Annotated in this window: 792 protein-coding genes, 2 tRNA genes, 3 rRNA genes, 1 other RNA gene, 22 pseudogenes and 1 riboswitch (2 of these 821 cut by a window edge); of the genes and pseudogenes, 366 read left to right on the top strand and 454 right to left on the bottom strand. The window is 59.9% G+C overall.

The features are described 5' to 3' along the window. The 6 genes from PMA3_RS17645 to PMA3_RS17670 all read right to left on the bottom strand — a co-directional run. Window positions 1–307: the 5' end (the start) of a cytochrome c/ABC transporter substrate-binding protein gene (locus tag PMA3_RS17645; RefSeq protein ID WP_064678379.1), read on the bottom strand. The gene continues 1,244 nt to the left of window position 1, outside the view; only the first 307 of its 1,551 coding nucleotides appear in the window; its start codon is at window positions 305–307; its stop codon lies off the left edge, out of view. A gap of 9 nt (window positions 308–316) precedes the next feature. Continuing rightward, complete coding sequence (locus tag PMA3_RS17650) at window positions 317–949, bottom strand: SCO family protein (RefSeq protein WP_064678380.1); 633 nt, start codon at window positions 947–949, stop codon at window positions 317–319. Next, window positions 946–1,602: an SCO family protein gene (locus PMA3_RS17655; RefSeq protein WP_064678381.1), complete on the bottom strand. Its 657-nt coding sequence runs from the start codon at window positions 1,600–1,602 to the stop codon at window positions 946–948. The genes PMA3_RS17650 and PMA3_RS17655 overlap by 4 nt, the downstream gene beginning before the upstream one ends. Before the next feature lie 11 nt (window positions 1,603–1,613). Beyond that, on the bottom strand, window positions 1,614–3,566 hold the full coding sequence (locus PMA3_RS17660; RefSeq protein WP_064678382.1) for a cytochrome D1 domain-containing protein: 1,953 nt from the start codon (window positions 3,564–3,566) through the stop codon (window positions 1,614–1,616). Window positions 3,567–3,984: 418 nt separating this feature from the next. Continuing rightward, window positions 3,985–9,810 (bottom strand): manganese-oxidizing multicopper oxidase MnxG, encoded by a 5,826-nt coding sequence (mnxG, locus tag PMA3_RS17665; RefSeq protein WP_064678383.1) that lies wholly within the window; start codon window positions 9,808–9,810, stop codon window positions 3,985–3,987. Between the two features lie 205 nt (window positions 9,811–10,015). Then, a complete protein-coding gene (locus PMA3_RS17670) occupies window positions 10,016–10,624 on the bottom strand; it encodes a lytic transglycosylase domain-containing protein (RefSeq protein WP_064678384.1) in 609 nt (202 codons plus the stop codon). 195 nt (window positions 10,625–10,819) lie between these two features. On the opposite strand from PMA3_RS17670, the gene gspG reads away from it, so the two are divergent. The 3 genes from gspG to PMA3_RS33440 are packed head-to-tail and all read left to right on the top strand — an operon-like array spanning window position 10,820 to window position 12,986. Beyond that, a complete protein-coding gene (gspG, locus tag PMA3_RS17675) occupies window positions 10,820–11,254 on the top strand; it encodes a type II secretion system major pseudopilin GspG (protein WP_064678385.1) in 435 nt (144 codons plus the stop codon). 12 nt (window positions 11,255–11,266) lie between these two features. Next, window positions 11,267–12,454, top strand: a complete 1,188-nt coding sequence (locus tag PMA3_RS17680; RefSeq protein ID WP_064678386.1) for a type II secretion system F family protein — start codon at window positions 11,267–11,269, stop codon at window positions 12,452–12,454. Window positions 12,455–12,482: 28 nt separating this feature from the next. Further along, window positions 12,483–12,986, top strand: a complete 504-nt coding sequence (locus tag PMA3_RS33440) for a hypothetical protein (RefSeq protein ID WP_082930356.1) — start codon at window positions 12,483–12,485, stop codon at window positions 12,984–12,986. A 146-nt stretch (window positions 12,987–13,132) separates the two neighbouring features. Here PMA3_RS33440 and PMA3_RS17690 read toward each other — a convergent pair whose 3' ends face one another. Next, window positions 13,133–14,029 carry a LysR family transcriptional regulator gene (locus PMA3_RS17690; RefSeq protein WP_064678388.1) on the bottom strand — a complete coding sequence of 299 codons (897 nt, stop codon included), beginning with the start codon at window positions 14,027–14,029 and terminating at the stop codon, window positions 13,133–13,135. A gap of 123 nt (window positions 14,030–14,152) precedes the next feature. On the opposite strand from PMA3_RS17690, the gene PMA3_RS17695 reads away from it, so the two are divergent. Then, the gene (locus tag PMA3_RS17695) at window positions 14,153–15,580 is read left to right on the top strand and encodes a mechanosensitive ion channel family protein (RefSeq protein WP_064678389.1); all 1,428 of its coding nucleotides are present in this window, start codon (window positions 14,153–14,155) and stop codon (window positions 15,578–15,580) included. Window positions 15,581–15,710: 130 nt separating this feature from the next. On the opposite strand, the gene ycaC (PMA3_RS17700) is transcribed toward PMA3_RS17695, so the two are convergent. The 4 genes from ycaC (PMA3_RS17700) to PMA3_RS17715 all read right to left on the bottom strand — a co-directional run bounded on the left by ycaC (PMA3_RS17700) (window position 15,711) and on the right by PMA3_RS17715 (window position 19,908). Continuing rightward, entirely contained in the window at window positions 15,711–16,337 is a 627-nt protein-coding gene (ycaC, locus tag PMA3_RS17700) for an isochorismate family cysteine hydrolase YcaC (protein ID WP_064678390.1), read from the bottom strand. A gap of 68 nt (window positions 16,338–16,405) precedes the next feature. Next, complete coding sequence (locus PMA3_RS17705; protein WP_064678391.1) at window positions 16,406–18,244, bottom strand: amidohydrolase; 1,839 nt, start codon at window positions 18,242–18,244, stop codon at window positions 16,406–16,408. Further along, a complete protein-coding gene (locus PMA3_RS17710; protein ID WP_064678392.1) occupies window positions 18,241–18,831 on the bottom strand; it encodes an antibiotic biosynthesis monooxygenase in 591 nt (196 codons plus the stop codon). The genes PMA3_RS17705 and PMA3_RS17710 overlap by 4 nt, the downstream gene beginning before the upstream one ends. A 156-nt stretch (window positions 18,832–18,987) precedes the next feature. Beyond that, the gene (locus tag PMA3_RS17715; RefSeq protein WP_064678393.1) at window positions 18,988–19,908 is read right to left on the bottom strand and encodes a LysR family transcriptional regulator; all 921 of its coding nucleotides are present in this window, start codon (window positions 19,906–19,908) and stop codon (window positions 18,988–18,990) included. 158 nt (window positions 19,909–20,066) lie between these two features. Here PMA3_RS17715 and PMA3_RS17720 point away from each other — a divergent pair, with 158 nt between their 5' ends. Further along, window positions 20,067–20,480: a helix-turn-helix domain-containing protein gene (locus PMA3_RS17720; RefSeq protein WP_064678394.1), complete on the top strand. Its 414-nt coding sequence runs from the start codon at window positions 20,067–20,069 to the stop codon at window positions 20,478–20,480. 550 nt (window positions 20,481–21,030) lie between these two features. Beyond that, window positions 21,031–23,829: an ATP-binding protein gene (locus PMA3_RS17725; RefSeq protein ID WP_064678395.1), complete on the top strand. Its 2,799-nt coding sequence runs from the start codon at window positions 21,031–21,033 to the stop codon at window positions 23,827–23,829. A gap of 247 nt (window positions 23,830–24,076) precedes the next feature. Here PMA3_RS17725 and PMA3_RS17730 read toward each other — a convergent pair. Together PMA3_RS17730 and PMA3_RS17735 are read right to left on the bottom strand one after the other, a co-directional pair. After that, window positions 24,077–25,468: pseudogene (locus PMA3_RS17730) on the bottom strand (ATP-binding protein); the annotation flags it as partial. A gap of 185 nt (window positions 25,469–25,653) precedes the next feature. After that, on the bottom strand, window positions 25,654–26,604 hold the full coding sequence (locus PMA3_RS17735; RefSeq protein WP_064678396.1) for a GlxA family transcriptional regulator: 951 nt from the start codon (window positions 26,602–26,604) through the stop codon (window positions 25,654–25,656). Window positions 26,605–26,923: 319 nt separating this feature from the next. Here PMA3_RS17735 and PMA3_RS17740 point away from each other — a divergent pair, with 319 nt between their 5' ends. The 3 genes and pseudogenes from PMA3_RS17740 to PMA3_RS17745 all read left to right on the top strand — a co-directional run bounded on the left by PMA3_RS17740 (window position 26,924) and on the right by PMA3_RS17745 (window position 29,099). Further along, the gene (locus PMA3_RS17740; RefSeq protein ID WP_064678397.1) at window positions 26,924–27,646 is read left to right on the top strand and encodes a pirin family protein; all 723 of its coding nucleotides are present in this window, start codon (window positions 26,924–26,926) and stop codon (window positions 27,644–27,646) included. A gap of 168 nt (window positions 27,647–27,814) precedes the next feature. Next, window positions 27,815–27,925: pseudogene (locus PMA3_RS30900) on the top strand (zinc-binding dehydrogenase); the annotation flags it as partial. Window positions 27,926–28,154: 229 nt separating this feature from the next. Then, window positions 28,155–29,099: an alpha/beta hydrolase gene (locus PMA3_RS17745; RefSeq protein ID WP_064678398.1), complete on the top strand. Its 945-nt coding sequence runs from the start codon at window positions 28,155–28,157 to the stop codon at window positions 29,097–29,099. Between the two features lie 3 nt (window positions 29,100–29,102). Here PMA3_RS17745 and PMA3_RS17750 read toward each other — a convergent pair whose 3' ends face one another. The 3 genes from PMA3_RS17750 to PMA3_RS17760 form a co-directional block, all read right to left on the bottom strand. Beyond that, window positions 29,103–30,917, bottom strand: a complete 1,815-nt coding sequence (locus PMA3_RS17750) for an ABC transporter ATP-binding protein (protein ID WP_064678399.1) — start codon at window positions 30,915–30,917, stop codon at window positions 29,103–29,105. A gap of 47 nt (window positions 30,918–30,964) precedes the next feature. Continuing rightward, window positions 30,965–32,095, bottom strand: a complete 1,131-nt coding sequence (locus PMA3_RS17755; RefSeq protein WP_064678400.1) for a hypothetical protein — start codon at window positions 32,093–32,095, stop codon at window positions 30,965–30,967. A gap of 114 nt (window positions 32,096–32,209) precedes the next feature. Then, window positions 32,210–33,247, bottom strand: a complete 1,038-nt coding sequence (locus tag PMA3_RS17760) for an AraC family transcriptional regulator (RefSeq protein ID WP_064678401.1) — start codon at window positions 33,245–33,247, stop codon at window positions 32,210–32,212. Window positions 33,248–33,412: 165 nt separating this feature from the next. On the opposite strand from PMA3_RS17760, the gene PMA3_RS17765 reads away from it, so the two are divergent. From PMA3_RS17765 to PMA3_RS17775, 3 genes are all read left to right on the top strand, one after another. After that, window positions 33,413–34,264 carry a 3-hydroxybutyryl-CoA dehydrogenase gene (locus PMA3_RS17765; protein WP_064678402.1) on the top strand — a complete coding sequence of 284 codons (852 nt, stop codon included), beginning with the start codon at window positions 33,413–33,415 and terminating at the stop codon, window positions 34,262–34,264. Further along, the gene (locus PMA3_RS17770) at window positions 34,251–34,910 is read left to right on the top strand and encodes a TetR/AcrR family transcriptional regulator (RefSeq protein WP_064678403.1); all 660 of its coding nucleotides are present in this window, start codon (window positions 34,251–34,253) and stop codon (window positions 34,908–34,910) included. Before PMA3_RS17765 ends, PMA3_RS17770 begins: the two co-directional genes overlap by 14 nt. A 90-nt stretch (window positions 34,911–35,000) precedes the next feature. Further along, window positions 35,001–35,414 carry a VOC family protein gene (locus PMA3_RS17775; protein WP_064678404.1) on the top strand — a complete coding sequence of 138 codons (414 nt, stop codon included), beginning with the start codon at window positions 35,001–35,003 and terminating at the stop codon, window positions 35,412–35,414. A 41-nt stretch (window positions 35,415–35,455) separates the two neighbouring features. Here PMA3_RS17775 and PMA3_RS17780 read toward each other — a convergent pair whose 3' ends face one another. Further along, window positions 35,456–35,824, bottom strand: coding sequence for a DUF6124 family protein (locus PMA3_RS17780; protein WP_064678405.1), 369 nt, complete (start codon window positions 35,822–35,824; stop codon window positions 35,456–35,458). Between the two features lie 260 nt (window positions 35,825–36,084). Beyond that, on the bottom strand, window positions 36,085–37,443 hold the full coding sequence (locus tag PMA3_RS17785; protein ID WP_064678406.1) for an MATE family efflux transporter: 1,359 nt from the start codon (window positions 37,441–37,443) through the stop codon (window positions 36,085–36,087). A 444-nt stretch (window positions 37,444–37,887) separates the two neighbouring features. Between PMA3_RS17785 and PMA3_RS17790 the strand changes: the two genes are divergently transcribed. Both PMA3_RS17790 and PMA3_RS17795 read left to right on the top strand, forming a co-directional pair. After that, a complete protein-coding gene (locus PMA3_RS17790) occupies window positions 37,888–38,160 on the top strand; it encodes a hypothetical protein (RefSeq protein ID WP_064678407.1) in 273 nt (90 codons plus the stop codon). A 245-nt stretch (window positions 38,161–38,405) separates the two neighbouring features. After that, window positions 38,406–39,599: a Fic family protein gene (locus PMA3_RS17795; RefSeq protein WP_082930357.1), complete on the top strand. Its 1,194-nt coding sequence runs from the start codon at window positions 38,406–38,408 to the stop codon at window positions 39,597–39,599. A gap of 282 nt (window positions 39,600–39,881) precedes the next feature. Here the strand turns inward: PMA3_RS17795 and PMA3_RS17800 are convergent, their stop codons facing one another. Both PMA3_RS17800 and PMA3_RS17805 read right to left on the bottom strand, forming a co-directional pair. Further along, window positions 39,882–40,208 (bottom strand): AzlD domain-containing protein, encoded by a 327-nt coding sequence (locus tag PMA3_RS17800; protein WP_064678408.1) that lies wholly within the window; start codon window positions 40,206–40,208, stop codon window positions 39,882–39,884. Next, the gene (locus tag PMA3_RS17805; protein ID WP_064678409.1) at window positions 40,205–40,945 is read right to left on the bottom strand and encodes an AzlC family ABC transporter permease; all 741 of its coding nucleotides are present in this window, start codon (window positions 40,943–40,945) and stop codon (window positions 40,205–40,207) included. Before PMA3_RS17805 ends, PMA3_RS17800 begins: the two co-directional genes overlap by 4 nt. Window positions 40,946–41,158: 213 nt before the next feature. On the opposite strand from PMA3_RS17805, the gene PMA3_RS17810 reads away from it, so the two are divergent. From PMA3_RS17810 to PMA3_RS17825, 4 genes are all read left to right on the top strand, one after another. Continuing rightward, window positions 41,159–42,112, top strand: a complete 954-nt coding sequence (locus PMA3_RS17810) for a LysR family transcriptional regulator (RefSeq protein ID WP_064678410.1) — start codon at window positions 41,159–41,161, stop codon at window positions 42,110–42,112. 316 nt (window positions 42,113–42,428) lie between these two features. Continuing rightward, complete coding sequence (locus PMA3_RS17815) at window positions 42,429–42,989, top strand: lipid-binding SYLF domain-containing protein (RefSeq protein ID WP_064678411.1); 561 nt, start codon at window positions 42,429–42,431, stop codon at window positions 42,987–42,989. Between the two features lie 134 nt (window positions 42,990–43,123). After that, a complete protein-coding gene (locus PMA3_RS30915; protein WP_152032270.1) occupies window positions 43,124–43,834 on the top strand; it encodes a substrate binding domain-containing protein in 711 nt (236 codons plus the stop codon). A gap of 189 nt (window positions 43,835–44,023) precedes the next feature. Then, a complete protein-coding gene (locus PMA3_RS17825) occupies window positions 44,024–44,533 on the top strand; it encodes a YkgB family protein (protein ID WP_064678413.1) in 510 nt (169 codons plus the stop codon). 45 nt (window positions 44,534–44,578) lie between these two features. On the opposite strand, the gene PMA3_RS17830 is transcribed toward PMA3_RS17825, so the two are convergent. Beyond that, window positions 44,579–45,424, bottom strand: a complete 846-nt coding sequence (locus tag PMA3_RS17830) for a helix-turn-helix transcriptional regulator (RefSeq protein WP_064678414.1) — start codon at window positions 45,422–45,424, stop codon at window positions 44,579–44,581. Between the two features lie 170 nt (window positions 45,425–45,594). Between PMA3_RS17830 and PMA3_RS17835 the strand changes: the two genes are divergently transcribed. Both PMA3_RS17835 and PMA3_RS17840 read left to right on the top strand, forming a co-directional pair. Further along, window positions 45,595–45,999, top strand: coding sequence for a hypothetical protein (locus tag PMA3_RS17835; RefSeq protein WP_064678415.1), 405 nt, complete (start codon window positions 45,595–45,597; stop codon window positions 45,997–45,999). Then, window positions 45,993–46,685, top strand: a complete 693-nt coding sequence (locus PMA3_RS17840; protein ID WP_064678416.1) for an RES family NAD+ phosphorylase — start codon at window positions 45,993–45,995, stop codon at window positions 46,683–46,685. Before PMA3_RS17835 ends, PMA3_RS17840 begins: the two co-directional genes overlap by 7 nt. A gap of 169 nt (window positions 46,686–46,854) precedes the next feature. Here the strand turns inward: PMA3_RS17840 and PMA3_RS17845 are convergent, their stop codons facing one another. The 3 genes from PMA3_RS17845 to PMA3_RS17855 all read right to left on the bottom strand — a co-directional run bounded on the left by PMA3_RS17845 (window position 46,855) and on the right by PMA3_RS17855 (window position 51,410). After that, window positions 46,855–48,528 carry a hypothetical protein gene (locus PMA3_RS17845; protein ID WP_064678417.1) on the bottom strand — a complete coding sequence of 558 codons (1,674 nt, stop codon included), beginning with the start codon at window positions 48,526–48,528 and terminating at the stop codon, window positions 46,855–46,857. 158 nt (window positions 48,529–48,686) lie between these two features. Beyond that, window positions 48,687–50,087 carry a GABA permease gene (gene gabP, locus PMA3_RS17850; RefSeq protein WP_064678418.1) on the bottom strand — a complete coding sequence of 467 codons (1,401 nt, stop codon included), beginning with the start codon at window positions 50,085–50,087 and terminating at the stop codon, window positions 48,687–48,689. 291 nt (window positions 50,088–50,378) lie between these two features. After that, entirely contained in the window at window positions 50,379–51,410 is a 1,032-nt protein-coding gene (locus tag PMA3_RS17855; protein WP_064680740.1) for a GlxA family transcriptional regulator, read from the bottom strand. A 117-nt stretch (window positions 51,411–51,527) separates the two neighbouring features. Between PMA3_RS17855 and PMA3_RS17860 the strand changes: the two genes are divergently transcribed. From PMA3_RS17860 to PMA3_RS17890, 7 genes are all read left to right on the top strand, one after another. Continuing rightward, window positions 51,528–52,580: an ABC transporter substrate-binding protein gene (locus PMA3_RS17860; RefSeq protein WP_064678419.1), complete on the top strand. Its 1,053-nt coding sequence runs from the start codon at window positions 51,528–51,530 to the stop codon at window positions 52,578–52,580. 15 nt (window positions 52,581–52,595) lie between these two features. Next, window positions 52,596–53,663, top strand: a complete 1,068-nt coding sequence (locus tag PMA3_RS17865; protein ID WP_064678420.1) for an ABC transporter ATP-binding protein — start codon at window positions 52,596–52,598, stop codon at window positions 53,661–53,663. Beyond that, window positions 53,660–54,502, top strand: coding sequence for an ABC transporter permease (locus tag PMA3_RS17870; protein WP_064678421.1), 843 nt, complete (start codon window positions 53,660–53,662; stop codon window positions 54,500–54,502). The genes PMA3_RS17865 and PMA3_RS17870 overlap by 4 nt, the downstream gene beginning before the upstream one ends. Continuing rightward, complete coding sequence (locus tag PMA3_RS17875; RefSeq protein ID WP_064678422.1) at window positions 54,499–55,287, top strand: ABC transporter permease; 789 nt, start codon at window positions 54,499–54,501, stop codon at window positions 55,285–55,287. The genes PMA3_RS17870 and PMA3_RS17875 overlap by 4 nt, the downstream gene beginning before the upstream one ends. Before the next feature lie 36 nt (window positions 55,288–55,323). Continuing rightward, a complete protein-coding gene (locus PMA3_RS17880) occupies window positions 55,324–56,337 on the top strand; it encodes a proline racemase family protein (protein ID WP_064678423.1) in 1,014 nt (337 codons plus the stop codon). A 105-nt stretch (window positions 56,338–56,442) separates the two neighbouring features. Further along, on the top strand, window positions 56,443–56,892 hold the full coding sequence (locus PMA3_RS17885) for an antitoxin Xre/MbcA/ParS toxin-binding domain-containing protein (protein ID WP_064678424.1): 450 nt from the start codon (window positions 56,443–56,445) through the stop codon (window positions 56,890–56,892). Beyond that, complete coding sequence (locus tag PMA3_RS17890) at window positions 56,889–57,335, top strand: RES family NAD+ phosphorylase (RefSeq protein ID WP_064678425.1); 447 nt, start codon at window positions 56,889–56,891, stop codon at window positions 57,333–57,335. Before PMA3_RS17885 ends, PMA3_RS17890 begins: the two co-directional genes overlap by 4 nt. 123 nt (window positions 57,336–57,458) lie before the next feature. Here the strand turns inward: PMA3_RS17890 and PMA3_RS17895 are convergent, their stop codons facing one another. The 9 genes from PMA3_RS17895 to PMA3_RS17935 form a co-directional block, all read right to left on the bottom strand. Then, window positions 57,459–57,812 carry a RidA family protein gene (locus PMA3_RS17895; protein ID WP_064678426.1) on the bottom strand — a complete coding sequence of 118 codons (354 nt, stop codon included), beginning with the start codon at window positions 57,810–57,812 and terminating at the stop codon, window positions 57,459–57,461. A gap of 9 nt (window positions 57,813–57,821) precedes the next feature. Beyond that, window positions 57,822–59,000, bottom strand: coding sequence for an NAD(P)/FAD-dependent oxidoreductase (locus tag PMA3_RS17900; RefSeq protein ID WP_064678427.1), 1,179 nt, complete (start codon window positions 58,998–59,000; stop codon window positions 57,822–57,824). Continuing rightward, window positions 58,993–60,369: an FAD/NAD(P)-dependent oxidoreductase gene (locus tag PMA3_RS17905; protein WP_064678428.1), complete on the bottom strand. Its 1,377-nt coding sequence runs from the start codon at window positions 60,367–60,369 to the stop codon at window positions 58,993–58,995. The genes PMA3_RS17900 and PMA3_RS17905 overlap by 8 nt, the downstream gene beginning before the upstream one ends. Beyond that, window positions 60,366–60,719, bottom strand: coding sequence for a (2Fe-2S)-binding protein (locus tag PMA3_RS17910; RefSeq protein WP_064678429.1), 354 nt, complete (start codon window positions 60,717–60,719; stop codon window positions 60,366–60,368). The genes PMA3_RS17905 and PMA3_RS17910 overlap by 4 nt, the downstream gene beginning before the upstream one ends. Further along, a complete protein-coding gene (locus tag PMA3_RS17915; protein WP_064678430.1) occupies window positions 60,709–61,851 on the bottom strand; it encodes an NAD(P)/FAD-dependent oxidoreductase in 1,143 nt (380 codons plus the stop codon). The genes PMA3_RS17910 and PMA3_RS17915 overlap by 11 nt, the downstream gene beginning before the upstream one ends. Further along, on the bottom strand, window positions 61,848–62,645 hold the full coding sequence (locus tag PMA3_RS17920; protein WP_064678431.1) for an ABC transporter permease: 798 nt from the start codon (window positions 62,643–62,645) through the stop codon (window positions 61,848–61,850). The genes PMA3_RS17915 and PMA3_RS17920 overlap by 4 nt, the downstream gene beginning before the upstream one ends. 6 nt (window positions 62,646–62,651) lie before the next feature. After that, window positions 62,652–63,524 (bottom strand): ABC transporter permease, encoded by an 873-nt coding sequence (locus PMA3_RS17925; protein ID WP_064678432.1) that lies wholly within the window; start codon window positions 63,522–63,524, stop codon window positions 62,652–62,654. Continuing rightward, window positions 63,511–64,584: an ABC transporter ATP-binding protein gene (locus PMA3_RS17930; RefSeq protein ID WP_064678433.1), complete on the bottom strand. Its 1,074-nt coding sequence runs from the start codon at window positions 64,582–64,584 to the stop codon at window positions 63,511–63,513. Before PMA3_RS17930 ends, PMA3_RS17925 begins: the two co-directional genes overlap by 14 nt. 69 nt (window positions 64,585–64,653) lie before the next feature. Next, window positions 64,654–65,730: an ABC transporter substrate-binding protein gene (locus PMA3_RS17935; RefSeq protein ID WP_237140646.1), complete on the bottom strand. Its 1,077-nt coding sequence runs from the start codon at window positions 65,728–65,730 to the stop codon at window positions 64,654–64,656. Window positions 65,731–65,952: 222 nt separating this feature from the next. Between PMA3_RS17935 and PMA3_RS17940 the strand changes: the two genes are divergently transcribed. After that, window positions 65,953–66,849, top strand: a complete 897-nt coding sequence (locus PMA3_RS17940) for a LysR substrate-binding domain-containing protein (protein WP_064678435.1) — start codon at window positions 65,953–65,955, stop codon at window positions 66,847–66,849. 201 nt (window positions 66,850–67,050) lie between these two features. Here PMA3_RS17940 and PMA3_RS17945 read toward each other — a convergent pair whose 3' ends face one another. Both PMA3_RS17945 and PMA3_RS17950 read right to left on the bottom strand, forming a co-directional pair. After that, window positions 67,051–68,259, bottom strand: a complete 1,209-nt coding sequence (locus PMA3_RS17945) for an AraC family transcriptional regulator (RefSeq protein WP_237140647.1) — start codon at window positions 68,257–68,259, stop codon at window positions 67,051–67,053. Between the two features lie 291 nt (window positions 68,260–68,550). Then, window positions 68,551–69,240 carry a winged helix-turn-helix transcriptional regulator gene (locus tag PMA3_RS17950; protein ID WP_064678436.1) on the bottom strand — a complete coding sequence of 230 codons (690 nt, stop codon included), beginning with the start codon at window positions 69,238–69,240 and terminating at the stop codon, window positions 68,551–68,553. A 104-nt stretch (window positions 69,241–69,344) separates the two neighbouring features. Between PMA3_RS17950 and PMA3_RS17955 the strand changes: the two genes are divergently transcribed. The 4 genes from PMA3_RS17955 (at window position 69,345) to PMA3_RS17970 (ending at window position 73,460) form a co-directional block, all read left to right on the top strand. Further along, on the top strand, window positions 69,345–70,286 hold the full coding sequence (locus PMA3_RS17955) for a carbon-nitrogen hydrolase family protein (protein ID WP_064678437.1): 942 nt from the start codon (window positions 69,345–69,347) through the stop codon (window positions 70,284–70,286). Between the two features lie 72 nt (window positions 70,287–70,358). Next, on the top strand, window positions 70,359–70,793 hold the full coding sequence (locus PMA3_RS17960) for a GFA family protein (protein ID WP_064678438.1): 435 nt from the start codon (window positions 70,359–70,361) through the stop codon (window positions 70,791–70,793). 143 nt (window positions 70,794–70,936) lie between these two features. Then, window positions 70,937–72,556 carry a DUF3300 domain-containing protein gene (locus tag PMA3_RS17965; protein WP_064678439.1) on the top strand — a complete coding sequence of 540 codons (1,620 nt, stop codon included), beginning with the start codon at window positions 70,937–70,939 and terminating at the stop codon, window positions 72,554–72,556. A gap of 13 nt (window positions 72,557–72,569) precedes the next feature. Beyond that, window positions 72,570–73,460, top strand: coding sequence for a DUF2950 domain-containing protein (locus PMA3_RS17970; RefSeq protein ID WP_064678440.1), 891 nt, complete (start codon window positions 72,570–72,572; stop codon window positions 73,458–73,460). A 463-nt stretch (window positions 73,461–73,923) separates the two neighbouring features. Here PMA3_RS17970 and PMA3_RS17975 read toward each other — a convergent pair whose 3' ends face one another. The 3 genes from PMA3_RS17975 to PMA3_RS17985 form a co-directional block, all read right to left on the bottom strand. Then, on the bottom strand, window positions 73,924–74,139 hold the full coding sequence (locus PMA3_RS17975) for a hypothetical protein (RefSeq protein ID WP_064678441.1): 216 nt from the start codon (window positions 74,137–74,139) through the stop codon (window positions 73,924–73,926). A gap of 90 nt (window positions 74,140–74,229) precedes the next feature. Further along, window positions 74,230–74,622, bottom strand: a complete 393-nt coding sequence (locus PMA3_RS17980; RefSeq protein ID WP_064678442.1) for a GFA family protein — start codon at window positions 74,620–74,622, stop codon at window positions 74,230–74,232. A 75-nt stretch (window positions 74,623–74,697) separates the two neighbouring features. Continuing rightward, a complete protein-coding gene (locus PMA3_RS17985) occupies window positions 74,698–75,177 on the bottom strand; it encodes a VOC family protein (protein ID WP_064678443.1) in 480 nt (159 codons plus the stop codon). A gap of 157 nt (window positions 75,178–75,334) precedes the next feature. Here PMA3_RS17985 and PMA3_RS33200 point away from each other — a divergent pair, with 157 nt between their 5' ends. Further along, window positions 75,335–75,634 carry a hypothetical protein gene (locus tag PMA3_RS33200; RefSeq protein ID WP_082930361.1) on the top strand — a complete coding sequence of 100 codons (300 nt, stop codon included), beginning with the start codon at window positions 75,335–75,337 and terminating at the stop codon, window positions 75,632–75,634. Window positions 75,635–75,657: 23 nt separating this feature from the next. Here the strand turns inward: PMA3_RS33200 and PMA3_RS17990 are convergent, their stop codons facing one another. Genes PMA3_RS17990 through PMA3_RS18005 form a run of 4 tightly spaced genes read right to left on the bottom strand, consistent with a single transcriptional unit; the run spans window position 75,658 to window position 79,731 of the window. After that, window positions 75,658–76,476, bottom strand: a complete 819-nt coding sequence (locus PMA3_RS17990; protein ID WP_064678444.1) for a helix-turn-helix transcriptional regulator — start codon at window positions 76,474–76,476, stop codon at window positions 75,658–75,660. Then, complete coding sequence (locus PMA3_RS17995; protein WP_064678445.1) at window positions 76,473–77,798, bottom strand: MFS transporter; 1,326 nt, start codon at window positions 77,796–77,798, stop codon at window positions 76,473–76,475. Before PMA3_RS17995 ends, PMA3_RS17990 begins: the two co-directional genes overlap by 4 nt. Before the next feature lie 41 nt (window positions 77,799–77,839). Beyond that, window positions 77,840–78,022, bottom strand: a complete 183-nt coding sequence (locus PMA3_RS18000; RefSeq protein ID WP_064678446.1) for a hypothetical protein — start codon at window positions 78,020–78,022, stop codon at window positions 77,840–77,842. After that, the gene (locus tag PMA3_RS18005; protein ID WP_064678447.1) at window positions 78,019–79,731 is read right to left on the bottom strand and encodes an FAD-dependent monooxygenase; all 1,713 of its coding nucleotides are present in this window, start codon (window positions 79,729–79,731) and stop codon (window positions 78,019–78,021) included. The genes PMA3_RS18000 and PMA3_RS18005 overlap by 4 nt, the downstream gene beginning before the upstream one ends. A 178-nt stretch (window positions 79,732–79,909) precedes the next feature. On the opposite strand from PMA3_RS18005, the gene PMA3_RS18010 reads away from it, so the two are divergent. Next, the gene (locus tag PMA3_RS18010) at window positions 79,910–80,581 is read left to right on the top strand and encodes a class I SAM-dependent methyltransferase (RefSeq protein ID WP_064680741.1); all 672 of its coding nucleotides are present in this window, start codon (window positions 79,910–79,912) and stop codon (window positions 80,579–80,581) included. An 11-nt stretch (window positions 80,582–80,592) separates the two neighbouring features. Here the strand turns inward: PMA3_RS18010 and PMA3_RS18015 are convergent, their stop codons facing one another. Beyond that, complete coding sequence (locus PMA3_RS18015; protein ID WP_064678448.1) at window positions 80,593–81,303, bottom strand: FadR/GntR family transcriptional regulator; 711 nt, start codon at window positions 81,301–81,303, stop codon at window positions 80,593–80,595. A gap of 389 nt (window positions 81,304–81,692) precedes the next feature. Here PMA3_RS18015 and PMA3_RS18020 point away from each other — a divergent pair, with 389 nt between their 5' ends. Then, window positions 81,693–83,060 (top strand): MFS transporter, encoded by a 1,368-nt coding sequence (locus PMA3_RS18020; RefSeq protein ID WP_064678449.1) that lies wholly within the window; start codon window positions 81,693–81,695, stop codon window positions 83,058–83,060. Between the two features lie 42 nt (window positions 83,061–83,102). Further along, a complete protein-coding gene (gudD, locus tag PMA3_RS18025; protein ID WP_064678450.1) occupies window positions 83,103–84,455 on the top strand; it encodes a glucarate dehydratase in 1,353 nt (450 codons plus the stop codon). A gap of 94 nt (window positions 84,456–84,549) precedes the next feature. On the opposite strand, the gene PMA3_RS18030 is transcribed toward gudD, so the two are convergent. Further along, window positions 84,550–84,915, bottom strand: a complete 366-nt coding sequence (locus tag PMA3_RS18030) for a histone-like nucleoid-structuring protein, MvaT/MvaU family (RefSeq protein ID WP_064678451.1) — start codon at window positions 84,913–84,915, stop codon at window positions 84,550–84,552. Window positions 84,916–85,473: 558 nt separating this feature from the next. Between PMA3_RS18030 and PMA3_RS18035 the strand changes: the two genes are divergently transcribed. The 4 genes from PMA3_RS18035 (at window position 85,474) to PMA3_RS18050 (ending at window position 89,872) form a co-directional block, all read left to right on the top strand. Next, complete coding sequence (locus PMA3_RS18035) at window positions 85,474–86,247, top strand: ParA family protein (protein WP_064678452.1); 774 nt, start codon at window positions 85,474–85,476, stop codon at window positions 86,245–86,247. Window positions 86,248–86,416: 169 nt separating this feature from the next. Next, entirely contained in the window at window positions 86,417–87,370 is a 954-nt protein-coding gene (locus PMA3_RS18040; protein ID WP_064678453.1) for a TAXI family TRAP transporter solute-binding subunit, read from the top strand. A gap of 79 nt (window positions 87,371–87,449) precedes the next feature. Further along, entirely contained in the window at window positions 87,450–89,477 is a 2,028-nt protein-coding gene (locus tag PMA3_RS18045) for a TRAP transporter permease (protein ID WP_064678454.1), read from the top strand. Next, the gene (locus PMA3_RS18050) at window positions 89,474–89,872 is read left to right on the top strand and encodes a DUF1850 domain-containing protein (RefSeq protein ID WP_064678455.1); all 399 of its coding nucleotides are present in this window, start codon (window positions 89,474–89,476) and stop codon (window positions 89,870–89,872) included. The genes PMA3_RS18045 and PMA3_RS18050 overlap by 4 nt, the downstream gene beginning before the upstream one ends. Here the strand turns inward: PMA3_RS18050 and PMA3_RS32530 are convergent. From PMA3_RS32530 to PMA3_RS18120, 15 genes are all read right to left on the bottom strand, one after another. After that, window positions 89,866–90,120: a hypothetical protein gene (locus tag PMA3_RS32530; protein WP_152032271.1), complete on the bottom strand. Its 255-nt coding sequence runs from the start codon at window positions 90,118–90,120 to the stop codon at window positions 89,866–89,868. The two genes, PMA3_RS18050 and PMA3_RS32530, sit on opposite strands and share 7 nt — an antisense overlap. A gap of 24 nt (window positions 90,121–90,144) precedes the next feature. Continuing rightward, window positions 90,145–91,614, bottom strand: coding sequence for an FAD-dependent tricarballylate dehydrogenase TcuA (gene tcuA / locus PMA3_RS18055; protein WP_064678456.1), 1,470 nt, complete (start codon window positions 91,612–91,614; stop codon window positions 90,145–90,147). A gap of 221 nt (window positions 91,615–91,835) precedes the next feature. Beyond that, complete coding sequence (locus tag PMA3_RS18060; RefSeq protein ID WP_064678457.1) at window positions 91,836–92,912, bottom strand: SMP-30/gluconolactonase/LRE family protein; 1,077 nt, start codon at window positions 92,910–92,912, stop codon at window positions 91,836–91,838. A 99-nt stretch (window positions 92,913–93,011) separates the two neighbouring features. Continuing rightward, window positions 93,012–93,857, bottom strand: a complete 846-nt coding sequence (locus tag PMA3_RS18065) for an alpha/beta fold hydrolase (protein ID WP_064678458.1) — start codon at window positions 93,855–93,857, stop codon at window positions 93,012–93,014. A 469-nt stretch (window positions 93,858–94,326) separates the two neighbouring features. After that, window positions 94,327–95,349, bottom strand: a complete 1,023-nt coding sequence (dmpG, locus tag PMA3_RS18070) for a 4-hydroxy-2-oxovalerate aldolase (RefSeq protein ID WP_064678459.1) — start codon at window positions 95,347–95,349, stop codon at window positions 94,327–94,329. Between the two features lie 10 nt (window positions 95,350–95,359). Next, entirely contained in the window at window positions 95,360–96,298 is a 939-nt protein-coding gene (locus PMA3_RS18075; protein ID WP_064680742.1) for an acetaldehyde dehydrogenase (acetylating), read from the bottom strand. A gap of 14 nt (window positions 96,299–96,312) precedes the next feature. Beyond that, the gene (gene dmpE / locus PMA3_RS18080) at window positions 96,313–97,101 is read right to left on the bottom strand and encodes a 2-oxopent-4-enoate hydratase (protein ID WP_064678460.1); all 789 of its coding nucleotides are present in this window, start codon (window positions 97,099–97,101) and stop codon (window positions 96,313–96,315) included. 27 nt (window positions 97,102–97,128) lie between these two features. After that, window positions 97,129–97,584, bottom strand: a complete 456-nt coding sequence (locus PMA3_RS18085; protein ID WP_082930362.1) for a GlcG/HbpS family heme-binding protein — start codon at window positions 97,582–97,584, stop codon at window positions 97,129–97,131. Beyond that, complete coding sequence (locus PMA3_RS18090) at window positions 97,581–100,001, bottom strand: efflux RND transporter permease subunit (protein WP_064678461.1); 2,421 nt, start codon at window positions 99,999–100,001, stop codon at window positions 97,581–97,583. The genes PMA3_RS18085 and PMA3_RS18090 overlap by 4 nt, the downstream gene beginning before the upstream one ends. A gap of 30 nt (window positions 100,002–100,031) precedes the next feature. After that, the gene (locus tag PMA3_RS18095) at window positions 100,032–101,093 is read right to left on the bottom strand and encodes a WD40/YVTN/BNR-like repeat-containing protein (protein ID WP_064678462.1); all 1,062 of its coding nucleotides are present in this window, start codon (window positions 101,091–101,093) and stop codon (window positions 100,032–100,034) included. A gap of 58 nt (window positions 101,094–101,151) precedes the next feature. Further along, a complete protein-coding gene (locus PMA3_RS18100; RefSeq protein ID WP_064678463.1) occupies window positions 101,152–102,519 on the bottom strand; it encodes a DUF1329 domain-containing protein in 1,368 nt (455 codons plus the stop codon). Window positions 102,520–102,528: 9 nt separating this feature from the next. Beyond that, window positions 102,529–104,205, bottom strand: a complete 1,677-nt coding sequence (locus tag PMA3_RS18105; protein WP_064678464.1) for a DUF1302 domain-containing protein — start codon at window positions 104,203–104,205, stop codon at window positions 102,529–102,531. 107 nt (window positions 104,206–104,312) lie between these two features. Next, on the bottom strand, window positions 104,313–105,533 hold the full coding sequence (locus PMA3_RS18110; RefSeq protein ID WP_064678465.1) for an acyl-CoA dehydrogenase family protein: 1,221 nt from the start codon (window positions 105,531–105,533) through the stop codon (window positions 104,313–104,315). Window positions 105,534–105,589: 56 nt separating this feature from the next. Beyond that, window positions 105,590–106,126 carry a flavin reductase family protein gene (locus PMA3_RS18115; protein ID WP_064678466.1) on the bottom strand — a complete coding sequence of 179 codons (537 nt, stop codon included), beginning with the start codon at window positions 106,124–106,126 and terminating at the stop codon, window positions 105,590–105,592. 81 nt (window positions 106,127–106,207) lie between these two features. Further along, window positions 106,208–107,098 (bottom strand): VOC family protein, encoded by an 891-nt coding sequence (locus PMA3_RS18120; protein WP_064678467.1) that lies wholly within the window; start codon window positions 107,096–107,098, stop codon window positions 106,208–106,210. 443 nt (window positions 107,099–107,541) lie between these two features. On the opposite strand from PMA3_RS18120, the gene PMA3_RS18125 reads away from it, so the two are divergent. Next, entirely contained in the window at window positions 107,542–109,398 is a 1,857-nt protein-coding gene (locus tag PMA3_RS18125) for a sigma-54-dependent Fis family transcriptional regulator (protein ID WP_082930363.1), read from the top strand. Window positions 109,399–109,485: 87 nt separating this feature from the next. Here the strand turns inward: PMA3_RS18125 and PMA3_RS18130 are convergent, their stop codons facing one another. The 3 genes from PMA3_RS18130 to PMA3_RS18140 are packed head-to-tail and all read right to left on the bottom strand — an operon-like array spanning window position 109,486 to window position 112,266. Next, entirely contained in the window at window positions 109,486–110,064 is a 579-nt protein-coding gene (locus PMA3_RS18130; RefSeq protein ID WP_237140648.1) for a cysteine hydrolase family protein, read from the bottom strand. A 19-nt stretch (window positions 110,065–110,083) separates the two neighbouring features. Further along, window positions 110,084–110,815, bottom strand: a complete 732-nt coding sequence (locus PMA3_RS18135; protein ID WP_064678469.1) for an SDR family NAD(P)-dependent oxidoreductase — start codon at window positions 110,813–110,815, stop codon at window positions 110,084–110,086. Then, entirely contained in the window at window positions 110,812–112,266 is a 1,455-nt protein-coding gene (locus PMA3_RS18140) for an FAD-dependent oxidoreductase (RefSeq protein WP_064678470.1), read from the bottom strand. Before PMA3_RS18140 ends, PMA3_RS18135 begins: the two co-directional genes overlap by 4 nt. 97 nt (window positions 112,267–112,363) lie before the next feature. On the opposite strand from PMA3_RS18140, the gene PMA3_RS18145 reads away from it, so the two are divergent. Beyond that, window positions 112,364–113,314: a LysR family transcriptional regulator gene (locus tag PMA3_RS18145; protein WP_064678471.1), complete on the top strand. Its 951-nt coding sequence runs from the start codon at window positions 112,364–112,366 to the stop codon at window positions 113,312–113,314. Between the two features lie 60 nt (window positions 113,315–113,374). Here PMA3_RS18145 and PMA3_RS18150 read toward each other — a convergent pair whose 3' ends face one another. From PMA3_RS18150 to PMA3_RS18170, 5 genes are all read right to left on the bottom strand, one after another. Then, entirely contained in the window at window positions 113,375–114,334 is a 960-nt protein-coding gene (locus tag PMA3_RS18150) for an electron transfer flavoprotein subunit alpha/FixB family protein (protein WP_064678472.1), read from the bottom strand. Then, entirely contained in the window at window positions 114,331–115,119 is a 789-nt protein-coding gene (locus PMA3_RS18155; protein ID WP_064678473.1) for an electron transfer flavoprotein subunit beta/FixA family protein, read from the bottom strand. Before PMA3_RS18155 ends, PMA3_RS18150 begins: the two co-directional genes overlap by 4 nt. A 2-nt stretch (window positions 115,120–115,121) precedes the next feature. Continuing rightward, window positions 115,122–116,501, bottom strand: coding sequence for an FAD-dependent oxidoreductase (locus PMA3_RS18160; RefSeq protein ID WP_064678474.1), 1,380 nt, complete (start codon window positions 116,499–116,501; stop codon window positions 115,122–115,124). After that, window positions 116,498–117,322 (bottom strand): aspartate/glutamate racemase family protein, encoded by an 825-nt coding sequence (locus PMA3_RS18165; protein ID WP_082930364.1) that lies wholly within the window; start codon window positions 117,320–117,322, stop codon window positions 116,498–116,500. The genes PMA3_RS18160 and PMA3_RS18165 overlap by 4 nt, the downstream gene beginning before the upstream one ends. Window positions 117,323–117,547: 225 nt before the next feature. Next, the gene (locus PMA3_RS18170; protein WP_064678475.1) at window positions 117,548–118,504 is read right to left on the bottom strand and encodes a threonine dehydratase; all 957 of its coding nucleotides are present in this window, start codon (window positions 118,502–118,504) and stop codon (window positions 117,548–117,550) included. A 96-nt stretch (window positions 118,505–118,600) separates the two neighbouring features. Between PMA3_RS18170 and PMA3_RS18175 the strand changes: the two genes are divergently transcribed. After that, window positions 118,601–119,413 carry a helix-turn-helix transcriptional regulator gene (locus PMA3_RS18175; protein WP_064678476.1) on the top strand — a complete coding sequence of 271 codons (813 nt, stop codon included), beginning with the start codon at window positions 118,601–118,603 and terminating at the stop codon, window positions 119,411–119,413. A gap of 144 nt (window positions 119,414–119,557) precedes the next feature. Here PMA3_RS18175 and PMA3_RS18180 read toward each other — a convergent pair whose 3' ends face one another. The 3 genes from PMA3_RS18180 to PMA3_RS18190 form a co-directional block, all read right to left on the bottom strand. Continuing rightward, on the bottom strand, window positions 119,558–120,784 hold the full coding sequence (locus tag PMA3_RS18180; RefSeq protein ID WP_064678477.1) for a maltoporin: 1,227 nt from the start codon (window positions 120,782–120,784) through the stop codon (window positions 119,558–119,560). Between the two features lie 211 nt (window positions 120,785–120,995). Beyond that, window positions 120,996–122,660, bottom strand: coding sequence for a glucose-6-phosphate isomerase (pgi, locus tag PMA3_RS18185; RefSeq protein WP_064678478.1), 1,665 nt, complete (start codon window positions 122,658–122,660; stop codon window positions 120,996–120,998). 393 nt (window positions 122,661–123,053) lie between these two features. Further along, a complete protein-coding gene (locus PMA3_RS18190) occupies window positions 123,054–124,058 on the bottom strand; it encodes a LacI family DNA-binding transcriptional regulator (RefSeq protein ID WP_082930365.1) in 1,005 nt (334 codons plus the stop codon). 459 nt (window positions 124,059–124,517) lie between these two features. Between PMA3_RS18190 and PMA3_RS18195 the strand changes: the two genes are divergently transcribed. From PMA3_RS18195 to PMA3_RS18215, 5 genes are all read left to right on the top strand, one after another. Beyond that, window positions 124,518–126,077: a sugar ABC transporter ATP-binding protein gene (locus tag PMA3_RS18195; RefSeq protein WP_064678479.1), complete on the top strand. Its 1,560-nt coding sequence runs from the start codon at window positions 124,518–124,520 to the stop codon at window positions 126,075–126,077. Then, window positions 126,074–127,096 (top strand): ABC transporter permease subunit, encoded by a 1,023-nt coding sequence (locus tag PMA3_RS18200; RefSeq protein ID WP_064678480.1) that lies wholly within the window; start codon window positions 126,074–126,076, stop codon window positions 127,094–127,096. Before PMA3_RS18195 ends, PMA3_RS18200 begins: the two co-directional genes overlap by 4 nt. A gap of 46 nt (window positions 127,097–127,142) precedes the next feature. After that, window positions 127,143–128,069, top strand: a complete 927-nt coding sequence (locus PMA3_RS18205) for an ABC transporter substrate-binding protein (protein WP_064678481.1) — start codon at window positions 127,143–127,145, stop codon at window positions 128,067–128,069. A 116-nt stretch (window positions 128,070–128,185) separates the two neighbouring features. Beyond that, window positions 128,186–128,845, top strand: coding sequence for a nucleoside/nucleotide kinase family protein (locus PMA3_RS18210; RefSeq protein ID WP_064678482.1), 660 nt, complete (start codon window positions 128,186–128,188; stop codon window positions 128,843–128,845). Between the two features lie 104 nt (window positions 128,846–128,949). Next, window positions 128,950–129,888 carry a carbohydrate kinase family protein gene (locus PMA3_RS18215; protein WP_064678483.1) on the top strand — a complete coding sequence of 313 codons (939 nt, stop codon included), beginning with the start codon at window positions 128,950–128,952 and terminating at the stop codon, window positions 129,886–129,888. 69 nt (window positions 129,889–129,957) lie between these two features. On the opposite strand, the gene PMA3_RS18220 is transcribed toward PMA3_RS18215, so the two are convergent. Then, complete coding sequence (locus PMA3_RS18220; RefSeq protein ID WP_420848516.1) at window positions 129,958–130,653, bottom strand: tRNA (adenine(22)-N(1))-methyltransferase; 696 nt, start codon at window positions 130,651–130,653, stop codon at window positions 129,958–129,960. Window positions 130,654–130,905: 252 nt separating this feature from the next. Between PMA3_RS18220 and PMA3_RS18225 the strand changes: the two genes are divergently transcribed. Continuing rightward, window positions 130,906–133,032: a TonB-dependent receptor family protein gene (locus PMA3_RS18225; protein WP_064678485.1), complete on the top strand. Its 2,127-nt coding sequence runs from the start codon at window positions 130,906–130,908 to the stop codon at window positions 133,030–133,032. 104 nt (window positions 133,033–133,136) lie between these two features. Here PMA3_RS18225 and PMA3_RS18230 read toward each other — a convergent pair whose 3' ends face one another. Then, on the bottom strand, window positions 133,137–133,907 hold the full coding sequence (locus PMA3_RS18230; protein ID WP_064678486.1) for an APH(3')-II family aminoglycoside O-phosphotransferase: 771 nt from the start codon (window positions 133,905–133,907) through the stop codon (window positions 133,137–133,139). A 324-nt stretch (window positions 133,908–134,231) separates the two neighbouring features. Between PMA3_RS18230 and PMA3_RS18235 the strand changes: the two genes are divergently transcribed. Next, window positions 134,232–135,296 carry an alpha/beta fold hydrolase gene (locus PMA3_RS18235; protein ID WP_064678487.1) on the top strand — a complete coding sequence of 355 codons (1,065 nt, stop codon included), beginning with the start codon at window positions 134,232–134,234 and terminating at the stop codon, window positions 135,294–135,296. Window positions 135,297–135,398: 102 nt separating this feature from the next. Here the strand turns inward: PMA3_RS18235 and PMA3_RS18240 are convergent, their stop codons facing one another. Beyond that, the gene (locus PMA3_RS18240; RefSeq protein WP_064678488.1) at window positions 135,399–136,484 is read right to left on the bottom strand and encodes an AbrB family transcriptional regulator; all 1,086 of its coding nucleotides are present in this window, start codon (window positions 136,482–136,484) and stop codon (window positions 135,399–135,401) included. Window positions 136,485–136,610: 126 nt separating this feature from the next. On the opposite strand from PMA3_RS18240, the gene PMA3_RS18245 reads away from it, so the two are divergent. Continuing rightward, window positions 136,611–137,522, top strand: coding sequence for a LysR family transcriptional regulator (locus tag PMA3_RS18245; RefSeq protein WP_064678489.1), 912 nt, complete (start codon window positions 136,611–136,613; stop codon window positions 137,520–137,522). On the opposite strand, the gene PMA3_RS18250 is transcribed toward PMA3_RS18245, so the two are convergent. Together PMA3_RS18250 and PMA3_RS18255 are read right to left on the bottom strand one after the other, a co-directional pair. Next, window positions 137,500–138,102 carry an eCIS core domain-containing protein gene (locus PMA3_RS18250; RefSeq protein WP_064678490.1) on the bottom strand — a complete coding sequence of 201 codons (603 nt, stop codon included), beginning with the start codon at window positions 138,100–138,102 and terminating at the stop codon, window positions 137,500–137,502. The genes PMA3_RS18245 and PMA3_RS18250 overlap by 23 nt on opposite strands. 149 nt (window positions 138,103–138,251) lie before the next feature. Then, entirely contained in the window at window positions 138,252–139,208 is a 957-nt protein-coding gene (locus PMA3_RS18255; protein WP_064678491.1) for an AraC family transcriptional regulator, read from the bottom strand. 197 nt (window positions 139,209–139,405) lie between these two features. Between PMA3_RS18255 and PMA3_RS18260 the strand changes: the two genes are divergently transcribed. Next, a complete protein-coding gene (locus tag PMA3_RS18260) occupies window positions 139,406–140,359 on the top strand; it encodes a diiron oxygenase (RefSeq protein WP_064678492.1) in 954 nt (317 codons plus the stop codon). A 23-nt stretch (window positions 140,360–140,382) separates the two neighbouring features. After that, window positions 140,383–140,535: pseudogene (locus tag PMA3_RS33205) on the top strand (MAPEG family protein); the annotation flags it as partial. A gap of 37 nt (window positions 140,536–140,572) precedes the next feature. Here the strand turns inward: PMA3_RS33205 and PMA3_RS30935 are convergent. Next, window positions 140,573–141,337, bottom strand: a complete 765-nt coding sequence (locus PMA3_RS30935) for a tetratricopeptide repeat protein (protein WP_082930485.1) — start codon at window positions 141,335–141,337, stop codon at window positions 140,573–140,575. 167 nt (window positions 141,338–141,504) lie between these two features. After that, window positions 141,505–143,364 (bottom strand): ABC transporter ATP-binding protein, encoded by a 1,860-nt coding sequence (locus PMA3_RS18270; protein ID WP_064678494.1) that lies wholly within the window; start codon window positions 143,362–143,364, stop codon window positions 141,505–141,507. A 324-nt stretch (window positions 143,365–143,688) separates the two neighbouring features. Between PMA3_RS18270 and PMA3_RS18275 the strand changes: the two genes are divergently transcribed. Further along, window positions 143,689–144,519, top strand: coding sequence for an alpha/beta fold hydrolase (locus PMA3_RS18275; protein WP_064678495.1), 831 nt, complete (start codon window positions 143,689–143,691; stop codon window positions 144,517–144,519). Window positions 144,520–144,613: 94 nt separating this feature from the next. After that, on the top strand, window positions 144,614–145,354 hold the full coding sequence (locus tag PMA3_RS18280; protein ID WP_064678496.1) for a Mut7-C RNAse domain-containing protein: 741 nt from the start codon (window positions 144,614–144,616) through the stop codon (window positions 145,352–145,354). Window positions 145,355–145,460: 106 nt separating this feature from the next. Here the strand turns inward: PMA3_RS18280 and PMA3_RS18285 are convergent, their stop codons facing one another. Together PMA3_RS18285 and PMA3_RS18290 are read right to left on the bottom strand one after the other, a co-directional pair. Then, window positions 145,461–146,399, bottom strand: a complete 939-nt coding sequence (locus PMA3_RS18285) for a LysR family transcriptional regulator (protein WP_064678497.1) — start codon at window positions 146,397–146,399, stop codon at window positions 145,461–145,463. A 217-nt stretch (window positions 146,400–146,616) separates the two neighbouring features. Next, on the bottom strand, window positions 146,617–148,140 hold the full coding sequence (locus PMA3_RS18290) for a CoA-acylating methylmalonate-semialdehyde dehydrogenase (RefSeq protein ID WP_064678498.1): 1,524 nt from the start codon (window positions 148,138–148,140) through the stop codon (window positions 146,617–146,619). A 280-nt stretch (window positions 148,141–148,420) separates the two neighbouring features. Between PMA3_RS18290 and PMA3_RS18295 the strand changes: the two genes are divergently transcribed. Continuing rightward, window positions 148,421–149,689, top strand: a complete 1,269-nt coding sequence (locus tag PMA3_RS18295; protein ID WP_064678499.1) for an OmpP1/FadL family transporter — start codon at window positions 148,421–148,423, stop codon at window positions 149,687–149,689. 51 nt (window positions 149,690–149,740) lie between these two features. Here the strand turns inward: PMA3_RS18295 and PMA3_RS18300 are convergent, their stop codons facing one another. Beyond that, a complete protein-coding gene (locus tag PMA3_RS18300; protein ID WP_064678500.1) occupies window positions 149,741–150,643 on the bottom strand; it encodes a LysR family transcriptional regulator in 903 nt (300 codons plus the stop codon). Window positions 150,644–150,771: 128 nt separating this feature from the next. Between PMA3_RS18300 and PMA3_RS18305 the strand changes: the two genes are divergently transcribed. The 10 genes from PMA3_RS18305 to PMA3_RS18350 all read left to right on the top strand — a co-directional run bounded on the left by PMA3_RS18305 (window position 150,772) and on the right by PMA3_RS18350 (window position 163,605). Continuing rightward, window positions 150,772–151,611: an HTD2 family dehydratase gene (locus PMA3_RS18305; protein ID WP_064678501.1), complete on the top strand. Its 840-nt coding sequence runs from the start codon at window positions 150,772–150,774 to the stop codon at window positions 151,609–151,611. Window positions 151,612–151,678: 67 nt separating this feature from the next. Next, window positions 151,679–152,842 (top strand): acyl-CoA dehydrogenase family protein, encoded by a 1,164-nt coding sequence (locus tag PMA3_RS18310; RefSeq protein WP_064678502.1) that lies wholly within the window; start codon window positions 151,679–151,681, stop codon window positions 152,840–152,842. Between the two features lie 10 nt (window positions 152,843–152,852). After that, entirely contained in the window at window positions 152,853–154,202 is a 1,350-nt protein-coding gene (locus PMA3_RS18315) for an MmgE/PrpD family protein (protein WP_064678503.1), read from the top strand. Window positions 154,203–154,275: 73 nt separating this feature from the next. Continuing rightward, entirely contained in the window at window positions 154,276–155,475 is a 1,200-nt protein-coding gene (locus PMA3_RS18320; RefSeq protein WP_064678504.1) for a CaiB/BaiF CoA transferase family protein, read from the top strand. Between the two features lie 48 nt (window positions 155,476–155,523). Then, on the top strand, window positions 155,524–156,348 hold the full coding sequence (locus tag PMA3_RS18325; protein WP_064678505.1) for an HpcH/HpaI aldolase/citrate lyase family protein: 825 nt from the start codon (window positions 155,524–155,526) through the stop codon (window positions 156,346–156,348). Window positions 156,349–156,633: 285 nt separating this feature from the next. After that, the gene (locus PMA3_RS18330; RefSeq protein WP_064678506.1) at window positions 156,634–157,632 is read left to right on the top strand and encodes a TRAP transporter substrate-binding protein; all 999 of its coding nucleotides are present in this window, start codon (window positions 156,634–156,636) and stop codon (window positions 157,630–157,632) included. 101 nt (window positions 157,633–157,733) lie between these two features. Then, complete coding sequence (locus tag PMA3_RS18335; protein WP_064678507.1) at window positions 157,734–158,366, top strand: TRAP transporter small permease; 633 nt, start codon at window positions 157,734–157,736, stop codon at window positions 158,364–158,366. Then, window positions 158,366–159,649, top strand: a complete 1,284-nt coding sequence (gene dctM, locus PMA3_RS18340; protein WP_064678508.1) for a C4-dicarboxylate TRAP transporter large permease protein DctM — start codon at window positions 158,366–158,368, stop codon at window positions 159,647–159,649. Before PMA3_RS18335 ends, dctM begins: the two co-directional genes overlap by 1 nt. Window positions 159,650–159,851: 202 nt before the next feature. Continuing rightward, a complete protein-coding gene (locus tag PMA3_RS18345) occupies window positions 159,852–162,107 on the top strand; it encodes a TonB-dependent siderophore receptor (RefSeq protein ID WP_064678509.1) in 2,256 nt (751 codons plus the stop codon). A gap of 325 nt (window positions 162,108–162,432) precedes the next feature. Continuing rightward, on the top strand, window positions 162,433–163,605 hold the full coding sequence (locus PMA3_RS18350; RefSeq protein WP_064678510.1) for an acetyltransferase domain-containing protein: 1,173 nt from the start codon (window positions 162,433–162,435) through the stop codon (window positions 163,603–163,605). Window positions 163,606–163,768: 163 nt separating this feature from the next. Here the strand turns inward: PMA3_RS18350 and PMA3_RS18355 are convergent, their stop codons facing one another. Further along, entirely contained in the window at window positions 163,769–165,223 is a 1,455-nt protein-coding gene (locus tag PMA3_RS18355) for a TrkH family potassium uptake protein (RefSeq protein ID WP_064678511.1), read from the bottom strand. 274 nt (window positions 165,224–165,497) lie between these two features. Here PMA3_RS18355 and PMA3_RS18360 point away from each other — a divergent pair, with 274 nt between their 5' ends. Together PMA3_RS18360 and PMA3_RS18365 are read left to right on the top strand one after the other, a co-directional pair. Further along, on the top strand, window positions 165,498–166,967 hold the full coding sequence (locus tag PMA3_RS18360; protein WP_064678512.1) for a sensor histidine kinase: 1,470 nt from the start codon (window positions 165,498–165,500) through the stop codon (window positions 166,965–166,967). A gap of 629 nt (window positions 166,968–167,596) precedes the next feature. Continuing rightward, the gene (locus tag PMA3_RS18365; RefSeq protein ID WP_064678513.1) at window positions 167,597–168,133 is read left to right on the top strand and encodes a P-loop NTPase family protein; all 537 of its coding nucleotides are present in this window, start codon (window positions 167,597–167,599) and stop codon (window positions 168,131–168,133) included. 384 nt (window positions 168,134–168,517) lie between these two features. Here the strand turns inward: PMA3_RS18365 and PMA3_RS18370 are convergent, their stop codons facing one another. Both PMA3_RS18370 and gstA read right to left on the bottom strand, forming a co-directional pair. After that, the gene (locus PMA3_RS18370; RefSeq protein WP_064678514.1) at window positions 168,518–169,135 is read right to left on the bottom strand and encodes a LysE family translocator; all 618 of its coding nucleotides are present in this window, start codon (window positions 169,133–169,135) and stop codon (window positions 168,518–168,520) included. A gap of 248 nt (window positions 169,136–169,383) precedes the next feature. Then, entirely contained in the window at window positions 169,384–170,013 is a 630-nt protein-coding gene (gene gstA, locus PMA3_RS18375; RefSeq protein ID WP_064678515.1) for a glutathione transferase GstA, read from the bottom strand. 147 nt (window positions 170,014–170,160) lie between these two features. Between gstA and PMA3_RS18380 the strand changes: the two genes are divergently transcribed. After that, window positions 170,161–170,484 carry a winged helix-turn-helix transcriptional regulator gene (locus tag PMA3_RS18380; protein ID WP_064678516.1) on the top strand — a complete coding sequence of 108 codons (324 nt, stop codon included), beginning with the start codon at window positions 170,161–170,163 and terminating at the stop codon, window positions 170,482–170,484. Between the two features lie 132 nt (window positions 170,485–170,616). Here the strand turns inward: PMA3_RS18380 and PMA3_RS18385 are convergent. Both PMA3_RS18385 and PMA3_RS18390 read right to left on the bottom strand, forming a co-directional pair. Then, window positions 170,617–170,943, bottom strand: a pseudogene (locus PMA3_RS18385) (LysR substrate-binding domain-containing protein); the annotation flags it as partial. Between the two features lie 186 nt (window positions 170,944–171,129). Continuing rightward, window positions 171,130–171,741, bottom strand: coding sequence for a TetR/AcrR family transcriptional regulator (locus tag PMA3_RS18390; protein ID WP_064678517.1), 612 nt, complete (start codon window positions 171,739–171,741; stop codon window positions 171,130–171,132). A gap of 195 nt (window positions 171,742–171,936) precedes the next feature. Between PMA3_RS18390 and PMA3_RS18395 the strand changes: the two genes are divergently transcribed. Genes PMA3_RS18395 through PMA3_RS18410 form a run of 4 tightly spaced genes read left to right on the top strand, consistent with a single transcriptional unit; the run spans window position 171,937 to window position 175,999 of the window. Beyond that, window positions 171,937–172,650: an SDR family oxidoreductase gene (locus PMA3_RS18395; RefSeq protein WP_064678518.1), complete on the top strand. Its 714-nt coding sequence runs from the start codon at window positions 171,937–171,939 to the stop codon at window positions 172,648–172,650. A 9-nt stretch (window positions 172,651–172,659) separates the two neighbouring features. After that, window positions 172,660–173,568 carry an alpha/beta fold hydrolase gene (locus PMA3_RS18400; protein WP_082930366.1) on the top strand — a complete coding sequence of 303 codons (909 nt, stop codon included), beginning with the start codon at window positions 172,660–172,662 and terminating at the stop codon, window positions 173,566–173,568. A 40-nt stretch (window positions 173,569–173,608) separates the two neighbouring features. Then, window positions 173,609–174,529 (top strand): ketopantoate reductase family protein, encoded by a 921-nt coding sequence (locus tag PMA3_RS18405; RefSeq protein WP_064678519.1) that lies wholly within the window; start codon window positions 173,609–173,611, stop codon window positions 174,527–174,529. Between the two features lie 33 nt (window positions 174,530–174,562). Next, window positions 174,563–175,999, top strand: a complete 1,437-nt coding sequence (locus tag PMA3_RS18410; protein ID WP_237140649.1) for an epoxide hydrolase family protein — start codon at window positions 174,563–174,565, stop codon at window positions 175,997–175,999. Window positions 176,000–176,157: 158 nt separating this feature from the next. Here PMA3_RS18410 and PMA3_RS18415 read toward each other — a convergent pair whose 3' ends face one another. Then, on the bottom strand, window positions 176,158–177,093 hold the full coding sequence (locus tag PMA3_RS18415) for a LysR family transcriptional regulator (RefSeq protein ID WP_064678520.1): 936 nt from the start codon (window positions 177,091–177,093) through the stop codon (window positions 176,158–176,160). A gap of 116 nt (window positions 177,094–177,209) precedes the next feature. On the opposite strand from PMA3_RS18415, the gene PMA3_RS18420 reads away from it, so the two are divergent. The 5 genes and pseudogenes from PMA3_RS18420 (at window position 177,210) to PMA3_RS18435 (ending at window position 180,215) form a co-directional block, all read left to right on the top strand. Further along, a complete protein-coding gene (locus tag PMA3_RS18420; protein WP_064678521.1) occupies window positions 177,210–177,629 on the top strand; it encodes an ester cyclase in 420 nt (139 codons plus the stop codon). 3 nt (window positions 177,630–177,632) lie between these two features. Then, entirely contained in the window at window positions 177,633–178,643 is a 1,011-nt protein-coding gene (locus PMA3_RS18425) for an SDR family oxidoreductase (RefSeq protein WP_064678522.1), read from the top strand. Window positions 178,644–178,738: 95 nt separating this feature from the next. Beyond that, entirely contained in the window at window positions 178,739–179,281 is a 543-nt protein-coding gene (locus PMA3_RS18430; RefSeq protein WP_064678523.1) for a histidine phosphatase family protein, read from the top strand. Between the two features lie 49 nt (window positions 179,282–179,330). Beyond that, window positions 179,331–179,402: pseudogene (locus PMA3_RS33210) on the top strand (GNAT family N-acetyltransferase); the annotation flags it as partial. Between the two features lie 450 nt (window positions 179,403–179,852). Further along, a complete protein-coding gene (locus PMA3_RS18435; protein ID WP_064678524.1) occupies window positions 179,853–180,215 on the top strand; it encodes a DUF6124 family protein in 363 nt (120 codons plus the stop codon). Window positions 180,216–180,556: 341 nt separating this feature from the next. Here the strand turns inward: PMA3_RS18435 and PMA3_RS18440 are convergent, their stop codons facing one another. Then, window positions 180,557–181,363: an MmyB family transcriptional regulator gene (locus tag PMA3_RS18440; protein ID WP_064678525.1), complete on the bottom strand. Its 807-nt coding sequence runs from the start codon at window positions 181,361–181,363 to the stop codon at window positions 180,557–180,559. Between the two features lie 118 nt (window positions 181,364–181,481). On the opposite strand from PMA3_RS18440, the gene PMA3_RS18445 reads away from it, so the two are divergent. From PMA3_RS18445 to PMA3_RS18455, 4 genes and pseudogenes are all read left to right on the top strand, one after another. Then, window positions 181,482–181,841 (top strand): hypothetical protein, encoded by a 360-nt coding sequence (locus PMA3_RS18445; RefSeq protein ID WP_064678526.1) that lies wholly within the window; start codon window positions 181,482–181,484, stop codon window positions 181,839–181,841. A gap of 189 nt (window positions 181,842–182,030) precedes the next feature. Further along, window positions 182,031–182,480 carry a GNAT family N-acetyltransferase gene (locus tag PMA3_RS18450; RefSeq protein WP_420848517.1) on the top strand — a complete coding sequence of 150 codons (450 nt, stop codon included), beginning with the start codon at window positions 182,031–182,033 and terminating at the stop codon, window positions 182,478–182,480. A gap of 58 nt (window positions 182,481–182,538) precedes the next feature. Beyond that, window positions 182,539–182,616: pseudogene (locus tag PMA3_RS33215) on the top strand (hypothetical protein); the annotation flags it as partial. 432 nt (window positions 182,617–183,048) lie between these two features. After that, window positions 183,049–183,411: a DUF6124 family protein gene (locus PMA3_RS18455; protein WP_064678528.1), complete on the top strand. Its 363-nt coding sequence runs from the start codon at window positions 183,049–183,051 to the stop codon at window positions 183,409–183,411. Window positions 183,412–183,533: 122 nt separating this feature from the next. Here PMA3_RS18455 and PMA3_RS18460 read toward each other — a convergent pair whose 3' ends face one another. Beyond that, window positions 183,534–183,824, bottom strand: a complete 291-nt coding sequence (locus tag PMA3_RS18460) for a hypothetical protein (RefSeq protein WP_064678529.1) — start codon at window positions 183,822–183,824, stop codon at window positions 183,534–183,536. Window positions 183,825–184,286: 462 nt separating this feature from the next. On the opposite strand from PMA3_RS18460, the gene PMA3_RS18465 reads away from it, so the two are divergent. The 3 genes from PMA3_RS18465 to PMA3_RS18475 all read left to right on the top strand — a co-directional run bounded on the left by PMA3_RS18465 (window position 184,287) and on the right by PMA3_RS18475 (window position 187,583). Further along, window positions 184,287–185,159, top strand: a complete 873-nt coding sequence (locus tag PMA3_RS18465) for a TauD/TfdA dioxygenase family protein (RefSeq protein ID WP_202970136.1) — start codon at window positions 184,287–184,289, stop codon at window positions 185,157–185,159. Window positions 185,160–185,268: 109 nt separating this feature from the next. Continuing rightward, complete coding sequence (locus PMA3_RS18470; protein WP_064678531.1) at window positions 185,269–185,748, top strand: 2,4'-dihydroxyacetophenone dioxygenase family protein; 480 nt, start codon at window positions 185,269–185,271, stop codon at window positions 185,746–185,748. 185 nt (window positions 185,749–185,933) lie between these two features. Beyond that, on the top strand, window positions 185,934–187,583 hold the full coding sequence (locus tag PMA3_RS18475) for a 3-(methylthio)propionyl-CoA ligase (RefSeq protein ID WP_064678532.1): 1,650 nt from the start codon (window positions 185,934–185,936) through the stop codon (window positions 187,581–187,583). A gap of 76 nt (window positions 187,584–187,659) precedes the next feature. Here PMA3_RS18475 and PMA3_RS18480 read toward each other — a convergent pair whose 3' ends face one another. Next, a complete protein-coding gene (locus tag PMA3_RS18480) occupies window positions 187,660–188,742 on the bottom strand; it encodes an alpha/beta fold hydrolase (RefSeq protein WP_082930367.1) in 1,083 nt (360 codons plus the stop codon). 359 nt (window positions 188,743–189,101) lie between these two features. Here PMA3_RS18480 and PMA3_RS18485 point away from each other — a divergent pair, with 359 nt between their 5' ends. The 3 genes from PMA3_RS18485 to PMA3_RS18495 all read left to right on the top strand — a co-directional run bounded on the left by PMA3_RS18485 (window position 189,102) and on the right by PMA3_RS18495 (window position 191,833). After that, window positions 189,102–190,145: an AraC family transcriptional regulator gene (locus PMA3_RS18485; protein WP_064678533.1), complete on the top strand. Its 1,044-nt coding sequence runs from the start codon at window positions 189,102–189,104 to the stop codon at window positions 190,143–190,145. 150 nt (window positions 190,146–190,295) lie between these two features. Then, the gene (locus tag PMA3_RS18490; RefSeq protein WP_064678534.1) at window positions 190,296–191,330 is read left to right on the top strand and encodes an AraC family transcriptional regulator; all 1,035 of its coding nucleotides are present in this window, start codon (window positions 190,296–190,298) and stop codon (window positions 191,328–191,330) included. A gap of 98 nt (window positions 191,331–191,428) precedes the next feature. Next, window positions 191,429–191,833 carry a DUF6632 domain-containing protein gene (locus PMA3_RS18495; protein ID WP_064680750.1) on the top strand — a complete coding sequence of 135 codons (405 nt, stop codon included), beginning with the start codon at window positions 191,429–191,431 and terminating at the stop codon, window positions 191,831–191,833. A 148-nt stretch (window positions 191,834–191,981) separates the two neighbouring features. On the opposite strand, the gene PMA3_RS18500 is transcribed toward PMA3_RS18495, so the two are convergent. Beyond that, a complete protein-coding gene (locus PMA3_RS18500; RefSeq protein ID WP_064680751.1) occupies window positions 191,982–194,564 on the bottom strand; it encodes a bifunctional diguanylate cyclase/phosphodiesterase in 2,583 nt (860 codons plus the stop codon). A 263-nt stretch (window positions 194,565–194,827) separates the two neighbouring features. Between PMA3_RS18500 and PMA3_RS18505 the strand changes: the two genes are divergently transcribed. Further along, the gene (locus PMA3_RS18505; protein WP_064678535.1) at window positions 194,828–195,028 is read left to right on the top strand and encodes a hypothetical protein; all 201 of its coding nucleotides are present in this window, start codon (window positions 194,828–194,830) and stop codon (window positions 195,026–195,028) included. 277 nt (window positions 195,029–195,305) lie between these two features. Here PMA3_RS18505 and pobA read toward each other — a convergent pair whose 3' ends face one another. Then, on the bottom strand, window positions 195,306–196,493 hold the full coding sequence (gene pobA / locus PMA3_RS18510; protein WP_064678536.1) for a 4-hydroxybenzoate 3-monooxygenase: 1,188 nt from the start codon (window positions 196,491–196,493) through the stop codon (window positions 195,306–195,308). A gap of 152 nt (window positions 196,494–196,645) precedes the next feature. On the opposite strand from pobA, the gene PMA3_RS18515 reads away from it, so the two are divergent. Next, window positions 196,646–197,518: a helix-turn-helix domain-containing protein gene (locus PMA3_RS18515; protein WP_064678537.1), complete on the top strand. Its 873-nt coding sequence runs from the start codon at window positions 196,646–196,648 to the stop codon at window positions 197,516–197,518. Between the two features lie 54 nt (window positions 197,519–197,572). Here PMA3_RS18515 and PMA3_RS18520 read toward each other — a convergent pair whose 3' ends face one another. After that, entirely contained in the window at window positions 197,573–198,238 is a 666-nt protein-coding gene (locus tag PMA3_RS18520; protein ID WP_082930368.1) for a GntR family transcriptional regulator, read from the bottom strand. A 255-nt stretch (window positions 198,239–198,493) separates the two neighbouring features. Between PMA3_RS18520 and PMA3_RS18525 the strand changes: the two genes are divergently transcribed. From PMA3_RS18525 to PMA3_RS18555, 7 genes are all read left to right on the top strand, one after another. Continuing rightward, entirely contained in the window at window positions 198,494–199,747 is a 1,254-nt protein-coding gene (locus PMA3_RS18525; protein WP_237140650.1) for an NRAMP family divalent metal transporter, read from the top strand. Window positions 199,748–199,775: 28 nt separating this feature from the next. Beyond that, window positions 199,776–200,546, top strand: coding sequence for a LamB/YcsF family protein (locus tag PMA3_RS18530; protein WP_064678539.1), 771 nt, complete (start codon window positions 199,776–199,778; stop codon window positions 200,544–200,546). After that, the gene (locus PMA3_RS18535; RefSeq protein WP_064678540.1) at window positions 200,543–201,349 is read left to right on the top strand and encodes a putative hydro-lyase; all 807 of its coding nucleotides are present in this window, start codon (window positions 200,543–200,545) and stop codon (window positions 201,347–201,349) included. The genes PMA3_RS18530 and PMA3_RS18535 overlap by 4 nt, the downstream gene beginning before the upstream one ends. 9 nt (window positions 201,350–201,358) lie before the next feature. Next, a complete protein-coding gene (locus PMA3_RS18540) occupies window positions 201,359–202,978 on the top strand; it encodes a 5-oxoprolinase subunit B/C family protein (RefSeq protein WP_064678541.1) in 1,620 nt (539 codons plus the stop codon). Continuing rightward, window positions 202,975–204,714 (top strand): acetyl/propionyl/methylcrotonyl-CoA carboxylase subunit alpha, encoded by a 1,740-nt coding sequence (locus PMA3_RS18545; RefSeq protein ID WP_064678542.1) that lies wholly within the window; start codon window positions 202,975–202,977, stop codon window positions 204,712–204,714. Before PMA3_RS18540 ends, PMA3_RS18545 begins: the two co-directional genes overlap by 4 nt. A 154-nt stretch (window positions 204,715–204,868) precedes the next feature. Beyond that, on the top strand, window positions 204,869–206,110 hold the full coding sequence (locus PMA3_RS18550; protein WP_064678543.1) for an OprD family porin: 1,242 nt from the start codon (window positions 204,869–204,871) through the stop codon (window positions 206,108–206,110). Between the two features lie 253 nt (window positions 206,111–206,363). Continuing rightward, on the top strand, window positions 206,364–207,299 hold the full coding sequence (locus PMA3_RS18555; RefSeq protein WP_064678544.1) for a SphA family protein: 936 nt from the start codon (window positions 206,364–206,366) through the stop codon (window positions 207,297–207,299). A gap of 191 nt (window positions 207,300–207,490) precedes the next feature. Here the strand turns inward: PMA3_RS18555 and PMA3_RS18560 are convergent, their stop codons facing one another. After that, window positions 207,491–209,347: a sigma-54-dependent Fis family transcriptional regulator gene (locus PMA3_RS18560; RefSeq protein WP_064678545.1), complete on the bottom strand. Its 1,857-nt coding sequence runs from the start codon at window positions 209,345–209,347 to the stop codon at window positions 207,491–207,493. Window positions 209,348–209,673: 326 nt separating this feature from the next. Between PMA3_RS18560 and pchA the strand changes: the two genes are divergently transcribed. Genes pchA through PMA3_RS18580 form a run of 4 tightly spaced genes read left to right on the top strand, consistent with a single transcriptional unit; the run spans window position 209,674 to window position 213,814 of the window. Further along, window positions 209,674–211,149, top strand: a complete 1,476-nt coding sequence (gene pchA, locus PMA3_RS18565) for a 4-hydroxybenzaldehyde dehydrogenase (protein ID WP_064678546.1) — start codon at window positions 209,674–209,676, stop codon at window positions 211,147–211,149. 53 nt (window positions 211,150–211,202) lie between these two features. After that, complete coding sequence (locus PMA3_RS18570) at window positions 211,203–211,529, top strand: c-type cytochrome (RefSeq protein WP_064678547.1); 327 nt, start codon at window positions 211,203–211,205, stop codon at window positions 211,527–211,529. A gap of 10 nt (window positions 211,530–211,539) precedes the next feature. Continuing rightward, the gene (locus PMA3_RS18575) at window positions 211,540–212,232 is read left to right on the top strand and encodes a hypothetical protein (protein ID WP_064678548.1); all 693 of its coding nucleotides are present in this window, start codon (window positions 211,540–211,542) and stop codon (window positions 212,230–212,232) included. A 13-nt stretch (window positions 212,233–212,245) separates the two neighbouring features. Then, window positions 212,246–213,814: an FAD-binding oxidoreductase gene (locus PMA3_RS18580; protein WP_064678549.1), complete on the top strand. Its 1,569-nt coding sequence runs from the start codon at window positions 212,246–212,248 to the stop codon at window positions 213,812–213,814. Between the two features lie 55 nt (window positions 213,815–213,869). Here the strand turns inward: PMA3_RS18580 and PMA3_RS18585 are convergent, their stop codons facing one another. Next, window positions 213,870–214,961 (bottom strand): DUF3616 domain-containing protein, encoded by a 1,092-nt coding sequence (locus tag PMA3_RS18585; protein WP_064678550.1) that lies wholly within the window; start codon window positions 214,959–214,961, stop codon window positions 213,870–213,872. A 351-nt stretch (window positions 214,962–215,312) separates the two neighbouring features. On the opposite strand from PMA3_RS18585, the gene PMA3_RS18590 reads away from it, so the two are divergent. From PMA3_RS18590 to PMA3_RS18620, 8 genes and pseudogenes are all read left to right on the top strand, one after another. Further along, window positions 215,313–215,996 (top strand): polysaccharide lyase family 7 protein, encoded by a 684-nt coding sequence (locus tag PMA3_RS18590; RefSeq protein ID WP_064678551.1) that lies wholly within the window; start codon window positions 215,313–215,315, stop codon window positions 215,994–215,996. Window positions 215,997–216,133: 137 nt separating this feature from the next. Continuing rightward, window positions 216,134–216,712 carry a hypothetical protein gene (locus tag PMA3_RS18595; RefSeq protein WP_064678552.1) on the top strand — a complete coding sequence of 193 codons (579 nt, stop codon included), beginning with the start codon at window positions 216,134–216,136 and terminating at the stop codon, window positions 216,710–216,712. Between the two features lie 237 nt (window positions 216,713–216,949). Next, window positions 216,950–217,384 carry a DUF2721 domain-containing protein gene (locus PMA3_RS18600; protein ID WP_064680753.1) on the top strand — a complete coding sequence of 145 codons (435 nt, stop codon included), beginning with the start codon at window positions 216,950–216,952 and terminating at the stop codon, window positions 217,382–217,384. 224 nt (window positions 217,385–217,608) lie between these two features. Beyond that, on the top strand, window positions 217,609–218,517 hold the full coding sequence (locus PMA3_RS18605) for a peptidyl-prolyl cis-trans isomerase (protein ID WP_064678553.1): 909 nt from the start codon (window positions 217,609–217,611) through the stop codon (window positions 218,515–218,517). Next, complete coding sequence (locus PMA3_RS18610; protein WP_064678554.1) at window positions 218,517–219,515, top strand: HupE/UreJ family protein; 999 nt, start codon at window positions 218,517–218,519, stop codon at window positions 219,513–219,515. The genes PMA3_RS18605 and PMA3_RS18610 overlap by 1 nt, the downstream gene beginning before the upstream one ends. Window positions 219,516–219,554: 39 nt before the next feature. Continuing rightward, window positions 219,555–221,768, top strand: coding sequence for a DUF3604 domain-containing protein (locus PMA3_RS18615; RefSeq protein WP_064678555.1), 2,214 nt, complete (start codon window positions 219,555–219,557; stop codon window positions 221,766–221,768). 116 nt (window positions 221,769–221,884) lie between these two features. Beyond that, window positions 221,885–222,055, top strand: a pseudogene (locus tag PMA3_RS31965) (transporter); the annotation flags it as partial. 48 nt (window positions 222,056–222,103) lie between these two features. Continuing rightward, window positions 222,104–222,781 (top strand): DUF3313 domain-containing protein, encoded by a 678-nt coding sequence (locus PMA3_RS18620; RefSeq protein ID WP_064678556.1) that lies wholly within the window; start codon window positions 222,104–222,106, stop codon window positions 222,779–222,781. A gap of 188 nt (window positions 222,782–222,969) precedes the next feature. Here the strand turns inward: PMA3_RS18620 and PMA3_RS18625 are convergent, their stop codons facing one another. From PMA3_RS18625 to PMA3_RS18635, 3 genes are all read right to left on the bottom strand, one after another. After that, the gene (locus tag PMA3_RS18625; RefSeq protein WP_237140651.1) at window positions 222,970–223,896 is read right to left on the bottom strand and encodes a transporter; all 927 of its coding nucleotides are present in this window, start codon (window positions 223,894–223,896) and stop codon (window positions 222,970–222,972) included. A gap of 58 nt (window positions 223,897–223,954) precedes the next feature. Continuing rightward, window positions 223,955–224,653: a potassium channel family protein gene (locus PMA3_RS18630; protein WP_064678558.1), complete on the bottom strand. Its 699-nt coding sequence runs from the start codon at window positions 224,651–224,653 to the stop codon at window positions 223,955–223,957. Between the two features lie 79 nt (window positions 224,654–224,732). After that, complete coding sequence (locus PMA3_RS18635; RefSeq protein WP_202970137.1) at window positions 224,733–226,184, bottom strand: DUF1254 domain-containing protein; 1,452 nt, start codon at window positions 226,182–226,184, stop codon at window positions 224,733–224,735. Window positions 226,185–226,649: 465 nt separating this feature from the next. On the opposite strand from PMA3_RS18635, the gene PMA3_RS18640 reads away from it, so the two are divergent. From PMA3_RS18640 to PMA3_RS30950, 3 genes and pseudogenes are all read left to right on the top strand, one after another. Next, window positions 226,650–227,522, top strand: a complete 873-nt coding sequence (locus PMA3_RS18640; protein WP_064678559.1) for a GNAT family N-acetyltransferase — start codon at window positions 226,650–226,652, stop codon at window positions 227,520–227,522. Beyond that, window positions 227,522–228,415, top strand: coding sequence for a polysaccharide deacetylase family protein (locus tag PMA3_RS18645; RefSeq protein WP_064678560.1), 894 nt, complete (start codon window positions 227,522–227,524; stop codon window positions 228,413–228,415). Before PMA3_RS18640 ends, PMA3_RS18645 begins: the two co-directional genes overlap by 1 nt. 176 nt (window positions 228,416–228,591) lie before the next feature. Then, window positions 228,592–228,741, top strand: a pseudogene (locus PMA3_RS30950) (DUF2986 domain-containing protein); the annotation flags it as partial. 115 nt (window positions 228,742–228,856) lie between these two features. Here the strand turns inward: PMA3_RS30950 and PMA3_RS18650 are convergent. The 9 genes from PMA3_RS18650 to PMA3_RS18690 form a co-directional block, all read right to left on the bottom strand. Then, entirely contained in the window at window positions 228,857–230,038 is a 1,182-nt protein-coding gene (locus tag PMA3_RS18650; RefSeq protein ID WP_064678561.1) for an acyl-CoA dehydrogenase, read from the bottom strand. Window positions 230,039–230,078: 40 nt separating this feature from the next. After that, complete coding sequence (locus PMA3_RS18655) at window positions 230,079–231,281, bottom strand: 3-oxoadipyl-CoA thiolase (RefSeq protein ID WP_064678562.1); 1,203 nt, start codon at window positions 231,279–231,281, stop codon at window positions 230,079–230,081. Then, complete coding sequence (locus PMA3_RS18660) at window positions 231,278–232,798, bottom strand: 3-hydroxyacyl-CoA dehydrogenase (protein WP_064678563.1); 1,521 nt, start codon at window positions 232,796–232,798, stop codon at window positions 231,278–231,280. The genes PMA3_RS18655 and PMA3_RS18660 overlap by 4 nt, the downstream gene beginning before the upstream one ends. A gap of 9 nt (window positions 232,799–232,807) precedes the next feature. Then, on the bottom strand, window positions 232,808–233,764 hold the full coding sequence (locus PMA3_RS18665; protein ID WP_064678564.1) for an electron transfer flavoprotein subunit alpha/FixB family protein: 957 nt from the start codon (window positions 233,762–233,764) through the stop codon (window positions 232,808–232,810). After that, a complete protein-coding gene (locus PMA3_RS18670; RefSeq protein ID WP_064678565.1) occupies window positions 233,765–234,514 on the bottom strand; it encodes an electron transfer flavoprotein subunit beta/FixA family protein in 750 nt (249 codons plus the stop codon). 51 nt (window positions 234,515–234,565) lie between these two features. Then, a complete protein-coding gene (locus tag PMA3_RS18675) occupies window positions 234,566–235,708 on the bottom strand; it encodes an acyl-CoA dehydrogenase family protein (protein WP_064678566.1) in 1,143 nt (380 codons plus the stop codon). A gap of 12 nt (window positions 235,709–235,720) precedes the next feature. Beyond that, complete coding sequence (locus PMA3_RS18680) at window positions 235,721–236,917, bottom strand: acyl-CoA dehydrogenase family protein (RefSeq protein ID WP_064678567.1); 1,197 nt, start codon at window positions 236,915–236,917, stop codon at window positions 235,721–235,723. 58 nt (window positions 236,918–236,975) lie between these two features. Then, window positions 236,976–237,929, bottom strand: a complete 954-nt coding sequence (locus tag PMA3_RS18685; RefSeq protein ID WP_064678568.1) for an enoyl-CoA hydratase/isomerase family protein — start codon at window positions 237,927–237,929, stop codon at window positions 236,976–236,978. A 63-nt stretch (window positions 237,930–237,992) separates the two neighbouring features. Then, complete coding sequence (locus PMA3_RS18690; protein ID WP_064678569.1) at window positions 237,993–238,769, bottom strand: enoyl-CoA hydratase; 777 nt, start codon at window positions 238,767–238,769, stop codon at window positions 237,993–237,995. Window positions 238,770–238,980: 211 nt separating this feature from the next. On the opposite strand from PMA3_RS18690, the gene PMA3_RS18695 reads away from it, so the two are divergent. The 15 genes from PMA3_RS18695 to PMA3_RS18765 all read left to right on the top strand — a co-directional run bounded on the left by PMA3_RS18695 (window position 238,981) and on the right by PMA3_RS18765 (window position 254,465). Further along, complete coding sequence (locus tag PMA3_RS18695; RefSeq protein WP_064678570.1) at window positions 238,981–240,648, top strand: AMP-binding protein; 1,668 nt, start codon at window positions 238,981–238,983, stop codon at window positions 240,646–240,648. A gap of 45 nt (window positions 240,649–240,693) precedes the next feature. Next, window positions 240,694–241,467 carry an SDR family NAD(P)-dependent oxidoreductase gene (locus tag PMA3_RS18700; protein WP_064678571.1) on the top strand — a complete coding sequence of 258 codons (774 nt, stop codon included), beginning with the start codon at window positions 240,694–240,696 and terminating at the stop codon, window positions 241,465–241,467. A gap of 14 nt (window positions 241,468–241,481) precedes the next feature. Continuing rightward, entirely contained in the window at window positions 241,482–242,264 is a 783-nt protein-coding gene (badI, locus tag PMA3_RS18705) for a 2-ketocyclohexanecarboxyl-CoA hydrolase (RefSeq protein ID WP_064678572.1), read from the top strand. A gap of 57 nt (window positions 242,265–242,321) precedes the next feature. Beyond that, window positions 242,322–243,461 (top strand): cyclohexanecarboxyl-CoA dehydrogenase, encoded by a 1,140-nt coding sequence (gene aliB / locus PMA3_RS18710; RefSeq protein ID WP_064678573.1) that lies wholly within the window; start codon window positions 242,322–242,324, stop codon window positions 243,459–243,461. Between the two features lie 71 nt (window positions 243,462–243,532). Next, window positions 243,533–244,012 carry a MarR family winged helix-turn-helix transcriptional regulator gene (locus tag PMA3_RS18715; RefSeq protein WP_064678574.1) on the top strand — a complete coding sequence of 160 codons (480 nt, stop codon included), beginning with the start codon at window positions 243,533–243,535 and terminating at the stop codon, window positions 244,010–244,012. A gap of 118 nt (window positions 244,013–244,130) precedes the next feature. Beyond that, entirely contained in the window at window positions 244,131–244,895 is a 765-nt protein-coding gene (locus PMA3_RS18720) for an ABC transporter ATP-binding protein (RefSeq protein ID WP_064678575.1), read from the top strand. After that, complete coding sequence (locus tag PMA3_RS18725; RefSeq protein WP_064678576.1) at window positions 244,892–245,602, top strand: ABC transporter ATP-binding protein; 711 nt, start codon at window positions 244,892–244,894, stop codon at window positions 245,600–245,602. The genes PMA3_RS18720 and PMA3_RS18725 overlap by 4 nt, the downstream gene beginning before the upstream one ends. Window positions 245,603–245,659: 57 nt before the next feature. After that, on the top strand, window positions 245,660–246,895 hold the full coding sequence (locus tag PMA3_RS18730; RefSeq protein WP_064678577.1) for an ABC transporter substrate-binding protein: 1,236 nt from the start codon (window positions 245,660–245,662) through the stop codon (window positions 246,893–246,895). A gap of 52 nt (window positions 246,896–246,947) precedes the next feature. Beyond that, window positions 246,948–247,835, top strand: a complete 888-nt coding sequence (locus tag PMA3_RS18735) for a branched-chain amino acid ABC transporter permease (protein WP_064678578.1) — start codon at window positions 246,948–246,950, stop codon at window positions 247,833–247,835. Window positions 247,836–247,838: 3 nt separating this feature from the next. Next, on the top strand, window positions 247,839–248,822 hold the full coding sequence (locus PMA3_RS18740) for a branched-chain amino acid ABC transporter permease (protein ID WP_064678579.1): 984 nt from the start codon (window positions 247,839–247,841) through the stop codon (window positions 248,820–248,822). Window positions 248,823–248,853: 31 nt separating this feature from the next. Further along, window positions 248,854–250,806, top strand: a complete 1,953-nt coding sequence (locus PMA3_RS18745; RefSeq protein ID WP_064678580.1) for an AMP-binding protein — start codon at window positions 248,854–248,856, stop codon at window positions 250,804–250,806. A 14-nt stretch (window positions 250,807–250,820) separates the two neighbouring features. After that, window positions 250,821–251,579: a 3-hydroxybutyrate dehydrogenase gene (locus PMA3_RS18750; protein ID WP_064678581.1), complete on the top strand. Its 759-nt coding sequence runs from the start codon at window positions 250,821–250,823 to the stop codon at window positions 251,577–251,579. Further along, on the top strand, window positions 251,579–252,352 hold the full coding sequence (locus tag PMA3_RS18755; protein WP_064678582.1) for an FAS1-like dehydratase domain-containing protein: 774 nt from the start codon (window positions 251,579–251,581) through the stop codon (window positions 252,350–252,352). Before PMA3_RS18750 ends, PMA3_RS18755 begins: the two co-directional genes overlap by 1 nt. Before the next feature lie 135 nt (window positions 252,353–252,487). Next, window positions 252,488–253,729, top strand: a complete 1,242-nt coding sequence (locus PMA3_RS18760; RefSeq protein WP_064678583.1) for an OprD family porin — start codon at window positions 252,488–252,490, stop codon at window positions 253,727–253,729. A gap of 49 nt (window positions 253,730–253,778) precedes the next feature. Then, window positions 253,779–254,465, top strand: coding sequence for a nitroreductase (locus PMA3_RS18765; protein WP_064678584.1), 687 nt, complete (start codon window positions 253,779–253,781; stop codon window positions 254,463–254,465). Between the two features lie 84 nt (window positions 254,466–254,549). Here the strand turns inward: PMA3_RS18765 and PMA3_RS30955 are convergent, their stop codons facing one another. From PMA3_RS30955 to PMA3_RS18805, 9 genes are all read right to left on the bottom strand, one after another. Further along, complete coding sequence (locus PMA3_RS30955) at window positions 254,550–254,726, bottom strand: DUF2934 domain-containing protein (RefSeq protein ID WP_082930371.1); 177 nt, start codon at window positions 254,724–254,726, stop codon at window positions 254,550–254,552. 233 nt (window positions 254,727–254,959) lie between these two features. Continuing rightward, window positions 254,960–256,291 carry an LLM class flavin-dependent oxidoreductase gene (locus PMA3_RS18770; protein WP_064678585.1) on the bottom strand — a complete coding sequence of 444 codons (1,332 nt, stop codon included), beginning with the start codon at window positions 256,289–256,291 and terminating at the stop codon, window positions 254,960–254,962. Between the two features lie 66 nt (window positions 256,292–256,357). Beyond that, window positions 256,358–257,122, bottom strand: coding sequence for an ABC transporter ATP-binding protein (locus PMA3_RS18775; RefSeq protein WP_064678586.1), 765 nt, complete (start codon window positions 257,120–257,122; stop codon window positions 256,358–256,360). Window positions 257,123–257,147: 25 nt separating this feature from the next. Further along, on the bottom strand, window positions 257,148–257,933 hold the full coding sequence (locus PMA3_RS18780; protein WP_064678587.1) for an ABC transporter permease: 786 nt from the start codon (window positions 257,931–257,933) through the stop codon (window positions 257,148–257,150). Beyond that, window positions 257,930–258,835, bottom strand: coding sequence for an ABC transporter permease (locus PMA3_RS18785; protein WP_064678588.1), 906 nt, complete (start codon window positions 258,833–258,835; stop codon window positions 257,930–257,932). The genes PMA3_RS18780 and PMA3_RS18785 overlap by 4 nt, the downstream gene beginning before the upstream one ends. A gap of 4 nt (window positions 258,836–258,839) precedes the next feature. Continuing rightward, on the bottom strand, window positions 258,840–259,949 hold the full coding sequence (locus PMA3_RS18790; RefSeq protein ID WP_064678589.1) for an ABC transporter substrate-binding protein: 1,110 nt from the start codon (window positions 259,947–259,949) through the stop codon (window positions 258,840–258,842). Between the two features lie 35 nt (window positions 259,950–259,984). After that, a complete protein-coding gene (locus PMA3_RS18795) occupies window positions 259,985–260,896 on the bottom strand; it encodes a TauD/TfdA dioxygenase family protein (protein ID WP_064678590.1) in 912 nt (303 codons plus the stop codon). A 156-nt stretch (window positions 260,897–261,052) separates the two neighbouring features. Beyond that, on the bottom strand, window positions 261,053–261,262 hold the full coding sequence (locus PMA3_RS18800) for a hypothetical protein (protein WP_064678591.1): 210 nt from the start codon (window positions 261,260–261,262) through the stop codon (window positions 261,053–261,055). A 159-nt stretch (window positions 261,263–261,421) separates the two neighbouring features. Next, on the bottom strand, window positions 261,422–262,552 hold the full coding sequence (locus tag PMA3_RS18805; RefSeq protein WP_102136432.1) for an alkene reductase: 1,131 nt from the start codon (window positions 262,550–262,552) through the stop codon (window positions 261,422–261,424). A 277-nt stretch (window positions 262,553–262,829) separates the two neighbouring features. Here PMA3_RS18805 and PMA3_RS18810 point away from each other — a divergent pair, with 277 nt between their 5' ends. Continuing rightward, window positions 262,830–263,384: a YdeI/OmpD-associated family protein gene (locus PMA3_RS18810; protein ID WP_064678593.1), complete on the top strand. Its 555-nt coding sequence runs from the start codon at window positions 262,830–262,832 to the stop codon at window positions 263,382–263,384. 204 nt (window positions 263,385–263,588) lie between these two features. Here the strand turns inward: PMA3_RS18810 and PMA3_RS18815 are convergent, their stop codons facing one another. After that, window positions 263,589–264,338 (bottom strand): phosphatase PAP2 family protein, encoded by a 750-nt coding sequence (locus tag PMA3_RS18815; protein ID WP_064678594.1) that lies wholly within the window; start codon window positions 264,336–264,338, stop codon window positions 263,589–263,591. Window positions 264,339–264,720: 382 nt separating this feature from the next. Here PMA3_RS18815 and PMA3_RS18820 point away from each other — a divergent pair, with 382 nt between their 5' ends. From PMA3_RS18820 to PMA3_RS18900, 17 genes are all read left to right on the top strand, one after another. Beyond that, on the top strand, window positions 264,721–266,364 hold the full coding sequence (locus tag PMA3_RS18820; protein ID WP_064678595.1) for a phosphoethanolamine transferase: 1,644 nt from the start codon (window positions 264,721–264,723) through the stop codon (window positions 266,362–266,364). A gap of 542 nt (window positions 266,365–266,906) precedes the next feature. Beyond that, a complete protein-coding gene (locus PMA3_RS18825; protein WP_082930372.1) occupies window positions 266,907–267,758 on the top strand; it encodes an ABC transporter ATP-binding protein in 852 nt (283 codons plus the stop codon). Between the two features lie 39 nt (window positions 267,759–267,797). After that, the gene (locus PMA3_RS18830; RefSeq protein WP_064678596.1) at window positions 267,798–268,799 is read left to right on the top strand and encodes an ABC transporter substrate-binding protein; all 1,002 of its coding nucleotides are present in this window, start codon (window positions 267,798–267,800) and stop codon (window positions 268,797–268,799) included. Between the two features lie 28 nt (window positions 268,800–268,827). Then, the gene (locus PMA3_RS18835; protein WP_064678597.1) at window positions 268,828–269,604 is read left to right on the top strand and encodes an ABC transporter permease; all 777 of its coding nucleotides are present in this window, start codon (window positions 268,828–268,830) and stop codon (window positions 269,602–269,604) included. After that, on the top strand, window positions 269,601–270,368 hold the full coding sequence (locus PMA3_RS18840) for an SDR family oxidoreductase (protein WP_191637822.1): 768 nt from the start codon (window positions 269,601–269,603) through the stop codon (window positions 270,366–270,368). Before PMA3_RS18835 ends, PMA3_RS18840 begins: the two co-directional genes overlap by 4 nt. Window positions 270,369–270,381: 13 nt before the next feature. Continuing rightward, window positions 270,382–270,921: a cupin domain-containing protein gene (locus PMA3_RS18845; RefSeq protein ID WP_064678598.1), complete on the top strand. Its 540-nt coding sequence runs from the start codon at window positions 270,382–270,384 to the stop codon at window positions 270,919–270,921. A 4-nt stretch (window positions 270,922–270,925) separates the two neighbouring features. Continuing rightward, complete coding sequence (locus PMA3_RS18850; RefSeq protein WP_064678599.1) at window positions 270,926–271,810, top strand: alpha/beta fold hydrolase; 885 nt, start codon at window positions 270,926–270,928, stop codon at window positions 271,808–271,810. Then, a complete protein-coding gene (locus PMA3_RS18855; protein WP_082930373.1) occupies window positions 271,807–272,643 on the top strand; it encodes an IclR family transcriptional regulator in 837 nt (278 codons plus the stop codon). Before PMA3_RS18850 ends, PMA3_RS18855 begins: the two co-directional genes overlap by 4 nt. 1 nt (window position 272,644) lies before the next feature. Next, complete coding sequence (locus tag PMA3_RS18860; RefSeq protein ID WP_064678600.1) at window positions 272,645–273,442, top strand: SDR family oxidoreductase; 798 nt, start codon at window positions 272,645–272,647, stop codon at window positions 273,440–273,442. After that, on the top strand, window positions 273,435–275,117 hold the full coding sequence (locus PMA3_RS18865; RefSeq protein WP_064678601.1) for a thiamine pyrophosphate-binding protein: 1,683 nt from the start codon (window positions 273,435–273,437) through the stop codon (window positions 275,115–275,117). Before PMA3_RS18860 ends, PMA3_RS18865 begins: the two co-directional genes overlap by 8 nt. A gap of 10 nt (window positions 275,118–275,127) precedes the next feature. Beyond that, on the top strand, window positions 275,128–275,931 hold the full coding sequence (locus PMA3_RS18870; RefSeq protein ID WP_064678602.1) for an aspartate dehydrogenase: 804 nt from the start codon (window positions 275,128–275,130) through the stop codon (window positions 275,929–275,931). 10 nt (window positions 275,932–275,941) lie between these two features. Then, a complete protein-coding gene (locus PMA3_RS18875) occupies window positions 275,942–277,438 on the top strand; it encodes an aldehyde dehydrogenase (RefSeq protein ID WP_064678603.1) in 1,497 nt (498 codons plus the stop codon). Then, window positions 277,435–278,400, top strand: coding sequence for a VOC family protein (locus tag PMA3_RS18880; RefSeq protein ID WP_064678604.1), 966 nt, complete (start codon window positions 277,435–277,437; stop codon window positions 278,398–278,400). The genes PMA3_RS18875 and PMA3_RS18880 overlap by 4 nt, the downstream gene beginning before the upstream one ends. 72 nt (window positions 278,401–278,472) lie before the next feature. Continuing rightward, on the top strand, window positions 278,473–278,700 hold the full coding sequence (locus PMA3_RS18885; protein WP_064678605.1) for a recombinase-like helix-turn-helix domain-containing protein: 228 nt from the start codon (window positions 278,473–278,475) through the stop codon (window positions 278,698–278,700). 21 nt (window positions 278,701–278,721) lie between these two features. Then, complete coding sequence (locus PMA3_RS18890; protein ID WP_064678606.1) at window positions 278,722–279,756, top strand: aromatic ring-hydroxylating oxygenase subunit alpha; 1,035 nt, start codon at window positions 278,722–278,724, stop codon at window positions 279,754–279,756. A gap of 2 nt (window positions 279,757–279,758) precedes the next feature. Beyond that, the gene (locus PMA3_RS18895; RefSeq protein WP_064680758.1) at window positions 279,759–280,718 is read left to right on the top strand and encodes a PDR/VanB family oxidoreductase; all 960 of its coding nucleotides are present in this window, start codon (window positions 279,759–279,761) and stop codon (window positions 280,716–280,718) included. Between the two features lie 548 nt (window positions 280,719–281,266). Further along, window positions 281,267–282,496 (top strand): hypothetical protein, encoded by a 1,230-nt coding sequence (locus PMA3_RS18900; RefSeq protein WP_064678607.1) that lies wholly within the window; start codon window positions 281,267–281,269, stop codon window positions 282,494–282,496. A gap of 43 nt (window positions 282,497–282,539) precedes the next feature. Here the strand turns inward: PMA3_RS18900 and PMA3_RS18905 are convergent, their stop codons facing one another. Further along, on the bottom strand, window positions 282,540–284,216 hold the full coding sequence (locus PMA3_RS18905; protein WP_064678608.1) for an MFS transporter: 1,677 nt from the start codon (window positions 284,214–284,216) through the stop codon (window positions 282,540–282,542). Window positions 284,217–284,653: 437 nt separating this feature from the next. On the opposite strand from PMA3_RS18905, the gene PMA3_RS18910 reads away from it, so the two are divergent. Next, window positions 284,654–286,369 carry an amidase gene (locus PMA3_RS18910; RefSeq protein WP_064678609.1) on the top strand — a complete coding sequence of 572 codons (1,716 nt, stop codon included), beginning with the start codon at window positions 284,654–284,656 and terminating at the stop codon, window positions 286,367–286,369. A gap of 220 nt (window positions 286,370–286,589) precedes the next feature. On the opposite strand, the gene PMA3_RS18915 is transcribed toward PMA3_RS18910, so the two are convergent. Together PMA3_RS18915 and PMA3_RS18920 are read right to left on the bottom strand one after the other, a co-directional pair. Next, a complete protein-coding gene (locus tag PMA3_RS18915; RefSeq protein WP_064678610.1) occupies window positions 286,590–288,755 on the bottom strand; it encodes a methyl-accepting chemotaxis protein in 2,166 nt (721 codons plus the stop codon). A 179-nt stretch (window positions 288,756–288,934) separates the two neighbouring features. Then, on the bottom strand, window positions 288,935–289,156 hold the full coding sequence (locus tag PMA3_RS18920) for a hypothetical protein (RefSeq protein WP_064678611.1): 222 nt from the start codon (window positions 289,154–289,156) through the stop codon (window positions 288,935–288,937). Window positions 289,157–289,736: 580 nt separating this feature from the next. Between PMA3_RS18920 and PMA3_RS18925 the strand changes: the two genes are divergently transcribed. The 8 genes and pseudogenes from PMA3_RS18925 to PMA3_RS30960 all read left to right on the top strand — a co-directional run bounded on the left by PMA3_RS18925 (window position 289,737) and on the right by PMA3_RS30960 (window position 297,767). Further along, window positions 289,737–292,613: a C1 family peptidase gene (locus PMA3_RS18925; protein WP_064678612.1), complete on the top strand. Its 2,877-nt coding sequence runs from the start codon at window positions 289,737–289,739 to the stop codon at window positions 292,611–292,613. Window positions 292,614–292,996: 383 nt separating this feature from the next. Then, a pseudogene (locus tag PMA3_RS33665) lies at window positions 292,997–293,311 on the top strand (PAS domain-containing protein); the annotation flags it as partial. 186 nt (window positions 293,312–293,497) lie between these two features. Beyond that, window positions 293,498–294,562: a methyl-accepting chemotaxis protein gene (locus PMA3_RS18935; protein WP_420848699.1), complete on the top strand. Its 1,065-nt coding sequence runs from the start codon at window positions 293,498–293,500 to the stop codon at window positions 294,560–294,562. Between the two features lie 127 nt (window positions 294,563–294,689). Beyond that, the gene (locus tag PMA3_RS18940; RefSeq protein ID WP_064678615.1) at window positions 294,690–295,184 is read left to right on the top strand and encodes a PaaI family thioesterase; all 495 of its coding nucleotides are present in this window, start codon (window positions 294,690–294,692) and stop codon (window positions 295,182–295,184) included. A gap of 107 nt (window positions 295,185–295,291) precedes the next feature. Continuing rightward, on the top strand, window positions 295,292–295,720 hold the full coding sequence (locus PMA3_RS18945) for a hypothetical protein (RefSeq protein WP_064678616.1): 429 nt from the start codon (window positions 295,292–295,294) through the stop codon (window positions 295,718–295,720). 200 nt (window positions 295,721–295,920) lie between these two features. After that, on the top strand, window positions 295,921–296,802 hold the full coding sequence (locus PMA3_RS18950) for a phage antirepressor N-terminal domain-containing protein (RefSeq protein WP_064678617.1): 882 nt from the start codon (window positions 295,921–295,923) through the stop codon (window positions 296,800–296,802). 307 nt (window positions 296,803–297,109) lie between these two features. Beyond that, window positions 297,110–297,556 carry a hypothetical protein gene (locus PMA3_RS18955; RefSeq protein WP_064678618.1) on the top strand — a complete coding sequence of 149 codons (447 nt, stop codon included), beginning with the start codon at window positions 297,110–297,112 and terminating at the stop codon, window positions 297,554–297,556. Between the two features lie 50 nt (window positions 297,557–297,606). Continuing rightward, window positions 297,607–297,767 (top strand): annotated as a pseudogene (locus PMA3_RS30960) (DUF2986 domain-containing protein). 228 nt (window positions 297,768–297,995) lie between these two features. On the opposite strand, the pseudogene PMA3_RS18960 reads toward PMA3_RS30960, so the two are convergent. The 6 genes and pseudogenes from PMA3_RS18960 to PMA3_RS32910 all read right to left on the bottom strand — a co-directional run. Then, a pseudogene (locus tag PMA3_RS18960) lies at window positions 297,996–298,307 on the bottom strand (tyrosine-type recombinase/integrase); the annotation flags it as partial. Window positions 298,308–298,432: 125 nt separating this feature from the next. After that, complete coding sequence (locus PMA3_RS18965) at window positions 298,433–299,644, bottom strand: hypothetical protein (protein ID WP_202970117.1); 1,212 nt, start codon at window positions 299,642–299,644, stop codon at window positions 298,433–298,435. Window positions 299,645–299,762: 118 nt separating this feature from the next. Continuing rightward, window positions 299,763–299,894 (bottom strand): annotated as a pseudogene (locus PMA3_RS30965) (integrase core domain-containing protein); the annotation flags it as partial. A 119-nt stretch (window positions 299,895–300,013) separates the two neighbouring features. Beyond that, window positions 300,014–300,205, bottom strand: a complete 192-nt coding sequence (locus tag PMA3_RS18970) for a hypothetical protein (RefSeq protein ID WP_064678620.1) — start codon at window positions 300,203–300,205, stop codon at window positions 300,014–300,016. Between the two features lie 68 nt (window positions 300,206–300,273). Next, window positions 300,274–301,890, bottom strand: a complete 1,617-nt coding sequence (locus PMA3_RS18975; RefSeq protein WP_064678621.1) for an arylsulfatase — start codon at window positions 301,888–301,890, stop codon at window positions 300,274–300,276. A gap of 213 nt (window positions 301,891–302,103) precedes the next feature. Beyond that, window positions 302,104–302,235: pseudogene (locus PMA3_RS32910) on the bottom strand (6-hydroxy-3-succinoylpyridine hydroxylase); the annotation flags it as partial. A gap of 578 nt (window positions 302,236–302,813) precedes the next feature. Here PMA3_RS32910 and PMA3_RS18980 point away from each other — a divergent pair. Then, the gene (locus tag PMA3_RS18980) at window positions 302,814–303,176 is read left to right on the top strand and encodes a DUF6124 family protein (protein ID WP_064678622.1); all 363 of its coding nucleotides are present in this window, start codon (window positions 302,814–302,816) and stop codon (window positions 303,174–303,176) included. Between the two features lie 108 nt (window positions 303,177–303,284). Here PMA3_RS18980 and ilvA read toward each other — a convergent pair whose 3' ends face one another. After that, entirely contained in the window at window positions 303,285–304,325 is a 1,041-nt protein-coding gene (gene ilvA, locus PMA3_RS18985) for a threonine ammonia-lyase, biosynthetic (protein ID WP_082930376.1), read from the bottom strand. Window positions 304,326–304,760: 435 nt separating this feature from the next. Between ilvA and galB the strand changes: the two genes are divergently transcribed. The 7 genes from galB to PMA3_RS19020 all read left to right on the top strand — a co-directional run bounded on the left by galB (window position 304,761) and on the right by PMA3_RS19020 (window position 311,989). Continuing rightward, window positions 304,761–305,495 (top strand): 4-oxalmesaconate hydratase, encoded by a 735-nt coding sequence (gene galB / locus PMA3_RS18990; RefSeq protein WP_064678623.1) that lies wholly within the window; start codon window positions 304,761–304,763, stop codon window positions 305,493–305,495. After that, window positions 305,492–306,208, top strand: a complete 717-nt coding sequence (locus PMA3_RS18995; protein WP_064678624.1) for a 4-carboxy-4-hydroxy-2-oxoadipate aldolase/oxaloacetate decarboxylase — start codon at window positions 305,492–305,494, stop codon at window positions 306,206–306,208. The genes galB and PMA3_RS18995 overlap by 4 nt, the downstream gene beginning before the upstream one ends. 4 nt (window positions 306,209–306,212) lie before the next feature. Then, entirely contained in the window at window positions 306,213–307,304 is a 1,092-nt protein-coding gene (locus PMA3_RS19000) for a 4-oxalomesaconate tautomerase (RefSeq protein WP_064678625.1), read from the top strand. Window positions 307,305–307,445: 141 nt separating this feature from the next. Continuing rightward, window positions 307,446–308,330, top strand: coding sequence for a LysR substrate-binding domain-containing protein (locus PMA3_RS19005; protein ID WP_064678626.1), 885 nt, complete (start codon window positions 307,446–307,448; stop codon window positions 308,328–308,330). Between the two features lie 114 nt (window positions 308,331–308,444). Beyond that, window positions 308,445–309,308: an amidohydrolase family protein gene (locus PMA3_RS19010; RefSeq protein WP_064678627.1), complete on the top strand. Its 864-nt coding sequence runs from the start codon at window positions 308,445–308,447 to the stop codon at window positions 309,306–309,308. 53 nt (window positions 309,309–309,361) lie between these two features. Continuing rightward, window positions 309,362–310,675 (top strand): dicarboxylate/amino acid:cation symporter, encoded by a 1,314-nt coding sequence (locus tag PMA3_RS19015; protein ID WP_064678628.1) that lies wholly within the window; start codon window positions 309,362–309,364, stop codon window positions 310,673–310,675. Between the two features lie 84 nt (window positions 310,676–310,759). Further along, window positions 310,760–311,989, top strand: a complete 1,230-nt coding sequence (locus PMA3_RS19020) for an OprD family porin (RefSeq protein ID WP_064678629.1) — start codon at window positions 310,760–310,762, stop codon at window positions 311,987–311,989. Between the two features lie 48 nt (window positions 311,990–312,037). Here PMA3_RS19020 and dctA read toward each other — a convergent pair whose 3' ends face one another. Then, entirely contained in the window at window positions 312,038–313,345 is a 1,308-nt protein-coding gene (gene dctA, locus PMA3_RS19025) for a C4-dicarboxylate transporter DctA (RefSeq protein WP_064678630.1), read from the bottom strand. Window positions 313,346–313,447: 102 nt separating this feature from the next. Further along, window positions 313,448–314,617 (bottom strand): mandelate racemase/muconate lactonizing enzyme family protein, encoded by a 1,170-nt coding sequence (locus PMA3_RS19030; protein ID WP_064678631.1) that lies wholly within the window; start codon window positions 314,615–314,617, stop codon window positions 313,448–313,450. A 99-nt stretch (window positions 314,618–314,716) separates the two neighbouring features. Between PMA3_RS19030 and PMA3_RS19035 the strand changes: the two genes are divergently transcribed. After that, entirely contained in the window at window positions 314,717–315,592 is an 876-nt protein-coding gene (locus PMA3_RS19035; protein WP_064678632.1) for a LysR family transcriptional regulator, read from the top strand. A gap of 122 nt (window positions 315,593–315,714) precedes the next feature. Here PMA3_RS19035 and rrf read toward each other — a convergent pair. The 6 genes from rrf to PMA3_RS19065 form a co-directional block, all read right to left on the bottom strand. Then, window positions 315,715–315,830, bottom strand: a 5S ribosomal RNA gene (rrf, locus tag PMA3_RS19040). Window positions 315,831–315,982: 152 nt separating this feature from the next. Then, window positions 315,983–318,874, bottom strand: a 23S ribosomal RNA gene (locus tag PMA3_RS19045). 314 nt (window positions 318,875–319,188) lie between these two features. Then, window positions 319,189–320,727: ribosomal RNA gene (locus PMA3_RS19050) — 16S ribosomal RNA — on the bottom strand. The 16S, 23S and 5S rRNA genes sit together here, the layout of an rRNA operon. A gap of 374 nt (window positions 320,728–321,101) precedes the next feature. Next, window positions 321,102–322,223: a DmpA family aminopeptidase gene (locus PMA3_RS19055; protein ID WP_064680759.1), complete on the bottom strand. Its 1,122-nt coding sequence runs from the start codon at window positions 322,221–322,223 to the stop codon at window positions 321,102–321,104. Window positions 322,224–322,306: 83 nt separating this feature from the next. Next, window positions 322,307–323,416, bottom strand: coding sequence for a polyamine ABC transporter substrate-binding protein (locus PMA3_RS19060; protein ID WP_064678633.1), 1,110 nt, complete (start codon window positions 323,414–323,416; stop codon window positions 322,307–322,309). Between the two features lie 126 nt (window positions 323,417–323,542). After that, entirely contained in the window at window positions 323,543–324,358 is an 816-nt protein-coding gene (locus PMA3_RS19065; protein WP_064678634.1) for a carbon-nitrogen hydrolase family protein, read from the bottom strand. A gap of 15 nt (window positions 324,359–324,373) precedes the next feature. Here PMA3_RS19065 and PMA3_RS33670 point away from each other — a divergent pair, with 15 nt between their 5' ends. After that, window positions 324,374–324,472 (top strand): protease modulator HflK N-terminal domain-containing protein, encoded by a 99-nt coding sequence (locus tag PMA3_RS33670; RefSeq protein ID WP_109413299.1) that lies wholly within the window; start codon window positions 324,374–324,376, stop codon window positions 324,470–324,472. Between the two features lie 18 nt (window positions 324,473–324,490). Beyond that, window positions 324,491–325,276, top strand: coding sequence for a helix-turn-helix domain-containing protein (locus PMA3_RS19070; protein ID WP_064680760.1), 786 nt, complete (start codon window positions 324,491–324,493; stop codon window positions 325,274–325,276). Window positions 325,277–325,367: 91 nt separating this feature from the next. Here PMA3_RS19070 and PMA3_RS19075 read toward each other — a convergent pair whose 3' ends face one another. After that, window positions 325,368–326,243 carry a LysR substrate-binding domain-containing protein gene (locus PMA3_RS19075; RefSeq protein WP_064678635.1) on the bottom strand — a complete coding sequence of 292 codons (876 nt, stop codon included), beginning with the start codon at window positions 326,241–326,243 and terminating at the stop codon, window positions 325,368–325,370. A gap of 135 nt (window positions 326,244–326,378) precedes the next feature. On the opposite strand from PMA3_RS19075, the gene PMA3_RS19080 reads away from it, so the two are divergent. The 7 genes from PMA3_RS19080 to PMA3_RS19110 all read left to right on the top strand — a co-directional run bounded on the left by PMA3_RS19080 (window position 326,379) and on the right by PMA3_RS19110 (window position 336,345). After that, window positions 326,379–327,770 (top strand): FAD-dependent oxidoreductase, encoded by a 1,392-nt coding sequence (locus PMA3_RS19080; RefSeq protein ID WP_064678636.1) that lies wholly within the window; start codon window positions 326,379–326,381, stop codon window positions 327,768–327,770. Window positions 327,771–327,984: 214 nt separating this feature from the next. Further along, complete coding sequence (locus PMA3_RS19085; protein WP_082930377.1) at window positions 327,985–329,151, top strand: 2-aminoethylphosphonate--pyruvate transaminase; 1,167 nt, start codon at window positions 327,985–327,987, stop codon at window positions 329,149–329,151. A gap of 271 nt (window positions 329,152–329,422) precedes the next feature. Next, on the top strand, window positions 329,423–330,766 hold the full coding sequence (locus PMA3_RS19090; RefSeq protein ID WP_064678637.1) for an MFS transporter: 1,344 nt from the start codon (window positions 329,423–329,425) through the stop codon (window positions 330,764–330,766). Between the two features lie 39 nt (window positions 330,767–330,805). Further along, entirely contained in the window at window positions 330,806–331,633 is an 828-nt protein-coding gene (gene phnX, locus PMA3_RS19095; protein ID WP_064678638.1) for a phosphonoacetaldehyde hydrolase, read from the top strand. A 71-nt stretch (window positions 331,634–331,704) separates the two neighbouring features. Then, entirely contained in the window at window positions 331,705–333,225 is a 1,521-nt protein-coding gene (gene exaC, locus PMA3_RS19100; protein WP_064678639.1) for an acetaldehyde dehydrogenase ExaC, read from the top strand. 323 nt (window positions 333,226–333,548) lie between these two features. Next, on the top strand, window positions 333,549–334,682 hold the full coding sequence (locus PMA3_RS19105) for a pyridoxal-phosphate-dependent aminotransferase family protein (protein ID WP_064678640.1): 1,134 nt from the start codon (window positions 333,549–333,551) through the stop codon (window positions 334,680–334,682). 289 nt (window positions 334,683–334,971) lie between these two features. Beyond that, window positions 334,972–336,345, top strand: coding sequence for an IS1182 family transposase (locus PMA3_RS19110; protein ID WP_064678641.1), 1,374 nt, complete (start codon window positions 334,972–334,974; stop codon window positions 336,343–336,345). A gap of 222 nt (window positions 336,346–336,567) precedes the next feature. Here the strand turns inward: PMA3_RS19110 and PMA3_RS19115 are convergent, their stop codons facing one another. Both PMA3_RS19115 and PMA3_RS19120 read right to left on the bottom strand, forming a co-directional pair. Further along, a complete protein-coding gene (locus PMA3_RS19115) occupies window positions 336,568–337,647 on the bottom strand; it encodes an HAD family hydrolase (protein ID WP_082930378.1) in 1,080 nt (359 codons plus the stop codon). 244 nt (window positions 337,648–337,891) lie between these two features. Beyond that, window positions 337,892–338,707: a hypothetical protein gene (locus tag PMA3_RS19120; protein ID WP_064678642.1), complete on the bottom strand. Its 816-nt coding sequence runs from the start codon at window positions 338,705–338,707 to the stop codon at window positions 337,892–337,894. Window positions 338,708–339,200: 493 nt separating this feature from the next. Between PMA3_RS19120 and PMA3_RS19125 the strand changes: the two genes are divergently transcribed. Then, window positions 339,201–340,859: an arylsulfatase gene (locus PMA3_RS19125; protein WP_064678643.1), complete on the top strand. Its 1,659-nt coding sequence runs from the start codon at window positions 339,201–339,203 to the stop codon at window positions 340,857–340,859. Window positions 340,860–340,965: 106 nt separating this feature from the next. Continuing rightward, entirely contained in the window at window positions 340,966–341,640 is a 675-nt protein-coding gene (locus PMA3_RS19130) for a DUF3313 domain-containing protein (protein ID WP_064678644.1), read from the top strand. Window positions 341,641–341,919: 279 nt separating this feature from the next. Here PMA3_RS19130 and PMA3_RS19135 read toward each other — a convergent pair whose 3' ends face one another. The 4 genes from PMA3_RS19135 to PMA3_RS19150 all read right to left on the bottom strand — a co-directional run bounded on the left by PMA3_RS19135 (window position 341,920) and on the right by PMA3_RS19150 (window position 345,645). Beyond that, entirely contained in the window at window positions 341,920–342,303 is a 384-nt protein-coding gene (locus PMA3_RS19135; RefSeq protein WP_064678645.1) for a VOC family protein, read from the bottom strand. Window positions 342,304–342,388: 85 nt separating this feature from the next. Continuing rightward, window positions 342,389–343,513 carry an S-(hydroxymethyl)glutathione dehydrogenase/class III alcohol dehydrogenase gene (locus tag PMA3_RS19140; RefSeq protein ID WP_064678646.1) on the bottom strand — a complete coding sequence of 375 codons (1,125 nt, stop codon included), beginning with the start codon at window positions 343,511–343,513 and terminating at the stop codon, window positions 342,389–342,391. Between the two features lie 113 nt (window positions 343,514–343,626). Continuing rightward, window positions 343,627–344,595 carry a glycine betaine ABC transporter substrate-binding protein gene (locus tag PMA3_RS19145; RefSeq protein WP_064678647.1) on the bottom strand — a complete coding sequence of 323 codons (969 nt, stop codon included), beginning with the start codon at window positions 344,593–344,595 and terminating at the stop codon, window positions 343,627–343,629. Between the two features lie 132 nt (window positions 344,596–344,727). Then, the gene (locus PMA3_RS19150; protein WP_237140653.1) at window positions 344,728–345,645 is read right to left on the bottom strand and encodes a HalD/BesD family halogenase; all 918 of its coding nucleotides are present in this window, start codon (window positions 345,643–345,645) and stop codon (window positions 344,728–344,730) included. A 54-nt stretch (window positions 345,646–345,699) separates the two neighbouring features. On the opposite strand from PMA3_RS19150, the gene PMA3_RS19155 reads away from it, so the two are divergent. After that, the gene (locus tag PMA3_RS19155) at window positions 345,700–346,611 is read left to right on the top strand and encodes a LysR family transcriptional regulator (RefSeq protein WP_064680763.1); all 912 of its coding nucleotides are present in this window, start codon (window positions 345,700–345,702) and stop codon (window positions 346,609–346,611) included. 72 nt (window positions 346,612–346,683) lie between these two features. Here PMA3_RS19155 and PMA3_RS19160 read toward each other — a convergent pair whose 3' ends face one another. The 4 genes from PMA3_RS19160 to PMA3_RS19175 form a co-directional block, all read right to left on the bottom strand. After that, entirely contained in the window at window positions 346,684–347,937 is a 1,254-nt protein-coding gene (locus PMA3_RS19160; protein ID WP_064678649.1) for an OprD family porin, read from the bottom strand. 95 nt (window positions 347,938–348,032) lie between these two features. Next, on the bottom strand, window positions 348,033–349,337 hold the full coding sequence (locus PMA3_RS19165; protein ID WP_064678650.1) for a CitMHS family transporter: 1,305 nt from the start codon (window positions 349,335–349,337) through the stop codon (window positions 348,033–348,035). Window positions 349,338–349,465: 128 nt separating this feature from the next. After that, a complete protein-coding gene (locus PMA3_RS19170) occupies window positions 349,466–350,785 on the bottom strand; it encodes a dicarboxylate/amino acid:cation symporter (RefSeq protein ID WP_064678651.1) in 1,320 nt (439 codons plus the stop codon). 46 nt (window positions 350,786–350,831) lie between these two features. Next, window positions 350,832–351,914 carry a 4-oxalomesaconate tautomerase gene (locus PMA3_RS19175; protein WP_064678652.1) on the bottom strand — a complete coding sequence of 361 codons (1,083 nt, stop codon included), beginning with the start codon at window positions 351,912–351,914 and terminating at the stop codon, window positions 350,832–350,834. Between the two features lie 167 nt (window positions 351,915–352,081). Between PMA3_RS19175 and PMA3_RS19180 the strand changes: the two genes are divergently transcribed. Beyond that, on the top strand, window positions 352,082–352,972 hold the full coding sequence (locus PMA3_RS19180; protein WP_064678653.1) for a LysR family transcriptional regulator: 891 nt from the start codon (window positions 352,082–352,084) through the stop codon (window positions 352,970–352,972). Between the two features lie 211 nt (window positions 352,973–353,183). Here the strand turns inward: PMA3_RS19180 and yiaY are convergent, their stop codons facing one another. From yiaY to amaB, 4 genes are all read right to left on the bottom strand, one after another. Continuing rightward, window positions 353,184–354,332, bottom strand: coding sequence for an L-threonine dehydrogenase (gene yiaY, locus PMA3_RS19185; RefSeq protein ID WP_064678654.1), 1,149 nt, complete (start codon window positions 354,330–354,332; stop codon window positions 353,184–353,186). A gap of 502 nt (window positions 354,333–354,834) precedes the next feature. After that, the gene (amaA, locus tag PMA3_RS19190) at window positions 354,835–356,121 is read right to left on the bottom strand and encodes an L-pipecolate oxidase (protein ID WP_064678655.1); all 1,287 of its coding nucleotides are present in this window, start codon (window positions 356,119–356,121) and stop codon (window positions 354,835–354,837) included. 45 nt (window positions 356,122–356,166) lie between these two features. Beyond that, window positions 356,167–357,630, bottom strand: a complete 1,464-nt coding sequence (gene nhaC, locus PMA3_RS19195) for a Na+/H+ antiporter NhaC (protein ID WP_237140655.1) — start codon at window positions 357,628–357,630, stop codon at window positions 356,167–356,169. Between the two features lie 214 nt (window positions 357,631–357,844). After that, window positions 357,845–359,335 carry an L-piperidine-6-carboxylate dehydrogenase gene (amaB, locus tag PMA3_RS19200; RefSeq protein WP_064678657.1) on the bottom strand — a complete coding sequence of 497 codons (1,491 nt, stop codon included), beginning with the start codon at window positions 359,333–359,335 and terminating at the stop codon, window positions 357,845–357,847. A gap of 143 nt (window positions 359,336–359,478) precedes the next feature. Here amaB and PMA3_RS30980 point away from each other — a divergent pair. The 4 genes and pseudogenes from PMA3_RS30980 to PMA3_RS19220 all read left to right on the top strand — a co-directional run. Next, window positions 359,479–359,666: pseudogene (locus tag PMA3_RS30980) on the top strand (LysR family transcriptional regulator); the annotation flags it as partial. A gap of 228 nt (window positions 359,667–359,894) precedes the next feature. Beyond that, window positions 359,895–361,145 (top strand): 2-aminoadipate transaminase, encoded by a 1,251-nt coding sequence (locus tag PMA3_RS19210; protein ID WP_064678659.1) that lies wholly within the window; start codon window positions 359,895–359,897, stop codon window positions 361,143–361,145. A gap of 53 nt (window positions 361,146–361,198) precedes the next feature. Continuing rightward, window positions 361,199–362,599 (top strand): 2-oxoadipate dioxygenase/decarboxylase HglS, encoded by a 1,401-nt coding sequence (hglS, locus tag PMA3_RS19215; protein ID WP_064678660.1) that lies wholly within the window; start codon window positions 361,199–361,201, stop codon window positions 362,597–362,599. Window positions 362,600–362,720: 121 nt separating this feature from the next. Further along, window positions 362,721–364,400, top strand: coding sequence for a thiamine pyrophosphate-binding protein (locus tag PMA3_RS19220; RefSeq protein WP_064678661.1), 1,680 nt, complete (start codon window positions 362,721–362,723; stop codon window positions 364,398–364,400). A 199-nt stretch (window positions 364,401–364,599) separates the two neighbouring features. Here the strand turns inward: PMA3_RS19220 and PMA3_RS19225 are convergent, their stop codons facing one another. After that, the gene (locus tag PMA3_RS19225; RefSeq protein WP_064678662.1) at window positions 364,600–365,988 is read right to left on the bottom strand and encodes a dicarboxylate/amino acid:cation symporter; all 1,389 of its coding nucleotides are present in this window, start codon (window positions 365,986–365,988) and stop codon (window positions 364,600–364,602) included. 97 nt (window positions 365,989–366,085) lie between these two features. Next, the gene (locus PMA3_RS19230) at window positions 366,086–367,141 is read right to left on the bottom strand and encodes a tartrate dehydrogenase (protein WP_064678663.1); all 1,056 of its coding nucleotides are present in this window, start codon (window positions 367,139–367,141) and stop codon (window positions 366,086–366,088) included. A gap of 137 nt (window positions 367,142–367,278) precedes the next feature. On the opposite strand from PMA3_RS19230, the gene PMA3_RS19235 reads away from it, so the two are divergent. From PMA3_RS19235 to PMA3_RS19270, 8 genes are all read left to right on the top strand, one after another. Then, window positions 367,279–368,202 (top strand): LysR family transcriptional regulator, encoded by a 924-nt coding sequence (locus PMA3_RS19235; protein ID WP_064678664.1) that lies wholly within the window; start codon window positions 367,279–367,281, stop codon window positions 368,200–368,202. Between the two features lie 385 nt (window positions 368,203–368,587). After that, a complete protein-coding gene (locus tag PMA3_RS19240; RefSeq protein ID WP_064678665.1) occupies window positions 368,588–368,947 on the top strand; it encodes a DUF6124 family protein in 360 nt (119 codons plus the stop codon). Window positions 368,948–369,169: 222 nt separating this feature from the next. After that, window positions 369,170–371,260 carry a TonB-dependent siderophore receptor gene (locus PMA3_RS19245; RefSeq protein ID WP_193408114.1) on the top strand — a complete coding sequence of 697 codons (2,091 nt, stop codon included), beginning with the start codon at window positions 369,170–369,172 and terminating at the stop codon, window positions 371,258–371,260. Window positions 371,261–371,275: 15 nt separating this feature from the next. Continuing rightward, entirely contained in the window at window positions 371,276–371,998 is a 723-nt protein-coding gene (locus PMA3_RS19250; protein ID WP_064678666.1) for a DUF4198 domain-containing protein, read from the top strand. A gap of 174 nt (window positions 371,999–372,172) precedes the next feature. Then, window positions 372,173–372,613 (top strand): tryptophan-rich sensory protein TspO, encoded by a 441-nt coding sequence (gene tspO / locus PMA3_RS19255; RefSeq protein ID WP_064678667.1) that lies wholly within the window; start codon window positions 372,173–372,175, stop codon window positions 372,611–372,613. A 108-nt stretch (window positions 372,614–372,721) separates the two neighbouring features. Next, window positions 372,722–373,072 carry a hypothetical protein gene (locus PMA3_RS19260; RefSeq protein ID WP_064678668.1) on the top strand — a complete coding sequence of 117 codons (351 nt, stop codon included), beginning with the start codon at window positions 372,722–372,724 and terminating at the stop codon, window positions 373,070–373,072. Between the two features lie 105 nt (window positions 373,073–373,177). Then, on the top strand, window positions 373,178–373,852 hold the full coding sequence (locus PMA3_RS19265; protein ID WP_064678669.1) for an NADPH-dependent F420 reductase: 675 nt from the start codon (window positions 373,178–373,180) through the stop codon (window positions 373,850–373,852). A gap of 9 nt (window positions 373,853–373,861) precedes the next feature. Further along, on the top strand, window positions 373,862–374,026 hold the full coding sequence (locus tag PMA3_RS19270; protein WP_064678670.1) for a DUF2986 domain-containing protein: 165 nt from the start codon (window positions 373,862–373,864) through the stop codon (window positions 374,024–374,026). Between the two features lie 239 nt (window positions 374,027–374,265). Here the strand turns inward: PMA3_RS19270 and gbdR are convergent, their stop codons facing one another. The 8 genes from gbdR to PMA3_RS19310 form a co-directional block, all read right to left on the bottom strand. Continuing rightward, window positions 374,266–375,357, bottom strand: a complete 1,092-nt coding sequence (gene gbdR, locus PMA3_RS19275; RefSeq protein ID WP_064678671.1) for a choline metabolism transcriptional regulator GbdR — start codon at window positions 375,355–375,357, stop codon at window positions 374,266–374,268. 155 nt (window positions 375,358–375,512) lie between these two features. Next, window positions 375,513–376,829 carry an MFS transporter gene (locus PMA3_RS19280; RefSeq protein ID WP_064678672.1) on the bottom strand — a complete coding sequence of 439 codons (1,317 nt, stop codon included), beginning with the start codon at window positions 376,827–376,829 and terminating at the stop codon, window positions 375,513–375,515. A gap of 240 nt (window positions 376,830–377,069) precedes the next feature. Then, window positions 377,070–378,287 (bottom strand): fumarylacetoacetate hydrolase family protein, encoded by a 1,218-nt coding sequence (locus PMA3_RS19285; protein WP_064678673.1) that lies wholly within the window; start codon window positions 378,285–378,287, stop codon window positions 377,070–377,072. A gap of 239 nt (window positions 378,288–378,526) precedes the next feature. Further along, entirely contained in the window at window positions 378,527–379,582 is a 1,056-nt protein-coding gene (locus tag PMA3_RS19290; RefSeq protein WP_064678674.1) for an Ldh family oxidoreductase, read from the bottom strand. A 16-nt stretch (window positions 379,583–379,598) separates the two neighbouring features. Next, entirely contained in the window at window positions 379,599–381,179 is a 1,581-nt protein-coding gene (locus PMA3_RS19295) for an aldehyde dehydrogenase (NADP(+)) (RefSeq protein WP_064678675.1), read from the bottom strand. 32 nt (window positions 381,180–381,211) lie between these two features. Next, window positions 381,212–382,759: a UxaA family hydrolase gene (locus PMA3_RS19300; RefSeq protein ID WP_064678676.1), complete on the bottom strand. Its 1,548-nt coding sequence runs from the start codon at window positions 382,757–382,759 to the stop codon at window positions 381,212–381,214. A 161-nt stretch (window positions 382,760–382,920) separates the two neighbouring features. Next, window positions 382,921–383,883, bottom strand: coding sequence for a LysR family transcriptional regulator (locus tag PMA3_RS19305; RefSeq protein WP_064678677.1), 963 nt, complete (start codon window positions 383,881–383,883; stop codon window positions 382,921–382,923). Between the two features lies 1 nt (window position 383,884). Beyond that, entirely contained in the window at window positions 383,885–384,832 is a 948-nt protein-coding gene (locus PMA3_RS19310) for a LysR family transcriptional regulator (RefSeq protein ID WP_064678678.1), read from the bottom strand. A gap of 101 nt (window positions 384,833–384,933) precedes the next feature. Between PMA3_RS19310 and PMA3_RS19315 the strand changes: the two genes are divergently transcribed. Further along, window positions 384,934–386,250, top strand: coding sequence for an L-fuconate dehydratase (locus PMA3_RS19315; RefSeq protein ID WP_064678679.1), 1,317 nt, complete (start codon window positions 384,934–384,936; stop codon window positions 386,248–386,250). Window positions 386,251–386,273: 23 nt separating this feature from the next. On the opposite strand, the gene PMA3_RS19320 is transcribed toward PMA3_RS19315, so the two are convergent. From PMA3_RS19320 to PMA3_RS19365, 10 genes are all read right to left on the bottom strand, one after another. After that, window positions 386,274–387,287, bottom strand: a complete 1,014-nt coding sequence (locus PMA3_RS19320) for a GlxA family transcriptional regulator (RefSeq protein WP_191637734.1) — start codon at window positions 387,285–387,287, stop codon at window positions 386,274–386,276. 108 nt (window positions 387,288–387,395) lie between these two features. Further along, window positions 387,396–388,394 (bottom strand): 4-hydroxyproline epimerase, encoded by a 999-nt coding sequence (locus PMA3_RS19325; RefSeq protein WP_064678681.1) that lies wholly within the window; start codon window positions 388,392–388,394, stop codon window positions 387,396–387,398. 13 nt (window positions 388,395–388,407) lie between these two features. Continuing rightward, complete coding sequence (locus PMA3_RS19330; protein WP_064678682.1) at window positions 388,408–389,256, bottom strand: ABC transporter permease; 849 nt, start codon at window positions 389,254–389,256, stop codon at window positions 388,408–388,410. Beyond that, entirely contained in the window at window positions 389,253–390,101 is an 849-nt protein-coding gene (locus tag PMA3_RS19335; RefSeq protein ID WP_064678683.1) for an ABC transporter permease, read from the bottom strand. Before PMA3_RS19335 ends, PMA3_RS19330 begins: the two co-directional genes overlap by 4 nt. Then, the gene (locus tag PMA3_RS19340; protein ID WP_064678684.1) at window positions 390,098–391,216 is read right to left on the bottom strand and encodes a quaternary amine ABC transporter ATP-binding protein; all 1,119 of its coding nucleotides are present in this window, start codon (window positions 391,214–391,216) and stop codon (window positions 390,098–390,100) included. The genes PMA3_RS19335 and PMA3_RS19340 overlap by 4 nt, the downstream gene beginning before the upstream one ends. Before the next feature lie 72 nt (window positions 391,217–391,288). Beyond that, window positions 391,289–392,137, bottom strand: a complete 849-nt coding sequence (locus tag PMA3_RS19345; protein ID WP_064678685.1) for a glycine betaine ABC transporter substrate-binding protein — start codon at window positions 392,135–392,137, stop codon at window positions 391,289–391,291. Between the two features lie 72 nt (window positions 392,138–392,209). Next, entirely contained in the window at window positions 392,210–393,556 is a 1,347-nt protein-coding gene (locus PMA3_RS19350; protein ID WP_064678686.1) for an NAD(P)/FAD-dependent oxidoreductase, read from the bottom strand. After that, window positions 393,553–395,070, bottom strand: coding sequence for an aldehyde dehydrogenase (locus PMA3_RS19355; protein WP_064678687.1), 1,518 nt, complete (start codon window positions 395,068–395,070; stop codon window positions 393,553–393,555). The genes PMA3_RS19350 and PMA3_RS19355 overlap by 4 nt, the downstream gene beginning before the upstream one ends. Further along, window positions 395,063–395,974 (bottom strand): dihydrodipicolinate synthase family protein, encoded by a 912-nt coding sequence (locus tag PMA3_RS19360; RefSeq protein WP_064678688.1) that lies wholly within the window; start codon window positions 395,972–395,974, stop codon window positions 395,063–395,065. The genes PMA3_RS19355 and PMA3_RS19360 overlap by 8 nt, the downstream gene beginning before the upstream one ends. After that, window positions 395,971–396,684 carry a GntR family transcriptional regulator gene (locus tag PMA3_RS19365; RefSeq protein ID WP_064678689.1) on the bottom strand — a complete coding sequence of 238 codons (714 nt, stop codon included), beginning with the start codon at window positions 396,682–396,684 and terminating at the stop codon, window positions 395,971–395,973. The genes PMA3_RS19360 and PMA3_RS19365 overlap by 4 nt, the downstream gene beginning before the upstream one ends. Window positions 396,685–397,086: 402 nt before the next feature. On the opposite strand from PMA3_RS19365, the gene PMA3_RS19370 reads away from it, so the two are divergent. After that, a complete protein-coding gene (locus PMA3_RS19370) occupies window positions 397,087–397,653 on the top strand; it encodes a chorismate mutase (RefSeq protein WP_064678690.1) in 567 nt (188 codons plus the stop codon). A gap of 123 nt (window positions 397,654–397,776) precedes the next feature. Beyond that, window positions 397,777–398,295 (top strand): hypothetical protein, encoded by a 519-nt coding sequence (locus tag PMA3_RS19375; RefSeq protein ID WP_064678691.1) that lies wholly within the window; start codon window positions 397,777–397,779, stop codon window positions 398,293–398,295. Window positions 398,296–398,428: 133 nt separating this feature from the next. Here PMA3_RS19375 and PMA3_RS19380 read toward each other — a convergent pair whose 3' ends face one another. After that, complete coding sequence (locus PMA3_RS19380; protein WP_064678692.1) at window positions 398,429–398,818, bottom strand: c-type cytochrome; 390 nt, start codon at window positions 398,816–398,818, stop codon at window positions 398,429–398,431. Between the two features lie 387 nt (window positions 398,819–399,205). Here PMA3_RS19380 and PMA3_RS19385 point away from each other — a divergent pair, with 387 nt between their 5' ends. Next, window positions 399,206–399,625, top strand: coding sequence for an organic hydroperoxide resistance protein (locus PMA3_RS19385; protein ID WP_064678693.1), 420 nt, complete (start codon window positions 399,206–399,208; stop codon window positions 399,623–399,625). A gap of 33 nt (window positions 399,626–399,658) precedes the next feature. On the opposite strand, the gene PMA3_RS19390 is transcribed toward PMA3_RS19385, so the two are convergent. Next, window positions 399,659–400,990 (bottom strand): aminotransferase-like domain-containing protein, encoded by a 1,332-nt coding sequence (locus PMA3_RS19390; RefSeq protein WP_064678694.1) that lies wholly within the window; start codon window positions 400,988–400,990, stop codon window positions 399,659–399,661. Between the two features lie 86 nt (window positions 400,991–401,076). On the opposite strand from PMA3_RS19390, the gene PMA3_RS19395 reads away from it, so the two are divergent. After that, window positions 401,077–401,973 (top strand): DMT family transporter, encoded by an 897-nt coding sequence (locus PMA3_RS19395; RefSeq protein ID WP_064678695.1) that lies wholly within the window; start codon window positions 401,077–401,079, stop codon window positions 401,971–401,973. Window positions 401,974–402,189: 216 nt separating this feature from the next. Here PMA3_RS19395 and PMA3_RS19400 read toward each other — a convergent pair whose 3' ends face one another. Next, the gene (locus PMA3_RS19400; RefSeq protein ID WP_064678696.1) at window positions 402,190–402,645 is read right to left on the bottom strand and encodes a GNAT family N-acetyltransferase; all 456 of its coding nucleotides are present in this window, start codon (window positions 402,643–402,645) and stop codon (window positions 402,190–402,192) included. Between the two features lie 192 nt (window positions 402,646–402,837). Next, the gene (locus PMA3_RS19405) at window positions 402,838–403,170 is read right to left on the bottom strand and encodes a DUF6124 family protein (RefSeq protein ID WP_064678697.1); all 333 of its coding nucleotides are present in this window, start codon (window positions 403,168–403,170) and stop codon (window positions 402,838–402,840) included. Window positions 403,171–404,339: 1,169 nt separating this feature from the next. Here PMA3_RS19405 and PMA3_RS19410 point away from each other — a divergent pair. After that, entirely contained in the window at window positions 404,340–404,822 is a 483-nt protein-coding gene (locus PMA3_RS19410; RefSeq protein WP_064678698.1) for a hypothetical protein, read from the top strand. Between the two features lie 61 nt (window positions 404,823–404,883). Beyond that, window positions 404,884–405,198 carry an NIPSNAP family protein gene (locus tag PMA3_RS19415; RefSeq protein ID WP_064678699.1) on the top strand — a complete coding sequence of 105 codons (315 nt, stop codon included), beginning with the start codon at window positions 404,884–404,886 and terminating at the stop codon, window positions 405,196–405,198. Between the two features lie 47 nt (window positions 405,199–405,245). On the opposite strand, the gene PMA3_RS19420 is transcribed toward PMA3_RS19415, so the two are convergent. Genes PMA3_RS19420 through PMA3_RS19430 form a run of 3 tightly spaced genes read right to left on the bottom strand, consistent with a single transcriptional unit; the run spans window position 405,246 to window position 408,791 of the window. Then, a complete protein-coding gene (locus PMA3_RS19420) occupies window positions 405,246–406,478 on the bottom strand; it encodes a nucleoside permease (protein ID WP_064678700.1) in 1,233 nt (410 codons plus the stop codon). A 46-nt stretch (window positions 406,479–406,524) separates the two neighbouring features. Then, complete coding sequence (locus PMA3_RS19425; RefSeq protein WP_064678701.1) at window positions 406,525–407,628, bottom strand: sugar phosphate isomerase/epimerase family protein; 1,104 nt, start codon at window positions 407,626–407,628, stop codon at window positions 406,525–406,527. Continuing rightward, complete coding sequence (locus tag PMA3_RS19430; RefSeq protein WP_064678702.1) at window positions 407,625–408,791, bottom strand: Gfo/Idh/MocA family protein; 1,167 nt, start codon at window positions 408,789–408,791, stop codon at window positions 407,625–407,627. The genes PMA3_RS19425 and PMA3_RS19430 overlap by 4 nt, the downstream gene beginning before the upstream one ends. Before the next feature lie 197 nt (window positions 408,792–408,988). Between PMA3_RS19430 and PMA3_RS19435 the strand changes: the two genes are divergently transcribed. Then, window positions 408,989–409,996 carry a LacI family DNA-binding transcriptional regulator gene (locus PMA3_RS19435; protein ID WP_064678703.1) on the top strand — a complete coding sequence of 336 codons (1,008 nt, stop codon included), beginning with the start codon at window positions 408,989–408,991 and terminating at the stop codon, window positions 409,994–409,996. A gap of 1 nt (window position 409,997) precedes the next feature. Here PMA3_RS19435 and PMA3_RS19440 read toward each other — a convergent pair whose 3' ends face one another. The 9 genes from PMA3_RS19440 to ggt all read right to left on the bottom strand — a co-directional run bounded on the left by PMA3_RS19440 (window position 409,998) and on the right by ggt (window position 421,379). Next, the gene (locus tag PMA3_RS19440; RefSeq protein WP_064678704.1) at window positions 409,998–410,456 is read right to left on the bottom strand and encodes a GNAT family N-acetyltransferase; all 459 of its coding nucleotides are present in this window, start codon (window positions 410,454–410,456) and stop codon (window positions 409,998–410,000) included. A gap of 215 nt (window positions 410,457–410,671) precedes the next feature. Then, window positions 410,672–412,075, bottom strand: coding sequence for a purine-cytosine permease family protein (locus PMA3_RS19445; RefSeq protein WP_064678705.1), 1,404 nt, complete (start codon window positions 412,073–412,075; stop codon window positions 410,672–410,674). A gap of 50 nt (window positions 412,076–412,125) precedes the next feature. After that, window positions 412,126–412,866, bottom strand: a complete 741-nt coding sequence (locus PMA3_RS19450; RefSeq protein WP_064678706.1) for a TorF family putative porin — start codon at window positions 412,864–412,866, stop codon at window positions 412,126–412,128. A gap of 114 nt (window positions 412,867–412,980) precedes the next feature. Next, the gene (locus PMA3_RS19455; RefSeq protein ID WP_064678707.1) at window positions 412,981–414,723 is read right to left on the bottom strand and encodes an amidohydrolase; all 1,743 of its coding nucleotides are present in this window, start codon (window positions 414,721–414,723) and stop codon (window positions 412,981–412,983) included. An 18-nt stretch (window positions 414,724–414,741) separates the two neighbouring features. Continuing rightward, window positions 414,742–416,610 (bottom strand): amidohydrolase, encoded by a 1,869-nt coding sequence (locus PMA3_RS19460; RefSeq protein WP_064678708.1) that lies wholly within the window; start codon window positions 416,608–416,610, stop codon window positions 414,742–414,744. Window positions 416,611–416,767: 157 nt separating this feature from the next. Continuing rightward, window positions 416,768–417,790 carry a helix-turn-helix transcriptional regulator gene (locus tag PMA3_RS19465; protein ID WP_064678709.1) on the bottom strand — a complete coding sequence of 341 codons (1,023 nt, stop codon included), beginning with the start codon at window positions 417,788–417,790 and terminating at the stop codon, window positions 416,768–416,770. After that, window positions 417,742–418,872, bottom strand: coding sequence for a sterol desaturase family protein (locus PMA3_RS19470; protein WP_082930380.1), 1,131 nt, complete (start codon window positions 418,870–418,872; stop codon window positions 417,742–417,744). The genes PMA3_RS19465 and PMA3_RS19470 overlap by 49 nt, the downstream gene beginning before the upstream one ends. 137 nt (window positions 418,873–419,009) lie before the next feature. After that, the gene (locus PMA3_RS19475) at window positions 419,010–419,582 is read right to left on the bottom strand and encodes a cysteine hydrolase family protein (RefSeq protein ID WP_064678710.1); all 573 of its coding nucleotides are present in this window, start codon (window positions 419,580–419,582) and stop codon (window positions 419,010–419,012) included. 69 nt (window positions 419,583–419,651) lie between these two features. Then, window positions 419,652–421,379 (bottom strand): gamma-glutamyltransferase, encoded by a 1,728-nt coding sequence (gene ggt, locus PMA3_RS19480; RefSeq protein ID WP_064678711.1) that lies wholly within the window; start codon window positions 421,377–421,379, stop codon window positions 419,652–419,654. Between the two features lie 151 nt (window positions 421,380–421,530). Here ggt and PMA3_RS19485 point away from each other — a divergent pair, with 151 nt between their 5' ends. Beyond that, a complete protein-coding gene (locus PMA3_RS19485; protein WP_064678712.1) occupies window positions 421,531–422,043 on the top strand; it encodes a methylated-DNA--[protein]-cysteine S-methyltransferase in 513 nt (170 codons plus the stop codon). Between the two features lie 165 nt (window positions 422,044–422,208). Here the strand turns inward: PMA3_RS19485 and PMA3_RS19490 are convergent, their stop codons facing one another. Then, window positions 422,209–422,646 carry a hemerythrin domain-containing protein gene (locus PMA3_RS19490; protein WP_064678713.1) on the bottom strand — a complete coding sequence of 146 codons (438 nt, stop codon included), beginning with the start codon at window positions 422,644–422,646 and terminating at the stop codon, window positions 422,209–422,211. Window positions 422,647–422,793: 147 nt separating this feature from the next. On the opposite strand from PMA3_RS19490, the gene PMA3_RS19495 reads away from it, so the two are divergent. Next, the gene (locus tag PMA3_RS19495; protein WP_064678714.1) at window positions 422,794–423,225 is read left to right on the top strand and encodes a GNAT family N-acetyltransferase; all 432 of its coding nucleotides are present in this window, start codon (window positions 422,794–422,796) and stop codon (window positions 423,223–423,225) included. A 172-nt stretch (window positions 423,226–423,397) separates the two neighbouring features. On the opposite strand, the gene PMA3_RS19500 is transcribed toward PMA3_RS19495, so the two are convergent. Further along, the gene (locus PMA3_RS19500; RefSeq protein ID WP_064678715.1) at window positions 423,398–423,748 is read right to left on the bottom strand and encodes a hypothetical protein; all 351 of its coding nucleotides are present in this window, start codon (window positions 423,746–423,748) and stop codon (window positions 423,398–423,400) included. A 149-nt stretch (window positions 423,749–423,897) separates the two neighbouring features. Between PMA3_RS19500 and PMA3_RS19505 the strand changes: the two genes are divergently transcribed. The 9 genes from PMA3_RS19505 to PMA3_RS19545 all read left to right on the top strand — a co-directional run bounded on the left by PMA3_RS19505 (window position 423,898) and on the right by PMA3_RS19545 (window position 428,919). Then, on the top strand, window positions 423,898–424,146 hold the full coding sequence (locus PMA3_RS19505) for a hypothetical protein (protein ID WP_064678716.1): 249 nt from the start codon (window positions 423,898–423,900) through the stop codon (window positions 424,144–424,146). A 20-nt stretch (window positions 424,147–424,166) separates the two neighbouring features. After that, window positions 424,167–424,496, top strand: a complete 330-nt coding sequence (locus PMA3_RS19510) for a DUF6388 family protein (protein WP_064678717.1) — start codon at window positions 424,167–424,169, stop codon at window positions 424,494–424,496. Between the two features lie 28 nt (window positions 424,497–424,524). Continuing rightward, window positions 424,525–425,229: a YoaK family protein gene (locus tag PMA3_RS19515; RefSeq protein WP_064678718.1), complete on the top strand. Its 705-nt coding sequence runs from the start codon at window positions 424,525–424,527 to the stop codon at window positions 425,227–425,229. Between the two features lie 212 nt (window positions 425,230–425,441). Then, a complete protein-coding gene (tusD, locus tag PMA3_RS19520; RefSeq protein WP_064680765.1) occupies window positions 425,442–425,834 on the top strand; it encodes a sulfurtransferase complex subunit TusD in 393 nt (130 codons plus the stop codon). Between the two features lie 2 nt (window positions 425,835–425,836). Beyond that, window positions 425,837–426,199: a sulfurtransferase complex subunit TusC gene (gene tusC, locus PMA3_RS19525; protein ID WP_064678719.1), complete on the top strand. Its 363-nt coding sequence runs from the start codon at window positions 425,837–425,839 to the stop codon at window positions 426,197–426,199. Next, window positions 426,199–426,492 carry a sulfurtransferase complex subunit TusB gene (tusB, locus tag PMA3_RS19530; protein ID WP_064678720.1) on the top strand — a complete coding sequence of 98 codons (294 nt, stop codon included), beginning with the start codon at window positions 426,199–426,201 and terminating at the stop codon, window positions 426,490–426,492. The genes tusC and tusB overlap by 1 nt, the downstream gene beginning before the upstream one ends. Further along, window positions 426,489–426,824, top strand: coding sequence for a TusE/DsrC/DsvC family sulfur relay protein (locus tag PMA3_RS19535; RefSeq protein WP_064678721.1), 336 nt, complete (start codon window positions 426,489–426,491; stop codon window positions 426,822–426,824). Before tusB ends, PMA3_RS19535 begins: the two co-directional genes overlap by 4 nt. After that, entirely contained in the window at window positions 426,821–427,822 is a 1,002-nt protein-coding gene (locus PMA3_RS19540; protein WP_064678722.1) for a glycosyl transferase family protein, read from the top strand. The genes PMA3_RS19535 and PMA3_RS19540 overlap by 4 nt, the downstream gene beginning before the upstream one ends. An 89-nt stretch (window positions 427,823–427,911) precedes the next feature. Continuing rightward, window positions 427,912–428,919: a glutathione S-transferase family protein gene (locus PMA3_RS19545; protein WP_064678723.1), complete on the top strand. Its 1,008-nt coding sequence runs from the start codon at window positions 427,912–427,914 to the stop codon at window positions 428,917–428,919. Window positions 428,920–429,040: 121 nt separating this feature from the next. On the opposite strand, the gene cysG is transcribed toward PMA3_RS19545, so the two are convergent. The 6 genes from cysG to PMA3_RS19575 form a co-directional block, all read right to left on the bottom strand. Further along, window positions 429,041–430,435, bottom strand: a complete 1,395-nt coding sequence (gene cysG / locus PMA3_RS19550) for a siroheme synthase CysG (RefSeq protein WP_064678724.1) — start codon at window positions 430,433–430,435, stop codon at window positions 429,041–429,043. After that, a complete protein-coding gene (gene serS / locus PMA3_RS19555; protein WP_064678725.1) occupies window positions 430,436–431,716 on the bottom strand; it encodes a serine--tRNA ligase in 1,281 nt (426 codons plus the stop codon). Between the two features lie 16 nt (window positions 431,717–431,732). After that, complete coding sequence (gene crcB, locus PMA3_RS19560) at window positions 431,733–432,107, bottom strand: fluoride efflux transporter CrcB (RefSeq protein WP_064678726.1); 375 nt, start codon at window positions 432,105–432,107, stop codon at window positions 431,733–431,735. Further along, entirely contained in the window at window positions 432,107–433,429 is a 1,323-nt protein-coding gene (locus tag PMA3_RS19565) for a replication-associated recombination protein A (protein WP_064678727.1), read from the bottom strand. Before PMA3_RS19565 ends, crcB begins: the two co-directional genes overlap by 1 nt. A 171-nt stretch (window positions 433,430–433,600) precedes the next feature. Further along, window positions 433,601–434,224, bottom strand: a complete 624-nt coding sequence (lolA, locus tag PMA3_RS19570) for an outer membrane lipoprotein periplasmic chaperone LolA (protein ID WP_064678728.1) — start codon at window positions 434,222–434,224, stop codon at window positions 433,601–433,603. 64 nt (window positions 434,225–434,288) lie between these two features. Beyond that, a complete protein-coding gene (locus tag PMA3_RS19575) occupies window positions 434,289–436,697 on the bottom strand; it encodes a DNA translocase FtsK (protein ID WP_064678729.1) in 2,409 nt (802 codons plus the stop codon). Window positions 436,698–437,003: 306 nt separating this feature from the next. On the opposite strand from PMA3_RS19575, the gene trxB reads away from it, so the two are divergent. From trxB to infA, 4 genes are all read left to right on the top strand, one after another. Beyond that, the gene (trxB, locus tag PMA3_RS19580) at window positions 437,004–437,963 is read left to right on the top strand and encodes a thioredoxin-disulfide reductase (protein WP_064678730.1); all 960 of its coding nucleotides are present in this window, start codon (window positions 437,004–437,006) and stop codon (window positions 437,961–437,963) included. Window positions 437,964–438,028: 65 nt separating this feature from the next. Further along, a complete protein-coding gene (aat, locus tag PMA3_RS19585; RefSeq protein WP_064678731.1) occupies window positions 438,029–438,709 on the top strand; it encodes a leucyl/phenylalanyl-tRNA--protein transferase in 681 nt (226 codons plus the stop codon). Window positions 438,710–438,784: 75 nt separating this feature from the next. Continuing rightward, window positions 438,785–439,492: an arginyltransferase gene (locus PMA3_RS19590; protein WP_064678732.1), complete on the top strand. Its 708-nt coding sequence runs from the start codon at window positions 438,785–438,787 to the stop codon at window positions 439,490–439,492. Between the two features lie 111 nt (window positions 439,493–439,603). Further along, window positions 439,604–439,822, top strand: coding sequence for a translation initiation factor IF-1 (gene infA / locus PMA3_RS19595; RefSeq protein WP_002553999.1), 219 nt, complete (start codon window positions 439,604–439,606; stop codon window positions 439,820–439,822). Between the two features lie 246 nt (window positions 439,823–440,068). Here infA and clpA read toward each other — a convergent pair whose 3' ends face one another. Together clpA and clpS are read right to left on the bottom strand one after the other, a co-directional pair. Continuing rightward, on the bottom strand, window positions 440,069–442,339 hold the full coding sequence (gene clpA, locus PMA3_RS19600) for an ATP-dependent Clp protease ATP-binding subunit ClpA (protein ID WP_007946437.1): 2,271 nt from the start codon (window positions 442,337–442,339) through the stop codon (window positions 440,069–440,071). A 30-nt stretch (window positions 442,340–442,369) separates the two neighbouring features. Further along, complete coding sequence (clpS, locus tag PMA3_RS19605; RefSeq protein WP_064678733.1) at window positions 442,370–442,753, bottom strand: ATP-dependent Clp protease adapter ClpS; 384 nt, start codon at window positions 442,751–442,753, stop codon at window positions 442,370–442,372. Window positions 442,754–442,978: 225 nt separating this feature from the next. Between clpS and cspD the strand changes: the two genes are divergently transcribed. Next, the gene (gene cspD / locus PMA3_RS19610; protein WP_082930382.1) at window positions 442,979–443,245 is read left to right on the top strand and encodes a cold shock domain-containing protein CspD; all 267 of its coding nucleotides are present in this window, start codon (window positions 442,979–442,981) and stop codon (window positions 443,243–443,245) included. Between the two features lie 81 nt (window positions 443,246–443,326). Here cspD and icd read toward each other — a convergent pair whose 3' ends face one another. Continuing rightward, window positions 443,327–444,583 (bottom strand): NADP-dependent isocitrate dehydrogenase, encoded by a 1,257-nt coding sequence (gene icd / locus PMA3_RS19615; RefSeq protein WP_010458895.1) that lies wholly within the window; start codon window positions 444,581–444,583, stop codon window positions 443,327–443,329. Between the two features lie 496 nt (window positions 444,584–445,079). On the opposite strand from icd, the gene PMA3_RS19620 reads away from it, so the two are divergent. The 9 genes from PMA3_RS19620 to aceA all read left to right on the top strand — a co-directional run bounded on the left by PMA3_RS19620 (window position 445,080) and on the right by aceA (window position 455,880). Then, window positions 445,080–447,305: an NADP-dependent isocitrate dehydrogenase gene (locus PMA3_RS19620; protein WP_064678735.1), complete on the top strand. Its 2,226-nt coding sequence runs from the start codon at window positions 445,080–445,082 to the stop codon at window positions 447,303–447,305. A 190-nt stretch (window positions 447,306–447,495) separates the two neighbouring features. After that, window positions 447,496–447,942 (top strand): NUDIX hydrolase, encoded by a 447-nt coding sequence (locus tag PMA3_RS19625; protein ID WP_064678736.1) that lies wholly within the window; start codon window positions 447,496–447,498, stop codon window positions 447,940–447,942. A gap of 59 nt (window positions 447,943–448,001) precedes the next feature. After that, a complete protein-coding gene (gene mnmA / locus PMA3_RS19630; protein ID WP_064678737.1) occupies window positions 448,002–449,147 on the top strand; it encodes a tRNA 2-thiouridine(34) synthase MnmA in 1,146 nt (381 codons plus the stop codon). Beyond that, complete coding sequence (hflD, locus tag PMA3_RS19635) at window positions 449,144–449,767, top strand: high frequency lysogenization protein HflD (protein WP_064678738.1); 624 nt, start codon at window positions 449,144–449,146, stop codon at window positions 449,765–449,767. The genes mnmA and hflD overlap by 4 nt, the downstream gene beginning before the upstream one ends. A 126-nt stretch (window positions 449,768–449,893) precedes the next feature. Then, on the top strand, window positions 449,894–451,264 hold the full coding sequence (gene purB, locus PMA3_RS19640) for an adenylosuccinate lyase (RefSeq protein WP_064678739.1): 1,371 nt from the start codon (window positions 449,894–449,896) through the stop codon (window positions 451,262–451,264). A gap of 86 nt (window positions 451,265–451,350) precedes the next feature. Further along, a complete protein-coding gene (locus PMA3_RS19645) occupies window positions 451,351–452,520 on the top strand; it encodes a ribosomal protein uL16 3-hydroxylase (RefSeq protein ID WP_064678740.1) in 1,170 nt (389 codons plus the stop codon). After that, window positions 452,513–452,938, top strand: a complete 426-nt coding sequence (locus PMA3_RS19650) for a GNAT family N-acetyltransferase (protein ID WP_064678741.1) — start codon at window positions 452,513–452,515, stop codon at window positions 452,936–452,938. Before PMA3_RS19645 ends, PMA3_RS19650 begins: the two co-directional genes overlap by 8 nt. A gap of 381 nt (window positions 452,939–453,319) precedes the next feature. Then, window positions 453,320–454,081 carry a secretin N-terminal domain-containing protein gene (locus PMA3_RS19655; RefSeq protein WP_064678742.1) on the top strand — a complete coding sequence of 254 codons (762 nt, stop codon included), beginning with the start codon at window positions 453,320–453,322 and terminating at the stop codon, window positions 454,079–454,081. A 473-nt stretch (window positions 454,082–454,554) separates the two neighbouring features. Then, a complete protein-coding gene (aceA, locus tag PMA3_RS19660; protein ID WP_008032724.1) occupies window positions 454,555–455,880 on the top strand; it encodes an isocitrate lyase in 1,326 nt (441 codons plus the stop codon). Between the two features lie 311 nt (window positions 455,881–456,191). Here aceA and leuS read toward each other — a convergent pair whose 3' ends face one another. Next, on the bottom strand, window positions 456,192–458,783 hold the full coding sequence (leuS, locus tag PMA3_RS19665; protein ID WP_064678743.1) for a leucine--tRNA ligase: 2,592 nt from the start codon (window positions 458,781–458,783) through the stop codon (window positions 456,192–456,194). Window positions 458,784–459,636: 853 nt separating this feature from the next. On the opposite strand from leuS, the gene PMA3_RS19670 reads away from it, so the two are divergent. The 14 genes from PMA3_RS19670 (at window position 459,637) to PMA3_RS19735 (ending at window position 475,101) form a co-directional block, all read left to right on the top strand. Continuing rightward, window positions 459,637–460,050: an NADH-quinone oxidoreductase subunit A gene (locus PMA3_RS19670; protein WP_003223812.1), complete on the top strand. Its 414-nt coding sequence runs from the start codon at window positions 459,637–459,639 to the stop codon at window positions 460,048–460,050. A gap of 10 nt (window positions 460,051–460,060) precedes the next feature. Then, window positions 460,061–460,735: a NuoB/complex I 20 kDa subunit family protein gene (locus PMA3_RS19675; protein ID WP_050682721.1), complete on the top strand. Its 675-nt coding sequence runs from the start codon at window positions 460,061–460,063 to the stop codon at window positions 460,733–460,735. 72 nt (window positions 460,736–460,807) lie between these two features. Then, window positions 460,808–462,592 carry an NADH-quinone oxidoreductase subunit C/D gene (gene nuoC / locus PMA3_RS19680; protein ID WP_064678744.1) on the top strand — a complete coding sequence of 595 codons (1,785 nt, stop codon included), beginning with the start codon at window positions 460,808–460,810 and terminating at the stop codon, window positions 462,590–462,592. Between the two features lie 2 nt (window positions 462,593–462,594). Continuing rightward, entirely contained in the window at window positions 462,595–463,092 is a 498-nt protein-coding gene (nuoE, locus tag PMA3_RS19685) for an NADH-quinone oxidoreductase subunit NuoE (protein WP_008146039.1), read from the top strand. Then, window positions 463,089–464,444, top strand: coding sequence for an NADH-quinone oxidoreductase subunit NuoF (nuoF, locus tag PMA3_RS19690; RefSeq protein WP_064678745.1), 1,356 nt, complete (start codon window positions 463,089–463,091; stop codon window positions 464,442–464,444). Before nuoE ends, nuoF begins: the two co-directional genes overlap by 4 nt. 137 nt (window positions 464,445–464,581) lie before the next feature. Continuing rightward, window positions 464,582–467,296, top strand: a complete 2,715-nt coding sequence (nuoG, locus tag PMA3_RS19695; RefSeq protein ID WP_064678746.1) for an NADH-quinone oxidoreductase subunit NuoG — start codon at window positions 464,582–464,584, stop codon at window positions 467,294–467,296. Next, window positions 467,293–468,300: an NADH-quinone oxidoreductase subunit NuoH gene (gene nuoH, locus PMA3_RS19700; RefSeq protein ID WP_064678747.1), complete on the top strand. Its 1,008-nt coding sequence runs from the start codon at window positions 467,293–467,295 to the stop codon at window positions 468,298–468,300. The genes nuoG and nuoH overlap by 4 nt, the downstream gene beginning before the upstream one ends. A 12-nt stretch (window positions 468,301–468,312) precedes the next feature. Then, on the top strand, window positions 468,313–468,858 hold the full coding sequence (nuoI, locus tag PMA3_RS19705) for an NADH-quinone oxidoreductase subunit NuoI (RefSeq protein ID WP_198044941.1): 546 nt from the start codon (window positions 468,313–468,315) through the stop codon (window positions 468,856–468,858). A 9-nt stretch (window positions 468,859–468,867) separates the two neighbouring features. Continuing rightward, the gene (gene nuoJ / locus PMA3_RS19710; protein WP_007905076.1) at window positions 468,868–469,371 is read left to right on the top strand and encodes an NADH-quinone oxidoreductase subunit J; all 504 of its coding nucleotides are present in this window, start codon (window positions 468,868–468,870) and stop codon (window positions 469,369–469,371) included. Between the two features lie 2 nt (window positions 469,372–469,373). Beyond that, window positions 469,374–469,682 carry an NADH-quinone oxidoreductase subunit NuoK gene (gene nuoK / locus PMA3_RS19715; RefSeq protein ID WP_010458852.1) on the top strand — a complete coding sequence of 103 codons (309 nt, stop codon included), beginning with the start codon at window positions 469,374–469,376 and terminating at the stop codon, window positions 469,680–469,682. Continuing rightward, a complete protein-coding gene (nuoL, locus tag PMA3_RS19720; RefSeq protein WP_064678748.1) occupies window positions 469,679–471,532 on the top strand; it encodes an NADH-quinone oxidoreductase subunit L in 1,854 nt (617 codons plus the stop codon). Before nuoK ends, nuoL begins: the two co-directional genes overlap by 4 nt. Window positions 471,533–471,572: 40 nt before the next feature. Continuing rightward, window positions 471,573–473,105 carry an NADH-quinone oxidoreductase subunit M gene (gene nuoM / locus PMA3_RS19725; RefSeq protein ID WP_064678749.1) on the top strand — a complete coding sequence of 511 codons (1,533 nt, stop codon included), beginning with the start codon at window positions 471,573–471,575 and terminating at the stop codon, window positions 473,103–473,105. 7 nt (window positions 473,106–473,112) lie between these two features. Continuing rightward, window positions 473,113–474,576, top strand: coding sequence for an NADH-quinone oxidoreductase subunit NuoN (nuoN, locus tag PMA3_RS19730; RefSeq protein WP_064678750.1), 1,464 nt, complete (start codon window positions 473,113–473,115; stop codon window positions 474,574–474,576). 210 nt (window positions 474,577–474,786) lie between these two features. Beyond that, complete coding sequence (locus PMA3_RS19735; RefSeq protein ID WP_064678751.1) at window positions 474,787–475,101, top strand: helix-turn-helix domain-containing protein; 315 nt, start codon at window positions 474,787–474,789, stop codon at window positions 475,099–475,101. Window positions 475,102–475,346: 245 nt separating this feature from the next. Here the strand turns inward: PMA3_RS19735 and PMA3_RS19740 are convergent, their stop codons facing one another. The 3 genes from PMA3_RS19740 to PMA3_RS19750 all read right to left on the bottom strand — a co-directional run bounded on the left by PMA3_RS19740 (window position 475,347) and on the right by PMA3_RS19750 (window position 478,172). After that, the gene (locus PMA3_RS19740; protein WP_237140656.1) at window positions 475,347–476,141 is read right to left on the bottom strand and encodes a hypothetical protein; all 795 of its coding nucleotides are present in this window, start codon (window positions 476,139–476,141) and stop codon (window positions 475,347–475,349) included. A gap of 229 nt (window positions 476,142–476,370) precedes the next feature. Next, a complete protein-coding gene (locus tag PMA3_RS19745) occupies window positions 476,371–476,760 on the bottom strand; it encodes a hypothetical protein (protein WP_064678752.1) in 390 nt (129 codons plus the stop codon). Next, window positions 476,757–478,172: a PAAR domain-containing protein gene (locus tag PMA3_RS19750; protein ID WP_082930384.1), complete on the bottom strand. Its 1,416-nt coding sequence runs from the start codon at window positions 478,170–478,172 to the stop codon at window positions 476,757–476,759. The genes PMA3_RS19745 and PMA3_RS19750 overlap by 4 nt, the downstream gene beginning before the upstream one ends. A 674-nt stretch (window positions 478,173–478,846) precedes the next feature. Here PMA3_RS19750 and PMA3_RS19760 point away from each other — a divergent pair. The 3 genes from PMA3_RS19760 to PMA3_RS19770 all read left to right on the top strand — a co-directional run bounded on the left by PMA3_RS19760 (window position 478,847) and on the right by PMA3_RS19770 (window position 480,571). Then, on the top strand, window positions 478,847–479,209 hold the full coding sequence (locus PMA3_RS19760) for a DUF6124 family protein (RefSeq protein WP_064678755.1): 363 nt from the start codon (window positions 478,847–478,849) through the stop codon (window positions 479,207–479,209). 295 nt (window positions 479,210–479,504) lie between these two features. Beyond that, window positions 479,505–480,074, top strand: coding sequence for a type II RES/Xre toxin-antitoxin system antitoxin (gene parS / locus PMA3_RS19765; protein ID WP_064678756.1), 570 nt, complete (start codon window positions 479,505–479,507; stop codon window positions 480,072–480,074). Then, on the top strand, window positions 480,074–480,571 hold the full coding sequence (locus PMA3_RS19770; RefSeq protein WP_064678757.1) for an RES family NAD+ phosphorylase: 498 nt from the start codon (window positions 480,074–480,076) through the stop codon (window positions 480,569–480,571). The genes parS and PMA3_RS19770 overlap by 1 nt, the downstream gene beginning before the upstream one ends. 303 nt (window positions 480,572–480,874) lie before the next feature. Here PMA3_RS19770 and PMA3_RS19775 read toward each other — a convergent pair whose 3' ends face one another. Genes PMA3_RS19775 through PMA3_RS19800 form a run of 6 tightly spaced genes read right to left on the bottom strand, consistent with a single transcriptional unit; the run spans window position 480,875 to window position 486,812 of the window. Then, window positions 480,875–482,617 (bottom strand): ABC transporter substrate-binding protein, encoded by a 1,743-nt coding sequence (locus PMA3_RS19775; protein WP_064678758.1) that lies wholly within the window; start codon window positions 482,615–482,617, stop codon window positions 480,875–480,877. Window positions 482,618–482,665: 48 nt separating this feature from the next. Further along, window positions 482,666–482,938, bottom strand: coding sequence for a DUF2160 domain-containing protein (locus PMA3_RS19780; protein ID WP_064678759.1), 273 nt, complete (start codon window positions 482,936–482,938; stop codon window positions 482,666–482,668). A 10-nt stretch (window positions 482,939–482,948) separates the two neighbouring features. Then, the gene (locus PMA3_RS19785) at window positions 482,949–483,749 is read right to left on the bottom strand and encodes a carbohydrate ABC transporter permease (RefSeq protein ID WP_064678760.1); all 801 of its coding nucleotides are present in this window, start codon (window positions 483,747–483,749) and stop codon (window positions 482,949–482,951) included. Window positions 483,750–483,757: 8 nt separating this feature from the next. Next, window positions 483,758–484,624 (bottom strand): carbohydrate ABC transporter permease, encoded by an 867-nt coding sequence (locus tag PMA3_RS19790; RefSeq protein WP_064678761.1) that lies wholly within the window; start codon window positions 484,622–484,624, stop codon window positions 483,758–483,760. After that, window positions 484,621–485,718, bottom strand: a complete 1,098-nt coding sequence (locus PMA3_RS19795) for an ABC transporter ATP-binding protein (RefSeq protein WP_064678762.1) — start codon at window positions 485,716–485,718, stop codon at window positions 484,621–484,623. Before PMA3_RS19795 ends, PMA3_RS19790 begins: the two co-directional genes overlap by 4 nt. Then, a complete protein-coding gene (locus PMA3_RS19800) occupies window positions 485,718–486,812 on the bottom strand; it encodes an ABC transporter ATP-binding protein (protein WP_064678763.1) in 1,095 nt (364 codons plus the stop codon). Before PMA3_RS19800 ends, PMA3_RS19795 begins: the two co-directional genes overlap by 1 nt. A gap of 381 nt (window positions 486,813–487,193) precedes the next feature. On the opposite strand from PMA3_RS19800, the gene PMA3_RS19805 reads away from it, so the two are divergent. Beyond that, window positions 487,194–489,026, top strand: coding sequence for a sigma-54-dependent Fis family transcriptional regulator (locus PMA3_RS19805; protein WP_064678764.1), 1,833 nt, complete (start codon window positions 487,194–487,196; stop codon window positions 489,024–489,026). Between the two features lie 212 nt (window positions 489,027–489,238). Here PMA3_RS19805 and cysS read toward each other — a convergent pair whose 3' ends face one another. Continuing rightward, complete coding sequence (gene cysS, locus PMA3_RS19810; RefSeq protein WP_064678765.1) at window positions 489,239–490,621, bottom strand: cysteine--tRNA ligase; 1,383 nt, start codon at window positions 490,619–490,621, stop codon at window positions 489,239–489,241. A gap of 17 nt (window positions 490,622–490,638) precedes the next feature. Continuing rightward, the gene (locus tag PMA3_RS19815) at window positions 490,639–492,336 is read right to left on the bottom strand and encodes a glutamine--tRNA ligase/YqeY domain fusion protein (protein WP_064678766.1); all 1,698 of its coding nucleotides are present in this window, start codon (window positions 492,334–492,336) and stop codon (window positions 490,639–490,641) included. A 262-nt stretch (window positions 492,337–492,598) separates the two neighbouring features. Here PMA3_RS19815 and PMA3_RS19820 point away from each other — a divergent pair, with 262 nt between their 5' ends. Together PMA3_RS19820 and lpxH are read left to right on the top strand one after the other, a co-directional pair. After that, on the top strand, window positions 492,599–493,102 hold the full coding sequence (locus tag PMA3_RS19820) for a peptidylprolyl isomerase (RefSeq protein ID WP_064678767.1): 504 nt from the start codon (window positions 492,599–492,601) through the stop codon (window positions 493,100–493,102). After that, window positions 493,099–493,851: a UDP-2,3-diacylglucosamine diphosphatase gene (gene lpxH / locus PMA3_RS19825; RefSeq protein WP_064678768.1), complete on the top strand. Its 753-nt coding sequence runs from the start codon at window positions 493,099–493,101 to the stop codon at window positions 493,849–493,851. The genes PMA3_RS19820 and lpxH overlap by 4 nt, the downstream gene beginning before the upstream one ends. Window positions 493,852–493,979: 128 nt before the next feature. Here the strand turns inward: lpxH and PMA3_RS19830 are convergent, their stop codons facing one another. The 7 genes from PMA3_RS19830 to PMA3_RS19860 all read right to left on the bottom strand — a co-directional run bounded on the left by PMA3_RS19830 (window position 493,980) and on the right by PMA3_RS19860 (window position 505,203). Continuing rightward, window positions 493,980–495,509 carry a DHA2 family efflux MFS transporter permease subunit gene (locus PMA3_RS19830; RefSeq protein ID WP_064678769.1) on the bottom strand — a complete coding sequence of 510 codons (1,530 nt, stop codon included), beginning with the start codon at window positions 495,507–495,509 and terminating at the stop codon, window positions 493,980–493,982. A 155-nt stretch (window positions 495,510–495,664) separates the two neighbouring features. Further along, on the bottom strand, window positions 495,665–496,867 hold the full coding sequence (locus PMA3_RS19835) for an HlyD/EmrA/EmrK family protein (RefSeq protein WP_064678770.1): 1,203 nt from the start codon (window positions 496,865–496,867) through the stop codon (window positions 495,665–495,667). A gap of 15 nt (window positions 496,868–496,882) precedes the next feature. Further along, window positions 496,883–498,352, bottom strand: coding sequence for an efflux transporter outer membrane subunit (locus tag PMA3_RS19840; protein ID WP_064678771.1), 1,470 nt, complete (start codon window positions 498,350–498,352; stop codon window positions 496,883–496,885). Continuing rightward, the gene (locus PMA3_RS19845; protein WP_064678772.1) at window positions 498,349–498,822 is read right to left on the bottom strand and encodes a MarR family winged helix-turn-helix transcriptional regulator; all 474 of its coding nucleotides are present in this window, start codon (window positions 498,820–498,822) and stop codon (window positions 498,349–498,351) included. The genes PMA3_RS19840 and PMA3_RS19845 overlap by 4 nt, the downstream gene beginning before the upstream one ends. Before the next feature lie 269 nt (window positions 498,823–499,091). Next, window positions 499,092–502,766: a translocation/assembly module TamB domain-containing protein gene (locus PMA3_RS19850; protein ID WP_064678773.1), complete on the bottom strand. Its 3,675-nt coding sequence runs from the start codon at window positions 502,764–502,766 to the stop codon at window positions 499,092–499,094. After that, entirely contained in the window at window positions 502,763–504,487 is a 1,725-nt protein-coding gene (locus PMA3_RS19855) for an autotransporter assembly complex protein TamA (protein ID WP_064678774.1), read from the bottom strand. Before PMA3_RS19855 ends, PMA3_RS19850 begins: the two co-directional genes overlap by 4 nt. A 65-nt stretch (window positions 504,488–504,552) precedes the next feature. Further along, on the bottom strand, window positions 504,553–505,203 hold the full coding sequence (locus PMA3_RS19860; protein WP_064678775.1) for a GNAT family N-acetyltransferase: 651 nt from the start codon (window positions 505,201–505,203) through the stop codon (window positions 504,553–504,555). Window positions 505,204–505,543: 340 nt separating this feature from the next. Here PMA3_RS19860 and xthA point away from each other — a divergent pair, with 340 nt between their 5' ends. Together xthA and PMA3_RS19870 are read left to right on the top strand one after the other, a co-directional pair. Next, window positions 505,544–506,356, top strand: a complete 813-nt coding sequence (gene xthA / locus PMA3_RS19865) for an exodeoxyribonuclease III (protein WP_064678776.1) — start codon at window positions 505,544–505,546, stop codon at window positions 506,354–506,356. Between the two features lie 128 nt (window positions 506,357–506,484). Beyond that, on the top strand, window positions 506,485–506,925 hold the full coding sequence (locus PMA3_RS19870; RefSeq protein ID WP_064678777.1) for a CBS domain-containing protein: 441 nt from the start codon (window positions 506,485–506,487) through the stop codon (window positions 506,923–506,925). Between the two features lie 132 nt (window positions 506,926–507,057). Here PMA3_RS19870 and PMA3_RS19875 read toward each other — a convergent pair whose 3' ends face one another. Both PMA3_RS19875 and PMA3_RS19880 read right to left on the bottom strand, forming a co-directional pair. Then, a complete protein-coding gene (locus tag PMA3_RS19875; protein WP_064678778.1) occupies window positions 507,058–507,681 on the bottom strand; it encodes a glutathione S-transferase in 624 nt (207 codons plus the stop codon). A 163-nt stretch (window positions 507,682–507,844) separates the two neighbouring features. Beyond that, window positions 507,845–508,936, bottom strand: a complete 1,092-nt coding sequence (locus PMA3_RS19880) for a DUF1615 domain-containing protein (protein ID WP_064678779.1) — start codon at window positions 508,934–508,936, stop codon at window positions 507,845–507,847. A 187-nt stretch (window positions 508,937–509,123) separates the two neighbouring features. On the opposite strand from PMA3_RS19880, the gene PMA3_RS19885 reads away from it, so the two are divergent. Then, the gene (locus PMA3_RS19885) at window positions 509,124–510,659 is read left to right on the top strand and encodes an FAD-dependent monooxygenase (protein ID WP_064678780.1); all 1,536 of its coding nucleotides are present in this window, start codon (window positions 509,124–509,126) and stop codon (window positions 510,657–510,659) included. A 115-nt stretch (window positions 510,660–510,774) separates the two neighbouring features. Here the strand turns inward: PMA3_RS19885 and PMA3_RS19890 are convergent, their stop codons facing one another. Then, window positions 510,775–511,485, bottom strand: coding sequence for a glutathione binding-like protein (locus PMA3_RS19890; protein WP_064678781.1), 711 nt, complete (start codon window positions 511,483–511,485; stop codon window positions 510,775–510,777). Between the two features lie 89 nt (window positions 511,486–511,574). Between PMA3_RS19890 and PMA3_RS32695 the strand changes: the two genes are divergently transcribed. Continuing rightward, a complete protein-coding gene (locus PMA3_RS32695) occupies window positions 511,575–511,712 on the top strand; it encodes a hypothetical protein (RefSeq protein WP_161491151.1) in 138 nt (45 codons plus the stop codon). Between the two features lie 123 nt (window positions 511,713–511,835). Next, window positions 511,836–512,510: a hypothetical protein gene (locus PMA3_RS19895; protein ID WP_064678782.1), complete on the top strand. Its 675-nt coding sequence runs from the start codon at window positions 511,836–511,838 to the stop codon at window positions 512,508–512,510. A gap of 174 nt (window positions 512,511–512,684) precedes the next feature. On the opposite strand, the gene mnmH is transcribed toward PMA3_RS19895, so the two are convergent. Both mnmH and selD read right to left on the bottom strand, forming a co-directional pair. Then, window positions 512,685–513,788 carry a tRNA 2-selenouridine(34) synthase MnmH gene (gene mnmH / locus PMA3_RS19900; RefSeq protein ID WP_064678783.1) on the bottom strand — a complete coding sequence of 368 codons (1,104 nt, stop codon included), beginning with the start codon at window positions 513,786–513,788 and terminating at the stop codon, window positions 512,685–512,687. Continuing rightward, the gene (gene selD, locus PMA3_RS19905) at window positions 513,788–514,822 is read right to left on the bottom strand and encodes a selenide, water dikinase SelD (protein ID WP_064678784.1); all 1,035 of its coding nucleotides are present in this window, start codon (window positions 514,820–514,822) and stop codon (window positions 513,788–513,790) included. The genes mnmH and selD overlap by 1 nt, the downstream gene beginning before the upstream one ends. A 143-nt stretch (window positions 514,823–514,965) precedes the next feature. On the opposite strand from selD, the gene PMA3_RS19910 reads away from it, so the two are divergent. Further along, window positions 514,966–515,193: a DUF6555 family protein gene (locus PMA3_RS19910; RefSeq protein WP_064678785.1), complete on the top strand. Its 228-nt coding sequence runs from the start codon at window positions 514,966–514,968 to the stop codon at window positions 515,191–515,193. Window positions 515,194–515,246: 53 nt separating this feature from the next. Next, on the top strand, window positions 515,247–515,525 hold the full coding sequence (locus PMA3_RS19915; protein WP_064678786.1) for a hypothetical protein: 279 nt from the start codon (window positions 515,247–515,249) through the stop codon (window positions 515,523–515,525). Window positions 515,526–515,547: 22 nt separating this feature from the next. Here the strand turns inward: PMA3_RS19915 and PMA3_RS19920 are convergent, their stop codons facing one another. From PMA3_RS19920 to PMA3_RS19930, 3 genes are all read right to left on the bottom strand, one after another. Then, window positions 515,548–515,715, bottom strand: a complete 168-nt coding sequence (locus tag PMA3_RS19920; RefSeq protein ID WP_064678787.1) for a metallothionein — start codon at window positions 515,713–515,715, stop codon at window positions 515,548–515,550. A gap of 66 nt (window positions 515,716–515,781) precedes the next feature. Beyond that, window positions 515,782–516,237: a DMT family transporter gene (locus PMA3_RS19925; RefSeq protein ID WP_064678788.1), complete on the bottom strand. Its 456-nt coding sequence runs from the start codon at window positions 516,235–516,237 to the stop codon at window positions 515,782–515,784. Then, the gene (locus tag PMA3_RS19930) at window positions 516,237–516,731 is read right to left on the bottom strand and encodes a DMT family transporter (RefSeq protein WP_064678789.1); all 495 of its coding nucleotides are present in this window, start codon (window positions 516,729–516,731) and stop codon (window positions 516,237–516,239) included. Before PMA3_RS19930 ends, PMA3_RS19925 begins: the two co-directional genes overlap by 1 nt. 260 nt (window positions 516,732–516,991) lie before the next feature. Between PMA3_RS19930 and PMA3_RS19935 the strand changes: the two genes are divergently transcribed. Further along, entirely contained in the window at window positions 516,992–517,933 is a 942-nt protein-coding gene (locus PMA3_RS19935) for a LysR family transcriptional regulator (protein ID WP_064678790.1), read from the top strand. 123 nt (window positions 517,934–518,056) lie between these two features. Here the strand turns inward: PMA3_RS19935 and PMA3_RS19940 are convergent, their stop codons facing one another. Further along, window positions 518,057–519,373, bottom strand: coding sequence for a Na+/H+ antiporter family protein (locus PMA3_RS19940; RefSeq protein ID WP_064678791.1), 1,317 nt, complete (start codon window positions 519,371–519,373; stop codon window positions 518,057–518,059). A gap of 1,492 nt (window positions 519,374–520,865) precedes the next feature. On the opposite strand from PMA3_RS19940, the pseudogene PMA3_RS33675 reads away from it, so the two are divergent. Both PMA3_RS33675 and PMA3_RS33680 read left to right on the top strand, forming a co-directional pair. Then, window positions 520,866–521,012 (top strand): annotated as a pseudogene (locus PMA3_RS33675) (HAMP domain-containing protein); the annotation flags it as partial. 102 nt (window positions 521,013–521,114) lie between these two features. Further along, the gene (locus PMA3_RS33680) at window positions 521,115–521,870 is read left to right on the top strand and encodes a methyl-accepting chemotaxis protein (RefSeq protein ID WP_420848700.1); all 756 of its coding nucleotides are present in this window, start codon (window positions 521,115–521,117) and stop codon (window positions 521,868–521,870) included. A 147-nt stretch (window positions 521,871–522,017) separates the two neighbouring features. Here the strand turns inward: PMA3_RS33680 and PMA3_RS19950 are convergent, their stop codons facing one another. From PMA3_RS19950 to PMA3_RS19965, 4 genes are read right to left on the bottom strand one after another with little or no spacing between them, the layout of a single operon-like run. Beyond that, on the bottom strand, window positions 522,018–523,331 hold the full coding sequence (locus PMA3_RS19950) for a sensor histidine kinase (protein ID WP_064678793.1): 1,314 nt from the start codon (window positions 523,329–523,331) through the stop codon (window positions 522,018–522,020). Continuing rightward, entirely contained in the window at window positions 523,328–523,996 is a 669-nt protein-coding gene (locus PMA3_RS19955) for a response regulator transcription factor (RefSeq protein ID WP_064678794.1), read from the bottom strand. The genes PMA3_RS19950 and PMA3_RS19955 overlap by 4 nt, the downstream gene beginning before the upstream one ends. A gap of 3 nt (window positions 523,997–523,999) precedes the next feature. Beyond that, complete coding sequence (locus tag PMA3_RS19960) at window positions 524,000–524,323, bottom strand: PepSY domain-containing protein (protein WP_064678795.1); 324 nt, start codon at window positions 524,321–524,323, stop codon at window positions 524,000–524,002. Continuing rightward, window positions 524,323–524,631, bottom strand: coding sequence for a PepSY domain-containing protein (locus PMA3_RS19965; RefSeq protein ID WP_064678796.1), 309 nt, complete (start codon window positions 524,629–524,631; stop codon window positions 524,323–524,325). The genes PMA3_RS19960 and PMA3_RS19965 overlap by 1 nt, the downstream gene beginning before the upstream one ends. A 302-nt stretch (window positions 524,632–524,933) precedes the next feature. Between PMA3_RS19965 and queD the strand changes: the two genes are divergently transcribed. The 4 genes from queD (at window position 524,934) to codA (ending at window position 529,038) form a co-directional block, all read left to right on the top strand. Continuing rightward, the gene (gene queD, locus PMA3_RS19970) at window positions 524,934–525,290 is read left to right on the top strand and encodes a 6-carboxytetrahydropterin synthase QueD (protein WP_059405420.1); all 357 of its coding nucleotides are present in this window, start codon (window positions 524,934–524,936) and stop codon (window positions 525,288–525,290) included. Between the two features lie 118 nt (window positions 525,291–525,408). After that, window positions 525,409–526,239 carry an alpha/beta fold hydrolase gene (locus tag PMA3_RS19975; protein ID WP_064678797.1) on the top strand — a complete coding sequence of 277 codons (831 nt, stop codon included), beginning with the start codon at window positions 525,409–525,411 and terminating at the stop codon, window positions 526,237–526,239. A 266-nt stretch (window positions 526,240–526,505) separates the two neighbouring features. After that, window positions 526,506–527,777: a cytosine permease gene (gene codB, locus PMA3_RS19980; protein ID WP_064678798.1), complete on the top strand. Its 1,272-nt coding sequence runs from the start codon at window positions 526,506–526,508 to the stop codon at window positions 527,775–527,777. A gap of 13 nt (window positions 527,778–527,790) precedes the next feature. Next, a complete protein-coding gene (codA, locus tag PMA3_RS19985) occupies window positions 527,791–529,038 on the top strand; it encodes a cytosine deaminase (protein WP_064678799.1) in 1,248 nt (415 codons plus the stop codon). Window positions 529,039–529,161: 123 nt separating this feature from the next. Here the strand turns inward: codA and PMA3_RS19990 are convergent, their stop codons facing one another. Further along, window positions 529,162–530,154 carry a diaminopimelate epimerase gene (locus PMA3_RS19990; RefSeq protein WP_064678800.1) on the bottom strand — a complete coding sequence of 331 codons (993 nt, stop codon included), beginning with the start codon at window positions 530,152–530,154 and terminating at the stop codon, window positions 529,162–529,164. A gap of 166 nt (window positions 530,155–530,320) precedes the next feature. Here PMA3_RS19990 and PMA3_RS19995 point away from each other — a divergent pair, with 166 nt between their 5' ends. Continuing rightward, window positions 530,321–531,472, top strand: a complete 1,152-nt coding sequence (locus tag PMA3_RS19995; protein WP_064678801.1) for an MFS transporter — start codon at window positions 530,321–530,323, stop codon at window positions 531,470–531,472. 289 nt (window positions 531,473–531,761) lie between these two features. Here PMA3_RS19995 and PMA3_RS20000 read toward each other — a convergent pair whose 3' ends face one another. From PMA3_RS20000 to PMA3_RS20030, 7 genes are all read right to left on the bottom strand, one after another. Beyond that, window positions 531,762–534,182 (bottom strand): TonB-dependent siderophore receptor, encoded by a 2,421-nt coding sequence (locus tag PMA3_RS20000; protein WP_064678802.1) that lies wholly within the window; start codon window positions 534,180–534,182, stop codon window positions 531,762–531,764. 97 nt (window positions 534,183–534,279) lie between these two features. Further along, the gene (locus PMA3_RS20005) at window positions 534,280–535,263 is read right to left on the bottom strand and encodes a FecR family protein (RefSeq protein ID WP_064678803.1); all 984 of its coding nucleotides are present in this window, start codon (window positions 535,261–535,263) and stop codon (window positions 534,280–534,282) included. A 40-nt stretch (window positions 535,264–535,303) separates the two neighbouring features. Next, window positions 535,304–535,804: a sigma-70 family RNA polymerase sigma factor gene (locus PMA3_RS20010; RefSeq protein WP_064678804.1), complete on the bottom strand. Its 501-nt coding sequence runs from the start codon at window positions 535,802–535,804 to the stop codon at window positions 535,304–535,306. Window positions 535,805–535,883: 79 nt separating this feature from the next. Then, window positions 535,884–536,234, bottom strand: a complete 351-nt coding sequence (locus tag PMA3_RS20015; protein WP_064678805.1) for a hypothetical protein — start codon at window positions 536,232–536,234, stop codon at window positions 535,884–535,886. A gap of 177 nt (window positions 536,235–536,411) precedes the next feature. Then, window positions 536,412–540,917, bottom strand: coding sequence for a hemagglutinin repeat-containing protein (locus PMA3_RS20020; protein ID WP_064678806.1), 4,506 nt, complete (start codon window positions 540,915–540,917; stop codon window positions 536,412–536,414). 83 nt (window positions 540,918–541,000) lie between these two features. Beyond that, window positions 541,001–542,725, bottom strand: coding sequence for a ShlB/FhaC/HecB family hemolysin secretion/activation protein (locus PMA3_RS20025; RefSeq protein ID WP_064678807.1), 1,725 nt, complete (start codon window positions 542,723–542,725; stop codon window positions 541,001–541,003). A 414-nt stretch (window positions 542,726–543,139) separates the two neighbouring features. Beyond that, window positions 543,140–544,276 carry an MFS transporter gene (locus tag PMA3_RS20030; RefSeq protein ID WP_064678808.1) on the bottom strand — a complete coding sequence of 379 codons (1,137 nt, stop codon included), beginning with the start codon at window positions 544,274–544,276 and terminating at the stop codon, window positions 543,140–543,142. Window positions 544,277–544,375: 99 nt separating this feature from the next. Between PMA3_RS20030 and PMA3_RS20035 the strand changes: the two genes are divergently transcribed. The 3 genes from PMA3_RS20035 (at window position 544,376) to PMA3_RS20045 (ending at window position 547,947) form a co-directional block, all read left to right on the top strand. Continuing rightward, window positions 544,376–545,140: an AraC family transcriptional regulator gene (locus tag PMA3_RS20035; RefSeq protein WP_064678809.1), complete on the top strand. Its 765-nt coding sequence runs from the start codon at window positions 544,376–544,378 to the stop codon at window positions 545,138–545,140. A gap of 96 nt (window positions 545,141–545,236) precedes the next feature. Beyond that, entirely contained in the window at window positions 545,237–546,358 is a 1,122-nt protein-coding gene (locus PMA3_RS20040; protein WP_064678810.1) for an HlyD family secretion protein, read from the top strand. Then, window positions 546,355–547,947 carry a DHA2 family efflux MFS transporter permease subunit gene (locus PMA3_RS20045; RefSeq protein WP_064678811.1) on the top strand — a complete coding sequence of 531 codons (1,593 nt, stop codon included), beginning with the start codon at window positions 546,355–546,357 and terminating at the stop codon, window positions 547,945–547,947. The genes PMA3_RS20040 and PMA3_RS20045 overlap by 4 nt, the downstream gene beginning before the upstream one ends. A gap of 123 nt (window positions 547,948–548,070) precedes the next feature. On the opposite strand, the gene PMA3_RS20050 is transcribed toward PMA3_RS20045, so the two are convergent. Beyond that, window positions 548,071–549,933, bottom strand: coding sequence for a DUF3857 domain-containing transglutaminase family protein (locus PMA3_RS20050; protein ID WP_064678812.1), 1,863 nt, complete (start codon window positions 549,931–549,933; stop codon window positions 548,071–548,073). A gap of 224 nt (window positions 549,934–550,157) precedes the next feature. After that, entirely contained in the window at window positions 550,158–550,598 is a 441-nt protein-coding gene (locus tag PMA3_RS20055; protein WP_064678813.1) for a carboxymuconolactone decarboxylase family protein, read from the bottom strand. 206 nt (window positions 550,599–550,804) lie between these two features. Between PMA3_RS20055 and PMA3_RS32545 the strand changes: the two genes are divergently transcribed. Further along, a complete protein-coding gene (locus tag PMA3_RS32545) occupies window positions 550,805–551,227 on the top strand; it encodes a hypothetical protein (RefSeq protein WP_152032273.1) in 423 nt (140 codons plus the stop codon). On the opposite strand, the gene PMA3_RS20065 is transcribed toward PMA3_RS32545, so the two are convergent. After that, window positions 551,175–552,617 (bottom strand): mechanosensitive ion channel family protein, encoded by a 1,443-nt coding sequence (locus tag PMA3_RS20065; protein WP_064678815.1) that lies wholly within the window; start codon window positions 552,615–552,617, stop codon window positions 551,175–551,177. The genes PMA3_RS32545 and PMA3_RS20065 overlap by 53 nt on opposite strands. Before the next feature lie 174 nt (window positions 552,618–552,791). Here PMA3_RS20065 and PMA3_RS20070 point away from each other — a divergent pair, with 174 nt between their 5' ends. Then, window positions 552,792–553,970: an integrase core domain-containing protein gene (locus PMA3_RS20070; RefSeq protein WP_064675632.1), complete on the top strand. Its 1,179-nt coding sequence runs from the start codon at window positions 552,792–552,794 to the stop codon at window positions 553,968–553,970. A 112-nt stretch (window positions 553,971–554,082) separates the two neighbouring features. Here PMA3_RS20070 and ycaC (PMA3_RS20075) read toward each other — a convergent pair whose 3' ends face one another. Together ycaC (PMA3_RS20075) and PMA3_RS20080 are read right to left on the bottom strand one after the other, a co-directional pair. Continuing rightward, window positions 554,083–554,709: an isochorismate family cysteine hydrolase YcaC gene (gene ycaC / locus PMA3_RS20075; RefSeq protein ID WP_064678816.1), complete on the bottom strand. Its 627-nt coding sequence runs from the start codon at window positions 554,707–554,709 to the stop codon at window positions 554,083–554,085. A gap of 124 nt (window positions 554,710–554,833) precedes the next feature. Next, window positions 554,834–555,700, bottom strand: coding sequence for a pirin family protein (locus PMA3_RS20080; protein WP_064678817.1), 867 nt, complete (start codon window positions 555,698–555,700; stop codon window positions 554,834–554,836). 106 nt (window positions 555,701–555,806) lie between these two features. On the opposite strand from PMA3_RS20080, the gene PMA3_RS20085 reads away from it, so the two are divergent. Together PMA3_RS20085 and dkgB are read left to right on the top strand one after the other, a co-directional pair. After that, entirely contained in the window at window positions 555,807–556,715 is a 909-nt protein-coding gene (locus PMA3_RS20085; RefSeq protein ID WP_064678818.1) for a LysR substrate-binding domain-containing protein, read from the top strand. Between the two features lie 127 nt (window positions 556,716–556,842). Then, the gene (dkgB, locus tag PMA3_RS20090) at window positions 556,843–557,646 is read left to right on the top strand and encodes a 2,5-didehydrogluconate reductase DkgB (protein WP_064678819.1); all 804 of its coding nucleotides are present in this window, start codon (window positions 556,843–556,845) and stop codon (window positions 557,644–557,646) included. A 3-nt stretch (window positions 557,647–557,649) separates the two neighbouring features. Here the strand turns inward: dkgB and PMA3_RS20095 are convergent, their stop codons facing one another. The 5 genes from PMA3_RS20095 to PMA3_RS20115 form a co-directional block, all read right to left on the bottom strand. Then, a complete protein-coding gene (locus PMA3_RS20095; RefSeq protein ID WP_064678820.1) occupies window positions 557,650–560,904 on the bottom strand; it encodes a transporter substrate-binding domain-containing protein in 3,255 nt (1,084 codons plus the stop codon). Further along, window positions 560,905–561,540, bottom strand: coding sequence for a response regulator transcription factor (locus PMA3_RS20100; protein ID WP_064678821.1), 636 nt, complete (start codon window positions 561,538–561,540; stop codon window positions 560,905–560,907). 109 nt (window positions 561,541–561,649) lie between these two features. Continuing rightward, window positions 561,650–562,063: an ANTAR domain-containing protein gene (locus tag PMA3_RS20105; protein ID WP_064678822.1), complete on the bottom strand. Its 414-nt coding sequence runs from the start codon at window positions 562,061–562,063 to the stop codon at window positions 561,650–561,652. 331 nt (window positions 562,064–562,394) lie between these two features. Then, entirely contained in the window at window positions 562,395–563,732 is a 1,338-nt protein-coding gene (locus PMA3_RS20110; RefSeq protein ID WP_064678823.1) for a lysine N(6)-hydroxylase/L-ornithine N(5)-oxygenase family protein, read from the bottom strand. Between the two features lie 148 nt (window positions 563,733–563,880). Continuing rightward, window positions 563,881–564,363, bottom strand: a complete 483-nt coding sequence (locus PMA3_RS20115) for a sigma-70 family RNA polymerase sigma factor (protein WP_064678824.1) — start codon at window positions 564,361–564,363, stop codon at window positions 563,881–563,883. Window positions 564,364–564,684: 321 nt separating this feature from the next. Between PMA3_RS20115 and PMA3_RS20120 the strand changes: the two genes are divergently transcribed. Genes PMA3_RS20120 through PMA3_RS20130 form a run of 3 tightly spaced genes read left to right on the top strand, consistent with a single transcriptional unit; the run spans window position 564,685 to window position 569,233 of the window. Then, window positions 564,685–565,857 carry an efflux RND transporter periplasmic adaptor subunit gene (locus tag PMA3_RS20120; protein WP_064678825.1) on the top strand — a complete coding sequence of 391 codons (1,173 nt, stop codon included), beginning with the start codon at window positions 564,685–564,687 and terminating at the stop codon, window positions 565,855–565,857. Continuing rightward, complete coding sequence (locus PMA3_RS20125) at window positions 565,858–567,831, top strand: MacB family efflux pump subunit (protein WP_064678826.1); 1,974 nt, start codon at window positions 565,858–565,860, stop codon at window positions 567,829–567,831. Window positions 567,832–567,838: 7 nt separating this feature from the next. Further along, window positions 567,839–569,233 (top strand): efflux transporter outer membrane subunit, encoded by a 1,395-nt coding sequence (locus tag PMA3_RS20130; protein ID WP_064678827.1) that lies wholly within the window; start codon window positions 567,839–567,841, stop codon window positions 569,231–569,233. A gap of 287 nt (window positions 569,234–569,520) precedes the next feature. Here PMA3_RS20130 and pvdP read toward each other — a convergent pair whose 3' ends face one another. After that, window positions 569,521–571,149, bottom strand: a complete 1,629-nt coding sequence (gene pvdP, locus PMA3_RS20135) for a pyoverdine maturation tyrosinase PvdP (RefSeq protein ID WP_064678828.1) — start codon at window positions 571,147–571,149, stop codon at window positions 569,521–569,523. A gap of 312 nt (window positions 571,150–571,461) precedes the next feature. Between pvdP and pvdM the strand changes: the two genes are divergently transcribed. From pvdM to PMA3_RS20155, 4 genes are all read left to right on the top strand, one after another. After that, the gene (gene pvdM, locus PMA3_RS20140) at window positions 571,462–572,811 is read left to right on the top strand and encodes a pyoverdine-tailoring dipeptidase-like protein PvdM (RefSeq protein WP_064678829.1); all 1,350 of its coding nucleotides are present in this window, start codon (window positions 571,462–571,464) and stop codon (window positions 572,809–572,811) included. A gap of 29 nt (window positions 572,812–572,840) precedes the next feature. Further along, window positions 572,841–574,121: a pyoverdine-tailoring periplasmic protein PvdN gene (pvdN, locus tag PMA3_RS20145; RefSeq protein WP_064678830.1), complete on the top strand. Its 1,281-nt coding sequence runs from the start codon at window positions 572,841–572,843 to the stop codon at window positions 574,119–574,121. 171 nt (window positions 574,122–574,292) lie between these two features. After that, complete coding sequence (gene pvdO, locus PMA3_RS20150) at window positions 574,293–575,171, top strand: dihydropyoverdine dehydrogenase (RefSeq protein ID WP_064678831.1); 879 nt, start codon at window positions 574,293–574,295, stop codon at window positions 575,169–575,171. A gap of 226 nt (window positions 575,172–575,397) precedes the next feature. Next, the gene (locus tag PMA3_RS20155; protein WP_064678832.1) at window positions 575,398–577,047 is read left to right on the top strand and encodes a cyclic peptide export ABC transporter; all 1,650 of its coding nucleotides are present in this window, start codon (window positions 575,398–575,400) and stop codon (window positions 577,045–577,047) included. On the opposite strand, the gene PMA3_RS20160 is transcribed toward PMA3_RS20155, so the two are convergent. Continuing rightward, the gene (locus tag PMA3_RS20160) at window positions 577,025–577,798 is read right to left on the bottom strand and encodes a hypothetical protein (protein WP_152032274.1); all 774 of its coding nucleotides are present in this window, start codon (window positions 577,796–577,798) and stop codon (window positions 577,025–577,027) included. The genes PMA3_RS20155 and PMA3_RS20160 overlap by 23 nt on opposite strands. Here PMA3_RS20160 and PMA3_RS20165 point away from each other — a divergent pair. Next, window positions 577,787–580,255, top strand: coding sequence for a TonB-dependent siderophore receptor (locus PMA3_RS20165; RefSeq protein ID WP_064678834.1), 2,469 nt, complete (start codon window positions 577,787–577,789; stop codon window positions 580,253–580,255). The genes PMA3_RS20160 and PMA3_RS20165 overlap by 12 nt on opposite strands. A 238-nt stretch (window positions 580,256–580,493) precedes the next feature. Here the strand turns inward: PMA3_RS20165 and PMA3_RS20170 are convergent, their stop codons facing one another. Then, window positions 580,494–580,838, bottom strand: a complete 345-nt coding sequence (locus PMA3_RS20170; RefSeq protein WP_064678835.1) for a DUF6124 family protein — start codon at window positions 580,836–580,838, stop codon at window positions 580,494–580,496. 621 nt (window positions 580,839–581,459) lie between these two features. Here PMA3_RS20170 and PMA3_RS32005 point away from each other — a divergent pair. Next, window positions 581,460–584,171 (top strand): glycoside hydrolase family 19 protein, encoded by a 2,712-nt coding sequence (locus PMA3_RS32005; protein ID WP_102136438.1) that lies wholly within the window; start codon window positions 581,460–581,462, stop codon window positions 584,169–584,171. A 4-nt stretch (window positions 584,172–584,175) separates the two neighbouring features. After that, window positions 584,176–584,676: a hypothetical protein gene (locus tag PMA3_RS20180; RefSeq protein WP_064678836.1), complete on the top strand. Its 501-nt coding sequence runs from the start codon at window positions 584,176–584,178 to the stop codon at window positions 584,674–584,676. A 92-nt stretch (window positions 584,677–584,768) separates the two neighbouring features. Here PMA3_RS20180 and PMA3_RS20185 read toward each other — a convergent pair whose 3' ends face one another. From PMA3_RS20185 to PMA3_RS20205, 5 genes are all read right to left on the bottom strand, one after another. Continuing rightward, window positions 584,769–585,725 (bottom strand): alpha/beta hydrolase, encoded by a 957-nt coding sequence (locus tag PMA3_RS20185; protein WP_064678837.1) that lies wholly within the window; start codon window positions 585,723–585,725, stop codon window positions 584,769–584,771. A 194-nt stretch (window positions 585,726–585,919) separates the two neighbouring features. Continuing rightward, window positions 585,920–597,796 (bottom strand): non-ribosomal peptide synthase/polyketide synthase, encoded by an 11,877-nt coding sequence (locus tag PMA3_RS20190; protein ID WP_064678838.1) that lies wholly within the window; start codon window positions 597,794–597,796, stop codon window positions 585,920–585,922. Beyond that, window positions 597,796–608,769 (bottom strand): non-ribosomal peptide synthase/polyketide synthase, encoded by a 10,974-nt coding sequence (locus PMA3_RS20195; protein ID WP_064678839.1) that lies wholly within the window; start codon window positions 608,767–608,769, stop codon window positions 597,796–597,798. Before PMA3_RS20195 ends, PMA3_RS20190 begins: the two co-directional genes overlap by 1 nt. A 242-nt stretch (window positions 608,770–609,011) precedes the next feature. Then, window positions 609,012–609,746 carry a thioesterase II family protein gene (locus PMA3_RS20200; RefSeq protein WP_064678840.1) on the bottom strand — a complete coding sequence of 245 codons (735 nt, stop codon included), beginning with the start codon at window positions 609,744–609,746 and terminating at the stop codon, window positions 609,012–609,014. Between the two features lie 168 nt (window positions 609,747–609,914). Continuing rightward, the gene (locus tag PMA3_RS20205) at window positions 609,915–611,087 is read right to left on the bottom strand and encodes an MFS transporter (RefSeq protein WP_064678841.1); all 1,173 of its coding nucleotides are present in this window, start codon (window positions 611,085–611,087) and stop codon (window positions 609,915–609,917) included. A 263-nt stretch (window positions 611,088–611,350) separates the two neighbouring features. On the opposite strand from PMA3_RS20205, the gene PMA3_RS20210 reads away from it, so the two are divergent. The 3 genes from PMA3_RS20210 to PMA3_RS20220 all read left to right on the top strand — a co-directional run bounded on the left by PMA3_RS20210 (window position 611,351) and on the right by PMA3_RS20220 (window position 614,759). After that, window positions 611,351–612,151: a glucose 1-dehydrogenase gene (locus PMA3_RS20210; protein ID WP_064678842.1), complete on the top strand. Its 801-nt coding sequence runs from the start codon at window positions 611,351–611,353 to the stop codon at window positions 612,149–612,151. After that, entirely contained in the window at window positions 612,144–613,970 is a 1,827-nt protein-coding gene (locus PMA3_RS20215; protein WP_064678843.1) for a glycoside hydrolase family 15 protein, read from the top strand. Before PMA3_RS20210 ends, PMA3_RS20215 begins: the two co-directional genes overlap by 8 nt. 399 nt (window positions 613,971–614,369) lie before the next feature. Beyond that, window positions 614,370–614,759, top strand: coding sequence for a hypothetical protein (locus tag PMA3_RS20220; RefSeq protein WP_064678844.1), 390 nt, complete (start codon window positions 614,370–614,372; stop codon window positions 614,757–614,759). An 83-nt stretch (window positions 614,760–614,842) separates the two neighbouring features. Here the strand turns inward: PMA3_RS20220 and PMA3_RS20225 are convergent, their stop codons facing one another. Further along, complete coding sequence (locus PMA3_RS20225) at window positions 614,843–615,826, bottom strand: GlxA family transcriptional regulator (protein WP_064678845.1); 984 nt, start codon at window positions 615,824–615,826, stop codon at window positions 614,843–614,845. Between the two features lie 90 nt (window positions 615,827–615,916). Between PMA3_RS20225 and inhA the strand changes: the two genes are divergently transcribed. Continuing rightward, window positions 615,917–616,612, top strand: a complete 696-nt coding sequence (gene inhA / locus PMA3_RS20230) for an isonitrile hydratase (RefSeq protein ID WP_064678846.1) — start codon at window positions 615,917–615,919, stop codon at window positions 616,610–616,612. Between the two features lie 659 nt (window positions 616,613–617,271). Here inhA and PMA3_RS20235 read toward each other — a convergent pair. Continuing rightward, window positions 617,272–617,754 (bottom strand): SRPBCC family protein, encoded by a 483-nt coding sequence (locus PMA3_RS20235; RefSeq protein WP_064678847.1) that lies wholly within the window; start codon window positions 617,752–617,754, stop codon window positions 617,272–617,274. Window positions 617,755–617,980: 226 nt separating this feature from the next. Here PMA3_RS20235 and PMA3_RS20240 point away from each other — a divergent pair, with 226 nt between their 5' ends. Beyond that, entirely contained in the window at window positions 617,981–618,382 is a 402-nt protein-coding gene (locus PMA3_RS20240; protein ID WP_064678848.1) for a lysozyme inhibitor LprI family protein, read from the top strand. 137 nt (window positions 618,383–618,519) lie between these two features. Here PMA3_RS20240 and peaD read toward each other — a convergent pair whose 3' ends face one another. From peaD to peaA, 4 genes are all read right to left on the bottom strand, one after another. Further along, window positions 618,520–619,638, bottom strand: coding sequence for a quinohemoprotein amine dehydrogenase subunit beta (peaD, locus tag PMA3_RS20245; RefSeq protein WP_064678849.1), 1,119 nt, complete (start codon window positions 619,636–619,638; stop codon window positions 618,520–618,522). A gap of 25 nt (window positions 619,639–619,663) precedes the next feature. Continuing rightward, window positions 619,664–619,987 (bottom strand): quinohemoprotein amine dehydrogenase subunit gamma, encoded by a 324-nt coding sequence (qhpC, locus tag PMA3_RS20250; protein WP_008027961.1) that lies wholly within the window; start codon window positions 619,985–619,987, stop codon window positions 619,664–619,666. Between the two features lies 1 nt (window position 619,988). Continuing rightward, entirely contained in the window at window positions 619,989–621,419 is a 1,431-nt protein-coding gene (gene peaB, locus PMA3_RS20255) for a quinohemoprotein amine dehydrogenase maturation protein (RefSeq protein WP_064678850.1), read from the bottom strand. An 82-nt stretch (window positions 621,420–621,501) separates the two neighbouring features. Continuing rightward, window positions 621,502–623,082, bottom strand: coding sequence for a quinohemoprotein amine dehydrogenase subunit alpha (gene peaA / locus PMA3_RS20260; RefSeq protein WP_064678851.1), 1,581 nt, complete (start codon window positions 623,080–623,082; stop codon window positions 621,502–621,504). Between the two features lie 341 nt (window positions 623,083–623,423). On the opposite strand from peaA, the gene PMA3_RS20265 reads away from it, so the two are divergent. After that, window positions 623,424–623,780, top strand: a complete 357-nt coding sequence (locus PMA3_RS20265; protein WP_064678852.1) for a hypothetical protein — start codon at window positions 623,424–623,426, stop codon at window positions 623,778–623,780. Between the two features lie 50 nt (window positions 623,781–623,830). Here PMA3_RS20265 and PMA3_RS20270 read toward each other — a convergent pair whose 3' ends face one another. Then, a complete protein-coding gene (locus PMA3_RS20270) occupies window positions 623,831–624,085 on the bottom strand; it encodes a DUF1652 domain-containing protein (RefSeq protein ID WP_064678853.1) in 255 nt (84 codons plus the stop codon). 273 nt (window positions 624,086–624,358) lie between these two features. Here PMA3_RS20270 and PMA3_RS20275 point away from each other — a divergent pair, with 273 nt between their 5' ends. After that, window positions 624,359–625,849 (top strand): aldehyde dehydrogenase family protein, encoded by a 1,491-nt coding sequence (locus PMA3_RS20275; protein WP_064678854.1) that lies wholly within the window; start codon window positions 624,359–624,361, stop codon window positions 625,847–625,849. Window positions 625,850–626,115: 266 nt separating this feature from the next. On the opposite strand, the gene PMA3_RS20285 is transcribed toward PMA3_RS20275, so the two are convergent. Continuing rightward, window positions 626,116–626,454 (bottom strand): YbaB/EbfC family nucleoid-associated protein, encoded by a 339-nt coding sequence (locus tag PMA3_RS20285; protein WP_008028561.1) that lies wholly within the window; start codon window positions 626,452–626,454, stop codon window positions 626,116–626,118. A gap of 66 nt (window positions 626,455–626,520) precedes the next feature. Then, window positions 626,521–628,626 carry a DNA polymerase III subunit gamma/tau gene (dnaX, locus tag PMA3_RS20290; protein ID WP_064678856.1) on the bottom strand — a complete coding sequence of 702 codons (2,106 nt, stop codon included), beginning with the start codon at window positions 628,624–628,626 and terminating at the stop codon, window positions 626,521–626,523. A gap of 144 nt (window positions 628,627–628,770) precedes the next feature. On the opposite strand from dnaX, the gene PMA3_RS20295 reads away from it, so the two are divergent. After that, on the top strand, window positions 628,771–629,520 hold the full coding sequence (locus PMA3_RS20295; protein ID WP_064678857.1) for a substrate-binding periplasmic protein: 750 nt from the start codon (window positions 628,771–628,773) through the stop codon (window positions 629,518–629,520). Window positions 629,521–629,609: 89 nt separating this feature from the next. On the opposite strand, the gene PMA3_RS20300 is transcribed toward PMA3_RS20295, so the two are convergent. Beyond that, on the bottom strand, window positions 629,610–631,310 hold the full coding sequence (locus tag PMA3_RS20300) for a putative bifunctional diguanylate cyclase/phosphodiesterase (protein ID WP_064678858.1): 1,701 nt from the start codon (window positions 631,308–631,310) through the stop codon (window positions 629,610–629,612). A gap of 418 nt (window positions 631,311–631,728) precedes the next feature. Here PMA3_RS20300 and PMA3_RS20305 point away from each other — a divergent pair, with 418 nt between their 5' ends. Then, window positions 631,729–632,043, top strand: a complete 315-nt coding sequence (locus PMA3_RS20305; RefSeq protein WP_064678859.1) for a helix-turn-helix domain-containing protein — start codon at window positions 631,729–631,731, stop codon at window positions 632,041–632,043. A 182-nt stretch (window positions 632,044–632,225) separates the two neighbouring features. On the opposite strand, the gene ffs is transcribed toward PMA3_RS20305, so the two are convergent. The 6 genes from ffs to PMA3_RS20335 form a co-directional block, all read right to left on the bottom strand. Then, an RNA gene (gene ffs, locus PMA3_RS20310) (signal recognition particle sRNA small type) lies at window positions 632,226–632,322 on the bottom strand. Between the two features lie 128 nt (window positions 632,323–632,450). Beyond that, window positions 632,451–633,614: a zinc-binding metallopeptidase family protein gene (locus PMA3_RS20315; protein ID WP_064678860.1), complete on the bottom strand. Its 1,164-nt coding sequence runs from the start codon at window positions 633,612–633,614 to the stop codon at window positions 632,451–632,453. A 195-nt stretch (window positions 633,615–633,809) separates the two neighbouring features. Then, window positions 633,810–636,167: an NAD-dependent DNA ligase LigA gene (gene ligA / locus PMA3_RS20320; RefSeq protein ID WP_064678861.1), complete on the bottom strand. Its 2,358-nt coding sequence runs from the start codon at window positions 636,165–636,167 to the stop codon at window positions 633,810–633,812. Between the two features lie 138 nt (window positions 636,168–636,305). Further along, window positions 636,306–637,154, bottom strand: a complete 849-nt coding sequence (zipA, locus tag PMA3_RS20325; RefSeq protein WP_064678862.1) for a cell division protein ZipA — start codon at window positions 637,152–637,154, stop codon at window positions 636,306–636,308. Between the two features lie 267 nt (window positions 637,155–637,421). Then, window positions 637,422–640,910 carry a chromosome segregation protein SMC gene (smc, locus tag PMA3_RS20330; RefSeq protein ID WP_064678863.1) on the bottom strand — a complete coding sequence of 1,163 codons (3,489 nt, stop codon included), beginning with the start codon at window positions 640,908–640,910 and terminating at the stop codon, window positions 637,422–637,424. 2 nt (window positions 640,911–640,912) lie between these two features. Continuing rightward, window positions 640,913–641,572, bottom strand: a complete 660-nt coding sequence (locus tag PMA3_RS20335) for a GntR family transcriptional regulator (RefSeq protein WP_064678864.1) — start codon at window positions 641,570–641,572, stop codon at window positions 640,913–640,915. Between the two features lie 267 nt (window positions 641,573–641,839). Here PMA3_RS20335 and xdhA point away from each other — a divergent pair, with 267 nt between their 5' ends. From xdhA to guaD, 4 genes are all read left to right on the top strand, one after another. Beyond that, window positions 641,840–643,294: a xanthine dehydrogenase small subunit gene (gene xdhA, locus PMA3_RS20340; protein WP_064678865.1), complete on the top strand. Its 1,455-nt coding sequence runs from the start codon at window positions 641,840–641,842 to the stop codon at window positions 643,292–643,294. Continuing rightward, entirely contained in the window at window positions 643,287–645,686 is a 2,400-nt protein-coding gene (gene xdhB / locus PMA3_RS20345) for a xanthine dehydrogenase molybdopterin binding subunit (RefSeq protein WP_064678866.1), read from the top strand. The genes xdhA and xdhB overlap by 8 nt, the downstream gene beginning before the upstream one ends. Before the next feature lie 117 nt (window positions 645,687–645,803). Continuing rightward, entirely contained in the window at window positions 645,804–646,664 is an 861-nt protein-coding gene (xdhC, locus tag PMA3_RS20350; RefSeq protein ID WP_064678867.1) for a xanthine dehydrogenase accessory protein XdhC, read from the top strand. Between the two features lie 25 nt (window positions 646,665–646,689). Next, the gene (gene guaD / locus PMA3_RS20355; RefSeq protein ID WP_064678868.1) at window positions 646,690–647,994 is read left to right on the top strand and encodes a guanine deaminase; all 1,305 of its coding nucleotides are present in this window, start codon (window positions 646,690–646,692) and stop codon (window positions 647,992–647,994) included. A 344-nt stretch (window positions 647,995–648,338) separates the two neighbouring features. Here the strand turns inward: guaD and PMA3_RS20360 are convergent, their stop codons facing one another. Beyond that, window positions 648,339–649,103: a GntR family transcriptional regulator gene (locus PMA3_RS20360; protein WP_064678869.1), complete on the bottom strand. Its 765-nt coding sequence runs from the start codon at window positions 649,101–649,103 to the stop codon at window positions 648,339–648,341. 355 nt (window positions 649,104–649,458) lie between these two features. On the opposite strand from PMA3_RS20360, the gene PMA3_RS20365 reads away from it, so the two are divergent. Continuing rightward, complete coding sequence (locus PMA3_RS20365) at window positions 649,459–650,649, top strand: benzoate/H(+) symporter BenE family transporter (RefSeq protein ID WP_064678870.1); 1,191 nt, start codon at window positions 649,459–649,461, stop codon at window positions 650,647–650,649. A 170-nt stretch (window positions 650,650–650,819) separates the two neighbouring features. Here PMA3_RS20365 and PMA3_RS20370 read toward each other — a convergent pair whose 3' ends face one another. Further along, complete coding sequence (locus tag PMA3_RS20370) at window positions 650,820–651,164, bottom strand: YggL family protein (RefSeq protein WP_007896965.1); 345 nt, start codon at window positions 651,162–651,164, stop codon at window positions 650,820–650,822. 232 nt (window positions 651,165–651,396) lie between these two features. On the opposite strand from PMA3_RS20370, the gene dacB reads away from it, so the two are divergent. Next, a complete protein-coding gene (gene dacB / locus PMA3_RS20375) occupies window positions 651,397–652,857 on the top strand; it encodes a D-alanyl-D-alanine carboxypeptidase/D-alanyl-D-alanine endopeptidase (protein ID WP_064678871.1) in 1,461 nt (486 codons plus the stop codon). A gap of 127 nt (window positions 652,858–652,984) precedes the next feature. On the opposite strand, the gene PMA3_RS20380 is transcribed toward dacB, so the two are convergent. Beyond that, window positions 652,985–655,384: a sensor domain-containing diguanylate cyclase gene (locus PMA3_RS20380; RefSeq protein ID WP_064678872.1), complete on the bottom strand. Its 2,400-nt coding sequence runs from the start codon at window positions 655,382–655,384 to the stop codon at window positions 652,985–652,987. Between the two features lie 140 nt (window positions 655,385–655,524). Beyond that, window positions 655,525–657,801 (bottom strand): bifunctional 23S rRNA (guanine(2069)-N(7))-methyltransferase RlmK/23S rRNA (guanine(2445)-N(2))-methyltransferase RlmL, encoded by a 2,277-nt coding sequence (gene rlmKL, locus PMA3_RS20385; protein ID WP_064678873.1) that lies wholly within the window; start codon window positions 657,799–657,801, stop codon window positions 655,525–655,527. 527 nt (window positions 657,802–658,328) lie between these two features. On the opposite strand from rlmKL, the gene rmf reads away from it, so the two are divergent. Continuing rightward, window positions 658,329–658,544 (top strand): ribosome modulation factor, encoded by a 216-nt coding sequence (gene rmf / locus PMA3_RS31000; protein WP_003223300.1) that lies wholly within the window; start codon window positions 658,329–658,331, stop codon window positions 658,542–658,544. Window positions 658,545–658,921: 377 nt separating this feature from the next. Here the strand turns inward: rmf and PMA3_RS20390 are convergent, their stop codons facing one another. Next, complete coding sequence (locus tag PMA3_RS20390) at window positions 658,922–659,941, bottom strand: quinone-dependent dihydroorotate dehydrogenase (RefSeq protein ID WP_064678874.1); 1,020 nt, start codon at window positions 659,939–659,941, stop codon at window positions 658,922–658,924. Window positions 659,942–660,173: 232 nt separating this feature from the next. Between PMA3_RS20390 and PMA3_RS20395 the strand changes: the two genes are divergently transcribed. From PMA3_RS20395 to cobA, 8 genes are all read left to right on the top strand, one after another. Then, window positions 660,174–661,385, top strand: a complete 1,212-nt coding sequence (locus PMA3_RS20395) for a CmpA/NrtA family ABC transporter substrate-binding protein (protein WP_064678875.1) — start codon at window positions 660,174–660,176, stop codon at window positions 661,383–661,385. 15 nt (window positions 661,386–661,400) lie between these two features. Continuing rightward, window positions 661,401–661,976: an ANTAR domain-containing response regulator gene (locus PMA3_RS20400; protein WP_064678876.1), complete on the top strand. Its 576-nt coding sequence runs from the start codon at window positions 661,401–661,403 to the stop codon at window positions 661,974–661,976. 355 nt (window positions 661,977–662,331) lie between these two features. Continuing rightward, a complete protein-coding gene (locus tag PMA3_RS20405) occupies window positions 662,332–663,543 on the top strand; it encodes a nitrate/nitrite transporter (protein WP_064678877.1) in 1,212 nt (403 codons plus the stop codon). Between the two features lie 7 nt (window positions 663,544–663,550). Further along, window positions 663,551–665,221, top strand: coding sequence for a bifunctional protein-serine/threonine kinase/phosphatase (locus PMA3_RS20410; protein WP_064678878.1), 1,671 nt, complete (start codon window positions 663,551–663,553; stop codon window positions 665,219–665,221). A gap of 443 nt (window positions 665,222–665,664) precedes the next feature. Further along, window positions 665,665–668,118, top strand: a complete 2,454-nt coding sequence (gene nirB / locus PMA3_RS20415) for a nitrite reductase large subunit NirB (RefSeq protein WP_064678879.1) — start codon at window positions 665,665–665,667, stop codon at window positions 668,116–668,118. Further along, on the top strand, window positions 668,115–668,432 hold the full coding sequence (gene nirD / locus PMA3_RS20420) for a nitrite reductase small subunit NirD (protein ID WP_064678880.1): 318 nt from the start codon (window positions 668,115–668,117) through the stop codon (window positions 668,430–668,432). The genes nirB and nirD overlap by 4 nt, the downstream gene beginning before the upstream one ends. Beyond that, entirely contained in the window at window positions 668,432–671,149 is a 2,718-nt protein-coding gene (locus PMA3_RS20425) for a nitrate reductase (RefSeq protein WP_064678881.1), read from the top strand. Before nirD ends, PMA3_RS20425 begins: the two co-directional genes overlap by 1 nt. An 11-nt stretch (window positions 671,150–671,160) precedes the next feature. Next, window positions 671,161–671,973, top strand: coding sequence for a uroporphyrinogen-III C-methyltransferase (gene cobA / locus PMA3_RS20430; protein ID WP_064678882.1), 813 nt, complete (start codon window positions 671,161–671,163; stop codon window positions 671,971–671,973). 84 nt (window positions 671,974–672,057) lie between these two features. On the opposite strand, the gene PMA3_RS20435 is transcribed toward cobA, so the two are convergent. From PMA3_RS20435 to ppsA, 8 genes are all read right to left on the bottom strand, one after another. Then, window positions 672,058–673,092, bottom strand: a complete 1,035-nt coding sequence (locus PMA3_RS20435; RefSeq protein ID WP_064678883.1) for an OmpA family protein — start codon at window positions 673,090–673,092, stop codon at window positions 672,058–672,060. A 107-nt stretch (window positions 673,093–673,199) separates the two neighbouring features. Then, on the bottom strand, window positions 673,200–673,790 hold the full coding sequence (gene sigX / locus PMA3_RS20440) for an RNA polymerase sigma factor SigX (protein WP_064678884.1): 591 nt from the start codon (window positions 673,788–673,790) through the stop codon (window positions 673,200–673,202). 86 nt (window positions 673,791–673,876) lie between these two features. Then, window positions 673,877–674,701, bottom strand: a complete 825-nt coding sequence (locus PMA3_RS20445; protein ID WP_064678885.1) for a mechanosensitive ion channel family protein — start codon at window positions 674,699–674,701, stop codon at window positions 673,877–673,879. A gap of 2 nt (window positions 674,702–674,703) precedes the next feature. Further along, window positions 674,704–674,952 carry a hypothetical protein gene (locus PMA3_RS20450; protein ID WP_064678886.1) on the bottom strand — a complete coding sequence of 83 codons (249 nt, stop codon included), beginning with the start codon at window positions 674,950–674,952 and terminating at the stop codon, window positions 674,704–674,706. Between the two features lie 64 nt (window positions 674,953–675,016). After that, window positions 675,017–676,012, bottom strand: a complete 996-nt coding sequence (locus PMA3_RS20455; protein WP_064678887.1) for a zinc transporter ZntB — start codon at window positions 676,010–676,012, stop codon at window positions 675,017–675,019. Window positions 676,013–676,037: 25 nt separating this feature from the next. After that, on the bottom strand, window positions 676,038–676,529 hold the full coding sequence (gene rraA, locus PMA3_RS20460) for a ribonuclease E activity regulator RraA (protein ID WP_064678888.1): 492 nt from the start codon (window positions 676,527–676,529) through the stop codon (window positions 676,038–676,040). 132 nt (window positions 676,530–676,661) lie between these two features. Continuing rightward, the gene (locus tag PMA3_RS20465) at window positions 676,662–677,657 is read right to left on the bottom strand and encodes an alpha/beta fold hydrolase (RefSeq protein ID WP_064678889.1); all 996 of its coding nucleotides are present in this window, start codon (window positions 677,655–677,657) and stop codon (window positions 676,662–676,664) included. 207 nt (window positions 677,658–677,864) lie between these two features. After that, the gene (gene ppsA / locus PMA3_RS20470) at window positions 677,865–680,240 is read right to left on the bottom strand and encodes a phosphoenolpyruvate synthase (protein WP_064678890.1); all 2,376 of its coding nucleotides are present in this window, start codon (window positions 680,238–680,240) and stop codon (window positions 677,865–677,867) included. Window positions 680,241–680,414: 174 nt separating this feature from the next. On the opposite strand from ppsA, the gene ppsR reads away from it, so the two are divergent. Further along, the gene (ppsR, locus tag PMA3_RS20475) at window positions 680,415–681,233 is read left to right on the top strand and encodes a posphoenolpyruvate synthetase regulatory kinase/phosphorylase PpsR (protein WP_064678891.1); all 819 of its coding nucleotides are present in this window, start codon (window positions 680,415–680,417) and stop codon (window positions 681,231–681,233) included. Window positions 681,234–681,812: 579 nt separating this feature from the next. Here the strand turns inward: ppsR and prpD are convergent. The 6 genes from prpD to PMA3_RS20505 form a co-directional block, all read right to left on the bottom strand. Continuing rightward, window positions 681,813–683,297, bottom strand: a complete 1,485-nt coding sequence (prpD, locus tag PMA3_RS20480) for a 2-methylcitrate dehydratase (protein ID WP_064678892.1) — start codon at window positions 683,295–683,297, stop codon at window positions 681,813–681,815. 175 nt (window positions 683,298–683,472) lie between these two features. Then, complete coding sequence (prpF, locus tag PMA3_RS20485) at window positions 683,473–684,675, bottom strand: 2-methylaconitate cis-trans isomerase PrpF (protein WP_064678893.1); 1,203 nt, start codon at window positions 684,673–684,675, stop codon at window positions 683,473–683,475. Window positions 684,676–684,741: 66 nt separating this feature from the next. After that, window positions 684,742–687,336 (bottom strand): Fe/S-dependent 2-methylisocitrate dehydratase AcnD, encoded by a 2,595-nt coding sequence (acnD, locus tag PMA3_RS20490; protein WP_064678894.1) that lies wholly within the window; start codon window positions 687,334–687,336, stop codon window positions 684,742–684,744. A gap of 189 nt (window positions 687,337–687,525) precedes the next feature. Further along, window positions 687,526–688,653 carry a bifunctional 2-methylcitrate synthase/citrate synthase gene (prpC, locus tag PMA3_RS20495; protein ID WP_064678895.1) on the bottom strand — a complete coding sequence of 376 codons (1,128 nt, stop codon included), beginning with the start codon at window positions 688,651–688,653 and terminating at the stop codon, window positions 687,526–687,528. A gap of 138 nt (window positions 688,654–688,791) precedes the next feature. Beyond that, entirely contained in the window at window positions 688,792–689,682 is an 891-nt protein-coding gene (gene prpB / locus PMA3_RS20500; RefSeq protein WP_064678896.1) for a methylisocitrate lyase, read from the bottom strand. Further along, window positions 689,679–690,401: a GntR family transcriptional regulator gene (locus PMA3_RS20505; protein ID WP_064678897.1), complete on the bottom strand. Its 723-nt coding sequence runs from the start codon at window positions 690,399–690,401 to the stop codon at window positions 689,679–689,681. The genes prpB and PMA3_RS20505 overlap by 4 nt, the downstream gene beginning before the upstream one ends. Window positions 690,402–690,696: 295 nt before the next feature. Here PMA3_RS20505 and rloA point away from each other — a divergent pair, with 295 nt between their 5' ends. The 4 genes from rloA (at window position 690,697) to pabB (ending at window position 695,324) form a co-directional block, all read left to right on the top strand. Next, the gene (rloA, locus tag PMA3_RS20510) at window positions 690,697–691,233 is read left to right on the top strand and encodes a retropepsin-like aspartic peptidase RloA (RefSeq protein WP_064678898.1); all 537 of its coding nucleotides are present in this window, start codon (window positions 690,697–690,699) and stop codon (window positions 691,231–691,233) included. A gap of 5 nt (window positions 691,234–691,238) precedes the next feature. Continuing rightward, the gene (gene rloB / locus PMA3_RS20515; RefSeq protein ID WP_064678899.1) at window positions 691,239–692,774 is read left to right on the top strand and encodes an osmotic stress tolerance membrane protein RloB; all 1,536 of its coding nucleotides are present in this window, start codon (window positions 691,239–691,241) and stop codon (window positions 692,772–692,774) included. Continuing rightward, complete coding sequence (locus PMA3_RS20520) at window positions 692,774–693,760, top strand: alpha-L-glutamate ligase-like protein (RefSeq protein WP_064678900.1); 987 nt, start codon at window positions 692,774–692,776, stop codon at window positions 693,758–693,760. Before rloB ends, PMA3_RS20520 begins: the two co-directional genes overlap by 1 nt. A gap of 226 nt (window positions 693,761–693,986) precedes the next feature. Beyond that, window positions 693,987–695,324, top strand: a complete 1,338-nt coding sequence (gene pabB, locus PMA3_RS20525; RefSeq protein WP_064678901.1) for an aminodeoxychorismate synthase component I — start codon at window positions 693,987–693,989, stop codon at window positions 695,322–695,324. Window positions 695,325–695,373: 49 nt separating this feature from the next. Here pabB and thrH read toward each other — a convergent pair whose 3' ends face one another. Continuing rightward, window positions 695,374–695,991, bottom strand: a complete 618-nt coding sequence (thrH, locus tag PMA3_RS20530) for a bifunctional phosphoserine phosphatase/homoserine phosphotransferase ThrH (RefSeq protein WP_064678902.1) — start codon at window positions 695,989–695,991, stop codon at window positions 695,374–695,376. Window positions 695,992–696,164: 173 nt separating this feature from the next. Here thrH and PMA3_RS20535 point away from each other — a divergent pair, with 173 nt between their 5' ends. From PMA3_RS20535 to PMA3_RS20545, 3 genes are all read left to right on the top strand, one after another. Next, complete coding sequence (locus PMA3_RS20535; RefSeq protein WP_064678903.1) at window positions 696,165–696,905, top strand: phosphoadenylyl-sulfate reductase; 741 nt, start codon at window positions 696,165–696,167, stop codon at window positions 696,903–696,905. Between the two features lie 599 nt (window positions 696,906–697,504). Beyond that, window positions 697,505–699,046 (top strand): NCS1 family nucleobase:cation symporter-1, encoded by a 1,542-nt coding sequence (locus PMA3_RS20540; RefSeq protein ID WP_064678904.1) that lies wholly within the window; start codon window positions 697,505–697,507, stop codon window positions 699,044–699,046. A 56-nt stretch (window positions 699,047–699,102) separates the two neighbouring features. After that, entirely contained in the window at window positions 699,103–699,831 is a 729-nt protein-coding gene (locus PMA3_RS20545) for an aspartate/glutamate racemase family protein (protein ID WP_064678905.1), read from the top strand. 148 nt (window positions 699,832–699,979) lie between these two features. Here the strand turns inward: PMA3_RS20545 and PMA3_RS20550 are convergent, their stop codons facing one another. After that, window positions 699,980–700,903 carry a LysR family transcriptional regulator gene (locus PMA3_RS20550; protein WP_064678906.1) on the bottom strand — a complete coding sequence of 308 codons (924 nt, stop codon included), beginning with the start codon at window positions 700,901–700,903 and terminating at the stop codon, window positions 699,980–699,982. A 124-nt stretch (window positions 700,904–701,027) separates the two neighbouring features. Between PMA3_RS20550 and PMA3_RS20555 the strand changes: the two genes are divergently transcribed. Beyond that, window positions 701,028–701,774, top strand: coding sequence for a 3-oxoacyl-ACP reductase family protein (locus PMA3_RS20555; protein WP_064678907.1), 747 nt, complete (start codon window positions 701,028–701,030; stop codon window positions 701,772–701,774). Between the two features lie 134 nt (window positions 701,775–701,908). On the opposite strand, the gene PMA3_RS20560 is transcribed toward PMA3_RS20555, so the two are convergent. The 9 genes from PMA3_RS20560 to PMA3_RS20600 all read right to left on the bottom strand — a co-directional run bounded on the left by PMA3_RS20560 (window position 701,909) and on the right by PMA3_RS20600 (window position 707,186). Further along, window positions 701,909–702,604 (bottom strand): HAD-IA family hydrolase, encoded by a 696-nt coding sequence (locus PMA3_RS20560; protein WP_064678908.1) that lies wholly within the window; start codon window positions 702,602–702,604, stop codon window positions 701,909–701,911. 156 nt (window positions 702,605–702,760) lie between these two features. After that, complete coding sequence (locus PMA3_RS20565) at window positions 702,761–702,979, bottom strand: hypothetical protein (RefSeq protein WP_064678909.1); 219 nt, start codon at window positions 702,977–702,979, stop codon at window positions 702,761–702,763. A 107-nt stretch (window positions 702,980–703,086) separates the two neighbouring features. Next, entirely contained in the window at window positions 703,087–703,275 is a 189-nt protein-coding gene (locus tag PMA3_RS20570; protein WP_064678910.1) for a hypothetical protein, read from the bottom strand. A 127-nt stretch (window positions 703,276–703,402) separates the two neighbouring features. Then, the gene (locus PMA3_RS20575) at window positions 703,403–703,837 is read right to left on the bottom strand and encodes a glycine zipper domain-containing protein (protein WP_064678911.1); all 435 of its coding nucleotides are present in this window, start codon (window positions 703,835–703,837) and stop codon (window positions 703,403–703,405) included. A gap of 191 nt (window positions 703,838–704,028) precedes the next feature. Further along, window positions 704,029–704,400, bottom strand: coding sequence for a hypothetical protein (locus PMA3_RS20580; protein WP_064678912.1), 372 nt, complete (start codon window positions 704,398–704,400; stop codon window positions 704,029–704,031). Between the two features lie 299 nt (window positions 704,401–704,699). Then, window positions 704,700–704,888, bottom strand: coding sequence for a hypothetical protein (locus PMA3_RS20585; RefSeq protein WP_064678913.1), 189 nt, complete (start codon window positions 704,886–704,888; stop codon window positions 704,700–704,702). A gap of 145 nt (window positions 704,889–705,033) precedes the next feature. After that, window positions 705,034–705,354, bottom strand: a complete 321-nt coding sequence (locus PMA3_RS20590) for a YbjQ family protein (RefSeq protein WP_064678914.1) — start codon at window positions 705,352–705,354, stop codon at window positions 705,034–705,036. A gap of 27 nt (window positions 705,355–705,381) precedes the next feature. After that, complete coding sequence (locus tag PMA3_RS20595; protein WP_420848701.1) at window positions 705,382–706,668, bottom strand: serine hydrolase domain-containing protein; 1,287 nt, start codon at window positions 706,666–706,668, stop codon at window positions 705,382–705,384. A gap of 442 nt (window positions 706,669–707,110) precedes the next feature. Next, window positions 707,111–707,186 (bottom strand) — tRNA-Phe (locus PMA3_RS20600). 402 nt (window positions 707,187–707,588) lie between these two features. Here PMA3_RS20600 and PMA3_RS20605 point away from each other — a divergent pair. After that, window positions 707,589–709,100 (top strand): tyrosine-type recombinase/integrase, encoded by a 1,512-nt coding sequence (locus PMA3_RS20605; RefSeq protein ID WP_064678916.1) that lies wholly within the window; start codon window positions 707,589–707,591, stop codon window positions 709,098–709,100. A gap of 373 nt (window positions 709,101–709,473) precedes the next feature. On the opposite strand, the gene PMA3_RS20610 is transcribed toward PMA3_RS20605, so the two are convergent. After that, entirely contained in the window at window positions 709,474–710,046 is a 573-nt protein-coding gene (locus PMA3_RS20610) for a DUF6945 domain-containing protein (RefSeq protein ID WP_064678917.1), read from the bottom strand. Between the two features lie 519 nt (window positions 710,047–710,565). On the opposite strand from PMA3_RS20610, the gene PMA3_RS20615 reads away from it, so the two are divergent. The 3 genes from PMA3_RS20615 to PMA3_RS32550 all read left to right on the top strand — a co-directional run bounded on the left by PMA3_RS20615 (window position 710,566) and on the right by PMA3_RS32550 (window position 711,780). Continuing rightward, window positions 710,566–710,841, top strand: a complete 276-nt coding sequence (locus tag PMA3_RS20615) for a hypothetical protein (protein ID WP_064678918.1) — start codon at window positions 710,566–710,568, stop codon at window positions 710,839–710,841. A gap of 114 nt (window positions 710,842–710,955) precedes the next feature. After that, window positions 710,956–711,411, top strand: coding sequence for a hypothetical protein (locus PMA3_RS20620; RefSeq protein ID WP_064678919.1), 456 nt, complete (start codon window positions 710,956–710,958; stop codon window positions 711,409–711,411). Between the two features lie 180 nt (window positions 711,412–711,591). Next, window positions 711,592–711,780 carry a hypothetical protein gene (locus PMA3_RS32550; protein WP_152032275.1) on the top strand — a complete coding sequence of 63 codons (189 nt, stop codon included), beginning with the start codon at window positions 711,592–711,594 and terminating at the stop codon, window positions 711,778–711,780. 349 nt (window positions 711,781–712,129) lie between these two features. Here the strand turns inward: PMA3_RS32550 and PMA3_RS20625 are convergent, their stop codons facing one another. Both PMA3_RS20625 and PMA3_RS20630 read right to left on the bottom strand, forming a co-directional pair. Further along, window positions 712,130–712,684 (bottom strand): tyrosine-type recombinase/integrase, encoded by a 555-nt coding sequence (locus PMA3_RS20625; protein WP_064678920.1) that lies wholly within the window; start codon window positions 712,682–712,684, stop codon window positions 712,130–712,132. 144 nt (window positions 712,685–712,828) lie between these two features. Continuing rightward, entirely contained in the window at window positions 712,829–713,047 is a 219-nt protein-coding gene (locus PMA3_RS20630) for a hypothetical protein (protein ID WP_064678921.1), read from the bottom strand. 334 nt (window positions 713,048–713,381) lie between these two features. On the opposite strand from PMA3_RS20630, the gene PMA3_RS20635 reads away from it, so the two are divergent. After that, window positions 713,382–714,047 (top strand): hypothetical protein, encoded by a 666-nt coding sequence (locus PMA3_RS20635; RefSeq protein ID WP_064678922.1) that lies wholly within the window; start codon window positions 713,382–713,384, stop codon window positions 714,045–714,047. A 389-nt stretch (window positions 714,048–714,436) separates the two neighbouring features. After that, a complete protein-coding gene (locus PMA3_RS32700) occupies window positions 714,437–714,580 on the top strand; it encodes a hypothetical protein (protein ID WP_161491152.1) in 144 nt (47 codons plus the stop codon). Between the two features lie 417 nt (window positions 714,581–714,997). Here the strand turns inward: PMA3_RS32700 and PMA3_RS20640 are convergent, their stop codons facing one another. The 3 genes from PMA3_RS20640 to PMA3_RS20650 all read right to left on the bottom strand — a co-directional run bounded on the left by PMA3_RS20640 (window position 714,998) and on the right by PMA3_RS20650 (window position 716,685). Continuing rightward, window positions 714,998–715,639, bottom strand: a complete 642-nt coding sequence (locus PMA3_RS20640; protein WP_064678923.1) for a hypothetical protein — start codon at window positions 715,637–715,639, stop codon at window positions 714,998–715,000. 350 nt (window positions 715,640–715,989) lie between these two features. Then, complete coding sequence (locus tag PMA3_RS20645; RefSeq protein WP_064678924.1) at window positions 715,990–716,394, bottom strand: hypothetical protein; 405 nt, start codon at window positions 716,392–716,394, stop codon at window positions 715,990–715,992. Window positions 716,395–716,418: 24 nt separating this feature from the next. Next, complete coding sequence (locus PMA3_RS20650) at window positions 716,419–716,685, bottom strand: hypothetical protein (RefSeq protein WP_064678925.1); 267 nt, start codon at window positions 716,683–716,685, stop codon at window positions 716,419–716,421. A gap of 192 nt (window positions 716,686–716,877) precedes the next feature. On the opposite strand from PMA3_RS20650, the gene PMA3_RS20655 reads away from it, so the two are divergent. Continuing rightward, window positions 716,878–717,342 (top strand): hypothetical protein, encoded by a 465-nt coding sequence (locus tag PMA3_RS20655; protein WP_064678926.1) that lies wholly within the window; start codon window positions 716,878–716,880, stop codon window positions 717,340–717,342. A gap of 100 nt (window positions 717,343–717,442) precedes the next feature. Here PMA3_RS20655 and PMA3_RS20660 read toward each other — a convergent pair whose 3' ends face one another. From PMA3_RS20660 to PMA3_RS20675, 5 genes are all read right to left on the bottom strand, one after another. Continuing rightward, entirely contained in the window at window positions 717,443–717,832 is a 390-nt protein-coding gene (locus tag PMA3_RS20660; protein ID WP_064678927.1) for a hypothetical protein, read from the bottom strand. After that, a complete protein-coding gene (locus tag PMA3_RS20665) occupies window positions 717,829–718,095 on the bottom strand; it encodes a hypothetical protein (protein ID WP_064678928.1) in 267 nt (88 codons plus the stop codon). The genes PMA3_RS20660 and PMA3_RS20665 overlap by 4 nt, the downstream gene beginning before the upstream one ends. Beyond that, window positions 718,095–718,655 (bottom strand): hypothetical protein, encoded by a 561-nt coding sequence (locus PMA3_RS20670; protein ID WP_064678929.1) that lies wholly within the window; start codon window positions 718,653–718,655, stop codon window positions 718,095–718,097. Before PMA3_RS20670 ends, PMA3_RS20665 begins: the two co-directional genes overlap by 1 nt. A gap of 106 nt (window positions 718,656–718,761) precedes the next feature. Further along, the gene (locus tag PMA3_RS32705) at window positions 718,762–718,917 is read right to left on the bottom strand and encodes a hypothetical protein (RefSeq protein ID WP_161491153.1); all 156 of its coding nucleotides are present in this window, start codon (window positions 718,915–718,917) and stop codon (window positions 718,762–718,764) included. A 1,119-nt stretch (window positions 718,918–720,036) separates the two neighbouring features. Continuing rightward, window positions 720,037–720,126 (bottom strand) — tRNA-Ser (locus PMA3_RS20675). Between the two features lie 307 nt (window positions 720,127–720,433). On the opposite strand from PMA3_RS20675, the gene PMA3_RS20680 reads away from it, so the two are divergent. The 3 genes from PMA3_RS20680 to PMA3_RS20695 all read left to right on the top strand — a co-directional run bounded on the left by PMA3_RS20680 (window position 720,434) and on the right by PMA3_RS20695 (window position 724,040). Further along, window positions 720,434–721,123, top strand: a complete 690-nt coding sequence (locus tag PMA3_RS20680; RefSeq protein WP_064678930.1) for a crotonase/enoyl-CoA hydratase family protein — start codon at window positions 720,434–720,436, stop codon at window positions 721,121–721,123. A 1,076-nt stretch (window positions 721,124–722,199) separates the two neighbouring features. Then, the gene (locus PMA3_RS20690; RefSeq protein ID WP_064678931.1) at window positions 722,200–722,922 is read left to right on the top strand and encodes a lysophospholipid acyltransferase family protein; all 723 of its coding nucleotides are present in this window, start codon (window positions 722,200–722,202) and stop codon (window positions 722,920–722,922) included. A 146-nt stretch (window positions 722,923–723,068) separates the two neighbouring features. Continuing rightward, window positions 723,069–724,040, top strand: coding sequence for a magnesium and cobalt transport protein CorA (locus tag PMA3_RS20695; RefSeq protein WP_064678932.1), 972 nt, complete (start codon window positions 723,069–723,071; stop codon window positions 724,038–724,040). A gap of 122 nt (window positions 724,041–724,162) precedes the next feature. Here PMA3_RS20695 and PMA3_RS20700 read toward each other — a convergent pair whose 3' ends face one another. The 3 genes from PMA3_RS20700 to PMA3_RS20710 all read right to left on the bottom strand — a co-directional run bounded on the left by PMA3_RS20700 (window position 724,163) and on the right by PMA3_RS20710 (window position 728,365). Continuing rightward, the gene (locus PMA3_RS20700) at window positions 724,163–724,897 is read right to left on the bottom strand and encodes an amidotransferase (protein ID WP_064678933.1); all 735 of its coding nucleotides are present in this window, start codon (window positions 724,895–724,897) and stop codon (window positions 724,163–724,165) included. 93 nt (window positions 724,898–724,990) lie between these two features. Beyond that, window positions 724,991–727,135, bottom strand: a complete 2,145-nt coding sequence (locus tag PMA3_RS20705; RefSeq protein WP_064678934.1) for a 3-hydroxyacyl-CoA dehydrogenase NAD-binding domain-containing protein — start codon at window positions 727,133–727,135, stop codon at window positions 724,991–724,993. A 24-nt stretch (window positions 727,136–727,159) separates the two neighbouring features. Beyond that, complete coding sequence (locus PMA3_RS20710; protein WP_064678935.1) at window positions 727,160–728,365, bottom strand: acetyl-CoA C-acetyltransferase; 1,206 nt, start codon at window positions 728,363–728,365, stop codon at window positions 727,160–727,162. Window positions 728,366–729,006: 641 nt separating this feature from the next. On the opposite strand from PMA3_RS20710, the gene PMA3_RS20715 reads away from it, so the two are divergent. Further along, window positions 729,007–729,828, top strand: a complete 822-nt coding sequence (locus tag PMA3_RS20715; RefSeq protein ID WP_064678936.1) for a c-type cytochrome — start codon at window positions 729,007–729,009, stop codon at window positions 729,826–729,828. Between the two features lie 145 nt (window positions 729,829–729,973). Here the strand turns inward: PMA3_RS20715 and PMA3_RS20720 are convergent, their stop codons facing one another. The 7 genes from PMA3_RS20720 to PMA3_RS20750 all read right to left on the bottom strand — a co-directional run bounded on the left by PMA3_RS20720 (window position 729,974) and on the right by PMA3_RS20750 (window position 735,463). Then, on the bottom strand, window positions 729,974–730,783 hold the full coding sequence (locus tag PMA3_RS20720) for a transglutaminase family protein (protein WP_064678937.1): 810 nt from the start codon (window positions 730,781–730,783) through the stop codon (window positions 729,974–729,976). Next, window positions 730,780–731,730 (bottom strand): alpha-E domain-containing protein, encoded by a 951-nt coding sequence (locus tag PMA3_RS20725; RefSeq protein WP_064678938.1) that lies wholly within the window; start codon window positions 731,728–731,730, stop codon window positions 730,780–730,782. Before PMA3_RS20725 ends, PMA3_RS20720 begins: the two co-directional genes overlap by 4 nt. 12 nt (window positions 731,731–731,742) lie before the next feature. Next, on the bottom strand, window positions 731,743–733,152 hold the full coding sequence (locus tag PMA3_RS20730) for a circularly permuted type 2 ATP-grasp protein (RefSeq protein ID WP_064678939.1): 1,410 nt from the start codon (window positions 733,150–733,152) through the stop codon (window positions 731,743–731,745). A gap of 490 nt (window positions 733,153–733,642) precedes the next feature. Continuing rightward, window positions 733,643–733,984 carry a ribonuclease E inhibitor RraB gene (locus PMA3_RS20735; protein ID WP_064678940.1) on the bottom strand — a complete coding sequence of 114 codons (342 nt, stop codon included), beginning with the start codon at window positions 733,982–733,984 and terminating at the stop codon, window positions 733,643–733,645. A gap of 219 nt (window positions 733,985–734,203) precedes the next feature. Beyond that, window positions 734,204–734,437, bottom strand: a complete 234-nt coding sequence (locus PMA3_RS20740) for a hypothetical protein (RefSeq protein ID WP_064678941.1) — start codon at window positions 734,435–734,437, stop codon at window positions 734,204–734,206. A gap of 224 nt (window positions 734,438–734,661) precedes the next feature. Then, window positions 734,662–734,853, bottom strand: coding sequence for a PLDc N-terminal domain-containing protein (locus PMA3_RS20745; protein WP_064678942.1), 192 nt, complete (start codon window positions 734,851–734,853; stop codon window positions 734,662–734,664). Between the two features lie 79 nt (window positions 734,854–734,932). After that, the gene (locus tag PMA3_RS20750) at window positions 734,933–735,463 is read right to left on the bottom strand and encodes a hypothetical protein (protein ID WP_064678943.1); all 531 of its coding nucleotides are present in this window, start codon (window positions 735,461–735,463) and stop codon (window positions 734,933–734,935) included. Between the two features lie 955 nt (window positions 735,464–736,418). Here PMA3_RS20750 and PMA3_RS33685 point away from each other — a divergent pair. Next, complete coding sequence (locus PMA3_RS33685) at window positions 736,419–737,123, top strand: methyl-accepting chemotaxis protein (RefSeq protein WP_420848702.1); 705 nt, start codon at window positions 736,419–736,421, stop codon at window positions 737,121–737,123. 255 nt (window positions 737,124–737,378) lie between these two features. Next, window positions 737,379–737,744 (top strand): Mpo1-like protein, encoded by a 366-nt coding sequence (locus PMA3_RS20760; protein WP_064678945.1) that lies wholly within the window; start codon window positions 737,379–737,381, stop codon window positions 737,742–737,744. 1 nt (window position 737,745) lies between these two features. On the opposite strand, the gene PMA3_RS20765 is transcribed toward PMA3_RS20760, so the two are convergent. The 4 genes from PMA3_RS20765 to PMA3_RS20780 form a co-directional block, all read right to left on the bottom strand. Further along, window positions 737,746–738,543, bottom strand: a complete 798-nt coding sequence (locus tag PMA3_RS20765; protein WP_064678946.1) for an acyl-CoA thioesterase — start codon at window positions 738,541–738,543, stop codon at window positions 737,746–737,748. Between the two features lie 232 nt (window positions 738,544–738,775). Then, a complete protein-coding gene (locus tag PMA3_RS20770; protein ID WP_064675632.1) occupies window positions 738,776–739,954 on the bottom strand; it encodes an integrase core domain-containing protein in 1,179 nt (392 codons plus the stop codon). A gap of 158 nt (window positions 739,955–740,112) precedes the next feature. After that, window positions 740,113–740,880 carry a CHAD domain-containing protein gene (locus PMA3_RS20775; protein WP_064678947.1) on the bottom strand — a complete coding sequence of 256 codons (768 nt, stop codon included), beginning with the start codon at window positions 740,878–740,880 and terminating at the stop codon, window positions 740,113–740,115. Between the two features lie 44 nt (window positions 740,881–740,924). Beyond that, window positions 740,925–741,203 carry a hypothetical protein gene (locus PMA3_RS20780; protein ID WP_064678948.1) on the bottom strand — a complete coding sequence of 93 codons (279 nt, stop codon included), beginning with the start codon at window positions 741,201–741,203 and terminating at the stop codon, window positions 740,925–740,927. Between the two features lie 223 nt (window positions 741,204–741,426). On the opposite strand from PMA3_RS20780, the gene PMA3_RS20785 reads away from it, so the two are divergent. Then, entirely contained in the window at window positions 741,427–742,473 is a 1,047-nt protein-coding gene (locus PMA3_RS20785; RefSeq protein WP_064678949.1) for a patatin-like phospholipase family protein, read from the top strand. Window positions 742,474–742,618: 145 nt separating this feature from the next. Here PMA3_RS20785 and PMA3_RS20790 read toward each other — a convergent pair whose 3' ends face one another. From PMA3_RS20790 to kdpF, 6 genes are all read right to left on the bottom strand, one after another. Continuing rightward, window positions 742,619–743,317, bottom strand: a complete 699-nt coding sequence (locus tag PMA3_RS20790) for a response regulator (protein WP_064678950.1) — start codon at window positions 743,315–743,317, stop codon at window positions 742,619–742,621. A gap of 48 nt (window positions 743,318–743,365) precedes the next feature. Continuing rightward, window positions 743,366–746,017 carry a sensor histidine kinase gene (locus tag PMA3_RS20795; RefSeq protein ID WP_064678951.1) on the bottom strand — a complete coding sequence of 884 codons (2,652 nt, stop codon included), beginning with the start codon at window positions 746,015–746,017 and terminating at the stop codon, window positions 743,366–743,368. A 166-nt stretch (window positions 746,018–746,183) separates the two neighbouring features. Beyond that, window positions 746,184–746,729, bottom strand: coding sequence for a potassium-transporting ATPase subunit KdpC (kdpC, locus tag PMA3_RS20800; RefSeq protein ID WP_064680768.1), 546 nt, complete (start codon window positions 746,727–746,729; stop codon window positions 746,184–746,186). A 145-nt stretch (window positions 746,730–746,874) separates the two neighbouring features. Continuing rightward, window positions 746,875–748,941 (bottom strand): potassium-transporting ATPase subunit KdpB, encoded by a 2,067-nt coding sequence (gene kdpB / locus PMA3_RS20805; RefSeq protein WP_064678952.1) that lies wholly within the window; start codon window positions 748,939–748,941, stop codon window positions 746,875–746,877. 10 nt (window positions 748,942–748,951) lie between these two features. After that, window positions 748,952–750,646, bottom strand: coding sequence for a potassium-transporting ATPase subunit KdpA (gene kdpA / locus PMA3_RS20810; RefSeq protein ID WP_064678953.1), 1,695 nt, complete (start codon window positions 750,644–750,646; stop codon window positions 748,952–748,954). Window positions 750,647–750,654: 8 nt separating this feature from the next. Further along, the gene (kdpF, locus tag PMA3_RS20815) at window positions 750,655–750,744 is read right to left on the bottom strand and encodes a K(+)-transporting ATPase subunit F (protein ID WP_064678954.1); all 90 of its coding nucleotides are present in this window, start codon (window positions 750,742–750,744) and stop codon (window positions 750,655–750,657) included. Window positions 750,745–751,155: 411 nt separating this feature from the next. Between kdpF and PMA3_RS20820 the strand changes: the two genes are divergently transcribed. Next, window positions 751,156–751,323, top strand: a complete 168-nt coding sequence (locus PMA3_RS20820) for a DUF2897 family protein (protein ID WP_064678955.1) — start codon at window positions 751,156–751,158, stop codon at window positions 751,321–751,323. 111 nt (window positions 751,324–751,434) lie between these two features. Here the strand turns inward: PMA3_RS20820 and PMA3_RS20825 are convergent, their stop codons facing one another. Together PMA3_RS20825 and PMA3_RS32915 are read right to left on the bottom strand one after the other, a co-directional pair. Then, complete coding sequence (locus PMA3_RS20825; protein WP_064678956.1) at window positions 751,435–752,286, bottom strand: urea carboxylase-associated family protein; 852 nt, start codon at window positions 752,284–752,286, stop codon at window positions 751,435–751,437. A gap of 87 nt (window positions 752,287–752,373) precedes the next feature. After that, window positions 752,374–752,472: pseudogene (locus tag PMA3_RS32915) on the bottom strand (GntR family transcriptional regulator); the annotation flags it as partial. A gap of 177 nt (window positions 752,473–752,649) precedes the next feature. Here PMA3_RS32915 and PMA3_RS20830 point away from each other — a divergent pair. Beyond that, a complete protein-coding gene (locus PMA3_RS20830; protein WP_064678957.1) occupies window positions 752,650–753,207 on the top strand; it encodes a TetR/AcrR family transcriptional regulator in 558 nt (185 codons plus the stop codon). Here PMA3_RS20830 and fabF read toward each other — a convergent pair. The 30 genes from fabF to mtnA all read right to left on the bottom strand — a co-directional run bounded on the left by fabF (window position 753,204) and on the right by mtnA (window position 786,661). Then, window positions 753,204–754,478, bottom strand: a complete 1,275-nt coding sequence (gene fabF / locus PMA3_RS20835) for a beta-ketoacyl-ACP synthase II (protein WP_064678958.1) — start codon at window positions 754,476–754,478, stop codon at window positions 753,204–753,206. The two genes, PMA3_RS20830 and fabF, sit on opposite strands and share 4 nt — an antisense overlap. Before the next feature lie 32 nt (window positions 754,479–754,510). Continuing rightward, entirely contained in the window at window positions 754,511–755,305 is a 795-nt protein-coding gene (locus PMA3_RS20840) for an SDR family NAD(P)-dependent oxidoreductase (protein WP_064678959.1), read from the bottom strand. 205 nt (window positions 755,306–755,510) lie between these two features. After that, window positions 755,511–755,846: a ComEA family DNA-binding protein gene (locus PMA3_RS20845; protein ID WP_064678960.1), complete on the bottom strand. Its 336-nt coding sequence runs from the start codon at window positions 755,844–755,846 to the stop codon at window positions 755,511–755,513. A gap of 113 nt (window positions 755,847–755,959) precedes the next feature. Beyond that, complete coding sequence (locus PMA3_RS20850) at window positions 755,960–757,954, bottom strand: polysaccharide biosynthesis protein (RefSeq protein ID WP_064678961.1); 1,995 nt, start codon at window positions 757,952–757,954, stop codon at window positions 755,960–755,962. An 82-nt stretch (window positions 757,955–758,036) separates the two neighbouring features. After that, entirely contained in the window at window positions 758,037–759,056 is a 1,020-nt protein-coding gene (locus PMA3_RS20855; RefSeq protein WP_064678962.1) for an MraY family glycosyltransferase, read from the bottom strand. Beyond that, entirely contained in the window at window positions 759,053–760,018 is a 966-nt protein-coding gene (locus PMA3_RS20860) for a UDP-glucose 4-epimerase family protein (RefSeq protein ID WP_064678963.1), read from the bottom strand. Before PMA3_RS20860 ends, PMA3_RS20855 begins: the two co-directional genes overlap by 4 nt. Then, complete coding sequence (locus tag PMA3_RS20865; protein WP_420848532.1) at window positions 760,015–760,926, bottom strand: glycosyltransferase; 912 nt, start codon at window positions 760,924–760,926, stop codon at window positions 760,015–760,017. Before PMA3_RS20865 ends, PMA3_RS20860 begins: the two co-directional genes overlap by 4 nt. A 72-nt stretch (window positions 760,927–760,998) precedes the next feature. After that, window positions 760,999–761,904: a glycosyltransferase family 2 protein gene (locus PMA3_RS20870; RefSeq protein ID WP_064678965.1), complete on the bottom strand. Its 906-nt coding sequence runs from the start codon at window positions 761,902–761,904 to the stop codon at window positions 760,999–761,001. A gap of 1 nt (window position 761,905) precedes the next feature. Next, window positions 761,906–763,087, bottom strand: a complete 1,182-nt coding sequence (locus tag PMA3_RS20875; protein ID WP_152032276.1) for a hypothetical protein — start codon at window positions 763,085–763,087, stop codon at window positions 761,906–761,908. Beyond that, entirely contained in the window at window positions 763,087–764,526 is a 1,440-nt protein-coding gene (locus PMA3_RS20880) for a hypothetical protein (RefSeq protein ID WP_064678967.1), read from the bottom strand. Before PMA3_RS20880 ends, PMA3_RS20875 begins: the two co-directional genes overlap by 1 nt. Beyond that, window positions 764,523–765,800 (bottom strand): O-antigen translocase, encoded by a 1,278-nt coding sequence (locus tag PMA3_RS20885; protein ID WP_064678968.1) that lies wholly within the window; start codon window positions 765,798–765,800, stop codon window positions 764,523–764,525. The genes PMA3_RS20880 and PMA3_RS20885 overlap by 4 nt, the downstream gene beginning before the upstream one ends. Beyond that, window positions 765,797–766,924, bottom strand: a complete 1,128-nt coding sequence (locus tag PMA3_RS20890) for a DegT/DnrJ/EryC1/StrS family aminotransferase (protein WP_064678969.1) — start codon at window positions 766,922–766,924, stop codon at window positions 765,797–765,799. Before PMA3_RS20890 ends, PMA3_RS20885 begins: the two co-directional genes overlap by 4 nt. Beyond that, window positions 766,924–767,385, bottom strand: coding sequence for an acyltransferase (locus PMA3_RS20895; RefSeq protein ID WP_064678970.1), 462 nt, complete (start codon window positions 767,383–767,385; stop codon window positions 766,924–766,926). The genes PMA3_RS20890 and PMA3_RS20895 overlap by 1 nt, the downstream gene beginning before the upstream one ends. Then, entirely contained in the window at window positions 767,378–767,782 is a 405-nt protein-coding gene (locus tag PMA3_RS20900) for a sugar 3,4-ketoisomerase (protein WP_064678971.1), read from the bottom strand. The genes PMA3_RS20895 and PMA3_RS20900 overlap by 8 nt, the downstream gene beginning before the upstream one ends. Then, the gene (gene rfbC / locus PMA3_RS20905; protein ID WP_064678972.1) at window positions 767,782–768,345 is read right to left on the bottom strand and encodes a dTDP-4-dehydrorhamnose 3,5-epimerase; all 564 of its coding nucleotides are present in this window, start codon (window positions 768,343–768,345) and stop codon (window positions 767,782–767,784) included. Before rfbC ends, PMA3_RS20900 begins: the two co-directional genes overlap by 1 nt. Continuing rightward, window positions 768,342–769,235: a glucose-1-phosphate thymidylyltransferase RfbA gene (gene rfbA, locus PMA3_RS20910; RefSeq protein WP_064678973.1), complete on the bottom strand. Its 894-nt coding sequence runs from the start codon at window positions 769,233–769,235 to the stop codon at window positions 768,342–768,344. Before rfbA ends, rfbC begins: the two co-directional genes overlap by 4 nt. Next, on the bottom strand, window positions 769,232–770,125 hold the full coding sequence (rfbD, locus tag PMA3_RS20915; protein ID WP_064680769.1) for a dTDP-4-dehydrorhamnose reductase: 894 nt from the start codon (window positions 770,123–770,125) through the stop codon (window positions 769,232–769,234). Before rfbD ends, rfbA begins: the two co-directional genes overlap by 4 nt. A 1-nt stretch (window position 770,126) precedes the next feature. Continuing rightward, window positions 770,127–771,197, bottom strand: a complete 1,071-nt coding sequence (gene rfbB, locus PMA3_RS20920) for a dTDP-glucose 4,6-dehydratase (RefSeq protein WP_193408115.1) — start codon at window positions 771,195–771,197, stop codon at window positions 770,127–770,129. Window positions 771,198–771,533: 336 nt separating this feature from the next. Then, window positions 771,534–772,616, bottom strand: a complete 1,083-nt coding sequence (locus PMA3_RS20925) for an LPS O-antigen chain length determinant protein WzzB (protein ID WP_064678975.1) — start codon at window positions 772,614–772,616, stop codon at window positions 771,534–771,536. A 232-nt stretch (window positions 772,617–772,848) separates the two neighbouring features. Then, window positions 772,849–773,076, bottom strand: coding sequence for a lipopolysaccharide assembly protein LapA domain-containing protein (locus PMA3_RS20930; protein ID WP_064678976.1), 228 nt, complete (start codon window positions 773,074–773,076; stop codon window positions 772,849–772,851). Between the two features lie 27 nt (window positions 773,077–773,103). Further along, entirely contained in the window at window positions 773,104–773,400 is a 297-nt protein-coding gene (gene ihfB, locus PMA3_RS20935) for an integration host factor subunit beta (RefSeq protein ID WP_003218804.1), read from the bottom strand. Between the two features lie 152 nt (window positions 773,401–773,552). Continuing rightward, window positions 773,553–773,831, bottom strand: coding sequence for a hypothetical protein (locus PMA3_RS20940; protein ID WP_064678977.1), 279 nt, complete (start codon window positions 773,829–773,831; stop codon window positions 773,553–773,555). 237 nt (window positions 773,832–774,068) lie between these two features. Beyond that, complete coding sequence (gene rpsA / locus PMA3_RS20945) at window positions 774,069–775,760, bottom strand: 30S ribosomal protein S1 (protein ID WP_008148721.1); 1,692 nt, start codon at window positions 775,758–775,760, stop codon at window positions 774,069–774,071. A gap of 120 nt (window positions 775,761–775,880) precedes the next feature. Then, window positions 775,881–776,570 carry a (d)CMP kinase gene (gene cmk, locus PMA3_RS20950; protein ID WP_064678978.1) on the bottom strand — a complete coding sequence of 230 codons (690 nt, stop codon included), beginning with the start codon at window positions 776,568–776,570 and terminating at the stop codon, window positions 775,881–775,883. Next, on the bottom strand, window positions 776,567–778,774 hold the full coding sequence (locus PMA3_RS20955; protein ID WP_064678979.1) for a bifunctional prephenate dehydrogenase/3-phosphoshikimate 1-carboxyvinyltransferase: 2,208 nt from the start codon (window positions 778,772–778,774) through the stop codon (window positions 776,567–776,569). The genes cmk and PMA3_RS20955 overlap by 4 nt, the downstream gene beginning before the upstream one ends. A 28-nt stretch (window positions 778,775–778,802) precedes the next feature. Continuing rightward, the gene (gene hisC, locus PMA3_RS20960; RefSeq protein ID WP_064678980.1) at window positions 778,803–779,915 is read right to left on the bottom strand and encodes a histidinol-phosphate transaminase; all 1,113 of its coding nucleotides are present in this window, start codon (window positions 779,913–779,915) and stop codon (window positions 778,803–778,805) included. Between the two features lie 10 nt (window positions 779,916–779,925). Beyond that, a complete protein-coding gene (gene pheA, locus PMA3_RS20965; protein ID WP_007899727.1) occupies window positions 779,926–781,020 on the bottom strand; it encodes a prephenate dehydratase in 1,095 nt (364 codons plus the stop codon). Further along, window positions 781,020–782,105, bottom strand: a complete 1,086-nt coding sequence (gene serC / locus PMA3_RS20970; RefSeq protein WP_064678981.1) for a 3-phosphoserine/phosphohydroxythreonine transaminase — start codon at window positions 782,103–782,105, stop codon at window positions 781,020–781,022. The genes pheA and serC overlap by 1 nt, the downstream gene beginning before the upstream one ends. A 246-nt stretch (window positions 782,106–782,351) precedes the next feature. Further along, on the bottom strand, window positions 782,352–785,135 hold the full coding sequence (gyrA, locus tag PMA3_RS20975; protein ID WP_064678982.1) for a DNA gyrase subunit A: 2,784 nt from the start codon (window positions 785,133–785,135) through the stop codon (window positions 782,352–782,354). Window positions 785,136–785,584: 449 nt separating this feature from the next. Beyond that, the gene (mtnA, locus tag PMA3_RS20980) at window positions 785,585–786,661 is read right to left on the bottom strand and encodes an S-methyl-5-thioribose-1-phosphate isomerase (RefSeq protein ID WP_064678983.1); all 1,077 of its coding nucleotides are present in this window, start codon (window positions 786,659–786,661) and stop codon (window positions 785,585–785,587) included. A gap of 108 nt (window positions 786,662–786,769) precedes the next feature. Between mtnA and PMA3_RS20985 the strand changes: the two genes are divergently transcribed. The 5 genes from PMA3_RS20985 to PMA3_RS21005 all read left to right on the top strand — a co-directional run bounded on the left by PMA3_RS20985 (window position 786,770) and on the right by PMA3_RS21005 (window position 791,707). Further along, window positions 786,770–788,104, top strand: a complete 1,335-nt coding sequence (locus PMA3_RS20985) for a TRZ/ATZ family hydrolase (protein ID WP_064678984.1) — start codon at window positions 786,770–786,772, stop codon at window positions 788,102–788,104. Between the two features lie 48 nt (window positions 788,105–788,152). Further along, complete coding sequence (gene ubiG / locus PMA3_RS20990; protein WP_064678985.1) at window positions 788,153–788,851, top strand: bifunctional 2-polyprenyl-6-hydroxyphenol methylase/3-demethylubiquinol 3-O-methyltransferase UbiG; 699 nt, start codon at window positions 788,153–788,155, stop codon at window positions 788,849–788,851. Window positions 788,852–788,855: 4 nt separating this feature from the next. Continuing rightward, window positions 788,856–789,527: an N-acetylmuramic acid 6-phosphate phosphatase MupP gene (mupP, locus tag PMA3_RS20995; RefSeq protein ID WP_064678986.1), complete on the top strand. Its 672-nt coding sequence runs from the start codon at window positions 788,856–788,858 to the stop codon at window positions 789,525–789,527. Between the two features lie 161 nt (window positions 789,528–789,688). After that, complete coding sequence (locus PMA3_RS21000) at window positions 789,689–790,429, top strand: YciK family oxidoreductase (protein WP_064678987.1); 741 nt, start codon at window positions 789,689–789,691, stop codon at window positions 790,427–790,429. A 351-nt stretch (window positions 790,430–790,780) separates the two neighbouring features. Then, window positions 790,781–791,707 (top strand): GGDEF domain-containing protein, encoded by a 927-nt coding sequence (locus PMA3_RS21005; RefSeq protein ID WP_064678988.1) that lies wholly within the window; start codon window positions 790,781–790,783, stop codon window positions 791,705–791,707. A 31-nt stretch (window positions 791,708–791,738) separates the two neighbouring features. Here PMA3_RS21005 and PMA3_RS21010 read toward each other — a convergent pair whose 3' ends face one another. The 3 genes from PMA3_RS21010 to PMA3_RS21020 all read right to left on the bottom strand — a co-directional run bounded on the left by PMA3_RS21010 (window position 791,739) and on the right by PMA3_RS21020 (window position 796,176). Then, a complete protein-coding gene (locus PMA3_RS21010) occupies window positions 791,739–793,613 on the bottom strand; it encodes an MFS transporter (protein ID WP_064678989.1) in 1,875 nt (624 codons plus the stop codon). Between the two features lie 95 nt (window positions 793,614–793,708). Continuing rightward, the gene (locus tag PMA3_RS21015; protein WP_064678990.1) at window positions 793,709–794,860 is read right to left on the bottom strand and encodes a TDT family transporter; all 1,152 of its coding nucleotides are present in this window, start codon (window positions 794,858–794,860) and stop codon (window positions 793,709–793,711) included. A 107-nt stretch (window positions 794,861–794,967) separates the two neighbouring features. After that, window positions 794,968–796,176: an MFS transporter gene (locus tag PMA3_RS21020; protein WP_064678991.1), complete on the bottom strand. Its 1,209-nt coding sequence runs from the start codon at window positions 796,174–796,176 to the stop codon at window positions 794,968–794,970. Between the two features lie 90 nt (window positions 796,177–796,266). Between PMA3_RS21020 and PMA3_RS21025 the strand changes: the two genes are divergently transcribed. Next, window positions 796,267–796,806, top strand: coding sequence for a TetR/AcrR family transcriptional regulator (locus PMA3_RS21025; RefSeq protein WP_064678992.1), 540 nt, complete (start codon window positions 796,267–796,269; stop codon window positions 796,804–796,806). A 237-nt stretch (window positions 796,807–797,043) separates the two neighbouring features. After that, on the top strand, window positions 797,044–800,514 hold the full coding sequence (locus tag PMA3_RS21030; RefSeq protein ID WP_064678993.1) for a hybrid sensor histidine kinase/response regulator: 3,471 nt from the start codon (window positions 797,044–797,046) through the stop codon (window positions 800,512–800,514). 36 nt (window positions 800,515–800,550) lie between these two features. On the opposite strand, the gene PMA3_RS21035 is transcribed toward PMA3_RS21030, so the two are convergent. Continuing rightward, window positions 800,551–801,915 (bottom strand): DNA recombination protein RmuC, encoded by a 1,365-nt coding sequence (locus PMA3_RS21035; RefSeq protein WP_167355133.1) that lies wholly within the window; start codon window positions 801,913–801,915, stop codon window positions 800,551–800,553. Between the two features lie 175 nt (window positions 801,916–802,090). Then, window positions 802,091–802,414 carry an SEL1-like repeat protein gene (locus PMA3_RS21040; RefSeq protein WP_082930388.1) on the bottom strand — a complete coding sequence of 108 codons (324 nt, stop codon included), beginning with the start codon at window positions 802,412–802,414 and terminating at the stop codon, window positions 802,091–802,093. Window positions 802,415–803,413: 999 nt separating this feature from the next. On the opposite strand from PMA3_RS21040, the gene PMA3_RS21045 reads away from it, so the two are divergent. The 5 genes from PMA3_RS21045 to PMA3_RS21065 all read left to right on the top strand — a co-directional run bounded on the left by PMA3_RS21045 (window position 803,414) and on the right by PMA3_RS21065 (window position 808,232). Further along, the gene (locus PMA3_RS21045; protein WP_007898912.1) at window positions 803,414–803,638 is read left to right on the top strand and encodes a hypothetical protein; all 225 of its coding nucleotides are present in this window, start codon (window positions 803,414–803,416) and stop codon (window positions 803,636–803,638) included. Between the two features lie 277 nt (window positions 803,639–803,915). Further along, the gene (locus PMA3_RS21050) at window positions 803,916–804,401 is read left to right on the top strand and encodes a hypothetical protein (RefSeq protein ID WP_064678996.1); all 486 of its coding nucleotides are present in this window, start codon (window positions 803,916–803,918) and stop codon (window positions 804,399–804,401) included. A 145-nt stretch (window positions 804,402–804,546) separates the two neighbouring features. Then, a complete protein-coding gene (locus PMA3_RS21055; RefSeq protein WP_064678997.1) occupies window positions 804,547–805,815 on the top strand; it encodes an OmpP1/FadL family transporter in 1,269 nt (422 codons plus the stop codon). Between the two features lie 403 nt (window positions 805,816–806,218). Beyond that, window positions 806,219–807,547, top strand: a complete 1,329-nt coding sequence (locus PMA3_RS21060; RefSeq protein ID WP_064678998.1) for a TrkH family potassium uptake protein — start codon at window positions 806,219–806,221, stop codon at window positions 807,545–807,547. Next, window positions 807,537–808,232 (top strand): potassium channel family protein, encoded by a 696-nt coding sequence (locus tag PMA3_RS21065; RefSeq protein WP_202970118.1) that lies wholly within the window; start codon window positions 807,537–807,539, stop codon window positions 808,230–808,232. Before PMA3_RS21060 ends, PMA3_RS21065 begins: the two co-directional genes overlap by 11 nt. Before the next feature lie 158 nt (window positions 808,233–808,390). Here PMA3_RS21065 and PMA3_RS21070 read toward each other — a convergent pair whose 3' ends face one another. The 14 genes from PMA3_RS21070 to cobO all read right to left on the bottom strand — a co-directional run bounded on the left by PMA3_RS21070 (window position 808,391) and on the right by cobO (window position 820,042). Further along, window positions 808,391–808,942, bottom strand: a complete 552-nt coding sequence (locus PMA3_RS21070) for a glutathione peroxidase (RefSeq protein WP_064678999.1) — start codon at window positions 808,940–808,942, stop codon at window positions 808,391–808,393. Between the two features lie 55 nt (window positions 808,943–808,997). After that, entirely contained in the window at window positions 808,998–809,120 is a 123-nt protein-coding gene (locus PMA3_RS33425; protein ID WP_257784576.1) for a hypothetical protein, read from the bottom strand. Further along, window positions 809,117–810,325, bottom strand: coding sequence for an MFS transporter (locus PMA3_RS21075; RefSeq protein ID WP_064679000.1), 1,209 nt, complete (start codon window positions 810,323–810,325; stop codon window positions 809,117–809,119). The genes PMA3_RS33425 and PMA3_RS21075 overlap by 4 nt, the downstream gene beginning before the upstream one ends. Window positions 810,326–810,377: 52 nt before the next feature. Beyond that, window positions 810,378–810,782: a MarR family winged helix-turn-helix transcriptional regulator gene (locus PMA3_RS21080; protein ID WP_064679001.1), complete on the bottom strand. Its 405-nt coding sequence runs from the start codon at window positions 810,780–810,782 to the stop codon at window positions 810,378–810,380. 212 nt (window positions 810,783–810,994) lie between these two features. Then, window positions 810,995–811,729 (bottom strand): adenosylcobinamide-GDP ribazoletransferase, encoded by a 735-nt coding sequence (locus tag PMA3_RS21085; RefSeq protein ID WP_064679002.1) that lies wholly within the window; start codon window positions 811,727–811,729, stop codon window positions 810,995–810,997. Between the two features lie 2 nt (window positions 811,730–811,731). Next, on the bottom strand, window positions 811,732–812,307 hold the full coding sequence (gene cobC, locus PMA3_RS21090; RefSeq protein ID WP_064679003.1) for an alpha-ribazole phosphatase family protein: 576 nt from the start codon (window positions 812,305–812,307) through the stop codon (window positions 811,732–811,734). Then, window positions 812,304–813,359 carry a nicotinate-nucleotide--dimethylbenzimidazole phosphoribosyltransferase gene (gene cobT / locus PMA3_RS21095; RefSeq protein WP_064679004.1) on the bottom strand — a complete coding sequence of 352 codons (1,056 nt, stop codon included), beginning with the start codon at window positions 813,357–813,359 and terminating at the stop codon, window positions 812,304–812,306. Before cobT ends, cobC begins: the two co-directional genes overlap by 4 nt. Next, entirely contained in the window at window positions 813,356–813,877 is a 522-nt protein-coding gene (gene cobU, locus PMA3_RS21100) for a bifunctional adenosylcobinamide kinase/adenosylcobinamide-phosphate guanylyltransferase (RefSeq protein ID WP_064679005.1), read from the bottom strand. Before cobU ends, cobT begins: the two co-directional genes overlap by 4 nt. Window positions 813,878–814,039: 162 nt before the next feature. After that, window positions 814,040–815,491 carry a cobyric acid synthase gene (locus tag PMA3_RS21105; RefSeq protein WP_064679006.1) on the bottom strand — a complete coding sequence of 484 codons (1,452 nt, stop codon included), beginning with the start codon at window positions 815,489–815,491 and terminating at the stop codon, window positions 814,040–814,042. After that, the gene (cobD, locus tag PMA3_RS21110) at window positions 815,488–816,480 is read right to left on the bottom strand and encodes a threonine-phosphate decarboxylase CobD (protein WP_064679007.1); all 993 of its coding nucleotides are present in this window, start codon (window positions 816,478–816,480) and stop codon (window positions 815,488–815,490) included. The genes PMA3_RS21105 and cobD overlap by 4 nt, the downstream gene beginning before the upstream one ends. Continuing rightward, window positions 816,473–817,381, bottom strand: coding sequence for an adenosylcobinamide-phosphate synthase CbiB (gene cbiB, locus PMA3_RS21115; RefSeq protein WP_064679008.1), 909 nt, complete (start codon window positions 817,379–817,381; stop codon window positions 816,473–816,475). Before cbiB ends, cobD begins: the two co-directional genes overlap by 8 nt. After that, entirely contained in the window at window positions 817,378–818,028 is a 651-nt protein-coding gene (bluB, locus tag PMA3_RS21120; protein WP_064679009.1) for a 5,6-dimethylbenzimidazole synthase, read from the bottom strand. Before bluB ends, cbiB begins: the two co-directional genes overlap by 4 nt. After that, the gene (locus tag PMA3_RS21125; RefSeq protein ID WP_064679010.1) at window positions 818,025–819,434 is read right to left on the bottom strand and encodes a cobyrinic acid a,c-diamide synthase CobB; all 1,410 of its coding nucleotides are present in this window, start codon (window positions 819,432–819,434) and stop codon (window positions 818,025–818,027) included. The genes bluB and PMA3_RS21125 overlap by 4 nt, the downstream gene beginning before the upstream one ends. After that, a complete protein-coding gene (gene cobO / locus PMA3_RS21130; RefSeq protein ID WP_064679011.1) occupies window positions 819,431–820,042 on the bottom strand; it encodes a cob(I)yrinic acid a,c-diamide adenosyltransferase in 612 nt (203 codons plus the stop codon). The genes PMA3_RS21125 and cobO overlap by 4 nt, the downstream gene beginning before the upstream one ends. Window positions 820,043–820,123: 81 nt before the next feature. Beyond that, window positions 820,124–820,356: riboswitch (cobalamin riboswitch) on the bottom strand. A 113-nt stretch (window positions 820,357–820,469) separates the two neighbouring features. Here cobO and PMA3_RS21135 point away from each other — a divergent pair. Next, the gene (locus tag PMA3_RS21135; protein WP_064679012.1) at window positions 820,470–821,783 is read left to right on the top strand and encodes a PQQ-dependent sugar dehydrogenase; all 1,314 of its coding nucleotides are present in this window, start codon (window positions 820,470–820,472) and stop codon (window positions 821,781–821,783) included. Window positions 821,784–822,014: 231 nt separating this feature from the next. Here the strand turns inward: PMA3_RS21135 and PMA3_RS21140 are convergent, their stop codons facing one another. The 6 genes from PMA3_RS21140 to PMA3_RS21165 form a co-directional block, all read right to left on the bottom strand. Next, window positions 822,015–822,668, bottom strand: a complete 654-nt coding sequence (locus PMA3_RS21140; RefSeq protein WP_064679013.1) for an O-methyltransferase — start codon at window positions 822,666–822,668, stop codon at window positions 822,015–822,017. Between the two features lie 20 nt (window positions 822,669–822,688). Next, window positions 822,689–823,225, bottom strand: coding sequence for a C40 family peptidase (locus PMA3_RS21145; RefSeq protein ID WP_064679014.1), 537 nt, complete (start codon window positions 823,223–823,225; stop codon window positions 822,689–822,691). A gap of 165 nt (window positions 823,226–823,390) precedes the next feature. Then, a complete protein-coding gene (locus PMA3_RS21150; RefSeq protein WP_064679015.1) occupies window positions 823,391–824,041 on the bottom strand; it encodes a C40 family peptidase in 651 nt (216 codons plus the stop codon). A 214-nt stretch (window positions 824,042–824,255) separates the two neighbouring features. Continuing rightward, complete coding sequence (hda, locus tag PMA3_RS21155; protein WP_008033543.1) at window positions 824,256–824,960, bottom strand: DnaA regulatory inactivator Hda; 705 nt, start codon at window positions 824,958–824,960, stop codon at window positions 824,256–824,258. A gap of 231 nt (window positions 824,961–825,191) precedes the next feature. Continuing rightward, complete coding sequence (locus tag PMA3_RS21160; protein WP_064679016.1) at window positions 825,192–826,265, bottom strand: AI-2E family transporter; 1,074 nt, start codon at window positions 826,263–826,265, stop codon at window positions 825,192–825,194. A 36-nt stretch (window positions 826,266–826,301) separates the two neighbouring features. After that, entirely contained in the window at window positions 826,302–827,360 is a 1,059-nt protein-coding gene (locus PMA3_RS21165; RefSeq protein ID WP_064679017.1) for a DUF2066 domain-containing protein, read from the bottom strand. 380 nt (window positions 827,361–827,740) lie between these two features. Here PMA3_RS21165 and purM point away from each other — a divergent pair, with 380 nt between their 5' ends. The 3 genes from purM to PMA3_RS21180 are packed head-to-tail and all read left to right on the top strand — an operon-like array spanning window position 827,741 to window position 830,183. Then, entirely contained in the window at window positions 827,741–828,799 is a 1,059-nt protein-coding gene (purM, locus tag PMA3_RS21170) for a phosphoribosylformylglycinamidine cyclo-ligase (RefSeq protein ID WP_064679018.1), read from the top strand. Window positions 828,800–828,810: 11 nt separating this feature from the next. Next, on the top strand, window positions 828,811–829,461 hold the full coding sequence (purN, locus tag PMA3_RS21175) for a phosphoribosylglycinamide formyltransferase (protein ID WP_064679019.1): 651 nt from the start codon (window positions 828,811–828,813) through the stop codon (window positions 829,459–829,461). 8 nt (window positions 829,462–829,469) lie between these two features. Continuing rightward, entirely contained in the window at window positions 829,470–830,183 is a 714-nt protein-coding gene (locus PMA3_RS21180; protein WP_064679020.1) for a DUF3108 domain-containing protein, read from the top strand. Window positions 830,184–830,316: 133 nt separating this feature from the next. Here PMA3_RS21180 and PMA3_RS21185 read toward each other — a convergent pair whose 3' ends face one another. Next, window positions 830,317–831,321 carry an amidohydrolase family protein gene (locus tag PMA3_RS21185; RefSeq protein ID WP_064679021.1) on the bottom strand — a complete coding sequence of 335 codons (1,005 nt, stop codon included), beginning with the start codon at window positions 831,319–831,321 and terminating at the stop codon, window positions 830,317–830,319. A 153-nt stretch (window positions 831,322–831,474) separates the two neighbouring features. Between PMA3_RS21185 and PMA3_RS21190 the strand changes: the two genes are divergently transcribed. Together PMA3_RS21190 and PMA3_RS21195 are read left to right on the top strand one after the other, a co-directional pair. After that, window positions 831,475–831,891 carry an OsmC family protein gene (locus PMA3_RS21190; protein WP_064680771.1) on the top strand — a complete coding sequence of 139 codons (417 nt, stop codon included), beginning with the start codon at window positions 831,475–831,477 and terminating at the stop codon, window positions 831,889–831,891. A 61-nt stretch (window positions 831,892–831,952) separates the two neighbouring features. Next, entirely contained in the window at window positions 831,953–832,813 is an 861-nt protein-coding gene (locus tag PMA3_RS21195; protein ID WP_064679022.1) for a pirin family protein, read from the top strand. An 82-nt stretch (window positions 832,814–832,895) separates the two neighbouring features. On the opposite strand, the gene PMA3_RS21200 is transcribed toward PMA3_RS21195, so the two are convergent. The 4 genes from PMA3_RS21200 to PMA3_RS21215 all read right to left on the bottom strand — a co-directional run bounded on the left by PMA3_RS21200 (window position 832,896) and on the right by PMA3_RS21215 (window position 837,197). Then, window positions 832,896–834,074: a hypothetical protein gene (locus PMA3_RS21200; RefSeq protein WP_064679023.1), complete on the bottom strand. Its 1,179-nt coding sequence runs from the start codon at window positions 834,072–834,074 to the stop codon at window positions 832,896–832,898. A gap of 211 nt (window positions 834,075–834,285) precedes the next feature. Beyond that, window positions 834,286–836,190, bottom strand: a complete 1,905-nt coding sequence (htpG, locus tag PMA3_RS21205) for a molecular chaperone HtpG (RefSeq protein ID WP_064680772.1) — start codon at window positions 836,188–836,190, stop codon at window positions 834,286–834,288. 81 nt (window positions 836,191–836,271) lie between these two features. Continuing rightward, on the bottom strand, window positions 836,272–836,724 hold the full coding sequence (locus tag PMA3_RS21210) for a PaaI family thioesterase (protein ID WP_064679024.1): 453 nt from the start codon (window positions 836,722–836,724) through the stop codon (window positions 836,272–836,274). Further along, the gene (locus PMA3_RS21215; protein ID WP_064679025.1) at window positions 836,721–837,197 is read right to left on the bottom strand and encodes a PaaI family thioesterase; all 477 of its coding nucleotides are present in this window, start codon (window positions 837,195–837,197) and stop codon (window positions 836,721–836,723) included. Before PMA3_RS21215 ends, PMA3_RS21210 begins: the two co-directional genes overlap by 4 nt. Window positions 837,198–837,355: 158 nt before the next feature. On the opposite strand from PMA3_RS21215, the gene PMA3_RS21220 reads away from it, so the two are divergent. Continuing rightward, a complete protein-coding gene (locus PMA3_RS21220) occupies window positions 837,356–837,589 on the top strand; it encodes a hypothetical protein (RefSeq protein ID WP_064679026.1) in 234 nt (77 codons plus the stop codon). A 64-nt stretch (window positions 837,590–837,653) separates the two neighbouring features. Here the strand turns inward: PMA3_RS21220 and PMA3_RS21225 are convergent, their stop codons facing one another. From PMA3_RS21225 to sdhC, 12 genes are all read right to left on the bottom strand, one after another. Continuing rightward, window positions 837,654–838,055, bottom strand: a complete 402-nt coding sequence (locus PMA3_RS21225) for an MAPEG family protein (protein WP_064679027.1) — start codon at window positions 838,053–838,055, stop codon at window positions 837,654–837,656. Further along, on the bottom strand, window positions 838,055–838,792 hold the full coding sequence (locus PMA3_RS21230; protein ID WP_064679028.1) for a DUF599 domain-containing protein: 738 nt from the start codon (window positions 838,790–838,792) through the stop codon (window positions 838,055–838,057). The genes PMA3_RS21225 and PMA3_RS21230 overlap by 1 nt, the downstream gene beginning before the upstream one ends. Before the next feature lie 255 nt (window positions 838,793–839,047). Continuing rightward, the gene (gene brnQ, locus PMA3_RS21235; protein ID WP_064679029.1) at window positions 839,048–840,361 is read right to left on the bottom strand and encodes a branched-chain amino acid transport system II carrier protein; all 1,314 of its coding nucleotides are present in this window, start codon (window positions 840,359–840,361) and stop codon (window positions 839,048–839,050) included. 478 nt (window positions 840,362–840,839) lie between these two features. Continuing rightward, window positions 840,840–841,721 carry a succinate--CoA ligase subunit alpha gene (gene sucD, locus PMA3_RS21240; protein ID WP_008148605.1) on the bottom strand — a complete coding sequence of 294 codons (882 nt, stop codon included), beginning with the start codon at window positions 841,719–841,721 and terminating at the stop codon, window positions 840,840–840,842. Beyond that, window positions 841,721–842,887: an ADP-forming succinate--CoA ligase subunit beta gene (gene sucC / locus PMA3_RS21245; protein ID WP_008148602.1), complete on the bottom strand. Its 1,167-nt coding sequence runs from the start codon at window positions 842,885–842,887 to the stop codon at window positions 841,721–841,723. Before sucC ends, sucD begins: the two co-directional genes overlap by 1 nt. A gap of 196 nt (window positions 842,888–843,083) precedes the next feature. Continuing rightward, entirely contained in the window at window positions 843,084–844,520 is a 1,437-nt protein-coding gene (gene lpdA / locus PMA3_RS21250) for a dihydrolipoyl dehydrogenase (protein ID WP_064679030.1), read from the bottom strand. A 98-nt stretch (window positions 844,521–844,618) separates the two neighbouring features. Then, a complete protein-coding gene (gene odhB / locus PMA3_RS21255) occupies window positions 844,619–845,848 on the bottom strand; it encodes a 2-oxoglutarate dehydrogenase complex dihydrolipoyllysine-residue succinyltransferase (RefSeq protein WP_064679031.1) in 1,230 nt (409 codons plus the stop codon). Between the two features lie 42 nt (window positions 845,849–845,890). Next, a complete protein-coding gene (locus PMA3_RS21260) occupies window positions 845,891–848,722 on the bottom strand; it encodes a 2-oxoglutarate dehydrogenase E1 component (RefSeq protein WP_064679032.1) in 2,832 nt (943 codons plus the stop codon). Between the two features lie 277 nt (window positions 848,723–848,999). Further along, window positions 849,000–849,704 (bottom strand): succinate dehydrogenase iron-sulfur subunit, encoded by a 705-nt coding sequence (locus PMA3_RS21265; protein ID WP_064679033.1) that lies wholly within the window; start codon window positions 849,702–849,704, stop codon window positions 849,000–849,002. An 11-nt stretch (window positions 849,705–849,715) separates the two neighbouring features. After that, a complete protein-coding gene (gene sdhA, locus PMA3_RS21270) occupies window positions 849,716–851,488 on the bottom strand; it encodes a succinate dehydrogenase flavoprotein subunit (RefSeq protein ID WP_064679034.1) in 1,773 nt (590 codons plus the stop codon). 3 nt (window positions 851,489–851,491) lie between these two features. After that, complete coding sequence (sdhD, locus tag PMA3_RS21275) at window positions 851,492–851,860, bottom strand: succinate dehydrogenase, hydrophobic membrane anchor protein (RefSeq protein ID WP_007959040.1); 369 nt, start codon at window positions 851,858–851,860, stop codon at window positions 851,492–851,494. Then, entirely contained in the window at window positions 851,854–852,228 is a 375-nt protein-coding gene (sdhC, locus tag PMA3_RS21280) for a succinate dehydrogenase, cytochrome b556 subunit (protein ID WP_064679035.1), read from the bottom strand. Before sdhC ends, sdhD begins: the two co-directional genes overlap by 7 nt. Window positions 852,229–852,591: 363 nt before the next feature. Here sdhC and gltA point away from each other — a divergent pair, with 363 nt between their 5' ends. Beyond that, on the top strand, window positions 852,592–853,881 hold the full coding sequence (gene gltA / locus PMA3_RS21285; protein WP_064679036.1) for a citrate synthase: 1,290 nt from the start codon (window positions 852,592–852,594) through the stop codon (window positions 853,879–853,881). A gap of 775 nt (window positions 853,882–854,656) precedes the next feature. Here gltA and PMA3_RS21290 read toward each other — a convergent pair. From PMA3_RS21290 to PMA3_RS21300, 3 genes are all read right to left on the bottom strand, one after another. After that, on the bottom strand, window positions 854,657–856,315 hold the full coding sequence (locus tag PMA3_RS21290; RefSeq protein WP_064679037.1) for a cation acetate symporter: 1,659 nt from the start codon (window positions 856,313–856,315) through the stop codon (window positions 854,657–854,659). Next, window positions 856,312–856,623, bottom strand: a complete 312-nt coding sequence (locus tag PMA3_RS21295; RefSeq protein ID WP_064679038.1) for a DUF485 domain-containing protein — start codon at window positions 856,621–856,623, stop codon at window positions 856,312–856,314. Before PMA3_RS21295 ends, PMA3_RS21290 begins: the two co-directional genes overlap by 4 nt. A 309-nt stretch (window positions 856,624–856,932) precedes the next feature. Then, complete coding sequence (locus PMA3_RS21300; protein WP_064679039.1) at window positions 856,933–857,784, bottom strand: glycine betaine ABC transporter substrate-binding protein; 852 nt, start codon at window positions 857,782–857,784, stop codon at window positions 856,933–856,935. Window positions 857,785–858,084: 300 nt separating this feature from the next. Here PMA3_RS21300 and PMA3_RS21305 point away from each other — a divergent pair, with 300 nt between their 5' ends. Continuing rightward, entirely contained in the window at window positions 858,085–859,686 is a 1,602-nt protein-coding gene (locus PMA3_RS21305) for a glycoside hydrolase family 17 protein (RefSeq protein WP_064679040.1), read from the top strand. Window positions 859,687–859,701: 15 nt separating this feature from the next. Here PMA3_RS21305 and PMA3_RS21310 read toward each other — a convergent pair whose 3' ends face one another. Both PMA3_RS21310 and PMA3_RS21315 read right to left on the bottom strand, forming a co-directional pair. Next, window positions 859,702–860,769: an RHS repeat-associated core domain-containing protein gene (locus PMA3_RS21310; RefSeq protein ID WP_064679041.1), complete on the bottom strand. Its 1,068-nt coding sequence runs from the start codon at window positions 860,767–860,769 to the stop codon at window positions 859,702–859,704. 239 nt (window positions 860,770–861,008) lie between these two features. Beyond that, the gene (locus PMA3_RS21315) at window positions 861,009–861,377 is read right to left on the bottom strand and encodes a hypothetical protein (RefSeq protein ID WP_064679042.1); all 369 of its coding nucleotides are present in this window, start codon (window positions 861,375–861,377) and stop codon (window positions 861,009–861,011) included. 223 nt (window positions 861,378–861,600) lie between these two features. Between PMA3_RS21315 and PMA3_RS21320 the strand changes: the two genes are divergently transcribed. Together PMA3_RS21320 and PMA3_RS21325 are read left to right on the top strand one after the other, a co-directional pair. Further along, complete coding sequence (locus PMA3_RS21320) at window positions 861,601–862,899, top strand: hypothetical protein (protein WP_064679043.1); 1,299 nt, start codon at window positions 861,601–861,603, stop codon at window positions 862,897–862,899. Continuing rightward, window positions 862,892–863,680 carry an MlaA family lipoprotein gene (locus PMA3_RS21325; RefSeq protein WP_064679044.1) on the top strand — a complete coding sequence of 263 codons (789 nt, stop codon included), beginning with the start codon at window positions 862,892–862,894 and terminating at the stop codon, window positions 863,678–863,680. Before PMA3_RS21320 ends, PMA3_RS21325 begins: the two co-directional genes overlap by 8 nt. 189 nt (window positions 863,681–863,869) lie before the next feature. Here the strand turns inward: PMA3_RS21325 and PMA3_RS21330 are convergent, their stop codons facing one another. Next, window positions 863,870–864,784, bottom strand: a complete 915-nt coding sequence (locus PMA3_RS21330; protein ID WP_064679045.1) for a DUF808 domain-containing protein — start codon at window positions 864,782–864,784, stop codon at window positions 863,870–863,872. 134 nt (window positions 864,785–864,918) lie between these two features. On the opposite strand from PMA3_RS21330, the gene PMA3_RS21335 reads away from it, so the two are divergent. Continuing rightward, entirely contained in the window at window positions 864,919–865,524 is a 606-nt protein-coding gene (locus PMA3_RS21335; protein WP_064679046.1) for a TetR/AcrR family transcriptional regulator, read from the top strand. Between the two features lie 128 nt (window positions 865,525–865,652). On the opposite strand, the gene PMA3_RS21340 is transcribed toward PMA3_RS21335, so the two are convergent. Both PMA3_RS21340 and PMA3_RS21345 read right to left on the bottom strand, forming a co-directional pair. Further along, a complete protein-coding gene (locus tag PMA3_RS21340) occupies window positions 865,653–866,111 on the bottom strand; it encodes an REP-associated tyrosine transposase (RefSeq protein ID WP_064679047.1) in 459 nt (152 codons plus the stop codon). 212 nt (window positions 866,112–866,323) lie between these two features. Continuing rightward, on the bottom strand, window positions 866,324–866,764 hold the full coding sequence (locus PMA3_RS21345; RefSeq protein ID WP_064679048.1) for a GlcG/HbpS family heme-binding protein: 441 nt from the start codon (window positions 866,762–866,764) through the stop codon (window positions 866,324–866,326). Between the two features lie 266 nt (window positions 866,765–867,030). On the opposite strand from PMA3_RS21345, the gene gcl reads away from it, so the two are divergent. The 9 genes and pseudogenes from gcl (at window position 867,031) to PMA3_RS21390 (ending at window position 878,151) form a co-directional block, all read left to right on the top strand. Then, window positions 867,031–868,806, top strand: a complete 1,776-nt coding sequence (gene gcl / locus PMA3_RS21350; protein ID WP_064679049.1) for a glyoxylate carboligase — start codon at window positions 867,031–867,033, stop codon at window positions 868,804–868,806. Window positions 868,807–868,947: 141 nt separating this feature from the next. Then, window positions 868,948–869,730 (top strand): hydroxypyruvate isomerase, encoded by a 783-nt coding sequence (gene hyi, locus PMA3_RS21355; protein WP_064679050.1) that lies wholly within the window; start codon window positions 868,948–868,950, stop codon window positions 869,728–869,730. 160 nt (window positions 869,731–869,890) lie between these two features. Beyond that, window positions 869,891–870,781, top strand: coding sequence for a 2-hydroxy-3-oxopropionate reductase (locus tag PMA3_RS21360; protein ID WP_064679051.1), 891 nt, complete (start codon window positions 869,891–869,893; stop codon window positions 870,779–870,781). A gap of 163 nt (window positions 870,782–870,944) precedes the next feature. After that, window positions 870,945–872,225 (top strand): glycerate kinase type-2 family protein, encoded by a 1,281-nt coding sequence (locus tag PMA3_RS21365; RefSeq protein ID WP_064679052.1) that lies wholly within the window; start codon window positions 870,945–870,947, stop codon window positions 872,223–872,225. Further along, window positions 872,215–873,641, top strand: a pseudogene (pyk, locus tag PMA3_RS21370) (pyruvate kinase). Before PMA3_RS21365 ends, pyk begins: the two are co-directional and overlap by 11 nt. 96 nt (window positions 873,642–873,737) lie before the next feature. After that, the gene (locus tag PMA3_RS21375; protein WP_064679053.1) at window positions 873,738–874,652 is read left to right on the top strand and encodes an urea transporter; all 915 of its coding nucleotides are present in this window, start codon (window positions 873,738–873,740) and stop codon (window positions 874,650–874,652) included. Between the two features lie 21 nt (window positions 874,653–874,673). Further along, on the top strand, window positions 874,674–875,498 hold the full coding sequence (locus PMA3_RS21380) for an ion transporter (protein ID WP_064679054.1): 825 nt from the start codon (window positions 874,674–874,676) through the stop codon (window positions 875,496–875,498). Window positions 875,499–875,717: 219 nt separating this feature from the next. Then, a complete protein-coding gene (locus tag PMA3_RS21385; protein ID WP_064680773.1) occupies window positions 875,718–876,716 on the top strand; it encodes a sulfate ABC transporter substrate-binding protein in 999 nt (332 codons plus the stop codon). Window positions 876,717–876,945: 229 nt separating this feature from the next. Next, complete coding sequence (locus tag PMA3_RS21390) at window positions 876,946–878,151, top strand: MFS transporter (protein ID WP_064679055.1); 1,206 nt, start codon at window positions 876,946–876,948, stop codon at window positions 878,149–878,151. A 65-nt stretch (window positions 878,152–878,216) separates the two neighbouring features. Here PMA3_RS21390 and PMA3_RS21395 read toward each other — a convergent pair whose 3' ends face one another. Together PMA3_RS21395 and PMA3_RS21400 are read right to left on the bottom strand one after the other, a co-directional pair. Further along, a complete protein-coding gene (locus PMA3_RS21395) occupies window positions 878,217–878,621 on the bottom strand; it encodes a type II toxin-antitoxin system HicB family antitoxin (protein WP_064679056.1) in 405 nt (134 codons plus the stop codon). Continuing rightward, window positions 878,621–878,833 (bottom strand): type II toxin-antitoxin system HicA family toxin, encoded by a 213-nt coding sequence (locus PMA3_RS21400; RefSeq protein WP_064679057.1) that lies wholly within the window; start codon window positions 878,831–878,833, stop codon window positions 878,621–878,623. The genes PMA3_RS21395 and PMA3_RS21400 overlap by 1 nt, the downstream gene beginning before the upstream one ends. A gap of 152 nt (window positions 878,834–878,985) precedes the next feature. Here PMA3_RS21400 and PMA3_RS33230 point away from each other — a divergent pair. Both PMA3_RS33230 and PMA3_RS32960 read left to right on the top strand, forming a co-directional pair. Next, window positions 878,986–879,093, top strand: a pseudogene (locus PMA3_RS33230) (DNA-binding protein); the annotation flags it as partial. After that, window positions 879,090–879,335 (top strand): annotated as a pseudogene (locus tag PMA3_RS32960) (PIN domain-containing protein); the annotation flags it as partial. The pseudogenes PMA3_RS33230 and PMA3_RS32960, both read left to right, overlap by 4 nt. Here the strand turns inward: PMA3_RS32960 and phnP are convergent. From phnP to ccmA, 23 genes are all read right to left on the bottom strand, one after another. Beyond that, the gene (gene phnP, locus PMA3_RS21410; RefSeq protein WP_064679058.1) at window positions 879,335–880,084 is read right to left on the bottom strand and encodes a phosphonate metabolism protein PhnP; all 750 of its coding nucleotides are present in this window, start codon (window positions 880,082–880,084) and stop codon (window positions 879,335–879,337) included. The pseudogene PMA3_RS32960 and the gene phnP overlap by 1 nt on opposite strands. Next, window positions 880,075–880,644: a phosphonate metabolism protein/1,5-bisphosphokinase (PRPP-forming) PhnN gene (gene phnN, locus PMA3_RS21415; protein ID WP_064679059.1), complete on the bottom strand. Its 570-nt coding sequence runs from the start codon at window positions 880,642–880,644 to the stop codon at window positions 880,075–880,077. The genes phnP and phnN overlap by 10 nt, the downstream gene beginning before the upstream one ends. Next, window positions 880,644–881,789, bottom strand: a complete 1,146-nt coding sequence (locus PMA3_RS21420) for an alpha-D-ribose 1-methylphosphonate 5-triphosphate diphosphatase (RefSeq protein ID WP_064679060.1) — start codon at window positions 881,787–881,789, stop codon at window positions 880,644–880,646. The genes phnN and PMA3_RS21420 overlap by 1 nt, the downstream gene beginning before the upstream one ends. Further along, window positions 881,779–882,498 carry a phosphonate C-P lyase system protein PhnL gene (gene phnL / locus PMA3_RS21425; RefSeq protein ID WP_064679061.1) on the bottom strand — a complete coding sequence of 240 codons (720 nt, stop codon included), beginning with the start codon at window positions 882,496–882,498 and terminating at the stop codon, window positions 881,779–881,781. The genes PMA3_RS21420 and phnL overlap by 11 nt, the downstream gene beginning before the upstream one ends. Window positions 882,499–882,527: 29 nt before the next feature. Beyond that, window positions 882,528–883,337 carry a phosphonate C-P lyase system protein PhnK gene (gene phnK / locus PMA3_RS21430; protein WP_064679062.1) on the bottom strand — a complete coding sequence of 270 codons (810 nt, stop codon included), beginning with the start codon at window positions 883,335–883,337 and terminating at the stop codon, window positions 882,528–882,530. Continuing rightward, window positions 883,334–884,200 (bottom strand): alpha-D-ribose 1-methylphosphonate 5-phosphate C-P-lyase PhnJ, encoded by an 867-nt coding sequence (locus PMA3_RS21435; RefSeq protein ID WP_162493655.1) that lies wholly within the window; start codon window positions 884,198–884,200, stop codon window positions 883,334–883,336. Before PMA3_RS21435 ends, phnK begins: the two co-directional genes overlap by 4 nt. A 13-nt stretch (window positions 884,201–884,213) precedes the next feature. Continuing rightward, window positions 884,214–885,290 carry a carbon-phosphorus lyase complex subunit gene (locus PMA3_RS21440; protein WP_064679064.1) on the bottom strand — a complete coding sequence of 359 codons (1,077 nt, stop codon included), beginning with the start codon at window positions 885,288–885,290 and terminating at the stop codon, window positions 884,214–884,216. Then, entirely contained in the window at window positions 885,290–885,889 is a 600-nt protein-coding gene (gene phnH / locus PMA3_RS21445; RefSeq protein WP_064679065.1) for a phosphonate C-P lyase system protein PhnH, read from the bottom strand. Before phnH ends, PMA3_RS21440 begins: the two co-directional genes overlap by 1 nt. Next, window positions 885,889–886,332, bottom strand: coding sequence for a phosphonate C-P lyase system protein PhnG (gene phnG, locus PMA3_RS21450; protein ID WP_064679066.1), 444 nt, complete (start codon window positions 886,330–886,332; stop codon window positions 885,889–885,891). Before phnG ends, phnH begins: the two co-directional genes overlap by 1 nt. A gap of 14 nt (window positions 886,333–886,346) precedes the next feature. Beyond that, window positions 886,347–887,051, bottom strand: a complete 705-nt coding sequence (gene phnF / locus PMA3_RS21455) for a phosphonate metabolism transcriptional regulator PhnF (RefSeq protein WP_082930389.1) — start codon at window positions 887,049–887,051, stop codon at window positions 886,347–886,349. A 37-nt stretch (window positions 887,052–887,088) separates the two neighbouring features. Next, window positions 887,089–887,871 carry a phosphonate ABC transporter, permease protein PhnE gene (phnE, locus tag PMA3_RS21460; protein WP_064679068.1) on the bottom strand — a complete coding sequence of 261 codons (783 nt, stop codon included), beginning with the start codon at window positions 887,869–887,871 and terminating at the stop codon, window positions 887,089–887,091. 166 nt (window positions 887,872–888,037) lie between these two features. After that, the gene (phnD, locus tag PMA3_RS21465; RefSeq protein WP_064679069.1) at window positions 888,038–889,051 is read right to left on the bottom strand and encodes a phosphonate ABC transporter substrate-binding protein; all 1,014 of its coding nucleotides are present in this window, start codon (window positions 889,049–889,051) and stop codon (window positions 888,038–888,040) included. A 34-nt stretch (window positions 889,052–889,085) separates the two neighbouring features. Next, complete coding sequence (phnC, locus tag PMA3_RS21470; RefSeq protein WP_064679070.1) at window positions 889,086–889,919, bottom strand: phosphonate ABC transporter ATP-binding protein; 834 nt, start codon at window positions 889,917–889,919, stop codon at window positions 889,086–889,088. Window positions 889,920–890,284: 365 nt separating this feature from the next. After that, complete coding sequence (locus PMA3_RS21475) at window positions 890,285–890,695, bottom strand: hypothetical protein (RefSeq protein WP_064679071.1); 411 nt, start codon at window positions 890,693–890,695, stop codon at window positions 890,285–890,287. A gap of 14 nt (window positions 890,696–890,709) precedes the next feature. Then, window positions 890,710–891,912 carry a c-type cytochrome biogenesis protein CcmI gene (ccmI, locus tag PMA3_RS21480; protein WP_064679072.1) on the bottom strand — a complete coding sequence of 401 codons (1,203 nt, stop codon included), beginning with the start codon at window positions 891,910–891,912 and terminating at the stop codon, window positions 890,710–890,712. After that, the gene (locus PMA3_RS21485) at window positions 891,905–892,378 is read right to left on the bottom strand and encodes a cytochrome c-type biogenesis protein (RefSeq protein ID WP_064679073.1); all 474 of its coding nucleotides are present in this window, start codon (window positions 892,376–892,378) and stop codon (window positions 891,905–891,907) included. Before PMA3_RS21485 ends, ccmI begins: the two co-directional genes overlap by 8 nt. Beyond that, on the bottom strand, window positions 892,375–892,911 hold the full coding sequence (locus tag PMA3_RS21490; protein ID WP_064679074.1) for a DsbE family thiol:disulfide interchange protein: 537 nt from the start codon (window positions 892,909–892,911) through the stop codon (window positions 892,375–892,377). The genes PMA3_RS21485 and PMA3_RS21490 overlap by 4 nt, the downstream gene beginning before the upstream one ends. Then, window positions 892,908–894,896: a heme lyase CcmF/NrfE family subunit gene (locus tag PMA3_RS21495; protein ID WP_064679075.1), complete on the bottom strand. Its 1,989-nt coding sequence runs from the start codon at window positions 894,894–894,896 to the stop codon at window positions 892,908–892,910. The genes PMA3_RS21490 and PMA3_RS21495 overlap by 4 nt, the downstream gene beginning before the upstream one ends. Window positions 894,897–894,899: 3 nt before the next feature. Then, window positions 894,900–895,355, bottom strand: coding sequence for a cytochrome c maturation protein CcmE (gene ccmE, locus PMA3_RS21500; RefSeq protein WP_064679076.1), 456 nt, complete (start codon window positions 895,353–895,355; stop codon window positions 894,900–894,902). Continuing rightward, the gene (gene ccmD, locus PMA3_RS21505) at window positions 895,352–895,528 is read right to left on the bottom strand and encodes a heme exporter protein CcmD (RefSeq protein WP_064679077.1); all 177 of its coding nucleotides are present in this window, start codon (window positions 895,526–895,528) and stop codon (window positions 895,352–895,354) included. Before ccmD ends, ccmE begins: the two co-directional genes overlap by 4 nt. Further along, entirely contained in the window at window positions 895,525–896,280 is a 756-nt protein-coding gene (locus PMA3_RS21510) for a heme ABC transporter permease (RefSeq protein ID WP_064679078.1), read from the bottom strand. The genes ccmD and PMA3_RS21510 overlap by 4 nt, the downstream gene beginning before the upstream one ends. A 91-nt stretch (window positions 896,281–896,371) precedes the next feature. Continuing rightward, entirely contained in the window at window positions 896,372–897,040 is a 669-nt protein-coding gene (gene ccmB, locus PMA3_RS21515) for a heme exporter protein CcmB (RefSeq protein ID WP_064679079.1), read from the bottom strand. Next, complete coding sequence (gene ccmA, locus PMA3_RS21520; protein ID WP_064679080.1) at window positions 897,037–897,672, bottom strand: cytochrome c biogenesis heme-transporting ATPase CcmA; 636 nt, start codon at window positions 897,670–897,672, stop codon at window positions 897,037–897,039. The genes ccmB and ccmA overlap by 4 nt, the downstream gene beginning before the upstream one ends. A 198-nt stretch (window positions 897,673–897,870) precedes the next feature. Here ccmA and fliK point away from each other — a divergent pair, with 198 nt between their 5' ends. Together fliK and PMA3_RS21530 are read left to right on the top strand one after the other, a co-directional pair. Further along, window positions 897,871–899,442 (top strand): flagellar hook-length control protein FliK, encoded by a 1,572-nt coding sequence (fliK, locus tag PMA3_RS21525; RefSeq protein ID WP_064679081.1) that lies wholly within the window; start codon window positions 897,871–897,873, stop codon window positions 899,440–899,442. Next, entirely contained in the window at window positions 899,439–899,768 is a 330-nt protein-coding gene (locus PMA3_RS21530) for an EscU/YscU/HrcU family type III secretion system export apparatus switch protein (RefSeq protein ID WP_064679082.1), read from the top strand. The genes fliK and PMA3_RS21530 overlap by 4 nt, the downstream gene beginning before the upstream one ends. Window positions 899,769–899,932: 164 nt before the next feature. Here PMA3_RS21530 and PMA3_RS21535 read toward each other — a convergent pair whose 3' ends face one another. Beyond that, window positions 899,933–900,175 (bottom strand): hypothetical protein, encoded by a 243-nt coding sequence (locus PMA3_RS21535; protein WP_064679083.1) that lies wholly within the window; start codon window positions 900,173–900,175, stop codon window positions 899,933–899,935. Window positions 900,176–900,463: 288 nt separating this feature from the next. On the opposite strand from PMA3_RS21535, the pseudogene PMA3_RS21540 reads away from it, so the two are divergent. Continuing rightward, a pseudogene (locus tag PMA3_RS21540) lies at window positions 900,464–900,647 on the top strand (EscU/YscU/HrcU family type III secretion system export apparatus switch protein); the annotation flags it as partial. A 105-nt stretch (window positions 900,648–900,752) separates the two neighbouring features. Here the strand turns inward: PMA3_RS21540 and PMA3_RS21545 are convergent. The 15 genes from PMA3_RS21545 to flhA form a co-directional block, all read right to left on the bottom strand. Beyond that, window positions 900,753–901,931 carry an integrase core domain-containing protein gene (locus PMA3_RS21545; RefSeq protein ID WP_064675632.1) on the bottom strand — a complete coding sequence of 393 codons (1,179 nt, stop codon included), beginning with the start codon at window positions 901,929–901,931 and terminating at the stop codon, window positions 900,753–900,755. A 379-nt stretch (window positions 901,932–902,310) separates the two neighbouring features. Continuing rightward, complete coding sequence (locus tag PMA3_RS21550; protein ID WP_064679084.1) at window positions 902,311–902,703, bottom strand: DUF2802 domain-containing protein; 393 nt, start codon at window positions 902,701–902,703, stop codon at window positions 902,311–902,313. Then, complete coding sequence (locus tag PMA3_RS21555) at window positions 902,704–903,189, bottom strand: chemotaxis protein CheW (protein WP_064679085.1); 486 nt, start codon at window positions 903,187–903,189, stop codon at window positions 902,704–902,706. 85 nt (window positions 903,190–903,274) lie between these two features. Continuing rightward, entirely contained in the window at window positions 903,275–904,108 is an 834-nt protein-coding gene (locus PMA3_RS21560) for a CheW domain-containing protein (RefSeq protein ID WP_064680774.1), read from the bottom strand. Window positions 904,109–904,318: 210 nt separating this feature from the next. Continuing rightward, the gene (locus PMA3_RS21570) at window positions 904,319–905,107 is read right to left on the bottom strand and encodes a ParA family protein (RefSeq protein ID WP_064679087.1); all 789 of its coding nucleotides are present in this window, start codon (window positions 905,105–905,107) and stop codon (window positions 904,319–904,321) included. 43 nt (window positions 905,108–905,150) lie between these two features. Further along, window positions 905,151–906,044, bottom strand: coding sequence for a flagellar motor protein MotD (gene motD / locus PMA3_RS21575; protein ID WP_064679088.1), 894 nt, complete (start codon window positions 906,042–906,044; stop codon window positions 905,151–905,153). 14 nt (window positions 906,045–906,058) lie between these two features. Beyond that, window positions 906,059–906,799: a flagellar motor protein gene (locus PMA3_RS21580; protein ID WP_064679089.1), complete on the bottom strand. Its 741-nt coding sequence runs from the start codon at window positions 906,797–906,799 to the stop codon at window positions 906,059–906,061. After that, window positions 906,799–907,944, bottom strand: coding sequence for a protein-glutamate methylesterase/protein-glutamine glutaminase (locus tag PMA3_RS21585; RefSeq protein ID WP_064679090.1), 1,146 nt, complete (start codon window positions 907,942–907,944; stop codon window positions 906,799–906,801). The genes PMA3_RS21580 and PMA3_RS21585 overlap by 1 nt, the downstream gene beginning before the upstream one ends. 50 nt (window positions 907,945–907,994) lie before the next feature. After that, window positions 907,995–910,259, bottom strand: coding sequence for a chemotaxis protein CheA (locus PMA3_RS21590; protein ID WP_064679091.1), 2,265 nt, complete (start codon window positions 910,257–910,259; stop codon window positions 907,995–907,997). Window positions 910,260–910,282: 23 nt separating this feature from the next. After that, window positions 910,283–911,071 carry a protein phosphatase CheZ gene (locus tag PMA3_RS21595; RefSeq protein WP_064679092.1) on the bottom strand — a complete coding sequence of 263 codons (789 nt, stop codon included), beginning with the start codon at window positions 911,069–911,071 and terminating at the stop codon, window positions 910,283–910,285. A 22-nt stretch (window positions 911,072–911,093) separates the two neighbouring features. Continuing rightward, window positions 911,094–911,465, bottom strand: coding sequence for a chemotaxis response regulator CheY (locus PMA3_RS21600; protein ID WP_162493647.1), 372 nt, complete (start codon window positions 911,463–911,465; stop codon window positions 911,094–911,096). Window positions 911,466–911,632: 167 nt separating this feature from the next. Next, entirely contained in the window at window positions 911,633–912,373 is a 741-nt protein-coding gene (gene fliA / locus PMA3_RS21605) for an RNA polymerase sigma factor FliA (protein ID WP_064679094.1), read from the bottom strand. Then, entirely contained in the window at window positions 912,370–913,200 is an 831-nt protein-coding gene (fleN, locus tag PMA3_RS21610; RefSeq protein ID WP_007975361.1) for a flagellar synthesis regulator FleN, read from the bottom strand. The genes fliA and fleN overlap by 4 nt, the downstream gene beginning before the upstream one ends. 116 nt (window positions 913,201–913,316) lie before the next feature. Continuing rightward, a complete protein-coding gene (gene flhF, locus PMA3_RS21615; protein ID WP_064679095.1) occupies window positions 913,317–914,648 on the bottom strand; it encodes a flagellar biosynthesis GTPase FlhF in 1,332 nt (443 codons plus the stop codon). A gap of 11 nt (window positions 914,649–914,659) precedes the next feature. Beyond that, the gene (gene flhA, locus PMA3_RS21620; protein WP_064680775.1) at window positions 914,660–916,789 is read right to left on the bottom strand and encodes a flagellar biosynthesis protein FlhA; all 2,130 of its coding nucleotides are present in this window, start codon (window positions 916,787–916,789) and stop codon (window positions 914,660–914,662) included. Window positions 916,790–917,248: 459 nt separating this feature from the next. On the opposite strand from flhA, the gene PMA3_RS31030 reads away from it, so the two are divergent. From PMA3_RS31030 to PMA3_RS31050, 6 genes and pseudogenes are all read left to right on the top strand, one after another. Next, window positions 917,249–918,244, top strand: coding sequence for an RHS repeat-associated core domain-containing protein (locus PMA3_RS31030; protein ID WP_082930390.1), 996 nt, complete (start codon window positions 917,249–917,251; stop codon window positions 918,242–918,244). Window positions 918,245–918,550: 306 nt separating this feature from the next. Next, a pseudogene (locus PMA3_RS31035) lies at window positions 918,551–918,649 on the top strand (transposase); the annotation flags it as partial. A gap of 163 nt (window positions 918,650–918,812) precedes the next feature. Next, the gene (locus PMA3_RS21630) at window positions 918,813–919,517 is read left to right on the top strand and encodes a transposase (protein WP_064680776.1); all 705 of its coding nucleotides are present in this window, start codon (window positions 918,813–918,815) and stop codon (window positions 919,515–919,517) included. A gap of 225 nt (window positions 919,518–919,742) precedes the next feature. Continuing rightward, window positions 919,743–920,846, top strand: a complete 1,104-nt coding sequence (locus tag PMA3_RS31040; protein WP_082930391.1) for an RHS repeat-associated core domain-containing protein — start codon at window positions 919,743–919,745, stop codon at window positions 920,844–920,846. A gap of 410 nt (window positions 920,847–921,256) precedes the next feature. Continuing rightward, a pseudogene (locus PMA3_RS31045) lies at window positions 921,257–921,571 on the top strand (transposase); the annotation flags it as partial. A 211-nt stretch (window positions 921,572–921,782) separates the two neighbouring features. Next, window positions 921,783–922,746, top strand: partial view of an RHS repeat-associated core domain-containing protein gene (locus tag PMA3_RS31050; protein WP_082930392.1) — the 5' portion only. Its footprint extends 134 nt past the window's final position; the window shows 964 of its 1,098 coding nt (coding positions 1–964); the start codon lies at window positions 921,783–921,785; its stop codon lies off the right edge, out of view.

The following is a 922,746-nucleotide window of genomic DNA, read 5'->3' on the forward strand; positions in this document are numbered from 1 at the left end:
CACGGCCATTGATTTGCTGCTGGCCATGGCTGCTGGTCAGTCGCGACCAGCTCAGGCTCGGCGGCCGCACCCCGCCTTCCGGCCGCCCCTGGCCGTCGGTGCCGTGGCAGTTGGCGCACGGCAGGCTGGTGGCCGGCAGCAGCATGTCCGCCGCGCCGACCCGGGCCATGATCGGCTCACCGCTCCCCGACACCCCTTCGCGATACAGGCGTTTGCCGGCACTTTCGCTGGGACTCAGGGACAGCCCATGGGCGGCGAAACTGATGCCGCCGAGCAGTAGCAGGCCGAGGATGAGTGAGGTCTTCATGGCGCGCGCTCAACGACCGGCCACGGGCATAGTCAGCAACTGCAGGCGCTGGGCAATGGCGGCGGCCGGGGCATCGGGACGGATCTTGCTCCAGCGCTTGTTGGCCACGTCCCCCACGATCAATTGGGTGGAATGCTGCTCGGGGCTCGGCAGGATCTGGCCGATGCGGCTCAAGACAAGGTCGATCTGCGCCTTGTCACCGGTAAGAAAAAGCCAGTGGGGCCCATCGACGCCCTGCTTCAAGGTGTAAGCCTTGAGTACCGCCGGGGTGTCCCGCAGCGGATCACTGGTAAGGGAGATAAAGGTGATGCCATCGGCCTTGTCGCCCAGCACCTCGCGAACCTCCTTGAGTTTGCGGGTGATCAGCGGGCAGGCATCGTTGCAACTGGTGAAAATCACGTTGAGCAACACCACGCGGTTCTGCAACGCATCGCTGTAGAAGCGCAGGGTGTTGCCATTCTGGTCCTGCAGCGGCGTGTCGGTGAACCAGGTCTGCGCATCGCGGGTGCCGCCAGCCGGTTGTGCAGCGGCCTGTGCAGCGGCCTGCTCAGGCGCGGCGCTCGCGTGCCCCTCGTGGGAGAACGCCCTGTCGCTGCTTGCGCAAAAGCCCATCGTCAGGAGAATCAAGGCGAGCGCTTTCATGGGTGTTGCTCCATGGCAATGGCAGTGTGTTTGTTACGTCCGTTGCGCTGGCCGCTGAGCTTTTCCACTTCACGGGTCAGCACGGCCGGGTCGGTGAAGCCGTAATAACGGGTCCAGTTGTGGCTGTTGCCGTCCCCCACCAGGATCAATGGCTGATGGCTTTTGAAGTCGCCGCTGAAGCTGCCCAGACCCTTGAGGGTTTCGTTGACCGACTGCACACTGCCGGTGAGCCAGCTCCAGCCCGGACCGTTCTGGAAGGCGCGGGCATAGTCGTTCAGGCGTTTGGCGTCATCGCGCTGCGGATCGATACTGATGGAGACCAGCTGCACCTCGCTGCCGACCCGGGCGCCAAGCTGTTTCTGCACCTTGCCCATGATCGAGGACACCACCGGGCAGACCGTGGTGCAACTGGTGTAGATGAAGCTCATGACCACGATCTTGTCGGTCACCAGGTCCTTTTCCAGACGCACCGACTTACCGTCCTGATCAACCAGGGCGACGTCGGCGAACTTGACCTGGGCGCTTTCCGAGCTGGCGCTGGTGGCCGGCATTTCGTGGCCGGCGTGCTCATCCTTCGAGTGGGCCTGGACCTGAGCGATACCGGCGGCTAACAGGCAGAACGTCAACAGTCCACGGTGTGCGAATCGGTTCATGTCAGTTTCCTCTAGTGGGTATCGCCGGGCAGGACCCGAACGCTGGCAAACGTCTTGTCATCGAAACTCGCGCCGAGGGACGCTGCGCGCACATGCAAGTACCAGGCGCCGTTCTGGTCGAGGGTGACGGGGGCTTCATAAATCCCGTCACCCACCTCCAGGGCCGCGACTTGCCGGGCGCGGGACGTCGGGGCGCGGAAATAGCGCACCTGAACGTCTTTCACGCCACTGCGCTGGGCCTTCTGTTTGCCCTGGACGATGCGAAAGCGCACCACGTAAGGGCTGCCCAGGGCCGCTGTGGCCTTGTCGAGCATGAACTCCACCTTCGGCATGCCCGGGTGCTGGACAAGGGTTTTGTCCTCCTCGACCGACGCCGTGAAGCAATGGATGATGTTCGGCTGGTTGAGCAGGAAAGCCACGTCAAACCTCCCGGCGCCTGGCAGCTTGATCCGCGAGCTGTACAGCCCCGGCTCGACTTCGCGCAGGCTGCGGTCGATGACCAGTGCCGCACGGGCCACCTGGCCGCGATTGGGGTAACCGGACATCGGCGCGTTCATGCCTTCAGCGTAGAAGTAAGTGGTGTTGTCCACCGGATTGACCACAAATACTGCGTTGTCGTCCCGCGACACCGCCAGGCTCGACGCCAGCGGCAAGTCACCGGCCAGGCGCGGCGCCTGCGGCCCTGCTTCGAAACCCTGGCTGATCGGCTTGCGGCCTTCACCCAGGGACGACAGGTTGATCATCGTCACCTTGGCCGAGGCCAGTCCGCGGATGTAGGCGTAGGCCTTGGTGAACACCACCTGATAGGGTTCGGCGGACACGTCCAGTTCATGGATCAATGAATCGGTGGCGGCGTCGATCACCGCGGCCTGGTTCTCCAGGGTATTGAGCACGATGCCGAAACGCCCGTCGGCACTGAAGCCCATCGGGCCGAGGCCCTGCTTCAGCTTGATCACCCGGCGCACCGCCAGGCTGGCGCTATCGACCACCGTCACGGTGCCGTCCTGGCCGTCACTGACGTACACCGCCTGGGACAGCGACGAGTACGCGGCCGATAACGGGTGTGAACCGGTCTTCAATTGTTTGCTGATGGTCAGGCTGGCAATGTCGATGATGCTCAGGGTGCCGTCGTCGCGGTTGGTGACGAAGGCATGACGGCTGTCGTTGCTGAACGTGATTTCGTGATGCCCGGCACCGGTAGGCAGGTGTTTGAGGACCTTGAGGCTTTGGGTGTCGATCACCGTGACCCCGGATTCCTCGGCGGTTTTGGCGTTGTTGCCGACCCACAGCAGGCGTTCGTCCGGCTGCAACGCCAACCGCACCGGGTTGTTGCCGGCGACTACCGAGTCGGTCAACTTGAATTGCTCGCTGTCGATCACCGCCACCTCCCCGGCAGTGGGCATCGATACGAATACGCGTTTGTTGTCCCGGGGCGTCACCCAGTCCATCGGCGGTTGCTTGATATCGATCCGGGCCATGGTGCTGGTGATCCCGCCCACCGATACTGAAGGGTCGACCACCGAGACGCTGGCATCGCGGTTCATCACCAGCAGGAAGTAGCTGTTGAGGTCCAGGAGCGGCCGTGCGCCGATGCTCGATTTCAGGAACACTCCGACCCGGGATTTGCAGCTTTGCTCGCGCCCCTGGGCCTCGTCGGCGGCGATGGTTTCCGGGTCGAGCCAGGCACCGGGAGCGACGCCCGACAGAGGCTGCCCCGAGGCGCTGTCCGTGACCCGAAAGCGCACGTCGGCGAACTCGCCCTCGCGCAGTACGCCACTCCCGGCCAGCGGTTTCACCTCGAACGCCACCGTCACCCCGTCACGCACCAGGGTGTTTTTGCTCCAGGTCTTCGGCACTGCCACTTCGCTGAGCAACACCGGCTGCCACGCGCGCCATACGCCCAGCCAGATCAGCGCCAACCCTACAAGCAGTGCCCAGATGGCCACTATGATGGTCCTGTTCATGTTGTTCTCCCCTTACAGATCTGTGCCTGTCTAACCGCCCCCCCGCCCCCTGTAGGAGCGAGCGGGCGGCGATCCGACTTGCCCGCGAAGGCGTCATTCGCTGCCCCGCCTAAACCGAGGTGATCCCTTCGCGGGCAAGCCTCGCTCCTACAGGGGTGGCGTCATTCGCTGCCCCGCCTAAACCGAGGTGAACCCTTCGCGGGCAAGCCTCGCTCCTACAGGGGTGGCGTCATTCGCTGCCCCGCCTAAACCGAGGTGATCCCTTCGCGGGCAAGCCTCGCTCCTACAGGGGTGGCGTCATTCGCTGCCCCGCCTAAACCGAGGTGATCCCTTCGCGGGCAAGCCTCGCTCCTACAGGGGTGGCGTCATTCGCCACCCCGCCAAACCGAGGTGATCCCATCGCGGGTCAGCCGTGCACCTACGGGGCCGGTGCCGGTTCAGGTTCGTTGGTTACCCGCAGCAATCCCCACAGCCCGGCCGTGTTGCCGTAGGCGCCGTAGTCACGGAACAGGTAGTCGCCCGGTATCGCATTGCTGCCCCCGGCGCTCGGGTGCATGAAGCTGAAGTGCGCCGCCGGCAGGATGCTTTCCCGTGCGCCGATGTACATCGACATCGGGTTGTAGCCGTACCGCACCGAACCCACCCCTGGTGTACTCATCGGGTAACCGCCGGTATCGCTCTTCTCCGACTGGAACGGGTTGACCGACCAGACGTGACCGTCAAGCTGGAAGGTCGTACCGCGGCTGCCACCGGTGGGCATCATGATGTGGGTGCGGAACGGTTGCCCCGGCTTCACATACAGCACTGGCGTTTGCGGATCGCCTCCCACCAGTGCGTTGCTGTAGGCCATGTGCGCATTGGGCACGTCACCGTAACCATGGCCATCGGCATGCCCGAAGGGCGCATCCGGTGCCAGCCCGAAGCGGAACCACAGCGGCTCGGCCTTGTAGTTGATGGCCATGCTCGAGTTGTCCTGCGGATCGGTCGGCACACCCAGGCCTTCGGCGGCAATGCCTTCCACCGGCCGGCCGTTGGCCCAACGGATGTTCAGGGCTTTCTGCCAGACCATCGCAAAGTCGCGGTAGGTGGTTTGCCCCGGTGCGGTGACCGTGGCCGTCACTTTGCGCGCATCGTCAACCCAGGTCGCCCCGATCGGCAGGATGCTCATCGCCCCGCCCAGGCCTTTCTGCGGCTGTTTGATGACGTCCGCCGGGGTGAAATTCAACCCGCCGAACTCCACCGCCGTGGCGTTGATGTTGTCGACATTGCGGCCCAGTTGCGTGATCGGCTTGCCTTCACGTTCCAGGTGCCCGGCGTAGTACTTATAGGTACGCGTCGGGTACGCGCCGACGTTGCCCACCCGTGGCGGCACGGTCTGGATCGGGTTGGCGCCGACGTTGGTGCCGTCAGACTTGGTGATGTCATACGCCAGCAGTTGCGCGTGCAGACCAACGTGGCTGGACGGCCGCATCAGGTTGTTGCTGAAGGTGGTCGCGCCCAGGCCGCTGTTGCGATCGCGCTTGACCATGCCTTGCATCACTGCAGTCTGGGTCAGGTCCGGCATGATCAGGGGCAGACGGTTTTCCAGGGTGATGTTGATGCAATCACCGGCCGCCGCGCGCAGTACCAGCGGTTCGACAGTCACGCCGGGGTTGAGCTTGCCGGTGATCGGATCGAGGTCGCCCTTGCGCACATACAGGATCGCCGTCGGGTCATGCAGCGGCCCGCTTTGGCCGCCGATGGTGAAGGTCTCACCGTCTTCAGGGTCGGTCACGGTGACCTGCGGAATGCTCACGGTCCGCGAGTTGAACACCAGGGTGCCGCCCGCCGGATTCAACGGCCCGCCGACGTGTTGCCCGAGCCCGGCCGGATCGCCGATCGCCAGGTTCAGCGGGTTGCGCAGAATGTCGTTGGCCAGCGCCGCGACCACTTCATAGTTGCGTTGCACGGTCGGCCGGGTACCGATGCCATTCGGGTTGGCACTGTATCGTGGACAGATGCCATCGAACGCCACTGTATTGCGCATACCCATCGGTTTCGGGTTGTTCGGCACCGCGAACAGATCGCTGCGCTGGGCCGTGTAGTTGCGCATCACGCCCCAGATCCCGCTCCAGTAGCCTTCCAGGGAAGCGTCCATCGAGTACAGGTAGTCACCCGTGGTCGCGGCCGAGCTGGACATCATCGACACCGGCGCATTGAAGCCCAACTGCTCGGAGATCCCGACCATCTGCGACGAACGCCAGCCCGAGTTGGAGCTGTTGCCGAACCCGGAACCGCTCTGCAGCCATTTCACGCCGTGCAGGGTCACGTTGTGCTCTTCTTCGTGACCGCCGGCATGCACCCGCAGCCGCACGTTGTCACCGGTGTAAGTGCGTAGCATCGGGGTGAACGGGTCGCCCGGCTCTGCGCCGCCACGGTTGATGTGCGGCGGGAACAGTGTGGTGCCGCCGGTAGGGCCGGTCGCCGCGGTGACCAGGTTTGGCGCCAGGTTCATCGCCGGGATCGCACGGTCGGTACGGCTTTGCATGGCATACGCCAGGTCGCCGCCGAGGCCGTCGGCCTGCATGCCGCGCTTGCCGTCCGGGCCGACCTTGTTCGGGTCGTACACCCGCAGGGCCAGCGGTTCGTTGCGGTAATTGACCACGAACATGCCAGGGTCATCGACCGAGATCGCTTGCGGGCATGGCCGGCTTGGGCAACCGGGCACCTGCCCGCCTTGCACTTCGACGATGCCTTCCAGCAGGTTGCTGGCGTTATTGCGCACCGGCGGGTTGATCGCGTAGCGGAAGCTGTCGGCAGTGGCCGGGAAGGCTTGCGGATCAGGCACGCCGTTGGGGCCGGCACCGACATACACACCGGCTTCATAGGCGTGCTGGAAGTCGCTGTATTCAAGGAAGAACTCACGGAAGCTGTCGTTCTTGCCGTCGCCGTCCAGGTCACCGGTAGACACCACTGCCTGCCACGAAGTCGGTCCGCCGTCCTGCCGCGCGCCGCTGTACAACGGCTCGCCGGTTTCGGCGTGGAACCAGGTGGAACCGGCAGGTTCGGCCAGCACGGTGGCGTACAGACCAATCTGTTGGTGAGTCGATGGGCCTAAGTGGTCGTGGGTAAAGATGGTCCCCAGGCCACGGTCGACACCTTTGGCGTTGACCACCGGGTCGACGAACCAGCGCTGCATCGCCGTGCGCGCGCCGACCCAGTCGGCCCGGCCGTATTGGCCAAAGAACGGGTGCGCCTTGGCTTTTGGACAGGCCGGCGTGCCGTCACGCGGGTCGGTGCCTTCGCACTGGTTGAACTCGCGAATGGCGTGGATGCGCTCTTGTACGGCACCCGGGGAAAGCACGCCGTCTTCGTAGTTCCAGCCGTTGGCCGAACCGTCGGCCGCTGTCAGGTCCCATTTCGGCAGGTGAATGTGCTGGCCGATCACGTCGGTCGGCGTGCGCACCTGATAGTCGTCCATCTCATAGGTGGCCGGCACCAGGTTGGTTTGCTGGTACTGCACGCAGTCGAAAGTGTTCATGCGCATCACCAGCGGCTCTGGTGGACGCTGCTTGGTGATCACCGGCCAGGCGTCTTCCCATAGCGCCAGGATGCGCGCTTGCGGGAAGTGGTAGCCGACCTTGTTGTACACCGCGTCGAACTGGATGTTCGCGGCTTTATAGACCCGTGGACGGTCGGCGGTGAAGGTCGAGGAACCAGTGTAGGACATGCCGTCAACCCGTTCACCGCTATTGAACTCGCCGGTGCCGGCGCTGCTGGTCAGGCGTTTTTGCCGGTCATCCATGCACGGTTCGTAATAGGGTGCGCCTGCGATCGGCAGGGCGCCGTTGGTGCGGAAGTTGCGCGCCACCACCTGATTGCCCGGCAGCACGGCAAAGCTTGGGTGGTCTTTTTTGGCGTGGAACGCCATGGCCGCCTGTTCGACTTCGGTGCCCTCTTCCGGCATGTAGATGGGTTTGGCACGGGTCACTTCCTTGGAGAAATCCAGGGAGGTGGTAATGGTGTGCGCCTCGCCACCGGCGGAGAAGCCGTCCAGGGAATGGCGCCCCAGGCCGCCGTCCCAGCCACCGGACTGAGCCGGGTCGAGGTTGGCCCACAACGCATTGCCGCTGGTTTTCAGGGACTGAGCCTTGGCCGCGTCGAGCATGTCCAGCGGCGGGGTTGGTGGGCGTTGGCCGACCGACGTTTCCATGCCGCCGATCCAGAATGGATAGCCAGGGTTTTTCAGGCTGCCGTCGGCATTACGGTTGGCTTCGCTGCGATCGACCAGGGCCAGGGAACCAATGGCCTGGGCGCCGCCGCTGCCGCCGTGGTGTTCGCCGTCGTCATCCTCCTCGTCATCATCACCACCGGCCACCAGGGTTTCGCCGATTTTCGGCACCACCGCGACCTTGCCCGGCATCGGTGCCATGGCTTTGCCTGGCAACGGCACTACCGCAGGGATCGGTGTACCGGCAACGATCTCGCCATCGGGCAAGGCCCGAGCGCCAGCCGCCGGTTTGCCGCTGCGCAATGCATAAGGTTCGCTGTGGAAACCGTCGTTGCCTTGTTGGGATACTTCGAGTCTGGTGCCTTCTTCAAACACATCGTGCACCCGCCACATGCTCCACATGCCTTGGGCAAAGTGCGGGTAGAAGTGGCAGTGATAAATCGCATCGCCGGCTACGCGGTTGCGGTTGCCCGAACCACCGTTGGCGATTTCATAGGTGTAGCCAGCGCCTGGACCAATGCCCTGGGCGTCCACATAGTCGGAGTTGTCGTCGTTGGGGTTAAACAGCCATTGGTGGCCGTGCAGGTGGAAAATATGCTGCTCGTGGCCGTTGTGGGTGTTGCGGAATTTGACGAAGTCACCGATGTAGCTGTGGTTGACGTTGGACGGCTCGGATGGGTACAGCGCCATGGTCGCCTTGACCCCGACCTGATCGGCGTTCGGCACCTGACCCGGAAGAATGCCTTCCAGGCCAGTGTTGGCCGGTACGTCCACCAGCATCGCCACGTCGCCGACGGTGTGGGAGCTGAGGAAAAATTCTTCGTAGGCGCAGGACAGGCAGTCGTGCATCGGCCCGACACCCAGACGGTTGGCCACCACCTCGGCTCCCATGCCGCCGGAGCCGTAGTTGATCATGAACGAGTCGCGGGTCGGCTCCAGCACGTGGGCCATCACCGGGTCTGCCCAGTACGCGGGAAACGCCTGGGTCGCGGCGGTTTCATCCTGGAACTGCGAAGCGAAATCGCGGAACGGCTCCAGGCGATTGGGGATTGCCGGGTTGCGTTTGCCGAGGGCTTCCAGCGGGTAGGTCGAAGGCGGGAAGCTGCCATCGGCGTTGCTGCCCATCACGATCGCGTCGCTCTCGCTGGAAATGATTTCGTTGCCGTCGACCATGTTGATGATCGGCGTGCCGGCCTTGCCTTCACGGACCCACGGTTCGCGTTGCGGGTAACGCGCCTGGTAATCGACGATCGGCTGGCCGGCCGGGGTGCGGCCGGCGCTGGCCAGGCGCATTTCTTCTTCGGTCAGGGTATTGCGATAACTGCGGCCGCCCTTGGGCACCACCACCACCTGGCCGAACAAGCCGTTGGCGACGTTGCCCGCATCCCCTTCACCACCGAAGGTCGCGCCGCGGCTGCTGGCGGCGAATGCGCCTTCGCGCTCGGCGTACAAGGTGTAGGAACGGGTCGCGCCTGGAGGAATCAAGGTATTGGCATTGCGCCCGGTATAAGACGCAATGTCGTCGATGCTGTTGACGGCCTGCATGCCGTTGACCTGGAAGCCGACGTGCCGGTCCTTGACCTGCTCGTCGACCTTGAAGTTGGGTTCGTTACCGATTTCAACCTCGCCTTCCTCGCCCTCTGCTTCCTCACCGTCTTCGTGCGAACCGGGGTTGGCCTGGTAGGCCAGCAGGTTCTGCAGGTTGATGGTCAGGCAGTCACCCGCCGCGACGCGCAGCACCAGCGGCCGCGGACGCTTGTCCGGTCGCAGCGAGACCTTGCCCGGCACCGCCGCGCCGCCCTGGGCCAGGGACCGGTCATGGTCGTCGACCACGTCGCGGCGCAGGGCGAACATCATGCCGTTGACGTTCTGCGCACCGAGGCGGTTGAACATCAATGGCTGATCCAGGGCCACGACGTTGGCCACCAGATTGCGTTCGCAGCGCAGCGCCGCCTCGGCCACCCCGATGCCCAGCATCGGCGCCACCAACAGCAGCAATTTGAAAAGGGACTGAGCGTTGGGTATGCCGGTCATGATCACGGGCCTCGCTGTGGGTGCTCACAGGAATAATTCTCGACAAATCCCTTGGAGCAATCCGCATGCCATAAAAATTATTGTTTCTAATCAGTAAGTTAGTGTTGTCACTTGAGAATCCGGGGGATATTCCCCACCCATTCCCCCTTTTACGGGTCGGGCTTTCTTGCCCCACTGTTGGGGAAACTTGCCCCACAGCTGCCGATCACAACGGCGCATCCACGGCCAGGCCCTGCAAGCGTCGGTACTGGCGCAACACGCTTGGCACATAACGCTGGGTTTCGGCGAACGGCGGGATCACCCCGCCACGGCTGAGCACCGCTTGCGGCCCGGCGTTGTAGGCCGCCACGGCGAGGCTGATGTCGTTGTCGAAAAGGGTCATCAGGCGCTTGAGATAACGGGCGCCGCCCTGGATGTTGGCCTTGGGGTCGTAGACATCGGTCACGCCCATTTCCCGGGCGGTATCGGGCATCAGTTGCATCAGCCCGCCGGCGCCCTTGGGCGAGATTGCGCCGGCGTTGTAGCTGGACTCGGTCTGGATCACGGCGTGCAACAGCGCCGCCGGCAGCTGATTGGCCGTGGCCGCCGCCGAGACCAGCTCGGCGTAGGGTTGCCGGGCAATCATCTGCGGTTGCCGGTCGATACTGACCTGGGCGGATTCAGGCTCACGAATCACCCGCTCGTAGGTGCGACCGGGACGGTGGACATTGGATAAAACGTAGCTGCCCTTGGCGTCCACGGACACGAACACATCGGCCTGTGCGACGCCGGTCTGCAGCAGCAGCCCGAGCAGTCCCATGGTGAGTGTTTTCATTGTTATGCCTCCCCTGACCGTCCCCGAAAAATGGGGGTATTGCCCCAATGGCCGGTCGTACATCTGCCATACGCAAGCACTGTGCCGGTTGCGTGAAGGCCCGTGATTCGGGGGTTGCAGCAGGATGCACGGGCATGAGCATGGCAATTGCATAAGTCCTCATGGCGACCCTTCTGCCCACTGTGTGAGGTCATCATGAATCAGCGTCTGTGTAGTACCCCGCGAACGCAAAGCGGGTTCACCTTGCTCGAACTGTTGGTGGTGCTGGTGGTGCTCGGGCTGTTGGCCGGCATCGTCGCGCCGAAGTATTTCGCCCAGCTGGGGCGTTCCGAAGTGAAGGTGGCCAAGGCGCAAATCGAAGGCCTGGGCAAGGCCCTGGATCTGTACCGGCTGGAGGTCGGCCATTATCCGTCGACCGAACAGGGCTTGCAGGCACTGGTCACCGCGCCGAGCGACGAGACCCGCTGGACCGGTCCTTATTTGCAGAAAAAACTGCCCCAGGATCCGTGGGGCCGCAACTACACCTACCGCCACCCCGGCGAGAACGGCGAGTACGACCTGCTGTCCATGGGCAAGGACGGCCAACCCGGCGGCGAAGGCGAAAACGCCGAAGTCACCAGCTGGCAATGACGAGGGACGACCATGCGCTTTCACCTCAAGGCCGTGGGCAAGGCTGGCGTGATCTCGATGACAGTCGAGGCTCCGGGCAACAGCGAAGCCCGTCGCATCGTCGAAGACCAGGGTTATCGGGTCGTCAGTATATCTACCGAGCGCCACTGGCGTTCACTGGGTCTTCGAAAGCGCGAGACGTTCAACCTGGTGCTGTTCAGCCAGGAGCTGACGACGCTACTCAATGCCGGTCTGCCGTTGATCGATGCGCTGGAAAGCCTGGCGGAAAAAGAGAGCGCGCCACAGGCTCGCAAGACCTTGAGCGAACTGGTGCGCCTGCTTTATGAAGGCAAGTCGTTCTCCCAGGCGCTGGGCCAACTGTCGGCGGTGTTCCCGCCGCTCTACGTTGCGCTGGTGCAGTCAAGCGAGAAGACCGGCGCCGTGGGCGATGCCCTGGGTCGCTATGTCAGCTATCGCCAGCGCATGGACGAGGTTCGGCAGAAAATTGTCAGCGCGTCGATCTACCCCGTGCTGTTGCTGGTGGTGGGCAGCGGCGTGGTGTTGTTTCTGATGGGCTACGTGGTGCCCCGCTTCAGCCTGGTGTTCGAAGGCCTGGGCTCGAACTTGCCCTGGCTGTCGCAGATCCTGATGAGCGGCGGCATGTTCCTGCACGCCCACCAGGGTGAATTCTTCGGCGCCTTGGCGGCAATCGTCGTCGCCCTCGCCTTCCTCCAGCGCCAACCGGCCTTTCGCCGGGGCGTGGACCGGGTCATTGAAAAACTCCCGGCGGTCCATCAACGCATCTTCATGTACGAACTGGCGCGCTTCTACCGTTCCCTGGGCATCCTGCTGCAAGGCGGCATCCCCCTCGTCACCGCCATGGGCATGGTCCGCGGCCTGCTCACCGTCGCCTCGCGCACGCGCCTGGACCAGGCCTGCGAACGGGTGCGCGAAGGGCAATCACTGTCGGCCGCGCTGGAGCTCAATCACCTGGTGACGCCAGTGTCCCTGCGCCTGCTGCGCGCCGGCGAACAGTCCGGCAACCTCGGGCAAATGATGGAACGCAGCGCCGACTTCTACGACGAAGAAATCAGCCGCTGGATCGAATGGTTCGTGCGGCTGTTCGAACCCCTGCTCATGACCTTTATCGGCCTGCTGATCGGGGTCATCGTGATCTTGATGTATATCCCGATTTTCGAATTGGCTTCGAGCATTCACTGATACACCCGACAACAAGACGGAGATCGATATGCACATGAAAAAGCTGTTGCTTGCGGTGGCTATTGGCGCAGTTCTGTCTGCGTCCACCGTATGGATGCCGGACGGGTTGTCCGGTATATCGAGTGCTCAGGCCAAGGATGGTGGAGGGGGTGGCGGGGGTGGGGGTGGGGGTGGGGGTGGGGGTGGCGGCGGTGGCGGTGGCGGTGGCGGCAGTGGTGGCGGCGGTGGCCACGGAGGTGGTGGCGGAAGCAGTGGCAGCGGCAATGGCGGTGGCCATGGGGGAAGCGGCAGCGGCGGCAATAGTGGCGGCAGTCACAGCGGCGGCGACCACAGCGGCAGCGACCATGGCTCGGGGCATGCGGGCAACTCCTCCTCCGGTCGCAGTGGCTCGCATACCGAACGGGGTGATGATCATGGGGTTCATCGTTCAGGAGAAGTTGGCGATGACCACGGCGTTCATCGTGCCGGCGAAGTTGGCGACGATCACGGTGTGCATGTCGGTGGCGAGCCAGGCGATGACAAAAGGTCCTGACACACAGTAATCACATAAGCCCCGCAGCCCCCTGTGGGAGCGAGACCGGCTTGCCGGCGAAAGTGCAGTGTCAGACAACTTCAATGCCGGATGACACTCCGCCTTCGCCGGCAAGCCGGTCTCGCCCACATTGGAAAGAGCTTGTTCTATAAAATATCGTCAGCCCGATCCAGCCGCTCGCGCAAGAACTCGATCAACGCCCGCACCGGCCTCGACCCTTGTCGATGCTGCGGATACACCGCCGATAACGTCAGCGGCTCAGGCCGAAAATCGTCCAGCACCGGCACCAGCCTGCCATCCTTCAACGCCGCGCCGACAATGAATGTCGGCAAGTAGGTAATCCCCATCCCGGCAATCGCTGCATCCTTGAGCAACTCACCGTTGTTGACCCGCATCCGCCCGGTGACGTTGACCGCCAGCGGCTTGCCCTGCCCTGCGAATCGCCATTGCACCTGACGACCATGGCCATACGGCAGGCAGTCATGGCTGTGCAAATCTTCGGGCTTGAGCGGCGTACCGCGTTCGGCCAGGTACGCCGGGCTGGCGCAATACACCCGCTCGATGGAGGCGATGCGTCGGGCGATCAGCGTCGAGTCTTCCAGAATGCCGATGCGCAGGGCCAGGTCGTAGCCCTCGCTGAGAAGGTCCACTGGCCTGTCGCTCAAGTCGACTTCCACTGTGACGTCGCGGTATCGCTGCAAGAACAGCGGCAGCAGACAGCCCAGGTGCGCCAGTGCGAATGACAACGGCGCACTCACGCGAATGGTGCCCCGCGGCTCGGCGGTCTGGCCGGCGATACCCTGCTCGACCTGCTCCACTTCACCGAGCAGGCGCAAGGCCGACTCGTAGTAACTCTGCCCCAGGGGAGTGACGTCCAGGCGCCGGGTAGACCGGTTGAGCAAACGCACGCCCAGGCGTTCTTCGAGCTGCATCAGCCGCCGGCTGACGAACTGCTTGGACAGACCCAATTGATCGGCGGCAGCCGTGAAGCTGCCCGAGTCCATGACCTGGCAAAAAATACGCATGTCTTCGAAAGGGTTCATTGTCACGTCCAGGTTGACAGTCATACCCTTTATAGCCGCTTTTTCCCTTTCCAACACCCTATTAATCTGTGTCACAAAGCACGCTTCACTTGATAAGCAACCCTCTTGCCGCCGGAGTCTCCCATGTCCTTCCTGCTTGCTCACCTGCTGTCCTGGAGCACCCTGCTGCTGGTGATCGATGCCTTGCTCTGGCACCTCGCCCCGTTCAAACATCGCGTCCTGCGCGTCGGTGTGCGTCTGGCACTGTTTCTGATATTCAGCGCGCTCATCATCAACGCCGGCGTCAGCCCGTTGCAGGCGCCGGTGTTTGCCGATGATCGCGTGTCCCAACTGGGTGCCACGGCGCTGGGGATTCTCTGGTGGCTGTACGCCGCGCGGGTGCTCACCGAAGTCATCGGCCTGGTGCTGATGCGTCGTATCGGTCACAGCGGCCGCCTGCTGCAGGATGTCATTGGTGCGCTGGTATTTCTGATCGCCATTGTGGCAGCGGCCGGTTATGTGCTGGAGTTGCCGGTCAAAGGCTTGCTGGCGACGTCCGGGGTGGTGGCGATCGTGGTCGGTCTGGCACTGCAGAGCACGTTGAGCGATGTGTTTTCCGGCATCGTGCTCAACACCACCAAGCCCTACCAGGTGGATGACTGGATCATGATCGACGGCGTGGAAGGCAAGGTGCTGGACATCGACTGGCGCGCCACCCACCTGCTGACCAGTGCCGGCAGCACGGCAGTGGTGCCGAACTCGGTGGCGGCCAAGGCGAAGATCGTCAACCTGAGTCGTCCCAGCAACATGCATGGCGTGTCGATCAGCATTCGGGTGCCCAACCACATTCGTCCACGTCGGGTGCTCGATGCGCTTGATCGCACGCTGCAGGGCAGCAGCAGTCTGCTGCTCAACCCGGCCCCGAAAGCGGTGCTCAAGGAAGCCGGCGACAGCATGTCCGAATACGTGGCCAGCGGCTTTATCACCGAGCTGGGCAAAAAAAGCGAAGTGCGCAATCAACTGTTTGACCTGGCCCATCGGCACCTGGAAGCGGCGGGTATTTCCCGGCAGCTCGATGGCGTGATCGAGCCCTCGACCCGCGCCCGGGCATTGCTCGATGAAGTGAAAGTCTTCCGTTCCCTGAGCGAAGAGGAACGCGATCAAATGGCTCAGTGCATGGTTGCACAGCAATACGCGGCCGGTCAGGTGGTGCTGGAACTGGGTGAAGTGCCGGACAGTCTGATGGTCATCGCCACGGGCGTGGTCAGCGCGACCGTGCCTGATGGCAGCGGGCACGTTGAAGCTGGCCGCATGGGGCCGAGCGAGGTGATGGGCGAACAGAGCATTCTTGCCGATACGCCGTCACAGGCGACGTTCACTACGTTGACCTCGTGCATCATTTACCGGATCGATAAATCCCTGGCCCGCAGCTGCATGGAACAGCGCGCCGAGGTGGGTCGGGCGTTGAACAAGTTGCAGGCGGTGCGGCAGCAGAACAGCCGGTTGGCATTGTTGGCCAAGCCGGTGCCGATCAAGAAAGGGGGGTTTTTGGGGTGGTTGCACAAGCGTTGAATGGCAGGTGCACGCATTCCCCTGTAGGAGCTGGCTTGCCAGCGAAAGCGGTGGGTCAGTCGACACATGTATTAACTGACATACCGCCTTCGCTGGCAAGCCAGCTCCTACAGGGGTGTGCGTTAACTTCTTATTTGGAGGTCAGCACCGAATAGCTGTTCATCAAGTTGCGGTAGTTGGGAATGCGCGGCGACAGCAAGTTCGCCAGGCCTTCCATGTCGTTGCGCCAGTCGCCCTGCAGCTCACACGCCACCGAGAACCAGTTCACCAGTTGTGCACCGGCCGCCGCCATGCGCGCCCAGGCTGCCTGCTGCACGGTTTCGTTGAAGGTGCCGGATGCGTCGGTCACCACGAACACTTCAAAACCTTCAGCCAGCGCCGACAGGGTCGGGAAGGTCACGCACACATCGGTCACCACACCGGCGATAATCAGTTGCTTGCGGCCAGTGGCTTTCACGGCGTTGACGAAATCTTCATTGTCCCAGGCATTGATCTGGCCTGGACGCGGAATGTACGGCGCGTCCGGGAACTGCTCTTTCAACTCAGGCACGATCGGGCCGTTCGGGCCGTTTTCGAAGCTGGTGGTCAGGATGGTCGGCAGCTTGAAGAATTTGGCCACGTCGCCCAGGGCCAGCACGTTGTTCTTGAATTCATTCGGCGAAAAATCCTGGACCAGCGAAATCAGGCCGGTCTGGTGGTCGACCAACAGCACAACGGCGTCGTCTTTGTTCAGGCGTTTGTAGGGAACGTTGCTCATGGAAAACTCCTCGGTGGATGGTTGTCGCTTGGAACGCCGGTCCAGCGGGCCGGCGTTTTTGGGATGGGTCAGAAGGCAAAACACGAGCAGCCAAAGGCGCCCCAGAAACCGGCGAAATCGCTGACCGGCGCGTTGGACAACCGCGCCCGTTCATGGCTGTGGGAGTGCACCGCGCACGGCCCGCTGCAATGGTGAACCTGCGCCTGCATCGGCGAAGTCGGGCGCCAGTGGCCCGGCACCTTGACCACCGGCGACCAGTCCGGCAGCACCGGCACGCTGGCGGGCCCCAGTTTTTCGAAATCACCGGCGGCGTACACCACCTTGCCGCCGACCACGGTCAACACCGATTCGATCCACTTGATCGCTTCTTCGTCGACACTGAAAAAGTCCGCGCTCAGGGCCGCCAGGTCAGCCAGTTGGCCGACCTTGATCATGCCTTTTTTTCCCTGTTCGGAAGAAAACCAGGCGCTGCCATGGGTGAACAACTCCAGCGCGGTCTGGCGGGAAAGTCCTTCGCTGTGCAGTTCCAGGCCGCCGACGGTGCGACCGCTGACCATCCAGTACAACGAGGTCCAGGGGTTGTAGCTGGACACCCGCGTGGCGTCGGTGCCAGCGCCGACCGGTACCCCTTCGGCCAGCATGCGCTTGATCGGTGGCGTGGCTTCGGCGGCTTTGGCACCGTAGCGCTCGACGAAATATTCGCCCTGGAATGCCATGCGGTCCTGGATCGCGATCCCGCCGCCCAGCGCCCTCACCCGCTCGATGTTCTGCGGGGTGATGGTTTCGGCATGGTCGAAAAACCAGGGCAAGCCATTGAACGGAATATCGCGATTGACCTTCTCGAACACGTCGAGCATGCGGCTGATGGATTCGTCGTAGGTGGCGTGCAGGCGGAATGGCCAGCGTTGCTCGACCAGATGGCGAACCACCGGTTCCAGTTCGTCTTCCATGGTCTGTGGCAGGTCCGGGCGCGGTTCGAGGAAGTCTTCGAAATCCGCCGCCGAGAACACCAGCATTTCCCCGGCGCCGTTGTGCCGCAGGTAATCGTCACCCTGGTGCAATGTGACGCTGCTGGTCCAGTTCTTGAAGTCGGTCAGCTCTTCCTTGGGCTTCTGGGTGAACAGGTTGTAGGCAATGCGAATGGTCAGTAGCTGGTCCTTGGCCAGCTGTTCGATCACCTGGTAATCGTCCGGATAGTTCTGGAAACCACCGCCGGCATCGATGGCGCTGGTCAGGCCCAGACGGTTGAGTTCGCGCATGAACTGGCGGGTCGAGTTGACCTGATATTCCAGCGGCAGCTTCGGCCCCTTGGCCAGGGTCGAGTACAGAATCATCGCGTTGGGCCGCGCCACCAGCATGCCGGTCGGCTCGCCGTTGGCATCGCGCACAATCTCGCCGCCCGGCGGGTTCGGCGTATTGCGGGTGTAACCGGCCACGCGCAACGCTGCGCGATTGAGCAAGGCGCGGTCGTACAAATGCAGCACAAACACCGGCGTGTCGGGCGCCGCCTGGTTGAGCTCTTCCAGGGTCGGCATGCGTTTTTCGGCGAACTGGAATTCGTTCCAGCCACCCACCACCCGCACCCACTGCGGCGTCGGCGTACGGTCGGCCTGATCCTTGAGCATGCGCAGCGCATCGACCACCGACGGCACGCCTTCCCAGCGCAATTCGAGGTTGTAGTTCAAGCCACCGCGGATCAGATGCAGATGGGAGTCGTTGAGGCCAGGGATAACGCAGCGGCCCTTGAGGTCGATGACCTGGGTGCCCGAACCGCGCAGGGCCATGGCTTCGGCGTCGGTGCCGACCACGACGAAGCGGCCGTCGCTGATGGCCACGGCGCTGGCACGCGGATTTTCCCGGTCAACGGTATGAAACTGGCCATTGAATAAAATCAGATCGGCGCTCATCGCGTGTCCTTAGGCTGAGTGGAAGAGGAAAGCCAGGGCGCGAACAGGCGCGTCGCCATCGGCATGAACAGGTACACCACCGACACCACAATGGTCAGGGTGATCAGGAACGTCGCGACCACGTAGTGCGAGAGGAACGGGTTGAGCTGCAGCAGCGGTCCCCAGATCAGCGGCACCAGCAGGGTGTGCGGCAGAATCACCAGCAGGGTCACCACGGCCTGCTTCCAGCGTGGCGGCGGCGAACCCGCATCGGCCTGGGGGGCGAACCAGAATTCATTGACCGGATTGACCTCGGTCTGGTCGCCGTCCGCCAGCATCGGCGTGGCTTGCTCGACCAGCGTCTGGCGTTGCGGCGAATCGAGCCAGCGTTGCATCGCCTCGGTGGAGCAGAAACGCAGCACGCAGGTGTACAGGTCGAGGCCGGCGTTCTTGCCGCGCATCACATCCACCCCCAGGTGCCCTTCCTGCTGACCGGCAATGCTGACGATGTTGCGCAACCAGGCTTCGTAAGGCACCTCGAACCCGGCCTTGACCCGGTGTTTGATGACCAGGGTCACGACTTCTTCGAAACGATTGACTTCAGGCATGACGCCAGGCTCCACAGAGACGAACATTGAACGCCAGCCGGCCCGGAGATAAGGATGCTGGTGAAACAAATCAGAAACTACCGGCGTCGATGCGCCGGGACCGGGTTTGATAGTGCCGGGGTGGAGGCGGGGAAAATTGGATGTACGTGCTCTTTTTCAGGTGGGGATGTTCAGCGGCTCAGACATGAACTGACCGATCCGCGATCGTAACCACTTCTCCGCAGGATCATTGTCATGCACCCCGCTCCATGCCATGGAAAGCTGCGCCGCCTCGATCGGAAACGGCGGATCTTCTGCGCGCAAGGCACAACCCTCGACCAACGCGCACGCGGCATAATCGGGAACCGTGGCAATCATCTCCGTCCCGGCCAGCAATGCCCGCAACCCACTGAATTGCGGTACCCCAAGCACCACCCGTCGACACCGCCCGATCTTGGCCAGGTCCAGATCAATGTTGCCACTCAGATCACCGGAGAACGACACCATCGCATGGGGCCGTTCACAGTACTGGTCAAGCGTCAGCGGCCCCGGCCGTTTGTCCCCGCGCAGCACCTTGCAGGGGATATCCCGCAACGTCTTGCACTTGGCATTCGCCGGCAACTCCGTGGTGTAACTCACCCCTACGGATATTTCTCCCGAGGCCAGCAACGCCGGCATCAGCAGATAATTGGCGCGACGCACTACCACCACGATCCCCGGCGCCTCTTCCTGCAGCTGGCGCAGCAACGGCGGAAACAATCCAAACTCGGCATCGTCAGACAGTCCGATGCGAAACACATCGCGGCTCGTCGCCGGATCAAATTCTTTCGCCCGGCTGACCGCCCCGGAAATGACATCCATCGCCGGCTGCAACTCTTTGAGAATCGCCAGCGCGCGCCCCGTCGGTTCCATCCCGCGACCGTTGCGCAGCAACAACGGATCGTCGAACAAATCGCGCAATCGTCCCAGCGCCGCACTCACCGCCGGTTGGCCCATGAACAGCTTTTCCGCTACACGGGTCAGGTTCTTTTCGAACATCAGGGCCTCGAAAATCACCAGCAGGTTCATGTCGACGCGGCGCAGATCGTTACGGTTCATAGGTATGGTTCCGTTGTGTGTTCAGCCAGGCACGGGGCCGAAGAGTGTGTCTGACTTTGCTCAAGACCGCCCGCTACAAACGAAGAATTAACAACGTTTAACTCGCCTGCCAGAGCGCCCAAGAACAAGAATGAATCTCACCGACACGGACATCTGCCATGGCTCAATTTCAGCAAAGCGCCGCTCGCGCGCCCGGCACTGAAACCAAGAAAAATACCGGCGGCCTCACCCCGTGGCGCGAGAGCCTGGTCAAGCAACTGATCCTCGACCGCCTCGGTGAGCCGCTGGAAGTGACCGAACTGGCCCAGGCCTGCGCGCTCTCGCGCAGTCATTTCTCCCGCGCGTTCAAGTGCAGTACCGGCCTCTCGCCCCAGGACTGGATTCGTCACCAGCGCATTGCGCGGGCCAAACAGCTGATCCGCAACACTGACTTGACGCTCACGCAGATAAGCCTGGAATGCGGCTTCTGCGACCAGGCGCATTTCTGCCATAACTTCACCCGCAGCGAGGGCATCAATCCGTTTGCCTGGCGCTGTCAGACCTTGCGTGCCCTCCCCCGCACCAAACTGTAGGCGCCAGGCTTGTCGGCGAAGGTGGCCTTGAGCCTTGCAGCGCCCTTGAAGACGCCTTCGCCGGCAAGCCGGGCTCCTACAGGGTTTGGCGTTGACCACAACCCATCGGTACGCAGCTGATCCTGTAGGAGCTGGCTTGTCGGATCGCCGCACCGCGGCGAAGGCGGCCTTGAGCCTTGCAGCGCCCTTGAAGACGCCTTCGCCGGCAAGCCGGGCTCCTACAGGGATTGGCGTTGACCACAACCCATCGGTACGCAGCTGATCCTGTAGGAGCTGGCTTGTCGGATCGCCGCACCGCGGCGAAGGCGGCCTTGAGCCTTGCAGCGCCCTTGAAGACGCCTTCGCCGGCGAGCCGGGCTCCTACAGGGTTTGGCGTTGACCACAATTATCGGTACGCAGGTGGTTCGCGTGGCGATGCAGTGGCTCATGCGCTACACCAGACGCACCGCGCGATCGCAGGCATGCTCTTGACGCATCAGCCCTGATAGGAGAGTTTTGGCCGCAGACCTGACGCAGTACGAGTCGTTGTTGATTTCCGCGGAGTGCCCCGTTGACCCTTTCCCCCGAACAGGCCATCCATTTTGGCCCCTACCGGATCTACCCCGGCCAGCGCCTGGTGATGGAGGCCGACCAGCCATTGCGCCTTGGCCGGCGCGCCCTGGACATTCTGTTGATACTGCTGGAACACGCCGGGAATGTGGTCAGCAAACAAGCGCTGATCGCCCGGGTCTGGCCAAAAAGCATTGTGGAAGACATCAACCTGCGTGTGCACATGGCAGCGTTGCGCAAAGCCCTCGGCGATGGTCAGGCCGGCCAGCGCTACATCGTCACAGTCGCCCAGCGTGGCTACAGTTTTGTAGCGCCCTATTCACTGGAGCAGGTCGCGCCCCCTCCCGGCAACGACGCCCCCCCACCGAGCGGCCACAACCTGCCCGTGCGCCGCACCCGCCCGATCGGGCGCCAGTCATTGGTCGACAGTCTGGTGGTGCAACTGGCGCGCCAGCGCTTCATCACCCTGGTCGGCCCCGGCGGCATCGGCAAGACCACCGTGGCGTTGCGCGTCGCCGAACAACTGATCGGGCGCTATCGGGACGGCATTCGCCTGCTGGACCTGGCACCGATCAACGACCCGTCTGTGATCACCCACCACCTGGCGACATTGCTTGACCTGTCCCTGCACGATGCCGAACCCACGAGCGGCCTCGCGGCGTGCCTGCGCGAGCGGCAGATGCTGCTGGTGATCGATAACTGTGAACACCTGATCGACGCCGTCGCGCTACTGAGCGAAAGCATCCTGCGCGGCGCACCCCAGGTCCATATCCTGGCCACCAGCCGCGAGAGCCTGCGGGCCGAAGGCGAATACGTCCAGCGCCTGGACTCGCTGGACTGCCCTCCCCCCATCGCCGACCGCGCCCAGGCCCTGGGCTTTTCTGCGTTGCAATTGTTCGTCGAGCGGGCGATGGCCAGCCATGACAGCTTCGAACTGACCGATGACGAGTTGCCCCTGGCGATTGAAATCTGCCGTCGTCTGGACGGCATTCCGCTGGCCATCGAACTGGCGGCGGCGCAGGTCGGCAGCCAGGGCCTGGGCGGTCTGCTGGAGCAACTGCAAGGCAGTTTTCGCCTGCTCACCCAATGTGGTCATTCGACGCCGGGGCGCCATCAAACCCTTCGCGCCACGCTGGACTGGAGCTTCGAACTGCTCAGCCCGTGCGAGCAGACCTGCCTGCGCCGACTGGGGATGTTCCGGGGTGGCTTCACCCTGGCGTCGGCGGCGGCGGTAATTGTCGGCGAACACATCGAACCCCGCGAGGTGTTTGGCTCGATCACGCAACTGGTGGCCAAATCGCTGCTCAACGTGGAAGTGGGCGACGAAGAAGTGTTTTACCGTCTGCTCGACACCACACGCAGCTATGCCCTGGAGAAACTCGACCAGGCCGCCGATGTGCAGGGCACCCGGGAACGCCATGCCGAACACTGTCTGACCCTGATGCGTCAGGCCCGGCACGACTGGGAGCTGATCACGACCAGGCTGTGGATCGAGCGCTATGCCCGCAGCCTGGAAGACATTCGCTCGGCCCTCGACTGGGGCCTGACTGCCCAAGGACCGCAGACCCTGGCGATCCATCTGGCCGCGACATCCACGCCGCTGTGGCAGGAACTGTCGCTGCTCAAGGAACACGGGGCCTATGTGCGCAAGGCGCTGGCCTTGCTCGACGCCGCACCCGAGCGCTGTGCGCAACTGAAAATGACCCTCAAGCTGGCCCTTGGCAGTTCGTGCTACCACACCCAGGGCGGTACGGCGGAAACGGTCGAAGCCTTCGTTAACGCCCTGGCGCTGGCCAATTCGTGCAACGACCTGGACGGTCAACTGCGAGCGGTGTCCGGGCACATGGCGGTCAACCTCGGTTGCGCCAACTATCAAACGGCGCTGGAGCAGAGCCGACAATTCGACCGACTGGGGTTGCAGGGCGATGCGCTGTTGTCCCTCAGCGCGCAGCGCTTGCGGGTGCTGGCCCTGCACTTCGCCGGCGATCAGCCAGCGGCACGGGTAAATGCCGAACAGGTCCTGCAGCGCATGGCCCAGAGCGGGCACCTCAACCGCTTTACCCATGGTTTCGGCGTGCAGTACGACCAGAGCGTTGCCGCCCTGACCATCCTGGCGCGCATTCTCTGGTTGCAGGGCCAACCGGAGCAGGCCTGGCGCACTGCCCGTCAGGCGCTGGATATCGCGATCCAGATCGACCACGGCACCTCCATCTGCTACACCCTGGCGCTGGCCGGCTGCCCGATCGCCCACTACAACGGCGACACCCGAACCGCCCGCGAACTGTTGCGCCTGCTGCTGGAGCAAGCCCAAAAACATTCGGTGCTGCTGTTCTATACCTGGGCCCGCCACTACGCGCAGGTCATCGACCGAACCGAAGCGCGGCCGCTGCCACAACCGGGCAGCGGGTTGATCAAGGACATCATGGTCACGCTGGACAGCAGTTTCGTCGATGACGCCTTGCTGCAGCGGGCCGATACCGGCGCCGCAGGCTGGAGCACGGCGGAGATTCTGCGGGCCAGGGCGCAAGCGCTGCCAGGCGAAGACTGCTCGCTGAAAACCACAGCGGCCGAGGTGTTATTGATCAGGGCACTCAACGTGGCACAAACCCAGGGTGCCCTGGCCTGGGAACTGCGCAGCGCCACCGCGTTGGCACAGGTGTGGCAGCGTCAGGGCCGTTACGGTGACGCCTATGAGCTGCTGGCGCCGATCTATCAACGCTTCACCGAAGGCTTTACCACACCGGACCTGACGACGGCCCGTCGCTTACTCGACCGCCTGCAGCGCCATCTGGCCGCTTGAAGTCCAGCGCGCCCGGCTGATGGAGCGGCGTAGTGCATTTCGAAGGCACGCACCTCCCACCTCCTGTTGTAATGCCGTCAGTTATGCGCAATGCGCTTAACTGTAGGAGCGAGCTTGCTCCGGGCGGCGTTCCGACGATGGACACAAGAGCGCCGCGTTTAGCCAGTAAACACGCGTTATCGTTAACGACCATCGCGAGCAAGCTCGCTCCTACAGGGAAGTGCATTGCGCTTAACTGAATAGCGTTACCCTCCTGTTGGCGTTTTTCCAGGGCGTAGCTGCGAGTGGTGTTGAGGAAACGGTAACGAGTCACGCCGTTGCCCTGCTCCAGCGACAGCAAGGATTTTAGCGCCAGGCGTTCGATCACTTCGACCAGGCGGCCAGGCAGCAGTTGCGCGCAACCGATCACGCCGATTGCCGCTTCCAGGGTAAAGGCCCACTTGAACACTGCCAGACGCTGCAAAACGGCCTGCTCCACCGGACTCAGCCGTGCATAGCTCCAGTCCAGCGCCGCTTTCAGGGTTTGATGCCGTGGCACCGCAGTGCGCCGACCCTGGGTCAGCAGCTGACAACAATTGTCGAGCTGGGCTTGCAGACCGACCAGTGCCAACGCGTCGATTTGCGCTGCCGCCAGTTCGATGGCCAGGGGCAAACCATCGAGCCGCCGACAGATTTCCCCCACGGCCTGGAGGTCCTGTTCACGCAGGGTAAAGCCTTGCTGACGGGCGCGGGCACGGCTGACGAACAACTGCACCGCCGAGTAGCCCATGACCTCGGTCACGCTGTGCAACACCGAAACCGGCGGCACCGCCAGGGGCGGCAAGCGCTGCACCGTTTCCCCCAGCGCCTGCAGCGGTTCGCGACTGGTCACCAGGATCGACAACCGGGGCGCTGCCCTCAGCAGGTCCTCGACCAAAGTCCGGCAGGGTTCGAGCAGGTGTTCGCAGTTATCGAGCAGCAGCAATGTATGCCGTTGCGCCAACACTTCAAGGCGGGTGCCAACGTCCAGTTCGAGCGCATGGGTCAGATGATCGACCAGTAGCGCCGGGTCATCGATCGTCGCCAGGTCGATCAGCCAGACGCCATCCTGATAGTGCTGCAACAACAACTCGGCCACGCGCAATGCCACGGTGGTCTTGCCGATGCCGGCGGGACCGACCAGGGTCATCAGCCGGCGAACTGGCAGCTGCCGCACCAGGCTGCCGACGATCGAGTCGCGACCGGTCACCGGCGAGAGCCGCGCAGGCAGATTGTGCCGGGTATTCTGCAGCGTCTGGAGCGAGACCGGCGCACCTTCCGGTTCATTCTGTACCGGCGCGATGAAGCTGTAGCCGCGTTGTGGAACATTGACGATATAACGCTGCCCGTCCTGGCCGTCGGCCAACGCCCGGCGCAACGCGGCAATGTGCACCCGCAGGTTGATGTCCTCGACCACCGACGTCGGCCAGACCCGCGCGATCAGCTCGTCCTTGCTGACCACTGTGCCGGCACGCTCCACCAGCACCTGCAAAATATCCAGGGCCCGGCCACCCATGCGCAACGGCCGATCACCCTGCAAGACCAGTCGCTGGCGCAGGTGGAACACAAAGGGGCCGAATCGCAGCAGCGCTTCGCTGTTCAAATCCGTGAGGCTATTCATGCACGTTCTCGTGCCGAAACCTGGCCGGCGCGCAGTGCAGCAACGCTCCATCGCACGCGCCCATCCAGGCTCCCGCATCTCCATCGCAAAGAGTTCAGCGCTATCTTGGCAGGCCTCGGTGACGGTACAACCACCACAGTGGGAGCGTCGCGGCCATCAGGGTGCGCATAACGGACAAGAGCGCTCTAGCTGAACTGTTCGCGGTACTGGGTCGGGGTCAGGCCGAGCTTTTCACTGAACAGGAAACGCATGTGCCGCACGCTACCGAAGCCACTTTTGAAGGCCACGGTCTTGAGTGGCAGGTCGCTGGTTTCCAGCAGGTTCCTGGCGCAATCGATTCGCGCACTCTGCAAAAACTCCATGGGCGTCATGTTCACTTCCCGGGCAAAGACCCTGGCGAAATGGCGTGGGCTCATGGTGGCCAAGCCGGCCATGCGCTCGATGCTGAAGGCTTCATCAAGATGCTCGAGCATATAGTTCTGCACCCGGGTCACCGGCGTTTCCTGGGGCGCGACGGCGGCCGTCAACGGACTGAATTGCGCCTGCCCGCCCTGGCGTTTCATCACCACCAGCAACACCTTGGCCACGTCCTGGGCGACTTTCTTGCCATGGTCCTCGGCGACCACCGCCAGGGCCAGGTCGATGCCGGCCGTGACACCGCCAGACGTGATGAGGTTGCGGTCCAGTACGTAGATCTGGTCGGTCTCCACCCTTGCCTTGGGAAAACCTTTGATCAGCCGCTCGGTGTAATGCCAGTGGGTGGTGACGCGGTAGCCGTCGAGCAGGCCGGCATGGCCCAGCACGAAGGCGCCGGTGCAGATCGAACCATACCGGCCTGCGCGGCTGACAGCGCCGTGCAGCCAGCCAAGCAACGGCGGATGTTTTTCGTTATAGGCACCGGGACCGCCGGGCACCAGTAACAGGTCATAGGCCCCACTGGCCTGATCGATGTGCCGGTCGGCCTGGACGCTGACGCCGTTGGAGGCCCGCAGCGCGCCGTGTTCGGTGCCGATGGTCGACAACTCATAGCGCTGGGCCTGCGGCAGATAACGGTTGGCGATGGAAAACACTTCCATGGGCCCGGCCATGTCGAGCAGGAGAAAGTCGGGGAACAACACCATTGCCACGGTTTTCATGGGTTCAAATCACTGAGGTCAAAAATGGATTGCTGAGTGGTACTAGATCCCTGTGGGAGCGAGCTTGCTCGCGATAGCGGTTTCACAGGGAACCATGATGGTGACTGTCAGACCGCTATCGCGAGCAAGCTCGCTCCCACAGGGGCATGCGCATGGTATTGAGGAATGCAGCATCGGGTAAGAATACCTGATCAGCCGTCGATCACTGTCAACCACAACGCGACAGTATTTCAATTTCAACCTACTTATTGCACCCACCAGTAACCATTAACCTTCTCCTCACTCGGACGAATCAACGTCCCCACAGGAGAACTTCATCATGCTGACCCTTCGCAAGGCTTCTGATCGCGGCGCCGCCAATCACGGTTGGTTGAAGTCCTTTCATACCTTTTCCTTCGCCAGCTACCGCAACCCGAAAGAGCAGGGATTTTCCGACCTGCTGGTGATCAACGATGACCGCGTGGCGGCAGGCAAAGGCTTTGGCCAGCACCCGCACCGTGACATGGAGATTTTCTCCTATGTGCTCGAAGGCGCCCTGGAACACAAGGACACCCTGGGCACCGGTTCGGTGATCCGCCCCGGCGATGTGCAACTGATGAGCGCCGGCAGTGGCGTCGCACACAGCGAGTTCAATCATTCGGCGACCCGGCCGGTGCATTTCCTGCAAATCTGGATCGTGCCGGAACTGAGCGGCGCCAAACCGCGTTATCAGCAGGAGCATTTCAGCACGCAGAAGAAACGCGGCCGCCTGCAACTGATCATTTCCCCTGAGGGGACACAGGGGTCGCTGAAGGTGCGCCAGGATGCGCGGGTGTATGCCGGCCTGATCGACGGCAAGGAAAGCGCCAGCCTGGAGCTGGGTGCGAATCGCTATGCCTATGTGCACGTGGCCCGTGGCAGCGTCGAACTCAACGGCGTGCCGTTGCAGGAAGGCGATGGGGTGCGGGTTCGCGATGAACAGCTGTTGACCTTGAGCAAGGGTGTGGATGCCGAGGTGTTGGTGTTCGACCTGCGCCCGCAGGAACTGCCGCAAATGCCATGAGATCAAAAGATCGCAGCCGGTTGCTGTTGCTGTTGCTGTAGGAGCCAGGCTTGCCGGCGAAAGCGTCCGTGAGATTGCCTTCGCCGGCAAGCCTGGCTCCTACAGCTACAGCTACAGCCTGCGATCTTTTGATCTACCGCGCGACGACGCGGTCCTATCTACAGACCACGTTGCCTGCCGATGATCGACAAGGTTTATCCGCTGGACCAGGCCGCCCAGGCGCATGCCCGGATGGAAGCGGGCGAGCACATTGGCAAGATTGTGTTGCAGGTGGATTGACCCCGATCCTGAAACGACCCTGAACCCTGTAGGAGCGAGCTTGCTCGCGAAAAACCTGAGAACGCCGCGGGGTGTCAGGTTTCCAACGTTATCGTTGACGACCATCGTCGGAACGCCGCCCGGAGCAAGCTTGCTCCTACAGAGAAGGGTGAACGGCTGTCGAAATTTTTCCCGCCCTGCGCACGCTTCTGCTAAAACCCGAACTTCAGTTTTTACCGGGGACCGCCCGATGCCCGCTTCCCTCCTCGCTTGTCTACGCCGACGCTGGCTGGCGCTGCTGTGCATGGCCGCGCTGGTCGTCGGCCTGCCTGTGGGTTGCGCAGTGCTGGAGCATAAGGAACGGGAGCTGTTGTTCCGCATCGAACCGGGGAATGCCAGTTGGTACAGCGGCTTGCCGAGCAGCGTCCAGGAGTTCGAGCTGCAGCCCAAAAGCTTCAAGGCAGGGCAAAGCATTCATGGCTGGTGGTGGCCGGCGGAACGGGCGAATGCGCCGGCGATCCTCTACCTGCATGGCGTACGCTGGAACCTCACCGGGCAGCTGTTTCGCATCCAGCAACTGCAGGCACTGGGCTATTCGGTGCTGGCCATCGACTACCGCGGTTTCGGTCAGAGTCACGGCGACCTGCCGTCGGAAACCACGGTGTACGAAGATGCACGGGTTGCCTGGGAACGCTTCACCTTGCTACAACCGGACGCGAACAAACGGCTGATCTACGGCCATTCGCTCGGCGGCGCCGTGGCCATCGACCTGGCGGCCGAGTTGGGCCAGACAGCCGCAAAAAAACGGGCACCGGTGCCGGCTCGCGGTCTGGTCATCGAGTCGACCTTCACGTCTCTGGCCGACGTTGCCACCGCGATGGCCAACACGTCCCTGCCGGTGCGCTGGCTGCTGTCGCAGAAATTCGATTCCATCGACAAGATCGCCGGGATCAACATGCCGTTGCTGGTGGTCCACGGGCTGGACGACCGCTACGTGCCGCCGCGCTTCAGCGAGCAATTATTCAATGCGGCCGTAGAACCCAAGCGCCTGTTGCTGGTGCCCGGCGCATCGCACAACAACAGCATGAGCCGGGGTGGGCAGACCTACCGCAAGGCACTGGACAGCTTGATCCAGCCGACACCGCCGGCCCAGGTCGCCGGGCCGGCAGTGTCCCGACGCGCTCAGGAGTCCTGAGGCTCAGCGATAACCCCTGGCCTGCAAATTGAACAACTGCGCATAGCGCCCGCCCGCTGCCACCAGACTGGCGTGATCCCCCCGCTCCAGGATCGAACCCTGATCCAGCACGATGATGTGATCGGCATTGCGCACGCTGGAAAAGCGGTGGGAAATCAGTAGCGTCATGCGGCCTTCGGTGTGCTCGCTGAAATGCTCGAACACCGCCGCTTCCGCCGCCGGATCGAGCGCCGAGGTCGGCTCATCGAGAATCAGTATATCGGCCTCGCGACGCATGTAGGCGCGGGACAAGGCGATCTTCTGCCATTGCCCGCCGGACAATTCCTGCCCACCGGCGAACCAGCGCCCGAGCTGGGTCGCATAACCGCGATCCAGACGCTCGATAAACGGCGCAGCCATGCCCTCGGCGGCAGCCGCGTGCCAACGCTGTTCATCGTTGAAGGCCAAGGTGTCGCCGACGCCGATGTTCTCGCCGACCGAGAACTGGTAACGGATGTAGTCCTGAAAAATCACGCCGATGCGGCGGCGCAGGGTGTCTTCTTCCCACGCCTGCAGATCGCTGCCGTCCAGCAGAATGCGGCCCTGATCGGGACGGTACAGACGCGCCAGCAGTTTGATCAGCGTGGTCTTGCCCGAACCGTTCTCCCCCACCAGCGCCACACTGTGGCCAGGCACCAGGTGCAGATCGATGCCTTCCAGCGCGGCCCGACTGGCGCCCGGATAACGGAAACCGACGTTTTCGAAACGCAAACCATCGCCGGGCACCGCGCCCACCGTCAGGCTGCCGGTATCGACCACCACCGGTTCGGCCAGGTATTCATAGAGACTCGACAGATACAGGCCATCCTCGTAAAGCCCGCTGATGGCGCTGAGGCTGCTGCTCACCGCCGTCTGCCCCTGCTTGAACAACACCAGGTACATGGTCATCTGCCCGAGACTGATGCTTCCGTGCACGGTGTCGACCACCACCCAGGCATAGGCCAGGTAAAACGCAGCGGTGCCCAGCAGGCCCAACACGAAACCCCAGCCATCACGCCGCAGCGTCAACCGTCGGTCTTCGGCATAGAGACGGGCGAACGTGTCGCGATAACGCTTCAACAGCAGCGGCGCAAACCCGAACAGCTTGACCTCTTTGATATAGCCTTCATGGGACAGCAGCGTCTCGATGTAATTTTGCTGCCGGCTCTCGGGCGCGCGACGGGTGAACAGGCGAAAGGCATCCCCGGAAAAATGCGCTTCGGCAAAGAACACCGGCAACGCACCGACCACCAACAGCACCAGGGCCCACGGCGAAAAATGCACCAGCAACACGCCGAAGCTGATCAACACGATCAGGTTCTGGATCAGCCCCAACGACTTCATCACCAGCGCCAACGGCCGGGTCGAGGCCTCGCGCCGTACCCGCACCAGCTTGTCGTAGAACTCGGAATTCTCGAACTGCACCAGCGACAATGTCTGGGCCTTTTCCAGAATCATCGTGTTGACCTTCTGCCCCAGCTGCACCCGCAACAGCGACTGCTGCACCGACAGCGCCCGCTGGGTCCCGGACAGCAACGCCAGCACGCCGGCTTCGAACAGCACATAACGCACCACCGGCCACAACGGCGCACTGCCCTGCTGCGCGTGCAACTGCATGGCGAACACCACCGCATCGACGATGCGCTGGCCCAGCCAGGCGGCCAGGGCCGGGAGTACCCCGGCGATCAGGGTGGCCAGCACCAGCCCCAGGAACAGACCGCGAGAGGTGCCCCAGACCAGCAGCAAGGCGCGTCTGGCCTGGTCGAGCAAGGTGGTGAAGCGGTTAAGAGCAACTGGCATATGGCGCTGGACCTGGCGTGGTGAGGACAACTATGCGCCATGGTACTTCAGCCAGGGATCGGCGCGGGGGCTCCGGAGGAAGCAGTTTTGGGCTTGGCGGGCGGGCAGACATCAACGCCCACCAGACTGGCACGAGGCACAAACTGCACCGCCTTGGAGTCGGTCTTCCACAGGCGCACAAAGTAAATACCGTCTGCCTCGGCGATGACGCGCAACGGGCGACTGAAACCGGGCCTGTCGGGATCCGTGAGCGTCTCGAGCCCTTTGCTTTCGGGAACGAAATTCATGAGCGTGCAATTGCGCGCGCCGGAGGCCGAGACTTGGAAGGCAAACCCGCCCAGTTTCGCGCCTGTGGTTGGATACAAGCCCAGGACGATGACCAGGACCATGACGGCGGTCGCGACCAGCGCTACTGGGTTGTCATGGCTGCGCATCTTTACCACGAACAACGCACCTAGTAACTGGATCATCCAGACCGCGAGCAATTCCACGAGCATAAGCGGCAACAGCCACCACAGATTACTGACGTATTGGCCAGCGATGTCGATCGCCACCATCGTCACATTGAGAATCACGACCATCTGAACAAAGGCAGACATCACGCACGCAATGCGAAAATCCGTAGACACCGGTCCTGCCACTCCGCGCGTCATCAGCCAGTAGTACCCGGCAATCGTCAGCCCCATCCCCACTACCGCCGCGGTGCCCCAGTACCAGTTGCCCGTTACCTGAGAGCCGATAACGCTGAGCGCAGCGCAGAAGGTGCCGAGGAGCAACAGGCTGCCAGCCCAGCGCCCTAACATCCGCCGGTGGCGCGTCCGGTGTTCCGCGCAGGTTTGATCAAGGGTGAGTTCGTCGCTCAGGCGCTTGCCGGAATCATTCAGTCGATGAAACAGGACGAAAATCGGCAACAGGACAAAAGCCACCAGCACCGAAATGATGAACACGAGTATCGCGGACATGACCGGCAGTGCAGAGATGACTGCTGAAGAGGTAATACTCAGCGGGATCTTTTCTTCCTGAATGTATTGATACAGGTACACCCCGGCGGTGAGCAGTATGACCAGGGTCAATGGCCAGGCGCGCTCATTGAGCCACAACAGGCTTTTACTCAATTGGCTAAAGCGATCGGGGGTCGGGGTAACGGTTCTCGGGGGAATGTTTTCAATATCGGTCATCGACAGGCTCCAGTTCCTTGGGGTCAGCGTCCTTGTTGCAAACAGCGTTGAACAGAGACAGGGAGCTGCGACTCTACAACCCGAAACCGCCGAAAACATCCGGGTCGCGCTTAATCAGATCGGTCTGTCAGAGCCTTCTGACAACTCACCCTGAAACCGCGCCCGATAACGCCCCGGACTCTCCCCCGTCCATTTCTTGAACGCCCGATGAAACGCACTCGGTTCCTGAAACCCCAACCGCTCGGCAATGTCGCCGATGCTCGCCCTGCTTTGGCGCAACTGCTCGAAGGCCACCCCGCGCCGCACTTCGTCCTTGATCTCCTGGTACGAACAGCCTTCGCGCTCCAGCTTGCGACGGAAGGTGCTGGGGCTCAGGTGTTGTTCCAGGGCGAAGGCCTGCAAGGTCGGCCATTCGCTGTAATGGCTGTGGCGCAGGCGCTGATGCACCTGCGACGCCAGGCCATGCTGGTTACGGAAGCGGATCACCAGCCATTGCGGCGCGGTGCGCAGGAATACTTTCAACGAGGCCAGGTCCTGGATCACCGGCAAACGCAGGTAATGACTGGCAAATTCGATCTCGGTGCGCTCGGCGCCGAAGGTCAGGTTGTGCCCCCAGAGCAAACGGTCATCGCTCAGGGGGATGCGCTGATGGCGAAAGTCCGCACGATCGATGGGAATGCGTCGACCGCCCAGCCAGCACATTAGGCTGATCATTAAAATCAGGAACGTCTCTTCGCCCAAACGGGCAAGGTCATCGTTTTGCGCGCGGGTTTCCATGCTGATGACCGCCCGCTTGCCGCGTACGGTCAGCGTGCCGCGAAAATCCCGCAGGAACAGGGCAAAGTTGGCCAGGCACTGGCGCATGGCTTTGTGCAGGTCGGGCTCCTGAATCAGCGCCCGACAGATCAGGGCGAAGCTGCCCGGGGACATGCCATGGGAGTCGAGGCCGAAGAATTCGTCGTCGAGTTCGCGGATCTGGATCAGCCAGAGGGCGGCAAATGCACTGGCCGGCACCCGTGCCGTAGGTTGCTCGATCAGTACCGGGTCGATGCCCGCCTGCTCCAGCGCAGCCCCCAGGCGTTGCGGATCGTTCCCCTTCCCCTGGACCATGGCCTGCATGAAGTAGGCGGCCACCGAGTCTTTTTCCCGCATTTGAACGCTTCTCTCCCCATGGCCGACTGGCAAAAAACACCAGTTGCGTTGAACAGTTTCGGCATAGGACAACCGCCCTGCCAGCTCTAGACTCGTAGCCAATAGTACGCCTTCGGCCGTTGCGGCGGCCAAGGTATCGCAAGGTTTGAGCGCAAGGACACAAACATGAATCTGCAAGACATTGGCGTGATTGGCGCGGGCACCATGGGCAACGGCATTGCGCAAGTCTGCGCCCTGGCCGGCTTCAAGGTGACCTTGATCGACATTTCCGACAGCGCTCTGCAAAAGGCCATTGCGACAGTTGGCAAAAACCTTGATCGGCAAATCGCCAAGGATACGCTGACCCAGGAGCAAAAACTCGCCACCCTCGACAGGATCCGCACCAGCACCGATTACAGCAGCCTGCAGAACGTGCAACTGGTGATCGAAGCCGCGACCGAAAACCTCGAGCTGAAATTGCGCGTGCTGCAACAGATCGCCGCGCAGGTCAGCTCCGACTGCGTGATCGCCTCCAACACCTCGTCGCTGTCCATTACCCAACTCGCCGCCAGCGTCAGCCAGCCTGAACGTTTCATCGGCCTGCACTTCTTCAACCCGGTGCCGGTGATGGGCCTGATCGAAGTGATCCGCGGTCTGCAAACCAGCGACGCGACCCACGCCCTGGCACTGGACATGGCCACCACCCTGGGCAAGACCGCGATCACCGCCGGCAACCGTCCGGGCTTCGTGGTCAACCGGATCCTGGTGCCGATGATCAACGAAGCGGTCCTGGTGTTGCAGGAAGGCCTGGCCAGTGCCGAAGACATCGACGCGGGCATGCGCCTGGGCTGCAACCAGCCCATCGGCCCGCTGGCGTTGGCGGACCTGATCGGCCTGGACACCGTACTGGCGATTCTCGAAGCCTTCTACGAGGGCTTCAACGACAGCAAATACCGCCCTGCTCCACTGCTCAAGGAAATGGTCGCCGCCGGCTACCTGGGACGCAAAACGGGGCGCGGCTTCCATGCCTATGCCTGAGCGTTGTTCACGTTTTGCCGAGTACCGGGACAAAGTCCTGGAGCTGTTTGCCAGCAAGGGTTTCGGCCAGGTCGGCATGCGTGAGCTCGCGACTTGCCTGGGGCTCTCCCCGGGTTCGTTGTATCACCATTACCCCAGCAAACAGCACTTGCTGCTGGATCTGATCGAAGAGTTCTACGAAGAGCTGTTGGCCACCCTGGGGCGCATCGCCCAACAGGCGCCAGCCAAGCGCGACAAACTGCAGGCGCTGATCCGCGCGCACGTAAACCTGCACCAGGAGATGCCTTGGCATTTTCGCCTGGTGGAGCGCGACAGCGGCTGCCTGAACGAAGAGCAACAGCAACGGGTGCGGCAACTGCGTGAGCAGTACGAACGCAAATTGCTGCTGATACTCGGTAGCCGGTCGCGGTTCAGTGAACAGGGCCGACTGGCCGCCGGGCATGCGATTGCTGCCTTGCTCAACAGCGCGCCCAGCTGGCTGGCGCAGCATCCGCTGGATGGACCGGAGCGCGATGAATTGGTGGAAAGCCTTGTGCGCGGCGCCATCGAGCGCGTGCTTGCGCCGCGACGCGCGCCCGAGGCAATAAGCCTGGCCCCGTCCATAGAAAAAACATCTAAAAATACCCAACCGCCCGCTGCATTTTAGGGCTTTGCTACCCGAGTCGAAACGCATCGGAATTCACTGACCAGGCAAACGGTCAACCGATGTGTACCCTCAACGACCGGGAGCTGAAACATGAAAATCAATCCCTACCTCATCTTCAATGGCGACTGCAAAGCCGCCTTCACCTTTTATGCCCAAGCCCTGCCAGGCCATATCGACATGATGATGACCTTCGGTGAAAGCCCCGCGCGCGAACACTTCCCGGCGGACCTGCACAACCTGATCATCCACACCCGCCTGTCGGTGGGCGATCAGGCGATCATGGGCTCGGACACCACACCGGATCGCCCCACGGATGAAATGGCCGGATGCTCGGTGTCGCTGAATGTCGACAGCATTGCCGAGGCGGAGCGCGTGTTCTCGGCACTGGCCGAAGACGGCAAGGTGCAAATGCCACTGGAAACCACGTTCTGGGCGGCGCGCTTCGGGATGCTGGTCGACCGCTTTGGTGTGTCGTGGATGGTGAACTGCGAAAAGGATCAGTGACCGTGGAACCAAAGGCCCGACCTGACAAGGTTGGGCCCTGGTCATGAAGGCCCCACATTATCCAGCGCCCGATTCACCGCCAGTTCACCCAGCATGATCACCTGCTGAACCGCCAGCATCGTGTTGCGCTGAGTCCCCTCCATCAACCCGGCCAGATCGCTGACCATGGCATTGGCCGAAGCCAGCAACTCGCACACCTGGGCCAGTAGCGTTTCGTTGTCGACTTCAGGGGCGACGATAAAAATCATCGCGGGTTTGCGCGGATTGGCATCTGCGGGAGCGGCGGGCTTGAGGTAATGATCGAGAGCCCGGTCGGCGGCCTGGTGAAATTTTTTCAGATCGCCACAGAGGTACGGGGAGGTGCTTTGGATCGCAGATGACTCATGGGTTTTGAGTGTGTCGTCGGGCATGGTGACTCTCTGCTGAATGATGATGAGAGCTACCACGCTAACCGCCGCACTTCCGACAGCCAACCCTAAAAATACGTCGGATATTTCCTGTGATTTCAGCGTGTTTTAATCGGCTGTGGGACGTGCGCATCGGAAAACAAACGGATTGGTCGGAGCTTGTTTAAGCATCGTCACAATTACTTCACGAAACCTACAAATCTATGAGGCATTGCCTACAGCTGCGCCAGAATCCGCCGACGTTCTCCCCGGGATGCCGCCCCCTACACCAACCGCTCGATTTTCTGATGCTGCCAGACCATCTTGTAATACGCCGTCTGCAACACCAGCATCCCCAGGTACGCCACCGGAAACGCCATCCACACGCCCTGCAATCCGAAGTGCCCGTCCAGTGCATACGCCACCGGCAACTGCACCCCGACCACACAGAAAATCGAAATCGCCATCGGCACCAACACCGAACCGCTGGCTCGCATGATGCCGCCGATGATCGCCTGGAAGCCGAACACCAACAGGCTCCAGAGCATGATGTGCAACAGATGCTCGGCCTTCGCACGCGTGATGTCATCCGTGAGGAACAACCCCAGCAACCAGTGCGACAGCAGATAACCCAACACCACCAAGCCACCGGTCAGGCACACGTTGATCAACAACCCCGTGCGCAGAATCGGCCCGATGCGCTCGATGCGCCCTGCCCCGATCGCCTGTGCACCCAGGATCGACGCCGTGATCGCAATCGACAACGCCGGAAACTGCACGTAATTGACGATCTGCGTCACCGCCCCATAGGCCGCCGTCGCCTGGGAACCGTGCTGATTCACCAGCGCGAGAATCACCAGCTCCGACACCGACAACACCACCATCTGCAGCCCGGTCGGCAGCCCGATGCGCAATACCTTGCCGAGAATCACCAGGTCCATCCGCATTGCCGCAAACATCTCCCGATCCGGCGCCAACGGATGCCCCTTGCTGATCAAGCGCCACGCCAGCCAGGCCATCGCCGACAAGTTGCCCACCAACCCCGCATACGCCGCACTCTGAATCCCCATCATCGGCAACCCCAGCCAACCGCGAATCAACGCCGGCGTCAGCGCCAGGCCGATGCAGGTCGATACCACCAGCGCGATCAGCGGCGACACGGTATCGCTCACCCCGCGCAGCAACTGGGTAAACAGCACATAGACCAACAGCGAGGGCATGATCCACATCATCACGTGGGCATAGGCCACTGCGTCATCCAGCACGTCGGCCGGCGTGCCCAACCCCTCCAAAGCTGGCCTCGCGAACACACTGCCCAACACCGCTGCCACCAAACCGATCATCGCGCCCAACAGCAAGGTGGTCGCGGCGATGGCCTTCACCAGATGCGGTTCACGCGCGCCCCAGGCTTGACCGATGAGCACGCCGGCACCCGCGCCGAGGCCGATCACCAGGGCGATGAAGAAGAACACGATGGGGAACATGCCCGATACGGCAGCCAGGGCCTGGGTGCCGAGCATCTGGCCGATGTAGATGCTGTTGATGGTGCCCGACATGGATTGGAGAAAGTTGGAGAGGACCATGGGGGCCAGGAAAAGGAGGTAGGTTTTCCAGAGGGGGTGCTGGGTGGTCGGGGTTTGCATTGGGTGGAAGTCCAGCTCGACTGCGGGGGATAGGATTCTAGAGGATAGCGTCAGCGGCGATGAAGAAATTGAAATGAATGCCTTAGAGCGGGCTCGATTCATTGCGCAACGCGGCGTAACGGTCCTAGGACGACTATAAAAGTTTCCTACACTAACCTCGGAACCCCGAACCTTGCCCGCCGTTCCGATGAAGCTTATAGTCCGCCCCGTCGCCCAAAATGGCGATTCAGGTTTGGCGACCTGATCACAGAGAATGCGAGGGCTCTACGCTTCATTGCAGGGGTCGTCGCACCCGCAAAGCCGCTGTAATGGCGGCTGTGCGCGGGAGACCTTCGGGTCTGCCGGTGTTCTCTGTGCCGGTTCGCCAACCTGCGCACAGCTGCCACCCAATCGTTTGGCGACGACTGAGTGACGGCCTTGAGCCAATCAAACAGAGATCTTCAAATGAATCGATACATCCCCCTCACCGGAATCGACCTGATCCCGGCCTCCCTGCTCATCGATACCCAAGCCCCCCTCGACGTCCTGCAAGCCATGGCTGACCACCGCATCCGTACGGTCACGCAAGTCCTGGAAAACATCGCCTACCGCGCCGAAATCGGTTGCGACACCGTAGTGCTGAAGGACTTTTCTCAGCTGTTGGCCATTCCGTTACGCGACGGCTGTGACTTGATGGACGTGATCGGTCGACGCTTGCGAGTGCAGGCGAAGGAGTAAGTAAAAACGGGCGCCTCAATGGGCGCCCGTTTCTGCAGCTGCGATCTGTGCGCAAACGCGTTTGTAGGACGCTTTCGTGACCCCATTGACCGAAGCCACTTCACCAAAAAAAATGTGAAATAAAATGTGCAGAAAATTGCGTTTATAAAATCTTAAAAACCTCTACAGGCCAGAAAACTAGCGCTTGTCCGCCAAGTAAAAATGTGAAATAAAATGTGCAGAATTTTCGCACGGTACAGACCGGTATGTCCCTGATAACATCCAAATCCTGGCTCGACCCGATTCTCCCTGAATCATTGCCTCCATCAATCATTGCGCTCGCGGATGCACTGCCCAGAAAGACACAGTTTCTAGCCGGACGCCTGCCGCCTGAAACCGCTGCACGCCTCGGCCGTCTCCTGCAAATCACCAATACGTACTACTCAAACCTGATCGAAGGGCAATACACCGAGCCCGCCGATATGCAAAGAGCGCAAGCGGCACCGGTCAAAGACCGTAAACAGCTTAAAAACCTGGCGGTTGAACAGATGGCAGTGCAAGCATTGTTCGAACGGGCGTTGCGTCAGCGTGCGCCATTTGCCTGGGGTGACATGTTTGCACCCGAGCTCGTGAGCACAGCACACAAACGGCTTTTTCGGGAAGCCAGTGAGACGGAACGAACGCTGTCAGATGGCTCAATCATGCAGCCCGGTATCCTGCGGTCCGGTACGGGTCAGAACGTTGTCGTGGGTAATCATGACGCACCGGACGCTTCAGCTGTAGACGGAATGCTTCAGCACCTTCAGGCAGGCTTCGGCCGGCAGACTGACTCGCGCCGTCAGCTTATTTCTGCGCTTGCCTACCATCATCACCTCGCCTGGGTTCACCCCTTTGCCGACGGGAATGGCCGGGTTGCTCGGTTGGTCACTCATCTGCAATTAGTGAGTCTGGGGCTGAAGCCAACGCTCTGGTCATTGTCACGAGGCCTTGCAAGGCAGCATCAGAGTTACTACAGCGCTTTGACAATGGCGGACCGCCGAAGAGAGGGCGATCTGGATGGACGAGGCCAACTGTCTCAGCGACGGTATTTCGAATTCATCGAATTTATGCTGCAGGTTTGTCACGATCAGGTCGATTACATGACCGCAGCCGTGAATCCGTCCCAGCTTCGTGAGCGTGTGATACGCGCATTTCGCTACAACGAGAAACTTCAGCAACAAGGCATTCGCCCGGAAAGTGCGCCAGCAATCATTGCCCTCATCACCCAAGGAAGCCTGCCGCGCAACGAAATAAAGGCCTTCACCGGCCTCTCCTCGCGCTTGGCAATCGATGAACTTTCGCAGCTGATCAAAGTGGGTTTGGTGGAAAGTCAAACGCCTAAATCCCGGATGGTCACACCAGGTCTGCCTGCTTGGTTTGCGCAAGATATTTTTCCGGATTTACATCGACGGTTTCAATAGTCCACACAGCCCCCCCATGAAACTTCTTTTCGAAGGTGATCGCGGCAAGGCTCTCTGTGAGCATTGCCAGCGAGTTGTCACTACCACTTATATCCGCCGTAGCGTCCCGTTCAGTGACCGTCCAGGCGAAGCAAAGCAAATTTTGGTTGGGGTTTGTGAGGGGTGTGACGCTGTCGTTGCAATCCCTCCGCAATCCACTCCGGCAATCAAGGAAGCGAATACCGTACAACGGGCCTTTCCTGAACGTCGCGGTTCAGGTCGTATCGCCGGCACATAGGCGCCTCACAGACCTATAAACCTGAACAACCACAACGCCCCCATCCCAACCACCAACGTCAAAACCGTATTCCGCGTCTGCCAAGCCACCCACGCCGCAATAATAGCGGCCGGTATCTGGGGATTATTCAACACGAACGCCCCCTGCCCGTTCGGGTACACCACAGCGGGCAACACAAGCGCCGCCAGCACACTCGCCGGTACGTAAAGCAAAGCCCGGCTCAGCACCGACGGGATGCGCAACCGGCCATACAGTTCGACAAAGGACAGACGCATGGCGAAGGTGCCCACGCCGACCGCCAGGAACAGTCCCCACAAGGCTAAATCACTCATTGTGTTTCCCTCTCGACGTCCGGGGTCAGCGCAGTGCTCAGTGGGCGCTTGCGAATACTCTCGATCAACAGCCCTGCCATCACGCCACCGATGGACGCGGTGACCAGCCCGAGGTTGTAAGGCATATTGACCGCCACCACGGCGAGCAGCCCGCCGACCGTGGCGGCGCCCAGGGTCGCCGCACTACGAATGCCGGGAACCAGCAGCGCGAGAAACGAAAGCGGTATGGCGAAGCTCAATGACCAGGTCTCCGGGATGCTGGCGCCCAGGTAAATACCCGCCAATACCGACAATTGCCAGGACAGCCACATTGCAACGGCGGTGCCGGCATAGTAGTGGTGGGCGAATCGTCCCAGCTCGCCCGAGGAAAGCTTGAGACTGCACAGCGCATAGGACTGGTCGGACAGCATGTAGGACAGCGGCCACGTCCAGCGGCGGGACAAGTGGTGGAGATAAGGGGCCAGTGACGCGCTGTACATGATGAAGCGCAAGTTGATGACTAGTGCGGTGATCACGATCGCCAGCGGCACAACGCCCGTATGGAGCAGTTGCAGTGCGACCATCTGCGCGGATCCCGAGTAGAACAACAGCGTCATGCCCATGGTTGTGCCGGGTGACAGGCCCATGTTGATCGCCATGACCCCCGTCAGCAAGCCGAACGGAACGACCCCGGGAACCAATGGAATCAGCGCCCGGACGCCTTGCATGAACGCTTCCCTTCCGGTTCGGTACGGCATCTCGTCTCCTTGTTTTTGTGTTCGCGCACCGGTTCGATTAACCGTACGCTGGCCGCTCTGAAGCTGGATACAGGGTAAGCTGGGGTTATTGAACGCCATCTGCGCAGACCTTTGTCTGACCCGTGGTCCGCAGTCCAACGTACGGTAAAGTGTGGACTCGGAGCCCGATCGGCAGAACCGACTTTTTTTTCGCGAAAACAGGTAGTTTTTGTTATGGCTAAAAGCCCCCAGCCTGATCAGGCCCTGCTCTCGATGCCGTCCTTCAAGGCCATGAGATCCTTCGTGGCTGCCGCCAAGTATCGCAACTTTACCCGAGCCGCCGAGGCGCTGTGCGTTACCCAGGCGGCGATCAGCCGGCAGATTCGCGAGCTTGAACTCTATCTGGATACAGAGTTGTTCATCCGTACCGGGCGGGAAGTCAGGCTGACAGCTTCGGGCACCGCGCTGTTCGATGCTGCACAGCTCTCGCTGCTCAACATCTTTCAAGCGACCGAAAGAATCCGTCGGGAGAAAAGCGACAAGCGCACCCTGACCCTTTGCTGCTCACCCGCCTTTTCGACGCTCTGGCTATCCCACCGACTGAAAGACTTCTTCAGCGCCAATCCCGATGTCGACCTGAATGTCATCACCACTCAGCATTTTCTAGCCATGGAGCCGGGGATAAATCCGGATATCTTCGTTACCCAGACGAGTGACCTGCGCCCCGGCTATCTGCGAATTCCCTTGTTCAATGAAGTTGTCTATCCCGTGTGCACGCCCAAGTATCTGGAGGCGCATCCAGAACTGAGCACCCTGGAGGGCATGCGCAACAGCGTGCTGCTGGACCTGAACCCGTATGGCCGCTCCCAGCTGTCGGAGCAGGTCGACTGGAATGTGTGGTTCGCCTTCCACTCCCATGACCTGCAGATCCCGGCCTCGGAAAGCCCGCACTACTTCAGCAGCAACGACTACAGCCTGCTGGTGCAAATGGCGCTGGATGATCAGGGCCTCGCTTTGGGTTGGGATCATCTGGTGAGGCATCTGGTACAGCAGGGGCGCCTGGTTCGGCCGGTGACGGAGGAACTGACGCTCAGGGAGGCGGTTCAGTACTTGATGATCAATGAGAAGAAGGCAGAGGATCCGGCGTGTGGGCGCTTGAAGGACTGGCTGATTGCTCGGTTCGAGTGAGGCAGGACTTCGGCGTCGTCAAGAATCAACAGCCTGTTCGCTACCCAATTCGGCGATATCGGCCAGAAAAACGCATATTGATGGGGGTTTGTGTCGTTTCCCATGACGCGCCTGACGAACCCGGCTGCTGCGCAGAGGTCAAAGCCTGTGATGACGTCGCCAATGATCAAAGGCCGCTGGCCTGCTTCATTCAAAGGCGAAGCCAGGGGTTCACACATTTCAGGGTGCGCCGGATCATTTTCAGCAGGCTCGGATTCTGCCGAAGGGCAGGCGCTGACTGCTGCTCACGTCCAATGCTCCCGTTCGGAGTACGAAAATGACTCAGTCAATGCGCTTCTTCCTATCGATCGTCCTCGCGACAGCCTCACTGGCCTCGGCGAGCTTGCTGAACACTGCAGGCGCGGCAACCGCCGAGGATCTGGATGCCGACTCCCGGCAAGCATTGCAAACGCTGTACAAGACCACGCCCTTTGCCGAAACCATTTCGAAAAACGCCAAGGCGATACTGATCTTTCCGAAAATCATCAAGGCCGGCCTCGTGTTCGGCGGCAGCTATGGTGAAGGCACGTTGATAAAGGGCAATAAAGTAGAGGCTTATTACAACTCCGTCACCGGGTCATGGGGGCTGCAGGCAGGCGCCCAGTCGTATGGCTATGCGCTGTTCCTGATGACCGATAAGGCCGTGAACTATGTCCGCGAATCCAAGGGTTGGGAAGTCGGCGTAGGACCGACTGTGGTGGTAGTGGATGAAGGGGTGGCCAAGAACCTGTCCAGCTCGACGTTGAAGGACGATGCCTACGCGTTCATTTTCGGCCAGCAGGGGTTGATGGCCGGGGTCAGCATCGAAGGCACCAAGATTTCCTTGATCAAGCGCTGAAGCCCGTCGTCTGGCGCAGGGATGCGCCAGATGCAAAATCGCCGGGCGATTCGAAAGGTTCATGAATTGAACCTCAGTGAACCCAGTCTTCGAAAACCAGTCCTTCAACGCGGCTGAATTCGCGCACATTGTTCGTGACCAGCGTTCAAAGGTTAAACCTGCCTTCATCACTGATAACGTTCGGCCGTTCTTCCAGAAAGTCAGCATCAGCTTTGGGCTGTTCAGCCAGAGAAAGCCAGCTCGGACGTGCAGGTCGCAAAGTCTTTATGCGGCTCTATCCTGACCTGAAGATAGATCTGACCCTGACCGACGCCATTGTCGATATCCGGCATGAGCGTATTGATGTGGCGATCAGAAGCGGCGCGTTGTCCGATCCAAGCCTGGTCGCTCATAAACTCAGTGCCAACGAGCGCCTGGTGTGCGCCTCGCCGGCTTATCTCGAGGCGCATGGAGTACCTGCCGAACCGGGCGAACTCGCTGACCATCCCTGCCTGAAACTCAATTTTGAAAGCCGTTTCAACGATTGGGAATTTCGTACGTCCACCAGCAGGACGATCCCGATCGAGGGCGGTTTTACCTGCAACAGTCTCGACGCTATTCGCACGCTATGCCTGGCGGGTACGGGCATCGCTCGCTTGCCCAGGTACATGGTGAACGAGGATGTGCAGGCCGGGCGACTGATACCGCTATTGCAAGCGTTTTCATCCCCCTCCACTTCTGCCATTTACGCGCTCAGGGCGGCTGGCGACTATGTTCCGGCCAAAACCCGGGTGTTCATCGCCTTTCTTGCAGAGCGCCTCACGGCAGCTTGTTTGAATGAACACCCTTCCTCACGACAGCCTTAGCGCACCCGCCTCGTCCACCGAGGCGACGAAATCGCCCTCCTCGTTCAACACCGGCGCTGGGTCAAGACGATCTGCACAGTTCTCAATACGTTCAGGACCCAAGCGCGTGCCAGCAAAGACAACAATGTCGCCACGCCCAACGCAAACCGCGCCGGGTTTCGAGTCATCACACTATTGGAAGCCTTGATCATGACTACGCTGAATATCGAGAACGACAGAATCATCGACACCTCAAAAAAATTATCGCTGGGGGCCAGAACCACGGCGCTTGGAACCTATGGTGTGTTCTTTGCACTCGCCGTCATCTACTTCTGGTTCGGCGGCATGAAGTTCACGCACTATGAAGCTCAGGGGCTGGTGCCGCTGGTGAGCAACAGTCCGTTCCTGGGTTGGGTTTATGAGATTTTCAGTGTCGATACCTTTTCCAGTCTGCTCGGCGTCCTGGAGGTCTCGATCGGTGTGTTGATTGCCGGGTGGCTGCTGTCACCCAAGCTGTCGTTGATCGGTGGCGTGTTGTCTGCGGGATTGTTCTTCACCACCTTGAGCTTTATGTTCTCGACACCCGGCGTGATCGAGCCCGGTCTCGGCTTCCCGGCCATTACCGTTGCACCGGGTCAGTTTCTGCTCAAAGACATCGGGTTGCTTGCCGCTTCCATCTTCGTCGCCGGCCATTCCCTGACTGCGCTGGAAAACCGTTGAACCGATGACTTTTCTCTTGGAACGGCCTGAAGCGATTCATTGCTTTCAGGCCGTTGCCCCATCTCCTTGTCCTGCCGATTCTTTCATCCAGCCCCGTGGACTGCACCCCGTCTTGCGCCGAAACGCGCGTGCCAGCGCCGAGGGACTTTCATAACCGACCTCGGCGGCGATGAGCGTAATCGGTCGACCTTCACGCAGGCGCTTTTGCGCCAGGCTGATCCGCCAGCTCAACAGATAATCTGCCGGCGTCTGCCCGATGACCGCCCGGAAATGCACGGCATAGGCCGCGCGCGACATGTTCGACGCGCTCGCCAGTTCCGCCACCGACCAGGCATGCTGAGGTGCGTTGTGCATCTGCACTAGCGAGCGCGCCAGCCGCCCATCGGCCAGTCCAGCCATCATCCCGGTGCGTAACTGCCGATGGTCGAGCAGGTGCCGAAACAACAATATGATCAGCAGCTCGAACAAGCGATCCAGCGCTGCCTCCCGACCACAATGTCCGCCTGCCGCCTCATCGAACATCCATTTCAGTGTCTCGGCCAGCAGCGGCAGCTCATCCAGGGACAACACCAGGATATCGGGTAACGACGCCGACAACGGGTTATCGACGCCCCCCTCGAACTGCATGGCCGCACACAACAGCTGGGCCCCTTCCGGCTCGCCGGCGAACAGTTGATGCCGGCTTGGACGTGGCAGGAAAATCAGGCTGGGTCGAGTCAGCAAAAGGTCCTTTCGATCAGGCCCCAGCAGCGTGACGGTACCTGCCTGGAGCAAGTGAATATGGCCGCGCTGGTCAGCACCGTCGTATGACGCCATGCCGCAAAGCTTGCCGTTGTAAAACAGATTTGCGCGCACGCCGAACTGCGAGAACAACGTAGACAGGCGATCCATGGGCGATCTCGTTGCGAGATATAGACGCTCAGTAGCATATCACCGACCATTCGATCCCGTTTGGCGCCGTCCGCGACTGGAGTGCACGCTGTCCATTGGTCGAGACCATTTGCTCTACAGACTCAATAAAACTATATTTGATTCTATAGATTACTCAGGAGCAATCAGATATGGCCCTCGCTCTCCAGGAACAGGCATTCACCAAGCACCAGTGCGTGACGGGTTTGCGTGCGGCGGTTGGCATTCTCGAAAAGTGGGCCGCGTCCGGCGATCAGGCCTGCCGCATCCTGCGCATTTCCCGCAGCACCTACACCCGCGCCCGGCAGCGCGATCCCGACTGGGCCGTGACGCTGGACTCGGACCAGATGCAGCGCATCAGTTTTGTGCTCAACATCCACGCCGCGCTGCGCCTGGTCTTCGATAACCCGGAAAATGTCTATGGTTTTCCATCGATGGCCAACGACAACGAGTTTTTCAATGGGCGCAGCCCGCTCGAGATCATGTCCCAGGGCGATATGATTTCCCTGTATGAAACCTTTCGGCGCATTGACGTGCTGCGGGGTGCGCAATGGTGAGGCTGGGCGAACTGGCAGCGCTTGCCGGCGAGCAATTACAGGCTTACCGACTGGTCAATTCGAAGTTTCCGCCTATCGCGTTGTTTGACGATGTCGCGGATGCGGACGAGTTTGAGGTGCTGTATCAGATCCAGGCGCTGACCAATCCCAGGCTGAAAAATGAAGTGGGTCACCTTGAGTTGATTCCACGGGCAGAGATCCCCTTCGGCATACCTGGCTGCTCCTACGCGACCGCGCCTTTTACCCACGTCAACCCGGCGGGCTCGCGGTTCAGCGATGGCAGTTTTGGCGTGCTGTACCTGGCGGACTCCATGGAAACGGCGCTGGCTGAAGTCCGGCATCACCAAAGTCTGTATTGGTCGAATGTGCCGAGCCTCAACTACGAGCGGTTTGTTTTTCGTGGGTTGTCCTGTTCCTTTGTCGACGTGGGGATGAAGGATGCCGCGGCCATCCCGATGACCGATCCTGTCTATGCCCCTGACGATTACACCGATTCCCGTCGTCTGGGGAAGTCCGTCAAGGAGGCCGGCTGTCCCGGCATTCGCTACAACTCCGTGCGCCTGCAGGGCAGTCATTGCTGGGCGCTGATGACGCCACGACCGGTGTTATCGGTGATTCAAACGGCGCATTACGAGATGGTCTGGAATGGGCAGCTCACCAGTGTCAACAAGATCAGTGAAGCCTGATCGCCGCCCTGTATGACCTGCGTACCACCGGATTTATGAGAAACGCCAAACCCTGTAGGAGCCCGGCTTGCCGGCGAAGGCGTCTTCATGGGCGGTGCAAGGCTTGAGGCAGCCTTCGCCGGCAAGCCGGGCTCCTACAGGGTTTGCGTAGACCTGCCGGTTCCGGGCATCAGTTGCAACAACGCTCCCCAACCCGACAGAAACACGATGCCGTAATCGGCACATCAGCCCGGGCCATCGCCAGGTCGAGCCGGGTCTGTACCGCCGCCGCTTCGTCATCCCGGCCCAGCTGTTTCAGGCATTCCACGTAGCCATGCAGGCTCCACACATTATCCAGGTGCCAGGACGCCCGGCTGAGGGTGTTGTCCAGCCCGAGATCGGCGCGGTAGGCCTGCAAGGCTTCTTCCACCCTGCCCTGTTCCAGCAGCAGCGCGCCCAGCGCATGCCGGACCGGTTGCATCCAGCCCCACGGCTCGTCGTAGGGCAGGTTGTCATCCAGTGACCGCGCCTGGCGCAAGTGGGTAAAAGCGCTGTCGTAATTGCCTTTGCGGTACTCGATTTCCCCTCTGAGCATGGCGCCGGCCACCGCCAGGATATCGAGGCAAGTGTTGTTGAAGATGTAGCGGGTGGCCGGTACCCGGGTCAGGGCGTCGAGGAACAATTGCCGTTCGGTTTCCGCCGCGGCGACATGCCCACAGGCGGCGTGCGCCACGCCCCTGGCGTAATGCAGCATGGCCGTGGTCACGCAGTACAGCGCCTGGTCGTTAGGCGGCGGGGTGGCGAGGATGTCCTGCCATTTGCCGAAGCGTATCTGCACGTGAACCTTCATCGATACGAAGCCTTCCAGCCAGTCGGCCATGGGCGGTTGTTCCACGCGCAGCAGTTCTTCGCGGATGGTCGCCTGCAGTTGATCGGCGGCTTCCAGGGCCGGTTGATACTGGCCGAGGAACATCGCCGAGTAGAGTTTGAAGTGGTAGTTATGGCAGCGGTAGAGGGTATAGAAGTTGAGCGGGCCTTCCTGTTCCAGGTATTTGTTGTCGGCCTGGATCGCCCGGCTGTTGGTGATCATGGCGCCGCGGTAATCGCCACAGAGCACGTCGATGTGCGACGGCATATGGCGCAAATGTCCGGCGTCCGGCACCAGGTCACGCAGGACGTCGGCGGCGCGTAATGCCCGCTCCGGGTGCGGCGACATTTCCATGGTGTGGACGTACATGTGCAGCACGCCCGGGTGCGGTGCAGCGCCGTGTCGTTCCATTCGCTGCAGCGCCTGTTCCAGCACGGCCACCGCCTCGAGGGTGTCGGCGCCCGCTGCCGGTTGCCCGGTGCGCAGGTCCCACAACAACCAGGGTGTGCGGTCGATCAAGGCTTCGGCAAACAGCGCAGCGACGTCCGGATCATCGGCAAAGGACCGATAGACATCGCGCATGGACGCCGCATAGGCATCGTTCCAGCTGAAGAGTTGCTCGAAGCTCGTCGCCTGGTTGGCCTGGTAGCGTTGCTCCAGTGCCCGGATCAGCCCCTGCTCCACCGGTGATGCACTGTCGATATGTGCCAGCGCGGCTTGTGTCGCCAGCCGGGCCTGGGCTACGGCCTCCTTCAGCTCCTGCTCGATGAAGGCATCCCAGCGCTTGTTGTAGTTGGGGCCCGAGGCGTAGGCGATGCCCCAGTAGGCCATTGCGCAATCGCGATCGTGTTCGATCGCCTTGCGAAAACAACGGATGGCTTCATCGTGGTTGTAGCCGTAGCTCCATAGCAATCCACGATCGAACCAGCGTTGGGCCTGGGGCGAACCGGTCGTCACCGCGCGGCTGTAGGTACCCAGGTCGTAATAGTCGTCCATCGATTCGTCCTCCCGACCAGCGCCTGAAACCTCACAGGAAATCCTGGCAGACCCGAGAGAGCGTAGAGGTCCGGTTTCCTGGAGACCATCGATAGCTTAAGAGATCCAGAATACCCCCGCGGTGTTGGCTGAGCGGGGGAGCCGACGACAGGCCTGACCTAACCCAGGGAAGCGGCTTCCTCGGGCTGCGGCTGCTCACGCGAAGTCACCAGCCCGATGAAGGAAATCAGCAACGCCAGGCCGATGGTCGTACTCACCTCGGTACGGTGCTCCGGGGCGATCATCATCACCACCAACGCTGCGCAAATGAACACGATCACCAACCAAGTGAGCCAGGGGAACAGCCACATACGAAAGGCCAGTTCGACATTCTGCCGCTGTAGCATCCGGCGCATACGCAGCTGCGACACCGCAATGGCCAGGTACACCACCAAGGCAATCGCGCCGGAACTGGCCAGCAGGAACTCAAACAGCCCGGCGGGCATGAAGTAGCTCCATACGGTGATTGCCGCGCCCAGCACGGTGCTGGCGATCACTGCTCCCCGCGGCACGCCTTCGGAGGAGGTCGCCTTCATCGCCTTCGGCGCATCGCCCCGACGGCCAAGCGAGTACAGCATGCGCGAGGCGATGTAGATCGAGGAGTTCATGCAACTGGCCACGGCGATCAGCACCACCACGTCCACCATGAACTTGGCGTTGGGTATGTTCATGATTTCCAGTGCCCGCTGGTAGGAGCCTACCTGGGCCAGCAGCGGATCGTTCCAGGGCACCACGGAGATGACCACGAAAATCGACAACAGGTAGAACACGCCGATGCGCCAAATCACCGAGCGGGTGGCTTTGGCAATGTTCTGCGACGGGTTGTCGGATTCGGCGGCGGCGATGGTGACCGCTTCCGTCCCGATGAAGCTGAACATGATGGTGATGAAAGCGCCGACTACCGCCGACAAGCCGTTGGGGGCAAACCCGCCATGGGTGGCCATCAGTCCGCTCAACCCGCTGACTTCCCGATCGGGAACCCAGCCCATCAGCACGGCAAAACCCACGCCGATGAAACCGATGATCGCCACCACCTTGGCCATGGCGAACCAGAATTCGAATTCGCCGTACTTGGAGACACTGAACAGATTGGTGATCACCAACGCAATGATCGACACCAGGGCGAACAGCCAGGCATCGATCTGGGGAAACCATTGGTTCAATACATGGCCGGCGGCCAGCGCTTCGATCGGTATCACCAGCACCCAGAACCACCAGTAGAGCCAGCCAATGGTGAAGCCGGCCCAGCGTCCGATGGCCTGGTCGGCATAGGTGGAGAAAGACCCGGTGTCCGGGTTGGCAACCGCCATTTCACCCAACATGCGCATGACCAGCACGACCAGCAGGCCGGAGAACAGATACGCCAGCATGACGGCCGGGCCAGCCGCAGCGATGGCATGTCCGGAGCCGACGAATAATCCTGCGCCGATGATTCCTGCGATAGACAGCATTGTGACGTGACGCGGCTTGAAGCCCTGCGCCAATTGGCCATTCGAATCCTGGGAGTTCGGGCTGATCATTGGTTTTGTATTCTCTGGTGATCGACATTTAAGCGTACTGACTGAGGGTCAGGCGATCATCATTCCTTCCTGTAGCCCCTCCTGGAAGCGGCACTCCTCAACGCTACTGCTCTTTTCAATCGGTCATCGCGATGTGCCCACCGCGCCTGAAAAGATGCGCCACCTTACCCGCCTTGTCCGCCAAATCGGTTACCTGATCGCGCCGCCGCCGTATCTGATCTCGCCACGCGGGATCAGGGCCGGTTGAATAAAAGGGAAGACCGAGCCGGACGACTCAGCCGTGCAACGCCATCAGCCTGACCGCTCCTGGCGCTGATACTGTCGCGGGCATACGCCAAAACGCGCGCGAAATTCCCGGGAGAAATGCGCGCCGTCGGAGAAGCCACAGTCCATGGCGATCTGGGTGATGCTGCTGTGGCTGTTCACCAGCAGCCAGCCGCCGTACTCGACCCGCAGCGAGCGCTGGAACTCCATGGGCGACAGCCCCAGCGACTGCTGGAACGCCCGTGTCAGTTGACGCCGCCCAAGCCCTACATAACGCGCGATGGCATCCAGGGTCGGCAGGCTGTCCATGCGCTGCTCGATATAGTGCGCGGCCTGGCGCACGCGTTCATCCTTGATGTCCGCCAGGTTGGCGTAGAAGTGCGCCTGGGGCTGCCGCCCCGGGCGAATGCCCTGCAGCATCATGTGCCGCACCGCCTGCTGGGCCTTTTCCCGACCGCAATGCCGGGCCACCAGGTACAGCCCCAGGTCGATGGCCGCGGTCGAGCCGGCACAGGTGATCAGGTCGCCCTCGTCGATGAACAGGTGGTCCACCGCCGCCGGGGTCTTGGGGAAACGAGCGCGAAACGCATCCAGCACGTTCCAGTGCACGCACACCGAACGACTGCCGACCACGCCCGCCTGCGCCAGGGCAAAGGTGCCGGTGCAGATGCCCAGCAACCGCGTTCGACTCTTCGCCGCGCGTTGCAGCCAGTCGCGCAAGGGGTTGGGCAGATGGGTATTGAGGTAATCGTTGCCACCGCAGATCGCCACGTAATCGAAGGCTTCGAGGTCCTGCGCCAGGCCCCCGGACACCTCCAGCGTGATCCCGGCACTGGAGGTTCGCGGCAAGCCGTCCACACTCATCACCCGCCACGCCGTATGGATCTGCCGGCTGCCGCCGCCGAGATCGGCGGACAAGCGCAACACATCGACAAAGCCGGAAAACGCCGCCAGTGTGAATTGATCCAGCAGGACCAGGCCCACCGACAGCTGCGGACGACTGCCTGCCCCGGGATCGGGGGAGTCAGGTTGCAGGCTTTCTCGATTGAGCTGAGTCATTTTTGGCATGACCTAACTATTCAACTTTAAGACCCCGCAGTGCAAGCGCTCGCATCACGGATACGAGCAATATTCAGGCAAGGGGTACAGTCCAACAACGCCCCAAGAGGACTCACGATGAAACTGAAGACAGGTAAGCAAATCACCGCTGCTCTTTTAGTTACCGGCTGCATCTCCTCATCGGCCGTCATGGCCGAACAGCAAAAGCTGACCGTTGCGTTGTATGGCGGCAACTGGGGTGAGGCCTTCCTCAAATGTGTTGCAGAACCTTTCACGCAAGCGACCGGGATCGCCGTCGCCGCGGAGGTCGGCACCTCGACCACCACCCTGGCCAAACTCCAGCAACAGAAATCCAGCCCGACGATCGATGTGGCCTGGATGGACGGTGGCATCAGTGAATTGGCCTATGCCGCCGGAGTCGTCGCCGATCTCGATCCGGCGGCCATTCCCAACCTGAAGAACGTGCAGGAAAAAGCGGTCTACACCGATGCCGGCCACACCTTCGCCGTCAGCAGCGGTTTTTATTCCCTTGGGCTGACCTACAACACCAAGGAAATCAAGGAAGCGCCCACCAGCTGGAAAGACCTGTGGAAACCGGAGTACGCCGGCGCCATTGCCCTGCCCTCGCCCGCCAACTCCTCCGGGGTGCCCTTCGTGTTTTTCATGGCCGATGTCTGGGGTATCGACCGGGCCGACCTGGCGCCGCTCTACACCAAGCTGGGCGCGCTGGACACCGCGCTGTTCTTCGACAGCTCGGGCGCCGCCACCAACGCCTTTCAGAGTGGCGAAGCGATCATCGGCGCGCATTTCAACGTCGGTGCCTGGGACTTGATCGACAAGGGTGCGCCGATCGGCTTCACCATTCCCAAGGAAGGTGCCTGGGCCACCGACGCGCGCTTGCACCTGATCAAGGGGGCAAAGAACAGCAAGGCCGGCGAGCAGTTCATCAATACCGCGCTGACCAGGGAAGCGGCGGCCTGCCTGGCCGGCAAGCTGTACCTGGGCCCGGCGGTGAAAGATGTCGTGGTCACCGATGACGTGGCCCGCAAGCTGCCCTGGGGCGTGGGCGGTTCGATCGACAACCTGCGTTTGTTCGACTGGAGCCAGATCAACGCCCAGCGCGCCGCTGTCACCAACGACTGGAACCGCAAAGTCACCGCCAAAAACTAGCTCAAGAGGTCTGCAATGTCAGTTTTGTTGAGCATCGACAGCGTCTGTAAAAGCTTCGGGCCGTTCCAGGCGCTGGACAACATCCACCTGGACATCGAGCAGGGCGAATTCATCGTGCTGCTCGGCCCCAGCGGTTGTGGCAAGACCACCTTGCTGCGCTCGATCGCCGGTTTCATGCAACCCGACTCCGGCCGCATCGCGATCGATGGCCAGGATGTGAGTCGTTTGCCCCCGTACCGTCGGCCTCTGAATACCGTGTTCCAGAACTACGCGCTGTTCCCGCATATGACCGTCCTGGAAAACGTCGCCTACGGACCGCGGCGCCAGGGGGTCAATCGCGCCGAGGCCCGGATCAAGGCGCGCGAAGCCCTGGCGATGGTCGGCCTGGAAGCCCTGGAGGATCGCTTTCCCCGCGCGTTGTCCGGCGGACAGCAGCAGCGCGTGGCCCTGGCTCGCGCCATCGTCAATCAACCGAAACTGTTGTTGCTCGACGAGCCGCTCTCGGCCCTGGACATGAAACTGCGCAAGCGCATGCAGCTGGAGCTCAAGCACCTGCAGGCCAAGCTCGGCATCGCCTTCATTTTCGTCACCCACGACCAGGAAGAAGCGATGACCATCGCCGACCGTATCGTGGTGATGAATGCCGGTCGTATTGAACAGGTGGGCGCCAGCAGCGAGATCTACAGCGCCCCGGCTTCGCGTTTCGTTGCCGACTTCATCGGCGAGGCCAACCTGATCGGCTATCAGGCCAGCGAGAGCGGTGAAATTCGCCTGGGCATCGCGCATACCCCGATTTCGAGCGGCGCAAAAGATCTCCTGCCCCACGGCGTGGCAGTGCTGCGCCCCGAACACCTGCAGGTGCTGGATGCCTCGAGTCCGGCGAGCGCCAGTTGCTGTGAACTCAAGGGCACAGTGACCGACATCGTCACCGTGGGCAGCCATACCCTGGTGCATTCGCTGATCGACGGGCAATCGATCGTGGCGCGCACCATGGGTTTCCCCCGGGCGGACCTGGTCACCGGCAGCGCGGTGCGCCTGGGCTTCAATCCCGCGCACCTGCATCTGATCGGGGAACCGGTATGAAACGCCCGGTGCTCGCCCCGTCGTTGATGCTGTTCGGCGCCCTGGCCTTTTTCACGGCATTCTTCCTCGCGCCGTTCGCCGTGGTGATCTTCGCCAGCCTGACCAAGGGCGCCGATCAGGCGTTCACCCTGGAGCACTACGTCAGGGTGCTGGGCGACCAGTACCACTGGGACGTGATTCTGGTGACCTTCCGCATCGCCGCGCTGACCACCCTGATCTCGTTGCTGCTGGGTTATCCGCTGGCCTGGTATCTGGTGCGCGTCGTGAAATGGCGGGCCTGGCGCCGAGCCTGCGTGATTCTGCTGGTGGTGCCGATGTTCACCAGCAACATCGTGCGTTCGTTCGGCTGGATGGTGCTGCTGGGGCGCAAGGGTCTGGTCAACCAGAGCCTTATGGAAACCGGCCTGATCGATACGCCGGTGCGTTTCCTGGGCACCGAACTCGGCATCCTGATCGGCATGGTGTACATCCTGCTGCCGTTCATTGTGCTCGCGGCCGGCAATGCCCTGGCCCAGGTCGACCCGGCCTTCGAACAAGCCTCCGAGGATCTTGGCGCCAGCCCCCGCGCGACCTTTTTCCATGTGGTGCTGCCGCTGACCATGCCCGGCATCATCTCCGGCTCGATCATGGTCTTCACCCTGGCGGCGAGCGCCTACGTCACGCCGGCCCTGCTGTCCGGCGGCCGGATCTCGGTGCTGTCGATGCTGATTTTCCAGCAATACAGTTCGGTCTTCGACTTCAACTACGGCGGCGCGCTGAGCGTGGTGCTGCTGATCTTTACCCTGGTCATGGTCGGGCTGGCCGGGCGTGTGGGCAGTATTCGGGGGAGCAACCCATGATCACTAAAATACTGGTCAGGCTGGTGGCCTGGGCCGTGCTGGGCTACATGCTGCTGCCACTGGTGGTCATCCTCGGCGTCTCCGTCACCGCCACGTCATTCCTGGCCTTCCCGCCACAGGGCTGGACGCTGGACTGGTACGCCAAGATGCTCAGCGACCCAAGCTATGTGGCGTCCTTTGCCACCAGCACCGTCCTCGCCCTGGTCGCCACCCTGGTCGCGGTGCTGCTCAGCGTACCGGCCGCCCTGGCGATGGCCCGCTACGATTTTCGCGGCAAAGCCACGATCCTCGCCGCCCTGACTTCACCGCTGGTGTTTCCGCACATTGTGCTGGGGGCGGCGCTCTTGCAGTTTGGCGGTTACTTCGGCTTGACCCGCAGCTTCCTGGCGTTGTTGATCGGTCACACCATCATCATCTCGCCGTTCGTGCTGCGCTCGGTGCTGTCGATGCTGACGCCCGAGCAGCGCGCCCTGGAAGAAGCCTCGAGCGATCTGGGCGGTACCCCCTGGGCCACCTTCTTTCTGGTGGTGCTGCCGCAGATCCGGCCGGGGATCGTCACCGGGTCGATCTTTGCCTTCATCTCGTCATGGATCAACGTCGAGCTGTCGATTTTCAACACCACGCCGGACCTGAACACCATCCCGGTGAAGCTCTTCAACTACGTGCAGTACACCGTCGACCCGACCATCGCCGCCGCTTCCGGCGCCACCATCATCGTCGTCGTACTCGCCGTGATCGTGCTGGATCTGTGCATCGGTCTCGACCTTTTATCAGAACGCAAATAACCCCCCTCATACATCCCGTAAGCCAGGAGTTCAGTCATGCGCATGCAAGACACGTTCGATGTCATCTATACCCATACCGAAGGCGAACCACTGTGCATCGTCCACAGCGGCATTCCCTACCCCGCCGGTTCGAGCATCCTGGCCAAGCGCGCCTTTCTCGAGCAGAACTATGACTGGCTGCGCAAGGCACTGATGCAGGAACCGCGCGGCCACAAGGACATGTTCGGGGTGTTCCTCACGCCGCCTTCCAGCAGCGAGTTCGACGCCGGGCTGATCTACATGGACGGCAGCGTGTATTCGCACATGTGCGGCCACGGCACCATCGCCGTGAGCATGGCGATGGTCGCCCTGGGCCTGGTGCCGCGCGGCGCCGATGGCATCACGAAAATACGTTTTGAAACCACCGCCGGCCTGGTGGTGGCCGAAGTGGCTTCGGAAGGCGACAACGTGCTCTGGACCCGTTTCGAAAACGTGCCGGCCTACGTCGCCGCCCAGGACATCCCGATCCACCTTCCCGGCTATGGCGACCTCAAGGCCGACCTGGTCTGGGGCGGCAATTACTTCGGCATCATCGACCTGACCGGTTGCGACCTGCGCATCAGCCCGGACAACGGCAGCGAACTGTCGCGCCTGGGCCTGCTGGCGCGCGACCAGATCAACCGGCAGCTGAAGATCCAGCACCCCACCGAAGCCCACATCAACGACCTCAACTTCATCACGTTCTGGCACCCGGCGACCATCGAAGGCGCGTTCTACAAGAACGTCCACGTGTTCAGCGCCGGCCAGCTCGACCGCTCTCCCGGCGGCACCGGCACCAGCGCGATGATGGCCATGTTCGAGGCCCGGGGCAAACTGGGCCTGAACCAACCCATCCTGTCCGAAGGACTGCTGGGCAGCGGCACCTTCGAAGGCTGCCTGCTCGGCGAAGTCGACCTCAACGGCACGCGCGCGGTGCGTCCGACCGTCAAGGGCACGGCGAGCATCCTGGGGACATCGCGCTGGGTCATCGAGCGCAATGACCCGGTGGGGGCGGGGTTCGTCGTCAACTGACGGGTTGAAGCGGCACTTCTCAAGATCGCTCGCATAGTCGGCATTTACCGGGTACAATTCGGTAAACGCCGACTAAGTCGGTGAACGCCGTCCCAGGAGAAGGCCATGCTAGCTGAAATCATGCGTGAACCCGCCTACGGTGCCTACCGCGCTCGGCTGCACGCCTTGCTGCAAATTCCCACCAATGCGTCTGACCTGGAAATCCACGACATCATCCAGATCGGCTTTGCAGCTGGCCGTCTTGTGTCGCTTTGCGAACAGGGTGAATTGACGCCGCTTGAGCGCGACCAGATCATCCCTCTGAAAACCCTGAAGACCCGGGTCGCTAAAGACCAGAACCTCACGGTCGACGAGAGTGATCGGCTGTTCCGCGCCGCCCACATCACCGCCATGGCAGACGCTGTATTTGGCAACGATGAAAAAGCCAAACGCTGGCTGTCGAAACCCAAGGAGCGATTTTCGGGCCGCAGCCCAATGGCAATGCTGTCGACGGTACAGGGAACACGCCAGGTCGAGGAAACGCTGATCCAGTTGGCCGAGGGCTACGCCTTTTGATCTTTTGGCGGATAAGCGCTTTTGCAGATCTGACGGGACGTGGCGGCACCCTCGCGGGGGGACGCTGGCATACGGCGGGGCGACCGGTCGTCTATCTTGCCGGGACACCTGCCGGCGCAATGCTCGAAATCCTGGTACACCTCGAGATCGATCAGGAAGACCTTCCAGAGACGCTCCAGTTGCTCAAGGTCGAGGTGCCTGACGATGTCAGCCTCTCCCCTGCCCCGGTACTCAAGCCAGATTGGGAATTCGAGCTGAACCACACCAAGGGCATAGGCGATTTATTCCTCAAAGGATGCCCTGCCCTGCTGTTGGCGGTACCGAGCGCTATCATGCCGCATTCGCTGAACTACCTGTTCAACCCTATGCACCTGGATTCGGTCAAGGCCGTCATTACCGCCGAGCCGTTCAGGCTCGACAACCGACTGTTCAAGAAATTGTAGGAGCGAGCTTGCTCGCGATGGACTCAAGAGCGCCGCGTTTAACCAGCGAATACGCGTCATCGTTAACGACCATCGCGAGCAAGCTCGCTCCTACAAGGGCCGCATTCGCTTAACTGAACAGCATTAGCCCGCCGCGACCACGGTGATTTCCACCAGCAGGTCCGGCGCGGCCAGGCGCGATTCGACGGTGGCACGGGCAGGCGCGTGGCCTTCGGGGGCCCAGGCGTCCCACACCTCGTTCATGCCGGCGAAGTCGGCCTGGATGTCCGACAACCAGACCTGTGCGGTGAGGATACGGGTTTTGTCCAGGCCGGCCTGGGCCAGGAAATTGTCGATCTTGGCCAGCACCTGGGCGGTCTGGCCCTTGATGTCCTGGGTGCGGTCGGTGGCCGTCTGGCCGCCGAGGAAGGTGAAGCCGTTGCATTGAACGACGCGGCTCATGCGTTGATTGGTTTCGATGCGTTTGATGTCCAGCATGTGAACTCCTTAAGGGTGTGCGATGGTTGAAGCGGATTGAATAGGTCCTGGCGGCACGCTGGCCGCCCGGTTGAAACGGTCGATGGCGAAGGGTTCCAGTGAAATGTCCGACTGTTCGCCAAGAATCAGTTGGGCCAGGCGTTTACCGGTGCCGGGGCCCATCTGGAAGCCGCTGCCGCAAAACCCGAATGAATAACTCAGGTTACTGGCCTTGCGACTGGCGCCTATCACCGGCAGGTCATCGGCGGTGAAGGCTTCGACCCCGGCCCAGACGCGGTTGACGCCCAAGTGTCGCAAATGCGGGAACAAGTCGGTGACCGTGCGCGCGCTGCTGCCCAGGCGCTCCATCTCGACCTCGCCATGGCGCGCGAGAAAATCCAGCGAGCCGACCAGCTTGCCGCCGATCACCACCGTACCATTACTGAACTGCTTGAACGACAGTGCGCGTGAGGTGGCCCCCAGCACCGGAACACAGAACGGCGCGACGCGATGGGTGACCATCAGCATCAGGCCTTCCGGATGCACCGGCACCGGCTCGCCGATCTGCGCCGCCAGTCCTCCGGCCCAGGCGCCCGCCGTCACCACCAGGTGCTCGGCGCTGAAAGGGCCTGCGGGGGTGCTCACCCGCCACTGGGTACCTGTCTGTTCGATCTGTTGCGCCGGGGTGTTTTCGTGGATCCGCACCCCGCGTTTCTGCGCGGCCAGGCGAAACGCAGTGACCGTCTTGAAAGGCACCGCGTAACCATCGTCCTTGACCCAGATGCCGCCCGTCACATGCCGTGACACGGTCGGCACTGTGTCGAACACCTGTTGTTGATCGACCAACACTTCATGGCTGAAACCCAGCGCCTGCAGCTGCTCGACCCGCAACCGGCATTCCTCCAGATCGGCCTGGCTCTCCGCCAGCTTGAGTTGACCGCTGAGGACAAAACCGCCGTCGTCGCCCAGGGTATTTTTCAGCTCATGCCACAGATCACGCGAGGCCAGCGCCAAGGGAATTTCCGCAACGTGACGGCCCAGGGTGCGCACGCCACCGGCATTGACGCCGGAGGCATGGCGCCCGCAATACTCCGCTTCCAGGACCGTCACCTTGACCCCGGCTTGCGCCAGGTACAACGCGGTGCTCAGGCCATGGATGCCGCCGCCGATCACCAGCACGTCGGCCTGGCGCTTGCTCGACTCACTCACCGGCCAGTTCTCCCAGGGTGATGGGCTTGATCGGTGGACGAATGCGGTAGTAACCCACTTCGGCCGCCGACACGCCGCGGGCCTTGGCGATGACTTCGGTCACCGTCAGGCCGCACATGCGTCCCTGGCAGGGTCCCATGCCGCAACGCCCGAACGACTTGGCCTGATTCGGGCCTGCGCACCCCAGGGCGACGAAGCTGCGCAGTTCACCCGCCGTGACTTCTTCGCAGCGGCAGACCATAACGTCATCGGCCGGAATGCGGTTTTGCTCCTTGGGTTGATACAGCGCGTCGAGAAACGGCCGGATCCGCAGGTTGGCCTCCAGTTGCACGCGCAACGATCGAGCCTGGTCATCACGTTCGACGCTGCTGATGGACTTGAGCCGTGCAGCGATCCCCAGCGCCGCCAGTTGTCCCTGCACCGCTGCTGCCTGAGCGCCACCGATACCGGCACCGTCGCCGGCGACGTAGATTCCCGGTACATCGAGCTCACCCCACGGATCGGTGACCGGCCGGAAACACAGCTGATCCAGGTCCCATTCATGGCGGGCGCGCAGGGCCTGACTGAACTGGATATTCGGCACCACGCCCTGGTGCAGCAACACGCAGCGGCTGGGGATGCGTTGCGCCTTGCCGGACACGCTGAAGGTCAAGGCCCGTGCCGCGTCATCGCCTTCAACCGCCAGTTGCTCGGCCCCCGTGTAATGGGCGATCCCGGCACTGCGCAGGCTGCGCATCAATTCCAGCCCCTTGCGCAAATAGGGCCAGGCGCGCAGCGCGGCAAACAGATGGCGGCGGGCACGCCAGTAATCTTCGGGCCGCGTGGTGTCGACCAGGGCCTTGATCGTCACGCCGGCCCGCAAGTACTGCCAGCCGAGCAGATACAACAGTGGGCCGCAACCGGCCAGGACCACCGGTTCGCTCGGCGCCAGGCCTGAGCTTTTCAGCAGGATCTGCGCAGCGCCGGCGCTCATCACCCCGGGCAGGGTCCAGCCGGCAATCGGAAACGGTCGTTCCATGGCACCGGTCGCCAGCAGCACGGCCTTGGCGTCCAGGGTGTACAGCCGACCTTCGCGCAGGTAACTGACCTGATGGTCCCGGGTCACCTGCCACACCGACGCGCCCTTTTCATAGCGCACGCTCGAGGAAGCCAGGGCCTGCGCCAGCTGATTGCCGTGGGCATAATCCGGCCCCAGCAGGTCCCGGCGGGACAGCGGCGCCAGGGTGATGCCCCGATAGATCTGCCCACCCGGGCTGCCCTGCTCATCCAGCAACACCACCCGCAAGCCCAACCCGGCCATCCGCGTTGCCGCCGCCATGCCGGCCGCACCGGCGCCAATCACCACCACATCCACGCTTTGACGGTTCATGACTGCACCTCCACGGCCTGCACATCCAGCGGTTGATAGATCAAATCCCGGGCCCCTTCCTGGGAACGAATGCGCATGCCATCAGCGACTTCGATCAGGCAGCCCTGGCGGTTGGGAACACCGTCGATCTCCACCAGGCACTCGAAGCACACGCCCATCATGCAGTAGGGTGCCCGGGGTGACTCGCTGACCGGCGTCGCACGAAAGCGGTTGATGCCGGACATCAGCAAGGCTGCCGCGACGCTGATACCGGCGGGCACGTTCAGCGGTTGATCGTTGAAGGTCAGGCTCACCGTCCGCGTCGCCCTGGCTTCACTGGAGACCGGTTGAAACAGCGGATCAGTGCGCATGTGAAAACACCTTGTCAGTTAGAAAACGATCGCCACAAAACACCGCCAGCTCCGCGGGTCGCGCCCCGCCCATGATCCACGGCGCGATGCGCAGGGCATGGGCGGCGGCCAGGGTCACGCCGCTGTGGCAGGTGACCACGAAGGCACCGGGGTGCGCGCCGGATTGCTGGTAGATGGGCAAGCCGTCCGGGCTCAGCACCCGCAACGCGCCCCAGGCCCGCACGAGCCGCACATCGCGCAGCAAGGGAAAGCTCGCCACCCCGCGCCGGGCGATCGCGGCCAACACTTCGGTGGAGGTGCTGTCGTCGAAGCCCACCTCCTCCATCGAATCGCCCAACTGCACGGTGCCTTCATCGGTCTGGCGGACATTAAGGGTCGGGTACTCGAGAAAGGGCCGGACCCGCTCGCTGATCAACACCTGCCCGCGATTGGGCGCCACCGGTGCATACAGCCCCACCTGCCGCGCCAGCGCCGCATTGCCCAGCCCGGCGGCCAGGACGATCCGGGGCGCGACGAAGCAACGCTGCCCGGCCTTGACCCGAAACTCGCCGGGGGCGCAGTCGATGCGATCGACCTGCACGCCGCCATGCATCTGCGCGCCCTTGGCTTGCGCCGAGGTATGCAGGGCCCGCAACAGTTTCAACGGATTGACGTGGCCGTCCTGGGAGGTATAACTGGCGCCGATCACTTTCGGTCCGATCAATGGCAGACGCGCTTTCACGTCGGCGGCGTCCAGCATTTCGTATGGGTAATCGCCCAGGGCGTCCTGCAAGGTCTGCAGGCGCGACTGGCGCTCCAGCAGTTCCTCGTCGCTGAAGCACAGGTGGAAACCACCCGGCTGCTTGAGCTGCACGTCGACCCCGCTGTCGGCCATCAGCGCCTTCGCGAACGCCGGCCAGCGACTCGCCGAAGACCGGGTCCAGCGCGCGTAATCCGGCAGGTCATGGCCTTTGCCCTGGACCCAGACCAGGCCGAAATTGCCTCGGGACGCACGAAACGCATCGTCGCCCTGGTCCAGCACCACGGTGTCGACTCCGCTGCGGGCCAAGCCATAGGCCACTGCCGTGCCCACCAGCCCGCCGCCGACCACGATCACGTCCGACTGCACGACGCTGTGTCTGTCCTGGCTCATTTGCCTTCTCCGATCAATACCCGATCCAGCCCGACCATGCGATCCAGCACCAGCATCAACACCAGGGTGCCGACGATCAGCACCGTGGAGACGGCAGTGATCAACGGATCGATGGTCTGGGAAATCTGGTTGTACATGGCCACCGGCAAGGTGGTGGTACCGGGGGTGGCGACGAACACGGTCATGGTCAGTTCGTCGAAGCTCTGGATGAAGGCCAGCATCCAGCCGCCGATCACGCCGGTGCGAATCCGTGGCAACACCACTCGATAGAAAGCGGTCCAGCGCCGCGCGCCGAGCGACAGGGCGGCCTGTTCGATGTCGCGCTCCAGGCCAATGGTCGAGGCCAGCGTCAGCCGCAAGGCATAGGGCAGCACCACGATCACATGGGTAATGCTCAACGCCCAGAACGACCCGCCAATCTGCGCCATGGAGAAAAACCGCAGGAACGCGATGCCCAGCACCACGGAGGGGATCATCAGCGGCGACAGCAGGAAACCGGTCAGTGCGCCGCGCCCCGGAAACTCGTAGCGGCTGATCGCCAGGGCCGCCGGGACCGCCAGCAACGTGGCGACGGTGGCCGAGACCAGGCCCAGCTTGAGTGACAGAAAGAATGCATCGAGCATCTCCTGGTTCTCCAGCAGCGCCCGGAACCAGCGCAACGACAAGCCGTCGGTGGGCAGCGACAGGTAACCTTTGTCGGTGAACGCCATCGCCATCACCACCAGCAGTGGCGCGACGATAAAAGCGATGAACAGGTAATGAAACAGCAGCGAGAAAAATCCGTTCTTGTGCATGGCGGCTTACTCGAAGACTTGCTTGAAGCGGCGCTCGGCCAACTTGCTGCAACCCACAATGATGATCAGGTTGGCAACCAGCAGGAGCATCGCGATGGCGGCGCCGAGGGGCCAGTTGAGGGTGCCGAGGAATTCGTCGTAGGCCGCTGTCGCCACCACTTTCAGACGTCGGCCACCAATGATCGCGGGGGTCGCGAAGGCTGACGCCGCGAGGGCGAAAACGATGATCGAGCCGGAGAGAATGCCGGGCATGATCTGCGGCAGGATGATTCGGCGGAACACCGTCAGGCGCGACGCGCCGAGGGACAGTCCGGCCCATTCCACTTGCAGGTCCAGGCGCTGCAAGGTGGCCCACACGGCAATCACCATGAACGGCACCAGCACATGGGTCAGGGCGATGATTACCCCGACCTGGGTGAACAGCATCTTCACCGGCTGCTCGGTGATCCCCAACGCCTGCAAGGCATCGTTGATCAGGCCGTTGTTGCCCAGCAGGATCGCCCAACCAAGGGTGCGCACCACCACCGAGATCAGCAGCGGCCCCAGCACCACCAGCAAAAACAACGACCGCCAGCGCGGCGCCATGCGCGCAATGATGATGGTTTCCGGCACCCCGAGCAGCACGCAGAGCACGGTGACCGCCAGCGCCATGCCGCCGGTGCGCAGGAAGATTTCGTGGAAGTAGCCGTCCTTGAACACCTCCAGGTAATTGCCGAGGCTGTAGACCGGCAACACGCCTTCGGTGTCGCTGAACAGGTTGAGCGACAGCACCGCGGTCAACAGCAGCGGCACCAGCAGCAGCGCGACGAATACCAGCAACGCCGGACCGCTGAGCAGCCACGGTGCGGCGCCGACGTGTTCGGCATCATACCTGGCCATGGGCGACCTCCCGATCCAGCAGCCGCAGGTCGTCGTCGGACCAGTCCAGGCCGACTTCACTGTTTTCATCAGGCGGTGGCGTGCCCAGATTGGGCTGGGTCATGTGCACCACCCCGAAGCTGGTTTCCACCGCGATCAACCACAGGTTGCCGAGGAACACCCGCAAGCGGATGCGTCCGTGCAACCGCCCCATGCCCGCCTGCGCCAGGCGGATTTTTTCCGGGCGGATGTAGACGTTGACGTCGTTGCCCAGGGAGCGATCTTCGTGGGGCACGTGCAACAGCGTGTCCTTGACCTGCACATTGCAGCACCGGGCGTTGCGGGTTTGCACCGCGCCGGCGAAGGCGTTGGTCTTGCCCAGGAACGCCGAGGCGAACGGTGAATGCGGGCGCTCGTAGGCTTCGTACGGCGTATCGATCTGCACGATCCGGCCTTTTTGCATCACCGCGATGCGGTCGCTCATGGTCATCGCCTCGACCTGGTCGTGGGTCACCAGGATCGTGGTGATGCCCAGGTCGCGCTGGATCGCCCGCAGCTCGATGTGCATCTCTTCGCGCAGCTTGGCGTCGAGGTTGGACATCGGCTCGTCGAGCAGCAACAGGTTCGGCCGAATCGCCAGGGCCCGGGCGATGGCAACCCGTTGCCGCTGCCCGCCGGACAGCGCCTTGGGGTATCGCTCGCCGAGGCCGCCAAGGCGCACCAGGTCCAGCGCTTCATCGATGCGCTTGCTGCGTTCGGCCTTGGGCACGCCACGCATCTCCAGGCCGAAGCTGATGTTCTGCGCCACCGTCATGTGCGGGAACAGCGCGTAGCTTTGAAAGACGATGCCCAGGCCGCGCTGCTCGGGGCGCACATGGGTGATGTCGCGGCCATCGAGCACGATGCGGCCTTCGGTGGGCTGCACGAAACCGGCAATGGATTGCAGGGTGGTGGTCTTGCCACAGCCGGAAGGTCCGAGCAAGGCGATGAACTCGCCGTGCCGCACTTCCAGGTTCAAGCCGTCGATGGCCCTGAAACTGCCATAGGTCTTGACGATGCCTTCAAGGGTGAGAAATGCCATGGGCTTGCCACGCAGGCGCGGGCCTGCGTCTCCAGAATGAGGTCGGGAAGGATCGGAGCCAGTGCGCGGCTAGCGTTCGACCGTACGGTTCCAGCGGGTCGTCCACTCGCTGCGCTGCTGGTTGATCGTGTCCCAATCGACTTTGATCAACGCGTTGACCTTCTCCGGGCCATAGGGCATGCGCGCGGCGATGTCCGGCGTGAGTTTGACGGTCTGGTTGACCGGGGCGAAGCCGTTCTCCCGGGCCTGGATCATCTGCACTTCAGGCGACAATACGTACTGAATAAACTGCTGCGACAGCTCGGGCTGCGCGTTGGGCGTGATGCCGCAGGCGGCGATCTGCAGGGCGATGCCGCCTTCTTTCGGGTAGATGAACTTGAGCGGAAAACCAGTGCCCTGCAACGCCACCGCACGACCGCTGCCATACACCGCCATGACCACGTCGCCGTTCTGCATCATGCCGTCCATCTCACCCGGCGCCGAGACCCAGGCCAGGACGTTGGGGCCGATTTCGTCTTTCAGCGCCTTGAAACCCGGGTCGATATTCTTTTCACTACCGCCGCGCAACCGGGCCATTTCCACCAGGGTGTGCAGGCCGTAGGTGTTGGTCACCGGCGGCATGCCCAGCAGTTGCTTGTAGCGCGGGTCGGTGAGGTTCTCCCAGGAGTCCGGCGCCGCCCAGCCGCGCTTCTTGAACGCCTCTTCGTTGTAGCCGATGCCTGTGGCGACTACGCCGACCCCGGTCGCTTCAGGGCTGAGCCGCGCCAGCGGATAGAGGTCCTTGTAGACCGGTGCGTCGCTGAGTTTTTCGCACAGGCCCAGTTGCAGCGCCTGGTACATCGGCCCGTCGTCCATCATCGCGACGTTGATCTGTTGACGCCCCTTCTGCGCCTGCAGCTTGGCCAGGGTTTCGGTGGAGTTGCCGGCGACGTATACCACTTTGACGTTGTGCTGTTTCTCGAACGCGGGGATGACTTTGGTCTTGTACATCTGCTCGGTGGAACCGCCGACACCGGCGACATACAGCGTCGGCTCGGCGCAGGCGACGCCACTGCCCAGCCCGACAAGGGCGACAGCGACAGCAGTGGCAATGCGGGTCAGGGGGCGAAACGACGGTGTCATCAAGGTCGATTTATGATTATTCACAGACTATCTCCGAAGTGCGTGGGGCAGATCGAACAATGCGTCAGTTGCTTCGGCGTCAATCGAAGCCATGCAGCGCGCTGCATGTTCCCGGCGAATACCTCACGGGATGGCGCATCTTCATGTGCGCTATGGGTTGCTGGTCTGGAGTATTGCGAGGCACTATCCATAGGGTCAAATCACAATATTTGGGTCAGTTATTCATATTTGATATGGAAGGTCGGCATGAACCTCAGGCAGATAGAAGCATTCCGCAGCGTCATGCGCTTGGGCTCCATGACCGCCGCGGCGGAAGTGCTGTACACCTCGCAGCCCAACGTCAGCCGGCTCATTGCCCAGCTGGAATTGAGCACCGGGCTGACCCTGTTCAAGCGCGCAGGCGTGCGGCTGATCCCGACCCAGGAAGGTCAGGCGTTTTTTCATGAAGTGGAGCGCGCCTATGTCGGCCTCGACAGCCTCAAGCATTCGGCGAAGAACATTCGCAACCTGGGCACCGGACGCTTGCGGGTGGCAGCCGTGCCCTCGACGGGCATGAGCGTGCTGCCAGGGGTGATCAAACACTTCACCGAGACCCGCCCGGAGCTCACGGTGTCGTTGCACGTGAACTCCTCGCCCACCGTGGAGCAATGGGTCAAATCGCAGTTCTGCGACATCGGCATCGTGGTGCATCCCGGCGACGTCAACAGTCAACAGGTCGAGTTGCTCGCCGAGATAGCGGCCGTGTGCGTGTTGCCGCGCTCACACGCGCTGGCTGAACGCGCGCAGATCACCTTTGCCGACCTCGAAGGGCAACCGTTCATTTCGCTCTGTCATGGCGATGGCACACGCTCGTTGGTGGATGATTTGTTCGAGCAGGCAGGCGTCGAGCGGCTGATGGCTGTTGAGGCGCAATACAGCGCGATCAACTGCGAAATGGTCGCGCTCGGCATGGGCATCACCCTCGCCCACCCGTTGGTGGCCAAGGATTATCGGCATCGGGACATCGTGATCAGACCGTTCAGGCCGGGCATCCTGCTTCCGACCTACGTGATCTGGCCCAGCGCACAAACGCGTACGCGACTGGCCGAGGAATTCGTCGATACGCTGAAGGTGTATTACCGGGATGCGGTGGACGCCGCTTGAACAGCACGCCAACCCCAGGCATGCGACCGAAAACCAGCCACCCTGGAGCCAGACCTTGCGTCTGGCTCTCATGCCGCCGGCCCTGCATTCAACAGTCCTTGCGGTCCGTGTCGTCAAGAATAGCCAAGCGCGGGCCAATTCTTGTGCAGGGTTACCGGCGGTCATAAGCCTGGGATTGCCCGTTACGGGATTGACCCGGACTTACATCCCGAGGGCCATGCCACCCCGCCTGGCCGGCACGGCTCGCAACAGTCCGTGCTGAACGCCCAGAGGTGTCCGCTGTTGAGCCACTAACGACTGGCTGATCAGACGAAGCTTGTTTTGCTTCACCGCTGGCAAAACTTCATCTGCTCGATACTGACCGGGCGTCGTGCCGAACCAACGGATGCACGCTTTGTGGAAACTGCTGTGGTCATGAAAGCCGAGCAGGTGAGTCACGTGCTTCATATTGAAATGGGAATGGCGCAGGTAGAAGTCCGCCAACTGCCGACGCACATCGTTCAGCACGTCCTTGAACTGGGCGCCATCCTTCTCGAGTGATCGTTGCAACGTTCGCTTGCTGATGTTCAGCGCGGTGGCGATCGATTCCATATCACATTGCCCTTGCCCCTGACTCAGGCGCTCGGTGATCAGCGCACGAATCCTGCACACAGTGGTGAAGCCGTACAACAGGTCCAGCTGAGCCTCGGCAAAACTGTCATGCAGTACAGCCAACGCCTCGTTGCCCATGCTCAACGGACGCAGTAGCTCCTGGCCATCGAACAGGATGCTGTCATAGGCCGCCCCGAAACGCAGCTCACAGCCAAACAGCCGCTGATGCTCGCAGGTGTCTTCAGGTTCGGGATAGGTGAACTCCACGCGCAACGGTTGCAACGATCTGCCGCCAACCAGCCAACGGCACAATCCCAGCAGCGACGCGAGTCCGGCATCGGTGTACTGCCGTGGCTTGACCGAGTCGCCTTGGTGATCCAGTCCGGCCAGTCGATAATTGTGTCCTTCCTCGCCCAGAAACAGGCTGAGGCCAGAGCTGATCAATGGGCTGAAACGCACAAGCCGTTCAAGCGCCCGCTTCAGGTTCAAGCTGGACATCATCGTGTATCCCACAATCTGGAAGTTACCCGGATGTACCTGCCCGTAGGCTTTCAAGCCAATATTCGCGTCACCGGACGCCTGCGCTGCCAATTCCCAAAGACGGTAGATAACACTTCGTTCATAGAAGGCTTGCTGCTGACCCAGAATCGTCAGATCCAGCCCGGCTTCCCGGGATAAATCGATCACATCCAAACCCTCGGCCGCGAGCGTATTCACTAGCACACTGGTATAGCCGGTACCCACTCTATACATGAAGACCTCAAAAACCGTTAAACCACGCATCCTTTTGTGAGCCATTGAATTTGCTCTGAAATCCATCCTAATGGCCATTCATTACAAGGTCGTTATGCATGCAAAAAAGACGACCCAAGGCCAGCGTAGTCCCGAAATCCTGATAGCGCCAAAAATAGCCCCATCCTAGTGCCAGACGGCATTTTTGGGAGCGAGCCTGCTCGCGAAATCGTTCGATCATCGGCGGATTTGATTGATTGACTGTTTACAAATCCGACCTGACTTCACTCGAACGCATCCCCCTGCAGGAGCTGTCGAACGAAGCGAGGCTGCGATCTTTTGATCTTGCTTCTCACCGATCCGGAGAAGATCAAAAGATCAGGGTTGGCGTGCAGCGCTACGGGTCCCGGCGAACGCGCTCGTGCCCAGCCAGCGCCACAGGTGTTGCGCATCCTGCGCCGCGCCGTCGACCCGCAGCTCTTTCGACCTTAGAACCTCTTGCGGTGTGCGGTCGCCAGCCCACACCTCGGTCAACGCGCGCACGCTGGAGTCCACGACCAGCGTCAGTTCGCGGCCGGGGTCGTCGCGGCACAGGTCTGCCACGCCCTCTTCGACCACGAGCCACCACGCTCGCTCGCCGGGCCGCGCGTCGCGGAACCTGAAGTGGATGACCACCGGTCGGGACGGGAATGTCTCGATGCGCACGAACCGGCGCACGTCCCACATCAGCAGCCCGGCGTCGAGTTCGTCATCGCGAAGGCGACTGCCGATCCAGCGCGCGCCCCAGTGCCCTAGCGCCATGATGATGGGGCGCAATTCCTCCCCCGCCTCGGTCAGGCTGTACTCCCAGACTTTGCCGGCGGCCGTGCGATGCACCACACCGATATCTTCCAGATGACGCAGCCGCTGGGCCAGCAGGCCGGTGGACATCCGGGGTACGCCGCGGTGCAGTTCATTGAAGCGCTTGCTGCCGCACAGCAGCTCGCGCACCACCAAAGGGGTCCAGCGTTCGCACAGGGCTTCGGCACCGCGCGCGACCGTGCAGAACTGACCGTAGCTTTGTTCCATCGCCTGGACTCCACAACTGCAACGCTTCAGATTCTGAACTAGTCCCGCGGCTTCACCACGCGCACGCTGAAGCCTTCGAAAGCCAATCGCCAAAGGAGAACGCCATGACCAAGGTAGCCATCATCCAGCGCCCGCCCGTGCTGCTCGATCGCAGCGCGACCATCGCCCGCGCCGTGCAGTCGGTCGCCGAGGCCGCGGCGGCAGGCGCCTCGCTGATCGTTTTGCCCGAATCCTTCATTCCAGGTTACCCGTCATGGATCTGGCGACTGGCGGCTGGAAAGGACGGGGCTGTCATGGGCCAGTTGCACACGCGGCTGCTGGCCAACGCCGTCGATATCGCACGCGGTGACCTCGGCCCATTGTGCGAGGCCGCCAGCGTTCACGCCGTGACGATCGTGTGCGGCATCGATGAATGCGACCGGCGCAATGGCGGCGGCACGCTCTACAACAGCGTAGTCGTAATCGGCCCCGACGGCGAAGTGCTCAACCGCCACCGCAAGCTGATGCCAACCAATCCCGAACGCATGGTGCATGGCTTCGGCGATGCGTCCGGGTTGCGCACGGTCGATACGCCGGTCGGCCGCGTGGGGACGCTCATCTGCTGGGAAAACTACATGCCGCTGGCCCGCTATTCCCTGTATGCCCAAGGGGTGGAGATCTACGTCGCCCCCACCTACGACACGGGCGACGGCTGGATCAGTACGATGCGTCACATCGCACTCGAAGGCCGCTGTTGGGTGCTCGGCAGTGGCACGGTGCTGCGTGGCAGCGATATTCCCGACGACTTCCCGCACCGTGCGCACCTGTTTGCCGATCCGGACGAATGGATCAACGACGGCGACTCGGTGGTGGTCAGTCCGCAAGGCCGGGTGGTGGCCGGTCCGTTGCACCGGGAGGCCGGCATTCTGTATGCGGACATCGACGTCGCACTCGTGGCACCCGCGCGGCGGGCGCTGGATGTCACCGGGCACTACGCGCGCCCGGATATTTTCGAACTGCAGGTACGGCGCACGCCGGCGACAGCGGTGCGCTATATAGATGAGTGAAGTCAGGCACGGTTCTGGCGATCCATGCCCTCTGCGGCGGTATCGCCTCACCATTGAGCAAGGAGTCAGGCCATGAACGATGAACGATCCTACAAGGGCAGTTGTTTTTGCGGCGCAGTCGAGTTCACCGTCAGCGGCGAGCCCGCGGCGATGGGCTATTGCCACTGCGAATCCTGTCGACACTGGTCGGCAGGGCCGATCAATGCCTTCACCCTGTGGAAACCCGAGGCGCTGCAAGTGACTCGGGGTGCCGACAACATCGGCACCTACAACAAGACAGCGCAGAGTTACCGCAAGTGGTGCAAGACGTGCGGCGGACACCTCTTCACCGATCACCCGGGGATGGGGCTGATCGATGTGTATGCCGCGCTCATCCCCGAACTCGCGTACTCGCCAGGCGTTCACGTGCACTATCAGGAGACCGTGCTGCGCATCAAGGATGGCTTGCCCAAGCTGAAGGATGTCCCCAAGGAACTGGGGGGATCGGGCATCAGCCTCGACGAATAGCGAGGTTAGCGGGCGGGCGGTCAGTGATCCATCCGAATAATCACTACGCCCGCCCTTTGCCCAGCTATGATTGACAGCATCCAGCCTCGCCGACGGTCGTCGCTGCGACCCGTCCCGCTTTTTCTTCCCCCGGGAGAAGCGTCATGCGTGTTAGCTATTGCTTCAGTGCACTCCTGCTCGCCGTGCTGTCTGTGTCCGGCGGTTCGGACGAGGACGGGTTCTTCATCACGAAGGCGTTGGCCGCGACCACCGAGACCGGTGTCGCGGGCGCTGCACCTGCGCCTGCGCCCGCACCCGCACCCGCACCGACTGCACCGGCCGAGACGGTCTTCACGACGGAGGAACTCGACCAGATGCTGGCGCCGCTGGCCTTGTACCCGGATTCGTTACTGGCCCAGGTCCTGATGGCGGCAACCTATCCGGGCGATGTCGCCGACGCGGTGGCCTGGTCCAAGGCGCATCCGGACAGCAGCGGTGACGCCGCCGTGCGTCAAGTGGCGAATGAGCCCTGGGATCCGAGTGTGCAATCGCTGGTCGCCTTCCCGGCAGCGCTGGTGATCCTGGGCCAGGATCCGGCCTGGGTACAGCGCGTGGGCGACGCCTTCCTCGCGCAGCCCAACGCCGTGATGGATTCGGTACAACGCCTGCGCCGCCAGGCGCAAGCCGCCGGCCACCTCGAATCCAACGCGCAACAGCGCGTCACCGTGCAGCCGGCCGCGGCCGCACCTGCACCTGCACCTGCACCTGCACCTGCCAATTCGACGGTGGTGGTGCAGCAGCCTGCCGCCACCCAGACCATCATCATCGAGCCGGCCCAGCCGCAGACCCTCTACGTGCCGAGCTACAACCCGAGCGTGGTCTATGGCACCTGGGCCTATCCGTCCTATCCGCCGGCGTACTACCCACCGCCGCCGGGTTACTACCTTGGCACCGCACTTGCCACCGGCCTCGCCTTCGGCGCAGGCGTGGCCATCGTCGATTCGCTCTGGGGCGACTGCGACTGGGACGGCGGCGACATCGATATCGACGTTGACCGCTACAACAACATCAACACCAACCGCCAGATCAACGCCAACCAGAACAATTGGAGCCACAATTCGATCAACCGCGACGGCGTGCCCTACCGCGATCGCGCCAACCGCGAACAGAATAGCCGGCGCTTGGCCGGCAGCGAACAGCGCGACGCGTTCCGCGGCCGCGATCCGGTGCGGACCTCCGAGCGCGAGCGCGCCAACCAGACGCTGGCGCAACGCGGCATCGAACCTGCGGCCACCGACAATCGCCAGGCGCGGGAGCGGGCCCAGGCGGCGAGCCGTGACCTGGACAAACAACCGCAGGCGCGCGAGCGCGCGCAAGCCAGTGCGCAGACGCGCCAGACTACCCAGGCCAATGCGCAGAAGCGCGAGCAGGCGCAAGCCAGTGTCCAGGCGCGCCAGAATACTCAAGCCGGTGCGCAGAAGCGCGAGCAGGCGCAAGCCAGTGCCCAGGCGCGCCAGAAGACTCAGGCCGGTACGCAACAGCGCCAACGCACGCCAGACAATCCAAAGGTCCGCCAGCAAGCACGTCAGCAGCAGGCCAGTACCCAGGGGCCGCGCAACAATGCCTTTGCCGGCGCCAGCAACCCCTCGCAGTCGCGAACGCAAGCCAGCCGCGGCCAGGCCAGTCACGTTTCCGCCAGTCGGCCGCGCGCGGAACGCAGCAGCGGTCATACTGTACAACGCCCGGCCCGGGCACCGTCCCGGGGTGGCGGCAATCGGCGCTGACAGGAGACTCGCCATGAAGGCTGCATTGCGTATTTTCCCGCTTACGCTGCTGGCGATCCTGGCCCTGGATGCGCGCGCGCAGCAGGCCTTTCCCAGTCCGGATGCCGCCGCCGAGGCCCTGGTCGCCGCGCTCGGCACCCGGCAGGCCGATCAAACACGCCTCGCGGCCCTGCTCGGTGCTGACTGGCGCTCCTATATACCGCTCGAAGGCATAGACCGCGACGATGTCGATGCCTTCCTCGACCACTACCGGGAAAAACACAGCATCCAGCCCGACGGGAAAGGCAAGGCGCATCTGGTGGTCGGCACCGATCCCTGGACCTTGCCGTTGCCGATCATGCAGGGCAAGGCTGGCTGGGCCTTCAACGCCAAGGCCGGTGGCGAGGAGATCCGTGAACGACGCATCGGTCGCAACGAACTGGCCACCGTACAATCGGCGCTGGCCTACTACGATGCCCAGATGGACTACGCCACGGTCGACCGCAACGGCGATGGCGTGCTCGAGTACGCGCAAAAGTTCATCAGCAGCAATGGCAAGCAGGATGGCCTGTACTGGGCCGAGGAGCCCGGGGTGGAAGAGAGTCCGCTCGGCCCGTTGTTCGGCGACGCCAAACCCGGCGGCGACTGGCATGGCTATCAGTACCGTATCCTCGACGCCCAGGGACCTTCGGCGCCAGGCGGCGCCTACAGTTATAAGCTCGGCAACAGCATGAGCCGCGGCTTCGCCCTGATCGCCTGGCCGGCAAAGTACGGCGACAGCGGCGTGATGAGCTTCATGATCAGCCACGAGGGCGAGTTGTTCGAGAAAGACCTGGGGCCGGACAGCGCCAAACTGGCGACGTCCATGCGCCGCTTCGATCCGGACAGCAGCTGGAACGAGGTCGACGAACAGACAGGACCTTGACCTACCCCGTGAAAGATGACGGCCGGGCATCAGGCATGGCAATGTCGGGGAAGGCTGCGCCAGAGGAATCCGGGATCAGCGCCTGGGGAGAACCAGGTTATTTGTAGTTGCCAAATGGCATTGTGCGCAGCGGTGCAGTACCTTGTAATTGCAACATCCTCTTACGCAATCCTGTCCAGGTTCAGAGGTGGGTTTCATGAACAACATCATCTACATCGTCGGATTAGTTGTGATTGTCGTGGTGATCCTGTCTTTCCTCGGGTTTGCATAGCGTTGGTGTTTCCTTGACGCAGGCGTCGCGCGTCACGACGCCGCCAATGCCCTGATGTTTCTGTAGGAGCGAGCTTGCTCGCGATGGACGTTAACGATGACGCGTTTATTCTGGATAAACGTGTTGCCTTTGAGACCATCGTCGGAACGCCGCCCGGAGCAAGCTCGCTCCTACAGAAAAGCGCCAGACCGGTCACGCGAATTTAATGGTACCGCCCTGGATATCGTCTCGTGCCGACCGCAACTCGTACGCATCCTGATTGAGCTGGTGAATCAGGTTAAGCAACCGCTGGCGCAACAGCTCGTCCTTCAGTTGCTCGGTTGCGCGCATGACATCCAGCGCGGCGGTCTCGTTGTTGGTTGCGATGGAGTCGAGCAGTTTGCGCATGCTCCTTGATGGCCGATTCATCTGTTGCCTCCCTGGTTTCGATAGACGCGAATCATAGGGCGCGAATGTTGCGCCAATGTTTCAGTCCCGCCTTCGCACCGTTCTTGCGCCCTACTCCTCGGAGCGTCCTGTGTTGTCACGATCCCGCTCGTAGTGCCTCGTGAACGCAAACGGCGGCAACCAGGACTCGCGACGCAGGGTCCAGCTTTCGTAGGTGGGCTTCAGTTGGTCAGGGGCATCCAGGGAACCCAGGTTCACTTCGATTTCGTCGCCGGTGCGGGCGAAGACGGATGAGCCACAGCGGGGGCAGAAAAACCGCCCGGCGTAGTCGCGTGTTTCGCCAGTGATCGTCACCGCATCCTGGGGGAATATCGCCGAAGCGTGAAAAAGTGCCCCATGATGCTTGCGGCAATCGAGACAGTGACAAAGGCCGACCCGGTAGGGGCGTCCCGCCGCCTCGATCCGGACGTTGCCGCACAGGCAACCGCCGGTGAATCGGTCCATGCTGCGTCTCCTCTGGAATCAAGCGATCGGCGACGCCTGCGCCAACCTGTCCCGGCGCCCCGGCCAGGGCGCAATTCAACCCTTAACAGCCGCCTCGATTGCAGCGATATCGATCTTGTGCATCGTCATCATGGCGTCGAAGGCGCGCTTGGCCACGGCCTGATCAGGGTGAGTCACCGCGCTGGTCAGCACCCGTGGTGAGATCTGCCACGACAGTCCCCACTTGTCCTTGCACCAGCCGCATGCACTTTCCTGACCGCCGTTGCCGACGATCGCATTCCACAATCGGTCGGTTTCGGCCTGGTCATCGGTCGCCACCTGGAATGAAAACGCCTCGTTGTGCTTGAACGCCGGGCCCCCGTTGAGCCCGACACAAGGGATACCCATCACCGTGAAATCGACCGTCAATACATCGCCCTGCTTGCCCGCCGGGTAATCGCCGGGCGCGCGATGGACGGCGCCCACGGCGCTGTCGGGAAAGGTTTCGGCGTAGAACGTCGCAGCGTCCAGTGCGGTGCCGTCGTACCAGAGGCAAATCGTATTCTTGCTGAGCATCTTGGTTCTCCAGAATTGGAACTCAGACATGCATTCTAGCAGCGCAGGTAACGGGCACTGCGTTACAAAGATCCAGGGGCAGGCTCAATACCGGCTAAGCTGATTAGGGGCACAACCCCGTACAACGCCTCCAGCCTCTTGATGCAGGGGAACCGGGATGACCGGAAAAACAGCGCGCCAATGCTCGTCCTGGGTCCTCCCTTCCCTGCTCGCCATCAACCTGGCACTGACCGCGGGATGTGCAGGCAAAGCCACCACCGCACGCTATTCGGCCTCAAGCCCGGGCGACGCCTGCTATGCAAAAGCGCTCCCCACTTCCGGCGAGGGCGGCCTGGCCTGGGGCTCCACTTTGAACACGGCTCGCAAAAAATCCATGAATAACTGCATACGTTATGCCGGCCGGTCCGGTGGCACGCCGGATACCTGCCGAGTGGTGTTGGCGGAGTGTCGGAAATAATCGCCAGCGAGATCAGTGCGCGCTCAGGACCAACGACCTTTCACGACCAGCCCCAGCAATTCTCGATGCCCGCTGACACCTGTTTTTCGATAAAGCCGCTTGATATAGGTAGCGGCGCTTGAGCGCTGGACGCCCATCAGGGGCGCGATGTCTTCCGCTCCCAGGCCACTGAGCAAATGCCTGAGCAGTTCACGGTCCCGACGAGTCAGTTCAGGATAAAGCCGCTCGACGCGCTGACTCAGCAAGGACGGCATCTGATTGGCTTCGATATAGGCGCGATAGTGCAGTCGCGTGACCTGAATCAGTAACGGCGCAACCGACTCGATAAATTCGATTTCGCGCTGATTGAAGTTGCCGTGCTCACGACCTCGATAGAAATTGATCGACAGCCAGCCCCCGCCCTCCTCCTGATGATTGAGCAAGGCCATGCGCTGGGAGATTTGCGGCTGTTCATAACAGACTCGCCGATAGTCGCGATGTGTGATGTCTTCGACTGACTGAAGCTGAGCCAGGATTCGCGCCCCACCGTATTTCGCCTTGTGACCGAGCATCGCCTGGCGGTTGCCATCCAGGCTGTGGAAACGCTCGACGTAATCCCGGGAAATACGCGATATCTGCACCAGCCTTGCCTGATCGGAACACGACAATACCTGTGGCTCCTGGCCCTCGGGGTAAGCAAAAATAGTGCACTGAGCCAGCGGCATCACACCCCGCACCAACGTCAATAATTCTGCCGCCAGCCAGGTCCGGCAGTCCTCGCCCACCCGCGCCAACAGATGGGCGATTTGCCCCGTCGTCAACGGGACCTGGTGGTAAACGGTGGTGAGCGGCCAGTGGTTCATTCAGGGACCCATTCGCGCGAAGAATGTTGGCGTTCGTGGGGAAGCGCTCGCACCAGTATGGCAGCCACCAGTAACAGCAGCGCCGCATACAGACAACCGGCTGTATAGCTATGGGTCAGGTCCTTGAGCCAGCCGACCACCAACGGATTAAGGGCCGACCCCAGATTACCCACGGCGTTGATCACCGCGATACCCACTGCCCGGGCTTGAAAACTCAACGAACGATCCGGCAAGGTCCAGAAAATCGACATGGCCGTATAGGAACCCGTCGCCGCCATGCAGATCCCGGCCAGTTGTACGATCGGCTCGTTCGATAAGGCCGTACAGAACCAGCCCGCGGCAGCCATCAGCATCGGCAACGCCAGGTGCCAACGCCGCTCCTGGGTCAGGTCCGAGTGTCGGCCCCAGAGGATCATGCCCACAATCGTGCATATCTGAGGAATTGCCGACAACAATCCGATCAGCGTATTGCTCTGACCAGCGCTGAAGCTCTTGACGATCAATGGCGTCCAGACGGCGATCATCGCCAGGGTGTTGACCAGGCAAAAGTACACCAGACAGAACAGCAGCACCGCTGGCGACAACAACTCACGTCCCCAATGGGCGTGGGGGGACGGTGCCTGACGGTCCCGCGCCAGCAACTCGGCCAGCTGCAGTTTTTCATCGTCGCTCAACCAGCGCGCCTGGCGCGGTTTATCGTCCAGATAACCGTACACCGCCAGGCCGAGTACGACGCTGGGCAATCCTTCCAGCAGAAACAGCCATTGCCAACCTGCCAGTCCCCAGTGGCCATCCAGCCCCAAAATGGCGCCGGACAATACCGAACCAAAGCCCGCGGTAAACGGCATGGCGATCATGAACAACGCATTGGCCCGCGCCCGGTACGCCGCCGGAAACCAGAACGTCATGTACAACAGCACACCGGGCAGAAACCCCGCCTCGGTGATACCTACCAACGCACGCAACCAATACAGGCTGGCCGCGTCATGGGCAAACAGGGTGGCGGTCGACGCTACGCCCCAGGCAATCATCAGGCTGCCGATCCAGCGGCGGGCGCCGAGTTTCGCCAGGACCATGTTGCTGGGGATGCCGCACGCGATGTAGGCCAGGTAGAAAATCGTGGTTGCCATGCCGAACTGGGTACTGCTCAAGCCCAGGTCGTCCATCATTGTCAGCCCGGCGAAGCCGATATTGATACGGTCCAGAAATGAAAACACGAAGCAGATGAAGAGAAACCACAGCAGGCGTTTCGAGACTTTGGCGATGACCGGCGGATGAGCGCCGGCCTCCTCGCCAGGGGTCACAGCAGGACGGGATGGCATAGGGTGATCCTGTTTTTGTAATTATTGGCTGGCACAAGGTTTTACAGGTCCTGCACGGCGCACTCGACCAGTGCGTCGAAGCGCTCGGCATCGTTCAGTGCCTCCGCCGCCAGCAGCGCCAGTTTCACCAGGAACAACTCGCTGTCGTTACCCGTAAGGTCGATCGCCTCGGCGAGCCGATCATAGACGCGCTCGAGGTCTGTCACGCTCATTGACTGACTCATGGTTGGTTACTCTTGTTGTGGCCAAGGGCCTGGTTTAGTCCATGGCGCAAACGCTCGCCATCCAGATGCAGCCAGCGGGCGCAGACGTGCTGGTCCGGGCGTGCGAGGTACGCGGCGCCTGGGTGCTGCACACCATAACGCGTGCTGAACAGACCATCGGGATCGGCCAGGGTCAGGTCGGCGTGTTCCACCTGACTGACGCCGTTCATGGCGATCGCGATCACTTGAACCGGCACTCCCTGACGGTGCAGTGCCTGGACTTGGGTATCCACGTCGGCATCAAGTACCGCCGCGCCGGTGAAGCAAATCAGATGGAAGGCAGGCTCCAGTTCATCGAACAGATAGTGCTGATCGGCCAGGCGAACATTGAGCAACGGCGCCCCGTTGCGCGGCCCGTCGGTGAACTGCAGGTTATCGTCGTCCACCGCGTTGAGTTGCGAATCGGCGTAGTCGTGAGCCCTTGAGGTCCGCCAGTGATACAGCGGGCGCACGAACTCGCGGGTCAATGACAGCGACAGTACCGCGTCGCGTAACAGCCGATAGCCGCGACTGGGTGGCGCCATGAACCGCGTGCTCTTGCCTGCCTCTTCAATGATTTCACGAGCGGCCCTGACCCGTTCGTCGCTGTAGGACGCCAGCAGCCCGGCACCGGCCAGGCCTTTGATGTGCAGGGCCAGTTTCCAGCCCAGGTCGTGGCAATCCTGGAACCCGGTGTTGGCGCCGCGCACGCCGAAAATCGGTAACAGGTGCGCCGCGTCTCCGGCGAAAATCACCCGGTCATTGATGTACTGCGCCAGGGTCAGCGCCCGGGCCGAATACACCGAACTCCAATCCAGCTCCCAGACCGGGTTTTCAACGCCCAGCATCGCCAGTTGCGCATTGATGCGCTCACGCAAGGAGTCGGGGTGCAGCGCCTGCTCGGGCGTTTCGTCTACGGGCAATTGGTAATCGATGCGCCAGATATCGCCGGGCTCGCGGTGCATCAACACGGTATTGCCGGGGTTCCAGGCGGGATCGAAAAACGCCAGGCGTTCGGTGGGCAGGTCGAGCTTGATGCGGATGTCGGCAATCACGAACCGCCCTTCATAGGACGCGCCTTCAAGCTTGAGCCCCAGCAACGAGCGCAGTCCGGAGCGGGCGCCATCGGCGGCCACTACCCAATCGGCCTCCAGGCTATAGGTATCGCTCGGGGTATCGACTTGCAAGACGGCACCGTCGACGCCTTGCTCGATATCGATGACTTTATTGCCCCAACGCACTTCGATCAGCGGCTGTGCCTGGGCGGCCTCCACCAGATGTTGCTCCAGATACTGCTGTTGCAAGTTGGTCATCGGCGCAAAACGATCGTGCGGATCGACCGGTGCTTCCATGCGAAAAACCCGCTGGCCGCGGTAGTAGGAATTGCCGAAACGCCAGGGCAGACCCTGCTCGGTCACCGCCCCGGACACCCCCACTTGCTGGAAAATCTCCATGGAACGACGGGTGAACACAATCGCGCGGCTGCCTTCACAGACTTGCTGCTGAGCCGCCAGGACGATACTTCTGACACCATGGCGCGCCAGCTCGAGCGCGAGCGTCAGGCCGATGGGTCCGGCGCCCACGATCACCACGGGGGAGCGATTGAGGATGCCTGGAGACGGCACGAAAGCGGGATAAACCTGATAGGGAAAATACAGGGATCGATGGGGTACGACTTGAGGCTGATGCATGGTCCGGTGGCTCCCGGTTTATTGTTTTTTCGGGGACAGGTGTTGTCTCGGGCCACTCTAGATCCAAGCGCGCAGGGGGATGTCCCCTGGAGGGGACATCTTCATTACTCCAATGGCTTTTCTACGGCAGCACATGTTCTATCCTTCCGATTACCACCCGACAACGCCGGACAGCAAAATGCCCGCCCCCGAAACCACCCTCCTCCATAGCTGGCACCACAACGCCCGACTCTGGATCGAAGCCGTCCGCACCGGCAGCATCGCCAGCCGCCTCAAGGTCACCGACCAGGCCATCCTGTTGGCGGTGCTGGGCCGCCAGCCGGAACGCGTGCTCGACCTCGGCTGCGGCGAGGGCTGGCTATTGCGGGCGCTGGCTGAACGGGGCATCACGGCAGTCGGTGTCGATGGCGATGCGACGCTGGTGGAGGCAGCGCGGGCGGCGGGCTCTTCGCCGGTGCATCTGGCGAGCTATGAAGCGTTGGCGGAAGCGAAGGCGGACATCGGCAGCGACTACGACCTGATCTGCGCCAACTTCGCCCTGTTGCACCAGGACATCATCCCCCTGCTCGCCGCCATGCACGCCCTGCTCGCCCCTGGCGGCGCACTGGTGATCCAGACGCTGCATCCATGGACCGCGGCGGCGGGCGACTATCAGGACGGTTGGCGGGAAGAGACCTTCGCCGGGTTCGAGGGACAGTGGCAACCCATGCCGTGGTACCTGCGCACCTTGTCCAGTTGGTTCAATGCGCTGGACATGGCCGGCTTTCGCCTGGTCGGCCTGCAGGAACCGCAGCACCCGCAAAGTCCGGTGCCGCAGTCGTTGCTGTTGGTGGCCGAGCCGCAGAGGTGATCGCGTTGTACTCAGTTCCCCGAAAACCGATCCCGACTGTTTGTTAAATGCAGCACCATCGCTGCCCTGGCCGCGTCGGGGTCTTGCCGCTTGATCGCGTTGAAAATCGCTTCGTGCTCCAGGTTCGCCAAATGACCGAGCTGGGAAAAGTCGGCGCCACCGCGCTCGTCAACCTTGACCTGGGTACGCGGGATCATCGCATTGCCCAGGTGCTGCATGATTTCGGTGAAAAACGTATTGCCGGTGGCCTCGGCGATCAATTGATGAAAGCGCTTGTCCTCCTCGACGCAACTGTCGTTATTGGCCAACGATGCCTGGTAGTCGGTCAGCGCCTGACGCATGCGCACCAGTTGATCTTCAGTGCGGCGCACAGCTGCCAGCGCGACCGCCTGCACCTCCAGACCCAATCGCAACTCCAGCATGCTCCTGACACTGGCGACCGTGTCCACATGCAGGCGCAGCCCTGACTGCGATTGTTGCTCCAGCACAAACGTGCCTATGCCGTGACGTGTTTCCACCAGCCCCGACGCTTGCAGCTTGGAGATAGCCTCCCGGACCACGGTGCGGCTCACACCCTGTTCGAGAACGATGGTGGATTCCGAAGGCAGCTTTTCCCCGGGCTTCAACTGTCCGAGCAAGATGCGCTGGGTCAGCGCTTCGACCACGCCCTGAGCCAGATTATTGGAGCGTCTACGGACAGGGGTACCGCTTTCAACTTGCATAGGTTCAGTCCACAAAATGCGCGCTTGAGAGAGCTTACCACCGGCCAGACATTCGCTGGCGAAATGCCGAAGCCCAGATCGTACAACCGACAACTTGTATGACAACATATCTATAGAGGGACGTTACCCAATAGCTACCTTCGTCCCAACCAACACGAAATCTCTCGCCAAAACCTGCTTATATGGCGCTTCGCGCCCAGCAAATACTGGGCTAATAACCAACATAACCGTTACCCACCCGCCGTTATGACAACAAATCGCGACGCCCCGTATTGCGAGCCAGAAAATCGACTTGTATGATGTCTATCAAGTAAGCGCTGCTACCGGTGCCCAGTCCACCGGCATCACGCTCAAACCCGCATAAAAATAATCAGTGGGAGATTTGAATTGTGACCAATTCAAGCAACGCATCTGTCGTGCCAGAAAACGATTCGGTCCTGGCTCGCGCCGTCAGCAAAGTGAAGAGACATGTACTCCCACTTTTCGTCATCATGTTCATCCTCAATTACATCGACCGGGTCAACATCGGCTTCGTGCGCACGCACATGGAGCACGACCTCGGTATCGGCGCTGCTGCCTACGGACTGGGCGCGGGCCTGTTCTTCATTGGCTACGCACTGTTCGAAGTTCCGTCCAACATGCTGCTGCAAAAGGTCGGGGCACGCATCTGGCTGACCCGCATCATGTTCACCTGGGGCATCGTCGCCACGATGATGGCGTTCATCCAGAACGAAACCCATTTCTACATCCTGCGCTTCCTGCTGGGCGTTGCCGAAGCCGGCTTCTTCCCTGGCGTGATCTACTACTTCACCCGTTGGCTGCCAGGCGTCGAGCGCGGTAAAGCCATCGCCATTTTCCTCAGTGGCTCGGCCCTTGCGTCGTTGATTTCAGGCCCGCTGTCGGGTGCCCTGTTGCAGATCGAAGGCTTCGGCTTTCATGGCTGGCAATGGATGTTCGCCATCGAAGGCCTGGCCTCGGTATTCCTGGGCTTCTTCGTCTGGTTCTGGCTGGATTCCAAACCCCATGATGCCAAATGGCTCAGTCGAGAAGAGCAGGATGCACTGGTAGGCGCCATCGATCAGGAACAGCGTGAGCGTGAAGCGCTGACCACGGTCAAGCCAACCATTGGCAAGCTCCTCAAGGATCGCCAGATCCTGCTGTTTTGCGCCTTGTACTTCTGCATTCAGCTGACGATCTACGCGGCCACCTTCTGGCTCCCGAGCATCATCAAGAAAATGGGGGACCTGAGTGATGTGCAGGTGGGCTTTTTCAACTCGATACCCTGGCTGATCTCCATCATCGCCATGTACACCTTCGCTTCGCTGTCGGGCAAGTTCAAGTTCCAGCAAGCCTGGGTCGCGACTGCACTGTTGATTGCCGCCGCCGGCATGTTCCTGTCGACCACCGGCGGGCCGATCTTCGCCTTCGTCGCCATCTGCTTTGCTGCCATCGGCTTCAAATCGGCCTCGTCGTTGTTCTGGCCAATCCCTCAAGGCTATCTGGATGCCCGTATCGCGGCCGCCGTCATCGCGCTGATCAACTCGATCGGCAACCTGGGTGGTTTCGTGGCACCGACCACCTTCGGTTTCCTGGAACAGACCACCGGGTCTATCCAGGGGGGGCTCTATGGTCTGGCCGGTACATCGGTGCTCGCGGCAATCCTGGTGTTCTTTGCCAGGACTTCGCCAAAACCAGCATCGCTGCTGACGCCGCCGAACCCCGCCCCGACCGGTGCGACAGCCAGCAATTCTCACTGAGCCCATCGAACGCTGAACGATCCAATCTTGCAGGAATTTGCCATGAACGCTGAACACACTGCCAACACCACTAAATCGCCTGTCGTCACCAGTTTCCAAGTCGTCCCGGTAGCGGGCCACGACAGCATGTTGATGAACCTGAGCGGCGCCCACGGGCCGTTCTTCACCCGCAACATCGTCATCCTCAAGGACAGTGCCGGCAATACCGGCGTGGGTGAAGTTCCCGGCGGGGAGCGCATTCGCGAGACACTTGAAGACGCTCGCAGCCTGGTGGTCGGTCAGCCCATCGGCCAGTACCAGCGCATCCTCAACCAGATGCGCACGACCTTTGCCTCGCGTGACGCAGCCGGTCGTGGCCTGCAAACCTTTGACCTGCGCATCACCATTCACGCAGTGACCGCCATGGAAGCCGCCCTGCTCGACCTGCTGGGTCAATTCCTCGAGGTTCCGGTTGCCGCACTGCTCGGCGAAGGGCAGCAGCGCGACGCAGTGAAAATGCTCGGCTACCTGTTCTACATCGGCGATCGCAAGGTGACCGATCTAGCCTACTGCAGCGAGCCCGACGCTGAAGACGAGTGGTTCCGGGTACGTCACGAGAAAGCCATGACCGCCGAGGCCGTCGTGCGCCTGGCCGAAGCAGCCAAAGCAAAATACGGCTTCAACGATTTCAAGCTCAAGGGCGGCGTGTTGAGCGGCGACGAAGAAATCGAAGCGGTGACTGCGCTGGCTGAACGCTTTCCCGATGCGCGCATCACCCTCGACCCGAATGGCGCGTGGTCGCTCAAGGAAGCCGTCCGGCTGTGCCGGGATCAGCATCACGTCCTCGCCTACGCCGAAGATCCATGTGGCGCAGAGAACGGCTACTCGGGCCGGGAAGTCATGGCGGAATTCCGTCGCGCTACAGGCCTGAAAACCGCGACCAACATGATCGCGACCGACTGGCGCGAAATGGGCCACGCCATCCAGCTGCAATCGGTCGACATCCCGCTCGCCGACCCGCACTTCTGGACCATGCAGGGCTCAGTCCGTGTTGCGCAGATGTGTCACGAATGGGGCCTGACCTGGGGTTCTCACTCCAACAATCACTTCGATATCTCCCTGGCCATGTTCACCCAGGTGGCAGCAGCCGCACCCGGTGAGATCACCGCGATCGACACGCACTGGATCTGGCAGGACGGCCAGCGCCTGACCAAGGAGCCGCTGAAAATCGAAGGCGGCTACGTCAAGGTTCCGACCAGACATGGCCTGGGCGTAGACATCGACATGGACGCCGTGGCCAAGGCGCACGAAGTGTACAAGGGCATGGGCCTCGGCGCTCGGGACGACAGCGTCGCGATGCAGTTTCTGATTCCAGGCTGGAGCTTCAACAACAAGCAACCCTGCCTGGTGCGCTGACGCCTGGCTGCCCCACCGGGGTGGAAGCCTGTGAAGCCATGGTTCATGGCGGGCCCTGTAGGAGCCCCTGAGGGCCCTTTGTCTTTAAATCAAATCACTGGGCCAGCCACGATTCCACAGTGTCGGAACCATATTTCGCTTTCCATTCTTTCAATATCTTGTGATTGCCACCCTTGGTTTCCACAACTTCGCCGGATTCAGGGTTTTTATAGACCTTCACCTGGCGAGGCTTGCGATTGCCGGTTTTGGTTTCCGCAGCAGGCGCACGACGACCGGCGTTCGGGTCCAGCAGATTGACGATGTCTTTCAGGCTGTAGCCATACTTGGCGAGCAGTGCGCGCAGCTTGGTTTCGAACTCAATTTCCTGTTTCAGGCCAGCGTCGCCCTTCAAGGCTTCAAGCGCTTGAAGCTGTTCGGCAAGGTGTTTTTCAAGTTGGCGAAATTCTGCGAGTTTGGACATGGGACATCTCTCAGTGATTGTTATCCTAACGTTACACTAAAAACGCCGACTTGCATGAAGTCAGCGAAGTTTACTTTGCTCACTAAGTCGCTTCCATTGCGCGATTCGTACTTGAGCAAATGCCTATCAGTCGACATCTGGCAAGGAGAGAAGGTTCGTAAAATCGCAACTGAACAGTAATTTTATGGCGCGGCCTCCAGATCCGATTCGCGGAACGGAACCGGAAGGCAGGATGTCATCTGTATTAGACACCCTGGTGTCGTACATCCTGCCGAACTGGAGAGGTCGTTATGAACAACATCATCTACATCGTTGGGGCCGTTGTAATCGTCCTGGTTATTCTGTCGTTTGTCGGTCTTGTATAGCCTGCCAGTCGAGGCCATTACGGGGGCGCCGGTCGCGGGGTCGGATAGCGTTTGGGGAGCGAGGAGGCCTTTCCGGCCTTTTTCCGTGCTCATTCAAGGGATTGTCTTAAAACTGAAACCTGTTAGTCATATATTGTAATCATCCGCTTACATAATCCTGGCTTCAGGCCCCCTTTCACGGATGAATTACCCCATGCGTCGCGTCATTTTCAATCAAAAAGGTGGTGTTGGAAAATCCAGCATCGCCTGCAATCTCGCCGCAGTGAGTGCAGCGCAAGGCTACCGGACACTGCTGGTTGATCTCGATCCCCAGGCGAATTCGACTCACTACCTCACGGGCCTGCTCAACGACGACATCCCCACGGGCATTGCCGACTTTTTCCGACAGACACTGTCTGGAGGCTTTGCCGGCAAAAAATGCCGAGTGGCGATAACCGAGACCTCCTACGAGAACCTCCATCTCGTGACCGCCAGTCCGGATCTTTCGGATCTGCAGTCAAAGCTTGAGAGCAAGTTCAAGATCAACAAGCTGCGCAGGTTGCTGGTCGAACTTTCCGAGGACTACGAGCGCATCTATATCGACACCCCTCCCTCGCTGAACTTCTTCACCTTCAGCGCCCTGGTCGCCGCTGACCGGTTGTTGATTCCCTATGATTGCGACAGCTTTTCCCGGCATGCTTTGAATAGCGTCATCGCTCAAGTGGATGATCTGCGCATGGATCACAATGAATCGCTGCAGATAGAGGGCGTCGTGGTTAATCAATTTGTCGCACACACCGGTTTACATCAGATGCTCGTAGACGAAATGCTCGCGCAGGGTCTCCCTGTGCTACCGGTTTATTTGAGTAGCTCCGTGAAAATGCGCGAGTCCCACGAAGTCTCCATACCCCTTATCCATTTGGCACCGCGTCATAAGCTCTCAATGGAATTCGTCGAGTTGCTGGATGCACTGGAACGAGCCGCTTAAGTTGGTTTCACCTCCATGCTGATCAACAGCGGCAAGCTCGGCCTGATCTTTCCGGATTGCTGATACGCCTATGGGCTCAACTGATCAGCTATCAACTCGCCACCGTCTGCGTGTGTATCAACTACATTGGTATGACTCTGCATAAAGCCAAAACAACACGGAGAGTCCCATGCGAGTAAAAAGCCGCTTTGCACTCCTGGCTGCTGCCGCAACTTTGGCAGTCACCACGGCAACCCATGCTGCACCTGTGTTCATCAACATACTGACCGGGGGTACCAGCGGGGTTTATTACCCGATCGGTGTCGGCTTGTCGCAGATCTACAGTGACGGCATTCCGGGCGTGAGGACATCGGTTCAAGCCACCAAGGCGTCAGTGGAGAATTTGAACCTGCTGCAGGCTGGTCGTGGTGAGCTGGCCCTGGCACTGGGTGACTCAGTGGACGATGCGAAGAATGGCGTTGAAGACGCAGGCTTCAAAACGCCGCTGACCAAATTGCGCGCTATTGCCGCCGCTTATCCCAACTACATCCAGATCGTCGCCAGCCAGGAGTCGGGGATTAAGACGCTGGCGGACTTGAAAGGCAAGACCATTTCGGTCGGCGCGCCAAAATCGGGTACCGAGCTGAACGCCCGGGCAATTTTCAAGGCAGCGGGACTGACCTATGAAGACATGGGCAGAGTGCAATACCTGCCTTTTGCCGAATCCGTCGAATTGATCAAGAATCGCCAACTGGACGCCACGCTGCAATCTTCCGGGTTGGGCATGGCGGCCATTCGTGACTTGTCCTCGGTGATGCCCCTGAACTATATCGCCATCCCGTCGGAGGTGGTCGCGAAAATCGGCAACCCGGCCTACCAGAGCGCGATGATTCCGGCCAATACCTATGATGGACAAGCCGACGCCGTGCCCACGGTGGCGATCACCAATATCCTGGTGACCCGCGCCGACGTGCCGGACGACGTGGCTTATCAGATGACCAGGTTGTTGTTCGAAAACCTTGCACGGCTGGGCAATTCCCATTCGGCGGCCAAGGACATCAAACTGGAAAACGCCGCCAGGGACCTGCCGATTGCGCTGCATCCGGGTGCCGAACGCTACTACAAGGAAAAAGGCGTGCTGTAACGGCGCAAGGCGCAGTGACGAGGATTTCAGCTGCGCCACCTGTTCGCCCTTTTCAATGCGGTCATGAGGCAGGCAGCTAATGAGTGAAGTTCATCACGGCATCGCCACGAACCCGCGGGACTGGCCAAAATCCTTGTTTTACGTGGCGTTGCTGTTCTCGGTCTTTCAGATTGTCACCGCCGCGTTTTCACCGATCTCAAGCCAGATACTGCGCGCCGTACACGTCGGCTTCCTGCTGTGGGTCGTATTTTTAAGCTACCCCGCCTATGGCAAGGATCGGCCCTGGCAGCCACTGGCCTGGTTAATCAGCCTGGCCGCCATCGCCACCGCCTTGTACCAGTGGGTATTCGAGGTTGACTTGATCCAGCGTTCCGGGGATCTGACTGCCGCCGACACGGTGATCGGGGTGCTGCTGATCGCGCTGGTGTTCGAAGCGGCCCGGCGGGTGATGGGTATTGCGTTGCCGATCATCTGCGGCGTGTTCCTGGCGTATGGCCTGCTCGGTGAGTATCTACCGGGTGATCTGGCACACCGGGGTTACGGCTACGATCAGATCATCAATCAACTGTCGTTTGGCACCGAAGGGCTGTACGGCACACCGACCTACGTTTCGGCCACTTACATCTATCTGTTCATCCTGTTCGGGGCGTTCCTGGAACAAGCCGGGATGATCAAGCTGTTCACCGACTTCGCCATGGGCCTGTTCGGTCACAAGCTGGGTGGGCCCGCCAAAGTCGCGGTGGTGTCGTCGGCGCTGATGGGCACTATCACCGGCTCGGGGATTGCCAACGTCGTGACCACGGGGCAATTCACCATTCCGCTGATGAAGCGCTTTGGCTACAAGCCGGCGTTTGCCGGAGGTGTGGAAGCGACCTCGAGCATGGGCAGCCAACTGATGCCGCCGGTGATGGGCGCGGTCGCCTTCATCATGGCTGAAACCATCAACGTGCCTTATGTGGAGATAGCCAAGGCGGCTTTGATCCCCGCCATCCTGTACTTCGGCTCGGTGTTCTGGATGGTTCATCTGGAGGCCAAGCGCTCCAGCCTCAAGGGGCTGCCCAAGGATCAATGCCCCAGCGCACTGGGCGCAATCAAGGAAAACTGGTACCTGTTGATTCCACTGCTGGTACTGGTCTACCTGCTGTTTTCCGGGCGAACGCCACTGTTCTCCGGTATGGTCGGACTGGCCCTGACGGCCATCGTGATACTCGGCTCGGCGATCATCTTCCGGGTACGCGGCTTCGGCCTGCGCTGCGCTTTCTGGATAGCGCTGGGCATCCTCTGTACCGGTTTTTTCCAGATGGGGATCGCTGTGATTTTTGCGGTGATCGCGGTGCTGGTGGTGATGTGCTGGTTCATCAAGGGCGGCCGCGACACCCTGACCATCTGCCTCCATGCACTGGTCGAAGGCGCGCGCCACGCGGTGCCGGTCGGGATTGCCTGCGCACTGGTGGGCATCATCATCGGCGTCGTGTCACTGACAGGCGTCGCCTCCACCTTCGCCGGTTATATATTGGCCATCGGCCGCGACAACCTGCTGCTGTCGCTGATACTGACCATGATTACCTGCCTGGTACTGGGCATGGGCATTCCGACCATTCCCAACTACATCATCACCAGTTCGATCGCAGCCCCGGCCCTGCTGGAGTTGGGCGTGCCGCTGATCGTGTCGCACATGTTCGTGTTCTATTTCGGCATTCTTGCCGACCTGACTCCCCCCGTCGCGCTGGCCTGCTTTGCCGCGGCACCGATCGCAAAGGAGAGCGGATTCAGGATCAGTCTATGGGCGGTGCGAATTGCCCTGGCGGGTTTCGTCATTCCGTTCATGGCGGTCTACAATCCGGCGCTCATGCTGCAGGGCGATAATCTGTGGATGAGCGCTTACATGCTGATCAAGACCCTCCTGGCGATAGGGCTCTGGGGCATGGCATCCACCGGCTATCTGCAACAAAAGATGCCCCTGTGGGAGCGTTTGCTCAGTTTTGCTGCCGGTGCCTTACTGGTGGTTGCGTTGCCGCTGACCGATGAAATCGGCTTCGTACTCGGTGCACTGATTATCTTCCAGCATCTCTGGCGCTCACGTCAGGCCGGACTGGCGAAGGCATGATCGGCCTTTGCCTGGGCCTGGCCGGTGTCGTCTGGGCCCAGCTACCGGTTTCCAGCTTCACCTTGGCGTGGGATCACACCGTCGAAAAAATTCGCTGGGAGGAAGACTACCGCCTCACAGAGACAGGCCTGGTGCTGGAGGAAGCCAGGGTTCGAGGCAACGGCGCGGGCATGGAAATTCCCGAGGACGCTCGACTCGAAAAGGGTAGTTGGCACTACCGGCGCCCAATACCGCCCTTGCAACCTTTGAGTCTTGGACGCACACCGCAAGCAGGCGATTACCAACTGTGCGTCGAGGGAGACTGTCACGCGCTCAGCCATTGGGTTGGAGCGCCCGACATCAACGAGCCAGCCATACAATTGTGGACGTGCACGCGGGGCGGTGATGCTCAATAACTATGCGGTAGCCATTGAGCCCCTGCCGGGTGTTCAAACTGTTGAAGATAGGCATCGGTGCCATGCATTTCACGGGTACCTTGCAAAGGTTCGTCTCGGTTTTCTTCAAGCGGGAACACGTTGATATCAGCTATCCAACGTAAAACCGGCCTGTCACCGGCCTCAAATACAATCCCCATGAACACCAGCACCAGCCAAACCAGCGCAAATCCGCCTGGTAGCCTTAAAGCCGCCAGGCGCGTTTTCATCTGCCATCGGCAACGAGGCATCGCTCAGCGCGCCTTTCGCGCAGAGGCCTCTGTGCCGGCGATGCGTCCAAGTACCGAGCCTGATGTCAGCCCTGCCCCACCGGCGTACTTGACGTAGTAGAGGTTGCCCACCAACTCACCCGCGGCGTAGAGACCGTCGATTGGCACGTCCTCTTCGTCCAGCACCCGGGCCTGGCTGTCGACCTTCAGGCCACCGAACGTGAAGGTGATGCCGCACGTCACCGCGTAGGCCACGAAGGGTGGACGATCCAAAGGGTTGGCCCAGTTTGACTTGGGCAACTCCAGCCCTTGGGTCGAGCGTCCGTCGCGGACGGCGGGGTTGAACGGCACATCGAGTTGCACCGCGTCGTTGTAGGCTTCGAGGGTGTGCAGAAGCGCGGGACCGTTGACCCCTTCCATCTGCTCGATCAAGCCTTGCAGGGTTGCCGCCTGGATCCGGGTAACCTGGCGTCCCCGGTACTCATCGGGAAGCAATGCGTGGCTGTGCTGGTCGAAGATCTGCCACGCGACACCCTCCGGTTGCGCCATGACTTTGGCACCCATGCTGGAGTAGGTGTAGTTGCGAAAATCCTGACCTTCATCGATAAAACGCTTGCCGTCGGCATTGACCACGACGCCGAGATGGAAGTAGTTCTTCTGCTGGTTAAGCTGGTTCAGGTCGCCCATTTGCGGGGCGTTGACGTCATAAAACACCGCATGGCAACCGGACCAGTTGCCGTGTGCCACAGCACCCACATCCAGGGCCATGCGGATGCCGTCGCCGGTGTTGTAGCGTGACCCGCGGACTTTGGCCAGGTCCCATCCCGGCCCCAGGTATTGGGTGCGCCATTGCAGATTGGCATGGAAGCCACCCGTCGCGAGGACCAGCCCCCGAGCGGAAAACTGACGACCGTCCGCACAGGACAGTTGCCACAAGCCGTCAGGATCGCGGCTGATATGTTGGGTCCGACAGCCGTAGAAAACCTCCACGGCGTCTTTTTCCACCCGGCGAAACAAGGCATCGACCAACCCCAGGCCGCCACCGGAAACCTCGATGGTCAGGCCGCCCCAGAAGCGGAACTTGCCATCCACCTTGAAAGCCTGGCGACCATAGATGGGCATGAAGCGCACGCCCTTGCCGGTCATCCACTGCAAGGTATCCAGGCTCTGCGACACGACCGTGTCCAACACCTGCGGGTCGGTGCGGTATTGGCTCATGGCAGCCAACTCACCGAAAAAATCGTCCTGGGTGTAGGCACCGAAATCGCTGCTTTCAACTTCACTCTCCAGCAGGTCCGGCATCAGGCTGCGCAAGTCGTCAACACCCCGGTAAGCCACGCGAAACGCGCCTCCGGTGTGCGCCGAGTTACCGCCGCGTTGCTCTTTCGGCGCGCGTTCAAGCAAGGCTACCCGCACCCCTTGTTCGCGGGCGGAAAGCGCTGCGCAAAGCCCGGCATTGCCACTGCCCAGCACGATGACGTCGTAAGGTTGCATATTCGCTCCTGATCTGTGGACTTCACGATCCGATTATCAACAGGACCGTGCGAGGGACTTAGCCTGCGCGGTCGAATGGGCTTTTCAACTAATGCGCAAGGTGATGCGTGGCATCGAGTGCGCAGGGAGAAGCAGGGGCTGGCAGGCTGCGTTTTTTTGAGCCTGGTTTTTAGTAGCGAAGTCAAAAGATCGCCGTTCGCGGCCCGAGCCTTCGGCAGCGCCTACAAAGGCGGGATGGCGTTGGGTATTAGCAGCATGCGATCTCCGGCGAACGCCCCGACGTACACGTCACGCCCCACTTGCAAGGCCGTTGAGGCGCCGTACAACGCCCCTTCTTTGGCGCGCATCAGTTCACGACGGGTGCCCTTGAGCGGATCGATCAATGCCACCACCGAGGTGCTGGGGCAGAACTCGTCGTGGCTGAGGAAACACCTGCGAAAGGTCTGCGCATCCGGCACACCGGCCGTGAGCAGTTGCCCATCAGCCGTCCAACTGAGGTTGTCCGGCAAGAAGTCGAGGGCGATCTTGCTGACGACCTTTTGCTGTTTGAAGTCGTACTGCCAGACTCCGCTGCCCGGCCATGCGGCGAACCACACTGACTGACCGTCCTGGCTGACCTGAATGCCATTCGGTGCGGGGGCCTGGCTGTCGGGCAGACGGTGCAGTCCCTCGCTGGCGTGCCAGGCCAGCAAATATCCGGTGGCACGGCCATCGAGCAGCTGTTCCAGGCGCGGATCGTCTTTCATTGCACTGAAGCTGAACATGGCCGTGACCACGAAGCCGCCGTCCGGTGTGGCGGCAACATCGTTGAGCATCGTGCCGTCCTGGCTTTCCACGCAGCCACGCCAGATGGCCTTCCAGCTTTTGCCATCGCTGATCGGCTCGAAGAACTCCACAGCCTCTCGACCGTTGTGGTTGACCACCAGCAACTGCGATTTACCATCGGCACGTTTGGATAGATGGATACCGTGGGCACCGATAGCGCCTTGCGGCTGCGCACATGAAGGTTCGCCCCAACCCGGTGTTGCCTGCCGCTCGATGACCATATCGGTCACTTCACGGGAGGCCAGCGCCATGACGCGCAATCGGCTTTGATGGCTGGCGGCCAGTCCCGGCGTGGTGCTCAGGAACAGGAAACCGGCGTCCGGTGAAAGCTCCAGATCCTCGGGCGGCGCCATGCCGCAGATCGGCGTGTAAGCGCTTTGCGCCTCGCACGCCGGCACCTGCGGTTGAGCGGCATGGACAGCGGTGCTCATAGCCAGCGCCAAGGCAGCGCTGGCCAAATGTAGATGGTTCATGATCCAACCCCGGTTTTATTGTCGTTATGGGTTCGTGTGCGGGGGCACAAGCCAGTGGCAAGCCCTCGCGCCATGGCGACGAGAGGGATGCGCCGGGGCTTAGTGTTTCAGGAAGTCGATGACCAGGCGGTTGAACGCGTCCGCGTGCTCCCACTGCGCCCAGTGACCACATTGGCTGAACACGTGCAGGCGCGAGTTCGGCAGGCCATTGAGCAGCTTCAGGCTCCAGTCGATCGGCACGAAACGGTCATCGCGGCCCCAGGTGATCAGGGTCGGATGCTTGATGTCCGGGAGGTTGGCGGAGAAATCGCCCATCTGGAATTTGCTCAGATCGACACTCTTGATGAAGTTTTCCAGGTGCTGAGGGTTGGCCAGGATGCTCTTGTGACGCAGGCTGATCAGTTCTTCGGTCAGTGCGCTGGAGTCGTAGACAAACACATCCAGCATCTTCTTCAGGTTTTCCATGCTCGGTTCACGGTACACGCCAAAGAGCAACTTGATGCCTTCCATCGGTAACGGAGTGAACAGGCTGGTACGCCCTACCCCACCTGAGCCCATCAGGATCATTTTGTCCAGGCGCTCGGGATAGGCCACGGCAAAGCCCAGCGCGCTGCCACCGCCCATGGAGTTGCCGACCAGGTGTGCCTTGTCGATGTCCAGTGCATCCATCAATGCCTTGATCGCCCGGGCGTTGATCACGAAACGTGGCTCGGCGGTGACCAGAGGGTCCGACTTGCCGAAGCCTGGGCAGTCCATGAGGATGACGCGGTAGCCGGCATCGACAAAACTGTCGACGTTGCGGTGAAAGTTGGCCCAACCCGTTGCACCAGCACCCGAGCCGTGGATCATGATCACCACCGGGCCTTCTCCGGCCTCGTTGTAATGCATTTTCCACTCAGGGGTCTGCACGAATTTGCTGGTGTTGTCTTGGGTGAATCGACTCATGTGAGTTAGTCCTTATTATGGTGGTGAAGCAGGCGAACAGCGCGGTGAAGTACGCGAGTTCGAGGAAAAGAAAGCGTCAGGGTGATGCGCACCACTTCAGCCAGCCGCTGGTCGTACAGGTAAGCGGCGGCGCCTTCCATGTTGGGGAGAGCAATGACTGTGCCAGTCGTGTGAGCGGGAGTTCACGATCGGTATAAGTCCTTATTTAACAAACAGTTATGCGTAATATTTGAACTGTGGAAGAGGGTCGCTTCGGAGCTGATCGATCGTTCTTATTCAGAAGTTTTCAAAGATTCATGAAAATCGGGATGAAAAAGATGAAGGCGCTAGATGCGACTGGTCGTGAGGTCAGCCAGGCGTAACCCGTGTAGGAGCCGGCTTGCCGGCGAAGGCGGTGGCACATTCAGTAGCGGTGTTGGCTGGCAGGCCGCTTTCGCCGGCAAGCCGGGCTCCTACAGGGGCTGCGGTGTTATTGCTTTTTGAGCAGGTCCAGGGCGACGTCGACGATCATGTCTTCCTGGCCGCCGACCATCCGGCGTTTGCCCAGTTCGACGAGGATGTCCAGGGTCTTCAGGCCGTACTTGGCCGCGGCGATTTCGGCGTGGCGCAGGAAGCTTGAGTAGACGCCGGCATAACCCAGGGCCAGAGTTTCGCGGTCGACCCGCACCGGCCGATCCTGCAGCGGACGCACGATGTCATCCGCCGCATCCATCAGCGTGTACAGGTCGGTGCCGTGGTTCCAGCCCAGGCGTTCGGCGGCGGCGATGAACACTTCCAGCGGCGCGTTACCGGCGCCGGCGCCCATGCCGGCGAGGCTGGCGTCGATGCGGTCGCAGCCTTCCTCGACGGCCGTGATCGAGTTGGCCACGCCGAGCGACAGGTTGTGATGCGCGTGCATGCCGGTTTCGGTTTCCGGCTTGAGCACGGCCTTGAACGCACGGAACCGCTCGCGCACATCCTGCATGTTCATCGCACCACCGGAGTCGGCCATGTACACGCAGGTCGCGCCGTAGCTCTCCATCAGCTTGGCCTGGGCGGCCAACTGCTCGGCCGGGATCATGTGGCTCATCATCAGGAAACCGACGGTGTCCATGCCCAACTCGCGGGCGTATTCGATGTGCTGTTTCGACACGTCCGCCTCGGTGCAATGGGTGGCGATGCGGACCACCCGGGCCCCGGCGCTGTAGGCCGCTTTGAGGTCATGCACGGTGCCGATGCCGGGCAGCAACAAGGTGGTGATTTTCGCATGGCTGATCACATCGGCTGCCGCTTCGATCCACTCCAGATCGGTGTGCGCGGCGAAGCCATAGTTGAAGCTCGAACCCTGTAGCCCATCACCGTGGGCGACTTCGATCGAGTCGACCTTGGCCTTGTCCAGGGCGCGGGCGATGTTCTGCACATTCTGCAGCGAATACTGGTGACGCACCGCGTGGCTGCCGTCGCGCAGGGTCACGTCGGAGATGTAGAGTTTCTTGCCGGGATTGAAAGTCATGTCGGTCTCCTCAGGCGTTGAGCATCGACTGCGCCATGCGCTCGGCGGTGGCCAAGGCTGCGGAGGTCATGATGTCGAGGTTGCCGGCGTAGGCTGGCAAATAATGGGCGGCGCCTTCGACTTCGAGGAACACCGAGGTCTTGAGGCCGGAGAAGGTGCCGAGGCCGGGAATGTGCAGTGGCGCGTCTTCGGGGATCACGTCGAACTGGACTTTTTGCTTCAGGCGATAGCCCGGCACATAAGCCTGAACGGCGGCGGCCATCTCCACGATCGAGGCCTCGACCAGCGCCTGATCGACGGCTTCGGACAGCACAAACACCGTGTCGCGCATCATCAGCGGGGGCTCGGCCGGGTTCATCACGATGATTGCCTTGCCCTTGGCCGCGCCGCCGATCACTTCGATAGCCTTGGAGGTGGTCTCGGTGAACTCGTCGATGTTGGCGCGGGTGCCGGGGCCGGCGGATTTGCTGGCGATCGAGGCGACGATTTCGGCGTAGTGCACCTTGGCCACCCGCGACACGGCCGCGACCATCGGGATCGTCGCCTGGCCACCGCAGGTGACCATGTTGACGTTGAGCTGATCCAGGTTCTGCTCCAGGTTGACCACCGGTACGCAGTACGGACCGATCGCCGCGGGTGTCAGGTCGATCAAGCGGATGCCGGGTTTGATCGAGCGCAGGAAGGCATCGTTCTTCACGTGGGCGCCGGCCGAGGTGGCATCGAAGACGAAGTCGATGTCCTGGAACACGTCCATGCGAGTCAAGCCTTCGACGCCTTCATGGGTCACCGCTACGCCCAGGCGCGACGCGCGGGCCAGGCCATCGGAGGCCGGGTCGATACCGACCATGACCGCCATTTCCAGGTGCCTGGCATTGCGCAGGATCTTGATCATCAGGTCGGTGCCGATGTTGCCGGAACCGATGATGGCGACTTTCAATTTGTTGTTCATGATGTTGTGCAACCTCAGTCGAAACGCACCGAGCAACTGCCGATACCGGCAATGCTCACTCGCAAATTATCCCCGGCGACCACGGGCACCATCGCCGACAGCGCACCGGACAGAATCACTTCACCGGCCTTGAGGCTCATCCCCAGTCGACCCAGGGTATTGGCCAGCCATGCCACGGCGATGACGGGCGACCCCATGGTCGCGGCCCCGGCGCCGGTGCCGACGATCCGGCCGTTTTTCTCCAGCACCATGCCTGTGGTGTACAGGTCCAGGTCCCGTGGGCTGACCAAGCGATCACTGAGCACGAACACGCCGCACGACGCGTTATCCGCCACCGTGTCCTGGATCTTGATTTTCCAGTCGCGGATGCGTGAATCGACGATCTCGAAACACGCCATCACCCCCTCCGTCGCCCGTAACACGTCGGCTGCGGTGATGCCGGGACCTGACAGGTCGTGCTTGAGAACGAAGGCGATCTCGCCTTCGGCCTTGGGCTGGATCAGCCCGGCCATGGCCACGCTGCCGCCCTGGTCGACGACCATGGCATCGGTCAACTGGCCAAAATCCGGCTGACGCACGCCGAGCATGTCCATCACCGCCTGACTGGTGACGCCGATTTTTTTGCCGATGATCCGCTCACCGCCGGCCACGCGGCGGCCGATCAGGTGCTGCTGGATCTGGTAGGCCTGCTCCATGGTCAAGCCGGGATGGCTGTCGGTCAGCGGCGCGATGGCCTGTGCTTCGACCAGTGCATTGAATAGCTTGTCGCCCAGCTGTTGGGTGTCGACGCTTGAATGGTTCACTTGATAACTCCTGTCCCTTGATGAAAATCAGCGCTGCAGGTTGTCGGTGATGGCGTCGTAGCCCGCCGTCGCACAGTCGCAATCCTGCTCCTCACTGGCGCCGGACACGCCGATGGCGCCGACCAGGCGATCGCCCAGGTGCAGGGGCAATGCCCCGCCCATGGGCACCAGTCGAGGCCGCAGGATCAGACACTGGCGGACATGGTCGGGGGCGTCACGCAAGCGCTTGCCGACATCGGCGGTGGGCAAGGCGAAGGACACGGCGGTCAACGCCTTGTCCTGGGCCAGATCGATGGTATGCAGTGGCGCCCCGGCGCTTCGACCGAAGGCCAGCAGATGCCCGCCCCCGTCCAGTACCGCAACGCTGACTCGCCAACCGTGGTTGCAGGCGTATTGCAGCGCGGTGTCCAGCGCCAAACGGGCCGTCGCCATGCTCAGCGGATCGCTCAACCGGGTGTCGGCCAATGGAATGCCCGAATTCATACAGAGATTTCCTTGAGAGAGGTGGCCGGCTGCGCAGCAGGGATTGCCGGACGTAGCAGATAGCAAGCCAGTGCGGGCACCAGGACCAGCGCCACCAGCATGTTGCAAAGGAACATGAAGGTGAGCAGCACGCCCATGTCGGCCTGGAACTTGATCGGAGAGAACACCCAGGTAACGACACCCAGGGACAGCGTCAGGCCGGTGAACACCACCACCCGACCGGTAAACATCAAGGCCTGCCGATAGGCCGTGGCCAGGCTCTCGCCACGGCGCAGCCAGAACAGCGTCACGCTGAGGATGTACAGCGCGTAGTCGACGCCGATGCCCACGCCCAGCGCCACCACCGGCAAGGTCGCCACTTTCAGTCCCATGTTCAGTTGCACCATCAATGCCTCGGCCACCAACGACGTGAGGATCAACGGCAGCACCGCGCACAAGACCGCACGCCACGAACGAAAGGCAATGAAGCACAACAGCGACACCACCAGGTACACCCCCAGCAGCATCCGCGTGTTGGCGCTTTTCACCACAATGTTGGTCGCGCTTTCAATCCCGGCGTTGCCGGCGGCCATCAGGAACGTGGCCTGGTCGTCGTTGTATTTTTCCGCGAAGGCGGCCGTGGCCTGGACCACCGACTCCAGCGTGTCGGCCTTGTGATCCTTGAGGTAGGCGTAGACCGACAGCAGGCTGCAGGTGCCGTTGAACAGTTCGCGGGGCGAGCGCATGGCCGCGGCGTTGATCATCGATTGGTTGGGCGGCAACTCGTCCCATTTGAAGTTGCCCTCGTTCATCCCGACGTTGATCTTGCGTGACAGCCCCGCGATGGATTTGGTGGTTTCCACGCCTGGCAATTCCCGCAGGCGCCACTCCAGCTCTTCGACCTTGCGCAAAATCGAGTAGTCGACGCAGTGTCCGGCCGGGGTCTCGACCATGATCACGAACACATCGCTGCTGGCCTGGTAATGCTCGATGATGAAGCGGTTGTCCTGGTTGTAGCGTGAATCGGCACGCAGCTCCGGTGCGCCGGGATCAAGGTCACCGACCTTCAGATCCTTGGCCATCCACAACGCGCCAAGACCGACCGCCACTGCCACGCCAATCACCAGCCGCGCCGCACGGCGACCGGTGAAGTGCTCGAACAGCCGCACCAGCAGCGGCAGCGATTGCCCGTCGAGCAAGGTTTCATGCTTGAGGCTACGGGCCGCCGCGCTCGGTGAAACACCGGTGAACGAGAGCATGATCGGCAACAAGGCCAGGTTGGTGAACACCAGGATGCCCACGCCCAGGCTGGCGATCAGTGCCAGTTCCTGGATGACCGGCACGTCGACGATCGTCAACACGGCAAAGCCCACGACGTCCGCCAGCAATGCGGTGATGCCCGCGGCAAACAAGCGGCGAAAGGTGTAGCGGGCAGCGATCAACCGGTGAGTGCCGCGCCCGACATCCTGCATGATGCCGTTCATTTTCTGCGCGCCGTGGCTCACGCCGATGGCATAAACCAGAAACGGAACCAGGATCGAATAAGGGTTGAGTTCATACCCCAGCAGCGGCAACAGACCCAGCAACCAGATCACGCCAATCAAGGTGCAGCCCTGCACCACCAGCGTACTGCGCACGCAGCGGGTGAACTGGTAGAGGATCGCACTGGTGATCAGCACCGCCACCGCAAAAAAACCCAACACCGCGTACAGGCCGTCGATCAGGTCGCCCATCACTTTGGCGAAACCGATGATGTGGATGTCGACGCCACGCTGCGAATACGTACTGCGCAAGGTTTCCAGGCTGTCGGACAGTTGTTTGTAGTCCAGGGTCTGGCCGGTCTTGGGGTCGATTTCCAGCAAGGGCAAATAGATGATGCTCGAGCGCAGATCACGCGCTACCAGCTGACCTGTTTCTCCCGAACGCTCGACGTTATCACGCAGGTTGTCCAGGCTTTTGGCGCCACCATCAAAGCCATCCGGGACCACCGGGCCGCCATCGAAGCCCTCTTCAGTCACTCCCTGCCAGCGCGTCGCCGGGGTCCAGAGCGAGCGCATGAAGGCGCGGTCAACACCGTTGACCAGGTACAACTCGTCGTTGAGCTGGCGCAGCGTTTCCATGTAGTGGGCGTTGAAAATATCGCCCTCCTCACGCATCGACACCGCCACCCTTATCGCATTGCCCGCCCCCTTGAGGTCGCGGGCATGCTCCAGGTAGTTGAGGGTGAAGGGATGATGGGCGGGAATGGTTTTCAGGTAGCTGGCATTGAGCCGGACCTGGCTGGCCGCTATTGCGAGTAACACCGTGACAATCAGGCAGAAGCCGACGACCAGGAAGCGGTGGTTGAACAACACGCGCTCCAGGCGATTACCGGAATGTTTATCGAAATCCGCCAGGGAGGCGATAGCGGTGAAGCCATCGGAATTGCTGATAGCCATCGTCAGTAACCTTCTTCTATTCAGGCCGACTTAGCGCAGAGCGCTCGGCGGGAAACGAGTGATGCCATGGGTGCCCACAGCCAGGCTGCCGCCATCGGGCAGCGCCAGCAGTGCGATCAATGGAAAGCGTTCTTCAGGCAATACCGCACGGAAGCTGCGACCGTCATCACGGCTGAGCCAGCCCTGCCCCGACTCATCTGCCAACAGCAGCGAGCCGTCGCGCAATTCAGTAGCTGCCGTCAGGCTCTTGCCCGATGCCAGGCTCACAGGCTGCCAACTGGCCCCCTGATCGACCGAGCGGAACACATGCCCGCGCAAACCCACGGCCAGCAGGCTGTTATTGCGCGTGGCCAACAGGCCAAAGAAGCTGCCCTCATAGGGGCTCGCAAAACGGGTGAACCCCTGCAAGTCATTGTTCACTCGCAGCAACGCGCCCTGCTCCCCGGCCACATACACCCGACCGCCCAGGACCTGCACCGCGTTGAGGTGTCGTGAATCACTGCCATCGAGCAACGCCAGCACCGGCTGCCAACTCTGTCCGGCGTTTTGCGTGCTGAATGCCAACCCGTAAGCGCCCAGGGCCAATACCCGACCATCGCCCATGCACTGCACGGTCAAAAACGGTTTATCAGCGCCTTCGGCCACCAGACGGCGCGCCTCGTCGACCCGGTCAGGGTCCTGGCGCACCTGCAAAATCGACTGCGCGACTTGCACACCGTCCATTTGCCGAGTCCAGTGGGCGCCGCCATCGCGGGTGGCGAGAATGACCCCGCGATGACCAACGGCCCAACCATTGGCCGCATCGGCAAAGCACACACCGGTCAGGCTGACCGTGACCGGAACACTGGCTTGCTGCCAGTGCAGGCCCTGATCGTCAGAGTAAAGAATGGTGCCGCGCATGCCGGCGACCACCAGCCGCTCGCCCGCCATGGCGGCGGCATTGAATGCCAAACGGCTGGCCAGTGCCGAGATCCCGGCAGGTTGCTCCAGCGTATCGGCGACATCTCTGGATGCGGCGCTGCTGCTGGAAACCGCTGCGGCGATCAAACTGAAGCCAAGCACGCAGGCCAACGCAAATCTGTTTTTATTCACCACATACCTCCGGTAAGACCGGCCAGCCCTTCCCGTGAGAAAGGGCTCGCCATGGGCATCAGCGTGCGCTCATCTTGGTCAGGGACTCAGGCGAGAAGAAGCTTTCACGTCGACGTTCGGTGATTGCGTATTGCTCGTTGCCCGCGTCGCCCATTGCACAGTTGTACATCCAGGCCTTGGTCCGGTGGTCATGGAAGAAGCCGGTGCAATAATTCACCGTGGCCGGGATATCCGGCGCTACGAAGGGTGTCGACAGCGACGTGCGCCACAGGGTGCCTTCGGCGTCCCAGCCATCGATCATCGCGTTACCCCAGTTGTCTTCGTCGTAGTAATACGTGCGCTTGGGCACGGCATGACGCTTGCCCGCCTTGAGGGTGGCCTCGACTTCCCAGACCCGATGGAGCTCCCAGCGCATGTAGTCCGGGTTGACGTGACGCTGGCCCATGACTTTTTCATCGGCGTTGGCCAGCAATTGGTTGTTGTTATACGGAATGATCATTTCTTTCTTGCCGATCAGCTTCCAGTCGAAGCGCTCCGGCGAACCGGTGCCACCGTAGTTTTCATCGACGAAATTGACGCCCGACGCCACGGAGTTGGGCGTGTCGAAGTTGATGCTCGGCGCACGACGCACCCGGCGCTGACCCGACAGGTATTGCCACAAGGTGCGGCCCTGCACGTAATCCGTCACGTTGTGCACCATCAGCGCTTCACCCGCCCGGAAGGCCGGCGCATACGTCAGCTGGATGGCCATCATGAAGTTCGGCCCGGCGGTCTCCACCGAACCGTCCTTGTAGTAGTAGGGATATTGCGCATTGTCCTCGGCGGCGGTGGCCAACACGCGCTGGCCATCGGCGGTGGTGGTCCAGACCTTGTACTTGCCTTTGGTGGTGTCGCCCCGCCATAGCAGCTGGTGGTTCCACTGCACTTCGATGCCGGATTTTGGCAGCGGGAATGGCACCCCTCCGTAGGCGCCCTTGACGATCAGGCCGTCACCTTCGAGCAAGGCGTGCGTGGCGTTTTTCAGGGTGTTGTCGTACACCCACTGCGGCGCCGATGCCGTACGGCGTGTGGGGAACACATCGATGCGGAACGTTTGCGGATTGTCCTTGAACAGTTGAATCACGCCGGCGCTCAGTTTGTCCTGGTACTTGGCCAGGTTGGCGGCAGTGATGGTGTACAACGGTTTGTCCTGGGCGAATGGGTCGTACGCCCGGTGCCCCTGCTGATAACCCGCCGGCACCGTGGAATACCCCCCCGTCCACGCCGGGATACTGCCGTCGGCATTGCCGGCACGCACGGCGCCCAGGGGTGTCAGCGTGGAGTTCAACGCCTGAGCGTCTGCCGCGCTGACCGCCCCGTAGGCGGACACCACGGACATGGACAAGGTGAAACAGGTCAACAGCTGAGTGATCTTGTTGTTTTTCATGGCCATTACTCAGAATGTATGGGACACGCTGAAGGACAGGAAATCCCGGTCAGCATTGGTCTGTTTGAAGGTTTTGATCCCGCCGATATTGATGGGCGCCGAGGGGCCGTAATAGCCGGTGTAGGCCAGGGTGAAGGTGACCGATTTCAGATAGTCCGCCGTCAGACCGACGTTGTAGTCGCCGCCCTTGCTCTGGCTGAATCCACCCACCGCCGAAGAGCGGCCGTCGATGCCGTAGCTGAAACCCATCGGCACCGACAGGTCGACACCATCCAAGACCTGGAAGTAGGTCGGAGAAAACGCCACCCGGATCGCGGTGGCATCGCGGGTGCCGTTGGGGTCGAGGTTGTCCGGGTTCTTGTCGACGCTCAGCCTGCGGTTCCAGGCCAGCTCGCCCAGCAGGCTGGCGGTGTCCCAGAACATCCCGGTCGGCATGATGTAGATCATGTTGACCTGGGCATGCGCGGTACGGCCCACCGCATACAGCGGATTGCCGTCGTTGTCGCCGTTGCCCGCCAGGTCAGTCATGGTCAGGCTGACCAGCGGTGCGTTGTCGCGTACCGAAGCTTCAAAACCGAAGTTGATGTCGCCAAAGCCACGGTTGGCACTGAAGCCGTAGGCACGGATGTCCTCGGGGAACACCAGCATGTATTCGCCGATCTGGTCCGCACGACTGCCCGCCCCCACCCCGGGACGCAGCTGCGTCTGGAAATTCTTGTCGTGGTAGTTGATGGCGTACAGGCCGAAGTCGGTATCCAGTGCCTCGGAACGGTAGCGCAGTTGCACGCCCCACTGACCACTGTCGCGCGCCTCGATGTCATCGCCGCGATAGAACGAGGCCGCGGGCGCCCCGTTCGGCAAGCGGCCCACGACGATCCTTTCACCGCCTTCGTCGAGCAGATCCGCCGGGCTGAAATAGCTGCCCGCCCCTGGAATGCGCGTACGTTCCCACTCGAACTGGTAGTAGCCACCGACGGAAACGGTCGGTGTGATCTGCAGTTGCGTGGAGAACTGCTTGACCGGCAGGCCAAGCTCCTTGAACTGCGAGTTGGGGACGGTCAGCGCACGTACCGCATCGATCGGTTGCTGCCCTGCGGCAATACCGTTGCCGCCGTAGAACAGGCTTTCACCGTAGAGCAACGAGTGCTGGCCCAGACGCGACACGCCCCACATTTCTTCGCCCAGATCGTAGTTCGCGTAGACAAACGCATCGCGGAACTCCGCGTCCCGCCCGTGCAAGTCACGGGTATCTTTAGTGAACCGGTCATAACGTACGCTGTAGGCGTTGGCGGTACCCGGCGAGTCGTTGTCGTTGCCCTTGTTGTACACATCGTCGTACCAGGCCGCGCCGCTGACCCGCGCGCCGACCTTCTGGTAAGAGATGTCGAACTCCGAAAACAGATCCAGGCGATTGGAGATCATGCCCTTGTCGAAATTGCGATCGCCATCGTCCAGGTTCGAGTCCGCGACCAGCTTGTCGTGCTGGTCCTTGACGCGCCAGGCGTTGGAATATTTGACGTTGGTATCGAAGCGGACCTTCAGGTCGGCACTGCCGGTATCGAACTCCATCGCTTGCGCGCTGGACAATACTGAACAGCCGAGTAAAGCCGCTGCCAGGCGGGTCAGCCGTGGACGTCGGGCAGCCGAACGGACACCACCGGGTGCTCGGTTCTGATGTATGGACATTAAAAGACCTCTGCGACAGTAAGCCGGTTTTTGTTTTTATGAGTGACCGCCGAGGAAGCGGTAGTCGGGTCTCGTCGGGAGGAATGCCTTCCTCCCGATCCAGCGATTCAGTCGTTGAGCGACACCGGGTCCAGGCCGAATAGCATCGGTGGCAGTTGCTGCCCCAACAGATAGGCGCCGAGCATGCCCGCCGTGTCATCAGCGTTCTGGGTAATGTGGTTGGACGCGGCGATGACGTCGCGCAGGATTCGCTGCAGTGGATTGTTCAGGTAAATGCCACGGGCCGACGTGGCCTTGAACAGCAGCATCACCGCCTCTTCGCAGTCGCGACCGACACGGGCGATGTCGAGCATGTAGTGCACGCGGTCGAAGGCCGGCACCAGTTCGCGGCGCTCGACGTATTCGCTGCTCTCGGCCAGCATTTGCAGGAGGCGCGCACGGGCTGAACGCACCCGGACCACCGCATTGCCCAACCGGTCCTTGACGTAGGGACTCAGTGCCGCCCCTGCGCCGTCGGTGGTGTTGGTGCGCACACTCATCTGCCGGATGTACTCATCGATCCCGCCCTGGGCCATCCCCACGATCAAGGCCGAAACGGCACCGAAGAAGATCTGGTTGAACGGGTACAGGTAGTTCGCCGGACGTTCGCTGTAGGTGTACTGGATCAGGCTGTGGGCGCGGTGATACGGCACGAACGCATGCTTGATCACCAGGCTCTTGCTGCCGGTGCCGGCCAGGCCGAAGGTGTGCCAATCGTCTTCAATGACCCATGCGGAGCTGGGCACCAGCATCGACATGCGATCGATCACCTGACCGCTGGCATCACGCCGCAGGCCACCGAGAAACGCCCATTTGCCATGATCGCAACCGCTGGAAGTTTTCCACGTGCCGCTGATGTTGAAGCCACCCTCGACCTCTTCGACCTTGCCGAATGGCGGGTAGGACGAGGCCGTGATCACGGCATTGTCTGCACCCCAGGCATCCAGGCACGCCTGCTCTGGCAACGAACCGTATTCCCACTGGTGGATACCCAGAATCATCATGTTCCAGGCGCTGCTGCAGCAGCCACGACCCAACTCCATCAGGACTTTGTAGAACACCGCGGGCGCCATCTCCCAGCCGCCATATTCCTTGGGCTGGAGGATCTTGAAGAAGCCGGCGTCGACGAACGCCTCGATGGTCTGGCTGGACACCATCCGGTTCTTTTCCACTGACTCGGCTTTATCCATCAGCATTGGAAGCAACCCACGGGCGCGTTCGAGCAATTGCGCTTCGGTTGGAATCGCCTGGGCATCCACAGTCTGGGTTGGCTTGACGAAGTTGTTCATAGGTCTGTGATCTCTGGTTTATTGTTTTTGTCTACAGGTCGAAAGCCGCCAGGGCTTCACTTGAGCGCAGCGAACCTGCTGTTGAAATACACCAAGGGGCCGTCCTGCTCTTGCAGGCCGCGGACACCGACGACTTCTCCGATAAACATGTCGTGGGTGCTGGCCGGGATGACCTGCTCCAACCGGCACTCGAAACTCACCAGCGCGTCTTCGAGCAAAGGCACGCCGGTGACTCCCGACTCCCAGCAGCCTTCTGCAAAGCGCTCCTCGCCGCTGACCCCTTCGATCATTCCGGCAAAGCGTTTGGCAATGAACTCCTGGTCATGGGCCAGCACATTGATGCTGAAAGCGCCGGCGCGCTGAATCACTTCGTGCGCCCGGACATTACGGTTCACGCAGATCAGCAACCGCGGCGGGTCGGCAGTGATCGAACACACAGCCGTCGCCGTCAGTCCGGCTCTCTCGCTGTCACTGCCGCTGGCGATCACCACACAGGCCCCGGCCAGATGGCGCATGCCCTTACAGAAATCAGCGGTGGCCACCGTTGGCGGAATCACTGCTGGCGTACTACTTGATTGAATGGCGTTTAACATCTGGAAAACCTCACTGTGTCGCAGGCGCGGGTGGCCCACAGGCGTGATTGCTGCATGACCAGGCCGGCAGCCCGCCGCGGATCAGAGAACGATGTTGCGTTTGTGACCCCAGTCGCTCATTTTGTTGAACGCCTTCACTTCCCAATGCCGGTCGTCGATGACGACCCCGCCCCAACCCATTTCGAAGTTGAACCCCGAAGGGGTCTGGGCATAGAAAGAAAAGGTCCTGTCGTTCGGGTGATGACCGAGTTCGAGAATGATCGGGATGCCCGCCTTGATGCAGCGGTCGTAGGCCAGGCCGACGTCGTCCATGTTCTGCACCTGGACCATGAAGTGGTTGAGCACCTTGGGGCTGGGCGCCTGTGCCGTGGCGATGGAATGGTGACGGCCCGTTGCGGTGTGGAAGAACGTGGCGTCCACCACGATGCCCGGTTGCACTTCCTCACGGATGTAATCGCTGACTCGCAGCTTCAACACATCCTGGTAAAAGCTCACGGTTTGCGGCCCGTTCTTGGCGAACGGCAGGAGATGGCCGATGCCCAGATCGCCGGTGACAAAGCTGCCCTTGAGCACTTTCGAACGAAACGCGTCGTTCAGGCCTGCTTCGCTGTGGCCGAAGAAAAACTCGTGAGTGAAACCGTTCGGGTCCTCGACGCTGTACGCCTTCTCTACCTTGCGTCGCTGCAGCATCTCCCTGGACAGCACTTCGACCGGAACCTCTTTTTCACGCAGCTCGCGGACATAACTCTCAAGTTCCTGTTCGCTGCGAAATTGCCAGCCCGCCACCAGGATGTCGTCGATCGGATTCTTTTCCAGGAAGAATCGCTGGGCGTATTCATCCATGCGCAAGGTCAACCCCTGCTCATCGCGATGGGCCACTTGCATGCCGATGATGTCGGTGGCCAGCCATTGCCACTTATCAAGGTCGCTTACACCGAATCCTGCGTAGGCCAACGAGTGAATTTCTGCCACTTGCCTGCACCTCATCTTGTTTTTGTTGTTCTGCTCTTTCTTGTGACGCTTTGAAGAACAGCTGTTAAAAGGACAAGAGCAAGCGCTGTGCCAGCATTGAAACGCTGGCAAAACTAAATAAATTTCCTTTATTAATCATTGTCTTATGAACAAAAGGCAGCAGGTTTCCAGCCACGATCCAGTGTTCGCTCAAAGCCAGGAAAATTTAAGAAAATTCGAAAACTGCGAATTTCATTCAAGGATTTTCGTGAACGCGAGGCCGGGGAGAAATTTATCGGATTGCAGAGAATGGATAGCGTACCCAAGACACCCTGTGCTTCAGTGGGCGCAGCCAGTGAGGCGCTCATGACATTTCTGGCACGCGTCTGGCATTGGGTAGTTGCTTCTGCTATTTGCTATTTTGCTGTTCGCCTTCAACAAGTAATAAAACATAGGCTCACTTGATGACTTCTCTCCCCATCGATGACGACGCGCGCTCGCGGCAGTCGCGTAATCGCAATGGCATCAACATCATTACCGACCTGCGCTTCCCGGACATGCAGGACCTGGTGGACCGGCTGTATTTCAACCCCAAGGAGGGGCTGATCTGGCTGGGCGACAAACGCATGATGCTGATGCATGTCGAGGCGTTCGGGGCGTTGCGTCAGGAGCTGCTGGAAAGCAACGGCGTGGAGTTCACCCGAGGCCTGTTGACCCGTGTCGGCTACATGACCGGCCAGCGTGATGCCGACCTGGCCATCCAGGCCCGCGGCACGGGTAATGAACTGGACATCGCCGCGGCCGGGGGGCAGTTGCACGCCTTGTCCGGCATCGTCGAAGTCGCACCGGTGTGCATCGAATTCGATCATGCAAAGGGCTTCAAATACGGTGAGTTCACCTGGAAACGCTCGGTCGAAAGTGACGTGCATATCGCTGCCAACGGCGTCAGCACCGACCCTATCTGCTGGATGGAAGTGGGCTACAGCTCAGGGTTCATGAGCCGCCTGATGGGCCGTCGTTTATTGGCCCGGGAAACCCAATGCCAGGGCTGCGGGCATGATCTGTGTCGGGTGATCGTCAAGCCGGTCGAGGACTGGGACAACACCGAAGAAGACCTCAAATACTTTCAGCCACGGGTCACCGACCATCGCCGGACACAACCAGTCAAACCGGTTAAAAACACCCCCGCCAATACGGCGCCGTCGCCCTTCGGCCTGGTAGAAAGCCAACCCTCGGTGACCGAACTCGGCCGCCCGGTGGGCAGCTCCGCCGCCTACCACATCGCCATGCATAAAATCCTGCGGGTGGCAGGCACCAATGCCACGGTCCTGCTGCTGGGCGAGAGCGGCGTCGGCAAAACGATGTTCGCCCACGAGTTGCATGGCAACAGCCTGCGGGCCAACACGCCTTTCGTTGAAATCAACTGTGCCGCCATCCCCGAGCAACTGATCGAGTCAGAACTGTTCGGCGTGCAGCGCGGCGCCTATTCGGGCGCGACCGACCCGCGTCCGGGGCGATTTGAAATTGCCCATGGCGGCACGATCTTCCTCGACGAGGTGGCCACCTTGAGCATGACCGCCCAGGGCAAACTGCTGCGAGTGCTGCAAAGCGGTGATCTGGAGCGATTGGGCAGCAATAAAACGATCAAGGTCGACGTGCGGGTCATCGCCGCGACCAACGAAGACCTCGCCCAGGCGGTCAAGGCCGGACGGTTTCGCAGTGACTTGTTCTATCGGCTGAACGTGTTTCCGATCACCATCGCCCCCTTGCGCGAACGCAAGGACGACTTGCCCCTGTTGCTCGACACGGTCATGCGCAAACTGTGCGCCCTGCACGGCCGTCACTTGACCGGTGTCGCGCCCCGAGCCTTGCAAGTCATTCTGGATTACCACTGGCCGGGCAATATCCGCGAGTTCGAGAACGTCATCGAGCGGGCCATCATCCTCTCGGACGACGGTGACATGCTGGATATTCGCCATCTCTCGGGCCTCGATGCCTTGGGCGGGCAGCTCGAGCGCATCGGTACCGTCAGCTGGGACAGCGGCCCGACCATTGGCATTCGCATGCCCCAGGTCGATGTTCCTGGCGTCGGGTTGGCGCAACAGGACAATGCGAGCCATGACCAACTGCTCGCGGTCGCACAACGCACGCTGCAACGCGGGCCCGTACGCCTGAGTCAGATCGAGGAGGTGTATATCGAAGTGGCCATGCAGCTCAGCGAAAATAACATCTCGCGCGCGGCCACCTTATTGGGGCTGAGCCGTGCGCAACTGGATTATCGACTGAAAAAAATGTCTTCGGACGAATCCGCCACCCAGTGAACGTCATAGAGACAATCATCGGGCAATGGCGGATTTCAAGAGAGGGCCGGGATCGCCTCAGCGGCGGTTCCCGGTGAGCGTTGGCGATCAGTCGAAAGCGACTGCCGAGTCAATGCTGGTGCAAAAGCGCGCGATACTGGCCATGGAGTTTTCATGCTCTTGCGCCGATGGCGATGCGCAACAGTCTTCCAATACCAGCACCTCGAAATCCCGATCGTGGGCATCGCGTACCGTGGCCTGGACCACCGCCTGAGTACTGACACCGCTGCAGTAGATGCGCTCGATGCCTTCGCGACGCAACAGCACTTCAAGGGAGGTGCCATAGAAGGGTGAAACCCGGTGCTTGACGATGTTCCATTCGTTCGCCAAGGGTGCCAGCTCATCGTGCACCGCCCCGCCCCAGGCGTCCTTTTTCAAAATGCCGTTCCTGGCGATGGCGCCGAACACCTGGGAGGCGGGATTGGCTTCGCGATGGTCGTCGGAAAACGCTACCCGCACAAACGCCACCGCAATGCCTTTGCTGCGCGCTTTGGCAATCGCCGCTGCCGTGCGGGCGATCAATTCGCGGCTGCGTACCTGCTCGCCCAGGGGCCCCTTGCCACTGGCCCCGTCCGGGTGAACCAGGTCGTTTTGCATGTCGAGAACCAGATAAATACTTTTCATCATGCTTTTCCCTTGGTTTGAATCAGTCGCACCACAGTGCACCGTTGATATCGAGGATTTCCCCGCTGATAAATCCTGCTTTGTCAGACAGCATGAAGCTGACGGCCGACGCCACTTCTTCGGCTCGGCCCATGCGTCCCAACGGGATCAGCGCGCGCAGATTGTCCGGGAAGGACGTGGTCATTTCAGTGGCGATCGGGCCTGGGGCCACGGCGTTGACCCGCACCCCGGCGCTGGCCAATTCCTTGGCCAGGAACAGGGTCATGGTGTGAACCGCCGACTTGGACATGCCGTAAGCGACGCCACCGGCTCGCGCCTGTTCATTGGCATCCAGCCAAGGGCGGGCGTTGCCACCGTTCTTGCCGACCACTGAACCGATGTTGACGATGCTGCCCCGCTTGCGCTCGGCCATCAGTTGGCCAATCAGCTGACAAGGAATCAGCGTGCCCTGCACGTTGACCCGCATCACCCGTTCGAACTCCGAGACCTTGAGTTCCAGCGCGCTCCCCGTGGACAAGACTCCCGCGACGTTGACCAAGGCAGTGATAGGCCCCATGTCATCTTCGATCTGCTCGACCACATCGCGCACGGCGATGCGCGAAGCCACATCGCAGGAATAGAAACGCATGTTCGGGCCCAGCACCTGAGGCTCGGCCAGGTCCAGTGCCGCAACCCGATAGCCTTCACTGCCCAGCAGCTTGCACACCGCACTGCCAATGGCACCACCGGCCCCGGTCACTACAGCGACGTTCATTGCGCACCCCGCTGCTGCATCGCGGCCTGGCCCGCCAGGCGGCCGAACACCAGGCCCTTGAGGACTGAAGTGCCGCCGGCGTAGTTGCCGAAATACAAGCCCACGGTTTCACCGGCGGCATAAAGGTTGCCAATCGGTTGACCGTCGGCGTTGATCACCTGCGCGCGCTCATCCACCTTGAGGCCACCGAAGGTGAAGACGTTGGCGGAAATGATCGGGTAAGCGAAAAACGGGCCGGTATCCAACGGCAGTGCCCAGTTGCTTTTCGGCGGCTGCAGGCCCTCGGTGGCCACGCCATCGAGCTGCAAAGGCTTGTAATCGCCCGGGACACAGGCGGCGTTATAGCGGCTCACGGTGTCTTGCAAAGTGCTTGGGCAAACACCCAGTTTCGCGGCCAACCCGGCCAGGGTCGCCCCTTCGATCGCGGCCTGATCGGTACGGATCGCCAGGCGGTAGTTGGGGACGTCCTTGACCTTCTGATCGAGAATGACCCAGGCAATGCCCTCATCCTGCTGATAGATCTGCCGTGTCACCCGTTCGTACCAGGCATCCACCGTACCCGGTGCTTCGTCGGTGAAGCGCAACCCCTGCTTGTTGATCAGGATGCCATAGGGGAAAACGAAAATGGACGGCTCGGAGATGCCCGAGCGCGGGTCCACGGGTTCGGCGTGATAGCTGCCGTAATCGCCACTGGCCGCGGCGCCGACGTCCAGCGCCATCTGGATGCCTTCACCCCGGTTGTAATAGGCGCCTTTGCACACCGGACGCAAATACACCGAACGCGGCCCCAGGTAGCGGCTGAGCATTTCGGTATTGCCTTCGAAGCCACCGCTGGCCAACACCACGGCACCGCGAAAAACCAGATCGCCCTGCAGACGTGACAGGGCCCGGATGCCGAGGACCTTCGCATAGCCTTCGGTCAATAATTCACGCCCGGACGTTTCATAGAAAAACTCGGCGCCCAGGGCCTCGGCTTTCGCCGCCAGGGCTTCGACGATGGCCTCGCCGCCGCCGACCGGCAGCAACCGTGGCTGGGTGCTGGTCAGGAATTGGGTCGGCAGGAAATCGAACTTCACACCGTGGCGTTTCAACCATTCAATGGTGCCTGGCACCTGTTCGGCAAAGGTGCCGATCACACTGGCGTCCACTGAACCCAGCGCGCGGGTTTGTGCCGACCAGTCAGCGCGATCGGCGAGGGTTTCGGCGACAAAATCCGGGTCCTGGTAATAGCCGGAATGCTCGGCCAGGAACCCGTCGAAATCGTCGGTCACCTCGGTATGGCTCTTCATACGCAGATAGGCCTCGGTGAAGCGGCTCTGCCCGCCCCGCTCTTCGCGACTGGCCCGTTCCAGCACGGCCACGCGCAGGCCGCGTTCGGCGCCTGCCACTGCCGCCGACAGACCGGCGACACCGCAGCCCACCACAATCAGATCGAAGTTTAATTCAGCCATGGGTAGTTCCTCTCTTGGTGGCTGGTACTATAGAAATCGCTGCCCCTGGATTCGAGCCTGACGCGGCTAATGGGCTATTAGAAAAAGGTGAAAACCGATGGACAGACTCTGGGCAATGCAGGTGTTCGTGCGCGTGGTGGAATGCGGCAGTTTCAGCCGCGCCGCCGAGTCGCTGGACATCGCCAATGCCACCGTGACCTCCAGCGTGCGCAAGCTGGAAGACTACCTGGGGGTGACCTTGTTATCGCGCAACACTCGCTCGTTGCGCTTGACCGACGACGGCGAAGGTTATTTCGAGCAGTGCAACCAGGTGCTGCAGCTGGTCGCCGATATGGAAGCCCGGGTTCGTCAGAAGAAAGGTGAGATCAGCGGACAGTTATGCATCGAGTCCCCGGCGGCATTCGCCCGTGCGTTGCTGTGCCCGGCGCTACCGGCCTTCACGGCGCAGCACCCCGGCTTGTCCGTGGCGTTGCGCCAGACCGACCATGCCGAAGACCTGATTGCCACGGGCACCGACGTGGCGATCCGCATCGACTCGGTCAACGACGCCGACCTGGTCGCCCGTCCGCTGTATCAAGCGCACTACGTGGCTTGCGCTGCACCCGGGTTGCTCAAACGGATCGGCACGCCCGAACAGCCGCAGGATCTGCAGCCCAAGCACTGCCTGGGGATTTTCGGCGCCGGTCGCTACACCGTATCGGACTGGACATTTACCCTTGAGGACGAGCAACACCAACTGACGCCCCGTGGCGACCTGCACTTCAACAGCACCGACGCGCTGATCCAGGCCGCCCTGGCCGAGCAAGGCGTCATCTATGTCCTGGACGTGTTCGTCAACGGGCTGATCCGCAGCGGCGAACTGGTGGAATTGTTTCCCCACTGGAGCACCGGCAGCCGCAGCTTTTACACGGTGACGCCCAAAGCGCGTTTCATTGCGCCGCGCACCCGTGCGTTCATCGATTTCATCCTCGCCACCCTGGATGCCCAGCGCCGCCCAGCTTCGGGCGCGAGCATCGCGGTAAGGCAAGGACGACGCGGGCTGGTCTAGGGATCTGGTAACGCCTGAAAAATGCCAGCCACTTGCGTGGACTGGCATGTGCCCGGGGATCTATCGCAACTTCTCAAGTAACGCAGGCAGCAGCGTTTCCCAAGGGGCGACGATGCCCAGGCTTGCGACCTTGAAAATGTCCGCTTCGGGATCCTTGTTTATCGCCACGATACAGCTGTCCAGGCTGACCCCGGCCAGATGCTGCAGGGTGCCGGAAATACCCACCGCCAGGTAGATCTGCGGGCTGACGAACTTGCCGGAGACACCCACCTGACGCAGCACGGGCACCATGCCCGCATCCACCGCAGGCAGACTGCCGCCCAGTGTTCCACCCAGGCTCAACGCCAGTTCCTCAAGCAACGCAAAGCCTTGTTCATTGACCCCTCTTCCACCGGACACCACCAGCCTGGCGCCCTCCAGAGGTGGCAGGTGTTGGCCGCTTTCACGTTTATCCAGGGTCAGCGCCCCGGGCAGGACACCGTGCAGTTCGATGGTGAACACATCGGCGTCGGCTTGCGCATTCAACAGCGCACGACCTGCGCGTAAACAGGCGAAGGCTGGCCCCCGGGTGATCGCCAGGCAGAGGCGCATGCGCCCACCCCATGCCGCACGTTCAGCCAGCAGCGTATCGCCGTCAAACCGCAGCGCCAGGCAGCGCCCCAACGCCTGACCATCAAGACCATCGGCCAACAGCGCCGCCAGCTCTTCGCCTTGCGGGCCGGGTGGCAGCAACACCAACGGCACGTCGCCGCCCAACCGCGGAATCGCCCTCAGCGCTTCGCCCACCGCCGCGACCTGCACCTGGGGCTCGTCACATTCACCTAAAGCCCCATGCACGGACTGGTACACCTGTCGTGCCCCGGCCCGCATCGCCCACTCGGCATCCTGGGCACTGGGCTGGCTGCCGATCAGCACCGCCGCGAAGCCCTCCGCGCCACTGACCTGTTGCGCTGCACCCAGCGCCGCTTCCAGCGCCTGGGCGCCCCAGGCTTGAGGAATGACCGTCAGAACTCTACTCATGGCTTGACCCCTTGCTCTTTTAACCAGCCGACCAACGCGTTGGCCTGTTCTGCGACGTCCCCGTCCAACAACCGACATTGCCCCAGGCGAGGGATCACCGGCGCGGCGTCTAGCTGTGCCAAGGTCATCCCGGCCCGCACAGGGGCCGACGCAACGACATGGGCAAAGGTCATGCGCTTGGCCTGCATGACGTTTTTCATCAGGGGGTGGCGCAGCTTGTTGCGCCGATCATTGGTCACACTCGCCAACAAGGGCTGATCGACCCGCAGCCACTCTTCACAGGTGCCGCGCTCGCGCATCAGCCACAGGTGCTCGCCTTGCCATTGGCCAGACTGAGCCATGGCAAACTGCGGCCTGCCGAGACGGCGTGCGAGCAATACCGCGATACTGCCTTCATCCAGATCGCCCATTTCACGCCCCGCCAGCACCAGTTCGTGCCCGGCATAATCGCGCGCAATCAGCCCGGCCATCTGCGTGGCTGTCTGGCGGGCGTCCCACAACTGGCAGGGTTGCAGCGCCAGGCATTGCAATGAATCGGGACGAAAAGCCGCGACACTGCGCATCAGGTTTTCACTGTTGGCGCCGTCCAGCAGCAACACATCGATCTGGGTCGTGGCGCTCGCATCACGCAGTTTCAGCGCGACTTCCAGCGCGGCCTCGTCGAACGGGCTGAGTACACGCCGGGGCGATCCTTGCTCATCGATCGTCCCCTGGCTGTTCAAACTGATGGGGTGCAACGGGAAGCGGATATCCGCGACGCCCGCCAACAGCACAAGAATCTTCATGGTCAGCCCTCGCTCGCCGTGCCTGGCCGGGTGCCGGCCAAACGTCCGAAGACGGCGGCCTTGCCCAGCGCCGACCCCGTCATATAGGCGGCGCCGTGAAAGCCGCCGATCATCTCTCCCGCCGCCAGCAATCCCTCGATGGGCTCGCCGAACACATCAAGCACACGCAAACCCGAGTCGACGATCACGCCGCAGTAGGTGCCGAACACCGCCGCCGTCGAGGGGTAGGCATAAAAAGGCGGGCGCTCGAGCGTGCGCAACTGGCCGTGATGATGCACCAGGTGCTGGCGACCGAATTCCGGTGGCTGCCCCTGGCGTACGGCATCGTTGTACGCGGCCACTTCGGCCAGCAACACGTCTTCAGGCACTTCGATCAGGCGCGCCAGCTGTTCCAGCGTTTGGGCCTCGATGAACAGCCCCTCCTCCAGGCGTCGGGTGAAGTCGAGGATGCGTACCTGGTTGTCACCACTGTCCATGATGTCCTGGTCCAGGATCTGGTAACCCACACCGAATGCCTGTTGCATCACCGCATCGCCGAGCAACTTGTAGGACTGCGACTCGTCGACAAATCGCCGGCCGTCCTGGTTCACCGCAATGGCGCCTTTGTAAACGACCAGGCAGGCGTGGTGGTTGTGCTCGTCCATCGGGTGTTTGCCGAACGTGCCCTTGATGTAGGGCAGGTCACGCACATCCGCGCCCAAGGCCCAGGCCATGCGCAGGCCGTCGCCTTCATTGCCTTCGCCACCGATGAACACCGCATTGTCGTATTGCGGGACAAAGCGGTGAATCAACTCACGGTCCTGGACAAAGCCACCGCTGGCCAACAACACCGCGCTGCGGGCCATGATGTGCTGCTGCTCACCGTTACGCTCGACAGAGGCGCCCGTCACCCGCCCGCCCTCGTTGCGCAACAAGCGTCGGGCACGGCTGTGCAGCCAGACTTCGACCTTGTCCGTTGCGAGTGCGGCCGATTGCAGTTGCCGCACCATGTCGGCCGGATCGACGTTGTGCACCCGGGGTACCGACTGCCCCGAGGCGGCCTCGATGACATCGGCAAACACCACCCCGTTGTCCTTGAGCCACTGGTAGGTCTCCAACTGGTGGTCGGTGTACAGCTTGACCAGGGACTCGTCGCATTCACCCTTGCCCACATCGACCAAGTCATCGAACAGCCGCTGCGATGAATCCTCGATCCCGTGGGAGCGCTGCAGATCGGTGCCGGCGAAGGCCAGGCAACCACCGCTCATGGCCGACGAACCACCGGTTTGCGCGGTTTTTTCCAGCACCACCACCTGCAAGCCCGCCTGGGCTGCACTCAGGGCCGCGCAAAAACCCGCCAACCCGCCACCGATGACCAACAGGTCGCATTCGTAATGATTCATGGTTGTGTCCCCCCTTGAAGGAATGGAGCCAAGCCATAAAACCCGAATACCTCCCGCACCCGGTCAGGCGCCGGCTGAGCCGAGAAATAGCCGCGATTGCAGGTGCTGGTCCCATTGGCGCGGCGCAAGTCCACCATGGCTTCCGCTTGCTTGACCCAGGCGCCGAGCGAATCAAGGACCGGCACACCGTCGACTTCGTTAATGCCATGGGAGGCCAGCAACACGTTGAGCGGCGCCTCGCCGGGAATGATCACCTCGGCGCCTTGCGCGATCAGCTCCCGTGCGGCGCTGCGAAAGCGCTCGATCAGCGCAGTGGGGTCGGTGAAGGCTGCCAGGACGTCGGCAAACTGGAAGCCGACATGACGCACCCCGGTCAACCGCCCGGCAAGACCATGGCGCACGGCATTTTCAGTGATCTGCTCCGCCAGTTCGTTGATGAACACCAGCACCCCGAAGGTACGACCCAGCATGCACGCGGTGAGCATCGCGGATTCGCCATACCCTACCACCGGTATATCCAGCAGGCTGCGAGTCTCCTTGAGCGCCGGTTCCGGCAGCGTGCTGATGGCGTACGCATCAAAACCCTGGTGCTGGGCATTGATGCCTGCCGCCATGAACTGAAGGCCATGCAAGTACTGCAGCGCCGAATACTTGATGTCATCGCCCGGATAGTGATTGCGGTACGTGCCTGGGAGCATCCCGTGCAGGTGGATTTCCGTGCCCGGGCGGGCAACCTTGCGAAAATGTGCGCGCAACGCGTCGTCGTAAGCACCCAGGTCGCTTAAGACAGTGAAGCTCTGATGCCAGATACGGATGCTCATCGGTGTCCTCATTCATGAGCCAGGCCCAGGGCACCTACCTTGCGGTCGATTGCCTGGCCATCCTGGCGAATAGTTGATGAGGAATTATTAGCGGAGCGCCGCAGGGCTGAGTAGGCGCTTGGGTTGAACGGGCCTTTCAAGAAAACTGCAAGATCGCCCTGGAAAGGATTGAAGCGCAAACACTTGCGGCGCTCGAGCCGGAACACGAGCGCTTGCGCCGCCTGGTCACCCAATCACGCCCGCATACACCGCCCTGTCGACATTCCCGCCAGACAGAATGACCCCCACCCGTTTCCCCGCCATGGCGTCACGCTCCTGAATCAGCGCCGCCAGTGCCGCCGCACCCGCCCCTTCCGCCAGGTTGTGGGTGTCGGTGTAATACACACGCATGGCCTCGGCAATCTGCTCCTCGCCGACAGAAACGATCCGCGCCGCAGCCGCACTGTAGATGGCAAAGGCTTCAGGCACCGGCTTACGTACGGCGAGGCCATCGGCAAAGGTATTCGCCGTCGCGGTTTCGCAAATGGCTCGCGCTTCAAAAGAAAGTTTTGCGGCGGCAGCCTCGGTGGAAACCACGCCCACCACCTGGGTTTTCAGGCCCAACGCGTCGCGCGCGGCGATCACCCCGCAAATCCCCGAGCCACAGCCGATCGGCACGTAGACGGTGTCCAGGTCTGGCGCTGCCTTGAACAGCTCCAGCGCATAGGTGGCCACGCCTTTTACCAACTCGGTGTGGAACGGCGGCACCAGGTAGAGGCCATGGGTTTGCGCCAGGCGTGCGGCCTCTTCCCGGGCCTCATCGAAATCGCGACCCCATTCGACCACCTCGCCGCCGAAGCCGCGCATGGCCTGGTTTTTTTCGACCGAGTTGCCCTCCGGCACCACGATCAACGCGCGCAAACCCAACGCCCGTGCCGCCAGCGCCAGGCTTTGGCCGTGGTTGCCACGGGTAGCGGTGACGATGCCCCTGGCGGAGGGGTGCGTGCGTTTGAGCCAGTGCATGAAGGTAATGCCGCCACGCACCTTGAAAGCCCCCGTAGGCGTATGGTTTTCATGCTTGACCCACACCGTGCAACCCAACCGTTCAGCCAGCAATGGCCAAGGGTACTGGGCAGTGGCAGGCATCACTTGGTACACCTGGTGGGCCGCTTGTTCGATGTCGTCGCGAGTCAGTCTGTGCATGAGCACTCTCCCTGAGGTTTTGCCTAGTCTGGACGCAGCGCCCATGCACCGGCTTTCAAAAAACCGACCTGACTTTTGTACGCCGTCTTCATTACTATGGTGTTCATGAACCCTCGAAACCACCTGCCGCCCTCGCTCCTGACCGAACCGGTCCGCCGTGTCGAGGCCGGGCCCTGGACGATCGAATTGTTGCCCGGCTCCGCCTACGCTGCCCGATACGTGGCGAGCCATGCGGCGATCGGCTTTGCCTTCGACAGCCAGCAGGGTCTGCACGCCATCGGCAGTGATCGGGTGCTGCCGTTCGTTGCCACGCCGAACGGCCTGGCATTTGTCCCTGCCGGGTGTGACGTGTTGTCCGAGTCGGCCGAAGGCGGTGAATATCTGCGGGTCGTGCGCGCCGACGGTATGACATTGATCGGGGATCAGCCATTCAACAATCGCATCGATCCGCAGGCTATCAGCCTTGCGCTGCGCATGCGCAATGCGCTGTTGCACGCCTCGATGGACGACGATTGGGAGGCCTGGGCGCTCGCCCTGGCTGAACGGGCCATGGCGCAGCAAGTGTTGCCGACGCCGCCCCGGGGCTCTATCACTGGCCGCCGCATGCGCCTGCTGGATGAATTCATTGACGCAGGTCTTGAAGGGTCGCTGAGCGTGCAAGCGATGGCAGGACTGCTTGAATTGTCCGAAGGATTTTTCATGCGGGCGTTCAAGCAGGCCACGGGCAAAAGCCCACACAGCTACCTGATCGACCGACGACTTGCCAAAGCCCGCGCCCTGCTGCGCGATTCGACGGCCGGCCTGTCCGGGATCGCCCTCATCTGCGGTTTCAGCTCCCAGGCGCACATGGCGACGGCTTTCAAGCAACGGCTGGGAGTCAGCCCGGCGCAATTACGAAAGCGTCCATAGAGCCGTAAAAAACCGTTTCCCGCTTCAGTCTGTGATTACCTGAAAGACAGTAGCGAAGTGTTGAAGCGACGCGTCGAACACTGGGTCCGCCGGACCGCTATGGATCCCGACCCGGAACCCATAGCGTACCGTCATTCCGGGCGTTTATTTCCACCAATACTCGACCTGGACCCCGACGTTGGAGCCGTGCAGGTCTGTGCCAAATGCACCGGTATCAGACAGAGCCGATCCTGGAGACTGCAAGCCGGCGGCGCGTTGCGCAGCTTTGTTCCAGGTTGCGTAGGTGTAATAAAGGCGAATTTCCGGTCGGTCCCAGAACCCCGGTCCCTTCGGCGACCAGGTCGGCGCGACGGTGTATTTAGTGAGTTTTCGGGTACCGTCTGCGGCTTCAACCTGGTCGCGCCCAACTTCGGTGATCAACTTGAACTGATCCGTGATCGCATAGATTGGCCGAACACCAACGGATAACCAGTTCTGGTCATCACCATCAGGACGCGTGTCTTTTTGATATACCAATTCGACCTGGCCACTGAAGGCATGGGTCATTTGCCAATCGAAAAACTCCACGACCCGCCAGCTCTTGTTGCTCTGATCCAGCGTGGAATCACCGGTGTAGCCCAACGCGGTGCCCGGCCCTCGGCCGTATTGCACCGCGAACTTGTTGATTCCGCCCAGAAACGCGACCTGCTTGTGCTGGGCGACCACCGACCAGCCCTGATGAGCGTCCTCGCGACTCGGCTTGTCCAGATAGCTGACGCCCAACTGAACCTCGCCACCGGGATTTGTGTTGAATCCGCTAACGGTTACATCATGCCGGGTAACAAAATCCTTTTGGAAGACATTGTCCTTGCGCGAGAACACGTAGCTGTATTTCAGATCTCCCAATGCGACCTGATCGAACCCAAAGCCCGTTGAGCTTTGGTTCCAATAGAAGTAGTCGGAAATATTGATGTCGTTTCGGTTGTAGTAACGACGGCCCGCCCAGAAAGAACCACCATTCAATGCCGGCATCTTGCTCCACTCTGCATAGAGCTGACTCATTCGCGTATAGCCGTGTTCTCCGTCAAATTTCGGCTCATGGCCATACTCGTTGTAAAACTGCGCCATGCCCTCAACGCTTAGCACCGAGCCGTCGTCCAGTGAAAGCAGATCCTGGCGCAAGTCCAACTCCAGATATTGCTCACATTCGTTGCCAAGACGATATTTGGATTGTGCGCCGGGCAGCTGAAAACACGACTGTTTCCCCCCTTGGGTCGAATCCCCTACCCCGGTTCGGAAATAACCACTGAAATCGGCTGAATATGCATCGACAGGTAAAAAACCGACAGCAAAGGACGCACCCAGAACTGCACTGAGAGTCTTGACGTTCATTTATGACACCTTTCGTTTTTATAGTTGTTGGATAAGGCTGATAATGCGAGTAACACTTTTTATACGCGTGCGCAGCTAACACCGCACACAGACGCTCCGACGCAATGCCAAGTTAAATCAGACAGAAAACACACCACCTCAGGTTGACTAAAACATTAGAAAAACCAGGTGGTGCGAGTGCAAAGTAATGACGGAAAAACTTAATTAGCTTCTAACCCCGATGACGTCCCCGGAAGAAATCTATCAGCCCCTGCGTCGAGGAATCATCTGCCGGTTCCGCGTCATAGCGAGTCAGAAGGTTGTAGACGCTGTTGCCCAGTTCCTTGCCCAACTCCACGCCCCATTGATCAAACGAATTGACTCCCCAAATGACACCCTGGACAAAGACCTTATGTTCATAAAGCGCAATCAGCGCCCCCAGGCTATGTGGATTGATGACTTCAAGAGCGACTGTATTACTTGGCCGGTTACCGGGGATTACCTTATGCGGCGCCAGCCGTTCAATTTCACTGGATGAAAGGCCTTTGGCTTTTAGTTCTGCCTCGGCTTCACTAAGGGTCTTACCGCGCATCAGCGCCTGGCTTTGAGACAAGCAATTGGCGTACAACCATTCCTGATGGTCAGCCACTGGATTATGGCTGACCACCGGTACAATGAAATCAGCCGGAATCAGAGGCGTGCCTTGGTGCAGCAACTGATGGTAAGCGTGCTGTCCGTTACATCCCACGCCGCCCCAGATGACCGGGCCAGTGGTGTAGGAAACCGGCGTGCCGTCACGACGGACACTTTTACCGTTGGACTCCATGTCCATCTGCTGCAAATGCTTTACGAAGTTGCGAAGGTTGTGGTCATAGGGCAAGAACGCATAACTTTGCGCCCCCCAAAAGTTGTGATACCAAACCCCGAGTACCGCTAAAAGAACGGGAAGGTTCTGTTCCAGCGGTTCATTCAGAAAATGCTGATCCATCGCGTAGGCGCCGGACAGCAGTTCCTTGAAGTTAGCGATGCCAATGGCCAGCGCAATTGGCAGTCCGATTGCCGACCATAGTGAATAACGACCTCCGACCCAGTCCCACATGGGGAAGACGTTGGCTTCACGGATGCCGAAATCCAGCGCAGCCTGGCGATTACTGGTCACGGCAATGAAATGGCGATACAGCTTCTCTTCCGTCCCGCCCTTGGCCAGGTACCAGCTTCGACACGCGTGCGCGTTCTTCAAGGTTTCCAGAGTTCCGAAGGTTTTGCTGGAGATGATGAACAGCGTTGTTTCCACGTTCAGATCGGCTGTCACCTCTCGAAACTCATTGCCGTCGATGTTAGCCAGGTAATGGCACCGCACCCCATGGCGAGCGAAAGGCGCCAGGGCTTCAGAGACCAGCTCCGGGCCCAGAAACGAGCCGCCGATACCAATGTTCACGACATCAGTGATGACCTTGTCGTTGTAACCACGCCAAAGGTGGCTATGGATACGGCTCACCACGTCGGTCATCTGCGCCAGGGCACCATGCACATCGCGCATCAGGTTGCGGCCATCGACCATCAACGGCTCCCCCACTGGACGCCGCAGCGCGGTATGCAGCACAGGACGTCCCTCGGAACAGTTGATTTTTTCTCCACTGAACATGGCGTGCGCGGCCTGTTCCACGCCAGCCTCACGCGCAAGGTTTACAAGCAATGAACGCGTCTGGTGAGTGATCAGGTTTTTGGAGTAATCCAGAAACAGCCCGCAGCCTGCCAGGGAAAAATCCTGGAAGCGTTGACCGTCATCCCGAAAAGCATCGCGCATACTGAAATTGTTCATGCTCTCCCGGTGGTCGAGCAGCTTGCGCCATGCCGGCAATGCAGTCACATCACTCGCTTTGTTGTAGTTATTCATGCTCAGTCTCTCTTTGCCAATCCGGCTTGCGCCGTCTGATCCAACGATTCCAATCTGATTGTTTTATACTTCTGCGAACGCACAAGTGCCCGGCAGCAGTACGCGCTACAGTGTTTAATTACTCTGCATTATCGGACTTCATTCCAAGAGATCGGAATTTACCAACGCGATCTAAATAGATCCAATCTCAATAATAAAACCATCAAAACCTGAAAAAAAACCGAACGCCGGTCACCCAATAAAAAAGTGAACTTATGCAAATGTGCACGACAAATGGAAAACGAGGTACTGGCTGCTTAGTTTCAAAGTCCACCCAGGCGGCCAGACGTGGAAATAATCAGAATAATTCACGCCCGCAACCGCCAGTTCATCAGGATCAATCCCTGAGTACAATTATTTGGGAAAGCCGCAAGAGTCCCGCTGAATTAAAGAGGGTTTCAATCGAAGCGTCTGGCGGCGCCCCTCAGGTTGCTTGATACGCTTCAATAGTAGCTTCACCGCCTGGGCTCCCAATTCCTCGAGAGGTTGCGCCATAACGGTCAATCGGGGGCTAAAAGCATCCGCCCAGTCGAAGTCGTCAAAGCCGACCAGCGCGATGTCCTTTGGCACTTCAAGGCCTGCTGCACGAAGAGCCTGCATCGCACCAATGGTCATCAGATTGTTGGCAGTCATGATGGCGGTCGGCGGGTGCTCCAGCGCCAGCAAACGGCGAGTGGCTTCCATGGCCGGCGCAATCGCCGATTCACCACAGCAAACCAATTGCTCGTCGTAGGCAATTCCAGCCTCGGCCAAGGCCGCACGGTAACCGTCAATTCGCTCAAGAGAAGAAGACTGGGTCAATCGTCCGGAGACCATCCCGATACGCCGATGTCCAAGTTTAATCAAATGTGCAATCAACTCTTGAGATGATTGCTTGTTCTCCACCCCCACCTGATCGAAAGACGTCGACAGCAGCCGATCGATAAGAACCGTGGGTATGTTGTTGGCCTTCAAGTAATTGAAGACTCTATTTTCCGGATCATACTCCGAGGCCAGTACAATGCCGTCAACCCGTCTTTCATGCAGTGCCTTGACCGCTTTGAGCTCTTGCTCCGGATCTTTTTGCGTATTGACCAGTATCATCATCAAACCGCTTTTCGCGCAGGCCGCTTCGATGGCACGTACTGTTTCACTGAAGTAATAGTTTGACAGCGTAGCGATCGCCACCCCTATGGCCCCTGAAGAGGAACGGGCCAGGGACCGTGCGAGCGAGTTTCGAATATAGCCTACGGCCTCTACAGCCTGATTCACGTTACGAACGGTGTCCGGATGTACTTTGCGAGTACCGTTGAGTACATGGGATACCGTAGACATTGATACGTTTGCGGCCCGCGCGACGTCACTCATCTTTGCGCCCACTGTGTACCACTCCTTTCTCACGTGAATTCATGGATAGCGCCGGGCTCATGCCCGGCACCAAGCCATTGTAAAGCTCACGGCGAGAAAATGTGTCGCAAGCTCCGGGAATCGATGCCGGGACAGGCGTGCGATGTCGGGGCAGACCCAGCGAGGTGCGCTGCAGACCGACAGCGGGTGGGGCGAGATGGTGGACTGCGCTATGCAGCATGGCCGGGCACTCCTTTTTTATTATTTTGGCGATTCCCTGGCAAACGGTTAACGGGAGCGGGGACGCTGTCGAAAAAAGCATAGCCGAGACGAAAGCGCTTGCGCAAGCGCTTTCCTAACTTTCAAAAATCCCTCCACAGACAAAGGAAAGCGCTTGCGCAAGCGCTTTCCTTTGAACTATGTTTGTCGAACAAGAACAACCGATGAGCGGCTTCACCGCTTCTCAAATCGGTAGATAAGGAGTCAACCGCTATGCTGAATACCGGATCTGAAAGCCCTCCCCCTGCTCTATTGGAAATGCGCGCCATCTCCAAGTCATTCAATGGCGTACGCGTCCTGCATGACATCGATCTCAGTATCTTCCCCGGACAAATCCACGCGCTGATGGGCGAAAACGGCGCCGGAAAATCCACGCTGATGAAAATACTGTCGGGGGCCTATATCGCCGACAGTGGCACTGTCCGGATCGATGGATGTGATATTCGACATTACGGCCTCAATGAGGCGAAGCGTCACGGCATCTCGGTCATCTATCAAGAGCTCAGCTTGTGCGCGAATATGAGCGTGGTCGAAAACATCTACCTGGGTAGAGAAATTCGTCGATGCGGCGTTATTAACCACAAAGCCATGACCGAAGGTGCGCAGGGTGTACTAAAGCGACTTGGCGTTACTTTCGATCCACATGCGCTAGTCGGCACATTGTCGATTGCGGACCAGCAACTGGTTGAGATCGCCCGTGCCATTCATGCCGATGCGCGAATCCTGGTGATGGACGAGCCGACAACGCCGCTGTCTTCAAAAGAGACTGAAAGTCTGTTTACCCTGATTCGCCAGTTACGTGATGACGGTGTCGCGATCATTTATATCAGCCATCGAATGGCTGAAATATACGCACTGTCCGATTTTGTTTCGGTGCTCCGGGACGGTCATTACGTGGGTTCGCTGGACCGTGGCACGCTATCGGCCGACACCCTGGTCCGAATGATGGTGGGCCGCGATGTCTCCGGTTTCTATGCCCATGAGCGTGCCTCGTGTACTTATGAGCAACCGATACTGCGCGTTCGCAACCTGACAGACGGATTCAAGATCAAGGATTGCAGTTTCGATCTTTACGCGGGCGAAATTCTCGGGATTGCAGGACTGGTGGGTTCAGGGAGAACGGAACTTGCCCGATTGATCGCAGGTGTCGATGCGTACGCCAGTGGACACATTGAACTGGATGGCGAAGTTGTAGCCATTCGCTCCCCTCGCGATGCAAGCAATGCAGGTATCGCCTATCTGACAGAAGACCGCAAAGCCTTGGGCCTCTTTCTCGATATGAGTGTCCACGACAATATCAATGTCTGTGTATTGGGAAGTGATGCTTCATTGACGGGTGTTGTGGACCGATCGGCTGGAAACGCACGGGTTAAACAAGCCATTGAGGCACTCAATATCAAAGCCTCCCCGGACATCAATGTCGGCGCGCTGTCTGGAGGCAATCAACAAAAGGTTTTGCTGGCTCGTCTACTTGAAATGAAGCCCAGAGTACTGTTCCTCGACGAGCCTACTTCGGGCGTCGATATCGGAGCCAAAACCGAAATATATAAAATAATCAATGCATTGGCCGCCTCCGGCGTTTGTGTCGTGATGATTTCAAGTGAACTGCCAGAGATTGTTGGAATTGCTGACCGTGTGCTGGTCATGTGTGAAGGAAAACTTGTCGCCGAACTCGGTGACCGCAGCGGTCTTGATATCACACCTGAAACCATTATCGCGTTTGCCACAGGCAGCGACAGCTTGACTCTAGCCAACGGAGACTTAGTCCAATGACTTCCCCACTGCAACGCAAAGTAGCAAGTGACTTCATCACCCCCAATGCACGGAACATCGCCGGACCTGGCGCACAGGAAAAAATGCGCCAAATGATGAGGGTGGCGGGCATGCTCCCGGTATTGCTGCTCCTGTGTGTGGGCTTCAGCCTGATGAGCGACAGCTTTTTCTCGGCGCAAAATTTCTCGATCATCAGCCAACAAGCCTCTATCAACGTGGTATTGGCATCCGGTCTGACTTTTGTGATTTTGACCGGGGGTATCGACCTCTCGGTGGGTTCGATCCTGGCTGTTTCTGCCGTGGTGGCGCTGTTGGTATCGCAAGTTCCCGGATTGGCTGGCCTGGCCATTCCTGCGGGGCTTGGAATCGGACTGCTGCTAGGGCTGGTCAATGGCGTGTTGGTCGCTTTCGGCAAGCTGCCTGCATTTATAGTCACGCTGGGCGGATTGACGGCGATGCGTGGGATCGCACGCCTCATTGGCGAAGACAAAACAGTGTTCAACCCCGATCTGTCGTTTGCCTACATTGGTAACGATACGTTGTTCGGGGTGCCATGGCTGGTCGTGATCGCATTGGTCGTCGTGACGCTGTCGTGGCTCATTCTTCGTCGGACCGTTTTAGGCGTACAGATTTACGCAGTGGGCGGCAATCCTGAGGCCGCACGGTTATCGGGGATCAAGGTCTGGAAAGTCCTGCTCTTCGTTTATGCCATATCCGGTTTGCTGGCGGGTGTGGGGGCGATCATGACGTCCGCTCGATTGATGGCCGCCAATGGGCTGCAAATGGGCCAGTCCTATGAACTCGACGCTATTGCCGCCGTTATCCTGGGAGGCACACGGTTCACCGGAGGCGTCGGCACCATCGTCGGTACGCTGATTGGCGCCCTGATCATCGCGACACTGTCCAACGGCCTGATATTGCTTGGCGTTTCGGATATCTGGCAATACATCATCAAGGGTGTCGTCATTATCGGGGCGGTAGCACTCGATCGCTTTCGGCAGACCGGCGCACGCACCTGAATCCTGTAACACCCCCCTGATATTCCAACAATAAGAGACTGTACTCATGAAGAAAACGATATTGGCCGCGGCTTGTGCCTGCCTGGCATTTAACACCGCTCAAGCGCAAGAATTGAAATCCGTAGGAATAACCGTTGGCTCGTTGGGGAATCCTTATTTCGTTGCGATGGTAAATGGCGCCAAAGCGCAGGCCTTGCAAATCAATCCAGCCGCAAAATTCACCTCAGTCTCGGCCGACTACGATTTAAACAAGCAGTTCACCCAGATCGATAACTTCATTTCATCGGGCGTCAACCTGATTCTTGTCAATGCCGTCGACCCTGTGGCAATTGCGCCTGCGATTGCGAAAGCAAGAAAGGCCGGCATCGTGGTTGTGGGTGTAGATGTCATGGTGCAAGGTGCCAACGCTACAGTACAGACAGATAACGTCGAAGCCGGCAGGATAGTCTGCCAGTACATTGCCGAGCAACTGGGTGGCAAGGGTAACGTTATTATCCAGAACGGAACGCAAACTTCCGCAGTCCTGGACCGGGTCAACGGTTGCAAGAGTGTTTTCGCACAGGCACCCGCTATCAAGGTATTGTCCGATAATCAGGATGCAAAAGGCTCGCGCGAAGGTGGCTACAGCGTGATGCAAGGCGACCTGACGCGCTTCGCAAAAGTCGACGCCGTGTTCGCCATTAATGATCCCCAAGCCATAGGTGCAGACCTGGCAGCAAAGCAACTCAAGCGTAAAGGCATCATTATCGCATCGGTGGATGGAGCGCCCGATATAGAGACAGCACTCAAGAGCGATACACAGATCCAGGCCTCTGCGTCTCAGTCCCCTTGGGGCCAGGCACAACAGGCCGTCACGATGGGCAATGACCTGCTCAATGGCAAAGCCCTGGAAAGCACAACGGTACTGCTGCAACCCTCGCTGGTCACCCGGGCCAATGTCTCGGAGTACAAAGGCTGGCAAGCTGATCATTGACGGTTGAATCCAGCGGCATAAGGATCTTCAGCCTGTGATGCAGGGAATGGCTGCTGCGAGGTGCTCGCAGCAGCCTGAGGAAAGACAGAGCGACGCCTGCTGAAGAGAAATCCGGCATGTATATCTACGCAAACACCCTTGTAAGCACAGCGCTACTCGACTACATCAAGGCACTGCCTGGCTATCGGGTTGTCATTGCGTTAGCGGGACCGCCTGGTGCCGGTAAGTCCACCGTCTCCGAGGCCTTGGCACAAGCCCTTAATAACAGTATGCCGGGGAGCGCAGCGGTCATTCCCGGAGATGGCTTTCATTACGATGACGCGGTTCTCGGATCCTTGAACCTCTTGGATCGCAAGGGTTCCCCCGACACATTCGACGTGGGTGGCTTCAGGAATCTACTGCTGCGGCTTCGTGCGAACAACGAACCCACGGTTGCCGTTCCGGTATTCGATCGACGCCTGGAGATATCCCGTGCTGCAGGACGACTGGTTTCCTCTGAAGTGAAATATCTCATCGTGGAAGGCAACTACCTTCTATTGAACTTCGCCCCATGGTCGTCGTTGAGAAACTGTTTTGACGCGACGATTATGCTGCACGTCGATCGCAAAACCCTTGAGGCGCGACTGCTTGATCGATGGCGGTCATTCGGTTTCGATGAATCGGCCTCGTATGAAAAGGTCAGTCGAAACGACCTTCCGAATGCCGAACTTGTGATGTCGGCCAGCAGCGAAGCCGATTTTACGCTCACCGATGAACAACCCACTGGCTCTCCTTGAGAAACAATCATGCCGTTGACCGACAGCTGCGCTTGATCTGCTATCCGCCTTGCCGCAATTGATCCAATGACAACCTGTAGCGAACCTTTAAAGAGCAAACGACTATGTATCTGGTATGTGGCGAAGCGCTGTTCGATTTCTTCAGTGAGAACGACGCCGGCGCTAAAGTTTCAACAGTGAACTACAGGGCGATTGCCGGCGGCTCGCCGTTCAACGTCGCCATCGGCTTGCGGCGCCTGGGCATTGATGTGGCGCTATTGGCCGGGTTGTCCACCGACTACCTGGGCCGGCGTTTGCGGCAAACCCTGCAGGAGGAAGGCGTGCGCCTGGACTACCTGCAGGACTTCGATGCACCGACCACCCTCGCCATGGTCGCCGTCGGCGCCGATGGCTCGCCGCACTACAGCTTCCGCGGCGAAGGCTGCGCCGACCGCCAGCTGTTGCCCAAGCATTTGCCTGAGTTGGACGCTGGGGTGCGTGGGTTGCATATCGGCTCGTTCTCATTGGTGGTGCAGCCGATTGCCGATACCCTGCTGGCGCTGGTCCGCCGGGAAAGCGGCAAACGCCTGATCAGCCTCGACCCCAACGTGCGACTCAACCCAGAGCCGGATATCGAACGTTGGCGCGAACGGATCAGCACGCTGGTCGAGCATGCCGACCTGATCAAGGTCAGTGACGAAGACCTGAACCTGCTCTACCCCGGGCTTGATCCGCAATGCGTGATCGAGGGCTGGCTGGAACACCGCTGCCAACTGGTATTCCTCACCCGCGGCGGTCAGGGCGCGACCGTGTTCAGTCGCCGCCATGGTACCTGGTCGGTGCCGGCCCATGCCGTGGTGACGGTCGATACCGTGGGCGCCGGCGACACCTTCCAGGCGGCATTGATCGCTTGGCTGACCGAGCAGCAGTCGGATTCGGTGGAGGGCTTGCAGCGCTTGAGCCGAGAACAGATCGACGCAATGCTCGGTTTTGCCGTCAGCGCCGCCGCCCTGACCTGCGGCAAGACCGGACCGGACTTGCCTTTCCGGCATCAGCTGGAGTGAGCTCCGGTCAGGACTGGATGATGCCGAACGCCGGCAAGCATGGCTTTTCGTACACCGCCTGGTCCGGGCTCAAGCCAGCAGCTCGGTGATCCACCGGACCTGCCGGGCGATTTCCTGCACCTTCTCCTCGGGCACGGCCTGCCGCGCCCGGGCGAAGTCGGCCAGGGTGCGCTGCTTGTGGCGCAGCTTGCGCTGCCACTTGGCCAGGAACACCGGGCTGCGTGCCTGCATCTGCAGTGGGCCGAAGTACAACTCCTCGGCGGTGTACAGCACCGGCCCGGCGCGCTCGGCGACGATGATTTCGTAGTCGAAGCGGTTTTCCCGCAGCAATTCCTCGTAGAGGATGTGGTAGTCATTGTCCATCAACCATTGGCGCAGAGGCTGCTCGCCGCCGTTGGGCTGCAGAATCAGCCGCTCCTGGCCGCTCAGGCGCGCCTTGCCACGGTCGAGGATGTCGCGAATCGTCTCGCCGCCCATGCCGCAGACACTGATCGCCGTAATCCCGTCTTGCGGCTCGATCGCCTCCAGGCCACTGGCCAGGCGCACGGTGATTTGCAGGTCCAGGCCATTCTCGCGCACGGTGCGTTCGGCCGAGCGGAACGGCGTCAATGCCACCTCGCCGGCCACCGCCGCCGCGATGGCGCCACGGCGCATCAACGCCACCGGCAGGTAGCCGTGATCCGAGCCGATATCGGCCAGGCGCGCACCGGCCGGCACCTGCGCAGCCACCCGCTCCAGGCGCATGGACAATGTCTGTTCGTTCAACTGCAGTTCCTTTTCACCACGGACGTCCGGCACCTTGGTGCCGGATCGGGGTGCGATTCTGTCGAGCTACGCCGAGCATTTCAAATTTATCGCTGTAACGGCTGAAAACCTTGCCATCCGCCTGAGACTGTATTCAAGCAGAAACCAAAAGCGCTGGAATCTTCGCTCCCTTGAATTAAACATGTGTTTCCTTCGTTCTTCTCTACGTCGCAGTTCTTCACTGCCCGTTCCTGTCCGTCTGGAGTTCTCCCCATGCCCTCGCCCAAATCCTTGCCCGCTGCGATGCTGGGGCTGGCCCTTGCCTGTCCGGCCATGGCCGAGACCCAAAGCCTGGAGCTGGGACAAGTGCTGATCGGGGCTGAGGAGCGCAGCGGCGAAGACGCCTCGATCGAGGACGCCAAGGCCCGACTGGCCGAAGTGCCCGGTGGCACCAACGTGGTCGACCTGCGCCGGCCCCTGCAAGGCCGCGTGGCGAGTAACCAGGATGTACTGGCTTATCAACCGGGAGTCTATGCCCAGTCGGCGGGCAACGAAGGGGCCAAGATTTCGATCCGTGGATCGGGGATCAACCGTGCACCCGGTGCCCATGCCTCAGGGTTGTACGCCATGCTCGATGGCCTGCCGCTGACCGGCCCGGGTGGCACGCCCTATGAATTGCTCGAGCCGCTGTGGCTCGACCACGTGGAAGTGCTGCGCGGCGCCAACGGCTTCGACCGAGGCGCACTGGCGCTGGGCGGCGCCATCGATTACATCAGCCACACCGGCTACGACGCACCGCTGTTGCAGGTGCGCTACGCCATGGGCAGCCACGGCTATCAACAGCGTCAGGTCAGCTCCGGACAGGTGCTGGGCGACTTCGATTATTACGTGGCCATGACCGACGCGCGTGCCGACGGTTACCAGGACCATACCGCCAGTGACAGTCAGGGCGTCATTGCCAACTTCGGCTACCGCTTCAACCCGAACCTGGAAACCCGCTTCTACCTGCGCTACCGCCAGACCGACAACGAACTCGCCGGGCGCGTGACCAAGCACTCCATCGAGCACGACCCACGGGCAGCCAACCCCGCTTACGTGGCGCGGGACGACAGCCGTGAGCAACCGGGCAGCACCTTCATCGGCAACAAGACCACCTACTACATCGACGACGATTCGAGCATCCAGACCGGCCTTGCCTACCATGACTATCCCATGGACTTGCGCGAAGGTCCCAACCGCTTGAAGGTGGCGTACACCGACGTCAGCGGCACCTTCGACTACAAGCGACGCGACACCCTCTGGGGCCTGGAAAGCCAAAGCACTGCGGGCCTGCGTGTGACCAAACACCTGCCCAATGCCGGCGCCAGCGAACGGGTGCGCATCCCCACCGGCAACACCGCCGGCTATGCACCGGGCACGCCCATGCGTAACTTCACCTACCAGGGTTCGGACACCGTCCTGCACCTGGGCAATGATCTGGAGATCGCCGACGACCTGTGGCTGACCACCGGCCTCGCCGCCATCTACACCCGCCGCGAAAGCGCCGTCACCTACCCCCAAGGCGGCGGCAAGACCAGCCTGAGCGACTGGGACTACGCCCCGCGCCTGGGCTTGCGCTATCAGCTGACACCCGAGCTGCAGCTGTTCGGCAACCTCAGCCGCTCGGTCGAAGCGCCACACCCCTGGTCGATGATCTACAGCGCCAACCAGCGTTTCCCGGCCGGTAGCGGCGCCGCCACCGGCGCCCAGCGTGACCCGATCGAGCTGCAAAACCAAACCGCGACCACCCTGGAAATCGGCGGCCGCGGCGACAGCACAATGGGTCAATGGAGCCTGGCCTGGTACTACGCCCAGGTACGCCACGAACTGCTCTCGGTGTTGCCGGATGCCAACGCCACCACGCCCTACGAACTCAACGCCAGCCCCACCGTGCACCAGGGCGTGGAAGCCAGCCTGTCGAGCAACCTGTGGTCGCGAGACGATGGCGGCCAACTGAGCCTGCGCCAGAGCTACACCTTCAGTGACTTCCATTACCGCGACGACGAGCGCTTCGGCGACAACCGCCTCCCCGGCCTGCCGATGCACTACTACCAGGGCGAACTGCGTTATGACTGGCCCCAGGGCTTCTTCGCTGCACTCAATACCCAGTGGGTGTCCAAGGTGGCGGTTGACTACGCCAATAGCTACTACGCCGATCCCTACGCGCTGTTCGGCGCGACCCTGGGCTACAACGCGCCCAAGGGCGACTGGCAGACCTGGCTGGACATGCGCAACCTGACCGACAAACACTACGCCGGCACCGTCACGCCGGGCTACGACGATAAGGGGCTGGATGCGGCACGGTCCACGCCGGGCGAGGGTCTGGCGATGTATGTCGGGGTGTCGTGGAGCTTGCGCTAGCGCTGATCAGGGGCCTGGGCGCCGCGTTTTGGAACTTGAATCGTTGCCTGATCCGAGTGACCGTGACCTGCGCCTGGCAACGTTCTTTCCACTCATTGCAGTCATCAGTAGAACTCATCCAGCAAACAGTAAAATGCTATACGGCGCTGATCTGGCTCCACACCATAAGCGCGAAAAAATGGAGCTCCCCATGCAGGTCCCAAATTGCGCTCAATGCTTCGGGCCGCCAGTGCAAGATCTTGATAGATGTCACTGATGCCTAGTCGGCCGCAGTCGATGTAGCCGGTAAAGCTGCTTCCTTCGACCATGAAATTCGGCAGGCAGGCATCGCCGTGGGTAACCGCAAGATCATATGTTTCAGGGAGCATCGACAGCATCTGTGTGAAAACTTCCTCAGCGGTCCGCCCCTGTCGTTCATCGTCAAAGTCTGCCTCGTCAACAAGCCCGGCGCTCACTCGACTCCTGGCGGCTGCTATGCGCTGCTCCAGGGAGTGGTCAAAGGGACATGTCTCAATTGGCACCTGGTGCAGAGTACGCAGAGCCATCGCCAGGACGCTGATGACTTGGGGAGCAGACAAGTCGTTGGCACTGGCCAGATCCTGTCCGGGGACGGCATTCATGAGTAACCAATGGCGATTGTTTTCTGTCGTCACATCAAGAACCGTCGGCCCAGGCAGGTCTAAGCGGTTCATCCAGCGAAGACGCTCAATCTCTTGCGGTAGCTCACTGTGCGCGCCAATGGGCTCGGACTTCACGAACAGGTGTTTCCCGTTGATGCAGCGAATGCGAAAAACCTCTGCCCCTGACTCTCCGATAGTTTGTCGTTCAATAGGCGCCCCACTGAATGTTTTGGACCATTGGGCAGGAATATACATACTGTCATTTACTCAAGTATTGGCGGATTTACTGCCAGTCGGTTGCATGACACGTAAGACTCCAACCCGATCCGGCGCGAGCAATGCTGCGTGATCGGAGCCGTGTGGCGCCGAATCGTTCTGCCCGCTTAGTTTTTAATCATCCGTAGCGATTCTGCTGCTGCACTGTGTATCAACGTATGTCTAACTGGCATCTTGATACACAGGTTTTCACCCGGCCTACGGTTCGACACAGGCCGGATACGTTGCCGCGTTCAAATGCAACCCAGGTTTCAAAGGGATCATTCAGCCCCCCTTGCCACGGCTTGTAACGGAGACATCAGCATGAAAATGGCACTGCAGGATACAACCGGCAAAACCCGCCGCCGTCTGCTCGGCTCGTCGCTCCTCGCGTTCGCCCTGTTCGGCGTTCTCGGTGCGGCCCAGGCGCAAACCAGCACCGCCGCGCAGCCCGCCGCGACCAACGCCGGCGCCACTCATGCATCCCCCTCTCCGTTCGGCCCGTTGAAGCATGTCAACGCCGGGCTGCTGAACGTGGCGTACGCCGAAACAGGCCCCGCCGACGGGCCGGTGGTCATACTCCTGCATGGCTGGCCGTACGACATTCACAGCTATGACGAGGTCGCTCCCTTGCTGGCAGCCAAGGGCTATCGTGTGTTGATGCCCTATGCGCGAGGCTACGGCGACACGCATTTTCTTTCGGACAAAACCCTGCGCAATGGCCAACCCGCTGCGCTGGCCAGTGACGTCATCGACTTCATGGATGCACTGAAAATCAAGCAAGCCGTACTCGGCGGCTATGATTGGGGCGCGCGTTCGGCCGGCATCGTCTCGGCGCTGTGGCCGGAACGGGTCAAGGCGCTGGTCTCGGTCAGCGGCTATCTGATCGGCAACCAGGCGGCCGGCAAGAACCCGCTGCCACCCAAGGCTGAGTTGCAGTGGTGGTATCAGTTCTACTTCGCCACCGACCGCGGCCGCGCCGGGTACGAGAAAAACACCCACGACTTTGCCAGGCTGATCTGGCAATTGGCATCGCCGCAATGGGCCTTCGATGACGCCACCTTCGAGCGCAGTGCCAAGGCGCTGGACAACCCCGACCATGTCGACATCACTGTATTCAACTACCGCTGGCGCCTGGGCCTGGTCCAGGGCGAAAGCCGCTACGAAGCGCTCGAACAGAAACTGGCCACGGCACCTGCCATCAGTGTGCCGACCATTACCCTGGAAGGCGATGCCAACGGCGCCCCGCACCCGGCCCCCGAGGATTACGCCAAGCGCTTCACCGGCAAATACGAGTTCCGGCTGATCAGCGGCGGCATCGGCCACAACCTGCCCCAGGAAGACCCGCAGGCGTTCGCCAAGGCGGTGATCGATGCGGATCACCTGTGAGGTCGGGCTGACAGCCGGGCACTGAGCGGCACCTTCACAACAGCGCTGTTCAAAGGTAGGAGCGAGCGCGCTCGCGATGGACTCCAGGACACCGCGGGCGCATCAGGTCCGGACCACTTCCCAGCGACTCGCCAACCGAATGATCAAGCGCGCCAAATATGCGCCCGTCAGCAGCACCACGAACAAGCGCAAAGTCTGCATGGCCAGTACCAGCCCGACATCGGAGTGGGTGTCCACCGCAATGATCGCCATGGAATCCAGCCCGCCCGGGCTGGTGGCCAGGTAAACCGAGAGAAAATCCTTATCAAGCAGCGCCGCCAGCAAAAAGGCTGACAACGCACACACTGCAATCATCACCACCGCGCCAAGGATCATCGCCGGCATCCGCCGCCAAACGTAACGGATCGTCAGGCGATCAAAGCCCAGGCCCACGTAGCAACCAATCGCTCCGTACGCCGTGGCAAGCAGCCAGCCAGGCATGGTTATTTGCAACAAGCCGCTCATTTGCAAGACGGCCCCCAGCAGCAAAGGCATGAGCAGTGCGCCGGCCGGAATGGCATTACCCAATGCGACACCCGCCAGCAGCGTAGCCAGGGTGAGCACCACGTCCAACAGATTGAAGTGTGGCAACACAGCGCTTGCCGCGTGCAACTCGCTGCGCCCGGTCGGTGCCCCCAGCCAATGACTGACCAGTGCACCGATCAGCACCACGCACACCACCCGAACGTACTGCATGGTGGCGACCACCCGCGAGTCGGCGCCGAAGTCTTCAGACATCGAGACCATCACTGAAGCAGCGCCCGGCGCCACCCCCCAGGCCGCCGTACTGGCGGGTATACCGCCCAAGCGCACCATGGCAAGGCCGACCAGCGCACTGAGGCACACGGTCAGCATCGTTGCAAAAAGCATCATGGGCCAGGACTGGGCGAGTGAAGTGAGTACCGCCAGGGTCATGGAATGCGCGGCAAGAATACCCACGGCCCCCTGCCCCAGTCTGAACGCATGGCGGTGCACACGAATGCTCGCACCGCACACACCAAACCCGATAGCCACGAGCATCGGCCCTAAAAACTCCCCGGCGGGCACCTGCAGAAACTTCAATAACTGACCGCCTGCCCCGGCCAGCAGCAATAACGCGATCCATTGGACGGGAGGGGTATGGAGAAGTCGCCGTGGAAGAAAAGACAAAATCACGCTCCAAAGGTGGAACGCCCCCGGGGTGGTGGCGAGCTATCGACAGGAGCAATTATTGATAGCGGGTTCGATCAAGTCTATTTTCTAATAGTGATGAATTGATAACTGTGAGTTATAGGTATGGAACTGCGCGACCTCGTCTATTTTGAAACCATTGCCGCGCTGGGCCACCTGGGCAAGGCAGCGGAAAAACTCAACCGGAGCCAGCCGGCACTGACCAAGAGCATTCAACGACTTGAAGAGTCATTGGGCGCCCGCCTGTTCGAACGTGACGGGCGACGGATCAAACTCACGCCGGTGGGCGAACTGCTGAAAGTACGCGGCAAGCAGTTGCAGCAGAGCATCGCTGAAACCCAGCGCGAAGTGCGCGATTTTGCCAGCGGGGTCATGGGCAACATACGCCTGGGCTGCGCTGCGTCCATGGCCGACAACCTGCTGCCGCACCTGACCGGCGCATTGCTTTCCCGCGCGCCGGAAGTCACCTTGAACCTGGTGATCGGCCAGGACGATTTCCTGCGCGAAGGGCTGTTATCCGGCCGATTGGACATGGTGATCTGCCCGCAGTACGAAGCGGACCCGCTGCTCGATACCCATGCCCTGTTCGATGATGAAGCGGTGGTGGTCGCCAGCCGGCATCATCCGCTATTCAATGCCAGCTACCAGATGCGCGACTTGTGCCAATACCGCTGGGTGCTGCCCGCGACCACCGTGGCCGCGCGGCGCTGGATAGACAATGCCTTTCAAGCGCGAGACCTGCCCCTGCCCCGGGTGCAGATCGAGACCACTTCGATTTCACTGTTGCCGCGCCTGATTGGCGAAACCCACCTGCTGTGCTTCCTGGCCCGGGAGACCCTCGAAGACGTCAAAGGGGTGACGCACCTTCGAGAGGTGGCGCTCAAGGAAACCACGATGAAACGCACCATCGTCGTATTCGTTCGCATGGGCGCCTACCTGTCGCCGAGCGCGCAATTGCTGCTGAGCATCTTGAAAAATGAAGGGTCGCAGTTCTTTACGGGCGTGCAGGCGGTATAGCGCCGACCGCCCGCCTGACCTCGACCTGTATAGCATAAGCCGGTGCCTCCACCGCATTGAAATCCTGCGTATAGCGCTGGGCAAATCCTTCCACTCCCCATTCCTGATACTGCTGCACGTGCTTTAGTTCGTGAGCCCAGAGCGCAATGTTCTGCTCCGCGCTTTGAGCGTCCCGGAAGAGGATGATGTCGATCAGCGTCACGGCACCGACATCGGGGTTTTGCAGCATCGCCGTGGCGGCGCTGAATTGACCGTTGTCGCTGACTTTGTAGCGCGCAGTATCGAGGACGCCCGGGTCGTACCAGCGCAGAAGTTGCTCGCGGATGTGCGGCGGGATGGGTTGGGTACCGGCGCTGGCGGCTTCAGCGCGGGCTTGGGTCAGCCACAGCGCCAGGGCAGGCGCTGCGATCTGGTAGATGCCATCAGGCATGCCGAGCAGGCCCATGGGATCTGGCAGGCAGATGCAGCTGTCCAGGCACACTTGTTTCTCGCCAGGTGGGCAGGCGTTGGTCTGGGCAGGCGCATCCAGCGCCAGGCACAGGACAAACAGCGCCACCAGGCGAGTGGTGATGGGCGGCATTGGGCGCTCCAGGGGCGGACGCAGCGCGAACGGTGGGTCGTCATTGATCGATGATCCGCATGGCTTTAGCGTAGTCCCAAACCAGGCGCGCTCAAGATATCGCAGGAAAGGACAGGCTCTGTTTCTGTACGACGCTCCAGCGGACTTTCTCACACCGATTGCCTGCGCCAACTGCCAGGTGACACACCAAACTGGCGCTTGAACGCGCGACTGAACGCCGCTTCGGATTCGTAACCCACTGCAAAGCCGATTTGCGCCACATTACCGCGACCTTCGCGCAGCTGTTGCGCCGCCACGTGCATGCGCCAGAGGGTCAGGTATTGCATCGGTGGCTGTCCGACCAGGGCGGTGAATCGCTCCGCGAACACCGAGCGCGACAGGCCCACTTCCAGCGCCAGGGCTTCTGCCGTCCAGCCCTCGACCGGACGAGCATGGAGCAGGGCCAGCGCGCGCCCGATATGAGGATCGCGCAAGCCCGCCAGCCACCCGAGTCGCTCCGCCGGGAGGCTCGCAACATACTGGCTGACGGCCTCGACGAACAGCAATTCGGATAGCTTGGCGATGACCGTTGTGGAGCCGACGCGCCCCGCCGCGATCTGACTGATTGCGAAACGGAATGAGCTTTCAATCCAGGCGCCCGAAGCGGTTGCGCGCACGTCCAGTTTCAATAAGGAAGGCAGCGACGACAGTAACGGACTGAAGGGTATTTCAGAGCCGAGGAATCCGCACAATAACTGCGTGGCTTCGCCGCCCCCGCCGTACTTGATTTGTGAAATGCCGCCGATTTCCGGCCGTTGGATGACTTCGCGTCCCGGCATGGGCGAAAGGCTCAGGTCGCTGCCAAAAGAGTGAGCGTCATTGCGTGGAAGCAGAATGAGTTCGCCTGCCCGCACGTCGACGCTGGCCCCCCCGTCGATGCGTAATTGCATGTGCCCCGCGGTGACAAAATGCGATGCGATGACCTGCCGGGGGGCGGCCAGGAACGGCTTGCAATCGTCCGCGGAAATTCTGCCGTTGATGCACCAGGGCGCAGTGAATTCGGCCTCGAGGAACACCCCTCCAGACAGCCGAATCACCCGCAAGACATCAGAAAACGCATCCAACACCGGCCAGCCCTCCCTTCCGGAGTCTGGAGCATGTAATCAAGCGTATCGATCATTCTTCGCCTGAACTGCGAAGCCTAGATTAGCACCAACGCGGACTCGGTGATCGAGGCTCTCCCAGAGTCTCCACCAACGGTCACAGGGTTCGACGTTAATCCTAATAGCCCCTTCCCACTCGACCAGGGAAGCAGGAGATCGATATGAACAGCATCGCTACCGTACCCGGCCCAGATTCGGGCAACGCCGCCCGTTACGCTCAAATCGTCAGATCATCGAAGAAAACGCAATGGCAGATCGATCGCGATTTGCTCCAGGACCGGCGTTTCGACTTCTCGCGCAAATTCTTGCCCGACGGACTCTCGCAGATCGACGGCCTGACCTTTCTCATCGCGGACGAGGCGCGCCTGCTCAGTCAGATTCAAGGCCGAACCTACGCCTATATGTTTGGCCTGGTCGAGCGTTTTATCAGTGCCAAAATGCTCGACCAAGGTCGGGCCCATGTATTTGACGACCAACTCGCACTCGAAGCGCTGGTGCACTTTTCCAATGACGAGATCAAGCACCAGGAGCTGTTCCGGCGCATAGAGGCGATGATGGGTGCGCAGTTGCCGGCGGGATATCGTCAAGTGGCCGATCCAAACGATGTGGCGCGGGCGGTACTGGCGTCCAGCAGCTGGTCGGTGCTGGCGCTGACCTGTCATATCGAACTGTTCGTGCAAACGCACTACAAGCAAAGCATCGCCCCGCGCGAGGAGTTGTGCCCACTGTTCAAGGATGTTTTCAAATTTCACTGGATGGATGAAAGCCGGCACGTCGTGCTGGATGAACTGGAGTGGAAAGCGGAGCACGCGAAACTCTCGCCAGCCGAACACGACCAGGCCGTGAATGATCTGATTGCGCTAGTGGCGGCCGTCGACGCCATCCTGCAGGCACAATCGGCAGCCGATGCCGACTACTTCATTGGCAACGCTTCACGCTCGTTCAGTGTCGATGAAACAGCGCAAATCAAGGCCTCGGTGCTGAGCGCCTACCGCTGGCAATACATTGTCTCGGGCGTGCAGCATCCACACTTTGGCCGGCTGCTGACGGGCATGACAACCCCTGCGCAAATGTCGAGGATTCAGGCCGCGCTGGCGCCCATCATGAGTCAATGATCGACAGCGGCGACCGGCCCCGCGTCGGTCGCGTGTGCCAGTCTCTGGTTCACGTCTGCCATGTGCAAACCGATACGTTTGTTGCGGTCCGGTTTACCTTCTTTTGCGTGCAGTTGGTGTGTTTTCTCATGCTCATTGTCATCGCCGCCTGTTACGGCGCAGGCCTGCTCGGATAGCAGGATGGCTGCCTGCCAGAAGTGGACACTCGGAAACTCAACCGTGCACCAGGTAAGCTCCTGACGGAACCCGATGTCGCAGCTTCTTGCATTTGCCGGGTTTGGGCTGATGCCCCGGCGGACGATCGGGAAACCAGATTCGGCATTTGCCCGGAGGCGGCAAATGGCCACGAGGAATCTCAACCCCATCGTACGCAGGTGCTGGCTCGACGGAAGCCCTCTGCAATGTTCCTTCGGGCCGAGGCCTGCCAGCCGTCGGTGAATCCAATGCCTGGTCTGCCGTTGCGCGAGCGTAGTTGCCAGCGTCGCGTCCAGGGTCCGGAGTGGATTGTTCAACAACGGCCATTTCTGCTGCGCGGCGCCGTTGGGTCTCTTCTTCCAGCCCCTTCTGTACTGCAACCTGGTTCTCTCTGGCATTGGGTGGGGTATTCGAAGCCTGTGCTTGCTGCGCCGCCTGGATCAGTTGGAAGTTGCGGTTGCGTAACTCAACGTTGCGACCGACCCGGATGTTCGAGCGCGCCGCCAAGGTTTCAGCCTGCTGGTACTGCCCCTGCTGAAGGCGCAACACACCGAGGTAATGCAGCGTCGCGGGATTGTTCGGCTGGATGTGCAGGGCACGCTCCAGCGAGGCAGCGGCCTGGTCCAACTCGCCAAGTTCATACTGCCGCGAGGCGGTTTCGATCAGGGTGGTTGATGCGCTGTTACTTTGCGCTGGCGCCCTGCGCTCGGCAGCAACCGAACAAAGCGATGCGACCGCGCAGCACACCAGGATGAGACTTGGCAGAAAACTCTTGATTGGCATCAGGGGGCGGACTCGACTGATCTCGAACGACACGGCCGTAAAACAGACCACAGCGCTGCTCGGCATTTGCGATACAGGGCCCCCATTGACCTGGCCAATACCCTGAAGTTCCCGCTGCAACGGCCACCGTAAACGACCGCTTCCGGACCCGGCGGTGTCGCTCACGCTCAGACCTGATCCACAACCTCGGCCGCCTGCAGATCCTCACCCAGAAACCCGCCACTCTGGTGGTGCCACAACCGCGCATAGATGCCGTTCCTGGCGAGCAATTCGGTGTGGGTGCCCTGTTCGACGATGCGTCCGTCATCCATGACAATCAGTCGATCCATTGCCGCAATCGTCGACAGCCGATGGGCGATGGCGATCACGGTCTTGCCCTGCATCATTTCATCGAGGCTTTCCTGAATGGCCACTTCGACTTCCGAATCCAGCGCGCTGGTAGCCTCGTCGAGTAGCAGGATCGGGGCGTTCTTGAGCATCACCCGGGCAATGGCGACGCGCTGGCGCTGGCCGCCCGACAGTTTGATGCCGCGCTCGCCGACCAGGGTGTCGTAGCCGGTGTGGCCTTGTCGGTCACTCAGTTGGCTGATGAACTCATCGGCCTGGGCATTGGCCGCGGCGCTGCGGATTTGCGCGTCGCTCGCATCGGGGCGGCCGTAGGCGATATTGTCGCGAATGGACCGGTGCAAAAGGGAAGTATCCTGGGTGACCATGCCGATGGCACTGCGCAAGCTGTCTTGCGTTACGTGCGCGATGTCTTGCCCATCAATGCGAATCTGCCCGCCGTCGACGTCGTAGAAGCGCAGCAGCAGGTTGATCAGCGTGGATTTGCCGGCGCCAGAGCGGCCAACCAGACCGATTTTTTCACCCGGGCGAATGTTCAGGCTCAGGCCATCGAGCACCTGGCGTTCGCCGTTGTAGTTGAAGCTGACATTGTCGAATGTCACCGCCCCGCCGGAGGTCACCAGCACACCCGCGTCCGGCGCATCCTGCACCTTGGGGCCGCGGGTCAGTGTGGCCATGCCATCCTGCACGGTGCCGATGCTCTCGAACAGCGAGGTCATTTGCCACATGATCCAGTGCGACATGCCATTGATACGCAACGCCATGGCGGTGATTGCCGCCACGGCACCTGCGCCGACTTCCCCTTGATGCCATAGCCACAGGGCATAACCGCCTGCTGCCATGATCAAGGCCACCACCAATGCCTGGTTGACGATCTCGAACTGGCTGACGAGGCGCATCTGGCGAAAGCCGGTCTGCTTGAAATCCTCCATTGCCGCACGCGCGAAGTGCGCTTCACGATTGGAATGGGAGAACAGCTTCACGGTCGTGATGTTGGTATAGGCGTCCGAGATACGTCCGGTCATCGAGGAGCGCGCATGCGCCTGTTCCTGCCCCACTTTCCCCAAGCGGGGTACGAAGTAGCGCATGGCAAGCCCGAACAACAGGATCCAGGCAATGAAAGGCAGCATCAGTTTCAGCGCGAAGCCGCCGGCCAGCGCAATGATCGCGATGAAATACACGCCGATTCCGGGTGCGATCTCGATCAGGGTGAACAGCACGTCGCGCACGGCCAGCGCCGTCTGCATCACCTTGGTGGTGACCCGACCGGAAAACTCATCGGAAAAGAACGAAAGGCTTTGCCGCAGCATCAAACGGTGGAAGTCCCAACGCAGCCGCAACGGCAGGTTGATCGCCAATATCTGGTGCTGCACCATGGTGCGCAACGCCACCAGCCCGACACTGGTCGCCATGACGATGGCCATGCCCCACAACACGCGACTTTCCTGCGCCGCCGCCTCACCGCCGGCCTGCCAGGTCGAGAGTAGATCCACGACCTGACCGAGGAAAGAAAACAGCCAGGCTTCATATATCGACACACAGGCACTGAGCAGCGCAAACGCAAGAATATAGCCGCGGGCGCCCCGTGTGCACGCCCACAGGAACCGGGCCAGGCCCGCGGGAGGCGGTGGTACCTCGTCAGGAGGAAAGGGGTCGAGCCTTCGTTCAAATGCGCCAAGCATGGTGGTCTCCAAAACGATCAAGTCAGGCGATTCTGCCATTGAACGGTGGCTTTGAGGGTTTTGCGGGGGTGAGGTATGCCCCTGTTGGTAGCTTGCTCCGAGTGTAGGGTTGCCAGACGCGGGGCACTCATACGTTGCCAGAGACACAGTCGGCAGGGCTAAAAACGGCTGTTATCGAAGGCGCCAATCCGCTGATTTTCGCCAGTTCGCCTATCCTCATATTCCACCCGAAAAAACCATAGACCTTAAACCTGACATTAAACCTTCAGTCATTTGGCGGCCTTGCTCCGATCATGGCCTCCCTTTCATACAGGAGATGCGAACATGGGGTACGTCACTACGCAGGACGGTGTCGAGATCTTTTACAAAGACTGGGGTCCACGGGACGCCCAAGTGATCTTCTTCCATCACGGATGGCCACTGAGCGCGGACGACTGGGATGCGCAGATGCTGTTTTTCCTGGCGAACGGCTACCGGGTCATTGCCCACGACCGGCGCGGCCACGGGCGATCCACTCAGGTCTGGGACGGGCACGACATGGATCACTATGCCGATGACGTCGCGGCGGTCGTCGACCATCTTGGCGTGCAGGGTGCAGTTCATGTGGGGCACTCCACCGGAGGTGGCGAAGTCATCCATTACATTGCTCGCCACGGCGAAGACCGCGTGTCGAAGGCTGCCATCATCAGCGCCGTGCCGCCGCTGATGGTTCAGACCCCGGGCAATCCGGACGGCTTGCCCAAGTCGGTATTCGATGACTTGCAGGCACAGCTGCAGGCCAACCGCGCGCAGTTCTACCTCGACGTTCCAACCGGGCCTTTCTACGGTTATAACCGCCCGGGTGCGAAACCGTCCGAGGGCATTATCCGCAACTGGTGGCGGCAAGGCATGATGGGCTGTGCAAAGGCCCATTACGATGGGATCGTGGCCTTTTCCCAGACCGACTTTACCGAAGATCTGAAAAGCATCACGATCCCGGTGCTGGTGATGCATGGGGATGACGATCAGATTGTGCCTTATGCAAACTCCGGGCTCTTGTCAGCCAAGCTCCTGCAAAACAGCACGCTGAAAACCTACTCGGGCTACCCGCACGGAATGCCGACAACGAACGCCGATGCAATCAACGCCGATTTGCTCGCTTTCATACGGGATTAGTTCACTGGAGGGGCGGGTGAACATCCTGCCCCCCTGCCTTCTCCAGTCCCCGGACCAGACTCTCTCATTCCGCAGCTCTGCCATACTATTCAACATGACCAGAGCAACCTTCCGCTTCTACGAGGAGCTCAACGATTTCCTGCCGGCCGAACGGCGGCGGCAGGCCTTTACCTGCGAGTGCGCGCGAGGGGCGACGGTCAAGCACATGATCGAGGCGCTCGGGGTACCGCACACGGAGGTCGAGCTGGTGCTGCTCAACGGCGAGTCGGTGGGCTTGGAGCGGGTGATCTTCGACGATGACCGGCTGGCGGTGTATCCCAAGTTCGAAGCGCTGGACATCAGTCCGCAGTTGAAGGTTCGGGCGCAACCCTTGAGGGTGCTGCGCTTCATTGCTGATGCGCACCTGGGCGGGCTGGCCAGCCTGCTGCGCATGAGCGGCTTCGACACCCTCTACGACAATGGTTTCGAAGATGGCCAGATCGCCGAGATCGCTGCGCATCAAGGACGTATCGTACTGACCCGCGACCGCGAACTGCTCAAGCGGCGGATCATCAGCCACGGCTGTTACGTGCATGCGCTGAAACCGTCGCTGCAACTGCGCGAAGTGTACGAGCGCCTCGACCTGGCGCGTAGCGCGCGGCCATTCAGCCTGTGCCTCCATTGCAACCTGCCGCTGCACGAGATCAGCCCGGAACTGGCCCGGCCACGGGTGCCGCCACGGGTTGGCGCCCTGTATTCGCACTTCTTGCACTGCAGCGCCTGCCAGCGGATTTATTGGGAGGGTTCGCACTGGCGCAGCATGTGTGCCTTGCTGGCGCCGCTGCTGGATCGATAGCGGCTGGTTGAGTCGCGCGGCCTCAAGGCTTGCATTGCCCGTGAGGACGCCTTCGCCGGCAAGGGGGCACATTGGCCCGGTCCATCAGTACACAGGTGACCGAGTGTCAGCTGAAACCGGCGGTGAACCGCCCACGCAGGTAGTCGACAAAAACGGAAACGGCTCTGGGCACATGGGCGGAATAAGGACGTACCAGGTAAATGTCTTCCGGAAAGGCCCCTACCAATTTCCACGTGGGCAGCACCTGCACCAATGCTCCGCTCTTGAGCCCGGCCTGAGCGCTGAAGTCGGGCAACAGCGCGATGCCCAAATCGGTCAGCGCCGCATCACGCAAGGCTTCGCTATTGTTGGTGGCAAAGCTGCCCTTGATGGGAACGGTCAACCGCTTCTCCTCCCCTTGCGCGGCGGCGGGGCCTTCAAATGCCCAGGCAGGCGTATCGTTGCCGCGCGGGTAGTACAGGCAGTTGTGGTCGACCAGATCCTGCGGATGTTGAGGTTCGCCGAATTGCTCCAGATAGCTGCGGGTCGCCACCAGCAACGAGCGCGTCGCGCACAACTTCCAGGCGACATGGGTATCCGGGATCTGATTGCTGTGCCGAACCGCCAGATCGAAACCCTCCGAAGCGATGGAGGAAATATGATCGGAAACGTCCAGCTGCACTTTGACTTCGGGATAGTCCTTGAAGAAGCCGGCCAGTTCCGGAATCAGTTGCTGGCGGGCAAACGCGACCGGAGCCGTCAGCCGTATGAGCCCCCGTGCCACCCCTGCAGAGTCTCGAACATCGGAAAAACTGCAGGCAATGTGTTCATAAGCACTGCGCACGTCACGTACCAGCGCGTTTCCCGCATCGGTCAACCGCACACTGCGCGTCGTGCGCAGCACCAGGCTCAGCCCCGTGGCTTTTTCCAGTTCGGCTATCCGCTGGCTCACCGCCGACTTGCTGACCCCCAATCTGATCGCCGCCGCGGTATAGGTGCCCTGCTCGGCAAGGATCGCCAACCAGTGCAGATGGGTCCAGAGCCTTTCGACTTCCACTTTGATCATGATTTGATTGTTCTTTCCAGGAAACAATTAATTCGATTTTCGCGCATCATCATGAACAAAGCAAAGGCGAGTGTGGACATCAAGACCTGAACGCTAACCCTGATACGAGCGTTGCAGGGGAGCGGATCAATCTTTGCTCCCCTGCCCTGCTTCAAACATCCCGGGTCAGCGAGCACCCTCGTTGATCACCGGCATCCCCCGCACTGAACCAGCGGTTTTATTGCGCGGTCGGCATCGCAAACTCGGCACCTTTGCCGATGCTTTCCGGCCAGCGCTGCATGATGGATTTTTGCTTGGTGTAGAAGCGCACGCCCTCCTCTCCATACGCATGCATGTCGCCGAAGAGGCTCTTCTTCCAGCCGCCAAAGCCATGCCAGGCCATGGGTACCGGGATGGGCACGTTGATGCCGACCATGCCGACCTGGATGCGACGGCTGAATTCGCGCGCCACGTTGCCATCGCGGGTGAAGCAGGCCACGCCGTTGCCGAATTCGTGGTCGTTGACCAACTGCACCGCGGTGGCGAAATCGGGCACGCGCACGCAGGCCAGCACCGGGCCGAAAATTTCTTCTTTGTAGATGCGCATTTGCGGGGTGACATGGTCGAACAGCGTGCCGCCCATCCAGAAACCTTCCTCGCACCCTTCACCGGCGTCCGCGCTGTTGAATTGACGACCATCCACTAGCAATTGCGCGCCCTCCTTGATGCCCTGCTCGATATAGCCCGTGATCCGGGCATGGGCGGCCGGCGTGACGATCGGGCCCATTTCAGCCGCCAGGTTGCTGCCGTTGAGGACCTTCAACGCCTTGGTACGCTCCAGCAGTTTTGGCATGACTTTGTCAGCCACATCGCCGACCAGCACGGCCACCGAGATCGCCATGCAGCGTTCGCCCGCCGAGCCATAACCCGCGCCGATCAATGCGTCGACCACTTGATCGACGTCGGCGTCAGGCATGATCACCATGTGGTTCTTCGCGCCGCCCAGGGCCTGCACGCGTTTGCCATGGCGAGCACCGGTCTCGTAGATGTAATTGGCGATCGGCGTGGAGCCGACGAAGGACACCGCTTTCACATCCGGGTGGACCAGCAGCGCATCGACCGCCTCTTTGTCGCCCTGCACCACGTTGAACACGCCGTCAGGCAGACCGGCCTGTTTCAGCAAATCCGCCATGAACAGGCTGGCGCTCGGATCGGTCGGGCTTGGCTTGAGAATGAAGGTGTTGCCCGCCGCGATCGCCACCGGGAACATCCACATCGGCACCATCACCGGAAAGTTGAACGGCGTGATGCCGGCGACGACACCCAAGGGTTGCCGCAGCGTCCAGTTGTCCATGTTGGTGGACACCTGATCGGAGAAGTCACCCTTGAGCAACTGCGGGATGCCGCAAGAGAACTCAACGATGTCGATACCACGGGCCACTTCGCCCTGGGCATCGGTGAAGACCTTGCCATGTTCGGCCGTGATCAGGTGCGCCAGTTCGTCTTTGTGCTGGTTCAACAGTTCCAGGAATTTGAACAATACCCGGGCCCGGCGAATGGGCGGCGTGTTCGACCAGGCGGGAAAGGCAGCCTCGGCGGAGGCCACGGCGGCATCCACGTCCTGCGAGTTGCCCAGGCGCACATGGTTGCTGACGGCGCCGGTGGCCGGGTTGTAGACGGGTTGAGTGCGCACACCGCTGCCGACGACGTGGACGCCGTGGATGTACTGGGCAATTTCTTTATTGTCGCTAACGTTGGTCATGTCAGGTCTCGCTGCGGTGAAGGAATCTGAATTTCACCTCCACAGTAGGCAGCGGTTGTCGCCTTGACTACGGCAATAATGTGAATTGATTGTTCGGTTTAGTGAACAATGAATTTGGATGGCAGAACTGGCGAGAGGAGGAAACGCTTCTACACTCCCAGCTTGGGGTTTCGGGGGAGTTACCGGAGCTGGCCATGGCCACTGCACACTGGAATAAACCTTTATTCAATGGCTGCGCCAGCACATCAGTTCAGGACATCGATGTTTGCCGAGGTTCTCCATGCAAACCAGACTAACTGCCCTGCCCACCCTTACGCTGCTTGCGCTGTGCTGTGAGCAGGCCTGGGGCGGGGGCATCATGCTCTACGAAGTCGGCACGGATAATGCCGGCCTGGCCAATGCCGGCGCCGCCGCCCGCGCTCAGGGCCCTTCGACCATCGCCAGTAATCCGGCGGGCATGAGTTACCTGCCGGGCACGCAAATCACCGGTGGTTTACAGGTGCTTTATGGCGACCTGAGCTTCGATCGCGACGCCGCCACCAACGGCACGGGCAGCGGCAGTGGCAATGCGCTGGACCCGATGCCTGGCGCCAGCTTCTTCATCAGCCATGAACTGGACGACCACTGGAGCGTCGGCTTCGGCCAGTACGGCGACTTCGGGCTGGCGGTCAATTACGACAACGAATGGTCCGGTCGCTACTTCGCGCAGAACGCCAGCCTCCTGGGTTTGTCCCTGGTCCCCAGCGTGGCTTACCGCTTCAATGAACAATGGTCGGTGGGCCTGGGCCTGAGGGCGATGTACGGCATGTTGCAAGCGCAGACCGCCATCGACCGCTCGCCTTTCGGCTTCACCGACCGCGGCGATGGCCAGTTCAAGTACAAGGACAAGGACTGGGGTTTCGGTGCCAACCTGGGCCTGATCTTCGCCCCGCAGCCGGGCACGCGCATCGGCCTGACTTACACCAGCAAGGTCGACCTGGAATTCGAAGACGGGCTGGACGTCAAGGGCGATGGCCGCCTGCTGGAGCGGGTCGATGGCACCAACACCCAACTGGACATGACGGTGCCGCAAACCGTGACCCTGAGCCTGTTCCAGCAACTCGACCGGCAATGGGCGTTGCTGGCGTCGGCCAACTGGCAGGACTGGTCGCAGTTCGGGGACATCGCCGTGCAGGTCGACACGACAGCGCTTGGCTCGCAGTCGAGAACCGTCGACGCCGGATTCAAGGACACCTGGCATCTCTCCGTCGGCGCGCAATACCGGGCCACCGAACAACTGTTGTGGAATGTCGGCGTGGCGTATGACAGCAGCGCCGTCTCCGACAACAATCGCACCTTCACCGTGCCCATGGGCGAATCCTGGCGCATTGCGACGGGTGCCACCTATGCCCTGGACAAGGACACCGATGTCAACGTCAGCTGGGCCATGGTCTGGCTCGGCGACATGCCCGTGGACCAGACCAAATCCGTGTCGGGCACTCGCACTTCCGGTCAGTTCGACAACGCCTGGTTACAAGCGTTGAACGCCAACATGACCTGGCGATTCTGAGGTGAGGTTTGACGCCCGCTCGTGACGCACTCGGGGCAGCCCCGTGTGGAGCTACCCGGATTTTGTGTCTTCATCGGGCATCAAGGTCGCAATCAACGCCCGCACCGTGCCGGGCAGCGCGTCCAGCTCACGTACCAGGATGCTGCGCTCGCGCACGGCCCAGGGTTCGTCGAGCGAGAGGGTCACCAGGTGCATGGTGCGACTGTGCCGCATCGCCGCGGACTCGGGGATGATGCCGATGCCCACGCCGGCCTCCACCATGCGGCAGATCGCCTCGAAGCTGGAGACTTGAATCCGCAGCGACAGGTTCTGGCCGAGCCGCTCGACGTGGTCGCGCAGGAAGCTCAACAAGGTGCTGCCTTCATGCAGGCCGATGTGCTGAAACGCTAATGTCTGTTTCAGTGTGACTTTTTTCTGCTTCGCCAGCTCATGGCCCACGGGCACGATGAGCACCAGGCGGTCCGTGCTGAAATGAATCACCTGCAGCCCGGCGGCCTCGACCGGCCCTGCAATGATGCCCATGTCGGTGCTGCCATCCAGCACGCCGCGCACGATATCCCGCGACAAGCGCTCCTGCAGGTCGACCGTCACGCCGGGACGTTTGGCGAGAAAGCCCGCCAGCACCTCCGGCAAAAATTCGGTGACCGCCGTGGTGTTGGCAAAGATGCGGATGTGGCCGGCAGAATCCGTGCCGAAGTGGGTGAACTCGGCCTTCAGGTACTCCACCTGGTTCATGATCAGGCGGGCGTGCTTGAGCAATTTATGCCCGGCCGGCGTCAGTTCCACGCCGCGGCTGTCGCGGTACAGCAGGCGGGTGTCGAGCTGGCCTTCCAGCGCCTTGATGCGGGCGCTGGCGGCGGCAGGCGAGAGAAAGGCCCGGCGAGCGCCCTGGGTCAGGCTCGGGGACTCACCGATATGAATGAAAAGACGCAGGTCAGCCAGGTCGAAGTGCATGGTCAGGTCCGGACATTACAAGACGCGTTCAGCATACATGAACGCCGGTATATGAAAATGCAAATTCTCAGAATGCCGAGCGGCTCGCATGATCTGTCCATAACAACAAATGCAGAGGCAGCCTGGTTATGAATGTTTCGAACGCGCCAACGGATTTCAGTGCCTGGATAGGTCGTACGCAAGAGGCCGAAGACGTTCTGAGCCGCAACCTGATCAAGCGTATCGCTGCCACCTTCGGTGAAGAAACACCGGCCGATGGCGCTGCGCTGCCGCCGCTCTGGCAATGGTGCTTCTTCCAGGAGCCGGTGTTCGAAGCGCAGCTGGGCGACGATGGCCATCCCGCCCGTGGCGGATTCCTGCCTCCCGCCGACAACCGTAACCGCATGTGGGCCGGTGGCCGGGTCGAGTTCATCGAGCCGCTCAAGGTCGGCGCCGAGGCCCATCGCTTGTCGACCCTCCTGCACATCGAGGAAAAGCACGGGCGCACCGGCTCGCTGCTGTTCGTCACGGTACGCCATGACTACTCGCAGAACGGTCAGCTGTGCGTGCGTGAAGAACAGGACATCGTCTACCGCGAGCCCAACCCGCCCAAACTCAACAGCGGCGAAGCGCCGGAACCGGGCGACTGGAGCGAAACCATTGCGCCGACGCCGACCCTGTTGTTCCGCTACTCCGCCGTGACCTTCAACGGCCACCGCATTCATTACGACTACCCTTACGTCACCGAGGCCGAAGGCTATCCGGGGCTGGTGGTGCACGGGCCAATGATCGCCACCTTCAACCTGCGCGCCTTCATCCGCGCCAACCCCGACAAGCGCGTGCGGCATTTCGCTTATCGCGGCGTCCGCCCGTTGAACGTCCCCACGCCGTTCCAGGTGGGCGGTCGCATCGTCGAACCCGGCAAAGCGCAATTGTGGGCCGGCAACGCCGCTGGCGTGGCCCAGAGCGCCGAGGTCGTTTTCGACTGAAACCCTTTTGCGTGAACGCATCGCCCGTCCCCCGTGATGCGCCGCTGACCGACCCGAGAGCACAACCATGAATCCGTACGACGACGAAGACCTCAACGCCATCCGCGAGGGCGTGCGCGCCCTGTGCGCCGAATTCGACGCGGCTTACTGGCGCACCATCGACGAACAGAAAGGTTTCCCCGAAGCGTTCGTCAAGGCCCTGACCGATGCCGGCTGGTTGTCGGCGATGATCCCCGCCGAATATGGCGGCTCGGGCCTGGGGCTGGCCGAAGCCTCGGTGATACTTGAAGAAGTGAACGCGTGCGGGGGCAACTCCGGCACCGTCCACGGCCAGATGTACAACATGTTCACCCTGCTGCGCCATGGCAACGAGGCGCAGAAGAGCCACTACCTGCCCAAGCTCGCCAGCGGCGAGCTGCGCCTGCAATCGATGGCCGTGACCGAGCCTTCGACCGGTACCGACACCACCAAGATCAAGACCACCGCGGTCAAACAAGGCGACAAGTACATCATCAATGGCCAGAAGGTCTGGATCTCGCGGGTGCAGCATTCCGACCTGATGATCCTGCTGGCGCGCACCACGCCGCTGGCCGAGGTGAAGAAAAAATCCGAAGGCATGTCGATCTTCCTGGTCGACCTGCGCGAAGCCATCGGCAAAGGGCTGACCGTGCAGCCCATCGCCAACATGGTCAATCATGAAACCAACGAGTTGTTCTTCGACAACCTCGAGCTGCCGGCCGACAGCCTGATCGGCGAAGAAGGCAAAGGCTTCCGCTACATCCTCGACGGCCTCAACGCCGAACGCACCCTGATCGCCGCCGAGTGCATCGGCGACGGCCGCTGGTTCATCGAAAAAGCCAGCGCCTATGCCCGTGATCGCGTGGTCTTCGGCCGCCCGATCGGGCAGAACCAGGGCGTGCAATTCCCGATTGCCGAAGCCCATATCGAGATCGAGGCCGCCGACCTGATGCGCTGGCGCGCCTGCGAGGAATACGACAGCGGCAAGAACGCCGGGGCCAGCGCCAACATGGCCAAGTACCTGGCGGCCAAAGCCTCCTGGGAGGCCGCCAACGCCTGCCTGCAGACCCACGGCGGTTTCGGTTTCGCCTGCGAATACGACGTGGAACGCAAGTTCCGCGAGACCCGGCTGTACCAGGTGGCACCGATCTCCACCAACCTGATCCTGTCCTACGTCGCCGAGCACTTGCTCGAATTGCCGCGCAGTTTCTGAGGGCCCGCCCATGAGCCATACCCACGCTTTGGCCTCGTTCCTGGCCGACCTGCAATACGAGCACATTCCCGAGGCCGTGCTGGCGCGCACCGAAGACCTGTTCCTGGACTGGATCGGCTCGGCGCTGGCCAGCCAGGGCGCGCGGCCGATTCCGCTGTTCGAGCGCTATGCCGAGCGCATGGGGCCAGCCAGCGGGTCCGCCAGGATCCTGGTCAGCGGGCGCAATACATCGCCCTACTTCGCCGCCTTGGTCAACGGCGCCTCGTCACACCTGGTCGAGCAGGACGACCTGCACAACAGTTCGGTGCTGCATCCGGCCACGGTGGTGTTTTCCGCTGTGCTGGCGGCGGCCCAGGACTTGAACAAGTCGGGCAAGGATTTACTCCTGGCCTCGGTGGCAGGCTACGAAGCGGGCATTCGCATTGGCGAGTTCATGGGGCGTTCGCATTATCGAATCTTCCACACCACCGCCACGGTCGGCACCCTGGCCGCCGCGGTGGGCGTGGGCAAGCTGCTGGGTTTCGACAAGGAACAATTCATCAACCTGCTGGGCAACGCCGGGACTCAAGCGGCCGGGTTGTGGGAGTTTCTGCGCGATGCCGCTGACTCCAAGCAACTGCACACCGCCAAGGCCGCCGCCGACGGCTTGCTCGCCGCCTACATGACCGAGGACGGCCTGACCGGCGCGCGCAACATCCTGGAAGGCGAGCAAGGCATGGCGGCGGGAATGTCTACCGATGCCGACCCTGCCAGGTTGTCGGATCGGCTGGGCACACGCTGGGCCCTGGCAGAAACCTCGTTCAAGTTCCACGCTTCGTGCCGGCACACGCACCCCGCCGCCGATGCCTTGCTGCACTTGATGCAGCGCGAGCACCTGCGCCATGACCAGATCGCCAGGGTCGTCACCCGCGTGCACCAGGCCGCCATCGATGTGCTGGGCCGCGTGGTGAAACCGGCCACCGTGCATCAGGCAAAGTTTTCCATGGGCGCGGTGTTGGGATTGATCGCCGTGCATGGCAGCGCGCAACTGATCGAATTTCGCGACCTGGCCCTGACCGATGCCGACGTCGACGCCTTTCGCGAAAAAGTCAGCATGGAACTGGACCCCGAAGTCGATGCCGCCTATCCGGCGCGCTGGCTCGGCCGCGTGATCCTCACCACCACTGACGGGCGCACGTTGACCGCGGCCATCGACGATCCAAAGGGCGATCCCGGCAACACCCTGTCGCGTCCCGAACTGGAGGCCAAGTTCCAGCGCTTGCTGGCGTTCTCCGGTGCGCGGACCCAAGAGCAAGGCAAGGCGATCATCGACAAGGTCTGGCATCTGCGTGATGCGCAGGCGTTGGCTGATCTGATTTAACCGTTGACGCACTTTCACGCGCAGCGCGCTGCTGCATCAGAACGTGCACGGCCTGAGCGAATAGGTAATCCAAATGACTCAACTCACTCCCCGTCCGCTGGACGGCATCACCGTCATAAGCCTGGAGCACGCCATCGCGGCGCCCTTCTGTACCCGGCAGCTGGCCGATCTGGGCGCCCGCGTGGTGAAGGTCGAACGCCCCGGCACGGGTGATTTCGCCCGCGGCTACGATCAGCGGGTCGATGGCCTGGCCTCGCATTTCGTCTGGACCAACCGCTCCAAGGAAAGCCTGACCCTGGACCTGAAACAGGACGCCGCCGGCGGCATTCTCGAGGCACTGCTGGCCAAGGCCGACGTGCTGGTGCAGAACCTGGCACCCGGTGCGGCGGCACGCATGGGGCTGTCCTTCGAGGCGCTGCAGGCGCGTTTTCCCCGGCTCATCGTCTGCGATATTTCCGGCTACGGCGAGGGCGGGCCGTATGAAAAGAAAAAGGCCTACGACTTGCTGATCCAGAGCGAGGGCGGTTTTCTCTCGGTGACCGGTGGCCCGGGAGAGGATGAAATGGCCAAGGCCGGTTGCTCGATCGCCGACATCGCAGCGGGCATGTACGCCTACACCGGCATCCTCTCGGCGCTGATGCTGCGGGAAAAAACCGGGGTCGGCAGCCGCATCGACGTGACGATGCTCGAAAGCCTGGTGGAATGGATGGGCTACCCGATGTACTACGCCTACAACGGTGCGCCACCACCGGCACGGGCCGGGGCGTCGCACGCGACCATCTACCCCTACGGACCGTTCCCCACCGGCGGTGGCGGCACCGTCATGCTGGGCCTGCAGAACGAGCGCGAATGGGCCTTGTTCTGCGAGAAGGTCCTGCTGGACCCGTCGCTGGCGACGGACGAGCGGTTCTCTGCCAACTTCAAGCGCTCGGAGAACCGTGAAGCGCTGCGGCAAATCATCGTCGACGGTTTTGCCGCGCTGTCGGTCGAGGAGGTCGTCGAGCGCCTGGAAAACGCACAGATCGCCAATGCCCGGGTCAATGACATGCAGGGTGTGTGGGATCACCCGCAGCTCAAGGCGCGCGATCGCTGGCGGGAAGTGGACAGCCCCAGCGGGAAATTGCCGTCGCTGCTGCCTCCCGGTCACAACACTGCGTTCACGCCGAGGATGGATGGCGTGCCGGGGTTGGGGCAGCACACCGGCGGCATTCTGAGCGAGCTGGGGTTCTCTGCGCAGGAGCAGGCGCGGTTAGGTGCGGCTGGGGTGGTTTGAGGGCGTTTTTGCCACGGGTTCAATTCAGGTTACGAGGAAATACCCATCATGTCCCGATCCATCGTCCGCTCCGCGCTGTTTGTACCGGGAAGTCGACCCGAGCGTTTTGCCAAGGCCCTGGCCGCTGGCGCCGATGCCGTGATCGTCGATTTCGAGGACGCCGTGGAGGAGCCGCTCAAACGCCAGGCGCGCGAGCACCTGGCGGACTTTCTGCACAACACGCCGCAGGCCTCGGTCTGGGTGCGGGTCAACGCGCCGGATCACCCTGAGCATGCGGCGGATTTGACGTTCTGCGCGCAGCAGGCCGGCGTTGCAGGCGTACTGCTGCCCAAGGTGGAAAGCGCGGCGCATGTGGCCGCCGTCTGGCAGACCGGCAAACCCGTCTGGCCCATTATCGAAAGCGCCAAAGGCCTGCTCGCGCTGGAACAAATTGCCCACGCCGAGGGCGTCGAGCGCCTGTCGTTCGGCAGCCTCGACCTCGCCCTCGACCTGAACCTGAATACCGGCACCGCCGCTGCGCTGCTTGTTCTCGATCAGGCGCGCATGGCGGTGCAATTGCATTCGCGCGGTGCCGACCTGCTGCCTCCCCTGGATGGCGTCTATCCAGCCATCGGCGACCCCGACGGCCTGCAGCGTGCCATTCGTCACGCTTACGACATGGGGTACGGCGGTGCGCTGTGCGTTCACCCCAAGCAGGTGGCGGTCATTCACGAGGCCCTCGCCCCCAGCGTCGATGATTTGGCATGGGCGCGCCGGGTGGTGGACGCCAGCGCGGCCGCAAACGGCGCTGGCGCCTTCCAGCTGGACGGCCAGATGGTCGACGCACCGGTGTTGCTTCGCGCCCAGCGCCTGTTGGCGCTGGCGGCCAACTAAAGCGGGCATGCCTGCCCGGAACGCTGCCACGCCACAAAGAGTGCAGTTTGCGCCCGGCCTGCTAGGTTTTAAACAACGCCGCGCTGTCAGGCAGGCTTGAAACTTGCGCCGATAACACTCGCGTTCACCACCACCGAACGCAGGGTTACAGAAAAGCTAATTCTCGAAACGCCGTCGGTTGGGCCATCTTAAGATTGGAAACGATTCGAGGCTGCCCGGAAAACGGGTGGCCTGACAAAGCCCTCAGCGACTGAATTCTCCTACAACAATAAAAAGGTGATATCGATGTTGAAGCTGACCAAGGCGCTGTTCTGCGCCGCTGCATTCTCCATGGCAGGCCTCGCCCAGGCAGCCGACCCCATTGTCATCAAGTTCGCCCATGTCGTCGCGGAGAACACGCCCAAAGGCCAGGGTGCCTTGATGTTCCAGAAGCTGGTCGCCGCCGACCCGCAGCTCAAGGACAAGGTGAAGGTCGAGGTGTTCCCTAACTCGTCGCTGTTCGGCGATGGCAAGGAGATGGAAGCCTTGCTGCTGGGCGATGTGCAGATGCTTGCGCCGTCGCTCGCGAAGTTCGAGCACTACACCAAGCAGGTACAGATCTTCGACCTGCCCTTCCTGTTCGACGACCTGGCCGCGGTCGACCGTTTCCAGCAAGGCCCGAAGGGTAAAGCGTTGCTGACGTCGATGGACGACAAGGGCATTCATGGCCTGGCGTATTGGCACAACGGCCTCAAACAGCTGTCGGCCAACAAGAAAGTGATCCTGCCCAAGGATGCCCGTGGCCTGAAATTCCGCGTGCAGGCGTCCAGCGTGCTCGAAGAGCAATTCAAGGCGATCCGCGCCAACCCGCGCAAGATGAGCTTTGCCGAGGTCTATCAAGGCCTGCAGACCGGCACCGTCAATGGCACCGAGAACACCTGGTCCAATTACGAAAGCCAGAAGGTCAACGAAGTCCAGCCGTTCTTCACCGAAACCAACCATGGCCTGATCGACTACATGGTCATCACCAACTCCAAATTCTGGAACAGCCTGCCGGAAGATGTGCGCAGCGAGCTGCAAAAGATCATGGACCAGGTGACCGTCGAGGTGAACAAGCAAGCCGAAGCCCTGAACCTGACAGCCAAACAGAAAATCATCGACTCCAAAACCAGCGAAATCGACCCGCTGACCCCAGAGCAGCGCCAGGTCTGGCGCGAAGCCATGCGCCCGGTCTGGGACAAATTCTCCGATGAAATCGGCGCGGACCTGATCAAGGCGGCTGAGGACGCGAACAAGGCTTCGTGAGGGCGGGTCCCTCGCTCCTGCAAGCCGCGGCCGTCAGGCAATGATGTGTGCGTGGCCACCCGGTTCGGGGTGGTCGCCCTCTCTACGTTCGGAGAATTCTTATGCAATCGCTCAGGCGAGTCTGGCGGCATTTCGAGGAAGGCATGATTGCCTTCCTCCTGGCTGCCATGACGCTGGTGACGTTCGTCTACGTGGCGCTGAACAACCTCTACACGATGTTCTACACACTCAGCGATAAATGGGCGTTCAGTCGCGACATTTTCGCAGGGATCGGCGATCACCTCATGGAATATGCCCAGGAAATGACCTGGAGCATCGCCCTGACCAAGGCGCTGTTTGGCTGGCTGATATTTTTCGGTATCAGCTATGGCGTGCGCACGGCGGGCCACCTGGGCGTGGACGTACTGGTCAAGAAAACCAGCAAACGCATGCAGCGCCTGTTGGCGATGCTCGCCTGCGCCTGCTGCCTCGCGTACGCCGGGCTGTTCCTGGTGGCGAGTTTCCATTGGGTCTCCGCTGTGCTGGCCGCCGGGATCGGTGCCGAAGACCTGGATCGCTGGGGGATCAAGATCGGTCACATCGCGATCATCGTGCCGTTCGGCTTCGCCCTGGTCATCGTGCGCTATCTGGAAATCATGTACCGCCTGTTCACCCATCGTCAGATCGGCCTGGGGCTGGCGGACGAAGCCGCGGAAGCAAGCAAACTGGCCCATCCAGGTGAGGAGCAACACTGATGACGGTTATCTGTCTGTTCCTGTTGCTCTTCGTATTCATGTTCCTGGGCGTGCCCATCGCCATTTCATTGGGCCTGTCGGGCGCGGTGTCGATCCTGCTGTTCAGCCAGGACTCCTTGAGTTCGCTGGCGATCAAACTGTTCGAGACGTCCGACAGCTACACCTTCCTGGCCATTCCGTTCTTCCTGTTGTCCGGCGCGTTCATGACGACGGGGGGCGTGGCACAGCGCCTGATCGATTTCGCCAACGCCTGCGTCGGCCATATCCGCGGCGGCCTGGCGATTGCGGCGGTGCTCGCCTGCATGCTGTTCGCGGCCTTGTCGGGTTCATCGCCGGCCACTGTCGCGGCGGTTGGCTCGATTGCGGTGGCAGGCATGGTGCGCTCCGGCTATCCCAGGGAATTCGGCGCCGGGATCATTTGTAACGCCGGTACCCTGGGCATCCTGATTCCGCCTTCGATCGTGATGGTGGTGTATTCGGCGGCGACCGAGACCTCCGTGGGCAAGTTGTTCATGGCAGGCGTGATACCCGGCATCCTGCTGGGCGTGATCCTGATGGTGGTGATTTACATCGTCGCCCGGGTCAAGAACCTGCCGGCGCAACCACGGGCGACATTCCGCGAGTGGTTGCACACCGCGCAACGTGCGTTCTGGGGCCTGCTGTTGCTGGTGATCATCCTCGGCGGGATCTACAGCGGCATGTTCACCCCGACCGAAGCGGCAGCGGTGGCAGCGGTGTACTCGGCGTTCATTGCGCTGTTCGTCTACAAGGACATGAAAATCAGCGAATGCCCGAAAGTCCTGCTGGAGTCGGGCCGGCTGACGATCATGTTGCTGTTCATCATTGCCAACGCGATGCTGTTCGCCCATGTGCTGACCACCGAGCAGATCCCGCAGCAAATCACCGCCTGGGTGCTCTCCGAAGGCCTGACGCCGATCGGCTTCCTGATCATGGTCAACATCGTCCTGCTGGTCGCCGGCAGCTTCATGGAGCCTTCGGCGATCATCCTGATCCTCGCGCCGATCTTCTTCCCGATCGCGATGAAGCTGGGCATCGATCCGATCCACCTGGGCATCGTCATGGTGGTGAACATGGAGATCGGCCTGGTGCATCCACCGGTGGGCCTGAACCTGTTCGTCACCTCGGCGGTGACCGGGCTGACGCTGGGGCAGACCATTCGCGCCGCCCTGCCGTGGCTGTCGATCCTGCTGATGTTCCTGATTCTGGTGACTTACGTACCGTTCATCTCCCTGGCGCTGCCCAATTGGCTGGGTATGCCGTAGGACGCACCTCCAGACTGTTTTGTCTTGGCCTCCATCGACGCAAATCGATGGAGGCTTTTTTTTGTCCGACGTGGCGCTGGGCAAGATCGCCAACGCCCTATATGCGAAAGATAGGCAATTACATTACAAGTAGTATTTAACAATTACTCACGTTTGCGTATGATATTGATTCTCAATAACACAAAACCAAATGTGAGTACGCATGTACAGCCCAATCTCCCTGTGTTCACAAAACCCCGTTCCGCCCCGCGCGCAGCTGGCTGTGCGCCCCTTGGCCCTGGCAGTGCACATGCTTGCTGCCGGTATCGCCTTCGCTGCGCCATGGGTGCAGGCGGCGGAAAAGACTGAACAGACAGAGACAGGGAGTTCTCTGACCTTGGCCCCTATCGCTGTCACGGAGACGGCCGTGCGCGAGCGCAGTGCGGTCACTGAAGACACAAACTCGTACACGACCGCTGCTGCACGCACGGCCACGCCATTGAGCATGTCCCTGCGGGAGACGCCGCAGTCGGTCAGCGTCGTCACCCAGCAGCGCATCCAGGACCAGGACCTGCATACGATCCTCGACGTGGTCAACAATGCCACCGGTGTCTCGGTCAACCGCTACGAGACCAGCCGGGCGCAGTTCAACGCCCGGGGCTTCGAACTCAACTCGCTGATGATCGATGGCGTGCCCACCCTCTACGAACAGCCCTGGAGTTCGGGGGAGATTTTCAGCAGCCTGGCCATGTATGACCGCGTTGAAGTGGTCCGTGGCGCCAACGGCTTGATGACCGGCGCCGGCGACCCTTCCGCGTCCATCAACATGGTGCGCAAGCGCGCCAGCAGTACCGACCTGAAGGGTTCGCTGGAACTGAGCGCCGGCTCATGGGACACCTATGGCGTCGAAGCTGACGTCGCCAGCAAACTGAACGAGGAAGGCACCATTCGCGGGCGCCTGGTCGCGGAGAGCAACGAGGGCGACACCTGGATCGACATGAACTCGAACAAGCGCCAGACCGTCTACGGCACCATGGACATCGACCTGACGCCCGACACCACGCTCTGGTTCGGCTTGAGCCGGCAAGAAAGCAACGCCGACTCGCCGATGTGGGGCGGCCTGCCCGTCTGGTACGCAGACGGCGGCCGCACCAACTGGAGCCGCTCGAAGTCGACCTCCGCCAAGTGGAGCAAGTGGGACACCACCTACGAGACCTACTTCGTCAACCTCGATCACACCTTTGCCAACGACTGGCAAGTCAACCTCAGCTACAACCGTGGCGAGCGCACCGGCGACTCGTCCCTGCTGTACCTGTCCGGCAATCCCGGCCGTAACGGCAGCTCCGGCATGTTTTCGTTCCCGGCGACCTACAAGACCGAGACCACCCAGGACGACTACGCCATCCGCTTCAATGGCCCGTTCAAGCTGTTGGGCCGTGAGCACGATCTGGCCTTCGGTTACGTGGACAGCAAGCAGAAGTTCGACGCCGATTCACTCGACGCGCAAACAGGCTTCGACGGCGTTGCCGATTTCGATGCCTACAACGGCAATTTCGCCGAGCCGGTATGGGGCCCGCGGACCGACTACGGCTACAGCGAGACCCGGCAGAAAGGCCTCTATGCCGCCACCCGCCTGAACGTGACCGACGATTTGAAAGTGATTCTCGGCGCCCGTGAAAGCTGGTACGAGAAGACCAGTGATGACGTGTTCTCGGAAGTGAGCAAGGTCGATGTCGACCATGAGCTGACGCCTTATGCAGGCATCGTCTACGACCTCACCGACAACCTCTCGGCCTATGCCAGCTACACGGAAATCTTCCTGCCGCAGTCGGTACGCGACAGCAGTGGCCAGACATTGGACCCGATCGTTGGCGAGAGCACGGAACTCGGCCTGAAGGGCGAGTACTTCGACGGCCGCCTGAACGCCTCCGCCGCCATCTTCCAGATCAAGCAGGATAACCTGGGCCAGAACACCGGCCAGCTGATCGACCCTTCGAACCCGGTCGGCGGCTTCGCCTACGAGGCCAGTGAAGGCGCCACCAGCAAGGGCTTCGAGCTGGAAGTGTCCGGCGAACTCGCGACCAACTGGAACGCCTCGGTGGGTTACACCCAGTTCACGGCCGAAGATGCCAACGGCGACGACGTCAACACGCTGTACCCGACCAAGTTGCTGCGCACCTTCACCACCTACCGCCTGCCAGGCGCTTTCAACAAGCTGACCATCGGCGGCGGCGTCAACTGGCAGGACTCGATCTACACCTACGCCACCAACCCGGCAGGCAACTCCGAGAAAATCCAGCAGGACGCCTACGCCCTGGTCAACCTGATGGCCCGCTACGAAATCACCGAAAACCTCTCGGCCCAGGTGAATGCCGACAACGTCACCGACCAGAAGTACTTCGACATCTTCGACGCCTACGGCGCCCTGACCTACGGCGCACCGCGCAGCATTACGGCTTCGGCGAAGTACCGCTTCTAAGGTACCCGGTCGGGTGGCGCCATTCCCCGCTACCCGAGATGAACGCAACGAAGAAAAACCCAACACCGGCCTGGCGCCGGTGTTGTGCTTTTCCAGTGAACACAAAATCACGAAACGAGACCAATCCCCTGTAGGAGCCCGGCTTGCCGGCGAAGGCGTCATCACAGCCACCGCAAGCCTCAAGGCCGCCTTCTGCTTTTGCAGCACACCGACAACCGAAATCCGCGCGGACAAGACAGAATCAAATGACATGTAATAGAATAACATTTCATCAGCTATCGGCTATCCACCGACAGCGCTATCCACCCCCTGCCTGCGACTCTCGATGACCCACTTCACTCAAATCCCCACCACCACAAGCGTCAGCCAACGCCTGATGTCCATCGATGCCCTCCGGGGACTGGTCATCATCTTCATGCTGCTGGACCACGTGCGCGAAACCTTCTTCCTGCACCGTCAAGTCGCCGACCCAATGGCCATCGACACCACCGACCCGACGCTATTCTTCAGCCGAACCCTCGCCCATCTATGTGCGCCGGTATTCGTTCTGCTCACCGGCCTGTCCGCTTACCTGTACGGCGAAAAGCACCAGGGCAGGCACGATGTCTCGATCTTCCTGTTCAAGCGTGGCCTGTTCCTGGTGCTGCTGGAGTTCACCCTGGTGAATTTCGCCTGGACATTCCAGCTCCCGCCCACCGTGATCTACCTGCAGGTGATCTGGGCGATAGGCGTCAGCATGATTGCCCTCGCCGCACTGGTCTGGCTACCTCGGCCAATCCTCTGTGTCCTGGGACTGACCATCATCGCCGGGCACAACCTGCTCGATCCCCTGCACTTCCCGGTCGGCTCGGCGATGCACATTCCTTGGGCGATCCTGCATGATCGCGGCTGGCTCGAATTCTCGGACAGCCTGCGCCTGCGCAGCTCCTACCCGGTACTGCCGTGGATCGGCGTGATCGCCCTGGGTTACTGCATCGGCCCCTGGTTTTCTCGCTCAGCCTCCACCCCCGTGCGTCAGCGCTATCTGTTGCTGGCAGGCGCCGGCGCATTGATCGGCTTCGTCGCACTGCGCCTGGTCAACGGTTATGGCGAGGCGCATTGGCTGGCCTATGAAAGCACCCTGCAAACCGTCATGAGCTTCTTCAACATCACCAAATACCCCCCTTCCCTGCTCTTCCTGTCGCTGACGCTGGGGGTCGGTTTGCTCTTGCTTCTTGCCTTCGAACGGGCTCAGCAACGCAGGTGGATCAGCACCCTCGCGGTATTTGGCGCGGCGCCGATGTTCTTCTACCTGCTCCACCTGTACGTACTGAAAGTGATGTACCTGATCAGCGTGGCAGTGTTCGGCGCGAACCAAGGCAACTACTTCGGCTACGACAGCCTCTGGGCGGTGTGGCTGACGGCGGTGCTGCTGGCTGCAACGCTGTATCTGCCGGTGCGCTGGTTCGCCGCACTGAAGGCGCGCCGTCGCGATATGGGCTGGCTTAAATACTTTTAACGGGACACGGTGGCAGGGGCGCGCGCTGGCAAGGCGCTTGCCAACACCTTCTTTCTCTGACGCTGACCGAGCAGCTGTCGGCCGCCCGCTGCACAGCCCCGGTCGATTGCTGCCCTTCGCAACAGGCAGGAATCGACCAACAGCGGCACCCCGACAAGGTGGGTCAATATCTCCAGAAAACCGGAGTTACCAGTACCAACACCGTCAGGATTTCCAGCCGTCCCAGAAGCATTCCCACGGTCAGTAGCCATTTGGCGGCATCCGGTAACGATGAGAAATTACCGGCCGGCCCAATGATCGTGCCAAGCCCTGGCCCGACGTTACACACCGCAGTAGCTGCGCCGCTCAATGCTGTTGTCCAATCAAGTCCAATGAGCGCCAAGCCCAAGGCGATGGCAGCAATAGTGATGGTGAAGAAAAACGAGAAGGTCAACAGCGAGCGCAAGATCTCCTCGTCGATGGGATGACCGTTGTACTTCTTCTGAATCACGGCTCGAGGATGGATCAACTGCTTCAAGCTACTGACCAGTAAGGCGCCAGCAACCTGAAAACGGAAAATTTTAAGACCGCCTGCAGTGGAGCCTGAACATCCGCCGACAAAGGTCAGATAGAAAAACAGCAAGACAGCGAAGCTGCCCCATAACGTGTAGTCGCCAACCGCAATTCCGGTGGTCGTGACGACCGAGGTCACATTGACCGCCACGATACGAAACGCATCCCACCATCCGTAATCGCTGTGAAAACAAAGCCAGGTTCCCACAGCCAGCGATGTGACGAGCAAGAAGCCGATAAATCCGCGTACCTGGTGATCCTTGATCAGCGCACGCCAATCGCCCCGCAATGACGCGACGTACAAGGTGAATGGCAGGCTGCCCAGAATCATGATAACCACTGCCACCCAGTGAATCGCCGGTTGCGTCCAATGCCCAAGTGAGGCATCCGACGTTGAGAACCCCCCGGTAGAGATCAACGACATGGCGTGGTTGACCGCTTCAAATGGCGTCATCCCAACGAGCCAGAGCGCCAGGGCGCCGATGCCAGTAAGCCCCAGATAGAGCAAAAGAATGTACTTGGCTGCCACATGGGAACGCGGTGTCACTTTCTCCGACCAATCCGAGGACTCTGTCTGGAACAGACGCATGCCGCCTACTCGCAACAGCGGGAGGATTGCCACAGCCATGCCGATAAAACCGATGCCTCCCAACCAATGCAGCATGGAGCGCCATATCAACAAGCCCGGCGATGCGCTATCCAGACCGGTGAGTACCGTCGAGCCCGTGGTTGTGATGCCAGACATCGTTTCAAAGAATGCGTCGGTGTAGCTGATATCGCTGATAAACACCATTGGCAACGCTGCAAATATGCACACAACTACCCAGCTTGCGGTCGTCAGCAGGTACATATCCCTGGGACGAAGCTGGCCAGTATCCGGGCGCCCCCGCACGATCAACAGGAGGCCACAGACGACGGTGATCAAACTCGACCAGAGAAATGCCGACAGATCGTCGCTACGCCCATAGACCACCAGTGTGATCATGGGAATGGCCATGCTTAGGGCCAGCGTGATCAGAAAAATGCCTAAGATGAAGCCGATAAGCCGAATTGCTGAGAAGGACATAACAGGTGCGTTCCAAATAACCACCGCGCAGTATCGGATGCCCAACCTGAAAGCCCCGTAAATTTTGCGTAAAACTTTTACGAGCAATCGGTCGGGCTGCGCGCGTCAACAGGTTCCACCGCCTCAAGCGCCACGTTGCATGACTATTGGCTACCTTAGTCAGAAGTGCCATTGACCTGAATTCCTGGCATAGAGAATGCTGATAACTCATCTAGGCTGTGTTGAGAGATTCAGCTGCTACATATGGATAGCAAGCACATCAAAGGATATTTTCATGCATGCACTATCAGCATTGTTTAAGCGTTTGCATCAGGAAGCGGCTGACTCAATAGCGCCGACCAGACAACCCAACCTCCTGCGGTGGTTTTCAATCATCAGCTTCATCCTTATCAGTGCGATAGCTCTTGGGTTGGGTTCAGTGTCGACGCGTTTTCTAGTCACCGAAAGCCTGGAGCGCGACGCCCTGTTGTCAGCGCAGTTTATCCAGACCATCGCCATCGGCGAGATACGGCACCACGGGTTGGCCGGGATGCGGATGGGCGATGTTCTGGCAGCCACCCAATATGGAATGCTGTCGGAAGAAATGTCGCAGAACAGGCAACGTGCACGCTCCGAATTCCTCGACCACCTTTCGCACCTTCCTGACTCACTCCTGATTAGCATCTACTCCCCTCTTCGGACAGTGATGTGGTCGACCAATCCGCAGCTTATTGGACAAGTATTTCCGAACGATGAGGCGCTTGAAGCCGCATTCAGCTCAAAAGACCGGGTTTCTACCAAATACAGCAATGCTGATGAGATCCGTCCAGAACAGCAATTTTTGCATCCTCCCAAAATGTTCTTCATCGAAAGCTACATTCCCCTGGTAGATGACCTGGGCAATACCCTGGCGGTGGTTGAAATTTACAAGGAGCCAGTCGATCTGATCGAGCGCCTCAATCGTGGCCACTGGATAATCTGGCTGTCTACGGCAGTGGGCGGTCTACTCCTTTACTTCGGGCTGTATTGGATTGTCCGACGGGCATCGATCCAGCTGGCCTCACAGGAAGCGCAACTCGTCGCCAACAAGACCTACGTGGGTCTGGTCGAGATGTCCACGGCGGTCGCTCATAGTCTGCGCAACCCTCTTGCCTGCATCCGCTCGAGCGCAGAATTGGCGAACGACATGAACGGTCAACCCGCGAAAAAGAACATCGACGATATTGTCAGTCAGGTCGATCGGATGTCGCAGTGGGTGCATGAATTGCTGCTGTGCTTGCGACCGATCCGTGGAGAGGCAGAACTGGTGGAACCGATGGCGGTGGTACACGCCACACTGAGCAGTTTCAACGCGCAATTGACTCAATCAAGAATCCAGGTCGAATTCAAAAATGAGCCCGCCCCCAAGATAATCAGTAATCCGCTTTTACTTACTCAGATTCTCAATAGCGTCATTGCCAATGCCATAGAGGCGATGCCGGGAGGGGGAAAATTAACCATCCTGGCCAGTGTGGATGAAGTCGACCAATGGCTGCATCTGACCATTGGTGATACCGGGGAAGGAACGTCACGACAGCAAGAAATCATGGCGTTCAAATCCTTCTACACCACCAGGCAAGGCAGGCTGGGTATTGGGCTGATCATGGTGAAGCAGATTATGGAAAGTTTTGGTGGAGAAGCCAGTCTGACCAGCCACGAACAACAGGGAACATCTGTGCACTTGAGTTTCAGGGTTGTGGAAAGAAGGGGCAGCGCGCTGAGCTAATCCTCGTCTTCACACAACAGCTCTGTAGATCGGAACAGAGAATACGGGTGATGGTGGTACCTCGGTGACTGTTTGCACGGACAAGGCCGGCAGCGATGCGAGCTTGAAAGTCGCACGTGAGTGGATTCAGCAGACCTGAACTTTACGTAGGCACGCTTAAGGAAAGCCCGAAGCTCGACTGCGGGTTTGCGCAAGGCTGCTTACTCGACAGTGACGAGCCCGACTGGGGTAACGTCAGCGCCAGGAACGATGACGACGGCAGACCGCCGGCTACTTTTCGACTCGCCTGAGCCTCACGGATGACCTGTCCCTGCTGCTAGGCTCTCGTCTCACGGACTGCCGCCTGACCGGTAGCAACGACTCCAGGGAGACTGGAAAACTCATCCCTTACGCCGGCCTGGTGTACGACCTCGACGAACACTTCTCGGCCGTCGGCATCCAAAAACCAAAGGCTATGAAGCCGAAATCTCCGGCGAACTGGCACCGGGCTGGCAAGTTCAAGCGGGCTTTGATTTGCAAATAGCGCAGCAGATAACTCATTCCCGTGGCGCGGTCGTCCCCCTTCAATCTTTAACTGAGACCACGAAACCTGCACAATTGCCGGCTTTTTCTCGACAGGAAGTCCGACCATGCAACGGATCGTCATTCTCGGCAACGCCGGTAGCGGCAAATCCACCCTCGCCCGCGCCCTCGGCAGGCGCCTAGGCCTGCCCGTGGTGCATCTGGACACATTGTTCTGGGAGCCCGGTTGGGTCGAACCGGACGCTGAGCAATTCCGTGCGCGGGTCAGTGAAGCGATTGCACCGGATGCGTGGGTTTGTGAAGGTAACTATGCGCGGCGTACATTTGATCTTCGCTTGCCCCGTGCTGACTTGATTATCTGGCTCGATACGCCTCGGCTGACCTGTTTAAGACGGGTGATCGTACGTAGCGTGATGAACCGCCCTCGTGCTGATCTGGCAGCAGGTTGTACGGAGAAGCTGGATCGGGAGTTTTTGACGTTTCTGAATTTTGTGTGGAGTTTTGATCGTGGTTATCGTCCGGGTATTGAGGCGGTGCGGTTGGCTGTAGGGCCGCAGATTCGTACGGTGCATTTGTGTGGTGCCCGGCAGATTGCTGCGTTTCTTGATGGTCTGCCTGCGACAGCTGAAACCTGTCTTGAATAGACTGAGAGCAGTACTCGCAACCTACGGTTATTTGGAGACGGCAATCCTCGTACGCGATGGGGGACGAGCAACATCGGCCTTCAGCAAGAACGTCCGGTGCAGATCGGAGCTCAACGGCCTTCGCCAGCGCCAGACGATAATCTTCAACGTAAGTCATCGCTGGAGTGGAATTAGCGACCCGTATCAGTTCGGGCAGTGCTGACTCTAGTTTCTTAAGCTGACTCAATCTGTCCGCGTTCGTGTAACGGTATTCACCCATTGTGATTCCCTACAATCTGTTGGGTAGCTGCACCAAGATGCTCTCTTGAACCTGCGCAACCACCTATAATTTCCTTGGAAATCATCGCAAGGGTTTTCGGGCTGGATAGATACTCAATCGTAGACTTATTGAACCAGCTGCCGGATCCCTAGAGACAAAATCAAACCACCGCATAATCGATCAATAGCTTTTTTCCTCCTTCGATACGCTGAAGCGATCTCAGGTTGCGAAAGAGCGATTGCGACCACCCCATACCAAGTCATCGAAACCACCACTACGACTGCCAGCATCGACAAAAACGTGCTTGGTGAAACGTGGGTGGGGGCTGCCGCTGAGAAAATAGCGGCATAGAAGGCCATGGATTTAGGGTTGCCAATGTTCGTAACGACCCCCTGAATGAATGACTGTCGAAAGTTTCCGACGACAGCATTATTGCAGGGGGCAAACGCGCTCTTCCCGGCCTTGAGCAGCAGTCGGAATCCAAACCACATCAGATAGGCAGCCCCCAGAACTTTTACGATCAGCGCCGCCCAAGGGAACGCAGCAAATACAACGCCGATACCTGCGATTGCACAGGTGGCCCAGAACAAATTGACTAATACGATGCCTGCTACCAAGGCCAAAGCTTCTGACCGCGTAGCAGCTACCGCTTTGTGGACTACTGCAACGAAATTTGGCCCTGGAATAACGACACCGGCCAGGTAAACCAAAAAGACTGTCAAAACGGCGGAACCATCGATCATGTGCATTCCTTTGCGAGTGTTGTGGCCGGGGACGGTCATCATTCAGTTCAAAGCCGTCCGCGGCTTCAACGTACAACGAAATAAAAATTCGATACAGGGCTTTTGAGCGTAGTTGTGTTTTTACACACTCTGGGCCAATAGCAGTCACTTGGATGCGCCTGCTGTACTGCCATTGAACAAACAGCAGAGGCAAATCTCGCAGGCGATCCGTCACCTAAATCTTCAGCAGCGCCTCTGGCAGCTCAACATCATGCCAGTCCTTCTACCTGCAGCGCCTTTTGAACCGCTGGACGCTGACGCACCCGGCCGTACCAGGCCTGGAGATTTTTCAGGTCGTCGAAATAGATGTCGGCTTTGTAGTATGACGTCAGCCAGTCCGCCTGCCCCCATCCAGTCAGGGCGAACAGATAGGCATCGGCGACAGTGAACGTGTCGCCGAGCAGAAACTGGCGGTCAGCGAGTTGTTTATCTATCCACCCATAGCGGGCCTCCAGCCTGGGCTTGGCAGTGTCCACGTACTTGCCCGCCAGCCCGGCAAAAAGGAGTGGAATAAAGCCCTTGTGGATCTCCGACGTCAAAAAGCTGAGCCATTCTTGCAACCGATACCGTTCCAGCGTGCCATTGGGTGGAGCCAACCCCATTTCGGGCTTCTGGTCAGCCAGATACTGCACGATCGCCGGGCCTTCCCGAAGCCTGGCTCCATCTGTCAATTCAAGGATCGGCACATAGCCGAGAGGATTTACATCGTAATAGTCGACGTCACCGTCCACCGTGTGCTCCCTGTGATCTACCTTGAGCAGCGTGACATCAAGACCAAGTTCATTGATCACGATATGAGGGGAAAGGGAGCAGCTGCCAGGGATGTAGTAAAGCTTCACGAGCGATCTCCTAATAGGTCTGGTACATCACTTCCACCCAGAAAGTGATGGATGACCATCTTAGGGACAAGGTATATAAATGGAAGAAGGCACTTTTTTATCATCTAGGTACATAAAATATACCTGCAATACCCTGAGGAAAACTCCATGAAAAAGAATGTGACGGGCTGTTCAGTGGAGGAAGCCATGCGCCTGCTAGGTGGCCGATGGCGTCTCCTGCTGGTGTCATATCTTCTCGACGGACCCAAGCGTTTTAATGAGCTGCGGCGTGATGTCCCGGGAATCTCGCAGCGGATGCTGACCCTTGACCTGCGGGCACTTGAGGAAGTCGGCTTGGTGAAGCGCACGGTGTTCCCGACAGTTCCCGTCAAAGTGGAATATGAGCTGACCGAGGAAGGCAACCGATTGAGGCCCGTCGTCAGCGTAATGCAGGACTTTGGTTTGTGGCTGAAACAGAGTGGGAAACCCTGATGCCGTTGAATCAAGAGAGCTAGGCTCGATCGGTGCTTGGCGTACAAGCAACCAATGTTCGCAAAGGGTCGATCTCTGCCGATCATGGTTTCATTGGTCACTTCGTTAGCTGATGTCTTGACTGAACCCATCTCAATTATTTTGGCTAGCGCCCCCATGCACCCATTTCGGGTCGCCCCCCAAGAGGTAACCTTCCGCATTTGCTATGGAAAGGGCTTCGAGCAGCACCTGCTCCAGGATGGCAAAAAAACATTTGATATGAGCCTGTTTCAATGCCTGAGGCCGGGTCACCAGATAGACTTCCATATCTGGAAGTTGGAGATCCGGGAACAACTCGATCAAGTCCTTTGCCAGAATACGGGGCAGTACTGCCACACCCATTCCTCGCCTCACCGATTCGAGCTGAACCGCGAACGAGTTCACGCTGATCTGCGCGCGGTCCAAACCACCGGTTTTGGAAAACTAAGTCCGTCCCCTTTTCTCCTGTCCCCTTTTCTCCTTTTCTCTGTTCATTCACTCGAAGTCACGGGAGATTGTTTTACTTTGATGGCGGGTAAGTGCCGCAAAGCGGCAAAGATTAACTGTGTAGTACTTAGTGCCAGAGGAGCGACTTGAACAGGCAAGCCAAGAGGCTGGCCTTCGTCGTCAACTGGACTTCTCGCGTTCGCCGTATGGTTTGCCCAGTGCGGCGTCAATCATTGCACGCACACCTTGCAGCACTTGGGCCGATACCTCTGGCCTGGCCTTCGCCGTAGCGCGCGCAACCGAGAGGGCGCCAATCATTGCTGCAACAATGCCCATGGCGGTGGCAAGCGCGTCGACGGCTTGGTTGTTGGCCGCCACCCTGCGCTCGAACGCTCGAACCAGCACCAGGTAACCCTCGGTAAACTTTGAGCTGGTTACCGCATCCTGGCGGCCAATTTCGCTGGCTGACGCGGCCATTGCACAGTGGTCGGCGTAATCGTCCCGCCTGTCGACAGACAGATAGTCGGAGAGAAAGCGTTCCAGATCCGGCTCGCCATCCACCGTACCCGAATAGAGCTTGGCATTGCTCTGCTCCAAACTCCACGCCAGCGCCTCGGCCGCCAGAGCTTCCTTGGATGGGAAATGCGCGTACAGGGCACCGTGCGTCAAGCCAGCCGACTTGCTGATTTCGGCAACGCCCACGCCATCGATCCCTTTCTGCCGAAACAGACGGCTCGCCGTCTCAATCAATGCGGCGCGATTGGCCTCTGCTTTTTCTTTCGAGATTTTCATGACAAGGCTCCTTTGAGGGCGATCTTTGCACATTATAGTTGCACTCACAATCTTTCAAAAGCCTATACCCAAAAGAGATAATTGTTATTTCCAACTGAGTCTTGACTTTAATAATTGTGAGCACCACTATTAATTTAATGATTGCGACCGCAATCTTAAGCACCGCGAGTCACTCACCCCTCAGAGCACATAACAATGAAAATCGAAAATGCCGTTGCATTTGTTACCGGCGCCAACCGTGGTCTCGGTCTCGCCTTTGCAAAAGAACTCGTGGCAAGGGGCGCGCGCAAGGTCTACGCCGGGGTACGAAATCCCGAGGGTGTCAATATTCCAGGCGTGATCGCTATCCGTCTGGACGTCAGCGACCCGGCATCGGTTGCCGCCGCGGTGGCGCAGACTGGCGACGTGACGCTGCTGGTCAACAATGCGGGCATTGCGCGTTTGCTGCCCTCGATGCTTGACCCTGGCCTGGTGGAAGCCGCTCGCGAAATTTTCGAAACCAATTACTACGGCGTTATGCACGTCAGCCTGGCTTTCGCGCCTGTTCTAAAAGCCAATGGCGGCGGAGCGATCGTCAACGTCCTTTCGGATGCGACTTGGGTTGCTGCGCCTTTCCTGTCCGCCTATGCGGCATCGAAATCAGCGGCATGGAGCTCCACCAATTCGTTGCGACTCGAACTCCATGCCCAGGGCACGAGCGTGCAAGGCCTACACGTGGGCTTCATCGACACTGACCTGACCCATGGTTTTGACGTGCCGAAAGTCCAGCCCTCCGAAGTAGTGATCCAATCACTGGACGGGCTGGAAGCGGGATTGCAAGAAGTGCTCGCAGACAAAGGTACTCGCGCCATCAAGGCCAGCCTGTCGACTGAGCAAGCGGCATACCTGAACCCTGAAGCGACTGCGTAGGAGTACGAGATGAATTTCATGCAACGGCTCGCCCTCGGCGCAGCGTTTTCTGTCATGACTGCTGGCGGTGCCTTCGCGGCGCCAACTGCTACTCACAACACAGTACCCAATCAGTTCGTCGAAGCGGACGGCGTGCGATATGCCTACCGTCAACTTGGTTCGCAGACGGGGGTTCCGGTCATCCTGCTTCAGCACTTTCGCGGCAACATGGATTACTGGGATCCGGCGCTCACCGATGGTCTGGCTAAACAGCGGCCGGTTTACCTATTCGACAATGCGGGCGTAGGCCTCAGCGGTGGCGAAACCCCCGATTCGTTCGAAGCCATGGCCGATAACGTCGCCGCATTTGCACGCGCACGTGGGTTGACGCAAGTGGATGTGCTGGGCTTTTCAATCGGCGGCATGGTGGCTCAGGAAGTTGCACTGCGGCATCCAGAGTTGGTCCGCAAACTGATCCTCGCAGGAACGGCGCCGCGCGGTGGAGTACCGGGGAATGATCCAAAGGTGCCGGCGATCGCCCTGCGCGAGACGATAGCCTCACAGGAAGAAACCGCCTACCTGTTCTTTGATCCGGCTCCGTCCAGCCAGCAGGCGGCCCGGGACTTCTGGGAAAGGCGTCACCAACGCAGCGAGGGCCTCGACAAACTCGCTTCGATGAAAGCCATCAACGCTCAAGGCGCGGCGCTGGGCAAGTGGAACTCGCCCGGTGACGGAACTTTTTCTCAGCTGAACCACATTTCTCAGCCGACTTTAGTGGTCAACGGCAGCAAGGATGTGATGGTACCGACCCAAAACTCATTCACGTTGCAACAGCACATCCCGAACGCCAAGTTACTGATTTATCCGAATTCGGGGCATGGAGCACTATTCCAATATTCCGACGATTTTGTAAATCAGGCCAATGCGTTCCTGGACTGACCCAGATCAGACTCAACCTGCTGTAACGAGGATTTTAACAATGAGAATTTTGATTGTGGGCGCCGGCTCGACCGGCGGGTTTTTCGGGGCAAAGCTGGCCAAGGCAGATCGCGATGTTACGTTCCTCGTACGGCCGCAACGACTTCGCCTCATCGAGCAACATGGCCTGTGCGTCAGAAGCCCGGCCGGTGACATCGACATACAACCGCAGCTCATTACATCAGCGCAAATCAATGGCACCTTCGACATCGTTTTGCTAGCGGTCAAGGCCTACGCGCTTGACTCTGCGCTACAGGACATGGCCGCCGCTGTCGGCCCCGAAACAGTCATCTTGCCATTGCTCAACGGCATGCGGCACATGGACGTCATCTCGGAAAAATTCGGTGCAGAGCGCTTGCTGGGATGCGCTTGCAAAGTGGCAACAAGCCTTGATGAGAGTGGACGTATCATCCAGCAGGGCACGTTCAACGATATCTCCTTTGGAGAGCTGGATGGGAGTGATTCGGATCGACTCGCAGCCGTGCACACGTTCATGCGCGACGCCGGATTCGATGCAAACATTTCGAATACGATTTTAAGGGACATGTGGGAAAAGTGGACGTTGCTCGCGGCGATGGGGAGTATCAATTGCCTGATGAGAGGCAGTATTGGCGAAGTCGTAGCGGCCGCAGGAGGTCACGAATTTGCGCTACGCATGATTGACGAGGTGTCGGCGGTTGTCCGTGCCGCAGGCCAAGAACTCAGTGAGCCCTTCCTGACGCAAGCCTATCGTCTTCTCACATTGCAAGGCTCCCCGCAAACATCGTCGATGTATCGGGATCTGGTGGCCGGCCGAGCCATCGAAGCCGATCAGATCATTGGGGATCTCCTCGTGCGAGCGTCTGCAAAGAATATGGAAGCTCCCCTGTTGGCTTTGGTCTATGCGCACTTGTTGGTTTACCAAGCCCGATTACATAACTGAAAAGTTCCAAGGACTGCACCTGACGGCCCGGTCATGGGCCATTCCGACCGCCTCGCTGATCGGAGGCGACACCCCGAAAATCTGCCTGTGGCCAAGGTGGTGCGGCTGACCGCACACATCGCGCCATTCTTCAGGAAAAAGACCATGTCTTCTGTATCATTCCCGCACTTGCGGCGCAGCCTGCTTGCGACTACCGCAATTGCAGGTGCCTGCGCACTGCTCGCACTCGTCTCACCCAGTTACGCCCGGGCCAGCACCACACCGGAGGTCGCTGCCACCGTTGAGCAGGACAGCGCGATCCGTCCTTTTAAAGTCAACATTCCTGAAGAGGCGGTTGCCGACCTGCGCAAGCGTGTGTTAGCCACACGCTGGCCAGACCGTGAAACGGTAGGCGACCAATCCCAAGGGGTGCAACTGGCGAAACTCCAGGATCTGGTGGCTTACTGGGGCACGCAATACGACTGGCGCAAGGTTGAAAAACAGCTCAATGCCTTACCAATGTTTGTGACCAAAATTGACGGCCTCGACATTCAGTTCATCCACGTCAAATCAAAACACCCGAACGCTATGCCGCTGCTACTCACCCATGGATGGCCCGGGTCGATCCTGGAGCTGACCAAGGCCATCGCCCCCTTGACCGATCCCACTGCCCATGGAGGTCGCGCCGAAGATGCTTTTGACGTAATCATTCCCTCGATGCCCGGCTACGGTTTTTCGCAGCGTCCCACCAGCGGCGGTTGGAACCCTGACCGCATCGGACTCGCTTGGGATGTGTTGATGAAGCGTCTGGGCTACAAGCGCTACGTGTCCCAAGGCGGCGATTGGGGTTCTGTGATCGCAGATGCCATGGGGCGCCAGGCGCCACCAGGCTTGCTGGGCATACACGTGAACATGCCAGCTACCGTGCCCGCCGATGTCGCCAAGGCAATAAGCGACGGCACCCCTCCACCCGCCGGTCTGTCGACTTCGGAAACAGCGGCCTATGAATCGCTAAAAACCTTCTTCTCCAAAAATGCCGCTTATGGCGCCATGATGGGTACCCGCCCACAGACCGTAGGGTACGGCTTGTCCGATTCACCTGCCGGGTTGGCGGCGTGGATGTTCGACAAATTCAATCAATGGACCTACAGCGGTGGTGATGCCGGCAAATCCCTAACCAAGGACGAGATGCTCGACGGTATTTCGCTCTATTGGTTGACCAATAGCGCCGTCTCGTCCGCCCGCCTTTACTGGGAAAATAACAATAACAACTTCAACGCAGTGGAACAGAAGACCCGCGACATTAAGATCCCTGTCGCGGTCACCGTGTTTCCCGGCGAAATTTACAAGGCACCGAAGACCTGGACTGAGCGCGCTTATCCCAACCTGGTTTACTTCAACGAAGTAGACAAAGGGGGACATTTTGCGGCGTGGGAAGAACCTGAGCTGTTCGCAAAAGAACTCCGGGCAGCATTTCGCACCTTGCGTTAAGTAGAACGTTGCATATGGCCTGCCACTGGACTGCCGGGCAGGCCGTACACCAATACCCGTCTAGCTGCTGCTGATGCTGACCGGCAGCTTTGGGTCGATCTCTGCCGATCATGGTTTCATTGGTAACTTCGTTAGCTGATGTCTTGACAGAACCCATCTCAATTATTTTGGCTAGCGCCCCCATGCACCCATTTCGGGTCGCCCCCCAAGAAGTAACCTTCCGTATTTGCTATGGAAAGGGCTTCGAGCAGCACCTGCTCCAGGATGGTAAAAAAACATTTGATGTGAGCCTGTTTCAATGCCTGAGGCCGGGTCACCAGATAGACTTCCATATCTGGAAGTTGGAGATCCGGGAACAACTCGATCAAGTCCTTTGCCAGAATACGAGGCAGTACTGCCACACCCATTCCTCGCCTCACCGATTCGAGCTGAACCGCGAACGAGTTCACACTGATCTGCGCGCGGTCCAGACCACCGGTTTTTGCCGCCCGCATTTGCGGCAGCATGTCCAGCGGGGGAAGAAAGGCAATATTGACCGCAGTGGCCGGGGTCACCCCTGGAAACCGCTTCAGATAACCGGCATCAGCGAAGACACCGTAGGCGAGCCGGCCTATTGGTCGATAAATCAGCGACGGCTCACCCAGATGAGCTGTACGTACAGCAATGTCTGCCACGCCGCGGACGATCTTGTGAAAGTCGGCTGTTACCATCAGTTCCACCGAGCAACGCGGGTGCAGAGAAGTGAAGCGACTCGCGGCCTCCAGCACACAAGACGAGAAACCCTCTCCTGCACTGACCATGACACTGCCAGATAGCCCTGTGTGTAGCTCGGATATGCCAGCAGCGGTTTGACGCCTCAAGCCAGCTTCCGCAGCCAGGGCAACTTCCACGAGGGATTGGCCCCGCGAGGTCAACCAGCATCCTTCAACGCCCCGCTCGACGAGTGGCTCGCCCAGTGCGACCTCAAGTTGGGTCAGACGGCGGGACACGGTAGACGCCGCGATACCCAGCAACTGGCCAGCTTGAAGGAAGCTGCCACGCCGCGAGACTGCCAACAGCAGACGAAGATCGTCCCAATTTGTTTGCAACGCCATGCGTCCTGTCCTCCCTGGTCTGCATATGTGCAAATCCATTATGCAGTAATCGCTGTTTTTCGGGAGATGCCTCAAAGGTATATCTACAGGCCCTCGAAACGAATGGAATGGATTGTATGACTACTGGCCCCTACGACTATGCGGAACGCGCCTCAAGAGCCTTCAATCGCCGTGATGTGGAGGCGATGCTTGCGTTGGTTTGCGAAGACTTCATCTACCTCGATGGTATGGGGGTTCAAACCGGTCGCGAATCCATGCGCAAACGAGAGACTGCGCTGTTCGAAGCGTTCCCTGATGCCCAAGTGACCTTCACCCCATTCATGGTCGCTGACGATCGTTTGGCGCTGACTGCCTTACTGACCGGCACCTTCGCCGCACCCTTGGTGCTGCCAGGCCAGGTGATTGCACCCCATGGACGCCACATTACCGTGCACTACGCCGCACACTTCACCTTCAGAAACGGACTGGCCATCCGTGAAGAGGCCTTCTTCGACAGTGCGGTGTTGATGCCGTTAGCCGAACAGGGTGAGGGTTGAGCCATGCGCAGCGCATTTGTTACTGGAGCAACCGGCTTGCTGGGCAACAATCTAGTGCGTGAATTGGTCGCTCGTGGCTATACGGTCAAAGGCCTGGTCCGCTCAAGAGCCAAAGGTGAACAGCAGTTCAACAATCTGCCGGGAGTGGAGCTGGTCGTTGGGGACATGGCCGATGTCGACGCATTCGCAGCATCGCTGCAAGGTTGCGATACGGTGTTTCACACCGCGGCGTTCTTTCGCGACAACTACAAGGGCGGCAGCCACTGGAAGGAACTCGAAAAGATCAATGTCGACGGTACGCGGGACCTGATTTACCAGGCCTACCGCGCCGGTATACGACGGTTCATCCATACGTCTTCCATTGCCGTGCTCGACGGCGCACCTGGAATGTCCATCGATGAGACATGTCTGCGGGCCGACGCCGATGCGGATGACTACTACCGAAGCAAAATCCTCGCCGACCGTGTCGTCTTGTCGTTCCTGGAGTTCCATCCCGAGATGCATGCCTGCATGGTCCTGCCTGGCTGGATGTGGGGCCCTGCCGACATTGGCCCGACCTCCTCGGGACAGTTGGTTAACGATGTCGTGCAGGGCAAATTACCCGGACTGATCCCCGGTAGCTTCTCCGTTGTTGATGCCCGCGATGTGGCATTAGCGCAGATTGCCGCGGCCAAACATGGGCGGCGAGGTGAGCGCTATCTCGCGGCGGGCCGGCATATTACAATGCGTGAGCTGGTGCCTATTCTTGGACGCATAGCGGGCGTCAAGACACCCGTTCGACAACTACCGCTCCCCTTTCTATTCACCTTGGCGGCTGTGCAGGAGATTTATGCGCGTCTTACCAGCAAGCCCATTCTGCTGAGCATGGCCACGTTGCGCCTGTTGGTACGAGAGAAGGACCGCACTTGTTTCAACCACAGCAAGAGTGAACAAGAGCTTGGCCTAAGTTTCCGAGCAATAGAGCTGACAATCACCGACACGGTGGCGTGGTACCGAGATCACGCTTGGTTTTAGACACAAACCTTAAATTCCCGGAACCGCACTCCTTCCACATTGACCGCACACCTGAACAAGGACGTAAACATACTGTGAGTAGGGAAATAATCCTGATGCGTCACGGCCAGCCAAAGCTGGTCGCTACCGACAAAATGTCAGCGCTCGAAATGAAAGACTGGATCGAGCAATACAACCAGTCCGAAATAACCAACCAACCCGTGCCGGATGCCAGCATGCAGCTCGCCGCAACCGCCACGGTGATTGTCTCAAGTAGCGCGCCTCGTGCGCTAACCTCCGTCCTGGCTCTTGGCCTGAAGCCCGCCCTCGTCGACGCGCTTTTCTGTGAAGCGCAACTGCCTTATGGTCACTGGAAACTGCCACGGCTATCGCCGTTTACCTGGGCATTTATCCTTCGAGTCTTATGGTTGTGCGGCTACTCACGCAGAGTCGAATCCGCCGGCACTGCGAGGAAACGCGCCAGCACGGCAGCTCGACGACTTCAGTCCCTTGCCAGCGAAGGACCGGTTCTGCTGCTCGGTCATGGTTTTATGAATCGAATGATCGCCAAACAACTGGTGGCAGATGGATGGGTTCGCCAAAAACGTAACGGCAGCCGGTATTGGAGTGCGACGGTGTATCAATATGGCGGTGTTTAGAAGGTGCCATCTGGCGCGGGGATTAAACGAAGAAAGAATGGGAGCGGGCGCGCAAGGATCAGGGATAGGCTCTGCTGTTCTCACACAGATTTTCAAAGAGGCGGATGCGGCTGCGTTCCCTTCGGCCGATCCGGTGGCACGCCGGATACGCATCACATGGTGCTGGCCGAGTACAGAAATCAGCCGTGCAGCAATGTTAGATCAAGCAAATTAAACATCCGCGAAAGGCGCATGTTTAAACGCCCTACGGCTTACTTCCTGAAAGCTACAAAACCTTGCGCCGTTGCCTACGGGTACGCCAGAATCCGCCGGCTTGTGCGCCAGTGGCCCGCTCGGTAACTTGATTCCCGTCACTGCCCATCAGTGATCGGGTTTAGCAGCCCGTCGAGTACTGAAGCGCATTTGCATCCAGACAGTCAGGTCATTTCAGGCCTGCACTTCATGGTAGCTGTGCGTAGGGCGCCTTCGGGCGCGCCGGTTTGGTACTCCCCGGTCTGCTAACCTGCGCACAGCTGCCACCTACGTTTAGCAGCGATAGGTGACGGCTCCAACTGTTTGGAGTACCAAAATAATGATCAAACCTTCACCCAATCCGCCAGACACCGATCCGGCATATCCCTACGAAAGCCCCGACTCATACAAACCCAACGAAGCCGCCGAACGCGCCCTCGACTCCCACGGCCCCTCGACTGCCGACATCAAAGCCACCCCGCGTACACCCAGCACCCTGTTCACCGTCGACCCACAGGCCACGACCGAAACCCTGGCAGTTTATCTGGTCGAGACGCTAGCCTCGGTGGATGTGATGGTTCATCACCTGGTGGATCATCTGGACGGCGGATCGCGCAATGCCCTGCTGGGCATTTCCAACAGCATCATGCTCGCGGAAATCACGGCTAACCGGATGCTGGATCAGATCGATCCACCCGCTTGAGGCAAACGCGTCCGCAATGCGGGCTATGCAGCAGCGATCCCTTTTTTATTGGGGACCGCATTTCAGCGAAGTAACACAAATAGATCCGTCCCCTTAAATGCCAATAGATCCGTCCCCTTAAATGATCTAAATGCATCCCCTTAAATGATCGTCCCCTTAAATGATCTCTGTCAACGCTTCACCCTGCACCTCACGGTGCAACATGCATGACTCGGGGCCTGGTTGATTCGCCATTTCTTGCCAGTATCGAACTTTCATCAGCTGTCCTCCGCCAGCTTAAACTGGCGCTCTAAGCGTCTGGCGAATACACCTATGAATGTGTTGAACCTAAGATAAGGGCATCAGCATTTCAATTGTCCATAGGCTCGGGCCATGACTTCCCAGGTTCTCGCGTCGGCAGGAATCAGATGCTCAATACGCAGCGACTCCATCGTAATGTCGAGAGGCATGCCAAATGTTGTAAAAGTTGACATGAATTTCAGTTCCCCGTGCCTTGAGTCGAGCCGCGTCAGCACCAACGGAGGCAGTTCGTTTGTCAACGTGGAAGCCTCTTGAGGCGTGGGGAGGCTTTTCAGAAGCGTAGCGAGCCCCGGGTTGCTCAAGGCCTCTCTCGCTGCCCTTTGCCAAGCAATCAATCTGATTTCCTCGACATTGTTAAGATGATCGCCCAACCCTCCAGGCTCCAGCAGCGTTACCAACAGATTTAGGCCTTCTGCCGCATCGGCACTCAGGCCGACCAGATCGAACAGCACTCCAGTGCTTGCGTTGGCTGCCAATATCTCCCACTGACTCCCCAAGACAATCGCTGGTGCGGGGTTGTTGGCATGAAGCAGGTGAGTTATAGCGTCACGAACAGCCTCCATGCCTGGCGAGGTAAGAGGTGTTGCTTCGTAGCGCGGTGCATAACCACTGGCGAGAAAGACACTGTTGCAGTGCTCTAGAGGCGCCTCGAGTGCCATGAGTAAGTTATGCAGAGTGCCAGGGCTTGGCTTGGCGCGCCCTGTCTCGATGCAGCTGAGGTGGCGCTGCGAAATACCTGACATCAAGGCGAGGTCGAGTTGGCTCAATTTTGCCTGACGTCGCAGTTGACGCAACTGCTCACTTGCAGTGATGGAGTGTGTCGTTCGAGGAAAAGGTCGGGGGCTCATTGTTCGACTCTGACGGCGCGAATTGGCTGAGTCCATGACCTGTGAGGTCATTGATCTCGGCGTGACAATATCACTACCTTGTCAGCGTCGATTATCACTTCTTGCTCAAGGAGGACAAATGAAAAGACCCTACCTCTCACTCGCCACATTGGTGATTTTTTCCTTGTATACGGCGGGTACCATGTTCGTTGCCGATCAATCGCTCATCGACTTCGGCCTGGAGTTAATATCCAGCCCGGACACTGCCCAAATAGTTATTGACCTTTACCTGCTCGGCGTCCTCGCTTGCATCTGGATGTATCGGGACGCTCGTTCCAAAGGCCGATCTGCGGTCTCTCTTGTGCCTTACTTTCTGATAACGGCAGTCTTCGTATCGATTGGCCCATTGCTTTACCTCGTTATCAACGGATTCGCCAAGAAAAAGCTGCCTACGGATACCACCGGTTACAGCATCGATATATCGCGCAATCTCGACTAAAAGGAACGAAGAGGATGTCCGTTGGCGTTTGGCTATTCCTTTGTTTCCGGGTGTCCGGCCAACACGCGTTACGTGATTGAATGGGCCCCCATTGATGCAGCAGCAACTCCGTAATCTCACTCGCCCGCTGCTTCGGCAGGCGATTTTAGGGTGCCAAAGCGAACACGGGGATATCTAGTGGTTACGACAATGGGCGAACTGGCGATACGTCAGATCTCAGCGCTTCCTCCGGAAATCCTGGAATTTGAAGCGGAGGCAGTTACAGAAGGTTTCAGGTTTCTCACGCGCTTGGTTGCAGATTGGAAAGACGGGTCAAACCGATTCGATCAACCAGGTGAATGCCTTTTTGGAGCCTTCCGCAACGGGCAACTGATCGCCATCGGTGGTCTTTCATATGATCCACATGCCGGGTCGGACATCGGGAGGCTACGGAGGGTATACGTCGCGCGAGCATCAAGGGGTCAGAATGTGGGTAAAGCCCTGGTGCAGCAGCTTTTGGAATATGCGGCTCAGCGATTTCGTGTCGTACGCCTGTCCACGGATACATCGGAGGGAGCCGCATTTTACCTTCGCTGCGGGTTCCTACAGATACAGGATGATTTTGCTACTCATATGAAGTCATTAGTCGATGCCACGTAACCAGGGCGGACTCATCTACGAGCGCTCCGTCTAAGGTGAACATAGTGGCCAGAGCACTTTGCTTCCCGAAAGCCTCGACGACTACGTTAGCGATACCAATCCAGTGCGTGTGGTCGACGTTTTCGTCGACGAACTCGCTTGGTGTTACTTCGTTACTGGAGTTCAAACGCCAAGGTTAGTCATGACGTCGCGTCGTTCGATCAAGCAAATTAAACACCCGCGAAAGGCGCATGTTTAAGCGTCCTACTGATTACTTCCTGAAAGCTACAACACCTTGCGCCGTTGCCTACGGGTACGCCAGAATCCGCCGGCTTGTGCGCCCATCCCCCGCTCGGTAACTTGATTCCCGTCACTGCCCATCAGTGATCGGGTTTAGCAGCCCGTCGTGACGAAGCGCATTTGCATCCAAATAGTCAGGTCATTCCATGCCTGCACTTTATGGTAGCTGTGCGCAGGGCGCCCTCGGGCGCGCCGGAATCGTCTCCGCCGGTCTGCTAACCTGCACACAGCTGCCACCATTCGTTTAGCAGCGACTTGGTGACGGCTCCATGTTTTGGAGCGTACAAAGATGATTAAACCTTCACCCAATCCGCCAGACACCGATCCGGCATCCCCTTACGAAAGCCCCGATCCAAACAAACTCAACGAAGCCGCGGAACGCGCCCTCGATTCCCACGTCCCCTCAACTGCCGACATAAAAGCCACCCCGCGTATACCCAGCACCCTGTTCTCCGTCGACCCGCAGGCCACGACAGAAACCCTCGCGGTCTATCTGGTCGAGACGCTAGCCTCGGTCGACGTGATGGTTCATCACCTGGTGGATCATCTGGACGGCGGATCGCGCAATGCCCTGCTGGGCATTTCCAACAGCATCATGCTCGCGGAGATCACGGCGAACCGGATGCTGGATCAGATCGATCCACCCGCCTGAGGCAGACGCGTCCGCGATGCGGGCTATGCAGCGGTCCCTTCATTATTGGGGACCGCATTTCAGCGAAGTAAAACAAATAGATCCGTCCCCTTAATTGGTCCCCTTAATTGCTTAATTGATCCTCAATTGATCTGCACAACAACCGGACCTTCCGTAACGATCGGCGGGTCCGCGTGGATATCTGATGCATTTTTCTGAATCCACTCACGTGCGACTTTCAAGCTCGCATCGCTGCCGGCCTTGTCCGTGCAAACAGTCACCGACGTACCACCATCACCCGTATTCAGCAGTGTGTAGCTGACGAGGCCGGGCACTGTCCGCAGGGCAGCTTCGACGTCGGTTTTGCGCTCTTCCAAACGCACGAAAAGCTGCCTTGCTCCAGTACCCAAGTAGGTTCTTATCACCGCATACATAGTCGTCTCCTTTGGGAGCAGCGTCTCGATGCCTATCCAGATCTGCTGATGGCCGCTCTCACCCAGGTTTCAGTTCACCCCGATTTATTAAGCTTAGCCTCACGCCGACGACGAGCGAAATGCAACGACCACCGGCCGCAGTTGGCCGTTTTCTGGCGCCGAAGAAAATCCAGTGCCCGTGGTCATCGTTCAGCTTAATCCTGACCCCGACTCACCGTCCCAATATGCTAAGAAACTGTCCCGCCGCGCCCACAGCCTGGCACCCGCGATATCTACTATAGGACCCGTCCCCCTGCCCATTAAGTGGGGCCAGTGACCTAGACCGGGTGCACATCTTGCGCACCGCCGTACAAGCACGGATTGGAGACAACAATGACAAAAATCGCCGACATCCAGAACACCCCTGCATCAGCCTCTCCCTCGGCACCGAACATCATCCGGTCGTCGGTGCGACAGCATTCGATCAAGGTGGAGCTTTGCACACCCGCCATCGGCGCAGAGCTCAGCAACGTCAGCCTTGTCGACGCTGCCCAGGACCCCGAATTGATCGCGCAAATCAGGGCCCTGTGGCTCAAGCACAAAGTGTTGTTCTTTCGCGACCAAAACATCACGCCACTGGAGCAACAGCATTTCGCCGCGCGTTTCAGCGAACTGGAAGCCCATCCCCTGGCGCCGAGCCATCCGGAGGCGGACAAGCTGCTGATGCTGTACCGCAATCTCGATCCCAGCAAACCCAAGAGTTATGTCGAAAAGGCCAGCCGCGAAAATCTCTGGCATGCCGATGTCACCTACAAGAAGGCGCCGCCCCGCGGCGCGGTATTGCGCTGCGAACTGGGTCCGGAGACCGGCGGCGACACCCTGTTTTCCAACATGGTGATGGCCTACGACAATCTGCCCGACGCCATCAAGCAGCGGATCGAGGGCTTGTATGCCAAGCACGGCGCCGAGCAGACTTTCGGTGCCCAGTTACCCCGCGACGAACGTCACGCGATGGCCCTGAAGACCCCCGGCGCTGAACACCCGGTGGTGCTTGTCCATCCGGAGACGGGTGAAAAGGTGCTGTTCGTCAACTCGGCATTCACCACCCATTTCTCGAATTTCTTCAACTTCGAAGACGTCCGTTACGGCCAGGACTTCATGCCCGAGGCTCATCACTTGATGAGCTACCTGATCTCCCAGGCCGCGATTCCGGAATATCAGGTACGCCTGAAGTGGCGCACCAATACCGTTGCCATGTGGGACAACCTGCAAGTCCAGCACTACGCGGTAGCTGACTACGGCAATGCGCCAAGAAAAATGCTGCGCGCCACCCTCGCGGGAACCCCGCTGACCTGACCCTGACTGCCTGCACCAGACAGGCCAGGGCACCCGACCATCAGCGATGGCCGGGCGATGCTGGCCGCCGAAACTTTCTCGATCAGAACAACAATCAATGGAGTTACCTATGCTCTACGAACACGTCGACACCGCCGTCATCGATGGCGAATCCCTGCCCTGGATTCCGTTTACGCCTTATGCGGATAACGTCTTGCTGAAGTACTTCAAGCTCGACCCGATCCGTGGCGAATGGATCGTCATGATGAAGGCGCCGATCGACATGCAACTGCCCAAGCATCACCACACGGGTACGGTGATGGTCTACACCTTCGAAGGCCAGTGGAAATACAAGGAGCATGACTGGGTCGCCGGCCCGGGCAGCATCGTGTACGAGACGGCCGGATCGACTCACACACCCGAAGTCGTCAGTACCGGTAATGGCGACGGCTATGTGCTCACGCTGGTTCAGGTCAATGGCGATCTCGCGTTTCTCGATGAGAACGACAACATCGTCGCGCTGGAAAACTGGAAGTCCGGGCTCAAGCGCTATCTCGACTATTGCGAGCAGCATGACATCGCGCCGAAAGATCTCACGGCATTCAACTGATCCGAGTTCCAGGAGAACTCCCGGCACCCCTCCATTCGAGGGGGAGCCGGGAAAAGTAACCTGATCGCAAAAATCCAGGGGAGGAAGACAGGCTGTCCCGGTTCGCGGTCTTGACGTGGAATCTGACAGAAGGCCCTGGCCGCCTGTCCGCTCCCCGATCACAGACTTATGAACGGAGCGATGCCATGCATGGCTTGATGATGCACAAGCAGTTGTTGATTTCCTCACTCATAGAGCATGCCGACCGCCACCATGGCGATACGCAGATCGTGTCCCGCAGGGTGGAGGGCGATATCCATCGCTACACCTTCCGTGACTGCCACCGTCGCGCGCGCCAGGTGGCCAGCGCGCTGACCAGCCTGGGTGTGCAGCCCGCCGACCGGATCGGCACGCTGGCCTGGAATGGCTATCGTCACCTGGAGTTGTATTACGGCGTTTCCGGCATGGGCGCCATTGTGCATACCATCAACCCTCGCCTGCATGAGGACCAGGTGGCCTACATCGCCAATCATGCCGAAGACCAGTACATCTTCTTCGACTTGACCTTCCTGCCGTTGATCAAACTCATCGCTGGCCGCTGCAATAGGGTCAAGGCGTTTATCGCCATGACCGATCACACCCACATGCCGAAAGACGCCGGCATCGACAACCTGCTGTGTTATGAAGATCTGCTGCAACAGGGATCTGCCGACTACGTCTGGCCGATGCTCGACGAAGATGCCGCCAGTACGCTCTGCTACACCTCCGGCACGACGGGCAACCCGAAAGGCGTCCTGTACAGTCATCGTTCATCGCTGCTGCATACCTATGCCGCCGCGCTGCCGGATGCCTTGAACTGTTCGGCTCGCGACGTGATCCTGCCGGTGGTGCCTATGTTCCATGTCAACGCCTGGGGGCTTCCGTACATCGCGTGCATGGTCGGGGCCAAGCTGGTATTCCCCGGGCCTGCGCTGGACGGCAAATCGCTGTTCGAGCTGCTCGAAGTGGAGCAGGTTACGCTTTGCGCCGGTGTACCGACGGTCTGGCAAGGGCTTCTTGGGCATCTGGAGGAAACAGGCCAGCATTTCTCCAGCATGAAACGCACCATCATCGGGGGCGCAGCCTGCCCCACGGCAATGCTGCACAGGTTTCAGGAGATCTACGGCGTAGCGGTGTTGCACGTTTGGGGGATGACTGAGTTGAGCCCGATCGGCACCATTGGCACCCTGAAGGCCCGGCACCTTGCTATGTCCCCGGCAGAGCGTAATGCCGTGCAATCCAAACAAGGCCGGGCAGTGTTTGGCGTCGACATGAAGATCGTCGGTGCCGATGGCCTGGAACTGCCGTGGGATGGCGCAACGTCGGGTGACCTGATGGTGCGTGGCCCCTGGGTGGTACGCGACTATTTCAAAAACGAAAGTGACTGTTCGCCGCTGCTCGAGCACGCAGGCCAGGCATGGTTCCCGACCGGCGATGTGGCGACCATCGATGTCGATGGCTTCATGCAGATTACCGACCGCAGCAAGGATGTGATCAAGTCGGGTGGAGAGTGGATCGGTTCCATCGACCTGGAAAACGTTGCGATGACCCATCCGTCGGTCTCCCAGGCTGCATGCATCGCCGCGAAACACGCGAAGTGGGATGAGCGCCCCTTGCTGGTTGTCGTCAGGAAAGCGCAGGCAGCACTGACGCGGGAAGAGCTGCTGGCCTTTTATGAAGGCAAGATTGCCAAGTGGTGGACGCCTGATGATGTGGTCTTCGTCGACACGATTCCACTGGGCGCTACGGGCAAGGTTTTGAAGAACCGTCTGCGCGAGCAGTTCGGCGATCATCTGCTGGTCAAGGCTGTCGGCTGAGCGTAGGAGGGAAACAATCCAGCCCTGTCCATGTGCAATGGCAGGGCTGACGTTGCGGCAGATTGCACCGACGATATCAAGGGGCTAAGCGTGCCTCGTGCTCAAACACCTTGTCGCTGGACACCAACTGCTCGAGAAACTCCAGCAGCAATCCGTTGACCTGAGCGGGGCTTTCTTCTGCGGCGCTATGGCCCACACCGGGTAGCAAAACCTTTTTGCGCAGTGCGGGTAGATAGGCGTCCATCCGGTCGTAGAGACCACGGATTTCGACCGGCTCCAGGGAAGGGTCGGCAGCACCACCGATGAACAGGCTCGGCTGGCTGACTTTCGCGCCGTCGAGAAACGCGGTGATTTCCCAATTGCGGTCGCGACAGCGGTAGTAGTTGAGGGCACCGGTAAACCCCGTGCGCGTGTACTCGGCGACGTAGTAGTCGAGCGACCGCGGGCTCAACCAGGACGGAAACGCCCCTTTCGGCTCGGTGAAGGCATTGAGAATCGGCTCACCGGCCTCGACGAACAGACGCCAGCGTTCGGCACCGACGGCGCTGCCGGAAATCGAGTAGAAGACGCTGCTCAAGGTCTTGCGCGGATCATGGGCCAACTCGCGGTCCGGCTTGTCGAGCTGCTGGAAATACAGGTGGTGGTAGACCCTTCCTTTCGCCATGGCCTGCAAACCCACGGTGGGTTTGACCTTGCCACGCGGCGGTACAGGTGTGTTGAGCATCACCAGGCCACGGAACAGATCCGTTCGCAACATGGCTGCCGCCTGGGCTACCCAGGCGCCCAAGTCATGCCCAATGATGACCGCGGACGTTTCGCCCAGGGCCGCCATCAAACCCACCATGTCGCCGACGGCCTGGCTCATGTCATAGGCTTCGATGGCATCGGGTCGGTCCGATTGCCCGAACCCCCTTTGATCGGGCACGACCACTCGATAGCCGGCCTCGGCCAATGCCAGGATCTGGCGCCGCCACATGTACCAAAGGTAGGGGAAACCGTGGAGCAGGATGACGAGCGGACCCTGTCCCTCGTCGATGTAATGCATGCGGATGCCGTTGAGTTCGGCAAAGCAGTGGTGGAATGCATCAGGATCGTCGGCATCCACCTGCGCCATTGCAGCGAGCGGCTGACCGACACGCATTGACGTGCACGTATCCATTATCGACCTCCATCTTATCAATTGTGGGCCTGAAGGTAGCGCTGAGAGGGTGTCCCGCACTGAGCTTCACAGGACACAATCTTGTGAATTTGGGACAGGACTAACGCCTGTAGAGGGGCGTCTGCCGCCGCCGGCTTCGGCCGCCCGGCAATGTCCCAATATGCCAAGAAATTATCCCACCATGCCCATGGCGCCGCGCTTGTGCTCCCTAAAATGGGACCGAGTTTCCTGCTCTGCACTACGCCAGACCAGGGTCGAAGATCGCTAGCGCTAGCCGTATTTCCGCAAGCGCCGTCTTCTCGCTCACTACATCTTCGATGAAAAAGAAACGCCGCCATCGGCCGAGGGAGATCCTGCGCATGCCCAAGCTTGTTCGCGTCGCCGTTTTGACCAAATACCTGGAAGTCACCCAGGACCTGGGATTCAACCCGCGTGACGTGCTGGCAGTTGCCGGCCTGAACAAGGCTCAACTGCAAAGCCCGGACTATCGCATTCCGATTGATGCCGCCGTGCGCCTGCTGGAAGATTCGGCCGCCGCCAGCGGTTGCCAGACCTTCGGCCTGCGCATGGCCGAGTCACGCCAGCTTTCGGACTTCGGTGTCGTCAGCCTGCTGCTCAGCCAACAGCGCACCCTGCGCGACGCCTTGCAGGTGATGGAGCGCTACCGTCATCTGATGAACGATTCCCTGGGAATCTTCGTTGAAGAGGCCGGCCGGATGGTGATCATTCGTGCCGAGATGGTCACCGAATCCTTGCTGCCCAATCGCCAGGCCACGGAGCTGGTCATTGGCGTGCTGTTCCGCTTGTGCTCGACACTGCTCGGCTCGAAGTGGCGCCCCTACGGCGTCAACTTCATGCACCAGGCGCCAGACAGCCTGCACCTGCACCGGCGCCTGTTCCGCTGCAATCTGGAATTCGGCAGCGAGTTCAACGGCATTGTTTGCTCCGACGCCAGTTTCGATATGATCAATCCCAATGCCGACCCGGCCATGGCCCGTCATGCCCAAGCCTACCTCGATTCGTTGCAGCGCGATGACAGCACCTCGATGCTGTACGAGGTGCGCAAGGCCATCTACCTGTTGTTGCCCATGGGGCGCGCCACCATCGAGCAGATCGCCCTTTCGCAAGGCATGAACGTGCGCACCTTTCAACGCCGCCTGCAGGACGACGGCTGCGTCTTCAACGACCTGATCAACGACGTGCGCCGTGACCTGGCGCTGCGTTATCTGGAGAACCCGAACAACTCGATGAGCCGCATCGCCGACATGTTCGGCTTCTCCATGGCCAGCTCCTTTACCCGCTGGTTCATCAACCAGTTCGGCATGCCACCGGCGGCGTGGCGTAGCGCGCAGAAACAGCCCGGTCTCTGCGCAGGGAGTGCCGCAGTTCCTGAACCCTGCTGAGTACTCATTGCCCCCCGCCTTGCACCGCGGGAGCGCTTTCGGGGTCAGGCACGCTCTGACCCTGAAGGTGGGCAATACCTTCCGTGCCACCGCATCCTGCACTAAGCTTCGCAGGACACAATCTTGCGAAATCGGGACACGAGAGAAATCATGTATACCCTGACGCGGAGTGCCAGCCTTACCGACTATGAGCAGGTTGCCCGATCAGTGGGCCTCGATCCTTTTCGTATGCTGCGGATGGCCAAGCTGCCGGCCGGTGCCCTCGACGATCCGAACATCATGATCAGTAGCGATTCGGTCGGGTGGCTGCTGGAAGAGTCAGCCCGATTGTCCGGTCAGGAGGCTTTCGGCCTGCTGCTCGCCGAAAAGAGACACCTTTCCAACTTCGGCATGCTGGCGCTGCTTATCCGCGAAGAGCCAACCCTGCGCGCCGCCTTGCAATCCTGCTTTCGCTATATGCGACTGCATAACGCCGGCGTGCAATTATGGCTTGAGGATGCAGGCGATCTGACCCTGCTGCATGTGGGTGTGAACATGCAGGGCCATCATGGCGTCTGGCGCCAGGCGATTGAACAGGCAACCGGCATTATCCTGCGCACGTTGTGCATTCTGAGCGGCTATACCTTCCGGCCGGTCAGGGTCAGTTTTACTTACGAGCCCCCCTCCAGCCTTGAAGTACACCACCGCGTGCTGGGAACCGCGATCGAGTTCTCTCAGGAATTCAATGCCATCGTGTGCCGCGGGCGCGATCTGGATATGGCCATACCTGAGGCGGACCCGGCGCTGCATCGTGAAGTGAAGCGATCGCTGGACATGCAATTGGCTAACCTGCCCGACGAGCCGACGCAGCAGGTACGCCAGATCGTCAAGATGCTGCTGCCAAGCGGACTGTGTTCTGTCGATGCGGTTGCCCAACATCTTGGCATGCATCGACGCACCCTTAACCGACACCTGGCCACTGAGGGTGAGAGTGTCACCACGATCATCAACGCCGTACGGGCTGAACTCGCCGAAGAGTATCTGGCCAACAGCAAACGCCGATTATATGAGGTGGCCGAACTGCTCGGCTTTTCCTCGGCCGGTGATTTTTCACGCTGGTTCCGCAGCCAGTTTGGCAAGACGCCTTCGAATTGGGTCGCGTCCTATCGAGAGAGCAAGGCGCCGCCCGGGCCCCACCTTCAATAAATCGCTTCATGATCGCCCTCGCTACGATCTCGACGATCAAAGGCGCTATCATCCCCACTTGGGGTCAATTGAGAGTCAGGCCCAAAGAGGAGTCCGCCATGACCGTAGTCGATCGCCTCAGGTATTTGCGCGTCGTTCTGGTTTTGGCTGGCCTCGCGTGCCTTGCTCTCTACCCACTTATGTTGTTCTGGCCGTCCGGCTGGGCCTGGCACGTCGGTCACTCGGACTACCCGATGATGATCGTTGGCATCTACGCCACACTTGGCGTGTTCTTGATCCTGGCCGCACGTGATCCATTAGCCAATCTGAGCCTGATCTGGTTCACCGTGTGGTCTAGCGCCGTACACGGAGGAATCATGGCCGTCCAGACGGTCACCCAGCCGGGGCAAATGGGGCACTTGGCAGGTGACGTGCCGGCGCTCTTCATCGTGGCGGTTGCCTTGGCCATCTTGACGCCCCGCTCGCAATTGGTCGCTCGGCCCCGGACACGCAATGGGGCCTAAGAGCAAGTTTGACTGTCAGGATCGGGTCGATAATCGCGTTTCTACGCATTTTTTTGGTCTGCTGATCAACCAAGCGCCGACAGATTTTACGTAGCAGCCCCCACGCCACGACCGAAACCCTCGCGGTTTATCTGGTCGAGACTTCCCTTCAAACCCTGCTCTTGATGTCTGTATTTTTTCTGGCCTTCACCAACAAGTTAAAGGCGTCTGTATCAAGTGGCCGACTCAGAAAAAATCCCTGGCCTTCATCGCACGACACCGCCTTCAGCAACGTCAAGTGCTCAGCGGTTTCAATCCCTTCTGCCGTAACAGTGAGCGATAACGCCCGGCCCAGACCCACAATCGCCTGGATGATGGATTCATCATCACTTCCAACCAGGTTGTTCAGAAAGCTGCGGTCTATCTTCAGGCCATCGAAGGGAAAGCTGCGCAAATAACTCAGTGAAGAATACCCAGTGCCGAAGTCATCCATGGCGATGCGCACGCCAAGGCGCTTCAATGTACGCATTAGCTCCAGCGCGCCGGGGGCATCTTCGAGCATGACGTTTTCAGTAATCTCCAACTCTACCCGGGCAGGCGCGATTCCCGAGTTGTGCAGTGCTTTCTGCACGCGCTCTATCAGATTGCCTCGCTTGAATTCGCTAGGTGAAAGATTGACTGATACAAACAAATGTTCCGGCCACCGGGCGGCGCAACGGCAGGCGGTGTCGATGACCCAGTCACTCAAGGACAGAATCAGCCCGGATTCTTCAGCAATGGGGATGAACGTATCGGGAGGTATCAGACCGCGCTCAGGATGTTGCCACCGTACCAACGCTTCGGCGCCGACCATCTGCCCGTCTGAGATACGGTAACGTGGTTGGAAATGCAGTCGAAGTTCTCCGTGCTTGATTGCGAAGCGCAGATCGCTTTCCAGACGACGCCGCTCAATGATCCGGGCGTTCATGTCCCCCGCATAGAATCGCCAGGTATTGCGACCTCCAGCCTTGGCTTCGTACAACGCGATATCGGCATAACGGAGCAGCTCGGTCGCCTCGCAAGCGTCATTTGGCGCCATGGCGATGCCGATACTGGCGCTGACAAACACTTCTTGTTCATGGATCTGTATCGGCTGCTCGATGGTCTCGATGAGACGGCGACAAAGCGCCTCGACTTCCTCCTGGGAACTGACATCGGTGAGTATCAGTACAAACTCGTCCCCCCCAACCCGAGCGACAAGATCTCCGTGGCGAACACAGTCCGCCAAGCGGCTCGACACCTGGTTAAGCACCAGATCACCTGCAGCATGCCCTAGCAGGTCATTCACTGGCTTGAATCGATCCAGGTCCAGGCTGAGCATGACCAAGGGTTGCTCTACTGTCGGCATGGCTTTGAGCTTGCCATCAAGAAACTCCTGCAGTCGGGTCCGGTTGGGAAGTCCGGTCAGGGCATCATGTTGTGAAAGGAATTCGATTCGCCGACGGGCTTCGACCTCCTCCGTGACGTCGGTGGCTGTCCCCCGGAAGCCTCCACTGGCCATTGCTCGCGCCGAGAGACGGGTGATTCGCTCGTTGCCATTTGTATCGACGTAGCGACACTGAACGCTGATATTCGGACGACGGTTTGGAATACTGAGCCACTGCGATAATGTGCCTAGTTCCGTGCGCAGCAGATCATCCATCGCTGCACCAATCCATGCCTCCCTGGAGAGGCCCGTGACATCTTCAAACCGCTCGGAGAGATAAGTGAAGCGCCAGCCAGCGTCCATTTCCCATACCCAATCCGAGCTGGCCTCGACCACATCGCGAAAGCGCGCCTCGCTGGTGGCAAGGTCGGCCTGGCTGCTTCGCAGTGATGAATAGCTGGCATCCAGCGCCTGCGCGGCGGCTGTGGTACGACGCAAGATGACCAAAGTCATCAGGCACACCAACAGCGCAGCGAAGCCCACCAGGGGCAAACCCAGCGCCAGTAATTGCAGACCTGGTTTGTGCGGACTCCAGTGCAAACTGCCTGCTGCACCGGTCTCGCCCAAGGGGTAACCAGACACCAGGGGGCCATCGTCGGGAGTGGCCATGTGCAGGCCATCTACCCCGAAATCCCGACCTATCGTTGCGAGCTTGGCGCTGTCCAGAATGTCGACGAAAATCAATACCGATGACGACCTGTCATCAGCCAAGACCGTCGGATCGGTTCCCGGGGTAATCGCAGCGGCAGCGACCAGGGCTGGTACGCCTCCAACATTGATGAAGGTAGTGGTCGGTGTTTCGGTTTCCGCGCCCTCACGGGCCTTTTCGAGAATCCCGTCGATGGACTGCTCGAGCCATTGTTCGACTTCAACTGACGCCCTCTCACCCTTGACCACGGAATAAACGGTGCGGTTGACATCGTTGACGACAAACACGCCCTGAAATCCAAAGTCTGTGAAAAGTGTCGTCCCGACATTTTGTCGGACGTAGGCCCAGTCCGGGTCTACCTCAATGTGCAAGTGCTTGTAGGCATCCCCCCAGAATGCGTAATCCTTGACGGTCGAGCGCAGGGATTTTTCCAACGATTCCACGGCTTTCTTGGTGTAGAAGGCACTGTCGACCTCCTTCGCTTGATCCAGATTCTGCGCAACATAAACCAGTGAACAGCAGGCGAGCAAGAACACCCCAGCCAGAAGACCGACAAACTTGAACAGCGAAGCGCGGGTCAGGGCCACGCTTGAGCGATTGGTTGGAGAACAAAGGATAGGGGGGAGATCGTTAGGCATAAGTTCCCGCTGGTCGTTGAGGCAAGGCATTTGGATACCTGGGTATCGGCAGTCGACGCGAAATAGTGAGCGTCCGTACGTCGCGCCAAGCCCGCCGGCTTGATCGATGGCAACGATGCGCATGAGCTGCGAGAACTGGCCGATGCGGCCTGCAGTCACCACCTTGAAGACTCGATACCCCGCGAACTAAATCAATAGGTACCCACTGCCTGCTATTGCGTTACGCTGGGTAGGCCATCACGGCACCAACAAAAGGGCCCTGTATGCAATTGCATGAAGCGATAGATTTGAAAGAAGCGTATTCGGTCAGCGGCGCCAACAAGGCGGTTCAGGAAGGTTGGAAATTATTGGCCATTGCACCCGGTGCGAATGGCGTGACTTACGTCCTTGGCAAGCAGGCAGATAAGGAAAAACCCAAGCTGCCGACAGCGGACGAAATCGCACGAGCCAATAACCGGGGGTAGCGTCGCGTTACGATCGGGGGAAAGGTCGACTCATTACGTCTACTTTTACTTCGGCCTCAAGGACGGCCCGGTGGTGCTGGATGTTCCGCTTTTACGGCCCGGATAGGGCCTTGTTCGATAAGACTCATCGGACGAAGTGGTCGCACAGCTGCTCCAGTGACAAAACCACCGCGCCAGCGCAAGACTGTTACCGGCAATCGATGCTTCGGTCGCTCATGAGCGGTCTCCTGTCTTGATGGCGTGGCGCGCCGGTCTTTAACTATCAAGCATAGGCTGCTTACTCGACAGCTTCGTAAGGCAACCCCACATAGTTTTCCGCAATGTTGACCAACCCAGCGTGCGAATTGAAAAAATACTCCCGATCAGCCTGCTGCATCTTCTGGTCCCACGCATCTTTATGCTCGCCAAAATCATGCAGCAGATTGGTCATGAACCAGCTGAAACGCTCGCCTTTCCACACACGGCGCAGGGCCAGTTCGGAGTATTTTTCGAGCAAGTCGGTGCGGCCCTCCTGGTAGACCTTGACCAGGATGCGATACAGGTAGTGCACATCGGAGGCGGCCAGGTTCAGGCCTTTGGCGCCGGTCGGCGGCACGATGTGCGCGGCGTCGCCGACCAGGAACAGTTTGCCGTACTGCATCGGCTCGACCACGGAGCTGCGCAGCGGCGCGATGCTCTTTTCCAGTGAAGGACCGGTCACCAGCCTGTCGGCCACGTCTTGCGGCAGGCGGGCCTTGAGCTCGTCCCAGAAGCGCTCATCGGACCACTGTTCGACCTTGTCGGTCAGCGGCACTTGCAGGTAGTAGCGGCTACGGGTCAGCGAGCGCTGGCTGCACAGGACGAAGCCGCGGTCGTGGTGGGCGTAGATCAGTTCATGGTTGACCGGTGGGGTATCGGACAACAGGCCCAGCCAGCCGAACGGATAGACTCGCTCGTAGTGCGTGAGCACGTCTGCGGGAATGCTCTGTCGAGAAACGCCGTGGAAGCCGTCGCAACCGGCGATGTAGTCGCAATCGATGCGGTGGGTTTCGCCATTTTTTTCGTAGGTGACGTAAGGGCTTTCACCCTTCATGTCGTGGGGCTGCACGTTCTCGGCCGAATAGATGGCCGGGGCGCCGTTAGCGGTGCGGGCCTCCATCAGGTCGCGGGTGAGTTCGGTCTGGCCATACACCATGACGGTCTTGCCGCCGGTGAGCGTCTTCAGGTCGACGTGGATGCGCTTGCCGGCCACCTGCAATTCGACACCCTCGTGGACCAGGCCTTCGGCATCCATGCGTTCGTGGACGCCGGCTTCGCGCAGCAGGTCGATGGTGCCTTGCTCGAGGACACCGGCACGAATGCGGCTGAGGATGTAGTCCGGCGTCTGGCGTTCGACGATGACGTTGTCGATGCCGGCGCGATGCAGCAGTTGACCGAGCAAGAGGCCGGACGGGCCGGAGCCGATGATGGCGACTTGGGTTTTCATGGCGGTAATCCTGTCTTGTGCGACTCAAGGCGTGACGCCTCGCAGTCTGTTTGTTTTTGTTACCTGTATTTTTAGTGGATGAAGCAGGGATAAGAAGGCACTATCTGATGCATTCCATGGACTTTTCATGGATGGTCGCAAGGGAGGCAGAAATGTCGAAATCACTCGCTACACCGGTGCCGGTGTTTAAACTTTACGGTGAGACCGGCGCCTGGCCGACACCCGATCTGATTCATTGCGAGTCGATTCCCGAGCGCAGCAAACTGCACGGCTGGGAAATAAAACCCCATCGGCACAGCGATCTGGTGCAGCTGTTATATGTGCAGTCGGGGCAGGCGACGCTGAAGGTCGAAGACGTGATCAACCACATCGATTCACCCTCGCTGCAAGTCGTGCCCGCGCTGAGCGTGCACACCTTCAAGTTCTCCGAGGATATTCAAGGCCACGTGCTGAGCCTGGCGCAGCCGCTGGCCGAGCAACTCGGCGCCTCGCTCAACAGTCCCGTGCTGACCACCGCGGCCTGTTACCCGATCGGTTCCGCGCACCTGTATCTGGACACGCTGTTTTCCGCGATCACCCAGGAATACAGCCAGCCCCAGCCCGGCCGTGATCCGATGCTGCAATCGTTGATCACGGTGCTGTCGATCTGGCTCAGTCGCCGCAATCTGGAACAGTCGTTACCGGACGCGCAGTTCGACCGGGGTCGCGAGTATTTGAAGAATTTCAGCCGGACGCTGGAGCTGCGCTTTCGCGAGCACCTGCCCATCGAGCACTATGCGGCCACGCTGGGGATCAGCGGCGCGCACCTCAACGCCCTGTGCCGGCGCCTCTCGGGGCAATCGGCCTTGCAGATGATCAACCAGCGCCTGTTGCTGGAGGCCAAGCGCGATCTGGTCTACACCACCATGACCATCAATCAGGTGTCCGACAGCCTGGGCTTTTCCGAACCGGCGTACTTCTCGCGCTTTTTCAAGCGCGGCACGGGGCTGTCACCGAAGCAGTTCCGCATTCAGCGTGAGGGGTGAATCCTTGCAACGCAGGCAATCGAGCCGGTGACGGGCGGCCAGGACCCGACTCTCCTATCGGTTCATACTGCGTTCGTAGGCTGCCAGAACGGTGCGCTCCGATTGCACCAGATAGGCTTCGAGCATCTGGGTTGCTTCCTCTGGTCGCCCCTCTTCTATACAGCGCAGGATTGAAGCGTTCATGTCGATGTAAGGCATATGCAGGAACTCGGGATCATCGAGCAGACCGAAGGCCAACCGCAGCTCGGCAGATATCTGCCCATAGAACACCACCAATCGCGGGCTGTCGGCCAGCTCGACGATAGCCTTGTGGAACATCATGTTAGCGGTGCCGACTGCCATCCAGTCCTTGGCTTCACGCGCTCGAATGCCGACCTCCACCGCTTCCCGCATATGCAGTGCTCCCGGATGCAGCGGGTAACCCTGAGCAATGGCCTTGCATTCGATAAAGCGGCGGACACGATAGATGTCAATGATCGACGCCATATCAGGTTCCGCCACGGTCACCCCTCGATTGGGCTCATGCTTGAGCAGCCCCTCGCGGGTCAGGACCCTGAACGCTTCTCTCAAGGTGTTGCGTGAAATCTGCAGGCTTTCGGCCAGGGCCGCTTCGGACAGCCGCTGGCCCGGAGCCAATTCACCTTCGACCAGCATTCTGCGGACCTTCTGGGTAATGGATTCTCCCAGCGAGCGAGGAAGGGAAGGTGAAACGTCGTTCATATGCGATCCGGAGTCAGAGAAAGTCATTTCGATGTTCCATCAGAGCTCAGCCCATGGCAAGAAGCAAGGGTGACGTGTGCATCATTAAGTAACACGCAGGAGTGATAAGGTTACAAACTGGTGCGCATTGTCGACCTATCACCTAAGTATTGTTCAACAATCAAATGGCTATGTATCAACACATACAGCCCGATGATTGAATCTTGGCACGCTCGTTGCTCAATCAAACCAACTCCCACCCGTAGGAATGATGCCGTGACACAGACAGCCGTGACACCGACCCAGACCGCTCAAGATTTTACAAAGGCGCGACGCTCTTCCCTGATCGCCGCCATTTTCATGATGGCGACGTCTGCCATCGGCCCTGGCTTCATCACCCAGACCGCCACGTTCACGGCCAAAATGGGTGCGGCATTTGCGTTCGGTATCCTGGCGTCGATTCTGATCGACTTCGTGGTTCAACTTAACGTCTGGCGCATCGTCTCCCTGACCCGAATGCGTGCCTCGGATCTGGCCAACAAAGCGATTCCTGGCAGTGGTTACGTGCTCGCGGTGCTGGTGATCTTCGGCGGGCTGGTGTTCAACGTCGGCAACATCGCCGGTGCCGGGCTGGGTCTGAACGCGCTGATGGGGCTTGATGCCAAATGGGGCGGCAGTCTGAGCGCCCTGCTGGCCATCGGCATCTTCCTCTCCCACCGCGCCGGATTGGCCGTCGACCGGCTGATCGTCGTGCTGGGTCTGGTGATGATTGGCATGACGCTGTTCGTAGCCTTTGCCTCTAACCCGCCACTGGGTGAAGCCCTCTACCAGACCGTACTTCCGGACGAGATCAACTTCGCCACCATCACCACCATTGTCGGCGGCACGGTCGGCGGTTACATCACCTATGCGGGGGCTCACAAACTGCTGGACCGCGGTACTACCGGTGTAGAAAACCTCGAGGCAGTGACCAAGGCTGCCCTGAGCGGCATCCTGGTTACCGGTCTCATGCGCTACATTCTGTTCCTCGCCATCCTCGGCGTTGTTGCCAGCGGCGTAATCATCGACACCTCGGGTCAGGGCGCCAATCCGGCCGCACAGGCCTTCCAGGCAGCGGCGGGGCAGATCGGCCTGCGCGTCTTCGGTCTCATCCTCTGGGCCGCCAGTATCACCAGCGTGATCGGCGCCGCTTACACCTCCATTTCCTTTATCACCGTGTTCAAGCCGAACATTACCGAGCAGGGTCGCAACCGCGCCACCACCGTGTTCATCGCCCTGTCGCTGCTGATCTTTGTCGTGATGGGTACTGCTCCTGCCGCATTGCTGCTCTTCGCGGGCGGTTTCAACGGCCTGATACTGCCAATCGGCCTGAGCATCTTCATCTACGTCGGCTGGCGCCGGTCCGACCTCATGGACGGCTACCATTACCCACGCTGGTTGCTGGTGCTGGGCGCCCTGACCTGCCTGCTGACCTGGTACATGGCAATCAACTCCGTCGTGCCGATCTTTGCCTTCCTCAACGTTGCCTGAGCCCGATAACGAACAAGGAGTCACGTAAATGCCAACGATAGATATCAACAGCGACCTGGGTGAAAGCTTTGGTGCCTGGAGCATGGGCGACGATGCCGCGATGCTCGATGTCGTGACCAGCGCCAATGTCGCCTGCGGTTTTCACGCCGGCGACCCGGCCGGCATCCTGCGGACACTGAAAGCTGCAGCGGCAAAAAACGTCACCATTGGTGCCCATGTCGCTTACCCGGACAAAGTGGGCTTTGGCCGACGCAACATGGACCTGGCCAGCGATGAGCTGACGGCCGACGTGATTTACCAGATCGGCGCGCTGCAGGGCCTGGCCAAGGCCGCCGGCACCTGCGTGCGTTATGTGAAGCCCCATGGCGCCTTGTACAACACCATCGCTCACGACCGCCGTCAGGCGCTGGCCGTGATCGAAGCCATCCGCGCGATCGACGCCAACCTCATATTGGTTGCCTTGGCCGGCTCAAGCCTGATTGAACTGGCCCGTAACGAGGGTCTGCAGTGTATCGCCGAAGCGTTCGCTGACCGTGCCTATACGCCCCAGGGCACCCTCGTCTCTCGCCGCGAACCAGGCGCCGTGCTGCACGATCCCAAGCTCGTCGCCCAACGTATGCTGCGCCTCGTTGAAGACGGCACCATCGAAGCGATCGATGGCAGCCTGGCCAGAATCCAGGCCGACTCGATCTGCGTCCATGGCGACAGCCCGGCAGCGGTGGAAATGGCCCGCGAGCTGCGCCGCGTGCTGGAACAGGCCAACATGTCCTTGCAACCCTTTGCCGGAAGTCGCCCATGAACGCCCTCGATCGCGCGCGCCAGGCGGCCATCGCCGCTGGCCGCGAAGCACGCTCGGCCTACCGTGGCGGTCTGGTCACCCCCACCGCCGGTATCGCACCGGGCATGACCCAGGCGAACCTGATTGCCTTGCCGCGTGACTGGGCCTATGACTTCCTGCTGTATGCCCAACGCAACCCGAAAGCGTGTCCGATCCTTGACGTCACCGATGCCGGAAGCCCAAGCACCCTGCTGGCTGACGGCGCTGATCTGCGAACTGATCTGCCCCTGTACCGCATCTGGCGTGACGGGAAGCTGGTGGAAGAAGTCAGCGACGCCACGAAAGCCTGGGCCGAACACGACGATATGGTGACCTTTCTGATCGGCTGCAGTTTTACCTTTGAAACGGCCCTGCAAGAGGCCGGCATTGAAGTGCGGCATATCGCCGATGGCTGCAACGTGCCGATGTACCTGACCAACCGTGCCTGCCGTCCGGCCGGACGCCTGAAGGGTGACACGGTGGTTTCCATGCGACCGATCCCCGCCGATCGCGTGGCCGAGGCCTGCAGTATCTCCGGGCGCTACCCCTCGGTCCATGGCGCCCCGGTGCACATCGGCGAGCCTGGGTTGCTTGGCATCCAGGACCTGGCGCGACCCGACTTCGGCGACGCCGTACGCATCGAGCCGGGCGAGATCCCGGTGTTCTGGGCGTGCGGAGTAACGCCCCAGGCGGCGGTCATGGCCTCGGGCGTGCCCTTTGCGATCACCCATTCGCCCGGCCATATGTTCATCACCGATGTGCCTGACAGCACGTACCACGTCTAGGAGTCTGCTGTGCGTTTTTTACCGGTCAACCTGGACGCCCTCCTCGTCGAATTGAACGACCTGGACGAGACCCTGGCATTGTTCGATGCCCTGACGGCGGAGCCCATTGCGGGCGTGGAAGAAATCATTCCCGCCGCACGCACCCTGCTGATCCAATTCCGCCCCAGCGCCATTGCGCGGCAGGCGCTCGTCGATCGTATCGCTGGCCAGGACCTGAGCCAGCGCCGCGCGATCGAGCAGCGCCGGGTGGACATTCCCGTTCACTACAATGGTGAAGACCTCGACGAGGTCGCCACGCTGCTGGGGATCAGCCGCGCCGAGGTGGTCCGGCGCCACACCGCCCATGACTACAGCGTGGCCTTCTGCGGATTCGCTCCGGGCTTCGCCTACCTGACCGGCGGTGCGGGTTTCCAGGTACCTCGAAGGCAAACTCCCCGCACCCGCATACCCGCAGGTGCGGTGGCCTTGGCGGGGGAATTCAGCGGGGTTTATCCGCAAGCCAGCCCCGGCGGGTGGCAGATCATCGGCGTCACGCCTTTGCAGATGTGGGACCTGAACCGCGCTGAATCGGCCCTGCTGCGTCCCGGCTATAAAGTGCGTTTTACCGATGCCGGCCCGCTCCCGGCGGGCGGCCTGCCCGCCCCCTCGGTGCCTGCAAGTGTCGCCGCGCCCAGCGGTGCCTGCCTGGAAATCATCACGCCCGGTTTGCACAGCGTCTTGCAGGATATGGGTCGTCCCGGACAGACCGGCCAAGGCGTATCCCGTTCCGGCGCGCTGGACCTCGGCGCCCTGCGGGCGGCCAACCGCGCGGTCGGCAATCCCTCGGACATGGCCTGTGTGGAAGCGGTACTCGGCGGCCTGAGCTTCGTCTGTCATGGCCGTGCGGTGATCGCGATCACCGGCGCGCAAACCCCGGTCATCATCACCAACGCCAGTGGCCTGCAATGGCCTGCCGACAACTACCAGCCCATCGAGCTGGAGGACGGTGACAAGGTCAGCCTGGGTTCACCTGTGGCAGGGTTGCGCAGCTACTTGTCGATTCGCGGCGGCTTTGAGGTCGCTCCGGTGCTTGGCAGTCTGTCGACAGATACCCTCGCCCAGGTCGGCCCCCCAGCTCTCGCGGCCGGTGACCAACTGGGTTTTACGGCGCTTACGACAGGCACCAGCGTATCGCTGAACGAAGCACCCGCCTTTGATCTGCCCACGACGGCCAACATCGTGACCCTCGACGTGGTCATGGGGCCGCGCACCGACTGGTTTACCGAAGACGCCATCCAGCGTCTGAGCAGCCAGCTCTGGCGCGTCACCTCACAGTCCAACCGCGTCGGTATTCGCCTGGCCGGTGAAACGCCGCTGGAGCGCAGCAATCACCAGGAGTTGCCCAGCGAAGGCACTTCCGTCGGCGCCATTCAGGTTCCGGCAAGCGGCCAACCGGTGCTGTTTCTCGCCGATCACCCGTTGACCGGTGGCTATCCGGTGATCGCCGCAGTCGCCAGCTACCACCTCGACCTGGCTGGCCAGATACCTGTCAATGCGCAGATTCGCTTCAACCCTTTGGACGGCTTCAAAGAGATCCGACCCGTTACGCACGCCTCTTCTTCAACTGCCGACGTGAACAAAATCCCATGAAAAAATTACTGATTGCCAACCGTGGTGAAATTGCCGTCCGCATCGCCCGCGCCTGCCGCGACTATGGCGTGCAGTCTGTCGCGGTCTATGCCGACGCGGACATAGACGCCCTGCACGTGCGCCAGGCCGACGAAGCCTACTCGTTGAATGGCCAGCGCCCCGCCGAGACCTACTTGGATATCGGCAAACTGATCGCCGTCGCCAAACGCAGCGGCGCCGATGCCGTGCACCCCGGCTATGGTTTTCTGTCTGAACGGGCCGACTTCGCCCGGGCGGTGATCGAGGCCGGGCTGATCTGGGTCGGTCCCAACCCGGAGACCATCGACGTGCTCGGCGACAAGGTCGAGGCGCGAAAAATTGCCCACCTGGTCGGTGCGCCTCTGGTGGCCGGTACGCCTGGCCCGGTCGAAAGCGCTGACGAAGTACTGGCCTTTGCCGAACAGCACGGTCTGCCAATTGCCATCAAAGCGGCCTTTGGCGGCGGCGGACGCGGCATGAAAGTCGCCTGGCGCATGGATGAAGTGGCTGAATTGTTCGCCTCCGCCGTACGCGAAGCGCAAGCGGCCTTCGGTCGTGGCGAATGCTACGTCGAACAGTTCCTCGACCGTCCGAGGCACATCGAAGCGCAGATCCTCGCCGACAAACACGGCAAGGTCGTCGTCGTCGGCACGCGTGACTGCTCCTTGCAGCGGCGCAATCAGAAGCTGGTGGAGGAAGCGCCTGCGCCCTTCATCAGCGACGAACAGCGCCAGCGTATTCATCAGTCCGCCCAGGATATTTGCGCCAAAGCCGGCTACGTCGGTGCCGGCACTGTGGAGTTCCTGCTCAGCCAGGATGGCACCCTGTCGTTCCTCGAGGTCAATACCCGCTTGCAGGTCGAGCACCCGGTAACCGAAGAGACCACTGGGGTTGACCTGGTGATCGAACAACTGCGGATCGCCGACGGTTTCCCGTTGTCCTTCAGTGAGACGCCGACCCCGCGTGGCCACAGCTTCGAATTTCGCATCAACGCGGAAGACCCGGGCAAGGGCTTCCTGCCCACCCCCGGCCAGATCAGCGATTTCCTGCCACCGTCCGGCCCGGGTGTGCGTCTGGACAGCGGCGTGATCAGCGGCTCGCGAGTGCCCAGCACCTTCGATTCGATGATGGCCAAACTGATCGTCACCGGCGCCACCCGCGAACAGGCTATCGTCCGCGCCCGGCGCGCCCTGGCTGAATTCAAGATTGAGGGCATCGCCTCGGTCCTGCCGTTCCACCGGGCCGTGATGGACCATGACGACTTCACCGGTGCCGATAAATTCGCCGTACACACGCGCTGGATCGAGACCGATTTCGCCGAACAGATCACGCTCGCCCCACGTACTGCTGTCTCGGCCGACCCGGGCATCCTGCGCACATTTGTCGAGATCGACGGCAAACGCCACGAACTGGGCCTTCCGGCGGCGTTGCTGCGAGGCGTCAGCCTGAATGCAGCGGGCACCGCCAGCGAAAGCACGGCCCCGTCCGAGATCACTGATCCGCAGGCGGTACTGACGCCTGTGGCGGGGAATCTGCATACCTGGGTCGTCGAAGACGGCGAGTTGGTGAGTGCCGGGCAAGTGATCGCGGTGGTAGAAGCCATGAAAATGGAAACCTCGGTCCTTGCACCTTTTGAAGGTCAGGTACAGATCGCCAAACAGGCAGGCGACTATTTTGAAGCCGGCGCCGTGATTGGCCGCATCAAGCCCCTTACTTGATTTAAACGCTTTTCTTTTTGCAGGTATTACGCGCAACGGGTAAACCACCCGGTTGCCGCGTATTGCCCGCAGAAAATTGTAGATATGATTTTTCCTGAAAAACAACAATAAAACCTGATCATTAAATCTGCCGTTTATCTGGAGCATAAAGAGCATGTCAATCAACAAGGCTTTTGCTATTGCGGGTACCTGCGCGCTGGTTTTCCCGTTAACAGCCTCTGCCGACTTTCTTGCCGACAGCAAGGCAAGTGTGGAACTGCGCAACTTCTACTTCAATCGTGACTTTCGTAACGGCCCGCCCACGGCACAACGTGACGCTGCGGCAGAGTGGGCACAGGGTATGATTTTGCGCGTCGAGTCGGGTTATACCGCGGGCACTATTGGTTTCGGCCTCGACGCCATCGGCATGCTCGGCATCAAGCTCGACGGCGGTGACGGGTCCGGTGGCACTGGCCTGTTGCCCGCTGACCTCAGCTCGAAGAACGGCCGCGGTTCGCAAAGCGAGTACTCCAAGCTGGGCCTGACGGCCAAGGCGAAGGTCTCTGCAACGGAACTGAAGGTAGGCTCACTGGCATTCCGTACGCCAGTGGTGTCGAGCAATGACACGCGCCTGTTGCCTTCCACCTTCGAAGGTGCACTGCTGACTTCAAAAGATATCGACAAACTGGCCCTGCAAGGGGGCAAACTGCAGCAAATCAAGTTTAACAATTCTTCAAACTATCAGGACTTCACCGGTAACCGCATCGGCGGCGTCAGTGATGACTTCCGTTTTGCCGGCGGCACCTACAGCTTTAATAAAGCCCTGAGCGCAAGCCTGTTTTACGGCAATCTGGAAAATATCTATCGCCAGTACTTTGGTGGTGTGGTCTATGAAATTCCCCTCGCCGCGCAACAGTCACTGAAGTTCGACCTGCGCTATTCGAAAAGTACCGATGACGGTAATTTCCGCCCTCTCGATAACCGGGCAGCGAACGGACAAGTGGCCTACACCCTGGGCTCCAGCGTTTTTACCGCCGCCTATCAGCGAATGAGCGGTGATGACCCGTTCCCGTACATCGCCAATAGCGACCCTTACCTGGTGAACTTCGTGCAGATCAACGACTTTGCCAACACTGAGGAACGCTCATGGCAGGTGCGCTATGACTACAACTTCGCCGCGCTGGGTATTCCCGGGCTGACCTTCATGACGCGTTACGTCAACGGCGACAATGCGCAGGTAGCGGGCAGTAATTCGGGGAAAGAGTGGGAGCGCAATACCGATATCGGTTACGTGGTCCAAAGCGGTTCGCTGAAGAATCTTGGGGTCAAAGTCCGAAACGCCACGGTCCGATCGAACTTCGGCAATGACCTGGATGAAACACGGCTGATCCTGAGTTACACGTTGGCAGTATGGTAAGGCCCCCTGCTACCCATCTGGCGCTGACCGCCAACGCCAACAATGAGTCCACAACTTTCCGCGGCCAGCAGAATTCTCTTAACAAAAACCGCCGCCCGCGTGGAAGCAAGACACCGGAGCGATCCTGAATTACTCCCAGCCGATTGATATATAACGCAAAAAACTATCGGCACAGCCTGGCACGATAGTTGAGAAGCAGCTTTGCAGCGTTACAAACCTGCATCGCCAATAACAATAAAAGGCTGGGCTTCTCATGCATCATCAATCTACCCGCTGCACTTCCCTTGCGTTCAGCGCTGGCCTGCTTCTGCTCGGCAGCGCTTCATTGGTTCAGGCTACCGAAGGCGGCGTATCGTCCTGGCCGCTGGGCATCGAAAACTACGGTATGGGGATTCTGCCGCCACCGGGCACTTACGGGCAGTTGTTCATCGGCAATTATCTGGCCGATACCCTGCGCGATAACTCGGGCGCAAAAGCGGCCGACATCGATCTGCGCGTCACCACGCTCGTGCCACGGTTTATCTGGGTCACCGAACAGCAAGTACTGGGTGGCAACCTGGGCTTTCACGCCCTGCTGCCGCTCAATGACATACGGCTGAACATCAAGAACGGTCCGCACGACCACAAGCGTGGCATCGGCGACGCGCACCTCGGCCCGGTGGTCGGTTTCCACCACAGTGACAAGTTCCACACCGCGGTGGGTGTCGACTTCGTACTGCCCACCGGCGGCGAATACGACAAGAACGACCTGGTCAACCTCGGCACCAACTATTACACCGTACAAGCGGTCTATGCCATGACCTACATGGACCCCCACGGTTTCAACGCCGATGTGCGCCTGATGTACGACTACAACTTCGAAAACCAGGACACCCACTACCAGTCCGGCCGCGAGCTTCATGCCGACTACACCCTTGGCTGGGGCCTGGGCAATGGCTGGGTACTGGGTGTCGGTGGCCATGCTTACAAGCAAGTGAGCGATGACCAGTGCAGCGCTTCCAATTGCGCTGCCGCCGCCATGGTCGATGCCGCCGACGGCAACCGTGGCAGCTCGTTCTCGATCGGCCCGGCCGTGCAATACGCCAGCAAGGATGGCTGGTTGCTCAGCGCCAAATGGCAGGATGAGTCCGGCGTACGCAACAGAACCGATGGCCAGGCCTATTGGCTGAAATTCACCATCCCACTCTGAGCATAGGTATCTACACATTGTGGCAAGGGGGATTGCGATTCACTGTAGGAGCGAGCTTGCTCGCGATGGTCGTTAACGATAGCGCGTGCTTACTGATTAAACGCGGCGCTCTTGAGTCCATCGTCGGAACGCCGCCCGGAGCAAGCTCGCTCCTACAACGGCATTAGGGCTTGCCCCCTCGCCACAACAAGCTAGCTCCCCTTGAGCCGATAACTGACCTGGGCGCGACTCATGCCGAGCATCTGCGCCGCTGCCGTGATGTTGCCGCCCGAGCGTTCCAGTGCCAGTCGCACCAGTCGCAGCTCGATGTCTTCCAGGGACATGTTCAACACCCGTTGGCGGCCGGAGACGAAGGCCTGCAGACTCTCCAGCAACGGCTCCTGAAGAGTGCCTGCTCCCGCGCCTTGTTCAGTGGATGCGGCGGCTGCCTGCCCCTGGTCTGCCGTCTCATCCCGGCGCTGAGCAGCAGACAGGCGCCCTTCGGGTGTCAGGCCGATGGCCGTTGCCATCAACGGCGCCCCCGCCTCGGCCAGGTGCACCATATCGATCACCTCGCCGTCACCGGCGGCAATCACACCGCGCTCGATCAGGTTCTGCAGTTCACGGATATTGCCGGGAAACCGATACGTCAGCAGCGCGTTGACCAGCCGCGTGCTGAACCCCGCCAGCCGACGCCCATGGCGCAGGCTGAAATGGCGCAGGAAGTAACTCATCAGCAACGGTATATCTTCGCGACGCTCGCGCAACGGCGGCAGATGAATGGGGAACACATTCAATCGGTAGAACAGGTCTTCACGAAAACGTCCGGCCTCGACCTCGCGACGCAGATCCAGGTTAGTCGCCGCGATGACCCGTACATCGACGCGGATCGGCGCCGTGCCACCGACCCGCTCGATTTCACCTTCCTGCAAGGCACGCAGGATCTTGCTCTGCGCACTGAAGCTCAAGGTGGCGATTTCATCGAGGAACAGCGTCCCGCCATCGGCTCGCTCGAAACGCCCGGGTCGCGAACGTTCGGCACCGGTAAAGGCACCACGCTCGACACCGAACAGCTCGGCCTCGACCAGGTTCTCCGGCAGGGTCGCGCAGTTGAGTGCCACCAGCGGCATCTGTTGCCGGGAACTGGCCTGGTACAGGGTACGGGCGAATAACTCCTTGCCGACCCCGGATTCCCCGGTTAGCAACACCGTCGCCTGGGTCGGTGCGACGCGGTGCAGCAATTGACTGGCCGCGACGAACGCCGCCGAAATACCCACCAAGGGTTTGCCGTCGACGGGCTCTTCCAGTTCGGCAACGGTGGTCTCGATGCCCGAGGCGTAAGTGCTGCGGCTGAGAAAATCACCCGGGTCCAGATACGCCAGATCCACATCGATATCGTCCCACTGCTCGGCCGGCTTGCCGACGATGCGACAAGCCTTATGCCCCATCGAGCGGCATTCCTCCTCGCGAAAGACCACCAGGCGACCGAGCAGTGACGAGGCGTAACCGCTCGCATAACCGATCTCCATCCAGCAGGCCGGTTCGCCTCCCAGGCCATAGGCGGCGATGTGTTCGTCGTCTTCCAGTGAGTTGTGCCAGAGGAATTCGGAGTAGAAGTGACCGATGCCCGAGTCGATCTCGAAGCGCACGACCTCGACATTGACCATGCCTTCGAGCATGTGCAGGCGCGGTCCGGCGCTGTACAGGCTGGCGTGATCGCCTTCCGGCCATTGTTCGCTGACCTGGGCGGCGTCCCGTGCCCCGGCTTGCCACCCGATGCGCGTCAACTGGCCACGCGCCTTGTCGAACCCCAGCGCATCGATCAGCTCGCGGCGGATCGCGCCGAAGGCCGAGCCTTGCATCAGCATCACGCGCTGACCGCATAACCAGATGCTGCCGTCCTGCGGAGCGAAGGCCACGGTCTCGGCCAGTTGCTCGGCCGAAGGCAGGCCAGTGGCGCCGAACTGGCTGGCCCGGTCGACGATCAGGCGCTTTTGGCGGCCGAGCAACTGCTTGAGAAACTCCTCATCGGCAGGGCGGCGATTCTTGTCACGCGGGGGACGAGTCATAGGGTCAACAAGCGGCAGGGAAGTAAGCTTTTCAGTATGCCCGGACAACCCGCACGGTCAATCTGCCAATGGTTGACCACACGCCTTTTGCCCCTCGTTCGTCCGATAAACGCACAAATAAAATCCCGAAAAAACCAGGCGTCGAGCTTTCAGCGGCCTGCGACATCCTCTGCATAAAATTCCGCACGTGCGGTTTCAGCGCTTGCTCACCGGCTCGCCTCATACGACACAACTTATTGATTTTTAACGTTATTAGTCAATAGATAGCGCTTGGCACGATAGTTGTTAATAGCAGGTCATGAGCACCCAATAAGAGAGACAACTCCATGATCGTTACTCGCCCTGCCTATCAAAACCTTGAACTGCAGCCCCTCGCCGGTAACTGGCGTGCCGGCAGCGCCGGTCGTCCGCTGGAGGTGTTCGACCCCTTCACCCAGACACGCCTGCTGCAGATCACCCTGGCCAACCGCGATGATCTCGATGAGGCTTACCGCAAGGCACGGGAAACCCAGGTCAATTGGGCAGCCCAAGGGCCGGCCGCCCGTGGCCAGGTCCTGCTCAACGCGGTGAAGATCTTCGACGAGCGCCGTGAAGAAATCATCGACTGGATCATCCGTGAGTCCGGCAGCACCCGCATCAAGGCGCAAATCGAATGGGGCGCCGCCCGCGCCATCACACTCGAGTCGGCGAGCCTGCCAAGCCGGGTGCACGGGCGCATTCTTGCCTCCAACATCCCGGGCAAGGAAAGCCGCGTCTACCGTACGCCACTGGGCGTGATCGGCGTGATCAGCCCGTGGAATTTCCCCCTGCACCTGACCGCCCGCTCCCTGGCCCCCGCCCTGGCGCTGGGCAACGCGGTGGTGGTCAAGCCCGCCAGTGACACCCCTGTCACCGGCGGCCTGTTGCTCGCACGCATCTTCGAGGAAGCCGGATTGCCGGCGGGCGTGTTCAGTGTGGTGGTCGGTGCCGGCGCGGAAATCGGCGACGCCTTCGTCGAACACCCGGTCCCGTCGTTCATTTCCTTCACCGGCTCGACCCAGGTGGGACGCTCCATCGGCCGCATCGCCAGTGGCGGTGAGCACCTCAAGCACGTGGCCCTGGAACTGGGCGGCAACAGTCCGTTCGTGGTGCTGGCCGATGCCGACGTCGAGCAGGCCGTCAGTGCCGCCGTGGTGGGCAAGTTCCTCCACCAGGGCCAGATCTGCATGGCAATCAACCGCATCATCGTCGAGCAGCCGCTGCTGGAAACCTTCACCCGGCGTTTCGTCGAGCGGGTCAAAGCCCTGCCCTACGGTGATCCGGCCAAAGCGGAAACCGTGATCGGCCCGGTGATCAACAGCAAGCAACTGGCGGGGCTGCAAGCGAAGATCGCCACCGCCCGAGCCGAAGGCGCCACGCTGCTGGTGGGCGGTGAAGCCGAGGGCAACGTCCTGCCGCCGCATGTGTTTGGCGACGTCACCGCCGACATGGACATTGCCCGAGAAGAGATCTTCGGGCCACTGGTGGGCATTCAATCCGCCCGCGATGCCGAGCACGCCCTGGAACTGGCCAACCGTAGCGAATATGGACTGTCCAGCGCCGTATTCACCTCCAGCCTGGAGCGCGGCGTGCAGTTCGCCCAACGCATCCACGCCGGCATGACCCACGTCAACGACATCCCGGTCAACGACGAACCCAATGCGCCGTTCGGCGGTGAGAAGAACTCCGGCCTCGGACGCTTCAACGGCGACTGGGCGATCGAGGAGTTCACCACCGACCATTGGATCACCCTGCAACACGCCCCCAGACCGTACCCGTTCTGACCTGAAGCACCGCGTCCATGAACCCACCTACCAATAAGAAAACGGAGTACGAAATGTCTTCACTCCTCAACCGCCCAGCGGTGAAACGGACCCTCACTGCCCTGCCGTTCATCCTGCTGGCGGGTACCGCCGTTGCCGATGGCGACGGCGTCTGGAAAGGCGGCGAAAACGTCTATGCCAAAGTGTGCGGCCACTGCCACGAAAACCAGGTTGGCCCGTCCATCAAGGGCCGCCAGCTGCCATCGCCTTATATCACCGCCATCGTGCGCAACGGCTTCCGTGCCATGCCGGCCTTCCCCGCTTCGTTCATCGACGACAACTCGCTGCAACAGGTGGCCGACTACATCTCCAAAACGCCCGCTCCCGCGGCCAAGCCTTGAGGAGTCGGCGATGAATATCGAACGTCGTTTATTGCTCAAGGGAATGGCCTTGAGCGGCATGGCCGCAGCGGTCGTCAGCAGTTCGGGCCTGACCATGGCCAACGGTGCACTGGGCGTCCGGGCCCGGCCGGCGCTGCCGACCCTGGCCCTGGTCACTGGCGAGGTTGCCGCATCGGCCTTCCTCCAGGGCATCAACGCCAGCCCGGCCGCCAGGCAGGTCACGATGCTACGCGCCGACCTGAGCCTGGACTTCATCCTCGACCTGGAAAAACGCCTGGGCAGCGCCCGACCGCAACGCATCATCGGCCTGGTGGACGATGCCAGTGCCGCCGTGATCATTGACCTGGCACGCAGTGCCGGTGCGCGCGTGCAGTGGCTGGGTCAGCATCGCGCCACGGCCAACGCCTCCCATCACCGCCTGCTCAGTGCCGAAGCCGCCAGCGGCTGCGCCCCGCAACTTGGACTGAACCTGAACGCCTGCGGGACCGGCTTCAGCCTTACCGAACAGCGTCTGCATGGCCAACACGCGCCGCTGCAAGTGTCCGCGGTGGCGCGCAACCACGCAGGTTCCGAGCAATGGGCGGCCACGCTCGGCTACACCCTCGCCGCACTGGGCACCGCCAATCTCGGCCAGGCGCCCCTGGTCGCCAGCCGCGCCTCGCCGCTGACCGGCAATTTCGTTTCGTTCTCGATCGAAGCTTGAAGGAACTCTCCAGATGACTGAACAAACCAACAACACGCTGCTGCCTCGTGGCGTCAACGCCGCCCACTTCCAGCAAGCCATCGCCAAGTTCCGCACCTTGCTCGGCGAGGACAATGTCCTGATCAAGGACGATCAACTGATCCCCTACGCCAAGATCATGATGGCCGTGGACAATGCCGGGCACACACCCTCCGCTGCTGTCACCGCGACCACCGTCGAACAGGTGCAAGGCGTGGTGAAGATCTGCAATGAACACAAGATCCCGGTGTGGACCATCTCCACCGGTCGCAACTTCGGCTACGGCTCCGCAGCGCCCGGTCAGCGTGGCCAGATCATTCTCGACCTGAAAAAAATGAACAAGATCCTCCATGTCGATCCCGAGCTGTGTACCGCCCTGGTCGAGCCGGGGGTGACCTACCAGCAGCTGTACGACTATATCCAGGAACACAACCTGCCCTTGATGCTGTCGTTCTCCGCGCCGTCGGCCATCGCCGGACCGCTGGGCAACACGATGGATCGCGGCGTGGGCTACACGCCTTACGGCGAGCACTTCATGATGCAGTGCGGCATGGAAGTGGTGCTGGCCAACGGCGACGTCTACCGCACCGGCATGGGCGGCGTTAAGGGCGACAACGCCTGGCAGGTATTCAAGTGGGGCTACGGCCCGACCCTGGACGGCATGTTCACCCAGGCGAACTACGGTATCTGCACCAAGATGGGTTTCTGGTTGATGCCCAAACCACCGGTGTTCAAGCCGTTCGAGATCAAGTTCGAGAACGAGTCGGACATCGCCGAGATCGTCGAATTCATCCGCCCGCTGCGCATCGCCCAGGTCATCCCCAACTCGGTGGTGATCGCCGGCGTACTGTGGGAGGCCTCCACCTGCAATACCCGCCGCTCCGACTACACCCTCGAGCCCGGCGCGACCTCCGACGCGATCCTCAAGCAGATTCAGAAAGACAAGAACCTCGGCGCCTGGAACGTCTACGCCGCGCTGTACGGCACTCAGGAACAGGTCGACGTCAACTGGAACATCGTCAAGGGCGCACTCAAGCAACTGGGCAAGGGCCGGCTCGTCACTCAGGAAGAGGCCGGTGACACCCAGCCCTTCAAATACCGCGCCCAATTGATGTCGGGTGTACCGAACCTGCAGGAGTTCGGCCTGTACAACTGGCGTGGCGGCGGCGGTTCCATGTGGTTCGCACCGGTGAGCCAGGCCCGGGGCAGCGAATGCGACAAACAGCAGGCGCTGGCCAAGAAGACGCTCAACAAACACGGCCTGGACTACGTCGGCGAGTTCATCGTCGGCTGGCGCGACATGCACCACGTCATCGACGTGCTGTACGACCGCACCAACCCCGAAGAGACCCTGCGCGCCAACGCCTGCTTTGCCGAATTGCTGGATGTATTCGAGCAGGAAGGCTACGCCGTGTACCGCGTCAACACCGCCTTCCAGGAGCGCGTGGCGCAGAGTTACGGCCCGGTCAAACGCAAGCTTGAACATGCGATCAAGCGTGCCCTGGACCCGAACAACATTCTGGCACCGGGCAAATCCGGCATCGACCTCGCCAACCCATTCTGATGACGCTTGAGGCCCCGCCAGGTCTGCCCTGGCGAGGCTTTTTCAGCGGTAGTGGCTAATCCAGGATGAACAGGTCCCCTTCCACATCCGTATCGCCGTGTTTACGACTCTGCGCCGCAGAGTCGTAGACGATCATCAGAACCTCCCCAGGCTGCTCGCCCGACTGGAACAGACACATGCCCTCAGCGTGATCGTTGCCCTGCCCGAAAGGCACCTCCAGCACCTTCTCCAATTGATCGGTGAAGACCACGCTTTCCTTATCCGACGCAAAACCGCCGCGCCAGCGCAAGACCGTTACCGGACCGTCCAGGTCCATCGTGGGCCCCGCCAGGATCAGCAGATCGTCACCGCTAGTGCACAGGTCACGCAAGCCCAGGCCATTGAGCGCGAAGAAGTGCTTGCGGTAGCGGCGCCCATCCGGACCGATCTTCTTCAGCACCAGCGTGTCAGTCGAGGCGTCGTTCAGCTCGGGTTCTATCTCCAGCAACACAGCCCAGCCGCGTAGCACCGGTCCACGCAGCCCCAGCAGAAGGCGCGATCCGATCACCGCCAACCCTTCGATATCGAAGCCGTTGTCCTTACCCGGGATACGCAGGAAGTCGCGTAGCTGAGGATCTTCAGCAATGGCCGCGGTCAGGTCGTTACCGGTTTCGTTGCCCTGCAGTTGCGCCGCTGTACGTCCATCGGCATCCACTTTCCTGGCGAGTACATAGCTGTCGTTCTGCTGCACCACAGGGATGCGGGCCAGCAGAAAACGATTGCCGTCCGCCTCTACCGTCGACAGGCGCTTGATATTCTTCTGTGCAGAAGTGCCGGCCTCGGCTTTCTTTCGCTTCAGGCTATGGGAGCCCACCACCCAGAGGTAACCACTGTCAGGGACATAGGCCAAGCCCTCGATATCGATCTCGGCGTCTTGTTTGGGTATGGGCAGATCCAGATATTCCAGGAGCGGAAACGATTGGTGCTCGTCGCACCTTACGACGCCGCCGGGCGCAGCAGCCTGGATTTTCAGGCGTTCCAGGCTCGTGGTTTCGTCATTGGCCACCCAGAGTGTGTCGTCAATCTGCTGAGCGACCGAAAGGCCATTGCGCAACGACGCAAACGCCGGATCAAAGCTCAACAGCGCAAAATTGCTTCGGTGGCTCATGGGCGGTCTCCTGTCTGTATGGCGCGGCGCGCCGGTTATTCAGAACCGGCTTCTGAGCCTGTTCTTCGTTCAGTGCATGCACTCATCCTAGCCGACCCGTCCGCCGCTGATGGCTCAGGTCCCTTCGCTGCAGTTGCAACGCAACTCGAATTAGTTCCATCAACTTCAAAATTAGCCGACCAACGGTAACCCTTGCAGGCACAAAGCCTGCAATAACCACCTCGACGATCATTTGACGTCAATCTACCGCCATACGGTTTTCCTGATCAGCAGACCCAATTGACACAGCTCAATAGCGTCGGTTCGAGCGCAACTGTGGCCGCAACATTCCCCGCATAAAGGATTATTGACATGATCGACCTTGCCACCTGGAATTTAAGCATCCCTGAAGGCAGCCCACCGGCTACCATAGAAACGCCTCGACTGGCGCATGGCTTCAAGGGCCAGTATTTCAGTTCTGACGCCGCTACCCTTTCCTTCTGGGCACCTGTAACCGGTTCCAGGACGGCTAACGCTATTTACCCGCGCAGCGAGTTGCGGGAAACCTATAGCGATGGAAGGCTGCGCAACTGGCAGTATTCAGCGGCGGATAACATTCTGCGGGCAAATCTGACCATCAATCAGGTGCCCAGCACCGGCAAGATCGTGATTGGTCAGATTCACAACAAGGACAGCAACAGCCCCATGGTGAAGCTGGAATACCAATACAAAAAGTCGGCTTCGACGGGAAACATTGTCGCCAAGGTGCGCATGCGCCCCGACGATGAAGAGGGCCAGGTCATTACCATTGCGACGGGTGTGCCGCTCGACCGCAACTTTTCCTACCAGCTCCACCTCAGCCCGAAGGGCGCGCTGGGCATCAGCGCAGCAGGAAACAACTGGAGAACCACCATCGACCCGAGCTGGAAGACCAAACCACTGTATTTCAAAGCGGGTGCGTATGTGCAGGACAACACCGGCTATCCCACCGAGGGCGGAAAAGTGACGTTCAGGATGCTGGAGATCCAACACAACATTAAGAAGTCGAGTCTTTAGGTCACTACCGTTGGCACGCCGAACCGAAGGGTTTATCGACGTTTCGAGGAGGCACATCGGCAATCAGTGACTATGCTTTCCCGGGAGCAACGCGCTCGCTGCGTTGCTCCCTCAGCCATCACATGGAAAGCAGGTCTATGAAACCGATCCGGTCCTTTGCTCATGCTGTTGCCCTCGCCTCACTCATGTCCACCGCCAGCTTTGCGGCCCATGCAGCCGATGTGCCGCTGGGCAGTGCCGCTCTGGAGAGTCACATCACGACGCGCGTACTGGCTGTCGATGCGGCGAACTATCAGGTCACCGTGGAAGGTCCCGACAAAAGCCAGGTACCCATCCAGCTCACCGACGAGGCCAAAGCCCTGCACAACCTGAAGGTCGGCGATAAGGTCGATATAAATGTTACCCGCTCGGTTGCCTACACGCTCGACACTGATGTCAACGGCGATAGAGGTGTCAGCACCAAATCAGCGATTACCCGCGCCGACAAGAACAACCCCAATCCGGGCGGTGAGGCGTTTCGTCAGGTCAAGGTCACGTCGAAGATCACCCACATTGACTTGAAAAAGCATGAAGTGACCTTGCTTCCTCCAGAAGGCAAAGTGAAAGTTGTCAAGGTCGAGGACCCCGATCTGCAGGCCCGCATGAAGAACCTCAAGGTCGGTCAGACGGTCGACGCCATCTACACCGAAGTGCTGGATATCAAAACCTCACGCTAGCAACGTGCGCTGACCAGAGAAGGCCTCGCCGAAGACAATCCGCACAGTGCTGTGATTGCACACTCTGGTTGGCGATCCGTCCCACCTTGCCGACCGGGACCGGTTATCCCCGTCCCGGTCACAAACAAACAGTCGTTGATGACAGCATCTGACAAAAGACCGCAGTTCAGATTTGTCTCTCTGCTGGACTGCTCTACGCTCTACGACAGGACGTCCCGCCTATAGGTGGTCGCTAAATTGAACGAATTCATTCCTGACGCTGTGCGGTTGTCGCAAATCTTTTCACAAGCAACAGCTCCAACGTTTTTCCTCGGTGCAATAGCTGCGTTCGTTTCGTTAATGACTTCGAGGTTATCAGTTGTCATCGACCGTACACGGGTACTCAATGCGATCCCCGAAGACGACCAGCGGCGTGCGCACCTCAGGGCCGATCTGGAGCGATTGAGGCGGCGGGCTGAATTATTAAACGCTGGTATCCTGTCTTCTTTGCGCGGCGGACTTTGCGCCACCCTGCTGCTCGCTGTCATCTTTTTAACTGAGTTCATGGGTTTCAAGTACGCCTATGGTGCCGGCCTTCTTTTTGTAATAGCCACATACTTCCTCGGTGTGGGTCTGTTTCGCTTCGCCCAAGAAGCTAAAATCAGTGTCAGTGCGGCGGATGAGCACCTTTGACCGATTCAAATTCCGGGTGCCTAGTCCCGAGGCACTGTCCCATACGCGGCACACGGCCACATCAAATCTGGTCCTGTAGACGGTACGGCCTCGGGGAATTGGTTAATCCGATTGCGACTAAGCCTTAGTGCTTATCGTGATTAACCTTGGTGGAAAGTTCCAATTCAGCAGCAATACTCCACTGTGCTCGAAAACCATTCGAGTATAGCGTGGGGTAACAAGTCATGAGCTTAGGCGTCTGCGAAGTGAAAGAGTCTCGTCTTTCGTTGATCAAGCGATGCCTTCGCCAGCCGCTATTGCACTTTCTAATCGCCGGTTTTGCACTCTTTGTGCTGTACGGAGGTTTGCACCGTTCACCCCTCAATCAAGCTGCGCAACGCATCGAAATTACCCCTCAAGTTGTTCAGCGGATCGCGATTTCCTGGCTGGCACGATGGCAACGACCCGCATCGGAGCAACAGTTGCAGGGCATGATTGATGAATATGTGAAAGAGGAAATCCTTTTTCGCGAAGCGCTGAAACTTGGCCTGGATAAAGACGACACCATCATTCGCCGCCGACTGGCGCAAAAAATGGATTTCCTCGCAGAGGATGTAGCGTCGCTTCGCGAACCTGCACCCGGTGTACTTGAAGCTTGGTACAACCAGCATCAGGACCAATATGCCCCACCGCCACTTGCAACCTTCCGTCATTTGTTCTTCGCAATGGACACACGCGGCTCGGATGCGCAAGTGCAGGCTCAGGCTGCATTAAGTGGCCTGACAGACAAAAACAGTGGTGAAGGCGATGCCTTCATGTTTGAAAGCGCCTACACAGAACAATCCCAGGATCAGGTGGCGCGGGTCTTTGGTTCAACGTTCGCCATTTCATTGTTCAAGCAAACGCCGGGTAGTTGGGTGGGGCCTGTGGAGTCAGGTTTTGGTTGGCATCTGGTGTGGATTGATACGCTGGCCAAACCACCGGCACCGCCCTTCGAAACCGTGGCCCAGCAGGTCAAGTCCGATTGGTTGTCCAGGCAACGCAGCGAATCGAAACGCGCCAATTTCGATGCCCTGAAAGCACGCTATGAGGTCGTGGTGATAATGCCGGAGTCGACCAGCGGGATTGCCTCCACTCAAACGGGGCAGCCGTGATGAGGCGTACGGTCTGGCTGCTGTGGGTGCTTTTGTTCATGGGGCAGGCGGCCATGGCCCATGAGTCCCGCCCCGCTTACCTGGAAATCAACGAAACGGCCGCCGGGCGCTATAGCGTACTGTGGCGCACGCCGGTGCTTTCAGGCATGCGATTGCCGATCGCGCTCCGGTTTGCCGAAGGTGTGCGAACCCTCATTGAACCCGTGGAAAGCGAACTGAACGACTCACTGATCGAACGCCGGATCATTGACACCGGTCCCGCAGGATTAATCGGGCAACGCATCGAATTTGTCGGCCTGCAAGCGAGCATCACCGATGTGCTGGTGCGTGTGTCGCGCCTGGACGGCAGCCTGACGACCACCCTCGTCCACCCCGCGCAACCCTGGATAGAAATCGCCGCCACGCCGGGAGCGTTCTCGGTGGCCGGTACTTTTCTGGCCCATGGCATTCAACACATCCTGGGCGGTTTCGATCACCTGCTGTTTGTCTTCGGTCTGCTGCTGCTGGTGCGCAACGGCTGGATGCTGGTGAAAACCATCACCGCATTCACCCTCGCCCATTCCATCACCCTGGCGCTCGCTGTACTGGGTGCGGTACGGCTTCCCGGCCCGCCCGTCGAAGCGACGATCGCGCTGAGCATACTGTTGCTGGCCGTTGAAATCGCCCGCAAGAACCGTGGTGAAATCAGTTTCACCCTCCAATGGCCATGGGTGGTGGCGTTCTGTTTTGGCTTGTTGCACGGCTTTGGTTTTGCCGGTGCGCTGGCGCAAATTGGCTTGCCGCAACGTGACCTGCCCTTGGCGCTGTTCACCTTCAATGTCGGCGTGGAAATCGGTCAGTTGATGTTCGTCGCCGCTGTGCTGAGCCTTCGCGCACTGTTGCTGCGTTTTCGACGGGCACGGCCCACGCTCCTGTATGCCCGACCGGTTGCGTCTTACGGGTTGGGAACGCTGGCTGCTTTCTGGTTTTTCGAGAGCGTCTCGGGTTTCTGGAGCTGAGTTGCACCCTGTCACTGCCGTATTCCGGAGATGTGGAATATGAAAACCCCTGCATACTTCACCGCGTCACTGTTCAGTTGCGCCGTGCTTGCTGTCAACACGCTGGCAATGGCAGAGGGCAACCCGGATCGCGAGGTTTACTTTGGCCAGACGCACTCGCACACCTCCTGGTCGATTGATGCCTACCTGATCGGCAACCATCAGGTCGATCCCGAGCAGGCTTACCAATACTCACTTGGCATGCCGGTCAAGCATCCGATGGGCTTTGAAGTGCAGCTCAAAGGCCGACCTCTGGATTTCCATGGCGTGACCGATCATTCGGAATACGTGGGCGTGATCGCCCTGGCCAACGATCCGAAGTCAGACTTCAGCAAGCTGCCCATCGCCCAAAAGCTGATTGTCAAAACCCCGGAAGATTTCAATCGGGTGTTCAAATGGATCGTCGGCAGCTTGAGCCACCCGATCAAGGAGCTGATTGATCCGAAGGTTGCCGGCAACATCTGGCAGCAGAGCATCAACATTGCCGACAAGTACTACAAGCCCGGCAAGTTCACCACGTTTGTCGCCTATGAATGGACCTCGGCACCCAACAATCAAAACATGCACCGCAATGTGTTTTTCCGCGACTCGAAGAAGGTCCCGGACCTGCCCTTCACGGCCATCGATTCGGACAAACCGGAGGATTTGTGGGGCTGGATGGACGATCAACGCAAAAAAGGCAACGAGGTGCTGGCGATCTCCCATAATGCCAACCTCAGCAACGGCCTGATGTTTGCGGTGGACGTAGATGACCGTGGCCGCCCCATCGATGCCGCCTGGGCCGAGACGCGGATGCGCAATGAATCCCTCACCGAAATTCACCAGGTAAAGGGCACCTCGGAAACCCACCCCGAACTGTCGCCGACAGATGAATTTGCCAATTATGAAATCATGAATTTCCTGCTTGGCATCGACAACAGCACATCGAAACTCAATGGCAGTTACATCAGGCAAGCCTGGCAAAACGGCGTGGCTTTGCAGCAAACGCGTGGATTCAACCCTTACAAAATGGGCGTGGTCGGCGCCAGCGACTCGCACAACGGGGTGATTCCTTATTCGCAGAGCAACAACTTCGGCTCCCACGGCTTTACCGACAGCACCCCGGCAGCGCGTCTTTCCGGCAAACAGAATTCGGGCTTGATGGCCTTGCAAACCAGCACGTCCGGTTTGGCCGGCGTCTGGGCCGAAGAAAATACCCGTGAATCGATCTTCGATGCCATGAAGCGTAAAGAAGTCTACGGCACCAGCGGCGTGCGCATCCCCGTGCGCATGTTTGGTGGCTGGGGCTTCGACAGCAGTGTGTGGAACGAAAAAGACTGGGTGCACGCCGCCTACGCCAAGGGCGTTCCCATGGGCGGCGATTTGCCGGCAAAACAGGGCAAAGAGGCGCCGTCCTTCGTGGTGTGGGCGGTCAAGGATGCCGACGATGGCAACCTCGATCGAATCCAGATCATCAAGGGCTGGACCAAAAACGGCCAAACGTTCGAGAAGATCTACGACGTCGCCTGGTCCGGTGATCGCCAACCCGACCAAGACACCGGCAAGGTCCCACCGGTGGGTTCCACGGTCGATGTTTCCAAGGCGACTTACACCAATAATATCGGCGCCACCGAGCTGAAAAAAGTGTGGGTCGATCCGGATTTCGATCCGGCCCAGCACGCGTTCTACTACGCCCGAGTGCTACAGATCCCGACACCGCGCTGGAGTACCTATGACGCGGCCAAGCTGCAAGTACCACCGCCGGCCGACGTTTCGGCCACCGTCCAGGAACGCGCGTGGACTTCGCCGATCTGGTACACGCCGAATGCCGAGGACAGCAAGCTTGTCGCGGGTGGAAAAACCATCGATCAGCTGAAAACCGAAGGTGCCAAAGCGCTCACTAACGAGCAGTTGCAAGCCTACGTGGTGGGCAAAACCTTGAAGGTGCTCAACACGGTCACCGGCCAGACGTTTGAAATCATTTATGGCTCCGACGGGCAACGCCTGGTCAGCAGTGTCGATGGCAAGCCGCCTGCGCAAGGGGAATACCTGAACATGCTGCATGACGGACAGTTTGGCGTGCCGGCCAAATATGAAATCAAGGACGGGCATCTAATGACAACACTCGGCGGCACACCCTTCGAGGTCACGGTATTCGAGCAAAACGGCAAATACAGGGCGGCTCGCAGCAACGAGTTCGGCTATGTGAATTATGAGGTTGACGAGGTCAAGTAGCGCCGAGGCCAGCACCGATATTCTGCATCCATCAGTGCTGGCAGATTCTGCGGAATGACTGATCAAGAGGGTCGTGGTGGCAACTATTGAAGAGTCCATCAACAGGTGGACATCAGGCGACCTATGCTCTTAACAGGGACACCGATGTCAATGTCAGTCGGGCCGTGGTCTGGCTCGACGAGATGCCGGTGGACCAGACCGGATCCGTGTCAGGCACTCGAACTTCCGGTCAGTTCGACAATGCCTGGATTCAAGCGCTGACCGGCAACATGACCTGGCGTTTCTGAAGCGTTGCCAACCCAAAAAACGACTTTATCCATGGAGTACTCACCACTATGAACCTGTCCCTGAACCTGCTCGCCGGCGCCGCACTGGCCAGTCTGTTACTTGGCGGTTGCACCTCGAAAGTCACCGAAAAAGATCAATATTCCGGTTTCCTCTCCAACTACAACAATCTGCAAGAAGTCACGACTACCACTGGCGAGAAAGCCATGCGTTGGGTGAGTCCGTCATGGAACCCTAATGCGTATGACACAGTAGTGTTCAACAAACTGGAACTCTATCCGGCGCCCAAACCCAACGAGCGGGTCAACCAGCAGACACTCAACGAATTGCAGAACTACATGACCAGCCAGGCCAAAGGCGTGCTGGGCCAGAAATACCGAGTGGTATCGAGCGAGAGCGCAGCACCCGGCGGGTCAAACCCTCTGATCCTTCGCGCAGCGATCACCGGGGTGAGCGCCTCGAATGAAGGCATGAAATGGTATGAAGTGGTGCCGATTGCGGCCGTAGTCGGGGCGACCCAAGCGGCTACTGGTCATCGTGATCAGGACACTAACCTGTTCATCGAAGCCGAGTTCATCGACGCGAAAACCAATCAGACCGTGGCCAAAGCAGTACGCAAGGTCTTTGGCAGCCAGCTTTCGAACGAGAGCCAGAAAATCACCACGAAGGATTTCAAAGCCGCGATCGATAAATTGAATGCTGATCTCCGGGCGTTCATCCGCAGTTGATTTCTGACGCAACGGGGCGTCCGGCCTATCATCCTGTGATAGCGCGGCTTGCCGGTCTTTATCCGTCGGATCAGACCAGGTGACTCTCGATTTTCCCGAGTCACCTCCCGGCATTAGTAAACAACCAGCATCCGACAAATGCCTCACTCATGCATGAATGGAATGGAATGTAGCGTAAGCCCTGAGTTTCAAAGCCCTCCACCGAAGCGATACTGCCAGACGATGCCAATGGCATCGTATTCGCTGCCCGTGCGGGTATGCCCGCCCTCACTCGCACTCAGCTTTAGCGAATGGTTCCGGTTCAACGGCAGTGTGAGGGTGAATCCGTAGCGTGTGTTTTCCTGAGAATCGTGGTTACCGACGCCATCGATCGAAGTACTCCCGCCAGCGAACCAGGTCGCATCCAGCGCCGCCCAGACACCGTTGCTAAAGGCATAGATAAGATGCCCCTGTACCTGGTAAATCGGGTCCTGTGAAAATGTGTGGCCGCCGAGGAACTCGTCATTGTCGGTATAAAAGGTTCCCGCGCCGGATAATTCCAAGGTCACTGGCCCCAGGCGCTTGGAAATCCCGAGCTCGGGCTTGAATGACCAGCGGTTGTTGCCGAGATTAATCAGCCTGCTAGCGTCGTATTGGCCAAGTGGCGCCGTGATCGCCAGGCTGGTGCCGATAATCACATCCTGTTGATAGCTGGGGAATTCAGCCAGGGACAGCGCCGGGGCGCCATATAAGTTGACCGAGAAGCGGAATCTTGGATCGATCAACCCCGTGACATTACGCTCCCTGGGTTCACCGGCGAACAGCGCAGAGCCCCGCAATTTGGCCTCAGGCACGATGATATCGAACTTCCCGGAGCGGCCCCAGACATCCAGGGATCTGGCAAAGGCAAACACGACAGTCTTGATGTTGAGTTTGGCATCCTCAAGCGGGACAGAGGGGTTGGCCGTCACGTTGCCATGGAGATCGCTGTAGCCCATGAGCAGGAAATTGATACCGACCGGCGTATTGGCATAGGACCTCGGTTCGAGGTCCTCTGCGCCTGCACCGGGCGTTACGATGATGAGCGAAGCGGATGCGAACCGAACCAGCCTGACGACACAGAGTTTGGGTTTCATCCACATTCGCTCGCTTCCTGTCAGGCCCCCTTCGGGGATGGCTCAGGTAAATCGGGCGTCACCTGGCCTGATGCGACGGATAAATACCGGCAAGCCGCGCTATCACGACCCCGACGTAAAAGACGCCTGAAAATTCTTCCACCATCACCAGTGAGCGTGCGTGGTTGGTCAACGGGATAACATCACCGTAACCGGTGGTCGTTAGCGTCGTGAAGCTGAAATAGATCAGTTTGAAGAAAGTGCCGGGTTGCCTGAAGTCGAAGTTGCCAGGGCCGAATGAGCCAGCGGCGGAAATCTCGACCAGGGCATAGATAAAGGACCAAACGAAAGCCAGCATAATGTAGCCCGCAAGCGCGCCATGCAGCTTGTCGGCTGTAATTGGGCCGCGCTTGAGAAGGTAGCGAAGCACTCCGCTGAACGAAACCGCAAGTGACGCCGCATAGGTTATCCCGGCAAGTTCGAGAGTCGGGATACTCTTGGTCCACAAGGCCGCCCATTGAAGGCCAATCCCAAGCAATGCCAGGCACAATTTCAGGATGAACCCCGACCGGGTCTGCCTGGTGGCGAAAGCACCCACGAGCAGCACGGCCGAAAACAGAATGCCGAGCAACATGCGAGCAAACAGACCCTCTTCAAGAAAGGGGAACAGAAGGATCAACCCTAGCAAGAGCAACAAAAGATAAGTACAGGGCCCCAGCCCAATGACCATCTGCGCTAAATCCGCGTCGGATTCGGCGTTGTCTTGCGGATTTGTCATACGGGCCTCCCTGAGGCCGAAGTAACGCTCGATACCTGACGTTGCACGGGTGAATTCTGATCTTGCTTCAGAATATCCGCTACTTCGATACCACCAGCGCCGGGGGCTGCCAGCTGCCTTCGCCAGCGGGAAGAATCGAAGGCGGTGCGGTCTTCGGCCAGTACAGACGCATCACCAGATAGACCGTGTCGTCAGGCGCCGGCAACCAGTTGGCTTCCTTTGCCTTGCCGGGGGAGTCCTTCTGGATGTAAAGCGTCAGTGAACCATCCGCGTTTTTCTTCATGGCCGACAGCATCGGCGAATTGATCAAGTAACGGTTGATCGGGTTTTTGATCAGCAGCTGGCTCTTGCCGTCATACATGGTCACCGACCAGAAGGCATTGACGGGTGGCAGCTTTCCAGCAGGGAAGGTCAGCGTGTAGTTGTGTTTACCGGTATCGAGCGTCTTGCCAGCGCCGTCAGTGCGGGTATAGGGGTACATCGCCTCGACGGCGTCATTGCCATACAGTCCGCCCTTCGCGGCGCCGGCACGCATCAACCAGTCGGCCTTGTAGAACGCCTGATCGCCGAAGAACGCACCGACATTCCAGCCGTTGATTTTTTTCATTCCGCTCGAGAGAAACCTGTCGACCTGCTCGTCGCCGGCCTTCATCCCGAGCAGGACCGCGGCCTTGTGCTCGAGCGAGAGGTCCTTGAATTCGAAGTTCCGGCCGGGGCCTACGCCGATACTGGCCAGCCTGGCCCGGATCGCCTTGTCGTCCGCCGATGCTGGCACATACTGCATCGCGGCCGACAGGTACTCGAAGAAGTTGGCCTTGATGCCTTCCGTGGTAGCTGGCACGAAAGCAATCTTCGGCGCAGCGGGCGGCGCGGGTTGATGGAGGAAGGCGGACAACGGCTGGATCTTGTAGCCCGCCTGCACCTTCTCGACATTCGGCATGTCGGCCGGATTGAACAGCTGGGTCCGGATAAGGGTCAGGCCGAAAGGGGTCGTGGAGGTGAACACCTTGTCGATGCCTGGAGGTGTTGCCCCCTTCCAGTCGGGGCCTGCAACCAGATAACTCCCGGGCGCACTGGCCGTTGCCCGGCTGCCGATGTAGCCGTAGTTGTAGGTGTTGCCGTCGATAAGCTGAATCGAGTAATAGCGCTTTTTGGAGACGGCCGGCACCGTGATCACCAGTGGCTCTGCGCGCAAGTCGGCCCAGAGTATCGAATACGGGGTGTCGCTGTTGGGCGTAATGACGGCGGTATCGGCGGGCGTCGCGACCCGATGCTCGTTGTGCAGTTGATTGAAGGGAGCCTTGAACTGGCTGGACTTGGGGTCTACCGCGAACTCGTTCATCACCGCGTAGTTCATCACCAGCGGCAGGCCATAGATAAAGCCTTCCTCGGCGATTGCCTTTGTCTGTTCAAGACTCGGCGCGGTCACGCCCTTGGCCACATCCGCCTTGTCTGCCTGCTCGATCGGATCGTTCTTGCCCGCACACCCCGCGAAAAGCGTTGAACCCACTACGACGACTGCCGCAGCCATTGTCCAGCCCCGGTTAGACTTCCTGTTCATTTCCACCTCGTTAGCTCTGAGCAAGCTGGCGCCGTGACTGTTCATGGCTGATACGCCCCACCCGGACCGCGACCCAACTGGAATTTTGGCCTGTCTCTTTACCGCGCGACTCAGTAAATCCTGTGGCGAAGCGCCAACTCACACGCCCACGAGAGTGTAGAACACAATAAGCCAGCCACTCATTACGCAGCCAGGATCGTGCTCGTTATTCGGCAAACTGTTGGCCAACTCTGCCCTTATCACCAGGTTTCCGGGTGAGGATCGGGGGGTGACCGAGGTTATGGATCAGGTATGAGCGTGAACGGCCCCGGGGCGACGAACATGTTCTGCAAGTGACGTGACGAACTGGATCAATGCTCGGGTTGAAGCTATACCGAAAGGGTTCAGAGCGGGGATGGACCACACGCTCGATCAGCGACTGAGGAGAACTTCGCGGTGTCGAATCAGCTGGTCATACGCAACATGACCCGGCCCGAGCTGGACGAGCTCGTCGATTGGGCGGCCCGTGAGGGCTGGAATCCAGGCCTTCACGATGCCGAGCTGTTTTGGGCTACGGACCCTGCCGCCTTCATCGCGGCGTACCAGGGCGGCGAATTGATCGGCGGCGGTGCCATCACCTCCTACAATGGCGAATTCGGGTTCATGGGTTTTTTCATCGTCCGGCCTGAATATCGCGGTCAAGGTCTGGGCAATACCCTCTGGCACGCACGCCGAGAACGACTTATCGCGCGCCTGCGCCCAGCCGCGAGCATCGGCATGGACGGCGTCTTCGCGATGCAGGACTACTACGCCAAGGGTGGTTTCGTCTTCTCCCATCGCAACATGCGTTTTCGTGCCGAGATCACCGAACGCCCGACGGCCTCGCAGGTAGACGGCCAGGACATTGTCCCGTTGGCCACCTTCCCGTTCGATCAGGTTGTCGATTACGACCGCACCTGCTTCCCCGCCGCGCGCGCAAGCTTCCTGAGCGGGTGGATAGGCCAAGCCGATGCACTCGCCGTGGGTTGCCGGCGCGCGGGCAGGCTAAGCGGCTATGGCGTAGTAAGGCGTTGCCGGGAAGGCTGCAAGATCGGTCCCTTGTTCGCCGATGACGCCCTGGCAGCCAACGCCCTTTACGCGCGCCTGGCGGAATTTGCGCAGGGTGGCCCGCTGTATCTCGATGCCCCGGAGAATAACCCCGCCGCGATGGCGCTTGTGCACCAACAGGGCATGATCGAGGTGTTCGGCTGCGCACGCATGTACCTCGGCCCTCCTCCGGCTATCGCGCACGAACGTGTGTTCGGCGTCACAACCTTCGAGCTGGGCTGATGGCCGCTCGCGACCTCATCGGTTATGGCGGCTGCCCGCCCCACCCGCGATGGCCCGGTGAGGCGCGCGTCGCGGTCCAGTTCGTACTCAACATTGAAGAAGGCGCAGAGTCATGCATCCTCAATGGCGATGCACAGTCGGAGGCCTGGCTTCACGAGCTACCGGGCCGCCCGCCGCGTGTGGGGGAATCGGACTTGAGCGTCGAGGGCATGTACGAATACGGATCGCGCGCAGGCGTGTGGCGCATTCTGCAGCTGTTCAACGCCCGAGGCCTGCCGCTGACCGCCTTCGCCGTCGGCCGGGCACTGGAACTCACCCCGGCGATTGGCCATGCGCTCTGCGCTGCCGGCCATGAAATTGCCGGGCATGGCTACCGTTGGCTGGACTATCGCGACATGCCTGAAGACCAGGAGCGGCGCCATATCCGCCTCACCCTCGACGTGATCGAACAGATCTGCGGTAAACGCCCCACAGGTTGGTACACAGGCAGGGTCAGCCAGAACACCCGCCGCCTGTTGCGTGAGGAAGGCGGGTTACTCTATAGCTCGGACGCCTACAACGATGATCTGCCCTATTGGCTCCCGGGCTCGCCCGCCCACCTGGTGATCCCCTACACACTGGTCAACAACGACGCCCGCTATCTGCTGCCGAATGGTTTCGCCTGCGGTGAAGACTTCTTCCGGCTGCTCAAGGATGCTTTCGACCTGCTGTGGCAGGAGGGCGTGCAACACCCGAAGATGATGAGCGTCGGCCTGCATGGGCGGATCTCTGGCCATCCTGGTCGTGCGATGGCGCTGGCGCGGTTTCTCGATTACGTACAAGGCCACGACGCGGTGTGGATCTGCCGGCGCGAAGAGATTGCCAGGCACTGGATAGCCCAATTCCCCGCCTGAGTGGTGAGTGGTTCGGATCGGCCTGAGCCGCGCTGATGTATCATTGGCCGCTCTCGCCGGCAGATCCACACCGCGTCGTGGCCTTGAAGAGGGGACGGATTTATTTTCCGTTCGTTGAAATGCGGTCCCCGAAAAAAGGGACCGCTGCACAGCCCGCATGGTGGACTCATTGGCCTTTATTAAAGGCTCACGCCAAAAAGGCCAATGCCAAATTGGCACCGCCAAGCAAGGCTAAATACATCAGTAAAGCGGACCGATTGAAACTGGCTGCAGAATCCAGTGCGGACTCAATCGGTTCCGCCGAGAGCTGCAATAAAGCCGTGTAGCACCGACTGGTTCTACGTTAGCCAATGTCTGCAACGGGTCGACTGCTGCACCTTGCCAGAGGCAGCAATCGACCCAAAAGCGAACATTCGATCACTCCAGGCCGCCCCGCCATCCTTAGAAAAACGCCTGCAGGCCCGTCTGGGCGCGACCGAGGATCAGCGCGTGGACATCGTGAGTGCCTTCATAGGTATTGACCACCTCCAGGTTGACCAGGTGGCGGGCTACGCCGAACTCGTCGCTGATGCCGTTGCCACCGAGCATGTCGCGGGCCATACGGGCGATATCCAGCGATTTGCCGCAGCTGTTGCGCTTCATGATCGAGGTGATTTCCACCGCCGCGGTGCCTTCATCCTTCATCCGGCCGAGGCGCAGGCAGCCCTGCAGGGCCAGGGTGATCTCGGTCTGCATGTCGGCCAGCTTTTTCTGGATCAGTTGGGTCTGTGCCAGGGGGCGACCGAACTGTTTGCGGTCCAGGCAATACTGGCGCGCGGTGTGCCAGCAATCTTCAGCCGCGCCCAGGGCGCCCCAACTGATACCGTAACGGGCAGAGTTGAGGCAGGTGAACGGGCCCTTCAAACCGCGTACATCCGGGAAGGCGTTTTCCTCCGGGCAGAACACGTTGTCCATGACGATCTCGCCGGTGATCGACGCCCGCAGGCCGACCTTGCCGTGAATCGCCGGCGCACTCAGGCCCTGCCAGCCTTTTTCCAGGACAAAACCGCGAATTTCACCCGCGTCGTCTTTGGCCCAGACCACAAATACGTCGGCGATCGGGCTGTTGGTGATCCACATCTTGGAGCCTGTCAGACGGTAGCCGCCTTCTACTTTTTTCGCCCGGGTAATCATCGAGCCCGGATCGGAACCATGGTCGGGTTCGGTCAGGCCAAAGCAACCGATATATTCACCGCTGGCCAGCTTGGGAAGGTATTTCTGCCGGGTCGCTTCGTTGCCGAACTCGTTGATGGGCACCATCACCAGTGACGACTGCACGCTCAGCATCGAACGGTAACCGGAGTCGACACGTTCCACTTCACGGGCGATCAGGCCGTAGCACACATAGTTCAAGCCACTGCCGCCGTAGGCTTCGGGAATGGTCGCGCCCAGCAGGCCGGTTTCACCCATCTCACGGAAGATGGCAGGATCGGTGTGCTCATGACGGAAAGCCTCCAGCACCCGTGGCGCCAGTTTGTCGGCGGCGAACTGCTGGGCGCTATCGCGCACCATGCGTTCTTCTTCGGTGAGTTGCTGATCCAGCAGCAGGGGGTCGATCCAGTTGAAGCTTGCCGAGTTGGCCATGGGGTAATTCTCCGGGTTCGTTCTGGTGTTTTTTTATTGGTTAGTCGAGGCGTTCGATCACGCAGGCAATGCCCTGCCCCAGGCCAATGCACAGGCTGACCAGGGCGTACCGACCGTTGCTGCGTTCCAGCTGACGCACCGCGCTGTAGGCCAGCCGGGCACCCGAGGCACCCAGCGGGTGACCGATGGCAATGGCCCCGCCATTGGGATTCAGGCGTGGATCATCGAACGCCAGATCGAGTCGTTTGGCACAGCCGAGTACCTGCGCAGCGAAGGCTTCGTTGATTTCGATCAGATCCATATCGGCCAGTTGCAGATTGGCGCGCTGCAGTGCCTTGATGATCGCCGGCACCGGGCCAAGCCCCATCAGCCGCGGCTCAACCCCGGCGATGGCTGCGGCCAGGATCCGCGCGCGTGGTTTCAACCCGTATTGCTCGCCGATGGCCTGCGAACCGATCAGCAAGGCGGCCGCTCCGTCGTTCACACCCGAAGCATTGCCGGCAGTAACCACGCCGCCTTCGAACAACGGGCGAAGGCGCGACAAGCTGGCGACGTCGCTGTCGGGACGCGGGTGTTCATCACGCTCCACCCGCTTGGGCGGTTGCTTGCCGCCTTGGGGTACTTCGATGGGCAGGATTTCGCCTGCATGGAAACCGTCCTGCACTGCCGCCTCGAACAGTGCCTGGCTGCGTGCCGCGTAGGTGTCGGCCTGATCGCGAGTGATACCCAGCTCGCGGGCGACGTTATCGGCAGTCTGCGGCATCGTATCGGCACCGAACTGCGCTTCCACTCGAGGATTGGGAAAGCGCGCACCGATCGTGCTGTCGAAGGCACTGAAATCCCGCGAGTAGGCGCTTTGCGCCTTGGCGATCACGAAGGGCGCGCGACTCATGCTCTCCGCTCCGCCGGCAATAAACAGTTCGCCCTGGCCAACGTGCACGGCGCGGGCGGCGTCAAGCACGGCTGCCAGCCCCGAACCGCACAGGCGGTTGACGGTCAGGCCAGCCACCGTAGGCGGCAGGCCCGCCAGCAAGGCCGCGTGACGCCCCAGGTTACGCGCGTCCTCGCCAGCCTGGTTGGTGCAGCCGACAATCAGGTCTTCGTAGTCTTGTGCAGCGAACGGATTACGCGCGACCAAGGCACGAACGACCGAGGCCAGCAGGTCATCGGGGCGCACACTGGCCAGTGCGCCCGCGTGGCGGCCAAAGGGCGAACGCAGACCGTCGTAGATGTAGGCATTCATGCTGATTCCTCAGCAGTGGTCAGGGGCAGGCCGAGCTGTACGCGGCGGCGCAGCCATGGGCTGAGCCGATAACGCGGTTCCTGATAGCAATCGTGCAGTGCCTGCAGGATCTGCTGGATGTTCATGGCGCCATATTGATCGCCGAACCCCAGCGGGCCGTGGGGGTAACCCAGCGCCAGTTGCACCGCACGGTCCAGGGTGGCGGGATCGACGATGCGCCGCTGAGCGATTTCGCATCCCAGGTTGACGATACTGGCCAGCACACGCTGGGCGATGAACCCGGGCGAGTCGTTGATCACCTCCACCGGTACACCATCGGCCCCCAACGCCTGCCGCGCCTGCGCCAGCACGTTGGCATCCAGCCCAGGGTGACGCATCAGCACTCGCCGCCGGTCGAAACCGGCAAAGGTTTCCAGCGCCAGGCTGCGGGCGACAGGTAGTTGCCGGCGGGCGATCGCGCTGCTGGCATCTTCACCCAGCGGCGTCACCAGACAGATAGCATTCGAGCCAGGCTGCTCACCCTGCTCCAGCACCGCACCGGCACTCGACAGCACGGCGCCGATCTTGTCGCGCATCGCAGCGTCTCGGCAGTCCAGCCAGAACGGCTGATTGATAGCCACCGGCGGCAGCTCCACCCGGGCGTCTTCGACCACCCGGCCTTCCTCGTAGCGATAGAACCCCTGCCCGGTCTTGCGTCCGAGCAACCCCGCAGCAAGGCGCGCCGGCACCAGTGACGAGGGAGTGTAGCGCGGATCCTGATAGAACTGGTCGTGGATCGACTCCATCACCGCATGGGAAATGTCCAGGCCGACCAGGTCGAACAATTCGAACGGCCCCATGCGAAAGCCCAGGCAATCCCTGAGAATCCGGTCTATCTGCGCTGGCGTGGCAATACCTTCGGCAAGGATTCGCAGTGCTTCCGGGCCGTAGGCCCGGCCAGCATGATTGACCAGGAACCCAGGCGAATCCGGCGTCACTGCGGCAAAGTGCCCGGCGTGTTGCGCGAGCGCCGACAGCCGTTCGATGACCTGCGTAGCGGTACGCTCCCCGCGGACCACCTCGACAATTTTCATCAGCGTGACCGGATTGAAGAAGTGAAAACCGGCGACCCGCTGAGGATGCTCACAGGCGCTGGCGATCAGGGTGATCGACAGCGACGAGGTGTTGCTGGCCAGAACCGCATCGCGGCTGACCAGTTGCTCCAGTTCCCGGAACAGCTTCTGTTTGGCGTCGAGGTTCTCGACGATGGCCTCGATCAGCAGGTCGCAGCCGGCAAGTTCCTGCAGCGTGTGCGCCGCGCGCATGCGCTCCAGGGTGACGGCCAATACGTCGGCACTGATCTTGCCCTTGGCCGCCGCACGCTCCAGTGATTCTCGATTGTGCATCAGGGCTTGTTCGATCGCTTCGCTGCGGCTGTCATGCAGCAGCACCTCGACACCGGCGCTGGCGAACAACTGGGCAATGCCACGACCCATGGCCCCACTGCCGATTACGCCGATCTGTTTAAACGTGGTCATAAGCATTCCTCAGAGAGCGAGTTCCAGCGCTGGAACAGCCTCGAACAGATCCGCCACCAGGCCGTAATCGGCCACCTGGAAGATCGGCGCTTCTTCGTCCTTGTTGATCGCAACGATCACCTTGGAGTCTTTCATGCCGGCCAAGTGCTGGATCGCGCCGGAGATACCGACTGCGATGTACAGTTGTGGCGCGACGATCTTGCCGGTCTGACCGACCTGCATGTCGTTGGGGACAAACCCTGCGTCGACCGCGGCGCGGGAAGCGCCAACGGCCGCGCCCAGCTTATCGGCCAGGGTGTACAGGTATTTGAAGTTGTCGCCGTTCTGCAGGCCGCGACCGCCGGAAACGACGATCCTGGCAGCGGTCAGTTCCGGACGATCGGACGTGGCCAGCGCTTCGCCAACGAAGCTGGAGATTCCAGCCTCGTAAACGGTTGCCACTGCTTCAATGAGAGCAGCGCCCCCCACCGCGGACACCGGGTCGAAACCGGTGGCCCGCACGGTGATCACTTTGACCGACGCATTTGATTGCACGGTGGCGATGGCGTTACCGGCGTAGATCGGACGCTTGAAGGTATCGGCGCTTTCTACCGAGATGATCTCGGAGATCTGGTCGACGTCGAGCTGCGCCGCAACGCGCGGCAGGATGTTTTTGCCGTTGGAGGTGGCCGGGGCCAGGACATGGCTGTAAATCGTGCGCTGCTCGATCACCAGACTGGCCACCAAGGGTGCAACATTCTCGGGAAGCAGATGGGCATAGGCCGCATGGTCGGCCACCAGCACTTTGGCCACGCCAGCGATGTTCGCCGCGGCTTCAGCCACCGCCCCGACAAAGGCACCGGCCACCAGCAGATGAACCTCACCGCCGATTTTGCCGGCAGCGGCCACGGTGTTCAGCGTGGCCGGGGCCAGCACCTTGTTGTCCTGCGCGTCTTTGGAATAGTCAGCAATCACCAAAATAGTCATTCAGATCACCTTCGCTTCGTTTTTCAGTTTCTCGACCAGTTCAGCCACCGACTTGACCATGATCCCCGCGCTGCGTGCAGCCGGTGCTTCGACTTTCAGGGTGGTGTTGGTGGAGGCGGTGGAAACGCCCAAACCGTCCGCCGTCACGACTTCGAGCGGCTTCTTCTTGGCTTTCATGATGTTGGGCAGGGACGCGTAGCGAGGCTCGTTCAAACGCAGGTCGGTGGTGACGATGGCCGGCAGTTTCAGGGAAACCGTCTGCGCGCCGCCGTCGACTTCGCGAGTCACGGCAACGGAGTCGCCGCTGATTTCGACTTTCGACGCGAAGGTGCCCTGACCGTAGCCGCTCAGTGCAGCGAGCATCTGGCCAGTCTGGTTGTTGTCGCTGTCGATGGCTTGTTTGCCAAGGATCACCAGCTGTGGCTGTTCCTTATCGACAACCGCCTTGAGCAGCTTGGCAACGGCCAGGGAAGTCAGATCTTCAGCGGATTCGACGAGGATGGCGCGATCGGCACCCAGAGCCAGCGCGGTGCGCAGTTGCTCTTGAGCGGTGGTCGGGCCGATGGAGACGACGACGATTTCAGTCGCAACACCTTTCTCTTTCAGGCGTACGGCTTCTTCCACGGCGATTTCGCAGAACGGGTTCATCGACATCTTGACGTTGGCGAGGTCGACGCCGGTATGGTCCGCCTTGACGCGAACCTTGACGTTGTAATCGACCACACGTTTTACCGCGACCAATACTTTCATGATCTGTTCCTGTAGTAGACCGCCAGCGCAGTGTCCGGCCGTAGAGGGGGTTCAGGCGTTGCGCATCAAATCGGCATAAGCCTGCAAATGATGGTCGTCGTCGCCCAACTGGTGGCTGAGCATGACCAGACGCTTGGCATGGTGGGCAAGGTTGTATTCCCAGGTCATGCCGATGCCGCCGTGCAATTGAATCGCTTGCTCGGCGATGAAACGGGCTGCACGAGTGACGACGAACTTGGCGGCGGCCAAACCGCGGCTGCGTTCGTCACTGTCGGGTTCGTCAGCGATACAGGCGGCCAGCGTGGCCATGGAAATCGCCAATTCCAGTTCGCCACGCATGTCGGCCATGCGGTGTTGCAAGACCTGGAACTTGCCGATCGGCGCGTTGAACTGCTGACGGGTTTTCAGATAGTCCAGCGTCAGGCTGAAGGCTTCCTGCATATTGCCGATCGCCTCAGCGCATTGCGCCGCCACCGCCCGCCCTTGCTGGTAACGCAATGCCGCAAGCGCTTGGCCGGCAGGACCCAGCAGGTGATTCTGATCGAGCACGACGCCATCCAGGTACAGGTCGCAGGCGCGTGGGCCATCGATGCACGGGTAATCACGGCGGCGCACACCCGCTGCTTTCGGGTCCAGCAGAAACAGGCTGATGCCGGACTCGTCCAGGGCACCGCCAGCGGTTCGCGCCGACACCAGGATCAGTCCGGCGCTGTGGCCGCCGACCACCGCGCATTTATGCCCGGTCAGGCGCCATCCGCCCTCGACGGCTTCGGCACGGCTCTGCACATCGTGCAGGAGATAGTGGCTCTGGCTTTCTTCCAGTGCCACCGCGAGCTGCAGCTCACCGGTCGCCACTTGCGGCAACCATTGGCCACGCTGGTCCGCACTGCCCAGTTGCTGCAGCAGTCCGGCGCCGTGTATTTGCGACTGAAGATAAGGTTCCAGGCACAGGTTGCGGCCCAGTTCAGTCATCACCAGCATGCTGTCCACGCCACTGCCGCCGAAGCCACCGTATTCCTCGCGAAGGGGTACGGCGCTCAAGCCCAACTCACCGAGCTGGTTCCAGAACTCACGGCTGAACCCCGTCTCGCTGAGGTAAAACTGCTCACGCTGTTCAAAGCTGTAACGGTCGCGCGCTACACGGGCGACGGTGTCTTGCAGCATCTGCTGCTCTTCGCTGAGATTGAAGTCCATGGGGGTGCCTCCTTAGAGCTCAAGAATCATCTTGGCAATGATGTTCTTCTGGATTTCGTTGGAGCCGCCATAGATGGACAGCTTGCGCAGGTTGAAATACTGGCCGGCTGGCGCGGCACTGTAGTCGGAGTGCAACAGCTCACCGGCAAAGGCGTAGTCCAACTCTTCCTCGGCGAAAGGCAAGGCATGCACGCCCAGCACTTTGCGCATCAGGTGGCTGATCGCCTGGCGAATCTCGGAGCCCTTGATCTTCAGGATCGAGCTTTGCGCCCCAGGCACACCACCGCCCTGCACGGCCGCGAGGATGCGCAGTGTGCTCATCTCGATGGCCATCAATTGCATTTCCACTTCGGCAATTTGCAGGCGAAACAGCGGGTCATCCAGCAGCGGCAGGCCGTTACGCAATTCCCGGGATGCGACCGATTTGAGTTGCGCCAGCGCTGCCTTGGACTGGGCAATGCCCGCCTGGCCGGTGCGCTCGTGGGTCAACAGGAACTTGGCGCAGGTCCAGCCCTTGTTTTCTTCACCCACCAGGTTGGCGACGGGCACGCGCACGTTGTCGAAGAACACTTCGTTGACTTCGTGGTCACCCTCCAGAGTGATGATGGGCCGCACGGTGACGCCTGGCGTCGCCATATCGATCAATAGAAAGGAAATGCCGCGCTGCTGCTGGGCTTGCGGGTCAGTGCGCACCAGGCAGAAAATCATGTTGGCGTGCTGACCGAGGGTGGTCCAGGTTTTCTGGCCATTGACCACGTAGTGGTCGCCATCCAGCACGGCGCGGCTCTTCAGGCTGGCCAGGTCGGAACCGGCTCCCGGCTCGGAGTAACCCTGGCACCACCAGTCTTCCCCGGACAGGATGCGCGGCAGGTAATGGGCCTTTTGCGCCTCAGTGCCGAACTTCATGATCACCGGGGCGACCATGTTGACCCCGAACGAGATCAACCGCGGTGCACCGAACGCGGCGCACTCCTCCTCGAAGATGTGTCGCTGCACCACGCTCCAGCCAGTACCACCCTGCTCTACCGGCCAATTGGCGGCGTACCAGCCGCGCCTGGCCAGCACCCGTTGCCAGCGCAGGTGGTCTGCCTTGTCGAGATGCTTGCCGAGGCGCACTTTTGCAGCGATGTCCTCAGGTACGGCAGCGCTGAGGAAGGCGCGTACCTCATCGCGAAACTCAAGTTCGGCGGGGGTGTAGTTGATGTCCATGCAAAGTCCTCGATGGGGATGGGGCCAGCGTCAGGCTGGCCGGCCGCAAGCGACCTGTTCAGCCTTGCTGATCCAGCTCGGCAACTGTCTTGCTTTCGGCGGCCAGGCGTTCCTGTCGTGGCGCCGGTGGTTTGCAGGGGGTAACCGCTGCATCGGGCCCCACCGCTTTAGCCGCTTGACGCTGCGCGAAAAATGCCTGGATCAACGCTTCGCGTTGGGGCGACGCCATGCACTCGAGGAACAGCGTGCGTTCACGCTGCAGGCCCTCGCTTAAAGGCAGTGCGATCGCCGCTTCGATGGCGGCAATGCAGCGTATCGGCGAGAACGACGCTGGCTGGCTGCGTTGCACCTCATCGCGCTTGGCCATGAGCAACTCGGCAGTGCTGCCGACACCCGCCGGTATCGAGGCATGGCCACTGCGACGTGGCTTCACGCCTTGCGCCAACAACTGCGCGGCATACGCCAGGCCAGCGGCCAACGGCTCACCCTCATACACCTCATCGACAATGGCGTGACGCTTGGCCTCCACCGCGCTGATCGGCTCTCCACCCACGATCATCTCCAGTGCCTTGGCGACACCGGCCAGGCGTGGCAACCGCTGGGTCCCGCCGGCACCCGGCAACAGCCCCAGCTTGACCTCTGGCAGCCCGACTTTGGCGTTGACCTCGATGATGCGGTAATGACAGGCCAGCGCCACTTCAAGACCGCCGCCCAACACCGAGCCATGCAGCACGGCCAGTGACGGCTTGGTGAAGTTTTCCAGGGACAGGGTGACGTCCGGCAGGATCGGCGCTTGCGGTGGTTTGCCAAACTCGCGGATATCGGCACCGGCAATGAAGGTCCTGCCTGCGCAATACAGCAACACCAGCTTGATCCCGGGATCCCGCTCGACGGCGTTGAACGCGGCCAGCAAGCCTGCGCGTACGCTGTGGCCAAGGGCATTGACCGGCGGATTATTGATGCACACAACAGCTATCGCCCCTTCGCGGGACCACTGCACGGGAGATGACATCGGGTAACTCCTGCAAGCGTTTCGCCTGCTTTTATTGTTGTTCTGACCGGGCAAAAAATGCGTTCAACGGTGTTTCCACAGTGGTTTTCGCTTCTGAACGAACGCCTGCATGCCTTCCTTCTGATCTTCGCTGGCAAAGCAGGCGTGCAGCAGGCGCCGCTCAAAATGCACCCCCTCGGCCAGGGTGGTTTCAAAGGCGCGATCGACCGCTTCTTTATTGAGCCTGACGGCCATCGCCGAAAATTCGGCGATCTGCCGGGCGATCTGCAGTGCTTCGTCTAAAAGGCTCGCCGCCGGCACGACGCGGCTGACCAACCCGCTGCGCTCCGCTTCGGCCGCATCCATCGTGCGCCCGGTCAGGCACAGGTCCATGGTCTTGGCCTTGCCTATCGCGCGGGCCAAACGCTGGGTACCGCCGGCACCCGGCAGCGTGCCGACCTTCACTTCCGGCTGACCGAAACGCGCACTGTCGGCGGCAATGATCAGGTCGCACATCATCGCCAGCTCGCAACCGCCACCCAACGCCAGGCCGCCGACCGCGGCGATCACCGGTTTGCGGCAGCGAGTCACCTCCTCCCAGTTCGCCGTCACAAAGTTATCCAGATAGACGTCAGCGAACCCCTTGAACTGCAACTCGACGATATCGGCACCGGCGGCGAAGGCCTTGTCGTTACCGGTAATCACCATGGCGCGGATGCCGTCATCCCGCTCGAAGGCACGCAATGCCTCGCCCAACTCACTCATCAGCGCGTCACTCAACGCATTGTGCATTGCGGGTCGATTGAGCCGGATCAGACCGACGCTCTCATGACGCTCCACCAAAATATTGTCGTAGGGCATGACGTTCACCACTCCTTCCTGACTGCGGCAAGCCGCATGAGCCGAAGATCCGTTGCACGGCTTCGGTCGCTTGCAGCCGAGTCTATCGACATCAAAAAATAAAGACAACATGTTGACATATTAAAAATAGAGCGCGTATCTTCGCCTCCATCAGAAAGCGAAAGCTCTCGCAGAAAAACAACAACAAACCGCCTATTCACTGGTGCTGATAATGACTACAAAGATAAACATGCAGCCAGAACGACGTTTCGCCATGCTTGAGTCAGGCGCATGGAGTGACAATATCATTACAGACTATCTGGATCAGGCAGTGCTCACCGCTCCAGACTCGGTAGCGGTGATTGCCTACCGGGTGAACGAGGATGAACGTCAGGCTTTCAGCTACCGCGAACTGGATCGCCTGGTGACTCGCATGGCGGCGGGTCTGGCGGGTCTGGGTGTAGCCAAGTCAGACGTGGTGTCCTGCCAGTTGCCAAACGGGTGGCAGATCACGGCGCTGCATCTGGCCTGCGTGCGTATCGGCGCGATTCTCAATCCTCTGATGCCGATTTTTCGTGAGCGCGAGCTCGCCTTCATGCTCGGCCACGCACAGAGCCGGGTGCTGGTGATCCCGCATCACTTCAGAGGGTTCGATTACGCCGCCATGGTCCAGGGAATGCGCGGCGAGTTGCCCGCCCTCGAGCATGTGCTAGTGATCGGTGGCGACCACAGCGCTGACAGTTTCGAGCAGGTCTTGATGCAACGTGCCTGGGAGGAAGAAACAGACACTGCGGCGTTGTTTGCCGACCGCCGCCTGGGCGGTGACGATGTCGTGCAGCTGCTGTACACCTCGGGCACGACCGGCGAGCCCAAGGGGGTATTGCACACCTCCAACACCCTGCTCAGCAACGTACGCCCCTATGCCGAACGCTTGCAGCTGGGGTCTGAAGATATCGTTTTCATGGCCTCGCCCATCGCGCACCAGACCGGTTTCCTCTACGGGCTGATGATGCCGATTTACCTGAAGAGCACCACGGTGCTGCAGGATATCTGGGATGCCCGCTTCGCGGTAAAAGTCATCGAAGCCGAGCGGCCGACCTTCACCATGGCGTCGACACCGTTCCTGACCGATCTGATCGATATTGCCCCCGATCACGGCGAAGCGCTGTCATCGCTGCGGACCTTCGTTGCCGCGGGAGCCCCTATCCCAGGCGCCCTGGTAGAAAAGGCCGGTACGGCGGTCAATGCCAAGGTGATTTCCGCCTGGGGAATGACCGAGAGTGGCGCGGTGACCATGACCCGCCCGCACGACGATGCCCGGTGCGCCATTCATACCGATGGCCTGTCCCTGCCGTTCATGGAGGTGAACATCGTCGATGAGGATGGCCTAGAAGTCCCCCGCGACACCGAAGGTAACTTGTTGGTCCGTGGCGGCAGCCTGTTCGTCGGCTATCTCAAGCGCCCCGAGCTCTACGGCGTGGATGACCAAGGCTGGTTCGCTACCGGCGACCTGGCACGCATGAACGAACAGGGTTACATCCGCATCACGGGTCGCACCAAGGATGTGGTGATTCGCGGCGGCGAAAACATTCCCGTGGTGGAGATCGAGAACCTGCTCTACAAGCACCCGGCCATTGCCGCCGTGGCCCTGGTCGGCTGCCCGGACCCACGCCTGGGTGAGCGCCTGTGCGCCTATGTGACGCTGCACAACGGCCACACCAGCCTGACGCTGGCAGAAGTGGTGAGCTTCCTCCTGCAACAGCGCCTGACCAAGAACTACCTGCCCGAATACCTGGAAGTGCTGCCGGCCTTGCCGCGCACCCCTTCGGGAAAAATCCAGAAATTCAAATTGCGCGAACTGGCCATGGATATCCGGCTGGATTCAGCCACGCGCCAATGATTGGCAATGCCCGCAAATCAATCAAAACAAGATGAGGACTGCTGCATGAAAGGTCTTATTGGAAGAACCGTAATCATCACCGGCGGCGGTGGCGGCATCGGTCGCGCCGTCAGCCTGCGCTTCGCTGCCGAAGGTTGCCTGGTCGCCGTACTCGATCGCGATGCCGCTGCCGCACAAACCACCGTCGACCTGATCAACGAAGCGGACAGCAAGGCCAAGGCCAAGGCTTACGCCGCCGACATCACCGATTACGCCGCCATCGTCGACACCGTCGCGGCCATTGAAAAAGACCTGGGTGTACCGACCGTACTGGTCAACAACGCGGGCTTCGACCGTTTCATGCCATTCCTCAAAACCGAGCCGGCGATGTGGCAACAGTTGATCTCGATCAACCTGACCGGGGCGCTGAACATGCACCACGTGGTCCTGCCGAAGATGCTTGAAGCGGGGGGCGGCAAGGTCATCAACGTAGCTTCCGATGCGGCCCGTGTCGGCTCCTCCGGCGAAGCCGTTTACGCCGCCTGCAAGGCGGGACTGGTGGGCCTGTCGAAAGCCCTGGCACGAGAACTGGCGACCAAAAACATCAACTTCAATGTGGTCTGCCCCGGCCCGACCGATACCGCCCTGCTCAAAAGCGTAGCGGCGACCTCGAGCAACCCGGAAAAGCTGATGGAAGCCTTCAAGAATGCCGTGCCGATGCGCCGCCTCGGTCAGCCGGAAGACTACCCGGGGATCATCGCCCTGCTTGCCAGTGACGACGCCAACTTCATCACCGGACAGGTTATTTCCGTGTCCGGCGGCCTGACCATGGCCGGTTAACCAGGAGAATTCCCATGCATTACGAAGACATTCTGTACACCGAAGTCGAAGGTGTTGCGACCATCACCATCAACCGTCCGGATCGCTACAACGCGTTCCGCGGCCAGACCTGCATGGAGCTGATCCACGCCTTCAACCGTGCTGGCTGGAACAAGGAAGTGGGCGTCATCGTGTTCACCGGTGCCGGCGACAAGGCGTTCTGCACCGGCGGCGACCAGGGGGCCCATGAAGGCCAGTACGATGGCCGCGGCCTGATCGGTCTGCCGGTAGAAGAATTGCAGGGCTTGATCCGTGAAGTGCCCAAGCCAGTGATCGCACGTGTCAACGGCTTTGCCATCGGCGGCGGTCACGTCCTGCACGTCGTCTGCGACCTGACCATCGCCTCTGAAAAAGCCGTCTTCGGCCAGGTCGGCCCGAAAGTCGGCTCGGTTGATCCCGGCTTCGGCACGGCCTATCTGGGGCGCATCATCGGCGAAAAACGCGCCCGCGAGATTTGGTACCTGTGCCGCAAATACAGCGCCCGGCAAGCGTACGACTGGGGCCTGGTCAACGCGGTCGTGCCCCATGAGGAACTGGATGCCGAAGTGCAGAAATGGTGTGACGAGATTCTCGAGAAGAGTCCGACCGCCCTCACCATCGCCAAGCGCTCATTCAACGCCGACAGCGCCAACATTGCCGGCATCGGAGCCCTCGGCATGCAGGCCCTGAGCCTGTACTACGACACCGAAGAATCCAAGGAAGGCGTCGCCGCTTTCAAGGAAAAACGTAAGCCAGAGTTCCGCAAATTCTACAAGTGACCCTATTACCGGCAGCTGATCCGCTGCCGGTCCCCCGGCCCTGGCTTGGAGAGAATCATGAATTTCGCATTCGACGAACAACAAAACGCTATTCGTGAAAGCGTTGCCCGCTTTAGCGCCGAGGTACTTGCGCCGGGTTATCGCAAGCGCGATCTCAGCGGCAAGATTGAACGCTCAGTGATCCGGCAGATGGGTGAAATGGGCCTGCTCGGTGGCGAACTGCCGGAGGAATACGGTGGCAGTGGCCTGGACTGCGTGACCGCCGGCATCATCATCGAGGAAATCTCGCGCGGTGATTTCAACGTCGGCTACATACCGCTACTGGCTTCGCTGAACGGCCAGATCATCGCGCAACACGCCTCGCCTGAACTGGCCAAGGAATGGCTGGGGGCAATTACCAGCGGGCAGAAAATCGTCTGCATCGCCCTGACCGAACCCAGTGGTGGCTCCGACGCTGCGAGCCTGCGCATGAAGGCCGAGCGCAAAGGCGATACCTATGTGCTCAATGGCGAGAAGACGTCCATCTCGATGGCCGATCAGGCCGACGTTGCGGTGGTCTTTGCTCGCACCGGCACCCAGGAATCCCGCGCCAACGGCATCAGTGCCTTCCTGGTGCCGATGACGTTGCCAGGCATCAGCACTACCCGCTTTGAAGACGCGGGCCAGCGCGCCATCGGGCGTGGTTCGATCTTCTTCGACAACGTGGAGGTGCATGCCAGCCATCGCCTGGGCGATGAAGGTAAAGGCTTCAAGCAGGTGATGCAGGGCTTCGATTACAGCCGTGCGTTGATCGGCCTGCAGTGCCTGGCGATAGCCCAGCAATCGTTGGACGAAACCTGGAAATGGCTGACCGAGCGCGAGGCATTCGGCCAGCAACTGGCGGCATTCCAGGGTTTGACTCACCCTCTGGCGGAATTCCAGACCTACGTGCAAGCTGCGCGCCTGCAGTGTTACTACGCGCTATGGCTCAAAGACGCCGGACAACCCCACAACGCCGAAGCCGCGATGAACAAGTGGTGGGGACCCAAGCTGGCGTTTGACGTGGTCAAGCAGTGCCTGCTCGCCCATGGCCACACCGGCTGGGGTGAAGATCTGCCATTTGCCCAGCGTCTTCGTGATGTACTTGGCCTGCAGATCGGTGACGGTACTGCGCAAATCATGAAAAATATCATCGCTCGCGAGTACATCCCCAAATAACACCTTGTCTGCACCGGCAGGCAGGTGACCTTATCGGCCTACCGACGCCCACCGGGCAACAAGGACATGTAATGGACGCCAACGAAAACCGCAGCATACCGAACACCTTATTTTTCCGGCTGTTTCAAACCGGCAACGTACTGCAGCGCCAGGTACAGAACGAGATGGGCATCAGCACCGTGCAATGGGCGGTACTGGGCGCCCTGTCCCGAGCCGGTTTCGAGGAGGGTATCTCCTTCAACCAGTTGACGGAGTACCTGTTTGTCAGCCGGCAAAGCCTGGATGGCGTGCTCAAGCGCATGGAGCGGGATAACCACGTGCTTCGCGTGCCTCATCCGGATGACGGTCGCGCCCGCCTGGTCCGGCTGACCGACCAGGGTCGGGAATACTGGGACGCGCTGCAGGACCGGATCTACCAGTTTTATCAGCAAGGTTTGCAGGGCTTCAGCTTCGACGACAGCGTCAATTTCCTGCACTACCTGAACAAGTTCAAAAACGACCTGGCCAGGATTTCATTCGGCGAGGAGAAGCAGGCAAGGCTCGAGGACTAGGCCCCTACCGGACGGGCCGCTCTTCCTGCCATGCGTCGCGACGCAGATTGGTTTTTCCCCATGCCCTCGGGCGTGGTGCCGGTTAATAAAAACAATCACTACCTGGCAGGAATAACAGATGAGCAATGTCATCCTCGAAACAAGAGGATTGACCAAGGAGTTCAACGGCTTCACCGCCGTCAACTCGGTCGATCTGCAAGTGCATACAGGGCACATCCATGCCTTGATCGGTCCTAACGGTGCGGGCAAGACCACCTTTTTCAATTTGCTGACCAAGTTTCACGCCCCTACCAAGGGCCAGATTTTTTACCAAGGGCAGGAAATCACGCCCCTCAAATCCAACCAGATCGCCCGCCTGGGGTTGGTCCGCTCCTTCCAGATTTCAGCGGTATTCGGCCACATGACCGCCCTGGAAAACGTGCGCGTCGCCCTGCAGCGTGGCGAAGGCAACTCCTATCACTTCTGGGTCCCGCAACGGCGCCTGAACCACCTCAACCAGCGCGCGCTGCAGCTGTTATGCGAAGTCGGCCTGGAGACCTATGCCAGCGTACTGGCCGTGGAGATGCCGTACGGGCGCAAACGTGCCCTCGAACTGGCGACCACACTGGCGCTGGAGCCGACGTTGATGTTGCTCGACGAGCCGACACAGGGCATGGGCAGCGAGGACGTGGACGTCGTCGTCGAGTTGATCCGGCGCGTCTCGGCCGGGCGCACGGTGCTGATGGTCGAACACAACCTGAGCGTGGTCAGTCGTCTGTGCGACCGCATCACCGTACTGGCGCGAGGCGCAGTGTTGGCTGAAGGCGATTACGCCAGCGTCTCGGCCAACGCCCTGGTACGCGAAGCCTACATGGGCAAAGAAGCCGATGAGGTGCACGCATGAACCGCCCTGGCGCCCAATTGACCGTCAGCAACCTGCACGCCTTCTACGGCGAGTCCCATGTGCTGCACGGCGTCGACCTCGAGGTTTATCCGGGCGAGCTGGTGACGCTGCTCGGACGCAACGGCTCCGGCCGCAGCTCGACCCTGCGCGCGATCATGAACATGGTGGGTCACCGCACCGGGTCGATCGTCATCAATGGCCGTGAAACCCTGACCATCGCCGCCCACAAAATTGCCCGCCTGGGCGTGGGTTTCTGCCCGGAAGAGCGCGGCATCTTCGCCAGTCTCAGCGTCGAGGAGAACCTGATGCTGCCACCGACCGTGGCCAGTGGCGGCCTGTCGGTGGACGAGATCTACAGCATGTTCCCCAACCTCAAAGAGCGTCGCAAAAGCCAGGGCACACGCTTGTCCGGGGGTGAACAGCAAATGCTCGCCCTGGCTCGCATCCTGCGCACCGGCGCCCGCCTGTTGCTGCTCGACGAGATCACCGAAGGCCTGGCACCGGTGATCGTCGAGCGACTCGGCGAGGTGCTGGCGCAGCTCAAGGGCCGTGGCATGACCATCGTGCTGGTGGAACAGAATTTCCGTTTTGCCGCGCCCTTGGCTGACCGGCACTACTTGATCGAACACGGCCAAGTGGTCGACCAGTTCAACGCCGCCGAGCTGGACGGAAAACGAGAGCACCTTAACGCCATGCTCGGCGTTTAAACCTTGTGTATCCAGACCATAAAAATAATGAGCTCAACTTGAGCCTTGGAGCGTCACATGTCAGCAGTTTTCAAGTTTTGCACTTCCGGTCTTGCCAAAGCCGTCGCCCGCGGGCTGGTGTTCTGCCTGATGGCCAGCACTGCTCACGCCAGCATCAGCGATGATCAGATCCGTATCGGATACCTTGATGACTTGAGCGGCCCCTACAGCGACCTGGCCGGCCCCGGTGGGCTGGAGGCTGTGCGCATGGCCGTCGAAGACTTCAACGGCAAGGTGGGCGACAAGAAAATCGTGCTGTTCGAGGCCGACCACAAGAACAACGCCGACCTGGGTGCGAACACCGCCCGCGAGTGGATCGACCAGCGCGGTGTCGACCTGATCGCCGGCTTGAACGCTTCGCCGGTGGCCATCGCCGTGACCCGTCTGGTGGAAGAAAAAAACCGCTTCGCCATTGTCTCGACAGCGGCGGCAGCCAGCCTGACCAACGAATACTGCACGCCCAATCACATTCACTACGTTTACGACACCTACTCGGTCTCCAACGGTGCGGCCAAGGCGATCGTCGCCAAAGGCGGTGACAGCTGGTACCTGCTGAGCGCCGACTACGCCTTCGGCCATGCCATGGAAGAGCAGGTTTCCAAAGCCGTGGCCGCCAGTGGGGGGACGGTCGTCGGCAAGGCTCGCCACCCGTTCCAGAGCAGTGATTTCTCGTCCTACATCCTCCAGGCGCAGGCCTCGGGTGCGAAGATCATCGGCCTGGCCAGCGCGGGCTCGGACCTGGTCAACGCCATCTCCACCGCTAAACAATTCGGCTTGATGGACGGTGGACAGACCATCGCCAGCCTCATGGTGTTCATCACGGACATCAAGGCCATCGGCCTGCCGACCGCCCAGGGCACCCAGTTCGTGTCTGGCTGGTACTGGGACATGAACGACGAATCCCGCGCCTGGGCCAACCGTTACTACGAGCGTGTCAAACGCATGCCGACCATGGTCCAGGCCGGTCTATATTCCAGTACCACCCAGTACCTCAAAGCCGTCGCCGCCACTGGCTCCGATGATCCTGCGGTTGTGCGCGAGTACATGCTGAAAACGCCGATCAACGACATGTTCGCCCATAACGGTCGCGTGCGCGTAGACGGCCGGATGGTCCACGACATGTACCTGGCCCAGGTGAAGACGCCGCAAGAGTCGAAGAGCGATTGGGACCTGTTCAAGATCCTCGGCACCATCCCGGCCGACGAAGCCTATCTGCCGCTCTCCGAAAGCAAGTGCAAGCTCGTTAAAAACTGATCTTCAAGTCACGAGCATGTAGCCCCTTGAATCCGCTAAAGGACGACTGGCAATGACAACAATACTCGGTGTGCCCCTGGCGGCCATGTTCGGCCAGCTATTGCTGGGCCTGATCAACGGCGCGTTCTACGCGTTATTGAGCCTGGGCCTGGCGGTCATCTTCGGCTTGCTGCGCATCATCAATTTTGCGCATGGTGCGCAGTACATGGTGGGCGCCTTCGCCGCACTGCTGTTCCTCAAATACTTCGGTATCAACTACTGGGCGGCGCTGTTCCTGGTGCCGCTCACTGTCGGTGCTCTGGGCATTGTGATCGAGCGTTTCCTGCTGCGGCGCATCGCTCATCTGGATCACCTGTACGGGCTGCTGCTGACCTTCGGCCTGGCCATGATCATCGAAGGCAGCTTCATCAACTTCTTCGGCGTGTCGGGCAGCAGCTATCCGATCCCGCAAGCCTTGCAAGGCGGGTTCAAGCTGGACTTCATGTTCCTGCCAACCTACCGCGCCTGGGTGCTGGTGGCGGGCCTGGGCATGTGCCTGTTCACCTGGTGCATGATTGAAAAAACCCGTCTTGGCGCCTATCTGCGCGCCGGCACCGAAAAACCCGGGCTGATGCAGGCCTTCGGGGTCAACGTGCCCCTGCTGACCACCCTGACCTACGGCTTTGGCGTGGCACTCGCGGCCTTCGCCGGCGTGCTGGCGGCGCCGATCTACTCGGTGTCGCCCACCATGGGTTCGAACCTGTTGATTGTGGTCTTCGCCGTGGTGGTGATCGGCGGCATGGGATCCATCATGGGCGCCATCCTCACCGGCGTGGCCATGGGTGTGATCGAAGGTTTGACCAAGGTGTTCTGGCCCGAGTCGGCCGGTACCGTGATCTTCTTCGTGATGATTCTGGTGCTGCTGATCCGCCCCAATGGCCTGTTCGGTAAGGAGGCGTAAGCCATGAATGCCAAGACCAAAATTTATATCCCTCAGCAACACGAAGCCCGCGAACAACGCCAGCTGAACACCTTGTACCTGGCCTTGATCGTCATAGGCCTGGTGGCGCCCTGGGTGGCTTATCCGGTGTTCCTGATGAAGCTGTTGTGCTTCGGCCTGTTCGCCTGCTCGTTCAATCTGTTGCTCGGCTACACCGGCCTGCTCTCGTTCGGGCATGCGGCTTTCCTCGCGGCCGGCGGCTACAGCACCGGTTATCTGTTGAGCCAGCATCCGGGAATCGGACCGGAGTTGGCGATCATCGGCGGCACCTTGGCGGCGGCTTTGGTCGGCGCTGCTTTCGGCGCCCTGGCCATCCGCCGCCAAGGCATCTACTTCGCGATGATCACGTTGGCGCTGGCGCAGTTGCTGTACTTCCTGTTTCTCAAGGCGCCGTTCACCGGCGGCGAAGACGGGCTGCATGGGATCAGTCGCGGCAAGCTGCTGGGCGTTATCGACCTGGGCAACAACACCGCCATGTACTACTTCGTGCTGGCGATCACCGTGCTCGGGTTTGCCTTGGTCAGTCGCGTGGTGCACTCGCCCTTCGGCCAGATCCTCAAGGCGATCCGCGAGAACGAGGACCGCGCCACTTCATTGGGCTACAACGTCAACCGCTACAAATGGCTGGCCTTCGTCATTTCTTCGTCTATCGCCGGCCTCGCCGGCTCGACCAAAGCCGTGGTGTTCCAGCTGGCGACCCTGACCGATGCGCACTGGCATATGTCGGGCGAGGTGGTGCTGATGACCCTGCTGGGCGGGGTCGGTACCTTGCTCGGTCCCTTCGTCGGTGCCGCCATCGTCGTCTCGCTGCAACACCTTCTGGCCCAATCCCCCCTGGGCACGTGGGGCTCGCCGATTCTGGGCTGCATCTTCGTGCTCTGCGTGCTGTGCTTCCGCTCAGGCGTGGTCGGCTGGATCAAGCTGCTCATCAACAAAAACTTCAAATAACGCGCAGATGCATAACGATCAGGAGATAGGCATGGACAGTTCCGTCGTTTGGACACCCCGCCAGGACTTCATTCAGGGCACCCGCCTGCATCAATGGATGCACACATTGGGTGAAAGCGACTATGAGCACTTTCTCGATCGCTCGACCCAGGATGCACCGTGGTTCGCCACATCCCTGGAGCAAGCGCTGGGCATCGTTTGGGACACGCCCTACCACACCGCCCTCAACGAGGCTGGAGGCATCAAGCATCCCCGCTGGTATGAAGGCGGCCGACTGAACATCATCCGCTCGACTCTGGAACGTTGGGCCGCCGATCCGGTACAAGCGCAAAAAAATGCCCTGATCTGGGAAAGCGAAAACGGCCAGTGCCTGGAAGTGAGCTACGGCGAGCTGGCGCGGCGGGTGAACGACGTCGCCCAAGGGCTGAGCGAGTTGGGCGTAGTGAGCGGCGACCGCGTTGCCATCTACATGCCGATGTTGATTGAGACCGTGGTCGCGGTATTGGCCGTGGTCAAGCTGGGGGCCATCTTTACCCCGGCCTTCTCTGGCTACGGCGCCGAAGCCCTGGCCACGCGCATAGAGGCTTGCGGTGCCAAGTTGCTGATCACCGCCGACGGCTTTCTGCGGCGCGGCAAAGTGGTCGCCATGAAAGAGGAAGCCGACAAGGCTGCCGACCTGAGTCCATCGCTGGAAAAGGTCATTGTGGTGCGCCGCCTGGGACGTGAAATCCCCTGGCACCCCAGCCGCGACCTGGACTTTGCCACGCTGCTGGCCTGTGACGGCAGCCAGTGCCCGACCGCTGTGGTCGACAGCCAGTCCCCGATGATGATCATCTACACCTCCGGCACCACCGGCAAGCCAAAGGGCGCGGTGCATACCCATGGCGGGTTCCCGCTCAAGGCCGCGCTGGATGTCGGCTTGTGCATGGATGTCGGGCAAAACGATCGTCTGTTCTGGATCACCGACATGGGGTGGCTGACCGGCCCGGTCGTGGTCTTCGGCAGCCTGATCAATGGCGCCTGCGCGGTGCTCTATGAAGGCTCGCCGGACTATCCGCAAGCGGATCGGGTCTGGCAGTTGGGCGCACGCCATCAGGCCACCCACATCGGCGTTTCACCGACGCTGGTGCGCTCGCTGATGCAGCATGGCGACGCCATTGCCCAAGGCCACGACCTGAGCGTCCTGCGTACCTTTACCTCGACCGGCGAGCCCTGGAATCGGGAGCCGTGGCTGTGGCTGTTCGATACCGTTGGCGCGGGGCGTTATCCCATCATCAACTATGCCGGCGGCACCGAGATCGGCGGTGGCATCCTGACGAACGTGCTAATCAAACCGATTTCCCCGGTGACCTTCAACACGCGCATGCCGGGCATGGCCGCCGAGGTCTGTGACAACCAGGGCCAACCGGTAAGGCAAACGCTCGGTGAGCTGGTGCTGACCAAGCCCTGGATCGGTATGACCCACAGCTTCTGGCAGGAACCCGAACGGTACGAACAATCGTATTTCGATCGATTCCCCAACACCTGGGTCCACGGGGACTGGGCAATTATCGATGGTGAAGGCTTCTGGACCATCACCGGTCGCTCCGACGACACCCTGAACGTCGCCGGCAAGCGCATCGGCCCTGCAGAAATGGAATCCATCCTGGTCAGCCATGCCCAGGTGCTGGAGGCCGGCGCCATCGGCGTTCCGGACGAGATCAAGGGCGAGACACCCGTGTGCTTCGTGGTGCTGCACCCCGGTACCGTACCGGACGCGGCACTGGACGCCGAACTGCTCGATCTGATCGGCAGAAAACTGGGCAAGGCCATGCGCCCCAAACAACTGCATTACGTCAGCGAACTGCCCAAGACCCGCAATGGCAAAGTCATGCGCCGAGTGATCCGCGCGGCCTACCTGGGGCAGGACGCCGGCGATCTGACATCGATGGACAACACCGATGCGCTCGTGGTCATCAGCAACTGCCGCCTTCTGGCCGCATGATTCGGGAGGCTCACATGACTCAGATTGCCCGCACCGTCGTCGTTACGGGTGCCGCCCAGGGGATCGGTCTGGCAATTGCCCAGGCGTTCGCTGCCCAAGGTGATTTCGTGGCCTTGTGCGACATCAACCTGGCCGCCGCGGAACAGGCGGCAAGCCGCTTGCCCAATGCCAAGGCGTACGCTGTCGATGTCACGAGCGAGGCGCAAATTGCGGCGTTCTTCGAGCACCTGCTCACAGAACGGCCGACCCTCGACGTACTGGTCAACAACGCAGGCCTGCAGCACATTTCGCCGGTTCAGCACTTCCCGCTCGACAAGTGGAACACCCTGCTGGCGGTGATGTTGACCGGCCCGTTCCTGATGAGTAAACACGCCCTGCCCAGCATGCTTGCGCAGCAGAGCGGACGCATCATCAACATCGCCTCGGTCCACGGCAAACTGGCTTCGCCGTATAAAAGCGCTTACATCGCCGCCAAACACGGATTGATCGGTTTCACCCGCGCCCTGGCGCTCGAGACCGCCAACCAGGGGATCACTGCCAACGCCCTGCTTCCCGGCGCGGTGCGCACCTCCCTGGTGGAAAACCAACTGCCCCTGCTTGCAGCCCAGGATGGCGTCAGCGAGGAAGAGGCATTGCACCGGCACATTCTCGCTCGCCAGCCGATGAAGCGCCTGTTGGAGCCCGGTGAAATCGGTGACAGTGCGGTATTTCTTGCATCCCACGCGGCGCGCGCCATCACCGGCGAGTCGCTCAGCGTCTCGGGGGGCTGGTAATGCCGGCGAACCTCAGTCACCTCAAGGGCCATCGCTTTGCTGACTGCGACTGGTCGTTCACGCCCAAGCGCATCAGCGCGCTGAACCTGGCCATCGGCGTCACCCAGGACTGCACCGGGCTGCCACCGACACTGGCGTTCAGCGCCGACATGGATCACCAGGTCGTCGATCAACTGCTCGCCCTGACAGGCCTGGGGGCCCATCAACTGCTGCACGGTGAACAGCACTTCCACTACCACCATCCACTGCAACCCGGCTTGCGCTACAGCAGCCGCGCTGAACTGACCGAGGTGATCAAAAAGCCGCGTTTCAACCTGCTGCACAAGAAAACGCGCCTGCTCACCGCCGACGGCAGCCTGGCGTGTGAAATGCTCAGCATCTATGTCGCGGTGCCGGTACCTGGCCCGCCCAGGGTGGGTCCTGAAATGGCGGAGCAGAACGCTCCGCCGGTAACAACCGCCGGGGCGATCAGCCGGGAGCAAATCAACGCCTTCGCCCTCGCCTCGGGTGATCAGAACCCCGTGCATCTGGAGCCGGCCATTGCTTGCCGGGCCGGGCATGCCGATGTTTTCGCCCAGGGAATGCTGGGCATGGGCATGCTCGGCACACTGTTGAGTGCCACTCGCCTGCAACGGTTCGGTGTGCGATTCCTGTCACCCATCGCGCTGGGCGATCAGCCTCGGCTTTATCAAACAGGCATCCGGTCACGGGAACTTGTACTCACCAATGAGAAAGGAAACATCCGGATCAGGGGTTACGCCGAGCTCGACTGAATAACCTTCAGCGACTGATCAGCGAAAAAAAACGAATTTAGAAGTTCGTTTTACGGGCTGACTCGTCCCGAAAAAAGGATCGTCGTTCAAACCCAATAGCTGCTGTTCACCACAATAAAAACAAGAGGTCGAACCATGCATTACCCGTCAAAAACCTTGTCCATCACCCTCGCAATCAGTACCAGCATCGTCGCTCAACAGGCCATTGCCGAATTCAACGACGATAGCCACCTGACGCTCGAGGCCCGTAACTTCTACATCAACCGTGATTTTCGGGATAACCCCAACACGGCCCGTCACAAGGCTGAAGAATGGGGCCAGGGCTTCATGTTGCGTTACAGCTCTGGCTTCACCGAGGGCACGGTGGGCTTTGGCGTGGATGCGCTCGGGCTGCTTGGCGTAAAACTTGATGCCGGCCGCGGCACGACCGGTGCGGGCGCCCTGCCCGTGCAGAGTAATGGCGAGGTCCCGGACAGCTTTGGTTTTATCGGCCCTACCGCTAAAGTCAAAATGGCCAAGAGCCTGCTGACTGTCGGCACCCACGCACCGACCCTGCCGATCGCGTTTCGCAATGACACCCGCTTGCTGCCGCAGACGTTTGAAGGCGCGCAGATCGTCTCCAGTGACATCGACAAGCTCACCCTCACCGGCGGCCAGTTTCGCGCCACCCGCCTGCGCAACTCAACCAACTACGAAGACATGACCATGTTTGCCGACGGCTCCAGAGGGGGCGTCGCGACTGACCGTTTCAACTATGCGGGTGCTACTTATGCGCTGCTGCCAAACCTGACCACCACCTACTTCTTCGCCCAATTGCAGGACAACTACAGCCAGCACTACGGCAATCTGATTCACACCCAGCCATTGGCCGAGGGATTGAACCTGAGGTCGGAAGTCCGTTATTTTCAGAGTGAAAACGAGGGTCGCACCAATGTCGACAACCGCAACCTGGGAACGATGTTCACCCTGTCCTACAAGGGTCACGCCCTCGGCGCCAGCTACCAGAACCAGAGCGGCGACACCGGCATGCCCTTCATCGGCGGCGGCACCGATCCATGGGCATTCAACACCGTCACCTACCACCATTTCCTGCGCGCCAGGGAAGACTCCTGGCAGCTTCGCTACGACTATGACCTCGCCACCGTCGGTTTGCCCGGGCTGACGTTCATGACGCGCTATGTGTCAGGCGACAACTTTGAAATCGCCGGCACCAACGCCAAGGAATGGGAACGCAATGTCGATATCGCTTATGTGGTTCAGGGCGGACCGCTGAAAAACGTCAACCTGCGGTTGCGCAACGTCGCCTATCGCGGGAACCGCACGACGGATATTGACGAAAACCGCATCATCGTAGGCTACACCTTCAAGTTTTGGTGAGTATTGCTCGCCGACATTTCAGCCAATGACCGCACAAGGAGTTTCTCAAATGCATATAGATGCCGCCATCCGCTCGCGTAAATCCGTTCGAAGCTTCATGCCGTGGAGCGTCCCCAAACCGGTGATCGAACATATTCTGAAGGTCGCCTCACGGGCACCCAGCGGCAACAACGTACAGCCCTGGCATGTCCATGTATTGACCGGCCAGGCCAAGCAACGCTTGTGCGACGATATAATCGCATCCGCGACCCACGACGCCGGGCAGCATGCTGCCGAATATGAATACTACCCGACTGCCTGGTTTGAGCCCTATCAGCAACGTCGCCGCGAGGTGGGCTTCAGCCTGTATGAGAAGCTCGGCATCAAGCGCGACGATACAACGGCCCGTGACCAGCAAATGCTGCGCAACTACCAGTTCTTCGACGCCCCGGTCGGTCTGCTGATCAGCCTTGACCGCAGACTCAATACGGGCAGCTATATGGATTTAGGCATGTTCATCCAGAACATCCTGCTCGCCGCCAGGGGTCAGGGCTTGCACACTTGCGCCCAGGCTGCATTCGCCTGGTACCACCAGGTCATACGCGAACATCTGCCGCTCGCGGACAATGACATTCTGGTCTGCGGCATCGCTCTGGGCCACGAGGACCGTGACGCACCGGAGAACAGCCTTGAAACGCCACGTGAACCAATTGAACGTTTTGCCTCGTTCCACGGCTTCAGCTCTGACGAGCCATAGCCAATCGGTGAGGTTGGACAGACGCAACGCCGGGTCGAGGGGGGCGCTTCTCCAGAGTAAGCAGTCAGTAGTGTATCGATTGAGCTACGCCGCTTTTCGCTCCTCCAACGTCTGCATCAGGGGGGCGGCTCTGGATGACCGCAGTTCAGCCGCGAGCTGATCTTCGGCGAGACGCCAGTAGAAGAGTGCAGCTCCTTCCGGGCATGCATCCTTTTCCCACAGCGCATAAGCTCGTTCCCGGATTTTTGATTCATTAATCATCGACACTGTCCTGTGATTGGGCCGCTGTATATTCACGTTAGCTGAACCGTGCTCAGCACCTGATGGCCACGCTGCTTCGCTTCGGTTGGCGCTGCAGATTCCATTAAAGCAGTCGATCACTTTTTCGCAATGTTCACAAAATTGGCATGGAGATGGAGTCAGATGCGCACACCTGCAGGAACCTGACGCCCGTGAGCAGCCTCGGGCGTCTTGTAAGACTCTCTGCCCCTCGCTCAGGCGGACTTCAGGGAAAAACGCGAATCCGGGCGATTCAAGCCGTAATGCTCGCGCAGAGTACTACCCGAATATTCACTGCGGAACAGGCCACGCTTGCGCAGTATCGGCAGCACTTCATCGAGGAACACTTCAAAGCCTTCGGGGAACGCTGGCGGCATCACGTTGAAACCATCGGCGGCACCACTGCGGAACCACTGCTCGATCAAATCTGCAATCTGCACCGGCGTACCTGCCGGCGCCCAATGCCCACGAGCACCGGCCAGGCGATTGATCAGTTGGCGCAGCGTCGGTTTCTCGCGGTCGACAATGTCGATGATCAATTTGAAACGGCTCGACTGGCTTTCGCTGCTGTCGAAGTTGATCAGGTGACGCGGGAACGGTGCATCCAGATCGTGCCCGGTCAGGTCGACCCCCAGCATGCGGCGTAGCTGACCCAAGGAGATGTGCGGCAGCACCAGTTCGTTGAGCTCGTCGAACTTGCGCTGCGCTTCGGCTTCGGTGCTACCGATGTAGGGGCTGATGCCCGGGAGAATTTTCAGCCGGCGAGGATCGCGCCCCGCCGCCTTCGCCCGAGCACGGATATCGTTGGCGAATTCGGTGGCGCTTTGCAGGGTCTGGTGTGCGGTGAAAATCGCTTCGGCATGCCTGGAGGCGAAATCACGGCCATCTTCGGAAGACCCGGCCTGCACCTGTACCGGCCGCCCCTGTGGCGAGCGCGGAGAGTTGAATGGGCCCTTTACTTTGTAGTGGGCACCCACGTGGTTGATCGCATGCACCTTGTCGCCATCGGCAAACACCCCGGACGTCTTGTCCAGCACCAGCGCATCGTCCTCCCAGCTGTCCCACAGGTCACCGACCACCTGCACGAATTCTTCGGCCTGAGCATAGCGGTCAAACGCCGAGGGATGTTTATCCAGACCAAAATTGGCGGCTGCAGCGGCCATGGAGGTGGTCACGATGTTCCAGCCCGCGCGCCCCTTGCTGAGGTGGTCCAGCGCACTGAACGAGCGAGCCAGATTGTAGGGTTCGCTGTAGGTCGTACTGGCCGTGGCGATCAGGCCTATGCGTTGGGTCACTGCGGCAATCGCTGCCAGCCAGGTGATGGGTTCGAAACGAATGCGTAACCCCTCATGCCCGCTTTCAGCCAGTGAAGGCGAATCCGCGAAGAAAATCGCATCAAGTTTCTCGCGTTCAGCGCGCAGTGCCAGTTGCTGGTAATAGCCGATATCCATGGAGGATTCCGGCACCGACTGCGGGTGACGCCAGGCCGCTTCGTGATGGCCGTTCGGATAGATAAACAGGTTGAGGCTGAGCTGGCGTTCGGACATTTTCCGTTCCCTGAAAAAATTGAGTTTGAAAAAAACAAGCCTGCGCACGGCGTCAGGCGCAGGGGCTCAGTGCAGCTCGGCAAAATCGCTCAGCACATCGTCGCGCAGGGCGATGAAGCGGCTGTCACTGCGGTTGCGTGAACGCGGCAGATCGATGTCGACGATGCGCCGGATGCGGCCTGGGTTGGGCTGCATCACCACCACGCGGTCACCCAGGAATACCGCCTCATCAACATCGTGCGTGACCAGGATCATGGTGATTTTTTCCTTGACCCAGATGTTTTGCAGCTCGCCCTGCAGTCGCGCACGGGTCAAGGCATCGAGGGCACCCAGCGGTTCATCCAGTAGCAGCACGCTCGGGCGATTGACCAAGCCGCGGGCTATGGCCACGCGTTGCGCCATGCCGCCGGATATCTGATGAGGGTAGGCATCGATAAAGTCTTGCAGGCCGACGAGTTCAATGTGCTCGCGCACGGTGTCGCGTTTCTGCCCAGCGCTCAGGGGTGAATTCTTGAGCCCGACAGCGACGTTCTGTTCCACATTGAGCCAGGGGAACAAGCGGTGATCCTGAAAGACGATGCCACGTTCCAGGCCAGTGCCTTCGATGGGTTTGCCATCCAGCAGGATGCGCCCGTCATATTCTTCGTCCAGTCCAAGAATCAGTCGCAGCAGCGTGGATTTGCCGCAGCCGCTGGCCCCGACGATGCTGATGAACTCCCCGGGAGCGATGTCGAGGTGGATGTTGTCGAGTACTTGCAGTTGAGTCGAACTGCCCGGTCGGGAAGCGAAACGCTTGCTGATGTTTTCGAGGGTCAGGCTATTGTTGAGCATGTTGCAATCCTTTTGAAAATGCCAATCAACGAGGCGCGATGCCGTACAGGCGCTGCATTCGCCGTTCAAGTGTCCGGGCCAATGCGTTGAGGCCCCAGCCCACCAGGCCGATAACCACCATTCCAAATAACACCAGGTCCATCATGAAATGTTCGCTGCCATCAATCAGCGTGTTGCCGATCCCCTCCCCCGATACCAGCAGGTATTCGGCACCGATGGTCGCCAGCCAGGAATAGACCAGCGCCAGGTAAATCCCCGTGAAAATCGACGGCAAGGCGGCGGGAAGCATGACCCCGATGATGGTTTGCCAACGGGTGAAGCCGTATACCCGCGCCACTTCCAACAGGTTGGGTGGGACATTGCGTAAACCGTCGCAGGTATTCACCACCACCGGCACCAGCGCTGCCAGTGACAGGAACACGACCTTGGCCACATCGCCCAGGCCGAACCACACCGAGATCAACGGGATCCAGGCGAACAGAGAAATTTGTTTGAAGGTATTGAAACTCGGACCCACAAGACGTTGGAAATACCGCGACAGGCCCAGCAGGCAACCCAATACCAGGCCGAGCGTGGTACCGATAAAAAAGCCACTGAGGTTACGCGCCAGGCTGGCAGAAATTGCCCGCCAGAATTTGCCCGAGGCCATTTGATCCCAAGCCGTGGTGGCGACTTTTTCCGGCGAAACGAGCAAGCCCGATTGGCTCCAGCCCTGGCTCGAAGCCAGCCACCACACGGCAATGGCGGCAATTGGCAAGACCCATCCGCGATATCCGCGGTTACGGCTGCCTGCTGACATGATCGCACTCATGACAGTCGCCCCCCGGCCGTTGGCCGACCACGACTCAAGCGTTGTTCCAGGTAGTCGAAACCGCGGTCTATCAACAGGCCGAGAGCACCGACCACCACAACGGCCGCCATCACCAGGTCCAGTTGAAACAGCTGGCGCCCATAGACGATCAGGTAACCCAGCCCCTCACTCGATGCCACCAACTCAACCACTACCAGCGATAACCAGGCTTTGGTGAAGCCCAGACGCAAACCAGTGAACAGCGTCGGGATGGCCGCCGGCAAGACGATGGAGGTGACGCTTTGCCGACGACTGAAGCCGTAGGCCCGGCCGACTTCCAACAGCCCTTTGGGCGCCTGGTGGAAAGCCTGCAACGTACACAGAGTGATCGGCACCATGGCCGCCTTGGCAATCAGCACATACTTGAGCGTCTCGCCGATGCCGAACAGCAGCAAGGCAAACGGCAGCCAGCCCAGTACCGGTATTTGCACCAGCGCGTTGAAGGTGGGTAAAAGATAATCCTCGACCGTTTTGGAAATCCCCATGGCCAGGCCCAGCGCTATGCCGACGAGTGCACCCAACGCAAATCCGACGACCACCCGTTGCATGCTGGCGAACGCGTTCAGCCACAGGTCACCGGAGGTGACCAGGTCCGACAAGGTTTGATAAACGTAGCCTGGCGGTGGGAGCACCTGCTCTGAAAGCCAACCGCGTTCCACCCCCAAGTACCATAAGCCGAGCAACACCAGCGGCAATAGCCAGGGCAAGGCTTTATCACCCGGATTGAAGGACCAGGCCGACGGACGCAGCACCTCTACCTTGCGTACTGAACGGGCCGGTGATGGTGGCAAGCGTTTGACGTTGTCGCTCGGTAATGCCGGCGTCGCGTACGGCGCTAATCTGACGGTCTGTGCCCTGGCCATTTGCCTAGCTCCCTTGCCTGCTGGTCGCGACCGCTACTGCATTGCCAGCCGGCTGTTTGCCATCCGGGCCGTAGGGCGTCCAGTAGTTTTCAAGCCCCTTGGCTTTCAGGGATTTTTGCAGGTAACTGGTCTCGAACCAGCCATCGATGCTGACGGGGCGACGGATGAGTTTTTCTTCCTTGGCCTGGTCCGCCACGGCCTGATAGCGGCCAAGCAGAAAGTTGTCAACCAGAGGCGAAGCTTTGTCCCTGAGGCTTACGCCGGTAAAGTCGGCGCGTAGTGATTCTGCGGGCTCATTACTCTTGGCCCACTCAGTGAAGACTGCATCACGATGGCTGTCATCCGATGTCCATTTCGCCGCATCCACCAGCGTGTCGACAACCTTTTGCACCTTGTCCGGATGTTCTTTTTCATAGGCACCCCGAACCACCAGTGCGGTCTGTCGGGTGTAGCGCACATCCTGAGTGGGGTTGTCGTAAATGATGTCGATCAGGCCTTGATCGCGAAGCTTGAACAATTCGCGGCCGCCAAATGCGGCATCTACTCCATTGGATACCAAGGCTGCCTGAGTGCTTCCGGTATCGAGGTTGATGACCTTGATATCGCGCTCGGTCAGACCATGCGCCGCCAAAAGATTGATCGTCACCAGATGGCCGTTGGTTCCACGAAAGACCGCCACCTTCTTGCCTTTCAGATCCTCGATGCTTTTGAGTTCGGAGCCCTTGGGAACTGCCAGGTAAAGGTTGGCACGTACACCCAGCGCGGCCAGCAGTCTGGTGTCCAGCCCATTGGAACGCCCGACGACTGCGGGCAGATCGCCCTGGTAGGCGAAATCAAGTTGCTGGTTCGATAAGGCTTCGTTTACCGCGGGGCCAGCGCCCTTGAAAAAGAACCATTGCACCTCGGTACCGGTTCCAGCGAAGGCCTTTTCCAGCAGTTGCTGATTGCGCACAATGCCCAAGGTCGAGCCACTGAACGTTACCGGGTCACCGCCGCCGGCCGTCGCTACTCCAATGCGCAATACATCGGCCTGCGCCAAGGGTATTGCAAGAAGCGCAGCCAGTGCTGCAGCGATGCGGCCTTTGTGAAACAGGGGGATACCTTTGAGTTTCATATAGAAACCTTCCTTGTGTCGATGAGACTCGTTTGTTACGCAGCGAGGTGTTTTTTATCGGCTTCGGTTTTCGGCGAGCGGGTATCCGGGCTTGGCTTGAGCGCTTGGCTCAAGCGACCGTCAACGCCAACCGGCACATCACCGTCGATGGTGGTTCGGCGCACGATGCGTTGGGCATCGCCATAGTCGTTAATCGCGATGTGCTGCGTGGCGCGGTTGTCCCAGATCACCACGTCACCCTCCTGCCAGCGCCAGCGCACGGTGTTGTCGACATGGGTAATACGGTCGTGGAACAAGCGAATAAGTTGTTTCGAATCGCTATTGCTGACACCCTGAATCTGTTTAACAAAGTGCCCCAGCAACAAACTTCTTTCGCCCGACTCTGGATGCACTCGCACCAGAGGGTGCTCGGTCTCATAAACTTCGGCGGTAAACTGTTCGCGATAACGCCTGATACCCGACTCGTCAGTATTACGTGGCGCCGCGTAGTCATACACGTTGGTATGCAACGCGCGCAAACTATCTGCCAGTTGTTTTAATGGCTCGGGCAAGTCGGTGTAAGCCGCTGCGGTATTAGCCCACACCGTGTCACCGCCGTAAGGTGGAATAACCACACCGCGCAATATGGAAATCTTCGGATAATTAGCCACGAAGGTTACATCGGTGTGCCAGGAATTGGCTCGGGTTTCCTTGGCGTCCAAGTGCAGGATGGCAGCACTTTGCTCGGCGGAACGTACGGTGGGATGTGGTACCTGATCACCGAAACGACGGGAAAAAGCTTCGTGCTCGGCGTCATTCAGATGTTGGTCGCGAAAGAACAGCACTTTATATTTCAGCAGCGCCTCGTTAATAAATTCGAATTGCTCAGCACTGATGTTTCCACCCAACTTCACACCTTCCAGTTGCGCACCAATTCGACCAGCAACAGGTTTAATTTGAATTGTCATCGAGCTACCTCCTGTCTCACGAGTGGTTGTAGGACCAATCATAAAGACATAATAGCAGCTGTGACTAATCACCAATTATTATAAGGATAGAAGATCGACCCTATAACTAAGCCACGATAAAACTGAGCGAACCGCTATAAGATTCCGGTTATTAGCTCATAACGCTTTAATATCACCGTCAGTTCGAGACCCACTGAGATCCTCCCAATAGGGAGGAACGCCAATCGCATTGATGAAGTAGTCCCACACCACGGGAACCTTCTGGGAGCGGAGTCGATTCTCGGGGGAAATCAAATGTATCTGGCTTGGCGTCTGCTCAACCGCCCCCTCCCAGTCGGGCAAAAGCTGAATGAGCTGCTTGCTCATGAAGCTCAGTGATCTGTACTAAAACAGAATGGCTGCTGATTGTCCTCTCGGCCCCGTCTCTGAGGTCTATTTGCACCAGGCATGAAAAAGCAGCCGCACCGAGTACCGGTGACGGCTGCCTATCCCTCAGAAGGTGGAACCTTGCCGGGTCGCGACTGCTTACCCTCGATGGGGCGCGTAATCGACATAACCTTCGGCCCCGCCGCCGTAGAAGGTTTCGCGCTTGGCTTCGGTCAGAGGCCAGTTGTTCTGCAGGCGCGCCACAAGATCAGGGTTGCTGATGTAAGCAGTGCCAAACGCGGCGAGGTCGATGATGCCATCATTGATCAGGTCTTGCGCACGTTGGCGCGACATACCGCCAGCCAAAATGAGCGCTGTGTCAGGCAATTTTGATTTCATGGTCGACAGCAAACTGATAAAGGTCGCTTTCGGGCCGCCACCGCCACCCTCGGTACCCGGTGCAGGAAATCCGGACTGATCCATGACATGAACATAGGCCAGTTGCCGAGCGCCTATCTCTGTAGCAAGCGCGGTGTAGGTTTCATCGATCTGCTCGTACAACGGCATATCGAACAGTTGACCATAGGGCGAAATACGGATGCCCACACGGCCCGCGCCAATCCGCGCAACCACGGCGTCGATGACTTCCAGGGTGAAGCGCAGACGATTTTCCAACTGATCAGCGGAGTACTGATCGGTTCGATCATTGACCAGCGGATTCATGAACTGCTCGAACAGATAGCCATTGGCACCATGAATTTCTACGCCATCAAAACCTGCCTCGATCGCATTTTCGGCCGCCTGCGCGAACTCACCGACAATCCGCGAAACCTCGGCCGTTGTGAGCTGGCGCGGCGCAGGTGGCTCTACCAACGCCGGCTTGCCGTCAGCGTCGTAGCCGAAAGCTGTCGCGCCAACCGCTTGCTTCGACGTGGCGCTCACCGGCAGTTTCCCGCCCTCCTGGATCGACGGATGCGACACACGACCCACGTGCCAGATTTGCGCAAACATCTTGCCACCCACGGAATGAACCGAGTGGGTGGTGAGGCGCCATCCAGCGATCTGCTCGGGGGTGAAGATGCCGGGATTGAAGAGGTAGCCTTGACCTTCACGGGATATCGGCGTGCCCTCGCTGACGATCAAGCCTGCGGTGGCGCGCTGCGCGTAGTACAAGGCCACTCGTTCATCGGCGGCATCATCGGGTGCGCGAGAGCGGGTTAAAGGCGCCATCACGATACGATTTTTGAGCGTGGTGTCGCCCATGCGGAATTCTTCGAAGAGTGTCGACATTGGAGTTTCCATATTTGATCGAGTGGGAGGACGATCAGCTGAGCGACAGGTGAACAATGCAGACTGTCTTGGACTCACGCTAAAAGTCAGATGAGTTGCAGCGATGGATCGATGCTAACTTCGGACTCGTGATGCAACAATCCGCTCAAATCGCAAATGACTTTTGCTTTTTTAGCAACGCGGGACGACACGGAACGTTTACGACACCACCGTCGCGTTTAAAAACGACAGTGAGGTCGCCAGAGAGTAGTCAGGCGTATTAGTGGGAGGAGTTGCAATGACAACAATCGATGTGAAATCCAGATTCGAAGCAAAGCTTCTTCGTCCGGCAAAGCCTGGTAATGATACGTCGTGGGCGTTCGTAGTACTGCCAAGAGACGCGAGTGAACAGCTTCCGAGGCGAGGAAGGACGACAGTTGAAGGCACAATCAATGGGCACCACTTCCAGGCAACCCTTGAGCCGGATGGTCAGCTGAGCCATTGGCTGCAGGTAAGTGGAGAGTTACTCGAAGCCGCAGGCACGGCCGTCGGCGGCATGGTTACACTAGAGCTAGCCCCTGTGAAGAAGGAACCCGAGCCTGACATCCCACCAGATTTTCAGGAGGCACTGGCAGCCACTCCTGAGGCTCGTAAAGTCTGGAACACTACGACGACCATCGCACGCGTAGACTGGATACACTGGATTACTTCAGCCAAGCAACTTAAGACGCGCGCAAAACGAATTGTCGATGCCTGCGATATGCTTGCATCCGGCAAGAAGCAGGTTTGCTGTTTCGACCAGTCCGGCTACTACAGTAAGGCCTTCCGTGCGCCCGAGGCGGAAAGTTTTTAGATGGAGCATTACGTTGAATACGCCTGACAATGCGTTCAAAACGTTCGCTTCGTTCATCGGGACCGGCCAAGCCGGCCTTTTAGCTTGATTGTTATGAATGTCTGCAAAGGTCGGTTGCTGCCCGTCGCGGCGGGCAGTATCGGGCAAATGCGGACAGCCAGCAGTGCGAGGGCACTTTTACCCAAGGCTCGCACAGGGGGCATTTCATCCCTTCTCCAATCCTGCCACCGATTTTTCCCGAGTCTTAAGGGCCCGCGCCTCAGGACGGTAAAGCAGCCAGCGGTACAGGAGCACACAAATCACCCAATCAAGTAACAAGGTCCAGATGTTGTGGGAAAGAAAATGAGCCCCCTGCATCATCCTGCCCACGGAGAAAATCGCGCCCAATCCCAGGGCAACCCCAAGGGCGATTCGCGCCCCTTGTGAGTGACGGTCGCGCAAGGCGAAGAACAGGGCCAGCAACGAGAAGCCAGTAGACGCATGACCGCCGGGCCAGCAGCGGCCCGGCTTGAGCGTCTGCGCGCGATGACTGAGCAACGGTGTATAGGTTTCGCTACCGCCGAAGTCACTCAGGCTCCATGGGCAATGCACCGCCGTCACTGCCTTGAGGGGCGTGACGATCGACGTGGTCAGTGCCATGGCCAGAATGGTGTAGCCCAGCGGCCGACGCCATTCATGGAGTTTTGAAGAAACACGGCTGACCAGAAAGGCAATCAGCAGCAAGACAAATACCAGGATCACGACCTGCTTGGCGCGGTCGTGCAGGATGTTTTCCAGCCAGTAACTCTGGCGCCCGATGAAACCGGCCCCAGGCACATAGAACATCCGGGCAATAGAGAAATCCAGGGCTGTCGGATCGAGTAACAACATCAACCCCATCAGAAAAATCGGAATGCCTAGCGCAAGACGAAAATCAAAAGGACGGGACACACGAAGCGGTAATGCGATAGCCATCGAGGGGCTCCGTTATGAATTATTAATAAAAGCGGGGGGCACACGATCGCTCCTGCAAAAAACATTGTTGGCAACAGCCAGGCTCAACTTCTGAACGCATCACTACCTGACGTTTGCGCATCATGAGCCGCACGTTAAAGTGAGTAACGTAGGGGTACGGTGAAAACAATGTGAAAAAATAATTACAAATGTCGCTTAACGTCTATTGGCTCGCGCGCGGGTCAAGCTGTTAAAAAACCGGCATAAATCAATATTATGTCGACTCCATTTTTTACCGGCATATTTTTCACGAAATTTTTATGAATCGCTGCCTAGAGTCTGCGCCATTGGAGACATCTCGCTCAGCCAACGGGCGCTCCCTCATTTCGATAAAGCAGACAACATGTTTAACATTAAAGCCGTACGCCCTGAAGTGATGACATTGTTTGCCAGTGGCTTCCTGTTAATTGGTTTCAATACCACACTCTGGCACCATCTTTTCAGCATAACGGACACCACGGGCATGTTGCCGCGACTGGCTTTCGCCGTCATGGTCTTTTTCGCCTTTAATATCGTACTTACTTTGCTGGCCTTTCGTAAAACATTGAAACCGGTACTGACTGCCCTGTTCATGATCAGCGCGGGCGTCGCCTATTTCATGAGTCGTTATGGTGTATTGATTGATACCGGGATGCTGCGTAACTTCGCAGAAACCAATGCCACCGAAGTGTGGGATCTACTGTCACTTAAACTGCTCGCGTATTGGGTACTGCTGGGCGTCCTGCCCTCTTTAATCCTATGGAAAACACCGATCCTCTTTCGCCAACCGCCGCGAGAGCTCATCTGCAAGACCCTGATCAGTATCGGTTGTGCCATGGTCATAGGCGGCGTCGCCCTGCTCAATTACCAAGGCTTGTCATCGCTTTTTCGCAACCATCATGAATTGCGGCTGATGGTTGTGCCCAGCAATTACATCGGCGCATCGTTCAGCTATTTGCGCGAGCAACTGGTCACCGCGCAAAAGCCCTTCAAGACGATAGGCGAAGATGCGATCCGGGATACCCGCCAGGCGCAACATTCGCGCAAATCCCTGACGGTGCTAGTGGTCGGGGAAAGTGCCCGAGCTGAAAATTTTGGCATCCTGGGTTACAACCGAGACACCACGCCACAGATGGATAAAGAGCCTGGTGTGATCGCTTTTACTGATGTTCATTCCTGCGGAACGGAAACGGCTGTATCGGTGCCGTGCATGTTTTCCAATATGGGACGCAAGAATTATGACGCTTCGACGGCAAAAACCGAAGAAGGTCTGCTGGATGTACTCAAACGTGCGGGGATAGACGTAGTCTGGCGCGACAACCAGTCCGGCTGCAAAGGCACTTGCGACCGGGTCGTCTTTGAGGATGTGAGCAACCTGAAAGACCCGGACCTTTGCGCCAATAAAGAATGCAGGGATGAGATCCTCCTGCAGGGCCTGCAAAGTTTCATTGATCACCTTGATAAAGACACGGTTCTGGTACTGCACCAGATGGGCAGTCACGGCCCGGAATACTTCAAGCGTTACCCGAAAGCCTTCGAGAAATTTACGCCCGTTTGCGAAAGTAATGCGCTGGACCAATGCAGCCGCGACAGCATAGTCAATGGCTATGACAATACCCTCCTGTACACCGATCATGTTCTGGCCAGCTTGATTGACATATTGCGTAGCCAACAGGACAAAGTAGACACGGCGATGATGTATCTATCGGATCACGGCGAGTCGCTGGGTGAGTACAACCTGTTCCTGCACGGAACGCCTTACCTGCTGGCGCCTGATCAGCAAAAACATGTTCCTTTGATGGTTTGGCTTTCTGACAACTATCAGCACTCGTTTGCCGTTGATACCGAATGCCTGCAAAAAACCCGAACTGGTTATCTGAGTCAGGACAACCTGTTCCATTCGATACTCGGACTACTCAACGTTCGCACCCATGTCTACGACCCGAAACTGGATATGTTCGCCGGCTGCAGGAATGACAGCCCCGCAACCATATTGGCCACCCAATAACCGGCTCTTGGAATAACATCGGAAACACCCATAACCACCTCCCGCCCCCCCCCCAACGGACAACGATGTGACCGACCCCGATGCCCAGCAGGAATTTGGGTGCCCTTCACGATGATCAGCGCCACCCGTCAGTATCCACACTCGTTATCGTTAACCACCATCGTCGGAACGCCGCCCGGAGCAAGCTCGCTCCTACAGGGGCCAGGCCGGCTGTCGCTCAGGTCGACGTCTGCGCAGCGTTACCTCCCAGCGTTACTCCCCTTCGTTTCATACACGAAACAAATCCGCCATTTCCCGACATACGACGTTACCTAAAAAGGCACTGCGTGCTCGCATTTTTCCCGGCGTCGCACAATCGATGGGCAATTTCGTGCCAAATAAGAAACCGCGTTTCATATATGAAACGCGACAAATAACCTGAAATCTCCTTAAACATCTAATAACAAAGGAGTTTTTGACAAAAAACAAAATCCTCACAGAGCTGGCATTGTTCATGCACTAAACGGCGTATCACCTATAAAACAGACCAGAGACCCTTCCCAATGGCTGTGAACGAGATGTACGCCGTCGCCCCTCAATGGAATAAGCCCGCTCCCAAGGACAATCCGGAGCCCACCGAAATTGAATTCCGCAATGTCGGCAAATGCTTCCCGGCCAAGGGAAAGTCCGAAGCGCCGTTTGCCATTCGAGAGGTGAATTTCAAGATCCGCCGCGGTGAAGTGGTGTCGATCATCGGCCCTTCCGGTTGTGGCAAGAGCACCATCCTGAACATGGGTTCCGGGCTGTATCGCCCCACCGAAGGCGAAGTCTTCGTCGGCGGTGAAGCCGTCACCGGTCCGGTCCGCCAGGTCGCGTTCATGCTGCAGAAAGACCTGCTGATGCCGTGGCGCAGCATTCGCCGCAACGTCGAACTGGGCCTGGAAATCCAGGGTGTGCCGGCCGCCAAGCGGCAGGCGGTGGCCAAAGATCTGCTCGATCGCTGCCACCTGCAAGGTTTTGCCGACCACTACCCCTTCCAGCTGTCGGGTGGCATGCGCCAGCGCGCCGCACTGGCTCGCACCCTGGCCATCGACCCGCAGGTGCTGTTCCTCGACGAACCGTTTTCGGCCCTGGATGCACAGACCAAGATGATCCTGCAGCAGGACATGGCGCGGATGCTGTTCGATGAAAAGAAAACCGCCCTGTTCATCACCCATGACCTGATCGAAGCCATCGCCATGTCCGACCGCTTGCTGGTCATGAGCGCCCGCCCCGGCACCATCATCGAAGAAATCAGCGTCGACCTGCCGTTTCGCGACAACCCGCTGGAGCGCCGCAAGCTGCCGGAGATCGGGCCGCTGGCCGGTCGCCTGATGGAGCTGCTGAAAGTCGGCGAAGACACCGAACTGCATTGATCAACGCCCTCGTGGCCATCAACCTTTTCAGGAGTACCCATGCTCAAGTCTCTGTTTCAACGTTTCAGCCAGGCCAGCGCCGTTGCGCTCGGCCTGGGCCTGGCCTTCGCTGCCCAGGCGCAGTCGACCGACGTGACCTATTTGTTACCGGCACCTCCGAACCTGCCGGCGTTTGCGCCGTGGATCATCGCCCAGCAAAAGGGTTACTACGCCGCCCGGAACCTGAACATGAAGTTCATCGCGGCCAAGGGCGGTGTGGATGTCGCGAAACAGATCGGGGCCGGTAACGCCATGCTCGGTGGCGCCCTCGGTGATACGCCGATTGTGGTGCGGGCCAATGGAATACCGGTACGCGCGGTCGCGGTGCTGGGCGCCGGCGGCGTGACCATGATTGCCACCAATGCCGACGCAAACATTAACTCGATCGCCGACCTCAAGGGCAAGACCATGACGGTGATGTCTTACTCGGACACCACCTACTACGCCCTGCTTGCCTCCCTGCGTAAAGCCGGCCTGAGCAAAAACGATGTGAATATCCAGGCTGCCGGCCCGGCAGGTGTCTGGCAATTGTTCTCGGCGGACAAAGCCGAGGCCATGGCCGGTGTGCCGGATTGGGTGGTCAACGCCGAAGAAGCCGGGTTGAAGATCAAGCTGATCCCGCAATCGCAGATTTTCGAAAGCATGGCCCAGTCGATCATCGCCTCCGACGATGCCATCAAGCATCACCCGGACATTGTTCGCGGCACGGTCCAGGCAACGCTGCAGGGCATGCGCGACATCATTGCGGACCCACGCGCTGCCGCCGTGACTTTCGCCAAGGCTGTTCCCGCCTATGCCGGCAAGGAAGATTCGCTGGAGAAAATCTTCAAGCTCTACGTTGAGCACGTCTATGCCAACCAGACCGTACTGGGCCGCATCGATCCGGCCCGACTGGAAGCGGTCCGCCAGTTCTATGTCAGCGAAGGCATCGTCACCCAGGAGCCGAAGCTCGACGACCTGTACACCAACCAGTTCATCGACACCCAAACCGCCGCGCAATGACGGTCAGTGACAACAAGGTAACGACACGATGAAAAACCTCAATAACTCCATGCTCGGCAGCGTCGCCCTGCTGATCCTGTTCCTGGTGCTCTGGCAATGGGGCCCGGGACTGCTCGGCATGCCCGAATTCGTCATGCCGCAACTGAGCCGCGTGGCCCAGGAAAGCGTGGTGATGTGGCAGACCGGCGGCCTGTTGCAGCACACCTTGATCACCGCGTTCGAGATCATCGTCGGCTTCGGCCTGGGCGCCCTGCTCGGCGTGGCGATCGGCGTATCGCTGGGCCTCTCGCCCGCCGCTGAAGCCATGCTGTCGCCGTACATCCTGGCGCTGCAGATCGCGCCGAAAGTCGCCTTCGCCCCGCTGTTCGTGATGTGGCTGGGCTACACCATCTACCCGAAGATCCTGATCGCCATCCTGATCGTGTTCTTCCCGGTGATGATCAACGTGCTGTCGGCAATCCGCACCGTGGACCCGGACATGATCAACCTCGTGCGGACCATGAACGCCAGCCGCTGGCAGATCTTCCGCCTGGTGGAGTTTCCGTCGGCCATGGCCGCGCTGTTCTCCGGCTTGCGCATTGCCTCGACCCTGGCCGTGATCGGCGTCACCGTCGGTGAACTGGTCGGCGGCAACCAGGGCCTGGGCTTCCTGCTGGTGGATGCCGAAGGCCAGGGCAATACCGCGGGCGTGTTCGTCGCCATCGTCATGCTGACGCTGATCGGTGTGCTCGCTTACGGCGCGGTGGTCTGGGCCGAGAAACGCATCCTGCACTACATGCCAAAAGCCATGCTGAGTACTCAATGATGACAGCCCTCAATCGTTTGCTCGAAGGCCGTCGCGTGCTGGTCACCGGGGGCGCCCGCGGCCTGGGTTACGCCTTCGCCCAGGCCATCGGCCGCGCCGGTGCCCAGGTGGTGATCGCCGACATTCTCGCCGAGCGCGTCCAGCAATCGGCCGCCGAACTGGTCGCTGAAGGCCTGACCGTTTATGGGGTGACCCTGGACCTGGCGCAACCGGATTCGATCGATGCCTGCATCGCTGAGACCACCCATTTGCTCGGTGGGCTGGACGGCCTGGTCAACAACGCGTCGATCACCAATTCCGGCGGCAAGACCTGCGAAGAGCTGAGCCTCGATACCTGGGACCAGGTGATGCAGGTCAACGTGCGCGGCACCTGGCTGATGACCAAGGCCTGTCTGCCGGCCCTGCGTGCCAGCGGCCATGGCGCCATCGTCAACCTGGCGTCCGACACCCCGCTGTGGGGCGCGCCGAACCTGTTGGCCTATGTCGCCAGCAAGGGCGCGATCATCGCCATGACCCGCAGCCTGGCGCGGGAACTGGGCGGCGACAACATCACGGTCAATGCCATCGCGCCCGGCCTGGTGCTGGTCGAAGCCACCGCCTACGTGCCCGAAGCGCGTCATCGCTTGTACAACGACCAGCGGGCGATTCAGCGCCCACAACTTCCCGAAGACGTCAGCGGCGCCGTGCTGTTCGCGCTGTCCGACCTCGCCCGCTTCATCACTGGACAAACCCTGCCGGTCAACGGCGGGTTCGTCATGCCTTGATCAGGAGATAGCCATGACCGATTTATCCGCGCAGCAAAACACCCCCAAAAGCTGGGAACAACCCGCCGGCAGCAACCTTGCAAGCTGGATGCAGACCCGCATCGCCCGCTACGAGACGCGCAAGTACGACTGGAACGCCCTGAAGTTCCAGGCCGACTACGACCCGAAATTCCGCCGCGCGCAGATGCGCTACATCGGCACCGGCGGCACTGGCGTCAGCACGGACATGAACACCATTCCATCGGAGAACTTCACCTTCTCCACCATGGTGATTCCGGCCGGTCACGAAGGCCCGCCGCACCTGCACACCGACGTGGAAGAAGTGTTCTTCGTGCTGCGCGGCAAACTCAAGGTGGTGATCGAAAAGGACGGCGAGCGTTTCGAAACCATCCTCACCGACCGCGACGTGATTTCCGTGCCGCCCGGCGTGTACCGCGAAGAGATCAACATCGGCGATGAAGACGCGTTGATGTGCGTGATGCTCGGCGCGAAAAAACCCGTCACCCCGACCTACCCGCCAGAACACCCCCTGGCCTCGATCAAGCGCGGATAAGCCCATGTTGCACGCCATCGACACACTCGTCCCGCCGCTCACGGCCGACCTCCAGGCCCAGCTGGCCCTGCACTTTCCCCAGCGCACGCTGGAGCTCGCAGGTGCCCGCCAGGCCGTACGCGAATGCGGGGCCGGGCCGGCCATCGTGTTGCTGCACGGAATCGGCTCGGGCTCGGCGTCGTGGCTGCAGGTGGCGCAAGAGCTTGGCCAGAGCGCCCGGGTGATCGCCTGGGACGCGCCCGGCTATGGCGATTCCACGCCGTTGAGAGCGTTGGCCCCGGACGCGTCGGACTACGCAGAACGGCTGCTGCAGATGCTCGACGCCCTGGACATCCAGCGCTGTGTGCTGGTGGGTCACTCACTGGGGGCGATCACCGCCACGGCGTTCGCCAGCGGCGTGCACCAGCAGCGCATCAGCCGGCTGGTCTTGATCAGCCCGGCCCAGGGCTACGGCCATCCATCGCGCGCCCTGCAGCGCCAGGAAGTGCGCAACAAACGCCTGCGTGCCCTGGATCAACTGGGCATCCAGGGCATGGCCGAACAACGCAGTGCCTACATGCTCTCGCCCCACGCCAGCCCCAAGGCGCACGCCTGGGTGCAGTGGAACATGGCCCGGCTCAATCCCGAGGGTTATCGCCAGGCCATTGAGCTGCTGTGCGGCGATGACCTGCTGCGCCACGCCCCGCTGTCGATGCCGTGCGAAGTGCATTGCGGCGAAGCCGACCGCATCACCGCGCCCGAAAGCTGCCTGACCCTGGCCAAGGCCCTGTGCGGCACGTTCAACCTTATCGCCGATGCCGGGCATGCCAGCCCCATCGAACAACCTTGTGTGGTGGCGGGCCGTCTGGCCTGTGCCATCAAAGAATCCCTGACTGGTGCATCGCTATGAACGATTCAGATCTGCTGAAGGACGCTCAGGACAAATACATCGTGCCGGGCCTGGAGCGCGGCCTCCTGCTGCTGTGCGAGTTCAGCCGGCGCAACCGCACGCTGACCGCGCCGGAACTGGCCCGGCGCCTGGCGCTGCCGCGCTCGACGATTTTCCGCTTGCTGACGACCCTGGAAACCATGGGCTTCGTCACCCGCAGCGGCAATGAATATCGCCTGGGCATGTCGGTGCTGCGCCTGGGCTTCGAATACCTGGCCTCGCTGGAACTGACCGAACTCGGCCAGCCGCTCTTGGCCCGCCTGTGCGATCGCCTCAACTACCCGAGTAACCTGGTGGTGCGCGACGGCCGTTCGATCGTCTACGTGGCCAAGGTCTCGCCGCCGTCGGTGTTCTCCAGCGCGGTGAATGTCGGCACCCGCCTGCCCGCCCACGCCACGGTCCTGGGGCGCATCCTGCTCGAAGACCTGTCGCTGGCCGAGCTGCGCGAGCTGTACCCGGAAGATCACCTGGAGCAGTTCTCGCCCTGCACGCCGAAGACCGTGATGGAACTGTTCGACATGGTCCAGGCCGACCGCCAGCGCGGGTTCGTCAGCGGTGAAGGCTTCTTCGAGTCAGCCATTTCCACCGTCGCCGCACCGGTGCGCGATCAATCCGGGCAGATCGTCGCGGCCCTGGGCGTGACCATTCCGACCACGCAGATCGCCCACGTCAACTTCAACGAATTGCTCCTGCAGGTGCGTCGCAGCGCCGACGAGCTGTCGCGGTTGCTCGACTACAACAGCGCTGCCGGCCACGACGGCCAGCACCGCGTGACCGCCCTGATGAGGGATTGAGATGAGTCTCTATCAACTGCAAGACAGCACGGCCATCGTGACCGGCGGCTCCTCCGGGATTGGCCTGGCCTGTGTCGAGTTGCTGCTCGAAGCCGGCGCCGCCGTGGCCTTCTGCGGTCGCGACGAAGACCGCCTGCGCAGCGTCGAAGCGGCCTTGCGCCAACGCTTTCCCGAGGCGCGGTTGCTGGCCCGGGTGTGCAACGTGCTCGATGCCGACTCGGTCAATGCCTTTGCCGCCGCCAGCCTGGCTGCGTTGGGGCCGGCCAGCGTGCTGATCAACAACGCCGGACAAGGTCGGGTCTCGACCTTCGCCGACACCACCGACAGCGCCTGGACCGAAGAGCTGAACCTGAAATTCTTTTCGGTGATCAACCCGGTTCGTGCCTTCAAGGCGCAGCTGCAGGGTGAACCGGACGCGGCCATCGTCTGCGTCAATTCGCTGCTGGCCAGCCAGCCGGAGCCGCACATGGTCGCCACCTCGGCCGCCCGCGCCGGGGTGATGAACCTGGTGCGCTCGATGGCCACCGAATTCGCCGTGGATGGCATTCGGGTCAACGGCATCCTGATTGGCCTGGTCGAGTCCGGGCAATGGCGCCGGCGTTTCGAAGCCCGTGAAGAGCGGGAGCTGGACTGGAGCCAATGGACCGCCCGCCTGGCTCAACAAAAACACATTCCCTTGGGGCGCCTGGGCCTGCCGATTGAAGCGGCCCGCGCGATCCTGTTTCTGGCCTCGCCTCTGTCGGCTTACACCACAGGCAGCCATATCGATGTATCCGGAGGCCTGTCCCGCCATGCGTAATGAAAATACTGTCACCGTTGGCGCCGCCATCACCGCGTTCCTCGAGCAGTGCGAGGTCAAGGCCGCGTTCGGCGTGATCTCGATCCACAACATGCCGATCCTCGATGCGTTCGCCGTACGCGGCAACATCCGCTTCGTCATGGCCCGGGGCGAAGCCGGCGCCACCAACATGGCCGATGCCTATGCCCGCACCACCGGTGGCCTGGGCGTGTGCCTGACGTCCACCGGCACCGCGGCCGGTAACGCCGCCGGGGCGATGGTCGAAGCATTGACCGCCGGCACGCCGCTCCTGCACATCACCGGGCAGATCGAAACGCCGTACCTGGATCAGGAATTCGCCTACATCCACGAAGCCCGCGATCAACTGACCATGCTCAAGGCCGTGTCGAAGGCCGCGTTCCGGGTGCGCAGCGTCGAAACCGCGATCAGCACCCTGAAGCTGGCCGTGCAGACCGCACTGACTGCGCCTACCGGGCCGGTCAGCGTGGAAATCCCGATCGACATCCAGTCGACCTTTATCCCGATGCCGACCGACCTGTCGCCGCTGCCGATCCCGGTGGCCGTACCTGCGCCCGAAGCGCTGGACCTGGTCGCCGAGCGTCTGGCCAGCGCCACTCGCCCGCTGTTGTGGCTGGGCGGCGGCGCGCGGCATGCCGGCCCGCAAGTCAAACGCCTGCTGGACATGGGCGTTGGCGTGATCACCTCGACCCAGGGTCGCGGCGTGGTCAACGAAGATGACGAGCGCTGCCTCGGCGCGTTCTCGCAGAACAAACTGGTCGAGCAGTTCCTGCAAAGCTGCGACGCCCTGCTGATCGCCGGCTCCCGCCTGCGCAGCAACGAGACCTTCAAGTACGCGCTGAAATTGCCGCGCAACACCTTGCGCATCGACGCCAACCCGGCCATCGAAGGGCGCAGCTACAACAGCGAGCTGTTCATCTGCGGTGACGCGGCACTGGCCCTTGAAGGCCTGGCGGATCGTCTCGAAGGTCGCTTGCAGATCGACCCGACCTTCCTCGCCGAACTCAAGGCCGTCCGCGAAAAATCCCGCACGCAACTGATCGCCGACCTCGGCCCGTACTCGGCGATGGTCGAACAGCTGCAAGCCATCACCGGGCGCAATTTCACCTGGGTGCGCGACGTCACGCTGTCCAACAGCATCTGGGGCAACCGCCTGCTGACGCTGTACCACCCGCGCGCCGGCGTGCATGCCCTCGGCGGCGGCATTGGCCAGGGCTTGTCGATGGGCATTGGCGCGGCAGTCGCGGCAGCGGAAACGGCGCCTGAGCGCAAGGTCTTCGCCCTGGCCGGTGACGGCGGTTTCATCCTCAACCTCGGTGAGCTGGCGACCCTGGTGCAAGAGAACGCCAACGTGGTGATCCTGCTGATGAACGACCAGCGCTACGGCGTGATCCGCAATATTCAGGACGCGGTCTACGGCAGCCGTCACTGCTACGTCGACCTGCACACCCCGGATTATTCCAAGCTCGCCGAATCCCTGAGCCTGCGCCACGGCCTGGTCACCGACCTCAAGGATTTCGGCAAGGTCGTCGACGGCGCGCTGGCGCAACCCGGTCCGTTCCTGCTGGAAGTCGACATGCTCGCCGTCGGCAGCTTCGCCACCCAGTTCGCCGGCCCGCCCAACAGCGAAACCAAAGCGCAGAAAGCCACGGCTTGAGGACTTCGTCATGTTGCACATCACCATGATCGGCTGCGGCGCCATTGGCGTCGGCGTGCTCGAACTGCTGGAGAAAGACCCGCAGCTGTGCGTCGACTACGTGATCGCCTCGGCCGGCTCGGAAGAGCTGGTTCGCCAGCGGCTTGCCAGTTTCAAACAACCGCCGCAGGTGCTGACGGCGTTGCCGGCCGATGCGCGCCCCGACCTGTTGGTCGAGTGCGCCGGCCATCGCGCCATCGAAGAACATGTATTGCCGGCGCTGGAACGCGGCATCGCCTGCCTGATCGTCTCGGTCGGCGCGCTGTCCGAAGTCGGCCTGGTAGAACGCCTGGAAGCGGCGGCCGAACGCGGCCAGACCCGCATCGAATTGCTGCCCGGCGCCATCGGCGGCATCGATGCGCTGTCGGCGGCCAAGGTCGGCGGCCTCGACTCGGTCAACTACACCGGGCGCAAGCCGGCCCGCGCCTGGAAAAACACCCCGGCCGAACAGGCCTGCGATCTGGACAGCATCAGCGAAGCCACGGTGATTTTCCAGGGCAGCGCCCGGGAAGCTGCGCGGCTCTACCCGAAGAATGCCAACGTCGCCGCGACCCTGTCGCTGGCCGGGCTCGGCCTGGACCGCACCCACGTGACGCTGATCGCCGACCCGCTGAGCGAGGAGAACGTGCATCACTTCGAAGCCCGGGGTGCCTTTGGCGGTTTCGAACTGAGCTTGCGTGGCAAGCCGTTGGTGGCCAACCCGAAGACCTCGGCGCTGACCGTTTACAGCGTCGTCCGCGCCTTGGGCAACCATGCCCACGCGATTTCGATTTAAGGGACAGTCCATGACTCTCGAACAGACTTTACCGATCTGCATTGCCGGCGACTGGCGCCTGGGGCGCGGCGAGCGCTATGCCACCTGCTACCCCGCCACCGGCGAGGCCGTCGCCTGGCTCAACGCCGCCAGTGTCGACGACGTGGAAGACGCTGTACAAGGTGCGCACCAGGCGTTTCTGCACAGCGGCTGGGCCCAGCGCAAACCCCACGAGCGGGCCAGCGTGCTGTACCGCATCGCCGAACTGATCCGCGCACGCAGTGAAGAACTGGCGCAATTGCAGCGTCAGGACAACGGCAAACCGATCAACGAAACCCGGGCCCTGGTGGCCAGTGCGGCCGGCACGTTCCAGTTCTTCGCCGCGGCCTGTGAAACCCTCGAGGAAACCATCACCCCGTCCCGTGGTGACTTCGTCAGCATGAGCGTCTACGAACCCATGGGCGTGATCGCCGCGATCACCCCGTGGAACTCGCCGATTGCCAGCGAAGCGCAGAAGGTCGCGCCAGCCCTGGCGGCGGGTAACGCGGTGGTGATAAAACCGGCGGAAATCACTCCGCTGATGGCGCTGCAACTGGCGCAGATCTGCGAAGAGGCCGGGTTGCCGAAAGGTCTGCTCAGTGTGTTGCCGGGCAAGGGTTCGCTGCTCGGTGATGCGCTGACCCGCCACCCGCTGGTCAAGCGTGTGTCGTTCACCGGCGGCACCAAAACCGGCAAGCACATTGCCCACATCGCCGCCGACAAGATGATGCCGGTGTCGCTGGAACTGGGCGGCAAATCGCCGACCATCGTCCTCGACGATGCCGACCTCGACCACGCGGTGGCGGGTGTGCTGTATGGCATCTTCAGCTCTTCGGGCGAAGCCTGTATCGCCGGCTCGCGGTTGTTTGTCGCCCGTGCGCTGTACGAACCCTTCATGGCGCGCCTGGTGGCGGCGGCGGCCGAATTGCGGGTCGGCGATCCGGCGGACGAGCGTACCCAGATGGGACCGTTGATCAGCGCCGCACACCGCGAATCGGTGGAGCGTTATGTTGCGCTTGGGGTAGCCGAAGGTGGACGCCTGCTGCTCGGTGGCGAGCGCCCGAGCGGCAGCGTGTACGACCAGGGTTACTACTACCCGCCGACCATCCTCGAAGGCTTGAGCAACAGCCAGCAGGTGTGCCAGGAAGAGATCTTCGGCCCGGTGCTGGTGGCCATGCCCTTCGATGACGAAGCGCAATTGCTCGAGCAGGCCAACGACAGCCTGTACGCCCTCGCCGCCGGCATCTGGACCCGCGATTACAAGCGCGCCTGGGCCCTGGGTCGAAAAATCCAGGCCGGCACGGTGTGGATCAACACCTACAAGCAGTTCTCGATTTCCACCCCGTTCGGTGGCTGGCGCGACAGCGGCCTGGGCCGTGAAAAAGGTCGCCTCGGCATCCTGCAGTACATGGAACAGAAGAGCCTTTATTGGGGCATGAATGAACAGCCACTGGCCTGGGCCGGTGTGCAAACGGAGGTTGGGTTATGAGCGTTCTAGGCATTGATGAAGTCACCTACGGCGTCGAGGACCTCGAGACCAGCGTGCGGTTTTTCAGCGACTGGGGCCTGAGCAAGGTCAGCGAGCAGCCGGACGAGGTGATCTTCGAAACCCTCAACGGCTGCCGCGTGGTGCTCGCCGACATCGACAAGGCTGGCCTGCCGCCGGCGATCGAAGCCGGTTCGACCGTGCGCGAAGTGGTCTGGGGCGTCGAAAGCGAGGCTGACCTGAAGCTGTACAGCGAGCGCATCGCCAACGATCCAGGCTTCATTGAAGCTGACGGGCGCGTCGGTTGCACCGACCCCAACGGCCTGGCGATCCGCCTGCAAGTGACGCGCAAGCGGGAACTGCAGATCGAGTGCAGCGGCCACAACACCTGGCAGACCAAAGGCCGGATCAACAAGGCCGCGCCGATCTACGACCATGCCACGCCGATCGAGGTCGGGCACGTGGTGTTCTTCGTCAAGGACGTCAACGCCTGCGAAGCCTTCTACCACGAGCGTTTCGGCTTCCAGGCCTCGGACCGCTATCCGGATCGCGGCGCGTTCCTGCGCACCGCCGAAGAAGGCGGCCACCACGACCTGTTCATGCTGCAACTGCCCGCCCCTCGCGCCGGCCTGAACCACGTCGCCTTCACCGTGCGCGATGTGCACGAAGTGTTCGGCGGCGGCATGCACATTTCCCGCCGCGGCTGGGCCACGGAAATCGGCCCCGGCCGGCACCCGGTATCGTCCGCGTTCTTCTGGTACTTCAAGAACCCGGCCGGCGCGCTGGTGGAGTACTACGCCGACGAAGACCAACTGACCGGCGAATGGGAGCCTCGCACCTTCGAACCCGGCCCGACGGTGTTCGCCGAATGGGCGATCGCCGGCGGCATCGATGGCAACACCCGGCGCCAGCAACATGTCGAAGCGCCCCAGGGCAAGTTCCTCACCGACAAGCCGAAACCTTGAGCGAAACGACATACGACTTTATTCCCGTGGGCGAAACGATCCGCGAACGGGTACGCAATGGAGGTCAATGAGATGAGCAATACCGAACCTTACCTGGAGCCCCATCAGGCTCGCAAACGGCCCAACACCCAGTTCGAAGAGTTGCTGGGCGACTCCATCGAACGTGCTTTCGGCAATGGCGTGACCGAGCTGACCGACCTGCTCGCGCACCTAAACCTGGCCGGGCCGCCCTGCCCGCTGACCACCGGCGAGTGGACTGCGGATGCCTATAAAACCCTGATGGCTCGGCTGGGCGAATGACCCGCCGGAGGACAATAAGAAATGAACATGAATACAACCGTCGATCCTGTTGAAAACCTCTTGGCCAACGGCTTGAAGAACCTGTGGTTCCCGGTGCTGCCGTCCGATCAGTTGGGTGAAAAACCGCTGTCGATCCGTCGCCTGGGCTACAAGATTGCCCTGTGGCGCGACAATGACGGCAGCGTGCATGCCCTGGAAGATCACTGCCCCCATCGCGGCGCGCCGTTGTCCCAGGGCCCGGTGCTGGGTGACCGCCTGCAGTGCCCTTATCACGGCGTCGAAGTGCGCTGCGATGGCACCGTGACCAAAGTCCCCGGCAGCCCGGGTTGCAAACTCGAAGGCAGCCGCCCGACGCGGATGTTCCACACCCGTGAAGCCGCTGGCGCGATCTTCCTCTACAACGCCGCCAACCCGCACGAGGACAGCCCGCCGGAACTGGTGCTGCCCGAGCAGCTGACCTCCCCCGAGTGGAGCAGCTTCCTGTGCTACGCCGAGTGGAAAGGCGATTACCGCTACGTCATCGACAACGTCATGGACCCGATGCACGGCACCTACCTGCACAAGATGTCGCACTCCATGAGCGAAGGCGAAGCCACGGCCAGGTTCGTCACCCGCGACACCGACCACGGTTTCTTCTTCGAGAAGGAAGGCCAGCGCGGGGTGAACTTCGACTGGACCGAATTCATGGACGACAGCTGCCACTGGTTGCGCCTGGAAATCCCGTACCCGAAAACCGGCGGTCCCGGCGGCAACTTCACCATCATCGGCAGCTATACGCCGAGCAGCCGCTCGTTGTCGGCGGTGTTCCACTGGCGTTGCCGGCCACTGACCGGCTGGCAGCGTGACACCTGGCGCTTCCTCTACAAGAACCGTCTGGAAGCGCGGCACTGGGCCGTGCTGGAACAGGATCGGGTGCTGCTCGAATTCATGGAGCCGGACGCCAATCAGCGGGAGAACCTGTACCAGCATGACCTCGGCGTGGTGCGCCTGCGCCGCTACCTGAAAAATGCAGCCAAGGCCCAGCTGGAGCTGATCGACGCGAAGCAGTTGCCATGAACGTGTCCAATTCCTCCCCCCTCACCGCGCTCGTGCACACCCTGCGCTACGAAGCCGAAGGCATCATCAGCGTCGAATTGCGGCCCTATGGCGACACCGTCTTCCCTCCGTTCGAAGCCGGCTCGCACATTGACCTGCACCTGCCCAACGGGCTGGTGCGCAGCTACTCGCTGCTCAATTCGCCGAGCGATCGCGGCCGTTACGTGGTCGGCATCCTGCGCGATCGCAACAGCCGTGGCGGCTCGGAATTTGTCCACGGGCAATTACGGGTCGGCATGCAATTGCCGATCTCGTCACCGCGCAATAACTTTCAACTGGACCTCAACGCCAGACACAGCGTGCTGGTGGCTGGTGGCATCGGCATCACGCCGATCTACTGCATGTTCCGCCAACTGCTGGCCCTGGGAAAATCCGCCGAGTTGATCTATTGCGCCCGTTCACGGCAGGAAGCCGCGCTGGTGGAAGAACTCAGCGGCCTGGACGCCAACGTGCTGTACCACTTCAACGATGAAAAAGGCATGCCGCCGGACTTGAGCGCCTACCTGGCCGGTCAGCCGGCTGACACGCACTTCTATTGCTGCGGGCCGACACCGATGCTCGATGCCTTCGAAAGCACCTGCGAAGGCCTCGGTTACCCCCACGCCCATATCGAGCGCTTCGCCGCGGCAGAGTTGCCGCCGTCCGAAGATGCGCAGAGCAGCTACAGCGTGGAGCTGAAAAAAACCGGCAAGACCCTGTCGATCGAGCCGGGCTTGAGTTTGCTCGACGTGCTGCTCGAGGCGGGTTGCGACATTGAATACAGCTGTCGCGAAGGGGTGTGTGGTTCGTGCGAAACACGGGTCCTGGAAGGTGACGTCGATCATCGCGACGGTGTGCTGACCAAGGCCGAGCGCGCGGCGAACAAGTCGATGATGGTGTGTGTGTCGGGTTGCAAGAGTCGGCGGTTGGTACTCGACTTATAACTGATGTTCTATTTCATCCATTAAACAGGCCGACACTTTTGTCGGCCTTTTGTTTTGCATTACTGGCTTGGAGACCACCCTGTAGGAGCGAGGCTTGCCCGCGAAGCAGGCGATGCGGTGCATCTGTTAGACCGCGTTATCGTTCTTCGCCGGCAAGCCTGGCTCCTACAGGTATTGCGTTATCTGTGTTTCTCCGTGAAGGCCTTTTTTTATGCAAGTCGAGTAAGGACGCACACATAACGTGCAGTTTCGTTACTCCCTGAAGTCCACGTTTCACGGGCAATACAAATAAATTCGTTTCCCATATAAACAATTGTTTTTACTGAATTTTATCCGACCCACAAGCACCCTCTCACACTTGGCACAGTTTCTGCTCTATTCCCATAAAGTTCATAGGTCAGACGCCGTATCACCTACGAAACAGCATAAACAAAAAACGCACTGCAATACCGCAACACTCGAAGTCACTCGCCCATTGCCACTTTCAAGGCAAGCGGGAAAGTGTTGCCGGTCACTTTGTAGCGCCCACTATTGCAGGGGAAGTGAGCATGAAGAATTACGTGATATGCCTCGGGCTGATGATGACCAGTTGCGTCAGTTTCGCCGGCGAACCCGGCCCTGCCGCGCCCGTGACCTCGACTACCGGTAAAAAGCCCTTCCCGCACATCGCCTGGCGCAGCGACGATGGCCAGAGCAGCCTGGACATCGGCGGCGCCTTGCGCACCAACTACCGCGACGAGCATTGGGATACCACCGAAAACAATGGCCGATTCCTGTTCGACACCTTCCGCATCGACGTGCAGGCGACTTACAAAAACCTGTACAGCGATGTCGGCTACTGGTTCCAGGACGACGGCAAACGCTCCATCGATCGCGGCTTCGTCGGTTACCGCATCAACAGCAACTCAAACCTGCAACTGGGCGCGCCGTTCAAGCCGTTCGGCCTGGAACCCTACCCGCAATTCGGCTGGAGTTATCACCTGCCCTTCTTCATGGGGTATGGCGTCAGCGCCGGTTCGGGTTTGAAGTACAGCTACAAGGACAAGGACTGGGACCTGCAACTGGGGTATTTCCCGCGCATGTTGCCCTCGGACATCCGCTACTCGCCGGAAGTCGGACGCTACGCCGACCTCAAGGACAACGCGATCCCCTTCACCCAGTCGCGCCAGGACAACGAGAAGCACAACCAGATCAACGCCCGCGTCACGCGGACCTTTGTCAACGACGGCTGGAAAGCCGAGGTCGGCGCTTCGGTGGCCGCTGCCCAGTTGTACAACGCCACCACCCGCGATGACGGTGATTACTGGGCCGGCGGCATTCACGCCGTGATCAATGCCGGCCAATGGACCGTCAGCACCCAGGGCATCCGCTACGAGTACGACCCGAAAAACCCCGCCGGCGTCAGCAACGACTCGGTGCTGATGGGCGGCAATGGCCTGACGCCCGCGTACCTGATCGCCTCCAAGGCAACCATCGCTTCGCTGAACGTCGGCTATGACATTCCGACGCCGAAGCTGGGGCAATTGAAGAAGATCAAACTGTACAACGACTACAGCCGCATGATGAAAGACCAGAGCGGTTGGGACGATTCGCAGATGTACACCGTCGGCGCACAATTCCTGGCGATGCCGATCATGGCGTGGGTCGACCTGACCTGGGCGAAAAACGCCAACCCCTACGGCGGTGCGGAAAACGGTACCGGCTTCACTAACACAAGCTCGATCGGCAGCAACGAGTGGTACTACCGGACCAACATCAACATCGGCTACTACTTCTGATGGGTGTTGCCCTCTCCCAAGCGGGAGAGGGCAAACGTCAGGCTCAGGTGTGATGAATGTCCCGGTCCTTGGTTTCCGGCAGGAAGAAAATACCCAGGATGGCCGTCATCACCGCGATGATGATCGGGTACCACAGCCCGTAGTAGATATCACCCGTGGCCGCGACCATGGCGAACGCTACGGTAGGCAGGAAGCCGCCGAACCAGCCGTTGCCGATGTGGTACGGCAGCGACATCGAGGTGTAGCGGATGCGCGCCGGGAACAGTTCCACCAGCCAGGCGGCGATCGGGCCGTAGACCATGGTCACGTAGATCACCAGGATGGTCAGGAGCAGCAGCACCATCGGGTAGTTGGTCTTGGCCGGGTCGGCCTTCTCGGGGTAGCCGGCTTCCTTGAGCGACGAACCCAGGGTCGCGACGAAGGCGTCGTTCCTGGCCTTGAAGTCGGCGGCCGGCATGCCGGTGCCCTCGAAGCTCTGGATGACTTTGTCACCGATACGCACCTGCGCAACGGCGCCAGGTTCGGCCTTCACGTTCTCATAGGGGATGGCCCGCTTGGCCAGCACCGTCTTGGCCAGGTCGCAGGAGCTGGTGAATTTGGCCTTGCCCACCGGGTCGAACTGGAACGAGCACTGGTCGGGATCGGCGATCACCGTGACCGGGTTCTTCGCCTGCGCGGCGAACACGTCGGGGTTACCGTACTGGGTCAGCGCCTGGAAGATCGGGAAGTAGGTCAGCGCCGCGAGGATGCAGCCGGCCATGATGATGCCCTTGCGGCCGATGCGGTCGGACAGGCTGCCGAATATGACGAAGAACGGCGTCCCGATCAGCAGCGAGCCGGCGATCAGCAGGTTGGCGGTCTGCGGGTCGATCTTCAGCGTCTGCAGCAGGAAGAACAGCGCGTAGAACTGCCCGGTGTACCAGACCACGGCCTGGCCGGCAGTGCCGCCGAGCAGGGCCATGATCACGATCTTGAGGTTGTCCCAACGGGCGAAGGATTCGGTCAGCGGCGCCTTGGAAGACTTGCCTTCAGCCTTCATTTTCAGGAACACCGGCGACTCGCTGAGTTGCAGGCGGATGTACACCGAGACGATCAGCAACAGGATCGACAGCAGGAACGGAATCCGCCAGCCCCAGGCCTCGAAGGCTTCGGTGCCGAGGATGGTGCGACAGGCGAGGATCACCAGCAGTGACATGAACAGGCCGAGGGTCGCTGTGGTTTGAATCCACGAAGTGAAATAACCGCGCTTGCCTTTGGGCGCATGCTCGGCGACGTAGGTCGCCGCACCGCCGTATTCACCGCCCAGGGCCAGGCCTTGCAACAGGCGCAGGGTGATCAGGATGATCGGCGCTGCCACACCGATGGTCGCATAGCCGGGCAGGAAGCCGACGATGGCCGTGGAAATACCCATGATCACGATGGTGATGAGGAAGGTGTGTTTGCGCCCGATCATGTCCCCCAGGCGGCCGAACACAATGGCACCGAAGGGGCGTACGGCGAAGCCCGCGGCGAACGCGAGGAGCGCGAAGATGAACGAGGTTGTCTCGTTGACCCCGGCGAAGAAATGCTTGGCGATGATCGCGGCAAGCGAGCCGTAAAGGTAAAAGTCGTACCACTCGAACACGGTGCCCAGGGACGAGGCAAAGATGACTTTGCGCTCCTCCTTGCTAAGCCCGTGGTGGGGGGTGCTACGCGTGGTTATATTGTCGATTGCGGGCATAAGTCTTCTCCGTCTTTGTTGTTATTTACAGGCCGGAGTACCCCACTACACCTTCTTGCCGCACCCTGGCCCTGGGGCTGATGTCATCGGATTACGGATTGCGCAAAGCATGCACACAGGTTGGCGGCCTCGCATTGCTGCAAGGTTTCCTGAAGCATAATCGGCTTCGTGCAGATATCCACTCGCAGACGACAGTTACTTGCGCGACCTCGACCCTTTGCGGCCAGACACCCACACGGGCGGGCGAAGCGTTTCACCGATCCCCGTGCTTGGTGTTAAATAGAACGTCCAGGGTGTCAGCCCGGCCCTGTCGCGAATTGCACTGCCACGAGAACCGTTATGAACCCCCATTTCAAGACCCGCGCTGTCCTTGCCTCCAGGACCCCGCTCGATGCAAACACTCACCGCGTCGCCCCTGCGCAGTCGGCGGTCATCCCATGATCGAAGTCACCGAAGTCTCCATTGCCGAACTGCGTGCGGCGCTCGAATCAGGCCGCACCACTGCGGTCGAGCTGGTCCAGGCGTATCTGGCCCGGGTCGATGCCTACGACAGTCCAGACACCGCCACTGCCCTCAACGCGGTCGTGGTGCGCAACCCCGAGGCCCTCGAGGAGGCCCGGGCGTCCGATGCCCGTAGGGCCAAGGGCGAAACCCTGGGACCACTCGATGGCATCCCTTATACGGCCAAGGACAGTTACCTGGTCAAGGGGCTGACCGCCGCCTCGGGCAGTCCGGCATTCGCCAACCTGATCGCCTGTCGCGATGCGTTCACCATCGAACGGCTGCGGGCTGCGGGTGCGATCTGCCTGGGCAAGACCAATATGCCGCCCATGGCCAACGGCGGCATGCAACGCGGGGTCTACGGTCGCGCGGAGAGTCCGTATAACGCCGACTACCTCACCGCCCCCTTCGCCTCGGGCTCATCGAACGGCGCCGGGACCGCCACCGCCGCCAGCTACGCGGCCTTCGGCCTGGCTGAAGAGACTTGGTCGAGCGGGCGCGGGCCTGCGTCGAACAATGGCCTGTGCGCCTACACGCCGTCGCGCGGGGTGATCTCGGTGCGCGGCAACTGGCCGTTGACCCCGACCATGGATGTCGTGGTGCCGTTTGCCCGGACCATGGCCGACCTGCTCGAAGTGCTCGACGTAGTGGTCGCGGAGGATCCCGACACCCGCGGCGATCTGTGGCGGATGCAACCCTGGGTGCCGATTCCAAGTGTCGCCTCGGTACGCCCGGCCTCCTATGCATCGCTTGCGGCGGATCGCTCTGCGCTCGCCGGCAAACGCTTTGGCGTGCCGCGCATGTACATCAACGCCGATCCCGAAGCCGGTACGGCGGATGCGCCGGGTATCGGCGGCCCGACCGGGCAGCGGATCAACACCCGGGCCTCGGTGATCGGGCTCTGGGAAGAGGCTCGCCAGGCACTCGAGGCCGCAGGCGCCGAAGTGCTCGAGGTCGACTTCCCGATGGTCTCCAATTGCGAGGGCGATCGTCCGGGTGCACCGACGGTGTTTACCCGGGGCCTGGTGTCCAAGGAGTTCCTGCATCACGAGTTGTGGGATCTGACGGCCTGGGCGTTCGATGATTTTCTGCAAGCCAACGGCGATCCGAAGCTGAATCGCCTGGTCGATGTCGACGGGCCGCTGATTTTCCCCCACGACCCGGGAACCCTGCCCAATCGCGAGGGCGACCTGGTCGCGGGCATGGATGAGTACGTGCGGATGGCCGAGCGCGGCATCACCCCCTGGGATCAGATCACCACAGTGCCGGATGGATTGCGCGGGCTGGAACAGACCCGTCGGATCGATCTGGAAGACTGGATGGACCGGCTGGGGCTCGATGCGGTGATCTTCCCGACGGTCGCCGACGTCGCGCCGGCGAATGCCGACGTCGACCCGCAGTCCGCGGATATCGCCTGGAGCAACGGCATCTGGGTCGCCAACGGCAACCTCGCCATCCGCCACCTGGGCGTGCCCACGGTCACGGTGCCGATGGGGATAATGCCGGATATCGGCATGCCGGTCGGGCTGACGTTTGCCGGTCGGGCTTATGACGATTCGACGTTGTTGCGGTTGGCGGCGGCGTTTGAGTCGACGGGAACCAAGCGCATGATTCCGCCTCGGACGCCGCCATTGCCGAGTGGCAAAAAATAGGAGCAGCAGGAAGGGTGCCAGCCGACATTGATGCCGGATGTCAGTACGCCTTCGCGGGCAAATCGAATCGTCGCACCGCCGCTCCCACAGGAATCGATGCCGTGCACACATAGTGTGCCCGACACAAAACCCTGTGGGAGCTGGCTTGCCTGCGATGGCGTACTGGCAGCCAGCCGATCCATTCCGACCGTACTCGATCCCTTCTCCACCTCTCCCGCCTTCAAGCCGCCGCCACCCGTTCACTGCAATTACTCACCTCAAACTGCCCCACCAGTTTCTGCAGTTTGTTGGCATTGAGCCTCACGGTTTCGGCACTGCTCTGCAGCACCACCACCGTCTGGCGCATCTGGGTGGAAGACTGGTCGACCTGCCGGATTGTCTTGCCGTAATCCAGGCTGTGGTTGTTGAGCTGCTGAATGATCGCAAACATGCTTTCCACCGCTTGATGCAACTGCACGTTTTCCGAGGAGGCATCTTCGGCCAGGCGCAGGCTGTTATCGACGTCCTTGACCCCCTCCTCCATGAAGCTGACGGCTTTTTGCGTTTCGCCCTGCAGACCTTCGACCATCTGCCGGATGTCGTCGGCCGCCCGTGACGTGCGCGCGGCGAGACTGCGCACCTCATCGGCCACCACCGCAAAGCCGCGCCCATGCTCGCCCGCGCGCGCCGCCTCGATGGCGGCGTTGAGCGCCAGCAGATTGGTCTGGTTGGTGATGTCGCTGATCAGGCTGGTGATCTTGCCGATTTGCGTCATCCGGCTGTCGAGCAATTGCACGCTGGAAGACGAGCGCTCGACCACATCCCGAATCGACTGGGTGCCGGCCTGCACCGCGAGAAACTGTTCACGGGCACGGGTGACGACTTCGTCCATCACCTGCTTCATCTGCTCGGCGCCGGCCGAGGCTTGCTGGATCTCGCCCAACTGGTCTTCCACGATGATCATCATGCGGTGCACCGCTTCGGACACCTCGGCCGAAGTGATGCCGGCTTCCTGGCTGCGGCCCAGCATCATCTGATTGGTGGCGCCGACGTTGCGACTGGCCTTCACCACTTGCCCGACCACCGAGTCCAGGTGGTCGATGAAGCTGTTGATCCAGCGCCCCATGTCACCGGTCTCGTCGTTGGCCATGGTCGTGGTGTCCAGGCGCTGTCGCAGGTTGCCCTCGCCCTCGGCGATGGTCCTGATCACACCGGTCATCCCCTCCAGCCTTGCCGCCAGGCGCTTGGGCCCCAGCAGGCTGAACAGGAGCGTGGCGCCCACCATGCTCACCACTTCGACAGCATCGATCAGGCCCTGGGTCAGGCCACTGTAATGCTGGACCACGAAATTGCAGGCAAACAGGCCGGTCATGGTCGCCAGATAAGGCTTCATCAGGCCATGGGTGAGCGAGCGCCGACGGTAGACCTCCTCCAGGTCGGCCTCGCACATCATGCCCCAGCGGTCAGGTGAGCCTGGCAACTGGAAGGTGACACCCTTGCCGACCACGGGAACGTGCCGGTAATCCGAGTAACCGGGATAAGTCACGAACAGGTTGGAGCCCTTGCGGATGGTCTCGCGGACACCCGGGTGCAGTTGCTGGGTCGCCGGGTCGGTGAAGCGCAGTTCCAGTTCGGTGTGGCGCTGGATCTGCACGGTCTTCCACGGCGTGTGCACGCCGCTCTTGAGGTTTTCGCCATGGGTAAAAGTGCCGTCCTCGAAACGTGAGCGCGACAAGGCCGTCCCCGGCTCGATGGCGGGATCGAATCGCGACTGCGCCATGAACAGATAGTTGTCGCCGGACTCGGCAAAAATGTGCCCGGCCTCGCGCTGGATCAGATCGCCCAACACATCGTTGGGCACACGGCCACAGAGGCAGCCAAGGACCTTTCCATCGGCCTTCAGGGGCTGATAAAACATCAAGGTGACTTCATCGTGGAAGCGTGAAGAGGATGGACCGATGTTCAAGGTCAGTGGATCGCGGTAAGGACCATGAAGAAACGGCGCCTTCAACCCTTCGGCCAATGCACGGGTGTGCTCGAGCCGGGTGTTGCCCCGTCGGTTCCAGGTCGAGACGATGACGTTGCCAGCGACATCGACCACGAACAACTCGGAAAAATCTTCCGCCTGGCGCAGTTTGTCCATCAAGGCTGCACTGTCGAGGTGGGCGAAATCGCGGCCGAGATGGTCCGCCAGTTCAGCCAAGTGTTCCCACTGCTCGCGGGTCCAGTTGTGCAGCAATTGCACGCGGGTTTCAGCGATGGCTTCGAAGGTTTGCTCGATGACCGGGTAAGCCGATCGATTGAGCCGGCACGACCAGCCCATCGCTATCTTTCCGGTTTTGCCGAACCAGGGTAACCAGCGCTTCTCACTGGGGGATAACGGCATGGAATGACTTGATAGCGACATTAAATTAACCCACTGCGACACTAAGATGGCAATTTAATAGCAAATACCAGGCCAATTCGTAAGCAGGCTAATCATCCCGCCGAGAGCAGGAAAATAGCCTTGGCACGTCGAAATGCACTGCTTCAACTCAGTGCGCCTACCGTGACATGCCCCGGAAAAACGCGAGCTCCAGGCGCTTGTCAGTCCTTGGCCTCCTCACGCTGCAACACCGACTCCCCCGCCTGTGGCGGCAGCCGCAGGTTGTCCAGCAAAGCGATAGCCGCAATCACCGCCACACAGAGGAATGTCAGCTGAAAGTCGACGGTTTCGGCCTGCCCGGTGGAGCCATGGATGTTCATCACCAGACGCAGCAGCAAGGCGCCGATGGCAACCCCCATCGCCATGCTCAGCTGGAAGAACATGCTGAACAGGGTTGAAGCGTCGCTCTTGTGCGCCTTGGGTATTTTGGGTTGACCTGATCGACACGATCGTTGAGTTGCCGGCGGTGATCGAAGAACATCCATGCCCGCCTGGCGCGAGGAGAAACCCCACAAAGCTCCTGACAGCAATACCCCCTGTTATCGGTGTTGGACATAACTTTTATGTTCACCACCGATCCCTGTGGGAGCGGGCTTGCCCGCGATGGACGTGAACGATGACGTGCACTGCCTGAATGTACGCGGAGCCTTGACGTCCATCGTCGGAACGCCACCCGGGAGACAGTGACAAAATTTCAATTTCATCCATAAACAACCCTCGGGCCGCTAATGTCTTGGTAGACCTGCGCGGATAGCGTCATTACATATTCTCCGGCACGGCTATACTTCAAAAACGCTTTGCACCTCAAAAAGTCGCTCCGTGGTGTTGTTCCCGTCGTCTCAGCGCCGTTGATCTCAGCCGTTTCGCATTTGCGCCCAGGGGCGGTCACATCTGCACGTCAGGTGCCCGGCTAGGGCTGCAGCCAATGCAGCACTTGGAAAACGGACAACGGGAGGTAGACTCATGAACATGCTACTGGCACGGAACCAGGGTGGCGATGACGTAGCGGAACTTCGCAAGCAACTGGCCAGGGTACTGGCCGAAGACGAGCAAGGATTCCCCGGCCTTGCAGGAGGAAGTGATTTCGACGCATTGACGGAATCGGCGGTCCGTCACTGGCAATCGGGAATCGGCATAGTGGCGGACGGAGTGGTCGGTCCTTACTGCCAGAGCCTGCTGGGTCTGCGCAAGCTCAAGGCGCTGGCCATGGCGCTCAGCGTGGATACGGTGAAGCTTCTATTTCCCGCCACCAAAGCTTCGAACATCCAGCGCTACCTTCCCTATGTCGTTGCGGCCCTGGCAGCGGCCGACCTGACGGACAGGCCGATGATACTGGCCGCGTTAGGCACCATTCGCGCCGAGACCGAAGGCTTCGTGCCCATTTCGGAGTTTCCCTCGAAGTTCAATACCAGGCCGGGCATGCCGCCGTTCAGCGCCTACGACGGCAGAGCGGGCCTCGGCAACACCGAGCCCGGTGATGGCGCGAACTTCCGCGGCCGTGGCTTCGTACAACTGACCGGGCGCCACAACTATCACGTCTATTCAGAGAATATTGACCTGGATATCGAAGCGCAGCCGGACCTTGCCAATGCTCCCGAGGTAGCGGCCACCCTCCTGGCGCGATTCCTTGCCGACCGGGCGTCCAGGATTCGTACCGCCCTGGCCAGTGACAACTATCGCGCGGCCCGCAAGGAGGTCAACGGTGGCTCCCACGGCCTCGACCGCTTCAGCGATGTCTTCAGACTTGCAGAACTGATTCCACAGCCGACTCGCGCCCGTCAGGTCAAGGGCGCGGCGGCGAAAAAGGCTGCAGCGAAGCCAACGCCAGTCGCGCGTCAACTCGATGCCAGCAAGGACCCGGTGGACCTGCGTGACCGCACCTACATGCCACCCCCTTCAAGCCTGCCCGATGCCTTTCCCAGTGACGATCTGATCAAGGAGTATCTGCCGCGCTATACCCAGTCGGGGTTGATCCTTGACCAGGGCCGGGAAGGTTCCTGCACCGGTTTCGGGCTGGCTTGCGTGGTTAACTACCTGCGCTGGCGCAAGAACGGCAACGGCAAAGTTCCGGAATCGGTCAGCCCGCGGATGCTGTTCAACTACGCGCGACGCTACGACGAGTTCGCCGGCGAGGACTACGAGGGCTCCAGTTGCCGTGGCGCCCTTAAGGGCTGGCACCACCACGGCGTGTGCCTGGAGTCCGACTGGCCCTACGATGACCAGGACACCCTGCCACCCAAGTTCGGTTATGCAACCCGTGCAACCAACAACACATTGGGCATTTACTACCGTATCGACATCAGTTCCATCACCGATCTGCAGGCCGCCATCTGCCAGGTCGGTGCGATCTATGTGTCCGCTTTCACTCACGACGGCTGGAACCACTTGGCAAAACCCAAGGGCAAGGTCAACCGACATGGTGCCCTGCCGGCCATTCCGTTCGACGGCAGGCCGTCGCAGAGTGGCGGCCACGCCTTCGCCCTGGTCGGTTTCAATGCCACCGGCTTCATCGTGCAGAACTCCTGGGGCGTCACCTGGGGCGGGGGCGGTTTCGCCCTGCTGACCTACGCCGACTGGCTCGCCAATGGCATGGACGCCTGGGTTGCAGCCCTGGGCGTACCGGGGGTGATGCTCGGCCAAATGGCCGCAGGCCGCAGTACGGCAAACGCTGCGGCCGCTGTCGACAGTTCCCAGTGGTGGGATGAACCCAAGGCCTATGAGCACAGCGTGATCTTCGGCAACAACGGACGTATCGATCGTCACCTCACCCAGGACGAGCTGAACCGTTCACTGCTGTACCAGGCCTGCGGGCTGCCTGACCAGTGGTTCCGTTCCCAGCCGGGCAAGACCAAGCGCCTGGTGGTCTACGCCCACGGCGGACTGAACGACCAGGCCGCCGCCATCGAGCGTGCGAGGGCGATGGGACGCTTCTTCCTGGGCAATGGCTGCTACCCGCTGTTCATCGTCTGGAAGACCGGTGTACTCGAATCCATCACGGACATCATCACCGACAGGTTCCAGCGCGAACCGGCCCGTGCCGGCGGTTTGCGCGAGAATATCCAGGACGGAGCCGACACCCTCCTTGAACGGGGAATTGGCCGCCCCTTCGCCCGTCCGATCTGGAGCGAGATGAAAGAAAACGCCGAGTTTTCCAACCTGCCCACCCGCGGCGGCGACAAACTGGTGACGGCCCTACAGAACCTGGTCAGGACTTGGGGCGACGATCTGGAAATCCATCTGGTGGGACATTCGGCCGGCGCGATCTTCCTTGGCCATGTCATCGACCTGTTCGCATCACGCGGCCTCGAAACGAACGTCCGCTCGCTCCACCTCTACGCGCCAGCCTGCACGGTGCAGTTTGCCAATCGCCACTTCGCTCCCCACGAAACGCTGATACAGAACCTCTACCTGGACATCCTTTCGGACCGCAATGAGCGTGACGACAGCATCGGCCGCTATGGCAAGTCGCTGCTCTACCTGGTGTCCAACGCGCTGGAAGGCGACCTGCGCATGCCGATCCTTGGCCAGGCCAACGTGCTCGACCCCGAGTACAAGGGCTGGGACGGCTCCTCCAGCACCGGCGAGGCACTGGGCAAATGGCGCCAGACCGTCCAGTTGGCGGGCCTGGCCAGGCGCAAGCAGATCGACATCCTCGACACCGCCACGGTGTTCAGCTACCGATCGGACACGCCCGACAACCGCTCCAACGTCACCATCAAGCCGACCCACGGCTGCTTCGACAACAACGTGGATGTGGTGAGCCGGACGCTCAAGCGCATCACCGGAACCGAGCCGAAGCAGGAACTCAAGTTGCCGGTGGATGATCTGCGGGGCTTCTGACAGAACGCCCTGCGAATCATCAGTGAAGGGGGGAGTAGAACCCGTGGATCCGGTAGCGAAGTTTGGCTTGGTATCGCAGCTCGACTGAGCTCACTTCGCTCACCGGACAGTCCAGTGCGCGTGCTTCACCCAGTTTCCATGCCTGGATCTGCTGGCACTCCCGAGGTGCCCGGCCAGGGTCCTCGGCATCGACGATTTTGACCTTCATCTTGTTGACGGCGTAGTAGCCTCGAATTCCGAGGGGGCCGTCATGGATACTGGATCGGCAGGAGGCATGCTCCACACCTTCTTTTCCGACGCACAACCTGTCCTTTCAGAATGATTCATTAATCTTTCACCCATTGCAGCCGATGCCCCTAGCTTAGGGCATAGGAGCAATACAGATGAGAAACAACCAACCGGTTACGCAGCGCGAGGTTGCCCTTGGACCTCAACAAAAACTCATCTCGACAACGGATGCACGAGGCGTCATCACCTATTGCAATGACGACTTCGTTGATATCAGCGGTTTCAACAAATCCGACCTGATCGGCGCGCCTCAAAACATCGTTCGTCACCCCGACGTCCCCTCCGCCATCTTTGCCCATATGTGGGGCGCGCTCAAACTTGGCAAGCCGTGGATGGGCATCGTCAAGAACCGCTCCAAAAACGGCGACCACTACTGGGTCAACGCCTACGTCACGCCGATTTTCGAAGGTCGTGAGGTCGTTGGCTATGAATCGGTCAGGGGCAAGCCGACGGCCGAGCAGATCCGCCGCGCCGAAGCCCTCTATAAACGCATCAGTCTTGGAAAATCAGCCGTCCCGGGCAGCGATCAATGGCAACCCGCCCTACTCGCCTGGTTGCCTGTTGTGACGATCGGGTTGGTGGGGACGCTGGGCGGCATGTTCCTCGGCGCGCCTGAGGCTTTCATTCTGGCTGTCGGGGTATCGATTCCCATCGGGTTGTTTGTGTCCCGCAGGCAAAACCGCGGGGCGCGGCGTCTACTGGAAATGGCTGAGGCCTCTACCTCCGACTCGTTGCTGGCCAAAATGTACAGCGATGAACGCGGTTCTCAGGCACGCCTTGAAACGGCGTTCGTCAGTCAGGCGTCTCGGCTCAAGACCTGCCTCACCCGCCTGCAAGACACGGCAGAGCAACTGACCAGCCTGGCCGGGAGATCCGATGGACTCGCCGCCGATAGCTCTCGTGGACTGGACCGCCAACGGGTCGAGACCGAGCAGGTGTCGGCCGCAGTCAATCAAATGGCAGCCACCACGCAGGAGGTTGCCAGCCACGTCCAGCGCACTGCCGACGCCACTCAAGAAGCCAATGTGCTGACCGGACGTGGGCGCGAGGTGGCCCGGGACACCCGAGAAGCCATTCAGCGCCTCTCCGTCGTGGTGGGCGAGACAGGGCTGACGGTGGCGCAGCTGGCCAGGGACAGCAATGAAATCGGGACGGTGGTGGATGTCATCAAAGGCATTGCCGATCAAACCAACCTGCTGGCGCTGAACGCAGCCATCGAAGCCGCGCGCGCGGGCGACATGGGTCGAGGCTTCGCGGTGGTCGCTGATGAAGTGCGTCAGCTGGCACAACGCACGACTCAGTCCACGATCCAGATCCATAACCTGATTTCCAAGTTGCAGGTCTCATCCAGCAACGCGGTCAAAACCATGGAAAGCGGCCATCGACAGGCTGAAGAAGGCGTGGCGTGGGTGCTTGAGGCAGATAAGGCATTAGTCGGTATTAGTGAGGCCGTCGCGAACATCACGGACATGACTACCCAGATTGCCGCTGCGACCGAAGAGCAAACCGCCGTGGCCGAGGAAATAAGCCGCAATATCACGACCATTGCCAATCTGGCGGACCAGACATCTGAACAAGCCAGGCATTCGGCAGAGCTGAGCAAGGAATTGACCCAGACCGCTAAAACCCAGTATTCATTGGTCGAGCGATTCAACCGATAAGCCATTAACTTTCTTTAAAAAAGCCCGCTCCTGCGGGCTTTAAATTTTGGGCAAATCGATACCAGACCCCAATCCTCCGGACTGAGGTTAAAATACCCGCGGTTCACTTCCCTGAGGATGACAAGACATGTCCCCGCTCGACACCTCCCTGCAAGACAGCGCCGCGCCGGAAGGCGTGTGTTACGGCTGTGGCAGCAGCAACCCGCATGGGCTGCACATCAAGAGCTTCTGGCATGAGGACGGTGTGCATGTCATGGCCGAGCACAGGCCCGAAGCCAAGTACTGCGGCTGGCCGGACCTAGTCTACGGCGGGCTCATTGCGATGCTGGTCGACTGCCATTCGAACTGGACGGCGATGGCCTATCACTATCGGCAGGAACAGCGCGAGGCCGACAGCCTTCCGCGCATCAACTGCGTCACCGGCAACCTTGGCATCAAGTTCATCAAGCCGACCCCCATGGGCGTTCCGCTGACGTTGCGGGCAAGGGTAGAAGGTGATGTCGGACGCAAGACCCGGGTCATCTGCGAGGTGTATGCCGGGGACGTGCTGACAGCGGTTGGCGACTCGGTTTTCGTTCGGGTCGATACCGGGCAATTGGCCGATGCGGCTCACGGGCGCTAGCCGGCTATAACGACTCGGCAAGTCTTGGCTTCTGGCAACTCCGGAACCGTCTGCTACCGTCAACAAACGAGTCCGTATTGCGGCGGATTGTAAGGAGCAAACCCACCATGCCTGCCCATGAAGTGTTTTGGTCCAACCGTTTAAGACTGTCGCTGCTGGCGGGAGGACTCACCGCTACCTTGCTCGCGCTGGGTGGATGCGCCACTGTCGACGCGCGGACTACCGCCTATGTGGGCGTGGAGCATCCCGCACCGACGCTGGCCAGCGAGGTCGCCGTGTTGCGTACCGAGCCCCTTCGTCCCCATGTACGGCTGGGCGAAGTGCTCATTGATGCCAGTGTCGATCCCGCCCCGCCTATCGTCCAGGTCGAAGAAAAGCTGCGTGAAGAAGCTGCCAGGCTTGGGGGCGATGCCGCGGTGGTGGTTTACGACCATATCCAGCCCGTGGGCGCCTATGTCAACGGACCGCTATGGGCTCGAGACGTCAAAACCATCGAGGGTCGAAAACTCAAGGCGATTGTGATCAAGTACCGCTAACCACTTTCCAGGATTTTGTGCACACCACAGATCAAAATGTGGGAGCTACACCGGCGTGCCGGCGAAGAGGCGTTTCCACTGGACCAACAAACAAACAGCACTAGACTTCCAACCATGACGCTGACATTTTTTTTGTTCGGGTTTTTGCCGGCTTTGGCTCCGCGAATAGTCGGGCATGTAGTCAAAAAAGGAGCACCGCCATGCAGGAGCATCTGATGCCTGTCCCGTTCTACGAGGACACGGTTGTTCTGGTTGGTCAGGGCACTGATCCGTTTGTCGCTATGAAGCCGATCGTCAAGAACATGGGACTGGACTGGGAAACGCAGTTGCGAAGACTGGAGGAGAGATTTAACTCAGTGGTGGTTGAACTGACCACAACGGGAGGTGATGGCCAACAATACGCAATGACCTGTCTCCCCCTTCGCAAGCTTGCGGCGTGGCTCTACTCAATAAGCCCGGCCAAGGTGAAGCCCGAGTTTCGCGCCAAGATCGTTCGTTACCAGGAAGAATGCGACGACGTGTTGTGGGACTACTGGACCAAGGCCAGCACTTCTCGCGCCGGATCGCCGAACGTTGCTCAACTGATAGCCCTCTCACGCCATCGGGTTGCACTGCTCAAGGAATTGAGTCGTACCTGCGACAACGCCGTACGCACTGCGATCCATGAGCAAGTCGCACTCGCCTCCCACCAGTTAGGGTTGTCAGTCCCCGACCTGACCAGCATCGGGACCGGGGCACCACCTGCCACCGACATGTTGGTCGAGTTCTGGGGTGCGCTGGCGTTTCTGGACAGCAAGGGTGTGCGTTACAACCACTGCACCCCGTCGAAGGATTTTCTCTACTTACAGCTTCCCCACCTTGCCCAACTATTCCAAAAACACAACATTCAGATCAAGTTCACCCGCGAGTTGCGCCAGGCGATGAGAGAGTCCAAACATCCACGTTATATAAGCAATACGACTCAACACAGCGCTATAGAACGCATATCGCTGAAATGCTGGGTATTTGAGTGGCCCGTTCGCCGCGAACGAGATGTTTTTGAAGGCCACGATAAATATCCGGTCAGGCGAAATACAGCCTGACTGGATTTACCCCAGCCAAGCGAGCCAGCGACTGCGCTTTTTTGCCGGACTCTGCCCGCGATATCACTCTCCTGACGCTGTCCTGGTTGCCCATCGCTACTGATCGAGCAAGGCGACACCGCGCTATATGCCTCCAAGCGTGGCGGACGCGACAGTATCCGCCTGGTCGAAATGTTGCGTTTGCCGCAACTACCTCTAAGCTAGACAATGACTTACAGAATTACAAGGAGCGTTATACGACACGCCATCGCGACATGGCATGTCGCCTAATAATAGTTAGGACTCGAAAATATACCGGGGTACAGCCATGGCAGCTGATAAGCACTTATCTTCAGAATCGACAGTGGAAACAAAGAGCGCCTCTACGTTCCTACGCTCCACGGCAACTTGGGGCGTGATTGTTGGCACTGCCCTATGGACTGCGTTCTTCTTTGGATACATTATCGTCGGAGCATTATTTCCAACGCTGATCCCGGATAGCTGGTTTCTGCGCCTTGTTATTGAACATCCGGGCGGGACAATTGGTATCGCCATCTCGGCCATGTCCGCCTTTTCGGTTGTTGCGGTCTTGGATGTTTTGTCCAGGGATCCTTTGGAAATCAAATTCCTTGGGTTCGAACTAAAAGGTGCAGCCGGACCAGTACTGCTTTGGGTTGTTTGTTTTCTCGCTCTGGTTGCAGGTGGGAGCGCATTGTGGGACAAGAAAGGTTTGAGCCAAGAAGGCAAGGAAATCGCCCTTTCTGTGGGAAAGTGACTGGAGGCTTACGAGGGTCATTCAAGAACTTACATGCTGAGTAGAAAAACATGAATCGTCGTAAAAAATAAAGCAGCTATTAAAGGCTCACGCCAAAAAGGCTAGCGCCAAATTAGCACCGCCAAGCAAGTCTAAATACATTAGTAAAGCTGACCGATTGAAACTAGCTGCTGAATCCAGTCACGACTCAATCATTTCCTCTGAGAGCTGATCTATGTATCTTCAGCACCACCAGAATTTAAAAAACTGGTTGGGCTAGGCATTCCGATGGCACGTACCGCAAGAACGCGGACTAACAATACACTCAACGTCGCTCACTTCGGTTGCTGGACGCTGCGCGATAAAGCCGTGTAGCACCGACTAGTTCTACGTTAGCCAATGTCTGCAATGGGTCGGATAGCGACGGTCTGGCATAGACCGTCGCAGTGGATGGTCAGACTTATGTCTGCTCTGCCATTTCCAGGGCATCATCGACCTCGATGCCCAAGTACCTGACGGTGCTTTCAAGTTTCGTATGTCCCAGCAAGAGTTGAACTGCTCTCAGATTCTTTGTCCTGCGATAGATCAACGATGCCTTGGTTCGCCGTAGTGTGTGAGTACCGTACATGGTTGGGTCAAGCCCAATGGCGGTCACCCACGCTTTGACTATTCGAGCGTACTGTCTGGTGGAGAGATGGTCTGAGTCGTGCAAACGGCTCGGGAACAAGAAATCCTCGCTGTGGAGGTGAGCTTGATGCATCCAAGCCTCCAGATTGGGTACTAAGACAGCGCCAAGGCTGCGCTTGCCCAGTTGACTGTTCCACTTATAGAGGGTGGGGTGCGGCAGAAAAAATTTCGGTAATGACAGAAATCTACCCTTCCGCCTTGGCGCAACCATCATAGGCACAGGTCGGATCGATCGGGTTGCACCGCATTGCGCAAATCAAAATCGGTTTCCTCGACTCCATTCTTTGTCAGCGATATCCAATGAATTGAAGAGGGATTTCGCATCAATCCGAGGCTCCCGATATAGGACCAAGTCAGCGGCGAGCTCTGCACAGCTTTCAGCTTGATTGAAGAGGGTGTGAGCTCAAGGTGCAGAAGGCGGTTGTCTTGCGAAGGCGTATAGGCGATATTCTCGCTGGCGACAACATCGGCTCCCCTCACAGTTGCCGGCATGCATTCCAACGTCGCGCTGACGTTGCCGTCGTTGTCGATCAAGTACGCAAAACCTTTACCGTTCACCGTTGTACCGGTCACGAGAAAACGATCGATCGATGGAATATATTTGGCTTTGTAGGTGTAGTACTTCAAGCCGGATCTCAGGATCTTATGGGCGGAAAGTTTCCCGGTCTCAGGATCGAGTACCGTTATCTTCAAATTTGCAGAGGTTTGATCAGGTACGAATTGTTGCCAGACCAGTAGCGCGCGATTGCTGGAACCAGCAATCATCGGCCACCATTCACGCCGCTGGGGTGCGACATCGGACGTACTGAGCAGGTGGCCGTGACTATCGAAGACCTTTGCATATACACCATTGCCGGTACCGAGATCATCGACACCGCCACCGTTGACCCAGTCCTCGGAATACAACACGACGAAATGCTTTCCTGCCGCGGCAACATGGCCGGAATGTCCGCCGGTCGCAACGTTGCGCGGATACGGCGTGATCGGTCGCAGCTTCGCATCGTAAACGCCATAACGTTGATTGACTTCGTTTCTGGTATTCCAGCCGTCTTCAAATGAAAGCATGACATTGCCGTCAGTTGTTTGGGCGACCGACACCGGTTCTTGCGCTTCCGGCTTTCGGATGAATAGTGTGGGCGGACTGATCCGCGTATCATTGATTCCCCATTTCGAAAGGTAGATGTCGTGCGGCCAGTTGCCGTTTTCGTCCTCACCTTTTGGTGGATTTCCGGAACTGCTAATGAAAATCAAAAAACGGCCGTCGGCCCCTTTGACCGCTTCGATGCCATGCATATAGGAGCGCAAATCTTCCTGGTCGGGCGGCCGTGCTTGCGCATTTGCCGCGCTTAAGCAGAGCGCACCAGCGCATAACGCGGCGCGTGCCAAAGAGTGAGCGAACCGCTGATGTGGGTTACTGTTCATGTGTGTGTTTTCCCATCCCACAATATCCCTCACCAGCGCTACACCGTGGACCTTGTCGAGTGTCGCAATGCTGTGCGGTATTGGACTTGCCCCTACAAAACCGGACACCAACTCCCCGTTAAATTGATGCTACTGCCAAACGCCTGAACTCCCTCGGCGAGCGATAGTTCAAAGCGCTGTGCGGATGCTGCTCGTTGTAGTGTTCGAAGGCAATTGCCAAATTGCGTAAGGCCGTTTCTCGATCCGGCCTGGTCGTCGCCCGGCTCAATAAAGCGCGGTACCGATTACGTGTGCTCACGCCACGAACGGAAGAAGGTCGAAATGTTGTTCGCTCACCTCAAGCGAATACTGAGATTGGATCGTTTGCGACTACGAGGATAGATCACCCCCACGTTCGCGCCAGCTGGCGTTTTGGGCGAAGTATCGCCCGGACCAGTCGTTGTCGTAATTGGCCGCCAGGCCAAAGTCAGCGTACTGGCCGAAGCCAATGCTCCAGTAAGCGTGCTGACTGCACAGGGCACACAGGGCAATGGCGGACAGGGCGGATGTTTTTATTTGCATGGGTCACCTCAGCAAATGTCCGTCATGAATGCGGGTGGCGAGCGCTAGCCACCCGCGAATTCAACTGCTTACTTGCCCATGGCCGCCCGGGCCGCTTCGATCCTGGCTTTGACTGCTTCGAGGTTGAAGCTCGCGCCTTTTTGCATGGGCGGGAACTCAACCGCTGTTTCAGCCAGTTTGACCACCTGCTGCTGCACAAACACAAATCGCCAGAACTGGAATTTGAACCACTCGAAATACTCCAGCGAGCCATTGGCCGCCATGTTTTCCGGCCATCCGGCGCGTTCGAACGGGTCGAGGCGCAGGTTGGTCAGGATCGGCATGTCGAGCGTGGTTTTTGCCCCTAGCCAGCCACCAGGCTGGTCAATAAAGCGGTACTTGAAGTCATCGATACGGATTGCGCCCAGCGTGCTTTCGCCGAAGTAGAAGACCTCATGGCGATTCGACGGACCTTTGCCAGTGATCATCGGTGTTTGGTCATAGCCGTCCAGGTGCACTTTGTAAGTGGTATCGCCAAGTTGTTTACCCTTGAGCAGTTCGGCGCTGATGTTCGGGTTGCCGGCCGCCGCGACGAAGGTCGGGAACCAGTCCATTCCGGACATGATGCCATTGGCCACCGTGTTTGCCGGTACTTTGCCCGGCCAACGAACGATCGCCGGCACCCGGAAACCACCTTCCATTACCGTGCCTTTACCCATGGCAAACGGCGTGGTGCCGCCATCCGGCCAGGTGAAGTTTTCCGCGCCATTGTCAGTGGTGAACAACACAATGGTGTTGTCATCCATGCCGTCTTTTTTCAGCTTGGCCATCACGTCGCCGACGATGTCGTCGAGCTGCGCCATGCCGGCTTCCTGCTCCGACCAGCCATTTTGCGCGTTGCGCATGGCTTCGTACTTGTCGGACAGGTGCGTGACGATGTGCATGCGGGTCGGATTGAGCCACAGGAAGAACGGTTTGTTGTCCTGCTTGGCCTTGTCGATGAAGGTGAAAGCTTTGTCGCGAATCTCGTCGTCGACGGTCTTCATCCGCTCCGGATAGAGCGTTCCGGCGTCTTCGATTTTCTGTTTGCCGACCTTGCCCCAGCGCGGCATCACGGTCGTATCGTCCGTCGTCGTGGCCCAGCTGTGGACCATGTTCCGGGGGCCGACGGTATCCAGAAGTTCCTTCGGATAATTGGGGTGCGCTGGATCTTCCATGGCGTCGAGGTGATAGAGATAACCGAAGAACTCGTCGAAACCATGCACGGTCGGCAGGAACTGATTCAAGTCGCCCAAGTGATTCTTGCCGAACTGGCCGGTGGCGTAGCCCATGGATTTGAGTGTGGTGGCAATGGTGACCGCTTCGGCGGGAATACCAATGGGAGAACCGGCCTGCCCGACAGTGGTCATCCCGGTACGGATCGGCAGTTCGCCGGTAATGAAGTTGGCCCGCCCTGCGGTGCAACTGGCCTCGGCGTAGTAGTCGGTGAAACGCATGCCTTCGGCCGCGAGCTGGTCGAGGTTGGGTGTTCGACCGGCCATCATGCCCTGGTTGTAGACACCGATGTTGGACCAGCCAATATCGTCACCCATGATGACCACAATGTTGGGGACTGTTTTGTCGGCTGCTTGAGAGAGGACGGGGAAAACCATTGCAGACAACAGTACTGATACAGCGAACGCCGTTGATAACTTTGTCCGGTTCATGTCGAGCTCCTGCGCACTTGCGTGAGTACCCTGAGACGAGCCCCCAACCGTCCTGAAAATTGGATCCCCCGCGAAGAGCGTAGGTACGAATTGCTAAATATCCAGTATTTAGTTTCTCGACTGTAAGCTGTTGTTTCATGGGCTTTACAGCTGGACTGCTGGTCAGATGAATAGTGGCATCTCATCCACCCAAGGTCCGCGCGTGTCTAGATTTATTTCTTTCAGCAGCTCTGGTTGCCCATACCATGACTCCGGCTTGGTGGTCGGGCGCTTGCCAGAGATGACTCGGGGCAATTGGCAGGCTGCAAGCTCGCTCGAGTTGATTTGTCGACGTGTCCAGTGCGCAGGCGATCCCTGCATTTCTCGTATTCCAGAAACGAAAAAACCGGCTAGCGCCGGCTTTTTCCCCCTCCAACCAGATGGTCAAACCACGCCGCTCGTGAGGGTCAGTTGTTGAGCGAAGTGTTGCGGATTGGCGCGTGCGATGCAACAAATCTGGTTAACCTCAGGTAGAGCAGTCAGCGATTCATCCACGATTCAGAAACGTTCGCTCATGCAATTTAAACATCCACCGAAGGCACGTGTTTAAGCGCCCTACAACTTACTTCCTGAAAGCCACAAGACCTTGCGCCGTTGCCTACAGGTACGCCAGAATCCGCCGGCTTGTGCGCCCCTGCCCCGCTCGGTAACTTGATTCCCGTCACTGCCCATCAGTGATCGGGTTTAGCAGCCCGGGGTTATAAGTAAGGTGCACAAGCTCTTGTCAGTCAGGCATTCCCATGCCTGCACTTGATGGTGGTTGTGCGCAGGGCGCCTTCGGGCGCGCCGGCTTTGCTAGCTTCCCCGGTCTGCTAACCTGCGTACAGCTGCCTCCCTCTCGTTTAGCAGCAGGAGGGCGGGCACCCAATCACGGAAGTCAGCTTATGTTCAAGGTCACACCCAATCCCCCGGACACCGATCCGGCATCCCCCTACGAAAGCCCCGACTCAAACACACTCAACGAAGATGCCGAACGCGCCCTCGATTTCCACTCCCCGTCGACTGCCGACATCAAAGCCACGCCGCGCACACCCAGCACCCTGTTTACCGTCGACCCGCAGGCCACGACCGAAACCCTCGCGGTTTATCTGGTCGAGACCCTGGCCTCGGTCGATGTAATGGTCCATCACCTGGTGGATCATCTGAACGGCGGATCGCGCAATGCCCTGCTGGGTATTTCCAACAGCATCATGCTGGCGGAAATCACGGCGAACCGAATGCTGGATCAAATCGATCCGCCCACTTGAGGCGAACGAGCCAGCCATGCGGGCTGTGCAGCGGTCCCTTTTTCAGGGGACCGCATTTCAGCGGATGGTCATTCCAATATCGAAACCAGCCGCGGCTCAATCGAACAATCAAGCACCTCCAATGATGAGAGGCTCATCGGCTCCCGCGCAAACCACTGCCGCGCGCTCGGCCACGTGCCGTAACGTGTCGAAATTGATATTGGCACCGGAATCGATGGCGATCAGCGTCTGCCCCCGGACACCCGTGCGCGCTACGTATTTCTTGATCCCGGCGACGGCCAATGCGCCGGAAGGCTCGGTGATCGAGCGGGTGTCGTCGTAGATATTCTTTGTTGCGATGCACAGTTCATCGTTACTGACGGTTATCACCTCATCGACGCAAAACCGGCACACTTCGAAACCATGGGCACCGATCTGCGCGACCGCTACGCCATCGGCGAAGGTGCCCACGCTGGGCAGGACTACACGCTCATCGGCCTGTAAAGCAGCATGCAAGCAGGCGGAGTGTTCCGACTCGACGCCAATGATGCGCACCTCTGGCCGCAGGTATTTGACGTACGCGGCAATGCCGGCAATCAAACCGCCACCGCCTACCGGGACAAAGATTGCGTCTAACGGCCCTTGATGCTGACGCAGGATTTCCATGGCGACAGTGCCCTGCCCGGCAATGACATCCTGATCGTCGAAGGGCGAAACGAAGTGCTTGCCGGTTTGCTCGGCCAGTTTCAGCGCATGGGCCAAGGCAAACGGGAAGCTGTCCCCGTGCAACAGTGCCTCGGCGCCGCGACTGCGTACACCCAGCACCTTCAACTCCGGGGTGTTGGCGGGCATGACAATGGTGGCGTCGATCCCGAGTTCCCGTGCCGCCAGCGCCACGCCTTGGGCATGATTGCCGGCTGAAGCGGTAATCACGCCGCACTTCTTCTGCGCAGCGGTGAAATTCACCAGTTTGTTGTAGGCGCCCCGGATCTTGAAGGAGAAGGTCGGCTGCAGGTCTTCGCGCTTGAGCAGGATCTGATTGCCCAAGGCCAGGGACAACGCCGGTGCCGGTTGCAGCGGTGTACGTATGGCGAGTTCGTAGACCGGCGCGGCGAGGATCTTTTTAACGTAAAGCGCAAGCAGGGTTTGTTGGGCGGGTGTACTGAACATGAGGGTCTCCTGACCTTGATCAGAGCCCCGAGACAGAAAAAGAAAACCCGCCTCGAGGGCGGGTTGGGTGCTGCAGTCGTGAGCTAGCCCGCCAAGTGAGGAATGGCGGTAATAATGCTTGGCTGGCAGCGCAATACAGTGGAAGTCATGCCCGAAAACTAGCCGGGCGACGGGTGTTAAGTCAATGGCCAATTTCCCCTGCCCCTCTTTTACCTGGCCAACTGCACTGCGACATACTCAACTGCTTGACTCAACGTCAGCTTCAGAGGCCCCCTTCGGCTTCAAATCATCCATCGGGTTCCAGGGCAGCGGCTGCAGCGTGCAGAACTTGCCTCGATAAGCAAAACGCATACCTCTTGCAGCTGAACGCATTATCCATCACCCCAGCCAGGTGCGAATGTGGCCCTACCAAACAGCGCAAGAAGAGCCCTTCAAATGACTGATACAAAAAAAACCGCACTGGTCGTCAGCGCCCATTCCGCCGATTTCGTCTGGCGTGCCGGCGGTGCCATCGCCCTGCATGCAAGCCAGGGTTATGCCGTGCACATCGTGTGCCTGTCCTACGGCGAGAGAGGTGAATCGGCCAAGCTCTGGCGCAAGGGCGAGATGTCCGAAGACAAGGTCAAGATTGCACGTCGCAGCGAGGCCGAAGCAGCGGCGCAGATCCTCGGCGCCACTGTGGAATTCTTCGACATCGGCGATTACCCGATGCGGGCGGATAAAGAGACGTTGTTCCGTCTGGCCGATGTATTCCGCCGGGTGCAACCGGAGTTTGTCCTCAGCCATTCGATCAAGGACCCTTACAACTACGACCACCCGCTGGCCATGAACCTGACCCAGGAGGCGCGCATCATCGCTCAGGCTGAAGGTTACAAGCCGGGCGAGAAAATCATCGGTGCCCCACCGGTGTACAGCTTCGAACCCCATCAACCCGAGCAATGCGAATGGCGCCCGGATGTCCTGCTGGATATCACTGAGGTCTGGGACAAGAAATATGCCGCCATCCAGTGCATGGCCGGTCAAGAGCATCTCTGGGAGTACTACACCCGTGTCGCACTGCAACGAGGCGTACAGGCCAAACGCAATGTGGGGATCACCTCCACCCGCAACATCGAGTACGCCGAGGGCTACCAGAGTCTCTTTCCACGGGTAACGGAGAATCTGGGATGAGCGCACTGATTGGAAAAACCGGCATCGTCGTTCGCTCTATTTCCCGAGCCGACCGCGCACTGATCGATGAACTGGATCGATTCGGTGTCGCCACCGTGCATGAAGCCCAGGGCCGCAAAGGCCTGCTGGACTCAGCTATTCGCCCGATCCAGCAAAACCAGAGCATCAGTGGAACGGCAGTCACCGTGCTGGTTGCGCCAGGGGACAACTGGATGTTCCATGTCGCGGTCGAACAGTGCCAACCCGACGATATTCTGGTGGTAGCGACATCGTCGCCCTGCACGGACGGCTACTTCGGCGACTTGCTCGCCACCTCGCTGATGGCTCGAGGGGTACGCGCACTGATCATCGATGCCGGGGTGCGCGATACTCGAATCCTGAGGGACATGGGCTTCAAGGTATGGTCGCGGGCGGTTCATGCCCAAGGCACGGTCAAGGAAACGCTGGGCTCGGTCAACATACCGATCATCTGCGCCGGCCAATGGGTCGAGCCCGGTGACCTTGTGGTCGCGGACGATGACGGCGTGGTGATTGTCCGCCGCGAAGAGTTGCCGACGGTTGTCGAAACCAGCCGCAAACGCGCCAGACTGGAGGAGCAAAAACGTGTGCGCCTGGCAGCCGGCGAATTGGGGCTGGATATCTACGAGATGCGTCAGAAACTCGCCGACCGCGGTTTGACCTATTACGACAGCCTCAACGACCTGCCAGGATGAACGTATGAGCCAGACTCGTATTCCTTGCCTGATGATGCGCGGCGGCACATCCAAAGGCGCGTACTTTCTTGCGCACGATCTGCCCGCCGAAGGGCTGCTGCGAGACCAGGTGTTATTGGCTGTCATGGGATCACCCGATGCACGACAGATCGACGGTATCGGCGGCGCGAACTCGTTGACCAGCAAGGTCGGAATCATTCGCCGCTCCGAGCGTCCTGACGCCGACGTCGATTACCTGTTCGCCCAGGTGACGGTGGAGCAGGCCCAGGTCGATTATGGCCAGAACTGCGGAAATATCCTGGCAGGGGTCGGACCGTTCGCCATCGAACGTGGCCTGGTCAGCGTTCGGGGGCCAGTGACGTCAGTGCGGATTTTCATGGAGAACACCGGCCAGATCGCCATCGCCGAGGTTCCGACTCCGGATGGCACGGTCAGTTACGCCGGCAACGCGCGCATCGATGGTGTTCCCGGGACGGGTGCCCCGCTGATCATTCAATTCGAGGACATCGCAGGCTCCAGCTGCGGCGCACTGTTGCCGACGGGAAATACCATTGATCGTTTCGATGGCATTGACGTGACCTGCATCGATAACGGCATGCCGGTTATTTTGATTCGAGCCAGCGACGTCGGCCGTAGCGGCTACGAAAGTCCCGAACAATTGGATGCCGACAGCGAACTCAAGGCCGTGCTCGAATCCATCCGCTTGCAAGCGGGGCCCTTGATGAATCTGGGGGACGTCAGCCAGCGTAGCGTCCCGAAAGTGTCGTTGATTGCCGCCCCTCGCGATGGCGGCGCGATTTGCAGCCGCACCTTCATCCCCCATCGTTGCCACGCTTCAATCGGGGTATTTGGCGCGGTGAGTGTCGCCTCCGCGTGTCAGGTACCCGGCTCGGTCGCCAGCGGACTGGCGCGGGCAGCGCCGACCGGTGAACGCGTACAGGTATCGGTAGAACATCCGACTGGAGAGTTCACGGTGGAACTGCGCATGCAAAACGGTCAACTGGCGGGCTGTGGGCTGTTGCGCACGGCCCGGTTGTTGTTCGACGGCGATGTATTTATTGCGCAAAGCGTCTGGCAGAACGAGGTGAAACGATGACGCCGAGCACCATCACACCGATCGCCTTCGGCAAGTCCGGGAGTATTTTTCCTGATCGATACGCTCTATGGCAGCCCCGTCTCGCGAGAAAGCGTGTTGGAGGAAAAGCGTTAACATGAGCTTTTCCCCCGAGAACGGCTCATGGACCTAAAACAACTCGAATGTTTCGTACGGGTCGCCGAATTCGGAAGTTTTACCAAAGCGGCCGCGGTATTGAACATCTCCCAGTCGGTGGTCAGCCGCCAGGTTCGACAACTGGAAGTCGAATTACAGGAGCATCTGTTGCTGCGCCATGGCCGTGGCGTGTTGCTGACCGCTTCTGGCCAGCGGCTGTTCGATCACGGCAAAGGCATCTTGCGCCAGGTGCAAGTGGCTCGCGAAGAGTTGCGCGAGCAACGCGACACCTTGTCCGGCAAAGTGGTGATCGGGCTTCCACCCAGTATTTCCCGACGCCACACTGTGGCCCTGGTATCGGCCTTCCGTGAACGTTTTCCCGGTTGCTCGTTAGGTATCAAGGAGGGATTGAGCCATTCGATGCGCGAATGGCTGTTGCTCGGCCGCCTGGACTTCGCACTGCTGTTCAACCCGGCCCACAGCGCACAATTGCACTACGAGCACATCCATTCCGAGCCATTGATGTTGATCGGGTCCTCCCGTTCAGATCTGCCTGAAACAGTCGCCATGCACGATCTGGGGCGCTATCCGCTGATCATACCCAGCGAACCTCATTCCCTGCGTCGGCTGGTCGAAACCCAGGCATCCCGTCATGACATCACACTGGACGTGTGCCTGGAAATCGACAGCATTCCCTCGCTCCTGGAGCTGATCAAGCTGGGCATGGGCTACGGCGTCCTGTTCCGGTCCGCCCTCGCCGGGAGCGACAGTCTGCCCGATGACTTGAGAGCGGCGCAGATTGTCGAGCCCTCCATTCCTACCCACCTGTTTATTGCGACATCGGAGCAGCGACCGTTGACGCGTCTGGCTGAGAAGACATTGGCCATGGTCCGTGAAATCTGCATACCGTGAAAGCTCGCATGCAAAATCTGCATAGCTGCTAGAACCTGGACCCGGTTGTTCGACACGCGTGCAAAGACGACCATCAGGTATCGCTTTCAAACGCAGATCAATGAAGGACACCCGATGAAAAGTTGCCTTGCTCCTGACCCAAATCCCACCAGACCCGTGCAAGCACTGCCAGTGGGTGCCTGGGACGCACACTGCCACGTGTTCGGCCCTGCCGCTCGATTCCCTTACGCCGCCGACCGCAGCTACACCCCGCCCGACGCGCCTGTTGAAACCCTGTGTGCGTTGCACGATCACTTGGGGTTCAGCCGTGGGGTGATCGTCCAGGCCAGTTGCCACGGCACTGATAACCGCGCCATGCTCGACGCCATTGCGCGTAGCGAAGGACGATATCGCGGCGTGGCCATCGTCGACGGCAGCGAAAGCGACGCCCAACTCGCCGCGATGGATGCCGGCGGCGTGCGCGGGGTTCGCTTCAATTTTGTCGCGCACCTGGGCGGCGCCCCTGACCTGGAGGTGTTTGATCGCACTGTCGATCGACTCGCGCCGCTGGGCTGGCACGTGGTGCTGCATCTCGACGCCCAGGACATCCTGACCTACGTCGATCGCCTGGCCCGGATCCCCGTGCCGTTCATCATCGATCACATGGGTCGGGTCAAGGCTGAAGAAGGTATCGAACAATCGTCCTTCCTGGCGCTGCTCGACCTGATGGAAAATCCCCTGGCCTGGGTCAAGGTCTGCGGGGCCGAGCGGGTGTCCAGCGGTCGTCGACCGTTCGATGACGCCATCCCCTTCGCCGAACGACTGATCCAGGCAGCACCGGATCGCGTGCTGTGGGGCACCGATTGGCCACATCCCAATATCAGCAAAGACATGCCCGACGACGGTGGTCTGGTCGATCTGATGTTCCGCTTCTGCACCGACCCGGTATTGCGTCAAAAGCTAATGATCGACAACCCGCTGAAATTGTACGGACGCTGACAGCAGTTTCCCTTGCCACACCTCCAACAATAAGATGGCAGCGAGTAAACCTTATGAACCCTATTCCTGTGCCCGCTCAGGTCGAAACACCGACCAGCGCTAACGTGAAAACCAAACAACCCTTTTACCGTGCGATGTATTTTCAGGTCCTGCTGGGAATCATCGTCGGTGTGCTTGTCGGCCACTTCTGGCCTGATTTCGCCGCTGACCTCAAACCCTTGGGCGATGCGTTCATCAAGTTGATCAAGATGATCATCGGCCCCGTCGTTTTCTGTACGGTAGTGACCGGCATCGCCGGCATGCGGGATTTGAAAAAGGTCGGCCGTGTCGGCGGCAAGGCATTGTTGTACTTCGAAATCATTTCGACGGTCTCGCTATTGATCGGGTTGATCGGCGGCCATCTGTTCAATCCCGGCGGTGGGTTCAACGTTGACGTCAATACGCTCGATGCCAAGGCGGTGACCGGCTTCGCGGAAAAAGCCCAGCACCTGAACATGGTTGATTTCCTCATGGGCATCATCCCCAGCACCTTCACCCAGGCGTTCACCGAGGGCAACGTGCTGTGCATCTTGCTGGTATCGGTGCTGTTCGGTTGTGCGCTGTCGGCCATGGGTGAGAAAGGCAAGCCGGTGTACGACATCATCGAGGGCCTTTCGGGCGTGTTCTTCCGCATCGTCCACATTATCGCCAAGCTGTCGGCCATTGGCGCCTTCGGTGCCATAGCGTTCACCGTCGGCACTTACGGGGTCGAATCGCTGCTGCCGCTGCTTAAATTGATCGGCAGTTTCTACCTGCTGTGCATCTTCTTTGTGGTTGTCATCCTCGGCGGGGTCGCACGGGTGTGCGGCTTCAGCATCCTGCGCTTCCTCGCCTATATCAAAGAAGAACTGTTGGTGGTACTGGGCACCAGTTCCTCGGAAGTGGTGCTGCCGCAAATCATGGACAAGATGGAACGCCTGGGCTGTTCCAAACCCGTCGTGGGCCTGGTGATCCCGACCGGCTACTCCTTCAATCTGGACGGCACCAACATCTACCTGACGATGGCAGTGTTGTTCATTGCCCAAGCGTTGAACATCGACTTGACCCTGTCACAGCAATTGACCCTGGTGGTCGTGGCGATGCTGACGTCCAAAGGTGCCAGCGGAGTGTCCGGCGCGGCGTTCGTGATGTTGACCAGCACCTTGATGGTGGTACCGATCGTACCTGTCGCCGGCATGGTGTTGATCCTCGGCATCCACCGCTTCATGGGCACAGGGCTGGCCATGACCAACCTGGTGGGCAACGGTGTAGCGACCTTGGTGGTTTCCGCCTGGGAAAAAGAGCTGGACCGCAAAAAACTGGCTCAAGAACTGGGCTGCAAGGCTTAACACCCTCCCCCTAACAACCTCCAATCGAGTGCCTGTTCGGTCCAGTGCCGAACAGCGACTCGTCGCGTCGGGAAAATAATAAAAATGAACCGTACCCTGTCTATCGCCATGCTTGTACCGGGTGTCTGCTGGAGCATTTCCTCGATGGCCGCCGGCTTTATCGAGGACAGCAAGGCGAGCCTCGAAGCCCGTAATTTTTACTACAACGGCGACTTTCGAGATGGCGTCGGCGCCTCAAAACGGGAGGAATGGGCACAAGGGTTTCTGCTCAATTACGAGTCCGGTTTCACCCAAGGCTCCGTTGGATTCGGGATGAATGCGCTGGGTTTCGCCGGTTATCAATTGGACTCCAGCCCTGATCGCACTGGCAGCGGCCTGTTGCCCCGGCGCGCATCCGGTGAAGCCGCTGATGAATATTCCAAAGGCGGACTGGCAGCCAAGGCCAGGTTTTCCAAAACCACCCTGAACTACGGCATTGCGCTACCCAAAGTGCCCGTCCTGCAATTCAACGGCAGTCGGCTGTTTCCCCAGACTTTCCAGGGTACTCAGGTCAGCTCCGGCGAAATCGAACATCTGACGGTGAACTTCGCTCAGTTCGATAAAACCGTCACCCCGGACTCTACCGATAAACGGGACATCGGCATCGCGGCCAAGGACGGACGATATCGAGCCACCGGCGTCGGTGACCACTTCCGTTATGGCGGCGGCAGCTATCAACTCGCGCCGACACTGACCGGTAGCTATTACTTCGGCGCACTGGACGATGTGTATCGTCAGCAGTTCTTCGGCCTGATTCACACCACACGCGTCGGTAACGGCACAATGACCACCGATGTACGCGCCTTCTCCAGCCGCGATATCGGTGCCGCAAAAGCTGGCAAGGTGGATAACCGGGCCTACTCTGCCGCAGTGGGCTACAACCTCGATAGCGGCCACAGCGTGCTGGCAACCTATCAAGTCATGAAGGGCGCCACCGGTTTCCCTTATATCAACAACCCCTACTTACCCAACTATGTGCAATACCATGACTTCGGCAGCGCTGGCGAACGCAGTTGGCAGCTGCGCTACGGTTACAACTTCGCGCCGATGGGCATTCCTGGCCTGACCTTTTTCACGGCCTACATACGCGGGACAGGGCTGGACAAGCCGGGCGCCGAAAAGGAATGGGAACGCGACATCGATGTGACCTACGCTTTCCAGGACGTCCTGAAAGGGTTCTCTGTCCGCTGGCGCAACGCAACCTACCGCAGCGATGATGGCCGTGACATAGATGAAAACCGCTTGATCGCCAGTTACTCGTTTTCGTTGTTTTAAATCACTCTTCAAAAAAACCCGACGCAAGCGTCGGGTAAAGTGCACTACTTACTTTTGCGCCAGTAACGCTTTGCGCGACGCCTTTTCGTGTTTCATTGCGGCAATCTCACGCTCGCAGGTTTCAACGTCGAAGGAATTGTCCCACTTGGCAATTGCGATGGTGCCGATACCATTACCAATCAGGTTGGTCACGGCGCGTGCTTCATTGAGGAAACGGTCGATGCCCAACAGCAGGACAAGGCCTACCAACGGAATGGAGTGGATGGTTGTAAGCGTTGCCGCAAGGGTTATGAACCCGGCACCCGCCACGCCAGCGGAGCCTTTTGAGGTCAGCAGGAAGACGCCCAACAGAATCATCTGATCCATAAACGTCAGTGGCGTATTGGTTGCCTGTGCGATAAAAATCGCCGCCATGGTGAGGTAAATGCAGGTGCCATCCGCGTTGAAGGCATATCCAGTGGGTAGCACCATGCCCACCACTGACTTCTTGCAGCCCAGCTTTTCAAGTTTCACCATCATTCGCGGAAGCACGGCTTCGGTTGAGCAGGTGCCAAGCGTGATGAGAATTTCATCTTTGAAATAACGAAGAAATTGCATAAGCGGCATGCCCGACCATCTAGCAACCGTACCCAGCACTACCACGATGAAAATCAAGGTCGTGATGTAGAGCGCGACCAGCAACTGGCCGAGTGACAGCAAGGTACCAATTCCGTACTTGCCGATCGTGAACGCCATCCCGGCACCGGCACCAATCGGAGCCAGACGCATAACCATTGCCACGATCTTGAACAGCCCTTGCAGAAACAGGTCGATGGTATTGATCAGCGGCTTGCTGGTTTCGCCCATTTGAACGAGGGCAACGCCCATCAAAACCGAAATCAAGATGACCTGAAGCATGACGCCATTCGAGAATGCGCCAATGAAGGTACTCGGGATTATGTTGAGAAAGAAATCGATTGTTCCGCCCTGCTCAGTGGCGGCTTGGCTGTACTTGGTGATAGCGCTGGCATCAAGCGTGGTAGCGTTGATATTCATACCAGCGCCTGGCTTTGCGATATTGACCACAATAAGGCCAATGACCAGCGCGATGGTTGAAAGGATTTCAAAGTAGAGCAGCGCTTTGACACCGATCCGCCCGACTTCCTTGATGCTGCCCATCTTAGCGATACCAACGACGACGGTACCGAAAATAATAGGCGCCAACAGCATTTTGATGAGTTTGATAAAGCCATCCGCAAAAGGTTGGAGCTTGGCTCCGAATTGCGGTTCAAAGTGACCAATTGCTGCACCGATGACGATACCGATCAGCACCTGCACATACAGCTGGCTGTACCAGCGGGACTTGGAGATTTCCACGGGAGCACCTCATTTTATTTTTGTGATGGGCGTGTGGCGTGGCGTCAGTGAGTGACGCCTGATAACGGCGGCCTCCTGCAAGAGGCCGCCGTTCGAGGGCTATCAGCCTTCGCCCAGCTCACGCATAACGGCGTACAAGGCAGACTTGGCTTCGAAACCGACGCCAGGAATATCCGGCAATCCGACGTAACCGTGCTCTACCTGGATGCCGTCAGCGAAGCCGCCGAAGGGCTGGAATACATCCGGGTAGGATTCGTTACCGCCCAGGTGCAGGCCCGCTGCGATGTTCAGGGACATCTGGTGACCACCGTGGGGCACCACGCGGCGGGAAGACCAACCCATTTCTTTCATGACGTCCAGGGTGCGCATGTACTCGACCAGACCGTAGGACAATGCGCAGTCGAACTGGACAAAGTCGCGATCAGGACGCATGCCACCGTGGCGCAGCAGGTTACGAGCATCCTGGTGGGAGAACAGGTTTTCACCCGTGGCCATGGGCAGTTCATAGTGATTTGCCAACTCCGCCTGCAGTGCGTAGTCCAGCGGATCGCCAACTTCTTCGTACCAGAAGAGGTTGTACTTCTTGATGGCTTCGGCGTAGGCAATACCCGTTTTCAGGTCGAAGCGACCGTTGGCGTCCACTGCCAGGCGACGACCGTCGCCTACAACCTCCAATACCGCCTCGATACGACGAATGTCTTCGTCCAACGGTACTGCACCGATCTTCATTTTGACCACGTCGTAGCCGCGGTCCAGATAGCTCTGCATTTCAGCTTTGAGTTTGGTCTGGTCTTTACCTGGATAGTAGTAACCACCTGCCGCGTAGACCCAGACCTTGTCGTCGGCCACGCCGTCACGGTAACGGTCGGCCAGCAGGCGATACAGAGGCTTGCCTTCGATCTTGGCCACGGCATCCCATACGGCCATATCGATAGTGCCGACAGCAACCGAGCGCTCGCCATGGCCGCCGGGCTTTTCGTTAGTCATCAGGGTCTTCCAGATGGCGAACGGGTCCAGGTTGTTGCGCTCTTTATCGATCAGGGATTCAGGGTCAGCTTCCAGGACTCGAGCCAGGAAGCGATCACGCATCAGCGCGCCTTGACCGTAACGACCGTTAGAGTTGAAACCATAACCGATGACAGGTTTACCATCGCGAATGACATCCGTGATGACGGCGACGACCGAGCAGGTCATTTTCGAAAAGTCGATGTAGGCATTGGCGATCGGGGAGGCTATGGAAACAGTTTTTTCTCGGATGTCGACGATACGCATGACGGGTTCCTCTTGTTGTAGGTGGCCCCACGTTATGCTTTGCGATGACCGCGGCCCAATGCTATTAATGCGGCGCCCTATGCACAGGAGGCATTGCCCTTGGAACTCGTTTGGCTCGAAGATTTTTCAGCGCTGGCGGAATACGGCAGCTTTGTTCGTGCCGCTGAAGCGCGTCATATCACTCAGCCGGCCTTCAGTCGAAGGGTCCGTTCGCTTGAGAACTGGATGGGGGTCGAGCTGTTCGTCCGTACGCCTCAGGGGGCCACGCTTACAGCCGCTGGAAAGCAGATTTTGCCCAGCGCCCAAGAGACTGCCCGGCGCTTGTACAGGATGCGCAGTGAAGCTCAGGAAGTTGCGGGAACGGCCGCCAGGACGCTGCAATTCTCCGCGACCCATTCCTTATCATTCACATTTTTTCCCAAATGGTTAAGAAGAGCGGAAAGTGGCGCACCTATCGAGGCCGTACGCCTGCATTCAGATAGCATGGCTATTTGTGAGCAGATGCTGATTCACGGCCAGGTTCAGTTCCTGCTTTCTCATCGCCACCCCGATGTCCCACCTTTGTTGGCCGCTGATCAGTTCATCAGCAAGAAGGTTGGCGAGGATGTCCTCGTGCCGCTGGCGAGTGCTTCTGCCCATTTCGGGACATCACCAGCAACTCTGCCGTACCTGGCGTATACACAAGAATCCGGGCTTGGGCGCATCGTCGCTCACCGCTTGCACGGCAAGGAAGATTTTCTTCATCTCAAGCCGCTTTTCAGTAGCCACCTCGCTGCGGTGCTGATGTCCATGGCATTGGAAAGCAAAGGTGTGGCGTGGTTACCCAGTAGCCTGACGGAACAGGAAATAGCGGATGGCCGTTTGGTACGAGCGCTTGACGAAAGTTGGGATATCCCCCTGGACATCCACCTCACGCGTCCAACCGCACCCATCAGTCCAGCCGCTGAAGAGTTCTGGGCCAAGCTGGGCGCATAGATGGCACTCCGAAGCCGGGCCTTGACGGTGGACTACGTGCCGGAACTCCTACAGGATTTCGCTTTATTCCAGGCAAAACAAAACCCCTACCTGCATACGCAGATAGGGGTTTCGGAATTCAATCTTGACGATGACCTACTCTCACATGGGGAAACCCCACACTACCATCGGCGATGCATCGTTTCACTGCTGAGTTCGGGATGGGATCAGGTGGTTCCAATGCTCTATGGTCGTCAAGAAATTCGGGTACTGAGTCGTGACCTGATGGCCTCGCTTCAGCAAATTGGGTATGTAATAGATTTGTGTGTTGCTGGCGAACTTTCGGTTCATTGCGTCTTCACACACCGCAATCTGGTGCTCTTACGAGCAAGCAAATTGCTTGGGTGTTATATGGTCAAGCCTCACGGGCAATTAGTATTGGTTAGCTCAACGCCTCACAGCGCTTACACACCCAACCTATCAACGTCGTAGTCTTCGACGGCCCTTCAGGGGACTCAAGGTCCCAGTGAGATCTCATCTTGAGGCTAGTTTCCCGCTTAGATGCTTTCAGCGGTTATCTATTCCGAACATAGCTACCCGGCAATGCCACTGGCGTGACAACCGGAACACCAGAGGTTCGTCCACTCCGGTCCTCTCGTACTAGGAGCAGCCCCTCTCAAATCTCAAACGTCCACGGCAGATAGGGACCGAACTGTCTCACGACGTTCTAAACCCAGCTCGCGTACCACTTTAAATGGCGAACAGCCATACCCTTGGGACCGGCTTCAGCCCCAGGATGTGATGAGCCGACATCGAGGTGCCAAACACCGCCGTCGATATGAACTCTTGGGCGGTATCAGCCTGTTATCCCCGGAGTACCTTTTATCCGTTGAGCGATGGCCCTTCCATACAGAACCACCGGATCACTAAGACCTACTTTCGTACCTGCTCGACGTGTCTGTCTCGCAGTCAAGCGCGCTTTTGCCTTTATACTCTACGACCGATTTCCGACCGGTCTGAGCGCACCTTCGTACTCCTCCGTTACTCTTTAGGAGGAGACCGCCCCAGTCAAACTACCCACCATACACTGTCCTCGATCCGGATAACGGACCTGAGTTAGAACCTCAAAGTTGCCAGGGTGGTATTTCAAGGTTGGCTCCACGCGAACTGGCGTCCACGCTTCAAAGCCTCCCACCTATCCTACACAAGCAAATTCAAAGTCCAGTGCAAAGCTATAGTAAAGGTTCACGGGGTCTTTCCGTCTAGCCGCGGATACACTGCATCTTCACAGCGATTTCAATTTCACTGAGTCTCGGGTGGAGACAGCGCCGCCATCGTTACGCCATTCGTGCAGGTCGGAACTTACCCGACAAGGAATTTCGCTACCTTAGGACCGTTATAGTTACGGCCGCCGTTTACCGGGGCTTCGATCAAGAGCTTCGCGTTAGCTAACCCCATCAATTAACCTTCCGGCACCGGGCAGGCGTCACACCCTATACGTCCACTTTCGTGTTTGCAGAGTGCTGTGTTTTTAATAAACAGTCGCAGCGGCCTGGTATCTTCGACCGGCATGGGCTTACGCAGTAAATGCTTCACCCTCACCGGCGCACCTTCTCCCGAAGTTACGGTGCCATTTTGCCTAGTTCCTTCACCCGAGTTCTCTCAAGCGCCTTGGTATTCTCTACCCAACCACCTGTGTCGGTTTGGGGTACGGTTCCTGGTTACCTGAAGCTTAGAAGCTTTTCTTGGAAGCATGGCATCAACCACTTCGTGTTCTAAAAGAACACTCGTCATCAGCTCTCGGCCTTAGAATCCCGGATTTACCTAAGATTCCAGCCTACCACCTTAAACTTGGACAACCAACGCCAAGCTGGCCTAGCCTTCTCCGTCCCTCCATCGCAATAACCAGAAGTACAGGAATATTAACCTGTTTTCCATCGACTACGCTTTTCAGCCTCGCCTTAGGGACCGACTAACCCTGCGTCGATTAACGTTGCGCAGGAAACCTTGGTCTTTCGGCGTGGGTGTTTTTCACACCCATTGTCGTTACTCATGTCAGCATTCGCACTTCTGATACCTCCAGCAAGCTTCTCAACTCACCTTCACAGGCTTACAGAACGCTCCTCTACCGCATCACCTAAGTGATACCCGTAGCTTCGGTGTATGGTTTGAGCCCCGTTACATCTTCCGCGCAGGCCGACTCGACTAGTGAGCTATTACGCTTTCTTTAAAGGGTGGCTGCTTCTAAGCCAACCTCCTAGCTGTCTAAGCCTTCCCACATCGTTTCCCACTTAACCATAACTTTGGGACCTTAGCTGACGGTCTGGGTTGTTTCCCTTTTCACGACGGACGTTAGCACCCGCCGTGTGTCTCCCATGCTCGGCACTTGTAGGTATTCGGAGTTTGCATCGGTTTGGTAAGTCGGGATGACCCCCTAGCCGAAACAGTGCTCTACCCCCTACAGTGATACATGAGGCGCTACCTAAATAGCTTTCGAGGAGAACCAGCTATCTCCGAGCTTGATTAGCCTTTCACTCCGATCCACAGGTCATCCGCTAACTTTTCAACGGTAGTCGGTTCGGTCCTCCAGTTAGTGTTACCCAACCTTCAACCTGCCCATGGATAGATCGCCCGGTTTCGGGTCTATTCCCAGCGACTAGACGCCCTATTAAGACTCGCTTTCGCTACGCCTCCCCTATTCGGTTAAGCTCGCCACTGAAAATAAGTCGCTGACCCATTATACAAAAGGTACGCAGTCACCTAACAAAGTAGGCTCCCACTGCTTGTACGCATACGGTTTCAGGATCTATTTCACTCCCCTCTCCGGGGTTCTTTTCGCCTTTCCCTCACGGTACTAGTTCACTATCGGTCAGTCAGTAGTATTTAGCCTTGGAGGATGGTCCCCCCATATTCAGACAAAGTTTCTCGTGCTCCGTCCTACTCGATTTCATGACTAAGAGATTTTCGCGTACAGGGCTATCACCCACTATGGCCGCACTTTCCAGAGCGTTCCGCTAATCTCAAAGCCACTTAAGGGCTAGTCCCCGTTCGCTCGCCACTACTAAGGGAATCTCGGTTGATTTCTTTTCCTCAGGGTACTTAGATGTTTCAGTTCCCCTGGTTCGCTTCTTAAGCCTATGTATTCAGCTTAAGATACCTAACTTATGTTAGGTGGGTTCCCCCATTCAGACATCTCCGGATCAAAGTCTGTTTGCCGACTCCCCGAAGCTTTTCGCAGGCTACCACGTCTTTCATCGCCTCTGACTGCCAAGGCATCCACCGTATGCGCTTCTTCACTTGACCATATAACCCCAAGCAATCTGGTTATACTGTGAAGACGACATTCGCCGAAAATTCGCATGCATTGCTCAATTAAGAGCTACTCACAAATTTTACCTTAGCCTGATCCAACACCAGTGAAAGTGTTGTTCAGTCTATCTTTCTATCACATACCCAAATTTTTAAAGAACGATCTAATCAAAGACTAGAAATCAATATTCATCTACGAATATTCATTTTAAACTCTAACGAGGAAGACAACCTTATGGATGCCTCTCGCCTCTACAGTGAATCAAGCAATTCGTGTGGGAACTTATGGAGCAGCTGATGTCGTCGATTAAGGAGGTGATCCAGCCGCAGGTTCCCCTACGGCTACCTTGTTACGACTTCACCCCAGTCATGAATCACACCGTGGTAACCGTCCTCCCGAAGGTTAGACTAGCTACTTCTGGTGCAACCCACTCCCATGGTGTGACGGGCGGTGTGTACAAGGCCCGGGAACGTATTCACCGCGACATTCTGATTCGCGATTACTAGCGATTCCGACTTCACGCAGTCGAGTTGCAGACTGCGATCCGGACTACGATCGGTTTTCTGGGATTAGCTCCACCTCGCGGCTTGGCAACCCTCTGTACCGACCATTGTAGCACGTGTGTAGCCCAGGCCGTAAGGGCCATGATGACTTGACGTCATCCCCACCTTCCTCCGGTTTGTCACCGGCAGTCTCCTTAGAGTGCCCACCATTACGTGCTGGTAACTAAGGACAAGGGTTGCGCTCGTTACGGGACTTAACCCAACATCTCACGACACGAGCTGACGACAGCCATGCAGCACCTGTCTCAATGTTCCCGAAGGCACCAATCCATCTCTGGAAAGTTCATTGGATGTCAAGGCCTGGTAAGGTTCTTCGCGTTGCTTCGAATTAAACCACATGCTCCACCGCTTGTGCGGGCCCCCGTCAATTCATTTGAGTTTTAACCTTGCGGCCGTACTCCCCAGGCGGTCAACTTAATGCGTTAGCTGCGCCACTAAGAGCTCAAGGCTCCCAACGGCTAGTTGACATCGTTTACGGCGTGGACTACCAGGGTATCTAATCCTGTTTGCTCCCCACGCTTTCGCACCTCAGTGTCAGTATCAGTCCAGGTGGTCGCCTTCGCCACTGGTGTTCCTTCCTATATCTACGCATTTCACCGCTACACAGGAAATTCCACCACCCTCTACCATACTCTAGCTTGTCAGTTTTGAATGCAGTTCCCAGGTTGAGCCCGGGGATTTCACATCCAACTTAACAAACCACCTACGCGCGCTTTACGCCCAGTAATTCCGATTAACGCTTGCACCCTCTGTATTACCGCGGCTGCTGGCACAGAGTTAGCCGGTGCTTATTCTGTCGGTAACGTCAAAACAGATACGTATTAGGTAACTGCCCTTCCTCCCAACTTAAAGTGCTTTACAATCCGAAGACCTTCTTCACACACGCGGCATGGCTGGATCAGGCTTTCGCCCATTGTCCAATATTCCCCACTGCTGCCTCCCGTAGGAGTCTGGACCGTGTCTCAGTTCCAGTGTGACTGATCATCCTCTCAGACCAGTTACGGATCGTCGCCTTGGTGAGCCATTACCTCACCAACTAGCTAATCCGACCTAGGCTCATCTGATAGCGCAAGGCCCGAAGGTCCCCTGCTTTCTCCCGTAGGACGTATGCGGTATTAGCGTCCGTTTCCGAGCGTTATCCCCCACTACCAGGCAGATTCCTAGGCATTACTCACCCGTCCGCCGCTCGCCACCAGGTACAAGTACCCGTGCTGCCGCTCGACTTGCATGTGTTAGGCCTGCCGCCAGCGTTCAATCTGAGCCATGATCAAACTCTTCAGTTCAAACATCTTTGGGTTTTTAAGAAACCCTAAACTTGGCTCAGCAATCGTTGGTTACATCTTTGATTTCTCGCGGAGTAACTTGTGATGCTGATAATCTTGTTGACTATCAGTCTGACTCCACAAGCACCCACACGAATTGCTTGATTCAGTTGTTAAAGAGCGGTTGGTTAAGATCTTTCGTCTCAACCGAGGCGCGCATTCTACGCTTTCCTCTGCTGCTGTCAAGCGGTTATTTAAGAAGCTTTTAAGATTTTCTCTTTAAACTTCAACCACTTGCGCCTCCGATCACTCGTTAGCGGGAGGCGAATAGTACAGTATTAAAATACCGGGTCAACCCCCTTCTGAAAGTTATTTTCCCGATACCCCTCGATCAGTCAGACATTCGCCGCTCCCGGCCAGCCGGCCTGATGCAAGGCCTTGAGCAGCGTCTCTGCATCCAGGCCCGGCACGGCATGGCCGTTGCCTTCGGCGGTGTCGGCGGCCAGCAAGGCATTGATGATGGCTTCTTCCACCGCTTCGGTGGCGGCCAGGAACAACTCGCTGATGTGGTCGTTGTTGACCATGCTCAGGTTTTCGGTCGTCGGCGCGCGCTTGCTTTCATAAGCGGCCGGCGGCATGTCGTTGCCGGTGGCGAAGGCGATGAAGATGTCACCGCTATGGTCTTCATTGCCGCCGCCGGTGCGGGCCAGGCCCAGGCTGGCGCGCTGGGCGAGACGGGTGCATTGATGGGGCAGCAACGGCGCATCCGTGGCCAGGCAAACGACGATCGAACCCATGCCCGGGTGCGGCAAGGACGCCTTGAGGAACGGCGAGTCGGCCTGTTCCATGTAGCGCCCGACCGGGTAGCCGTCGACGCGCAGTTCATTACGGATGCCGTGGTTGGCCTGGACGATGGCGCCAACGGTCCAGCCGCCCTGGGCACTGCTCAGACGCCGTGAAGCGGTGCCGATGCCGCCCTTGAATTCATGACAGATCATGCCGCTGCCGCCGCCGACCGCCCCCTCGGTCACCGCCCCGCCCGCTGCGGCACCCAAGGCTTCGGCGACGTGTTCAGGTTTCACATGGAAGCCGTTGATGTCGTTGAGCAGGCCGTCGAAAGTCTCAAGCACCACCGGCATGTTCCAGTAGAGGCGCCCGTCATCCGGCTGTTGCTCCCGGTCCAGCACAATCAGCGCATCGCGCACCACGCCCAGGCTGTGGGTGTTGGTGAAGGCGATGGGACTGGTCAACAGGCCGGCCTCGCGAATCCACTCCAGACCTGTGGCGTCGCCGTTGCCGTTCAGCACATGGACGCCGGCAAAGCACGGTTGCTGGCTGGTGGAGCCTGCTCGCGGTTCGATAACAGTGACACCGGTCAAAATGTCGCGGCCGTTGGCGGTGCGTCCTCGCACATTGCTGTGGCCGACGCGTACGCCGGGCACATCGGTGATGGCATTGAGGGGACCGGGGTGCAGTTGGCCGAACCGAATGTTCAGGTCACGGGCACGTGGTTTTATCGTCACTTTCATGATTTCTCTCTTTTGTTTGATGTGCTTCATGAAGGGGTTTGGCCAGTCAGCAGCAGGGCCGAGTCTGTCCATCAAGCGCCGGTCTTGACTGTGTTCCAGGCACGGGTGCGCACGCGTTCCATCTTCAGCGGCAGTGGTTCCAGCGGAAACAACGTGTCCAACACTTGTCTGGACGGATACACACCGGGGTTGTCGCGGATTTTCTGCTCGACAAGCGCGGTGGCATCCTTGTTGGCGTTCGGATAGCTCAGGTAGTTGGAGGATTCAGCGATGACTTCGGGGCGCAACATATAGTTGATGAACGCCAACCCTTGCTCCGGGTTCGGCGCATCGTTGAGCTGCACCAGGCTCTCCACCCACACCGGGGCGCCTTCGCGGGGAATGCTGTAGACGAGTTTGCGTTGGTTGCCAGCCAGCTCAGAGGCCTTTTGCGCATCGGCGACACCACCGGCCCAGCCCAGCACGACGCAGATGTTGCCGTTGGCCAGATCGGAGATGAACTTGGAAGAATCGAAGTAGACGATATGGGGGCGCAGCTTCAGCAGCAGTGCCTGGGCTTTTTTGTAATCCTCGGGGTTCTGGCTGTTATAAGGCAGCCCCAGGTAGTGCAACGCGATGGGAATGACCTCGCTGGGGGCATCCAGCATGGCCACACCGCATTGACTCAGTTTGGCCAGGTTTTCTTCCTTGAAAATCAGGTCCCAGGAATTGACGGGCGCATCCGGGCCGAGTATCGATCTAACCTTGTCCGCGTCATAGCCGATGCCCGTGGTCCCCCACAGATAAGGAGCCGCATATTCGTTTCCGGGATCGTTGCTCTGCAACTTGGCGAGGATGTCGGGGTCGAGGTGGGACCAGTTGGGCAGCTTCGAGCGATCCAGTTTTTTCAGCACGCCCGCCTTGATCAGGTTCGGCAGCAGGTCACCACTGGCAACCACTACGTCATAGCCGCTGCGGCCGGCCATCAGCTTGCTTTGCATGACGTCGCTGTTGTCGAACACATCGTACACAGCGCTGATGCCCGCTTCCTTTTCGAAGTCTTTCATCGTGTTCGGGGCTATGTAGTCATACCAGTTGTAGATGTGCACGCTGGATTTGGCAGGCTCGTCGGCCTGGGCGCAGGCCAGGCCGACACTGAACAGCGTGGCCAGGACGAATGGCATGTAGCGAGTCGCTTTCATCGGGATGCTCCAGAGCATTGGCGTCGGGTCCAGGGACACGCGCGCTGCTCCTGCTAGTGTGTGAATTATTGTTGTGGTTGGGTCAACATCGAATCAAAACGGCGGGGCACACCCCTCGCGCCTGGTTCAGGGGATCAGTAGTTCGCGTCGACCATCACTGTGCTCGATCTGCTCGCCGATCAGGAGCAGGCGGCGATCACTGAGGTAGTCGTAGTCGCGGCGGACGGTGCGCAGCAAGTCGAGATCCAGCTCAACCACCTGCCGACACTCCGTGCGCCCCGCTTCGAATAACGTCCGCCCGAAGGGATCGATCGCTGCACTCCCACCGGCAAACACCAGGCCTTCATCGCCGTCGCCGACTCGATTCACCATCACCGCGAATGCCTGGTTTTCCTGAGCGCGAGCCATGATCGCGGTCCGGTGGACAGGACCGTAGGGATCCATATTGCCGTTAGTGACCAGGATCAGCTCGGCGCCGAGCTGGCCGAGGGCTCGAGCACTTTCCGGCAACTCGATGTCGTAGCAAATCAGGAGGCCGACCCGGACGCCCTTCCAGAGCGCAGTGGCATAGCGGTCGCCCGGTTGGAACAGGCCGCGCTCCGACGGCCAGAGGTGAGTCTTGCGATAGTGCAAGGCGATCCCTTGTGGGGTGATCAGCAGGGAGGTGTTGTAGAAGATGCCGTCGTCGTTCTCGGCCATGCCAACCACCACCGCGACGTTCCGTTCCCGGGCGGCGCACTGCACGGCCTGCACACTCGGCCCGTCCAGGGGCTCGGCGACTTCGGCGAGCTGTTGCGCGCTGGCGAACCCCATCAATTGGGTCTCTGGAAATATCAGCAGATCGGTATCCGCTGCGCAGGTAGCGATGGCCTGCAAGGTACGCTTCAGGTTATAAGCGGTATCGCCATCGCGACCGGTAAGTTGTACGAGTTCAATCTTCATCGGTGATCCTTTCGCATGTTGTGGGCTCGCAATCGCCATACTGAACAGCACCCGCCAGGGCTGGATGAAGTATGGAGAGCCGTAAAACGGAAAGTAATCACATCGATGGGGTAACCCCGTATGGGTAGACACGTGAGCATTACGTTGCAGGACATGGCCTGGCACCAGGCGATTGGCAAGCTGATCGAGGCACTGGACCGGCCTGGTTTCTGGCTGGCCCTGGTGCGCCTGCTGGACCGATACATTCCGGTGGACAGCTGGGTCGTGCTGATTTTCAGCAATGGCCGTCCGCAGGTACTCGCCGAATGCCCAGGCAAGGATGGCGGGCCGGATCCGCTCTTTCAGGACTACCTCAAAGGCCTGTATCTGCTCGATCCGTTTTACCTGGCCAACCGGGAAGCGCCGCAGAACGGTGTGTTCTGGCTAGCGGACGTGGCACCGGAGTGCTTCGAGCAGACCGACTATTACCAACGCTACTTCCGCCTCAATATCGTTGCCGACGAAGTCCATATCAACGTCCAGCTCGACCCGGAACGCACCCTCAGCCTGTCACTGGGCAGCGAGGCCCCCTTCAGTCCGGAGCAAACTGCCCTGCTCACACTCGTCCAGCCTTGGGTCGCCGCCCTGATGCGCCAGCGCATGGCATTCGAGCGGGAGGTGCTGGAGCAGGCCCCTGCGCCGACGCCACGCTGGCAGAACTGGCTCGACGCCACTGACCAGCAGTTGGACACACCGCTGTCCGCCCGCGAACTCGAAGTCGGCCGGCTGATGCTCAGCGGCTGCTCGAACAAGGAGATCGCGCGCAAGCTGGCGATTTCCGCCGAGACGGTGAAGGTCCACCGCAAGCACATGTACAGCAAGCTCGGGATCAAATCCCAGTCCGAGCTGTTCTCGCTGTTTCTCAACGCGCAGAGCTGAAGGCCTCGCTTCATGATGGCGTCAGCGCCCAGACAATCGGCTTCGTCGCAGCCTCGCGTCCACATCGGACGAACGCCTGCCTGGGCTCAAATCACTCGGCCACCGACTCTCGAACCATGTCGAAAAAGGTCGTCAGGATGCGTCGGGAACTCTGTGCGCGCAGGCAAACCAATGTTTCGGTGAAGCGCTGCCGACTATCGATGATCGGCAATCCGCAGAGCCGCGAATCAGCGCCAAGCTCGGCCGCGGAGACAACCCCGACCCCCATACCGATCGCGACGGCCTCGCGCGCCGCTTCACGCCCTTCCACCTCGATGGCCTTGCGAATGCTCAAGCCCGCCGCTGCCATTTCCTCTTCCAGGGATAGCCGCGTAACCGAGCCCTTCTCGCGCAAGACCAGAGGCGTGTTGTCCAGATCGGCCAGGCAGATGGAGGTTCGTTGCGCCCAAGGGTGGTCATGGGCGACGAAGGCGAGCATCGGGTCACTGCGTAGATGCAGCTTCAGCAATCGGTCATCTTCGATATTGCGCCCCAGCAGGGCAATGTCAGCCTGGTGCCCGAACAACCGCTGCAGGACTTCATCGGTATTGGCCGTTTCAACCTTCACATCGATACCCGGGTATCGAGCGCAGAAGCGCGCGACATAGGGCAGCACATGCACTGGCGCATCCACGGCAAGGTTCAAGGTGCCAGTCGACAGGGTGCGGTAGTCCATCAGCATGTCGTGGGCATCGACACTGATATCGAACAGGCGCCGGGTCAGGCCGAACAGCCGCTCACCCACTTCAGTCAGGCGCACCAGACGCTTGTCGCGGTAGAACACCATCACCCCGTAGTAGTCCTCGAGCTTGCGAACCTGATCGGACACCGCCGGTTGAGACAGGCAGAGCTGCTCGGCCGCGCGCGTGAAGCTGCCATTCATGGCCACGGCGTGGAACGCCTTGAGCTGGGTATGGGAAATAGTCATCGGGGAAGCCTTTGCATAGGTTGAGCTTATTCATGCATACGATAAATCGATTTTATTTATAGACGATGAACTGCAAGCATGGTTTTCGCAAGTTGCCTGACCCCTGCCCCGAATCGATCCCACGGAGATGACCCCATGCGCCCCTACTGGCTCGACCAGGCCCTGAAAAACCAGTCCGACACGCCCTGCCCGCCGTTGCGGCAGAACACCCGCGCCGATGTCTGCATAGTCGGTGGCGGTTATACCGGGTTGTGGACGGCCATCATGCTCAAGGAACAGAACCCCGAGCTGGACGTGGTCATCGTCGAAGCCGACATCTGCGGTGCCGGTGCCAGTGGGCGCAATGGCGGCTGCGCACTGTCCTGGTCGGCCAAGTACTTCACGCTCGAGCGTTTGTTCGGTCAAGCCGAAGCGGTGCGTCTGGTGAAGGCCTCGGAAGACAGCATCCGGGCCATCGGCGACTTCTGTCGCCAGTATGCCGTGGATGCCGACTATCGCCTCGACGGCACCCTCTATACCGCCACCAACCGGGCTCAACAGGGTTCGACCGATGCCGTGGTCGCCGCGCTGGAGCGCAACGGCATCAACTCCTTTTCCCGATGCCCGCTGCCCGACCTGCAACGCATGGCCGGCTCGACCCGGCACATCGAAGGCTGGTTCTCGCCAGCGGCTGCCAGCGTGCAGCCGGGCAAGCTGGTCCGTGGCCTGCGCCGGGTCGCGCTCGAACTTGGCGTGCGAATCTACGAGGGCACGCCGATGACCGGCCTGGAACAAGGGCTGCCGGCCACCATCAATACGCCGGGCGGGCAAGTCGTCGCCAACCGCGTGGTGCTGGCGATCAACGCGTGGATGGCGCGGGCTTTTCCAGAGTTTTCGCGCTCGGTGGCCATCGTCTCCAGCGACATGATCATCACCGAGCCGCGACCGGACCTGCTCGAACGCATCGGCCTGACCAGCGGGGTCACCGTACTCGACTCGCGCATCTTCGTGCACTACTACCACAACACCCCGGACGGCCGGATCATGCTCGGCAAAGGTGGCAACACCTTCGCCTACGGCGGGCGCATCCTGCCGGTATTCGACCAGCCTTCACCGTACAAAGGGTTGTTGCGCAACACCCTGGCGGAGTTCTTTCCAGACTTTGCCGATGTCGACATCGCCGCCACCTGGAATGGCCCGTCCGATCGCTCCGTCACCGGGCTACCTTTCTTCGGCCGTATGGGCGCCAGCGGCAACATCTTTTACGGCTTCGGCTATTCCGGCAGCGGCGTCGGTCCCTGTCATATGGGCGGGCAAATCCTGTCATCGCTGGTGTTGGGGGTGGACAACCCCTGGACACGCTCGCCGCTGGTGCAAGGTCCGCTCGGCCATTTCCCACCGGAGCCGATCCGCTACCTGGGTTCGCTGATGGTGCGCAACGCCATTCGCCGCAAAGAGCATGCCGAGGACCACAACCTGCGCCCCCGTCGACTGGATGTGCGTCTGGCGAAATTCGCCGCGGCGGCCGGCAAGTCAGACAAGGGATAACGCACCGGTCACTCAACGGAACTTCAACCGCACCAGCACAAAACCCCCACCCGGCCCTTTGGCCTGGTGGGGTTTTGTGCTTGGAATCAACCGTTCAACTTATAAGCTCAGCTTGTTATTGACATGTGATAAATCGATTTCAGTTATTTTTCAGCGAGTGTTTTTATTGGCCCATGCATCACTCCTCACAAAAACAATATCGCCGGAGAAGATCATGACCAAAGCTGAATTTCCGACCACACAGGCGCTGGCCACCCCAGCCCTGGGTGAACCCTACCTGCTGACCCCAGGCCCGTTGACCACTTCCAAAGCCACCAAGGAAGCCATGCTGCGCGACTGGGGTTCATGGGACGTTGCCTTCAATCAAGTCACTGCTGACGTTCGCCAGAGCTTGCTCAGCATGGCCGGGGTACAGGACGACAGCTTCGCCTGTGTGCCCTTGCAAGGCAGCGGCAGCTATTCGGTGGAGGCTGCGTTAGCCACGGCCATCCCTCGCGACGGTAAAGCGCTGGTGCTGATGAATGGCGCCTACGGCCAACGCGCAACAAAGACCCTGGAGTACCTAGGCCGCGCGTTCATTACCCTGGACAAAGGGGATTACCTGCCGCCGCAACCCGAGGAAGTGGACGCCCTGCTCAGGGACAACCCGGACGTGACCAACGTCTTCCTCGTCCATTGCGAAACCAGCTCCGGCATTCTCAATCCGCTGCGCGAAATCGCCGACGTGGTGAAGGCCCATGGCAAGAGCCTGATCATCGATGCCATGAGCTCCTTCGGAGCCGTGCCGTTGACGGTCAATGAAATAGCGTTCGACGTGGTGGTGTCGTCTGCCAACAAATGCATCGAGGGTATTCCGGGGTTCGGTTTCGTCATCATCCGCCGCTCCGTGCTGGAGGCCGCCAAAGGCCGCGCCAACTCACTGAGCCTCGACCTCTACGAGCAGTGGGTGTACATGGAGCGCACTGGCCAATGGCGCTTCACTCCACCGACCCACAGCGTCGTGGCCTTCCATAAAGCCCTGGAGCAACACAATGCCGAAGGCGGCGTGCATGGCCGCCTGGCACGCTACACCCGCAATCGCGATGTACTGGTCGCAGGCATGCGCGAACTCGGCTTCAGAACGTTGCTCGAGGACCGTTGGCTGTCGCCAATCATCACCACGTTCTTCAGCCCGGAACATCCGAACTTTGAGTTCAAGCGCTTCTACGATGAACTCAAGGCCCGCCAGTTCATCATCTACCCCGGCAAACTGACCGTAGCCGACAGTTTCCGTATCGGCTGTATCGGCCAGATCGACGAATACATCGTCCATCAATTGCTACGCGCCATCGCCGACAGTCTTGTGGCGATGAACGTCGACATGCAATTGCCGGCAGGCTGACTGCCCCGTTTAAAGGTCCTTGTCAATTCGAGCACAGGTGCAATGGGTAGCACCTGTGGGACAGGGATCTTTTTTAAACCATGGATTCGATGACTTATCGCCAGGCAGAGCCGGGCAGGAGTCAGCGACCGCGTCAATTCAATACTTAAAGCCTGATGCCATCTCACTGCCATCTGATCGATGTCGTGAGCATGGACAGATTTTCTGTACCGAAAACAAAAACAAAACCAATGACTGCGCTGTCTGGCACCACATACGGGATCAGAACACCATGAACAAGAACGCTACAAGTCCTCTCGCAACCGGCTGGAAATCTCTCCAGCGTTGGCGCGTGCAAGTTTTTCTCATCACTTGGGTGGCGTATGCCGGCTTCTACTTCACCCGCAAGGCGTTTTCTGTCGCCAAACTGGGTATTGGCGAAGACCCGGACTTCATGCTCGAAAAAGCCATGATGGCCAATCTCGATGCCCTCTACCTGACCGCGTATGCCGTGGGACAGTTTCTTTGGGGCAACTTCTCTGACCGTTTCGGGCCAAGGGTCGTGGTGCTGAGCGGGCTCGTCATCTCGGCGCTGGCCGCGCTGCTGATGGGTACCTACGCCACCTTGCCGATTTTCGCCTCCTGCATGCTGATCCAGGGCCTTGCCCAGTCCACCGGCTGGTCTGGCCTGTGCAAGAACGTCGGCAGTTTCTTCAGCACCAGTGAACGTGGTCGCGTGCTGGGTTACTGGAGTACCTCCTACGCCTTTGGCGGTCTGGTAGCCACACCGTTTGCCGGTTGGTGGGCCTACAACGCTTACCACGACTGGCGCATCGCGTTCATCAGCAGTGCTGTGGTGGTACTGGTGATAGCGGTGTTGTTCTTTTTCCTGCAACGCAACCGGCCGGAAGACGTCGGCCTGCCTCCCGTCGAGATCGAGATCGAACCCGTCAGCAACGTCGTGGTGCCGCGCGAAAGCATGTGGGCCGGCTTGCGCACGGTGATGAAAAACCGGACTGTGCTGGTGCTCGGCCTGGCCTATTTCATGCTCAAGCCAGCGCGCTACGCCATCCTCCTGTGGGGCCCGGTGATTATCTACGAACGCATGCCCGAGATCGGCAAGGTAGCCTCCGCCATCGTCCCCACGGCTTTTGAACTCGCTGGTCTGGCAGGTCCGATCCTCATCGGTATCGCATCAGATAAGTACTTCGGTGCTCGTCGTATGCCGGCCTGTGTCCTTAGCCTGGTTCTCCTTACCGTTTGCCTTGCGCTGTTCGTCCCCGCCATGCAGAGCGGCAGTCTTTACATGGTGGTCGGCCTGCTATTCATGATGGGCCTGACACTCTACGGGCCGGACTCGATGATGAGCGGCTCGGCTGCCATTGATTTCGGCAGTAAGGACGGTGCGGCCTCTGCCGCAGGTTTCGTCAACGGCTGCGGTTCGATAGGGGCGGTCCTCGGCGGCCTGTTACCAGGATATTTCGACACCACCACCATATTCCTGGTGTTCACCGTCGCGGCACTGCTGGCTAGCTTGATGTTGATTCCATTTTGGAACAGCCGCCCGAAAACGGTGGAAAACATAGAGCTGACCTCGACTCCCGTGCAACCGGTCATCGTCGGCACCAATTCCTGAACCCGAACCAACAAATCACCCATCACTGGAGCAATCACCATGCATTACAAGCAACCTTCTCAACTGCAAGCCGTGGTTCTGGACTGGGCGGGCACCGTGGTTGATTTCGGGTCTTTCGCACCGACTCAGATTTTCGTCGAAGCCTTTGCCGAGTTCGGCGTTGCAGTCTCTCTGCAAGAAGCTCGCGGGCCGATGGGCATGGGCAAGTGGGATCACATCCGCACGCTGTGCAACGAGCCGCAGATTGCCGACCGCTACCATGCCGTCTTCGGCCGGTTGCCAACCGATGATGATGTCACCGCCCTCTACGAGCGCTTCATGCCGTTGCAGATCGAAAAAATCGCCCTGCACTCGGCGCTGATTCCCGGTGCGCTCAATACCATCAATGGCTTGCGCGACAAGGGTCTGAAAATCGGCTCCTGCTCAGGCTACCCGGCCGTGGTCATGGAAAAAGTCGTGGAACTGGCGCGCAAGAACGGCTATGTCACCGACCATGTGGTGGCGACCGACGAAGTGCCCAATGGACGCCCGCACCCGGCCCAGGCCTTGGCCAACGTGATTGCGCTGGGGATCAGCGACGTCGCCGCTTGCGTGAAGGTCGATGACACCTGGCCCGGCATCCTCGAAGGTCGGAGCGCGGGCATGTGGACCGTCGCGCTGACCTGCTCCGGCAATGCACTGGGCCTGACCTATGAAGAATTCAAGGATTTATCCCTGGAGGAGTTGGCCGAGGAACGCGCGCGCATCATCAAGATGTTTGAGGGCTCTCGCCCGCACTACCTGATCGACACCATCGTTGATTTGCCGGCGGTGATCGAAGACATCAATGCCCGGCTGGCACGTGGAGAAACCCCTCAGGGCTCCTGACCCGGGCTTGTGCAATTGACAGTGGCCGTCCCAGGGACGGTCACAACCAAAAACAACAAGAGAACACCACCATGAACTACGCCCACCCTGGCACGCCCGGTGCCATCGTTTCCTTCAAGTCCCGTTACGGTAACTACATCGGCGGCGAGTTCGTCGCGCCTGTCAAAGGTCAGTACTTCACCAATACCTCGCCAGTGAATGGCCAACCCATTGCCGAATTCCCGCGCTCCAGCGCCGAAGACATCGAAAAAGCCCTGGACGCTGCCCACGCCGCTGCCGATGCCTGGGGCGCCACGTCCGTCCAGGCGCGCTCGCTGGTGCTGCTGAAAATCGCCGACCGCATCGAACAGAACCTGGAACTCCTGGCAATCACCGAGTCCTGGGACAACGGCAAAGCCGTGCGCGAAACCCTTAACGCCGACATCCCGCTGGCCGCCGACCACTTCCGCTACTACGCCGGTTGCATCCGTGCGCAGGAAGGCAGCGCCGCCGAGATCGATGGCAACACCGTGGCCTATCACATCCATGAACCGCTGGGCGTGGTCGGGCAGATCATTCCGTGGAACTTCCCGATCCTGATGGCCGCCTGGAAACTCGCCCCGGCCCTGGCCGCCGGCAACTGCGTGGTGCTCAAGCCTGCCGAGCAAACCCCGCTGGGCATTACCGTGCTGATGGAACTGATCGGCGACCTGCTGCCGCCTGGCGTGTTCAACGTGGTGCAAGGCTTCGGCAAAGAAGCCGGTGAAGCCCTGGCCACCAGCAAGCGCATCGCCAAGATCGCCTTCACCGGCTCGACCCCGGTTGGCTCGCACATCATGAAATGCGCGGCTGAAAACATCATTCCGTCCACCGTGGAGCTGGGTGGCAAATCGCCGAACATCTTCTTCGAAGACATCATGCAGGCCGAACCGTCCTTCATCGAAAAAGCCGCCGAGGGCCTGGTGCTGGCGTTCTTCAACCAGGGCGAAGTCTGCACCTGCCCGTCCCGCGCGCTGGTGCAGGAGTCGATCTACGACGAGTTCATGCAAGTGGTGATGAAGAAGGTCCTGCAAATCAAACGCGGCGACCCGCTGGACACCGACACCATGGTCGGCGCCCAGGCGTCCGAGCAGCAATTCGACAAGATCCTGTCGTACCTGGAAATCGCCAAGGGCGAAGGCGCCGAGCTGCTGACCGGCGGCAAGGTGGAAAAACTCGAGGGCAACCTGGCGACCGGGTATTACATCCAGCCGACCCTGCTCAAGGGCACCAACAAAATGCGCGTGTTCCAGGAAGAAATCTTTGGCCCGGTGGTGAGCATCACCACCTTCAAGGACGAAGCCGAAGCCCTGGCCATCGCCAACGACACCGAGTTCGGCCTCGGTGCCGGCCTGTGGACCCGCGACATCAACCGCGCCTACCGCATGGGCCGCGCGATCAAGGCCGGTCGGGTGTGGACCAACTGCTACCACCTGTACCCGGCGCACGCCGCATTCGGTGGCTACAAGAAGTCCGGCGTCGGTCGTGAAACCCACAAGATGATGCTCGACCATTATCAGCAGACCAAAAACCTGCTGGTGAGCTACGACATCAACCCGCTGGGCTTCTTCTAACCGGCCCGGAACACCGCAATACCTTGTAGGAGCAGCCGGTCGACGCTCGATTGCTCGCGATGGACGTGAACGATTACGTGTACTGCCAGAATGTTCGCGGCGCCCTCTCGTCCTTCGTCGGAACGCCGCCCGGAGCAAGCTCGCTCCTACAGGATCACGTCGTACCTGCAGGAGCGAGTTTTAATCGCGCGCTCCCTGGCGCCAGCAAGTCCTCCTTATCCTCCTTCCAACAGATATATCAATTTGATCCCGGGCCACCTTGTCATTTGCCAAGGCTTGAGGCAGGGTCGATAACATTGACACTTCTGCCACAGGAGTTACCCATGTCAAAGCTATATCCCAGTATCGATCCCGAGGGACTGGTCGAGTACTCGGTGGTCTACACCGACCGCTCGCTCAACCACATGTCGCAGGCGTTCCAAGGGGTGATGAACAATATCTCCAGCACCCTGAAACAGGTCTACAACGCCCAGGCCGTTGCGGTGGTCCCCGGCAGCGGCACCTTCGGCATGGAAGCGGTGGCGCGACAGTTTGCCGGCGGCCAGCAATGCCTGGTGATCCGCAACGGCTGGTTCAGTTATCGCTGGAGCCAGATCCTCGAGATGGGCAACATCCCGGCGGCGACCACGGTATTGAAAGCCCGTCCGGTCGAGGCTGGTCGCCAGGCTGCCTACGCCCCTCCCCCCCTGGACGAAGTGCTGGCAACCATTCAGGCGCAGAAGCCGCAAGTCGTGTTCGCCCCCCACGTTGAAACCTCATCGGGGATCATCCTGCCCGATGACTACCTGCGCGCCGTCGGCGACGCCGTGCACGCGGTGGGTGGCCTGTTCGTGCTGGACTGCATCGCCTCGGGCGCGCTGTGGGTCGATATGCACAAGTGCGCTATCGACCTGCTGATCAGTGCGCCGCAGAAAGGCTGGAGCGCTTCCCCTTGCTGCGCCCTGGTGATGTTCAGCCCCCTGGCCCTGGAGCGCATCGAGCAGACGCAGAGCAGCAGCTTCGCCTGCGACCTGAAAAAATGGCTGCAGATCATGCAGGCCTACGAACAGGGCGGGCATGCCTATCACGCGACCATGCCCAGCGATGCGCTGGCGCGTTTTAGCGAAATAATGAAAGAGACCCAGGCCTATGGCTTCGACAAGGTTCGCGACGAACAGCAGGCGCTGGGCGACCGGGTGCGCGCCCTATTGACCGCCAAAGGAATCAAGAGCGTGGCCGCAGCCGGGTTTGAGGCCCCTGGCGTCGTAGTCAGCTATACCGACGATGCCGAGATCAAGAGCGGCAAGAAATTTGCCGCGCAAGGCCTGCAGATCGCCGCCGGCGTGCCGTTGCAATGCGACGAGCCGGCCGACTTCCAGACCTTTCGCATCGGCCTGTTCGGACTCGAAAAGCTGCACAATATCGAGCGCACGGTCAGCACACTCGAAGAGGCGCTGGACGAGGTGATGGGTCACTAAGCTTTCGCAGCACACACGAACCTGTGGCGAGGGCGCTCGCTCCCTCGCCACAGTATTTGGCAGCCCTTGAAAGATGTGTAGATACCCACCTTCTGCGAGCCACGAATCGCTATGCCCTCAAAGCTGTGCAGGTCATTTGCGCGACGACCAGATCGGCCAGACCAAAAGTAAAACGGGTCGGTCGTTACCCATCGTGACAGGCAGCAATCGGCCGATTCTGTTGAAAAAGTAGATCTCCTGCCTGGCCTGCGGCAAAATCAGGTCATCGGCCAGCGGGGGGATTCGCAGCATGATGGGACAATTGTCGAGTGGGCAAGAGAGACTGTTTTACTCGTTCAACATTGAAGATCACATCCCAGCCAATCACCTCCTGCGCAACATTGATCGATGCCTCGATCTAAGCGATCTACGCCATTACCTCGCCGACTTTTATAGCCCAATCGGGCGTCCATCGATTGATCCTGAACTGATGATTCGCCTGCTGATCGTAGGTTACTGCTACGGCATTCGCTCCGAACGCAGGTTGTGCGAAGAGGCTCATTTGAACCTGGCATATCGCTGGTTCTGCCGGTTGAGCCTCGAAGACGAAGTCCCCAATCACTCTACGTTTTCCAAGAATCGGCACGGTCGTTTTCGCGACAGTTCGTTGTTTCGCTGGCTGTTCAACGAAGTGCTGCGTCGCTGCATGGACGCAGGTCTGGTCAAGGGCGAAGGTTTTGCTGTGGACGCGAGCGTCATCAAGGCGGACGCCAGTCGGCAACGTGGCGTACCCGGAAATGAAGAGATCAACTGGAGCGATCCGTCGTTGAGTACTCGCGCCGTCCGTGAGTACCTTGAAGCGCTGGATGAAGAAGCTTTGGCCGAAGCACTGCCCAAGCGCCTGTCACTGACTGATCCGCTTTCTCGTTGGACCGCAGCGCCAGGGGGCCCGGCGTTCTTCGCGTACTCGACGAACTACCTGATTGATGTCGAGCATGGCGTGATCATGGATGTGGAACCAACGCCAGCTCATCGAACCGCCGAGGTCGAGAGCACCAAGACCATGATTGAGCGGGTCGAAGAGCACTTCGATATCAAGCCGGATCGGCTCATCGGCGATACCGCTTATGGAACCGCACCGATGTTGGCCTGGATGGTCGACGAAAAAGAAATCGAGCCGCATGTGCCGGTTTGGGACAAAACCGAGCGTAAGAACAAGAGCCTCTCGATCAGTGATTTTCAATGGAGTGAAAAAGCGCAGGAATATCGTTGCCCCACGGGGCACGCCCTGCGTAGCGAGTGGCGGGCCTTCAAGAACCAGCGCTCACATGTCACGAAAGCCGACACCATCATCTTTCGATCCCGGCAAACAGACTGCTCTAAATGCTCGATGAAAGAGCGCTGCTGCCCAAACACCTCGTTCCGAAAAATCGCCCGTAGCGTCCATGAGGCGGCACGCAATGTTGCTCGGCGAATTGCCGCAACACCGCAATACGTGTGCTCTCGCCATGAGCGCAAAAAGGTCGAAATGTTGTTCGCTCACCTCAAACGAATCCTGAAACTGGATCGATTAAGGCTACGAGGAATGACCGGTGCAAACGACGAATTTACCTTGGCCGCTGCGGTACAGAATTTAAGAAGACTGGCGAAACTGACCTCACAAGGGCCGCCGGCCACGGGATAGGTACGCCCGGAATCAGCAAAAACTCTCAAATTAACCCACTGACCAAGCTGCAAAGATCAACGCAGAACCCAAAAACCACCCAGCGTGGTGAACAGGTTCTGAAGTGACGGCCAAGCTTAATGTCTTCCAGTCTGAAATTTCGACTTTTTCAACAGAATCGGCCAATAGCAGCCCTTCATGATCGGCTGCTATCGGCTAACGGAGTTCAACTACAGCTGCATTTCACTCGAATGCAAAAATCTTCTTCCAGTCCTTTTTCATGCTGATCACAGTCCAGCCTTCACTTGTCGCCTGGTTATATAACGCGTCAGTAAAGGTGCCCACTTTGGTATCCGGTAGTCCTTGCGCAGGACCATAGGCGTACTCACGTTCTGCGTCGTCATGCAGGATCAGCATCGCTAGGCGCGCACCCTTGCCGGACTTGGCGTACTCCAGCATTTGCCTGTCACCGGTGGAGTTGCCGAAGGCTGCATAGGGCTGGCGGCCAACCAGCAGGTAAATGTTCTCAGGCTTGCCGGCATCGTTGTCGTTGAGCAGTATCTTGGGTTGCTTGATCAGCTGCGGCTTGCCGCTTTTGTCGTAGCCATACTCGGTAGTCCCGGCACTGCCGACGACCTGTTCGGGAGGTACACCATAGACCTCTTCGGAATAGGCGCGAACGAAATCCTGTCCACCGCCGGTGACGATGTACGTTCTGTACCCATTGTCACGCAGGTACTGCATGACTTCCTTCATCGGCTGGTACGTCAATTCGGTAAACGGGCGCTTCCAGCGAGGGTCTTTGGCTTTGGCCAGCCAGGCATGGACTTCCTGCTTGAACTCGTCCGTGGGCATGCCGCTCAGGGTGACCATGGCAATTTTCAGATAGTCATCAAGGGTCAGTTTCGCCATGGCGGCATGATCTCCCGACAGCACTGTCTTAAACGGTTCAACCTGAGCCAGCTCAGGTTTCTCCTCTACTGCGGCAGGTACGCGACTCAGGCAATAGAACAATTGACCATAGGCAGGGTGCTCGACCCACAACGTGCCGTCCTGATCGAACGTCGCGATGCGATCGGCTGGCGCCACGAACTGAGTACCACCTTCCTTGGTGGTCGCTTTGACAAACTCTACGATGGCTTGCTTGGCCGGCCCCTCATTCCAGGACGCTAAAGGGTCGGCAGCGAACACCGCTGTCGAAGCTATCAGGCTCAACCCAATTACGGCGAGGGGTGAGCCATAGCGTCGCCTGACGTGGGAATCCGGGTGGTTCGCAGAGACTATGGAGTTCCAGGTACGCCGCACCAAGATCATGAGTTTCATGAATGATTACCTATGGCTGGATTGGTAAATCGTTGGTGGTTACATGGCTGCTCACTCTGGCGATGACTACAGCAGTCAGTTGGGAGTCCAGTGTAGATGTTTTGGTCATACCTGCAGTTTCCGCAATCGTATGGAGTACCCGATAGCCTGCCTGTCGCGAAGGTTTGCAACCCAAAGCTGACAGTGGCAACGGGCAGAACTCGGCCAAAAGCATACACTTACATGGTCCGTTGAAACTTGGCACTCACTTGGGAAACAACAGTGTAAACGCCACCCGGAATCCCCAGCCCTCAGCACCATCTTTCGGACTATCTGCCCAATAACGTGGTCCTGCTTGCAGTGTCATGGGTTGATGGCCGACTTTGAACAACTGGGTGACGAAAAGGTTGATTGGCACTGACCATTCGCGGGTCTGCCAGTCATAGGTGGATTCGGTGTTGATGCCGAAGGTGGTGTAGGTGTGAGTGGTGTAGCTGAAGAAAGGTTGCAGGAAAGTCGCGTTGACCTTGTCCTTGTCATCGGGCGGGCTGTTTTCCAGCGACCAGATGTGATTGGCCAGAATGCCGCGGGTCCAACCATTGCTCTGCTTGAGGGCCACCGCTGTGGGCCCCAACCCCCATTGCTCACTGCTCAAAAGCTCATCGCTCCCGGTCGGCACCAGAATGGCCGGTCCTGCCCCCAAAATCCAGCCACTGGAAGTCGGCTGCCTGGGTGAAAAAAAGAAGCTCTGGGTCACATCCCCCAAACCGGATTTGTCCGCCTGCCCGTCAGGTACCAGACCATGCTGATCAATGATCGGCAGGATGGTTCGGGAGATCAGGTTCCACTCGTCATTGATACTGAATGGCAGTACTGGCTGGATGTTGGTGACACTTTGGTAGCCCTCACTGCTCGGGCCGAGTTTTTGGTTCCAGTTGTACTGAATAGGTACGCTGTAGAGCGCGGCGACGGGATTCAGCGTTTGCTTGGCCAGCTCGGCCTGACTATCGGCGGCGAGGCTGATTTCAGGCCATACCACCGCAAAGGTAATGAAAGGAGCAAGTCGAACGCCGTTGTTCATTTCCAACTCCTTTCTCGAAATTGAGAGCTTGGGTTGTCGTGTCGCGGTGACAAAGCTGAGGACGACCCTGCCGCCAATGAGCTTAGATCAGGTATCTGAACGATGTTCGAAGGGGAAAAATACTATCTCCGGTCAGTCAGATTAATTCGTATTAACTAACGTTCCGTTGAGCCATCGATCAGTCACCCCCTCTACATCGGGGCGAAATATTCTCCATTGAAAGGAGTGTCCCAAAACTTTATTAGACAAAAACAGAAGATGGTTTCTTCAGAAAGCGTCTATTGATACAGCCAGAGCACTCACCACGTACACCTGAGAAACCGCACTAGACTCTATCCTGCGCCTTAACTTGTGCATGGTCATGCAGGAAGGGGGAAATGATTCTGTACGCAGTACCTAGGCTAATTACTCGGTGGTCAACGCACCAAGTGTCAATGTAGTTGTGCACTCATCACCAGGTTGCCAACACAATGAAACAACGAGGATTGCTGGTATGGACAAGCTATCGGATCGTTTCAAGCTGTCTGTCGTGTTTGCTGCATTATTGTCATTGAACGGACTTGCCCACGCGGCTCAAACGGAAAAGACCAATATTCTGTTTATCGTCTCCGACGATACCGGCTATGGCGACCTAGGCCCCTACGGCGGTGGGGTCGGTCGAGGCATGCCCACCCCCAGCATCGATGAGTTGGCGGCAGAAGGGGTCACTTTCTACTCTTTTTATGCCCAGCCAAGCTGCACACCGGGTCGGGCGGCCATGCAAACCGGGCGTATCCCCAATCGTAGCGGCATGACTACCGTCGCCTTCCAGGGCCAGGGCGGAGGCTTGCCCGCCGCCGAGTGGACCTTGGCATCGGTGTTGAAAACTGGCGGCTACGACACCTATTTCACCGGCAAATGGCATTTGGGCGAAGCCGATTATGCGTTGCCCAATGCGCAGGGTTATGACGTGATGAAATACGTCGGCCTGTACCACCTCAACGCCTACACCTACGCTGACCCGACCTGGTTCCCGGACATGGATCCGGAAACCCGCGAGATGTTCCAGAGGGTCACCAAGGGCGCTTTGTCCGGCAAGGCGGGTGAAAAACCGGTCGAAGAATTCAAGGTCAACGGTCAGTACGTGGACACGCCTGTCGTAGACGGCAAACCCGGCGTGGTCGGCATTCCGTTCTTTGACAACTACGTCGAAAAAGCCGCCCTGGAGTTTCTCGACACGGCAGCCAAATCGGACAAGCCGTTTTTCATCAACGTCAATTTCATGAAAGTGCACCAGCCGAACATGCCGGCACCGGAGTTCGTGCATAAATCTATGTCCAAGTCCAAGTACGCCGACTCAGTGGTCGAACTCGATACACACATCGGTCGCATTTTGGACAAGCTCAAGGCGCTGGGTCTAGATAAGAACACGCTTGTGGTTTACACCACTGACAACGGTGCCTGGCAGGATGTGTATCCGGATGCCGGCTACACCCCGTTCCGCGGGACCAAGGGCACGGTACGTGAAGGCGGCAACCGGGTACCGGCCATTGCCGTCTGGCCAGACAAGATCAAGCCGGACACAAAAAACCACGAGATCCTGGGGGGCCTGGACTTGATGGCGACGTTCGCCTCTGTCGCTGGCGTGAAGCTGCCGGAAAAAGATCGCGAAGGTCAGCCAATCATCTTCGACAGTTACGACATGACCCCGGTACTCACCGGCAGTGGTCCTTCTCCACGCAAAGAGTGGTTCTACTTTACCGAGAACGAACTGTCGCCGGGGGCGGCCCGTGTCGGTAACTACAAGGCCGTGTTCAACCTGCGCGGCGACAATGGTGCGCAAACCGGTGGCTTGGCGGTGGACTCTAATCTGGGATGGAAAGGCGCAGAAAAATACGTGGCCACCGTGCCGCAGGTCTTTGACTTGTGGCAAGACCCGCAAGAGCGCTATGACCTGTTCATGAACAACTTTACCGAACGCACCTGGACAATGGTGCCGATCACGGGCGCGATCATCAAGTTGATGAAAACCTACGCCGATTATCCACCCCGCAAACTGCAAAGCATGGGTTATGACGGGCCGATCGAGCTGTCGCAGTACCAGAAATTCCAGTACGTGCGTGACGTCCTAAAAAAAGAAGGTATCAACTTGCCGATGCCAGCCGGTAATTAGTCAACTTGGCAATGGATGGCGGCTCTATCCAGGGGCTGCCATTTTGCGTCTCGAGGTTTCTGAGAACCCACTAATGCGTTGATAACTCACTACCGGGAGCATCAAAATGAAAACCATCTATAAATGGCTTGTCTGTATAGCGGTATGCAGTCTGCTGATCGCAGGTTGCACCACCAAGGTTACGGAGAAAGATCAATTTTCGGGCTTCCTGCCCAGTTACGATGGCTTGCAGCAAGTGACCTCACCCAGTGGCCATGCAGTGCTCCGCTGGATGGCGCCGGACTTCAAACCGGCGAGTTATGACACCGTAGTGTTTGACCGCCTGCAGATCTATCCGGCGCCAAAGCCGAATGAGCGGGTCAATCTGCAAACCCTGCAAGAAATCCAGGCATTCGCCAACGACAGTGTGAACAGTGTGCTTTCGCAGAAATATCAGGTTGTGCGTACTGTCCAGTTAGTGCCAAACGGTGCGCGAGCTATGATCATGCGTACAGCGATTACTGGCGTAACGGCTTCCAATGAAGGCATGCGTTGGTATGAAATAGTGCCAATAGCAGCAGTGGTAGGTGCCACCGAAGCCCTTACGGGTCACCGCACTCAAGATACTGAACTGTACGTCGAAGCGGATTTTGTCGATGCCGTCTCCGGCAAGCCATTGGCGAGAGTCGTGCGTAAGATTTTCGGTACAACCTTGAAAAATGACAGCCAAGAGATTACCGCCAACGATTTTAAGGCTGCGATCAGAGATACTATGCGTGACCTGCAAGCGCTCCTGAAGTAGCAAGTTATAGGCATCATTCTGCGCAACTGGTCAGCTTTTCAACGTAATGGCTGACCAGTGCGCTTTCTAGAAACTCTGCTCTGTAAACCTGACCTAGCGCTTTCTGAATGTCTGCAATGGGTCGATTCTGTTGAAAAAGTCGGTTTTTTCAGAGTGCCGTAGGATGGATCAATGAAAGCGCCTCTTCAGCACGCTTCTACGTGAAATCTCAGCCTGGAAAGGCTCTGCGTACATTCAGGATTTCAATCTCCGACGAGGAATGCGCAGCTTCAATGAGGCTCAGGCGGCCTTGAAGCAGTACGCGGCCAGCTTGTTACCGTCCAGATCCCGGGCATAGGCGGCATAGGCATCAGGTGCCCAGCCTCGTGGGCCGGGTGTGCCTTCGCAGGTGCCACCGCAGGCCAGAGCCGCCGCGTGAAAGGCATCGATTGCGGCGCGATTCGGTGCTTCAAAGCTGACAGTGACCCCGTTGCCGACGCTGGCGGGTGCGCCGTTTGCCGGTTTCAGCACGAAGAAGGACGGGGCATTCTCACCCCAGATCGATCCATTCTCATTCAGATCCGCGATGCGTTTCAGGCCGAGTGCGCCGAGTACATTGTCGTAAAAACTGCGGGCCTTTTGCAGATCGTTGGTACCGACGGTGACGTGAGTGAAGATGCTCATATTAGTACTCTCTTTGATACAGGGGATGGGTATTGCAGTTCGACCGGGCGCTGCTCGATTGACGATGTACGCCGGGGCGGTTCTATCAGTGTTCGAAATGGATAACGGTGCGTATGCTCTTGCCTTCATGCATCAAATCGAAGGCCTTGTTGATGTCTTCAAGCCCCATGGTATGGGTGATGAAGGTGTTCAACGGGATTTCGCCGGTTTTAGCCTTCTCGACATAAGCGGGTAATTCGCTGCGACCTTTGACACCGCCGAAAGCGGAGCCACGCCAGACGCGGCCGGTCACCAGCTGGAACGGTCGAGTACTGATTTCCTGGCCCGCACCCGCGACACCGATGATCACCGACTCGCCCCATCCCTTATGGCAGCATTCCAGGGCCGCACGCATGAGATTGACGTTGCCGATGCATTCGAAGGAGTAGTCCACGCCACCTTCGGTCATCTCGACGATCACCTCCTGGATGGGCCTGTCGTAATCCTTTGGGTTGATGAAGTCAGTGGCTCCCAATTGCCTGGCGATCTCGAACTTGGCCGGGTTGATATCGATCGCGATGATTCGACCCGCCTTGGCCATGGTGGCGCCGATGATCGCGGCCAGGCCGATACCGCCCAGGCCGAAGATGGCCACGCTGGCGCCCTCTTCCACCTTGGCCGTATTGAGTACCGCACCAATGCCGGTGGTCACGCCGCAACCGAGCAGGCAGACCTTGTCCAGTGGCGCGTCCTTGGGGATCTTGGCCAGGGAAATGTCCGGCAGCACGGTGTATTCGGAAAAGGTCGAGGTGCCCATGTAATGGAATACGGGTTGGCCCTTGTAGGAAAAGCGACTGGTGCCATCCGGCATCAGGCCCTTACCTTGAGTGGCACGGATCTTCTGACAAAGGTTGGTCTTGCCGGATGTACAGAATTTGCACTCGCCGCATTCCGGGGTGTACAGCGGGATCACATGATCGCCCACTGCGAGGGAAGTCACCCCCTCACCGATGGCCACGACGATACCGCCGCCTTCATGACCGAGAATGACCGGAAAGATACCTTCCGGATCGGCACCGGACAGCGTAAAGGCATCGGTATGGCAAACGCCGGTGGCGATGATCCGGACCAGCACTTCCCCGGCCTGTGGGGGTGCCACATCGACTTCGACAATTTGCAGGGGCTGATTGGCCGCGAACGCGACAGCCGCCCGTGATTTGATCTTATTCATAAAATTCCGCACGCAAAAAAGGCTGCCTCTAGATAGAAGCAAAGAAAAATCAGGAGTGATTTCGGTGTTGAGAAGGCGTTACCGCTGGCGGGCGTCCTTGCCCCGATTGCCGATTAAAGCGCTGCCTGGATTTTGTTGGCGACAGCTTCATCCACCCAGTTGTGCCACACCTCCGGGTGTTCCTTGAGGAAAATCCTGGCCAGCTTGGGCGATTCGATGCGTTCCCTGGTCATCCGCGCCAGGTTCTGATTCAACAGTTCAATGGGAATATTGACCTTCTCCAGCACTGCAACCAGTTCGGGTGCCTGCTCATGGAAGGCTTTGGAAATACCGACTTTGGTCACCACGGTTTTGTCGACACCCGGTTTTTCTTCCAGCCGTATCGCATCGATCTGTCCCATCAGCGGCGTCGGTGACCAGTAGTAGAACAGCACCGGTTCACCGCGCTTGTAGCTGGACAGTACGGCGGCATCCAATGCAGCACCGGTTCCGGGACGGAAGTTGGTGAAGGTGTTTTCAAGACCGTAGTCTTTCAACATCTCAGTGTTTTCCTGTTCACAAATCCAACCCGCAGGACAGTTGTAGAAGCGGCCCTTGGACGGCTCTTCCGCGTCTCGAAAAACCTCAGGGTACTTGCTCAGGTCAGCGACCGTTTTGAGGTCCGGCGCTCGGGCCGGTTTGTTACGTTTTGCGTCCCCCTCAACCACATAACGCGGCACGTACCAGCCCTGGACGGCCCCCATGATCGGTGAGCCAATCGCAACGACCTTTCCGGCCGCCGCAGCCTTTTTCCAGACTTCGCTACGCTCCATCCACTCTTCGCCGAATACCTGGATGTCGTTGCTGGCCAGAGCGGTCTCAAGAATGATGGTATTGCCGACCAACTGGTCGGTTTCACAGCCGTATCCTTCCTTGAGCACAATCATCATGATGTCGGTGAGCAGCATCCCGCTCTCCCAGTTCAGACCGGCAAACTTTACCGGCTTGCCCGATTCACACCACCCTGAAGCCTGGCTTGAAGCACTGGCAACCAATACGCCGAGCGTGAGCAACGAGGCCAGCAAGTTCTTCCTGTATTTCATGATCAGACGCTCCGAAATTATTGTTGGGGGCAGCGAGCTGTCGCGTGCTGCACAGGCGGCAAACGAGACCCACGGATCGAACGTGGACAAGTGCCTGTGCAAACACGTGGAGCGAAGAAGTGTCGAGTGCTTTTATTGTGAGTGGCGCTGATCCTGAACCAAAGGCTCTACCGACGTACGTCCGTAAAACAATTTACGCGCATAGTCGCTGAATTCGACATTGGGCTGATCCACGTAAGCCAATACCGCGTTGAGCCTGAGCGTGTCCCCTGCCACCGGCGTCACACGATGCAGTGAATAGCGGCCACGAAACAAAGTCAGGGTGCCGGGCACCTGAGGCAGAACTTCTATCTTCTGAGTGGCGGGGTTATCCAGGAATTGCCTGACCTCGTCATGGCAATCGTCGTGCTCGTTACGCAGCATGCGTACATACTCGAAATCCCCACCGGCACTCGCGGCCTGAAGTGACAGCGTCACGCTGAAGTCGGAGCGATCAAAGTGCCACCCCAACTGTTGCCCTGCCGTAAAGCCCTGCAGGTTAAGCGCCGCTAACGGATCGGCATGGCGATAGAGCACGTCCAGCTTCAATACATCTCGAATGAAAGAAAGTACTTCGTCCGATTGGTAAATCTGCCTGATCAGATTGTCCGCCGGGATATCGGCGTAAGCGACCGTGTCTTTCACAGTGCTCATCAACCGCCGCAGTGGGTGCTCTGGATCGACGCTTTCGTCCTGAGGCTTGAAATACACCGTGTGGTTTTCGCGAAAATGAAACATGCGTGGGTGCAGTGCAAGGGTTTGATCCGCCATCGTGCCGACCACTTCATCGCGGACAAACCCCGGGAAGATCGCAACGCCTTCCTCGCCAAGCAACGATTGACTTCGAGCGACCAGGTCCAGATACGCCGGGTCGGTTCGATCGGTGATGGGATAACGCTCAAGGTCGACGATATCGCCCAGAGTGACTGCAGGTGTGAAGGCAAGCTTTGTCATGTTTGTTGTTCTCCGATGGCGGTTGCTGAAACCAGATTGCACCGGAGCAAAAAACAAGTCACGCTCATATTATTACGCAAATTTGTGAATTATTTTCAGGTCGCTCCCCCTATGAGACTCACTCTGGATCACCTTGTGATGCTGAAAACCCTGTCGGAAGTCGATTCAGTGACAGCCGTTGCCGAGCGATTATGGCTGACCCCCTCTGCCGTCAGTCACCGCATACGCGAGGCGGAACGGCGGCTAGGTGTGAGCCTGACCGAAAGATCAGGAGGAAAATTAAGACTCAGCCCGGCTGGCGTGCGCCTGGAAAGAGCCGCCAAGGACATCATCGCGATACTGAATGAAGCCGAGTCTGAAGCGAGGTCCATGGCCGGAGGCGTTACGGCTTTTGTTCGTATGGGGGTCACCTCCTACGGCCCGTTTCGCTGGATCCCGAAATTCATCAAGCATTACTCAAGCCTGCGGCCGGATATTGAGATCACCCTGGTGACCGTGCCTCGCGATGACGTTTACGCGAGCCTGATGCAGGGACGGCTTGACGTGTCCATCATTGATGACGGCATGGTGCCGAGTGGTGTAGCAAAACTGCCACTTTTTCGGGACGATTTGATTGCGATCATGGCAACCGACCATCCCCTTGCGGGAAGGAAAAATATTTACGCCGAAGACTTCAAGACCTACAACCTGGTGACGTACTCGACCGATCGCGCGAGTGGCTGGGAATACGATCGGTTCTTCGCCCCCGCCAGCATCTTGCCGCGCCGCATGATCACGGTGGAATTGATCGAAGCCATCGTCGAACTCGTGCGCTCGGGCTACGGAATCAGCATATTGCAACGCGATTTGGTAACCCCCAGCCTCGAGCGCGGGGAGCTTGCGTGGGCCGCCCTGAATGACGGCCTCGACATCGCCTGGAACGCCATCGTTCGCCCCTCGGAACGGGAAGACAGTGAGGTCAATAAAATGGTGACGGAGCTGAGTACCTGGATCAAAAATGCAGGAAATCCTGCGCACCACTGATCCCGGCTGGTGCGTACTTCGATGCCGGGCTGTGTCGTGCACGCCCCCTAGATCCCTGGTTGAGAAATATCCTTACCAGATCGCAATGTCGTAGGTGAAATAAATCCGGTTGCTATCGCGGCCACGTGCGAAGTCCGCGCGATAGACATAATTACGTACCTTCACCCCCAGGCCTTTGAATGCACCACTCTGGATGACGTAAGCCAGTTCGGTGTCACGTTCGGACTCTTTGATCTGGGTGTCGGACTTGCCATCGTTGCCCTTCAGGTAACGGGTCATGAACGTCAGGCCTGGTACACCCAAGGGCGCAAAGTCATAACCGTAGCTGAGCATCCAGGTTTTTTCGTCCTCTTCGATGAACTTGCCGATACCGACGTTACTGAACGAGTACACCGTTGCACCACTGATGTAAGGCAGCCCTGCGGTACCGCTGAGCTTTTGATAACCGCCACTGAAGTTGTGCCCTGCAACGGCGTAGGACAGTTGAGCGCTAAGCATGTCGTTATCGATTGTCGAGGCGTAGGCACGTCCGTCGTCATGGCTGTTGAAGTAGCGCAGGTCGCCCGTCAACATCCCGGGGCCTAACGGAAAATCGTGCTGTATGCCTGCAAAGTCCTGACGATAAAAGTTTTCCAGCTCGCCATGGAAGTAGCTCAAGCGCGTGTGCTTGCCGAGTTTGTAGTCGCCACCGGCGTAGGTGAAATCCCCGCCTTTGTCGCCGGTATAACCATCGGCAACGATCGATACGCTATCGGTGGAATCGCGCAGCTTGAAGCGGTCCAGATGGCCCGCTGTCAGGGTCAGGTTATCGATGTCGGTACTGATGATTTGCCCCCCCTGATAGGTCTGCGGTAGCAAGCGCGCATCGTTGTAGATCAAGACAGGCGTCTTGGGCAGCAGCGTGCCGTACTTGAGTGTGGTCTTGGCCAGTTTGACCTTGGCTGCGGCGCCGGCACTGGCAAATTCGTCTGCAGCCCGGCCGTCGTCATGCACCGGAAGCAGCCCGGTGCCGCTGCGGCCACGCCCGGAATCAAGCTTGACTCCCAGCAAACCCAAGGCGTCGGCCCCGAAGCCCACAAAGCCTGGGGTGAAGCCTGACTGAAAGTCCAGCAGGAAGCCCTGCGCCCACTCAGTGCGCTCACTTTTAGCCGTGCTGGCCGAACGGGCACTCAAACCATGTTCATCACGAAAGTTTTCGTTGAAGTAGACATTGCGCAACTGCAACTTCAATTTGCTGTCTTCGATGAAATCGCTCGCATCGACACCTGCAATCGGCAACATCCCCAGAAAAGGTAAAAACGCCCTGCGAGTCAGAAATCGGGTCATGTCGAACTACTCTTGTTTTTGTTTTTCAGGATGCGGATATCCGCGCGCCGGCGGTCCGGCGCGGGAAATGCGTCTAGTGGGGAGTCAGGGGTGGATCAGGCGAACAACGTCAAGGCCCCGGTCAGCAAGGCCAACGCAGTGATCACCAGGGAAGTGAGTACCGCCCATTTCACGGTGGCACGCTGGAAGTCGCCGATATCGCGATCGACCATGCCCACCAGCAGTAACGTCGAAGCGACCAGCGGACTCATCAGGTGGACCGGCTGGCCGAGGACCGACGCCCGGGCAATTTCCACCGGATCAATGCCGTAGGCCGCAGCCGCGTTGGCGAGGATCGGCACCACGCCGAAGTAATAGGCGTCGTTGGACAGCACGAACGTCAGCGGCATGCTAGTAATCGCCACCACCAGCGGAAACAGATGCCCCCAGGACGGTGGAATCCACTCCACCAATGTCTGTGCCAGGGCATCGACCATTTTCGTGCCGGAGAAAATACCGGCGAACACGCCGGCGGCGAACACCAGCAGCACCACGGTCATGGCATTGCCGGAATGGGCGAGGATGCGTTCCTTCTGGATGTCCAGTTGCGGGTAGTTGATCATCAGCGCCAGGACGAAACCGATCAGGAACAATATCGCCGAATGGGCCAGGCCCATCACCAGCGCAATCATTACCCCGGTCACTAGCAGCAGGTTCACATAGGCCAGCTTCGGACGCTTGTGCGGAGTGTCTTCCAGAATGGCCTTGATGTAGCAGTCACCACCGCCGCTCTGCAGCAGGGTATTGCCGATCCGCTTGCGCTCGGTGCGTCCCAGCAGAAACGCCGTGAACACCACCCAGGCGGCGCCGCCGATCATGGTCGGCAACAACGGAATGAAATATTCCCCGGCATCCACGCCCAGTGCGGCGATCGCCCGGGTCGCCGGGCCACCCCAAGGGCTCAAGCCGCTCATGATGCTCAGCGACAGCATGGCAATCGTTGCCAGGATCATCGGGTTCATGCCGATGCGCTTGTACAGCGGCAACATCGCCGCACAGGTGATCATGTAGGTGGTGGTGCCGTCCCCATCCAATGCCACGGTCAACGACAGCAGCGCGGTACCGATGGCGATTTTCATCGGGTCGCCGTTGACCCGCTTGAGAATTTTGCGGATCAGCGGGTCGAACAGTCCCGAGTCGATCATCAATCCGAAAAACAGAATCGCGAACAGCAGCAGCGCGGCCGACGGTGCGACCATTTTCAGGCCGTCGAGCATCATTTTCCCGGTGGTCCCGCCAAAACCGCCGATCAAGGCAAAGACGATCGGCACTACGGTCAACGCGACGATCGGTGACAGACGCTTGGACATGATCAGGTAGGTGAACACTACCACCATGGCCAGGCCGAGTAAGGCGAGCATAGGACATCTCTCTTGTTGTTTTTATAGGCGAGGCCAACGCGCAGACGAGCGACCTCGAGACTACCAGACGCCGCGAAAAGCGACGTCAGGCAGGGGGGAGTTCCGGGCGAACGGTATTGGCAGCCGTACTAGCCGTGCCGGGCGCTTGCGACAGGTTCCCAGGCTTGTTCCCCGGCTGATGGCGTCGGCGCTTTTCCGTCGAGCGTATCGAGCAGGACCTGACGGTCACAGGCGTTCTCGGAGATCGAAATCACCACGGTCGCCACGGCGTTGCTGGCCAGGCTGGTCAGCGCACGCGCTTCGGACATGAAACGATCGATGCCGATGAGCAAGGCCAGGCCTGCCAACGGAATGTCATGGATCACCGTCAGCGTGGAGGCCAGTGCGACAAAACCGCTGCCAGTGACCCCTGCTGCGCCCTTGGAGGACAGCAACATGATTGCCAGCATGGTGAGGGTCTGGGTGAAGGTCAGCTCGATATTGCAAGCCTGTGCAATAAAGATTGCCGCCAGCGACAGGTAGATCGCCGTGCCATCGAGGTTGAACGAATACCCCGTCGGCAACACCAGCCCCACGACACCTTTCTTGCAACCCAGCGCCTGGAGTTTCTCCAGCATGCGAGGCATCACCGGTTCGGTGGAGGACGTCCCCAGCACTACCAGAAACTCTTCGCGCAGGTAGCGCAGCAACTTCCACAGGCTGAAACCATGGGCGCGGCAAATGCTGCCAAGCACCACGAAGACAAAGAAACCGCAGGCAATGTACAACGTCATGATCAACTTCGCCAAGGAACCCAGCGAGGTGATGCCGTACTGCCCGACTGTGAACGCCAGTGCCCCGAAGGCACCGATCGGCGCGAAGCGCATCAGGTAGGAAAAGATCTTGAAGACCATCTGCGATGCAGCTTCGAGCACATCGAGCACAGGTTTGCCGCGTTCACCCAGGGATGACAGGGCGAAACCGCAGAGCACAGCGATAAACAAAACTGGCAGCACTTCACCTTTGCTGAACGCACCGATGAACGTCTCGGGAATGATGTGCATGAAAAACTCGACCACCCCAAGCTTGGCTGCCGAATCCGTGTATTGAGACAGCCCTGCGGTGCTCAGTTGGCTCGGATCGATATTCATCCCCGCGCCCGGCTTGAACAGGTAGACCGCCACCAGGCCGATGATCAGGCTGATCACCGTCAACCCGAGAAACAGCAGCATGGTCTTGCTCAGCAAGCGACCCAGGGAGCGTTTGTCGCTCATCCCGGCAATGCCCGTGACGATAGTGCAGAACACGACGGGGGCGATCATCATTTTGATCAGCTTGATGAAGGCATCGCCCAGGGGCTTCAAGGCAATGGCCTGTTGAGCCCAGAAATGGCCGACGACGACACCCAGCAGTACTGCGCAGAGGATTTGGAAGTAGAGCGATTTTATGACTTTCATGGCATCACCCATTTTTGGAATTGTGCTGATGCAGGACAACAGTGACTACGCGGGACGACTACCCGGCGAGTCGTTGAGAAACAGGGGCGTAGACAAAGCCGGAAAACAGCCTTCGCGCGGTACGGACAACCGAGGCACGAATCGTTTCACCGTTGATCCCGGTGTATGACAGAACGACGTCGATACCACCGCTCGGATGCTCGATTCGCACCTGTTGCAAACGCGGCTCACCGGTGGACCCGAGCATCTGCGCGACCACACTGCCTTCGCTGACACAGGCCGTAGCCAGGCCGATGGAACCGGTAATGGCCAACGCTCGATGGCAGTTGTGCGGCATGAAGTAGCGAACCTGCAACGTGCCGCCCGCCTTGGCCGGCGACACCAGTACAGGCTTGGGGATGACCTTGTCGCTGACATCACCCAGCCCCATGGCCCTGCCCGCCTGCAAACGCAGGGCTTCGAGGCGCTGCAGAAAGTCTTTGTCGGCGTCCAGTTCGGCCGGTGTTTCATCACCGCGCTTGCCCATGTGGCGCGCTTCGATGATGAGCATCGGCATCGCCATGTCGATGCAGGTCACCGCAATGCCGTCGAAGCAATCCTGGGTATTGCCGGTAGGAAACAGCTTGCCGGTCTTGCTGCCCGCGGCATCGAGAAATGTCAATTGAACCGGCGCTGCGCTGCCCGGTACGCCATCGATGACGGTATCGCCTTCATAGCTGACGTTGCCGCCTGGGGTATGCACTTCAGAAGTGACGAAGGTGCCGGTGTTGAGATTGCGGATCCGCACGCGGGTGGAGTTGCCGCCCGCCTTGACCAGGCCTTGCTCGATGGCAAACGGCCCGACCGCACAGAGCATGTTGCCGCAATTGGGGGCGGTATCCACCCGGCGCTGGGAAACCATGACCTGCACGAACAGGTAATCCACATCGGCATCCGGGTGCAACGAAGGGCTGACGATGGCGACCTTGCTGGTCTGCGGGCTGCCGCCGCCAATGCCGTCGATCTCAAGTTCGTGACCGGAGCCCATTACCGAGAGCAACAGCTCATCGCGTTGTTCAATGGAAACCGGAAGATCCCAAGCGAGAAAAACCGGCCCCTTTGAAGTACCGCCGCGCATTAGCACACAAGGAATTCGTTGCATGGTCACTCACTCTTGTTGATCAATCGGAGTAATTGATGTCTTGCAAACAAGAGTGACAGGGAAATAATAGTGTTTCCAATGCAAAGATCGAAGCGATTATTGCGTTTCACAAAAGAAAATCTTAAGGTTCAACCCTTCATGCCGCGATCTACGAGGACGAGATGACTATGGAATATGAGCTTCAGGACATCAGATCTTTCGTGAAAATCGCCGAACTCGGCAGCTTCCACGAAGCCGCCGATGCGCTTCACCTTTCTCAGCCAGCGTTGAGTCGGCGGATTAAAAAGCTGGAAGAGGGATTGGGTACTGCCCTGCTCGATCGCACCACGCGCAAAGTCAGCCTGACCAGCGTCGGACGGGATTTCTTGCCCAAGGCGCGCCGGTTGCTGGACGATTTCGACGATTCCATTTTGAATATTCGCGAGCTGGCAGAACGCCAGATCGGCCGTGTAACCCTGGCCTGTATCCCCACCGCGGCGTTTTATTTCCTGCCTTCGGTGATTCGGATTTACAACGAACGCTACCCGAAAATCCGCATCCGCCTGCTCGACCTGAGCGCTAATGAAGGCCTGGAGTCGGTGCTGCGTGGTGAAGCCGACTTCGGTATCAATATGATGAGCGGCCAGCACCCCGACATCGAATTCGTTCCGCTGGTAAACGAACCGTTCGTATTGGCCTGTCGACGGGATCATGAGCTGGCGAAACGCGCCTCGGTCAGCTGGTCCGAGCTGAGCGACTACCGACTGATCGGGGTCGGACGTCTGAGCGGCAACCGTATGCTGCTGGACCATGCGCTATCCGGGCTGAGCTGGCGTCCGCAGTGGTTCTACGAAGTGCAGCATCTGTCGACGTCGCTGGGATTGGTCGAAGCGGGTCTGGGGGTGTCGGCGATGCCGAGCCTGGCAATGCCCGCGGACGATCATCCAACGCTGGTGAGCGTTCCGCTCATCGATCCTGTGGTCAATCGGTCGTTGGGGCTTGTCTATCGACGAGGTGCGTCACTCTCCCCGGCAGCAGAAAAGTTCGTCTCGATACTGCTGGAACAGTGGCCGCAGTAACGTCCCCTTATGCGACCTGATGCTGTTTGTAGGAGCGAGCTTGCTCGCGATGGTCGCCAACGATAACGCGTGTTGGCTGGATAACACGCGGTGCTCTGTAGTCCATCGTCGGAACGCCGCCCGGAGCAAGCTCGCTCCTACAAACAGCATTAAACCCCGCACTTCAACCGAAGGCGGGGCTGTTGATCTGGCTGGCGTCACGCCACATCGGTTACATCGCGGTATGGAAAATCTGCTCGATCTCATCCTGATTGGCAGACCGCGGGTTGGTAAAGCCGCAGGCATCCTTCATGGCATTGGTTGCAAGGATCGGGATGTCGTCGGCCTTGGCGCCCAGTTCGGCGAGGCCGTTCGGAATACCGACATCCGAAGAAAGTTGACGGATGGCGGCGATGGCCGCGGCGGCGCCTTTTTCCGCATCCAGACGCTGGGTATCGACCCCCATTGCGTTGGCGATGTCTTTAAACCGGGCCGGGCATACGCTGGCGTTGAAGCTGGCGACATGGGGCAGCAGGATCGCATTGCACACGCCGTGGGGCAGGTCGTAGAACCCACCCAATTGGTGCGCCATGGCGTGGACATAGCCCAGCGACGCATTGTTGAAGGCCATGCCGGCAAGGAACTGCGCGTAGGCCATATTTTCCCGGGCGGTCATGTCATCACCCTGGGCAACGGCAGTGCGCAGGTTGGCCGAGATCAATTCCACGGCCTTGAGCGCACAGGCATCGGTGATGGGCGTTGCCGCAGTCGACACGTACGCTTCGATAGCGTGGGTCAGCGCGTCCATGCCGGTGGCGGCGGTCAGGCCTTTGGGCATGGCGGCCATCAGCGAAGGATCGTTGACCGACAACAGTGGGGTGACGTTGCGGTCGACGATGGCCATTTTCACGTGCCGGACTTCGTCGGTAATGATGCAGAAGCGGGTCATTTCACTCGCCGTTCCGGCGGTGGTATTGATCGCGATCAACGGCATCTGTGGCTTGGCGGATTGGTCCACGCCTTCGTAATCACTGATGTGCCCGCCATTGGCGGCGCACAGGGCAATGCCCTTGGCACAGTCATGGGGTGAACCGCCGCCCAGGGAAATAATGAAATCACAGTCGCTGCGACCCAGCAGCTCAAGGCCTTTTTCGACATTGCTGACCGTCGGATTCGGTTTGGCGCCATCGAACAGGGTGGAGTTGATGTCCTGCTGGGCCAGAAGGCTGGCTACCTTGGCGGCCACGCCGGCTTTGGCCAGGCCTGCATCAGTGACGATCAAGGCTTTACGGAAACCATATTTGCGGATTGCGAGCATGGCTTCGTCGAGACTGCCAATACCCATCATGTTCACGGATGGAATGAAGAAGGTGCTGCTCATGATAAATCCTCTTTTATTCTGGAGACCCGGAATCAGGTGAGGTCTTCTATGCATATCGCAGGCTGTGAGGCTCGTCTGTTGGTCGTGATTGACGGAGTTCAGCAGGGGGTGCTGCATCAAGTGTTCAGGCGAACAGTGTTTCAAGATGCAGAGGTGGATGGGCCATCGCAGCCGGTATCTTTTGATCGTGGGATTGAGGCTAAACCTATGACGCCAGACTGGAATGGTCCTTTAGCGTTCATTGGCACCTCCTTTAGTACTGGGAGGTCATGCGGCCCCTGTAGGAGCGAGCTCGCTCGCGATGGTCGTTAACGATGACGCGTGTTAACTGGTTAAACGCGGCGCTCTTGAGTCCATCGCGAGCGAGCTCGCTCCTACAATTCCCTTAACTGACGGGCATCAGGCTTGCACCTGCTTTTTCCCCTTCTAACCAGAGGATCGGGCCACGCTGGTCGTGAGGATTAGTAATAGAAAGAGTTATTGCGGACTGAAATCCTGTTCTCTATAGAATCACTCGCAAACACTGCCCCGCATGGTAAAGAGAAAAACCGCCCTCATAGAACGCACTCCTCAACCCGGCGCTATGAATCGGCTTCATGGTCGAAAAAGGAATCGGCAAATTATCCGGCAGATCGTCGATCAAGTAATCCGCCAAGGCTTTACCCACCACGGTTCCAGTGGTATTGCCTCGCCCGTTATAGCCAGTAACGGCCACAACGCCAGGTGCAGGTTCAAACAAGCGCATCAGGTGATCCGGGGTAAAATCGATGCACCCGGTCCAGTGCATTTCCCATTCTATTTTCCCCAGCTGGGGGAAATAGTGGGTTTGAATCCTGTCGGCCCAACTCTTGATGAACCAGGCAGGTTTGTTGTCCGTTCTTCCCATACTGCCCAGCAACAGACGACCGTCCGCATCCCGGCGAATGCTGCTTAATACCAAACGAGTGTCCCAGGACCCCTGGCCGTGCCTCAAGACGTTATCCGCTTCAGTCCCCACCAGCGGTGTCGAGGCCACCTGATAGTAATAGCCACGGAAATAGTTTTTCTGCAGCTCGGACCAGTCGCCTTCGGTATAGGCGCCGGTCGATATCACCACCTTGTCCGCGACGACAACGCCCTTAGCTGTCTTGACCAGCCAGGCGGCGCCCTGTTTTTCCAGGTGGATAACCGGCGAATTCTGGAACAGGCGACCGCCCAGTCGACGCACAGCTTCAGTCAAACCGGTGGTATAACCCATCGGGTTGATGGTCCCCGCGCGTCGATCCAGCAATGCCGCTGAAATTTTATCCGTGCCGCAATACTCCTGGCATTTGGACCCTGTCAGCAGTTCAACATCGGCACCGCGGCGCTTCCACTGATCATGGCGCGATTGCAGGTCAGCGACGCCGCTAGCGTTGTGAGCCATGTGCAGCGTGCCATCGTTACGCGCCTGACAATCGATACCCAGTCGATCAATCGTGGCAAAGACCTGGGCAGGTGCCTCACCCAGCACCTGGTTAAGACGCCCCCCGGCTTTGCTGCCCAACGTCGCCTCGACGTCATCCGGCTTGATCCAGGTACCGGCATTGACCAATCCTACGTTGCGCCCAGAACCACCGTGCCCCACTTTATGGGCCTCCAGCACAGCAACGCTCTTGCCATTTTCGAGCAAGTTCAGCGCCGCGGAGAGTCCGGTAATACCGCCCCCAATCACACAAACGTCCACCTTGACCGTGCTGGCCAAAGCCATTGGCGGTGCCTGCCCGGGTGTTACATGCTCCCACAGACACTCTCGACGTAACTCAACCATACAATCAACCTCTCAACCACTGTCCAGCCAATGGAATAACGTTATCTATAAAACCAGGGGTTCTGGAATCGGGTTTTTATATGCGTCGGGCTTGATCGCTGGATGATCGACAGGAACATCATCCGTACGAGGCATGAATTTCCCTAGAAGTGCCCACAACAATCCAATCATTGGGGACAACCAGCAGGCAAAAGCGAACGGAGCATAAAGGACGGTCGGAACACCTATCGTCGTCGAGACAAAGGCACCTCCCATGTTCCAGGGGATCAGGGGCGAACACAATGTTCCACAGTCCTCGACACTCCTGGAGAGGACCGTCGGTTTGTAGCCCATGGCTGCATACTTGTCCTTCAACAACCGGCTTGGAAGCACCAGAGAGGTGTAGACATCCCCTATCAGCGTGGCGACTGCGAGTACCGACGAGTGACTGGCGAGCACCAGGGTGAAACGTCCCTTGATGACTTTATCGAGCTGTCGAGAAAGGGTCTTGAGCGCGCCACACGCTTCAATCGCACCGACAAATCCCAACGCCAGTAGCGTCAATGTAATCACCCAGGTCATCGACATGAGACCGCCCTTGCTGAGCAACTTGTCAACGGCATCGATACCGGTGGTGCTCACGTAACCGTCCTGCAAAATCTTGAATAGTTGTTTTACCTCGTAGCCCTGCTGAAAAACGGCGACGGCGCAGGCGAGGCTCACGCCGACGAACATGGTGGGCAGGGCTGGCGCTCTGAAAAACGCGAAAACAATGATGACCAGCGGCGCAATCATTGTGACTAAACCCAGCTGGTATTTGTTTTCAAGTGCTCCGCGAATAGTGTCGACACCTACGGTATCGATCTCGGCGTTGCTATAGCCGGAACCCAGCCAGGCATACAGCCCCAACGCGATCAGCATGGCAGGAATCGTCGTGGCCATCATCCCGCGGATATGACTCCATAGATCCGTTCCGCAAACGGCTGGTGTCAGGTTGGTCGTCTCTGAGAGCGGGGACATCTTGTCGCCAAAAAAGGCGCCGGACACCAATGCCCCACCGGTCATATAGGCGGGCACACCCAGGCCCTCACCCACGCCCATCAATGCCAGGCCGACAGTACCCACGGTTCCCCAGGACGTTCCGGTCGCCAGTGAAATCACCGAGCTGATCAGGCAAGTCACCACCAGGAAAGAGCCGGCACTCAGGTATCCAAAGCCGTAATAAATAAGCGTGGGCACAGTGCCCGCTGCAATCAATGCGCTGATGAGCATACCGACCGACATCAAAATGAATATGGCAGGTATACCGACCGATACGACTTTGAGCATTGACGATTCGAGATCATTCCAACGCATGCCGTTGAACCTGGCGAACAACCCACACAGCAAAATGCCGATGGCCAGAGGGATGTGCGGAGTGAAATCGTTAAAAACAAAAAACTGCACCATCAGAATGACGGTGGTAGCCAATAGCGGAGCGATTGCCATCCAGAAAGGAGCATTCGCCTTCGTCACTTTTTGAGTGTCCAAAGTCAAGCCTCACTTACACATAGGGTGGCAGGTTCAAATGATTCAAACATAGCGCTGGCCTTTTATTATTTTTACAACTTGTCAGGCGATCATTGTGTTCAGGGGCTGACCGCACGCGCGGCGACCCGTGTCACTGATCAGCAACCTTTAGCGAATACTTTTGCTTCTGAAGCGAAAAACCCGGACCGCAGAACAGCCCGGGGCGTTATCTCGATCAGTCGAAGACGATCCCTTGAGCCAGGGGCAGCTCGCGGGAATAGTTGATCGTATTGGTCTGACGACGCATGTAGGCTTTCCAGGAATCCGAGCCGGACTCGCGTCCACCCCCGGTTTCTTTCTCACCACCGAATGCACCGCCGATCTCGGCGCCACTGGTGCCGATGTTCACGTTGGCGATACCGCAGTCACTGCCGGAGGCACTCTGGAAGCGCTCGGCTTCGCGAACATCCAGGGTGAAGATGCAGGACGACAGGCCTTGAGGTACTTCGTTGTTCAAACGCAGCGCTTCTTCAAAATCATCGTAGGCCAACACATACAGAATCGGTGCGAAGGTTTCGTGGCGAACGACGGCGGACTGACCTGGCATCTCCACAATGGCTGGCGATACGTAATAGGCGTTCGGGTATTGATCCTGCAGCTTGCGCTCACCACCAAACACCTGACCACCTTCATCCCGCGCCTGGCTCAAGGCACCTTGCATCGATTGGAACGCCTGCTTGTCAATCAGTGGGCCGATCAGATTGTCTTTACGGGGATCACCGATGCGCACCTTGGCGTAAGCCGCCTTGACTCGAGCAACCACTTCGTCCTTGATCGAACGGTGCACGATCAAACGACGCAGGGTCGTGCAGCGCTGGCCGGCAGTGCCGACCGCACTGAACAGGATGCCACGCACGGCCAGGTCGAGGTCGGCACTCGGCGCCAGGATCATTGCGTTGTTGCCGCCCAACTCGAGAATGCAACGACCGAAACGAGCCGCGACCCGCGGTCCGACTTCTTTGCCCATCCGCGTGCTGCCGGTGGCACTGATCAACGGAATGCGTGGATCATCGACCAGCACTTCACCCGCCTCACGATCACCGATGATCAGTTGGCTGAGCCCTTCGGGTGCCTGGCCAAAAATCTTCAGTGCCTGCTCGAACAACGCCTGGCATGCCAGGGCCGTCAAAGGCGTTTTCTCGGACGGCTTCCACAGCACAGCGTTACCGCAAACCAGTGCCAAGGAAGTGTTCCAGGCCCATACGGCAGCCGGGAAGTTGAACGCGCTGATCACGCCGACGATGCCGAGCGGCTGCCACGTTTCCCGCATATGGTGACCCGGGCGCTCGGACGCGATCGTCAAACCGTACAACTGACGGGAAAGACCTACTGCGAAGTCGCAGATATCGATCATTTCCTGAACTTCGCCCAGACCTTCCTGGAAAATTTTGCCGGTTTCCACCGAGACCAATTCGCCGAGCTGCTCTTTGTTTTTGCGCAAGACTTCGCCGAACACACGAACCAGCTCGCCACGACGTGGGGCAGGAACATCACGCCAGGACAGGAAGGCTTGATGGGCGAGATCGATCTTCCCGGCTACCGCAGCCTTGTCCTCCAACGTGACGGAAGCAACCTGACTACCATCGATTGGTGTATGTACGGGATAGCCGCCATTCGTGAATGCAGCCTCGGAAACGCCTAGGCCTTTGAGCAGTCCATCAACCATTTTTTTCTCCTGCCTCTGGTGGTGGTCGAAATTATTGAACCGGATCAGTATTCATCCGACCGCGCTTGTTCAACAAACGACGTTTACTCAGCACATCATTCCCTGAGCTAATGAAGTCAACTTTTCACCCGTTAGAAATCGATATGCCCAAACGTCTTACGCCCCCATGGTCGCCCTACAGTGCTTCGAAGCCGCGGCACGTCACCTGGGCTGCACCCGCGCTGCCGAAGAGCTGCACCTGACTCAAAGCGCGGTCAGCAAACAGGTCGCCCGGCTGGAGGGAATGCTCAGGCATTCCCTCTTTCATCGAGCACGCCTGCAGGCGAGCCCTACCTGAAATCTTCAATAGTTTAAGGAATGATTGCGTCATTTCTTTTCGCTTGTGGTAACCGGGCATTCCTCGCTTACATAGAAAAAAACCTATGCAGCCCAGGACCACCAAAATGCCAACCAGAATGCGCCCATGGACGACCCTAGCCAGCTTGGAAATGTCCGTTGCGGTACCCGATAAGTACCGCAACGGATCTCCATCGGCCCAGGTCAAGGAGGACGTGCCGTCATGACACAGTCCTCCATCAGCGAGTCGATCGGGATCGTCCATCCGATCACCTTGAGCCGTGGCAGCAACGCACAGGTCTGGGACACTGACGGCAAGCGCTACATTGATTTCATCGGCGGCATTGGCGTCCTGAATCTGGGCCATTGCCACCCGCGGATAGTCGAGGCGATGTGCAACCAGGCCTCGCGACTGACGCATTACGCCTTCAATGCCGTCCCCCATGAACCCTACAGGCAGTTCATGGAACGACTGGCCGGGTTTATCCCCGTGTCCTATCCGGTCAGTGGCATGTTGACCAACAGTGGCGCCGAGGCAGCAGAGAACGCGCTGAAGATCGTGCGAGCGGCGACAGGTCGTACGGCGGTCATTGCATTCGATGGCGGCTTTCACGGACGTACGTTGGCCACCCTGAATCTGAACGGCAAGGTTGCACCGTACAAACAACGTGTCGGCACCCTGCCCGGCCCGGTTTATCACCTGCCCTACCCGAGCAAAGACACGGGCGTGACGTCGCAGGAAGCACTCAAGGCGATGGATCGGCTGTTCAGCGTCGAGATCGATGTCAATGAAGTCGCCTGTTTCATTCTCGAGCCGGTGCAAGGTGAAGCCGGGTTCCTGGCGCTCGACCCATCGTTCGCACAAGCGTTGCGCACGTTTTGCGACGAGAAGGGCATTCTTATAATCGTTGATGAAATTCAATCGGGCTTCGGTCGTACCGGGCAACGCTTCGGCTTTACGCGACTGGGGATCGAACCCGATCTGATCCTGTTGGGCAAAAGCATTGCCGGCGGTCTTCCGCTTGGGGCTGTGGTGGGTAAAAAGCAGTTGCTCGATGCCTTGCCCAAAGGTGGCCTGGGTGGAACGTACTCTGGCAACCCGATGGCCTGTGCCGCTGCGCTCGCCACGCTGGACGAGATGACAGACGCCAACCTTTCCACCTGGGGTGAGCAGCAGGAAAAGGCCATCGTCAGTCGGTATCTGGCCTGGCAGCAACAGAAACTCTCGCCTTATCTCGGACGGTTGACCGGGGTTGGCGCTATGCGCGGGATCGAACTGATAACGCCTGAAGGGGCACCCGCGACGGCGGTGCTGGCCCAGCTGCTCGAAAGCGCCCGGCAGAAGGGATTGCTGCTGATGCCTAGCGGGAAGTCCCGCCACATCATCCGCCTGTTGCCACCGCTGACCACTGAGCCCGACATCCTCGAAGAAGGTCTCGATATCTTCGAAAGCTGCCTGGCTGCCATTCGTTAAAGCAGCGCGAAGTGCCTGGTCAACACGCAACTATTCAGCAAGGAGTTCTTTTGATGAACACTCAAGGTTTCGTCGAAGCAGACGAAATTCGTACCCGCTTTTCCCGGGCAATGTCCGACATGTACAAGCAAGAGGTACCGCTCTACGGAACACTCATGGAGCTGGTCGCCGAGACCAACAGCACAGTGATGGCGTCGGATAAGGCCGTTTCCGGCCACCTGCAACGCACAGGCGAAATCGAGCGTCTGGACATGGAGCGTCATGGGGCCATCCGCGTCGGCACGCCTGAAGAGTTGGCGACCATTGCGCGACTGTTCGCCGTCATGGGCATGCAGCCTGTCGGCTACTACGACCTGACCCCTGCCGGCGTCCCGGTGCACTCCACGGCATTTCGCGCCATCCATGAAGACTCGTTGCAGGCCAGTCCATTCAGGGTATTCACTTCACTCCTGCGCCTGGACCTGATTGAAAATGTAGAGATTCGACAGCGTGTTCAGGCGATCCTGGATCAGCGGCAGATTTTCACCCCGGACGCGCTGAAGCTCATCGAGAAATTCGAAACCCATGGCGGCCTTGATGCGAAGGATGCCGCGGATTTCGTCGAGCAGGCATTAGAGACATTTCGCTGGCATCACGACGCGACAGTCACGGCGAAAGACTATCAGCGCTTGCATGATCAGCACCGGCTCATCGCCGACGTGGTCGCCTTCAAAGGCCCGCATATCAATCACCTCACGCCTCGAACCCTGGACATCGACATGATCCAGAATGGCATGCAACAAAAGGGCATCACACCGAAGGCCGTTATCGAAGGCCCTCCCCGTCGCCGATGCCCGATTCTGCTACGCCAGACCAGTTTCAAGGCGTTGCAGGAAACCGTGGCCTTCACTGATCAAGACGGAATCGCAACGGGGAGCCACACGGCTCGATTCGGCGAGATCGAACAACGCGGCGCCGCACTGACGCCCAAAGGCCGCGAACTTTACGACAGCCTGCTGAACGCTGCACGTGCAGAGCTGGGGGAGTTCCCGTCCGAATCCAATGCAGAAAAATACACCGCGATTCTGGAAAAACACTTCAAGGACTTTCCAGACGACTACGCTGAACTGCACGACAAAGGCCTTGCCTATTTCCGCTATTTCCCAACACAAAAAGGCATTGCATCGCGCAGCAACAGTCACCGTCCAAGCTCGCGCCAGGAGCTGATTGCGCAGGGTCACATTCAATACGAGCCCCTGGTCTATGAAGACTTTCTGCCCGTCAGCGCGGCGGGAATCTTCCAGTCGAACCTTGGCGATGACTCGCAAGCTCATTACGCAGGCAGCTCCAACCAGGCGGAATTCGAAAAGGCATTGGGCCAAAAAGTCACCAACGAGCTCAAGCTCTACGCGGACACCCAACGCCGCTCCTTGCTGGACTGCTCGACCATCCTGGCGGTTTCTCCTCTCGTCTAGGCTCCACCCATGCGCGGCAAACCCTGGTTTGCCGCAGCTCGTGTAAGCCAACGAGATGTCGTCTACAAGATAGTGAACCGCTCGCCTCTGTACACCGCCCCATTCGACTCAGGAGATAACAATGAATAAAAGCATTTCTCGTCGTAGCGGAGGTCAGATTCTGGTGGATGCCCTGCGCATCCACGGCGTCAAAAGAGCTTTCTGTGTGCCTGGAGAAAGCTACCTCGCGGTACTCGATGCATTGCACGACGTGCAGGAAGAAATCGACCTGGTCGTCTGCCGTCAGGAAGGCGGCGCGGCCTATATGGCCGAAGCCTACGGCAAACTCACCGGCGAGCCAGGCATCTGCTTCGTCACCCGAGGCCCGGGGGCAACCAATGCCTCGGTTGGCGTCCACACCGCGTTCCAGGATTCCACGCCGATGATTTTGTTCATTGGCCAGGTGGCTCGCGACCAACAGTATCGCGAAGCCTTTCAGGAAATCGATTTTCGCCAGATGTTCGGCCCCCTGGCCAAATGGGTCGTGCAGATAGACGACACACGCCGGATTCCCGAACTGATCAGCCAGGCATTCCACCGCGCAGTGAATGGCAGGCCTGGGCCCGTCGTGGTCGCGTTACCGGAGGACATGCTGACTGAACTGGCGCAAGTGAGTGACGCCGGACCGTTCAAACGGGTCCTGATGACCCCGGCCGCCGAGCAATTGACCGCGATGCAACAACTGCTCGAGCGGTCAGAGCGACCCTTGATGGTGCTGGGTGGCAGCGGCTGGGATGCCGAATCGGTGCACGACATCCGGCTGTTTGCCGAACAGCAGGACATCCCTGTGGCAGCGTCCTTTCGCTGCCAGGACCTGTTCGACAATCGACACCCCAACTACGTGGGAGATCTTGGCTTCGCCGCTTCGGCGCCGTTGTTGTCAGCGGTGAAAGAGGCCGACCTGCTGCTCGTGGTCGGTTCTCGAATGGGCGAGGTTTCAACAGGTGGATATGCGGCCCTGGAGATTCCGGTGCCCAGGCAAACCCTGATTCATATTCATCAAGGTATCGAGGAGCTGGGCCGGGTTTACCAACCTGCGTTGGCGATCAACAGCAGCATGTCGACCTTTGCCAAATCAGCCTCAAAACTTCCAGCAGCCGCCCCCGGAAAAAACAGCGAATGGACGCGCACGCTGAACAGCCACTATCAGCAAAACCTGGAGCGGTCGCCCTCCCCTGGCAACGTGCAAATGGCCGACATCATTGCCTGGTTGAATCGCAGGCTGCCGGACGACGCGATCCTGACCAATGGTGCGGGAAACTATGCGGTCTGGCTTCAACGGTTCTATCAGTTCCGCCAATACCGTACCCAGCTCGGCCCTACCAATGGCTCGATGGGTTATGGCGTTCCTGCTGCGGTGGCGGCCAAGCTGACGTGCCCGGAACGGGTGGTGGTTTCATTCTCGGGCGATGGCTGTTTCTTGATGAATGGCCAGGAGATAGCGACTGCTGCGCAATACGGAGCCAACGTCATTTTCGTTGTGATCAATAACGGCATGTACGGCACCATCAGAATGCACCAGGAACGTAACTATCCGGGACGCGTTTCAGGGACTGATCTGCACAACCCGGACTTTGTAGCACTGGCTCAAGCCTACGGACTGCATGGTGAATTGGTGACCGTCACGGCCGGATTCCAACCCGCTTTTGAACGCTGCCTGGCAATGTCCCGGCCGTGCTTGATTGAAGTGAGAGTGGACCCGGAAGCCTTGACGCCGCGACTGAGCCTGAGCCAGATCAGAGCGCAATCTAGCAAGCAGTAAGCTTGTCGCGTTTTCCTCCTGTGGGCGCCTGATCCACGACTTTGCAGGCGCCCTTTTTCCGTCCGCGTTACGCCCGAGAGACTTCTTTAAAGCTGGGGAGCAAGGTGCCTAATGCCGATCAGTTAAGGATATTGTAGGAGCGAGCTCGCTCGCGATGGACTCAAGAGCACCGCGTTTAACCAGCAAACACGCGTTATCGTTAACGACCATCGCGAGCAAGCTCGCTCCTACAAGGGCCCCATTCGCTTAACTGACTGGCATCGAGCAAGGTGCCCGCTTCTTTCGATGCAGGACCCGCGGCGACTTCTGCTTGTATCACCTCAGGCTGTTCATCGGCGACCTCGCCATTGAGCGCCTTGTGCATTTTCACGGTGTCCAGCGCCCCGACCCATTTGGCCATGGCCATGGTGCCGACGCCGTTGCCAATGGTGTTGGTGATCGCCCGCGCTTCCGACATGAAGCGGTCGACGCCCAACAGCAGCACCATGCCCGCCACCGGAATGGTGCCCAGGGACGATAAGGTCGCCGCCAGAATGATGAACCCCGAACCGGTGACACCCGCAGAGCCTTTGGACGTAAACATCAACACCGCCAGCACGATCAACTGATCCGTCAGGGTCAGCGGCGTATTCGTGGCCTGGGCGATGAAGATGGCGGCGATGGTGTAGTAGATCGCCTGCCCGTCCGGGTTGAAGGTCAGTCCAGAGGGAATGATCATCCCGGCCACAGGTTTGGACACACCGGCCTTTTCCATCTTGGAAATCATCTGCGGCAACACCGATTCCGAAGAGCTGGTGCCGAGCACGGTGAACAGTTCTTCCTTGATGAACTTCAGGAACTTCCACAGGCTGAAACCGCTGTAGCGGCAGATCGGCCCCAGGACGAAGATCACGAACACGGCGCAGGTCAGGTAAACGCAGGCCATCAGCTTGCCCAGCGAGAACAGCGAGCCGAAGCCGTACTTGCCGATGGTGAACGCGATGGCACCGAACGCACCGATGGGCGCCAGGCGCATGACCATGTTGACGATGCGAAACATGCCCTGCATCAATCCATCCAGCGTGTCGACGAACGCTTTTGCACGCGGCCCTGCATGCGCCAGGGCAATGCCAAGCAAAATGGAAAACAGCAGGATTTGCAGCACGTTGCCCTTGGCGAACGCATCCACGATGGTGTCGGGGATGATGTTCATGACGAAGTCCATGAACGAGGCGTGTTTCACGGCTGACGTGTAGGTTGCCAGACTGGACGTATCCAGTGTCGCGACATCAATGTTCATGCCCGCACCGGGTTTGAACACATCGACGACGACCAGGCCGACCACCAGCGCCAGGGTTGACACCACTTCGAAATAGATCAGCGCCCGGAAGCCGACACGGCCCAGTTCCTTCATGTTTTCCATGCGCGCGATGCCCGTGACCACGGTCAGGAAGATCACCGGGGCGAGGAGCATTTTGATCAGCTTGATGAAGGCGTCGCCCAACGGCTTGAGCGCGGTGCCGGTTTCCGGAACGAACACCCCGACGATGGCGCCGAGGATGACGGCGAGGAGCACTTGTACATAGAGTTTGCCAAATATTCTTTTCATGACCGGCCCTGATTTTTTATTGTTGTCAGGAAAGGCCAAGGGGCGGATTGGTGATCGCCCCAAGGCGTGGTGCCGCAGCTTGAATCGCCGATTAATATCAGCGGTTGATCAACGCAATGATCGCTTCCGTGATCTGGCGGGTGGTGGCGTTGCCACCGAGATCGGGGGTATGCAGACCGCTCTCGGTCACCGCCTCGATGGCGGACATCAATTGCTTGGCCGCAGCGGCTTCGCCAAGGTGTTCGAGCATCATCGCCGCCGTCCAGAATGTCGCGATCGGGTTGGCGACACCTTTGCCGGTGATGTCGAAGGCCGAGCCATGGATCGGTTCGAACATCGAAGGGAATTTGCGCGACGGGTTTAGGTTGGCGGTCGGTGCAATGCCCAGGCTGCCGGACAATGCGGCTGCCAGATCGGAGAGGATGTCGGCGTGCAGGTTGGTGGCGACGATCACGTCCAGCGTCGACGGTTTGAGCACCATCCGTGTGGTCACGGCATCGACCAGTTCCTTGTCGATTTTGACGTCAGGAAAATCCTTGGCCACTTCGTAGAAGATCTCGTCCCACAGCACCATGCCGTGACGCTGCGCGTTGGACTTGGTCACCATGGTCAGGTGCTTGCGTGGACGGCTCTGCGCCAGTTCGAAGGCGAAGCGGTGGATGCGCTCGACCCCGGCCCGGGTGAACACCGACACTTCCGTGGCCACTTCTTCCGGCAGGCCCCGGTGCACGCGGCCGCCATTGCCGGAGTACTCGCCTTCGGAGTTTTCACGCACCACCACCCAGTCGATCTGATCACCATTGAGCAGCGGGCTTTTAACCCCTGGCAGCACCCGCGCCGGACGTACGTTGGCGTACTGGTCGAAGCCCTGGCAGATCGGCAGGCGCAGGCCCCACAGGGAAATGTGATCCGGCACGTTGAGCGCACCGACCGCGCCGAAGAAAATCGCGTCGAAGGTTTTCAGTTCCTCCAGCCCGCCTTCGGGGATGTAGTACCCGTTTTTAAGGTAGTTATCCGAGTTCCAGTCGAAGTGTTTGAAATCCAGTTCGAAGCCGGACTTTTTCGACAGGGCTTGCAGCACCTCGACACCGGCGGCGATCACTTCAACACCGATGCCGTCACCTGGAACCGCAGCAATTTTGTATGCGCTCATCAGTCAACTCCACTCTCGTCACGTTTTTGTTGTGCCTGTTGAACGGGCTGTTCAATCAGGGTGTGAGCGGAGTATATGTAGTGAGCAAATACGCGTGAGTTACCCAAAATAACTACATACATGAATTTGAGTTACGAATGAGCCAAACCCTGGATTTGTCTTTTTTCTACCTGCTGGCCAATAAAGGCAGCCTGGCCGCCACGGCTCGAGAGCTGGGCGTCACGCCACCGGCCGTGAGCAAACGCCTGACCGCCCTGGAAGCGCGTCTCGGCACACGCCTGGTCAACCGCACCACGCGCTCGATGAGCCTGACCCCGGAAGGCGAGCTGTATTTCTCCCATGCCGCGCGCATCCTCACGCAGATCAACGAGGTCGAGCAGTTGATCAGCAGCAGTCGGGCGACCCCCAAAGGCCTGATTCGTGTCAACGCATCGCTGGGGTTCGGCCGGCGCTACATCGGCCCCGCATTGGGCGCGTTCTTCGCGCAATACCCGGAGGTGGAAATACAGCTGGAAATCACTGACCACCCGCTCGACCTGACGACCCACGGGTTTGACCTGGGCATTCGTTTCGGCACGCTGCCGGACGCCGCTTTCCATGCCCGCAAGATCGCTTCCAACCGCCGCCTGTTATGCGCCTCGCCGCTGTACCTGGAAAAACATGGCGTGCCGCAACGCCTCGCGGATCTGCAACAACACAACTGCATCTTCCTGCGGCAAAACGAAACGCCCTACGGCGTGTGGAGCTTTACCAACGGTGGGCGCACACAAAACGTCAAGGTGCGCGGCGCGCTAGGCTGCAACGACGGTGAAGTGGCGCTGAATTGGGCGCTGGAAGGTCACGGCATTCTGCTGCGGGCCGAATGGGACATAGCCCGCTATGTGCGCAGTGGCCGCCTGCGCCTGGTGCTGGAAGACCAGACCCCCACCCGCGCCGATGTCTACGCCGTGTATCCACAGCAGCTGCACCTGTCGGCGCGGGTGCGCAGCCTGATCGATTTTCTGGTCGAGAGATTCAAGCACATTGATCATCTGGAGGGAGTGGAGGCTGGGCAGGAATGAGGCGTGCAGCAATGTTCGCTCAAGCAAATTAAACACCAGCGCAATACACGTGTTTAAGCGTCCTACTGATTACTTCCTGAAAGCTACAAGACCTTGCGCCGTTGCCTACGTGTACGCCAGAATCCGCCGGCTTGTGCGCCTTGGGGTCGCTCGGTAACTTGATTCGCGTCACTGCCCATCAGTGATCGGGTTTAGTCGCCCGTGGTTTAGTGAAGTGCACAAGCTCTATCAGTCAGGCATCCCGTGCCCGCACTCGATGGTAGCTGTGCGCAGGGCGCCTTCGGGCGCGCCGGTTTGCTAGATCCCCGGTCGACTAACCTGCGTACAGCTGCCTCCCCTCTCGTTTAGTCGCAAGAGGGGTGGCACTTCATTGAGGATCTAGCTTATGTTCAAGGTTACACCGAACCCGCCGGACACCGATCCGGTATCCCCATACGAACCCGATTCAAACACACTCAACGAGACCGCCGAACGGACCCTCGATTTCCACTCCCCGTCGACTGCCGACATCAAAGCCACCCCGCGCACACCCAGCACCCTGTTTACCATCGACCCGCAGGCCACGACCGAAACCCTGGCGGTTTATCTGGTCGAGACGCTGGCCTCAGTCGATGTAATGGTCCATCACCTGGTGGATCATCTGGACGGTGGTTCGCGCAACGCCCTGCTGGGCATTTCCAACAGCATCATGCTCGCGGAAATCACGGCCAACCGGATGCTGGATCAGATCGATCCATCCGCCTGAGTCAAACGCGTCCGCGATGCAGGCTGTGCAGCGGTCCCTTTTTTTGGGGACCGCATTTCAGCGGATGCTCATTCCAGCAGCGAAACTTCAAGCACCTCTAACAACGCCAGCGTCCCGGTAGCTTGCATCTCCACCGCCCCGCGCCGACGCAATCCCATGACAGCAGTAGTGCCTCCCAACTGATAAATGTTATGTTATTACATAATCAACGGAGAACCCATTTTGAAACACTACGCGCCGCTGCTGGCAGGACTCACCCTCGGGCTATTCGAACAACCGCTATCAGCGGCAGAAACCCTGGTGCTGGACGAGCTATCCATCACCGATTCATTGATCGAAGAACGCGCCGACGGCCCGGTGCGTGGTTATCGCGCCACCCGCTCGGCCACGGCCACCCGCACCGACACGGACATCCGCGACACCCCGCAGAGCATTGACGTCATTCCCGCCCAGGTGATCCAGGACCTCAATACCTCCCGCATCGACCGCGCCCTGGATTTCGCCGGTGGCGTAGCACGGCAGAACAACTTCGGCGGGCTGACCTTTCTCAACTACAGCGTGCGTGGCTTCACCACCGGCGAGCTGTACAAGAACGGCTTTGCGATCAATCGTGGCAGCTACAGCTCGCCGGACACTTCCAGCATCGAGCGCATCGAAGTCCTCAAGGGGCCGGCGGCCAGCCTCTACGGGCGTGGCGATCCCGGTGGCCTGGTCAACATCGTCACCAAGCGCCCCCAGCCCGAAGCCTTCAGCACCCTGAGTGTCAGCGCGGGCACCTGGGATCGCTATCGGAGCAACCTGGACGTCAACGCCCCGCTCGACAGCGAGGGCAACTTGCTGGGTCGGGTCAACCTGGCGGTCGAGGACAACGGCAGCTTTCGCGACCATGTCGGCAACGAACGACGCATTGTCAGCCCGTCGCTGAGCTGGCAGATTTCGCCGGACACCCGGCTGATGCTCGACACCGAATTTTCCCGCACCGAATCGGTGTTCGACCGCGGCATTCCTGCGGTCAATGGTGAGCTGGGCTCGGTCAAGCGCTCGACCTTCCTCGGCGAGCCCAACGACGGCCAGATCCGCAACGACAACCAGACCATCGACCTGGCGCTGGAACACTACCTGAACGACGACTGGAAACTGCGCCTGGCCAACCACTACACCCAAGGCACGCTCAAGGGCGCGAGCTCGGAACCCCAGGCCCTGGTCGGCACGACCATCAGCCGTTTCTACCGCGAGCGTGATTTCGAGTGGAACGACTCCATCACCCAGGCCGAGCTGCACGGACACTTCGAGCTCGGCGGCTGGCAGCATCAGACGCTGACGGGGCTGGAATACGAGAACTATCGCAACAGCCAGAAGTACCCGCAGAGTGCCACGCTGCTGAGCTATGGCCTGGACATTTATAATCCGGTGTACGGTCAGCCCAAGCCGGCCCTGACCCGGGCCAACGACTTCTTCGAGCACACCGAGAGCTACGCCCTCAATCTCCAGGATCAGATCGCTTTCACCGAACGCCTGCGCGGGCTGATCGGCGTCCGCCTGGAGCGCATCGAGCAGACGTCGCTGAACCGCACCACGGGTGTGAGCAACAGCCAGGAAAAGGACGTCGCCACCCCGCGCATCGGCCTGCTCTATCAACTGACGCCGCAGGTCGGCGTGTTCGCCAACGCCTCCACCTCGTTCAAGCCCAACACCGTCGGCACTCAAGGCCAGGTGTACAAACCTGAAAAAGGCCTGGGCTATGAGAGCGGCCTGAAACTCGATCTCTTCGACAGCCGCATCGGTGCGACTGTCGCCCTGTTCCACATCGACAAGGAAAATGTCATCACCACCGATGCCCTGGGTGACAGCGTCGCCGCAGGCAAAGCCCGCAGCCAGGGCCTGGACCTGCAGTTCAGCGGCCAGGTCACCGATGCCCTGCGTGTCATCGGCGCTTACGCCTACATCGACGCCGAAGTGACCAAGGGCGACGCGGCCATCCCCGAAGGCAGCGACCTGCTCGGCATCGCCCGACACAGCGGCAGCCTGATGGCCGTGCACGCGTTCCAGAACGGCGCCTTGCGGGGCTCGGATATCGGCGCAGCCGTGAGCTACGTGGGTGAGCGCTCGGGCCAGACCGGCAGCGCCTTCACCCTCCCCTCCTACAGCACCGTCGACCTGCTCGCCCATTACCAAGCCAGCGAGGAGGTCACCGTCGGGCTGAACCTCAACAACCTGTTCAACCGCAAGTATTACGAACGCGCCTACAACAGCGCCTGGGTCATGCCGGGCGATCCACGCAACCTCAGCGTCAGCCTGACCCTCAACCTCTGATCGAAAGGATTCACCATGCACTCGTCACTGAAAATCGCCGCCGCCCTGGCGCTCGTCATCACCGCACAGGCCAGCGCCCACGGCCTGTGGACCGAGGAACGCCGAGGCAACATCGAGGTGGTGTATGGCCATGGCGCCGAGGACGGCCCCTTCAAAGCCGAGAAGATCAAGGGCGGCTGGGCGTTTGACGCGGCCGGCAAAATGATCCCCGTGACCGTCCAGCGCCTGGCAGACCACGCCCGCCTGCAGCCGCTGCGTCCACCGGCAATCATGGCCGTGCTGCTGGACAACGGCCCCTGGTCGCAGACCCCGGACAAGCGATGGGTCAATCAAGACCGTACCCAGGTGCAGGACGCCATCGCGTCGACCCACAGTTTCAAGTACAGCCTGGCGATCTATCAGGAAGGCGCGCGCCTGCCGAAGCTGGACATGTTGCGCCTGGCGATCATCCCGCAAAGCGACCCGCTGAAAGTCGGCCCGGGCAAGGAACTGCAAGTGCAGGTGTTGATCGACGGCAGGCCCGCGGCCGATATCGAGCTCTATGGCGACTACCGCGGCGCACCCCATGAAATCAGCGGCAAGACTGACAAGGGTGGCCGCGCACGCATCAAGGTGCGCAACGAAGGGCTGAATATCATCGCCGCCCAACTCACGCTGCCGATGCCCAAAGGGGCGCCTGTCGACAAGCAGAGCTTGTTCAGCTCGCTGACGTTCGTCGGCGAGCCGCACCACGAATAAGGCTCTGCGTGACCGAAAAGGATTGAGAAGCGGACGGATTTTTATAAAAGAATGGATCCGTCCGCTTAACTGCGTTTAACGACTAAACTTTTCACTTCACCAGGCATCTTCTCTTTGAGACTGCCGACAAGGATTTACAACCCCATATCGCTGACGCTCAGCCAAGGACAGGTGATGACCTTTCTAATATTTTTATTAGCCTGTGGTGCTGCCGCGAGCACCGGCATCCTTTTCAAACCAGGCCAATGGTACGACTCGCTCGTTAAACCGGACTTCACGCCACCCAACTGGCTGTTTCCGGTCGCCTGGTCGATTATCTATCTGTTGCTTGCCTGGGCCGGGTACCGGTTGACATTGATACCGGGAAGTCAGGTGGTGCTGGCGTTATGGGCGGCGCAGATTGCGCTCAATACCCTGTGGACACCGGTGTTCTTCGGCGCGCACCATATTTTCGCCGGCATGGTGATCCTGGCGCTGCTCTGGCTTGTGGTGGCTGCAATGGTGGTGATGGCCATGCAACTGGACGTAATCACTGGCTTGATCCTGTTTCCTTACCTGGTGTGGCTGTGTGTAGCCGCAGCGTTGAATTTTTCCATCTTGCGTAATAATCGCTGAAGGTCAATTTCGAACGGGCCATTAACCGTTATATCGGCCACAGCCATCAGGACCGGTCTTGCTGATAGAATAAGGCGGTGTGTACCAAACACCCTTCCGAGAAATTGCATGAACGAAGAACTGACTGAAGAAGAGATGCGCCGGGCGCTGTTCGGCGACCCCGAGCCCGTTGAGCAGGCGAGCGACCTACCTGAGGAAGAGACTGTCCCGGATATCGTGATCGCACCACCGGAAAAACCGGAAAAACCGGTAAAGGTGGCGGAGAAAAAGAAGATCTCGAAAGCGTTCACGCCCAGGTTGAGAGTCACGCTGCGGGTGGGCAACGAATTCGAGGGCAAGATGCACGAAATGATCCATGAGGCGGATACGCTGAGTACCCTTCTGGCAGAGCAGGAAGCGACCAAGGCGGCCAGGAAGAAATTCAGGTTTGTCGAAGTGGTTTCGGTAAAGCCGATGTAAGGGAGCTTCACAACGCTGGTCCGCGGCACCCGTACACCTTTCGTTTAAGAGCAGCCTCTACTACGGTGAATACAAGACTGCTTTTCCAACGCAGGAGCACCGCGCATGCCCAAGATCCTCTTTTTGATGTTCGCCAGCCTGGTCCTGTGCACCAGCCAGGCGATGGCGGACGCTCTCAAGATCAGCGTGATCGGCGCCGGCAAGGTCGGCGGTACGCTTGGCACGCTTTGGGTGAAGGCCGGTCACTCGGTGATGTTTTCGTCACGCCATCCCGAGGAGCTGACGGACCTGGTCAAAAGCGCCGGCCCCAACGCTCGGGCGGGCTCGGTAAGCGATGCCGCGGCATGGGGCGATGTGATCGTGTTGAGTGTTCCCTACGGTGCGATGCCGGTGCTGTCCGAACAGCTGAAAGGCAAGCTGGACGGCAAGGTGGTGTTCAGTACCAGCAACCCGTTCAGCGGCCGTGACGGAGACGTCGGGCGCAAAGCGCTGGATGAGGGTGTTGCCTTGGCGGACCAGCAGTACCTGCCCGGGGTGCACCTGGTGCGGGCGTTCAACGCCATCAGCTACACATCGATGAAAGACCAGGCGGGCAAAGGCAAGGCAATTCCCGTTTTCGCCGACGATAGCCAGGCCCGGGAACTCGGTGCCCGGCTGGTGCGCGACAGCGGCTTCGTGCCGGTGATTTTCCCGCTGGCGCGAGCCAAGGACGGTTTGCCGAACGGCCCGCTTAGTGGCGTCTGGAACGAGGCCGATCTCAAGCGCAAACAAACGAACTGAGCAGAGAATATGAATCGCCAGAAAAAAATAAAGCAGTTACTAAAAGCTCACGCCAAAAAGGCCAGTGCCAAGTTGGCCCCGGCAAACAAGTCCAAATACATCAGTAAAGCTGACCGATTGAAACTGGCTGCTGAATCCAGTGATGACTCAATCAGTTCCTCCGAGAATGCGTGAAAGGCGGTTTCCAATAACCCGATGGCCTATAACAGCAACCGGGGAAAATCGCAGTTGCTCACCGCCAACTGTGCAACGTTCTGGTTCAGGCCAAATTGCCGATCCGAACGGAACAGCGCGGCGTAGCCAATGCGCGGCCGTTGCGGAAGGGTGACCAATGCACGCAACGCACCCCGTTCGATCAAGCGGTACGGGGCATCATCCGCGCAGCAACTGGGTGATTCTCAACACCCCTGAATTCAAGATTTCACAATCTTGATACTAGCGAATGTCGACTCATCACGTGCCTGTTCCAGCAAACTCACCTGCCTTGCCGATGGCGACGCCTGCTCAACCGCTCTTGCTGTCACTTGCGGTTGCGTTTGCGCCACCAGGCGTTCGTCGCTCGGTGGAATGCCGAAACACTCGCGATAGCACTTTGAGAAATGGGGGGTGGACACGAAGCCACACACCACCGACAACTCCACGATGGAGATCGACGTTTGCTTGAGCAACTGACGCGCGCGGATCAGGCGCAGCTTGAGGTAATACCGCGAAGGCGAGGATTTGAGGTATTTCTGGAACAACCGCTCCAGCTGTCGACGGGACAAACCGACATAATTCGCCAGTTCGTCGAGGTCGATCGGTTCTTCCAGATTGGCCTCCATCAAGGCGACGATTTCCTGCAACTTCGGTTGATGGGTACCGAGCATGTGCTTGAGGGGCACTCGTTGGTGATCCTGCTCGTTGCGGATCCGCTCGTAGACAAACATGTCCGAAATGGCCGCTGACAGTTCATGACCATGATCGCGACTGATCAGGTGCAGCATCATGTCCATTGGCGCGGTGCCACCGGAGCTGGTGAAGCGGTCCCGGTCGAGGGTGAATAAACTGGAGCTGAGGTTCACTCGCGGAAAAGCTTCTTGCATGGCCGCCAGGAATTCCCAGTGCACGCTGCAATCGAAGCCATCGAGCAAGCCTGCCTGGGCCAGGGCCCAACTGCCTGTGCACACGCCCCCCATGCGCTTCGTGCGCCGCGCCTGGGTTCGCAACCAGATAATGTGGTCCCGGGTCACCGCACTTTGAATGCCCGTGCCACCGCAGACGATCACGGTATCGAGCAGCAGTGCGTCATCGATCGACGAATCCGGAGTGATCGGCATGCCGTCGCTGGCCCACACCTGCGCGCCCCCCAAGGTGAACGTGTGCCAACGGTACAGCTCTTGACCGGTCAACTGATTGGCCATTCGCAGGGGCTCTACAGCGGACGCCAGGGAGATCAAGGTGAATTGGTCCAGCAGCAGAAAACCAATGGTCTGGGGAGGAACGGCCCTGGGGGTGTCGTATGCCATCGGAAGTCAGCCTCGCAGCGAGCGGTCACGCGTCTTCACACCGGGGTATGAAGTGACACGTCACCTTACGCGACTGACCTCCAACGCAAGTAGCCTGGGCGCGCCAGATGCGAGTCTGATTTCGACATGCACTGGCACGTATCCTCTTGAGGCCCTTACTCGGTCACACCAACGATGTGCTCGGGTGCAGGCTCGGCATCGCTGATCGGTGCGTTGAGCAGCAGGTAGTACGCCAGGGCCGAACACAGCGCCACCACCGCACTGATCATGAACGCGGTATTGAACGAACCCGAGTACTGGATGCTGAAGCCGGTGACGATCGGCGCGACGGAACCGGCGATGTAGCCGCCGAAGTTCTGGATCGAACCGAACGAGGCCACCCGGCGGCTGTCGACGATGGTGTTGACGATCATCCAGGCGGTGGCACTGGCCATGTTGATGCTGAACAGCGCCAGGCACAGCAGGATGATGCAACCGGTCAGGCCAGTGACGAACGACAGCGGCACGGTGAACAGCGCGGCCAGTACCAGGCCGGTGATCACGCCGAACTTGCGACTGGCCAGGATGCTCATGCCACGGCGTACCAGCCGGTCGCAGAAGCGCCCGGCGACGATAGTGCCCACTGCGCCGAAGCCATAGGCCAGCGACACCAGCCACGCGGTCTTGTACAGGTTCATGCCATGTTCGCGTTCGAAGTAGCCCGGCAGCCAGGTCAGGTGCAGCCACAGCATGTAGATCACGCCCATGAAGCCCAGGACCGCACCCCAGGTGCTGCGGTGCTTGAACAGGTCGAGCCAGCCGGCGAAGTAGGAGACCTTCGGTGCCTGCGGGTCGACCGCTTGCACCGGGGCTGTTTTCTCGGTCGGCAACGGTTTGCCTTCAGCCGCGAGCTCGGCCAGGTATTGCGCCTTGCTCTTGTAGAAGGCCAACCAGCACACGGCCAGGACGATACCGATCGCACCTGTGATGATGAACATCCCGCGCCAGCCGAAGTTGACCATGAACAGCGTCAGCAAGGGTGGCGCCAGGCATGGGCCGATGCAGGTCGACGACCAGACGATCCCGGTCGGCGTGCCGCGCTCGTTGGCATCGAACCATTCGGACAAGGCCTTGGCCGCCGAGGGGAACATCGGCGCCTCGCCAATCCCCAGCAGCACACGCAGGCCCATGAAGCCGGCGAAGCTGTTGACCATGCCGAACGTCGACTGAGCCACCGACCAGGCCAGCAATGAAGCGCCCAGGGCGATCTTGCTGCCCAGGCGGTCGATGATCATGCCCATCGGCAACTGCGCAAAGGCGTAGGCGATGGAGAAGGCCGACAACAGAATGCCCATCTGCGAGGGGCTGATCATCATGTCCTTCTGGATCGAGGTATTGGCGATGGACAGCGCACTACGGTCCAGGTAGTTGACGATGCCGATCAACAACAGGAAGACAACGGTGATGCTTTGGTACTTCTTCAGTGGTTTCATCTGATGGCCTTTATTATTGTTATTGCAGCGATTCAATACCGGGCCGATCCATCATCCGGTGCCATGCTCATCCCTGGGTCCTAAAAAAATCCGTACTGACACGCACCACCCTGTAGGAGCGAGCTTGCTCCGGGCGGCGTTCCGACGAAGGTCGTGAACGATGACGCGTACATCCAGGTGCCCAGCGGCGTCTTCGGGTTTTTCGCGAGCAAGCTCGCTCCTACAGTTCAGTTTCTGGCATCAGGGTTGGCGCGCGGTGACTGCCGCCTCCAGTAGGCCGCGCCGGCTCAGGCTGTCGATCAACGAGCGCAGGCCGAAGTCCCAGCGCGGTGCCTGGTCGCTGGTGGTCACCCGGTTGCACAAGGTCCCCAGTTGCGCGTTGCTGATCGCCACCAGGTCACCCGGTTTGTGGGTGAAGCCGTTGCCCGGCTGATCACGGTCCTGCTTGGGGGCGAACAGGGTACCGAGAAACAGCACCAGGCCGTCGGGATATTGGTGGTTTTCATTGAGGGTCTGCTGGACCAGGTCGAGCGGGTCGCGGCTGATCTGGCGCATGGAACTGCGGCCTTCCATGATGAAACCATCCTGGCCTTCGACGCGCAAATCCACCTCGGCGTTACGCACATCATCGAGGCTGAAGGTTTCGTCAAACAGGCGCAGCAATGGCCCCAGCGAGGTGGAGGCGTTGTTGTCCTTGGCCTTGCTCAGCAGCAAGGCGCTACGGCCTTCGAAGTCGCGCAGGTTGACGTCGTTGCCGAGCATGGCGCCCTGAAGGGTGCCGTTGCTCGACACCGCCAGCACCACTTCCGGTTCCGGGTTGTTCCAGCTCGACTTGGGGTGAATGCCGATGTCGGCGCCGTGGCCGACCGCCGACAGAGGCTGGGCCTTGGTGAAGATTTCGGCGTCCGGGCCGATGCCCACTTCCAGGTACTGCGACCACAGGCCCTGCTCCACCAGTACCTTGCGCAAGGCTTCGGCCTGGGCCGAGCCCGGGACGATCTGCGACAGGTCGGCGCCAATGCGGCTGGCCAGGGTGTCGCGGATTGCGTCGGCCTTGGCCGGATCGCCTTTGGCCTGCTCTTCGACCACACGCTCCAGCAGGCTGGCAGCGAAGGTCACGCCAGCGGCCTTGACCGCTTGCAGGTCGATCGGCGCCAGCAGCCATGGCAGGTTTTCATCCCGTTGGTTCGGGTCGCTGTTGTCCAGCAGCGCGGGCAACTCGATCAAGGCCTCGGCCAAGGGTAAAGCTCGCAGATACTTCACCGGGTCAGCCACTTCAAGCAAGGCCGAGACGGTCGCCACGTGGGCGCTGATATCGTGCACGGCGCCGGCCTTGACCAGCACCACGGCCGGGCCCTGGCCGGGCAGCCACACACGTCCGACCCAGCTGCCGGTGTTGAAGACGGCGGGGTTGCTGCTCAACGGCAGCGGTGCTTGTGTTGTCGATTCGTTGGTCATGTCTGCACTCTTGTTGTCGTTGTATGGGTATGTAGGAGCGAGCTTGCTCCGGGCGGCGTTCCGACGATGGACCGAAGGGCGCCGCGTCTAATCAGGAAGCACGCGTTATCGTTGACGACCATCGCGAGCAAGCTCGCTCCTACATGGGCTCCGTGTTCAATCAGGACATACGCGTTATCGTTGACGACCATCGTCGGAACGCCGCCCGGAGCAAGCTCGCTCCTACAAGGGGCAAGGGGTTAGGAAAGTGCTGGCAGCTGTAACTGCCCGGCAGTCTGGTTGAGGTCATCGACCACCTTCTGCGCCAGGCTCACGCCTTCGCGCAGGGCTTGCTCGCGCAGCTTCAGGCCGGCCTGGCCCGGCAGGCGCACCGGGCGCTCGGGGTCTACCGGGCGGCTGGCCAGGATCAGCTTGCTCAGGAACGAACTTTCGTCGGTGAAGGCGTCCAGCCCGCCGAAGAAGCGCGGGTCGATCACCACGGCCGTGGCCGAGGCGCCCCACTGGTCCGGCGCGTCCTTGCGCCCATGGCCGGCCAACCCCGAGGTCAGGGCCTCGACCAGAATCGCCAGGGCAAAGCCCTTGTGACCAAAGGCTTGGCCGCCCAGGGGCAGGATGCTGCCCGGTGGCGTGGTGAAGAAGTCGGCCGGATCGTCGGTCACCTGTCCCTTGTTACTCATCAGCACCGGGTGCGGCAGCGGGCTGCCCGCCTCGCGGCACTGGCCCACCAGGCCCAGGGTCACGGTAGACATGCTCACATCCAGCAGGATCGGTTCGCCCCGGGTCGGAATGCCGGCGGCAATCGGGTTGGGCGTGTAGATCGGATCGATCCCGCCATGGGCGCACACCAGCCCCACCGACGGGTCCGAGGAATAGACCATGGCCACCAGGCCACGATCAGTGAACGGCTTCAGGTAAGCGGCCAGGCACCCGATGTGCGAGGCACGGCGCACCACGGCGATCCCTATGCCCTGCTCCGTGGCGCCCTTGGCCGCACTGTCCAGGGCGCGGCTGACACAATAAGGGCCGAGCACATAATGGCCGTCGAACAACGTGGAGATGCCGCTGTCCGAGACCTGTTCGAGCAACCCGGCACTGGCCTTGACCTGCCCGGTCAGCATGCCGCCGATGTAGCGGCTCACCAGGTTGAGGCCGTGGGTGCGATGGCCCAGCAATTCACCTTCCAGCAGGACCCGGGTCACCACCTGGGCAACCTCGGCATCGGCCCCGGCTGTTTCGAACAGTTGCTCGACGAACGTGGTGAGCGTTTGGGCGTCGTAGCGTTTGCCTTCAGTCATGCGTGCTGCTCCGTCTTCAATTCAAGGCCGCGGTGCTGGACTTGCCATCGACCAGGCGCTGCAGGCCCAGTGGGTTGGCGTTCTTCAAGGCATCGGGCAGTAACGCATCGGGCACGTTCTGGTAGCACACCGGGCGCAGGAAGCGATCGATGGCCAGGGTGCCGACCGAGGTGCCACGGGCATCGGACGTGGCCGGGTACGGGCCGCCGTGAACCATCGCATCGCAGACCTCGACCCCGGTCGGGTAGCCGTTGAGCAGCACTCGACCGACCTTCACTTCCAGCGCGCTGAACAGTTGGCCAAAGGTGGTCAGGTCGTCGTTGTCGGCCAGCAGCGTGGCCGTGAGCTGACCGCGCAAGGCAGCGACGGCGCGCCGCAATTCAGCCTCGTCCGCCACCTGGACCACCACCGTGCAAGGGCCGAAGACCTCTTCCTGCAGCAATTCATCCTGTTCCAGCAACAGGCTGACATCGGCCTCGAACAGCTGTGGCTGCGCCTGGTTGCCCGCTTGCGCCAGGCCGCTCAAGTGCTTGATGCCCGGGTGCGCCAGCAACGCCTGCAAGCCTTTGCCGTAGCTGTTCAAGGTGCCGGGATTGAGCATGGTCTGCGGCGTCTGCTCGGCCATGTGCCCGGTCAGTTGCTCGATGAAGGCGCTGAACGCCGGCGAACGAATCCCCAGCACCAGGCCTGGATTGGTGCAGAACTGGCCACAGCCCTGCACCACCGAGGCGGTCAATTCCTTGGCCATCTGCGCCCCGCGACTGGCCAGGGCCTGGGGCAGGACCAGCACCGGGTTGATGCTCGACATCTCGGCAAACACCGGGATCGGTTGCGGCCTTGCTGCCGCCATGTCGCACAGGGCACGACCGCCCTTGAGCGAACCGGTAAAGCCCACCGCCTGGATGCCCGGGTGCTTGACCAGCGCCTCGCCGACGCCGGCACCGAAGATCATGTTGAACACGCCGGCCGGCATGCCGGTGCGCTCGGCGGCACGGATCAGCGCTTCGGCCACCCGCTCGGCCGTGGCCATGTGGCCGCTGTGGGCCTTGAACACCACCGGGCAACCGGCAGCCAGGGCGGCGGCGGTATCACCACCGGCCGTGGAGAACGCCAGGGGAAAGTTGCTGGCACCGAACACCGCCACCGGGCCGACACCGATGCGGTACTGGCGCAGGTCCGGGCGCGGCATCGGGGTGCGTGCCGGCAGCGCCTGGTCGATCCGTGCACCGTAGAAGTCGCCACGGCGCAGCACCTGGGCAAACAGGCGCATCTGGCCACTGGTACGACCGCGTTCACCCTGGATGCGGGCGCTCGGCAACGCCGTCTCCTGGCAGGTCAAGGCGATAAAATCCTCGCCCAGGCCGTCGAGCTCGTCGGCGATGGCTTCAAGAAATTCTGCCCGGCGTACGGCCGGCAGGTTGCGATACAGCGGGAACGCCGCGCTGGCAGCCGCCACCGCCGTATCGACCTCCGCCAGGGTTGCCTGATGGAAAGCGCCGGGCAGGCGTTCGCCGGTGTGGGCGTCGACGCTGTAGACCAGGGTGTCGCCCAGGGCGCTGCGCTGGCCCGCGATAAAGTTGAATCCGGAAACTTGCATGTGCTTTTCGCCTTGTGAAGGTTGCAGGGCTGTCAGGTCACGGCACCGATCTGCCAGGGCACAAACTCGTTCTGCCCATAACCGTGTTGTTCGCTCTTGCTGCGTTCGCCGGAAGCGATGCGCAGCATCTGTTCGAAGATGTAGGCGCCGCGCTCTTCAATGCTGGTGGAACCGTCGGCGATGCCGCCGCAGTTCACGTCCATGTCTTCTTCCTGGTGCTCGAACACCCGGTTGTTGGTCGCCAGCTTGATCGAAGGCGCCGGCGCGCAGCCGTAGGCCGAGCCTCTGCCGGTGGTGAAGGCGATCAGGTTGGCGCCGCCGGCGACCTGGCCGGTGGCCGAGACCGGGTCGTAGCCCGGGGTGTCCATGAACACCAGGCCCTTGGCCCGGACGGCTTCGGCGTACAGGTACACGTCCACCAGGTTGCTGGAGCCGGCCTTGGCCACCGCGCCCAGGGATTTCTCGAGGATGGTGGTCAGGCCTCCGGCCTTGTTGCCGGCCGAGGGGTTGTTGTTCAGTTCGGCGTTCATGCGCTGGCAGTAGTCTTCCCACCAGTGGATGCGCGCGATGAGTTTTTCCCCGACCTCGCGGCTCACGGCGCGGCGCGTCAGCAGATGCTCGGCGCCATAGATCTCAGGGGTTTCCGAAAGGATCGCGGTACCGCCGGCCGCCACCAGGCGGTCAACGGCATTACCGAGCGCCGGGTTGGCGGTGATGCCCGAGTAACCGTCCGAGCCGCCGCATTGCAGGCCGACGATCAGGTGGCGAGCGCTGACGGGTTCGCGTTGCACATGGTTGGCCTTGGGCAGCAATGCCTTGACCTGCTCGATGCCACTGGCGATGGTTTTCGACGTGCCGCCGATACCCTGGATGGTGAAGGCGCGCAACTGGTCGCTGGCTGTCAGACCCTGAGTCTCGAGCAGGCTTTCGATCTGGTTGGTTTCACAGCCCAGGCCGATGATCAGCACCGCCGCGAAATTCGGGTGGACGGCGTAGCCACCGAGTGTGCGGCGCAACAGTCCCAAGGCCTCGCCGTTGGGGTCCACCGCGCAACCGGCGCCATGGGTCAGCGCCACTACACCGTCGATATTGGGGAAGGCGGCGAGCGCTTCGGGGTGGATATCCCGGCGAAAGTGATCGGCCACGGCCCGGGCCACGGTCGCCGAGCAATTGACCGAAGTGAGAATGCCTACATAGTTGCGGGTCGCGACGCGGCCATCGGCCCGCACGATGCCCTGGAACACCGCTTCCGTGCCCGGCGTGGCATGGGTATCGACGCCGAAAGCGTAGTCACGGGCAAAGTCGCCCATCTCCACATTGTGCACATGCACGTGATCGCCGGCTTCGATGGGCTGCGACGCAAAACCGATGATCTGCCCATAACGGCGCAGTGGCTGGCCCTGCTCCACACGCTGGCTGGCGACTTTGTGCCCGGAGGGAATCGGCTGGCGCACCGTAACCGCTTCGGCTTCCAGGCTCAGGCCTTCGGGCAGGGCCTGCCGTGCAATCAGTACGTTGTCCAGGGGATTGAGGCGAATCACGGCAGGGTCGCCGGTCCGGGTTCTGGCAATCAGTTGCATGGGACCTCTCAGGGTACGGCTGACTTCTTGTTATGACCTCGCCCGATCTGTGCCGGGTGAATCTGCGATAACTGTAGGGAGCCAGCCCCGAGATTCCCAATGAGATGATCCGATCAAGCGATAACCTGGCGTTATCGATTTGGCTTATCGAACGCCTGTAATCAATCGCTCGGCGCCCCCTCCTCCCGACGTTCACGCGCAAAATCGAGCAGGATGTCGGCGAATTCCCGGGCCGCGCCGGTCAGCGGTTCGTCCTTGCGGGTGATGATGCCGTACTCCAGCTGCGCCAGGCGCAACGGGGTCTGCAGCTCTTTGAACTGGCCGCTGTCCAGCTGCGCGGCCACCATGGACCTGGGCAGCATGGCAATCATCGGCCCCGAGTGCAGCAGTTGCAGGAACATCTGCATGGAGATGGTTTCGACGCTGTCGGCGGGAGAGGCGATGCCGGCGGCCTTGAACGCCAGCTCCAGGCGATCGCGAATCGGCGTGCCGACCGGGTACAGTACCCATGGCCACTGACCCAAGGCTTCAAGCGGTGTGCAATCGAGCTCGTTCAGCGGATGGCTGCTGTTGACCACCAGGCTGAAGGGCTCGGGCTCCAACGGCTCGAAGTCGAAGACCTGGCTGTAACGCTCTTCGGTGAAGCGGCCGATCATCAGGTCGAGCTTGTTCTGCTCAAGCATTTCCAGCAGGTGATCGCTGGACTGCTCCACCACTTCGATCGACAGCAACGGGCTGCGCGCCTTGATCGCGACGATGGCCTGGGGCAACACCACCGAGGTGGCCGCGAAAATCCCGCCCACCTTGAGAAAGCCGTGGCCGCCTTTGCGCAGCCGGTTGACCTGGTCGACGAACTTGTGCGAATCGGCCAGCGCACTCTGTGCATAACGCACCACATGCTCGCCAAGTTCCGTGGGCGGCATGCTGCGTGGCAGGCGCTGGAACAGGGCAAAGCCGAACTGTTCCTCCAGGTCGCGCAGCATCTTGCTCAAGGCGGGCTGGCTGAGGTTCATGCGTATGGCGGTGGCGTGCATGTTGCGCGTGCGCGCCAGGGTGTCGATCAGCACCAGGTGCTTGAAGCGCACCCAGTTGCAGAAGCTGGAATGGGTAATGTCCGACGGCATGCTAGGGCTCCCTGAAATAGTCGAGCAACGTGTTCAACGCCACCGACCTTGACCGGGAGCGCACGGTCAGCAGGCCGATGTTGACCATGGAGATCGGCAACTCGACCGGCAGGACAGCGACCATCCCGTAGCGCGCATAATGCTCGGCCACGTCATTGGGCACCACCGCGATCATGTCCGAGGCCTCGAGCATCGCCGTGGTCGCGAGGATCGACGCGGTTTCGACAATGTCCAGCGACTGCACCATGCCGGCGGCCTGCAGGGCGGTTTCCACCCGGCGGCGCATGGGGCTGCCGATGGGGTGCAGGATCCAGGTCAAGGTGATCAAGTCGGCCAACTGCAGTGACGAGGCGCCCGCCAACGGATGCCCTGCCCGGGCGACCACGCGCATCTGCTCGCCGTTGTCGAACAGCTCGATGTCCAGGTCCTGGCTGTCGCTCTGGTCCGGCAAGCGCCCCAGCACCACATCGAAATCGCCGCGCAGCAAGGCCGGCAGCAAGGTATCGCTGGTACCCACCTCGATGGAAATCCGTACCTTGGGGTGATCGCGCTTGTACGCCAGCACCGCTTTGGTCAGCAGCCGGGGCACCGGCCCCATCACGCTGCCGACCCGCACCCGCCCCAAGGCCCCGCGCTGCAGTTCCGCGATCTGCGCCTGGGCCTGCTCGAATTCATGCAGCGCGCCCTGGGCGTAGCGGATCATCACCTCGCCATAAAGCGTCGGCTGCATGCCCCGGGGCAAGCGTTCGAACAGGCGCACGCCGAGGCGCTCTTCCAGTTGCTGCAACAGCAGGCTGGCGGCCGGTTGCGTGGTGTGCATCGCCGTGGCCGCCCGGCGCAGGTTGCCGAACTCACCCAGGGCCGTGAGCAAGGTGATTTGTCGGCTGGAAATTTTCAGCGCACCGAGACCATGGGGTGGGATCGTGGTGGCTGCTGGACCTGTAGACATATCAAATCCGGTATCGCTACTTAGGAATCGGTGATTATGCCTGTATCGCTCGGCGACCTACAGTCGGGTCTCCAACTGGTCATCGAGCACAAGAGCCCACTATGAGCATTCGAATCACCCAGCTGAGCGTTCGCGACATCCGTTTCCCCACGTCCCTGTCCCTGGACGGCTCCGATGCGATGAATAGCGCGCCGGATTATTCCGCGTCCTACGTCGTGCTGCACACCGACGCCCCTGGCGGCCTGGAAGGCCACGGCTTGACGTTCACCATCGGCCGTGGCAACGAGATCTGCGTGGCGGCCGTGCAATCCCTGGCCCCCATGGTGGTCGGCCTGACCCTGGAAGAGATCGTGGCCGACATGGGCGCCTTCTGGCACACCATCACCGTGGGCGACAGCCAACTGCGCTGGCTCGGCCCGGAAAAAGGCGTGATCCACCTGGCCACCGCCGCCATCGTCAACGCCATCTGGGACCTGTGGGCGAAAAACGAAGGCAAACCCGTATGGAAGCTGTTGGCCGACATGACCCCGGAACAAGTGGTGCGCTGCCTGGACTTCAGCTACGTCACCGACGTGCTCACCCCCGAAGAAGCCATCGCTCTGCTGCGCCGCCAGGTGCCGGGCAAGGCCCAGCGTGAGGCGCAGATGCTGCGCGAAGGCTACCCCGGCTACACCACCGCGCCGGGCTGGCTCGGCTACAGCGAAGACAAAATGCGCCAACTGGCTCGCGAAGCGGTCGAGGATGGCTGGACCCACATCAAGCAGAAAATCGGCGCCAACCTGGAAGACGACATTCGCCGCGCGACGATCTTGCGCGAAGAAATCGGCTGGGAACGGACCCTGATGATGGACGCCAACCAGGTCTGGGGCGTCGATGAATCGGTCGCCAACATGCGCCGCCTGGCCGCATTCGAACCGCTGTGGATCGAAGAACCGACCAGCCCCGACGACATCCTCGGCCATGCCAGCATCCGCCAGCGCATCGCGCCGATCGGCGTCGCCAGCGGTGAGCATTGCCACAACCGGGTGATGTTCAAGCAGATGTTCCAGGCCGGCGCGCTGGACTTCTGCCAGCTGGACGCGGCGCGCCTGGGTGGCCTGAACGAGGTGTTGATCGTGCTATTGATGGCCGCCAAGTTCAACGTGCCGGTCTGCCCCCATGGCGGGGGTGTCGGTCTGTGCGAGTACGTGCAGAACATCGCCCTGTTCGACTACATCGCTGTCTCGGCCTCGCTGCACAACCGCGTCCTGGAATACGTCGACCACCTGCACGAGCACTTCCTCGACCCGGTGGTGATCCGCCGCGGCCGCTACATGCCACCGCAGCGAGCGGGCTACAGCATCGAAATGACCGCTGAAACCCTGGAGCGTTACCAGTATCCCGGCGGACAGGTGTGGCTCGATATCGCCCGCACCTGATCTCATCTCGCGATGCCTGGTGATCACTTCACCAGGCGTTTTTCCTTGGACGGCCTGTAGCCGAAATACGAGCTGTAGCACTTGCTGAAATGACTGGGCGAAACAAAGCCGCAGGCCACCAGCACATCGACCTGGGACAGCTCCGTGTGCTGCAGCAGTCGACGTGCTTCGGTGATCCGCAGTTCCATGTAATAGCGCTGCGGCGTGGTGCCCAGCTGTTCCTTGAACAGGCGTTCCAGTTGACGACGGGAGCGGCCGGCGTAGACCGCCAGTTGCTCCAGCTCCAGCGGCTCTTCGAGGTTGGCGTCCATCAGCTTCACCACTTCGCGCAAGGGCGCGCTGACGCAGATGTTTTCAGTGGGCTTGATGCGCCGGTAGCGCGACTCCTCGAATGCCAGGATGTCTTCGATGCCCTCGACCAGGGCTTTGTCGTGCAGGCCCTTGATCCAGTCCAGCGCCATATGGAAAGCGCCGGAGGGGCTCGACGCCGTGAGCCGGTCGCGATCGATGACATAGGGTTCGCTGCTGACCTGGGTCGCCTTGGCGATTTCCGCGAGTGCCGGGCGATGTTCGGGGTGGATCGCGCAACGATAGCCGTCGAGCAGGCCGGCCCTGCCGAGAAACCAGGCACCGTTCCACAATCCGGCCAATGTGACACCCTGGTCGGTCGCCGCGCGCAACAGGTTGATGAACTCGTCGCTGGCCTTCAGTTCCGTCCGGTAACCGCCGCAGATGACCAGCAGGTCCAGGTCGTGGATGGCTGCAGAATCGAGGCGTGCATCCGGGCGGATCACCAGCCCCAGGTCGCTGACGACCTCTGCGTCACTCAGGCCGAACGTGCGTGACGAGAACAACCCGGGGCGCAGCAGATTGGAGGTGACAATGGTATCCAGTGCCTGGGTGAAGGCCGGCAGCGAGAAGTGCTCGAGCAGCAAAAAGCCCGCTCGGGTCATCTGAGCAGGCTGTCCAGGGTTTTCATTCAGGTAGCGGAGGTTTTTACCCTTCATGCCTCCGCTGAATTGACGTCGTTCGATCAAGATTCGATCCACTCGTTTTACGTTAACCAGCCTGTCGTTTGGCGCGCCGGCAAAGCGTTCATGCTACCTGCACAAACGCAAAAAGCCCTAGCACCATTATGCAACCGATCAGGCAAGCTGGAAGCCGTGGCGAAGCGGGTCTCTGTCGTCGACAAAAATGGTGTTGTGCCCGGTGATCTGCGCCCAGCCACCGATGCTCGGGCGGATGCCGTCGAAGGTGCCGACCTTGACCGCCGCTTCGACCTTGCCTTCGAAAATGGTGCCGATCAGACTTTCGTTGCGGTACGTGTCCCCCACCTTCAAACGGCCCTTGCCAACCAGTTGCGCCATGCGCGCCGAAGTACCGGTGCCGCCTGGAGAGCGATCGATTGCCTTGTCGCCATAGAACACGGCGCCGCGTCCATGGGCGGCCGTGCTGTGCTGGTCGTCGCACCAGATGACATGGTGCACGCCGCTGATCCGGCTGTTCTCCGGATGCACCGGGTCACACACCTCGGCCAGGGCCGTGCGCAGTTTCTGGCTCAGGCCGACGATCTCTGCCGTGGTCAGCCCGTCCAGGCCGGACCAGTTCTCCTGCGGCTCGACCACCGCGTAAAAATTGCCGCCGTAAGCAATGTCCACAACGAGCTCGCCGACGCCCGGCACGTCCACCACCACATCGGCGCTGTGCAGGTAGCTGGCGACATTGAACAGGCGAATGGAATCAACGTATTCGCCGTTCATGCTGTAGTCGACATCCACCCGCCCTGCCGGTGTCTCGATCGCCAGTTTGCCGGGCTCCCGCGGCGTGATCAGGCCCTCTTCGATGACCACGGTCGACAAGCCGATGGTGCCCGCGCCACACATCGGCAGGCAGCCGCTGACTTCGATGAACAAGGCACCGAAGTCGCAGTCATCGCGTACCGATGGATAGATGATCACGCCGGACATGATGTCGTGGCCCCGGGGTTCGAACATCAGCGCGGTGCGTACCCAGTCATGGTCGCGCACGAAAATCTCCCGGCGTTCGGCCATCGACACCGACGGTAGCAACGGCCCGCCGCCTGCCACTACCCGCACCGGATTGCCGCAGGCGTGGGAGTCAATGCAAAAAAAGCTACGTCTCATGCTGGAACCTTTTTCAAACCATAGTGGTGGGAGAATGGCGCTGCAAGGCGCCCCGTGACAGACGATCCAGGAGCAATGCAACCGCGACGATCGCCAGGCCGGCACGCAGGCCCAGCCCCATCTCCATCCGGGAGAGGCCGCGGGTCACTTCAGCGCCGAGCCCGCCAGCGCCCACCAGGCCGGCCAACACCACCATCGCCAGGGACATGAGGATGCATTGGTTCAGGCCGACCAACAGCGTCGGTGCGGCCGTCGGCAGTTCGATCTTGAACAGAATGTCCCGGGGTGAGGCACCGGACGCCTGGCCCAATTCCAGCAAGTCTTTCGGCAACTGTTTGAACGCGAGGGTGGTCAGCCGGAGCATCGGCGGAATACCGTAGACGATGGTCGCGATAATCGCCGGGACCTTGCCCAGGCTGAACAGCATCACCGCCGGGATCAGGTAAACCCATGGCGGCACGGTCTGCATGATGTTGAGGATCGGCAGGAACGCGTCATCCACGCGCTTGACCCGGGCCGCCAGGACCCCGAGCGGGAAGGCGATGGTCACCGAGATCAGCACCGCCACCGAGACCAGGGCAATGGTTTGCATCGAGGCGGCCCAGAGCCCGGAGAACAGGCAGAACGCCAACATCAAACCGGCGAAAATGGCGACTCGCTTGTTGGCGAAGAAAAACGCGGCCACGACGACGATCGCGATGAACAGGTAAGGATGCGGCGCCAGCAAGGTGCCCTCCACGGCCCCGAGCACCGCCTCGATGACCCGGCTGATCCCTCTGAACAGTCCATGCAGGTTGGCGTTCAGCCAGTCGACCCCGGGCGCCAGGTACTCGCCTGGGGAAAATTGAATGGGCGTACTCATTGGCTTTCTCCCGTGCGCGAGCGGGCAGCGTGCTGCGCCAGCCGATCGAGAATCATGGTCAGGATAACGATGGAGATGGCCGCATTGATCGACTTGGCGATGTCCAGCGTGCGCACCGCGGCATAAATCGACTCACCCAGGCCACCGGAGCCGACGATGCCGGCAATGACCACCATGCCGAAGGCCATCATCAGGCTCTGATTGACCCCGGCCATGATGCTGGGCTTGGCGAACGGCAGGCGGATCTTGAAAAACATCTGCCAGTTGGTGACGCCGCTGGCATCGCCCAATTCGATGAAATGCTTGGGCGTCATGCGAATCCCCAGCGAGGTCAGGCGAATGGCCGGGGGCACCGCCACGATAAAGGTGGCCAGCAGTGCCGTGGCCGGGCCATAACCCAGCAGCGCAATCGCCGGCAGCAGATAGATGTAGGGCGGCATGGTCTGGATCAGGTCCAGCACCGGGTCCACCACGCGATCGACCGAGGGTGCCAGGCCGGCCAGCACGCCCAGGGGAATGGCGACCACCAGCGCGAGCACAGTGGCCGTCAGCACCAGGGCGAGCGTGCTGACCGTTTCGGGCCACAAGCCGATGATGTCGCAAAACACCAGGGCCAGGCCGGTGAGAATCGCAAAGCGGACGCCGACCACCCGCCAGCCGATCAGGGCAATGGCCAGGGCGACGAGGTAATACGGCGGATAGGCAAGGCACCACAGCACGCCTTCGTAAAGGCCGGTCAGCATTGCGTTGATGCCGTCGAACAGAAACTCGCCGTTGTCCGAGAGCCATTCCAGGCTCGAGTCGACGACTGCGTCGAACTGATTGGAAAAGTCCGGGGTGCTCATGTCGATGCCTCCAGAACAGTGGCGTCCGAGGGCGCCGCGAACTCATTCGGAATGCCTTGCACGCCACGCAGCAGGTCACGGATCGTGATGATCCCGACCACGGTGCCGTTATCGACCACCGCCAGCGCGTCACGCTCGGACTTCATGGTCAAGCCGATGAGCTCGTTGATATCGGCCTCAGGCGTGGTTTTGGTGAGCCGGGCAATGTCGCAGCCCGGGTTCGCCACCTTGAAAGGCTCCACCGGCGTCATCACCGACTGCGCCTTGACCAGGTGCAGCCGGGAAATGCCCGCGACGAATTCCGCGACGTAGTCGTCGGCCGGGTTGAGCACGATCTCTTCGGCGGTGCCGACCTGGATGATCACGCCGTCCTTCATGATCGCGATGCGGTCGCCGATGCGGATCGCCTCGTCCAGGTCGTGGGTAATAAACACCGCGGACTTGCCCAGGTCCTTGGTCAACTGGCGGAATTCATCCTGCAACTGCCGGCGGATCAACGGGTCGAGCGCACTGAACGGCTCGTCCATCAGAATCACTTCGGGGTCGGCGGTAATCGCCCGCGCCAAGCCCACACGCTGCTGCATGCCGCCGGACAGTTCGCTGGGATAACGCGAAGACCACTCGGTCAAGCCCACCTTGGCCAGCGCCTGCTCGGCCACCTTGTAGCGCTCGGCCTTGCCCACGCCCTGCACTTCCAGGCCGAACGCGGTGTTTTCCAGCACCGTTCGATTGGGCAACAAGGCCACGCTCTGGAAGACCATGCCGATATGACGTGCCCTGACGTCGCGCAATTCCGCGGCCTTCAGGGATGACAGGTCCTTGCCCTTGACCAGGACTTTGCCGGAGCTGGGGGTGATCAGCTTGTTGAGCAGCCTGATCAAGGTGGATTTACCACTGCCGGACAATCCCATGATGCAAAAGATCTCGCCTCGGCGCACCTGGAGACTGACGTCGGAGACGCCGACCACGCAGCCGAAATCTTGCAGGATCTGAGTCTTGGTCAGCCCCTCCTTGACCACAGCATTCATGGCTGCCGGGGCGGCTTTTCCGAAGATTTTCCAGACGGACTGGCAATCTATCAGCACTTCGTTCGTGTCTATCTTGGCCGTTGTCATGTTCGTAACCCGTGAACCAGTTTTCTGGTTTCTCTAAGAATCAAAGGGCGGCAGTGGCGTTAAGCAAAGTGATTACTTCTTGATATTTCCCCAGCGCTTGAGCAAGTCAGCGTGGCTGTCGGTCCAGTCCTTGATCGCCTGTTCCATGGTCTTGCCATCCTTGACGTCGGCGTTCATCGCGGTGATGTCGGTGATGGGCACATACACACTGGCCATCAGCTCGCGAGCACGTGGATATTCGGCAGCAAAGCCTTTATGGCCGATCCAGTAGTAGCCTTGCAGCGGCGGGAAGATGCCTTTTGGATCCTTGAGGAATTTAAGGTCGAACTTCTTGGTCATCCACGAAGGGTCCCAGACGGTGACGACCACCGGCTCTTTACGGTCGACCGCCGATTTCAACGCCGCCGTCATCGCCGTGGTACTGCCTTCGACCAGCTTAAGCTTGAGGTCATAGGCCTTGACCACATTGGTGGCATCGCTCATCAAGCCAGAACCCGGTTCGATACCGATGATCTTGCCGCCAAGTTTTTCCGAGTTGGCGTTCAATTGTTCAATGGAATCAATGTCGACGTAACTGGGTACGGCAAGTCCTTGATACAGCCCGAAAGAAACTGGCGATAGTTTCTCGATCTTGTTCTTGTTCTTGTTCCAGTAGTCGTTGGCCGCGTAATCGGTTTGGGAGGCCAATACTTGTACGTCACCTTTGCTCAATGCTGCGTAAGCGATGCCCCACTCGGAAAACTCTACAACTTTTACGGTATAACCAGAGTCTTCAAGTACCTTCTTTGTTATACCGGTAATAGGCGTCAAGTCTTCCCAGGTCATGGTACCCATGACAATGTTTTTCTCTTCGGCTTGCACGGGGCCACTTAATAAGCCAGCCACAGCGACAGCACAGATTGCCTTCCAAATCTTTTTCATGGCGAACTCCGATCTACGGTTAAAAACTAGAGTTAGACTTTTATGAAATAAAAGCCGGATGTGTGAAGCACTTCAGCCCTCTCGCCCTGCTCTTAATGCCTGCCAACGAATAACCGAGTTGACGCCCAACTTAGTGATCAGCTTGGGTGGCAATCGGCTGGGTCCCGGCAGTTGACTGAAACTGTCTAAAACCTTTGAATGCGTGCCGCTGGCCAGCTCGGCAGCCATAACGCCTGCCAGTGTGCTTTTAACCGTGCCCAGGCCGTTTTCGCAGCAAGCCGAATAGAGGTTTTCTTCTATTTCCCCAAACGCTGGTGCGCTGTTGCGACTCAGGCAGAGCCGTCCGGCCCAGCTGAATTCCAACGGAGTCGATTTCAACTCGGGGAAGCGCGCATCCAGCGAGCGCCGTTGTTCTTCGGCCACGGCCGCAACACGTCTTGGCGTTACTTGAATACTGGGGTCATAGGTAAACTTGGTACGGATAACAATGCGCGACAGGCCGTTTTCAGTAATCTTGCGCAGCGTCGCGCCCATTGGGTCGGCGGGTAATAAAGCCCATCGATCCTTACCCGTCACAGGCCCGCCAAATTCATCATGACTATAGGCAGCCGTCATCGAAGCGTAAGTAAACACGTGCAGCAGACGCCCCTGGAAATGGCCGAAATCTTCGACATGACCATTGACGCCCAAAATCACTTTCGGCGCAGTGACAACTCCACGGTGAGACTTCGCCTTCCAGTCATTGCCTGATCTTGTCAGCTCGATAATCGGTGAGCGTTCATACAGGCTGACGTTCTTATCCAGCCCGGCGGCAAAATCCCTGATGTATTGGGCGGGCTGGATCATCACTGCACCGGGGGTATACAGCCCGCCGTGGTAATAACGGGTACCGGTGATGTCCTGCATACGTGCGGCATCCAGCAATTCAAATCGCTCGCCGATGCTTTTCAGTGACTTGGCATAATTGTCATTGAGCTTGATCCCGCGCTCGGTGGCTGCCGCGTTGATCTTCCCGGAAGGGTCGAAGGTGGTTGCGGACATGCCGTATTCGCGAGCGGCTTCAGCGGCGAAAGCAATGGCGAAGCGGTTCTGCGCGATCTCCAGCGCCGTTGCCGACTCGCCAGCCACCGAATATTCCCCGGATGACAGGCTGTGGGGCACGTCAATCATGAAACCGGAGTTGCGGCCTGCCGGCCCCTTCGCCACTTCATGGGCGTCCACCACCGCGATGCGGTCGCCGGGATGCAGTTGGGACAGCCGGCGGGCGGCGGAGAGACCGGCAAAACCGGCGCCGATAATCAGCCAATCCGCCGTCACGTTGCCATCAAGCAGACGGACAGGCGCAGTGCGGGTGGAAATCGCCTCCCATCCTGAAACCCCGGTGTCGACCGGCAGGCGCTTGATGGTATGGGTGCTCATTTTTCGGACTCGTCATCCGACCGATCAGACACATCGATCCAGATGGTCTTGATTTCGGTGTACTGGTCATGGGCGAAGATGGATTTGTCCCGACCACCGAAGCCCGACTCTTTGTAGCCGCCGAAAGGTGTCGACGCATCGCCCTCACCAAAGCAGTTGACGGTGACGATGCCGGCGCGGATTTCCCGCGACAACCTGATCGCCCGACGCAGGCTGCCGGTGTACACCGAGGCGGCCAGGCCGTAGACCGTGTCGTTGGCCAGGGCAATGGCTTCGGCGAGCGTGTTGAAGGTGGTGACCGACAGAACCGGGCCGAAGATCTCTTCCTTGAACAGTCGACTGTCCCGGTCCACACCATCGATCACGGTCAGTTCGACGAACGCATCGTCCTTGGTCGCACCGCCGTAGACCACATTCATCTTGCCGGCGACGGCGTGCTCGAGGTACGACTTCACCTTGGCGAAATGCTCCGGGCTGACCAGCGACCCGACGCGGTTTTCCGGGTCCAGTGGGTCGCCCATCTTCCATTCGCGGATGTAGGCGCCCATGCGCTGGAGCAATTCGTCCTTGATCGACGCGTGGACGATCAGGCGCGAGGTCGCAGAGCAGTTTTCGCCCATGTTCCAGAACGCGCCGTTGACCACATGCTGGGCGACGAGGTCCAGGTCTTCGGCGTCGTCCATCACCACGGCCGGGTTTTTCCCGCCGCATTCGAGCACGATGCGTTTCAGGTTCGAATCGGCGGCGTAATGCAGGAACCGGCGGCCGGTCGCGGTGGAGCCGGTGAAGCTGACCATGTCGACGTCGTGGTGCAAGCCGATCGGCTCGCCGACCTCCTTGCCGGTGCCGGTGACAATGTTGAGCACGCCGGCCGGGACGCCCGCTTCAAACGCCAGCTCAGCGACCCGCAAGGTGGTCAGGGAAGTCTGTTCGGCGGGTTTGACGATGACCGAACAGCCTGCAGCGAGCGCCGGGCCGATTTTCCAGGCCAGCATCAGCAGCGGGAAGTTCCATGGCAGGACGCAGCCCACCACGCCAATCGGCTCACGGACCACCATGGTCAGCGCGTCACTGCCCACTGGGGCGGTGTTGTCATAAATCTTGTCGACCAGTTCCGCGTGCCAGCGCAGGGTGTGGATTGTGTCCGGCACGTCGACCAACTGGCATTCACTCACAGGCTTGCCGCTGTCGAGGCTCTCGAGGACGGCCAGTTCGTGTGAGTGGCTTTCAAGCAGATCGGCGAACGTCAGCAGGACCGCTTTGCGCTCCTTGGGAGAAATCGATCTCCAGCGTCCATCCTCGAAAGCCTCCTTGGCGTTATTGACGGCGAAGTCGACATCCTCGGACGAACAGGCGGCGACATCAGTCAAAAACTCGCCCGTTGCCGGATTGTGGGTGGCGAAAGTCTTGCCGGAGATCGCGGGCTTGAACGCGCCATCGATGAACGCGTTGGAGGGCAACGAAATCTCTTTGGCGATGGCGGCATATTCCGCTTTGCTCAGAAGATCACCCATGGCTGGCTCCCGACGTAATGTTGGCCACGTTGCGTTTCAGCTCGGCGATGACCGATTCGAGGCTCTGCTTTTCTTCAGCTTCCAGAGGCTGAAGCGGCAAGCGCACATCCCCTACTTTCAGGCCGGCCACTTCGCAACCGTACTTGATCGACTGCACGAACTTGCCGCCGTCCAGTGCATTCATCAGCGGCATCATCGCCGACATGATCTGGCGACCTTTATCGAAGTTCTTTTCGATCACACAGGCTTCATACAGCGCCACGTGTTCCTTGGGCAGGAAGTTGGAACCGGCGCAGACCCAACTTCTGGCGCCCCAGGCAAAGAACTCGAGTGCCTGATCGTCCCAGCCACAGGACAGCGCGATATTCGGGTATTGGCGGGCGAGCAGATGCACGCGGCCCATGTCGCCGGAACTTTCCTTGATGGCGATGACGTTTTTCGATTCGCTCACGCGGGTGAGGTAATCCTCGTCCATCGAAACGCACATGCGACCCGGGTAGTTGTAAAGCATGATCGGCAGGTTGGCCGCGCGATCGATGGTCAGCGCGTGGATCGCGTTTTCCTTGGAAGTCGGCAGTGCGTACGGCGGCGAAGTGACGAGAATGGCGTCTGCCTTGATCGCTTTTGCATCCTTGGCGTATTGCACGGCATCTTCTGTGCGAATGGCCCCGGTGCTGACGATCAGTTGCACCCGGGTGCCGATGACATCTTTGGCGTAGGCGGCCAGTTCAGTACGTTCTTCCGGCGTCTGCGCATAATATTCGCCGGTCGAGCCGCCGATGATAATGCCGTGCACTTTCGCCTCGATCAGCGACTCCAGCACTTCAGAATAAACGGCCCAGTCAATCTCCCCATCTGGTTTATGAGGCGTTACCGCTGGCGTATAGATACCTTCAAATTTCAAGATGATTTCTCCGGAGATAGATTGCGTGAAAGATCAACGAGTGCGTCCGCTGTCATGCCTTGGGGCGTAATGAAAATCTCCATGTTTTCCCGGGACAGTTCCCAGTGTTCAAACACCAGATCAACGACTGCTGCTTCATCGCGACGCTCTATGGCTTCGATAAATGAATCGTGATGACAGGCGGACAGATCAAGACGCTGTTCCATATCCTTGTCGCGAGGCCGGAAAAAGGTATTGCCGATCCGGGCGTGATCGATAAGCAGTCGTTCCAGGCTGGGTTGCAGATAGGGGTTGCCCGCCATCTCGCCCATGATCCAGTGAAAGCGGTTGTTCTCGACCACCATCGCCAGCGCATCCCTTGAAGTGGTGGCGTGGCGAAAACGGTATTGCGTGTCTTTGAGGTCGATCAATTGGCGCGGCGTGAAGTTTTGCACCGCCAGGCGGCCGATGGCGGCGTACATCATCGGCGCCACCAGGAAAAAGTTGCGCAGGGTCGAGTGATTCATCGAGATGACCCGAGCACCGCGGTTTTCGCGAATATCGATATAGCCTTCACCCGCCAGGCGGCGAAACACTTCTCGAACGGGGGTCCGGGACAAGCCGTAACGGGCACTGAGAATGACTTCGTCCAGGGCTTCGTCCGGGGCCAGTTCCATGGTCAGGATCTGACGTTTCAAGTCTTCGTAGAGACAGGTTTTGCCGTTTTTCAAAACGACCTCCAGAGGCAGTTTTTGTTGTCATGGCGGCTGGCTGATGGGTTCAGACTCGCATGGGTCCGAGGGGTGGTCAATAGATTGTATTCTCTCTGTATACATAGAAAACACATCGTGAATACCGTACGAATTCAGATATTTTCTTTTAGATTCATTGGGTTACTTATTTATAAGGAATTTACGGTGGTCGCTTACAGAAACGAATGTCGTCGTTTTTGGAATGGTTTTTCCTAGAACATTCTGCTAAGGCTTACTACCAACCGTACCTGTGTTTATGGGAGTTGGCTCAAGACGACAGTCGCGGGGGCGTTTGCGACATGGCGAGCTTTTCTTTTTTGGCGTATACGAATCCCGTGTCCGGTGAAGAGCCTTAAATCCCCCGCTCAATGAGGTTTGCCAATGTTCCATTTCCCATGCTTGCCACAGCTGCTGACCTGCGCCCTGCTAGGCCTGTTCGCTGGCACCGCACAAGCCGCCGCGCCCACGCCCGATAGCCTGCAACCGCTGCTTGCAACAATGAACGAGCGCCTGAACATTGCCGATCTGGTGGCGTTGACCAAGTGGGACAGCGGCAAGCCGATCCAGGACAGTGCCCGGGAAGCGCAGGTCATCGCCAACGCGAGGAAGCTGGCCGTGGCGCGAAAGCTGGACCCGGACGACGTCGTCGAATTGATCGCTGCACAGATAGAAGCCAACAAGCTGGTGCAGTACGGCCTGATCGCTCAATGGCATGCGGCGGGCAAGGCGCCCGACACGCCACGGCCGGACCTCGCCAAACAGATCAGGCCGCAGCTGGACGAACTGCAGAACCGCCTGTTGCAGCAATACGCCAGGTTCGCACCCTATCGCACCGACCCGAACTGCCAGGACTGGCTGGCCAAGGCGCGCTCCAGCCTGATCAGGAACGCGTTGCATGGCCAGGCATTGATCCGCGCCACCGGCGAGCTGTGTATCGCAGATCGGTAAGCTCTGATTGATGCAGCCATTGACGGAGTTAATAGTCACCATCAACGCAATGAAGTTCTCTTAAAAACTCCGGGGCGTAACATCGCCTCCATACCAAACAACTACACCCCGGAGCACACCATCATGAAACGCCAAGTCCTTCTCAGCATCGCTTTCTCGGTTTTTGCAGTGAACGCTTTCGCCGCTACTTCTGCTTACCCGGTAGTTGCTGAAGGTGGTTCGGATCGTCTGATTGAAAGCCGTGTGGCTGAGGGTGGTTCGGATCGCTTGATCGAGAATCGCGTTGCGGCTGATGGTTCGGATCGTCTGATCGAGAATCGTGTTGCGGCTGATGGCTCGGATCGTCTGATCGAAAACCGCGTTGCGGCCGATGGTTCGGATCGTTTGATCGAAAACCGCGTTGCGGCCGATGGTTCGGATCGTTTGATCGAAAACCGCGTTGCGGCTGATGGCTCGGATCGTCTGATCGAGAATCGCGTTGCAGCTGATGGTTCGGATCGTCTGATCGAAAACCGCGTTGCGGCTGATGGTTCGGATCGTCTGATCGAGAATCGCGTTGCGGCTGATGGCTCGGATCGTCTGATCGAAAACCGCGTTGCCGAAGGTGGTTCTGATCGTCTGATCGAAAGCCGTGCGGCGTAAATGAATGGTTTTACCGCGACACTCAACGAAAAACCCGGTCTCGTCTGCCGGGGTTTTTTATACCTGCAATAACCCGCCATTCAACGGGTACTGGTCGACCAACGCACCTCGCCTGCCGTTTTGTTCAGCCAGCTTACTGCGACTGAAACGTCTGAAGATAAGCCAGCACATCGTCGACCTTTTCCGGATCGCTGAGCCCCCAGAAAATCATCCGTGTACCGGGAACCACACCCTTCGGATCTTCGAGGTACGCGGTCAGTGTTTCGCGAGTCCAGACGATGCCGGCCGCTTTCATCGCGTCGGAGTACAGGTAGTCCGTCGTGCTACCTGAGGGGCGACCGAAAATCCCGTTGAGCTGCGGGCCAAAAGAGCCCCGCGCCGACGCCCCTACCTGATGGCAGCCACCGCAGATCCGCTTGAACAGTTTGCCGCCCGCCTCGGCATCGCCGGCCGCTAAGGCCTGGGCGCTGCAGAGTCCCGCATTGAGCAGCAGGGCGAAGGTCAGTACGGCGGCGTTCTTCATGTCGGTTCCAGGTGTCGTTACGGCAAAAACGGGCGGGTATTTCATCATGACCGGCCCCGGCACCAAAACTTAAATGCAAAAACGCCCTCTCCGGCCTTGCCGGCGCACACCTGTCAATAGCCTTGGGGCAGCGCCTCCGCGACGAAGGCAGCAGAGTCGGCCAGATTCAAGCCACCGGCGAGGACGACATCGATCAAACAACAGCGGCTGTTGTTTGTATCGGCCTGTATGTTTGCCGGCGATCTTACACAGCGATACACAACCGCTGGTTCAGGACACACACGCACTACACGAAGGTGGAAAAGTGGGCGCCATCGGACATCCGCTACTCCGATGAATCCAGTGACATAACAGCTCACGAGCCCAGAATCCCAACAGGAGCCACCCATGATCAATCAAATCGACACCGTGCTGTACACCGGCAAGACCCACACCACCGGCGGCCGAAACGGTGAAGCGCGAAGCGACGATGGCCGTCTGGACATCAAGCTGTCCCCGCCGGGCAGTTCAGGCAGTGGCACCAATCCCGAACAACTGCTGGCGGCCGGTTGGTCGGCCTGCTTCATCGGCGCCATGGGCAAGGCGGCTGCCGCCATGAAGGTGAGCCTGCCGAGTGACATCACCGTCGATGCCGAAATCGACCTGGGCAAGACCGAAGAGGCGTTTTTTCTCCAGGCGCGCCTGAATGTCAGCCTCCCGGGCCTGGACCCTGCCGTCGCCCGGGCGGTGGTGGATGACGCACACCTGCGCTGCCCGTACTCCAAAGCGCTCAGTGGCAACATCGACATCACGATCAATCTGGTTTAACCGGGGCCACAGCGGGTTCAATTGGCTTTTTCGCTACGCGTAAGCCCCTACCACCCGCTTCACTTTCACCAACGCCTTGCGCAACGTGTCCATATCCACCGACCCCAACGCCAAACGGATCGCATGGGGTACATGCACGGAGATCGCAAACGGCTCGGCGATCGAGACCGCCACCTGTTCGTGCATCAGTTCCATGGCGATCTGGTCGGCCCGTGCGTCTTCCGGCAAGGGCAGCCAAAGAAAATACGACGATGGATGGCTGATGTAGCGAAGGCCGGCCAGCACTTGCGCGGCGAGGGCTTGCCTGGCCTGGGCGTCCTTGCGTTTTTCCGCCTCCAGCTGCATGACGGTTCCATCGTCGAGCCAGGTGCTCGCAATCGCGGTCAGCACGCCCGGGGTATTCCAGGTGGTGGCCCGGATCGTTCGCTCCAGGGCAGGCACTTTATCGAGGGGCGCGGCGATGAAACCTACACGCAGGCCGGTGGCGACACTCTTGGATAACCCGGACACGTAAACCGTGCACTCGGGGGCGAGTTCAGCTATCGGTGGCGGTGGGTTTTCCACCAGGAAAGCGTAGGCGGCGTCTTCGATGATGAGCAATTCATGACGGTGCGCAATCGTCACCAGGTGCTCCCGTTGCGCGGCACTCATCACCCATCCCAGCGGATTGTGCAGCGTCGGCATGCTGTACACCGCCCGCACGCGCCGGTTCCGGCAGAGCTTTTCCAGGGCATCGAGATCCGGACCCTGTCCGGTCACGGGGATGGGCACGATTTCCAGGTGCAGGGCTTCGGCGAGCACCTTGAAACCTGAATAGGTCAGCGCATCGGCGGCAATCACATCACCGGGCTTGAGCAGCGCCATCATCGTCACGGCCAGCCCCTGCTGGGCGCCATTGACGATCAACACTTGCCCGGCTTCCACCGTCAACCCGCGCGCTCGCAGATGACGCGCCACCGACGCCCGCTCATGCGGTCGCCCGGCGTGTGGTTGATAGCGCAGCAACGCCTCCAGGTCACCACCCGATGCCAGTTGGCGCAGGGCACTGCGCAACAGCTCTGCCTGTCCGGGCAGCGACGGATAGTTGAAGTTGAGATCGATCATGCCGACGGCCACGGCTTTCTGGTCGATACCGGAACCCGGCGCCAACGCGGTTTCCCTGACGAAGGTACCGCGCCCGGTTTCCCCGCTGACCAGGCCCATGGCCTCGAGTTCTGCATAGACCCGGCTGGCGGTTACCAGCGCCAGGCCTTCGGTTGTCGCCAGTTGGCGGTGGGTTGGCAAGCGAGTGCCCGGCAGCAGGCGCCCGGCCCGGATATCCGCGGCAAAGCTATCAACCAGAGACTTGTATCGGGAGCGAGGCATGGGCCGATGTATCCATGACAATATTTTGATTGTATTGATCTTCGATCATAGGATGGATCTCTGCAAACTTTTTGAGTGCGAGCGAAATGGAACGGGCATCGAAGCTGCAAAACCTGGGGATGGAAAAGACCGCCAGCGGCTGGCTCAACGGATTCATCGGCGTCCTGATCTTCAGCGGCTCGCTGCCTGCCACGCGGCTGGCCGTGCTGGAGTTCGACCCGGTGTTCCTGACGGTTGCCCGCGCCACTATCGCGGGGCTGCTGGCGCTGTGCATGCTGGTGCTGTTCAAGGAAAAGCGTCCTGCTCGAGGTGATCTTCTGCCCTTGGCGATCGTGGCGCTGGGGGTTGTGGTGGGGTTTCCGCTGTTGACGGCGCTGGCCCTGCAGTACGTGACGTCGGCGCATTCCATCGTCTTCGTTGGCCTGCTGCCGCTCGCCACCGCGGCGTTTGGCGTGTTGCGCGGTGGCGAGCGGCCGCGGCCGGTGTTCTGGTTTTTCTCGGTGCTGGGCAGTGCGCTGGTGGTGGGGTTTGCATTCTCCCAGGGCCTGACCGCGTCGCCGACGGGGGACATTCTCATGTTGCTGGCGATTCTCGCCTGCGGCCTGGGTTATGCCGAGGGTGCGAAGCTGTCGAGGACCCTTGGCGGCTGGCAGGTGATCTCCTGGGCGTTGGTGCTGTCGCTTCCCGTCATGATCCCGTTGACCTGGTACCTCGCCCCGCCTTCGTTCTCAGGCATTACGACATCGGCGTGGGTCTGCCTGGCATACGTATCGGTCTTCAGCATGCTGGTCGGTTTCGTGTTCTGGTATCGCGGGCTGGCCCAGGGCGGTATCGCCGCCGTCGGGCAGCTGCAGTTGCTGCAACCGTTTTTTGGACTGGCGTTGGCGGCGACGTTGCTGCATGAGCAGGTGAGCATTGGCATGTTGGGGGTGACGGTGGCGGTGATACTTTGTGTGGCGGGGGCGAGGCGGTTTTCGAAGTAGGCGGGACCAGGGTATCTGTGGTTTGACCGCAGGCTTGCCTGAAGGCGGCGTGTCAGGCGACATCGATGCTGGACGTCAGTACGCATTCGCGGGCAAGCCCGCTCCCACAGGAATCGCTACCGTGCCACGAATATTGTGCCCAACACAAAACCCTGTGGGAGCTGGCTTGCCAGCGAAAGCGGTCTGATGATTGACAGGTTTGTCTGATCAGATCCGCTATTGCCTTAACACCCTCTGCATGACAATGGTGCGCTCGGCCCCGTGAAATTCATCCCGCACTTTTCGAAAACCCAGCGAAGCATAAAAGCCCTCTGCGGTGATTGAAGACGGCACGCGCAGAACATCGAGGCCCAATTCATGAGCGGCCGAATGAATGACAGCCATAAGCTGCCTGCCGATTCCGGCCCCTTGGTATTGCGGGTCAACAAAGACACTTCTGACAACATCCCCATCCAGGCTAGCCGTCGCGACGACACGTTGATCGACAGACGCCACATAAACCCGGCGCTGCATCATCAACTGAATGATCCCCTGCGCGGAGAAGCCCTGCTCCACTCGCGCGATGACATCGGGTGAATAGTCCTGCGCATTGGACTCACGTAGCGCGCTGATCACCACATGACTGATCGCTGCTGCATCGTCGATTGTTGCGAGACGAACCTGACAATCCATTTTGCGTTCCCTCGCTACTTGTGATCATCCAATCGTAAACGCATAAAAGATCTCGGGATACGCTGATCAGCTCATTTCATTTCCGTCGGGAATGTCTCACCGAAGCTCTGCATCCGCGTGGGATGCTGAGCGTCCCGGTCTGCATTCCCACGCCGACGGTTCGACGCCTCGACATGGGAATGATCAGATAGGTCAATCCTGCGGATCAACGTTATCCAGGGCTCGATTCACCGTCAGTTCGGCCAGCATGATGACCTGCTGAATACCCAGCATCGTATTGCGCTGCGACCCTTCCAGAAATCCCGCGAAATCACTCGCCATGACACTCGCGGAGGCCAGGGACTCACAGGCGTGGGCCAATAGGGTTTCGGTGCCGATGTCGGGGGCGACGACGAACATCGGGCTGGGTTTGTGCGGTGGGATGGCGATTTTGAGGGGCTGGGGATTATGGTGATGGTCACCAGTTTGGGACGTAGATTGCGTTGGGGTTTCTGATTCCGGAGGACTGGGTGTCGATCTGATCATGGTGAAACTCCTAGAGTGATGGAGCCGCCACAGTCGCTGCTAAACGAATAGAGGTGGCGGCCGTACGCGGGTTAGCAGACCAGGACTCTAGAACCCGGCGCACCGAAGTGCCCCACGCAAAGCCGCCATAACAGGAACCTGCAGGTAAAAAACCTGAGTATGAAATGGACGCTGTGAGCCTAGAGTGGAACCGAGCTGCTAAACCCGATCGCTGATTTTCAGCGACCCGCAGACGATAGAAGCCAGCCCCAAGGCGCACAAGCCGGCAGATTCTGTCTTAGGCGTAGGCATCTACGCAAGACGACGTAGCCTCCTGCCTACAACTCAGAAAGTTCCTACAGCCACGCTCCTCTGTGGAGAGGACTTGCTGTTTCTAATCGTGCCACGTTCGGTCGTGGGGTGGCGATTTCCAGGGTTCCGCGGGGTGTGTTGTGAGTCGCCAGCACGCTGACGAATTCGCTTGCGATCACTGATTTAGGAGGGCTGGGGGTCGAAGCTCCTAGATTGATGGTGCTGCCATGGGTCGCTGCGAAACGAAAGGTGGCAGCTGTACGCAAGTTCGCAGAACGGGAATCAAGGAACCCGGTAGACCCTAAGATCTCCCGCGCACAGCCGCCATAACGCACTGCGGCAGACAGACGTAGCGCCAACTAAATGGAAACGGTGACGCTAATTCATGAAGGCCAGGTGTTGTTTTGATGAAGCCCCCTGCCCCATAAAGCCGCCAGCTGTCGCTGCTTAATGTAAAAGGGTGGCGTCTTTACGTGGGTTAGCAGACCAGGGACAAGGAACCTGATGCACCGAAGTGCCCCACGCGCAGACGCCATAACACAGAGCTGTCTCGCACCGGATGCGTGGACTGGCAAAAAGAGAACCGGCGTGCCTTGATATTACGGAGCTGCTAAACCCAACCGCTGTTTTTCAGCGACCTGCAGACGATAGGAGCCAGGAACAAAGCGCACAAGCCGGTGGATTCTTGAGTTGTCGTAGGCATCGTCGCATCGCGATGTAATCTTCTGCCCACACCTAAGCGTATAACTACAGCCTCACCCCTCTGTGGGATTGGCGATTACCTGGCTCTGATCCCACAGAGCAGAAATCGGCCAGACCCGGACAGGTTTGTGATGCCTTGATATTCTGTGCAGCCGATCCACGATGGACACCCACACATGGAAGTAGCCCCCCGGTTCATCCTTCATGAAACCGCCCACTGGATTCTCAATCACCACATGTCGTCCGCGCTTCCCGGCTATCTGATGCTCGGCTCAAGGACTCACGTCAACTCGCTGGCTGAACTACCCGACGGTGCGCTGGCAGAACTGGGTGGCTTGCTCGCCAAGGTTCAGACAACCATCGAATCGCAGTTGAAACCCAAGTGGCTCTACATCAGTCGATTCGGCCATGACCCCGGCTACCCTATCCATTTCCACTTCATCCCGGTGTATCACTGGGTCGAAGATCTGTTCTGGAAAGATAAGAGATACAGGCTGCTGGAGACCTTCGCGACCAACGACAACGCAACGTCGCTGACTGACGGAGCGGAACTGACGCTGTTCATCTGGCGCGAATTCGGGGAAAGCCCTGAGCCACCGCCCATTCAAGGGCCTTCAACCGATCAAGTCATCGATCTGCTACGCGGCTCATTCAGATAGGACAGCAAGGCTGTCGCATCGGACCGAAATCAGCATCACCCAACCAAGAGGGAGAAAAAAAGTGGTCACCTGTTATCTCAGATACGTCCTGGATCCCTATCAGATCAAAGCATTCGAACACTACGCGACGCTATGGATTCCCCTCGTTGAAAAATTCGGAGGCCAGCACCACGGCTACTTCCTGCCCTCCGAGGGCGCCAATAACATTGCCCTGGCGATGTTCAGCTTTCCAAGCCTTTCGGCGTATGAGCAGTACCGGCAAGACTCCATGAACGATCCGGATTGCATGGCGGCGTTCAAGTATGCGGAGGACACAAAATGCATCCTCAGCTATGAGCGGTCTTTTTTCCGGCCGGTGTTTGGCAAACAGGCGTAGCAGGCAGCGGCATGGAAACGGGCGCCTTTCGCGCGCCCGTTCTGTCTTCAGCCGTTCGATTGCACGGCTTGGGTCTGACGCCCATTGAACGCCAACGAAAAACAGAAAAAGATCGCCAGCGCAAACCCCGCCGGGAACAGCCAGATACTCTTCCACTCGTGGCTGTCCGCCGACGCATAGTGATCGGTCACCTGCCCCGCCACCCAGAATCCAATGAGCATGCCCACGCCATAGGTCGCCAGGGTGATCAGCCCTTGCGCCGAGCTTCTGAAGCGCTCCGAGGCCTTGGCATCGGTGTAGATCTGCCCCGACACAAAGAAGAAGTCATAACAGATGCCATGCAGGGCGATGCCGGTGAACAGCATGAACGCCAGGTCGCCGTTATTGCCGTAGGCGAACAACAGGTAACGCAAGGCCCAGGCCAGCATCCCCACCAGCAGCGCAAGCTTGATCCCGAAGCGCTGGATGAACAGCGGCAGAAGCAGCATGAACAGCACTTCGGACACCTGCCCGATGGCCATTTTCGCCGTGGGATTGGTGACGCCGATTTCCGCCAGGAACGGGTTGGCATTCTGGTAATAAAACGCCAGGGGAATGCAGATCAGGATCGAGGCGATGAAGAACACCAGGTAGCTGCGATCCTTGAGCAGACCCAAGGCGTCCAGCCCGAGCATTTGCTTGAGGCCGCCGCTGCCCGGTTCACGGGGCAGCGGTGCGGTACGGGGCAAGGTGAAGCTGTAGAGGCCCAGCGCGAGGGACGCGATGGCGGACATCAGGAAGGTGTTGCGCAAGCCGCCGGACGAGATCGCCTGTTGCGAGTCCCAGGCAAACACGAAGCTGATCACCACGCCCGCGACGATCCAGCCGATTGTGCCCCACACCCGGATTCGCGAGAACTCCAGCGCCGGGTCGCGCATCTGCCGGAAGGCTACCGAGTTGACCAGGGCCAGGGTCGGCATGTAGATCATCATGTAGGCCAGCACGAACGGGTAAAAAGTGCTGAAGTCGGCGGCGCGATAGAGCTGGAACAGCAACACCGCGCCGATCAGATGCAGCACCGCGAGGATGCGCTCGGCATTGAAGTAGCGGTCGGCGATCAGCCCGATGACGAAAGGCGCGATGATCGCGCCCCAGGACTGCGTGGAAAACGCCATGCCGATCTGCCCGCCGCTGGCGCCCAGGTTGCTGGAGAGGAAAGTGCCGAGGGTGACGAACCAGCCACCCCAGATAAAAAACTGCAGGAACATCATTGCGCTCAATCGCGCACTCATCGTGGTCATGAACTGTCACCTTGTTGTTTTTATTGTCTGGAAAGAACCGGCAGTTTCAGGCGTCGGGCAACCCCAGCAGCCGTCGATTGAAACCCTCGTCGGACGTCACGCTGGCGAAATCGTCGAAGGCCTTTCGGGTCTTGCTGATCATGTGCTCGCGGATGAACGCCGCCCCTTCTGCGGCGCCCTGCTCCGAGTCTTTGAGGCAACATTCCCACTCCAGCACCGCCCAACCGGCAAAGTCGTACTGGGCCAGCTTGCTGAAAATCGATTTGAAATCGATCTGGCCATCCCCCAACGAACGGAACCGGCCCGGGCGATCCACCCAACCCTGGTAGCCGCCGTAGACGCCGGAACGGGCATCGGGGCGGAATTCGGCGTCCTTGACGTGGAACATGCGGATGCGCTCGTGATAGCGGTCGATGAACCCCAGATAGTCCATTTGCTGCAACAGCAGGTGGCTCGGGTCGTAGAGGATCGTGGCGCGCGGGTGATGATCGACGGCCTCCAGGAAGCGCTCGAACGAGGCGCCGTCGTGCAGGTCTTCGCCGGGGTGGATTTCATAGCAGAGGTCGACGCCCGCCTCGTCAAAGCAATCGAGAATCGGTCGCCAGCGCTGGCCCAGTTCGGCAAACCCCTGCTCGACCAGACCGCTCGGACGTTGTGGCCATGGGTAGATGTAGGGCCACAACAGCGCGCCGGAGAAGGTGGCGTGGGCTTTTAATCCCAGGCGCTGGCTGGCGCGGGCCGCCAGTTTCAACTGGTCGATGGCCCATTCGGTCCGCGCCTGGGGCTGGCCGCGCAGATGCGCGGGGGCGAAGTCGTCGAACAAGGCATCGAACGCCGGATGCACGGCCACCAACTGGCCTTGCAGGTGAGTCGACAACTCACTGATTTCGACGCCTGCCTCGGCGCAGACGGCTTTCAACTCGTCGCAGTAGCTTTGACTTTCCGCGGCACGGGCCAGGTCGATGTATTGCGTGCCCAGGGTGGGTAGCTGAATGGCCTTGTAGCCTTGGGACGCCGCCCAGCGGGCAATGTTGGCCAGGGTATCGAAGGGCGCTTCGGCGGACATGAATTGCGCGAGGAAAATCCCCGGGCCGCGCAGGCCGGTCGGTGCTTGGGAGGTTGGGTTCACGGGTGGGTTCTCCGGGTTCATGGATGGCAGACCAGGGCGGTCCACTTCGCGTCGCCGCGATGGTTGGCGATCGCGGCTTCGATGAAGGCCATGCCGCGCAGCCCGACGTCGATGCCCGGCACGCCAGGGGCGTCGTGGCCTTCGACCTGGTTGCGGATCGCGCTGGCGAAGTCGCCGTAGAGGTTGGCCATGGCTTCCAGATAACCTTCGGGGTGCCCGGCGGGCAGCCGCATGCGCCTGGTCGCGGCTTCACACAACCAGGGCTGGCCGACACCGGAGCGCAGGATGCGCATCGGTTGGTCGAGGGAACGATGGATCAGGCTCGACGGTTCTTCCTGGCGCCATTCCAGCCCGCCCTTGTCGCCGTAGATACGGATTTTCAGCGGGTTCTCCTCACCGGCGCAGACCTGGCTGGCGATCAACACGCCGGTGGCGCCGGCCGCCATCATGAACAGCATCGCCGCGTCATCGTCCAGTTGCCGCCCGGCGATGTGCACGCCCAGGGTCGCGCAGATCTGCTCGATAGGCTGATCGGCGACGAACTCGGCCAGGGAAAAGGCATGGGTGCCGATATCGCCGATGCAGCCGCCAAGCCCTGACTGCTCGGGCTGGTCGCGCCAGCCGGCCTGCTTGTTGCCCTGCCCGGCCACATCCCGGCTCAACCAGCCCTGGGGGTACTCGACCATGACCTTGCGCACGGCGCCGATCACGCCGGTGCGCACCATCTTGCGGGCCTGCCAGACCATCGGATAACCCAGGTAGGTGTGCGCCAGCCCGTAGAGGCGGTCGCTGCTTTTCAGCACGGCCTTGAGCGCCAGCAGCTCGGCCAGGTTGAGCGCCGCGGGTTTCTCGCTGAACACATGAAAACCCGCGCTCAGCGCCTGGCTGGCGATGGGTGCGTGCAGGTGATTGGGGGTGACGATGACCAGCAGCTCCATGCGCTGGTCCGCGGGCAGCGCGCGTTCGGCCGCCAGCATGTGCTGCCAGTCGTTGTAGCAGCGTGAGGCGGGCAAGCCCAAGGCTGCACCGCTGTCCTGATTGTTGCGCGCGTCGCGGCTGAAGGCGCCGCACACCAGCTCAAAATGTCCATCGAGGCCGGCAGCCTGGCGGTGGGCCTTGCCGATGAAGGCGCCCTCGCCGCCCCCGACGAAGCCCATGCGTATTTTTGGGGTGACAACGTTCATCGCGAATTTCTCTTGTCCGGGGGAGATTCAGACTCAGGATTGACTATGATGTAACCGGTTACATCATGCCGGGAATTTAGGCTCAGTTGCTTGAGGTGTCAAACCCGGATTAGCCATGAAGATCATTTCAACCCACAGCCTGCCTGCGGTAAGCTCGCCGGCCGCGCTGGCATTTGCCGTTTCGTAACGAGGTTGTCTTGTCCAATATCCGTGAAGTTGCCCGCCTGGCCGGCGTCTCGGTGGCGACCGTGTCCAGGACGCTGAAGTCGCCCGAACGCGTGCTCCCCGAAACCCGGGACAAGGTCAATGCGGCGGTGGAACAGGCCGGCTACCGGCCGAACCTGATGGCTGTGCAATTTCGTTCGCGCAGGACCGGCAACCTGGTGATTCTGGTCCCGGCCATCGCCAACACGTTTTTCGCCCGGGTTATCAGCGGCGCCCAGCAGGCGGCCCAGGCGGCCGGGTACCGCCTGCTGCTGTGCGACACCCAGGGCCGCGAGGAAGTCGAACGGGAATTCGCCGCGCTGGTGCACGCCCATCAGGCCGACGGCGTGATCCAGTTGCGCGCCTACGACCCTTTCGAATCGCCCTCGCCCAACGGCGATTCACCGCCCTTGGTCAATGCCTGCGAAGTGATTCAGGGCGGGCGTCACCCCACCATCAGCCTGGATAACCGCGCAGCCGCCAAGGCCATGACCGAGCACCTGATCGGGCTGGGCCACCGCCGCATCGGACTGGTCAAAGGACCGAAAAGCAGCCCGCTGACCCGCGACCGGGTGTCCGGTTATCACGATGCGCTGAGCGACGCCGGGATTGCCTGCGATCCGGCACTGGTGTGCCACGGCGACTTCACCTTGACCGCCGGTTTCGAGGGGGCGGGCGCGTTGCTGCAACTGGCCGAGCGCCCTACTGCCCTGTTTTGCGAAAACGATGAAATGGCGATCGGCGCGTTGAAGCGCATCAAACAACAGGGGCTGCGGGTGCCTGAGGATATTTCTCTGGTGGGGTTCGATGACATTCCCTTCGCAGCCTATTGCGACCCGCCGTTGACGACCATCGCGCAACCGGCCGAAGTCTTTGGGCAGAAGGCGGTCGAGATGCTGATCGCTCTCATAGAGAAGAAGCCGATTGCAGACCGGCATGTGGTGCTGCCGTTCGAATTGACCCTGCGCGACAGCACTGCAGTGCTCGACAGAGACGCTTGATTCAGCCCTGTTTCAAATCCAGGCAATAGGTGTAGTAACCCGTATCGCGCACATACCCCAGCGACTCATACAGGCGTTGCGCCCCGAGATTGTCCGTGGCCGTCTCCAGCACCAGGCCTTTGGCGCCGGTGAGCAGCGCAAAGGTTCGGGCGGTGTTCATCAGCAAGGTCCCGACGCCACGACCACGGGCCGCCGGGGTGGTGAACAGGTCGCTGAGCAGCCAGGTGCGGTGCGCGTCGATGGAGGAGAATGTCGGGTACAACTGGACGAACCCCAGCGCCTCACCCGTGTCGTCCTCGACGAAGAAAATCGCCGATTCGTCCCGGGCGATGCGCTCGGCGATGAAGTTGCTCGACTGGGTGAGGTTGGATGGCTGGCCGTAGAAGCCGCGATAGGCGTCGAAGAGGCTGGCGATTTTGTCGAGGTTGGAGGGGTCGGCGCGCAGGGCCTGGAGTGGCATGTTGATCGTCTCCGAACGGATTGATTGATCAGCGGGAAAGGGAAATGTAGATCAAAAGATCGCAGCGTGCGGGAGCTCGTAGAGCAAGCTTGCTCCGGGCGGCGTTCCGACGATGGTCTGAAGGGCGATGCGTTCATTCAGGGGGAACGCGTTATCGTTGACGTCCATCGCGAGCAAGCTCGCTCCCACAGGGAATCTTGTACGGTCGAAATCCTTTAACTGCGCTCAGGGGCTACCGCCGGCACCGATGCCTTGGCCAGCCCGTAATACAGAACCCCCGGCACCACCAATCCCACGATCCAGGAAATATCCACACCGCCGAGCTGCGCCACCATCGGTCCCGAGTAGAATTTGGTGTCGACAAAAGGCAACTGGACCAACACACCGATCGCATACACGCTGATGCCCAACAGGTTCCAGCGCCCATAGCGACCTTGCGGATCGGACAACGCCGCAATGTCATAGCGCTCCTTGTTGATGAAGTAATAATCCACCAGGTTGATCGCGCTCCAGGGTGTGAAGAACGTCAGCAGGAACAGGATGAAATACTTGAAGGTGTTCAGGAACGAATGCTGCCCCAGCAGCGCCAGCGTGGTGGACGCCGCGACAATCACCAGCACGAACAGCATGCGCTGGCGGGCGGTTATCTCCAGACGGCTGCGAAAGCCACTGATGATGGTCGCCACGCACATGAAGCTGCCATAGGCGTTGAGGGTAGACACCGTGACCTTGCCGAACACCACGCTCAGGTACAGCAGCGAGGCCATCACGCCGGTACTGCCCAGGCCGACGATGGTCGCGACTTCATGCCCGCGAAAATTCGCGCCAGCCAGGGCCGCGGCGAACACCCCCAGCACCATCGAGGCCTGGGCGCCGAGCACCGTGCCCAGGCCGACGGCGGTGAAGGTTTTCCAGGATGCGGTCTTGCTCGGCAGGTAGCGCGAATAGTCGGCCACGTAGGGCCCGAAAGCGATCTGCCAGGACGCGGACAGGGACACCGCCAGCAGAAAAGTGCTCCAGCTGAAGTGGCGGTTTTCCAGGAGCAGGCCGATATCGTTGAGGGTCATCAGCCGGGTAAACAGATACACGAACGCAATAACGCCCAGCACGCTGGCCACCTTGCCGACCAGGTGGATGACCCGATAGCCGAACATGGTCAGAAAGGCGATGCACGAGGCGAAGATCAGGATGCCGGCGCTGTCGCTGACATCGATCAATTGGGCGATGGCCTGCCCCGACAGTACCGCGCCGGTGGCGCTGAAACCGAGGTACATCAGGCACACCAGCACGATCGGGATCGCTGCCCCATAGACGCCGAACTGTACGCGACTGGAAATCATCTGCGGCAGCCCGAGCTTGGGCCCTTGCGCCGCGTGCAGCGCAACCACCGCGCCGCCGAGCAGTTGGCCGATCAGCAAGCCGATGAGCGACCAGAACACATCGCCGCCCAGCACCACGGCCAGGGCGCCGGTGACAATCGCCGTGATCTGCAGGTTGGCGCCAAGCCACAGGGTGAACTGGCTGTAGAGGCTGCCATGACGCTCGGCCTCGGGAATGAAATCGATCGAACGGGTCTCGATCAGGGGACTTCGCTGCTGACTATCGCTGACCTTGGTCATTGCGCTGTTTTCCTTTGCGGAGCTTGTTTTTATTGGGTGTGCTTGCAGGCTTAGAACATCTTGCTGGCACTGGCGACCACCGTCGCCGTGCACAGATCGTCGTAGCCATACCAACCCGCGCATTCGCTGTTCGACAGGTCGGTATCGATGTAGCTCAGACCCCAGGTCACGCCCACGAAATCACGGCTCAGCCTGGCTTCCCACTCGTAATAAGCCTCGCGGCTGTCGCCGTTGGTGGTCCAGTAAGCCGGGTCTTTGACATCGCCGCGCCCCACGCGCACGTTCAGGCCCAGCTCGGCCGGCAAGGCGAACTGGTAGCTGAGGTAGGTGTAAAGGGTGTCCTGGTCTTCACCGAAGACGTTCGGCGTATCGTTCGAGTAGTTGGCGCCGAGCTTCACGCCATATACGTCAAGAATGGCGTAGACCTCGCTCAGGTTGAATTGGCCTTCCTTGGGATAGTCGTACTTGATGTAGCCCAGGTCGAGACTGATGGCCTCGGTCGCCTGCCAGTAGTAACCGGCGTAGTACTCGAGTTCCTGCCGGGTCTTGAACTCGCCGCCGAAATCGACATTCGACGTCCAGGCGCCCATGTACAGGCCACTGCTGTGCACCAGCGTGGCGCTGGCCTGTGCCGCCGGATCACCCAGGGTTTGCGAAATGCCGCGGGTGCGGTAGTCGCTGAATACCCCCAGGCTCATGTCCAGGCTGAAGTCGTCATTGAGGGTCAGTGCGTGGGTGGTCAACGGGGCCAATACCAGGCTGGCCAGGGCGAAGACTGAGCGTGCGTTCATACGAATCTCTTATTGTTATGGAGGGTGCGGGGAATGTCGGGCATGGCGTGGCCGAGCCCCTCGCGCTTCGAGGGGCCGGTCATTTTTTTTCGGGTGCTTCGGCTGGGGCATGCGTCAGGACGCGGGGGCGTAAACCTCTTTGCCGGCGAAGTAGGTCTTCAGGACTTTGGTGTCGAACAGTTCGTCATCGCTGACCTTGAACACATCGCGGTCGAGGATGATCAAGTCGGCCTGCTTGCCAGGTGCCAGCGAGCCGATCTGCTGCTCCAGGCGCAGGGCTTTGGCGGCATTCAAGGTGTAGGCGTAGAACATGCTCTGGCGATCGATGCTTTCCTTGGCATTGAGCACCCCCAGCGGCCCTTTGCGCGTGCTGGCCTGGGCGATGGCGTTCCACGGGTTGGGGCTGGACACCGGCCAGTCACTGCCGCCAGCGATCACGGCGCCGGCGTTGTGCAGGGACCTGGCGGGGTACTGGTAACCGTAGGCAAACGCGCTGATGTAGGGTTTGACCAGTTCGACGGTGTAACTCTCGCCGGTGGCCCACAGCAGCTGCATGGAGGCGATCACGCCCAGCTGCTTGAAGCGCGCGAACTCCTTGGGATTGACCAGTTGCAGGTGGCTGATGCTATGGGCCACCGGGGTCGGGTTGAGTGTGCGTGCGTAGGCAATGCCATCGAGTGACTCGCGGACCGCGCGGTCGCCGACCGCATGGGTGTGCACGATCCAGTCGCGCTTCTCCGCCGCCGCCACCAATTCACCGAAGTGCGCGGGGTCGATCAAGAGTTGACCGTCTTTCTGGCTGTTGTTGAAGGGCACGATGACCGCTGCCGTCTGCCCTGGAAACTCGAGAACGCCGTCGGCGAAGACCTTGATGCCGGGAAAGCTCAGGTTGGGGACGCCCTCGAATTTTTTCATCACCTTGGCCAGTACTTCCAGGTCGGCCGGTCGGCTTTTCGGGTTGGCCAGCAACAGCGCGGCCACGTGGGCGTTGAGCTCACCCTTTTGGGCCAATTCGCGGTACAGCGGCAGCACCCCGTAGCTCTGCTCGGTGGCCTGGAAATCGAACAGCGAATCGCCGCTGCCGGCATTCGCCGCCGCGTCCATCCAGGCGGTGACGCCATATTGATTGTTGACCTTCACCGCCTCGCGGGCGGCTTTCAACATGATCTCGGCACTGGGCGCGGGGATCTGGCTGCGGACCTGGTCCCAGCGCGACTCGGCAAAATAGCCGTTGGGGGTGAAGTCCGCGTCGTGACCGACAAAGCTGCGATCCTGTTCCGACAGGCCTTTCACCAATGCCGCGTCGATCTTAAGGCGCTTGAGCATGGCGTTGTTGGCCCATCCGGTATGCCCGTCGATCCCGCTGAGAACCACCGGTTGCTCCACCCAGCGCCCTTGATTGAAACGCTGGCCAAGCTCACGGCTTTTGTCCCAATAGGCCGAACTCGCCCCGGCAATGCTGATCACATCACCGGCACGGGCAACGCCCGCCTGATCCTGCTCGATGATCCACTGCTCAAGCTCGGGCAACGGTTTGACTTCATCCAGCAGGTTGGCCCTCATGCTGTCGAAGGCCGCCACCACCGGGTGGCTGTGGGTGTCGATCATGCCCGGCATCAGCACCTTGCCCGCCAGGTCGATGCGTTGCGTGCGGGCATCGGCCAGGGCGTTGATCTGGGCATTGCTGCCCGTCTTGAGAATCTTGCCATCTTGCACGGCCACCGCCTGGACCAGTCCCTGACCGGGTTCGGCGGTGAATACCTTGCCGTTGAACAACACCAGGTCAGCGGCGGCCATGGCCTGCACCGAGGACAAAGCCAGGGCTGCGGCCAACAGGTTGGGAATGAATCGTTGCATCGGAACACTCTCTTGTTTTTATTGGGCTGAACGGGAGGCTGATGCCTGGGACAACACTTGCGGAGCCAGGCCAACGAATGGCGCCTTGGCCCACACGACCTTGCCGCCCACGATCGTCAGCAGCACTTCATTTCGCGCCAACGACTCTTCGGGAACCTGCATAAAGTTCTGGTCCAGGACGATCAGGTCGGCGAACTTGCCGACTTCGACCGAGCCGGCGACGGCGTCCAGTTTCAACTGCTCGGCAGCGTTCAGGGTGATGCTGCGCAGCACTTCGGCTCGCGACAGGGCCGGGTCGGCATTCAGCCGGCCTGCATACTTGGGGCCGTAGCTGTGCGGGTTCAGCGGATCGCCTGAGCGGGTGACACCGATCTTCAGCGCCAGGAATTCGTCGAGAGGGTCGACCGGCCAGTCGCTGCCATACGCCACACGGCCGCCGGCACGGGCGATGCTGCCGGAGGGTTCCATGCGGGCAAACCGCGCAGGCCCCAGGTGCTCGTTGGTGCCGTCGACCGTAGAGGGCGCCTGCTGGGCCCACTGGAAGGACATGTTGGCGGTCACGTCGAGCGCCTTGAAGCGTGGATAGTCGGCGGGGTCTACCGATTCAGCATGAGTGATCGCCGGGCGGAAGCCATTGCCAGGCAATTGCTGGCGCACGTATTCGATGCCATTCAACGAATCTCGCACCGCCCGGTCTCCGGTGGCGTGAAGGTGCGGATCGAGCCCGGCCTGCACCGCTTGCAGCAGCAGCGGATTGAGCACTTGCGACGGGAAGTAAAGCTCACCGGCGTTCTTGCCGGGGGTCCACTTCGGCGTCGTGCCGGTGCCGGCATTGCGCAGGTACGGCGCCAACATTGCACCGGTGTCGGCCGGCGCATTGATGATGCCGTCCATGAACAACTTGACGTGGCGCATGTTCACGCCGGGCGCGGCCTTGGCTTCCCCCTGGTCGTAGGTGTCGGCCAATGCCTTCGCCTCGGCGATGGTTTTCACCGGGTCGGCAGCGGCGGCGGCAGGGTCGAGTTTGATCGCCAGCAAGGCCCGGGCAGTCAATTCGCCCGACCGCTGCAGGGCCGTGAACGCCTTGCCATTCTCCGCCCCGGACAGGGCATCGAAGAACGTGGTGATGCCTTGCTGACGCATGGCGTCCAGCGCGGCGCGGGTCTGGTTGAGCTTCTCGGCGTAGGTGGCAGGCGGCACCACGGCTGCCATGGCATCGGCAGCACCGTCTTCGCAGATGCCGGTCGGGTTGCCGGCGCTGTCGCGCACGTATTTGCCGTCACCGGGATTGGCCGTGTGCTTGTTAATGCCAGCCACTTCCAGGCCGCGCGAGTTGGTCAGCACGGTATGGAAATCGGTGGACCGGACCTGGATCGGACGATCGGTCTTGAGCGCGTCCAGCGTCGACTTGTCGGGGTCGCCATCGAGCCCGGTCATGCCCATGCGATCCCAACTGCCCACTTCCAGCCAGACATCGGGGCCCTTGTCCTTGTCGGCATCCAGGCACGCCTGAATGGTTTCCTGAAAGACCTTGCGGGTCATCGTCTGGTATTTCAGGTCGCACAAGGTCATGGCCCGGCCGCCATCCCCCGGATGCATGTGCGCATCGATGAAGCCCGGCATCAACATGCGCCCCGCCAGATCGATCAGCTGCGTCTGCTTGCCGATGTACGGGCTGACCCCGTCATCGCTACCGACATAGACGATCTTGCCGTTGGCAACGGCGATCGCCTGCTGCACGGAATCGTGACCGTCGACGGTGTAGACATACCCGTTGCGCAGCACCATGTCGGCGCCGGTCGAACCCTGGGTCTGACACCCCACCAGCGCCAGGCCGGAAACGGCCGTGGTCGCGGCAACGGCGATAAATAACCTGGAAAATTTCAACTGCCTCACCTCTGTTCTTATAGTTTTGAAGTGGCCCGAACACACTGCCGTGCAACCCCTGATGCAAGGCACACCTTATAGAGGGCAGCACAAATCCGGACCTCCACAAATGAGGAGGGGTCAGGCGGTTTTCAGATGCAAATCGACGGCGCCGGGGCTAGGCCCGACGCGGGGTCTGTGCGGGCGAGCTGGGCGAGCGCAAGGCAGAACCGAGTTCCACCTTGCTTTTGACGCCGAGCTGCAGGTAGCAGTTGCGCAGATAAGTGCGCACGGTGGCAGGACTCAATGCCAGGATCTTGGCAATTTCCTTGTAGGAATGACCGGCGGCGAACAGCATGGCGGCGGTCCGTTCCCGGGGTGCAAGCACCGCCCCGCGCGACAGCGTCTCCAGCGACAGAATCACATGCTCGGCATTGGGACTCAGCGTCAGCGCGCAACGGCCCAGGCGCATCACGCAGGGTGCCTTGGGCAGTTGCGCGATCACCTGCGGCGGCAGCATCGAGCCGCTCCAGCCGGGCAACTCATGCTCAATGGCGGCGCACAGCCTGGCCCCCACGTAGAGCAGGCTGCCATCCATGCGCGCAACGCCGAAGTCGGTTGCACCGTTGCCGCTGTCGAACCGGATCATGTCCTGGACCTGAAATCGCCACAGCTGCAGCAAGTGATCGCAGAAGGCCGAGAACAAGCCGGCTTCGCTGTCGTTGAACGCCGGTGCCTGAAGGCCACGGTAGAGGCAGACGAAAAACATCAAGCCGCTCTCGGGCAACTCGAAGGTGATGCACATCAAATGGTAGAGGTCATGGCGCCGGGCGAAATCGTTCACGGCCTCGCAGGGGTCGGTGAACCCGCTGTCGCGCACGACCTCCCCAGGTTGGCTCAGCGTGGTCTGGGAAAACCTGTCATTGACCGCCACCTTGTGCCATTCGATGGCAAACGATTCGGGCAGATTGATTCGCCCGTGCATCCAGCTTTGCGGGGGCGCACTGACATCGGATGTCGACATCTCGCCCCACCACGCCGACGCGAAGGGCACCAACCGGGCAAATGCCTGCAAGCCATCGGCAATGAATTGGGAGGCCCCGCGATCCCGGGCAAGGCGCCCCAGGTGCAGCACACACTGATTGAACGCGTTCAGCGTTGCCATCGACGTCCCGCCGCCGACCTCATCACCCGCCTCCATCGCTCTGTTCCCGTCTGCTGAATGGCCTGGGATGCGACCATGCCATGGCGCACCCATCGCGTCCAGCCGCCACCGCCGTTCTGCGGGCGTTTGGTCAGGCGGATCTTGCGCGCGGTTTCGACGAATGGGGTGACGATCAGGCTGTAGATTGTCAGGTAGCGCTCGTGATCCTGTTCGCCCGTGCCGAATCGAATCGGCTCGGGCTTCGAGGTGGTGACATAGAGGGTGCCGAACATCCAGTCCCAGACAGACAGGTTGACCCCGAAGTTCTTGTTCAGGTGCCGGGGCGCGTCACTGTGGTGGACCTGATGCTGGGCCGGGCTGTTCAGCACATGTTCGACCATGGGCCCGAAGGACAACCAGACATGGCTGTGGCGCAGATTGCCCCCCAGCCCATTGAGGATGAACACCAGATAGGTCACGCCGAACAGGGAATAGGCGCCGATCTGTCCGCCACAGGCGTACCAGAAGACCCCGGCATAGGCGCCGAGGCACACGGTAGTTGTCAATCTTTGGATAATTTTTTCCACAAAATGCACCCGGCTGGCCGTCGCCGGGACCAGCACCGGCGCCGAGTGATGGACCTTGTGAAACGCCCACAGCCAGCGCGTATGAAAGGCGCGATGGCTCCAGTAATTGACGAAGTCCTTCAGCACGAACACGCCCAGTCCGTAGAGCAGGGAAAGCGCGAGGTGCTCTTGCACTTGCACCCGCGCGCCCCAGAGCTGGGTGAAAAAGGCGATGTAGTCCCCGGAGCGCAGGATGTACGGGTCCACCAGGCCAACGATGGGCAGCACCAGCGCGACTTTAAGGATGCCCCGCACCAGGTAGTAGCGATAGTCCAGCAGCGCCGAGCGATGTAAATACACCCGGCTGCCGCCGATGAACCGCCAGAAAGAGTGCGCGTCGGTCAGCCCACGGTATTTCCTGAACCGGAACACACCGTAGGCGACGCTGTAGGAGATGCCGATAAACACCAGACCGAAGCGACCGTTCAGATCGAAAATACCCAGGAACTGGTGGGCGACAGGTTCGATCACCCACTTGAACAGGTGGGCATGGAGAAGCGCCAGGACATCCACGAAAGCTGGCCTCCGTCGAAGGAAGGGCAATGCGGGACAGAGGGGTTCGACAGGCAAGTTCTCAGTGTAGTCCCGTGCCAGGCCCCTGCCCCCTCCTTCATCCGTTACCCGACCGAACGACGCAACCCTGGTTCTGGTCAGTACATTCCTGACCGGGCTGATCGGGACTTCCGGTTCCTGATGCGTATTTCCCTGGTCGGGATCACATCGATCCGGGACACCGGACTGCTCAGGCGTGCAAGGCGGGTATTGTGCTCGGCAATGATGTCATCGGCGGCCATGTTGTCGGTGTCGACGGTGGAATGGGCGTCGGCGGCGAGCACCACGTCATAGCCCAGTTTGAGGGCCTGGCGCACGGTGGCATTGACGCAATAGTCGGTTTGCAGGCCGCAGATGATCACGCGCTCGACGTCCCACTGTTGCAGCATTTGCAGCAGACGGGTCTGGTAAAAAGAATCGCGGCTGGTTTTTCGTACACGCAGGTCCTGGGGTGAGGTTTCCAGGGCTTGGGCCAGCTGCCAGCCTTCGCCACCCTGCTGCAGCAGGCTGCCCTTTTCCTCATGTTGAATCAGGATGACCGGAATGCCTGCCATGCGTGCCCTGGCGCTCAGGCCGTTGATGAGATCGATGACACGTTTGATCTCGAAGCATTCATACTCGCCGACGCACAGCAAATGTTGGACGTCGATGATCAGCAGTGCAGTGGTCATGTTTACTTCCTTTAAATCCCAGGGATTCAGGGGACGGAAAAACAGGTCCGTCCCCTTTTAAAACGACCCTCAGTAACCGAGCGACAACCCGGTATTGCGTCGTGGATCGTTCGCGCCGTAGAAACGGTTCTTGCCTACCGGCTTGCCGTCCAGCGAAGGCGCGCCGACCAGGATCGCCGCCAGGTGGTTGGCGTCCTGGGGACCGGCAAACTTGTGGCCCCAACTTTCGAGCATCTTCACCGTATCCGGGCTGGTGGTGAAGGTTTCCAGGTTGGTCTCTTCCGGCAACCATTGCTGGTGGAAGCGCGGGGCGTCGACCGCTTCCTGGATGTTCATGCCGTAGTCGATCACGTTGAGCATGGTCAGCAGGGTCGCGGTGATGATGCGGCTGCCGCCGGGGGTGCCGACGACCATCACCACCTTGCCGTCCTTGGTGACGATGGTCGGGCTCATGGACGACAGCGGTGCCTTGCCGGGCGCGATGGCGTTGGCCTCCCCTTGCACCAGGCCGTACATGTTCGGCACGCCGATCTTCGAGGTGAAGTCGTCCATTTCGTCGTTGAGGATGACCCCGGTCTTGCTGGCCATGACGCCGGCACCGAACCAGTCGTTGAGGGTGTAGGTGACCGACACCGCGTTGCCCCATTTGTCGACGATGGAGTAATGGGTGGTGTTGCTGCCTTCGTGCGGCGCTACCCCGGGTTTGAGTTCGCGGGACACGCCGGCCTTTTGCGGATCGATGGCGGCGCGGATTTTGGTCGCGTAGTTTTTATCCAGCAGGTGGGCGATCGGGTTTTTCACGAAGTCCGGGTCGCCGAGGTAGCTGTTGCGATCCACGTAGGCGTGACGCATCGCTTCGATCTGGTAGTGCATGCCCTGGGCCGAGTGGTAGCCCAGGTCTTTCATCGGATAGCCTTCGAGAATGTTCAGGATCTCGCAGATCACCACCCCGCCGGAGCTTGGCGGTGGCGCCGACACCACGTGGTAGCCGCGGTAATCGCATTCGATCGGCGCCAGCTCCCGGGTCTTGTACTTGTCGAGGTCGGCCTGGGCGATGATGCCCTTGTTGGCCTGGCTGGAGGTGACGATGGCGTCGGCGACCCAGCCTTTGTAGAAACCGTCGGCACCCTTCTCGGAGATTTCCCGCAGGGTCTTGCCCAGGTCTTTCTGTACCAGCTTTTGCCCGACCTGCATCGGCTCGCCATTGCTGAGGAAGATCGAGCCGGAATCCTTCATGTCCTTCTTGAACACGTCGGTTGCGTACTCCAGCAATTCGACATCGCCCTGTTCCAGCACAAAACCGTCTTCGGCGAGCTTGATCGCCGGGGCGATCACTTCCTTGCGCGGCTTGGTGCCGTACTTCTGCAAGGCCAGTTCCATGCCGGACACCGTCCCCGGCACGCCGACGGCCAGGTGGCCGCGGGTACTGAGTTCAGGGACGACGTTGCCTTCCTTGTCGAGGTACATGTCGGCGGTGGCCGCCAGCGGCGCTTTTTCGCGGAAATCGAGGAAGGTCTTGCGCCCGTCCGCCAGTTGAATGGTCATGAAACCACCGCCGCCCAGGTTGCCCGCAGCGGGATACACCACCGCCAGCGCATACCCCACCGCAACGGCAGCATCGACGGCGTTGCCACCGTTTTTGAGCACATCGACGCCCACGTGGCTGGCCAGATGCTGGGCGGTGACCACCATGCCGTTTTCGGCCGCGACCGGGGCCACGGAGGCGGCGTGGACCATCAGGCAGCTTAGCGCCAACGAGGACGCAATGAGCGATTTGGCAAAAGGTTCGAACTTCATGAGTCGGTCTCTTTTTGTTTTTTTGGCTCTGTAAAAAAACAGAGGAAACGGTCAGGAACAGTAGGCAAGTATGGCTGGGATTGCGTATTGCGCCTCCCCGTCCAGGCAGTATGCTGGGCTCTTTATTGGCACTTCTGTGGGGTCTGCCTGCATGACGTACACCTGCACGACCCTGGCGTCGCCGGTTGGCGAGCTGAAGCTGGTGGCGAACGGCGCGCGACTGGCGGCCATCCTCTGGGAAAACGACAGGCCGAACCGGGTGTTGCTGGGGCCGATGAGCGAAGACCCGGATAACCCGATCCTCGTGCGCACCGCACAACAGCTGAAGGAATACTTCGCCGGCACACGCCACCGTTTCGAGCTGGAGCTGGATTTTGTCGGGACCGAGTTTCAGAAAAAGGTCTGGGCGGCGCTGTTGACCATTCCGTTTGGCGAGACTCGCAGTTACAGCCAGATTGCCGAGCAGATCGGCAATCCAAGTGCGGTCCGGGCGGTGGGTGCGGCGAATGGCAAGAATCCGATATCGATTGTGGCGCCCTGTCATCGGGTGATTGGAGCGTCAGGGAAGCTCACCGGATTTGCCGGTGGGCTCGAGGCAAAGGAGTGGTTGCTGACGCTCGAGGGCGGGCAATGGGGAGGCACCGGAAGACTGGAAGGCTTTTGATTTTCTGCAGGAGCCGGCTTGTCGGATCGCCGCACCGCAGTGAAGGTGGCCTCGAGCCTTACATCGTTCTTGAGGACGTCTTCGCCGGCAAGCCAGGCTCCTACAGGGGATCGTGTAAACCCGTGCTTTTTCGTCAGAGGACGGCCATGGTAGACGAAAACGCCCTCAGGCAAGCTGGGCCTTGAACTCCTTCAGGTATTGCCCCGCCAAGGTCTCTTTCTGCTGGTCGTCAAGCAGCTTGCCGGCCTGTTGGAAGAACTTCTGTTCTTCTTCCTTCAGGTGGTGATGCACCTTCTCCGCGAGCTTTTTCGCGGTCGCCAGCCAGGCCGGGCTGGACATCTCGGTCTCGTCGAGCTCCTCCATCATTTCGTCCATCTCGTGATGTTCGGCGATCGCATGGCGGCTGAGGTCGACACCGTTGTCGAATTCCATCAGCGGGATGTAGAAGTGCCGCTCTTCTGCGGTTTCGTGGGCCTGGAGTTCCGACTTGAGCTGCTTGTAGGCCTCGACACGCTCCGGCGTGTCGCCGCTGGTCTGGATCAGCGCGTCGGCGTAGGTGCGTTGGCGGTCGTGGCTTTCACGCAAGGCTTCAAAAATATTCACGGGGTGTCCTCATGGGCTGCGCTCTGAATGACGCTGTCTAGGCTAGACATCTGCTGGCGAACGAGGGTTCCACTGAGGACTGGAACAACTACCTCGTGCCGCGATAGGCTTGGGAATGTTGCCCGCCCAGCCATAAGGAAATAGCTCATGCCCCTGCGAATCGAACAGTCGCACAATCCCACGGAAGAAGAACGCCAGGCCATCCTGTTGCCGTTGCGCGCCTATAACGCCGCGCAGGCCGGCGTCTCGACGCCGGAGCCCATTGCCCTGCTGGTGCGCGATGAAAGCGGCGAGATTCTCGGCGGGCTCTACGGTCGAGTGTTTTACCGATGGTTGTACATCGACCTGCTGTCGGTGCCGGAACAGGGCCGGGGACAGGGCATCGGTTCGACGCTGATGCAGATGGCCGAAGACCTGGCGCGGGAAAAGGACTGCATAGGGGTCTGGCTCGACACCTTCGACTTCCAGGCGCCGGCGTTCTACAGGAAGCTGGGTTACAGCGAGTTGGGGCAGATTGCTGACTACCCGCCGGGGCATACGCGCTTTTTCTTTCAGAAGCGCTTGATTAGCGACGCGTAATCCTGGGGCAGTGGCCCCCATTTGCTCGATCGACACAGAACCACTGTGGGAGCGAGCTTGCTCCGGGCGGCGTTCCGACGATGGCGGCGGGTCAGTCAACATTGATGTTGAATGATAAATAGCTATCGCGAGCAAGCTCGCTCCCACAGGGTATTGAGTTTGATCCCAGGATTTAAAGGCAGGTCGCCAGTGCCGCCAACCGGCGCTTGGCGACAAAGTCATCCTTCTGCGCGTAGTAGTTCAACTGCGTTCCGGAAGCATCGGTGGTCACGTCGACAAAGGCTTCCGCCGAGCGCGTGTAAACCGTGGACCCGCCCTTCTTGCCCGGCTGCAGATACGCGCTGGCGTCGACCCCGAACACCGCCTCGTCCTGCCAGGAAAACTGCACGCACTGGGCGACAACTTTTTCCGGCTTGTTCGAAGTCAGGGTCTTGTACGGGGTTCCAGTGCGGGCATCGTTCATCGCCGAGCCTGCACAGCCGGCCAGCAAGGTTACGGCCAGCGCCACCATCAGAATTCGCATTGCGTTCGCTCATCAAGAAAAAGCGGACTGTATCACCGCAGCACAGCGTATCGTTCTGCTTTACTTCATTTATACCGCGACACCGGGTGCCGATTCGCGCACCCTGTCGCGCCATTAACGCTGCATCGCGCCTTTTTCTGGAACGCCCCATGACACCCAACGCCGAATACTACAAACCCACCGCCGAATACGCCGACAAGCTGATCAGCCAGATCGGTCAGACGCCTTCCTGGATCGCCAAGCGAATTGGCGTCACCGACAAGCGGATTCGTTACATCCTCGACGGCGAACGTACCGTCAAAGGTGAAACCACGCCGATCCAGATGACCTACCCCGAGCAGTTTGCCCTCGAGTGCCTGGCCGCTGCGGCTAAAGCCAGCAAGAAGCAGTCTGCGTAATCCATTTTCAAGGAGTGACCATGGCGGCAACCGAACACCAACACGAGCAGGCGCTGAAGAAGTTTCTCGATGAACGGCCTGAACTGCGGGCCGAACTCGACACCCTCAATCCGCTGCTGGCCCAGGCCAAGGGTGAAACAACGGCGCAGTACCGCGACGAGCGCCTGCATGAAGCCTTCGAGGCCGAAGCCGAGCGTCTCGGGCTGTTTGCCTGGGAGCTGACCCTGCAGTTGACCGCCGCAACGCCTGAGGACTATCAGGCCCAGCGCATGGAAGTCCACAAGGAAGTGGCTGAAATGGCCGGTATGGACTGGCTGGAGTATTGCGAGTTATATGGATTAGGCCAGTAACCCTCCCCGCTCAAGGATGTATCCAACGATGCTGCCTTCGTCCTCCAGCACCCACGCCAGTCCGGGCCATCTGCATATCCAGAAATGGCGCGGACGCATCGGCCTGTCGCTGGTGGCCGCACTCTCGGTACTGGCCGGGATGACCGATGCCATCGGCTTCATGGCCAGCGGCGACTTCGTTTCCTTCATGAGCGGCAACACCACCCGACTCGCCGTGGCCATCAGCGACGGCGACATGGGCCTGACCTTGCGCCTGACGATCCTGGTGGCCACGTTCGTCATCGGCAACGCCCTGGGCATCGTCGTCAGCCGTCTCGGCGGCCGGCGGGCGCTGCCCTTGCTGCTGTGCATCGCTACCCTGCTGTGCGGTGCTGCTGCCTGGCCTTATGAGGAACAGCTGCCGGCATTGCTGGCGGCGATCATCGCCATGGGCATGCTCAATGCCGCCGTGGAAGATGTGAACGGTTTGCCGGTCGGCCTGACCTATGTCACCGGCGCCCTGTCGCGCTTCGGTCGTGGCCTGGGGCGCTGGATGCTCGGCGAACGGCGCAACGGCTGGCGGGTGCAGTTGATTCCCTGGGCCGGGATGTTTGCCGGCGCGGTGCTGGGGGCGTTGCTGGAGCATCATCTCGGGCTCAGGGCGTTGTTTGTCAGCGGGTTGCTGGCGGGCGGGATCGGGTTGCTGTCGTTGAAGATTCCGCGGCGGTGGCAGTTGGGGTATATGCCGCGTTAGGTCCAACATTTCCGTTGCCCGATAGTCCGCTTTCGCGAGCAAGCCCGCTCCCACAGGGGTTTCGTGGCGGATTCCAATGTCATATAGAACACAAATCCCTTGTGGGAGCGGGCTTGCTCGCGAAGGCGGCAACTCGGTCTCAAAGCAAACCCACTTAGCCGCCCCACCGATAAAGCTTTATCATGACCGCAGTTCCGCTGATCGAGTCCGTCATGAAGTTCGCCATCGCGCTGTTTTCCGCCGCCCATGCGCCCTCCTCGCGCCGCGCCTTGCTGTTCGCCCAGGCCGCGCTGGCCGGCGGGCATGAGATTGTCCGGCTGTTTTTCTACCAGGACGGCGTTCATAACGCCTCCGGTAGCGTGGTCACCCCGCAGGATGAGCTGGATTTGCCCAGGCAATGGCGCACCTTCGTCACCGAACATCAACTGGACGGCGTCGTCTGTATCGCCGCCGCCCTGCGCCGTGGCGTGTTGAACGCAGAAGAAGCCGGGCGCTACCAGCGCGAAGCGGTCGCCGTAGCCGCGCCGTGGGAGTTGTCCGGGCTGGGCCAGTTGCACGACGCGGTGCAGGACGCTGACCGCCTGATCTGTTTCGGAGGCGCGTGAAAATGCCCAGATCCTTGCTGATTATCAGCCGTCAGTCCCCCTGGTCCGGGCCGAGTGCGCGCGAAGCGCTGGACGTCGTGCTGGCCGGTGGCGCTTTTGATTTGCCTGTGGGCCTGCTGTTCCTCGATGATGGCGTGTTCCAGCTCGCCGCGAAGCAAGACGCCAGGGCCTTGCAACAGAAAGACCTGAGCGCCAACCTGCAGGCGCTGCCGATGTTCGGGGTCGACGACCTGTTCGTCTGTGGCGGCAGCGCTGCCGAGCGCGGCCTGGACCCGAAGGTTTTGTCGCTCGAAGCAGCCCAGGTGCTGAGCGCTGGCGAAATCACCGCGCTTATCGACCGTTACGACCAGGTGATCACCCTCTGATGTCGACTTTACATGTGTTGTCCCATTCCCCTTTCGGCGACGATCGCCTGACCAGCTGCCTGCGCGTGATCGGCGCCGAGGATGCGCTGCTGCTGTCTGGCGACGCGGCCTATGCCTTGCAACCGGGTACCGCCCCGTTCAATACCCTGGGCACCCGCGGCCTGAAACTGTTTGTGCTGGCTGAAGACGCCCAGGCTCGCGACCTGCAAACGCCGGACTGGGCGAAGGCCATCGACTACCCGGCCTTCGTTGAGCTGTCGATCCGCTACGACAAGGTCAACAGTTGGCTATGAACGTCCTGAACGTCGGCGCCCGCGCCATCGAGCTGGACAAGGACGGTTTCCTGCTCGAACTGGGCGACTGGTCCTCTGAGGTCGCCAGCGCCCTCGCCGCCGCCGAAGACATCGAGTTGAGTCCCGAACACTGGGAGATCCTCGAGTTGCTGCGCAGTTTCTACAGCGAATTCCAACTGTCCCCGGCCACGCGTCCGCTGATCAAGTACACCGCATTGAAACTCGGCCCGGACAAAGGCAACAGCCTGCACCTGAACCGACTGTTCAAAGGCACCCCTGCCAAACTCGCCGCGAAACTGGCGGGCCTGCCCAAACCGACGAATTGCCTATGACCGACTACCCTGCGCTGACCCTTGAAACTCCCGCCGAGCACCCTTTCGCCCAGTTCGTGCGCATCCTCGGCAAAGGCAAACGCGGCGCCCGCGACCTGACTCGGGTCGAAGCGCGTGAAGCCATGGGCATGGTGCTCGACGACAAGGTCGAGGACACCCAGCTCGGCGCTTTCCTGATGCTGCTGCGGCACAAGGAAGAAAGCGCCGAAGAGATGGCGGGGTTCACCGAAGCCTTGCGTGAGCGCTTGCAGGCACCGGCATTGAATGTCGATCTGGACTGGCCGACCTATGCCGGCAAGAAACGCCATCTGCCGTGGTACCTGCTGGCGGCCAAGTGCCTGGCGCAGAACGGCGTGCGGATCTTCATGCACGGTGGCGGCGCGCACACGGCGGGACGGCTGTACAGCGAGCAACTGCTGGATGACTTGAATATTCCTTTGTGCCGCAACTGGCAGCAGGTCGGCACGGCACTGGATCAGGGCAGCCTGGCGTTCATGCCGCTGACGGACTGGGCGCCGCAATTGCAGCGGATGATCGATCTGCGCAACACCCTGGGCCTGCGTTCGCCGATCCATTCCCTGGCTCGGATCCTCAATCCATTGGGCGCTCGCTGTGGCCTGCAGAGCATTTTTCACCCCGGTTACCAGGCCGTGCATCGCGACGCCAGCGGCTTGCTCGGCGACACCGCGATCGTGGTAAAAGGCGACGGCGGCGAGATCGAGATCAACCCGGACGCCGACAGCCATTTGTACGGCACCACCGGTGGCGAGAGCTGGGACGAAGAATGGCCGCAACGTTCAGCCCAGCGCCACGTCAAACCGGCCAGCCTCGATCCCGAGCATCTGAAAGCCGTCTGGCGCGGCGACGTGGTCGACAGCTATCCGCAGATGGCGCTCATTTCGACCATGGCCCTCGCTCTGCGCGGCCTCGGCCAGAGCCGTGAACAAGCCTTCGACACCGCCCAGCAGTATTGGGACGCGCGGGACAGATCGATTTAACCGATCATAACCGCCCAACCTTTGCGCTATTTGTTCGAACCTATGGGAATAGACTCCTCTCCAACGCTTATCGGTCGAGGAGTCTTGAAATGGGTTTGTTAGTCGAAGGCCGCTGGCACGACCAGTGGTACGAAAGCAGCAAGGACGGCGCGTTCCAGCGTGAACAGGCGCAGCGCCGCAACTGGGTGACCGCCGACGGCAAGCCAGGTCCGAGCGGTGTCGCAGGCTTTGCAGCCGAAGCCGGTCGGTATCATCTTTATGTGTCCCTCGCCTGTCCGTGGGCCCATCGCACGCTGATCCTGCGCAAACTCAAAGGCCTGGAAAGCCTGATCGATGTGTCCGTGGTCAGCTGGCTCATGCTGGAAAACGGCTGGACCTTCGATCAAAACCTGGGCTCGACGGGCGACAAGCTCGATCACTTCCAGTTCATGCACCAGCGTTATACCGCCGATACCGCCGACTACACCGGCCGCGTCACCGTGCCGGTGCTCTGGGACAAACAACAGAACCGCATCGTCAACAATGAATCGGCGGAGATCATCCGCATGTTCAACAGCGCTTTCGATGACTTGACCGGCAATGATCTGGACCTTTATCCGGCGCCGTTGCGCGGCGAGATCGATGCATTGAACGAGCGGATTTATCCGGCCGTGAACAATGGCGTGTATCGCGCCGGATTCGCCACCTCGCAGAAGGCTTATGAAGAAGCGTTCGATGAGTTGTTTGCCGAGCTGGATCGGCTGGAGCAGTTACTGGGCGCCAATCGTTATCTGACGGGCGAGTACCTGACTGAAGCCGACATTCGACTGTTTACCACGATGATTCGCTTCGACGCGGTGTATTACGGGCACTTCAAGTGCAATCTGCGGCGGATAGCGGACTATCCGAATCTATCGAACTGGCTGCGGGAGATTTATCAGTGGCCGGGGATTGCTGAAACGGTGAGTTTTGAGCATATCAAGCACCACTACTACGGCAGTCACAAGACCATCAATCCGACGGGGATTGTGCCTAAGGGGCCGGTGCAGGATTTCACGGCGCCGCATGATCGGGGGCGGTTGAGCGGGAAAGGGGTTTGGCGCAAAGCTGCGGTCTGATCTGAAGTATGGGGTGGTTTTGAGGCCCTCTTCGCGAGCAAGCCCGCTCCCACATTGGATTTGTGGACGACGCAAATCCAATGTGGGAGCGGGCTTGCTCGCGAAGGGGGCCACTCGGTCTCTAGAGTTGCCCCTGAGCCCCTTCAAACCACGCCAGTTTCTCGCGCAATTGCACCACCTCCCCAACAATCACCAATGTCGGCGCATGCACTTCATGCTCCGCCACCAGCTGCGGAAGGTCGGCCAAGGTGCCGGTAAACACCCGCTGATTGACCGTGGTGCCCTGCTGAATCAACGCCGCTGGGGTATCCGCCGCGCGGCCGTGCTTGATCAACTGCTCACAGATGATCGGCAACCCCACCAACCCCATGTAAAACACCAGGGTTTGCGCCGGCGCGACCAGGTCGGCCCACGGCAGATCGGTGGAGCCGTCCTTGAGGTGCCCGGTGACGAACCGCACCGACTGCGCGTAATCGCGGTGGGTCAGCGGGATCCCGGCATAGGCCGCGCAACCGCTGGCGGCCGTGATCCCCGGCACGACCTGGAACGGGATGCCATGGGCCGCCAGTTCTTCGATCTCTTCGCCGCCACGGCCGAAGATAAACGGATCGCCACCCTTCAGGCGCACCACGCGCTTACCGGCCTTGGCCAGGTCCACCAGGCGCTGGTTGATCTGATCCTGGGGCACGGCGTGCTCGGCGCGGCGTTTGCCGACGTAGACCCGCTCGGCATCGCGACGGCACAAATCGAGAATCGCCGGCGCCACCAGGCGGTCATACAACACCACATCGGCTTGCTGCATCAGCCGCAAGGCGCGGAACGTCAGCAGGTCGGGATCACCCGGGCCGGCGCCAACCAGATAGACTTCGCCCGTTGCATCCGGTGCTTCACCGGCAATTTTCGCCAGCATCAGGCGCTCGGCTTCGGCGCCCTGCCCGGCCAGTTGCCGGTCGGCAATCGGGCCCTGGAACACATCTTCCCAGAATGCCCGACGCTGCTGCACATCCGGGAACAGGCGTTTGACCTGGCCGCGGAAACGCGCCGCCAGACCGGCCAGTTGCCCGTAGGTGGACGGAATCCAGGTTTCCAGTTTGGCCCGGATCAACCGTGCCAGCACCGGCGCATCGCCGCCGCTGGAGACCGCGATGATCAGCGGCGAACGGTCGACGATCGCCGGGAAGATCACGCTGCACAGGGCTGGCGCATCCACCACGTTGACCGGCACGCAACGCCGATGGGCATCGGCGGAGACTTGTGCATTGAGCGGTTCGTCGTCGGTGGCGGCAATGATCAGCCCGCAACCGTCCAGATCGGCCTCGACGTAACCGCGCACCAGGCACTCGCCACCGCTGCCGGTCACCAGTTCCCGCAGTTGCGGTTCGATGTCCGGTGCGACCACCCGCAGCAGTGCACCGGCTTCGGCCAGCAGGCGGGATTTGCGCAAGGCAATTTCCCCGCCGCCGACGACCAATACACGACTGCCGCGAAGGTTATGAAACAGCGGCAGATAGTCCATTTAGCCGATGACCTCGATGCCACCCATGTACGGTTTCAGCACGTCTGGCACACGGATCGATCCGTCGGCCTGCTGGTAGTTTTCCAGCACCGCCACCAGGGTACGCCCGACCGCCAGGCCGGAACCGTTGAGGGTGTGAACCAGCTCGGGCTTGCCGGTTTCCGGGTTACGGAAACGCGCCTGCATCCGACGGGCCTGGAAGTCGCCGCAGTTGGAGCACGAGGAAATTTCGCGGTACTTGTCCTGGCTCGGGATCCACACTTCCAGGTCGTAGGTCTTGACGGCGCTGAAGCCCATGTCGCCGGTGCACAGCGCCAGGGTGCGGTATGGCAGTTCCAGCAGTTGCAGGACTTTCTCGGCGTTGGCGGTCAGGCCTTCCAGCGCTTCCATCGAAGTCGACGGCTCGACGATCTGCACCATCTCGACCTTGTCGAACTGGTGCTGGCGGATCATGCCGCGGGTGTCACGCCCCGAGGCACCGGCTTCACTGCGGAAGCACGGCGTGTGCGCCACGAACTTGATCGGCAGCAGCTTCGAATCGACGATTTCGCCGGCGACGATGTTGGTCAGCGACACTTCGGCAGTCGGGATCAGGTACAGGTCGGCTTCGCCTTCGCGAGCGATCTTGAACAGGTCTTCTTCGAACTTCGGCAGCTGACCGGTGCCTTGCAGCGCCGGCGCCTGGACCAGGTAAGGCGTATAGGCCTCTTCGTAGCCGTGTTCGCTGGTGTGCAGGTTGATCATGAACTGCGCCAGGGCGCGGTGCAGACGGGCGATCGGGCCGCGCAGCAGGGCGAAACGCGCGCCGGACAGCTTGGCGGCGGTTTCGAAATCCAGCCAGCCGAATTTCTCGCCCAGGGCTACGTGGTCCTGAACCGGGAAATCGAACGCCGTCGGCGTGCCCCAGCGGCGCACTTCAACGTTGCCTTCTTCGTCGTCGCCGATCGGCACCGATTCGTGCGGCAGGTTGGGGATGCCCAGCAGGATCGAGTCCAGATCGGTCTGGATCGCGTCCAGCTCGACTTTACCGGCGCTCAATTCGTTCGCCATGCGCTCGACATCCGCCATCAGCGGCGCGATGTCTTCACCGCGTTGCTTGGCCTGGCCAATGGATTTGGAACGCGCATTACGCTCAGCCTGCAGTGCTTCGGTGCGGGTCTGGACGGTCTTGCGCTGTTCTTCCAGCGCTTCGATGCGCGCAACATCCAGCTTATAGCCGCGGGATGCCAGGCGGTCCGCTACGTCCTGAAGGTTGCTACGTAACAGTTTGGAATCGAGCATGTCGGTTTCTCGTTTATCAAAGTTTGGTCAAGGACAGGCCGGCCCAGGTGGCAAGCAGCCCGCCGAATACGCTGATCGCCGCATAGCCCAGGGCCAGCGGCACTTGCCCGCTTTCCAGCAAGCGCACCGTATCCAGTGAAAAGGATGAAAAAGTCGTCAGCCCCCCGAGGAAGCCGACAATCAGCCCGGCGCGCACCTCGAAAGGCACCTCCGGGCGAATCAAAAACAGACCGTATAGAACGCCGATCAGCAGACAGCCCACGATATTAACGGCCAGCGTCGCGGTATAGAAGTGCCGCGGCCAATTAGCGTTGATCCAGTTACCCGTGGCGAAGCGCAACAGCGTGCCGGCGACGCCGCCGATGGATACCGCAACGATCAATGGCAGCACTATTTTCTCCGCTGCCGGGGGCTGAGACGATCGAGTTGCGCAAGGTGATTGAGTTTCTCGCCGATCTTCAGCTCCAGGCCACGGGGCACCGGCTGATAGAAAGGCTGCGGCTCGAGTTCTTCCGGGAAGTAATCTTCGCCCGCGGCGTAGGCATCCGGCTCATCGTGGGCATAACGGTACTCATCACCGTAACCCAGTTGTTTCATCAACTTGGTAGGGGCGTTGCGCAGATGCAGCGGCACTTCCAGCGAACCGTGTTCGGTGGCGCTGCGCAGGGCGGCCTTGAAGCCCATGTACACCGCGTTGCTTTTTGGCGCGCAAGCCAGATACGTGATGGCCTGGGCCACCGCCAATTCGCCTTCGGGGCTGCCGAGGCGTTCCTGCACTTCCCACGCTGCCAGGCACAGGCTCAGGGCGCGGGGGTCGGCGTTGCCGATGTCTTCGCTGGCCATGCGCACCACGCGCCGGGCCAGGTACAGCGGATCGCAACCACCGTCGATCATCCGCGCGAACCAGTACAGCGCACCGTCGGGGTTGGAGCCGCGCACCGACTTATGCAGCGCGGAAATCTGGTCATAGAACGCTTCCCCGCCCTTGTCGAACCGCCGACGTGTATCGCCCAACAGGCTTTGCAGCAGATCGACACCGATCTCGCTATTGTCTTCGGCCAGGTCCGAGGCGTTTTCCAGCAGGTTGAGCAGGCGTCGGCCATCGCCATCGGCCGCCGACAGCAGCATCTGGAAGCCTTCATCGCTGAGGGTCAGTTGGCGTTTGCCCAGGCCACGCTCTTCGGTCAGCGCGCGCTGCACCAGTTTGCGCAGGGCCGCTTCGTCGAGACTTTTGAGCACGTAGACGCGCGCCCGGGACAGCAATGCGTTATTGAGTTCGAACGAGGGGTTTTCGGTGGTCGCGCCGATGAAAATCAGCGTGCCGTCTTCGACATACGGCAGGAACGCATCCTGCTGGGACTTGTTGAAGCGGTGCACTTCGTCGACGAACAGGATGGTGCGTTTGCCGTATTGCCCGGCCTGCTGTTTGGCGATTTCCACCGCCTGGCGGATTTCCTTGACCCCGGCCAGGACCGCCGAGACCGTTTCGAAGTGCGCGTCCGAGACTTCCGCCAGCAGCCGCGCCAGGGTGGTCTTGCCCACACCCGGCGGGCCCCAGAAAATCATCGAGTGCAGGGCACCCTGCTCCAGGGCTTCGCGCAAAGGCTTGCCGCGGGCGAGCAGGTGTTCCTGACCGACGTACTCGTCCAGATTGGCCGCGCGCAAACGGGCGGCCAGGGGTTGAGCAATCGGGGCGCTGCGAAACAGGTCCATCACTACTTATGAAACCTCACTGGGTCCTGGGGCCGATCATCCAACGTGCTAACACCACAATCCCTGTGGGAGCGGGCTTGCCCGCGAATGCGCAGTGTCAGTCGACATCATAGTTGCCTGATACGCCGCTTTCGCGAGCAAGCCCGCTCCCACAGGTTTAGCGTCTGATCTTTATTCCTGGATCACGTCGGCACCCTTGGGGATGTCGAACTTGAACCTGGACGCCGGGATCGGCTCGTTGGCCTTTACGCCGGTGAACAGGATATTGGTGCGTTGACCGACGCTGTCGATCATCTGCATGTCATTGACCAAACCGTTGCGGAACGACAGGCGCAGGCTGTCGAACAGGGTGTCCTTGGTTTTCGGCTTCAAGGTGAAGTCGATCACGCCGCCGGCTTCCTTGGCGCTGATGTCGAAGCTCTGGCTGATCTTGGACACGTCACCGGACAGCAACAGCGCCGGAGTCTGGGTCAGGCGCTGGTCGAGGTTCTTGATGGTGGCCTGCTCCAGGTCCGGATCCCACAATGTCACCTTCTTGCCGTCGGAGACCATGGTTTGTTCGGCCGGCGGGTTGGTGTGCCAGTAGAACAGGCCCGGGCGCTGCAACGACATTTCACCGGCCGTTTCCTGCAACTGGGTGCCGCCTCCGTCGAGGGTCAGTTGGGAGAAACGGGCGGTCAGGGTCTGGGATTTTTCCAGCAGTTGGGTCAGGCGCGCCACGTCCTTGTCATCGGCGTGGGCCGAGAGTGTGGTCAAAGCCAGAACCGGCAGCAACAACATGCGGATAAGACGCATGGGAGTCCTCTTGATATTCGTGGGAGTGCGGGGGCGCCCTTCAGGCGCCACCTTTTTGTTCAAATCAGTCGCGTACCGGGCCAGGCGCCAGGACTTCACGGGAACCGTTGGTGTTCATCGACGTCACGACCCCGGCCATTTCCATGGCTTCGATCATGCGCGCGGCGCGGTTGTAGCCGATTTTCAACTTGCGCTGAACCGCGGAGATGGAGGCGCGGCGGCTTTCCAGAACGAATTGCACGGCTTCGTCATAAAGCGCATCGGTTTCGGGATCATCGTCGCCACCGCTGCTGCCACCGTCGAAACCGCTGCCCGGTTCTTCGACACCGGCGAGGATCTCGTCGTTGTATTCCGGCGCGCCGCGCAGTTTCCAGGCTTCAACCACCCGGTGCACCTCGTCATCGGAGACGAAGGCACCGTGAACGCGGATCGGCAGGCTGGTGCCCGGCGGCATGTACAGCATGTCACCGTGACCCAGCAGTTGTTCGGCGCCACCCTGGTCGATGATGGTCCGCGAGTCGATCTTGCTCGACACCTGGAACGCCATGCGCGTCGGGATGTTCGCCTTGATCAGGCCGGTGATCACGTCGACCGAGGGACGCTGGGTCGCGAGGATCAAGTGGATCCCGGCCGCTCGGGCTTTCTGGGCGATACGGGCGATCAGTTCTTCAACCTTCTTGCCGACGATCATCATCATGTCGGCGAATTCGTCGACGACCACGACAATGGTCGGCAGCTTGGTCAGCAGCGGCGCTTCGTCGTGGATGCTTTCGCGCTTGTACAAAGGATCGGTCAGGGGCTCGCCGGCGTCCTGGGCTTCCTTGACCTTGGCATTGAAGCCCGACAGGTTGCGCACGCCCATCTTCGCCATCAGTTTGTAGCGACGCTCCATCTCCGCCACGCTCCAGCGCAGGGCGTTGGCGGCGTCCTTCATGTCGGTCACCACCGGGCACAGCAGGTGCGGAATGCCTTCGTAGATCGACAGCTCGAGCATTTTCGGGTCGATCATGATCAGCTTGGCGTCTTCCGGGCCGGACTTGAACAGGATCGACAGGATCATCGCGTTCACCCCCACCGATTTACCGGAACCTGTGGTACCGGCCACCAGCAAGTGCGGCATTTTCGCCAGGTCGGTGATAACCGGCTTGCCGCCGATATCGTGACCCAGGGCCAGGGTGACCGGCGACTTGAAGTTGTCGTATTCAGGGGTCGCCAGCACTTCAGAGAAACGCACGATCTGCCGGTCTTCGTTGGGGATCTCGATACCGACGGTGGTCTTGCCCGGGATCACTTCCACCACGCGCACGCTGGTCACCGCCAGGGAACGGGCCAGGTCTTTCGCCAGGTTGGAGATGCGGCTGACCTTGACGCCTGCCGCCGGCTGGATTTCGTAACGGGTAATCACCGGGCCCGGGTGAATCGAATCCACCGACACTTCGACGCCGAATTCCTTGAGCTTGATTTCCAGCAAGTGGCCCACTGCAGCCAGGGACTCGGGCGAGTAATTGAGTTGTTTCTTTTCCGCCGGGTCGAGAATCGAGATCGGCGGCAAGGTGCCCTCGACGGCGCTGTCGACGAACAGCGGCGCCTGTTTCTCTTTTTCCACGCGCTTGCTCGGTGCCGCGGGTTTCGGCGTCGCCGGGGCGATAACCGGCGGGACCTGCTTCTCGCGGTCCGACATGTGTTTGCTCAAGGCTTGCTCGCGCTCGATCAGGCGCTCCTTGACCTTGGCCTGCTCGCGCTTGTCGGTGACGCTCGGCGCCACCACGTCTTGCACGCGTTCGTCGACCTCTCGCAATTGTGCAACCAGTTGCTTGCGTTCGACACGGGCGGCCCACCAGCGATTGGCCGCGCTCTGGAACAGTTCGAACAAGTCGAGGGTAATCTTGCCCGTGACGTCCATCACCTTGAACCACGACAAGTCGGTGAACACCGTCAGGCCGAACAGGAACAGCGCGATGAGCAGCAAGGTGCTGCCCTGGATGTTCAATGCGTTCCTGGCCACGTCGCCCAGGCTTTCACCCAGCGCGCCGCCAGCGCCGGCCGGCAGACCGGTCGCCGCGTGGAAATGGATGTGCGCCAGGGCCGCGCCCGACAGCACGAGGAACACCAGGCCGATCAGGCGCCAGGAGAACAGCCAGCCGCTCCATTCCCAGGGTTGGTGGCGCTGACGGAAAATCTGCCAGGCCTTGATCGCCAGCAGCAGCGGGAAGATGTAGGCGAAGTAACCCAGCACCATGAACAGGATGTCGGCGCTGTAGGAACCGGCCGGGCCGCCGAAGTTCTGCACGTCGTCGATCTTGCTGTTGTGGCTCCAGCCCGGATCGTCCTTGCCATAGGTCAGCAAGGCCATCATCAGGAACAGGCACAAGGCACCGACGGCGATCAACGCACCTTCCTTGAGTCGGTAGTGCAATTGCTGGCGCCAGAGCGGAACGACGGCTGGTTTAGGTGCTGCGGTGGATTTCTTCAAAACGCTTCTTTTCCTGCGCCCATGGCGCGTCCATCTGTTGAATGACTATAAAAAACTGCCCAAACCTGGCAGGTAAAAAAGTTAACAGGCGCAACTGGGACTACTTTTAACATTGCGCCCCGGTTTTTATAAACACGACTCGCAATGCTTATTTTGTTACAAGCACGCTCACAGCAGGCATTGTACGGGTTTGTTCGTCCGTTGCCATGCTTGCAGTCCCCGGGTGTAGCATAGTCAACGGGACTTGCATGCGCTTCAATTTGAGCATGCATTCTCTTTCGTGACAAAGGCTTATGAGGTGTTTTTATGAGCGAAGCGAAGCATTCCCGCCTGATCATTCTGGGTTCCGGCCCTGCCGGTTACAGCGCAGCCGTTTATGCCGCCCGCGCCAACCTCAAACCCGTGGTCATTACCGGCATACAGGCAGGTGGCCAGCTCACCACCACCGTCGAAGTCGACAACTGGCCCGGCGACGTCGAAGGGCTCACCGGCCCGGTGCTGATGGAACGCATGCAAAAACACGCCGAGCGCTTTGACACAGAGATTGTTTACGACCACATCCACACGGCCAAGTTGCAACAGCGCCCGTTCGAGCTCATTGGCGACAGCGGCCGGTACACCTGCGATGCACTGATTATCGCCACCGGTGCCTCGGCGCAATACCTGGGGCTGCCCTCGGAAGAAGCCTTCGCCGGCAAAGGTGTGTCGGCCTGTGCGACGTGCGACGGCTTTTTCTACCGCAAACAGGTGGTCGCGGTGATCGGCGGCGGCAACACCGCGGTCGAGGAAGCGCTGTACTTGTCGAACATCGCCAGTGAAGTCCATCTGATTCACCGACGCGACAAATTGCGCGCCGAGAAGATCCTGCAGGACAAACTCTTTGAAAAAGCCGCCAACGGCAATATTCGCCTGCACTGGAATCAGCACCTGGATGAAGTGCTGGGCGATGCCAGCGGCGTGACCGGTGCCCGCCTGCGGGACAGTCACAGCGGCGAAACCCGCGAATTGCCGCTGACCGGCGTCTTCATCGCCATCGGTCACAAACCCAACACCGACCTGTTCCAGGGGCAGCTGGAAATGCGCGACGGCTATTTGCTGGTCAAGGGTGGCAGCGAAGGCGATGCCACCGCCACCGCGATCGCCGGGGTATTTGCCGCCGGCGACGTGGCCGACCACGTTTATCGCCAGGCCGTCACGTCCGCCGGGGCCGGCTGCATGGCCGCGCTGGACGCAGAGAAATACCTCGACGACATTCCGTCCGTTTGACGGCACACTTCAGGGCGGGCCTGACAGCCCGCCACTGCCCTCCCCTTCTGCAAAGCCCGGATGCCATGCTGACTTGGTTACAACGCAACACCCTGACCTTCCCGCCGCTGGACAAGGCCATGCGCGACCCCAACGGGCTGCTCGCGGCGGGCGGCGATCTGTCCGCCGATCGGCTGATCAAAGCGTATCGCCATGGCTGTTTTCCGTGGTTCTCGGAAGGCCAGCCGATCCTCTGGTGGTCGCCGGACCCGCGCACGGTGTTATTTCCCGACGAACTGCATGTCTCGCGCAGCCTGAACAAATTGCTGCGCCAACAACGCTATCAAGTGACCTTCGATCGGGATTTTGCCGCGGTCATCCGCGCGTGCGCCGCGCCACGGGAATACGCCGACGGCACCTGGATCACCGACGCCATGCAGGAGGCCTACCTCGAGCTGCACAGGCGCGGTTATGCGCATTCGGTGGAAGTCTGGGACCAGGGCGAACTGGTCGGCGGGCTCTATGGCCTGGCCATGGGGCAGCTGTTTTTCGGCGAGTCGATGTTCAGCCGCGCCGACAACGCCTCCAAATATGGCTTTGCCACACTGGTGCGACATCTGGAAAACTCGGGCTTTGTGCTGATCGACTGCCAGATGCCCACCGACCACTTGCACAGCCTCGGCGCCCGGGCGATTCCCCGCCGCGAGTTTGCCGGCTACCTGGCGCGGCATCTGGACCAACCCAGCCGCGCCACCTGGGTTTGCTGAGCGACTTTGGCCCACGTGTCATACACTTATTCAAAAGCGCTTACACTTATTCAAAAGCTTATCCGAGGGTTGATCATGACCGAGTTGGCGCGCTTGAAGTTTTATGCCACTCAGCCCCACTCTTGCAGTTATCTGCCCGAGGAGCAGGCCACGACCTTGTTCCTCGACCCTAGTCAGCCCATGGATGTGCATGTCTACGCAGACCTGTCGGAAATGGGTTTTCGTCGCAGCGGCGATCATCTGTACCGGCCCCATTGCCAGAATTGCAATGCGTGCGTACCGGCGCGTATTCCCGTGGCGCCGTTTTCACCCAACCGCCAGCAAAAACGCATCTTCAAGCGCAACGCCGATTTGCAAGTACGGCCGGCCAAACCCAAGTTCAGCGAAGAGTATTTCGACCTCTATCAACGCTATATCGAGCAGCGGCATGCCGATGGCGACATGTACCCGCCGAGTCGCGATCAGTTTTCAACCTTCCTGGTCAGGGACCTGCCGTTTTCCCGGTTCTATGAATTCCGTCTCGAAGGCCGGTTGGTGGCAGTCGCTGTCACCGACTTGCTGCCCAACGGTCTGTCGGCGGTCTACACCTTCTACGAGCCCGATGAAGAACGTCGCAGCCTGGGGCGCTACGCGATCCTCTGGCAGATCACCGAGGCCCGGCGACTGGGCCTGGAAGCGGTCTACCTCGGCTATTGGATCAAGAACTGCAAAAAAATGAGCTACAAGACGCAATATCGCCCCATCGAACTGCTGATTAATCAGCGCTGGGTCATCCTGAACTAGAGCAAGCCCTAAACCCCTTGGCTTAAACCCCATTTTTCGGGCACAATGCACGCCGCTTTTGCCTGGCGCAGTTGCACCGGGCCATTCATTGGACACCGAGGGCTTTACTGCATGTCGAAAGAAGACAGCTTCGAAATGGAAGGCACTGTCGTCGACACCCTGCCCAACACCATGTTTCGCGTGGAGTTGGAAAATGGGCACGTCGTAACCGCGCATATCTCCGGCAAGATGCGCAAGAACTACATTCGTATTCTTACCGGTGACAAAGTGCGCGTCGAGCTGACGCCCTATGACTTGAGTAAAGGGCGCATCACTTACCGCGCTCGCTAATCAGGTCAATACAAGACGCCCGGTTTATGCCGGGCGTTTTTGTGTGCGCGTTTATTCTGCGGCAACACAAAACCCTGTGGGAGCGGGCTTGCCCGCGATTGCGGTGGGTCAGCTTGCATTGATGTTGGATGTGCCGCCGCCATCGCGGGCAAGCCCGCTCCCACAGGGTTATGTGGTGATTTGCGCGAAATGGGACGGACAGCAAAAAGGCGCCTCGCAGCGCCTTTTGCTTTGTTGCGGTTAACCTCAGGCCATTTCAGCCGTGGTCTCGAACTCGAAGGTCAGCTCGCCGTCCTTCAAATCGATATGCACCACGCCACCATGGTCGGCCAGTTCGCCAAACAGAATCTCTTCCGCCAGCGGACGCTTGATCTTGTCCTGGATCAAACGCGCCATGGGTCGAGCACCCATTGCCGAGTCGTAGCCACCGGCTGCCAGCCAGCTGCGCGCCGCGTCCGTCACTTCCAGCTGCACACGCTTGTCTTCCAGCTGCGCCTGAAGCTCGGTAAGGAACTTGTCCACCACGCTCTTGATGACCTCATGGCTGAGGCGACCAAACTGGATAATGGTGTCCAGACGGTTACGGAATTCCGGCGTGAAGCTCTTCTTGATCACTTCCATCGCATCGGACGAGTGGTCCTGATGGGTGAAACCGATCGAAGCACGGGCTGCGGTTTCGGCACCGGCGTTGGTCGTCATGATGACGATCACGTTACGGAAGTCCGCCTTGCGCCCGTTGTTATCGGTCAGCGTACCGTGGTCCATGACCTGCAACAGCAGGTTGAAGACTTCCGGATGCGCCTTCTCGATCTCATCGAGCAACAGCACGCAGTGAGGCTGCTTGGTGATGGCTTCGGTCAGCAGGCCGCCCTGGTCGAACCCGACATAGCCTGGAGGCGCACCGATCAGACGCGATACGGTGTGGCGCTCCATGTACTCGGACATATCGAAACGAACCAGTTCGATCCCCAACGCCTTGGCCAACTGACGCGCCGCTTCGGTTTTACCGACACCGGTCGGGCCTGCGAACAGGAACGAACCGACAGGCTTGTCAGGCGACTTGAGGCCGGCCCGGGACAGTTTAATCGCGGTCGACAGCGAGTCGATCGCGGCATCTTGGCCAAATACCGTCAGCTTCAGGTCACGCTCAAGGTTGCGCAGCAGCTCTTTGTCGGAGCTGGTGACATGTTTTGGCGGAATCCGCGCGATTTTCGCGACGATGTCCTCGACCTGAGGCACTTCGATGCGTTTCACGCGCTTCTCGATCGGCTGCAGGCGCTGGTAGGCACCCGCCTCGTCGATGACGTCGATGGCCTTGTCCGGCATGTGCCGGTCGTTGATGTAGCGCGAGGCCAGTTCAGCCGCCGCACGCAGGGCTTCATCGCTGTATTCGATGTTGTGGTGCGCTTCGAAACGCCCTTTCAGGCCGCGCAGGATACCGATGGTGTCTTCCACCGACGGCTCCGACACATCGACCTTCTGGAAGCGCCGGGCCAAGGCACGGTCCTTCTCGAAGATCCCGCGGAATTCCTGGAAGGTGGTCGAACCGATGCACCTGATATCACCGGACGACAGCAACGGCTTGAGCAGGTTCGAGGCATCCATGACGCCACCGGACGCGGCACCCGCACCGATGATGGTGTGGATCTCGTCGATGAACAGGATCGCCTGCGGACGTTTTTTCAGCTCATTGAGCAACGCCTTGAAGCGCTTCTCGAAATCGCCGCGGTATTTGGTTCCGGCCAGCAGGGCTCCCAGATCGAGGGAGTACACCACGCTGTTGGCCAACAGATCCGGCACCTGGTTATCGACAATGCGCTTGGCCAGGCCTTCGGCAATCGCGGTTTTACCCACGCCTGCCTCGCCCACCAGCAGCGGATTGTTCTTGCGACGACGCGCCAGGATCTGCGCGACGCGCTCGACTTCCAGCTCACGGCCTACCAGCGGGTCGATACGACCCTGGCGCGCGAGTTCGTTGAGATTGCTGGCATAAGCATCCAGGGGATTGCCTGAAGATGAAGACTCGCCGCCCTCGTCGTCCTGCATATCTTGCTCACCTTCAGAGTGATCGCCGTGCCCTGGCACCTTGGAAATGCCGTGGGCGATGTAGTTGACGACATCGATCCGCGCGACGCTCTGCTGTTTCAGCAGGAACACCGCCTGACTCTCTTGTTCGCTGAAGATCGCAACCAGCACGTTGGCGCCGGTCACTTCGCGTTTGCCCGAGCTCTGTACGTGAAAGACAGCACGCTGCAATACACGCTGAAAGCCCAGGGTTGGCTGGGTTTCACGATCCTCGTCATGGACGGGGATCAATGGCGTGGTCGAGTCGATGAACTCCTGCAGATCATGCTTGAGTTTGTCGAGGTTTGCGCCGCAGGCACGCAAAACGGTGGCGGCAGCCTCATTGTCCAATAGGGCCAGCAGGAGGTGTTCGACGGTCATGAATTCATGACGCTTCGATCGGGCCTCCTTGAAGGCAAGATTGAGGGTGACTTCGAGCTCGCGGTTTAACATAGCTTCACCTCATACCCAAGTGGTCGGCGATTAACCGTCCTTCTCGATTTCACAGAGTAGCGGATGCTGGCTTTCCCTGGCGTACTGGTTGACCTGCATGGCCTTCGTCTCGGCGATGTCGCGGGTAAACACTCCACATACTGCCCGTCCTTCTGTGTGGACGGCCAGCATGACCTTGGTCGCCAGCTCGCGATTCAGGTTAAAAAACACCTCGAGCACTTCGACGACGAAATCCATCGGTGTGTAGTCATCGTTGAACAAAACCACCTTGTACATCGGTGGTGCCTGTAACGCCGGCTTTGCTTCCTGAACAGCAATGCCCGCTGAATCGTCGTCGTGTTCCTCCGGACGATCTGTTTGGAGAGTCGGACGATCCTGATTGAATGTTAGTCGAATCTGGCTGATTGCATGCATGGAAAGAAAGGTTCGTCAGTTGTGCGAATACAGTGGTGGGGGCGACCATCGCCGATTTCAACTCCGACTGCCTGGTCACCTTGACTATCGGCAAAACGGTGTTACAACCAATAGAGCCCACAGTGGGTAAAAAAGGTCCGCGGAGTCAACCTTATTTCTAAGAAATGACTGCGGATGTACTGGATGATACTCCAGTGATGGAGTCTGTTGCAGAGGGATATGGGAATGTCAGGAGTGAAGGTCAGCGGCAAGGTCAAATGGTTCAATAACGCCAAGGGTTACGGCTTCATCAACGAGGACGGCAAGACAGAAGATCTCTTTGCCCACTACTCGGCCATCCAGATGGACGGTTACAAAACCCTGAAAGCCGGCCAGGCCGTGGTCTTTGAGATCATCCAGGGCCCCAAGGGCTTGCACGCCGTGAATATCACCCACCCACTGGCCGTCGACGCGGTCATCACGCCAGCCACGCAACAGACGGTTACGGTTTAATTCCGCGCCCACCCCGCAGCATAAAAAAACCGCCCGGCTCAATCGCTTGAGCCGGGCGGTTTTTGTTACACCTGATTTCGCTTACATGTGCGAAATCAGTGCATCGCCAAACGCAGACGAAGACAGCAGTTTCGCGCCTTCCATCAGACGGTGGAAGTCATAGGTCACGGTCTTGGCGGAGATCGCGCCGTTGGTGCCCTTGATGATCAGGTCGGCCGCTTCGGTCCAGCCCATGTGGCGCAGCATCATCTCTGCGGACAGGATCAAGGAGCCCGGATTGACCTGGTCCTTGCCGGCGTACTTCGGCGCAGTACCGTGGGTCGCTTCGAACATTGCAATGGTGTCGGACAGGTTGGCACCTGGCGCGATACCGATACCGCCCACTTCCGCCGCCAGGGCGTCGGAGAGGTAGTCGCCATTGAGGTTCAGGGTCGCGATCACATCGTATTCGGCCGGGCGCAACAGGATCTGCTGGAGCATGGCGTCGGCGATGGCATCCTTGACGATGACGTTCTTGCCGGTTTTCGGGTTCTTGAACTGCATCCACGGACCGCCGTCGAGCAGGGTCGCGCCGAACTCCTCAGCCGCCACTTCGTAGGCCCACTCCTTGAAGGCACCTTCGGTGAACTTCATGATGTTGCCTTTGTGCACGATGGTCAGCGAGTCGCGGTCGTTGTCGACCACATACTGCAGGGCCTTGCGCGCCAGACGCTTGGTGCCTTGCAGGGACACCGGCTTGATACCGATACCGCAATTTTCGTCGAAACGGATCTTGGTCACGCCCATTTCGTCTTTCAGGAACTTGATGACCTTGGTCGCTTCCGGCGAGCCAGCCTTCCATTCGATACCGGCATAAATGTCTTCCGAGTTTTCGCGGAAGATGGTCATGTCGACGTCGCCTGGTTTCTTGACCGGGCTAGGCACGCCTTCGAACCAGCGCACCGGGCGCAGGCAGACATACAGGTCGAGTTGCTGGCGCAGGGCCACGTTCAGCGAACGGATGCCGCCGCCGACCGGAGTGGTCAGGGGGCCCTTGATGGACACCACGTAATCCTTGACCGCGTCCAGGGTTTCCTGGGGTAGCCAGGTATCCTGGTCGTAAACCTGAGTCGCTTTCTCCCCGGCGTAGACCTCCATCCAGGAAATTTTGCGCTCGCCGCCGTAAGCCTTCTTAACAGCAGCATCGACAACCTTGATCATGACGGGGCTGATATCAACCCCAATGCCGTCGCCTTCGATGAAGGGGATGATCGGGTTATTAGGAACATTGAGAGAATGGTCTGCATTGACGGTGATTTTGTCGCCGACGGCTGGAACCTGAATCTTCTTGTAACCCATGCTGAACTCCATTGATTGGATTGAACATCTGGCTTGGTTCGAGCGTAACCCAGTTAATTCAGCACGCAAACCCTATGTTCCACCCATCTGCCGCAAAGCTGTGCGGTTCGGGGCCTACAAGCCTGAAAGCAAAGGGAAAAGCGCCAAACTCAAGCACGGTGCAAGACTCTACGCCCCGCACTCCCCTGCGACCTTTAGACCAATGGACGTGAATCGATGTGTGTGAACCATCGGCAGATTGCTAGCTACCTATGTATAATGCCGCCCGCTGACCACAGAGTCACGACGGCCGACCTGTCTGCAACAAGGCTTTGGGCCCGGAAAAGCAGGACTGTTACCGCAGTCCACCCGCTTGACGCTCGACTGATGCACCCAACATCACCGCGCACAAATCTCGACATTCGGCTCATGGATGACTTTGAACGAACGCGCTTACCCGGCGCCCCTCGAGTTTTTCTGCGCATGCTTTAGCAAAGAAGAGAGAGTTAATCCGAATATGCCCACCCGCTCGAAGATCATCTATACCTTCACCGACGAAGCTCCCGCCCTCGCCACCTATTCACTGTTGCCTATCGTAGAGGCTTTCACCGCCTCCGCTGATATCGCCGTGGAAACCCGCGATATCTCTCTTGCAGGGCGCATCCTGGCCAGCTTCCCCGAGCAACTGGGTGACAAAGCCGTCGCCGACCATCTCGCCGAACTGGGCGACCTGGCCGTCACGCCTGAAGCCAACATCATCAAGCTGCCGAACATCAGCGCCTCGGTTCCGCAACTGCAAGCCGCGATCAAAGAGCTGCAAGCCCAGGGCTTCGCACTGCCGGACTATCCGGAAACCGTGACCAGCGACGCCGACAAGCTCGCCAAGTCGCGCTACGACAAAATCAAGGGCAGCGCCGTGAACCCGGTCCTGCGCGAAGGCAACTCCGATCGTCGTGCGCCGCTGTCGGTCAAGAACTATGCGCGCAAGCACCCGCACAAAATGGGCGCCTGGGCTGCGGACTCCAAGTCCCACATCGCGCACATGAGCACCGGCGATTTCTACGGCAGCGAAAAAGCCGCCCTGATCGACGCCGCCGATGCGGTCAAAATCGAACTGATCGCTCAAGACGGCACCACCACCGTCCTGAAAGAAAAGACCACCGTGCAAGCCGGTGAGATCCTCGATTGCGCCGTCATGAGCAAAAACGCCCTGCGCCGCTTCATCGCCGCTGAAATCGAAGACGCCAAAGCCAAGGGTGTACTGCTGTCGGTTCACCTGAAAGCGACCATGATGAAGGTCTCCGACCCGATCATGTTCGGTCAGATCGTTGCCGAGTTCTACAAAGACGCGCTGGCCAAGCACGCTGACGTGCTGGCACAGATCGGCTTCAACCTGAACAACGGCATCGGCGACCTGTACGCCCGCATCAAGGCCTTGCCTAGCGATCAGCAAGCGCAGATCGAAGCGGACATCCAGGCGGTCTACGCCGATCGTCCGTCGTTGGCCATGGTCAACTCCGACAAAGGCATCACCAACCTGCACGTGCCGAGCGACGTCATCGTCGACGCCTCGATGCCGGCGATGATCCGTGACTCCGGCAAAATGTGGGGCACTGACGGCCAGCTGCACGACACCAAGGCTGTGATCCCGGATCGCTGCTACGCCACCATCTACCAGGCGGTGATCGAAGACTGCAAGCTGCACGGCGCTTTCGATCCAACCACCATGGGCAGCGTGCCGAACGTTGGCCTGATGGCGAAGAAAGCCGAAGAGTACGGCTCCCACGACAAGACGTTCCAGATCAAGACCAACGGTGTTGTCCGCGTGACCGACAGCAAAGGCGGCCTGCTGCTGGAACAGTCGGTTGAAGCCGGCGACATCTTCCGCATGTGCCAGACCAAGGACGCGCCGATCCAGGACTGGGTCAAACTGGCCGTCAACCGTGCTCGCGCAAGCAGCACCCCGGCCATTTTCTGGCTGGACCCGATGCGCGCCCACGACGGTGTGGTGATCGAGAAAGTTCAGGCTTACCTGAAGGATCACGACACCGCTGGCCTGGATATCCAGATCATGGCACCCGTCGACGCGATGAAGTTCACCCTGCAGCGCACCCGCGAAGGCAAGGACACCATCTCGGTGACCGGCAACGTCCTGCGCGACTACCTGACCGACCTGTTCCCGATCATGGAACTGGGCACCAGCGCCAAGATGCTGTCGATCGTGCCGCTGATGAACGGCGGCGGCCTGTTCGAAACCGGCGCCGGCGGTTCGGCACCGAAGCACGTGCAGCAGCTGCTGGAAGAAAACTTCCTGCGCTGGGATTCCCTGGGCGAGTTCCTGGCCCTGGCCGCCTCCCTCGAGCACCTGGGTGTGACCTACAACAACCCCAAGGCGCTGGTTTTGGCCAAGACCCTGGACCAGGCCACCGGCCAGTTCCTGGACAACAACAAGTCGCCATCGCGCAAAGTCGGCAACATCGACAACCGCGGCAGCCACTTCTACCTGGCGCTGTACTGGGCACAAGCCCTGGCCGCCCAGTCCGAAGACACTGCACTGCAAGCGCAGTTCGGCGAGCTGGCCAAGACCCTGACCGAGAACGAGGCAACCATCGTTGCCGAGCTCAACGCCGTACAGGGCAAGCCAGTGGACATCGGCGGTTACTACCACGCCAATGCCGAGCTGATCAGCAAGGCCATGCGCCCGAGCAACACTTTCAACGCTGCGATCGCTGCGTTGGTTTAAGGTTGTAAGGATGCAAAGAAGCCCCGGCCTTGTGCCGGGGTTTCTGTTTCCAACACCCACTCCTGTAGGAGCGAGGCTTGCCCGCGAAGCAGGCGGCGCGGTCTTTCGCAAGAATCGCGGTGATGCCTTCGCGGGCAAGTCGGATCGCCGCACCGCTCGCTCCTACAGATTGATGACCGGAGGATATTTCATGGATTGGCTACCCCACATCACCGTCGCCACCATCGTCGAAGACAACGGCCGCTTCCTGATGGTCGAAGAAACCAAGCACGGACGAACGGTACTCAACCAGCCCGCCGGTCACCTCGACCCGGACGAAACCCTGATCGAGGCCGCCGTGCGCGAAACCCTCGAAGAAACCGGCTGGGACGTCGAACCCACCGGCGTGGTGGGCATTTACCTCTACACCGCCCCCAGCAACGGCGTGACCTACCAGCGGGTCTGTTTCAACGCAAAACCGCTCAAACACCACCCGGACTACCAGTTGGACGACGGCATCGTCGGCGCCAAGTGGCTGACGCGTGACGAACTGCTGGCACAGCGCGCAAACTGGCGCAGTGAGTTGATCATCCGCTGTATCGATGATTATCTGGACGGCAATCACTTCGGTCTCGAATTGATCCGCCCTTCTCTTTAGCCTTGCGGGCTTCAGCCTGCTAGAATCGCGTCCTTTTTCAAGACACTCATTGAATCCCTATGCGTGATCCAGCCCCTTCTGACACACAAAAGAAGCGCGTCATTGTCGGCATGTCCGGCGGCGTGGACTCTTCCGTTTCCGCTCTCCTGCTGATCGAGCAGGGTTATGAGGTGGAAGGCCTGTTCATGAAGAACTGGGAAGAAGACGATGGAACGGAATACTGCACCGCCATGGATGACCTGGCGGACGCCCAGGCCGTGTGCGACAGGATTGGCATCAAGCTGCACACCGCCAACTTCGCCGCCGAGTACTGGGACAACGTGTTCGAGCACTTCCTGGCCGAATACAAGGCCGGCCGCACGCCGAACCCGGACATCCTCTGCAACCGCGAGATCAAGTTCAAGGCGTTCCTCGACTACGCCATGATGCTCGGCGCCGACCTGATCGCCACCGGCCACTACGTGCGCCGCCGCGACATCGACGGCCGCACCGAGCTGCTCAAGGGCCTGGACCCGAACAAGGACCAGAGCTACTTCCTGCACGCCGTCGGCGGTGAACAGATCGCCAAGACCCTGTTCCCGGTCGGCGAGCTGGAAAAGCCCGAAGTGCGCGCGATCGCCGAGAAACATCAGCTGGCCACCGCGAAGAAAAAGGACTCCACCGGGATCTGCTTTATCGGCGAGCGCCGCTTCAGCGACTTCCTCAAGCAGTACCTGCCGGCCCAGCCGGGCGAGATCAAGACCACCGAAGGCGAAGTCATCGGCCGTCACCACGGCTTGATGTATCACACCATCGGTCAGCGTCAGGGTCTGGGTATCGGCGGCCTGAAAGACGCCAGTGACGAACCCTGGTACGTGCTGATCAAGGACCTGGAGCACAACGAGCTGATCGTCGGCCAGGGCAATGACCACCCTTATCTGTTTTCCCGCGCCCTGCTCGCCTCGGAGATCTATTGGGTCAACCCGATCGACCTGAGCGAGCCGCGCAAGCTGACCGCCAAGGTGCGTTATCGCCAGAGCGACCAGCCCTGCACCCTGGAAAAAACCGCCAGCGGCTACCGCGCGACCTTCGATGACCCGCAACGCGCGGTCACCCCGGGCCAATCAGTGGTGTTCTACGACGGTGAAATCTGCCTCGGCGGCGGCGTGATCGAAATCGCCGAACCCTGGACCAGCAAGAGCACCAGCAAGGGCCAAGCTCAATGAACCCGACCCAGGAGCAATTGACGGCACTGGGCGGGGTGTTTCTCGCCGCGGTGCTGGTCGACAAGATCGCCAAGACCGGCCAGACCACCGAAGCCGGCCTGACCTGCATGCTCGGCAGCCTGCTGATTCGCGATCCCAAGGACACGCTGGAAGTGTACGGCGGCGACGACCTCAATCTGCGTGAAGGCTACCGAGCGCTGATTGGCGCCCTGGAGCGCGACCCCAGCACCCTTCAGCGCGAACCGCTGCGTTATGCGCTGGCCATGCTGGGCCTGGAGCGCCAGCTGGCCAAACGCGGCGACATGCTGGACGAAATCGGCAAGCGCCTGCCGCAGATCCAGTCCCAGGTCGAGCACTTCGGCGCGGCTCACGAAAACGTGATCGCGGCCTGCGGTGCGCTGTATCAGGACACCTTGAGCACCCTGCGCCAGCGGATTCAGGTCCACGGCGACATGCGCAACCTGCAGCAGCCGAGCAATGCCTCGAAAATCCGCGCCCTGTTGCTGGCCGGAATTCGTTCGGCACGCCTGTGGCGGCAGTTGGGCGGGCATCGCTGGCAGCTGGTGATCAGCCGCCGCAAGTTGTTGAAAGAACTTTACCCGCTGATGCGCAGCAGCTGAACCGCGCCCGCAACACCTTTGGTAATTTGTAACGCGTAATACGCCGGTCAGTTCGCAACGGACCGGCGGATTTTTTCATGTATGATACGCGCCCCATTTCGTTGCCCGACTGTCCGAGAACACCCCATGCAGCTTTCTTCGCTCACTGCGGTTTCCCCTGTTGACGGCCGCTACGCCGGCAGAACCCAGGCCCTGCGCCCTATTTTCAGCGAATACGGCCTGATCCGTGCGCGCGTTCTGGTTGAAGTGCGCTGGCTCCAGCGCCTGGCCGCTCATCCTGGCATCAGCGAAGTGCCGGCGTTCTCCGCCGAAGCCAACGCTGTGCTGAACACCCTGGCGGACAACTTCGCCCTGGAGCACGCCGAGCGCGTCAAAGAGATCGAACGCACCACCAACCACGACGTCAAGGCCATCGAATACCTGCTCAAAGAGCAAGCGGCCAAGCTGCCGGAACTGGCCAAGGTCAGCGAATTCATCCACTTTGCCTGCACCAGCGAGGACATCAACAACCTGTCCCACGCCCTGATGCTGCGCGAAGGCCGTGATGATGTGATGCTGCCGCTGATGCGCCAGACCGCCGACGCCATCCGCGAACTGGCGATCCGTTTCGCTGACGTGCCGATGCTGTCGCGCACCCACGGTCAACCGGCTTCGCCGACCACCCTGGGCAAAGAGCTGGCGAACGTGGTCTACCGTCTGGAGCGTCAAATCGCTCAAGTCGCTGCCGTTCCGCTGCTGGGCAAGATCAACGGCGCGGTCGGCAACTACAACGCCCACCTGTCGGCCTACCCTGAGATCGACTGGGAAGAAAACGCCCGCGCGTTCATCGAAGACGAGCTGGGCCTGGGCTTCAACCCGTATACCACGCAGATCGAACCGCACGACTACATCGCCGAGCTGTTCGACGCGATCGCGCGTTTCAACACGATCCTGATCGACTTCGACCGCGACATCTGGGGCTACATCTCCCTGGGTTATTTCAAGCAGCGCACCATCGCGGGCGAAATCGGCTCGTCGACCATGCCGCACAAGGTCAACCCGATCGACTTCGAAAACTCCGAAGGCAACTTAGGCATCGCCAACGCATTGTTCCAGCACCTGGCGAGCAAGCTGCCGATCTCCCGCTGGCAGCGCGACCTGACCGACTCCACCGTTCTGCGCAACCTCGGTGTCGGCTTCGCCCACAGCGTGATCGCGTACGAAGCCAGCCTCAAAGGCATCAGCAAACTCGAGCTCAACGCTCAGAAGATCGCTGCCGACCTGGACGCTTGCTGGGAAGTATTGGCCGAGCCGATCCAGACCGTAATGCGTCGCTACAACATCGAAAATCCGTACGAAAAGCTGAAAGAATTGACCCGTGGCAAGGGCATCAGCCCTGAAGCACTGCAAACTTTCATCGATGGCCTGGACATGCCAGCCGCGGCCAAGGCCGAGCTGAAATTGCTCACGCCGGCGAACTACATCGGCAACGCTGTAGAGCAAGCCAGGCGCATCTGATCGACCGCTGCACCCGTTTGAGACGCCCGGCAGCGCCGGGCGTTTTTATTCCCGTCTGAAAAGTGCTTTTTTTCAATAGGTTACACATGAATCCTGACATTCCTCTTCAACTTCTGGGCGGCATCACTGCGCGGGAATTCCTGCGCGACTACTGGCAGAAAAAACCCCTGCTGATCCGTCAGGCGATTCCTGAATTCGAAAGCCCGATCGACGCCGACGAACTGGCCGGCCTCGCGCTGGAAGAAGAAGTTGAGTCGCGCCTGATCATCGAGAACGGCGAGCGCCCTTGGGAATTGCGCCGCGGCCCGTTCGCCGAAGACGAGTTCAGCAAGCTGCCGGAACGCGACTGGACCCTGCTGGTTCAAGCCGTTGACCAATTCGTGCCGGAAGTCGCCGAGCTGCTGGAAAACTTCCGCTTCCTGCCGAGCTGGCGCATCGACGACGTGATGATCAGCTTCGCCGCCCCGGGTGGCAGCGTTGGCCCGCACTTCGACAACTACGACGTGTTCCTGCTGCAGGGCCATGGCAAGCGCAACTGGAAAATCGGCCAGATGTGCGATTCCGAGAGCAAGCTGCTGCAGCACGCCGACCTGCGCATCCTCGCCGACTTCGAAGCCACCGACGAATGGGTGCTGGAACCGGGCGACATGCTGTACCTGCCGCCGCGCCTGGCCCACTGCGGCGTAGCTGTCGACGATTGCCTGACTTACTCGGTCGGCTTTCGCGCGCCGAGCGCCGCTGAGGTGCTGACCCACTTCACCGACTTCCTCAGCCAGTTCCTGCCGGACGAAGATCGCTACACCGACGCCGACGCCCTGCCTTCTGCCGATCCACACCAGATCCAGCACGACGCCCTCGATCGCTTGAAAGGCCTGCTGGCCGAGCACATGAGCGACGAACGCCTGCTGCTGACCTGGTTCGGCCAGTTCATGACCGAGCCACGTTATCCGGAATTGGTGGTGGGCCCGGAAGAAATCGAAGAAGACGACCTGCTCGCCAGCCTCGAGCAAGGCGCGGTGCTGATCCGCAACCCGAGTGCGCGCCTGGCCTGGTCCGAAGTCGATGACGACCTGCTGCTGTTCGCCAGCGGCCAGAGCCGGTACCTGCCGGGCAAACTGCGCGAGTTGCTGAAGATGATTTGCGCCGCCGACTCGCTGCACGTCGACAATCTCGGCGACTGGCTGAGCGACGAAGACGGTCGCGGCCTGCTGTGCGAGCTGATCAAGCAAGGAAGCCTGGGGTTTGCCGATGAATAAGATTCACGTACGTGTCGCAGACTGGCAAAAGGACAACGCCGAGATCCGGCGCATTCGTGAGACGGTGTTCGTCGCCGAGCAGTCCGTTCCGCCCGAGCTGGAATGGGATGCCGATGATGTGACGGCGGTGCATTTCCTCGCTCTCGAAGGCGACTTTCCGGTGGGTACCGCTCGCCTGTTGCATGACGGTCACGTCGGCCGGGTATCGGTGCTCAAGGACTGGCGCGGCTTGAAAGTCGGCGATGCGCTGATGCACGCGGTGATCGGTGAAGCCGAGCAGCGCGGTCTGAAGCAGCAGATGCTGAGCGCGCAAGTGCAGGCCACGGCGTTCTATGAGCGCCTGGGTTTTCACATGGTCAGCGAGGAGTTCCTGGAAGCAGGGATTCCACATGTGGACATGGTGCGTCACTCGGCTTGATACCGAGTCGCGCCCTTCGCGAGCAAGCCCGCTCCCACAATAGATTTGTGAGTTGCTGAAGATTCTGGCAACACCATCGATTCCTGTGGGAGCGAGCTTGCTCGCGATAGCGGCCTCAAGGACACCACAAAACGCCCCGCCATTTTCAAATGCCGGGGCGTTTTGCTGTCTACGATTCAACTTGCCCCCTGCCAGGCCGACAAACTGGCACTATCAAACCCTGTAGGAGCGAGCTTGCTCCGGGCGGCGTTCCGACGATGGACGTCAACGATAACGCGCAAAGCCTGACACTCCTAGGCACCCTTACGTCCATCGTCGGAACGCCGCCCGGAGCAAGCTCGCTCCTACATATCAAGGCATCAGAAGTCGGAGAAAAAGGACATGTCCCTACGCACCCTCCTAACCACACTGCTACTGACCTGCAGTGCTTCGGTCATGGCCGCCACCGAGATCGTGCCGCTGAATTACCACACCAGCGCCGACATGTTGCCGATGGCGCAGGACTTCATAGGCAAGGAAGGCCAGGTCAGCGCCTACGGCAACCAGCTGATCGTCAACGCCGATCAACGCAAGATCGACGAACTTAAAGCCCTCATCGCCCAACTCGATACCGCACCCAAACGCCTGCTGATCACCGTCGACACCAGCGAAAACAACTTTCAGAATGACCAGGGTTATTCGGTCAACGGCGCCAAACCGGGCCAGACCCGCATCATCAGCCGCAGCACCGACAGCCGCGACGGCGGCATCCAGCAAATCCAGGCCAGTGAAGGGGCTCCGGCGCTGATCCAGGTCGGCCAGAGCGTGCCGCTGACCAGCACCCAGGCCGATTCTTACGGCGACCTGCGCAGCCAGACCGAGTACCGCAACGTCACCCAGGGTTTCTACGTCACCGCCAGCGTCACCGGCGAAACCGTTCACCTGGCGATCAGCACCAATCGTGATCGCATCAGCCAGGAACGGCCCGATGTAGTGAACGTGCAAAGTACCGACACAACTGTCACGGGACGCCTGGGCGAATGGATCACCCTGGCCGGCGTGAATCGCCAGACCCAGGCCGATAAACAGGGCCTGACCCGCAGCTACTCGACCCAGGGCAGGGATGACATGACCCTGCGGGTGAAAGTCGATACTTTGGACTGAATCACCGAAAACTGACTGATTAGTCGTATTAGACCAAAGATGTAGTGGCGCAAAAAAAGCACTACAAAACGTTTGACGATACAAAAAAGCAAAGGCATGATGGCCTCGCTCCCGCTAATCAGGGGCCCTGGCAAGGGCCTTCGAAGCGATGTTCGCACCTACCCCGCGAGCCGCTTCGTGTCTGTACCGCCCACAAGGTGTGTTTGACGAGGTTGCCGACTGGAACGAAGTTGTCCCGAGGGACGGAAGCGTATTTAGGTAAGCCCGGCATCACACTGAAGTTCGTACAAAGGCCCACGACGCCCGAATGCGCTCGCCAGTTCGCCCTTACCTGCTCACTTCCCCTCGAGCCATCGTTCATCCCGTCGCCAACCCCGCCGAATTCGACTTGACCGCCTAAGCTTCTGGTCAGCGAGCATGAGTTTTCCACCGCAGAACAACTTTCCGTAAAAGACGCGACGAGGTTTATCTCCATGGCACTGACACGCGAACAGCAAATTGCAGCCCTCGAAAAAGACTGGGCTGAAAACCCACGCTGGAAAGGCGTGACACGCGCTTACTCCGCTGCTGACGTCGTCCGCCTGCGTGGCTCGGTTCAACCTGAGCACACCTTTGCAAAACTCGGCGCCGAGAAGCTGTGGAACCTGGTGACCCAGGGTGCCAAGCCGTCCTTCCGCCCCGAGAAAGATTTCGTCAACTGCATGGGCGCCCTGACTGGCGGCCAGGCGGTACAACAAGTCAAGGCCGGTATCCAGGCGATCTACCTGTCGGGCTGGCAAGTGGCTGCGGACAACAACTCCGCCGAATCGATGTACCCGGACCAGTCGCTGTACCCGGTGGACTCGGTTCCAACCGTGGTCAAGCGCATCAACAACTCGTTCCGTCGTGCTGACCAGATCCAGTGGAAAGCCGGCAAAGGCCCGGGCGACGAAGGTTACATCGACTACTTCGCGCCGATCGTGGCTGACGCCGAAGCCGGTTTCGGCGGCGTACTGAACGCCTACGAGCTGATGAAAAGCATGATCGAAGCAGGCGCCGCCGGCGTTCACTTCGAAGACCAGCTGGCATCCGTGAAAAAATGCGGCCACATGGGCGGCAAGGTACTGGTGCCTACCCAGGAAGCCGTACAGAAGCTGACCGCTGCTCGTCTGGCAGCTGACGTGGCCGGCACGCCGACCATCATCCTGGCCCGCACCGACGCCAACGCGGCGGACCTGCTGACTTCCGATTGCGACCCATACGACCAGCCATTCGTGACTGGCGAACGTACCCAGGAAGGCTTCTACAAAGTGCGCGCCGGTCTCGACCAGGCCATCGCTCGCGGCCTGGCCTACGCGCCGTACGCCGACCTGATCTGGTGCGAAACCGCCAAGCCGGACCTGGACGAAGCTCGTCGCTTCGCCGAAGCGATCAAAAAGGAATACCCGGACCAACTGCTGTCGTACAACTGCTCGCCTTCCTTCAACTGGAAGAAAAACCTGGACGACGCGACCATCGCCAAGTTCCAGCGCGAATTGTCCGCCATGGGTTACAAGCACCAGTTCATCACCCTGGCCGGCATTCACAACATGTGGCACAGCATGTTCAACCTGGCGCACGACTACGCCCGCAACGACATGACTGCCTACGTGAAGCTGCAAGAACAAGAGTTCGCCGACGCTGCCAAGGGTTACACCTTCGTGGCTCACCAACAGGAAGTGGGCACCGGCTACTTCGACGACATGACCACCGTGATCCAGGGTGGTTCGTCTTCGGTCACCGCGCTGACCGGTTCGACTGAAGAAGAACAGTTTCACTGATTGGCCGCACTTGAACGAACGGCCGTTGCGGATCGAATAGAAAGCTAACCGCAACGCCGCCCATCTGACGCCCCGACTGGTTCGGGGCGTTTTTTTTGATCGCAATTCACCCCCCCCTGTAGGAGCCAGGCTTGCCGGCGAAGAACGGTAACGCGGTATTACAGATACACCGCGGTGCCTGGTTCGCCTGTAGGAGCCAGGCTTGCCGGCGAAGAACGGTAACGCGGCATTACAGATACACCGCGGTGCCTGGTTCGCGGGCAAGTCGAATCGTCGCACCGCTCGCTCCTACAGGAGTAAGCGATCGAGAATCAGATAACGAAGTTAACCAGTCGGTTAGGCACCACGATCATCCTGCTCGCGCCCTCCAGATGGCTGCGCAACACCGGATCAGCCAATGCCCGGATCCGTATTGCATCGTGATCGGCATCAGCCTGGATCAGGATTTCCCCACGCAATTTGCCGTTCACTTGCACCATCATTTTCACTTCGTCCTGCTTCAAGGCTTCGTTATCCGGCACAGGCCATGAACTGTCATAAATGTCGCCCGGGAAACCCAGTTCCGCCCAGAGTACCTGGGTGATGTGCGGCGTCACGGGATTCAGGACCTGCAACAGGATCGCCATCCCCTCGCGGGTCACCTGGAGGCCGGCAGCCCTGCCCCCCTCCAGCACCTTGAGCATCTTCATCGCACCCGACACTACCGTGTTGTATTGCATCCGTTCGTAATCGCTGTTGACCTGCTGCAGCAACCGATGCATCTCAAAGCGTACGCGTCTGGATTCGGCAACGTCCTCAACCCCATCATCCCTGCCGTCCCGGGCCTGGCTGTCACAGGCAAACGTCCATAGCCGGCGCAGGAAGCGATAAGCCCCCTCAACCCCGCTGTCGCTCCAGATCGTGTCCTGGTCGGGAGGGCCCGCGAAAATGGTAAACAAACGGGCAGTGTCGGCGCCAAACCTGTCGATGATGTCCTTCGGCTCGACAACGTTGTTCTTCGACTTCGACATTTTTTCCACGCCGCCAATGATGACGGGCAAACCGTCCTCAAGCGCCGTAGACTTTACCGGGCGACCTTTTTCATCGTACTGGACCGTCACTTGCGCGGGATAAAACCATTGCCGGCTGCCATCGTCCGCTGCGCGGTAATAACTTTCACGCAACAACATGCCTTGGGTGAACAGGTTCTTGAACGGTTCGCTGAACGCCACCAGCCCTTCATCGCGCATCGCCCGGGTCCAGAACCTGGCGTACAGCAAATGCAGCACCGCATGCTCGATACCGCCGATGTATTGATCGATGGCCATCCAGTATCGGCTGCCGGGCCCGACCATCGCTGTATCACTGTCGGGATCGCAATAGCGCATGAAATACCAGCTTGAGTCGACGAAGGTATCCAGGGTATCCGTTTCCCGTAGCGCCGGAGCCGCGCAGCGAGGGCAAGCCACCTGGCGAAACCCGGCATGCGCCAGCAACGGATTTGCGCTTCCGTCGGGAATGCAATCGGTCGGTAACACCACAGGCAGATCCGAATAAGGGACTGGGACGTCGCCACAGTGTTCACAACGGATGATGGGGATTGGGGTCCCCCAGTAACGTTGCCGTGAAATCCCCCAGTCGCGCAGGCGCCAGGTGGTGGCTTCCTCACCCATCCCACGCTCAACCAACGCCGCGACGATGGCCTGGGTGGCCTGTGCGACCGTCAGCCCGTCGTAGGCGCCGGAGTTGATGAGATGGCCATCCCGACCGGCATGACTGTCCGACCAGTCCTGAAAGTCATAGACCTGATCGTCGCAAGCAATGACCTGACGAACAGGCAACCCGTATTGATTGGCAAAGTCGAAGTCACGCTCATCGTGGGCAGGCACGGCCATCAAGGCGCCTTCCCCATATTCGCTGAGTACATAGTTGGTTATCCACAGGGCGACAGGCTCACCGGTCAACGGGTGCTCGACGTGCAAACCGCTGGGAACGCCAATCTTGACCTGGGCGCTGGTGGCCGGACCGGCCTCTGCCGCCTGGCGACATGCCTTCACCTGCGGCTCAAGACCCGGATCAAGCTCCAGGGCTCGCCTGGAAAGCGCATGTTCGGGAGAAATGGCACAGAAGGTCACCCCCATGAGCGTATCCACGCGGGTTGTGAACACCCACAGCATGCCGGCATCGATCAGTTGCCCGGACGCATCCCGGATCCGGTGGGCAAATGCCAGACGAACACCGCTGGCCTTGCCGATCCAGTTGCGCTGCATGGTGCGCACCCTGTCGGGCCAGCCATCCAGTGTGTCGATGGCTGACAGCAACTCTTCGGCATATTGCGTGATACGCAGGTAGTACCCGGGAATTTCCCGCTGCTCGACCAACGCCCCCGAGCGCCAGCCTCGACCGTCGATCACCTGCTCATTGGCCAGCACCGTCTGGTCGACAGGATCCCAATTGACTGTCTGGGTTTTCTTGTAGGCCACACCCTTTTCCAGCAACTTCAAGAAGAACCACTGACTCCATTTGTAATACTGCGGGTCGCAGGTGGCGATCTCGCGCGACCAGTCGAAGGCCAGTCCCAGCGGCTGCATTTGCGCCTTCATGTCCGCAATGTTCAGCCGTGTCCACTCGGCGGGAGAAACACCCGACTGCATGGCCGCATTCTCTGCCGGCAAGCCGAAAGCGTCCCAGCCCATCGGCATTAGCACGTTGAATCCTTTCATGCGCATATGACGGGCCAACATGTCGTTGATCGTATAGTTACGCACGTGCCCCATATGTAACTTTCCCGAGGGGTAAGGGAGCATCGAGCAGGCATAAAACTTGGGTCGGGCTTCATCTTCGACCGCCCTGAATACATCATCTTCAAGCCATTTGGCCTGCGCCGTACTTTCTACCCGGGCTGGATCATATTGCGGTCGCATAGAGGTTCCTTGACATTGCTGGAGCTGAACGACAAATGACTCGCTCGGCTCACACTCCTTGAAAATTACCGGTCGATTTCAATAGGCAGTGACAGGAACCGAGAGCGACATGGTTACTGAATTCAGGTACGACCATCACGCCAGTCATTGGCCAAGCGGCTCATGACGCATCCAGGCCAACAACCTGTGACAAAACCGTCCAGCCACCGAGATTACCTGGCGACAGGGCACGATCAAGCCACACATCCGACTTTTAGCAACATTCAGAAAAGCCCTTCGCCTGCAGATGAATGGCCTGTAGGAACCTTCCTGGAAACCACCACATGCCGCGCCAACCACAGCCAATGACCGTCCATTCAGTGCAGGGCTTTCGGACCTCTTCGCTGCGGTGCGGCAATCCGACGAGCCAGTACCATCAGAGGTTTGCGTCGCAGCACGATCACGGTGGGAAACACATTGATCCAGAGCAGTTTCTTCCGCGGAAAATCAAGGTAAAACAGCCCTGCCCGCTACTTGCAGTAAGCCGCATATAAGACAACTTCCCACTCACTCGTCCGCCAAACAGTTTAAAAACCGCCGCAAACAATATTGATTATCATTTAGCTCGAAAAATGTTCGTTACATTCCTTACAAAACATATTTAACGAAAAACCGCCTAATGCCCGCCACGCATGGGTTACAGGGTAACGGACGTCCGCAATGTCCTTTTTCCACCCAATAATTTCGCTATCTGAATTTTACTTGCACCGTGTTTAGCCATAAAATCAGCGGGATCGATTGCTGCGACATATCGTCACTGCGTTGTTTCTTTTTCAAGCTCAGAGACCTTTGCTCTCTGTTAAGGATTTCCAGCATGCCCGAAGCGACAGGACTCATGGCCCACAACTGGGGCTTTGCCATTTTCCTTCTGGGCGTTGTCGGCCTGTGCGCCTTCATGCTCGGCGTCTCCAGCCTCCTCGGGTCAAAAGCCTGGGGCCGCAGCAAAAACGAACCGTTCGAGTCGGGCATGCTACCTACAGGTGGCGCCCGCTTGCGGCTCTCAGCCAAATTCTATCTGGTCGCGATGCTCTTCGTGATCTTCGATATCGAAGCCCTTTTTCTCTTTGCCTGGTCTGTGTCCGTCCGCGAAAGCGGCTGGACCGGATTCGTCGAAGCTCTCGTTTTCATAGCAATTCTGTTGGCAGGTCTTGTCTACCTGTTCCGAGTGGGCGCCCTTGACTGGGCTCCGGAAGCTCGTCGCAAGCGGCAGGCGAAGCTGAAACAATGAGGCTTTGGCAATGCAATACAATCTCACCAGGATCGACCCCGATGCTCCTAACGAGCAGTATCCGATCGGCCAGCGGGAAACCGTTTCCGATCCGTTAGAAGATCAAGTCCACAAAAACATCTTCATGGGCAAGCTCGAAGACGTGCTTAACGGCACGATCAACTGGGGGCGCAAGAACTCCCTGTGGCCGTACAACTTCGGTCTTTCGTGCTGCTACGTGGAAATGACCACCGCCTTCACGGCGCCCCACGACATCGCGCGCTTTGGCGCCGAGGTTATCCGGGCATCGCCGCGCCAGGCGGATTTCATGGTTATCGCCGGTACCTGCTTCATCAAGATGGCGCCGATCATTCAGCGTCTCTACGAGCAAATGCTCGAACCTAAATGGGTCATCTCCATGGGTTCGTGCGCCAACTCCGGTGGCATGTACGACATCTACTCCGTCGTTCAAGGGGTGGACAAGTTCCTGCCCGTGGACGTCTACGTGCCTGGCTGCCCGCCCCGCCCCGAGGCTTTCCTGCAAGGCTTGATGCTGTTGCAGGAGTCGATTGGACAGGAGCGTCGTCCGCTTTCCTGGGTCGTCGGCGATCAAGGCGTATACCGCGCCGAGATGCCTTCGCAGAAGGAACAGCGCCGCGAACAGCGAATCGCAGTCACCAACCTGCGCAGCCCCGACGAAGTCTGATCCAGATCTGCTTCTTTTATAGAACGAGAACCTGGCTTCATTCTTTACGTTGACCGAAAGCGATAAATAACCATGACTACAGGCAGTGCTCTGTACATCCCGCCTTATAAGGCAGACGACCAGGATGTGGTCGTCGAACTGAACAACCGTTTTGGCCCCGAGGCGTTTTCCGCCCAGCCTACCCGCACCGGCATGCCGGTGCTTTGGGTTGCCCGGGCCAGACTCGTCGAAGTCCTGACGTTCCTGCGCAACCTGCCCAAGCCGTACGTCATGCTCTATGACCTGCACGGCGTGGACGAGCGTCTGCGCACCAAGCGTCAAGGGCTGCCAAGCGGCGCCGACTTCACTGTGTTCTATCACTTGATGTCGATCGAGCGTAATAGTGACGTAATGATCAAGGTCGCCTTGTCCGAGAGCGACCTCAGCGTACCGACCGTTACCCATATCTGGCCGAACGCCAACTGGTACGAGCGCGAAGTCTGGGACATGTACGGCATCGACTTCAAAGGTCACCCGCACCTGACCCGCATCATGATGCCGCCGACCTGGGAAGGTCACCCGCTGCGCAAGGACTTCCCGGCCCGTGCCACCGAGTTCGATCCGTTCAGCCTGACCCTGGCCAAGCAACAGCTCGAGGAAGAAGCCGCGCGCTTCAAGCCTGAAGACTGGGGCATGAAGCGTTCCGGGGCGAACGAGGACTACATGTTCCTCAACCTCGGCCCGAACCACCCTTCGGCCCACGGTGCGTTCCGCATCATCCTGCAGCTGGACGGCGAAGAGATCGTCGACTGCGTGCCGGACGTCGGTTACCACCACCGTGGTGCCGAGAAGATGGCCGAGCGTCAGTCCTGGCACAGTTTCATTCCGTACACCGACCGTATCGACTACCTCGGCGGCGTGATGAACAACCTGCCGTACGTGCTCTCGGTCGAGAAGCTGGCCGGCATCAAGGTGCCCGAGAAGGTCGACGTCATCCGCATCATGATGGCCGAGTTCTTCCGGATCACCAGCCATCTGCTGTTCCTGGGGACCTACATCCAGGACGTTGGCGCCATGACCCCGGTGTTCTTCACGTTCACCGACCGTCAGAAGGCGTACACGGTGATCGAAGCCATCACCGGTTTCCGTCTGCACCCGGCCTGGTACCGCATCGGTGGCGTCGCCCACGACCTGCCGCGGGGCTGGGAAAAACTGGTGAAAGACTTCGTCGAGTGGATGCCAAAGCGTCTGGACGAATACCAGAAAGCCGCCCTGGACAACAGCATCCTCAAAGGCCGGACCATCGGCGTCGCTGCCTACAACACCAAGGAAGCCTTCGAATGGGGCGTCACCGGTGCAGGCCTGCGTTCGACCGGTTGCGACTTCGACCTGCGTAAAGCGCGCCCGTACTCCGGCTACGAGAACTTCGAATTCGAAGTGCCGCTGGCCGTCAATGGCGATGCCTACGACCGTTGCATCGTGCGCGTCGAAGAAATGCGCCAGAGCATCAAGATCATCGAGCAGTGCATGCGCAACATGCCGGAAGGCCCGTACAAGGCGGATCACCCGCTGACCACGCCGCCGCCGAAAGAGCGCACCCTGCAGCACATCGAGACCCTGATCACGCACTTCCTGCAAGTTTCGTGGGGCCCGGTGATGCCGGCCAACGAATCCTTCCAGATGATCGAAGCGACCAAGGGCATCAACAGTTATTACCTGACGAGCGATGGCGGCACCATGAGCTACCGCACCCGGATTCGTACTCCAAGCTTCCCGCACCTGCAGCAGATCCCTTCGGTGATCAAAGGCAGCATGGTCGCGGACTTGATTGCGTACCTGGGTAGTATCGATTTCGTTATGGCCGACGTGGACCGCTAAGCATGAACAGCACGCTTATCCAGACAGACCGTTTCGCCCTGAGCGAAACCGAGCGCTCGGCCATCGAGCACGAGCTGCATCACTACGAAGACCCGCGCGCGGCGTCGATCGAAGCCCTGAAGATCGTCCAGAAGGAACGTGGCTGGGTGCCTGACGGCGCGCTGTACGCCATCGGCGAGATCCTCGGCATTCCGGCGAGCGACGTCGAAGGCGTCGCGACCTTCTATAGTCAGATCTTCCGTCAACCGGTCGGTCGCCACATCATCCGCGTCTGCGACAGCATGGTCTGCTACATCGGCGGCCACGAGTCCGTGGTCAGCGAAATCCAGAGCAATCTGGGGATCGGCCTGGGTCAGACCACCGCCGACGGTCGTTTCACCCTGCTGCCGGTCTGCTGCCTCGGCAACTGCGACAAGGCGCCGGCGTTGATGATCGACGACGACACTTTCGGTGATGTGCAGCCTGCCGGCGTTGCCAAATTGCTCGAGGGCTACGTATGACCCTGACTTCCTTCGGACCTGCCAACCGCATCAAGCGGTCAGCCGAGAGTCACCCGCTCACCTGGCGTCTGCGTGACGACGGCGAAGCCGTGTGGCTCGACGAGTACCAGGCCAAGAACGGTTATGCCGCTGCGCGCAAGGCCTTCGCCGACATGGCCCAGGACGACATCGTCCAGACTGTCAAAGACGCCGGCCTCAAAGGCCGCGGCGGTGCAGGCTTCCCCACGGGCGTGAAGTGGGGCCTGATGCCCAAGGACGAATCCATCAACATCCGCTACCTGCTGTGCAACGCGGATGAAATGGAGCCGAACACCTGGAAAGACCGCATGCTGATGGAGCAACTGCCCCATCTGCTGATCGAAGGCATGCTGATCAGTGCTCGCGCGCTGAAAACCTACCGTGGCTATATCTTCCTGCGTGGCGAATACACCACCGCCGCCAAGCACCTGAACCGTGCCGTGGAAGAAGCCAAGGCAGCTGGCCTTTTGGGCAAGAACATCCTGGGTTCGGGTTTTGATTTCGAGCTGTTCGTCCACACCGGTGCCGGGCGTTATATCTGCGGTGAAGAAACCGCACTGATCAACTCCCTGGAAGGCCGTCGCGCCAACCCGCGCTCCAAGCCGCCCTTCCCCGCCGCCGTTGGCGTGTGGGGCAAGCCGACTTGCGTGAACAACGTCGAGACCCTGTGCAACGTGCCGGCGATCATTGCCGACGGCGTGGACTGGTACAAATCGTTGGCCCGCGAAGGCAGTGAAGACATGGGCACCAAGCTCATGGGCTTCTCCGGCAAGGTCAAGAACCCCGGTCTGTGGGAACTGCCGTTCGGCGTTACCGGTCGCGAGCTGTTCGAAGACTACGCCGGCGGCATGCGCGACGGTTACAAGCTCAAGTGCTGGCAGCCAGGCGGCGCCGGTACCGGTTTCCTGTTGCCGGAACACCTGGACGCACAAATGTACGCCGGCGGCATCGCCAAGGTGGGCACCCGGATGGGTACCGGCCTGGCCATGGCGGTGGACGACAGCGTCAACATGGTGTCCCTGCTGCGCAACATGGAAGAGTTCTTCTCCCGTGAGTCGTGCGGCTTCTGCACCCCGTGCCGTGACGGTCTGCCGTGGAGCGTCAAGCTGCTGCGCGCGATCGAGAATGGTGAAGGGCAAGCCGGCGACATCGAGACCCTGCTGGGTCTGGTCGGTTTCCTCGGCCCGGGCAAGACCTTCTGTGCTCACGCACCGGGCGCCGTGGAGCCGTTGGGCAGCGCAATCAAATACTTCCGCCATGAGTTCGAAGCCGGCATCGCGCCCACCAGCGCCGTCGTCCCGCCTCTGGCCAGGCCGATCGTAGTCGGCGCTTAACGCTTTAAAAAAGGCGAAGGGTCCGTGCCCTTCGCTTTTCGTGCGATGACGCCTTTAACGGCTGTGTTGATTCGCGCGGATAACAAGATTCCATTAGCCACGCCCGCTGACACCGGGCCAACGAAGAACTTTGAACCATGGCCACTATCCACGTAGACGGCAAAGAGCTCGAAGTCGACGGGGCAGACAACCTGTTACAGGCATGTCTGTCGCTAGGCCTCGATATCCCTTATTTCTGCTGGCACCCAGCCCTGGGCAGCATTGGCGCTTGCCGCCAGTGCGCGGTCAAGCAGTACACCGACGAGAACGACAAGCGTGGTCGGATCGTCATGTCCTGCATGACCCCCGCCACCGACGGCAGCTGGATCTCCATCGACGACGAAGAAGCGAAAGTGTTTCGCGCCAGCGTCGTCGAATGGCTGATGACCAACCACCCTCACGACTGCCCGGTCTGTGAGGAAGGCGGTCACTGTCACCTGCAAGACATGACGGTGATGACCGGCCACAACGAGCGCCGTTACCGCTTCACCAAGCGCACCCACCAGAACCAGGATCTCGGCCCGTTCATCGGTCACGAGATGAACCGCTGCATCGCTTGCTACCGCTGCGTGCGCTTCTATAAGGATTACGCTGGCGGCACCGACCTCGGTGTGTTCGGCGCCCACGACAACGTGTACTTCGGTCGCGTTGAAGACGGCACCCTCGAAAGCGAGTTCTCCGGCAACCTCACCGAGGTCTGCCCGACCGGTGTGTTCACCGACAAGACTCACTCCGAGCGCTACAACCGCAAGTGGGACATGCAGTTCTCGCCGAGCATCTGCCATGGCTGCTCCAGCGGTTGCAACATCTCCCCGGGCGAGCGTTACGGTGAACTGCGTCGCATCGAGAACCGTTTCAACGGTTCGGTGAACCAGTACTTCCTGTGCGACCGTGGCCGTTTCGGCTATGGCTACGTCAACCGCAAGGATCGCCCACGCCAGCCGCTGCTGGCCAACGGCGCCAAGCTGACCCTCGACGAAGCGCTGGATAAAGCCGCCGACCTGTTGCGCGGTCGCAATATCGTCGGTATCGGTTCGCCCCGCGCCAGCCTCGAAAGCAACTACGCGTTGCGCGAACTGGTCGGCGCCGAGCACTTCTACTCCGGTATCGAAGCGTCCGAACTGGAACGCATCCGTCTGGTGATGCAAGTTCTGAAAGACAGCCCGCTGCCGATCCCGAACATGCGCGACATCGAAGACCACGACGCGGTCTTCGTCCTTGGCGAAGACCTGACCCAGACCGCCGCCCGTATGGCGCTGTCCCTGCGTCAATCGGTCAAGGGCAAGGCCGAAGACATGGCCGACGCCATGCGCGTTCAGCCGTGGCTCGACGCCGCGGTGAAGAACATCGGCCAGGACGCGCTGAATCCGCTGTTCATCGCCAGCCTGGCTGAAACCAAGCTCGACGACATCGCTGAAGAATGCGTTCACGCCGCCCCAGACGATCTGGCCCGCATCGGTTTCGCCGTGGCTCACGCCCTCGACGCCAGCGCACCGGCCGTCGAAGGCCTGGACGCTGAAGCCCTGGAGCTGGCCAAGCGCATTGCCGACGCCCTACTCGCCGCCAAGCGTCCGCTGATCATTGCCGGTACCTCGTTGGGTTCCAAGGCGCTGATCGAAGCCGCGGCGAACATCGCCAAGGCCCTGAAGCTGCGCGAGAAGAACGGTTCCATCAGCCTGATCGTTCCAGAGGCCAACAGCCTCGGCCTGGCCATGCTCGGTGGCGACTCGGTCGATGCCGCGCTGCAAGCGGTGATCGACGGTAAAGCCGACGCCATCGTCGTGCTGGAAAACGATCTGTACACCCGCACTGATAAAGCGAAGGTCGATGCTGCCCTGACCGCCGCGAAAGTGCTGATCGTGGCCGACCATCAGAAAACCGCCACCAGCGATCGCGCGCACCTGGTCCTGCCAGCCGCCAGCTTCGCTGAAGGCGACGGTACGCTGGTCAGCCAGGAAGGCCGCGCCCAGCGCTTCTTCCAGGTCTTCGACCCGACTTACCTCGATGCGAGCATCCTGGTTCACGAAGGCTGGCGCTGGCTGCATGCCCTGCGCGCCACCCTGTTGAACCAGCCGATCGACTGGACCCAGCTGGACCACGTCACCGCTGCCGTGGCTGCAAGCACGCCGCAACTGAACCGCATCGTCGATGCCGCACCGTCCGCCGCGTTCCGCATCAAAGGCCTGAAACTGGCCCGCGAACCGCTGCGTTACAGCGGCCGGACCGCCATGCGCGCCGACATCAGCGTGCATGAACCACGTACCTCCCAGGACAAAGACACCGCGTTTTCGTTCTCGATGGAAGGTTACTCGGGCTCGGTCGAACCCCGTCAGCAAGTGCCGTTCGCCTGGTCGCCGGGCTGGAACTCGCCGCAGGCCTGGAACAAGTTCCAGGACGAAGTCGGTGGTCACATCCGCGCTGGCGACCCGGGCACCCGCCTGATCGAAAGCACCGGTGATTCGCTGAACTGGTTCGCCAGTGTTCCGCGCGCGTTCAACCCGGCTCCAGGCACCTGGCAGGTCGTGCCGTTCTTCCACCTGTTCGGCAGCGAAGAGAACTCTTCCAAAGCCGCGCCGGTTCAGGAACGCATTCCGGCCGCTTACGTCGCGTTGGCCAAATCCGAAGCCGACCGCCTGGGTGTCAATGACGGCGCCCTGCTCAGCCTGAGCGTTGCTGGCCAGACCCTGCGTCTGCCGCTGCGCATCAACGAAGAGCTGGGTGCCGGTCTGGTCGCATTGCCGGCTGGTATCGCCGGCATTCCGCCAGCGATCTTTGGCAAATCCGTTGACGGTCTGCAGGAGGCAGCTCAATGACCTGGTTCACGCCTGAAGTGATCGACGTGATCATCTCGGTCCTCAAGGCCATCGTGATCCTGCTCGCCGTGGTGGTGTGCGGCGCCCTGCTGAGCTGGGTCGAGCGTCGTCTGCTCGCCCTCTGGCAGGACCGTTACGGTCCGAACCGCGTCGGTCCGTTCGGCGCGTTCCAGATCGCCGCCGACATGATCAAGATGTTCTTCAAGGAAGACTGGACGCCACCGTTCGCCGACAAGGTGATCTTCACCCTGGCACCGGTCGTGGCCATGAGCGCCTTGCTGATTGCTTTCGCGATCATCCCGATCACCCCGACCTGGGGCGTGGCGGATATCAACATCGGCATCCTGTTCTTCTTCGCCATGGCCGGTCTGTCGGTCTACGCGGTGCTGTTCGCCGGCTGGTCGAGCAACAACAAGTTCGCCCTGCTGGGCAGCTTGCGGGCCTCGGCACAGACCGTGTCGTACGAAGTGTTCATGGGCCTGTCGCTGATGGGCATCGTGATCCAGGTCGGCTCGTTCAACATGCGCGACATCGTTGAATACCAGGCGCAGAACATGTGGTTCGTGATTCCGCAGATCTTCGGTTTCCTGACCTTCTTCATCGCCGGCGTCGCCGTGACTCACCGTCACCCGTTCGACCAGCCGGAAGCGGAACAGGAACTGGCCGACGGTTACCACATTGAATACGCCGGCATGAAATGGGGCATGTTCTTCGTCGGCGAGTACATCGGCATCGTGCTGATTTCGGCGCTGCTGGTAACCTTGTTCTTCGGTGGCTGGCACGGCCCGTTCGGCATTCTGCCGCAGATCCCGTTCATCTGGTTTGCGCTGAAAACCGCGTTCTTCATCATGTTCTTCATCCTGCTGCGCGCCTCGATCCCGCGCCCACGGTATGACCAAGTGATGGACTTCAGCTGGAAGTTCTGCCTGCCGCTGACCCTCGTCAACATGCTGGTGACCGCTGCGATCGTGTTGCTCAACACGCCCGCCGTCGCGGCTCAGTGAGGATAGAGAATCATGAAGTACATTTTTGACATCGTGCATGGCTTCTTCACCCAGCTTCGCAGCCTGGTGATGATCTTCGGCCATGCCTTCCGCAAGCGCGACACGCTGCAGTACCCGGAAGAAGCCGTGTACCTGCCGCCGCGCTTCCGTGGCCGCATCGTGCTGACCCGCGACCCCGACGGCGAAGAGCGTTGTGTAGCCTGCAACCTGTGCGCCGTGGCGTGCCCGGTCGGCTGCATCTCGCTGCAGAAAGCTGAAACCGATGACGGGCGCTGGTACCCGGAGTTTTTCCGTATCAACTTCTCGCGCTGCATTTTCTGCGGCCTCTGCGAGGAAGCCTGCCCGACCACCGCGATCCAGCTGACACCGGATTTCGAGATGGCCGAGTTCAAACGTCAGGACCTGGTGTACGAGAAAGAAGATCTGCTGATCTCCGGCCCCGGCAAAAACCCTGATTACAACTTCTATCGTGTTGCAGGTATGGCGATTGCCGGTAAGCCAAAAGGCTCCGCGCAGAATGAAGCCCAGCCGATCAACGTGAAGAGCTTGCTGCCTTAAGGAAGAAAGATGGAATTCGCTTTCTATTTCGCATCGGGTATCGCTGTGGTGTCCACGCTTCGCGTGATCACCAACACCAACCCCGTGCACGCCCTGCTCTACCTGATCATTTCGCTGATTGCCGTGGCGATGACGTTTTTCGCCCTCGGCGCACCGTTTGCCGGTGTGCTGGAAGTGATCGCCTACGCTGGCGCCATCATGGTGCTGTTCGTGTTCGTGGTGATGATGCTGAACCTGGGGCCCGCCTCGGTTCAGCAGGAGCGCGTCTGGCTCAAGCCCGGTATCTGGCTCGGCCCGGTCGCCCTCGGCACCCTGCTGCTGGTTGAACTGCTGTACGTGCTGTTCAGCGACGCCAGCGGCCAGGCCATCGGCCACACCACCGTAGACGCCAAGGCCGTGGGCATCAGCCTGTTCGGTCCTTATCTGCTGGTGGTCGAACTCGCCTCGATGCTGCTGCTTGCCGCAGCCGTCACGGCGTTCCACCTGGGCCGCAACGAAGCCAAGGAGCAATGACGATGCCTGCTATCCCTCTGGAGCATGGTCTGGCGGTCGCCGGCATCCTGTTCTGCCTCGGTCTGGTCGGCCTGATGGTCCGGCGCAACATTCTTTTCGTGCTGATGAGCCTGGAGATCATGATGAATGCCTCCGCTTTGGCGTTCATCGTTGCCGGTAGCCGCTGGGGTCAGCCGGATGGACAGATCATGTTCATCCTGGTGATCAGCCTGGCAGCCGCCGAGGCCAGTATCGGCCTGGCGATTCTGTTGCAGCTGTATCGCCGCTTCCACACTCTCGATATCGACGCTGCCAGCGAGATGCGCGGATGAATCTTCTCTATCTGACTTTCGTATTCCCTCTCATAGGTTTCCTGCTGCTGTCGTTCTCCCGTGGACGCATCTCGGAAAACCTTGCGGCGCTGATCGGCGTCGGTTCCATTGGCCTGTCTGCCATCGTCACTGCCTATGTGATCTGGCAGTTCAACGTCGCCCCGCCTGAAGGCGGTCACTACACCCAGGTGTTGTGGCAGTGGATGGCGGTGGAAGGCTTTACGCCGAACTTCGCGCTGTACCTGGATGGCCTGTCCCTGACCATGCTCGGCGTGGTGGTCGGCGTCGGCTTCCTGATCCACCTGTTCGCGTCCTGGTACATGCGCGGTGAAGCCGGTTACTCGCGCTTCTTCGCCTACACCAACCTGTTTATCGCCAGCATGCTGTTCCTGGTGCTGGGCGATAATCTGTTGTTCCTGTACTTCGGCTGGGAAGGCGTGGGCCTGTGCTCGTACCTGTTGATCGGTTTCTACTACAGCAACCGCAACAACGGTAACGCCGCACTCAAAGCCTTCATCGTCACCCGGATCGGCGACGTGTTCATGGCCATCGGCCTGTTCATCCTGTTCGCCCAACTGGGCACGCTGAACATCCAGGAACTGCTGGTGCTGGCACCGCAGAAATTCCAGGCCGGCGACTTCTGGATGGTCATGGCCACCCTGATGCTGCTGGGCGGCGCCGTGGGTAAATCCGCGCAACTGCCGCTGCAAACCTGGCTGGCGGATGCGATGGCCGGTCCTACCCCGGTTTCGGCACTGATCCACGCCGCGACCATGGTGACCGCTGGTGTCTACCTGATCGCCCGTACCCACGGCCTGTTCACCCTGGCGCCGGAGATCCTGCATCTGGTAGGCATCGTCGGTGGCGTGACCCTGGTCCTCGCCGGTTTCGCAGCCCTGGTGCAGACCGACATCAAACGTATCCTCGCCTACTCGACCATGAGCCAGATCGGCTACATGTTCCTGGCCTTGGGCGTTGGTGCATGGGATGGTGCGATCTTCCACCTGATGACCCACGCCTTCTTCAAGGCGCTGCTGTTCCTTGCCTCCGGTGCGGTGATCGTGGCCTGCCACCACGAGCAGAACATCTTCAAGATGGGCGGCCTGTGGAAGAAACTGCCATTGGCCTACGCCAGCTTCATCGTCGGCGGCGCGGCCCTCGCGGCCTTGCCACTGGTGACCGCGGGCTTCTACTCCAAGGACGAAATCCTCTGGGAAGCGTTCGCCAGCGGCAACCAGGGGCTGCTGTACGCAGGTCTGGTCGGTGCGTTCATGACCTCGCTGTACACCTTCCGCCTGATCTTCATCGCGTTCCACGGTGAAGCGAAGACCGAAGCACACGCCGGTCACGGCATCGCTCACTGGCTGCCTCTGTCGGTGCTGATCGTATTGTCCACCGCCATCGGCGCGATGATCGTTCCGCCACTGCACGGCGTGCTGCCGCAAAGCGTCGGCCATGCCGGTGGCGACGCCAAGCACAGCCTGGAAATCGCTTCGGGCGCCATTGCCCTGGCCGGTATCCTGCTGGCCGCGCTGCTGTTCCTCGGCAAGCGGCGTTTCGTCACGGCAATCGCCAACAGCGGCATCGGCCGCTTCCTTTCGGCCTGGTGGTTCGCTGCCTGGGGCTTCGACTGGATCTACGACAAACTGTTCGTCAAGCCATACCTTGCGATCAGCCACGTACTGCGCAAAGACCCGCTCGACCAGACCATCGGTCTGATCCCGCGTATGGCCAAAGGCGGTCACACAGCCCTGAGCCGTACCGAAACCGGTCAACTGCGTTGGTACGCGGCATCGATGGCAGCCGGCTCCGTGCTGGTCATCGGCGCCATCGTGCTGGTAGCGGTCTGAATATGAACCTTGCGAACTTGCGAAAGGAATTGAGCCCGTCATGATTCTGCCTTGGCTAATCCTGATCCCCTTCATCGGCGGCCTGCTGTGCTGGATGGGTGAGCGCTTCGGCGCCACCCTCCCACGCTGGATTGCGCTGATCACCATGTCCCTGTTGCTCGCTCTCGGCCTCTGGCTGTGGGCCAACGGTGACTATTCATTTGCCCCGGCGCCTGGCGCCGACCCGACCTGGGTGCGTGAGTTCAAGCACATCTGGATCGAGCGCTTCGGCATCAGCGTGCACCTGGCCCTCGACGGCCTGTCGCTGTTGATGATCATGCTGACCGGTCTGCTGGGCGTACTCTCGGTACTCTGCTCGTGGAAAGAGATTCAACGTCACGTTGGCTTCTTCCACCTGAACCTGATGTGGATCCTGGGCGGTGTCGTCGGCGTGTTCCTCGCCCTCGACCTGTTCATGTTCTTCTTCTTCTGGGAAATGATGCTGGTGCCGATGTACTTCCTCATCGCGCTCTGGGGTCACAGTTCTTCGGACGGCAAGAAAACCCGGATCTACGCGGCGACCAAGTTCTTCATCTTCACCCAGGCGTCCGGCCTGATCATGTTGGTGGCGATCCTCGGTCTGGTTCTGGTCAACTTCAACGACACCGGCGTGATTACCTTCAACTACGCCGACCTGTTGAAAACCAAGATGTCGCTCACCACCGAGTACATCCTGATGCTCGGCTTCTTCATCGCCTTCGCGGTGAAACTGCCGGTGGTGCCGTTCCACTCCTGGTTGCCTGACGCCCACGCCCAGGCGCCGACCGCGGGTTCCGTCGACCTGGCCGGTATCTTGTTGAAGACAGCGGCCTACGGTCTGCTGCGTTTCGCCCTGCCGCTGTTCCCGAATGCTTCGGCCGAGTTTGCGCCGATCGCCATGACCCTCGGTCTGATCGGGATCTTCTACGGTGCGTTCCTGGCCTTCGCCCAAACCGACATCAAGCGTCTGATCGCCTTCTCGTCCGTTTCCCACATGGGCTTCGTCCTGATCGGCATCTACTCCGGCAGCCAACTGGCGCTGCAGGGCGCGGTGATGCAGATGCTGGCCCACGGTCTGTCGGCCGCGGCACTCTTTATCCTGTCCGGTCAGCTGTACGAGCGCACCCACACCCGCGACATGCGTGAGATGGGTGGCCTGTGGTCGAAGATCGCTTACCTGCCGGCCCTCAGCCTGTTCTTCGCAGCCGCGTCCCTGGGCTTGCCGGGTACCGGTAACTTCGTCGGTGAGTTCCTGATCCTGCTCGGCACCTTCCCCGCTGCGCCTTGGATCACCATCATCGCGACGTCGGGCCTGGTGTTCGGTTCGGTCTACTCGCTGATCATGATCCACCGTGCGTACTTCGGCCCGGCCAAATCGGACGCGGTACTGCATGGCATGGACGGTCGCGAAATGATCATGGTGGTCGGGCTTGCGGCGCTGCTGATCTACATCGGCGTGTACCCGCAACCGTTCCTCGATACCTCTGCCGCGACGATGCATGGCGTGCAGCAATGGCTCGGTACCGCCTTCACTCAACTCGCTTCGGCCCGGTAAGAGCGCTATGGAATTCACGACTCAACACTTTATCGCGCTTGCGCCGTTGTTGATCACCAGCGCCACGATCATCGTGGTGATGCTGGCGATTGCCTGGCGCCGCAACCACTCGCAGACCTTCCTGATTTCCGTGGCGGGCCTGAACCTGGCGTTGCTGTCGATCCTGCCAGCCTTGAAAGTCGCGCCCCTGGCTGTGACTCCACTGCTGCAGATCGATAGCTTCGCCTGCCTGTACATGGCGCTGATCCTGGTCGCCACCCTCGCCTGTGTCACCCTCGCCCACGCCTACCTCGGCGATGGCGGTTCGGGTTACCCGGGCAACCGTGAAGAACTGTACCTGCTGATCCTGATGGCCGCCGCCGGTGGCCTGGTCCTGGTCAGCGCGCAGCACCTGGCCGGGTTGTTCATCGGTCTGGAACTGTTGTCGGTGCCGGTCTACGGTCTGGTGGCGTATGCCTTCTTCAACAAGCGTTCGCTGGAAGCCGGCATCAAGTACATGGTGCTGTCGGCCGCCGGTTCCGCGTTCCTGTTGTTCGGCATGGCCCTGCTGTATGCCGACTCCGGCAGCCTGAGCTTCAACGGCATCGGCCAGGCCCTGGCGGCCACCGGCCTGCCAAGCTCGCTGGCGCAACTGGGCCTGGGCATGATGCTGATCGGCCTGGCGTTCAAGCTGTCGCTGGTGCCCTTCCACCTCTGGACCCCGGACGTCTACGAAGGTGCTCCGGCACCGGTGGCCGCGTTCCTGGCCACCGCGTCGAAAGTCGCGGTGTTCGCGGTGATGGTGCGTCTGTTCCAGATCTCGCCGGCGGCAAGCAGCGGCGTGCTGAGCGACGTGCTGACCATCATCGCCATTGCGTCGATCCTGTTCGGTAACCTGCTGGCACTGACCCAGAGCAACCTCAAGCGCCTGCTGGGTTACTCGTCCATCGCCCACTTCGGTTACCTGCTGATCGCCCTGGTGGCGAGCAAGGGTCTGGCCGTGGAAGCCATCGGCGTGTACCTGGTCACCTACGTGATCACCAGCCTCGGCGCGTTCGGCGTAATCACCCTGATGTCCTCGCCGTACAACGGCCGTGACGCGGACGCCCTGTACGAATACCGCGGCCTGTTCTGGCGCCGTCCGTACCTGACCGCCGTGATGACCGTGATGATGCTGTCCCTGGCCGGCATCCCGCTGACCGCGGGCTTCATTGGCAAGTTCTACATCATCGCCACCGGCGTCGAGTCCCACCAATGGTGGCTGGTCGGCTCCCTGGTACTGGGCAGCGCCATCGGCGTGTTCTACTACCTGCGTGTGATGGTCACCCTGTACCTGATGGAACCGAACCTGCGTCGTCACGATGCGCAACTGCATTGGGAACAACGTGCGGGCGGCGTGATGCTGCTGGCTATCGCGGCGCTGGCGTTCTTCCTTGGGTTGTATCCACAGCCGTTGCTGAACCTGGTTCAGCAGGCGGGGTTGGCGGGTTGATCGTTTAGGCGGTACTCGGTAGTAAATAGAAACGGCACCTTCGGGTGCCGTTTTTGCGTTTGTGGGATTTGTTACTGCTGCCCTGCCCTCCTTCTGCAATCCCCGTAAGCTCTCGCCGAATTGTCCGTTTCGTCCTACAGCCAGAATCAAGCGCTTGGTACTACCTTGGAGACCAAACGCTGGATAGAGAAATCAACACGAGAATCCACAATGAAACGTGACATTTTTTCCGAGCTGATGGAAGGCCTCGAAGCCTTGGCCGACGAGCGCCAAGGCAAGATCACGCTGCGGACCCACAAGGTTCAGCTGCCAAAACTGGTACCCATCACTGCCGAGGAAGTGGTAGCCATCCGCCAACAACTCAACCTTTCCCGGTCGGTGTTCGCCATGTATCTGCGCACCAACACCCGAACCCTCGAAAACTGGGAACAGGGACGGGCAACGCCAAATGCCCAAGCCACGACACTGATCCGCCTGGTTGAACGCTTTCCACAAACCATCGAGCAGCTCGCCGCCCTGACCTGAGCGGTAGAGGCTGTACCACACGCACATGACGAAATTGTAATGACCCCATCACCTTGGCGTTATCCGCAGATTGCAACAATGTCCCCCGGGGACGATGACGGAGTTTCGGCTGGGGTTTCCTGCGATTGAGAGTGCGATGCACTGAGGTTTCAGGCGGGGGATCTCTGTCGTGAGGGATGGCCTCTTCGCGAGCCCGCTCCATCCGGCAGGAGACTAAAAATTGACTAGGGCTATTTTTGTTCCTTCTAGCCAATTATTCCGAAGAGATTTCCGCAGAGGAATAACACGCAAAAGCCAACGACTGAATAGGCGAGCATCCGATTGGGAATATTGACTAGTCGTCGCAGAGATAAGGGAAAGCGAGCGATGTCATCCATTGCATATGGATCACTTTTCGACAAAAAATCATCGTCCAACAAAAGCATGGTCGAAATGTGGGACAAGCGACAGTAGCGGCCATACAAGCTGCTCCCCATCACTCGACGGTTGCGGGCAACGAAGTAGGAGTTGTTCAGAAGAGACTCAAGCTCATCCAGTTTGAAAAAACTGATGTATACCCGTACGAGCACAGCCAGCAGACCCAAGACAAAACACGTTATCAATATGGCAATGCAGAGCATTTTCAAGTCGTTTGCCGGTTTGGATACGGTCGTACATAGCCACTCGAAACTGAACCACAGCGTGAGCAAAGCTGCGCCAGCTAGAGCGATCCGCATGATGCATCCCGGTATCTTCACCCATTTTTTCAGGTGCTCCGGAAAGATTTCGGCCTCCATGAATGCATAGGGATCCAGCATTTGAAAAAGAGTGAAACGGCCCGTTAATGCTCCTATCAGCCTTACCCTATTGACTCGCCCCAATGGCCCATTTCCTACTATTTTTCGATTGATGCTCACAAGATGCGAAGCAATAAAATGATCTTCCATTTGTTCTAGTCGAAAACAGGCTGTAAACAGCACGATTACCTCGCTGAGGAACATGAGTAGAAGCACGACTACCCATGAAGTAAGGAACACAAAATCAGGATGGGATGTGATCAAAGGCAATCCTTAATAAATACTTAAACACTGGCTTACCCCCACGCTTGATTTACATGGCTCACAAACTTGTATTCGCAGTTAATCCAATGTGCGAGTTACTCGCGAAGCCCGACTGGCCGCATTCACCTGGTTGGAATACCCAGGTATCTGCCCCGGCGCACCAGCCTTGTCCCAGTGGTGCACCAGGCTTCGACTGGAAATGCCGGGGGGCGAGTCGGCGCGCATCGAGTCACCTACAATTCAACAGCATGACTGCAATCGCCATCCAAGATAGAGAAACAAGCAAGATCACTACATAAACTGTTAGAAGACGTTTTAGGTGAAGCGGAAAGTTTTCGATATCCATATAGGCCACCTCACCATAACGGATATACGCCTTTGGCCACACCACCATCGCGGCAATTTTATTGATCAGTACGAAGCCTCCAAACCAGCTTTGCCTCCGCCACGCCGTCCCCCAAATATACATGTAGCGACTGTTTTTCATGGCTTCCATCATGGCATCAAGATGACGGCGGCTCAGATAAAGATTGAATACAATGCTTACACAGGCCAGCAGGATTGGGCCGCCAGTAACGATGATTGCAACCCAAGGAGACCAGGAATCGATACTGGTCATGGCCGTTTAACTTCGAAAATTTTCTCGCCCGCGAATTCTCCCCCCCTACCGCCAAACTCGGCCCCTCCCCACGCGCCAACCCCGACCAAAGCCGCAGTACATACAACACCTCCAATGGCCGTGGTAGCGGCAAGCGCTAGGCAAATAGAACCACCAACCAGAGGAGCGCCCGCCCCTCCCGCTATCCCACCAAAAGTTGACCCAACAAATTTTCCCCCTTCAGTAAATCTGATCCTCTCGCAAGCAGTTCCTGAGTCGCCAACACAAACCTCCTGAATGGCCAATAGAGAAGAAACTCCACCAATGCCAATGCCGATGTAACCACCGGTGCTCATATACTTCGCTGCCCGACTGATCGTATTCACATGAGTCGCATAACCCGGTATCTGCCCCGGCGCCCCAGCCTTGTCCCAGTGGTGCACCAGGCTGCGACTGGAAATGCCGAGCGCCGTTTTCAACTTGGGGTGATCGCCCAAGGTCGTCTGGCCACGCAGGCGAGTGGAGTTGAGCAGGTGGGCATTCAGCTGCGCAAGCAAGCGTTGGCGTTCGGCGAAGAACGGTGGCGATCGCAGGTGGCCATGCTGGCGATAATTGTCCTGATGCAGGCGCTCGATGTCTTGAAGGACGTCTCGCAGGCTGGCGAGGTGTTTTTCCATTACCACCGCGCTAACGCCAAGCCAAGTCGAGATTGGGCCCGTATAACTGGCGATTTCAGCCGCGTGGCGAAACATGAAATCGGCTTCCTCCGGTGTCAGGGGATCGAGGTCAGCCTTGACCTGTTGAGCAGTCTGCATCAGCAGCGCTTCCTGATAGGTGCAGGAGGTGTTATCAGGATCGCTCAGCACGATCAGCGAACCTGCTTTGATGTCGCCTGACCGGGGGTTGAGCGCCTGAAACTTGCTCATCACGGCCGGGTCGCGCGCGGGGAATAGCGTCGCTTCCAATGCTTCGCGGGTCATGCTTTTGGGCACGACATAGAAGCCTGGTTCCTGGGGCTCTGCGCTGTTGAATACCGTTGGTGCTGGAGGGCTTGAAGGGACGAAACCAGATTGACGCGGCGCTACCGAATGCCGTGCCGCCACAGGAGAGTTCGGTTGAGCGGCGCGATGTGTGGCATTCCGCGCGGGGCGTGCTTCATTCTGATAGGTTGCCGTGAATACCGAAGGGATCAGTTGTGCTTTACAGGGACAATTGCTGTAGCTGTCCAGCGTGCCAGCCACGTGCTTGCCATGACTGATTATGTGCGAAACGCCACCGACGATTCGATAAGTCTCGCCGTCCTCTCCACAGGTGACTCGATCGCCTTCGCGAGCATGAGCCAGGCCATACATCATGACTCTGGTATCGCCATCCAGGACTTTGCCACCGCAGGTGGTCTTGTCATTCAAGCCAATGAAATAACCTTCATTCATTGATGTACTTCTCCATTTTCATGCGACTTAGCCCACGGTGTTTTCGACCGTAGATTGAGAATATTGGGCGACGACGAATAAGACGGTGGAACGCGTGCTGAAAGCAATCCAATGGCATAGTCAAATGAACGAATAGGAATTTTCGTAATAACAAACAACCAATTTCCTACAGCGGAAGTTTCAAAATGTAACTTTTCTTTAAAATGTAAGCGCGGTGTCTGTGTTGTTTCTTTCACGAGCGAGCGCAGCCCGATGGATAGACTAAACAACGACATCTTCCTGGACTGTGTGAAAACCCTACTGACCTGAGCGGCGCTCAAAGAAATTTAAACACTCATGTTTAATCGCTTCGAAAATTACTTCGTGAAAAGCCACAACACCTTGCGGCGTTACCTACAGGTAAGACAGAATCCGCCGGCTTGTGCGTCTTGGGTATGGGTTCTATCGTTTGCCGGTCACTGAAAAACAGTGATCGGGTTTGGTAGACCCGTAGCATCGACGCATAGCGTCACCCTTTACTGTCCAGTGTTTGGGCGGTGTTTTTATGGTGGCCATGCGCAGGGCTCCTTCGGGGGCGCCGGTTACGATGCCCGGTCTACCAACCTTCGTATGGTCACCGCCTTCGTTTGGTAGCGAGGATGTGATTCCTTTTAAATAGCATCGGAGTTCCATCTATGTTCAAGGTCACACCCAATCCGCCGGACAGCGATCCGGCATCCCCGTACGAAACCCTCGAATCAAAAGAACCTCACGACACCGCCGAGCGCACCCTCGACTATCACCTAAAGCCGGACGTCCCCATCATGGAAAACCCGCGCACTCCCGGAACCATGTTCATCGTCAACCCGGAACTCGATACCGGAACCCTGCTGGCCCATGCTTGCGAGTCGCTGGCCTCGGCCAATGTCATGACGATGGATTTGGCGGACCACACGGATGGGCCCAGGCGCAATACCCTATTGGGCATCGCGCAAGTCATCATGCTGGGTGAGCTGGCGGTAAACCGGGCGCTGGATCGGCTTGACCCCATTGAATAGTCCCGGCCGCAATGGCTTCGACTGACTATCGGTCGCAGCGCACCATTGGCGGACTAGTCCGTGCCAAGGGCTGGAGAGCTTTGTGGTCCGGGATGGCCTCTTCGCTGGCAAGCCAGCTCCTACAGGGATCTGTGGTGTTCGCACCCATGGTGACGACGCAAAACTGTGTTCAGTATTTGTTGTAGCACTTCATTGGCAAGCATTGGGGTTCTCAATGCTGGCCAATGAAGAGCTAGGTGCTCTCTGCCATTTGGCATTATAGTAAATGCCAAAAGTCTTAGCGCCGGAGGCTACCATGAGTGCCAAGAAGAAAATCGAACCAACCGATGGGGCCCACACAAAAGTTGATCGGGTCGGTACAGCTAAATCGCGCAACGCTGAAGCGGCCTTGGCGCTTTTGAAAAACAACCAGCCTGCGGTGGCATTGACTGATACACCTCGCGCCACACACATGGTTGCGATATTGCTCCACGGCGACGTGAGTGATGATCGTATGGAGATTTACAGGGCCGTAAGAAACGGTTTCCCGCTTCAGTCGGTGATTGACATGATTGAACACAGTGACGTTTACAAACGGTATGGCGTGCTGTCGAGGATCGTGGGCGCATCTGATCGCACGCTGGCCCGACGGTTGAAATCCCCGGAAGAAGTCTTGACCTCCGAGCAAAGCACGCGCGCACTCTATTATGCTGAGGTGTTGGAGAAGGCCACCGATGTGTTGGGCTCGCGTGAGCTGGCCGAGCAATGGATGGTCAAACCTGCTCGCGGCCTGGATGGTGAGATGCCCATTGATTTGATATCCAACTCGGTGGGTTATGAGCTGGTGACTGACTTTCTGACGCGCATCGAGTACGGGGTCTATTGATGGCTAAAGACCCTTTGAGCAGCGAGATTCACTTCTGGCGCCTTGACGCTGCTGAGTATGCCCCCACCTGGCATTTGGGTGTGGGAGCAGAAAAGGTGGGTGGACGCTGGAACCCTAAAGGCATGGCCACGGTTTATGCCAGCCTGGATGCCTCTACGGCCATTCTTGAGGTGGCCGTACACAAGGATTTCGATGCGTTGGATTGCAAGCCCCATCGCCTGACGCAGGCCCGAGTGCTGGACCCGTCGAGGATTTATGTGGTGCAGCCCGACGGTATTGCAAACCCTCATTGGTTGGTGCCCGGCACGCCTAGCCGCAGCCAGCAGCAGTTCGGTGCTGACCTGCTGAACCAGCACCCCTTTGTATTGGTGCCTTCCAGCGTGTCGCCGCATAGCTGGAATTTGCTGATGAACCCGCAAATGGCTAATGGCTTGTACGAGCTGGTGCTGCAAGAGCCTTTCGGCCTGGATGGTCGGCTTAATAAGCCTCAAGCCTGAAGAGCATAGTTTCCTCAAGTACCCAACCCACAGTCGATCAAAACTTGTGGGAGCGGGCTTGCCCGCGATGGCGGTGGAGCAGGCGCAGGTGGTCTGTCGTCATCGTGAGTGTTTCAGGCTGGAGAGCTTTGTTTCCGGGATGGCCACTTCGCTGGCAAGCCAGCTCCCACAGGGATCTGTGGTGTTAGCACCCAGTGTGACAGACGCAAAACCTGTAGGAGCCGGCTTGCTGGCGCAAGCGGTGGCACAGGCACAAACAAAAACGGCACCTTCCGGTGCCGTTCGTATTTCAAGGTCCAGCCGTTACTTACGCGCCGCCTCCCACGATTTCAACAGCTCGGTATAACTCACGGTTTCACCTTTAGGCTTCTCGTTCGCCAGTTTCGGCTTCGGAGCGCCTGGCTGATCGAACCAATACTGCGCATCCCGCTCAGGATTCATTTTCGGTGCACAGGTCGCTTGCGCCTTGGAGCGTTCCAGTCGGGTCAGGATCGCGTCCTGATCCTTGGCCAGGCCGTCCAGCGCCTGTTGCGGGGTCTTCTCGCCGCTGGCGGCTTCGGCGATGTGGCTCCACCACAGTTGCGCCAGGCGCGGATAGTCGGGCACGTTGGTCCCGGTCGGGGTCCACTGCACCCGGGCCGGGCTGCGGTAGAACTCGACCAGGCCGCCGAGTTTCGGTGCCAGGTCGGTCATGGCTTGGGAGTTGATGTCCGATTCGCGGATCGGGGTCAGGCCGACGATGGTTTTCTTCAGGGAGACGGTTTTGGAGGTCACGAACTGCGCGTACAGCCAGGCCGCCAGTCTTTGCTTCTCGGGCGTGGATTTGAGGAAGGTCCAGGAACCGGCGTCCTGATAACCGAGTTTCATGCCCTCTTCCCAATACGGACCTTTCGGCGAGGGCGCCATGCGCCATTTCGGGGTGCCGTCGGTGTTCATCACCGGCAGGCCCGGTTTGGTCATGTCGGCGGTAAACGCGGTGTACCAGAAGATCTGCTGGGCGATGTTGCCTTGGGACGGCACCGGGCCGGACTCGGAGAAGGTCATGCCTGCCGCTTCCGGCGGGGCATACTTCTTGAGCCAGTCGACGTATTTGGTGGTGGCATACACCGCCGCCGGGCCGTTGGTGTCGCCGCCGCGGGTCACGCTGGAGCCGACTGGATGGCAGTCCTCGACGCGGATGCCCCACTCGTCCACCGGCAAGCCGTTGGGGATGCCCTTGTCGCCGGCGCCGGCCATGGAGAACCAGGCATCGGTGAAGCGCCAGCCCAGGGACGGATCTTTCTTGCCGTAGTCCATGTGCCCGTAAATGCGTTTGCCGTCGATTTCCTTGACGTCCTCGCTGAAGAATTTGGCGATGTCTTCATAGGCCGACCAGTTCACCGGTACGCCCAATTCGTAGCCGTACTTTTCCTTGAATTTCGCCTTCAGGTCCGCCCGCTCGAACCAGTCGGCGCGGAACCAGTAGAGGTTGGCGAACTGTTGGTCGGGGAGCTGGTAGATCTTGCCGTCCGGTGCGGTGGTGAAGGAAATGCCGATGAAGTCCTTGATGTCCAGGGTCGGCGAGGTGAAGTTCTTGCCTTCGTTGGCCATCAGGTCGGTGATCGATTCGGTCTTGCCGTAGCGAAAGTGCGTGCCGATCAGGTCCGAGTCGTTGACCCAGCCGTCATAGATGTTCTTGTCCGATTGCATCTGGGTCTGCAGCTTTTCCACCACGTCGCCTTCCTGCAGCAGGTCGTGGGTCAGCTTGATCCCGGTGATCTCGGTAAAGGCCTTGGCCAGCACTTTTGATTCATATTCGTGGGTCGCGATGGTTTCCGAGACCACCTTGATGTTCATCCCGCGAAACGGCTCGGCGGCCTTGATGAACCACTTCAACTCCGCGAGCTGCTGCTCTGGCGTGAGGGTGGACGGTTTGAACTCGCTGCCTATCCATTTTTTGGCGGCGTCTTCATAGGCATCGGCCCAGGCCGCAGCGCTCAAACCGCTGAGTGCCAGCATGGCTGCCAATGAAACGCTATGTCGCAGCTTATTGTTTTTGTCGAACATAGAGACCTCCTGTTTAGGTTTCGGAGCAACGTTGCCGATCGATTTCGACTAGCCCCAACGCATCACAGCCAACAGCCACACCAGGGACACCGCGAACGCGACCCAGATGCTCCATTCGGTAGCGCCGATTACCAGCAGATGCAGGTAGGCGCTGCCGAGAAGACCGATAAACAACCGATCGCCACGGGTGGTGGCAATCGGCAAGAAACCCCGCCGAGGGACACTCGGCGAACGTAGTTCCCAGGTCGTCATGCCCACCAGGATCAAGGCAATGGCGCAGAAGAACGCCGCGGTGGGGACGGTCCAACTCATCCATTCCATCATCAGTTCCTCATACCCGGCCCAGGGCAAAGCCCTTGGCCACGTGGTTGCGAACAAACCAGATCACCAGCATGCCCGGCAGGATGGTCAACACCCCTGCCGCTGCCAGCACGCCCCAGTCGATGCCCGACGCCGAGACCGTGCGCGTCATCACCGCGGCGATGGGCTTGGCGTTCACCGAGGTCAGGGTTCGCGCCAGCAGCAGTTCGACCCAGGAAAACATGAAGCAGAAAAACGCCGTGACACCGATTCCGGAGCCGATCAACGGGACGAAAGTCTTGACGAAGAACTTGGGGAAACTGTAGCCGTCGATGTAGGCGGTTTCGTCGATTTCCTTGGGCACTCCGGACATGAAGCCTTCGAGAATCCACACCGCCAATGGCACGTTGAACAGACAATGAGCCAACGCCACCGCGATGTGCGTATCGAACAGACCGATCGAGGAATACAGCTGGAAGAACGGCAGCAGAAAGACCGCCGGCGGTGCCATGCGATTGGTCAGCAGCCAGAAGAACAGGTGCTTGTCACCGAGGAAACGATAACGCGAGAACGCGTAGGCCGCCGGCAGCGCCACGCTCAGCGAGATCACCGTGTTCAGGCTCACGTAGTACAGCGAGTTGAGGTAGCCGGTGTACCAGCTCGGGTCGGTGAAGATCACCTTGTAGTTGGCGAAGGTGAAGTCCTGGGGAAACAGCGTCAGGCCCCCGAGGATTTCGCCATTGCTCTTGAAGGACATGTTCAGCAGCCAGTAGATCGGCACCAGCAGGAACAGGATGTAGATCAGCAGGGGTATAAGCTTTCTCTTGCTCATGGCAGACCTCAGCGGTTGGCGTCAGCGTGAGTCATGGCGGTGTAGAACAGCCAGGACACCAACAGGATGATCAGGAAGTACACCAGCGAGAACGCCGCTGCCGGGCCCAGGTCGAATTGCCCTACGGCCATTTGGGTCAAGGTCTGACTCAAGAAGGTGGTGGCATTGCCCGGCCCTCCCCCCGTGAGTACGAACGGCTCGGTGTAGATCATGAAGCTGTCCATGAACCGCAGCATCACCGCGATCAGCAGCACGCTCTTGAGCTTGGGCAGCTGGATATGCCGGAACACCGCCCAGGCCGAGGCCCGATCGATCCGCGCCGCCTGGTAGTACACGTCCGGAATCGCCCGCAGTCCGGAGAAACACAACAGCGCCACCAACGACGTCCAGTGCCAGACGTCCATCACCAGCACCGTGACCCAGGCGTCCATGGTGTTGGCCGCGTAGTTGTAGTTGATACCCATGGCCTTGAGGCTCGCCCCGAGCAGGCCGATGTCCGCCCGGCCGAAGATCTGCCAGATGGTACCGACCACGTTCCAGGGGATCAGCAGCGGAATCGCCAGGATGATCAACACCAGCGACGACCAGCGACCCTTGGTCGGCATGGTCAGGGCGATGGCGATGCCCAGGGGGATTTCGATCAGCAGCACGCACCCGGAGTAGATGAACTGGCGCAGTAGCGAATCATGCAAGCGCGGATCGAGCAGCACCTGGCGGTACCAGTCGGCGCCGACGAAATAGCGGCTGGACTGGTCGAAGATGTCCTGCACCGAGTAGTTGACCACGGTCATCATCGGGATCACCGCACTGAACGCCACCAGCAAAAACACCGGCAACACCAGCCACCAGGCCTTGTTGTTGTAGACCTTGTTCATGGCTGCGCCTCCAGCAGGTAGTCATCGGCGTACACCATCAACCATTGCGCCGGGAAGCTGATGTACGCCGTACCTTCGGGCACCGGCTTGTCTTCGGCCAGGCGCACTTTCAGCGGCGCGCCGTCGAGGTCCAGGGTCACGATCTTGTAGGTGCCCAGGTCTTCGACGTGTACGACCCGGGCCTGCAGCGCGTCATCGAAGGGTTCGTCCCATACGTGGACGAACTCCGGACGGATACCGACCTTCAGGGTGTGCCACTCGGACTCGGCGATGCGTTGCTGCTGTGCAGCGGACAGCGGCAAGTGAGTCGAGGCGAACCCGACACCCCCCGGTTGCGGCTTGACCTCGATCAGGTTCATGCCCGGGCTGCCGATGAAATAGCCGACAAAGGTGTGGCTCGGGCGCTCGAACAGTTCCCGCGGCGTGCCGAATTGCACGATCTGCCCGCCGTACATCACCGCGATCTTGTCGGCGAAGGTCGAGGCCTCCAGCTGATCGTGGGTCACGTAGACCATGGTGATGTTGAACTGCTCGTGGATCTGCTTGAGCTTGCGCCGCAGCTTCCACTTCAGGTGCGGGTCGATCACCGTCAGCGGCTCATCGAAGAGGATCGCCGACACGTCATCGCGCACCAGCCCGCGGCCCATGGAGACTTTCTGTTTCTCGTCGGCGGTGAGGTTGCGCGCCTTCTTGCTCAGCAGTGCCTGGAGGTCGAGAACTTCGGCGATTTCCTGCACCTTGCTGTGAATCTTCGCTTCGGCCATGCCCTGGTTGCGCAGCGGGAAGGCCAGGTTGTCGTACACCGTCATGGTGTCGTAGACCACCGGAAACTGGAACACCTGGGCGATATTGCGCTTCTCCGGGGTCAGCGCGTTGACCACTTTGCTGTCGAACAGCACCTGGCCCTGGGACGGGCTGAGCAACCCGGAAATGATGTTGAGCAAGGTCGACTTGCCGCAGCCCGAAGGCCCGAGCAAGGCGTAGGCACCGCCCTGCTCCCAGACATGGTCCATCTCGCGGATCGCGTAATCGTCGGGGCCGCTCGGCGTGCGGATGTAGCTGTGGGCGAGGTTCTGCAGGCGGATTTCGGCCATCAGGCAACCCTCGCGATACGGCGACCGGGCGCTTGGACCAGCCGCCCCTGGGTATCGAACACAAACAGTTTATGGGTCGGTATGTAGATGCGAATTGGCGCGTCGACGTCGTATTCATGGACCCCGGGCAGGTGCAGCACCAACAGGAAATGCTCGTTGCGCACGTGCAGGAAAGTTTCCGAACCGCTGATCTCCGCCACCTCGACGGTCACCGCCAGTTCCAGATCGTCATCATTGCTGGGCACCAGCGAAATGTGGCTGGGCCGCACGCCGAAGCGGAACTCGCCCTCGCCCACCGGCCGCAGGTCCACGTTCAACGGAAAGTGCACGAAATTGGCGAAACTCACCTCGTTGCCGGCGATGCGGCCGGGCATCAGGTTGATCGGCGGCTCGCTGAACAATTCAGCGGCCAGCACGGTTTGCGGCTGGTGATACACCGAGGAGGACTTGCCGCTCTGGATCACCCGGCCTTCATGGAGAATGGTCGTGGTGCCGCCCAGGGCCAGGGCTTCGTTGGGTTCGGTGGTGGCGTAGATGGCGATGGTGTGATGCGCCTTGAACAGCTCGCGCATCTCCTGGCGCAGTTCTTCGCGCAGTTTGTAGTCGAGGTTGACCAGGGGCTCGTCGAACAGGATCAGCTCGGCGTCCTTGACCAGCGCCCTGGCCATCGCCGTGCGCTGTTGCTGGCCACCGGAGAGTTCCAGCGGATAGCGCTGCAGGAATTTTTCGATGCGCAGCATTTTTGCGGTTTCCAGCACCTTGCTCTGGATCAGCTCGTTGGAAACGCCGCCCTGGCGCAAGGGTGAAGCAATGTTCTCGAAGACTGTCATGGTCGGGTAGTTGATGAACTGCTGATAGACCATCGACACATTGCGCAGGCGCACCGGGCGCTGGGTGACGTCGACGCCATTCATCAGGATGCGGCCGCTGTCGGGCTTGTCCAGGCCGGCCATCAGGCGCATGAGGCTGGTTTTGCCGGACAGGGTGCGGCCGAGCAGAACGTTGAAGGATCCGGGTTCGAAATCAAGGCATGCATCGTCGATCCAGGCCTGGCCTTCGACGGTGCGGCTGACGTGCTCCAGGGTTAATGACATGGCTCGGCCTTTTTTATTATTGGAGTCAAGCGACCTGAGCGATAGAGCGAGTTTTGTGCCAGAAAATGTAAGCCTTTGATCCGGTTTGAAAATTCCTCACAGGACGGCAGAACCGTGTTCATTGCTGAACAGAAATGAACAGCCTTCACTGAACATTTGAACAACCCGCCGATTGACAATGAACAATAGTGAACAACACTCTATGGACCGTTTCGCGCTCCCTGTAGGAGCCCGGCCTGGGCGAAGGCGTCCTCGGAATCGCCTTCGCCGGCAAGCCGGGCTCCTACAGGAAGGTGGCGTGTCAGAGACATCACACGCGAAATATGTTTTTGTGCGCAAATCCCATAAAAATAATAAAAGCCTATTCAGAGATCGACTGCCATGGCCGCTCCCGCCCTGCCGCTCTCCCATGACGCCATCATCCAGGACTCCTGGTCCCGTTGCCGCGCGTTCGGTCTCGATCATCAGAGCGCCCCTGCGTTCGAACAGTTGCCACCCGAGGCCATCGCCCGATTGCTGGAGAGCCAGCATTCACTGGTGCAGACCACCCATCAGGAAGTCCTGCCGTATTACGAAAACATCCTGAGCAATTCCAATTGCCTGATCATGCTCGCCGACAATCAGGGCCAGGTGCTGACGTCCTGGGGCACCCAGCGTTTTATCGAGCCCGGCCTGACCCGCGGTTTCAGCGCCGGCGCCAGCTGGATGGAACGTTGCAGCGGCACCAATGCGATCGGCACCGCGCTGGCCTGCGAGCAGGCGGTGCATATCGAGCACGATGAACACTTCCTGAAGGCCAACCGCTTCATGACCGGTTCCGCTGCGCCGATTTTCGATGCCGAACGCCGGATGATCGCGGTCCTCGATGTCTCCAGCGACAGTTACCTGCCGCCGTCCCACACCCTCGGCATGGTCAAGATGATGAGCCAGACCGTGGAGAATCGGCTGATCCTCAACCTGTTCCATGGCCAGCACTTTCAACTGACCTTCAACACCGGGCTGAACAACCTCGACAGCCAATGGGCCGGGCTGCTGATTTTCGACGAGAGCGGCCAGGTGCTGTCCGCCAATCGCCGGGCCGACAACCTGCTGGGCATCAGCCTGTCGCGGGTCAGTGTCGAAAGCCTGTTCAAGGTGTCGCTATCGGAGTTGCTGAACCAGCCCGAAGGATTACCCTTTGCGCTGCAAGCCTCCGGACGCAATCGCTTCCAGTGCCTGTTGAAACGGCCGAAACAAGTACCTGTCCAGGCGCCGCTGGTGGCTGAACCGGCGGTGACCGCGCCTGCCGCCATCAGCCTGAGCACCCTGCATTTTGGCGACAGCCGCGTGGAAAAAGCCGTGCGCCAGGCCGAGCGCTTGTTGGAAAAGGACATACCCCTGTTGATCCATGGGGAAACCGGGGTCGGCAAGGAAGTCTTCGTCAAAGCCCTGCATCAGGCCAGCTCCCGTAGCAAACAATCGTTCATCGCCGTCAACTGTGCGGCGATCCCCGCCGAATTGGTGGAATCCGAGCTGTTCGGCTATGAGAAAGGCGCGTTCACCGGGGCCAATCAGAAAGGCAGCATCGGGCTGATTCGCAAGGCGGATAAAGGCACGCTGTTTCTCGATGAAATCGGTGACATGCCGTTGCCGACCCAGGCCAGGTTATTGAGGGTGTTGCAGGAGCGTTGCGTGCAACCGGTGGGCAGCAGCGAGCTGTTCCCGGTGGACATTCGCATTATCTCGGCGACCAACCGGTCGCTGCGCGAGCAGGTTCAGTTGGGGCGGTTTCGTGAAGATCTTTATTACCGGATCGGTGGCTTGACCCTGGAACTGCCTCCCCTGCGCGAACGCAGTGACAAGCAGGCACTGTTCAAGCGCCTGTGGGAGCAGCATCGTGAGCCGTCGCAGTGGGCCGGATTGAGTCGAGAAGTGCTGGAATTGTTCAGCCGCCATCCGTGGCCGGGGAATTTAAGGCAGGTCAGCAGCGTGATTCAGGTGGCGCTGGCCATGGCCGAGGAACAGCCGGTGCGGCCGGAGCATTTGCCGGATGATTTTTTTGTGGATCTGGAGATGGAGCCGGTTGAGGTGGATGAACCCTTGGCGTTGGATTTGAATGATGTGGACGCGTTGAATCGGCAATTGCAGGCGGTGGGGGGAAATATCTCCCATTTGGCCCGTAGGCTTGGGGTAAGCCGCAATACCCTTTACAAGCGGTTGCGCCAGGTTGAGTGACGAGTGAGCCGTAATGGCTGTGCTTGGCTTAAGACCATCGCGGGCAAGCCCGCTCCCACAGTGGTCGAGGTGGACTCCATTGCGAGTACGACACAAATCCCTGTGGGAGCGGGCTTGCCCGCGATGGAGCCAGCCGAGGCACCGCTGCATTTGAGCCGTCCAAAAACAAAAACCCGCACAAGGCGGGTTTTGTTTTGTAGCCAATAACGCAATCAGTCAGCCAGACGCCAGGTCGTGCCGCCCTTGCCGTCTTCCAGCACCACGCCCATGGCGGTCAGCTGGTCGCGGATTCGGTCGGATTCGGCCCAGTCTTTACCCGCACGAGCCGCCAGACGCGCAGCGATCAGCGCATCGACCTCAGCCGCATCGACCCGCCCTTCGGCACCGGCCTGCAGGAAGTCGTCGGCTTCAAGCTGCAACACACCCAGCACGCTGGCCAGTTCTTTCAAACGGGCAGCCAGGCCGGCGGCGGCGTTCAAATCGCTCTCGCGCAGGCGGTTGATCTCGCGCACCATCTCGAACAGCACGGCGCAGGCTTCCGGTGTACCGAAGTCGTCGTTCATCACCGTGGTGAAACGCTCGACAAAGGCTTCGCCGCCAGCCGGCGCCACGTTCGGCAGGCCTTTCAACGCGTGGTAGAACCGCTCGAGGGCGCCCTTGGCGTCCTTGAGGTTGTCTTCCGAGTAGTTGATCGCGCTGCGGTAGTGGCTCGACACCAGCAGGTAACGCACGACTTCCGGGTGGTACTTGTCGAGCACGTCGCGGATGGTGAAGAAGTTGTTCAAGGACTTGGACATCTTCTCGCCATTGATGCGAATCATGCCGCAATGCATCCACGCGTTGGCATAGGTCTTACCGGTGGCCGCTTCGCTCTGGGCGATTTCGTTTTCGTGGTGCGGGAACTCGAGGTCGCTGCCGCCGCCATGAATGTCGAAGGTCTCGCCCAGGCAGCAGGTCGACATCACCGAGCACTCGATGTGCCAGCCCGGACGACCGTCGCCCCACGGCGAAGGCCAGCTCGGTTCGCCTGGCTTGGCGCCTTTCCACAGCACGAAGTCCAGCGGGTCCTGCTTGGATTCGTCGACTTCGATCCGCGCGCCGATGCGCAGGTCTTCGATCTTCTTGCGCGACAGCTTGCCGTAGCCCATGAACTTGGCGACGCGGTAGTACACGTCGCCATTGCCCGGGGCGTAGGCATAGCCCTTGTCAATCAGGGTCTGGATCATCGCGTGCATGCCGGGGATATGCCCGGTGGCGCGCGGCTCCATGTCCGGCTTCTGGATGTTCAGGCGCGTTTCGTCTTCGTGCATCGCCGCGATCATGCGCTCGGTCAGCGCTTCGAACGACTCGCCGTTTTCACGGGCGCGATTGATGATCTTGTCGTCGATGTCGGTGATGTTGCGCACGTAGGTCAGGTCGTAGCCGCTGAAGCGCAGCCAGCGGGTCACCAGGTCGAAGGCGACCATGCTGCGGCCGTGGCCCAGGTGGCAGTAGTCGTACACGGTCATCCCGCAGACGTACATGCGCACCTTGTTGCCATCCAGGGGCTTGAAGACTTCTTTGCTCTTGGTGAGCGTGTTGTAGATCGAAAGCACTTTAGAGGTTCCTTGAATCACTGGCCCCACGAATCACGCAAGGTCACGGTACGGTTGAATACCGGAGCGCCTGGTTTCGAGTCCTTGATATCCGCGACGAAGTAACCTTCGCGCTCGAACTGGAAACGGTCTTCCGGCTGTGCGTTGCCAAGCGTTGGCTCGGCACGACAACCGGTGAGGACTTGCAGCGAGTCAGGGTTGATGTTGTCCAGGAAACCGGCGCTGTCTTCGGCTTTCTCAGGGTTCGGCGAACGGAACAGGCGATCGTACAGACGCACTTCGCATTCGACGCTGGCCGCGGCCGGCACCCAGTGCACCACGCCCTTGACCTTGCGGCCTTCAGGGTTCTTGCCCAGTGTTTGCGGGTCATAGGAGCAACGCAGTTCGACGATGTTGCCGTCGGCGTCCTTGATCGCTTCGTCGGCACGGATCACGTAGCTGCCGCGAAGACGAACTTCGCCATTCGGCTCCAGGCGCTTGTAGCCTTTTGGCGGCTCTTCCATGAAGTCTTCACGGTCGATGTAGATTTCACGGGCGAACGGCAATACGCGCACGCCCATGTCTTCTTTCGGATGGCACGGCAGTTCGAGGTTCTCGACCTGGCCTTCCGGGTAGTTGGTGATCACGACTTTCAGCGGACGCAATACGCACATGGCACGGGGGGCGCTGTGGTCGAGGTCGTCGCGGATGCTGAATTCGAGCATGCCGAAGTCGACCACGCCGTCGGAACGGTTGGTGCCGATCATTTCGCAGAAATTGCGGATCGATTTCGGCGTGTAGCCACGGCGGCGGAAACCCGACAGCGTGGACATGCGCGGATCGTCCCAGCCATTGACGTGCTTCTCGTCCACCAGTTGCTTGAGCTTGCGCTTGCTGGTGATGGTGTAGTTCAGGTTCAGGCGGCTGAACTCGTACTGGCGCGGGTTCGCAGGAACCGGCAGGTTCTCCAGGAACCACTCGTACAGCGGACGGTGGCTTTCGAACTCCAGGGTGCAGATCGAGTGGGTGATGCCTTCGATGGCGTCCGACTGACCGTGGGTGAAGTCGTAGTTCGGGTAGATGCACCACTTGTCACCGGTCTGGTGGTGGTGCGCGTGACGGATGCGGTACATGATCGGGTCGCGCAGGTTCATGTTCGGCGAGGCCATGTCGATCTTGGCCCGCAGCACCCGTGCGCCGTCCGGGAATTCGCCGGCACGCATGCGGGCGAACCAGTCGAGGTTTTCTTCCACGGAGCGATCGCGGAACGGGCTGTTCTTGCCCGGCTCGGTCAGGGTGCCGCGGTATTGCTTGGCCTGATCCGGGGTCAGGTCGTCGACGTAGGCCTTGCCGGCCTTGATCAGCTCGACGGCCCAGTCGTGCAACTGGTCGAAATACTGCGAGGCATAGCGCACTTCACCGGACCATTGGAAGCCCAGCCATTTGACGTCGCTTTCGATCGCGTCGATGTATTCCTGGTCTTCCTTGGCCGGGTTGGTGTCGTCGAAACGCAGGTGCGTGACGCCGCCGAATTCCTGGGCCAGGCCGAAGTTCACACAGATCGACTTGGCGTGACCGATGTGCAGGTAACCGTTGGGCTCAGGCGGGAAACGGGTGACGATCTGCGTGTGCTTACCCGAGTCCAGGTCCGCCTGGATGATCGGGCGCAGGAAATTGACCGGCACGGCAGGGCCGGTCTTGGAATTCGAGGTAGGGTCGACAGTGGGCTTGCTCATAGGATCCTTGAACGTACAAGTGCGCGGCCAGTTGGCCAAATCAAAGCGGCTGTTATAAATCAAAGGGGCTTATCATAGCCGATGCTGTCAAGTCGCTGACAGAGCAGGCCCGAAAACGGCTGCATTTAATCGGATGCAAATGAAAAACGGCCTCGAAATTCGCGCCCGGCACGCTAAACTGCGCACCTTGGCCAACATTGGCCGGACCGGTTGAGGGCTGCCGAGCCTCGAAACCCACGAATTCATAGAAAGAGAAACCATCATGACCCAAGTCAAACTGACCACCAACCATGGCGACATCGTCCTGGAACTGAACGCTGAAAAGGCACCGCTGACCGTTGCCAACTTCATCGAGTACGTCAAAGCCGGTCACTACGAAAACACCGTTTTCCACCGCGTCATCGGTAACTTCATGATCCAGGGCGGCGGTTTCGAGCCAGGCATGAAAGAAAAGAAAGACAAGCGCCCAAGCATCCAGAACGAAGCCGACAACGGCCTGCCGAACGACAAGTACACCGTGGCCATGGCACGCACCATGGAGCCGCATTCGGCTTCCGCCCAGTTCTTCATCAACGTGGCTGACAACAGCTTCCTGAACCACAGCGCCAAGACCACTCAGGGCTGGGGCTACGCGGTATTCGCCAAAGTCGTTGCCGGTACCGACGTGGTCGACAAGATCAAAGGTGTTTCCACCACCATGAAGTCCGGCCACCAGGACGTGCCAGCAGAAGACGTGATCATCGAGAAAGCCGAGATCATTGAGTGATACTGCTGATTTCAGACTTGCATCTGGAAGAGGAGCGCCCGGACATTACCCGGGCGTTTCTGGATTTGCTCGCCGGGCGCGCCCGCTCGGCGAGTGCGTTATACATCCTGGGCGATTTTTTCGAAGCGTGGATTGGCGACGATGCCATGACCGCCTTCCAGCGTTCCATCTGCCAGGCCCTGCGCGATCTCAGCGACAGCGGCACGGCCATTTTTCTGATGCACGGCAATCGCGACTTCATGCTCGGCCAGGCCTTTTGCAAACAGGCCGGCTGCACACTATTGAAGGACCCGAGTGTCGTGCAGTTTTACGGCGAGCCGGTGCTGTTGATGCACGGCGACAGCCTCTGCACCCGCGATGTCGGCTATATGAAGCTGCGACGCTACCTGCGTAACCCCGTGACCTTGTTCATCCTGCGCCATTTGCCCCTGGGCACCCGGCAGAAACTGGCGCGCAAGCTGCGCAGCGAAAGCACGGCCCAGGTGCGGATGAAGGCCAATGACATCGTCGATGTCACGCCAGAAGAAGTACCGCGGATCATGCAGGCCTACGGCGTGAAAACCTTGATCCATGGCCATACCCATCGCCCCGCCATCCACAAGTTGCAGATTGGCGAGCAGGCGGCCAGGCGCATAGTGCTGGGGGATTGGGATCGTCAGGGCTGGGCGTTGCAGGTGGATGAGAATGGGTTTGCGCTGGCACCGTTCGACTTCGCCCCGCCGCCGCAATTGGCAGCGCCCGCAACCTGACAGACAAACACCTAAACCCCGTAGGAGCGAGGCTTGCCCGCGAAGGCGGTGTGTCAGGCGCTATCAAGTTGACTGATACACCGCCTTCGCGGGCAAGCCTCGCTCCTACGGGGGGTATGGGGGTGGGCTTAGTGGCCGGAGGTTGCAGGCCCCGCCTTCGCCGCGAACGGCGGTTTCGCCAGCCACACCAGCAGGATCAAGCCCATGAACCCCCATCCCAGCAACGTGAAGTAATCCACGGTGGAGAGCATGTACGCCTGGCTGGTCAGCACATGGTCCAGCTGCGCATAGGCCGGATTGCTCGCCCCACCCAAGGCATTCAGCGCATCCCGGGTTGCCGGCTCGTAGGTGCTGATGCTTTCGCTCATGTAGGCATGATGCTGGTCCGCCCGGCGAATCCAGATCCAGGTGGTCAGCGACGCGGCAAAACTGCCGCCCAGGGTCCGCAGGAAGGTCGCCAGGCCCGCGCCGTCGGCGATCTGGTTCGGTGGCAGGTCTGACATCAAAATGCTCAAAGTCGGCATGAAGAATAGCGCCACGCCAATCCCCATGAACAGCTGCACCAGAGCGATGTGCTGGAAGTCCACTTCGTTGGTAAACCCGGCACGCATGAAACAGCTCAGGCCAATCGCCAGGAACGCCAGGCCGGCCAGCAGCCGCAGGTCGAACTTGTGTGCGTATTTGCCGACAAACGGCGACATCAACACCGGCAAAATACCGATCGGCGCCACCGCCAGCCCCGCCCAGGTCGCCGTGTAACCCATCTGGGTTTGCAGCCATTGCGGCAGGATCAGGTTGATCCCGAAAAACCCGGCGTAACCCAACACCAACACAATGGTGCCGATGCGGAAATTGCGATAGGCGAACAACCGCAAATTGACCACCGGGTGCTTGTCGGTCATTTCCCAGATCACGAACACCGCCAGCGCAATCACCGAAATGGCCGCGCCGACGATGATGAAATTCGACTCGAACCAGTCCAGGTCGTTGCCCTTGTCGAGGATCATCTGCAAGGCACCGACGCCGATGATCAGCGTGATCAACCCCACGTAATCCATCGGCTGATAACTGGTCACCACCGGCCGCGCCTTGAGCTGCGCCCGCACCACCATCACCGCGAAAATCCCGATCGGCACGTTGATGAAGAAGATCCACGGCCAGCTATAACTGTCGGTAATCCAGCCGCCGAGGATCGGGCCGGCAATCGGCGCCACCACCGTGACCATCGCCAGTAGCGCCAGGGCCATGCCGCGCCTGGCCGGTGGATAGACCGCGATCAGCAGCGTCTGGGTCATCGGGTACAACGGACCGGCCACCAGGCCTTGCAGCACGCGAAAACCGATCAACTCCGGCATCGAGGTGGAAATACCGCAGAGAAACGAGGCCAGCACAAACAGCACGGTCGCCCAGAGAAACAGCTTCACTTCACCGAAGCGCCGGCTCAACCAACCGGTCAACGGCAGCGCAATCGCGTTGCTCACCGCGAACGAGGTGATGACCCAGGTGCCCTGCTCCGAACTCACGCCGAGGTTGCCGGAAATCGTCGGCAGCGCCACGTTGGCGATGGTGGTGTCGAGCACCTGCATGAAGGTCGCCAGTGACAGGCCGATGGTGCTGAGCACGAGGCTGGGGGGCGTGAAAGATGCGTTGTTGCTCATCGCGAATCCTTTGAAGCTGGGCAGGCGCGGCGCCTTTCAATGGGCGCCGCTGACCCTGTGGGAGCGAGCTTGCTCGCGATGGCGGATTAACATTCAACATTTCTGTTGATTGACCCACCGCTATCGCGAGCAAGCTCGCTCCTACAGGGTTGGTGTCAGCGTTGAGCGGTTTTGCTGACCGCCGCGCTGTTGTCGTGGATCAACTGCGCGATCATTGCATCGGCCTCGACCAACTGTCGGTCGTAGACGCTGGTGCTGAACGAGGCCTTTTGCGGCGGCTGTTGTGCCAGCACCGGGCCGCTCTGGTCATGCAGGTTCACATTGACCTGGGTCGACAGGCCGACCCGCAACGGGTGGCTGGCCAGTTCTTCGGCGTTGATGTGGATTCGCACCGGCACCCGCTGGACGATCTTGATCCAGTTACCCGTGGCGTTTTGCGCCGGCAGCAGGGCAAAGGCGCTGCCGGTGCCAGCGCCGAGGCTGTCGATGGTGCCGCTGTATTTCACGTCGCCGCCATACAGGTCGGCCTCGATGTCCACCGGCTGGCCGATGCGCATGTCACGCAACTGGGTTTCCTTGAAGTTGGCGTCGATCCACAGCTGATCCAATGGGATCACCGCCATCAGCGCCGTGCCCGGCTGCACCCGCTGACCGAGTTGCACGGTGCGCTTGGCGACGTAGCCGGTGACCGGCGCGATCAAGGTACTGCGGGCATTGTTCAGGTAGGCCTGACGCAGTTGCGCGGCAGCAGACATCACATCCGGATGCGACGAGACCACGGTGTCGTCCACCAGGGCGCTGGTGGTTTTCAGCTGCTGCCTGGCGTTGGCCAGGGCGTTTTGTGCCGAGGTCAGGTCGTCGCGAGCATGGGACAGTTCTTCCTGGGAAATCGCCCCGCCGGCCGCCAGATTCTTGCGGCGGTTGAAGTTGTCCTGGGCCTTTTGCACTTCCGCCTGTTGCGCATTGACCTGGGCTTTCATGCCGTCGACGTTGCTGTACAGGCCGCGCACCTGGCGCACAGTGCGGGCCAGGTTGGCCTGGGCGCTTTGCAAACCGACCTGGGCGTCGTTCGGGTCGAAGTTGATCAGCACCTGGCCTTCATGGACCAGGTCGCCGTCATCGGCGCCGATGCTGACCACAGTGCCGGTGACCAGCGGGGTGATTTCCACCACGTTGCCGTTCACATAGGCATCATCGGTGCTTTCGTTCCAGCGCCCATAGAGTTCGTGATAACCCCAGGCGCCCAGGCCAGTGAGTATCACCACCAGCGCCAGGACCACCAGCATGACTTTGCGCTTGCGCTGATTGCTCGCGTCTTGTGGGGTGTCAGGGGCTTGAGTTGTATCGGCAGTAGCCATGACGAATACCTTGAATTAGTTGTGCTGCGTGGCTGGGGTCGGGTTGGCCGCAGTCAAGGTGTCACCCTGAAAACCGCCCCCCAATGCCTGCATCAGTTGAATCGACAGATCGATCTGCTCGGCATTCAGGCTCGCCAGCTGACGCTGGGCCTGGAGCAGTTGCTGCTCGATGCTGAGCACGTCCAGGTAGTTGCCGATGCCGGAACCGTAACGCTGGACCACGGTGTCGTATGACTGCTGGGCAATGTCGGTGGCGTGTTGCTGGGCACCGATCTGCCGGCCGATATCGCGCAATTGGTTGATGGTGTCGCTGACATCGCCCAGGGCCTTGACCAGGCTTTTGTTGTACTGCGCCACCGCGAGGTCGTAATCGGCGTCGCGGGCATCGAGATCGGCACGCAGGCGGCCACCGTCGAAAATCGGCACGGAAATCGTCGGCGCGATGTTGAAGAAACGACTGGCGGAACCGAACATCGCGTCGCCCAGCAACGACTCGGCACCGGCCGCGGCGCTCAGGTTGAGGTTGGGGTAGAAGCGGGTTTTGCCGGCGTCGATGTTCTTGCTCGCCGCCTCGACCCGCCAGCGCGCCGCCACCAGGTCCGGACGACGACCGAGCAACTCGGCCGGCAGTACCGATGGCAGTGCCACGGCGCTGGCCTGGAGGATCTTCGGCCGGGCGATTTCATTGCCCCGGTCAGGACCTTTACCGAGCAGGACGGCCAGGGCGATTTTCGCGCTTTGCAGGCGTTTTTCGGCGTCGATCAGGCTGGCTTCGGACGAAGCTTGCAGGCTTTCGGTCTGCTGGAACTGGTACTGACTGTCGATCCCGGAACTCAAGCGTCGCTGGCTAAGGTCGAGCATCTGCCTGGTTCGCTTGAGGTCTTCGCTGGCCAGGTCATGAACGATGTGCGCCTGCCCCAGATCGCTGTAGGCGCGGGCGACGTCCGCCGCCAGCGTCAACTGCGCCGCCTGTTGATCGACTTCGGCGGCACGGGCCTGGCCCAGCGCGGCTTCCCAGGCGTCGCGCTGGCCACCCCAGAGGTCGAAGTTGTAATTGAAATTGGCGCTGATGTTGCGCACGGTGGAGTAGGCATCGCCCTGCCCGTTCGGGTCCTGATCCCGCGCCAGGCGCGAGCGGCTGACGCCGGCGCTGGCATCAAGGGTCGGCATCCGCTCGGCGTCGGCGGCGTAAGCGGCGGCGCTGGCCTGATGGGCGCGGGCGTCGGCGATTTGCATGTCCGGGCTGTCGTGCAGGGCTTCGCGGATCAGGCCGTCGAGCTGCGGATCGCCGAGGCTTTTCCACCAATCGCTTTTCGGCCAGGCCGCCGGCGACAAGGTCACGCCGCTGAGGGATTGCCCGGCCTTGAGGGTTTTCGCTTCGAGGCTGACGCCTTCGGTGTTCAGGCCGCTATAGCTGGCGCAACCGGCCAGGGTCATGGCCAACAGCACCAGGCTGAGGCCGGTGCGCAGGGTTTTACTGTTCATTTGTCACCTACCCGCAGCAGGGTGATCGAGTCACCGGCGGCCACCAGGATTTTCTTGAGGATCTGTTCCAGGGTGTTCAGTTCTTCCGGGGTGATGGCCCCGGCCAATTCATTCATGGCGTCGGCGCCGATGTGTGGCAGGCGGTCGGCGAGCTTCTGCCCCTCTTCAGTCAACACCAGCTGAACCTGGCGGCGGTCCGCCTCGGAACGCTGGCGGGCGAGGAAACCTTTCTGTTGCAGACGGTCGAGCATGCGGGTCATCGAACCGCTGTCCAGGGACAGGTGGCGGCAGAGCTCGGCCGGGGTATCGACGCCGAACTGGGCCATGATGATCAGCACCTTGAACTGCGCGGCAGTGATGCCGTGGGGTTCCATGTGGGTGTCGATGATCCGGTCCTTGAGCAGCGCCGCGCGCCCAAGCAGGAGGCCGAGATGGCACGTGTGGAATTCGTCCGGGGTGAAATGTTTCATCTGACCACCAATTAGCTGCCTAGGCAGAGAATGTATGTCCAGATGTTACTGCCTAGGCAGCGAATGTCAACGTAATAGTTAGGTTGCTTGCTATTTAGTTGATAAATGGCGCTGGATTATGTGGCGTCCACACTGACGCCTTCGCGAGCAAGTCGAATCGTCGCACCGCCGCTCCCACATTCGACCGAGTCGCTGCATAAGCATGCGATCAATGTGGGAGCGGGCTTGCTCGCGAAGGGAACGACTCGGGTCCAGAGGAGACTCGGGGCTTAGAAATCCCGCTTGTAGAAGATATCCAGCGAACTGGCCACGCCACCCGCAGCCTCGAGGTAAACCTGCTTGCTCAGCTTGTAACGCAAGGCGATGGTATTGGCCGGCTCGAACACGCCCACCCCGTAACGCAGGCTGAGTTTTTCCGAGATATTGCCGCTGGCCACCACGCTGGTGGCGTTGCCGCTACCCTCGGTATCGAGCTGAAAATCCTGAATACCCAGGTTCTTCGCCAACCCGCCGGTCACCCCAGAACTGCCCATCAGGCCCAACCCGAGGGCGGCCTGGGCGAGCATGTTGTTGTCTTCACCCGTGGTACTGATGGGGCGGCCCAGCACCAGATAGGACAACGCCTGTTCCTGGCTCATGGCCGGCTCGGAGAAGATTTGCGTGGTCGGCTGCTCGGCGCTGCCACTGAGGCGAATCCCGGCGATCACGTCATCGGTCTGGCGAATCGCTTCGATGTCCAGGTAGGGTTGGTCGATCGGCCCGGCAAACAGCAAACGCGCCCGGCGCACCGTCAGCCGCTGGCCGTAGGCACGATAGCGCCCGTCGTTGAGCCAGAGCTCGCCGCGGGTGTCCATGTTGTCGCCGATGTGCACATGCCCTTGCAGGTTGGCGGTCAGGCCAAACCCGGCAAAGCTGAGCTTTTCTTCGCCCACCACCACATCGATGTCCATCGCCATGGCCATCGGCGGTTTGCCCGCTTCGGTCTGCTGGCCGATGATCACCGTGTCATCGGAGACCTTGACCGTCGACGGCGGCAACTCGCGCACGATGATTTCCCCCTTGGGCACCCGCACTTTGCCGGCCACCGACAGTTTGTCGTCCTTCATCGAGATCTTCAGGTCCGGCGCCATTTCCAGCTTGGCATACGGCTCGACGCTCACCGGCAACTGCGAGCCCTTGAGCACCAGGTCCACCACCAGCGCCTGGCCCCAGGCGATGTCGCCATTCAAGCTGCCCTGCCCGGTCTTGCCGCTTTTCCAGCTGCCCTCCAATTGCACGGCTTCTCCGGCAATCAGCGCCCGCACCTGCAAGGCTTCAAGCTCCATGGGCAGTTCCGGCCCGGAAATCTCGCCGTCGCTGAGTAGCAGGCTGCCGTTGACCTGAGGGGCCAGCAATGCACCGGAAATCGTGCCGCTGCCATTCAAGCGTCCGGTCATTTTCTCGACCATGGGCACAAACGGCCGCGCCACGGACAGGTCCAGCCCGGTCAAACGGAAAGAGCCGGTCAGCGGTTTGTCCTTGGGCAACGGATTAATCTGTGCCTGTACCATCAACTCGCCAAGCTTGCCGCCCTCGAAGTTGAGGTCGGTGTCGATGCGCTTGGGCGTGAGTTTGCTGGTCAGTTTCAGGGTCTGGTACGGGAAGTCCAGCCACTGGTCTTTCTCCCGCACGCGCAGGGTGCCGCCGCTGGCATCGATGCTGATCTGACCGTTCGGGCCGCTGGCGGGCATGTCCAGTTGCAGGTCAGCGTTGAGCCGGCCCTTCCAGGCGAAATCCTTGGGCAACCACTGCGCCAGGCTGTCGATCGGGAACTGCTTGAGGTGATAACGCAGCTTCGGCTCCGGCATCAGGCGCTGGTCTTCACCGCACAGGCTGGCCGGGCCGGACATCCAGCAATGGGCGCCGAAATTGATCTTGCCGTCCGCCAGCCGTTCGAGCTTCGCCGGGCCTTGCAGCTTCCAGTCCTGGCCACCGGCCTGGATATCGCCACTGGCCAGGCGTCCGCGCCAGTTGCCCTTGTCCAGCGTACCGTCAAGCCCCAGTGCCAGTTTCAGCTTCGGCCCCTGCAGATCGAGGGTCAGCTTCTGGTTCTTGATATCGCCCTGGCCACTGGCGGTCAGCGTGCCCAGCGAAGTGTCACCGGCCCGGATGCCGCTGCCCTTGAGATCGATTTTCGCCCGTTGCGCGCTGTCGAGCGTCGCATCCAGGTTCAGGCTCTGCAGGCGATTGTCTTCGAACGCCAGCTGCGTACCTTGCAGCCCGAGTTTGCCTTGCGGGGCCTTGAGCGTGCCGGCGACATCGACCCGGCCGTTGAGTTGACCGCGCAGTTGCGGCCACAGCTGCGCCAGGCGCGGCAGCTTGATATCGATCTGGCCGGCGAGTTTCTGTTGCAGGCTGCCCTTGCCGTTAATGCTGTTGTCGCCCAGGCGGATCTGCAGCGCGCTGAGGTTCCATTGCTCGCCGCCGCCATCGGCCTTGGCCTGGATCACCGCCGGTTGACCGCGCAGCTTGCCCTTCAAATCCAGATCTGCATTCAGGCTGAGCTTTTCATTCTTCAGCTCGCCTTTACTGCGCAACGGGCCGGCCAGGGTGCCCGGCAACTCCGCGACCCAGTACGCCGGATCGATCGCCGACAGGTCCAGCGCGGTGTCCCAGGCTATGCCATCGGCAAATTGCAGGTTCAGGTGGCCCTGGGCTTTGCCCTGCCCGGCTTCGAGCTGGATTTGTTGCAGGTAGATTTTCGTCAGGTCGCCGGCGAACGGGCTGCTCAGGCTGAACGCTCCGGCCGGGCCATCCAGCGCGGCCTTGAAGTTGCCGAGGTATTTTCCGTCGGTGTAGGAGACTTCACCGTTGAAGCTGCGCAACGCCACTTCCGGTTCGTCGATCAGCGGGTAGAGGCTGTGCCAGGGGAAATCCAGCCAATCAATTTTCGCCTCGGCACTCAGGCCTTTGCTCCAGTCCAGTTGCCCTGTGAGTTTGAGGCTTTGCTTGTCATTGGCCGTCAGGTCCAGACCGGCGATCTGTGCGCCATTGGCGTCGACCTTGCCTTGCAGCAACAATGCCACCGGGCCCTTCTCGGCGGGCAGCGTGGCTTTGCCGAGCAGTTGGTAACCCTGTTTCAGGTCGCCGTCGCCGGTGAGTTCCAGCTGGTTGAATTGCAGGGTGTCCGGCAGGTCGGCGCTGGGCTTGAAGCCGTCGGCGGTGATGCGCACCTTGGCCGGCAGGTTTTCCACCAGGGGTTGCAATTGGCCCGTCAGTTGTCCGTTCAGATAGCCGCTGCTGTCGGCTTTCAGGTTCAGGGTTTTCAGCAGGTCGCCATCGACTTTCAAGGCCAGCGCCCAAGGCTCGGTGCCCGGCGACGGCAGTGTCAGTTTGCCTTCAGCTTTGAGCGGCCAATTGCCGGTCGGCTGGAGCAGACCGGAAAGATTCAGGCTCAGTTCATCCCGTTGCAGTTGCACGGAATCAATCTGCAAACCTTTTTCCGTCCAGTGCGCCGCCAGTTGCAGGCCCTTGAGCGCTTCGCTGCCATTGAACAGCAGACTGCCGACCCGGACATCGCCCAACTCGATCGCCAGTGGCAAGGTCAGGTCCGGCAGCGTGATGGGGCCGCTGCTCTCATCGTCCTCGCCCGGTGGCAATTGCAGGCTGACCTGGTCGGCCTGCAATTGCTCGATGCACAAGGTCATGCGCGTCAGGCACCACGGCGACCAGGCGAAAATCGCCTTGCTCAGTTCGACCCGGCTAGTGTCCTGCTGCCACAACAGATGGTCGGCGTTCCATTGCCCGCCCAGCCGCCCCTGGAAATTCTCCACGGTCAGGCCCGGCACAAACCCGAGTGCCCAGCGACTGCCCGTCGCCGTGCCCAACACCGTGGCCAGGGTCAGGACGACCAGCATCAACAGCGCCAGGATCGCCAGCAGTGTTATTTTCAAACCACGCTTCACAGCTCGGGCCCCATGGAAAAGTGCAGTCGAAAGCCGCCGTCCTCTACCGCGTGAGCCAGGTCGAGGCGAATCGGCCCCACCGGCGACACCCAGCGCACGCCGATACCGACGCCGGTCTTGAGGTTCGGCAGTTCCAGTGTATTGAAGGAGTTGCCTTGGTCAACGAAGGTCGCGACCCGCCATTTTTCGGCGACGGAGTACTGGTACTCGACGCTCCCGGCCACCATGTAACGACCCCCGATGCGGTCACCGTTGGAGTTTTCCGGGGACAGGCTCTGATAGTCGTAACCGCGCACGCTCTGATCGCCACCGGCGAAGAAACGCAGTGACGGCGGCACCGATTTATAGCCGTTGGTGGCGCTGCCGCCGACCTGCACCCGACCAAGCAAGCGGTGTTTGTCGAAGACCGTGGTCAGGCCTTTCACCAGTGCCGTGCCATAGAGCAGGTTGTTGTCCGATCCCAACCCTTCCTTGGCGACCTTGGTTTCGAAGGTCAGGCGATAACCATTGTGCGGGTCGATGCGGTTGTCGCTTTTCAGATAGGAATAACTGACGCCGGGCATGAGCAAGGTGCTGAGCCCCGAGTCGTCGCCGAGTCGGTACTCTTCCCGTTGCCATTTGAGCGACACCACCCGTTGCCAGCCGCTGGGCAACTGGCTGTGCCACTCGGGACCCAGGGTCAACAGCTTGCTCAGGCTGTCCTTGTCGGCGATTTCTTCATACTGATAGCCGCCGGCGAAGCGCAGTTTGTCGGTCAGCGGCGGGTCCAGCGGAACGTCATAGAACAGCCCGACGTTTTGCCGTGGCGCCGAGACTTCGGTTTCCCAGCCGTAGCTGTGCCCCTGGGGGTTGACCCAATGCCGGGTCCAGTTGGCCTTGACCCGTGGACCGACGTCGGTGGAGTAGCCCACGCCCAGGCCCATGGTCCGAGGCTTGCGGGTGTCGAGCTTGACGTCCACCGGGATCACATTGTCCTTGGACGCTGTCGGCGCCGCATCGACCCGCACGCCTTCGAAATAGCCGCTCGATTGCAGGGCCTGATTGAGTTCGGCGATCAGTTCGGAGTCATAGGGTGCGCCCGCCTTGAACGGCACCATGCGTTGCAGCAGGTCTTCGTCGAAGGGGGTGTCGCCTTCGAAGCTGACTTTGCCCAGGGAGTAGCGTGGACCACTGTTGTAGATCAACTCGATGTCGGCAACGCCGGCTCGCGGGTCTACCGCCAGTTTCTGGCTGGTAAAGCGGCCGCTGAAAAAACCGTAGCGCGAGGCCTGATTCTGGATCAGGCGCTTGGCGTCTTCGTAATGCCCGTGGTTAAGCACTGCGCCGGTTTTCAGCGCAGCGCTCTTGGGCACACGAAAGGCTTTGAGGGACGCGGCCGGACCTTCGACGCGCACGGTAACGTTGCGCAAATGCACCGGCTCGCCGGGATCGATGTTCAGCACCAGGCGGGGCGTCTTGCCGCCCTTCACGTCGCTGTCGATCTGTGGCTGGTAATAACCCAAGGCCTGGGCGGCCTTGCGCGCCTGCTCCTCGGCGCCACGACTGAAGCGCAGCAAGGCTTCCTCGTCACGATCGCCGAGACTGCCGATATAGCCCTCTATATTGGCTTTGAGTTCATCGTTGGACGGTTTGATCCGCACATCCAATTCACTTTGCGCCAGCGCCGCGCAGCTGGTGATCAGCATCAGCACGCCGCTGGTAAATCTTCCTGGAAACTTCATAGGCGCGGATGCTATCACGAGCTCGGGAGCGTGATAGAGCGTCACTTTGCGAGAAAGTTCTACCGTTATGCCGTTGCTGTTTGTAACACCTGGGGATTGGCGTGGAAAAACACGTGCTCGCGGATCGGTCCTACAGCCACCTCGCCGATTTCCTCATAGCCCTGCCGCTTATAGAACTCCAGATAGCGAGGATTCCCGGTATCGAGGACCACGCCTTGGGAATGTTCATCCACCGCGCACCAGTTATGCACCGCTTGCAGCAACTGTTCGCCGAAGTGCTTGCCCTGAAATTGCGGATGAATCCCCAGCAACGGCAGCAGGTGCACCGAGTCGGACGGCACGCACGCCATCACCGCATCGTGATACTCGAGGTAGCGGCGGGTGCAGCGAAAACCGGTGCTGAGCACCATGCGCAGGCGCCAGGCCCAGCTTTCGGTGATGCCCAGGCGCCGTTGCGGCGGCGCGATCAGGGCGACGCCGATCAACCGGTCGTTGACCAACAGGCCGATGGCCGGCAAGTCCTGCAGAAAGTGTTGCTTGACCAGTTCACGCACGGTGGCGCGGACCCGTTGTTCGTAACCGGGACGTTCCGCTTCGAACAGATAACCGTAGGTCGGCTCGTGCCGGTAAGCCTGGTACAACAAGGATCGGGCTTCGCGGGAATAGCCGCTGTCGAGCATGTGGATATCGGCGATGGCGGTCGAGGTTTCGGGCATAACGGTTGATCTCTCCGGGGCGCAACTCAAAAGGTTGCGTTCTTTTGGTACGAGCCTTGGGTTGCCGATACAGTTCCCCAGACAGGTATAGACCAAATCCAGATCTTCATCGACTGGACTGGCCTCTTCGTCGGAACGCCGCCCGGGGCAAGCCCGCTCCCACAGTCTCCGTGGCGTTCACAGATTTTGTGTACGACTGGGGTACCTGTGGGAGCGGGCTTGCTCGCGAAGAGGCCGGCAAAGGCAACACATGTCTGACAGAGGTAAATTCCTCCAGCCCCAACACTGGCCCCATCCCTCCATGTCAGCTAGCATCGCCCTTTTGCCAGGACTGCCGACCATGAAGATCGTCTCCTTCAACATCAACGGGCTGCGCGCTCGCCCGCATCAGCTGGCGGCGCTGATCGAGAAGCATCAACCTGACGTGATCGGGCTGCAGGAAACCAAGGTCCATGACGAACAATTCCCCCTGGCCGACGTTCAGGCCCTGGGCTATCACGTGTATTTCCATGGGCAAAAGGGCCACTACGGTGTCGCCTTGCTCTCGCGCAAAGAACCCCTGGCGCTGCACAAGGGGTTCGCCACCGATGAAGAAGACGCTCAGCGCCGTTTCATCTGGGGCACCTTCGCCGACGCCAATGGTGTGCCGGTGACCATCATGAACGGCTATTTCCCCCAGGGCGAAAGCCGCGACCACCCCACCAAGTTTCCGGCCAAGGAGCGCTTCTACGGCGACTTGCAGCAATTGCTGGAAAGTCAGTTCAGCAATGATCAGCCGCTGGTGGTGATGGGCGACGTGAACATTTCCCCGGAAGACTGCGACATCGGCATCGGCCCGGACAACATGAAACGCTGGCTGAAAACCGGCAAATGCAGCTTCCTGCCCGAAGAGCGCGAGTGGATGGCGCGCCTGAAGAACTGGGGCCTGGTGGACAGCTTCCGTCACCTGAACCCGGACGTGTCCGACCGTTTCAGCTGGTTCGACTACCGTAGCCGCGGCTTCGAGGATGAGCCCAAGCGCGGGCTGCGCATCGACTTGATCATGGCGTCCCAGGGCTTGTTGCCGCGGGTGAAGGATGCGGGTGTGGATTACGAACTGCGCGGGATGGAAAAACCCTCGGACCATGCGCCGATCTGGCTGGAGTTGAGCTAAAAGCAAAGGATCGCCGAAGAAAAACCGCCGAATGGCGTTTTTTGAGTGTTATCCGCCGCTTTCTGCCTTGCTCTGCGCGCCCGGGTCTACGATTCTTCAAGGACAACGACAACACCTGAGAAACCGCCATGAAAACCGTCGCCCAACTGCTCAAGTTAAAGGCCCAGCAAAATCAGGAAGTCCACACCATTGCGCCTCATCAAATGGTGCTTGAAGCGCTGATGGTCATGGCCGCGAAAAACGTCGGCGCATTGCCGGTGGTGAAGAATGGCGAGGTCATCGGCATCATCAGCGAGCGTGACTATGCGCGCAAACTGGTGCTCAAGGGCCGTTCGTCCGTCGGTACGCCGGTCGAGGACATCATGGTCTCGCCGGTCATCACCGTGGACACCCATCAAACCGTGGAAACCTGCATGGGCATCATGTCCGACAAACGTCTGCGGCACTTGCCCGTGGTGGAAGGCGGCAAGCTGATCGGCTTGTTGTCGATCGGCGACCTGGTCAAGGAAGCCATCGCCGAACAGGCCGAGCTGATTCGGCAGTTGGAGCAGTACATTCGCGGGGAATAACCCACTGACACCGCATAACCCTTGTAGGAGCGAGGCTTGCCCGCGAAGGCGGACTGACATTCAACATTGATGTCGACTGACCTGGCCTGTTCGCGGGCAATCCTCGCTCCTACAGGGGGAATGGTGGTGTTCTCAGGATGGCCAATGCCGGGCGAACACCGGCGCCAGCGTTGGGTGCCGGTCGATGCGTTCCAGCCACGTGAAGAACCCTGGCCGGGTACTGCGCAAATGCTCGCGGCTGCCCGCCCACCGACTGACCACCGCCGCCAGCACATCCAGGGCCCTGGGGCTTTCATCGCCCAGGTACAACTCGCCCGAGAACTGATCGGCAAACACCTCCCAGCACCAGTGCAGGCGCTTGCGCGCGCCGTCCATGAGGTTGTGCCTGGACGCTTCGTCCGCCTGGGCCAACCAGCGTTCGGGGTAATCGATGATGCCGATGGCCGCGTAGCAATTGCTGACGATAAACGCCAGGCCACGGATGGCCTGATCGCGCTCGCCGGCGTTTTCCGGAAGCAGCTTCGAATCGGGAAAGGTGAGCCCCAGGTGAATCAGGATCGCGGCACTCTCGGTGAGAATGCTGCCATCGGGCAGTTGCAAAGTCGGAATCTGCTTGAGCGGGTTGAGTTTCTCCAGCGCCATGGCGTCCTGCGGGGACGACTCGACATCGATGAAGCGGTAAGGGATCTCGCAGAGCTCAAGTGCTGCTTCGATCGCAGCTGCGCCGGAGTTCTGGTGTCCGTAGAGCTGGTACATGGTGCGGCCCCCACTGGCGAGACAGGAATATAGTCAGTAGAGGCGCGCTCACCCGCCCTCGTTCCACTTCATTGCGCGAACATTGCCCGCTCTCAGTGTAGAAGTGCACTGGGATACCGGCAATAATCCGGCGCCCATGATGACGCCTTCGCCAGGCCGGCTCCTACCTGGCCCGCGCCATACACCGCTGATAACGCTCGTCGACCCTTTTGGCGAACCAGGCCGTGGTGAGCTTGCGGGTGATTTTCGGACTCTGCAGCACGATCCCCGGTAATACCGCGCGCGGCAATGAACGCCCCTCGGCCTGTTCGGCCAGTTCGAAAACCCGCTGATAGAGGTCGGTGTCTTCGAATTCGAGGCTTTTGCCCTTCTCCAGTTGATTGCGGATGGTCGGATTGCGCATGCCCAGTTGCTTGCCGAGGGTGCGCACCGCCAGTTCCGTAGTGCCAGGCATGATCGAATCGTAGCGCACCAGATCGCCATCCAGCGCCAGGGGAATGCCCGTCGCACGACTCACCGCGTTCTGGAACGCGGCATTGCGGCTGGCGTACCACCCGGCATTGAAATCGGCGAAGCGGTACAGCGGCTGCTTGTAGCTCACCGGATAACCGAGCAAGTGGGCGATGCCGAAATACATGCCACCGCGACGGCTGAACACTTCACGACGAATCGAGCCGTCCACCGGGTACGGATAATCCCGCGCCTGTTCCTCGGCGAAATCGATGCTGACCTGCATCGGCCCGCCGGTGTGCACCGGATTGAAACCGCCGAACAGGGTGCGGCCCATGGGTACCATCCCGATGAAATCATCGAAGATCGCGCTGAGCTCTTTTTCACTGCGCGCGGCATTCAGGCGGTCGCTGTAGCTCTTGCCGTTGCTGGAACTCACCTGCAGCGCACCGCTCACCAGCAAACCGGGGATGTGGGCCTTGGCGGCCCGGCGGTCGATTTCCTCGCGGGCGATCCTGCCCAGGCCCGGTACCCGGGGGTCCACCTGAAAGGTCGATTCCTGCTCGGTGACCGCCAGTACCGAACACAGGTTCTGCGTGGAGGGGTAGATATTCTGGGCGGCAAACGCTGCATAAATGTCCGTGGCCCATCCTTGACGGTCGACGGTCTTGGCCGGCAGCAGACGCACGATCTCGGCCCTGACCTCGGCGGGTGTGCGTGCCGGTGGCTCCTGGATGCGTTGAGTGCCGCAACCGGCCAGGACCAGCAACGCGGCGATACTCATGATCAATCGATTGGCTTGCATGATGCTCCATCAAATCCGTTGAGCCGGGTTAACCATACGATCAATGGCATGGCGCAGGCTATGACTGTGCCGGTGAAGCACTGTTCCTTCTGTTGACACAGCGAGGGGCTTGTCCATTGGGCAGCGAGCCTGACCCCATGCCCGGACTGGACCATACTTGATCCACGACATCCAGGAGGACCGGCGCATGAACCGTAGCGACGTACTGATCATCGGTGCCGGCCCGACCGGACTGGTACTGGCGCTGTGGCTGAGCAAACTGGGGATCCGCCCACGGATTATCGACAAGTCGTCGAGCCCCGGCACCACCTCGCGGGCGCTGGCGGTGCAGGCGCGGACGCTGGAGCTGTATCGCCAGCTCGACCTGAGCCAGGCCGTGGTGCAGAACGGCCATCGCGTCGGCGCGGCGAACTTCTGGGTCAAGGGCGAACCGGTGACGCGCCTGCCCCTGAGCAGCATCGGCGAGGGTCTGACTCCCTACGCATTTCTCGAAATATACCCGCAGGACGAACACGAGCGGCTGCTGATAGAACGCCTGGAAGCCTTCGGCATCAGGGTCGAGCGCACTACCGAGCTGGAGGGTTTCGAGGAAACCGGTGACGGCATCACCGCCCGCCTGCGCTTGCCCGATGGCCAGCTGGAAATCTGCCAGAGCTGTTATCTGGCCGGATGCGACGGTGCCCGGTCGATCGTGCGCAAGACCCTGGACACCGGGTTTCCCGGCGGCACCTATCAGCAGATTTTCTACGTCGCCGACGTGCAAGGCAGTGGGCCGGCGTTCAACGGCGAATTGCACGTGGACCTCGATGAGGCGGATTTTCTCGCGGTGTTTCCGTTGGCCGGTGAAGGTCGCGCCCGCCTGATCGGTACGGTGCGCGATGAACGCGCCGAGCGGGCCGAAACCCTGCGCTTCGAAGACGTGAGCAGCCGGGCCATCGAACACATGAAGGTTAAGGTCGAGCAACTGAACTGGTTCTCGACCTATCGTGTGCACCACCGGGTGGCGGATCACTTCCGCACCGGGCGCGCGTTTCTGCTGGGTGATGCGGCCCACGTCCACAGCCCCGCGGGCGGCCAGGGCATGAATACCGGAATCGGCGATGCCATCAACCTGGCCTGGAAACTCGCCGCGGTGCTGAGTGGTGGCGCCCAGGCCAGACTGCTCGACACCTATGAACCGGAGCGCATCGCATTTGCCCGCAAACTGGTGGCCACCACCGACCGGGTGTTCAGTTTCGTCACCGCCGAAGGACGCCTGGCCGACTTGCTGCGCACACGGGTGGCGCCGTTTCTGCTGCCCAAGATGGCGTCACTGGAAACGAGCCGCGAGTTCCTGTTTCGCACGGTGTCGCAAATCACCCTCGATTATCGCGGGATGCCGTTGAGCAACGGCGTTGCCGGGCATGTTCATGGCGGCGACCGTTTACCCTGGGCCCACGACGGCGAGGGGGACAATTTCGAATCGCTCAAGTGCATGGGTTGGCAGGTGCACGTGTATGGCGACACCAGCGATGAAATGATCGCCTGGTGCAACGAACATCATTTGCCGTTGCACGTGTTTGGCTGGCGTCCGGCATTTGAAGCGGCGGGTTTGGGGCGGAGCGGGTTTTATCTGTTGCGGCCGGATACCTATGTGGCGATAGCCGAGACGTGCTCCGATCCGAAGGTGATCGAGCGGTATTTCCGGGATCATGGGATCAGGCCGTTTTTTGGATCGCCCTGATCCACCATTGAACCCTGTAGGAGCCGGCTTGCCGGCGAAGGCGGAGTGTCAGTCAAAGCATGTATTGACTGATCCACCGCTTTCGCCGGCAAGCCGGCTCCTACAGGTTCGGGGGTCAGCCTGAGATCGGTTTGGGGATTTCCAGCCCGCGCATCACCGCCGGCCGCGCCAGGAAGCGCTCCAGCACCCGTGTAACGTTGGCGAAATCCTTGATGCCCACCAGATCCCCGGCCTCATAGAAGCCGATCAGGTTGCGCACCCAGGGGAACGTCGCAATGTCGGCAATGGTGTAGCGCTCGCCCATGATCCAGTCCCGCCCTTCCAGACGTTCGTCGAGCACCTTGAGCAAGCGTTTGCTTTCTTCGATGTAGCGGTCCCGCGGCCGCTTGTCCTCATAGTCCTTGCCGGCGAATTTGTGGAAAAAGCCGACCTGGCCGAACATCGGTCCGACACCCCCCATCTGAAACATCAGCCACTGGATGGTCTCATACCGGGCGGCCGACTCCTGGGCCAGCAATTGCCCGCTCTTGTCGGCGAGGTAGATCAAAATCGCTCCGGATTCGAACAGCGGCAGCGGTCGGTCGTCCGGTCCATGGGGATCGAGGATGGCGGGAATCTTGTTGTTGGGGTTCAGGGACAGAAATTCGGCGGACACCTGATCGTTGGTATCGAAGCCCACCCGGTGCGGCTCGTAGGGCAGCCCGATCTCTTCGAGCATGATCGAGACCTTGACGCCGTTGGGGGTCGGCAAGGAGTAAAGCTGGATCCAGTCGGGGTATCGGGCCGGCCATTTTCGGGTGATCGGGTACGCGGAAAGATCGGTCATGGGGGAGAATCCACGGCAAAATTGAGACCGTTGATCATAATGCAGGCGTTGGCGAAGGTTGCGAACTTTTGGCGTTATCGATATTGCTGATGAGCAAGATCAAAAGATCGGCCGTATTCGTCACCGCCATCGGCTGTACCCTGTCCATAAATCCGCAACATCCTGTTGATATCCTTTGCTCCAATCCGTTCGAAGTTGCCGCTAAAGTGCTGCACTCGCCCGGATGAACCAAATGGGCTCAGGGGACTCCAACGCACCGCCCCCATGACATGGAAAACACTCGCAGCCGGAAGCTCGCGGTGTAGAGGTTTGTCAGCCTTAACCGAATGCGCCGAAGATCACCTATACACATGACGAACCTTTTGAAATTCGCCAAACGCTTCAAACATCGCGCGTACGTATTCCTGCCCTCCTTGCTGGCAGTGAGCGCGCTGTTCCTGTCGCTGGAGTCCAGTGAAAGCCGCGCCCAACCGGCGGATGGCACCCAGACGCTGGTATTCTTGCGCCACGCGGAAAAACCCGCCGGCGGCCTCGGCCAGCTCAATTGCCAGGGCTTGAACCGCGCCATCGATCTGGCCACCTTGCTGCCGGAAAAATTCGGCAAGGCCAATTACGTGTTTGCCGCCAACCCGACGCGTAATGTCGAGGAAGGCGAGCTGGACAACTCCTACAGCTATATCCGCCCGTTGATGACCATCAGCCCAAGCGCCATCAAGCTCGGCTTGCCGGTGAATATAAATTTCTCGGCCAACGACACCAGCGACCTGGCCGATGAACTGCTGCACGACAAGTACCACAACTCGGTCATCTACACCGCCTGGTCCCACGGCTACCTGCCGGAGCTGATCAACAAGGTCGCTGGCGAAGCGGTCGGCAAGAAACAGAGCATCACCGATGACTGGGAGTCCAGCGATTACGACTCGCTGTACGTGCTCACGCTGACCTGGCACAACGGCAAGGCCAGCCTGGAGAGCCACAGCTACAAGCAGGGGCTGGATAATGGTCGGGAGACCTGTCCGACCTGAGTGGTGATCGGGGCGGCGCCTTCAGTTTTGTAGCGTTTGCGCGGGCCCCTTCGTCGGAACGCCGCCCGGAGCAAGCCCGCTCCCACAGTGGTTTGTGGTGAGACACAGATGTGTGATCGACGCTGGACCTGTGGGAGCGGGCTTGCCCGCGAAGGGGCCGGCATAGACACTACATCATCCCTGCCGATTGCCCCGCTCGCGCAAATACTCAAGCACAGCCCCCCGCTCCCCCGCAAACTCGATCCGCGAACCCTTCTTCTCCCGCTGAAACGCATACATCGGATCGTAATACTCGCTCAACAACCCTTCGATCCAGCCCCGGTGCAGATCCACCGCCCCACTCTTCGCCTGCTCTGCCAACGCATCCTCCATCAATATCAGCATCCGCCGGTGACGCTCGCCGCCCAGGCGCTTCTGCACATTGTTCAGGCTCGCCAGCAATCGCTCGGAAAACAGCCCGAAGCCTTCATCGCCATGCACGGCGATGAATTCGGCGCACAAATCCACCACGTAGTCGCGCAGGATCCGCTCCACCCGCCCTTCCAGACTGTCTTCCAGCCACACCATCGCAAACTGCTGCATGCCCTGGAACAGCGGCAATGGCAGCGCGCAACTGCCGATCGCCCGGCTCTCGTCTTCCAGCACGAACTGCTCGATGCCACGGGCGCGCTTCTTCAGTATGTCCACGGCCAGGCGGTTTTCGAAGTCGATGTTGGAGGGTTGACCGGTGGCGCGTTTGCCGAAGCTGGAGCCGCGATGATTGGCGTGACCTTCAAGGTCCAACCCGTTGCTCAATTGCGTGAGCACCTCGGTCTTGCCGGTGCCGGTCATGCCGCCCAGCAACACGAAATCGCACTGGGCAATGGCTTGATCGACCGTCTCCAGCAGGAACGTGCGCATTGCCTTATAGCCGCCACCGACCCGCGGATAGTCGATCCCGGCCTCGTCCTTAAGCCATTGCTGTACAATCTGCGAGCGCAAACCGCCGCGAAAACAGTACAGATAGCCATCGGGATGCGCCCGGGCAAAGTCGGCCCAGGCCCGGACGCGTTCAGCCTTGATGTCGCCGGAGACCAATTGATGCCCCAGCGTAATCGCGGCTTGCTGACCCTGCTGCTTGTAGCAGGTGCCGATCCGCTGCCGTTCGTGGTCGTTCATCAGCGGCAGGTTGACCACGCCGGGGAATGAACCCTTGAGGAATTCGATCGGCGCCCGGGCATCCATCATCGGCCTGTCGTTGAGAAAGATGTCGCGGTAATCGGTGCAGTCGCGTGACATCAAAACACCTCGACCGCGTTAGTCTGTCGTTCGATCAATTCGCCGATCGGCTCAAGGTTCAGGCCCAACCCGGCGGCCACTTCGAGAAATTGTGCGTTACCTTCAGGGGTGACTGCGATCAGCAGGCCGCCACTGGTCTGCGGGTCGCAGAGCACGCGTTTGTGCAGTTCCTGCAGGCGTCCGAGCTTGCTGGCGTAGCTGTCGAAGTTGCGCAAGGTGCCACCGGGTACGCAACCCTGTTCCAGGTAGTACTCGACTCCCGGCAGGCGCGGCACACGCTCGTATTCGATGCGCGCGGTCAACTGGCTGCCATCGGCCATTTCCACCAGATGCCCCAACAGGCCAAAACCGGTGACGTCGGTCATCGCGGTCACGCCCTCGAGCTTGCCGAAGCGGCTGCCGGGTTTGTTCAGGGTGCACATCCAGTCACGCGCCAGGCCGATGTCGGCGTGGCGCAACTTGCCCTTTTTCTCCGCGGTGGTGAGGATGCCGATGCCCAGGGGCTTGGTCAGGTAGAGCAGGCAACCGGCGGTGGCGGTGTCGTTGCGCTTCATGTGGCGCTTTTCCACCAGCCCGGTCACGGCCAGGCCGAAGATCGGCTCCGGCGCGTCGATGGAATGCCCACCGGCCAACGGGATTCCCGCTTCATCGCACACCGAGCGTCCGCCGCGAATCACTTCCCGGGCGATCTCCGGCGCCAGGACATTGACCGGCCAGCCAAGGATGGCAATGGCCATCAGCGGGTCGCCGCCCATGGCGTAGATATCGCTGATGGCATTGGTCGCGGCGATGCGGCCGAAATCGAACGGATCGTCGACGATCGGCATGAAGAAGTCGGTGGTCGACACCACGCCCCGCTCTTCGTCGATGGCATACACCGCCGCGTCATCGCGTGAGGCGTTGCCGACCCAGAGTTTCGGATCAAGATTCTGCGCTCCGCTGCCGGCCAGGATCACCTCCAGCACCTGGGGAGAAATCTTGCAGCCACAACCTGCGCCGTGGCTGTATTGGGTCAGTCGGATCGGCTCGCTCATTGGGGAATCATCTCGTGAAGTCATAGCCCAAGAGTCTACAACAACGCCGGTTTTCAGGCGCTGCCGCAGCCGTCCGACAATCCGAATGAATTTTCCGCAGCCCGGACGATCCTTCTATTACCACAGGGAGGATTACGGGCTTTATGAACAATGCAAAACTTTTCGTCATTGAATACACCCTTCATGGCGCTCCCAAGTCTTTCATTATCCGTCTGGAAAAAATGGATAACGCAGAGGCCTGGCATTGGGCGAGCTGTGACGCCGGCGTGGGTCGGATCCCGCGCTTCGGCCGGGAGAAGGTGCAAAAGACCAGCAAACCGATGGCGGAGAAATTCGGCGTGGAGAACGTCAAGTGGCGCCCGGCGAATTGACCGGTCGCGTCCCGCTTTGAAAATTGAGAGGGGACATTGAGAGGAATTAGCGCATGACCACGACACCACTCACCAGCATGGCTCACATCGACTACGGCCTGGATACGCTGTTCGGGCGGGTCACCAAAAGCGCCGAATGCCTGGTCGCGCTTGAACAAGTCGAAAATGATCCCACCCGCTTCGCCCTGCGCGTGCAGGCGCCCGTGCCCGAGGATCTGGAACAGGCGAAGACGCTACTGGTGAAAGTTGAAGGACGAAAGCTCAGCGGCGTCGTCCGCGATACTGAACGACTGGACGATGAAAGCCTGAAGCTGGAAGTGGAGCCCGACTAGGCTCCACCTTTGCCTGGATGAGCTATTTGCCGTGGGCACACTTGCACCCTTTACTGGCGCATTCTTCGCCGTGTTCATGGTGCTTGGCGCAGGCTTCGCAGCAATAGTGCTTGCCGTGACGTGCGATCGGATGTTCGCCTAGCTTGCAGGAGCATTTGGGGCAGTCGCAGATACTTTCACTGTCGATCATGAGTCTGACTCCATAGGTATGGTTGTCCGGCGCTGGACTGCGCACCGTAATACCAGTGTAGGAGCGTCATGCCTGCCGTGTAGTGCTGCGGTACATGAACAGCAACGCCAAGGCGAGAAGCCCCATCGCCAATACCCGACTGCCGGACAGCTCTATCGGCGGATTGCCCAGCCAGCCGAAGTTATCGATCAACATCCCCATGCCCAGTTGCCCGACGATCACGGCGACCGTTGCCACGGCTGTGCCCACCCGTGGCACCGCGCCGACCATCACCATCATGTACACCACGCCGAACAATGCGCCGCCGAGCTGCCACTTCGGCACATCCAACAGGCTCATGGCATGGGCCGGTTCGAAAAACAGGATCAACAACCCGGTGACCACGGCACCCACCACGAAGGTCAGCAAACTGCTGCGCAACACGCCGACCGTTTCCCCCAGTCGCCCGTTGATCGCCGCCTGGACACTCAATACCGCACCGGCGGCCACGACCACCGCCAACAACATGATCAGATTCATCATCAACCCCGGGCAATCAGTACAAGTGCCGCGACAATCAGCAGCAAGGCCAGCCAACGTTCACCGTTGACCTTTTTGCGGGTGGCGCCAAACCAGCCGAAGTGATCGATCAGCACACTCTTGCCGACCTGCCCGGAGAGAATCGCGATCATGGTCATGGCGATGCCGATGTGCGGCGTGGCCAGGGTCAGCACCACCACGTAGATCGGCCCGAGAAAACCGCCGATCAATTGCCAGCGCGGCAGCTCGTTCAAAGCCGGCCCCTGTTGCGGGCCGCTGAACAACAGCAGCAGAAACAGAATCGCCGAGCCCACGCCGAAGATGCTCAAGGTCGCCCACAAGTGCCCGACCTGAACCCCCAGCGGCCCAAGCAGGCCTGCCTCCACGGAAAGGCCCATGCCGGCGAGAATGACCAATGGCAGCAGCAATAGACGCAAGCCGGGGTTGGTGGTTGGCGTTGCGACATCGCAAATATTATCGATTGAAGAAGATTGCATCGGGAGCTCCGGTGTAGTCGATCAAAACGCGAACCCTGTAGGAGCGAGCTTGCTCGCGAAGAATCAGAGGGCGGCGCGTTCATCCAGACTGCACGCGTCATCGTTTACGTCCTTCGTCGGAACGCCGCCCGGAGCAAGCATCGCTCCTACAGGGTTTGCATTGTCAGTGGAATTGGCGCGCATTATCGGCTGGCGGCGCTTTGCGATAAATGGGAGCATCCGGATAACACTTTTGCGCAAACCGCACAGCAGGATTGATCATGCACGGTCTCAACGAACTGGGATTCAAGGCTCTTCGACTGTTTGTCGCTGTACTGGATCACGGCAGCTTTTCCGAAGTGGCCCGCCGTGAGGGCCTGGCGCCCTCGTCGATTTCGCGGCAGATCCAGCTGATGGAACAGGCCTTGAACCAACAATTGCTCTACCGCCATACCCGCGCCGTTACCCCCACCGAGGCCGGGCGGATGCTCGGCCATCACGCACGGCTGGTGCTGGTGCAACTGGAAGAAGCCGAACAGGCTTTGCAGGAACAGCAAAGCGACCCCAGCGGGCTGGTGCGGATCAATGCGCCGGTGGTGTTTGGTCAACGGCATCTGACCCCGTGGCTGGGGCAGCTGTGCGAGCGCTATCCGAAACTACAACTGGATATCCAGCAGACCGACAGCTACATCGACCCATTGCAGGAAGGCGCCGACTTGCTGTTTCGCATCGGCCCGCTGCACGATTCGAGCATGCAGGCACGTATCCTGGCGCCGCACCGCTTTCAAGTCGCAGCGAGCCCGGCTTACCTCAAGCGCCACGGCACGCCGCGACATCCGAACGAACTGCAGGCCCATCAATGCCTGGCCTACAAGGGCGTGACCGGCCAGCAGCGCTGGTTTTTTCGCCAAGGCCAGCAGGATTGGACGCCCTGTTCGGTGAAGGGACCGATCACCGGCAACCACGCCGACACGCTGACCCAGGCCGCCGAGCAAGGCCTGGGGCTGGTGATGTTTCCGTCGTGGCTGATTGGCGAAGCGGTGCGCAACGGCACGCTGGTGCCGGTGCTGGGGGACTATCAGGTATCCAACAGCCTCGAACCGCAGCAGATTGCCGTGCTCTGGCCGGGCAGTCGACGGTTGTCGGTGAAAGTCAGGACGGTGATCGATTTTTTTGTCGAGTGCTTTGGTGCGGTGCCGTATTGGGACAGGCCGTCCAATTAAGGATTGAACACCACAATCACTGTGGGAGCGAGCTTGCTCGCGATGGCGGTATGTCAGTCGATATCTCTGTTGCCTGACACACTGCCATCGCGAGCAAGCTCGCTCCCACAGGGGGTGATGTGACTACAACACCATCGCCGCCACCCAGCCAAACCCCAGCAAGGGCAGGTTGTAATGCAGGAACGTCGGGACCACGGTGTCCCAGATGTGGTGATGCTGGCCATCGATGTTCAGGCCGGAGGTCGGGCCCAGCGTCGAGTCCGAGGCGGGCGAACCGGCGTCACCCAGGGCGCCGGCCGTACCGACGATGCTGACGATCGCCAACGGGCTGAAGCCCAGTTGCACGCACAGCGGCACGAAAATCACCGCCAGGATCGGCACGGTGGAAAACGACGAACCGATGCCCATGGTCACCAGCAGACCCACCAGCAACATCAGCAACGCGCCGACGGCCTTGCTGTGGCCGATCCACGAGGCCGAGGTCTCGACCAGCGTCTGCACCTCCCCGGTGGCTTTGATCACTTCGCCGAAGCCGGAGGCAGCGATCATGATGAAGCCGATCATCGCCATCATCTTCATGCCTTCGGTGAACAGGTCGTCGGTGTCGCGCCATTTGACGATGCCCGATGCCGAAAAAATCAGAAACCCGGCCAACGCACCGATGATCATCGAGTCCAGCAGCAGCTGAACGATGAACGCCGCGGCGATTGCCAGGCCGGCCACCATCAGGCTCAGGGGGTTGTACTGCACCGCGACCTGTTCGACCTGTTCGATTTTTTCCAGGTTGTAGACCCGCTTCTTGCGGTAGCTGATAAAGGCCGCGCCAAGGCCGAACACCATGCCCAGCGCCGGAATGCCCATGGCATGGGTGACGTTGATGCCACTGATATCGACGCCGCTACGGGCCACGTTGGCCAGCAGGATTTCATTGAGGAAAATGTTGCCGAAGCCCACGGGCAGGAACATGTACGGCGTGATCAGCCCAAAGGTAATGACACAGGCGATCAACCGTCGGTCCAGTTGCAGCTTGGTCAGCACGTATAACAGTGGCGGCACCAGCAGCGGAATAAAGGCGATATGTATCGGCAAGATATTCTGCGAGGCGATGGCCACCACCCAGAGCAAGCCGATCAGCAGCCACTTGACCTGACCGCCACCGCTGGCGTGCTGGCGATCGACCATCGCCAGGGCCTTGTCGGCCAGGGCATGGGCCAGGCCAGACTTGGCAATGGCCACCGCGAACGCACCGAGCAAGGCGTAGGACAAAGCGACCGTCGCCCCGCCGCCCAGCCCGCTGTTGAACGCCTTGAGCGTCGCGTCGATGCCCAGGCCACCGGTCAAGCCACCGACCAGCGCGCCCACGATCAGCGCGATCACCACATGCACGCGGGACAGGCTGAGTATCAGCATGACGCCGACCGCGGCAATTACTGCATTCATTATCAAGACCTCAAGACAAACGGAATGAGTCCGGCCGGCAGTCTGCGTGAGCCGCCAGCGGATTGAAGAATGGGTTTTATTAGAGGGCGGGCACTTTGCCGCAGAGTCCCCCCCATGTCAAAGCCCCTACGCGATCCCCTGTAGGAGCGAGGCTTGCCCGCGAAGAACGATAACGCGGTTCTCAATGGAACCGCGTAACGGCCTTCGCGGGCAAGCCTCGCTCCTACAGGAGGCCTGTGCAAGGCATCCATTCAGGTAAGTCTCTTATTGACCGGACGGCATAAAGAAAGCCGACCCCCTGCCGCTACAGTGCCGAGTCTCAGATAATTATCGAATAAAGGACGTCTCCATGTCGCTCAGACAACTTTCCATTCAATGGAAGATCACCCTGCTCGCCGGGCTGTGCCTGGCCGGTATCGTGACCCTGCTGGTGGGTCTTTCGCTGTATCGCATGGAGCACAGCGCCGCGCTGGTGAAAACCTCGAGCATGGAGATGCTGACCGAAGCCGCCCAGGCCCGGATCGAATCCCAGGGTGAAAACCAGGCACTGGAGATTCGCCAGCAGTTCATGGACGCCTATCAATACGGCCACGGCTTTTCCCGCCAGGTGCTGTTCCTGCGAGACCAGGCCGAGAAGCGCTTCCTGGACGCCTTCGACCTGCGCGAAGACCTGACCCGCCAGGTCAAGTCGGCGCTGCAAGCCAACCCGGAGCTGCTTGGCCTGTCGCTGGTGTTCGAAGCCAATGCGCTGGACGGCAAGGACGATCTGTTTACCGGCCAGGCGGAACTGGGCAGCAACGACAAGGGCCGCTTCGCCCTGTATTGGTCGCAACCGACACCGGGCAAGGTGACCTCCATGGCGCTACCCGAAAGCGACATGGCCGACACCGGCACCGGGCCCAGCGGCGAGCCGGCGAACGCCTGGTTCACCTGCCCGCGCACCACGCTCAAGCCCTGCGTGATCGAGCCCTACTTCTATGTGATCGACGGGCAGAAGGTGCTGATGACCAGCATCGTTTTCCCGCTGATGGTCAATGGCAAGGTCATCGCGTCGCTGTCGGCGGACATCAACCTCAACAGCCTGCAAGCGGTCAGCCAGGGCGCCAGCAAGAAGCTGTATGACGGCCAGACCAACGTCAGCATCATCAGCCCGGTCGGTTTGCTCGCCGGTTACAGCCCGGACGCCAGCAAACTCAGCCAGCGCCTGGACGCCGTCGACCCAACCAACGGTGCCGAACTGATTCGCATGCTCGCCGCCGGCAGCCAGACCAAAAGCCTGCACAGCAACCAACAGCTAAAGGTGCTGGCGCCGTTCCAGCCGATTCCCGGTGGCAAGTCCTGGGGCGTGTTGCTCGAGGTGCCGGAAAAAGTGCTGGTCGGCCCTGCCGAAGCCCTGAAGAAACAACTCGATGACAGCAACACCGCCGGCACGCTGATGGAACTCGGCCTCGGTGCGCTGGCGGCGTTGATCGGCCTGTTGCTGGTGTGGCTGATGGCGCGCAGCGTGACCAAGCCGATTCTCGGCGTGGCGCACATGCTCGAAGACATCGCCAGCGGCGAAGGCGACCTGACCCGACGCCTGGCCTACGACAAACAGGATGAACTGGGCCAGTTGGCCGGCTGGTTCAATCGCTTCCTCGACAAGCTGCAACCGATCATTGCCGAGGTCAAACGCTCGGTGCAGGACGCGCGCAGCACGGCGGATCAGTCGTCCGCCATCGCCACCCAGACCAGTGCCGGCATGGAACAGCAATACCGCCAGGTGGATCAGGTCGCGACCGCCTCCCACGAGATGAGCGCCACCGCCCAGGACGTCGCCCGCAGCGCCGCACAGGCGGCACAAGCAGCGCGGGACGCTGATCACGCCACCCGGCGCGGTCTGAGCGTGATCGACCAGACCACCACCAGCATCGACAACCTCGCCGCCGACATGAGCGCGGCCATGGTGCAAGTCGAAGGCCTGGCCGCCAATAGCGAGAAAATCGGTTCGGTGCTGGAAGTGATTCGCGCCATCGCCGAACAGACCAACCTGCTGGCCCTCAACGCCGCGATCGAAGCGGCCCGCGCCGGTGAGGCCGGACGTGGTTTTGCCGTGGTCGCCGATGAAGTGCGCAACCTGGCACGCCGGACCCAGGAGTCCGTGGAAGAGACCCGCCTGGTGATCGAGCAGTTGCAGAGCGGCACCCAGGAGGTGGTCGGGTCAATGAGCAACAGCCATCGCCAGGCCCAGGGCAGTGTCGAGCAAGTAGGCCATGCCGTGACGGCACTGCGCCAGATTGGCGAAGCGGTGACGGTGATCAGCGACATGAACCTGCAGATCGCCAGTGCTGCGGAAGAGCAAAGCGCCGTGGCCGAGGAGATTAACAACAACGTGGCGACGATTCGGGATGTGACCGAGTCGCTGTCGGGCCAGGCCAATGAATCGGCGCGGGTGAGTCAGTCGCTGAACAGCCTGGCCAATCAGCAGCAGAGTTTGATGGATCAGTTCCGCGTCTGACGCAGATTTTGTATCCACTGAAGATCAACTGTGGGAGCGAGCTTGCTCGCGATAGCGGCCTGACAGTCGACATTGATGTTGAATGTACTTGCGCAATCGCGAGCAAGCTCGCTCCCACAGGTTTCTCGGTTTTGCTTTGGATCGGGATCAGCGTTTGGGCAACTCGATGACCACCTTCAACCCGCCCCACTCACTCTCCTCCAGCCGCAACACCCCGCCCCACGTATCGACGATGTCGCGCACGATCCCCAAGCCCAACCCATGCCCATCCATCTGTTCATCCAGCCGCGTACCGCGACTGAGCACCTGATTGCGCTGGTCCTCGGGAATCCCCGGTCCATCATCTTCCACACCCAGCTCAAATCCTTGCGCCGTCTCGACCACGCTCAAGCGCACCTCGGCATCCGCCCACTTGCAGGCGTTGTCCAGCAGGTTGCCGAGCAACTCCAGCAAATCCTCCCGATCCCACGGCAGCAGCAAGCCCTTGGGCGCTACATGGCTGAGGTCCAGGTGTTCACCGTGAATCATGTTCAAGGTTGCCAGCAACCCCGGCAGCTCCGCATCGCAATCAAACAGCGCCCCCGGCAAGGCGTCGCCGGACAGCCGCGCGCGGTTGAGTTCGCGGTTCAGCCGCTGCTGCACCTGCTCAAGCTGCTGCTGAATCACCTTGCGCAGTTGCGGATGTGCGTCGAGTTTCTCGCTGCCCGCCAGGCTCAACAACACTGCCAGCGGGGTTTTCAAAGCGTGCCCGAGGTTGCCCAGCGCATTGCGCGAACGCTTGAGGCTGTCTTCGGTGTGGGCCAGCAAATGGTTGATCTGCGCCACCAGCGGCTCCAGCTCCACCGGCACCTGATCATCGAGTTGCGAGCGCTGGCCCTGCTGCAACTGGGCGATTTGTTCACGGGCCTTTTCCAGCGGACGCAAGGCGCGGCGCACGGTGATCCGCTGCAGCAACAGAATCAGCAGCAAGCCCGCCAGGCCCAGGCCGAGACCGACCTGTTGCATGCGCAAAAAACTGTCGCGCACCGGGGTGTAGTCCTGGGCGACGCTGATGGAAATCGACTGGCCCAGACGTCGATAGTCCGAGCGCAATATCAGCAACTGCTGACCTTCCGGTCCCAGTTGCAGGTTGCTGTGCAGGCCGGGATGGTCCAGGCGCGGCAGTTCCTGATCCCATAGCGAACGGGAGCGCCAATGGCTGTCGGCAAAGTCGATGCGGAAATAGTGCCCGGAAAACGGGCGCTGATACGCCGGCGACAGGTGTCGCTCATCCAGCTGCAACCCCTGCGGTCCGCGCACCAGCGCCACCAGCAGGCTTTCACTGTCGTTGCGCAGCCCGGCTTCAAGGTAACGCTGCAAACCCATTTCGAACAGCCACAGGCTGGTCTGCGCCAGCACCAGGCCGACGATCACCATCACGCTGATCAGCCCCAGGCTCAAGCGGCGCTGGATCGATCTCACCGGGCTTGCCCGCCGAACAGGTAACCCTGGCCGCGACGGGTTTCGATCACGCTGCGCCCGAGTTTGCGCCGCAGGTGGTTGACGTGGACTTCCAGCACATTGGAATCGCGCTCGGTTTCACCGTCGTAGAGGTGTTCGGCGAGGTGGCTTTTGGACAGGATCTGTTCGGGGTGCAGCATGAAATAGCGCAGCAGGCGGAATTCAGCTGCGGTGAGCTGGATGTCGGCGCCGTCCCGGGTCACGCATTGACGACCTTCATCCAGGTGCAAGCCCGCGGCCTTGAGCGTCGGCTGGTTGGCCTGGCCGTGGGAGCGACGCAACAGCGCCTGAACCCGCAGGTGCAATTCTTCAGGGTGGAAGGGTTTGGTCAGGTAATCGTCGGCGCCGGCCTTGAGGCCCTCGATGCGTTCGGCCCAGGAGCCGCGGGCCGTGAGGATCAGTACCGGTGTAGCCAGGCCGCCGGCGCGCCATTGAGTCAGCACTTCCAGTCCCGGCAACCCCGGCAGGCCGAGGTCGAGAATGATCAGGTCATAGGGTTCGCTGCTGCCCTGGTACACCGCATCCCGACCGTCCGCCAGCCAGTCCACGGCATAGCCCTGGCGGTTGAGGCCGGCCATCAGTTCATCGGCCAGGGGCACGTGGTCTTCCACCAGGAGCAAACGCATGGGTCAATCTTCCTTGTCTTTCAATAACTGGCCAGTGGTGGCGTCGAGGTCCAGTTCACGGACCACGCCTTCGGCGGTCAACAACTCGACTTCATAAATGTAGACGTCGTGCTTTTCCTCGAGCTCGGCTTCCAGCAGCTTGGCGCCGGGGTAAAGGTCCAGCGCCTGCTGCAACAGTTGCTCCAGCGGCAGGATCACCCCTTGCTGGCGCAGGCGCAGGGCTTCGTCCTGATCCAGGTCCCGGGCCAGCGCCATCGAGCAAAAAACCAGCAGCGCCAGGGCCAGCCGGCTGCTGGCGTGCCGATTTGCAAAACAAAGCACCTTCATTACGTATCCTGATGATCCTTGAGCACCTGACCGCTGACAGCGTCCAGTTCCAGGTCCCACTCGATGCCTTGCGGGTCGCGCATTTCCACCTGATAGATGTACTTGCCGTACTCTTCTTCCAGTTCGGTTTCGGTGATTTTGGAACCCGGGTGTTTGGCCAATGCGGTAGCGTTGAGCTTTTCAAACGACACTATGGTACCAGCGTCGCGCAGTCTCAGGGCTTCATCGGGGCCGAGGTCGCGAGCCTGGGCGATGCCGGCGGTCAGGGTGATGAGGGTGGCGGTAAACAGGGCAGTCAAAGTGTTCATGGGGTGTCTCCGTATTTTTATGTGTTGCTTACGGCGGCCACTTTAGCGATTTCAACTTAACTGAAACTGAATTGCCATCATCATGACTGGCACCGCGACATCACCGCCCTACCCCGCCCCCTGTAGGAGCGAGCTTGCTCGCTCCTACAGGGGGCGGGGTGCACTCTGTGAAACCGGTTTGCGCGCTGAACACTTGCTGACCCTTTAGTCAGTGTTTTCCCGCAAGCCCAAACGCAAACTGTTAAACTCGCCACCTGCCCACATCGCCGCGGCGATCGCCACCTGACAGAGCTCAAACCACTGTGGAAATCTTCAAAGAATTTACCTTCGAGTCCGCCCACCGCCTGCCCCACGTCCCGGACGGCCACAAGTGCGGTCGCCTGCACGGTCACTCGTTCAAAGTGGCAATCCATTTGAGTGGCGATCTTGATCCGCATACGGGCTGGATACGGGACTTTTCGGAGATCAAGGCGATTTTCAAACCGCTGTATGAGCGGTTGGATCATAACTATTTGAACGATATTCCCGGGTTGGAAAATCCGACCAGCGAAGTGCTGGCCAAATTCATCTGGAAAGAATTGAAGCCTCTGCTGCCGGAACTCAGCGCGATCCGCATCCACGAAACCTGCACCAGCGGCTGCATCTATCACGGCGAGTAAACCGGACAATCGCTCCCACAGAGGGAATGCGTTTCGTCAGTGAATGATCAAACCACCTTTAGCGGTGGTTTTTTTATGCCTATGCTTTTTCGCTCGCAAACGCCAAGAGGACGCACCCATGACTGACTGGCCGCTGGCTCAGACCTATCGCTTCAACGGGCACTCCGTGCGCTTCGCCGTCCGGGGCGACGGTCCGCCGCTGGTCTTTGTGCATGGCACGCCCTTCTCCTCTTATGTGTGGCACCGGATTGCGCCGCATTTCATCACCACGCACCGGGTGCATTACTTTGACCTGCTGGGTTATGGGCTCTCTGACAAAGTCGACGGCGACGTGTCCCTGGGTATGCAGAACGAACTGCTGGCCAGGCTGCTGGAGCATTGGGGCCTGGATTGCCCGGATGTGGTGGCCCACGATTTCGGCGGCGCTACCGTGTTGCGTGCGCATCTGCTCAATGGCAAGGATTACCGCAGCCTGACGCTGATCGACCCGGTGGCGCTGTCGCCCTGGGGCTCGCCGTTCGTGCAGCATGTGCGCCAGCATGAGGCAGCGTTCAGCGGACTGCCCGATTACATTCAGCAGGTCGTCGTGCCGGCCTATATCCGTGGGGCGATCAAACGTGAAATCCCGGACGACGAACTCGCCCCTTATGTGCAGCCGTGGCTGGGGGATCCGGGGCAAGCGGCGTTTTATCGACAGATCGCGCAGATGGACGAGCGTTATACCCGGGAGGTCGAGGGGCAATACTCGAGCATTCGCTGCCCGGTGCAGATTCTTTGGGGCGAGGAGGATAAGTGGATTCCCATTGAGCGTGGGCGGGCGTTGCACCGGATGATCCCTGGGGCGCAGTTTTATCCGGTTCCGAATGCCGGGCATCTGGTTCAGGAAGATGCACCTGAAGCGATCGTCGCGGCGCTGCTGCGGTTTTTGCCCCTGCATAAATCCCCCTGAAGCACCCGACTTCCCCTGTGGGAGCGGACTTGCTCTGGGCGGCATTCCGACGAAGGCGGTGTGTCAGTCAATACATTTGTAACTGAACCAGCGCCTTCGCGAGCAAGCCCGCTCCCACAGGGATTGTGTGTTACTTCAGAGGGCAGTGTTTTGCGCCGTCGCCCGAACCAAACCGCCCTCGCTCGTCTATAAATAACAACACCTGCCCCGCTTGGCACGACCGCTGCAACACCCTTCGCGTCCTAACATCCAGCAAGGAACGCCCCATGACGCAGAACGCTCCCGGCAATGATTACCCCCTCAGCGAAGTCCCGATGCATGCCCGCAAAGGCCTGGCCTCCACGGCCATGGTGCTGCTGGGTTTCACCTTTTTTACCGCGACCATGTTCGCCGGCGGCAAGCTCGGTGTGGCGTTCAATTTCGGCGAGATGATGGCGGTGATTATTGTCGGCAACCTGCTGCTGGGCATCTATGCCGCCGGCCTGGGCTACATTGCGTTCAAGAGTGGCCTCAATTCGGTACTGATGGGGCGTTTCTGCTTTGGTGAAATCGGCAGCAAGCTCAGCGACCTGATCCTCGGCTTCACTCAGATCGGCTGGTACGCCTGGGGCACGGCGACCGCGGCCGTGGTGTTGGGCAAGTATCTGGAATTGAGCGAAGGCACTGTCATGGGCTTGATGGTGCTGTTCGGCCTGATGTTTTGCGCCACGGCCTATATCGGTTATCGCGGACTGGAGGTTTTGTCGTACATCGCCGTGCCCGCAATGATGTTGCTGCTGACGCTGTCGATGTGGGTCGCCACGACCAAGGTCGGCGGGCTCGATGGCTTGCTGGCGATCGTGCCGACGACCACCCTCGACTGGTCGACCGCCATCACGCTGGTGTTCGGCACCTTTGTCAGCGGCGCGACCCAGGCGACCAACTGGACGCGCTTCTCGCGCTCGGCCCGGGTCGCCGTGCTGGCGAGCCTGATCGGCTTCTTTATCGGCAACGGCCTGATGGTGTTGATCGGCGCGTACGGCGCCATCGTCTACCAGCAACCGGACGTGGTCGAAGTGTTGCTGTTGCAAGGGTTCGCCATGGCTGCGATGGCGATGTTGCTGCTCAACATCTGGAGCACCCAGGACAACACCATCTACAACTTCGCCGTCGCCGGCTGCAACCTGCTGCGCACCGGCCGGCGCAAAACCGTGACCCTGGCCGGTGCGATGATCGGCACGCTGTTGGCGCTGCTGGGCATGTACGACTATCTGGTGCCCTACCTGATTCTGCTGGGCACGGTAATCCCGCCGATCGGTGGCGTGATCATGGCGGACTTTTTTTATCGCTACCGCGGTCAATATCCACGTCTGGCCAATGCCCGGTTGCCGGCGTTCAATGGCTCAGGCCTGGGCGCTTATGCGGTCGGCACCGTCGCTGCGTTCAGTTCGCCATGGGTTGCGCCGCTGGCAGGGATTGCCGCTGCCGCGCTAACGTATGTGATATTGACCGGGGTACTCGGTACCCGTACCGCCAACGCTCCACTGGAAGATCTATAAAAGGATTCGCCCGATGCACATCATCAACGCCCGCCTGCGCAACCAAGAAGGGTTGCATGAGCTGCACCTGGAAAACGGTCTGATCAGCAATATCGGCCGACAGACCGAGGCGCCGACCCTGGGGCCCGATGACCTGGACGCCGGCGGCAATCTGGTGGTGCCACCCTTCGTCGAGCCGCACATCCACCTCGATGCGACGCTGACCGCCGGCGAGCCGCGCTGGAACATGAGCGGCACGTTGTTCGAGGGCATCGAGTGCTGGAGCGAGCGCAAGGTGACGATCACCGGGGAAGACACCAGGACCCGCGTCAGGAAAACCCTCCAGAGTCTCGCCGCCCATGGCATCCAGCATGTGCGCACCCACGTCGACGTCACCGACCCGCAACTGACGGCGTTGAAAGCGATGCTCGAAATGCGCGAGGAAAGCCGGCACCTGGTCGACATGCAGATCGTCGCCTTCCCCCAGGAGGGCATCGAGTCGTACCGCAATGGCCGGGAGCTGATGGAAGAAGCGATTCGCATGGGCGCCGATGTGGTCGGCGGCATTCCGCATTTCGAGTACACCCGGGACCAGGGGGTGAGTTCGGTGAAGTTCCTGATGGACCTGGCCGAGCGCACCGGTTGCCTGGTGGACGTGCACTGCGATGAAACCGACGACCCGCATTCGCGCTTTCTCGAGGTGCTGGCCGAAGAAGCCCGCAGCCGCGACATGGGTTCACGGGTGACCGCCAGCCATACAACGGCCATGGGCTCCTACGACAACGCCTACTGCGCCAAACTGTTTCGCCTGCTCGGGCATTCCGGGATCAGTTTTGTCTCCTGCCCCACCGAAAGCATTCACCTGCAAGGGCGCTTCGACAACTTCCCGAAACGCCGCGGCGTGACCCGGGTCAACGAGTTGCTCGAAGCGGGGATGAATGTGTGTTTCGGCCAGGACTCGATCGTCGACCCGTGGTACCCCCTGGGCAACGGCAACATCTTGCGGGTGCTCGAAGCCGGCTTGCATATCTGCCACATGCTCGGTTACCGCAATCTGCAAAGCGCGCTGGACCTGGTGACCGACAACAGCGCCAAGGCCATGGCCCTGGGTGATCGTTATGGACTGGAACGGGGGCGGCCGGCGAATTTGCTGATTTTGTCGGCGGACAGTGATTATGAGGTGATTCGCAGCCAGGGCTTGCCGTTGTATTCGGTGCGTGGGGGTAAGGTGTTGATGAAGCGGCAGATGCCGGTGGTGGAGTTTTTTGGGGATCAGGGCTGAGTTTTGTTGTGACTGGCCTGACCCCATCGCGAGCAAGCTCGCTCCCACAGGTTTTGCGTCGTGTACAAGTGTTGTGAACGACATGAATCCTGTGGGAGCGGGCTCGCGAAGGCGATCTGGAGTTCAACCCATCAACCGAGCCGTACCAAACAGGCTGACCCGACTCAATTCCCCTTGCTCTTCCTCCAGCAAAATCGGCGCCGTACCACCAGGCATGACGACCTTCACTTCCCCCGCCGCAACCCAGCCCACCCGCCAAGCCGCACACGCCACCGCACTGGCGCTGGTCCCCGATGACGCCGTCGGCCCTTCGCCCCGCTCGAACACCCGGGCCACGATCCGCCCCTCGGACTCAAGCATCGCCCATTGCAAGTTGACACCCGCAGGACAAGGTTCCCCTGCCCCGGTCGGCACGGCGTAGGCAATACGCGTCAGTGCTTCGGACAATCCCGGTTCACGCATCTGCTCGTTGCTCGGCAATTCATCCGCGCGCTCGACAAGGGTCACGCAGTGCGGATTGCCAACCCGCACAAACTGACTGCGCCCCCAAGCGGTATTGAGTGACGCCAACGGCTGCACCTGGCTGAGTTCGCGTCCGTTGAAGGCCACACTCCCAACCCCGTGAGCACTGACCGCCCCCGGCCCGAACGAAGGCTTGCCCAGGTCCAGCCAGAACCCGCGTACACCTTCGACCTGCGCCGGCTTCACCGAGGTCTGCCCTGGTGAATCCACATCGGCCTTGTCGTGATGAACCCTGAGCAAACACGCCTCGTCCCCAGGCCAAAGCCCTCGGTCGCTTAACGCCTGGGAAAAAATCGTCAGCCCATTGCCACTGCGCTCGGCCAGGGTGCCGTCGGTGTTGACGATCAGCAGATCGAATGGGGGCGATGACTGGAACGGGCCAACCAGCAAACCATCGCTGCAATGGTCCTTGCTGCCGGAGGGTTGTGTGCCGGGCGCCCACCCACAGTAAGCCTCGATTGCCGCCAACGCCCAGGCCTCGCGGGTTTGCGCTGCCTGGCAGGCCTGATCGGGCAATTCAATACCGTCGCGGCGTATTTCCTCAGGCGCCACGACCCTGTAGATATTGCCTCGTGCATCGTATCCTCGCGCCATGGCGCCCCCTCCGAAGGAATCAATTCGGGCACAACATATCGCGAAACCGCGCCTGGCTGTGCAAGGATGTCACCCTGCCTGAACGCGAACCCGTCGGGGCGCTGATCAAACCTCACCGGGGAATCACTGTCCCTCGCAGACGCGACGTTTTTTGCCAAGGATCGATATGACCAACCTCAACACCCGGACCTCGTTCGTTCCCGGTCGCCTGGAACAGATGTCCACGCGCATCGCCTTTTTCATCGCCGGCGCAGGCATTGCCGCGTGGGCCCCGCTGGTGCCGTACGCCAAGGCCCGGGCCGGGCTGGATGAAGGCACCCTCGGCTTGCTGTTGCTGTGCCTGGGGGTGGGCTCGATCCTGGCCATGCCGATGGCCGGGATCCTGGCCACGCGCTTCGGCTGTCGCCGGGTGGCGGTCGGCGGGACGTTGATGATCTGCCTGGCCCTGCCGTTGTTGGCGACGGTCTCATCGATTCCCGCGCTGATTGCCGCGTTATTTCTGTTCGGCGCCGGGCTGGGCACGGTGGATTCGACGGTGAACCTGCAAGCGGTGATCGTCGAGCGGGCCAGTGGCAAGACCCTGATGTCGGGTTTTCATGGCCTGTTCAGTCTTGGCGGAATTGTCGGGGCGGCGGGTGTCAGCGCCTTGCTGGGCCTGGGGGTGTCGCCACTGGGGGCGACGCTGGTGGTGAATGTGGTGCTGCTGATCGCGCTGTGCAAGGCCGCGCCGCACCTGTTGCCCTACGGCAGCGAAAGTTCGGGACCGGCGTTTGCCGTGCCCCACGGCATCGTGCTGTTCATCGGCGGGATGTGTTTCATCGTGTTCCTGGCCGAAGGCGCGGCACTGGACTGGAGCGCGGTGTTCCTGGCGCAGGAGCGCGGGATCGACACCGCCTATGCCGGGCTGGGTTATGCGGCATTTGCGCTCACCATGACGGTCGGGCGCCTGACCGGGGATGCAATCGTGCGGCGCCTGGGCGCCACCCGGGTGATTGTATTCGGCGGATTGACGGCCGCCGGGGGCCTGTTTCTGGCGACGTTCGCGCCGGACTGGGAGATGGCGCTGGTGGGTTATGCGCTGCTGGGGGCTGGCTGTTCGAACATTGTCCCGGTGTTGTACACCGCCGTGGGTAAACAGACGGTCATGCCCGAAAGCATCGCGGTGCCCGCCATTACCACCCTGGGTTACGCCGGGATTCTTGCCGGGCCTGCGGTGATCGGGTTTATCGCCCATGGCAGCAGTTTGAGTTTTGCCTTTGGGTTGATGGCGGTGTTGCTGGTGGCGGTGGCGATTGGCGGGAAGGTGTTGAAAGTCTGAAAAGCTTTGTCGGATGTCGTCGCCTGATACACCGCTTTCGCCGGCAAGCCTGGCTCCTACAGTCGATCCGTATCGTCCACAAATGTTGAGTTCGCCGTAGATCCCCTGTGGGAGCGAGCTTGCTCGCGAAGGCGGCTTGCCTGTCGATAAAGATGGAGCCTGGTACACCGCTTTCGCCGGCAAGCCTGGCTCCTACAGTTGATCCGTATCGTCCACAAATGGTGTGTCCGCTGAAGATCCCCTGTGGGAGTGAGACCGGCTTGCCGGCGAATGAAGACACCCCGGCCTATCAGAACCCCACACTGGCCTGCACAAAGAACGTGCGCGGCGCCCCCACGTACATGCCCGAGTTGTTGTCGCTGGAGCGGGTGAAGTATTGCTTGTCGAAGATGTTCTTCACCCCGGCACCGACTTTCAGGTTCGAAACAGCCGGGCCGAAGTCATAACCGCCGCGCACGTTCCAGGTGACGTAACCCGGGATGTCGCCGTACTGGCCATCTGCAGTGCCTTCGGTGATGTAATTGCCGCTGAAGCTGCCGTCGGCATTCACCGCAACGCCCGGCGAGCGCTGTTTGGACTGGGCAAAGGCATCGAGGTTGTAGGTCCAGCGGTTGATGTCGTAACGCAGGCCGGCGGTCGCCACCTGGCGCGAGTAGAACGGCAGGTCACGGCCCTTGAAACCTGGAATTTCCCCTTCATAGACCGCGCGGGTGTAGGTGAACCCGGCGTTGGCGGTCAGGCCATCAAGGCGTGGGTCCAGTGCCGCCATGTCGTAGTGCACCGACGCCTCGATGCCCTGGTGCGTGGTCGCGCCGAGGTTGGTCCAGCCCGCGTCGTTGCTGATGTATTGCAACTCTTTATCGAAGTCGATGTAGAACAGCGTCACTTCGCCGCCCCACACATCATCGTTGTAGCGGGTGCCGACCTCATAGGTCTTGGCCTTTTCCGGCTCAAGACCATTGGCGGTTTCGTCACCCGTGCCGCCCTGGCCGAGCTGGAAATATTGCAGGCTGCCGAACGAGGTTTCGTAGTTGGCGAACAGCTTCCAGGCGTCGGACAGGTGATACATCACGCTCAGGGCCGGCAACGGTTCGTTGCTTTCGATGCTGCGGCGCTTTTCCGGGACCGGCCGGCCCGCAGTGTCGAGCACCGCGCGGTCGTGCCAGTCGGTGCTGATGTGTTCGAAGCGGATGCCCGGGGTGATGGTCCAGTTACCCACATCGATCTTGTCGTCGATATACACCGAATTGGCTTCAGTGCCACCGGTACGATCCTGGTACACATGCCCGTCCGACCCGGGACGCACCACCGGCTCGTTGTTGACCAGCGCCAGGCGGCTGGCCTCTTCGTGCATGGCTTCCTTGAGGTAGCGATAACCGACGCTGACTTCCTGGGTGGTCGGGCCGACGTCGAACACACGGGACACCCGCGGCTCGATGCCAAAGGTGTAGTAGGTGCGCGGGAACGAGCCCAGGGTCTTCTGGTCGCGGGCGGCGATGTTGCTGCCACGGAAACTGTCGGTGTAGTAGGTCAGCACTTCGGCCTGGGTGCGGTCGTCGAGCTGCCGGGTCCACTTGAACGACACGTCCTTGCGACGCCCGCTGAAGTTGTCGTTGTTGCGGTCGGACTGAAACGGATTGGCGTCGTACTGCGCCTGGGTCAGGCCGCCGGGCATATCGGCGCTGGCGTCGTAGTAGTGGAAATTGAGGCTGAAATCATCCACATCGGTGGGCGCCCAGTGGGTCTTGAGCAGCACGTCGTCGATGTCGTTGCCGTGGTTGCGTTCACGGTAACCGTTACCGTTCACCCCCGAGTACAACAGCGCCACGCCGATGCCGTTGTCCGCGGTGCCGCCGACGAATGCCGTGTCGATATGCTTCCAGCCACCGTGCTGGGAGGTTTCCAGGGTGCTGCCGATTTCAGCGGAAGCTTTCTCCGGGATCGCCCGGGTCACGAAATTGATCACGCCACCGACGTTCTGCGGTCCGTAACGCACGGAACCGGCACCCCGAACCACGTCGATGCTATCGAGGTTGCCGGAAGAAATCGGGGCCATGGACAGTTGCGGCTGACCGTACGGCGCGAACGCTGCCGGCACGCCGTCAATCAGCACGGTGGAACGTGGCGACAGGCGCGAGGTCAGGCCGCGCACGCCGACGTTCAGGGAAATGTCGCTGCCGCCGGTGCCGTTGGCCTCCTGCACTTGCACGCCGGGCACGCGCTTCAACACGTCGCCGACGTTCATCGCGCCTTGCTCGACCATCGCCTCGCGGCGAATCACGGTACGGGCGCCAGGATGGTTTTGCACCACGGCCGCATCCGCGTCACCGAGCCAGTCGCCGACCACCTTGATGTCGGTCACGCCCAGTTCCAGCGGGCCATTGGCCGCGGCACCGGGTGCAGGCAGCAAGGTCACCGAACCTTCGTCGATCTGGTAGTGCAGACCGCTGCCTTGCAGCAGCTGGCGCAGCGCGTCTTCCGGCGAAAGGTCGCCATCCACCGCCGGCGCCTGTTTGCCGGCGACCAGCTCAGGGCTGAAAAACACCTGCAGCGAGGTTTGCTGGCCCAGTTCACTCAAGGCCTGGCCCAGGGGTTGTGCCGGAATATGAATAGCCTCGGCGGCAAAGGCCTGGGGCAACGCAAGGTTGACCGCCAGTGCGAGGGCCAGGGGCAACCAAGGGAATTTGTTGTTAGCGGTGGTTTTTTTCACGTCGAACGGAGTCCTGTGGATCGCAAGAGTGTGCGCTTGTTAATGCAAACCAGTTGCAGTTGGACTAGAAGACGATGAACTCGAAAAAAACCTGAATCTATTTTGAAATTATTTGCTGACTGCCGTCATCGAGGGTCCGCACGGCCACCGGCAGAATGCTTGGCAACGCCTTGAGCAGCGCGTCGGTGTTGTCGGATTTGAACACGCTGGTCAGGCGCAGATTGCCCACCTTGTCATTGCTGACGGTCAGCGGTTTCTCCCGATAGCGCGACACTTCCTCGGCGACGTCGCGCAGGCTGGCGTTGTTGAACACCAGCTTGCCGCTGCGCCAGGCGGTCAGTTCCCCCGGATTGACCGCGTAGGCGGTGGCGACTTTGCCCCGGGTATCGACCCGCGTACCCAGGCCGGCGGTGAGACTGATGAACTCGTTGTCGGCAGCGTCCCGACCCTGGACCTTGACCGTGCCCTGCTCCACCACGACCCGGGTTTCAGAGGCGTCGCGACGCACGTCGAAGCGGGTGCCGGTGACCGTGACCTTGCCGCTGCCCGCCTCGACCACGAACGGCCGATCACTGTCGTGTTCGACGCTGAACATCGCTTCGCCCTGCATCAACTCGATGCGGCGCCGGTCATTTTCGTAGCGCACCTGGACACGACTACGGCTGTTCAGGTCGATCACCGAACCGTCCGGCAACGCCACCTGCTGTCGCTCCCCCGGGGCGGTGGAAAACTCGGCGGTGTAGATCGCCGGCTGATGCAACTGGCTGAACACTCCCAACCCGACTGCCAGGGCCAACACACTGGCGGCCACCGCATAACGCACCAGCGGGCGACGTTTGCCGCGGGAGGGCGGGGTCTCGCACAAGGCCTGCAGACGCGCCGCCGGCAGCAGATCAGCCGCCGTCCACAGTCCCTCGAGCAATTGATACTCGTCGCGATGCTGCGGGTGTTCGTTCCGCCAGCGCTCGAAGCGTCGGCGTTCTTCCACGTCCACGGCCGGTTCCTGCAAACGCACAAACCACTGCGCCGCCTCGTCGCGAACCGTTGTTTGCCCGCACGCGCAATCACGAGTATCCATCATGGAAGTTCCTGTCTGGCCGGGGATGAGAAGGCGCGGCCGATCATGGTTGCAACCCGTCCAGACGGTCGCGCAAATGCCGCAGGGTGCGGATCATATACTTTTCCACCATGTTCTTGGACAGCCCCAGGCGGTCGGCGATTTCGGCCTGGGTCAGGCCTTCGATCTTCTGCCAGACGAACACCTTGCGGCAGTTGACCGGAAGTTCGGCGAGCGCCCGCTCGATGGAATCAGCCAACTGGATCGCATGCATGAAATGCTCCGGGTCGCCGGACGACGACACACTGTGATCGATCGCCTCCGACTCCATGGCGCCCCGCCGATCCTCCCGCCGGTAACCATCCACCGCGATATTGCGCGCGGTCTGGTGCAAGTACGCCCGGGGCTGCTCCACCGTTGCCGAATCGGACTCAAGCACCCGCACGAAGGTGTCGTGGGCCAGATCCTCGGCCTGCTGACGATTTCTCAGGCGACGGGTCCAGGTGCCAACCAACTCTTCGTAATGTTCGAAAAAGCCGTGTCTGCGGGGCAGCTTGGGGGTCATTGCGGCGTGCTGTGAAGACGGGGCGTGAATAGTAATGCTTCCTATTAACCGGAAGCAATGGATTCCGTCCCGGGTCCAATCAGTGGTCCTGCGCGACCACACGCGGGCCTTTGCGAGTCACTTGCTGGCCCGCCTCGAATCGTGCATTGGGCGAGCGCACCGTACTGATATCGCCCTGAGCGTCTTTCACTTCATAAGCTTTTTCCGTGAGACCGGCCGCTTGCTGCACCGAGCCGCCGACAAAGAATCCGGCACCCGCACCGATCAGCGCCCCCACAGGTCCGCCCGCCGCACCCACCATCATCCCGGTCAGGGCACCGAAGCCCTTGCCAGCCGTAATGTCAGGCACCTCGCGGACCACCTGATCAGCCTGGCAAAGTGGCGAGAGCAACAAACACAGCATAAAGCCCAGAGGTATTGAACGAGTCATGACGCTTTCCTTTTTTGGTTCCGTTACCCTCTCGTATCACGATACGTGCCAATATTTATATCCAATAAATTCAATAACTTATAAACACTCGTGGTCTTTTGGACACCCCGGACAGGGTCTTGATGACCACTGCAAGCCGGTCATAAAGACCCTATCCGGGGATAATAGGGTGCTGGCTTAACTCGCGTCCTCGTCGATCCCCGCTGTCAACGATTGGCGATCGAAACGACCGCCAATCGTCCCGGGACCGACTTTGAAGCTGTGCTCACCGGGAACCGAGACCTCGGGTTTACTGCCCTCGGTGGCCGGTTTCTGCGGCAAATCCAGTCCGCCCCTGACGCTATAGTCGAGGTTGCTCAAGGTCGTGGTGCCAACCCTGGAGTCGCCCAGACCGACGCGGCCTTCAGCTGAAGCGATCCTTGCGCCCGTCAGTTGCGTCGTGCCATCGACCTTGAGATTCACCCCCTGTGTACCGCTGATGCCGGAAGCCTGGCCGACGCTGTCCTTGTACGCATAGGTGCCATCGAACTTGAGGGTCGGTTTGTAATCGAGACCTTTGAGCCCGGTGTTCGGCGCCTGTGCGTCCTGGTCGGCCGGAGCGGCTTTCTTGCCGGTCAGCCCCAGGTCGAGATCAACCTTGGCCGAGGTCTGGCGGTCCTGAGGGCTTTGCACGTTCAGATTGCCTGCGACCTTACCGCTCACCTTCCCGGCATCGATCCGCGCTCCCGCCAATTGCACATCGCCCGCACTGTTGAGCTCGACGCTGTCCGCTTTGATCCGGCTGTTCTGCCCGGTCGTGCTGTTGAGGTAATCAACCCCGACCTTGGCCCCGGCATTCACCCCCAGGTCACTGGACGCGACGCTTTCGCTGGCGGTGGGTGTGCTGCTGCCAAGGTTGCCCCCGGCCTTCAGGTCTAGATCCCAGTTGCCGCGGTTCTGTGTGGATTGCGCGGACTGCAGCTGGATCCCGCCCTTCTGCGCATCAAAAAGCACGTCCGGCGCGCTCACCCGGGTGCCTTGCAGGCGGATCGAATCGCCGCGGAACCCGATCCGCTGCTGGCTCTGGAGTTGGCCGCCGGTCAAGGTCCGCGACGCTTCATCCACCCGACCGGCATTGAGGTTGAGGTTTAGGTTGCCGGCCTTGTCGATGCTGTTCTCGGTGCTGGTTTTACTGCCGCCCACTTTCAGGCCACCGCCGAGATGGCTGTTCGTGACGACATGGGTGCCGATCGCCGCTTCCACATCCAGTTTGCCGCCAGCTTCCAGATCTATTGTGCCCGGCAGGTCGATGCGGGTCCCTTGCAGCACCAGATCGCCGCCGCTGCTCAATGTTACCGGGCCTTGACCCTCGATACTGGCGACCCGGGCCTGGCTGTCCCGGGTCTGGTCACCTTTATAATCGAGCTGCACGCCGGCGCCGAGATTGATATTGGTGTCGTTGGTGCCAGGCAAGGTGCCGACTGTCAGCGAGGCGTTGCCGCGCAGGCTGGACGTATCGCTGTCCTGACGGTCATTGGCCTGATTCAGTGCCAGGTTGCCGCCGGCCTTGACCGTCACGCCGCCCTCCCCGCCATCGAACTGGCTGCCCTCGAACTGCCCGTCGCCACCCAGATTGATACTCACCCCCTGGCTGCCGGCGTAACGGCCTACCACGGCGGTCGACGTCTCCTCGCGTGTTTGACGGCTGCCTCCCTCACCGCTGCCGGCAACGTTCAGGTCTTCCCCGGTCTTGGTGTAGACCCGCACGTCAACCTTGGCGTCCAGCGCCCGATCGTCGCTGCCCTCGGTGATGCTCGCGGCGTTGGCGATCAACCGGTCGGCGCTGATGTTGACCTTCCCGGCAGTGGCCTCATACCGGGTGCCCTGGTCCTGCAACAGACCGGCGGCCTTGACGTCCACGGTGCCGCCCTGAAACTGACTGACTTTATCAATGCCATTTAGCACTTGGCGGCCGGCGCTCTGATGCCCGATGGCGACATCGATCCCGAGATCGGGCTGACCGAGCTTGCCCAAGGCGCCCACGTCCGGGACCTTGCCGTCGATGGCGCTTTTGACGGCGTCGGCGAGGGGCCGGGTGATGCCTTTAACCTCGAGGTTGACACCAATGTCCGCCGACCAGTTGCTCTCCTTGTGCGTACTGCTGTCCGTATCCCGCGCCACGCGGTTGTCGATTTCTCCGGCGTCGACCACCAGGCCTTTGCCAGCCGTGACCTGCGCCCCTTCGGTGATCAGTTTTTCGGCATCGATGTTCAGGTTGCCGCTGCTCTGGACCGTGCTGGTTTGGGCGGTGGTGGTGGTACGGATATCCCCGGATGTCGAATGCGCGAAGTCCAGGCCACTGCCCACCCGATCCAGGCCGCCGGTGTAGTAGAGACCGCCGCCGGTGGTGCGCTGCTCCGTCGAGCTGCGCTGACTGTCTTCTTCGGCCAGCAGTGCAACGGTCTTGCCCTTCAGGGAAGCATCGCCTGCGGTGGCCTGTACCTCAGCGCCCTTGAGCGTCAGATTGCCGCCGGCCGTCAACTGCACCTCAGCGCCGGTCAGGCCGGAGCCTTGCTGACGCACTTCGTTGCCGGCCAGGGTCTGGGTTTTGTCTTCAAAACGCACGCCTGCGCGGTACTGGCCGGCGTCCGGGGCGGTCTCCCTGGCGTAGGCATCGAAGCCACGGCGGGCCGTGGTCTGGCTGCTGTCGACCGTGTTCTGGGCCGACTGCACATTCAGATCGCCCGCCGCCTGCGCATTGAGCGTCCCGCCCGCCTTGACCGTGGAGCCGGCCACTTCGATGTCCCCGGCGCTCTTGAGGGTGAGGTTGGTGTCCGACGTCAACTCGCTGCGTACCGTGGTGCTGTCCTGAGTGTTTGAGCGAGTTTCATTTTGGCTGATACCGAGAAATTTGTTGTCCTTGTTGTTGGTGCTGATGTGGGATGTGTCCTGCACGCCATCGATGATCAGCGAACCCCTGTCGCTGATGACGCTGGCCTCTGTGCCGCCGCGCACCTGGCTTCCGCTGATGCGTACGTCGTCGGCCTTGACGATCAATTTTCCGGCGGCATTGATCGCGCTGCCCTGGTGCAGGGTCTTGCCCTGATCGGAATCGCCGGTCTTGCCAAAGAACCCGCCACCGACCAGATCGCCCGAGTAGCGCTTTTCACGTTTGATCCCGGTGCCGGGGGCGGTGGTGATTTCCACCCGTTTGGCGGCTATCTGGATGTCGTGGGGGCTGGTCACTTGTGCGCCTTCAGAGCGCAGCAAACCGGCCGCGGTCAAGGCGATGTTGTCGCCCTTCAATTGCGTGGTGATGCCGCGCGGCTCCTCACTGCGACTGTTCCAGCTTTCTTTCCACAGGTGTTTGCGGCGTTTACCCTGATCGGATTCAGTCTTGCTTTCAATGGCCGCCGTGAGGCGCAGATCGCCGCCGCTCTTCACCCTGAGATCCTTAGCCGCCTCGACCCGGGCAGCTTTGAGTTCGGTATCGCCGCCCGAAGACAGGTCCACATCACGGCGGGCAATAATCTGGCTGCCGTGCTGTCGCGATTCGCTTTCGGTCTGGAACTGTTCGTAGGTTTCCCAAGTGATGCCGAGTGTCTTGTTGTTCCAGTCGTTGCGTTTCTCCTTGAGCCGGAGGGCTTCGACAGTCGTCAGGTTCAGGTTGCGCCCGGCATCGACCCTGACGTCACGACCACTGACATCGGTGGCCGCCAGCGTCAGGTCCCTGGCGCTGTGCAAGCCGACATCGCCCTGGCTGCTATGCACGCCAGCGCGTACCACCCCGAGACTGTCCTTCACGTGCCCGCCGCTGATGACCAGATCGCCGGATGAACGAATCTGCACACCGTCCCGACCTGCCACCTGCACCGCGCCGACCCGCACGCCGGCGCCTTGCGCGGTACTGACAATGTTGATGCGCCCGGCCTGCATGGCGCCGAACAGGAACGCGTCGATACGGCCATCGTTGCTGTGACCGCTCGGGTCGACGGTCCGCACCTGCCCGCTGGCGTAGTCCACCGAATTGCGTCCGATCGTGAGGTTCAGGTCATCGCGAGCGCCAAGCTTGCCGTTGCTGTCGATACGCGGAGCGATCAGGTTGATCGAGCCTGCACTGTTCTGCGCCCCCGCGCCCCGCACGTTCAGCTCCCCGGTGGCATCGCGGGTGTTCAGGGCTTGCAGCTTGCCTTCGTTCAGCTCGGGACGTCCGACCACGAGGCTGGCATTGGGGGTGTTGATGAAACCGGCGCCATTGAGCGAAATACCGTTGGGGTTCGCCAGGACGTAATCGGCGCTACGACCGAAGATTTCCTGGATACCATTGATCGCCGAGGCGTTGCGGCTGATCACTTCGTTGAGGATCACGCTCGCCGCCTGCCCCTGGAACTGCGGGTTGGCGGCCAGTTCCCCGGCGAGTTGCGACTGCCCGGCTTGCAGGGCGTTGTTCAGGACCAGGCCCTGGCGGTCGACGTTGTAGTCGAGAAACTGGTTATGGGACAGGCCGGAACCGTTGGGCGCAACGATATTGACGATGGGCACGCCGTCCCGGGTTTGCAATTGCGCGGTGCCGCCGGGTCCGGGCGCGACCACGACCCCCGCCGCCAGGGCGTTGGGCACGGGCGCGATGAGAAACAGGCTGGCAATCGCCCAGCGCAATTTGCCGCCGGGGGCGAGATGGAACGCAAAGGGTTTTGCTGACATAAGAACCTCAAGTGCAGTATCACGGCGCGCTGAACGGACTGCCGTGGCTGGCGCGCACAGCACCATCGGCAGTTTTGTTGGATTCAGATCTGCCATCCCACGCGCATCAGCCAGGTCCGCGGCTCGTGCTTGAACCCCTCGGGCATGCTGACGCTGCGTTGGTAATCGAGGTCCAGGTGCAGGTTTTTCCAGCTCAGGTTGACCCCGATACCTGCGCCGCTCAGATAGTGGTTGGGGGCGCCGCGATCGGCCTGGACCCAGCCGCTGTCCAGCCCCAGGCGCGGGGTGATCTGCACCGGAAAACCGGTTTGCAATGGCAGGCGCAAAGTGTTGCGCCAGATCGCCCCGCTGGCGCCGGACGCACTGTTGATCCGGTATCCGCGCACCGCCGAATCGTCGGTGACCAGCAGCTGCTCGATGGCCGGCAAAGGATCAGGGCTGTATTGCACGTTGAGCTGACTTTGCCATTGCCAGGCCTGGGGGCCAAAGCGGCCGTTGCTCCACCGACCGAGGCTGGCGCGGTACTTGCGAAACTGTGCCTTGGGCAGACGGTCGTGCCAGCGCTCGGCATCGTTGTCCGCGCCAAACCAGCGCAGGCCCTGGGCGTAATTGAGGTCCAGGTTCCACACCGCACTGTCGAGCCAGAACAGATTCAGCCCGGCTTCGGCCACGGTCAGGGTCGGGCTCTGAATCGACAGGTGCAAGGGCCCCCAGTAGCTGTCGACATCTTTGTGGGACAGTTGCAGGTTGGCGCTGAGCTGATGGCTTTGGCCGCGCCATAACACTCGATCGGCGCGCAGGCTGAGCTGGTCGGTCGTGCCGGTGGTATGAAACGTCTGGTAGCTCAGTTTGAACGGCGCACGGTATTCGGCATGGCTGGCCAGGACACTCCAGGTCCAGTAGCCGTAGGGAATGGCGTAATACAGGCTGGCGCTGCGACTGAAGCGATCGCCCTGATTGAGGGTGTCGCTGAAGCTGACATTCAACAAATCATTGATCTGCAGCGGTGAGTCCAGACCCAGACTGAGCGTATTACGGTCGCGCCCGGTGCTGGCGCTGCCGAGATTGTCCAGGCCCAGGTTCAACGCCCAGCGCGACTGATCCCGGGAGCGCGAGCGCAAGATGATCCGCGAGGCGCCAGGCTGGCTGCCGGGTGCGATGTCGGCGCTCAGGTCCACTGAGCGCAGGCGGTTCAACTGATCGAGACCCTGCTCCAGATCCCGCAGCTTCAGCGCCTTGCCGAGCATTCCCGGAAACGCTCCACCGAGGGCAACCGGCAGGCTCTGGTCGGCCAGTTCGATCGCCTCGACGTAGCCTTCATCCACCAGGATATCCAGCGACTGCCCGGCCTCTGGCGCCGTGCTGAGGTACGGCCGACTGGCAATGTAACCCGCCTGCACATAGAGCTCGGTGATGGTCGCCAGCACCTGGTTTATCTGGTTTGCGCCCATGCACGGCGACAATTTCGGGGTGATGCGCTGGTTGAGTGTCTTGCGATCGACCAGGGTGACGCCACCGACGCGCACCCCGCTGACGGGCCAGCACTGCTCATCGACGGCAATGGTCGCGGATGTCTCTGGCGCGGTCGACGAGCCACTGAAACTGCCGCGTTCCAGTTGTCGGCGGCGTTGGTCCAGTTGCATCTGTTGCAGGTCACGTTGTTGCTGTTGTTGTTGGCGTAATACTTCTTGTCCGGGGGCGGAAGACTCGGCGGCATACGCCGGTGAAATACTCAAACCCAGCAACAAGACCGATAATGGAGAGCGGTAACGGAGACGACGAGGTACAACGCGAATAGTATTCGGCACCCTGACTTCCTGGCGTTTTTTGAAAGGGCGCTATGCCGTTTCGTCTATGCGTTTAATAGTTGGAGCATTGGTCTGTTAATGCAACACGACACTTACTGTTTTTAAACACTGTGCAAGTCCGCGGACTACTCACGCCCTACTATTCACCTCACAGTTCCTACCGCTCAGTTCTTCACTTATTACTTCCTGTTTGCTATTTCCAATCTCAACTTCTTACTTCCTACATACTTCTTCACCATTTCCTACTACCGACGTCTTAGGCTCAACTTCAGCGTCCTACTTCCTACATGCCGACCGGCCACGAAAATCAATTGGAACAAAATATTAATGGGCAGTGTTTTTTGGAAATTAAAGGGTGGGCGAGCCTGTTAGAGATTACGGGGGCCCGGGCAACCGGTATGCCGATAAGTAAAATCATTGCTCCGTGTGCCGCTGCCTGATCCCGGCCAACAGCAACGCCAACGCACCGCACAGCATCAAGGTTTCACCCAGCGCCTGGCCCCAGCCCACAAGCAACAGCCCACCGCCGATCAACAGGTAATAAAGCAAACCAAATAACGCGCCAGCCGTGCCCAACCGGTCGCCATAGTTCACCAGGGCCGAACCAAGAATGTTCGGGATCGCCATGCCAAACGCCAGCACCACCAGCAACATCGCCAGGACCAACAGGACACTGTGTTGCATCAGCCAAACGCCCATGCCACCCAGCAGTGCCGACACTGCTGCAAGCCGAACCAACCGAGGGCCGCTGTACCCTCGACCCAACAGTCGTTTGTTGAGCCAGGCACCGAGGCCGGAACCCAGGGCCAGGATCACGCCGCTGTAGCCGAACCATTGCGCACTCACGCCCAGCCGCTGAAACACGAAGGGGCCGAGGCTGTAGTAGCTGAACAGGGCAATGTTGAACAGTGCCACCAACAACGTCGAACGCCAGATATCGAGGTCCTGGAGCATTCTCCACAGCGTCTCGAACAGAGCCGGCACCGTCACATTCCCGGGCCGGGTTTCCGGCAAAGTTTGCAGGCACCACAGCCATAACAATGAGGCCAACAGCAACAGACATCCCACCACGCCTCGATAGCCAAAGGCGTGCACCAGACTCGCCCCGGCGAACAGGCCAATCGCCGGGCTGGCCGCCAGCGCGATGCCCATCCCCGAAAACACCTGGGCCAGTTCCGCGCCCTTGAAGCGGTCGCGCAACAGGGTTTGCGTGACGACCGAACCCACCGCGGCACCGAAGGCCGCCAGTGCCTGGGCTGCCAACAAGGCAGTGAAATCACCGACGCTCAGCGCCAGTATCGATGCACCGGTGTACAGCGCCAGCCCGATAAGCATCGTTGGCCGGCGCCCGATCCGGTCGCACAAACGACCCCACACCACCACACCAAAGGCGAAGGCCAGGAAAAACACCGACAGGGTTTGTGCCGCTCGCTGCGGCCCGACGGCAAAGGCCTGGCCGATGTCGGCCAGGGCCGGGCTATACAGGGTTTGGGCGATTTGCGGAAACATCAGCAAGGCAATGGCCAACACCAACAGGTTTCTGGAATTCATTAACACGTCGCTCTTCAAGACAATTGCCGAGCAGCATACGAATTCACGCCTGGCGTATTATCCAGATCCTGACAATTTATCAATGAAATCGGACAAACCATGGCATGGCTCGATGCCCGCGCTCGATTCGATCCCGACAGCTACCCGGCCCCTGTCATCGGCATTGCTGCAATCCTTGGCGATCACGATTCCGGCGTGCATCAACACCAACGGGGGCAGTTGCTGTTCACCCGCCACGGCTGCACGCGCATCACCCTGGCACAACAGTTGTGCTTGTTGCCGCCCTCCCGTGCCGCCTGGATTCCGCCCGGGGTGACCCACCGCGCCGTGATGCAGCAGAGCGTCGACTACCGCTCCATCTACCTGATTCCCCCGTTGTGCGCCGAGCTGCCGCAAACGACCTGCGTGATTGAAGTCAGCCCATTGCTGCGAGCCGTGCTGGAGCCGATGGCCGACGCCGACTTCGACAGCGATTGGCAACAGGGCAAGTTCATGCATTTGCTGGGGCTGTGCCTGAGCGAGATCCGCGACGCCGTGCACCAACCGATGCTCTTGCCATTGCCCTGGGACAAACGCCTGGCACCGCTACTGGCAACGCTCGAACAGCTGCCACCGGAACTTCAAGTCCTGGAACGACAGATCGGCGCCAGCAGCCGAACCATCGGGCGAATCTTCCAGCGGGAAACCGGGATGGGTTATCAGCAGTGGCGCCAGCAATGGCGGCTGATGCGCGCCATCGAACTGCTGGCGACCGGGCGCAACATCAGTTGCAGCGCTTTCGAACTGGGGTTTGCCAGTGACAGCGCATTTATTGCCTTCTTCAAGGAGATGACTGGTGTCACGCCGGGTGTCTGGCTGAAATAACACCTGACGACCGGCAGCAAAAACCAATTGCGACAAAATATTACATACGTCATATTACGTATGTAATATAGGCCCGCTCCCCACAGGTAATTCTCCATGACCAGCATGCCCACTCTTGAACCCGACCTTGCTGTCTCGGTGACTACCGCCAAGCCTCGCCTGCTCAAGCGCCTGCTCCTGCTGACGGCCGCCGTAGCCGCTGTGGTCTGCGCCGGGCTGTACGCGAGTCACTGGTGGACCGCCGGCCGTTTCATCGAAGAAACCGACGATGCCTACATTGGCGGCGACGTGACGGTGATCGGGCCCAAGGTCGCGGGTTACATCGAAGAAGTGCTGGTCACCGACAACCAGCAGGTCAAGGCCGGCGACGTATTGATTCGGCTCGATTCCCGTGACTACCGCGCCCACCTGGCCAAGGCCGAAGGCGCGGTGGCTGCCGAGCAAGCGTTGCTCGCCAACCTCGACGCCACCGAACAATTGCAACACGCGGTGATCGGCCAGGCTCGTGCCGGGATCGATGCCGCTGGCGCCGAGACGGCTCGTTCACGGGATGACAACGCACGCTACAAACGCCTGGTCGGCAGCAATGCCGTCTCGGTGGAAAGTGCCCAGCGCGCCTACGCCACCTTCAAGACGGCCCAGGCGTTGAGTGCCCGGGCCCAGGCCGAACTGCTGGCTGCACAACGCCAGCTGGCCGTGATCGAAACCCAAAAACAACAAGCTCGCGCCGCGTTGCTGCAGGCCCGGGCCGAGCGTGACCTGGCGCAGTTGAATGTCGGCTACACCGAACTGCGGGCCCCCATCGATGGCGTGATCGGCAATCGTCGGGCGCGGGTCGGTGCTTACGCCCAGGCCGGTTCGCAACAGCTGTCGGTCGTGCCGGCCCGCGGGCTGTGGGTTGACGCCAACTTCAAGGAAGATCAACTGGCACGCATGACGCCCGGCCAGCGGGTGATCATTCATGCCGACGTGCTCTCGGGACAGGAATTCCACGGCCACCTGGACAGTCTCGCCCCGGCCAGCGGTTCGCAATTCAGCGTGCTGCCGCCGGAAAACGCCACGGGTAACTTCACCAAGATCGTGCAGCGGGTGCCGGTGCGGATCCTGCTCGACCCGGCCGATGGCGTGCTCGGCCATCTTCGTCCGGGCCTGTCGGTGACCGCTGAAGTGGACACCCGCCAAGGGCCTGAAACCCCAGCCGTGGCCAGCGCACCATGAGCCGCGCCCTCGCCGCCCCCGCGCCACCATTCGATGCCGCGAGCATGGCGACGGCGACCAAGGTCTTCGCCTTCGCCAGCATGTGCATCGGCATGTTCATCGCCCTGCTGGACATCCAGATCGTCTCCGCCTCGTTGCGCGACATCGGCGGCGGACTCTCCGCAGGCACCGACGAAACCGCGTGGGTGCAGACCAGTTACTTGATCGCTGAAATCATTGTAATTCCGCTGTCCGGGTGGCTGTCCCGGGTGTTCTCGACCCGCTGGTTGTTCTGCGCCTCGGCGGTGGGTTTTACCTTGGCCAGCCTGCTGTGCGGCGCGGCCTGGAACATCCAGAGCATGATCGCCTTCCGCGCCCTGCAGGGGTTTCTCGGCGGTTCGATGATCCCGTTGGTGTTTACCACCGCTTTCATTTTCTTCAGCGGCAAACAACGAGTGATCGCTGCTGCAACCATCGGCGCGGTGGCCTCACTGGCACCGACCCTGGGACCGGTGATCGGTGGCTGGATCACCGACATTTCGTCCTGGCACTGGTTGTTCTACATCAACCTGGTACCGGGGATTTTCGTCGCGGTGGCGGTGCCGATGCTGGTGAAGATCGACCAGCCGGAACTGTCGCTGCTCAAGGGTGCCGACTACCTGAGCATGCTGTTCCTGGCGCTGTTCCTCGGCTGCCTGGAATACACCCTCGAAGAAGGCCCGCGCTGGAACTGGTTCAGCGACAGCACCATCCTGACCACCGCCTGGATCAGCGGCCTGGCCGGCCTGGCGTTCATCGGCCGCACCCTGCACGTGGCCAATCCGATCGTTGACCTGCGAGCCCTGAAAGACCGCAACTTCGCCCTCGGCTGCTTCTTTTCGTTCGTCACCGGGATTGGCCTGTTCGCCACTATTTACCTGACGCCGCTGTTTCTTGGCCGGGTGCGTGGTTATGGCGCACTGGACATTGGCCTGGCGGTGTTCTCCACCGGCGTGTTCCAGATCCTGGCGATTCCGCTGTACGCCTTCCTGGCCAACCGCGTCGACCTGCGCTGGATCATGATGACCGGCCTGGGACTGTTCGCCCTGTCGATGTGGGATTTCAGCCCGATCACCCACGACTGGGGGGCCAAAGAATTGATGCTGCCCCAAGCCTTGCGCGGGATTGCCCAGCAACTGGCGGTGCCCCCCGCAGTCACCCTGACCCTCGGCGGACTGGCGCCTTCGCGGCTCAAGCATGCCTCGGGATTGTTCGACCTGATGCGAAACCTGGGGGGCGCCATCGGCATCGCCGCGTGCGCGACCATCCTCAATGACCGCACCAACCTGCATTTCACCCGACTGGCCGAAAACCTCAACAGCAGCAACGAAGCCCTGAACCAGTGGCTGTCCCAAGTCGGCAACAACTTCGCCGCCCTGGGCCAGAGCGGCGACGTCGGCGTCACCGCCAGCCTGCGTCAGCTCTGGCTGTTGACCTACCGCGAGGCCCAGACGCAAACCTACGGCGACGCGTTCCTGATGATCATGGTCGGCTTCATCCTCGCCACGGCGATGGTGCCGTTGATGCGCAAGGTGCAACCACCGGCCGCGCCGAGTGCGGATGGGCATTGAGAACGCTCGTGGGTCTATACGTTAGATCAATATCACTGAAGGCTGTGCGGTCTCCAATCAGGCGGTCACATCTACGCACCCTCTTGATACCGGCTCTTTCGCGCCACCATGTACTCACCAACCCTATTGAACCTGAACCACAATCTGTGATTTCAAATCGCTAATCATGGAGCCAATCACTGAACTCATGCCTTTGAAATCTTCAGGACTGCATAACGTACTGGGGTTGTGAAACTTCAGGTATCGACGAACGACCACCGCGCCAGGTTCTTTTGAGTAGTTGGAAATGTACTCAAATTTTTCATGGCGCAAGGTCATCGATTTAGGCACCGCGACAATGCTGACCTCTTTTGCAAACTCAAAACGCGCCTGCTCTTCAGTCTCTACCGAGATACAGGTAAAGGCCTGAACACGATTGCTCTCCGCCGCGAAGGTAAAAACGTTCTGCGCAATACCTCCCGCGAAGCTGCTCATAGTGAAAATCCCCGTAGGTCCTGGAAAGGCAACCAGATTCTCCGACAGACCAACCATTTTTATTGAAAGTTCGTTATTGCCGGCCTCAAGCTGGGTAGCGCTGAACGCTCCTTTACCCGTCTGCCCAAAACTCGCCAAGACTTTTTGCACCAACTGGTTCCTATCAACGGCGCTCATCGAGTTAACAGCGTAACGGTTGGCTTCTGCTGCCCAACCTGTGATTCGGGAGGAGTGAGTAAACTCGGCTTCACCATTTGCGCGAACCTTGAACACCGTATTGCTCTCAACCTTTCCGTCCTGGGTGGAAGGAGTACGTCCCAACGTTCCTGACTTGCTGAAAACGACAGGTTTATCCAGAATGAAAATGGGCAGATAACCGCCAGCAACCCCTTCTGCGGTGGAGTCCAGATAAAGATCGAGAGTCGGAATATAGGTAATAGCATGATTGATCACGCCCAGCGTTGGAACCTTGGGCAAGGTATACGCATTCTCGGCGTTAAGAAGCGCAGGTGTACTCTCTATACCCACCGCCGAGAGCAATGACTCCAACAACGCCACGTGATCTTTGCAGTCTCCATAGCGATTCGCCAGAATCGTTTCAACCGGATTAGGAACGACGCTCCCCGCCCCCACATAGACAGCGACGTAGCGGATATTTTTTCGTACCCAATCATTCAGGGCAATTGCTTTGTCCCGAGGGTCAATCAGATGGGCGGTTATCGTTTGCGCCAACTGACTTATGTCTGTTGTTACACGACTCTTGGCCCGGGCATCGTAAGCCTGGGCAAAGACCTTGAAGTCAGGAAATGTAGAAACTGCCAGATACTGGCCGTAATCCTGATAGGCGACAGAGCCATTTTCGATACGCGCTTTTTTATCAGGAATATTGTCCCAGCGGTAAAGGGTTCGTCCCGCCATAGTGACAGGGTCGCTGGCCTTGAAGCCTCGAGTATCGGCGTACAATGGCATGCTCTGCGGCAAGTCATAAACAAGCGTGTACTGCTTGGTAGGGTGAAACGTGGGATGGGATAACGACTCGAACTGCTGCGGAAACAATGCAGTGTGGCGATGTGTCCTGGATCGAATAATAAGGCGGTCACCCACAGCGACGTCGGGGAAGATGACCACCTTGACCAAGGTATCCTGGAACATTGGCGCGTCTGCTGATTCGCGCTCCTGTTGCTCTTTGATCTGGTCAAACTGTACCAGAAACTTTCGACCATCCGGCTTTTGCGTGAATGCTTCGACGACCTCAAGATTTTCAAGACTACGATTGTAGTTTAAGTAATATTGTGAATAAACCTTAACGGCACGTTCTTCGTTAATCAAGACCACTACGTCATTGGTGGCTATATAGCTGCCGTCTGCGTTAATGACATACTTGCGAATATCTTTCTCGATGGTGACCGAGGTGTCTGCGCCATCGTTGTTGGCCAATGCTGGGGTTACTGCCATAAGACAGCAGGCGATGAACCCAAGCAATCGAAAACACTGGAAGATATAAAGTCGCATATGAACACACTTGTTAAATTAGATGTGTTCGCAATATACCGCAGCATTACGCAAAAAAAGCATCTCCCTCGACGCCGAAAGTAGAATCAGAACACTCCTACATAGGTCCTACAGAAACGTCCTTCAGATGACTATAGTCCGTTTCATCCTCGCCACGGCGATGATGCCTTTGATACGCAAGGTGCAACTACATGCCGTGGCGAGTGCATATTTGAGTCTTGTTGTTACTCCTGCGGCATCTTGCGAAAACCTACCGCCAACCGGTTCCAGCTATTGATGGTGCAAATCGCCACGGTCAGGTCGACCAGTTCCTTGGGAGTGAATTGGGCGGATGCCTGTTCATAGTCTTCGTCTGGCGCGTGGGTCTGGCTCAGTTGCGTCAGGGATTCGGTCCAGGCCAGTGCCGCGCGTTCGCGGGGGGTGAAGAACGGTGTTTCGCGCCAGACCGACACCGCGTACAGCCGGCGTTCGGTTTCGCCGGCCTTGCGGGCATCGGCGGTGTGCATGTCGATGCAGAAGGCGCAGCCGTTGATCTGCGAGGCGCGCAGCTTGACCAGTTCGATCAGCGACTTTTCCAGCGGTAGCTTCGACACGGCGGTATCCAGCGCGATCATGGCTTTGAGGGCGTCGGGGGAAGCGGTGTAGAAATCGATACGAGGTTGCATGGTGAGCTCCAGTTACAAAGGGTGTGGAGCTACGTTAATCCCCCACCGTCAGGCAGCAAATAGCCAATTATTGGGAAGTCGAGGATGCCAATGGACGGGCCCGAAAATAATTCATATGGGTAATTGCCATCACCGCACCGACATCATTAGAATGCGACTCATTCTTGATAACTCGGCCAGGATGCCGGACACGAGTATCCTCGTCCATGTCGCCCTCACCCGAAACGCGTTTGCCAGCCGCTTCGCCGAATGCCGAATCCCGTTGGCATCTGGAGTCTTTGTTATGGGACATGCCGGAACAGGCGCGCGAAGCCTTCCTGCTCGCCCAGATTCATGGGCATGGCCGCGCCCGGATCGCGGCGAAGCAGTCTGTGCACAGAAAACCGCCGACGCGTCGACAAACCCTGGCCTATCTTGGATTGATATTGCTGGTCGGCCCCGTTGGCATGGTTTGGCAACATTCGCCGTTCGAGGACTGGAAAAGTGGCGACCGTACCCTGATCGGTGAACCGCTGGTTCGCCAGGCGTCGACTGACGGCCCACCCGATTGCAGCCGCCTCCTTGACCTTCGAGCCCCTACGCCCGGTTGCGTAACCACTGCAGAAAACCTCTCTTCTCCACAACCTTAGGCACTTCCTGAGTCAGCGTCCGCGCCTTGTTCAAGCGGAAATCCAGCAGCGCCTTCATCGCCTCGCCGATGTCATGCCGCGCATCCAGGTAAGGTTTGAGGTATTCCTTTTCGATCCGGTACAGGCTGCAGAATGTCTTGGCGGTGAATTGCGCCGGCAGCGCCGTATCGGACAGGATCCCGCCCTCGCCGATCACCTCGCCCGGCCCCATGCGTCCGGACTCGAACAGGACTCCACCACGGCTCAGTTCCACCGAGATCACGCCGGATTCGATGATCAACAGATGATCGCTGACCTCCCCTGCCGGCAGGATCAGTTCCCCGGCGCGAAAGGTTTGCAGTGTCATGTTCTGGCTGAGGGTGTCCTTCTCTTCCTGGCGCAGGGTCGAGAAGATGGTCGAGGTGTCGAGCAATGCCCGTGGCCGTGACAGGTTGGCCGGTGCATTCGATTCGACGCTCGACAACAGGCTGACGCCGGAGGCGTGCAAGTGCCGGTATGCCAGGTCGAACAGCTGGTTGCGCACCATGCGCTTCTGATCCATGGACTCGACGAAGCCACTGATTTCGTATTCCATCCCGGCGCTGCTGGAGCTTTTCAACGAGACACTGGGCGCCGGTTTGCCCAGCAACTGGCGACAGCCCTGCATGGCGCGTTCCAGGGCTTCGATCACCGTGTTCGGACGGGCGTGGGGGCTCAGTTGCAGGCTGATCGAGACGCCGAAGATGTCGCTCGGGCGGCTGAAATTGATGATCTTGGCCTTGGCCGCCAGCGAGTTGGGAATCACCGCCATGCTGCCCTGGGCGGTTTGCAGGCGCGTGGCGCGCCAGTCGATGTCGGTGACCCGGCCTTCGGTGCCGTCGATGGAGATCCAGTCATCCAGTTGGTAGGGTTTGGTGGTGTTGAGGACGATCCCGGAGAACACGTCACTGAGGGTGCTTTGCAGGGCCAGGCCGACGATGATAGCCAAGGCGCCGGAGGTGGCCAGGACGCCCTTGACCGGGAGTTCGAGCACGTAGGCCAGGGCGGCGATGATGGCGATCAGAAAGATCACCGCGCCGAGCAGATCCTGCAATAGCCGCCCGGTGTGTCCGACCCGTTGCATCATCACCGCGCCGATCAGCACCGTCAGGGTCCGCGCGCCGAACAGCCACCAACCGATCTGCAAACCGATCGCGGCCAGGTGCAGCGGGATGTTGTCCGCCCAGGGCGCCGGCTCCAGCGGGTTCAGGCCTTCGTTGAACAGCACGACGCTGAACAGCGAGAAAATCACCACCCGCACCACCAGTTTCCAGTGGCTGCCACTGGCGCTGAGCAACCGCCACAGGCCGAGATCGATCAGGATCAGGACCAGGGCGCAGAGCAAGGGGTGATCGGTGAGCAGGGACAGCATCGAGCGACTCCAGACACGTGCGGATGGGCACAGTGTAGGAGGATTTGATGTCTTCAGAACACCACAAAACCCTGTGGGAGCGGGCTTGCCCGGGTAGAAACCGGAGACATCCTTTACGTTTTAAACCGGAGACATCGTTTACAGGTATGAAATACGGTCAGGAGGTGCCTGACCATGCCCTGGAATCGAGAGTCCCCAATGGATCAACGAATCAAACTCATAGGCGACTGGCTGCAAGGCAGCTATTCCAAAAGCGAGTTGGCCCGTCACTACGGGCTCAGCCGACCCACTTTGGATAAATGGCTTGCGCGCTACGAAACACAGGGCATTGATGGGCTCAAGGAACTGTCACGGCGTCCGCATACGAGCCCTTTCAAAATCAGCGATGAGGTGCTTGAGCTGCTAGTCGCGTACAAGCGCGAGCATCACAGCTGGGGACCTGAGAAGCTGGTGCATAACCTTAAGATTGATCATCCAGAGTTGTCTTGGCCAACAGTCAGCACGGCAGGCGAATGGCTTAAGCGAGCAGGTCTGGTGCAAAAACGTCGTTTCCTCAATCGCCCGCCAGCGGGGAAAAATCCGCTGCGCGACGCTACTGCGCCTAATCAGACATGGGCGGCGGATTTCAAAGGTGACTTCGCGCTTCAGAACGGCCAACGTTGTTACCCACTGACCATTACTGATCACGTCAGCCGATTTCTATTGCTGTGCAGAGCGCAAAGCAGCGTTGCCGGGGCTCGCGAAGGGTTCGACTGGGCGTTTCGGGAGTACGGGTTGCCTAATGTGATTCGCACAGACAACGGCTCCCCCTTTGCCTCCACCGGCATTTCGCGCATATCCAGCCTGGCGGCTTGGTGGATACGCCTAGGGATCTACCCTGAGCGAATCCAGCCGGGGCGGCCTGACCAGAATGGCCGTCATGAGCGCATGCATCGAACGCTCAAGGCTGCATTACTTCATGCGCCTGAACGTAATCTGGTGGAACAACAGTTGGCATTTGAACAGTTTCGACAGGAGTTCAATTACGTAAGACCTCATAAGGCTTTAGAGATGAAGGTTCCTGCGGATCTGTATAAGCCTTCGCCAAGGCAGTACGACGGACGCGTGCCTGAGGCTGATTACGCTTCGGATATGAGGATCCGCATGATCCGACAAAATGGATCGATGAAATGGAAAGGCAAAATGATTTTCGTCAGTGAATCTTTGGCAGGTGAGGCGCTAGGACTGAAGGAAGTGGACGATGATGTGTGGGATATTTACCTTTGCAACTACCTTTTAGGCAGACTGAAAAGCGGCGAGAGCCGCCTTTCAAGCCAACAGAAACGTAAAGGATGTCCCCGGTTTCAGTCGTAAAGGATGTGTCCGTTTCTACACCGCGATGGCGGTTGAACAGTCACATTTGCAGTGACTGTCAGACCGCTATCGCGGGCAAGCCCGCTCCCACAGGTTATGCGTGTTGCCAGCTTTATTTGGCGTTGGTCAGCGCGTTGTAGCTGGTAAACAGGTTGCGATAGTCCGGGATGTGGTTGGAGAACAAGGTGCCCAGCCCTTCCACGTCGTTGCGCCAGTCGCGATGCAGCTCGCAGGCCAGGCCAAACCAGGTCATCAGTTGCGCACCGGAGGACGACATGCGGTCCCAGGCCGATTGACGGGTCAGTTCGTTGAAGGTACCGGACGCGTCCGTCACCACGAACACATCGAAGCCTTCAGCCAATGCCGAGAGCGCCGGGAACGCCACGCACACCTCGGTCACTACGCCCGCGATGATCAGTTGCTTCTTGCCGGTGGCCTTGATCGCCTTGACGAAGTCTTCGTTGTCCCAGGCATTGATCTGGCCAGGTCGGGCGATGTACGGCGCGTCCGGGAACAGCGCCTTGAGCTCGGGCACCAGCGGGCCGTTGGGGCCGGTTTCGAAGCTGGTGGTGAGGATGGTCGGCAGCTTGAAGTACTTGGCCAGGTCCGCCAGGGCCAGCACATTGTTCTTGAAACGGTCCGGTTCGATGTCGCGCACCAGAGACAGCAGGCCCGCCTGATGATCCACCAACAGAACGGCGGCGTTATCCTTGTCGAGACGTTTGTAAGAAGTAGTCATGGCAATTCCTCGCTTTTAATCGATGCCGAACGGTGCCGGCGTGAGTGAACTCTGTTTTTCGTCAAACGCGGCCAGACAAGCGTAGTCATCCATGCCTGGCACGCCACAGTGCTGTCGCATTGAATCAACCGCTCATCCGACCGAAACGGCCCGATTGGAAGTCGGCAAAGGCTTGATGGATTTCCTGCTCGGTGTTCATCACGAACGGACCATGACCGACGATCGGCTCATCGATCGGTTCGCCGCTGAGCAGCAACACCACGGCGTCATTGTTGGCTTCCAGGCTGATCTGATGGCCGTCGCGCTCGAACAACGCCAACTGCCCTTCCCGCACCGGCTCCCGGCCATTGACCTGAACCGTGCCGCGCAGCACCACCAAGGCGGTGTTGCGCCCTTCGTGCAGGTCCAGGGTCAGCAGCTTGCCGGCGTTCAAGCGAAGGTCCCAGACATCGATCGGCGTGAAGGTCCGCGCCTGGCCGGTGTGGCCGTCGAATTCACCGGCGATCAAACGCAGGCTGCCAGCCTGGTCCTTGAGCGGGATGCTCGGGATGTCGCCATCGAGAATCGTCTGGTATCCGGCGTCGGCCATTTTGTCCCTGGCCGGCAGGTTGACCCACAGCTGTACCATTTCCAGGGTACCGCCGCTCTTGGCGAAACCTTCGGAGTGGAATTCTTCGTGGAGAATCCCCGACGCCGCAGTCATCCACTGCACGTCGCCGGGACCGATCTTGCCACCGCTGCCGGTGGAGTCGCGGTGCTCCAGTTCGCCCTTGTAAACGATAGTCACGGTTTCGAAGCCGCGGTGCGGATGCTGACCAACGCCACGCCGTTCGGTGGTCGGGGTGAAATCAGCGGGACCGGCGTGATCGAGCAGCAAAAACGGGCTGATGTGTTTGCCCAGGTTGTCGTAGGAAAACAGCGTACGAACCGGGAAGCCGTCGCCGACCCAATGGGGGCGTGGGCTGGTGTAGATACCGATGATGTTTTTCATCCTGCCTCTCCAATTCTGTTGTGTGACGCGATGAACAAAGCTTAAATCCGCAGCCTTTGATGCACTAGACTGCAAAAATCAGCCTTAGCGTTCTATATGGAGAACGATGGTGGAAGACCTCAACACCCTCTACTACTTCACCCAAGTGGTGGAGCACGGCGGTTTCGCCCCGGCGGGACGGGCGCTGGACATGCCCAAGTCCAAGCTCAGCCGGCGCATCGCCGAGCTCGAGGAACGCCTCGGAGTGCGCCTGCTGCACCGCACCAGTCGGCATTGTTCGCTGACCGAAATCGGCCAGGCCTATTACCAGCGCTGCCTGGCCATGCGCGTGGAAGCGGAAAGCGCCGCCGAACTGATCGAACGCAATCGCTCCGAACCCCAGGGGCTGGTGCGCATCAGTTGCCCCACTGCCCTGCTCAATTCCTGGGTCGGGCCGATGCTGACCCGCTACATGCTCAAGTACCCCCTGGTGGAGTTGTTTATCGAAAGCACCAACCGCCGGGTCGACCTGATCCACGAAGGTTTCGACATCGCCCTGCGGGTGCGCTTTCCGCCGCTGGAAAATACCGACATGGTGATGAAGGTGCTGGGCAACAGCACCCAGAGCCTGGTGGGCAGCCCGGCGTTTTGCGAACGCCTGTCGTCACCCGCCGCCCCGGCCGACCTCAGCGGTTTGCCGAGCCTGCATTGGGGTGCGGCGCAGCGTGAATATCAGTGGGAGCTGTTCGGCGCCGCTGGCGCCAGTGCGGTGATCCGACATGCGCCGCGGATGGTCACCGATGACCTGTTGGCGTTGCGTCACGCGGTGTTGGCGGGGATCGGCATCGCCCACCTGCCCAACGTGGTGGTGCGCGACGACATCGCCGCCGGCCGCCTGGTGGAGCTGGTGCCGGGCTGGGCCCCCAAGTGCGGGATCGTGCATGCGATATTCCCGTCGCGCCGCGGGTTGCTGCCGTCGGTGCGGACGTTGATCGACTTTCTGGGGGAGGAATTCAGTCATAGCGATATTGCCTAGGGCCGCGGCCTTCGCGGGGCCCATTCGTGACTTGCGGTAAACATTGCTTTGCCTCACCAGCGGTTTTTCTCAAGGATCCAGGCGTGGATACTCGTGCCCATTCCCACTGCAACCCCTGGAGTCATTGATGTCTATTCCCGCATTCGGTCTGGGTACGTTTCGCTTGCAAGGCCAGGTGGTCATCGATTCGGTGAGCGCTGGCCTTGAGCTCGGCTACCGGGCCATCGATACCGCGCAAATCTACGAGAACGAAGCCGAGGTCGGGCAAGCCATAGCGGCCAGCGGCATTGCCCGTGAACACCTGTTCATCACCAGCAAGATCTGGGTCGCCAATTTTGCCAGGGACCGCCTGATCGACAGTCTCAAGGACAGCCTGCATAAACTGCAGACCGACTACCTGGACCTGACCCTGATCCATTGGCCGTCGCCGGAAGACCAGGTGCCGCTGGAAGAATTCATGGGCGCCCTGCTCGAAGCCAAAGAGCTCGGCCTGACCCGGCAGATCGGCGTGTCCAACTTCACCGTCGACCTGATGAAACAGGCAATCGCTGCGGTCGGTGCCGAGAACATCGCCACCAACCAGATCGAGCTGCACCCGTACCTGCAAAACCGCAAGGTCGTCGAGTTCGCGCAAAGCCAGGGCATCCGGATCACCTCGTACATGACCCTGGCCTACGGTGAAGTACTCAAGGACCCGGTCATCCGGCAGATCGCCGATCGCCTGCAGGCGACGCCGGCACAGGTCACCCTGGCCTGGGCCGTGCAAATGGGTTACGCCGTGATTCCCTCGTCCACCAAACGGGCCAATCTGGCCAGCAACCTGAAAGCCTGCGCGATGAAGTTGAACGACGCCGACATGGCCTTGATCGCTGGCATGGATCGCGGCCAACGGTTGACCAGCCCCAAGGGCATTGCCCCGAACTGGGATTGAACCTCAGCCCGATGCGAGGCGTTGATCCAGGCGCGTCATGGCCTGTTGCAACTGATCGACGGCCTCGTCGATCAGTGCCGCACAGCCCTCGCCACAGGCCCGCTCCAGTTGCTCGCAACACTGGATCAGCCTGGCCGCGCGAACCATCAGCGCGCCGCCCTTGATCCGGTGCGCCAGTATCGGCAAATCCTGGAGATTGCGACTGGCGTGCAGCTGCAGCAGAAGCTCGCGATCAGCGCGGTTGGCCACCGCCAGATCGCGCAGCAATTGTTCGATCAGCTCACGGTCTTCACCGACGTAGTGTTCCAGGCCGCTCAGGTCGATCTCGGCCGTGGCAGGAGCGTCGATCACACTGGGCAATTCGCCGGCAAATCTCGAGGCCAGCCAGGCACTCAGATCGGCCAGTCGGATGGGTTTGAACAGGCAGTCGTCCATCCCCGCCTCAACGCAGCGGATTTTTTCCTCGGGCTGCGCATTGGCGGTAAATCCCAGAATCAGCGTCGGTTGCAATCCCTGGACCCGCTCCTCATCGCGAATCGCCCCCGCCAATTCATAACCACTGATCAGCGGCATGTTGCAGTCGGTAATGATCAGATCGAACTCATGTTCGCGCCATTGCGCCAAGCCGCGCTCGCCGTCCTCGGCCTCGAGCACCTGGTGGCCGAGAAAACTCAGCTGCCGTGACAGCAACAGGCGATTGGCCGGGTAATCGTCCACCACCAGGATCACCAGCGACCGGGTGGGCAGCTGAACTTCGCTGGCGGGGGACTCGCGCGAAGGCAAGGGTTGCAACGCCACCAGTTCCAGGCTGACGTCGATCCGGGTGCCCTGCCCGAGAACGCTGGCGAGCTGCAAGCGCCCCCCCATCATTTCGCACAAGGAGCGGCTGATCACCAACCCCAGGCCGGAACCGTTGCGGCCGGACTGCTGGCTGTTGCCGCCCTGAACGAACGGGCTGAACAAGCGCTGCTGATCCAGGGTGCCGATGCCGATACCGCTGTCTTCAATGCACACACTGACCGCCAGATGCCCCGACCGGGCAGGCTCGACCCTCAGCGTCAGGCTCACCTCACCTTCGTGGGTGAACTTGATGGCATTGCTCAACAGATTGGACAGCACCTGCTTGAAGCGTGTGGAGTCGATCAACACGTCGCAGTCGCTGTGCCGGTCCAGATCGACTCGCCACGCAAGGTGCTTCTGCCGGGCCAGGCCTTCGAAAACCCGACACACCGATTCCACCAGCGTGCGCAGGTTGGCTCGGTCAGGGGTCAGCGACAAATGCCCGGATTCGATGCGGGCGATGTCCAGGATGTCGCCGATCAACGCCAGCAACTGTTGCCCGGCAGTCGATGCCACTTCAATCGCGGCCCGGTCGGCAACGCCCTCCTGAGCCTGCTTCTGCGCCAGCTCGAGCATCCCGATCAGGGCATTCATCGGCGTGCGGATCTCATGGCTCATGGTTGCCAGAAACGTGGTCTTGGCCCGATTGGCCTCGTCGGCGGCGTCCTTGGCGTCCTGCAGTTGGCTGAGCAGCAGTTGGCGCTGGCGGATCTGCCGGCGCTGATAACCGATCCAGGCCAGGGCGAGCACCAGCAAGACGCCAGCGCCGACAAATGCTTGAACGATAGCCTGACGATGACGCAGCCAGAAGCTTTGTTCCACCATCAGATCATTGCGCCAGTAGAGGGTCAGGTCATCGATCTCTTCGGGGTCGATACTGAGCAGCGCCTTGTCCAGGATCGAATGCAGCTCCACGGCCTCGCGACTGGTGGCCAGGGTACTGCGGGCGGGATCGGTGCCGACGGTGCTGGTCACCCGCAGCTGATCCCGATAACGCCGGGAAATCATGTAGCGGGCAGCGATCAATGAGTTGATCCCGCCATCGGCCTCGCCCCGGGCGACCATTTCCATCGCATCCGCGGTCAGGGGGGCATTGACCAGCCTGATCTGCGGAAAATGCTGACGAATGAATTCACCGGCACTGTTGCCTTGGGTAACCGCCAGGGTTTTGCCGGCCATCTCATCCAGGGTCGTGGGATTGTTCGGCCCCGAGCGAGTCACCAGCACATTCGGGCTGGTGAGGAATGGGCGAGTGAAGCGCAACCCGGCCTCACGTTCGATACTGGGGCTGATCCCCGCCACCAGATCGACCTCTCCGGTCTTGAGCGACTCCAACATTTCAGCGATAGATCTGGCTGGCCGTATATCGAACTGCAAGCCGGTGCGCAGACTGATTTTGTCCAGTACATCAGCACTGATGCCGCGGAACTTGCCATCGCTGTCGATAAACGAAATCGGCAGGATGTTTTCGTTCATTGCTACGGTTGCACGGGGATGTCGATCGAGCCAACGCTGCTCGGCCTCGCTCAATTGCAGCGCTTGCGTACCCGGCATGGACGTCCCGTTGGCGCCCCATCGACGCAGGATATTCATGTGTTCATTGGTGCTCACCGCCGCCAGCGCGCTGTTGACGATGCGATGCAAGGGTGGGTTGTCGCGGGCCATCGCAAACGCAAAGCGACCGGACTCCATGGACGAAAAATCGGCCAGCTGCACGTTGTTGAGGTAATTCTTGCTGATCAGGTAATGGGCGCTGATCGCGTCGCCCAGATAGACGTCCGCTTGCTGGAACGCCACGGCCCCCACCGCGCTCAGGGTGGAGGGAAACAATTGCACGCTGGCCTGGGGATAGAACGCCTGCACCCTGTGTTCAGGCAAATAATGGTACAACGTCGCCAGCCGTTTGCCGGCCAGGTCCGGGTCCAGCGGCTGCGATGACTCGGTGCGCGTCACCAGCACCGGTTGGTCGACCGCATAGGCACTGGACATGCGCAGCGCTGTGTTTTCGGCCTCATAGCTATTGGCCGTACCGAGCAAATCCGCGCTGCCTTGCTTGATTGCCCGCACCGCGTCTTCTCGCGATGGGTAGCGCTGAACGTCGATCGCTACGTTCAGGAGCTGCTGCAGCAGACCGGCATAGTCAGCCGTCAATCCCTCGTAGTCAGTGCCGGTGGTCGTGATGTCGAAGGGGGGATAATCCGGTGCGGAGACGGCGAGCACCAATCGGCCCTTCTGCCGCAGCCAGCGTGAGTCGGTCTCTGACAGTTTGACGACCTGCCCCTCGGCACTGGAGCGACCCAGCAAATTCAGGCTCTGCGGTTGCGGTTGCAGTTGCGGCTGCGCACAGACACTCGATATCCAGAGATATCCCGGTAGCAGGAGGATCACCAGGCTGCGCCAACGCTGCAAGATGCTCATTCAGATCAGATGATTGCGCAGGGCGAAATCCCTCAGGTGCACCGGGGACTGCACATTGAGTTTTTCTATGGTCCGGGTCTTGTAGGTGCTGACCGTCTTGTGGCTCAAATTCATGATTTCGGCGATGGCCTTGTTGCTCATGCCATGGGCCAGATACTGAAAGATCGTCAATTCCCGGTCGGAGAGTTTGTCGATCAACTCTTTCTCGCTGCGTTGCAAGCTGTTCATCGACACCGAGCTCGAAGGCAGCCTGGCGAAATAGCTATAACCGGCCATGACCGCCTGCACGGCCTTGTGCAGATGTTCCAGGTCATTGGCCTTGGACACATACGCCGCGGCACCGGCACGCATGCAACGATCCTGATAAAACAGGCCTTCCAGGGAGGTAAACACCACGACCCGGCACGACACTTCACCGGACTGGATCCGTGCCAGCACCTCAAGCCCGTCCAGCGAGGGCATGATCAGATCCTGCACCACCAGGTCAGGTTTATGTTCGCGGATCATCGACAAGACCTCGTTACCGCTGGACACCTCGTAGATCTGTTTGAACCCCTCCTGTCTGAGCAAGATTTTCACTGCAGCGCGAACCACCGGATGATCGTCCGCTATCAGCGCTGACTTCGCTGACTTCATGGCAACTCCCTGTGCAAAGGCACTACGAGTGGGCAATCAATGCCCTTGGGACAGGCCCGGGTTAACACAACGGCTGCGCAGAGACTGTTGCATGGAATTTCGGGTGAATCTACCTGACAGAAATGACAGTGCCGACCAACGGTAGTGGGCGATCGATGATCGCCATCAGCCGTTCGATGGACGCAAGATCCGGCAGCGATTCATGGCTCACTTGAACCTTCTGCTGCCCGCAGGCCGGGATCGGCGGCAGATGCGCCTGTTGACCGTCGTAGATCAGGGCGTAATGGACCTGCGGGTTATCGAGGAAAAAATCGAGCAAGTCCAACGCGCCGCCGGCCAACGACGCATGGATGACCACCAGATCGAATGGCGTGGCACTGTATTCGACCAGCGTCAGCAGCTCCGCCAGGTTATGCACCGGTGCCACCCGGTAATAGCCGAGCCGGTTGAACAGGCGCTCGATTCTCATCCGCTGAAAATGTTGCTCATCGGCAATCAGGATACGTAACGCTTGGTTCGACAACGGAGCCCCCGGCAGGGTGTGAGTTTCGTGAGGGCACAAGGCTACTTAAGAGCCGGCAAGCTTTCTGTAGGACTATTCCGAAAATCGGGAGCGCTTGATCCGGAGTCGTGTAGGGATGTTATAGGGCTAGCGAGTAAACGCTGCGCTGGGGGAAATTGCGGTGTGTTTCAGGAAGGGTTCAGGATTGTGGATTTGTGATGCTTTTCAGGGCCTCATCGCGAGCAAGCTCGCTCCCACAGGGGATCATCTGTGAACACAGAATGGGTGTACGACAGCGATCAACTGTGGGAGCGAGCTTGCTCGCGATAGCGGCCTCATAGGCGCTACATATTTAGCTGGCAGCCGCGAGCAGCAAATCCATCACCGACCGCCCCTGCCCCCGCGCCTTGCCATGCTCATACAACGAACCGGCAATCTCATCGGCACGAATCGGCAGGATCGACAACAAGGTGTCGCTCAAGCCATGACTGGCCTGGCAGAAGCCCTGCATATAGATACCGGCCCTGCAGCGCTCGTCGGTGATGAGTTTGTAGTTGCGATCCACTTCGAAATCACCCAGGTACTGTTCCAGTGGCGCCAGCAGCTTGCGGTGCATCTGCCGCTCGTAACCGGTGGCCAGCACCACGGCATCGTAATGCCGCACCGTGACTTCACCGGTGGCATTGTTGCGCACGGCCAGTTCGATGCCGCGCTCGGTGGCGGTGGCTTTTTCCAGGGTGGTCAGGGTGCGGAACGCATGGCGGGCGATGCCCGAGACTTTCTGCCGGTAGAAGATGCCGTAGATGCGCTCGATCAGGTCGATGTCGACCACCGAGTAGTTGGTGTTGTGGTACTCGTTGACCAGACGCTCGCGCTCGCTGCTCGCCTGCTGGAACACCAGGTCGGTGAATTCCGGCGAGAACACTTCGTTGACGAACGGACTGTCATCGGCCGGTTTCAGTGCCGAGCCGCGCAGGATCATGTCCACCTGCACTGACGGATAGCTGTCGTTCAGGTCGATGAAGGCTTCCGCCGCGCTCTGCCCGCCACCAATGATCGCAATGCTCATCGGTTGGTTGTTCACACAGGGCTGTCTGGCCATCTGTGTCAGGTACTGGGAGTGATGGAATACGCGGCTGTCGTTCTTCAGTGCCTTGAACGCTTCGGGAATGCGCGGGGTGCCGCCGGCGCTGACCACCACTGAACGGGTGGTGCGCACGTGCTGCTGGCCCTGGGTATCGCGCGAGATCACCCGCAGCGCTTCGACCTGCTGGTTGTGCAACACCGGCTCGATGGTCAGCACTTCTTCACCGTAGCGGCTCTGCGCATCGAACTGCGCGGCGACCCAGCGCAGGTAATCGTTGTACTCCATGCGGCACGGATAAAAGGTGCCGAGGTTGATGAAGTCCACCAGACGACCGTGGTGCTTGAGATAATTGACGAACGAGTAAGGGCTGGTCGGGTTGCGCAGGGTCACCAGGTCTTTGAGGAAGGAAATCTGCAACTCGCTCTGGGTCACCAGGGTGTTGCCGTGCCAGCGATAATCGGCCTGCTTGTCGAGAAACACGACATCCAGTTCGCCCTGGCTCGGCCCACGCTCTTGCAGAGCGATGGCCAGCGCCAGGTTCGAAGGGCCGAAACCGACGCCGATCAGGTCGTGAACGATGGGCGATGAAATTGCCTGTGTCATTTCCAGTGTCCTCTGGATGAACCCCCCAGCAGTGGGGCGTAAGCCTAATGACCTGACCGGCCTGGAGCAGGACAGCAGATCGTCTGTTGATAGGGAACGAGGACAATGAAACAAAATTTAATATAGTTTTTTCACCAGCCCGACGAGCTCAGTGGGCATCCCACTGCCGCATCCGTACCCGGCAATGCTTCATGGCGTTGACAATGTGCTTCTCCACCAGCGCCCGGGAAATCCCCAGCTGTTGGGCGATTTCGGGGTGGGACAAGCCATCGATCTTGCGCAGCAGGAAACTCTCCCGGCACAGCCGCGGCAGTTCCGCCAGGGCGCGCTGGAGCATGTCCAGGCGCTGGCCGTGATCGAGACTGTTATGCGGCGAGGGGGTGAAGTAGCGTTCTTCGTTGTCGAGCACGTCCAGGGATTCGACCTGACGCAGGGCATTGCGCCGATGGTCATCGATCACCAGATTCAGCGCGGTGCGATAGAGGAAGGCCCTGGGCTGCTCGATCGGCGTGTCGCTGGAGCGCTCCAGTATCCGCAGATAAGCGTCATGCACCACATCTTCGGCCACCTGACGGTTGCCCAGCTTGGCGTTCAGGAAACACACCAGCTCGCGATAGTAGTTTTCCAACATGACTCCCGGCCGCACCCGTGCGGTTTCCATCCTTGAGCCACCGCGACAACCACCGAAACAGGCAGTGGCACGATAGTGGCAGTTCGAGTCGCGTAATTTATAGTAATTCTCATATAGATTTAAAGTGTTGCTTTGTCTTGCCCGATAAATAGTCATCATCTATACGTGTTGCGCGATGTGTCGGAAGCTAAATTCCCCGGTACTTTCCTCGTTTACCACACAGCTCCCCGTCTCTGCCGATCCTTCGGCAGCGTTCTGCCGCTGCCTGATTAATCTGTGCAGGGAGAACGAGGGGCCGATATTCATTGGCCGGAACCCTGCATGAAACGTCCCCGACAGACCCGCCGCGCCCTGCTTGCAGCACTGTGTCTGATCCCTGTTATCGCCATCGCCGCCTGGCAGATCATCCCGCCAGGTCGCGACCAGTTCGCCACCATCCCCGTGACCCGGGGCGACATCGAAAGCAGCGTCACAGCCCTGGGCACGTTGCAACCGCGGCGTTATGTCGACGTGGGCGCCCAGGCGTCGGGGCAGATCCAGAAAATCCACGTGGAAGTCGGCGACCGGGTCAAGGAAGGCCAGTTGTTGGTGGAAATCGATCCCTCCACGCAACAAGCCAAACTTGATGCCGGGCGTTTCTCCATCGAAAACCTCAAGGCGCAGCTGCAGGAGCAACGGGCACAGCACGACCTCGCCCGACAGAAATACCAGCGTCAGCAGCACCTCAAGGCCGGCGGCGCCACCCGCGAAGAAGATGTGCAGACCGCCGAAGCCGAACTGCGCGCCACCCAGGCCCGCATCGACATGTTCCAGGCGCAGATCCGCCAGGCCCAGGCCAGCCTGCGCAGCGATCAGGCCGAGCTCGGTTATACCCGGATCTACGCGCCCATGGGCGGCACCGTGGTCGCACTCGACGCCCGGCAAGGCCAGACCCTCAACGCCCAGCAACAAACGCCGCTGATTCTGCGCATCGCCAAGCTGTCGCCGATGACCGTCTGGGCCGAGGTGTCCGAAGCCGACATCGGTCACGTCAAACCCGGCATGACGGCCTGGTTCACTACCCTCAGCGGTGGCCAGCGGCGCTGGAACAGCACCGTACGGCAAATCCTGCCGGTGCCGCCCAAGCCGCTGGACCAGACCAGCCAGGGCGGCGGCAGCCCGGCCAGCTCGAGCAAAAGCGGGAGCGCGCGCGTGGTGCTGTACACCGTGCTGCTCGACGTCGATAACGCCGACAACGCACTGATGGCGGAAATGACCACCCAAGTGTTCTTTGTCGCCGACCAGGCGAAAAATGTCCTCACCGCGCCGATTGCGGCCCTGCAAACCGGCACCCAGGCGCACAGCCAGACCGCCCGGGTGGTCGCGAAAAACGGCAGCATCGAGCAACGCGATGTGCGCACCGGTATCAGCGATCGCCTGCGGGTTCAGATTATCGAGGGCTTGCAGGAAGGCGATCATCTGTTGATCGGTCCGGCCGACGGGAGTGGCGGCTGAATGCTGACGCCCCTGATCGACCTGCAGGACATCCGCAAAGCCTACGGCGGTGGCGATTCACCTGAAGTTCACGTCTTGCGTGGCATCGACCTGTCTATCCATGCCGGGGAATTCGTGGCGATCGTCGGCGCGTCCGGCTCCGGCAAGTCGACGCTGATGAACATCCTCGGTTGCCTCGACCGCCCCACGTCGGGCGAATACCGCTTTGCCGGGGAAAACGTCGCCGCCCTCGACAGCGACGAACTGGCCTGGCTGCGCCGCGAAGCCTTCGGCTTTGTGTTCCAGGGTTATCACCTGATTCCCTCCGGCTCGGCCCAGGAAAACGTCGAGATGCCGGCGATCTATGCCGGCACCCCGGCGGCGGAACGCCACGCCCGCGCCGCCGCCCTGCTCGACCGCCTCGGGCTCGCCTCGCGCACCGGCAACCGCCCGCATCAACTCTCCGGCGGCCAGCAACAACGGGTGTCCATCGCCCGCGCCTTGATGAATGGCGGCCATATCATCCTCGCCGACGAACCCACCGGCGCCCTCGACAGCCATAGCGGCGCCGAGGTCATGACCCTGCTCGACGAACTGGCGAGCCAGGGCCATGTGGTGATTCTCATCACCCACGACCGCGAGGTGGCGGCCCGGGCCAAACGCATCATCGAGATTCGCGACGGGCTGATCATCAGCGACAGCGCCCGCGATAACCCCGCCGTACAAACCTCGGCCAACCCCGGTGCGTTGCAAGCAGTGGATTTGCGCAAGCGTCTGAGCGAGGGGGCCGAAGCCACCGGTGCCTGGAAAGGCGAACTGGTGGACGCGGTGCAGGCGGCCTGGCGGGTGATGTGGATCAACCGCTTTCGCACGGCGCTGACGCTGCTCGGGATCATCATCGGCGTCGCGTCGGTGGTGGTGATGCTGGCTGTCGGTGAAGGCAGCAAGCGCCAGGTCATGGCGCAGATGGGCGCGTTCGGCTCCAACATCATTTATCTGAGCGGCTCGTCACCGAACCCGCGAACGCCATTGGGCATCGTCACCCTGGACGACGTCGCCGCAGTGGGCAGCCTGCCGCAGGTGACACGGATCATGCCGGTCAACGGCCAGGAAGCCGGGGTGCGCTTCGGCAACCTCGACCACTTGAGTTACGTCGGCGGCAACGACACCAACTTCCCGGCGATCTTCAACTGGCCGGTGGTGGAAGGCAGCTATTTCACCCAGGAAGACGAACGCAACGCCGCAGCGGTCGCCGTGATCGGGCACAAGGTCCGGACCAAGCTGCTCAAGGATGTGGCGAACCCGATCGGCCAGTACATCCTGATCGAAAACGTGCCGTTCCAGGTGGTCGGCGTGCTCGCCGAAAAAGGCGCCAGCTCCGGTGATTCCGATAGCGACGACCGCATCGCCATTCCCTACTCCGCCGCCAGTGTGCGGCTGTTCGGCACCTACAACCCGGAATACGTCGCCGTCGCCGCTGCCGACGCGCGCAAGGTCAAGGAGACGGAACACGCCATTGAGCAATTGATGCTGCACCTGCACAACGGCAAGAAGGATTTCGAGCTGACCAACAATGCGGCGATGATCCAGGCCGAAGCGCGCACGCAAAATACCCTGTCCTTGATGCTCGGCTCGATTGCCGCGATATCCCTGCTGGTGGGGGGCATCGGGGTGATGAACATCATGCTGATGACCGTGCGCGAACGCACCCGCGAGATCGGCATTCGCATGGCCACCGGCGCCCGCCAGCGTGACATCCTGCGCCAGTTCCTCACCGAAGCGGTGATGCTCTCGGTGGTCGGCGGCCTCGCCGGGATTGCCCTGGCGCTGATCGTCGGCGGCGTGCTGATCCTCAGCGAAGTCGCGGTCGCGTTCTCCTTGATAGCGGTGCTCGGCGCCTTCGGCTGCGCCCTGGTCACCGGTGTTGTCTTCGGCTTCATGCCGGCCCGCAAAGCTGCCCGGCTCGACCCGGTCACGGCCCTTACTAGTGAATGATCTCTTGATGAAGCCGCACTTGAGTTTGCTGACCCTTTGCCTGTTGCTCGGCGCCTGTGGCAGCACTGCCCAGCGTCCGGACAGCGGCATCCAGCCGCCGTCGTCCTGGCAATCGCCGCACACGCAGAACGCCACCCGCAGCCACCTGCAATGGTGGACGCAGTTCGGCAGCCCCGAGCTCGATCGCCTGATCGAACAAGCCCGGGACGGTAGCTACGACCTGGCTGCCGCTATCGCCCGGGTACGCCAGGCCCAGGCCGACACGGTGATTGCCGGTGGCTCGCTGTTGCCGGAGGTCAAGGCCGGGCTGAACGCCAATCGGCAAAAACTGCTGCGCGGCAATGGCTACAGCCAGCTCGATGCCGACAGCAGCAACAAGGCGGTGGACTACTTCGACGCTAACCTCAGCGCCACCTACGAGATCGATTTCTGGGGCGGCCAACGCGCCTCCCGCGACAGTGCGCAGTTTGGTTTGCAAGCCAGCGAATTCGACCAGGCGACGGTGGAGTTGACACTGCTCAGCGGCGTCGCCAACAGTTACGCGCAAGCCTTGTCATTGCGCGAGCAAAGCCGCATTGCCGGGTTGAATCTGGCCAACGCGCAAAACGTCCTGAACCTGGTGCAGACCCGGTTCGATTCCGGCTCGGCGACGGCCCTGGAACTGGCCCAGCAGAAGAGTCTGGTGGCGGCGCAACAACGGCAATTGCCGCTGGTGCAGCAGCAGGCCCAGGACGCCTTGATCAGCCTCGCCGCCCTGCTCGGCCGGCCGGTTCAACAACTGCGCCTGGGGGCAGAACGCTTCGATCAGCTGTCATGGCCGACCATCGCGGCCGGGGTGCCCAGCGAGCTGCTCACCCGCCGCCCGGACATCGCCCGGGCCGAAGCGCAACTGGCCGCCGCCCAAGCCGATGTCACGGTTGCTCGCGCCGCCATGCTACCGGCCGTCACCCTGAGCGCCGAACTGGGCTCCGGCGCCGACCGCGCCGCCGACATCCTGCGCAATCCGTTCTATAACCTCACGGCCGGATTGCTTGCCCCGGTGTTCAACAACGGCCGCCTGAGCGCCGAGCGCGACAAGGCCACGGCGCGCCAGGAAGAACTGCTGGAGAATTACCGCGGGGCGATCATCAATGGTTTCGCCGACGTGGAAAAAGCCCTGAACAGCATTCGCGGGCTGGATGAACAGCGGCAGTGGCAAGGGGAAGAGCTGAATCAGGCGCAGACGGCGTTCAACATCGCCCAGAGCCGCTACGAGGCCGGGGCCGAGGACTTGCTGACGGTGCTGGAGACCCAGCGCACCTTGTATGCGGCGCAGGATTTGAATGTGCAGCTGCGGTTGTCGCGGTTGCAGGCGAGTATTGCTTTGTACAAGGCGCTTGGGGGTGGGTGGCAGGCGTTATAAATTTGCGGGGGCTGATCAGCCGCCATCGCGGGCAAGCCCGCTCCCACAGGGATTTTCAGTGAACACAATATTTGTGTACCGCCGAGATCATGTGGGAGCGGGCTTGCTCGCGAAGGGGCCGGCACATCCAACATCAATGTCGCCTGCAAGACCGCCTTCGCGAGCAAGTCGAATCGTCGCACCGCCGCGCCCAAAAGGTGATGTGTCATGCCCCAATCCTGCGGCACACCCAAAACCTGTGGGAGCGAGCTTGCTCGCGATTGAACGATAACGCGGTAATCCTGCTTTTAACTGATAATCGGCTTGGCCTTCAAATGCCGCGCATACCAAGGTCGCTGCGGCACCTTGCGGAACAGGTCCGCCAGCTTCTTCTCATCCTCGCCAAAGGTAATGCGCAACGCCAGCTTCATGGTTTCCGGGTCCATTTCCACCGACTTGCCCGCCTGCAGCCCCGGCGTGGTGTTGCAGCCGTGGGTGCCCGGGCCCAGCCACGGGTCGTCGATTTCGACCCAGCGACCCGGCGCAAACCACGCCACGCCATTGACCTCCAGCCGACTGACCTGCCCCGGATGAAAGCGCTCATGGGCGCGGAACCAGTCTTCCAGGCGATCGTCGATCCAGCCGTGGAAATGCCAGAACACCGGGCTCACGTGGGACGAAAACGGATCCCCCAGGAAGTCGTTTTCCGGCGCGAACCAGCGCACGGAAAAGTCCGATGGATCTCGGGCAAACGGCACCGGCTGACCGTTGGACGGATCACGGGGCACCGAGGCCCAGCGCATGTGCAGCCAGTCGTGCAGCCCCAGTTCCACCTCTGACCCGAACTGACCCAGGGTCAGCGTCGACAAATAGCGCGGATCGCGGTAGCGCGACTCCCAGACCTGGAAATTGCTGTGGTAGGTCTCGGCGGTCTTGATGTCGGCGACCCATTGCGAATACTCGGCATCGTCGTCCGCCCGCCAGGTCGGCGGCAGCGCGGTGCCGTCGTGGTTGTCGCAATAGTTGGCGAAGCCGATGCGATCCCGCGCCAGCTCCGGCTGCGGCAACGGGAAATGCGGCCATGACGGCAAGTCCTGCAGGGAGCGCGCCGTGCCCAGCATGTGCCGGTGCATGAAGAAAAAATCCACACCCGAGCCGTTGCGGTCCTTGCGCGCACCACGGGCGTCACGCTCTTTGTCACGGGGGCCGGGCTGCCAGCCGATGCCGCGCAAGGCGTCACGCTTGTCTTCGGGCAAGGTGTGCCATTTGTCCCGGGAGGCGTGCCAGAGCTGGTGAAACAGACGATGCTCCGGGGACACCAGCCAGGCCAGCAGCGCCGGGTTGAGGCCGGTGCGCTCGCGGGCTTCGGGGAACACGCGCTTGACCGCGATGAAGCGGTTGTCCTGGGCGGTCATCATCAACGGCCGATCCAGGTTCAACACCCGACCACTGAGGGTGCCGCTGCCGGCGTTGCCGAAACTGGCCCAGACTTCGTCCAGCGCCATGCTGAATTCGTAATCCGGCGTGCCGTTGGCCGCGTTGGCACTGACCAGCCGCCAGCTCAATTGGGCGGGCTTGGCCTCGGCCAGGTCGCCGAGCACCCGGTAGCGCGGTTCTTCGCTCGCGCGCAGGCGCTCGGCGGTGTCGAGGAAACCGATCAAGCCGCGTCCTTTATGACCGACGTCGAGGAACACTTCCAGCCCGTCCCGGGGCAGGCCTTCGATGCCGGCGTCACGACCCTCGAATCGAATCTGCCAGACCCCGCGCAAGGTGTTTGCCAGGTGCTGGCCGGCGACATCCGCGACATCGAACGACGCTTCGCCGGGGGTGATCGTCGGATCCGGTTTCGTCCATTCACGATGCCCATAAAAAGCCGCAGGCACGGCGGCGCCGGTGAGCGCCAGACCTGCCATGAACCATCGTCGAGAAATCCTCATTGCCCTACCTGTGTCAGCCATGAAGCAGGCTTTATCCAAGCTAGAACGTTTGTTGCCCGCATAAATTTAAAAGCATCGCGGGCAAGCCCGCTCCCACAGAGATCTGCTGTGAATACATATTTTGTGTACACCCCGGCCTCTGTGCCCAATGTGACCACAGATTTCTTGAACATTACTGGCCCCTGTGGGAGCGGGCTTGCCCGCGATAAGGCCGGTACGAACAACTAAATTCTTTCGCCAGCCACTCGTTCCTCCCAGATAGCAAAGGCCCCACACACACGCACCGGGCCAACGAACCTGACAGAGACGGCAATGACCAAACCACGTTCGAAAAAGGCGCTCTACATCGGCCTGCCGCTGGCCCTGGCGATCTGCGCCAATGCAGGCTATGCGGCCTGGGATTACTGGTTCAAGGACAACCCCGGTTACCCGGCCAAGGTGATGAAACAGGCCGATGAACTGCAAGAGCGCATGCTCTCGTTCGACAGCCACATCACCGTGCCCATGGATTTCGGCACCGCCGGCAACGAAGCCGACAAAGACGGCAGCGGCCAGTTCGACCTGGTCAAGAGCGGTCGCGGACGCCTGTCCGGCGCGGCCCTGACCATCTTTGGCTGGCCGGAAATCTGGAACGGCGACAACGCCCCCCACCGCCCCACCGAAGGATTTGTCGACGAAGCACGTTTCGAACAGGAAACCCGCTACAAGATCATCAGCACGATGGTCCGCGACTTCCCCAACCAGGTCGCCATCGCCTACACCCCCGACGATTTCCGCCGTCTGCACGGCGAGGGCAAATTCGCGATCTTCCTGAGCATGCTCAATGCCTATCCCCTGGGCAACGACCTCAACGCCCTGGACAAGTGGGCGGCGCGCGGCATGCGCATGTTCGGCTTCAGCTATGTCGGCAACAACGCCTGGGCCGACTCCTCGCGACCACTGCCGTTCTTCAACGATTCCCGGGACGCCCTCGGCGGCCTGTCGGACATCGGCAAACAAGCCGTACACCGCCTCAACGACCTTGGCGTGATCATCGATGTGTCGCAGATGTCGACCAAGGCCCTGGAGCAGGTCGCCCAATTGAGCCGCACCCCGATGGTCGCGTCCCACTCGGCGCCACGGGCCCTGGTGGATATCCCGCGCAACCTCAGCGACCAGGAAATGCAGCTGATCAAGAACAGCGGCGGCGTGGTGCAGATTGTCGGCTTCCCGACCTACATCCGCCCATTGAGCCAGGCCACCCAGGACAAGCTCAACGCCCTGCGCGCCCGCTTCGACCTGCAACCGCTGCAAGGGCTGGAGATGGCGCTGATGCCGGGCGATCCGGTGATCACCGTCTGGTCCGAACAACGCTTCGGCGAGTACGCCAGCGAGCTCTACGCAATTGTCGACGAAGAACCCAAGGCCACGCTGAAGGACTACGGCGACGCCATTGATTATGCGGTGAAGAAAATCGGCATCGACCATGTCGGCATCAGTTCCGACTTCAACGACGGTGGCGGCCTCGATGGCTGGAAGGACGTCAGCGAGGGGCGCAACGTGACGGCCGAGCTGCTCAGCCGTGGCTACAGCGAAGCCGATATCGCCAAGCTCTGGGGCGGCAATTTCCTGCGGGTCTGGGACCAGGTGCAGCAGTCCTCCAGGCCCGTGGCCAAACACTGATCCCTCTTTTGCAAAAGCGAACCGAGCTCATGACCAATCGTCGTTCATTCCTCAAGCAGGCCGGCATTCTCGCGGCGGCCCTGCCCCTGGGCGCCGCCGTGAATTTGCCGGCGCTGGCCGCCGGCCCGGCACCGCTGGCCACCGACAAATGGGCGCAGTTGCGCCAGCTGTTCAATCAGGACCCGAACTACCTGCATTTCGCCAACTTCCTGGTGACCTCACACCCAAGACCCGTGCGGGAGGCGATCGAACTACACCGCGCCAACCTCGACCGCAACCCCGGCCTGGCCATGGATTGGGACCTGGGCGAAACCGAAAAACGCGAGCACCAGGTGCGGGTCTGGGCCGGGCGTTATCTCAAGGCCGCACCGGAACAGATCGCCCTCACCGGCAGCACCACCGAAGGCCTGTCGCTGATCTACGGCGGCATTCATGTGCGCCCCGACCAGGAAATCCTCACCAGCGAACACGAACACTACGCCACCAACTATGCCCTGGCTTACCGCCAGCAAAAGGATGGGGTCAAGGTGCGCAAGCTCAAGCTGTTCGAGCACAGCCACAGTGTTTCGGTGGATGAAGTTGTCGGCACAATTGCCAAAGGGATTCGCCCCGAAACCCGCGTACTGGGCATGACCTGGGTGCAATCGGGCAGCGGCGTGAAGCTGCCGATCGACGAGATCGGCAAACTGGTGGCAGAGCAGAACCGCAATCGCGCCGAGAAGGCCCGCATCCTGTATGTGGTCGACGGTGTGCACGGCTTCGGTGTCGAGAACCTCGACTTCCCCGACATGCACTGCGACTTCTTCATTGCCGGCACCCACAAATGGATGTTCGGCCCGCGCGGCACCGGGATCATCTGCGCCCGTTCGGCCGAGCTCAAGGACGTGACGCCGACCATCCCGACCTTCTCCGAGGCCACCACCTTTTCGACCATCATGACCCCCGGCGGGTACCACAGCTTTGAACATCGCTGGGCGCTGGACGAGGCCTTCAAGCTGCACCTGGAGCTGGGCAAGGCCGAGGTCCAGGCTCGTATCCATGCGCTCAACACTTATGCGAAAAATCGCCTGCTGGAGCAGTCGCGGATCGAATTGGTCACCCCGAAAAGTCCGGCAATGTCCGCTGGTTTCACCTTCTTCCGGGTCAAGGATCGGGACTGCGAAAAAGTCGCGCTGCAGTTGATGCAGAACCGTGTGGTCTGCGACTCGGTCGAGCGCGACGTCGGACCGGTGATCCGCATTGCACCCGGCCTGCTCAACACTGAAAACGACATCGACCGGTTCATGGCATTACTGAACAAGACTGCATGACGCAGACCGCTCGCTCCTACAGGTCCCATGTGACGCCGACCGCTTTTCGTAGGAGCCAGCGGTGCGGCGATCCGACTTGCCGGCGAAGGCGCCCTTGAGATCGCCTTCGCGGGCAAGCCTCGCTCCTACAGGTCCGATTTTCACCCCGCTTTTCTTTTATCGAGATGACGCATGAACAGTGATCTGTTGCCCCGCCCGCTCAAGGCCCTCGCCCTCACCGCCCTCATGGCCGGTCTGCTGCCAGCCAACGCCCAAGCCGCTGCCGCCCCGCAACCCGGCAAAGTATTCAAGGACTGCCGCGATTGCCCGGAAATGGTGGTACTGCCCGCCGGCACCTTCACCATGGGCACGCCGGCCGATGAAGTCGGGCGCGAACCCGATGAAGGTCCGATGCACGAAGTGACCTTTGCCAAGCCGTTCGCCATGAGCCGTTTCCAGGTCACCGCCGGTGAATGGGACAGCTACGTGCGCGAAAGTGGGGTAACCATCGCCAACGGCGACCCCCGCCCCGGTCGCGAATGCGTCGCCAGCAAGCCACGTTATCCGCAAAGCCCGCGCCAGCCGGCGGTATGCATGAACTTCGACGACGTGAAAAACTACGTCGCCTGGCTGTCGAAAAAGACCAGACAGAAGTACCGCATGGTCAGCGAAGCGCAACGGGAATATGCGGCACGCGGCGGCACCAAGGGCCCGTTCCCCTTCCCGTTCGATGAAGGCAAGGAATACAGCATCGCCAGGCACGCCAACACCTACGGCCCGGCGGACGGCTTCAGCTACAGCTCGCCGGTGGGCAGCTACCCGCCCAACGCCTTCGGCATGTACGACATGCACGGCAATGTGTACGAGTGGGTCGAAGACTGCGAACACCCGGACTACGTCGGCGCCCCCACCGACGGCAGCGCCTGGGTCGAGGCCAAGTGCGAAGCCGTGCGCATACGCGGCAACGACTGGGGTGAGGCCCCGGTGTTCTCGCGCTCCGGCAACCGCAACAGCCAGTACCCGCAAGAGCGCGGCGACTGGATGGGCTTTCGCATCGTGCGCGATCTTTAACCCCACACGCGATCCCCTGTAGGAGCCAGCGGTGCGGCGATCCGACTTGCCGGCGAAGGCGATCGCTAGGACGCCTTCGCCGGCAAGTCGGATCGCCGCACCGCTGGCTCCTACAGGCAGCGCGTAGTGTCAGTTACCTCACCACCAGTCGGCGCCCTTGTAAATTAACCCTCCCACCAGACGTTCTACTGGGTATCTGCCTTTACGACCCAAGGAACCGTCTTCCATGACCCAGCCAACCCGTGGCGCCATCGGCGAATTGTTCGCCCTGTTGAAACCCTTTCGGCTCATCGTCGCCGCCTCCATTTTCCTGGGCATGGTCGGCGGCTTGAGCGTCACGGTATTGCTGGCGACCATCAACAACGCCCTGCACTCGGAAACCGGCCTGACCCAAGGCGTCGTCGCGCTGTTCGCCGGCCTGTGCCTGCTGGCGCTGGCCAGCTCGATCTGCTCGGACATCGGCACCAACTATGTCGGCCAGCACATCATCGCCAAGCTGCGTAAACAGCTCGGTGAAAAAGTCCTGTCAGCGCCGATCGAACAGATCGAGCGCTATCGCAGCCACCGCCTGATCCCGGTGCTGACCCACGACGTCGACACCATCAGCGACTTCGCCTTCGCCTTCGCGCCGCTGGCAATTTCTCTCACGGTGACCCTGGGTTGCATGGGCTACCTGGCGATCCTGTCGTGGCCGATGTTCCTGATCATGGTCGCCGCGATTCTGATCGGCACGGCGATCCAGGCCTATGCCCAGAGCAAGGGTGTGCAAGGTTTCATGGCCGCCCGCGACGCCGAAGACGAATTGCAAAAGCACTACAACGCAATTGCCGAAGGCGCCAAGGAACTGCGCATCCACCGCCCTCGCCGCCAGCGCATGTACGTCTCGGGCATCAAGGCCACCGCCGAGTTCATCTGCAACACCCAGGTGCGTTCGATCAACACCTTCGTCATTGCCAAGACCTTCGGCTCGATGCTGTTCTTCGTGGTGATCGGCCTGGCCCTGGCGCTGCAAACCTACTGGCCGAGCGCCGACAAAACCGTGATGAGCGGCTTCGTGCTGGTGCTGCTGTACATGAAAGGCCCGCTGGAGCACCTGATCAGCACCTTGCCGATCGTCAGCCGGGCGCAGATCGCCTTCCGCCGGATCGCCGAGTTGTCCGAGCAATTCTCCACCCCAGAACCGCACCTGCTGCTCAGCGATCAGGGCCACGTCCAGCCAGTGGTACACGAACTGAAACTGGCCGATGTGCGTTTCGCGTTCCCGGCTGCCGAAGGGGCCGCGCCATTCCAGTTGGGGCCGGTCAACCTGACCATCAAGCAAGGCGACATTACCTTCATCGTCGGCGAGAACGGTTGCGGCAAGACCACGCTGATCAAGTTGCTGCTGGGTCTATACACGCCGCAGCAGGGTGAAATCCGCGTCAACGGCGTGGGCATCGACGCACAGAACCGCGACGACTATCGCCAGTTGTTCACCACCATTTTCGCCGACTACTACCTGTTCGATGACGTGGTCCAGGGCGATACGCATATCCCCGAAGACGCCAACAAATACCTGCAACGCCTGGAGATCGCGCACAAGGTCAGCGTCAAGGACGGCAATTTCACCACCACCGACCTCTCCACCGGCCAGCGCAAGCGCCTGGCCCTGGTCAATGCCTGGCTCGAGGAACGCCCGGTGCTAGTGTTCGATGAATGGGCGGCCGACCAGGACCCGACCTTCCGCCGGATCTTCTACACCGAGCTGCTGCCAGACCTCAAGCGCCTGGGCAAGACCATCATCGTGATCTCCCACGATGACCGGTATTTCGATGTGGCGGATCAGTTGGTGCGTATGGAAAGCGGCAAGGTCATCACCGAAATGACCCCTGCCTGATACCCCGCCCGCCCCGGTAGGAGCCAGGCTTGCCGGCGAAAGCGCTCTTGAAAACGCCTCCCCCGCAGGAGCCAGGCTTGCCGGCGAAAGCACTCTTGAAAACGCCTCCCCCGTAGGAGCCAGGCTTGCCGGCGAAAGCACTCTTGAAAACGCCTCCCCCGCAGGAGCCAGGCTTGCCGGCGAAAGCGCTTTTGAAAACGCCTCCCCCGCAGGAGCCAGGCTTGCCGGCGAAAGCGCTCCTGAAAACGCCTCCCCCGTAGGAGCCAGGCTTGCCGGCGAAAGCGCTCTTGAAAACGCCTCCCCCGCAGGAGCCAGGCTTGCCGGCGAAAGCGCTTTTGAAAACGCCTCCCCCGTAGGAGCCAGGCTTGCCGGCGAAAGCGCTCTTGAAAACGCCTCCCCCGTAGGAGCCAGGCTTGCCGGCGAAAGCGCTTTTGAAAACGCCTCCCCCGTAGGAGCCAGGCTTGCCGGCGAAAGCGCTTTTGAAAACGCCTCCCCCGTAGGAGCCAGGCTTGCCGGCGAAAGCGCTCTTGAAAACGCCTCCCCCGTAGGAGCCAGGCTTGCCGGCGAAAGCGCTCTTGAGGACGCCTTCGCCGGCAAGCCTGGCTCCTACCGAAAAGCCGAAAAGCCGAAAATAATTTATTTTCCCGTTTCTTTCCGGTTTCCCCTTCGTGCTGCGTCTAATAATCATTCCTATTAACAAAAACTCTGCACAACACTTTTTCAGGAGCTCAGGTAAGTAATGCGACCTCAAACCCGCCGCACACCTCTCGCGCTGGCCGTACAGCGTCCGACTCTGCATCGCACCCTGTTCACCAGCGTACTGCTGACCGCCACCTTGCTGGGGAGCTCGATGGCCAATGCGGCACCTGTAAAAGTAAGTATCCCGGTCCAGCCGCTGTCCAGCGCGCTGACTGAACTGGGCATGCAGACCAACCTGCAGATCCTCTACAGCCCGGACCAGGTCACTGGGATCAAGTCCCGCGCGGTGTCGGGTTCGCTGGAACCCTCTGATGCACTGAAGGCCCTGCTGCAAGGCACCGGCATTTCGTTCCAGATCAACGGCAACACCGTGACCCTGGTGTCCGGCGGCGGCTCGAGCCTGCAACTGGGCGCGACCACCATTTCCGGCCAGGCCCTGGGCCTGAACACTGAGGACACAGGTTCCTACACCACCGGTGCAACCACCACTGCCACCAAGCTGCCATTGACCCTGCGTGAAACGCCGCAATCGGTGACCGTAGTGACCCGTCAGCAGATGGATGACCGCGGCGTACAGAGCGTGGGCGATGCGCTGAAGAATACCCCCGGTATCACGTCCCAGAAGTACGACAGCGACCGTACCGAGTTTTCCGCACGGGGCTTTGCCATCACCAACTTTCAGTACGATGGCGTCAACATCCCCTACGACGGCGTGTACGGTGAAAACCCGAACAACACCGACGACGCTGCCAACCTGGACCGGGTCGAAGTCATCAAAGGCGCAACCGGCCTGATGACCGGTGCCGGCGATCCGTCCGCCACCGTCAACCTTGTGCGTAAAAAGCCGACCAAGGAGTTCAAGGCTTCGGTCAGCGCCACCGCGGGTTACTGGGACAGCTACCGCACCGAAGGCGATATCTCTGGCTCGCTGACCGACTCAGGCAACGTGCGCGGCCGCTTTGTCGGCGCCATGCAGGACAAAGATTCGTACATCGACCACTACAGCCAGAAGAGAGACCTGTACTACGGAGTTCTCGAAGCCGACCTGACCGACGACACCCTGCTGACCCTGGGCATCGACAAGTCCAGCGCCACCCCGCGCGGCAGTTCCTGGACCGGTAACACGGTTTACTACGCCGACGGCGGCAAAACCAACTTCTCCCGCGGCTTCAACCCGGGCGCCGACTGGAGCCGTCGTGATTTCGACAGCACCACTTACTTCGCAAACCTGGAACAAGCGCTTGCCAACGACTGGAAACTCAAGGTCAGCCTCGACCAGAAAACTACCGATCACGATACTCAACTGGCCTCGGCCAGCGGTGGTTTCCCGGACCGCGACACCGGCGAAGGCATGTTCTTTTACCAGGGGCACTGGGAAGGCCATCGCGTGCAGTACACCGGTGACGTGAACGTCTCCGGCCCTTTTAGCCTGGGCGGTCGCGAGCATGAACTGGTGGCTGGCTTCATGGCGGCCCACTCCACTCAGACTGGCGCAAACTTTGGCTCTCCCACCGATTCCGATGGACTGGTACCGGGCAACATCTTTGACTGGGCAGGCCATATCGCGAAGCCGGACTTCCCGAAAATCGGCAAGTACGAGCGCACCCAGAGCCAGAACGGCGCTTACCTGGCCACGCGCCTGCGTCCGACCGACGACCTGTCGTTCATCCTCGGCGGCCGTGTAAGCACCTACAAGTACAACGAGGATTACACCTACTACCCGGGCGCCGGCCTGGCCGACACCCACGCCAGCTACAAGGAACACGGGGTCGTCACGCCTTACGCCGGTGTGGTCTATGACCTGAACGATACCTACTCGGTCTACGCCAGCTACACCAGCATTTACCAGCCACAAATCAACAAAGACATCAATGGCAAGACCCTGGATCCGGTTGAAGGTGACGCCTACGAAACCGGTCTGAAAGCGGCCTACTTCGAAGGCAAACTCAACGCCAGCCTGGCCTTCTTCCGCATCGAGCAGGACAACGTCGCTGAGTCGATCGGCACCAATGAGATCACCGGTGACGGCATTTTCCAAGCCGTCGACGGTGCCACCACCAACGGCGTTGAACTGGAACTGGCCGGTGAACTGGCCCAGGACTGGAACGTATCGGCTGGCTACACCTATGCCCGTACCCGCGACGAGGATCACCAACGCATCTACGGTTTCCCTCTGGCCACCAGCAAACCGGAACACGTGGTCCGCACCTTCACCACCTACCGTTTGCCCGGCGCGCTGGACCAGGTCACCGTCGGTGGCGGTGTCAGCTGGCAAAGCGCGTTTTACGGCCAGAGCTTTAGCCCTACCGATGGCAGCACCTCGCTCAAGCAAGGTGGCTACACCCTCGTCGACCTGATGACCCGGTATGAATACGACGATCACCTGAGCTTCACCGTGAACGCCAACAACGTCTTCGACAAGCGCTACCTGACCGGCCTTGGCAACTTCGGCACCACCTTCTACGGCGAGCCGCGCAACATGCAAGTCACCGCAAAGTATGATTTCTGAGCGCTGAGCTGAACTGAAAAATGCCCGTGTCGTGAGATGCGGGCATTTTTTTTGGCTTGAGAATTTCGCTGATTGTGATGCGGTCTTCGCGAGCAAGCCCGCTCCCACAGGGAATCTTCAGTGAACACAGAATTCAATGTTCACATCGAGCAACTGTGGGAGCGGGCTTGCTCGCGAAGGCGATAGCCGCCCTGCTACAAGTCCTGGCACCAGACATCCGGCGAAGGGGCAGTGACTACTAAGGCGGGTCGAGTCGATCCAGCGCCCGATTCACCGCCAACTCCCCCAGCATGATGACCTGCGCAATCCCCAGCAGTGAATTACGACCCGGCCCCTCCATATGATCCGCCAGGTCCATGGCCATGACATTGGCCGACGCCAGCGACTCGCAGGCATGGGCCAGCAGCGTCTCGGTATCGAGCTCGGGATTGACGGTGAACATGGTGCAGAGTTTGCGTGGGGTGGCGTTGATGTCGGCAGCTGAGGGAACGCGGTCCGCGGGTTCGTGGTGAATGTTTGAGTCGGCATTTTCTGAGGAGGATGTCGGATCGGGATCCGGCGGATTCGGTGTGATCTTGAACATGGCTTAGCTCTCTTGAGTGAGGCTGCGACCAGTTCGCTACTAAACGAAATGGAGGCAGCTGTACGCAGGTTAGTAGACCGACGAGCTAAGAAATCGGCGCACCCGAGAGTGCCCTGCGCACAGCCACCATCAAGTGCAGGATTGAGACCCTGACTGATTAGCTTGTACGACTTAACTACGACGGGCTACTAAACCCGATCACTGATGATCAGTGACGGGTATCAAGTTACCGAGCGCCCCCAAGTCGCACAAGCCGGCGGATTCTGGCGTAACTGTAGGCAACGGCGCAAGGCTGTGTAGCTTTCGGGAACGAACCTGGTTGGCTTTTAAACACGCAAAAAATCACATGCAAAAAGCTCCGGATAGAGATCGAACAACCCTCGGCGCAATGCCTTCAACCACACCTAAAAAAACTCCTACAGATCTGACAGCCCAACGCCCGGAAGCGTCCTACGCGCATTTCGGACGCATCCTATTTCAATCGTTATCAGCTTCTAGAAAGCTGTCGAGCGTTTGAATCGAGGGCGGACATAAAGCCTCCCCATACGCCATCCAGAAGTCCTTGGGACTGACGGATTTCTCTGCCGGACTCTTTACGCAGAACAAGGAGCGACACTCAACATGGCCAGCTTGCTTTCCCGACTTTTTGGATTTCACGACAACCGCAGGGACGCGCGATTTGATGGGCCAAGCGTCCCAGTCTTGCCGACGCCCGATACCCGGCCAGTCCAGACATCTACGGCCTCGGAATTCAGCGTCGACGTATTGCAGCCGCTGAAGAATTGGAGTCATCCGCTTAAGGACACGGGCAATCCGTTGGCACAGTTGACTCACATGGCCAAAGCCGCCGCGGGTTACTACCCGATCGGCCGCAGCGGGCTGTTTCACGGCGGCGTGCATTTCGACAGCGGTACCGGCATCCCCCCGGATAAATCCGTGCACTGTCTGGCTGACGGTGAAGTGGTGGCCTACCGTGTCGACACGCAGGCGCCGACCACGCGCTACTTCGTCAACACCATTACCGTCGGCAAACCCTTTTCGCGCAACTTCGTGTTGGTGCGCCATCGGTTACAACCACCGAAGATCGAAGGCAGCACGGACACACCGCCCTGCCTGACCTTCTACAGCTTGTACATGCACTTGGAAGATTGGGCGGTGTATCAGAAGAACTCTGCCATCGCGCGTCCAACGTTCTGGCCGCAGAGCCCTACCCTGCGCGTCAAGCAGACAGCGAACGACTTCCGCTCCGGCCGGCTGGATCGGCCTGGCCTGAACGTGCGTCACATGGATAGGAAGCAGGGCAAGGTAATTGACCTGCTGCCACGCGGAGCAAAAGTGACCGTCAGTGGTACCGGGCTCTACCGCAAGCTGGAAAACCGTCTTGGCCCCACCGAGCTGATCAAGGCCGATGGCTCGCTAGCGGGCTACATCGCCGCCAGCATCCTGCAACCGATTGCTGGCAACGAGTACCGCATCACGTCGTCGAAAGCATTGGTCAATGTTCGAGCTGAACCCATCATTCCTTGCAAGGTGATTGCAGAGCTGCCGACTGGAACGATCGTCACTGTCAGCGGAGAGGGCGATTTCCGCAAGCTGGAGCGCATCAACCAGTACGTGCATTTCAACTGGCTGGAAGGCGAACAGGAACCTTTGGCAGCAGATCGTATAGTGGTGCTCGACCAGCCCGTTCCCATCAAGGCAGGGGATCTGATCGGTCACCTCGGTAAATATCAGGACAGCGGCGCGGACCAGCCGGAACACAAGCTCCACCTGGAAGTGTTCAGTGGCGATGACATCGATATGTTCATCGAGGCCAGCCGCGAATGGGCTAAGCGCCTGCCGGACAGAGATAAAACCTGGCTGAAACTGGCCAAAGGCACCGCCGTCGTGGCTCATGAAGACAATGTCACGGCCGCACAACTGAAGGCGATGAGTGCAGACAGTCCACTCAGTGCCGCCGACCTGCTGCTCCCCAAAAGGGTGCTGGATGGTCTGCGGGCAGAGGAGAAAATTATCGTTGCCGCGACAAGTGTGCACAAAGCTCGCAACTGGTATCGCCTCGATGGACTACTGCATGACGCGAACAACAACCTCCTCACAGGCTGGGTGTGCGAAGAAGTCGGCGTCACGCCTTGGTTCAGTTCATGGTCCTGGGAAGGTTACGACGTCATTTTCGATTTCAGCATGCCGAAGCACGCTATGGCGTCGTTTTTTAGCGCTGTCAACCGCTTCAGCGATGCGCAACGCGAGCAATTTCGCCCTCTGGCTGAAAAAGACAATCACGGGCCGATGAAGAGCCGGCTGTACGACATCATCGACCGTAATCGCGACGGAAAGATGACCGCCGAAGAATTGCAAGCAGCCCTGCGCCTACCGGCCCACGCGCAAGCGATCTCGCAATTGATCCTGCGCAAGGAAAGCGAATGGTTTCACCAGCCGAAGAAATGGGATGCGCTGGATGAATTGCTCGGCCATAGCGGCTCGACGCCGCACTTGAATTGGTTGGCGGAGAAACAGCGGATAAAAGAAATTAGTTGGTGGGGGGAAGTTGCGGATAAGGTGGGGTTGCCGTCTTGGGGGAGGCCATACCACTTTCATCCGATTGGGTTGGCAGGCTTGTTTTCGGAAACGCAAGAGCTAATCACCATGGAGATGTTGAAAGCTGCAGATCCGCAAGGAACCTCCAATTATCATCAAGAAATTTTGCCTTATCTAAATATGTATGCCCCTACGTATAAAATCGATACACCGTTGCGCATTGTACATTTTCTTGCGCAAGTTGGTCACGAAAGCCAATTCAAAGTAAAAAGCGAAAACGGTAATTACAGCCCTAGGAGAATGCGCGAGATATTTGGATGCAAAGGAGGTCAAAAAAATTACAACACAGGAGAGGATGACTGCGATCTGGGTCGGCTTCGAAGCAAGCTCTGGAGCCATGAACATCTCTACGCCAACAACGCGATAAAATTACTCAGTTATGTATATGCCGACAGAATGGGGAACAGAGGGGAAGAAACGCAAGATGGATATAATTATCGGGGCAGAGGAATTATTCAACTTACTGGTCGCTTTAACTACGAGCGCTACACTAGGATTCACAACACCGCAAATCCAAGCGATCTAAAAGATTTTGTAGTGAACCCTGACCTCATCATTGATGAACTGCAATATGGGGTAGAGTCAGCATTCGTTTACTGTGCGATGACTAACTTTAATTTGGCTGCAGATGAAGATGATATAGAAAAAACAACGCAGATAATTAATGGTGGACAAAATGGCTTGCATGAGCGAAAGGAAATTTTGAATAATATAAAATTAATTATGGATATATAATCTCGTGAGAAAACTCTTAATATTTTTCATTTTTTGTGCCTCTACGGCCATTATTGCAGAGGAGATAGTTACTACCGAGGACAATGATCTATGTTCATCAGATGAACAAGTCATCCTTCTCTGCAAGGCAGAATATAAAACTGCAGGAATTTGTGCATCTAAGAACCTTAGCAATTTAACAGGCTTTGCTCAGTACAGAGTTTTTGACATAGATAAAAAAATGATCGAGTTTGTTTTTCCAGAAAAGCTCCTGCCCCCTGATCGAAATTTCATTATGGAGACTGAGCCACTGCCGGGTGGAATCGATGTTAAAATTAAATTTTCAAATAATGGACTTCTGTACATTATTCATGAACGAGATGCTCCAGTGATGGGAGAGGGCTTCGAGGGTTTTAGCAAAATCATAGTCAGAAATAATGAGAAAATTCTTGAATCCATCAAATGCCTCAATGAAGATTCGGAAATACGACGAGCGGGTTACGACAGTTTTTTTACGCAAGACTAATTTAATTATCCTAATAAAATATTAGCTGATCTTGATCAGAGATAATCAACCGCCATTCTTTAATCAGGAATGGCGGGCATTGTCATTTCAACTCAAAGTCGCGCCCGCACCCACCCAGCCACTTGCGCATGTATCCCTTCCACTTCACTCAGCAGCCCACCCATGCGCATGAAGTCATGGGTCATGCCCGGCTGTTCCAGCAGCGTCACCTCATTACCGGCAACACGCAGAAGCTCGGCATACGCCAGCCCTTCGTCATGCAACGGGTCATGCCCGGCCAGGTAGACCAGTGCCGGCGCAACGCCTGACAGATCGTCAGCCAGCAACGGCGAGCAGCGCCAGTCCGCCAGGTCCTGCGGCGTGCGGGCGTAATGGGCGTAGAACCAGTCCAGCGTCGGTGTCTCCAGCAGGTAGCCTTCGGCGAAGTCGCGGTGTGAGGCGCGCTTGGTGGTGGCATCTGTCACTGGATACACCAGCACTTGCGCCTTGGGTTTCAACAGTGGTTCTGCAGGTTCGCGCACGGCCATGATCGACAACACCGTGGCCAGGGTCGCGCCGACGCTGTCACCGGCTACGGCCACCCGCGATGCGTCCAGGCCATGGGCTGAGCCCTCGCGGACCAGCCAGTTGCCGGCATCGCAGGCGTCCTGCACCGGGGTCGGGAAACGCCATTCCGGTGCCAGGCGGTAATCCACCGTCAACAGGGCGAAACCACCTTGGGCCGCCAGGCGTCGGCACAGTGCGTCGTGGGAATCGAGGCTGCCGACCACGTAGCCACCGCCGTGGAAATACAGCATTACGGGCTGTAGCCCATCGATCGATTTGCCGCCGCGATACAGGCGTGCCGACAGGCTATGGCCGTCCCGTGCGGCAATGGTGAAGTCCTCGCAGGCAACGCTGTCCAGCGGCACGTCGAGAAACCCCGAGGAGGCTTCGAAGTCGATTCGTGCCTGTTGCGGCGACTGTTCGTGCATGGCGCGGCTTTTGCCGGTCAGGCGGCCGAATTCGGCGAGTTCGAGAAATGCTTCAAGTTCTGGCAAGACGGCCATGGGATGAATCCTTTTACGCAATAGGGTCAATGGTCGGGCGGAACACAATATTGAATCGAGCGAAGATCCCCTGTAGGAGCTGGCTTGTCGGATCGCCGCACCGCAGCGAAGGACTTGAGAGCGCCGCTTTTTTTCCAGACACACCGCGTTATCGTTCTTCGCGGGCAAGCCTCGCTCCTACAGGAGGCTTTGTTTTATGCGGTGGCCATGCGGCGCTCCAGCAGGTGTTCGAGTTCGTCGAGCAATTCGTCGCCGCGCAGCAGTTCGTAGTGTCCACCGGCCAATAGGCGATCAACGCCATGGGCGCCAACCTGGGCTTCGAACACCCGACGTTCGTCGTCGCGCCCGGCCACCCACCAGCGATGGGCCATGGCCTGGATCGCCGGCAGTTGTCGTTGCGCCAGTGTCAGGTGTTTGAGCGATGAACCGGTGGCGAAGATCTGCGTCAGTTCACTGGCGCCCAACGCCGCGTGGTCATTGGAGCCGTGCATGGCCGCTTCGATCACGGCGGCGGCGCCTTCGCGTTCGTTCAGGCCTGCGGCTTTCGCGGCAATCAACGCCTGTGTTTCTTTAGACGGCTGACCGAGGACAAACTTCAAGAAGTCCGCCAAATCTTCTCGCCAGTCCCCCGCTTCTGCCGTGCCCGCCACATAGCTGTCGACCAGCCCGGCAAACGCCACCGTGTGACCCTGGGATTCCAGTTCATGGGCAACCAGTTGCGTCAACGCGCCACCCAGCGACCAGCCGAGCAAGTAGTACGGGCCTTCAGGCTGTTGCCTGCGAATCCGTTGCGCATAGGCCTGGGCCATGGCCAGCAGCGACGCGTCCTGCCATTGCGGATCGAGCAGCATCCGGCATTGCAGGCCGTACACCGTGCGCCGTCCTTCCAGGCGCCGCGCCAGCGGTTCGTAGTCGAACACCGTGCCGAAACCGGCGTGCAGGCAGAACAGCGCCGGCACGTTGGGGATTCGTGCATTCAGCGCCAGCAGCGGATCCGGCGCAGACGCCGGCTCGGCAGCCTGATAGCCACTGAGTTCGGCGATGCAGGGTTTCTGCATCAGGTCGCGCAGCTTCAATTCGAAGCCCAGTTGCGGCTGGCTGCGCACTCGCGAAATCACTTTGAGCACCTGCAACGAGTCGCCACCCAGTTCGAAGAAGTTGTCGTCGATGCCCACTTGCGGCACGCCCAGCACTTCTTGCCAGATCGCGGTCAGCGCCGTTTCCAGTGCGTTGCGCGGTGCGCGGTAACCGCCGAGCGCCCACTCAGGTGCGGGCAGTGCGCGGCGATCGAGCTTGCCGTTGGCCGACAGCGGGAAGCGTTCCAGCACCATGATCCGTGCCGGCACCATGTAGTCCGGCAGTTGCGCTTGCAGTTCAGACTTCAAGCGACGATCCAGCCCAACAGCACCGCCAGCCACCACATAGCCCACCAATTGCTTGCCGGTCGGCGTGTCGTGCACCACCACGGCGGCATCCTGCACCCCGGCGCAATCGCGCAGGCGGGCTTCGATTTCGCCGAGCTCGATGCGGAAACCACGGATCTTCACTTGCTGGTCAAGCCGTCCCAGGTAATCGATCAACCCACATTCACGCTGGCGCACCAGGTCGCCGGTGCGGTACATGCGGCCACCGGCCTCGAACGGATCGGGGATGAAACGCTCGGCACTCATGCCAGGACGCTGGTGGTAACCGCGGGCCAGGCATTCGCCGCCCAGGTACAGCTCGCCGCTGACACCGACCGGCAATGGATTAAGGTCCGCGTCGAGCACATACAGTCCACGCCCCGCTACGCCACGCCCGATCGGCGCATAGGCCGCATCGCAGGTTTCGCTGATCTCGGCGCGCCACAACAGCGGCGTGACCACGGTCTCGGTCGGGCCGTAACCGTTGACCAGACGCTGCGGACGCAGAGCGCGTTTGACCTGCTCGAAACTGGCTTCCGGCACCGCATCACCACCAAAGCAATACACCTCGACCGCCGGCGGATTGCCCAGGCGCTCGGCCACTTCGGCCATTTGTTGCAGGTACGCTGGCGGGAAGCAGGCCACGGTGACGTTGTGACGATGCAGCACGTCCAGGGTTTGCTCCGGGGTCCACAGACTGTCGTCGCGGATCACCAGGCTGCCGCCGGCCAACATCACACTCAGCCAGCGCTCCTGAGCGCCGTCGAAAGCGAACGACATGAAGTGCAACTCGCGGCTGCGCGGTGCCAGCTCGTAGAGCTCGATGATGCCACGGCAATGCCGGGCAATCGGCCCGCGCGCCACGGCCACACCCTTGGGCTGGCCGGTGGAACCGGAGGTATAAATCAGGTAAGCCAGGTGTCCCGGCAATGGATTGGACATCGGGCGCTCAACACCGTCGCCAACGCTCAGCTGATCGAGCAACAGACGTGGCGGGCTGTCGGCCAGGGTCAGTCGTTCGCCCAGATCGCTGTCGCAGAGCAACAGGCTGGCGGCCGAATCGCTGAGCATGTAGGCCAGTCGCTCGGCCGGGTACGCCAGGTCCAGTGGCAAGTAAGCCGCACCGGCCTTGAGCACTGCAAGGAACGCGACGATGGTGCGTTCCGAACGTGGCAGCGCAACAGCCACCAGACTTTCCGCACCGATACCGCGACCGATCAAATGCTGCGCCAGCCCATTGGCCTGGGCCTCAAGCTCGGCATAGCTGACTTGCCGATCCTCACAGATCAAAGCGATTTTCTGCGGCTGGTTGCACACATGCTGATTGAAGGCGTGCAGCAGATCGGCAGGGTCATCGCTCGCTTGCGGCAGGCTGATAACCGCTTCAGGCAAACCGATATTGCCCAGCAGACAAGTAGCATCCTCAGGCAACGCACGCAGCAAGCCTTCAAGCTGCGCACGAATCCGCTCAACGTCCAGCTCGCTGAAGCGATCGCGCAGGAACAGGTATTCGACTTCCAGCCCTTCTTCGTTGGCGCTGACCATCAAGTCCATCGGGAAGTTGGTGACCCCGCCGCTGCCGACTTCGGCAAAGCGCAATTCACCCTCCTCGCCCCCTTTCAAGGCACGGTCCACCGGATGGTTTTCGAACACGATGATGCTGTCGAACAGGCCCTGGCCACCCTGCCCGGCCCAGCGCTGAATGTCCGACAACGGCGTGTGCTCATAGTCGCGGACCATCAGGTTGTAATCCTGCAACGCGCGCAACCACTCGCCCAGCGGCTGTTGCGGGTCGAGGGTCTGGATCACCGGCAAGGTGTTGATGAACAGCCCGAGCATGTCCTGCGCCCCGGCAAGCCCGGTCGGACGCCCCGCCACCGTGGCGCCGAACGCGACGCTGCGCTGGCCGCTGTGGCGTTGCAGCAGCAACAGCCAGGCGCCTTGCACCAGGGTGTTCAGTGTCACCCGTTGACGCTTGGCGAAGGTGTGCAGTTTGCGCGTCGCCTCGGCGTCGAGGTTGCTGTACATCACGCCGTGGCCGGAACCTGCAGCACCGGAAGCCTTGGCCAGAATGGTCGGTTCTTCGAGCAGCGCCAGGCGCTCGCGCCAGAAGCCTTCCGCCTGCGAGCCGTCCTGACGTTGCAGCCAGGCGATGTAGTCAGCGTAACGACCGGTCAGGGCCGGCAGGCTGTCGTTGTGGTACAGGCGCAGCATGTCGGCCAACAGTCGCGAGGCGCTCCAGCCGTCCAGCAGCAGGTGATGGTAGATCCAGATCATCTGGTAGCGATCTTCACCCAGGCGCACCAGGATAAAGCGCATCAACGGCGGGCAGCTCAGGTCGAAGCCCTTGGCTTGTTCCGCTGCCGCCAGTTCGCCCAACGCCTGCTCGGTGTCGGTGCGGTCGCGCCAGTCGAGTTCTGCGATCGGCAACTCGACGTCGGCGAACACCGCTTGCAGCGGATCGGCCAGACCATCGCGCCAGCGGAACGCCGCGCGCAGCACTTCGTGACGCTCGACCAGGGTCTGCCACGCCGCACGGAAGCGCGGCACCTGCAGTCCGTCCACCGCCACGCTCAACTGGTTAACGTAGGGGTTCAGTTCCGGCGAATCGAGGCAATGGAACAGCATGCCTTGTTGCATCGGCGACAGCGGATACAGGTCTTGCAAACCTTCGCGAGCGGCGAAGTCAATGTGCGGCACCAGCGCAAAAGCAGGGACTTTCGGCGCTTCTACCAACGTCGCTTCACGACTGGTCGCCACCGTAGCGAGTGCCCGAATGGTCTGCTGTTCGAACAGTTGCTTCGGACTGAACACCAGCCCGCGCTGCCCGGCACGGCTCACGGCTTGCAGCGAGATGATCGAGTCCCCGCCAAGTTCGAAGAAGTTCTCGGTGACGCCCACCGACTCCAGCCCCAGCAGTTCCTGCCAGATCTCCACCAGCAAGGCTTCGGCTGGCGAGGCGGCGGCCACTTGATCGTGGGTCTCACGGGAAGCTTCGGGGGCCGGTAAACCCTGACGGTCGAGCTTGCCGTTCGGCGTCAGCGGCAACGCGGCCAAGCACATCAAATGCGCCGGCAACATGTGCGCCGGCAGACGGCTGCGCAGGTGAGCGGTCAGCACTTCACGCAAATCCTGCTCATCGGCGAGCGGATCGCGCGGCACCACATAACCGACCAACTGCCGGCTCACCGGGCCTTCGCGGTCGATCACGAAGGCTTCACGCACGCCCTCATGCTCCATCAGGCAGGCTTCGATTTCACCGAGCTCGATACGGAACCCGCGAATCTTCACTTGCTGGTCGATACGGCCCAAATACTCGACGACACCATCGGCGCGGAACCGCGCAAGGTCGCCACTGCGATACAAGCGGCCACCCGGCACGAAGGGATCCGGCACGAAACGTTCAGCGGTCAGGTCCGGACGCTGGTGGTAACCCCGGGCGACGCCTTCGCCACCCAGGTACAACTCGCCCGCCACGCCGACCGGCAACGGCTGCAAGCCGCCGTCCAGGATATAGGCGCTGCGGTTGCCCACCGGCCGGCCAATCGGCATGAACGCCGAGTCGAATTCGGTATCCGGATACGCCAGCCAGATCAGCGGCGTGATCACCGTTTCCGTCGGGCCATAACCGTTGATCAGGCGCTTGGGTTGCAGCACCTGCTGCACCTCATCGAACGCGTGCTTGGCCATGCCTTCACCGCACGGGGTGTAGGAACGGATCGGCAGATCGCGCCCCGCTTCGCCCATGAAATCGGCGATCTGCGCCAGGTACGTAGGGGTGAAGCAGGCGATGGTGATGCCGTGCTTTTCGATCTCGGCGCAAGTGCGCTCCACGCTCCACAACTCGTCGTCCCGGGGCATCACCGCCGAACCGAACACCAGCGGCGTCAACCAACGCTCGTGGGCGCCGTCGAAGCTGATCGAGGCAAACTGCAGCTCGCGATCGTCCGGGGTCATGCCATACAACTCGCCGATCGACAGGCAATGCATGGCCAGCGGACCGTGGGCCACGCTCACGCCTTTGGGCCGGCCGGTGGAGCCCGAGGTGTAGATCAGGTAGGCCAGGTTCTCGCCGCAGGTCAGGTTGACCGGGTTGGTTTCCGACATCATGTCCAATGGTTCGCGGTCGATTTCCAGCACCGACAAGCGTTCGGGCAATGGCAGTTTTTCCCGCAGCCACGATTGGCTGATCAGCAGCGAAATCCCGCTGTCGTCCATCAGATAACGCAGGCGTTCGGCCGGGTACGCCGGGTCCAGCGGCACGTAGGCGCCGCCGGCCTTGAGGATCGCCAACAGGCCAATGATCATGTCCGGCGAGCGCTGCATCGCCAGGCCGACCCGCACCTCCGGGCCGATGCCCAGCTCGCGCAGGCGATGGGCCAACTGGTTGGCACGACGGTTGAGCTGGTCGAAGCTCAATGCCAGGTCGTTGAAGATCAGCGCCGTGGCGTCCGGACGGATGACGGCCTGGTTTTCGATCAACTGATGCACGCAGAGCGGGTTTTCCTGCGCGGTGAACGCCGGGTTCCACTCGAGCAACTGTTGCGCACGCTCCGGGGCGGTCAGCAAATCCAGTTCACTCAATGCCGCCTGGGGCGCGGCGACCATCGCTGCCAGCAATGCAGCCAGGTGCTCGCTCATGCGGGCAATGGCGTCGCTGCTGAAGTGCGCGCACTGGTAGCTCCAGTTCAGGCTGAGCTGGCTTTCGGCGGTGGCCGCCAGCGTCAGCGGGAAGTTGGTGCGTTCATGGTTCCGCGGGATCGAGAAGCTCAAACCGGCCGGCGCGCCCTGTTGCAGCGCTTCGGCCACCGGGAAGTTTTCGAACACCAGCAGGCTGTCGAACAGCGGCTCGCCGGCACGCCCGGCCCAGCGCTGAATGTCACCGAGGGCGGTGAACTCATGCTCACGCAGTTCCAGGTTTTGCGCCTGCAAACGGGTCAGCCAGTGTTCGACGCTTTCGACGGCGTCCGGGCTGCTGATCACCGGCAAGGTGTTGATGAACAGGCCGAGCTGGCTTTCAGCCCCCGGCAAGTCCACCGGGCGCCCCGCCACAGTGGCGCCGAACGCGACGCTGCGCTGGCCGCTGTAGCGTTGCAGCAACAGTGCCCAGGCGCCTTGCACCAGGGTGTTGAGGGTGACTTTCTGCTGGCGGGCAAAGTCGCTGAAGCCTTTGCTGGTGGCGACATCGAAGGTCTGGCGATGGTCGGCAAATTCCGCCGTCGACAGGTTTTTGCTGTTGCCATGGGCCAGGCTCTGGGCCAGCAGGGTCGGGTTGTCCAGGGTCGCCAGTTGCTCGCGCCAGAACAGCTCGTCGGCCTGGGCGTCCTGTCGTTGCAGCCAGCCGATATAGTCGGCGAAACGCCCGGTGGTTGCCTGCACGTCTTGCCCGGCATAGCGCTGCAGCACTTCGCTCAACAGCAGCGAGTTGCTCCAGCCGTCGAGCAACAGGTGATGGTGGGTGTAGATCAGTTGCTGGCGCTCGTCGTCCAGGCGCACCAGGGTCAGGCGCATCAGCGGCGCCCGGGTCGAATCGAGTTGCAGGCGTTCGCTGTCGATCAACTGCGCCAGCGCTTCGGCCTGATCATTGAGGTCGCGCCAGTCGAGGCAGGTCAGTGGCAAGTGCAGGTGACGATGCACCAGCTGCACCGGCGCTTCGAAACCGTCGGGGAAGTGGAAACTGCTGCGCAGGATCGGGTGGGTGTCGAGCACCGCTTGCCAGGCGCGGCCCAAGCGCTCGGCATCGAGGCCGCGGGCTTCGACGCTGAGCTGGTTTACGTAGGCGCCGGATTCGGATTCGTAGAGGCTGTGGAACAGCAGGCCGGCCTGCATCGGTGACAGCGGATACAGGTCTTCGATCTGCGCCGGCGGCACCGGCAGGCCATCGAGTTGCGCCTGGCTCAGACGCGCCAGCGGGAAGTCCGCCGGGGTCACGCCGCCTGCGCCATCGCTCAGGCAGTGGGCGATCAGCGCCAGCAACTCGTTTTGGTAATCCGCAGCCAGCGCTTCGATCTCGCGCCGGTCGAAGCATTCGCGGCTGAAGGTCCAGTCCAGTTTCAGTTCGCCGCCATAGACCTGGCCGTCCACCGACAGCCAGTTCGGCAAGGGTGCGTCTGCCGATTGTGCGGCACCGCTGGATTCAGTGGCCGGAGTGAATAACGCGTCCTCGGCGAAGCTCTGGTCGAACTGCCCGAGGTAGTTGAAGGTGACTCGTGCTTGCGGCAGTGCGGCCAACGCCGCCTGGGTCGAGGCGTCGCCCATGTAGCGCAACAGGCCGTAGCCCATGCCTTTGCCAGGGATCTCGCGCAGCTGCTGCTTGATCGCCTTGATCGAACCGGCAAGGTCGGCGGTCGGCGTCAGGCGCACCGGGAACAGGCTGGAGAACCAGCCGACGGTGCGGGTCAGGTCGATGTCGTCGAACAGCTCTTCGCGGCCATGGCCTTCGAGCTGGATCAGCGCCGATGCGTGGCCGGTCCAGCGGCTGAGGGTGCGGGCCAGGGCGGTCAGCAGCAGGTCGTTGACCTGGGTGCGGTAGATCGCCGGCGCCTGCTGCAGCAGCTGGCGGGTCTGTTCGCGGTCCAGGCCGATGCTGACGCCTTGGCGCAGATGCCCGGCCTGGCTGGCCTGGGCATTGGCGGCTGGCAGCGACTCGTTCGCCTGACTCAGCTGCGCCTGCCACCAGTCCATTTCGTCTGTAGCGACTTCGGAGCGCGCATAGGTATCGAGCTTGTCGGCCCAGGCCTGGAACGAGCTGGTCTTCGGCGGCAGGTCTTGCCCTTGGTAGGCCGCCTGTAAATCTTCCAGCAACACCCGCCAGGACACACCGTCCACCGCCAGGTGATGGATCACCAACAGCAAACGCTGGGTGCCATCGGCCTGAGCGATTAACGCGACTCGCAGCAACGGCCCGTCTTGCAGGCTCAGGCTGCGCTGGGCTTCGTCGCACACCGATTCCAGCGAGGCATCGCTGGCCACGCGGGCGGTCCAGAGCATGTCGACGACGTCGGCACTGTCGGCACCGACATAACGCGCCGACCACTCTGTGGGAGCGAGCCTGCTCGCGATGAGGCCAGCACCGGCAACATCGATGTTGCCTGACCCACCGCCATCGCGAGCAGGCTCGCTCCCACAGGGGTCCTGCAGGGATTGCGGTGTCGTGGCGACCTGGCTGAAACGCAAACGCAGGGCATCATGCTGCTTGAGCAAACGTTGCAGAGCGGCTTGCAGGCGCGGCAATTCGAGGGTTTCCCGCGGTACCAGCAGCACGGCCTGGTTCCAGTGCGCACGCTGCGGGATCGGCTCGTCGAAGAACCAGCGCTGGATCGGCGTGAGCGTTTGCACGCCGTCCACCGGCCCTTGTTGCGCCAGCGGCGCGGCCTGTTCTTTCACGACAGCCGCCAGCGCTTGCAAGGTTTGCTGCTGGAACAGATCCCGCGGTTGCAGGCTCAGGCCGGCGCGACGGGCACGGCTGACGACCTGGATCGAAATGATCGAGTCGCCGCCCAGTTCGAAGAAATTGTCCTGCCGTCCGACCTGTTCCACGCCCAGAACATCCTGCCAGATCTGCGCCAGCACCTGTTCATGTTCACTGCGCGGTGCTTCGAAGGCACGTTGGCTGACTTGTGCGGTCGGCGCAGGCAGTCGTTTGCGGTCGAGTTTGCCATTGGGGCTCAGAGGCATCTGTTCGATCAGCACGGTCTGGGCCGGCACCATGTAATCCGGCAGGCTCGCCAGCAGATGGCTTTTCAGGATTTCGCGCCACGCACCTTGTTGTTCGACATTGGCGCTGACCAAGGCTCGATCCTGCGGCACGATGTACGCCACCAATTGCTTGCCGCTCGGGCAATCGAGGGCCAGCACCACGGCTTCCTGCACGTCGGCATGTTCTTGCAGGCGCGATTCGATTTCCCCCAGCTCGATGCGCAAACCGCGAATCTTCACTTGATGGTCGATCCGCCCGCAGTAGTCGATGGCGCCATCGGCGCGGTAGCGCGCCAGGTCACCGGTGCGGTACAGGCGCTCGCCGCTGCCGAACGGGTCGACCACGAAACGTTCGGCGGTCAGCGCGCCACGACGGTGATAACCGCGAGCCAGGCCGACACCGCCCAGGTACAACTCACCCACCGCACCCAGCGGCAAGGGTTGCAGTTCGCTGTCGAGGATGCAGGTACACAGGTTGGCGATCGGCCGGCCGATCGGCACGCTGTCGCGGCCTTCTTCCACACAGGTCCAGTGGGTCACGTCGATGGCCGCTTCGGTCGGGCCGTAGAGGTTGTAGAGACTGGCTTGAGGCAGGCTGCGCAAGGTCTGGCGTTGCAGCTCCATCGGCAGCGCTTCACCGCTGCAGATGATCCGCTGCAACGAGGTGCAGGCCAGCGACTCGTCGGCACCGATGAACGCCGAGAGCATCGACGGCACGAAGTGCAGCGTGGTGATCGCCTGCTCGACGATCAACGCGGCCAGCCGTTGCGGATCGCGATGCTCGCCCGGCGCGGCGATGACCAGGGTGGCGCCCTTCATCAGCGGCCAGAAAAACTCCCACACCGACACGTCGAAACTGAACGGCGTTTTTTGCAGCACGCGGTCCGTAGGCAGCAGGTTGTAAGCTTCCTGCATCCACTCCAGACGGTTGTGCAGCGCCACATGACGGTTGCCTGCGCCTTTGGGTTTGCCGGTGGAACCGGAGGTATAGATCACATAGGCGAGGTTTTCTGCGACGGCAAGGTTCGGCAGATCAGTGCCCGGCAGATCGCTCAGCCAGTCATTTTCGGAGTGCAGGCACAAGGTGCGCACGCTGTCCGGGGTCGGCAATTGCGCCAGCAGATGCTCCTGGGTCAGCAACAGCGAAATGCCGCTGTCTTCGATCATGTAGCTCAGGCGATCGAGGGGGTATTCCGGGTCCAGCGGCACATAGGCGCCACCGGCCTTGAGAATCGCCAGCAGGCCGACGACCATTTCCAGCGAGCGGTCGCAGGCAATCCCCACCAGTACTTCCGGACCGACACCCCGAGCGCGCAAGTGATGGGCCAGGCGGTTGGCGCGCAGGTTCAGCTCGGCGTAACTCAAGGACTGGCCCTGGAACACCAAGGCGGTCGCGTCACCGTCTTCAATCACACGCTCTTCGAAATGCCGCTGAACGCAGACTTCGCCCGGGTAAACCTGGGCGGTGTCGTTGAGGTCATCCAGAATGCGCAGGCGCTCGTCGGCATCCAGCAACGGCAGCTCGGCGAGCGGGCATTGCGGATTCGCCAGCACCCCGGCCAACAGGTTGCGCCAATGGCGAGCCAGGTGTTCGATACGCTCGGCGTCGAACAGATCGGTGGCGTAGGTCAGGCTGGCGAACAGCTGGTCGCCCTCCTCCTGGGTGTCCAGTTGCAGGTCGAACTGGGTGGTGTGGGCCGTGGCGTTCAGCGCCTCGACCCGCAGCCCGGCGAGCAAGCCGCTGACCGCCGCCGGCCTGGCTTGCTGGTGGTTGAACATCACCTGGAACAGCGGGCTGTGGCTCAGGCTGCGTTCACCTTGCAGCGCTTGCACCAGGCGCTCGAACGGCAAGTCTTGATAGTCCTGGGCGTCCAGCGAAGCGGCGCGGGTCTGGTCGAGCAACTGGCTGAACGGCAGGCGCCCGTCCAGTTCGGCGCGCAGCACCTGGGTGTTGACGAAGAAGCCGATCAGGCCCCGGGTTTCCGCGCGATTACGGTTGGCAATCGGCACGCCAACGCGCACGTCGGACTGGCCGCTGTAGCGATAGAGCAAGGCCTGGAAACTCGCCAGCAACAGCATGAACGGCGTGACGCCGCGTTGTCTGGCCAGGCTCATCAGGCCGCTGGCCAAACCCGCATCGAGAGCAAAATCCAGACGCGCGCCCCGTTGGCTCGGTTGCGCCGGGCGCGGGCGATCCGTCGGCAGTTCCAGCAGCGGTTGTTCGCTGCCCAGGGTGTCGCGCCACCAGTTGAGTTGATGCTCCAGCTCGCCCGCTTCCATCCAGCGGCGTTGCCACAGGGCGTAGTCGGAATACTGGATCGGCAGTGCTTCCAGCGCAGCGCCCTGCCCTTGGCAATGGGCCGCGTAGAGCCGGGAGAACTCCTCGACCAATATGCCCATCGACCAGCCATCGGTGACGATGTGGTGCAGGGTCAGCAACAGCACATGGTCGTCGGCATCGAGCTGCACCAGGCTGACCCGCAGCAGCGGGCCGTGCTGCAGATCGAACGGCCGGGCGATGTCCAGCTCGACCGTTTTCATTGCCAGATCGAGGCGTTGATCTTGAGATTCGCCGCGCAAGTCGATCTGGTCGATCGGCAACGAAGTGAATTCGGCCAGCGTCTGCAGTACTTGGCCGTCGTCTTCGACAAAACGGCTGCGCAGGCTCTGATGCCGCTCCAGCAGCACGTCGAAACTCTGCTGCAACGCCGCGACATTCAGCGGCCCGTGCAGACGCAGGGCAGCCGGAATGTTGTACGCCGAACTCTGCGGATCTAGCTGCCAGAGGAACCATTGGCGCTGCTGCGCATAGGACAGTTCGAAGCTCGCTTGCGGCTCGGCGGCGGGCGGAATCGGCAACTGGCCGAAGCTCACGCCCTGCTCTTGCATGCGTTGCAGGAATTCGCGGCGCTTGTCCGCAGGCAGGCCGGCAAAGCGGCTGGCGATACGCTGGGCAGTGGTGTGTTCCATCAGTTGATCTCCATCTCGTCCAGAAGCGACTCGAGCGCATCAAGACGTGCATCGTTGTTAGCCGGGGCGTGTTGCCCGGCCATGGCGGCATAAGCCTGCAGGTCGGTGGATTCGAACAGCGCGCGCAGCGGCAGCTCGATGCCCAGTTCCAGTTCCACGCGGGCGCTGGCCTGGGCGGCGAGCAGCGAATGCCCGCCCAATTCAAAGAAGTTGTCGCGCCGGCCGATCTGCGCCACGCCGAGCACCTCGGCCCAGATCGCCGCCAATTGCTGTTCGAGGTCGCCTTCGGGGGCTTCGAACGGTCGTTGCCAGTCCTCGGCATCGGGCAGCGGCAAAGCTTTGCGGTCGAGCTTGCCGTTGCCGGTCAGGGGCAAGGCCTCCAGCAGCAGCCAGTGACTCGGCACCATGTAGTCCGGCAGGTCTACCTTGAGCGCCGCGCGTAGGGTGTCGCGCCAGGCGATCGGGTCGTGCGGGGTGTGTTCGGCGACGACATAGGCGCAGAGCTGCGGCCCACCGTCGCCAACATGCACGCTCAGCACCGCCTGACGTACGCCTGGCTGCGCCAGCAAGGCGGCCTCGATTTCCCCCAGCTCGATGCGGAAGCCGCGAATCTTCACTTGCTGGTCGATGCGGCCGAGGTAGTCGATGCTGCCGTCGGCCCGCTGACGGGCCAGGTCGCCGCTGCGATACAGGCGTTGCGCGGCATCGAACGGGCTCGGCACGAAGCGTTCGGCGGTGAGGCCGAAACGTCCGTGATAACCCCGGGCCAGGCCGGCGCCGGCGATGTACAACTCCCCCGCTACACCCATCGGCACCGGTTGCAACTGGCTGTCGAGCAAGTACCAGCGCAGGTCGCGGATCGGCAGGCCGATCGGGCTCTGGGCCTTGCCATCGAGGTCGGCCAGGCGGAGGGCGCGGTAGGTCACGTGCACTGTGGTTTCGGTGATGCCGTACATGTTGACCAGAGTCGGCTGCTGGTCGCCGAAGCGTTCGAACCATGGACGCAGGCTGGCGACTTCGAGGGCTTCGCCGCCGAAGATCACCTGACGCAGTGCCAGGGTTCGCGGGCTGGCGCAGACGATCGGCAACAGTTGACGGAACGCGCTCGGCGTCTGGTTCAGCACCGTCACGCCCTCATCACAGAGCAAACGGTGGAACGCTTGCGGCTCGCGGCTGATGTCATACGGCACGATGACCAGGCGCCCGCCGGTGCACAGCGAACCGAACAGCTCCCACACCGAGAAATCGAAGGCGTAGGAATGGAACAGGGTCCAGACATCGAACGGGCCGAAGTTGAATTCGGCTGCAGTGGCCGTGAGCAAACGCCCGACGTTGCCATGGCTGAGCAATGCGCCTTTTGGCCGGCCGGTGGAACCGGAGGTGTAGATCACGTAGGCGAGGTTTTCCGGGGCCGCCAGCGACGGCAGGTTGTCGGCGCTGTAGCCGTCCAGTCGCAACGATTCCAGGCTCAATACCTGCACGCCGTCGCGGGACGGTAAACCATCGATGAGGTGTTGTTGGGTCAGCAGCAGCGCGATGCCGCTGTCTTCGATCATGTAGCTCAGGCGCTCGGCCGGGTATTGCGGGTCCAGTGGCACGTAGGCGCCGCCGGCCTTGAGGATCGCCAGCAAACCGACCACCAGCGGCATTGCCCGCTCGGTGGCGATGCCGACCCGTACCTCGGGACCGACGCCCTGCTCGCGCAGTTTGCGCGCCAGGCGGTTGGCCTGGGCGTTGAGTGCGGCGTAGGTCAGCCGTTCCCCTTCACAGGTGAGCGCGATTGCAGTCGGACGTTGCGCAGCCTGGGCTTCGATCAATTGGTGCAAGGTTGGCGACGGCGGCTGCACCTCGAAGGCCGGGTTCCAGTGCTGGACCAGCTCATCGTAGTGCGGCGCTTGCAGCAACGGCAGTTCCGCGACTCGCTGCTGCGGATCCTCGACCACCGCTCGCAACAGGTTCAGCCACTGCTCGGCGAGGCGCAGCATGGACGCTTCATCGTACAAATCCGTGGCGTAGGTCAGGCTGGCGTCGAGGGTTTCGCCCTGCTCCTGGGTATCGAGCACCAGATCGAATTGCGTGGTGTGCTGCTGCCATTGCAGACGCTCGACTTGCAAGTCGGCGACAGTGCGCTCGACGCTGGCGCCCAACTGCTGCTGGTGGTTGTAGAGCACCTGGAACAACGGGCTGTGATTGAGGCTGCGATCCGGCTGCAAGGCATCGACCAACTGCTCGAACGGCAAGTCCTGATTGGCCTGCGCGCCCAATGCATTGTGTTTGACCTGTTGCAGCAAGGTGCTGAAAGTCTGCTGCCCGTCGATCTCGGCTCGCAGCACCTGGGTGTTGATGAAGAAGCCGATCAGGCCTTCGGTTTCAATGCGCGAACGCCCGGCGCTCGGCACGCCGATGCTGATGCTCGACTGGCCGCTCTGGCGATGCAGCAAGGTCTGGAAGCTCGCCAGCAACAGCATGAACAAGGTCACCTGTTGCTCCTGGGCGCGTTGACGCAAACCGGCCAGCAACGCGCGATCAACGTTCAATGCCAGGCTGGCGCCGCGCTCGGTGCGACGGGCCGGACGGGTGAGTTCGCTCGGTAACTCCAGCGGTGCCTGGCTGCCTGCCAGTTGCTCGCGCCACCAGTTGAGTTGCCGTGCGCCCTCGCCGGCTTGCAGCCAGTCGCGCTGCCAACGGGCGTAGTCGCTGTAGTTCACCGGCAAGCTATTCAGGTTCGCAGCCTTCCCTTCGACACCGGCCTGATACAGCGTGCTGAATTCATCGACCATGACCTGCATCGACCAGCCATCGGCGGCGATGTGGTGCACGGTCAGCACCAGCACATGCTCGTTGGCATTGACTTGCAGCAGCAATACGCGCCACAGCGGGCCGTTGCGCAGGTCGAACGACCGGGCGATTTCTTCGGCCACGGCGCGGTCGATCGACAACTGATCGCAATGGCGCTCTTCCAGTTGCAGCGACAGGTTTTCGTGAAGCACGGGACGTGCCTGCTGACCGTCCTGTTCGAAGGTGGTGCGCAGGGTTTGGTGACGGGCCTGCAATTGAGCGAAGGCTTCGCGCAGGGCCTCGCGGTTCAGCGTGCCCTTGAGGCGCAGTGCGGCCGGAATGTTGTAGGCCGGACTCTGTGGATCCAGCTGCCAGAGAATCCATTGGCGTTGTTGGGCGTAAGACAGGATCTGAGGCTGATCGGCCGCCGCACGTTGCAGGACCGGTTGGCCGCTGATGCTCGCCCGTGCAGCACGCTCGGCAAACTCCGCCAGATTCGCGGCAGAGAACAGGCTGCTCACGGACAGTTCCAGCTGCAACTGCTGACGTACGCGGGAGATCACCTGCAGCACCAGGAGCGAGTGACCGCCCAACTCGAAGAAATTGTCGTTGCGACCCACGTGTTCGACCTGCAACACCTCTTGCCAGATCAGCGCCAGTTGCGTTTCCAGCCCTTCGGCGGGGGCTACGAATTCACGTTGTGCATCACTTGCTTCAACGCGCGGCAAGGCCTTGCGGTCGAGCTTGCCGTTGTTGTTGAGCGGCAGTCTGGCCAGCAGGATCAGATGGCTTGGCACCATGTATTCCGGCAGCGACTGACGCAGAACGGTTTTGAGTTCTTCCAGATATTCAGCCTGGGAAGCCACTGCACCGCTGGCGACGACATACCCCACCAGTTGCGTCCCGTCCTGGGCGATGACGGCAGCTTCGCGCACTTCCTCATGGGCTTGCAGGCAGGCTTCGATCTCGCCCATTTCAATGCGCAAGCCGCGAATCTTCACTTGATGGTCGATGCGACCGACGTATTCCAGATTGCCGTCAGCGTTGTAGCGCGCCAGGTCACCACTGCGGTACAGGCGCGCGCCCGGCTCACGGGCAAAGGGGTCCGGCAGGAAACGTTCGGCGGTCAGCGCCGGGCGATAGAAGTAGCTTTGCGCCAGGCTGGCCGGAGCGCCGATGCACAATTCGCCAACGCCGCCGTTGGGCAGCAGCTGGCCGGCAGCGTCCAGCACATACAGCGCGCGACCGGCGATGGCGCGACCGATCGGGATGCCAAACGCGTCGCTGGCATCCTCGAGACGGCATTCATGAACGCTGGACACCACGGTCGCCTCGGTCGGGCCGTAGGTGTTGAGCAACCGCACAGGGCTCAAACCGGCCTGATGCCACAAGCGCAAACCTTCCACCGACATGGCTTCGCCACCGACGTGAACCTGGCGCAAATCGCCCAGGCTGCTCACCACGCCGCTCGCACATTCGCGCGCCAGCAAATACCAGTAAGCCGCCGGCAAGTCCGCGACGGTCACACCTTGCCGGACGATTTCGGCGGCGAGTCGACCGGCATCCCACAGGTCGTCGCCACGCATGATCAGCGCCGCGCCGACGCACAATGCCGGGAAGCACTGCTCGACGAAGCCATCGAAGCTGAAAGTCGCGAACTGCAGCACGCGGTCCGAAGCTGACAGCCGCGAATAGTCGGCGGCGGTCTGGCAGAACTCGCGCAGCGCCCCATGGGCAATGGCGACGCCCTTGGGTTGGCCGGTGGAGCCGGAGGTGTAGATGATGTAGGCAAGGTCTTCGGCGACCGCATGGTTTGGCGGATCGCTGTCGGGGAAACCGGCGCTGTCTTCGAGGCTGAGACGCCGCACACCCGTCGACAGTGGCACATCTTCCAGCAGGCCGGACTCGCACAGCAGCAGGTCGAGTCGGCTGTCGTCGATCATGTAGGCCAGGCGCTCGGCCGGGTATTTCGGGTCCAGCGGTACATAGCCCGCGCCGCTTTTGAGCACCGCCAACAGGCTGACGATCAGTTGCGGACCGCGATGCAGTGCCAGGCCGACGCGCTTGCCGGGGCCGGCACCGTTTTCGATCAGACGATGAGCCAGGCGATTGGCCTGAGTGTTCAACTGGCCGTAGCTCAGGCCCTGACCATCAACCCGCAATGCCAGCGCATCTGGCGTGGCGGCGGCTTGAGCAGCGATCTGTTCGTGCACCAGACGGGTTGTGGATAACTCGACCACCGCCGGTTGGCTGATCGCAATCACAGCCTCTCTGCCGGCGGCATCGAGCAGCTCCAGCGCGCCGAGTGCCGCATCCGGCAGCGCGACCAATTGCGTCAGCAGGTGCTGCAGGTTGGCCGACAATTGGGCAACCTGGGCCGCACTGAATCGCGCCGCATCGTAGCTGAAGTCCAGGCTCAGGCCTTCGCCCAACTCGATGCCCAGGGTCAGTGGGTAGTGCGTGCGCTCGTGGTTGTGCAGGTTGGCGAACGACAGGCCGGCCGGTGCGCCCTGTTTCAGCGCTTCGGCCACCGGGAAGTTTTCGAACACCAGCAGGCTGTCGAACAGTGCAGCACCCTGTTGCCCCGCCCAGCCCTGAATGTCGTACAGCGGCACATGCTCGAACTCGCGCATGGCCAGGTTCAGCCCTTGCAGCTCGCCCAGCCACTGGCTGACGGTCTGATCCGGCTTCATCGCGCAGACCAGCGGCAAGGTGTTGATGAACAGTCCCAGTTGCTCTTCGATTCCTGGCAGCGGTGCGGATCGGCCGGCCACGGTAGCGCCGAAGACCACGCAATCCTGCCCGGTGTAGCGTTGCAACAACAGGCTCCAGGCTGCCTGCAGCACGGTGTTGAGGGTAACTTTCTGCTGACGGGCAAACTCGGCCAGACGCTGGGTTGCGCGGCTGTCGAGGGCGACGCGGTACGCTTCGCTGCCCTCGGCGCCCACCGGTGGACGCAGGGCTTCGGCCAGCAAGGTCGGGGCTTCCAGCGGCGCCAATGCCGCTTTCCAGAACTGCTCGCCAGCGGTGGCCGATTGCTGCTGCAGCCAGCCGAGGTAATCGCGGTATTGTCCCGTCGGCGCTGGCAGCGATTGCCCGGCGGCGTAGTGCTGGATCACTTCGGCGAGCAACTGCGCGTTGCTCCAGCCGTCCATCAGGATGTGGTGGCTGGTGTAGATCAGGTGCCAATCATGGGTGTCCATGCGGACCAGCTTCAAGCGGAACAGCGGCGCGTGGCCCAACTCGAAACCCTGGGCGCGCTCGGCGTCGGCCAGCGCATCGGTGTCGGTCGCTTCAAGCACTTCAAGCGGCAGCGCCACCTGACGGACAATCGCCTGGTGCGCGGTGTCGAGGCCTTGCCAGTGAAAGCTGCTGCGCAGGATGTCGTGACGCTCCAGCGCGGTTTGCCAGGCTTGGGCGAATCGCTGCGGATCGAGACCTTGAATGTCCAGGCGCAGCTGACTGATGTAGGCGCCGACTTCGGGCTCATGCAAGGTGTGAAACAGCATGCCTTGCTGCATCGGCGACAGCGGGTAAAGGTCTTCCAGTGTCGCGACCGGCAATGCGTCGAGTTGCGCCTGACTGACGCGCGCCAGCGGGAAGTCCGATGGCGTGGCTTGCGGCGATTCAAGGACGCAGCAGTGAGCGATCAGCGCCCTGAGCTCCAGCGCATAATCGTCGGCCAGGCGCTGGATGGTCGCGGTGTCGAACATCTCGCGGCTGAAGCCCCAGCTCAGGGACAACTCGCCGCCATAGACCTGGCCTTCGACGGTGAGCCAGTTGCCCAGTGGTGCCGATGGGTCCTGCGCCACCCCGTTGCCTTCGGTGGACGGTACGAACATCGCCGTGTCATCGAACTGACGATCGAACTGGCCCAGATAGTTGAAGGTGATGCGCGGTTGCGCCAGCCCTGCCAGTTCGGCACGAACCGCCGCGGTGCCGAGGTAGCGCAATGCGCCGTAGCCCAGGCCTTTGTCCGGTACGGCGCGCAGTTGTTCCTTGATGGCTTTGATCGAGGCGCCGAGGTCGCTGGCAGGCATCAGGTTGACCGGGAACAGACTGGTGAACCAACCGACGGTACGGGTCAGGTCGGTGTCTTCAAACAGGTCTTCGCGGCCATGGCCCTCGAGCTGGATCAGCGTGCTGCCCTGCCCGCTCCAGCGGCACACCGACCGCGCCAGTGCGGTCAGCAGCAGGTCGTTGACCTGGGTGCGATAAGCCGCCGGCGCTTGCTGCAGCAGCTTGCGGGTTTGCTCGGTGTCGAATTTGAGCTCGAGCTTGTGCTCGAAGCGGTTTTCCAGAGCACCGTGCGGACGATCGCAGGGCAGATCGGTGGGCGCGCCTTGCAACTGGGCCTGCCAGTGACCGAGGCTGTTTTCAAAGGCTGGAAGATGATCCTGCAGACGGGTGACCCAGCGCTGATAGGTACTGGTTTTCACCGTTGATGGGTTGCCGCTGTAGAACTGCTGCAGATCTTCCAGCAGCACGCGCCAGGAAACGCCGTCTACGGCCAAGTGGTGAATGACCAGCAGCAAACGTTCGGTGCCGTCAGCCATCGAGACCAGCAGCGCGCGCAGTAACGGGCCGTTTTTCAAGTCGAGACTGCGTTGGGCTTCGTCGCACAGTGCGGTGAGTTCTTCCACCGACTGCGCCTGGCGCTGCCACAGCACCGATTCAACGGTCGGTGCGGCGTAAGCCTGCTGCCAGCCGTTTTCGGTGTGTTGGTAACGCAGGCGCAAGCTGTCGTGATGAGTCAGCAATTGCTCTAAAGCGCGACCCAGCGCCGCGGCATTCAACGCCTCGCGCGGCACCAGCAGCAGCGACTGGTTCCAGTGCTGGCGTTCGGGAATGGTTTGCTCGAAGAACCACTGTTGCACCGGCGCCAACGCCACCGCGCCAGTGGCCGGGCCTTGGTCGATCGATTGCTGCTCGCCACTGCGAGCGGCCTGGGCCAGGCTGCGGATGGTCTGGTGCTGGAACAGATCCTTGGGGCTCAACAGGATCCCGGCCTGACGCGCGCGACTGACCACTTGCATGGAAACGATGGAATCGCCACCGAGTTCGAAGAAGTTGTCTTCCAGGCCGACGTTGTCGATGGCCAGCACGTCCTGCCAGATCGCCGCGAGGGCTTTTTCCAGGGTGCTGCGTGGCGCGACGTGTTCACGTTGTTGTTGAGTGCCGTCGATGGCCGGCAAGGCCTTGCGGTCGAGCTTGCCGTTGGGGGTCAGGGGCAATTGTCCGAGGAACAGCAGGAACGTTGGGACCATGTAGTCCGGCAGATGCTGACGCAGCGCTGCTTTCAGGGTTTCCCGCAGGGTCGCTTGAGCGTCGATATCAGCCAGCAACGCAGGATCGGTCGGTACGAGGTAGGCGACCAGTTGCTGCCCGTTGATACCCTCCTGCGCCAGCACCGCCAGCTCGCGGACCGGGTCTTGCTGCAACAACCGGGCTTCGATCTCCCCCAGTTCGATGCGGAAGCCACGGACCTTGACCTGATGGTCGATGCGACCGACATATTGCAGCGTGCCGTCGGCCTGATAACGGGTCAGGTCACCGGTGCGGTACAGGCGCTCGCCGTTGCTGGCGAACGGGTTCGGCACGTATTTTTCGGCGGTCATGCCCGGTCGCGCCAGGTAACCGCGAGTGATGCCGGCACCGGCCAGATACAGCTCGGCCGATACGCCTTGGGGCACCGGTTGCAACTCGGCATCAAGTACAAAGCTGGCGGTGTGCTTCAACGGGCGGCCGATATTCGCGTGGCCACCGGCCTCGCGACGGGTCCAGGTCGAATAAGTGGTGTCTTCCGAGGGGCCGTACAGGTCGTAGACGTGTTCGACGGTCGACTGCTGATACAGGGCGTCCACCAGGCTCTGCTTCAGCGGCTCGCCAGCGAGGTTGATGATGCGCACGCCCGACGGGATCTGCCCGTCGCGCTGCAAGGCGTTGATCGCCGACGGCACGGTGTTGATCAGGCGAACCTGATCCCGGGCCGACAGGTGCGGCAATTCCAGGGCATTGCGGGCGATGATCAACGAGCCGCCATTGGCCAGGGTAACGAACAGCTCCCACACCGACAGGTCGAAGCACACCGAGGTCGATGCCAAAACGCCTTGAATCTCTTCATGACTGTAGACCGATTTGGACCAGTCGATCAGCGCCAGCACGTTGCGGTGGGCGATGGCCACGCCCTTCGGTTTGCCGGTGGAGCCGGAGGTGTAGATCACGTAGGCGAGGTTGTCCGGGGTGATCGGAGTCACCGGGGCGCTGCCGGGGTAATCGGCCCATGGCCCGTGTTCCATCAACAGCACTTGGGTGTCGGCCGTCACATTGAGTGTCGCCGCGACGGATTGCTCGGTCAGCAGCACCAGGGCGCGGCTGTCTTCAAGCATGTAGGCGACCCGCTCGGCCGGGTAATCCGGGTCCAGGGGCACGTAGGCGCCACCGGCCTTGAGCACCGCCAGCAGCGCCACCAGCAGCGTGTCGGAACGCTGCATCGCCACGCCGACCCGGACTTCCGGGCCGACGCCCAGCTCGATCAGTTTGTGGGCCAGGCGATTGGCCTGGGTATCGAGCTCGGCGTACGTCAGTTGCTTGTGGGCGAAGGTCACCGCCAGTGCCGTCGGGTTTTGCGCGACTTGTTGGCTGATCAGTGCGTGAATGCACAGGTCCTGGGCGAAACTTTCGTCAGGGCGATTCCAGTCATGCACGATGCGTTGATATTCGGTTTTTTCCAGCAGCGGCAAATCACAGATGCGCTGCTGCGAATCGCTGACCATGCCGTACAACAGGTGCGTCCAGTGCTGTGCCATGCGCGCGATGGTCGAGGCGTCGAACAGGTCGTTGGCGTAGGTCAGCGCGGCGTGCAGCTTGCCGCGCTTCTCATAAGTGTCCAGGGTCAGGTCGAACTGCGTGGTGCGCCCTTCCCACTCGATCACGCCCAGCGCCAGGCCGGATGCGGTGCTGACGGTGGAGATATCCGCGACCTGCGGCTGGTGGTTGTACATCACTTGGAACAGCGGCGTGTGGCTGAGGCTGCGCTCCAGTTTCAGCGCCTCGACCAGGCGCTCGAACGGCAGGTCCTGATGAGCCTGGGCGCCGAGGGCGGTTTCCTTGATCGCGCGCAGCAATGCGTCGACGCGGGTCTGGCCGTCAAGCCGGGTGCGCAGTACCTGAGTGTTGACGAAGAAGCCGATCAGGCCTTCGATGTCGGCGCGGTTGCGGTTGGCGATCGGCACGCCGATGCGGATGTCGGTCTGCCCGGTGTAGCGGTGCAGCTGCACGTTGAAGGCGCCGAGCAAGAGCATGAACAGGGTGATGTTGTGTTTCTGCGCCGTGGTGCGCAGTTGCTCGGCCAGTTGCGCGTCGACCGCGAATTCGTATCGGGTGCCGCGATAGCTCGGCATCGCCGGGCGCGGGTGATCGGTGGGCAGTTCCAGTACCGGGTGTTCGCTGCCCAATTGCGCCTGCCAGTAATCGAGCTGACGCGCCTGCTCCCCTGCCTCCAGCCAGCGACGCTGCCACAATGCGTAGTCGCTGTACTGGATCGGCAAGGGCGCGAGTTGCGGCCGGGTGCCCGCCTCGAAGGCGTCGTAGCAGCGGATGAATTCGTCGATCAGCACGTTCATCGACCAGCCGTCGGAAACGATGTGGTGCAGGGTCAGCAGCAGGACGTGTTCCTGCTCGGCGAGCTTGAGCAAGGTGACGCGCAGCAAGGGGCCGACTGACAGGTCAAAGGGCAGCACGGATTGCTGTTCGGCCGCCTCGGCGACTGCCTGCTCGCGCGCTGTGGCCGGCAAGGCGCTGAAATCCACATGATCTATGACCAGCGGCGCGCTGGCCGGCACCTGCAGCAAGGTGTCATCGGCCTGGCGCTGGAACAGGGTACGCAAGGTTTCGTGGCGCGCCACCAGACTGGCGAAGGCTTGCTCCAGCGCCGACAGGCTCAACCGTCCGGTCAGGCGCACCGCGCCCGGCAGGTTGTAAGCGCCGCTTTGCGGGTCCAGCTGCCAGAGAAACCACATCCGCTGCTGGGCGTACGACAGCGCCTGGCGATCGTCGGCCTCGACACCGGCAGGGATCGGGAAGCGGGCGAAATCAACGCCCTCCTTGTGCAAGGCCGCCAGGAACATCTGGCGCTTTTCCAGCGGCAACCCGATAAACCGGCGAGCAAGTTTCAAGGAGTCTTCAGCATTCATTTCTGGGTATCCGGATCAGTGGCGGGAAGCACAAAGGCACGTCGTCCCTATAAAACGAATGCAGACCGGAAAAATTAGCGAATGAGAACAAGTATCAGAAAGGAGGTTAACGGCAGGGGTGATCACCCCTGTAGGAGCGAGCTTGCTCGCGAAGGTCGTGAACGATAACGCGTAAAACCAGATGCCCAGCGGCGCCCTCGGGTCTTTCGCGAGCGAGCTCGCTCCTACAGGGGGTCGAGGGGTCAGGCGCTGGCGGGCATGGCATGCCGCCGGTGATGAACCTCCAACTGGTCCTTGATCACCCGCAACACCTTGGCCTCGTGGTCATGGATGAAAAAGTGCCCGCCGGCCAGCATGTCCACGGAAAAACTGCCGTGGGTTTCCTTGCGCCAGCCGATCAATTGTTCGGTGGTGGCGCGGTCGTCCTTGCCGCCGAGCACATGCACCGGGCACTTGAGCAACGGCCGCTGCACCGGTTCGAAACGCCCGCACAACTGGAAATCGGCGCGCAGGACTGGCAGCGTCAGGCTCATCAGTTCTTCATTGGCCAGCACTTCTTCGCTGGTGCCGTTGAGGGTGCGCAATTGCTCGATCAACTCGGCGTCGGTCTTTGGTTCTGCAAAGCCACGATCGTAGTCGGCCCGCATCGTCGGTGCGGCCGTGCCTGAAGCGAACAATGCCACCGGCTCCGGCAAGCCCAGCGAGCGCAAGGCATGGGCCATTTCACAGGCCAGCAATGCGCCCAGGCTATGGCCGAACAAGGCGTAGGGTGCCTTGAGCGTAATTTTCTGTTCATGGGCCAGTTGCAGCGCCAGGCGCCGCATGTCGGTGTGCAAAGGTTCGCCAAACCGCGCGCCACGGCCCGGCAGCTCGACGGGCTGCAGTTTCAGCCACTCCGGCAGTTTGCGCCGCCAGCGGCTGTAGACCATGGCGCTCGCGCCTGAATAGGGCAGGCACAGCAATGTCAGCTGGGTCACCGGGCTTTCCTCGAAAAGTTGTCTGTTAGGAGAACGGATGAGGCAGATCGTGAATTAGTCGAAGATCCAAATGTGGGAGCGAGCTTGCTCGCGATGGCGGTGTGCCTGTCACCATCAAAGTTGATTGATACGCCGCTATCGCGAGCAAGCTCGCTCCCACAATGATCTCTATTTCAAATGACGATGGCTTTGGACTGCAGAACCGAGCACCACTGCCCCCGCCCCGATCGCCACCCAAAACCCGCTGCGGGCGCCAAAGGCATCGATCAGCCACCCCGAACCGGCCGCGCCGATCGCCACGCCGATACTCAACCCGGTCACCAGCCAGGTCAGGCCTTCGGTGAGCTTGGCCGGTGGCACGATCTGCTCCACCAGGGCCATCGCAACGATCAAGGTCGGCGCGAAAAACAGCCCGGCGACGAACACCGCCAGCGATAACCCGAGAATGTTCGTCGCCAGCAGCAGCGGCAATGTGGTCACCGCCGTCGCCACCCCGCCGTACAGAAACAACCGAGGCAATGGCACCTTCGAACGCAAGGCGCCGAACGCCAGTCCCGCCAGACACGAGCCAATCGCATACACCGACAGCACAATGCTCGCCGCCGCCGGTTGGCCCTGGTGCTGGGCGAAGGCGACGCTGACCACATCGATCACACCGACGATGGTGCCCATGGCCACCATCAACAGCACCAGCCATTGAATCTCGCGGGAACGGATGATCGAACCTTGATGATGTTCCTCATGAGGATGCACCGGCGGCTCGGTGTCGCGTTGCAGCACAAACGCGGTGACCCCGATCGCCAGCATCAGCAGCGCCGCCAACGGCCCGGCCTCGGGAAACGCCACTACGCACAGCCCCACCGACAACGGCGGCCCGACGATAAAGCAGACCTCGTCGAGCACCGACTCCAGGGCATAGGCGGTTTGCAGTTGAGGTTGGCCGCGATACAACTCGGTCCAGCGGGCCCGTACCATCGCCGACATGCTTGGCATGCAACCCGCCAGCGCGGCAAACAGGAACAAGGTCCAGTTCGGCGCTTGCAAACGGGTGCAGAGCAATACCAGCAGCAACGCCCCGCCGCCGATCAGCGCAGAAACCGGCAAGATCCGCCGCTGCCCGAAACGGTCCACCAGGCGCGAAACCTGCGGTGCGCAAAATGCCGTGGCCAAGGCAAACGTGGCGGCTACCGCGCCCGCCAACCCGTACCCACCCTGCAGTTGCGAGAGCATGGTGATCAGGCCGATGCCGGTCATGGAGATGGGCATGCGCGCGATCATGCCCGCCATTACAAAAGCGCTGGAGCCAGGGGCTTTGAATAGCTCGCGGTAGGGGTTTGCCATGGGGTGCAGGTCTCGACAAGGGACTGCAAGTTGCCATATGGCTGATCCAGGGGAAAGCAGGTAATTGTTGGTTGAATGTGAAGGCCCCTTCGCGAGCAAGCTCGCTCCCACAGGGGTCGACTGTGAACGCACGATTGGCGAGCACTGGAGATTAACTGTGGGAGCGAGCTTGCTCGCGAAGGGGCCAGTGCAGTCACCAAATGAACTCTCTGCCGCTCACACCAGTCAGCTACTTAGGCCCTCAACTCAAGGCGCTGACGTTCATGCAGCTTTCCCTCGCTCAACAAGTCGCCCTGGTCACCGGCGCCAGTTCCGGCATCGGTGCCGCGGCTGCCAAGGCCCTGGCCGCTGCCGGTGCCGCGGTGGTGATCAACTACCATTCCCAGGCCGAACCCGCCGAAGCACTGGCCCGGCAGATCAATGATGAAGGTGGCCGCGCCATCGCCATCGGTGCCGACGTTTCCAAAGAGGACGACGTCGAACGACTGTTTGCGCAAACCCTTGACGCCTTCGGTTATCTGGACATTCTGGTGGCCAATTCCGGTATGCAGAAAGACGCCGCCACCGTCGACATGACCCTCGCCGACTGGAACCAGGTGATCGGTGTCAACCTCACCGGGCAGTTCCTCTGCGCTCGCGCCGCCCTGCGCATTTTCAACCGGCAAGGTGTTCGCGAAGGCGTGTCCCGGGCCGCCGGCAAGATCATCCACATGAGCTCGGTGCACCAGCGCATCCCCTGGGCCGGTCACGTCAACTACGCCGCGTCCAAAGGTGGCGTCGACATGCTGATGCAGACCCTGGCCCAGGAAGTCAGCCACCAGCGAATCCGCGTCAACGGCATCGCGCCGGGGGCCATCCGTACGGCGATAAATCATTCCGAAACCGCAGGCGACGCCGAGCGAGAACTGCTCAAGCTCATCCCTTATGGCCGGGTCGGCGAGGTCGAAGATATCGCCAGTGCGGTGGTCTTCCTCGCCTGCGATGCCTCCGACTACATCGTCGGCACCACCTTGTTCATCGACGGCGGCATGAGCCTCTATCCGGAGTTTCGCGGCAATGGCTGATTATCAACTTGAACGACAAAGCGCCATCGACGCCCACGGCATCATCGGCGACATGTGCAGCGCGGCGCTGGTCAACGACAAGGGCAGCGTGGACTTTTTCTGCTGGCCCGAGTTCGACAGTCCGTCGATCTTCTGCTCGCTGCTGGACACGCCCGAGGCGGGCATTTTCCAACTGGCGCCAGACCTGCCCGGCGCCCGCCGCGAGCAGATTTACCTGCCGGACACCAATGTCCTGCAAACCCGCTGGCTCAGCGACCGCGCGGTGGTGGAAGTCACCGACCTGCTGCCCATCGGCGACAGCGAGGATGATCTGCCGGTGTTGATGCGCCGGGTTCGGGTAGTCAGTGGCCAGGTAACCATCCACATGCGCTGCGCCGTGCGTCATGACTACGCCCGCGCCAAAACCCGCGCGCGCATGGATGACCGACACGTGACCTTCGCGGCCGCCAACCAGCCGTCCCTGCGCCTGTCTTCAGACCAGGTGCTGCGTATCGAAGACAATGCGGCAGTCGCCGAATTCACCCTCGAACAGGACCAGAGTGCCGAGTTCCTGCTCGGCGGCATCGATGATCCGCGATTCAAGGAAGGAGGTGCCACGCTGTGCCTGGAACGCACCCTGAAATACTGGCGCGACTGGTCCGGCCAATCCAGTTACCGGGGGCGCTGGCGGGAGATGGTCAATCGCTCGGCCCTGGCCCTGAAGCTGCTGACCTCGCGCAAACACGGGGCAATCGTCGCTGCCGCCACCTTCGGTCTGCCGGAAACGCCTGGCGGCGAGCGCAACTGGGATTACCGCTACACCTGGATCCGCGATGCGTCATTTACCGTCTACGCCTTCATGCGCCTGGGATACGTCCAGGAAGCCAACGACTACATGCGCTGGTTGCGCGGGCGGGTCAGCGACTGCCAGGGCAAGCCGATGAAAATCAACATTCTGTACGCCATCGACGGGCGTCAGGAGTTGCCGGAAACCGAACTGTCGCACCTGTCCGGCCATGGCGGTGCGGTGCCGGTGCGCATCGGTAATCAGGCTTATGATCAGATCCAGCTCGACATCTTCGGCGAGTTGATGGACGCGGTGTACCTGGTCAACAAATATGGCGATGCCATCTCCCATGAGGGCTGGAAACACGCCGTGGAAGTGGTCGATCAAGTCTGCGAAACCTGGCAGCAAACGGATGTGGGCATCTGGGAAATGCGCGGTGAGCAACATCACTTCCTGCACTCGAGGCTGATGTGCTGGGTGGCGCTGGACCGCGCCATTCGCCTCGCCTCCAAACGCTCGCTGCCTGCCCCATTCGCCCGCTGGGACCAGACCCGACAGGCGATATACGCCGACATCTGGGAAAATTTCTGGAACGAAGAGCGCGGGCATTTCGTCCAGCACATTGGTGGCACCGCCCTCGATGGCTCGATGCTGCTGATGCCCCTGGTGCGTTTCGTCAGCGCCAAGGATCCGCGCTGGCTGTCGACCCTGCAAGCCATCGAAAAAACCCTGGTGCGCGACGGCATGGTCTATCGCTATCGCAACGAAGACAGCGGGATCGACGGCCTCGCCGGCGCCGAAGGCGCCTTTGCCGCCTGCTCGTTCTGGTACGTCGAATGCCTGGCCCGGGCGGGCCAGGTGGAAAAAGCGCATCTGGAATTTGAGCAACTGCTGAGGCTTGCCAATCCGTTGGGGTTGTATGCCGAAGAATTCGACAGCCATGCCCGGCACCTGGGCAACACACCGCAAGCGCTGACGCATCTGGCGCTGATCAGCGCGGCGTGTTTTCTGGATCGGAAATTGAGTGGGGAGAAGAATAACTGGCAGCCGTGAGACCGGGTCGCCCCCTTCGCGGGCAAGCCACGCTCCCACAGGTTTTACGTCGTTCGCAAATAACAGGTTCGACACAAACCCTGTGGGAGCGAGCTGCTCGCGAAGAGGCCATAAGCCTCAACATAAAACCAACTGAATGCCACTGTCCGCTAAACATGCCGGGAACGTGGCTTTTTACACGAAGAACTTAAACACGGCTCACCTGAAAAAAAATCACCTCGCCTCAGGCTTGTGCTGGCCGGCCTACAAAATTTAAACAGAACTTGCTCTTTACCTACGCGACATCGGGTTCCAGCCCCTCGGAAATACCTGGTTGCCAGCCGCCCCATCCCTCCCTAACATCCACCTTCAACGGGCACAGCGGAGCTGTCCAACAAAACCCGAATTCAAGGAACCAGAATGACCCAGCGCATCCACCGCAGCATCGACACCCCACTCCGGTCAGGCCTGAACCGCGACGAACTGTGGGAAGCCGCCGACAAAGGCCTGATCAAATGCTGGGAAATCGGCCGCCAACGCGCCGCCCGCTTCCCCGACCTCGCCCAACGATGCCTCGCCGATGAATTGCCGGTGCTGGGCTGGAAAGGTGGCGTCAGCCGCAGCCTGAAAAAACTCGAAAAATACGGATCCCTCAAATATCTCGCCCAGTGGCAGGGGTTGCGTGGCGAGGATCTGGATATCGATCTGAGTGAAGAACGGGCATTGACCTGTTCCAGGACCAACATGGTGGTGACCTTTACGCCGGATCGGTCGAAGTATTTCAATCAGGTGGCAGAAGCCGAAGTCTGACGGTCGTTGAGGAACCAGGTGTGTCTGCTAACCCGGTTACAGGACCCTTGGGGCAATTGCATAGGGCTCAAGCAATCATCTGTTCAAGGCATTACTGGATCGGCTTGAGCGCTGACGGAAAAACGCTCGCGATAGGCCTGCGGCGTTACCCCCATGGCTCGCAGGAAACTGCGCCGAAGCGTCTCTTCGCTGCCGAACCCGCACTGCATCGCCACCCGTTTGATCGGTAGACCGGTGTCGCCGAGCAGGCGCCGGGCGGTTTCGACGCGGATCAGTTCGATCGCCCGGGCCGGGGTTTGGCCGGTGTCTGTGCGGTAGTGGCGCACGAAGCTGCGTTCGCTCATGCCGGCTTGCAAGGCCAGGCTCGGAATGCCGAGGTCTTTGGTGAGGTTTTCGCTGATCCAGGCGTGAAGGTCGTCGAAACGGCTGCCTTCCTTCTGCAAGGACAAGGTCACGCTGAACTGCGACTGGCCCCCTGGACGCTTGAGGAACACCACCAGTTGGCGGGCGACTTCAAGGGCCATGGTGCGGCCGAGGTCTTCCTCGACCATGGCCAGCGCCAGGTCGATACCGGCAGTGACGCCGGCCGAGGTCCACACCGGGCCGTCGTTGATGAAGATCGGGTTGGGCTCGACGCGCAGGCGCGGGTGCATTTGCGCCAACTGCTCGCAGCGGGTCCAGTGGGTCACGACCCGCCGACCATCGAGCCAGCCGCTGGCCGCCAGCAAAAACGCGCCGGTGCAGACCGATGACACCCGTCGACACTGCGTGCCGTGTTCACGCACCCAAGCCACCAGCGACGCATCGTCCGCCGCCGCATAGACTCCCCAGCCCCCGGCGATGATCAGGGTGTCGCTGGCCTCCCCGGCTAACGGCTCGGCCAGCAACGCCAGCCCTGCCGACGACATCACTGCCCCGCCGCCGCTGGCGATGACTGTCGGCGCGTAGGGCGGCGGTAAACCTTTCTGGCGGGCGATGTCGTTGGCCGAGGCGAACACTTGCAACGGGCCGGTGACATCGAGCAGTTGCACGTTGGGAAATGCGAGTACGCGGATGGTTTTCGGCATTTTGGCGTAATTCGTGGGGTGATTGGCGTATACGCCAAAGCCTACGAGCCTAAAGTGAAGCCGTCCACCCACTTCCTGAGAAAAAACACCATGACGTTGCAGATCGGTTTTCTGTTGTTCCCCCAGCTTCAGCAACTGGACCTGACCGGCCCTTATGACGTGCTGGCCTCGCTGCCGGACGTGAAGGTGCATTTGATCTGGAAGGACTTGGTGCCGGTCACCGCAAGCACGGGCCTGATGCTGAAACCGTCCGTCACCTTCGATGATTGCCCGGCGCTGGATGTGATCTGCATTCCCGGCGGCAGCGGCGTCGGGCCGTTGATGGAGGATGACGAGACGCTGGACTTCATCAGGGGCCAGGCGGCCAATGCGCGTTATGTCACGTCCGTGTGCACCGGTGCACTGGTGCTCGGTGCAGCGGGTCTGCTCAAGGGCAAGCGTGCCACGACTCACTGGGCCTACCACGACCTGCTAACACCATTGGGAGCCATTGCGGTGAAGGACCGGGTCGTACGCGACGGCAATCTGCTGACCGGTGGCGGGATCACCGCAGGGATCGATTTCGCCCTGACCCTGGCCGCTGAATTATTCGATCAGGACACGGCGCAGCTGGTGCAACTGCAACTGGAGTACGCGCCGGCGCCGCCGTTTGCTTCGGGCAGTCCTGAAACCGCCCCGGGCAGCGTGCTGGAGCAAGCCCGGCAACGTGCGGCCGGTTCGTTGAAACTACGCAGCGAAATCACCGCACGAGCAGCCGCAAAGCTCGATCAGATGCCAGCGCGCTGATCCACTCTGCCCGGCAGTCAGTCATGCCTGCCGGCGCTTCCGGGCCAGTTTGATGCACAGAGGACTTTCCATCGCACACAAAAAAACCCGCCTAAGCGGGTTTCTCAAGACCATACGACATCCTGTCTACGGCCATCCAGGCCTATGGTCGATCATCCGTGATCCTGAGTGCATCCTGCTACTCAGTTGATGGATCCAGAATATGCGTCTTGGTGAAGCATAAACAGAGGACATAACAGCGCTCTGGTGTAAGCGATTGACCATTCGGCAACGAATCGCATGTGACCGTTGTGGGAGCGAGACCGGTTGCCGGCGATGGACTCAAGAGCGGCGCGTTCTTCCAGACAGCACGCGTTATCGTTGACGTCCATCGTCGAAACGCCGCCCGGAGCAAGCTCGCTCCTACAAGGGACGTGGCAACTTTCCAATGGACGAAAAAAAACCCGCCGAAGCGGGTTTTTCCCAAGACCATTGCCGACTCCCTGTCGAGAGCGAATCCTTGCTGATGGCCGATCGTCCGTGATCCTGAAGCGCTTCCTGTGCTTCAGTTGATGAGGTGAGATTACGCTTCGGATCCAATCTGGAATAGACGACATCGTTACTTTCGCGTGTAAGACATTCGCTATACCCACGCTGTCGAGGGCATCCCGCGTTCTCTATCATTGAGGCTCTCGAGCCTTGGCAGCTTCGGCCAGAAACTGTTCAATGTTGTTCAACTGTTCCTCCCAGCCCCGGCTGTCCATGCGAAATGCCTTTTCCCGGCGCGACTGGGGAATATGATCAAAACCGGACTCGGACACCTTCAGCAACGTGCCTTCCGGGTGATCTTCCAGCTCGAACTTCACCAGCGTGGTCGGCTCCTGGGAATAGTCGATTTCCGGTTTCACCGCATACGGGTGCCAGCGAAAGGAAAATACCCGCTCGGGCTCGACCCGTTCGACCAACACATTCCACAATACGTGCTCATAACCGGGGTAGGTGACCTGCCCCTGGGTCCATTCGCCGGCGACAAAACGCTTGCCTTCCAGCGCCACGCCAAACCACTGGCCGAACGCTTCGGCATTGGCCAGCACGCGCCACACGTGGGTACGCGGGGCTTTGAGCAGGATCTTCCTTTCGATGCGATCTGATGCTGGATTCATAAGTCACCTCCTGTACTGAACAGTAGGCCTGTAAGACCACAAGACCAACCCTAAGTTGAATCAATCGGGCTGCGCAAGCAACCCTGTCTGTAGTATTTGGCTGCATTTACGGCGGTAAGTTCGCAATTTACCTGCACTTCTCATTACAGCACAGGGGGAAAACCAGGGGTTGGCCACCTGCTTCGCTACACTGCCCTCTATTTCCATGCCCACAGCGAGAATCTTCATGCACCCACTCGTACTTCTGGCGTTGTCGCCTTTGCTGTTCACCCCCCTTGCCCATGCCGTGGACTGCGACAATGCCGCGGATCAGGCCACGATGAACCAGTGTGCGGCGCAGCAGCACAAGGCGGCGGACAAGGAGTTGAATGCGCTTTACCAGCAGATCACTGCGCGCTTGACGGCCAATCCGGATAGCAAAAAACTCATGGTCAGTGCTCAGCGCACGTGGATTGCGTTTCGGGATGCCGAGTGCAGGTTTTCGGCTTCCGGGGTGGCGGGTGGCAGTGCTTATCCGCTTATCTACGGCAATTGCATCACTGACCTGACCAAGGCTCGGGTGGAGACGTTCAAGAATTACTTGAAGTGTCAGGAGGGGGATTTGGGGTGTCCGGTGCCAGGGGCTTGATGTTGCGGCGTCTGTGAGGGCCTCATCGCGGGCAAGCCCGCTCCCACAGGATCTTCAGTGTGATCACTATTGTGTGAACACCATGGAACCCTGTGGGAGCGAGCTTGCTCGCGATGGCGTCAGCTCAGGCGGCGCAATTACCGGACAAATATCTGCGCGGTGGTGATCGCCATATCCCCACCCGGCAATTTGATGCTGCCGATCTGCTTCATGGTCTCGGGATCGAAGATCGCCACATCGTTGAACGTCCCGGCCAGGTAGATCTTGCTCCCGTCCTTGTTGAAGGAAATGCAGTAGTAGGAGTGATCCAGCGTTGCCGCCTGGAGCATTTTCTTCTGCTTGATGTCGTACTTGACCAGGCGGTTGAGTACGCCGAACATCAGGTTCGGATCCTTCGGTGAGCGCATGCCGCTGAAGTAGATTTCCGTCAGCGGGCCGAAGTCGGTGGTTTCGGTCTTGCCGGTTTTCAGGTCGATGCTGAACAGCCCGTACAGGTACTCGGCGGTGGCCGGGTCCTGCTTTTTGTCCTTGAATTTCGCCGTGGTGTACAGCAGCGAGAAATCATGCCGATACGTCTGCTGGTTCCACACGTAGAGCACATCCGGTGCGCTGTAGTTCGGGCGTTTCCAGTGGCGGCTGGGGATCAGCACGTCGAATTTGCCGGTATTCACGTCGACCTTGTAGATATCCGCCCCCGCCACATACAGCGTGCCGTCGTCGCCACTCTGCATGATGGTCAACTGCCGTGGTGCCGGGAAGCTGCGCAGCGGCTTGGCGTCCAGGCCGGCGTCGGTGGCGTAGACGTCCAGCCTCGGCTGTTGCACTTCGTAGCGATCGTTGAGCATCAATGTCGGGTTGGCGATGGTGAACAGTTCCTTGCCGTCGTGACTGACGGTGAAGGCGAACATGGACCTGGCTTTTTCCCCCGGCTTCTGGGTAATGCTGGCGTGGAACACCTGCTTGCAGCTGTCCAGCTCGACGCCGTAGACATCGGCATAGTGGTTGTTCAGCACGTAGGCGGTCTTGCGGTCCGGCGACAACTGCACGCTGCCGGGACCAAAGGCGTCGGGCATCTTGCAGGTCTTGAACAGCGTGTCCGTGGCCAGGTCGATCACGTGCAGGTTGTTCGGGTAATTGGTGGTCACCATGTACTCGTGACCGGTTTGGAGCGCAGTGTTTTCATCCGCCAGAACGTTAAGCGAACAGGCGCTCAGGATGGCGAACGCGGCCAGGCCGCAGGCTTTGATGCTGTGCATGCTGGAATCCTTCTTCTCTGTCCGGTCATTTGTCTTTTGGAAAGACAGTCCCGAGGTTGCGCCAATTGTCGTTGGACGCCTGGGCATCCTTGTTCCAGTCCGGGTAGGTGCTCATCATGTCGGGCACCTGGGCCGGCCACCAGCAAGGGTCGGAGCAGCCATACAGGTCGGCTTCCATCGGCTGGCACAGCGACGACACGCCGCCAAAGGCGTCGATTTCCCAGCCCGGATCGGTGGTCGAGGCACAACCGGCGACGGAGCTCATCGCCACCACTTCTTCGATGCGGTTTTCGGCCGCGGCTTCATCGAGTTTCAGCGCCTTATTATTGATTGCCTTGAGATGTTTCATATCAGTGAGCCTTGCGCGGAGTGATGTAGCTGCTGATAAACGCAGGGTTGTGGGCCATGATCCGGGTGTAGACCTCGATGCCGAAGTCGACCCAGTCACGCATCAGTTCGCAGTAGTGATAGGTCGGATGGGTCGGGTCGCCGTAGCGGGCGTAGCTCTCGTGATAGCAGCCGCCGGAGCACAGGTTGCGGATCTGGCAGTCTTCGCAGCCGGTGTTGGTACGGTCCAGGCGCTGGGACAGGAAGTCGTTCAACTCGACCTGTTTCACACCGCTGTGGACGTTGCCGAAAGTCGGCAAGGATGAACCGGTAAAGCGGTGGCACAGGTTCAGCTCGCCCTTGTGATCCACGGCCAGCATCTTCAAACCGGCGCCGCACGGCAGGGCTTTCTTGTGGCCTTCGTGGATGTCGGTGATCAACTGGTGCAGGTTGGAGAACCCGATGTTGCGGTGCTCCAGCGCCGCTTCCAGGTAACGTCGGCCAAGTTTCTTCATGTTGGCGAAGACTTCGATCAGCTCGTCACTGGAAAGGTTGAAGGTGCTGATGTCCCCGGAAGTCACCGGGGCAAACCCGACTTCGGCAAACCCCAGTTCGTTGAACAGGTGATCCCAGATGGTTTCGACGTCGGTAACGCCGGTGGTCAGGGTCACCCGCGCACCGACCGGACGGCTGTTGTAGCGCGACAGCAGCATCTCGGCCTTGCGTCGCACCACGTCGTACGTCCCCTGCCCGCCCACGGTGATGCGGTTGCGGTCGTGCACGGTTTTTGGTCCGTCGATGCTGACGGAGAGCCCGAATCGGTGGGCATTGAGATAGTCCACGGTTTCTTCGGTGAGCAGCGTCGCGTTGGTGGTCATCACGAATTCGACGAACTTGCCCGCTTCGCGGAAACGCTTCTCGCAATAGTCGACCATGTACTCGATCAGCTTGCGATTGCTCAGCGGCTCGCCGCCGAAGAAGACCACGGTGAAACGCTCCTCGTCCGGGGATTCGCGCAGCAGCATTTCCACCGACGCCACTGCCGTATCGATGTCCATCTTCTTGCCGGCCGACGGCTTGTCCAGGTCTTCCTTGTAGCAGTAGGTGCAGCTCAGGTTGCAGCCGGTGTTGACGTTGAGCACCACGGTATTGATCGCCGTGCGCTCGACCCGCTTGGTGCCGATGTCGGGGGTCAGCGGCGAGCCGTCGCTGACCAGTTCCAGGGACATCAACTCGCGCAGGGTCTCGGTAATTTCTTCACCGTTGAAGCGCGCGGCCAGGCGCTGGATCAGGTCTTCCGAGGAACAGCCGGGACCGCGCAAGGTGTCGATGATGGTGCCCGTCAACTCATCGCTGGCGAACAGCGAACTGCTGGGGATGTGGAACAGCATGCGGTCGGCGTCGACGTGCACTTCGTGCAGGTTGCGTTCGACCAGATTCAAGATAGCGCCCATTGCAAACCTCCTGTGCAAACCCCGTTTGACGGGGCTTGCGGTCATTCCGAAAAGTGTCTGAAAACCGATGGAATCGGCCAACTCATGGAATGGGTGGATTGTTCCAGCGTTGCACGGTGACGATCATCTGGCCTTCGCCGGTCAGGGATTTCCCTGCGTCGTCGACAGCGGCGATCACCTTGAGGTTGCCGGCATTGTTGGTGGACATTTTGCGTTGCGGGTTCGGCCCGGCATTGCCCGGGGTGAACACGCCGCTGTCGGCCTGCATGGTGCCGGCGAACTTGACGTCTTCATCTTCCCTGGCGCGATCGTCGAAGGCTTCGACCGACCACTGCGCCGGGAACACGCCGATACGGAACGGCTTGCCATCGGTGCCCTTGCCCCAGGCTTCGGCATCGAAGCGACCCTGGACTTTCGGCGTCGAACCACCGCCGTCACCAATGCGCGCCGCCGAGAACTCGGGCACGACCTTGACTTCGGCGATCTTGCTGTAGACCGACAGGGTCGGGCCTTTCAGCGTGCCCACGGTGACGTTGCGCAGACCCGGCTGGGCCTTAGCGGCGGCCTTGAGCTTGAGCTTGATCCGTTGCGGGCTCTGCTCGAGGACTTCGACCACTGTCACACCTTTGCCAAAATCTGGCTTGCCGGTGAGACCGCTGCCGATCAGGGTGACTTCAGTCTCGGTGCCAGCCTTCAGGTAACCCGGCTGCACCGACAGCAGGCGACTGCTGCCCTGCTTGGCGGCAACGAAGTCGAGACCGCGCTCATCGTGCTCCGCTTCGAACATCCGACCCTGCATCGCGCTGCCTTGGGCGGCGAACACCTGGCGCATGGTCACGCCGTCGATGGTCACGTTGCCGCGCCATTCGTAGCCGGTGTAGAGAATCGCGCTGCCGTCGCCGTTGAACGGGCTGCCGTCGGCGTATTGGCCTTTGACGCTGACCTTGAACGTGTCTCCCGCATCGGCGGTGACGCTCATCACCCCCGCCAGCTCGCCTTTGCCCGGCAAGTGGCCACTGAAACTCCAGTCGCCCACCAATGTCTCGGCTTTCGGCGCGCCGGCTTGCCATTTTTTCCAGGCCGGGTTGTCCAGCGGATAACGCTTGGCCAACAGCGGCACCATTTCCTTGCGGGCCAGGTCGAACCAGTCGCGGTCACGGGACAGGGCCTGGTATTCCAGGGACGGCCATTGGCCGAGGTGGAAATTCACCAGACGCTCCCATTCCTGGGCCGGACGCCGTTGCAGGGCAACCCGCGCACCGGAGTGGCAGCGGCCGCACATCTGGCTGAGCTGGTCGTCGAATTTCTCGACGGTATTGAGCCGCCGCTCCAAGGCATAACGCACGCCGTCCGTTTCACTGGGTGCCAGGCCCTGGGTGTCAGCCAGGTATTTGACCAAGGTACGGCGGTCGTCATCGCTGATCTGCAATCCATGCATGACCTGCATGCGGGCAATGCTCATCAGCCAGCCTTCCGGGGACTTGCGCTGGTGACTGATGCGGCTCAGGGCGTTGTCTGCTTCAGGGGTATGACAGCCCTGACAGGTTTCCTTGAGGATGGTCTGGGCGTCGCGAGCTGCCAGGCTGTCAGGCGAATGCAGCGCCACGCAGGCCGCCACGGCCAACAGGCTGGCACTCAGGCCTGATCGGAGTTTTCTCTTCATCAACGTCGAACCTCGCACGGTGCTTTCTTATTTTTGTGGCTATCGTTTTTATGGTTTCTGCCGTCGGCGGCGAACCGCTGACGGAGGCAGGAGAAACGTCTGCGATGAGCAATACACGGAGCGTGCCAGCTTGCCGATACCCTTTTTTATCAAGTAGTTACGTGAAGACAAGGGCAGCCGGTCGCCTCTGGACGAGATCGGCAGCGTCTAATATCGCGACAGCTGTTGCACTCTGAGACAGCATAGATGCCGCCACCGGGACAGTTCATCGCCCGAGGATTGACGGCAATCCCCACCGAGCGCGAAATGGGTATTCACCGATTGCCTACAGGGGATCCAAAATGGCAAGCATCACTGTCCTGGCGGGGGACTTTCTGCAGGGTGATGGAGAGTACATGGACGGCGTTTTCACCCTCAGGACGTCGCTTCACCCGTGGCCCGGCATTACCCTGCCGCTCTCTTCATTCAAGAGCGTAGAAGTCGCCAATGAGGGGTCGATCAACAACATCAAGGATGCCATCGGCTTCGGCGTCGCCGGCGCCATGCTGCTCGGTCCCATCGGGGCCATTGCCGGTTTCATGTTGGCCGGCAAGGAAACCGAGGTGACTTTCCTGGCAACGCTCAAGGATGACAGGAAGCTGCTCGCTGCCGTGGATGGCGACACATTCGACGAGATCTACCGGAGGTTTTCCGCCTGATCGGTCAGCGTGGGCCGCACCGTTTCCCGATGGTGCGGCCTGACGCCTATTCAGATGGTATAGGTGGGATTGATGCTTTTGTGCGCCTCGATTTCCTGCCGCATGTCCGCCACCAGCGACGCGATGGCATGGGGACTGTCCAGGGTCCACAGGGGAACATGGCTCGCTACCAGATCCACTTTGCCCGTCATGCAGTCGCAGACCCGAATGGTCAGGGATTGGTCTGCCTCCATGACGCACGTGCATACGGCGGGCAACATTTTGTGTTCGATGATGCTTTGAATTTCCAGGGTTGAAAGGAACATTACTACCTCCCTCGCGCCAGATGGGGTGCCGGATGAACGGTCGGTCATTTCATCCACCGAGCCAGAAAATTCTATTCCTCAATGGTGGAGGTCTCAAGGTTGTAACAGGTTGCTCGTCGTCTCAGCCGCTGTCGCGATTTGCGACAATTTGCCCTTGCCGCCAGTCCCTCCCGTCACCTGCCTACCCTGAGTATCAAGGCTGCCAGGCCCTTTGATGCACTTGGCACAGCCATTGCGAAAGCCCTGTTCTCACGAACAACAAGAGACTTCGCCATGTCCCTCCCCCACCTGCTTCCCGCCACCTCGGCATTCATCCAGCGCGCCCCGCGCATGCTTATCGGTGGTGACTGGGTCGAGGCCGCCGACGGCCAGACCATGCCCCTGCACAACCCAGCCACCGGCGAAGTGCTGTGCGTAGTGCCACGGGCCACACCCGAGGATGTCGACCGTGCCGTGCTCGCCGCCCGCCAGGCGTTCGACGATTCGGCCTGGACCCGCACCCGGCCGCGGGAGCGACAGAACCTGTTGTGGAAACTGGCTGACCTGATGGAGCGCGACGCCGAACTGCTGGCGCAACTGGAATGCCTGAACAACGGCAAGAGCGCTGCGGTCGCCCAGGTCATGGACGTGCAGTTGTCCATCGACTTCCTGCGCTACATGGCCGGCTGGGCGACCAAGATCGAAGGCTCCAGCGTCGAAGTGTCGATGCCGTTGATGCCCAATGATCAATTCCACAGTTTCATCCGTCGCGAAGCCGTGGGCGTGGTCGGGGCCATCGTCGCCTGGAACTTCCCGCTGCTGCTGGCCTGCTGGAAACTCGGCCCGGCCCTGGCCACCGGCTGCACCGTGGTGCTCAAGCCCGCCGACGAAACCCCTTTGAGTGCATTGAAACTCGCCGAACTGGTGATGGAAGCCGGGTACCCCGCCGGCGTGTTCAACGTGGTGTCCGGCACCGGCATCACTGCGGGCTCGGCGCTGACCCACAACCCGCTGGTGGACAAGCTGACCTTCACCGGTTCCACCGCCGTGGGCAAGCAGATCGGCAAGATCGCGATGGACTCCATGACCCGGGTCACCCTGGAACTGGGTGGCAAATCACCTACCATCGTCATGGCCGATGCCGACCTCAAGAGTGCCGCCGCGGGCGCTGCCAGCGCGATTTTCTTCAATCAGGGCCAAGTCTGCTGTGCCGGGTCGAGGCTGTATGTGCAGCGCAAGCATTTCGACAATGTGGTGGCGGACATCGCCGACATTGCCAACGCCATGAAGCTCGGCAACGGCCTGGACCCGAGTGTCGAGATGGGGCCGTTGATCTCGGCGCGCCAGCAGGAGCGGGTGTACCGCTACATCGAAATGGGCCGGGAAAGTGGCGCGACCATCGCTTGCGGCGGCGAGCAGTTCGGGCCGGGGTTCTTCGTCAAGCCGACGGTGATTGTCGATGTCGATCAGAAGCACTCGCTGGTGCAGGAAGAAATCTTCGGCCCGGTGCTGGTGGCGATTCCGTTCGATGACGAAGCCGATGCGTTGCGCATGGCCAATGACAGTCCCTATGGGTTGGGGGCGAGCGTCTGGTCCAATGATCTGGCGGCGGTGCACCGGATGATTCCGCGGATCAAGTCAGGTTCGGTGTGGGTCAACTGCCACAGCGCCCTGGATCCGGCGCTGCCATTCGGCGGGTACAAGATGTCGGGGGTCGGGCGGGAAATGGGGTATGCGGCAATCGAGCATTACACCGAGTTGAAGTCGGTGTTGATCAAGCTGTGAGCTGTCCCCTGTGGGCATGGCAACGATAACGGGTTCGACTGAGTGAACGCGCGCCCCTGTAGGAGCGAGCTTGCTCGCGAAGGACGTCAACGATAACGCGTGTTTACTGGTTAAACGCGGCGCTCTTGAGACCATCGCGAGCAAGCTCGCTCCCACAGGGGACGCGTTTGTTCAGGAAGAACGCGTTATCGTTGACGTCCTTCGCCGGCAAGCCGGCTCCTGCAGGGGATCGCGTTTATTCAGGAAAAACGCGTTTCCATGGTGAATCAGAACGGCAGTTTCATGCCCGGTGGCAGTTGCATGCCCGCGGTCATGCCGGACATCTTGTCCTGGCTGTTGGCTTCGATCTTGCGCACGGCGTCATTGACGGCGGCGGCGAATACCGCCTCCAGCATTTCCTTGTCGTCTTCGCTCAGGCCTTCGACCAGGCTTGGGTCGATGGTCACGCGCTTGACGTCGTGACGACCGGTCATGACCACGGTGACCATGTCGCCGCCGGCTTTACCGGTGACTTCAGCGTTGGCCAGTTCTTCCTGCATCTTGGCCATCTTTTCCTGCATCTGCTGCGCCTGCTTCATCAGGCCGGCCATGCCACCCTTCATCATGGTAATCACCTCAAAGTACTTGGATAAAAATCGCGCCCGGCCGTTGGGGCCGAACGCCTTCAGTTATTAGCCCTGACTGACCAGGGCTTCGACAGGTTCAATAGTATCGTTACGGACCACCGCACCGAACTGCTGCATCATTTGTTGGATGAACGGGTCACCGTGGATCGACTCTTCGGCCTCGCGCTGGCGATTGGCACGACGACGGGATGCGGCCTGGGCCGGGGTTTCCTGCTCAGGCTTGATCAGCTCCATGGTCAGGGTCAGCGTACGCCCGTGATGCTGGTTCAATGCATCGTTGAGGCGACGTTGCTGGGTCGCATTGAACAGGGCGCTGTGGGCCGGGTCCAGGTGCAATAGCCAATTGTCGCCATCGACGGCGATCAAGGTGCAGTTGGCGGCGATGCTCCCGGTCATGCCGGAGATCGGCAATTTCGGGAACAGCTCCAGCCATTGCAGGGCCAGACCGGTCGCCGGCATGGCGGCCGGTTCGGGCTCGGGCTCCGGAGCCGGCTCGGCGGCATGCTCGCTGGCCAGTTCGTCCAGGTAGCTGTAGGACGAATCCATGTCCGGCTCGATGTAGTCCTCGTCCAGCGGCGGCTCGTCGTCCAGGTCCATGCCCGGTGTCGCCGCGTCGACTTCGCTCACGGAGGGTTCCGGGATCGGCGCAGCGGCCCATTCCGGGGCATCCGGCACGACGCTGTCGGGCGTCGGCAATGGCATCGGCGGTAATTCGGGTTGTTCAGCGGCGGTGTCCAGAACCGGTTCGATCGCGGGTTGCTGGACGACTTCGGGTTCTACCGGATCGTTCCATGGCAGGTCGACGACGGTGTCGACCGCTACCGCCTCGATTACCGGCTCGGGCACGGCTATCGGTGCAACCGCTTCCGGCACCGGAGCTGGAGCTGGAGTTGGAGCAGCCGCTACCGACGCAACCGCCGGTGCAACCGGTGCCGAAACGACCGGTGCAACTGCCGCAGGCACGACCGGTGCAGCCACTCGCGCGGCAGCCACTGAATGGGCGGAATCAACTGTGGCCTGGCTGATCCCTACTGTCTTTAGCGGCTGCCTCGGAGCGTCCTCGGTGTCTGCCGGCCTGAAGGCGAGCATGCGCAGCAGGACCATTTCGAAACCACCCCGGGGATCCGGCGCCAGCGGCAGATCGCGGCGACCGATCAGGCCCATCTGGTAGTAGAACTGTACGTCTTCGGCCGGCAGGGCCTGGGCCAGTGCCAACACCCGATCACGGTCGCCGTGACCGTTGTCGACGCCTTCAGGCAAGGCCTGGGCGATGGCGACACGGTGCAGCACATTGAGAATTTCCGAGAGCACGCCATTCCAGTCCGGGCCCTGTTCGGCCAGGTGCCGCACGGCTTCGAGCAACGCCTTGGCGTCACCCTCGATCAGCGCATGCAAGACGTCGTAGACCTGACCGTGATCGAGCGTGCCGAGCATGGCCCGCACGTCGGCGGCCATGACCTTGCCCTCACCGAACGCGATCGCCTGGTCGGTCAGGCTCATGGCATCACGCATCGACCCATCGGCGGCGCGGCCCAGCAACCACAGCGCATCGTCTTCGAACGGCACGTTCTCGACACTCAGCACGTGGGTCAAATGCTCGACCACGCGCTCCGGCGTCATGTTTTTCAGGGAGAACTGCAGGCACCGCGACAGAATCGTTGCAGGAAGTTTCTGCGGGTCGGTGGTGGCCAGGATGAACTTGACGTAGGGCGGCGGCTCTTCGAGAGTCTTCAACAGCGCGTTGAAAGAATGGCTGGACAGCATGTGCACTTCGTCGATCAGGTAGACCTTGAAGCGCCCGCGGCTCGGCGCGTACTGCACGTTGTCGAGCAGCTCGCGGGTATCCTCGACCTTGGTCCGGCTCGCGGCGTCGATCTCGATCAGGTCGACGAAACGGCCTTCATCGATCTCACGGCACACCGAGCACTCGCCGCAAGGCGTCGATGTGATACCTGTTTCACAGTTCAGGCATTTGGCGATGATCCGCGCAATGGTGGTCTTGCCCACGCCGCGGGTACCGGTGAACAGATAGGCATGGTGCAACCGTTGGCTGTCCAAGGCATTGATCAGAGCCTTGAGCACATGGGTCTGGCCGACCATTTCGCCGAACGAGCGCGGGCGCCATTTACGTGCAAGAACCTGATAACTCATGGAAAACCGTCGCAACGAAGGAACACAAGCGGCTAATGCTAGCGGAGCAAGGCCAAAATTGCATCCGGTGCGCTCGTCTAATCTGGCTAAGATGCACTTTGGGGGGCTTTTATCAGCCAGGGATTGTTCAGGACCGGAGCGTTTATGCGGCTTGCCTTGGGGGCATGGCTCTTGATGAGCCTGAGTGCGGCGGGCGCCGAAATGCCGCTGCGCTTCGTGGTGCCCGACAGTTGGGCAATGCCGATGATCCAACTGGAACGCGGCCGCCCGACCCAGGGCATTCTGCACGACGTGATGGTCAGCCTGGCGACCCAGGTCGGGGTACCGGCCGAATTTCACGTATTGCCCCGGGCACGGGTGCAAAATGCCATGGAACACGGCGAAGTCGACGTCCGCTGCTATGCGGCGCAGTCCTGGCAGCCGAATCAGTCCTGCGACTACATCTGGAGCATCCCGCTCTGGACCCAGCCCGACGTGCTGATCAGCCGGCCCGCCCCATTCATCCTCGTGGTGCCGGCGCAGTTGCCACGACAATCCATCGGCACGGTCCATGGCTACAGCTACCCGACCCTGCAACCGCTGTTCGACACAGGCCGGCTGCTGCGCGAAGACGCGCGCAATCAGGAACAGGTGCTGGAAAAACTGCAGGCCGGACGCTATCGCTATGCCGTGAGCAACCAATGGACCCTGGACTGGTTCAATCAGCGTCTGTTGCCCGATCGGCAATTGCAGGGCGTGGCGGTGCTACAGGTGCAGAGTGTCGGTTGCTACGTGCGCAATGATCCGAAAGTGCCTGTGCAGCGCATTTTGCGCACGTTGTTGCAGATGAAAATGTCCGGGGAGATCGATGACATTATCCGGCTTTATGTCGGTGGCGAGCCTGCAAAACCTTGATCTGTGGGAGCGAGCCTGCTCCGGGCGGCTTTCGCCGGCAAGCCGGTCTCGCTCCCACATTTTGATCTTCGTATGCCTGGTAGCGAGGTTCAGGCTGTCTGCTGCAGTACCCGCCATTGCAGCGGCGCAACATACCCTTGCACCCAGGCCGGCACTTCTGCCGGCGGCATCGGCCGCGCTATGCAATGGCCTTGGGCAACGTCGCAACCCAGCCGCAGCAGCAATTCACCCTGCTCGATACTGTCCAGGCCTTCGGCGATCACCTGCCGCCCGAACGCCCGGGCCAGGCCAATGACCGCCGTGGTCAGCGCCAGGTCATCCCGATCATGGAGAATGTCGCGGACAAAGGACTTATCGATCTTGATGGTCTGGGTTCGCAATCGCTTGAGGTAGCTCAGCGACGAATACCCGGTGCCGAAATCCCCCAGTGAAAACTGCACGCCCAAGGCCTGGCAGGCCTGCAGACAGGTACTGACATGCTGAATATTCTCGACCGCCACTGACTCGACAATTTCCAGGTCGAGCATCTGCGGTGCAACCCCGGCGTGCCGGGCGAGCATCTCACCCAGCCGGTCGACGAAATCCGCCCGCTGAAAATGGCGCGCCGCGATATTGATGCTCACCGGCCAGCCCTGCCCCCCCTGATGCCAGCGGTGCATCTGCAAAAGCACTTGATCCATGACCCATTCACCAATATCGATGATCAGGTCCGTCTCCTCGACCAACGGTAGAAAATTGCGTGAGGGCACCATGCCGTCCTGGGGGTGTTCCCAGCGCAACACTGCCTGGAAACCGACAACCTCGCCCCGGCGCATGTTCACCCGAGGCTGGAAGTGCAAACGCAATTCACCCGCCAGCAGCGCCTGACGCACTCGCTCGATGGTCTGGTGCGTGACCTTGACTTCCCGATCCCGGATCACGTCGAACAGATGAAAACGATTGCGTCCGCCCTGCTTGGCCAGGTACATCGCCTGATCGGCGTGACGCAGCAGGGTTCCGGCATCTTCGTTGTCGTGAGGGAACAGCGTGACGCCAATACTGGCGAACACATTGAGCTCTTTGCCGTGCAGCGTGTACGGCGCCGAAATCGCGCCCAATACCCGGTTCAGCGCCGCGCGCAGTTCCGGCAGATCACGCACATAACGCAGCACCAGCACAAACTCGTCACCGGCCAGCCTGGCCACCACGTCTTCACCGCGCACGATGCTGCGCAGTCGCTTGGCTACTTCCACCAGCAACAGGTCGCCACTGGCATGCCCGTAGCCATCGTTGACCGCCTTGAAGCCGTCGAGATCGACCATGCACACCGCCAGCGGGATGTTTTCCTGGCGCGAGAACTCGAGGGCCTGATCCAGCAAATCCGAGAGAAACGCGCGATTGGGCAGTCCGGTCAGCACATCGTGACCGACCCGCCATTGCAAGGAGTGCAGCAGTTGACGTTTTTCACTGATGTCGAAACGAATCGACAGGTAACGATCAACCTTTCCGGTAGCGTCATCAAGTACCGGCACCATGGTGCTTTCGACCCAATACAGGCTGCCGTCCTTTGCCCGATTGCAAATCTCACCTTTCCAGACACTGCCCTGCGCGATGGTACGCCACAGGCCAGCGAAGAATTCAGCCGAGTGCAGGCCCGAGTTGAGCAAACGATGGTTCTGCCCCAGCAGTTCCTCGCGGCTATAACCGGACACGGCACAGAACTGATCATTGACGTAGGTGATCCGGCCGCTCAGGTCCGTCTCGGAAAAAATAGCGGCTGCATCCACCGCCCTGCGGTATTTCTCATCCATGAGTCAGGCTCGTTGTGGCTAGCGGTGGCACCGCTCGACCAGTGCAGGATGCCCGGAAGAGATGTTTTGTGATGGATTGCGCAGAAACACGTGGTCACTCCATGAACAGCGTTTGATGGCCCCGGACAGCCGAAGATCACCTAATCTGAAAGGCCGTGCGAAAGGACAAAAAAGACCAATTCAGCTAGCATTTCTACAAGGTTCAAGCGCGGCTTTGGGTCTGCCTGCTTGCCCTGAATGAGAACGCATGCTGGCTTTTTAGCATCGCGCCCGCGTTCAACAAAAGGTCATCGAAAGTCTTTTCGGATCGGCAATTCTACGAAATGCATCACATTTTGCAAGACAAGGTGATGGATCATGCGGTTGTCATGAACCGAAATCTATCGTTAAGTTCTTGATTCCAAATGGGAATTAAGCGATGCACATTTCAAGTTTGGGTCCAGCCATCCGGCGTTACCGCAAGGTCGCGGGGCTTACTCAGGCTGAACTCGGCGAAAAAACCGGTTTTGACCCCAAAACCATCAGTCGCTTCGAAACCGGCACCTATACCCCCAGCGTGGACGCCCTGTTCCTGCTTTCCGAGGTGCTGGGAGTGAAGCTGAAAGCCTTTTTTGCCGATCCGGGCGATGAAGATGAACAGCGGGCGTACCTGTTTGGCGTCATTCATAAAGCCAGCCCAAAGGAACTGGGAAAGCTGATTGCGGCGGTCGATCAGGCCTTGTCCAAGCCTTAGTGCCAGGAATGGAAAAAGGAGGCCGACTTGTTGGTTCGACAGGTCGGCCTCCTTTTTCAGGTATGACTTCAACAACCGGAAACGACAAAAGATCCGCCCTGGACGATATCCATGGCAGAGCAACAGGAAAGTGGTTTTAAGCAGATAACGCGAGAGGGATTCGCGGCCCGTTAAGGTGGTAACCCCACCAGCCACACCCCGGCACACAATGTTCCCGCTGTGGCTGCTTCCTTCCGGATCTGACCAGGTTCACGGGTAATCGTTGCGGGGGGACCGATGGGGTCACCATAACGACGCTCACCTGACGGCGAGCCGCGCCATTGTACCTATCTGAGACGAAGTTACAACCGTTCGTGCGGATTAAAAAATATGAGGCCGCTCAAGGACATGCAGCGGCCTGTAAAACCTTACGGTGCCAATACCTCATCCGCCCTGCCGCCCTCCTGCTGGATCACCAGGTGGATGAAGTGCAGTTTGGCGATCACCGCCGGTGGCAGGACGAAGGGATAGAAATCCGGTTGACCCATGCTGCGCGACAGTTCGTTGAGCATGCCGGCCAGTTCGATCCAGGCGTTGACGAATGACAGGAACGCCGCCCCGCCGGGATGCTGCGGGTCGTAGAGGGTGCTGGAGGGAAATGGCTGGTAGTCGAAGTCCAGTTCCCGGGCGCTCATGCCGAACCCCAGCGCGGTGTCCACGGCGTCCATCATGTGCAGGTAGTGTGCCCAGGTTTCCGCCCAGTCCTCCCAGGGATGCATGGTCGCGTAGGCGCTGACGTACTGCTGTTGCCAGTCGAGCGGCGCGCCTTGTTGATAGTGCTGCTCGAGGGCCTCGGCGTAGCTGGCGCGTTCGTCGCCGAACAGGCCGCGGAACGGTTCCAGCCAATGGCTGTTGGCGATCAGCCGGTCCCAGTAGTAATGCCCGACCTCGTGACGAAAGTGCCCAAGCAGGGTGCGATACGGTTCGTGCATTTGCACCCGGACCTGTTCGCGGTGGGCGTCGTCGGCTTCTTTGATGTCGAGGGTGATCAGGCCGTTGGCATGCCCCGTGGTCGGGGGTTTGCCGTCAAGGTCTACTCCGATGAAATCGAAGGCCAGGCCAGCCTCCTCGCTGAAGGTTTTGGGAAGCACCTGCAAACCCAGGCTGATCAATTGCGCGACGAGACGCCGCTTGGCGGTTTCGACCTTGCGCCAGCGTTCGTGGTTTTCGGCAATCGACAGGTCGGGAATGGTGTGGTTCAGGCTGCAGGCAATGCATAGCGCGTCATGGTCGTTGGCCGGGAGCAGCCAGTTGCAGGCGGCCGGGGAGTCGAGATTGGCGCAGCGGCGGAACACGCCCGCCTCGGGATCGGCGTCGAGCAGCCAGGTGTCCGCCTGCTGGCCCGGTTGCAGCGAGGACAGGCGGCTCTGCTCGGGTTGATACCCCAGCGCCGCCGAACAGGCCAGGCACTGGCTGTTGCGAAAGAATAACGACTGCCCGCAGCGGCACTGCCAGACTTTGCTGTTGCGCGAGCTCTCGGCCATGAAAGGCGCGGCGATGCGTGAGCTGAGCTGTTCGAAGAAGCGGTACATGGCGATCTCTCCCTGGGACTGGCCAAGACTAGATCATGAATAGGTATCGATCGTTCCCGCTTTTTGTGACAGGGCTGGCATCGCCTTCGCCGGCAAGCCGGCTCCTACAGGGGTTGGCGTTGACCAGAATTCATCTGTATCCCGGTGATCTTGCAGGAGCTGGCTTATCGGATCGCCGCACCGCAGCGAATGGCATCACAGGGTAATACCGTGCTTGCCCAGGAACACGACGAACGCTTCTTCATCCAGCACCTTCAGCCCCAGCTCATTGGCCTTGGTCAACTTGGAACCTGCGCCCGGCCCGGCGACCACGCAGTGGGTCTTGGCCGACACCGAGCCCGCGACCTTGGCACCCAGGCTTTCGAGCTTGTCCTTGGCCACATCGCGGCTCATCAACTCCAGCGAACCGGTCAACACCCAGGTCTGCCCGGCCAGGGGCAAGCCTTCGACGATTTTCTTTTCGCTCTGCCAGTGCATGCCGAAATCGCTCAACTGCTTTTCGGCGGCCTCAGCGAGTTGGCGATTAGCCGCCAGGGCGAAGAATTCCCGCACCGAATTGGCCTGTTTCTCCGGCAACGCCTGACGCATGTCCAGCCAGTCGGCGTTCATCACCGCCTCCAGCGAACCAAACTTGTCAGCCAGCTTCTGCGCCCCGCCCGGCCCTACCGACGGAATGTGCAGCTTGTCGAGGAACCCGCCGAGGGTGGTGCTGGCGGAAAATTCGGCGCCCAGCTCGCCCTGGTCCTGAATCTGCAGGCCGTGCTTGAGCAGCGCCTTGATCACTTGCTGGTTGTGCGCATCTTCGAAGAAGCTGTGGATCTCGTGAGCCACTTCCAGGCCAACATCCGGCAAGTACGTGAGCACTTGCGGCAAGGCCTGCTGGACTCGCTCCAGGGAGCCGAGGGAGCGCGCCAGCACCTTGGCGGTCTCTTCGCCGACGTCGGGAATCCCCAGGGCATAGATGAAGCGTGCCAGGCCTGGTCGCTTGCTGTCCTCGATCGCACCGAGCAGTTTTTTGCTCGACAGTTCGGCAAAGCCTTCCAGATCGACAATGTCTTCGAACTTCAAGGCATACAGGTCCGCCGGCGAGCTCACCAGGCCTTCATCCACCAGTTGCTCGACGCTCTTGTCGCCCAGGCCTTCGATGTCCATGGCGCGCCGGGAGACAAAGTGAATGATCGCCTGCTTGAGTTGTGCACCGCAGGCCAGCCGGCCGACGCAGCGATACACCGCGCCTTCGCTGATGGTCTCGCGGCCCTTGCTGCGCTTAACCAGTTGCGTGCGCTCGACATGGGAGCCGCACACCGGACACTGCTCGGGAATCTGCACCGGCCGGGCATTGTCCGGGCGGCGCTCGGTGACCACTTGCACCACCTGCGGAATCACGTCACCGGCACGACGGATGATCACGGTGTCGCCGATCATCAAGCCCAGGCGCGCGACCTCGTCCATGTTGTGCAGGGTCGCATTGGCCACGGTGACGCCGGCCACCTTGACCGGCTTCAAGCGCGCCACCGGCGTCACGGCGCCGGTACGGCCTACCTGGAATTCCACATCGAGCAACTCGGTGAGTTCTTCCATGGCCGGGAATTTGTGCGCGATGGCCCAGCGCGGTTCGCGCGCGCGAAAACCCAGTTCACGCTGGGAGGCGATGCTGTTGACCTTGAACACCACGCCGTCGATTTCATAGGGCAGCGCATTACGGCGCTCACCGATGTCGCGGTAGTAATCCAGGCACTCATCAATGCCGTAGGCCAGTTTCAGCTCATGGCTGATCGGCAGGCCCCAGGCTTTGAGTTGCTTGAGATTGCCGATATGCGTGTCGGCAATGTCCGCCGAGACCTGGCCGATGCCGTAGCAACAGAATTCCAGGGGACGGTTGGCGGTGATCTTCGAATCCAGCTGGCGCAAGCTGCCGGCCGCCGCGTTGCGCGGATTGGCGAAGGTCTTGCCGCCGACTTCCAGTTGCGAGGCATTGAGCCGCTCGAACCCGGCCTTGGACATGAACACTTCGCCGCGCACTTCCAGGGTCGCCGGCCAGCCGCTGCCGTGCAGCTTGAGCGGGATATTGCGCACGGTGCGCACATTGACGCTGATGTCTTCACCGGTGGTGCCATCGCCGCGGGTCGCGCCGCGCACCAGCACGCCATCTTGATACAACAGACTGACCGCCAGGCCGTCGAGTTTGGGTTCACAGCTGTATTCCACCGCCGCGGCGGCGCCGAACAAATCGCCGGTCGGCAGATCCAGCCCTTCGTTGACCCGGCGATCGAACTCGCGCATGTCGGTTTCTTCGAAGGCGTTGCCGAGGCTGAGCATCGGCACTTCGTGGCGCACTTGAGTGAACGCCGACAGCGCCGCGCTGCCGACGCGCTGGGTCGGCGAGTCGCTGGTGATCAATTCGGGGTGGGCCGCTTCGAGGGCCTTGAGCTCCTGGAACAACCGATCGTATTCGGCGTCCGGAATGCTCGGCTCGTCCAGCACGTGGTAGCGATAGTTGTGCTGATCCAGCTCAGCGCGCAGCGCTGGAATGCGGTTTTTGGCGGCGGTCATTGGGTGTTCTCTCATAAAGCAAAAGAGCAGCCGAGGCTGCTCAATCTGTTGAAGCGGCGGAGATTCATTGTAGGAGCCAGGCTTGCCGGCGAAGGCGTACGTGAGATCGCCTTCGCCGGCAAGCCTGGCTCCTACAGATCAGCGCTTCTGGGTCAGGGCGCGGCGTTCGAATTCGACGATGCGCTGACGGTAATGCTCGATCGTCTGGGCAGTCAACACGCTGCGCTGGTCGTCTTTCAGTTCGCCGTTCAGTTCCTGGGACAGCTTGCGTGCCGCAGCCACCATCACGTCGAAGGCTTGCTTGGGATGACGCGGGCCAGGCAGGCCGAGGAAGAAGCTCACCGCCGGGGTGCTGAAGTGGTCGATGTCGTCCAGGTCGAAAACGCCTGGCTTGACCGCATTGGCCATCGAGAACAGGACTTCGCCATTACCGGCCATGCTTTCGTGGCGGTGGAAAATGTCCATCTCGCCGAAGCGCAGGCCGCTTTCCAAGATATTCTGCAACAGCGCCGGGCCCTTGAAGCCGGCAGCGTCGCGGCAGATCACACTGATCACCAGCACTTCTTCGGCTTGCGGCTGTTCCCTGTCGCTGGTCGAGTTCGAGACCTTGGTGTCGTCCGGGTAGTCGTCGTCATGGCTGCCGAAGCTCGGGCCGCCTTCCAGGTCCAGGTTGAGGTTCAGGTCGCCCTGGGATGGCTCGCCGCGCTTGCCACGCTTGGCACCTGAATCGCGCTGTTCACGGGCAGGCATGCTCACCGACGGCAGATCGTGCTCGTCCAGGTGCGGTTCTTTATGGGCATCCAACACCCGGGGCGGGCCCAACAGCTCGGCGCTGGTGTCCTCGTCCGGCAAATTGGACAGGTTCCGGTCAAGACGGAATTTCAGTTTTCCCTTGCCACCGCGCATGCGGCGCCAGCCGTCGAAAAGAATACCGGCAATGACAATAATGCCGATAAGGATCAGCCACTCGCGCAGACCGATTTCCATGTAATCCCGTGCCTCTATAAAAAATGCTGAAAAATAAGGGGTTTACAACTGGTAAACCGCTTTAAAACGTGGCGCCAACTCTATGTTCTGACAGGCGTTTTGCCCACGCATACGCTAAATTGACATTAAACTAGCACGACCCAAGGCAACTTTACACCGTCTGTCTCGATGGCTTGCGCGAATATGTCGATTGGCCAGCAAGTAGCGACCGATAATTCGTCCACCGCTCACGAATGCTCATCCTACATTGTCCTGCAAGCCCGACACTCAGGCATCGACCATCGCCATCGCCTCCTCGACATCCACCGCCACCAGCCGCGAACAACCCGGTTCGTGCATCGTCACCCCCATCAGCTGATCGGCCATTTCCATGGCGATCTTGTTGTGGGTGATATAGATGAACTGCACCGTCTGCGACATCTCCTTGACCAGCCGTGCGTAACGTCCAACGTTAGCGTCATCCAATGGCGCGTCAACCTCGTCGAGCATGCAAAACGGCGCCGGGTTCAATTTGAAGATGGCAAATACCAGGGCCAATGCGGTCAGGGCTTTTTCGCCACCGGAGAGCAAATGGATGGTGCTGTTCTTCTTTCCTGGCGGCCGCGCCATGATCGTTACCCCTGTATCGAGTAGATCTTCGCCCGTCAGTTCCAAATACGCGCTGCCTCCACCGAAAACTTTTGGGAAAAGTGCCTGAATTCCGGCATTGATCTGATCAAAGGTATCCTTGAAGCGGTTTCGGGTTTCTTTATCGATCTTGCGAATCACATTCTCGAGGGTGTCCAGCGCTTCCACCAGATCGTCGTTCTGGGCATCCAGATAACGTTTGCGCTCGGATTGCTGCTGGTATTCATCGATGGCCGCCAGGTTGATCGCGCCCAGGCGCTGGATCCGCGCCGCGATGCGTTCGAGCTCCTCTTCGGCGTCTTTCTCGTTGACCCCGGCCACCAGGGTGGCGAGCACGCCGTGCAGGTCGTAGCCGTCTTCGTGCAACTGATCTTCGAGGGCTTTGCGGCGCACGGTCAGGGCTTGCCATTCCATGCGTTGTTGTTCGAGCTGGCCACGGATCAATTGCGACTGCTGCTCGGCCTGGTTACGCCGTTTTTCCGCTTCGCGCAACTCGCGGTCGGCATCTTCCAGGGCGATCTGCGCGGTCTTGAGTTCTTCGTCGACGGTCATGCGCTTGTCGAGCAACTCTTCGAGCTTGAGGCGCAGCTCTTCCAGCGGTGCCTCGCCCTCCTCCAGGTTGAGGCTCAACTGTTCGCGTTTTTCGGTCAGGCGCTCGGACTGCATTTGCAGCCGTTCCAGCGCCTGGCGCGTGGAATCGTGCTGCGCCTTGAGCGAACCCAGGCGCACCGCCAGTTGGTGCGCATGATCCTTGTGCTGCCGGGCCTCCTGCCGCACCCGATCGAGGCGCTCGCGCAGGCTGTCGCGCTGGGCCAGCAGCAACTCGCGCTGCTCGGTATCGAGCGCCATGCTGTCGAGGGCTTCCTGCAATTGCAGGCGCGCTTCGCCGATGTTTTCGTGCTCCAGCGCGCGCTGCTCGCCGAGCTCGACCAACTCTTCATCCAGGCGGGTACGGCGCAGCGTCAGCTGTTCGACCTTGGCTTTGCCGGCGGACAGCTGAGCTTTCAATTCGCCCTGCTGACGGGCTTCATCCTGCAGCAGACGGCGCAGATGTTCGCGACCGTTTTCCTGCTGACGTTGCTGGGCCCGCAGGTTTTGCAAACGGGTTTCCAGGGCTTCCACCGTGGCTTCGCGCTCTTCGCGCTCAAGACCCAGGCGCTGGATTTCCTGGCCACGGGCCAGCACGCCACTTTCCGCTTCGCTGGCTCGACGCACGCGCAAGAAGTGCGGTCCGACCCAGTAGCCGTCGCGGCTGATCAAACTTTGGCCGGCGGTCAATTGACTGCGCAGGGCCAGGGCCTGTTCGAGACTTTCGACCGGCTTGACCTGCCCCAGCCACGGCGACAGATCGATCTGCGCCTCGACCTTGTCGAGCAAGCTGCCGGCCATGCGCACGCCATCGCTGGCCGGGCTGAGCAAACGCAGATCACCCTGGGCAAAGCCGGCCAGGTCGAAATCGCCGAAATCATCCACCAGCACCGCTTGCAGGTCGGCGCCGAGCACGGTCTCCACCGCCAACTCCCAGCCGGCTTGCACCTTCAGGCCTTCGGCCAGGCGCGGGCGATCCGCCAGGTGCTGTTCGCGCAGCCATTCGGCGGTGCCGGTGCCGGGATCGAGTGCGGCTTGCTGCAAGGCTTCCAGGGAAGCGAGGCGCCCGTTGAGGCGCTGCAAATCACCCTGGGCCTGCTGCTGCGCCGTCAGCGCTTGCTGCAGTTCCTGACGCAGCTGCTCCAGGCGTTCGACCTGGGCTTCTTCGCTGGCCTGCAAGTCTTCCAGGGTCGCTTCACTCGCGGCCAACTGCTCGCCGAGTTCCATGATCGCCGCGTCTTCCGGATCCGCCGAGAGCAAGGCGCGCTCTTCGCCCAGACGCTTCTGTCGGTCGGCCAGGCGTTCCATGCTGGTTTCCAGCTGCTGGATCCGCGACTGCTGGACTTCCGCCTGCCGCCGCGGCTCGGCCGCCGTGAGGTTGAAGGTGTCCCACTGCTCCTGCCAGCCGTGCATGGTGGTTTCGGATTCCTCCAGCGCGGCGGCCGCTTCTTCGGCGGCGGCGCTGGTGACTTCCTGTTCCGGGGTGAGCATGTCCAGCTCTTCGCCCAGGGTCAGCAGCAACGTGCGGTCGTGCTCCAGGTGAGATTCGGTTTCCAGGCGCGCGCGCTCGGCTTCCTTCAGGTCATCCTGCAACTGACGCAAACGTTGCTGTCCGTGCTGGATGCTCTGCTCGACCCGGGCGATGTCGCCGCCGACCGAATAGAAGCGCCCCTGCACCAGATTGAAGCGTTCGGACAGGTCGTGGTGCCCGTCGCGCAGGCGTTCGATCGCCGCGTCGGCATTGCGCTGCTCGGCCACCAGGGCTTCGAAGGTGACTTCCTGGGTGCCGATGATCGCTTCGCGCTGGCCGACCTGTTCGTTCAACGCCTGCCAGCGCAGGGCCGAGAGTTGGGCCTTGAGCTGACGCTCCTCGCCTTTGAATTCCTGATACTTCTTCGCCGCCTCGGCCTGGCGGTGCAAGCGTTCGAGCTGACGTTCGAGCTCTTCGCGCAGGTCGGTCAGGCGGGCGAGGTTTTCGTGGGTGCGGCGGATGCGGTTTTCGGTCTCGCGCCGGCGCTCCTTGTACTTGGAGATGCCGGCCGCTTCTTCGATGAAGTTGCGCAGGTCTTCCGGCTTGGCTTCGATCAGCTTGGAGATCATCCCCTGCTCGATGATCGAATAGCTGCGCGGGCCGAGGCCGGTACCGAGAAAGATGTCGGTGATGTCACGACGACGGCATTTGCTGCCGTTGAGGAAATAACTGTTCTGGCTGTCGCGGGTGACTTTGCGGCGAATGGAAATTTCGGCGTAGGCCGCGTATTCGCCGATCAAGGTGCCATCGGAGTTATCGAACACCAGTTCGATGCTCGCCTGGCTCACCGGTTTGCGGCTGGTGGAGCCGTTGAAGATGACATCGGTCATCGACTCGCCGCGCAAGTTCTTGGCCGAGCTCTCGCCCATCACCCAACGGACGGCGTCGATGATGTTCGACTTGCCGCACCCGTTGGGCCCGACCACTGCCGCCATGTTACTGGGGAAGTTCACCGTGGTCGGGTCGACGAAGGATTTGAACCCCGCCAGCTTGATGCACTTGAGCCGCACGCTTAAGCGTCCGTCAGGGCGGAAACCACCAGATCGCAGCTGCGCTGGGCGTAGGCCGTCAGCACCTCGCGGATCTGCGGAAAGTCACGGGCCAGCACGGCGGCGAGCAGGCGTTCGAACAGTTCGAGGAACTCGCTCATCGAGGCCTTGCGCTGGTCCAGGGCGAGGAAATACGCACGGCTCATGGCCGGCTGCAGATTCTCGACGGTCTCTTGCAAATACGGGTTATTGGCAAACGGGTACGCGGCGCGCATCACGTTGAAGCTGTCATCGACGAAGGTGCGGATGTCCTGGCGTTCGTAGCTGGCGGTCAGGCGCTGCTGGATCTGCACGAACGGCGCCATGTCGGCCTGGACTTGCCAGCCACTGGCCACGGCGTTGCCGAGCAGGATGTACAACTCGCTCATCAGCGCGCACAGGCTCTGCACCTTGTGGACGGTGAGCTCGGTGACATGGGCGCCCCGTCGCGGCAGGATCGCGATCAAGTGGCGACGCTCGAGGATCAACAGGGCTTCGCGAACCGAACCGCGGCTGACATTGAGGGCCAGCGTGACCTTCTGTTCCTGGATGCGCTCTCCGGGCTTCATTTCGCCGCGAATGATGCGTTCGGCGAGGTGGTGAGCGATTTGCTCGGCGAGGCTGTCCGGCGCCTTGAACGTCATGGTTGTCCTTCAAACTCTTCGATTTGCACAAGCGGCGCAGTGTAACGCAATTGATCTGTCAGGGCGGAGTGCCCGCCACGCGGTTTTTGGCACGATTCAAGCAAAAAGCAGGCTGGCGAACCAGGGTCAATACTGAAGAAAACCGGTCGTTGATCGACATTTGATAATTTCCTGACCTTTAAGTCAGAAAATCATTGACCGAAAAGTCAGACCTGCTAAATTCGGTTCATGTCGGTTAACAACAATAATGAGTCTGCGAGGCCTTCCGTGATCCAGTTTTTACTTAACCAGGAACTCCGTAGCGAGCACGCCCTGGACCCGAACCTGACCGTGCTCAATTATCTGCGCGACCATGTGGGCAAACCCGGCACCAAAGAAGGCTGCGCCAGCGGTGACTGCGGCGCATGCACGGTGGTGGTCGGCGAACTCCAGACCGATGACGACGGCCGCGAGCACATTCGCTATCGCAGCCTCAATTCGTGCCTGACCTTTGTTTCGTCGCTGCATGGCAAACAACTGATCAGCGTTGAAGACCTCAAGCACCAGGGCGAACTGCATAGCGTGCAGAAAGCCATGGTTGAGTGCCACGGCTCGCAATGCGGCTTCTGCACCCCGGGCTTCGTCATGTCGCTGTTCGCCCTGCAAAAGAACAGCGACGCGCCCGACGCCCACAAGGCTCACGAAGCCCTGGCGGGCAACCTGTGCCGCTGCACCGGTTACCGGCCGATTCTGCAAGCCGCCGAACAGTCCTGCTGTGGCCGGCAAACGGACCAGTTCGATGCCCGTGAAGCCGACACCATCGCTCGCTTGAAAGCCATCGCCCCCACCGACATCGGCGAACTCAACAGCGGCGACAAACGCTGCCTGGTGCCGCTGACCGTGGCCGACCTGGCCGACCTCTACGACGCTTATCCACAAGCGCGTCTGCTGGCCGGCGGTACCGATCTGGCCTTGGAGGTCACGCAGTTCCACCGCACCTTGCCGGTGATGATTTATGTCGGCAACGTCGCCGAGATGAAGCGCATCGAAGTGTTCGACGATCGCCTGGAAATCGGCGCCGCCACCGCCCTCTCCGATTGCTACGACGCCTTGAAGGCCGAATACCCGGACTTCGGCGAACTGCTGCAGCGTTTCGCCTCGTTGCAGATCCGCAACCAGGGCACCCTCGGCGGCAACATTGGCAACGCCTCGCCGATTGGTGACTCGCCACCGCTATTGATTGCCTTGGGCGCGCAGATCGTGTTGTGCAAGGGCGAAACCCGCCGCACCCTGGCGCTGGAAGATTACTTCATCGATTACCGGGTGACGGCGCGTCAGGAAAGCGAGTTCATCGAGAAGATCATCGTGCCCCGTGCCAGCGTCGAACAACTGTTCCGCGCTTATAAAGTGTCCAAACGCCTGGACGATGACATTTCCGCGGTCTGCGCTGCATTCAATCTGCGCATCGACACCGGCGTCATTGTCGACGCACGCATTGCCTTCGGTGGCATGGCGGCCATCCCGAAACGCGCCAGCCATTGCGAAGCCGTGTTGCTCGGCTCACCGTTCAACAACGCCACCGTCGAACGCGCCTGCGCCGCACTGGCCGAAGACTTCACGCCGCTCTCGGACTTCCGCGCCAGCAAGGAGTACCGCCTGCTCAGCGCGCAGAACCTGCTGCGCAAATACTTCATCGAACTGCAAACACCGCACATCGAGACTCGGGTGACCGCTTATGTCTAACCATCACGCCGTAGAGAAGACCCAGGCCGAACTGGCTGAGTTGTTCGCCAAGGACCTGACCACCGGTGTCGGCCGCAGCGTCAAGCACGACAGCGCCGCCAAGCATGTGTCCGGCGAAGCGCAGTACATCGACGACCGGCTGGAATTCCCGAATCAGCTGCACGTTTACGCACGGCTGTCGGACCGCGCCCACGCGAAAATCATCAGCATCGACACCAGCCCGTGCTACGCCTTCGAAGGCGTGCGCATCGCCATCACCCACGAAGACGTGCCGGGCCTGAAAGACATCGGCCCCTTGCTGCCGGGCGATCCGCTGCTGGCCATCGATGACGTGCAGTTCGTCGGCCAACCGGTGCTCGCCGTCGCGGCGAAAGACCTGGAAACCGCGCGCAAGGCCGCGATGGCCGCGATCATCGAATACGAAGATCTCGAGCCGGTACTGGACGTGGTCGAAGCCCTGCGCAAACGCCATTTCGTGCTCGACAGTCACACCCATCAGCGGGGCGATTCGGCCAACGCCCTGGCGACGGCTGAACATCGGATTCAAGGCACGCTGCACATCGGCGGCCAGGAACACTTCTACCTCGAAACCCAGATTTCCTCGGTAATGCCGACTGAAGACGGCGGGATGATCGTCTATTGCTCGACCCAGAACCCCACCGAAGTGCAGAAACTGGTGGCCGAGGTGCTGGACGTGTCGATGAACAAGATCGTCGTCGACATGCGCCGCATGGGCGGCGGTTTCGGCGGCAAGGAAACCCAGGCGGCGAGCCCTGCATGCCTGTGCGCAGTGATCGCGCACCTCACCGGCCAGCCGACCAAAATGCGCCTGCCGCGGGTCGAAGACATGCTAATGACCGGCAAGCGTCACCCGTTCTACGTCGAGTACGACGTCGGCTTCGACAGCACCGGCCGCCTGCACGGCATCGCCCTGGAACTGGCCGGCAACTGCGGTTGCTCACCGGATCTCTCGGCATCGATCGTCGACCGGGCGATGTTCCACGCCGACAACTCTTACTACCTGGGCGATGCGACCATCAACGGTCACCGCTGCAAGACCAACACCGCGTCGAACACCGCTTACCGTGGCTTCGGCGGCCCGCAAGGGATGGTGGCCATCGAAGAAGTGATGGACGCGATTGCCCGCCATCTGGCCCTGGATCCATTGGCGGTGCGCAAGGCCAACTACTATGGCAAGACCGAGCGTAACGTCACCCACTACTACCAGACCGTCGAGCACAACATGCTCGAGGAAATGACCGCCGAACTGGAACAAAGCAGCCAGTACGCCGAGCGCCGCGAAGCGATCCGTCGCTACAACGCCAACAGCCCGATCCTGAAAAAGGGCCTGGCGCTGACTCCGGTGAAATTCGGGATTTCCTTCACTGCCAGCTTCCTGAACCAGGCCGGCGCGCTGATCCATATCTACACCGACGGCAGTATTCATCTGAACCATGGCGGCACCGAAATGGGCCAGGGCTTGAACACCAAGGTGGCGCAGGTGGTGGCTGAAGTGTTCCAGGTGGAAATGGACCGCGTGCAGATCACCGCGACCAACACCGACAAGGTGCCGAACACCTCGCCCACCGCTGCTTCCAGTGGTGCCGACCTCAATGGTAAAGCGGCACAGAACGCCGCTGAAATCATCAAGAAGCGTTTGGTTGAGTTTGCCGCGCGGCAGTACAAGGTCAGCGAAGAAGATGTGGAGTTCCACAACGGCCACGTGCGGGTTCGCGATCATATCCTGACCTTCGAGTCGCTGATCCAGCAGGCGTATTTCGCCCAGGTGTCGCTGTCGAGCACCGGGTTCTACAAGACTCCGAAAATCTACTACGACCGCAGCCAGGCCCGCGGCCGGCCGTTCTACTACTACGCCTTCGGCGCGGCCTGCTGCGAGGTGATCGTCGACACCCTGACCGGCGAGTACAAGATGCTGCGCACCGACATCCTCCACGACGTCGGCGACTCGTTGAACCCGGCCATCGACATCGGTCAGGTCGAGGGCGGTTTCATCCAGGGCATGGGCTGGCTGACCATGGAAGAGCTGGTGTGGAACAACAAGGGCAAGTTGATGACCAACGGCCCGGCGAGCTACAAGATCCCGGCGGTGGCGGACATGCCGCTGGACCTGCGGGTGAAGCTGGTGGAAAACCGCAAGAACCCGGAAGACACGGTGTTTCATTCCAAGGCCGTGGGTGAGCCGCCGTTCATGCTGGGCATTGCGTCGTGGTGTGCGATCAAGGATGCCGTGGCGAGCCTCGGTGACTACCGGCATCAACCGAAAATCGATGCGCCGGCGACGCCGGAGCGGGTGTTGTGGGGGTGTGAGCAGATGCGGCAGTTGAAGGTGGTGAAGGCTGCCGAGGTTGAGCCGGAGTTGGCTTCGCTCTAAATCCGAAGCGCGGCCTTCGCGGGCAAGCCTCGCTCCTACAGGGGAACGCGATCAACTGTAGGAGCGAGGCTTGCCCGCGAAGAGGCCCCAACAGACAACACAGATGTCGAGGTGAATATGTACAACTGGATCGACGCCCTCGCCGACCTGCAATCAAAGGGTGAACCCTGCGTGCTGGTGACCATTATCGAAGAGCTCGGCTCGACGCCGCGCAATGCCGGCTCGAAGATGGTCATCAGCGCCACCCAGGCCTTCGACACCATCGGTGGCGGGCATCTGGAATACAAGGCCATGCAGATCGGCCGCGAGATGCTCGCCAGCGGCAAGCAGAACACTCATCTGGAGCGTTTCAGCCTCGGCGCCAGCCTCGGCCAGTGCTGTGGCGGTGTGACCGTGTTGCTGTTCGAACCGATGGGCCAGGTCCAGGCACAGATCGCCGTGTTTGGCGCCGGGCATGTCGGCCGCGCGTTGGTGCCGCTGCTCGCCAGCTTGCCTTGCCGGGTGCGCTGGATCGACTCGCGGGAAGCGGAATTTCCGGATCAGATCCCCCACGGCGTGCGCAAAATCGTCGCCGAAGAACCGGTCGATGAAATCGACGACCTGCCCGCCGGCAGTTACTGCATCGTCATGACCCACAACCACCAGCTCGACCTCGAACTCACCGCCGCGATCCTCAAGCGCAACGACTTTGCCTACTTCGGCCTGATCGGTTCGAAGACCAAACGCGTGAAGTTCGAACACCGCCTGCGTGAACGGGGCTTCGACAACGCCGTGCTGCAACGCATGCGCTGCCCCATGGGTATCGGCGAAGTCAAAGGCAAATTGCCTGTGGAAATCGCCGTCTCCATCGCCGGCGAGATCATCGCCACCTATAACGCCGATTTCGGCCAGCACACGGCCAGCGCCGGATCCTCGATTGCCAAGATGCTGCCTGCTTCACGCCGCAGTCAGGCCACGAACCTGAAAGCGTCAAACTGACAAGCCTCATAAATAGAGAACCACCATGCCTCTGACTCGCAAAGCCTACCGTGCCGCCATTCTGCACAGCATCGCCGATCCCGCCGAAGTGGGGATCGAAGCCTCTTATGAGTATTTTGAAGACGGTCTGCTGGTGATCGATAACGGTAAGATCAGCGCCCTTGGTCACGCCAGCGAACTGCTGCCGATCCTGCCGGCCGACATCGAGATCACCCATTACCAGGATGCGCTGATCACCCCGGGCTTCATCGACACCCACATCCACCTGCCGCAAACCGGCATGGTCGGCGCCTACGGCGAGCAACTGCTGGACTGGCTCAACACCTACACCTTCCCCTGCGAAAGCCAGTTCGCCGACAAGGCCCACGCCGATGAAGTCGCTGGCATTTTCATCAAGGAACTGCTGCGCAACGGCACCACCACCGCGCTGGTGTTCGGCAGCGTGCATCCGCAATCGGTGAACTCGTTCTTCGAGGCGGCCGAACAACTGGACCTGCGGATGATCGCCGGCAAGGTGATGATGGATCGCAACGCACCGGACTACCTGACCGATACCGCTGAATCCAGCTATGTGCAAAGCAAGGCGCTGATCGAGCGCTGGCACGGCAAGGGTCGTCTGCACTATGCGGTCACACCGCGTTTTGCCCCGACCAGCACCCCGGAGCAACTGACCCTCGCCGGCCAGTTGCTGAGTGAATACCCGGATCTGTACATGCAGACCCACATCAGCGAAAACCTCAAGGAAGTCGAGTGGGTCAAGGCGCTGTTCCCGGAGCGCAAGGGTTACCTGGACGTATACGATCACTACCAGTTGCTGGGTGAGCGCTCGGTGTTCGCCCACGGCGTGCACCTGTGCGACGACGAGTGCGCCCGCCTGGCCGAAACCGGCTCGGCCATCGCCTTCTGCCCGACTTCGAACTTCTTCCTCGGCAGTGGCCTGTTCAACCTGCCGATGGCCGAAAAGCACAAGCTCAATGTCGGTTTGGGCACGGACGTCGGCGGCGGCACCAGTTTCTCGCTGCTGCAAACGTTGAACGAAGCGTACAAGGTCATGCAGATGCAAGGTGCACGGTTGAGCCCGTTCAAATCGCTGTACCTGGCCACCCTCGGTGGGGCGCGTGCGCTGCGCCTGGAAGACAAGATCGGCACCCTGCAACCGGGCACCGATGCGGACTTCCTGGTACTGGATTACAACGCCACGCCGCTGTTGAGCTATCGCTTGAAGCAGGCCAACAACATTGCCGAGACGTTGTTTGTGTTGATGACGCTGGGGGATGACCGGACTGTGTTGCAGACTTATGCGGCGGGGAATCAGGTGCATCAGCGGTAGGTTATTTCGGGCATAAAAAATCCCCCGCAATCTTTGGTTGCGGGGGATTTTTTATGCTTTGGGAGCGAGCTTGCTCGCGATGGGCTTGAGAACGCCACGGGGGGTCAGGCTTCACGCGTAATCGTTAACGACCTTCGCGAGCAAGCTCGCTCCCACAGTTGATCTCCATTGTTTGCAAGACCTGCATTCAACCCGGATCCCTGTGTTTGCAAGATCTGCATTCAACACAAAACCCTGTGGGAGCGAGCTTGCTCGCGATGGGCTTGAGGACGCCACGGGGGGTCAGGCTTCACGCGTAATCGTTAACGACCTTCGTCGGAACGCCGCCCGGAGCAAGCTCGCTCCTACAGCTTGGCCGCAGGCCGCCCCGGCTTCTTGGTCTGCAACAAATGCGAGAACACCGCATGCAAATCATCCGACGCACTTTCCTCGTCAAGGTTGAGCTTGCTGTCGATGTGATTCATGTGATGCATCATCAAGTTCACCGCCAGCTCAGCGTTGCGTGCCTCGATGGCATTGATCAGCTGGGTGTGTTCGTCGTAGGAGCAGTGGGAACGGTTGCCGCTTTCATACTGGGCGATGATCAGCGAAGTCTGCGACACCAGGCTGCGCTGGAAGCTGATCAAGGGGGCATTCTTCGCCGCTTCGGCCAACTTCAGGTGGAACTCGCCCGACAGACGGATACCAGCCCCCCGATCACCACGGGAGAAGCTGTCGCGCTCGTCGTCGACCATCTGGCGCAATTCGGCGATCTGCTCGGCGGTGGCGTGCTGCACGGCCAGTTCAGTGATCGCGCGTTCCACCAGACGCCGGGCCAGGAACACCTGGCGGGCTTCTTCGACACTCGGGCTGGCGACGACAGCGCCGCGGTTCGGACGCAGCAGCACGACGCCTTCATGGGCCAGGCGCGACAGCGCACGGCGAATGATGGTGCGACTGACCCCGAAAATTTCCCCCAGCGCTTCTTCGCTCAACTTGGTGCCGGGCGCCAGACGCTGTTCGAGGATGGCCTCGAAGATATGCGCGTAGACAATATCGTCCTGGGTACCGCTGCGGCCGGCTTTGCCTGCGCGCGGTTGTTTCTTTAGGGGCTGCAACTGTTCGTTCATGGGCACTCGAGTCGGTAGAACGGCGGCGAATTGACCGTGACTGTAATACGGCACAGTGGGTCACTGGCAAGTATCGCTTAAAAAACACTGCGATTGTACACAATGGCCGGTGGCAACACGACTGTACGGCTGTTTGTCGCCTTTGCTGTATTGCAACGGTCCATTACGTTTGAGTTTAGGCTTGATCGCAGAATCCGCCGCGTAGGCGATCCCCTGTAGGAGCGAGACTTGCCCGCGAAGCAGACGGTGCGGTTTATCAGTTGAACCGCATTATCGTTCTTCGCGGGTAAGCCTCGCTCCTACAGAGGATTGCGGTGTTGCGGATATATTCAAACGTATAAGGAACACCGCTGTCATGACCGACGCCACGCACACGCAGCTTCGCCCCCTGGCCGACACCTCACCCTCGGCCATCGTCGCCGGCTTCATCGCGATGATGACCGGCTACACCAGCTCCCTGGTGCTGATGTTCCAGGCCGGGCAAGCGGCGGGCCTGAGCAGTGGGCAGATTTCATCGTGGATCTGGGCGATTTCGATCGGCATGGCGGTGTGCTCGATCGGCCTGTCGCTGCGTTATCGCACGCCCATTACCATCGCCTGGTCGACCCCCGGCGCGGCCTTGCTGATCACCAGCCTGGGCGGCGTGAGCTACGGCGAAGCCATCGGCGCCTACATCACTTGCGCGGTGTTGGTGACGGCCTGCGGGTTGACCGGCAGCTTCGAGCGCCTGGTGAAAAGGATCCCGGCCTCCTTGGCCGCGGCCTTGCTGGCCGGGATTCTGTTCAAGATCGGCAGCGAAATCTTCGTCGCCGCGCAACATCGCACCTCGCTGGTGCTGGGCATGTTCTTCACTTATCTGCTGGTCAAGCGCCTGTCCCCGCGTTATGCGGTACTGGCGGCATTGCTGATCGGCACAGGGCTGTCGGGCTTGATGGGGTTGCTGGATTTCAGCGGTTTCCATCTGGAACTGGCGACGCCAGTCTGGACCACGCCGCACTTCTCCCTGGCCGCGACCATCAGCATCGGCATCCCGCTGTTCGTGGTGGCGATGACGTCGCAGAACATGCCGGGCATCGCCGTGTTGCGCGCCGACGGTTACACGGTGCCGGCCTCGCCATTGATCACCACCACCGGCATTGCCTCGTTGCTGCTGGCCCCCTTCGGCTCGCACGGGATCAACCTGGCGGCCATCAGCGCGGCGATCTGCACCGGGCCCCATGCCCATGAGGATCGTCACAAGCGCTACACGGCAGCTGTCTGGTGCGGGATTTTCTACGGCATCGCGGGGGTGTTCGGCGCGACGCTGGCGGCGCTGTTTGCCGCATTGCCTAAAGAGCTGGTGCTGTCGATTGCCGCGCTGGCGCTGTTCGGCTCGATCATCAATGGCCTGAGCATTGCCATGGCGCAAGTGCAGGAACGGGAAGCGGCGCTGATCACCTTCATGGTCACGGCGTCGGGCTTGACGCTGTTTTCCATCGGGTCGGCGTTCTGGGGGATTGTGGCGGGGGTGTTGACGTTGGTAATTCTGAACTGGCGTAAAGCCTGAGGGCCCCTTCGCGGGCAAGCCTCGCTCCTACAAGGGCTACACGCTGAACCTGTAGGAGCGAGGCTTGCCCGCGAAGGCATTCCCGAGATCGACATCGCAGGCCAAGCCAAGCGCCTACAAAGAGCAGGCATAAAAAAACGGCGACCCTCGGGTCGCCGTTTTTCATGACATCAAGCTACCGGATTGATCGGCTTTTCCGGGTACCAGACGTCGATCAGCGGGCTGACGGTCGCTTCCGTCAGTTCGCTGCGGCCCTTGAGCCAGGCTTCGACAGCGGCACGCTGCTCTTCGGACACCGAGCCACGCTTCTGCAGGCAAACCAGACCGAAGTCGTCGCCGCCAACATAGCCCAGACCGTTGGCTTCCATGGCTTCTTTGAGGAATGCGTCGAGGAAAGCATCAATGGCTTCATCAGCCAAATCTTCTTTGAAATCCAGGTTCAGCTCGAAACCCAGCTCTTGAAATTCATCGACGCACAGTTTTTTGCGCAGACGCTGGGAACGGTTAGTCGCCATTGGAACAATCCTCATAAGTAATAACGGGCGGCACTTTAGCAGTTTAAGCCGCCGATTGCCCGTCTCTCGGCGGCGCCAGGCCTACCGTCGGTAAAAAATAGCGGATTTGCAGGACAGCGCACGGCACAAGCCGCTACACCTTGGGGCATAATGCCGACACTTTTATGACCACTGAGGGAATTCATTTTCATGCCCTCGTCTTTTTCCCCTCGGCTGTAGGGTTTTATTGCACATGATCAAGTCTTTGCGCCCATTGCTGCTGGCCGGTTTACTGTTTCCCCTGGCCTTCTCTGCTTCCGCCGCGCCGATCAACACCGGCCTGTCACCCAACGTCGAAAAGGCCATCAAGGCGAGCAAAATGCCCAACAGCGCCCTGTCGCTGGTGATGATCCCGCTCAACGGCCCTGGCATCCCGACCATTTACAACGCTGACGTCTCGGTCAATCCGGCCTCGACCATGAAGCTGGTCACCACTTACGCGGCCCTGGAAATGCTCGGCCCGAACCATCAGTGGAAAACCGAGTTCTACACCGACGGTACCCTCAGCGGCGGTATCCTCAACGGCAACCTCTACCTCAAGGGTGGTGGCGACCCCAAGCTGAACATGGAAAAACTCTGGTTGCTGATGCGCGACCTGCGCGCCAACGGCGTGACGCAAGTCACCGGCGACCTGGTGCTGGACCGCAACTTCTTCACGCAGCCGCAACTGCCCGAGTTCAACGACGACGGCAATGACGAAAACAAGCCGTTCCTGGTCAAGCCCGACTCGCTGCTGGTCAACCTCAAGGCCCTGCGTTTTGTCGCGCGCAACGACAATGGCCGGGTACTGGTGTCGGTGGAGCCGCCGATCGCCAGCATTCGCATCGAAAACCAGGTCAAGGCGATCAATTCCAAGCAATGCACCGGGGGCGTCCGGTACAACCCGGTCACCCAGGCCGACGGCAGCGTGACCGTGACCGTCGGCGGCCAACTGGGCGATGGCTGCAGTTCCCAGACTTACCTGTCGCTGCTCGACCACGCGACCTACACCGCCGGTGCGGTGCGGGCGATCTGGAAGGAGTTGGGCGGCAGCATCCAGGGCAAGGATGTGCTGGCGGCAACGCCGAAAAACGCCAAGGTCCTGGCCCGCGCCTTCTCGCCGGACCTGGCGGAAATCATCCGCGACATCAACAAATACAGTAACAACACCATGGCCCAGCAGCTGTTCCTGAGCCTGGGCCAGAAATTCCGCACTGACGCCGACGGTGACGACGCCAAGGCGGCTCAACGTGTCGTGCGTCAGTGGCTGGCGAAGAAAGGCATCACCGCGCCGCACCTGGTGATGGAGAACGGTTCCGGCCTGTCCCGTGCAGAGCGTGTGAGCGCGCGGGAAATGGCGGCAATGTTGCAAGCCGCATGGCGCAGCCCGTATTCCGCCGAGTTCATCAGCTCGATGCCGATTGCCGGCACCGACGGCACGATGCGCAAACGCTTGAAGACCACCGCGATGCGCGGTGAGGCCCACGTCAAGACCGGCACACTGAACACGGTACGGGCGATCTCCGGCTACAGCCGCGACATCAACGGCAATACCTGGGCGGTGGTGGCGATCCTCAACGACAAGGCACCGTTTGGCGCTTCCTCGGTGCTGGACCAGGTACTGCTGGACCTGTATCGCCAGCCAAAACAGCCGGAAACGGCTTCGGTGCTCTAACAGACACCACAGATCCCCTGTAGGAGCGAGGCTTGCCCGCGAAGCAGACGGCGCGGTTTATCAGTTGAACCGCATTATCGTTCTTCGCGGGCAAGCCTCGCTCCTACAGGGGGCTATGCGTACAGCTTTAGTCCATCTCGCTCTCAACCCGGTCCCGGCCCGCCTGTTTCGCCGCATAAACCCCGGAATCCGCCCGCAGCAGCAACCCGTCCGCCCCCTCCCCGACCCGCCAGCTGGCAATCCCGAAACTCGCGGTGACGATCCCCACCTCGTCGATCGGCGAATTGCGCAACCCTTGCCACAACTCCAGCGCCAATACATGGGCCTGTTTGCCGTCGATATCCGGGCAGAGCACCATGAACTCCTCGCCACCCAGGCGACAGAACACGTCAGAACGCCGCAGCCGATGGCCGATGCGCTCGCAGACCGCCTGCAACACCCGATCGCCCACCGCGTGACCATGGTGGTCATTGATGCGCTTGAAATGGTCGATATCGAGCATGATCACCGACAATTCGCCGCCACCGCGCTCGACCCGAGCCATTTCGGTGGTCAAGCGTTCCTGGAAATAGCGGCGATTGTGGATTCCGGTCAGGGAGTCCGTGACCGACAGTGCCCGCAACTCTTCCTCGACCCGTTTCAGGTCGGTAATGTCCGAGATGTAGCCATGCCAGAGCACACCGCCGCCGGGCAGTTCTTCCGGGGTCGCCTCGCCACGCACCCAGCGCAGGCCGCGCATGGGCAATTGCACGCGGTACTCTTCACGCCACGGGCTGAGGTTGTCTGCCGACGCCCGGATCGAGGCGCGGATCCGGGTCGTGTCCTGGGGATGAATCCGGGTGAACATCGCTTCGGCATTGAGCAACAACACCTCGGGTTCCAGCTCATAGATCTCACGGATACCGTCGCTGGCGTAAATCACACTGAAGCGCCCGTCGAACTCCATCTTGATCTGGTAGATACCGCCGGGCACGTGGGCGCTGAGTTTCTTCAGTAACAAATCCCGAGCCGCCAAGGCTTCGTGGACCCGTTTGCGCTCGGTGATGTCGATGCAGATTGCCAGGTGACCGACCCACAGGCCTTGCTCATCGAGCACGGGCGTGGCCAGCATGTTAACCGTCAGATGGCTGCCATCGCTGCGCAGCAGCGTCCACTCCCGCGCTTCGTGACCGCCCTCTTCACCGCCCTCGACCAGCATCGCCTGGCAGGTCGGGATCGGCTTGCCATAACGCGCGCTCAACTCCGCCGAGCGCGCAATGAGCTCCCGAGGCAGGTGCAGGTTTTCCAGGGTCATATGGCCCACCGCTTGCGCGCTGGTGTAGCCAAGCATTTGTTCCGCACCGGCATTGAACGTGCTGATGACGCCGCGCAGGTCGGTGGCGATGATCGCTACCTGCGTCGCGGCGTCCAGCACACCGCGCAACTGGCCATGGGTGCCGCGCAGTTCCTGGTCGCGGGCACGCAGTTCCTGTGTGCGCTGTTCGACCGTTTTCAACGCCCGCTGACGCTGGCTGACCAGCACGTAAAGCAAGGCACTGAGCAACACACTGAGCAAACTGCCCAGCACCACCAGGCTGGTCACCGAAGAATGGTTGGCCTTCATAAAGGCCTCGCTGGGCAGTATGTCGATTTGATAGTCGTGGTCGGCCATTCGCAGTAACCGGGACGCCGATAATTCGCTGGTAGCAGGCGTATTGAGGGATTCGAACAGCACTTCGTGCTGATCGCCATTGGACAAGTCGAGGATACGCACCGAGAGATAATCACGGTCCGCTTCGGGCAACCCGTCCGCCAGCAACTGGCGCATGCTGATGACCGCCATCACATAGCCGTAGGGTTTTGCCGCAGCCGCGCCCGGACTGCTGCGCGATATCACCGGCGCCACCAACAGCACTCCGCGCGCATAGGACGGTTCGGTACTGATCAGATGCAGCGGCTGCGACACCGCCATGTCACCCGACGCGTCCGCACGCTCAAGCGTGGCACGGCGCAACGGTTGGGCCAGCAAGTCAAAGCCCAGTGGCGAACCGATTGTGGTGTGGGTCTGACTGAAGAGGACCGGCACGTACTCATCCCGTTCAGCCGCCAGTTGCAGCTGACCGTTGGGCATCAGGTCACGGATGGTGAAATCAGGCAGTCCTTCCTCGCGCACCTGACGTTCGAATTCCGGCCGTTCGGCGTGGCTCACCCGCCGAGCGAACGAGTACGCCTGGGTTCGATGAAGTAGAGGTTGGGTGTAACCGTCGAATTCCTGACGCGACACCGAGTTGGAATTGGCAAAGAACCGGCGCACGCCATCGAGGCGTTGCTCCTGATCTTCGAAACGCTCCTCGATACGGCTGTAACGTTCACTGGCCAGCAATTGGAAACGTTGCCGCAATTGCTGGTGAAACAGATTCAGCGTCGACCAGGCCAGCAACCCCGTGAGAATCCCGCCGACGAGCAACACCAGTAGCGCGACCAGCCAGGCCGAGACGTCTTCACTGATAAACCCGAGGATCTTTGGGCGCACGGCGTTCAACGACATAGCTGCAACTCAAAACGCCAGGTGCGGGAAAGCCCATTGGCTACCTTGAGTTATAGCTATTAGCCACTAATTTCACCAGTATTGCAGGAAACCAAGAGCCTTTAAAAATCAAGGCTCTGTGGATCCAATTATTTTAACCGTCAACGAGCCGTTATTTTCCAGGCGCGGTGGATCTTGCCATTACGGGCGAAATCCGGATCAATGGTCTGGGCGGTGATTTCCTCGACCGCGTAACGCTCGGCAAGGTTCTCCTCCAGGGTGAATTTTCGGAAGTTGTTGGAGAAGTACAACACTCCGCCCGGTGCCAGCCGCGCCATGGCCAGGTCGATCAGTTGCACCTGGTCCCGTTGCACGTCGAAGATGCCTTCCATGCGCTTGGAGTTGGAGAAGGTCGGCGGGTCGATGAAGATCAGGTCGTATTCGTCACGGCAGGCGTCGAGCCAGGCCATCACGTCGCCCTGCTCCAGCCGGTTCTTGTCGGAAAAGCCATTGAGCGACAGGTTGCGACGCGCCCAGTCCAGGTAAGTTTTCGACAAGTCGACGCTGGTAGTGGTGCGCGCACCGCCCTTGGCCGCATGGACACTGGCGGTCGCGGTGTAGCAATACAGGTTGAGGAAGCGCTTGCCGGCCGCCTCTTTCTGGATTCGCATGCGCATCGGCCGGTGGTCGAGGAACAGCCCGGTGTCGAGGTAGTCGGTGAGGTTGACCAGCAGCTTCACACCGCCTTCGTTGACCTCGACGAACTTGCCCTGGGCCGCCTGGCGCTCGTACTGCTTAGTGCCGCTCTGACGCTCGCGACGCTTGACCACCACGCGGTTCTTGTCGATGTTCAACGCCTGCGGAATGGCCGCCAGGGCATCGAACATCCGTGCCGAGGCTTTTTCCGGATCGATGGATTTCGGTGCGGCGTATTCCTGGACGTGGACCCAATCCTGATACAGGTCGATGGCCATGGAGTATTCCGGCATGTCGGCGTCATACACGCGATAGCAGTCGATGCCTTCACGCTTGACCCACTTGCCCAGAGCCTTGAGGTTCTTTTGCAGGCGATTGGCGAACATCTGCCCGCCTTCGCTCAGGCGCGGTTGCTCGATCACCACCGGCGCCGGTTTGATCGGGTTGCCGTTCTTGTTGTACTTCTCGTACTTGCCCGGCACCACATCGTTGCCGGCGACTTCGATTTCGGCTTGAACTTGTTCGCGCTCGATCTGGCGCTGTTCCGGGGTACGGCGTTCACCGGTGACGAACTGGTCTGGCGTGACCTTGATCAGCAACAATTTGCACGGCAGGGCGCCGTTCCAGAATGAATACTGTTTGTGGCTGCGAATACCCATGCGCTTGCCCAGGTCCGGGGCGCCGGTGAAGACTGCGGCCTCCCAGTTCAGGCAAGCCTGACGCAGACGTTCGCCGAGGTTCTGGTACAGGTAGAGCAAGCTCGCCTCGTCACCCAGACGTTCGCCGTACGGCGGGTTGCAGATGACCAGGCCTTTCTGGTTCTGGTCAGGGCGCGGCTCGAACGTCCCCACTTCGCCCTGGTAGATCTTGATCCACTCGCTCAGCCCTGCGCGCTCGACGTTGTTGCGGCCCGGTTGAATCAGGCGCGGGTCGGCTTCGTAACCGCGAATCCACAGCGGTGGTTTGGCCAGGCCGGCCGCGCAACGCTCAGTGGCTTCTTCGTGAAGTTTTTTCCACAGCGCTGGCACGTGACCGAGCCATGCGGTGAAGCCCCACTGTTCACGGCGCAAGTTCGGCGCCATGTCGGCGGCGATCATCGCTGCTTCCACCAGGAAGGTACCGACACCGCACATCGGGTCAGCCAGGGCGCCGCCGTCGGCAGCAATTCGTGGCCAGCCCGAACGGATCAGGATCGCCGCCGCGAGGTTTTCCTTCAGCGGTGCCGCACCTTGCTGCAGGCGATAGCCGCGCTGGTGCAGGCTGTGGCCGGACAGGTCGAGGGAGAGAATCGCTTCGCCGCGATCCAGGCGCAGGTGAATGCGCAGGTCCGGGTTGAGCTTGTCGATGGATGGACGGTCGCCCTGGGGGGTACGCAGTTTATCGACGATGGCATCCTTGACCTTCAGCGCGCCGAAGTGGGTGTTGTCGATGCCCGAGCCGTGACCGCTGAACTCGACGGCGAGGGTGCCGTCATTGAGCATGTGGTCTTGCCACTCGATATCGAGCACACCGTGGTAGAGGTCTTCGGCATCCTTCATCGGGAACCGCTTGAGCACCAGCAGCACCCGGTTCGCCAGACGCGACCACAGGCACAGGCGATAGGCGGTTTCCATGGTGGCCATGCCACGCACGGCAGAAGTGTGCTCACGCGCTTCTTCAAGGCCAAGCCCGACGGCTTCCTCGATGAGCAGGCCTTCAAGGCCTTTGGGGCAAGTGAGGAAGAGTTCGAAACGATCGGACATGGGAATTCCAGAACCTTTAGCTGAGTGGACCGGCAACGCATTGCCGGCCCGGTTTTCAATCAGGCGCTTTTCTAAAAGAACGCCCGCGTGGCACGAAGGTGTGCCGTCCCACCCGTGCTGCTCCGATCAAAGAGCTTAGATGCACAGGTAGATAAAAAAGTTGAAGCAACAAAATGTCATAAAGCGACCCTTCGTCGAATAATGGCTGCGGTAACGCGAGCTATTCTCAGCAAAGGATTAATCCCATCATCTAGCGCAGGGCTCATCATACCGGGGTTTGGTCCAACAACGGCGGACAAACATCGTGTTACTTATCGCTTTACCATCTTTATCGTTACGTCCTTATGACAAAACGATCATTCCCTCGATGTGACGCATTGGTTAGAACTCAACACAGGTTGACGTCGCAACGGCGTCAACACCTTGGCTCGCGACGCCGGCAGCGAGCCCCAACGGCAGAATTTTTCTGCCAGACCTCGATTGAGGTCAACGCGATACATACAGTCAACAAGTGAGGGCAACACCCTATGAGAAGACTTAAGCGTGATCCGTTGGAAAGAGCATTTTTGCGCGGATATCAATATGGCGTTGGTGGCAAATCCCGTGAGCTTTGCCCATTTACTCTACCGTCGGTACGCCAAGCCTGGATTAACGGCTGGCGAGAAGGACGCGGCGACAACTGGGACGGTATGACCGGCACTGCGGGAATCCACAGACTCAACGAACTTCACGCCGTCGGCTAGACACAGGGCACAACACTCCGACACGACAATCTGATTACGTAACGACTTACCACGCACGCCCCATCCGGGCGGCGGGCTTCGGCCCAGGGGCTCCCTCGAGGAGCCCTTTTTTATGCCATCGACTGTCGGACACCATCCCCTGTAGGAGCCAGGCTTGCCGGCGAAGAACGCTAACGCGGTACAACAGATACACCGCGGCGCCTGGTTCGCCTGTAGGAGCCAGGCTTGCCGGCGAAGAACGATAACGCGGTACAACAGATACACCGCGGCGCCTGGTTCGCCTGTAGGAGCCAGGCTTGCCGGCGAAGAACGATAACGCGGTGCGACAGATACACTGCGGCGCCTGGTTCGCGGGCGAGCCTCGCTCCTACAAGGGATCAGCGCAGGGCTGCTATGGCGTCCACGGACTCGCGAATCAACGCCGGGCCCTTATAGATGAAGCCGGAATACAGCTGCACCAGGCTCGCTCCTGCCGCGATTTTCTCCGCCGCATGTTTGCCTTCGGTGATGCCGCCCACGGCAATGATCGGCAAACGACCGGCCAGTTCCGCCGCCAGCACTTTCACCGTGTGGGTGCTCTTCTCGCGAACCGGTGCGCCGGACAGGCCGCCCGCCTCGTCACCGTATTCCATGCCTTCGACGCCGACACGGCTCAGGGTGGTGTTGGTGGCGATGACCGCGTCCATCCCCGTTTCGATCAACGCTTGCGCGACCTGGACGGTTTCTTCGTCGGTCATGTCCGGTGCAATCTTGATGGCCAACGGGACGTGCTTGCCGTGACGCAACGCCAGTTCCGCCCGACGCGTGGCCAGGTCGGCCAGCAGCTGCTTGAGCGAGTCACCGAACTGCAGGCTGCGCAAGCCCGGGGTGTTCGGCGAGCTGACGTTGACTGTCACATAGCTGGCGTGGGCGTAGACCTTGTCCAGGCAGATCAGGTAGTCATCGACGGCACGCTCGACCGGGGTATCGAAGTTCTTGCCGATATTGATCCCCAGCACACCCTTGTACTTGGCCGCTGCCACACGGGCCAACAGGTGATCGACGCCGAGGTTGTTGAAACCCATGCGATTGATGATCGCCTCGGCTTCGGGCAGACGGAAGATCCGAGGCTTCGGGTTGCCCGGTTGCGGACGCGGGGTGATGGTGCCGATTTCGACAAAGCCGAAACCCAGTTGGGCAAAACCGTCGATGGCCGCGCCATTCTTGTCCAGACCGGCTGCCAGCCCCACCGGATTCGGGAATTCCAGGCCCATGACGGTCACCGGCATTTTCGCCGGCGCCTTGCACAGCAAGCCGTTGAGGCCCAAACGCCCGCCCGCGCCGATCAGGTCCAGGGACAGATCGTGGGAGGTTTCCGGGGAAAGTTGGAACAACAGCTGACGGGCCAGGTTGTACATGGGCGGCTTTGACTCGATTGGCGGCGAAATGAGGCGGCGATTATAGCCGGGCATCGGGGGTGCAGGCGAGGCACGCCGCAAAAACAGCCGGCGATGGCATATGCCTTGCACCGTCACTGGCAATCAGCACCCATGCCAACGGCGGGATGGGTCGAAAGACAAAGGCGTCGTCACCTGGCCTTGCTCGGGCAAGCAGCCGGTACGGCGCTTTTTTTATGGAAGGTGTTTGCCCATGATTGAAATTCCAGCCTCCCCACTGGCCTGGGTCCACGGCAGCGATGCCCCGGAAAAGACCGAAATCAACCTCGGTTTCATGGCCCTGAGCGACTGCGCTTCGCTGGTGGTCGCGGCCACCCAGGGTTTCGCCCAGCCCTATGGCCTGACCCTGAACCTCAAGCGTCAGTCGTCGTGGGCCAATCTGCGAGACAAACTGGTCAGTGGTGAACTCGACGCCGCTCACAGCTTGTACGGCTTGATTTATGCGGTTCATTTAGGGATAGGCGGCGTGGCCGCGAACGACATGGCCGTGTTGATGGGCCTGAACCAGAACGGCCAGAGCATCAACCTGTCCCATGGCTTGCAGGCCCTTGGCGTGACCAGTCCTGAAGCACTGGAGCGGCACGTGCACCAAAGTCGCCCAAAACTGACCTTCGCCCAGACGTTTCCCACCGGCACCCACGCCATGTGGCTGTATTACTGGCTGGCCAGCCAGGGCATCCATCCGTTGCACGACGTCGACAGCGTCGTGGTGCCGCCGCCGCAAATGGTCGCGCACCTGCAAGCGGGCCGTATCGACGGTTTCTGCGTCGGCGAACCCTGGTCCGCCAGTGCGGTGAAGCAGAATCTCGGTTTTACCCTGGCGACGACCCAGACCATCTGGCCCGATCACCCGGAAAAAGTCCTCGGCTGCACCCGCACCTTTGTCGAGCAATACCCCAACACCGCCAGGGCGCTGGTGATGGCGATCCTGGAGGCCAGCCGCTTCATCGAAGCCAGCACCGAGAATCGCCGCAGCACCGCTCAATTGCTCAGCGCAGCGCAATACCTGGACGCTCCGCTCGACTGCATCGAACCGCGCTTGCTCGGCGACTATGCCGATGGCCTGGGCCATCGCTGGCAGGACCCGCACGCTCTGCGCTTGCACGGCGCTGGCGAGGTCAACGTGCCTTACTTGTCCGATGGCATGTGGTTCATGACCCAGTTTCGCCGCTGGGGTTTGTTGCGTGACGATCCGGACTACCTCGCCGTGGCGCGTCAGGTGCAGCAACTAGACTTGTATTCAGAGGCCGCCTCCGCAGTCGGGGTCGCCGCCGGGAGTCAGTCGATGCGCAGCAGCCAGTTGATCGACGGCAAGGTCTGGGACGGCTCGGACCCTGCCGGCTATGCCCGCAGTTTCAAGCTGCATGCCATGAGCGACAGCTCACCGCTTTTCGCCAGCCGCTGACAGGAGACTGCATAGATGTTGCGAATCCTGCTGATCAACGACACCGCGAAGAAAGTCGGTCGCCTGAAAGCGGCCCTGACCGAAGCCGGGTTCGAAGTAATAGATGAGTCGGGCCTGACCATCGACTTGCCCGCGCGCGTCGAAACGGTGCGTCCGGACGTGATCCTGATCGATACCGAGTCACCGAGCCGCGATGTCATGGAGCAAGTGGTGCTGGTGAGCCGCGATCAACCGCGGCCGATCGTGATGTTTACCGACGAGCATGACCCTGACGTGATGCGCCGGGCGATCAAGTCCGGGGTCAGTGCCTACATCGTCGAAGGCATTCACGCACAACGCTTGCAGCCGATTCTCGACGTGGCCATGGCGCGCTTCGAAAGCGACCAGGCCCTGCGTGCGCAACTCCACGCCCGGGACCAGCAACTGGCCGAGCGCAAGCGCATCGAACTGGCAAAGGGGCTGCTGATGAAGATGAAGGATTGCAACGAGGAACAGGCCTACACCCTGATGCGCCGCCAGGCCATGAGCCGCCAGCAGAAGCTGATTCAGGTGGCGGAGCAGATCATTGCCATGAGTGAGTTGCTGGGCTGAAGGCTTATGGCGCCTGTCAGGGCGCCTTCGCGGGCAAGCCTCGCTCCTACAGGATGGCGTCGAATTCAATACAGTGAACGACACAAATCCCGTAGGAGCGAGGCTTGCCCGCGAACAGCAGCAACCCGGCCTCAGCGTGTTGGCACAGATCTCGCTAGGTAATCACCACAGGTAACCAACGGCGGTTGCCCCACCTACGACAAAGACGTCGCTCATCCCATTCGCCCCTGGCGAGTCGGGTGGCGGCGTTTTTTTGTTTTGGCCCCACAGCCCGGGGCCGGTGGAGCGGCCGATGCGGCGCCCCACTTGCAAGCTCATGACTCCTTCTCGAGACGACTAACAGCTGAGGTGCGCGATGAATTCAAGCTTCTGGAAATCCGGCCATACCCCGACACTGTTCGCGGCCTTCCTCTACTTCGACCTGAGCTTCATGGTCTGGTACCTGCTAGGCCCGCTCGCCGTGCAGATTGCCACCGACCTGCAACTGACCACCCAGCAACGCGGGCTGGTCGTCGCCACGCCTATCCTGGCCGGAGCCGTCCTGCGCTTTGTGATGGGCCTGCTGGCTGACCGCCTGTCGCCCAAGACCGCCGGGCTGATCGGCCAGGTGATCGTCATCTGCGCCCTGTTCGTCGCCTGGAAACACGGCATCCACAGTTATGAACAGGCGTTGCTGCTGGGCCTGTTCCTCGGCATGGCCGGCGCGTCCTTCGCCGTTGCACTGCCGCTGGCCTCGCAGTGGTACCCGCCGCAGCATCAAGGCAAAGCCATGGGCATCGCCGGCGCCGGTAACTCCGGCACTGTGCTCGCAGCCCTGATCGCCCCGGTCCTCGCTGCTTCGTTTGGCTGGAGCAACGTGTTCGGCTTCGCCCTGATTCCGTTGATCCTGACTATCATCACCTTTGCCTGGCTGGCCAAGAACGCCCCTGAACGGCCGAAAGCCAAATCCGTTTCCGACTACTTCAAGGCCTTGGGCGACCGCGACAGCTGGTGGTTCATGTTCTTCTACAGCGTAACCTTCGGTGGTTTCATCGGCCTGGCCAGCGCCCTGCCCGGCTACTTCAACGACCAATACGGCCTGAGCCCGGTGACCGCCGGTTATTACACCGCGGCCTGTGTGTTCGGTGGCAGCCTGATGCGTCCGTTGGGCGGCGCCCTGGCCGACCGTTTCGGCGGGATTCGTACACTGCTGGTGATGTACACCGTGGCCGCGACCTGCATTGCGGCCGTGGGTTTCAATCTGCCGAGTTCCTATGCCGCCCTGGCACTGTTCGTGTGCACCATGCTCGGTCTGGGTGCGGGCAATGGCGCAGTATTCCAGTTGGTTCCACAGCGCTTCCGTCGGGAGATCGGCGTAATGACCGGTTTGATCGGCATGGCCGGTGGTATCGGTGGTTTCGCGCTGGCGGCCGGCATGGGCGCGATCAAGCAAAGCACCGGCAGTTATCAGATGGCGCTGTGGTTGTTCGCCAGCCTCGGGGTCCTCGCCTGGTTCGGCCTGCACGGGGTGAAACGTCGCTGGAGAACCACCTGGGGTTCGGCTGCCGTCACCGCTGCACGGGTATGAGGGCTGAATGAGCCTGCAATTGAGTTTCGCCGAAGCAAGCGCCATCGGCCCTCGCGAGGAGAACCAGGACGCCCTGCGCCTGGTCACTCCAACGCCGGCGCTGGCGGCGAGCAAGGGTTATCTGTTCGCCATCGCCGACGGCGTGAGCCAGTGCGCCGATGGCGGCCTGGCCGCCCGCTCGACCTTGCAGGCCCTGGCACTGGACTACTACGCCACCCCGGAAACCTGGGGTGTCGCCCAGGCGCTGGATCGCCTGCTGCTGGCACAGAATCGCTGGCTGCAAGCCAACGGTGGGGGGCAACCCTTGCTCACTACCGTCAGCGCCCTGGTCATGCGTGGCAGGCGCTTCACCCTGGCCCATGTCGGCGATTGCCGGGTCTATCGCTGGCACGCCGACACCTTGCAACGGGTGAGCGAGGATCATGTCTGGGACCAACCGGGCATGCAGCATGTACTCAAACGGGCGCTGGGACTGGATCAGCACCTGGTGCTGGATTTTCTCGATGGCGAATTGCGCGTCAACGAAAGCTTCGTGTTGCTCAGCGATGGTGTCTGGGCCGTGCTGGGTGATACCGCTATTGCGGCGATCCTGCGCGATCAGCCTGATCTGGCCAGCGCCGCGCAGACCCTGGTCAGCGCCGCGCATCTGGCCGGCAGTCAGGACAATGCCAGTGCCTTGCTGGTGCGGGTCGATGCCCTGGGTGAAACCAGTATCGGCGATGCTTTGATTCATTTGCAGCAATGGCCGCTGCCGCCTGCACTCAAACCGGGCCAGTCTTTCGAAGGCTGGGAGGTCGAAGGGATACTCGGGCAGAGCCAGCAATCGCTGCTCTATCGGGTTCGCGACGGGCAACAACAGCCCTGGCTCTTGAAAACCTTGCCCGGCGCGTTGCGCGACGACCACCTGGCCGGACAAGCGTTGCTGTCGGAGGAATGGTTTCTCAAGCGCGTCGCCGGCCGGCACTTCCCTGAAGTCCACACCGCCAGCCAGCGTCAGCATTTGTACTACGTGATGCGTGAGTATTCGGGGTCCACCCTGGCGCAACTGCAGGAGAAAGCCGGACCGCTGCCCTTGGCCCAATGGCTGGATCTGGCCGAACGCCTGCTGCGGGCGGTGGGGATGCTGCACCGACGGCAGATTCTCCATCGCGATATCAAGCCGGAGAACCTGCTGCTGGGGGACGACGGGGAGTTGCGCCTGCTGGACTTCGGCCTCGCCTACTGCCCCGGCCTGTCCGAGGATCAGCCCTCTACCCTGCCCGGAACGCCCAGCTACATCGCGCCCGAAGCCTTTGGCGGGGGCACGCCGACGCCGCAACAGGATTTGTATGCCGTCGGCGTGACCTTGTATTTCCTGCTCACCGGGCATTATCCCTATGGCGAAATCGAAGCGTTCCAGCGACCGCGATTTGGCGTGGCGGTCAGTGCCAGCCGCTACCGGCCCGACCTGCCGGAATGGATCGCACAAAGCCTGGACCGCGCCGTTGCGGCGGATCCGGATCAGCGCTTTGAGACGGCGGAAGAATGGTTGCTGCTATTGGAACAGGGCGAGCGGCGCAGCTTGAGCGTGCGACCCAGACCCTTGCTGGAGCGCGAACCGCTGAAGGTCTGGCGGACATTGGCGTTGGTGTCATTGCTGGTGAATCTGGTGCTGCTGGTATTGGTGTTTCGTGGCTAGAAATCGCAGCCTCGTTCCCTGTAGGAGCGAGCTTGCTCGCGAAAAACCCGAAGGCGCCGCTGGGCATCTGGTTTCACGCATTATCGTTCACGACCATCGCGAGCGAGCTCGCTCCTACAGGGGAACGAGGCTGCAATTCGTTGGGCTTCTGCCTTAAAACCGGGCGCCTCGCCTTAATTCGGTGCATGAAACTATCGCTGAACCCGCGCAAAACCCCCAAAACCCGTGCTTTTCGGCACTTGGCACAACCACTGCATTACCTCTTCCAACTGACATAAAGCCCAGCCTTCAACGACGAAGGGTGCGCTACCCGAGAGAACGGGACAAGGACAAAGGCGTCCTCGCCAGGCAACTGGCGGGATGCCTTTTTTTGTTTGCGCAAAATTTGTCGAGCAAGGCCACAAAGCCCTGATGAGGCGGGTCTGAGCTCCCCGGAGAACCTGATGAAAAAACTAAAACTGGTGATGATCGGCAACGGCATGGCCGGGGTTCGTACCCTGGAAGAACTGCTCAAGCTGAGCAACGAGCTGTACGACATCACGGTCTTCGGCGCCGAACCCCATACCAACTACAACCGCATCCTGCTGTCGCCGGTCCTGGCCGGCGAACAGACGTTCGAAGAGATCGTGCTCAACGACCTGGACTGGTACCTGGAAAACAACATCAAGCTGCTGCTCAACCGCAAAGTGGTGGAAATCGACCGGCTCAAACGCCGGGTCATTGCCGAAGACGGCAGCGAAGCCGAATACGATCGCCTGCTGATCGCCACCGGTTCGACCCCGTTCATCCTGCCGATTCCCGGCAACACCTTGCAGGGCGTGATCGGCTACCGCGACATTGCCGACACCCAGGCGATGATCGACACCGCCAAGACCCACAAGCACGCCGTGGTCATCGGCGGCGGCCTGCTCGGCCTGGAAGCCGCGAACGGCCTGATGCTGCGCGGCATGCATGTCACCGTGGTGCACATCGGCGAATGGCTGCTGGAGCGGCAACTGGACAAGACCAGCGGCGAACTGCTGCAAACCGCCCTTGAAGGCCGCGGCCTGCACTTTCGCCTGCGCGAACAGACCCAGGCCCTGCACGACGCGGGTAATGGCCGGGTCGGCTCGGTGGAATTCAAGAACGGCGACATCATCCCCGCCGACCTGGTGGTGATGGCCGCCGGTATCCGCCCCAGCACCGAACTGGCGGAAAAAGCCGGCATCCCCTGCAACCGCGGGATTCTGGTCAACGATACGATGCAAACCTACGACCCTCGGGTCTACGCCATCGGCGAATGCGCCAGCCACCGCGGAATAGCCTACGGCCTGGTGGCGCCGCTGTTCGAACAGGCCAAGGTCTGCGCCAACCACCTGGCCCAACTGGGTTTCGCCACGTACAAGGGCTCGGTGACCTCGACGAAATTGAAAGTCACCGGCATCGACCTGTTTTCCGCCGGCGACTTCATGGGCGGCGAAGGCACCGAGACCATCACCCTCTCCGACCCGATCGGCGGGGTCTATAAAAAACTGGTGATCAAGGATGACGTGCTGGTCGGCGCCTGTCTGTACGGCGATACGGCAGATGGTGGTTGGTATTTCCGGCAGATTCGTGAGAACCACGCCATTGGCGAGATCCGCGATCACCTGATGTTCGGCGAAAACGCACTCGGCGACGTAGGACATCAGGGCCAAGACAAAGCTATGAGCATGGCCGACACCGCCGAAGTCTGCGGTTGCAACGGCGTGTGCAAAGGCACCATCGTCAAGGCGATTCAAGAGCACGGGCTGTTCAGCGTCGACGACGTCAAGAAGCACACCAAGGCCGCCAGCTCCTGCGGCTCCTGCGCCGGCCTGGTGGAACAGATCCTGATCAACACCGTGGGCGGCGCCGCCGACGTCAAGCCCAAGAGCGAAAAAGCCATCTGCGGCTGCAGCGACCTCAACCACGGACAAATCCGCCAGGCCATCCGCGAACAGCATCTGCTGACCATTGCCGGCACCCTGAGCTACCTGAACTGGCGCACCCCGAACGGCTGCGCCACCTGCCGCCCGGCACTCAACTACTACCTGATTTCCACCTGGCCGGGCGAGGCCAAGGATGATCCGCAGTCGCGTCTGATCAACGAGCGCGCCCACGCCAACATTCAGAAAGACGGCACTTACTCGGTGGTGCCGCGGATGTGGGGCGGAGTGACCAACCCCTCGGAGCTGCGGCGTATCGCCGACGTGGCCGACAAGTACAACGTGCCGATGGTGAAGGTCACCGGTGGCCAGCGCATCGACTTGCTGGGGATCAAGAAGCAAGACTTGCCTGGGGTCTGGAAGGATCTCGACATGCCTTCCGGCCATGCCTATGGCAAATCCATCCGCACCGTAAAAACCTGCGTCGGCAGCGAGTTCTGCCGCTTTGGCACCCAGAACTCCACGCAACTGGGGATCGAACTGGAGCACGACCTGTTCAACATGTGGTCACCGCACAAGGTGAAGCTGGCGGTCTCCGGTTGCCCACGCAATTGCTCGGAAGCCGGCATCAAGGACGTCGGAATTATCGGCGTGGACTCGGGCTGGGAGATGTACATCGGCGGCAATGGCGGGATCAAGACCGAAGTCGCCGAGTTCTTCGTCAAGCTCAAGACTGCCGAAGAAGTGCGCGAATACAACGGCGCCTTCCTGCAGCTCTACCGCGAAGAAGCGTTTTACCTCGAACGCACCGTGCATTACCTGCAACGGGTCGGCATGGAACACATCAAAAAAGCCGTGCTGGAAGACCCGGAGCGACGCCAGGCACTCAATGCGCGCCTGCAATTCTCCCTGTCGTTCGAACAGGATCCGTGGAAGGAACGCCTGGAACAGCCGCTGCTGAAAAAAGAATTCGAGGTCATCCCCGTGAAGAACCTGGAGGTGCTGGCATGACCTGGCTGGATATCTGCGCACTGGAAGAGATCAATGCCCTGGGCTCGCGGATCATCGCCGGCCCGAAAGGCGACATCGCGATTTTTCGTACCAGCGACGATGAAGTGTTCGCCCTCGACGACCGCTGCCCGCACAAGGGCGGCCCGCTGTCCCAGGGTTTGATCTATGGCAAACGCGTCGCCTGCCCGCTGCACAACTGGCAGATCGACCTGGAAACCGGCGAAGCCCAGGCACCGGACATCGGTTGCGCTCACCACCATGCGGCACGGGTCGAAAATGGCCGGGTGCTGCTGTCCCTGCGGGAAGCAAGCTAATGAACCATCAGATCACCGCCTCCACCTGCTGTTATTGCGGGGTCGGCTGCGGCGTGCTGATCGAGCATGACGGCGAGCGCATCCTCGGCGTCAGCGGCGATCCGGCCCACCCGGCCAACTTTGGCAAACTGTGCAGCAAGGGCTCGACCCTGCACCTGACCGGTGACCCGGCGGCCCGGGCGTTGTACCCCGAACTGCGCCTGGGCAAAGGCCTGGCCCGCAGCCGCACCGATTGGGACACGGCCCTCGATCACGCCGCCAGCGTCTTCGCCGAGACCATCGCCGAACACGGCCCTGACAGCGTGGCGTTCTACATTTCCGGGCAATTGCTGACCGAGGATTACTACAGTTTCAACAAGCTGGCGCGCGCCCTGGTCCGCACCAACAACATCGACAGCAATTCACGGTTGTGCATGTCTTCGGCGGTGGTCGGCTACAAGCGCAGCCTCGGTGCCGACGCCCCCCCTTGCAACTACGAAGACCTGGAGTTGAGCGACTGCGTGATGATCGTCGGCAGCAACATGGCCTACGCGCATCCGATCCTGTTTCGTCGCCTGGAAGAAGCCAAATCCCGTCGGCCGCAGATGAAAGTCATCGTCATCGACCCGCGTCGCACCGACACCTGCGACTTGGCTGACCTGCACCTGGCAATACTTCCTGGTACCGACGTCGCGTTGTTCCATGGGATTTTGCACTTGCTGCTGTGGGAAGACTGGGTCGACCGCGATTTCATCAAGGCGCACACCCAAGGCCTGCCCGAGCTGAAGAGCCTGGTGCGCGACTACACGCCGCAAATGGTCTCGCAACTGTGCGGGATCAGCATCGAACAACTGCACCAATGTGCCGAATGGGTCGGCACTTCGCCGAGCTTCCTGTCGTTGTGGTGCATGGGGTTGAACCAGTCCACCGCCGGCAGCGCAAAAAACAGCGCACTGATCAACCTCCACCTGGCCACCGGGCAAATCGGTCGCCCCGGTGCCGGACCTTTCTCGCTGACCGGCCAGCCAAATGCCATGGGCGGACGGGAAACCGGCAGCCTGTCGAACCTGCTGCCAGGTCATCGCGAAGCCGGCAATGCCGAGCATCGTGCGCAAGTGGCAGCCTACTGGGGCGTTGATCAACTGCCGGAACAGACCGGGCTCACCGCCATCGAGTTGTTCGAACAGGTTCGCAGCGGCAAGATCAAGGCGCTGTGGATTGCCTGCACCAACCCCGCGCAATCGATGCCGGACCAGAGCGCCGTGCGCGCGGCACTGCAAGCCTGTCCGTTCGTGGTCTTGCAGGAAGCCTTCCGCACCACCGAGACCGCCGCGTTCGCCGATCTGCTGCTGCCGGCCGCCAGCTGGGGTGAAAAAGAAGGCACGGTGACCAATTCCGAGCGGCGTATCTCCCACGTGCGGCAGGCGATCGTCGCACCCGGTGAAACCCGTTCCGACTGGGCGATCACCGTAGATTTCGCACAGCGCCTGGAAAAACATCTGCGTCCGGGGCAAGACAGTCTGTTTGCATTCGACACCCCCTCACAGATTTTCGATGAATACAAGCAACTGACTCGCGGCCGGGACCTGGACCTGTCCGGCATCAGCCATGCGCTGATCGACCGTCTCGGCCCACAGCAATGGCCCTTCCCCGAGGGGGCCAGTGAAGGCACGGCACGGCTGTACCTGGACGGCATTTTCCCGACTGCCAACGGACGTGCGCAGTTTGTCGCCGACCCCTATCGCGCCGCCAAGGAACAACGGGATGCGCGTTTCCCCCTGACCCTGATCACTGGCCGTCTCCGCGACCAATGGCACGGCATGAGCCGCACCGGGACCGCCGCTCAGTTGTTCGGGCACGTCAGCGAAGCCGTGTTGAGCCTGCACCCGGACGAATTGCGCCGCCATCGCCTGCAACCGGGAGACCTGATCAGCCTGAAAAGTCGCCGGGGCGCGGTGATCGTGCCCGTCGACAGCGATGACAGCGTGCGGCCGGGCCAGGCGTTTCTGCCGATGCATTGGGGCGACCGTTTCCTCAAGGGTGGCGTGAATACGCTGACCCAACCGGCGTTCGATCCCTTGTCGAAACAACCGGAACTGAAGCACAGCGGCGTGCGCCTTGAACCTGTGCACCTGCCGTGGCAACTGTTCGCGCTCATCGAGGGCAATGTTCAGCAGCATTTTGAGACGCTGCGACCGCTCTGTGAGGCATTTTCCTACACAAGCCTGAGCATCGCCGGCCGGGAACGCCCGGCGCTGCTTATACGCGCTGCCAGCGCCGTCGCGCCGGATCCTCAATTGTTGCGTGAGATCGATCGATGCCTGGCGCTCAACGACGGTCCGGTATTGGCCTACGACGATCCTCGGCGCTCCATCGGCAAACGGGTACGGATCGAGAATGGCCGGATCACCGCGATTCGCCTGGCGGGCGAAACCCTGGCCCGGCACTGGCTGCAAAACCTGTGGCTGGAAGGTCGCGCCGACGAACAACTGCGACGCTGGTTGCTCGCCCCGCTGAGCGCACCACCAGGCCAGGCCAACGCATCGACCGTTGGCAGCAAAACCCTGTGCAACTGCATGAATGTCAGCCAAGGCGCGGTCTGTGCCGGCATCGGTCGAGGCCTGGACTTGCAGGGACTGAAACAAGAATTGGGCTGCGGCACGCAATGCGGCTCCTGTGTTCCGGAAATCAAGCGTTTACTGGCCGCCACCGCGCAGCCGGTCGCCGTTGTCTCGTGAGGAAAAACACTATGAGCGCAAAAGTCTGGCTGGTGGGTGCGGGTCCTGGCGACCCGGAATTACTGACCCTCAAAGCGGTACGGGCACTGCGAGAAGCGGATGTGGTGCTGATCGACGATCTGGTCAACGTCGCGGTGCTGGAGCATTGCCCCCAGGCGCGGATCATTCCGGTGGGCAAGCGCGGTGGCTGTCGCTCTACGCCCCAGGCGTTCATCCATCGCCTGATGCTGCGTTATGCCCGTCATGGCAAATGCGTGGTGCGGCTCAAGGGTGGCGATCCGTGCATCTTTGGCCGGGGCGGTGAAGAGGCACAGTGGCTACGGGAACGGGGTGTCGAGGCGGAGCTGGTCAATGGCATCACTGCCGGGCTTGCCGGTGCGACGCAGTGCGATATTCCGTTGACCCTGCGCGGCGTTGCGCGTGGCGTGACGCTGGTGACTGCCCACACCCAGGATGGCAGCAGCCTGAACTGGCAAGCGCTGGCCCAAGGCGGCACGACCCTGGTGATCTACATGGGGGTGGCGAAGCTGAGCGAGATCCGTGAGCAACTGCTGGCCGGCGGAATGGCGGCGGATATGCCGGTGGCGATGATTGAAAACGCATCCCTGCCCCATCAGCGGGAATGTCGCAGTGACCTGACGGCCATGGAGGAAGATGCCTGCGCCTTTGAGCTTAAGAGCCCGGCGATCCTGGTGATTGGCACTGTGGCAGGCCCTGATCATTGTAGGAGCGAGCTTGCTCGCGATGAACCTGAGAACATCGCGGGGTGTCATTCTGGTAGCGTTATCGTTGACGACCATCGTCGGAACGCCGCCCGGAGCTAGCTCGCTCTACAAGTAACGCCAGAACTCAAATCGCAGACATAGAAAAGCCCGGCCGAAGCCGGGCTTTTCAGAGCTGCGCGCTAATTACTTAGCGTTAGCTTCAACCTGCGCTTCTACGCGACGGTTTACAGCACGGCCAGCGTCAGTAGCGTTGTCGGCAACTGGGCGGGTTTCGCCGTAGCCAACAGACTGAACGCGGGTCGATTCAACACCGTACTGGTTGGTCAGAACTTGCTTAACGGCGTTTGCACGACGCTCGGACAGTTTCTGGTTGTAAGCGTCAGGACCGACGGAGTCAGTGTGACCTTCAACAGTGGTGCTGGTCGATGGGTACTGCTTCATGAAGTCAGCGAGGTTTTTGATGTCGCCGTAGCTGTTAGGCTTGACTACCGACTTGTCGAAGTCGAACTTCACGTCCAGCTCAACACGAACAACTTCAGCAACTGCCGGGCAGCCATCAGCGTCAACAGTTACGTTGGCTGGGGTATCCGGGCACTTGTCGACGTTGTCGCACACGCCATCGTTGTCGCTGTCGGAGCAGACTTCAGCGGGTGCTGGAACTGGAGCAGCGGCAGGCTTGGAGCCGCCACCGAAGTTCACACCGATACCGACGCTAGGAGCCCACTCGGTGTTGCCCTGGTCGATGTTGTATTGAGCTTCAACGCCAGCACGGGCGTAGAAGTTCTCGGTGAAGTACAGCTTGGCACCGCCGCCAACGTTGGCGAAGGTGGAGTGGTTACGACCGCCCGAACCGTTCTGGTCGATGCTCTGGTGGGAGAAACCGCCGGAGAGGTACGGACGAACCATGTCGCCTGGGTTGTTGAAGTGGTACAGACCGTCCAGAGCTGCGTTCGAGCCCTTAACGTCCTGGCCATCATCAGTTACGGCGTTGTGTACTTCGTCGTAGGCCAGACGCAGTTCAACGTCATCAGTCAGGAAGTAACCGATCGAACCACCCGGCAGGATGCCGTCGTTCTTGAAGTTACGGTCGCTATCGAAATATTGCTTCTTTGCGTAGCCTTCGATTTCCACTGCGCCTTGGCCTTGTGCCAGAGCGCCGAAAGAAGTGGCGGCAATCAAAGAACCAATGGCCAAGCCCAAGGTGTTTTTCAGTTTCATCCGTTAAATCCCCATCTGGTGATTGTGAAGCAGTCCCGCAAACCGGGGGACAACTCGGCGGCAAGTCTATCAGAACTTGCCTACACGTAAGAGATATTTGCTCTGAACTAAGTTTCAGCAACGCCTGCAAATTTCTCACGCAATTTGTCTAGAGCACGTTTGTAACGCATTTTTGTCGCACTCAAACCCATGTGCATGATGTCTGCGATCTCTTGAAACTCCAGCTCTGCGACAAATCGTAGCACTAGAATTTCACGGTCGATCGGATTCACATACACTAACCAGCGATCAAGTCCACCCTTTTCCTCGGGTTTCGGCGCCTTTTCTTCAGACGCTTCCTCGAGGGGGTCCAGACTCAAAGCATCCATCAAGCGACGCTTTCGCCGTTCTTTCCGATACTGCGTGATGCATTCGTTGTACGTGATGCTATATAGCCATGTCTTGAACTTCGATTTCCCCTCGAAGTTCTTCAAGCCATACAACACCTTCAGCATCACTTCCTGACAGACATCGTCTGCGTCGCGATCGTTCCCAAGGTACCGTGCACAGACGTTAAATAATGTTCTCTGGTAACGCCGCATCAGTTCTTCATAGGCGCGCGTTACGTGAAACAGCTCGGTGTGCGAGCGCGCGACCAACTCCTCATCAGAGAGCTCGCGGGGGTCGTAGCGCGTGGAGAGCGATTGAGCTTTATTCAAAACAAGTCGGGCCGACAGTCAGGTCAATGTCCGCCGCGGCCCTTGCGGGCTTTCAGCGGCGGCATACATTAGCAGGGTTTGCCGGGTTAGCGGCTACTCACATGCTGCTCCAGGAGGATCCGATTGGAGAGAGAGACTAGCTCACCCTCATCGGTCAGCAATGTGGTTTTAACCGTGCCGATCTCTTCGATCTGACCTTCGACCTCGCCAACGCTCACTTGTTGCCCAACCTGATACAACTCACGCACATAGATTCCCGCAAGAATCTGCCCGGCAATTTCCCGGCTTCCCAATCCCATGGCCAGCGCAACCGCCAGACCAACGGTAATCAAAACGATCACAATCACATGGTTGAGCAGGTCAGTCTTGACCTCCAACTGGCTGATCGCGACCGAAATACTGATGATAATCACCAGGCCTTGGGCAATTCGCCCCAGGCCGGCAGCGTAATCCAGTCCTACACCCTCTGCCGCTCCACGCACCAGCCCATTGGCCAATTGCGCCAGCAACACACCCACCAGCAGCACCAGCGCGGCACCGAATACCTTCGGCAAATATAGCGCAAGCATATCCAGCGTAGCTGAAACTCGTTCAAGTCCAAGGGATTCTGCGGCCGAAACCAAAAAAATCAGCAGGACGAACCAGTAGACGATCTTCCCGATCAACGTCGAGATCGGCACTTGCAGACCGGCCCGGGACAGCAATTTGGTCAGGCCGGTACCGCCCATCAGACGATCGAGTCCCAGCTTGGCGAGCAACTTGGACAACAAAGTGTCCAAAAGTTTCGCAACGACGAAACCCAATAGCAAAACAACCAGTGCACCGAACAGGTTCGGGATGAAATTCGCAACCTTGGTCCATAACGCAGTCATTGCAGTGACGAGGCTCTGAGTCCAGAGATCAAGTTCCATATTCAATCAGCCTTATCTGCAGTGCGAGCGGTAGGTTTACGGTGACGGGAGACCGGCGAGACGTGGGCCGATCCGTTATTCAAGGCAATCATCAGCGCGGGCAGCCAGCGGCCCAGCAGGCTGAACAGATCACCGGCGCCGACCTGGCGGTTGGCGGTTTTCAGTACACGGCCAAGGCACGCATCGTCGTCCCGGGTGGACGGTGATGCCTTGAGCATGTCACGCAAAGACTGTTCGAACGGATCGTGCATACGCACCTCTCGTGATGTCTGAGAAAAGACGCGATCAAATTTGCCCGGGTCACATGGCACACCGTCAGACCCAGCGCAAACGTCGGAATAACCACCACTGCCCCAGTGCCACAGAGAGCATCAACAGACAGGCTACGGGGAAGCCATAAGGGCTTTCGGAGAACGGGATTCCGCCGACGTTGATCCCCAGAAGACCGGTCAGAAAACTCATCGGCAAAAAGATCCCGGTGATGATCCCGAAGCGGTACATCGTGCGGCTCATGCGCACGCTCAAACGTCTATCTTCGGCCTCGAGGACCAGCCCCACCCGCTCCCGGGTCAATTCCAGCTCCTCCAGATAACGGGTCAGGCTGTTGTTCAATTCGTTCCAGTAATCGCCATCGTCCTCGACGAACCAGGGTAGTTTTATCCGTGTCAGCTGACCGAAAATATCCCGTTGCGGAGCGAGAAAACGTTTGAGCGCAGCCGCCCTGCGCCGGATCTGCAAAACGGCTCCATGCTCGGGAGTGTACCGTTCGTCGGTATCCAGCTTTTCTTCTTCCTCATCGACCACTTCCGAGAGGCAACTGACCAGATCCTGCACCTTGTTGGTGAGGTACTGAGCCATATAAAGGATGAGTTCAGAGGCGGTTTTCGGTCCTTTGCCTTCCGCGAGCTGCACCAGCAGTTCATCGGTGGCGCGCAATGGACGCAACCGCAGGGATATGATCCGCTTGGCCGAGGCGAAGATCCGCACCGACACCATGTCTTCCGGTTCGGCCCCGGGGTTGAGGTTGACCCCGCGCAAAAACAGCAGCAGTTCGGAGTCCGGCAATGGCAGAAGCCGCGGCCGGGTGTTTTCTTCGAGCAGCAGGTCACAGCTGAATTCGCTCAGGCCGCTGGATTTACGCAGCCAGGTGTGGGTTTGCGGGTGACTGCGGTCCCAGTGCAGCCACAGGCTTTCATGGGCCTGCAGCTGCAAGTCATCGAGTTCAGTCCGGGCTATCGAACGCGCACCGCCTTTACCGTCCAGCACCAGGGCATGTACCAGCCCCCACTGCGCGTTTTCTTCCTCGAACATCCTCACCCCTTTGTCAGACGCCAGCTTATTCAGGCATTTCCAGCGGGCTTGGCGAGATGATCACGCCGTTGTTGTCCGCATAAATGTAATGGCCCGGGTGGAACGTCACGCCGGCAAAGGTCACAGGCACGTTGAGATCGCCGACACCACGCCTGTTGGATTTCCTCGGGTGGCTGGCGAGGGCCTGAACGCCCAGATCGGTCTGCGCGATGATATCTACGTCGCGGATGCAACCGTAGATCACCAGCCCTTCCCAACCGTTTTTCGCGGCTTTCTCGGCCAGCATGTCACCCAGCAACGCATGACGCAGGGAACCGCCACCGTCGACCACCAGCACTTTGCCATTCCCCTTGAGCTCGACCTGCTCCTTTACCCGCGAATTGTCTTCGAAACATTTGATGGTCACGATTTCACCACCGAAAGAATCACGGCCGCCGAAATTGCTGAACATCGGTTCCAGCACCTGTACCAGCTCCGGATAGGCGTCGCACAGGTCAGGCGTGAGGTAATGTTTCATCGAGAAACTCCTGTAGAGAGGAAGGCAAGCACGAACATCACTGAGGGCACAGCCATCGAAAATGACCAGAACAACTCAACGCGTCATATCTTAGCCGCAAGCCGATGAGAGCGAAATGCCCTTGTTAGAGCGTCAGGCTCGGATCGCCGTGACCAAATCCGTTTTTTCGCCGAGCAACGGTGTGCGCTGATCAGTCAGCCAGCGAGCGACCAATGGCCAGACTTCGGTCTGGGCCGCTTTGCTGACGAGCATTTCCACGTGACCGAAATTATCGCCAAAGCCCTGTTCGCGACCCAGGGTAATGAATTGTTTATGCTCGGAACCCACCTGATCGAACAGTTTTTGACAAGCCCAGGCCGGATCCTGATGGTCACCCGTGGCACTCACGGCCAGCACGGGCAACTTGACGTCGGCCAGTCCGGCCCACCAATCCTTGTCGGCATCGCCAAAACGCCCGAACAGGCCATACCAGCGCATGCTTTCCAGCGCCAGGCCAATGGGCTCGTCCTCCGGGCCGCGCTTGAGCCGCGACCCCGACAGCTGGGCAAAACGCTTGAGAATAAAGCGCCCGCTCCACTCCACCGGCGGAAATTTCAACGGCCAGTAGGTGCGGCTGACCTGTGTGCCGAAGAAGGCCGCCGACGCCACGAGCGCTTCGCCGATGTAGTCACCGCCCAATGCCGCAGCCAGCGTAATGCCGCCGAGGGAGTGACCGATCCAGTGCGGGACCTGGTCACTTTGCTCACGCACGAAGGCGCCAATGGCAGGCAAATCGTATCGAGCGTAGTCGGCAACGCGGTTGTTGCGATAGTTCTGGTTGCGCTGGGACAGGCCATGACCGCGCATTTCCGCGATCCACACATCGAAGCCCAGGCGCGCCAGATAAGCGCCCAGCCCCAGGCCTTTGGGGGAAAACCAGAAACGGCGATTGGAAAAGCTGCCATGCAACAGGATCACCGGCACGCCACGCACGGCGGGCTCGTCGGCCAAGCCAAGACGTGTCACAGCCAGTTCGACGGTGCCGTCGGGGCTGTTGCCGGGTTTCAAACGATAGACATCTTCGCTCAGATCACCGCGTCGTTCGGCGCTGATCAGGGCGACAGGAAATAGGTTGCTGCTGCTTTGCATAATGCTCTTGCACAAAAAAGGGCGGCTTCCAGAGGAGCCCGCCCTGCTTGAATCTCTGAAGAAACCGGTCATCGACCGCGCCGCCAATCATTGTAGGAGCGAGCTTGCTCGCGATGGTCGCCAACGATGACGCGTTTATTCTGAATAAACGCGGTGTTCAGCCGTCCATCGCGAGCAATCGAGCGTCGACCGGCTGCTCCTACAGGATCAAGCCGAGGCTTGACCTTCCGCCAGGAAGAACCAGGTTTCCAGCACGGAATCAGGGTTCAACGAAACGCTTTCAATGCCCTGCTCCATCAGCCACTTGGCCAGATCAGGGTGGTCCGAAGGGCCCTGACCGCAGATGCCGATGTACTTGCCGGCCTTGTTACAGGCCTGGATCGCGTTGGCCAACAGCTTCTTGACCGCCGGATTACGCTCGTCGAACAAGTGCGCGATGATCCCGGAGTCACGGTCCAGGCCCAGGGTCAGCTGGGTCAGGTCGTTGGAACCGATGGAGAAGCCGTCGAAGAACTCGAGGAACTCTTCGGCGAGGATCGCGTTGGACGGTAGCTCGCACATCATGATGATGCGCAGACCATTCTCGCCGCGGGCCAGGCCATTTTCGGCTAACAGATCGATCACCTGGCTAGCTTCGCCCAGTGTACGGACGAACGGCACCATGATTTCAACGTTGGTGAGGCCCATCTCGTTACGTACGCGCTTGAGGGCGCGGCACTCGAGCTCGAAGCAGTCACGGAACGCTTCGCTGATGTAACGCGAAGCACCGCGGAAGCCCAGCATCGGGTTTTCTTCTTCCGGCTCGTAGAGCTTGCCGCCGATCAGGTTGGCGTATTCGTTGGACTTGAAGTCCGACAGACGCACGATGACCTTTTTCGGGGTGAACGCAGCAGCCAGGGTGCTGATGCCTTCAACCAGTTTGTCGACATAGAAGCCAACCGGATCGTCGTAACCGGCGATGCGCTTGTCGACGCTGTCCTTGATGTCCTGTGGCAGACCGTCGTAGTTCAACAGCGCTTTCGGATGAACACCGATCATGCGGTTGATGATGAATTCCAGGCGGGCCAGGCCCACACCGGCGTTCGGCAGTTGCGCGAAGTCGAAGGCGCGATCCGGGTTGCCGACGTTCATCATGATCTTGAACGGTAGATCCGGCATGGCATCCACGGAGTTCTTCTTGATGTCGAAGCCCAGTTCGCCTTCGAAGATGTAGCCGGTGTCGCCTTCAGCGCAGGAAACGGTCACGCCCTGGCCGTCCTGCAACAGCTGGGTGGCGTTGCCGCAACCGACCACGGCCGGGATGCCCAGCTCGCGAGCGATGATCGCCGCGTGGCAGGTACGGCCGCCACGGTTGGTGACGATGGCGCTGGCGCGCTTCATGACCGGTTCCCAGTCCGGGTCGGTCATGTCGGAGACCAGTACGTCGCCTGGCTGGACCTTGTCCATCTCGGACACGTCCTTGATGATGCGGACCTTGCCGGCGCCGATGCGCTGGCCGATGGCGCGACCTTCAACCAGCACGGTGCCGGTTTCTTTCAACAGGTAGCGTTCCATGACGTTGGCCGAGGTACGGCTCTTCACGGTTTCAGGACGGGCCTGAACGATATAGAGCTTGCCGTCGTCGCCGTCTTTGGCCCACTCGATGTCCATCGGGCACTTGTAGTGCTTCTCGATGATCATCGCTTGCTTGGCCAGCTCGCTGACTTCGGCGTCGCTCAGGCAGAAACGGGCGCGATCGGCCTTGTCGACGTCGATGGTCTTGACCGATTTACCGGCCGTGGCCACTTCGCCGTAGATCATCTTGATGGCTTTGCTGCCCAGGTTGCGACGCAGGATGGCCGGACGACCGGCTTCCAGCGTGCCTTTGTGGACGTAGAATTCATCCGGGTTCACCGCGCCTTGTACGACGGTTTCACCCAGGCCGTAGGCGCCGGTGATGAACACCACGTCACGGAAGCCCGATTCGGTATCGAGGGTGAACATCACGCCGGCGGTGCCGGTTTCGGAGCGGACCATGCGCTGCACGCCGGCCGACAGGGCCACCAGCTTGTGGTCGAAGCCCTGGTGGACGCGGTAGGAGATGGCGCGATCGTTGAACAGCGAGGCGAACACTTCTTTCGCCGCGCGAATGACGTTTTCGACGCCACGGATGTTCAGGAAGGTTTCCTGCTGACCGGCGAAGGAAGCGTCCGGCAAGTCTTCAGCGGTCGCCGAAGAGCGCACGGCCACGGCCATGTCAGGGTTGCCGGCCGACAGCGTGGCGAACGCGGTGCGGATTTCGGCGTTGAGCTTCTCGGGGAATTCGGCTTCCATGATCCATTGGCGGATCTGCGCACCGGTCTTGGCCAGGGCGTTCACATCTTCGACGTCCAGCGCGTCGAGCGCGGCATGGATCTGATCGTTCAGGCCGCTCAGCTCCAGAAAATCACGATAAGCCTGAGCTGTCGTGGCGAAGCCACCGGGCACCGATACACCGGCACCGGCCAGGTTACTGATCATCTCGCCCAGGGATGCGTTCTTGCCCCCTACGTGCTCCACATCATGGACGCCGAGCTTATCGAGGGAAACTACGTACTCTACCAAGGTGATCTCTCCACTAACTGTGTTGGATAAGCTCAGAAGCCGGCTGCTCCAGGGAGCGTTTGCCAGCTGTATGGCCTGGACCTGGAAAATAAGTGAGAATGCGGGCCACTGGCGGCCGGCAAATCGCGCCTATCATATCCAAGATTCGTCACTAGCTTAAGGCCCAAGGTGCAAATGAAACGATCTGCCTTCTTTATTTCCGACGGTACCGGCATCACAGCCGAAACCCTCGGCCAAAGCCTTCTGGCGCAGTTCGAAAACATTACCTTCAGCAAATTCACGCGACCGTACATCGACAACGCGGATAAAGCGCGGGCCATGGTACAACAAATCAACAAAGCCGCCGAAAACGACGGCTTCCGGCCGATCATCTTCGACACCATCGTCAATCAGGACATCCGTGAGATCCTCGCAACGTCCAATGGTTTCATGATCGACATATTCTCGACCTTTCTGGCGCCTCTTGAACAGGAATTGACCGAGCATTCTTCGTACACCGTCGGCAAGTCCCACTCGATTGGCAGCAACTCCAATTACATGGAACGCATCGAGGCGGTCAACTTCGCCCTCGACAACGACGACGGTGCGCGCACGCATTATTACGACAAGGCGGACCTGATCCTAGTGGGCGTGTCGCGTTGTGGTAAGACGCCGACGTGTCTGTACATGGCCATGCAATTCGGCATCCGCGCAGCCAATTACCCGTTGACCGAAGACGACATGGAGCGCCTGCAGCTGCCGACGGCCCTGCGCACCCACCAGCACAAGCTGTTCGGCCTGACCATCGACCCGGACCGCCTCACCGCGATCCGCCACGAGCGCAAGCCCAACAGCCGCTATTCGAGCTACGCCCAGTGCGAGTTCGAAGTGCGCGAGGTGGAGAACCTGTTTCGTCGCGAGAACATCCCGCACATCAACTCCACGCATTTCTCCGTTGAGGAAATTTCGGCGAAGATTCTGGTGGAGAAAGGGGTTGAGCGGCGGTTCAAGTAATTCTTTAGCGCCTGCCCGGCCGCCATCGCGTAGGAGCCAGGCTTGCCGGCGAAGGCTCACTCGAGGACGCCTTCGCCGGCAAGCCTGGCTCCTACAGGGATGGCGCACTCGAGGACGCCTTCGCCGGCGAGCCTGGCTCCTACGGCGATGGCGCACTCGAGGACGCCTTCGCCGGCAAGCCTGGCTCCTACGGGGATGGCGCATTCGAGGACGCCTTCGCCGGCAAGCCTGGCTCGGATGGCGCATTCGAGGACGCCTTCGCCGGCAAGCCTGGCTCCTACGGGGATGGCGCATTCGAGGACGCCTTCGCCGGCAAGCCTGGCTCCTACGGGGATGGCGCATTCGAGGACGCCTTCGCCGGCAAGCCTGGCTCCTACGGGGATGGCGCATTCGAGGACGCCTTCGCCGGCGAGCCTGGCTCCTACGGCGATGGCGCACTCGAGGACGCCTTCGCCGGCAAGCCTGGCTCCTACGGGGATGGCGCACTCGAGGACGCCTTCGCCGGCAAGCCTGGCTCCTACGGGGATGGCGCACTCGAGGACGCCTTCGCCGGCAAGCCTGGCTCCTACGGGGATGGCGTCAGATCACGAATAAATCCACAAACCTGTTCACCGGTGCGGCCTCAAGCTTCGCCTGGTCCTTGCATAACTCAAATATCTCGGCACTTCGCTGCGCCGTAAACCGCGTCGCCAGGTTCGCCTTGAACTTGTCCTCCAGCAGTGGAATACCGTCGGCACGGCGCCGACGATGGCCGATCGGGTACTCGACCACCACGTTTTCGGTGCTCGAGCCGTCCTTGAAAAACACCTGCACCGCATTGGCGATGGACCGCTTGTCGGCTTCCAGGTACTCGCGGGTGTAGCGCGGATCTTCGACGATGACCATTTTCTCGCGTAGCACATCGATAATCGGATGGGCGGCATGGAAATCATCTTCGTATTGCTCCGCCACCAGATTGCCGAAGGCCAGCGGCACAGCTGTCATGTACTGGATGCAGTGATCACGGTCGGCGGCATTGGCCAACGGGCCGACCTTGGAAATGATGCGGATGGCCGACTCGTGGGTGGTGATGACGATTTTGTCGATTTCGTGCAGGCGATTCCTGACTTGCGGATGCAGGGTCACCGCCGCTTCGCAGGCGGTTTGCGCATGGAATTCGGCGGGGAAGCTGATTTTGAACAGGATGTTTTCCATGACGTAGCTGCCGAACGACCGGGTAAAACTGAAAGCACGTTTGTCTTCAGGCTTGAGCGCCAGATCGTTGTTGGTGTGGCTGAACAATACGTCGTAGAAGCCCCACTGCCTGGCGGTCAGCACGCCAGGGATGCCCATTTCACCGCGCATTGCGATGTCCGCCAGACGCACGCCACGGCTGGACGCGTCCCCCGCTGCCCAGGATTTTCGCGACCCGGCATTCGGCGCGTGGCGGTAGGTGCGCAACGCCTGCCCATCGGCGAAGGCGTGGGATAAGGCAGAGAGCAACTGCTCGCGACTGGCGCCCATCAGTTTGGCGGTGACCGCCGTCGAGGCGACTTTTACCAGGATGACGTGGTCGAGGCCTACGCGGTTGAAGGAGTTTTCCAGCGCGATGACGCCCTGAATCTCATGGGCCATGATCATGGCTTCAAGCACCGTGCGGACGGTCAGCGGCGCCTCGCCATTGGCCAGGCGCTTTTGCGACAGGTGGTCGGCCACCGCGAGAATGCCACCCAGGTTATCGGACGGATGGCCCCATTCCGCGGCGAGCCAGGTGTCGTTGTAGTCGAGCCAGCGGACGATGCAACCGATGTCCCAGGCGGCCTTGACTGGATCGAGGCGGTAACTGGTGCCCGGCACTCGCGCACCGAAAGGCACGACGGTACCTTCGACGATGGGGCCCAGGTGTTTGGTGCATTCGGGGAAGCGCAGGGCCAGCAGGCCGCAGCCGAGGGTGTCCATCAGGCAGTTGCGGGCGGTGTCGAGGGCTTCGACGGATTCGATGTTGAAAGTCAGGACATAGTCGGCGATGTCCTGCAGGACCTTGTCGTAGTCCGGGCGGTTGTTCAGGTCGACGTTGGCGCTCATGTTCGATTCACTCGGTCAGTGGTTCGTTGATGGGACCTCGGTTCAGGTTAAATCTCAGTGGGTCGCTACTTTCTTATTGTGAAATGCGGTCCTGTAGGAGCCAGGCTTGCCGGCGAAGGCGATCTTGCGGACGCCTTCGCCGGCAAGCCTGGCTCCTACAGGGGTCTTGTGTGGGTTAGAAGGAGTCGCCCGGCACGCGGACGTAGCCTTCCATCAACACCCGTGCGCTGCGGCTCATGATGGCCTTGTTCACGGTCCATTCACCGTTGACCAGACTGGCCTCGGCGCCCACACGCAAGGTGCCGGACGGATGACCGAAGCGCACGGCGTTGCGTTCGATACCGCCCGCGGCGAGGTTCACCAGGGTGCCGGAGATCGCTGCAGCCGTACCGATTGCCACCGCCGCCGTGCCCATCATCGCGTGGTGCAGCTTGCCCATGGACAGCGCACGCACCAGCAGGTCGACATCACCCGCCGCAATCGCCTTGCCGCTGGACGCCACGTAATCCGCCGGCTTGGCCACGAACGCCACCTTGGGCGTGTGCTGACGCTTGGCCGCTTCGTCCAGATCCTTGATCAAGCCCATACGTAGCGCGCCATACGCCCGAATGGTTTCAAACATCAGCAGCGCTTTCGGATCGCCGTTGATCGCGCCCTGCAGCTCGGTGCCGGTGTAACCGATGTCTTCGGCATTGACGAAGATAGTCGGAATACCGGCATTGATCATGGTCGCCTTGAAGGTCCCGACCCCGGGCACTTCCAGGTCATCCACCAGGTTGCCGGTGGGGAACATCGAACCACCGCCACCCTCTTCTTCCGCTGCCGGGTCCATGAATTCGACTTGCACTTCGGCGGCCGGGAAGGTCACGCCGTCGAGTTCGAAGTCGCCGGTTTCCTGCACCTCACCGTTGGTGATCGGCACATGGGCGATGATGGTCTTGCCGATGTTGGCCTGCCACACCCGAACCACGGCCACGCCGTTGTGCGGGATGCGGCTGGCGTCCACCAGGCCGTTGCTGATGGCAAACGAACCGACCGCCGCCGACAGGTTGCCGCAGTTGCCGCTCCAGTCGACGAATGGCTTGTCGATGGAGACCTGGCCGAACAGGTAATCGACGTCGTGATCGGCCTTGATGCTTTTCGACAGGATCACGGTTTTGCTGGTGCTGGAGGTCGCGCCACCCATGCCGTCGATTTGCTTATCGTAGGGGTCGGGGCTGCCGATCACGCGCAGTAACAGCGCATCGCGAGCGGGGCCGGGAATCTGTGCGGCTTCAGGCAAGTCTTTCAGACTGAAGAACACGCCTTTGCTGGTGCCGCCACGCATGTAGGTGGCGGGTATCCTTATTTGCTTTGGAAAAGTAGCTGCGTGAGCCATGGTGCTGCTTACTCCTGATCTGAAAACAAACACGGGACCTGAAGTCCCGTGCCCGCTTGGCGCGTGTTAAACGGCGACCGCCGATTCTTCGAGGAAGTCCTGGGCGAAGCGTTGCAGCACGCCGCCGGCCTCGTAGATCGACACTTCTTCGGCGGTGTCGAGACGGCAGGTCACCGGCACTTCGACGCGTTCGCCGTTCTTGCGGTTGATCACCAGCGTCAGCTTGGCACGTGGGGTGCGTTCGCCGATCACGTCATAGGTTTCGCTGCCATCGATGTTCAGCGTGTGGCGGTCGGTGCCCGGTTTGAACTCCAGCGGCAACACGCCCATGCCCACCAGGTTGGTGCGGTGGATGCGCTCGAAACCTTCGGCCGCAATCGCTTCCACACCCGCCAGGCGCACGCCCTTGGCCGCCCAGTCCCGGGACGAACCCTGACCGTAGTCGGCGCCGGCGATGATGATCAGCGGCTGCTTGCGTTCCATGTAGGTTTCGATGGCTTCCCACATGCGCATCACTTTGCCTTCCGGCTCGACGCGGGCCAAAGAACCCTGCTTGACCTTGCCGTTTTCCTGGACCATTTCGTTGAACAGTTTCGGGTTGGCGAAAGTCGCGCGCTGCGCAGTCAAGTGGTCGCCACGGTGGGTCGCGTACGAGTTGAAGTCTTCTTCCGGCAGGCCCATTTTCGCCAGGTATTCGCCAGCAGCGCTGTCGAGCATGATCGCGTTGGAAGGCGACAGGTGATCGGTGGTGATGTTGTCCGGCAGCACCGCCAGCGGACGCATGCCCTTGAGCGGACGTGCGCCGGCCAGTGCGCCTTCCCAGTACGGCGGACGGCGGATATAGGTGCTCATTTCGCGCCAGTCGTACAGCGGGGTCACTTTCGGCCCGGTGTCTTCATGGATGGCGAACATCGGGATGTAGACCTGGCGGAACTGTTCAGGTTTGACCGATGCCTTGACCACTGCGTCGATTTCTTCGTCGCTCGGCCAGATGTCTTTCAGGCGGATTTCCTTACCGTCGACCACACCCAACACGTCTTTTTCGATGTCGAAACGGATGGTCCCGGCGATGGCGTAAGCCACGACCAGCGGCGGCGAAGCGAGGAACGCATTCTTGGCGTACGGGTGAATCCGGCCGTCGAAGTTGCGGTTACCGGACAACACCGCAGTGGCGTACAGGTCGCGGTCGATGATCTCTTGCTGGATCACCGGGTCCAGCGCGCCGGACATGCCGTTGCACGTCGTGCAAGCGAAGGCGACGATGCCGAAACCGAGTTGTTCCAGCTCGCTGGTCAGGCCGGCCTCGTCGAGGTACAGCGCCACGGTTTTCGAACCCGGCGCCAGGGACGACTTGACCCAAGGTTTGCGGGTCAACCCAAGCTTGTTGGCATTGCGCGCCAGCAGGCCGGCGGCGATGACGTTGCGCGGGTTGCTGGTGTTGGTGCAACTGGTGATGGCGGCGATGATCACTGCGCCGTCCGGCATCTGGCCGGGCACTTCGGTCCACTGACCGGAGATGCCTTGAGCCGCGAGATCCGAGGTGGCGACGCGGGCGTGCGGGTTGCTCGGGCCGGCCATGTTGCGCACCACCGAGGACAAGTCGAAGGTCAACCCGCGCTCGTATTGCGCATTCTTCAAGCTGTCAGCCCACAGACCTGTGGTCTTGGCGTAGTTCTCGACCAACTGCACCTGCTCGTCTTCACGACCGGTGAGCTTGAGGTAGTCGATGGTTTGCTGGTCGATGTAGAACATCGCCGCAGTGGCACCGTACTCCGGGGCCATGTTGGAAATGGTCGCGCGGTCGCCGAGGGTCAGCGCGGAAGCGCCTTCGCCGAAGAACTCCAGCCAGGCCCCGACGACTTTTTGCTGGCGCAGGAACTCGGTCAGCGCCAGCACCATGTCAGTGGCAGTGATGCCCGGTTGCAACTTGCCGGTCAGTTCGACGCCGACGCTTTCCGGCAGACGCATCCACGACGCGCGGCCGAGCATCACGCTCTCGGCTTCCAGGCCACCGACGCCGATGGCAATCACGCCCAGCGCATCGACATGCGGGGTGTGGCTGTCGGTGCCGACGCAGGTGTCGGGAAAGGCCACGCCATCACGCACCTGGATCACCGGAGACATTTTCTCCAGGTTGATCTGGTGCATGATGCCGTTGCCCGGCGGAATCACATCCACGTTCTTGAAGGCTTTTTTGGTCCAGTTGATGAAGTGGAAGCGGTCTTCGTTGCGACGGTCTTCGATGGCGCGGTTCTTCTCGAACGCTTCCGGATCGAAGCCTCCGCGTTCAACGGCCAGGGAATGGTCGACGATCAATTGCGTCGGCACCACCGGGTTCACCTGCGCCGGGTCGCCGCCTTGCAGGGCGATGGCGTCACGCAGGCCGGCAAGGTCCACCAGGGCGGTCTGGCCGAGAATGTCGTGGCACACCACGCGGGCCGGGAACCATGGGAAATCGAGGTCGCGTTTGCGCTCGATGAATTGCTTCAGGGATTCGGTGAGCGTGGCCGGGTCACAGCGACGCACCAGGTTTTCCGCCAGCACGCGGGAGGTGTACGGCAGAGTGTCGTAGGCGCCGGGCTGGATGGCCTCGACAGCCGCACGGACGTCGAAGTAATCCAGATGGCTGCCGGGCAGCGGTTTGCGGAATTCAGTGTTCATCGTCAGGGACTCGGTCACGGTAGTTTCAAAAGGTGGGGCCTGGCACAGATTTCGAAGTCAACACGGTCCTGTAGGAGCGAAGCTTGCTCGCGAATACGGTCTGTCGGTCGACATCGATGTTGAATGTCAGTCCGACTTCGCGAGCAAGCTTCGCTCCTACAGGTTCCCGGTTCAGCCGGCCCTCCCCGGTCAGCGTTGTTCGATTGGCACGAACTTGCGCTGTTCGACGCCGGTGTACTCGGCGCTCGGGCGGATGATGCGGTTGTTGGCACGTTGCTCAAACACATGCGCCGCCCAGCCGGTCAGGCGCGAGCAGACGAATATCGGAGTGAACAACTTGGTTGGAATGCCCATGAAGTGATACGTCGACGCATGGTAGAAGTCGGCGTTCGGGAACAGTTTCTTCTGCTCCCACATGGTCTTGTCGATGGCTTCGGAGACCGGGAACAGCACCGTGTCGCCCACTTCGTCAGCGAGTTTCTTCGACCAGGCCTTGATCACCTCGTTGCGCGGATCGTTTTCCTTATAGATCGCGTGACCGAAGCCCATGATCTTGTCCTTGCGCTCGAGCATGCCGAGGGTGCCCTTGATCGCTTCCTCCGGCGAACTGAAACGTTCGATCATTTCCATCGCCGCTTCGTTGGCGCCGCCGTGCAGCGGACCGCGCAAAGTACCGATCGCCGCCGTGACGCAGGAAAACAGATCAGACAGCGTCGAGGCGCAAACCCGCGCGGCGAAGGTCGAGGCGTTGAATTCGTGTTCCGCATAGAGGATCAGCGAAACGTTCATCACCTTGACGTGCAACTCGCTCGGCTTCTTGTCGTGCAGCAGGTGCAGGAAGTGACCGCCGATGGTTTGCTCGTCGCTCACGCAGTCGATGCGCTTGCCCTCGTGGCTGAAGCGATACCAGTAGCACATGATCGCCGGGAACGCGGCCAGCAGGCGGTCGGTCTTGTCATGCTGTTCGGAGAAGTCGTTCTCCGGTTCGATGTTGCCCAGGAACGAGCAACCGGTGCGCATCACGTCCATCGGGTGGGCGTCGACGGGGATGCGTTCCAGCACTTCTTTCAAGGCTTGCGGCAGGTCGCGCAGCTTGCCCAGTTTGCTGATGTAGGCGGCGAGTTGTGCTTGGGTCGGCAGTTCGCCGTACAGCAGCAGGTAGGCCACTTCTTCGAATTGGGCGTCAGCCGCCAGTTCGCGAACGTCGTAGCCGCGATAGGTCAGGCCTGCGCCCGACTGGCCCACGGTGGACAGGGCGGTTTGCCCGGCAACCTGGCCACGGAGCCCGGCGCCACTGAGTACTTTTGCTTCGGCCATTGCTGTCTCCAGTTTTCTTGAATTTGTTAGGGAAACTTGTAGGAGCGAAGCTTGCTCGCGAAGGCGGTGTCTCAGGCGACATTAATGCTGAATGTCAGTCCCTCTTCGCGAGCAAGCTTCGCTCCTACAGGGTGTTCATTACTTCTTCGCGGCAAACAACGCATCGAGCTTCTGCTCGAAGGTGTGGTAGTCGATGCGATCGTAAAGCTCCATGCGGGTCTGCATGGTGTCGATGACATTCTGCTGCGTGCCATCGCGGCGGATGGCGGTGTAGACGTTTTCCGCGGCCTTGTTCATCGCACGGAACGCCGACAGCGGGTACAGCACCAGCGACACATCGGCGCCTGCGAGCTGTTCGGTGGTGTACAGCGGCGTCGCGCCGAACTCGGTGATGTTGGCCAGGATCGGCGCTTTCACGCGGCTGGCGAACAGCTTGTACATCTCAAGTTCGGTGATGGCTTCCGGGAAGATCATGTCGGCACCGGCTTCGATGCACGCTTCAGCGCGCTCCAGGGCCGATTCCAGTCCTTCCACCGCCAGGGCGTCGGTGCGGGCCATGATCACGAAGCTGTCATCGGTGCGGGCATCGACGGCGGCCTTGATGCGGTCGACCATTTCCTGCAGCGACACGATCTCTTTATTAGGACGGTGGCCGCAGCGCTTGGCGCCGACCTGGTCTTCGATGTGGATCGCCGCCGCGCCGAACTTGATCATCGACTTGACGGTGCGCGCCACGTTGAACGCCGAGGAGCCGAAACCGGTGTCCACGTCCACCAGCAGCGGCAGGTCGCAGACGTCGGTGATGCGACGCACATCGGTCAGCACGTCATCGAGACCGGTAATGCCCAGGTCCGGCACGCCGAGGGAGCCTGCAGCCACCCCGCCACCGGACAGATAGATAGCCTTGAAACCGGCGCGCTTGGCCAGCAGTGCGTGGTTGGCGTTGATCGCGCCAACGACTTGCAGCGGATGTTCGCTGGCGACCGCATCGCGGAAACGCTGGCCTGGAGTGCTCTTGTTGGAACTCATGACTCACCTCGTTCAGTGGCTGTCGGGTTAACGCCGTCCTGGTAGTGACGGGCGATATTGCGTTTGGAGGCGCCGATGTGGCGGCGCATCAACAACTCGGCCAGCTCACCGTCACGGTCGGCGATGGCGTCGAGAATCCGGTGGTGCTCGGCAAAGGCCTGGCGCGGCCGATTGGGCGTGGTCGAAAACTGGATGCGGTACATGCGCACCAGTTGATAGAGCTCGCCGCAGAGCATCTGGGTCAGGGTGCGGTTGCCGCTGCCCTGGATGATTCGGTAATGGAAGTCGAAATCGCCTTCCTGCTGGTAGTAGCCGACACCCGCCTGAAACGCCGCATCGCGCTCGTGGGTTTCGAGGACCCGGCGCAGTTCGTCGATTTCTTCGAGGGTCATGCGTTCGGCCGCCAGACGGCAAGCCATGCCTTCGAGGGACTCGCGGATTTCGTAGAGCTCCAGCAGCTCGGCATGGTTGAGCGACACCACCCGTGCGCCGACGTGCGGTATGCGCACCAACAGGCGCTGGCCTTCCAGGCGGTGGATTGCCTCACGCAACGGGCCGCGGCTGATGCCGTAGGTGCGCGCCAGCTCCGGCTCGGAGATCTTGCTGCCCGGGGCGATTTCGCCTTTGACGATGGCCGCCTGAATGCGTCGGAAGACATTCTCGGAAAGTGTTTCCGAATCGTCTTGCACAATGACCGGCGGATCGGGTTGGTCCAGCATATTGTCGACACCTTGATAACCAATGCCGCAAAAACTAACGAATACGGGCCGTATAGTCAAAGGATAATTAGGTATTGTCGACAATCGTCTAATAACCGTCTGTATTCCATCAGCGCAGTCGCTGGGTTTATAGCCAGCCGCCAGCGCTGGCGCCATAAAACCACCGTGCTAGAATGCCGGCCGCATTTGTTTGTGACATCTGCACGGCTTGTCATCGTTGATAGGCATACGAGGGAGCTTGCGCAGCGATGCCAGGGCCTTGAACTGAAGTATGGACCGCCGCGCACCAGGATTTATGAGACTCAAGCCCTTCCCCGCATTCCTCTTTATGCTCTGCCTGCCCGGTTATGCCGCGGCGGGGGAAAAAACCGTGTACGGCCTCAACGAGTACGCCTCGCTGAACGGCATCAACCTGGAAGTCGCCGCCAAACTCGACACCGGAGCGAAAACCGCCTCCCTGAGTGCCCGCGACATCAAACGCTTCAAACGCAATGGCGAGTCCTGGGTGCGCTTTTACCTGGCCATCGACGCCGCCCATTCGCACCCGATCGAACGGCCGCTGGCCCGGGTCAGCAAGATCAAGCGCAGGGCCGGCGACTACGATCCGGAAGCAGGCAAGAAGTACACCGCCCGTCCGGTGATCGAGCTCGATATCTGCATGGGTTCGGCTTTACGCAGCATCGAAGTGAACTTGACCGACCGAAGCGCCTTCCAATACCCGCTCTTGATCGGCTCCGAAGCCCTGAAACGCTTCGATGCGCTGGTCGACCCCAGCCTTAAATACGCTGCTGGCAAACCCGCCTGCGCCACCGACGCACATACCGCAGAGTAATTCCAATGCGCTCTCTTACCCTCCACCTGAAATTCCTGATCACCATCCTGGTGGTGCTGGGCATTTCAGTTACGGCCTACCAGATCTTTGTGCTCGGCATTCCCGTGACCGAAGACGCCACCGACGACCTGTGGAACATCGACGCCAAGGTCGAGTTCGTCGCCAGCACCAAGGACCCGGTCAAGATCCAGATGTTCGTGCCGCCGCTGAGCCGCGATTACGTCAGCCTGAACGAGAGTTTCATCTCCAATAACTATGGCGTGGCGGTGAATCGGGTTGACGGCAATCGCAAGGTCACCTGGTCGGCGCGTCGGGCCAAGGGCAACCAGACCCTCTATTACCGCCTGGTGCTGACCAAGCGTTACAGCGGCGAGAAATTGAAGATCAAGGGCCCGACTTTCCGCGACAGCATTGCCGTAGAAGGCCCGGAAAAAATCGCCGCCGAAGCCCTGCTCGCGCCGATCCGCCAGCACTCGGCCGACGTCGAGACCTTCATCGGCGAAGCCATCAAGCGCGTCAATAACCTCAACGATGACAATGTGAAGTTGCTGCTGGGGGGCGATCCATCCGTCGGGCATAAAGCGAAAATCGTCGAATTGCTGCTGTCCATCGCCCACGTGCCGGTGGAAAAGGTCCACACCATTCGCCTGGTGGCCGACCAGCCGCAAACCCCGGAACTCTGGCTGCGTAGCTTCAACGGCACCGACTGGCTGTACTTCAACCCGGAAACCGGCGAGCAGGGCCTGCCGACCGACCGCCTGCTGTGGTGGACCGGCGACGAAAACCTGATCACCGTCGACGGCGGCAAGAAGGCTACTGTGACCTTCAGCATGAACAACAGCGAAATGAACGCCATTCGCCTGGCCAAGCTGACGGACGAAAACACCGACGCCAACTTCCTCGAATACTCGTTGTACGGTCTGCCGCTGCAAACCCAGCAGACCTTCATGATCATGGTGATGATCCCGATCGGCGTCCTGGTGATCCTGATCCTGCGCAACCTGATCGGCATCCAGACCCTGGGCACCTTCACCCCGGTACTGATCGCCCTGGCCTTCCGCGAAACCCAGCTGGGCTTCGGCATCGTGCTGTTTACCATCATCACGGCATTGGGCCTGTCGCTGCGTTCCTACCTTGAACACCTGAAGCTGCAAATGCTGCCGAGGCTGTCGGTGGTGCTGACCTTCGTGGTGGTGCTGATCGCGACGATCAGCCTGCTCAGCCATAAACTCGGCCTCGAACGCGGGTTGTCGGTCGCGCTGTTCCCGATGGTGATTCTGACCATGACCATCGAACGCCTGTCGATCACCTGGGAAGAGCGCGGCGGTGGCCATGCCATGAAAGTGGCGATCGGTACGTTGTTCGCCGCAGCCCTGGCGCACCTGATCATGAGCGTTCCGGAACTGGTGTACTTCGTGTTCACCTTCCCGGCGATCCTGTTGATCCTGGTGGGTTTCATGCTGGCCATGGGTCGCTATCGCGGCTACCGCCTGACTGAACTGGTGCGCTTCAAGGCCTTCCTGAAGAAGGCTGACGCCTGATGTTCGGCCTCTGGAAGACCTGGAAGGCCCTGGAAGCCCGGGGCATCATGGGGATCAATCGGCGCAACGCGGACTATGTGCTCAAGTACAACAAGCGCAGCCTGTACCCGATCGTCGATGACAAGATCATCACCAAGGAGCGCGCCATCGCCGCCGGCATTCATGTGCCGGAATTGTATGGCGTGATCTCCACCGAGAAGGAAATCGATAACCTCGACGAGATCATCGGCGGGCGCAACGACTTCGTGGTGAAACCGGCCCAGGGTGCCGGCGGTGACGGCATCCTGGTGATTGCCGACCGCTTCGAGGGGCGCTACCGCACGGTGTCCGGCAAGATCATCAGCCACGAGGAAATCGAGCACCAGATTTCCAGCATCCTGACCGGCCTTTATTCGCTGGGCGGTCATCGCGACCGGGCGCTGATCGAATACCGCGTGACCCCGGACCAGATCTTCAAGAGCATCAGCTACGAAGGCGTGCCGGACATCCGCATCATCGTGCTGATGGGCTACCCGGTCATGGCCATGCTGCGCTTGCCGACCCGTCAGTCCGGCGGCAAGGCCAACCTGCACCAGGGCGCCATCGGCGTCGGCGTCGACCTCGCCACCGGCCTGACCCTGCGCGGCACCTGGCTGAACAACATCATCACCAAACACCCGGACACCACCAACGCGGTGGACGGCGTGCAACTGCCCTATTGGGACGGCTTCATGAAACTGGCCGCCGGCTGTTATGAGCTGTGCGGGCTGGGCTACATCGGGGTCGACATGGTGCTGGACCAGGAAAAAGGCCCACTGATCCTTGAGCTCAACGCCCGTCCCGGGTTGAACATTCAGATTGCCAATGATTGCGGCCTGACGTTGCGTACCCATGCCGTTGAAGCGCGGCTTGAATCATTGAAGGCCCGCGGGATCAGTGAAACGGTTGAAGAACGGGTGGAGTTTGTCCAGGAGATGTTCGGGCATATACCCGGGGTCGAGGGCTGATCCTGGACTGAGTCGCACCTTTCGCGAGCAAGCCCGCTCCCACATTTGATCTTCGGTGCGACAAAGATCAAGTGTGGGAGCGGGCTTGCTCGCGAAGACTGACTCCCTATCACTACAGCACCCAACCCTGCCGCCAATCTGCCAATCCCCGACATCCCCTCTAGGAGCAATTCCCCGAGCAGACTACAATCGCCACCCCCGCCTCGATGGCTGATCCGCCCCGCCCATGTTGACCTGTTCCGTACACCCGCTCCCCTATCGCGCCAATCCCGCCGACTACTTCGCGGCAATTCGTCATGCCCCCGGTGCCGTACTGCTCGACAGTGGCCGACCGACTGCCGATCGCGGTCGCTATGACCTGCTCAGCGCCTGGCCGCTGGAACAACTGGCCGTATTGCCTGACGAAAGCGGTGGCGATTTCCTGCAGCGCCTGCGCGATAACCTGGCACGGCTGGGTGAAGCCACGCTGCCGCTTGATTTGCCTTTCGCCGGCGGCTTGATCGGCTACCTGAGCTATGACTTCGGTCGACACCTGGAGCATCTGCCAAGCCTGGCCCAGGACGACCTGCAACTGCCGGATGCGCGTTTCGGGCTCTATGACTGGGCCCTGATCAGCGATCATCAACTCAAGACCACTCAGTTGGTGTTTCACCCGACGCTGATCGACAGCGAGCAGCAACGCCTGATCGCCTTGTTCAGTCTGCCCGGGATCGATCCGGTCGAGCCTTTCAAACTGAAAGCTCCGATGAGCGCCGACTTGAGCGCTGACGAGTATCGCCACGCACTGGAGCGCATTCAACACTATATCCAGGCCGGCGACTGCTATCAGGTCAACTTCGCCCAGCGTTTCCGCGCGCAATGCCAGGGCGACCCGTGGGCCGCCTACTGCGCCTTGCGCGCAGCATGCCCGACCCCGTTTTCCGGCTTCCAGAGCCTGCCCGATGGCGACGCGGTCCTGAGCCTGTCGCCGGAGCGCTTCGTCAAAGTCAGCGAGCGCCATGTGGAAACCCGTCCGATCAAGGGCACCCGCCCTCGCGGCCTGACCGCTGCCGAAGATGCGGCGAACGCCGCCGAACTGCTGGCCAGCCCCAAGGACCGCGCGGAAAACCTGATGATCGTCGATTTGCTGCGCAACGACCTCGGCCGCACTTGCCGCATCGGTTCGGTGCGGGTCCCGGAGTTGTTCAGCCTCGAAAGCTACCCGAACGTGCATCATCTGGTGAGCAGCGTCACCGGGGAACTGGCGGATGACCGCGACGCCCTGGACCTGATCGCCGGCAGCTTCCCGGGCGGATCGATTACCGGCGCGCCGAAAATTCGGGCGATGCAGATCATCGATGAACTGGAGCCGACCCGACGCGGGCTGTATTGCGGTTCGTTGCTGTACCTGGACGTGCGCGGCGAGATGGACAGCTCCATCGCCATTCGCAGTTTGCTGGTGAAGGATGGGCAGGTGTGTTGCTGGGGCGGTGGCGGGATCGTCGCCGATTCCGAGTGGCAGGCCGAGTATCAGGAATCGATTACCAAGGTGAAGGTGTTGCTCGATACCCTGCAAAATCTCTGACCAACACCGCCCCCTGTAGGAGCGAGCTTGCTCCTACAGGGGATCGGGTTTACAGGGACAGGGCCCGATTCGAAGCCTTGATGAACTCCTGCTTCAACTCCTCAAAGCTGTGCACCGCCGGGAACTGCGGAAACTCGCGAATCACATTGTCCGGCGCATGGAACAGAATCCCCGCATCCGCCTCGCCCAGCATCGTGGTGTCGTTGTAGGAATCCCCTGCCGCAATCACCCGATAATAGAGGCTCTTGAACGCCAATACCGACTGACGCTTGGGATCTCTCTGACGCAACTGATAGCTCGTCACCCGACCGGAGTCATCTGTTACCAGGCGGTGGCACAGCAACGTCGGGAAACCCAGTTGACGCATCAGCGGCTGGGAAAATTCGTAGAAGGTATCCGACAGAATCACCACCTGAAACCGCTCGCGCAGCCAGTTGACGAACTCGACGGCGCCGTCCAGCGGCTTGAGCGAGGCGATCACTTCCTGGATGTCGGACAGCTTCAAGCCGTGTTCGTCGAGAATCCGCAGGCGCTGTTTCATCAGCACGTCGTAGTCGGGGATGTCCCGGGTGGTGGCCTTGAGGGATTCGATCCCGGTTTTTTCGGCGAAGGCGATCCAGATTTCCGGGACCAGCACACCTTCAAGATCCAGACAGGCAATTTCCACGAGACACTCCCATTTGTAGTGATTATTGAGTCGAGCGAGCAAAAGGACTGCCGAACTCTAGCGACTCGGGCCGGCCCGTGCAACGCAGAGGGCGCGCCAGTCACTGCAGGATTTTGTTACCATCAGCCCCATATAGAGCGCCCAGCGCCGCCGACCTGTAGGAAACCGCCCTGATGAGCCCATCGTTCGATGTCGTGGAACTCGCCACGACCTATGCCAACAAATCCGCCCAGGACATCCTGAAGCTCGCGTTCGCCGAGTTCGGCGATGACCTGTGGATATCTTTCAGCGGCGCCGAAGACGTGGTGCTGGTAGACATGGCCTGGAAGCTGAACAAAAACGTCAAGGTGTTCAGCCTCGACACCGGTCGCCTGCACCCCGAGACCTATCGTTTCATCGATCAGGTGCGCGAGCACTACAAGATCGAGATTGAACTGGTGTCGCCGGACCACACGAAACTGGAACCCTTCGTGAAGGAAAAAGGTCTGTTCAGTTTCTACAAGGACGGCCATGGCGAATGTTGCGGTATCCGCAAAATCGAGCCGCTGCGTCGCAAGCTCTCGAGCGTGAAAGCCTGGGCCACCGGCCAGCGTCGCGACCAGAGCCCGGGCACCCGCAGCGCCGTCGCGGTGATGGAAATCGACACCGCGTTTTCGACGCCGGAACGCACCCTGTACAAATTCAACCCGTTGGCACAGATGACCAGCGAAGAGATCTGGGGCTACATCCGCATGCTCGAGCTGCCGTACAACAGCCTGCATGAACGCGGCTTCATCAGTATTGGCTGCGAGCCCTGCACCCGCCCTGTGCTGCCAAACCAGCACGAGCGTGAAGGTCGCTGGTGGTGGGAAGAAGCGACGCAGAAAGAATGCGGGTTGCATGCGGGGAATATCATCAGCAAATCAAAGGCATAACCTCCAGCCTTGTGGAGTTCCCCCTGTAGGAGCGAGCTTGCTCCGGGCGGCGTTCCGACGAAGAACCTGAGAGCGCAGCGGGGTATCAGGATGGCCGTGTCATCGTTGACGACCATCGCGAGCAAGCTCGCTCCTACAGGGTCAGCGGCCCGCCAATAAATGTGTACACATGAATGTCACTATCGGTGCCATTTGTGTGTGCACTTTTCGTTTATGCGCCCCAAAAAGTTACATCCACCTCCCCTGACTTTCCCAAGCGACCCTTCTCAAAAATCACACCGAGAAATAAATACCTGTTCAATCGGTCAATTTATATCGCCTTGATTTCAGTCACTTATCTCTTACAGATAACAAAACGAAATTAACCCCGCCACCGATAGATCCGCAACTGGCACAGATCTGGCTTTAGTGCATACATGTTTTGTATACAATCCAATCAAAACATAAAAACACTTTAGATCCGCAAGCCTGAAGCGCCCTATCCCGTACAGGCTGCAGATGCCCCGTAACCAATGATGCTTTCTACCCCGCGACGAAGATTTGTCGAGCCCTCGCTCATGCACAGTCATCGCGGCGCCAAGCTTCAGGAGCCTGCCGGAATGCGTACTAGCCTGCCCAATAACAACATCGCGCTGGATCTGCCCTCCTCTCACCCCGAACCCGCCTCATACGATCAATCGTTTCAAGCACCTGTCGTACTCAGCCCACGCCTGCACAACAAAGACCTGGCACCGACCAAGGCGGAAGGTCGGCGCTGGGGCCGCTACAGCATCTTTGCCCTGTGGACCAACGATGTTCACAACATCGCCAACTACTCCTTCGCCATCGGCCTGTATGCCTTGGGCCTGGGTGGCTGGCAGATCCTGCTGTCCCTGGGCATCGGCGCGGCGCTGGTGTACGGATTCATGAACCTGTCCGGCTACATGGGCCAGAAGACCGGCGTGCCGTTCCCGGTGATCAGCCGGATCAGTTTCGGTATTCACGGGGCGCAGATTCCTGCATTGATCCGCGCCGTGATCGCCATCGCCTGGTTCGGGATTCAGACGTACCTGGCGTCCGTGGTCCTACGGGTATTGTTGACGGCGGTGCATCCCGGGTTCGCCGACTACGACCACGATTCGATCCTCGGCCTTTCAAGCCTGGGCTGGATCTGTTTCGTGGCGATCTGGCTGGTACAGCTGGCGATCCTCGCCTATGGCATGGAGATGGTGCGGCGCTACGAGGCGTTTGCCGGACCGGTGATCTTGCTGACCGTTGCCGCCCTCGCCGGGTGGATGTACTTCCAGGCCAATGCAACCATCGCCTGGTCGATCCGGGAACCGCTGACCGGCGGCGAGATGTGGCGCAATATCTTTGCCGGCGGGGCGTTGTGGCTGTCGATCTATGGCACGTTGATTCTGAATTTCTGTGACTTCGCCCGTTCTTCGCCATGCCGCAAGACGATCAAGGTCGGCAATTTCTGGGGCTTGCCGGTGAATATCCTGGTGTTTGCCAGCATCACCGTGCTGCTCTGCGGTGCGCAATTCCAGATCAATGGCCGGATCATCGAAAGCCCGACTGAAATCATCGCTTCGATTCCCAACACCTTCTTCCTGGTGCTCGGCTGCCTGGCTTTCCTGATCGTCACCGTGGCGGTGAACATCATGGCCAACTTTGTCGCCCCGGCGTTCGTGCTCAGCAACCTGGCGCCCAAATACCTGACGTTCCGTCGCGCCGGGCTGATCAGCGCGACCATTGCCGTGCTGATCCTGCCTTGGAATCTGTACAACAGTCCGCTGGTGATCGTGTATTTCCTGTCCGGGCTCGGTGCCCTGCTCGGCCCGTTATACGGGGTGATCATGGTCGACTACTGGCTCGTGCGCAAAGGCCAAGTCAACGTACCGCAGCTGTATAGCGAAGACCCCAACGGCGCTTACTACTACAGCCGTGGCGTCAATCTGCGCGCCGTGGCGGCATTCATTCCTGCAGCGCTGATCGCCATTGTCCTGGCGCTGGTGCCGGGCTTCCACAGCGTATCGCCCTTCTCCTGGCTGATTGGCGCCGGTATCGCCGGGATGCTTTATCTGATCATTGCCCAACGCCAACCGCACTACGCCGATGTCAGCGGCGAATCCATCGCGGTCGACAACGTCAGCCATTAACCCCGTGACGGCCCGGCGACGTCGGGCCGCAGTATCACCTGTCATAAGGACTTTCCATGCGCATCCTCGTGGTCAACGTCAACACCACCGAATCCATCACCCAGGCTATCGCACGTTCGGCGCAGTCCGTGGCCGCGCCCGGCACCGAAATCATCGGCCTGACGCCCTGGTTCGGCGCCGATTCCATCGAAGGCAACTTCGAAAGCTACCTGGCCGCCATCGCCGTGATGGATCGGGTGATGGCCTACGACCAGCCCTTCGATGCGGTGATCCAGGCCGGTTACGGCGAGCACGGTCGTGAAGGGTTGCAGGAGTTGCTCAACGTGCCGGTGGTGGATATCACCGATGCAGCCGCCAGTACCGCGATGTTTCTCGGCCATGCCTATTCGGTGGTCACGACGCTGGACCGCACCGTGCCGCTGATCGAGGATCGTCTCAAATTGTCGGGCCTCTGGGACCGCTGTGCGTCAGTGCGCGCCAGTGGCCTGGCCGTGCTGGAACTGGAGTCCGATCCGGAGCGCGCACTGGAGGCCATTGTCCGTCAGGCGGAATTGGCGGTGCTTGAGGACAAGGCCGAGGTGATTTGCCTGGGCTGCGGCGGCATGGCGGGGCTGGACGAGCAGATTCGCCAGCGTACCGGGGTGCCGGTGGTGGACGGGGTGACCGCGGCGGTGACGATTGCCGAGTCGTTGGTGCGGCTGGGGTTGTCGACGTCCAAGGTGCGGACTTATGCGACGCCGCGGCCGAAGAAAATTGTGGGTTGGCCGGGGCGGTTTGGCAGGTAGACCGCGTTATCGTTCTTCGTCGGAACGCCGCCCGGAGCAAGCCACGCTCCTACAGGGTTTTGTGTCTTGCCACGGTCATGTAAACGACACAAAACCCTGTGGGAGCGTGGCTTGCCCGCGATGGCCTCACCCCGGTCCAGCGCCAAATTCAAACCGCGCTGAACCGCCGCCCCAACCCCCGCTCCGCAAACTGCTCAATAATGAAATCGACAAACGCCCGGGTCTTGCCCGGCAGCAGTTTGTGCTCGGCGTAATAGATGGAAATATTGCCATCATCGACATACCACTCTGGCAATACCCGTTGCAACGTCCCGGCCTCCAGATAACCCACGGCGAACGGCATGCTCACCAGCGCGATGCCCAAGCCCTGGACTGCCGTGGCGCAGGCCGCCTCGGAATCACTCATCGTCATCCGTGCCTTGAGCGTCAACGGACTGTGTTGCCGGGCGCGGCTGGTCAATTGCCAGGAGCGCACACGACCGGTTTGCGGTGATCGAATCAGGATACCGTCATGATGTTTCAGATCATCGGGCTCGACGATAGCTTCACGCTCCGCCAGATAATCGACAGACGCCACCAATACCCGATGCGCCGGCGTCAGCTTGCGCGCCACCACGCCCTGGGGCAGTTCGAATCCCCCGCCAATGGCCGCGTCGAAGCCTTGGGCGATCAGGTCGACCTGCCGGTTATCGAAATGCCAGTCCGGGTTGATGGCCGGAAACCGTCGCAGGAACTCTCCGAGCAAGGGCACGATGTACAAGCGCCCGAACACGGTGCCCATGCTGACCTTCAATGTACCGGCCGGTCGCCCTTCGGCGCTAGCCAGGTTGGCCACGGCATTCTGGATCGTGAGCAGGCTGGCGCTGACCTCGCCGAGAAATAGATGACCGGCTTCGGTCAATGTCAGGCTGCGGGTGCTGCGCTGGAACAGACGCACCCCCAATCGAGCCTCAAGCTTGGCGACGCTCTTGCCCACCGCCGCCGGGGTCAGGCTCAGGCGCCGCGCAGCTTCGGCAAAGCTGCCGACTTCGGCGCTGCGCACGAAGCATTCGATACTGCTGAAGGTTTCCATAAGCGCCACTATAAACTTCTGGTTTACACAGACTATCGCAATTACCGTCTACACAGCTTGTAATCATGAATCGATACTAGGCTCCATCAACCGAGACACCTCGCCTCGGGACTTGGAGATCGATATGACTACTCAGAACCTCAGCGGCAAAGTGGCGTTGATTCAAGGCGGTTCCCGCGGCATCGGTGCAGCCATCGTCAAACGCCTGGCCGCTGAAGGCGCGACGGTCGCCTTCACCTACGTCAGCTCCACGGCCAAGGCCGAAGAATTGCAGGACAGCATCACCGCCAATGGTGGCAAGGCTTTGGCCATCAAGGCTGACAGTGCCGACGCCGAAGCCATCCGCAACGCCGTCACCGCCACGGTCGAAGCCTTCGGTCGCCTGGACATCCTGGTCAACAACGCTGGTGTATTGGCGGTCGCACCGCTCGAAGACTTCACGCTCGAAGACTTCGACCAGACCCTGGCGATCAACGTGCGCAGTGTATTCATCGCCACCCAGGCCGCAGCCAGGCACATGACCGAAGGCGGTCGCATCATCAACATCGGCAGCACCAACGCCGAGCGCATGCCCTTCGCTGGCGGCGGGCCATACGCCATGAGCAAATCGGCACTGGTCGGCCTGACCAAAGGCCTGTCTCGCGATCTTGGCCCACGGGGCATCACCATCAACAACGTGCAACCCGGTCCCGTCGACACCGACATGAACCCGGCCAGCGGCGACTTTGCCGAAAGCCTGATTCCGTTGATGGCAGTAGGTCGCTACGGTCACGTGGAAGAAATCGCCAGTTTCGTCGCCTACCTGGTGGGCCCCGAAGCCGGCTACATCACCGGCGCCAGCCTGACCATCGACGGTGGTTTCGGCGCCTGATACCGTTCAGCCAACCGTGATCCATTGTGGGAGCGAGACCGGCTTGCCGGCGAAGACGCGCGATCAGCCAACTTTGATGTCGACTGACACTCCGTCTTCGCCGGCAAGCCGGTCTCGCTCCCACATTTGCGTCGTCAAGCCCAGTCGAGATGCGGCAATCCACAAGCACTCGGATTGAACGCCTTCAACGTACGAAGAATGCCATCGGCGTGTGCGTACTTTTCGTCGGCCATCGCCGCGTCCGGAATCGCAATCGCCGTCATCCCCGCCGCTTTCGCCGCCGTAACACCGAACGGCGAATCTTCGAACACCAGGCAGTCCCCGGGCAACACCCCCAGGCGCCGCGCAGCGGTGAGGAAAATATCCGGTGCCGGTTTGGCCGCGCCGACTTCCGGATCGTCAGCGGTGACGATGAAGTCGAACAACGCAAACCAATCTTGGTGCAAGGTGGTTTTCTGGCCAAACGACTGACGCGAAGAACTGGTGCCCACCGCGATCGGAATGTTGTTGGCCTTCAGGTGCCGAACCAGTTCCTGGGCGCCCGGCATCGCCAGCGCCGCTGGAAAACGCTCGCGCATCAGGGGTTCACGGATCTGCAGAAACTCTTCGGCAGTAATCGGCAGGTCCAGCGCCTCGACCACATACCGCGCAAGGTCACCCGCGCCACGGCCGATGATGTTCTGTTTGACGCTCCAGTCGAAGGTCCGCCCGTAACGCTCGGCAATGATGGAGGTGACTTCGGTGTAGATGCCCTCGGTGTCCAGCAGCAAGCCGTCCATATCGAAAATAACGGCCTTTATCGGGCCGAATTCATTCAGTGCAGCATTCATCGCTTCTGATCCGTTTTTAATGACATCCCGGAAAACCCGGCCCAGGCCGGATCCGCGATTGATTAAAGGGTTCAGCAGCATAACGAGCGCGGCCGCCATAGAGCAACGGCAATACGCCGCTCGATCGACTGGCGGCGAGGAAGCCGTGGACGTGTGTCAAATCGGCTCGTTGGAGCGATCGTTGCCGTCGATGTCCGGATCATCAGGCGTAGCTTCAACATCAGTGTCAGTGCGCCGCACATCATCGTTGGGCACCTGCTCCACACCGGCGTCATCAACCGGCGGGCGCTGGTCGCGTGGAAGCGGGTCAGTGGGGGAAGGCAGCGGGTATTCAGGGGTATCGTCGACGTCGGAATCTTTTGGATCAGCGTTCATAAAACACCTCTCAGGGGGCCTGGATACAGGTCCTGAAATTTCGATGACGGCACGATGGCCACGGTTCGATCAGGCGGACGATCGGTCAGCCTGGTCCCGGAGTCCGATCATTGTTCGTCTTCGTCTTCATCCTCTTCTTCATATTCAGTGTTGCCAACGTCGCCGGCGTCGTCGGCATCGTTGAGCGGCACTGTTGCGTCATCCATCAATGAGCCCGGGTCTTCATTGCCGGGATCGTTGATGAACGGGAGCCCGCTCGGGCCTTTTTCTTCCTTGCCTTCGGTTTCAGGCGTCATGGCAGTCCTCACAACATTCAGGGAGTGTATGAAGTTCGAGGCGGCCGCCAGGTAATCGTTCCGCAACGGGACCACAGATACGACAAACCCGGCACCAGGCCGGGTTTGCGCGTTATTTGCGGTCGAATCAGTGATGCTTGTTTTTGTTCTTGTGCTTGTTTTTGTGCTTGTGCTTGTGGCCGTTGCCGGAATGGGAGCTGCCGCTGTCGGTACCCAGGTTATTACCGATCGCACCACCCGCCGCACCGCCCAGGCCTGCGCCGATGGTAGAGCCGGTCGAGCCACCGAGACTGTTACCAATCACCGAGCCACCAGCCGAGCCCAAGCCACCGCCAATGGCAGCTTCGGTTCGACTGCCTTTCGGGGCGCCCACCGCACTGCCTGCCGCGCCGCCGACACCGGCACCAATCGCTGCCCCCGTGCTGCCGCCCATTTGCTGGCCGACCACGTTACCCAGCGCACCGCCAATACCACCGCCAACGGCAGCAGTGCCGTCACCGGCAGCCATTGCACCTTGAGCGACCAAAAGTCCCAGAACCACTGTGGACAATGTCAAACGCATGATATGAACCTCTAATTCCGCATCGGGGGAAGTGAACATGCTGCGGATGGGCAGGAGTCTAGCATCTGCGCCCGCTGAATCCGGCCAGCGTTGAGCGTTGGACCGCTGTCAATTCGAAGAGTGAGGGCGGGGAAACATCCGGATACTAAAAGCCCGGCATCAAGCCGGGCTTCAGGAGCGATCGCGAAGGATCAGTGACGCTTGTGGCCTTTGGCCAGGTTGCTGCCCACGCCGCCGCCCAACGCACCGCCCAGGCCCGCGCCGATGGTCGAACCGGTCTTGCCGCCCAGGCTGTTGCCGATCACCGAACCGCCCGCCGCGCCGACACCGCCACCGATGGCGGCCTTGGTACGGCTGCCTTTGCGTGCAGCAACTGCACTGCCCGCTGCGCCAGCCACACCGGCACCAATCGCTGCACCGGTACTGCCGCCCATTTTCTGACCGACCACATTACCCAGCGCGCCGCCCAAGCCGCCACCCAGCGCGGCAGTGCCGTCGCCGGCAGCCATTGCACCTTGAGCAACCAAAAGTCCCAGAACCAGAGCGGGCAGAGTCAAACGCATGACGAGAAACCTCAAAAAAAGGAAAACCGAAAGGAGAATAATTAAATGTACTTATCCAACGACGACCACAGACAAATCGCCGCAACCACACCGTTGGCGACGGTTTGACAGCGTTTTCGAGAAAGGTTTTATGACAGGCAAAAAAAAGCCCGCTGGGGAGACGGGCTGGAGTATTGCTTTCTAACGGATGAGCTGAGACTACGTCGATGGGTGTGAAAACTTTGTGAAAGATTTCGTGGGTAACACTTTCCTGCAACTCGACGCCTGAAAAACCCCGTGCGATGGCGGGGCTGGGTGCATCACTTCCTGGACGGTGTCGACACCTTGGGCAAAAATTTCGCCTTCGGTCCCGTGCGCGCCATGGATTTCATCTTGTCGTTCCGGGTCTGGTCTTCACCGAAGCCCGCCACATAATCGGTCTGCCCACATTGCACGCAGTTGTTGATCGGAAACTCTGCCCCGTCGTCTTCGATATACGGATCAGCCATAGCTACGCCCCTCTCGAAAAGCGGGATCGACACCGGCAAGCCCTTTTGCCTGAAAAAATATCGATCGCCAAGGCGTTTCAGACTAGCCGGTCATTACTGGACTTGTAGTTCAGATTAACCCGTGCCCGACGAATGGCCCCACAACTTACCTCAGCTTGACCGCCGTCCCGGTCACAAATACCACCACCATCCCGCCCTTCCCGGCCGGCATGCTGATCTCGTAATCCAGTCCCACTACCGCATCCGCCTGCAACGCCCGCGCCCGTTCCTTGAGCTCATCGGTTGCCTGAATCCGTGCTTCCTTCAAGGCTCGTTCCAATGTCTGCGAGCGCCCGCCGAAAAAATCCCGCATCCCGGCGAACAGGTCACGGACGACATTGACGCCCTGCACCGACTCGGCGCTGACGATGTCCAGGTAGGCGATGATTTGCCGGCCTTCGATGGAGTGGGTCGTGGTGGTGATCATGGAGTTTCCTTGTTCGTGGCTATTTAGTCAGGGCAACCTGGACAAATACTGAGCCATCGCTTCAAACGCCGGCAACGTCACCGGATCATTGGCCGAATTGGCGGCAACCGGATGGGACGCATAGCGAACAATCACCATTTCGGCGTTCGGGTCCACATATATACGCTGACCGTAGACTCCGCGCGCCATGAAGGCGCCGCCTTCCTTATCTGTCACCCACCACATCGAGCGGTAGCTCCAGCCCTTGAGCAAGTCATAACCGGCCTTGGCAAATGCCTGCTTGTCGCCGCCATGGCGGATGTCGTCCACCACCGCTTTGGGCACGATCTGCTGACCGTTGAACGCGCCATCATTGCGCAGCATCTCGCCAAACCGCGCCAGGTCGCGCAAGCCGGTGTTCAAGCCGCCGCCGGCAAACGGGGTGCCGATGGAGTCCACTGTGAAATAGGCATCCTGCTCAGCCCCCAGCCGACTCCAGATCCGCTCGGACAACAACTGTGCGACGTTACGACCGGTCACTCGAGCGATGACCCAGCCCAAGACGTCGGAGTTGACGGTTTTGTAGGCGAACGCGCGGCCATGCTCGCCTTGCAGCTGCACCGTCTGCAAAAACTCGTAGTAGCTGCGCGGCCCCGTGTAGTCCTTCGGCTTGGGTAAAGGGCTGCCGGCTTTGGCATGGGCCCACACTTCGGCGTTCGGATCGGCGTAATCCTCGCTGTATTTGAGCCCAGTTGTCATGTCGAGGACCTGGCGCACCGTGGCACTGCCAAACGCGGAGCTCGCCAGTTCGGGGACGTAATCGGCGACGTGCTTGGATGGGTCGATTAGCCCTTCGGCGATCAACATTGCTCCCAGCGTACCAACCACAGACTTGGTCACCGACATTGCTGCATGCTGACCTTCAGGTTTCAGCACGCCAAAGTAACGTTCGTAGACAACCTTGCCGCGATGCATCACCACAATCCCGTCGGTGTAGGTGGCCGCAAGGGATTGATCCCAGGTCATCGAGGCCTTGGCGCCGAGCGGGACGAAGCTGATGGCGTCGATGTCATTGCGCAACGCGGATTGCAAGGGAACCGGTGCGCCAAGCCCTCGCGAGACGTTGATGGTCGGCATGAGTTGGCGGAAGTTTGAAACACTCCAGCGCATCGCCGGGAACTGGAAATAGCTGCCGTCCTCGAAGCGCACGGTGCGATCGGCGGGCGGCGGGGAGCCGATCATCCAGCCGAGTTTTGCGGGGTCGCTGGCGGCGGCGTCGGGGAAGGATGTGGAGGTGGACGCGGTGGCGAGGGATGACAGGGCGCCCATCAACATAGCTGTGATGGAAACTGCCAAGTGCCGGGGGGTGATGCGAGGGCAAGACATGGTGTCGATTCCGTTCGAGGGGTTCGAGCAGTCTAACAGGCGGAGGGAGAGGCTGAAGACCGGGCTTTTAGTGGGATTGAACGGGTCATACCAACGCCAAGCGATGCAAGGTCGTCGAGCGCTTTCCAGCCTTGCTTCCCACAGGACCATCATTCGTCCTACAGAATTTTCGGAAAGCAACTTCACCGGTTAGCCTGGGTTTTCAGCAAAGCTGAAAACGGCGATTTGGGTACGTACTCGAATTGAACGGGTGCTTGATGCCGCTAAAGCACGGGACTGCAGGCAAGGCTGCTGGTTCGGTCGTTAGCCGAAAATGGCCCGATCTCGGTATTTTTACCTACAGAAAGCAAAAAGCCCCAGCGCATGGCTGAGGCTTTTTGTTCGGTATTAGTGGTGCCCAGAGACGGAATCGAACCGCCGACACGGGGATTTTCAATCCCCTGCTCTACCGACTGAGCTATCTGGGCCGCAGCAGGATTAAACGTTTTTACGGCTGGGGCGTCAAGCACGAAATCAAAAAAAACCAGTGAATACCTATACTTACGATCAGTCCCGATTACAACGATGCAAGCCAGATCTATCGACGGATCGCTGCTGGCCTACACCGCTTGGAAACTGCCGGAACAGTTAGCCTTTGGTCGCAAAGCACTGAGCCATCCAGGGTATGGGCTGGGACTTTTTCAGAAACGCAGAAACGAAAAAGCCCTGAATGATCAGGGCTTTTTCGTATATATGTGGCGGTGAAGGAGAGATTCGAATTAAACCACCTTTTCGACCAACAACCGCCGTATTACGGGGCTTTCAGCGTGCATAGTAGTACAATTGAGTAGTACAATCCGCTGTACCACTCCCCACTTCGCGGCGCTGACATGGCAGACAACCTCATCCAGAAGGCAGGCGAATCCACATGGTATGTTCGCCTGGCGGTCCCGGCAGATGTACAGCACAAGCTTGGCGCCAAGGTGTTGATCCAGTCGCTGAAAACTGGGCTGCGTAAAGTAGCCATGGATGCCCGTCTGCCCATCCTCGCTGAATGGAAAGCACTGATTGCCTCGACACGAGCTGCGAAAGCAGCGGCACGTGAGCAATGGCGTCAGGAACTCGCTGACAAGAGCCTGGCATTGGACCCGCGAGTGGATGCAAGTTTGCTACAAGCTATCAAGAACCCACCGAAAGGTCTCGGAGGTACTGAATCCGAAATCATGGCTCGAAGCGAGCAACTGGAGCACAAGAAAGCTGCACTGCGATTAGAGCTTCAGGCACTGGAGGAGGAAGGTGCGAAAGGGCTGACAGATGAAGTATTCCACCTGTTCGAAACAGACCCTCCCACATCCATGGTGGAGGCGGTACAACGCATTGCCGGTCTTACTCGGAACGTAACCGTGCAACTGGCCCAGCATCGTTATGGCCTCAGTTCCACCGAGCTAGCTGAAGCCATCACCATCACGAACGAGCCTACCAGTTACAAACCAGCCTCTCCAATCACCACAGCTCGACTGAAGACCTACCGCGAATTCAGGGAGAGTCGTGGCGGCGCCGCGAAACACGTCGATCAGCAAGTGGGCAAGATGGAACGGTTGTCGGAATTCCTGAAGAAAGAGGGACTGCCCCTCACCTTCGACACGGTAGATGCATGGCTGAAGTCGTTGGATCGCGCACCAGCGACGCTAGGTCAGTACCTCATGGCTGGCACTGCGTTCTGGAAGTGGGCAACGAAGTACGATGCCGCGTGGCGCGAAGAGTACAAGGACAAGATCAATCCATTCACAGGGCATGAGCTACCCCAGGGCGGTGGTTCCGAATTAGCGGGACAAAAGAGGGAGATGTACACACTAGATGACACCCTCAAGCTGCATCAAGCTGCCCTGGATAACAAAGACAAACCGCTTGCCGACCTCATCAAATTGGGCTGGTACACCGGGGCCAGGATCGAAGAGCTATGTCGGCTCAACAAAGACAGCGTGATCACTGTCGATGGCATCAGGTGCTTCAGCTTCCCGAAGAGTAAAAATCCATCGAGCAAGCGTGTGCTGCCGATCCATCCTAGTCTACTACCTGCTATTGATCGCCTCCTTGAAGACACCACAGACACCTTCCTCATCCCTATCAAGGCAGACGGCCCTTACGGCAAACGCTCGCATGCAGCTTCCAAGGCGTTCAGCAGATTGCGATTAGCAGCAGGATTCGGCAGGCTCCACGTCTTCCACAGCTTCCGTAACACCGTAATCACTGGGCTTGTAAGGGCAGATGTGCCAGATGCTCTAGCAAAAGAGATGGTCGGGCATAAAGAAGGCTCGGTCACGCATGACGTTTACTCGAAAGGCGCGAGCACCGCTCAGAAGCTTGCTGCGATCTCCAAGCTACCAGCGCTACCCATCTAACCCTCGCCACAGCCCGTCAGTGACTCAGTGCACAGGGCGGGCCTGGAAGGCTGCACAGGACATCTGCCAGGGTGTCCACTTCCACCGAGTACTACCGTCAGCCCGGCTGACCAGGGATTGCACGAAAGCGGTCAGCTTTGCGCAGTAACCCTAGGTAGTGGCGACACCACTTATCTTCCGGTCGAACGCATCACAATCATAATGATTCCACAATCCAGCCCTTGCCCTTGCCTTCTCTTTCTATTTCTATCTGATTAAAATCTATCTAACTAAGGTGCCAAACTGACCTATGCCACAGGTGTCAACTTGACCTACGGGCACGGGTCAAACTGAGCTACAGGCAATGCACTCACTTGAAGTAGCCAACCACAGGTCAACTTGACCTACGGACTTCCCAAACTGGATCGTTCCCGGTAGGAATATCACAGGGCAAATTGACCCTAGGCACTACCGGCGCCACTTCCCGAACTACCGGGCCAGGGGTCAAACTGACCTTAGGTGCAGGCGCAGTAAACACTATGGGTGCATAGTCCGGTATGCGTTCTTCGGGCTCATCCAGTGTAGGCACAGGGACTGGTGTGGACACAGACGCTGACTTGCACTCAGAGGCGGGAGACCACAACACAAGGTCACTGAGGATCGTGTAACTGTTGGACTGGATAAAACCCTGGCGCCGCCGCGTCTCGACGGTGATGTAACCGTGCGTCTTCAAGAGCGCCATGAACCGCTTCACAGTGGACTCACTGGTGCCGGTAGCAGCAACGATGTCCGCCTGGTTATCGAACCATTCACGGCCTTTGGATTTGAAGTGTTCGAAGCGCTGGAACATCCAAACCCACATGATCTTTTGGTCGCCAGTGAAGCTGATTTTCTCGCCGGTGTGGGCGCTGATCCAGTGCGTGGCAGCCATGATCAGATAGGTCATTTTGCAGAATTGTGCGGTCATACGTTTCTCCTTATATTGTGTGTGGGCATCTCCGAATTTGTTAAATCGTACGCATGCAAAAAACTCAGTGCCAGTTCTCCATATAGTTGCGGAGGGGCAATGAGTATTGGTGGAACATGTGGCCTAACGTGGGCCTGATCATCTCGCCATCGTAGCTCGACGTGTAGGAGAACCCCTACCGGGTGCCGCTGGGTGCATCACCTGTCGTGTCAGGACAGGAGGCGGATTATGCACATGGGATATGAGCGATGCAAGTTTTTATTGCGAAATGAGTGGAACAATCCCATATCGATCCGGGAAGGCATCTGAGAGGCCACAGGATAGGCGATAGACTCAAATCCATATCTTTCACAGGGTGTGTAGCCTATGACGCCTCAGGCGAACCTATGGAAGGCTTAGTTCTACAGCCTATGCCTCTTCAAACTGTTTATCCGCCCACCAGGGCGAACGTGTGACGTAGCGGCAAAGTGCCAACAACCACGCTAAGCTGACACGATCACACATGCTGGAGACGCGGCGATGGCAATGGAAATTCAATGCTCTGGGTGCGGCAAGAGAATACCTTTCGCTGGCGAAGTTTGCCCGTACTGCCAGCGCGACAAGTCCGACGATCAGATGAAAGAGACGGAGTTGCAGTTATCGTCTTTTATGGCTGCCATCGTGGCATTGATCGGAGGAGTCATTGTGTATCAATTCAGCACGCTCAAAGCGGCCTTGATCACTGGCGCTGTCCTGGGGGTGATCGTTCTCGTGGTGATGAACTGGGCGATTAATATGACCAAGCCGAAAACTTGACCAAGGCCGCTTTCCACAGACTCAGGGCGCACCTCCAGGCTACGATGTGACTTGATGGCAGGGAGCCACTGCGTCCGCTAACATGCTGATATCCCATCGCACCGGAACGCTACCATGAAGACGGTTATTGCTATTAGCGCCTGCTTGATGGCACTCGCAGGTTGCCAGGACTCAGAAGAGCAACGCTTGATGAAGGTGGCGAATGCTGCGAAAAAAAGCATTGCTGCACGGTACAAAGACCCAGAAGCAGTGGTCTTCAAAGACCTCAGCCTCGATTGGCAACAACAACACATCTGTGGAGAGCTGAACGCCAAGAACGGATACGGTGGGTATATCGGGTATGAAATGTTTCGAGCTGACCTAAAAGGGACCGGTGGCAGTACGGTAGTAACCAATGTTCGAACTAAAACAGAGATGCTTGAGCGATTCGAAGCAGACAGTGCGGCAGGACGACTCACAGCCTCCGATGCCGAGACAGCTCGAATAATTGCCATAGAGCTTCTGTGTATGGATGATGAGCTAATCAAGGGATCAACCAAGACATCTATTAAAATCCCTGATCCAAGTTGACAAAACCCGCTTTCCACAGAACCGCATTTCGTAGCACGGCGAATGGCTGCTGATTACGATGGAACGTGAGGTGGTTGCCGACGTACCATCGTCACTCGCACCACCATGCTAAGGATGCAGCCAAGCGCCCTCAGCCTGGACACGCCCCATCAACATATAAAAGCAAGCACAGGTGTCTACATGACCAATGATGGAAGACAGGTGATGATTCGTCTAAACGACGAGGAAAACAAATTGCTGGAAGATGCAGCTGAGATCGTAGGCAAAACAAAAACCGCTCTAGCTCGCGAAAGCGTTCAATCTGCAATCCGTGAATTTAACGAGACTGGTAAGGTGCCGGAGTGGTTGGAACGCCGGCTCGCCCCGTAATCAAGGAAGGTTGAGCCGCCGCTCTGGCAGACTCTGCACAGGGTGGGGCTCTTTCCACAGAATCCCCTTTTCGCCGCCGAAAAAGGGGTGCAACTCTTCGGACGATCCAGACTCGGGCCAGGAAAATAATGATGGACTTGTCCCTGGAAACCTCTCGGTTCTATTCCATGGGCTGAGTGCGATGAACCGGGCCTCACTGTGAAAGCTCGAAAGGGCACCAAAAATAAGTTGAGCGCCCTTCGCGATCAGTCTATGAGGCTGTTACAGACGACCAGTTCACCCAGGTATACATCCACCAAAGACAACGAAGCCCGCTCTGTGGCGGGCATTCAACGAGGCTTGCTCGACGTCAAATCACAAACTCATGGTATGTGGCGTCAACTTGATCTTGAGTGATACCGATGTACGCCATGGTGATAGCTGGGCTGCTGTGGTTCAACACCCTGCAAATCATTTCGATGGACACGCCACTGCTGTGCATCAGCCAGCCCCGAGTCTTTCGCATTGAGTGTGTGCCAAGGCTGATACCCAGCTCATCACCAACAGCCTTGAATGCTGTAGCCACGGCAATACGGCTAACAGGTTTGTCCTTCGCCCGGTTGCTCTGTACTTCAAACAGGTAGGTGTGATGAGGGTTAGCATCCCTACGCTTCTTGACGATGGCGACAGCCTTTGTGTTCAGGGTGATGTTCCGCACCTTGCCCGTCTTCGACTCCTTGATCATGACACGACCCTGCAAAGCCTCTTCGTAGGTGATCGTCAGCAGGTCGGAGATGCGGAGTGCCACTTGCAGACCGAACATCCACAGGTCGGCATATAGAGGATTGCCACGGGCATTCAATGTCAGCTTGTGGGCGACCTGGTCAACTTCTGCTGATGTCTTCACCGCTTCGACTAACTGCATGACAACCCCCGGTGTTTACTGGCTTGGCTAATTAACAAAATGTTCTCCTGGGGTGGAGATTACCCGAAAGCAGTAGGAAGTCAACAGTCATGCGGGTTGGCTAATTTACACAATCCTATTGTGTTAAGTAGGAAGTCGTCCCTCTCAGGACTGGCGTAGTCGATTGATGGCGTTCGTGATGGCCTGGGCGTTGGTGTCCAGCACCTGAAGCGAGCCCACTACGTTTTCCGCCACATGAGGCCCTCCCTGGCGAGTCGCCCAGTTGGCAAGCTCTTCCAAGGCAGCAGCGATCCCATGCTGGTTGTGCAGCAAGAGAGTCAGCACGTCGGCTGTAGCGATGTTGGCGTCTGGGTTGTTGGGCATGTCATTCGTCCTTGATGGTGGGAACGGCCATCCTAGCCCATTCCTGGGTACATGCCGACATCCGGTAGTTGACACTGATCGAGAACAGGTCATTCCTTGCAGCAATTCGACGATTACCGACGAAATATTCCATTCCCGTGCAAAATACTCAACTTCAGCACTACTAACGCACCTTGCTCCGCAACTATTCACCATGGCCTATATGGAATGCGGCTTCCAGGGACGGCACCCAGGATGGCCCCGGTTGAACGTGTGATGGTTGTTGAGGTTTCCCTGGGTTAATCGAGGTTGATTGAGGGTATTCTTCACGCCCCCTCAGAGAACGGATTCCATCGTGACCTACAAACTAATCGATATCGGCAAATTGCCAGACGAACCATTCAACTATCGTTTAATGCTCCCGCTTCCAGCCAGCACACCATTTGGGAACTTCCAGCTCAAGTGGATGGACATGATGTCCAGACTCAATGAAGTAAACCGCCAAATCATCATCAGTCATGAAACATGGGAAGCCACCATCCAGGGAGACATCGAGGACAGCATGAAAGATGTGTTCAACACGCACCGATTCTCAACCGAATACGCAGTGACTGGAATGCGAAGGGTTGCGGATGAACTTGTGGGCTTAGTCTGGTGCCTGGAGCGATTAGAAGTCACTGGCGAATACCCCAAGAAAATCAAGATGGACAGTATCGGCGAAGTAAAAGAGTCGTATAACGGGCCAAACGGCCTCATCAAGAGTCACCACGGGCTCATCAAGTTATTGAACGACCTCTCCAACACATTCAAGCACTCCTTCATTCAATCTGATCTGGCACGAGTGGGACAAGATGAGCCATTAGTGTTGGCACTGAACCTCAAGGGTGCAGACCACAGGAATGAGCCAACATTCTACACAGTGAGGATGTCAGAACTAGTTCACCACTACACTCAGTTCTTCCATGATTGTCGTGAATGGCTTGACCAACACTGTAAGACCCGAAACCAGCAACACCAATGACATGACCCTTCCAGGGCTTTCGCCCTGAGAAGGTATAACGCGCCAGGGCAACTATCAGGTAACACGAATGAAACAGGTGTAAAGGAAATGGACGTTTTTGGGGAATCACTGGGGTAAATATTTTCATCCATTCGACGAACTGCCCTATCTTTGACACGTCAATGGTCTAGCCTCAAAGCCATTGCCTGTCTTAGGACACTACTTGAGGAGCTGAATATCGACATGAAACCTTACCAGATTGTCATATTCCTCTTAGTTGTCTGTGTAGCGTGGTTTGCGTTAGTAATGGGGGTAACGGTGATCTCCACATCGAGACCTTCACGTCTACCTGTAATGCCCGCTGCTAGCGAAGAGTCGGGCAGTCATGATGACCACCGGAAACATGCCCCATGAACCTTCCGAAGTTCATCATGCTGTTGATCACGATTGCCATCGTTTGGTTACTGTTGGTCTATGGTGTCACCAAGTGGTATGAGCCGGATGAAGAGACACCGCCTACCAGTGAACGTGAAGTGTTCAAGCACACTGAGTGAATCGCCCATGGAACTACGCTCCTACACACACTCAACAAACATTAACACAATCCAGCTTCGCTGCTGGCTCTTGATCTTCTTTACAGTGCAAGACCGAATACGTGAGTATTCATGTGACCACCTATCAGCGTAGCGGAAGACTGTACACTTCAAGCGAGAGCGCAAAGACTCACATGCTGGTGATACGAATGTATCAATGTTCCAGCCACTACTTCAGGCTATCGCCTCTTCACCAGGTATACAGTCGTGAAGTGCCCTTCACTGAATCACACTTGAAAGCTGACGCTTACCGTGCAATTCCTTCGACGAAGGTCGTCAAAGTAACTCCTTTTAATAATAGGACTTTCTTGACCCCCTTGTACTTCGGGGCCTGCAGACGAATTCTCGCGTAACTTTTTTAAAATACCTACGGAAGAACTACGCGACCATGGCGAGACATTCGTCCGCATTGCCTGGGTGAAATACCCCAGTGTGCAGGCAGCCAACCGGGCGATACCACTCTTCAATGTATTTTCTGCGGCGGTAGTCATCACCTCTGAAGACCATGCGGGGATTGACGACCAACTTGATCTCCCCCGTACGAATATTGCTATTCCGTGAGGTGCTGACCCTGAGCATATTGGCGTCTATCAACACCCGTAGCTTCTTCATCAGATTCGATTCAACAGTGCATAGTGATACTGCCAAGTCCGCCTGGATCATGATGATAACGTTGCGGTAGAGAACAAGCCCATGCAGCTTCTCAAGTAAGCGTTGCTGGGGCAATGTGATACGACAGTCAATACCAGTACGACGCCACTTTCCAAAAGCATGGTCGACTTCATCACGCAACGTATGCAGCTCGTGAGCCGGTAGCTTGCGTCGATCTACGAAGCCCAGGTGATACTGGAAATCATCGACGCTTCGGCACTTGCCGAGTTCAAGCATATAATCGTAGCGGCCACTCCACGGAGACAACTTTCCATCATGGCCATGGATTTCACCAGTGTGTTTGTCGAGGATCAGTCCATCGACACTGATAAGGGCGTCAGTCTTCGTGCTATTTGCGGCTGTGTTCATGTGTAGCTCCTGGCAGGATAGCGGGATTGGATGAATGGATATTGTTGTCTCGGTTGTATTCGTTGCGGCACTCACTAGAACAGAACGGATTTACTCGCTTCTTGTAAGTAACGTGACCACAATTCCTGCACGTACATAGTTTGAGAATCATGCTGTAAGCTCCTGTGCGGCTACTGAGGCGTCTTTATTGAATGAGATGATGTAGCAGGTGACTCCATACTTACTTTCAACTGCGTGACGCCATACACGCCTTCCTGTTGACTTGGCTAACTCCTATGCCGCATGCATAGCTTCGCTTGCTGTCGTGTAGAATTGACTCATGATTACTCCTTGTTGTGTGGTGACGCTCTCTATGCGAGAGCTGCGACGGTAAACACTGCATCCAGGGGAAGTGTTGTTACACCAGCCCCAAATGCGTTCTGACGGACGATATAATCAACGCTGGTAGCCGTGACACTCAGGAAGTTGTAGTGGAATGTGTGGTCAGCAGAGATGCCTTCTAAGAGACCCAGGAGCTTCGGTGGAGCTGTTAGCAGTTGGTCGCTATAGTCGATAGTGCCTCTGGCGTAGCTCGGCCCGTACGGCTGCTCTGGAGCGCCTGCGACTGAGACAGTGATTCGGAATAGAATCGGGATACTGTCTGCATGTGTCAGTGCGTGGAAGTATCCAAGCTCTGCCGCTCCCCTTGTTCCAAACTGCGATAGTGCTGTGGTGAGGTCGTCAATACTGACGTCTGTTACTATTTCAAATGACATGTGTAATTCCTTGTGTGTGTGGGGTTATTTGGTTTGTTTGTGAACAGCTCGCTCAACTGTTCTATCGACATACGACTTCATCGATTCACGCTCATCGGCAAACTGCTGCTGTACTTCGTTGCGGTGATGTAGCACCAGTTCAGCCGCTGCCATCCTGGCATTGCTCTCTGCCACTGCGGCAAAGAACCTGGCTTCGTGATTAGATCGTTCGTAGATATATGCAAATAGGCCAACTGTGGCGAGGATTTCAAGTGTGCAGGCGATTACCACCGCCTGGATAACGGAATTCATATAACTCCTTGGTTAATCCTGGAAAGTCTGCCCTAGTGATCACCAATCCTTAGTCTATGCTGAAATATTCACTCAACTGCTGCATCTCTACCGCTAAAGCGGCCGAATGGAATTATATGGTTGAGTGGATTGCGAAGCGGACCTTCAAACCTGTACGATTGGGCTCAGGTAGCTTCTTGATAAGGAAACAGGATGAACGCTAGGATTGCACTTGCTGTTACTGCGTTGGCCAGCCTTGTGGGCTGTGTTGCCACACCCAAGCCGGAACTTGCGGAAGAGGGGTACAAGATATTTGCGGCATGGTTTGTTGGCGGGGACCGGTGTGTACTTAAAGGCAGTATCCAACCGGAACTAGTGGCCTTTGGTAAAATGGGGCTGAATCAACAGTTAAGTACGTTCTCGTACAGTCCTGAGCGGTTGAACACTGCAATCAGTAGAACTGATGCAGAGACGCCAAGTTCAGAGCCTACACAGGAAGCCTGTAATGCAATGGCATTGCGAATTGCTGAGTTAAAACAACAACAGGAAGCAAACGCTGCTAACTTCGCCATGCAACAGCAGTCAATTAATCAATCACTGGAAGTGCTACGCAGTAACACACCTACGATGACGTCCTGCAACCGCTACGGTACACAAGTCATCTGCAATACTTATTGATGGGTGCAACGGCTATAGTTATTCACTGTAGCCGTGCTCCTTGTGGTTGTGCATCTTTTGTAGGACAGCTTCAGCCCAGTTCATTTCATCATCGACGGCTTCACTCCTTACTGCTCGTTGAAGTGCGGGACGCTCCGAAACTTCTGCCAAACTGCACGTAATCGGCCAGCTCAACATTCACTGTTTGCTCAAAGACTTTCGACCCTGTACCTGCGTATCGAACCTGGAATTCTTGAAACGCTCCTTCATAACCAGCCAAGAACCTTTCAACAACTTCAGTGACAACACGACTGCCTGACACCATCAGAACTAGCCCCTGGGTCGTTTTAAACCAGGCAATCATGTGTTGATGCATACCGACGTAATCTTGAATTCTCATTTTCAAGGCTTTGCACAGTGGCTTAACTGGAATCTTGTCGCCTACCAGGGTTGCAACTGTCCTGTGTGTCCCGTGTTGCGATAGCGTGTTGATGTAATCTTGTAGACTCATTGTGTTTGTCCTCCTGGCATGTCGGTTACGTTGTATTCACTAAACTTCTGTAGAACTTGACTCTCGACGATACTGTCAGCAAATGCATGGCGACCTTTTGCATCGAGCCCATACGAACACAACACTTCACTTCGTACTTGCAACCACAGCTCTTCCAGGGTGATTGATGTCTTCTGCACTTCTATTGGGTGACTCTCCTGCACTTCCACCAACGGGCTACTGGCGTACTTGGCTTTCAAGATTTCGTAGGTGAGGTCAGTCATTAGTTTGCTCCCAACTGTGCACGTACAGCTTTCCGGGCAACACCAAGGGCTTGCTCGACTTCTTTACGAACACGATCAGCCTCAGCCTCTGCGTCTTTAGCAGCCTGCTCTTCTTTCAAACGTGCTGCGTTGGCAAGCAACAACTGCACTTCACGCTCTACGATAGCGTTGTTCTCGGCTTCAATCTCAGCGTTGTAGTCCTGGGCAACTCTCTGGTAAATCTTCTCCAGGTTGGCGTCCAACTCTGCTTGAGGACGGTAGAAGTAGATGTACATCGACTGGCCCTGGAACGGGACGATTTCCAGTTCGTGCAGAGTAAACCCTTCTGCTAGTTTCTCCTTGTACACTTTCAGAATCTCGGTTGGGTAGACAACCAAGACGGGAACGTATGCACCATCTACATGCCCGGCGATTGCACGCCCTGTCTTTGGATCAGTAAAGGCGAAGGCGTCATGTCCATGTTGGGTGGAATAGAACTTCTCACGTGCAGCTTCTTTCAATGCTTCCAGCTCGGCCTTGCTGGCTTTACGTAGAACGGTGGTTTGTGTTGTTGCGGTCATTATGTGTTTCCTCTTAGATGTATACTTGCCCGGACTTTCGGGCGTAGGTGTTCGCTGATCGAACTTGATCAGTCGTTACGATTGGTTGTTGGTGTTGCGAAGGGTGTTACCTGGCGGGATTGGGCCAATGTAGCTTAACGGCAAATAGTGGCACCTGGAGCTCTTCGCTGATCATCTCAGGCGTCATATGATGCATGTGGCGGGCGATGTACGATTTAAGATATTCAAGCGTGTCGCGTTTCTTTTGTTCATCCTTGAGCATCTGGTTGTTCCTCCCTAGCCCTGCTCAAGTAACTGTGAATGAATGCGGCATCGGCGGAATTATACGTGTGGAACGTATAGCCATGATGCTCAGGACGGCGATCAGACGCTGTGGCATCTAGAAGCTTCTGTTGTAGTTCCCTGATCGTCTCACTCTGTGCCATCACTATCGAGTTCAATACTTTACAGCTTCGATGTGAAGCTCCATCAGTCTGTCAACTTGGCTTGTCTCGTGTTGCTGTTGTACATCAGTCATTTTGTTTTTCCTCTGGTCCTGGTGGGCTGATCGTATCGAGGTTGATAAGTTTGCGTTTCTTCAACCGGTGGAATTCTTTGTTGCATGTCTGCGAACAGTACACTGCTCGCTGGGTCTTGCTCGGGAACGGCCTGTTGCAGTGATTACACAGGCGTACGACTACGGCCATAAGTTCTCCTATGGAATATGAGTGGTTGGGTATGTGGGGTGGAACGGAACTGCGAATGTAAAAAACGGGCAGGAAGATGATGGTCTTCTACCCGTCTCAAGTACATCGATGTGTGTTGCGAATTTGTTGCTGCCTGGGTCGAAAGCATTAACCCTAACGTTGGCGGCGGGAACGTTCGACGGGGATCAGTCCGTCTACCGAGTGTGTAGCCTGTGATGCCCGGTGGATCACGGGAGACCCTGTAGAGGGCGGCTGTTCGGCCTGGATGGAAACGCCAGCACCGAACGAAGAGACGAGAAATTTCCCTTATCTATTTGTTAAATTGTACCATGACATATGCATCCTGTCAACACATTCCACACCAAAGCGCAACTCTTTTTTCGCTATAAAAAGATCAACCTTCCTCTCCTATCGCCTACAACCCAGTATAACCAACGGCTACAGGGCACTCATCGCTGACTACCGTTCGTCTGATCGTACGCAAAGGGCTGCCTATGGCTGAGTGACGCTATCGGACTAGCGGCAGGTGTCTTGGGGGGTGGGTTTGAATCGAGTGCGCAGCGAGGGGATTGTAGGCGAGTGCTCAGCCTGGAGCGGATGATCCAGGGACTCTGGGGACGAGTAGTACAATTGAGTAGTACAACTGAAAAAGAAAAACCCCCGCAAACCATTGATTTGCGGGGGTTTTCAGAATGTGGCGGTGAAGGAGAGATTCGAACTCTCGATACAATTTCTTGTATACACACTTTCCAGGCGTGCTCCTTAAGCCACTCGGACACTTCACCGTATCTCTTCAAACAAGTTCTGTCTGTCGAGGCGCGCTAATGTAGTCGAAAGCTTTTCCGATGGCAAACTTTTTTTGCAGAATTTTCATGCGGTTAGCAATTTAGTCGTGGCGACGGGATTCGAGCCATGGCAAATCTGCCAATCTCCGGCTTGCCGTCCCCTTCCTTATAGAGGGCAGTACCCTGCCAGCATGGCGGGCTACGCGCGTCGGACGGGGAAAGGGTGACTGGCGGGTCAGTCATAGCGCTTTACCTGGCCTATGGCGGTGGGTAACGTCTGGCCTACTTTATTGAAAGGAATAGCGTCATGAGTGAGTTGATTTCCTACCATCTCGAAGACGGTATCGCGACCCTGACCTTGAGCAATGGCAAGGTCAATGCGATTTCGCCAGACGTGATTGCTGCATTTAATGCTGCGCTGGATCAGGCGGTGACTGATCGCGCGGTGGTGATCATTACCGGTACGCCCGGGATTCTGTCCGGCGGTTACGACTTGAAGGTGATGACGTCCGGTCCTGAAGCAGCCGTGGCGCTGGTGACGGCCGGTTCGACCCTGGCCCGTCGTCTGTTGTCGCACCCGTTCCCGGTGATCGTGGCGTGCCCTGGGCATGCCGTGGCCAAGGGGGCGTTTCTGTTGTTGTCGGCGGACTATCGCATTGGTGTCGACGGCCCGTTCAGCATTGGTCTGAACGAGGTGCAGATCGGCATGACCATGCACCACGCCGGCATCGAGATCGCCCGTGATCGTCTGCGCAAATCGGCGTTTCATCGTTCAGTGATCAATGGCGAGATGTTCAATCCGCAGAGCGCGGTGGATGCCGGTTTCCTTGATCTGGTGGTGTCGGTCGAAGAGTTGCAAGGTGCGGCGCTGGCAGCGGCGCGTCAGTTGAAGAAGATCAATATGACGGCGCACAAGAACACCAAGCTCAAAGTGCGCAAGGCGCTGTTGGAGACGCTGGATAACGCGATCATCCTGGATCAGGAGCATTTGGGTTGAGTCCAATGCTGCACTATTGAATGGCCTGACTATCGTGGCGTGATGCTGTTTATGGTGATGGCGATTTTTGTGGTTGGGTTGGGTTGGGGTACATATCCGTTTCTGCGGTAACGGCTACTTAGGGTTCCGCCCTTACGGCGGGTCACTTTGAAAAGCGCAAAGTAACCAAACGCTTTTGCCCCGCCATTCGGTGCCTCGCCTAGGCTCGGCATGCCCTCACTCCGGCATTGCTCCGGGGGCCCGCCGCCATCGGCCATCCATGGCCGGGGGCGGCTACCGCGGCATCCCTGCCGCGGTGCCCCCTGCGCAACGCCTGCGTTCGGCCTCTGGGAAAGGGGCGGCAGATCTGAAGCCAAAGCAACAGCAACAGCAACAGCAACAGCAACAGCAACAGCAACAGCAACAGCAACAGCAACAGCAACAGCAAAGGCAACTTCAGCGAACTCGGTGCTGGGGCATGACACAGATCTCCTGTAGGAGCTGGCTTGCCAGCGAAAGCGGTGGGTCAGCTAGAAAATTTTTCCACTGAACGGACGCCTTCGCCGGCAAGCCGGCTCCTACAGAGGATTGGCGTACGGCTTTTGCTCTACACCACTCATCAGGCCGAGCGTTAGCTCGCCTGCAGCTTTTGATCTTGATGCACCGCCGCCTCGAGAGGCCGAGTGGAGGTTCTGCGCAGTGGGCAACCCGGCATGGATGCCGGGTTAGCCCCGCACGGCCATGGATGGCCGATCGCGGCGGGCCCACGGAGCAGGACCGGAGCGAGGGCATGCCGAGCCTAGGCGAGGCACCGAACGAAAGTGGCAAAAGCGCTTGGTTACTTGGCGCTTTTCCAAGTGACCCGCCGTAAGGGCGGAACCGTCAGTGGCCGTTACCGCAGAAACGGATACACACACAATCCACATCGATCATCTCGCTCCTGTTTAAAAGCCTGTTAGCAGCCCTAAACCGCACCTGACCGACAAGCCAGAAACATGCACTCAAACATCGGCCATCTCCTGACTCTATAGCTGCAATTGCCGAAATCAGTGCACATCCTTACACTGCGCCACCTTTTGTCCCGGTGGGGCCTGTAAATGCTGTTTGTATTTCGTATGTTATTGATGGGCCTGCATTTTATTTTAGCCGGTGTGCTTGGCGTACTGCTGGGCCTGTGCCGCCCCTTCAACCCGGATAACAGCCGTTTGTGCGCGCGACTGTATGCGTTGCCGGCGATGTGCATCTTGCGCTTGCGGGTGAAAGCCGAGGTCGGGCCGCTGATGGATAAACCCGACAGCTGCGTGATCATTGCCAACCACCAGTCCAACTACGACCTGTTCGTGTTCGGCAATGTAGTGCCGCGCCGCACCGTGTGCATCGGCAAAAAAAGCCTGAAGTGGGTGCCGCTGTTCGGCCAGCTGTTCTGGTTGGCGGGCAATGTATTGATTGATCGTGGCAATGCACAGAAGGCGCGGCAGTCGATGCTGACCACCACCCATACCCTGCAAAATGAAGACACTTCGATCTGGGTGTTTCCGGAAGGCACGCGTAATCTCGGTGAAGAATTGTTGCCGTTCAAGAAAGGCGCATTTCAGATGGCGATTGCCGCGGGCGTGCCGATCGTGCCGGTGTGTGTCAGCACTTACGTCAAACACATGCGTTTGAACCGTTGGCGCAGTGGGAAAATCCTGATCCGCTCGCTGCCGGCGATTCCTACGGCGGGGTTGAGCCTGGAGGACATGCCGCTGCTGATTGAGCAGTGCCGCGAGCAGATGCGCGAGTGCATCGCCTCGATGGACCGGCAGTTGCAAGCCGCTTGAAAGAAACCCGCCTGGCGCGGGTTTTCTTTTGCCCGCGAACTTTTGCCTACGAACTCTGCAGACTTTGCTGACTCTCAAGCAGCAGACAAGGCTAAGCTGAACATTGCCTGCCACTGCCATCTGCTTATAAGAAGTGAACCACCATCATGGGTAGAGTTGTTGCTGCTGCGGTTTACAGCGCCGGTAAGAAAGTCACCAATATCACCCTCGACGAAGGCGCGGCCTGGGCGGCAAAGCCGGGCCACTTTGTCTGGATCGGCCTGGAAGAGCCGAACGCCCAGGAGCTGTTCAATCTGCAGCGCCAGTTCAACCTGCACGAACTGGCCATCGAAGACGCGCTTGAAAAACACAGCCGACCGAAACTCGAGACCTTCGGCGACGCCCTGTTTATCGTCACCTATTCGCCCATCCGCAACGAAGGCAAACTGGAGTTCATCGAGACTCACATCTTTGCCGGCAACGGCTACATCATCACCGCACGCAATGGTCACTCGGCGTCCTACGCCTATGTGCGCCAGCGCTGCGAGGCGCGGCCGCTGTTGCTGGAGCACGGCGAAGACTTCGTGCTCTATGCCATCCTCGACTTCGTGATTGAAAACTACCAGCCCATGGGCGAAGCGATCCACGCCGAAATCGACGAGCTGGAACGCAATGTCATGTGCGGCTCCCTGAACGAGCGCGACATTCAAAAACTCCACAGCCTGCGCCGTGACGTCCTGCGTCTGCGCCGTTACGCGGCACCGATGGTGGAAATCGGCGAGGAACTGCAGAAACTGAGTTTCCCGTTCATCGACAAGAACATGCGCCCGTATTTTCGCGATGTGCAGATCCACGTGACACGGCAGATGGAAGACCTGACGACCCTGGCGGACATTGCCAGTCAGACGATCGAGGTCGGGGTGTTGCTGGAGGCGTCACGGCAGAGCGTGGTGCAGCGCAAGTTTGCCGCATGGGCCGCGATCCTGGCGTTTCCGACGGCGGTGGCTGGCATCTACGGGATGAACTTCCAGAACATGCCGGAGTTGACCTGGCACTACGGGTATTTCGCGGTGCTGGGGTTTATTGCGGTGGGGTGTGTGAGTTTGTGGGCGAGTTTCAAGAGGTCGGGGTGGTTGTAGCCGACACCGGGGCGTCTGCCAGATTCGCGGGCAAGCCGGATCGCCGCACCGCTCGCTCCTACAGGCACACCGAAATCCCGTAGGAGCGAGCGGTGCGGCGATCCGACTTGCCCGCGAAGCTCTTAGCTTTTAGCTGCTTCAGCATCCGGCTTATGCGCCACAAACCGCATCATCCACTCCGCAACCGTAGCGCCATGATGCTCATGCTCGAGGCTCGCCATGCCTTTGCTGTAGACCTGCTCGCCCAGCGCTTCCTGGCGAATATCCAGCAACGCCCGGGAATAATCGTGGATGAATTCAGGATGCCCCTGGAAGCACAGCACCTGATCGTTGATGTGATACGCGGCGAACGGGCAGAAATCGCTCGAGGCAATGACGGTGGCGTTTTCCGGTAGCGACGTCACCTGGTCCTGGTGACTGATCAACAACGTCAGCTCTTCCCGCACGGGGCTCATCCACGGCGCCTTGGCGGCGAGCTTGTAGTTATGCGTGCCGACGCCCCAGCCTTGGGTCGCGCGCTCGCTCTTGCCGCCCAGCAGCAACGCCAGCAATTGATGGCCGAAGCACACGCCCAGCAATTTGTCGCCGCGCTCATAGCGCTTGAGCAGGTAAGCCCGGAGGGTTTCGATCCAGGGGTCGGTACCGAAGGAATCGGCCTTGCTGCCCGTGACCAGGTAAGCGTCAAAGGTCAGTTCATCGCCGGGATATTCGCCTTGCATCACGTTGTAGACGGTGAACTCGGCCGCGATGGGTTGCTGCGAAAACAGACGCTGGAACATCTGCCCGTAACCCTGATACTGATCGACCAGTTCTGGACGCAGAATGTCGGTTTCCAGAATGCAGATGCGTAACGACATAAAAAATACCTGACACGTGATGGGAATAATGCACACCCAGAGCGTGCCTCGAAACAGGGTGGCGAGGCAAGTCCGGAATGCGTCATCGGCCCCTTAGAACGTCAGCCCTTTTGCGGCTTTCTCCAGCAATAGCGCAGGTGGATTGAATCGCTCGCCATATTGCCCGGCCAGGTACTGGGCGCGGGCGACGAAATCCTTCACACCGTACTGGTTGATGAACTGCAGTGCGCCGCCGGTCCAGGCCGCGAAGCCGATCCCGAAGATCGAGCCGACGTTGGCATCCGCCGTCGAGGTCAGCACGCCCTCTTCCAGGCAGCGCACGGTTTCGATGGCTTGCACGAACAACAGCCGGTCTCGCACGTCCTTCGGCGAAATCTGCCGGTCGGCTTTTTCGAAACGGGATTTCAGCCCTGGCCACAGCTGTTTCTGGCCACCGGCCGGATACTCATAGAAACCGCCGCCAGCGGCCTTGCCCGGACGCTTGTATTCGTTGAGCAGCAAGTCAATCACGGCGAACGCCGGATGCTCGATCAGCGGTTTCCCTTCCCCTTGCAGGTCTTTTGCCGTTTGCTGGCGGATATGGCTCATGAGGCTGAGGGAAACTTCGTCGGAGATTGCCAGAGGGCCGATCGGCATGCCGGCCTTGCGCGCTTCGGTCTCGATCATCGGCGCGCTCACGCCTTCGCCGAGCATGGCGATGCCTTCGTTGGTGAAGGTGCCAAACACCCGCGACGTGAAGAAACCGCGACTGTCGTTGACCACAATCGGGGTTTTCCTGATTTGCAGGACGAAATCAAAACCGCGGGCCAGGGTTTCGTCGCTGGTTTGTGCGCCTTTGATGATTTCCACCAGGGGCATTTTTTCCACGGGACTGAAGAAATGCAGGCCGATGAACTTCGTCGGGTCCGGCACTGCAGTGGCGAGGCCGCTGATGGGCAGGGTCGAGGTATTGGAGGCGATCACTGCCTCCGGCCCGACAACTTTTTGCGCGGCCGAGGAGACCTTGGCTTTCAACTCCCGGTCTTCGAATACCGCCTCGATGATCAGGTCGCACCCGGCCAGGTCCGCATCGCTTTGCGTGGCATGGATCCGCGCCAGAATGTCATCGCGCTGTTCTGTACTCATCTGGCCCCGCGCGACTTTCTTGTCCAGCAGCGCCGCCGAATGCGCCTTGCCCTTCTGCGCGGCGGCGAGGCTGATGTCCTTGAGCACCACTTCGATGCCGGCCGATGCGCTGACGAAAGCGATACCAGCGCCCATCATCCCGGCGCCGAGCACCCCGACTTTCTGCGTCGCATAGGGCGCAAAACCCTGGGGCCGCGAACCGCCGGCATTGATTTCGTTGAGTTGAAACCAGAAGGTGCCGATCAGATTCTTCGCAACCTGGCCGGTGGTCAGTTCGGTGAAGTATCGGGTTTCGATCAGGTGCGCGGTGTCGAAATCCACTTGGGCGCCTTCAACCGCAGCGCAGAGGATCTTCTCCGGCGCGGGCAGGCAGCCCTGGGTCTTGCTGCGCAGGATCGACGGCGCGATGGCAAGCATTTGCGCGACTTTCAGGTTCGAAGGTGTACCACCGGGGATCTGGTACCCCTTCACGTCCCAGCGTTGAACCGCCGTCGGGTTAGCCAGAATCCAGGCGCGCGCCTTGCTCAGCAACTCGTCGCGATCTTTTGCCAATTCATCGATCAAACCCGCCTGCAACGCCTGTTGCGGGCGGATTTTCTTGCCTTCAAGCAGGTATGGCAGGGCTTGCTCGATACCCAGCATGCGCACCATACGCACCACTCCGCCTCCACCCGGTAGCAGACCCAGGGTCACTTCGGGCAGGCCGAGTTGTATGGACGGATCGTCCAGCGCCACGCGATGATGACAGGCCAGGCAGATTTCCCAACCACCGCCCAACGCTGCGCCGTTGATCGCGGCAACCACCGGTTTGCCGAAGGTTTCCAGGGTGCGCAGTTGCCCCTTGAGGTTCAGCACCATGGTGTAGAAGGCTTTGGCTTCTGGCTTGCCCACCTTGATCAACTCATTGAGGTCGCCCCCGGCGAAGAAGGTTTTCTTGGCCGAGGTAATGATGACGCCGGCAATCGTGTCCTTCTCCGCAATCAGGCGGGCGACGCAGGCGGCCATGGCTTCGCGGTACACCGCGTTCATGGTATTGGCGCTCTGGCCTGGCATGTCGATGGTCAGGATGACGATCTGGTCCTGCCCCTTTTCGTAACGAATGGCTTCGCTCATACGGTATTTCCTTGAAGTCGGGGCTCAGAGGCGTTCGATAATGGTGGCAATGCCCATGCCGCCGCCGACGCACAGGGTCGCGAGGCCATAACGCAGGCGCCGGGTTTCCAGTTCATCGAGCAGCGTGCCGAGGATCGCGCACCCGGTTGCACCGAGTGGGTGGCCCATGGCGATGGAGCCGCCATTGACGTTGACCTTGTCCGGGTCGATGGCCATGTCCTTGATGAATTTGAGCACCACGGAGGCGAAGGCTTCGTTGACTTCGAACAGGTCGATGTCTTCGACCCGCAACCCGGCCTTGGCCAGCGCCTTGCGCGTGGCCGGCGCAGGGCCGGTGAGCATGATGGTCGGATCGGTGCTGGTGACTGCCGCGGCGACTATCCGTGCCCGTGGTTGCAGGCCCAACGCCCGGCCCTTGGCTTCGGAACCGATCAGCATCAAGGCCGCGCCATCGACGATCCCGGAACTGTTGCCCGGGGTGTGCACGTGATTGATTCGTTCCACGTGGCTGTAGACCCGTAGCGCGGTGGCGTCGAAGCCCATTTGCCCGATCGTTTCGAAGCTCGGCTTGAGCTTGCCCAGGCCTTCCAGGGTCGACTCGGCGCGGATGAACTCATCGTGATCTAGCAGGATAATGCCGTTCTGATCCTGCACCGGCACCAATGACTTGTTGAACGAACCGTCGGCGCGCGCCCGTGCTGCCTTCTGCTGGGAGTGCAGCGCGTATGCATCGACGTCGTCCCGGCTGAAGCCTTCAAGGGTGGCGATCAGGTCGGCGCCCACGCCTTGGGGGGTGAAATGACTATGCAGATTGGTTTCCGGGTCCAATGCCCAGGCTCCGCCGTCGCTGCCCATTGGCACGCGGGACATGGATTCGACGCCGCCGACCACGACCAGGTCTTCGAAGCCGGAACGGACTTTCATCGCACCAAGGTTCACGGCTTCCAGCCCCGAGGCGCAGAAGCGGTTGATCTGCACGCCTGCCACGCTGACATCCCAAGCGGCCACTTGGGTCGCGGTTTTGGCGATGTCGGCGCCTTGATCGCCGATCGGCGTCACGCAGCCGAGCACCACGTCATCGACCTGGCTGGTGTCGAGGGAGGTGCGCTGTTGCAACGCCGTGAGCAGCCCGGCCACCAGATTCACCGGTTTGACGCTGTGCAAGGCCCCGTCAGCCTTGCCCTTGCCCCGGGGCGTGCGTAACGTGTCGAAAATCAAAGCTTGGGTCATGACGTTCTCGAACCTGATGGTGAGTAGGTACTTGGTAGGTACTTGGTAGGTACTTGGTAGGTACTTAGAATCTTTGCTCTCTCACCTTATGCCGAGCCGCAACCGATTCAATGACCGCAACGCTCAGCCGCATTGACGCTCACGCTCAGACGAACGGTAGTCAGCTATGGGATTAACCGATTCAGGACGCGAAGTGTCTAGCAAACGGGCGCCCAACAAGCTGGCAATAGGCCTCATATCGTTTTAAGAGCATTTAATATCAACTCCAGATGAAATGGATCTAAAGCAAGGGTGACGCGGGCTCTAATGTGAAGTTGTACGAAGTTGTCGTCGGGTTTTGCCGAGGCGCTCGTTCTACAGGAAGTGCAACGCCTTGCCGTCATGGAGCTATGCAGGCAGGCATCAGGAAATAACAAAAAAAAGGCGGTCAGCCATGTTCAAACAATCGAAAGTTCGTCAAGCCGGGCTCATTCTATTCGCCACCACGCTGTTGTTGATTTTGCCGAACCTGACCAAGGTGATCGGCTAGTCGGTCTTTAGTAAATACGGCGTCGGGTTTTTTATATCGCCTCAATAAAAATGTGACTGGCTCGCTACCCGGGCCAGCGTGGGTGTGCCAACCTTTATGGCACTCCTACGACATGGACGGCGATCACTTGAAAACACTCATTCTGTTCGGGGCCCTGCTGCTGAGCACGCCCCTCCTTGCCGCACAGCTGGACCTGGAGCTGGGCGCGAACAGTCGCACCTGGCAGACCGAGGAATTGCTCAAGCATCCTCAGGTACAGACCATTACCATCACCAACGACGTTTCCTACAAACGGGACATGAGCTATCGCGCTGTTCCCGTGGCGGCATTGTTGACGGGTATCAAACCTGAGGATCACCTGCAAGCCGTGGCGCTGGACGGGTTTGCGGCAGAGTTGTCGGCGGCGCCGCTGCTCAATGCCAAGGGTGCGCGGGCCTGGCTGGCGATTGAAGACCCGGCCAAACCCTGGCCGGCACTGTCCGAAGGCAAGCACAGTGCGGGGCCGTTCTATCTGGTCTGGACCGATCCGCAGGCGGGCAATATCAGTCCCGAGCAATGGCCGTTCGAAGTGGCGAGCATCAAGCGCATGGCACCGGTGGCGCAGCGCTTCCCTGCCCTGCTGCCAGACCCTGCGCTGGCGGCGGATGACCCGGTGAACAAGGGCTTTGCGCTGTTCCAGAAGAACTGCCTGGCCTGTCATCGGCTCAATGGCGCCGGGGATGCGCAGTTCGGGCCGGATTTGAATATTCCGTACAACCCGACCGAGTACTTCGGGGCGGATTTCCTCACGCGTTACATTCGTGACCCGCAGGGTTTGCGGCAGTGGCCGCAGGCGAAGATGCCCGGGTTTACGGCGGCTGTGTTGCCTGACGGGGACCTGGAGATGTTGGTGGGGTATTTGAAGCATATGGCGGGGCGCAAAGTTAAGCCCTGACACATACCCCTGTAGGAGCCAGCGGTGCGGCGATCCGACTTGCCGGCGAAGGCGTCTTCATGGGCGGTGCAAGGCTTGAGGCCGCCTTCGCCGGCAAATCGGATCGCCGCACCGCTGGCTCCTACAGGGCTATGCTGTGATCAGATTATTGTTGTTGGACTGAGATAATCGGCATCGGCGTCGGCGAAACAAACACCTTCGCATGCATCTGCTCAGACCCTCCGCCCCGACGCATGCCGCGCACCGGGCAGGCGTCCAGGTAATCCAGGCCCACCGCCAGTTTCAGGTGGCGCTCGGGCCGGGCCAGTTCATTGGTCACATCGAAGCTGTACCAGGCATCATCGAGCCAGGCTTCAGCCCAGGCGTGGCTGGCCAGGTGCTCGCAGTCCTCGCTGTACAGATAGCCCGACACATAACGCGACGCAATTCCCAGGCTGCGGGCGCAGGCGAGGAACGCATGGGTGTGGTCCTGGCATACACCCGAACGCCCGGCGAAGGCTTGGGCGGCGCTGGTGTCCACGACGGTAGAGCCCGGGGTGTAGGTCATGTGCTGGTTCAAGCCATGCATCAAGTCGATCAGCGCCGTGCGATCCCGGCGTTGCTTGCAGTGCTTGCGGGCAAACGCGCGCAGGGCTTCGTCGGCTTCGGTCAGCCGGGTGAAACGCAGGAACGGCAGCGCCGACTGGCTCTCGTGCTCGGCTTCGCGCAACTCATCGATGTCCACCTGGCCCCGGGCACCGATGATGATGGCTTCATGGGGCTCGTCCATGGTCAATACATGCAGGATGTTGCCAAACGGATCCAGTTGCGCGCGCACCGGGCGCGGCAGGTCGAGCTGCCAGCTGAGCACGTGCTGGCGCTCGCTGTCGTGGGGGGTCAGTCGCAAGTACTGGATGCTCGCCCGCACCTGATCTTCGTAGTGATAGGTGGTCTCGTGGCTAATGGAAAGTCTCATGCAGCCTCCAGGTAAGAACTGTGAATGGCGTTGCCCAATTGGCGCACCAGCGGGATGAACTCGGTCAGCCAGGTGTGCAGGCCTTCGTCGAGAATTTCGCTGATGCCGGTGTAGCGCAGGCGCGCGTCCATTTCCGCCGCCAGGCGTTGCGCGGGGCGGCCGTTGGCGCCCGGCAGCTGAGCGAGAATCTGGTCGATCTCTTCGGTACAGGCCCGCAACGAACGCGGGACGTCGGCACGTAGTAGCAACAGTTCGGCGACATGCCGGGCACCGGGCGCGTCGCGGTAGATCTCGGTGTAGGCCTCGAACGAGGACAAGGCCCTCAACAAGGCACTCCACTGGTAATAGGCGTGGGCCGTGCCGTCGCTGACCGCTTCGGCCTGGTCGCCGGCCATTTCGTAGCGTGCATCGAGCAGGCGCAAGGTGTTGTCAGCCCGTTCGATAAAGGTACCCAGACGAATGAAGCGGAACGCGTCGTTACGCATGATCGTGCCGTAGGACGCGCCGCGGAACAGGTGGGAACGTTCCTTGATCCACTCGCAGAAACGGCTCATGCCATAGCGACTCAAGCCCTGGTTGGCGATCCCGCGAATTTCCAGCCAGGTGGCGTTGATGTTTTCCCACATGTCGGCGGTGATTCGCCCACGTACCGCATGGGCGCTGGCCCGCGCCGCGCCGAGGCAGCTGTAGATGCTGGCCGGGTTGGCGGCGTCCAGGGCGAAGAAATGCAGCAGCCGCTCGGCATGCAGCTCGCCATGACGCTCCAGGTAATCGTCCAGGGTGCCGGTAATCAGCAACGGCATGGCGAGTTCGTGCAAACCGTCTCCGCGACCATCCTGTGGCATCAGCGACAGCGAATAACTGATGTCGAGCATCCGTGCGAGGTTTTCCGCCCGCTCCAGGTAACGCGACATCCAATACAAATCCGAGGCAGTTCTACTTAACATGGCAGGCTTCCTTCAATCCTCGACCACCCAGGTGTCCTTGGTGCCGCCGCCCTGGGAGGAGTTCACCACCAGGGAGCCTTCACGCAGGGCGACACGGGTCAAACCGCCGGGCACGACCCGGGTTTCGCGGCCAGACAATACAAACGGACGCAGGTCGATATGGCGTGGGGCGATGCCGTTTTCGACAAAGGTCGGACAGGTTGATAAAGACAAGGTCGGTTGCGCGATGTACGCGTGGGGTTTGGCCTTGATCCGCGCGCGGAAGGCTTCGATTTCCGCCGCCGTCGCCGCCGGCCCCACCAGCATTCCATAGCCGCCCGACCCCTGGGTCTCCTTGACTACCAGCTCTGGAAGATTGGCCAGGACGTGGGACAGTTCAGAGGGATTACGACACTGCCACGTCGGCACATTCTTCAGGATCGGCTCTTCATCCAGATAGAAACGGATCATGTCGGTGACGAATGGATACACCGACTTGTCGTCCGCCACCCCGGTACCAATGGCATTCGCCAGCACCACGTTGCCGGAGCGGTACGACGACAACAGCCCCGGAACGCCGAGCATCGAGTCCGGGTTGAACGCCAGCGGATCGAGGAAGGCATCGTCGAGGCGCCGGTAAATCACGTCGACGGCTTTCGGCCCGTCCGTGGTGCGCATGAACACCTTGTCGTCACGCACGAACAGGTCCGCGCCTTCCACCAGTTCAACACCCATTTCCCGGGCGAGAAATGCATGTTCGAAAAACGCACTGTTGAAGCGGCCCGGCGTCAGCACCACCACGCTGGGGTTATCGATCGGGCTTGAGCTTTTCAAGGTATCGAGCAACAGGTTCGGATAATGATCGATCGGTGCAATGCGTTGCGCCGCGAACAGTTCGGGGAACAGGCGCATCATCATCTTGCGGTCTTCGAGCATGTAGCTCACGCCGCTCGGTGTACGAAGGTTGTCTTCGAGCACGTAGTACGTGCCGTCGCCATCGCGTACCAGGTCGACACCGGAAATGTGCGAATAGATATCCCGGTGCAGATCCAGCCCTTGCATCGCCAGCTGGTATTGCTCGTTGGCCAGCACTTGCTCGGCCGGGATGATGCCGGCCTTGATGATGCGCTGTTCGTGATAGAGGTCGGCGAGGAACATGTTCAGCGCCTTGACCCGCTGGATACAGCCCCGTTCGACCACCCGCCATTCACTGGCGGGTATGCTGCGGGGAATGGTGTCGAAGGGAATCAGGCGCTCTGTCCCTTGCTCGTCACCGTAGAGCGTGAAGGTAATCCCGGCGCGATGAAACAGCAGATCGGCCTCGCGTCGCCGTTGGGCCAGAAGCTCATCAGGCGTTTCAGCCAGCCAACGGGCAAACTCCCGGTAATGCGGGCGGACCTGGCCGCCGGCATCGTACATTTCATCAAAATAGGTGCGGATCATGCCGTACTCCTTGTCACCCGGACTTACAGGCCTTCGCAAGGCCCGTGCCATCGGCATAAACGCTTAAATATCAATCAGTTGGATAATAACGCCGCAACCACCGCACCAATCCTGTGCGGTAAATGCCCCAAGCTGATCGCCCCCGCTTCATTGCGAAGCAATGTGTTCGCCTATCAGCAGCATAGTCAGAGTTGATTTCACTGCCCGGGAGTCGATGCGGATAATTTGCGCATTCGCTGGAAATGCTCACTTGACTTCCCTTTTAGCCGCCCGCTCAGGCGGCTTTTTTTTGTTTCCAAACCTGTAGGAGCGAGCTTGCTCCGGGCGGCGTTCCGACGATGGTCGTTAACGATAACGCGTGTTCGCTGGTTAAACGCGGCGCTATTGAGTCCATCGTCGGAACGCCGCCCGGAGCAAGCTCGCTCCTACACAAACGAAAACGGCCAACCCGAAGGTCAGCCGTTAGTGGATGTTGTCGCTGTTCATAGTGTTATGCGAGTCGCCCTCGTACCTCCTGCTTGACGCCCCAGCCTTCGATGATCCCGCCCAGAGGCTCGACCACGGCTTCGAAGTCCTGCTCGAAGTCGCCGATACCGTCGTAGGTGGCGTACATCACTTTACTCAGTTCCAGATACCACGCGCCGTCATCGCGCACGCTGATCTGGGCATTCAAGGATTCACCACAGTAATGCCCTGCCGCCCTGCGTGCCCGCTCCTCGTCCGGGAAAATGGCGTAGAACTCGATGGGATGGAATCGTGAAAAGTCGAAACCGCCTTCTTTCATGCGGCGCAGCACGCTGCTGCTGATGTCTTCTTGATAGGCTGTGCTCATGAAACGTCCCCCTCAACTTGATGGATAGACTTTCCGTTTTCCCGGCACACGCAATCGAATGGTGCGAGTGATGCGGCAACACTATTGCCGGTGGGAAGCAAGCATGTAGCTGACAAGACCAGACCTTAGCGATCCGTTCGCTGATCTCGCTTGCAGAGTAGCCCCAAGAGAGAGGCGCTGCCAAGGTCTGGTTGTTTCACGAATGTGCCAGGAAGTATTTCAGACGGGAGTAATGCCGAGGATTTGTATGCTGTTCTGAGCCTTGAGACTTTTGACGCTCGCATCAGCGGTTCGCCCTTCCAGATCATTCAGATCCAGTTCGGCAGCGACAGGAAGGAGACGGGCCTTGATCAGTTTGGCGGCGTGCTCGTTGTCCGGGCATTCGTCGCACTCGAAGACTTCGTCGACTGTTTCACCGTGATCATCCACGAAAGTGATTTTCCACTTTTGCATCAGTGCCTCCTCGAACAAACCCGCAAGTGGGCTTACATGTATCTGGACTTTTGCCCTGCCTGTTCGTTCAACAGGTTTACAGCGCGCCAGATGAAAAAACCCGGATCCTGTGGGAGCGTGGCTTGCCCGCGATGGGGTCACTGCGGCGTATCAGACAGACCGCGGCGTATGCATCGCGGGCAAGCCACGCTCCCACAGGGTTTGATGTCGGTTGTGGGGACCGGTCAGACCCGCACATTACCCCGTGGTCCGGCGATGGCCCATATGATCAGACCCAGGACCGGCAGCAGCAGGATCAACAGCACCCAGACGATCTTCATCCCGGTGTCGGTGCCACTTTTGAGCACGTTGATGATTGCCCAGATGTCCAGGGCAAGAATGATCAGGCCAACCAGACCATTGAACGTGGAACCCATGGTGTCGCTCCCGAAGAGTGGTGTGCACTCTTAGGATAGCTCGCCCAGAGGGTTCCGTTTTATTCGGCCCAGGGTGGCGTCAGACGTGGATCGCCACTTTCAGGGCTTCCAGCGAAGGCGCGGCAGCGATGCCGACTTCAGCGCACAACTCGAGCACCCGCGGCACGTCATTGCCGTAGACCAGCACCACTTGCAACTCGTCGTCGAGCAACTGGCTGAAGTTCATCAGCACGTAGCCGCCGTTTTCCTTGTTCATGCTGCTCATCTGCACCTGAATGCGATTGAGCGCGGTCAGGGCTTCGGTCTTGGCCAGCTGCTTGGGTTTGATGTTGAAATCAACCCCAGGGCCGAACGAAGCAACGATCCGGGCGAACAGATCCATGTAGGTGTCGGCCTGGAACAGCACGGTCTCCGGCAGGCTGCCGACGACCACCCACTCGCCCAGCGGTATCGGGAAGGTGTCGTCGTAGTTGATATCCGGATTGGCCGTCAGGAAAGCCTCGGGATCGGCATAGGCCTGGGCCGCCTCGTCAGCGATTTTCAGGATTTCGTCATCGCTCATGCACCCGGAGCTGATTTTGCTGATGAGTTCGACGAGTGCGGCTTTCATGGGGCGGAATCCTGTAGCGAGGGAATTTTGAAGGCGCGAAGGATAGCGCATTCCGCCTCGCCGTGGCTGCACGGGAGCATTGCCGGGAATGTTGACGCATATCAAGGACCGGCAGACTCGGTAGCGGCACAATGCTGGCACCTTGCCAAAACTGTTTCCGCTATCAGAGAAGACCTCCATGGGTGCCTGGCTTAGCAATATCTCGTTGAAGTACAAATTCTGGGCGGTCAACGCCGTCGCTTTCGTGACCACCCTGTTGTTGGTGGTGTATGCCGTACAGCTAGAACAACAGTCGCGCAGCCATGATGCCCGCGCGTCCGCCCAGGCCCAGGCACGACTGCTCACGGCGTGGCCTGCCGGGCAACCGTTGCCTCAGGCCGATAACCTGCTGACCTTCAATCACGGGCAGGCGCCGCTGCTCAAGGGGCAACCGGTGCTGGAGCTGGCCGATGCCAACGGTTGGGTCGAGATCAATTCCATGCCGTTGTTCGGCGACAATCCTTTGCTTGGTGCCGAGGTGTTCACCCGTGCCGATGGTCAGCAGGTCGCGGCCATTGCCTATGGGCCGAGCCTGACCCAGGTGTTCGGCGAACGTTTTGCGCACTATGCGGTGGCGGTGTTCGTCCTGATGCTGGCGATGCTCGGGGCTTCGCAATTGCTGATCCGCTTCCTGCTCAGTCAGCTCAACACCTTGAAAGACGTCATGCTCCACGTCGAGAAAACCGGCGATCTCTCAGCCCGTGTCCCGCTGGCCTGCAAAGACGAAGTCGGGCAAATGGCCAACGCGTTCAACGCGATGCAGGCGGGTTACCAACGGGTGGTCGGCACCGTGGCCAGCACCGCCCGGCAACTGGATGTCGGCGCGGCGCGACTGGCGTCGAGCATGAACGAGGTGCGCCTGGGCATGCTTGGCCAGCAAAGCGAAACCGATCAGGCCGCCACCGCGATCAACGAAATGACCGCCACCGTCTATCACATCGCCCAGCATGCCGGCGCGACCCGCGATCTCTCGCAAACCGCCGATACCCTCGCCGGCAGCGGCCAGGCAGTGGTCAGCCGGGTGCAGGAGTCGATCAGCGGGTTGTCCACCGGGGTGCAGCAAACGGCCGAGATGATTCAGCGGCTGGCCGAGGACAGTCAGAAGATCAACGGCGTGGTCGGTGTTATCCACAGCATCGCCGAGCAAACCAATCTGCTGGCGCTGAACGCCGCGATCGAAGCGGCCCGGGCCGGTGAAATGGGACGCGGCTTTGCGGTGGTTGCCGATGAAGTGCGCAACCTGGCCAAACGCGTGCAGACCTCCACCGACGAAATCACGCTCATGGTAACCGCGTTGCAGGCCGGGACCCGGGACGCGGTGGATTTCATGCAGGAAAGCTCGTTCAAGGCCGATGATTGCGTGCGCCAGGCACAAGAGGCCGGTGCAGCCTTGGCCGAAATCACCGATGCGGTGGCCCGGATGCGCGAAAGCAACACGCAGATCGCGGTGGCGGCCGAGCAGCAGAGTCAGGTGGCGGAGGAGATGAATCGGGCGGTGGTGAGTATTCGGGATGTGACCGAGAACACGGTGCAGCAGACGGTGGGTTCGGCGACTACCAGTAATGAACTGGCGGCGTTGGCGGGGGAATTGAACAAGGCTATAGGGCAGCTAAAACTGTGAGGGCCTCATCGTCGGAACGCCGCCCGGAGCTGGCTCGCTCCCACAATGGTTTCTCTTTGCCAGTTTTCGGGTATGACACCGGTCTCCTGTGGGAGCGAGCCAGCTCCGGGCGGCGATCCGACGAAAGCGCCCGCCCGGTCACCATCGATATCGCGCATGATCCCTATCACTTCGATAGCCACCTTTGATTCGCCGCCCGCAGGCGCCGGGCCTATTCTTCAATCATGTGTTGAACACGGATAGAGGATCGGCATCATGGGCAAACGTCACCCCAACCTTCCCGCCTGGCAATGGCGAGCCTACCCGAACAATCATCAGCACCCGGCCAATCTGGTGTTGCACCTGATTGCCGTGCCGCTGTTCATCGTGGGTGTCCTGCTGATGATTTGCGGGGTGTTCAGTCTGAACCTGGGCAATTTCGCCATCGGAATCATTGGCCTGTTGGCTGCGCTGGGCCTGCAACGCCATGGTCACAGCCTCGAGGCGCAGGCCGCCGAGCCGTTCAGTGATCGCAAGGATGCGGTATCACGCTTGCTGGTCGAACAATTCCTGACCTTTCCCCGGTTCTTCCTGAGCGGCGGCTGGTGGCGCGCCTGGCGTGAGCGCCACCGTCGTCATTGATTCAGGCAAAAATCGTCACGGTCTGTCGGCTCATGGCGATCAACTGCCCGTCTGCATTCCACAGCTTCGCGGCGGCATGACCGTAACCGTCAGTGGCGTGTTCGATTTCAACCAGGTATTTGCACCAATCCAGCGTGCTCAGTTCAAGCAACGGCTGAACGAATTCGATGGTCCAGGTCAGCGTACTGCCCATCGCCGGTTTGCTCAGGTGCGGTAGCAGCGCCGGCGGCCAGGCATCCACCAGTGCCAGAATATGCGACTCACTGACCGCCTCTTCTTTCACATCCCCACGCAAACGCACCCAACCGCCCATCTCGCGGGATTTATTACCGGTAAACGGCAGCCCGCCGACACTCCAGCGCATCGCCAGATGACGCATGAACTCTGGTGTCACACCTTTGATATAGGGCAATTCCTGGCAGTCGTCCCAGTGTTTCATCTGCGGTGCCGGGTCGGCCGTCACAGCCACTTCGGATGGACGCGAGGCACCGAAACTGCCCTGGATCAAGGTCACGACCTGGCCCTTCTGCATCGCCCGGCCCAATAGCTGGCTGACGGCTTTGCCTTCACGTAACACATCGACTTCAAAGCTGACCGGCACTTCGGGCTCGACCGGCCCGACAAAGGTGATCGCCAGCGAACGCACCGGCCGATCCGCCGGCACCTTCGCGCGCATGGCTTCATATTGCAAAGCAGCGACCAGGCCGCCAAAGCTGGCCCGGCCTTGAGCCCATTCGGCCGGGATAGACAGCTCGCGCGGCTGGCTGCGGACGGTGTCGAGCAGATCGGAAAAGCGCATGGAAACCTCAAAGGCGGGAAAAGGATGCAGGGATCTTAACCAGCCCGCGAGGACGGCACAGGGCTTATTCTGGCCAAATTGACTGACAGATAAGCCGCGTTCGGTTTGAACACTGATTCCAAACCCGACACAAACCCCAATGTGGGAGCGGGCTTGCTCGCGAAGAGGGCGTGTCAGTCGATATTAATGTCGCTGACACACCGCCTTCGCGATGTAGAAACGGACACATCCTTTACGACTGAAACCGGGGACATCCTTTACGTTTCTGTTGGCTTGAAAGGCGGCTCTCGCCGCTTTTCAGTCTGCCTAAAAGGTAGTTGCAAAGGTAAATATCCCACACATCATCGTCCACTTCCTTCAGTCCTAGCGCCTCACCTGCCAAAGATTCACTGACGAAAATCATTTTGCCTTTCCATTTCATCGATCCATTTTGTCGGATCATGCGGATCCTCATATCCGAAGCGTAATCAGCCTCAGGCACGCGTCCGTCGTACTGCCTTGGCGAAGGCTTATACAGATCCGCAGGAACCTTCATCTCTAAAGCCTTATGAGGTCTTACGTAATTGAACTCCTGTCGAAACTGTTCAAATGCCAACTGTTGTTCCACCAGATTACGTTCAGGCGCATGAAGTAATGCAGCCTTGAGCGTTCGATGCATGCGCTCATGACGGCCATTCTGGTCAGGCCGCCCCGGCTGGATTCGCTCAGGGTAGATCCCTAGGCGTATCCACCAAGCCGCCAGGCTGGATATGCGCGAAATGCCGGTGGAGGCAAAGGGGGAGCCGTTGTCTGTGCGAATCACATTAGGCAACCCGTACTCCCGAAACGCCCAGTCGAACCCTTCGCGAGCCCCGGCAACGCTGCTTTGCGCTCTGCACAGCAATAGAAATCGGCTGACGTGATCAGTAATGGTCAGTGGGTAACAACGTTGGCCGTTCTGAAGCGCGAAGTCACCTTTGAAATCCGCCGCCCATGTCTGATTAGGCGCAGTAGCGTCGCGCAGCGGATTTTTCCCCGCTGGCGGGCGATTGAGGAAACGACGTTTTTGCACCAGACCTGCTCGCTTAAGCCATTCGCCTGCCGTGCTGACTGTTGGCCAAGACAACTCTGGATGATCAATCTTAAGGTTATGCACCAGCTTCTCAGGTCCCCAGCTGTGATGCTCGCGCTTGTACGCGACTAGCAGCTCAAGCACCTCATCGCTGATTTTGAAAGGGCTCGTATGCGGACGCCGTGACAGTTCCTTGAGCCCATCAATGCCCTGTGTTTCGTAGCGCGCAAGCCATTTATCCAAAGTGGGTCGGCTGAGCCCGTAGTGACGGGCCAACTCGCTTTTGGAATAGCTGCCTTGCAGCCAGTCGCCTATGAGTTTGATTCGTTGATCCATTGGGGACTCTCGATTCCAGGGCATGGTCAGGCACCTCCTGACCGTATTTCATACCTGTAAACGATGTCTCCGGTTTAAAACGTAAAGGATGTCTCCGGTTTCTACCCGAGCAAGCCCGCTCCCACAGGGGTTTGTGTGTGCCTGCACCTATTGTGGCAAGGCCCTTTTGCTCCGCAGGGTTTTCAGGATTTGAAACAGGTGGCGTCGAGTTTATCGAGGACACGATCGGCGCATTTTTCGGTCTTGACCAGGTCGGTTTTCCAACCGGCCACGCAAGGCTGCAAATCCGCTTCTTCTTCGGCCCTGGCCAGCCATTGCCAGCAATCGTGCCAATCGCCCAAGGCACCTTGGGCGGCCTTCAATCCGGGCATGGCGGCCTTCGGTAAACGGTCCAGCTCGGGATACGCTTCGATGCCGTAACGCACGCGCTTGATCAGCAGGCGCAGACGGTGGCGATCATGGGCCGGGTCATGCAGAGTCTTATCGAGTTTTTTCCATTGTTTGGCCAGGCGCTTTTCTATGTGTTTGCGCAAGCCCTTGAGCAAGCCTTGGCGCTGGGAAGCCCGCAAAAACCGCGGGAAAGCGTCGACGATCATCAGCAATTGCGCCAGCTCGGGACTGGCCGCCACTGCCGGATAGGCCTCGGCCATTTGCGCCATGCGCCGGTGCGCGGCCTCGGGTTGATCATGCTCGAGCAAATACGCCGCCAACACTTCGCGATCACGCAATGGCGTGGACAGATCACCGACTGCGGACGCCGCCGCTTCCAGCTGTTCGACGCCGGGCAAGCCGCGCAATGGCCGCAGCAGACTGCGCAAACGGCGAACCGTGGTGCGCAGGTCATGCAAGGCTTCAGGGTCGGTGCGGGCACTCAGGCGCGCCTGGCAAGCCAGCAAACGAACGTCCAGGCCCAGGATCCGAGCCACCAACCGATCAACCAAGGCAGACATCATTTACCTCCCTGAATCGAAATTCCCCAGTGGCTCATCATGCCTCAACGGCCGGCGCGAGACTCACGAATATAGAAACGCGCCTTCTCGGCCTTCTTGGAGCAGCCTTCGAACGCTTCGAATTGCTGCTGGGTCTTGGCGCCGGTCAACAGCGACAGCGCCTTGGAGTAACTGACGGTCCCGGCAAACCCTTCAGCCTTGGCCAGGTCCAGTTCGCGCCACGCGGCATCGATCCCGCTGGCGCAGCTGTCGCGATAGGCGGTTTTGCCGGCGCATCCGGCGAGTGCCAGGGCAATCAGGGGCACACAAATCCAGGCTTTCATCACTCACACCTCAAAGATAGGTAAACAGTCGTGCTCGTAAGACGGTCAGGCGCGTGAAAAGTGCCTTGGCCCCACCGCGCAAACTCTGGCGGTCGGGAAGAATACCCATCTGCCGCCATGGAGTGTCGAAAAAACGACGCGAATGCCCCGCCGAGCGACCTTGGCGATTGAAGCGCGGCCCTCGATGGGTGCATTGTTGAACCTTGTCAGACGAGGACGGTTCATGAAAAAACGTGTCGCACTGGTGCTGGGCTCGGGAGGAGCCCGGGGCTATGCCCATATCGGGGTCATCGAAGAGATCGAGCGACGTGGTTACGACATCGCCTGCATTGCCGGTTGCTCGATGGGGGCCGTGGTGGGCGGGATCTACGCCGCCGGCAAACTCGAGGATTATCGCAACTGGATCGAGAGCCTCGATTACCTGGATGTGTTGCGCCTGGTCGACGTCAGTTTTCGCCTGGGTGCGATTCGTGGAGAGAAGGTCTTTGGGCAAATCCGCAAGATCGTCGGCGAAATCAATATCGAAGACCTGCGCATCCCCTACACCGCGGTGGCCACCGACCTGACCAACCAACAGGAAATATGGTTCCAGGAAGGTTGCCTGCACCAGGCCATGCGCGCCTCGGCGGCGATCCCCAGCCTGTTCACCCCGGTGATGCAAGGCAATCGCATGCTGGTGGACGGCGGCATCCTCAACCCTTTGCCGATCGTGCCGGTGGTGTCGAGTCATTGCGACCTGATCATTGCGGTCAACCTCAACTCTACCAACCAGCGCCACTATCAACTGCCGGTGATCCAGCGCCCGGCCGCGTTCAAGACCCGTTTCGACAGCCTGATCAACTCGCTCGGATCGAAACTGCCCTTTCGCCGCAAACAGGCGGAACAATTGCTGTTGCTGGAAAAGGAAGCGTTGCTGGCCGAAGGCGCCGACATCAACCCCTGGATCGAATCCGCCGAGCCCGAAGCGCAGCAACCGGCGGCCGCGCCTGAACGTGCCGGCGCGCCGAAGTCCGCCACCGGTTCGTTCATCATCGACAATGTGGGCCCGGCCTCGTTGCTGGATTTGATCAACCAGAGTTTCGAGGTGATGCAGACGTCGTTGGCGCAGTACAAGATTGCCGGTTATCCGCCGGATATTCTGATCAACGTACCGAAGCGGGTGTGCCGGTTTTTCGAGTTCTACAAGGCGCCGGAGCTGATCGCGCTGGGGCGGGAGATTGCGCGGGATACGCTGGACCGGTATGAGAATGAGCAGAAGCGTGATTCTTGAAGTTCTCGGTTGACCGTAAGGGCCTCATCGTCGGAACGCCGCCCGGGGCAAGCCCGCTTCCACAGGGGCGGTGGTGTATCGACAAACGCTTACCCTTGTTGGAGCGGGCTTGCCCGCGATGGGGCCGGATCTTTCAACGCTAAAACTAAAGGCTTTCCTCACTCAAAAGCCGATACCCCACCCCCGCCTCGGTCACGATAAACCGCGGCCGGGTCGGATCATCCGCCAGCTTCTGCCGCAGATGCCCCACCACAATCCGCAAATAGTGACTGTCTTCGGCATGGGTCGGCCCCCAGATATCCTTGAGCAATTGCTGCTGGGTAATGACCCGCCCCGGATGCCTGGCCAATTGCGCCAGCACCGCGTATTCCTTGCGGGTCAACGCCACTTCGACGCCATCGAGCAGCACCCGGCGATACGCCAGGTCGACGGTCAACGGGCCGAATGTCAGAGCCACCTGCCGGGCTTCACCGGCCGGGGCCTGACGTAACAAGGCACGTACCCGCGCCAGAAATTCCTGAATACCAAACGGCTTGGTCACATAGTCGTTGGCACCGCCATCGAGGGCCTCGACTTTCTGCCCTTCAGCGGCACGCACCGACAGCACCAGCACCGGCACCGTCGACCATTCACGAAACTCGCGCAGCACGTGCTGACCGTCCATGTCCGGCAAACCGAGGTCGAGCACCAGCAGGTCCGGCTTGTTCAACGCAGCCTGCGCCAGACCTTCGGTGCCGGTGCCGGCCTCCAGCACTTTGTAGCCTTGGGAAGCGAGGCTGATGCGCAGGAATTTACGGATTTGCGGTTCGTCATCGATGACCAAAATGGTTGCGGTCTGGCTCATGAATTCACATCAACAAATAGAATGGGCAAGAGAGTAGCGCATGCACGATCAAGCTTCACTTTCAAAACCCGGTTGTTCCTGCAATGGCAAGTGCAATGTGATGCAGGTGCCGTGCCCCTCGATACCATCGGCAACGCTGATCCGCCCGCCATGGGCGCCGACCATGCCTTGACAGATCGCCAGCCCCAGGCCGGTGCCCTGCCCGCCCCGATCACCGCGCGCGGCGGTGTAGAACATGTCGAAAATCTTCGCCCGCTCCTCTTCCGGAATCCCCGGCCCCTCGTCGCTCACCGAAAAAAACACTTCACTGTCATCGGCCCCCGCCTTCAACTGCAAACGCCCATGCGACGGCGAGAAACGCGCCGCGTTTTCCATCACGTTGATCAGCGCTTGCTCGATCAGCGCGGCATGGACGTACAGCAGCGGCAGTTGCGCCGGCACGTCGGTGCTGACTTCAAGCGGCGCCAGCACCGCGCGCAAGCGATTGAGCGCACTGCCGACGATGTCCGCCGGCGACACCCAATCCCGCGCCAGCTTCAGGGCGCCGTGCCCGAGGCGGGTCATGTCCAGCAGGTTTTGAATGTAGCGGTCGAGACGTTCGGCTTCATCGCGGGTGCCTTCGAGCAATTCGCGGCGGTCCTCCAGCGGAATCGCCTCGCCGAGGGCCAACAAGCTGTCGATGCTGCCGCGCATGGAAGTCAGCGGAGTGCGCAAATCGTGGGACACGGAGGCCAGCAAGGCGCTGCGCAGTTGCTCGGTTTCGCCGTGCAGCCGCGCCGCTTCCAGGTCGTCGGCCAACTGTGCGCGGGCCAGCGCCTGGGCCAGCGGCTGGCTCAACGCGGTCAACAAGCGTCGGCGCTGACCGCTCAGGGTCTGACCCTCCTTGGCACACACGCCGAGCAGCGCCAGCGGGCCGTCCTCCACGGACAATGGCCACCACCACCAGCGCCCGAAAGGCAGCGTACCGGTGCCCGCTCCCGCCGGCTGATCGTGTTGCCAGGCCCAATCGGCGGCGGCGCGCTCGGCTTCGGTAAACTCCAGCGGGCCACCGGTTTCGACTTTCCAGCCGCTCTGACCGTCCCGATTGAGCAGGCACAACTGCAGATCGCTCCAGCCTTCCAGGTGATGGGATGCAGCATTGATCACGGCCTGACGATCGGTGGCGGCGGTGAGTTTGCGCGACAGGTCGAGCAGTTCGGTGGTTTCTTCCTGAGTGTCGCGCAAGGCCTGCAACTGCCGGCGCTGGCGCGCTGCGAGGTTGCCGGTGAGAGCCGCCATCAGCAGGAAAAACAGCAGGGTCAGCACGTCTTCTTCGCGCTGGATGCTGAAAGAAAAATTCGGTGGAATGAACAAAAAGTCGTAAGTCAGAAACGACAGCGCGGCACAGGCCAGCGCAGGGCCGAGGCTGCTGCGCACCGCCACCAGCAACACCGCAGCGAGGAACACCAGCGAGATATTGGGCAGCGGAAGGACACTCGATACCGCCCAGGACAGGGCACTGGCAAGCACCGTCGCGACCAGCGCCAGTGCGTAGTCGAACCACACCGGCGACTGCATCGAGCGCTGGCGTGGCTGATGCTGCTCGTGATCACCGTCAATGACGTTGATTTCCAGGCCGCGAGCATGGCGCAGCAGGCGCGCCGCCAGCCCCCCACCAAACAACCGACGGCGCAAACGCTGCCGGGACTGGCCGACCAGTACCAGGCTGGCGCGGCGTTCGGCGGCATGCTGGATCAGGGTTTTCGCCACCTCGCCGGCGCGAAGCAACACCACCTCGCCGCCAAGCCGTTCGGCCAGTTGCTGGGCACTTTGCAGGCGCAAGCGCGATTGCTCGTCACGCACGCCGCCGTTGTCCACATGCACCAGGCTCCACGGCAAATGCCGACGCTGGGCGACGCGACTGGCGTGACGGACCAGGCGCTCGGCCTGGGCATCGCCATCGACACCGACCAACAGGCGACCGCGCACGGTCGGCGCATCCTGGCCGAGCTGGCGATAACCCTGGGTCAGGTCGTTATCGACCTGGGCCGCCGCAGTTTGCATCGCCAGCTCGCGCAGGGCGGAGAGGTTGGTCTGGGTGAAGAATGCGTCGATGGCTGCCCGCGCCTGCTCCGGTACATAGACCTTGCCCTCGCGCAGACGCTCGAGCAGCTCGCGCGGCGGCAGATCGACCAGCAGCAATTCGTAGGCCTCTTGCAGTACCCAGTCCGGAAGGGTTTCGCGAACCTGCACGCCAGTGATGCCGCGCACCTGGTCGTTGAGGCTTTCCAGGTGCTGGACGTTGACCGTGGTGAACACGTCGATGCCGGCGGCGAGCAGCTCCTGAATATCCTGCCAGCGCTTGGCGTGACGACTGCCGGGGGCGTTGGTGTGGGCCAGTTCGTCCACCAGAACCAATTTCGGTTTGGCATGGAGCAGACCGTCCAGGTCCATTTCCTCCAATATCACGCCACGGTATTCCGAGCGCACCAACGGCAGCTGCGGCAAGCCGCCGAGCAAGGCTTCGGTTTCGGCGCGGCCATGGGTTTCGACGACGCCGGCAATGATTTTCACCCCTTGACGCAGTTGGGTGTGAGCTGCTTGCAGCATGGCGTAGGTCTTGCCGACCCCGGGCGCGGCGCCGAGAAAAACCTTGAGCCGACCACGGCCATCGCGGGGCAGGTCTGCTAACAGCGCGTCGGCGCGGCCGGAGTCACTCATGCTTTCGGATCTCTTTTTTCAGAGGTTGATGTGGTGATTGTTCTATTGCCATCGACGGAACGCCGCCCGGAGCAAGCCCGCTCCCACAGGATTATGTGAACGCTGAAGATCCCTATGGGAGCGGGCTTGCTCCGGGCGGCGTTCCGACGATGGCGGCGCCACTGATTTACAGGTTTTCCAGCGCCATGTTCAACGCCAACACATTCACCACCGGCGGCCCTACCAACGGCTGCTCGGTGTGCGCGTCCAGCAGGTTTTGCAGCGTCGCTACCGGCAGGTTGCGCGCAGCCGCGACACGCGTCAGTTGATAGCTAATCGCTGCCGGTGGCAAGTGTGGATCGAGGCCGCTGCCGGAGGTGGTGACCAGCGCCAATGGCACCGGGCCCTGGCCGGGCACCAGCTGTTTGTTGGCATCGTCGATAACACGGGTGGCCAGCGCCGGGTTGCTCGGCGAGAGGTTACTGGCGCTGCTCGACACGGTGGCAAATGCACCCGCCGACGGCCGAGGATGGAACCAGGCGTCACCGACGAAATCCTGGGCGATCAACGCCGAACCACGGACCTTGCCGTCGGCGTCGCGCACCAGGCTGCCATTGGCCTGATCCGGGAACGCGACCTGGGCGACACCGGTGACCGCAAGGGGGTAGGCGACGCCGGTGATCAGCATCATCAGGACCAACAGGCTCAGGGCCGGACGTATCAGAGTGGACATTTCAAATTCCTCGAAATTCATGGATACCCCTGTAGGAGCGAGCTTGCTCGCGAAGAACCAGAGGGCGCCGCGTTCATCCAGACAGTACGCGTTATCGTTAACGCCCATCGCGAGCAAGCTCGCTCCTACAAAGGGGGGTGTTCGGTCAAACCAGATGCAACGCCGTCAACAGCATATCGATCGCCTTGATCCCCACGAACGGCACCACAATCCCGCCCAGCCCGTAGATCAGCAGATTGCGACGCAGCAACGCCGCCGCACTCGCCGCCTGCACCCGCACACCGCGCAATGCCAATGGGATCAGCACCACAATGATCAAGGCGTTGAACACGATCGCCGAGAGGATCGCGCTCTGCGGACTGCTCAGGTGCATGACGTTGAGCACGCCGAGTTGCGGGTAGATCGAGGCGAACAGCGCCGGCAGGATCGCGAAATACTTGGCCACGTCGTTGGCGATGGAAAAGGTCGTCAAGGCGCCGCGGGTCACCAGCAATTCCTTGCCGATCTGCACCACGTCCAGCAGCTTGGTCGGGTCGCTGTCGAGGTCGACCATGTTGGCCGCCTCGCGCGCGGCTTGCGTGCCATCGTTCATCGCCATGCCGACATCCGCCTGGGCCAGGGCCGGAGCATCGTTGGCGCCGTCACCGCACATGGCGACCAGGCGACCGTCGTTCTGTTCATGGCGAATCCGCGCCAGTTTCTTCTCCGGCGTGGCTTCGGCCAATACGTCATCCACGCCTGCCTCGGCCGCAATCGCCGCCGCCGTCAGCGGATTGTCGCCGGTCACCATGACGGTGCGGATCCCCAGCTTGCGCAGCTCGGCGAAACGCTCGCGGATACCTGGCTTGACCACGTCCTTGAGGTGAATCGCACCGAGCAGTTTGCCGTCGACGCAGACCAGTAACGGTGTACCCCCGCTCTGGGCGATCTTGTCGATTTCCCGGGACAGGGCCGGCGCCAGATCGGCGCGTTTCAGGCCGACGAAGGCCAGCAGCGAATCCACCGCGCCCTTGCGATAGACACGACCCTGGTAGTCGACACCGGACAGCCGAGTCTCGGCGCTGAAAGGCACGGCAGTCAGCAGATCCGGGGCCGGTTCAGGTTGCGGCTGCGTTCCGCGCAGGTATTCGACAATGGACTTACCTTCAGCCGTATCATCGGCCAGCGAAGCGAATAACGCGCCTTCGGCCAACTCCTTGGCGGCCACACCCGGTGCGGCAACAACCGCCGTGCAACGCCGATTACCGAACGTGATGGTGCCGGTCTTGTCCAGCAGCAGGACATGCACGTCCCCCGCCGCTTCCACCGCGCGACCGGATTTGGCAATCACGTTCAGACGCACCAGACGATCCATCCCGGCAATCCCGATGGCGGACAGCAACCCGCCGATGGTGGTCGGAATCAGCGTGACCAATAACGCCACCAGGAACACCAGCGGCAGGCTGCCGTTGGCGAAGTGGGCGAAGGGTTGCAGGGTGACGACCACCAGCAGGAATATCAGCGTCAGACCGATCAGCAGGATGTCGAGCGCCACTTCGTTCGGGGTCTTCTGGCGCTTGGCACCCTCGACCAGGGCGATCATGCGATCCAGTGTCGACTCACCCGGGTTGGCGGTGATGCGCACCAGCAGCCAGTCGGAGACCAGGCGGGTGTTGCCGGTGACAGCCGAACGGTCGCCGCCGGACTCACGGATCACCGGCGCGGATTCACCGGTGATCGCCGCTTCGTTGACCGCTGCAATACCTTCAATCACCTCGCCGTCACCGGGGATCATTTCCCCCGCTTCAACGCGAACCACATCGCCCTTGCGCAGGCTGGTGGCCGGCACGATTTGAAAGGCGCCGTCGCTGGTTTTGCGACGAGCGCTCATGCCTTCGCTGCCGGCCTTGAGGCTGTCGGCACGGGCCTTGCCGCGACCTTCGGCCAACGCTTCGGCGAAGTTGGCGAACAGCACGGTGAACCACAGCCACAAGGCGATTTGCGCCGCGACAAAGGTCGATACCGCTGCGTCGGGAATGAAGCACAGCACGGTGGTCAGCACCGCGGTCAGTTCGACCACCAACATCACTGGTGCGCGCTTCAATTGCCTTGGGTCGAGCTTGACGAAGGCTTGTACCAGCGCCGGACGCCAGAGGGCCGACAGTGCGGTTTTCGATGCTCCGGCCGACTTGGTCGGCGAGGCTTTTTTTGAAGCTGGAACGTGCATATTCATCATTGACCCCTTAGAAGCCCATGCTCAAATGTTCAGCAATCGGGCCCAATGCCAGTGCCGGCAAAAACGTCAAACCACCCACCAGCAAAATGGTCACTGTCAGTAACGTGACGAACAGCGGGCCATGGGTCGGGAAGCTGTTCTGGCCGATCGGTGCGGTTTTCTTCATCGCCAGGCTGCCGGCCAGGGCCAGCACCGGGAGGATGTAGCCGAAGCGACCGATCAACATGCCCAGCCCCAGCATCAGGTTGTGGAACGGCGTGTTGGCACCGAAGCCGCCAAACGCAGAGCCGTTGTTGGCACCGGCCGAGGTGTAGGCGTAAAGCAACTGACTGAAACCATGGGCGCCGGGATTGCTCACCGCCGCGACAGGGCCGGGCAAACTGGCCGCAATGGCGCCAAGCACCAGCACACCGACCGGCATCACCAGCAAGGTCACCACCAGCAGCTGCACTTCCCTGGCCTGCAGTTTCTTGCCGAGGTATTCCGGCGTGCGACCGATCATCAGCCCGGCGAGGAACACCGCGATCAGCACGTTGAGCAACATGCCGTACATCCCCGCGCCGACGCCGCCGAAAATCACTTCGCCGACCATCATGTTGACCAGTGCAACCATGCCGCTCAACGGGCTCAGGCTGTCGTGCATGCCGTTGACCGAACCGTTGGACGCCGCGGTGGTGGTCACCGACCAGAGCACCGTGGCGGTGGTGCCGAAACGCGCTTCCTTGCCTTCCAGCGGCGCGGTCTGCTCGACGGCGACGTTATTCAGGGTCGGGTTCGGCTGGTACTCGGCCCACAGCGAAGTCGCGCCGCCGATCAGGAACAGCGCCAGCATGCAGGCGATGATCGCGCGGCTCTGACGCAGGTCCTTGACGTAGTGACCGAAAGTGAACACCAGCGCCACCGGGATCAGGATGATCGAAGTCACCTCGAACAGGTTGCTCCAGGCCGTCGGGTTCTCGAACGGATGCGCCGAGTTGACCCCGAAGAAGCCACCACCGTTGGTGCCCAGTTGCTTGATCGCAATCTGGCTCGCCGCCGGGCCGAGCGGGATCACCTGATCGACGCCCTGCATCGTCACCGCATTCACATACTGAGCGAAGGTTTGCGGCACGCCCTGCCACACCAGAAACAGCGCCAGCAGCAGGCACAGCGGCAGGAGGCCATAGAGGGTGGCACGGGTCATGTCGACCCAGAAGTTGCCCAGGGTTGCGGTCGACTTGCGCCCGATACCGCGACACAGCGCCACCAATACCGCCAGGCCGGTAGCGGCGCTGACGAAGTTCTGCACGGTGAGGCCGACCATCTGGCTCAGGTAGCTGAGGGAGGCTTCACCGCTGTAGGCCTGCCAGTTGGTATTGGTCATGAAACTGATGGCGGTATTGAACGCCAGGGTCCATTCCTGACCCGGCAACTGCTGCGGATTGAGCGGCAAATGGCCCTGGAACAACAGGATCATGAACAACAGCAAAAAGCCCGCGAGGTTGAAGGTGAGCAAGGCCAGGGTGTATCGCTGCCAGCTCTGTTCGGCCTGCGGATCAATGCCGGCCACTTTGTAGCACCCGCGCTCGACCGGTCCGAGGATCGGCGTCAGCCAGGTGCGCTGCCCCTCCATGACCTTGTAAAAGAACCGCCCGAGAAACGGCGCCGGGATCAGCACCACGGCCAGGAAGGCGAGGATCAGCCAATAGTCATAACTGTGCATGGCCGCCCCTAGTTCCGATCCGCGCGCAACAGCGCAACCAACAGATAAATGAACAGCCCCACTGCCAGCAGCAGTGACACTCCATCCAGAATGCTCATGGAAATTCTCCGTGTTACGGCGTATTGCCGCGTGCAGTCATTGTCGGCAGGGAGGCTGTAAAGGAGCGAGATCGAGGGGGGTGGCGGGGGATAAAGAAAGTGTAAAGAATGGGGTTACAGCTTGATTACAGCGCTGTCTGAATCGGCCTTATCGCAGGCAAGCCCGCGTTCAAAGCGGAGGACTGTATATCTAAAACACATATCTTTGTGGAAGCGGACTTGCCCGCGATGGCGGGAGAACAGACATCGCGATCATTGGCGCAACATAAGTGCAAGTTTCGAAGACGCGGCGCATATGCAGGGGACAGATCAGGCATAGAATGGAACCACCGCGAAAATAAATCGCTCAAAGTGGTATGCACGATCGATTGGCGAAACCCGCCAACCGGCCTGCCCTCAAGGAGAGCCCCTATGCCCTGGTATGCCTGGTTGATTCTGGTCGTTGCAATCGGCTCGATCGTTGGCGGTTTGATGATGCTGCGCGACACTGCCAACAAGGTCGAATTGACCGAAGAGCAACGTAAACGCGTCGCGGAACGCAATGCGCAAGCGGATGCCAAGGATGCGCAGGACCGCTAGATTCAGACATCAAACGATCAAACGATCGTCCGAACGTGGCCGGAACCTTCGGCAGCTCTTACAGGTACGCACATTCCGTGCAGGGGCTGCCGCAGGCTTTGATCTATTTGCTTATTTTTCCCAATCGGCCTTGGCAATGTGCAACCCGTGCATTCCCTTGTACGCCGCACGCTCCGGCTGGCTCCACCCTGCAAGCAACGAATCCTCCAACCGATAAATCTCCACCCCAAGCGGTCGACACACGCTCAGCGGATCCTGCGCATCCGGCCCCCACATGGCCAGCGAAAGATCGCCGCCCGGACAGGTTGACAACGCACACAGCAGATCGATTTCGGCAAAGAACTCCAGGTAGTCCCCCTTCTGTGCCGGACAAGCCTTCATGAAGTACATATCGTCGTGATTCAGGCCGGTGCACTGGAAAATATTCAACACGTCATGCACGTCGAACTCGGTCAAACCATGGGGCAACACCGCACGAGTCAGGTTTGAATGACAGTGATGATGGAAGTCTTCACCGGTGAGCATTTTGTTCACGTAGGGATCGCAACGGGTGCCGAGCAAATCGTGCAAGCGCCCACCGTGCTCGTCGATCCCGTAACCGGCCAGGCTGTCATCGGTGATGGTCACCAGCGGCCGCAGAAACGGCAGGTTCGACCAGAGCCGGTCATGGGTACTGACATGCGCGCCTTGCAGCTGTCGGGTCCGGGCCGCCCACAAGCGTTCGCGCGGATCATTGGCATTCCACACATTGAAATCCCCGACTTGCGGGCCAACGGGCGTCGTGACCCGGAACACGTGTCCGGCCGGCACCTTCCACGCACGACCAGTGCGGATCGGCACCTCAAAGGCTTCAATCAGCGTGCGCCCATCCTTCGTGTCGCGGATCCGTTCGTAAAAGACTGTGTCCACCTGCAAGGCCGAACCTTTGCTGACTTGGTAGGCCGCCGGATAGTCTTTGTACATGGCACGAATCCTTGATCAGTGATGGGAGATTGGGGCAAGCATCTGCAGCAGGAGCTGTTCGGAATCGTCGAGATACAGGCCCATGGCGTCCTCGGCGGCGCGTTTTCCCGGCAGCAAACGACCGCCAATAATATCGGCGCGCAACTCTAAAGTGATGTGATCAGCCAGGGACAAACCGCTGTTCATACTTGTTACCTCCCGATTGTTCAACAATCGTCGATTAACAAGTAATCACTATTCGTGCCAGCTCAACCGATATAGCAAAGACCAAGTTGGACGCATCTGCATGCTTTTTAGCAATAAAAGTACAGTCACCATCTAATTTTCATTGGTTAAGATGGTGCATTGTTGCGGAGATTCGAAATGCGTTACTCGCAGGACCATAAAGCTCAGACCCACCAACGTATCATCAAGGAAGCATCAGCGCGTTTCCGTCGCGATGGGATTGGCGCGACCGGCCTGCAGCCGCTGATGAAAGCGTTGGGTTTGACTCACGGCGGCTTCTACTCGCATTTCAAGTCCAAGGACGAACTGGTAGAAAAAGCCCTGCAAGCGGCGGGAGATCAGGTAGACGTTATTTGCGCCGAACTGTTTGCCCAGGATCAACCGCTGGAAACATTCATTGATGCCTATTTGTCCGAATGGCACCAGACTTCACCGGACGAAGGTTGTCCGCTGCCGACCATGTCGTCGGAACTCGGCCTGCGCGGACAGCCAAGCCCGACCTCTGACGCGGTGCTCAATGCACGGCTCGACCAAGTGCAAGCCACACTCGAAAGCGAGGACGCTGCCGACCGCGCCATCGTCATCATGTCGACCCTGGTCGGGGCGCTGCTGCTATCGCGCAGTGTCGAAAATCCGCAGTTCGCCCAGCGGATTCTCGACATCACCCGCGCCTATCTCAAACGAACCGGGGATTAACCCTGCCAGCGCTTGAACAGCACACTGGCATTGACCCCGCCAAAGCCGAAACCATTGGACAATGCATATTCAATGGCCATCGGCCGAGCCTGACCATGGACGATGTCCACGCCTTCGCTGGCAGGGTCCGGGTTATCGAAATTGAGGGTCGCCGGCACGACTTGATCACGAATCGCCAACAACGTGAAGATCGCCTCGATACCGCCTGCCGCACCGAGCAAATGTCCGGTGGCGGATTTGGTCGAGGTCACAGCAAGGGTGTTATCCGTGCCGAACACGGCCTTGATGGCGGCCAGTTCTCCCAGGTCGCCGATAGGTGTCGAGGTCGCGTGGGCGTTGAGATGCTGCACCTGCGCAGGTGAAATACCCGCCTGGGCCAACGCCAGCAACATGGATCGCTGTGCACCGCTGCCATCTTCAGGCCCTGCGGTCAGGTGATAGGCATCGGCGCTGGTGCCGTAACCCACCAGCTCGGCCAACGGTTGCGCGCCGCGAGCCAAGGCATGCTCCAGGGATTCGATCACCAGCAGACCGGAGCCCTCCCCCATGACGAAGCCATCGCGACCACTGTCGAACGGCCGCGAAGCACGCTCCGGGGTGTCGTTGTAAGCACTGGACAAGGCGCGAGCCGCAGCAAATCCGGCCAGACTGACGCGATCGATCGCCGCTTCCGCACCGCCGCACACCGCAATGTCCGCCTCACCGCAACGGATCAGCCGCGCCGCATCGCCAATCGCCTGGACCCCGGCCGCGCACGCCGTCACCGGAGCGCCCAACGGCCCCTTGAAACGGTGCTGAATCGACACATGACCGGCAGCGAGATTGACCAGAAACGAAGGAATGGTGAACGGCGACAATCGCCGCGGACCACGGCTATCGGTGGTCCGCACCGCATCGGCAATCGCGCCGAAACCGCCCACGCCGGAACCGATAATGGTCGCCGTACGCTCCTGGGCATTGGCGTCCAGCGCCTGCCAACCCGCTTGCTCGATTGCCTGACGAGCCGCCTCCATGGCAAACAGAATGAAGCGGTCCATTTTCTTCTGCTCTTTGGGCGACGTGGCCCGATCCGGGTCAAAACCGGCCTCCGCATCTTCCGCCAGGGTCGGCACCGCACCACCGACCCTGGTCGCCAGATCGGCAACCACCTCGTCGGGCAAATTGCGCACCCCGGAACGCCCCGCCAACAAACGCTGCCAGTTGGCTTCTACACCGCTACCCAACGGAGACACCAGGCCCATGCCTGTCACAACTACTCGACGATCACTCATACCGCAATTACCTCAAACCAATGGATGGCGCCTCATTTGTAACGCGAGGCGGCCTTGCTTTTGGAAAGATTCGGCGCCATCACGTGACGCGCTGCCACAAAGGCATCCCAGTCGGCGGCATCCGGCAACGAAGGGATGGTGACCAACTCACCCTGATCCAGCCCCGACAACGCCGCATCAACCATCTCCCCCGCCTCCATCACCATATCCTCAGGGATCTGGGAAGCATCGATACCGGAGCGCTCCCAGATCTCGGTGCGTGTCACGCCAGGCAACACGGCTTGAACCTTGACCCCGGTGCCATCCAGCTCGGCGTTCAACGACTGAGTCAGACTTAACACATAAGCCTTGCTCGCGCTGTAAGTTGCGTTGAAGCGCTCCGGAAACAAGGCCACCACCGAGGCGATATTGATGATCGTTCCCCGGCCCGCCTTGGCAAAGCTGGCTGCCGCAGCCGAGGCCAGTCGCGTGACCGCCGTGACGTTCAGCTGAATCAAGCGCTCCAGTTGATCCATGTCGGCGTTGGCCAACAAACCATCCGCAGCAACCCCGGCGTTGTTCAATAGCAAGCTGATACTGGAATCGCTACGCAGGCGCTGCTCCAGCTTGATCACATCATCCTTTTGCGTCAGATCAGCCCTGAGCACCTCGACCAGGACGCCATGCTCGGCGCGCAACGTGCTCGCCGCCGCTTCTAGCCGCTCTTGATCGCGGGCGACCAGCAACAAATCGAAACCACGCGCCGCCAAGCGCTCGGCGTAGATCGCACCGATGCCGGAAGAAGCACCGGTGACGAGGGCTGTTCCTTGGGTCTGGACAGAATTCATGACAATGCTCCTGCTTGGAAAAGGCTGAAGGAAAGACAAGCGCCTGGTTTCAAAACGCTTGAGCGGGCGATTATTATACGCATAATATGATGCAAATATGATAGCCGTAATTTTAACTGGACTGACGAAAGGCGCACCGTCGTGGCCGTTCGCCACATACAAAGAGGCCGGTCAAATGACCGGCCTCTGGCGCTGCCTTAGTAGCTTAGTTCACTACAAGCTTCTCGCGATTCTTATCCAGAAGGGCTTTACCGATCCCCTTGACCTCGAGCAACTCGTCCACTGACGAAAACGCCCCATTACTCTCACGATACGCAACAATCGCCTGGGCCTTGGCCTCCCCGATACCGGACAGCTCACTCTGCAGGGTCGACGCATCCGCCTTGTTGAGATCGACTTTACCGGACGGTGTCGCGGCGGACATTTGTTGCACCTGGGGTGCATTGCCAGCTTCGGGTTTGACTGCTGGCGCAGCAACGGCGGCGATAGAGGCGCTGGTAAGCAGGGCGAAAACCAGAGAATAGAAGTAGCCAGTACGCATAAATGACGCTCCATGACATCGATTGGGAAAGCAGCTTTTTCCGAAGCTGCCTTCCAAACTTAGGCGATGGATGGAGACTGTCAAAAATGTGTCTGTTGCGGGATGTGAAACAATCAGGGTTCGAGGCGACGTTGTTGGTAGATCCAGTCGACGATTTCGCCGTCAGGAGTGTAGCCGCTGACGGTTTCGCGCATCAGCTGGCGCACGCGAGCGTAGTCATCCTGATCGACTGCAATGAGCAACTCCGCCAGCTTTGTTTTGAGCAGGTCCCAAGAAATATGATCCTCATTCGCACTCATAATCATCGGGTGCTCGGTAGCGGCAACATTATCGCCAATCAACAGCTCCTCGTAGAGCTTTTCTCCGGGGCGAAGGCCAGTGAATTCAATAGAAATGTCACCATGAGGGTTTTTCTCAGACCGCACACTTAAACCAGACAGATGAATCATCTTCTCTGCTAATTCAATAATTTTGACTGGTTCCCCCATATCCAGAACAAAGACATCACCACCCTGCCCCATAGATCCCGCCTGAATTACCAGTTGGGCAGCCTCGGGAATCGTCATGAAGTAACGCGTGATTTTTGGATGCGTAACCGTCAATGGTCCACCAGATTTAATCTGCTTATAGAAAAGCGGAATAACCGAACCTGACGATCCAAGGACGTTACCGAAACGAACCATCGTGAAGCGGGTCTTGTTCACGCGTGATACGTTCGAACTATCGCCGAACAACACCGGGGCAAGCTCACGACTAAGCGCCTGCAACGTCAATTCGGAAAGTCGCTTGGTGCTTCCCATGACGTTAGTGGGCCGTACGGCTTTATCAGTGGAAATAAGCACAAAGTTCGCCACGCCTGCGGTCAAAGCAGCTTGTGCAGTATTGAGCGTACCGATTACATTATTCAATACACCTTCGGCGATATTGTGCTCAACCATAGGTACATGCTTGTACGCTGCAGCATGATAGACAGTGTCGACTCGCCAGGCTTTCATGACGTCCAGCAACTTGTCCTGATTGCGTACAGACCCAAGGATGGGTAACAATCGGACCGAAAGGGACTCTCGTGCAATGCGTTGTTCAAGCTCCGACAGAATCGAATACAAATTGAACTCGCTGTGTTCGAACAATAAAAGTGTGGTCGGGTGCAATGAAAGTATCTGACGGCAGAGTTCCGAACCGATGGATCCACCTGCCCCTGTCACAAGAACGGATTGGCCTTTAATACAGTGTTCAAGAAGATTTCCCTGCGCGGGTACCGCATCACGGCCGAGCAAATCAGCAATGTCTACTTCCTGAATATCGTCAACCTTGACCCGTCCGCTGGCCAGATCCATGAAACCCGGCACACTGCGAACGTGCAAGGGAAAACCCTCGAGAAAACCCAGAATCTCGCGGCGTCGACCACGGTTGGCCGAAGGAACCGCGAGGAGAATTTCCTGTGCGCCTGTTGAGTCGATCATCTCTTGAATATGCTTGGGCTTGAATACCTGCAGTCCGGAGATGATTCGATCAGCTATCCCGCTGTCATCGTCGATGAAGGCCACCGGTCGCATTAACCGTCCCATGCGGAGTGCCGCGACCAACTGATTGCCGGCAGCCCCTGCGCCATAGATGGCGACCTTGGGTAGACCATCGTCCCTGTTAGTAAACGGGACGTGCTGGGCTGCTGCAAACCAGTCACCCAGGAAGTACTGACGCATGGCTAGACGCAAACCGCCAATCATCACCAGGCTCAACCACCAATAGTTGAAAATGATTGAACGAGGTACAACAGTCTCGTGATTGCTGTACCAGTAGACAATGACTCCCAAAACCAAGGCAGACAGACTGACCGCCTTGATTATGGCTATCAACGCGTCATTGCCGAAATAGCGCATCACCGCTCGGTACATGCCGAAGCGTATGAACAATGGAATGGCTACGATAGGAGCAAAAATAAAGAGCCAGCGATGAGTAGTGAATGGATTAATAATTTCGTCAAGACCCAGGCGCACGACAAATGAGAGCCATAGCGACACCCACACCAATAGGATGTCAGCAGCGACCTGCATCAGCCGTTTCTGACGCCGCGGGAGCGCCAGCAGCCACGCGCGGATCTGCCCCATAAATCCATCTATCACTTCGTTCTTATCCACTGAATTCACGCGACAACTTTTCCGAATAATCCAACCTTAAGAATTCCCTTCCTCAGACAGCTTTCTCGAGCGAACCCGCCTTGAACTTCACTGCCAGAAGGACCAAAGGGACATAGGCTATTACCAATCCGGTCGCACCGTCCAGTTGAAGCAAGGTTACCCCGAGTGAAATGGGAAGCAACCAAAGCAAATTGATGAGCGAAACAGCGACCGTTACGGGCAAATGCTTGCCAAACTGGCGGGATGCGTATTGATAACCATGGCTGCGGTGCGCCTCATAGACCTTATCACCTCTGACAAGACGCCGTATCAGGGTAAAGGTGGCATCAACGACAAAGACACCCAACATGATTAGCCAAGCAAAAAAGAATTCGCTACCAGCCCACGCGGCCTGAACAGACAGAGCGCCCAGAATGATGCCGAGAAAACCGCTCCCAGCATCCCCCATGAAAATACGGGCCGGGGGGAAATTCCAGTACAGGAATCCGGTAACAGTCATCGTCAGCATTAGTGGTGCCCACATCAACGATTCCTGACCCGACAGGTAGTAGCTAACCGACAAACCAATGCATGCACAGATGGCTTCAAGACTGGCAAGGCCATCAATGCCATCCATGAAGTTATAAAGGTTCAGCATCCACACGAGATAGATAGCCGCTAGCGCACTCCCAAACCAGCCCAGATCGATAGTAAAACCGAAGAAAATTAGCGCCGGTAAGCCGCCCATCCAGAAAATAACCCACGCGGCTGCCAGGAAATGCCCCAACAGACGCCATCTTGCGGCAATGTGCCCATGGTCGTCCATGAAACCAATCACCGCAATCAACGCGCCAGAACCGATCATCGCGACAATCTGCGCTAAGGGCTGCAGTTCTAGGTTCGCCATAAAAACCAGGCATAGTAAAAATGACAACACAATCGCGACTCCACCTCCACGCGGCGTGGGAACCGAGTGGGAGCTTCGGGCATTGGGTACATCGATAATGCTGCGATGCAATGCGTATCGACGCAAAAGAGCGGTCAAAAATAAGGACAGCAGCACAACAACTGGGAATATATACCAATACTTCATTGATTTTGCTCGTTAATAAAATGTACAGCAGTCTTGCGCAGGGCTTGATCCAATGTGAGAACCGGATGCCAACCGAGCAATAGTCGGGCCTTTGTGATATCGACCTGCAACGAACCGCAAAGTCGTTGCGATAATGCTTTCTTGCCCAATAACGTAGCGCTCGCAGTGAGCAGCCAGCTGGGAACAGGTAACAAACGAGACGGGCTGTTCAAAGCATTGGCAAGCTTGACCAGCAACTGCGTGGTGGAAACGTCTTCGCCATCACTCACCAGAAATGTCTGGTCGGCGGCAGCGGGATGATTTACACAGGTCAGAATCAGATCTACGAGATTATCCAGCGCTACAAGGCTACGCTGGTTGCGTATCGCACCGAAGGGTAAGGGAATTCCCTTTCGCAGCCATTTCATCATGCTCTCAAAATTGGCTTTCACACCTGGGCCATAAACAAGCACCGGTCGAATAATGACGACCTCCATGCCGGTTTCGGCTGCGACCAATCGAAGTCCCTCCTCCGCTTCCAGTTTGGAAATACCGTAAAAATCGACAGGATTAGGCGTATCGGTCTCCCGATAGGGGCGACCAGGAGTGGTGCCTTCCCCATTTACTTTGACCGAGCTAACGAAAATGAACCTCTTGGCACCGGACATAGCGGCACTTCGTGCCAAACTCAATGTATGCCCAACGTTGATTGCACGAAAAGCCGCAAGCGGGTCGACTTCAGTATCGTTCATAACATGCACGCGGGATGCCAGATGAATAACGACATCAACGTTCTTCAGTGACTCATGCCCGGCATCAATTTGAGCGAAATCGGCAAGACAGTGATAATTAATACATTCGTTCGTTTTCGCAGGGGCACGACGAACCAGCGCCGTTACCTGAAAGTCTACATTTTCAATGAGCTTTTCGATAAGGCAACTTCCTACGAATCCACTACTACCGGTAACCAATATCTTGGTCATTTCTTTTGCCTCATAATAACGAGGGTGAGGCAAAGGCCAGTAAAAATAAATTTATCGCGTAAGCGTCTGCGGCATTTGTAACCTGCTAAGGCCAGTCGTGCCAGGTCGGTGCCGCCCAACTTGATCCAGCTCTGAACGAAGGGCGTGGCCTCTATACCGATCAAACGTGAAATGAGAGACGCTTGACTTAACCACCAACCGTCGAACACCTTCAAAAGCCGAGACCGGAACGCCTTTAAGCCACTGTTGACGCCAACCTGATTATTGGAATGCTGACGATACCGCATGTAGGAGGTAGTATCTATTACCCATTTGTAGCCATGAGTTCGACTAAAGGCATAACAATACCAATCATGAAGAGTGACGCTCTGTACGTCGCAGAAATTAATAGTGATATGCTGCTGCAAATCAACAAACAATTTTCTCGAAAACACATAAGTACATCCGGGACCAGCGGCTTCGAACAAATGATCGTACTGAACTTGAGGTTGGGATTTTACGATTAATCGTTCCTTTCCATTCGGCCAAAAAGCAGTGACATTACCTGAATAACCGTCGGACTGAGTCTCATACATCACGTCGGTAGCCTGGATCAGTTTATTAGGCAACCAAATATCATCCTGATCAGCAAAGGAAAAATAATCAAAATCTTCTATTGACGCTTCTTTGACCAGTCGAAAAAAATTACGAGCAGCGCCACCAAATCTCTGACCATGGGCGAGATACTTTACGCGAGAATCTGCATCGGCCAAATCAGTAACCCACTGTTCCGTCCCGTCACCAGACGCATCGACGCTTATCAAAAGGGTGACCGAAACACCTTCCTGATTGAGGATGGATTCCACCTGCTCAGAAATCCATTCCAGGCCATTGTACGCAGCCAGCAAAACTAAATAACGGGGTTGCATGAACATGTCCCTCTTCAAACGCAAACTCTGTTTAAATCAACAAACTTCGCAAATGCCATGGCTAAGCCTGCCTCAATGGGCAGGACCTAGACTCTTGCGCAATCCGTGACGAATGCCCCGAACCATCATTTCCAGAGATTTTGCCTTGTTAGTGTCAATCAACAAATTCACAAAAAAACGTAGTACTAAGGCAACAGACAATCTCTTTTTCCAGCAGTTCGGCGTATGCGCCATACGACAGACAGCGACTGTATTTCTGAAGAAAAAATAACGACGAATAGGTGAATATCTAAAAAAACTCAGGCCGAAAATCTTAACCGGGGGGGCATCGGACAATGCATGTCCCATCTCGACGTTCAGGCACCCGTAGAGTCTATAACCTCGATCTCGAACGCGAAAACACCATTCAGTGTCTGTGAAGTCAACAAACATGTCTTCATCATATTTAACCCCCCCTTTCCAAGCTTGAGTATCCACGAACATTCCAGATGTTATAAGGGCATCAGCATTTACTAAACCGTATACGTCGTCTGATACAAAAACTGGCTTGATCACGCCATCAATAGACTGATAGAAAGGAAAATTAATTTTTTTTCCGTCCCTTCGATCAAAAAAAGTAGGACTGACTGCAATACATTTTTCATCGCGGGACTTGGCATGTACCATGGCTGATTCAAGCTTTTCAATAAGATCAGGTTCAGCATGACTGTCTTGGTCGAAGGTCACCATATAGGGTATACCGGCGTCTACAGCTAACTGAAAGCCCGCGTTAAGTGCTGCTCCAAGACCTTTGTTACCTTGCAAGGATAGATACCGGACAGACGCTCTCAACTCAGGATATCCCTGTAGAAAAAGCTCCGCTCCACCATTGTCGACCAGTATCAATAGACCGACTTGGTTAGATAATGAAATCAAAAGATCGTCGAGGACTTTAATATCTGGATTATAGCCTACAACTACAGCAGCAATAGATTTCAATTTATTCTCCAATTGATTGTGCCTGCGCAACCGGAGACTCTTGCCCCCTCATCACTATAGACCAATACCACAACACCACCAGAAACCCAAATGAGTTGAATAACACCGGATTACTCATAGACATAATCACATACAAAAACATTATCAATCTACTCGAAGCAGAAACTGAGTCGAGAGGTATATTTCGAATAGGAAAGAATAGAGCGACCAATAATATAGCAGTTAGCGGCAGGCCAAAAAATCGAATGGAATCCATCCATGTGATTTCGGTCTGAGAAACAACAACCCCATATCCTTCAGTAAAGAAATAGGCCCCGAGCCCTTTGCCAAATATCAACATATCCCAGTCGATCACATTAAAAAATGAAACCAAGTGACCAATTTTAATACTGTTTGACTGCTCGCCCGAGCTAAACATACTAGTTTCGCTGGCAAGATAAACTACGGTAAACGCCAAAACAGGAACCGTGAAAATCATCATCAACAGTCGCATCGACCAACTTTTGTGGGAAAAGTACAGAACTGACAATGACGCGAGTGCCATTACCATAAGGGCACGAGATGCAGAGCAGACAATAGCAGTCAATATAACAACCACAAAAAATAACGCGCTAATTTTTCTGAGCTTTAAAAAATCAATGAAAAACAGAGAAAGCGGCACTAATAAAAAAGGGGAAGATCGATGGTGAAGCATAAACATCTGCAAACCACCAAAATTGCGAACACCGTAAAACCCTAGTTCATTTACATTATAGTAATTTAGCAACTCGGCTCCCAAAGCCGAACCCGGAAGCAACATCAGCAAAAAAGAAAGCCCACACATCAAAAGCGCGAAAATTGCACCCGTAACTTTAACAGCCTGCGACATATCGACTTTAAAGTTATTAATAAAATATATAAGCAATAGCGCAGACGAACTAAAAACCATTTGTCTACCCAAATCAACATCAGCACCACTAAGGACCCCAAGAAAATAGCCGTAGATAAATACTGATACAACCAGCAGTGGAGCAACAGTTATTGCCGGCCTAAAAAATAGCAAGCTAATAGACACTAGAAAGAGCGGCAAAAAAACAAGCTTATTAAGAATAAATACTGGCACAAGCACAGTCGACAAACAGTAAAGCACTATAAAAAAAGTGGCAACTCTGTTATTCATTAAACCTTCATCAATATTGACCACTATTGCGCAACCTTATTTTTCACAACAAAGAGCACCAATTTCGCAATTAACTTTAATTTTTTAAGAACAGTCAAACTATTAAATAACCGCAATGCAAAACCAGCATTCAGAGTACAAAGCGACATAATGGTAGGCACGGCCACGTCTACACTCCCACTAGATTCGTCCGTTTTAAAAAAAGTTACATCACCACTCCATTTATTCGATACATCTAGAACATTCTCACAGACTTCACCTTTTAAAACGCAAGCTAAATATCGCCGCTTTACATTTTCGATACCGTTAACCGCCAATATCTCCTCAAAAATAGATTCAGAGTGCCTGTAGTCATTGATACATGTCATTACTTCATCAACGCTACTTCGTTTCAGTTTATCTGCGGGCGAATACCCTTGGATAGGCGACACCAATCCGACACAACGCCGCCCACTGAGATATTGCTCGGCGAAAGCAGTACCTCCAGGAATAGGATGACTGTCTACATAATAATCAGCTTTTGCTACAGCCTTATTGTACTCATCAAATTCGAGGTGAGAGCGAATCTCCAACCGACCACCATACTTTAGTTTAAGTGACCACCACCAAAATGACGTTTTTAAATTACTTCCTATGACCAAGAACTTTGACGAACGATAAACCTCAAGAATACTGGAAACGAGCTCGAATATACCAACACCTTTGTTTGGCTTGTATTTCACATCCGAGCCAGCGGAAATAAAAAGCAATTGCTGATCTTTATTTGGCTTAAAATTTAAATCACCCGGTGCCTCACTGACTTTCACCGGAATCCCCAGAAATGATTTCTTGCCAAGAATCGTTTTCTTTAAGTCCAACCGTCTACCATAACTACTTAGTTCAAAATAGTAATCAGCCACCGAGGTACCATATGAAAAAACATGATCTGCGTGGTTGACGAAAAACACCTCTTTATCATAAAGACGTTTAACAACACCGCAAGCGACAACTGTAAAAATATCGTCAGGATGTATATGTAATATAATCTTCTTATATGAGTAAAAAAACTCCACGAGCTCAATCACGATATCGAGTGGACGAACAGATGAAACCTTCGATGTTTTTGAGAAAAAGTTCCTAACGCGTTGCTCTGCGCGCATTGACGCACCACGAGAAATGATGAGATCTACAGAGTCGTCATGCATCCCAGCAAGCTTTTCCATAAGACGAGTGTGGCCGCCTGTCAACAATGGCTCGCTGATTACATGTACGACTGGCGCGCTATAATCGCAGGTATCAATTACGTAATTTTGGAAAAGCTTTACACAACGCTCAATCAAATTATCTTCAATAGTTGGAGCGTCATAAATGCCAATATCAGCAAACCACAACAAACTTCCATACTGACGAGCAGTGTCCAACGCCTGATTTATGTCAGCTTCCGATAGGATCTTGGATTCGAGATCAGCGATCAATTTCTTCACGTTGCTTTTTCCGACTCTGAAGCAGAGTAATTTTCCAGCTTTCGATAAACAAAGACATACATAATCAAGCTGTATAAAGCATAATTAAACGCATAAGCCCACGTCACCGCTGCCATACCCCACAAATCCGTGAAGACAACTGACAAAATATAAAAAGAGACACACGATAATATTTCAGTAATTATAAATAGTTTCACCATGGCTTTACTAAGCATCACGTACGCCATAATCCAACTACATATTTTCAAACTATCCCCAACAACTTGACCTGAAAAAAAATCACGCATAGGGTAAAACTCTGAGGTAAACAAGATAGAAACGATTGTATCCCTCAAAAGATACATGAGCAAACCTGCTACAACAGCGACAGGCAGTATCAGACGATAACCGTCCAGAACTTCTTTTTTTATCTCACCTCCAGTTTTCATTTCTGAAAGACGAGGCAAATAATAGACGCTCAATGTAGTCGTAACAAGTAGAAGATAGGCTGTGCTTAAACGCCACATCGCTTCCCAATAGCCAGCCACCTCCCACCCCAAAGTACTACCAAGGTGATTTCTTACTAACATTTGCCCAAGGGGAACGCAGGCTGCCGAAACTACCGCCATTAAAAAATAACCGGATAAGTTGTGAAGCGTTTCTTTATCGAGACACCCGAACAGCGAACTGATCTTAAACCATTTAGTCCTGACACATAGAAGCAGAGTAACTACAAAACTAACTGACTGATAGATTACCAGCGCAATGAGCGCACCAAACAAACCATACTGGATTGCCAAGTAAAATGTAACACCCAACGACAAAAGACTCCCGGCAATATTGGCAGTCACATAAAGTAAAATTTCCTTTCTACCGTTCAATATAGCCAACAGCAAGGAATTTAAAGAAAAGAAAACCACCCCACCAGAAAACCAGAGAAATACGCTCCCGAGATTTTCGTCTTTTAGAAATACCGATGCAAGTTGACGATGCAACAGCGCAACCAAAACACCAACAAAAACACTACCCACAATCGTGACGGTGCCTGCCGTTCTCCACAATTTCAACTGTCGATCAGGCCTGTCATGATATTGCGCTGTGTATTTTACGACGCCGTTGCTGATCGCACCGCCTGTAAAAGTCGTGATCATCTGCAGTGCATTCTGGAACTGCCCGATTGCCGCGTAGCCAGCAGGCCCAACATACACAGCAAGAACCTTGTTAAGTCCCAGCAAAGTCAGCATCTTGATAACTACAGCAACGCCATTTAGTAGACTGGTTCTAACAAGATTCATGTCATATCTGACTGAAAACTATTGCAAGCAGCCACCACCGCACGTGCTTCTTCCAAAAGCAAGCCAGGCCCCATCGGCAAACTCAATATTTCGCGATGGATTTTTTCCGATACCGGCAATGAATATCTCGCAAGCTCCGAATAAGCCTGTTGCTGGTGAGGGGGTATGGGGTAATGAATGAGTGTTTGTATATTGTTCGCAAGCAGATGGTTCTGCAGCGCGTCCCTATCTTGACAAAGTACGGTATAAACGTGCCAGACATGACTTGAATTTTCTAAAGGATTGAACTGCGAAACAACAGGTAAAGTGATTGCAGGGTGTTGGATATTATTTGTGTACAGGTCTGCAATCTTTCGCCTATGGATAGTTTGCTCGTCGAGGTACTTCAGCTTGACCGACAACATAGCTGCCTGAATTTCATCCAGCCGACTATTCATTCCACGATAAAGATTTTTGTACTTCTCGTGCGAGCCATAGTTACGCAACGCCCGAAGTGTGGATGCTAGCATATCGTCATTAGTGGTTACCGCTCCAGCATCGCCAAGAGCACCAAGGTTCTTGCCTGGATAGAAGCTAAAACCGGAAGCGTGGCCCCAGCCACCTGCTTTTCTCCCATTAACGTTCGCTCCGTGGGATTGGGCGGAATCTTCCAGAACGAGCAAACCAGAGCGTTCAGCTAGAGCCATGATTGCTGGCATGTCCGCAAGGCGCCCATACAAATGTACAGGTAGAATAGCTTTGGTTTTAGCAGTAATGGCTGCTTCGGCACTGATCGGGCAAATATTAAACGTTGCAGGATCAGGCTCAACCAGAACAGGTACCAACCCATTCTCCGATATGGCAAGGATGCTTGCGATATATGTATTGGAGGGAACCAGAATTTCGTCGCCCTCGCGCAAATAACCAAGTTCCTTCCAGGCTCGGATTACCAGTACCAAGGCGTCCAGTCCATTGGCAACACCAATACAATGCTTAGTTCCGCAGTATTCAGCATAGCTGCTTTCAAACTGTTGAAGCTCGCTTCCCCCGATATACCAACCAGAATCAATAACGCGCGTGCACGCCTCAATCAACTCATCGCGGCACGCCTGGTTGATGGATTTCAAATCAAGGAAACTTATCATTAGCTCAGATACCTAATAACTTTAGCTGGGTTACCCACAACAACCGCCCGGTCTGGGACATCGGAAACGACGACCGCCCCAGCGCCTACCATTGCCTTTTCGCCGATGGTCACACCGGGCAATATTGTCGCATTCGCACCAATGCTCGCGCCCTGTTTGATAGTGATGCCGGAGAATGATTCCGGATAAACCTTGGAGCGCGGCATGACGTCATTGGTGAATGTTGCGTTTGGACCGATAAAAACGTTATCGGCGACGACAGTTCCTTCCCAAAGGAAGACTCCCGACTTGATCGTCACGTTGTTGCCTACCGTAACGCCATTTTCGACAAGCGTATGTGCACAGATGTTGCAATTTTCACCAATAACGGCGCCATCAAAAACTACCGCAAATTGCCACACTCGAGTATTTTTTCCAATGCGGGTGCTTTTGACATCGGCGAGTGCATGGATTTTAGGCATGCTTCGTCAGCTCCAAGAAGGCGTCATAGTTTCTGATGTAATCCTGTTCGTCATAAAAGTCACTGGCCAGGACCAGCAGCACGCAGTCCGCGCTAAACTCGTGCATTTCGTGCCAAATCATCTTATCGATGACAATGGCTTTATCAGGCGCGTCCAACCAGACTTCCGCTGTCGTCAGGCCGTCATCCATTTTCATCAGGCAACGCCCGGAAACACAGACCGCGACCTGAACAAGCTCTTTGTGTGCATGAAAACCGCGTGGTACGCCTGCCTGGGTATCGGTCAGGTAGTACACCCGCTTGATGGAAAATGGAACTCCCCTATTGTTTTCAAGCGCAATTAGATGACCGCGTTCGTCACCCAACGTTTTGATGTCGAGGAATTTTATCAAACTCATTACCGCGTCACCGGTAAACTATCGATCATCGGTGCTTTATCATCTTTTTCACTGATGATGTAGTCGTCAGAACCCGGCCATTGGATATTCAATTTAGAATCGTTCCAATGAAGCGCGCCTTCAGACGCTTTATCGTAATAGTCAGTAGTCTTGTACAGGAAGTGCGTATCGTCTTCGAGCGCAACGAATCCATGAGCAAAGCCTTCCGGAATCCACAGCATGCGGTTATTGTTGTCGTTCAGTTCAACGCCGACCCATTGTAGATAGGTCGCAGAATCCGGTCGAATATCCACAGCTACATCGAACGCAGAGCCTCGAACGACCCGAACCAATTTACCTTGTGCATGAGGAGCCCGCTGAAAGTGCAGACCTCGAAGCACGCCCTTTGCCGAGCAGGAGTGATTATCCTGAACAAAAGCACGCGGCACGGCCAAACCTAGAGTCTTCAGCGCGGCATGAAACTTTTCTTCATTGAAACTTTCCATGAACCAACCACGTTCATCGCCATACACAGCAGGCTCAATGATTACTACGTCCGGAATCGAGGTTTGCATCAGCTTCATGCGCCAGAAGCCTCCGTAAGGATTTTTTGCAGGTATTGCCCATAACCGGTTTTTTTGAGTTTTTCAGCTTGCTCACCAAGCTTCTCTGGAGTGATCCAACCGCTATGAAAAGCGATTTCTTCCAGGCAGGCCACTTTAAGGCCCTGACGGTGCTCAATGGTATGAACGAAGTGGCTTGCTTCCAGCAGCGACTCGTGTGTGCCCGTGTCCAGCCAGGCAAAGCCTCGACCGAGCATTTCAACGGTCAATGACTTGTCGTCGAGGTAAGCTTTGTTTACATCGGTAATTTCAAGCTCGCCACGAGACGAGGGCTTGATGTTTTTCGCGATTTCAACAACGCGGTTGTCGTAGAAATACAAACCGGTTACAGCATAGTTGGACTTCGGACGCGCCGGCTTTTCCTCGATACTGAGTGCCCGACCACTGCTATCAAACTCGACAACGCCAAAGCGCTCAGGATCAGAAACGTGATAACCGAATACGGTTGCGCCGGTAGTCTGAGACATTGCAGAACGCAGGTTGTCGGAGAAATGCTGACCGTAAAAAATATTGTCGCCCAGGATCAGGCAGCATGGGTCTTCACCGATGAACTCTTCGCCGATGATAAACGCCTGTGCCAGGCCATCAGGGCTTGGCTGTTCGGCGTAAGTCAATTCGATGCCGTACTGACTCCCGTCGCCGAGCAGCTTTTTGAAGCAAGGCAAATCTTCCGGGGTAGAGATAATCAGGATTTCCCGCATTCCGGCAAGCATCAGCACGGACAGCGGGTAGAAGATCATCGGCTTGTCGAAAATTGGAAGCATCTGTTTCGACACGCCCAACGTCAAGGGGTGCAGGCGCGTACCGGAACCGCCTGCCAGAATGATGCCTTTGCGTTTGATGACCGTCATTTCTCTAACACTTCCTTTAACATCCGGGTCACACCACTGCGCCAATCTGGCAAGTGGATGGAAAAAGTCTTGCGCAGTTTCTCGGTATTAAGCCGGGAATTCAATGGCCGACGTGCAGGGGTTGGAAATTGCGCCGTTGAAATCGGATTGACAGCCTGCGCTTGTAAAGGCATGCCGCTCGCCTTGCCGTAGTCGATGACCAGACTTGCGTACTCATGCCACGTAGTAAACCCGGCGGCCGCCAAGTGATAAATACCTGCAACCGCAGGTTCAGCCAGCGCCTTTCTAAGGGTTACCGCGGTAACGTCTGCTATCAAATCAGCGCCGGTTGGCGCTCCGATCTGGTCCGCAATGACGTTGAGCTCTGGGCGATCCGTGGCGAGCCGCAGCATCGTTTTAGCGAAGTTGCTACCCCGCGCGCCATACACCCAACAGGTACGGAAAATAAGGTAACGGCAGCCTGATTGGACGATGGCCTGCTCTCCCATCCACTTGGTCATGCCATAGTAGTTGACAGGAGATACAGCGTCGTCTTCCTGCCAGGCCGCAGTGCCGTTTCCATCGAATACGTAATCCGTGGAAAAGTGCACAAACCAGCAGCCCAGTTTTTGTGCCTCTTCGGCGATGACCTGGACCGCAGTTGTATTAATTTGCAAGGCCACGTCTTTATCGGACTCAGCCTTATCCACAGCAGTATAGGCGGCCGCATTGACGATGATGTCGGGAGCCACGCGCTGAATGGTGGTCCGCAAACCCTGAAGGTCAGCAAGATCACCGCACAGACCATTGTCGACGTGGCGATCGAGAGCCACGACATCGCCTAACGTTGCGAGGGAGCGTTGAAGCTCCCAGCCAACCTGTCCATTTTTACCCAGAAGCAAGACTTTCATGTCAGGCTTGTCGTTCAGCATAGTTTTGATCGATCCATTGCTGGTAACTGCCGCTCTTGACGTGATCGACCCAAGGCTGATTGTTCAGGTACCACTCGACAGTCTTGCGAATCCCCGATTCAAACGTTTCTTCGGGAGTCCAGCCCAGCTCGCGCTGAATCTTGCCGGCATCAATGGCGTAACGCTGGTCGTGCCCTGGGCGATCCTGCACGTAAGTGATGAGCTTGGCGTGCGGGCGATGTGGGGATTCTGGACACAACTCATCCAGCAGCGCGCATACGGTATGGACCACTTCGAGGTTTTTCTTCTCGTTATGGCCACCGATGTTGTAGGTTTCGCCGACTTCGCCTTCGGTCACTACTTTATAAAGCGCACGGGCGTGGTCTTCTACGTACAACCAGTCACGAACCTGATCACCTTTGCCATAGATAGGCAAAGGCTTGCCTTCTAGCGCATTCAAGATAACCAATGGGATCAGCTTTTCTGGGAAATGGCATGGCCCGTAGTTGTTTGAGCAATTGGTCACGATCGCCGGGAGACCGTAAGTTCTGCTCCAGGCTCTGACGAGGTGGTCCGAGCTTGCCTTGCTCGCGGAATAAGGAGAGCTTGGCTGGTAAGGAGTCTGCTCGGTGAAAAGGTCTTCAGGACCTTCAAGATCACCATAGACTTCGTCGGTGGAAATGTGATGGAAACGAAAGTTCTCTTGTGCTGGTGCGTCCAGGCTCTTCCAGTACTGCCGTACCGCTTCCAGCAACGTATAGGTGCCGACGATATTAGTCTGAATGAAATCCGAAGGACCGCTGATGGAGCGGTCAACATGGGACTCTGCGGCAAGGTGCATAACCGCATCAGGCCGATGCTCATCAAACACACGCTGCAACTGGGCAGCGTCGCAAATGTCGACACGCTCAAAGGCATATCGGTCATTTTTGGCGCTTTCACCCAGTGACTCCAGATTACCGGCGTAGGTCAACTTATCCAGATTGACCACCGAATCCTTGGTGTTGGCGATGATATGCCGGACAACTGCCGAGCCAATGAATCCAGCGCCACCGGTCACTAATATTTTCAACTTTATCTCCTTAAACTGAAATAGCGCGTCACTTACGCTATCCGTCATTGATGCTTACCGTGACACGGTTTTCGCCTGTCGGACGGTGTCGTCTTGATTTCGCCATGTAGGGTCAGCGTAGTTCCAGACTCGCCGTTCAAAGCATGAACCAACCTCGGGCTTGCGGTCGAACTGCCTGAACCCATTACTAACCGCATTTTACACTCGTTGCGTACCTGAAGCGGCTCAGAGCCTTCACGGACGCGCATTTCCGACAAGCAACCCAATCGACCTTGCCAACGCCGGCTCGGAAGCGATGCAAAGCATCGCACCCCCGGACGCTGAGACCTTCAGATCTTACAAGTTGCCATTTGCGCCAAGCGTAGCCGATGATTCGGCATTCTTACGCTTGGAGACAAAATGCTGTAATAGTGCAATCGCGCAGCCCAGCAGCCCACCAATGATTAGCCCCAGAAACACAATCAGGACTTTCTTCGGCTTAATCGGCGAAACAGGCAGATCCAGGACGCCATCGTGGCGGTACACCGCGATATCAAATTTTTCCGCCTCGACTTGCTTGTAGAAGTCAGCTCGCTTCTGGAGTTTGCGCAAACCAGGAGTGAACGGGTCGTCGGAACCTCGATTTTCAAGGTTTTTCAGCTCCGCCTCCAACGCCTTGCTGCCACGCAGGTAACTGTTGCCTTCTAGCATGCCTCCAGCCAACTTATCGGAGCCGCTGCCGGAAAACACAACTGTATTCTCCAAGCCACTGGATTTGGCGATAGCCAAGGCTTCACGAATTTTGCTAATGGTGTCTTGACGTACGTTATGGCTAGACTCTCGAAGAGTATTTATCTCCAGCTGCAAGCTACGCTTTATTACCGCAGCCTCTTTTTTCGCATTCTGAGTCAATTCGCGCGATGTACTTTCTCCGACCTGACTTACGTACAAATCAACCCATTGCACTGCACGCTCAGGATTAGAATCCTGCAGGGAAACCGACCAGCGCCCGTCCTCTTCTTTACCAACTGGCGCAACCTTGAGATCTTTCGAAAACGAATCATACAAAGCTCCGTTTGGCGATTGAGGAGCTCGAGCCCCCAAAGCTGGCAAATAGATAGACTCAAAAAAAGCTCGCCGCTGCGATTCGGATTGAAGATTACGCAAAAACGCCTTATAAACCTGATCGACTGAAATAGGCTTCAAATCCGATTCATTACTGCGACCAAAGTTGAGATTGGCGATATCATTCACGGTCGGCGGCAATATAAAGTACTTCGACTCATATATAGGAGTTGATAAGAATGCGTACACGGCAGCGGCAAGCCCCATCGTCAGGGTCATACCCACGACAAGCCACTTTCGCTTCCAAACTGCCCCGACGACTTCAAAAAGATCTATTTCAGATGAAGAGTTAATTGTGTTATTACTGTTTTGCATAGGTTATTTTAGCCCTTCACTTATTCTATTCTGCAAGTCTGGTACAAAATCCATCCACCTACCTGATAGCCTTTCGGACCCATTCCAGCGTCCGCTTATCGACTAACCACCCAAAAAGAGAATGAAAAAAGGGGGGCAATGCTATCAGAGCCCTACGGCCGGGGCGAAATAATAACACGGACACAGACCGCTTTCCCGATGAGAAGCGACCTCCCTGGTGATCCAAGGAGGTTTACAGGCGCCGCCCACCCCTGAGACCGATGAGCCACGCCAGAAGCGGCCCCACCACCATCCCTAAAAGCAGCGCTGAAATAATGTAGCCTGCAATCGGCATTTGCGCAGAAGACCAACCCAGGAAAAGAAGTGAAGTCGGTTGGCGATTTTCCAGGATAAATACGATCACCAAAAAAATCAGCAGCAAAATCAATAAAGCCAGCGCAATCCGCTTGAGCCTTTGCACATCACACCTCCCTTACGAATCCTAAAATCAAACCCCCTCCTCCTCATCCTCATTCACCCGATCCCGCAATTCTTTGCCCGGCTTGAAATGCGGAACAAACTTGCCATCCAGGCTCACCGACTGCCCGGTCTTCGGATTACGCCCTACCCGTGGCGCGCGGTAATGCAATGAGAAGCTGCCAAACCCACGGATCTCGATGCGATCACCGGTGGCCAGGCATTGGGACATTTGCTCGAGCATGGTCTTGATGGCCAGCTCCACATCCTTGGATGAGAGCAGCCCTTGATGGGTGACAATTCGTTCGATCAACTCCGACTTCGTCATATTTTTCCCTTCTTTTTCAAGCAGCTAGATCAGCGCTTCAAAGGTTTTAGCACGCCCGGATAGATTTGAACAGCCCGAGTTTTCACATATCTTTACCAGCTGTAAACAGCCCTGTTGCGGAACAAGAGGACGCTGATCGCTCCCTTATTGGCTCATCTGCAGATAACCAGCATGGTGCGGGTCAGGTAGCCGGCAGGATTGAAGCCGAAAGGATATTCATCCTCTTCCTTGGCATCATCGGACCGGGTCACGACCTTGTAGCCAGCGCCCTTGCATTCCTTGTCTGCTCGTTTGCGGCACTTCTCCCAGCCTGAACCCAGCCCGGAGCAATCGACCTCGATGCCACTGACCCCGCGTTTTGCGTGAGTCTTGGCGTTAGTGGTACAACCTGCCAATGCCAGTACTGCCACTGCGACAATGAGCTTGTTCATTCACTTCCTTATGCCGGACGGTTCGCCCGACTGTCGTTTGCTTCAGGCTTTAGATTAGCTGCAATTAAACGATTGATCCTGTTAAAGAAAGAGACAGCTTGAGGGGGCTACGGTTCATCGCTTGCAGGTGATCGGCCTGGAGGATCTGTCATCCACACCCTCGAGCGGTGCGCTCACCAAATCGCACGCACAAAAAAGGGCGACCGAAGTCGCCCTTTTTCTATGGTCTGACAGAACTTAGTTCTGTTTTTCCATTTGTGCACGCAACAGGTCGCCCAGAGTGGTAGGACCAGCAGCGATGCTATCCGAAGGCTTGTCTTTCAAGCTTTGGATTGCTTCTTTCTCTTCAGCATCGTCTTTCGACTTGATGGAGAGCTGGATTACACGGCTCTTGCGGTCAACGCTGATGATCTTGGCTTCTACTTCCTGGCCTTCTTTCAGAACGTTGCGCGCGTCTTCAACGCGGTCACGGCTGATTTCGGAGGCTTTCAGAGTCGCTTCGATATCGTCGGCCAGAGTGATGATGGCGCCTTTGGCGTCAACTTCTTTCACGATGCCTTTAACGATTGCGCCTTTGTCGTTCTCTTGAACGTACTCGGAGAACGGATCGCTTTCCAGTTGCTTGATACCCAGGGAGATGCGCTCGCGCTCTGGGTCAACCGACAGGATAACGGTGTCCAGCTCGTCGCCCTTCTTGAAGCGGCGAACGGCTTCTTCGCCCACTTCGTTCCAGGAGATGTCGGACAGGTGAACCAGACCGTCGATGCCGCCGTCCAGACCAATGAAGATACCGAAATCGGTGATCGACTTGATGGTGCCGGAGATTTTATCGCCCTTGTTGAACTGGCCAGAGAAATCTTCCCATGGGTTAGATTTGCACTGCTTGATGCCGAGGGAGATACGACGACGCTCTTCGTCGATGTCCAGAACCATGACTTCCACTTCGTCGCCGACTTGTACGACTTTCGAAGGGTGGATGTTCTTGTTGGTCCAGTCCATTTCGGAAACGTGTACCAGGCCTTCAACGCCTTCTTCCAGCTCAGCGAAGCAGCCGTAGTCGGTCAGGTTGGTTACACGCGCGGTAACGCGAGTGCTTTCTGGGTAACGGGCTTTGATAGCAACCCATGGATCTTCGCCCAGTTGCTTGAGGCCCAGGGAAACACGATTGCGCTCGCGATCGTACTTCAGAACCTTGACATCGATCTCGTCGCCAACGTTGACGATTTCGGAAGGATGCTTGATACGCTTCCAAGCCATGTCGGTAATGTGCAGCAGGCCATCGACGCCACCCAGATCGACGAATGCGCCGTAATCGGTGAGGTTCTTGACGATACCTTTGACTTGTTGGCCTTCCTGCAGGGATTCCAGCAGAGCTTCGCGCTCGGCGGAGTTCTCGGCTTCCAGGACGCTACGACGGGAAACGACAACGTTGTTGCGCTTCTGGTCCAGCTTGATGACCTTGAATTCCAGCTCTTTGCCTTCCAGGTGCGTGGTGTCGCGCACAGGACGGACGTCAACCAGAGAACCTGGCAGGAACGCACGGATGCCGTTAACGTCGACTGTGAAGCCGCCTTTAACCTTACCGTTGATAACGCCCTTGACCACTTCTTCGGCTGCGAAGGCTGCTTCCAGAACAATCCAGCATTCAGCGCGCTTGGCTTTTTCACGGGACAGCTTGGTCTCGCCAAAGCCGTCTTCAACCGAGTCCAGAGCAACGTGAACTTCGTCACCGACGTTGATAGTCAGTTCGCCAGCATCGTTGTAGAACTGCTCAAGCGGGATGAGTGCTTCAGACTTCAGGCCAGCGTGAACGGTTACCCAGCGAGCTTGGTAATCGATATCAACGATAACACCGGTGATGATGGAGCCTGCCTGAAGGTTCAGGGTTTTTAGGCTTTCTTCAAAGAGTTCCGCAAAGCTTTCGCTCATTTTAATTCCTGTTGAATAAGGGCGAAGGATACGCCCAGCTCCACATCCCAGACGACGTGGGTTACGTTCATTTAAAGAAGCGACACAGGACTATGACTGGTCCCCTGGGTCGTTTCTTGGTCACCCGGCGATATCGCGGATTGCGATCTCGCTCATGATGCGTTCAAGCACCTGTTCGATGGACAACTCCGTGGAATCCAGCTGTATCGCGTCGGCCGCCGGCTTGAGCGGGGCCACTGCGCGCTGGGTGTCACGCTCATCGCGTGCACGGATCTCATCTAGCAGACTCGACAGACTAACACCATCGACTTTGTCCTTCAACTGCAAGTATCGACGGCGCGCACGCTCCTCGGCACTGGCAGTGAGGAATATCTTCAGCGGAGCGTCCGGAAACACCACCGTGCCCATGTCGCGACCGTCGGCCACCAGGCCCGGAGCTTCCTGGAACGCACGCTGGCGCTGTAGCAGCGCCTCGCGCACGGCGGGCAGCGCCGCGACCTGGGAGGCACCCGAACCGACACTTTCGGTGCGGATGACATCGCTGACTTCGTCACCTTCCAGGATGATGCGTTGCAGTTGACCGTGGGTCGCCGCGATGAACTGCACGTCCAGATGAGCGGCAAGTTTTTTCAGCAGCTCTTCATTGGTCAGGTCGACGCCGTGGTTATACGCCGCGAACGCCAGCAGTCGATACAGCGCACCGGAGTCCAGCAGGTTCCAGCCCAGACGCTTGGCCAGAATCCCGGCGACCGTGCCTTTGCCAGAGCCGCTTGGCCCATCAATGGTGATGACCGGTGCGATGATTTTCACGACTGAGCCTCTTGTGCTACACGGATACCGACCTGCGCGCACAAGGCGAGGAAGTTCGGGAACGACGTCGCGACGTTGGCACAGTCATGGATGCGGATCGGCGCCGTGGCGCGCAGCGAGGCCACGCTGAAGGCCATGGCGATGCGGTGATCGCCGTGACCGTGCACTTCGCCGCCGCCGATCTGGCCGCCGTCGATGATGATGCCGTCCGGGGTCGGTTCGCACTTGACGCCCAGCGCCAGCAGGCCATCGGCCATGACCTGGATCCGGTCCGATTCCTTGACTCGCAGCTCTTCGGCGCCACGCAGGACGGTGCGCCCTTCGGCACAGGCCGCGGCCACGAACAGTACCGGAAACTCGTCGATGGCCAGCGGAACCAGCGCCTCGGGAATCTCTATACCTTTGAGTTTAGCTGCACGTACGCGCAGGTCCGCTACCGGCTCGCCGCCGACTTCACGCTGGTTTTCCAGGGTGATATCCGCGCCCATCAGGCGCAGGATGTCGATCACGCCGGTACGGGTCGGGTTGATGCCGACGTGCTCGAGCACCAGCTCCGAACCTTCGGCGATCGAAGCAGCCACCAGGAAGAACGCGGAAGAGGAGATATCGCCCGGGACTTCAATGTGGGTGGCAGTCAGCTTGTGGCCGGACTCGACCGACGCGGTGGCACCGTTGACGCTGACCGGGTAGCCGAAGCCACGCAGCATGCGCTCGGTGTGGTCGCGGGTCGGTGCAGGCTCGGTGACGGTGGTCTTGCCTTCGGCGTACAGCCCGGCCAGCAACAGGCAGGATTTCACCTGGGCGCTGGCCATTGGCATGGTGTAGGTCAGGCCCTTGAGCTTGTTGCCGCCCCGAATGATCATCGGCGGACGACCTTCGGCGGCGGTTTCGATCACGGCGCCCATTTCACGCAGTGGATTGGCCACGCGATTCATCGGGCGCTTGGACAGCGAAGCGTCACCGGTCAGGGTGCTGTCGAAGTCCTGCGCAGCCAACAGGCCGGACAGCAGGCGCATCGAGGTACCCGAGTTGCCCAGGTAGATCGGGCCCGGCGCAGGCTTCAGGCCATGCAGGCCGACGCCGTGAATGGTCACGCGACCGTGGTGCGGACCTTCGATCACCACGCCCATGTCGCGGAAGGCCTGCAAGGTCGCCAGGGCGTCTTCGCCCTCGAGGAAGCCTTCGACTTCGGTGACGCCTTCGGCCAGGGAGCCGAGCATGATCGAACGGTGGGAAATCGATTTATCGCCCGGTACACGAATCCGCCCAGTCAGGCGGCCACCAGGTTGTGCCAGGAAAATCAGGTCGTTGGAGTTCATAGCGTCCACATAAGCCCGGCGGGCCAGGATTTTACTGAAATGTTCGCGGGCAACCCGGGCGCGCGTGAACACGCCCAACAATTGGTGCCCATCCCCTGCATCGACCGCGTCGCGCAAGGCGTCGAGGTCGCTGCGAAATGTATCGAGTGTGCGCAGGACAGCTTCGCGGTTGGCGAGGAAGATGTCGTGCCACATGACCGGGTCGCTCCCCGCGATTCTTGTGAAATCGCGGAAACCGCCGGCAGCGTAACGGAAGATCTCTAGGTTTTCATTGCGCTTGGCCAATGAATCGACCAGGCCGAACGCCAACAAGTGCGGCAAATGGCTGGTCGCCGCCAACACTTCGTCGTGACGCTCGACCTGCATGTGCTCGACATCGGCGCCCAGTTCGCGCCACAGGCGGTCGACCACGGCCAAGGCTGCCGGATCGGTTTGATCCAGCGGGGTCAGTATCACTTTATGGCGGCGGAACAGGTCGGCGTTGGAGGCTTCCACCCCGCTCTGCTCGGAACCGGCAATCGGATGCCCCGGCACGAAACGCGAAGGCATGCCGCCGAACGCTGCGGTTGCCGCACGCACGACGTTGCCCTTGGCGCTGCCAACGTCGGTCAGAATCGCTTGCCCCAGGTTCATGCCGGCCAGGCGGCCGAGCATTTTTTCCATGGCGAGGATCGGCACGGCCAGTTGAATCACGTCGGCGCCCTGGCAAGCGGCGGCCAGGTCTTCTTCGCAACGGTCCACCACGCCCAATTCGACTGCGAGCTTGCGCGACTGCGGGTCGAGATCGACCCCGACCACTTCGCGGCACAGGCCGCTTGCACGCAAGCCCTTGGCAAACGAGCCGCCGATCAAGCCCAGACCGACCACCACCAGGCGCCCGATCACAGGTGCAGCAGATTGCAGCGCACTAACATCAACCACGGGCCAGGACCTTGGTCAGCGCCTCGAGGAAGCGGCTGTTTTCCGCCGGCAGGCCGATGGTGACGCGCAGGTGGTTCGGCAGGCCGTAGTTGGCGACCGGACGCACGATCACGCCTTCGCGCAGCAGACCCTGGAAGACCGGTGCCGCGACACGACCCAGATCGACGCAGATGAAGTTGCCTTTGGATGGAATCCAGCTCAGCCCCAGCTCCCGGAAACCTGCTTCCAGTTGCTGCATGCCGGATTCGTTCAGGCGACGGCTTTCAGCCAGGTAATCGGTGTCTTGCAACGCAGCGCACGCCGCGGCCAGGGCCAGGCTGTTGACGTTGAACGGCTGACGCACGCGGTTCAGCACATCGGCGACCACTGCGGTAGACAAGCCATAACCGACCCGCAGCGCCGCCAGGCCATAGGCCTTGGAGAAGGTGCGCGAGACCAGCAGGTTCGGGTAAGCCGCCAGGTAGTCCAGGCCGTCCGGCAAGTTGCTGCCCTCGGCGTATTCGATGTAGGCCTCGTCCAGTACCACCAGCACGTGTTCCGGCACATCCTGCAGGAATTCGTCCAGCGCTTCGGCACCGAACCAGGTCCCGGTCGGGTTGTTCGGGTTGGCGATGAACACCACGCGGGTATTGGCATCGATCGCGGCCAGCATGGCCGACAGGTCATGGCCCCAGTCTTTGGCCGGGATCACTTTCGCCTGGGCACCAACGGCCTGGGTCACGATCGGGTAGACCGCAAACGCGTGCTCGCTGAACACCGCGTTCAGGCCCGGCGCCAGATAGGCGCGCGCGACCAGCTCGAGGATGTCGTTGGAACCGTTGCCCAGGGTCACCTGGTTCAGCTCGACGCGGCACTGTTCCGCCAGCAGGGTCTTGAGCGCAAAACCGTTGCCGTCCGGGTAGCGGGTCAGCTCGGCCAGCTCTTCGCGAATCGCTGCCAGCGCCTTGGGACTGGCGCCCAACGGATTTTCGTTGCTCGCCAGTTTGACGATGCTGGCCGGATCGATATCCAGCTCGCGCGCCAGTTCGTCCACAGGCTTGCCCGGAACGTAAGGCGAAAGTTGTTGCACGCCCGGCTGTGCCAGAGCGAGGAAGTCGCCACTCATTTGCTACCCCTTAGAGAACTGCTTTCGGGTAGGAACCCAGCACTTTGAGTGCTACTGCTTCCTGACTGATTTTTTCCAGCACACCTTTTACCAGCGGATCGCGGTGGTGGCCGACGAAATCGATGAAGAACACGTAGGTCCATTTACCGCTGCGCGACGGACGGGTCTCGATGCGCGTCAGGTCGATGCCATTGTCGTGGAACGGCACCAGCAATTCGTGCAGCGCGCCAGGCTTGTTGCTCATGGACACGATGATCGAGGTCTTGTCGTCGCCGGTCGGCGGCACTTCCTGGCTGCCGATCATCAGGAATCGCGTGGAGTTGTCCGGGCGATCCTCGATTTTTTCCGCCAGACGGGTCAAGCCGTACAAGCCCGCAGCCATGTCGCCGGCAATCGCCGCCGAGTTCCACTCACCCTTGACCCGCTTGGCCGCCTCGGCGTTGCTGGACACCGCCACGCGCTCGACATTCGGGTAATGGGCGTCCAGCCACTTGCGGCACTGGGCCAGGGACTGGGCGTGGGAATAGATGCGGCTGATGCTGTCGGTCTTGGTGTTTTCACCGACCAACAGGTGGTGGTGAATGCGCAGCTCGACTTCGCCACAGATCACCATGTCGTGCTCGAGGAAGCTGTCGAGGGTGTGGTTGACCGCGCCCTCGGTGGAGTTTTCCACCGGGACCACGCCAAAGTTCACCGCGCCGGCCGCCACTTCGCGGAACACTTCGTCGATCGCCGCCATCGGCTTGCTGATCACCGCATGGCCGAAATGCTTCATGGCCGCCGCCTGGGTAAAGGTCCCTTCAGGGCCGAGGTAAGCCACTTTCAGCGGCTGCTCGAGGGCCAGGCACGAGGACATGATTTCGCGGAACAGCCGCGCCATCTCTTCGTTGCCCAGCGGCCCCTGGTTACGCTCCATCACGCGCTTGAGCACCTGAGCTTCACGCTCTGGACGATAGAACACCGGCACTTCGCCTTCGGCCAGCGAGGCCATCTTTACCCGCGCAACTTCCTGGGCGCAGCGTGCGCGCTCACTGATCAGCTCCAGGACTTTTTCGTCCAGTGCATCAATGCGCAGGCGCAGTGCCTTGAGTTCTTGCTCAGACATTAACCGTGTTCCTTCTCGAACTCTGCCATGTACGACACCAGCGCGTTGACCGCAACGATATCGACGGCGTTATAGATGGAGGCGCGCATGCCGCCCACGGATCGGTGACCCTTGAGGTTCAACAGGCCACGCTCGTCGGCACCGGCCAGGAATGGCTTGTCCAGACGGTCGTCCGCCAGGCGGAACGGCACGTTCATCCACGAGCGGTCCGACTTGTTGATCGGGTTGCTGTACAGGCCGCTGGCGTCGATGAAATCGTACAGCGTGCGCTGTTTCACGTCGTTGAGCTTGCCGATGGCTTCAACGCCACCTTGCTCTTTCAGCCATTCGAATACCAGGCCCGACAGGTACCAGGCCAGGGTTGGCGGGGTGTTGTACATCGAGCCGTTATCGGCCGCGACCTTGTAGTTGAGCATGGTCGGGCACAGGGAACGGGCACGACCCAGCAGGTCTTCACGAATGATGGTGACGACCAGGCCGCTCGGACCGATGTTCTTCTGGGCGCCGGCGTAGATCATGCCGAAGCGCGAAATGTCCATCGGACGCGAGAGGATGTCCGAGGACATGTCGGCCACCAGCGGAACGTCACCGGTTTGCGGGATCCACTGGAATTCCAGGCCGCCGATGGTTTCGTTCGGTGCGTAGTGAACGTAGGCCGCATCTTTCGACAGGTTCCACTCGTTCTGACCGGGAATGGCGAAATAGTCGTAAGGCTTGGCGGTGGCCGCAACGTTGACGTGGCCGTAGCGCGAAGCTTCTTCGATGGCTTTCTGCGACCAGATACCGGTGTCGATATAGTCGGCGGTGCCGCTTTCCGGCAACAGGTTCAGAGGAATCTGCGCGAATTGCTGGCTGGCGCCACCTTGCAGGAACAGCACTTTATAGTTCGAGGGGATATTCAGCAGATCACGCAGATCCTGCTCGGCCTTGGTGGCGATGGACACGAACTCATCACTGCGATGGCTCATTTCCATGACCGACAGGCCCTTGCCGTGCCAGTCAAGGAGTTCACCCTGGGCGCGCTGCAGGACAGCTTCGGGTAGCGCCGCAGGACCGGCGCAGAAGTTATAGGCTCTCTTGCTCACATCCAATCTCGCTCTGATTTGGTGGTAACACGCAATATTACGGTGCGATCGTCCCGCGGATGGCAAGAGCGATCAACTGTAGGAGCGAGCTTGCTCGCGAAGAAGTTGAGGGCGCCGCGTTCAATCAGAAAACCTGCGTCATCGTTAACGTCCATCGCGAGCAAGCTCGCTCCTACAGGGGCATCATTATTTCCAAAGGGACAAACAACAAGGGGGCGAATTTTCATCCGCCCCCTGTGTGCCCGCTTACTCTTGCGGTTCTTCGTCAGCGGCGGCGTCGAGTTGCTGGTCGTCGGCAACGTCGTCGATCACGACCTCACCGTCGAACACTGCACCTTCTTCACCCTCTTCGCCTTCCAGCTCTTCGCCTTCGACTTCCGACGGCTCCTGAACCCGTTCCAGGCCTACCAGCGTTTCATCGCTGGCCAGCTTGATCAGGGTCACGCCCTGGGTGTTACGACCCAGGCTGGAGACTTCGTCGACACGGGTACGAACCAGGGTGCCCTGGTCGGAGATCAGCATGATCTCTTCACCGTCCTGCACCTGCACCGCGCCGACCAGACGGCCGTTACGGTCGTTGCTGACCATGGCGATAACGCCCTGACCGCCACGTTTGTATTCAGGGAACTCGCTGATCGCCGTGCGCTTGCCGTAACCACGGGCCGAAGCGGTGAGGATCTCGCTGCCTTCTTCCGGGATCAGCATGGAAATCAGCTTCTGGCCTTCCGGCAGACGCATGCCGCGCACACCGCGGGCGGTACGGCCCATGGCGCGAACTTCGGATTCCTTGAAGCGAGTCACTTTACCGCCGTCGGAGAACAGCATGATTTCCTGCTCGCCGTCAGTCACGGCGGCGGAAATCAGAATGTCGCCCTCGTCCAGCTCCAGCGCGATCAGACCGACGCTACGCTGACGACTGAAGGCCACCAGCGGCGTCTTCTTGACCGTACCGTTAGCGGTCGACATGAAGATGAACGGCGCCTTCTTGCGGTCAGCAGCCTTGATACGAGCACGACGCTCCTCGTCGGTTTCGTTGCTGTTTTCGATTTCTTCTACATCAGCCTCGGCGCCTTCGGCTTCTTCTTCATCAGCCTGCCTCTTCATGGCTTCCAGATCGACCGGCAGCATGGTGGTGATGTATTCACCCTCGCTCAGTGGCAAGAGGTTGACCAGCGGACGACCGCGGGCCGCGCGGGACGCTTCCGGAATCTCGTAGGTCTTGAGCCAGTACACCTTGCCTTTGCTGGAGAACAGCAGCAGCGTGGTGTGGCTGTTGGCGACCAGCAGGTGAGCGATGTAGTCCTCATCCTTGACGCCGGTGGCCGATTTGCCTTTACCGCCACGACGCTGGGCCTGGTACGCAGCCAACGGCTGGGTCTTGGCGTAGCCACCGTGGGAAATGGTCACGACGCGCTCTTCTTCCGGGATCATGTCGCCCAGGGTCAGGTCGAGACGGGCATCGAGAATCTCGGTGCGACGCACATCGCCGTATTCGGCGCGGATCACTTCCAGCTCTTCGCGGATCACTTCCATCAGGCGCGTGGCGCTGCTGAGGATGCGGATCAGTTCGCCGATCTGGTTGAGGATCTCTTGATACTCGGCCAGCAGCTTTTCGTGTTCCAGGCCGGTCAGACGGTGCAGACGCAGCTCCAGAATGGCTTGCGCCTGCTCTGGCGACAGGTAGTACTTGCCTTCGCGCAGACCGTATTGCGGGTCCAGGGTCTCTGGACGGCAGGAATCGGCACCGGCGCGCTCGACCATCGCGACCACGGCGGACGATTCCCACGCGGTCTTGATCAGCGCTTCCTTGGCTTCCGACGGCGTTGGCGAGGCTTTGATCAGGGCGATGACCGGGTCGATGTTCGACAGGGCAACCGCTTGACCTTCAAGGATGTGGCCACGTTCGCGGGCTTTACGCAGCTCGAACACGGTCCGGCGGGTAACGACTTCGCGACGGTGACGAACGAAGGCTTCCAGCAGGTCCTTGAGATTGAGGATCCGCGGACGGCCGTCGATCAGCGCGACGATGTTGATACCGAACACCGCTTGCAGCTGGGTCTGGGCGTAGAGGTTGTTGAGGATCACCTCTGGCACTTCGCCGCGACGCAGTTCGATCACGACGCGCATACCGTCCTTGTCGGACTCGTCGCGCAGTTCGGTGATGCCTTCAAGCTTCTTCTCTTTGACCAGCTCGGCGATCTTCTCGATCAGACGGGCCTTGTTCAGCTGGTAAGGCAGCTCGGTGATGACGATCTGTTGACGACCACCGACCTTGTCGATGTCTTCGATCATCGAGCGGGCGCGCATGTAAATGCGCCCGCGACCGGTGCGGTAGGCTTCGATGATGCCGGCGCGACCGTTGATGATCGCGGCGGTCGGGAAGTCCGGACCAGGGATGTATTGCATCAGCTCATCGATGGTCAACTCAGGGTTGTCGATGAGTGCCAGGCAACCGTCGATGACTTCACCGAGGTTGTGCGGCGGGATGTTGGTCGCCATGCCCACGGCGATACCGCTGGAGCCGTTGACCAGCAGGTTGGGAATACGGGTCGGCATGACCGCCGGGATCATTTCGGTGCCGTCGTAGTTCGGCACCCAGTCCACGGTTTCTTTATGCAGGTCGGCCAGCAGCTCGTGCGCCAGCTTGGTCATGCGCACTTCGGTGTATCGCATGGCCGCGGCGTTGTCGCCGTCCACCGAACCGAAGTTGCCCTGGCCGTCTACCAGCAGGTAGCGCAGGGAGAATGGCTGCGCCATCCGGACGATGGTGTCGTACACCGCGGTATCACCGTGCGGGTGATACTTACCGATCACGTCACCGACAACACGGGCAGATTTCTTGTACGGCTTGTTGAAGTCGTTGCCCAGCTCGCTCATCGCGAACAGCACGCGCCGGTGCACGGGCTTCAAGCCATCGCGCGCATCCGGCAGTGCCCGCCCGACAATTACGCTCATCGCGTAGTCGAGGTAGGACTGCTTCAGCTCGTCTTCGATATTGACCGGGAGGATTTCTTTGGCCAGTTCGCCCATGAGAAGCCTGATTCCTTTTTCTGGTGAAACTTCGTCACATCCATATGGGACGAACGAAGCTCGCCGCTGCAGGCTGAGTGCCGTGCACCGACTTACGACAAATCAACAAGTTATGCCATGGATCTGCGCAGTAAAGACAACCCCGTGGGACTGCCTCGGAAAACGCCGGATGTTATCACAAGAGCCGCCACGCACCTATCCCCCTGATGCGCATGGAGCATAGTTAGTTGACCGATGACAGGCTTGAAGGGGACGAGAGAGGCTTAGAGAGATGCCGAATGCAGATTTCAAGCTGATTTATTGACCTTGCAGACCTCATCGCGGGCAAGTCGGATCGCCGCACCGCCGCTCCCACAGGGTCTGTTGTATGCCCGAGATTTTCGGTGCAACACAGATCCCTGTGGGAGCGGGCTTGCTCGCGAAGGCGATTTATCAGGCACCGCAGATCATCAATGTAACCGCTTGCGACACATCAACTGCGTCATTTTCGCCGTATCAGGCCGCTCGACAATGCCCTTTTCCGTGACGATCACATCGATCAGGTCTGCCGGGGTCACGTCAAACACCGGGTTGAACGCCTCGACATCGGCCCCGACCCGCGTACCGCCCACATCCAGCAACTCGCGACCGTCACGCTCCTCGATGGGAATGTCGTCGCCACTGGCCAGGTTCATGTCGATGGTCGAACTCGGCGCCACGACCATGAAGCGCACACCGTGGTGCATGGCGTTTACCGCCAATTGGTAGGTGCCGATCTTGTTCGCCACGTCACCATTGGCGCTGATGCGGTCGGCCCCCACGATCACCCAGGTAATGCCCTTGGTTTTCATGATGTGGGCAGCGGCCGAGTCGGCATTGAGCGTGACCGGAATGCCCTCGTTGGCCAATTCCCACGCGGTCAGGCGCGAACCTTGCAGCCAGGGCCGGGTTTCGTCGGCGTACACCCGTTCGACCATGCCTTCAAGGAACGCCCCGCGAATCACCCCCAGCGCCGTGCCGAAGCCGCCGGTGGCCAAGGCACCGGTGTTGCAATGGGTCAGGAACGCCTGGGCATTGCCCTGGTGCTTGCGAATCAGGTCCACCCCCAGCTGCGCCATCGTCAGGTTGGCTTCGCGATCACTGTCATGAATGGCAATGGCTTCCGCTTCCAGCACCGCCAGCGGATCGGCGTGATGCTTGAGACGCCCAAGCCGTTCGCGCATGCGGCCCAGGGCCCAGAACAGGTTGACCGCGGTGGGACGGGCATCGGCGAGCAGCGCGAAATCCGCCTCCAGCGCCGCCCGCCAGTCGCCGCCTTCGGCAAACCGGGCACGCGCCGCCAACACCACGCCATAAGCGGCACTGATGCCAATGGCCGGCGCGCCGCGCACGACCATCGAGCGAATGGCCTCGGCCACACCCGCGGCGCTGGTATAGCCGATCCACGTTTCTTCGAACGGCAAAATACGTTGATCCAGCAGATACAGGGCGCCATCACGCCAATCGATGGCCTTCACTTTCTCCGCAGCCAACAATCGATCGCGCATTCCCCACCCCGCACTCAGACACAAAAGCCGCCGATTATAGCGATCCCCCCGCGAACACGCTCGGGTATACTTCGCCATCCTTTACAAAAGCACTGGAACCCATCTTCGATGCCGAACACTGCCGTTGCGCTCGACCTGCTATTACTGCCGACCTGGCTGGTACCCGTCGAACCCGCTGGCGTTGTCCTCAAGGAGCACGCTTTGGGCATCCGCGACGGGCGCATCGTCTTTATCGGCCCGCGCGCCGCGGCACTGAAGCTTGATGCCCGCGAAATCCGCGAATTGCCGGACATGCTGCTCTGTCCTGGCCTGATCAATGCTCACGGGCATGCCGCGATGACACTGTTCCGCGGCCTGGCGGACGATCTGCCGCTGATGGCCTGGCTGGAACGGCACATTTGGCCGGCCGAAGCCAAATGGGTAGACGAAACCTTTGTGCGTGACGGCACCGACCTGGCGATCGCCGAGCAGATCAAAGGCGGCATCACCTGCTTCTCCGACATGTATTTCTTCCCCAAGGTTGCCAGCGAATGCATCCATGACAGCGGCATTCGCGGGCAAATCGCCATTCCGATCCTCGACTTTCCGATCCCGGGCGCCAGCACCGCGGACGACGCCATTCGCCAGGGCGTCGAACTGTTCAACGATCTCAAGCACCACGAGCGTATCAAAATTACCTTCGGCCCCCATGCACCCTACACCGTGGGCGACGAAAACCTGGAGAAAATCCGGGTGATCGCCGAAGAACTGGACGCCTCGATTCACATGCACGTCCACGAAACCGCCTTCGAAGTGCAGCAGTCGGTCGAGCAATACGGCGAACGCCCGTTGGCCCGCCTCGGTCGCCTGGGTCTCCTGGGGCCGCGCTTCCAGGCAGTCCACATGACGCAGATCAGCGATGAGGACCTGGTGTTGCTGGTAGAAAGCAATACCAGCGTGATCCATTGCCCGGAATCGAACCTGAAGCTCGCCAGCGGTTTCTGCCCGGTGGAGCGCTTGTGGCAGGCCGGCGTCAATGTCGCCATCGGCACCGATGGCGCGGCGAGCAACAATGACCTCGACCTGCTCGGCGAAACCCGCACCGCGGCATTGCTGGCCAAGGCCGTTGCCGGTTCCGCCACCGCGCTGGACGCCCATCGCGCGCTGCGCATGGCCACCCTCAACGGCGCCCGCGCGCTCGGGATCGAAACTGACGTCGGCTCGCTGGAAGTCGGCAAAGCCGCGGACATGGTGGCCTTCGATCTCTCTGGCCTGGCGCAACAACCGGTCTACGACCCGGTTTCGCAGCTTATATACGCCACGGGCCGGGACTGCGTGAAACACCTTTGGGTCGCCGGCAAGCAATTGCTCGACGACCGCCGCCTGACCCGCCTGGATGAAGATCAGCTTTGTGCCACCGCCAAGGCCTGGGGCCAGCGCATCAGCGGCCGTACCGAATCGTAAGCCCCCGGTCGGGGCAACAGGATTTTTCAAGTTTCAGAGGACTTAAGCATGAGCAACGTCGACTACGCCGAAATCGCCAAATTCGAAGCCCTGGCCCATCGCTGGTGGGATCGCGAAAGCGAGTTCAAACCGCTGCACGACATCAACCCGCTGCGCGTCAACTGGATTGACGAACGGGTCCACCTGGCCGGTAAGAAAGTCCTCGACGTCGGCTGCGGCGGCGGCATCCTCAGCGAAGCCATGGCCCAGCGTGGCGCGACCGTAATGGGCATCGATATGGGCGAAGCGCCGCTGGCGGTCGCGCAATTGCATCAGCTGGAGTCGGGCGTGAGTGTCGAGTACCGGCAGATCACCGCCGAAGCCCTGGCCGAAGAGATGCCCGAGCAGTTCGACGTGGTCACCTGCCTGGAAATGCTCGAGCACGTGCCAGACCCCTCCTCGGTGATCCGCGCCTGCTTCCGCATGGTCAAGCCCGGTGGCCAGGTGTTTTTCTCCACCATCAACCGCAACCCGAAGGCGTACCTGTTCGCCATCGTCGGCGCCGAATACATCATGAAGCTGCTGCCCCGCGGGACCCATGATTTCAAGAAATTTATCCGCCCTTCGGAGCTGGGTGCCTGGAGCCGCATGGCCGGGCTGACCGTCAAGGACATCATCGGCCTGACGTACAACCCGCTGACCAAACACTACAAGCTCGCGTCCGACGTGGACGTCAACTACATGATCCAGACCCTGCGCGAGGAGTAAGCCGATGCGTATCAGAGCAGTCCTTTTCGACATGGACGGCACCCTGCTCGACACCGCGCCGGACTTCATTGCCATCTGTCAGGCGATGCGTGCCGACCGCGGCTTGCCGCCGATCAACGACAAACAGATTCGCGACGAAATCTCCGGCGGCGCCAAGGCGATGGTCGCCGCGACCTTCGCCATGGACCCGGAATCCCCGGGATTCGAGGCGTTGCGCCTGGAGTTCCTCGAGCGCTATCTCGTGGGTTGCGCCGTTCACAGCAAATTGTTCGACGGCATGGGCGAACTGCTGGCCGATATCGAGAAAGCCAATTTGATCTGGGGCGTGGTCACCAATAAGCCGCTGCGGTTCGCCGAGCCGATCATGCAGCAGCTGGGGCTGGCCGAGCGCTCGGCGCTGCTGATTTGCCCGGACCATGTGAAAAACAGCAAGCCGGATCCCGAGCCGTTGATCCTCGCCTGCAAGATGCTCGACCTGGACCCGGCCAGCGTACTGTTCGTGGGTGATGACCTGCGCGATATCGAATCCGGTCGCGATGCCGGTACCCGAACCGCTGCGGTGACCTTTGGCTATATCCATCCGGACGATAACCCGCGGCACTGGGGCGCGGATGTGGTGGTGGATCATCCGTTGGAGCTGCGCAAGGTGCTTGATAGCGCCCTTTGCGGCTGCTGAGGCTACCCCTGTAGGAGCGAGCTTGCTCGCGATGGTCGTCAACGATAACGCGTAAAATCTGACACCACTCGGCGCTCTCTGGTTTTTCGTCGGAACGCCGCCCGGAGCAAGCTCGCTCCTACAAAAGGGCAGCGCCCGTCTTCTGATTTGTAGAGGTTTTTATGTTTGATTATTCCGCCCGCCCCGAACTGCTCAAGGACCGGGTCATCCTGGTCACCGGTGCCGGTCGTGGCATCGGCGCTGCCGCTGCGAAAACCTATGCCGCCCATGGCGCCACCGTGCTGCTGCTGGGCAAGACCGAGGCCAACCTGACTCAGGTCTACGACGACATAGAAGCCGCCGGTCATCCACAGCCGGTGGTGATCCCGTTCAATCTGGAAACCGCCCTGCCCCATCAATACGATGAGCTGGCGGCAATGATCGAAACCGAATTCGGCCACCTCGACGGCCTGTTGCACAACGCGTCGATCATCGGCCCGCGTACGCCGATCGAGCAGCTGTCCGGTGAAAACTTCATGCGCGTCATGCACGTCAACGTCAACGCGATGTTCATGCTGACCAGTACGCTACTGCCGCTGCTCAAGCTGTCCCAGGACGCCTCGGTGGTATTCACCTCCAGCAGCGTCGGCCGCAAGGGGCGCGCCTATTGGGGTGCGTACGGGATCTCCAAATTTGCCACCGAAGGCTTGATGCAAACCCTGGCCGATGAAGTCGATACCGTGGCGCCGGTGCGCGCCAACAGCATCAACCCCGGCGCCACCCGCACCAGCATGCGCGCCCAGGCCTACCCTGGTGAAAACCCGCTGAACAACCCCACGCCGGAGGAGATCATGCCGGTCTATCTCTACCTGATGGGGCCAGACAGCACGGGTATCAACGGCCAGGCTTTCAACGCTCAGTAACACCGCGCGTCGCTTTTGTGCCGCGACAGCCTCTGGTCGCGGCGCTTTAAATACCCCCGCAATTGCTGGTCAAACAACCGGCGTCACTCGCCTGCTCTCCCACCACAGCCTCAAGCCATTGAATTATATCGTTATTATCCAGTTGAACATTTTGGCAAGACGTTCGCTCTAAACCAGCTCAGACACGCAGTGTGAAAGCAGATGGGGCGTCGATAGTTACTTTATCTTCAGCAAAGCGGATTAGACTCGTAGGAGATGTCCTACGGGACTGATGGATCAGTATGACGCGCAGCCCAAAGCCGCTCTCACCCAGCTTGTAAGACTGTCTTACTGCTCAGGGGCGCACGCCATATGAAACCACCTTCCCAGACCAACGCAATTGACTTCGATCGCGCCAAATTGCAACGCCTGGGCTTTGGTCAGCAGCCCCCCCGTCCGGAAAGGTCGGTCAGCCTTGCGCAAATGCGCCAGCAGCTGAGCCAACTTTTACAAACCAGCCTTGAGCCGCAACGCATCCTCGGGCTGTTTTTTCGCGAGATCCAGCGCCTGGTCCCTCTGGACGCCTTGAGCTACGAACACAAGGCCAGCGACTTGCGCCTGGAGTTCGGCGAGTGTGCCCCTCATTCGATCAGCTTCAGCCTCAACCATGAGGGCGAGCACCTGGGGCGCCTGGTATTCCGCCGCAAGCAGACATTCAGCGACCAGGAACAAGGCAACCTCGAGTCGATACTGTCCGCATTGTTGTATCCGATGCGCAATACCCTGCTCTACCGTGCCGCTACCCAAAGCGCCTTGCGTGATCCGCTGACGGACACCGGTAACCGCATCGCCATGGATCAGACGCTGCAACGGGAGATCGAGATGTCGCGCCAGCACCTGCAACCCTTGTCGCTGTTGATGCTGGACATCGATCACTTCAAACACGTCAACGACAATCACGGGCACAGCGCTGGCGATGAAGTACTGAAGGCGGTTGCCGGCTCGATCAAGCACCAGTTGCGCAACGTGGACATGGTGTTCCGCTTTGGTGGCGAAGAGTTCCTGATTCTGCTTTCCAACACCGGTCGGGAGGCGGCAGCCATGGTCGGCGAGCGATTACGATTTGCGGCGCAGGAGCAGGAATATGCCGCGGATGGCAAATCGATCGAGCTGACGGTCAGCCTCGGCTGTTCGACCCTGTTGCCCGGCGAGTCCGCCGATAGCCTGCTGCGACGGGCCGATAATGCACTGTATGTGGCCAAGCGCGCAGGTCGCAACCGGTTGGCGATGGCGGGGTGAAGGCCGCCAGCGCGGCCCGTACTGCAGAGCCCTAACGGACAGCGCCGCGCAACTCGCCTACCAACCCTTGCAGCCTGGCGGGCTCCGCCGCTTCTACAGTCACCGCAGGGCCTGCCACCAGGGTCACTCGCGACCATAAGCGACGAAACACCCCCTTGCGCGGATCGCGACTGAAAAAACTGCCCCACAATCCCTGCAGTGCCAACGGAATCACCGGCACCGGTGTCTCTTCAAGAATCCGCGTCAGCCCGCCCTTGAACTCATTGATCTCGCCATCGGCGGTCAGTTTGCCCTCAGGGAAGATGCACACCAGCTCACCGTCCTTCAGATACCGGGCAATGCGCGTGAAGGCTTTTTCGTAGATCTGGATGTCTTCCTGGCGCCCCGCGATCGGAATCGTCCCGGCCGTGCGAAAGATGAAATTCAGCACCGGCAGGTTGTAGATCTTGTAGTACATCACAAAGCGGATTGGCCGACGCACCGCACCACCGATCAGCAACGCATCGACGAAGGACACATGATTGCAGACCAGCAACGCCGCGCCCTCATCGGGAATCAGTTGCAGGTTGCGATGCTCCACGCGGTACATGGAATGGCTCAGCAGCCAGATCATGAAGCGCATGCTGAACTCGGGGACAATCTTGAAGATGTAGGCGTTGACCCCGATGTTTAGCAGCGACACCACCAGGAACAGCTGCGGGATCGACAGCTGGGCCATGCTCAGCAATATGATCGAGACAATCGCCGAGACCACCATGAACAGCGCGTTGAGAATGTTGTTGGCTGCAATCACCCGCGCCCGCTCGTTCTCGGGGGTGCGCGACTGGATCAGCGCATACAGCGGCACAATATAGAAGCCACCAAAGATCCCCAGGCCGAGAATGTCCATCAACACCAGCCAGGTATGACCGAAACCAAGGATCTCGACCCAGCCATGGCCGTCGACGCTGCCCGGAATGCCCCCGGAATGCCACCACAACAGCAACCCGAACACCGTCAGGCCGAACGAACCGAACGGCACCAGGCCGATTTCGACTTTGCGCCCGGACAGTTTCTCGCAGAGCATCGAGCCGAGTGCGATCCCTACCGAGAACACTGTGAGAATCAGCGTCACTACGGTTTCGTCGCCATGCATCCACTCCTTGGCGTAAGCCGGGATCTGCGTCAGATAAATCGCCCCGACAAACCAGAACCATGAGTTGCCGACAATCGATCGCGACACTGCCGGAGTCTGGCCGAGGCCCAGCTTCAGGGTGGCCCAGGATTGACTGAAAATATTCCAGTTCAGGCGCATTTCCGGCGAGGCGGCCGCGGCACGAGGAATGCTGCGGCTGGCCAGATAACCGACGACCGCAATGCCAATGATCGCCGTGGAGACGATGGGCGCGTATTGACTGGACGACATCATGATCCCGGCGCCGATGGTTCCGGCGAGGATCGCCAGGAAGGTGCCCATCTCCACCAGGCCGTTACCGCCCACCAGCTCTTCTTCGCGCAAGGCCTGGGGCAGGATCGAGTATTTCACCGGGCCGAACAGCGCGGAGTGGGTGCCCATGGCAAACAGCGCCACCAGCATCAGCGACAGGTGATCGAACATGAAACCGACCGCCCCGACCGCCATGATGGCGATTTCCCCGAGTTTGATCAGACGGATCAGCGCATCCTTGGCGAATTTTTCGCCGAACTGCCCGGCCAGCGCCGAGAACAAAAAGAACGGCAGGATGAACAGCAGCGCACACAGGTTGACCCAGATTGAGCGGTCACCCTCGATCGCCAGCTTGTACAGAATGGCGAGGATCAACGACTGCTTGAATATGTTGTCGTTGAACGCACCCAGCGACTGAGTGATGAAAAACGGCAAGAAGCGCCGGGTGCGAAGCAAGGTGAACTGTGAGGGATGACTCATCTTCCGTGTTCCTGATGTTGGTAGAGAGTGGCGTGGATACGTTGATTGGAATGCCGAACATCGATCCAGGCCACACATTACCTAATCCAGGACGGTTATTTCTTTAATCCTGTGATACAAGGCGAGACAAATAGCTCTCCCCTCCATGCCCCCTGCACCGTCCGTTTGCCAACGATCAGCCACATCACCACCAGCATCGCCACCAGCACACAGCCGAAGAGACTGAAAAAGGACAGGTTCAACACGCTGGCCAGCTTCAAGGTTGTCAGGGCGTACACGCCCAAGGGAAAGGTAAAGCCCCACCAGCCGAGGTTGAACGGAATCCCGGCGCGCAGGTAGCGCACGGTGATCAGCAGCGCGACCAGCATCCACCACAGGCCAAATCCCCACAGCGTGATCCCGGCCACCAGGCCCAACCCGGCGGCGATTTCACCGACCCCAGGCAAACCGTTGGCGGCGAAGATCGCTGGCGCGTCGGCGCCCAGCAACAACATGCCCAGCGCACCGGTCCCGATCGGACCGAGCGCCAGCCAACTCGAGGCGGCCATGTTTTCGTGGGGCAGTTTATGCAAGGCCATGCGCAACAGCAGGATGGTCAGAATGCTGAACGCCACCGGCAGGGAAAAAGCCCAGAGCACGTAGCTGGTGACCAACACCACGATTTGCGAATGGGCATCCGCCAGGTGCGGCGCCAACAGGCCGCCACTGGCGGCAGCGACTTCGGCGGCCACCACCGGCAACAACCATACTGCCGTCATCTGATCGATGCTGTGTTCCTGGCGAGTGAACATCAGGTACGGGATCAGCACGCCACAGGCCACGGACATCGCCACGTCCAGCCACCACAGCATTTCGACGACAGGCATCACGCCTTCGCCCCAACGCGGCAGACCGAACACCAGAAAACCATTAATGATGGTCGCCAGGCCCATCGGGATGGTGCCGAAGAACATCGACACGGTCGAATGCCCGAAAATCCGCCGTGCCTCATCGAAAAACAGCACCCAACGTGCGGTATATATAGCCGTAAATATCAAGAACAGGACGATATTGAACAGCCAGAGTGCTTCGGCAATCCGGTGCACGCCGGGACTCGCACCAGGCCATTGCGCCAGCGCCAACGCCAGCACACCGGTACCCATGGTGGCGGCGAACCAGTTCGGGGTGAATTGGCGGATTACTTCGCGCGGGTGTTGCAGCTGACTGAAAGGCTTGAAGCCGGCTGGGGCGGTATTGAGGCATGTCATGGCGAACTCCTGTCCTCTTGTTGAGGTGGAGTTCATCGTAGAACCCAATCGAATATCTATATAACGGGTAATATCTCTAACTGTTATCTATTTCATAGATATAGCGATCATTTGACATCAAGGCTACAGACGCTGGCTGGCCGCTGACGCATCAAGCCCAGCAGCGCCGCCAGAGACAGCACAATCAACACCGCGCCATAACCGTCGGTGGTTGCCACCAAGCCAAACGTCCGTGTCAGGCCACCCGCCAGCAATGATGGCAAACAGAACGCCAGATAACTGAGTACATAAAACGCCGACATCAAACCGGCCCGCTCATGGGGCAGCGCCAGCGGCACCAGACTGCGCACCGCCCCCAGGAACCCGGCACCGAATCCACACCCGGCCACCAGGGTGCCGAGGAAAAACAAGGGCAGGCTGGCACCGTGCACACCCAGTAAAACCATTGCGACACCCGCTGGCAACAACGTGCCGCCCAACAGCAGCGCCTTGGTGGCGGGCCGATTGCGCAGGGTAAAGATCATCAACGCACCGGTCAGGGTCAATGCCGCCACCGTCGCGCCGCCAATCAGGTTCGAGTCAGAGCCTGTGGCCGTGCGCACCAACGAAGGGGCCAGCGATGCATAAAAACCGCCGAGCGCCCAGGTCGCGATATTGAGCGGCAACACCCGCCACAAAGTGGAACGTGCCTGGATCGGTACATGCAGGGTCGGACGCAGCGCCCCCCAGGCACCCGCTTGTGGACTGACGGTTTCAGGCAGGCGCCAGACGTACACGCCTTGTGCCACAAACAGCGCCAGCAACACCCAATAGGTCAACTGCAATGGCAACGGGGCAAACTCAGCCAACAACCCACAGCCCATGGCTCCGACCGCCATACCCAGCAGCGGCGCGACACTGTTGACCAATGGTCCCTGTTGACGGTCGGTGTCCAGCAATGCGGCACTCAGCACGGCGGTGGCCATCCCCGTCGCAAATCCCTGAAGCACCCGGGCACCGATCAACCACGCCACGCTGTCGGCATTGATAAACAGCAGCATCGCCAACATGTTCAGCAATACCGCGGTGAAAATCACCGGTTTGCGGCCCAGGTAATCCGAAAGCGAACCCACCGTCAGCAGCGCCACCAGCAAAGTGATGGCGTAAACCCCGAAAATAACGGTCAGGGTCGCTGCCGAAAACTGCAGGTGTTCCTGATACAAGTGATACAAGGGCGTCGGGGCAGTGGAAGCGGCGAGAAAACTGAGTAAGGTGATGGCCAGGAACCACAGGCTCGCACGATTGGAAGCAGGACTGTTCGACGTTGAATAGCGCATTGCACACTCCGCAAAAGCTAATTTTTTGCTTTTGCGGAGTGTGCTACTGGCGAACGCTTAAAGCAAATTCTTTGTGTTAAGGTCCGATGCATGGCTATTAAAGAAGGTTTACGCCCCGGTGGCCGTAGCGCCCGGGTGCAGGAGTCGATTCATTCGGCTGTCCGTGACCTGCTCCAGGAGCAGGAACGCTCTACCCTGACCGTCCCGCAAATCGCCGCCCGCGCGGGGGTCACACCGTCGACCATTTACCGGCGTTGGGGCGACTTGTCGGCATTGCTCGCAGATGTCGCCCTCGCCCGCATGCGCCCCGACAGCGAGCCGGCCAACACTGGCACCCTGCGCGGTGACGTGCTCGCCTGGGCAGAGCAGTATCTGGACGAGATGAGTTCGCAACCCGGTCGCAACATGCTGCGCGATGTGCAAAGCAGCACGCTGCCGATTTATTGCGCAACCATCATTGGCGGGCAGTTGCAGGCGATTCTGGATCGCTATCCCGATCAGCCGAAGCCGAGCGTCGATCGATTGATCAACCTGGTGGCGGCGCCTACGGTGTTTCGTATCCTGTTTTCCGAGGCGCCGCTGGAGGTTGGGGAGTTGCATCGGTTGATCGAGATAGCGTTGAGTCAGTAAGGCCGCCTTCGCGGCGGTGCGGCGATCCGACAAGCCCGCTCCCACAGTGATCTTCGGTGTACACACTATTTGCCACTCACAGAGAACCCTGTGGGAGCGGGCTTGCCCGCGAAGAGGCCTGCCACCCCCGCGACACCCCACCACGCCACGACCTTGGTCGACACTGACTAACGCCGGCGCTCGTGCGAGACTGTCTCACCGGGCGGGAGTCCCGGGTGTCTTTTGTCCGGAGTTACCATGTCGCTGTCCAGCGGGCTGATCGCCACCGTCGCCCTGGCCTATATGGCCATCCTGTTCGCCATCGCCTTCTACGGTGACCGGCGCAGTGCGCCCTTGCCTCCGCGCGTGCGCGCCTGGGTGTACAGCCTGTCGCTGGCGGTCTATTGCACCAGCTGGACCTTCTTCGGCGCCGTGGGCCAGGCCGCCGAACAACTCTGGTCATTCCTGCCGATCTACCTGGGGCCGATCCTGCTGCTGGTCTGCGCGCCGTGGGTCCTGCAAAAAATGGTGATGATCAGCAAGCAGGAAAACATCACTTCCATTGCCGACTTCATCGCCGCGCGCTATGGCAAATCCCAGGCGCTGGCGGTGGTGGTGGCGCTGATCTGCCTGGTCGGTGTGCTGCCCTACATCGCGTTACAGCTCAAGGGCATCGTGCTCGGGGTGAATCTGCTGATCGGCGCGGGTGCGGACGCCACGGGCACTCGCGCCCAGGATACGGCGCTGGTCGTGTCGCTAGTGCTGGCGCTGTTTACCATCGTGTTTGGTACCCGCAACCTCGATGCCACGGAACACCACCGCGGCATGGTACTGGCGATCGCGTTCGAATCCCTGGTCAAGCTCTTCGCGTTTCTCGCGGTCGGCGCCTTCGTGACCTACGGCCTCTACGACGGTCCCGACGACCTGTTCGACCAGGCCATGCTCGCCCCACGCCTGGAAGAATACTGGAAGGAAACCATCAACTGGCCATCGATGGTGGTCCAGACCGGTGTGGCGATGATGGCAATCATCTGCCTGCCCCGACAGTTCCACGTGACCGTGGTGGAAAACATCGATCCACAGGATCTGAACGTGGCCAAATGGGTGTTCCCGGCTTATCTGGCGCTGGCGGCGCTGTTTGTCGTCCCGATCGCCCTCGCCGGTCAGATGCTGCTGCCCAGCTCGGTCTTGCCGGACTCGTTCGTCATCAGCCTGCCCCTGGCGCAGTCTCACCCGGCCCTGGCGTTGCTGGCATTTATCGGGGGCGCCTCGGCGGCGACCGGCATGGTGATCGTCGCCAGCGTGGCGCTGTCGACCATGGTCTCCAACGACATGCTGCTGCCGTGGCTGCTGCGACGCAACAACGCCGAGCGGCCCTTCGAGGTGTTTCGCCAGTGGATGCTCTCGGTACGCCGGGTCACCATCGTGGTCATTTTGCTGCTGGCCTACGTCAGCTATCGCCTGCTGGGCTCGACCGCAAGCCTGGCAACCATCGGCCAGATAGCCTTCGCCGCCGTGACCCAACTGGCCCCGGCCATGCTCGGCGCGCTGTACTGGAAACAGGCCAACCGTCGGGGGGTATTCGCCGGTCTCGCCGCCGGGACGTTCCTCTGGTTCTACACCCTGATTCTGCCGATTGCCGCCCACGGTCTGGGATTATCCTTAAGCAGTTTCCCGGGCCTGACCTGGCTGCACAGCAACCCGCTGCACCTGCCGATCACCCCGCTGACCCAAGGCGTGGTGCTGTCCCTGGCGGGCAACTTCACCCTGTTTGCCTGGGTGTCGGTGCTATCGCGCACCCGGGTGTCGGAACACTGGCAGGCCGGGCGCTTCATCGGCCAGGAAATCAGCGCGCGCCCCAGCTCCCGCTCCATGCTGGCGGTACAGATCAACGATTTGCTGCAATTGGCGGCGCGCTTCGTCGGTGAAGAACGCGCCCGTCAGAGTTTCATCCGTTTCGCCTACCGCCAGGGCAAAGGCTTCAACCCGAACCAGAACGCCGACGGTGAATGGATCGCCCACACCGAGCGTCTGCTGGCCGGTGTGCTCGGCGCATCCTCGACTCGCGCGGTGGTGAAGGCGGCCATCGAAGGTCGGGAAATGCAACTCGAGGATGTCGTGCGGATCGCCGACGAAGCCTCGGAGGTGCTGCAATTCAATCGCGCCCTGCTGCAAGGTGCGATCGAGAACATCACCCAAGGCATCAGCGTGGTCGACCAGTCACTCCGGCTGGTGGCGTGGAACCGGCGCTACCTGGAGTTGTTCAATTACCCGGATGGCTTGATCAGCGTCGGGCGACCGATTGCCGACATCATTCGCTACAACGCCGAACGCGGCCTGTGCGGCCCCGGCGAAGCGGAAGTGCATGTCGCCCGCCGCTTGCACTGGATGCGCCAAGGCCGTGCCCATACTTCGGAAAGATTGTTCCCCAATGGACGGGTGATCGAGCTGATCGGCAACCCGATGCCGGGCGGCGGTTTCGTCATGAGTTTCACCGACATCACCGCGTTCCGCGAGGCCGAACAGGCGCTGACCGAAGCCAACGAAGGCCTGGAACGACGCGTCACCGAACGGACCCATGAATTGTCACAGCTCAACGTGGCCCTGACCGAAGCCAAGGGCACCGCCGAGTCGGCCAACCAATCGAAAACCAGGTTCCTGGCAGCGGTCAGCCATGACTTGATGCAACCGCTGAATGCGGCGCGGCTATTCTCCGCCGCCCTAACGCACCAGGACGACGGCTTGTCCACCGAGGCGCAAAAACTGGTGCATCACCTGGACACCTCTCTGCGCTCGGCCGAGGACTTGATCAGCGACTTGCTGGACATATCCCGCCTGGAAAATGGCAAGATCAACAAGGATCCCAAGCCGTTCGCGCTCAATGAGTTGTTCGATGTCCTCAGTGCCGAGTTCCAGGCACTGGCCCGAGACCAGGGGCTGAAATTCCGGGTCAGGGGCAGCAAGTTGCGGGTCGACAGCGACAGCAAACTGTTGCGGCGGATCTTGCAGAACTTCCTCACCAACGCTTTCCGCTACGGTAAAGGGCCGGTGCTGTTGGGGGTTCGGCGACGCAAGGGCGAATTGTGCCTGGAGGTCTGGGACCGAGGCCCGGGCATTCCCGAAGATAAGCAACAGGTGATTTTCGAGGAATTCAAACGTCTCGATAGTCACCAGACCCGCGCCGAGAAAGGCCTCGGGCTGGGCCTGGCGATTGCTGACGGCTTGTGTCGCGTGTTGGGCCATACCCTGCAGGTTCGCTCCTGGCCCGGTCGCGGCAGCGTGTTCAGCGTCAGCGTGCCGTTGGCCCGGGCGCAAACCGCGATGCCCGCCAAGGTCGTCGAACTCAACGGTAAGCCGCTGAGCGGCGCGCAGGTTTTGTGTATCGATAACGAAGACAGCATCCTGATCGGCATGAACAGCTTGCTGACGCGCTGGGGTTGCCAGGTCTGGACCGCACGCAACCGCGATGAATGCGCGGCGCTGCTCAGTGATGGCATGCGTCCGCAACTGGCGCTGGTGGATTACCACCTGGACAATGGCGAGACCGGGACCGAGCTGATGGCCTGGCTGCGCACCCGATTGGGTGAACCGGTGCCGGGCGTGGTGATCAGTGCCGACGGGCGCCCCGAGATGGTGGCGCTGGTACATGCGGTCGGGCTGGATTATCTGGCCAAGCCAGTGAAACCGGCGGCGTTGCGGGCGTTGTTGAGTCGGCATTTGCCGTTGTAGTGCGGCAGATTTGACTTGCTCGCGAAGCTTTTAAACTTACTCTGGCAACTCGGCCAAGCCATCCACATCCGTCATCGCCCGCTCCAGCAGATCTGCCGGCAGGCTCTTGCTCGCTCGTGCGCCCAGCAATTTGAGTTGTTCACTGCGACTGACCAGGTTGCCGCGCCCTTCGGTCAGCTTGTTGCGCGCGGAGCTGTAGGCCTTGTCCAGTTGTTGCAAGCGATTGCCGACCTCATCCAGATCCTGAATGAACAACACGAACTTGTCGTACAGCCACCCCGCGCGCTCGGCAATTTCCCGGGCGTTCTGGCTTTGGCGCTCTTGCTTCCAAAGGCTGTCAATGACCCGCAAAGTCGCCAGCAGCGTCGTTGGGCTGACGATCACGATATTGCGGTCGAAAGCCTCCTGAAACAGCGTCGGCTCAGCCTGCAACGCGGCGGAAAACGCCGCTTCGATCGGGACGAAGAGCAAGACGAAATCCAGGCTGTGCAAACCGTCCAGCCGCTTGTAGTCCTTGCCGGACAGGCCTTTGACGTGATTTCGCAGCGACAGCACGTGTTGCTTGATGGCGATTTGGCCGATGGCATCGTCTTCGGCCGCCACGTATTGCTGATAGGCCGTGAGGCTGACCTTGGAGTCAACCACCACCTGCTTGTCGCCTGGCAGATAAATGATCACGTCGGGCTGGAATCGCTCACCGTCCGGGCCCTTGAGATTGACCTGTGTCTGGTATTCGCGCCCCTTCTCCAGGCCCGCATGTTCCAGCACCCGCTCAAGAATCAATTCGCCCCAGTTGCCCTGGGTTTTCTGCCCTTTCAACGCCCGGGTCAGGTTGGTGGCTTCGTCGCTCAGGCGCAGGTTCAGTTGCTGCAGCCGCTCCAGCTCCTTGGCCAGGGAGAAACGCTCGCGGGCTTCGGCCTGATAACTTTCCTCGACGCGTTTTTCGAAGGACTGGATGCGCTCCTTCAAAGGATCCAGCAACTGCCCCAGACGCTGCTGACTGGTTTCGGCAAAACGCTGCTCACGCTCGTCGAAGATTTTGCCGGCCAGTTCCGCAAACTGTGCGCGCAGCTCATCTCGCGAGCCTTGCAGGTCACTGAGACGCTGCTGATGGCTTTCCTGCTGCTCACGCAGCTCGGCGTTGAGCGAAGCGGTCTGGGCGTCCAGACGACGTAACTCGGCTTCTTTGCCGGCACGCTCGAGGTTCCAGGCATGGGCGGCGTCGCGAGCATCGTCACGCTCGATCTGCAACAGTTCGACCTCACGGCGAACGGCGGCCAGGTCTGCTTGCCGGGCGGTGTTGGCCTGACTCAGGTCGGCGATTTCATCGCGACAGGCTTCGAGTTGGGCGTTCAATCCATCTTGGGCCAGATGAGCCGTGGTCAGACGCTCTTCCAGCAGCGCCACCTCTGACTGCATCGCGCTCGCCCGGCGCTGTAGCTGCCAGGCCAGTACCAGCAACGGCAGCGCAGCACCCGCCAGACCGAGCAATGCGCTGGTCAAGTCCATAGCCATAGCCACTCCTGCCCATTCGATAAAACTTGAAGGTTAACCAAGGCGTCAGGTCTTGGACAGCTCAGTCTTCGATCAGACCCAGTTCCTGCAGGGCGCGTCGATCCCCTGCCCGTGCAGCCTGGCGCAGCAGGTCCTGACCGATTCGGCGATCCCGGGCATTTCCGCACTCGCGGCACATCAGCTGGCCGAGACGACTTTGCGCGGCGACGACGCCTTCACGGGCCGGTTGCTTGAGCAAACGTCCGGCGAAGTGTTTGACGCTGGTGTTCTCACCCAGGCGCGGGCTGTCCAGCAACCATTCGGCCACCCGCATCGAAAAACGCTTGGGCGGGGCAACACGTGGAGGTGTGGAAGTGACTGAGATAGATACTGAGCGAAACTTCATAAAGCACTGTGGGACAGATCGGAAGGCGCGCCACTCTACTCTTTTTTTCCTACAGGTAAAGCCTAAAAAAACCCGGCACGCCCGTCCTAGAGCAAGCGCTCGGGACAATCCACAGAAGCTGTGGATAACTCAGTGGACAACCGCCTCTGAACTCTCGCAAAGCCCTATGGAACGGGGCCCGCAGTCAAACTGACGATTTTTTCACCAGTAAAAAAAAGCGATGTTTTTCATTGACTTAAATTTTGGTTACAGGCACCCACCCGGGTTGAAGGCAAGATGACGGTGGGATGACAGCCGGCGCAACGTATGTGCACAAGTACCTTTCAGGCAGTTATATCGGAGGGTTTTTTCGGAGATTTTCGTGTCAGTCCTGTGATTAAAACACTGGCAAACCCGTGATCCAGGCCAGTGCAAACTCGACGAATGCTGGCGACCGATTATCGGAATCTGTGCTATTACAGAGCGAGAATCCCGGTCTTGAGCTTCTCTTGATGCCCGACCCGCAAAGCGGAAAGGCCGATAGCGGGCATATTTTTTGCCAGGACACTTCCCTTTGCCAAACGGATCCGTTACTATCCGCGGCGTTAGTACCAAGCTGAAAGTCAATTCTGGTCGAACAACTCCCCCCGGTCAGCCTTCCCAAAGGAAGCCTTTACCGAAAAAGCGGGATCGACCACCTCGATGGTTTCCAGGTAAACCTTGCGTCAACACAGCCTTTGAATCGAAAGCAAAGGGTGTTGCGAAGCTCACTTACTCTGACCGAACCAACCTGCAAATTGATCAGGATCTTCACCCCGGGCCCAGAACCTTTGCCCTTGATGTGCTGCCTGCCCTCCTAAGTACCTACCTGCCAGCCCAAGCGCGCCAATTATCAGCGCTTCAAACTGGCTGCTTTGTTCCAGTCGGGTTCTTCGTTCGACCAACGGTGGTCGTCGTCACTGGAACGTTTTAATTTTGCACGGCTCTTATCCGTGTCGCTTGTAGGAACACCCAATGACTATGTCTACTCAAATCCACACCCAGGATGCTATCCGCACCTTGACCAACGCTTTTGCCCCAATGAACTGCCTGATCATGGCCGCTCGCAAAGGCTGCTTCAGCTTCACCCTGGTCAACGAACACGGCATCGCCCGTCACAGCGAACGCCTGTACCCCGATCAATACTCCAGCGCCGAGCCGCTGCAGGCCGTGATCGAGCGTACCCGTCAGGCACTGGTTGCCTGATACGCCAGAAAGACCTGTAACCGCAAAAGCCTCGCTCAAAAAGCGGGGCTTTTTATTGCCCCGATATTTCCCGTTGCGCCGCCGGCGCCTAAGCACGAACCGATATAAGCGTTATAACTCGAAGCCAGAAATATTTTAAAAACAGTCCTTTACGGCGCGAATATGACACTACACTTCAACTCAAGCGGCTTGTTCCGCTTCCGGCGAGCCTGAGCCGATCCACTGCTGCCAAGGCCCCTTTCAGGACTCGCCGACTACTTCACGTTTCGAGGGTGTTATGGGTATCGCTGCCAGCGAACTGTGCCGTTATGTGATCCGTCCGACATTGATTTACCTCGGGCGCCATAGCGCAACTGCCGAATCCCTGCTGCTGGGCATTGCCGCCAGCCAGTCCGCCCTTGGTTCCGCCCTGCATGACCGCCGTGGACACGGCCTGTACCGAATTGCCGAACCCCGCCACCGGGCACTCTGGGACCATTACCTGGCACTTGACCCGGATCGCGCCAGCCTCGTTCGGGGCCTGGCCAGCCAGCATGCATTTCTCAGTAGCCCGCACCTGGAATTGACCGTCAACCTGCGTTACGCCACCGCCATCGCCTGGCTGCTGGTGGAAGAACAGAACACCCCCCTCCCCGAAGCCGCCGATGACTTGATGGGAATGGCGCGCATCTGGCGCCAGACCTTCCACCCCCAGGGACGCCTGCGTGACTTCACCTTTGCCTGGCAAACCTGTGTTTCACCGCTGAATCAGGTTGCCTGCTGACCCTCCTTTTCGAAAGATCGTGCAACATGTCGCGAATCTGGTCGGATTGTCCTACAAAACCGCTCTAAATCAAGCGATACAGGCTATAGCGCCCGAACGAATTTCTTGGTAATTTTCGCCCCGGTGATCACCAGGAGTTCTAATAATGAAAAAAGTAATGCTCAAAACCACCATTAGCCTCGCCGTTGCCTTGGCATCCACCCAGATCTTCGCAAGTGGCTTCGCCCTCAACGAACAAAGCATCAGCGGGATGGGCACTGGTTTTGCCGGGCGATCTTCTTCTGCCGACGACGCATCCACCGTTTTTGGCAACCCTGCCGGCATGTCTCGCCTCAAGCGCGAACAAGTGACCGGCGGTGTTGCATTTATCGATGCACACACTGACATCAGTGATGCCAGCTCCCGCCCGAATGGTGGCACCAACAAAGGTGACATGGTCCCTTTCATGGGCGTGCCCATGGGCTACTACGTAAAGCCAATCGATGACCAGTGGGCATTCGGCATCGGCGTGTACGCTCCATTCGGCCTGGTGACCGATTACGAGAACGGCTTTGCCGGCCGTTACTTCGGCAGCAAGAGCGAAGTCCAGATCGTCACCCTCCAGCCAACCGTCAGCTACGCCTTCAACGACAAGGTTTCCATCGGTTTCGGCCCGACCATCAACCGCATCGACGGCAAGCTGGAATCGAACCTGTCGCTGAACCCGGCCGCACCGGACGGCGAAGTCAAGATCAAGGGTGACGATACCGCGCTGGGCTACAACGTTGGCATCCTGGTTCAAGCCACCGACAGCACCAGCGTCGGCCTGACCTACCACTCGAAAGTGAAGTACAAACTTGAGGGTGATACCAAGGTCAACTACGGCCTCCTCGGCGCCCTGGGTCAGAACCCGAACCAGAAGTACGACGCTTCGCTGGACATCACTACGCCTGAATCGGTCGACTTCTCGGTTACCCACAAACTGGACGACCAGTGGACCCTCTACGCCGGCAGCACCTGGACTCGCTGGAGTCGCCTGAAAGAAATCTCCGTCGAGAACAGCGGCGTTCCTGCTGCGCTGAACAACAGTTTCGGGACCATCACCGAAGAACAGAACTGGCATGACACCTGGGCTCACGCCATCGGCGCTTCCTACCAGTTGAACAAACAATGGGTACTGCGTACGGGTCTGTCCGTTGACCAGGCGCCAACCAACAACGAAAACCGCTCCCCACGCATCCCGACTGGCGATCGCACAATCTTCAGCCTCGGTGCTGGCTATAGCCCGACCGACGACCTGACCATCGACGTGGCGTATTCGTACCTGCATGAAGAGTCGGTCAAGGTCAACGACAACAATGGCCGCCAGGCCTACGACGCCAAGTATGAAAACTATGCGAATGGTTTCGGTGTAGGCGCGACCTACCGCTTCTGATGATTCTCGACGAGCCTGAACCCCTCGCCGCCTGAATTGAAAAAGCCCCGCTCTCTTGCACAGAGGCGGGGCTTTTTATCGGACGGCGATCGCCCCCCCCCCCCTGTGGGAGCTGGCTTGGATACAAAGGGACCGACGGCGCGTAAAGAAATAGTAAATTTTCGCCCCACAGTCAGCCGTGCAATACATGTAGATATTGAATCTGGGGTAGCATCCGGCACCTGAATCGGCTCTCGCAGAAAAGAACCTCTTGCTCCCGGGTTCGCGTCCAGCATGCAGGGTTGTGCTGGAATACGGCTGAATTTACCGTGCCTGTGAGCTACGGTTGTACCTATTTCGAGAAGCGGCCCTCGATGCGCATAAGCTCTCGCCCATGCCTCCCGACCTTGCTGGCGACCGTTAAATGAAATCATTGCTTCATCCAGCCAGGGCTGTCGCTCTGGTTTTTCTGGCCGCAATACTCGTCGGCAGCGCCCTTCTGATGCTCCCGATATCCCACGCCGAAGGTAGTGCTACGCCCTGGGTGACTGCATTTTTTACAGCGGTATCGGCCGTATGCGTTACCGGGCTGGTAGTGGTGGACACCGGTACTTACTGGTCAACCTTTGGTCAGGCTGTGATTCTGCTGCTGTTCCAGCTAGGCGGCTTCGGCATGATGACTGTAGCGACCTTGCTGGGTTTGATGGTCAATAGCTCCTTTCGTCTGCGCACCAAAATGGTCGCCCAGTTCGAGTCACGCTCATTGGGGATGGGCGACATTGCCAGTGTGGCCAAACTCGTGCTTGTGGTGACGTTTGTCCTGGAACTCATTATTGCCCTGTCGCTCACCCTCCGATTACACCTGGCCTATGACCTGTCATGGGCTGAAGCAGCGTGGAGCGGTCTGTTTCATGCCGTGTCGGCATTCAATAACGCGGGCTTCTCCATCCATCCGGATAGCCTGATGCGCTATGCCACCGATGCATCTATCTTGCTACCGGTCATGACCGCGATTGTTATCGGTGGCATCGGCTTTCCCGTCCTGCATGACTTGCGTAACAGATTCAATGATCCCCGCCATTGGTCACTGCATACCAAGCTCACTTTGATTGGCACGACAATACTGCTGCTGGGCGGATTTTTCACTTTGCTGGTGTTTGAATGGTCCAACTCGGCAACACTCGGCCCCATGCCGTTTGCCGATAAAGTTCTCTCGGCGGCATTTGCTTCTGTTTCTGCACGTACAGCCGGGTTTAACTCGATTGATATCGGCGCGCTGACCCAAGAGAGTTGGGCAATGCACTACTTCCTGATGTTTGTGGGGGGCGGTAGTGCGGGAACCGCTGGTGGTGTCAAAGTCGGTACCGCCGCCATCCTGGTCATACTGATCATTGCTGAAATTCGAGGCCACAGTGACAGTGAGGCATTTGGCCGGAGAGTCGGCGCCTCGGCACAACGCCAAGCCATCACTGTGCTCGTGCTTGGCAGCGCCATGATTGTGTTGGGGACGCTGTTCATCTTGCGCGAAACTGATCTCCCCACCGACCAGGTCATATTCGAAGTCATCTCTGCGTTTGGTACGGTCGGCCTCTCCACCGGAATCACCGGCAACCTACCTGAGTCGAGCCAATTGATGCTGACTCTGCTGATGTATGTCGGGCGGGTCGGCACCATCACGCTTGCGGCGTCACTGGCCCTTGGCGAGCACCGCATGCCCTATCGCTATCCAGAGGAGCATCCAATTGTTGGCTAAGTTTCTGTTTACGGAGCAGTTTTCTTTTTCCAAAGGCGATAGCGTTGTGGTGATCGGCCTCGGTCGCTTCGGCAGTTCTGTGTCCCAATCGTTGATGCGGTTGGGCCATGACGTCATGGGTATCGACAGGGATGCTGAACCTGTCCATGACTGGGCTGATCTCTTGACTCACACAGTCCAGGCCGACTCCACCAACGTCATGGTCTTGCGCCAACTGGGCGTTGCCGACTTTGCCCATGCCATCGTGGGAATCGGTACCGACCTGGCGGCCAGCTTGATGACCATCATGGCGTTGACCGAACTGGGCATCCAGGATATCTGGGTCAAAGCACTGACTGCCGAACATGGACATCTTGCTCAGCGTATTGGCGCCCATCACGTTGTCTACCCGGAGGCGGATATGGGGGAACGTGTCGCGCACCTCATTACCGGGCGGATGATTGATTTCATCGAGTTTGATGATGGCTTTGCAATCGCCAAAATTCACGCCCCGCTGCCGACTCAAAACAACACACTTGCCGACGCCAATATTCGTGAAAAGTATGGCGTAACGGTCGTAGGACTCAAGCGCGCCAACGAAGACTTCCAGCATGCCACACCTGGCACCCTGATCCTGCCGGGCGATCTACTCATCGTCTCTGGCTCGACTCATCTGATTCAGAAATTTGCGGGCCGCTCAAAATGATCAGAGGAGCCTCCTGGTGGCCCCGCGTGTCCGGGATTACTTGACCAGTTCAGCTTGCCAGCGAAGGCGATATTCCATCCAACATTAACTGTGACTGATACACCGCTTTCGCTGCGGTGCGGCGATCCGACAAGCCAGCTCCTTGCAGGGGGTGTCGATCAGGGTTGCGACGCCAGGGCTTTCTCCACGGCTTCGATGAATTCGGGATCGTCGGGCTTGGTCAGGCTGGAGAAATCGGCGATCACCTTGCCCTTTCGATCGACCACGTATTTGTAGAAATTCCACTTCGGTGCGCTGCTCTGTTTCGCCAGGACCTTGAACAGGTGAGTCGCGTCGTCACCGCGGACTTTCTGCGGCTCGGTCATGGTGAAGGTCACGCCATAGTTCACGTAGCAGACCTTCGCGGTTTCTTCGCCATCCTTGGACTCCTGCTTGAAGTCATTGGATGGAACGCCGATCACCTCCAGCCCTTGAGCCTTGTAACGCTGATTCAGCGCTTCAAGGCTTTTGAACTGCGGGGCGAAGCCACAAAAGCTGGCCGTGTTGACCACCACCAGCGGTTTTCCGGCGAAGCGCTGGCACAGGTCGATGGATTCCTTGGCGCGCAATTTGGGTAACGAACCCTGCAACAGATCGGGGCATTCTGCCGCTTGAGCCAATCCGGTGAACGCTACCAGTAACGCGGGAACTGCAAGCCAGCGCATCAGCATGTCGGTGCATCCTTGAGAAGTCGTCAGTCACGACGTTACTCGTCCTCACAGCCTGCTAGCAAGCACCCATGCCCAACTGCATCAAGGCCAGCCCGCCCTGATGCCAGCCCCACCACGCCAAGGCCAGCAGCGAGGCGCAGACAGCCGTCAGCGCAATCCGCGGCCAGAGGCTGTTCATATCGCACTCATCCGACTTTGCAGGCGTGCCACCGGCTGCTCACGCACCGGCCAGTTCAGGGCGGCGGCCAGCAGGCTCAAGAGAATCGCTACCTGCCAGATCAAGTCGTAACTCCCGGTTCGGTCATACACCACCCCGCCCAACCAGCCGCCAAGGAACGATCCGAGCTGGTGGAACAGGAACACAATCCCACCGAGCATGGACAAGTTTCGTACACCGAACAAGGTCGCGACCGTACCGTTGGTCAAAGGCACGGTCGACAGCCACAGAAAGCCCATCGCCATGCCAAACAGATAGGCGCTGGTCGTCGTCACCGGCGCCCACAAGAACAACCCGATGACCACCGCCCGCAGCAAGTAAAGACCGGTGAGCAAACGCGGCTTGGACATCCGCCCGCCAAGCCAGCCCGCAGTGTAGGTACCGAAGATATTGAACAGCCCGATCAGCGCCAGCACCGTGGTGCCGACGGTGGCTGGAAGGTGCTGGTCCACCAGATAGGCCGGCAAATGCACGCCAATGAACACCACCTGGAAGCCGCAGACAAAAAAGCCGAACGCCAGCAGCCAGAAGCCCGAATGGGAGCAGGCCTCGCGTAGCGCTTCGGACAGGGTTTGTTCATGCCCGAAGACCGGCAGCGGTTTGTCCTTGAGCATGCTCACCAGCGGCACGATCAGCGCCACCAGCAGGCCCAGTACCAGCAATGCAGCGGACCAGCCCAGCCAGCCGATCAACCCCAGCGTGCCGGGCAACATGGCGAACTGGCCGAAAGAACCGGCGGCACTGGCAATGCCCATGCCCATGCTGCGCTTCTCCGGCGGCACCGCGCGCCCCACCACGCCGAGGATCACCGAGAACGAGGTGCCGGACAGGCCGATACCGATCAGCAGACCGGCACTCAGCGACAAAGTCACGGCCGAGTCGGACAAGCCCATGAACACCAGGCCCAGGGCGTAAAGGACGCCGCCGATCGCCACCACTTTCGCCGCACCGAAGCGGTCGGCCAGGGCGCCGGTGAACGGTTGCGCCAAGCCCCAGATCAGGTTCTGCAAGGCGATGGCGAAGGCAAAGGTCTGACGCCCCCAGCCGAACTCGGCACTCATCGGCGCCAGAAACAGCCCGAAGCCATGTCGTACGCCCAGAGACAACGCGAGAATCAGCGCACTCCCCAATAGCACCCATCCGCACGTACGCCACATCGATGTCATTCTTATTCTCCAGTTGCGGGTATATACCCGCTTAAAAGCGGAAAAACCGGTTTCAAGCCAGTTCATCCAACAGCTTCAACAAGGTTTCGCGCTTTTCGGCGCCCAGTTTATCAACGAGGCGCTGTTGCGCTGCCTCCCAGGCCGGCAACGCCGCTTTCAGGCGCTCGGCACCGGCCTCGGTGAGCTGGACGATGCGATTGCGCATGTCCTCGCCTTCGACCAGCATCACCAGCCCGTCGCCCTCCAGCACCCGCAGATTGCGCCCCAGGGTACTGCGATCGAGCCCCATGGCCTCGGCCAGGGTGGAAATACTTGGTTGATCCAGGCGCTGCAGATTGCACAGCAAAGAATACTGGGCAACGTTGATCCCGAAGCCATCGAGAGCGCCGTCGTAGTGCCTGCTGACGCCACGGGCGGCGCGACGCAGGTTGATGCATAAACATTGGGATTCGAGCATGATACGTGTATATACCCGCGGTTAAATGAAAGCAAATTTTTTAAACATTACACCGCCTGTAGGAGCCAGGCTTGCCGGCGAAGAACGATGACGCGGTGCGATAGATACACCGCGGCGCCTGGTTCGCTGTAGGAGCCAGGCTTGCCGGCGAAGAACGATGACGCGGTGCGATAGATACACCGCGGCGCCTGGTTCGCGGGCAAGCCTCGCTCCTACAGGATTAATGCGAGGCCTACGATCACTGTCATTTCCAGCAATTCCAGCAACGCCCCCGCCGTATCGCCCGTCGTCCCGCCCAATCGCCGCAGCATCGCGTGCCGCAACCAGGCAAATACCAGCGCTGCCAGCACAACGGCCAAAACCCCACTGAGACCCGCCACCAGCACACAGGCCACCGCACTGACCGCCAACACCTGCATACCCGCCAGACGCGGCAAATGATCAGCCAGCGCCTGTCCCAAACCACCGGGACGCACATAAGGCGTGGTCAGGAACAACCCCAACATCGCGCCACGACCAATCAATGGAGCAATGATCAAGGCAACGCTGTGTTGCTGCTCGATCAAGGCCAGCAACGCGGCGAACTTGAGCAGCAGCACCAGCACCAGCGTCACCACCGCGATCGGCCCGCTGCGAGGGTCTTTCATGATCGTCAGCGTGCGCTCGCGGTCACCGAACCCGCCGAGCCAGGCATCGGCGCTGTCGGCCAGGCCATCGAGATGCAATCCGCCGCTTAGCAACACCCACGCAGTCAACAACAACGCCGCGTGCAGCAACGAAGGCGTGCCCGGCAAGAGCCAGTTCAGCGCCCACAGAATCACGCCGATCAGTAAACCGACCAGCGGATAAAACAGCAGCGAGCGCCCCACTTCCTGTGGCGTAGGCATGCCCGGCAGACGAATCGGCAGGCTGCTCAAAAATTGCAGGGCGATCCAGAACGGCAGCATATTCAGTTCGCTTCCGTTAACAAGCCGCCGGACCCGATGGCCAGCGAAAACAACGCGCCATGGCCGACTTCGACGCTGAGCAATTGTTCACGCGGCAATCCCCGCGCCTGGGCCAGCAACAAACGCATCACACCGCCATGACTGATCAGCAATATCCGCTGCCCCGCGTAGCTCGCCTGCAACCGCCCGACCGCTGCCAACACCCGCGTCGAAAAATCCTCGACCCGCTCACCTTCAGGCGGCGTAAACGAATACGGATCGGCCCAGAACAGACCCAATGCTTCGGCATCGGTCTCCATCAGCGTCGCAGCGCTTTGCCCTTCCCAGGTCCCGAAATGCAACTCCTGAAGATCTTTATCCAATTGCACGGGTAAACCCAGTTGCGTTCCGAGTTCTTCGGCGAACCGTGAACAGCGTTGCAACGGTGAGCTGACCAGGCGATCCCAAGGCCCGCGCTCGAGCACCGCCGCGCGCATCTGCGCCCAGCCTTTATCGGTCAGCGCATCGTCGAGGCTGCCGCGCAGGCCACCGCCGAGTTCGGTTTCGCCATGGCGCAAGAGATCAAGGTGCAAGGTCATGCCGGACGATCCGCTACCGCGGCTTCGGCAAAGGTCGCCATCTGCCCGTGAAGATCGCAGGCCAGGCGCAGCAACGGCACCGCCAACGCGGCGCCACTGCCCTCGCCCAGGCGCAGCCCCAACTCCAGCAGGGGGGCGGCGTTCAGGGTTTCCAGTACATGGCGATGACCCGGCTCGGCACCGCGATGGCCGAACAACAGCCATTCGCGGCAATCAGGGTTCAGGCGCACCGCGACCAACGCGGCAACACTGCAGATGAACCCGTCCACCAGCACCGCGACACCTTCCTGGGCACACGCCAGGTACGCGCCGACCAGTGCCGCGATTTCAAAACCACCGAGGTTGAACAGGGTTTGCAGCACATCGCCACGCTGAGCGCCGTGCAACGTCAACGCGCGCTCGATGACCTGAGCCTTATGGCTGACACCCGCCGCGTCGAGTCCGGTGCCCGGCCCGGCCAGATGCAGCACCGGGCAATCGAGCAAGGCGCAGGCCAGGGCGCTGGCCGCGGTGGTGTTGCCGATGCCCATTTCACCGCCGATGAACAACTGCGCGCCCGCCGCGATGGCTCGCCGCACGCTGTCGCGACCGGCCTGCAAGGCGAGTTCGCCCTGGCCCCGGGTCATGGCCGGACCGTCCACGAAATTGGCGGTGCCCGGGCCGAGGTTGAGGTGACGTACCCCCGGCAGATTCAGCGACAGTGTCACGGTACCCAGGTCGACCACTTCAAGGGAGGCCCCCAGTTGCCGCGCCAACACGCTGATCGCCGCACCGCCGTTGACGAAATTGAGCAGCATCTGCCCGGTGACTGCCTGGGGAAACGCCGACACCCCTTCGGCGACCACGCCATGGTCACCGGCGAATATCGCGATCCACAGCTGATCCAGGCTCGGCTTTACCCGCCCCTGCAGCCCGGCCAATTGCACCGCCACCGACTCGAGACGGCCGAGGGAGCCGGCAGGTTTGGTGAGTTGTTGCTGACGTGCCTCAGCCTGTTCGACGATTTGGGCGTCGATTGGCTTGCACGGGTTCAGCCACCAGGATTGAGTCATGACGCAGTTCCTTTCAAAGTCAGGGGCAGGCCGGCGACGGTCAGGACGACGCGCTGACAACGTTCGGCCAAGGCTTGATGCAGCCAGCCGGCTTCATCGACATAGCGGCGAGTCAATTCGCCCAGTGGCACGACACCCATTCCGGTTTCGTTGCTGACAAAAATAATCTCGCCCGGCAGCGATGCCAGGCAGTCGAGCAGGGCTTCGCGTTCGACCACCAGACGCTCGGCATTTTCGAGCATCAGCAGATTGGTCATCCACAGCGTCAGGCAGTCCACCAGCAGGCAACGATCGACGCTGGCGGTTTCGCGCAGGACGCGGGCCAGTTCGACGGGTTCTTCAATCAACGCCCATTCGGCCGGACGACGGGCGCGGTGATGGGCGACCCGATCGTTCATTTCTCCGTCCAGGGGTTGGCTGGTGGCGATGTAGGTCACTGCCAGACCACTGTCGGAGGCGAGTTTTTCGGCCAGGCGACTTTTGCCGGAGCGGGCGCCGCCGAGGATTAGTTGCAGCATGGTTCATTCCTTAAAATCTTCGGTGAGGCGACTGCCGCCTTCGCGAGCAAGCCCGCTCCCACAGGGATTTGCGTCGTACACAAAACCTGCTCCCGACACAAAACCCTGTGGGAGCGGGCTTGCTCCGGGCGGCGTTCCGACGATGAGGCCGGCACAGGCACCTCAAAAACCACAGAGCTCACGCAACAATCGGGTATCCAGATGCTTCTCCACCAGATCCGCCAAGCGCTCGATATCCCGCTCACGCAACCCGTGATAATCCACCTCCTGCACTTCCTGCAAACCCGCCCAACGCAACAACGCACTGCACGCCGCCGGCGATTCGAACAGGCCATGCAAATAGGTGCCGAAAATCTGCCCATCAGTACTTTGCGCGCCATCGCAGCGACCATCGTCCAGCTGCACGGCCGCGTTTGCCAGCGCCGGCCCGGTGGTCACCCCGGCATGGATTTCATAGCCCGTGACCGGCGCATCTTCCAGCGCCAGGCGCCCGCGCACATTGCGCAGCTGCTTCTCTTGCTCAAGCTGCGTCTCGAAGGCCAGCCACCCCAAACCGGCGCTCGAACCCGGCGCACCTTCGAGGCCCAGCGGGTCATGCACCTGTTCACCGAGCATTTGCAGACCGCCACAGATGCCCAGCACTTTGCCGCCATAGCGCAGATGACGACTGATGGCGCTGTCCCAGCCATTGGCCCGCAGATACGCCAGATCGCTGCGCACGCTTTTCGAACCGGGAAGAATGATCAGGTCGGCGGGCGGGATCGCCTGGCCGGGGCCGATGAATTGCAGGTCCACTTGCGGGTGCAGGCGCAGCGGATCGAAATCGGTGTGGTTGCTGATCCGCGGCAGCACCGGCACCAGCACTTTGAGCACCTGGTCCGCCTTGTCGGTCTGGCGCTGGTCGATACCGTCCTCGGCTTCCAGGTGCAGGTCCATCACATAGGGCAACACGCCGATCACCGGTTTGCCGGTGCGCGCCTCCAGCCAATCCAGCCCCGGCTGCAGCAACGCGAGGTCGCCGCGGAAGCGGTTGATGATGAACCCTTTGACCCGTGCCTGCTCGCTCGGCGACAGCAACTCCAGCGTGCCCACCAGATGGGCGAAAACCCCGCCGCGATTGATGTCGGCAATCAGCACCACCGGGCAGTCCACCGCTTCGGCAAACCCCATGTTGGCGATGTCGCCGGCACGCAGATTGATCTCGGCCGGCGAACCGGCGCCTTCGACCATGACCACCGGATAAGCTGCACTCAGCCGCTCATGGGAAGCCAGCACCGCTTGCATGGCGATGGCTTTGTAGTCGTGATAGGCCACCGCATTCATGGTCGTGACGGCGCGGCCATGGATGATCACCTGGGCGCCGGTATCGCTGTTGGGCTTGAGCAGCACCGGGTTCATGTCGGTGTGCGGCTCAAGGTTGGCCGCCTGGGCCTGCACCGCTTGCGCGCGACCGATTTCACCGCCATCGGCGGTCACGGCACTGTTCAGCGCCATGTTCTGTGGCTTGAACGGCACGACGCTGACGCCCTGCCGGGTGACCCAGCGACAGAGCGCCGTCACCAGCGTGCTCTTACCGGCGTCCGACGTGGTGCCTTGCACCATCAACGTAGTCATTGGCTTTCCTTGGCATAGGCTTCGAATGCTTGCGCGAGACGTGCCCAGTCGGCTTCATCGGCGGGCAAGCCGAATCGCAAGCTGCTGTTGTGGGTGAATAACCGCAGCAGAATGCCGCGCCGGGCCATGAATTCATGCAGTGCTTCGGCGCGCTCGGTGATCAGCCATTGAAACAGCGCGCAACCGCCGTGGGGGGCGAAACCCTGTTGTGCCAGCAGCCGCGCCAGGCGCTCGCTGGCCACTTCGGTGCGCAGCCGTTGGCGGGTGTGGCCTTCGGTGTCCAGCAGGCAGGCCTGCCCCACTACCCGGGTCGGCCCGCTGACCGCCCACGGCCCTACCTGCTCGGCCAGCAACTTGAGCAGCCTGCGTTCGGCCAGCACGAACCCCAGGCGCACCCCGGCCAGGCCAAAAAACTTGCCGAAGGAACGCAGCACGATCAACCCGACCTGATCGGCAAAAGGCGCCAGGCTCAGGTTCGGCGTGTTGTCCATGAACGCTTCGTCCACGACCAGCCAGCCACCGCGCTGGGCCAGTTTCGCATGCCAATCGAGCAGGCGACTCGGGTCCAGGCTCAGGCCGGTGGGATTGTTCGGGTTGACCACCACCAGCACGTCGAGGCTGTCGAGAAAGAAGTCGACTTCCTGCTCCAGCACTTCACGCACGATGTAGCCACTGCGGCGCCAGGCTTCGGCGTGCTCGGCGTAACAGGGGGAAAGCACCCCGACCTTGCCGATGCGACGCAAACGCGGCAACAGCTGGATCGCCATTTGCGAACCGGCCACCGGCAGCACCTGTGCGGCACCGTAGTAGTCGCAGGCGGCCTGCTCCAGTCCGTCATCGGTTTCCGGCAAGCGCGCCCAGGCGCGCAACGGGATATCCGGGACCGCAAACGGCCAAGGCGCGAGGCCGCTGGACAGGTCCAGCCAGTCGGCTTCGGCGATGCCGTATTCGCGTGCCGCCTTGCGCAATCGACCGCCGTGCTCAAGCATAAAATTCAGCCCCCACGCAAAGGATCAGCAACCATAACCATACCCCGCGCTTGACCAATTGCCAGCCACGGTCGATGGAGTCGGCATCCGCCGGCAGGCCTTCACCGAGTTGCGGGCGCAGATGCAGTTCACCGTGATAGATCGCCGCCCCGCCCAACTCGACCCCGAGGGCACCGGCACCGGCGGCCATCACCGGCCCGGCATTCGGGCTGTCCCAGGTCGGCCCCTGGGTGCGCCAGCATCTCAACGCCAGGCGGGTCTTGCCGAGCAGCGCGTAAGTCAACGCCACCAGGCGTGCGGGAATGTAATTGAGCACGTCGTCGATCCTGGCCGCGGCCCAGCCGAAACGTTCGAAGCGCTCGTTACGGTAACCCCACATCGCGTCGAGGGTATTGCTCAGGCGATACAGCACCACACCGGGCACTCCTGCCACGGCGAACCAGAACAGCGCGGCAAATACCGCGTCGCTGCCGTTCTCCAAAACCGATTCGGTGGCAGCGCGGGCGACTTCGGTTTTATCCAGTTCGCTGGTCTGGCGGCTGACCAGGTACCCCACGCGTTTGCGCGCTTCTTCAATATCATCGCTGCGCAGGGCCTTGGCCACCGGCTCGACGTGTTCGCCGAGGCTGCGCATTCCGAGGGCGCAATAAAGCGCGAGAATGTCGACGATCCAGCCGACATAAGGCGCCCAGGAAAACGCCGTGGCCAGCAAGGTCAACGGCACGACCGCGATGAACCACGCGGTGACGCCGTGACTGCGCCAGCCGCGACCTTCGCTGTTGAAACGTTGCTCGATGCGGTCGGCAAAACGGCCGAATGCCACCAGCGGATGCCAGCGTTTGGGTTCACCCAGCAGCGCATCCAGCGCCACCGCGGCGACACTCAATAACGCCACACTCATTGACTCACTCCCCAATAATTTTCATACAGCAATTCGCCGAGCGGACGCGCCTGCGCCCAGCCTTCGAGTACCAGCATCGGCGCTGGATAAAATTCCTGGACCGGCCCCAGGCACAGCACGGCCAACGGCTTGGCGCCAACGGGCATTTCCAGCAAGTCGGCCAAGGCTTGCGGCTCGAACAACGAGACCCAACCCATGCCCAGTCCTTCGGCGCGGGACGCCAGCCACAGGTTCTGGATGGCGCAGGACAAGGAGGCCATGTCCATTTCCGGCAAGGTGCGGCGGCCGAAGATATGCCGGTCGCGATCATCCATCAGGGCAGCGACCAGTACTTCGGCGCAGTCGTTGATGCCTTCTACCTTGAGCTTCATGAATTCGTCGCTGCGCTCGCCGAGGGCTTCGGCGGTGCGGATGCGTTCTTCTTCCACCAACTGCTGGATTTTGCCGCGCAGGGCACGGTCGCTGATGCGAATGAAGCGCCAGGGCTGCATCAGGCCCACGCTCGGGGCCTGGTGGGCGGCTTCCAGCAGGCGCCGCAGTAGTTCGGGCGCGACGGTGCCGCCGGTGAAGTGGCGCATGTCGCGGCGTTCGGCGATCACACGGTAGACCGCTTCGCGTTCGGCTTCGGTAAATGCGTTGTCAGTCATGGCCTCTTCGCGAGCAAGCCCGCTCCCACATTTGATAGCGGTGCCCATGAGGTCTCTGGTACGACGCGGTCCAGTGTGGGAGCGGGCTTGCTCGCGAAGGCGTCCTCACGGTCAGGCGCGAACAGTGCGGCTACAGCAGTCGGATTCGACGGAAAATAAAAATGCACATAAGAGGCTGTCATCCGCCCCTGACGATAAACCGCCTCCGCCCCACGCCCGCCATTCGGGCTCAGCCCACGGGCAATCGGCTCAAGCCCGGTGCTGGTCAACGAATGATGATAAGTGTGCCCACGCAGCAAACCTTCCGGCAGTTCAACCGCCTGCAAAGCCAACGCAGCCAGACGCTTTTGCATCACCGCATCCCCGGCCAACAAGCCGACCAATTCGGCACGGGTGCCTTCGACATCGGTCAACGAATCCAGCAGATACAACATGCCACCGCACTCGGCCAGCAACGGTTTGCCCGCCCCATGGTGAGCGCGAATCGCGTCGAGCATCGATGTGTTCCGTGACAGCGCCACATGGTGCAATTCCGGATAACCGCCCGGCAGGTAGAGACTGTCCGCCTGCGGCAATCCGGCATCCCGGATCGGCGAGAAAAACAGTAACTCGGCGCCCATGGCGCGCAGCAGATCCAGGCTCGCGCCATAGGTGAAGGCAAAGGCTTCGTCGCGGGCCACGGCGATCCGCACGCCGGCCAACAACGGCTCGGCAGCGATCACATCGGGTGCGGCGAATTCCACGGCCGGTGGCAACGCCACCTCGCAACTGCTGGCCAGGGCATCGGCCGCTGCGTCGAGGCGCAGATCGAGATCGTTCAACTCGCTGGCCTGGACCAGCCCCAAATGACGGCTCGGCAGCTCGATCCCGGTCTCCCGGGACAAGGCGCCATACCAGCGCAAGCCTTCAGTCAGGCTGCCTTCGAGCAATTGCGCATGGCGCAAGGTGCCCACGCGGTTGGCCAGCACACCGGCAAACGGCAAGTCCGGCTGATAGCGCGCCAGCCCCAGGGCCAGCGCGCCAAAGGTCTGGGCCATGGCAGTGCCGTCGATCACACCCAGCACCGGCACACCGAAGTGCCGCGCCAGGTCGGCGCTGGACGGTGTACCGTCGAACAGCCCCATGACCCCTTCGATCAGGATCAGGTCGGCTTCACCTGCGGCTTCCCACAACAGTCGACGACTTTCCTGCTCGCCGACCATCCACATGTCCAGTTGATACACCGGCGCACCGCTGGCGCGCTCGAGAATCATCGGGTCGAGGAAGTCCGGACCGCATTTGAAGACCCGCACCTTGCGCCCCTGATTGCGGTGCAACCGGGCCAGCGCAGCGGTGACGGTGGTCTTGCCCTGACCGGAGGCCGGCGCGGCAATCAAGACCGCCGGGCAATGACGTGGCTGACTCACAATTCGACGCCTTTTTGCGCCTTGATACCGGCCTGGAACGCGTGTTTGATCACGCCCATTTCGGTCACGGTGTCGGCCAGTTCGATCATTTCCGGTTTGGCACCGCGACCGGTGACCACCACATGCTGCATCGGCGGACGCGCCTGCAAGTCGCTGAGCACCTGATCGAGGTCGAGATAACCGTGCTTGAGGGCGATGTTCAACTCATCGAGTACCACCAGGCCGATGGACGGATCGCTCAGCAGTTCCCGGGACACGGCCCAGGCGGCTTCGGCGGCCGCGATATCACGCTGACGGTCCTGGGTTTCCCAGGTGAAGCCCTCGCCCATCACATGAAACCGCACTTGCTCCGGAAAACGGCGGAAGAACAATTCTTCGCCGGTGCTGTTGCGGCCCTTGATGAACTGCACCACGCCACACTGCATGCCATGGCCCAGGGAGCGGGCGAGCATGCCAAAGGCCGAACTGCTCTTGCCTTTGCCGTTGCCGGTCAGCACCAGCAGCAGGCCGCATTCGTTCGGGGAATTGGCGATGCGTTCATCGATCACGGCTTTCTTGCGCAGCATGCGCGCCAGGTGACGTTCATCACGATCGGGGGTATCAGTCATGGGGGAGCTCTCCGTTGGGGCTGGATAACGGCGGGCAGGCACAAGAATAGACGGCAAAAAGCCTGGCATCGCCCACCGTGATGCCGCTGGATGGATCAGGCCGGTCTCCGGGCTCATGAGCGGCGCTGGCCGAACTGCGCGCCTTCCCATGTCGGCTTCGACACAGTGGCTCAAGGCGCAGTCTTCACTCATTTACCGTTGCGGGGGCAGCGTCGGGATCATGACGCTTCATCCTTCGAAGACCGTCATTCACCGACTTCCCTGTTTCACTCTGTCGGCCATGGCCACAGAGCACCTGAAACAAGCCGCGAAGGTTAGAGGGTTGGGGGTGGAGCGTCAATTGAGAAAGAGCCCCGCTGACCGGTTGAACCATCGCGCCTCTGGGCTTCTCTATGTTTGTATCACTGCGTCCATAGGGAAGATCAGCATGCGCAATCCCCAGCTCGTTCTCGTCATCGCGTTCGCCGGTGGACTCGCCGCCTGCGGTGAAACCTCCAGCCTGCAAGTCATGGACGGCACCGGACCGTCGCCCAGGCTGCCGGAACCGAACAAGACCCTGATCCCGACGGTGAACGTCGCCCCGGCGATCGGCTGGCCAGACGGCGCGAAACCCGTCGCCGCGACGGGGACTCAGGTTGCCGCCTTTGCCGAAGGCCTCGATCACCCGCGCTGGCTGTATGTATTGCCCAACGGCGACGTGCTGGTCGCTGAAACCAACGCGCCACCGAAGCCCGATGACGGCAAAGGCGTCAAAGGCTGGGTCATGAAGAAAGTCATGGGCCGTGCCGGTGCTGGCGTACCGAGCCCGAACCGCATCACGTTGCTGCGAGACAAGGACCACGATGGCATTGCCGAAACCCGGACGGTGTTCCTGGAAAACCTCAATTCGCCGTTCGGCATGACCCTGGTCGGCACTGACCTGTACGTTGCCGATACCGACCGCTTGCTGCGGTTCCACTACGAAGAGGGCGAGACGGCGATCAAGTCGCCCCCGATCAAAGTGGTCGATCTGCCGGGCGGCACGCTCAATCATCATTGGACCAAAAACGTCATCGCCAGCAAGGACGGGAGCAAGCTATACGTGACGGTGGGTTCCAACAGCAATGTCGCCGAAAACGGCATGGACCAGGAAGAAGGTCGCGCGGCGATCTGGGAAGTGGACCGCGCCACCGGCAACCATCGGATCTTTGCTTCGGGGATCCGCAATCCCAACGGCCTGGCCTGGGAACCCCAGAGTGGAGCGCTGTGGACCGCCGTCAATGAGCGTGACGAAATCGGCAGCGACCTGGTACCGGACTACATCACTTCAGTGAAGGACGGCGGGTTCTACGGCTGGCCTTACAGCTATTACGGACAACACGTCGATGCGCGCGTGACCCCGCAGAATCCGGACCTGGTGGCCAAGGCCATTGCGCCAGACTACGCGGTCGGCCCGCACACGGCATCGCTGGGCCTGACCTTTGCCGAAGGCAACACCCTGCCGACGCAGTTCAAGGAAGGCGCCTTCATCGGCCAGCATGGCTCATGGAACCGCGACCCGCACAGTGGCTATAAAGTGATTTTCGTGCCATTCAGCGCGGGCAAACCGGTCGGGCAGCCGGTCGATGTGCTCACCGGGTTCCTCACCGACGATGAAAAAGCCATGGGTCGGCCGGTGGGGGTGGTGATCGATCGGCAGGGCGGTTTGCTGGTGGCGGATGATGTGGGGAACAAGGTGTGGCGGGTGTCGGCGACTAAATAGCTGCAATACCCATCACTTACGGGACACACACAGCACCTGTGGGAGCGAGCCTGCTCCGGGCGGCGATCCGACGATGGCAGTGGACCAGGCAACATCGATGTTGACTGTGCTGGCCCCATCGCGAGCAAGCTCGCTCCCACAGGGGATCGCATTTTGATCAAACAACCCAGTCGACTCTGGGAGCGAGCTTGCTCGCGATGGGGCCAGCAAGGCCACTCAAAAATCGCCCGCCTAGCGCTTGCGGCACAAGGTCAACCCATCACCAAGCGGCAACAACGACAAATCCACCCGCACGTCATCCTTCAAGGCCCGATTGAGCCCTTGGATGGCGCGGGTATCGGCGCTTTCAGGATTGTCCTCGAGCACCCGCCCGCTCCACAGGGTGTTATCGAACACCGCCAGCCCACCGACCCGCAGCAAGCGCAGCGCATGCTCCAGATAGCTTGGGTAATTGGCTTTGTCGGCATCGATGAAGACCAGGTCGAACTGTCCTGGCTGATCCAGCTGGGCCAGGGTTTCCAGCGCTGGCGCCAACCGCAGATCGATCCGCTGCGCCAGACCCGCCTCCTGCCAGTAACGGCGCGCGGTCGCGTTGTAGTCGCCGGGGATGTCGCAGCAGATCAGCGAACCGTCATCCGGCAATGCCGCCGCCATGCACAAGGCGCTGTAACCGGTGAAGGTACCTACTTCCAGCACACGCCTGGCGCCGGTGAGTTTCACCAGCAACGCAAGGAATTGCCCCTGTTCCGGCGCCACCTGCCAGCGCGCCATGGGCAGCGCCTGGGTTTCATCACGCAAGCGCTTGAGCAGCGGCGTCTCCCTGAGGGAGACGTCGAGCAGGTATTGATACAGGGAATCATCGAGATTGAGCGTGCGAGCGGTCATGACCAGATTCTTCAAGCTATCTATGGGTTATGGGCCAGATGCTCTGGTTGTAACACACGCTTGGCGCTCAGGTAGGCTTTCTGCCAATAGGACTTGGACAAGCTGTCGAGCTTGACCGTACCGCCCGTGGCCGGCGCATGGACAAAGCGACCTTCACCGACATAGATCCCGGCGTGGCTGACCTGGGAGCCGCCATTGGTGGCAAAGAACAACAGGTCACCGGTCTGCAGGCCTTCCTTGCCGACACTGGCCGCTTGCATGCCGATCATCTCGCGCGTCGTGCGCGGCAAGGCAATACCGGCAACATCGCGGTAGACGTAGCCGATCAGCCCGCTGCAATCAAAGCCCGAATCTGGCGTATTGCCGCCCCACCGATAGGGCGTGCCGACGAGGCCGAGCGCACGAAACAGTACGTCTTCGGCGGCGGGAGAAAAGGCTTGGGAAGGACCGAAAACCAGCGGCGCGCGAATCACCGGTGCTGGCGGTGGTGTGCGGCTGGCGCAGGCGCTGAGCAGCGCTGCAAAGAACATGATTGCGAGGCGGGCCGACATCGTCATGGGCAGAACATCCTGATCTCGCTGCGGCTTTTTCCACCGACAGGGCAGAAAAGAAAACCGCCTGCGCAGGACGCAGGCGGTTTGCCATCAATATTAGATCAGGATTCTAGCTGCTGCACGGCAAACTTCAAGTAAGACTTTAAGTTCACCTTACAAAATGTCCGCTTACTTGCGTGCCGTGACGATCGTCGGGGTCGAATCCGGCGCCATGGCGAGCGCGCGCTTGGCTTCGATGAAGGTCTTGCTCCAGTAGCTGTCGCCCAGGCTGTCAATCCGCACACCACCGCTGCGGCGGCTGCTGGAATGGATGAACTGGTTGTCGCCCAGGTAGATCCCGGCGTGACTGACGCGCCCACGACGGCCATTGGTGGCGAAGAACAACAAGTCACCTGGCTTCAGATCGCTGCGGGTCACCAACGGGGCGTCCACGTTGATCATTTCCCGAGTCGAGCGCGGCAGGTTCATACCGGCCTCTTCACGAAACAGATAACCAATGAAACCGCTGCAATCGAAGCCGGCCTCGGAGGTGCCACCGAAACGGTAACGGGTGCCGATCAGGGACATGCCGCGTTCGAGGATGCTGTCGGCCAGAACCGGAAGCTGGTAGGACTTGCCATTGCCGAAGCTGGCGAGCTCTTTATCGGAGGCTGCCTCTTGCTCGATCGCTTCCTGGAGAAGAACGGAACTCGATTGGGCGGTAACGGAATTGATAACCTGCTGATTTTGCTCTTGCTGGGGCGCTGGAGTATGAGCAGCGCAACCGAACAACAGGGTGACGAGTGCGAGGGGCACGAGGGGTGCGAAGCGCTTGAGCATGGGCACGACCGTGGCTGATAGTTATAAAAGAAGCCGCGACTATGCCCGCAATCATGCTCATTTGCAAATTCAATCGAACTTTGTGTGACTTCCCGGCTTCTCGATTACATCTAAGCGCTCACCCCCGATTTAGTCGTCGCGCAGCCTGCAGGCCTGTAGGCATGCAGATTTTTTGGCGTCTGAAAACCGCCGAAACCTGCGTCAGGCATGGGTATCACCAGCCCAACGTTTCTTTGAGAAACGGAATCGTCAACTTGCGCTGGGCTTGAAGAGAAGCCTGGTCGAGGCGCTCGAGCAACTCGAACAGCGCGCTCATGCTGCGAGTGCCGCGCGTCAGGATGAAATGCCCGACTTCGTCGGTCAGGTGCAAGCCGCGACGAGAAGCGCGCAGCTGCAAGGCGCGCAATTTGTCTTCGTCGGAGAGTGGGCGCATCTGGAAGATCAGGGCCAGGGTCAGCCGGGATTTGAGATCCGCCAGCTTGACCGGCAACTCTCGCGGGGACGTCGAGGCGGCGATCAACAGGCGCCGACCGCTGTCACGCAGACGGTTGAACAGATGGAACAGTGCCTCCTCCCAATCCGCGCGCCCGGCGACTGCCTGCAAGTCATCCAGGCAGACCAGCTCGTATTGTTCGAGGTTGTCGAGGATTTCGATGCCACGATCCAGCAGCTCGGCCAATGGCAGATACACTGCCGGTTCGCCCAGCTGTTCGAAACGCAGGCAGGCCGCCTGCAGCAGATGCGTACGCCCTACCCCGTCCTTGCCCCAGAGATAAATCAGGCTTTCGGTCCAGCCGGCGTCGGCTTCGCAGAGCCGCTCGACATAGCCGAGTGCAGCGGCATTGGCGCCTGGGTAGTAATTGATAAAGGTAGCGTCGTCACGCAGACGCACACCTAGGGGCAGCTGAATCGGTTTCATGCTGACTGAACAGTTCCAGGGGAACCGTTAGTGGCCTCTGTGTAAAGTTTGCGAAGTTTATACCCGTGAAGCCGACCGCACAATGCGACAGACCACAAGCAAAATCAACGGTTTGCGTTAACGCACTGGTTTTATGGCAGTTTCTTTGGCGCTATGGGCGATAACACATGTAAAGGAGGCAGGCCAACCTGGCACTGAACCAGGCCGCCCGCGCCCCATCAGCAACCGGTCCTAGAGCTCAGGCTCGTCGACGCCACTGTACATGTCTGAATCCTTATACAAATCATGCACATGCCGCACCAGCACCATGATCACCGCCGCCACCGGCAGCGCCAGAAGCACGCCGGTGAAGCCGAACAGCTCGCCCCCCGCCAGAATCGCGAAGATCACCGCCACCGGATGCAGACCGATCCGGTCTCCCACCAGTAAAGGTGTCAGCACCATGCCTTCCAGGGCCTGGCCGACCATGAACACTGCGACGATGCCGACCATCGGGTACAGGTCGCCACCGAACTGGAACAGACCGGCAACCAATGCCGCACCTATCCCGATAACAAACCCCATATAAGGCACAATCGCGGCCAGACCGGCAATGAGACCGATCAACAGCCCCAGCTCCAGCCCTATCAGCATCAGGCCCGCCGCGTAGATCACGCCCAGCGCCACCATCACCAGAAACTGCCCGCGCACGAATGCACCCAGCACTTCATGGCATTCACCGGCCAGTGTCATCACACGCGCTTCGCGATCACGGGGCAGCAGGCCGCGGATCTTGGCCATCATCAGGTCCCAGTCCCGCAACAGGTAGAACATCACCACCGGGATCAGCACCAGATTCGCCAGCAAAGCGATCAATGCCAGCCCGGACGCCGTCGCCTGACTCAGCACCACGCCGACAATGTCAGTGGTCTGGCCCATGTGTTCGCTGATCGCTGCCTTGAGCTTGTCGAATTTCCAGAAACCGTCCGACAGGCCAAATTTCGATTGCGCCCAAGGCAGGGCGCTGTGCTGCAACCAGTCGAGCATCTGCGGCGTCAGTTCGTACAAGCGAAACAATTGCTTGGCGAGCATCGGCACCAACACCAATAGCAAGGCGGTGAAGATCAGGGTAAATAGCGCGAACACCGCTATCACGCCCCAGGTCCTGGACAGACCGGCTTTCTCCAGTCGATCTACAAGAGGGTCGAACAGATAGGCCAGCAGCAGCGCGACCAGAAAGGGCGTCAGGATCGGATGCAACAGCCAGAAAAACGCGCAGAGCAGGAACACCCCACCCAACCAGTACCAACGCCGCGTATCGGCCATGAACCACTCCAGCTTCTATATATAAGGAAAAACGATTTACCAGCGAAAACGCAGCTGCGGCGTCGGCTTCGCAGGCGCTGCCACGGCAGGTACCGAGCCATCAACCGAAGGCTGGACAGGGGTAGCGGGGGCTGGCGCCTCACCGGCCGGCACTTCCTGCAACCTGGCCAGGGATAATTGCGCCTTCAACTGTTCGACGCTGCCATTGACCCGATACAGGATGCGGTCGCCGTCGACGCTTTGCAGGCGCGCACCGAAGGGTTCGAGCAAACGCCCAAGGGCCGCATAGCGTTCCAGGTTCATGCCCTGCACTTCCAGCAATTGTTCGCTCGAAGCACCCGGCTTGACCACAAACCGTGGTGCCAGACGCTGATTGACCGCCAACATGACCGCATCGGCAACGGCGGCCTGATCCGCGCCCTGCACACTGCCGGCTTCTTTCTGATCGCCCAGCCACAGACGCCACTTGGCCTGCCACTGCCCCCCTTCTTCACGGGCATGCACGGCGAGCAAGGCATCGGCATTATAACGGCCCGAAGCGCCGCGCAACGGCGCCGGGTCCGCGCTTTCCAGATTCGGCGCGGTGGCCACGATCTGCTCATTCAGGTCCGCCAGCGGCAGGCGCAATGGCAAACCACGGTGTTGTGCCGCGCGGCGCAATGGCACCGCGCTGGCCTGACCATCGCCCACCAGGCTCGAGCCCTCGGTGGCATCGTTCAACCACCAGCCCAGGATCGACGGCCGGTTCGCGCCCCATAGCGACAATCCGGCCCGGCGCAATGCCTGCCCCGTGGCGGCCGGATCGAAATCGACCTTCAGCACCTCCGGCGGGCCTGCATCAAAACCGTATTGACTGATGATCTGCTGGGGATCCTTGCGCAGCGCCGCCAAACCCGGGCTTTGCGCCGCCTTGGGATCACCGGTCAAGCGCAATACCAGGGTATCCAGCGCTCGCTGGGTGGCTTGATCGCGCTCCTCGGGCGCCTGACTGCTGACAGGCTCGCGCACTTGATAAAGGCCTTTGACGGTTTCGGCCTGACTGGCAAGGCTGACCAAGGATAAACCGCCCATAAACAGCAATTTGATAAAACGCATGGAAGATTCCTGACAACGAGAGCGGCTGGAACAGACCGCATGAAGACAAACGAGCAAGGCTGTGACCCTCGCCCGACGCAAAACATTCACACGGCCCGGGTAAGTTTTTCGCACTGCCATAACGATAGACGGTTAATAGCTCTACCTTATACAGCCCTGCGCGAATGCACCAACCCCGGCAATTACAGTTTTTTTCAGCCGATATGCCCCTGCTGTCGGCCTGAGGATGGCCGCTGCCCCTCAAGCCTGATAAAATCGCGCGCCTTCGCAGACCGGCAACAGCCGGGCCCTTGAATTTGCGCTCGGCAATCGCCCTCGCCTGTACAAGTGGTCCCCTGGACCCGGTCGTTACCCCTGAATCCCCCCTAAAGGCCTGGATCATGAGCAAGCAACCCTCCCTGAGCTACAAGGACGCCGGTGTAGACATCGACGCCGGTGAAGCATTGGTCGAACGCATCAAGAGCGTCGCCAAGCGCACTGCGCGCCCGGAAGTCATGGGCGGCCTGGGCGGTTTTGGCGCCCTCTGCGAAATCCCGGCCGGCTACAAGCAGCCCGTGCTGGTTTCCGGTACTGACGGCGTCGGCACCAAGCTGCGCCTGGCACTGAACCTGAACAAGCACGACAGCATCGGCATCGACCTGGTGGCCATGTGCGTCAACGACCTGGTGGTCTGCGGTGCAGAGCCGCTGTTCTTCCTTGACTACTATGCCACCGGCAAGCTCAACGTCGAAACCGCGACCCAGGTCGTGACCGGCATCGGCGCCGGCTGCGAACTGTCCGGCTGCTCCCTGGTCGGCGGCGAAACCGCTGAAATGCCTGGCATGTACGAAGGCGAAGACTACGACCTGGCCGGCTTCTGCGTCGGCGTGGTGGAAAAATCCGAAATCATCGACGGCTCGAAAGTCGCTGCCGGCGATGCCCTGCTCGCCCTGCCGTCTTCCGGTCCGCACTCCAACGGTTACTCGCTGATCCGCAAGATCATCGAAGTGGCTGGTGCCGACATCGAAAACATCCAGCTCGACGGCAAGCCGCTGACCGACCTGCTGATGGCCCCGACCCGCATCTACGTGAAGCCGCTGCTCAAGCTGATCAAGGACACCGGCGCGGTCAAGGCCATGGCCCACATCACCGGCGGCGGCCTGCTGGACAACATCCCGCGCGTGCTGCCAAAAGGCGCTCAAGCGGTGGTTGACGTGGCAAGCTGGACTCGCCCTGCCGTGTTCGACTGGCTGCAAGAGCAAGGCAACGTCGACGAAAACGAGATGCACCGCGTGCTGAACTGCGGCGTGGGCATGGTCATCTGCGTCGCTCAGGAGCACGTCGAAACCGCGCTGAACGTGCTGCGTGAAGCCGGCGAGCAGCCTTGGGTCATCGGCCAGATCGCCACCGCTGCCGAAGGCGCGGCCCAGGTCGAACTGAAAAACCTCAAGGCCCACTGATGCAAGAGCGGATGTCTCAGACCTGTGATGTGGTGGTGCTGTTGTCCGGCAGCGGCAGTAACTTGCAGGCCTTGATCGACAGCACGCGGACCGGCGACAGCCCGGCCCGCATCGCTGCGGTGATCTCCAACCGCGCCGACGCCTACGGTCTGCAACGCGCCAGCGACGCGGGTATCGATACCCGCTGCCTGGATCACAAGGCTTTCGAAGGCCGCGAGGCCTTCGATGCCGCGCTGATCGAACTGATCGACGCCTTCAATCCCAAACTCGTGGTCCTGGCCGGCTTCATGCGCATTCTCAGCGCCGGCTTCGTACGTCATTACCAGGGTCGCCTGCTCAACATCCATCCCTCGCTGCTGCCCAAATACAAAGGGTTACACACTCACCAGCGCGCGCTGGAGGCCGGCGACACCGAGCACGGCTGCTCCGTGCACTTCGTCACCGAGGAACTCGATGGCGGACCGCTGGTCGTACAAGCAGTAATACCGGTAGAGTTGCAGGATTCGCCGCAGAGTCTGGCGCAGCGAGTCCATAGCCAGGAACACCTGATCTACCCGATGGCTGTACGCTGGTTTGCCGAAGGTCGTTTATCACTCGGCGAGCAAGGTGCTTTACTGGATGGAAAGCTACTCGCCGCCAGCGGCCACTTGATTCGAACCTAGGAGATTTTATGCGTCGCGCCCTGCTCTTCGCTTGCGCTCTGCTCGTCCTGCCTTTTGCGCAGGCTGCAGAACTTCAACCTTTCTCCGCCAGCTACACCGCCGACTGGAAGCAGTTGCCCATGAGCGGCACCGCCGAGCGCAGCCTGACCAAGCAGGCCAACGGCGCCTGGAAGCTCAGCTTCAAGGCCTCGATGATGATCGCAAGCCTCACCGAAGAAAGCACCCTGACCCTGGACAAGGACACCTTGCTTCCCCAGTCCTACCATTTTGAACGTGGCGGCCTGGGCAAAGCCAAGAAGGCTGACCTGGATTTCGACTGGACCAACAAAATGGTCACCGGCACCGATCGCGGCGACCCGGTCAAACTTCCGCTCAACCGCGGCATGGTCGACAAATCCACTTATCAGCTGGCCCTGCAGCATGACGTGGCCGCCGGCAAGAAAAGCATGAGCTATCAGGTCGTCGACGATGGCGAAGTCGATACCTATGACTTCCGCGTGCTGGGTTCGGAAAAAGTCGACACCAAGGCTGGCCAGATCGATGCGATCAAGGTCGAGCGCGTGCGCGATCCGACCCAGAGCAAACGCATCACCGTGCTGTGGTTCGCCAAGGACTGGGATTACCTGCTGGTCCGCCTGCAACAGGTCGAGACTGACGGCAAGGAGTACAACATCATGCTCCTGGACGGTACGGTCAACGGCAAGGCTGTCAAAGGCAGCTGATCCGGATCGATACGAAAGAGCCTCGCAGATGCGGGGCTTTTTTTTCGCCTTGCCTTGTAGGAGCCAGGCTTGCCGGCGAAGGCGCCCTTCAGAACGCCTTCGCCGGCAAGTCGGATCGCCGCACCGCTGGCTCCTACAGGGCACGAGGCAGGATCGAGAGAAAGTTATCCCGCGCGACTTTTCTGGCGACGTCTTCTGGCAAAGCGTCGAGAAACGGATCGAAGCTGCGCATTTCCTTACCAAGCTTGTTGAAACGCCCCACGACATCAGAGCCAAGCATGAAGCGCTCCGGGAAGCGCTCCACCAGTTTCAACCACTCGCCCCGAGGCTTGCCCTGCTCATCCAGCAGATAGGGGGTCAGCATGCTCCAGGACAGGTCGACGAACAGGTTGGGGTAAGCCTCAAGCATGCGGGTCAACGTCGGCAGCAGAAAGTCCAGCCGGGTCTGGTGGCGATGAATCTCGGCGCTGGTACCGGCGTGGGCCCAGATGAACCGGGTGTGCGGATGATTGCGCAGAGGCTCTTCGACCTCCGCCAGGTACAGTGGATTTTTTTCGCGCTTGGAGGTGATGTTGGAATGCAGCATCACCGGCAAATCGTTTTCAGCCGCCAAATGATAGATACGCGTCATGGCTTCGTTGTTGGCCCGTGGCGTGTCGCCGGAGGTCAGCGCAGTCAGGTCGTCATGGCGGGTAAAGACTTCGCCTATGCCCTGCCACAGACCGGGATTGAGATCGAGCATGCGCTGGATATGCGCCGCGGAGTTCTTGTCGTTGGGGTTGAAGCCTGACAGGAACGGGTGAAAGTACTGACGCTGCTCGGGGGCCAAGCTGTTCACAGCAGCGGCGACTATGACATCGGTGGCGCTGTACCAGTAGGCATCGGCATCATCGCCAGCGTAATAACGTGGACGCTTGGGTTCGTCCTCGTGCCATTTCTTGGCCACCGGAATGCCGGAAATCATCACATGCTCGATGCGATTGTCGGCCATGGCCTTGAGCAATTTCGGCATCCCGGCCGTTTCCTGAAAAAAGTCCACGTAGTGCAGGTGCGCGTCGCTGTAGGCATACTCCCGGGCGCTGGCAACGTGACAGGCAAAGACCAGCAGGCAGGCAACGCTGTAGCGGAACAGAGGCACGGGCGATCTCCGGAGGGTAGGAACAGCGTAGACCCCACAGCAAGGTCGAGGGTTCATCAGGGCAAGAAAGTGGAACGCTAACTTGCAGGAGTGCTCTATAACTTCAGGGTCTTTTTTGATCGAATGATTTTCCTGCAACCTGCGAGGTTTCCCATGACTGTTACCGTCAATACCGTTTCCGCCGAAGGTTTTCGTCACAGCGTCCAGATCGATGAGCACGAATTGTTTGCCGATGTACCCAAAGATATCGGCGGCGAAGGCACTGCGCCAGAACCCCATGACTACTTCGACGCCGCCCTCGGCGCCTGCAAGGCCGTGACCCTGAAGATGTACGCCAAAAAGAAAGACATCCCGCTGACCGGTGTCACGGTCGAGGTCAAACGCGATAACAGCCAAGAGCAGAAAGGCAAATACGCCCTGCACGTCAAACTGACCCTCAAGGGCGTACTCACCAACGCCCAGCGCGACGAACTGCATCGCGTAGCCGATCGCTGTCCGGTACACAAGCTGATGACCAGCACCGAGGTCAGCATCGAAACCCATCTGTCCGAAGGTGCGTTCAGCCAATAGCGGCAAGGGCTGCGCAAGCGGGTTATGCTCCACGCGTCACCCGCTCAGCCTGGAATGCACCATGAACACTCTGCTCGTGATCCGCCCCCGCGCCGAAGATGTCGAGGGCCAACCGATTCTTCGCCCCTTGCCGTCAGCCAAATGCCGCAGCGTCGGGCCTTTCGTGTTTTTCGACCACATGCTGCAAACCCGTTACCCGGCGGGCAAAGGCATGAACATCCGGCAGCACCCGCATATTGGCCTGTCTACCCTGACTTACTTGTTCGAAGGGCAAATCCAGCACAAGGACAGCCTCGGCTCCGACCAGGTGGTCGAGGCCGGGGATGTCAGCTGGATGACAGCCGGCAGCGCGATCGCCCATGTCGAGCGCACACCGCAAGCGTTGAAGGACAGTGGGTTCAGCATGCACGGGTTGCAGATCTGGCTGGCGTCGCCCAAGGAGCATGAACAAGGCCCGGGACACTACAGCCACCATCCAGCGGCCACACTGCCGGTCAGCGATAACCTTGGCGTGAAGATCCGGATGATTGCCGGGTCAGGCTTTTGCCTGATATCGCCGGTACCGGTGCTTTCTCCTACGCTGTATGCCGAATTGAACCTGCAAACGGCCACCACTTTGCTCATACCTGCCGAGCATGAAGAGCGCGCCCTGTATGTGTTGAGTGGCGAGGCGCAGCTGGATGGCGAGCTGTTGGAACCCCATACGCTGGCGGTGTTGCCTGCCGGGGAAGAGATGACGCTGTTCGCCGAGAGCGACTGCCACGCCGTGCTGTTCGGCGGCGCACCGCTGGATGGGCCGAGGCGGATCAACTGGAATTTTGTGGCGAGTGATCCGGCGGCCATCGAAGAAGCGCGGCGACGCTGGGCGGCCGGGGATTGGCCGACGGTGCCGGGGGAAAGCGAGCGGATCGAACTGCCGTAATCGTTGTATCGCCTGTCAGCGCCCTTGCGGGCAGACGAAAAAGCCCTGCTAATGCGGGGCTTCTTACCAGCAGACAGATGGGTTAATCAGGGGTCGGGTTATCGGTGAACATCCCGTAAAGCCAGGCCGATGTAGCACCAGCCTTGTAGGCAGTCGTTACCCACCGCCCGCCGGGTTGAATCACGCTATCTGCTGACCCTCCGGGATGGTACATGAATCCCGACCAACCAAATGTCTTGTCGAGAACGCCCTGCGGGGAAAATCGCGCGGCTACTTGTTCAAGCCCAGGCCCGGACTGACCAGAAACGAGTAGCTTACGATCATCTTGCTCGCAAAGGGTAGACCAACTTCCAAGAAACTCTCTCGTCACCACAGGTTTCCCATCATTAAATGACTTATCTGGATGGCCGTTTTCATCCAGGCCGACCAGCAACGCACCCGAGCTATCGCTGCCGCCGATGCAACGGAGGCCCCCATCCTTCAAAACCAGCAGATTTCTCAAGGGGATCGGCCCCTGAGCCTCAATCAATGCAAACCCTTTGTCTCCAAAACCGGTATCCAGATTGCCATCGGCTCCAACCCCAAGAACAAAGCCCTGGTTGCCAAGAGAACCTGCAACAAGAATCCGCCCATTGCTCTGGACAGCAACGCGCGCCGGTAAGAGCGTGCCCTGGGGATGGGAGAGTTCAGCTATACCACCCTTGCCAAAATCAGGATCCATGGTTCCATCGGGCAATAGCCTGATCAGCAGCGTTTTACTTTCACTCCTCGTAGAATATGCGCCGCATACCAGAATCTTGTCGTCGGACTGTAAACACCCTTCGACTCGGCTCATGGTTTCTTGCGGCTGCGGATACACCGGGAGTATTTTTCGGCCAAAAACCAAGTCCGGGCTTCCATTGGGGTTAAACCGAGTCAAGGCCGGCTGGCCGTATGGAATGGAAGAATAGGAAGCGCCTATCAAGAGGATTTTCTTGTCTGGTTGAAGCAACGCCCGCCACGGAGTCGAAGTCTTTCCATCTTCAAAACGCCACTTCAGCCACCCTCTATTATCAAAGTCAAGGTCCAGCTTGCCGTCCTTGTTAACCCGACAGAGACAGAACTCCTGACCTGCGGCCATCAACACCGTCAAAGAGTCAGTGTCGGCAATTAATGAAACGGCTGCTTTTGTTGGTGTCGGCACCTCGAATTTACCGCCCGTTGCAAACGAAGGATCGAGCTCACCAGGCACTGCCCTGCTGGTAATGTTTTGAGTTGGCATCGTTTATCTCCTCGCTGAAAAAGAACAACGCTCCCTCGGCATGGGCCCACTCAAAACTCGATGATCTCTGCGCCTTTTGCCGAAAGTATTGCGTTCACTCGAGACGATTCAAACATGCACCGGATCCGCCTGCTACTGTCAGAAATGACAGCTGGACGAAGACGCTGGAATAAAAAAACCCGCCGAAGCGGGTTTTTTTTGTACAACGCCGTTAAACCGACAGTTCAACCAGCAGCTTGTTGAGGCGGCGCACATACGCGGCCGGGTCCTTCAAGCTGTCGCCGGCCGCCAGGGCCGCCTGATCGAAGAGGATGTGCGACAGGTCGCCGAAGCGCTCGTCGCTCTGCTCGTTGTCGAGTTTCTCGATCAGCGGGTGAGCCGGGTTGAATTCGAAAATCGGCTTCGACTCCGGAACCTTTTGACCGCTGGCTTCCAGGATCTGCCGCATTTGCATGCCCAGGTCCTGCTCGCCGATGGCCAGGATCGCCGGGGAATCGGTCAGACGGTGGGAAACCCGCACTTCGGCCACAGAATCGCCCAGTGCGGTTTTCAGACGCTCAACCAGACCTTCTTTGGATTTGGCGACTTCTTCCGCGGCTTTCTTGTCTTCTTCCGAGTCCAGGTTGCCCAGGTCCAGGTCACCACGCGCCACGTCGACAAAGCTCTTGCCATCGAAGTCGCTGAGGTAGCTCATCAACCACTCGTCGATGCGGTCGGTCAGCAGCAGCACTTCGATGCCTTTCTTGCGGAAGACTTCCAGGTGCGGGCTGTTTTTGACCTGCGCGTAGGTTTCGCCGGTCAGGTAGTAGATCTTGTCCTGGCCTTCCTTGGCGCGCGCCAGGTATTCGGCCAGGGAAACCACTTGCTCGCCTTCTTCGCCCTGAGTGGAGGCGAAACGCAGCAGGCCGGCGATTTTCTCTTTGTTGGCGAAGTCTTCTGCCGGGCCTTCTTTCATGACCTGGCCGAAGTTTTTCCAGAAGCTCTTGTACTGCTCAGGGTCGTTCTTCGCCAGTTTTTCCAGCATGTCGAGCACACGCTTGGTCAGCGCCGACTTCATGGAGTCGATGATCGGGTCTTTCTGCAGGATTTCCCGCGACACGTTCAGCGACAGGTCGTTGGAATCGACCACGCCTTTGATGAAGCGCAGGTACAGCGGCAGGAACGACTCCGCCTGATCCATGACGAACACGCGCTGCACGTACAGCTTCAGGCCTTTAGGGGCTTCACGCTGGTACAGGTCGAACGGAGCACGGGCCGGCACGTAGAGCAGCGAGCTGTATTCCAGCTTGCCTTCGACCTTGTTGTGGCTCCAGCTCAGCGGGTTCTCGAAATCGTGGGCGACGTGCTTGTAGAACTCCTGGTATTCCTCGTCCTTGATCTCGGTACGCGGACGGGTCCACAGGGCGCTGGCGCGGTTGACGGTTTCCCATTCGACGGCCGGCTTCTCCTCACCCTCGACAGCTGCCGCTTCTTTTGGCAACTCGATCGGCAAAGCGATGTGATCGGAGTACTTCTTGATGATGTTGCGCAGACGCCAGCCATCGGCGAATTCGTCTTCACCGGATTTCAGGTGCAGGACGATGCGGGTACCGCGCTCGGCTTTCTCGACGGTGGCGATTTCGAATTCGCCTTCGCCCTTGGACGACCAGTGCACGCCTTCGCTGGCAGCGAGGCCGGCACGACGGCTGTACACGTCGACTTTATCGGCGACGATGAACGCAGAGTAGAAGCCCACACCGAACTGACCGATCAGGTGCGAATCTTTCTTCTGATCGCCGGACAGATGCTTCATGAAATCGGCAGTGCCGGATTTGGCGATGGTGCCCAAGTGGGTCACCGCGTCGTCGCGGCTCATACCGATGCCGTTGTCTTCGAGGGTGACGGTTTTAGCGTCCTTGTCGAAGCTCACACGGATTTTCAGCTCGGCGCCACCTTCCAGCAGGTCAGGCTTGGCCAAGGCTTCAAAGCGTAATTTATCGACAGCGTCAGAGGCGTTCGAGATCAATTCGCGAAGGAAAATTTCCTTGTTGGAATACAGCGAATGGATCATGAGGTGCAGCAGCTGCTTCACCTCGGTCTGGAAGCCCAGGGTTTCCTTTTGAGTTTCCACACTCATGGTCATCAAACTCCAATCAGATGGCATAAGCCGCGACCTTGACGGTCGGCGGCGGGTTGTCATCAAAGTTGGGGGCTCAGATCAGGATTTCAAGGGCTCTTCGATTTTGAAGTGGGCCCGGGCCGTGGCAATCGGCTCGGATTCGCTGCTTTGCCAGGCGGTAATCGCCACGTTGGCGACGCGCCGCCCTTGGCGACATACCTGGCACTTGGCCCAAGTGTCACGAAATTGCCCTGCGCGCAGGTAGTCGAGGGAAAAGTCGATGATCTTCGGCACGCCGGGCGATCCGGTGAATATCAGCAGGTGCAACGCCGCGGACAACTCCATGAACCCGGCAATCACCCCGCCGTGAATCGCCGGCAGCAGAGGGTTGCCGATGTTGTCCTTGTTGGCTGGCAAGCGAAACAACACCTCATCCCCCACGCGTGAACACTCGACGCCGATCAGTTTGGCATAGGGGATCAGGTGCAGCAGCGAGGCGTAGTCCCCCCGCTCATGAGCCTGTTGCAGTTGTGCCTTGAAGTGGTCAGTCATATCGCACCTGCAGCGATCGCACCGCCAAAACCCTTAGCGCCCTTGATGGCTTTACCCATGCGCATGAAGGTGCCGACGACATGGGCAATGGGGTGTTCGGGGTCGTCCTGATAGGCGAAGCCGCGGGCAAAGATCACATCGGTGGTGACCCGGTAGCACTGAGCGAACCCATAGACATCTTTGTACGGTTCGGCGGCGTGCATGTAGTCGATGCGCAGGTCCAGGGTCGGACACACCTCGAATTCGGGCAACACGCAGAGGGTGGACATGCCACAGGCGGTGTCCATCAGCGACGTCAGTGCCCCGCCATGGATCACACCGGTTTGCGGATTGCCGACGATGTGCGGGCTGTATGGCAACATCACGGTGAGCCCTTCACAACTCGCGCTGTGAACCTGCAGACCGAGTACCTGACAATGTCGCAACGCCGACAGGAATCGAGTCGCACGCTCAAAAACGGGGTTTTCGGCCATTTGATAAAAACTCTTATTAGTGTCTTGAGGTCGCACTAGGCGCTTTGAGTAAAAGTTCCCGCCGGAATATTCTTATATATCTGTATGAATTGAGGAACTTAACGCTAAGCGCTGTGCTCGAAAGGCCAGTAGATATTTTCCATAAGGAGAAACACCCCATGCGTAAGACTTTAGCTATTGCCTTGATGTTGACCGCTTCCCTCGGTCTCGCTGCTTGCGATAAAAAATCCGAGGACAAAGCTCAAGATGCTAACCAACATGCTGAGCAAGCTCAGCAAGACATGAACAAAGCTCAGGATAAAGTGAACGACGCAGCGAAAGAAAACGCCGAAGCTGCCAAAGCTCAGGCTGAATCGAACGAAGCTGCTGCAAAAGAGGCACCTAAAAACTAAAACGTTTTTAGCGTGACAAAGAAAACCCGCCATGTGCGGGTTTTCTTTTGTCTGCAATCCGGCACTAGAGCAAAATGCTTCTAAAAGTCGGACTGATCATCAGCAACAACGAACACACTAACCCGATGAACCATACCAGGCTGCGCTGCCAGGCCAAATCTGTCCAATAGCACAACAAATAAATGATTCGTGTTATCACGAAGATGATTGCCAGCGAATCGATAAGCCACCCCGCCGTCTGCGTGGTGTGCGCCATCAACACCCCCACCGCAAACAACACAAATGCCTCGATACAATTCTGATGCGCCGCCAGCGCCCTGGCGCCGAAGCCGGTGAGTTGCGCCTGTTGCTGGCGCGGCAGGTGATTATCGTAACCGCCCTGCTCTTTCATGGCCTTGGCTACCGGGATGCGAGCTACATAAATCAGCAAGGCACTGATAAACACACACCAGAACGGAATACTCATCAAGCAACCTCTTTAGTCGCCTCGGGCAAGGGTGCCTCTGTAGGGGTATAGACCATTACGTCAAGAACGTCGGAGTGAAACTCCCGGCGATAGAGCACCAGGACCACGCCGGTACTCATCAACATGAACAACCAGGGACTGACGAACCAGGCCAGCATGGTCATGCCGAAATAATAAGAGCGCAGGCCGAAGTTGAACTGGTTGGCGGCCATGGAAATCACCCGGGCCGCACGGGCGGCAAAAGCTTTACGCTCCAGTTCGGAAACATGCCGTTCCCCGACCATCGGTGCCGAACCCACCAGAATCGCCGCAAAATTGTACTGACGCATGCACCAGCTGAAGGTAAAGAACGCATAGACAAATACCAGCGCCAGGCACAACAACTTGATTTCCGACATGCCTTGGGACGCTTGCTGCACCATCGGGATATCCGCCAGCAACGACACCGCCCTTTCGGAAGCCCCCAGCACCGTGAGAATGCCGGCCAGGATAATCAGCGTGCTGGAAGCAAAAAACGAGGCGTTGCGCTCCAGGTTACCGATCACACTGGCGTCGGCGATACGGTTATCGCGCAGCAGCATCCGGCGCATCCAGTCTTCGCGATACAGGTGCAGCACGCTCGCCAGGCACGCGGTGTCGCGGGCTTTCCACGTCGCATAGCGGGTGTAGCCGCCCCAGCAGATGACAAACCAGGCGGCGGCGAGAATGTGGATCAGGTTGGCGAGGATGAACGACATGCAATTCCCTGTGAGACGTTGGCATTGAATCCTGTAGGAGCGAGGCTTGCCCGCGAAGGCGGTGTCACCGGAGAAAAAATATCGCCTGACACACCGCCTTCGCTGGCAAGCCTCGCTCCTACAAGGTATTGCTTCGACGTTAGCTTAAGGAAAAAGACACTGCATCATGCCCATAAAAAATGCCCCGTATCGATTGATACGGGGCATTTCTGTTTCTGCGATCAAAGGCCCGCTTGTGGCGGCCCTTGCAACAGCTTACGCCAACGCTTCTTCGCGCTTGCCCAGCAAACGATCACACACCACTGCAACCACCAGCGTCATGACCGACGGCACCAACCACGCCAGACCTTGCTCGCTCAACGGCAGGTTGGCCAGCTGCGTCGGCAGCCAGTCCGCCAGACCGGCGCCTTTGAGCGCATCGATCAGGCCGAAGATGAAGGACACCAGCATCACCGGGCCGACAATACGGCCCTGCTCATGCCAGAAGTCCTTGCAGAAGCTCAGGGCCACCAGCGCGATGCACGGCGGGTAGATCGCGGTAAGGACCGGGATCGAAAACGCGATCAGCTTGGTGAGGCCCAGGTTGGACACCAGCAGGGAGAACGCGGCGAGGATGATCACCAGTGTCTTGTAGGACAGCGGCAGCACACGGCTGAAATATTCAGCGCAGGCACAGGTCAGGCCGACCGCCGTGACCAGGCAGGCCAGGGAGATCAACACCGCCAGGAAGCCGCTGCCCAGGGAGCCAAAGGTGTGTTGCACGTAAGCATGCAAGACCACCGCGCCATTGGTCGCGCCGACGGCCACTTCATGGCTGCCCGAACCGAGACGGAACAGGCTGACGTACACCAGGGCCAGACCCACGCCGGCAATCAGCCCGGCAATGATCGCGTAACGGGTGATCAGCGCCGGCGACTCGACGCCACGGGAGCGGATGGCGTTGACGATGACAATGCCGAAGACCAGCGCGCCCAGGGTATCCATGGTCAGGTAACCATTGATGAAACCCTGGGAGAACGGTGCCGCCACGTACTCGGGGGTGCCCGCGCCGATGTCGCCGGCCGGCAATGCAAACGCCGCGATGCCGAGTACAGCCAGGGCGATGATCTTCAGTGGTGCGAGAAAACGTCCAACGGTATCCAGCAAACGGCCGGGGTACAGCGAGATGAAGAACACCAGCAGGAAGTACACCGAGCTATAGAGGAACAGTGCCAGCGGGCTTTCGCCGGTCAGCGGCGCCAGGCCGACTTCGAAGGACACTGTCGCGGTGCGCGGCGTCGCGAACAGCGGGCCGACGGCCAGGTAGCACGCAGCGGCCAGCAGGCCCCCGGCAACTTTACCGATCGGGCTGCTCAAGGCATCCATGGCGCCGCCGACTTTGGCCAGGGCGACCACTGTGATCACCGGCAGTCCAACCGCGGTGATCAGAAAGCCCAGCGCCGCCAGCCAGACATGAGGGCCGGCCTGCAAGCCGACGATAGGCGGGAAGATGATGTTGCCGGCCCCGACAAACAGGGCAAAGGTCATGAATCCAAGTGCCAGGATGTCCTGGCCTTTCAACACTTTCATTAAGGAAATACCACACTACTGAATCGGAATTTAGAGAGGGATTTCCCTTTTGGGTGAGGGAAATGCTGTCGGTCCGTATGGGACCAACCCTTTTAGCGCGTTGCCGCCTTGTGAGCCGCTGACGCAAAAATGGCGAGTAGCCTAACGAATTTGGCCGTAAAACGCACTGTTAGGGGGCGAACTATCCGATACACGACATTTCCATGTCGCGTTTTTGCATGTAATTGGTTGTCGCCTGTAAGTCCGCTATCGCGGGCAAGCCCGCTCCCACAGGTTCACCACTATCCCTGTGGGAGCGGGCTTGCCCGCGAAGGGGCCATGACTGACCGCACACAAATCTGAATTTCATCCAAAACAGCAAAGATCAAAAGATCGTCCGAAGGCCCGGGCCGCGTTCGGACGATCTCTTGATCTTCAGAACGACAAAGGCCACCCGAAGGTGGCCTTTGTCAGCAGAGCTACAAGCCAAGCGCGAGGCTTACTTGATCGCCCAACCGGTCAGCTCGGACAGAGCCTTGCCGATGTCTGCCAGCGAACGCACGGTTTTCACGCCTGCGTCTTCCAGGGCAGCAAACTTCTCGTCTGCAGTGCCTTTGCCGCCAGAGATGATTGCGCCAGCATGGCCCATGCGCTTGCCCGCAGGGGCAGTCACACCAGCGATGTAGGAAACAACCGGCTTGGTCACGTGAGCCTTGATGTAGGCCGCCGCTTCTTCTTCAGCCGAACCGCCGATCTCGCCGATCATCACGATCGCTTCGGTCTTCGGGTCTTCCTGGAACAGCTTCAGGATGTCGATGAAGTTCGAACCCGGGATCGGGTCACCGCCGATGCCGACGCAAGTCGACTGACCGAAACCGGCGTCAGTGGTCTGCTTCACAGCTTCGTAGGTCAGGGTGCCGGAACGGGAAACGATACCGACCTTGCCTGGCAAGTGAATGTGACCTGGCATGATGCCGATCTTGCATTCGCCTGGAGTGATCACGCCTGGGCAGTTAGGACCGATCAGGACTACGCCCAGCTCGTCGCACTTGACCTTGGCATCCAGCATGTCCAGGGTAGGAATGCCTTCAGTGATGCAAACGATCAGCTTGATGCCGCCGAAGGCTGCTTCCAGGATGGAGTCCTTGCAGAAAGGAGCCGGAACGTAGATCACGCTGGCGGTGGCGCCAGTGGCAGCTACAGCGTCTTTCACGGTGTTGAACACTGGCAGGCCCAGGTGCTCGGTGCCGCCTTTGCCTGGAGTTACGCCGCCAACCATCTTGGTGCCGTATTCGATGGCTTGCTGGGTGTGGAAACTACCTTGCGAACCGGTAATACCCTGGCAGATAACTTTGGTGTCTTTATTGATCAGGACGCTCATTATTTGCCCTCCGCAGCTTTGACAACTTGTTGAGCAGCGTCGGTCAGGCTGGTAGCAGCGATGATGTTCAAACCGCTTTCTGCCAGTACTTTAGCGCCCAGCTCAGCGTTGTTGCCTTCAAGGCGAACAACAACCGGGATTTTCACGCCGACTTCTTTCACAGCGCCGATGATGCCTTCGGCAATCATGTCGCAACGAACGATGCCGCCGAAGATGTTGACCAATACTGCAGCGACGTTAGTGTCGGACAGGATGATCTTGAACGCTTCGGTAACGCGTTCTTTGGTAGCACCGCCGCCCACGTCGAGGAAGTTGGCTGGTTTACCGCCATGCAGGTTGACGATGTCCATGGTACCCATGGCCAGGCCAGCACCGTTGACCATGCAACCGATGTTGCCTTCCAGCGCTACGTAGTTCAGTTCGAACTTGGCAGCGTGCGCTTCGCGCGGATCGTCTTGCGACGGATCGTGGAAAGTTTTCAGCTTAGGCTGACGGTACATGGCGTTGGCGTCGATGTTGATCTTGGCGTCGAGGCAATGCAGATCGCCGTCAGCCTTGATCACCAGCGGGTTCACTTCCAGCAGAGCCAGGTCGTGATCCTTGAACAGCTTGGCCAGACCAACGAAGATCTTGGCGAACTGGGCAACTTGCTTGCCTTCCAGACCCAGCTGGAATGCCAGCTCGCGACCCTGGAATGGCTGAGCGCCAACCAGTGGATCGATAGTGGCCTTGAGGATTTTCTCAGGGGTGTCGTGAGCGATTTTCTCGATGTCCACGCCACCTTCGGTGGAAGCCATGAACACGATGCGACGGCTCGAACGGTCAACGACAGCGCCCAGGTACAGCTCTTTAGCGATATCAGTGCACGATTCAACCAGGATCTTGGTGACTGGCTGACCATTGGCATCAGTCTGGTAAGTCACCAGACGCTTGCCCAACCACTGTTGAGCGAATGCCTTGGCGTCTTCTTTGCTACGAACCAGCTTTACGCCGCCCGCTTTACCGCGACCACCTGCGTGAACCTGGGCTTTGACAACCCATTCGGTCCCGCCGATCTTGTCGCATGCTTCTGCTGCTGCTTCCGGGGTGTCTACGGCGAAACCCTGGGATACTGGCAGGCCGTATTCAGCGAACAGCTGCTTACCCTGATACTCGTGAAGATTCATGCTTATTACCGTCTTCGTTAGGTACTGCGCATTCGGTGCTGCACTCGTTCAAGTGCCGCACCACCTGTGACTGCTGCTTGCGTAACCTTTCCGGACAACCGGTGCAGCTACGCAAGACTGCGTCCAGCGGATATTCCGCGGTGAGTCTTGCTTGCAAGGCTCACGACGGGCCATACCGCCGTGGTTTCTTATTGTCTTAACGCTTCTTCTTGTTGGCGATGTGAATGGCGCCGCCATTCACTGCCAGAGCGGCTTCGTGCAAGGCTTCGGACAGGGTCGGATGGGAGAAAACCATCATGCCCAGGTCTTCAGCGCTGGTGCCGAATTCCATACCGATCGCGCCCTGCTGAACCAGTTCTGCAGCGCTCGGGCCAATCACGTGGACGCCCAATACGCGGTCAGTCTTGGCATCGGCGATGACTTTCACGAAACCGCCGGTGTCGTTGGCTGCCATGGCACGGCCACTGGCTGCGAACGGGAAGGTGCCAACGTTAACTTCAACGCCTTCAGCCTTCAAGGTCTGCTCGGTTTTGCCGACCCACGCGATTTCCGGGTGAGTATAAATAACCGAAGGGATCAAATCATAGTTCATCTGGGCTTTGTGGCCCTTGATGCGCTCGACAACCATGATGCCCTCTTCCGAGGCCTTGTGAGCCAGCATCATGCCGCGAACCACGTCGCCGATCGCGTAAACGCCCGGTACGGTGGTGGCGCAGTGATCGTCAACGTGCACGAAACCGCGCTCGTCCAGGGTCACGCCGCAATCGGCGGACAACAGATCAGCGGTCACCGGACGGCGACCAACGGCTACGATCAGCTTGTCGAACGTGATGTTCTGTTCGCCCTTGGCGTCGGTGTAGTTCACCACGACTTCGTCGCCGTTCACTTTGGAACCGGTGACGCGAGCGCCCAGCTTGATGTCCAGACCCTGTTTGGTCAGGGTTTTCAGCGCTTCCTTGGAAACGGCAGCGTCAGCGGCCATCAGGAAGGTGTCCAGCGCTTCGAGAACGGTGACTTCGGCGCCCAGGCGGGACCAGACCGAACCCAGTTCCAGACCGATCACGCCAGCGCCGATCACGCCCAGACGTTTTGGTACGGTCTGGAATTCCAGTGCGCCCGTCGAATCGACGATCACATTCTGGTCAACCGGAGCCGGTGGAATGTCGATCGGACGCGAGCCTGGCGCCAGGATCACGTTTTCGGCTTCGATGATTTCTACCGAACCGTCAGGCTTGGTGACTTCAACTTTCTTGCCGGCCAGCAGCTTGCCGTGACCCTGGATGGAGGTCACACCGTTGGCTTTGAACAAGGTGGCAACACCAGAGGTCAGGCCTTTGACGATGTTGGCCTTGCGGCCGACCATTGCTGGCACGTCCATGGTCACGCCGGCGTGGTTGATACCGTGGATCGCGAAGCCTTCTTTGGCTTCCTTGTATTTCCAGGAGCTGTCCAGCAGGGCCTTGGAAGGAATGCAACCGACGTTCAGGCAGGTGCCGCCCAGAGCCAGCTTGCCTTCCTTGTCGGTGTACTTCTCGATGCAGGCCGTCGAAAAACCCAGCTGCGCGGCCTTGATGGCAGCTACATAGCCGCCAGGGCCCGCGCCGATCACTACTACGTCAAATTTCTGCGACATTCAAAAAATCCTCTTTTGGCAACAAGCTTGAAGCCACAAGCTTCAAGCCAGGCTGCAATTGCTTGCAGCTTGTGGCTTGAAACCTGTAGCGGCTTCTATCAGATATCCAGCAGCAAACGAGCCGGGTCTTCCAGCAGGTTCTTGATGGTAACCAGGAAGGTCACAGCTTCTTTGCCATCGATCAGACGGTGATCGTAGGACAGCGCCAGGTACATCATCGGACGGATAACGACCTGACCGTTGATCGCCATAGGACGCTGCAGAATGTTGTGCATGCCCAGGATGGCCGCTTGCGGCGGGTTGACGATCGGCGTCGACATCATCGAACCGAAGGTACCACCGTTGGTGATGGTGAACGTGCCGCCGGTCATCTCGTCCATCGACAGTTTGCCGTCACGGGCTTTCTTGCCGAAGGTGGCGATGCCGCCTTCGATTTCAGCCAGGCTCATCAATTCGGCGTTACGCAGAACCGGTACCACCAGACCGCGGTCGCTGGAAACAGCTACACCGACGTCAGCGTAGCCGTGGTAAACGATGTCGGCACCGTCGATCGAGGCGTTGACAGCCGGGAAGCGTTTCAGCGCTTCGGTGGCAGCCTTGACGAAGAACGACATGAAGCCCAGGCGCACGCCGTTGTGGGACTTCTCGAACAGGTCCTTGTACTTCGAACGCAGCGCCATGACTTCGGTCATGTCGACTTCGTTGAACGTGGTCAGCATCGCCATGTTCGACTGGGCTTCAACCAGACGCTCGGCAACCTTGGCACGCAGACGGGTCATTGGAACGCGCTTTTCAACGCGGTCACCGGCGGCGAACACTGGAGCAGCGGCGGCAGGCGCAGCAGCCTTGGCAGGCGCGGCAGCCGGAGCGGATTTTTTGGCAGCAACGGCAGCTACCACGTCTTCCTTGGTGACACGACCGCCTTTGCCGGTACCGGCAACGGAAGCGATGTTGATGCCGTTTTCTTCAGCCAGCTTGCGAGCAGCCGGTGCAGCAACAGGATCGTCTTCGCCTGCGGCAGCTGGCGCAGCAGCCTGTGCAGCGGCCGGAGCGGCGGCAGCGGCGGCAGCGGCTGGAGCGGCAGCAGCGCCGCCCGCTTCGATGGAGCCCAGGACTTCGTCGGACAGAACGGTGTCGCCTTCGTTCTTGACGATAGCGCCCAGCACGCCATCAGCGGTAGCCAACACTTCCAGTACGACTTTGTCAGTTTCGATATCGACGATCAGGTCATCGCGCTTGACGGCGTCGCCCGGCTGTTTGTGCCAGGTGGCAACGGTGCCATCGGCAACCGATTCCGGGAAAGTGGGGGCTTTGATTTCGATAGCCATTATCTGTGGGTCCTTAAATTCGGTTTCAGGTGCGCGAAGGCGTTAAACAGTAAAGGCGTCTTGCAGCAGTTTTTCCTGCTGCTCAGCGTGCATCGATGCGTAACCACAAGCAGGTGCGGCAGACGCCTCACGACCCGCATATTCCAGGACCAGGCCTTTCTTGTGGTTGGTCAGACTGCGACGCATGTGATGCTGGCTGCTGTACCAGGCGCCCTGGTTCATCGGCTCTTCCTGGCACCAAACCACGTGTTTGAGGTTGGTGTAAGGGGCGAGCGTCTCCATCAGGTCGTCCTCAGGGAACGGGTACAGCTGCTCGAGACGCACGATAGCGATGTCTTCACGACCTTCGGCACGGCGTTTTTCCAGCAAGTCGTAGTAGACCTTGCCGCTGCACAGAACAACGCGCTCGACCTTTTTCGGATCCAGTGCATCGATTTCCGGGATAACGGTCTGGAACGAACCTTCGGCCAGATCTTCCAGGGTAGACACGGCCAGTTTGTGACGCAGCAACGACTTCGGCGTCAGCACGATCAACGGCTTGCGCAGCGGGCGAATCACCTGACGACGCAGCAAGTGGTAGATCTGAGCCGGTGTAGTCGGGACGGCTACCTGAATGTTGTGCTCGGCGCACAGCTGCAGGTAACGCTCCAGACGAGCCGACGAGTGCTCCGGCCCCTGACCTTCATAACCGTGCGGCAGCAGCATGGTCAGACCGCAGAGACGGCCCCACTTGTGCTCGCCACTGGTGATGAACTGGTCGATAACCACCTGGGCACCGTTGGCGAAGTCGCCGAACTGGGCTTCCCAGATGACCAGCGCCTCAGGCGTGGTGGTCGAATAACCGTATTCGAACGCCAGGACCGCTTCCTCGGACAGGAACGAATCGTACAGGTCGAAGCGTGGCTGACCTTTGTACAGATTCTGCAGCGGAATATAGCTGCCGGTGTCTTTCTGGTTGTGCAGGACGGCGTGACGGTGCGAGAACGTACCACGACCGATGTCCTGACCCGTCATGCGAATCGGGTGACCTTCGAACGCCAGGGTCGCGTACGCCATGGTTTCGGCGTAACCCCAGTTGATCGGCAGGCCGCCGGCTTGCATCTTCTGACGGTCTTCGTAGATTTTCGAGACCTGGCGCTGAACCACGAAGCCTTCCGGAATTTCCAGCAGCTTGGCGGACAGTTCCTGCAAGGTTTTCAGATCGAAGCGAGTGTCGTGACGCGCGGTCCAGGCGTGGCCCAGATACGGACGCCAGTCCACGAACAACTCTTTGTTCGGCTCTTTGACCAGGCTTTTTACAACATGCAGGCCATTGTCCAGCGCGTTGCGGTATTCATCGATTTTCGCCTGAACACGCTCGGCGTCGAGTACACCGGCCTGGGTCAGACGATCGGCATACAGTTCACGGGTGGTGCGCTGCTTGGCGATCTGCTGATACATCAGAGGCTGGGTACCGCTTGGCTCGTCGGCCTCGTTGTGGCCGCGACGACGGTAGCAGACCAGGTCGATCACCACGTCGCGCTTGTACTGCATGCGGTAGTCGATGGCCAGCTGGGTCACGAACAACACGGCTTCCGGATCATCGCCATTCACATGGAGGATCGGCGCCTGGATCATTTTCGCAACGTCGGTCGCGTACTCGGTGGAACGCGAGTCCAGCGGGTTGCTGATGGTGAAACCGACCTGGTTGTTGATCACGATGTGCACGGTGCCGCCGGTCTTGAAACCGCGGGTCTGCGACATCTGGAAGGTTTCCATCACCACGCCCTGACCGGCGAATGCCGCGTCACCGTGGATGGAAATCGGCAGAACCTTCTCGCCGGTAGGGTCGTTACGACGATCCTGACGGGCCCGAACCGAACCCTCGACCACTGGAGATACGATTTCCAGGTGGGACGGGTTGAAGGCCATTGCGAGGTGAACTTCACCGCCGGTGGTCATGACGTTGGACGAGAAGCCCTGGTGATACTTAACGTCACCGGAACCCAGCTCGACCTTCTTCTTGCCTTCGAACTCGTCGAACAGCTCGCGCGGGTTCTTGCCGAAGGTGTTGACCAGCACGTTCAGACGGCCACGGTGGGCCATGCCGATCACGATTTCCTTGGTGCCGTAGGAACCGGAACGCTGGATCAACTCGTCGAGCATCGGAATCAGGCTCTCGCCGCCTTCCAGGCCGAAACGCTTGGTGCCCGGGTATTTGGTGCCCAGGTATTTTTCCAGGCCTTCGCCGGCGGTAACGCGCTCAAGCAAGTGGCTCTTGATGTCGGCGGAGTACGTCGGACGGCCGCGCACGCTTTCCAGACGCTGCTGGAACCACTGGCGCTGCTCGGAATCGGTGATGTGCGTAAATTCAGCGCCGATGGTGCGGCAATATGTCTGCTGCAACGCTTCGTGAATTTCGCGTAGGCTCGCCTCCTCTTTGCCGATGAACAGGTCGCCGGCACGGAAGGTCGTATCAAGATCGGCATTGGTCAAGCCGTAATGATTGATCGACAGGTCTGCAGGTGCAGGACGCTGCCACAGCCCCAGCGGGTCAAGCTGGGCTGCCTGGTGGCCACGCATACGGTAGGCCTGGATCAATCGCAGCACTTCAACTTGCTTCTTCTCGTGCTCACTGCTCACGCTGCCGGCGGAAACCGGTTGGGCGCGGCGCTGGTTCTTTGCCAGCAAGACGAAATGATCGCGAATCGTGGAGTGCGAAACATCGGTGGCAGTGTTGCCGTCGGCAGGCAACTTCTGAAAGTAGGTGCGCCACTCTTCTGGCACAGCGTTAGGGTCGTGCAGGTAGAGCTCATAGAGCTCTTCCACATAGGCAGCGTTACTACCGGATAGGTAGGCGCTGTTCCACATGCGCTGCATCACGCTTTCTTGCATGCTTGGTCACCCTCGGTTAGGGGAACACCACCGGCGTCGACACCGAGCAAACTTGCAGAAGTCCGAATGCAGCGACCAAAACAAGCCACCTAGGATCACGCTGATAGTCCGGGTACCAGCCCGGATGCCCCTGCTTGTCTCATTTCTTCAAAATAAGAGCCGCAGCCTTTGTAGCTGCTGCTCAGGTTAAAACTACGGCGCCGGTTGAAGCCTGCGCCGTAGCATCTACGGGTACTGCGGTACTACTTGTTACAACAGCCGGGTTACTACAGCTGAATCACACGCCGCTTTGCAGAAGCATGTTACGAATGTGACCGATGGCCCTGGTCGGGTTCAGGCCTTTCGGACATACGTTGACGCAGTTCATGATGCTCCGGCAGCGGAATACGCTGAACGGGTCATCCAGCGCAGCCAGACGCTCGGCAGTCTTGGTATCACGGCTGTCCGCCAGGAAGCGATACGCTTGCAGCAGGGCAGCTGGACCCAGGAACTTGTCCGGGTTCCACCAGAAGGACGGGCAGGAGGTCGAGCAGCAAGCGCACAAAATGCACTCGTACAGACCGTCAAGCTTTTCACGTTCTTCCGGGGTCTGCAGACGTTCGATGGCCGGAGCCGGCGTGTCGTTCTGCAGGTAAGGCTGAACTTTTTCGTATTGCTTGTAGAAGATGCTCATATCGACGACCAAGTCACGGATAACCGGCAAACCTGGCAGCGGACGAACGATCAACTTGTTACCTTTTACGACGGCAGACAGCGGCGTGACGCACGCCAGGCCGTTTTTGCCGTTGATGTTCATGCCGTCGGAACCGCAAACACCTTCACGGCAAGAGCGACGATAGGAGAAACCCTCGTCCTGCTCTTTGATCAGGGCCAGCACGTCCAGCACCATCAGGTCTTTACCACCGGTATCGACCTGGAATTCCTGCATGAACGGCGCAGCGTCCTGATCAGGGTTGTAGCGATAAACACTGACTTTCAACATGGCGGCCACCCTTAATAAGTCCGAATCTTAGGTTCAAAAGTCGGAACAGTCTTCGGCGAGAAGTTCACAGCACGCTTGGTCACGCGCTTGTCACCCGGGAAGAACAGGGTGTGGCACAGCCAGTTTTCATCGTCGCGGTCTTCAAAGTCTTCACGGGCGTGAGCACCGCGGGACTCTTTACGGATCTCTGCAGCGATGGCGGTGGCTTCGGCCACTTCCAGCAGGTTCTGCAGTTCCAGCGCTTCGATACGTGCAGTGTTGAACGCCTGCGACTTATCGTTGATCTTGACGTTGGCGATACGCACGCGCAGGTCAGCCAGCTGGGCAATACCCTTCTGCATGTATTCGCCGGTACGGAATACACCGAAGTAGTTCTGCATGCAGCTTTGCAGCTCTCGACGCAGGGTCGCCACGTCTTCGCCATCGGTACGCTCGTTCAGAGCGGACAGACGCGCCAGGGCGGTTTCGATGTTGGCGTCGGTAGCGTCATCGTATTCGATGCCGTCAGTCAGCGCTTTTTCCAGGTGCAGACCGGCCGCACGACCGAACACAACCAGGTCGAGCAACGAGTTGCCGCCCAGACGGTTGGCACCGTGAACCGATACGCAAGCCACTTCGCCCACTGCGAACAGGCCAGGAATGATGGTGTCGACGCCTTCGGCATCCTGGGTGATCGCCTGGCCATGAATGTTGGTCGGAACACCGCCCATCATATAGTGGCAAGTCGGAACAACCGGAACCGGAGCAACAACCGGGTCAACGTGAGCAAAGGTCTTGGACAGTTCGCAGATGCCTGGCAGACGGCTGTGCAGTACTTCTTCGCCCAGGTGATCGAGCTTGAGCAGTACGTGGTCGCCATTCGGACCGCAACCATTGCCGGCGATGATCTCTTTAACCATCGAACGGGCAACAACGTCACGACCGGCAAGGTCCTTGGCGTTCGGAGCGTAACGCTCCATGAAACGCTCGCCGTGCTTGTTGATGAGGTAGCCACCTTCACCACGGCAACCTTCGGTAACCAGTACACCAGCGCCGGCGATGCCGGTCGGGTGGAACTGCCACATTTCGATGTCTTGCACCGGCACGCCGGCACGCAGGGCCATGCCGACGCCGTCACCGGTGTTGATCAGGGCGTTGGTGGTGGACGAGTAGATACGACCGGCACCGCCAGTGGCCAGAACGGTGGCCTTGGCGCGGATGTAGCTGGTTTCACCGGTTTCGATGCAGATGGCGATAACGCCAACGAACTCGCCTTGCGAGTTCTTCACCAGGTCAACAGCGTAGTACTCGTTCAGGAACGTGGTGCCGGCTTTCAGGTTGCCCTGATAAAGCGTGTGCAGCAGCGCGTGACCGGTACGGTCGGACGCGGCGCAGGTACGGGCAGCCTGGCCACCTTTACCGTAATCCTTCGACTGACCGCCGAATGGACGCTGGTAGATACGACCTTGCTCTGTACGGGAGAACGGCAGACCCATGTGGTCCAGTTCAAAGACCGCAGCAGGGCCTTCCTGACACATGTATTCGATAGCGTCCTGGTCACCGATGTAGTCGGAACCCTTGACGGTATCGTACATGTGCCAGCGCCAGTCATCGTTCGGATCGGCCGAAGCGATGGCGCAGGTAATGCCACCCTGGGCGGATACAGTGTGCGAACGGGTCGGGAACACCTTGGTGATCACGGCAGTCTTGTGACCGCCCTGCGCCAGTTGCAGCGCTGCGCGCATGCCGGCACCGCCACCACCAATAATGATGGCGTCGAAAGAAATCGTTGGAATGTTAGCCATGAATCAGATACCCCAAAGAATCTGCACACCCCAGACGAAGTAAGCGAACATCGCAACGCCGCATACTGCCTGGAAAAGGAAACGTACTGCAGTCGCGGACTTGCCCAGCGCCATTGGCGTCAGGTAGTCGGTCGCGATGGTCCACATGCCGACCCAGGCGTGAGCGCCCAGGGCCACAAGGGCCAGCAGACTGAAGATACGCATCCCGTTGTGGGCGAACAGGCCGTGCCATTGGTCGTAGCCAATGCCCGGGTTCGCAACGAGGTATCCGATCAGGAAAATGAAATAAGCCGCGAGAACGACCGCAGACACACGTTGCGCCATCCAGTCGTAAAGACCGGAACGCGAAAGGTTCGTAACGCTGGTTACCATATCCAAACTCCTGCCAGAACGATCAACACCACGGAAATGGCGATGACAATTTTCGAGCCCAGTGTGCCGCCTTCCAGCGTCTCACCGATGCCCATGTCCATGATCAAGTGGCGCACACCGGCTACCAGGTGATACAGAAGAGCGGACAGGAGGCCCCATGCTACGAACTTGGCCAGCGGACTGGTCAAGGTTGCCTTCACGTCGGCAAAACCTTCCTCGGAACCCAGGGATTTGCCCAATGCATAAAGCATGAAGCCAAGGCCCAGGAAGAGAATGATGCCGGAAACACGGTGAAGAAACGACGTAACGCCGGTGATGGGGAGTTTGATGGTCCTTAGGTCTAGGTTTACAGGTCGTTGGCTTTTCACGGCTTTTTTTTCACACTGAAGAGCCCCTAACAATCAGGGCAAAGTTGTTGGGGAGTGCACTGGTCAGGTAACCACCACCCAGGGATGCGACCCCCAATAAAGCAGGCCCAAAAGCCCCTGGCGGTCGGTGGCCGAGTATAGACAGTTAGGTCACTAATGACAACGCGTTCACCTTCCCCTAATAGCGCATTGCACAAGTTGGATAAAAGGCGTAAATGGCAGTCAATTTCGAGGAAAAAGTCGGGTTAAAGCCTTCTGGAGCAAGAGTTTAGGCAAATTGACATTCGAATTTATCTCACTATAGTGGTGCGGGCCCTGCGTGGGGGGTCTGTCTGATGATTTCAAGCATAAATAGGAGGCCACATGGCTGACAAAAAAGCGCAGTTGATCATCGAGGGCGCAGCCCCCGTCGAGCTGCCCATTTTAACCGGCACCGTTGGTCCCGATGTTATCGATGTTCGGGGCCTGACGGCCACGGGCCGTTTCACCTTTGACCCAGGCTTCATGTCGACCGCTTCCTGCGAGTCGGCGATCACCTATATCGACGGCGACAACGGCATCCTGCTGCACCGCGGTTATCCGATCGAACAGCTGGCTGAAAAGTCGGACTACCTGGAAACCTGCTATCTGCTGCTCAACGGCGAGTTGCCGACCGCAGAACAGAAGGCCCAGTTCGTCAGCACCGTGAAGAACCACACCATGGTTCACGAGCAGCTGAAGACCTTCTTCAACGGCTTCCGTCGTGACGCCCACCCGATGGCCGTCATGTGCGGTGTAGTCGGCGCCCTCTCGGCCTTCTACCACGACTCCCTGGACATCAAGAACCCGCAGCATCGCGAAATTTCCGCGATCCGCCTGGTGGCCAAGATGCCGACCCTGGCAGCGATGGTTTACAAGTACTCCATGGGCCAACCCATGATGTACCCGCGCAACGACCTGACGTACGCGGAAAACTTCCTGCACATGATGTTCAACACCCCGTGCGAGATCAAACCGATCAGCCCGGTACTCGCCAAGGCCATGGACAAGATCTTCATCCTCCATGCCGACCACGAGCAGAACGCATCGACCTCCACCGTACGCCTGGCCGGTTCGTCGGGTGCCAACCCGTTCGCCTGTATCGCCGCCGGTATCGCTGCACTGTGGGGCCCTGCCCACGGCGGCGCGAACGAAGCCGTTCTGGCCATGCTTGACGAAATTGGCGATGTCTCGAACATCGACCAGTACATCGCCAAGGCCAAGGACAAGAACGATCCGTTCAAACTGATGGGCTTCGGTCACCGGGTCTACAAAAACCGCGACCCACGGGCCACCGTGATGAAGCAGACGTGCGACGATGTGCTGAAAGAGCTTGGCATCCAGCACGATCCGCAACTCGAACTGGCCATGCGCCTGGAAGAGATTGCCCTGACCGACCCGTACTTCATCGAACGCTCGCTGTACCCGAACGTCGACTTCTATTCGGGGATCATCCTCAAGGCGATCGGCATTCCAACCAGCATGTTCACCGTGATCTTCGCCCTGGCGCGGACCGTCGGCTGGATCTCCCACTGGAAAGAAATGCTCTCCAGCCCGTACAAGATCGGCCGTCCGCGGCAGCTGTACACCGGTTACGAGTCGCGTGACATTCCTGATCTGGAAGACCGCAAATAAGATTTGTCTTGCGATAATGTCTTGAGTTGTACCGGGAACGGCCTCTATTTATAGGGGCCGTTTTTGTTTGTGTGCCTTTTTTGATGCGCGGCGGCCTGCGGGCCGACCGGGCTGTTTGGTTGTGTACATATCCGTTTCTTTGGTCACGGCGACTTAGGGTTCCGCCCTTACGGCGGGTCACTTGGAAGAGCGCCAAGTAACCAAGCGCTCTTGCCCCTGTCGTTCGGTGCCTCGCCTAGGCTCGGCATGCCCTCGCTCCGGTCCTGCTCCGTGGGCCCGCCGCGATCGGCCATCCATGGCCGTGCGCGGCTAACCCGGCATCCATGCCGGGTTGCCCACTGCGCAGAACCTCCACTCGGCCTCTCGAGGGGGCGTACACCGCAAAAGCAACGCGAGGCGGCCTACCGGCCGGCCTATCCCTCAAGCGTACGCGTACCCCTGTAGGAGCGAGCTTGCTCCGGGCGGCGTTCCGACGATGGTCGTTAACGATAACGCGTGTTGCCTGATTAGTGTTGCCTGATTAAACGCGGCGCTATCGAGTCCATCGTCGGAACGCCGCCCGGAGCAAGCTCGCTCCTACAAGGGGATCGGCGTACACCCGCGCTCTTCACCACTCATCAGGCCGAGCCTTCGCTGCAGTACGGCGATCCGAAAAGCCAGCTCCAACAATGATCGGCAGCAAAGTAGAGTCCGATAACCGCCCCAAAAAAAATGCCCCGATCTCTCGACCAGGGCATTTCATACAACTCAGCTTATATAGGGTAAACCCGAAGCCTTAGTGAGCAACCGCCCCACTCGCCCCCAACCCTGTCTGCGAACGAACAAACTGCGGGAAGAACAGCGCACGCTCATTGTCAGCCGCCTTCGACTTGTCGGTGATCGAGAAGAACCAGATCCCGATGAATGCAATGGCCATGGAGAACAGCGCCGGGTACTCATACGGGAAGATCGCCTTCTCGTGATGCAGGATCTGCACCCAAATGGTTGGCCCAAGCACCATCAAGCCAACGGCACTCACCAGACCCAACCAGCCACCGATCATCGCACCACGCGTGGTCAGGTTCTTCCAGTACATGGAAAGCAACAGCACCGGGAAGTTACAGCTCGCCGCGATGGAGAACGCCAGGCCCACCATGAACGCAATGTTCTGGCTTTCGAACAGGATACCCAGACCGATTGCCAGCACACCCAGGCAGACGGTAGTGATTTTCGAGACGCGGATTTCATCCTTGTCGTTGGCCTTGCCCTTCTTGATCACACTGGCGTAAAGGTCGTGGGACACCGCTGTGGCACCGGCCAGCGTCAGACCGGCAACCACTGCCAGAATGGTCGCGAACGCTACCGCCGAGATGAAGCCCAGGAAAATACTGCCACCCACCGCATTGGCCAGGTGCACCGCCGCCATGTTGTTGCCGCCCAACAGCGCGCCAGCCGCATCTTTAAAGGCAGGGTTGGTGCTCACCAGCAGGATCGCGCCGAAGCCGATGATGAAGGTCAGGATGTAGAAGTAACCAATGAAGCCGGTTGCATACAGCACGCTCTTGCGAGCTTCTTTCGCGTCACTCACGGTGAAGAAGCGCATCAGAATGTGCGGCAGGCCAGCGGTACCGAACATCAGGGCCAGACCCAGGGAGAACGCGGAGACCGGATCTTTGACCAGACCGCCCGGGCTCATGATCGCCTCACCTTTAGGGTGAACCTTGATCGCCTCGGAGAACAGCGCGCTGAAGTCGAAGTTGACGTGCTTCATGACCATCAGCGCCATGAACGAGGCACCGGACAGCAGCAACACAGCCTTGATGATCTGTACCCAGGTGGTCGCCAGCATGCCGCCGAACAACACGTACATGCACATCAGGATACCGACCAGGATCACGGCGACGTAGTAGTCGAGACCGAACAGCAGCTGGATCAGCTTGCCGGCACCGACCATTTGCGCGATCAGGTAGAACGCTACCACCACCAGCGAGCCGCAAGCGGACAGCGTGCGGATCTGGGTTTGCCCAAGGCGATAGGACGCCACGTCGGCAAAGGTGTATTTACCCAGGTTACGCAGGCGCTCGGCGATCAGGAACAGAATGATCGGCCAGCCCACCAGGAAGCCGATCGAGTAGATCAGGCCGTCGTAGCCGGAGGTGAACACCAGGGCGGAAATACCCAGGAAGGACGCCGCGGACATGTAGTCACCGGCAATGGCCAGACCGTTCTGGAAGCCGGTGATCTTGCCACCCGCCGCATAGTAGTCGGCCGCCGAATTGTTGCGCTTGGAAGCCCAGTAGGTGATGCAAAGGGTCAGACCAACGAACGCGACGAACATCAGGATCGCGGAAACGTTGAGCGGTTGTTTGTGCACTTCGCCGGTCAGGGCTTCACCTGCCCAGGCGGCAGGTGCAAAGGCTGCGATGCTCAATAGAGCCATTAGACGCCGGATCATTGCTGAGCCTCCTTGAGAATCGCATTGTTCAGGTCGTCGAATTCGCCATTGGCGCGTCGTACGTAGATTGCCGTCAGGATAAAGGCCGAGAGAATCAGCCCGACACCAATGGGTATGCCCCAGGTAATAGATGACTCAGGATTGATTTTCGCGCCCAGGATATGCGGCCCGTAAGCAATCAAAAGGATGAATCCGGAGTAAAGCCCAAGCATGATCGCCGAAAGAATCCAGGCGAACCTTTCTCGCTTACTAACCAGCTCCTTGAAGCGCGGGCTGTTTTGAATCGAGAGGTAAATGCTGTCGTTCATTGTTTTTATCCTCGCAGCACAGATGAAGTTGTAACGTCATCCACTCTATGCGGCTGCGGAACAGGTTCCAGACGACCTTAGTATTAGAACGACATGACAGAATCGCCAAACTGTAGGAGCGAGCTTGCTCCGGGCGGCGTTCCGACGATGGACTCAAAGGCGCCGCGCTCATCCAGAATGCACGCGTTATCGTTGACGACCATCGCGAGCAATCGAGCGTCGACCGGCTGCTCCTACAGAAAAGCAAAGGCCGCTTGGCATGAATGCCAAGCGGCCTCGGGAGGTACTGACCAGAAGGGTCAGCTCAAATCATTTGGTCCAGTCTGCAACGCGTTCCGGGTGTTTGGCCACCCAGTCCTTCGCCGCCGCTTCAGGCTTGGCACCTTCCTGAATCGCCAGCATCACTTCGCCGATTTCGTCTTTCGACGCCCACTGGAAGTTCTTCAGGAACTTGGCCACTTCCGGTGCCTTGGCATCCAGGCCCTTGCTGCCGATGCTGTTCACGGTCTCGGCCGCGCCATAAACGCCTTTCGGGTCGTCCAGGAAGCGCAGTTTCCACTTGGCGAACATCCAGTGCGGCACCCAACCCGTGACGGCAATGGATTCCTGTTTCTTCTCGGCACGGGTCAGCTCGGCAATCATGCCGGCGCCGGAACTGGCCTTGAGCTGATAGCCGGTCAGATCGTAGTCCTTGATCGCCTGCTCGGTCTTGAGCATCACGCCCGAACCGGCGTCGATGCCGACAATGCGTTTTTTGAAGCTGTCGTCGGTTTTCAGATCTTCAAGCGACTTGGCCTTGACGTACTCCGGCACGATCAAGCCGATCCTGGCGTCCTTGAAGTTCGGGCCGTAGTCGACCACCTGATCCTTGTTCTTGGTCCAGTAATCGCCGTGAGTCACCGGCAGCCAGGCTGAGAGCATGGCGTCGAGTTTGCCAGTGGCGACACCCTGCCACATGATCCCGGTGGCGACCGCTTGCAGCTTCACGTCGTAATCGAGTTTCTGCTTGATCACTTCGGCTGCCACATGGGTGGTCGCAACGCTATCGGACCAGCCGTCGACGTAACCGATGGTCACGGCTCCCTTCGCAGCCAACGCCTGGGTGGAGCCGATCGCAAGCGCCAGTGCGGCACTTGCGCCTAAAAGTCGTCGCATCTTCATCGTTACTTCCCCGAAAGTGCTGCGCTCGGCGGATGCCGAGTCGCGTCAACGTATTGTTATGGTGCGCGGCGCCCCCATCACGCCTCACCGCAAACTCGTTCCACATCAGCGCGATTTTTCGATGAGAGCGCTGACGCCTCGATAATCAACCTGACGACAACTGCGACCTGCTCTGCCAGCGACCTCAAGGCATCGAGAAACGACATCAGAACGCCATTAATCTAGACCACCGAAAGTCCCCCGGCCAATCCGCCCGAACTTTGCATGTCAAAATCATGCCGCCCACCAGACGCGCGGCAAATGCAGGTAACATGCGCGGCTTTGCTCCCAGACGGCCTGACCATGCCCGCGACATCGCGCTTTCCTTTTTTTGCTTATCTGTTTGCCTGCCTGCTGGGGCTTTTTGCCTTGGGTGGCTTCTGGTACGGCCTCGGCAAACCCGTGGTCCTGCCGGACGTGGCCAGCGCGACGCACAAGCTGCAATGTGCCTCCTACACCCCGTTCGACAAGGACCAATCGCCATTCGATGTGCCGTTCAACTTGCGCCCCGAACGCATGGACGCCGACCTTGCGTTGCTGGCCAAAAGTTTCGAATGCATTCGCACCTATTCCATGACCGGCCTCGAGGCCGTACCCGATCTGGCGCGCAAGCACGGCCTGAAGCTGATGATCGGCGCCTGGGTCAACAGCAACCCGGTGGACACCGCGAAGGAAGTCGACCTGCTGATCGCCTCGGCCAATGCCAACGCGGACGTGGTGACCTCGGTCATCGTTGGCAACGAGACCCTGTTGCGCAAGGAAATCACTGGCGCACAACTGGTGAAGCTGATTGACCGGGTCAAAAGCCAGGTCAAACAGCCTGTCACTTATGCCGACGTCTGGGAGTTCTGGCAAAAGCACCCGGAAGTTGCCCCGGCGGTAGACTTCATCACAATTCACTTGCTGCCGTACTGGGAGGATCACCCTTCGAACATCGACGTCGCCCTGTCCCAGGTGGCCTCCGTGCGTCAGTCTTTCGGCAGCATGTTCGCGCCCAAGGATGTGATGATTGGCGAAACCGGCTGGCCCAGCGAAGGCCGCCAACGTAAAACCGCCCTGCCGAGCCGGGTCAATGAAGCCAGGTTCATCCGCGGTTTTGTCATCATGGCCGAGCAACAAGGCTGGCATTACAACCTGATCGAAGCCTTCGACCAACCGTGGAAACGCGCCAGCGAAGGTGCGGTCGGCGGGTACTGGGGGTTGTTCGACGCCGATCGCCAGGACAAGGGCGTGCTGGCGGGTCCGGTGTCGAACGTACCGTACTGGTCGCAGTGGCTGGCGGTCGGCGGCTTGATCTTCCTCGGCACGCTGATCCTCGGCGGTCGTGTACGCAGCACCCGCGCGGCGCTGGTGCTGCCGCTACTCGGTGCGCTGGCTGCTTGCTCGATCGGCGCCTGGGGCGACCTGGCTCGCGTCACCACCCGTTTTGCCAGTGAGTGGTTATGGGTCGTTTTGCTAACGGCGTTGAATCTATTGGTGCTGGCTCATGCGGCACTGACCTTGAGCGCCCATACCGGCTGGCGTGAACGGGCATTCAACTTTCTGGAACGTCGTGCTGGCTGGTGGCTGGCAGCAGCAGGGTTCGCCGCGGCGGTGACGATGCTGGAACTGGTGTTCGACCCGCGTTATCGCAGCTTCCCGAGTGTTGCGTTCATCCTGCCGGCGCTGGTGTACCTGTGCCGCCCGGTGACCGTGTCGCGCCGGGAGATCGCCTTGCTGACCTTTATCATCGGTGCGGGGATTGCGCCGCAGTTGTATCAGGAAGGTTTGCAGAACCAGCAGGCATGGGGTTGGGCATTAGTGAGTGTGTTGATGGTGGCGGCGTTGTGGCGGTGTTTGCGAGTGAGCAAAGGCCAGCGCTGATCGAAAAAAACATCATCATTGCTGGAAAGACTTCCGCCTCTCGGTGGACCGAATAGTAGCGGCAACTTCTTTGTAGTCCTGGGGATACCTGGCGAAATAATTATTTTTCGCGTGTTCAAGAGCCGCTTCCGCATCAGCAACGCCACGCTCAGCAAAGACAAGCCGTCTAGAAGCTGATTGATTCACGATGTGCGAAGCGTCGAAATTCGGTATTTCTTTCAATGGCGGGGAAGCGGCAAAACGCTGCAGAACTGAGTAATTTTCTCGGGCAGTATTCAATGTTTCTTCCGCTTGCACTCTCACCGCAATGGCATGGCGCATCCTTCCCTGATCAATCGGGTTAAGCGCCTTCGGAACGGCTAAGTCTAGAGCGTCAATCTGGGGTGTATTCAGGCTCTCTAATTTTGAAGCCAGGCCTGCAGATTTTTTTGCGACAGGTTTACCAACTGCTTGGGCGGAAAAAGGCAGGTTACTTACGGCGTTCTTGGCGTTGCCAGATAAAGCCCTGCCCGCCGCGCGCTCTAGAAATCTGAAATAAGAAGAAAACAAGGGACTGTGCCCATTCGGATCCACACCATTAACTGGATCCCCCAAGCAATACGCATACGCGTTCACCCCACCCTTCCCAAACGGACTCAAACTGTCCGGGCTGTTGAATCGCATCAACACGGGGTTAAAAGCGCGATACCCATTCCCAAGCAAATAATGCCCGGTCACCGGATCCCGACGCTCGCCATCGAACCCCAGGAGACTGCCCAAGCCATTTTCAGGCGATCGATGACCATAGGGGGAATAAATAGGTTGTTGATGCTGATCGACCGCAACCGAATGCAAAACCGAACGTTGCAGATCAGTGGCTAACAGAGCTGAATCAACTCGACCGCCCTCACGCTGCTGCTGTGCCATAAGCTGCGATTCATGCTCAAACACCGAGTACTGCACTTGCCCCTGTATCTCAGTGGCCAAACGGTTCTTTCGATAAAAGCGCTGAACACTGCAGTGATTCAACGGCGCGCAATTCGCAATCCGATCCAGCGGGTCGTACCGATAGCGGCAGAGCAACGTTTCTCGCTGAACAGTCATGATGGTGCTCCGCTTCAAGGACTCTTATTGCTAGATTCGGAGTTATGAGACTGGTTGTCTACTATCAGAACTGATAGGTAGAAAGTGGGACGCCACTGTGCCAGAGGCAATCTTCGCCAGCTTTAAGGGCCTCATCGCGAGCAAGCTCGCTCCTACAGGGTTCTTCAGCAAATACAGAATTTGTGTACGACAAAAATCCCTGTGGGAGCTTGCTCGGGCGGCGTTCCGACGACGATCTATCAGGCGCCGCGAGACGCCCGGACCAGACGCAACGCCGCAATCACCACCGCAAAAACCGCCAACGTAGTGTTATACAACGCCAGCGCCGGCAGGCCGAACACCAACGCCAACACGGCCAACCACCACCCTGCCCGCCCCGGCAGTACAAAACCGATCATCGCAGCGGCCAATGCCGCCCAACCCAATACCTTGAAATGAATCATCAACCCAAGGTTCGAACGGACCTGGCACTCCCACCGGCCCGCTTCGTCCACACAGATGCCGACCCACTGCGCATCCTCCATGAAGCCATAACGGGCGCCATAACTGGCGGCCAGCCATAATGGCAGCAGAACAAGCAGCAGTATCACGGACAGACGGCGGGACATGAAACACTCCAATAAGCGAAAACGGCGGCCAGCTTAATCCCCCGGCAGCAGTTAGCAAGCGCACGACACAGATAACTGGTCATGGAACAGCTGCAAAGTGTATCGTCCAGCTACCATTGCTCCGAATCAGGCCTGATTGGTGCCGCTCCATGGCACTTTGACGCAAAACCCGTGGTCATAGCCTGCGAACTTCATTCGGCACCTTCCTCTAAGGGATCTAGTCATGCTCCGTTCCTTGCGCTTCGCCGCCCTGTTTGGCGGCATTATTTTGAGTGCGTCCGCACTGGCGGTCGATATCGACGCCGCCAGTTATGGCTACCCCTTGACCAACCCGTTCGAGGCGACCATTGCCACGACGCCGCCGGACCTGCGCCCGGAGCTGCCGCTTGACGATGACATCGATCAGTCGACTCGCAGCGTCACCTTGCGTCCGGAGCGCGAGTTCCAGCTGCCGGACAACTTCTGGCCGGTGAAGAAGCTCACTTACCGCATTGCCACCCAGAACAAAGCCGCGCCGCTGATCTTTCTGATCGCCGGTACCGGCGCGCGCTATGACAGCACCCACAACGAATACCTGAAGAAGCTTTACTACAAGGCCGGCTACCACGTGGTGCAATTGTCGTCGCCCACCAGCTTCGACTTCATGAGCGCTGCCTCACGCTTTGCCACGCCGGGCATCACCAAGGAAGACGCCGAAGACATGTACCGAGTGATGCAGGCCGTGCGGGCGCAGAACCCCAACGTCCCTGTCACCGACTACTACCTGACCGGCTACAGTCTGGGCGCACTGGACGCAGCATTCGTCGCCCACCTCGACGAAACCCGTCGCAGCTTCAATTTCAAGAAAGTCTTGCTGCTCAACCCGCCGGTCAACCTCTACACCTCGATCACCAATCTGGACAAGCTGGTCCAGACCGAGGTCAAGGGCATCAACAACTCCACCACCTTTTATGAATTGGTGCTGGACAAGCTCACCCGCTACTTCCAGCAAAAGGGCTACATCGACCTCAACGATGCCCTGCTCTACGACTTCCAGCAGTCCAAGCAGCACCTGAGCAACGAACAGATGGCCATGCTGATCGGCACGTCGTTCCGCTTCTCCGCGGCCGATATCGCCTTCACCTCGGACCTGATCAACCGTCGCGGCCTGATCACGCCGCCGAAATACCCGATCACCGAAGGCACCACCCTCACGCCGTTCCTCAAGCGCGCGCTGCAATGCGACTTCGATTGCTACATCACCGAACAGGTCATCCCGATGTGGCGTGCCCGAACCGATGGCGGCAGCCTGCTGCAACTGATCGACCAGGTCAGTTTGTATGCGCTGAAGGACTACCTGCGCGACAGCCCGAAAATCGCGGTCATGCACAACGCCGACGACGTGATCCTCGGCCCTGGCGACCTGGGTTTCCTGCGCAAGACCTTCGGCGATCGCTTGACTGTCTATCCACTGGGCGGCCATTGCGGCAACCTTAACTACCGCGTCAACAGCGACGCCATGCTGGAGTTTTTCCGTGGCTAAATACCCCCTGCTTATCGCCGCGTTACTCTGTGCAAGCGTCGCCAATGCCGACAACAGCAAAGCCAATGCACCGGTCGTGATCGACAGTGACGGTTTCAAGGAGCCGCTGAGCAAACTCAAATTCAACCCGGGGCTGGATCAGCGCGAGTTCGAGCGTTCGACGCTCAACGCGCTGAACGTCTACGACCCGCTGGAGGAGTGGAACCGCCGCGTCTACCACTTCAACTACCGTTTCGACCAATGGGTGTTCCTGCCCGTGGTGGACGGTTATCGCTACATCACCCCGAGTTTCCTGCGCACCGGCGTCAGCAATTTCTTCAACAACCTCGGTGATGTGCCGAACCTGTTGAACAGCCTGCTGCAGTTCAAGGGCAAGCGCTCGATGGAAACCTCTGCGCGCCTGCTGCTCAACACCACCGTCGGCATCGCCGGCCTGTGGGACCCGGCCACGGCCATGGGCTTGCCGCGCCAGAACGAAGACTTCGGTCAGACCCTGGGTTTCTATGGAGTACCGAGTGGCGCCTACTTCGTGTTGCCGATCCTCGGTCCTTCGAACATCCGCGACACCGGCGGCCTGGCCGTGGACTTCACCGCCGAGAACGCGATCAACTTTCTGAACGTCGCGCAAGTCAGCGCCAGCCATCCCGAGGTCTGGCTGCTGCGCAGCGTCGACAAGCGCTATCAGACCGGCTTCCGCTATGGCCAGCTGAATACGCCGTTCGAGTACGAGAAGGTGCGTTACGTGTACACCGAATCGCGCAAGCTGCAGATCGCCGAGTAACTCCATCGGCTACAAAAAAAGGCCATTCGATGCAGATCGAATGGCCTTTTTGCTGAGGTGTCCCAAACACCACAAAACCACTGTGGGAGCGAGCTTGCTCGCGATAGGGCAGTGTCAGTCGCCATATATGTTGACTGACCCACCGCTATCGCGAGCAAGCTCGCTCCCACAGTTGAACAGTGTCAGGCTTCAGCTTTTCACTGTTTTCCAGATCTTGCTGACGATCATCACCCCCGCCAACACCACCGCACCCGCCACAATCCCCGCCACCGCATTCAGCAACGTCGGCACGATAAACCCGGCACCACCCGCCCCAGCGCTGACGTTTTCAATCCAGTGATGAACCACCGGCACGCCATGGGTCAGAATGCCGCCGCCCACCAGGAACATCGCCGCCGTGCCGATCACCGACAGGCTCTTCATCATGTACGGCGCCGCACGCAGAATCCCGCCGCCGATGCTTTTGGCCATCTGCCCGGGTTTCTGCGTCAGCCACAAACCGAGGTCGTCGAGCTTGACGATACCGGCCACCAGGCCATAGACGCCGATGGTCATGACGATGGCAATGCCCGACAGCACGATGACCTGCTGGGTCAGCGACGCGGCCGCCACGGTGCCCAGGGTGATGGCGATGATTTCCGCCGACAGAATGAAGTCGGTGCGAATCGCGCCCTTGATCTTGTCTTTCTCGAACGCCACCAGGTCGATTGCCGGATCGGCGACCGCTTCGACCAGCTCTGCATGCTCGGCTTGATCCTCGGCCTTGCTGTGCAGGAACTTGTGGGCGAGTTTCTCGAACCCTTCGAAACACAGGTAGGCGCCGCCGACCATCAACAACGGCGTGACCAGCCACGGAATGAATGCACTGATCGCCAGGGCCGACGGCACCAGGATCAGCTTGTTGATGAACGAGCCCTTGGCCACCGCCCATACCACCGGGATTTCCCGCTCGGCGCGTACGCCGCTGACCTGCTGGGCGTTGAGCGCCAGATCGTCACCGAGTACGCCGGCAGTCTTCTTCGCTGCCATCTTGGTCATCAACGCCACGTCGTCGAGCACCGCGGCAATGTCGTCGATCAGCAACAGTAAACTGCTTCCTGCCATGAATCAGGTTTCCTTCTTGAATGAATGCTGCGCAGCATAGCGCGGCTCAACCGGCTGCGGGGCATTCTTGAGCGTCGCGCGAGGCCGGTGCTACCATGCGCAACCGCCAGTACAGGCAAGGAACCACCTGGTTTATGAGCACTATCCGCGAGCGCAACAAAGAACTGATCCTGCGTGCCGCCAGTGAAGAATTTGCCGACAAGGGCTTCGCTGCGACCAAAACCAGTGACATCGCAGCCAAGGCGGGATTGCCCAAGCCCAACGTCTACTACTACTTCAAATCCAAGGAAAACCTCTACCGCGAGGTCCTGGAAAGCATCATCGAACCGATCCTGCAGGCTTCGACGCCGTTCAATGCCGACGGCGTGCCCAGTGAAGTGCTGAGCGGCTACATCCGTTCGAAGATCCGCATTTCCCGCGACCTGCCCTTCGCCTCCAAGGTGTTCGCCAGCGAAATCATGCACGGCGCCCCGCACCTGAGTCCCGACCTGGTCGACCAACTCAACGGCCAGGCCAAGCACAACATCGACTGCATCCAGACCTGGATCGACCGCGGCCAGATCGCCCCCATCGACCCCAACCACCTGATGTTCAGCATCTGGGCCGCGACCCAGACTTATGCCGACTTTGACTGGCAGATCACGGCCATTACCGGCAAGACCAAGCTGGATGACGCGGATTACGAAGCGGCGGCGCGGACGATTATTCGGTTGGTGTTGAAGGGGTGTGAGCCGGATTGATACACCGCAGTGCGGCCATCGCTGGCAAGCCAGCTCCCACAGGCTTCTCAGTTGAATTCAAATTCTGTGAACGACACAAATCTCTGTGGGAGCGGGCTTGCCAGCGATGAAGGCGACTCGGTACCGGCTCAAACCCAGATGGCATCCCAAAGCGGATAATCACCAAGCTTTTCAACAAGCCCGGCCCGCAATGGGTTTGCCACGACATACCGGGCCAATTTCACCAAGTCTTCCTCTCGCCTCAACGCCCGGTCGTGATAACCCTGCTGCCACAGCGGCCCACCTCTACTACTCGAAACATTTACCTCCCTCGTAATCAGGGATTTAGTCTGGCGCATCAGCTTTCTGAGCGAACAATTTTCCAATTCGACCAGCCAATGAAAATGGTCGGGCATGACGACCCAAGCCAATGATTTTGCCAATCCGAGATCTTGTGCTCGACGAAATTGATGAACCACCAATCTGCCCAAAGCGAAGTTGGCAAAAATCGGCTCGCGATCCAGAGTGTTGGTGGTCAGCAAATAGATTCGATTGGGTTCGGCATAACGGCCCGTTCTCAGGCGATGTGAAGCGGGTAAATCAGGCATTCCTTTGCCTCTTTCATGATGGGTTCATGAAAGGCTAGACCTGGAATGCTGGGTGGTGATGCAAACTTTTAGCTGGATGTGTCTGGTAGATAGCCATCGCGGGCAAGCCCGCTCCCACAAGGATCGATGGTCTTCACACATTTTGTGTCCACCTGCAGGATCCTGTGGGAGCGGGCTTGCTCGCGAAAGCGGTAGATCAAACTACAAAGATGTCAGGCACTCACCCCCGCATCCGCCCGCAACCCCAACGCCTCGATCGCACTGATCGCGCACTGTTCATCCACATCCGACAAATCCCCGCTGATCCCTACCGCCCCCAACACATTCCCGTCCTGATCGCGAATCAACACCCCACCCGGCGCCGGCACGACACTGCCCTGCCCCAAGCTGTTCAAGGCCGCGATAAACGCCGGGCGTTGTTGGGCGTCCAGCGCCAGCAGGCGTGAGCCTTTGCCCAGCGCAATGGCGCCCCAGGCTTTGCCGATGGCGATCTGCGGGCGCAGCAGGCTGGCGCCGTCTTCGCGTTGCAGGGAGACCAGGTGCCCGCCGGCATCCAGTACAGCGATGGTCAATGGGGCTGCGGCAATTGCACGCCCGGCGGCGATCGCCTGAGTGGTCAGGTTGACTGCGACTTTCAAGGTTAAAGCGCTCATGGTGCTGTCCTCATTTTGTTATAGGGAAAGCCATTGGACTGCTTTTCGTTTCGCAGTCCGATGCGACAAATAGAACACAAAGAGTTATTTTTTTGTATACAATAATTATCGAAAAGCGCCACATGCGACGAAAAGCCACAGCAGGCAGGGCTTCCGACGAATGAAACAGCTGCTTGAGAAAATGAATTGACCTGCGCCGTCCGCCGTGAATACACTCTGCGCAAAGCCACTTGTATACAATTACAAAACGTAAGAGGCACAAAACCATGAGCAAAATGAGAGCAATCGAAGCCGCCGTTCTGGTGATGCGCCGCGAAGGGGTTGATACCGCTTTTGGCATCCCCGGCGCCGCGATCAACCCGCTGTACTCCGCCTTGCAGAAGGTCGGTGGCATCGATCACGTCCTCGCTCGCCACGTCGAAGGTGCCTCGCACATGGCCGAGGGCTACACCCGCACCAAGGCCGGCAACATCGGCGTGTGCATCGGCACTTCCGGCCCTGCCGGGACCGACATGGTCACCGGGCTCTACAGCGCCTCGGCCGACTCGATCCCGATCCTGTGCATCACCGGGCAAGCACCCCGCGCCCGTATGCACAAGGAAGACTTCCAGGCGGTCGACATCACCGCCATCGTCAAGCCGGTGACCAAGTGGGCAACCACCGTCATGGAGCCGGGCCAGGTGCCGTACGCATTCCAGAAAGCGTTTTACGAAATGCGCTCCGGTCGTCCAGGTCCAGTACTGATCGACTTGCCGTTCGACGTGCAGATGGCCGAAATCGAATTCGACATCGACGCCTACGAACCGCTGCCGCTGGCCAAGCCCACCGCCAACCGCGTGCAGATCGAGAAGGCCCTGGCCATGCTCGATCAGGCCGAGCGCCCATTGCTGGTCGCCGGTGGCGGCATCATCAATGCCGATGCCAGCGAGTTGCTGGTGGAGTTCGCCGAGCTGACCGGGATTCCCGTCATTCCTACCCTGATGGGCTGGGGCACCATCCCGGACGATCACCCGCTGATGGTCGGCATGGTCGGCCTGCAGACTTCGCACCGTTACGGCAACGCCACGCTGCTGAAGTCGGACGTGGTGCTGGGCGTCGGTAACCGTTGGGCCAACCGTCACACCGGTTCGATCGACGTGTACACCGAAGGCCGCAAGTTCATCCACGTTGACATCGAGCCGACGCAAATCGGCCGCGTGTTCAACCCGGACCTGGGCATCGTTTCCGACGCCGCGGCCGCATTGACCGTGTTCATCGAAGTCGCTCGCGAATGGCAAGCCGCCGGCAAGCTGAAAAACCGCAGCGCCTGGCTGCAGGACTGCCAGCAGCGCAAGGCCAGCCTGCAGCGCAAGACTCACTTCGACAACGTGCCGGTCAAGCCACAGCGTGTTTATGAAGAAATGAACCAGGTGTTCGGCAAAGACACCTGCTACGTCAGCACCATCGGTCTGTCGCAGATTGCCGGCGCGCAGTTCCTGCACGTGTACAAGCCGCGCCACTGGATCAACTGCGGTCAGGCAGGCCCTCTGGGCTGGACCATTCCGGCAGCGCTGGGCGTGGTCAAGGCCGACCCGACCCGCAAGGTCGTGGCACTGTCGGGCGACTATGATTTCCAGTTCATGATCGAAGAACTGGCGGTGGGTGCGCAATTCAAGCTGCCGTACATCCACGTTGTGGTGAACAATTCCTACCTGGGGCTGATCCGTCAAGCCCAGCGCGGTTTCGACATGGACTACTGCGTGCAGCTGTCCTTCGATAACCTGAACGCTCCGGAGCTCAACGGTTACGGGGTCGATCACGTCGCGGTGGCCGAAGGCCTCGGCTGCAAGGCACTGCGCGTGTTCGAACCGGCTCAGATCCAGCCTGCCCTGCGCAGGGCCCAGGAACTGATCGAAGAGTTCAAGGTGCCGGTGATCGTCGAGATTATTCTGGAGCGCGTGACCAACATTTCCATGGGCACCGAGATCAACGCCGTCAACGAATTCGAAGACCTGGCGCTGGTCGGCAACGATGCGCCGACGGCGATTTCGTTGCTTGATTAACTGCTGATCGCTCCCTCCTGTAGGAGCGGGGCTTGCCCGCGAAGGCGTCGTACCATTCAACATTGATGTCGACTGACACGACGCCTTCGCGGGCAAGCCTCGCTCCTACAGGGGGACCTCACAAATTCAAGGGAGACCACCATGCCGCGTTTCGCAGCCAACCTGTCCATGCTGTTCACCGAACAGGATTTTCTTGCCCGTTTCGACGCGGCCGCCAAGGCCGGCTTCAGTGGCGTCGAATACCTGTTCCCCTACGACTTCAATTCCGCCGAGATCAAGGCCAGGCTCGACGCCAACGGCCTGACCCAGGTGCTGTTCAACCTGCCGGCCGGTGACTGGGCCAAGGGTGAGCGCGGTATCGCCTGCCTGCCGGACCGGGTCGAAGAGTTCCGCGCCGGCGTCGATCTGGCCATCGCCTACGCCAAAGTCCTGGGCAACACCCAGGTCAACTGCCTGGCGGGTATCCGTCCACAAGGCGTCGATGAGGCCACTGTGGAAAAAACCTTCGTCGCCAACCTCAAGTACGCGGCCGACAAGCTGCAGGCGGCGGGCATCAAACTGGTGATGGAAGCGATCAACACCCGCGACATCCCCGGTTTCTACCTGAACAACACGGCGCAAGCCCTGTCGATTCGCGAGCAGGTCGGCAGCGCCAACCTGTTCCTGCAATACGACATCTACCACATGCAAATCATGGAGGGCGACCTGGCCCGCACCATGGCCGCGCACCTGGGCGAGATCAACCACATCCAGTTGGCCGACAACCCCGGGCGCAACGAACCGGGCACCGGTGAAATCAACTACCGCTTCCTGTTCGAACACCTGGACCGTATTGGTTATCAAGGTTGGATCGGCTGTGAATACAAGCCGCTGACCACCACCGAAGCGGGTCTGGGCTGGCTCAAAACCCATAACGCAATTTGATCTGACACCGCGTCATCGTTTTTCGCGGGCAAGTCGGATCGCCGCACCGCTCGCTCCTACGGGAGGATTGTCTGTAGGAGCGAGGCTTGCCCGCGAAGGCGTTCTCGCGGCCTCCCCACGAATTTTGCGAACAAAGCAATAAAAACAAGAGGAATTTCTCATGGCTAAAATCGGATTTATCGGCACCGGCATCATGGGCCACCCAATGGCGTTGAACCTGCAGAAAGCCGGTCACAGCCTGTTCCTGTCGGCGCACCACGACGCCGCCCCGGCCGACCTGATCGCCGCTGGCGCCGTCGCCCTGGCCAACCCGAAAGAAGTCGCCCAGGAAGCCGAATTCATCATCGTCATGGTCCCGGATACTCCGCAGGTCGATGACGTGCTGTTCCGCGCCGACGGCGTTGCAGCCGGTGTGGGCAAAGGCAAAGTCGTGATCGACATGAGCTCGATCTCGCCGACCGCCACCAAGGCTTTCGCTGCGAAAATCAACGAAAAAGGCGCGCAGTACCTCGACGCGCCAGTGTCCGGCGGTGAAGTCGGCGCCAAGGCCGCGACCCTGAGCATCATGGTCGGCGGCGATGCCGATGCCTTCGAACGCGTCTTGCCGCTGTTCCAGGCCATGGGCAAGAACATCACCCTGGTCGGTGGCAACGGCGACGGTCAGACCGCCAAAGTGGCGAACCAGATCATCGTGGCGTTGAACATCCAGGCCGTGGCCGAAGCCCTGCTGTTCGCCTCGAAGAACGGTGCCGATCCAGCCAAGGTCCGCGAAGCGCTGATGGGCGGTTTCGCCTCGTCGAAGATCCTCGAAGTCCACGGCGAGCGCATGATCAAAGGCACCTTCGACCCGGGCTTCCGCATCAGCCTGCACCAGAAGGACCTCAACCTGGCCCTGGCCGGTGCGCGCGAACTGGGGATCAACCTGCCGAACACCGCCAACACCCAGCAAGTGTTCAGCACCTGCGCGGCCATCGGTGGCAGCAACTGGGACCACTCGGCACTGATCAAGGGTCTGGAACACATGGCGAATTTCTCGATTCGCGATAAATAGTCCCACCCGCTCCCTGTAGGAGCGAGGCTTGCCCGCGAAGGGATCGCCTCGGTGCAGCAGAAACAATGAGGTGTCCGGTTCGCGGGCAAGTCGGATCGCCGCACCGCTCGCTCCTACAACGGGTAAGCAGTCTTCCCAATAACAAGAATTCCGGGAGCCCGCCATGTCGGTCGATCCGCAACAATTGCTGCGCGAGCTGTTTGCCACAGCCATCGACGCCGCCCATCCACAGCAAGTCCTCGAAGCCCATTTGCCCACTGACCGCAGCGGTCGGGTGATTGTCATCGGCGCCGGCAAAGCCGCGGCGGCCATGGCCCGGGTGGTCGAGCGTTGCTGGCAGGGTGAAGTGAGCGGTCTGGTGGTGACCCGTTACGGCCACGGCGCCCCGTGCGAAAAAATCGAAGTGGTCGAAGCCGCGCATCCGGTACCTGATGCCGCCGGCCTGGCAGTCGCCAAACGCGTGCTCGAACTGGTCAGCAACCTGACTGAAGAAGACCGGGTGATCTTTCTGCTCTCCGGCGGCGGCTCGGCATTGCTGGCCCTGCCCGCTGCCGGTATCACCCTGGCTGACAAGCAATCGATCAACAAAGCCCTGCTCAAATCCGGCGCCACCATTGGCGAGATGAACTGCGTGCGCAAGCACCTCTCGGCGATCAAGGGTGGCCGTCTTGGCAAAGCCTGCTGGCCCGCCACTGTTTATACCTACGCGATTTCCGATGTACCGGGCGACCTTGCCACGGTCATCGCTTCCGGCCCTACCGTGGCCGACCCGAGCACCTCCACCGAAGCGTTGGCGATCCTCAAGCGCTACGGCATCGAGGTGCCTGCGTCGGTGCGCAACTGGCTGCAAAGCCCGGAGTCGGAAACGGTCAAACCTGGCGATCCGAGCCTGGCGCGCAGTCATTTCCAGTTGATCGCCCGCCCCCAGCAATCACTTGAAGCCGCCGCGGTGATAGCCCGTCAGGCCGGTTTCAGTCCGCTGATCCTTGGTGACCTGGAAGGCGAAGCCAGGGAAGTGGCCAAGGTTCACGCCGGCATCGCCCGTCAGATCGTGCTGCATGGTCAGCCATTGGCGGCACCCTGCGTGATCCTCTCTGGCGGTGAAACCACCGTAACAGTGCGCGGTAACGGCCGTGGCGGACGCAACGCCGAGTTCCTGCTGAGCCTGACCGACAGCCTCAAAGGCCTGCCCGGCGTTTACGCCCTGGCCGGTGACACCGATGGCATCGACGGCTCCGAAGACAACGCCGGCGCGCTCATGACCCCGGACAGCTACGCCCGCGCCGCCGCTCTCGGCCTGAGCGCCAGCGACGAGCTGGACAACAACAATGGCTATGGCTATTTCGAGGCGCTGGACGCCCTGATCGTCACCGAGCCGACCCGCACCAACGTCAATGACTTCCGCGCCATCCTGATTCTCGAGAGCACAAAAAATGACGCCTGACAAAAAGGTCAAAATCCTCGCCACCCTCGGTCCTGCCACCACCGGGATCGACGGCATCCGTGAGTTGGTGCAGGCCGGGGTCAACATCTTCCGCCTGAATTTCAGCCACGGCGATCATGCCGACCATGCCCAGCGCTACCAGTGGATTCGTGAAGTCGAGCGCCAGCTGAATTATCCGCTGGGCATTCTGATGGACCTGCAAGGTCCGAAACTGCGGGTCGGCAAGTTCGCCGACGGCAAGGTGCAACTGCATCGCGGCCAGGCGTTGCGCCTGGACCTGGACCCGACGCCGGGGGATCAGCGCCGGGTCAACCTGCCGCACCCGGAAATCATCGCTGCGCTGGAGCCGGGCATGGACCTGCTGCTCGATGACGGCAAACTGCGGCTGCGTGTGGTCACTAAATACACCGATGCCATCGACACCACCGTGCTTAATGGCGGCGAATTGTCGGACCGCAAAGGAGTGAACGTGCCGCAAGCGGTGCTCGAGCTGAGCCCGCTGACCACCAAGGATCGTCGCGACCTGAGCTTCGGCCTGGAACTGGGTGTGGACTGGGTGTGGACTGGGTGGCGCTGTCGTTCGTACAGCGTCCGGAAGACATTCGCGAAGCTCGCGAGCTGATCGGTGATAAAGCGTTTTTGATGGCCAAGATCGAGAAGCCGTCGGCGGTGACTCAGTTGCGTGAAATCGCCGAATTGAGTGACGCAATCATGGTCGCCCGCGGTGACCTGGGCGTGGAAGTGCCGGCCGAAAGCGTGCCGCAGATTCAGAAAAATATCATCGGCATCTGTCGCCAGCTGGGTAAACCGGTGGTGGTGGCGACGCAGATGCTGGAGTCGATGCGCTTCTCTCCTGCGCCAACCCGCGCCGAGGTGACCGACGTTGCCAACGCGGTGGCCGAAGGCGCAGACGCGGTGATGCTGTCGGCGGAAACCGCGTCCGGCGAATACCCGCTCGAAGCAGTGCAGATGATGAGCAAGATCATCCGCCAGGTGGAAAACGGCCCGGATTATCAGGCGCAACTCGACGTCAGCCGACCGAAGGCGGAGGCCACTGTATCCGACGCCATCAGCTGTGCGATCCGCCGCATCAGCAACGTGCTGCCGGTGGCGGTGCTGGTGAATTACAGCGAGTCGGGTACTTCGAGTCTGCGGGCGGCGCGGGAACGGCCGACGGTGCCGATCCTCAACCTGACGCCGAACCGGCAGACCGCGCGGCGATTGACCGTGGCGTGGGGCGTGCACTCGGTGGTCAATGATCGGCTGCGGCAGGTGGATGAAGTGTGCTCGACGGCGCTGGAGATTGCGCAGGCGCAGGGCATGGCTCAGCGCGGGGATACGTTATTGATCACCGCGGGTGTGCCGTTCGGGCAGCCGGGGTCGACTAATTCATTGCGTATCGAGACATTGATTTAGCATCTGCACCGGCCCCTTCGCGGGCAAGCCAGCTCCTGTAGGAGCGAGGCTTGCCCGCGAAGAACGATTACACGGTTCCCCTGACATACAAAAAAAATGCCTGCCCACCACTTCAACACCCACTGCCCCGACTGGGCCACAGCCCTGCTCAACGGCTTCAGCCAGATCTTCCTCCAGCGTCACCCGCTGTGCGGCCTGCTGTGCCTGTTGGCGATTCTTCTCACCGCGCCCTCCCTGCTCGGCGGTGCGCTGCTGGGCGGCGTCGCCGGATTGCTCACCGCCCAACGTCGCGGCTACGCCAAGGCCGATCGCCAGGCCGGGCTGTTCTGTTACAACGGTGTTTTGCTCGGCTTGCTGCTGAGCCTTTGTTTCCCCTGGTCCGCCATGTTGCCGCCACTGATCATCGCCGCCGGCGGCCTGAGTGCAATGCTTACCCAACAATGGCTCAACCGCGCCCGCGATCACCGTTGCCTGCCCGCCTACACTGCGCCCTTTGTCGGAATCAGTTGGTTGCTACTCTCCTTTGCCGCCCCGGCCCAACCCGCACCGCTGATCGAACTGAACACGCTCAACCTGCTCGCAGCGTCGTTGAAAGGGCTCGGCCAAGTCATGTTTCTGGGTCATCCGTTGGCCGGTGCGCTGATAGCCGCGGGTCTGCTGATCGCTGATCGTCGGGCCTTTTTCTGGGCTTTGCTTGGCTCGACTGCCGGTCTTGGATTCGCTCTGTTGCATCACGAAACTTCAAACGCGCTGCTGGGTTTGAACAGCTACAACCCGGTGCTCGCCGCCCTCGCCTTCAGTCAGGTTCGCCGCCAACCCTGGCTGCCCTTGCTGGGGATTGTCCTGGCAATACTGCTCACCCCAGGCTTCGCCGCACTCGGGCTGGCCACCTTGACCGCGCCTTTCATCCTTGCCTGCTGGCTGATCCGGGCGGGCATGCGTGTGCTGCGCCAGGCTGCCGAGGACAGTGCGCCTTGCGCAACCACCGGGAATCACCCTAGGCTTCGCTGAATTCCGGTTCAGGCGTTTCCCATGGACAGCAGCAAAAACTGGCGTGATGAGCTTTACGTCATGATTTTCCAGAGCGACACCAAGGCTGGGCGGCGCTTCGACGGCATTCTGCTGTTGATCATCCTTGCCAGCCTGGTGATCGTGATGCTCGACAGCATCGACACGATCCATCAGAACTACGCCAATGTGCTGGCGTATATCGAATGGGGCTTCACGGTCATCTTCGTCATCGAATACGGTCTTCGCCTGTATTGCTCGCCCAAGCCGCTGCGCTATGCGTTCAGCTTCTACGGGCTGGTGGATTTGCTGGCGATCGTGCCCGGCATCCTGGCGCTGTATTACAGCGACGCGCAGTACTTGCTGATTATCCGGATCATCCGGATGCTGCGAATTTTCCGCGTGCTCAAGCTCAGCCCGTATCTGAAGCAAGCCAATTACCTGATGTCGGCGTTGCGCGGCAGCAAGCAGAAGATCGTGGTGTTTCTGGTCAGCGTCTGCACGCTGGTCACGGTGTTCGGCACGCTGATGTATGTGATCGAAGGCCCGGAACACGGGTTCACCAGCATTCCCAAAGGCATCTATTGGGCTATCGTGACGCTGACCACCGTAGGCTTCGGCGACATCGTGCCCAAGACGCCATTGGGCCAGGTGATTTCGTCATTGGTGATGATCACCGGCTACTCGATCATCGCGGTGCCCACCGGGATTTTCACTGCCGAACTGGCGAACGCGATGCGCGGTGAGCAGCAGCAGACCGATTGTCCGGTGTGCAAGAAAAACAGCCACGAACAGGGTGCGGCATTCTGCTCGCGTTGCGGCAATGCGTTGTTTAAGAAACTGGAATAAGCAAAGCACCTTTTAATCTTTAAAGGACTATGTGCGTCCGGCTATAGTCGCTGGCAAAACGGTGGCAACACCTCTTTTAATGACTGAAAAAACCCTGTAGGAGCGAGGCTTGCCCGCGAAGGGATCGCCTCGGTGCAGCAGAAACACCGAGGTGCCTGGTTCGCGGGCAAGTCGGATCGCCGCATCGCTCGCTCCTACACACACAACAAGGAATGCGCAGTGAAAAAACTATTTGGCGCCTCACTTCTGGCCGCTGGCCTGGCACTGACCAGCGTGGCTCAAGCCGCACCGACCCTGCTCAACGTTTCCTACGACGTGATGCGCGATTTCTACAAGGACTACAACACTGCCTTCCAGAAACACTGGAAAGCCGAGCACAACGAAAACATCACCCTGCAGATGTCCTTCGGTGGCTCCAGCAAACAGGCGCGTTCCGTGATCGACGGCCTGCCAGCCGACGTCATCACCATGAACATGGCCACCGACATCAATGCCCTGGCGGACAACGGCAAACTGATCCCGGACAACTGGGTCACTCGCCTGCCGAACAACAGCGCGCCCTTCACCTCGGCCACCGTGTTCATCGTGCGCAAAGGCAACCCGAAAGCCCTGAAAGACTGGCCGGACCTGCTCAAGGATGGCGTGCAAGTGATTGTGCCGAACCCGAAAACCTCGGGCAACGGCCGCTATACCTACCTTTCGGCCTGGGGCTATGTGCTGAAAAACGGCGGTGACGAAACCAAGGCCAAGGATTTCGTTGGCAAGCTGTTCAAACAGGCGCCAGTGCTGGACACCGGTGGCCGTGCAGCCACCACCACCTTCATGACCAACCAGCTTGGCGACGTGCTGGTCACCTTTGAAAACGAAGCGGAAATGATCGCGCGCGAGTTTGGCCGCGATCAGTTCGAAGTCATCTACCCAAGCGTCTCCGCCGAAGCCGAGCCGCCGGTTTCCGTGGTCGACAAAGTAGTCGAGAAGAAAGGCACCCGCGCCGCCGCCGAGGAATACCTGAAGTATCTGTGGTCGCCGGAAGGTCAGGAGATTGCCGCGGCGAACTACCTGCGTCCGCGCGATCCGGCGGTGTTGGCGAAGTACACCGACCGCTTCCCGAAAGTGGATTTCCTGTCGGTGGAAAAGACCTTTGGTGACTGGCGTACCGTGCAGAAGACCCACTTCAATGATGGCGGGGTTTTTGATCAGATCTACAGCGGCCAGTAATCGCTAGGCCCAACGAAAAAGGCGACCGGCAGAGGTCGCTTTTTTTGTGGATTTTCTGCGGGAATGTATCATCAGGCCTCGAATTTTTGACGCAAGGTACTTCGGCAACCATGCGAGGCGGAGTTATTCATTGCGCACAGGAATAATGACTATCACGTCAATCCCTCTTCCGCCGCTTTGGCCTGCCGCTTAGCCTGCGTGCCTTCACTTCAGTTTAGCGAGACCCGTTATGCGCCCTGCAACCCAGGTGCCCCACGGCACTGCGACAATGACTCGAGGGATGGTGCTGCTATTCGCCTTCTGCTGCGGCGCCATTGTGGCCAACCTCTATTACGCCCAGCCGATCATCGAGCTGATCGCTCCGGATGTCGGCCTGACCAGCTCCATGGCCAGTTTCATCGTTTCGCTGACCCAGATCGGTTACGCGCTGGGCATGTTATTCCTGGTGCCGCTGGGTGACCTGCTCGAGAACCGCCGGCTGATGATCATCACCAGTGTGGTGGCGATTGCCAGCCTGTTGAGCGCGGCGTTCACCGATCAGCCGAACGTGTTTTTGCTGATTTCGTTGCTTGTGGGATTCAGTTCGGTGTCGGTGCAGATCCTGATTCCGCTGGCTGCGCACCTGGCCCCGGAAGAGTCTCGCGGTCGCGTGGTCGGCGGGATCATGGGCGGTTTGCTGCTGGGGATTCTGTTGGCGCGACCGGTGTCCAGCGTGGTGGCTGACCATTTCGGCTGGCGGGCGATGTTTGTGATTGCAGCGCTATTGATGGCGGCGATCAGCGTCGTTTTGGCCGTGACCATTCCCAAGCGCCAGCCAGATCACAGCGCTACTTATGGCCAGTTGCTGGGTTCTCTCTGGACCCTGTTGCGTAAAGAACCGGTACTGCGTCAACGCGCGTTTTACCAGGGTTGCATGTTCGCGACCTTCAGCCTGTTCTGGACCGCCGTACCGCTGGAACTGGCACGCAATCATGGCTTGTCGCAAACCCAGATCGCGGTTTTCGCCCTGGTCGGAGCCATCGGCGCCATTGCCGCACCCATCGCCGGTCGCCTGGCCGATGCCGGCCACACCCGCATCGCTTCGTTGCTGGCGCTGCTGTTCGCCAGCCTGAGCTTCCTGCCGGCCTTCATCCATCCGGTCTACAGCGTCATCGGCCTGGCGGTCACCGGTGTGGTACTCGACTTTTGCGTGCAGATGAACATGGTCCTCGGCCAACGCGCCGTCTACGCCCTCGACGCCAAAAGCCGCAGCCGGTTGAATGCGCTGTACATGACCAGCATCTTCATCGGCGGCGCGTTTGGTTCGTCGGTGGCCAGTGCGGTGTATGAGCATGGCGGCTGGTTGTGGATCGTGATCGTCGGCAGTGCGTTTCCATTGTTGGCGCTGTTACGATTTTTGAGTGTTTCAGAAAAGCGTACGCTCGCTACCGCGTAAACCATCAAAAGCAGTGTCGGATCACCACCCGGGCGATCCGACGATGGTGATATGGCTGACACCACTCAATGCCGAACCAGCTTCTCCATCGCCGCATCCGCCAGAAAGGAAGAGCGGCTTTTGACATTGTGCTCGCGCACATAGTGGTCGATACGCTGGATCACATAGCCCGGCAGCGTCACATTGACCTTCTCGGTCTTGCCCATATAGGGCGCGATGTCCAGCTCCAGCATGCCCCAGCCCATGTCGGCAAACTCGGGATTGTTGCGATGTGCAGCCGCCGAACTCGGCATGGGAATCGATTCCCCGTCGGCCGCCATTTCCTGCAGCATGATGTGGGCTATTTCGATTGCAGCGTTGTAGGCATCTTCAAACGTATCCCCGGCGGTTACCGCACCTGGAATATCGGGGATCTGAATACCGATGGCGGTGTTCTCGTCGCCCCACTCGATACAGATTGGATATTGCATTATGGATCTCCTGTGCAACCGGCTCGCGGGCAGATCAGCCCGGCGCGCCTCCTGATGCTTTTGACCGTCCCGATCGGTAAATCCTTTTTCGGATGAGGGACGGGAATCGTGTATGGGTTGTAGCGGTGAGTGAAGAGGTGATGACTGCCAGTGACCCGATCCAGCGTCCAGCCCGCCTCTTCCAGCTCCTTGATCAATAACCTGCTCTGCACCCCAGCCTCCTTGCTTTGGCTTCGACAAACGTAACCCTAGAGTTATCTTTACTCAAGCACAAAAATAGGAAGGACGACGTTCGGTTGTTTTACGGGGTGTGATTGAAGTTCCACCCAGCATGAAGCCCTATCCTCATCGCTTCTGAACGCCTCGCTTTGTCGATTTGATGGACTATAAAAACCGGCGCGACGCTGCCAGCGAGCGAGCAATGACGCTTCTTGCCGAGCAGGCACAGGCGTTAAGGACAGGATACGAGTGAGGCACTCCTCTTTTACCGCTGTTTATGACGCCTGTGTGCCCTACCCCGCACCCCTGAGAGATTTTCTGATGTGGCTTGCGCTTTCCGGATGTTTCAGAGCGAAATGGTCTCTGGAGATACACAACGAATGGAAGCGCAACCTGCTGAAAAACCGTCCGGATCTGACCGCAGAACAACTCGATCGCACGTCCGGGCTGATGGATCAGGCGTTACCCGACGCTTGTGTAACGGGTTACGAAAACTAAACCACACACCCATCAAATCCCACAGTGACATTCCCCGGCAACTTGCCCCGATGCTCCAGCAACCACGCATCCAGCGCATGCCCAACATGGGTCAGCACCGCCAACTCCGGTTGCAAATCTTCAATGCACCGCAACGCCAGGTTCAGATCGTTGTGGTTACGCGGCGCCTGGGGCTGTGGCGGTATCGAGCAGTCGAGTACCAAGACATCAAGGGGCGCCTGTTGCAGCCAGGTGGTGGTGGCCGGCGGCAAGCCTACGGTGTCGGTCAGGTAGGCGATACGCCGTCCCTCGCCTTCCAGCAGGTAGCCGAGGGTGGGCCTGGAGTGTTGCAGCGGTAAAGCCGTGACGCTGAGCGTGCCGAACCGGCGGGTGTCGAAGGCTTCGAACGGCTGACTGAAGTCTAGGATGCCGGGGTGTTTGTAGAGGTCGGCCAGGCCTTCCGGGTCCACCGGCCCATGCACCGGAATGACCAGCCCCTGGCCCCAGCGCAAATGCAGCAGGCCCTGGGCGTGATCGGCATGGTAGTGGGTCTGGAAAATGCCGTTGAAGCTGCGCGGCGGGAAGCGTTCGGTCAGATCCGGCAGGCCGCTGTCGATCAACCAGCGCTGGTCGCCACATTCGATCAAGGCGCTGCAGGGTCGACGCCTGCGGCGTTCGTCCTTGCGGGCCAGGTTGCAGGCCGCGCAGTCGCAACCATAGACTGGCACCTGTCGCGCATCAGCGGTGCCCAGCAGGGTCAGGCGCATTCGGATTGTCCGTCGACGCAGGCCAGCAAATGTTCGACCGTGTGTTCCAGCGGCCCGGAGTTGTCGATCACGCGCACTGCCGGATCGTGCCCGGCGAGCACGCGCTCGCTGAAGCGGGCATTGCGCGCCAGCCGCGCCTCGATCTCGGGCACCGACTCCCGCCTCCGTGCCAGCAGGCGCTGGCGCAAAACGGCTTGATCGACGGTCAGCAACAGCACGAGCAGGTTTGGATAACGCCGGCGCGTAGCCGCCAGATGGCCGCGCGAGCCATTGACCAGCACGTCCTGCCCCGCCGCCAGCCAGCCGTCGATTTCCCGCGGGATGCCATAGGCCAGGCCATTGGCATGCCAGCTCAGGGCAAACGCCCCCTGCGCCTCCAGCTCGGCAAACTGTTGCGCACTGACCCCTTGCGCCGCCTCCCCCACCGCTTCCGCCGAGCGGGTGATGACCCGTCGCACCAGGCGACAGCCGCGATCGGCCAATGGCGCTCGTGCCGCATCCAGCAGGCTGTCCTTGCCCGAACCGGAAGGTCCGATGAGATAAATCAACCTGCCTGTCATCAAAACACCCTCTTCGCCTGTCGCCAGACTTGTTGTACGACCGGCAATCCGTCCCGACTCCGGGCCTGCACCAGGTCCGCCCGCAAGCCAGGCGCAATTTCGCCGCGATCATTCAACCCTGCCGCTCTGGCCGGGGCCTGGGTGACCATGCGCACCGCCTGCGCCAGGTCGCACTGCTTGTCCTGGGAAGCCAGCAAAAACGCTGCCTGCAGCAGACTGGCCGGGTAATAGTCACTGGACAGGATATCCAGCAGCCCTGCCGCAGCCAGTTCTGCAGCGGCGACGTTACCCGAGTGGGAACCGCCGCGCACGATGTTCGGTGCGCCCATCAACACCTTCATCCCCTGTCGCCGGCTGCCCTGCGCCGCCTCGAGGGTGGTCGGGAATTCGGCGATGGTCATGCCGTAGCGGGCCGACTCTTCGACATGCGCCAGGGTCGCATCGTCATGGCTGGCCACCGAGAGGCCGAGGTCCAGGCAATGTTCCACAATCGCCGCGCGATAGCGGGTGCTGTACTGACGTGAGTTGGCCATCTGCAACTCGATGAATTCGTCCATTTGCAGGGTCGTCAGGTGGTACTTGCCCATGTAGTACTCACGGTACTTGGATTCCTGCACAAACTGGCGCTGACCCGGCGAGTGGTCCATCACCGACACCAATTGCACCAGGGGATGTTGCACCAGGTCGCGGAACACACTCAGGGTGTCCGGATGACAGAGTTCGCAGCGCAGGTGCAAACGGTGTTCTGCGCGGGTCAGCCCGGCGCTGGACGCACTGGAGATCGCCTCGAGCATCGCCGGCAATTTCTGCATGCGATTGCCCTTGGGGTTCACATCGCCGATGGACACGGCGTCGAACACCGTGGTGATGCCGGCGGCGATGATCTGCGCATCGTGGCTGAGCACCGCCGAGGTCGACGGCCAGTCGACGCCGGGACGCGGGGTCATGTGCTTTTCCAGGTTGTCGGTATGCAACTCGACCAGGCCTGGCAACAGGAAATCACCGTTCAGGTCCTGGGCCTGGGGCAACCGGCTCGGGCCTTCGGCGATGTCGGCGATCAAGCCGTCGCGCAGCACCAGGGTACCGAGGAACACGCGGTCAGCGGTGACCAGGCGGGCATTGCTGAGGATCTGTTCAGCGGGCATCGGCGTATTCCTCTTGGTTCACAGCGGCTGGGGTCATGTCGAGATGGCGATCGGCAACCGCCTCGCGGGCTGTGCGGTCGTGGAAGATGCCGATCAACGCGGCGCCTGCCGCCTTGGCTTCGTTCATCAGCTCCAGCACCACCTGGCGATTGCTGTCGTCCAGGGACGCGGTCGGTTCGTCGAGCAGCATCACCGGCCAGGTCACCATGAAGCCGCGGGCGATGTTGACCCGTTGCTGTTCGCCCCCGGAGAAGGTGCCGGGGGCCAGTTGCCAAAGGCGTTGCGGAATGTTCAAACGGCTGAGCAACAACTCGGCCCGCGATTGCGCCAGCTGTTTCGACCAGCCACGGGCCAATGCCGGTTCCATCACCACGTCCAGGCAGGCCACCCGTGGAATCACCCGCAGGAACTGACTGACATAGCCCAGGGTTCGCTGGCGCACCTGGAGAATGTCTCGCGGCTCGGCGCCCACCAGCTCCAGCCAGCCACCGTCGTGTTGCACGCGAATGCTGCCGCCGGCCGGCAGATAATTGCCATAGAGGGTGCGCAACAAGGTGCTTTTACCCGCGCCGGACTGGCCATGCAGCACCAGGCACTCACCCGCTGCCACGCTGAAATCGACCCCGCGCAGCACGTTGAGGACAACACCGTGCTGTTGATGCAAGGTGAAGGTTTTCGAGAGGTCACGGACCTCGATCAAGGTATTCATCGCTCGATTTTCCACAGATGGACAGGGCTTCACGGCTGCAACACCGAAGACACCAGCAGTTGCGAGTAAGGGTGCTGCGGATCGTCGAGGATCTGGTCGGTCAGGCCGGTTTCCACCACCCGCGAGCGCCGCATCACCATCAGCCGATCCGCCAGCAGACGCGCCACGGCCAGGTCGTGGGTGACGATGACCACCGCCAGGTCCAGTTCCCGCACCAACCCGCGCAGCAGGTCGAGCAAACGCGCCTGCACCGACACGTCGAGTCCGCCCGTCGGCTCGTCCATGAACACCAGGCGCGGGCTCGACACCAGGTTGCGGGCGATTTGCAGGCGCTGCTGCATGCCGCCGGAGAAAGTCCGAGGCAGGTCGTCGATGCGCAGCGGGTCGATTTCCACCTGGCTCAGCCAGTCGATCCCGGCACCGCGCAGTTGCTGGTAATTGCGCACGCCCTGGGCCATCAGGCGCTCGCCGATGTTGGCCCCGGCGGAAACGCCCATGCGCAAGCCGTCGCGCGGGTTCTGTTCGACGAAGCCCCATTCGGTGCGCAGCAACGTTCTGCGCTCGGCTTCGCTGGCGCTGTACAGATCGAGCCATTGCCTCTGCTTGTCGCGGTAACCGATGCTGCCGCGTTGGGGCGGCAGGCGTCCGCTGAGCAACGAGAGCAAGGTCGACTTGCCGGAACCGGACTCGCCGACAATTCCCAGTACCTCACCCGGGTACAGGTCGAAACTGACGCCTTGGCAGCCCTTGTCCGGGCCGTACAACAGCGACAAGTCCTGCACTCGCAGCAAGGGTTCGGCGGTGATGGTAGACGGTTGATTCTTCAGCGCCTGGTTCATTGGCCCTGCTCCTGCTGGCTGACGCGCTGGGCGCAGTAATAGGTGTCGGAACAGACGAAGCGCTGGGTTCCGGCGTCGTCGACGATCAACTCGTCGAGGAAGGAATCGCGGCTGACGCAAATGGCACAGCACTGGTCCCACTTCTGCACTTCGAAGGGGTGATCCTCGAAGTCGAGGCTGGTGACCCGGGTGTACGGCGGCACCGCGTACAAGCGTTTCTCCCGGCCGGCGCCGAACAGCATCAGCGCCGGGCTCATGTCGAGTTTCGGGTTGTCGAATTTGGGGATTGGCGACGGGTCCATCACGTAGCGCTCGTCGACCATCACCGGGTAGGCATACGCGGTGGCGATGTGGCCGAAGGTGGCGATGTCTTCGTAGAGTTTGACGTGCATCACCCCGTAATCATTGAGTGCGTGCATGGTCCGGGTCTCGGTTTCCGAGGGTTCGATAAAGCGCAACGGCTCGGGGATCGGCACCTGATAGACCATGATCTGGTCGGCGTGCAGCGGGGTTTCCGGGATGCGGTGGCGGGTCTGGATCACCGTGGCATCCGGGGTGCTTTCGGTGGTCGCGACACCGGCCGTGCGGGCGAAGAAGCGGCGGATCGACACCGCATTGGTGGTGTCGTCCGCGCCTTGGTCGATGACTTTGAGCACGTCGTCGTCGCCGAGAATGGCCGCGGTCAATTGCATGCCGCCGGTACCCCAGCCGTAAGGCAGCGGCATCTCGCGCCCGCCGAACGGTACCTGATAACCGGGGATAGCCACGGCCTTGAGCAAGGCGCGACGGATCATGCGCTTGGTCTGCTCGTCGAGATAGGCGAAGTTGTACGCCGCATCGCGCGAAAGCGCCCGGCCCTTCATGGGGTTGCTCAGGTCATTCATGGCTGCGCCCCTCGGCAGGTTTGCGAAGTTTGCGGATCAGTTCCAGTTCGGCCTGGAAATCCACGTAGTGCGGTAACTTGAGGTGCGAGACGAAACCGGCAGCCTCGACGTTGTCACAGTGCATCAGCACGAATTCTTCCTGCTGCGCCGGGGACACGATCTCTTCGTTGTACTCCTCGGCCCGCAACGCACGGTCGACCAGCGCCATGCCCATGGCCTTGCGCTCGGCGTGGCCGAAGGCCAAGCCATAACCGCGGGTGAACTGCGCCAACTCGGTGGCGGAGCCGACGAACTGGTTGACCATTTCGCATTCGGTGACTTCGATGTTGCCCAGCCAGATGGGGAAGCCCAGCTCTTCGGGATCGATCCACACCTGCACTTCACCGATGCGAATCTCACCGGCGAACGGATGGTTGCGGCCATAGCCCCGTTGAGTGGAATACCCCAGCGCCAGCAGAAAACCTTCATCGCCACGGGCCAGGGCTTGCAGGCGCTCGGCGCGACTGGCGGGCAGTTCCAGCGGGTCGCGGGTGATGTCAGCGACGCTGTCGCTGTTGTCGGCCTCGCTTTTGATCAGGCCTTCCCTGGCCAATAAACCGAGGACCCGTGGGCAGGGTTCCAGGCTGGCATCCGGTGCGACGGCCGGCCCCGGATAATCGCCTTCGGCAAGCAACGCAAAGTCCAGCAGACGATGGGTGTAATCGAAGGTCGGCCCCAGCAACTGCCCGCCCGGCACGTCCTTGAAGGTGGCCGACAGGCGTCGACTGAGTTGCATGTTTGAGGTGTCGATAGGCAGGCTCGGGCTGAAGCGCGGCAACGTGGTGCGATAGGCCCGCAGCAGGAAGATCGCCTCGACCAGATCCCCCGCCGCTTGCTTGATTGCCAGTGCGGCCAGTTCCTCGTCGTACAGCGAACCTTCGCTCATCACCCGGGCCACAGCCAGGGGCAGTTGCTGGCGGATCTGCTCGACGCCGAGTTCAGTGACCGCCGTATCGCCCCGGCGTTTTTTCGCCAGCAGACGGTGGGCGTTGTCGATGGCCTGTTCGCCACCCTTGACGGCTACGTACATCAGACAGGCTCCTGGTGTGTGCGGATGACCCGCGTGCTGCGCGGCAGGCCGATAACGTCGTGACCGGCGCTGAAAAACACATCCAGTCCACGGGGAAAGCCGTTGCGCTGTTCACGTTCGCGCCAGAATTCGTCGACCACGGGCAGAGTGACGCAGTGCTCGGCTTCGATCCCCGGCCCGCGCCAGGCCAGCCCTGCCCCGCCGCCCAGGTCCGGCAGCTGAACCAACAAGGTGCAGGACTGATCGGGGTAGCGGTCATTGCCATGATCGAAACCGCTCAGGTCGGTCAGATCGTCGGCGGCGAGCAAGGCAAACCGTGCGTCTTTTTGGTTGGCGGTGATCGGGCAACCACAATGAAATGCCAGGTTGGCGCGGATCACCGGGGTGTCGAAAGACGGCGCCAGCCACAGCGGCGTGTCGGCATCCAGCAAGGCCAGGCACAACCCGTAAGTCGCCGGCGCCAGCCCGTCAAGGCTTGGGGAGGCGTGCAGGGACTGGATCGATCCGGGGCCGGCCAGCGCCTTGAGCGCGGCGCGAAAACCGCGCTGAGCATCCAGCACCGGGTCGTTGAACGCCGGTTGCAACAACTGTGCGTGCATCAGTTTTCTCCTCGCACGAGGGTGAAGAATTCGACTTTGGTGGCGGCGGTTTCCGCCTCTTTCTGCGCCCGGCGTTGCGCCTGGGCGTTTGCCAGCGGCGTGATCACTTCATCGAGCCAATGACGCTGTTGCGCCCCCTGCAAATGCGCATCGGCCAGAGCGGCCAACTCGGCGTGGACCTTGTCCCGGCCCGCCAGGTAGCTGTAACCGGTACGCCCATCGGCCAGGCGCACCACGCAACGGGTCACGCTCATTTCGCCGACGTTGAAGGGCGCACCGTTGCCGCCCATGCGGCCACGGACCAGGGTCATGCCGATTTCCGGGGCGCGGATCAGTTGGTATTCAATGTCGCGCAGCGCGGCATCAAAGGGCTGCAATTCGCTGCGACGGGCGCGGGCCAGCACGCCGATCCAGCGTTGCCGCTCGTGAGGAACAGGGTTCATGGTTGAGTTCTCCATCAAATGACGACCTGGTACTGGAAGCGATCCGAACGGCTGGTGGACTGGGCCAACTCCACCGGACGGCCGTCGCGATCGCGGGAAAGGGTGAACACACTCAGCGCCGGCAAATGCCGGGGCATCATCAACAACGCGGCTTCTTCACGGCTGGGTAAACGGGCGCCGATCAGGCTCAGGGTGCGGGTCAGCGGCAGGTCCCGTTCGCTCAAGTACTGGCGCAGGGAACCGCCGGTGTAGTCCGCCAGCAACGGCGCGTGGCTGGCGCAATAGCGATGGCGGATCAGGCTGACCGGCTGGTGATCGAGCTTGCGCAGGGTTTGCAATTCGATCATTGGCGCCATCTCGGCAATGCCAAGGTGTTGCGCCTCTTCGCGGCTGGCGAAGCAGTAACGACGCTTGAGCAGCACCGCCTCCACGCCCAGGCCCTGGGCCGACAACGACTGGCTGTAGGCACTGTCGGCCGCCATCGGATAAATCAGCGGCCGCTCCAGCACCTGCGTGCCCTTGCCCTGGCGGCGCAACAGGCTGCCTTCGAACACCAGCTCATCGATGGCGCGGCGCAAGGTATGGCGGTTGACCCCGAAACGTTCGGCCAGCTGCACCTCTGCCGGCAGGAAATCCCCGGCCTGATAATCGGCCAGCTCGCGGCGCAGGATGTCCGCCAGTTCGCGGTACACCGGTTCATCTTGTCTAGACAACTGCATGCTTTAAAAAAAGCGCCCAGGGGCACCCCTCCGAAATTCAGATGAACCGCTTGCGCAGGCGTTGCGACAGGATGTCGATCAGGCTGACCACGACGATGATTACCAGCAACACCGCACAGGTCTGGACGAACTGAAAGGCGCGGATGTTCTCCCACAGAATCACGCCGATCCCGCCGGCACCGACCATCCCCACCACCGTCGCCGAGCGCACGTTGGCCTCGAAGCGGTAGAGCGCGTAGGAGACCCAGAGCGGCATCACTTGCGGAATCACGCCGTAGATCACCTCTTGCAGGGCGCTGGCGCCGGTAGCGCGAACACCTTCCACCGGGCCCGGGTCGATGGCCTCGACCGCTTCGGCGAACAGCTTGGCCAGCACCCCGGTGGTGCTGATCCACAGCGCCAGCACCCCGGCAAACGGCCCCAGCCCGACCGCCACCACGAACAACATGGCGAACACCATTTCGTTGATCGAACGGAAGGCATCCATCACCCGCCGCAGCGGCTGGTGAATCCACCAGGGTGTGATGTTCTCGGAGCAGAGAATCCCCAGGGGAATCGAGCAGACAATCGCCAACACCGTGCCCCACAGGGCGATTTGTACGGTGACGATCATTTCCTTGAGGTAGGCGCGCCATTCGTGGAAGTCAGGCGGGAAGAAATCGGCGGCGAAGGTCGCCATGTTTCCCGAATCGCGGTACAGCGCCATCGGGTTCATTTCGGCACCGCGCCAGGCCCAGGCCAGCAGGACCAGGAACAGGCCCCAACCGGCGTACTGCGGCCAGGTACGCTTGCCGACAGCTTCAGCGTGCAGAGTGGTCATAAGGTTTCTCTAAATCGGTTTAAAGAGGCGCGACACATGAGTAATGCCTGGTGCAGAACCTGTGGGAGCGGGCTTGCCCGCGAAGGCGCCGGCCCATGCACCATCGATGTCGACTGACACACCGCCATCGCGGGCAAGCCCGCTCCCACATGAATTGCGCCGTGAATCAACCGGCGTTGGCGGTCTTTTTATCGGTGGATTTCTCAAGGAGGGTCAGGCGTTCTTGCAGCTTTGCCAGTTCGGCATCGATCTCGGCCAGGCGCTTGGCCTTGTCCGCCGCCTCAAGCTTGCTGTCGGCATCGATCGTGGTGCGCAGCTTGAACAGCTCAAGCTGACGGATCGGCAGTAACTGGTCGTCGGTGGAGGCCAGGAACTTGCCCAGTTGCATGCCCTTGAGCACCGCTTTCTCGGACTCGGTGTCGCCATAGCTGAAGATGAAATCGCGGATCTTTTGCTTCTCGCCGTCGCTCAGGGCCTTGCTCCACACCAGGGGATCGGCGGGGATCAGCGGCGACTTCCAGATCACCTTGAGCAGTGCCGCCTTGTCGGGTTGCGTGACCTCCAGGCGATCCCAGCTTTCAGTGTTGAAGGTCGCTACATCCAGTTGCCCCTTGGCCACGCTCAGGGCGTTGACCTCATGGCTGGAATTGAGGGTGCGCTTGAACGCGGTGGCCGCATCGACACCGTTCTTGGCGAACACGTAGTAGCCAGGCACCAGATAGCCCGAGGTAGAGTTCGGATCACCGTTGCCGAAGGTCAGGGTCTTGGCGTTTTTCAGCATGTCGTCGACGGAGTTGATCGGGCTGTCCTTGCGCACGATCAGCACGCTCCAGTAGCCGGTGGCGCCACTGGCGGCAGCGGTCTGGGCGAAGATCTCGCCGTTGGAACGGTCCACCGCTTCGATGGCGGCCTTGTTGCCCAGCCAGGCGACGTCGACCTTGTTGAAGCGCATGCCCTGGATCAGCCCGGCATAGTCGGAGGCGAAGGTGGCGTTGATTTTCAGGCCGGTCTTCTTGTGCATGTCATCCAGAAACGGCTGCCAGATGCTCTTGAGGTTCTGCGAAGACTCAGTGGACATGATGCCGAAGTTGATGGCTTTTTCTTCAGCCTGGGCGGTGCCCAGTACGCAGCTTGCAAGAAGTGTTGCGCCAGCAAAAACGCGACCGATACGGTTCAACATGGAGAGAATTCCTGAGGGTGCAAAATGGGGGTGTTCACACGCGAGCCAGCACCAGCCGGGGCGCGGGTTCGGGGCGGCGGGCCTGGTCGGAAAACATCAGGCTGGCGTCGAGGTCGGCGCCATACAGGTCATTGAGGAACTGACTGCTCAGGTCGGCGGCAGGGCCATCGAAATGGATGCGCCCGCCCTTGAGCGCCACGGCACGGGGGCAATAACGTGTGGCGTAATCGACCTGATGCAGGGTCACCACCACGGTCTTGCCGTCGCGGCGGTTGATGTCGGCGAGGATCTCCATGACCTTGCGCGCCGACTCCGGGTCCAGGGAGGCGATGGGCTCGTCGGCCAGAATCACCTCGGCACGCTGGGTCAATGCCCGGGCAATCGCCACCCGTTGCTGCTGGCCGCCGGACAAGGTCGACGCCCGTTGCTCCGCCAGGTCGGCCAGGCCGACCCGGTCCAGGGACTCCATGGCGAACTGTTTTTCCTCGGCATTGAACAGACTCAGATTGCCGCGCCAGCGTGGCATGCGCCCCAGGCAACCGAGCAGCACGTTATCGAGCACGCTGAGGCGGTTGACCAGGTTGAACTGCTGAAAGATGTAGCCGATATCGGCGCGCAGGCGACGGACCTTGCCATTGAGCCGGCCGGACGCCTGCACTTCCCGCCCCAGCACCTTGACGCTACCGCCGTTGTTGCGATCGCAACAGGCCAGGCCCGCGAGGTGCCGCAACAAGGTGGATTTGCCGGAGCCGGAAGCGCCGATCAGCGCGACCATCTCACCGGCACCGATGGTGAGTTGGAGGTCGACCAGTGCGGTCTTGCGCGCAAAGGTCTTGTTCAGATGATCGACATGGATAGCTGCGTTCATGGGCTTCTCTGTCTGGTTGAACAGCCGTCCCTGGCCGCTTTGAAGTTCAACCGACTTTAGGCAAAGGCTGTGTCAGCCCTATGACTTGCACATGTCGCTGGATCATCTATTTGATGAAGGTTTTGTGAAAGGTTGAGCCGCAAAGGTCAGCCGCACACTGTGTGAGCCACATCTGTCCCCTGTGGGAGCGAGCTTGCTCGCGATGGGGGCGGCACAGCCAATATCAATGTCAACAGACACTCAGCTAGCGTCGGAACGCCGCCCGGAGCAAGTTCGCTCCCACAGGGTATTGGGTGAATCCACAGTCTATTTCTCTGCAGGCATAAAAAAGGCGACCCGAAGGTCGCCTTGTTCTGTGCTGACTGCTATTGCCCGAACTGCCGTCCCAACCCACCCGGCACACCCTGGATAGTGGTGTCTTCCCACGGCCCGTTCGGGCTGATCGAACGGCTCCAGCCGTTGTTCCAGCGGTAGTAGGTGCGCTGGCGGTAGAAGGTGTTGGTCTGGTCTTCAAGCACGTACACGCCGAGCTTGGGATCCCAGTGGCTGTTGCCGCCGGGCGGCGGGGCGAAGCTGGCGGAGGTGCGAGGCAGCGGTTTGGCGGGCTTGGCCGGAATGCTCGGCTTGCTCGGCGTCGGCGAGGTAGACGGCGTCGGGCGGGGCTGCGAGGGCGGGATCGGCGGCAGTGGCCGCGGCGTCGGCTCGGGCCGCTGGACCGCGCAAGCGCTTAACCCCAAAACCATACTGAGCAGGGTGATTCGAGCGAAGGCGGTCATGGTTGCATTTCCTGTCATTTATCCGGACTGTCGATAGTCAGTTGTTGCTGTGCGGTGGTGCTGCTGGCCAAGGGCTGGCTGCGACCGATCCATTCGCCCGCCGTGGGTTGGCCGGCGCGGGAGACGCGTGCAACCAGTTGGACTTCAGGGAAGTTCGACAGTTTCAACTGCGGCATCATGGCATCGGCATCGCCCAGCTCGACGGTCGCCGGCAAGTCGGCCACGGTCAGGCGCTTGGCGGCCAGTGGCGCGGGAGGGCCGGAGGTGGCGCGGGCAAAGATGAACACGCTGTCGCCCGGCTGGACCTTGGCCTTGAGCTCGGGTGAAAGATCCACACGCACCTTGAGCACCGCTGCGACCTTGGCCACTGGCGCCTCGGACACCTTGCCGCCGCTGGCGACGAGTTTTTCGCTGGCCCGCGCAATCCCGCCTTGCAGCGCGGCACGGGAATTGTCATCCGGCGGCAACTGCGCGAGCAGGCGATTCCAATAGTCGATGGCGTCCTGGTAACGCTCGCTTTCGAAGGCGGCAATACCGAGCAGGCCGAGGCTGGTGACTTCCTTCGGATCGGCCTTGAGCGCTTCGTCGGTGAGTGCCTGGATCTTGTCCGACCACTTTTTGCCGTCGGCGAAGTATTGGGCCTGGGCCCATTGGCCGAGCAACTCCGGCTGACGACCGGCCACGTTAGCTGCACGTTCGAAGATCTTCGCCGCATCGGCTGGACGATCCTGCGCCATGTAGGTGCGACCGAGGAAATACAGGCCTTCAGCCGAGTCCGGCTGCGCCTCGACCGCGCGCTCCAGGCGACGGGTCATCTCTTCCATCGACTGTGGCGCCTGGGTGAATTCCCGTGTCAGTTCGACCTTGTCGCTGGCCCCGAAATGCAGGTACAGGCCCAGGCCCAGCACCGGCACCAGAATCGCCGCGAGCAAGGGCAACGGTTTGCCCAGGCGCGACACGCGCGGTGCCTCGACGCCTTCGGTGTCCGCCAGCAGCTCACGCGCCGCTTCGGCACGGCCGGTGTCCATTTGCCCGGCGTCGAGCACGCCCTCCTCCTGCTGGGTTTGCAGTTCGGCCACGCGCTCCTGATACAGCGCGACGTTGAGGGCAGTACGATCCTCTTCAAGCTGGGCACGACGGCCACGCAGAACGGGGATCAGCAGAAAACTCAGGGCAACCAGAAGCAGCAGACCTGCAGCGAGCCAGAAATCAATCATTCTTGGTTTTATCCAACAGTTGGTCGAGGCGCTCACGCTCCTCGACAGAAAGCTCATCCTTGGTGGCAACGCTTTGCACGCGTCGGCGCCGGACGATCACGGCGATGATCACGAAACCGCCCAGCAGCAGGCCGGCGGGGCCGAACCAGAGCACGGCGGTCTTGGCATTCAGCGCGGGTTTGTAGCGCACGAAATCACCGTAGCGATCGACCATGAAATCGATGATTTGCTGATTGTCCTTGCCCTCGCCGAGCATGCGGAAGATCTCTTTGCGCAGGTCGGCGGCAATCGGTGCGTTGGAATCGGCGATGTCCTGATTCTGGCACTTGGGGCAGCGCAGTTCTTTGGTCAGTTCGCGAAAACGCTCGCGATCGTTTTCATTGGCAAACTCATAGGTGTCGATGGCCGCATGTGCCACGCCGGCCATGCTCAAGCCCAACACCACAGCGGCTATCCAGCGCTTCATGGCTTGGCCTCATCCACCAGCGCCTGATACTTGGCCGCCAGTTTTTCACGCCAGACCTGTTCGTCGATCACCCCGACGAACTTGTCGCGGATGATGCCCTTGGCGTCGATGAAGAAGGTTTCCGGGGCACCATACACGCCGAGGTTCAGGCCCAATGTGCCTGCGTCGTCGCGGATGTCCAGCTGGTACGGGTTGTGGAATTCATCCAGCCACTTCAAGGCATCGGCGTTGATGTCCTTGTAGTTGATGCCGTAGATCACCACGCCCTTCTCGGCCAGCTTGTTCAGCACCGGGTGCTCGACCCGGCAGGAAATGCACCAGGTGCCCCAGACGTTGACCAGCGCCGGCTTGCCGAGGAGATCGGCCCTGGTCAGGGTCTTGTCGCCCTGCACCGCCGGCAGGGAAAACTCCGGGAACGGCTTGTTGATCATCGCCGAGGGCAACTCGGCCGGGTTCAGGTACAGGCCGCGGTACAGGAACACGGCAACCACCAGGAAAATCGCCAGGGGCAACAGCATAAGCCAACGTCTCATGCCGTCGCCTCCGACATGCCAAGTGCTTCGCGCACGCGGCTTTTCACCTTGACCCGATAACGCGGATCCAGCGCCGCCAGCAACCCGCCGAGACCGGTGAGCAAGCCGCCGAACCAGATCCAGCGCACAAACGGCTTGACGTGCACACGCACGGCCCAGGCACCCTCGCCCAGCGGTTCGCCGAGGGCAACGTAGAGGTCACGGGTGAAACCGGCGTCGATCCCGGCTTCGGTCATCACCGAGTTCTGCACGGTATAGAGGCGTTTTTCCGGGTGCAGCACGCTGATTTCCTTGCCACCCTTGATCACGCGTACGGTGCCCTTGTCGGAGGTGAAGTTCGGGCCTTCGTAGTGTTTGGCGCCTTCGAACACGAATTGGTAACCGCCCAGGTCCATGGATTCGCCCGGCGCCAGACGCAGGTCGCGCTCGGCACTGTTCTGGCTCGAGAGCACGACACCCAGGGCGCAAACGGCAATGCCGAGGTGCGCGACCTGCATGCCCCAATAACTGCGGGTCAAGGTCGGCAAGCCCTTGATCAGGCCCTTGTGGCGCGTCTTGTCGAAAATGTCGCGAACGCCGGCCAGCAACACCCAGGCGGCGAGCATGAAGGTGGCGATCACCGCCCAGTTGAAATCACCGTAGGCGATGCCGGCCACCACAGCCAGCGCGGCGCTGCCGAGCAACACCGGGGTCAGCATGCCCAGCAGCCATTTGACCGGGGTGTCTTTCCAGCGCACCAGCATGCCGACCGCCATCACCACCATCAACAACGCCATCAAGGGAATGAACAACGCGTTGAAGTACGGTGGGCCGACCGACAGCTTGGCGCCGGTCATCGCATCGAGGATCAGCGGGTACAAGGTGCCGAGCAGAATCATCGAAGCCGCCACCACCAGCACCAGGTTGTTGCCCAGCAGCAGGGTTTCCCGGGACCAGAGGTTGAAGCCGACGTGACTCTTGACCACCGGTGCGCGCAGGGCGAACAGCGTCAGCGAACCGCCCACCACGAACAACAGGAAGATCAGGATGAACACGCCGCGCTCGGGGTCGGACGCAAAGGCGTGCACCGATGTCAGCACCCCGGAACGGACGAGGAAGGTGCCGAGCAGGCTCAACGAAAACGCGGCGATGGCCAGCAACACGGTCCAGCTCTTGAACACGCCACGTTTTTCCGTGACCGCCAACGAGTGAATCAGCGCCGTGCCGACCAGCCATGGCATGAAGGAGGCGTTTTCCACCGGGTCCCAGAACCACCAGCCACCCCAGCCGAGCTCGTAATAGGCCCACCAGGAGCCCAACGTGATACCGATACCGAGGAAGGCCCAGGCGACGATGGTCCACGGACGGGACCAGCGCGCCCACGCCGCATCGAGACGCCCACCGAGCAACGCGGCGATGGCAAAGGCGAAGGCCACGGAGAAACCGACATAACCCATGTACAGCATCGGCGGGTGAACGATCAGCCCGATGTCTTGCAGCAAGGGGTTGAGGTCACGACCGTCCGTTGGAATCTGCGGCAGGATCCGTTCGAAGGGGTTGGACGTCAGGATCAGGAACAGCAGGAAACCGATGCTGATCATGCCCATGATCGACAACACACGGGCAAGCATCACCTGCGGCAACTGCCGGGAGAACACCGACACGGCGAAGGTCCAGCCGCCGAGGATCAGCGCCCACAGCAGCAACGAGCCTTCGTGAGCGCCCCATACCGCGCTGAATTTGTAGTACCACGGCAAGGCGCTATTGGAGTTACCGGCGACATAGGCCACGGAGAAATCGTCGGCCATGAAGGCGTACGTCAGGCAACCGAAGGCAAACAGCAGGAACGCGAATTGCCCCCAGGCGGCCGGCTGGGCCAGGCTCATCCACAAACGGTCGCCGCGCCAGGCACCCAGCAACGGCACCACGGCCTGGACCAGCGCGAAGCACAGCGCCAGGATCATCGCCAGGTGGCCCAGCTCAGGAATAAAGATGCCGGAAGTCATGGTTCAACCCTCCTTCGCGGGCGTTGGAGCAGATTGACCGCTGTCTTTCAAAGCCTTGGTCACTTCAGGCGGCATGTATTTTTCATCGTGCTTGGCCAGCACTTCGTCGGCCACCACCACGCCATCGGCATTGAGCTTGCCCAGGGCAACGATGCCCTGCCCTTCGCGGAACAGATCCGGAAGGATGCCGCGGTAGCTGATAGTCACGGATTCCTTGAAGTCGGTGACCACGAATTTCACGTCCAGGGAATCGCCGGAACGTTGCAGCGAACCTTTCTCGACCATGCCGCCGGCGCGGATGCGCGTATCTTGCGGGGCTTCGCCGTTGGCGATCTGGGTCGGGGTGTAGAACAGATTGATGTTCTGTTGCAGGGCGCTCAGGGCCAGGCCGACCGCAGCGCCGACGCCGACCAGGATCGCGAGAATGATGATAAGACGCTTTTTACGCAGGGGATTCACTTGCCGTTCTCCCGGCGCAGACGACGCGCCTCTTGTTGCAGATACCGCTTGCGGGCCAGGACCGGCGCCGCCACGTTGAGAACCAGTACCGCCAGGCAAATGCCATAGGCCGACCAGACGTACAGGCCGTGATGGCCCATGGCGAGAAAGTCGCCGAATGAAGCAAAACTCATCGCGCGACCTCCAGGCTGTTTTGCACTTCGGCCTTGACCCAGCTCGCGCGGGCTTCGCGCTTGAGCACTTCAAGGCGCATGCGCAGCAACAGCACGGCGCCGAAGAAACAGTAGAAACCCAACACCGTCAGCAGCAATGGCAACCACATTTCCACCGGCATCGCCGGTTTTTCGGTGAGGGTGAAGGTGGCGCCCTGGTGCAGGGTGTTCCACCACTCCACCGAGTATTTGATGATCGGGATATTGATCACGCCGACGATCGCCAGCACCGCACAGGCCTTGGCCGCGCTGTCACGATTGCTGATCGCGTTGCCCAGCGCAATGAGACCGAAGTACAGAAACAGCAGGATCAGCATGGACGTTAGTCGCGCATCCCAAACCCACCACGAACCCCAGGTCGGTTTGCCCCAGATCGCGCCGGTGACCAGTGCCACGGCGGTCATCCAGGCACCGATGGGCGCCGCGCATTGCAGGGCGACGTCCGCCAGTTTCATCTTCCAGACCAGCCCGACGATGCCGCACACAGCCAGCATCACGTAGATGGACTGCGCGAGCATGGCGGCCGGAACGTGGATATAGATGATGCGAAAGCTGTTGCCTTGCTGGTAGTCCGGCGGCGCGAAGGCCAGCCCCCATACTACGCCAACGCCGATCAGCAGCAACGCCGCGACACTGAGCCACGGCAGCAGCTTGCCGCTGATGCCATAAAACCATTTGGGTGAGCCGAGCTTATGAAACCAGGTCCAGTTCATTGCTGTTTCCATCACGGTTGCTCCTGGCTTCAAGCGCCTGGAGTCTGCCTTTCTTCCAAAGAAGTGGTCAAAATTTGACCAGGCCTCATTATTATTCGCCGACGCTGATCTTCAGGCCAGCAGCTATTGCAAAAGGTGTCAGGGTTATCGCCAGGGCGGTCAGGCTGCCAAGCCACAGGAGATAACCGGTCGCTGGCATGCCCTGCAGGGCCGCCTGCAAGGCGCCACTGCCCAGGATCAACACCGGGATGTACAACGGCAGGATCAGCAACGCCAGCAGCAGGCCGCCTCTCTTCAATCCCACCGTCAGCGCCGCGCCCACCGCACCGAGCAGGCTCAGCACCGGTGTACCCAGCAATAACGAAAGCAGCAACACCGGCAGACAGGCGGCAGGCAAACCGAGCATCAACGCCAGCAATGGTGCGAGCAAAACCAGTGCCAGGCCAGAGAAGGCCCAGTGTGCCAGTACCTTGGCCAATACCAGAAGAGGCAGGGGGTGCGACGAAAGGACCCACTGTTCCAGGGAACCATCCTCGAAATCACTGCGGAAGAGCCCGTCCAGCGAGAGCAAAACCGATAAAAGGGCCGCCACCCAGACCAGTCCTGGAGACAAGGTTTGCAACAATTGAGACTCGGGACCGACCGCCAACGGGAACAGGGAAACGACGATCGCGAAGAATACGAGCGGATTGGCCAATTCCGCGGGACGGCGGAACAGCAAACGGGCCTCACGGGCGACCAACAGGCCGAAGACAGTCATACGGCCCAGTTCCCCAGATCAATGTCGCGATAACCGGCCGGCATCCGGCTCAGGGTGTGGTGCGTGGTCAGCACCACCATGCCACCGCTTTCGCAATGTGCGGCCAGGTGTTCTTCGAGTTGCGCCACGCCTTGTTTATCGAGCGCGGTAAAGGGCTCATCGAGGATCCACAGTGCCGGGCTGTCCAGGTACAACCGCGCCAGTGCCACGCGGCGCTGCTGGCCGGCGGACAGGGTGTGGCAGGGAACATCCTCGAAACCGCGCAGACCGACCGCGGCCAACGCTTGCCAGATCGCCTCGCGGGAAGCCGGTTGATGCAGGGCACAGAGCCAGCTCAAATTTTCTTCCGGGGTCAGCAGGTCCTTGATCCCGGCGGCATGGCCGATCCACAGCAGGTTGTGCGCCAGTTCACTGCGTTGCTCGTTCAGCGGCTGGCCGTTGAGCAGTACTTGACCGGCGGTCGGCTGCATCAGACCGCAAAGCAGACGCAGAAGGCTGGTCTTGCCGCTGCCGTTAGGGCCACTGATCTGCACCATTTCGCCACTGGCCAGTCTCAATTCGAGATTTTCGAAGAGCAGCCGAAGGTCTCGCTCACAGGCAAGGGCAACGGTTTGCAGGACAGGACTGGTCAAGAGATCACGGGCCTTTACGGTTCAAGTCGGCAGCGGTGCGGCCGCTAAAGAGATGCAGGATAAATGCTTTGGCGGCTCGGTCTAAGGCGCCAGATCAAGTATTTGCAAATGATTTCAGCGCCCCGGATACAACGGGGCCGCATTATACATGCCATGCCCTACTCTCAAGAGGGCAATTTCCTCAGGTTGTGACCGCATATGACAGGCGAAATGAACATCCTTCCGCTACCGCCAACCGTGTCTGCGACGCCACGTGCGCAGGCGGTCGGCGGCGAGTTGATCAAATTGCTGACGCCGACGGAGGGCCTGATCGGCACAGGTCAGGGCGCCAAGGCGGAAGTGCTGTCGCTCAAGCAGGCGGAACAGACGTTTCAACTGCTGCTGAAGGTCACCCTCGACAGCGGCCGCCAGACCACGGTTCAAGCCACCAGTACCCAGCCGCTGCTCCAGGGCACCCACCTTGCGATCACCCAGCCATCGGCAGGCAACCTGGCGATCAGCGTGCAACAGGCCGTCGCCTCCAGCGTCGCCACCCTCACCCGCATCGACACCGCGCAACTGCCGGCCGGCACCCTGCTTCAAGGCAAAGTGCTGACCTCGCAAGTGATGCCCCAGGTTCCGGGTCAGCCAATGGTCTTTCGTTCGATGGTGAGCCTGCTCAATACGGCGTTGAGCGGCAGTACACTGAGCATCGACGGCCCACGGCCACTGCCCGTCGGCACCTTGTTGAGCGCGCGGGTGCAGGACGCCCATACCTTGAAATTCGTGCCCTTGAGCAGCCGCCAGGAACAACTGGCGGTGACTCAACAACTGGTCAGCCAGCAGAGTCGCCAGGGTTCGATCAACGGGCTGTTGAAACTGCTGCAAAACCTGCCCGCGGATCAGACATCCAGCGAAGTGCGCGCTGCCGTGGACAAGCTGCTCGCCGACCTGCCAGACATTCATCAACTCAGTACGCCCAAGGGCCTGGCCCAGGCACTGGCCGGCAGCGGGCTGTTCCTCGAAGCGAAACTGCTCGGCGGGCAGAACCCGACGCTGGCGCCGGACATGAAGGGCGACCTGCTCACGCTGATCGCACAATTGACCCCGGGGTTGCCGGCCAACACCAATCTGAATGCGATCATAGCCGCCAATACCCTGGCCCAGGCCCTTCCGGGGTTCGTGCGCAGCGCCCTCGGCATGCTGGGACAGGTCAGCGCCAAACCGTCGCCGACCAGCTTCCCCCTGCCCGAGCGCCTGTTGCAAAGCGCGGATGGCGAGGACGATCTCGAACACCTGCTGCGCCTGGCCGCGGCAGCGGTGTCGCGCTTGCAAAGCCATCAGCTGTCGAGCCTGGAACAGACCGGCGTGACCAGCGACGGGCGCCAGATGAGCACTTGGCAGCTGGAAATACCGATGCGCAACCTGCAGGACATCGTGCCGTTGCAAGTCAAGTTCCAGCGCGAAGAAGCGCCCGAACAGCAACAGCCCAAAGAACGTCACGAAGAACGCCCGCCCAAGCAACAACTCTGGCGCGTCGAGTTGGCGTTCGACATGGAGCCGCTGGGGCCGTTGCAGGTTCAAGCGCAGTTGATCAGTGGCAGCCTCTCCAGCCAGCTATGGGCCGAGCGGCCGTATACCGCCAGCCTGATCGAAAGCAATCTGGCGGCACTGCGTCAACGCCTGCTGGATTCGGGCCTGAACGTCGGTGACATCGATTGCCACCTCGGCACACCGCCGCAAGGCGCCCAAACCCGTCTCGAACAACGCTGGGTCGACGAAACCGCATGAAAACCCCTGACACTCCACGCCAGGCGATCGCCCTCAAATACGACGGCAACCACGCCCCTACCCTCACGGCGAAAGGTGACGATGCCCTGGCCGAAGCCATTTTGAAGATTGCCCGCGATTGTGAAGTGCCGATTTACGAAAACGCCGAACTGGTGAAGTTGCTGGCGCGGATGGAATTGGGAGAGAGTATTCCGGAAGAGTTGTATCGTACGATTGCCGAGATTATTGCGTTTGCGTGGAATTTGAAGGGTAAGTTTCCCGAGGAGCATGACCAGAACGCGCCAGGGGGAGAGAAAGACATCACCGACCGTGGAGAGGACTACTGAAATAATCAGGCGCACTATCCACGAACCGTCATCGGAAAGCCAACTCACCCTCATAAAAGACAGCGATTAAAATGTGTCGCTCAATCGCTGCAATTATTATGAGAGCGAGCCTATTAGTTACCGCATCGACTATCTCCACATGAGAAACAATCAATTCATACTAGTTACTCCAACTCAATATCCTCAGCAATGAGGTGCCCACTACTTCCTGTTCTCGAAAAGCGAATACGTTTACCGACGAGCGGCAAATGTTCCATCAACCAAAAATGGTCAATGATCCGCACCAAAAAAATATCGTTAGCATGATTATCATCCCTGACCGTACAAGTCGCGAGTTCAGAATGACCCGGAGCGCCCGGATCAAAGGTAATAATTTCTCCTGCTGTGCGAATTGCATTAATTTCCATATGACCTCTCATTAATCACAGACGAATATTAGAATCACCAGTCCCATATCGACACTTCGAATGAGAACGTCCATTACACGCACCACCGAAAAAAATGTCTACCGCCATACATACCAGTAGACATTTTTGCAAAAATACATCAATCAAAAATTATCACGAAGAAAAAACAGTTGCAAAATATGCGAATTATTACGTGACATTAAAAATAGTGTATGACGTTGCATAACAAAAGCCGTTGGCGCTGGCGACACTGGCATCCATCCCGACCAACTTAATTGAGTTCAGTAACAAAACATCGAATGGGTGAAACCGTTAGCGCGAATGAAAGCTAAGGGAGAGTATTCCCTTGTATCGTACGATTGCAGAGATTATTGCGTTTGCGTGGAATCTGAAGGGGAAATTTCCTGCGGGGCAGGATCCGGATGCGCCGATGGTCGAGAAGGACATCACCGATCGCGGGGATGACTACTGAGCTGTAGGAGCGAGCTTGCTCGCGAAAAACCAACTGGCGCCGCGGGGTGTTAGGTATAACGCGTTATCGTTGACGATTTTCGCGGTGTAGAAACGGACACATCCTTTACGACTGAAACCGGGGACATCCTTTACGTTTCTGTTGGCTTGAAAGGCGGCTCTCGCCGCTTTTCAGTCTGCCTAAAAGGTAGTTGCAAAGGTAAATATCCCACACATCATCGTCCACTTCCTTCAGTCCTAGCGCCTCACCTGCCAAAGATTCACTGACGAAAATCATTTTGCCTTTCCATTTCATCGATCCATTTTGTCGGATCATGCGGATCCTCATATCCGAAGCGTAATCAGCCTCAGGCACGCGTCCGTCGTACTGCCTTGGCGAAGGCTTATACAGATCCGCAGGAACCTTCATCTCTAAAGCCTTATGAGGTCTTACGTAATTGAACTCCTGTCGAAACTGTTCAAATGCCAACTGTTGTTCCACCAGATTACGTTCAGGCGCATGAAGTAATGCAGCCTTGAGCGTTCGATGCATGCGCTCATGACGGCCATTCTGGTCAGGCCGCCCCGGCTGGATTCGCTCAGGGTAGATCCCTAGGCGTATCCACCAAGCCGCCAGGCTGGATATGCGCGAAATGCCGGTGGAGGCAAAGGGGGAGCCGTTGTCTGTGCGAATCACATTAGGCAACCCGTACTCCCGAAACGCCCAGTCGAACCCTTCGCGAGCCCCGGCAACGCTGCTTTGCGCTCTGCACAGCAATAGAAATCGGCTGACGTGATCAGTAATGGTCAGTGGGTAACAACGTTGGCCGTTCTGAAGCGCGAAGTCACCTTTGAAATCCGCCGCCCATGTCTGATTAGGCGCAGTAGCGTCGCGCAGCGGATTTTTCCCCGCTGGCGGGCGATTGAGGAAACGACGTTTTTGCACCAGACCTGCTCGCTTAAGCCATTCGCCTGCCGTGCTGACTGTTGGCCAAGACAACTCTGGATGATCAATCTTAAGGTTATGCACCAGCTTCTCAGGTCCCCAGCTGTGATGCTCGCGCTTGTACGCGACTAGCAGCTCAAGCACCTCATCGCTGATTTTGAAAGGGCTCGTATGCGGACGCCGTGACAGTTCCTTGAGCCCATCAATGCCCTGTGTTTCGTAGCGCGCAAGCCATTTATCCAAAGTGGGTCGGCTGAGCCCGTAGTGACGGGCCAACTCGCTTTTGGAATAGCTGCCTTGCAGCCAGTCGCCTATGAGTTTGATTCGTTGATCCATTGGGGACTCTCGATTCCAGGGCATGGTCAGGCACCTCCTGACCGTATTTCATACCTGTAAACGATGTCTCCGGTTTAAAACGTAAAGGATGTCTCCGGTTTCTACCCGGGCAAGCCCGCTCCCACAGGGGACCGCGGAAACCAACGGCGCTGCGGGGTTTCAGGTATGGCGCGTTATCGTTGACGATTTTCGCGAGCAGGCTCGCTCCCACAGGGGACCGCGGAAACCAACGGCGCTGCGGGGTTTCAGGTATGGCGCGTTATCGTTGACGATTTTCGCGAGCAGGCTCGCTCCCACAGGGGACTGCGGAAACCACTGGCGCTGCGGGGGGTCAGGTATAGCGCGTTATCGTGACGATTTTCGCGAGCAAGCTCGCTCCTACAGGGGATCGTGGATGGCCCTGTCAGCTTTTGTGCAGCTTGCTCATCAATTCCGCCTCGGCCTGGGTCAGGCCGCAGGACTGAGTCAGTTCATTGACACTCGCGCCCATGCCCACCAGGCGAGCAGCCTGGGCGAATGACAGGCTCGAGGGGTCGCGCTGTTCCAGCTGGATCAGCTTGTCCGGCAACGGTCCGACCACCGCGCGCAATTCCTGCAGCTCCTGGCCCATGCGCACGTTGCTGTTCTGGTAATCGTCGACGCGCCTGGCCAGGTCCTTGATGCGCTGGTCGCGCAGCGCGTCGCCCCCGGCCTGTTGCGCGGCGATCAGCTTTTGCGCGCGAACGTAGGCCAGGAACATCGCCAGCGTGCCTGCCCACAAGAGGAACAGGACAATGACCGCCGCCTCAAGGATCAATCAGATGTTCTCCAGGTCCGACCATTCTTCTTCGCTCATCATCTTGTCCAGTTCGACCAGGATCAGCAATTCGTTGTTCTTGTTGCACACGCCTTGAATGAACTTGGCGGACTCGTCGTTACCGACGTTAGGCGCGGTTTCGATTTCCGACTGGCGCAGATAAACCACTTCGGCCACGCTGTCGACCATGATCCCGACCACTTGCTTGTCGGCTTCGATGATGACGATGCGGGTGTTGTCGCTGATCTCGGCGTTCATCAGGCCGAAGCGCTGACGGGTGTCGATCACGGTGACCACGTTGCCGCGCAGGTTGATGATGCCCAGCACATAGCTCGGGGCACCCGGGACCGGGGCGATTTCGGTGTAGCGCAGGACTTCCTGAACGCGCATCACGTTGATGCCGTAGGTTTCGTTGTCCAGCTTGAAGGTTACCCATTGCAGGATCGGATCTTCGGAACCCTTTGCAGCCGCAGCCTTGTCATTCATACCCTGACCCCTCGATAAACCGCCCTGGCGGTGTGTGTTCTGTGCGACGACATGAAGTGCCGCCCTCTGTGTTGTCATGTAGCTGTTATGTCGGTTGACGCGCCGGCTTGTTGCCGTCCATGTGTTTTGCCCCACCGCTGGCGATCAACTCGGCCAGTTCGGCAACGTCGAGCAGCGCACACATGTGTTCGATCACCGTGCCTGCCAGCCATGGCCGTTGACCGCGGTGGCTGCGCCATTTGATTTCGTTCGGGTCCAGGCGCAACGAACGGCTGACCTGATGCACCGCCAGCGCCCACTCATAGCCTTGCACCGAAATGACGTATTGCAGGCCCTGGCGGAAATCGTCGCGGTAACGATCGGGCATGACCCAGCGCGCGGTATCGAGCACCTTCAGGTTGCCGGCCTGGCTTGGCAGGATCCCGAGGAACCACTCCGGTTGACCGAACAGGGGTGTCAGTTCGTGACCGGTCAACGAATAGATCGAACCCAGGCACACCAGCGGCACCGCCAGGGTCAACCCGGCGACATCGAACAACAGGCATTCGAATGGCTCGGCGGCCCATGAAGGGCGACCGTTTGTTTCAATCGTTGGCGGCGTGGCGCCGGAAGCTTGATGGACTTCGACTAGTGGTGGGACCAGGGTTTGCAACGGCGCGGATAGGGTGGCATCCGGTGCTGGCGCTTCGATCACGGTCACCGGGATCGAAGCCAATGGCACTGGCACGACCTGCGCATCACGGGCTTGCTCTTCAAGCACCGCCGCCTGGAATTCATCCAGCGCACTGTCGTCCTCGACCACTTCGGGGAGCGTTTCGACGTCCGCCGTGAGTTCGTCGGTCGCGTCCATCAGCAAGCTGTCCAGATAGGACTGCAGCGCCAGTTGCGGACGAGAAGTGATCTTTACCGGCCGATTCACCGACACGACCCTACTGTAGGAGCGAGCTTGCTCGCGAAGAACCTGAGGACGCCGCGGGGTGTCAGGTTTTTAGCGTTATCGTTGACGTCCATCGCGAGCAAGCTTGCTCCTACAGCGAAGAACCTGAGAGCACCGCGGGGTGTCAGGTTTTTAGCGTTATCGTTGACGGCCATCGCGAGCAAGCTTGCTCCTACCGGGGGCGGGTTCATCTCAGGCCACCTGCGGGACAAGTTGTGCCGCCAACAGGTGCTTGAGCAGGGCGCGGTAAGCGAGGACGCCACGGCTCTTGCTGTCGAATTGCGAAGGTGTCATGCCGGCACGGCTGGCGTCCCGCAAGCGGGTGTCGACCGGGATGTGGCCCTGCCAGATTTCCTCCGGGTACATGTCGCGCAACAACCGTAGCGTCCCGATGGAAGCCTGGGTGCGGCGATCGTACAAGGTCGGCACGATGCTGAACGGCAGCGCCTGTTTGCGTGAACGGTTGATCATCGTCAGCGTGCTGACCATGCGCTCCAGGCCTTTGACCGCCAGGTGCTCGGTCTGTACCGGGATCACCAGCTGCTGGCTCGCCGCCAAGGCATTGACCATCAGCACGCCGAGCAACGGCGGGCTGTCGATCACGGCGTAATCGAAGTCCTGCCACAACTGCGCCAGGCTCTTGGCAATCACCAGGCCCAGGCCGCTCTGGCCCGGCGACTGGCGCTCGAGGGTCGCCAGTGCGGTGCTCGACGGCAACAACGAAATGTGTTCATGACTGGTGGACAACAACAGCTGACCGGGTAAACCCGCGGGCACGCTGCCCTTGTGCAGGAACAGATCGTAGACGCTGTGTTCCAGGCGATCGGGGTCATAACCGAAGTAACTGGTCATGGAGCCATGGGGGTCGAGATCGACCACGACCACGCGCTTGCCCGCCTCGGCCAGTAACCCGGCTAAAGCGATGGAGGAAGTGGTTTTACCGACACCACCTTTTTGATTGGCGACTGCCCAGACTCTCATTTGGATTGTTCCTCCCGGTCGACAGGTACGATCGAGAAATAGCTCAGCGTATTAATGCGGGTGACGGAGAATTGACGGCACTCTCTCGTCCCGGCGACTTGATCGGGGTCGGTGCAGTTTGTGTGCCAGCACGCTTCAAGGCGGCATCCGGTTTGGCATTGGCGGATCCGGTACCGGTCAGGCTGCGACGTATATCGAGATTTCGCGACACCACCAGCACCACGCGACGGTTGCGCGCCCGGCCCTCGGCGGTCGCGTTGTTGGCCACGGGCTGGAACTCGCCGTAACCCACCGACGCCAGACGACCGGGGTTCACCCCCTGCATCGCCAGCATGCGCACGATGCTCGCCGACCGGGCCGAGGACAGCTCCCAGTTGGTCGGGTATTGCGCGGTGCGGATCGGACGATCGTCGGTGAATCCTTCGACGTGAACCGGATTATCGAACGGCTTCAGGATCGCGGCGACCTTGTCGATAATGTTGAACGCGATGTCGCTGGGCATGGCGTCGCCGCTGCCGAACAACAGGCTGGAATTGAGCTCGATTTCAACCCACAACTCGTTGCCGCGCACGGTCATCTGGCTGGAGCTGATCAGGTCGCCGAATGCCGCGCTGATGTCATCGGCGATGCTTTTCAGCGGATCGCTGGCGGCCTGGGCGATGCCTGCGTCGATTTGCTCGCTGTCTTTCACCAGCGGCTTGGCCGGGGTCACGGTCTTCGGTCGTTCGTCGCCGACGGGAATCGGCTGGAGCGCGCGATCAGCGTCGTTGAAGACCCCGATCAACGCTTCGGAAATGACCTTGTACTTGCCTTCGTTGACCGAAGAGATCGAGTACATCACCACGAAAAAGGCGAACAGCAAGGTGATGAAGTCCGCATAGGACACCAGCCAGCGTTCGCGATTGACCGGTTCTTCAGGTTGCCGGCGACGAGCCATCGACCATGACCTCCTCAATCCATGAAGCCGTGAAGCTTCAACTCGATAGAGCGAGGGTTTTCACCTTCGGCGATCGACAGGATGCCTTCGAGCAGCATTTCGCGATATCGCGACTGGCGCAGGGCGACGGACTTGAGCTTGGCGGCAATCGGCAGCAGGATCAGGTTGGCACTGGCCACGCCGTAGATGGTGGCGACGAAGGCCACGGCAATGCCGCTGCCCAATTGTGACGGATCGGCCAGGTTGCCCATCACGTGAATCAGGCCCATCACTGCACCGATGATGCCGATGGTCGGCGCGTAGCCGCCCATGCTTTCGAAGACTTTGGCGGCCTCGACGTCACGGCTTTCCTGGGTGTAGAAATCCACCTCCAGAATGCTGCGAATCGCCTCCGGCTCGGCGCCGTCCACCAGCAGTTGCAGGCCTTTGCGCGAGTAGCTGTCGGGTTCGGCGTCGGCCACCCCTTCCAGGCCGAGCAGACCTTCCTTGCGCGCGGTCAGGCTCCAGCCCACCACGCGATCGATACCGCCCGCCAGATCCACCCGCGGCGGGAACAAAATCCAGACCAGAATCTGCAGGGCCCGCTTGAACGCGCTCATCGGCGACTGCAGCAGCGCCGCCCCGACGGTCCCGCCGATGACAATCAATGCCGCCGGGCCGTTGGCCAATGCGCCGAGGTGACCGCCTTCAAGGTAGTTGCCGCCGATGATCGCGACAAATGCCATGATGATCCCGATCAGGCTCAGTACATCCATCAGATGCACGCCTCGACCAGATGCTTGCCAATCTCGTCCAGGCCATACACCGCATCGGCCAGTTCGGCTTTGACGATGGCCATCGGCATGCCGTAGATCACGCAGCTGGCTTCATCCTGAGCCCAGATCGAGCTGCCGCTCTGCTTGAGCAGCCGTGCGCCTTCGCGCCCGTCTGCGCCCATGCCGGTCAATACCACCGCCAGAACTTTGTCGCCGTAGGACTTGGCGGCCGAACCGAAGGTGATGTCCACGCACGGACGGTAGTTCAGGCGTTCGTCACCCGGAAGGATTTTCACCGCGCCACGGCCGTCGACCATCATCTGCTTGCCACCCGGGGCCAGCAGTGCGAGCCCCGGACGCAGGATGTCGCCATCCTCGGCTTCCTTGACGTGGATGCGGCAGAGCTTGTCCAGCCGCTCGGCGAATGCCTTGGTGAAGGCCGCCGGCATGTGCTGGATCAACACGATCGGTGCCGGGAAGTTGGCCGGCAACTGGGTCAGCACCCGCTGCAGGGCAACCGGGCCGCCGGTGGACGTGCCGATGGCGACCAGTTTGTAGGCTTTACGCCTGGGTGCTGGCGACGACGATGCCGGGGCAGGCGTTCGCGCCGGAATGGGTGCCGGGGCCGGACGCGCCGGCGCGCTACTGCCGTAACTGCTGACGCTCGAAGGCGCAGGTGTCGGGGCTGGCGCTGGCGCGGCGACCGGCGCCGGGGCGCTGTAGGTGCTGTAGGTGCTGGCACGACGATTACTGCGCGAGATGCTCAGAATCTTCTCGCACAGCAGTTGCTTGACCTTCTCCGGGTTGCGCGAGATGTCTTCGAAATTCTTCGGCAGGAAATCCACCGCGCCGGCGTCCAGCGCATCCAGGGTGACCCGGGCGCCTTCATGGGTGAGCGAGGAGAACATCAACACCGGGGTCGGACAGCGTTGCATGATATGCCGCACGGCGGTGATGCCATCCATCATCGGCATCTCGTAGTCCATAGTGATCACGTCCGGCTTGAGGGCCAGCGCCTGATCGATTGCCTCTTTGCCGTTGGTCGCCGTGCCGACGACCTGGATATTCGGATCGGCTGAAAGAATTTCCGAGACGCGGCGGCGGAAAAACCCCGAATCATCCACCACCAGGACTTTGACTGCCATAAACACTCCATATGGACGGAGCAAGGCTCAGTCGCCCCGCCCCGCCAGAATCAAATACGCCGCGTGGCGTAACGCTTGAGCATGCTCGGAACATCGAGAATCAGCGCAATGCGGCCGTCACCGGTGATGGTGGCGCCCGACATGCCCGGGGTTCCCTGGAGCATTTTGCCCAATGGCTTGATGACCACTTCTTCCTGGCCCACCAGTTGATCGACGACGAAGCCGATCCGCTGGGTGCCCACAGTCAGGATCACCACATGGCCTTCACGCTGCTCTTCGTGAGCGGCGGAGCGGACCAGCCAGCGCTTGAGGTAGAACAGTGGCAGCGCCTTGTCGCGCACGATCACCACTTCCTGACCGTCCACCACGTTGGTGCGCGACAGGTCGAGGTGGAAGATCTCGTTGACGTTCACCAGCGGGAAGGCGAACGCCTGGTTGGCCAGCATGACCATCAGCGTCGGCATGATCGCCAGGGTCAGCGGCACCTTGATGACGATCTTCGAGCCCTGGCCCTTGGCCGAGTAGATGTTGATCGAGCCGTTGAGCTGGGAAATCTTGGTTTTCACCACGTCCATGCCCACGCCACGACCCGACACGTCGGAGATCTCGGTCTTGGTCGAGAACCCCGGGGCGAAAATCAGGTTGTAGCACTCGGTATCGCTCAGGCGCTCGGCCGCGTCCTTGTCCATCACCCCGCGTTTTACCGCGATGGCGCGCAGCACGTTCGGGTCCATGCCTTTGCCGTCATCGGAGATCGACAGCAGGATGTGGTCGCCTTCCTGCTCGGCCGCGAGTATCACCTTGCCGCCCCGGGACTTGCCCGCGGCCTCGCGTTCTTCCGGCGATTCGATGCCGTGGTCGACGGCGTTGCGCACCAGGTGGACCAGCGGATCGGCCAGGGCCTCGACCAGGTTCTTGTCGAGGTCGGTTTCTTCGCCGACCAGCTCCAGGTTGATCTCTTTCTTGAGCTGGCGTGCCAGGTCGCGGACCAGGCGCGGGAAGCGTCCGAAGACCTTCTTGATCGGTTGCATCCGGGTCTTCATGACCGCGGTCTGCAGGTCGGCCGTGACCACGTCGAGGTTCGACACGGCCTTGGACATGGCCTCATCGGCGCTGTTGGCCCCCAGGCGGACCAGGCGGTTACGCACCAGCACCAACTCGCCGACCATGTTCATGATTTCATCGAGCCGCGCGGTGTCGACCCGCACGGTGGTCTCGGCTTCGCTGGCGGGTTTCTCAGGCGGTGGCGCCGCAGGTGCACGCACAGGCGCCGGGGCGGCCTTCGCTGCTTCGGCTTTTGGCTCGGGGGCTTTTGGCTCGGCGGCTTTGGCGACCGATTGAGGCGCTGCTGCCTTGGCGAGCGGTGTGGCCACCGGCGCACTGGCGCCGGTCGCGGTGCCGATTTCCGAAAACTTGCCCTTGCCGTGAAGTTCGTCGAGCAGCGCTTCGAACTCGTGATCGGAGATCAGATCGCTGCCCACCGCTGCGGCCGTTGGCGCAGCCGGGACCGGAGCCGACGCAATCGCCGACTCCAGCGCTTCGACCGCGAAGTTGCCCTTGCCGTGCAGCTGATCGAGCAGTGCTTCGAATTCTTCGTCGGTGATGTCGGAGCTGTCGCCTGCCGCTTTCGGCGTGGCCGGGGTCGCGGGCGCTGCAGGCGCGGCGGGCGCAACCACTGCATCGACGGCGAACCGGCCTTTGCCGTGCAACTGATCGAGCAATGACTCGAACTCGGCATCGGTGATTTCATCGCTGGCCGCGGCATTGCCGCTGACCGGTGCCGGCGCGCAAGGCGCCGCTTCGGCCTGCGCCTTGACCGCGTTCAGCGAGTCCAGCAACTGTTCGAATTCATTGTCGGTGATGTCATCCGACGGGCTGTCAGCCACAGGCGCCACGGCCGCAGCCGGTGCCGCCTGGTCGGTCGACTGCGGCTCGGCCAGACGCGCCAGGGCCGCCAGCAACTCAGGCGTGGCCGCCGTGACCGGGCTGCGTTCGCGGACCTCGGTGAACATGCCGTTCACCGCGTCCAGGGCTTCAAGAACCACGTCCATCAGTTCCGAGTCGACGCGACGTTCACCCTTGCGCAGGATGTCGAACACGTTCTCGGCGATGTGACAGCACTCCACCAGCTCGTGGAGCTGGAGGAAGCCGGCGCCTCCTTTTACAGTGTGAAAACCGCGAAAAATTGCATTGAGCAAGTCTGCATCATCCGGTCGGCTTTCAAGCTCGACCAGTTGTTCGGACAGTTGCTCAAGAATCTCGCCGGCCTCAACCAGGAAATCCTGAAGGATCTCTTCATCGGCGCCGAAGCTCATTAATGGGGTGCTCCTAACAGGTCTTAAAATCCAAGGCTGGAAAGCAAATCGTCCACATCGTCCTGACCGGACACAACGTCTTCTCTTTTATCGGCATGAATCTGCGGACCTTCACCCTGAGAGAGCTGTTTTTGCGGATCTTTTTCTGCCCGCATCGCTTCACGGTCATGTTCGATGCCCGCAAAGCGGTCCACCTGACTGGCCATCAGCACGAGTTTGAGCAGGTTGCTTTCAACTTCGGTGACCAATTGAGTCACACGCTTGATCACTTGACCGGTGAGGTCCTGATAATCCTGGGCGAGCAGGATATCGTTGAGGTTGCTCGACACAATGCGGTTGTCGGCGCTGCTGCGTGTCAGGAAACCGTCGACCCGCCGGGCCAGTTCGCGGAACTCTTCAGCCCCGACTTCGCGACGCATGAAGCGCCCCCAGTCCGTGCTCAGCGCCTGGGCTTCGTTGCTCAGGCTGTTGACCAGCGGCGTGGCGTTCTCTACCAGGTCCATGGTGCGGTTGGCCGCGGCTTCGGTCAGCCTGACCACGTAGCCCAGGCGCTCGGTGGCGTCGGTGATCTGGGACACTTCCTCGGCTTGCGGCATGTGCGGGTCAATCTGGAAATTGACGATCGCGCTGTGCAGCTCGCGGGTGAGCTTGCCCACTTCCCGATAAAGGCCGCGGTCACGGGTCTGGTTGAGCTCATGGATCAGTTGCACCGCGTCGCCGAACTTGCCTTTTTCAAGGCTTTCGACCAGTTCGACCGCGTGTTTTTTCAGGGTCGACTCGAAATCGCCCTGTGAAGATTCTTTATGCTCCATAGCTTCCCCGTGGCGCCGTTGCTCAACCAATGCGTTCGAAAATCTTCTCGATTTTTTCTTTCAGCGCTTGGGCCGTGAAGGGTTTGACCACATAGCCGTTAACACCGGCCTGGGCCGCTTCGATGATCTGCTCGCGCTTGGCTTCAGCGGTCACCATCAGCACCGGCAGGTGCTTGAGCTTCTCATCGGCGCGCACGTGGCGCAGCAGATCGATGCCGGTCATGCCTGGCATGTTCCAGTCGGTGACCAGAAAGTCGATGCTGCCGCTGTTGAGCATCGGAATGGCAGTGGTGCCATCATCCGCCTCGACCGTGTTGGTGAACCCAAGGTCACGCAACAGGTTTTTTATGATCCGCCGCATCGTTGAGAAGTCATCAACGATGAGGATTTTCATGTTCTTGTCCAAGTCGACCTCCAAGCAGTCTTAAACGCGCCCAACAGCTGGACGCGCCATTTCAATCAATCCGGCGATACACTCGATGACTGTCTGGAGCACAACAGATCGAGACCGGCGCAGTTCACCACCCCGCCAGTCACGTTCGCAGTGTCCCCACACTGCCTTCAGCGCGCTCGCCACTCCCCCAAACGCGCCCGCAAACGGGCCGCGCACTGGCTATGCAACTGGCTGACCCGGGATTCGCTGACCCCCAGGACCTCGCCGATTTCCTTGAGATTCAGCTCTTCGTCGTAGTACAGCGCCAACACCAGTCGCTCACGCTCAGGCAAATTGGCAATCGCATCCGCCAGCGCCGCCTGGAAGCGATCATCTTCCAGATCCCGTGAAGGCTCCGGATGTGCACTCGCGCCATCCTCGTGCAGCCCTTCGTGTTCGCCGTCCTGCAACAGATCGTCGAAACTGAACAGCCGGCTGCCCAGGGTGTCGTTCAAAATCCCGTAATAATCGTCGAGACTCAATTGGAGTTCGGCCGCAACTTCGTGATCTTTAGCGTCGCGCCCGGTTTTAGCTTCAATCGAGCGAATCGCGTCGCTGACCATGCGGGTATTGCGGTGGACCGAACGTGGCGCCCAGTCCCCCTTGCGCACCTCATCGAGCATCGCGCCGCGGATTCGAATGCCCGCGTACGTCTCGAAGCTGGCGCCTTTGCTGGCGTCATATTTGGTCGACACTTCCAGCAGGCCGATCATCCCGGCCTGGATCAGGTCTTCGACCTGGACACTGGCCGGCAGACGCGCCAGCAAGTGGTAAGCAATGCGTTTGACCAGTGGCGCGTAACGCTCGATCAGCTCGTACTGCGCGTCACGTGCCGACTGCTTGTAAAAGTTGTAGCCACTGGCTGTCATAGCACCGGTCCTGCGGTTTGTTGCACCAGGCGTTCGACGAAAAACTCCAGGTGCCCGCGGGGGTTGGCCGGCAGCGGCCAGGTATCGACCTTCTGTGCAATCGCCTTGAAAGCCAGCGAGCACTTGGAACGCGGGAAGGCCTCATAGACCGCGCGCTGCTTCTGCACGGCCTTGCGCACGCTTTCGTCGTACGGCACGGCGCCGACGTATTGCAAGGCGACGTCGAGGAAACGATCGGTGACCTTGGTCAACTTGGCGAACAGGTTGCGACCTTCCTGCGGGCTCTGGGCCATGTTGGCCAGGACGCGGAAGCGGTTCATGCCGTAGTCGCGATTGAGCAACTTGATCAGGGCGTAGGCGTCGGTGATCGAGGTCGGTTCGTCGCAGACCACCAGCAACACTTCCTGGGCGGCGCGAACGAAACTGACGACCGACTCACCAATGCCCGCCGCGGTGTCGATCACCAATACGTCGAGGTTATCGCCGATGTCGCTGAAAGCCTGGATCAGGCCGGCATGCTGCGCCGGGCTCAGATGCACCATGCTCTGCGTGCCGGACGCGGCCGGCACGATACGAATGCCGCCGGGGCCTTGCAACAAAACGTCGCGCAGCTCGCAGCGGCCTTCGATCACGTCGGCCAGGGTACGTTTGGGTGTCAGTCCCAGCAGGACGTCGACGTTCGCCAGCCCCAGATCGGCGTCCAGCAACATGACGCGCCGGCCGAGCTCGGCGAGAGCCAGGGACAAGTTCACTGACACGTTAGTTTTCCCGACGCCACCTTTGCCGCCGGTCACCGCGATCACCTGTACGGGATGCATGCTGCCCATGTTATTTCTTTACCTTGTCTTGCATAGACGGAGGCCACATTACTGGCTGCGCGTTCACAAACGGAACAATGCATGGCAGACCATCGATGTAGGTACAAAAACTATTCATTGCTACCTCAGCCGACCTGTTTGGTCGGGCTGTGATAAATATCAGCGAACATATCAGCCATGGCTTCTTCGCTGGGTTCTTCCTGCATTTGCACGCTTACTGCACGGCTGACCAGCTGATGACGACGCGGCAGATGCAAATCATCCGGAATCCGCGGGCCATCGGTCAGGTAAGCCACTGGTAAATCATGGCTGATGGCCAGGCTCAACACGTCGCCCAGGCTCGCCGTTTCATCCAGTTTAGTCAGGATGCAGCCAGCGAGCCCGCAGCGCTTGTAACTATGATAAGCGGCGGTCAGCACCTGCTTCTGGCTGGTAGTGGCCAGGACCAGATAATTCTTTGACTTGATGCCACGCCCGGCCAGGCTTTCGAGCTGCATGCGCAGCGCCGGGTCGCTGGCCTGCAGGCCGGCGGTATCGATCAGCACCACACGCTTGCGCAGCAAGGGGTCGAGCGCCTGCACCAACGATTGCCCCGGGTCGACGTGTGTCACCGGCACATTGAGGATGCGGCCGAGGGTCTTGAGCTGTTCCTGGGCACCGATCCGGTAGCTGTCCATGCTCACCAGCGCGATATGCTGCGCGCCGTACTTGAGCACGTACCGGGCCGCGAGCTTGGCCAGGGTGGTGGTCTTGCCCATGCCCGCAGGGCCGACCATGGCAATCACGCCGCCCTCTTCCAAGGGTTCGATGTCTGGTGTATTGATCATCCGCGCCAGGTGCGCCAGCAACATGCGCCAGGCCTGACGGGGCTCTTCGATGTCGGGAATCATCGCCAGCAAATCCCGGGACAACGGGCCGGAGAGGCCGATGCGTTGCATGCGCCGCCACAGGCTGGCCTGGGCCGGGCGGCTGCCTTGCAGCTGGTTCCAGGCCAGGGAGCCGAGTTGCACTTCCATCAATTCGCGCAGGCTATTGAGCTCGAAACGCATCGAGTCGAAGGCCCGCGGGTCGACGCCGCCTGTTGCCACTGCGGCAGGCGCTGGCGCAGGACGCGCAGGTTCGGTGTAGGTCGGCTCGACCAGCGGCTCGGCGGCGGTCAACGGCAGGCCGGCGAACAGCTGGCGATTGGTCGCCTTGTCGCTCTCGCCTTCGCTACGCAGGCTCAGTTCGGCCTGGGCGGTGACGATCCGCGACTGGGTCTTGCGCAACTCGTCTTCAAGCTCCATGTTCGGCACACGCGGCGCCAGCGCCGACAGCTTGTAATCCAGGGCTGCAGTCAGCTCGACACCACCGGCGATCCGGCGGTTGCCGATGATGGCGGCGTCAGCGCCCAGCTCATCACGAACCAGCTTCATGGCCTGACGCATATCGGCGGCGAAAAAACGCTTAACTTGCATGAACCATTACCTCAGCCGTTGGGCCCTACTGTCGCAACGATGGTCACTTGCTTGTTGTCAGGGATTTCCTGGTACGCCAACACATGCAAACCCGGGACCGCGAGTCGGCCAAACCGCGACAGCATCGCGCGAATCGGACCGGCTACCAGCAGAATCACCGGTTGACCTTGCATTTCCTGGCGCTGAGCCGCCTCGATCAACGAGCGCTGCAGCTTTTCAGCCATGCTTGGCTCCAGCAGAACGCCCTCTTCCGAGCCTTGTCCCGCCTTCTGCAGACTATTGAGCAATATCTGTTCCAACCTTGGCTCCAGCGTGATCACTGGCAGCTCGGAGTCAGTGCCTACAATGCTTTGGACGATTGCGCGGGAGACGCCGACGCGTACGGCGGCCACCAGCGCGGCGGTATCTTGACTCTTGGCCGCATTGTTCGCGATGGCCTCGGCAATGCTGCGAATGTCCCGCACCGGTACCTGTTCGGCCAGCAACGCCTGCAACACCTTGAGCAGCTGTGACAGCGAGACCACGCCCGGCACCAGCTCTTCAGCCAGTTTTGGCGAGCTTTTAGCCAGCAATTGCATGAGTTGCTGCACTTCTTCGTGGCCGATCAGCTCACTGGAGTGCTTGTACAGAATCTGGTTCAAATGGGTTGCCACCACGGTACTGGCATCGACCACGGTATAACCGAGGGACTGCGCCTGGGCCCGCTGACTGACTTCGATCCAGACCGCTTCCAGGCCGAAAGCCGGATCTTTGGCGTTTATGCCGTTCAACGTACCGTAGACCTGCCCCGGGTTGATCGCCAGCTCCCGGTCCGGGTAAATCTCCGCTTCGGCCAGGATCACCCCCATCAGGGTCAGGCGATAGGCGCTCGGCGCCAGGTCGAGGTTGTCACGGATATGCACGGTCGGCATCAGGAAGCCCAGGTCCTGGGACAGTTTCTTGCGCACGCCCTTGATCCGCGCCAGCAACTGCCCACCCTGGTTGCGATCCACCAGCGGAATCAGGCGGTAGCCGACTTCCAGGCCGATCATGTCGATCGGGGTGACGTCGTCCCAGCCCAGCTCCTTGGTTTCCTGGGCCCGGGCCGGCGACGGCAGCAGCTCCTGCTGACGCTGCACCTCCTGCAGGGCCTGAACCTTGACGTTGTTCTGCTTCTTCCAGAACAGGTACGCGCCGCCGCCAGCCAGGGCCGCCATGCTGAGAAAAGAGAAGTGCGGCATGCCCGGCACCAGGCCCATCACCGCCATCAAACCGGCCGCGACCGCCAAGGCTTTCGGCGAGGCGAACATCTGGCGATTGATCTGTTTGCCCATGTCTTCGGAACCGGAAGCACGGGTCACCATGATCGCGGCAGCTGTCGATAACAACAGTGATGGCAATTGCGCCACCAAACCGTCACCGATGGTCAACAGCGCGTACACCTTGCCGGCGTCGCCGAAGGTCATGCCATGCTGGAAGATCCCGACCGCCATGCCACCGATCAGGTTGATGAACAGAATCAGCAGACCGGCAATGGCGTCACCGCGCACGAACTTGCTGGCACCGTCCATGGAACCGTAGAACTCGGCCTCCTGGGCGACTTCGGAGCGTCGGGCCTTAGCCTGGTTCTGGTCGATCAAACCGGCGTTCAGGTCGGCGTCGATCGCCATTTGCTTGCCGGGCATGGCATCGAGGGTGAAACGCGCGCTCACCTCGGAAATCCGCCCGGCACCCTTGGTCACCACCACGAAGTTGATGATCATCAAAATGGCGAAGACCACGATACCGACCACGTAGTTACCGCCGATCACCACCTCGCCGAAGGCCTGGATCACCTTGCCGGCGGCGGCATGACCGTCCTGGCCGTGGAGCATCACCACCCGTGTGGAGGCCACGTTCAACGCCAGCCGCAACAGCGTCGCCACCAGCAGGATGGTCGGGAACACCGCGAAATCCAGTGGGCGCAAGGCGTAGACGCAGACCAGCAGAACCACGATCGACAGCGCAATGTTAAACGTGAAAAACACGTCCAGCAGGAACGGCGGCATCGGCAACATCATCATCGCCAGCATGACCAGCAACAACAACGGCACGCCCAGATTGCCCCGACTTAAATCGGCAACGTTGGTGCGAGCAGTGTTGAGTAGCTGAGAGCGATCCACCGGTTTTTTTCCCCGTGCCTTTGAAGCAAACTTTTGACGCCGGGTGCCGGCGTAGAGGGGGTACTGCAAGAAGCCTTCCAACTTTTGCGGGGTTTTAAGGTACGGATGTTTTAACGGGAGTTTGTGGCGACAGGAGGGGCGCTTTCGCCGGCAAGCCGGTCTCGCTCCCGCGGTGTGTCAGTGAACATCTCTATTGGATGGGATGGCCTCATCGCGAGCAAGCTCGCTCCCACAAGGTTCTGTGCCGAACGGTGATTTTTCAGTCATCCCCGATCCTGTGGGAGCCGGGCTTGCCCGCGATGAGGCCGGTACTGCCAGCGATACCTCAGAGAATGTGCGCCGCTAGCCAGCAATTCGAATGAGCAAACCCAACGTACCTATCAGTTCTGCTAGTACCCAACCCTAGCCAAACCGCCAATACTGAGCTCCCGCACTTCGGACCTTCGGAGCCCCCCCTCCATGACATCGCCGCGCGAAACCGTGCTTTGCCAATACCACTACGACCCTCTTGATCGACTCATCAGTCATACATTGACAGATACCCTCGAGCGCCAGCGCTTTTACTGCAAAAGCAGGCTGGCGACCGAGATGCAGGGGGTGATGCGTTATTCGATCGTTCAGCATGGCGAGCAGCTGTTGGCGCAACAGCGAAGTGAGGGTGATGCACCCGAGACCACGTTGCTGTCCACCGATCAGCAGCGTTCGGTGTTGCAGACGCGCAAGGCCAAGCATCCCCCGCAGCCCATTGCCTATTCACCTTATGGTTACCGCCCTGTTGAAGGCGGGTTACCAAGCTTGCTCGGCTTTAACGGCGAACGGCCGGATCCGGTGACCGGATGTTATTTATTGGGCAATGGATATCGGGCGTTTAATCCAGCTTTGATGCGGTTTAATAGTCCGGACGGTTTGAGTCCGTTTGGGAAGGGTGGATTGAACCCTTATGCATACTGCTCTGGAGATCCAATGAATTTCACAGACGCAAGCGGCCAGTCCCGTTGGAAATTATTAAGCTGGATCAGAAAAAAATTCTCGAAAACAACAACAAACGGCAACACTTCAAAGCACGCTAATAAATTCGCTAAGCCTCTGTCAGAACAACATGAATTTTTTGGTTATCATGGTTCTACTAGTGAACATGTCGCAAGTCTCGAAAACGGACTGGATCCCAGCTTCATAGGCTCCAACCGAGGTACGGGCCACGGGCTTGGGTTTTATGTAACTAAAAACCGGGAAACTGCCCAAGCTGTGGCTAAAGAAGCGACAAGGAACAAAAATGATGTCACACCCGTAATCTTTGATGTGTATTTGAAGCGTTCCACATCCAGTAACTGGGTAGACGGGATAAAAGAAGCCGGTGACAAGGAGCATTTCGTCATCAGCACCACTCGCTATGAAGATGTGGTGCTAAAAGCTAGCGATATTAGATCTGGCTCACAAAACCCAAATCAACAATAGAACACCGATTCCAATATAGAGGGGCTTATTCGAGAATTGGCGGTGTCATGGCCGGCCTCTTCGCGGGCAAGCCCGCTCCACAGGGCTCTGGGTCGACCGGTGATTTTGCGGTAGTCCTGATCCTATGGAGGCCGACAGAATCTTGATTGATGCAGGAAAAAGCAGGAAAAAGAGGAAAAAGGGAGGAAAAAGGGGACAGATTTATTTCTCAGCTACGAAATCGACAAATTTATTAACAACAAACAAGAACCGTGTATTTCGCTCCCGCTAAGCTATCCGTATCACTGCAAGGACGTAGGAAACAGCATGCCCAGAGTAGGACGCGTTGTACTGCCCAACTACCCCCACCATGTCGTACAGCGAGGCCACAATCGGCAGGTTGTTTTCGCTGATGCAGCTGATTTTGGAAAAAGGGGACAGATTTATTTCTCAGCTCATCTATGTTCGGAAAAAGGGGACAGATTTATTTCTCAGCTACGAAATCGACAAATTTATTAACAACAAACAAGAACGGTGTATTTCGCTCCCGCTAAGCTATCCGTATCACTGCAAGGACGTAGGAAACAGCATGCCCAGAATAGGACGCGTTGTACTGCCCAACTACCCCCACCATGTCGTACAGCGAGGCCACAATCGGCAGGTTGTTTTCGCTGACGCAGCTGATTTTGAGTATTACCTCTCGGACCTGCGCGAGCTGAAGCAGGCTTTTGGTGTACGCATTTATGCCTATTGCCTGATGACCAATCATGTTCATCTTTTGCTTGCACCTGGTGACACCGCATCAAGCCTGGGACAATTGATGAAAGCCCTCGCAGCTCGCATGACTCGCTATCGAAATAAGCTGGAAGGACGTTCCGGCACGCTATGGGAGAGCCGTTACAAATCCAGCGTTGTTCAATCTGACACCTACCTTCTGGCGTGCAGCCGATACATTGAGCTGAATCCCGTGAGGGCCAATCTCGTTTCCCGAGCAGAATGTTATCCTTGGTCCAGCTACCACCTTCGCGTGGTAGAACCGGCAGCAAATAACTGGCTGGATATCGATCCCTGCTTTAAAGCGCTTGGCGAAACTGAGCTTGCTCGCCGTAATCGCTATACAGAATTTGTTGAGCAGGTCGCCCCGAGGGGTGAGCTGGAGCTAATAAGAGAAGCCCTTCAACGAGGGCAATTGACAGGGTCCTCCCGCTTTGTGAAAGAAATAGAAAACATCACAGGGCTTCGAATAATAGCTCGAGGGCAAGGCAGGCCTGCAAAAAAGCAGGACGAAAATTAACGAGACCTTGAAAGTCCGCTTTTTATTTCGCAAATAAATCTGTCCCCTTTTCTCAAATAAATCTGTCCCCTTTTCTCGTCGTCCCCTTTTCTCGTCCTTTTCTCGTCCCCTTTTCCCCCTTTTCCCCCTTTTCTCTTCCGAACCTATCAGTTCTGCTAGTACCCAACCCTAGCCAAACCGCCAATACTGAGCTCCCGCACTTCGGACCTTCGGAGCCCCCCCTCCATGACATCGCCGCGCGAAACCGTGCTTTGCCAATACCACTACGACCCTCTTGATCGACTAATCAGTCATGCATTGACAGATACCCTCGAGCGCCAGCGCTTTTACTGCAAAAGCAGGCTGGCGACCGAAATACAGGGGGCGATGCGCTATTCAATCGTCCAGCATGGCGAGCAGTTGCTGGCGCAACAGCGAAGTGAGGGTGATGCGGCCGGGACCACGTTGCTAGCCACCGATCAGCAGCGTTCGGTGTTGCAGGCGTTCAAGGCCAATCATCCTCGACAGATTATCGCTTATTCGCCCTATGGCCACCGCCCCTTAGAAAACGGGTTACTCAGTCTGCTTGGCTTTAACGGCGAACGGCCAGATCCGGTGACCGGGTGTTATTTATTGGGGAATGGCCGTCGGACCTTCAATCCCGTGCTCATGCGATTTACCAGTCCGGATAGCTTGAGCCCGTTCGAAAAGGGGGGGTTAAATCCTTATGCTTATTGTCTGGGAGATCCGATAAACAGAAGTGATCCAAATGGTCAATTTTCATTCTTAAAATTGGCACAGGCGTTCATAACAAGAAAGACAAACATCTACAACGGCGGAGCACTGGTAAAAATACGCCCCGGCGTTTCAACCTTACAGGCAATGAGAGCCAGGGATGAAATGTTAAACATAACAAAAACACTAGACCATTACAAAGAACTGCAAAACATAGCATACAAAGAAGCTTATAAAAACAAGTTCCTCCACTCACCTACCCGCAATCTTAACTTGCAAAATAACGCCATATACACAATAAACTCACACCAAGAACGAATAAATCTTTTCTTCAAAAATAACGCATACCCATCCAAACTGAAAACAGCCATCAACAATGTTTCCCCCGCTCGTGAATACCTAGTGCAAAATATTGGCTATACCGGACAATTCAAAGATCTGGATAACTTTACAAGGGAATACCGTTTCCCAGAAAGCCTGCTACATCGGAACAACAATTTCGCGCCTGCAGTGAACATTGCCAACGATTACATAGCAAAAATAGACGCTATTCGAGCTCCTAATGAGAGTCAACTTCTAGATCGTTTTGACAGCCTTAGAAATCTTTTTTTGTAAAAATCAATCACAAAAATAGAAAAAATGGAATACCCATTTGCCGGTCTCGGAAAAAGGGGACCGAAAAAAGGGAAAAAGGGAAAAAGGGAAAAAGGGGACCGGAACCGCTAAATAAATCTGTCCCCTTTTCACTTTTCACTAACGTGCACACATACCCATCAATTCGTGTAGATGTAATTAGGGGTAAATTCAAACCAGTAATGCCGAGGGCTAATGAGGCCCCATTTTGATATTAACAATCACTCAGCACGACCCGGCGAGGCCGAATGGACCACTTAACGTCTCGGACGAAAAAGGGGACAGATTTATTTCTCAGCTACGAAATCGAAAAATTTATTAACAACAAACAAGAACGGTGTATTTCGCTCCCGCTAAGCTATCCGTATCACTGCAAGGACGTAGGAAACAGCATGCCCAGCATAGGACGCGTTGTACTGCCCAACTACCCCCACCATGTCGTACAGCGAGGCCACAATCGGCAGGTTGTTTTCGCTGACGCAGCTGATTTTGAGTATTACCTCTCGGACCTGCGCGAGCTGAAGCAGGCTTTTGGTGTACGCATTTATGCCTATTGCCTGATGACCAATCATGTTCACCTTTTGCTTGCACCTGGTGACGCTGCATCAAGCCTGGGACAATTGATGAAAGCCCTCGCCGCTCGCATGACTCGCTATCGAAATAAGCTGGAAGGACGTTCCGGCACGCTATGGGAGAGCCGTTACAGGGAAAAGGGGAAAGATTTATTTTCTCAATCCTGTGGGAGCCGAGCTTGCCCGCGATGACGCCTACCATGACACCGCATATCTCAGAAAGTGAGTTACTGACCAGCAAATCCAGCGCACAAACCCAGCGTACCTATCAGTTCTGCTAGTACCCGACCCTTGCCAAACCGCCAATACTGAGCTCCCGTACTTCGGACCTTCGGAGCAACCCGCCATGACAGCGCCCCGCGAAACCGTACTCTGCCAATACCACTACGACTCCCTCGATCGACTGACCAGCCACGCCCTGCCAGATATCTCCGAGCGCCAGCGCTTTTACTGCAAAAGCAGGCTGGCTACCGAGATACAGGGGGCGATGCGTTATTCGATCCTCCAGCATGGTGATCAGCTGTTGGCGCAACAGCGAAGTGAGGGGAATGTATCCGATGCAACGCTACTGGCCACCGATCAGCAGCGTTCGGTGCTGCAGGCGCTCAAGGCCGATCATCCACCGCAGCCCATCGCCTATTCGCCCTATGGACACCGTACCGTAGAAAACGGGTTGCTTAGCCTGCTTGGCTTTAACGGTGAACGGCCGGATCCGGTGACGGGATGTTATTTATTGGGGAACGGATATCGTGCGTTTAATCCCGTTTTGATGCGGTTTAACAGTCCGGACAGTTTGAGTCCGTTTGACAAAGGCGGATTAAACTCATATGCGTACTGCTTAAACGATCCGATCAATTTCTCTGACACTTCGGGTCATGCAGGCTCATTCATTTCATTAGTGAAATCTCTATTTTCTCCAGTATCCGACCCATTGAGTAGATTGTATCGCACCCGTTTCGGCAATCGGCCTTTTCCCGTAAGACACCGACGGCTGTCAGATCCCGGCCCAATGATTTCGTCACCCGTTGAACCAGACTTCCTTGGCTATCATGGAACTTCGATAGAAGGCGCCACAGGACTATTAAAAAAAGGTGTTTTACCAAACCACTCAAAAGTAGGAGAACGTCCTGGTTTTTTCCTCACCCCAGACAAGAGCGTAGCAGACGAATACGCGGAAGCTGCTCACTGGAAGAGCACAAGGACGGAGCAAACGAGATTTGGCAAAGAACATATCGTAGAAGTTCACATACAGAACTTCCGAGGCATGACACCTGGAAAAGACTACGAATTTAATCCTTATGCATTCGACC

Origin of the sequence: Pseudomonas silesiensis (assembly GCF_001661075.1) — a bacterium.
Classification (GTDB): domain Bacteria; phylum Pseudomonadota; class Gammaproteobacteria; order Pseudomonadales; family Pseudomonadaceae; genus Aquipseudomonas; species Aquipseudomonas silesiensis.

Excerpts from the sequence above, each read along its gene's own strand:
- PMA3_RS18545 (WP_064678542.1), top strand. The coding sequence starts at position 202,975 with ATGAAAAAATTACTGATTGCCAACCGTGGTGAAATTGCCGTCCGCATC.
- PMA3_RS21585 (WP_064679090.1), bottom strand. The coding sequence starts at position 907,944 with ATGGCAGTCAAAGTCCTGGTGGTGGATGATTCGGGGTTTTTCCGCCGC.
- PMA3_RS20985 (WP_064678984.1), top strand. The coding sequence starts at position 786,770 with ATGCCGAACACTGCCGTTGCGCTCGACCTGCTATTACTGCCGACCTGG.
- PMA3_RS18415 (WP_064678520.1), bottom strand. The coding sequence starts at position 177,093 with ATGGCGTTGCAAACAAATTGGGACGATCTTCGTCTGCTGTTGGCAGTC.
- prpF (WP_064678893.1), bottom strand. The coding sequence starts at position 684,675 with ATGGCTCACGCAGCTACTTTTCCAAAGCAAATAAGGATACCCGCCACC.
- PMA3_RS19515 (WP_064678718.1), top strand. The coding sequence starts at position 424,525 with ATGCTGCCTTCGTCCTCCAGCACCCACGCCAGTCCGGGCCATCTGCAT.
- PMA3_RS18840 (WP_191637822.1), top strand. The coding sequence starts at position 269,601 with ATGATGACAGCCCTCAATCGTTTGCTCGAAGGCCGTCGCGTGCTGGTC.
- nuoC (WP_064678744.1), top strand. The coding sequence starts at position 460,808 with ATGACTACAGGCAGTGCTCTGTACATCCCGCCTTATAAGGCAGACGAC.
- PMA3_RS17705 (WP_064678391.1), bottom strand. The coding sequence starts at position 18,244 with ATGAGCGCCGATCTGATTTTATTCAATGGCCAGTTTCATACCGTTGAC.
- ihfB (WP_003218804.1), bottom strand. The coding sequence starts at position 773,400 with ATGACGAAGTCGGAGTTGATCGAACGAATTGTCACCCATCAAGGGCTG.
- PMA3_RS20220 (WP_064678844.1), top strand. The coding sequence starts at position 614,370 with ATGACCCAGCGCATCCACCGCAGCATCGACACCCCACTCCGGTCAGGC.
- PMA3_RS32550 (WP_152032275.1), top strand. The coding sequence starts at position 711,592 with ATGACCAATGATGGAAGACAGGTGATGATTCGTCTAAACGACGAGGAA.
- kdpF (WP_064678954.1), bottom strand. The coding sequence starts at position 750,744 with ATGAGCATTCTGGATGGAGTGTCACTGCTGCTGGCAGTGGGGCTGTTC.
- PMA3_RS18390 (WP_064678517.1), bottom strand. The coding sequence starts at position 171,741 with ATGAAAATCTCGAAAGAAAAAGCAGAGGCCAATCGCGCCGCATTGATT.
- PMA3_RS18320 (WP_064678504.1), top strand. The coding sequence starts at position 154,276 with ATGACTCAACTCACTCCCCGTCCGCTGGACGGCATCACCGTCATAAGC.
- PMA3_RS21440 (WP_064679064.1), bottom strand. The coding sequence starts at position 885,290 with ATGTACGTAGCCGTCAAGGGTGGCGAACAGGCCATCGACAACGCCCAC.
- PMA3_RS21025 (WP_064678992.1), top strand. The coding sequence starts at position 796,267 with ATGGCTATTAAAGAAGGTTTACGCCCCGGTGGCCGTAGCGCCCGGGTG.
- PMA3_RS19760 (WP_064678755.1), top strand. The coding sequence starts at position 478,847 with ATGTTCAAGGTCACACCCAATCCGCCGGACAGCGATCCGGCATCCCCG.
- purB (WP_064678739.1), top strand. The coding sequence starts at position 449,894 with ATGCAGCTTTCTTCGCTCACTGCGGTTTCCCCTGTTGACGGCCGCTAC.
- PMA3_RS18150 (WP_064678472.1), bottom strand. The coding sequence starts at position 114,334 with ATGAGTAGAGTTCTGACGGTCATTCCTCAAGCCTGGGGCGCCCAGGCG.
- PMA3_RS20165 (WP_064678834.1), top strand. The coding sequence starts at position 577,787 with ATGCGACCTCAAACCCGCCGCACACCTCTCGCGCTGGCCGTACAGCGT.
- PMA3_RS20830 (WP_064678957.1), top strand. The coding sequence starts at position 752,650 with ATGCGTTACTCGCAGGACCATAAAGCTCAGACCCACCAACGTATCATC.
- PMA3_RS19910 (WP_064678785.1), top strand. The coding sequence starts at position 514,966 with ATGAACAATGCAAAACTTTTCGTCATTGAATACACCCTTCATGGCGCT.
- PMA3_RS20185 (WP_064678837.1), bottom strand. The coding sequence starts at position 585,725 with ATGGCCGTCTTGCCAGAACTTGAAGCATTTCTCGAACTCGCCGAATTC.
- PMA3_RS17910 (WP_064678429.1), bottom strand. The coding sequence starts at position 60,719 with ATGCGCACTGATCCGCTGTTTCAACCGGTCTCCAGTGAAGCCAGGGCG.
- PMA3_RS32695 (WP_161491151.1), top strand. The coding sequence starts at position 511,575 with ATGAGCAAGATCAAAAGATCGGCCGTATTCGTCACCGCCATCGGCTGT.
- PMA3_RS17965 (WP_064678439.1), top strand. The coding sequence starts at position 70,937 with ATGCGTGTTAGCTATTGCTTCAGTGCACTCCTGCTCGCCGTGCTGTCT.
- PMA3_RS17905 (WP_064678428.1), bottom strand. The coding sequence starts at position 60,369 with ATGAACCGTCAAAGCGTGGATGTGGTGGTGATTGGCGCCGGTGCGGCC.
- gbdR (WP_064678671.1), bottom strand. The coding sequence starts at position 375,357 with ATGGCATACGACACCCCCAGGGCCGTTCCTCCCCAGACCATTGGTTTT.
- nirD (WP_064678880.1), top strand. The coding sequence starts at position 668,115 with ATGACCTGGCTGGATATCTGCGCACTGGAAGAGATCAATGCCCTGGGC.
- PMA3_RS20745 (WP_064678942.1), bottom strand. The coding sequence starts at position 734,853 with ATGGGTTCCACGTTCAATGGTCTGGTTGGCCTGATCATTCTTGCCCTG.
- PMA3_RS20225 (WP_064678845.1), bottom strand. The coding sequence starts at position 615,826 with ATGCCGAAAACCATCCGCGTACTCGCATTTCCCAACGTGCAACTGCTC.
- PMA3_RS19160 (WP_064678649.1), bottom strand. The coding sequence starts at position 347,937 with ATGACCCGATTTCTGACTCGCAGGGCGTTTTTACCTTTTCTGGGGATG.
- PMA3_RS18905 (WP_064678608.1), bottom strand. The coding sequence starts at position 284,216 with ATGCCCGCAATCGACAATATAACCACGCGTAGCACCCCCCACCACGGG.
- PMA3_RS18485 (WP_064678533.1), top strand. The coding sequence starts at position 189,102 with ATGCCCAAGCTTGTTCGCGTCGCCGTTTTGACCAAATACCTGGAAGTC.
- PMA3_RS18315 (WP_064678503.1), top strand. The coding sequence starts at position 152,853 with ATGAGCCATACCCACGCTTTGGCCTCGTTCCTGGCCGACCTGCAATAC.
- PMA3_RS20615 (WP_064678918.1), top strand. The coding sequence starts at position 710,566 with ATGGCAATGGAAATTCAATGCTCTGGGTGCGGCAAGAGAATACCTTTC.
- PMA3_RS19535 (WP_064678721.1), top strand. The coding sequence starts at position 426,489 with ATGAACGTCCTGAACGTCGGCGCCCGCGCCATCGAGCTGGACAAGGAC.
- PMA3_RS20065 (WP_064678815.1), bottom strand. The coding sequence starts at position 552,617 with ATGCTGTCCCTGCTCACCGATCACCCCTTGCTCTGCGCCCTGGTCCTG.
- PMA3_RS20845 (WP_064678960.1), bottom strand. The coding sequence starts at position 755,846 with ATGCGTACTGGCTACTTCTATTCTCTGGTTTTCGCCCTGCTTACCAGC.
- PMA3_RS17860 (WP_064678419.1), top strand. The coding sequence starts at position 51,528 with ATGAAACTGAAGACAGGTAAGCAAATCACCGCTGCTCTTTTAGTTACC.
- PMA3_RS18250 (WP_064678490.1), bottom strand. The coding sequence starts at position 138,102 with ATGCCGCCCATCACCACTCGCCTGGTGGCGCTGTTTGTCCTGTGCCTG.
- PMA3_RS18105 (WP_064678464.1), bottom strand. The coding sequence starts at position 104,205 with ATGTCCATACATCAGAACCGAGCACCCGGTGGTGTCCGTTCGGCTGCC.
- nuoE (WP_008146039.1), top strand. The coding sequence starts at position 462,595 with ATGAACAGCACGCTTATCCAGACAGACCGTTTCGCCCTGAGCGAAACC.
- cobT (WP_064679004.1), bottom strand. The coding sequence starts at position 813,359 with ATGACTCAATCCTGGTGGCTGAACCCGTGCAAGCCAATCGACGCCCAA.
- PMA3_RS17740 (WP_064678397.1), top strand. The coding sequence starts at position 26,924 with ATGCTGACCCTTCGCAAGGCTTCTGATCGCGGCGCCGCCAATCACGGT.
- phnL (WP_064679061.1), bottom strand. The coding sequence starts at position 882,498 with ATGAATACCTTGATCGAGGTCCGTGACCTCTCGAAAACCTTCACCTTG.
- PMA3_RS19840 (WP_064678771.1), bottom strand. The coding sequence starts at position 498,352 with ATGAACAGTAAAACCCTGCGCACCGGCCTCAGCCTGGTGCTGTTGGCC.
- PMA3_RS20110 (WP_064678823.1), bottom strand. The coding sequence starts at position 563,732 with ATGACACAGGCAATTTCATCGCCCATCGTTCACGACCTGATCGGCGTC.
- cobA (WP_064678882.1), top strand. The coding sequence starts at position 671,161 with ATGAGCGCAAAAGTCTGGCTGGTGGGTGCGGGTCCTGGCGACCCGGAA.
- tusD (WP_064680765.1), top strand. The coding sequence starts at position 425,442 with ATGAAGTTCGCCATCGCGCTGTTTTCCGCCGCCCATGCGCCCTCCTCG.
- PMA3_RS18715 (WP_064678574.1), top strand. The coding sequence starts at position 243,533 with ATGGACGCCAACGAAAACCGCAGCATACCGAACACCTTATTTTTCCGG.
- PMA3_RS21390 (WP_064679055.1), top strand. The coding sequence starts at position 876,946 with ATGCGCCCTGCAACCCAGGTGCCCCACGGCACTGCGACAATGACTCGA.
- PMA3_RS19790 (WP_064678761.1), bottom strand. The coding sequence starts at position 484,624 with ATGAACAAGGTCTACAACAACAAGGCCTGGTGGCTGGTGTTGCCGGTG.
- PMA3_RS19875 (WP_064678778.1), bottom strand. The coding sequence starts at position 507,681 with ATGTACCAGCTCTACGGACACCAGAACTCCGGCGCAGCTGCGATCGAA.
- PMA3_RS18435 (WP_064678524.1), top strand. The coding sequence starts at position 179,853 with ATGATCAAACCTTCACCCAATCCGCCAGACACCGATCCGGCATATCCC.
- PMA3_RS18310 (WP_064678502.1), top strand. The coding sequence starts at position 151,679 with ATGAATCCGTACGACGACGAAGACCTCAACGCCATCCGCGAGGGCGTG.
- PMA3_RS20780 (WP_064678948.1), bottom strand. The coding sequence starts at position 741,203 with ATGAAAGCCTGGATTTGTGTGCCCCTGATTGCCCTGGCACTCGCCGGA.
- PMA3_RS18015 (WP_064678448.1), bottom strand. The coding sequence starts at position 81,303 with ATGCAAGTTGAAAGCGGTACCCCTGTCCGTAGACGCTCCAATAATCTG.
- PMA3_RS19770 (WP_064678757.1), top strand. The coding sequence starts at position 480,074 with ATGGCTAAAGACCCTTTGAGCAGCGAGATTCACTTCTGGCGCCTTGAC.
- PMA3_RS19305 (WP_064678677.1), bottom strand. The coding sequence starts at position 383,883 with ATGCCGTCGGACATTACCCATTCCAGCTTCTGCAACTGGGTGCGCTTC.
- PMA3_RS18505 (WP_064678535.1), top strand. The coding sequence starts at position 194,828 with ATGCAATTGCATGAAGCGATAGATTTGAAAGAAGCGTATTCGGTCAGC.
- fliK (WP_064679081.1), top strand. The coding sequence starts at position 897,871 with ATGACAGGCGAAATGAACATCCTTCCGCTACCGCCAACCGTGTCTGCG.
- PMA3_RS20405 (WP_064678877.1), top strand. The coding sequence starts at position 662,332 with ATGAATTCAAGCTTCTGGAAATCCGGCCATACCCCGACACTGTTCGCG.
- PMA3_RS18445 (WP_064678526.1), top strand. The coding sequence starts at position 181,482 with ATGAAAAGACCCTACCTCTCACTCGCCACATTGGTGATTTTTTCCTTG.
- PMA3_RS19620 (WP_064678735.1), top strand. The coding sequence starts at position 445,080 with ATGCCCACCCGCTCGAAGATCATCTATACCTTCACCGACGAAGCTCCC.
- PMA3_RS20710 (WP_064678935.1), bottom strand. The coding sequence starts at position 728,365 with ATGACCCAAGCTTTGATTTTCGACACGTTACGCACGCCCCGGGGCAAG.
- motD (WP_064679088.1), bottom strand. The coding sequence starts at position 906,044 with ATGGCTCGTCGCCGGCAACCTGAAGAACCGGTCAATCGCGAACGCTGG.
- PMA3_RS18500 (WP_064680751.1), bottom strand. The coding sequence starts at position 194,564 with ATGCCTAACGATCTCCCCCCTATCCTTTGTTCTCCAACCAATCGCTCA.
- PMA3_RS17845 (WP_064678417.1), bottom strand. The coding sequence starts at position 48,528 with ATGGACGACTATTACGACCTGGGTACCTACAGCCGCGCGGTGACGACC.
- PMA3_RS21530 (WP_064679082.1), top strand. The coding sequence starts at position 899,439 with ATGAAAACCCCTGACACTCCACGCCAGGCGATCGCCCTCAAATACGAC.
- PMA3_RS19800 (WP_064678763.1), bottom strand. The coding sequence starts at position 486,812 with ATGTCATTAACCCTGGAGCACGTCAGCCGCACCGTCGAAGGCCAGGCC.
- PMA3_RS19315 (WP_064678679.1), top strand. The coding sequence starts at position 384,934 with ATGAGCATTCGAATCACCCAGCTGAGCGTTCGCGACATCCGTTTCCCC.
- dkgB (WP_064678819.1), top strand. The coding sequence starts at position 556,843 with ATGTCTATTCCCGCATTCGGTCTGGGTACGTTTCGCTTGCAAGGCCAG.
- PMA3_RS19735 (WP_064678751.1), top strand. The coding sequence starts at position 474,787 with ATGAAACGTGACATTTTTTCCGAGCTGATGGAAGGCCTCGAAGCCTTG.
- serS (WP_064678725.1), bottom strand. The coding sequence starts at position 431,716 with ATGCTCGATTCCAAACTGTTACGTAGCAACCTTCAGGACGTAGCGGAC.
- PMA3_RS31040 (WP_082930391.1), top strand. The coding sequence starts at position 919,743 with ATGACATCGCCGCGCGAAACCGTGCTTTGCCAATACCACTACGACCCT.
- PMA3_RS20170 (WP_064678835.1), bottom strand. The coding sequence starts at position 580,838 with ATGTTCAAGATCACACCGAATCCGCCGGATCCCGATCCGACATCCTCC.
- PMA3_RS19510 (WP_064678717.1), top strand. The coding sequence starts at position 424,167 with ATGGCGGCAACCGAACACCAACACGAGCAGGCGCTGAAGAAGTTTCTC.
- kdpA (WP_064678953.1), bottom strand. The coding sequence starts at position 750,646 with ATGCACAGTTATGACTATTGGCTGATCCTCGCCTTCCTGGCCGTGGTG.
- PMA3_RS19380 (WP_064678692.1), bottom strand. The coding sequence starts at position 398,818 with ATGAAGAACGCCGCCGTACTGACCTTCGCCCTGCTGCTCAATGCGGGA.
- PMA3_RS19855 (WP_064678774.1), bottom strand. The coding sequence starts at position 504,487 with ATGAAGTTTCCAGGAAGATTTACCAGCGGCGTGCTGATGCTGATCACC.
- PMA3_RS20735 (WP_064678940.1), bottom strand. The coding sequence starts at position 733,984 with ATGAGCACAGCCTATCAAGAAGACATCAGCAGCAGCGTGCTGCGCCGC.
- ccmI (WP_064679072.1), bottom strand. The coding sequence starts at position 891,912 with ATGATTGATTTCTGGCTCGCTGCAGGTCTGCTGCTTCTGGTTGCCCTG.
- PMA3_RS17930 (WP_064678433.1), bottom strand. The coding sequence starts at position 64,584 with ATGGCATTTCTCACCCTTGAAGGCATCGTCAAGACCTATGGCAGTTTC.
- gspG (WP_064678385.1), top strand. The coding sequence starts at position 10,820 with ATGAATCAGCGTCTGTGTAGTACCCCGCGAACGCAAAGCGGGTTCACC.
- PMA3_RS20645 (WP_064678924.1), bottom strand. The coding sequence starts at position 716,394 with ATGTCATTTGAAATAGTAACAGACGTCAGTATTGACGACCTCACCACA.
- PMA3_RS20195 (WP_064678839.1), bottom strand. The coding sequence starts at position 608,769 with ATGAATGCTGAAGACTCCTTGAAACTTGCTCGCCGGTTTATCGGGTTG.
- PMA3_RS18845 (WP_064678598.1), top strand. The coding sequence starts at position 270,382 with ATGACCGATTTATCCGCGCAGCAAAACACCCCCAAAAGCTGGGAACAA.
- PMA3_RS20030 (WP_064678808.1), bottom strand. The coding sequence starts at position 544,276 with ATGAATTCCAGAAACCTGTTGGTGTTGGCCATTGCCTTGCTGATGTTT.
- PMA3_RS18665 (WP_064678564.1), bottom strand. The coding sequence starts at position 233,764 with ATGACTATTTTGGTGATTGCTGACTATTCCAAAGACGCGCAGGACAAC.
- PMA3_RS17985 (WP_064678443.1), bottom strand. The coding sequence starts at position 75,177 with ATGCTCAGCAAGAATACGATTTGCCTCTGGTACGACGGCACCGCACTG.
- PMA3_RS20580 (WP_064678912.1), bottom strand. The coding sequence starts at position 704,400 with ATGCGTTTGACTCTGCCCGCTCTGGTTCTGGGACTTTTGGTTGCTCAA.
- PMA3_RS18805 (WP_102136432.1), bottom strand. The coding sequence starts at position 262,552 with ATGTCGACACTCTTCGAAGAATTCCGCATGGGCGACACCACGCTCAAA.
- PMA3_RS18755 (WP_064678582.1), top strand. The coding sequence starts at position 251,579 with ATGCCGGCGAACCTCAGTCACCTCAAGGGCCATCGCTTTGCTGACTGC.
- PMA3_RS18060 (WP_064678457.1), bottom strand. The coding sequence starts at position 92,912 with ATGAACCATCTACATTTGGCCAGCGCTGCCTTGGCGCTGGCTATGAGC.
- PMA3_RS18395 (WP_064678518.1), top strand. The coding sequence starts at position 171,937 with ATGAAAATCGAAAATGCCGTTGCATTTGTTACCGGCGCCAACCGTGGT.
- PMA3_RS17895 (WP_064678426.1), bottom strand. The coding sequence starts at position 57,812 with ATGCTGGACATCAAACGCATCGAAACCAATCAACGCATGAGCCGCGTC.
- PMA3_RS19430 (WP_064678702.1), bottom strand. The coding sequence starts at position 408,791 with ATGAACGTTGTCACCCCAAAAATACGCATGGGCTTCGTCGGGGGCGGC.
- PMA3_RS18125 (WP_082930363.1), top strand. The coding sequence starts at position 107,542 with ATGACTTCTCTCCCCATCGATGACGACGCGCGCTCGCGGCAGTCGCGT.
- PMA3_RS18875 (WP_064678603.1), top strand. The coding sequence starts at position 275,942 with ATGACTCTCGAACAGACTTTACCGATCTGCATTGCCGGCGACTGGCGC.
- PMA3_RS18795 (WP_064678590.1), bottom strand. The coding sequence starts at position 260,896 with ATGACAATTCAAATTAAACCTGTTGCTGGTCGAATTGGTGCGCAACTG.
- PMA3_RS32530 (WP_152032271.1), bottom strand. The coding sequence starts at position 90,120 with ATGAAAACGCGCCTGGCGGCTTTAAGGCTACCAGGCGGATTTGCGCTG.
- sdhD (WP_007959040.1), bottom strand. The coding sequence starts at position 851,860 with ATGGTAACCAGCGTTACGAACCTTTCGCGTTCCGGTCTTTACGACTGG.
- PMA3_RS20695 (WP_064678932.1), top strand. The coding sequence starts at position 723,069 with ATGGGTAGAGTTGTTGCTGCTGCGGTTTACAGCGCCGGTAAGAAAGTC.
- zipA (WP_064678862.1), bottom strand. The coding sequence starts at position 637,154 with ATGGAAATCGGTCTGCGCGAGTGGCTGATCCTTATCGGCATTATTGTC.
- PMA3_RS21265 (WP_064679033.1), bottom strand. The coding sequence starts at position 849,704 with ATGTTGAAAGTCAGTGTTTATCGCTACAACCCTGATCAGGACGCTGCG.
- PMA3_RS18535 (WP_064678540.1), top strand. The coding sequence starts at position 200,543 with ATGAACGCCCTCGATCGCGCGCGCCAGGCGGCCATCGCCGCTGGCCGC.
- PMA3_RS18295 (WP_064678499.1), top strand. The coding sequence starts at position 148,421 with ATGCAAACCAGACTAACTGCCCTGCCCACCCTTACGCTGCTTGCGCTG.
- PMA3_RS20700 (WP_064678933.1), bottom strand. The coding sequence starts at position 724,897 with ATGTCGTTACGCATCTGCATTCTGGAAACCGACATTCTGCGTCCAGAA.
- cobC (WP_064679003.1), bottom strand. The coding sequence starts at position 812,307 with ATGACCTTGCACCTTGATCTCTTGCGCCATGGCGAAACCGAACTCGGC.
- PMA3_RS18225 (WP_064678485.1), top strand. The coding sequence starts at position 130,906 with ATGCCCTCGCCCAAATCCTTGCCCGCTGCGATGCTGGGGCTGGCCCTT.
- PMA3_RS21330 (WP_064679045.1), bottom strand. The coding sequence starts at position 864,784 with ATGGCAGGAAGCAGTTTACTGTTGCTGATCGACGACATTGCCGCGGTG.
- PMA3_RS20190 (WP_064678838.1), bottom strand. The coding sequence starts at position 597,796 with ATGGAACACACCACTGCCCAGCGTATCGCCAGCCGCTTTGCCGGCCTG.
- PMA3_RS18305 (WP_064678501.1), top strand. The coding sequence starts at position 150,772 with ATGAATGTTTCGAACGCGCCAACGGATTTCAGTGCCTGGATAGGTCGT.
- PMA3_RS18300 (WP_064678500.1), bottom strand. The coding sequence starts at position 150,643 with ATGCACTTCGACCTGGCTGACCTGCGTCTTTTCATTCATATCGGTGAG.
- cspD (WP_082930382.1), top strand. The coding sequence starts at position 442,979 with ATGTCAGGAGTGAAGGTCAGCGGCAAGGTCAAATGGTTCAATAACGCC.
- PMA3_RS19860 (WP_064678775.1), bottom strand. The coding sequence starts at position 505,203 with ATGCCCGAAACCTCGACCGCCATCGCCGATATCCACATGCTCGACAGC.
- gyrA (WP_064678982.1), bottom strand. The coding sequence starts at position 785,135 with ATGGGCGAACTGGCCAAAGAAATCCTCCCGGTCAATATCGAAGACGAG.
- PMA3_RS18825 (WP_082930372.1), top strand. The coding sequence starts at position 266,907 with ATGGCTGTGAACGAGATGTACGCCGTCGCCCCTCAATGGAATAAGCCC.
- gabP (WP_064678418.1), bottom strand. The coding sequence starts at position 50,087 with ATGATCAGCCCGAACTCCCAGGATTCGAATGGCCAATTGGCGCAGGGC.
- PMA3_RS32545 (WP_152032273.1), top strand. The coding sequence starts at position 550,805 with ATGTCGCCCTCACCCGAAACGCGTTTGCCAGCCGCTTCGCCGAATGCC.
- PMA3_RS21360 (WP_064679051.1), top strand. The coding sequence starts at position 869,891 with ATGGCTAAAATCGGATTTATCGGCACCGGCATCATGGGCCACCCAATG.
- PMA3_RS19440 (WP_064678704.1), bottom strand. The coding sequence starts at position 410,456 with ATGCCACTCCAGGCCCTGCGCGCCGACCCCTCCAACCTCGACAAAATC.
- yiaY (WP_064678654.1), bottom strand. The coding sequence starts at position 354,332 with ATGAGCAGCACCTTCTTCATTCCATCCGTGAACATGATGGGTATTGGC.
- PMA3_RS21310 (WP_064679041.1), bottom strand. The coding sequence starts at position 860,769 with ATGACTGTTCAGCGAGAAACGTTGCTCTGCCGCTATCGGTACGACCCG.
- PMA3_RS19785 (WP_064678760.1), bottom strand. The coding sequence starts at position 483,749 with ATGAGCAAGAGAAAGCTTATACCCCTGCTGATCTACATCCTGTTCCTG.
- PMA3_RS20860 (WP_064678963.1), bottom strand. The coding sequence starts at position 760,018 with ATGACCAAGATATTGGTTACCGGTAGTAGTGGATTCGTAGGAAGTTGC.
- PMA3_RS19080 (WP_064678636.1), top strand. The coding sequence starts at position 326,379 with ATGCGCCCCTACTGGCTCGACCAGGCCCTGAAAAACCAGTCCGACACG.
- PMA3_RS20550 (WP_064678906.1), bottom strand. The coding sequence starts at position 700,903 with ATGGAAACCTTCAGCAGTATCGAATGCTTCGTGCGCAGCGCCGAAGTC.
- PMA3_RS31030 (WP_082930390.1), top strand. The coding sequence starts at position 917,249 with ATGACATCGCCGCGCGAAACCGTGCTTTGCCAATACCACTACGACCCT.
- PMA3_RS30955 (WP_082930371.1), bottom strand. The coding sequence starts at position 254,726 with ATGATTAATGAATCAAAAATCCGGGAACGAGCTTATGCGCTGTGGGAA.
- PMA3_RS21060 (WP_064678998.1), top strand. The coding sequence starts at position 806,219 with ATGAAATCATTGCTTCATCCAGCCAGGGCTGTCGCTCTGGTTTTTCTG.
- PMA3_RS21630 (WP_064680776.1), top strand. The coding sequence starts at position 918,813 with ATGCCCAGAATAGGACGCGTTGTACTGCCCAACTACCCCCACCATGTC.
- PMA3_RS19235 (WP_064678664.1), top strand. The coding sequence starts at position 367,279 with ATGAGCCAAACCCTGGATTTGTCTTTTTTCTACCTGCTGGCCAATAAA.
- PMA3_RS20235 (WP_064678847.1), bottom strand. The coding sequence starts at position 617,754 with ATGAATCCAGCATCAGATCGCATCGAAAGGAAGATCCTGCTCAAAGCC.
- PMA3_RS18695 (WP_064678570.1), top strand. The coding sequence starts at position 238,981 with ATGACTACAAAGATAAACATGCAGCCAGAACGACGTTTCGCCATGCTT.
- PMA3_RS19130 (WP_064678644.1), top strand. The coding sequence starts at position 340,966 with ATGAAAACCATCTATAAATGGCTTGTCTGTATAGCGGTATGCAGTCTG.
- PMA3_RS32005 (WP_102136438.1), top strand. The coding sequence starts at position 581,460 with ATGGCCAGCTTGCTTTCCCGACTTTTTGGATTTCACGACAACCGCAGG.
- PMA3_RS19815 (WP_064678766.1), bottom strand. The coding sequence starts at position 492,336 with ATGAGCAAGCCCACTGTCGACCCTACCTCGAATTCCAAGACCGGCCCT.
- PMA3_RS20450 (WP_064678886.1), bottom strand. The coding sequence starts at position 674,952 with ATGCACGATCCGTTCGAACAGTCTTTGCGTGACATGCTCAAGGCATCA.
- PMA3_RS20100 (WP_064678821.1), bottom strand. The coding sequence starts at position 561,540 with ATGAAGTCAGCGAAGTCAGCGCTGATAGCGGACGATCATCCGGTGGTT.
- pvdP (WP_064678828.1), bottom strand. The coding sequence starts at position 571,149 with ATGAGGATTTCTCGACGATGGTTCATGGCAGGTCTGGCGCTCACCGGC.
- PMA3_RS18760 (WP_064678583.1), top strand. The coding sequence starts at position 252,488 with ATGCATTACCCGTCAAAAACCTTGTCCATCACCCTCGCAATCAGTACC.
- PMA3_RS18775 (WP_064678586.1), bottom strand. The coding sequence starts at position 257,122 with ATGCTCAACAATAGCCTGACCCTCGAAAACATCAGCAAGCGTTTCGCT.
- PMA3_RS20590 (WP_064678914.1), bottom strand. The coding sequence starts at position 705,354 with ATGATCACCACCACGACCCACTCCATCGAAGGCCGGCAAATCATCGCC.
- PMA3_RS19020 (WP_064678629.1), top strand. The coding sequence starts at position 310,760 with ATGAACCGTACCCTGTCTATCGCCATGCTTGTACCGGGTGTCTGCTGG.
- PMA3_RS20840 (WP_064678959.1), bottom strand. The coding sequence starts at position 755,305 with ATGAATTCTGTCCAGACCCAAGGAACAGCCCTCGTCACCGGTGCTTCT.
- PMA3_RS17720 (WP_064678394.1), top strand. The coding sequence starts at position 20,067 with ATGGCTCAATTTCAGCAAAGCGCCGCTCGCGCGCCCGGCACTGAAACC.
- PMA3_RS19290 (WP_064678674.1), bottom strand. The coding sequence starts at position 379,582 with ATGACTGAAGGCAAACGCTACGACGCCCAAACGCTCACCACGTTCGTC.
- PMA3_RS20855 (WP_064678962.1), bottom strand. The coding sequence starts at position 759,056 with ATGAAGTATTGGTATATATTCCCAGTTGTTGTGCTGCTGTCCTTATTT.
- PMA3_RS20410 (WP_064678878.1), top strand. The coding sequence starts at position 663,551 with ATGAGCCTGCAATTGAGTTTCGCCGAAGCAAGCGCCATCGGCCCTCGC.
- lpdA (WP_064679030.1), bottom strand. The coding sequence starts at position 844,520 with ATGTCGCAGAAATTTGACGTAGTAGTGATCGGCGCGGGCCCTGGCGGC.
- PMA3_RS19845 (WP_064678772.1), bottom strand. The coding sequence starts at position 498,822 with ATGAAACATTTCACCCCGGACGAATTCCACACGTGCCATCTCGGCCTC.
- PMA3_RS18925 (WP_064678612.1), top strand. The coding sequence starts at position 289,737 with ATGAACATGCTACTGGCACGGAACCAGGGTGGCGATGACGTAGCGGAA.
- phnP (WP_064679058.1), bottom strand. The coding sequence starts at position 880,084 with ATGCGCCTGACCCTGCTGGGCACCGCTGATGCGCGACAGGTGCCAGTC.
- ppsR (WP_064678891.1), top strand. The coding sequence starts at position 680,415 with ATGAAACGATCTGCCTTCTTTATTTCCGACGGTACCGGCATCACAGCC.
- PMA3_RS19590 (WP_064678732.1), top strand. The coding sequence starts at position 438,785 with ATGACCGAGTTGGCGCGCTTGAAGTTTTATGCCACTCAGCCCCACTCT.
- phnK (WP_064679062.1), bottom strand. The coding sequence starts at position 883,337 with ATGAACCAGGCGCTGAAGAATCAACCGTCTACCATCACCGCCGAACCC.
- PMA3_RS18140 (WP_064678470.1), bottom strand. The coding sequence starts at position 112,266 with ATGGCTGAATTAAACTTCGATCTGATTGTGGTGGGCTGCGGTGTCGCC.
- PMA3_RS19090 (WP_064678637.1), top strand. The coding sequence starts at position 329,423 with ATGAACAAGAACGCTACAAGTCCTCTCGCAACCGGCTGGAAATCTCTC.
- PMA3_RS20315 (WP_064678860.1), bottom strand. The coding sequence starts at position 633,614 with ATGTACCGCTTCTTCGAACAGCTCAGCTCACGCATCGCCGCGCCTTTC.
- rpsA (WP_008148721.1), bottom strand. The coding sequence starts at position 775,760 with ATGAGCGAAAGCTTTGCGGAACTCTTTGAAGAAAGCCTAAAAACCCTG.
- PMA3_RS19445 (WP_064678705.1), bottom strand. The coding sequence starts at position 412,075 with ATGACCAAGGTCAGCGATAGTCAGCAGCGAAGTCCCCTGATCGAGACC.
- PMA3_RS21395 (WP_064679056.1), bottom strand. The coding sequence starts at position 878,621 with ATGCAATATCCAATCTGTATCGAGTGGGGCGACGAGAACACCGCCATC.
- PMA3_RS19670 (WP_003223812.1), top strand. The coding sequence starts at position 459,637 with ATGCCCGAAGCGACAGGACTCATGGCCCACAACTGGGGCTTTGCCATT.
- PMA3_RS20210 (WP_064678842.1), top strand. The coding sequence starts at position 611,351 with ATGCAGCTTTCCCTCGCTCAACAAGTCGCCCTGGTCACCGGCGCCAGT.
- peaA (WP_064678851.1), bottom strand. The coding sequence starts at position 623,082 with ATGAAGAGAAAACTCCGATCAGGCCTGAGTGCCAGCCTGTTGGCCGTG.
- cysG (WP_064678724.1), bottom strand. The coding sequence starts at position 430,435 with ATGGACTATCTGCCGCTGTTTCATAACCTTCGCGGCAGTCGTGTATTG.
- nuoL (WP_064678748.1), top strand. The coding sequence starts at position 469,679 with ATGAATCTTCTCTATCTGACTTTCGTATTCCCTCTCATAGGTTTCCTG.
- PMA3_RS20040 (WP_064678810.1), top strand. The coding sequence starts at position 545,237 with ATGACCAGCATGCCCACTCTTGAACCCGACCTTGCTGTCTCGGTGACT.
- PMA3_RS20120 (WP_064678825.1), top strand. The coding sequence starts at position 564,685 with ATGAAACGTCCCCGACAGACCCGCCGCGCCCTGCTTGCAGCACTGTGT.
- PMA3_RS19030 (WP_064678631.1), bottom strand. The coding sequence starts at position 314,617 with ATGCGTATCGTCGACATCCGAGAAAAAACTGTTTCCATAGCCTCCCCG.
- PMA3_RS19395 (WP_064678695.1), top strand. The coding sequence starts at position 401,077 with ATGGAACGGGCATCGAAGCTGCAAAACCTGGGGATGGAAAAGACCGCC.
- PMA3_RS18920 (WP_064678611.1), bottom strand. The coding sequence starts at position 289,156 with ATGTTCTTCCAGCTGAGCATGGCGATGGGGGTTGCCATCGGCGCCTTG.
- PMA3_RS18660 (WP_064678563.1), bottom strand. The coding sequence starts at position 232,798 with ATGACCACGTTTAAACAGATCGGCGTAATCGGCAGTGGGGCCATGGGT.
- PMA3_RS18530 (WP_064678539.1), top strand. The coding sequence starts at position 199,776 with ATGCCAACGATAGATATCAACAGCGACCTGGGTGAAAGCTTTGGTGCC.
- PMA3_RS19250 (WP_064678666.1), top strand. The coding sequence starts at position 371,276 with ATGCACTCGTCACTGAAAATCGCCGCCGCCCTGGCGCTCGTCATCACC.
- PMA3_RS33425 (WP_257784576.1), bottom strand. The coding sequence starts at position 809,120 with ATGAACAGCCTCTGGCCGCGGATTGCGCTGACGGCTGTCTGCGCCTCG.
- PMA3_RS19960 (WP_064678795.1), bottom strand. The coding sequence starts at position 524,323 with ATGAAGGTGCTTTGTTTTGCAAATCGGCACGCCAGCAGCCGGCTGGCC.
- PMA3_RS17660 (WP_064678382.1), bottom strand. The coding sequence starts at position 3,566 with ATGAACAGGACCATCATAGTGGCCATCTGGGCACTGCTTGTAGGGTTG.
- PMA3_RS21160 (WP_064679016.1), bottom strand. The coding sequence starts at position 826,265 with ATGGCCGATACGCGGCGTTGGTACTGGTTGGGTGGGGTGTTCCTGCTC.
- PMA3_RS20660 (WP_064678927.1), bottom strand. The coding sequence starts at position 717,832 with ATGAGTCTACAAGATTACATCAACACGCTATCGCAACACGGGACACAC.
- PMA3_RS21545 (WP_064675632.1), bottom strand. The coding sequence starts at position 901,931 with ATGCCCTGGAATCGAGAGTCCCCAATGGATCAACGAATCAAACTCATA.
- PMA3_RS20715 (WP_064678936.1), top strand. The coding sequence starts at position 729,007 with ATGGACGGCGATCACTTGAAAACACTCATTCTGTTCGGGGCCCTGCTG.
- PMA3_RS20595 (WP_420848701.1), bottom strand. The coding sequence starts at position 706,668 with ATGTTGATGGGCGCCCTGTCATCCCTCGCCACCGCGTCCACCTCCACA.
- PMA3_RS19370 (WP_064678690.1), top strand. The coding sequence starts at position 397,087 with ATGTTCCATTTCCCATGCTTGCCACAGCTGCTGACCTGCGCCCTGCTA.
- PMA3_RS19505 (WP_064678716.1), top strand. The coding sequence starts at position 423,898 with ATGACACCCAACGCCGAATACTACAAACCCACCGCCGAATACGCCGAC.
- PMA3_RS18030 (WP_064678451.1), bottom strand. The coding sequence starts at position 84,915 with ATGTCCAAACTCGCAGAATTTCGCCAACTTGAAAAACACCTTGCCGAA.
- PMA3_RS20005 (WP_064678803.1), bottom strand. The coding sequence starts at position 535,263 with ATGATGGATACTCGTGATTGCGCGTGCGGGCAAACAACGGTTCGCGAC.
- phnD (WP_064679069.1), bottom strand. The coding sequence starts at position 889,051 with ATGTTGAACCGTATCGGTCGCGTTTTTGCTGGCGCAACACTTCTTGCA.
- PMA3_RS21020 (WP_064678991.1), bottom strand. The coding sequence starts at position 796,176 with ATGCGCTATTCAACGTCGAACAGTCCTGCTTCCAATCGTGCGAGCCTG.
- PMA3_RS18735 (WP_064678578.1), top strand. The coding sequence starts at position 246,948 with ATGACAACAATACTCGGTGTGCCCCTGGCGGCCATGTTCGGCCAGCTA.
- PMA3_RS18975 (WP_064678621.1), bottom strand. The coding sequence starts at position 301,890 with ATGAACCGGACAAAGTTATCAACGGCGTTCGCTGTATCAGTACTGTTG.
- PMA3_RS20925 (WP_064678975.1), bottom strand. The coding sequence starts at position 772,616 with ATGCAAAACAGTAATAACACAATTAACTCTTCATCTGAAATAGATCTT.
- PMA3_RS18815 (WP_064678594.1), bottom strand. The coding sequence starts at position 264,338 with ATGGCTATCGCATTACCGCTTCGTGTGTCCCGTCCTTTTGATTTTCGT.
- PMA3_RS17990 (WP_064678444.1), bottom strand. The coding sequence starts at position 76,476 with ATGAACCACTGGCCGCTCACCACCGTTTACCACCAGGTCCCGTTGACG.
- PMA3_RS18965 (WP_202970117.1), bottom strand. The coding sequence starts at position 299,644 with ATGAACAGTAACCCACATCAGCGGTTCGCTCACTCTTTGGCACGCGCC.
- PMA3_RS19645 (WP_064678740.1), top strand. The coding sequence starts at position 451,351 with ATGAATCCTGACATTCCTCTTCAACTTCTGGGCGGCATCACTGCGCGG.
- PMA3_RS30935 (WP_082930485.1), bottom strand. The coding sequence starts at position 141,337 with ATGCCAATCAAGAGTTTTCTGCCAAGTCTCATCCTGGTGTGCTGCGCG.
- PMA3_RS20585 (WP_064678913.1), bottom strand. The coding sequence starts at position 704,888 with ATGGCTGATCCGTATATCGAAGACGACGGGGCAGAGTTTCCGATCAAC.
- ligA (WP_064678861.1), bottom strand. The coding sequence starts at position 636,167 with ATGACCGCCGCCAAAAACCGCATTCCAGCGCTGCGCGCTGAGCTGGAT.
- PMA3_RS18810 (WP_064678593.1), top strand. The coding sequence starts at position 262,830 with ATGACAACAATCGATGTGAAATCCAGATTCGAAGCAAAGCTTCTTCGT.
- PMA3_RS18335 (WP_064678507.1), top strand. The coding sequence starts at position 157,734 with ATGCAATCGCTCAGGCGAGTCTGGCGGCATTTCGAGGAAGGCATGATT.
- PMA3_RS20465 (WP_064678889.1), bottom strand. The coding sequence starts at position 677,657 with ATGCAAAGCAGCAGCAACCTATTTCCTGTCGCCCTGATCAGCGCCGAA.
- PMA3_RS19325 (WP_064678681.1), bottom strand. The coding sequence starts at position 388,394 with ATGAGACGTAGCTTTTTTTGCATTGACTCCCACGCCTGCGGCAATCCG.
- rfbD (WP_064680769.1), bottom strand. The coding sequence starts at position 770,125 with ATGAAAGTCTTGCTTCTGGGTAAAAATGGACAGGTTGGCTGGGAGCTT.
- PMA3_RS18085 (WP_082930362.1), bottom strand. The coding sequence starts at position 97,584 with ATGAATTCGGGCATTCCATTGGCCGACACCCGGTTGAGCGATCCGCTG.
- mnxG (WP_064678383.1), bottom strand. The coding sequence starts at position 9,810 with ATGACCGGCATACCCAACGCTCAGTCCCTTTTCAAATTGCTGCTGTTG.
- PMA3_RS18145 (WP_064678471.1), top strand. The coding sequence starts at position 112,364 with ATGGACAGACTCTGGGCAATGCAGGTGTTCGTGCGCGTGGTGGAATGC.
- PMA3_RS20725 (WP_064678938.1), bottom strand. The coding sequence starts at position 731,730 with ATGTTAAGTAGAACTGCCTCGGATTTGTATTGGATGTCGCGTTACCTG.
- PMA3_RS18420 (WP_064678521.1), top strand. The coding sequence starts at position 177,210 with ATGACTACTGGCCCCTACGACTATGCGGAACGCGCCTCAAGAGCCTTC.
- PMA3_RS19545 (WP_064678723.1), top strand. The coding sequence starts at position 427,912 with ATGGGTTTGTTAGTCGAAGGCCGCTGGCACGACCAGTGGTACGAAAGC.
- PMA3_RS20630 (WP_064678921.1), bottom strand. The coding sequence starts at position 713,047 with ATGCCCAACAACCCAGACGCCAACATCGCTACAGCCGACGTGCTGACT.
- purM (WP_064679018.1), top strand. The coding sequence starts at position 827,741 with ATGAGCAAGCAACCCTCCCTGAGCTACAAGGACGCCGGTGTAGACATC.
- PMA3_RS20095 (WP_064678820.1), bottom strand. The coding sequence starts at position 560,904 with ATGAGCATCTTGCAGCGTTGGCGCAGCCTGGTGATCCTCCTGCTACCG.
- xdhB (WP_064678866.1), top strand. The coding sequence starts at position 643,287 with ATGTCTAACCATCACGCCGTAGAGAAGACCCAGGCCGAACTGGCTGAG.
- nuoI (WP_198044941.1), top strand. The coding sequence starts at position 468,313 with ATGAAGTACATTTTTGACATCGTGCATGGCTTCTTCACCCAGCTTCGC.
- PMA3_RS21555 (WP_064679085.1), bottom strand. The coding sequence starts at position 903,189 with ATGAATGACAAGGCTGCGGCTGCAAAGGGTTCCGAAGATCCGATCCTG.
- bluB (WP_064679009.1), bottom strand. The coding sequence starts at position 818,028 with ATGACTGACAACGCATTTACCGAAGCCGAACGCGAAGCGGTCTACCGT.
- PMA3_RS18935 (WP_420848699.1), top strand. The coding sequence starts at position 293,498 with ATGTTCCTCGGCGCGCCTGAGGCTTTCATTCTGGCTGTCGGGGTATCG.
- PMA3_RS20380 (WP_064678872.1), bottom strand. The coding sequence starts at position 655,384 with ATGTCGTTGAACGCCGTGCGCCCAAAGATCCTCGGGTTTATCAGTGAA.
- PMA3_RS19300 (WP_064678676.1), bottom strand. The coding sequence starts at position 382,759 with ATGCAACTGATTGCCAGAACCCGGACCGGCGACCCTGCCGTGATTCGC.
- PMA3_RS20765 (WP_064678946.1), bottom strand. The coding sequence starts at position 738,543 with ATGCGCTTTTCCGATCTGCTCGACACCGTCCGCAGCCAGCCGCGCGAG.
- PMA3_RS19805 (WP_064678764.1), top strand. The coding sequence starts at position 487,194 with ATGGCCGCTCCCGCCCTGCCGCTCTCCCATGACGCCATCATCCAGGAC.
- lolA (WP_064678728.1), bottom strand. The coding sequence starts at position 434,224 with ATGCGTCTTATCCGCATGTTGTTGCTGCCGGTTCTGGCTTTGACCACA.
- trxB (WP_064678730.1), top strand. The coding sequence starts at position 437,004 with ATGAGCGAAGCGAAGCATTCCCGCCTGATCATTCTGGGTTCCGGCCCT.
- PMA3_RS18550 (WP_064678543.1), top strand. The coding sequence starts at position 204,869 with ATGTCAATCAACAAGGCTTTTGCTATTGCGGGTACCTGCGCGCTGGTT.
- aliB (WP_064678573.1), top strand. The coding sequence starts at position 242,322 with ATGAATTTCGCATTCGACGAACAACAAAACGCTATTCGTGAAAGCGTT.
- PMA3_RS18740 (WP_064678579.1), top strand. The coding sequence starts at position 247,839 with ATGAATGCCAAGACCAAAATTTATATCCCTCAGCAACACGAAGCCCGC.
- PMA3_RS18195 (WP_064678479.1), top strand. The coding sequence starts at position 124,518 with ATGCTGAATACCGGATCTGAAAGCCCTCCCCCTGCTCTATTGGAAATG.
- PMA3_RS18130 (WP_237140648.1), bottom strand. The coding sequence starts at position 110,064 with ATGATGAAAAGTATTTATCTGGTTCTCGACATGCAAAACGACCTGGTT.
- PMA3_RS20520 (WP_064678900.1), top strand. The coding sequence starts at position 692,774 with ATGTTCGGCCTCTGGAAGACCTGGAAGGCCCTGGAAGCCCGGGGCATC.
- PMA3_RS17875 (WP_064678422.1), top strand. The coding sequence starts at position 54,499 with ATGATCACTAAAATACTGGTCAGGCTGGTGGCCTGGGCCGTGCTGGGC.
- PMA3_RS20240 (WP_064678848.1), top strand. The coding sequence starts at position 617,981 with ATGCACCCACTCGTACTTCTGGCGTTGTCGCCTTTGCTGTTCACCCCC.
- PMA3_RS20270 (WP_064678853.1), bottom strand. The coding sequence starts at position 624,085 with ATGTTCCTTTCAACCCTGGAAATTCAAAGCATCATCGAACACAAAATG.
- PMA3_RS21335 (WP_064679046.1), top strand. The coding sequence starts at position 864,919 with ATGAGCACTATCCGCGAGCGCAACAAAGAACTGATCCTGCGTGCCGCC.
- PMA3_RS20850 (WP_064678961.1), bottom strand. The coding sequence starts at position 757,954 with ATGGGGCAGATCCGCGCGTGGCTGCTGGCGCTCCCGCGGCGTCAGAAA.
- PMA3_RS17870 (WP_064678421.1), top strand. The coding sequence starts at position 53,660 with ATGAAACGCCCGGTGCTCGCCCCGTCGTTGATGCTGTTCGGCGCCCTG.
- PMA3_RS18830 (WP_064678596.1), top strand. The coding sequence starts at position 267,798 with ATGCTCAAGTCTCTGTTTCAACGTTTCAGCCAGGCCAGCGCCGTTGCG.
- pvdN (WP_064678830.1), top strand. The coding sequence starts at position 572,841 with ATGACCAATCGTCGTTCATTCCTCAAGCAGGCCGGCATTCTCGCGGCG.
- PMA3_RS32705 (WP_161491153.1), bottom strand. The coding sequence starts at position 718,917 with ATGCTCAAGGATGAACAAAAGAAACGCGACACGCTTGAATATCTTAAA.
- PMA3_RS21380 (WP_064679054.1), top strand. The coding sequence starts at position 874,674 with ATGGACAGCAGCAAAAACTGGCGTGATGAGCTTTACGTCATGATTTTC.
- PMA3_RS21535 (WP_064679083.1), bottom strand. The coding sequence starts at position 900,175 with ATGGAAATTAATGCAATTCGCACAGCAGGAGAAATTATTACCTTTGAT.
- PMA3_RS20890 (WP_064678969.1), bottom strand. The coding sequence starts at position 766,924 with ATGATAAGTTTCCTTGATTTGAAATCCATCAACCAGGCGTGCCGCGAT.
- PMA3_RS17945 (WP_237140647.1), bottom strand. The coding sequence starts at position 68,259 with ATGGATTTCAGAGCAAATTCAATGGCTCACAAAAGGATGCGTGGTTTA.
- PMA3_RS18625 (WP_237140651.1), bottom strand. The coding sequence starts at position 223,896 with ATGAAACCCAAACTCTGTGTCGTCAGGCTGGTTCGGTTCGCATCCGCT.
- PMA3_RS20215 (WP_064678843.1), top strand. The coding sequence starts at position 612,144 with ATGGCTGATTATCAACTTGAACGACAAAGCGCCATCGACGCCCACGGC.
- PMA3_RS20395 (WP_064678875.1), top strand. The coding sequence starts at position 660,174 with ATGATTGAAATTCCAGCCTCCCCACTGGCCTGGGTCCACGGCAGCGAT.
- PMA3_RS20895 (WP_064678970.1), bottom strand. The coding sequence starts at position 767,385 with ATGCCTAAAATCCATGCACTCGCCGATGTCAAAAGCACCCGCATTGGA.
- gcl (WP_064679049.1), top strand. The coding sequence starts at position 867,031 with ATGAGCAAAATGAGAGCAATCGAAGCCGCCGTTCTGGTGATGCGCCGC.
- PMA3_RS18900 (WP_064678607.1), top strand. The coding sequence starts at position 281,267 with ATGAAGAATTACGTGATATGCCTCGGGCTGATGATGACCAGTTGCGTC.
- PMA3_RS18200 (WP_064678480.1), top strand. The coding sequence starts at position 126,074 with ATGACTTCCCCACTGCAACGCAAAGTAGCAAGTGACTTCATCACCCCC.
- PMA3_RS18555 (WP_064678544.1), top strand. The coding sequence starts at position 206,364 with ATGCATCATCAATCTACCCGCTGCACTTCCCTTGCGTTCAGCGCTGGC.
- PMA3_RS18050 (WP_064678455.1), top strand. The coding sequence starts at position 89,474 with ATGATCGGCCTTTGCCTGGGCCTGGCCGGTGTCGTCTGGGCCCAGCTA.
- nuoF (WP_064678745.1), top strand. The coding sequence starts at position 463,089 with ATGACCCTGACTTCCTTCGGACCTGCCAACCGCATCAAGCGGTCAGCC.
- PMA3_RS19990 (WP_064678800.1), bottom strand. The coding sequence starts at position 530,154 with ATGGCGCGAGGATACGATGCACGAGGCAATATCTACAGGGTCGTGGCG.
- PMA3_RS18245 (WP_064678489.1), top strand. The coding sequence starts at position 136,611 with ATGGAACTGCGCGACCTCGTCTATTTTGAAACCATTGCCGCGCTGGGC.
- PMA3_RS18425 (WP_064678522.1), top strand. The coding sequence starts at position 177,633 with ATGCGCAGCGCATTTGTTACTGGAGCAACCGGCTTGCTGGGCAACAAT.
- selD (WP_064678784.1), bottom strand. The coding sequence starts at position 514,822 with ATGAGCGAGCCGATCCGACTGACCCAATACAGCCACGGCGCAGGTTGT.
- peaB (WP_064678850.1), bottom strand. The coding sequence starts at position 621,419 with ATGGGCGCTATCTTGAATCTGGTCGAACGCAACCTGCACGAAGTGCAC.
- PMA3_RS21300 (WP_064679039.1), bottom strand. The coding sequence starts at position 857,784 with ATGAAGATGCGACGACTTTTAGGCGCAAGTGCCGCACTGGCGCTTGCG.
- PMA3_RS20335 (WP_064678864.1), bottom strand. The coding sequence starts at position 641,572 with ATGACGTTCAAGGCGCCGGACAGCCTCGCCGAGCAAATCGCTCACCAC.
- PMA3_RS18330 (WP_064678506.1), top strand. The coding sequence starts at position 156,634 with ATGTTGAAGCTGACCAAGGCGCTGTTCTGCGCCGCTGCATTCTCCATG.
- PMA3_RS19230 (WP_064678663.1), bottom strand. The coding sequence starts at position 367,141 with ATGAGCGCATACAAAATTGCTGCGGTTCCAGGTGACGGCATCGGTGTT.
- htpG (WP_064680772.1), bottom strand. The coding sequence starts at position 836,190 with ATGAGTGTGGAAACTCAAAAGGAAACCCTGGGCTTCCAGACCGAGGTG.
- PMA3_RS18205 (WP_064678481.1), top strand. The coding sequence starts at position 127,143 with ATGAAGAAAACGATATTGGCCGCGGCTTGTGCCTGCCTGGCATTTAAC.
- PMA3_RS17680 (WP_064678386.1), top strand. The coding sequence starts at position 11,267 with ATGCGCTTTCACCTCAAGGCCGTGGGCAAGGCTGGCGTGATCTCGATG.
- PMA3_RS19390 (WP_064678694.1), bottom strand. The coding sequence starts at position 400,990 with ATGCCTCGCTCCCGATACAAGTCTCTGGTTGATAGCTTTGCCGCGGAT.
- PMA3_RS17655 (WP_064678381.1), bottom strand. The coding sequence starts at position 1,602 with ATGAACCGATTCGCACACCGTGGACTGTTGACGTTCTGCCTGTTAGCC.
- PMA3_RS21050 (WP_064678996.1), top strand. The coding sequence starts at position 803,916 with ATGGGTATCGCTGCCAGCGAACTGTGCCGTTATGTGATCCGTCCGACA.
- PMA3_RS18590 (WP_064678551.1), top strand. The coding sequence starts at position 215,313 with ATGATCGACCTTGCCACCTGGAATTTAAGCATCCCTGAAGGCAGCCCA.
- PMA3_RS18405 (WP_064678519.1), top strand. The coding sequence starts at position 173,609 with ATGAGAATTTTGATTGTGGGCGCCGGCTCGACCGGCGGGTTTTTCGGG.
- rloA (WP_064678898.1), top strand. The coding sequence starts at position 690,697 with ATGAGACTCAAGCCCTTCCCCGCATTCCTCTTTATGCTCTGCCTGCCC.
- PMA3_RS19155 (WP_064680763.1), top strand. The coding sequence starts at position 345,700 with ATGAGACTCACTCTGGATCACCTTGTGATGCTGAAAACCCTGTCGGAA.
- PMA3_RS18780 (WP_064678587.1), bottom strand. The coding sequence starts at position 257,933 with ATGAGTGCGATCATGTCAGCAGGCAGCCGTAACCGCGGATATCGCGGA.
- PMA3_RS19655 (WP_064678742.1), top strand. The coding sequence starts at position 453,320 with ATGTCCCTACGCACCCTCCTAACCACACTGCTACTGACCTGCAGTGCT.
- PMA3_RS20535 (WP_064678903.1), top strand. The coding sequence starts at position 696,165 with ATGAGCCCATCGTTCGATGTCGTGGAACTCGCCACGACCTATGCCAAC.
- PMA3_RS18045 (WP_064678454.1), top strand. The coding sequence starts at position 87,450 with ATGAGTGAAGTTCATCACGGCATCGCCACGAACCCGCGGGACTGGCCA.
- PMA3_RS17785 (WP_064678406.1), bottom strand. The coding sequence starts at position 37,443 with ATGCAAACCCCGACCACCCAGCACCCCCTCTGGAAAACCTACCTCCTT.
- PMA3_RS21420 (WP_064679060.1), bottom strand. The coding sequence starts at position 881,789 with ATGCCCGCTGAACAGATCCTCAGCAATGCCCGCCTGGTCACCGCTGAC.
- nuoK (WP_010458852.1), top strand. The coding sequence starts at position 469,374 with ATGCCTGCTATCCCTCTGGAGCATGGTCTGGCGGTCGCCGGCATCCTG.
- PMA3_RS21005 (WP_064678988.1), top strand. The coding sequence starts at position 790,781 with ATGAAACCACCTTCCCAGACCAACGCAATTGACTTCGATCGCGCCAAA.
- phnC (WP_064679070.1), bottom strand. The coding sequence starts at position 889,919 with ATGAACGCAGCTATCCATGTCGATCATCTGAACAAGACCTTTGCGCGC.
- PMA3_RS17885 (WP_064678424.1), top strand. The coding sequence starts at position 56,443 with ATGCTAGCTGAAATCATGCGTGAACCCGCCTACGGTGCCTACCGCGCT.
- PMA3_RS17755 (WP_064678400.1), bottom strand. The coding sequence starts at position 32,095 with ATGACCGATATTGAAAACATTCCCCCGAGAACCGTTACCCCGACCCCC.
- PMA3_RS18430 (WP_064678523.1), top strand. The coding sequence starts at position 178,739 with ATGCGTCACGGCCAGCCAAAGCTGGTCGCTACCGACAAAATGTCAGCG.
- PMA3_RS21150 (WP_064679015.1), bottom strand. The coding sequence starts at position 824,041 with ATGCTCAAGCGCTTCGCACCCCTCGTGCCCCTCGCACTCGTCACCCTG.
- PMA3_RS19270 (WP_064678670.1), top strand. The coding sequence starts at position 373,862 with ATGAATCGCCAGAAAAAAATAAAGCAGTTACTAAAAGCTCACGCCAAA.
- hyi (WP_064679050.1), top strand. The coding sequence starts at position 868,948 with ATGCCGCGTTTCGCAGCCAACCTGTCCATGCTGTTCACCGAACAGGAT.
- PMA3_RS20865 (WP_420848532.1), bottom strand. The coding sequence starts at position 760,926 with ATGCAACCCCGTTATTTAGTTTTGCTGGCTGCGTACAATGGCCTGGAA.
- pchA (WP_064678546.1), top strand. The coding sequence starts at position 209,674 with ATGATCGTTACTCGCCCTGCCTATCAAAACCTTGAACTGCAGCCCCTC.
- PMA3_RS20050 (WP_064678812.1), bottom strand. The coding sequence starts at position 549,933 with ATGCGACTTTATATCTTCCAGTGTTTTCGATTGCTTGGGTTCATCGCC.
- brnQ (WP_064679029.1), bottom strand. The coding sequence starts at position 840,361 with ATGAAAGTGTTGAAAGGCCAGGACATCCTGGCACTTGGATTCATGACC.
- PMA3_RS18700 (WP_064678571.1), top strand. The coding sequence starts at position 240,694 with ATGAAAGGTCTTATTGGAAGAACCGTAATCATCACCGGCGGCGGTGGC.
- PMA3_RS18460 (WP_064678529.1), bottom strand. The coding sequence starts at position 183,824 with ATGTATGCGGTGATAAGAACCTACTTGGGTACTGGAGCAAGGCAGCTT.
- PMA3_RS18010 (WP_064680741.1), top strand. The coding sequence starts at position 79,910 with ATGCCCGCCCCCGAAACCACCCTCCTCCATAGCTGGCACCACAACGCC.
- PMA3_RS19350 (WP_064678686.1), bottom strand. The coding sequence starts at position 393,556 with ATGAGCACCCATACCATCAAGCGCCTGCCGGTCGACACCGGGGTTTCA.
- PMA3_RS17865 (WP_064678420.1), top strand. The coding sequence starts at position 52,596 with ATGTCAGTTTTGTTGAGCATCGACAGCGTCTGTAAAAGCTTCGGGCCG.
- PMA3_RS20680 (WP_064678930.1), top strand. The coding sequence starts at position 720,434 with ATGAGTGAGTTGATTTCCTACCATCTCGAAGACGGTATCGCGACCCTG.
- PMA3_RS18620 (WP_064678556.1), top strand. The coding sequence starts at position 222,104 with ATGAACCTGTCCCTGAACCTGCTCGCCGGCGCCGCACTGGCCAGTCTG.
- PMA3_RS20720 (WP_064678937.1), bottom strand. The coding sequence starts at position 730,783 with ATGAGACTTTCCATTAGCCACGAGACCACCTATCACTACGAAGATCAG.
- PMA3_RS19925 (WP_064678788.1), bottom strand. The coding sequence starts at position 516,237 with ATGATGAATCTGATCATGTTGTTGGCGGTGGTCGTGGCCGCCGGTGCG.
- PMA3_RS18980 (WP_064678622.1), top strand. The coding sequence starts at position 302,814 with ATGTTCAAGGTCACACCCAATCCCCCGGACACCGATCCGGCATCCCCC.
- PMA3_RS20740 (WP_064678941.1), bottom strand. The coding sequence starts at position 734,437 with ATGCAAAAGTGGAAAATCACTTTCGTGGATGATCACGGTGAAACAGTC.
- PMA3_RS20070 (WP_064675632.1), top strand. The coding sequence starts at position 552,792 with ATGCCCTGGAATCGAGAGTCCCCAATGGATCAACGAATCAAACTCATA.
- purN (WP_064679019.1), top strand. The coding sequence starts at position 828,811 with ATGTCTCAGACCTGTGATGTGGTGGTGCTGTTGTCCGGCAGCGGCAGT.
- PMA3_RS18065 (WP_064678458.1), bottom strand. The coding sequence starts at position 93,857 with ATGAGTCGATTCACCCAAGACAACACCAGCAAATTCGTGCAGACCCCT.
- PMA3_RS18345 (WP_064678509.1), top strand. The coding sequence starts at position 159,852 with ATGTACAGCCCAATCTCCCTGTGTTCACAAAACCCCGTTCCGCCCCGC.
- PMA3_RS18790 (WP_064678589.1), bottom strand. The coding sequence starts at position 259,949 with ATGAAACTCAAAGGTATCCCCCTGTTTCACAAAGGCCGCATCGCTGCA.
- sucD (WP_008148605.1), bottom strand. The coding sequence starts at position 841,721 with ATGAGCGTCCTGATCAATAAAGACACCAAAGTTATCTGCCAGGGTATT.
- PMA3_RS18355 (WP_064678511.1), bottom strand. The coding sequence starts at position 165,223 with ATGTCCTTCTCAGCAATTCGGCTTATCGGCTTCATCTTAGGCATTTTT.
- PMA3_RS19500 (WP_064678715.1), bottom strand. The coding sequence starts at position 423,748 with ATGCGAATTCTGATGGTGGCGCTGGCCGTAACCTTGCTGGCCGGCTGT.
- PMA3_RS21365 (WP_064679052.1), top strand. The coding sequence starts at position 870,945 with ATGTCGGTCGATCCGCAACAATTGCTGCGCGAGCTGTTTGCCACAGCC.
- PMA3_RS17880 (WP_064678423.1), top strand. The coding sequence starts at position 55,324 with ATGCGCATGCAAGACACGTTCGATGTCATCTATACCCATACCGAAGGC.
- sdhA (WP_064679034.1), bottom strand. The coding sequence starts at position 851,488 with ATGGCTAACATTCCAACGATTTCTTTCGACGCCATCATTATTGGTGGT.
- prpD (WP_064678892.1), bottom strand. The coding sequence starts at position 683,297 with ATGAGCGCCAACGTCGACCTGAACAACCGCCCGGACTACGACAAGGTC.
- gltA (WP_064679036.1), top strand. The coding sequence starts at position 852,592 with ATGGCTGACAAAAAAGCGCAGTTGATCATCGAGGGCGCAGCCCCCGTC.
- PMA3_RS21590 (WP_064679091.1), bottom strand. The coding sequence starts at position 910,259 with ATGAGCTTCGGCGCCGATGAAGAGATCCTTCAGGATTTCCTGGTTGAG.
- PMA3_RS19340 (WP_064678684.1), bottom strand. The coding sequence starts at position 391,216 with ATGACAACGGCCAAGATAGACACGAACGAAGTGCTGATAGATTGCCAG.
- hglS (WP_064678660.1), top strand. The coding sequence starts at position 361,199 with ATGAACACTCAAGGTTTCGTCGAAGCAGACGAAATTCGTACCCGCTTT.
- PMA3_RS17915 (WP_064678430.1), bottom strand. The coding sequence starts at position 61,851 with ATGAGCCAGGACAGACACAGCGTCGTGCAGTCGGACGTGATCGTGGTC.
- PMA3_RS18360 (WP_064678512.1), top strand. The coding sequence starts at position 165,498 with ATGCATGCACTATCAGCATTGTTTAAGCGTTTGCATCAGGAAGCGGCT.
- PMA3_RS19955 (WP_064678794.1), bottom strand. The coding sequence starts at position 523,996 with ATGCGTTTGCTCCTGGTGGAAGACCACGTGCCCCTGGCCGATGAACTG.
- PMA3_RS21045 (WP_007898912.1), top strand. The coding sequence starts at position 803,414 with ATGTCTACTCAAATCCACACCCAGGATGCTATCCGCACCTTGACCAAC.
- PMA3_RS21305 (WP_064679040.1), top strand. The coding sequence starts at position 858,085 with ATGCAGGTAACATGCGCGGCTTTGCTCCCAGACGGCCTGACCATGCCC.
- PMA3_RS20770 (WP_064675632.1), bottom strand. The coding sequence starts at position 739,954 with ATGCCCTGGAATCGAGAGTCCCCAATGGATCAACGAATCAAACTCATA.
- PMA3_RS18630 (WP_064678558.1), bottom strand. The coding sequence starts at position 224,653 with ATGACAAATCCGCAAGACAACGCCGAATCCGACGCGGATTTAGCGCAG.
- PMA3_RS19330 (WP_064678682.1), bottom strand. The coding sequence starts at position 389,256 with ATGAGTACGCCCATTCAATTTTCCCCAGGCGAGTACCTGGCGCCCGGG.
- PMA3_RS19565 (WP_064678727.1), bottom strand. The coding sequence starts at position 433,429 with ATGGACCTGTTTCGCAGCGCCCCGATTGCTCAACCCCTGGCCGCCCGT.
- PMA3_RS19780 (WP_064678759.1), bottom strand. The coding sequence starts at position 482,938 with ATGGAATGGATGAGTTGGACCGTCCCCACCGCGGCGTTCTTCTGCGCC.
- PMA3_RS18275 (WP_064678495.1), top strand. The coding sequence starts at position 143,689 with ATGGGGTACGTCACTACGCAGGACGGTGTCGAGATCTTTTACAAAGAC.
- PMA3_RS21490 (WP_064679074.1), bottom strand. The coding sequence starts at position 892,911 with ATGAGACGTTGGCTTATGCTGTTGCCCCTGGCGATTTTCCTGGTGGTT.
- cobO (WP_064679011.1), bottom strand. The coding sequence starts at position 820,042 with ATGACTGATACCCCCGATCGTGATGAACGTCACCTGGCGCGCATGCTG.
- PMA3_RS17735 (WP_064678396.1), bottom strand. The coding sequence starts at position 26,604 with ATGAAAACCGTGGCAATGGTGTTGTTCCCCGACTTTCTCCTGCTCGAC.
- pobA (WP_064678536.1), bottom strand. The coding sequence starts at position 196,493 with ATGAAAACCCAAGTCGCCATCATCGGCTCCGGCCCGTCCGGCCTCTTG.
- PMA3_RS18595 (WP_064678552.1), top strand. The coding sequence starts at position 216,134 with ATGAAACCGATCCGGTCCTTTGCTCATGCTGTTGCCCTCGCCTCACTC.
- PMA3_RS17695 (WP_064678389.1), top strand. The coding sequence starts at position 14,153 with ATGTCCTTCCTGCTTGCTCACCTGCTGTCCTGGAGCACCCTGCTGCTG.
- PMA3_RS19920 (WP_064678787.1), bottom strand. The coding sequence starts at position 515,715 with ATGATCGACAGTGAAAGTATCTGCGACTGCCCCAAATGCTCCTGCAAG.
- PMA3_RS17805 (WP_064678409.1), bottom strand. The coding sequence starts at position 40,945 with ATGCCGTACCGAACCGGAAGGGAAGCGTTCATGCAAGGCGTCCGGGCG.
- PMA3_RS18495 (WP_064680750.1), top strand. The coding sequence starts at position 191,429 with ATGACCGTAGTCGATCGCCTCAGGTATTTGCGCGTCGTTCTGGTTTTG.
- PMA3_RS19410 (WP_064678698.1), top strand. The coding sequence starts at position 404,340 with ATGGAAGTAGCCCCCCGGTTCATCCTTCATGAAACCGCCCACTGGATT.
- amaB (WP_064678657.1), bottom strand. The coding sequence starts at position 359,335 with ATGGTTGATGGACTGCTCAAAGGCCTAGGCGTTTCCGAGGCTGCATTC.
- inhA (WP_064678846.1), top strand. The coding sequence starts at position 615,917 with ATGACGTTGCAGATCGGTTTTCTGTTGTTCCCCCAGCTTCAGCAACTG.
- PMA3_RS18870 (WP_064678602.1), top strand. The coding sequence starts at position 275,128 with ATGTTGCACATCACCATGATCGGCTGCGGCGCCATTGGCGTCGGCGTG.
- PMA3_RS19220 (WP_064678661.1), top strand. The coding sequence starts at position 362,721 with ATGAATAAAAGCATTTCTCGTCGTAGCGGAGGTCAGATTCTGGTGGAT.
- PMA3_RS19835 (WP_064678770.1), bottom strand. The coding sequence starts at position 496,867 with ATGGCTACTGCCGATACAACTCAAGCCCCTGACACCCCACAAGACGCG.
- PMA3_RS18365 (WP_064678513.1), top strand. The coding sequence starts at position 167,597 with ATGCAACGGATCGTCATTCTCGGCAACGCCGGTAGCGGCAAATCCACC.
- gudD (WP_064678450.1), top strand. The coding sequence starts at position 83,103 with ATGAACGCTGAACACACTGCCAACACCACTAAATCGCCTGTCGTCACC.
- PMA3_RS20555 (WP_064678907.1), top strand. The coding sequence starts at position 701,028 with ATGACTACTCAGAACCTCAGCGGCAAAGTGGCGTTGATTCAAGGCGGT.
- PMA3_RS17940 (WP_064678435.1), top strand. The coding sequence starts at position 65,953 with ATGAACCTCAGGCAGATAGAAGCATTCCGCAGCGTCATGCGCTTGGGC.
- dctM (WP_064678508.1), top strand. The coding sequence starts at position 158,366 with ATGACGGTTATCTGTCTGTTCCTGTTGCTCTTCGTATTCATGTTCCTG.
- PMA3_RS18725 (WP_064678576.1), top strand. The coding sequence starts at position 244,892 with ATGAACCGCCCTGGCGCCCAATTGACCGTCAGCAACCTGCACGCCTTC.
- PMA3_RS18260 (WP_064678492.1), top strand. The coding sequence starts at position 139,406 with ATGAACAGCATCGCTACCGTACCCGGCCCAGATTCGGGCAACGCCGCC.
- PMA3_RS20360 (WP_064678869.1), bottom strand. The coding sequence starts at position 649,103 with ATGAACGAACAGTTGCAGCCCCTAAAGAAACAACCGCGCGCAGGCAAA.
- cbiB (WP_064679008.1), bottom strand. The coding sequence starts at position 817,381 with ATGAGTGTGGCGTTATTGAGTGTCGCCGCGGTGGCGCTGGATGCGCTG.
- PMA3_RS19010 (WP_064678627.1), top strand. The coding sequence starts at position 308,445 with ATGAAAAGTTGCCTTGCTCCTGACCCAAATCCCACCAGACCCGTGCAA.
- hisC (WP_064678980.1), bottom strand. The coding sequence starts at position 779,915 with ATGAGTGGCGACTTCCTCGCTCTGGCACAGCCGGGCGTGCAACAACTT.
- tcuA (WP_064678456.1), bottom strand. The coding sequence starts at position 91,614 with ATGCAACCTTACGACGTCATCGTGCTGGGCAGTGGCAATGCCGGGCTT.
- PMA3_RS17835 (WP_064678415.1), top strand. The coding sequence starts at position 45,595 with ATGGCCCTCGCTCTCCAGGAACAGGCATTCACCAAGCACCAGTGCGTG.
- PMA3_RS19870 (WP_064678777.1), top strand. The coding sequence starts at position 506,485 with ATGAAAACCGTCGCCCAACTGCTCAAGTTAAAGGCCCAGCAAAATCAG.
- cobD (WP_064679007.1), bottom strand. The coding sequence starts at position 816,480 with ATGCTTGAGCACGGCGGTCGATTGCGCAAGGCGGCACGCGAATACGGC.
- PMA3_RS18455 (WP_064678528.1), top strand. The coding sequence starts at position 183,049 with ATGATTAAACCTTCACCCAATCCGCCAGACACCGATCCGGCATCCCCT.
- PMA3_RS19120 (WP_064678642.1), bottom strand. The coding sequence starts at position 338,707 with ATGAACAACGGCGTTCGACTTGCTCCTTTCATTACCTTTGCGGTGGTA.
- PMA3_RS18615 (WP_064678555.1), top strand. The coding sequence starts at position 219,555 with ATGAAAACCCCTGCATACTTCACCGCGTCACTGTTCAGTTGCGCCGTG.
- badI (WP_064678572.1), top strand. The coding sequence starts at position 241,482 with ATGCATTACGAAGACATTCTGTACACCGAAGTCGAAGGTGTTGCGACC.
- PMA3_RS18035 (WP_064678452.1), top strand. The coding sequence starts at position 85,474 with ATGCGTCGCGTCATTTTCAATCAAAAAGGTGGTGTTGGAAAATCCAGC.
- tspO (WP_064678667.1), top strand. The coding sequence starts at position 372,173 with ATGACCTTTCTAATATTTTTATTAGCCTGTGGTGCTGCCGCGAGCACC.
- infA (WP_002553999.1), top strand. The coding sequence starts at position 439,604 with ATGTCGAAAGAAGACAGCTTCGAAATGGAAGGCACTGTCGTCGACACC.
- ggt (WP_064678711.1), bottom strand. The coding sequence starts at position 421,379 with ATGAAGTTCGAACCTTTTGCCAAATCGCTCATTGCGTCCTCGTTGGCG.
- PMA3_RS18680 (WP_064678567.1), bottom strand. The coding sequence starts at position 236,917 with ATGGACATCAACTACACCCCCGCCGAACTTGAGTTTCGCGATGAGGTA.
- rfbA (WP_064678973.1), bottom strand. The coding sequence starts at position 769,235 with ATGACGGTCATCAAACGCAAAGGCATCATTCTGGCAGGCGGTTCCGGT.
- PMA3_RS18160 (WP_064678474.1), bottom strand. The coding sequence starts at position 116,501 with ATGAATCATTACGAATGCGACCTGTTGGTCATCGGTGGCGGGTTGGCG.
- PMA3_RS19210 (WP_064678659.1), top strand. The coding sequence starts at position 359,895 with ATGACACAGTCCTCCATCAGCGAGTCGATCGGGATCGTCCATCCGATC.
- odhB (WP_064679031.1), bottom strand. The coding sequence starts at position 845,848 with ATGGCTATCGAAATCAAAGCCCCCACTTTCCCGGAATCGGTTGCCGAT.
- PMA3_RS18585 (WP_064678550.1), bottom strand. The coding sequence starts at position 214,961 with ATGAGCCACCGAAGCAATTTTGCGCTGTTGAGCTTTGATCCGGCGTTT.
- PMA3_RS20455 (WP_064678887.1), bottom strand. The coding sequence starts at position 676,012 with ATGTTCGAGGAAGAAAACGCGCAGTGGGGGCTGGTACATGCCCTGGTG.
- PMA3_RS18855 (WP_082930373.1), top strand. The coding sequence starts at position 271,807 with ATGAACGATTCAGATCTGCTGAAGGACGCTCAGGACAAATACATCGTG.
- tusC (WP_064678719.1), top strand. The coding sequence starts at position 425,837 with ATGCCCAGATCCTTGCTGATTATCAGCCGTCAGTCCCCCTGGTCCGGG.
- PMA3_RS18770 (WP_064678585.1), bottom strand. The coding sequence starts at position 256,291 with ATGTCCGAACGCCAGCTCAGCCTCAACCTGTTTATCTATCCGAACGGC.
- nuoN (WP_064678750.1), top strand. The coding sequence starts at position 473,113 with ATGGAATTCACGACTCAACACTTTATCGCGCTTGCGCCGTTGTTGATC.
- rloB (WP_064678899.1), top strand. The coding sequence starts at position 691,239 with ATGCGCTCTCTTACCCTCCACCTGAAATTCCTGATCACCATCCTGGTG.
- PMA3_RS19115 (WP_082930378.1), bottom strand. The coding sequence starts at position 337,647 with ATGAAACTCATGATCTTGGTGCGGCGTACCTGGAACTCCATAGTCTCT.
- flhF (WP_064679095.1), bottom strand. The coding sequence starts at position 914,648 with ATGCAAGTTAAGCGTTTTTTCGCCGCCGATATGCGTCAGGCCATGAAG.
- PMA3_RS21510 (WP_064679078.1), bottom strand. The coding sequence starts at position 896,280 with ATGAACTGGACCTGGTTTCATAAGCTCGGCTCACCCAAATGGTTTTAT.
- ccmD (WP_064679077.1), bottom strand. The coding sequence starts at position 895,528 with ATGAGTTTTGCTTCATTCGGCGACTTTCTCGCCATGGGCCATCACGGC.
- phnG (WP_064679066.1), bottom strand. The coding sequence starts at position 886,332 with ATGAACCCTGTTCCTCACGAGCGGCAACGCTGGATCGGCGTGCTGGCC.
- PMA3_RS17760 (WP_064678401.1), bottom strand. The coding sequence starts at position 33,247 with ATGCGGGAAAAAGACTCGGTGGCCGCCTACTTCATGCAGGCCATGGTC.
- PMA3_RS17745 (WP_064678398.1), top strand. The coding sequence starts at position 28,155 with ATGCCCGCTTCCCTCCTCGCTTGTCTACGCCGACGCTGGCTGGCGCTG.
- PMA3_RS19075 (WP_064678635.1), bottom strand. The coding sequence starts at position 326,243 with ATGACTATTTCCCATACCCAGCTCAAGGCGTTCCACGCCGTGGCCATG.
- PMA3_RS17955 (WP_064678437.1), top strand. The coding sequence starts at position 69,345 with ATGACCAAGGTAGCCATCATCCAGCGCCCGCCCGTGCTGCTCGATCGC.
- mupP (WP_064678986.1), top strand. The coding sequence starts at position 788,856 with ATGCGTATCAGAGCAGTCCTTTTCGACATGGACGGCACCCTGCTCGAC.
- PMA3_RS20620 (WP_064678919.1), top strand. The coding sequence starts at position 710,956 with ATGAAGACGGTTATTGCTATTAGCGCCTGCTTGATGGCACTCGCAGGT.
- PMA3_RS20045 (WP_064678811.1), top strand. The coding sequence starts at position 546,355 with ATGAGCCGCGCCCTCGCCGCCCCCGCGCCACCATTCGATGCCGCGAGC.
- PMA3_RS19085 (WP_082930377.1), top strand. The coding sequence starts at position 327,985 with ATGACCAAAGCTGAATTTCCGACCACACAGGCGCTGGCCACCCCAGCC.
- PMA3_RS18885 (WP_064678605.1), top strand. The coding sequence starts at position 278,473 with ATGAGCAATACCGAACCTTACCTGGAGCCCCATCAGGCTCGCAAACGG.
- PMA3_RS18175 (WP_064678476.1), top strand. The coding sequence starts at position 118,601 with ATGGTGTTCATGAACCCTCGAAACCACCTGCCGCCCTCGCTCCTGACC.
- PMA3_RS18290 (WP_064678498.1), bottom strand. The coding sequence starts at position 148,140 with ATGACCAACGTTAGCGACAATAAAGAAATTGCCCAGTACATCCACGGC.
- PMA3_RS21000 (WP_064678987.1), top strand. The coding sequence starts at position 789,689 with ATGTTTGATTATTCCGCCCGCCCCGAACTGCTCAAGGACCGGGTCATC.
- PMA3_RS19475 (WP_064678710.1), bottom strand. The coding sequence starts at position 419,582 with ATGACCACTGCACTGCTGATCATCGACGTCCAACATTTGCTGTGCGTC.
- PMA3_RS21600 (WP_162493647.1), bottom strand. The coding sequence starts at position 911,465 with ATGAAAATCCTCATCGTTGATGACTTCTCAACGATGCGGCGGATCATA.
- PMA3_RS20205 (WP_064678841.1), bottom strand. The coding sequence starts at position 611,087 with ATGGCAAACCCCTACCGCGAGCTATTCAAAGCCCCTGGCTCCAGCGCT.
- PMA3_RS17960 (WP_064678438.1), top strand. The coding sequence starts at position 70,359 with ATGAACGATGAACGATCCTACAAGGGCAGTTGTTTTTGCGGCGCAGTC.
- PMA3_RS18380 (WP_064678516.1), top strand. The coding sequence starts at position 170,161 with ATGAAAAAGAATGTGACGGGCTGTTCAGTGGAGGAAGCCATGCGCCTG.
- amaA (WP_064678655.1), bottom strand. The coding sequence starts at position 356,121 with ATGGTTGAGTTACGTCGAGAGTGTCTGTGGGAGCATGTAACACCCGGG.
- leuS (WP_064678743.1), bottom strand. The coding sequence starts at position 458,783 with ATGCGACCGCAATATGATCCAGCCCGGGTAGAAAGTACGGCGCAGGCC.
- PMA3_RS18970 (WP_064678620.1), bottom strand. The coding sequence starts at position 300,205 with ATGCAAATAAAAACATCCGCCCTGTCCGCCATTGCCCTGTGTGCCCTG.
- PMA3_RS33670 (WP_109413299.1), top strand. The coding sequence starts at position 324,374 with ATGTTGTGGGCTCGCAATCGCCATACTGAACAGCACCCGCCAGGGCTG.
- PMA3_RS20305 (WP_064678859.1), top strand. The coding sequence starts at position 631,729 with ATGCACATTTCAAGTTTGGGTCCAGCCATCCGGCGTTACCGCAAGGTC.
- PMA3_RS20445 (WP_064678885.1), bottom strand. The coding sequence starts at position 674,701 with ATGGAACTTGATCTCTGGACTCAGAGCCTCGTCACTGCAATGACTGCG.
- PMA3_RS20705 (WP_064678934.1), bottom strand. The coding sequence starts at position 727,135 with ATGAGCGAAGCCATTCGTTACGAAAAGGGGCAGGACCAGATCGTCATC.
- parS (WP_064678756.1), top strand. The coding sequence starts at position 479,505 with ATGAGTGCCAAGAAGAAAATCGAACCAACCGATGGGGCCCACACAAAA.
- PMA3_RS18785 (WP_064678588.1), bottom strand. The coding sequence starts at position 258,835 with ATGGCCAGGGCACAGACCGTCAGATTAGCGCCGTACGCGACGCCGGCA.
- peaD (WP_064678849.1), bottom strand. The coding sequence starts at position 619,638 with ATGCACAGCATCAAAGCCTGCGGCCTGGCCGCGTTCGCCATCCTGAGC.
- PMA3_RS21145 (WP_064679014.1), bottom strand. The coding sequence starts at position 823,225 with ATGACGATGTCGGCCCGCCTCGCAATCATGTTCTTTGCAGCGCTGCTC.
- PMA3_RS19420 (WP_064678700.1), bottom strand. The coding sequence starts at position 406,478 with ATGACCACGATGAGTGCGCGATTGAGCGCAATGATGTTCCTGCAGTTT.
- PMA3_RS20010 (WP_064678804.1), bottom strand. The coding sequence starts at position 535,804 with ATGACCCCCAAGCTGCCCCGCAGACACGGCTTTTTCGAACATTACGAA.
- PMA3_RS17670 (WP_064678384.1), bottom strand. The coding sequence starts at position 10,624 with ATGAAAACACTCACCATGGGACTGCTCGGGCTGCTGCTGCAGACCGGC.
- PMA3_RS20370 (WP_007896965.1), bottom strand. The coding sequence starts at position 651,164 with ATGGCGACTAACCGTTCCCAGCGTCTGCGCAAAAAACTGTGCGTCGAT.
- PMA3_RS21080 (WP_064679001.1), bottom strand. The coding sequence starts at position 810,782 with ATGCTCGAATCCCAATGTTTATGCATCAACCTGCGTCGCGCCGCCCGT.
- PMA3_RS19915 (WP_064678786.1), top strand. The coding sequence starts at position 515,247 with ATGACCACGACACCACTCACCAGCATGGCTCACATCGACTACGGCCTG.
- tusB (WP_064678720.1), top strand. The coding sequence starts at position 426,199 with ATGTCGACTTTACATGTGTTGTCCCATTCCCCTTTCGGCGACGATCGC.
- PMA3_RS18940 (WP_064678615.1), top strand. The coding sequence starts at position 294,690 with ATGTCCCCGCTCGACACCTCCCTGCAAGACAGCGCCGCGCCGGAAGGC.
- PMA3_RS19675 (WP_050682721.1), top strand. The coding sequence starts at position 460,061 with ATGCAATACAATCTCACCAGGATCGACCCCGATGCTCCTAACGAGCAG.
- PMA3_RS19450 (WP_064678706.1), bottom strand. The coding sequence starts at position 412,866 with ATGAACGCACGCTCAGTCTTCGCCCTGGCCAGCCTGGTATTGGCCCCG.
- PMA3_RS18800 (WP_064678591.1), bottom strand. The coding sequence starts at position 261,262 with ATGAGCAAGCAGCTCATTCAGCTTTTGCCCGACTGGGAGGGGGCGGTT.
- PMA3_RS19060 (WP_064678633.1), bottom strand. The coding sequence starts at position 323,416 with ATGAAAGCGACTCGCTACATGCCATTCGTCCTGGCCACGCTGTTCAGT.
- exaC (WP_064678639.1), top strand. The coding sequence starts at position 331,705 with ATGAACTACGCCCACCCTGGCACGCCCGGTGCCATCGTTTCCTTCAAG.
- PMA3_RS20655 (WP_064678926.1), top strand. The coding sequence starts at position 716,878 with ATGAACGCTAGGATTGCACTTGCTGTTACTGCGTTGGCCAGCCTTGTG.
- PMA3_RS19140 (WP_064678646.1), bottom strand. The coding sequence starts at position 343,513 with ATGAATAAGATCAAATCACGGGCGGCTGTCGCGTTCGCGGCCAATCAG.
- PMA3_RS18835 (WP_064678597.1), top strand. The coding sequence starts at position 268,828 with ATGAAAAACCTCAATAACTCCATGCTCGGCAGCGTCGCCCTGCTGATC.
- PMA3_RS20125 (WP_064678826.1), top strand. The coding sequence starts at position 565,858 with ATGCTGACGCCCCTGATCGACCTGCAGGACATCCGCAAAGCCTACGGC.
- PMA3_RS18850 (WP_064678599.1), top strand. The coding sequence starts at position 270,926 with ATGTTGCACGCCATCGACACACTCGTCCCGCCGCTCACGGCCGACCTC.
- PMA3_RS17970 (WP_064678440.1), top strand. The coding sequence starts at position 72,570 with ATGAAGGCTGCATTGCGTATTTTCCCGCTTACGCTGCTGGCGATCCTG.
- PMA3_RS20885 (WP_064678968.1), bottom strand. The coding sequence starts at position 765,800 with ATGAATCTTGTTAGAACCAGTCTACTAAATGGCGTTGCTGTAGTTATC.
- PMA3_RS21315 (WP_064679042.1), bottom strand. The coding sequence starts at position 861,377 with ATGTCCCGCCGTCTGTCCGTGATACTGCTGCTTGTTCTGCTGCCATTA.
- PMA3_RS18040 (WP_064678453.1), top strand. The coding sequence starts at position 86,417 with ATGCGAGTAAAAAGCCGCTTTGCACTCCTGGCTGCTGCCGCAACTTTG.
- PMA3_RS21295 (WP_064679038.1), bottom strand. The coding sequence starts at position 856,623 with ATGAACGACAGCATTTACCTCTCGATTCAAAACAGCCCGCGCTTCAAG.
- phnE (WP_064679068.1), bottom strand. The coding sequence starts at position 887,871 with ATGACCACTCTGCACGCTGAAGCTGTCGGCAAGCGTACCTGGCCGCAG.
- PMA3_RS19775 (WP_064678758.1), bottom strand. The coding sequence starts at position 482,617 with ATGTTCGACAAAAACAATAAGCTGCGACATAGCGTTTCATTGGCAGCC.
- PMA3_RS19015 (WP_064678628.1), top strand. The coding sequence starts at position 309,362 with ATGAACCCTATTCCTGTGCCCGCTCAGGTCGAAACACCGACCAGCGCT.
- PMA3_RS18515 (WP_064678537.1), top strand. The coding sequence starts at position 196,646 with ATGTCGAAATCACTCGCTACACCGGTGCCGGTGTTTAAACTTTACGGT.
- PMA3_RS32700 (WP_161491152.1), top strand. The coding sequence starts at position 714,437 with ATGAACCTTCCGAAGTTCATCATGCTGTTGATCACGATTGCCATCGTT.
- PMA3_RS17855 (WP_064680740.1), bottom strand. The coding sequence starts at position 51,410 with ATGACTCAGCTCAATCGAGAAAGCCTGCAACCTGACTCCCCCGATCCC.
- PMA3_RS21345 (WP_064679048.1), bottom strand. The coding sequence starts at position 866,764 with ATGAGCGCTTTAACCTTGAAAGTCGCAGTCAACCTGACCACTCAGGCG.
- PMA3_RS18690 (WP_064678569.1), bottom strand. The coding sequence starts at position 238,769 with ATGCCCTACGACAATATTTTGGTGGAGCGTCATGAGAGCGTCGGTCTG.
- PMA3_RS19135 (WP_064678645.1), bottom strand. The coding sequence starts at position 342,303 with ATGAGCATCTTCACTCACGTCACCGTCGGTACCAACGATCTGCAAAAG.
- pgi (WP_064678478.1), bottom strand. The coding sequence starts at position 122,660 with ATGAATAACTACAACAAAGCGAGTGATGTGACTGCATTGCCGGCATGG.
- xthA (WP_064678776.1), top strand. The coding sequence starts at position 505,544 with ATGAAGATCGTCTCCTTCAACATCAACGGGCTGCGCGCTCGCCCGCAT.
- PMA3_RS19880 (WP_064678779.1), bottom strand. The coding sequence starts at position 508,936 with ATGCAAGCCAATCGATTGATCATGAGTATCGCCGCGTTGCTGGTCCTG.
- PMA3_RS19400 (WP_064678696.1), bottom strand. The coding sequence starts at position 402,645 with ATGGATTGTCAGGTTCGTCTCGCAACAATCGACGATGCAGCAGCGATC.
- nuoM (WP_064678749.1), top strand. The coding sequence starts at position 471,573 with ATGATTCTGCCTTGGCTAATCCTGATCCCCTTCATCGGCGGCCTGCTG.
- PMA3_RS21085 (WP_064679002.1), bottom strand. The coding sequence starts at position 811,729 with ATGCTGCCGTTCTGGATCGCCCTGCAATTTTTGAGCAGCCTGCCGATT.
- PMA3_RS19180 (WP_064678653.1), top strand. The coding sequence starts at position 352,082 with ATGGAATATGAGCTTCAGGACATCAGATCTTTCGTGAAAATCGCCGAA.
- PMA3_RS18635 (WP_202970137.1), bottom strand. The coding sequence starts at position 226,184 with ATGGCTGCGGCAGTCGTCGTAGTGGGTTCAACGCTTTTCGCGGGGTGT.
- kdpC (WP_064680768.1), bottom strand. The coding sequence starts at position 746,729 with ATGTCCACTCTGATACGTCCGGCCCTGAGCCTGTTGGTCCTGATGATG.
- PMA3_RS18110 (WP_064678465.1), bottom strand. The coding sequence starts at position 105,533 with ATGAACAACTTCGTCAAGCCAACCCAGACTGTGGATGCCCAGGCGATT.
- icd (WP_010458895.1), bottom strand. The coding sequence starts at position 444,583 with ATGGGTTACAAGAAGATTCAGGTTCCAGCCGTCGGCGACAAAATCACC.
- prpB (WP_064678896.1), bottom strand. The coding sequence starts at position 689,682 with ATGAGTTCCAACAAGAGCACTCCAGGCCAGCGTTTCCGCGATGCGGTC.
- PMA3_RS19165 (WP_064678650.1), bottom strand. The coding sequence starts at position 349,337 with ATGCTCGCCTTACTCGGCCTGGCCATGGTGGTAGTGTTCACCTACCTG.
- clpS (WP_064678733.1), bottom strand. The coding sequence starts at position 442,753 with ATGCATGCAATCAGCCAGATTCGACTAACATTCAATCAGGATCGTCCG.
- PMA3_RS18765 (WP_064678584.1), top strand. The coding sequence starts at position 253,779 with ATGCATATAGATGCCGCCATCCGCTCGCGTAAATCCGTTCGAAGCTTC.
- PMA3_RS19005 (WP_064678626.1), top strand. The coding sequence starts at position 307,446 with ATGGACCTAAAACAACTCGAATGTTTCGTACGGGTCGCCGAATTCGGA.
- PMA3_RS20560 (WP_064678908.1), bottom strand. The coding sequence starts at position 702,604 with ATGAATGCTGCACTGAATGAATTCGGCCCGATAAAGGCCGTTATTTTC.
- clpA (WP_007946437.1), bottom strand. The coding sequence starts at position 442,339 with ATGTTAAACCGCGAGCTCGAAGTCACCCTCAATCTTGCCTTCAAGGAG.
- PMA3_RS21075 (WP_064679000.1), bottom strand. The coding sequence starts at position 810,325 with ATGACATCGATGTGGCGTACGTGCGGATGGGTGCTATTGGGGAGTGCG.
- guaD (WP_064678868.1), top strand. The coding sequence starts at position 646,690 with ATGCCTCTGACTCGCAAAGCCTACCGTGCCGCCATTCTGCACAGCATC.
- PMA3_RS19145 (WP_064678647.1), bottom strand. The coding sequence starts at position 344,595 with ATGAAATACAGGAAGAACTTGCTGGCCTCGTTGCTCACGCTCGGCGTA.
- PMA3_RS21040 (WP_082930388.1), bottom strand. The coding sequence starts at position 802,414 with ATGAAGTTTCGCTCAGTATCTATCTCAGTCACTTCCACACCTCCACGT.
- PMA3_RS21230 (WP_064679028.1), bottom strand. The coding sequence starts at position 838,792 with ATGTCGTTCATCCTCGCCAACCTGATCCACATTCTCGCCGCCGCCTGG.
- PMA3_RS17825 (WP_064678413.1), top strand. The coding sequence starts at position 44,024 with ATGACTACGCTGAATATCGAGAACGACAGAATCATCGACACCTCAAAA.
- PMA3_RS20760 (WP_064678945.1), top strand. The coding sequence starts at position 737,379 with ATGGGCAAACGTCACCCCAACCTTCCCGCCTGGCAATGGCGAGCCTAC.
- aceA (WP_008032724.1), top strand. The coding sequence starts at position 454,555 with ATGGCACTGACACGCGAACAGCAAATTGCAGCCCTCGAAAAAGACTGG.
- PMA3_RS18165 (WP_082930364.1), bottom strand. The coding sequence starts at position 117,322 with ATGAGCATCCGTATCTGGCATCAGAGCTTCACTGTCTTAAGCGACCTG.
- PMA3_RS21030 (WP_064678993.1), top strand. The coding sequence starts at position 797,044 with ATGTCGCTGTCCAGCGGGCTGATCGCCACCGTCGCCCTGGCCTATATG.
- ccmB (WP_064679079.1), bottom strand. The coding sequence starts at position 897,040 with ATGACTGTCTTCGGCCTGTTGGTCGCCCGTGAGGCCCGTTTGCTGTTC.
- PMA3_RS20435 (WP_064678883.1), bottom strand. The coding sequence starts at position 673,092 with ATGAAACTGAAAAACACCTTGGGCTTGGCCATTGGTTCTTTGATTGCC.
- PMA3_RS18745 (WP_064678580.1), top strand. The coding sequence starts at position 248,854 with ATGGACAGTTCCGTCGTTTGGACACCCCGCCAGGACTTCATTCAGGGC.
- xdhC (WP_064678867.1), top strand. The coding sequence starts at position 645,804 with ATGTACAACTGGATCGACGCCCTCGCCGACCTGCAATCAAAGGGTGAA.
- PMA3_RS19625 (WP_064678736.1), top strand. The coding sequence starts at position 447,496 with ATGGATTGGCTACCCCACATCACCGTCGCCACCATCGTCGAAGACAAC.
- PMA3_RS17690 (WP_064678388.1), bottom strand. The coding sequence starts at position 14,029 with ATGAACCCTTTCGAAGACATGCGTATTTTTTGCCAGGTCATGGACTCG.
- PMA3_RS18645 (WP_064678560.1), top strand. The coding sequence starts at position 227,522 with ATGGCCGCTCGCGACCTCATCGGTTATGGCGGCTGCCCGCCCCACCCG.
- PMA3_RS19650 (WP_064678741.1), top strand. The coding sequence starts at position 452,513 with ATGAATAAGATTCACGTACGTGTCGCAGACTGGCAAAAGGACAACGCC.
- PMA3_RS17920 (WP_064678431.1), bottom strand. The coding sequence starts at position 62,645 with ATGCACAAGAACGGATTTTTCTCGCTGCTGTTTCATTACCTGTTCATC.
- PMA3_RS17795 (WP_082930357.1), top strand. The coding sequence starts at position 38,406 with ATGTCCCTGATAACATCCAAATCCTGGCTCGACCCGATTCTCCCTGAA.
- PMA3_RS18865 (WP_064678601.1), top strand. The coding sequence starts at position 273,435 with ATGCGTAATGAAAATACTGTCACCGTTGGCGCCGCCATCACCGCGTTC.
- PMA3_RS20900 (WP_064678971.1), bottom strand. The coding sequence starts at position 767,782 with ATGAGTTTGATAAAATTCCTCGACATCAAAACGTTGGGTGACGAACGC.
- PMA3_RS33440 (WP_082930356.1), top strand. The coding sequence starts at position 12,483 with ATGCACATGAAAAAGCTGTTGCTTGCGGTGGCTATTGGCGCAGTTCTG.
- PMA3_RS19335 (WP_064678683.1), bottom strand. The coding sequence starts at position 390,101 with ATGAGCACCCCGGACTTTTCCAATCAGTTCGACGCAGTCGTCGACTCG.
- PMA3_RS17995 (WP_064678445.1), bottom strand. The coding sequence starts at position 77,798 with ATGCCATCCCGTCCTGCTGTGACCCCTGGCGAGGAGGCCGGCGCTCAT.
- PMA3_RS18685 (WP_064678568.1), bottom strand. The coding sequence starts at position 237,929 with ATGTCATCTCCCGTGCAGTGGTCCCGCGAAGGGGCGATAGCTGTTGTG.
- PMA3_RS20365 (WP_064678870.1), top strand. The coding sequence starts at position 649,459 with ATGACCGACGCCACGCACACGCAGCTTCGCCCCCTGGCCGACACCTCA.
- PMA3_RS21165 (WP_064679017.1), bottom strand. The coding sequence starts at position 827,360 with ATGCGTTTTATCAAATTGCTGTTTATGGGCGGTTTATCCTTGGTCAGC.
- PMA3_RS18820 (WP_064678595.1), top strand. The coding sequence starts at position 264,721 with ATGTTTAACATTAAAGCCGTACGCCCTGAAGTGATGACATTGTTTGCC.
- PMA3_RS18890 (WP_064678606.1), top strand. The coding sequence starts at position 278,722 with ATGAACATGAATACAACCGTCGATCCTGTTGAAAACCTCTTGGCCAAC.
- PMA3_RS20390 (WP_064678874.1), bottom strand. The coding sequence starts at position 659,941 with ATGTACAACCTGGCCCGTCAGCTGTTGTTCCAACTTTCCCCGGAAACC.
- PMA3_RS19105 (WP_064678640.1), top strand. The coding sequence starts at position 333,549 with ATGTCAAAGCTATATCCCAGTATCGATCCCGAGGGACTGGTCGAGTAC.
- PMA3_RS19890 (WP_064678781.1), bottom strand. The coding sequence starts at position 511,485 with ATGACCGATCTTTCCGCGTACCCGATCACCCGAAAATGGCCGGCCCGA.
- PMA3_RS17710 (WP_064678392.1), bottom strand. The coding sequence starts at position 18,831 with ATGCCTGAAGTCAATCGTTTCGAAGAAGTCGTGACCCTGGTCATCAAA.
- PMA3_RS17815 (WP_064678411.1), top strand. The coding sequence starts at position 42,429 with ATGACTCAGTCAATGCGCTTCTTCCTATCGATCGTCCTCGCGACAGCC.
- PMA3_RS19385 (WP_064678693.1), top strand. The coding sequence starts at position 399,206 with ATGATCAATCAAATCGACACCGTGCTGTACACCGGCAAGACCCACACC.
- phnF (WP_082930389.1), bottom strand. The coding sequence starts at position 887,051 with ATGCAGTTGTCTAGACAAGATGAACCGGTGTACCGCGAACTGGCGGAC.
- PMA3_RS19065 (WP_064678634.1), bottom strand. The coding sequence starts at position 324,358 with ATGAAGATTGAACTCGTACAACTTACCGGTCGCGATGGCGATACCGCT.
- PMA3_RS18285 (WP_064678497.1), bottom strand. The coding sequence starts at position 146,399 with ATGATCAAAGTGGAAGTCGAAAGGCTCTGGACCCATCTGCACTGGTTG.
- rlmKL (WP_064678873.1), bottom strand. The coding sequence starts at position 657,801 with ATGTCCGATCGTTTCGAACTCTTCCTCACTTGCCCCAAAGGCCTTGAA.
- PMA3_RS33200 (WP_082930361.1), top strand. The coding sequence starts at position 75,335 with ATGACCGGAAAAACAGCGCGCCAATGCTCGTCCTGGGTCCTCCCTTCC.
- prpC (WP_064678895.1), bottom strand. The coding sequence starts at position 688,653 with ATGGCCGAAGCAAAAGTACTCAGTGGCGCCGGGCTCCGTGGCCAGGTT.
- PMA3_RS20940 (WP_064678977.1), bottom strand. The coding sequence starts at position 773,831 with ATGAACAAGCTCATTGTCGCAGTGGCAGTACTGGCATTGGCAGGTTGT.
- PMA3_RS19345 (WP_064678685.1), bottom strand. The coding sequence starts at position 392,137 with ATGAAAAAGATTTGGAAGGCAATCTGTGCTGTCGCTGTGGCTGGCTTA.
- PMA3_RS18470 (WP_064678531.1), top strand. The coding sequence starts at position 185,269 with ATGCTCTACGAACACGTCGACACCGCCGTCATCGATGGCGAATCCCTG.
- PMA3_RS18570 (WP_064678547.1), top strand. The coding sequence starts at position 211,203 with ATGTCTTCACTCCTCAACCGCCCAGCGGTGAAACGGACCCTCACTGCC.
- cobU (WP_064679005.1), bottom strand. The coding sequence starts at position 813,877 with ATGCTGCAACTAATCCTCGGCGGCGCCCGCTCCGGCAAAAGTCGCCTG.
- PMA3_RS19965 (WP_064678796.1), bottom strand. The coding sequence starts at position 524,631 with ATGAACACTTTGACTGCCCTGTTTACCGCCACCCTCATCACCCTGACC.
- rmf (WP_003223300.1), top strand. The coding sequence starts at position 658,329 with ATGAGAAGACTTAAGCGTGATCCGTTGGAAAGAGCATTTTTGCGCGGA.
- PMA3_RS19355 (WP_064678687.1), bottom strand. The coding sequence starts at position 395,070 with ATGGGTGATCTTCTGAGCAAAGCGGAATATGCCGCCATCGCCAAAGAG.
- PMA3_RS19125 (WP_064678643.1), top strand. The coding sequence starts at position 339,201 with ATGGACAAGCTATCGGATCGTTTCAAGCTGTCTGTCGTGTTTGCTGCA.
- PMA3_RS20505 (WP_064678897.1), bottom strand. The coding sequence starts at position 690,401 with ATGCTGGACCAACCCGATCCGCCGGTCATTGTGCAAGACGATTCGGAA.
- PMA3_RS18350 (WP_064678510.1), top strand. The coding sequence starts at position 162,433 with ATGACCCACTTCACTCAAATCCCCACCACCACAAGCGTCAGCCAACGC.
- PMA3_RS18410 (WP_237140649.1), top strand. The coding sequence starts at position 174,563 with ATGGGCCATTCCGACCGCCTCGCTGATCGGAGGCGACACCCCGAAAAT.
- PMA3_RS21320 (WP_064679043.1), top strand. The coding sequence starts at position 861,601 with ATGCTCCGTTCCTTGCGCTTCGCCGCCCTGTTTGGCGGCATTATTTTG.
- PMA3_RS20625 (WP_064678920.1), bottom strand. The coding sequence starts at position 712,684 with ATGCAGTTAGTCGAAGCGGTGAAGACATCAGCAGAAGTTGACCAGGTC.
- PMA3_RS20690 (WP_064678931.1), top strand. The coding sequence starts at position 722,200 with ATGCTGTTTGTATTTCGTATGTTATTGATGGGCCTGCATTTTATTTTA.
- ycaC (WP_064678390.1), bottom strand. The coding sequence starts at position 16,337 with ATGAGCAACGTTCCCTACAAACGCCTGAACAAAGACGACGCCGTTGTG.
- PMA3_RS17790 (WP_064678407.1), top strand. The coding sequence starts at position 37,888 with ATGAATCGATACATCCCCCTCACCGGAATCGACCTGATCCCGGCCTCC.
- PMA3_RS18580 (WP_064678549.1), top strand. The coding sequence starts at position 212,246 with ATGACTGAACAAACCAACAACACGCTGCTGCCTCGTGGCGTCAACGCC.
- fabF (WP_064678958.1), bottom strand. The coding sequence starts at position 754,478 with ATGAGTGATCGTCGAGTAGTTGTGACAGGCATGGGCCTGGTGTCTCCG.
- PMA3_RS18955 (WP_064678618.1), top strand. The coding sequence starts at position 297,110 with ATGGCAGCTGATAAGCACTTATCTTCAGAATCGACAGTGGAAACAAAG.
- PMA3_RS17765 (WP_064678402.1), top strand. The coding sequence starts at position 33,413 with ATGAATCTGCAAGACATTGGCGTGATTGGCGCGGGCACCATGGGCAAC.
- codA (WP_064678799.1), top strand. The coding sequence starts at position 527,791 with ATGCACATCATCAACGCCCGCCTGCGCAACCAAGAAGGGTTGCATGAG.
- codB (WP_064678798.1), top strand. The coding sequence starts at position 526,506 with ATGACGCAGAACGCTCCCGGCAATGATTACCCCCTCAGCGAAGTCCCG.
- PMA3_RS19975 (WP_064678797.1), top strand. The coding sequence starts at position 525,409 with ATGACTGACTGGCCGCTGGCTCAGACCTATCGCTTCAACGGGCACTCC.
- PMA3_RS17925 (WP_064678432.1), bottom strand. The coding sequence starts at position 63,524 with ATGGCCAGGTATGATGCCGAACACGTCGGCGCCGCACCGTGGCTGCTC.
- PMA3_RS18325 (WP_064678505.1), top strand. The coding sequence starts at position 155,524 with ATGTCCCGATCCATCGTCCGCTCCGCGCTGTTTGTACCGGGAAGTCGA.
- mtnA (WP_064678983.1), bottom strand. The coding sequence starts at position 786,661 with ATGCGCGATCGATTGTTGGCTGCGGAGAAAGTGAAGGCCATCGATTGG.
- PMA3_RS19170 (WP_064678651.1), bottom strand. The coding sequence starts at position 350,785 with ATGGGTGATGCCATGAAAGTCATAAAATCGCTCTACTTCCAAATCCTC.
- PMA3_RS21180 (WP_064679020.1), top strand. The coding sequence starts at position 829,470 with ATGCGTCGCGCCCTGCTCTTCGCTTGCGCTCTGCTCGTCCTGCCTTTT.
- PMA3_RS18270 (WP_064678494.1), bottom strand. The coding sequence starts at position 143,364 with ATGCTTGGCGCATTTGAACGAAGGCTCGACCCCTTTCCTCCTGACGAG.
- PMA3_RS19310 (WP_064678678.1), bottom strand. The coding sequence starts at position 384,832 with ATGTCTACAGGTCCAGCAGCCACCACGATCCCACCCCATGGTCTCGGT.
- PMA3_RS18945 (WP_064678616.1), top strand. The coding sequence starts at position 295,292 with ATGCCTGCCCATGAAGTGTTTTGGTCCAACCGTTTAAGACTGTCGCTG.
- PMA3_RS21135 (WP_064679012.1), top strand. The coding sequence starts at position 820,470 with ATGCGCAATCCCCAGCTCGTTCTCGTCATCGCGTTCGCCGGTGGACTC.
- PMA3_RS19830 (WP_064678769.1), bottom strand. The coding sequence starts at position 495,509 with ATGAGCAACAACGCATCTTTCACGCCCCCCAGCCTCGTGCTCAGCACC.
- PMA3_RS18655 (WP_064678562.1), bottom strand. The coding sequence starts at position 231,281 with ATGAATGCCTACATCTACGACGGTCTGCGTTCGCCCTTTGGCCGCCAC.
- aat (WP_064678731.1), top strand. The coding sequence starts at position 438,029 with ATGCTGACTTGGTTACAACGCAACACCCTGACCTTCCCGCCGCTGGAC.
- PMA3_RS19265 (WP_064678669.1), top strand. The coding sequence starts at position 373,178 with ATGCCCAAGATCCTCTTTTTGATGTTCGCCAGCCTGGTCCTGTGCACC.
- pvdM (WP_064678829.1), top strand. The coding sequence starts at position 571,462 with ATGACCAAACCACGTTCGAAAAAGGCGCTCTACATCGGCCTGCCGCTG.
- phnN (WP_064679059.1), bottom strand. The coding sequence starts at position 880,644 with ATGACAGGCAGGTTGATTTATCTCATCGGACCTTCCGGTTCGGGCAAG.
- PMA3_RS21485 (WP_064679073.1), bottom strand. The coding sequence starts at position 892,378 with ATGAAGCGCTGGATAGCCGCTGTGGTGTTGGGCTTGAGCATGGCCGGC.
- PMA3_RS20825 (WP_064678956.1), bottom strand. The coding sequence starts at position 752,286 with ATGTACAAAGACTATCCGGCGGCCTACCAAGTCAGCAAAGGTTCGGCC.
- PMA3_RS18480 (WP_082930367.1), bottom strand. The coding sequence starts at position 188,742 with ATGGATACGTGCACGTCAATGCGTGTCGGTCAGCCGCTCGCTGCAATG.
- PMA3_RS21570 (WP_064679087.1), bottom strand. The coding sequence starts at position 905,107 with ATGAGAGTCTGGGCAGTCGCCAATCAAAAAGGTGGTGTCGGTAAAACC.
- PMA3_RS18440 (WP_064678525.1), bottom strand. The coding sequence starts at position 181,363 with ATGAGCCCCCGACCTTTTCCTCGAACGACACACTCCATCACTGCAAGT.
- PMA3_RS21225 (WP_064679027.1), bottom strand. The coding sequence starts at position 838,055 with ATGAGTATTCCGTTCTGGTGTGTGTTTATCAGTGCCTTGCTGATTTAT.
- PMA3_RS20610 (WP_064678917.1), bottom strand. The coding sequence starts at position 710,046 with ATGACCGCACAATTCTGCAAAATGACCTATCTGATCATGGCTGCCACG.
- fleN (WP_007975361.1), bottom strand. The coding sequence starts at position 913,200 with ATGGGCAGCATGCATCCCGTACAGGTGATCGCGGTGACCGGCGGCAAA.
- PMA3_RS20015 (WP_064678805.1), bottom strand. The coding sequence starts at position 536,234 with ATGACTCGTTCAATACCTCTGGGCTTTATGCTGTGTTTGTTGCTCTCG.
- PMA3_RS18215 (WP_064678483.1), top strand. The coding sequence starts at position 128,950 with ATGTATCTGGTATGTGGCGAAGCGCTGTTCGATTTCTTCAGTGAGAAC.
- nirB (WP_064678879.1), top strand. The coding sequence starts at position 665,665 with ATGAAAAAACTAAAACTGGTGATGATCGGCAACGGCATGGCCGGGGTT.
- PMA3_RS18180 (WP_064678477.1), bottom strand. The coding sequence starts at position 120,784 with ATGAACGTCAAGACTCTCAGTGCAGTTCTGGGTGCGTCCTTTGCTGTC.
- phnH (WP_064679065.1), bottom strand. The coding sequence starts at position 885,889 with ATGCACGCACAGTTGTTGCAACCGGCGTTCAACGACCCGGTGCTGGAT.
- PMA3_RS20425 (WP_064678881.1), top strand. The coding sequence starts at position 668,432 with ATGAACCATCAGATCACCGCCTCCACCTGCTGTTATTGCGGGGTCGGC.
- PMA3_RS19540 (WP_064678722.1), top strand. The coding sequence starts at position 426,821 with ATGACCGACTACCCTGCGCTGACCCTTGAAACTCCCGCCGAGCACCCT.
- PMA3_RS18230 (WP_064678486.1), bottom strand. The coding sequence starts at position 133,907 with ATGTATATTCCTGCCCAATGGTCCAAAACATTCAGTGGGGCGCCTATT.
- PMA3_RS18155 (WP_064678473.1), bottom strand. The coding sequence starts at position 115,119 with ATGAAGATTCTTGTGCTGTTGGCGGGCGTCGCGGATATCCGCTTCCCG.
- PMA3_RS17775 (WP_064678404.1), top strand. The coding sequence starts at position 35,001 with ATGAAAATCAATCCCTACCTCATCTTCAATGGCGACTGCAAAGCCGCC.
- PMA3_RS20085 (WP_064678818.1), top strand. The coding sequence starts at position 555,807 with ATGGTGGAAGACCTCAACACCCTCTACTACTTCACCCAAGTGGTGGAG.
- PMA3_RS20295 (WP_064678857.1), top strand. The coding sequence starts at position 628,771 with ATGCGGCTTGCCTTGGGGGCATGGCTCTTGATGAGCCTGAGTGCGGCG.
- PMA3_RS18860 (WP_064678600.1), top strand. The coding sequence starts at position 272,645 with ATGAGTCTCTATCAACTGCAAGACAGCACGGCCATCGTGACCGGCGGC.
- PMA3_RS33685 (WP_420848702.1), top strand. The coding sequence starts at position 736,419 with ATGACCGCCACCGTCTATCACATCGCCCAGCATGCCGGCGCGACCCGC.
- PMA3_RS21105 (WP_064679006.1), bottom strand. The coding sequence starts at position 815,491 with ATGACTACGTTGATGGTGCAAGGCACCACGTCGGACGCCGGTAAGAGC.
- PMA3_RS20275 (WP_064678854.1), top strand. The coding sequence starts at position 624,359 with ATGTCCCTCCCCCACCTGCTTCCCGCCACCTCGGCATTCATCCAGCGC.
- PMA3_RS20640 (WP_064678923.1), bottom strand. The coding sequence starts at position 715,639 with ATGAACACAGCCGCAAATAGCACGAAGACTGACGCCCTTATCAGTGTC.
- PMA3_RS20820 (WP_064678955.1), top strand. The coding sequence starts at position 751,156 with ATGCCCTGGTATGCCTGGTTGATTCTGGTCGTTGCAATCGGCTCGATC.
- PMA3_RS21495 (WP_064679075.1), bottom strand. The coding sequence starts at position 894,896 with ATGACTTCCGGCATCTTTATTCCTGAGCTGGGCCACCTGGCGATGATC.
- PMA3_RS21010 (WP_064678989.1), bottom strand. The coding sequence starts at position 793,613 with ATGAGTCATCCCTCACAGTTCACCTTGCTTCGCACCCGGCGCTTCTTG.
- PMA3_RS19260 (WP_064678668.1), top strand. The coding sequence starts at position 372,722 with ATGAACGAAGAACTGACTGAAGAAGAGATGCGCCGGGCGCTGTTCGGC.
- rraA (WP_064678888.1), bottom strand. The coding sequence starts at position 676,529 with ATGAAACATTACCTCACGCCTGACCTGTGCGACGCCTATCCGGAGCTG.
- PMA3_RS20285 (WP_008028561.1), bottom strand. The coding sequence starts at position 626,454 with ATGATGAAGGGTGGCATGGCCGGCCTGATGAAGCAGGCGCAGCAGATG.
- PMA3_RS19110 (WP_064678641.1), top strand. The coding sequence starts at position 334,972 with ATGATGGGACAATTGTCGAGTGGGCAAGAGAGACTGTTTTACTCGTTC.
- PMA3_RS18605 (WP_064678553.1), top strand. The coding sequence starts at position 217,609 with ATGAGCTTAGGCGTCTGCGAAGTGAAAGAGTCTCGTCTTTCGTTGATC.
- PMA3_RS20570 (WP_064678910.1), bottom strand. The coding sequence starts at position 703,275 with ATGACGCCTGAAACCGAAGGCAAGGAAGAAAAAGGCCCGAGCGGGCTC.
- PMA3_RS21140 (WP_064679013.1), bottom strand. The coding sequence starts at position 822,668 with ATGACCGCTCGCACGCTCAATCTCGATGATTCCCTGTATCAATACCTG.
- PMA3_RS19895 (WP_064678782.1), top strand. The coding sequence starts at position 511,836 with ATGACGAACCTTTTGAAATTCGCCAAACGCTTCAAACATCGCGCGTAC.
- PMA3_RS19930 (WP_064678789.1), bottom strand. The coding sequence starts at position 516,731 with ATGCAATCTTCTTCAATCGATAATATTTGCGATGTCGCAACGCCAACC.
- PMA3_RS21475 (WP_064679071.1), bottom strand. The coding sequence starts at position 890,695 with ATGACCGCCTTCGCTCGAATCACCCTGCTCAGTATGGTTTTGGGGTTA.
- PMA3_RS20795 (WP_064678951.1), bottom strand. The coding sequence starts at position 746,017 with ATGAGTGACTCCGGCCGCGCCGACGCGCTGTTAGCAGACCTGCCCCGC.
- pheA (WP_007899727.1), bottom strand. The coding sequence starts at position 781,020 with ATGTCTGAGCAAGAACTCAAGGCACTGCGCCTGCGCATTGATGCACTG.
- PMA3_RS18210 (WP_064678482.1), top strand. The coding sequence starts at position 128,186 with ATGTATATCTACGCAAACACCCTTGTAAGCACAGCGCTACTCGACTAC.
- mnmA (WP_064678737.1), top strand. The coding sequence starts at position 448,002 with ATGCGTGATCCAGCCCCTTCTGACACACAAAAGAAGCGCGTCATTGTC.
- PMA3_RS18520 (WP_082930368.1), bottom strand. The coding sequence starts at position 198,238 with ATGAACGACGTTTCACCTTCCCTTCCTCGCTCGCTGGGAGAATCCATT.
- PMA3_RS20605 (WP_064678916.1), top strand. The coding sequence starts at position 707,589 with ATGGCAGACAACCTCATCCAGAAGGCAGGCGAATCCACATGGTATGTT.
- PMA3_RS20785 (WP_064678949.1), top strand. The coding sequence starts at position 741,427 with ATGAAAAAACGTGTCGCACTGGTGCTGGGCTCGGGAGGAGCCCGGGGC.
- PMA3_RS21190 (WP_064680771.1), top strand. The coding sequence starts at position 831,475 with ATGACTGTTACCGTCAATACCGTTTCCGCCGAAGGTTTTCGTCACAGC.
- PMA3_RS21070 (WP_064678999.1), bottom strand. The coding sequence starts at position 808,942 with ATGCTGATGCGCTGGCTTGCAGTTCCCGCGTTACTGGTAGCGTTCACC.
- PMA3_RS20565 (WP_064678909.1), bottom strand. The coding sequence starts at position 702,979 with ATGAACGCTGATCCAAAAGATTCCGACGTCGACGATACCCCTGAATAC.
- PMA3_RS20575 (WP_064678911.1), bottom strand. The coding sequence starts at position 703,837 with ATGCGTTTGACATTGTCCACAGTGGTTCTGGGACTTTTGGTCGCTCAA.
- PMA3_RS18670 (WP_064678565.1), bottom strand. The coding sequence starts at position 234,514 with ATGAAAGTATTGGTCGCGGTAAAACGTGTGGTCGATTACAACGTCAAG.
- hda (WP_008033543.1), bottom strand. The coding sequence starts at position 824,960 with ATGAAACCGATTCAGCTGCCCCTAGGTGTGCGTCTGCGTGACGACGCT.
- qhpC (WP_008027961.1), bottom strand. The coding sequence starts at position 619,987 with ATGAAACATCTCAAGGCAATCAATAATAAGGCGCTGAAACTCGATGAA.
- PMA3_RS17975 (WP_064678441.1), bottom strand. The coding sequence starts at position 74,139 with ATGAATCGGCCATCAAGGAGCATGCGCAAACTGCTCGACTCCATCGCA.
- dmpG (WP_064678459.1), bottom strand. The coding sequence starts at position 95,349 with ATGACTTTCAATCCCGGCAAGAAACTCTACATCTCCGACGTGACCCTG.
- PMA3_RS19225 (WP_064678662.1), bottom strand. The coding sequence starts at position 365,988 with ATGAAAAGAATATTTGGCAAACTCTATGTACAAGTGCTCCTCGCCGTC.
- PMA3_RS21580 (WP_064679089.1), bottom strand. The coding sequence starts at position 906,799 with ATGGATGTACTGAGCCTGATCGGGATCATCATGGCATTTGTCGCGATC.
- PMA3_RS17715 (WP_064678393.1), bottom strand. The coding sequence starts at position 19,908 with ATGAACCGTAACGATCTGCGCCGCGTCGACATGAACCTGCTGGTGATT.
- PMA3_RS18730 (WP_064678577.1), top strand. The coding sequence starts at position 245,660 with ATGTCAGCAGTTTTCAAGTTTTGCACTTCCGGTCTTGCCAAAGCCGTC.
- PMA3_RS20300 (WP_064678858.1), bottom strand. The coding sequence starts at position 631,310 with ATGGATGAGAAATACCGCAGGGCGGTGGATGCAGCCGCTATTTTTTCC.
- PMA3_RS19745 (WP_064678752.1), bottom strand. The coding sequence starts at position 476,760 with ATGACCAGTATCGATTCCTGGTCTCCTTGGGTTGCAATCATCGTTACT.
- PMA3_RS19240 (WP_064678665.1), top strand. The coding sequence starts at position 368,588 with ATGTTCAAGGTTACACCGAACCCGCCGGACACCGATCCGGTATCCCCA.
- PMA3_RS18005 (WP_064678447.1), bottom strand. The coding sequence starts at position 79,731 with ATGCATCAGCCTCAAGTCGTACCCCATCGATCCCTGTATTTTCCCTAT.
- PMA3_RS21290 (WP_064679037.1), bottom strand. The coding sequence starts at position 856,315 with ATGATCCGGCGTCTAATGGCTCTATTGAGCATCGCAGCCTTTGCACCT.
- PMA3_RS18450 (WP_420848517.1), top strand. The coding sequence starts at position 182,031 with ATGGGCGAACTGGCGATACGTCAGATCTCAGCGCTTCCTCCGGAAATC.
- galB (WP_064678623.1), top strand. The coding sequence starts at position 304,761 with ATGACTGATACAAAAAAAACCGCACTGGTCGTCAGCGCCCATTCCGCC.
- PMA3_RS18950 (WP_064678617.1), top strand. The coding sequence starts at position 295,921 with ATGCAGGAGCATCTGATGCCTGTCCCGTTCTACGAGGACACGGTTGTT.
- PMA3_RS18675 (WP_064678566.1), bottom strand. The coding sequence starts at position 235,708 with ATGGACTTCAATCTCAGCGAAGAGCAGCAGATGCTGCAAGACACCGTC.
- PMA3_RS20750 (WP_064678943.1), bottom strand. The coding sequence starts at position 735,463 with ATGAAAGCCGCACTCGTCGAACTCATCAGCAAAATCAGCTCCGGGTGC.
- PMA3_RS18880 (WP_064678604.1), top strand. The coding sequence starts at position 277,435 with ATGAGCGTTCTAGGCATTGATGAAGTCACCTACGGCGTCGAGGACCTC.
- PMA3_RS17810 (WP_064678410.1), top strand. The coding sequence starts at position 41,159 with ATGGCTAAAAGCCCCCAGCCTGATCAGGCCCTGCTCTCGATGCCGTCC.
- PMA3_RS19000 (WP_064678625.1), top strand. The coding sequence starts at position 306,213 with ATGAGCCAGACTCGTATTCCTTGCCTGATGATGCGCGGCGGCACATCC.
- PMA3_RS19935 (WP_064678790.1), top strand. The coding sequence starts at position 516,992 with ATGCACGGTCTCAACGAACTGGGATTCAAGGCTCTTCGACTGTTTGTC.
- PMA3_RS20115 (WP_064678824.1), bottom strand. The coding sequence starts at position 564,363 with ATGTTGGAAAACTACTATCGCGAGCTGGTGTGTTTCCTGAACGCCAAG.
- PMA3_RS21210 (WP_064679024.1), bottom strand. The coding sequence starts at position 836,724 with ATGACTGACCACTTCAAGGCACAACTGCAACAGGCTCATGAGCGGGGG.
- PMA3_RS18100 (WP_064678463.1), bottom strand. The coding sequence starts at position 102,519 with ATGAAAAACAACAAGATCACTCAGCTGTTGACCTGTTTCACCTTGTCC.
- PMA3_RS20665 (WP_064678928.1), bottom strand. The coding sequence starts at position 718,095 with ATGACTGACCTCACCTACGAAATCTTGAAAGCCAAGTACGCCAGTAGC.
- rfbC (WP_064678972.1), bottom strand. The coding sequence starts at position 768,345 with ATGAAGCTGATGCAAACCTCGATTCCGGACGTAGTAATCATTGAGCCT.
- PMA3_RS20055 (WP_064678813.1), bottom strand. The coding sequence starts at position 550,598 with ATGCAACCTCGTATCGATTTCTACACCGCTTCCCCCGACGCCCTCAAA.
- PMA3_RS18490 (WP_064678534.1), top strand. The coding sequence starts at position 190,296 with ATGTATACCCTGACGCGGAGTGCCAGCCTTACCGACTATGAGCAGGTT.
- PMA3_RS18000 (WP_064678446.1), bottom strand. The coding sequence starts at position 78,022 with ATGAGTCAGTCAATGAGCGTGACAGACCTCGAGCGCGTCTATGATCGG.
- PMA3_RS21055 (WP_064678997.1), top strand. The coding sequence starts at position 804,547 with ATGAAAAAAGTAATGCTCAAAACCACCATTAGCCTCGCCGTTGCCTTG.
- sucC (WP_008148602.1), bottom strand. The coding sequence starts at position 842,887 with ATGAATCTTCACGAGTATCAGGGTAAGCAGCTGTTCGCTGAATACGGC.
- PMA3_RS18650 (WP_064678561.1), bottom strand. The coding sequence starts at position 230,038 with ATGGCCAACTCGGCAAGCTTCAACTGGATCGACCCCCTGCTGCTGGAT.
- PMA3_RS18750 (WP_064678581.1), top strand. The coding sequence starts at position 250,821 with ATGACTCAGATTGCCCGCACCGTCGTCGTTACGGGTGCCGCCCAGGGG.
- PMA3_RS18610 (WP_064678554.1), top strand. The coding sequence starts at position 218,517 with ATGAGGCGTACGGTCTGGCTGCTGTGGGTGCTTTTGTTCATGGGGCAG.
- PMA3_RS17830 (WP_064678414.1), bottom strand. The coding sequence starts at position 45,424 with ATGGATCGCCTGTCTACGTTGTTCTCGCAGTTCGGCGTGCGCGCAAAT.
- PMA3_RS18115 (WP_064678466.1), bottom strand. The coding sequence starts at position 106,126 with ATGTTAAACGCCATTCAATCAAGTAGTACGCCAGCAGTGATTCCGCCA.
- PMA3_RS19495 (WP_064678714.1), top strand. The coding sequence starts at position 422,794 with ATGCCCCTGCGAATCGAACAGTCGCACAATCCCACGGAAGAAGAACGC.
- hflD (WP_064678738.1), top strand. The coding sequence starts at position 449,144 with ATGAACCCGACCCAGGAGCAATTGACGGCACTGGGCGGGGTGTTTCTC.
- dacB (WP_064678871.1), top strand. The coding sequence starts at position 651,397 with ATGATCAAGTCTTTGCGCCCATTGCTGCTGGCCGGTTTACTGTTTCCC.
- nuoH (WP_064678747.1), top strand. The coding sequence starts at position 467,293 with ATGACCTGGTTCACGCCTGAAGTGATCGACGTGATCATCTCGGTCCTC.
- PMA3_RS19750 (WP_082930384.1), bottom strand. The coding sequence starts at position 478,172 with ATGAATGAAGGTTATTTCATTGGCTTGAATGACAAGACCACCTGCGGT.
- phnX (WP_064678638.1), top strand. The coding sequence starts at position 330,806 with ATGCATTACAAGCAACCTTCTCAACTGCAAGCCGTGGTTCTGGACTGG.
- PMA3_RS21375 (WP_064679053.1), top strand. The coding sequence starts at position 873,738 with ATGCCTGCCCACCACTTCAACACCCACTGCCCCGACTGGGCCACAGCC.
- PMA3_RS20130 (WP_064678827.1), top strand. The coding sequence starts at position 567,839 with ATGAAGCCGCACTTGAGTTTGCTGACCCTTTGCCTGTTGCTCGGCGCC.
- PMA3_RS20775 (WP_064678947.1), bottom strand. The coding sequence starts at position 740,880 with ATGTCTGCCTTGGTTGATCGGTTGGTGGCTCGGATCCTGGGCCTGGAC.
- PMA3_RS21435 (WP_162493655.1), bottom strand. The coding sequence starts at position 884,200 with ATGAAGGGCCGGGCGCTTTCGCGCGATGCGGCGTACAACTTCGCCTAT.
- PMA3_RS17950 (WP_064678436.1), bottom strand. The coding sequence starts at position 69,240 with ATGGAACAAAGCTACGGTCAGTTCTGCACGGTCGCGCGCGGTGCCGAA.
- PMA3_RS21015 (WP_064678990.1), bottom strand. The coding sequence starts at position 794,860 with ATGACATGCCTCAATACCGCCCCAGCCGGCTTCAAGCCTTTCAGTCAG.
- PMA3_RS19465 (WP_064678709.1), bottom strand. The coding sequence starts at position 417,790 with ATGGAGGCGGGTGATGAGGTCGGCGGCGGGACGTCGATGGCAACGCTG.
- PMA3_RS17770 (WP_064678403.1), top strand. The coding sequence starts at position 34,251 with ATGCCTATGCCTGAGCGTTGTTCACGTTTTGCCGAGTACCGGGACAAA.
- PMA3_RS19485 (WP_064678712.1), top strand. The coding sequence starts at position 421,531 with ATGACGTACACCTGCACGACCCTGGCGTCGCCGGTTGGCGAGCTGAAG.
- PMA3_RS20035 (WP_064678809.1), top strand. The coding sequence starts at position 544,376 with ATGGCATGGCTCGATGCCCGCGCTCGATTCGATCCCGACAGCTACCCG.
- PMA3_RS19285 (WP_064678673.1), bottom strand. The coding sequence starts at position 378,287 with ATGACCAACGAATCGACAACACAAGCACCGCTGCCGTTGAGCAGCAAC.
- PMA3_RS20020 (WP_064678806.1), bottom strand. The coding sequence starts at position 540,917 with ATGTCAGCAAAACCCTTTGCGTTCCATCTCGCCCCCGGCGGCAAATTG.
- PMA3_RS20155 (WP_064678832.1), top strand. The coding sequence starts at position 575,398 with ATGACCCAGCCAACCCGTGGCGCCATCGGCGAATTGTTCGCCCTGTTG.
- PMA3_RS21215 (WP_064679025.1), bottom strand. The coding sequence starts at position 837,197 with ATGGCCGAAAACCCCGTTTTTGAGCGTGCGACTCGATTCCTGTCGGCG.
- PMA3_RS19795 (WP_064678762.1), bottom strand. The coding sequence starts at position 485,718 with ATGGCCGAAATCCGCCTGCAGAACCTCGCCCACAGCTACATCCGCACG.
- PMA3_RS21195 (WP_064679022.1), top strand. The coding sequence starts at position 831,953 with ATGAACACTCTGCTCGTGATCCGCCCCCGCGCCGAAGATGTCGAGGGC.
- fliA (WP_064679094.1), bottom strand. The coding sequence starts at position 912,373 with ATGACAGCCAGTGGCTACAACTTTTACAAGCAGTCGGCACGTGACGCG.
- PMA3_RS19280 (WP_064678672.1), bottom strand. The coding sequence starts at position 376,829 with ATGAAACCACTGAAGAAGTACCAAAGCATCACCGTTGTCTTCCTGTTG.
- ycaC (WP_064678816.1), bottom strand. The coding sequence starts at position 554,709 with ATGACTACTTCTTACAAACGTCTCGACAAGGATAACGCCGCCGTTCTG.
- mnmH (WP_064678783.1), bottom strand. The coding sequence starts at position 513,788 with ATGTCACGCGACTGCACCGATTACCGCGACATCTTTCTCAACGACAGG.
- pabB (WP_064678901.1), top strand. The coding sequence starts at position 693,987 with ATGTTGACCTGTTCCGTACACCCGCTCCCCTATCGCGCCAATCCCGCC.
- PMA3_RS18075 (WP_064680742.1), bottom strand. The coding sequence starts at position 96,298 with ATGAACAACAAATTGAAAGTCGCCATCATCGGTTCCGGCAACATCGGC.
- dnaX (WP_064678856.1), bottom strand. The coding sequence starts at position 628,626 with ATGAGTTATCAGGTTCTTGCACGTAAATGGCGCCCGCGCTCGTTCGGC.
- PMA3_RS17750 (WP_064678399.1), bottom strand. The coding sequence starts at position 30,917 with ATGCCAGTTGCTCTTAACCGCTTCACCACCTTGCTCGACCAGGCCAGA.
- pvdO (WP_064678831.1), top strand. The coding sequence starts at position 574,293 with ATGAACAGTGATCTGTTGCCCCGCCCGCTCAAGGCCCTCGCCCTCACC.
- PMA3_RS19425 (WP_064678701.1), bottom strand. The coding sequence starts at position 407,628 with ATGAACCCGGAGAACCCACCCGTGAACCCAACCTCCCAAGCACCGACC.
- nuoJ (WP_007905076.1), top strand. The coding sequence starts at position 468,868 with ATGGAATTCGCTTTCTATTTCGCATCGGGTATCGCTGTGGTGTCCACG.
- PMA3_RS18235 (WP_064678487.1), top strand. The coding sequence starts at position 134,232 with ATGAAAATGGCACTGCAGGATACAACCGGCAAAACCCGCCGCCGTCTG.
- PMA3_RS19455 (WP_064678707.1), bottom strand. The coding sequence starts at position 414,723 with ATGCAACGATTCATTCCCAACCTGTTGGCCGCAGCCCTGGCTTTGTCC.
- PMA3_RS19375 (WP_064678691.1), top strand. The coding sequence starts at position 397,777 with ATGAAACGCCAAGTCCTTCTCAGCATCGCTTTCTCGGTTTTTGCAGTG.
- nuoG (WP_064678746.1), top strand. The coding sequence starts at position 464,582 with ATGGCCACTATCCACGTAGACGGCAAAGAGCTCGAAGTCGACGGGGCA.
- PMA3_RS20080 (WP_064678817.1), bottom strand. The coding sequence starts at position 555,700 with ATGAAAAACATCATCGGTATCTACACCAGCCCACGCCCCCATTGGGTC.
- PMA3_RS17840 (WP_064678416.1), top strand. The coding sequence starts at position 45,993 with ATGGTGAGGCTGGGCGAACTGGCAGCGCTTGCCGGCGAGCAATTACAG.
- PMA3_RS20650 (WP_064678925.1), bottom strand. The coding sequence starts at position 716,685 with ATGAATTCCGTTATCCAGGCGGTGGTAATCGCCTGCACACTTGAAATC.
- PMA3_RS18280 (WP_064678496.1), top strand. The coding sequence starts at position 144,614 with ATGACCAGAGCAACCTTCCGCTTCTACGAGGAGCTCAACGATTTCCTG.
- kdpB (WP_064678952.1), bottom strand. The coding sequence starts at position 748,941 with ATGAATATGCACGTTCCAGCTTCAAAAAAAGCCTCGCCGACCAAGTCG.
- PMA3_RS20400 (WP_064678876.1), top strand. The coding sequence starts at position 661,401 with ATGTTGCGAATCCTGCTGATCAACGACACCGCGAAGAAAGTCGGTCGC.
- PMA3_RS21260 (WP_064679032.1), bottom strand. The coding sequence starts at position 848,722 with ATGCAAGAAAGCGTGATGCAGCGCATGTGGAACAGCGCCTACCTATCC.
- PMA3_RS18995 (WP_064678624.1), top strand. The coding sequence starts at position 305,492 with ATGAGCGCACTGATTGGAAAAACCGGCATCGTCGTTCGCTCTATTTCC.
- PMA3_RS17780 (WP_064678405.1), bottom strand. The coding sequence starts at position 35,824 with ATGCCCGACGACACACTCAAAACCCATGAGTCATCTGCGATCCAAAGC.
- PMA3_RS18915 (WP_064678610.1), bottom strand. The coding sequence starts at position 288,755 with ATGTCGCTATCAAGTCATTCCATGCCGTTATCCCCCAGTGAGAAGCGC.
- PMA3_RS17650 (WP_064678380.1), bottom strand. The coding sequence starts at position 949 with ATGAAAGCGCTCGCCTTGATTCTCCTGACGATGGGCTTTTGCGCAAGC.
- PMA3_RS19820 (WP_064678767.1), top strand. The coding sequence starts at position 492,599 with ATGACCCAAGTCAAACTGACCACCAACCATGGCGACATCGTCCTGGAA.
- PMA3_RS18400 (WP_082930366.1), top strand. The coding sequence starts at position 172,660 with ATGAATTTCATGCAACGGCTCGCCCTCGGCGCAGCGTTTTCTGTCATG.
- PMA3_RS19295 (WP_064678675.1), bottom strand. The coding sequence starts at position 381,179 with ATGCAAGTTTCCGGATTCAACTTTATCGCGGGCCAGCGCAGCGCCCTG.
- PMA3_RS21220 (WP_064679026.1), top strand. The coding sequence starts at position 837,356 with ATGCGTAAGACTTTAGCTATTGCCTTGATGTTGACCGCTTCCCTCGGT.
- PMA3_RS33680 (WP_420848700.1), top strand. The coding sequence starts at position 521,115 with ATGGAACAGCAATACCGCCAGGTGGATCAGGTCGCGACCGCCTCCCAC.
- PMA3_RS18575 (WP_064678548.1), top strand. The coding sequence starts at position 211,540 with ATGAATATCGAACGTCGTTTATTGCTCAAGGGAATGGCCTTGAGCGGC.
- PMA3_RS18910 (WP_064678609.1), top strand. The coding sequence starts at position 284,654 with ATGATCGAAGTCACCGAAGTCTCCATTGCCGAACTGCGTGCGGCGCTC.
- PMA3_RS19885 (WP_064678780.1), top strand. The coding sequence starts at position 509,124 with ATGAACCGTAGCGACGTACTGATCATCGGTGCCGGCCCGACCGGACTG.
- PMA3_RS18370 (WP_064678514.1), bottom strand. The coding sequence starts at position 169,135 with ATGATCGATGGTTCCGCCGTTTTGACAGTCTTTTTGGTTTACCTGGCC.
- PMA3_RS20790 (WP_064678950.1), bottom strand. The coding sequence starts at position 743,317 with ATGAGCCAGACCGCAACCATTTTGGTCATCGATGACGAACCGCAAATC.
- PMA3_RS19995 (WP_064678801.1), top strand. The coding sequence starts at position 530,321 with ATGACCAACCTCAACACCCGGACCTCGTTCGTTCCCGGTCGCCTGGAA.
- PMA3_RS18475 (WP_064678532.1), top strand. The coding sequence starts at position 185,934 with ATGCATGGCTTGATGATGCACAAGCAGTTGTTGATTTCCTCACTCATA.
- PMA3_RS21200 (WP_064679023.1), bottom strand. The coding sequence starts at position 834,074 with ATGCCAACTCAAAACATTACCAGCAGGGCAGTGCCTGGTGAGCTCGAT.
- ubiG (WP_064678985.1), top strand. The coding sequence starts at position 788,153 with ATGAGCAACGTCGACTACGCCGAAATCGCCAAATTCGAAGCCCTGGCC.
- acnD (WP_064678894.1), bottom strand. The coding sequence starts at position 687,336 with ATGAACACTGAATTCCGCAAACCGCTGCCCGGCAGCCATCTGGATTAC.
- PMA3_RS20730 (WP_064678939.1), bottom strand. The coding sequence starts at position 733,152 with ATGATCCGCACCTATTTTGATGAAATGTACGATGCCGGCGGCCAGGTC.
- PMA3_RS20545 (WP_064678905.1), top strand. The coding sequence starts at position 699,103 with ATGCGCATCCTCGTGGTCAACGTCAACACCACCGAATCCATCACCCAG.
- PMA3_RS20265 (WP_064678852.1), top strand. The coding sequence starts at position 623,424 with ATGGCAAGCATCACTGTCCTGGCGGGGGACTTTCTGCAGGGTGATGGA.
- ilvA (WP_082930376.1), bottom strand. The coding sequence starts at position 304,325 with ATGTTCAGTACACCCGCCCAACAAACCCTGCTTGCGCTTTACGTTAAA.
- PMA3_RS21340 (WP_064679047.1), bottom strand. The coding sequence starts at position 866,111 with ATGCCTGATTTACCCGCTTCACATCGCCTGAGAACGGGCCGTTATGCC.
- PMA3_RS18560 (WP_064678545.1), bottom strand. The coding sequence starts at position 209,347 with ATGACTCGTCCCCCGCGTGACAAGAATCGCCGCCCTGCCGATGAGGAG.
- PMA3_RS18090 (WP_064678461.1), bottom strand. The coding sequence starts at position 100,001 with ATGGCTATCAGCAATTCCGATGGCTTCACCGCTATCGCCTCCCTGGCG.
- PMA3_RS17980 (WP_064678442.1), bottom strand. The coding sequence starts at position 74,622 with ATGGACCGATTCACCGGCGGTTGCCTGTGCGGCAACGTCCGGATCGAG.
- PMA3_RS19940 (WP_064678791.1), bottom strand. The coding sequence starts at position 519,373 with ATGAATGCAGTAATTGCCGCGGTCGGCGTCATGCTGATACTCAGCCTG.
- PMA3_RS20540 (WP_064678904.1), top strand. The coding sequence starts at position 697,505 with ATGCGTACTAGCCTGCCCAATAACAACATCGCGCTGGATCTGCCCTCC.
- PMA3_RS19405 (WP_064678697.1), bottom strand. The coding sequence starts at position 403,170 with ATGATCAGATCGACACCCAGTCCTCCGGAATCAGAAACCCCAACGCAA.
- PMA3_RS17800 (WP_064678408.1), bottom strand. The coding sequence starts at position 40,208 with ATGAGTGATTTAGCCTTGTGGGGACTGTTCCTGGCGGTCGGCGTGGGC.
- PMA3_RS21595 (WP_064679092.1), bottom strand. The coding sequence starts at position 911,071 with ATGGAGCATAAAGAATCTTCACAGGGCGATTTCGAGTCGACCCTGAAA.
- PMA3_RS18170 (WP_064678475.1), bottom strand. The coding sequence starts at position 118,504 with ATGCACAGACTGACTCGCGACGACATCGAACAAGCGGCCCACCAGGTG.
- PMA3_RS20670 (WP_064678929.1), bottom strand. The coding sequence starts at position 718,655 with ATGACCGCAACAACACAAACCACCGTTCTACGTAAAGCCAGCAAGGCC.
- PMA3_RS18720 (WP_064678575.1), top strand. The coding sequence starts at position 244,131 with ATGAGCAATGTCATCCTCGAAACAAGAGGATTGACCAAGGAGTTCAAC.
- PMA3_RS18135 (WP_064678469.1), bottom strand. The coding sequence starts at position 110,815 with ATGAACGTCGCTGTAGTGACCGGGGCCGGTGGTGCCATTGGCAGTGCG.
- PMA3_RS19175 (WP_064678652.1), bottom strand. The coding sequence starts at position 351,914 with ATGCAACGAATTCCTTGTGTGCTAATGCGCGGCGGTACTTCAAAGGGG.